The organism is Paenibacillus sp. FSL K6-3182 (genome assembly GCF_037976325.1).
In the GTDB taxonomy this organism is placed as follows: Bacteria; Bacillota; Bacilli; order Paenibacillales; family Paenibacillaceae; genus Pristimantibacillus.
In genome coordinates, this window is the sequence record NZ_CP150265.1 from 1,953,529 (window position 1) to 2,876,274 (window position 922,746).

751 protein-coding genes, 2 tRNA genes, 17 pseudogenes, 2 riboswitches and 2 other annotated features (1 of these 774 only partly in view) are annotated in these 922,746 nt (G+C 43.8%); of the genes and pseudogenes, 631 read left to right on the plus strand and 139 right to left on the minus strand.

Annotated features, from left to right (window positions below; genetic code table 11):
• The 13 genes from MHH56_RS08460 to MHH56_RS08520 form a co-directional block, all read left to right on the plus strand.
• Window positions 1-449: the 3' portion of a DUF2642 domain-containing protein gene (locus MHH56_RS08460; protein WP_076267884.1), read on the plus strand. 226 nt of this gene lie to the left of the window's left edge; 449 of the gene's 675 nt are visible here — the last part of the coding sequence; its start codon lies beyond the left edge, outside the window; the stop codon is at window positions 447-449.
• A 134-nt stretch (window positions 450-583) separates the two neighbouring features.
• Window positions 584-1,711, plus strand: coding sequence for an endospore germination permease (locus tag MHH56_RS08465; protein ID WP_339207703.1), 1,128 nt, complete (start codon window positions 584-586; stop codon window positions 1,709-1,711).
• Window positions 1,708-3,162, plus strand: coding sequence for a spore germination protein (locus tag MHH56_RS08470; RefSeq protein ID WP_339207705.1), 1,455 nt, complete (start codon window positions 1,708-1,710; stop codon window positions 3,160-3,162). The genes MHH56_RS08465 and MHH56_RS08470 overlap by 4 nt, the downstream gene beginning before the upstream one ends.
• Window positions 3,159-4,334, plus strand: coding sequence for a Ger(x)C family spore germination protein (locus MHH56_RS08475; protein WP_339207706.1), 1,176 nt, complete (start codon window positions 3,159-3,161; stop codon window positions 4,332-4,334). The genes MHH56_RS08470 and MHH56_RS08475 overlap by 4 nt, the downstream gene beginning before the upstream one ends.
• A gap of 88 nt (window positions 4,335-4,422) precedes the next feature.
• Window positions 4,423-4,647, plus strand: coding sequence for a hypothetical protein (locus MHH56_RS08480; protein ID WP_339207707.1), 225 nt, complete (start codon window positions 4,423-4,425; stop codon window positions 4,645-4,647).
• Window positions 4,648-4,683: 36 nt separating this feature from the next.
• Window positions 4,684-5,079 carry a spore coat protein gene (locus tag MHH56_RS08485; RefSeq protein WP_339207709.1) on the plus strand — a complete coding sequence of 132 codons (396 nt, stop codon included), beginning with the start codon at window positions 4,684-4,686 and terminating at the stop codon, window positions 5,077-5,079.
• A gap of 198 nt (window positions 5,080-5,277) precedes the next feature.
• Window positions 5,278-5,769: an Lrp/AsnC family transcriptional regulator gene (locus MHH56_RS08490; protein WP_076267879.1), complete on the plus strand. Its 492-nt coding sequence runs from the start codon at window positions 5,278-5,280 to the stop codon at window positions 5,767-5,769.
• Between the two features lie 16 nt (window positions 5,770-5,785).
• Entirely contained in the window at window positions 5,786-7,006 is a 1,221-nt protein-coding gene (locus tag MHH56_RS08495; RefSeq protein ID WP_339207710.1) for an aminotransferase class I/II-fold pyridoxal phosphate-dependent enzyme, read from the plus strand.
• 95 nt (window positions 7,007-7,101) lie between these two features.
• Window positions 7,102-7,674, plus strand: coding sequence for a cob(I)yrinic acid a,c-diamide adenosyltransferase (locus tag MHH56_RS08500; protein ID WP_339207711.1), 573 nt, complete (start codon window positions 7,102-7,104; stop codon window positions 7,672-7,674).
• Window positions 7,671-8,630, plus strand: a complete 960-nt coding sequence (locus tag MHH56_RS08505; protein ID WP_339207712.1) for an RluA family pseudouridine synthase — start codon at window positions 7,671-7,673, stop codon at window positions 8,628-8,630. Before MHH56_RS08500 ends, MHH56_RS08505 begins: the two co-directional genes overlap by 4 nt.
• 38 nt (window positions 8,631-8,668) lie before the next feature.
• Complete coding sequence (locus MHH56_RS08510; RefSeq protein WP_076267876.1) at window positions 8,669-9,049, plus strand: arsenate reductase family protein; 381 nt, start codon at window positions 8,669-8,671, stop codon at window positions 9,047-9,049.
• Window positions 9,050-9,057: 8 nt separating this feature from the next.
• Entirely contained in the window at window positions 9,058-10,263 is a 1,206-nt protein-coding gene (locus tag MHH56_RS08515; RefSeq protein ID WP_339207714.1) for an aminotransferase class I/II-fold pyridoxal phosphate-dependent enzyme, read from the plus strand.
• Window positions 10,264-10,306: 43 nt separating this feature from the next.
• Window positions 10,307-11,173 carry a 5'-3' exonuclease H3TH domain-containing protein gene (locus tag MHH56_RS08520; RefSeq protein WP_339207715.1) on the plus strand — a complete coding sequence of 289 codons (867 nt, stop codon included), beginning with the start codon at window positions 10,307-10,309 and terminating at the stop codon, window positions 11,171-11,173.
• A 189-nt stretch (window positions 11,174-11,362) separates the two neighbouring features.
• On the opposite strand, the gene MHH56_RS08525 is transcribed toward MHH56_RS08520, so the two are convergent.
• The gene (locus MHH56_RS08525) at window positions 11,363-12,244 is read right to left on the minus strand and encodes an aminoglycoside phosphotransferase family protein (protein WP_339207716.1); all 882 of its coding nucleotides are present in this window, start codon (window positions 12,242-12,244) and stop codon (window positions 11,363-11,365) included.
• A gap of 210 nt (window positions 12,245-12,454) precedes the next feature.
• On the opposite strand from MHH56_RS08525, the gene MHH56_RS08530 reads away from it, so the two are divergent.
• The 26 genes from MHH56_RS08530 (at window position 12,455) to MHH56_RS08655 (ending at window position 40,366) form a co-directional block, all read left to right on the plus strand.
• The gene (locus tag MHH56_RS08530; RefSeq protein WP_076267870.1) at window positions 12,455-12,865 is read left to right on the plus strand and encodes a helix-turn-helix domain-containing protein; all 411 of its coding nucleotides are present in this window, start codon (window positions 12,455-12,457) and stop codon (window positions 12,863-12,865) included.
• A gap of 100 nt (window positions 12,866-12,965) precedes the next feature.
• Window positions 12,966-13,718 carry a Wzz/FepE/Etk N-terminal domain-containing protein gene (locus MHH56_RS08535; protein WP_339207718.1) on the plus strand — a complete coding sequence of 251 codons (753 nt, stop codon included), beginning with the start codon at window positions 12,966-12,968 and terminating at the stop codon, window positions 13,716-13,718.
• A complete protein-coding gene (locus MHH56_RS08540; RefSeq protein ID WP_339207719.1) occupies window positions 13,708-14,364 on the plus strand; it encodes a CpsD/CapB family tyrosine-protein kinase in 657 nt (218 codons plus the stop codon). Before MHH56_RS08535 ends, MHH56_RS08540 begins: the two co-directional genes overlap by 11 nt.
• Window positions 14,365-14,718: 354 nt before the next feature.
• Entirely contained in the window at window positions 14,719-16,545 is a 1,827-nt protein-coding gene (locus MHH56_RS08545; RefSeq protein WP_339207721.1) for a nucleoside-diphosphate sugar epimerase/dehydratase, read from the plus strand.
• Between the two features lie 25 nt (window positions 16,546-16,570).
• On the plus strand, window positions 16,571-17,452 hold the full coding sequence (gene galU / locus MHH56_RS08550; protein WP_076267867.1) for a UTP--glucose-1-phosphate uridylyltransferase GalU: 882 nt from the start codon (window positions 16,571-16,573) through the stop codon (window positions 17,450-17,452).
• Between the two features lie 23 nt (window positions 17,453-17,475).
• Window positions 17,476-18,639, plus strand: a complete 1,164-nt coding sequence (locus MHH56_RS08555) for a glycosyltransferase family 4 protein (RefSeq protein ID WP_339207722.1) — start codon at window positions 17,476-17,478, stop codon at window positions 18,637-18,639.
• A 29-nt stretch (window positions 18,640-18,668) separates the two neighbouring features.
• Complete coding sequence (locus MHH56_RS08560) at window positions 18,669-19,592, plus strand: glycosyltransferase family A protein (RefSeq protein ID WP_339207723.1); 924 nt, start codon at window positions 18,669-18,671, stop codon at window positions 19,590-19,592.
• Window positions 19,573-20,646, plus strand: a complete 1,074-nt coding sequence (locus MHH56_RS08565; RefSeq protein ID WP_339207725.1) for an EpsG family protein — start codon at window positions 19,573-19,575, stop codon at window positions 20,644-20,646. Before MHH56_RS08560 ends, MHH56_RS08565 begins: the two co-directional genes overlap by 20 nt.
• 13 nt (window positions 20,647-20,659) lie before the next feature.
• Window positions 20,660-21,400, plus strand: coding sequence for a glycosyltransferase (locus tag MHH56_RS08570; protein WP_339207726.1), 741 nt, complete (start codon window positions 20,660-20,662; stop codon window positions 21,398-21,400).
• Window positions 21,401-21,433: 33 nt separating this feature from the next.
• Window positions 21,434-22,042, plus strand: coding sequence for a sugar transferase (locus MHH56_RS08575; RefSeq protein ID WP_339207728.1), 609 nt, complete (start codon window positions 21,434-21,436; stop codon window positions 22,040-22,042).
• The gene (locus MHH56_RS08580) at window positions 22,032-23,024 is read left to right on the plus strand and encodes an ATP-grasp domain-containing protein (RefSeq protein WP_339207729.1); all 993 of its coding nucleotides are present in this window, start codon (window positions 22,032-22,034) and stop codon (window positions 23,022-23,024) included. The genes MHH56_RS08575 and MHH56_RS08580 overlap by 11 nt, the downstream gene beginning before the upstream one ends.
• A complete protein-coding gene (locus MHH56_RS08585) occupies window positions 23,014-23,730 on the plus strand; it encodes an HAD family hydrolase (protein WP_339207731.1) in 717 nt (238 codons plus the stop codon). The genes MHH56_RS08580 and MHH56_RS08585 overlap by 11 nt, the downstream gene beginning before the upstream one ends.
• Entirely contained in the window at window positions 23,720-24,910 is a 1,191-nt protein-coding gene (locus MHH56_RS08590) for an aminotransferase class I/II-fold pyridoxal phosphate-dependent enzyme (RefSeq protein WP_339207733.1), read from the plus strand. The genes MHH56_RS08585 and MHH56_RS08590 overlap by 11 nt, the downstream gene beginning before the upstream one ends.
• 130 nt (window positions 24,911-25,040) lie before the next feature.
• Window positions 25,041-26,255: a nucleotidyltransferase family protein gene (locus MHH56_RS08595; RefSeq protein ID WP_339207734.1), complete on the plus strand. Its 1,215-nt coding sequence runs from the start codon at window positions 25,041-25,043 to the stop codon at window positions 26,253-26,255.
• Window positions 26,252-27,469, plus strand: a complete 1,218-nt coding sequence (locus MHH56_RS08600; RefSeq protein ID WP_339207735.1) for a glycosyltransferase — start codon at window positions 26,252-26,254, stop codon at window positions 27,467-27,469. The genes MHH56_RS08595 and MHH56_RS08600 overlap by 4 nt, the downstream gene beginning before the upstream one ends.
• A complete protein-coding gene (locus MHH56_RS08605) occupies window positions 27,466-28,500 on the plus strand; it encodes a glycosyltransferase (RefSeq protein WP_339207737.1) in 1,035 nt (344 codons plus the stop codon). Before MHH56_RS08600 ends, MHH56_RS08605 begins: the two co-directional genes overlap by 4 nt.
• Window positions 28,501-28,513: 13 nt before the next feature.
• Complete coding sequence (locus MHH56_RS08610) at window positions 28,514-29,671, plus strand: polysaccharide pyruvyl transferase family protein (RefSeq protein WP_339207739.1); 1,158 nt, start codon at window positions 28,514-28,516, stop codon at window positions 29,669-29,671.
• Between the two features lie 7 nt (window positions 29,672-29,678).
• Window positions 29,679-30,872 (plus strand): glycosyltransferase, encoded by a 1,194-nt coding sequence (locus MHH56_RS08615; RefSeq protein WP_339207740.1) that lies wholly within the window; start codon window positions 29,679-29,681, stop codon window positions 30,870-30,872.
• A 9-nt stretch (window positions 30,873-30,881) separates the two neighbouring features.
• The gene (locus tag MHH56_RS08620) at window positions 30,882-32,063 is read left to right on the plus strand and encodes a glycosyltransferase (RefSeq protein WP_339207741.1); all 1,182 of its coding nucleotides are present in this window, start codon (window positions 30,882-30,884) and stop codon (window positions 32,061-32,063) included.
• A 23-nt stretch (window positions 32,064-32,086) separates the two neighbouring features.
• The gene (locus tag MHH56_RS08625) at window positions 32,087-33,277 is read left to right on the plus strand and encodes a glycoside hydrolase family 88 protein (protein WP_339207743.1); all 1,191 of its coding nucleotides are present in this window, start codon (window positions 32,087-32,089) and stop codon (window positions 33,275-33,277) included.
• Window positions 33,278-33,363: 86 nt separating this feature from the next.
• On the plus strand, window positions 33,364-33,834 hold the full coding sequence (locus MHH56_RS08630; RefSeq protein ID WP_339207746.1) for an acyltransferase: 471 nt from the start codon (window positions 33,364-33,366) through the stop codon (window positions 33,832-33,834).
• A 9-nt stretch (window positions 33,835-33,843) separates the two neighbouring features.
• Entirely contained in the window at window positions 33,844-35,424 is a 1,581-nt protein-coding gene (locus MHH56_RS08635; protein WP_339207747.1) for an oligosaccharide flippase family protein, read from the plus strand.
• A gap of 50 nt (window positions 35,425-35,474) precedes the next feature.
• Entirely contained in the window at window positions 35,475-37,781 is a 2,307-nt protein-coding gene (locus MHH56_RS08640) for a right-handed parallel beta-helix repeat-containing protein (RefSeq protein ID WP_339207748.1), read from the plus strand.
• A gap of 103 nt (window positions 37,782-37,884) precedes the next feature.
• Window positions 37,885-38,787 carry a beta-1,6-N-acetylglucosaminyltransferase gene (locus MHH56_RS08645; protein WP_339207749.1) on the plus strand — a complete coding sequence of 301 codons (903 nt, stop codon included), beginning with the start codon at window positions 37,885-37,887 and terminating at the stop codon, window positions 38,785-38,787.
• Window positions 38,788-38,859: 72 nt separating this feature from the next.
• Window positions 38,860-39,906 carry a UDP-glucose 4-epimerase GalE gene (gene galE, locus MHH56_RS08650; protein ID WP_339207750.1) on the plus strand — a complete coding sequence of 349 codons (1,047 nt, stop codon included), beginning with the start codon at window positions 38,860-38,862 and terminating at the stop codon, window positions 39,904-39,906.
• Between the two features lie 198 nt (window positions 39,907-40,104).
• Window positions 40,105-40,186, plus strand: a riboswitch (cyclic di-GMP riboswitch).
• Window positions 40,187-40,204: 18 nt separating this feature from the next.
• Complete coding sequence (locus MHH56_RS08655; protein WP_339207751.1) at window positions 40,205-40,366, plus strand: anti-repressor SinI family protein; 162 nt, start codon at window positions 40,205-40,207, stop codon at window positions 40,364-40,366.
• Window positions 40,367-40,380: 14 nt separating this feature from the next.
• Here MHH56_RS08655 and MHH56_RS08660 read toward each other — a convergent pair whose 3' ends face one another.
• Window positions 40,381-40,713 (minus strand): helix-turn-helix domain-containing protein, encoded by a 333-nt coding sequence (locus MHH56_RS08660; protein ID WP_339207752.1) that lies wholly within the window; start codon window positions 40,711-40,713, stop codon window positions 40,381-40,383.
• A gap of 330 nt (window positions 40,714-41,043) precedes the next feature.
• On the opposite strand from MHH56_RS08660, the gene MHH56_RS08665 reads away from it, so the two are divergent.
• The 7 genes from MHH56_RS08665 (at window position 41,044) to MHH56_RS08695 (ending at window position 47,717) form a co-directional block, all read left to right on the plus strand.
• Entirely contained in the window at window positions 41,044-42,981 is a 1,938-nt protein-coding gene (locus MHH56_RS08665; RefSeq protein WP_339207753.1) for an asparagine synthase-related protein, read from the plus strand.
• 93 nt (window positions 42,982-43,074) lie between these two features.
• A complete protein-coding gene (locus tag MHH56_RS08670) occupies window positions 43,075-43,212 on the plus strand; it encodes a paeninodin family lasso peptide (protein ID WP_339207755.1) in 138 nt (45 codons plus the stop codon).
• Between the two features lie 90 nt (window positions 43,213-43,302).
• The gene (locus MHH56_RS08675; RefSeq protein WP_339207756.1) at window positions 43,303-44,223 is read left to right on the plus strand and encodes an aldolase; all 921 of its coding nucleotides are present in this window, start codon (window positions 43,303-43,305) and stop codon (window positions 44,221-44,223) included.
• Window positions 44,224-44,541 carry a lasso peptide biosynthesis PqqD family chaperone gene (locus tag MHH56_RS08680; protein WP_339207757.1) on the plus strand — a complete coding sequence of 106 codons (318 nt, stop codon included), beginning with the start codon at window positions 44,224-44,226 and terminating at the stop codon, window positions 44,539-44,541.
• Between the two features lie 15 nt (window positions 44,542-44,556).
• A complete protein-coding gene (locus MHH56_RS08685) occupies window positions 44,557-45,012 on the plus strand; it encodes a lasso peptide biosynthesis B2 protein (protein WP_339207758.1) in 456 nt (151 codons plus the stop codon).
• A 24-nt stretch (window positions 45,013-45,036) separates the two neighbouring features.
• Window positions 45,037-46,842, plus strand: a complete 1,806-nt coding sequence (locus tag MHH56_RS08690; protein WP_339207760.1) for an ABC transporter ATP-binding protein — start codon at window positions 45,037-45,039, stop codon at window positions 46,840-46,842.
• Window positions 46,843-46,952: 110 nt separating this feature from the next.
• Entirely contained in the window at window positions 46,953-47,717 is a 765-nt protein-coding gene (locus MHH56_RS08695; RefSeq protein ID WP_339207761.1) for a metallophosphoesterase, read from the plus strand.
• A gap of 20 nt (window positions 47,718-47,737) precedes the next feature.
• On the opposite strand, the gene MHH56_RS08700 is transcribed toward MHH56_RS08695, so the two are convergent.
• The gene (locus MHH56_RS08700; protein WP_339207763.1) at window positions 47,738-48,625 is read right to left on the minus strand and encodes an AraC family transcriptional regulator; all 888 of its coding nucleotides are present in this window, start codon (window positions 48,623-48,625) and stop codon (window positions 47,738-47,740) included.
• A 125-nt stretch (window positions 48,626-48,750) separates the two neighbouring features.
• On the opposite strand from MHH56_RS08700, the gene MHH56_RS08705 reads away from it, so the two are divergent.
• Together MHH56_RS08705 and MHH56_RS08710 are read left to right on the plus strand one after the other, a co-directional pair.
• The gene (locus tag MHH56_RS08705; protein ID WP_339207764.1) at window positions 48,751-49,527 is read left to right on the plus strand and encodes a phytanoyl-CoA dioxygenase family protein; all 777 of its coding nucleotides are present in this window, start codon (window positions 48,751-48,753) and stop codon (window positions 49,525-49,527) included.
• A 309-nt stretch (window positions 49,528-49,836) separates the two neighbouring features.
• Window positions 49,837-51,192, plus strand: coding sequence for a dicarboxylate/amino acid:cation symporter (locus MHH56_RS08710; protein ID WP_076267838.1), 1,356 nt, complete (start codon window positions 49,837-49,839; stop codon window positions 51,190-51,192).
• A 171-nt stretch (window positions 51,193-51,363) separates the two neighbouring features.
• Here MHH56_RS08710 and MHH56_RS08715 read toward each other — a convergent pair whose 3' ends face one another.
• Both MHH56_RS08715 and MHH56_RS08720 read right to left on the minus strand, forming a co-directional pair.
• Window positions 51,364-51,642, minus strand: coding sequence for a hypothetical protein (locus MHH56_RS08715; protein ID WP_339207766.1), 279 nt, complete (start codon window positions 51,640-51,642; stop codon window positions 51,364-51,366).
• 50 nt (window positions 51,643-51,692) lie between these two features.
• On the minus strand, window positions 51,693-51,989 hold the full coding sequence (locus MHH56_RS08720; RefSeq protein ID WP_179089790.1) for a DUF3055 domain-containing protein: 297 nt from the start codon (window positions 51,987-51,989) through the stop codon (window positions 51,693-51,695).
• 125 nt (window positions 51,990-52,114) lie between these two features.
• Here MHH56_RS08720 and MHH56_RS08725 point away from each other — a divergent pair, with 125 nt between their 5' ends.
• From MHH56_RS08725 to MHH56_RS08755, 7 genes are all read left to right on the plus strand, one after another.
• Entirely contained in the window at window positions 52,115-52,801 is a 687-nt protein-coding gene (locus tag MHH56_RS08725; RefSeq protein WP_339207767.1) for a GntR family transcriptional regulator, read from the plus strand.
• A 156-nt stretch (window positions 52,802-52,957) separates the two neighbouring features.
• Window positions 52,958-54,112: a Gfo/Idh/MocA family oxidoreductase gene (locus MHH56_RS08730; protein ID WP_339207768.1), complete on the plus strand. Its 1,155-nt coding sequence runs from the start codon at window positions 52,958-52,960 to the stop codon at window positions 54,110-54,112.
• 279 nt (window positions 54,113-54,391) lie between these two features.
• Window positions 54,392-54,685 carry a DUF6807 family protein gene (locus tag MHH56_RS08735; protein ID WP_339207770.1) on the plus strand — a complete coding sequence of 98 codons (294 nt, stop codon included), beginning with the start codon at window positions 54,392-54,394 and terminating at the stop codon, window positions 54,683-54,685.
• A 137-nt stretch (window positions 54,686-54,822) separates the two neighbouring features.
• Window positions 54,823-57,039 (plus strand): helix-turn-helix domain-containing protein, encoded by a 2,217-nt coding sequence (locus MHH56_RS08740; RefSeq protein ID WP_339209534.1) that lies wholly within the window; start codon window positions 54,823-54,825, stop codon window positions 57,037-57,039.
• A gap of 262 nt (window positions 57,040-57,301) precedes the next feature.
• Window positions 57,302-58,195, plus strand: coding sequence for an ABC transporter permease subunit (locus tag MHH56_RS08745; RefSeq protein WP_339209535.1), 894 nt, complete (start codon window positions 57,302-57,304; stop codon window positions 58,193-58,195).
• Between the two features lie 10 nt (window positions 58,196-58,205).
• Complete coding sequence (locus MHH56_RS08750; protein ID WP_339207771.1) at window positions 58,206-59,078, plus strand: carbohydrate ABC transporter permease; 873 nt, start codon at window positions 58,206-58,208, stop codon at window positions 59,076-59,078.
• Between the two features lie 124 nt (window positions 59,079-59,202).
• On the plus strand, window positions 59,203-60,789 hold the full coding sequence (locus MHH56_RS08755; protein WP_339207772.1) for an extracellular solute-binding protein: 1,587 nt from the start codon (window positions 59,203-59,205) through the stop codon (window positions 60,787-60,789).
• Window positions 60,790-60,860: 71 nt separating this feature from the next.
• On the opposite strand, the gene MHH56_RS08760 is transcribed toward MHH56_RS08755, so the two are convergent.
• Window positions 60,861-62,012, minus strand: coding sequence for a glycosyl hydrolase family 8 (locus MHH56_RS08760; RefSeq protein WP_339207773.1), 1,152 nt, complete (start codon window positions 62,010-62,012; stop codon window positions 60,861-60,863).
• A gap of 371 nt (window positions 62,013-62,383) precedes the next feature.
• Here MHH56_RS08760 and MHH56_RS08765 point away from each other — a divergent pair, with 371 nt between their 5' ends.
• Window positions 62,384-63,382: an HRDC domain-containing protein gene (locus tag MHH56_RS08765; RefSeq protein WP_339207774.1), complete on the plus strand. Its 999-nt coding sequence runs from the start codon at window positions 62,384-62,386 to the stop codon at window positions 63,380-63,382.
• A gap of 43 nt (window positions 63,383-63,425) precedes the next feature.
• On the opposite strand, the gene MHH56_RS08770 is transcribed toward MHH56_RS08765, so the two are convergent.
• The gene (locus tag MHH56_RS08770) at window positions 63,426-64,436 is read right to left on the minus strand and encodes a zinc dependent phospholipase C family protein (RefSeq protein WP_339207775.1); all 1,011 of its coding nucleotides are present in this window, start codon (window positions 64,434-64,436) and stop codon (window positions 63,426-63,428) included.
• A 166-nt stretch (window positions 64,437-64,602) separates the two neighbouring features.
• Between MHH56_RS08770 and MHH56_RS08775 the strand changes: the two genes are divergently transcribed.
• The 9 genes and pseudogenes from MHH56_RS08775 (at window position 64,603) to MHH56_RS08815 (ending at window position 76,440) form a co-directional block, all read left to right on the plus strand.
• Window positions 64,603-65,064, plus strand: a complete 462-nt coding sequence (locus tag MHH56_RS08775) for a chemotaxis protein CheX (RefSeq protein WP_054028542.1) — start codon at window positions 64,603-64,605, stop codon at window positions 65,062-65,064.
• Between the two features lie 77 nt (window positions 65,065-65,141).
• Entirely contained in the window at window positions 65,142-65,915 is a 774-nt protein-coding gene (locus MHH56_RS08780) for an SDR family oxidoreductase (RefSeq protein ID WP_076267828.1), read from the plus strand.
• A 25-nt stretch (window positions 65,916-65,940) separates the two neighbouring features.
• Window positions 65,941-67,359 carry a DEAD/DEAH box helicase gene (locus MHH56_RS08785; protein WP_339207777.1) on the plus strand — a complete coding sequence of 473 codons (1,419 nt, stop codon included), beginning with the start codon at window positions 65,941-65,943 and terminating at the stop codon, window positions 67,357-67,359.
• 112 nt (window positions 67,360-67,471) lie between these two features.
• Window positions 67,472-68,710, plus strand: coding sequence for an S-layer homology domain-containing protein (locus MHH56_RS08790; RefSeq protein WP_339209537.1), 1,239 nt, complete (start codon window positions 67,472-67,474; stop codon window positions 68,708-68,710).
• Between the two features lie 189 nt (window positions 68,711-68,899).
• Window positions 68,900-69,436, plus strand: a pseudogene (locus MHH56_RS08795) (IMP cyclohydrolase); the annotation flags it as partial.
• A 255-nt stretch (window positions 69,437-69,691) separates the two neighbouring features.
• Window positions 69,692-70,423: a hypothetical protein gene (locus tag MHH56_RS08800; RefSeq protein WP_339207779.1), complete on the plus strand. Its 732-nt coding sequence runs from the start codon at window positions 69,692-69,694 to the stop codon at window positions 70,421-70,423.
• Between the two features lie 163 nt (window positions 70,424-70,586).
• On the plus strand, window positions 70,587-74,261 hold the full coding sequence (locus MHH56_RS08805) for an S-layer homology domain-containing protein (protein WP_339207780.1): 3,675 nt from the start codon (window positions 70,587-70,589) through the stop codon (window positions 74,259-74,261).
• 179 nt (window positions 74,262-74,440) lie between these two features.
• A complete protein-coding gene (locus MHH56_RS08810) occupies window positions 74,441-75,190 on the plus strand; it encodes an ABC transporter ATP-binding protein (RefSeq protein WP_339207781.1) in 750 nt (249 codons plus the stop codon).
• The gene (locus tag MHH56_RS08815) at window positions 75,190-76,440 is read left to right on the plus strand and encodes an ABC transporter permease (protein WP_339207782.1); all 1,251 of its coding nucleotides are present in this window, start codon (window positions 75,190-75,192) and stop codon (window positions 76,438-76,440) included. The genes MHH56_RS08810 and MHH56_RS08815 overlap by 1 nt, the downstream gene beginning before the upstream one ends.
• A gap of 106 nt (window positions 76,441-76,546) precedes the next feature.
• Here the strand turns inward: MHH56_RS08815 and MHH56_RS08820 are convergent, their stop codons facing one another.
• The gene (locus MHH56_RS08820) at window positions 76,547-77,851 is read right to left on the minus strand and encodes an aminotransferase class I/II-fold pyridoxal phosphate-dependent enzyme (RefSeq protein ID WP_339207783.1); all 1,305 of its coding nucleotides are present in this window, start codon (window positions 77,849-77,851) and stop codon (window positions 76,547-76,549) included.
• Between the two features lie 206 nt (window positions 77,852-78,057).
• Here MHH56_RS08820 and MHH56_RS08825 point away from each other — a divergent pair, with 206 nt between their 5' ends.
• On the plus strand, window positions 78,058-78,843 hold the full coding sequence (locus MHH56_RS08825) for an AraC family transcriptional regulator (protein ID WP_076267819.1): 786 nt from the start codon (window positions 78,058-78,060) through the stop codon (window positions 78,841-78,843).
• Window positions 78,844-78,921: 78 nt separating this feature from the next.
• On the opposite strand, the gene asd is transcribed toward MHH56_RS08825, so the two are convergent.
• Window positions 78,922-79,710: an archaetidylserine decarboxylase gene (asd, locus tag MHH56_RS08830; RefSeq protein ID WP_339207784.1), complete on the minus strand. Its 789-nt coding sequence runs from the start codon at window positions 79,708-79,710 to the stop codon at window positions 78,922-78,924.
• Window positions 79,711-79,785: 75 nt separating this feature from the next.
• Entirely contained in the window at window positions 79,786-80,556 is a 771-nt protein-coding gene (locus tag MHH56_RS08835; protein ID WP_339207786.1) for a tryptophan-rich sensory protein, read from the minus strand.
• 153 nt (window positions 80,557-80,709) lie between these two features.
• Between MHH56_RS08835 and MHH56_RS08840 the strand changes: the two genes are divergently transcribed.
• Window positions 80,710-81,006 (plus strand): hypothetical protein, encoded by a 297-nt coding sequence (locus MHH56_RS08840; protein WP_339207787.1) that lies wholly within the window; start codon window positions 80,710-80,712, stop codon window positions 81,004-81,006.
• Between the two features lie 116 nt (window positions 81,007-81,122).
• Window positions 81,123-81,800 (plus strand): HAD family hydrolase, encoded by a 678-nt coding sequence (locus MHH56_RS08845; RefSeq protein WP_339207789.1) that lies wholly within the window; start codon window positions 81,123-81,125, stop codon window positions 81,798-81,800.
• 114 nt (window positions 81,801-81,914) lie between these two features.
• Here MHH56_RS08845 and MHH56_RS08850 read toward each other — a convergent pair whose 3' ends face one another.
• From MHH56_RS08850 to MHH56_RS08875, 6 genes are read right to left on the minus strand one after another with little or no spacing between them, the layout of a single operon-like run.
• Window positions 81,915-83,090, minus strand: a complete 1,176-nt coding sequence (locus MHH56_RS08850; protein WP_339207791.1) for a YheC/YheD family protein — start codon at window positions 83,088-83,090, stop codon at window positions 81,915-81,917.
• Entirely contained in the window at window positions 83,047-83,544 is a 498-nt protein-coding gene (locus tag MHH56_RS08855; protein WP_339207793.1) for a GNAT family N-acetyltransferase, read from the minus strand. Before MHH56_RS08855 ends, MHH56_RS08850 begins: the two co-directional genes overlap by 44 nt.
• 1 nt (window position 83,545) lies before the next feature.
• Window positions 83,546-84,700 (minus strand): YheC/YheD family protein, encoded by a 1,155-nt coding sequence (locus MHH56_RS08860; protein ID WP_339207794.1) that lies wholly within the window; start codon window positions 84,698-84,700, stop codon window positions 83,546-83,548.
• Window positions 84,700-86,079 (minus strand): YheC/YheD family protein, encoded by a 1,380-nt coding sequence (locus MHH56_RS08865; RefSeq protein ID WP_339207796.1) that lies wholly within the window; start codon window positions 86,077-86,079, stop codon window positions 84,700-84,702. Before MHH56_RS08865 ends, MHH56_RS08860 begins: the two co-directional genes overlap by 1 nt.
• On the minus strand, window positions 86,076-87,299 hold the full coding sequence (locus MHH56_RS08870) for a YheC/YheD family protein (protein ID WP_339207797.1): 1,224 nt from the start codon (window positions 87,297-87,299) through the stop codon (window positions 86,076-86,078). Before MHH56_RS08870 ends, MHH56_RS08865 begins: the two co-directional genes overlap by 4 nt.
• 11 nt (window positions 87,300-87,310) lie before the next feature.
• Window positions 87,311-88,681 (minus strand): YheC/YheD family protein, encoded by a 1,371-nt coding sequence (locus MHH56_RS08875; protein WP_339209538.1) that lies wholly within the window; start codon window positions 88,679-88,681, stop codon window positions 87,311-87,313.
• A 236-nt stretch (window positions 88,682-88,917) separates the two neighbouring features.
• Between MHH56_RS08875 and MHH56_RS08880 the strand changes: the two genes are divergently transcribed.
• Both MHH56_RS08880 and MHH56_RS08885 read left to right on the plus strand, forming a co-directional pair.
• The gene (locus MHH56_RS08880; protein ID WP_339207798.1) at window positions 88,918-89,253 is read left to right on the plus strand and encodes a YlbF family regulator; all 336 of its coding nucleotides are present in this window, start codon (window positions 88,918-88,920) and stop codon (window positions 89,251-89,253) included.
• A gap of 90 nt (window positions 89,254-89,343) precedes the next feature.
• Window positions 89,344-89,628 (plus strand): hypothetical protein, encoded by a 285-nt coding sequence (locus MHH56_RS08885; protein WP_339207799.1) that lies wholly within the window; start codon window positions 89,344-89,346, stop codon window positions 89,626-89,628.
• A gap of 78 nt (window positions 89,629-89,706) precedes the next feature.
• Here MHH56_RS08885 and MHH56_RS08890 read toward each other — a convergent pair whose 3' ends face one another.
• Window positions 89,707-90,060 (minus strand): helix-turn-helix transcriptional regulator, encoded by a 354-nt coding sequence (locus MHH56_RS08890; RefSeq protein WP_339207801.1) that lies wholly within the window; start codon window positions 90,058-90,060, stop codon window positions 89,707-89,709.
• A gap of 231 nt (window positions 90,061-90,291) precedes the next feature.
• Between MHH56_RS08890 and MHH56_RS08895 the strand changes: the two genes are divergently transcribed.
• Window positions 90,292-90,765 (plus strand): hypothetical protein, encoded by a 474-nt coding sequence (locus MHH56_RS08895; RefSeq protein ID WP_076267806.1) that lies wholly within the window; start codon window positions 90,292-90,294, stop codon window positions 90,763-90,765.
• A gap of 71 nt (window positions 90,766-90,836) precedes the next feature.
• A complete protein-coding gene (locus MHH56_RS08900; RefSeq protein WP_339207802.1) occupies window positions 90,837-92,216 on the plus strand; it encodes a DRTGG domain-containing protein in 1,380 nt (459 codons plus the stop codon).
• An 8-nt stretch (window positions 92,217-92,224) separates the two neighbouring features.
• On the opposite strand, the gene MHH56_RS08905 is transcribed toward MHH56_RS08900, so the two are convergent.
• The 3 genes from MHH56_RS08905 to MHH56_RS08915 form a co-directional block, all read right to left on the minus strand.
• On the minus strand, window positions 92,225-92,521 hold the full coding sequence (locus MHH56_RS08905) for a YtpI family protein (protein ID WP_339207803.1): 297 nt from the start codon (window positions 92,519-92,521) through the stop codon (window positions 92,225-92,227).
• 89 nt (window positions 92,522-92,610) lie between these two features.
• On the minus strand, window positions 92,611-93,084 hold the full coding sequence (locus tag MHH56_RS08910) for a hypothetical protein (RefSeq protein ID WP_339207804.1): 474 nt from the start codon (window positions 93,082-93,084) through the stop codon (window positions 92,611-92,613).
• A 45-nt stretch (window positions 93,085-93,129) separates the two neighbouring features.
• The gene (locus MHH56_RS08915; protein ID WP_076267803.1) at window positions 93,130-93,456 is read right to left on the minus strand and encodes a YtrH family sporulation protein; all 327 of its coding nucleotides are present in this window, start codon (window positions 93,454-93,456) and stop codon (window positions 93,130-93,132) included.
• A 141-nt stretch (window positions 93,457-93,597) separates the two neighbouring features.
• On the opposite strand from MHH56_RS08915, the gene MHH56_RS08920 reads away from it, so the two are divergent.
• The 9 genes from MHH56_RS08920 (at window position 93,598) to ppk1 (ending at window position 105,608) form a co-directional block, all read left to right on the plus strand.
• Window positions 93,598-97,269, plus strand: a complete 3,672-nt coding sequence (locus MHH56_RS08920) for a DNA polymerase III subunit alpha (RefSeq protein ID WP_339207805.1) — start codon at window positions 93,598-93,600, stop codon at window positions 97,267-97,269.
• 420 nt (window positions 97,270-97,689) lie between these two features.
• Window positions 97,690-98,181 (plus strand): phosphatidylglycerophosphatase A, encoded by a 492-nt coding sequence (locus MHH56_RS08925; RefSeq protein WP_076267801.1) that lies wholly within the window; start codon window positions 97,690-97,692, stop codon window positions 98,179-98,181.
• Between the two features lie 95 nt (window positions 98,182-98,276).
• A complete protein-coding gene (locus MHH56_RS08930) occupies window positions 98,277-98,468 on the plus strand; it encodes a glutamate decarboxylase (protein ID WP_076267800.1) in 192 nt (63 codons plus the stop codon).
• Between the two features lie 40 nt (window positions 98,469-98,508).
• The gene (accD, locus tag MHH56_RS08935; protein WP_076267799.1) at window positions 98,509-99,378 is read left to right on the plus strand and encodes an acetyl-CoA carboxylase, carboxyltransferase subunit beta; all 870 of its coding nucleotides are present in this window, start codon (window positions 98,509-98,511) and stop codon (window positions 99,376-99,378) included.
• Window positions 99,368-100,438, plus strand: a complete 1,071-nt coding sequence (locus MHH56_RS08940) for an acetyl-CoA carboxylase carboxyltransferase subunit alpha (RefSeq protein WP_076267798.1) — start codon at window positions 99,368-99,370, stop codon at window positions 100,436-100,438. Before accD ends, MHH56_RS08940 begins: the two co-directional genes overlap by 11 nt.
• 97 nt (window positions 100,439-100,535) lie before the next feature.
• Window positions 100,536-102,290, plus strand: a complete 1,755-nt coding sequence (pyk, locus tag MHH56_RS08945) for a pyruvate kinase (protein WP_076267797.1) — start codon at window positions 100,536-100,538, stop codon at window positions 102,288-102,290.
• 124 nt (window positions 102,291-102,414) lie between these two features.
• Window positions 102,415-102,882: a thioesterase family protein gene (locus MHH56_RS08950; RefSeq protein ID WP_339209539.1), complete on the plus strand. Its 468-nt coding sequence runs from the start codon at window positions 102,415-102,417 to the stop codon at window positions 102,880-102,882.
• 98 nt (window positions 102,883-102,980) lie between these two features.
• Window positions 102,981-103,373, plus strand: coding sequence for an FxsA family protein (locus MHH56_RS08955; RefSeq protein ID WP_339207806.1), 393 nt, complete (start codon window positions 102,981-102,983; stop codon window positions 103,371-103,373).
• A 168-nt stretch (window positions 103,374-103,541) separates the two neighbouring features.
• Window positions 103,542-105,608, plus strand: a complete 2,067-nt coding sequence (gene ppk1 / locus MHH56_RS08960; protein WP_339207807.1) for a polyphosphate kinase 1 — start codon at window positions 103,542-103,544, stop codon at window positions 105,606-105,608.
• On the opposite strand, the gene MHH56_RS08965 is transcribed toward ppk1, so the two are convergent.
• Window positions 105,580-107,127, minus strand: coding sequence for a Ppx/GppA family phosphatase (locus tag MHH56_RS08965; RefSeq protein WP_339207808.1), 1,548 nt, complete (start codon window positions 107,125-107,127; stop codon window positions 105,580-105,582). The two genes, ppk1 and MHH56_RS08965, sit on opposite strands and share 29 nt — an antisense overlap.
• Window positions 107,128-107,433: 306 nt before the next feature.
• Here MHH56_RS08965 and citZ point away from each other — a divergent pair, with 306 nt between their 5' ends.
• From citZ to MHH56_RS09000, 7 genes are all read left to right on the plus strand, one after another.
• The gene (gene citZ / locus MHH56_RS08970) at window positions 107,434-108,546 is read left to right on the plus strand and encodes a citrate synthase (RefSeq protein WP_076267792.1); all 1,113 of its coding nucleotides are present in this window, start codon (window positions 107,434-107,436) and stop codon (window positions 108,544-108,546) included.
• Between the two features lie 124 nt (window positions 108,547-108,670).
• A complete protein-coding gene (gene icd, locus MHH56_RS08975) occupies window positions 108,671-109,966 on the plus strand; it encodes an NADP-dependent isocitrate dehydrogenase (protein WP_076267791.1) in 1,296 nt (431 codons plus the stop codon).
• A gap of 339 nt (window positions 109,967-110,305) precedes the next feature.
• The gene (gene mdh / locus MHH56_RS08980; RefSeq protein ID WP_076267790.1) at window positions 110,306-111,247 is read left to right on the plus strand and encodes a malate dehydrogenase; all 942 of its coding nucleotides are present in this window, start codon (window positions 110,306-110,308) and stop codon (window positions 111,245-111,247) included.
• Window positions 111,248-111,373: 126 nt separating this feature from the next.
• Window positions 111,374-113,527, plus strand: coding sequence for a DNA helicase RecQ (gene recQ / locus MHH56_RS08985; protein ID WP_339207809.1), 2,154 nt, complete (start codon window positions 111,374-111,376; stop codon window positions 113,525-113,527).
• A 220-nt stretch (window positions 113,528-113,747) separates the two neighbouring features.
• Window positions 113,748-114,170 carry a hypothetical protein gene (locus tag MHH56_RS08990; RefSeq protein ID WP_076267788.1) on the plus strand — a complete coding sequence of 141 codons (423 nt, stop codon included), beginning with the start codon at window positions 113,748-113,750 and terminating at the stop codon, window positions 114,168-114,170.
• 49 nt (window positions 114,171-114,219) lie between these two features.
• On the plus strand, window positions 114,220-115,176 hold the full coding sequence (locus tag MHH56_RS08995; protein ID WP_339207810.1) for a sugar kinase: 957 nt from the start codon (window positions 114,220-114,222) through the stop codon (window positions 115,174-115,176).
• Window positions 115,177-115,178: 2 nt separating this feature from the next.
• Window positions 115,179-115,961, plus strand: a complete 783-nt coding sequence (locus tag MHH56_RS09000; RefSeq protein ID WP_076267786.1) for a DeoR/GlpR family DNA-binding transcription regulator — start codon at window positions 115,179-115,181, stop codon at window positions 115,959-115,961.
• A gap of 68 nt (window positions 115,962-116,029) precedes the next feature.
• Here the strand turns inward: MHH56_RS09000 and nagA are convergent, their stop codons facing one another.
• Both nagA and nagB read right to left on the minus strand, forming a co-directional pair.
• Window positions 116,030-117,226, minus strand: a complete 1,197-nt coding sequence (gene nagA / locus MHH56_RS09005; RefSeq protein WP_339207811.1) for an N-acetylglucosamine-6-phosphate deacetylase — start codon at window positions 117,224-117,226, stop codon at window positions 116,030-116,032.
• On the minus strand, window positions 117,227-117,952 hold the full coding sequence (gene nagB, locus MHH56_RS09010) for a glucosamine-6-phosphate deaminase (RefSeq protein WP_076267784.1): 726 nt from the start codon (window positions 117,950-117,952) through the stop codon (window positions 117,227-117,229).
• Between the two features lie 492 nt (window positions 117,953-118,444).
• Here nagB and fni point away from each other — a divergent pair, with 492 nt between their 5' ends.
• Window positions 118,445-119,500, plus strand: coding sequence for a type 2 isopentenyl-diphosphate Delta-isomerase (gene fni / locus MHH56_RS09015; protein WP_339207812.1), 1,056 nt, complete (start codon window positions 118,445-118,447; stop codon window positions 119,498-119,500).
• Between the two features lie 73 nt (window positions 119,501-119,573).
• Here fni and MHH56_RS09020 read toward each other — a convergent pair whose 3' ends face one another.
• From MHH56_RS09020 to MHH56_RS09030, 3 genes are read right to left on the minus strand one after another with little or no spacing between them, the layout of a single operon-like run.
• Complete coding sequence (locus MHH56_RS09020; protein ID WP_339207813.1) at window positions 119,574-120,665, minus strand: Ger(x)C family spore germination protein; 1,092 nt, start codon at window positions 120,663-120,665, stop codon at window positions 119,574-119,576.
• On the minus strand, window positions 120,662-121,762 hold the full coding sequence (locus tag MHH56_RS09025; RefSeq protein WP_339207814.1) for a GerAB/ArcD/ProY family transporter: 1,101 nt from the start codon (window positions 121,760-121,762) through the stop codon (window positions 120,662-120,664). The genes MHH56_RS09020 and MHH56_RS09025 overlap by 4 nt, the downstream gene beginning before the upstream one ends.
• Window positions 121,759-123,090, minus strand: a complete 1,332-nt coding sequence (locus MHH56_RS09030) for a spore germination protein (protein WP_339207815.1) — start codon at window positions 123,088-123,090, stop codon at window positions 121,759-121,761. Before MHH56_RS09030 ends, MHH56_RS09025 begins: the two co-directional genes overlap by 4 nt.
• Window positions 123,091-123,276: 186 nt before the next feature.
• On the opposite strand from MHH56_RS09030, the gene MHH56_RS09035 reads away from it, so the two are divergent.
• Both MHH56_RS09035 and MHH56_RS09040 read left to right on the plus strand, forming a co-directional pair.
• Window positions 123,277-124,026 carry a methyltransferase domain-containing protein gene (locus tag MHH56_RS09035; protein WP_339207817.1) on the plus strand — a complete coding sequence of 250 codons (750 nt, stop codon included), beginning with the start codon at window positions 123,277-123,279 and terminating at the stop codon, window positions 124,024-124,026.
• Window positions 124,023-125,063 carry an MBL fold metallo-hydrolase gene (locus MHH56_RS09040; protein ID WP_339207818.1) on the plus strand — a complete coding sequence of 347 codons (1,041 nt, stop codon included), beginning with the start codon at window positions 124,023-124,025 and terminating at the stop codon, window positions 125,061-125,063. Before MHH56_RS09035 ends, MHH56_RS09040 begins: the two co-directional genes overlap by 4 nt.
• Here MHH56_RS09040 and MHH56_RS09045 read toward each other — a convergent pair.
• Entirely contained in the window at window positions 125,060-126,673 is a 1,614-nt protein-coding gene (locus MHH56_RS09045; protein ID WP_339207819.1) for a response regulator, read from the minus strand. The genes MHH56_RS09040 and MHH56_RS09045 overlap by 4 nt on opposite strands.
• Window positions 126,674-126,860: 187 nt before the next feature.
• On the minus strand, window positions 126,861-128,594 hold the full coding sequence (locus MHH56_RS09050) for a histidine kinase (protein WP_339207820.1): 1,734 nt from the start codon (window positions 128,592-128,594) through the stop codon (window positions 126,861-126,863).
• Between the two features lie 268 nt (window positions 128,595-128,862).
• On the opposite strand from MHH56_RS09050, the gene MHH56_RS09055 reads away from it, so the two are divergent.
• The 5 genes from MHH56_RS09055 (at window position 128,863) to glpX (ending at window position 142,428) form a co-directional block, all read left to right on the plus strand.
• Complete coding sequence (locus MHH56_RS09055) at window positions 128,863-129,717, plus strand: ABC transporter permease subunit (RefSeq protein WP_076268055.1); 855 nt, start codon at window positions 128,863-128,865, stop codon at window positions 129,715-129,717.
• A 23-nt stretch (window positions 129,718-129,740) separates the two neighbouring features.
• Window positions 129,741-130,619 (plus strand): carbohydrate ABC transporter permease, encoded by an 879-nt coding sequence (locus MHH56_RS09060; RefSeq protein WP_339207821.1) that lies wholly within the window; start codon window positions 129,741-129,743, stop codon window positions 130,617-130,619.
• A 127-nt stretch (window positions 130,620-130,746) separates the two neighbouring features.
• The gene (locus MHH56_RS09065; protein ID WP_339207822.1) at window positions 130,747-132,480 is read left to right on the plus strand and encodes an extracellular solute-binding protein; all 1,734 of its coding nucleotides are present in this window, start codon (window positions 130,747-130,749) and stop codon (window positions 132,478-132,480) included.
• 164 nt (window positions 132,481-132,644) lie between these two features.
• Window positions 132,645-141,206, plus strand: coding sequence for a carbohydrate binding domain-containing protein (locus MHH56_RS09070; RefSeq protein ID WP_339207823.1), 8,562 nt, complete (start codon window positions 132,645-132,647; stop codon window positions 141,204-141,206).
• 250 nt (window positions 141,207-141,456) lie between these two features.
• Window positions 141,457-142,428, plus strand: coding sequence for a class II fructose-bisphosphatase (gene glpX, locus MHH56_RS09075; RefSeq protein WP_339207824.1), 972 nt, complete (start codon window positions 141,457-141,459; stop codon window positions 142,426-142,428).
• A 668-nt stretch (window positions 142,429-143,096) separates the two neighbouring features.
• On the opposite strand, the gene MHH56_RS09080 is transcribed toward glpX, so the two are convergent.
• Together MHH56_RS09080 and MHH56_RS09085 are read right to left on the minus strand one after the other, a co-directional pair.
• Entirely contained in the window at window positions 143,097-143,777 is a 681-nt protein-coding gene (locus tag MHH56_RS09080) for a TIGR00266 family protein (RefSeq protein ID WP_339207825.1), read from the minus strand.
• 174 nt (window positions 143,778-143,951) lie between these two features.
• A complete protein-coding gene (locus MHH56_RS09085; protein WP_076271639.1) occupies window positions 143,952-144,491 on the minus strand; it encodes a phosphatidylglycerophosphatase A in 540 nt (179 codons plus the stop codon).
• 131 nt (window positions 144,492-144,622) lie between these two features.
• On the opposite strand from MHH56_RS09085, the gene MHH56_RS09090 reads away from it, so the two are divergent.
• The 3 genes from MHH56_RS09090 to rdgB all read left to right on the plus strand — a co-directional run bounded on the left by MHH56_RS09090 (window position 144,623) and on the right by rdgB (window position 147,363).
• Window positions 144,623-145,675 (plus strand): GerMN domain-containing protein, encoded by a 1,053-nt coding sequence (locus MHH56_RS09090; RefSeq protein ID WP_339207826.1) that lies wholly within the window; start codon window positions 144,623-144,625, stop codon window positions 145,673-145,675.
• Window positions 145,676-145,967: 292 nt separating this feature from the next.
• Complete coding sequence (rph, locus tag MHH56_RS09095; RefSeq protein ID WP_339207827.1) at window positions 145,968-146,705, plus strand: ribonuclease PH; 738 nt, start codon at window positions 145,968-145,970, stop codon at window positions 146,703-146,705.
• Window positions 146,706-146,712: 7 nt separating this feature from the next.
• Complete coding sequence (gene rdgB / locus MHH56_RS09100; RefSeq protein ID WP_339207828.1) at window positions 146,713-147,363, plus strand: RdgB/HAM1 family non-canonical purine NTP pyrophosphatase; 651 nt, start codon at window positions 146,713-146,715, stop codon at window positions 147,361-147,363.
• 103 nt (window positions 147,364-147,466) lie between these two features.
• On the opposite strand, the gene asnB is transcribed toward rdgB, so the two are convergent.
• Complete coding sequence (asnB, locus tag MHH56_RS09105) at window positions 147,467-149,311, minus strand: asparagine synthase (glutamine-hydrolyzing) (protein ID WP_339209540.1); 1,845 nt, start codon at window positions 149,309-149,311, stop codon at window positions 147,467-147,469.
• 141 nt (window positions 149,312-149,452) lie between these two features.
• On the opposite strand from asnB, the gene MHH56_RS09110 reads away from it, so the two are divergent.
• Window positions 149,453-149,785, plus strand: coding sequence for a hypothetical protein (locus tag MHH56_RS09110; RefSeq protein ID WP_339207829.1), 333 nt, complete (start codon window positions 149,453-149,455; stop codon window positions 149,783-149,785).
• A gap of 222 nt (window positions 149,786-150,007) precedes the next feature.
• Window positions 150,008-150,616 carry an AAA family ATPase gene (locus MHH56_RS09115; protein WP_339207830.1) on the plus strand — a complete coding sequence of 203 codons (609 nt, stop codon included), beginning with the start codon at window positions 150,008-150,010 and terminating at the stop codon, window positions 150,614-150,616.
• Between the two features lie 71 nt (window positions 150,617-150,687).
• Here MHH56_RS09115 and MHH56_RS09120 read toward each other — a convergent pair whose 3' ends face one another.
• Entirely contained in the window at window positions 150,688-151,581 is an 894-nt protein-coding gene (locus MHH56_RS09120; protein ID WP_339207831.1) for a LysR family transcriptional regulator, read from the minus strand.
• Window positions 151,582-151,696: 115 nt separating this feature from the next.
• On the opposite strand from MHH56_RS09120, the gene MHH56_RS09125 reads away from it, so the two are divergent.
• Window positions 151,697-152,161 carry an HPP family protein gene (locus MHH56_RS09125; RefSeq protein WP_339207832.1) on the plus strand — a complete coding sequence of 155 codons (465 nt, stop codon included), beginning with the start codon at window positions 151,697-151,699 and terminating at the stop codon, window positions 152,159-152,161.
• Window positions 152,162-152,273: 112 nt separating this feature from the next.
• On the opposite strand, the gene MHH56_RS09130 is transcribed toward MHH56_RS09125, so the two are convergent.
• A tRNA-Arg gene (locus MHH56_RS09130) sits at window positions 152,274-152,350 on the minus strand.
• 251 nt (window positions 152,351-152,601) lie between these two features.
• Here MHH56_RS09130 and MHH56_RS09135 point away from each other — a divergent pair.
• The 55 genes from MHH56_RS09135 to yajC all read left to right on the plus strand — a co-directional run bounded on the left by MHH56_RS09135 (window position 152,602) and on the right by yajC (window position 213,107).
• Window positions 152,602-153,495 (plus strand): hypothetical protein, encoded by an 894-nt coding sequence (locus tag MHH56_RS09135; RefSeq protein WP_339207833.1) that lies wholly within the window; start codon window positions 152,602-152,604, stop codon window positions 153,493-153,495.
• 88 nt (window positions 153,496-153,583) lie between these two features.
• Window positions 153,584-154,873, plus strand: coding sequence for a trigger factor (gene tig / locus MHH56_RS09140; protein WP_339207834.1), 1,290 nt, complete (start codon window positions 153,584-153,586; stop codon window positions 154,871-154,873).
• A gap of 228 nt (window positions 154,874-155,101) precedes the next feature.
• Entirely contained in the window at window positions 155,102-155,695 is a 594-nt protein-coding gene (gene clpP, locus MHH56_RS09145; protein ID WP_053374767.1) for an ATP-dependent Clp endopeptidase proteolytic subunit ClpP, read from the plus strand.
• A gap of 16 nt (window positions 155,696-155,711) precedes the next feature.
• The gene (gene clpX / locus MHH56_RS09150; protein WP_076271649.1) at window positions 155,712-156,968 is read left to right on the plus strand and encodes an ATP-dependent protease ATP-binding subunit ClpX; all 1,257 of its coding nucleotides are present in this window, start codon (window positions 155,712-155,714) and stop codon (window positions 156,966-156,968) included.
• A gap of 205 nt (window positions 156,969-157,173) precedes the next feature.
• Window positions 157,174-158,283 (plus strand): flavodoxin-dependent (E)-4-hydroxy-3-methylbut-2-enyl-diphosphate synthase, encoded by a 1,110-nt coding sequence (ispG, locus tag MHH56_RS09155; RefSeq protein ID WP_054027210.1) that lies wholly within the window; start codon window positions 157,174-157,176, stop codon window positions 158,281-158,283.
• Window positions 158,284-159,090: 807 nt separating this feature from the next.
• Window positions 159,091-160,794, plus strand: a complete 1,704-nt coding sequence (gene lonB, locus MHH56_RS09160; RefSeq protein WP_339207835.1) for an ATP-dependent protease LonB — start codon at window positions 159,091-159,093, stop codon at window positions 160,792-160,794.
• Window positions 160,795-160,831: 37 nt separating this feature from the next.
• Window positions 160,832-163,201 carry an endopeptidase La gene (gene lon, locus MHH56_RS09165; RefSeq protein WP_339207837.1) on the plus strand — a complete coding sequence of 790 codons (2,370 nt, stop codon included), beginning with the start codon at window positions 160,832-160,834 and terminating at the stop codon, window positions 163,199-163,201.
• On the plus strand, window positions 163,198-163,785 hold the full coding sequence (gene yihA, locus MHH56_RS09170; protein ID WP_076271653.1) for a ribosome biogenesis GTP-binding protein YihA/YsxC: 588 nt from the start codon (window positions 163,198-163,200) through the stop codon (window positions 163,783-163,785). The genes lon and yihA overlap by 4 nt, the downstream gene beginning before the upstream one ends.
• Window positions 163,786-163,997: 212 nt before the next feature.
• On the plus strand, window positions 163,998-164,588 hold the full coding sequence (locus tag MHH56_RS09175; RefSeq protein WP_339207840.1) for a non-ribosomal peptide synthetase module: 591 nt from the start codon (window positions 163,998-164,000) through the stop codon (window positions 164,586-164,588).
• A 171-nt stretch (window positions 164,589-164,759) separates the two neighbouring features.
• A complete protein-coding gene (locus MHH56_RS09180; RefSeq protein WP_339207842.1) occupies window positions 164,760-165,443 on the plus strand; it encodes a YjgB family protein in 684 nt (227 codons plus the stop codon).
• 281 nt (window positions 165,444-165,724) lie between these two features.
• Window positions 165,725-166,123: an adenosylmethionine decarboxylase gene (speD, locus tag MHH56_RS09185; RefSeq protein ID WP_054027216.1), complete on the plus strand. Its 399-nt coding sequence runs from the start codon at window positions 165,725-165,727 to the stop codon at window positions 166,121-166,123.
• A 199-nt stretch (window positions 166,124-166,322) separates the two neighbouring features.
• On the plus strand, window positions 166,323-167,705 hold the full coding sequence (gene hemA / locus MHH56_RS09190; protein ID WP_076271656.1) for a glutamyl-tRNA reductase: 1,383 nt from the start codon (window positions 166,323-166,325) through the stop codon (window positions 167,703-167,705).
• A 22-nt stretch (window positions 167,706-167,727) separates the two neighbouring features.
• A complete protein-coding gene (ccsA, locus tag MHH56_RS09195; RefSeq protein ID WP_076271657.1) occupies window positions 167,728-168,540 on the plus strand; it encodes a cytochrome c biogenesis protein CcsA in 813 nt (270 codons plus the stop codon).
• A 31-nt stretch (window positions 168,541-168,571) separates the two neighbouring features.
• Window positions 168,572-169,216, plus strand: coding sequence for a bifunctional precorrin-2 dehydrogenase/sirohydrochlorin ferrochelatase (locus MHH56_RS09200; protein WP_339207844.1), 645 nt, complete (start codon window positions 168,572-168,574; stop codon window positions 169,214-169,216).
• Window positions 169,216-170,187, plus strand: coding sequence for a hydroxymethylbilane synthase (hemC, locus tag MHH56_RS09205; RefSeq protein WP_339207845.1), 972 nt, complete (start codon window positions 169,216-169,218; stop codon window positions 170,185-170,187). The genes MHH56_RS09200 and hemC overlap by 1 nt, the downstream gene beginning before the upstream one ends.
• Before the next feature lie 5 nt (window positions 170,188-170,192).
• Window positions 170,193-171,761 (plus strand): uroporphyrinogen-III C-methyltransferase, encoded by a 1,569-nt coding sequence (gene cobA, locus MHH56_RS09210; RefSeq protein ID WP_339207847.1) that lies wholly within the window; start codon window positions 170,193-170,195, stop codon window positions 171,759-171,761.
• Window positions 171,762-171,764: 3 nt separating this feature from the next.
• Window positions 171,765-172,763, plus strand: a complete 999-nt coding sequence (gene hemB / locus MHH56_RS09215) for a porphobilinogen synthase (protein WP_339207848.1) — start codon at window positions 171,765-171,767, stop codon at window positions 172,761-172,763.
• Window positions 172,764-172,767: 4 nt separating this feature from the next.
• Complete coding sequence (hemL, locus tag MHH56_RS09220; RefSeq protein ID WP_076271661.1) at window positions 172,768-174,069, plus strand: glutamate-1-semialdehyde 2,1-aminomutase; 1,302 nt, start codon at window positions 172,768-172,770, stop codon at window positions 174,067-174,069.
• A gap of 86 nt (window positions 174,070-174,155) precedes the next feature.
• A complete protein-coding gene (locus MHH56_RS09225; protein ID WP_339207850.1) occupies window positions 174,156-175,157 on the plus strand; it encodes an RluA family pseudouridine synthase in 1,002 nt (333 codons plus the stop codon).
• A gap of 89 nt (window positions 175,158-175,246) precedes the next feature.
• Entirely contained in the window at window positions 175,247-176,548 is a 1,302-nt protein-coding gene (locus MHH56_RS09230; RefSeq protein WP_339207852.1) for a LysM peptidoglycan-binding domain-containing protein, read from the plus strand.
• Between the two features lie 119 nt (window positions 176,549-176,667).
• Window positions 176,668-176,908: a binding site (T-box leader), on the plus strand.
• A gap of 56 nt (window positions 176,909-176,964) precedes the next feature.
• A complete protein-coding gene (locus MHH56_RS09235; protein ID WP_339207853.1) occupies window positions 176,965-179,607 on the plus strand; it encodes a valine--tRNA ligase in 2,643 nt (880 codons plus the stop codon).
• A 29-nt stretch (window positions 179,608-179,636) separates the two neighbouring features.
• Window positions 179,637-181,022 (plus strand): folylpolyglutamate synthase/dihydrofolate synthase family protein, encoded by a 1,386-nt coding sequence (locus tag MHH56_RS09240; RefSeq protein WP_339207855.1) that lies wholly within the window; start codon window positions 179,637-179,639, stop codon window positions 181,020-181,022.
• A gap of 7 nt (window positions 181,023-181,029) precedes the next feature.
• Window positions 181,030-182,424, plus strand: coding sequence for a UDP-N-acetylmuramate--L-alanine ligase (gene murC / locus MHH56_RS09245; protein WP_339207856.1), 1,395 nt, complete (start codon window positions 181,030-181,032; stop codon window positions 182,422-182,424).
• A gap of 955 nt (window positions 182,425-183,379) precedes the next feature.
• On the plus strand, window positions 183,380-184,801 hold the full coding sequence (locus MHH56_RS09250; protein WP_339207858.1) for an SPOR domain-containing protein: 1,422 nt from the start codon (window positions 183,380-183,382) through the stop codon (window positions 184,799-184,801).
• Window positions 184,802-184,862: 61 nt separating this feature from the next.
• The gene (locus tag MHH56_RS09255; RefSeq protein ID WP_076270861.1) at window positions 184,863-185,105 is read left to right on the plus strand and encodes a DUF4321 domain-containing protein; all 243 of its coding nucleotides are present in this window, start codon (window positions 184,863-184,865) and stop codon (window positions 185,103-185,105) included.
• A 54-nt stretch (window positions 185,106-185,159) separates the two neighbouring features.
• The gene (locus tag MHH56_RS09260) at window positions 185,160-185,789 is read left to right on the plus strand and encodes a Maf family protein (RefSeq protein ID WP_076270876.1); all 630 of its coding nucleotides are present in this window, start codon (window positions 185,160-185,162) and stop codon (window positions 185,787-185,789) included.
• A gap of 90 nt (window positions 185,790-185,879) precedes the next feature.
• The gene (gene radC / locus MHH56_RS09265) at window positions 185,880-186,569 is read left to right on the plus strand and encodes a DNA repair protein RadC (protein WP_076270860.1); all 690 of its coding nucleotides are present in this window, start codon (window positions 185,880-185,882) and stop codon (window positions 186,567-186,569) included.
• A 39-nt stretch (window positions 186,570-186,608) separates the two neighbouring features.
• Window positions 186,609-187,637 (plus strand): rod shape-determining protein, encoded by a 1,029-nt coding sequence (locus MHH56_RS09270; protein ID WP_076270859.1) that lies wholly within the window; start codon window positions 186,609-186,611, stop codon window positions 187,635-187,637.
• A 58-nt stretch (window positions 187,638-187,695) separates the two neighbouring features.
• Window positions 187,696-188,559 carry a rod shape-determining protein MreC gene (gene mreC, locus MHH56_RS09275; protein WP_339207859.1) on the plus strand — a complete coding sequence of 288 codons (864 nt, stop codon included), beginning with the start codon at window positions 187,696-187,698 and terminating at the stop codon, window positions 188,557-188,559.
• Window positions 188,556-189,080, plus strand: a complete 525-nt coding sequence (mreD, locus tag MHH56_RS09280; RefSeq protein ID WP_076270857.1) for a rod shape-determining protein MreD — start codon at window positions 188,556-188,558, stop codon at window positions 189,078-189,080. The genes mreC and mreD overlap by 4 nt, the downstream gene beginning before the upstream one ends.
• Before the next feature lie 65 nt (window positions 189,081-189,145).
• Window positions 189,146-189,811 carry a septum site-determining protein MinC gene (locus tag MHH56_RS09285; protein ID WP_076270856.1) on the plus strand — a complete coding sequence of 222 codons (666 nt, stop codon included), beginning with the start codon at window positions 189,146-189,148 and terminating at the stop codon, window positions 189,809-189,811.
• A gap of 3 nt (window positions 189,812-189,814) precedes the next feature.
• Window positions 189,815-190,606: a septum site-determining protein MinD gene (minD, locus tag MHH56_RS09290; protein WP_054027234.1), complete on the plus strand. Its 792-nt coding sequence runs from the start codon at window positions 189,815-189,817 to the stop codon at window positions 190,604-190,606.
• A gap of 7 nt (window positions 190,607-190,613) precedes the next feature.
• Entirely contained in the window at window positions 190,614-191,759 is a 1,146-nt protein-coding gene (locus MHH56_RS09295; protein WP_339207861.1) for an FtsW/RodA/SpoVE family cell cycle protein, read from the plus strand.
• A 163-nt stretch (window positions 191,760-191,922) separates the two neighbouring features.
• Entirely contained in the window at window positions 191,923-192,840 is a 918-nt protein-coding gene (locus MHH56_RS09300; RefSeq protein ID WP_339207862.1) for a M23 family metallopeptidase, read from the plus strand.
• The gene (locus MHH56_RS09305) at window positions 192,833-193,714 is read left to right on the plus strand and encodes a M50 family metallopeptidase (protein ID WP_339207863.1); all 882 of its coding nucleotides are present in this window, start codon (window positions 192,833-192,835) and stop codon (window positions 193,712-193,714) included. Before MHH56_RS09300 ends, MHH56_RS09305 begins: the two co-directional genes overlap by 8 nt.
• A 37-nt stretch (window positions 193,715-193,751) precedes the next feature.
• Window positions 193,752-194,981 (plus strand): Rne/Rng family ribonuclease, encoded by a 1,230-nt coding sequence (locus MHH56_RS09310; protein ID WP_339207865.1) that lies wholly within the window; start codon window positions 193,752-193,754, stop codon window positions 194,979-194,981.
• 206 nt (window positions 194,982-195,187) lie between these two features.
• Complete coding sequence (gene rplU, locus MHH56_RS09315; protein ID WP_053374798.1) at window positions 195,188-195,499, plus strand: 50S ribosomal protein L21; 312 nt, start codon at window positions 195,188-195,190, stop codon at window positions 195,497-195,499.
• 11 nt (window positions 195,500-195,510) lie between these two features.
• The gene (locus MHH56_RS09320; protein ID WP_054027239.1) at window positions 195,511-195,849 is read left to right on the plus strand and encodes a ribosomal-processing cysteine protease Prp; all 339 of its coding nucleotides are present in this window, start codon (window positions 195,511-195,513) and stop codon (window positions 195,847-195,849) included.
• A gap of 88 nt (window positions 195,850-195,937) precedes the next feature.
• Window positions 195,938-196,249: a 50S ribosomal protein L27 gene (gene rpmA, locus MHH56_RS09325; RefSeq protein WP_076270851.1), complete on the plus strand. Its 312-nt coding sequence runs from the start codon at window positions 195,938-195,940 to the stop codon at window positions 196,247-196,249.
• Between the two features lie 211 nt (window positions 196,250-196,460).
• Window positions 196,461-197,198, plus strand: coding sequence for a Spo0B domain-containing protein (locus MHH56_RS09330; RefSeq protein ID WP_339207868.1), 738 nt, complete (start codon window positions 196,461-196,463; stop codon window positions 197,196-197,198).
• 13 nt (window positions 197,199-197,211) lie between these two features.
• Window positions 197,212-198,537, plus strand: a complete 1,326-nt coding sequence (obgE, locus tag MHH56_RS09335; RefSeq protein ID WP_076270849.1) for a GTPase ObgE — start codon at window positions 197,212-197,214, stop codon at window positions 198,535-198,537.
• A gap of 131 nt (window positions 198,538-198,668) precedes the next feature.
• Window positions 198,669-199,106 carry an ACT domain-containing protein gene (locus MHH56_RS09340; RefSeq protein ID WP_076270848.1) on the plus strand — a complete coding sequence of 146 codons (438 nt, stop codon included), beginning with the start codon at window positions 198,669-198,671 and terminating at the stop codon, window positions 199,104-199,106.
• 24 nt (window positions 199,107-199,130) lie between these two features.
• Window positions 199,131-200,417 (plus strand): homoserine dehydrogenase, encoded by a 1,287-nt coding sequence (locus MHH56_RS09345; protein ID WP_076270847.1) that lies wholly within the window; start codon window positions 199,131-199,133, stop codon window positions 200,415-200,417.
• 5 nt (window positions 200,418-200,422) lie between these two features.
• Window positions 200,423-201,418 (plus strand): homoserine kinase, encoded by a 996-nt coding sequence (thrB, locus tag MHH56_RS09350; protein WP_339207869.1) that lies wholly within the window; start codon window positions 200,423-200,425, stop codon window positions 201,416-201,418.
• Window positions 201,415-202,284 carry a prephenate dehydratase gene (gene pheA / locus MHH56_RS09355; protein WP_339207870.1) on the plus strand — a complete coding sequence of 290 codons (870 nt, stop codon included), beginning with the start codon at window positions 201,415-201,417 and terminating at the stop codon, window positions 202,282-202,284. Before thrB ends, pheA begins: the two co-directional genes overlap by 4 nt.
• Before the next feature lie 203 nt (window positions 202,285-202,487).
• Complete coding sequence (locus MHH56_RS09360; RefSeq protein WP_339207872.1) at window positions 202,488-204,818, plus strand: LysM peptidoglycan-binding domain-containing protein; 2,331 nt, start codon at window positions 202,488-202,490, stop codon at window positions 204,816-204,818.
• 194 nt (window positions 204,819-205,012) lie between these two features.
• Window positions 205,013-205,660, plus strand: coding sequence for a BofC C-terminal domain-containing protein (locus MHH56_RS09365; protein WP_339207873.1), 648 nt, complete (start codon window positions 205,013-205,015; stop codon window positions 205,658-205,660).
• A gap of 161 nt (window positions 205,661-205,821) precedes the next feature.
• Window positions 205,822-206,325, plus strand: a complete 504-nt coding sequence (gene ruvC, locus MHH56_RS09370; RefSeq protein ID WP_076270842.1) for a crossover junction endodeoxyribonuclease RuvC — start codon at window positions 205,822-205,824, stop codon at window positions 206,323-206,325.
• Entirely contained in the window at window positions 206,322-206,957 is a 636-nt protein-coding gene (ruvA, locus tag MHH56_RS09375; RefSeq protein WP_054027250.1) for a Holliday junction branch migration protein RuvA, read from the plus strand. Before ruvC ends, ruvA begins: the two co-directional genes overlap by 4 nt.
• Before the next feature lie 19 nt (window positions 206,958-206,976).
• Entirely contained in the window at window positions 206,977-207,978 is a 1,002-nt protein-coding gene (ruvB, locus tag MHH56_RS09380; RefSeq protein ID WP_076270841.1) for a Holliday junction branch migration DNA helicase RuvB, read from the plus strand.
• Window positions 207,979-207,984: 6 nt separating this feature from the next.
• Window positions 207,985-208,452 carry a DUF393 domain-containing protein gene (locus MHH56_RS09385; protein ID WP_339207874.1) on the plus strand — a complete coding sequence of 156 codons (468 nt, stop codon included), beginning with the start codon at window positions 207,985-207,987 and terminating at the stop codon, window positions 208,450-208,452.
• Window positions 208,442-210,562: a SpoIID/LytB domain-containing protein gene (locus MHH56_RS09390; protein ID WP_339207875.1), complete on the plus strand. Its 2,121-nt coding sequence runs from the start codon at window positions 208,442-208,444 to the stop codon at window positions 210,560-210,562. The genes MHH56_RS09385 and MHH56_RS09390 overlap by 11 nt, the downstream gene beginning before the upstream one ends.
• A 10-nt stretch (window positions 210,563-210,572) precedes the next feature.
• Entirely contained in the window at window positions 210,573-211,619 is a 1,047-nt protein-coding gene (queA, locus tag MHH56_RS09395) for a tRNA preQ1(34) S-adenosylmethionine ribosyltransferase-isomerase QueA (protein WP_339207876.1), read from the plus strand.
• A 22-nt stretch (window positions 211,620-211,641) separates the two neighbouring features.
• Window positions 211,642-212,775 (plus strand): tRNA guanosine(34) transglycosylase Tgt, encoded by a 1,134-nt coding sequence (tgt, locus tag MHH56_RS09400; protein WP_179089915.1) that lies wholly within the window; start codon window positions 211,642-211,644, stop codon window positions 212,773-212,775.
• 14 nt (window positions 212,776-212,789) lie between these two features.
• Window positions 212,790-213,107 (plus strand): preprotein translocase subunit YajC, encoded by a 318-nt coding sequence (gene yajC / locus MHH56_RS09405; protein ID WP_076270836.1) that lies wholly within the window; start codon window positions 212,790-212,792, stop codon window positions 213,105-213,107.
• Window positions 213,108-213,163: 56 nt separating this feature from the next.
• Here yajC and MHH56_RS09410 read toward each other — a convergent pair whose 3' ends face one another.
• A complete protein-coding gene (locus MHH56_RS09410) occupies window positions 213,164-213,559 on the minus strand; it encodes a TIGR04086 family membrane protein (protein WP_339207877.1) in 396 nt (131 codons plus the stop codon).
• A 226-nt stretch (window positions 213,560-213,785) separates the two neighbouring features.
• Between MHH56_RS09410 and MHH56_RS09415 the strand changes: the two genes are divergently transcribed.
• Window positions 213,786-214,538, plus strand: a complete 753-nt coding sequence (locus MHH56_RS09415; protein ID WP_339207878.1) for a DUF421 domain-containing protein — start codon at window positions 213,786-213,788, stop codon at window positions 214,536-214,538.
• 58 nt (window positions 214,539-214,596) lie between these two features.
• On the opposite strand, the gene spoVB (MHH56_RS09420) is transcribed toward MHH56_RS09415, so the two are convergent.
• On the minus strand, window positions 214,597-216,174 hold the full coding sequence (gene spoVB / locus MHH56_RS09420; protein WP_339207879.1) for a stage V sporulation protein B: 1,578 nt from the start codon (window positions 216,172-216,174) through the stop codon (window positions 214,597-214,599).
• A gap of 221 nt (window positions 216,175-216,395) precedes the next feature.
• On the opposite strand from spoVB (MHH56_RS09420), the gene MHH56_RS09425 reads away from it, so the two are divergent.
• The 19 genes and pseudogenes from MHH56_RS09425 to MHH56_RS09515 all read left to right on the plus strand — a co-directional run bounded on the left by MHH56_RS09425 (window position 216,396) and on the right by MHH56_RS09515 (window position 238,814).
• On the plus strand, window positions 216,396-216,635 hold the full coding sequence (locus MHH56_RS09425; RefSeq protein WP_076270832.1) for a post-transcriptional regulator: 240 nt from the start codon (window positions 216,396-216,398) through the stop codon (window positions 216,633-216,635).
• Between the two features lie 81 nt (window positions 216,636-216,716).
• Window positions 216,717-217,949 (plus strand): protein translocase subunit SecD, encoded by a 1,233-nt coding sequence (gene secD, locus MHH56_RS09430; RefSeq protein WP_076270831.1) that lies wholly within the window; start codon window positions 216,717-216,719, stop codon window positions 217,947-217,949.
• On the plus strand, window positions 217,939-218,853 hold the full coding sequence (secF, locus tag MHH56_RS09435; protein WP_339207880.1) for a protein translocase subunit SecF: 915 nt from the start codon (window positions 217,939-217,941) through the stop codon (window positions 218,851-218,853). Before secD ends, secF begins: the two co-directional genes overlap by 11 nt.
• A 145-nt stretch (window positions 218,854-218,998) precedes the next feature.
• A complete protein-coding gene (locus MHH56_RS09440) occupies window positions 218,999-219,916 on the plus strand; it encodes a cation diffusion facilitator family transporter (RefSeq protein WP_076270829.1) in 918 nt (305 codons plus the stop codon).
• A 32-nt stretch (window positions 219,917-219,948) separates the two neighbouring features.
• Window positions 219,949-221,967 (plus strand): single-stranded-DNA-specific exonuclease RecJ, encoded by a 2,019-nt coding sequence (gene recJ / locus MHH56_RS09445; RefSeq protein ID WP_339207881.1) that lies wholly within the window; start codon window positions 219,949-219,951, stop codon window positions 221,965-221,967.
• Between the two features lie 22 nt (window positions 221,968-221,989).
• Window positions 221,990-222,520 carry an adenine phosphoribosyltransferase gene (locus MHH56_RS09450; RefSeq protein ID WP_076270828.1) on the plus strand — a complete coding sequence of 177 codons (531 nt, stop codon included), beginning with the start codon at window positions 221,990-221,992 and terminating at the stop codon, window positions 222,518-222,520.
• Between the two features lie 198 nt (window positions 222,521-222,718).
• Window positions 222,719-224,899 carry a bifunctional (p)ppGpp synthetase/guanosine-3',5'-bis(diphosphate) 3'-pyrophosphohydrolase gene (locus MHH56_RS09455; protein WP_076270827.1) on the plus strand — a complete coding sequence of 727 codons (2,181 nt, stop codon included), beginning with the start codon at window positions 222,719-222,721 and terminating at the stop codon, window positions 224,897-224,899.
• A gap of 54 nt (window positions 224,900-224,953) precedes the next feature.
• Entirely contained in the window at window positions 224,954-225,397 is a 444-nt protein-coding gene (gene dtd / locus MHH56_RS09460; protein WP_076270826.1) for a D-aminoacyl-tRNA deacylase, read from the plus strand.
• Window positions 225,398-225,489: 92 nt separating this feature from the next.
• The gene (locus tag MHH56_RS09465) at window positions 225,490-225,660 is read left to right on the plus strand and encodes a hypothetical protein (RefSeq protein WP_179089914.1); all 171 of its coding nucleotides are present in this window, start codon (window positions 225,490-225,492) and stop codon (window positions 225,658-225,660) included.
• Between the two features lie 332 nt (window positions 225,661-225,992).
• Complete coding sequence (locus MHH56_RS09470; protein WP_179089913.1) at window positions 225,993-226,145, plus strand: hypothetical protein; 153 nt, start codon at window positions 225,993-225,995, stop codon at window positions 226,143-226,145.
• 187 nt (window positions 226,146-226,332) lie between these two features.
• Window positions 226,333-227,598, plus strand: coding sequence for a histidine--tRNA ligase (hisS, locus tag MHH56_RS09475; protein WP_339207883.1), 1,266 nt, complete (start codon window positions 226,333-226,335; stop codon window positions 227,596-227,598).
• Between the two features lie 28 nt (window positions 227,599-227,626).
• Window positions 227,627-229,447, plus strand: coding sequence for an aspartate--tRNA ligase (gene aspS / locus MHH56_RS09480; protein WP_339207884.1), 1,821 nt, complete (start codon window positions 227,627-227,629; stop codon window positions 229,445-229,447).
• Window positions 229,448-229,476: 29 nt separating this feature from the next.
• Complete coding sequence (locus MHH56_RS09485) at window positions 229,477-230,232, plus strand: tRNA threonylcarbamoyladenosine dehydratase (protein WP_339207885.1); 756 nt, start codon at window positions 229,477-229,479, stop codon at window positions 230,230-230,232.
• 647 nt (window positions 230,233-230,879) lie between these two features.
• Window positions 230,880-231,233 (plus strand): annotated as a pseudogene (locus MHH56_RS09490) (AAA family ATPase); the annotation flags it as partial.
• Between the two features lie 712 nt (window positions 231,234-231,945).
• The gene (locus MHH56_RS09495; RefSeq protein WP_339207886.1) at window positions 231,946-233,139 is read left to right on the plus strand and encodes a tyrosine-type recombinase/integrase; all 1,194 of its coding nucleotides are present in this window, start codon (window positions 231,946-231,948) and stop codon (window positions 233,137-233,139) included.
• The gene (locus tag MHH56_RS09500; RefSeq protein ID WP_339207887.1) at window positions 233,114-235,327 is read left to right on the plus strand and encodes a site-specific integrase; all 2,214 of its coding nucleotides are present in this window, start codon (window positions 233,114-233,116) and stop codon (window positions 235,325-235,327) included. The genes MHH56_RS09495 and MHH56_RS09500 overlap by 26 nt, the downstream gene beginning before the upstream one ends.
• Window positions 235,299-236,957, plus strand: coding sequence for a tyrosine-type recombinase/integrase (locus MHH56_RS09505; RefSeq protein ID WP_339207888.1), 1,659 nt, complete (start codon window positions 235,299-235,301; stop codon window positions 236,955-236,957). Before MHH56_RS09500 ends, MHH56_RS09505 begins: the two co-directional genes overlap by 29 nt.
• The gene (locus MHH56_RS09510) at window positions 236,958-237,431 is read left to right on the plus strand and encodes a hypothetical protein (RefSeq protein WP_339207889.1); all 474 of its coding nucleotides are present in this window, start codon (window positions 236,958-236,960) and stop codon (window positions 237,429-237,431) included.
• Between the two features lie 117 nt (window positions 237,432-237,548).
• Window positions 237,549-238,814, plus strand: coding sequence for a replication-associated recombination protein A (locus tag MHH56_RS09515; protein ID WP_339207890.1), 1,266 nt, complete (start codon window positions 237,549-237,551; stop codon window positions 238,812-238,814).
• A gap of 24 nt (window positions 238,815-238,838) precedes the next feature.
• Here MHH56_RS09515 and MHH56_RS09520 read toward each other — a convergent pair whose 3' ends face one another.
• The gene (locus tag MHH56_RS09520) at window positions 238,839-239,426 is read right to left on the minus strand and encodes a hypothetical protein (protein ID WP_339207891.1); all 588 of its coding nucleotides are present in this window, start codon (window positions 239,424-239,426) and stop codon (window positions 238,839-238,841) included.
• A 329-nt stretch (window positions 239,427-239,755) separates the two neighbouring features.
• Between MHH56_RS09520 and MHH56_RS09525 the strand changes: the two genes are divergently transcribed.
• Entirely contained in the window at window positions 239,756-240,364 is a 609-nt protein-coding gene (locus MHH56_RS09525) for a hypothetical protein (protein WP_339207892.1), read from the plus strand.
• On the opposite strand, the gene MHH56_RS09530 is transcribed toward MHH56_RS09525, so the two are convergent.
• Window positions 240,359-240,679, minus strand: coding sequence for a helix-turn-helix domain-containing protein (locus MHH56_RS09530; protein WP_339207893.1), 321 nt, complete (start codon window positions 240,677-240,679; stop codon window positions 240,359-240,361). The two genes, MHH56_RS09525 and MHH56_RS09530, sit on opposite strands and share 6 nt — an antisense overlap.
• A 264-nt stretch (window positions 240,680-240,943) precedes the next feature.
• Between MHH56_RS09530 and MHH56_RS09535 the strand changes: the two genes are divergently transcribed.
• The gene (locus MHH56_RS09535; protein WP_339207894.1) at window positions 240,944-241,261 is read left to right on the plus strand and encodes a metalloregulator ArsR/SmtB family transcription factor; all 318 of its coding nucleotides are present in this window, start codon (window positions 240,944-240,946) and stop codon (window positions 241,259-241,261) included.
• A 27-nt stretch (window positions 241,262-241,288) separates the two neighbouring features.
• On the opposite strand, the gene MHH56_RS09540 is transcribed toward MHH56_RS09535, so the two are convergent.
• The 3 genes from MHH56_RS09540 to MHH56_RS09550 form a co-directional block, all read right to left on the minus strand.
• Window positions 241,289-241,486 carry a hypothetical protein gene (locus MHH56_RS09540; protein WP_339207895.1) on the minus strand — a complete coding sequence of 66 codons (198 nt, stop codon included), beginning with the start codon at window positions 241,484-241,486 and terminating at the stop codon, window positions 241,289-241,291.
• A 104-nt stretch (window positions 241,487-241,590) separates the two neighbouring features.
• A complete protein-coding gene (locus MHH56_RS09545; protein WP_339207896.1) occupies window positions 241,591-241,713 on the minus strand; it encodes a hypothetical protein in 123 nt (40 codons plus the stop codon).
• A gap of 4 nt (window positions 241,714-241,717) precedes the next feature.
• The gene (locus tag MHH56_RS09550) at window positions 241,718-242,038 is read right to left on the minus strand and encodes a hypothetical protein (protein ID WP_339207897.1); all 321 of its coding nucleotides are present in this window, start codon (window positions 242,036-242,038) and stop codon (window positions 241,718-241,720) included.
• A gap of 143 nt (window positions 242,039-242,181) precedes the next feature.
• Between MHH56_RS09550 and MHH56_RS09555 the strand changes: the two genes are divergently transcribed.
• On the plus strand, window positions 242,182-242,445 hold the full coding sequence (locus tag MHH56_RS09555) for a helix-turn-helix transcriptional regulator (RefSeq protein ID WP_339207898.1): 264 nt from the start codon (window positions 242,182-242,184) through the stop codon (window positions 242,443-242,445).
• A 32-nt stretch (window positions 242,446-242,477) separates the two neighbouring features.
• Here the strand turns inward: MHH56_RS09555 and MHH56_RS09560 are convergent, their stop codons facing one another.
• Window positions 242,478-242,945 carry a hypothetical protein gene (locus tag MHH56_RS09560; protein WP_339207899.1) on the minus strand — a complete coding sequence of 156 codons (468 nt, stop codon included), beginning with the start codon at window positions 242,943-242,945 and terminating at the stop codon, window positions 242,478-242,480.
• A 293-nt stretch (window positions 242,946-243,238) separates the two neighbouring features.
• On the opposite strand from MHH56_RS09560, the gene MHH56_RS09565 reads away from it, so the two are divergent.
• The 6 genes and pseudogenes from MHH56_RS09565 to MHH56_RS09590 all read left to right on the plus strand — a co-directional run.
• On the plus strand, window positions 243,239-245,218 hold the full coding sequence (locus MHH56_RS09565) for a hypothetical protein (RefSeq protein WP_339207900.1): 1,980 nt from the start codon (window positions 243,239-243,241) through the stop codon (window positions 245,216-245,218).
• Window positions 245,219-245,488: 270 nt separating this feature from the next.
• Window positions 245,489-246,208 (plus strand): type II toxin-antitoxin system PemK/MazF family toxin, encoded by a 720-nt coding sequence (locus MHH56_RS09570; RefSeq protein ID WP_339207901.1) that lies wholly within the window; start codon window positions 245,489-245,491, stop codon window positions 246,206-246,208.
• 674 nt (window positions 246,209-246,882) lie between these two features.
• Window positions 246,883-248,115: a hypothetical protein gene (locus MHH56_RS09575; RefSeq protein ID WP_339207902.1), complete on the plus strand. Its 1,233-nt coding sequence runs from the start codon at window positions 246,883-246,885 to the stop codon at window positions 248,113-248,115.
• A 7-nt stretch (window positions 248,116-248,122) separates the two neighbouring features.
• The gene (locus MHH56_RS09580; protein WP_339207903.1) at window positions 248,123-248,677 is read left to right on the plus strand and encodes a hypothetical protein; all 555 of its coding nucleotides are present in this window, start codon (window positions 248,123-248,125) and stop codon (window positions 248,675-248,677) included.
• Window positions 248,665-250,572 (plus strand): AAA family ATPase, encoded by a 1,908-nt coding sequence (locus MHH56_RS09585; protein ID WP_339207904.1) that lies wholly within the window; start codon window positions 248,665-248,667, stop codon window positions 250,570-250,572. The genes MHH56_RS09580 and MHH56_RS09585 overlap by 13 nt, the downstream gene beginning before the upstream one ends.
• Before the next feature lie 288 nt (window positions 250,573-250,860).
• A pseudogene (locus MHH56_RS09590) lies at window positions 250,861-251,829 on the plus strand (replication-associated recombination protein A); the annotation flags it as partial.
• 101 nt (window positions 251,830-251,930) lie between these two features.
• On the opposite strand, the gene MHH56_RS09595 reads toward MHH56_RS09590, so the two are convergent.
• The gene (locus MHH56_RS09595; RefSeq protein WP_339207905.1) at window positions 251,931-253,016 is read right to left on the minus strand and encodes a CopD family protein; all 1,086 of its coding nucleotides are present in this window, start codon (window positions 253,014-253,016) and stop codon (window positions 251,931-251,933) included.
• Window positions 253,016-253,585 (minus strand): copper resistance protein CopC, encoded by a 570-nt coding sequence (locus MHH56_RS09600; protein ID WP_339207906.1) that lies wholly within the window; start codon window positions 253,583-253,585, stop codon window positions 253,016-253,018. The genes MHH56_RS09595 and MHH56_RS09600 overlap by 1 nt, the downstream gene beginning before the upstream one ends.
• Window positions 253,586-253,963: 378 nt before the next feature.
• Here MHH56_RS09600 and MHH56_RS09605 point away from each other — a divergent pair, with 378 nt between their 5' ends.
• Window positions 253,964-255,304 carry a hemolysin family protein gene (locus MHH56_RS09605; protein ID WP_339207908.1) on the plus strand — a complete coding sequence of 447 codons (1,341 nt, stop codon included), beginning with the start codon at window positions 253,964-253,966 and terminating at the stop codon, window positions 255,302-255,304.
• A gap of 74 nt (window positions 255,305-255,378) precedes the next feature.
• On the opposite strand, the gene mnmA is transcribed toward MHH56_RS09605, so the two are convergent.
• Window positions 255,379-256,512, minus strand: coding sequence for a tRNA 2-thiouridine(34) synthase MnmA (mnmA, locus tag MHH56_RS09610; RefSeq protein WP_339207910.1), 1,134 nt, complete (start codon window positions 256,510-256,512; stop codon window positions 255,379-255,381).
• A 201-nt stretch (window positions 256,513-256,713) separates the two neighbouring features.
• On the opposite strand from mnmA, the gene MHH56_RS09615 reads away from it, so the two are divergent.
• The 15 genes from MHH56_RS09615 to MHH56_RS09685 all read left to right on the plus strand — a co-directional run bounded on the left by MHH56_RS09615 (window position 256,714) and on the right by MHH56_RS09685 (window position 273,107).
• The gene (locus MHH56_RS09615; RefSeq protein WP_054027272.1) at window positions 256,714-257,133 is read left to right on the plus strand and encodes an Rrf2 family transcriptional regulator; all 420 of its coding nucleotides are present in this window, start codon (window positions 256,714-256,716) and stop codon (window positions 257,131-257,133) included.
• Between the two features lie 12 nt (window positions 257,134-257,145).
• Window positions 257,146-258,300, plus strand: a complete 1,155-nt coding sequence (locus MHH56_RS09620; RefSeq protein WP_339207912.1) for a cysteine desulfurase family protein — start codon at window positions 257,146-257,148, stop codon at window positions 258,298-258,300.
• Window positions 258,301-258,317: 17 nt separating this feature from the next.
• On the plus strand, window positions 258,318-258,854 hold the full coding sequence (locus tag MHH56_RS09625; protein ID WP_083682557.1) for a PRC-barrel domain-containing protein: 537 nt from the start codon (window positions 258,318-258,320) through the stop codon (window positions 258,852-258,854).
• A gap of 13 nt (window positions 258,855-258,867) precedes the next feature.
• The gene (locus tag MHH56_RS09630; protein ID WP_054027275.1) at window positions 258,868-259,065 is read left to right on the plus strand and encodes a hypothetical protein; all 198 of its coding nucleotides are present in this window, start codon (window positions 258,868-258,870) and stop codon (window positions 259,063-259,065) included.
• Between the two features lie 155 nt (window positions 259,066-259,220).
• The gene (locus MHH56_RS09635; protein WP_076270816.1) at window positions 259,221-260,291 is read left to right on the plus strand and encodes an AI-2E family transporter; all 1,071 of its coding nucleotides are present in this window, start codon (window positions 259,221-259,223) and stop codon (window positions 260,289-260,291) included.
• 355 nt (window positions 260,292-260,646) lie between these two features.
• Window positions 260,647-263,280 (plus strand): alanine--tRNA ligase, encoded by a 2,634-nt coding sequence (gene alaS / locus MHH56_RS09640; protein WP_339207914.1) that lies wholly within the window; start codon window positions 260,647-260,649, stop codon window positions 263,278-263,280.
• Window positions 263,281-263,330: 50 nt separating this feature from the next.
• On the plus strand, window positions 263,331-263,597 hold the full coding sequence (locus MHH56_RS09645) for an IreB family regulatory phosphoprotein (protein ID WP_076270873.1): 267 nt from the start codon (window positions 263,331-263,333) through the stop codon (window positions 263,595-263,597).
• Between the two features lie 121 nt (window positions 263,598-263,718).
• Window positions 263,719-264,135 (plus strand): Holliday junction resolvase RuvX, encoded by a 417-nt coding sequence (gene ruvX, locus MHH56_RS09650; protein WP_076270814.1) that lies wholly within the window; start codon window positions 263,719-263,721, stop codon window positions 264,133-264,135.
• Between the two features lie 8 nt (window positions 264,136-264,143).
• Entirely contained in the window at window positions 264,144-264,440 is a 297-nt protein-coding gene (locus MHH56_RS09655) for a DUF1292 domain-containing protein (RefSeq protein ID WP_076270813.1), read from the plus strand.
• Window positions 264,440-264,751, plus strand: a complete 312-nt coding sequence (locus MHH56_RS09660; RefSeq protein ID WP_054027280.1) for a DUF1292 domain-containing protein — start codon at window positions 264,440-264,442, stop codon at window positions 264,749-264,751. The genes MHH56_RS09655 and MHH56_RS09660 overlap by 1 nt, the downstream gene beginning before the upstream one ends.
• Window positions 264,752-264,967: 216 nt before the next feature.
• Window positions 264,968-266,074 carry an endolytic transglycosylase MltG gene (gene mltG, locus MHH56_RS09665; protein ID WP_339207916.1) on the plus strand — a complete coding sequence of 369 codons (1,107 nt, stop codon included), beginning with the start codon at window positions 264,968-264,970 and terminating at the stop codon, window positions 266,072-266,074.
• A gap of 55 nt (window positions 266,075-266,129) precedes the next feature.
• Complete coding sequence (locus tag MHH56_RS09670) at window positions 266,130-267,062, plus strand: peptidase U32 family protein (protein WP_339207917.1); 933 nt, start codon at window positions 266,130-266,132, stop codon at window positions 267,060-267,062.
• A 95-nt stretch (window positions 267,063-267,157) separates the two neighbouring features.
• The gene (locus MHH56_RS09675; protein WP_339207918.1) at window positions 267,158-268,420 is read left to right on the plus strand and encodes a U32 family peptidase; all 1,263 of its coding nucleotides are present in this window, start codon (window positions 267,158-267,160) and stop codon (window positions 268,418-268,420) included.
• A 198-nt stretch (window positions 268,421-268,618) separates the two neighbouring features.
• A complete protein-coding gene (locus MHH56_RS09680) occupies window positions 268,619-270,835 on the plus strand; it encodes a methyl-accepting chemotaxis protein (RefSeq protein ID WP_339207919.1) in 2,217 nt (738 codons plus the stop codon).
• A gap of 208 nt (window positions 270,836-271,043) precedes the next feature.
• A complete protein-coding gene (locus tag MHH56_RS09685; protein ID WP_339207920.1) occupies window positions 271,044-273,107 on the plus strand; it encodes a penicillin-binding transpeptidase domain-containing protein in 2,064 nt (687 codons plus the stop codon).
• Window positions 273,108-273,175: 68 nt separating this feature from the next.
• Here MHH56_RS09685 and ytvI read toward each other — a convergent pair whose 3' ends face one another.
• A complete protein-coding gene (gene ytvI / locus MHH56_RS09690) occupies window positions 273,176-274,339 on the minus strand; it encodes a sporulation integral membrane protein YtvI (protein ID WP_076270809.1) in 1,164 nt (387 codons plus the stop codon).
• 166 nt (window positions 274,340-274,505) lie between these two features.
• On the opposite strand from ytvI, the gene MHH56_RS09695 reads away from it, so the two are divergent.
• Complete coding sequence (locus MHH56_RS09695) at window positions 274,506-275,897, plus strand: polysaccharide deacetylase family protein (RefSeq protein WP_339207921.1); 1,392 nt, start codon at window positions 274,506-274,508, stop codon at window positions 275,895-275,897.
• A gap of 160 nt (window positions 275,898-276,057) precedes the next feature.
• On the opposite strand, the gene ilvD is transcribed toward MHH56_RS09695, so the two are convergent.
• Window positions 276,058-277,743 carry a dihydroxy-acid dehydratase gene (gene ilvD / locus MHH56_RS09700; protein WP_076270807.1) on the minus strand — a complete coding sequence of 562 codons (1,686 nt, stop codon included), beginning with the start codon at window positions 277,741-277,743 and terminating at the stop codon, window positions 276,058-276,060.
• A 241-nt stretch (window positions 277,744-277,984) separates the two neighbouring features.
• On the opposite strand from ilvD, the gene MHH56_RS09705 reads away from it, so the two are divergent.
• From MHH56_RS09705 to MHH56_RS09790, 18 genes are all read left to right on the plus strand, one after another.
• Window positions 277,985-278,689, plus strand: a complete 705-nt coding sequence (locus MHH56_RS09705; RefSeq protein ID WP_339207922.1) for a response regulator transcription factor — start codon at window positions 277,985-277,987, stop codon at window positions 278,687-278,689.
• A complete protein-coding gene (locus tag MHH56_RS09710) occupies window positions 278,679-279,782 on the plus strand; it encodes a HAMP domain-containing sensor histidine kinase (protein ID WP_339207924.1) in 1,104 nt (367 codons plus the stop codon). Before MHH56_RS09705 ends, MHH56_RS09710 begins: the two co-directional genes overlap by 11 nt.
• 89 nt (window positions 279,783-279,871) lie before the next feature.
• On the plus strand, window positions 279,872-280,840 hold the full coding sequence (locus MHH56_RS09715; RefSeq protein WP_339207925.1) for a D-alanyl-D-alanine carboxypeptidase family protein: 969 nt from the start codon (window positions 279,872-279,874) through the stop codon (window positions 280,838-280,840).
• A gap of 215 nt (window positions 280,841-281,055) precedes the next feature.
• Window positions 281,056-281,358: an urease subunit gamma gene (locus MHH56_RS09720; protein WP_339207926.1), complete on the plus strand. Its 303-nt coding sequence runs from the start codon at window positions 281,056-281,058 to the stop codon at window positions 281,356-281,358.
• 94 nt (window positions 281,359-281,452) lie between these two features.
• Entirely contained in the window at window positions 281,453-281,821 is a 369-nt protein-coding gene (locus MHH56_RS09725; RefSeq protein WP_339207927.1) for an urease subunit beta, read from the plus strand.
• The gene (ureC, locus tag MHH56_RS09730; protein WP_339207929.1) at window positions 281,818-283,533 is read left to right on the plus strand and encodes an urease subunit alpha; all 1,716 of its coding nucleotides are present in this window, start codon (window positions 281,818-281,820) and stop codon (window positions 283,531-283,533) included. Before MHH56_RS09725 ends, ureC begins: the two co-directional genes overlap by 4 nt.
• A gap of 42 nt (window positions 283,534-283,575) precedes the next feature.
• Window positions 283,576-284,268, plus strand: coding sequence for an urease accessory UreF family protein (locus MHH56_RS09735; RefSeq protein ID WP_339207930.1), 693 nt, complete (start codon window positions 283,576-283,578; stop codon window positions 284,266-284,268).
• A 25-nt stretch (window positions 284,269-284,293) separates the two neighbouring features.
• Window positions 284,294-285,022, plus strand: a complete 729-nt coding sequence (ureG, locus tag MHH56_RS09740; protein ID WP_339207932.1) for an urease accessory protein UreG — start codon at window positions 284,294-284,296, stop codon at window positions 285,020-285,022.
• Window positions 285,022-285,915: an urease accessory protein UreD gene (locus MHH56_RS09745; RefSeq protein ID WP_339207933.1), complete on the plus strand. Its 894-nt coding sequence runs from the start codon at window positions 285,022-285,024 to the stop codon at window positions 285,913-285,915. The genes ureG and MHH56_RS09745 overlap by 1 nt, the downstream gene beginning before the upstream one ends.
• A gap of 196 nt (window positions 285,916-286,111) precedes the next feature.
• Window positions 286,112-286,555, plus strand: a complete 444-nt coding sequence (locus tag MHH56_RS09750; protein ID WP_076270801.1) for a MarR family transcriptional regulator — start codon at window positions 286,112-286,114, stop codon at window positions 286,553-286,555.
• A gap of 145 nt (window positions 286,556-286,700) precedes the next feature.
• A complete protein-coding gene (locus MHH56_RS09755; RefSeq protein WP_339207934.1) occupies window positions 286,701-287,738 on the plus strand; it encodes a BMP family protein in 1,038 nt (345 codons plus the stop codon).
• Window positions 287,739-287,854: 116 nt separating this feature from the next.
• Entirely contained in the window at window positions 287,855-289,354 is a 1,500-nt protein-coding gene (locus MHH56_RS09760) for an ABC transporter ATP-binding protein (RefSeq protein WP_339207935.1), read from the plus strand.
• Complete coding sequence (locus tag MHH56_RS09765) at window positions 289,347-290,396, plus strand: ABC transporter permease (protein ID WP_339207936.1); 1,050 nt, start codon at window positions 289,347-289,349, stop codon at window positions 290,394-290,396. The genes MHH56_RS09760 and MHH56_RS09765 overlap by 8 nt, the downstream gene beginning before the upstream one ends.
• Window positions 290,397-290,398: 2 nt before the next feature.
• Window positions 290,399-291,322: an ABC transporter permease gene (locus MHH56_RS09770; protein ID WP_339207937.1), complete on the plus strand. Its 924-nt coding sequence runs from the start codon at window positions 290,399-290,401 to the stop codon at window positions 291,320-291,322.
• A gap of 68 nt (window positions 291,323-291,390) precedes the next feature.
• The gene (locus MHH56_RS09775; protein WP_339207938.1) at window positions 291,391-292,065 is read left to right on the plus strand and encodes a sulfite oxidase-like oxidoreductase; all 675 of its coding nucleotides are present in this window, start codon (window positions 291,391-291,393) and stop codon (window positions 292,063-292,065) included.
• Window positions 292,066-292,069: 4 nt separating this feature from the next.
• Window positions 292,070-292,792, plus strand: coding sequence for a nucleoside phosphorylase (locus MHH56_RS09780; RefSeq protein ID WP_076270795.1), 723 nt, complete (start codon window positions 292,070-292,072; stop codon window positions 292,790-292,792).
• A gap of 31 nt (window positions 292,793-292,823) precedes the next feature.
• Entirely contained in the window at window positions 292,824-293,738 is a 915-nt protein-coding gene (locus MHH56_RS09785; RefSeq protein WP_339207939.1) for an AraC family transcriptional regulator, read from the plus strand.
• 132 nt (window positions 293,739-293,870) lie between these two features.
• On the plus strand, window positions 293,871-295,367 hold the full coding sequence (locus MHH56_RS09790; RefSeq protein WP_339207940.1) for an alpha-glucosidase/alpha-galactosidase: 1,497 nt from the start codon (window positions 293,871-293,873) through the stop codon (window positions 295,365-295,367).
• Here the strand turns inward: MHH56_RS09790 and MHH56_RS09795 are convergent.
• The gene (locus tag MHH56_RS09795) at window positions 295,364-295,978 is read right to left on the minus strand and encodes a 3'-5' exonuclease (RefSeq protein WP_339207942.1); all 615 of its coding nucleotides are present in this window, start codon (window positions 295,976-295,978) and stop codon (window positions 295,364-295,366) included. The two genes, MHH56_RS09790 and MHH56_RS09795, sit on opposite strands and share 4 nt — an antisense overlap.
• Window positions 295,979-296,574: 596 nt before the next feature.
• Between MHH56_RS09795 and MHH56_RS09800 the strand changes: the two genes are divergently transcribed.
• The 33 genes from MHH56_RS09800 to MHH56_RS09960 all read left to right on the plus strand — a co-directional run bounded on the left by MHH56_RS09800 (window position 296,575) and on the right by MHH56_RS09960 (window position 357,185).
• The gene (locus MHH56_RS09800) at window positions 296,575-297,831 is read left to right on the plus strand and encodes an MFS transporter (protein WP_339207944.1); all 1,257 of its coding nucleotides are present in this window, start codon (window positions 296,575-296,577) and stop codon (window positions 297,829-297,831) included.
• 234 nt (window positions 297,832-298,065) lie between these two features.
• Window positions 298,066-298,872, plus strand: coding sequence for an ABC transporter ATP-binding protein (locus tag MHH56_RS09805; protein ID WP_339207945.1), 807 nt, complete (start codon window positions 298,066-298,068; stop codon window positions 298,870-298,872).
• Between the two features lie 9 nt (window positions 298,873-298,881).
• Window positions 298,882-300,714: an ABC transporter permease gene (locus MHH56_RS09810; protein WP_339207946.1), complete on the plus strand. Its 1,833-nt coding sequence runs from the start codon at window positions 298,882-298,884 to the stop codon at window positions 300,712-300,714.
• 139 nt (window positions 300,715-300,853) lie between these two features.
• A complete protein-coding gene (locus MHH56_RS09815) occupies window positions 300,854-301,426 on the plus strand; it encodes a GNAT family protein (protein WP_339207947.1) in 573 nt (190 codons plus the stop codon).
• Window positions 301,427-301,444: 18 nt separating this feature from the next.
• A complete protein-coding gene (locus MHH56_RS09820; protein ID WP_339207948.1) occupies window positions 301,445-301,702 on the plus strand; it encodes a hypothetical protein in 258 nt (85 codons plus the stop codon).
• 37 nt (window positions 301,703-301,739) lie between these two features.
• Window positions 301,740-302,213: a GNAT family N-acetyltransferase gene (locus tag MHH56_RS09825; protein ID WP_339207949.1), complete on the plus strand. Its 474-nt coding sequence runs from the start codon at window positions 301,740-301,742 to the stop codon at window positions 302,211-302,213.
• A 38-nt stretch (window positions 302,214-302,251) separates the two neighbouring features.
• Window positions 302,252-303,715, plus strand: a complete 1,464-nt coding sequence (locus tag MHH56_RS09830) for a serine hydrolase (protein ID WP_339207950.1) — start codon at window positions 302,252-302,254, stop codon at window positions 303,713-303,715.
• A 264-nt stretch (window positions 303,716-303,979) separates the two neighbouring features.
• Window positions 303,980-304,241, plus strand: a binding site (T-box leader).
• A gap of 42 nt (window positions 304,242-304,283) precedes the next feature.
• Window positions 304,284-305,930, plus strand: coding sequence for a methionine--tRNA ligase (gene metG / locus MHH56_RS09835; RefSeq protein WP_339209543.1), 1,647 nt, complete (start codon window positions 304,284-304,286; stop codon window positions 305,928-305,930).
• 4 nt (window positions 305,931-305,934) lie between these two features.
• On the plus strand, window positions 305,935-306,399 hold the full coding sequence (locus tag MHH56_RS09840) for an NUDIX domain-containing protein (protein ID WP_339207951.1): 465 nt from the start codon (window positions 305,935-305,937) through the stop codon (window positions 306,397-306,399).
• Between the two features lie 64 nt (window positions 306,400-306,463).
• Entirely contained in the window at window positions 306,464-306,850 is a 387-nt protein-coding gene (locus MHH56_RS09845) for a bleomycin resistance protein (protein ID WP_339207952.1), read from the plus strand.
• Between the two features lie 215 nt (window positions 306,851-307,065).
• Window positions 307,066-307,983, plus strand: a complete 918-nt coding sequence (locus tag MHH56_RS09850) for an aminoglycoside phosphotransferase family protein (protein WP_339207953.1) — start codon at window positions 307,066-307,068, stop codon at window positions 307,981-307,983.
• 5 nt (window positions 307,984-307,988) lie between these two features.
• A complete protein-coding gene (locus tag MHH56_RS09855; RefSeq protein ID WP_339207954.1) occupies window positions 307,989-308,852 on the plus strand; it encodes a MerR family transcriptional regulator in 864 nt (287 codons plus the stop codon).
• Window positions 308,853-308,905: 53 nt separating this feature from the next.
• On the plus strand, window positions 308,906-309,820 hold the full coding sequence (locus MHH56_RS09860) for an NAD-dependent epimerase/dehydratase family protein (protein WP_339207955.1): 915 nt from the start codon (window positions 308,906-308,908) through the stop codon (window positions 309,818-309,820).
• A 41-nt stretch (window positions 309,821-309,861) separates the two neighbouring features.
• Entirely contained in the window at window positions 309,862-310,911 is a 1,050-nt protein-coding gene (locus MHH56_RS09865) for a hypothetical protein (protein ID WP_339207956.1), read from the plus strand.
• Complete coding sequence (locus MHH56_RS09870) at window positions 310,911-311,924, plus strand: S66 peptidase family protein (protein WP_339209544.1); 1,014 nt, start codon at window positions 310,911-310,913, stop codon at window positions 311,922-311,924. The genes MHH56_RS09865 and MHH56_RS09870 overlap by 1 nt, the downstream gene beginning before the upstream one ends.
• 183 nt (window positions 311,925-312,107) lie before the next feature.
• Entirely contained in the window at window positions 312,108-313,637 is a 1,530-nt protein-coding gene (locus tag MHH56_RS09875) for a glycoside hydrolase family 32 protein (RefSeq protein ID WP_339209545.1), read from the plus strand.
• Between the two features lie 1,324 nt (window positions 313,638-314,961).
• Window positions 314,962-315,465, plus strand: coding sequence for a hypothetical protein (locus MHH56_RS09880; protein WP_339207957.1), 504 nt, complete (start codon window positions 314,962-314,964; stop codon window positions 315,463-315,465).
• A gap of 320 nt (window positions 315,466-315,785) precedes the next feature.
• Window positions 315,786-316,289: a DinB family protein gene (locus MHH56_RS09885; protein ID WP_339207959.1), complete on the plus strand. Its 504-nt coding sequence runs from the start codon at window positions 315,786-315,788 to the stop codon at window positions 316,287-316,289.
• A gap of 340 nt (window positions 316,290-316,629) precedes the next feature.
• The gene (locus tag MHH56_RS09890; protein ID WP_339207960.1) at window positions 316,630-317,196 is read left to right on the plus strand and encodes a DnaA N-terminal domain-containing protein; all 567 of its coding nucleotides are present in this window, start codon (window positions 316,630-316,632) and stop codon (window positions 317,194-317,196) included.
• Between the two features lie 194 nt (window positions 317,197-317,390).
• Window positions 317,391-318,455 carry a serine hydrolase domain-containing protein gene (locus MHH56_RS09895; protein WP_339207962.1) on the plus strand — a complete coding sequence of 355 codons (1,065 nt, stop codon included), beginning with the start codon at window positions 317,391-317,393 and terminating at the stop codon, window positions 318,453-318,455.
• Between the two features lie 851 nt (window positions 318,456-319,306).
• On the plus strand, window positions 319,307-319,690 hold the full coding sequence (gene panD / locus MHH56_RS09900) for an aspartate 1-decarboxylase (RefSeq protein WP_076270779.1): 384 nt from the start codon (window positions 319,307-319,309) through the stop codon (window positions 319,688-319,690).
• 29 nt (window positions 319,691-319,719) lie between these two features.
• Complete coding sequence (locus MHH56_RS09905; RefSeq protein ID WP_339207964.1) at window positions 319,720-331,827, plus strand: amino acid adenylation domain-containing protein; 12,108 nt, start codon at window positions 319,720-319,722, stop codon at window positions 331,825-331,827.
• 30 nt (window positions 331,828-331,857) lie between these two features.
• Window positions 331,858-332,712, plus strand: coding sequence for a CPBP family intramembrane glutamic endopeptidase (locus tag MHH56_RS09910; protein ID WP_339207966.1), 855 nt, complete (start codon window positions 331,858-331,860; stop codon window positions 332,710-332,712).
• A gap of 1 nt (window position 332,713) precedes the next feature.
• On the plus strand, window positions 332,714-333,514 hold the full coding sequence (locus MHH56_RS09915) for a type II CAAX endopeptidase family protein (RefSeq protein ID WP_339207967.1): 801 nt from the start codon (window positions 332,714-332,716) through the stop codon (window positions 333,512-333,514).
• A complete protein-coding gene (locus MHH56_RS09920) occupies window positions 333,511-334,302 on the plus strand; it encodes a CPBP family intramembrane glutamic endopeptidase (protein WP_339207968.1) in 792 nt (263 codons plus the stop codon). The genes MHH56_RS09915 and MHH56_RS09920 overlap by 4 nt, the downstream gene beginning before the upstream one ends.
• Window positions 334,303-334,366: 64 nt before the next feature.
• The gene (locus MHH56_RS09925; protein ID WP_339207969.1) at window positions 334,367-347,830 is read left to right on the plus strand and encodes an amino acid adenylation domain-containing protein; all 13,464 of its coding nucleotides are present in this window, start codon (window positions 334,367-334,369) and stop codon (window positions 347,828-347,830) included.
• An 88-nt stretch (window positions 347,831-347,918) separates the two neighbouring features.
• A complete protein-coding gene (locus MHH56_RS09930) occupies window positions 347,919-348,890 on the plus strand; it encodes a hypothetical protein (RefSeq protein WP_339207971.1) in 972 nt (323 codons plus the stop codon).
• Between the two features lie 41 nt (window positions 348,891-348,931).
• On the plus strand, window positions 348,932-349,657 hold the full coding sequence (locus tag MHH56_RS09935) for an alpha/beta fold hydrolase (protein ID WP_339207972.1): 726 nt from the start codon (window positions 348,932-348,934) through the stop codon (window positions 349,655-349,657).
• Window positions 349,658-349,675: 18 nt separating this feature from the next.
• Window positions 349,676-352,888, plus strand: a complete 3,213-nt coding sequence (locus tag MHH56_RS09940; protein ID WP_339207973.1) for a non-ribosomal peptide synthetase — start codon at window positions 349,676-349,678, stop codon at window positions 352,886-352,888.
• Entirely contained in the window at window positions 352,882-354,153 is a 1,272-nt protein-coding gene (gene fabD / locus MHH56_RS09945) for an ACP S-malonyltransferase (RefSeq protein WP_339207974.1), read from the plus strand. Before MHH56_RS09940 ends, fabD begins: the two co-directional genes overlap by 7 nt.
• 43 nt (window positions 354,154-354,196) lie before the next feature.
• On the plus strand, window positions 354,197-355,540 hold the full coding sequence (locus MHH56_RS09950) for a M20/M25/M40 family metallo-hydrolase (protein WP_339207975.1): 1,344 nt from the start codon (window positions 354,197-354,199) through the stop codon (window positions 355,538-355,540).
• A gap of 69 nt (window positions 355,541-355,609) precedes the next feature.
• On the plus strand, window positions 355,610-356,284 hold the full coding sequence (locus MHH56_RS09955) for a 4'-phosphopantetheinyl transferase superfamily protein (RefSeq protein ID WP_339207976.1): 675 nt from the start codon (window positions 355,610-355,612) through the stop codon (window positions 356,282-356,284).
• A gap of 169 nt (window positions 356,285-356,453) precedes the next feature.
• Window positions 356,454-357,185, plus strand: coding sequence for an MOSC N-terminal beta barrel domain-containing protein (locus MHH56_RS09960; RefSeq protein WP_339207977.1), 732 nt, complete (start codon window positions 356,454-356,456; stop codon window positions 357,183-357,185).
• A 63-nt stretch (window positions 357,186-357,248) separates the two neighbouring features.
• On the opposite strand, the gene MHH56_RS09965 is transcribed toward MHH56_RS09960, so the two are convergent.
• From MHH56_RS09965 to MHH56_RS09975, 3 genes are read right to left on the minus strand one after another with little or no spacing between them, the layout of a single operon-like run.
• Window positions 357,249-359,072 carry a CotH kinase family protein gene (locus MHH56_RS09965; protein ID WP_339207979.1) on the minus strand — a complete coding sequence of 608 codons (1,824 nt, stop codon included), beginning with the start codon at window positions 359,070-359,072 and terminating at the stop codon, window positions 357,249-357,251.
• Window positions 359,073-359,090: 18 nt separating this feature from the next.
• Complete coding sequence (locus MHH56_RS09970; RefSeq protein WP_339207980.1) at window positions 359,091-359,807, minus strand: DUF4956 domain-containing protein; 717 nt, start codon at window positions 359,805-359,807, stop codon at window positions 359,091-359,093.
• Between the two features lies 1 nt (window position 359,808).
• A complete protein-coding gene (locus MHH56_RS09975) occupies window positions 359,809-360,522 on the minus strand; it encodes a polyphosphate polymerase domain-containing protein (RefSeq protein WP_339207981.1) in 714 nt (237 codons plus the stop codon).
• 187 nt (window positions 360,523-360,709) lie between these two features.
• Between MHH56_RS09975 and MHH56_RS09980 the strand changes: the two genes are divergently transcribed.
• On the plus strand, window positions 360,710-361,954 hold the full coding sequence (locus MHH56_RS09980) for a metallophosphoesterase family protein (protein ID WP_339207982.1): 1,245 nt from the start codon (window positions 360,710-360,712) through the stop codon (window positions 361,952-361,954).
• A gap of 47 nt (window positions 361,955-362,001) precedes the next feature.
• Here MHH56_RS09980 and MHH56_RS09985 read toward each other — a convergent pair whose 3' ends face one another.
• Window positions 362,002-363,006: a VanZ family protein gene (locus MHH56_RS09985; RefSeq protein ID WP_339207984.1), complete on the minus strand. Its 1,005-nt coding sequence runs from the start codon at window positions 363,004-363,006 to the stop codon at window positions 362,002-362,004.
• A 202-nt stretch (window positions 363,007-363,208) separates the two neighbouring features.
• Between MHH56_RS09985 and MHH56_RS09990 the strand changes: the two genes are divergently transcribed.
• Together MHH56_RS09990 and MHH56_RS09995 are read left to right on the plus strand one after the other, a co-directional pair.
• A complete protein-coding gene (locus tag MHH56_RS09990) occupies window positions 363,209-364,240 on the plus strand; it encodes an ROK family transcriptional regulator (RefSeq protein ID WP_339209546.1) in 1,032 nt (343 codons plus the stop codon).
• Window positions 364,241-364,308: 68 nt separating this feature from the next.
• Window positions 364,309-364,869, plus strand: a complete 561-nt coding sequence (locus MHH56_RS09995) for a maltose acetyltransferase domain-containing protein (RefSeq protein ID WP_339207985.1) — start codon at window positions 364,309-364,311, stop codon at window positions 364,867-364,869.
• Window positions 364,870-364,920: 51 nt separating this feature from the next.
• Here the strand turns inward: MHH56_RS09995 and MHH56_RS10000 are convergent, their stop codons facing one another.
• Window positions 364,921-365,694 (minus strand): copper amine oxidase N-terminal domain-containing protein, encoded by a 774-nt coding sequence (locus tag MHH56_RS10000; protein ID WP_339207986.1) that lies wholly within the window; start codon window positions 365,692-365,694, stop codon window positions 364,921-364,923.
• A 176-nt stretch (window positions 365,695-365,870) separates the two neighbouring features.
• Here MHH56_RS10000 and MHH56_RS10005 point away from each other — a divergent pair, with 176 nt between their 5' ends.
• Window positions 365,871-367,061 carry an acyl-CoA dehydrogenase family protein gene (locus MHH56_RS10005; protein WP_339207987.1) on the plus strand — a complete coding sequence of 397 codons (1,191 nt, stop codon included), beginning with the start codon at window positions 365,871-365,873 and terminating at the stop codon, window positions 367,059-367,061.
• A gap of 78 nt (window positions 367,062-367,139) precedes the next feature.
• Here MHH56_RS10005 and MHH56_RS10010 read toward each other — a convergent pair whose 3' ends face one another.
• Window positions 367,140-368,681 (minus strand): ATP-binding protein, encoded by a 1,542-nt coding sequence (locus MHH56_RS10010; protein WP_339207988.1) that lies wholly within the window; start codon window positions 368,679-368,681, stop codon window positions 367,140-367,142.
• Window positions 368,678-369,364 carry a response regulator transcription factor gene (locus tag MHH56_RS10015; protein WP_339207990.1) on the minus strand — a complete coding sequence of 229 codons (687 nt, stop codon included), beginning with the start codon at window positions 369,362-369,364 and terminating at the stop codon, window positions 368,678-368,680. The genes MHH56_RS10010 and MHH56_RS10015 overlap by 4 nt, the downstream gene beginning before the upstream one ends.
• A 301-nt stretch (window positions 369,365-369,665) precedes the next feature.
• Between MHH56_RS10015 and MHH56_RS10020 the strand changes: the two genes are divergently transcribed.
• The 12 genes from MHH56_RS10020 to MHH56_RS10075 all read left to right on the plus strand — a co-directional run bounded on the left by MHH56_RS10020 (window position 369,666) and on the right by MHH56_RS10075 (window position 383,321).
• Window positions 369,666-371,321 (plus strand): urocanate hydratase, encoded by a 1,656-nt coding sequence (locus MHH56_RS10020; RefSeq protein ID WP_339207991.1) that lies wholly within the window; start codon window positions 369,666-369,668, stop codon window positions 371,319-371,321.
• Window positions 371,318-372,418, plus strand: a complete 1,101-nt coding sequence (locus MHH56_RS10025; protein WP_339207992.1) for a DUF917 family protein — start codon at window positions 371,318-371,320, stop codon at window positions 372,416-372,418. The genes MHH56_RS10020 and MHH56_RS10025 overlap by 4 nt, the downstream gene beginning before the upstream one ends.
• A gap of 45 nt (window positions 372,419-372,463) precedes the next feature.
• The gene (locus MHH56_RS10030) at window positions 372,464-374,023 is read left to right on the plus strand and encodes an aromatic amino acid ammonia-lyase (protein WP_339207993.1); all 1,560 of its coding nucleotides are present in this window, start codon (window positions 372,464-372,466) and stop codon (window positions 374,021-374,023) included.
• Complete coding sequence (locus tag MHH56_RS10035; RefSeq protein WP_339207994.1) at window positions 374,013-375,383, plus strand: dihydroorotase family protein; 1,371 nt, start codon at window positions 374,013-374,015, stop codon at window positions 375,381-375,383. Before MHH56_RS10030 ends, MHH56_RS10035 begins: the two co-directional genes overlap by 11 nt.
• A gap of 27 nt (window positions 375,384-375,410) precedes the next feature.
• Window positions 375,411-376,685: a M20 family metallo-hydrolase gene (locus MHH56_RS10040; protein ID WP_339207995.1), complete on the plus strand. Its 1,275-nt coding sequence runs from the start codon at window positions 375,411-375,413 to the stop codon at window positions 376,683-376,685.
• Entirely contained in the window at window positions 376,675-377,928 is a 1,254-nt protein-coding gene (locus MHH56_RS10045) for a Zn-dependent hydrolase (RefSeq protein WP_339207997.1), read from the plus strand. The genes MHH56_RS10040 and MHH56_RS10045 overlap by 11 nt, the downstream gene beginning before the upstream one ends.
• A gap of 96 nt (window positions 377,929-378,024) precedes the next feature.
• The gene (locus MHH56_RS10050) at window positions 378,025-378,669 is read left to right on the plus strand and encodes an ABC transporter permease (RefSeq protein ID WP_076269419.1); all 645 of its coding nucleotides are present in this window, start codon (window positions 378,025-378,027) and stop codon (window positions 378,667-378,669) included.
• Between the two features lie 18 nt (window positions 378,670-378,687).
• Window positions 378,688-379,593: a glycine betaine ABC transporter substrate-binding protein gene (locus MHH56_RS10055; RefSeq protein WP_339207999.1), complete on the plus strand. Its 906-nt coding sequence runs from the start codon at window positions 378,688-378,690 to the stop codon at window positions 379,591-379,593.
• Between the two features lie 68 nt (window positions 379,594-379,661).
• Window positions 379,662-380,618 carry an ABC transporter ATP-binding protein gene (locus MHH56_RS10060; protein WP_339208002.1) on the plus strand — a complete coding sequence of 319 codons (957 nt, stop codon included), beginning with the start codon at window positions 379,662-379,664 and terminating at the stop codon, window positions 380,616-380,618.
• A gap of 5 nt (window positions 380,619-380,623) precedes the next feature.
• On the plus strand, window positions 380,624-381,262 hold the full coding sequence (locus tag MHH56_RS10065) for an ABC transporter permease (protein ID WP_339208003.1): 639 nt from the start codon (window positions 380,624-380,626) through the stop codon (window positions 381,260-381,262).
• Window positions 381,263-381,310: 48 nt separating this feature from the next.
• Window positions 381,311-382,054 carry an IclR family transcriptional regulator gene (locus MHH56_RS10070; protein WP_339208005.1) on the plus strand — a complete coding sequence of 248 codons (744 nt, stop codon included), beginning with the start codon at window positions 381,311-381,313 and terminating at the stop codon, window positions 382,052-382,054.
• Window positions 382,055-382,199: 145 nt separating this feature from the next.
• Entirely contained in the window at window positions 382,200-383,321 is a 1,122-nt protein-coding gene (locus MHH56_RS10075; RefSeq protein ID WP_339208006.1) for a peptidoglycan-binding domain-containing protein, read from the plus strand.
• A 174-nt stretch (window positions 383,322-383,495) separates the two neighbouring features.
• Here MHH56_RS10075 and MHH56_RS10080 read toward each other — a convergent pair whose 3' ends face one another.
• Entirely contained in the window at window positions 383,496-384,143 is a 648-nt protein-coding gene (locus tag MHH56_RS10080) for a collagen-like protein (RefSeq protein WP_339208007.1), read from the minus strand.
• A 330-nt stretch (window positions 384,144-384,473) separates the two neighbouring features.
• On the opposite strand from MHH56_RS10080, the gene MHH56_RS10085 reads away from it, so the two are divergent.
• Window positions 384,474-386,099 carry an S-layer homology domain-containing protein gene (locus tag MHH56_RS10085; protein WP_339208008.1) on the plus strand — a complete coding sequence of 542 codons (1,626 nt, stop codon included), beginning with the start codon at window positions 384,474-384,476 and terminating at the stop codon, window positions 386,097-386,099.
• A 117-nt stretch (window positions 386,100-386,216) separates the two neighbouring features.
• Here the strand turns inward: MHH56_RS10085 and MHH56_RS10090 are convergent, their stop codons facing one another.
• A complete protein-coding gene (locus MHH56_RS10090) occupies window positions 386,217-387,092 on the minus strand; it encodes an AraC family transcriptional regulator (RefSeq protein WP_339208009.1) in 876 nt (291 codons plus the stop codon).
• Window positions 387,093-387,184: 92 nt separating this feature from the next.
• Here MHH56_RS10090 and MHH56_RS10095 point away from each other — a divergent pair, with 92 nt between their 5' ends.
• Window positions 387,185-389,491 carry a glycoside hydrolase family 95 protein gene (locus MHH56_RS10095; protein ID WP_339208011.1) on the plus strand — a complete coding sequence of 769 codons (2,307 nt, stop codon included), beginning with the start codon at window positions 387,185-387,187 and terminating at the stop codon, window positions 389,489-389,491.
• Window positions 389,492-389,576: 85 nt separating this feature from the next.
• On the opposite strand, the gene MHH56_RS10100 is transcribed toward MHH56_RS10095, so the two are convergent.
• Window positions 389,577-390,950: a PLP-dependent aminotransferase family protein gene (locus MHH56_RS10100; protein ID WP_339208012.1), complete on the minus strand. Its 1,374-nt coding sequence runs from the start codon at window positions 390,948-390,950 to the stop codon at window positions 389,577-389,579.
• Window positions 390,951-391,066: 116 nt separating this feature from the next.
• Here MHH56_RS10100 and MHH56_RS10105 point away from each other — a divergent pair, with 116 nt between their 5' ends.
• The 4 genes from MHH56_RS10105 to MHH56_RS10120 all read left to right on the plus strand — a co-directional run bounded on the left by MHH56_RS10105 (window position 391,067) and on the right by MHH56_RS10120 (window position 396,621).
• Window positions 391,067-392,011, plus strand: coding sequence for a DMT family transporter (locus MHH56_RS10105; RefSeq protein WP_339208014.1), 945 nt, complete (start codon window positions 391,067-391,069; stop codon window positions 392,009-392,011).
• A 103-nt stretch (window positions 392,012-392,114) separates the two neighbouring features.
• Window positions 392,115-393,395, plus strand: a complete 1,281-nt coding sequence (locus MHH56_RS10110) for a DUF445 domain-containing protein (RefSeq protein ID WP_339208015.1) — start codon at window positions 392,115-392,117, stop codon at window positions 393,393-393,395.
• Complete coding sequence (locus MHH56_RS10115; protein WP_339208016.1) at window positions 393,396-394,730, plus strand: DUF445 domain-containing protein; 1,335 nt, start codon at window positions 393,396-393,398, stop codon at window positions 394,728-394,730.
• 241 nt (window positions 394,731-394,971) lie between these two features.
• Window positions 394,972-396,621, plus strand: a complete 1,650-nt coding sequence (locus MHH56_RS10120; protein WP_339208018.1) for a response regulator — start codon at window positions 394,972-394,974, stop codon at window positions 396,619-396,621.
• A 114-nt stretch (window positions 396,622-396,735) separates the two neighbouring features.
• On the opposite strand, the gene MHH56_RS10125 is transcribed toward MHH56_RS10120, so the two are convergent.
• On the minus strand, window positions 396,736-399,471 hold the full coding sequence (locus tag MHH56_RS10125) for an alpha-mannosidase (protein WP_339208019.1): 2,736 nt from the start codon (window positions 399,469-399,471) through the stop codon (window positions 396,736-396,738).
• A gap of 232 nt (window positions 399,472-399,703) precedes the next feature.
• Here MHH56_RS10125 and MHH56_RS10130 point away from each other — a divergent pair, with 232 nt between their 5' ends.
• The 38 genes from MHH56_RS10130 to MHH56_RS10315 all read left to right on the plus strand — a co-directional run bounded on the left by MHH56_RS10130 (window position 399,704) and on the right by MHH56_RS10315 (window position 455,741).
• A complete protein-coding gene (locus MHH56_RS10130; RefSeq protein WP_339208020.1) occupies window positions 399,704-401,530 on the plus strand; it encodes a sensor histidine kinase in 1,827 nt (608 codons plus the stop codon).
• Window positions 401,531-401,557: 27 nt separating this feature from the next.
• Window positions 401,558-402,922 carry an extracellular solute-binding protein gene (locus tag MHH56_RS10135; RefSeq protein ID WP_339208022.1) on the plus strand — a complete coding sequence of 455 codons (1,365 nt, stop codon included), beginning with the start codon at window positions 401,558-401,560 and terminating at the stop codon, window positions 402,920-402,922.
• Between the two features lie 25 nt (window positions 402,923-402,947).
• Window positions 402,948-403,526, plus strand: coding sequence for a signal peptidase I (gene lepB / locus MHH56_RS10140; RefSeq protein WP_339208023.1), 579 nt, complete (start codon window positions 402,948-402,950; stop codon window positions 403,524-403,526).
• 1,529 nt (window positions 403,527-405,055) lie between these two features.
• On the plus strand, window positions 405,056-405,982 hold the full coding sequence (locus MHH56_RS10145) for an ABC transporter permease subunit (RefSeq protein WP_076269604.1): 927 nt from the start codon (window positions 405,056-405,058) through the stop codon (window positions 405,980-405,982).
• A 34-nt stretch (window positions 405,983-406,016) separates the two neighbouring features.
• Window positions 406,017-406,901: a carbohydrate ABC transporter permease gene (locus tag MHH56_RS10150; protein ID WP_339208024.1), complete on the plus strand. Its 885-nt coding sequence runs from the start codon at window positions 406,017-406,019 to the stop codon at window positions 406,899-406,901.
• 56 nt (window positions 406,902-406,957) lie between these two features.
• Window positions 406,958-408,514 (plus strand): extracellular solute-binding protein, encoded by a 1,557-nt coding sequence (locus MHH56_RS10155; protein ID WP_076269438.1) that lies wholly within the window; start codon window positions 406,958-406,960, stop codon window positions 408,512-408,514.
• 273 nt (window positions 408,515-408,787) lie between these two features.
• Window positions 408,788-410,941, plus strand: a complete 2,154-nt coding sequence (locus MHH56_RS10160; protein WP_339208025.1) for a carbohydrate-binding protein — start codon at window positions 408,788-408,790, stop codon at window positions 410,939-410,941.
• 94 nt (window positions 410,942-411,035) lie between these two features.
• Complete coding sequence (locus MHH56_RS10165) at window positions 411,036-411,698, plus strand: HAD family hydrolase (protein ID WP_339208026.1); 663 nt, start codon at window positions 411,036-411,038, stop codon at window positions 411,696-411,698.
• 570 nt (window positions 411,699-412,268) lie between these two features.
• Window positions 412,269-412,880, plus strand: coding sequence for a DUF2239 family protein (locus MHH56_RS10170; RefSeq protein WP_339208027.1), 612 nt, complete (start codon window positions 412,269-412,271; stop codon window positions 412,878-412,880).
• A gap of 72 nt (window positions 412,881-412,952) precedes the next feature.
• The gene (locus tag MHH56_RS10175) at window positions 412,953-413,843 is read left to right on the plus strand and encodes an alpha/beta hydrolase (RefSeq protein WP_339209547.1); all 891 of its coding nucleotides are present in this window, start codon (window positions 412,953-412,955) and stop codon (window positions 413,841-413,843) included.
• Window positions 413,844-414,210: 367 nt separating this feature from the next.
• A complete protein-coding gene (locus tag MHH56_RS10180) occupies window positions 414,211-415,434 on the plus strand; it encodes an enolase C-terminal domain-like protein (RefSeq protein WP_339208028.1) in 1,224 nt (407 codons plus the stop codon).
• Window positions 415,435-415,465: 31 nt separating this feature from the next.
• Window positions 415,466-416,302: an NAD(P)-dependent oxidoreductase gene (locus tag MHH56_RS10185; protein WP_339208029.1), complete on the plus strand. Its 837-nt coding sequence runs from the start codon at window positions 415,466-415,468 to the stop codon at window positions 416,300-416,302.
• A 275-nt stretch (window positions 416,303-416,577) separates the two neighbouring features.
• A complete protein-coding gene (gene ugpC / locus MHH56_RS10190; protein WP_339208031.1) occupies window positions 416,578-417,708 on the plus strand; it encodes a sn-glycerol-3-phosphate ABC transporter ATP-binding protein UgpC in 1,131 nt (376 codons plus the stop codon).
• Window positions 417,705-420,656, plus strand: coding sequence for an extracellular solute-binding protein (locus tag MHH56_RS10195; protein WP_339208033.1), 2,952 nt, complete (start codon window positions 417,705-417,707; stop codon window positions 420,654-420,656). The genes ugpC and MHH56_RS10195 overlap by 4 nt, the downstream gene beginning before the upstream one ends.
• The gene (locus MHH56_RS10200; protein WP_339208034.1) at window positions 420,653-421,624 is read left to right on the plus strand and encodes a sugar ABC transporter permease; all 972 of its coding nucleotides are present in this window, start codon (window positions 420,653-420,655) and stop codon (window positions 421,622-421,624) included. Before MHH56_RS10195 ends, MHH56_RS10200 begins: the two co-directional genes overlap by 4 nt.
• Before the next feature lie 4 nt (window positions 421,625-421,628).
• On the plus strand, window positions 421,629-422,486 hold the full coding sequence (locus tag MHH56_RS10205) for a carbohydrate ABC transporter permease (protein ID WP_054027383.1): 858 nt from the start codon (window positions 421,629-421,631) through the stop codon (window positions 422,484-422,486).
• 27 nt (window positions 422,487-422,513) lie between these two features.
• Complete coding sequence (locus MHH56_RS10210) at window positions 422,514-424,529, plus strand: YIP1 family protein (RefSeq protein ID WP_339208036.1); 2,016 nt, start codon at window positions 422,514-422,516, stop codon at window positions 424,527-424,529.
• A complete protein-coding gene (locus MHH56_RS10215) occupies window positions 424,522-426,750 on the plus strand; it encodes a DUF5696 domain-containing protein (RefSeq protein WP_339208038.1) in 2,229 nt (742 codons plus the stop codon). The genes MHH56_RS10210 and MHH56_RS10215 overlap by 8 nt, the downstream gene beginning before the upstream one ends.
• Window positions 426,750-427,643: a sugar ABC transporter permease gene (locus tag MHH56_RS10220; protein ID WP_076269451.1), complete on the plus strand. Its 894-nt coding sequence runs from the start codon at window positions 426,750-426,752 to the stop codon at window positions 427,641-427,643. The genes MHH56_RS10215 and MHH56_RS10220 overlap by 1 nt, the downstream gene beginning before the upstream one ends.
• Window positions 427,640-428,623 carry a carbohydrate ABC transporter permease gene (locus MHH56_RS10225; protein WP_076269452.1) on the plus strand — a complete coding sequence of 328 codons (984 nt, stop codon included), beginning with the start codon at window positions 427,640-427,642 and terminating at the stop codon, window positions 428,621-428,623. The genes MHH56_RS10220 and MHH56_RS10225 overlap by 4 nt, the downstream gene beginning before the upstream one ends.
• A gap of 507 nt (window positions 428,624-429,130) precedes the next feature.
• The gene (locus MHH56_RS10230; protein WP_339208040.1) at window positions 429,131-430,501 is read left to right on the plus strand and encodes an extracellular solute-binding protein; all 1,371 of its coding nucleotides are present in this window, start codon (window positions 429,131-429,133) and stop codon (window positions 430,499-430,501) included.
• 259 nt (window positions 430,502-430,760) lie between these two features.
• Complete coding sequence (locus tag MHH56_RS10235; RefSeq protein WP_339208041.1) at window positions 430,761-432,746, plus strand: HAMP domain-containing methyl-accepting chemotaxis protein; 1,986 nt, start codon at window positions 430,761-430,763, stop codon at window positions 432,744-432,746.
• 147 nt (window positions 432,747-432,893) lie between these two features.
• Window positions 432,894-433,096: riboswitch (cobalamin riboswitch) on the plus strand.
• Window positions 433,097-433,265: 169 nt separating this feature from the next.
• Window positions 433,266-436,988 (plus strand): DUF4430 domain-containing protein, encoded by a 3,723-nt coding sequence (locus MHH56_RS10240; RefSeq protein WP_339208042.1) that lies wholly within the window; start codon window positions 433,266-433,268, stop codon window positions 436,986-436,988.
• A gap of 76 nt (window positions 436,989-437,064) precedes the next feature.
• The gene (locus MHH56_RS10245) at window positions 437,065-438,585 is read left to right on the plus strand and encodes an S-layer homology domain-containing protein (RefSeq protein WP_339208043.1); all 1,521 of its coding nucleotides are present in this window, start codon (window positions 437,065-437,067) and stop codon (window positions 438,583-438,585) included.
• A gap of 220 nt (window positions 438,586-438,805) precedes the next feature.
• A complete protein-coding gene (locus MHH56_RS10250; protein ID WP_339208044.1) occupies window positions 438,806-440,935 on the plus strand; it encodes a right-handed parallel beta-helix repeat-containing protein in 2,130 nt (709 codons plus the stop codon).
• Between the two features lie 186 nt (window positions 440,936-441,121).
• Window positions 441,122-442,900 (plus strand): glycerophosphodiester phosphodiesterase, encoded by a 1,779-nt coding sequence (locus tag MHH56_RS10255; RefSeq protein WP_339208046.1) that lies wholly within the window; start codon window positions 441,122-441,124, stop codon window positions 442,898-442,900.
• Window positions 442,901-442,933: 33 nt separating this feature from the next.
• The gene (locus MHH56_RS10260) at window positions 442,934-443,659 is read left to right on the plus strand and encodes a uracil-DNA glycosylase family protein (RefSeq protein WP_339208047.1); all 726 of its coding nucleotides are present in this window, start codon (window positions 442,934-442,936) and stop codon (window positions 443,657-443,659) included.
• 38 nt (window positions 443,660-443,697) lie between these two features.
• Window positions 443,698-444,486: an SGNH/GDSL hydrolase family protein gene (locus MHH56_RS10265; protein WP_339208049.1), complete on the plus strand. Its 789-nt coding sequence runs from the start codon at window positions 443,698-443,700 to the stop codon at window positions 444,484-444,486.
• Window positions 444,483-445,394 (plus strand): ABC transporter ATP-binding protein, encoded by a 912-nt coding sequence (locus MHH56_RS10270; protein WP_339208050.1) that lies wholly within the window; start codon window positions 444,483-444,485, stop codon window positions 445,392-445,394. The genes MHH56_RS10265 and MHH56_RS10270 overlap by 4 nt, the downstream gene beginning before the upstream one ends.
• Window positions 445,387-446,358, plus strand: coding sequence for an ABC transporter permease (locus tag MHH56_RS10275; protein ID WP_339208052.1), 972 nt, complete (start codon window positions 445,387-445,389; stop codon window positions 446,356-446,358). The genes MHH56_RS10270 and MHH56_RS10275 overlap by 8 nt, the downstream gene beginning before the upstream one ends.
• Before the next feature lie 72 nt (window positions 446,359-446,430).
• A complete protein-coding gene (locus tag MHH56_RS10280; RefSeq protein WP_339209549.1) occupies window positions 446,431-446,784 on the plus strand; it encodes a hypothetical protein in 354 nt (117 codons plus the stop codon).
• 1,133 nt (window positions 446,785-447,917) lie between these two features.
• Window positions 447,918-450,407 (plus strand): PQQ-binding-like beta-propeller repeat protein, encoded by a 2,490-nt coding sequence (locus MHH56_RS10285; protein WP_339208053.1) that lies wholly within the window; start codon window positions 447,918-447,920, stop codon window positions 450,405-450,407.
• Window positions 450,408-450,420: 13 nt separating this feature from the next.
• Window positions 450,421-451,071, plus strand: coding sequence for an HAD family hydrolase (locus MHH56_RS10290; RefSeq protein WP_339208054.1), 651 nt, complete (start codon window positions 450,421-450,423; stop codon window positions 451,069-451,071).
• 4 nt (window positions 451,072-451,075) lie between these two features.
• Entirely contained in the window at window positions 451,076-451,693 is a 618-nt protein-coding gene (locus MHH56_RS10295; protein WP_339208056.1) for an NUDIX hydrolase, read from the plus strand.
• 163 nt (window positions 451,694-451,856) lie between these two features.
• The gene (sigK, locus tag MHH56_RS10300) at window positions 451,857-452,558 is read left to right on the plus strand and encodes an RNA polymerase sporulation sigma factor SigK (RefSeq protein ID WP_053374990.1); all 702 of its coding nucleotides are present in this window, start codon (window positions 451,857-451,859) and stop codon (window positions 452,556-452,558) included.
• A 278-nt stretch (window positions 452,559-452,836) separates the two neighbouring features.
• Window positions 452,837-454,003 (plus strand): DUF4317 domain-containing protein, encoded by a 1,167-nt coding sequence (locus MHH56_RS10305; RefSeq protein ID WP_339208058.1) that lies wholly within the window; start codon window positions 452,837-452,839, stop codon window positions 454,001-454,003.
• A gap of 513 nt (window positions 454,004-454,516) precedes the next feature.
• Entirely contained in the window at window positions 454,517-455,428 is a 912-nt protein-coding gene (locus MHH56_RS10310) for a HAMP domain-containing sensor histidine kinase (protein ID WP_339208060.1), read from the plus strand.
• A gap of 1 nt (window position 455,429) precedes the next feature.
• Complete coding sequence (locus MHH56_RS10315) at window positions 455,430-455,741, plus strand: response regulator (protein WP_339208062.1); 312 nt, start codon at window positions 455,430-455,432, stop codon at window positions 455,739-455,741.
• 147 nt (window positions 455,742-455,888) lie between these two features.
• On the opposite strand, the gene MHH56_RS10320 is transcribed toward MHH56_RS10315, so the two are convergent.
• Together MHH56_RS10320 and MHH56_RS10325 are read right to left on the minus strand one after the other, a co-directional pair.
• A complete protein-coding gene (locus tag MHH56_RS10320; protein ID WP_339208063.1) occupies window positions 455,889-456,131 on the minus strand; it encodes a hypothetical protein in 243 nt (80 codons plus the stop codon).
• 232 nt (window positions 456,132-456,363) lie between these two features.
• Window positions 456,364-456,552 (minus strand): hypothetical protein, encoded by a 189-nt coding sequence (locus MHH56_RS10325; protein WP_339208064.1) that lies wholly within the window; start codon window positions 456,550-456,552, stop codon window positions 456,364-456,366.
• Between the two features lie 318 nt (window positions 456,553-456,870).
• Here MHH56_RS10325 and MHH56_RS10330 point away from each other — a divergent pair, with 318 nt between their 5' ends.
• The 6 genes from MHH56_RS10330 to MHH56_RS10355 all read left to right on the plus strand — a co-directional run bounded on the left by MHH56_RS10330 (window position 456,871) and on the right by MHH56_RS10355 (window position 462,724).
• Window positions 456,871-457,959, plus strand: coding sequence for a hypothetical protein (locus tag MHH56_RS10330; protein WP_339208065.1), 1,089 nt, complete (start codon window positions 456,871-456,873; stop codon window positions 457,957-457,959).
• 324 nt (window positions 457,960-458,283) lie between these two features.
• A complete protein-coding gene (locus tag MHH56_RS10335; RefSeq protein WP_339208066.1) occupies window positions 458,284-458,583 on the plus strand; it encodes a transposase in 300 nt (99 codons plus the stop codon).
• Between the two features lie 747 nt (window positions 458,584-459,330).
• On the plus strand, window positions 459,331-460,242 hold the full coding sequence (locus tag MHH56_RS10340; protein WP_339208067.1) for a HAMP domain-containing sensor histidine kinase: 912 nt from the start codon (window positions 459,331-459,333) through the stop codon (window positions 460,240-460,242).
• Between the two features lies 1 nt (window position 460,243).
• Window positions 460,244-460,939: a response regulator transcription factor gene (locus MHH56_RS10345; protein WP_339208068.1), complete on the plus strand. Its 696-nt coding sequence runs from the start codon at window positions 460,244-460,246 to the stop codon at window positions 460,937-460,939.
• Window positions 460,940-461,040: 101 nt separating this feature from the next.
• A complete protein-coding gene (locus MHH56_RS10350) occupies window positions 461,041-461,967 on the plus strand; it encodes an ATP-binding cassette domain-containing protein (RefSeq protein ID WP_339208069.1) in 927 nt (308 codons plus the stop codon).
• A 10-nt stretch (window positions 461,968-461,977) separates the two neighbouring features.
• Window positions 461,978-462,724 carry an ABC transporter permease gene (locus tag MHH56_RS10355; protein WP_339208070.1) on the plus strand — a complete coding sequence of 249 codons (747 nt, stop codon included), beginning with the start codon at window positions 461,978-461,980 and terminating at the stop codon, window positions 462,722-462,724.
• Between the two features lie 627 nt (window positions 462,725-463,351).
• Here the strand turns inward: MHH56_RS10355 and MHH56_RS10360 are convergent.
• Window positions 463,352-464,203, minus strand: coding sequence for an AraC family transcriptional regulator (locus MHH56_RS10360; protein ID WP_339208071.1), 852 nt, complete (start codon window positions 464,201-464,203; stop codon window positions 463,352-463,354).
• A 175-nt stretch (window positions 464,204-464,378) separates the two neighbouring features.
• Between MHH56_RS10360 and MHH56_RS10365 the strand changes: the two genes are divergently transcribed.
• The 16 genes and pseudogenes from MHH56_RS10365 to MHH56_RS10440 all read left to right on the plus strand — a co-directional run bounded on the left by MHH56_RS10365 (window position 464,379) and on the right by MHH56_RS10440 (window position 485,099).
• Window positions 464,379-465,767: a glycoside hydrolase family 4 gene (locus tag MHH56_RS10365; protein WP_339208072.1), complete on the plus strand. Its 1,389-nt coding sequence runs from the start codon at window positions 464,379-464,381 to the stop codon at window positions 465,765-465,767.
• A 156-nt stretch (window positions 465,768-465,923) separates the two neighbouring features.
• A tRNA-Ala gene (locus MHH56_RS10370) sits at window positions 465,924-465,997 on the plus strand.
• Window positions 465,998-466,639: 642 nt separating this feature from the next.
• Window positions 466,640-472,735: an endo-1,4-beta-xylanase gene (locus tag MHH56_RS10375; RefSeq protein ID WP_339208073.1), complete on the plus strand. Its 6,096-nt coding sequence runs from the start codon at window positions 466,640-466,642 to the stop codon at window positions 472,733-472,735.
• A 113-nt stretch (window positions 472,736-472,848) separates the two neighbouring features.
• Window positions 472,849-473,010: a helix-turn-helix domain-containing protein gene (locus MHH56_RS10380; protein ID WP_339208075.1), complete on the plus strand. Its 162-nt coding sequence runs from the start codon at window positions 472,849-472,851 to the stop codon at window positions 473,008-473,010.
• 62 nt (window positions 473,011-473,072) lie between these two features.
• The gene (locus tag MHH56_RS10385) at window positions 473,073-473,318 is read left to right on the plus strand and encodes a helix-turn-helix domain-containing protein (RefSeq protein ID WP_339208076.1); all 246 of its coding nucleotides are present in this window, start codon (window positions 473,073-473,075) and stop codon (window positions 473,316-473,318) included.
• Between the two features lie 1,583 nt (window positions 473,319-474,901).
• Window positions 474,902-475,597 (plus strand): response regulator transcription factor, encoded by a 696-nt coding sequence (locus MHH56_RS10390; RefSeq protein ID WP_339208077.1) that lies wholly within the window; start codon window positions 474,902-474,904, stop codon window positions 475,595-475,597.
• A complete protein-coding gene (locus MHH56_RS10395; RefSeq protein WP_339208079.1) occupies window positions 475,590-476,699 on the plus strand; it encodes a HAMP domain-containing sensor histidine kinase in 1,110 nt (369 codons plus the stop codon). Before MHH56_RS10390 ends, MHH56_RS10395 begins: the two co-directional genes overlap by 8 nt.
• Before the next feature lie 101 nt (window positions 476,700-476,800).
• A complete protein-coding gene (locus MHH56_RS10400) occupies window positions 476,801-477,712 on the plus strand; it encodes a sugar ABC transporter permease (protein ID WP_339208081.1) in 912 nt (303 codons plus the stop codon).
• 13 nt (window positions 477,713-477,725) lie between these two features.
• The gene (locus MHH56_RS10405; RefSeq protein ID WP_339208083.1) at window positions 477,726-478,601 is read left to right on the plus strand and encodes a carbohydrate ABC transporter permease; all 876 of its coding nucleotides are present in this window, start codon (window positions 477,726-477,728) and stop codon (window positions 478,599-478,601) included.
• Window positions 478,602-478,707: 106 nt separating this feature from the next.
• On the plus strand, window positions 478,708-479,868 hold the full coding sequence (locus MHH56_RS10410) for an efflux RND transporter periplasmic adaptor subunit (protein WP_339208084.1): 1,161 nt from the start codon (window positions 478,708-478,710) through the stop codon (window positions 479,866-479,868).
• 41 nt (window positions 479,869-479,909) lie between these two features.
• Window positions 479,910-481,199, plus strand: coding sequence for an extracellular solute-binding protein (locus MHH56_RS10415; RefSeq protein WP_339208085.1), 1,290 nt, complete (start codon window positions 479,910-479,912; stop codon window positions 481,197-481,199).
• A gap of 295 nt (window positions 481,200-481,494) precedes the next feature.
• The gene (locus MHH56_RS10420) at window positions 481,495-481,941 is read left to right on the plus strand and encodes a MarR family transcriptional regulator (RefSeq protein ID WP_339208087.1); all 447 of its coding nucleotides are present in this window, start codon (window positions 481,495-481,497) and stop codon (window positions 481,939-481,941) included.
• Window positions 481,942-482,003: 62 nt separating this feature from the next.
• The gene (locus MHH56_RS10425) at window positions 482,004-482,816 is read left to right on the plus strand and encodes an NAD(P)H-binding protein (RefSeq protein WP_339208089.1); all 813 of its coding nucleotides are present in this window, start codon (window positions 482,004-482,006) and stop codon (window positions 482,814-482,816) included.
• A 378-nt stretch (window positions 482,817-483,194) separates the two neighbouring features.
• Window positions 483,195-483,284: pseudogene (locus MHH56_RS10430) on the plus strand (RNA polymerase subunit sigma-70); the annotation flags it as partial.
• Between the two features lie 433 nt (window positions 483,285-483,717).
• A complete protein-coding gene (locus MHH56_RS10435; RefSeq protein ID WP_339208090.1) occupies window positions 483,718-484,320 on the plus strand; it encodes a polysaccharide deacetylase in 603 nt (200 codons plus the stop codon).
• A complete protein-coding gene (locus MHH56_RS10440; RefSeq protein WP_339208091.1) occupies window positions 484,317-485,099 on the plus strand; it encodes a polysaccharide deacetylase family protein in 783 nt (260 codons plus the stop codon). The genes MHH56_RS10435 and MHH56_RS10440 overlap by 4 nt, the downstream gene beginning before the upstream one ends.
• Before the next feature lie 237 nt (window positions 485,100-485,336).
• Here the strand turns inward: MHH56_RS10440 and MHH56_RS10445 are convergent, their stop codons facing one another.
• Window positions 485,337-486,140, minus strand: coding sequence for a helix-turn-helix domain-containing protein (locus MHH56_RS10445; RefSeq protein ID WP_339208093.1), 804 nt, complete (start codon window positions 486,138-486,140; stop codon window positions 485,337-485,339).
• Between the two features lie 556 nt (window positions 486,141-486,696).
• On the opposite strand from MHH56_RS10445, the gene MHH56_RS10450 reads away from it, so the two are divergent.
• The 4 genes from MHH56_RS10450 (at window position 486,697) to MHH56_RS10465 (ending at window position 492,539) form a co-directional block, all read left to right on the plus strand.
• Window positions 486,697-488,154, plus strand: a complete 1,458-nt coding sequence (locus MHH56_RS10450) for a sulfatase (RefSeq protein ID WP_339208095.1) — start codon at window positions 486,697-486,699, stop codon at window positions 488,152-488,154.
• A gap of 154 nt (window positions 488,155-488,308) precedes the next feature.
• Window positions 488,309-489,283: a formylglycine-generating enzyme family protein gene (locus MHH56_RS10455; protein ID WP_339209550.1), complete on the plus strand. Its 975-nt coding sequence runs from the start codon at window positions 488,309-488,311 to the stop codon at window positions 489,281-489,283.
• A 1,341-nt stretch (window positions 489,284-490,624) separates the two neighbouring features.
• Window positions 490,625-491,494: a YitT family protein gene (locus MHH56_RS10460; protein WP_339208096.1), complete on the plus strand. Its 870-nt coding sequence runs from the start codon at window positions 490,625-490,627 to the stop codon at window positions 491,492-491,494.
• Between the two features lie 304 nt (window positions 491,495-491,798).
• Window positions 491,799-492,539: an S-layer homology domain-containing protein gene (locus tag MHH56_RS10465; RefSeq protein WP_339208097.1), complete on the plus strand. Its 741-nt coding sequence runs from the start codon at window positions 491,799-491,801 to the stop codon at window positions 492,537-492,539.
• A gap of 743 nt (window positions 492,540-493,282) precedes the next feature.
• On the opposite strand, the gene MHH56_RS10470 is transcribed toward MHH56_RS10465, so the two are convergent.
• Window positions 493,283-494,767 (minus strand): FGGY-family carbohydrate kinase, encoded by a 1,485-nt coding sequence (locus tag MHH56_RS10470; protein ID WP_339209551.1) that lies wholly within the window; start codon window positions 494,765-494,767, stop codon window positions 493,283-493,285.
• Window positions 494,768-495,048: 281 nt separating this feature from the next.
• Here MHH56_RS10470 and MHH56_RS10475 point away from each other — a divergent pair, with 281 nt between their 5' ends.
• From MHH56_RS10475 to MHH56_RS10580, 22 genes are all read left to right on the plus strand, one after another.
• Window positions 495,049-495,924: a class II fructose-bisphosphate aldolase gene (locus MHH56_RS10475; RefSeq protein WP_339208099.1), complete on the plus strand. Its 876-nt coding sequence runs from the start codon at window positions 495,049-495,051 to the stop codon at window positions 495,922-495,924.
• A 35-nt stretch (window positions 495,925-495,959) separates the two neighbouring features.
• Window positions 495,960-496,796 (plus strand): aldolase, encoded by an 837-nt coding sequence (locus MHH56_RS10480; protein ID WP_339208100.1) that lies wholly within the window; start codon window positions 495,960-495,962, stop codon window positions 496,794-496,796.
• A gap of 5 nt (window positions 496,797-496,801) precedes the next feature.
• Window positions 496,802-497,956, plus strand: a complete 1,155-nt coding sequence (locus tag MHH56_RS10485) for a Gfo/Idh/MocA family oxidoreductase (protein ID WP_339208101.1) — start codon at window positions 496,802-496,804, stop codon at window positions 497,954-497,956.
• A gap of 23 nt (window positions 497,957-497,979) precedes the next feature.
• Window positions 497,980-499,020 carry an aldose 1-epimerase family protein gene (locus MHH56_RS10490; RefSeq protein ID WP_339208102.1) on the plus strand — a complete coding sequence of 347 codons (1,041 nt, stop codon included), beginning with the start codon at window positions 497,980-497,982 and terminating at the stop codon, window positions 499,018-499,020.
• A gap of 24 nt (window positions 499,021-499,044) precedes the next feature.
• Window positions 499,045-500,544, plus strand: coding sequence for an L-arabinose isomerase (gene araA, locus MHH56_RS10495; protein ID WP_339208103.1), 1,500 nt, complete (start codon window positions 499,045-499,047; stop codon window positions 500,542-500,544).
• 95 nt (window positions 500,545-500,639) lie between these two features.
• On the plus strand, window positions 500,640-502,055 hold the full coding sequence (gene glcD, locus MHH56_RS10500; protein ID WP_339208105.1) for a glycolate oxidase subunit GlcD: 1,416 nt from the start codon (window positions 500,640-500,642) through the stop codon (window positions 502,053-502,055).
• The gene (locus tag MHH56_RS10505; protein ID WP_339208107.1) at window positions 502,048-503,400 is read left to right on the plus strand and encodes a (Fe-S)-binding protein; all 1,353 of its coding nucleotides are present in this window, start codon (window positions 502,048-502,050) and stop codon (window positions 503,398-503,400) included. Before glcD ends, MHH56_RS10505 begins: the two co-directional genes overlap by 8 nt.
• 176 nt (window positions 503,401-503,576) lie before the next feature.
• Entirely contained in the window at window positions 503,577-504,332 is a 756-nt protein-coding gene (locus tag MHH56_RS10510) for a DeoR/GlpR family DNA-binding transcription regulator (RefSeq protein ID WP_339208108.1), read from the plus strand.
• A gap of 324 nt (window positions 504,333-504,656) precedes the next feature.
• Entirely contained in the window at window positions 504,657-509,816 is a 5,160-nt protein-coding gene (locus MHH56_RS10515) for an S-layer homology domain-containing protein (protein WP_339209552.1), read from the plus strand.
• A 15-nt stretch (window positions 509,817-509,831) separates the two neighbouring features.
• The gene (locus tag MHH56_RS10520; protein ID WP_339208109.1) at window positions 509,832-510,437 is read left to right on the plus strand and encodes an SGNH/GDSL hydrolase family protein; all 606 of its coding nucleotides are present in this window, start codon (window positions 509,832-509,834) and stop codon (window positions 510,435-510,437) included.
• Window positions 510,438-510,573: 136 nt separating this feature from the next.
• A complete protein-coding gene (locus tag MHH56_RS10525; protein WP_339208110.1) occupies window positions 510,574-512,355 on the plus strand; it encodes a sensor histidine kinase in 1,782 nt (593 codons plus the stop codon).
• A gap of 7 nt (window positions 512,356-512,362) precedes the next feature.
• Window positions 512,363-513,889, plus strand: a complete 1,527-nt coding sequence (locus MHH56_RS10530; RefSeq protein ID WP_339208111.1) for a response regulator — start codon at window positions 512,363-512,365, stop codon at window positions 513,887-513,889.
• A gap of 93 nt (window positions 513,890-513,982) precedes the next feature.
• A complete protein-coding gene (locus tag MHH56_RS10535) occupies window positions 513,983-516,100 on the plus strand; it encodes a glycoside hydrolase family 36 protein (protein ID WP_339208112.1) in 2,118 nt (705 codons plus the stop codon).
• 3 nt (window positions 516,101-516,103) lie between these two features.
• On the plus strand, window positions 516,104-518,893 hold the full coding sequence (locus tag MHH56_RS10540; protein ID WP_339208113.1) for a right-handed parallel beta-helix repeat-containing protein: 2,790 nt from the start codon (window positions 516,104-516,106) through the stop codon (window positions 518,891-518,893).
• Window positions 518,894-519,071: 178 nt separating this feature from the next.
• Entirely contained in the window at window positions 519,072-520,916 is a 1,845-nt protein-coding gene (locus MHH56_RS10545; RefSeq protein ID WP_339208114.1) for a right-handed parallel beta-helix repeat-containing protein, read from the plus strand.
• Between the two features lies 1 nt (window position 520,917).
• Entirely contained in the window at window positions 520,918-521,850 is a 933-nt protein-coding gene (locus tag MHH56_RS10550; RefSeq protein ID WP_339208115.1) for an ABC transporter permease subunit, read from the plus strand.
• A 78-nt stretch (window positions 521,851-521,928) separates the two neighbouring features.
• Entirely contained in the window at window positions 521,929-522,741 is an 813-nt protein-coding gene (locus MHH56_RS10555) for a carbohydrate ABC transporter permease (RefSeq protein WP_339208116.1), read from the plus strand.
• 58 nt (window positions 522,742-522,799) lie between these two features.
• On the plus strand, window positions 522,800-524,395 hold the full coding sequence (locus tag MHH56_RS10560; protein ID WP_339208117.1) for an extracellular solute-binding protein: 1,596 nt from the start codon (window positions 522,800-522,802) through the stop codon (window positions 524,393-524,395).
• Window positions 524,396-524,515: 120 nt separating this feature from the next.
• Complete coding sequence (locus MHH56_RS10565; protein WP_339208119.1) at window positions 524,516-525,469, plus strand: glycoside hydrolase family 43 protein; 954 nt, start codon at window positions 524,516-524,518, stop codon at window positions 525,467-525,469.
• A gap of 542 nt (window positions 525,470-526,011) precedes the next feature.
• Window positions 526,012-527,277, plus strand: a complete 1,266-nt coding sequence (locus MHH56_RS10570) for an alpha-L-fucosidase (protein WP_339208120.1) — start codon at window positions 526,012-526,014, stop codon at window positions 527,275-527,277.
• Window positions 527,270-528,184, plus strand: coding sequence for a metallophosphoesterase family protein (locus tag MHH56_RS10575; protein ID WP_339208121.1), 915 nt, complete (start codon window positions 527,270-527,272; stop codon window positions 528,182-528,184). Before MHH56_RS10570 ends, MHH56_RS10575 begins: the two co-directional genes overlap by 8 nt.
• A 148-nt stretch (window positions 528,185-528,332) precedes the next feature.
• Window positions 528,333-528,902 carry a hypothetical protein gene (locus tag MHH56_RS10580; RefSeq protein WP_339208122.1) on the plus strand — a complete coding sequence of 190 codons (570 nt, stop codon included), beginning with the start codon at window positions 528,333-528,335 and terminating at the stop codon, window positions 528,900-528,902.
• Between the two features lie 21 nt (window positions 528,903-528,923).
• On the opposite strand, the gene MHH56_RS10585 is transcribed toward MHH56_RS10580, so the two are convergent.
• On the minus strand, window positions 528,924-529,673 hold the full coding sequence (locus MHH56_RS10585) for an AraC family transcriptional regulator (protein ID WP_339208123.1): 750 nt from the start codon (window positions 529,671-529,673) through the stop codon (window positions 528,924-528,926).
• Between the two features lie 126 nt (window positions 529,674-529,799).
• Between MHH56_RS10585 and MHH56_RS10590 the strand changes: the two genes are divergently transcribed.
• From MHH56_RS10590 to MHH56_RS10605, 4 genes are all read left to right on the plus strand, one after another.
• Window positions 529,800-530,744, plus strand: coding sequence for a nucleoside hydrolase (locus tag MHH56_RS10590; protein WP_339208125.1), 945 nt, complete (start codon window positions 529,800-529,802; stop codon window positions 530,742-530,744).
• 499 nt (window positions 530,745-531,243) lie between these two features.
• Window positions 531,244-531,882: a glycoside hydrolase family 11 protein gene (locus MHH56_RS10595; RefSeq protein ID WP_076269489.1), complete on the plus strand. Its 639-nt coding sequence runs from the start codon at window positions 531,244-531,246 to the stop codon at window positions 531,880-531,882.
• Window positions 531,883-532,188: 306 nt separating this feature from the next.
• The gene (locus MHH56_RS10600; RefSeq protein ID WP_339208128.1) at window positions 532,189-533,037 is read left to right on the plus strand and encodes an SUMF1/EgtB/PvdO family nonheme iron enzyme; all 849 of its coding nucleotides are present in this window, start codon (window positions 532,189-532,191) and stop codon (window positions 533,035-533,037) included.
• Window positions 533,038-533,263: 226 nt separating this feature from the next.
• Window positions 533,264-534,325 carry an LLM class flavin-dependent oxidoreductase gene (locus MHH56_RS10605; RefSeq protein ID WP_339208129.1) on the plus strand — a complete coding sequence of 354 codons (1,062 nt, stop codon included), beginning with the start codon at window positions 533,264-533,266 and terminating at the stop codon, window positions 534,323-534,325.
• A gap of 118 nt (window positions 534,326-534,443) precedes the next feature.
• Here the strand turns inward: MHH56_RS10605 and MHH56_RS10610 are convergent, their stop codons facing one another.
• The gene (locus MHH56_RS10610) at window positions 534,444-537,551 is read right to left on the minus strand and encodes an ATP-binding protein (protein WP_339208131.1); all 3,108 of its coding nucleotides are present in this window, start codon (window positions 537,549-537,551) and stop codon (window positions 534,444-534,446) included.
• Between the two features lie 296 nt (window positions 537,552-537,847).
• On the opposite strand from MHH56_RS10610, the gene MHH56_RS10615 reads away from it, so the two are divergent.
• From MHH56_RS10615 to MHH56_RS10715, 21 genes are all read left to right on the plus strand, one after another.
• A complete protein-coding gene (locus MHH56_RS10615) occupies window positions 537,848-538,528 on the plus strand; it encodes a response regulator transcription factor (protein ID WP_339208132.1) in 681 nt (226 codons plus the stop codon).
• On the plus strand, window positions 538,525-539,916 hold the full coding sequence (locus MHH56_RS10620) for a HAMP domain-containing sensor histidine kinase (protein ID WP_339208133.1): 1,392 nt from the start codon (window positions 538,525-538,527) through the stop codon (window positions 539,914-539,916). The genes MHH56_RS10615 and MHH56_RS10620 overlap by 4 nt, the downstream gene beginning before the upstream one ends.
• 73 nt (window positions 539,917-539,989) lie before the next feature.
• Window positions 539,990-541,690 carry a S41 family peptidase gene (locus MHH56_RS10625; protein ID WP_339208135.1) on the plus strand — a complete coding sequence of 567 codons (1,701 nt, stop codon included), beginning with the start codon at window positions 539,990-539,992 and terminating at the stop codon, window positions 541,688-541,690.
• The gene (locus tag MHH56_RS10630; protein WP_339208136.1) at window positions 541,687-541,953 is read left to right on the plus strand and encodes a hypothetical protein; all 267 of its coding nucleotides are present in this window, start codon (window positions 541,687-541,689) and stop codon (window positions 541,951-541,953) included. Before MHH56_RS10625 ends, MHH56_RS10630 begins: the two co-directional genes overlap by 4 nt.
• Window positions 541,954-542,423: 470 nt before the next feature.
• Complete coding sequence (locus MHH56_RS10635; protein WP_339208137.1) at window positions 542,424-543,128, plus strand: ABC transporter ATP-binding protein; 705 nt, start codon at window positions 542,424-542,426, stop codon at window positions 543,126-543,128.
• A gap of 2 nt (window positions 543,129-543,130) precedes the next feature.
• Complete coding sequence (locus MHH56_RS10640; RefSeq protein ID WP_339208138.1) at window positions 543,131-545,455, plus strand: ABC transporter permease; 2,325 nt, start codon at window positions 543,131-543,133, stop codon at window positions 545,453-545,455.
• Between the two features lie 489 nt (window positions 545,456-545,944).
• The gene (locus MHH56_RS10645; protein WP_339208139.1) at window positions 545,945-548,002 is read left to right on the plus strand and encodes a glycosyl hydrolase family 18 protein; all 2,058 of its coding nucleotides are present in this window, start codon (window positions 545,945-545,947) and stop codon (window positions 548,000-548,002) included.
• A 175-nt stretch (window positions 548,003-548,177) separates the two neighbouring features.
• On the plus strand, window positions 548,178-548,813 hold the full coding sequence (locus MHH56_RS10650) for a CPBP family intramembrane glutamic endopeptidase (RefSeq protein ID WP_339208140.1): 636 nt from the start codon (window positions 548,178-548,180) through the stop codon (window positions 548,811-548,813).
• A gap of 182 nt (window positions 548,814-548,995) precedes the next feature.
• A complete protein-coding gene (locus MHH56_RS10655) occupies window positions 548,996-550,819 on the plus strand; it encodes a sensor histidine kinase (RefSeq protein WP_339208141.1) in 1,824 nt (607 codons plus the stop codon).
• Complete coding sequence (locus MHH56_RS10660; protein ID WP_339208142.1) at window positions 550,819-552,321, plus strand: response regulator; 1,503 nt, start codon at window positions 550,819-550,821, stop codon at window positions 552,319-552,321. The genes MHH56_RS10655 and MHH56_RS10660 overlap by 1 nt, the downstream gene beginning before the upstream one ends.
• A 320-nt stretch (window positions 552,322-552,641) precedes the next feature.
• On the plus strand, window positions 552,642-554,003 hold the full coding sequence (locus MHH56_RS10665; protein ID WP_339208143.1) for an extracellular solute-binding protein: 1,362 nt from the start codon (window positions 552,642-552,644) through the stop codon (window positions 554,001-554,003).
• Between the two features lie 91 nt (window positions 554,004-554,094).
• Window positions 554,095-554,961, plus strand: a complete 867-nt coding sequence (locus tag MHH56_RS10670) for a sugar ABC transporter permease (protein WP_339208144.1) — start codon at window positions 554,095-554,097, stop codon at window positions 554,959-554,961.
• A complete protein-coding gene (locus tag MHH56_RS10675) occupies window positions 554,958-555,863 on the plus strand; it encodes a carbohydrate ABC transporter permease (RefSeq protein ID WP_339208145.1) in 906 nt (301 codons plus the stop codon). Before MHH56_RS10670 ends, MHH56_RS10675 begins: the two co-directional genes overlap by 4 nt.
• Before the next feature lie 305 nt (window positions 555,864-556,168).
• Window positions 556,169-557,353 (plus strand): Gfo/Idh/MocA family oxidoreductase, encoded by a 1,185-nt coding sequence (locus MHH56_RS10680; RefSeq protein WP_339208146.1) that lies wholly within the window; start codon window positions 556,169-556,171, stop codon window positions 557,351-557,353.
• Between the two features lie 111 nt (window positions 557,354-557,464).
• Window positions 557,465-558,268 (plus strand): sugar phosphate isomerase/epimerase, encoded by an 804-nt coding sequence (locus tag MHH56_RS10685; protein ID WP_339208147.1) that lies wholly within the window; start codon window positions 557,465-557,467, stop codon window positions 558,266-558,268.
• A gap of 34 nt (window positions 558,269-558,302) precedes the next feature.
• On the plus strand, window positions 558,303-559,697 hold the full coding sequence (locus MHH56_RS10690; protein ID WP_339208149.1) for a sulfatase: 1,395 nt from the start codon (window positions 558,303-558,305) through the stop codon (window positions 559,695-559,697).
• Window positions 559,694-560,698: a Gfo/Idh/MocA family oxidoreductase gene (locus MHH56_RS10695; RefSeq protein WP_339208151.1), complete on the plus strand. Its 1,005-nt coding sequence runs from the start codon at window positions 559,694-559,696 to the stop codon at window positions 560,696-560,698. The genes MHH56_RS10690 and MHH56_RS10695 overlap by 4 nt, the downstream gene beginning before the upstream one ends.
• Before the next feature lie 31 nt (window positions 560,699-560,729).
• Complete coding sequence (gene cysC / locus MHH56_RS10700; protein WP_339208152.1) at window positions 560,730-561,281, plus strand: adenylyl-sulfate kinase; 552 nt, start codon at window positions 560,730-560,732, stop codon at window positions 561,279-561,281.
• Between the two features lie 52 nt (window positions 561,282-561,333).
• On the plus strand, window positions 561,334-562,770 hold the full coding sequence (locus MHH56_RS10705; RefSeq protein WP_339208154.1) for a sulfatase: 1,437 nt from the start codon (window positions 561,334-561,336) through the stop codon (window positions 562,768-562,770).
• A 57-nt stretch (window positions 562,771-562,827) separates the two neighbouring features.
• On the plus strand, window positions 562,828-563,742 hold the full coding sequence (locus tag MHH56_RS10710; RefSeq protein ID WP_339208155.1) for an AraC family transcriptional regulator: 915 nt from the start codon (window positions 562,828-562,830) through the stop codon (window positions 563,740-563,742).
• Entirely contained in the window at window positions 563,723-565,138 is a 1,416-nt protein-coding gene (locus tag MHH56_RS10715; RefSeq protein ID WP_339208157.1) for a sulfatase-like hydrolase/transferase, read from the plus strand. Before MHH56_RS10710 ends, MHH56_RS10715 begins: the two co-directional genes overlap by 20 nt.
• Window positions 565,139-565,435: 297 nt before the next feature.
• On the opposite strand, the pseudogene MHH56_RS10720 reads toward MHH56_RS10715, so the two are convergent.
• Together MHH56_RS10720 and dcm (MHH56_RS10725) are read right to left on the minus strand one after the other, a co-directional pair.
• A pseudogene (locus tag MHH56_RS10720) lies at window positions 565,436-566,457 on the minus strand (IS3 family transposase); the annotation flags it as partial.
• A gap of 378 nt (window positions 566,458-566,835) precedes the next feature.
• Window positions 566,836-568,029 carry a DNA (cytosine-5-)-methyltransferase gene (gene dcm, locus MHH56_RS10725; RefSeq protein ID WP_339208159.1) on the minus strand — a complete coding sequence of 398 codons (1,194 nt, stop codon included), beginning with the start codon at window positions 568,027-568,029 and terminating at the stop codon, window positions 566,836-566,838.
• A 1,500-nt stretch (window positions 568,030-569,529) separates the two neighbouring features.
• Between dcm (MHH56_RS10725) and MHH56_RS10730 the strand changes: the two genes are divergently transcribed.
• The 12 genes from MHH56_RS10730 to MHH56_RS10785 all read left to right on the plus strand — a co-directional run bounded on the left by MHH56_RS10730 (window position 569,530) and on the right by MHH56_RS10785 (window position 591,388).
• Window positions 569,530-572,622: an ATP-binding protein gene (locus tag MHH56_RS10730; protein WP_339208161.1), complete on the plus strand. Its 3,093-nt coding sequence runs from the start codon at window positions 569,530-569,532 to the stop codon at window positions 572,620-572,622.
• 4 nt (window positions 572,623-572,626) lie between these two features.
• Window positions 572,627-574,546, plus strand: coding sequence for a response regulator receiver domain (locus MHH56_RS10735; protein WP_339208162.1), 1,920 nt, complete (start codon window positions 572,627-572,629; stop codon window positions 574,544-574,546).
• A gap of 879 nt (window positions 574,547-575,425) precedes the next feature.
• Window positions 575,426-577,729, plus strand: a complete 2,304-nt coding sequence (locus MHH56_RS10740) for a glycoside hydrolase family 95 protein (RefSeq protein WP_339208164.1) — start codon at window positions 575,426-575,428, stop codon at window positions 577,727-577,729.
• Between the two features lie 241 nt (window positions 577,730-577,970).
• Window positions 577,971-579,098, plus strand: coding sequence for a glycoside hydrolase family 88 protein (locus MHH56_RS10745; protein ID WP_339208165.1), 1,128 nt, complete (start codon window positions 577,971-577,973; stop codon window positions 579,096-579,098).
• Window positions 579,085-581,247, plus strand: coding sequence for an alginate lyase family protein (locus MHH56_RS10750; RefSeq protein ID WP_339208166.1), 2,163 nt, complete (start codon window positions 579,085-579,087; stop codon window positions 581,245-581,247). The genes MHH56_RS10745 and MHH56_RS10750 overlap by 14 nt, the downstream gene beginning before the upstream one ends.
• A 78-nt stretch (window positions 581,248-581,325) precedes the next feature.
• A complete protein-coding gene (locus tag MHH56_RS10755) occupies window positions 581,326-583,041 on the plus strand; it encodes a histidine kinase (RefSeq protein WP_339208167.1) in 1,716 nt (571 codons plus the stop codon).
• A gap of 7 nt (window positions 583,042-583,048) precedes the next feature.
• The gene (locus MHH56_RS10760; RefSeq protein ID WP_339209554.1) at window positions 583,049-584,644 is read left to right on the plus strand and encodes a response regulator; all 1,596 of its coding nucleotides are present in this window, start codon (window positions 583,049-583,051) and stop codon (window positions 584,642-584,644) included.
• A 216-nt stretch (window positions 584,645-584,860) separates the two neighbouring features.
• Window positions 584,861-585,799, plus strand: a complete 939-nt coding sequence (locus MHH56_RS10765; protein ID WP_339208168.1) for a sugar ABC transporter permease — start codon at window positions 584,861-584,863, stop codon at window positions 585,797-585,799.
• 63 nt (window positions 585,800-585,862) lie between these two features.
• On the plus strand, window positions 585,863-586,651 hold the full coding sequence (locus MHH56_RS10770; RefSeq protein WP_076269617.1) for a carbohydrate ABC transporter permease: 789 nt from the start codon (window positions 585,863-585,865) through the stop codon (window positions 586,649-586,651).
• Window positions 586,652-586,774: 123 nt separating this feature from the next.
• Window positions 586,775-588,160 carry an extracellular solute-binding protein gene (locus tag MHH56_RS10775; protein ID WP_339208169.1) on the plus strand — a complete coding sequence of 462 codons (1,386 nt, stop codon included), beginning with the start codon at window positions 586,775-586,777 and terminating at the stop codon, window positions 588,158-588,160.
• Between the two features lie 123 nt (window positions 588,161-588,283).
• On the plus strand, window positions 588,284-589,525 hold the full coding sequence (locus MHH56_RS10780) for an alpha-L-fucosidase (protein WP_339208171.1): 1,242 nt from the start codon (window positions 588,284-588,286) through the stop codon (window positions 589,523-589,525).
• A gap of 45 nt (window positions 589,526-589,570) precedes the next feature.
• A complete protein-coding gene (locus MHH56_RS10785) occupies window positions 589,571-591,388 on the plus strand; it encodes a beta-galactosidase family protein (protein ID WP_339208172.1) in 1,818 nt (605 codons plus the stop codon).
• Window positions 591,389-591,468: 80 nt separating this feature from the next.
• On the opposite strand, the gene MHH56_RS10790 is transcribed toward MHH56_RS10785, so the two are convergent.
• A complete protein-coding gene (locus MHH56_RS10790) occupies window positions 591,469-591,933 on the minus strand; it encodes a VOC family protein (protein WP_339208174.1) in 465 nt (154 codons plus the stop codon).
• 156 nt (window positions 591,934-592,089) lie between these two features.
• Here MHH56_RS10790 and MHH56_RS10795 point away from each other — a divergent pair, with 156 nt between their 5' ends.
• Window positions 592,090-592,524 carry an Lrp/AsnC family transcriptional regulator gene (locus tag MHH56_RS10795; protein WP_339208176.1) on the plus strand — a complete coding sequence of 145 codons (435 nt, stop codon included), beginning with the start codon at window positions 592,090-592,092 and terminating at the stop codon, window positions 592,522-592,524.
• 26 nt (window positions 592,525-592,550) lie between these two features.
• Window positions 592,551-592,965 (plus strand): annotated as a pseudogene (locus MHH56_RS10800) (CatB-related O-acetyltransferase); the annotation flags it as partial.
• 75 nt (window positions 592,966-593,040) lie between these two features.
• Here MHH56_RS10800 and MHH56_RS10805 read toward each other — a convergent pair.
• The 4 genes from MHH56_RS10805 to MHH56_RS10820 form a co-directional block, all read right to left on the minus strand.
• On the minus strand, window positions 593,041-594,753 hold the full coding sequence (locus MHH56_RS10805) for a M56 family metallopeptidase (RefSeq protein ID WP_339208178.1): 1,713 nt from the start codon (window positions 594,751-594,753) through the stop codon (window positions 593,041-593,043).
• Between the two features lie 53 nt (window positions 594,754-594,806).
• Window positions 594,807-595,406 (minus strand): DUF1129 family protein, encoded by a 600-nt coding sequence (locus tag MHH56_RS10810; RefSeq protein WP_339208179.1) that lies wholly within the window; start codon window positions 595,404-595,406, stop codon window positions 594,807-594,809.
• Between the two features lie 6 nt (window positions 595,407-595,412).
• Window positions 595,413-595,736, minus strand: coding sequence for a PadR family transcriptional regulator (locus MHH56_RS10815; protein ID WP_339208181.1), 324 nt, complete (start codon window positions 595,734-595,736; stop codon window positions 595,413-595,415).
• 115 nt (window positions 595,737-595,851) lie between these two features.
• A complete protein-coding gene (locus tag MHH56_RS10820) occupies window positions 595,852-596,739 on the minus strand; it encodes a LysR family transcriptional regulator (RefSeq protein WP_339208182.1) in 888 nt (295 codons plus the stop codon).
• 110 nt (window positions 596,740-596,849) lie between these two features.
• On the opposite strand from MHH56_RS10820, the gene MHH56_RS10825 reads away from it, so the two are divergent.
• From MHH56_RS10825 to MHH56_RS10845, 5 genes are all read left to right on the plus strand, one after another.
• Window positions 596,850-597,248: a tautomerase family protein gene (locus tag MHH56_RS10825; protein WP_339208183.1), complete on the plus strand. Its 399-nt coding sequence runs from the start codon at window positions 596,850-596,852 to the stop codon at window positions 597,246-597,248.
• A 14-nt stretch (window positions 597,249-597,262) separates the two neighbouring features.
• Window positions 597,263-597,592, plus strand: coding sequence for a carboxymuconolactone decarboxylase family protein (locus MHH56_RS10830; RefSeq protein ID WP_339208184.1), 330 nt, complete (start codon window positions 597,263-597,265; stop codon window positions 597,590-597,592).
• A gap of 123 nt (window positions 597,593-597,715) precedes the next feature.
• Complete coding sequence (locus MHH56_RS10835; protein ID WP_339208185.1) at window positions 597,716-598,522, plus strand: AraC family transcriptional regulator; 807 nt, start codon at window positions 597,716-597,718, stop codon at window positions 598,520-598,522.
• An 82-nt stretch (window positions 598,523-598,604) separates the two neighbouring features.
• On the plus strand, window positions 598,605-599,573 hold the full coding sequence (locus MHH56_RS10840) for a proline dehydrogenase family protein (protein ID WP_339208186.1): 969 nt from the start codon (window positions 598,605-598,607) through the stop codon (window positions 599,571-599,573).
• A gap of 271 nt (window positions 599,574-599,844) precedes the next feature.
• Window positions 599,845-601,716: a flagellin gene (locus MHH56_RS10845; protein ID WP_339208187.1), complete on the plus strand. Its 1,872-nt coding sequence runs from the start codon at window positions 599,845-599,847 to the stop codon at window positions 601,714-601,716.
• A 107-nt stretch (window positions 601,717-601,823) separates the two neighbouring features.
• Here MHH56_RS10845 and MHH56_RS10850 read toward each other — a convergent pair whose 3' ends face one another.
• Window positions 601,824-602,138 carry a LuxR C-terminal-related transcriptional regulator gene (locus tag MHH56_RS10850; RefSeq protein WP_339208188.1) on the minus strand — a complete coding sequence of 105 codons (315 nt, stop codon included), beginning with the start codon at window positions 602,136-602,138 and terminating at the stop codon, window positions 601,824-601,826.
• A gap of 353 nt (window positions 602,139-602,491) precedes the next feature.
• Between MHH56_RS10850 and MHH56_RS10855 the strand changes: the two genes are divergently transcribed.
• Together MHH56_RS10855 and MHH56_RS10860 are read left to right on the plus strand one after the other, a co-directional pair.
• On the plus strand, window positions 602,492-603,664 hold the full coding sequence (locus MHH56_RS10855; protein ID WP_339208189.1) for a sensor histidine kinase: 1,173 nt from the start codon (window positions 602,492-602,494) through the stop codon (window positions 603,662-603,664).
• Window positions 603,657-604,367, plus strand: a complete 711-nt coding sequence (locus tag MHH56_RS10860; protein ID WP_339208190.1) for a response regulator transcription factor — start codon at window positions 603,657-603,659, stop codon at window positions 604,365-604,367. The genes MHH56_RS10855 and MHH56_RS10860 overlap by 8 nt, the downstream gene beginning before the upstream one ends.
• 96 nt (window positions 604,368-604,463) lie before the next feature.
• On the opposite strand, the gene MHH56_RS10865 is transcribed toward MHH56_RS10860, so the two are convergent.
• Window positions 604,464-604,790, minus strand: a complete 327-nt coding sequence (locus MHH56_RS10865) for an antibiotic biosynthesis monooxygenase (protein ID WP_339208191.1) — start codon at window positions 604,788-604,790, stop codon at window positions 604,464-604,466.
• Between the two features lie 299 nt (window positions 604,791-605,089).
• On the opposite strand from MHH56_RS10865, the gene MHH56_RS10870 reads away from it, so the two are divergent.
• From MHH56_RS10870 to MHH56_RS10890, 5 genes are all read left to right on the plus strand, one after another.
• Window positions 605,090-606,496, plus strand: coding sequence for an alanine/glycine:cation symporter family protein (locus MHH56_RS10870; RefSeq protein WP_339208192.1), 1,407 nt, complete (start codon window positions 605,090-605,092; stop codon window positions 606,494-606,496).
• A gap of 188 nt (window positions 606,497-606,684) precedes the next feature.
• Complete coding sequence (locus tag MHH56_RS10875; RefSeq protein ID WP_339208193.1) at window positions 606,685-607,503, plus strand: acyltransferase domain-containing protein; 819 nt, start codon at window positions 606,685-606,687, stop codon at window positions 607,501-607,503.
• A 129-nt stretch (window positions 607,504-607,632) separates the two neighbouring features.
• Window positions 607,633-610,128 carry a helix-turn-helix domain-containing protein gene (locus MHH56_RS10880; RefSeq protein ID WP_339208194.1) on the plus strand — a complete coding sequence of 832 codons (2,496 nt, stop codon included), beginning with the start codon at window positions 607,633-607,635 and terminating at the stop codon, window positions 610,126-610,128.
• A gap of 218 nt (window positions 610,129-610,346) precedes the next feature.
• Window positions 610,347-611,594 carry a PTS transporter subunit EIIC gene (locus tag MHH56_RS10885; RefSeq protein ID WP_339208196.1) on the plus strand — a complete coding sequence of 416 codons (1,248 nt, stop codon included), beginning with the start codon at window positions 610,347-610,349 and terminating at the stop codon, window positions 611,592-611,594.
• Between the two features lie 28 nt (window positions 611,595-611,622).
• Window positions 611,623-613,902, plus strand: a complete 2,280-nt coding sequence (locus MHH56_RS10890) for a glycoside hydrolase family 3 C-terminal domain-containing protein (protein WP_339208197.1) — start codon at window positions 611,623-611,625, stop codon at window positions 613,900-613,902.
• Between the two features lie 239 nt (window positions 613,903-614,141).
• Here the strand turns inward: MHH56_RS10890 and MHH56_RS10895 are convergent, their stop codons facing one another.
• A complete protein-coding gene (locus MHH56_RS10895; RefSeq protein WP_339208198.1) occupies window positions 614,142-614,759 on the minus strand; it encodes a methyltransferase domain-containing protein in 618 nt (205 codons plus the stop codon).
• Between the two features lie 269 nt (window positions 614,760-615,028).
• Between MHH56_RS10895 and MHH56_RS10900 the strand changes: the two genes are divergently transcribed.
• The 3 genes from MHH56_RS10900 to glgD all read left to right on the plus strand — a co-directional run bounded on the left by MHH56_RS10900 (window position 615,029) and on the right by glgD (window position 618,526).
• The gene (locus tag MHH56_RS10900; RefSeq protein ID WP_339208199.1) at window positions 615,029-615,844 is read left to right on the plus strand and encodes an alkaline phosphatase family protein; all 816 of its coding nucleotides are present in this window, start codon (window positions 615,029-615,031) and stop codon (window positions 615,842-615,844) included.
• Between the two features lie 409 nt (window positions 615,845-616,253).
• A complete protein-coding gene (locus tag MHH56_RS10905) occupies window positions 616,254-617,402 on the plus strand; it encodes a glucose-1-phosphate adenylyltransferase (RefSeq protein ID WP_339208200.1) in 1,149 nt (382 codons plus the stop codon).
• Window positions 617,403-617,413: 11 nt separating this feature from the next.
• The gene (gene glgD, locus MHH56_RS10910; RefSeq protein WP_339208201.1) at window positions 617,414-618,526 is read left to right on the plus strand and encodes a glucose-1-phosphate adenylyltransferase subunit GlgD; all 1,113 of its coding nucleotides are present in this window, start codon (window positions 617,414-617,416) and stop codon (window positions 618,524-618,526) included.
• Window positions 618,527-618,584: 58 nt separating this feature from the next.
• Here glgD and MHH56_RS10915 read toward each other — a convergent pair whose 3' ends face one another.
• Entirely contained in the window at window positions 618,585-619,523 is a 939-nt protein-coding gene (locus MHH56_RS10915; RefSeq protein ID WP_339208202.1) for an AraC family transcriptional regulator, read from the minus strand.
• A gap of 195 nt (window positions 619,524-619,718) precedes the next feature.
• Between MHH56_RS10915 and MHH56_RS10920 the strand changes: the two genes are divergently transcribed.
• The 6 genes from MHH56_RS10920 (at window position 619,719) to MHH56_RS10945 (ending at window position 628,694) form a co-directional block, all read left to right on the plus strand.
• On the plus strand, window positions 619,719-620,441 hold the full coding sequence (locus MHH56_RS10920; RefSeq protein ID WP_076269536.1) for a ThuA domain-containing protein: 723 nt from the start codon (window positions 619,719-619,721) through the stop codon (window positions 620,439-620,441).
• A 615-nt stretch (window positions 620,442-621,056) separates the two neighbouring features.
• The gene (locus MHH56_RS10925) at window positions 621,057-623,294 is read left to right on the plus strand and encodes a helix-turn-helix domain-containing protein (protein ID WP_339208204.1); all 2,238 of its coding nucleotides are present in this window, start codon (window positions 621,057-621,059) and stop codon (window positions 623,292-623,294) included.
• Between the two features lie 317 nt (window positions 623,295-623,611).
• On the plus strand, window positions 623,612-624,496 hold the full coding sequence (locus MHH56_RS10930) for an ABC transporter permease subunit (RefSeq protein WP_076269619.1): 885 nt from the start codon (window positions 623,612-623,614) through the stop codon (window positions 624,494-624,496).
• A gap of 21 nt (window positions 624,497-624,517) precedes the next feature.
• Complete coding sequence (locus tag MHH56_RS10935; protein ID WP_339208205.1) at window positions 624,518-625,417, plus strand: carbohydrate ABC transporter permease; 900 nt, start codon at window positions 624,518-624,520, stop codon at window positions 625,415-625,417.
• Window positions 625,418-625,538: 121 nt separating this feature from the next.
• On the plus strand, window positions 625,539-627,248 hold the full coding sequence (locus MHH56_RS10940) for an ABC transporter substrate-binding protein (RefSeq protein ID WP_339208206.1): 1,710 nt from the start codon (window positions 625,539-625,541) through the stop codon (window positions 627,246-627,248).
• Between the two features lie 27 nt (window positions 627,249-627,275).
• The gene (locus MHH56_RS10945; protein WP_339208207.1) at window positions 627,276-628,694 is read left to right on the plus strand and encodes an alpha-L-fucosidase; all 1,419 of its coding nucleotides are present in this window, start codon (window positions 627,276-627,278) and stop codon (window positions 628,692-628,694) included.
• A gap of 63 nt (window positions 628,695-628,757) precedes the next feature.
• Here the strand turns inward: MHH56_RS10945 and gerQ are convergent.
• A pseudogene (gene gerQ / locus MHH56_RS10950) lies at window positions 628,758-628,985 on the minus strand (spore coat protein GerQ); the annotation flags it as partial.
• A 143-nt stretch (window positions 628,986-629,128) separates the two neighbouring features.
• Complete coding sequence (gene murF / locus MHH56_RS10955) at window positions 629,129-630,229, minus strand: UDP-N-acetylmuramoyl-tripeptide--D-alanyl-D-alanine ligase (protein ID WP_339208208.1); 1,101 nt, start codon at window positions 630,227-630,229, stop codon at window positions 629,129-629,131.
• Between the two features lie 110 nt (window positions 630,230-630,339).
• Between murF and MHH56_RS10960 the strand changes: the two genes are divergently transcribed.
• A complete protein-coding gene (locus MHH56_RS10960) occupies window positions 630,340-630,837 on the plus strand; it encodes a cell wall hydrolase (RefSeq protein WP_339208209.1) in 498 nt (165 codons plus the stop codon).
• On the opposite strand, the gene MHH56_RS10965 is transcribed toward MHH56_RS10960, so the two are convergent.
• The 4 genes from MHH56_RS10965 to MHH56_RS10980 are packed head-to-tail and all read right to left on the minus strand — an operon-like array spanning window position 630,838 to window position 634,127.
• A complete protein-coding gene (locus MHH56_RS10965) occupies window positions 630,838-631,494 on the minus strand; it encodes a polysaccharide deacetylase family protein (RefSeq protein ID WP_339208211.1) in 657 nt (218 codons plus the stop codon).
• A gap of 28 nt (window positions 631,495-631,522) precedes the next feature.
• On the minus strand, window positions 631,523-632,500 hold the full coding sequence (locus MHH56_RS10970) for a glycosyltransferase (protein WP_339208213.1): 978 nt from the start codon (window positions 632,498-632,500) through the stop codon (window positions 631,523-631,525).
• Complete coding sequence (locus tag MHH56_RS10975; protein ID WP_339209555.1) at window positions 632,500-633,132, minus strand: polysaccharide deacetylase family protein; 633 nt, start codon at window positions 633,130-633,132, stop codon at window positions 632,500-632,502. The genes MHH56_RS10970 and MHH56_RS10975 overlap by 1 nt, the downstream gene beginning before the upstream one ends.
• Before the next feature lie 5 nt (window positions 633,133-633,137).
• Window positions 633,138-634,127, minus strand: coding sequence for a glycosyltransferase (locus tag MHH56_RS10980; RefSeq protein ID WP_339208214.1), 990 nt, complete (start codon window positions 634,125-634,127; stop codon window positions 633,138-633,140).
• Window positions 634,128-634,198: 71 nt separating this feature from the next.
• On the opposite strand from MHH56_RS10980, the gene MHH56_RS10985 reads away from it, so the two are divergent.
• Window positions 634,199-634,825 (plus strand): polysaccharide deacetylase family protein, encoded by a 627-nt coding sequence (locus MHH56_RS10985; protein WP_339208216.1) that lies wholly within the window; start codon window positions 634,199-634,201, stop codon window positions 634,823-634,825.
• On the opposite strand, the gene MHH56_RS10990 is transcribed toward MHH56_RS10985, so the two are convergent.
• On the minus strand, window positions 634,822-635,811 hold the full coding sequence (locus MHH56_RS10990) for a glycosyltransferase (RefSeq protein WP_339208218.1): 990 nt from the start codon (window positions 635,809-635,811) through the stop codon (window positions 634,822-634,824). The genes MHH56_RS10985 and MHH56_RS10990 overlap by 4 nt on opposite strands.
• 444 nt (window positions 635,812-636,255) lie before the next feature.
• On the opposite strand from MHH56_RS10990, the gene MHH56_RS10995 reads away from it, so the two are divergent.
• On the plus strand, window positions 636,256-637,590 hold the full coding sequence (locus tag MHH56_RS10995; RefSeq protein WP_339208220.1) for a multi antimicrobial extrusion protein MatE: 1,335 nt from the start codon (window positions 636,256-636,258) through the stop codon (window positions 637,588-637,590).
• A gap of 52 nt (window positions 637,591-637,642) precedes the next feature.
• A complete protein-coding gene (locus MHH56_RS11000) occupies window positions 637,643-638,692 on the plus strand; it encodes a glycoside hydrolase family protein (RefSeq protein ID WP_339208222.1) in 1,050 nt (349 codons plus the stop codon).
• Between the two features lie 133 nt (window positions 638,693-638,825).
• Here the strand turns inward: MHH56_RS11000 and MHH56_RS11005 are convergent, their stop codons facing one another.
• Entirely contained in the window at window positions 638,826-639,779 is a 954-nt protein-coding gene (locus tag MHH56_RS11005) for a hypothetical protein (protein WP_339208225.1), read from the minus strand.
• Window positions 639,776-639,931 (minus strand): hypothetical protein, encoded by a 156-nt coding sequence (locus MHH56_RS11010; RefSeq protein ID WP_179089849.1) that lies wholly within the window; start codon window positions 639,929-639,931, stop codon window positions 639,776-639,778. Before MHH56_RS11010 ends, MHH56_RS11005 begins: the two co-directional genes overlap by 4 nt.
• Before the next feature lie 153 nt (window positions 639,932-640,084).
• On the opposite strand from MHH56_RS11010, the gene MHH56_RS11015 reads away from it, so the two are divergent.
• The 9 genes from MHH56_RS11015 to MHH56_RS11055 all read left to right on the plus strand — a co-directional run bounded on the left by MHH56_RS11015 (window position 640,085) and on the right by MHH56_RS11055 (window position 655,411).
• Window positions 640,085-641,860: a vWA domain-containing protein gene (locus tag MHH56_RS11015; protein ID WP_339208227.1), complete on the plus strand. Its 1,776-nt coding sequence runs from the start codon at window positions 640,085-640,087 to the stop codon at window positions 641,858-641,860.
• Between the two features lie 24 nt (window positions 641,861-641,884).
• Window positions 641,885-645,274: a tubulin-like doman-containing protein gene (locus MHH56_RS11020; protein ID WP_339208229.1), complete on the plus strand. Its 3,390-nt coding sequence runs from the start codon at window positions 641,885-641,887 to the stop codon at window positions 645,272-645,274.
• Window positions 645,275-645,276: 2 nt separating this feature from the next.
• Window positions 645,277-647,700: a transcription initiation factor TFIID gene (locus tag MHH56_RS11025; RefSeq protein WP_339209557.1), complete on the plus strand. Its 2,424-nt coding sequence runs from the start codon at window positions 645,277-645,279 to the stop codon at window positions 647,698-647,700.
• 56 nt (window positions 647,701-647,756) lie between these two features.
• A complete protein-coding gene (locus MHH56_RS11030) occupies window positions 647,757-649,043 on the plus strand; it encodes a VWA domain-containing protein (RefSeq protein WP_339208231.1) in 1,287 nt (428 codons plus the stop codon).
• A gap of 23 nt (window positions 649,044-649,066) precedes the next feature.
• Window positions 649,067-649,702 carry a beta-mannanase gene (locus tag MHH56_RS11035; protein ID WP_339208233.1) on the plus strand — a complete coding sequence of 212 codons (636 nt, stop codon included), beginning with the start codon at window positions 649,067-649,069 and terminating at the stop codon, window positions 649,700-649,702.
• Between the two features lie 14 nt (window positions 649,703-649,716).
• On the plus strand, window positions 649,717-650,976 hold the full coding sequence (locus tag MHH56_RS11040) for a hypothetical protein (RefSeq protein ID WP_339208235.1): 1,260 nt from the start codon (window positions 649,717-649,719) through the stop codon (window positions 650,974-650,976).
• Window positions 650,976-653,909 (plus strand): glycosyltransferase, encoded by a 2,934-nt coding sequence (locus MHH56_RS11045; protein WP_339208237.1) that lies wholly within the window; start codon window positions 650,976-650,978, stop codon window positions 653,907-653,909. The genes MHH56_RS11040 and MHH56_RS11045 overlap by 1 nt, the downstream gene beginning before the upstream one ends.
• A 220-nt stretch (window positions 653,910-654,129) precedes the next feature.
• The gene (locus tag MHH56_RS11050; protein WP_339208239.1) at window positions 654,130-655,020 is read left to right on the plus strand and encodes a glycoside hydrolase family 43 protein; all 891 of its coding nucleotides are present in this window, start codon (window positions 654,130-654,132) and stop codon (window positions 655,018-655,020) included.
• Between the two features lie 112 nt (window positions 655,021-655,132).
• Complete coding sequence (locus MHH56_RS11055; protein WP_339208240.1) at window positions 655,133-655,411, plus strand: DUF2277 domain-containing protein; 279 nt, start codon at window positions 655,133-655,135, stop codon at window positions 655,409-655,411.
• Window positions 655,412-655,511: 100 nt separating this feature from the next.
• On the opposite strand, the gene MHH56_RS11060 is transcribed toward MHH56_RS11055, so the two are convergent.
• Complete coding sequence (locus MHH56_RS11060) at window positions 655,512-656,387, minus strand: arylamine N-acetyltransferase (RefSeq protein ID WP_339208241.1); 876 nt, start codon at window positions 656,385-656,387, stop codon at window positions 655,512-655,514.
• A gap of 205 nt (window positions 656,388-656,592) precedes the next feature.
• On the opposite strand from MHH56_RS11060, the gene MHH56_RS11065 reads away from it, so the two are divergent.
• The 3 genes from MHH56_RS11065 to MHH56_RS11075 are packed head-to-tail and all read left to right on the plus strand — an operon-like array spanning window position 656,593 to window position 657,696.
• Window positions 656,593-656,817, plus strand: a complete 225-nt coding sequence (locus MHH56_RS11065) for a spore coat associated protein CotJA (protein ID WP_339208243.1) — start codon at window positions 656,593-656,595, stop codon at window positions 656,815-656,817.
• Between the two features lie 2 nt (window positions 656,818-656,819).
• A complete protein-coding gene (locus MHH56_RS11070; protein WP_144376813.1) occupies window positions 656,820-657,083 on the plus strand; it encodes a spore coat protein CotJB in 264 nt (87 codons plus the stop codon).
• Between the two features lie 43 nt (window positions 657,084-657,126).
• Window positions 657,127-657,696, plus strand: coding sequence for a manganese catalase family protein (locus tag MHH56_RS11075; RefSeq protein ID WP_339208245.1), 570 nt, complete (start codon window positions 657,127-657,129; stop codon window positions 657,694-657,696).
• Window positions 657,697-658,658: 962 nt separating this feature from the next.
• Here MHH56_RS11075 and MHH56_RS11080 read toward each other — a convergent pair.
• Window positions 658,659-658,862 carry a hypothetical protein gene (locus MHH56_RS11080; RefSeq protein WP_339208246.1) on the minus strand — a complete coding sequence of 68 codons (204 nt, stop codon included), beginning with the start codon at window positions 658,860-658,862 and terminating at the stop codon, window positions 658,659-658,661.
• A 259-nt stretch (window positions 658,863-659,121) separates the two neighbouring features.
• Here MHH56_RS11080 and MHH56_RS11085 point away from each other — a divergent pair, with 259 nt between their 5' ends.
• From MHH56_RS11085 to MHH56_RS11125, 9 genes are all read left to right on the plus strand, one after another.
• A complete protein-coding gene (locus MHH56_RS11085) occupies window positions 659,122-659,253 on the plus strand; it encodes a hypothetical protein (protein WP_339208248.1) in 132 nt (43 codons plus the stop codon).
• A gap of 510 nt (window positions 659,254-659,763) precedes the next feature.
• On the plus strand, window positions 659,764-660,654 hold the full coding sequence (locus MHH56_RS11090) for an AraC family transcriptional regulator (RefSeq protein WP_339208250.1): 891 nt from the start codon (window positions 659,764-659,766) through the stop codon (window positions 660,652-660,654).
• A 172-nt stretch (window positions 660,655-660,826) separates the two neighbouring features.
• Window positions 660,827-661,105: a hypothetical protein gene (locus tag MHH56_RS11095; RefSeq protein ID WP_339208251.1), complete on the plus strand. Its 279-nt coding sequence runs from the start codon at window positions 660,827-660,829 to the stop codon at window positions 661,103-661,105.
• Window positions 661,106-661,237: 132 nt separating this feature from the next.
• Window positions 661,238-662,734, plus strand: a complete 1,497-nt coding sequence (locus tag MHH56_RS11100; RefSeq protein WP_339208252.1) for a trehalase family glycosidase — start codon at window positions 661,238-661,240, stop codon at window positions 662,732-662,734.
• A gap of 222 nt (window positions 662,735-662,956) precedes the next feature.
• The gene (locus MHH56_RS11105; RefSeq protein ID WP_339208253.1) at window positions 662,957-664,612 is read left to right on the plus strand and encodes an extracellular solute-binding protein; all 1,656 of its coding nucleotides are present in this window, start codon (window positions 662,957-662,959) and stop codon (window positions 664,610-664,612) included.
• Window positions 664,613-664,876: 264 nt separating this feature from the next.
• The gene (locus tag MHH56_RS11110; protein WP_339208255.1) at window positions 664,877-666,418 is read left to right on the plus strand and encodes a histidine kinase; all 1,542 of its coding nucleotides are present in this window, start codon (window positions 664,877-664,879) and stop codon (window positions 666,416-666,418) included.
• A 38-nt stretch (window positions 666,419-666,456) separates the two neighbouring features.
• On the plus strand, window positions 666,457-668,103 hold the full coding sequence (locus MHH56_RS11115) for a helix-turn-helix domain-containing protein (RefSeq protein WP_339208256.1): 1,647 nt from the start codon (window positions 666,457-666,459) through the stop codon (window positions 668,101-668,103).
• Between the two features lie 92 nt (window positions 668,104-668,195).
• Window positions 668,196-669,101: an ABC transporter permease subunit gene (locus MHH56_RS11120; protein WP_339208257.1), complete on the plus strand. Its 906-nt coding sequence runs from the start codon at window positions 668,196-668,198 to the stop codon at window positions 669,099-669,101.
• Window positions 669,102-669,115: 14 nt separating this feature from the next.
• Complete coding sequence (locus MHH56_RS11125) at window positions 669,116-669,994, plus strand: carbohydrate ABC transporter permease (RefSeq protein WP_339208258.1); 879 nt, start codon at window positions 669,116-669,118, stop codon at window positions 669,992-669,994.
• Window positions 669,995-670,428: 434 nt separating this feature from the next.
• Here the strand turns inward: MHH56_RS11125 and MHH56_RS11130 are convergent.
• Window positions 670,429-671,122: pseudogene (locus MHH56_RS11130) on the minus strand (transposase); the annotation flags it as partial.
• A 131-nt stretch (window positions 671,123-671,253) separates the two neighbouring features.
• Here MHH56_RS11130 and MHH56_RS11135 point away from each other — a divergent pair.
• The 3 genes and pseudogenes from MHH56_RS11135 to dcm (MHH56_RS11145) all read left to right on the plus strand — a co-directional run.
• Window positions 671,254-671,634, plus strand: a pseudogene (locus MHH56_RS11135) (manganese catalase family protein); the annotation flags it as partial.
• A gap of 207 nt (window positions 671,635-671,841) precedes the next feature.
• A complete protein-coding gene (locus tag MHH56_RS11140) occupies window positions 671,842-672,108 on the plus strand; it encodes a hypothetical protein (protein ID WP_339208260.1) in 267 nt (88 codons plus the stop codon).
• A 51-nt stretch (window positions 672,109-672,159) separates the two neighbouring features.
• Window positions 672,160-673,104, plus strand: a complete 945-nt coding sequence (gene dcm / locus MHH56_RS11145) for a DNA (cytosine-5-)-methyltransferase (RefSeq protein ID WP_339208261.1) — start codon at window positions 672,160-672,162, stop codon at window positions 673,102-673,104.
• A 315-nt stretch (window positions 673,105-673,419) separates the two neighbouring features.
• On the opposite strand, the gene MHH56_RS11150 is transcribed toward dcm (MHH56_RS11145), so the two are convergent.
• From MHH56_RS11150 to MHH56_RS11160, 3 genes are read right to left on the minus strand one after another with little or no spacing between them, the layout of a single operon-like run.
• A complete protein-coding gene (locus tag MHH56_RS11150; protein ID WP_339208262.1) occupies window positions 673,420-674,127 on the minus strand; it encodes an SDR family NAD(P)-dependent oxidoreductase in 708 nt (235 codons plus the stop codon).
• Window positions 674,114-675,292 (minus strand): MFS transporter, encoded by a 1,179-nt coding sequence (locus tag MHH56_RS11155; protein ID WP_339209558.1) that lies wholly within the window; start codon window positions 675,290-675,292, stop codon window positions 674,114-674,116. Before MHH56_RS11155 ends, MHH56_RS11150 begins: the two co-directional genes overlap by 14 nt.
• Entirely contained in the window at window positions 675,282-676,121 is an 840-nt protein-coding gene (locus MHH56_RS11160; protein WP_339208263.1) for an SDR family NAD(P)-dependent oxidoreductase, read from the minus strand. The genes MHH56_RS11155 and MHH56_RS11160 overlap by 11 nt, the downstream gene beginning before the upstream one ends.
• A 167-nt stretch (window positions 676,122-676,288) precedes the next feature.
• On the opposite strand from MHH56_RS11160, the gene MHH56_RS11165 reads away from it, so the two are divergent.
• The 14 genes and pseudogenes from MHH56_RS11165 to MHH56_RS11230 all read left to right on the plus strand — a co-directional run bounded on the left by MHH56_RS11165 (window position 676,289) and on the right by MHH56_RS11230 (window position 695,627).
• The gene (locus MHH56_RS11165; RefSeq protein WP_339208264.1) at window positions 676,289-677,179 is read left to right on the plus strand and encodes a LysR family transcriptional regulator; all 891 of its coding nucleotides are present in this window, start codon (window positions 676,289-676,291) and stop codon (window positions 677,177-677,179) included.
• 529 nt (window positions 677,180-677,708) lie between these two features.
• A pseudogene (locus tag MHH56_RS11170) lies at window positions 677,709-678,130 on the plus strand (recombinase family protein); the annotation flags it as partial.
• An 892-nt stretch (window positions 678,131-679,022) separates the two neighbouring features.
• Window positions 679,023-680,396, plus strand: coding sequence for a sugar ABC transporter substrate-binding protein (locus MHH56_RS11175; RefSeq protein ID WP_339208266.1), 1,374 nt, complete (start codon window positions 679,023-679,025; stop codon window positions 680,394-680,396).
• A 106-nt stretch (window positions 680,397-680,502) separates the two neighbouring features.
• Window positions 680,503-682,305: a sensor histidine kinase gene (locus MHH56_RS11180; RefSeq protein WP_339208267.1), complete on the plus strand. Its 1,803-nt coding sequence runs from the start codon at window positions 680,503-680,505 to the stop codon at window positions 682,303-682,305.
• A 5-nt stretch (window positions 682,306-682,310) separates the two neighbouring features.
• Complete coding sequence (locus tag MHH56_RS11185) at window positions 682,311-683,942, plus strand: helix-turn-helix domain-containing protein (RefSeq protein ID WP_339208268.1); 1,632 nt, start codon at window positions 682,311-682,313, stop codon at window positions 683,940-683,942.
• A gap of 169 nt (window positions 683,943-684,111) precedes the next feature.
• Window positions 684,112-685,662, plus strand: coding sequence for a glycoside hydrolase family 32 protein (locus MHH56_RS11190; RefSeq protein WP_339208270.1), 1,551 nt, complete (start codon window positions 684,112-684,114; stop codon window positions 685,660-685,662).
• On the plus strand, window positions 685,662-687,572 hold the full coding sequence (locus MHH56_RS11195; RefSeq protein WP_339208272.1) for a GH32 C-terminal domain-containing protein: 1,911 nt from the start codon (window positions 685,662-685,664) through the stop codon (window positions 687,570-687,572). Before MHH56_RS11190 ends, MHH56_RS11195 begins: the two co-directional genes overlap by 1 nt.
• Before the next feature lie 64 nt (window positions 687,573-687,636).
• Window positions 687,637-688,569: a sugar ABC transporter permease gene (locus MHH56_RS11200; protein WP_339208273.1), complete on the plus strand. Its 933-nt coding sequence runs from the start codon at window positions 687,637-687,639 to the stop codon at window positions 688,567-688,569.
• Window positions 688,570-688,579: 10 nt separating this feature from the next.
• A complete protein-coding gene (locus tag MHH56_RS11205) occupies window positions 688,580-689,419 on the plus strand; it encodes a carbohydrate ABC transporter permease (protein ID WP_339208274.1) in 840 nt (279 codons plus the stop codon).
• A complete protein-coding gene (locus MHH56_RS11210; protein ID WP_339208275.1) occupies window positions 689,419-690,408 on the plus strand; it encodes a carbohydrate kinase in 990 nt (329 codons plus the stop codon). Before MHH56_RS11205 ends, MHH56_RS11210 begins: the two co-directional genes overlap by 1 nt.
• Window positions 690,409-691,844: 1,436 nt before the next feature.
• The gene (locus MHH56_RS11215) at window positions 691,845-692,315 is read left to right on the plus strand and encodes a hypothetical protein (protein WP_339208277.1); all 471 of its coding nucleotides are present in this window, start codon (window positions 691,845-691,847) and stop codon (window positions 692,313-692,315) included.
• Window positions 692,296-692,430 (plus strand): hypothetical protein, encoded by a 135-nt coding sequence (locus tag MHH56_RS11220; RefSeq protein ID WP_339208278.1) that lies wholly within the window; start codon window positions 692,296-692,298, stop codon window positions 692,428-692,430. The genes MHH56_RS11215 and MHH56_RS11220 overlap by 20 nt, the downstream gene beginning before the upstream one ends.
• 219 nt (window positions 692,431-692,649) lie before the next feature.
• Window positions 692,650-693,204, plus strand: a complete 555-nt coding sequence (locus MHH56_RS11225; protein WP_339208279.1) for a GNAT family N-acetyltransferase — start codon at window positions 692,650-692,652, stop codon at window positions 693,202-693,204.
• Window positions 693,205-694,181: 977 nt separating this feature from the next.
• Complete coding sequence (locus MHH56_RS11230; RefSeq protein WP_339208280.1) at window positions 694,182-695,627, plus strand: alpha/beta fold hydrolase; 1,446 nt, start codon at window positions 694,182-694,184, stop codon at window positions 695,625-695,627.
• Between the two features lie 217 nt (window positions 695,628-695,844).
• On the opposite strand, the gene MHH56_RS11235 is transcribed toward MHH56_RS11230, so the two are convergent.
• Window positions 695,845-696,048, minus strand: a complete 204-nt coding sequence (locus tag MHH56_RS11235) for a site-specific integrase (RefSeq protein ID WP_339209559.1) — start codon at window positions 696,046-696,048, stop codon at window positions 695,845-695,847.
• A gap of 1,170 nt (window positions 696,049-697,218) precedes the next feature.
• Complete coding sequence (locus tag MHH56_RS11240) at window positions 697,219-699,204, minus strand: beta-galactosidase (protein ID WP_339208281.1); 1,986 nt, start codon at window positions 699,202-699,204, stop codon at window positions 697,219-697,221.
• Window positions 699,205-699,320: 116 nt separating this feature from the next.
• On the opposite strand from MHH56_RS11240, the gene MHH56_RS11245 reads away from it, so the two are divergent.
• Both MHH56_RS11245 and MHH56_RS11250 read left to right on the plus strand, forming a co-directional pair.
• Window positions 699,321-700,163: an AraC family transcriptional regulator gene (locus MHH56_RS11245; RefSeq protein ID WP_339208282.1), complete on the plus strand. Its 843-nt coding sequence runs from the start codon at window positions 699,321-699,323 to the stop codon at window positions 700,161-700,163.
• A 539-nt stretch (window positions 700,164-700,702) separates the two neighbouring features.
• Window positions 700,703-700,941 (plus strand): annotated as a pseudogene (locus tag MHH56_RS11250) (GNAT family N-acetyltransferase); the annotation flags it as partial.
• A 29-nt stretch (window positions 700,942-700,970) separates the two neighbouring features.
• Here MHH56_RS11250 and MHH56_RS11255 read toward each other — a convergent pair.
• The gene (locus MHH56_RS11255) at window positions 700,971-701,789 is read right to left on the minus strand and encodes an AraC family transcriptional regulator (protein WP_339208284.1); all 819 of its coding nucleotides are present in this window, start codon (window positions 701,787-701,789) and stop codon (window positions 700,971-700,973) included.
• Window positions 701,790-701,992: 203 nt separating this feature from the next.
• Here MHH56_RS11255 and MHH56_RS11260 point away from each other — a divergent pair, with 203 nt between their 5' ends.
• The 12 genes and pseudogenes from MHH56_RS11260 (at window position 701,993) to MHH56_RS11315 (ending at window position 719,268) form a co-directional block, all read left to right on the plus strand.
• Window positions 701,993-704,170 carry an alpha-galactosidase gene (locus tag MHH56_RS11260; RefSeq protein WP_339208285.1) on the plus strand — a complete coding sequence of 726 codons (2,178 nt, stop codon included), beginning with the start codon at window positions 701,993-701,995 and terminating at the stop codon, window positions 704,168-704,170.
• A 43-nt stretch (window positions 704,171-704,213) separates the two neighbouring features.
• A pseudogene (locus MHH56_RS11265) lies at window positions 704,214-704,542 on the plus strand (hypothetical protein); the annotation flags it as partial.
• Window positions 704,543-704,673: 131 nt separating this feature from the next.
• Window positions 704,674-705,651: a glycosyl hydrolase gene (locus tag MHH56_RS11270; protein WP_339208287.1), complete on the plus strand. Its 978-nt coding sequence runs from the start codon at window positions 704,674-704,676 to the stop codon at window positions 705,649-705,651.
• Between the two features lie 500 nt (window positions 705,652-706,151).
• Window positions 706,152-707,045 carry an ABC transporter permease subunit gene (locus MHH56_RS11275; RefSeq protein WP_339208288.1) on the plus strand — a complete coding sequence of 298 codons (894 nt, stop codon included), beginning with the start codon at window positions 706,152-706,154 and terminating at the stop codon, window positions 707,043-707,045.
• A gap of 3 nt (window positions 707,046-707,048) precedes the next feature.
• Complete coding sequence (locus MHH56_RS11280; RefSeq protein WP_339208289.1) at window positions 707,049-707,945, plus strand: carbohydrate ABC transporter permease; 897 nt, start codon at window positions 707,049-707,051, stop codon at window positions 707,943-707,945.
• Between the two features lie 75 nt (window positions 707,946-708,020).
• Window positions 708,021-709,721 (plus strand): hypothetical protein, encoded by a 1,701-nt coding sequence (locus MHH56_RS11285; RefSeq protein WP_339208291.1) that lies wholly within the window; start codon window positions 708,021-708,023, stop codon window positions 709,719-709,721.
• An 87-nt stretch (window positions 709,722-709,808) separates the two neighbouring features.
• Window positions 709,809-711,599 (plus strand): sensor histidine kinase, encoded by a 1,791-nt coding sequence (locus tag MHH56_RS11290; protein ID WP_339208292.1) that lies wholly within the window; start codon window positions 709,809-709,811, stop codon window positions 711,597-711,599.
• Entirely contained in the window at window positions 711,599-713,197 is a 1,599-nt protein-coding gene (locus tag MHH56_RS11295; protein WP_339208293.1) for a response regulator, read from the plus strand. Before MHH56_RS11290 ends, MHH56_RS11295 begins: the two co-directional genes overlap by 1 nt.
• A 32-nt stretch (window positions 713,198-713,229) precedes the next feature.
• A complete protein-coding gene (locus MHH56_RS11300) occupies window positions 713,230-716,061 on the plus strand; it encodes a sugar-binding domain-containing protein (protein ID WP_339208294.1) in 2,832 nt (943 codons plus the stop codon).
• A gap of 661 nt (window positions 716,062-716,722) precedes the next feature.
• Window positions 716,723-716,803 (plus strand): annotated as a pseudogene (locus MHH56_RS11305) (flagellar biosynthesis protein FliA); the annotation flags it as partial.
• Between the two features lie 486 nt (window positions 716,804-717,289).
• Window positions 717,290-717,676 (plus strand): annotated as a pseudogene (locus MHH56_RS11310) (manganese catalase family protein); the annotation flags it as partial.
• Window positions 717,677-718,311: 635 nt separating this feature from the next.
• Complete coding sequence (locus MHH56_RS11315; protein ID WP_339208295.1) at window positions 718,312-719,268, plus strand: Gfo/Idh/MocA family oxidoreductase; 957 nt, start codon at window positions 718,312-718,314, stop codon at window positions 719,266-719,268.
• Here MHH56_RS11315 and MHH56_RS11320 read toward each other — a convergent pair.
• The gene (locus MHH56_RS11320; protein ID WP_339208296.1) at window positions 719,265-720,179 is read right to left on the minus strand and encodes an AraC family transcriptional regulator; all 915 of its coding nucleotides are present in this window, start codon (window positions 720,177-720,179) and stop codon (window positions 719,265-719,267) included. The genes MHH56_RS11315 and MHH56_RS11320 overlap by 4 nt on opposite strands.
• 116 nt (window positions 720,180-720,295) lie before the next feature.
• On the opposite strand from MHH56_RS11320, the gene MHH56_RS11325 reads away from it, so the two are divergent.
• The 9 genes and pseudogenes from MHH56_RS11325 to MHH56_RS11365 all read left to right on the plus strand — a co-directional run bounded on the left by MHH56_RS11325 (window position 720,296) and on the right by MHH56_RS11365 (window position 733,179).
• Window positions 720,296-721,597, plus strand: a complete 1,302-nt coding sequence (locus tag MHH56_RS11325; RefSeq protein WP_339208297.1) for a neutral/alkaline non-lysosomal ceramidase N-terminal domain-containing protein — start codon at window positions 720,296-720,298, stop codon at window positions 721,595-721,597.
• A gap of 4 nt (window positions 721,598-721,601) precedes the next feature.
• Complete coding sequence (locus MHH56_RS11330) at window positions 721,602-722,798, plus strand: DegT/DnrJ/EryC1/StrS family aminotransferase (protein ID WP_339208299.1); 1,197 nt, start codon at window positions 721,602-721,604, stop codon at window positions 722,796-722,798.
• A gap of 151 nt (window positions 722,799-722,949) precedes the next feature.
• Window positions 722,950-724,557: an extracellular solute-binding protein gene (locus MHH56_RS11335; protein ID WP_339208301.1), complete on the plus strand. Its 1,608-nt coding sequence runs from the start codon at window positions 722,950-722,952 to the stop codon at window positions 724,555-724,557.
• A 109-nt stretch (window positions 724,558-724,666) separates the two neighbouring features.
• A complete protein-coding gene (locus MHH56_RS11340; RefSeq protein WP_339208302.1) occupies window positions 724,667-725,566 on the plus strand; it encodes an ABC transporter permease subunit in 900 nt (299 codons plus the stop codon).
• 16 nt (window positions 725,567-725,582) lie between these two features.
• The gene (locus tag MHH56_RS11345; protein ID WP_339208303.1) at window positions 725,583-726,449 is read left to right on the plus strand and encodes a carbohydrate ABC transporter permease; all 867 of its coding nucleotides are present in this window, start codon (window positions 725,583-725,585) and stop codon (window positions 726,447-726,449) included.
• A 16-nt stretch (window positions 726,450-726,465) separates the two neighbouring features.
• Window positions 726,466-730,764, plus strand: a complete 4,299-nt coding sequence (locus MHH56_RS11350; RefSeq protein ID WP_339208304.1) for a family 43 glycosylhydrolase — start codon at window positions 726,466-726,468, stop codon at window positions 730,762-730,764.
• A gap of 22 nt (window positions 730,765-730,786) precedes the next feature.
• Window positions 730,787-730,957: pseudogene (locus tag MHH56_RS11355) on the plus strand (manganese catalase family protein); the annotation flags it as partial.
• 199 nt (window positions 730,958-731,156) lie between these two features.
• Entirely contained in the window at window positions 731,157-731,723 is a 567-nt protein-coding gene (locus MHH56_RS11360) for an XRE family transcriptional regulator (protein ID WP_339208305.1), read from the plus strand.
• Between the two features lie 220 nt (window positions 731,724-731,943).
• Window positions 731,944-733,179 (plus strand): MFS transporter, encoded by a 1,236-nt coding sequence (locus MHH56_RS11365; RefSeq protein WP_339208306.1) that lies wholly within the window; start codon window positions 731,944-731,946, stop codon window positions 733,177-733,179.
• A 308-nt stretch (window positions 733,180-733,487) separates the two neighbouring features.
• Here the strand turns inward: MHH56_RS11365 and MHH56_RS11370 are convergent, their stop codons facing one another.
• A complete protein-coding gene (locus MHH56_RS11370; RefSeq protein WP_339208307.1) occupies window positions 733,488-734,489 on the minus strand; it encodes a copper amine oxidase N-terminal domain-containing protein in 1,002 nt (333 codons plus the stop codon).
• 425 nt (window positions 734,490-734,914) lie between these two features.
• Here MHH56_RS11370 and MHH56_RS11375 point away from each other — a divergent pair, with 425 nt between their 5' ends.
• The 3 genes from MHH56_RS11375 to MHH56_RS11385 all read left to right on the plus strand — a co-directional run bounded on the left by MHH56_RS11375 (window position 734,915) and on the right by MHH56_RS11385 (window position 737,962).
• Entirely contained in the window at window positions 734,915-735,703 is a 789-nt protein-coding gene (locus tag MHH56_RS11375; RefSeq protein WP_339208308.1) for a hypothetical protein, read from the plus strand.
• Between the two features lie 824 nt (window positions 735,704-736,527).
• Entirely contained in the window at window positions 736,528-737,130 is a 603-nt protein-coding gene (locus tag MHH56_RS11380; protein ID WP_339208309.1) for a hypothetical protein, read from the plus strand.
• Window positions 737,131-737,350: 220 nt separating this feature from the next.
• Entirely contained in the window at window positions 737,351-737,962 is a 612-nt protein-coding gene (locus MHH56_RS11385; RefSeq protein ID WP_339208310.1) for a dihydrofolate reductase family protein, read from the plus strand.
• 355 nt (window positions 737,963-738,317) lie between these two features.
• On the opposite strand, the gene MHH56_RS11390 is transcribed toward MHH56_RS11385, so the two are convergent.
• A complete protein-coding gene (locus MHH56_RS11390; RefSeq protein ID WP_339208311.1) occupies window positions 738,318-738,722 on the minus strand; it encodes a hypothetical protein in 405 nt (134 codons plus the stop codon).
• A gap of 456 nt (window positions 738,723-739,178) precedes the next feature.
• Complete coding sequence (locus MHH56_RS11395; RefSeq protein ID WP_339208313.1) at window positions 739,179-739,958, minus strand: alpha/beta hydrolase; 780 nt, start codon at window positions 739,956-739,958, stop codon at window positions 739,179-739,181.
• Between the two features lie 523 nt (window positions 739,959-740,481).
• On the opposite strand from MHH56_RS11395, the gene MHH56_RS11400 reads away from it, so the two are divergent.
• From MHH56_RS11400 to MHH56_RS11420, 5 genes are all read left to right on the plus strand, one after another.
• Window positions 740,482-740,907 carry a GNAT family N-acetyltransferase gene (locus MHH56_RS11400; protein WP_339208314.1) on the plus strand — a complete coding sequence of 142 codons (426 nt, stop codon included), beginning with the start codon at window positions 740,482-740,484 and terminating at the stop codon, window positions 740,905-740,907.
• 309 nt (window positions 740,908-741,216) lie between these two features.
• The gene (locus tag MHH56_RS11405; RefSeq protein ID WP_339208315.1) at window positions 741,217-742,212 is read left to right on the plus strand and encodes a WG repeat-containing protein; all 996 of its coding nucleotides are present in this window, start codon (window positions 741,217-741,219) and stop codon (window positions 742,210-742,212) included.
• A 187-nt stretch (window positions 742,213-742,399) separates the two neighbouring features.
• A complete protein-coding gene (locus tag MHH56_RS11410; protein WP_339208316.1) occupies window positions 742,400-742,696 on the plus strand; it encodes a hypothetical protein in 297 nt (98 codons plus the stop codon).
• Between the two features lie 237 nt (window positions 742,697-742,933).
• Window positions 742,934-743,416, plus strand: a complete 483-nt coding sequence (locus MHH56_RS11415; RefSeq protein ID WP_339208317.1) for a DUF2975 domain-containing protein — start codon at window positions 742,934-742,936, stop codon at window positions 743,414-743,416.
• Between the two features lie 10 nt (window positions 743,417-743,426).
• Window positions 743,427-743,645 carry a helix-turn-helix transcriptional regulator gene (locus MHH56_RS11420; protein WP_339208318.1) on the plus strand — a complete coding sequence of 73 codons (219 nt, stop codon included), beginning with the start codon at window positions 743,427-743,429 and terminating at the stop codon, window positions 743,643-743,645.
• 613 nt (window positions 743,646-744,258) lie between these two features.
• On the opposite strand, the gene MHH56_RS11425 is transcribed toward MHH56_RS11420, so the two are convergent.
• Window positions 744,259-744,627 carry a DUF6713 family protein gene (locus MHH56_RS11425; RefSeq protein WP_339208319.1) on the minus strand — a complete coding sequence of 123 codons (369 nt, stop codon included), beginning with the start codon at window positions 744,625-744,627 and terminating at the stop codon, window positions 744,259-744,261.
• A gap of 398 nt (window positions 744,628-745,025) precedes the next feature.
• On the opposite strand from MHH56_RS11425, the gene MHH56_RS11430 reads away from it, so the two are divergent.
• The 3 genes from MHH56_RS11430 to MHH56_RS11440 all read left to right on the plus strand — a co-directional run bounded on the left by MHH56_RS11430 (window position 745,026) and on the right by MHH56_RS11440 (window position 747,763).
• Window positions 745,026-745,700 carry a hypothetical protein gene (locus MHH56_RS11430; RefSeq protein WP_339208320.1) on the plus strand — a complete coding sequence of 225 codons (675 nt, stop codon included), beginning with the start codon at window positions 745,026-745,028 and terminating at the stop codon, window positions 745,698-745,700.
• A gap of 243 nt (window positions 745,701-745,943) precedes the next feature.
• Window positions 745,944-746,501, plus strand: coding sequence for a DUF4362 domain-containing protein (locus tag MHH56_RS11435; protein WP_339208321.1), 558 nt, complete (start codon window positions 745,944-745,946; stop codon window positions 746,499-746,501).
• Between the two features lie 212 nt (window positions 746,502-746,713).
• Window positions 746,714-747,763: a hypothetical protein gene (locus MHH56_RS11440; RefSeq protein WP_339208322.1), complete on the plus strand. Its 1,050-nt coding sequence runs from the start codon at window positions 746,714-746,716 to the stop codon at window positions 747,761-747,763.
• 258 nt (window positions 747,764-748,021) lie between these two features.
• Here MHH56_RS11440 and MHH56_RS11445 read toward each other — a convergent pair whose 3' ends face one another.
• Window positions 748,022-749,758: an Imm51 family immunity protein gene (locus MHH56_RS11445; RefSeq protein ID WP_339208323.1), complete on the minus strand. Its 1,737-nt coding sequence runs from the start codon at window positions 749,756-749,758 to the stop codon at window positions 748,022-748,024.
• A 179-nt stretch (window positions 749,759-749,937) separates the two neighbouring features.
• Here MHH56_RS11445 and MHH56_RS11450 point away from each other — a divergent pair, with 179 nt between their 5' ends.
• The gene (locus MHH56_RS11450) at window positions 749,938-750,366 is read left to right on the plus strand and encodes an NUDIX domain-containing protein (protein ID WP_339209560.1); all 429 of its coding nucleotides are present in this window, start codon (window positions 749,938-749,940) and stop codon (window positions 750,364-750,366) included.
• Window positions 750,367-750,571: 205 nt separating this feature from the next.
• Here the strand turns inward: MHH56_RS11450 and MHH56_RS11455 are convergent, their stop codons facing one another.
• Together MHH56_RS11455 and MHH56_RS11460 are read right to left on the minus strand one after the other, a co-directional pair.
• Entirely contained in the window at window positions 750,572-751,633 is a 1,062-nt protein-coding gene (locus MHH56_RS11455) for an NAD(P)-dependent alcohol dehydrogenase (RefSeq protein ID WP_339208324.1), read from the minus strand.
• A gap of 143 nt (window positions 751,634-751,776) precedes the next feature.
• A complete protein-coding gene (locus MHH56_RS11460; protein WP_339208325.1) occupies window positions 751,777-752,160 on the minus strand; it encodes a MerR family transcriptional regulator in 384 nt (127 codons plus the stop codon).
• A gap of 218 nt (window positions 752,161-752,378) precedes the next feature.
• Between MHH56_RS11460 and MHH56_RS11465 the strand changes: the two genes are divergently transcribed.
• From MHH56_RS11465 to MHH56_RS11560, 20 genes are all read left to right on the plus strand, one after another.
• Window positions 752,379-753,557: an MFS transporter gene (locus MHH56_RS11465; protein WP_339208327.1), complete on the plus strand. Its 1,179-nt coding sequence runs from the start codon at window positions 752,379-752,381 to the stop codon at window positions 753,555-753,557.
• Between the two features lie 342 nt (window positions 753,558-753,899).
• Window positions 753,900-754,655, plus strand: a complete 756-nt coding sequence (locus MHH56_RS11470) for a class I SAM-dependent methyltransferase (RefSeq protein ID WP_339208328.1) — start codon at window positions 753,900-753,902, stop codon at window positions 754,653-754,655.
• A gap of 596 nt (window positions 754,656-755,251) precedes the next feature.
• On the plus strand, window positions 755,252-755,740 hold the full coding sequence (locus MHH56_RS11475) for a hypothetical protein (RefSeq protein ID WP_339208329.1): 489 nt from the start codon (window positions 755,252-755,254) through the stop codon (window positions 755,738-755,740).
• An 84-nt stretch (window positions 755,741-755,824) separates the two neighbouring features.
• Window positions 755,825-756,421 carry a hypothetical protein gene (locus tag MHH56_RS11480; protein WP_339208331.1) on the plus strand — a complete coding sequence of 199 codons (597 nt, stop codon included), beginning with the start codon at window positions 755,825-755,827 and terminating at the stop codon, window positions 756,419-756,421.
• A 206-nt stretch (window positions 756,422-756,627) separates the two neighbouring features.
• Window positions 756,628-757,071, plus strand: a complete 444-nt coding sequence (locus MHH56_RS11485; RefSeq protein WP_076270629.1) for a cell wall hydrolase — start codon at window positions 756,628-756,630, stop codon at window positions 757,069-757,071.
• Window positions 757,072-757,627: 556 nt separating this feature from the next.
• Entirely contained in the window at window positions 757,628-758,053 is a 426-nt protein-coding gene (locus tag MHH56_RS11490) for a hypothetical protein (RefSeq protein ID WP_339208332.1), read from the plus strand.
• On the plus strand, window positions 757,966-759,531 hold the full coding sequence (locus MHH56_RS11495) for a helix-turn-helix domain-containing protein (RefSeq protein ID WP_339208335.1): 1,566 nt from the start codon (window positions 757,966-757,968) through the stop codon (window positions 759,529-759,531). The genes MHH56_RS11490 and MHH56_RS11495 overlap by 88 nt, the downstream gene beginning before the upstream one ends.
• A gap of 287 nt (window positions 759,532-759,818) precedes the next feature.
• Window positions 759,819-760,739 carry an ABC transporter permease subunit gene (locus MHH56_RS11500; protein ID WP_339208337.1) on the plus strand — a complete coding sequence of 307 codons (921 nt, stop codon included), beginning with the start codon at window positions 759,819-759,821 and terminating at the stop codon, window positions 760,737-760,739.
• Window positions 760,740-760,749: 10 nt separating this feature from the next.
• The gene (locus tag MHH56_RS11505; protein ID WP_339208338.1) at window positions 760,750-761,610 is read left to right on the plus strand and encodes a carbohydrate ABC transporter permease; all 861 of its coding nucleotides are present in this window, start codon (window positions 760,750-760,752) and stop codon (window positions 761,608-761,610) included.
• 58 nt (window positions 761,611-761,668) lie between these two features.
• Complete coding sequence (locus tag MHH56_RS11510; protein ID WP_339208340.1) at window positions 761,669-763,294, plus strand: extracellular solute-binding protein; 1,626 nt, start codon at window positions 761,669-761,671, stop codon at window positions 763,292-763,294.
• 121 nt (window positions 763,295-763,415) lie between these two features.
• Window positions 763,416-763,679: a hypothetical protein gene (locus tag MHH56_RS11515; RefSeq protein ID WP_339208341.1), complete on the plus strand. Its 264-nt coding sequence runs from the start codon at window positions 763,416-763,418 to the stop codon at window positions 763,677-763,679.
• A gap of 9 nt (window positions 763,680-763,688) precedes the next feature.
• Complete coding sequence (locus MHH56_RS11520; RefSeq protein WP_339208343.1) at window positions 763,689-765,365, plus strand: alginate lyase family protein; 1,677 nt, start codon at window positions 763,689-763,691, stop codon at window positions 765,363-765,365.
• A gap of 47 nt (window positions 765,366-765,412) precedes the next feature.
• Window positions 765,413-766,552: a glycoside hydrolase family 88 protein gene (locus tag MHH56_RS11525; RefSeq protein WP_339208344.1), complete on the plus strand. Its 1,140-nt coding sequence runs from the start codon at window positions 765,413-765,415 to the stop codon at window positions 766,550-766,552.
• 668 nt (window positions 766,553-767,220) lie between these two features.
• The gene (locus MHH56_RS11530) at window positions 767,221-767,475 is read left to right on the plus strand and encodes a hypothetical protein (protein WP_339208345.1); all 255 of its coding nucleotides are present in this window, start codon (window positions 767,221-767,223) and stop codon (window positions 767,473-767,475) included.
• Between the two features lie 173 nt (window positions 767,476-767,648).
• Entirely contained in the window at window positions 767,649-768,137 is a 489-nt protein-coding gene (locus tag MHH56_RS11535) for a GNAT family N-acetyltransferase (RefSeq protein ID WP_339208346.1), read from the plus strand.
• A 374-nt stretch (window positions 768,138-768,511) separates the two neighbouring features.
• Window positions 768,512-769,381 (plus strand): GyrI-like domain-containing protein, encoded by an 870-nt coding sequence (locus MHH56_RS11540; RefSeq protein WP_339209561.1) that lies wholly within the window; start codon window positions 768,512-768,514, stop codon window positions 769,379-769,381.
• Window positions 769,382-770,030: 649 nt separating this feature from the next.
• Window positions 770,031-770,927 carry a chromosome condensation regulator gene (locus MHH56_RS11545; RefSeq protein WP_339208347.1) on the plus strand — a complete coding sequence of 299 codons (897 nt, stop codon included), beginning with the start codon at window positions 770,031-770,033 and terminating at the stop codon, window positions 770,925-770,927.
• Window positions 770,928-771,132: 205 nt separating this feature from the next.
• Window positions 771,133-771,627 carry a YdcF family protein gene (locus MHH56_RS11550; protein WP_339208348.1) on the plus strand — a complete coding sequence of 165 codons (495 nt, stop codon included), beginning with the start codon at window positions 771,133-771,135 and terminating at the stop codon, window positions 771,625-771,627.
• 360 nt (window positions 771,628-771,987) lie between these two features.
• Window positions 771,988-772,392 (plus strand): GNAT family N-acetyltransferase, encoded by a 405-nt coding sequence (locus MHH56_RS11555; protein WP_339208350.1) that lies wholly within the window; start codon window positions 771,988-771,990, stop codon window positions 772,390-772,392.
• A gap of 129 nt (window positions 772,393-772,521) precedes the next feature.
• Window positions 772,522-773,058: a hypothetical protein gene (locus MHH56_RS11560; RefSeq protein WP_339208351.1), complete on the plus strand. Its 537-nt coding sequence runs from the start codon at window positions 772,522-772,524 to the stop codon at window positions 773,056-773,058.
• 375 nt (window positions 773,059-773,433) lie between these two features.
• Here the strand turns inward: MHH56_RS11560 and spoVB (MHH56_RS11565) are convergent, their stop codons facing one another.
• The gene (gene spoVB / locus MHH56_RS11565; protein ID WP_339208352.1) at window positions 773,434-774,984 is read right to left on the minus strand and encodes a stage V sporulation protein B; all 1,551 of its coding nucleotides are present in this window, start codon (window positions 774,982-774,984) and stop codon (window positions 773,434-773,436) included.
• 404 nt (window positions 774,985-775,388) lie between these two features.
• Here spoVB (MHH56_RS11565) and MHH56_RS11570 point away from each other — a divergent pair, with 404 nt between their 5' ends.
• Both MHH56_RS11570 and MHH56_RS11575 read left to right on the plus strand, forming a co-directional pair.
• Entirely contained in the window at window positions 775,389-776,891 is a 1,503-nt protein-coding gene (locus tag MHH56_RS11570) for a dienelactone hydrolase (RefSeq protein ID WP_339208353.1), read from the plus strand.
• A 465-nt stretch (window positions 776,892-777,356) separates the two neighbouring features.
• A complete protein-coding gene (locus MHH56_RS11575; RefSeq protein ID WP_339208355.1) occupies window positions 777,357-778,538 on the plus strand; it encodes a DUF6688 family protein in 1,182 nt (393 codons plus the stop codon).
• 323 nt (window positions 778,539-778,861) lie between these two features.
• On the opposite strand, the gene MHH56_RS11580 is transcribed toward MHH56_RS11575, so the two are convergent.
• Both MHH56_RS11580 and MHH56_RS11585 read right to left on the minus strand, forming a co-directional pair.
• Window positions 778,862-779,818, minus strand: a complete 957-nt coding sequence (locus tag MHH56_RS11580; RefSeq protein WP_339208356.1) for an ABC transporter permease — start codon at window positions 779,816-779,818, stop codon at window positions 778,862-778,864.
• On the minus strand, window positions 779,811-780,731 hold the full coding sequence (locus MHH56_RS11585) for an ABC transporter ATP-binding protein (protein WP_339208357.1): 921 nt from the start codon (window positions 780,729-780,731) through the stop codon (window positions 779,811-779,813). The genes MHH56_RS11580 and MHH56_RS11585 overlap by 8 nt, the downstream gene beginning before the upstream one ends.
• 466 nt (window positions 780,732-781,197) lie before the next feature.
• Between MHH56_RS11585 and MHH56_RS11590 the strand changes: the two genes are divergently transcribed.
• The 15 genes and pseudogenes from MHH56_RS11590 (at window position 781,198) to MHH56_RS11660 (ending at window position 793,059) form a co-directional block, all read left to right on the plus strand.
• Window positions 781,198-781,686, plus strand: a complete 489-nt coding sequence (locus MHH56_RS11590) for a hypothetical protein (protein ID WP_339208358.1) — start codon at window positions 781,198-781,200, stop codon at window positions 781,684-781,686.
• Window positions 781,687-781,854: 168 nt separating this feature from the next.
• Window positions 781,855-782,313, plus strand: coding sequence for a hypothetical protein (locus tag MHH56_RS11595; protein ID WP_339208359.1), 459 nt, complete (start codon window positions 781,855-781,857; stop codon window positions 782,311-782,313).
• 123 nt (window positions 782,314-782,436) lie between these two features.
• Complete coding sequence (locus MHH56_RS11600; RefSeq protein WP_339209562.1) at window positions 782,437-782,718, plus strand: GNAT family N-acetyltransferase; 282 nt, start codon at window positions 782,437-782,439, stop codon at window positions 782,716-782,718.
• Between the two features lie 822 nt (window positions 782,719-783,540).
• A pseudogene (locus MHH56_RS11605) lies at window positions 783,541-784,114 on the plus strand (alpha/beta hydrolase).
• A gap of 275 nt (window positions 784,115-784,389) precedes the next feature.
• Window positions 784,390-784,659: a CD3324 family protein gene (locus MHH56_RS11610; protein WP_339208360.1), complete on the plus strand. Its 270-nt coding sequence runs from the start codon at window positions 784,390-784,392 to the stop codon at window positions 784,657-784,659.
• A gap of 250 nt (window positions 784,660-784,909) precedes the next feature.
• Window positions 784,910-785,881 carry an alpha/beta hydrolase gene (locus tag MHH56_RS11615; protein WP_339208361.1) on the plus strand — a complete coding sequence of 324 codons (972 nt, stop codon included), beginning with the start codon at window positions 784,910-784,912 and terminating at the stop codon, window positions 785,879-785,881.
• Between the two features lie 394 nt (window positions 785,882-786,275).
• Window positions 786,276-786,971, plus strand: a complete 696-nt coding sequence (locus MHH56_RS11620; protein WP_339208362.1) for a hypothetical protein — start codon at window positions 786,276-786,278, stop codon at window positions 786,969-786,971.
• Between the two features lie 201 nt (window positions 786,972-787,172).
• Complete coding sequence (locus MHH56_RS11625; protein ID WP_339208363.1) at window positions 787,173-787,568, plus strand: MerR family transcriptional regulator; 396 nt, start codon at window positions 787,173-787,175, stop codon at window positions 787,566-787,568.
• Window positions 787,569-787,571: 3 nt separating this feature from the next.
• Window positions 787,572-788,399, plus strand: coding sequence for an NmrA family NAD(P)-binding protein (locus MHH56_RS11630; RefSeq protein WP_339208364.1), 828 nt, complete (start codon window positions 787,572-787,574; stop codon window positions 788,397-788,399).
• Between the two features lie 441 nt (window positions 788,400-788,840).
• Complete coding sequence (locus tag MHH56_RS11635) at window positions 788,841-789,110, plus strand: hypothetical protein (protein ID WP_339208365.1); 270 nt, start codon at window positions 788,841-788,843, stop codon at window positions 789,108-789,110.
• 166 nt (window positions 789,111-789,276) lie between these two features.
• On the plus strand, window positions 789,277-789,867 hold the full coding sequence (locus tag MHH56_RS11640; protein WP_339208366.1) for a methyltransferase domain-containing protein: 591 nt from the start codon (window positions 789,277-789,279) through the stop codon (window positions 789,865-789,867).
• Between the two features lie 124 nt (window positions 789,868-789,991).
• Window positions 789,992-790,789: a GNAT family N-acetyltransferase gene (locus MHH56_RS11645; protein WP_339208367.1), complete on the plus strand. Its 798-nt coding sequence runs from the start codon at window positions 789,992-789,994 to the stop codon at window positions 790,787-790,789.
• Window positions 790,790-790,982: 193 nt separating this feature from the next.
• The gene (locus tag MHH56_RS11650; protein WP_339208368.1) at window positions 790,983-791,282 is read left to right on the plus strand and encodes a hypothetical protein; all 300 of its coding nucleotides are present in this window, start codon (window positions 790,983-790,985) and stop codon (window positions 791,280-791,282) included.
• Between the two features lie 190 nt (window positions 791,283-791,472).
• Window positions 791,473-792,060: a GNAT family protein gene (locus tag MHH56_RS11655; RefSeq protein ID WP_339208370.1), complete on the plus strand. Its 588-nt coding sequence runs from the start codon at window positions 791,473-791,475 to the stop codon at window positions 792,058-792,060.
• A gap of 105 nt (window positions 792,061-792,165) precedes the next feature.
• Complete coding sequence (locus MHH56_RS11660) at window positions 792,166-793,059, plus strand: aminoglycoside phosphotransferase family protein (RefSeq protein ID WP_339208371.1); 894 nt, start codon at window positions 792,166-792,168, stop codon at window positions 793,057-793,059.
• 195 nt (window positions 793,060-793,254) lie between these two features.
• Here the strand turns inward: MHH56_RS11660 and MHH56_RS11665 are convergent, their stop codons facing one another.
• On the minus strand, window positions 793,255-794,463 hold the full coding sequence (locus MHH56_RS11665) for a sugar efflux transporter (protein WP_339208372.1): 1,209 nt from the start codon (window positions 794,461-794,463) through the stop codon (window positions 793,255-793,257).
• 32 nt (window positions 794,464-794,495) lie between these two features.
• Window positions 794,496-795,347: an aldo/keto reductase gene (locus MHH56_RS11670; protein ID WP_339208373.1), complete on the minus strand. Its 852-nt coding sequence runs from the start codon at window positions 795,345-795,347 to the stop codon at window positions 794,496-794,498.
• 167 nt (window positions 795,348-795,514) lie between these two features.
• Here MHH56_RS11670 and MHH56_RS11675 point away from each other — a divergent pair, with 167 nt between their 5' ends.
• The 13 genes from MHH56_RS11675 to MHH56_RS11735 all read left to right on the plus strand — a co-directional run bounded on the left by MHH56_RS11675 (window position 795,515) and on the right by MHH56_RS11735 (window position 805,499).
• Complete coding sequence (locus MHH56_RS11675) at window positions 795,515-796,408, plus strand: AraC family transcriptional regulator (protein WP_339208374.1); 894 nt, start codon at window positions 795,515-795,517, stop codon at window positions 796,406-796,408.
• 241 nt (window positions 796,409-796,649) lie between these two features.
• The gene (locus MHH56_RS11680; protein ID WP_339209564.1) at window positions 796,650-797,255 is read left to right on the plus strand and encodes a CatB-related O-acetyltransferase; all 606 of its coding nucleotides are present in this window, start codon (window positions 796,650-796,652) and stop codon (window positions 797,253-797,255) included.
• 176 nt (window positions 797,256-797,431) lie between these two features.
• Window positions 797,432-798,562: a hypothetical protein gene (locus tag MHH56_RS11685; protein ID WP_339208375.1), complete on the plus strand. Its 1,131-nt coding sequence runs from the start codon at window positions 797,432-797,434 to the stop codon at window positions 798,560-798,562.
• A gap of 28 nt (window positions 798,563-798,590) precedes the next feature.
• Window positions 798,591-799,181: a DUF3885 domain-containing protein gene (locus MHH56_RS11690; protein WP_339208377.1), complete on the plus strand. Its 591-nt coding sequence runs from the start codon at window positions 798,591-798,593 to the stop codon at window positions 799,179-799,181.
• A gap of 243 nt (window positions 799,182-799,424) precedes the next feature.
• Window positions 799,425-800,000 carry a LysE family transporter gene (locus MHH56_RS11695; protein WP_339208378.1) on the plus strand — a complete coding sequence of 192 codons (576 nt, stop codon included), beginning with the start codon at window positions 799,425-799,427 and terminating at the stop codon, window positions 799,998-800,000.
• A 24-nt stretch (window positions 800,001-800,024) separates the two neighbouring features.
• The gene (locus MHH56_RS11700; protein WP_339208379.1) at window positions 800,025-800,801 is read left to right on the plus strand and encodes an AraC family transcriptional regulator; all 777 of its coding nucleotides are present in this window, start codon (window positions 800,025-800,027) and stop codon (window positions 800,799-800,801) included.
• Between the two features lie 277 nt (window positions 800,802-801,078).
• A complete protein-coding gene (locus MHH56_RS11705) occupies window positions 801,079-801,423 on the plus strand; it encodes a hypothetical protein (RefSeq protein ID WP_339208380.1) in 345 nt (114 codons plus the stop codon).
• 40 nt (window positions 801,424-801,463) lie between these two features.
• Window positions 801,464-801,865, plus strand: coding sequence for a hypothetical protein (locus MHH56_RS11710; protein WP_339208381.1), 402 nt, complete (start codon window positions 801,464-801,466; stop codon window positions 801,863-801,865).
• A gap of 640 nt (window positions 801,866-802,505) precedes the next feature.
• Window positions 802,506-803,099 (plus strand): YdeI family protein, encoded by a 594-nt coding sequence (locus MHH56_RS11715; RefSeq protein WP_339208383.1) that lies wholly within the window; start codon window positions 802,506-802,508, stop codon window positions 803,097-803,099.
• A gap of 123 nt (window positions 803,100-803,222) precedes the next feature.
• Window positions 803,223-803,561, plus strand: a complete 339-nt coding sequence (locus tag MHH56_RS11720; protein WP_339208384.1) for a hypothetical protein — start codon at window positions 803,223-803,225, stop codon at window positions 803,559-803,561.
• A gap of 104 nt (window positions 803,562-803,665) precedes the next feature.
• On the plus strand, window positions 803,666-803,890 hold the full coding sequence (locus MHH56_RS11725; protein WP_339208386.1) for a hypothetical protein: 225 nt from the start codon (window positions 803,666-803,668) through the stop codon (window positions 803,888-803,890).
• A gap of 174 nt (window positions 803,891-804,064) precedes the next feature.
• Window positions 804,065-804,403, plus strand: coding sequence for a metalloregulator ArsR/SmtB family transcription factor (locus tag MHH56_RS11730; protein WP_339208387.1), 339 nt, complete (start codon window positions 804,065-804,067; stop codon window positions 804,401-804,403).
• 94 nt (window positions 804,404-804,497) lie between these two features.
• Complete coding sequence (locus MHH56_RS11735) at window positions 804,498-805,499, plus strand: NADP-dependent oxidoreductase (protein WP_339208388.1); 1,002 nt, start codon at window positions 804,498-804,500, stop codon at window positions 805,497-805,499.
• A gap of 103 nt (window positions 805,500-805,602) precedes the next feature.
• On the opposite strand, the gene MHH56_RS11740 is transcribed toward MHH56_RS11735, so the two are convergent.
• The 6 genes from MHH56_RS11740 to MHH56_RS11765 form a co-directional block, all read right to left on the minus strand.
• Window positions 805,603-807,123 (minus strand): ABC transporter substrate-binding protein, encoded by a 1,521-nt coding sequence (locus tag MHH56_RS11740; protein ID WP_339208390.1) that lies wholly within the window; start codon window positions 807,121-807,123, stop codon window positions 805,603-805,605.
• Window positions 807,124-807,152: 29 nt separating this feature from the next.
• Window positions 807,153-807,914, minus strand: a complete 762-nt coding sequence (locus MHH56_RS11745; protein ID WP_339208392.1) for a response regulator — start codon at window positions 807,912-807,914, stop codon at window positions 807,153-807,155.
• Window positions 807,889-809,652 carry a histidine kinase gene (locus MHH56_RS11750; RefSeq protein ID WP_339208394.1) on the minus strand — a complete coding sequence of 588 codons (1,764 nt, stop codon included), beginning with the start codon at window positions 809,650-809,652 and terminating at the stop codon, window positions 807,889-807,891. Before MHH56_RS11750 ends, MHH56_RS11745 begins: the two co-directional genes overlap by 26 nt.
• A 145-nt stretch (window positions 809,653-809,797) precedes the next feature.
• A complete protein-coding gene (locus tag MHH56_RS11755; protein WP_339208395.1) occupies window positions 809,798-811,291 on the minus strand; it encodes an ABC transporter substrate-binding protein in 1,494 nt (497 codons plus the stop codon).
• Between the two features lie 87 nt (window positions 811,292-811,378).
• Entirely contained in the window at window positions 811,379-812,308 is a 930-nt protein-coding gene (locus MHH56_RS11760; protein WP_339208397.1) for a carbohydrate ABC transporter permease, read from the minus strand.
• Between the two features lie 12 nt (window positions 812,309-812,320).
• Window positions 812,321-813,277, minus strand: coding sequence for an ABC transporter permease subunit (locus tag MHH56_RS11765; RefSeq protein WP_339208398.1), 957 nt, complete (start codon window positions 813,275-813,277; stop codon window positions 812,321-812,323).
• Between the two features lie 237 nt (window positions 813,278-813,514).
• Between MHH56_RS11765 and MHH56_RS11770 the strand changes: the two genes are divergently transcribed.
• Entirely contained in the window at window positions 813,515-813,670 is a 156-nt protein-coding gene (locus MHH56_RS11770) for a hypothetical protein (RefSeq protein WP_339208399.1), read from the plus strand.
• A gap of 86 nt (window positions 813,671-813,756) precedes the next feature.
• Entirely contained in the window at window positions 813,757-814,407 is a 651-nt protein-coding gene (locus MHH56_RS11775) for a hypothetical protein (protein WP_339208401.1), read from the plus strand.
• Window positions 814,408-814,432: 25 nt separating this feature from the next.
• Here the strand turns inward: MHH56_RS11775 and MHH56_RS11780 are convergent, their stop codons facing one another.
• A complete protein-coding gene (locus MHH56_RS11780; RefSeq protein ID WP_339208403.1) occupies window positions 814,433-815,308 on the minus strand; it encodes an AraC family transcriptional regulator in 876 nt (291 codons plus the stop codon).
• 143 nt (window positions 815,309-815,451) lie between these two features.
• On the opposite strand from MHH56_RS11780, the gene MHH56_RS11785 reads away from it, so the two are divergent.
• The 4 genes from MHH56_RS11785 to MHH56_RS11800 all read left to right on the plus strand — a co-directional run bounded on the left by MHH56_RS11785 (window position 815,452) and on the right by MHH56_RS11800 (window position 822,483).
• Window positions 815,452-818,046 (plus strand): GH116 family glycosyl-hydrolase, encoded by a 2,595-nt coding sequence (locus MHH56_RS11785; RefSeq protein ID WP_339208405.1) that lies wholly within the window; start codon window positions 815,452-815,454, stop codon window positions 818,044-818,046.
• A 397-nt stretch (window positions 818,047-818,443) separates the two neighbouring features.
• The gene (locus MHH56_RS11790) at window positions 818,444-820,573 is read left to right on the plus strand and encodes a GMC family oxidoreductase (protein ID WP_339208407.1); all 2,130 of its coding nucleotides are present in this window, start codon (window positions 818,444-818,446) and stop codon (window positions 820,571-820,573) included.
• A 135-nt stretch (window positions 820,574-820,708) separates the two neighbouring features.
• Window positions 820,709-821,170, plus strand: a complete 462-nt coding sequence (locus MHH56_RS11795) for a GNAT family N-acetyltransferase (protein WP_339208408.1) — start codon at window positions 820,709-820,711, stop codon at window positions 821,168-821,170.
• 167 nt (window positions 821,171-821,337) lie between these two features.
• Window positions 821,338-822,483: a low temperature requirement protein A gene (locus MHH56_RS11800; protein WP_339208409.1), complete on the plus strand. Its 1,146-nt coding sequence runs from the start codon at window positions 821,338-821,340 to the stop codon at window positions 822,481-822,483.
• Between the two features lie 52 nt (window positions 822,484-822,535).
• Here MHH56_RS11800 and MHH56_RS11805 read toward each other — a convergent pair whose 3' ends face one another.
• Complete coding sequence (locus MHH56_RS11805; RefSeq protein ID WP_339208410.1) at window positions 822,536-823,882, minus strand: VWA domain-containing protein; 1,347 nt, start codon at window positions 823,880-823,882, stop codon at window positions 822,536-822,538.
• Window positions 823,883-824,083: 201 nt separating this feature from the next.
• Window positions 824,084-825,589 carry a PLP-dependent aminotransferase family protein gene (locus MHH56_RS11810; RefSeq protein WP_339208411.1) on the minus strand — a complete coding sequence of 502 codons (1,506 nt, stop codon included), beginning with the start codon at window positions 825,587-825,589 and terminating at the stop codon, window positions 824,084-824,086.
• A gap of 175 nt (window positions 825,590-825,764) precedes the next feature.
• On the opposite strand from MHH56_RS11810, the gene MHH56_RS11815 reads away from it, so the two are divergent.
• The 7 genes from MHH56_RS11815 (at window position 825,765) to def (ending at window position 829,585) form a co-directional block, all read left to right on the plus strand.
• A complete protein-coding gene (locus tag MHH56_RS11815) occupies window positions 825,765-826,349 on the plus strand; it encodes a GNAT family protein (protein WP_339208413.1) in 585 nt (194 codons plus the stop codon).
• Window positions 826,350-826,416: 67 nt separating this feature from the next.
• Complete coding sequence (locus MHH56_RS11820) at window positions 826,417-826,761, plus strand: hypothetical protein (protein WP_339208414.1); 345 nt, start codon at window positions 826,417-826,419, stop codon at window positions 826,759-826,761.
• Window positions 826,748-827,233, plus strand: a complete 486-nt coding sequence (locus MHH56_RS11825; protein ID WP_339209566.1) for a nitroreductase family protein — start codon at window positions 826,748-826,750, stop codon at window positions 827,231-827,233. Before MHH56_RS11820 ends, MHH56_RS11825 begins: the two co-directional genes overlap by 14 nt.
• A gap of 173 nt (window positions 827,234-827,406) precedes the next feature.
• Window positions 827,407-828,063 carry a GNAT family protein gene (locus tag MHH56_RS11830; protein ID WP_339208417.1) on the plus strand — a complete coding sequence of 219 codons (657 nt, stop codon included), beginning with the start codon at window positions 827,407-827,409 and terminating at the stop codon, window positions 828,061-828,063.
• 138 nt (window positions 828,064-828,201) lie between these two features.
• Window positions 828,202-828,603, plus strand: a complete 402-nt coding sequence (locus tag MHH56_RS11835) for a hypothetical protein (RefSeq protein ID WP_339208419.1) — start codon at window positions 828,202-828,204, stop codon at window positions 828,601-828,603.
• A gap of 217 nt (window positions 828,604-828,820) precedes the next feature.
• Complete coding sequence (locus MHH56_RS11840; RefSeq protein ID WP_076270562.1) at window positions 828,821-829,063, plus strand: helix-turn-helix transcriptional regulator; 243 nt, start codon at window positions 828,821-828,823, stop codon at window positions 829,061-829,063.
• Between the two features lie 3 nt (window positions 829,064-829,066).
• Complete coding sequence (def, locus tag MHH56_RS11845; RefSeq protein ID WP_339208421.1) at window positions 829,067-829,585, plus strand: peptide deformylase; 519 nt, start codon at window positions 829,067-829,069, stop codon at window positions 829,583-829,585.
• Window positions 829,586-829,698: 113 nt separating this feature from the next.
• Here def and MHH56_RS11850 read toward each other — a convergent pair whose 3' ends face one another.
• Window positions 829,699-830,178, minus strand: a complete 480-nt coding sequence (locus tag MHH56_RS11850; RefSeq protein WP_339208422.1) for a GAF domain-containing protein — start codon at window positions 830,176-830,178, stop codon at window positions 829,699-829,701.
• Window positions 830,179-830,356: 178 nt separating this feature from the next.
• Between MHH56_RS11850 and MHH56_RS11855 the strand changes: the two genes are divergently transcribed.
• Window positions 830,357-830,509, plus strand: coding sequence for a hypothetical protein (locus MHH56_RS11855; protein ID WP_339208423.1), 153 nt, complete (start codon window positions 830,357-830,359; stop codon window positions 830,507-830,509).
• Window positions 830,510-831,007: 498 nt separating this feature from the next.
• Window positions 831,008-831,205: pseudogene (locus MHH56_RS11860) on the plus strand (transposase); the annotation flags it as partial.
• 100 nt (window positions 831,206-831,305) lie between these two features.
• Here MHH56_RS11860 and MHH56_RS11865 read toward each other — a convergent pair.
• Entirely contained in the window at window positions 831,306-831,881 is a 576-nt protein-coding gene (locus tag MHH56_RS11865) for an SGNH/GDSL hydrolase family protein (RefSeq protein WP_339208425.1), read from the minus strand.
• Between the two features lie 272 nt (window positions 831,882-832,153).
• On the opposite strand from MHH56_RS11865, the gene MHH56_RS11870 reads away from it, so the two are divergent.
• The 6 genes from MHH56_RS11870 (at window position 832,154) to MHH56_RS11895 (ending at window position 841,356) form a co-directional block, all read left to right on the plus strand.
• Window positions 832,154-833,950 carry a histidine kinase gene (locus MHH56_RS11870; RefSeq protein ID WP_339208426.1) on the plus strand — a complete coding sequence of 599 codons (1,797 nt, stop codon included), beginning with the start codon at window positions 832,154-832,156 and terminating at the stop codon, window positions 833,948-833,950.
• Entirely contained in the window at window positions 833,943-835,559 is a 1,617-nt protein-coding gene (locus MHH56_RS11875; RefSeq protein WP_339208427.1) for a response regulator, read from the plus strand. Before MHH56_RS11870 ends, MHH56_RS11875 begins: the two co-directional genes overlap by 8 nt.
• 146 nt (window positions 835,560-835,705) lie before the next feature.
• The gene (locus tag MHH56_RS11880; RefSeq protein ID WP_339208429.1) at window positions 835,706-837,430 is read left to right on the plus strand and encodes an extracellular solute-binding protein; all 1,725 of its coding nucleotides are present in this window, start codon (window positions 835,706-835,708) and stop codon (window positions 837,428-837,430) included.
• Window positions 837,431-837,503: 73 nt separating this feature from the next.
• Window positions 837,504-838,424: an ABC transporter permease subunit gene (locus tag MHH56_RS11885; protein WP_139991467.1), complete on the plus strand. Its 921-nt coding sequence runs from the start codon at window positions 837,504-837,506 to the stop codon at window positions 838,422-838,424.
• A 17-nt stretch (window positions 838,425-838,441) separates the two neighbouring features.
• A complete protein-coding gene (locus tag MHH56_RS11890; RefSeq protein WP_339208431.1) occupies window positions 838,442-839,338 on the plus strand; it encodes a carbohydrate ABC transporter permease in 897 nt (298 codons plus the stop codon).
• Between the two features lie 44 nt (window positions 839,339-839,382).
• Window positions 839,383-841,356 carry a glycosyl hydrolase family 28 protein gene (locus MHH56_RS11895; RefSeq protein ID WP_339209567.1) on the plus strand — a complete coding sequence of 658 codons (1,974 nt, stop codon included), beginning with the start codon at window positions 839,383-839,385 and terminating at the stop codon, window positions 841,354-841,356.
• 65 nt (window positions 841,357-841,421) lie between these two features.
• Here MHH56_RS11895 and MHH56_RS11900 read toward each other — a convergent pair whose 3' ends face one another.
• Window positions 841,422-842,312, minus strand: coding sequence for an AraC family transcriptional regulator (locus MHH56_RS11900; protein ID WP_339208432.1), 891 nt, complete (start codon window positions 842,310-842,312; stop codon window positions 841,422-841,424).
• Between the two features lie 222 nt (window positions 842,313-842,534).
• Between MHH56_RS11900 and MHH56_RS11905 the strand changes: the two genes are divergently transcribed.
• From MHH56_RS11905 to MHH56_RS11930, 6 genes are all read left to right on the plus strand, one after another.
• Complete coding sequence (locus MHH56_RS11905) at window positions 842,535-844,142, plus strand: ADP-ribosylglycohydrolase family protein (RefSeq protein ID WP_339208433.1); 1,608 nt, start codon at window positions 842,535-842,537, stop codon at window positions 844,140-844,142.
• Between the two features lie 71 nt (window positions 844,143-844,213).
• Window positions 844,214-845,347: a GDSL-type esterase/lipase family protein gene (locus tag MHH56_RS11910; protein ID WP_339208435.1), complete on the plus strand. Its 1,134-nt coding sequence runs from the start codon at window positions 844,214-844,216 to the stop codon at window positions 845,345-845,347.
• Window positions 845,348-845,389: 42 nt separating this feature from the next.
• Entirely contained in the window at window positions 845,390-846,208 is an 819-nt protein-coding gene (locus MHH56_RS11915) for an alpha/beta hydrolase (RefSeq protein ID WP_339208436.1), read from the plus strand.
• 234 nt (window positions 846,209-846,442) lie between these two features.
• A complete protein-coding gene (locus MHH56_RS11920) occupies window positions 846,443-847,162 on the plus strand; it encodes an SDR family oxidoreductase (RefSeq protein WP_339208437.1) in 720 nt (239 codons plus the stop codon).
• Window positions 847,163-847,210: 48 nt separating this feature from the next.
• Window positions 847,211-848,020: a type II pantothenate kinase gene (gene coaW / locus MHH56_RS11925; RefSeq protein ID WP_339208438.1), complete on the plus strand. Its 810-nt coding sequence runs from the start codon at window positions 847,211-847,213 to the stop codon at window positions 848,018-848,020.
• A gap of 125 nt (window positions 848,021-848,145) precedes the next feature.
• On the plus strand, window positions 848,146-849,588 hold the full coding sequence (locus MHH56_RS11930) for a serine hydrolase (RefSeq protein WP_339208440.1): 1,443 nt from the start codon (window positions 848,146-848,148) through the stop codon (window positions 849,586-849,588).
• 86 nt (window positions 849,589-849,674) lie between these two features.
• Here the strand turns inward: MHH56_RS11930 and MHH56_RS11935 are convergent, their stop codons facing one another.
• Window positions 849,675-850,457: a phytanoyl-CoA dioxygenase family protein gene (locus tag MHH56_RS11935; RefSeq protein ID WP_339208441.1), complete on the minus strand. Its 783-nt coding sequence runs from the start codon at window positions 850,455-850,457 to the stop codon at window positions 849,675-849,677.
• Window positions 850,458-850,573: 116 nt separating this feature from the next.
• On the opposite strand from MHH56_RS11935, the gene MHH56_RS11940 reads away from it, so the two are divergent.
• Window positions 850,574-851,452 carry an AraC family transcriptional regulator gene (locus tag MHH56_RS11940; protein ID WP_339208442.1) on the plus strand — a complete coding sequence of 293 codons (879 nt, stop codon included), beginning with the start codon at window positions 850,574-850,576 and terminating at the stop codon, window positions 851,450-851,452.
• Window positions 851,453-851,557: 105 nt separating this feature from the next.
• Entirely contained in the window at window positions 851,558-851,866 is a 309-nt protein-coding gene (locus MHH56_RS11945; protein WP_339208444.1) for a hypothetical protein, read from the plus strand.
• A gap of 102 nt (window positions 851,867-851,968) precedes the next feature.
• Here the strand turns inward: MHH56_RS11945 and MHH56_RS11950 are convergent, their stop codons facing one another.
• Window positions 851,969-855,007 carry a family 43 glycosylhydrolase gene (locus MHH56_RS11950; protein WP_339208445.1) on the minus strand — a complete coding sequence of 1,013 codons (3,039 nt, stop codon included), beginning with the start codon at window positions 855,005-855,007 and terminating at the stop codon, window positions 851,969-851,971.
• Between the two features lie 231 nt (window positions 855,008-855,238).
• On the opposite strand from MHH56_RS11950, the gene MHH56_RS11955 reads away from it, so the two are divergent.
• Complete coding sequence (locus MHH56_RS11955) at window positions 855,239-855,607, plus strand: DUF4180 domain-containing protein (protein ID WP_339209568.1); 369 nt, start codon at window positions 855,239-855,241, stop codon at window positions 855,605-855,607.
• A 45-nt stretch (window positions 855,608-855,652) separates the two neighbouring features.
• Here MHH56_RS11955 and MHH56_RS11960 read toward each other — a convergent pair whose 3' ends face one another.
• Window positions 855,653-856,531: a DMT family transporter gene (locus MHH56_RS11960; protein WP_339208446.1), complete on the minus strand. Its 879-nt coding sequence runs from the start codon at window positions 856,529-856,531 to the stop codon at window positions 855,653-855,655.
• Window positions 856,532-856,679: 148 nt separating this feature from the next.
• On the opposite strand from MHH56_RS11960, the gene MHH56_RS11965 reads away from it, so the two are divergent.
• From MHH56_RS11965 to MHH56_RS11980, 4 genes are all read left to right on the plus strand, one after another.
• Window positions 856,680-857,558, plus strand: a complete 879-nt coding sequence (locus tag MHH56_RS11965; protein WP_339208447.1) for a LysR family transcriptional regulator — start codon at window positions 856,680-856,682, stop codon at window positions 857,556-857,558.
• Window positions 857,559-857,659: 101 nt separating this feature from the next.
• The gene (locus MHH56_RS11970; protein ID WP_339208450.1) at window positions 857,660-858,187 is read left to right on the plus strand and encodes a GNAT family protein; all 528 of its coding nucleotides are present in this window, start codon (window positions 857,660-857,662) and stop codon (window positions 858,185-858,187) included.
• Between the two features lie 35 nt (window positions 858,188-858,222).
• Window positions 858,223-858,606 (plus strand): nuclear transport factor 2 family protein, encoded by a 384-nt coding sequence (locus MHH56_RS11975; protein ID WP_339208451.1) that lies wholly within the window; start codon window positions 858,223-858,225, stop codon window positions 858,604-858,606.
• A 43-nt stretch (window positions 858,607-858,649) separates the two neighbouring features.
• A complete protein-coding gene (locus MHH56_RS11980) occupies window positions 858,650-859,357 on the plus strand; it encodes an aspartate/glutamate racemase family protein (RefSeq protein ID WP_339208453.1) in 708 nt (235 codons plus the stop codon).
• Between the two features lie 156 nt (window positions 859,358-859,513).
• On the opposite strand, the gene MHH56_RS11985 is transcribed toward MHH56_RS11980, so the two are convergent.
• Entirely contained in the window at window positions 859,514-861,439 is a 1,926-nt protein-coding gene (locus tag MHH56_RS11985; RefSeq protein ID WP_339208454.1) for a DUF4965 domain-containing protein, read from the minus strand.
• Window positions 861,440-861,580: 141 nt separating this feature from the next.
• Here MHH56_RS11985 and MHH56_RS11990 point away from each other — a divergent pair, with 141 nt between their 5' ends.
• From MHH56_RS11990 to MHH56_RS12000, 3 genes are read left to right on the plus strand one after another with little or no spacing between them, the layout of a single operon-like run.
• Window positions 861,581-862,417, plus strand: coding sequence for an AraC family transcriptional regulator (locus MHH56_RS11990; RefSeq protein WP_339208455.1), 837 nt, complete (start codon window positions 861,581-861,583; stop codon window positions 862,415-862,417).
• Complete coding sequence (locus MHH56_RS11995) at window positions 862,414-862,953, plus strand: histidine phosphatase family protein (protein ID WP_339208457.1); 540 nt, start codon at window positions 862,414-862,416, stop codon at window positions 862,951-862,953. Before MHH56_RS11990 ends, MHH56_RS11995 begins: the two co-directional genes overlap by 4 nt.
• Window positions 862,954-862,987: 34 nt before the next feature.
• Window positions 862,988-863,188, plus strand: coding sequence for a DUF4177 domain-containing protein (locus MHH56_RS12000; protein WP_076270151.1), 201 nt, complete (start codon window positions 862,988-862,990; stop codon window positions 863,186-863,188).
• Window positions 863,189-863,239: 51 nt separating this feature from the next.
• Here the strand turns inward: MHH56_RS12000 and msrA are convergent, their stop codons facing one another.
• Entirely contained in the window at window positions 863,240-863,755 is a 516-nt protein-coding gene (msrA, locus tag MHH56_RS12005; RefSeq protein WP_339209569.1) for a peptide-methionine (S)-S-oxide reductase MsrA, read from the minus strand.
• A gap of 213 nt (window positions 863,756-863,968) precedes the next feature.
• On the opposite strand from msrA, the gene MHH56_RS12010 reads away from it, so the two are divergent.
• Window positions 863,969-864,742: an HAD family hydrolase gene (locus tag MHH56_RS12010; RefSeq protein ID WP_339208459.1), complete on the plus strand. Its 774-nt coding sequence runs from the start codon at window positions 863,969-863,971 to the stop codon at window positions 864,740-864,742.
• Window positions 864,743-864,801: 59 nt separating this feature from the next.
• Window positions 864,802-865,347: a GrpB family protein gene (locus MHH56_RS12015; RefSeq protein ID WP_339208460.1), complete on the plus strand. Its 546-nt coding sequence runs from the start codon at window positions 864,802-864,804 to the stop codon at window positions 865,345-865,347.
• A gap of 80 nt (window positions 865,348-865,427) precedes the next feature.
• On the opposite strand, the gene MHH56_RS12020 is transcribed toward MHH56_RS12015, so the two are convergent.
• Window positions 865,428-866,627: a serine hydrolase domain-containing protein gene (locus tag MHH56_RS12020; protein WP_339208461.1), complete on the minus strand. Its 1,200-nt coding sequence runs from the start codon at window positions 866,625-866,627 to the stop codon at window positions 865,428-865,430.
• Between the two features lie 207 nt (window positions 866,628-866,834).
• Between MHH56_RS12020 and MHH56_RS12025 the strand changes: the two genes are divergently transcribed.
• From MHH56_RS12025 to MHH56_RS12045, 5 genes are all read left to right on the plus strand, one after another.
• Entirely contained in the window at window positions 866,835-867,407 is a 573-nt protein-coding gene (locus tag MHH56_RS12025; protein ID WP_339208462.1) for a histidine phosphatase family protein, read from the plus strand.
• A gap of 226 nt (window positions 867,408-867,633) precedes the next feature.
• Window positions 867,634-868,731, plus strand: a complete 1,098-nt coding sequence (locus MHH56_RS12030; protein ID WP_339208463.1) for an endospore germination permease — start codon at window positions 867,634-867,636, stop codon at window positions 868,729-868,731.
• A complete protein-coding gene (locus MHH56_RS12035) occupies window positions 868,728-870,200 on the plus strand; it encodes a spore germination protein (protein ID WP_339208464.1) in 1,473 nt (490 codons plus the stop codon). The genes MHH56_RS12030 and MHH56_RS12035 overlap by 4 nt, the downstream gene beginning before the upstream one ends.
• Before the next feature lie 2 nt (window positions 870,201-870,202).
• Window positions 870,203-871,348, plus strand: a complete 1,146-nt coding sequence (locus tag MHH56_RS12040; RefSeq protein WP_339208465.1) for a Ger(x)C family spore germination protein — start codon at window positions 870,203-870,205, stop codon at window positions 871,346-871,348.
• Between the two features lie 119 nt (window positions 871,349-871,467).
• Window positions 871,468-871,728: a hypothetical protein gene (locus MHH56_RS12045; RefSeq protein ID WP_339208466.1), complete on the plus strand. Its 261-nt coding sequence runs from the start codon at window positions 871,468-871,470 to the stop codon at window positions 871,726-871,728.
• A gap of 82 nt (window positions 871,729-871,810) precedes the next feature.
• Here MHH56_RS12045 and MHH56_RS12050 read toward each other — a convergent pair whose 3' ends face one another.
• Window positions 871,811-872,728, minus strand: coding sequence for an aldo/keto reductase (locus MHH56_RS12050; protein WP_339208467.1), 918 nt, complete (start codon window positions 872,726-872,728; stop codon window positions 871,811-871,813).
• Window positions 872,729-873,048: 320 nt separating this feature from the next.
• On the opposite strand from MHH56_RS12050, the gene csaA reads away from it, so the two are divergent.
• The gene (csaA, locus tag MHH56_RS12055; RefSeq protein ID WP_339208468.1) at window positions 873,049-873,378 is read left to right on the plus strand and encodes a chaperone CsaA; all 330 of its coding nucleotides are present in this window, start codon (window positions 873,049-873,051) and stop codon (window positions 873,376-873,378) included.
• 48 nt (window positions 873,379-873,426) lie between these two features.
• Here csaA and MHH56_RS12060 read toward each other — a convergent pair whose 3' ends face one another.
• Window positions 873,427-874,224 (minus strand): polysaccharide deacetylase family protein, encoded by a 798-nt coding sequence (locus MHH56_RS12060; protein WP_339208469.1) that lies wholly within the window; start codon window positions 874,222-874,224, stop codon window positions 873,427-873,429.
• A gap of 369 nt (window positions 874,225-874,593) precedes the next feature.
• Window positions 874,594-874,842 (minus strand): hypothetical protein, encoded by a 249-nt coding sequence (locus tag MHH56_RS12065; protein WP_076270138.1) that lies wholly within the window; start codon window positions 874,840-874,842, stop codon window positions 874,594-874,596.
• A 366-nt stretch (window positions 874,843-875,208) separates the two neighbouring features.
• Here MHH56_RS12065 and MHH56_RS12070 point away from each other — a divergent pair, with 366 nt between their 5' ends.
• From MHH56_RS12070 to MHH56_RS12085, 4 genes are all read left to right on the plus strand, one after another.
• Entirely contained in the window at window positions 875,209-876,114 is a 906-nt protein-coding gene (locus tag MHH56_RS12070; protein ID WP_339209571.1) for a cation diffusion facilitator family transporter, read from the plus strand.
• Window positions 876,115-876,661: 547 nt separating this feature from the next.
• Window positions 876,662-877,117, plus strand: a complete 456-nt coding sequence (locus MHH56_RS12075) for a GNAT family N-acetyltransferase (protein WP_339208471.1) — start codon at window positions 876,662-876,664, stop codon at window positions 877,115-877,117.
• A gap of 198 nt (window positions 877,118-877,315) precedes the next feature.
• Window positions 877,316-878,014 (plus strand): epimerase, encoded by a 699-nt coding sequence (locus tag MHH56_RS12080; protein ID WP_339208472.1) that lies wholly within the window; start codon window positions 877,316-877,318, stop codon window positions 878,012-878,014.
• Between the two features lie 97 nt (window positions 878,015-878,111).
• Window positions 878,112-878,297 (plus strand): hypothetical protein, encoded by a 186-nt coding sequence (locus MHH56_RS12085; RefSeq protein WP_339208473.1) that lies wholly within the window; start codon window positions 878,112-878,114, stop codon window positions 878,295-878,297.
• A 69-nt stretch (window positions 878,298-878,366) separates the two neighbouring features.
• Here MHH56_RS12085 and MHH56_RS12090 read toward each other — a convergent pair whose 3' ends face one another.
• Together MHH56_RS12090 and MHH56_RS12095 are read right to left on the minus strand one after the other, a co-directional pair.
• Window positions 878,367-878,555: a hypothetical protein gene (locus tag MHH56_RS12090; RefSeq protein WP_339208474.1), complete on the minus strand. Its 189-nt coding sequence runs from the start codon at window positions 878,553-878,555 to the stop codon at window positions 878,367-878,369.
• A 105-nt stretch (window positions 878,556-878,660) separates the two neighbouring features.
• Window positions 878,661-879,806 (minus strand): MFS transporter, encoded by a 1,146-nt coding sequence (locus MHH56_RS12095; protein ID WP_339208476.1) that lies wholly within the window; start codon window positions 879,804-879,806, stop codon window positions 878,661-878,663.
• A gap of 118 nt (window positions 879,807-879,924) precedes the next feature.
• Between MHH56_RS12095 and MHH56_RS12100 the strand changes: the two genes are divergently transcribed.
• Both MHH56_RS12100 and MHH56_RS12105 read left to right on the plus strand, forming a co-directional pair.
• Window positions 879,925-880,794 carry a LysR substrate-binding domain-containing protein gene (locus MHH56_RS12100; protein WP_339208478.1) on the plus strand — a complete coding sequence of 290 codons (870 nt, stop codon included), beginning with the start codon at window positions 879,925-879,927 and terminating at the stop codon, window positions 880,792-880,794.
• A gap of 79 nt (window positions 880,795-880,873) precedes the next feature.
• Window positions 880,874-881,392 carry a GyrI-like domain-containing protein gene (locus MHH56_RS12105; protein WP_339208479.1) on the plus strand — a complete coding sequence of 173 codons (519 nt, stop codon included), beginning with the start codon at window positions 880,874-880,876 and terminating at the stop codon, window positions 881,390-881,392.
• Between the two features lie 11 nt (window positions 881,393-881,403).
• On the opposite strand, the gene MHH56_RS12110 is transcribed toward MHH56_RS12105, so the two are convergent.
• The 4 genes from MHH56_RS12110 to MHH56_RS12125 are packed head-to-tail and all read right to left on the minus strand — an operon-like array spanning window position 881,404 to window position 885,134.
• On the minus strand, window positions 881,404-882,456 hold the full coding sequence (locus tag MHH56_RS12110) for a Ger(x)C family spore germination protein (RefSeq protein ID WP_339208480.1): 1,053 nt from the start codon (window positions 882,454-882,456) through the stop codon (window positions 881,404-881,406).
• The gene (locus tag MHH56_RS12115) at window positions 882,453-883,523 is read right to left on the minus strand and encodes a GerAB/ArcD/ProY family transporter (RefSeq protein WP_339208481.1); all 1,071 of its coding nucleotides are present in this window, start codon (window positions 883,521-883,523) and stop codon (window positions 882,453-882,455) included. Before MHH56_RS12115 ends, MHH56_RS12110 begins: the two co-directional genes overlap by 4 nt.
• A complete protein-coding gene (locus tag MHH56_RS12120) occupies window positions 883,516-884,862 on the minus strand; it encodes a spore germination protein (RefSeq protein WP_339208483.1) in 1,347 nt (448 codons plus the stop codon). Before MHH56_RS12120 ends, MHH56_RS12115 begins: the two co-directional genes overlap by 8 nt.
• 56 nt (window positions 884,863-884,918) lie before the next feature.
• Window positions 884,919-885,134, minus strand: coding sequence for an alpha/beta-type small acid-soluble spore protein (locus tag MHH56_RS12125; protein WP_339208485.1), 216 nt, complete (start codon window positions 885,132-885,134; stop codon window positions 884,919-884,921).
• A gap of 180 nt (window positions 885,135-885,314) precedes the next feature.
• Here MHH56_RS12125 and MHH56_RS12130 point away from each other — a divergent pair, with 180 nt between their 5' ends.
• The 10 genes from MHH56_RS12130 to MHH56_RS12175 all read left to right on the plus strand — a co-directional run bounded on the left by MHH56_RS12130 (window position 885,315) and on the right by MHH56_RS12175 (window position 891,953).
• A complete protein-coding gene (locus tag MHH56_RS12130) occupies window positions 885,315-885,863 on the plus strand; it encodes a GNAT family protein (protein WP_339208487.1) in 549 nt (182 codons plus the stop codon).
• Window positions 885,864-886,010: 147 nt separating this feature from the next.
• On the plus strand, window positions 886,011-886,730 hold the full coding sequence (locus tag MHH56_RS12135) for a hypothetical protein (RefSeq protein WP_339208489.1): 720 nt from the start codon (window positions 886,011-886,013) through the stop codon (window positions 886,728-886,730).
• A gap of 180 nt (window positions 886,731-886,910) precedes the next feature.
• Entirely contained in the window at window positions 886,911-887,177 is a 267-nt protein-coding gene (locus MHH56_RS12140) for a hypothetical protein (RefSeq protein WP_339208490.1), read from the plus strand.
• A gap of 190 nt (window positions 887,178-887,367) precedes the next feature.
• Complete coding sequence (locus MHH56_RS12145; RefSeq protein ID WP_339208492.1) at window positions 887,368-887,985, plus strand: cyclase family protein; 618 nt, start codon at window positions 887,368-887,370, stop codon at window positions 887,983-887,985.
• Between the two features lie 63 nt (window positions 887,986-888,048).
• A complete protein-coding gene (locus tag MHH56_RS12150) occupies window positions 888,049-888,738 on the plus strand; it encodes a metal-dependent hydrolase (protein WP_339208493.1) in 690 nt (229 codons plus the stop codon).
• A gap of 44 nt (window positions 888,739-888,782) precedes the next feature.
• Window positions 888,783-888,989 carry a hypothetical protein gene (locus MHH56_RS12155; protein WP_339208495.1) on the plus strand — a complete coding sequence of 69 codons (207 nt, stop codon included), beginning with the start codon at window positions 888,783-888,785 and terminating at the stop codon, window positions 888,987-888,989.
• Between the two features lie 221 nt (window positions 888,990-889,210).
• On the plus strand, window positions 889,211-890,089 hold the full coding sequence (locus MHH56_RS12160; RefSeq protein ID WP_339208496.1) for a transporter: 879 nt from the start codon (window positions 889,211-889,213) through the stop codon (window positions 890,087-890,089).
• 212 nt (window positions 890,090-890,301) lie between these two features.
• The gene (locus MHH56_RS12165) at window positions 890,302-890,562 is read left to right on the plus strand and encodes a hypothetical protein (RefSeq protein WP_076270117.1); all 261 of its coding nucleotides are present in this window, start codon (window positions 890,302-890,304) and stop codon (window positions 890,560-890,562) included.
• Window positions 890,563-890,696: 134 nt separating this feature from the next.
• A complete protein-coding gene (locus tag MHH56_RS12170; RefSeq protein ID WP_339208498.1) occupies window positions 890,697-890,897 on the plus strand; it encodes a hypothetical protein in 201 nt (66 codons plus the stop codon).
• A gap of 636 nt (window positions 890,898-891,533) precedes the next feature.
• Window positions 891,534-891,953 carry a GreA/GreB family elongation factor gene (locus MHH56_RS12175; RefSeq protein ID WP_076270114.1) on the plus strand — a complete coding sequence of 140 codons (420 nt, stop codon included), beginning with the start codon at window positions 891,534-891,536 and terminating at the stop codon, window positions 891,951-891,953.
• 75 nt (window positions 891,954-892,028) lie between these two features.
• Here MHH56_RS12175 and MHH56_RS12180 read toward each other — a convergent pair whose 3' ends face one another.
• Complete coding sequence (locus tag MHH56_RS12180; RefSeq protein ID WP_339208500.1) at window positions 892,029-893,540, minus strand: alpha-N-arabinofuranosidase; 1,512 nt, start codon at window positions 893,538-893,540, stop codon at window positions 892,029-892,031.
• A 159-nt stretch (window positions 893,541-893,699) separates the two neighbouring features.
• Between MHH56_RS12180 and MHH56_RS12185 the strand changes: the two genes are divergently transcribed.
• The 7 genes from MHH56_RS12185 to MHH56_RS12215 all read left to right on the plus strand — a co-directional run bounded on the left by MHH56_RS12185 (window position 893,700) and on the right by MHH56_RS12215 (window position 904,438).
• A complete protein-coding gene (locus MHH56_RS12185) occupies window positions 893,700-894,602 on the plus strand; it encodes an ArsR family transcriptional regulator (RefSeq protein ID WP_339208501.1) in 903 nt (300 codons plus the stop codon).
• 50 nt (window positions 894,603-894,652) lie between these two features.
• Window positions 894,653-896,227 (plus strand): response regulator transcription factor, encoded by a 1,575-nt coding sequence (locus MHH56_RS12190; RefSeq protein ID WP_339208502.1) that lies wholly within the window; start codon window positions 894,653-894,655, stop codon window positions 896,225-896,227.
• 3 nt (window positions 896,228-896,230) lie between these two features.
• A complete protein-coding gene (locus MHH56_RS12195) occupies window positions 896,231-898,006 on the plus strand; it encodes a sensor histidine kinase (protein ID WP_339208503.1) in 1,776 nt (591 codons plus the stop codon).
• Window positions 898,007-898,180: 174 nt separating this feature from the next.
• Window positions 898,181-899,482 (plus strand): extracellular solute-binding protein, encoded by a 1,302-nt coding sequence (locus MHH56_RS12200; protein ID WP_339208504.1) that lies wholly within the window; start codon window positions 898,181-898,183, stop codon window positions 899,480-899,482.
• A gap of 132 nt (window positions 899,483-899,614) precedes the next feature.
• Complete coding sequence (locus MHH56_RS12205) at window positions 899,615-900,511, plus strand: sugar ABC transporter permease (protein WP_076270108.1); 897 nt, start codon at window positions 899,615-899,617, stop codon at window positions 900,509-900,511.
• Entirely contained in the window at window positions 900,504-901,328 is an 825-nt protein-coding gene (locus MHH56_RS12210; RefSeq protein ID WP_076270107.1) for a carbohydrate ABC transporter permease, read from the plus strand. Before MHH56_RS12205 ends, MHH56_RS12210 begins: the two co-directional genes overlap by 8 nt.
• Before the next feature lie 77 nt (window positions 901,329-901,405).
• On the plus strand, window positions 901,406-904,438 hold the full coding sequence (locus MHH56_RS12215; protein WP_339208506.1) for a glycoside hydrolase family 2 TIM barrel-domain containing protein: 3,033 nt from the start codon (window positions 901,406-901,408) through the stop codon (window positions 904,436-904,438).
• An 82-nt stretch (window positions 904,439-904,520) separates the two neighbouring features.
• Here MHH56_RS12215 and MHH56_RS12220 read toward each other — a convergent pair whose 3' ends face one another.
• Window positions 904,521-905,390 carry a helix-turn-helix domain-containing protein gene (locus MHH56_RS12220; RefSeq protein ID WP_339208508.1) on the minus strand — a complete coding sequence of 290 codons (870 nt, stop codon included), beginning with the start codon at window positions 905,388-905,390 and terminating at the stop codon, window positions 904,521-904,523.
• Window positions 905,391-905,510: 120 nt separating this feature from the next.
• On the opposite strand from MHH56_RS12220, the gene MHH56_RS12225 reads away from it, so the two are divergent.
• From MHH56_RS12225 to MHH56_RS12260, 8 genes are all read left to right on the plus strand, one after another.
• Window positions 905,511-906,614, plus strand: coding sequence for a glycoside hydrolase family 172 protein (locus MHH56_RS12225; protein WP_339208509.1), 1,104 nt, complete (start codon window positions 905,511-905,513; stop codon window positions 906,612-906,614).
• 94 nt (window positions 906,615-906,708) lie between these two features.
• On the plus strand, window positions 906,709-907,026 hold the full coding sequence (locus tag MHH56_RS12230) for a Dabb family protein (protein WP_339208510.1): 318 nt from the start codon (window positions 906,709-906,711) through the stop codon (window positions 907,024-907,026).
• A gap of 31 nt (window positions 907,027-907,057) precedes the next feature.
• Complete coding sequence (gene nikR, locus MHH56_RS12235) at window positions 907,058-907,507, plus strand: nickel-responsive transcriptional regulator NikR (protein WP_339208511.1); 450 nt, start codon at window positions 907,058-907,060, stop codon at window positions 907,505-907,507.
• A 254-nt stretch (window positions 907,508-907,761) separates the two neighbouring features.
• Window positions 907,762-909,303 (plus strand): ABC transporter substrate-binding protein, encoded by a 1,542-nt coding sequence (locus tag MHH56_RS12240; protein WP_339209572.1) that lies wholly within the window; start codon window positions 907,762-907,764, stop codon window positions 909,301-909,303.
• A 21-nt stretch (window positions 909,304-909,324) separates the two neighbouring features.
• The gene (locus MHH56_RS12245) at window positions 909,325-910,320 is read left to right on the plus strand and encodes an ABC transporter permease (RefSeq protein WP_339208512.1); all 996 of its coding nucleotides are present in this window, start codon (window positions 909,325-909,327) and stop codon (window positions 910,318-910,320) included.
• Entirely contained in the window at window positions 910,317-911,177 is an 861-nt protein-coding gene (locus MHH56_RS12250) for an ABC transporter permease (RefSeq protein WP_339208513.1), read from the plus strand. Before MHH56_RS12245 ends, MHH56_RS12250 begins: the two co-directional genes overlap by 4 nt.
• Before the next feature lie 45 nt (window positions 911,178-911,222).
• Complete coding sequence (locus MHH56_RS12255; protein WP_339208514.1) at window positions 911,223-912,146, plus strand: ABC transporter ATP-binding protein; 924 nt, start codon at window positions 911,223-911,225, stop codon at window positions 912,144-912,146.
• A complete protein-coding gene (locus MHH56_RS12260) occupies window positions 912,136-912,741 on the plus strand; it encodes an ATP-binding cassette domain-containing protein (RefSeq protein WP_339208515.1) in 606 nt (201 codons plus the stop codon). The genes MHH56_RS12255 and MHH56_RS12260 overlap by 11 nt, the downstream gene beginning before the upstream one ends.
• Here the strand turns inward: MHH56_RS12260 and MHH56_RS12265 are convergent.
• Complete coding sequence (locus MHH56_RS12265; protein WP_339209573.1) at window positions 912,738-913,580, minus strand: helix-turn-helix transcriptional regulator; 843 nt, start codon at window positions 913,578-913,580, stop codon at window positions 912,738-912,740. The two genes, MHH56_RS12260 and MHH56_RS12265, sit on opposite strands and share 4 nt — an antisense overlap.
• A gap of 127 nt (window positions 913,581-913,707) precedes the next feature.
• Here MHH56_RS12265 and fabF point away from each other — a divergent pair, with 127 nt between their 5' ends.
• The 3 genes from fabF to MHH56_RS12280 all read left to right on the plus strand — a co-directional run bounded on the left by fabF (window position 913,708) and on the right by MHH56_RS12280 (window position 917,184).
• The gene (fabF, locus tag MHH56_RS12270; protein WP_339208516.1) at window positions 913,708-914,946 is read left to right on the plus strand and encodes a beta-ketoacyl-ACP synthase II; all 1,239 of its coding nucleotides are present in this window, start codon (window positions 913,708-913,710) and stop codon (window positions 914,944-914,946) included.
• 231 nt (window positions 914,947-915,177) lie between these two features.
• Window positions 915,178-916,257, plus strand: a complete 1,080-nt coding sequence (locus MHH56_RS12275) for an AI-2E family transporter (RefSeq protein ID WP_339208517.1) — start codon at window positions 915,178-915,180, stop codon at window positions 916,255-916,257.
• Window positions 916,258-916,353: 96 nt separating this feature from the next.
• Window positions 916,354-917,184 carry a uroporphyrinogen-III synthase gene (locus MHH56_RS12280; RefSeq protein WP_339208518.1) on the plus strand — a complete coding sequence of 277 codons (831 nt, stop codon included), beginning with the start codon at window positions 916,354-916,356 and terminating at the stop codon, window positions 917,182-917,184.
• A 55-nt stretch (window positions 917,185-917,239) separates the two neighbouring features.
• On the opposite strand, the gene MHH56_RS12285 is transcribed toward MHH56_RS12280, so the two are convergent.
• Complete coding sequence (locus tag MHH56_RS12285) at window positions 917,240-918,130, minus strand: AraC family transcriptional regulator (protein ID WP_339208519.1); 891 nt, start codon at window positions 918,128-918,130, stop codon at window positions 917,240-917,242.
• 162 nt (window positions 918,131-918,292) lie between these two features.
• Between MHH56_RS12285 and MHH56_RS12290 the strand changes: the two genes are divergently transcribed.
• Complete coding sequence (locus tag MHH56_RS12290) at window positions 918,293-919,324, plus strand: alcohol dehydrogenase catalytic domain-containing protein (protein ID WP_339208521.1); 1,032 nt, start codon at window positions 918,293-918,295, stop codon at window positions 919,322-919,324.
• The gene (locus MHH56_RS12295) at window positions 919,321-920,304 is read left to right on the plus strand and encodes a Gfo/Idh/MocA family oxidoreductase (RefSeq protein WP_339208523.1); all 984 of its coding nucleotides are present in this window, start codon (window positions 919,321-919,323) and stop codon (window positions 920,302-920,304) included. The genes MHH56_RS12290 and MHH56_RS12295 overlap by 4 nt, the downstream gene beginning before the upstream one ends.
• A gap of 102 nt (window positions 920,305-920,406) precedes the next feature.
• Here MHH56_RS12295 and MHH56_RS12300 read toward each other — a convergent pair whose 3' ends face one another.
• A complete protein-coding gene (locus tag MHH56_RS12300) occupies window positions 920,407-921,072 on the minus strand; it encodes a GntR family transcriptional regulator (RefSeq protein WP_339209575.1) in 666 nt (221 codons plus the stop codon).
• A gap of 201 nt (window positions 921,073-921,273) precedes the next feature.
• On the opposite strand from MHH56_RS12300, the gene MHH56_RS12305 reads away from it, so the two are divergent.
• Window positions 921,274-922,503: an MFS transporter gene (locus MHH56_RS12305; protein ID WP_339208524.1), complete on the plus strand. Its 1,230-nt coding sequence runs from the start codon at window positions 921,274-921,276 to the stop codon at window positions 922,501-922,503.
• Window positions 922,504-922,746 lie beyond the last annotated feature (243 nt).

Genomic DNA, 922,746 nt, shown 5'->3' on the forward strand with positions numbered 1-922,746 from the left:
CTTATAATGAACCCGTCTCGTACCGAAAAATATTGATGAACGCAAAAGGTATGTTCTCTGAAATTTATATTACAGGTAATCAGTCTATTCATGGTTATTTGACCACCGTTATGAATGATTTTTTCGTCTTCTATTCACCTGTATATCATACGGTGATCATCTCTCTCCACCATATGAAATATTTAATTCCGTACAGTCCTAACGTAACACCATACACGTTAACACCAGAACAATTCCCTCTAAAGCCATCCCCGCTAACCCTTGCAAGAACTTTTGATCAACAGCTTCGTAAATTAATCGGCGAATTCGTCGTGCTTGATCTCGGCGAGAATTCAAATAAAATCGGCGTTCTGAAAAATGTCGATCAAAGCATGATTGAGCTTGCGACTGTAAGTGGAAACCCCGTTTTTTTACATTTTGATCATGTGAAGACGGTTCATATTCCGTAGGAAAGAAGACTATGCTCTTAGCCAGTAAACGGCTTAAGCATAGTTTTTTTTGATCTCTTTAAATAAAAGATTGACAGGATGCATTTAGATACATAGATCTGGAAACATTATCTTTGGAAGGAAGTGACAAGATTATGAAAGTGAAACCATTTGGGATTTTACCCTCTATGTTAATGATGGTTTTGTCTGTTGGACTTGTAAATCATGTTCTGGTTGTACCGCTGCTGCTTGATGCTGCTAAGCGCGATGCATGGATTTCTGTTATTTTTGGCCTTGTAATCGTCCTTCCTTGGGTTTTGTTTCCTTTTTATGGAATACTAAAGCGAATGGATGGAACTCCGTTTGATCAATGGCTCATACAGCTTATGCCGCGGTTTTTGGCTTGGATGATTATTAGTATTTTTCTGCTGGTACAGCTGAGTATTGCTTTTGAATCGCTTATTATTACAGCTTCGTGGACTGCGACAACCTATTTGCCCAATACGCCCTCCATGGTGGTTTGTACTGTTTTTTTAGGTCTTTGTTTGTTTGCATCAGTCTCAGGGCTGCGGACCATTGCTTATGTTAGCTGTATATTATTGCCGATCGTTGTGTTTTTAGGCGATTTTGTCATGTCTGCGAACATGCCTCACAAAGATTATCACTATTTGCTGCCTATGCTCGAGAATGGGATGAGCCCGGTCATGAAAGGTATTTATTATGTGTTGACTTCGTCTTGCGAGTTTTTTGGGTTCATGTTCATCCAGCATCATATCCATGGAAAATTTAAAAGATGGCATTTCATCGTGCTTGTTTTGTTCTTATCGCTGCTGACACTTGGTCCGGTTATGGGAGCGATTGTAGAATTCGGCCCCGTTGAAGCGGATAAAATGCGCTACCCTGCTTTTTCGCAGTGGAGACTGGTCTCCATCGGCAAATATTTTGAGCATGTTGATTTTTTTGCTATTTTTCAGTGGATGTCAGGAGCACTTATTCGGCTATCGATATCCATTCACATTTTGTCAGAGTTTTGGCCGCTGCGCCGTTTAAAACAGAAGTGGATATCACCTACTGTGCTCGGCGTGATTATTTTGGTCATCTCGGGCGTTGGCATCAAAAATATGCTTCAGGTAAGGACCGCATTACATGCTGCATTTCAGTACACCGGCATTGTCGTCATGCTCTTAACGATCGTAATTTGGATCGTGTCTATGTTTAGAAAAAAACAGGGTGATAAAAAGAGAACAGCCATTATCGGTTCGGAGGAGGCAGAGCAGTCATGATTCATGACGAGCATAATAGTGAGACCGATCACAACGATATTTCGTTGGATCAGTTAAAACACATATTGAAGGATTGTCATGATGTTATTGAATATAAGCTGACACTCGACGTAGACGGTCCAATGGAAGTGACTTTGTTTTATTGTGATGGATTAATCGACAACCAACAATTGCAGCTAGGCTTACTGCCGCTATTGGAGAAATGGGCAGAGCAACTCAGAACGGTGCCAGCTGCGGATACTGGTGAAAAACATAAGCCCAGCATGTTATTTAGTAAAATTCAGTCTGGTGATCTTGACAGCAACGTATTTGCACGCTTATTTGCAGGCAGCGTCATTTTGTCTTTTGCTAAATTCGAAGGATTGTTTGAATTTGACATCGCTAATCAGCCAGGGAGGACACCTGAGGAGTCGGTGCTTGAAGTATCGATTCGAGGACCGCGCGACGGGTTCGTCGAACAGCTTTCAACGAATGTTGCATTAGTCCGCATGAGGCTAAAAACACCAGATATGCATGTTGAGTATAGCAAAATCGGCTCCGAGTCATTGACGGAGGTAGCTTTGCTTCATATGGAGGGCAAGGCTGATCCCAAGCTTGTTAAAGAAGCTAGAAGGAGACTGGACAATATTGATATTCCGGCTCTAGTAGGAGGAAGTCAACTGGAGGAGCTTTTATCCGACCGCCGCTTATCATTATTTCCACTTGTTGAATTTGTAGGGCGGCCTGATTATGTCGTTCAATCGTTGCTGCAAGGCAAGGTAGCGATATTGCTCCATGGGTCGCCATCGGCACTTATTGCTCCAGGAAATTTATTGCTGCTCATCAAATCACCGGAGGACGCACATTTACCCTTTTATTATGTTTCATTAGAACGGTTGTTAAGGCTCGTAGGTCTCGTATTGTCTATTTGTTTGCCAGGTTTTTGGATTGCGTTGTCGGCATTCAACACGGATCAGATTCCCTTTACGCTGCTTGCAACCATTACGATGTCGCGAATCGGATTGCCGCTGTCGGCAACGATGGAGATGTTTCTGATGCTGACCATGTTCGAGCTATTCAGGGAAGCTGGCGTGAGATTGCCAAGAGCAGTAGGTCAAACCGTTTCTGTTGTAGGCGGATTGATCGTTGGAGATGCAGCAATCCGTGCGGGCATGACATCGCCAACGATGCTCGTAATGGCCGCGGTAACGGCGGTATCAACCTTTACTCTCGTGAATCAGTCATTAAGCGGCTCTGTAAGCATCATCCGTTACCTTGTCCTTCTTTGCTCATCTGTGCTAGGCATTTTCGGTTTTTTTGTCGGCTCCTTTGCCGTTCTTATCTACATGTGCACGTTAGAATCATTTGGACGCTCTTACTTATACCCGGTTGCACCTATGCGCTTAAAAGAGCTGCTGCCAGCGCTTATACAAATGCCATGGAAGCTTAAGAGTACTAGGAGGGATAAATGATGCTCTTTGCATGGATTGAAAAGCGGGGAATACTGCTTAGAAAGTGTGCTGCACTGACAGGCATCGGGTTTATGTCCTTGCTGCTGCAAGGCTGCTGGGATGAAGTTAACTTGGCGGATGTGAGCTATATATCCGCATTTGGCATCGATTATAAGGACGGACAATACGATATTTATGCCCAAACGATTAAATTTGGCCTAATTGCAAAAACAGAATCGCTTCAGCCTGATCCAAACCCGGTTTGGATCGGAAAAGGATCGGGAGATACTGTACTGCTTGCTCTAAATGACCTTGCTCGCTCTGGCCAAACGATTTTAAGCTTGGAGCATTTAAAAACCGTGATCGTACAGGAGAGAGCGATGAGCAAAATTGCTGACATCATGGACGGGGTAAATCGTCAGCGGGCATCGCGGTACACCTCGCTGCTATTTGGAACTAAAGCACCGATTAATAAGATTTTTACTAGCGATACTTTTTTTGACCAATCACCGCTTAACAGCATTATGTATATGCCGGGCCCTCTCGACAGTCAGAGGAGCTTCATTCGTCCTTATTCCTTGCAGCTAGCGGTACAGACGCTGAATGAACCCTCTATGGTAACTACTCTCCCTGCTTTGAATGCAAATGAAGAATACTGGAAAAGAAAGAAACAACCGCTTCAAATCCAGTTAATAGAAGGGATATTTATATTTAAAGATCTTAAATATCTCGGTTATCTTACGGAGCCTGAAGCCACAGGGCTAAGATGGGCAGATCCTGAATTCAAGCATTTTCTGCTCAAAGCGCAAGGGGAAAAAGGGAAAGCAGCAATCGCTGTCGTTTCATCCAGAGGGAGTGTGGATGTGAGTTTTAAAGGTGACAAGCCCATTTTCACATTAAAGATGCGAGTAGACGGTAATGTAGCAGAAATGGATGGCGTTATACAGGAACATGAAATTGTTTCGTCAGTTAAAGCGCGGATTAAGCAGGAGATGGAGGATACGTTCCGCAAGGGGCTGGAGAAGAAAGTTAGTTTCTTTCAACTGGAGCATCATCTGTACCGTTACCATCAAGCTTATTGGCAGCAAGCATGCAAAGGCAAGGAGTGGCTGCCAAAGCCCGATCAGTTAATTATAGAGGTGGATTTCCAATTAATTCACACCGGCAATTTCGATTTAAATATTGACACATAAATATAGGAAATTTAGCTCATAATACGTTTGGCACGAAATAAATGGATCAAATCGTAATTTTGAACCAAGTTTAGAGGAGGATGACTAAATGATGCAGCCAATGACGGCAAAAGAGCTGGAGTACATTGCAGACTCTATGTCCAACGAGGATTTATTAATTAAGCAATGTGCAACGCTTGTTGCTACCGGTACTACACCAGCGCTTAGAAATTTATGCTCACAAATGATTCAAACCCATCAGCAGCACTATGATTCTTTGCTGCATGCGATCTCGCACCATCAGCAAATGGCTCCAACACAGCCTCAACAATAAGAAGGATTTTAAAAGAAGATTAGGAGGTCAATCATAATGCAGCAACAACAAAAGCAATCGATATTGACTGAGGAAGATTTGGCAGGCACGATCCTTAGCGATTTGAAAAGAGTTGTTCGTGAATATGCAACAGCAGCAACAGAATCTACTTGTCCTGATATTCGCCAGCTGTTTACGAAATTGACAGACAGCACGTTGGCACTGCAAGGCCAGCTGTTTACGGCGATGCAGCAAGCGAATATGTACAATACATCCTCGCCTGCGCTGCGTCAGGAGCTGGACAAGCAGGCTAAGCAATATCAGCAAACCAAACAAAAAACGAGCCAGTTTTTACAGCAAAACCTTGGGCAACAGCAAAACCAAACAATGTATACGCCGCAAATGCAGCAGTCCGGCCAATATCAACAAGGCTCACAAACGCATTACATGTAAAGACCCCTTTGGGGTCTTTCCTTTTTATAAGGAATAGGAAGCAGAAGCAGCTTTTACATATCATGCTAATATTTCTCCGAGAGAAGTGCTGAAGCCGCCAAAATAAAGGCTTCAGCCTTTTATGCTTTGATTGCGCAAGGAACAAAAACGTTGTAAAATATTCTTTATAATTGCAGTTGTACTGGAAGGAGTTATACAATGACCGAATTACAGTTGAAAGTGCTTGAACTGCTTCAGGAGGATGCGCGCAGGGATGCAGATTTGATCGCAACCATGTTAGCCGTAACAACCGAGGAAGTAAAGCAAGCCATCGCCGAGCTAGAGAAAGACCATATTATCGTGAAGTATGCGACAGTCGTAAACTGGAGCAAGATTGACGACCAGAAGGTAACTGCACTTATTGAGGTACAAATTACACCAGAACGCGGTCGCGGTTTCGAAGGAATCGCTGAGCGCATTTATTTATATCCAGAAGTAAAATCCGTCTACCTGATGTCGGGAGCATACGATTTGCTCGTTGAGGTTGAAGGAAAAACGTTGAAAGAGGTCGCCTCTTTTGTATCGAATAAACTATCGCCTATTGACGCGGTATTATCGACAAAAACATTTTTTATTTTGAAAAAATACAAACAAGACGGCATTATCTTCGAGGAGCATGAAGGTGATCATCGGTTGATGGTTTCGCCGTGAAAAAAGGGTGATGGCAATGATTAAAGATGAAGAGAAACAACCCTCCACACCTTTGCAGCGTCAATCGATGGCTGATTATTTGTCACCGCTCGTTCGGGGCATCAAACCGTCGGGAATCCGTCGGTTTTTTGATTTGGTCAGTACGCGCAAGGATGTTATTACATTAGGAGTAGGGGAACCGGACTTTGTGACGCCATGGCATGTTCGGGAAGCTGCTGTATATGCGCTTGAAATGGGGAAAACGCAATACACGTCAAATGCAGGTATGCCAGAGCTTCGCGAAGCCATTGGGCAGTATTTAAATGATCAATTTGCCGTACCTTACAACCCTGCCAGCGAAATTTTAGTAACTGTTGGCGGCAGTGAAGCCATTGATCTTGCCCTTCGAGCGTTTATTTCGCCAGGCGATGAAATCTTGATTCCTGAGCCATGTTATATTTCCTATTCACCAATAACCGCACTTACCGGTGGAAAACCTGTCGGTATTGAAACGTTTGCCAAGGATGAATTTAAGCTGAAGGCAGAGTCGCTTCAAGCCGTTATAACGCCAAAATCAAAAGTACTTATTTTATGTTATCCAAGCAACCCTACTGGCGGAACTATGACCTATGAGGACTGGCTGCCTATTGCAAAGCTAGTGGAAGAGAATGATCTTATTGTTATTTCCGATGAGATTTATGCGGAGCTTACTTACGGCTCCAAGCATGTAAGCTTTGCAGCAATGCCGGGGATGAAGGATCGAACCATTCTTGTGAGCGGCTTCTCGAAAGCTTTCGCGATGACAGGCTGGCGGATGGGTTATGCTTGCGGCCATCCCGATCTTATTGCAGCTATGCTAAAAATTCATCAGTATACAGTGATGTGCGCGCCGATTATGGCGCAGTATGCAGCGCTTGAAGCACTTCAACATGGCTTAGAAGAGAAGGACCGCATGGTGGAGGCTTATAATCAGCGCCGGCGTCTTGTCGTAAAAGGATTCAGGGAAATCGGACTCGATTGCCATGAGCCGCAGGGTGCATTTTATGCATTCCCATCGATCGTATCGACTGGCTTATCAAGTGAGGAGTTTGCGCAGCGTCTGCTCGACGAAGCGAATGTTGCAGCTGTTCCGGGAGATGTATTCGGTCTCGGAGGCGAAGGCCATCTTCGCTGTTCCTATGCAACTTCTGTCACGAATCTGACCGAAGCGCTTGATCGAATAGGCGGCTTTGTACATCGCTTGAAGCAAGAAGGCTAATTTAGCGCCTTTAATAAACAGCAGGTCAGGAGCTTATCCGACCTGCTGTTTGCATGAATAGAGAGTAATGGTTGAAAAAAGAGGAGGCAAGGCCGATGAAACTATACACAAGAACGGGCGATAGCGGTCAGACATCTTTAATTGGCGGCCGCGTGCGCAAGGATGATGTTCGTGTTGAGGCATATGGTACCATAGACGAATTGAATTGTTTTGTAGGTCAGGCAGCGGCGGAAGCTGCCAAACATGAAGAGCTGGCAGAAATGGCAGCTTGGCTCGTTGATATTCAGCAGGAGTTGTTTGACTGCGGCTCAGATCTTGCTTACGCCGTTGAAGGCGCGCCTCTAAAAATATCGGCAGAGCCGTCTAAACGTCTGGAAGAATGGATTGACCAATATACGGCAGAGGCACCGGAAATCACGAGGTTTATTTTGCCGGGAGGAAGCTCTGTTTCTGCAGTTCTGCATGTATGCCGAACGGTATGCCGCCGTGCAGAGCGCCGCGTTGTAACACTTGCAGCGGAGCATTCGATTAATGCCGATGTACAAACGTATTTGAATCGATTGTCCGATTTTTTCTTCGCCGCTGCTAGAGTTGCAAATGCGAAGCTTGGCGTATCAGATACGGAATATGTACGCAGCGCAGAAGTATTTCGGAAGCCGAAAAAATGATGGATAGACTAGAATTATTATATTATCGCCCGCTAGTGGCTGCGGTTAGCGAGGCAGAGCATGGAATGACCGTCCGGCGGGTGCTGGAGCGGCAACTGGGCGTATCACGCAAGCTCCTCTCGCAAGTAAAGCAAACGGAGCATGGACTGACTGTTAACGAGATTCGTGCCTATACGACAGCTCCTGTTGCAGCGGGCGATATCATTCGCGTACGCATGGAGCGAGAAATTTCCGAAGATATTTTGCCGCAGCCTATTCCGGTACAGATCGTATTCGAGGATGAGGATCTGCTAATCGTAAATAAACCAGCTGGGATGATCGTTCATCCGACTCATGGACATTACACGGGGACGCTTGCTAATGGTATCGTCTACCATTGGCAAGAGGCGGGAGAGAAGGTGCGTTTCCGTCCTGTCCACCGCCTTGATGAAGAAACATCCGGACTTGTCGCTATTGCAAAAACCTCCTATGTACATCAACAGCTTTCGGAGCAAATGCAGGCAAACGGTATTTTAAAGCTGTACCGTGCATATGTTTATGGCTGCCCTGCACCAGCTGCGGGAACGGTGGATGCGCCGATTGACCGTGACCCAGACCAGCCGCATGTTCGCATCGTCACGCCGAAGGGTTATCCGTCTATTACGCATTATGAGACGATTGCACATTATGACTCTACTTCGGACAAGCCTGCCGCAGCGGCTGTGCGCTTAAAGCTCGAAACGGGACGGACGCATCAAATTCGCGTTCATATGAAGCATATCGGCTGCCCGCTTATCGGAGATAAAATGTATGGTACTCAGCAAGGTGTGGAGGAAGAGTGGGAGGATGCAGTCGGTCGTCAAGCACTCCATGCCGAGATACTGGGCTTTACCCATCCAATTACAAAAAAATGGATGGAATGGCGTGCGGATTTGCCGCCTGAGCTAGAACGATTAGAACGAAGTCTGTCAAAATAAATGGGACTAGTCAGCCCAATGCTGGAGGAAACAAGAGGATGACGAAACAAAAGGAACTAACTATCATTCAATATCCAAAATGCGGTACATGCCGCTCAGCGCTTAAATCGCTGCAAAATAAGGGCAATGATGTCGTATCCAGAAATATTGTTGAGCAAACACCTACAGCTGCAGAGCTGAAGGAGATTGTAAAAAATAGCGGTCTGGAGCTGAAAAAGTTTTTTAACACATCTGGAGATGTGTACAGGGAGCTTGGTTTGAAGGACAAGCTGGCTGACATGTCTGAAGATGAGAAATATGACTTGCTTGCTTCGAATGGTATGCTGATTAAACGGCCTATCGTGACGGATGGCAAGACGGTTACTGTTGGATATAAGGAAGAACAATACGAACAAGTTTGGAACAATGGAAAAGGGTGAATGGACGTATGTCACAAACCAAATGGCGTTCCAAGAGGCTGTCGCAGCTAGGATCATCCATATTTGCAGAAGTTGCAGCGTGGAAGCGGTCAGCTGTGGAAAGCGGTCTTGATATTATTGATCTTGGCATCGGAAATCCGGATCAGCCGCCTTCGCCCGCCGTTAGACAGGCGCTTAGTGAAGCGGCATTGCGCAGTGATATGTACGCGTATCCAGCAATCAAAAGCGGCTTGCCGTTTCGAGAGCATGCAGCGAAATGGATGAAGCATCGATTTAACGTGGAGCTGGATGCCGGAGACGAGATCGTAACACTGCTTGGCTCACAAGACGGTCTTGCCCATCTTGCTATGGCGCTTTGTGATCCTGGCGATATCGTTTTGCTGCCTAATCCGGGGTATCCGATCTATGCTGCATCATTAGCGCTCGCGGGAGTGGAGTCTGTATTGATGCCGCTGCGCGAGGAGAATGGCTTTATGCCCGATCTGGAGGCAATACCGGATTCGGAGTGGGACCAGGCAACGTTTATTTTGCTCAATTACCCGAACAACCCGATTTCTGCTATAGCGGATATCTCCTTTTTTGAGCGATTGATTGATAAAGCAAAGCGTCATAACGTGTTGGTCGTCCATGATCTTGCATATTCCGAGATGGGATTTGAAGGCTGTGAGCCGCCAAGCATTCTAGAGGTACCGGGTGCAATCGATCATGCGGTTGAATTCCATTCTTTGTCCAAAAGCTTCAACATGGCTGGCTGCAGAATTGGTTTTTTGGCTGGAAATAGAGCAGCAGTCGCCGCTCTCCGCGAGCTGAAAGCGAATATTGACTACGGCGTGTTTGATCCTATTCAAGAGGCAGGAATTGTTGCACTTCAGGAAGCGATAGCAAATGTAGAGAAGCCAAAGGCAGGAAAGCTTTATGAGCAGCGGCGTAATACGTTCCTTGAAGCGCTTCGTGCAGAAGGATGGGATGTTGCTGCACCTCGGGCAACAATGTTCGTTTGGGCGCAGCTTCCTCCTATGCAGTGGTCGCTTAGCGAGCCGTGGACATCCAGGCGAATTTCCCAGGAAATGCTTCGTCAAACGGGTGTCGTCGTAGTGCCTGGGGAAGCTTTTGGCTCCGAGGGTGAAGGTTATGTAAGAATAGCGCTGGTTGAAAGCGAAGAACGGTTGAAGGAAGCTGCGGAGCGGATTGGAAAATTTATTCGTGGGCAATAAATATAAATAATAGTTTGATATGTTTGAGAGGGGTTTTATAACGATGAGTGAACAACGTTTACTTTTGGTTGATGGGATGGCAATCTTATTTCGGGCTTATTTCGCTACTTCATTCGGAGGGAGCGTTCGTAAAACAAGTGCAGGCGTACCTGTTAATGCAGTACATGGGTTTGTTCGGTATTTCATGGATGCAATCAATACGTTTAATCCAACACATGTCGTATGCTGCTGGGATATGGGAAGCACGACATTTCGTACGGAGCAGTATGATGGTTACAAATCCAATCGTCCGTCTGCGCCAGAGGAACTAATTCCTCAGTTTGATCTTGTGAAAGAAGTCGTTGCCAGCTTCGGTGTGCCGAATATTGGGATCGCAGGATATGAGGCGGATGACTGCATTGGAACACTTGCTGCTGCACTTAAGGATCAAGCACAAATTTTTGTTGTGACGGGTGACCATGATATGCTTCAGCTGGTGGACGACCGGGTATCGGTTGCGATTATGAAGAAGGGCATCGGGAGCTACATGGTGTATACGCCGGAAACGCTAATGGAAGAACGCCAACTTACGCCTATTCAAATTATCGACATCAAAGGGTTAATGGGAGATACAGCGGACAATTACCCAGGTGTAAAAGGCATAGGGGAGAAAACGGCTCATAAGCTTATTCAAGAGCATGGTTCAATCGAGGGCTTGCTTGCTAATTTGGAGGCAGTATCCAAAACAATCCGAGTGAAAATTGAAGCGGATCTTGATATGCTGCATCTGTCCCGTGATTTAGCGACAATTCGCTGTGATGTGCCTGTATCGGCAGAGCTTGATGGCTGCTGCTGGGCGTATGAACGCGAAACCGTATTGCTCAAATTTGAAGAGCTGGAATTTAAAAGCTTAATATCGCTTATTGGATAAATGAAAAGGATCTCCTCTTACGGTTATATAACGTAGTGAGGAGATCTTTTTTTATTGACGTTCATAAAAATGGGTAATTATGGTTGAATGAACGAGGAAGGAATAGATAGTACATGAAATAAAAAAGTTTGTGCATAGTCTTGTTCAGCCTTGGTTTGCGTGTTTTGTGAAGGCTTGTGCAACTAAATTTTATATCTTTTTTGAAAAATCGTATAAATCCAGCTCTTTCAAGTAAGGGTTGTTAGTGATTAAGCTTAGTATTGTATCACGGGTATTTGTCCCCTTTGGCACTTTTTCATGCCTACTGTACAATATCCATCTGAGGCATGCGATCGCTTCAAAAAGCTGAACGTCATTTTGTGAAATTGGATTTGTTTTTAGATAAGCAGTACGAAATGCAGAAGCATTCTGTTCAGACACATAAATGCTCTTTAAAACGAACGACCATGCAAAATCATACCTTATGTCACCTAACTGCCCATTGGTCCAATCAATGACGGTATACTTTCCATTATTTTCGAGTATATTTGCTAAATGAAAATCACCGTGTATCATTTGTTCTTGATTCATCTCTGTCATGCTCAAAAAATGTGTTAATGCGAGCAATAAATCGGGATGTTCTTTTATGGCAGAATAAAAGTAGTCGATGAAGTCATACTTTGGAAGCTGTACATGTAAGAGCTCTTCCACTGGAGTTTGATGGATACTTGCTAGTAGGAGCGCAAGATCGGACATTTTCTTTTTATTTACTTTCTTAACGGCTGCTCCGTCAAACGATGTGAACAATACCTTTTCGCCATTAGCGTTCATCCCCCAGCCAATAGGTTTCGACACGGATAATCCACGGTCAAAGAGTGCATTCAATAAATGAAACTGGAAACTAACATCAGGCCTGGAGTCCTTGTTCCATATTTTTAATACATAGCTTGTTTGCTCCAAAGTGACCTTAACCACCTCAGCTTCAAAACCTTGATCCATTGTAGAAATGGCTAAGTTATCTTCTTGTTGCAATAGATGATCGATAAGGTCATTTTTCGCTATCCAGTCTATCGATTTAAGCGAATATATCATAAATAATCTCCCTTTCAATAAATATTTACAGCTTCTGCTTTTGCAAAAATTGTACATCTTTGCTGCTTCTTTGCATAGAAAAAAATGGAATGCTATTGACCTGTTCTCATTAAAGAACTAAAATATACATATTGTCTGTTATAAAGTGTTAGTTTGTGTTGTTTTTGTTCAGCTTTACGTTTAGATCTAAACTGGCCGAAGGAGAATATTATGATAGGGGAACGGATTAAAAGTCTACGGGAAAAAAAGGGCTACTCGATCACGAAGCTTGCTGACCTAGCGGGCGTATCCAAGTCCTACTTGAGCTACATTGAACGCAATATGCAGAATAACCCATCTCTTCAGGTAATGGCAAAAATAGCAGCTCCACTAGACTCAAACATTGAATATTTACTCGGAGAAGAGCATTTACCAAAGATTCATATGGATGAAACGTTGGATGAGGAATGGCGAGTCATTATTAAAAATGCGGTTGATGAAGGTATGAGCAAGGGTGATTTCCAAGCACTAAAAGACTTGATCCGTTCAAATATGTGGAAGGAAAGCAGAACGGAGACGAATGTCTACTCTGCTGACAAAAAGAAATCATCAAATATTATTATTCTTCATATCGATAACTGACATGGAATAAAAAGTCGGGAAAGTGTATTGACATGTTCTATATAAAGAACTAATATTGTGTTATTGTTCTTTATAACAAACATAGTAAGCAGGTGTGCAAATGGAAGGTAAACGGCTGGAGGATTCACAAGCATCGCATCATGATCAAGACAGAGTAAAGATTAAAGAAATAAATCTCAAAGCGTTATTTCTCACGGTGAAAAAACGTCTGTGGATAGTCATGGTCATTACTATTCTCTTTACAGTCGCTGCTGGCTTCTTTAATTCAAAGCCTGAAACGCCAATGTATGTATCAAACACGCGGATGATCGTGGCTGCTTCCTCGGATATGATGGGCACAGTGAGGGTATTGTTCAGAGAGCCAATCGTTTTGGATCAGGTAATTGAAAAGCTCGGTCTTAATCTTTCGGCAGCAGCATTACGAAGCCAAATTAGAGTAGACAGTGTAGATGCCTCACTTGTTACCGTAGTTTCTGTTATGGATACCGATCCAAGGCTTGCAGCTGAGATCGCGAATACAGCAGTGGAAACCTACAGGCAAGTAGCATCGGAAGTGCTTGGAATTACGAGCATCAGATTGTTGACGAAGGCAGAAGAAAATCCTTTCCCGATTAATGAAAAAAGCAATCGTATCGTGTACATTGCCTTCTTGCTTGGCATGATTTTGAGCGTAGGGTTAGTATTCCTGCTAGATTCACTCGATGATTCTATCAAATCAGAACGAGAAGTGGAAGAGCTGCTCGGCCTAACGATGCTTGGTCAAGTTAATAAAATTAAACGAAAAGATTATGCTAGCAGTCGTTTGAAAAAACAAAAAAGCATTTCTGTAAGAGGTGAGACGATTGGTTCGTGAACGGCAAAAGGTGTCAAAGTCTTATGTAAACAAAAGCTTACTCGCTTATATTAATCCGCATGGCATCGTTTCGGAGCAATATCGAACCATTCGAAACAATATTCATTATGCAGCGAGCGGCGGCAAGGTGCGTTCTTTACTGGTTACTTCGCCCTCAGAGGGCGAAGGGAAATCGACAGCGGCAGTCAACTTAGCAGTCTGTATGGCACAACGTGGCGATAGAGTGCTGATCATCGACGCAAATTTTCGCAATCCAATCATAAACAAAATCTTTAATGTGCAAACATCGCCAGGCTTGTCGAATGTTTTAGGGCAGCAGCTCGAAATTCGTGAAGCGATCTATAATACGGAGGTCGAAGGACTCGATATTTTGCCAAGCGGGCAGCGCCTCTATAATTCGACAGAACTGCTCGATTCACAGCTGATGGTAGATGTAATGGCATTTGCAGATGAGCATTATGACATGGTTCTGCTGGATTGCCCGCCGGTTCTTGGCGTTCCGGATACGAATGCGCTGGTAAGTAAATGTGACGGCGTACTCTTGCTTTTAAAACATGGGAAAACACAGCAGGAGCATGCACTGGAAGCGAAACGTGCCTTGTTGTTTGCAAAAGCTAATATATTGGGTGTCATACTAAATAAGTAGAGCGTTTGATGATATCAATCGGATAGCGCTTTTTTTACGGACTAATGTTCTTTATAAAGCACGTTAAGTGTTTGTAAAGGCAATTTCATTCGGTAATGTCTCCTCACCGTTATCAATGGAGGCACTCGGCCATACTGTGGGTTGCAAAAAAACCTTAGACGCGAGTCGTCAAGAGTGTGGTGTGAGGCGGGGTTCGATGCCCCTAGACTCGATTTTAGAGTCTTTAACTAAATGGTTTTGTATAAAGCCTTTTAGTTAAACACTCTAAGAGTGTAGCAGAGATATTAAGCTTGATTCTCTTAAGCCAATCATTTCGTTTGTTTTTTCTATATCTGAAGAAAGGGTGAATGTTCTTTGACGTATCGACAAAGATTGTCTTTATTGATTTTAATCGACTCCATTATCGTTTTTACCGCCATTTTTTTTAGCAGGTTATTGCTAAGTGCTTCACTTGATGTGGTGACTGCACCCATTGTAATCAGCTCGATTACTTTGCTGTTAAGCCATCATTTCTTTTCCTTCTACTACAATTTGTATAAGAAGGCATGGGAATATGCGAGTGTAGGGGAGCTATTGATTATTACAAAGGCCGTTTCCTTCTCGATCTTTGCAGCAGCGATTATTCAGCAAATTGTGATGCAGGATGTGTTTTTCAGGCTGCTGGCCGTGACCTGGATGATTCATATGCTGTTAATCGGAGGTTCGAGGTTATGCTGGAGAATTTTCCGTGGCAGCTATCAGAAAAATGCTGGATTGCGTAAAAGCACGTTAATTGTTGGTGCTGGCTCTGCGGGTACGATGCTTGCCCGTCAGCTCCTTAGCAACAATGATATGGAGCTATTGCCAACTGCGTTCATAGATGACGATGTAAACAAACATAATCTAGATATTATGGGTATTCCGGTGTTGGGCGGAGTTGAAAGCATTGCGAAGGTGGCGCTTGATTATGAGATTAACAATATCGTTATTGCGATACCCTCACTGAGCAAAAAACAGCTCAACACGATTTTTAGCGAATGCGCTAAAACGAAAGCAAAAACACAAATCATTCCTATGCTTGAGGATTTGGCTACGGGCAGAGTGTCGGTAAGTCAATTTCGTGATGTTCAGGTTGAGGATTTATTAGGGCGTGAGCCTGTAGAGCTCGATATTGAGAGTATTTCAGGTTACGTTACCCAAAAAGTCGTTATGGTAACAGGCGCTGGGGGCTCGATTGGATCCGAGGTGTGCAGGCAGGTTTCGAGGTTTTTACCGGAGAAACTTATTTTGCTTGGACATGGAGAGAACAGCATCTATTCCATTGAGATGGAGCTGAAAGAGCTTTACGGACATACAAAAATAGAATTTGTGACAGAAATCGCCGATATGCAAGACGCAAATAAAATGCTGGCCGTTATGCAAGCTCATCGTCCGCAGGTCGTTTATCATGCAGCAGCACATAAGCATGTTCCACTGATGGAGAGAAATCCAGAGGAAGCGTTCAAAAATAACGTAATGGGAACCTTGAATGCGGCAAGAGCAGCCAGCCAAGCTCGCGTGGATACGTTTGTCATGGTATCGACCGATAAGGCGGTTAATCCAACCAGCGTTATGGGCGCGACCAAAAGGATTGCGGAGATGGTCATTCAGCATATGGACCGGTTCAGCAATACCAAATTTGTAGCGGTAAGATTCGGCAATGTTTTGGGCAGCCGCGGCAGCGTTATCCCGCTGTTCAAGAAGCAAATAGAGAAGGGGGGACCCGTAACGGTTACACATCCGGACATGGTTCGCTATTTTATGACCATTCCTGAAGCTTCAAGGTTAGTCATTCAAGCTGGTGCACTTGCCAGAGGCGGTGAAATCTTCGTCCTCGATATGGGTGATCCCGTTAATATTACCGATCTTGCACAAAATGTCATTCGGATGTCGGGCTACTCGGTCGAGGAAATCGGAATTGAGTACACAGGAATTCGCCCAGGCGAGAAGCTATTCGAAGAAATGCTTAAGGATGATGAAATCAATGAAAAGCAGGTTTATCCAAAAATCTACATAGGCAAATCATCCGAGATTTATTTTGAACATATTGAAGAAATTATTGCCCTGCACGGGGGAATGAGCAAAGCAGAATTGCGTACAAGGCTGCTGGATCTAGCGAATAATGTCGTAGAGCTTCCTGGATTTGCATCAGTAACAGGTTAAAAAACGAAGGAGTTGCATAAAAGTTATGAAGGTTAGAAAAGCGATCATACCAGCTGCTGGTCTGGGTACAAGGTTTCTCCCAGCAACAAAAGCGATGCCAAAAGAAATGCTGCCAATCGTCGATAAGCCAACTATTCAATATATTGTGGAAGAAGCGATTGAATCAGGCATCGAGGACATTATTATTGTAACGGGTAAAGGAAAACGGGCAATCGAGGATCATTTTGATAACTCGCTTGAGCTGGAGCAAATTTTGACTGCCAAACATAAATACGATTTATTAAGTGAAGTGCGCAAATCAGCGGATATGGTGGACATTCATTATATTCGCCAAAAGGAGCCGAAGGGGCTTGGGCATGCCATATGGTGCGCTCGCAAATTTATTGGCGATGAGCCGTTTGCCGTACTGCTTGGGGATGATATTATCTCAGCGGAGAAGCCTTGTATTAAGCAGATGATCGAAAAATATGATGAGTATCATACCTCGATTATCGGTGTGCAGCGTGTGGCGGATGAAGCCGTATCTCGCTACGGAATTGTAGATGGCACTCTTATGGAGGAATCCTTCCACCGGGTTAGACATTTGGTCGAGAAGCCGTCCAAGGAGCTGGCGCCATCGAATATGGCGATTATGGGCAGGTATATTTTGAACCCGGCGATCTTCGACATTCTCGGCAATCAATCGCCTGGAGCGGGCGGAGAAATACAACTGACCGATGCGATCGCTGCTTTAAACCTAATGGAAGCCGTATATGCTTATGAATTCGAAGGAAAACGTCATGATGTTGGCGAGAAAATGGGCTTTATCCAGACGACGATTGAATTTGCTCTTCAGCGTGAGGATTTGCGTTATGAGCTGTTAAACTATTTATCGCAAATGGTTGAAAGAGAATCTGCTAGAAAATAATTCTAGTATAGGATGGTAGAAGCATGCCAAATAAAATTTTATTTTGCGCAACGGTTGATTATCATTTCAAGGCATTTCATATGCCTGTTCTCGAATGGTTTAAGCAGCAAGGCTGGGAGGTCCATATCGCCGCAAAGGGCGAGCTGGAGCTCCCTTTTGTTGACCGGAAGTTTAATATTTCCATTGAGCGCTCACCGTTCCATTCCAACAATGTCAAAGCATACCGAGAGCTGAAGGCAATTATTCAGCAGCAGGATTATAATATCATTCATTGCCATACGCCAATGGGCGGCGTGCTTTCAAGACTCGCGGCACAGCCGGCGAGAAAACAAGGAACAAAAGTTATTTATACCGCGCATGGTTTTCATTTCTGCAAAGGTGGCTCGCTCCTGAACTGGATGCTTTATTATCCAATTGAGAAGAGACTATCCAGCATGACGGACTGCTTAATTACAATCAATACAGAGGATTATCAGCTCGCTGTCACCAAAAAATTTAAAGCAAAGCGGATTGCTCATGTTCATGGTGTTGGCGTAAATACAACACATTTTAAGCCTTTGCAAAAGCTTGATAAATGGCGATTGCGTCAGGAGCTCGATTATCGCACGGACGACTTCCTTATGTTTTATGCTGCTGAATTTAACCGAAACAAAAACCATCAGCTGCTCATTCACGCGTTGGCCGCTATTAAAGAGGCGGTACCGCATGGCCGGCTGCTGCTGGCTGGTAAAGGGCCTTTGCTTGAGGAAAGTCAGGCTCTGGCGGAGCGTTTAGGTGTTGGATCGATGGTCCATTTTCTTGGCTATCGGACAGATATCGACCGGCTGCTGCCCATGTGCGACGTCGCAGTAGCATCCAGTCTGCGTGAGGGATTGCCCGTCAATTTAATGGAGGCAATGGCCTGCGGGCTGCCCATTGTTGCCACGCGGAATAGAGGGCATTCAGAGCTCGTTATAGATGGCGAGAATGGATTCGTGCTGGAGCCGACCGATATGGAGTTATTTGCTGACCGGTTAAGGAAGCTGAGTGAATCGCTGGAGCTGAGGCAGCGGATGGGGGCTACCAGCGCAGATATTGTAAAAAAATATTCATTACCGCAAGTAGCGCATGAACTAAGTGAAATTTATAAGCCATGGATGGAACAGCCAAAAGATAACTTAGGGGTATTACAATTAGCAGTTCAATAACGTAATCCTTAGTGTAAAAGAGGTGCCAAATGAAATTATTAACTGTATTTACGCCATCATATAATCGAGCCTATTGTTTACATCAATTGTATGAAAGCATGCAGCGTCAAACATCGAAAAATTTCGAATGGCTTATCATTGATGATGGTTCAACAGATAATACTGAGGTACTCGTCAATGATTGGATTAAGGAAGATTTAGTGCCAATTCGATATTTTAAACAGCAGAATCAAGGTATGCATGGAGCCCATAATACAGCATATGAGCATATGGAAACGGAGCTTAATGTGTGTATCGATTCGGATGATTACTTAACTGATAATGCCGTAGAAATTATCGAATCATTTTGGGAGGAACACCGAAATGATAAATACTGTGGATTTATTGCCCTTGATTGTTATAAAAACGGGCAGATTATAGGGACGGAGTTACCTAAGCATTTGAAGAGTTCTACTTTATACGATTTATATTATAAGCATGGGGTAGCCGGTGATAAAAAGCTAGTATATCGTACATCGCTAATGAGAGAAAACCCATATCCGCTCTTCGAGGGTGAGAAGTATGTAGGATTAAACTGGAAATATCTTCTTTTGGATAAAAGTTATGAGCTGCTTATTCTCCACGAGATTTTGTGCGTCGTTGAATACATGCCTGATGGTTCAACAAGAAATATGCTGACTCAGTATCGTAGAAATCCTAAGGGATTTGCTTTCTATCGTGTGGAACTAATGAAGTTGCCATTTAGCAGTTTAGCGTTTCGCTATCGTCAAGCTATTCATTATATTTCAAGCAGTTTAATTTCCAAAAATAAAAATTGGTTAAAAGAAGTTCCTAATAAAGGGCTTTCGATTTTAGCAATTCCACTGGGTCTGCTTCTTTACTTCTATATCTCATTTAAAACAAGAGGGATTATCTCTCAAAAAGGAAAAATAAATGAATATCCTATGGCTTAGCTTACTGGTCGTATTTCTTTGTGCTTTATTTGCACGTTATTTCGCTACTTCGACAAGTGTAGGATCGTCCATTATTCAGCCCAATAAGCTATTAGCAGCAGGTGCTGCATTAACACTCGCGATTGTAGCCGGTTTGAGAAACAACATCGGAGATACTTTTTTTTATATGCATGCTTATGAGGTTGAAGATTTCAGCTGGAATGCTATTATTCAACGCAAGGATGTAGGATTCAATATTTTGCAAATGCTGCTGAAACAAATCTCAGATGATCCACAAATATTAATATTTGTAACAGCGTTTTTTACAAACATATTAATTGTTATCGTTCTCTACAAGTATTCTAGATTATTGGATCTTAGTTTATATATCTATATTACTTCTGGAGCCTTTATCGTTTCTATGAATGGCGTCAGACAATTTCTAGCTGCTGCAATCATATTTGCAGCTACTAAATCTCTTTTAGATGGCAAATGGAAAACATTTATGCTGGTTGTTCTCTTCGCATCCTTTTTACATCAAAGTGCTTTAGTTATGATCCCGTTATACTTTATCGTTCGACGTAAGGCTTGGACTGGAATGACTTTTTTTTTATTGTTGTTAGCTGTCTTGGTCGTCATAGGCTTTCAACAGTTTTCTGAGCTTTTATTTGCCACTATTAAGAACACGCAATATGGAAAATATGAGAGCTTTAATCAAGGCGGAGCTAACTATCTTCGAGTTATTGTACTTGCAGTGCCACTCTTAATCGCTTTCTTTGGCAGAGAGAAGCTTAGACAGCTTTTTCCAAAGAGCGACGTCATCGTTAATCTTACGATGATTGGTTTTGTGCTTATGATTATTTCTACGCAAAATTGGATTTTCGCGAGAATGAGCCTCTATTTTTGTTTATATCAAATTATTCTTTTAGGCTGGCTAGTTAAATTATTTCGTCCTAAAGATCAGAAGTTTATGTATATAACTATCCTTGTTTTATATTTCATTTACTTCTATTTCGAGAATGTTCTTATATTGGATATTCGTTATACAAGTAAATATTTAATGTGGCCATTTTAAGGGAGGTACGGTTGTGGGAGACATCGAAAAAATCCCTCGTATACTGCATTACTGTTGGTTTGGGCGTGGAGAGAAATCAAAAAAAATTCAAAAATGCATGGATAGTTGGCAAAAGCATCTTAGCGATTACACCATAATTGAGTGGAATGAGGATAATTTTGATCTCAACTCAAACCGTTATGTGAAAGAGGCTTATGTAGCTGGGAAATATGCATTTGTAAGTGATTATGTGCGACTACATGCATTATTTCATCTCGGAGGAATTTATGTGGATACGGATGTTGAGGTACTCAAGCCACTTGATTCTTTTCTTCAACATGAGGCCTTTTCTGGGTTTGAAGATGAAACTTATCTTCAGTCAGCCACGATGGGGGCGGTCAAAGGGCATCCATGGATAAAGGAGCTGCTCATAGATTATGCCAGAAGAAGTTTTTTACTGCCTGGGGGCAATTTTGACATGACAACTAATACGTCTGTCATTACGGAACTCAGTAAAAAAGATGGATTGATTTTGAACGGAGAATTTCAAGTGTTACCAAATGGTGTGACCTTTTATCCAAGAACCTTTTTCAGTCCTTATGACTACATTAATGGAGGAAACTACATAACAGGAAATAGTTTTACGATTCACCATTTTGCAAAATCGTGGCTGCCCATTCATGTTCGTATGAACAGCAAACTGAAAAGAGTAGCAAGCCGAGTTGTCGGTCCGAGCGTTATTTCAAAAATGCGAAAGCTGCTATCTTCAAACTAAGAGCAGTTAAACGAGCTACGGGAGCACCTATCTATGACAAAGCGATTATTTGATATTTTTGTTTCGAGTATAATCTTACTCATTATGCTTCCAATCATTGGAATTACTGCAATATTGGTACGCGTTAAGCTAGGAACACCAATTGTGTATAAGCAGCAGCGTCCAGGACTCAACGGTGCCCCTTTTGTTGTTTACAAATTTAGAACGATGACAGATGAGAAGGACAGCCTCGGTCAGTTGCTGCCGGATCACATAAGGTTGACTCCTTTCGGGAGCTTCTTACGGAAGTTTAGTCTTGATGAATTGCTTCAACTTATTAATGTAGTAAGGGGCGATTTAAGTCTTGTTGGTCCAAGACCGCTTCTTATGGAGTATTTACCATTATACACAGAGGAACAAGCAAGGCGGCATCAAGTAAGGCCAGGTATAACCGGCTGGGCTCAAATTAATGGAAGAAACGCAATTTCATGGGAAGAGAAGTTTGCGCTGGATGTTTGGTATGTAGAGAATTGGAGCATTATGCTTGATTTGAAAATTCTGTTTCAAACGTTCTTAAAGGTTGTCCGTCCGGAAGGGATAAGTAATGCAAATCATGCAACGATGCCAATGTTTAAAGGGAGTGTCTCGAATCATGAAGGCTAATGAATTGAATCTTTTATTTACAAGCTCGGGTAGAAGAGTATCACTCATCAAGAAATTTAAAGAGGCTTACGCGCTTCACGGTATTAATGGGAAAATTGTAACTGCTGATGTTAAGACTACTGCGCCAACAGCCTTTATGAGTGATCGGCATGTATTAGTCCCTAGAGTAGTTGAACAGCATTACTTGGAGACACTTCTTGCGATCTGCGTGGACGAAAATATTCATCTACTCATTCCATTAATTGATTCAGAGCTCGTTCTGCTAGCTGCTAATCGTTCGTTATTTGAAGAAATAGGTGTGAAATTGCTTTTATCCAGCAGTGAATTAAATGAAATTACGTTTGATAAAGAGAAAACCTATCGGTTTTTCTCTGAGAACGATATTCGGACGCCTAAAGTATACAGCGAAGATGAGATTCACGAAAAAAACTATCAGTTTCCGTTAATGATTAAACCAAGAAACGGCAGCTCCAGCCAAGGCGTCACGAAAATTAAAAATGAGAAGGAGCTCCATTTTTTTAAAGAGTACATACCTAATGCGATGATTCAAGAGTTTGTAACCGGCGAGGAGTATACCATCGATGTCATGGTGGATTTCTTCGGTAATATAAAAACGATTGTGCCTAGACTTCGGCTCGAAACAAGAGCAGGAGAAGTAAGCAAAGGGATTACGATGAAAAATCAGGATGTCATAAATGCAGCCGAGCATGTCGTACGCGCATTGCCAGGTCCAGTAGGATGCATAACCCTGCAATGCTTTAAACAAGCAAACGGCGAGATTACTTTTATAGAAATCAATCCTCGTTTTGGTGGAGGCGTTCCACTAGCTATTGAAGCAGGCGCAGATTTTCCATTGTGGACCATTAGGCTGGGTCGCGGGGAAACACTTGATGAGGGACAGGATAATAGCTGGTGCGATCAACTGACGATGCTTCGATATGATGAGGCCATTTTTACAAAGGATATTTCCTATGACCATTAAGGCTATAGTGTTTGATATGGATGATACATTGTATGAAGAGAGGCAGTATGTCATAAGTGGATTTAAAGCTGTAGATCAGTACGTTATTGAACAATTTGGTGTAACTGGTTTTTTTGAATCAGCGCTTAAATTATTTCATTCCGGAATAAGAGAGTTCATTTTTAATAAGGTTCTTGATCAGCTTGGAGTAAAGTATGAGGATTCTACTATAAAAATATTAATCAACTGTTATCGAACTCATATACCATACATTCATTTGGCAGAAGACGCGAAGTGGGTGCTGGAGCATCTATCATCAGAGGTCAAATTAGCTCTTATTTCTGACGGATATCTTAATGCTCAACAGCAAAAGGTTCACGCTTTAAAGCTCGCAGACAGATTTGAAGTCATTGTTTTGTCAGATGAATACGGCAGAGAAAATTGGAAGCCAAGCCCATTAGTATACGAAGAGGTCAGCAGGAAACTGCAAATCGATCACAATCAATGCATGTATGTTGGAGATAATGCGAAAAAGGACTTCGTAACCGCGAAGCAGCTGGGATGGACCACCGTCCATATTCAAAGGGGAAATGGCGAATACGCAAACACTAATGTTACGCCGGAGTATGAGGCACATTACCGTATTGATAGTTTAAGAAAGCTTCCTGATCTTTACGCTTGCAAACATATGTTTATTAAGGATGGTGAATCTGTTCATGTTAGCTGAGCCAAAGTTTATTTATCTTTCCCCGCCACATATGAGTGGAAATGAACAAAAATATATACACGAAGCATTCGCTACGAATTGGATAGCACCGCTCGGTCCACATGTTGATGCCTTTGAGAAAGAAATGGCAGCATATGCTGGTGTTAAAGATGCTGTTGCAGTAAGCTCCGGAACGGCAGCGATTCATTTGGCGCTTCGTTTGCTGCATGTCAAGAAAGGCGATTTTGTATTTTGCTCAAGCTTAACTTTTGTAGCGAGTGCTAATCCGATTTTGTACGTTGGAGCCGAACCAGTATTTATCGATTCGGAGTTTGACACATGGAATATGTCACCACAAGCGCTGCAGCGAGCTTTAGAGAAGGCTAATCAGGAAGGGAATTTGCCAAAAGCAGTTATCGTTGTTCATCTGTATGGGCAAAGTGCCAAAATGGAAGAGATTATCGCTTTATGCAATCAATATGAGGTTCCTATCATTGAAGATTCCGCGGAGTCTCTTGGATCAAGTTATAAGGGGAAAAAGAGCGGCTCATTCGGAAAATTTGGCATTTACTCTTTTAACGGCAACAAAATAATAACTACATCGGGTGGCGGAATGTTGGTATCGGATGATGAAGAAGTGCTGCGAAGAGCACGGTTTTTGGCAACGCAAGCGAGAGACGCAGCTCCTCATTATCAGCATAGTGATATGGGTTATAATTACCGATTAAGCAACCTGCTTGCTGGTGTAGGAAGAGCGCAGTTAGAAGTTCTGGACGAAAGAGTAATAGCGAGGAGAAACATTTTTGACCGTTATAAAAGAGAATTGGGCCACTTACCAGGGCTTCAGTTTATGCCTGAGTTAGAGAACACCAGATCAAATAGATGGCTAACTACGATAACCTTGAATTTGCAAGAATCAGGTATTTCCGTACATTATTTACTAGAGGCATTTGGTAAAGCGAAGATTGAAGCGCGTCATGTATGGAAACCGTTGCACTTGCAGCCTTTATTCAAAGAAAACACTTATTACTCGCATGAAGAAGGCATTAACGTGTCGGAGCAGTTATTTGAAACAGGTATTTGTTTACCTTCAGGTTCCAGTATGTCGGAGGACGAACAATTGCGAGTGATCAATTGTATTCAATCAGTATATGCTGAAGCGTCTATTTCCTATCAACATAGCAATGTTAATGTTTCATAATTTCACAGTGTCAGGCGGTAAATAGATTGACAACCGACTGTAGAGGTGATAATCTGTACTTGTGTTCGTTTTATAGAACAAAAACAAGATTTTTGTTCGCTGTGAGTTCATCAATATGAAGGAGAAATTCATGAATAACGACGTCTCACTCCAAAAGGAAGAACTGTCTGACGAATTGAGACTGCTTCTTTCGATCCTTGTTATGGATCATGGAGCTAAAATAACTTTTGATATACAGGAGCTGCTCCATAAGACGGATTGGGACAAATTTATAGAGTTAGCAAGACATCATCGTGTTTTTCCCACTCTCAATCTCAAGCTGCAAAAAATGAAATCAACCGATATCCCTACTTTTGTAACTCAAATGTTTCATCGCGACTATTATCGCAACACTCTGCAGATGTTGGCACTCAGCGGAGAGATGGAACAGCTGGCTAAGATGTTCTCTGAGAACGGCATTCGTTCGCTCTTTCTTAAAGGGCCAGTCATTGCTGCTGACTTATATGGAGACGTATCACTTCGTACATCATGTGATCTGGATTTCCTAATTCCAATCAAGGATCTAGAACGTGCTGAAGCCCTACTCGTATCGCTTGGGTATGTAAAAGACGATTATATCGAATCGGTCTTAAATGACTGGAAATGGCGTCATCATCATACGGCCTTTGTTCATCCAGGCAAAGCGATCAAGGTTGAGGTTCATTGGCGACTTAATCCTGCACCTGCAAAGGAACCGAAATTTGATGATTTATGGGAGCGTAGAAGACAGAGCTCACTCATTTCAAGACCAATCTATTATCTCGGTAGAGAAGATTTATTTATGTTTCTCGTTTCCCACGGCGCTCGCCATGGTTGGTCCAGACTTCGTTGGCTGCTAGATATTAAACAACTAGTAAATCAAAAAGTAGATTGGCCGAAATTAATTCGTTTGCTGAGGAAGCATCAATTTGCTCATATCGGGGGGCAAGCGCTTCTATTAGTAGCTAGATTAATGGCAACTCCCTTACGTGAAGAAATGAAGCCGCTAATAACGGACAGAAAGGCAGAATGGTCAGCAGAGGACGCAATGTATTATGTTCATCGAATCATAAACTTACATACTCCGCCCATACCGGAGGAAGTAGATCGCTATCATAAAAAATATTTGTTTGGGCTACTTACAACGAGACAAAAGTTTTTTTTTATAGCGAGTTTTCTTTATCCCTACCCAGAAGATGCAAAAACGCTTCCGCTGCCTAAACCGCTGCACTTTCTTTATTTTCCGCTTCGTCCACTTATATGGGGTTGGCGAATGTTGAAAAGGCGCCGCGAGAAAAAGCTGCTATTGAATAGGAGAACGAGATGAGAAATGTATTGATTGCCTCCTATGATATGGAGGTTGGAGGGGTAGAAAGAAGCCTTGCCGGTATGTTGGATGAATTCGATTATAGCCTATATGATATTGATCTTATGCTGTACCGACATAAAGGGGATTTTATGAGTTTGCTGTCAGATAAACCTAATTTACTCCGTGAGATTCCTCAATATGCGACATTTCGTAAATCAATCAATGAAACAATCAAGGAAAAACAGCTGAGGATAAGCGCCTCGCGCTTACTTGCTAAAGTGCATTCGGCCGCAATAAGCAAAGTTAAAGGAATACCTGAAATGGGCTATTTCCAGATGCAGCTTATGTGGAAGTATGCTCTTCCTTTTCTGCCTGAATGTAACAAGCAATACGACGTTGCAATAAGTTACTTATGGCCGCATTACTATGTAGCTGATAAGGTGAGGGCGGAAAAGAAGGTAGCTTGGATTCATACCGATTATTCGACAGTTGTAACCAATCGTCAGCAGGATTTGAAGATGTGGGATAAATTTGACTACATAATCGCGGTTTCGGACGCATGCAGAGATTCATTTCTAGTAAGTTATAAGTCTTTAAAAAATAAAGTAAAAGTTATAGAAAATATGATTTCTCCTGATTTTGTCAGAGCATTGGCAAAGGAAGAAGTGTTAGGTAATCCAATGGATAATGATTCGAGGTTCAAGCTGCTTTCTGTAGGCAGATTGTGTCATCCAAAAGGGTTTGACCAGGCAATAATGGCATTTAAGCAGCTTGTAGATAGAGGCTATAACAATATGGTTTGGTATGTCGTTGGTTATGGTGATGATGAAGCAATGCTTAGAGCGCTTATCGCTGAAAACAAACTTGAAGATCAGTTTGTTTTACTGGGGAAGCAAACCAATCCATATCCCTATATGAACAAATGCGATTTGTATATACAACCATCTAGGTATGAAGGCAAAGCGGTTACAGTGACGGAAGCCAAAATTCTTGGTAAACCGATTGTCATTACGAATTATCCAACAGCTCCGAGCCAAGTTCAGCATGAGGTAGATGGATACATTACGGACTTGTCGATTTTAGGCATTGCGACAGGTATTGAAAAGTTATTTCATGATACAACGCTCAGAGAGAGACTGGCCGCAAACTGCGTACAGACAGATTATAGTAATGGAAATGAGATGGAGAAGCTGTATGATCTCATCTCGACTGGAGGGAGGAGCAGTAGGTGAACGTAAAGGTAAGCATAATTGTACCTGTATTCAATGCAGAACCTTATTTAAGGGAATGTATTGATTCCCTGCTGTCTCAGACAATTAAAGAAGTTGAGCTCATATTTATAGATGATGGGTCTACGGATAACAGCGCAGCTATTATAGAAAGCTATCAAAACTTAGAATCACGTATTAGCCTCATTCAACAACAAAACCAAGGTGTCAGTATTGCACGTAATGTTGGTTTAGAGGCTGCAAAGGGACAATTTATCGGATTTGTCGACGCTGATGATTACATTGATCCAGATATGTATAAACGACTCTATACATCAGCTGTTCAGGACAATTGTGATGTCGTGTTATCCAATTTCGAGAGTGAGATTGAAGGCGCCCATGTTATAACGAGATATTCTTTCCCGACAGATATAGTACTAACAACAGAATTTATTCAAAAAGAGGTTTTACCCGCTTTTCTGAAAACAGAAACGTTGAATACAGCATGCAATAAGCTCTACAGAAATGCATTAATTAAAGAGCATGCTATACGTTTTCCTGAACGAGTAGCTCTCGGTGAAGATGGCATGTTTAATATGATATTTTTCAGTTTTGCGGTCAGTATGAAATATCTCGATTATGCCGGCTATCATTACCGTGAAGTCAGCGGAAGTGCAACTAGAAATGTGATTCAAAAGGATTATTTTCAGAGAGCATTGGAGGTTTTTGTATCTGACCCTCCAGTATATTATGCGAAAATATTAGACCGAAACACGATTAAACAACTGAAGTCGATTAAATTAATACATAGTGTAATGGCATATATCCATATTTACTTAAGGCCAACAGAAGATCTAAGCATTAATAAACAGTTTAGCTATGTTCGTAAAATGATAGCAAATGATGATGTAAGAAATGCATTGCCTGTTTACAAGAAGGAAATGGAGCTTGTACTCGGACGCTATCAGAAACTAATTCTTCATCTAATGAATAAGCAATCGATATTAGGCTTGTATTGTCTTACGTCCTACAGCAGATTCAGAAATAAGAAGTAGCGGGGGATTTATTATGAAGATTATGATGTTTGCCCATGAGAGCAGTCTCAATCGAGGGTGTGAAGCGATTGTTCGTTCATCAACAGCCATTTTAAAGGAGAAAATAGGAGGTGCTAAAGTATATTTAGCCTCATCGCAGCCGGAAACTGATACGGTGATTTCCAAGCTGGACGGCATTTATGATGGTTCTACACGTTCCATAAAAAGATACTCATATGATTGGTTACTATCTTCTCTAAAAATAAAGCTGTTTCAAGATGAGTCTTATGCACTTGGAGTCATTCATCATAATATTATTGAAAAAATAAAAGATATGGATGTTTGTCTATCTATCGGTGGTGATAATTATTGCTACGGCGAGCAGCCAGGCTGGTATGAAATAGATAAGCGCGTTAAAGCTCAAGGTAAGAAATTGGTTCTTTGGGGATGCTCGATCGGAGAAGAAGATATGTCTCCAAGAAAATTAGAAGATTTAAAGCTTTTTGATTTGATTCTTTCGCGAGAGTCGCTAACCTACAATATGCTGGTCAGCAAGGGACTTAGGAACGTGAAGTTGTGTGCTGATCCTGCCTTCACAATGGAGAAGGAAGAGCTTGCACTCCCTAATGGCTGGCAGGAGGGAAATACGCTGGGACTAAACTTTAGTCCATTAGTGTGGAAGAGAAATAAGCAGTCTCAAGCTGCAGTTGATGAGCTGATTCAGCATATTTTGAAAACAACAGACATGACGATCGCTTTAACCCCACATGTCATTATTCAAGGTAATAATGATTACGAGGTGCTTAGCAGCTACTACGAAACTTATAAGCACACTGGGAGAGTGGTGCTTTTGCCAGACAACCTAACAGCTATTCAATATAAAGGGTATATTGCTAGGATGAGATTTTTCATTGGTGCAAGGACTCATGCAACGATTGCAGCATACTCCAATTACGTACCAACGATGGTGCTTGGCTACAGTGTTAAATCAAAAGGCATCGCTCGCGATATTTTTGGAGAAGAAAAGCTCGTTTTAGGCATCGAAGAAATTTCGGATAGCCATCGTTTGATTGGGAAATTTGATGAAATGGTTAGAGAAGAGATAGAACTGAAAAATAGACTTAAACAAGCAATTCCTGAAATTAAGAAAATGTCTTATAAAGCAGCAAATTATCTAAGCGAATTAGCATGAGGTGAAAATGAAAAAAAAACTATTGTTTATAATACCTAGCTTATCTGCCGGAGGAGCCGAGCGAAGCCTGATTAATCTGCTAGCAATCTTAGACTTTAAAAAATATGAGGTTGATTTATTTATGTTTAATCATGAAGGTCTATTTATGGAGTTAATTCCGGAAGACGTTCATGTTCTTCCTTTACCGGAGAGCTACAATCGTTTTGTCATGCCAATACGTTACTCTGTATCAAAATTTTTAATGGATAAAAAAGCTGTACTTGCTTACAACAGAATTATGTTTAGCTACAAAAATAAAGTTTCCAATAACGTAAGCATCGGAGAACAAAAGAGCTGGAAATACATGGCTAGCGCCATTGAAAAAATGAATAAGAAGTATGACGCTGCTATTGCTTTTTTGGAGAAAACATCAATATATTTCTGTGCAGAAAAGGTTGATGCTGTCAAAAAAATAGGCTGGGTACATAATGATTACGACAAATTAGGGATGGATCCGTTTTTCGATTTGAATTATTTTGAGAAGCTGGATCATATTGTTACCGTTTCTGAAGAGTGTGGACATATTTTGAAACGCAGATTTCCAAATCAAGATAAGAAAATTGAGGTTATTCACAATATCGTTTCTCCAAAGGTAATTAAACAGCTATCGGAGAAGGGAACCCATGATGTATTCGGACGGAGAGGAAAAGAGACCGTCATTCTTTCTATTGGAAGGCTTCATACGCAGAAGGGATTTGAACTTGCTGTTGAAGCCTGTAGTCTATTGAAAGACATGGGCATTCAATTTCAATGGAATATTATTGGTGAAGGGGAAGAGCGACAGCGCCTTACAGAGCTTATTAAAGCAGCCGGGTTGCAGCAGTATGTTAGGCTTTTAGGATTGAAATCAAACCCATACCCCTATGTTAAGCAAGCGGATATTTATGCTCAGACTTCGAGGTTTGAGGGTAAGTCCATTGCGATTGATGAGGCCAAAATATTAAATAAACCTATCTTGATTACTAATTTTAGCACTGCAAAGGATCAAATTGTAGATGGTGTAGAAGGACTAATAGTAGAAATGAATGCAGAAGCAGTCGCGCTTGGAATATCCGAGCTTATTCACAATCAGAGAATAAGCAAACAGATGTGCGAACATTTATCACAGCTGCAATTAGGCACAGAAGAGGAAATAAATAAGCTATATAGCTTACTTGGATAGGTGGTTGGCATGAAGAAAAAACTATTGTTTATTATGAACAATTTGAATTGCGGCGGAGCAGAAAAGTCACTGCTGTCTTTGCTGCAAACGATAGATTACTCCAAATACGACGTTGATCTATATTTATTCAAGCATGAGGGGATTTTTCTGAGCAAGCTTCCGATGCAAGTGAATTTGTTGAAGGAGCCGCCCTACTACCAATACTTTGATATGCCCTTAAAAGCTGCTCTTATCGATTGCATAGCAAAAGGTAGATTCTCTGTTGCAATGTTCAGACTGTTTGCAGGTTACATTTTTTATACAGAAAAAAATGCTTCAAGGCGGGAGCAACGCGTATGGAAGTATTTATCTTACACGCTGCCATCATTATCAGGAACATATGATGCTGCCATAGGTTATTTGGAGAAAAACCCAGTTTATTTTGGAATAGAAAAAGTGAAGGCTACTAAGAAGCTTGGTTATATTCATAATGATTATAATAAGCTTCAAATGGATCCAAACATTGATAATAAATTTTTTGAATTTTTGGATCATCTTGTAACAGTTTCAGATATTTGCGGTGAGGTTTTAGAGCAAAAATTTCCTCAATATAAGAGTAAGGTACGAGTTATCCAAAATATTGTATCACCTACACTTATCCACCAAATGTCTGTTGAGAGCAGCAATTTATATGACAATAAGAGTACGACAATTGTCTCAATAGGTAGACTGAACAAACAGAAAGGTTTTGAAATGGCTATAGAAGCTTGTAAAAGCTTAGTAGACAAAAACTATGATATTCGATGGTATGTGATTGGCGAAGGTGAGGAGCGAAATAGGCTTGAGCAAATGATTAACGATTACCAACTACATGATCATTTTTATCTAATTGGGATTAAGGATAATCCATATCCTTATATCAGAGAAGCAGACATTTATGTCCAGCCTTCTCGTTTTGAAGGGAAATCAATAGCAATAGATGAAGCGAAAATCTTGAATAAACCAATTGTTGTTACAAACTTCAGTACAGCAAAAGACCAAATTACACATTATGAGAATGGATTAATTGTAGAAATGAATTCAGCTGCAATATCCGAAGGCATTATTGAAATAATGGAGAGCGATGCTTTAAGACTCTCATTAAAAGAATGTTTGTCGAAGGAAAGTTTAGGAACAGAATCGGAGATAGAGAAATTTTATGCATTAACTTAGGTTAGTACGAAGGAGAGTATAAGATGTTAGAAATTATAGCTATTGTGTTCATCGTTGTAACAATAATAATCGTAGCCATAGATATCATGCCGATCAGCAAGGATTGGTTAAGTAGAATTTATATCGGCAGGTATACGAATAAACAGGAATGGAATCAATCCATTACGCAAGTGGGCGTAAAATGGCTTAATCATACACCGAAAATAAAAGTAACCGACAATACAAGGCTAATTGCGATTGACATGCTAAAAGGGAATTATTCCAAGAGTGTGATCCAGCATTGGCAGGAGGCATCGTTATTACTCGGCTTGAATGAGTGTCTAAAAAATGGCGCGGATAAAGAATTGATAATCGGTATAGAGCAATTTTTAAATGCAAAGTTTGATACAAGCGGTAATTGGAAGAACGTACCTTCTAATATTGACTCTGCTATTCTTGCGTATGGTGTCATGAAGCTTGAAGGTATTAATACCGAGAGGTTCAAGCCAGCATATGACAGCACTTGGTCACTAATACAGTCCCATCTTGGTGAGGATGGCACTGTTCAATATCGAAAGTTTATGAAAAATTATCGTTATGTTGATACGATTGGATTTATTTGCCCATTCCTAGTTTCATACGGCTTAAAATACAATAAACCGGAATGCGTCGAGCTTGCAGTAAAACAGATAGAGCAATATCAACAAAATGGCATGCTTGATGAACACTATATCCCAAGTCATGCTTATCATTTAGATAACTCGATGCCGCTTGGGCTTTATGGCTGGGGTAGGGGGCTTGGTTGGCTAGCAATAGGTCTTATTGATGCCTGGCATGAATTGCCAGAAGGGAATGAATATAAGCCTAGGCTGGAGCATTTTGTAACAAGATTTGCTAAGTCCATTCTCACCTTCCAAGGAAAGGATGGGAATTGGAATTGGACCGTAACGCGCCGTGAGACAAGAGCAGATTCCTCCGCAACAGCAACATTAGGGTGGTTTTTGCTACAAGCCTCCCAAATTGAGGAGATTTCAGAGGAATGTATCGAAGGTACAGAACGAGCGATTCAATATTTAATGAAGGTAACTCGAAGAAATGGTGCTGTGGATTTCTCACAAGGGGATACAAAGGATATTGGTGTTTATTCCATGCTATTTAATGTTCTGCCGTTTACACAAGGGTTTTGTATTCGGATTATAAACCATTATAAACATTCGAGGGTTGTGTTGAAATGATAAAAAGAGTCATCTCATATACAAGATCGCGTCTTCGGAAGTGGATATTAGAAGAGATTTGGCTAGAGGACTATTTAAAAAGAGGTATGAAAATTGGTCGAAACTGCTCCATTCAACCTGGAGTTACATTTGATTATTCACATTGCTGGTTAATCACTATTGGGAATAATGTTACTATTGCGCCTCAAGCTTATATATTAGTACATGATGCTAGCAGCAAAAGCCTAACTGGATACACGAAACTTGGAGCAGTTACAATTGAGGATGATGTATTTATAGGTGCAAAAGCATTGATAATGCCGGGCGTTACAGTGGGCAAAGGTTCTATAATAGCAGCAGGTAGTGTTGTAACAAAATCTGTGCCTGCAGGGTTTATCTATGCAGGTAATCCCGCTAAGGAGATTAATAATCTAACAGAATATATCCAAAAAACATATGAGCTATTAGAAAAATTGCCTAAATACGATGAGAGCTACACCGTAAAAGGTAATATTACTAACAACCAGAAAGATATTATGTATCACGATTTGCTTGGCACAATGGGCTTTGTAAGATAGGAGATACAAATGAGAATAAAAAGTTCACTGCTTAATATTTCTGCTGGCTTAGGTAATCAAATAATTATAACTGCATTAAGTTTTATTTCGCGTACAGTCTTTATTCACAGCTTAGGAGTAGAATATTTAGGTATCAACGGATTATTCACAAGCATTCTCTCTATGCTTACATTAGCCGAGGCGGGTATAGGTTCAAGCATTATTTATAATCTATATAAGCCGGTAGCTGATAATGATCGTCCCAAAATATTAGCATTAATGCAATTGTATAAAAAAGCCTATCAAATTATCGCGGGAGTTGTCTTATTACTAGGCTTAGGTCTTATGCCATTTCTCCATTTATTTATTAAGGAAACAAACGTTGAAAACATTAGCTTTATTTATGTGCTATTCCTCATTAATACTGCTGCGCCTTATTTGTTTGTCTACAAGAATTCTTTTTTGAACGTAAACCAGAAAAATTATATCGTAACAATTGTTTTCTCGATTTCTGCCATTATTTCGACTTGTATGAAAATTGCAATCCTCTATTTCACAGAAAACTACATACTCTATTTAATAGTAGAGAGTATTCTATCCATAATTACTTCCATTATAGTAGCCTATATCGTTGATAAAATGTATCCTTTCCTTAAAGAGAAGATAAAAAGCAAGTTGGATCATGAAACAAAAGCTAGTTTTATAAAAAATATGAAAGCTATCGTTCTCCAAAATGTGGGTAATTACTTTATATTTGGTGTGGATAGTATTCTTATTTCCTCATTTATAAGTATTGCTGCGGTAGGCCTTTATTCGAATTATAAAATGCTGATAGATATTTGCCGTACATTTTTGAATCAGGTATTTAGCAATATGTATCACAGCCTAGGCAATTTAGTCGCGAAGGAAAGTGCAGAAGCAATTTATCGTATTTTCAAAGTCACTTATCTTCTTAATTTCTGGTTATATTCATTATTATCAATCATGCTTTATTTATTGGTTGAGCCCTTTATTGATATTTGGATTGGTTCTGAATATAAAATGACCAAAATTGTACTTCTTGTACTTGTGATCGCGTTCTATGAAAGAGGTATGCGCAATTCATTAAGCGCAGTTAAAACGACAGCCGGTATTTTTCACGAGGATCGGTTTTCTCCTTTGTTTCAAGCCGTAATCAATTTAGGAATTTCACTGGTTTTCGTAAAGTTCTGGGGGATTGCCGGTATTTTTGCAGGATCAGTGTTAAGTGCATTAGCGATCCCTTTTTGGTATACACCTATGTTAGTTTATAAGAAGGTATTCAATCAGCCTATAAGAAGATACTACAGTAGTTATGTTTACTATACATGTATTGGTGTGATTTCATGTTTGATTTCTAGTAGAGTTATTATTATTGTACCTTCAAATACTATAATAGGTCTAATTATTCAAAGTTTCATTTGCTTCGTACTTGTAAATATAATATACATTGTATTTTTTCACCGTACCGCTGAATTTAAGTATTTATATGGTGTTGTACTTGCTTTGCTGCATAAAGTCCCCCACTTCAGCAATGTTTACCATAAGACATTTAAGCGTAAGCGTCATATGGAAGTTGGCGGAACTAAGTAACCTATCTCTGACAAGCTACATATGTTAAGAGTAAAACGGAGGTGAAAGTTATGCAGCAATATGGGTCATACCGAATTGAGCTTGATCGTTTCAATATAAGCAATGACAATTCGAATGCAGCCTCAACGACTAAAGGCATAAATGATGCTATAGTATGGGCCAAGTCTGAGGGGTATCAGCATATCGTTCTTCCTAGTGGGGTTTATTGCGTCAGAATGGATCCTAGTTCCTTAGTTGCTATTAAACTAGTAAGCGGTATTCATCTAGAGTTGGAACAAGGCTGCGCCATCGAAATGGAAACGAATTCATCACCGAGTTACTCAATTATTGAAATGAAGGCGATTAGTGATGCCAAGTTGTCAGGTGGGCAACTAATTGGTGACAAGAAGACACATTTATATGAAATTTATGTGAATTTTACTAGAGGCGGAATTAATGCTGACGGTACATTGAACAATAATCCTAACTGGATCAGAAGCGATGTACTTGATCGTTACGAGCATCCAGGACTTCTAACTAATTTTAGATTATGGAGCATGACTGGTGTAAATGCATCCAGCTATCAGTTTTATCAATATAAAGATACCGTGTCCAAGGCGACTTTTGTAGGTTCTCGAACAAACGGTGCTTTTGCTCCAGCAAATCCAGCCGGAAGAGGTTGGCTTTTAAATGAGGATAAGGATGTAAGTAAAAACAACAAAATGGTATTTGCCATCTTATTACCTACCCCATTGACGGATAGTCAGATTAGCGCGCTTCGAGGTAAGGTTGACAATGTAGCTTATACTCATGAGAAGGGTTACGGGGTTAGTGTTCTCGGTTCTAATCAAATAGAGATAAGCAATATTGAAATTTCTAATTGTACAGGTGATGGGATTTATTCAAGCTGGGAGCAATATTATGATGATCCATCATTGTACACGCAGGAGCAGATGGGTTACCAGATCCTTATTCATGATACCAATATCCATCATTGCCGAAGGCAAGGGATTTCATTGTGCGGTTCAAACGATGTGCATGTCTATCGCAATCATATTCATCATATTGGTTTTGATGATGATGGGGTAACGTCAAATTTCCGAAATGGTACATCTCCTATGTTCGGAATTGACATTGAATCGCAAGTAAGTGAAACCAATATACCAGTTAAATCTGCGACTAATCCTTCAGGATTTGAACTAAATTATAGAATTTATATTTCAGACAATTATATCTATAGTAATGCGCGAGGGCATATAGTCAATGTTGATGGCACTAACATCAGTTTTGTTGGAAATAGCTTTGAAGGGAAAAATGTTGGAGGTATAAGCTCCTATTCTAATTATCCGTTAGTAAAATATTTAAACAATACTTTTATCGATTGTGATTTAAGTGTGCAAGGTGATAATTTCGTGAATGGCGCTGTATTTGTTAGGGGTAATTTAAAGCTTAATGATGTAAGAGGGGCAGTCGTACAAAACTGTGCAATTAAAGATGGTACGGTTACTGGCTCCAGTGTTTATGGCTATTTCGGGACACCTGCAGTTAATGTGACTACAGGAACTTTTACGTATAGTACCCCACATGGCATGGGCAATGGAGCACAAATATCATTTGAACAATGGGTAGGCAAGGTTCCGACAGGAATTAGCATTGATAAATTATATTACACAGTAAATATCTCTTCCGTAGCATTTCAGGTATCTGAAACGAAGGGAGGTCCACCGGTTGTTATTAAAGACGCTGGCCAGCCTGGATTTAACATTAGCAGATTTAATTACGGCAGATGTTATTTGTCCAACATCACAATAGAACGAGACTGGCGCAATGATAATACTTTAGCACGAAATTTCAATATTTTAGCAGCGGGTGCTGTCATTAGAAATGTTACGGTAAAGAATTACGATGTTTTAATAAACGTACCTCAAGATTATGTAGGACGCCCAAACATGATTAACGGCATGACGGTTATTGAAGGCTCTGCAAAATTTGAGGCTTCTCACATTAGCAATAGTGAATTTATTAGAGCTAAAAGTACAGTTATGGGAGCAAGTGACGTTCAGCTTGGTTCGACCGATGCAAAGTTCACTCGGCAAGTTACGCTGAGATCATCGTTGCTACAAAATTCTGGTATCGCGGTGGATGGCAATTCAATCGTTTCAGGCACCACCTTTATAAATTCAGCTATTGGCAAGTCGGACAATACGAACAAAGCTGTATTTTCACAATCTTATCTTGAAAACACGAAAGTAAATTTAAATTGGATTCGGCAAAATCAATCCGTAACTATCGCTAAATCTACATTTAGCGGTGTAACAGTAACAGGAACCGCCCCATATGTCCGATTGATTGATAACACTGATCTTAGCAGCAGCTAGCTTTTAACCTTAAAAAAAGAATAGATCCCTGTCACTTACAAGTTGAGACAGGGACTATTTTAAAATATAATGTTCGTTATTGAGAATTAAGGGGAGTGAACTAATGAAGTCAGCTTTACCCTCAACTGCCTACATATTGCAAATTCATAAAAACCCAGCCCAAGTAAATACGTTTATTAGTCAATTGACTGCAACCGATACGGCAGATGTATATGTTCATATTGATAAAAAAAATTACGATGAGGTATCACCTAAAATTAATAGATCCCCACGCATTAACGTGTTGGAAGAAAGCTGTAATGTGAAATGGGGAGATATTAGCCAAGTGGATGCAACGATCATGCTGCTAAGGAAGGTATTAACCTCAAAAGTAGATTATGACTTTGTATGCTTAAGGAGCGGTCAGGATTTACTCGTTAAAAATGGTCTTAAAGTTCATTTAATGGAAAATCCCAATAAAATATTTATGTCTGCGAAATTTATTCATGATCGTGATATTTCTGCTGCACATGTAAATATGAAATGGTTTGATTCAGCAAGAAGACAATACAATACATTCCACCCGCTTAGAGTTTTCAGAAGCATAATGCTGAAACTGTATAAGAAAGGTTTAGTTCTTTTCCCTAACCGCCAGTTAATGCCTAACAATTATTTGTTGTATCATGGCTCCTCATGGTTCTGCATACCAATTGAAGTTGCAAGATTTATCATAGATTTTATTGACCAGAACAAATGGTATTATCAATATTTCAAAAACGCTCTGTGCCCAGATGAATGGTTTTTTCAAACCTTAGTTATGAACTCGAAATATGCGGATCAGGTCGCTAATGATAATTTAACTTATTTAAAATGGGGTGAAGAATATAACAATAGTAATCACCCCATAAACTTAAGTTTTAAAGATATTGATTCTATTGAAAAATCGAATAAATACTTTGCGAGAAAATTCGATGAAAGAGAAGATGTAGCAATGATAAATTATTACAGCGAAAAGGTATGCATGTGAGCTTAGCATCGGAGAGGTATTTTTTTTGATTTATTTGTTCTTTATTAAGAATTATTGAGAGGGGTAAATAAAATGGCAATCTTAGTAACAGGCGGAGCGGGGTACATAGGCAGTCATACTTGCATTGAGCTTCTTGAAGCGGGATATGAATTAGTGGTTGTTGATAATTTTTCTAATAGCAGCTATATCGCTTTAGAAAGGGTAAAAGAGATTACAAATAAATCCTTTACCTTTTATCAAATGGATCTTATGGATCAAAAGGGACTCGAGCATGTATTTTCGAATCATGCTATTGATGCCGTTATTCACTTCGCCGGGTTAAAGGCTGTCGGAGAGTCTGTACAAATGCCTTTATCTTATTATCATACCAATATAACGAGCACATTAATTCTTTGTGGAGTCATGAAGAAATTTGGTGTTCAGAAATTAGTATTTAGTTCCTCGGCTACTGTTTATGGACGGCCCGAACATGTTCCGATTATTGAGGACTCACCGCTCTCAGCAACAAATCCATATGGCCGGACTAAGCTCATGCTAGAACAAATTTTACTGGATTTAGCTAGTTCAGATAACAGCTGGGGAATAACGATCCTGAGGTATTTCAACCCTATTGGCGCCCATAAAAGTGGTCGAATTGGAGAAAATCCAAATGGAGTGCCAAACAACTTAATGCCTTACATATCGCAGGTAGCTGTTGGCAAGCTTAAGCAGTTACATGTGTTTGGAAATGATTATCCAACTGTGGATGGCACTGGAGTGAGAGACTACATTCATGTAGTAGATCTAGCAAAGGGGCATGTAAAGGCACTGGAAAACATGAGTAGAAAATCAAATGTGAATATATATAATCTTGGCACTGGAAATGGCTACAGTGTGTTAGAGATGATTGCAGCCTTCGAGAAGGTAACTGGGCAAAGCATTCCATACGAGGTCGTTAACCGCAGACCTGGCGATATTGCTGTTTGTTATGCAGATACGTTGAAGGCAAATGTAGAATTGAATTGGTTTGCAACAAAAGGAATAGAAGAAATGTGCAGCGATACGTGGAGATGGCAATTTTCAAATCCGAATGGATATGAAGAAGATACACTGTTGAAATCTGAACTTGCAGCAAAATAATATACCGGATAGCTCTGTTAATGAAGCAACATTTTAGAGCTCCTAATTTGATCTAGCGGGCTCTATTTCCTTCCCCCGCTCCCTTTAACAATCGTTAAATAAATTCGACAAAAAATGTAATTATCTTTCATTTTTGTGAGACAGGAAGCGACAGCATACGCAATTAGAGTGATTTATAATACATCTATAAACGAATGACAAGCATAGGGAGACGTTGAAATGCGTTTAGTATCTGGGCACCTTAAACGCATGGAGTCAGTGGTGCAACCGTCCCAAATTGAATGGGGGACATGGGAAAATGGTACTTACAAAATCAGAGGATAATCAGGATTTAGATATGGAATGGGTAGCATTAATCATGAATGCACGTTCTTTGGGGTTTAGCAAGGAAGATGTTAGAAAGGTATTACTATGTCTTGAAGAAAGCAAGAAAGATGATATACAAGAAACAGCCGTATAAAAGAAAATAAAGCGCTACTCGCGCTTTATTTTCCATTTATTGAATTCTAAAAATTCTTTAAATTGATCTTTGCTTACGCCAGAAGCCATTGCTTCTCGAACTAGATCGGCCCACTCGGTGTCTAGATTGCTTGTTTTACGATCATTATTTTCATCGCTATTTAAAAATTCTTCAACCGTTACGTTTAATACTGCGCCTACCTTTTCGAGAAATTGAATCGAAGGATTTTGCTGGAGCCCTCGTTCAATAGAGCTTAAGTAAGATTTTGCGACGCCTGCCCGTTGCGACAACTCCGTTAGGGATAGGCCTTTTCTCTTGCGCAGCATCTGAATACGTTCTCCGATCATAGCAAACTCCCCCGTTATCTCTTCGTTGTAGACTAACACTATTATAACGAATAATTCTTAATTGCGAAAGCTTGTAAGTTTTAACGAATAAAAAATAAAATGACGTCTAAATTAGAAAAAAATAAGGTTAAACCCATTTCGAAATGTTGTTCTTATAAAAGAACGATGTTTCGTTTTATTTTGTGATATTTTGGTGAAAAAACGATTGACAACGTCCGTTTTCAAGTGTATTATTCAAATATGTTCTTTATTAAGAACTAAAAGACATTCAATGATGCTCGCATCTCGTTCGATTGAAGAACACGCTGGCTATCTAAATCGGAGGCACGAATGAGCGCAATAGCAGTCGTTTATGAAGTTGATCAGACAGCCCATGTGTTAGATCAGGGGAATAGACTGATGCAGCAATTATCGCGGTTTCCTTGCAATACAGCTCAAGCATGGAATAAGAACAATGTGTTTGTTGGATGCCATAATCAATGGATTACACCAGAGTCTGTCGGGGAATGCAATCCCTATTATGATTCAGAAAGACGTTTAGTCATAAGTGCCGATGCAATTATAGATAACCGTAATGAATTATTTGAATCACTAAACGTACACCTTGATCGTAGAATGCAAATGACTGATGCAGAGCTCATTTTACTCTCCTATGCAAAATGGGGTGTTGAATCACCCAAGTATCTAATCGGTGATTTTGCTTTTGTAATATGGGATGAAAGAGAGCAAAGAGTATTTGCTGCTAGAGATTTTTCTGGTTGCAGAACTTTGTATTATCACTGGAATGGAAATCGGTTAGCGATGTGTACGACGATGAAACCACTGTTAGAGCTGCCAGATGTTCATAAACGTCTGAATGAGCAATGGATGGCACAGTTTTTAGCTATCAGCACAGTAATTGATGTTGTTGACGTTACACAAAATGTGTATAAGGATATTTTGCAATTGCCGCCATCTCATTGCATGACATTGGTTAATGGTCAAGTAAAGGTCATGCGATATTTTAAGCTAACGGCAAATAAGAAACTTCGCTTCAAAACGGACGAACAATATGTTGAAGCATTCAGGGATGTATTTCAACAGTCAGTAAATGCACGATTGCGCACTTACAAACAAATAGGTTCACAATTAAGTGGGGGGTTGGATTCAGGAGCAGTAGTTAGTTTTGCAGTTAAAGCCCTTCGTCCAATAAATAAAGAAATACATACATTCAGTTATGTTCCTCCAAGCGATTTTGACGATTATACCTCTCGTCAAACGATTGCTAATGAATCACCCTATATTAATTCAACTGTCCAGTATGTTGGTGGGTTTCAAGCGAACTATCTTGACTTTAAAGATAGAAATTCGTTTTCAGATATTGATCCATTTCTGGAGACATTAGAAATGCCTTATAAATTTTTTGAGAACTCTTTTTGGATAAGAGGCATATTCGAACAAGCTGCGGCGAAAGACATTGGCATATTACTAACAGGTGCGCGAGGTAACTTGTCCATTTCTTGGGGTGATGCCCTCGAAAACTACTCTCGTCTCTTAAAACGTTTCAGATGGATTCATTTACATAACGAAGTAAAGGCATTTAGCAGAAATATGGGGACTGGGCGTGGACGAGTATTTTCTGTTTTGAGTAAAATGGCTTTTCCAGCACTTAGCAGATTACATATCAATCAAGAGCCTTCTATTGGACCTATTATAAATAGCGATTTTGCAACGAAAACTAAAGTTTTTGATCAACTTCGCGAGCATGGAATGGACCAGACAGGTTGGCTAGTCGAGCAGAACATTTATAAAATAAGAAGAGAACATTTTGAGAATCCATTATACTGGAATGCTACCAATACAGTTACATCAAAATTTTCGTTACCTAATGCTTTATGGAGTCGTGATCCGTCAAATGATAGTAGAGTTATCCAGTTTTGCTTATCGGTACCAGAGGATCAATATGTTCATAAGGGATTAGATCGAGCTCTTATTCGAAGAGCAACTGAAAATTATTTACCGGATGACGTAAGGCTCAACCAGCGTGTTCGCGGCGTTCAGGGTTTGGATTGGCTTCATCGTATAAGACCAGATTGGCATTTGTTTATCGAAGAGGCAGAGTCTATGAGCAAAGATGATAGAATGATGTCTCTTGTAGATGGCAACCTGGTTAAAGGAGCATTGTTACGTTTTAAAAAAAAGGCGGATTCAAATCTAGCAGAGGATGAAGGTTTGCGAGCCCTTATGAGAAGTGTAATTGTGTATCGATTCCTTAAACGACATTTTTAACCATCTACTCATAGCATCACTCTAATTTACTAGGAAAGCTAGATTGGTTTCATGGATACAAAAGTGATAAACATCATTAAGGAGGTGATACATATGTCAAAGAAGCAATGGATCAAGCCAGAACTACAAGTTCTGGAAGTCAAAATGACTGAAGCTAGTCCTAAAGTGGGTACTCGTTTGGATGCAACATTCCCAACTGGAACTCCCGTTCCAGACCTCCGTTATAGCTAATCGCAATTGTGTAAGTTAAACTTCAAGCCCTTGTATGTTTGTTATATAAGGGCTTGAATGTTAATTATCTTTTTATGGAGTGGATGTCTGTTGATTACAAAGGTCAGGGAAGGTTATAAAGCATTTGGTTTGAACATATCTAGTGAAATTCCATTTCCTGAACTACTTAGGATGAATGATCTTCAAGTGTGTAATGATGTTGAAGTTGTGATAGACCCCAGCTTTAAGGAAGCGTTTAATTTATCGCCTTATGAAGTTATTGTTGATGGAGAAGCAGTAACGATGAGACTACCTGATGCCGGTGTTTTTAGTATTCAAAATGGCAATAAGATCATTGTGTCTCCATGCGCTGAAGCAGACGAGGATGTAATTCGATTGTACCTTCTTGGTACCTGTATGGGGATCATACTTATACAAAGATCGATTTATCCACTTCATGGGAGTGCAGTTGTTATTAATGGTAATGCCTATGCTTTTATAGGTGAATCAGGGGCCGGCAAGTCAACCCTCGCTTCTGCTTTTGTAGGACGGGGACATAAGCTTGTAACAGATGATATTGTTCCTATTTCATTCTTACCAGCAGAGCATCGCCCTATTGTTACTCCCTCCTATCCGCAGCAGAAGCTATGGCAGCAGAGCTTGGATGCTTTCGGAATGAATAACGCTGAGCTTCGTTCCATTCATGGTCGGGAAACGAAGTACTGCATCTCGGTTGAAGATAAATATTATACGGATCCTATACCACTAGCAGGGATTTTCTTATTAGAAAAATCAGATGTAGACGGAATAAATATTCAAGCAGTTAAGAAGCTGGAAAGACTGCCTTTATTATTTCAACATACATATAGACATTTTTTAATTCCAAAAATGAACCTTGTGAGCTGGCATTTCGGTTTCTCCTCAAAGTTGGGAGAGAGACTGCCTATCTATCATTTACGGCGTTCGGAAAATGAATTTTCGGCTCCACAATTAGTCGATCTTATATTAAAAACCATTTCGTTGGAGGAATAAATGATGACAATAGAAACGAACAGCCTAACATTGAATCAGGCAAATCTAGTACAAGCGAGTATTGTTCGAGACCAGGAGAATATCGTTAGTGATATGGGCGGTGAAAAAGTTATTTTAAGTATCAGAAACGGGAACTATTATAATCTTGGCATTATGGGGAGTCAGATTTGGGAGCTAATACAGGAGCCTATTCCTGTCATGCAACTAATTGATAAGTTGATAGAACAATATGATGTCGATCGGATTACTTGTGAAGAGCAACTGCTGCCGTTCCTGCTTCATCTGTCAGAAGAAAAATTAATTCACTACAGTCTATAACGTTAAGGTGAGAAAATGGGGATTATAGGAAAATGTAAAACAGTTTTTTCTTTGGATATGAAGACGCTGCTCCTCTTTATCGAGACAGGTTTATATTTGGGAAGGATAAGAATGCAGCTGCTTTATTTTCCATTCTCACGGATAGCTCCTACACTAGGCGTTTATTTGAAGGAAACCGACTCTGAATATAGTCAGCAAAATCACGAGATAATTTTCAATGTTTATCAATCGATAGAAATAATGGGAAGAAATACGTTTTGGGAGACAAAGTGTTTAGTTCGAGCGATTACTGCTATGAAGATGCTGGAAAGACGTCAAATTGAAAGCACCTTGTATTTAGGAACAGCAAAGGACGAGAACGGGAAGTTAATCGCTCATGCTTGGCTTCGGAGCGGTTCATTGGTTGTCTCAGGTGCTGAAGAAATGAACAGATTTACCGTAACGGGTATGTTCGCTAAGTTCATTCAATGAAAAAGAATGGAAAGTGATGAGGTAATGAGTCACATTATATATTTCACTAAGAAGCTACATAGTTACTCTGGCAAGGTGCTTTATTTCAATTTATTCGGCATGATGCTCATTGGTTTGTTAGAGGGCGCTGGAATGTTATTATTAATCCCTTTATTATCTATTATCGGAATTATTGATTTTCAAATCCACGCTATACCTGGCCTCGCCTTTTTTGAATTTTTGCAAGTTATGCCTAAACTGCAAGCCTTATTGATCATCCTTTCCGTATATTTAACATTAGTTATCGGTCAAAGTTTTGTAAGTCGAAATCTTAGCATACGCGAAACGCGAATTTTGACAGGGTATGTTAATAGTGTGAGATTAGAAATATATCGAACATTATTGCAAACACAGTGGGCTTTCTTTTTAAAAAAACGAAAAACAGATCTCATCTCATCTTTGACCGATCAATTATGGCGTGTGACTAATGGCGCTTACCTTATTCTTCAACTTTTGACATCAATCATTTTTACAATGATTCAAATAGGTATTGCATTTGTAATTTCGGCTAAGATGACGCTTTTTGTGCTTGGCTTTGGTTTAATTGTCATTTTTATATCTCGTCGATTTATTAAACAATCAAAAGAGCTTGGAAGTGAAGCTATTGAACTTTATCAAGGTTATATGGCAGGCATTACGGATCAGTTCAATGGAATGAAGGATATTAAGAGTAACTCTTTAGAGACATCACGTTATCGTTGGATGCTGGGCTGGACTCGAAAACAAGCGGAAGAGCGGAATAGCAATAGTATTGTCAGTAATAATTCTCAGCTTGTTTACAAGTTGACTTCTTCACTTATGATAGCTGTATTTATTTTGTTCTCGGCGACAATGTTCCAACAAGAAGGCGGGTATTTATTGCTTATCATTGCTATTTTCGCTCGTCTATGGCCACGATTCACAGGAATTCAGTCCAATGTTGAACTAATTGCTTCCTCCATACCCGCTTTCAAAACATTGATGAACCTTCAAGAAGAATGCATGCAAGTTCAGGAAGTAACAGATATCATTCAATACGAAGATGAGAATGTTGGCAGCATGAAGTTCGAGCATCAGCTTGAATGCCGTCAAGTATATTTCCGTTACGATCAAGATCAGGTAGACTATACATTAGAAGCTATTAATCTTCGTATTCCTGCTAATGGTATGACTGCAATTGTTGGTCAATCAGGTGCAGGTAAAAGTACATTAATTGATATGATTATGGGCATGTTGAAGCCTGATCAAGGTTCTGTGCTCATTGACGGGAAGACGCTTACAGATGAGGATCTGTTGTCGTTAAGAAGATCAATCAGTTATGTCCCGCAGGAGCCGTTTCTGTTCCATGGGACGATTAGAGATAACTTAATATTAATCGATCCGAATGCGACGGAAGATCAAATATGGGAAGCGATGGAGTTCTCTTCTGCGGCTGAATTTGTTCGCAAACTTCCGGATGGCATTGATACGATTATTGGTGATCGTGGAATACGTTTATCAGGTGGGGAGCGTCAGAGACTCGTTTTGGCTAGAGCAATATTAAGAAAGCCATCTATCCTTATTTTGGATGAGGCTACAAGTGCACTAGACAGCTTGAACGAGACAAAAATTCAAGAAGCCATAGAGCGGCTTAAGGGAAAAATGACCGTTATCGTCGTTGCTCATCGCCTATCGACCATTCGGAATGCAGATCAGGTTATCGTGTTGGAAAATGGGAGAATCGTGCAAACGGGCCATTTTATCATGCTCGCTGAGGATAAAAAAGGACTGTTCAGCCGTTTGTTAGGCAATCAGCTGCAAGTAGCTTTATAAGCGGAACTTTACTATACTAATTAGAATAGAAAAAGTTCATGACAGGGACATGCTTTTAATCCTTGGGATAGATTAATTCAGAATTGGTTTCAATGATTAGGAGGACACATTTGGCTATTATACTAACGCTCGGAATAACCGTGCTTCTCTTGTACCTGCTCTTTATCCTCCCAACCCAGTGGTTAAAAATCGAAAAAATTACACATCCCATTGGCATTAACAAACGCATATTGCAAATAAGCGATTTGCATGTAGACAGGCTGCGCATAAGCGCAAAGCGAATTCAGCATGTCATTGCCTCCGTGCAGCCTGACTACATTTTTCTGACCGGCGATTATACGTATAAAGAACACTATTTGACGCGGGTAGGCTATTACCTTAAAGCTATAGCTGACAGCGGAATACCTGTCTATGCAGTGCTCGGAAACCATGATTATGAGCTTCCGCGTTTAAAGAATTTGCTCAATCTATTTGGCGTTTATGGGATTAAGGTGCTGCGTAACGAGAATGTCATGCTCGATGATTTTCAGCTTGTCGGAATCGACGATGACTGCTCTCATCATAGCCGAATCTTACCTTCATTTAGAGGTATTGATGATAGCAAGCCTGTCGTCATTATGACTCATGATCCTAATGTCGTTCTAAAAATTAATCGTCCTTTTCAATATTTGATGGCCGGTCATCTGCATGGGAAGCAGCTGAACGTGCCGTTCTTTTTTGCATTTAAGCCAAAGGGCCCGTTGTCCGTGAAAGGAATCTACAAAGGCCTTCATCACAATAAGGATGGCACCTTTTACATTTCCAAAGGCATCGGTCAAGCAGGCGTTAACGCAAGGTTTATGGTCAGAAGCGAGATTACGATTCATGACCTATAATTAATGATGCAGAGATGCAACTAGTCATCATCGGTATTTCTGCGGCTGGCCTCGCGAAAGGCAGCTGGAGGAATGCCTTTTGCTTCGGCAAACGTTCGAGAGAAATAATGTACGGATGAGAAGCCGCAGCGCTCAGCGATGGTTTTAATCGGCGTTGCTGTTTGTGATAGCAGCTGCTCCGCCACGCGGACTCGCTCATGTCTAACAAGCATGGAGAACGATTCATGAACGCTTTGTGAAAAAAGTCTAGATAGATGGCGCTCCGACACATTAATGTAGCGAGCAACCTCCGATAAGCTCAAATTAGCGCCTAAATTATCGCGTATGTACAGCTTTGCGCGGCTAATGAGGATAGCTGCATTGGAAGCGGGCAAAATGATTTCTGTATTTTTGTTCCTCCCGCCTACAATCGTAGGAAACGTTAGGATCAAGGCATGTGCCAGCTGATTCAGCAAGGCGATTGGCACAGCGAACATTTCTTCGCTTGGAATGAGCAGCGATTTCCAAATATGAGCGGTTGGAGAATGCTGCTGGTTTTCCATCCATATCGGGCCGCTGTTTAAAGACTGATTGTAATATTCGAATTCATCCGGCTTAGAAAGCTTCTCATCGAGCTCGTAGGCAACATATAATAAATCCAATTGGTCTACATCTTTAATTTGATGACGGATATTTGGCCGCGAGCAAAAAAGCACGCCTTCATGCAGAGGATAAGCCGTTCCGCCCTCCTCATAAATCCCCGTTCCACCAGCTACATAACATACTTCAAAAAATGAGTGCTTATGAACAGCGTTTGCGACGAGCTTAGGCACCGCTCCCCAGTAATAGACATGGATGGTCAAGCTCTCACCTTGCAGCAATCTTGCATATCGATTCAAGCGTTCTTCGCTTTTTGACCAAACGTACATTTGAACGATCAACTCCTATGGCGTAATAATGCAAAATTATGTCGTTAACAGGTAAATACGATTGCACTATATCCTATCTATAATTAAACCATATTCACATTAATTATACGATAAGGGGAATGAACATGATCACTAATGAAGATGTGCAATTTTATAAAGAAAATGGTTACTTGCTAGTTAGAGGCGTGTTTAACAATGAAGAGGTAGTTGAGATGAGAGCAGCTGTTGAGCGGATCATTCAACGAGCGGCGCTTGCTCAGGCTGATCATAACCACGCATGGCAAGGAGATTTTCTGCCGCCGGAGCAGCTTAAGAAGCTTGTGCTGAAAGGCTTCCATGATGTGCATTATCATGATGCCTCTTTTACTAAGGCAGTCATTCATCCGAATATGGTATCTGTATTGAATGGAATAATTGGTCCTAACGTACAGCTCCATCACTCCAAAATGCTTGTGAAGCCGCCTGCTAACGGAGCAGCATTTCCTATGCATCAGGATTACCCTTATTTCCCTCATAACGACCATTCGATGCTTGCTGCAAGTGTTCATCTTGATGATGCCGATTCAGAAAATGGCTGCTTAGCGGTTATCCCAGGTTCTCATTTGGAAGGACCGCTGAATCATGTGGGAAGACATTATCTCAACCATAAGGAATATCCAATTTCATCGGGAACGCTTTGCCCGGCGAAAGCAGGGGATGTCCTGTTCTTCAACTATTTGACGATTCATGGATCGGATGTTAACCGCAGTGACAGAACGAGAAGAAACGTTTTGTTCCAATATCGTGATGCAGCCGACAAGCCTTCTGTAAATACTCATTTTGATTGGGGCATGGGCCTTATGGTTAGTGGAGAAAATCTTGATTTCAACAATGTTAAACCAAAATTTGAAATTACGGAGTAACTACTTATACTGAAGTTACGCCACTAAGAGACGTATACAACCGGATGCAAAAGGTTGTTATACGTCTCTTTTTTGTGCGAAGTAATACTTGAAAGAGCTCTACATATTTATAGTATCGAAACTCCAAAAAGCTAAACGAATATTTCTCTGGAAGCTGTGGAAAAATCATATTGACATAAGTTTGAGAACGATGATATATTTGTTTCTGCAAAGTAGAGTATTCTTATCGGAATTAAAACGGAATTGATTTTAAGAGTTAATTTTTGCTATTAATCATAAGGTATAGACAGAAAGGATGATTGTTGTATTATGGAAAATAATTTATTGACAGCAATTGAAACAAACTGGATCAGTTTAGTTGTATCAGCAATAATACTTGGCGGTCTTTATTTTATGGCCAAAAAACGTGTAAGCTTCGGAACGAGAGTATTGGTCGCACTTGGCCTTGGCCTTGTGGCAGGTATTATTTTTAACAACTTTAAACTAGATACTGAGGGCGTAGGTACGATTGGCTCCATCTATATTAATTTAATTAAGATGATCGTTATTCCGCTCGTATTTGTTCTCGTAATTAACAGTATTATCTCGATTACGAATCTTGAGTTTCTACGCAAGCTAAGCGTTAAGACGATCAGTTGGTTTCTTGCAACGACAGGTGTAGCCGCGATTATCGGACTTCTAGTAGCATCTGCTATTAATCCGGGTGCAGGCTTCGAGCTTAAAACACCTGAAAATTTTGAAGCGCGTGAAGTTCCAAGCTTTTTCAAAGTGATATTGGATCAAGTGCCTTCAAATCCGATTAACGATGCTGCAGAGGGTAAAGTAGTGCCAATTCTTATTTTCGCATTATTCATTGCTATCGCAATCGTTAAGGTAGGAGCAAAAAATCCGGATTCCGTTCAACCGTTCAAAGCGTTCATTCAATCGGCAACCGTAATTATGCACCAGGTTGTTAAGTTCGTTCTTCGTTTTACACCGTATGGTGTGTATGCCTTGATTGCAGTTATGGCTGCTAGATACGGATGGGAAACACTCGAACCGCTTGCCATGTTGATTCTTGTAACTTATATCGCATTGCTCTTGCATTTTGTATTCGTCTTTGGCGGCCTTGTATCTTTTGTCGCTAAGGTTAATCCTTTGAAATTTTTCAAAAAAGCATATCCTACGGTAGCAGTAGCGTTCACAACACGCAGCAGCTTTGCAACGCTTCCGGTCAATCTTGAAGTTATTACGAAGCGCCTTCGCATTTCACCAAAAATCGCGAGCTTTGTAGCACCGCTTGGCGCTACGATGAACTTTAACGGCTGCGGCGGGGTTTGGCCGGCTGTTGTAGCAGTATTCATCTCACAAGTTTACGGTGTATCGCTTACTGCAACAGATTATGTACTTATCGTACTTGTTAGTGTAATCTCTTCAATCGGTGTAGCAGGCGTACCAGGTCCAGCTTCCATTTCGACAACAGTTGTTTTGACAGCAGTTGGCTTACCGCTAGAAGGTATTGCACTCGTTGTTGCTGTTGAATCTCTAATTGATATGGGTCGTACGGCTGTTAATGCTACGGGTACTACGGTTACTGCATTGCTTGTAGCAGATTCCGAAGGCGAATTCGATCGTGAAGCATTCAACCGCGGTGACGAAGATGACCTAGAGCTTAATCCTGCATAAACCAACGTATAAATAAGCTTGGAAAAAAGCCCTTGGAAACACGTGATACGACGTGTTATCCAAGGGCTTTGTTTAAATATAAGAAAGTATATAATTTTCTCATACTTATCTTATATTTCACCGTCAAAGCTACTTCAGCGTCTAAGGACGCCGAAGGCGTTTTTGCTTGGTTTAAGGTTCATCATGTACTTCAGGAAAATCATGGTCGTATTCATCTTCACCTGGATAGTCACGAGGCATTCCTGCATGAAGCGCTCGATTCTCATAAGCGAAGCGATTGGATGGTCGCTGATCCACTCTCCAAGGCGTACTTTTTCCTAGCGATTCCATCAGCAGATCAGAGCCATACGGTCCATCCGGAAACTCCTCCGGAATGAGATCGTTGCGCTGCGATTCTACTGTTGATACATCTGTATAGGGCTGGCGATTTTCAGGAACAAATCGATCCATCAGCAGACTCCTCTCAAATGGTATTAGTTTACCATTTCAGTGTACCCTGATTAATCGGTAAAATGCACCGTTCCAACAACAAAGTATAAGAATTGAGCGAGCTCAGCCGCCTCTTCTTCTGTCAGCTTAAACGTATGTTCAAGATAACCTTCCTCTTCAAGGTCATCAGGACCGATAATCGCTGTTTTGCCAAATTGAAGGTCAGTAATTAGTTTTTTGCCGTAAAAACGGCTAGTGGAAGTAATTGCAAGGTCGAATCGCTTCAAGCTAGGTCCAATAAAAGTGACGTATCTTGTAGACGTTTCTTCCGTGGAATCGGACATAAAATCAAAATCAGGCAACAGCATAAAGTATAGCCTCCAATTCATTAATACAATCATTATACAATATTATGTTCTGCTTTGGCTTATTGCAGTTTATACAAGCTATGGTACATTAGTAATAGCAGTGCCATCAGGAGGGATACAATGATATGAACTACAATTCCGAATCGTCGCGTGATGCAAAAGGATCTATTCGTGACTATGTATACGATAAGCTGAAAGCAGATATATTGGATTTGAAACTGGAGCCGGGTCGTTTTATTTCAGAAAAAGATATAATCGAGATGTTGAAGGTGAGCAGAACACCAATCAGAGAGGCATTCGTGAAGCTTTCGCAAGAGGGACTTATTGAAACGATACCCCAGCGAGGTTCATTTATTTCTCTCATTGATCTGGATATGGTGGAAGAGTCACGCTTCGTGCGGGAAACGCTGGAAAGTACAATCGTCAGGCTGGCATGCGAGCAGCTTAAGGCTGAACAAGTGCTGCAGCTGCTAAACTTGATTGCCCTGCAAGAGCTCTGTATCGAAGAAAAAAACTATAAGCGATTGTTTGAGCTCGACGATGAGTTTCACAAAACGATTATCATCGGATGTGGGAAGCTCCGCACATGGAAGCTGCTTCAAGAGCTTAGCGCCCATTACCAGAGGGTGAGGATGCTGCGCCTAGCTGCAAACGATGATTGGCATATTATTTTGAGCCAGCACCGTGCAATCGTGGCGGCAATTAAGGACAAGGACGCAGATGCGGCGGAAAAAGTGATGCATGAGCATTTGAATCGTTTTCAACTGGAGAAGGATGAGCTGAAAGAGAAACACCCCGCGTATTTTAAGTAATCATGTACAATGAAACGGCAGGCAGCCTCATAGGAGGTGTCGGCTGTTTTTTGATTTTGCAATATATACTCATATTAAAAAGGCATATGCACTTGTCTGAATTAATTGTATACTAGTATTATCAGTTAAGAAAAATGACTAAGGAGATGGAATTATATGATTCGTGTTGCGATTATTGGAACCGGCTCTATATCGTCTGCTCATATCGAAGCTTATCTGGCACTTGGGAACCGCTGCAGTATTGTTGCTTTATACGATATTATTGATGCAAGCGCGCAGGACAAAAAAAAGAAGTTTCAATTGAATTGTGAAATTGTAAACGATTACAAAAATTTGCTGTCGCGTGATGATATCGATTTGGTTTCGATTTGCACACCGCCCTATACACACGCTGATCTTTCGGTAGACTTCCTGCAAGCAGGAAAACATGTCATTGTCGAGAAGCCAATGGCATCTTCGCTGGCTGAATGCGATAGAATGAACGAAGCCGCTGCCGCATCAGGAAAAATTCTTTCCGTCATAAGCCAGAATCGATTTGGCGATGCGGTCATGAAGCTTAAGAGCGTGTTTGATTCTGGGCTTGCAGGACGAATCGTGCATGCGCAGGTTGATTCCTTTTGGTGGCGAGGGTATACATATTATGATTTGTGGTGGCGCGGAACTTGGGAGAAGGAAGGCGGAGGCTGTACGCTGAACCATGCCGTACATCATATCGATATGTTCCAATGGATGATGGGGATGCCGGATAAAGTGACGGCCATTATGGCTAATACTTCCCATGATAATGCAGAAGTTGAGGATTTGTCGGTAGCGATTTTGTCTTATCCGCGAGCGATTGCTCAAATCACAAGCTCCGTCGTTCATCACGGACAAGAGCAAAAGCTTATTTTCCAAGGTGAGAAAGCGCGGGTATCGATGCCATGGCAGGTAACCGCTTCATCTGCACAGGAAAACGGTTTTCCTATAGAAAACCCGGAATTGGAGCGGCAAATTGCTGCCGTTGCAGACGGTACAGCTTCCTTAACCTACGTAGGGCACAAGGGTCAGCTGGATAATGTTATAACCGCGATTGAAAACGGCAGCGGCGAAGTACTCGTAACGGGAGTGGAAGGAAGAAAAACGCTTGAGCTTATTACTGCTATTTATCAAGCTTCCAGCACAGGGACAACTGTAGAGCTGCCTATTCGACCAGACAGCCCTTTTTATACACGAGAAGGGATTATGGCGTCAGCGACTCACTTCTATGAGAAGAAAAACTCCGTTGCAGCGTTCAGCAGCAATCAAATTACGGTAAGCGGAGAAAGCAAATAGGAGCGGATCCGATATGACGTACTTGGAGCGAGCTGCCTGGGGTGTATCTAGATCATCAGGAAGATAATGCGAGAGTTGTCGTAAGCATTGAGGGTAAACTTTTTACTCGGTACCTATATGCGGCTACGAGTGCGAAACCTTACTTTTACCCCTTAATCGGACCGCATGGAAAGACACTGATCCATGATGGGCCGGACGATCATCTTCATCATCACGGGTTATGGTGGGGACACGATGATGTGAACAGTCATTGACTACAGCGGTGAACTGTTTCTCAGCATGCAGCGAGACGGAGATGAAGTGGTCAAGCAGTACACCGAGGCAGGTATTGCGGTTTTCTCCCATCCAGAAAATGAAACTTTTGCTTCTCAATGGTTTGTCCGTGATTATGGCCCTTTCACACCTGCGAATTTCCATTTCTGTGGCGGAAAGCTGTTGCCAGGCGGAGATGCAATAACGATGAAGCACCGTATTTACATTCAGGAGGGGAACACAGAAAAAGGCGGAGTAAAGGACAGATACAGTGAATACGCCGAACATGACAGGCAGCTAGCTTCATGGACTAAGGCATAATCAACAACTGCACGGAGGAGGCCGCGTAATCGCGGTTTCTTTCCTTTGCAGGTAGAGGTCGGCTAGAAGCAGAAACTAGAAACTTTTTTCTAATTGTAAGCGCTTCATAAATGGACGGGAGGTTGGTTCATTTGAAGATGAACTGGTATTACCGGATGATGCTGTCGTATACACCGATATTTTTCTTTGTTATTTCATCAGTTATCTTTTTGTTTTTTTCAACATTAAATCATTCGTCTGAGAAGAAGTATTTGGAAACGAATCAAGCGATCGTGGAGCAGACGATGCAAAATGTGGACGCCAACTTGCAGCTGATTGAGCGCAATGTGGTAAGGGAAATGCAGACGGACAAAACGCTGCAAGCCTTTTTTAATGAAAAGCCCAAGTCACTGTATGATTACTTCGTAATTCAAAAAAAGTTAGTTGAAATATCCTCATCTTTGCCGTTCGTTAATTCCATTTATATTTACAGTGATCATACTGGAAAAGTATTATCCGAAGCAGGGATGGTCAAGCTCGATGCGTTTAAGGACAAGCCTTTTTTCGATTCGCATCAATCAAGATCGGCTGCAATAGGCTGGACGAGCCCAAGAGAGTATAGTCAATCTATCCTAGACGATTCCACTCGCAAGGTTGTTTCACTGCTAAAGGCTTACCCATTCGCGTCTGATAAGCAGGGAGCGGTGGTCGTCAATCTTAATGTAAGCTCCATCATCGATTTTATGAATCAATTCAATGGATACGGCGGCACGATTCAACTTCTCGATTGGGAGAAGAAGCCGTTTGAATCCACTCTGCCTTCTGCCAAGGAAGGCGGTATTTATGCCAGCTCCCCATACACCGGTTGGCAATTCTATGCAGACAGCGAGCATGCCAACGAATTTTCCGCCCTCTCTTTGTTTTCCAACATGTGGTTTATTATCGTATTTATCATCATCATACTTGCCTTAGTATGGTTTACCTTTATTACGCATGTCTCTTACAAGCCGATCCAGACCATCATGGGTAAAATCGACGGATATGCGGCTCGCAAAAGCCAAGAGCTTGGCATTAAGCTGCCCCGAAACGAGTTCAAATTTATCGAAACCGCGATTGATCATTTATTAAAGAAATCGATTGATTATGAGCATCTGCATAAAGAGGATTTGCTGCTTCGACAACGGAATCTCCTTCAGGAGCTGCTTGTTGGACGATCCATGCTGACCGATCAGGAATGGAAAAATCAGGCATCGGCACTAGGCTTGCCGCATTCCTATGAATGGCTTGGCGTCATTGCTCTAGAAATTGACCATTTTGCCGCATTTACTGATAAATATAAAGCCAGTGATCAAAACCTGCTGAAATTTCTTATTGAATCCGCTTTTCGAGAGCTTATGCAGCAGAAGGAATTTCAGATCCAACACGTATGGACAGAGCCTCAGCGAATGGCTTTTGTTGTCCTTCTACAGCAAAGCTCAGGGTCCATTCAAGATAGGCTGGTACAAGTATGCGAAGAATTCCGCAAGTGGATGAACGAGCATTTGGAGTTAACCGTATCTTGTGGAATTGGGAACTTCGTCCATTCCATTCATAATATTGCGGCCGCTTACCACAGCGCTGCTGAGAATGTATCCTACAAAGCTGTTTTTGGCACAAACAGCGTAATTGATAACCGGTTAAGATATACAAAACAAACAGGAGAGACACTTCTTTGCTTTCAATCCATATTGGAGCTGTCACGCTCTTGCCGGATGGACGACGGGCAATGGGAGATTAAGCTGAGCCGAATTTTTCTTAAGTTGAAAGGCATGTTAATCTCGCGCGCGGATATTGAAGCGTTCATTCATAATTTAATCCGCCAGCTAGAGAAAGATATGGAAGCATTGCCAAGTGATATCGAGACGATATGGAGCAGCGAATACCGAAGCAGGTTCAGGCAAATCGCCCAGCATGCTGAAACGATCGACGAGCTTGAGATTCAGCTTACGGCTGTTTTGACTGAACTTGCGGGCGATAGGGATAAGAAAAGGCTGAATGGCAAAAATCATACGATCGCCCTCCAAACGAAGGAATACATCGACCAGCATTACACTGATCCGAGCTTGTCTCTCGTTCAAGTCAGCGAGAAGTTTGGTCTAAGCGCTAGAAGCGTTAGTCATTTGTTTAAAGAGGAGCTTGGCGAAAATTTTATCGATTATTTGCTTAAGGTAAGATTCGCACATGCGAAGAACATGCTGCTTGAAACAGATGAGCCTATCCAATGGATTGCAGAACAGGTAGGCTATACACACGTCATTTCCTTCCACCGCGCTTTCAAAAAATTGTTCAATCTACCGCCAGGTGAATATCGAACCATTTATCGGTTAAACGAATGAATGGCAACAAATCTGCCGAATTAATCGGCAGATTTTCTTTTTACTTCCGTAAAGGTTAATCGTCGGAAAATGGTAAAGTCCGCGTGAATAGCGGGATTTCCGATTATGTTAAGCCTCTGATTCTTGTTAATATTCGATTTCTTAATCACGTGTTACATTTGGAACCAAGCCGAAATATTTGCTTCCAATAAGAGTCAGGAGGTCATCCATGCAGATTGCAACGGAACGTCAGAGGAAGGTCAAAACCGTGCCGCGCGTTCGTATGAAAGCGCTGTACAGGGATTGGCAGTTATACCTGCTGCTGCTTCTGCCCTTGGCGTATTTTATTATTTTTAAGTACACACCAATGCTGGGCGTCGTCATTGCATTTAAGGACTACAACATGTTTCAAGGCATTTTAGCAAGCCCCTGGGTCGGTTTCGAAACGTTCCGGGAAGTATTTCAGATGGATGGTTTTTACAATGCGCTCCGCAACACCTTTCTACTCAATTTCTTGGATCTTGTCGTAAGTTTTCCGATTCCAATCGCACTAGCGATACTGTTAAATGAGCTTCGTATAAAATGGTTCAAAAAAGGCGCGCAGACGATTCTTTATTTGCCTCATTTTATATCATGGGTCATCATCGGCGGGATGGCTATTCAACTGCTTGCGACCAATAACGGGATTGTCAACAATCTGCTGAAGTCGTTAGGGATGAAGGTCATTCCTTTCCTTACGGAGCCTGTTTACTGGGTGCTTACATATTTAGGAATAGGTATTTGGCAGAGTGCCGGGTGGGGAACGATCATTTATCTCGCTGCGTTAACGGGAATTAACAAGGATCTTTACGAAGCGGCAGATGTAGATGGTGCAAGCCGAATGCGTAAAATCTGGCACATCACGCTCCCGGGCATCAAGCCGACAATTATCATTCTTCTCATTATTAATATTGGACATATGGCCAGCATTGGATTTGATAGACCGTTTGTACTTAGCAATCCTCTCGTCACCGATGTGTCTGAGGTTATCAGCACGTATGTATACAAAATCGGAATTCAGTCCGCACGGTATACAATAGCAACGGCTATCGGTCTTTTCCAAGCGGTTGTAGGTCTTATTTTCCTGCTGTCGGCCGATTATATTTCCAGAAAAGTTAATGATCAAGGCATTTGGTAGGAGGGCAGATATGAGAGCGTATGGAAATGACAAAATCGTAGATGCAATGATCATGGTCGTAATCATAACGGCGGGGCTCTTCTGCCTGCTGCCGCTGCTTCATATTTTTGCCTTATCGTTAAGCGCCAACGGGCCGATTCTATCAGGAAAAGTTACGATACTACCCGTAGAAATCGATTTTTCCGCTTACAAGGCTGTTTTCGGCAATGCAGCGATGATCCATTCCTTACTTTTTACTATTGGACTAGTTGTTTTGTTCACGGCTATATCGATGCTGATGACGATTATGGCAGCCTATCCCTTGACGAAGCCTAACCTAAAGGGAAGAAATTTTTTTCTTCTCCTTATCGTCCTGACGATGTTTTTCAGCGGAGGAATGATACCGGAATATCTGCTCGTAAAAAATTTGCATTTGCTTGATTCGATCTGGGCGCTCATTTTGCCGGGGATGGTGAATGCCTTTTATTTGCTCATCATCAAGACCTTTTTCTCCTCCATTCCAGTAGAGCTGGAAGAGTCGGCGCGGATGGACGGAGCCAACCATTTTAAAATATTGTGGCATGTCATCCTACCGCTGTCGCTTCCGGTCATGGCCACACTTAGCTTGTTTTACGCAGTGGGCAGGTGGAACGGATTTATGGATGCCCTGTTGTACATTACCAACTCGGAGCTTTATCCACTTCAATTGAAGCTGTACGAAATGGTCATCAACAGCCAGGTTAACGATATGGCGATAGCAGAGGGGCTTAATGCCTCGGTACCGATTCCGGAAAGTCTTAAAGCTGCCTCGATCATGTTCGCTACCATTCCCATTTTGCTCGTTTATCCGGCGCTTCAGCGTTACTTTATTTCGGGTATGATGATCGGTGCCGTCAAAGGTTGATAGTCACTCCCAGACAGGCTGGAGCCGAAAGCTCCCGTTTCATGGAGTTGCTATAGATTAAAAAAATGATAAAAGGGAGTTGAATGCGTTGAGGAGAGCAAGGCGTAAATTCACGATAATCTTTATGGCAGTGCTGTTGATCACATCCATGCTGTCTGCGTGCAGCAGCGGAAACGGAAATAAGGAGCCTGTCAAAGAAAAGGAAGCTGCAAGCAATAAACCGAGCAATTCAGGCTCTGAAGCAACCGAGAAGCCGAAGGGAGATCCAATTAAGCTTCGAATCGAGCTGTTTGACCGAAACAATACACCGGCAGGCGCTCCGAAAATTACCGACAACGACATGACCAAATACATTCAGAAAAATTTTGGCGAACCGAATAATATTACTGTCGAATTCGTTACGGTTCCTCGCTCAGAGGAGGTAGACAAGCTGAACGTGCTTATGGCTGCGAATCAGGCTCCTGACATCGTATTTACTTATGACCAGCCGACGGTACAGCAATACGTAAAAAACGGCGGTCTGACAGATCTAGGTCCGCTGATGGATGCGCATGGACAAAAGTTGAAGGAAGTATTGGGTGAGGAGCTGCTCAGCTACGGTGTATTCGATGGCAAGCAGTATACGATTCCAGCTAAGCGCGTTCTGCAGCCTCAGAGCTCGACTTTTATCCGGCAGGATTGGTTGGATGAGCTCGGGTTGCCGCTGCCGAAAACAACGGAGCAGTTCTATGAGACGATGAAGGCTTTTAAAGAGAAAAAGCCAGGCAAATCCGGTGATAAAGCGATTCCGTATGGGCAGATCGACTATTTCCATATGCATCCGATTCAATATTCGTTCTGGGAATGGGACAAAATCGCAGATGAGGATCTTTATGCATCAGCGGAGTGGCTCATTCCGGGCAATAAGGAAGCATACCGCTTCTTGAATAAGATGTACAACGAGGGACTTATGGATCCGGATTTTCCGCTCCATATGGGCAAGGATACGCAGCAGTTCCAGAAGAACCTGCTGAACGGATATATTGGTTCGGCAACAACAAATACCAACGAGCCGGTTTATATGGGCTATTACGCAGAGCTGCAAAAGAATGATCCGAATGCAAAGCTGGCGTTAATCGATCCGTTCACAAGCGCGGACGGCAAGACACCAAAGCCTATTTATTCGCCTAATGGCATATACATTATGGTACCAAAAGCAAGTAAAAATGCGGAAGCAGCAATTAAATATTTGAATTGGATGGCTGAAACGGACAATATTATTGCCCTTCAGAACGGTACGGAAGGCGTAACATATGAGATGAAGGATGGCGTTCCATTTACGCTTGATAACGATCAGGCGAAGCAGACTTTATATAACTATTTTGATTACTGTATCATTCTTAACGGGAAATATGTCAGTACAACCGATGAGCTGCTGAACATTACGGCTAATGCGTCCGATCCGAATTTCAAGGATTTTACGGTGGAAAGCATCGCGACTGGATCGAAGGATGGCATCATTAAACCTCGTGTAGTGACGCCGATTCAATCGGAGATCAAGTACGCTACAACGCTGAAGGAAAAGGACGACGAAATATTTGTTAAAGTGTTAACTGCGAAACCAGCGGATTTTGACAAGGTTTACGAGAAGGAAGTAGCGGATTATATGAAAATTGGCGGCAAGGAAGTAATGGAAGAGAAGCGAGCAGCGTTTAAAGCTGAGAATCCGTAAGGAGAAAAAGAACGGCCACCTTCGATTCAGGAGAAGTGACCGTTCTTTTTCAATTGCGATGAGACAAAACGCTATACAGTAGGCATATAAATTTTAAAGCTGCCGCTAAGCGCAAGCATGGCGAACAGATAGAGGCAGTTGTCGTAATAGCGGCGGTCACCGGTGCGAAGCGGTGTGTTCCACAATAAATCAATAGAAGCTTTGGCATGCGGTCCTTCGAAACTGGCAAGCGAAGCCATCGCGTTTGTGGCAAGCAGCCCGACGGGATGGAGTGATTTTTCTTCAAATGGTTCGCCAGCTATCGTATAACGTCTATAATCAGACGGATCAATACCTGAGAAAAAAGCTTGAATCCGGTTTGCTTCCTCACGCTGCCACGCATCGACGCCAAACCATTCCGTATCGAGGCCAATATTGGCGGCTACACGGTACGAGTCGCTGTAAAAATGACCATATCCGCGTTCGTTGTTCGGTGTACCGTCGTAATAGGCGTACTCGGGTGCTAGTCCAGTAACCGGATGGCATGACAGCTTCAAATAATCTCTGCTTGCAGCTGCAGCTTCTTTCCAGAACATGCGGTCTTCCGGATTAGCCCACAGCGCAAACAGCTCATAAAAGTGCGGCAAATGGTAGGATGGATCGGAATAGTCGCAATTAGGAATAAATTTGATTAATTTATTGGAAGGCTCCCACATCGGGTAACCGTCGTTATTTTCACCCTTATGCACACAGCTATGGAGCAGGTTCCGAGCTTGATCACCGTAATTAAAAGGAACAGAGCCATCACCCCATCGGTGTGATGCAAAGAAGAGAGCAAGCGCAAAATATTCCTCGCCGTCGGGCGCGGGACCGTATGATCTTTTGGTGCCATCGGTATTGCATGACCAAGCGAAATAACCGGCATTTTCACCTTCGCTCATATACATGTAAGTCATCGTCCATTTCCATATGCGGTCGAAGATATCTTTGCGGTTCATCTGCACAGCCATCATCATGCCATAGGACATGCCTTCGGTGCGTACATCAATATTTCCGGTATCTAACAGATACCCCATATCGCCGCCAGCCTCGTAATAGATTCGCGTATCTTCATTACCGCCGAACAGGTTGTCCCAAGTATCCTCGACACGTCTCCCAATTTCTTCTTGGCTGTAACCGTACAGCTTAAACAAATTTCGGTAGTTCCCTGTGAAAAAAGCACCCGTTCCCAGCTTCGTCGACATCTTGTATTACTCCCCTTATATTAAATTTTCACTGCATGGAAATGCCTGAGAAATTGACTTCACCAAAACTTTACCTTGTATCGTTCAGAGTTCCTACCCTAGAAAGTTTATAGAGTACTGTAATTATTAAAGGTTTGGTCTTATTAAGGAAGTTTGAGAGCATGATTTTGCAGCAACAAAATGCTTGTAATAAAGAAATCAATATGATAGCATGAAAGCAATCGAATCATTAAACGTGAGGAAGCACCTCCTTTGCCGTAGGCAGAGGAGGTGCTTTTTGTTGTTTTCCGACATTCTCCCTAATTGTTCGGACGCTTTCCTTGCCTTCAACCGATTCGCGACCACATCTATTTATTGGAGGAATGAGAAACATGCAAATCGTATTTTTGAACACGTTCGAGAAGCTTGGAGAAGGCCAGCGCATTGATAACGCGCAGCTATCTATCTGTGAGAATCAAGGCATTTGGGCAGTGCTGTGGGTGGAGCTGAATGAGGAGAGCGAAGATCCGATCACTTGGTTTGAAGGAACGTCATGGGAGGAAATGATTGTGGCATTCCGTCATGGAATTGCAAGGGTCATGGGTGAAGGGTACGCGCCTATTATCGATGGCATGCTGGACGATCGCCGTTCTACAACTGGCAGCTTTGTAACTATGCTTCAATGCTACGGCGAGCTTCATGCCAATCAAGAACTTTTTCAGAAGCTTCGTGAATGGCGGCGTACGAAAGCAATTGCTGAGAAGCGTTCGGCTTATCTTGTCGCTACTAATCGCATGTTGTGGATGATCAGCGCCTTCGTTCCGAAGACGGCAGATGAATTAGCACAAATTCCCGGTTGGGGAAGCGCCAAGCATGCATCCTATGGACTGGAAGTGCTGGAGATTACAAGTGAGGCTAATCGTGATACCGAGTTTCCGCTGCAATGGGTAAGTGTCAAATTAGACTCAATCGCCTATACGCAGTGGCTTTATAAACAAAAGGAAACAAAATATAAATCTCAGATGGATCGCCAACAGGCAAAAAAACATATTTTGACGGCGGTACAGCAGGGTGGATCGCTTGAACAGCTTGGCGTGGAGCTAGAGCTGTCAAGGCGCGAATTAATGGATCGAATCGAGCAATTAGAACAAGAGGGTTACGATATGGAATCACTGATTACGCGGGAGCTCGTAGAGATGCCAGATGATGAGCAGCAGCTCGTATGGGATGCTCTCTCGCTGGTCGGCGATAAATATTTGAAGCCGGTATTGCAGCAAGTATATGGCACTTTGGAAGCTTCGCAGTTGAATAAGCCTGTTGATGTCCTTTATGAGCGCTTGAGGCTCATAAGGCTGCGTTTTAGAAGAAGCCTGACAAGTAAGGCTGTATAATTTTTTTTAGAAAAAGAAAGACAAGAGAAGGCTCCTTCATTACTTAAGGAGCCTTCATAATTCCGATTTGGTCAGTCCAAACCGTGTCTGCAAAACGGATCGTAGTATTAAAGTCGCAATGAAGTCCAGTTTCATAGGAACGATTGTCTATAAGGGCGATGGCGTCTTCTCGCAGTAGACGTACACGATAACGCTCCTCTTTTGTAAACTGCGGCTGCTCATAGGCTCTTAGCCAAATGAGGATAGCGCTTACAACCTCAACAGCATCATCTAACGCTTGATTCCATAGCTGCCAAACGCTCTCATTGTGATAGGTGGCGCCGTCCACTGGATCAAGCCAAGGCTGTTCCTCTACATTTAATACGTCAAAGGGCATAGCCCCTCTTTTATAAGTGAAAGGCTCGATTTGCCCAAAAGTTAGTATTTTTCGTATGCCAGTCGGATCATGGAATAAACGCTGCGCGGCAGTGAAATCACGATTCGCTTGGTTCCAATCCTCGCGTTTAATGAGCGGGGCCAGCTCTTCATAATAAAGGGCAGCAATTGACTCGAAAGCGTCCACTACGGGTGCAGGAAATGCTCCCTTCGTATCGATATGCTTCCAGACTGGAGTTTTCCACGTTTCAATACCCCAAAGCTCACGCGCTATTATCGTATCCATCATAATTTCAAAACGTTGATGATCCCATTTGCGAAAGCCCGATTTGCTAAATACATAAGGATGAAGATTACGATCAAGAATGTGATGCAATACGAATCCTAGTGTGTATAGGATAGAAGAATCAGGACGTTTAGGGCAGGCGGGTCTGCCGACGACACTATCCAGCATTTCGACAAGTACCGGTCCGCAATTGCGGTTATGCATTTCCGTTCCTAAACGATTTAAGGCTATGCTGCGCTGCCAAGGGAAAAAACGATGATAGAACAAAAAGTCAGGTCCTTGGCATCCCATGTTAAATATATTTTTTTTCTCATCTGATTCAATTAGTGCGCATTCGCCAAGCCGCTCGAATACAAGTTGTCCAAAAATGAAGTGAGCCCATACGTTAGGCATAGAAGAGGACCTCCATTCCTATCAATATTCTACAGATTTCGTTTTAAAATATAGTTCTAAAGATACATATATTTTATTTATAGTATACTTGTCCTAGTGAATTAAGTATAATATAAATTAAACAAGACAAAGCGCGAATTTTGTCGAAAAGGAGCGTATCTTCATTATGAAGGCAGAGTACATTAACCCGTTTCTTGAATCTGCAAAAATCGTGATTGAGCAAGTCGTTCAAATACGTCCAGCGACTGGAGAACTAGGTCTCAAGGATATCAAGTTTGTAGAGAACTATATTTGGATTCAAATTGGACTCAACGGACAGATGAACGGTGACATTGTATTCGGGCTTAGCGAAGAGGTAGCTATGAAAATGGTTTCTGCGATGATGGGCGGATACGTAATTTCTGAAATCGACGAAATCGTGAAGAGTGCTATTTCTGAGCTTGGCAATATGATTAGCGGAAATGCGAGTACGATGCTGTTTAATCAAGGGGTGAGAGTAGATATTACACCGCCGAAGGTTATCCAGTCTGCTCAATCAGCTGGCTTCACCGCACAAAAAGCGTTGACGATTCCACTGATAATGGAAGGTATTGGAGAACTCGACATCCAAGTTTTAATCGCATCTTAGCATAGAAATGGCTCCTTAGGGAGCTTTTTTTGCGTCTGCAATACCAATCAAGTAAAATTGTAAATGGGTGATGATGGATGTTAAGAGGCAAAGTGATTTTCATCTCCGGTGCATCAAGCGGAATCGGAGCGTTAATGGCTAAAATGCTGGCTGAGCGGGGGGCGATCCCAGTTTTGACTGGACGCAACATCTCGAAGCTAAAGGAGATTTCCGCTGCAATAAAGGGGAAAAGCTCGTTCTATCAGATGGACGTGACCGATAATGAACAGGTGAAGCGAACAGTAGAAGCTGTCATTGCGGAATATGGTAAAATAGATGTATTGCTGAACAACGCTGGCTACGGCAAATTCGAGAATTTTATGAGCATGAATGTGGAAAGCTTTGAGCAAATGATGGACACGAACTACCTAGGCATCGTACGCTGCACGAAGGCAGTTGTTCCTCATATGGTGAAGCAAGGAAGCGGACATATTGTAAACATAGCATCTTTAGCAGGCAAAATAGGCACTGCCAAATCAACCAGCTACACAGCCACAAAGCATGCTGTGCTTGGCTTTACTAATGCACTTCGCATGGAGCTTCGGGAGCAGGGAATTCAGGTATCTGCGGTTAATCCAGGTCCAATTGATACGCCTTTTTTCTCGCTGGCTGATCCTTCCGGCTCTTACGTTAAAAATGTCAATTGGTTTATGATGAAGCCAGAATATGTAGTCAAAAAAATCATTCGTTTAATCGAGCGGAGAAAAGCCGAGCTTGACCTGCCGAAAACCGCAGCTTTTGGTATTAAACTATATCAATTGCTGCCGCGAACCATTGATCGGCTATTCGGCGGTATGTTAAATCGAAAATAAAGGTTTAAATGAGAGAGGATTAAAAATGAGTAAGCACACATGGTATGAAATAGGAATTAATGAACTGCTGTCGGATAAGCTCACAGCAAATGGAATTATTGAACCAACGGATGTACAGGCAAATACGATTCCGATATTGCTTGGAGGCAGCGACGTTTCAGCGAGGTCGCAGACGGGCACAGGTAAAACGCTTGCGTATTTGCTGCCGCTTCTTCAGAAGCTGAATTCGCATTCAAGCGCGATTCAAGCGATTATTTTGGCTCCAACTCAGGAGCTTGCGATGCAAATTGTTCGTGTAGCAGAAGTGTACGCGGAGCCGCTGAACATTCGCGTTCAGCAATTGATTGGCGGAGCAGCATTAAAGAGGCAGGTAGAGAAATTGAAGCTGCGCCCGCAGCTGGTTATTGGAACACCAGGGCGAATTCACGAATTGCTTAAGCTGCGCAAACTCAAGCTGAATGATGTGAAAAATGTTGTAGTTGATGAAGCGGATCAAGTATTTCAGCTCGGGTCGACAAAAGAGGTCGAGATCATTTTGCATAGTGTCGGTAAAGAGCACCAAATTGCTTTTTTCTCCGCGACATATCCGGATCAAATGGCTCGTTTTGAAGGACGCTGGATGAAAAACCCGGAACGTATTCAGGTTACGCCGGAGCATACCGTATCACAAACGATCGATAATTACTTTATCGTTAGCGATAAGCGTGATAAAACCGATACGGCAAGAAGGCTTGTACGCTTGCTGAACCCGGCCTCTGCTCTGCTTTTCCTAAATGATACCGACAACATTTCCAACTGGGAATCGAAGCTAAGTTATGAAGGCTTTACTGTTGAGGCTTTGTATGGGGATGCGGATAAACAGCGCCGTGCAGCAACATTGACACGTTTTCGCGAGGGTCGCTGCCAACTGCTGCTAGCTACGGATGTTGCGGCTAGAGGCCTTGATATTGAAGGTCTGCCGCTCGTCATTCAGCTTGATCCTGCATCGGATGCGGATCATTATGTGCATCGTGCAGGACGAACGGGCCGTATGGGACGTCCTGGTACAGTCGTTTCCATTGTCACGCCGCAGGAGCTGTTTATTATGGAGAAATTCCGCAAGCAGCTGGGCATCGAATTGACAGAACGGACGATGTTCAGAGGAAAGCTTCTTAGCGAGGAAGAGCTGCGAGAAGCAACAAAACCGTTTGCGGCTCGCCATGAAGCGAAGCTTGCAGATCGCTCAGAAGCGTTGCAAACGAAGCGAGCTGTAGAGAACAAAAGTGCAGCTGCTGCTCCGAAACAAACGAAGCTTGTAGAGACGAAAGCAGTAGCTGCTCCGCCGAAACCAAAGCCAGCAGCGAAGCCTGCTCCTAAGAAAGTGGAGCGAAAGCGCGAAGGCAAAAACAAAGGTGCTCCTAAGTGGTTGAAGGCTAAACGCGAGGCCGATAAGGAACAATCATAAAAATTTATTTTGAAAGCCACCCTCTTAAATCGATCAGCCTCTCCCGAAACATATGGGCGAAGGTAAAAAATGCGGCAAAACCCGCAATCGAAAAAGGAGTGTGGCTTTCTTGATGAAACAAACAATGTGGAAAAAGACAGCAATTTCTTCGCTTGCGCTGCTAATGCTTGCAGGCGGTGCGACGTCAGCTTTTGCAGATGGCGGTAAAGGCAAAGGGCATGATGGCGATCGTAATGATGATAAAGGCCGTCATGAGGACAAGGATGACAAGTATGACAAGGACGATAAACATAAAGTAACATGGCAATTTCAAGATGAGGACGATCTGAAGTGGGCTATGGAATACATTATGCGGTTAGCGTCGAAGGGCGTATTTACTGGCTACGAGGATGGTACATTTAAGCCGAATCAGAAAATCAACCGTATTGAAACGTTGACTGCTGCTGTCAGATTGATGGGTCTTCGCTCACAAGCGGAATCAGCAGATAAAATGAAAACGGACTTGCAATTTAATGATGGGGATAAAATCGCAAAAAAATACCCTTGGGCTGTTGGTTACGTTGCAGTAGCGCTGGAGAACGATCTATTCTCTGAGACTGAATCAGAAGTGAAACCGGAAGCAAACGCGACAAGACTATGGTCTACGATTCTTCTCGTAAAAGCGCTTAAACTGGAAGACGAAGCGAAGGCGCTCAATAATACGAAGCTTGACTTTAAGGATGCAAAAGAGATCCCTGCTGGATCTGTAGGTTATGTTGCTCTTGCTTTGAAGAAAGGCATTATTACCGGCTACAATGATAAGAATGGAAAAACGTTCCGTCCTAATCAACCAGTAACCCGTGCAGAGCTGGCAGCGCTTCTCGATCGCACAGATACGGAAATGCCTAATCATGATGCACAAGCCATTTTAGGCAAGCTAAAAGCAGCTCCTGCTGATGGCAAGTTGACGGTTGTTAAAGGAGATAACACGGAGATTTCACTAGCATTAGACTCGAATGTGTTTATTTTCCGAGATGATAAAAAATCGCCAGTGAGCTCACTCCGAGCAGGGGATGAGGTACTCGTTCGTACGTATCTCAATCGTATCGTATTTATTGAAGTAACGAAGTCGGCTCCTGTTAGTACAGCTTTCACGGAGAACGGAATTATTAATACATTAACGTTCAACAATCAGGCGAAATTGACGACGGTTTCTCTCATTACTCGATATGAAAACTCACAGGCAGTTGTCACAACATTCAGCATTGATCCAAGTGTAGTCATCACAGGTGACTCCTCGCAGCTAAAGGTTGGTCAATATGTACAAGTAAAAGGCGACAATGGTACAGTTAAATCAATTGAAGTGAAATAAGGTACAAATAAGAGAAGGGCTGTCCTGAAAGTAGATTTTTCTACTTTTGGAACAGCCCTTTTTTCATTGCTCAACAATCAAAATAATAGCTTGTGAATCCAGCAGCGCTTATTTTTCTACATAATAAGCACGATATAGTTCGTTATGAAATTCGTGCGTTAATTTTCATAGTTTGTAAGAAACAGAGCATATGATGCGGAAAAAATGGAAGACCCTTCATTGATTATTTATGATCCGATAAAGAGTATAAATGGGATGCACATCATTTCCAATGGAGATCAGACTGAAACCATCTATGAAGCTTATGGCAAAAAAGAAACGTTTGAAGATGCATTAAAAAGCAGAAAGTTTGAACCGGATGCTCCCCATTATACACCGCGTATTTCCGGTATTATTGATACTGAATCAGCTGTATACAGCTTGTCCATTTTGAAAACAAGGCAAAACGATCCGTCATTTTGCATTCGTCATTTCTTTCATTACGATTCTTTTACAAAAGGAATAGGTCATTGCATTCACACTTATAAAGGTGAAGAAAATGGTATTTTGAGATCTTTTGAAGGTGAACCGCTGGAGGTGCCTTTATTTGATTCAATGGATGAAACGGCTCAATTTTACTGGAGCAGCATAAACGCAGATCATAAAATTTCATTGCTTGTGAAGTTTATTCATACCGATGATCGTAAGGTGGAATTTAAAATAATAAATAAAAATCAGACGTTTTAGTGTCTATATAATTAATTCCGACAAAAACGATGGGAAAAATTTAAATAATCGTTGACAGGGTCGTTTTTGAGGAATAATATAGGAATATATTCAAAGTGAGTTGAAAAACCATTTTGTAGGATGACAAAAGAAGATAATCTACTGGACCACCAGAGATTCAATAGGAGCGCAGTTCTGCGCCTTGTTGGGTCTCCTTTTTTTATCCAAAAAAAACAAAAAAGCTCAAAGAGCGAAGCGAAAGGGATGTTTACAATTATGAAAAAACTAACACTAACATTAATTTCTGCAACAGTAGCCTTCTCAGCCCTAACCTATGTTGTCGTATCTGCCAAACAGGCGCAAGGTGCGCCTGCGGTGAAGGACAACGCTGCAATTGTTACCGAAGCAAAGGAAGAGAATCAATCCAAAATCATTACCGTTTCTGACACAGAGAAAAAATCAGAAGTAAACACAGCTGCAGCAGAAGGCGAAAAACAACCACAAACAAAAACGGCGGACACGATAGAGGTAAATAAACCTGAAGCAGAAAAAGCAGATGCGAAACAAGAAGATAAATCCAAAGTTACTCTTGCTGTAGATAAGAAGGAAGAGGCACCTGCAGCTAAAGCGGCAGCAGCAAAGGAAGAGCCGGCGGCTAAAGCAAATACATCGGTTGAAAAAACAGCAACACAGCCGAAAGAAGCTGCCCAGCCTAAAGCAGCAACGACCGTAAAAGAAGAAAGCCAGCCTAAAGCTGCAGCCGTTGTGAAAGAAGAGCCAAAAGCAGCAGCACCTGCTGCGAAAGAAGAAACACAATCGAAACCAGCGGAGTCAGCTGCGAAAGAAGAAACGAAACCATCTAAATCGGTCTCATTTGTGAAAAAAGATACGGTACAGCCGAAAGCACCATCATCCTCAGAGGCTCCTGCTTCATCCTCCTCATCATCATCATCGTCTTCCGAAGGTCAACAGCCAGCACCATCGACAACGGAAGAAGAAATCTGCTAGAAACAAGAAATACGTATTCATGAGTTATGAAATGGGGGTGGTCATAAGAGGCAGATCAGCCTCTTATGACCGGCTCCCTGCACGAGATCTTGAAGCGACTAGTGGAGAATACATATTTCACACTTGGCACATCGACAAAATTTGATGAAAACGAGGAATGAACATGAAATTACAATTTAATACATCCAAAAGATGGTTAGCTCTTATATTGGCTGCGTTATTAATTTTGCCAGCTGCCAATATCGTTAATGCCAATCCAGCTTCGGAAACTCTAGTAAATAGCGGCGCCAGCCATTATAACTATTTTAATAATGTGTATGATCATTTGAATGATGAGAACCATATTCTTCAAACGGTAACGTATGAAGATATTATTAATCTCTTTGACAGCGAAGGCACGTATGTGGTGTTGTTTGGCGGAGCTTGGAGCGATAAAACACAAGCGAATATTGGCTTTATCAATCAGGTGGCGAAGCAATATGGCGTAAAAACCATCTATAACTTTGATACGAGGTTAGATGGCAAATCACTAGAGATTGCGGAAACGCAAACGAAAGAAATCAAAGTTGGCAACAACACTTTTGATTTTGCAGAAGCGTATGTCGAGCTGGTCAAAAAATATTTAACGAACCTCGATGAAGTACTTCCAGCAGGAGATATCGTTAGCTATACAAAAAAAGACAGCAAGGGCACAGTAATTTCTGAAGGCTCAGCGAAAAAAATTGAAGCACCATTCCTGTTTGTGTATAACAAAAAGAAAATTGTTTCCTCTTTGGCTTCAACGAATGTATGGAACGATTACTTAACAAATGGTGTTTTGGACACGGGCAAAGTAGATGCTTACAAAGCAAAAGTGAGTCAAGTATTTGAAGGAATCACTTCATTTGATACGATTAACCGTTCGAATTCTATCAAAGCAGCTTTCAATAGAAACGGATCAATCATCAACAAAAAAGAAACGGTTATTTTTGACGAATCGGATGGCGATCTCGTATTTGAACATGTAACCTATCACCAATTGACGAAGATTCTCGAGAGCGAAGGGAATTATACGATCTTGTTCGGCGGCTCTTGGTGCCCGAATACACAAGCAGCCATTAAGTTTATTAACGAATATGCGAAAAAAAATAACATTGATAAAGTTTATTTTTGGGACACCAAGCTGGATTCGGGAATTTCGATCCTGGATCTTAATAAAGACCCGAACGCTGACCCGCATAACGGCATATTCTTTCAAACGAGAGATACGAATCATCCAAATGCCAATCTGTATGTAGATTTGATTAACAAATATTTGCCTGATATCAAAACACAATATGTAAAAGCAAGCAACAATGTAAAGTATACGAATGAGAACGGCGTAGAAGTAATCGCAAGCAAAGCTCAGGTTCCTTACCTCTTTCAATATAACAAAGACAACAAGGATGCTGATGGCAACAGGGCTCCAATTCTTGGGCATATTGAATTGATGTATTCTTGGACCAATATTCAACCTGATTATGTAAGCAGCGGGCTTACTGGTGTGAATTACAATAACTATACGAATGCTTTGAAAAGCCTATTTGCAAGAGTTGAGGCTACACCAACAGGGCTGACAGCGGGTAAACCAACCTCATCGGATGAAAATGATGGTCAAATAACAGGAACGAAAGGTAAAGCGCTTGAATACAAGCTTGAAAGTGAAACGGATTACAAGGCTGTAACTGGTGATGCAATAACTAACTTAGTGCCAGGTACTTACAATGTTAGATATGCATCCAAGCTTGGATACAATGGTCCTCATACAGCAGGAATTCCTGCAGCTGTTTCGTACAAAGCGGGCGAAGCTGTAAACGTAGTGGTGCCATCCTATATTCAAGACCAAGCCGCACCAACAGGGCTGGCAGGCGTTGCACCAACGACATCAGCTAACAATGACGGTAAAATTACAGGAACGACGACAGCGCTTGAATACAAGTTGTCTAATTCGTTATCCGATTATATTCGTGCAACAGAACCGTCTGTTACAGATCTTGTTTACGGTACTTATGATGTTCGTTACGCGGCAAAAGAAGGATATCGCCCAAGCCCTAAAGTAGAGGTTGTTATTCCGGCTTACGGCGAGGAAGCGCAAGAAGCGCCGACTGGCTTAACAGGCGTATCACCGACAACGATTGCTAATAACGATGGACAAATTACAGGAACGACTGCAGCTCTAGAATACAGATTAGATGGAACGGATGCTTATCAAGCGGCAACAGAACCAGCGATCACTGGTCTCGCAGCAGGCACCTACAATATCAGATTTGCAGCTAAACCTGGATTCAGTGCAAGCCCAGCAATTGATATCGTTATCAAAGCGTTTGCTCTACAAGAGCAGTCGGAACCATCAGGCTTGACGGGTGTAGCTCCAACCTCTTCAGCTAATAATGATGGACAAATTACAGGAACAACGACAGCACTTGAATACAAGCTGTCAGGAGCTGAGTCCTATCAAGCGGCTACAGCGCCATCTATTACTGGTTTATCATCAGGCACTTACAACGTGAGGTTTGCGGCTAAGGAAGGCTATAATGCCGGAGCAGTGCTAGATGTCATTGTACCTAATTATGTATCTCCTCCAAGCGGTGGAAACAATGGCCCAAATCCAACGCCAACACCTACACCTCCAGCAGGCGGAGATAATGATGGTACAGCACCAACAGCAACGATAACAGCAACAACCGATGCTGCGACAGGAGCAACCGTAGCGAAAGCAACCGCAGCTTCTATTACAAGCCTGGTTGAGCTTGCTAAGAAAGCGGAAGCAGCAGGCAAAACCTCTGTCGTTGAGCTTAAGGTTGAAGCTACAGCTCAAACTAAATCTGTAGAGCTGAGCATTCCTAGAAAGTCGTTTAATGAAGTAGCTTCTACCACAAATGCGGGTGTGATGGCCAATCTTGGCGTTGGCACTGTTGTTTTTGATGCAAAAGCAATCGAAAGCATCAGCAATTCGGCTGAAGCGGGTGACATCAGCATTATTATTACGAAAGTAGAGCTGACGGACGAGGGCAAGGAGGCTTTGGGTGACAGACCGGTTTATGATTTCTCCGTATTCGCAGGAACTACCCAGCTTACAAGCTTTGGCGGCAGCAATGTGCAAGTTAGTGTGCCTTATACTTTAAAAGCCGGAGAAGATCCAAATGCTGTAGTGGTCTACTATGTAACGGATGCCGGCAGCTTGGAAACGATCCGCGGGAAATACAACGCGGGTACAGGAACGGTAAACTTTGTTACGACACATTTCTCCCAGTACATTGTAGGGTACAATAAAGTAAGCTTTAAAGATGTATCGGATGCAGCTTGGTATAAGGATGCCGTTGGATTCCTTGCGGCAAGAAGCATTACAACAGGTACAGACGAGGACCATTACAGCCCGAATGCGACAGTGACGAGAGGCCAATTCATCGTCTTGTTATTGAAAGCATACGGCATCGAGCCAAATGAGAAAGAGACAGCTAATTTTGATGATGCAGGGAATACCTACTATACGAATTACTTGGGAGCTGCTAAGCGCCTGGGTATTACGAAAGGTGTAGAAGGCAATACGTTTGACCCTAATAGCAAAATTACACGTCAAGATCTATTTACGCTTCTGTATCGTGCACTTGAAGTGTTTGGTGAATTGCCTAAAGCAGAGACAAATGTTGCGGTGTCCAGCTTCAGTGATTCCGCTCAAATTGCAAGCTATGCAACCGACGCTTTCAAGGTGCTAGTTGAGGGCGGCATCATTACGGGGAACAATTCAAAGCTGAGCCCTAAAGATGTTTCTACGAGAGCTCAAGTGGCACAAGTGCTTTATAATCTGCTTTCAAAGTAATACGATATGAACGCAAATCATAGTGTTTAAAGAATGGGCGGCCAATGGCTGCCCATTTTTTTCTTTTTTGTGCATGCTTCTTGCTTTTGTACACAAATCATTGCTTTCTTTGATATTAGTCCGATAATTCGGTATGCTGTTTACTAGATAAACTAATTTACATAGTTGAAGGTGATAGGATGGATTCTATTTTACAGGTGAATGGTTTAATTGGCGGTTACAGCCCTCGAAGACCAGTACTGCATGATATCTCCTTTGAGGTAAAAGCGGGCGAGATGGTAGGATTAATCGGTCTGAATGGCGCTGGAAAAAGCACGACCATTAAGCATATTTTAGGTTTAATGAAGCCGCAGGCGGGGGAAGTAAAGGTTGATGGCGTTACGCTGGAGGAAGAAACGGAGCGTTACAGAAGCGCATTTGCTTATGTGCCGGAGACGCCGGTTCTATTTGATGAGCTGACCGTTGAGGAGCACTTGCGCTTAACGGGGATGGCCTATAGCGTAAAGGACAAGCAGTATGGTGATCGTGAGGACGAGCTGCTGAAGCAGTTCCAAATGACGCCAAAGCGTAAAGCCTTTGCGGCTCACTTATCCAAAGGCATGAAACAAAAGGTCATGATTATGAACGCGCTGCTCGCTGAGCCGCCGCTGTACATCATCGATGAGCCTTTTCTAGGGCTTGACCCGCTTGGCATTCGTTCCTTGCTGGAGCGGCTGGTTGAAGTAAAACAAAAGGGAGCAGCCATCCTAATGAGCTCGCATATCCTCTCAACTGTGGAAGCATATTGCGATCGTTTTATCGTCATGCACCACGGTAAAATCGTTGCGATCGGCACGCTCGATGATATTAGACAAGCAGCAGGCATGGACATGCGCAGCGGTTCTCTGGAGGATGCCTTCTATAAGCTCGTTACTGGGGGCAATGTTTGATGAGCAATATTAGCAAGCTGGAGCTGATGTGGCAGCAAAGAGCAAAGGCATTCCGCGGGGAAACCTTGCCTTATTTTCGGTATATGGGGCAAAGCGGCTTCCCAGCTTTTATGTCTTTAATCTTGATCTCCTCCACGATTGGATACATAAATTTAATTCGTCATATGCCAGCCAGCTTTCCCTTTGCGACTGTTGGTGTGATTGCATTAACGTTGATGTTGTGTTGGAGTCCGCTTCGTACGTGGCTTGCGGCCGGAGACGTCGTCTTTATGATGCCGCGTGAGGCAGAGATGGCCGGTTATTTGCGCTTATCGTTCCGACATACTTCAATTGCTTGTTCGATACTAGCTGCCATTGTGTTTCTTCTTTATTTGCCGATCTATAACCAAGGCCCAGCCATTAACGGCGCATTGCTTCTTGCAGTCGTGGCTGCCGCTCTGAAGGCGGGCAATGTATGGGGAGCATGGAAAGAGCGCCGAATGACTTGGGCTGGCATGCGACGTCTCATGCGTGTGCTGCGCTGGGCAATGACAGCATTGACGCTGGTAGCTTGGCTTACTTGTACCGCTTGGCAGGCTGCGGGGTTTACGCTGCTCATCGGTATACTGTCTATGCTGCTTTATCGTCTTCCAACAAAACATCCTTTTCCTTGGGAGAGGCTGATTGAAGAGGAAGCAAGGACACGCAAACGGTATTATGTTTTTTTTGGATTGTTTATCGATGTACCTACACTCCCATCGAGTATAGCAAGAAGATCGTATTTAAGCTGGATTCTGCGTACGATACCGTATTCGAATCGCAATACATTCGTTTATCTCTATACGGCATCTATGCTTAGAACCGAGATGGGCGGAATTATACTAAGGCTGCTTATTCTCGGCTGCCTCATCACCTATTGGTTTGCTGAAGCCGTATCGCTATCTGGTTATGGCAGTGTTCTCGTATTTTTTATTTTTATGGGGCTCATTGCAGTTCAATTAGGCGGCTTGCGTCATATCCATCGTTATTCGGTTTGGAAGCATGTGTACCCATTGCCGGAAAAACAGCGAATCGAGCAATATTTGAAAATCGATCGTTTGGCGATGGTGCTGTGCACGCTGATGCTGTGGCTGTTTGTTGCTTTGCCGCTGGCTTTGGCGGGCGGCGTTTACGTCCCTTCGCTCATAGCTATTGTACTTGCCGCCATGTATATCGCCATTCGTCCAGCGCGTCTGCGCAAGAAGCTTGCGAAAGATGAGGATGAAGACTAAGCAGAGCAGACTGAATACAAAAAAGAACCCCTGAGAGAAGCATTCGTAAAGAAATGCTGACTCAGGGGTTCTTTGCAATTATTCGCGAATGAAGTGCGAGTGTTTATTATACTTTTTGAGCAATCAAATCGTTAACCGCTTTGAAAATCGTATCGAACAGCTCTTCAAGATTTTCTTCCTCGATGCAAGAGAAAGCAACGCGAAGATCTGTTTCACCTAGAGCAATCGTACCGATTCCGTATTGGTTCAACAGATGTGCACGTACGGACTCAGCTGTAACGCCGCTTAGTGTTAGACACATAAAGTAGCCGGAGTTGAATGGGTAATAGCCCCATACATCGCCATAACGACCGCTGTCGAGCAACGATTTTACGCGATTGGCGCGGCGTTTCATAATATCGTATTTCTCCGCTTTTTGAGCTTCGAATTCAGGTGAAGTCAAAGCGCGCAATACGAATGTTTGTGATGGATGCGGGCCGCTGGAAATCGTGGCACGAATGATACCAATTGTTTTTTGCTCCAACGCATTCAAAGTAGCCGCAGAAGTTGAACCATACGTAATGAAGCCTACGCGGAAGCCCCATACGTACTCTTCTTTGGTCGCACCGTCAACTTTAACGGCAAGCACACGCGGATGCAGATCAGCAAGCTTGGAGAACAGTGATTCTTGCATGGAATCTTCGAAAAATAAACCAAAATAAGCATCGTCTGTTACAACAACTACATTGATGCCAGCTTCCGCTGCGTCGTGAATGGCAGCGACGATTTCATCGCCTTCCTGTGGACCAGGCGTGTAGCCAGTAGGGTTGTTTGGAAAGTTCAGCACAACGATGGCTTTCCCTTTGTCCTTCTGAGCCAGCAAGGCTTCGCGAAGGCCAGCGCTGTTGAAGCGAGTTTGGTCGTTATACAGCGGGTATTCTACAATTTCAGCACCGCGGCGGATACCGAATGTCAATTCGTAGTTTTCCCAGTTTTTATTAGGGATGATTACAGCGTCACCCGCATTAGCGAATAGATCAGCTACGATGCTAAGACCGTGGGTCAATGCATTTGTAACGACTGGCGTACCAAAGCCCTTTGATTCAAGGGAAGGGTTGTCTTTGATCATTTTTGTACGCCAAGCAGCACGAAGCTCAGGCTTTCCTGCAGGAGGCGCATATTCATATATATCTTTCGGATTGTATGCAGAGAGGGTATCTTGGATGACCTTTAGGTGCATCGGTTGTCCGCCTTCTGTTGCAATTCCAATAGTAGCATTAAATTTAGTTGCTTTCGTTTTCGCTTCGGCGGACTGACTGAGAATGCCCTCCTTCGGGAAATAAATCGCTTTGCCTAAGTCTGACAACATCGCATAAACGTTAGGGCTTTCTGCTTGTAACGTCTTGTTTAATTGCTGAGCAAGTGGGTTCATGGACTTTATTCCATCCTTCCGAAATCATTCATTTGAATGTAGTATAATTAGGCGTTAGCCGTTTATTCTTGTCGGGTGCTATTATAACATTTTTTTTGAGATGGAAACCATTCACAAAGCAAATTTTTTCGTAACTTCATGTGGCTTGCGCAATAGTTTCTCCCTGTTGTATGATGACGGCATAGATTTGTACAGGAGGTTTCCTTATGCTGCACATTTCGCCTAATTCGTTCATCCTGTTACCTGCGTTTGCCAAAATCGTATGTGAGCCGGGTTGGAGATGGGCTAGACGCGAGAAGCCGATGGCCAATTTTGATTTATTTTATGTTTGGAGCGGAGAAGGGGAAGTTGAAGTCAACGGTACTCACTATGAGGTTGGTCCGGGAAGCTGCTTCTTGTTTCGTCCGGGCGACTACACAAGCTCCACTCATAACCCGCAGCGCCCGCTCGTATTATCCTATATTCACTTTGCCATTAATGAAACGATAGATGCTGTGCCGAGCCGGTATAGGCAATTGAATGACACGGTCGACTTTGAATATATGCTCTCACGCTATGTAAGGCTGTTTCTTGTAAAAACGTATGCAGCGGAAGAGGAGGCGCAGCTTGTTCTTAAGCAGCTGATGATTCATTTGCTTAGAGAGGACAAGCAGCTGCCTGTCGAGAAGAAGGCAAGCAATCAATTGACAGAGGCCATTCATGAGGTGGCAAACTTTGTTCGGCAAAATCCAAGCATTGCGCACCGTGTAGAGGATTTAGCGATGCGGGCGCAGCTGTCGCCCCGATATTTTTCAATGAAATTCAAAGAACTGATCGGCATGTCAGTGCAAACCTACATGATTCGCACGAGAATTGAACGGGCGCAGCATTTGCTCATGCACGCCGGGATGAATGTGACCGAGGTAGCAGATGCACTCGGCTATCGGGATATCTTTTTTTTCAGCAGGCAGTTTAAGCAGTATACGGGGCGAAGCCCCTCGGAGATCAGATAGGCTAATAAACGAAAAACCCCGAATTCACTCATCGCTGAGAAATTCGGGGTTTTTCGTTTTGAGCTAAGTCTGCTTCAGTTAGTTTTCGTGGAGTGATCCGAGCTTCTCACCCATACGCACCTTCGATCCAAGCATGTGGTTGTCACGTGGAGTAAAGGTTCCGTCTTCAAGCAGCAGCACTACAGTAGAACCGAATTCAAAGTAGGCGAGCTCTTCACCCTTGAACATTTCTTCCTTAAGGGGCTGTACGTACTGAATACTGCTTACGTTCATTGCGCCAACTTTGACAACGGCCGTTTCCCCTGCATGATGCTGCATATAGGTAATCAACCGCTCGTTGCGGCTAAGCACTCTGCGCATATGGCGAAGACCAAAGTCATTAACCGGATAAACTTTTCCTTCAATATGCTCACGCTCTACAACACGACCGCTGACTGGCGTATGTATACGATGGTAATCGGTTGGGCTCAAATAAAGAACGAAATAATAGCCGTTCATATAATTGGAAGTTCGCGGAGACCGATTAAGAAGCTCCTCAATCGTATAGTCCTGCCCCTTTACGTTAACAATCGTGCCGCTGCTTATTGGCCCAGCTCCGGTTATGAGAGCATCAACAGGACTGACAAGCGAGTCCTCATCTGCATGCACATCACGCAGACCGGGTTTTAATCGCCGTGTAAAAAACTCGTTTAACGTTTTATATTGGGCTAGAGGTTTCTCAGCTTCCTCAGTTTTAATGCCATATGTCGCAGCAAAACGGGAAATAAATCGACGGCTGGCAGCCGATTGAGCGAATTTTCCGGTTATGCGAGATATCCATTTGCGCGAGCTTAATTCTGTCATGGAACGAAGCAGCCATTTTATCATACGTGAACCGTCACGTCCTTTCCTGCAAGGAGGCATTCGTCCTCACACACATCAAACAGTGTGACATATCCGGTTCTATTTTTCAATATGCAACTGCTTTCCTTTCCTTGCCTGAACCCAAATAACAATGGCCGTAATCATTAAGATAGCAGCAGCGATGCTGGCTGAGAGACTAACCTCGGGCTGCTGATCCTGCTTTATGGCAATAGCTATAAACGACCAAACAAACACAAGAACAAAGGCTGGGTCCACAAATTTAAAACCGATAACAACAGCAAGCAGAGTGGCTGCAATCAACATAATAATAGTCCAAGCAGCATCAGATAAACCAAGGCCATTCCACTCGGCGGCGTACAAAACAACAGCTACATTTACAATAGCCGCTACGCAAATCCAGCCTAAGTAAATGCTGAAAGGCAGCCGTACAAGCCATTGTTCCATAGGAGCAGGAGGCTGCTTATCTTTTCGAATGGCGGTATAAATAACGATTAGTGAGATTAGCAGGGCGAACATAATGAATACGCTGCTGGTTAGTTTCTCATAGTGCCACAGGAGAATCCAAGCCACGTTGAACAAGCAGCTAATGATGAACCATGGGCCGATGTTCTGCACATTTTTGCTTTTGCCAGCATGTGGCTTGAACTGATAAATGACGAAACCAAACAGCAGCAAATAAATAATTGACCAAATGGAGAAGGCATATGGCGCAGGAGTAATAAGTACAGGGTACTTGGCGGATATTTCTCCAGTCGTTTTCCCGTTGATAGGAAGCCACTGCGCAAGTCCATTAACTGCAAGCACGGCGGCGAGACCGGCAACATTCAACCAGCGAATAAGAGTTTTCATACAGCATTCCTCCAAAATGTTACTTTTATTGGACTTCTTTATCATATGTAAACAAGCTTGATCACTTTTATTCGTTATATTCTCATTCCATCGAGAAATGTGAGGTTTAAGTGTACAGCAAATGACCAATCCTATCACAAGAGGTGATGGCAAATGATGATATTAATTGGTGCGGCACTAGCGGTTGGCGCAATACTCATGGGCTGGTTGAGTCGAATGAGTGCCTCAGTCAATCGAGTTTTGGATGGGCTTGCGGTTACGGCCATCTTTTTATTTTTTGTAACCGCAGCGGCTGCCATAGCGCAGACTCTCATGGATGATACGGTATTTATGACGGAAGTGCATCGTGTACTTAAAAATATCGTTTTTTTAATAAGTGGCGCTTATCTTGGCCCTTATGCGCTGATGAGAATAGCGCTGCAGTCTTCCGCTATGCATAGGCGAAATTGACTAAAGATTCTCTGTCGTTGACGAAGCACGTGATAAACGATCAACCCTCATCAAGCCTTGCGATCATTTCCTATATTCCGTTATGATAAGAGCAGACTTTGAAGGAGGTTTCAACTATGGGAATACATAAGCTGCGAAAGCCTGAGGCTGTCATATTTGATATGGATGGAACGTTGTTTGAAACGGATAAATTGCTGGTGCCTGTTCATCACCGCGTTTTTGAGACGCTAAGGGAAGAGGGGCTTTACGAGCATGAAACGCCGCCTGTAGAACGGCTGCTAAGCTGCTTAGGCATGCTGCTGGAGGATATTTGGCGGCAGGTTATGCCAGATAGTACAGAGGCTGCTCGGAAGCGGGCTGATGTCTTGCTGCTTCAGTACGAGCGCGAAGGCTTGGAAAGAGGCGAAGGCGAGCTGTACCCATTTGTCGAGGAAACGCTGCGTGAGCTGCATTCACGTGGGATTAAGCTGTTTGTAGCCAGCAATGGGCTTGAGGAATATGTGAAGGGCGTTGCTGAATTCAAAGGCATTGCGCCTCTATTTGACGGCTTATACAGTGCGGGAGAATATGAGACTTCAACTAAAGTCGACTTAGTTGCTCGCCTGCTTAAGGATCACAATATCCAATCAGCTTGGATGGTAGGAGACCGCTCTTCGGATGTGGAAGCGGGCAAAGGCAACGGCCTTCAAACGATCGGCTGTGCGTATGCTACATATGGCCGTGCTTCAGAAATTGAGGGAGCGGATGTGCTGATTAACGATTTCCGCGAGCTCCTGCCTTTATTGGAACAATAATAAGCAGCTTGAATATAGCGCGTTGCAAAAAAACACACCTGCTAGGGAGGCCGAGTGATGGCGCCGCCCTAACAGGTGTGTTTTTTTGCTATGGATTTCAAATGCTCAGCCGCATCACAGCTCCTTATCAGAAATGAAGTTCTCATCCACACGGGTATCTGATACGGCAGCCTGCTTCTCTTTACCTTTCCTTCGCTTCTTCTGGTTATAAATCCAGATGGCATATTCCAGAGGTCTAATAATCGCATTGCGATAAACCTCTTTCTCTCCTGCCTGTGCAAATACTTCCCTAGCTGGCTTCGGATTTACCTCCAGCAGCCAGATCCCGCCTTTTCGATCAATTGCCAAATCGAGAGCAAGCTCACAAAGTCTGCCGTAATTTTGCTCTAAGTAAGCGGCAATGCCGACCCCCAGATTCTCTGTCTCTTCCTTAACCTGCGCGACCTTCGCATCATCGCGAAGCCATTCCTTGAGCAAGCTGCTCATCTTAGCAGCATTGCCGCCGCCGTGTAAATTAGAGGTAATGCTGCCGGATGCCCCGATTCGTCCAGCGCAACCGGTAACTTCCCAATTGCCTTCTCCGTTTTTTTGAACAAGCATCCGATAATCGTGCACACGTCCGCTAGCAAGCTTTATTTGAATGCCCTGCTGGGCGATATAGCGATTTCCTTTCAAATTCCAAGGAGCCAAATAGCTGTTTAAACCTGCAGTGGAAATATATTGCGGTCGAATAATTTTTCTTGATTGATCCCGGCCTTGGATGTGAAGCTGACCATCCTTGCGCCGCTCGATTCGCAAAATTCCTCTGCCGCCGGTTCCGTTAATCGGTTTGAGATACACAAGCGGATGTTTTCGGATCATGTCGGTAATATCTTGATTGTCATTTACATACTTCGTGGCAGGCAGATAGCTTTTATATCGAGAATCTTTTGAGAGGATGCGATGGATGGTCCATTTGTTGCGAAGCGGGCGATTAAGGAACGTAAGATGTCCATAGCGTTCACGGAACTTTTTGAGCTGGTCAAAGCGATAGGTACGTTGGATTCGGCATCGATCATAAATCATATTTGGAAACGAGGTCCACCTTCGTGACCATGTTTGTGTGTCAAGATTGTAGAACTGCGCGTGAATTTTGTTGTTAATATAATTGACGTCCATTGGCGTAAATACGAAGACGCTTAGTCCCAGCTTTCGTCCAGCGGAAGTCATTTTCTGATAGATGGAACGTTCCTCCAGATGTCCGGCTTCATTGAGATATAGAGTCAGGATGCCTAGGACGGGCTGTTTCATTCGTGGTTCCCCTTTCAAAGCGAAGCGTTGGTTTGCCTGTTGGCCCTCTATGCATGGAAACGGCTGTCATGCCTAAACGAAAACATAAAGCCATGCTTGCCGTATTGTCCGTTGCCACATTGCAAGTGAGTTTCCCTAAACGTTGAATCATGGCTTGAACGAGTGAACTGCCAATCCCGAGGCTTCGAGCTTCGGGATGGACGACGACCATGCATGCAGCCTCGCCGCCGTCCTCTGCAAAACCGAAGCCGACGACGCGGTTGCCCTGCTTAGCAATAGCAGCAACCGCGCCGCATGGACGGCTCACTCCATCTTGTAGTAATGAAGGATCAAGCTTTCGGAGCGCATGAATAGTCGAAACTGCAAGCCGCTTATCTCCGAAGCGAATGGCAAAGCCAATGAGTCTTTTTTGTTCCGCTAACCATGCTTCCGGTGTAAGCAGCTCTAAATCCACGTTATGCGCCTCCTGCTTTTTCTAATTTTGTTCTAGCTAAATAAGCTCCATAATGAAATACGCGCTCTAACGATTTTTGACGAATATGAGGCTCGTCGAATTTCATAGGCTTAGAATTAGCTTCGAAAAACCACATATTCCCTACGCTGTCGACGCCTAAATCCAACGACATTTCGCCGAGCTGCTGGCCTGAGGCGCGTTCAATCTGCTTAGCGATAAGAACGGCCGCATTTTTTGCTTTTACAAGCAGTTTACGCGCCTGCTCTTCATTAAATGAATTAATGAGCAGTTTCTCTGGGTCTTCAATCATACCGCCGCGAGGAACATGGGTCGTAATGCTGGATGCGCCTGCAATTCGGGCGCCTATTCCAGTAATATCCCATTGCCCTCGTTGGTTTTTTTGAACAAGCGCGCGAAGGTCAAATCTTCGGTCCTGGAAGGAGGCGAGCTTGATGCCTTGTTGAGCGATATAGGCCTCGTTGCCGCTTTGTTTCTGAATACGACTCCAAAGTTTATGAAGGGTGGAGCAGTTGTAAGTTGTGCTCTTTTTGTTTTCTTGTATTCTTAGCCGATAAGGAAGCTGCTTCTCAGCGTGAACCTTGATCGTCATTATGCCTTTTCCTGCTTTTCCGCTTTCTGGCTTTAGATAAAGATAGGAATGTTTTCGCATCATGCGTTCCAGGCTCGTAACCGAAACGAGTTTTCGTGTTAATGGGATATAAGGTTTGGTCAGTTTTGATAAACGAAGCCATTCGAATAAATCCCATTTGTTGAAAAAAGCCGGATTAAACAGCGTGACTCGCGGATGCTTGCGGCAGGCGTTGATCTTTTGCCTTACAGCCGGTTGGATCTCATCTTCGCGCAGCGGAATTCGGTTGTAAATCACGTCGGGAAAGGGCAGCAATCTCTGCTGCCAGCTGTCCTCAGCTTCATTGAAGACATATCCCTTTAAGCTGCTTCTGGTCAGAAGCAGGTTTTTTACGGTGAGGACATAAACGATGAAACCCATCGATTGACCCGTTCTAATCAAATCGACAAAATTGCTTCGATTGCCGCGAAAGAGCTGAACATCATCATCGATCGTCAAAATCGCCAATACGGTTCGGCCGGCACGCTGCTCTCTAACGTCTGCATCATCGGGTAGTAAGCTATCCATCAGCTGGTACCTCCCTCATCTTTGAAGCGACTGAGATACAAGCAATGCTCTAAGATGTAAGATAGCGAAGCGCGGCCCTCAGAGCGAAGCGCTGGATGCTTGAAGATTGATCGTCCAGGCTTGGCGTTCGCTTCGAACATCCATACTTCTCCATCCTTATCAATGCCGAGATCCAGTCCCAGCTCACCAAGTCTATGAGGGTAGTTGCGTTCGATAGCTTCTGATAGTTTAATCGCAGCCAGCTTTGCTTTCTCAAGAACGGCATCTGCTTGCGAGCCGAATGTTTTGCCAAGCGCTTGCTCAGGCGTCATGAGCGAGCCGCCGTTTTTCACATGCGTAGTTACACTTCCCCGGCCTGCTTTTTTGGCTCCGATTCCAGCAGGAACCCACTCGTTGCTGCCGTTCTTATGCATGTGGAAGCGAAAATCGAGCGGGCAGCTGTCGATCTCAACTAAGCGAATGCCTTGCTGAACGACATAATGATTCAAGCTGCTGCCATGCTTCGCCTGAAGCATCCGCATTAAGCTGCTGAATTGCGTGAATCGAAGCAGCACATTTTGGCTGCCCTTGCGATAGCGGGCGAAATACCCGCGCTTCGGGTGATAGGTCAGTCGGTAGATTCCTACTCCGAGGCTGCCTGCCGTAGGTTTGAAATAAAGAAATTGATGTTTCTCCAGCATTTCCTTAATTTTTTCGGCAGATGGACCAGAGACCGATTCAGGCAAATGAGTCAGCGCTTCAGGGTCATTATCAAGCAGCTTGTAGACATCTGCCTTATTGAAGAAGCTCCAATTAAAAAATGGGATTTTGCGGCGCACGAAGCGTTCGCGCAGTGAGTTAATGGATGCGGATGTCTCCGCTTTGCGGCTCGGAAGACGATTGTACACGACGTCCGGGAGCGGAACGATTTTGCGATACCAGCCGCCCTGCGGGTTAAGGAAATAGCCGTTGACCGTTTCTTGCTGCCAGTTGATGTCGCTTGGTGTAAAGCCGAAAAGGTAAGCTTTATGTTCACCTGTTTTAATGACTTGCTTGATAAATCCGGTACGCGCACCAAAAGGATTGCTCTCAGAGCGTGTCGAATTGTCGCTCAGTATGCCGACCAGCGGTCCGAGCTGAACCTCATTATCGCCTGAATTGAGCACGTAAACGTTGCCTGACTTCGGCACTCTAATCGATTGACGGATGGCAGTTGATAAATACAGATGATTGCCCGGCCGCTTCAATGGCTTGATTTCAGCTACGATTACCTCTTTGCCCAGCTTGAGGTGAACCGATTTTTTGCCTGAGAGCTTGAGTTGTTTGAGCAGTGGGCTGGATAAATAGACAATTTTATTCGATTGCTGTGAGAAATGTACGTTACAAGTTGTCAAACTCATCGATGAACCTCCTGAACGTTGAAAGGCCGTAATTGGTTGTCGGAACTTGAATGATGACGACGGCCATTTGCGAATTCATTGGCTACAAAGGACGGTGATAGTCGCCTAGACAGCATTCGTGCATATAGAAGCGGTCTTTCAATGGAAAGCCGCTCGGCCTCATGATCGCTTATGATTCCAAAGGAAGAGCGGCCAGGCTTCGAGTTCGCTTCGAGCAGCCATATTCGGCCGCTCTGATCAATGCCATAATCTAACCCCAGCTCGGCAAATCTGCCGAATTTGCTTTCCAGTCGTTCTGACGTTTGCTTGCTTATTGTATGGATCATCTCTAGCAAACGTTCGGATTTTGACTCGCCAAATTTGGCTGACAGCAGCTTTGACGCCGGGACGGCGACGCCCCCGCCATGAAGATTGGATGTTAAGGAGCCCGCTTGCCCTGTGCGTACAGCGGCTCCCGAGATCGACCATCTGCTCTTCTCATCCTTTTGAATGAGCACTCGTAAATCAAATGGTTTGTTGTCATTGCCGCTAAGCTCCAGATAGGGCTGAATCAAATAGGAGGTTCCACTTATGAAACGATGAATCCATCGCTCAAAAGCTAAATCCTCCTTAAAGGAGACCGAGAAGGGATGATTTCTTCGGTTTCGACCTTTTATGAGCAGTGATTGCTCAAACGGGCAGCGCTTCACAAGGATGATGCCTCTGCCATGCATCCCTGAGGAAGGCTTAAGAATGATGCCTCCTCGGAAACGATCGGCGAGCTCAAGAAGCTGCTGTGTCGTTTGCATGGGAAGAGTAAGCGGCAAATGCCTGCTCAGCATATGGTCTTCTTTGAGTGCTTCATACACATCGAGCTTCCCAGGAAGTTTTCCGTTTAGAAGCTGGTAAGGCTTAACTTGAGCAAGGGAACTGAGCATGCGGCGGCAGTTTATTCGCTGATTGGCTTCAGTAAAGAAACAGCGGTCATAGATGATGTCAGGAAATGGGACGGTCTGTTTAGAAAAATGCTCGTTCTCCAATCGATAGCCTACGAGAGACTCCGTATGCTGCTGAAAGTCTTCTGCTGTAACTACATAAACGTCCATGCCAAGCTGCTCGCCGGCAATGCTGAGCGCACGATAGAAGGAAGGCTCTGGCATTACCAGAATGGATGCATGCTCTGAGGCATTATCGTTGATTGAGGCCACGAGAATGGCAAGTTTGACCTTTCGATTCTGCATAGAAGCCTCCGTTAAAAACCCGCTAAAAAACGGGAGTATTGAATCATCATGCGGACGGATGGACGAATTTTATTGTCATTTAGCGGTGTGTTATCATTTTTTGACGGTTTGGAATTGACTTCCAGCAGCCACACGCGGCCTGCCGTATCCATTGCAAGATCGATGCCGAGCTCACCGAAATGTGCTGGTATTTGCGCATCAACGCCGCGCGCGATATTTAGCGCTGCCTGTTGGAGCCGCTGCGCTGCTTCCTGCCTGCTAACCCCTGCCTGCAGATTTGATTTTGCAACAGCTTCTCCAACCGTGCTGAGCGTGCCGCCGCGCGCTAAGTTTGAGACAAAATGATGAGTACCGGCTGTACGGGCTACAATGGATGTGATCGTCCATTTACCGCTCGAATTTTTTTGGACGAGCGCGCGGAAGTCGACTGGCCGCTTCTGGATTTCAATGAGCTGCAATCCCTGTTGAATCTGGTATCTCACGGTTTTCATCTTCGCGGATATCGTTGAGAAGAGCTTAACCAAGCTCGTAAACTGCTGCCTTCGAGTACCCGCCGAAGTCGCATACATCACTTGGTAATTGCTCGAATCAAGATGAGTGATCCGAATGATTCCTTTTCCTAAGCTGCCGCGAACAGGTTTGAGAAAGACGCTGCTGTACCGAGAGCACATTGATTTCAGCATCGTATAGTTGCGCAGCAGATGCGACTCAGGCAAATAGCGAACCAAGCTTTCATCTTTCTTAAGCGCATCGAAAACCTCGGTTTTATCCAAAAACTTTTCATTGAAAACGGTAGTCTGATGGTGCTGTTTTACTTCTTTCATGAAATGTTGTACGCTGGGTCTGTTCTCCAATTTTCGTGAGGTAAGACGGTTATTAACGACGTCAGGAACGGGCATCGAGAGCTTCCGCCAGCCGTCGGAATAGATCCAGCCATCAATGTTGTCGATACTTGTGCCGATCTGATTAGGTGTGAAAAAATAAACGTACGCGCCTTGCGCTGTACAGGCTTCAACAAGCTCCCTGCAAAACATAGTAATGGAACCAAAGGGTTTATCCGGCATATGCGGATAATCTCGGCTAATGAGAACGCCGATTAAAGGCCCAAAAACGAGTGTGGCAGTGCTGGCTTTGTATTGCAGTCGGATCGATGTGCCGTTTGTTAATCCCATCTGTCTGGCTAAACTTTGACTGATCCTCATTCCGTCGTACTTTGCGACAGGAATAACCTTTACATGCTGCCGAAAAGCACCAAACTTTACGAGAATGTGCTGGCCTTGAGGGATTTTCCACTGCTTTACTTGTGCTTCGCCAAGCATGAGCGTATCCTCCGGAAGCATACCGGAGCTGATCACCTGTACGGCTACTTTCGATTTGAGCATCATAAATCTCCTTCCAAGCAGGAGGATGACGATAAGAGGTTAGCGGCCTATAGGTGTTTTACACGAATTACTTCAGCATATGAGGACATCTATTCCTTTGTGAATCAGAAACGGTTCTGAAGCTTGTGTTGTTTTAGCATGCTTTTCCATCAAGGATTTGGTTCTTGTATAGAATAACGGGTATGATTGGACGTATTGAATACCAAATGAGAGCGATATGAATGGGAGAGAGACGAATGAACATTTATGACAAAGCTTATGAATTAGCGAAGGCGCTTAAGGAAAGCGAAGAGGCATTGCTATTAAAGGCTGCGAAGCTGGAAGCAGAAGCTGATGCAGTAGCAAAGGCAATGCTGGATGATTTTCGCGAGCGGCAAAACTTTTTACAGCAAAAAATGATGGCTGGTGAAGAGCCTTCTGCCGAAGATATGGAGAAGATGAGCAAGCTCTATGAAGTAATTACGCTTAATCCGTTGATAGGCAAATTGATGGATGCGGAGCGCCGGTTTGCCGTCGTGTTTGAGGATGTTAACCGCATTATGTCCGATGTGCTGAAGTCCATTGTAGACTAATAGGAGACATATACCCTGTCCCTCCTTCATAGAATGATTATGCGGACAAGAATATAAGCCGCTTATGACCGTGTGAAGGAGCTGAAGGGAATGTTAGCTGGAAAAGGCCGTCATGTATTGTATTTGCTTATTGCGCTGGCGATGCTTGTATATGCGATTCCGCGTCTCGAGCTGAATGCGCCTTGGAGCTTGATGAGTGTATTCGGATTAGTATGGATTTTGTTCTCTTTAATCATCATAACGTCTCATGTCAATGCGCTGGTTATGAATGATGAGAGACGGAAGGAGCTCGCGCGCATTAAGAGAGCGAAGGCGCTGTTATGGGAGCAGAAGCTTGTTCAGAAGGCGACAACTGCCCGCAGAGCCCGAGGTTAGCATACAACAAAAAAAGATCCGTCGGTATTATACTGACGGATCTTTTTCTTGTTTATAACCATATTTGACGAAACCTTCTTATTGAATTTCTTTAAATTGAACAAGCTGCTTAACGAATTTATATACCGCTTCCTGCTCCTTTAAGCTTAAGCCGTTCATTTGGTGGGCAACCTTCGTGGCATATCCTTCATCGTCAGTATCATCTGCAGCATCGGGGCTTGGAACAACGTTCACGATTCTCTCGAGAGGCGTTTGAAGGGCAAACGCGATTTTGCTTAGCACATCAATCGTTGGATTTTTTTCTCCCCGCTCAACCTGTCCCATATAGGAAGCATTTATATCAGCGCGAAGAGCAAGCTGTTCTTGACTAAGCCCTCTTTTTTTGCGCAGCAGTCGAATGTTCTCTCCTACAAGTCCTGCAATCCCACTCATTGATTCACCTCAGCCTAACGATAAAACTTTACTAGTCTATCAACAACATTCTATAGAGCATATTAAAAAGAGTGACTATAGTCATTGACTAATAGATGGTCTCTTTACTATAATTGTGTAAAAAAGTATCATTCTAATAATATCATTGCCTTTAAAGGATCAATTTACCATTTTAAATAAAAGTGGTAGGATATATAAGGGCAAAATCAGTGGACACGAGGAGGAAGCAAAGTGGTTGACGAATTCGAATTTTTCAGAAAAGTTCGCGCATATTATAACAATGTTCCATTCCTTGTTCAGTTCACATACCGCTTGTCTCACCGTGTCGATAAGGCTTTGGCTGCTCGTGGCTCATTTAGCTGTCGTGTTAACCCGCATACCCAAATCGTTGAATATGTGCTTGACTTAAAATCAGATCCTATTTCTCGGCCGCACAGCGAGCAAAGCTCTTTTTTGTTCTCTAGCATATACGATGAAATTCCATCACAAGTGATAGAAATGAATCAATTCCTTATCCAATCACTGCGATATCCGATTCCGATTGAATATGATTGGCAAGCGTTTATCATGTCAGGCGCTGAAGATGCCATCAATGTTCAAACGGTACAGCAGCTGTTCAAGAAATGGCGGTTTAAAGGCTTGGAGGGTCAGCTGATCGATGGCAGGCTGCGTACGAATCAAGTTCTGCTTCAATGGCAGCTCTAGATTAGGCTTGAATCGAGGGTAAGCATGACTTGTTCCTCGCTTTCTCCTATAATAGGGAGAAACAAAGGCAAGTGGACGGAGGATATAAGGTGGCTTCAATCGGACCAGGCAACGAGACTAGCACAAAGCATGAACAAATTTTGATTTATATACAAAGCTTGAAGATTGGAACGAAAATATCCGTACGCGCGATTGCTAAGGAATTAGGCGTCAGCGAAGGAACGGCTTATAAAGCATTTAAAGAAGCGGAAAGCTCAGGGCTTGTCAGCACGAAGGAACGCATCGGAACGGTGCGGATTGATCGGAAACGGCGGGAAGCGCTGGACCAGCTTACATTTGGCGAGGTTGCCGAGATCGTGGAAGGCAAGCTGTTCGGCGGAGCAGCCGGACTTGATAAAACGCTGCATAAGTTTGTCATTGGTGCAATGGAGCTGGATGCGATGCTGCGCTACATTGACGAGGGCAGCTTGCTAATAGTCGGTAACCGTATCGGGGCGCATCGCTGCGCGCTTGAGGAGGGAGCAGGCGTATTGATTACAGGCGGTTTTGAGCCGAGCGCGGAAGTAATCAAGCTTGCTGACGAGCGCGTTCTTCCAATCATCTCATCGCGGCATGATACGTTTACAGTCGCCTCCATGATTAACCGTGCGATGTACGACCGGCTTATTAAGAGGAAGATCATGCTGATCGAAGACATCGTAACCTTCAGCAGACCCGCTGATGTGATGCGAATCGGGCAAACGGTTTTGGACTTCCATAAGATATCGCGGGAAACGGGTTATTCCAGATTTCCAGTAGTCGATGTAAGGGGCAAGGTTGTTGGCATGATGACGGCTAAGGATGCTGTGGGATCGCCTGAGGATAGCGCGGTAGATAAAGTGATGACAAAAAATCCGATTACAGCGGCACCAAATATAACGGTTACTTCGGCTGCTCATACGATGGCTGCGGAAGGTATTGACTTGTTGCCTATCGTTGACAGGCATCGCAAGCTGTTAGGCGTTGTGACGAGGCAAGAAGTGCTTGATGCGATGCGTTTTGCAGGAAAGCAGCCGGAATCGGGAGAGACTTTCGAAGACTTAATGTGGACGGGCTTTATGGCTACAACAAATGTTAATGTCATTGGTCAGGACGAGCTGGGCATTGCTTATAAGGGAATCATTACACCGCAAATGTCAGGTGCGCTTGGGATGGTATCGGAAGGACTTCTCTCTACGCTAATGACGCAAGCGGCTCGCAGAATGATTCGAGAAACGGCGAAGCGTGACTATTTGTTGGAGAGTATGACGACTTTTTTTGTTAGGCCGGTTCAAATTGACAGTGAGGTTACGATCATTCCTAAAGCGCTTGAGATGAGTCGGAAGTTTACGAAGCTTGAAATCGAAGTGAAGGACAAACAAGGCTTGGCCGCCAAAGCGATGCTGACGGCCCAAATGATTGATCCGTATTAATTGCACATTTAATTTCTTGTCGAGCTGTACGCGCTGAGAGTGCGAAGACCAGCAAACACATTAAATACGCCGATCACAAGGAATATAGCGCCAATTACGATGCGAAGCGTAGATTCTCCGGACAAGAATAACTGAACGAGAGCGATAAAAAGCAGCATGGCTCCCATGCTAATATTCATTCTAGCTGTGAAGAGGCCCCGGGTTCTCGCATCAGTGGAGCGGCGTGATTTAAAGCTGAATACAGCCGAAAGCACGAGTGTAATTAGGATGCCCGGCACAAGCAGCCATTGCATCAGTTGATCCATGGAAAAGCAACTCCTTTTAAGTTACGTATGTACAGCTTCGATCTTGTGAATAGACAGGCTCTATTGTATCACGAATCGCAGCTGTATGCTTAAGAAGGAGGCTTTGTATAGTCACGCACCTTGATCCAGACATGCAGCACATTATCAACGACAAGAATAGTCTTAACCTCAATGGTATAGTCCTTGCTGTTCACATCCATATAGACCTTCTTCTCAAGGAGGTTGCGTGCGAATTTTGCGTCAGAGTCAATTTCATAAATGCTTTGCCCAAGGAAGACGCTCAAATCCCCTTTTATCCGCTTAATAATCAACGCCTCGGTAACTTGATCAAGATGGGGTCTTCCCGTATTTTGGCCGGCTTCTTTCTCTACACGGGGCAGGATGCTTTTTATAACGGTATGTTGATTCTTGAATTCATTTAAATGCTTTAAATCCGTTTCGTATTGCTCCAGCTTAACCTCCAGCTCACTCTTCAATGTGATTAAAGCCTCAAATTGCGCCAAATAAAGCGAATTGTACACAATTGCGCCAATGATCATCCCGAGTGTCAATACTCCTACCATTTGCAGTCCTCTCGTGAAACGGCTAAACGGCGGCACGCGCATCGCTTAGGTGGCTCCCTTGCAAATAAGCCGCACTAGCTCTGTGCCTAAATGTGCACCCAGAAAAGCGATAATAATAAAGCAGATTTGCTGGGCTGCCGGCGATAACTGACCATCCATGATGTTGCTTTCAATGACTCGTACGGGATCAATCGACCCCCCAATTGCTGCGACGATCGCCCATATTTTCAGTTTTATGGCTGTATCGAGCATTGTATGGGCTGGCGGCATCAGCATAAACACCGATCCCACTGCTGCAAGCGTAGATCCACCTAAAACAACGCCAAATGCGATAAAGAAATCAAGTCCTGCTTTGGACAAAAAATAGCTCACCCGTATCCCTCCAAAAATATAATCTTATAGATTAACATCGCATGCTTGTATGCTCTGCTACCATTCTATGGGCGTGTCCATCGCTATTATGATAAAATAGAATTATCTTATTTTTGGACGAAGCGGAAAGGAACCGATGCGATGAGCGGCCATAATGAACAATCTTTCGTGCATTTGCACGTCCACAGCGAATATAGCTTGCTCGACGGCGCCGCCAGAATTAAAGATTTGACAGCTAAAGCTGCGGACCTCGGCATGAAGGCACTTGCGCTCACCGATCATGGAGTCATGTACGGAGCTATTCCTTTTTACCGGTCATGCCGTGCACAAGGAATAAAACCGATTATTGGGTGCGAGCTATATATGACGACTGGTTCTCGCTTTGAGAAAGGGTCGCGCAAGGAAAATCCAATCTATCATTTGATTGTGCTTGCCAAAAACGAAGCGGGTTATCGAAACTTAATGAAGCTCTGCTCCATAGCACATTTAGAAGGTTTTCACTATAAACCCCGCGTTGATTTGGAGATGCTGCGTGAGTACTCTGAAGGGCTGATTTGTTTAAGCTCTTGTTTGGGGAGCGAGATCTCTCAGCATCTGCTGCATGACCGCTTGGAGCAAGCGCGAAGCAGCGCTTTGCGTTATAAAGATATTTTCGGAGATGACTTTTATTTAGAGCTACAGGATCATGGTCTTCTGGATCAGAAAAAAGTAGCTGTTGATATGATAAAGCTTGCAGAGGAAACAGGTATTAAGCTGGTCGCTACAAATGATGTGCATTACTTGCAGGCTGAGGACGCTGCTATGCAGGATGTGCTTATTTGCATCGGTACGGGCAAAACGACAGAAGATACTGATCGATTGCGCATGCTGACGGATCAGATGTATCTGAAGAGTGCGGACGAAATGGCGCTGCTGTACAGACATGTGCCTGAAGCGATTGCGAATACAGTGGAGATCGCGGATAAATGTGAGCTTGAGCTGACGCTTGGACGCGCTGCGCTTCCTGTTTTTCGGCCGGTACCATCGGGTATGAGCTCATCCGATTACTTAATTACTTTATGCCGCGACGGATTAGTTGCTAGATATGGCGGAAATCCAGAGTGGGTTCATGATACTGATTATAGACAAAAAGCGGAGCAGCGGCTCGAATATGAGCTGTCTGTCATCGAGAAGATGGGATTCAGCGACTATTTTCTGATCGTTTGGGATTTTATTCGCTTCGCTCATGATTCAGGCATTAGAACAGGACCTGGAAGGGGCTCGTCCGCGGGCAGCTTAGTTGCTTATACGCTTCGAATAACGGATGTTGATCCGCTGAAATATAAGCTTTTGTTCGAGCGTTTTCTTAATCCTGAGCGAATTTCCATGCCCGATATTGATATTGACTTCAATGATGAACGGCGTGACGAGGTCATTGCTTACGTGGCAGCTAAATACGGCGAAGAACATGTTGCTCAAATCATTACATTCGGAACGATGGCGGCCAAGGCAGCAGTTCGGGATGTAGGCAGAGCTATGAACGTTCCGTTTCAAGAGGTGGATCGAGCAGCTAAGCTTATTCCAAACCAACTGGGCATTACGATTGAGGAAGCGCTTCGCATGAGCAACGAGCTGCGTGAAGCAAGCGAGCGTCAGCCGAAGACGGCGGCTATGCTGAAGATGGCCTTGAAGGTTGAGGGCATGCCAAGGCATGCCTCCACTCATGCTGCGGGTGTTGTGATTTCACAAGAGCCGCTTACACATTATACGCCTATACAGACAGGAAGCGAGAGAATTCCGCTCACCCAATATTCAATGGAGCATTTAGAAGCTATTGGACTTCTAAAAATGGATTTTCTCGGCTTGCGTACACTCTCCATTCTAGAGCGTGCACTGCACGCCGTTAAGGAGCAGCACGGCAGAGTGATCGATTTCCACACCATTAGCGATAGTGATCCGGCAACGTATGCCATGCTGAGCCGCGGCGACACGACCGGAATTTTTCAGCTCGAGTCTGCCGGTGTGCGGCGAGTGCTGAAGGAAATGAAGCCAACGGAATTCGAGGATATCGTCTCCGTCCTTGCACTCTACCGTCCCGGCCCGATGGAGTTTATTCCTAAATACATTCAAGGCAAACACGGGCTCGTAACGGTTGAATATCCGCATCCGTCGCTAGAGCCTATTCTCTCTGACACTTACGGCATTATTGTTTATCAAGAGCAGATCATGCAAATTGCCTCCTTGATGGCTGGCTTTTCTCTTGGGGAAGCGGATTTGCTGCGCCGAGCAGTATCCAAGAAGAAGCGTGAGGTGCTCGACGAAGAGCGGGCTCACTTTGTGAAAGGAAGTCTTGCACAAGGGTATTCAGAAACGGATGCCAATCATGTCTACGACATGATTGTTCGATTTGCCGATTACGGGTTCCCTCGGGCGCATGCAGCAGCATATGGAGTACTCGCCTTTCAGACAGCATGGCTTAAAGCTAACTATCCTGTGCCGTTTATGGCATCGATGCTCGCTTCAGTTACAGGAAATCAGCGGAAGACCGCTGAATATGTGGATGAATGCCGGCGAATGGGCATTGCTGTGCTGCCGCCTGACGTTAATGAAAGCAGCGTATCGTTTACACCTGTTGAGAAAGCGGTTCGATTCGGGCTGGCAGCTATTAAAAATGTCGGCACACAAGCCATTGAAGCGATTTTAAAAGAGCGAAAGGATCGGCTCTTCGATAGTCTTCTGGATCTTTGCCAGCGTGTAGACCTGCGCGTTGTGAACAAGCGGGTGCTGGAGTCGCTCATTCAGGCGGGAGCTCTTGATTCGTTGCCAGGACATCGTGCTCAGCTACTAGCTGCATTGGAGGAGACGGTAGAGACAGCAATCAAATGGCGCAAAGACCGTGAAGAGCTGCAAATTGAAATGTTTGGTTTAGATGAGGTGCAGAACTGGGATGTCGAGCTGCCCGATATCCGTCCGTACACGACAGGGCAACAGCTTGATTTTGAAAGGGACCTGCTGGGGCTTTATTTATCCGGCCATCCGCTGGATGCTGCCGAGCAGCAGTTGTCAGCGCTAGGTCTTGATCGGTTGGTTGAGCTGTCTGATGCAAAGGACGGGGCGATTGCTATTGTAGGCATTATGGTCGTATCCATCAAACCTTTCACGAATAAGAAAGGTCTGTCCATGGGTTTCCTCGAGCTTGAAGATCGCATAATGCGTGTGGAAGCTGTCGTATTTCCAACGATCTGGAAGCGAATCGAAAGCAAGCTCAAAAAGGGCGGCTTAGCCATTATACAAGCAACGGTTCAGCAGCAGGATGATGACTATAAGCTCATCGTTGAGGATTGTGTACCGATTGAACATGCGGAGATGGAGCTTGCGGATCACGTAGGACGGCTGCAGAAGCAGGCGAAGGCTCGCGCGGCAAGAACTGGCGGCAGCAGCTATACTTCTCAGGGCAGTACTCAGAAAACGCAAGGCCAAGCTAACCGAACGACGTCACCTAGCAATCGGCCAGCTTTCCAGACTAAGGCTGCTGATAATAGTAGCGTTAAACCCAGCCCTCAGTCCGGAAATAACTTCACTACACCTGCATCCGATGAGCGCAAGCCGCAGCGCGTATATATAAAAATTGTGGCGGAAAATGAACAGCCTGCTGTCCTTGAACAGCTGAAAAGTGTTTTGGCTGGTCATTCCGGACAGCTCGCAACCGTGTTATTTTATGTACAAGGACAAAAATCGATTGCTCTCAGCGATAGTTATCGCGTTAAACCATCTGCTGGGCTTCTCGCAGCCGTTGAGCAGCTCTTGGGTGAAGGCTCGATCGTCGTCAAATGACAACGACATAAACTAGCTGGTGCGAGACCTTCTGCAATCTAATTCTCGCTTCTGGCAAATCAGAAATTAGATGCTAATTTTAAGCTTGAAAATATGCAATGGCGAGAAAGGTTTGAGCTGAGCAAACCGTGGTTTGAAATTATTTCGATAGTGAGATTATGCAAAAAAAAAAGAAGAAAAATTATTCTTTTGCTATGAATATTTGGTATTGATGCAATAGGATTTCTACCCTCCTGCTTTATGTTGCAAACAACGGCATTTCGTATGCACATCAGAGCCTATCTGTGCATATGTTTAGAGATACATGTGAAGATGGCTTTGGGGCTCGGAGAGTGCGAGCGCCGCCTGAGGACAATGTCATCTGCTCACGCCTATGTTTCCAAGATAAACGTACAAGCAGTTACGGGAGGGATGAGTCCTATGACAGGAATCGAGAAATGGCTCTTAAAACGAGGGGTATCCATCGATGATGTAACAGAAATCGTTTATACGCTGCAGCGTCCTTATAACGGTGATTTGACGATGGAAGAGTGTGAGGAAAGCGTAAGGGCAGTGCTTGGCAAACGAGAGGTTCAATATGTCATGTATACGGGTATGGCCCTTGATGAGTTAGCTGAGCGGAAATTATTGCCAGAGCCATTGCAATCGATTATGGAAAATGATGAGTCGCTTTACGGTGTGGATGAGACGCTTGCGCTCGGCATTACGAATGTTTACGGCATGATTGGATTGACGAGCTTCGGATATTTAGATAAAGTAAAACCCGGTATTATTCGTCAACTAAATATAAAAGGTGAACGAATTCATGTTTTTTTAGATGACCTGGTTGCTGGATTAGCCGCTGCTGCGTCTGCTCGAATTGCACATCAGGACCCGAAAGCGATCCAATATGATTTGCCGGATTCGCCTTAACTATGGTATCATTGTGAGATCATATGGCCTGTTACCGGGATAGCTGTGCTTAGTAAGTGAGCTTTGTGGAAGCAAAGTTTTCAGGAGGTACCATGATGTGGACGGTCATTTATATCGCACCAACAGCAAAAATTGCAGATAACATCAAGAAGCGGCTAACGGATGAAGGGTTTCTGGTGAAAATCCGCTCCGTCAATCTGTCCAAACAGCAATACGAGATACTAGTTCCGTCAGGCGAGTTGGAGGAAGTTCAAGAAGTATTCAACTCCATTATGCGGCCATTATGATGGACTGCTCTATACTATTGCGCCTTGAGAGGTGTCACACGTGCAAATAAAAGATTTATTTACTAAGAAAAAATATGCAACAATACCTTCGGAACCACGCAAGCGTGAAGTTCCTGAGGGCTTGATGAATAAGTGCTCCAAATGCGGCACGATTCAGTATAGCAAAGAGTTGGAAAAGAATTTGAAGGTATGCTCATCCTGCGGTTATCATTACCGTCTAAGCGCGTTGGAGCGTATTGCATTAACGCTTGATGATGGGCATCTAGTAGAATACGATGCCAATATGGAATCCATCGATCCTCTAAACTTCCCAGGTTACGCGAGCAAGCTAGAGCAGCAGAAGAGCAAGTCGAGTCTTCGCGAAGCTGTCGTAACAGGAGAAGGTACGATTGGTGGTTTTCCTGTCGTCGTAGCAGTCATGAGCTTTGATTTTTTCACTGGCAGTATGGGATCCGTAGTTGGAGAGAAAATTACAAGAGCGATCGAAGCGGCTCATGAGAAGAAACTGCCGCTTCTTATTTTCTCAACATCGGGCGGCGCCCGGATGCAGGAAAGTATTCTTAGCTTAATGCAAATGGCCAAAACGAGCGCGGCACTTTCAAAGTTTCAAGGTGCTGGGGGTTTGTTTATTTCGATTTTTACCGATCCTACTACGGGCGGGGTTTCGGCAAGCTTTGCGAGCTTGGGCGATTACAATTTGGCCGAGCCTGGCGCGTTGATCGGTTTTGCCGGACGAATTGTTATCGAACAAACGATTCGCCAGAAGCTGCCTGACGACTTCCAGACGGCTGAGTTTAACTTGCAGCATGGCCAATTGGATAAAGTCGTACACCGCAAAGATATGAAACCTACGTTAGCAAAGCTGCTTGATATGCATTGCGTAAGGGAGGAAACATCCTATGGCGGGTGAGCTGCCTTTTGAAAAACCGTTGAACGACTTGCGGCAGAAGGTAACTGAGCTTAAGACCTTAAGCGTGGAGAAGGGTATCGACTTCACGGAAGAAATACGCGGTCTTGAGCTTAAGTGCAAGCAGCTGGAAGAAGAATTGTATAGTGAGCTGACTCCTGCTCAAAAGATGCATATGGCGCGTCATCATCAGCGTCCGACATCGTTAGACTTCATTCAAACGGTATTTACCGATTATATGGAGCTTCATGGAGATCGTCTGTTTGCAGATGATCTTGCCATCGTTGGTGGCCTTGCTAAGATAAACGGTGTTCCAGTTACTGTTATTGGACACCAGCGCGGCAAGGACACTCGTGAGAATATTGCTCGTTTCTTCGGCAGTCCTCATCCTGAGGGCTTCCGCAAGGCGCTTCGTCTAATGGAGCAAGCGAACAAATTCAAGCGGCCAATCATCACGTTTATTGATACGAAGGGTGCTTATCCGGGCAAAACCGCCGAGGAGCGAGGTCAATCGGAAGCGATTGCGCGCAACCTGCGGGAAATGGCCGGCTTCGGCGTGCCTATTATTTGTATCGTTATTGGTGAAGGCGGCAGCGGGGGAGCACTCGCTTTAGGCGTCGGAAACCGTGTATTAATGTTGGAAAATGCGATTTATAGTGCAATTTCGCCAAATGGAGCGGCATCCATCTTATGGAAAGATGCTTCCAGGGCAGATCAAGCAGCTGAAGCCATGAAGATTACAGCCAAAGACTTGTTAGAATTTGGTGTAATTGAGGATATTGTTCCAGAGCCGCAGGGCGGCGCACATAAGGACTTGGCATTTCAAGCGGAGCAAATTAAGGAAAAGCTGTGGCAGCATTTACAAGAACTTATGAAAATGAGTGCTGAGCAGCTTATCGAAGATCGGTATAATAAATTCCGTAAAGTCGGTCAATTCAAGATCGTTGAAGAGCCCGGAGATGTGGCGGACGGAGCAGTTGCCGATACAAATATCGGTATAAAAGCGGACGCGGTGAATGTATCTCAGGAACAGGCGCCGGAAGCAACTCCGACCGTTCAATAGTGAATAATATGTAAAAATGATTATTTCACTGTACAAGCAGTGGGTTGTCATGTCAGTATAGTAAAGAATATCAGGCAGTATACGGAGGAAACTTAACATGCGTAAAACGAAAATTGTTTGTACTATCGGTCCATCCAGCGAATCACTGGAAAACACAAAAAAGCTAATCAATGCAGGCATGAACGTTGCCCGTCTTAACTTCTCACACGGAGATTTTGAAGAGCACGGCAACCGTATTAAAAACATCCGCATTGCAAATGCAGAACTTGGTACTTCGGTAGCGGTTTTGCTTGATACGAAAGGTCCTGAAATTCGTCTTGGCAAGCTTAAAGAAGAGCCTATTGAGCTTAATCAAGGTGAAATCGTTACGCTTACTACAGAAGAAATTTTGGGTGACCGCAACCGTGTTCCTATTACTTACAACAACCTTCCAAACGATGTAACAATTGGTTCAACTATCCTCATTGATGATGGCTTGATCGGATTGACAGTTGAAGAGGTTAAAGGCACTGAGATCGTTTGCCGTATCGTAAACAGCGGTCCAATTAAAAGTAAAAAAGGCGTTAACGTTCCTGGCGTGAAAATTTCATTGCCTGGTATTACGGAAAAGGATGCTAACGATATCGTATTTGGTATCGAGCAAGGCGTAGACTTCATTGCAGCATCTTTTGTTCGTAAAGCGAGCGACGTGCTTGAAATTCGTGAATTGCTTGAGCGTCATAATGCAGGTCACATTCAAATTATCTCCAAAATTGAGAACCAAGAAGGCGTAGACAACCTTGATGAAATTCTTGAGGTTTCTGACGGTCTTATGGTAGCGCGTGGCGACCTCGGCGTTGAAATTCCAGCTGAAGAAGTGCCGCTCGTTCAAAAAAATATGATCAAAAAAGGTAACCGTGTAGGTAAACCTGTCATTACAGCAACACAAATGCTTGATTCCATGCAGCGCAACCCGCGTCCAACTCGCGCAGAAGCGAGTGACGTTGCAAATGCGATTTTTGACGGTACAGATGCGATCATGCTTTCCGGCGAAACAGCTGCGGGAAGATATCCAACTGAATCCGTACAAACAATGGCTCGTATTGCTGAGCGTGCGGAAGCCGCTTTGGAATACCGTGAAATTTTCACAAAACAAGCCAATGCACAACAAGTATCCGTTACAGAAGCAATCAGCCAAGCTGTTGCTAACTCGGCTCTTGACCTTGGTGCAAAAGCGATCATCACATCGACACAAAGCGGCTTTACAGCTCGCATGGTATCGAAGTACAAGCCTAAAGCTCCAATCATTGCTGTAACGACTGATGAGAAGGTATTGCGTCGTCTATCTCTCATTTGGGGCGTATTTGCAGTGCTTGGTCCAGATGCGGATACAACGGATGAAATGTTCGAAAATGCTGTAAAAGGCGGTATGAGCACTGGATTCCTAAGCTTGGGAGATACTGTTGTTATTACAGCTGGCGTTCCAGTTGGCCGTGCTGGCACTACAAACCTTATCAAAATTCACCACATTGGTGAGCTTTTGGCACAAGGACAAGGTATCGGCAGCCAAACCGCTATCGGTAAAATTGTAGTAGCTCGTACACCTGAGGAAGCTATTGCAAAAACAACTCAAGGTTCAATCTTGGTAACGATCTCCACAGATAAAGAATATATGCCTGCATTCGAAAAAGCTGGCGCAGTTATTACAGAGCAAGGCGGAATTACTAGCCATGCCGCTGTAGTTGGCCTGAATCTTGGAATCCCGGTTATTCTTGGCATCCAAAATGCAACTGAATTGCTGCAAGATGGCATGGAAGTTACCATCTACGGCGAAACAGGCGTTATCTATCACGGCCAATCAAAAGTACTGTAATAAAACAGTGCCTTTGTTAACAAAAATATAGTACAAAAACAAAAAGCGATGGTGATCTCACCGTCGCTTTTTGCTAATCAATTCGTCAAAGCATGTTCGATTTGATAAAAAATGGGGGGCATTTATGCTGTCAGCTTCCACTTGGGTTCTGCACCCGCTGCGCGTTCGTTATCAGGAAACCGATCAAATGGGTGTCGTTTTTCATGGGAATTATGTAACTTGGTTCGAAATTGGACGTACTGAATGGATAAGAAATGCTGGTTATGACTATAAAACCATTGAAGAGCAAGGATTGCTGCTGCCGGTTATAGATTTGCAATGCCGCTATGTGCAACCCGCTCGCTATGACGATACTGTAATCGTTTGTACTCGAATTGCTGATTGCAGCCCTCTGCGCGTATCCTTTGAATCACAGGTTAGAAAGGTATCACTGGATGATTTCCATACATCAGTAGTATCAGAAAGCGAATCACTGCCTGGTGAGCTGCTCGTGGAGGGTGGAACCAAACATGTATGGGTCAACGAGTCATGGCAACCAGCGCGTTTAAACAAAGTCATGCCTGAATTGTATGAACTGCTGCGTACGAAGTAAGTTTGCCGAACAAATTGCGATGATATTATGCTGCTGCGCAAACCAAGCTTATGCTTACGAAGTAAGTTTGCTACGCAAACTTTGGAGGAGGTCCAATCATGTATAAATGGCTGTTGGCAGTTTTAATTGTTGTTCCATTAGTTGAGCTTTGGGGTATCTTTCAAATTAGCGGCTGGATCGGGGGCTGGAACACCTTTTTTATACTGATCCTCATGGGTTTGGCAGGCGCTTATTTGGCCCGAATGGAAGGGCGAAAAGTATGGGGTGAGGCTCAGCGTCAAATGCAAGCTGGACAAATTCCCGGCCAGTCGCTTTTAGATGGATTATGTGTGCTAGCAGGAGGTATTTTGCTGTTGCTGCCAGGATTTCTGTCTGACATCATAGGCATTACGCTGCTTATTCCATTTACAAGAACCTTTTATAGAGTAATCATGCTGCGTGAATTAGAGAAAAGAATACGAAACGGCAATTTTAAGATCGGAAGATTCTAATATTTACGTGACATTTACAAAAGGTTAACATGGCAATAATAGTCATGCTTCATAATGAGATAGATATAAGTCGTTTCTTGTCGTTATATTAGCATTCTTGATTTGAGGCAAGAAGCGTATGTTAGAAAAGCAGGTTTATTTCGCAAAATTACTCAGGAGGCGTGAGAAATGACCAAGCTTTTGTCCAACTATGTAAATCGTGACTTAAGTTGGATCGAATTCAACCGAAGAGTTCTTCAAGAGGCGCAGGATCTCAGCAATCCGCTGCTTGAGAGAGCAAAGTTTTTGGCAATTGTCTCAAGCAATTTGGATGAATTTATGAGCGTGCGAGTTGCTGGCATCCAGATGCAGATGAGAGCCGGCTTATCCAAAATTGATTTTACGGGCTATACGCCCTCTGGACTTTGGAAGCGGCTGATTAAGCGAGCAACCCAAATGGTCCATGATCAATATCGTACATACAGAGAAGTGTTCCGAAGCCTCAGTCGTGAGGGCATTTTTATTCGTTCGCTGGATGAGCTTAATATAACGCAAACGAAAGCAGTCTCGGATTATTTTCATGAAATCGTATTTCCAGTACTTACACCGATGGCTGTCGATCAGAGCAGACCGTTCCCGCTTGTTCATACGAAAGAGCTGTATTTAGCAGTACTTCTAAGACAAGAGAGTGATCCGTCTGAAGAGGAGCCGTTGTTTGCGATTGTCCAGGTACCTTCTATTTTACCGAGATTTGTACCTGTCCCAGGACGAATTAACAGCAAGAAAACGGAGTTTGTGCTTCTTGAGGATTTAATTGAAAAGTTCATCGATACGTTATTCAACGGCTATATTCCATTCTCAGTAAACCCGTTCCGCTTAACAAGGGATGCGGATATTACATTGAATGAAGAGGATGCCGAGGATCTGCTTGAGGAGATCGAGAAAGAGCTGCGTCGCCGCCGCTGGGGAATTCCTGTAAGGCTGGAGGTTTCCAAGGGTATGCACCCTTATGCGCTCGAAATGCTTACCGAAGAGCTCGAAATCGAAGATAATTTATTTGAAATAGATGGACCGCTTGATTTAAGCTTTTTGATGAAGTTTGCAGGAGCAGTACCGGGCAATGATAATTTGCGGTATGAGAAGCTTGAGCCAATTTATCCAAGAGAATTTGACCACACTGACGATATGTTTGAGGTCATCCGCCAGCGCGATGTTTTGATGTACCATCCATATGAATCATTTGACGCAGTTAATGACTTTGTCATGCAGGCTGCTTATGATCCCGACGTGCTAGCGATAAAAATGACGTTATACCGCGTGAGCGGCCAGTCTGCGCTCGTTCAAGCGCTTGCTAAGGCAGGCGAAGCTGGCAAGCAGGTAACGGTTGTTGTAGAGCTAAAGGCGAGGTTTGACGAGGAAAGGAACATCGCTTGGGCGCGTCAGCTGGAGAAGGCTGGTTGCCATGTCGTTTACGGCCTAGTTGGTCTGAAGACACATGCGAAAATCTTGTTAGTTGTAAGACGAGAGCATGGCACGCTGCGCCGCTACGTTCATGTAGGGACAGGGAATTATAATGACAGTACGGCAACATTATATACGGATATTGGACTTTTTACGTCACATCCAATAATCGGCGGCGATGCTTCGGCTTTGTTCAACGAGGTTACGGGTTATTCATCACCTTATGAGTGGAAAGCTTTTGGCGTTGCGCCTTCTGATTTGAAGGAAAAGCTATATCGGTTAATCGATAGGGAAAGATTGAATGCAGCAGCCGGCAAGCCAGCTCGCATTATTGCCAAAATGAATTCTTTATCGAATCAAGAGATGATCGATAAGCTTTATGAAGCCTCTCAAGCGGGAGTGAAAATCGTATTAATCGTTCGCGGCGTTTGCTGCTTGCGGCCGGGTGTTCCTGGGCGCAGTGAAAATATTCAGGTAATAAGTATCGTCGACCGTTTTCTGGAGCATGCACGGATTATGTACTTCCATAATGGCGGGGAAGAAGAGGTATATTTGTCGAGCGCGGATTGGATGACTCGTAATCTTACAAGAAGGATCGAGCTTATGTGTCCAGTATTTGATCCAATTTTGAGACAAATATTGATCAAGATGCTTCAGCTTAATATCGATGATAATGTAAAAGCCCGTGAATTGCAGCCGAACGGTACTTATGAGCATCTTACTAGTGCTGATAAAGAGCCGTTCCGCAGTCAATTCGAGGCAAAGGTTATAGCGTCTTGGAAGGGACATGCGTAGACGAAAAGTCGAGGCTCGGCGTGAATCCCCAAAGTTTCTTGAATTCGCTGGCGAGCTCCTCCACTTCTCGGCGCTCAACTGCAAGCGTTCCTCGCGGCTGAACCGGGCGAAGCAGCAGCTGAATGCCGGATAATTGGACATTTAGCTGAGCAATGGCTTGTGTTTCACCGCGATCAAGCGCTGCCGACAGCTGCAGCAGTGAACCAAGCTTATAAATGACTTCAAGGTCGGATTCGTTAAGCAGTTCCTTATATTCGGAAATGTGCTGGCGAGCCCGGCCTTTGCTTTTGTAAGATGCGATAGCTGCTGTCATAATCATTTCGCGATGCGTTAGCCCATTCAACTGTGAATTAACAATAAGGTAGAAGGAATGCCTTGCATATTCGTAATAATCAATGGATGCACCGATTCGGAACAACTGTGACGCTGTGTCCAGCAGCACTCTCGATTGAGGTGTCAATGGGTAAACATAGTTCAGGACATCATAAATCTCTAGAGAGATTCGGTTGACCTGCAGCACATGCTGCTTTGGAGCTTCTGGATGCAGGGCACTTAAATTTGTTAGGCTATATTTGAGCACATCATCTAGTTTTGGACGATTTGGGAATCTGGTTGCATGGAACAAGCCATCGCGCAGTCCAGCACCGCAAATTCGGTAATAAGTTGCTTTGGTTGCACGGAATAATACGCGTAAAATAGCGACACCAGGTACAACTACATCAGCACGATCCTTGGACAAGCCCGGAAGTTTACGTCTTTTATCAAGCGGAAGTTTGCGCATTTGATGAAAGAGCTCATCAACGTGCTCGCTCGTAATCGGATAATTATGTGTTTGCGGAAAAGGGTATTTGTATGCGGCTTGATGCATTTTTCCTAATGCACGCACCGTGCCTCCGACACCGACGAGAGGCAGTCCTGCTGTTTCTCCAATCCAGGTCTCGTTTCGAGCCGCTTCTGCAACGATGGCTTCAAGCGCCTTCAGGTCTTCATCTTGGAGTGTGCCTTTTGTGCCGAAACGTTTGTTGAAGCTTACGCAACCAAACGGAAAGGATACAGAATGAACGAGAACGCGGTTGCGAAATAATGAAAGCTCGGTGCTTCCGCCGCCGATATCAATGAGAAGGCCGTCACGAATCTTTAGTGAGTTAATCATGCCGAGAAAGCCGTACGAGGCTTCATCCTCACCGGTGAGCAATTCGATGGATAAGCCTGTGGCCGAATGAATACGAGCAAGGATTTCTGAACGATTATTTGCATTTCGAATAGCAGCCGTTGCGACTGCTCGAATATGGCTTGTATGATTATGTGTGCAAATCATGGTAAAATGATTCAGTGTGTCGATCAGATCATCGATCGCTGTACCTGGCAGACATCCGTTTTCATCAATACGTTCGCTTAGTCTGGCAGGCCGTTTACTGCTATCCGCCACACGATGAGCACCATTTGCTGTCTTCTCGTAAACGACGAGACGGACGGAGTTGGAGCCTATGTCAATAATTCCGATGCGTTGTCCTGTCATGTTGCGCCTCCAATACGGCAAAATTTGCTCTGTAAGTTCTCTTTTTGACATTTTACCACTTTATCCGTTTCTGTAAAAATAGTTTATGCTGCGGCTAAAATTGGAGCGAATAGGGAAAAATGCAGTTTGAGCATACGAAGTGAAGCGGAGAAATAATAAGCGAAAAAAATATTGATGACGCTGATAAAGCATTTTTATGTCTGTATTTGTTCACATAATTGCCGAAATCATTTATGATTAAAGGCGATGGTACAAAAACGACCCCTTTTTATTGTTTACGATAACCATGTTAAAGGAGAGAGAACGATGACAGCAACTAAAGGTCTGGAAGGAATTGTCGCAGCGACGTCCTCCATCAGCTCCATTATTGATGGCGTATTGACATACCGCGGTATTGATATTGATGATCTTGCGGAAAACGCTACTTTTGAAGAGGTTGCCTACCTGCTATGGTACGGTAAACTACCGAATCGTTCTGAGCTTGATGGACTGCAAAAGCAATTGGATCAATTTGCAGCGCTTCCAGAAGGCGTAATTGATCAAATTAAGCTTTATCCAAAAAATACAAATTCTATGGCTGCGCTTCGTACGGCAGTATCCAGCTTAGCATTGTACGATGAATCTGCAAACGATATGTCTCCTGAAGCGAATCAATTGAAAGCAATTAAATTGCAGGCGCAGCTGCCAACAATTATTGCTGCTTTTTCACGCATCCGCCTAGGACAAGAGCCTGTAGCTCCAAAGAAAGGCGTATCCATCGCCTATAATTTCTTGTATATGCTTACTGGCAGCGAGCCGGCTGAAGTTGCTGTTAAAGCACTTGATCAAGCGCTCGTTCTTCATGCTGACCACGAGTTGAATGCGTCGACATTTGCTGCTCGTGTAACCGTAGCAACGTTGTCGGATATTTATTCGGGTGTAACGTCTGCGATTGGCGCTTTGAAAGGCCCTCTTCATGGCGGCGCAAACGAAGCTGTAATGGTTATGCTAGAAGAAATCGGTTCTACTGCTAACGTTGAAAGCTTTATTAACAACGCGCTTGCAAACAAAGTGAAAATTATGGGCTTTGGTCACCGCGTATACAAAAACGGCGATCCTCGCGCGAAGCATCTGCAAAAAATGTCCCGCGAGCTTGGCAAGCTGACAGGCAACATGGAGCTTTACGAAATGTCTGTTAAAATTGAAGAGCTGGTAACTGGACAAAAAGGCTTGAAGCCTAACGTGGACTTCTACTCAGCGTCTGTATATACAACGCTTGAAATTCCACGTGACTTGTTCACGCCTATTTTTGCAATCAGCCGGGTATCTGGTTGGAGCGCGCATATTCTTGAGCAATACCAAGATAACCGCTTGATCCGTCCGCGTGCCGACTATGTTGGTCCGGTTAATGCCAAGTACATTCCGATTGAACAGCGTTAATTCGTGATTTAAGTTACAATAGAGAGAGCGGATAAGCTTTACGCTCTCTGTTCTTTAAAAAAAGACATCATATTTCATTTATGCTTGCTATTAAGCAGGTACAATTCTAAGGAGGATTTTATTCATGGCTAAGTTCGAAAAATTCGCGCTTCCAACTGAAGGCGAACAAATTACAATTGACAACGGTGTACTTCAAGTACCTAACAACCCAATTATTCCTTTTATCGAAGGCGACGGCACTGGCCGCGACATTTGGAAAGCTTCGAAACGCGCACTTGATGCAGCGGTAGAAAAAGCTTATAACGGCGAGAAAAAAATCGCTTGGTACGAAGTATTTGCCGGCGAAAAAGCTTTCAACACATACGGCGAGTGGCTGCCAGCTGATACTTTGACAGCAATCCGTGAATATATCGTTGCAATTAAAGGACCATTGACTACGCCTATCGGCGGCGGCATTCGTTCATTGAACGTTGCACTTCGTCAAGAACTTGATCTTTACACTTGCTTGCGTCCTGTTCGTTACTTCACGGGTGTACCTTCCCCAGTAAAACGTCCTGAGCTTGTTGACATGGTTATTTTCCGTGAAAATACAGAAGATATCTATGCGGGCATCGAGTACCAAGAAGGTTCTGCAGAAGTGAAGAAAGTAATCGAGTTCTTGCAAAACGAAATGGGAGCTAACAAAATCCGCTTCCCAGAAACTTCCGGTATCGGCATTAAGCCAGTATCGAAAGAAGGTTCGAAACGTCTTGTTCGCGCAGCGATCGAGTACGCAATCAAACACAGCAAAAAATCAGTTACACTTGTACACAAAGGCAACATCATGAAATACACAGAAGGCGCGTTCAAAAACTGGGGCTACGAAGTGGCTGAAGAAGAATTCGCTAACGAGACTTTCACATGGGGTCAATACGACCGCATTAAAGAAGCAGAAGGCACTGACGCAGCTAACAAAGCACAAAAAGATGCAGAAGCAGCTGGCAAGCTAATCGTTAAAGACGCAATTGCGGATATCGCATTGCAACAAGTACTTACTCGTCCGACTGACTTTGATGTTATCGCTACATTGAACTTGAACGGCGACTACTTGTCCGATGCTCTTGCAGCACAAGTTGGCGGTATCGGTATTGCTCCGGGCGCGAACATCAACTACTTGACTGGACACGCAATCTTCGAAGCTACTCACGGTACAGCTCCGAAATATGCTGACCTTGACGTAGTTAACCCAGGTTCCGTAATCCTTTCCGGCGTAATGCTTCTTGAGCACCTAGGCTGGCAAGAAGCGGCTGACCTTATCTATAAAGGTATGGAAGCTTCGATCAACAACAAAACAGTAACTTATGACTTCGCTCGCTTGATGGAAGGCGCAACAGAAGTAAAATGTTCCGCATTCGCAGACGAAATCATCAAAAACATGTAGTTTTATAAAAAGTAGGGGGGCAGATGCCCCCCTCATCTTTTATTCTATTGCTTTTCGCACGGGGAATGGCGTCCCGCAAGGGAAACATTCCCTTCGCGAATAAGCGTAAAGCGTGTCCCAAAGGGACGAAAGCGATCCATGCTCAACAGTCGCTCAAGAGCGCCGATATCCCTCCTGCGTTAGTCCAAATGGCAGGTGTCCAGAGGGCGCAGCGCCCCTTAGGTCCTCCCTTGGAAGGGAGGATTTAGGTGGGTTCGACATCTCTTGGGAGGTTGCAAGTGAAAACAGGGGGTCAAAGGGGTCTCCCCTTTAACTAAAGTTACAGGAGGTTTACACCAGATGGCGATTAAGCGTAAAAAAATTACTGTAGTAGGAGCTGGCTTCACTGGCGCTACTACTGCACTTATGCTAGCTCAAAAAGAACTAGGCGATGTTGTTCTTGTTGATATCGCACCGCTTGAAAACCCAACTAAAGGTAAAGCACTTGATATGCTTGAAGCGACACCGGTGCTTGGAGTAGATGCAAACATTATCGGTACTGCCAACTACGAAGATACAAAAGATTCTGATGTTGTGATCATCACTGCAGGTATCGCTCGTAAACCAGGTATGAGCCGTGACGACCTTGTTAGCACGAACGCTGGAATCGTAAGATCCGTTTGCGAAAACATTAAAGAAACTAGCCCTAACGCTTATGTTATTATTTTAAGCAATCCGGTGGATGCAATGACTTATGCAGCCTTCCAAACGCTTGGATTCCCTAAAAACCGTGTAATCGGTCAATCAGGCGTCCTTGATACAGCTCGTTATTGCACATTTATTGCGCAAGAGCTTAACGTATCCGTTGAAGATGTTCGCGGCTTTGTGCTTGGCGGACATGGCGACGATATGGTCCCACTCGTTCGCTACTCAAATGTTGGCGGCATCCCAATTGAGAAGCTTATATCAGCAGAACGAATTGAAGCAATCGTACAACGCGCTCGCGTTGGCGGCGGCGAAATCGTAAACCTGCTCGGCAACGGCAGCGCGTATTATGCGCCTGCAGCTTCGCTGGTTCAAATGACAGAAGCTATCCTTAAAGACAAAAAACGAATTATTCCAGTTATCGCTTTGCTTGAAGGCGAATACGGTTATAATAACTTGTTCATGGGTGTGCCAACAATCATTGGCGGTGACGGCATTGAAAAGGTGCTTGAGCTTGATTTGACTGCTGAAGAAAAGGCTGCACTTGATAAATCTGCTCAATCCGTACGCAACGTTATCCAAGTAGTAACAGGCTAGCAAGCAAGCTCAATTGCTGCTTTTATAAATGAATGCGTTTGGGAGGACCCTGACAGAATGCTGCCAGGGTCCTCTTGTTTATTTTCAAGGTACAAAAGAAAAGGTTTACTATGGGAGGGGAACAGGTTGATCGAACAAGCAAGACAAGCCTTGAAACAGGTATATGGCTATGACTCTTTCCGTAAAGGACAGGAAGACATTATATCGGGGATTATGAATGGACGCGATACACTAGCTATTTTGCCGACCGGAGGCGGAAAATCGATTTGTTATCAAATTCCATCCATGCTTTTGCCGGGAACGTCTCTTGTTATTTCGCCGCTCATCTCGCTCATGAAGGATCAGGTTGATGCGCTGAGGCGAGTCGGGGTATCTGCAGCGTTTCTTAACAGCTCGCTAGGAGCAGCTGAATATCGAGATGTGATGCGAAACGCGATGATGGGAGAATATAAGCTGCTGTATGTTGCGCCTGAACGACTTGATGCGCCGATGTTCCAATCGTTATCTGAGACGCTCACTATACCGCTCATTGCGATAGACGAGGCTCACTGCGTATCACAGTGGGGGCACGACTTCCGTCCCAGCTATCGTCAGCTGGCAGGCTGGATTGCTCGAATGAAGGATCGGCCGCTCGTTGCGGCGTTTACGGCTACAGCAACAAACGAGGTAGCGCTTGATATTTCAGAAATGCTCAAGCTGCGTGAACCTAGCATTTTTGTAACGGGATTTGCGAGACCAAATTTGTCTCTATCCGTCGTTACAGGCGTGGATAAGAAAAAGTTTCTTGAGAGCTTCATATCAGGGCGTAAGGATCAATCAGGCATTATTTATGCAGCAACTAGAAAAGAAGTCGAGAATGTATATGAGCAATTAACACGCAGAGGCATTCAAGCAGGCAAATACCACGGTGGGTTGTCGGATGCTGAGCGCGCCGACACACAGGAGAAGTTTCGATTCGATGAGATTCGTGTAATGGTTGCAACGAACGCTTTTGGAATGGGCATTGATAAACCAAACGTTCGTTATGTGCTGCATTGGCAAATGACTAGCGATATTGAATCCTATTACCAAGAAGCCGGCCGTGCCGGCCGTGATGGAGAGGAGAGCGAATGCATTCTCTTGTTCGAACCGGCTGATATGCAGGTGCAGCGCTTTCTGATCGAACAGGGCACTGGGGATTCAGATCGTAAATCGATTCAGCTATCTAAGCTCCATACCATGATGAACTATAGTCGAACACAGCGTTGTTTGCAGCAATTTATTGTTGATTATTTCGGAGAGACGGATGTTGTGGCGTGCGGGAAATGCAGCAGCTGTCTCGATAAGAGCGAGCCGGTTAACCGGACGGAGGAAGCGAAGATGGCGCTCTCCTGCGTAGGTCGAATGAGAGGGCGTTTCGGTGTAACGATGGCAGCCAAGGTACTAAAGGGATCACGTGATAAACGGCTGCTTGAATTTGGGCTCGATCGTTTGACTACGTATGGTTTAATGCGGCATTTGCCCGAGAAAGAGATAGCGGACTGGCTTTATTGGCTCGTGGCTGAAGGATACTTAAAGCTTAGTGAAGGGCAATATCCAGTCGTCTCGCTAACTGCGAGCGCACTGCCGGTACTGGAAGGCCGCGAACCAATCATGCAAAGAGTTAGAGCAACGGTTCGGCAAGCAGCCTCTTCCGATTCAGCAGCTGCTTCACCTCTATTCGATGCGCTCAAGCAATGGCGCAAAGAAAAGGCAGCTACAGAGGGTGTGCCTCCATTTATGTTGTTCTTTGATGCAACGCTGCGAGAAATCGCAATAGCTCGGCCGCAAAACGAGAATCAATTGCTTAGCGTGAAGGGAATTGGTGCTGCGAAGGCGGAGAAATATGGAGAAGACCTGCTCTCGATTATTCAATCGTTCGGAGGAGAAGGTCAAGCCGAAGGAATGATTACAACTGCGGCTAGAGAGCCGTCAGTCGTCAAGAAGGCAGCAACAAATGATGAGCAGCCAAGTCACTATGCTACACTCAAGCTATTTCAAAGTGGGCTGGAACCGGATGAAATAGCGAAGGAACGCGGATTAACGAAAGTAACGGTTGAAGGACATATCATTCGATGTGCAGATGAAGGTGAAGAAATCGATTGGAGCAGAATCATCCCAGCAGAATATGAGCAATTGATCGTCCATGCCATTGGCGAGCAAGGAATCGATAAGCTGCGTCCCATAAAGGATGTTTTGCCTGAGGAAGTTACTTATTTTGCAATTCATGGGGTTATGAGTAAATACGGCTTTAAAGCTTAAAGCCTACCGAAAATCGATTAAAATGAGCTTTCTAATTAAAGTGTGAAAATTTAGGGAACGAATTCGGAGCTAATTCAACAAAAAAGGGTATAAAACCTCGGTTCAGGAGCATAGTCATTTGAAAAAAATCTCGTTTCTGATAAACTATTTATAGAATTAATTTTGGCATTGCGAATCGATGAATGAATGATTACGTTTTACCAAAACAGGAGGAGTTAAAATGTTTAAAGTAATGTTATTTTTGCACGTGATTGGTGCAGTAGGTATGGGCTTCTATATCGTTCTTCCAATCATGCTGGGTAGAGCTACTAAGCTTGCCGGAGTTGGACAAGGCGGATTAGCTGACGGCCTGCGTTCGGCAAACCGAATTGCGCAATATTTTCTAGTTTTGCAGCTGCTAACAGGTGGATATTTGATGTCGCAAGCGGATTACAAGGTGGCATGGATGGTCATTATTATTTTGCTGTTCCTGGCAATTGCGGCACTAGGCGGAATTATTTCCAAGCCTCTTAAGCTTGTAGTTGCATCCATTCAAGAAGGCAAAAGCGCAACTGCACACATTAACAAAGCACGCGTGATGAGCATCATCGTATTGGTGCTATACATCGCTATTATCTACTTCATGAAGTTTCCGATGATCTAAAGCTAATATGTATAACGCCGATTATATAACGCTATAGGGGGATTTTTACGTGTTAGAATCATCGCCGCAAATTGTTACGTTTGGCGAATCAATGGCTTTGTTTATGCCAGAGGAGCATAAGTCAATCGAACGCGCCGCTACGCTGGAACAAAGCTTTGGCGGAGCGGAAAGCAATGTCGCAATAGGACTTGCACGTCTAGGCTCCTCTGTTGGATGGTTTGGCGCTCTCGGCGACGATCCGTTTGGCAAAATTATTTTGAAGACGCTGCGAGGCGAGGGTGTAGACGTATCTCGTGCGCAGCTTAGCTCGGAAGCTCCTACGGGCATGATGTTTCGTGAGCATGTAGCGGGTAGAACAGCCGTTCATTATTTCAGAAAGCATTCGGCAGCTAGTCGGATGCTGCCTGAGCATCTTGATGAGGATTATATTCGCGGTGCTAAACTGCTTCATGTAACCGGTATCACAGCTGCGCTTAGCGAGGATTGCCGCAAGACGGTTCGCCGCGCTATCGATATTGCGAAGGAAGCTGGGGTGCTTGTCAGCTTTGACCCGAACCTGCGGCTTAAGCTGTGGTCAATCGAAGAAGCTCGTGCAGCACTGCTGCCGCTTGCAGCAGATGCGGATTACTTTTTGCCAGGATGGGACGAGCTTAAGCTATTGTACGAAACAGACGATTATGAGCATATTAAAGGCCAGCTAAATCAATTAAAAGCGGTGTCGATCATTAAAGGCAGAGGCGACACGACGATTGTTCTAAACAAAGGGCAGGAAGAAAGCTTGCCTTTCTATCCGGCTGAGCAGGTTGTTGATACTGTAGGCGCGGGTGACGGTTTTTGCGCTGGTTTCTTGGCAGGAATTATGAAGGGATTATCCCCTGTAGAAGCAGTACGGCTTGCAAGTATTAATGGATCATTAGTCGTTCAAATGCGTGGCGACTGGGAAGCTTTGCCGGAATGGAGTGTCGTCCAACAGCGGATGTCCGCCAAGGCTTGGGTGGAGCGCTGACAATGGCTGAATTGATCGGTAACAAGGGTCAGCGTCGCCGTGAAGCTATTCTGCAGCTTTTGAAGCAGCAGGGCAGGGTGACGATTTTGGAAATGGTTGAGCGCTTCGGCTGCTCTGAAGCGACGGCTCGAAGAGATCTTGAGCAAATGGAAGCTGATTATCCGGTTATTCGGACGATTGGCGGTGCGATGTATGATGGAATGAATTCAGTAAGGGATTTGCCTTTTGCGGAGAAGGAAGGTTTGTCGATTCTGGAGAAAGAGCATATCGCGGAATTAGCTGCTTCTTTAATTTTGGAAGGCGATGTGATTGGTCTCTCTGGCGGTACAACAAATTTCCTTATTGCTAAGATGATCAAATCGAGGCGGGGCATCACGGTAGTAACCAATGCGGTTAACATCGCAATGGAGCTTGCGGGCAGTGATATTCAGGTTGTCGTTACCGGTGGCATTATGCGCCATAACAGCTTTGAGCTGTGCGGCCCTCTAGGTGAGGGAATGGTCGCTCATTTGCATATCGGAAAAATGTTTATCGGTGTTGATGGTATATCTGCTGCTGGCGGCATCACGACCTACTCCGAGCAAGAAGCGCAAATTGCTAAAGCACTCATTAAGCGTTCACAAGCGGCATATGCCGTATTCGATCATACGAAGACAGATCGCACCTCATTATTTTCCATTGCTTCCTTATCCGAGCTGAAAGGCGTCATTACGGATGTTCCGCTCACTGAAGAGCTTGCAGCTGAAATGAAGCAGCACGGTATTTCCGTATACGTTACGGATTAACAAATTTTAAAAAGAGGTTCCGTGCTCAAAGGTTATCTAACCTTTGAGCACGGAACCTCTTGCTTTTTTTACTCTTGTTTAGCTTCGTATATGGAACGGCCTTGCGCCCAAGTCTGTTGAACCTGCATTTGCGAGTCAATCCATACAAGATCAGCTTGCTTGCCGCTTGCAATTGTACCGGTACGGTCGCTGATGCCAAGCTGTTTTGCTGCATTGCCGCTAGCCAACCGACTAATTTCAGAAAGTGATAGGTTGGTATGCTCATGGATAAAGCGTACGGCACCAATCATCGTTAAACAGCTGCCTGCTAGGGCGTTGCCATCTTTTAATCTTGCTTCGCCGTTTTTTACGACGACGGCTAAGCCTCCGAGACTATATTCGCCTTCCGGCATGCCTGCTGCTGCCATCGCATCTGTGATCAGTATAACCTTATCTGAAGGTTTAGCAGCGAGCACCAAACGAATTGCAGCAGGATGCACGTGAATACCATCGGCTATGAGCTCGGCCACAATACGATCATCGGTCAATACAGCTCCTAGCGTTCCGGGCTCACGGTGATGCAGACCACGCATTGCATTATAGGTATGAACAGCTTGCGTAAGGCCAGCATCTGCAGCAGCGATCACTTCTTCATAGACAGCATCCGTATGCCCGCAGGCTGTGACGATCCCTTGCTCAGCAAGCCAAGCGATAGTCTCAATCGCACCGCTTTTCTCAGGAGCCAGTGTAAGCTGACGGAGAAGATCGGGCCACTTGGCATGCCATTGCTGCATCCATTCCAGCTGAGGCGTTTTAATATAAGCTGGGTTTTGAGCGCCTGGCCATGCCTCGCTTATGAACGGGCCCTCCAAATGTACGCCATACAAGGCTGCATAAGGCATTTCACTGCTGCGGTAATCTGCAACGGCATGCAATACGTCTTCAATTGCTTCCTTAGGAGCAGTCATTGTTGTAGCAAGCATGCCTGTCGTACCTTGTGAGGCATGGAATTTAGTAATGGTGTCGAAGCTTTCACGGCTGGCATCCATAAAATCCGCACCAAATCCACCGTGAACATGCACATCAATAAAACCAGGAAGCAGCCAGCCTCCCTTTCCGTCTATAGACAACTGTGCATCTGAAGCCTCGTTTGCTGCCACGTTGTCATCTTGGGCAACAATTTTTGCAATCTTCCCATCTTGTACAAAAACACTGCCGTTAACTATCCCATCTTCAAGCACGATATTTACGTTGTGGATGAACCAGTTTGCAGAGTTTAGGGTCATTTAACTTAACATCCTTCCCGCCTCGCGGTCTAGTAGAACAATGACGCGCGCATGAGTTTGCAGCAATGAAGCCGGTACGTTAGTCGTAATCGGACCAGTCAATGCTTCTTTTACAATTTCTGCTTTGTCAGCACCACGAACAGCCAGCACGATCGTATTAGCTTTTAAAATAGAGCCAACACCCATCGTAATTGCATACTCAGGCACTTCATCCATTGAATCGAAGAAACGAGCATTTGCTTCACGCGTTTCCTCTTTTAATTTAACAACGTGAGTGCCGCCAGAAAGATTAACATCAGGTTCATTGAATCCAATATGACCGTTGTGGCCTAGACCAAGCAATTGAATATCTACTGGTCTTGCTTCTAACATTGCATCGTAAGCATTCGATTCCAGCTCAACATCCGAAGCCATGCCATTTGGCAAATGGATTTGGTTCTCGGGAATATCGATGTGCGAGAACAGATGCTGCTTCATGTAGTAGGCGTAGCTTTGGTCGTTATCAGGCTTGATTCCGACATATTCATCCAAATTGAACGTTGTCACATCTTTAAAGCTAACGTTGTTTTGTTTATGCAGTTCTACTATTTTGTCATAAATTCCGATGGGTGTCGATCCTGTTGCAAGGCCTAGTACTGCATCTGGTTTCTCTTTTACGATACCTACAAATAATTCCGCAGCATAAGCATCTAATTCCTGTTGTGTATCAAATATAATCATTTCCATGTTTAGTCCCCCTATAAGGCTTTTGTTAGTTATATTTTATATGAATTTCGACGGTTTAACAAGATAAAATGATTGTAAAATTCAAATAAATGATTGTAAAAATCATTTGTCTACTGAACTAGCCGTCGCTTCTAACTCATCGGCCAGGCTCATATTTTTAGGATTGGGGTTAGTCTCTTTATAATGCCACATTTATTAGAAGAACTATTCTAGACGCCATAGCGCATGCTTCAGAATGGATCGATCAGCTTATGTGTCAATGTCGTGGAGTTGAGAGCGTGAATCAAAAATATGTGCTAAACTAGTACATAGTTACTACGCTGAAAAGGTTATGAAGTGTAAAGTGCAAGCAGGCCTAATGGATACATATATGTTCAGCCTATTGATGAGGAAATTCACAAGTTGTATACGCAGGAATAGAAGATAGAGAAGCGAAACGTGAGCGGCGCTGCTATAAAAGGCGTTGGCCGTTTAAGCTTGGGAGGAACAAGCATGTCAGTAGATCAGCAAGCAGCAACTGCAAAGCGTAAAGGAGAACATATACGTATTTGCTTGCAGGAGCAAGTAAACAGCGTTGGCATTGAAACGGGCTTGGGGCGGTACCGCTTTAAGCATAATGCACTGCCTGAGCTTTCCTTCGCTGAAGTAAGCCTAAATACAGATTGGTTCGGCAAAAAGCTTGGAGCCCCACTGCTCGTTAGCTCCATGACTGGAGGAACGGATGAAGCAGGGGCTATTAATCGTCGATTGGCGGTTGTGGCAGAAACGAGGGGCTGGGCGATTGGGCTAGGCTCCATGCGCGCCGCAATAGAAAACGAACAGCTCGCAGCTTCGTTCTCCATACGGAAAGATGCGCCTACCGTACCGGTTATTGCTAACATTGGTGCGGTTCAGTTGAATTATGGTTTTGGTGTAGAATCATGCCGCAGAGCTGTAGACATTGCTGAAGCGGATGCGTTAGTCCTGCATCTCAACAGCATGCAAGAGGTGTTTCAACCCGAAGGAGATACCGATTTCCGCAATTTATTGGTTTCGATTGAGCAGGTGTGCAGGTCGCTTAATGTGCCGGTTGGAGTAAAAGAAGTGGGCTGGGGTATTGATGCGGAGACCGCAGCAGCGCTTGTGGGTGCAGGCGTTTCCTTTATTGATGCTGCTGGTGCGGGTGGAACTTCATGGAGTCAGGTCGAGAAGTTTCGCTCCACCGATGATCTAAGAAGGCAAGCTGCTGAAGCATTCGCGGATTGGGGCATACCGACTGCTGAGAGTGTGACGGAAATTCGCGCTGCGCTTCCCGAGGCAAATATTATTGCAAGCGGAGGTTTGCGTACAGGTGTTGATGCCGCAAAAGCAATAGCGCTAGGCGCAAATCTTGCTGGCTTTGGACGTGTATTGCTGCCGCAAGCGGCTAGCAGCAGCAAGGAAATTTCGCAGGAGCAATTGCTGCAGCAATTCGAACGCATTGAGTTTGAAATGCGTACGGCGATGTTTGGCATTGGCGTTGGTACGATTAATGAGCTGCGTCAAACAAACCGATTGATCCTAAAATAATAGTTAAATATCATTCGAGGTGAGCCAGAAGCAACAAGCTTCTGGCTCACCTCTTTTGTTTGTGGTGCTAACCCTATTTGATAATACCTGTACCTTCAATTTTTATATTGGCATTTACGATAAATTTAACGTTAGGGTAGATGGATTGCCACTGCTGCCAAGCCTCCTTACCAGGATGGGTAGCCCGATAGCGCAGTCCGAAACCTATGGGATCTACATTTGCTTTTTGGATTTTTTTGAGAAGCGCGAGGCAAGATTCAGCATATTCCTTATTTAAATTTTGCTCAATGGGCTGCCACTGATCTTCATATATGCCTTTTGGCGCTTCCTCAAATACGACCCTGATCTTAACATCCAGCGTGATTGTGTCTTGGCCGTTTTGCTTCCCGAGTCGGAAGGTTGAGTGCATATCCGTAATCGCAACGACTAAATCCAAGCCTTCAAACATGCCATGCATCGAAGATTTGGTGAAATCTTCAGCGAGCTGATTGTAAAGCTGCGATTCAGCTGGAGACAATATAAGCTTAACCTTTGTTTTGTCCAGCAGCGCTGTTCGGTTGATGACGAAGCTCTTTTTACCATCCTTTGTAATAACAGGCATCAGCGGATCGAGTCCTTCCTCGGAAGCACGCCTAGCGAAGTCTGATAACGTTTCTACGTAAGTATAGGATGACTCGGTTCCGTCAGCTCCAAAGCTTAAAAAAAGCGTGTTGCCCGGATAACGCTCTGACACAGGCTTTATTTTCAGCAGTGATTCCGCGTCCGGTTTCCCGATAGCAATATCGGCGACACTTTGGATATCTCTTCTCCGCGACATCCATTGTAATATTTCCGTATAGTTTTGGCGGGCAATCTTCTCACCAATGAGAAACACTTTGCAATGCCCGAAATCCAGCTCCTTGTCGACGTAGGATTTCAACATTCGAATGCCTTCTGCGACGGTTTCTGTATCAATGGTCTCGATCTGCGTTTTCGAAGCGCCAGGCTCGATCTTTGGAGACGGAACAGCAAGTAGCAGGGAAAGACGAAACGGTTTTTTCTCATTATCTGATGCATCTATGCCAAGAGCGACCACGAAGAATCGTTTGTCGATATCCTTGAACCCGCAGCCGCCAAGCAAACCAAGAGAGAGGATTAACAAAAAGACTCGAAGGGTGATGCTCATACGGCTTTGGACCTCCTTTTGCTAAGCACGAACACCCAAACGACGATTAATATTTCCACGAAAAATCGGACAATGAGCCAATAGGTAGTAATGAGCATGTTCATCTTTTCGTTCGTTAGCATGAGATATAGGATGGAGAGCAATGCAAAAATGCCGACGATGACATAGTTGGACATCGGCGTTTTGAGACTATCAAACTCCGGCCTATAACTTGGAAAACAAGATTTCACAAACTCCATCGCCTGATGCCAGCCGGACATCGTATAAACGAGAGTTAGGTTTAAAAAAACGATTAGAAAAAGAAACAACACACGTTCAATAAAGCCGTATTGCATAAGCAGGGAATTAGCGGTCTGGCTCCAGATGTAAATGTATTGGTTTACGCCTTCCGTCCCATGAAAACCAATGGGCACAAAAAATGTAATCAATAAAATAACGGCGCCGGCTATCGGATAAATAAAGCGGAATTTAAAACGGAAATTTGGCGGAAATAGCCGATTGAACAATGAAAGATTAATATAACCGGTAAAAATGAAAGTAGAGGCTGCAATGCAGGTCAATGTAGGCATTTCCGTTATGTAGTTGGCTACGACATGAATCGCATCCCAATTAAGCTGGTTGCTTCGTACAGCTTTAAACAATATAAAGATAATGATTGGAGCGTTTACGATCATGCCGATTTCAACGATGAACATAACTGAGAGGGTTGAACGTGTTGCAGCATAACCGCAGGCAATGACGAGCATGGTTAGAATAATATTCGCATCCGCATCTGGATTGAAAAAACGATTAATAAGAATAGCGTAGGCAACAACAACGATAGTCGTTGCAAACCACCACATTACTGAAAAAAACAACATGGAGATCGTAACGAGCCATTGCGGAGAATGCAGCTTTAATATCTCGGGCAATCCTTTACCCGGATATCGAGCCATTGCACTTGTATACATATAGACGAGTATCGTACCAATAACAATCCCGACCAAAATAGAAGAAACGGCACCGGTATAGCGATATTGAATAAGAATATGTGGGACATAAAGCAATAGATTAATGAAACTCACGAGTACAAAGTTGTAATAGAAATAACGGTTCATTTAATCTTCACCTGCCCCACATCGCCTTCTAACGGCCTTAATTTTCCGAAAATACGCATATATGGCTTGCCAAAGCTTCTTAGGCTGCATAAATAAGTGATATAGATGAACAAACCAACGGCTACTCCAGTGATGCCGAAGAAAATAGCGATCCCGATTAGCGGATACTTTAAAAAACGGACAGCAAATGACAGCGAATTGACAGGAATAACGAAATTTGAAATAGCTACAACTGACGTTACGATAATCATAATGCTGCTTACGAGACCGGCTTGCTGAGCGGCTTGTCCAAGAATAAGTCCTCCAACGGTCGTAGCCGTGGAGCCGATGTACCTGGGCAAGCGAATGCTTGCTTCGATTAGTGTTTCGATCATAAAGAGCATAATAAATACTTCTATGAACGAGGGATAAGGAACAGCAGAACGGCTGCCTGCTATAGAGAAAGCAAGCTGCACGCGAAACAGCTCTGGATTATAGGAGACAACGGAAATATAGAGAGCAGGCAAAGTAATTGTAAGCAAAGTTGAAGTGTAACGAAGGAAGATTAGAAAACGAGTCATCCAATAGGAGTCGTAATCATCCTCTACTGCGTGCATGAAATCAAAAAAAGTTGACGGCAAAATAAGAGCGAACATGTTTCCCTTTACGAGAATGATTATTTTCCCCTTGGAAATTGCACTGGTAATGCGGTCAGGACGTTCTGTAATAAGAATAGTTGGAAACAAATGCTTGCGATTGCCAACTAACAGCTTCTCAAGCTCACCAGCGGAATGAAGCATTTCCACGTTAATCGTTGTTAACTTTGTACGTACATTATCAAGTACGGTAGGATCTACACGTCTCTGATCAAATAAGGCGAACACGGGTGTTTTGGACAATGATCCAATTGAATGCTCTTCCACCGAGAGATCGGGGGAAGGGTACATGCCTCGGATCAGATTGAGTGATATATTTATATTTTCGCTTAATGCGATCTGAGGGCCCTGAATAGCACTTTCCACTTGTGTTTGTGAATTCTCAATACAGATGACCCGTTCAGCTTTGAATGAATAGACGACTCCATTTGCTTGAATCAGGACATGGCCGCGCAGAAGAAGACTTTGCCACATAGCGACATCTTCCAGTATTTCATAATCGGGATTTGTATCCAGCTGCGCTTGAAACGAATATTCCTCTTTTATAAAAGGGACGATAATGAAATCACTTATTTTTTTCTCTTCGCATAACGGTTCGATATAGGCGACTTCGATACTCATTTCGCTATTTTTCAAATTTTCCAATTTGATATCGATGGCTTCTGCAAATAATAAACGAATACGTTCATTCATGCCGGTTCCCCCCTTCAAATGATGCTGAGTTGCATAAAGATCTGGATAAGCTTCCATAGTTTGCACGTATAATTTGAAAACTATGCTTATTTGATTCGATTTTGCCAGTATGTTGGAATTCAAGTACAATAAAGTGATCATCATTCGCAAGCAATTCGCATGACCATGATGAAGGAGAGCATTAATATGAAACCATGGTACGAACAGAGCTTCGGCTCCGATTATATGCTTGTCTACAAACATCGCGATTGGGAAAATGCAAATAAAGAAGCTTCCAAAATGATCGCTTGGCTAGAGCTGGCGGAAGGTTCTCATGTACTTGATATAGGCTGTGGAATGGGAAGGCATTCACTCGCTTTAGCAAATCTTGGATACACCGTTACAGGAATGGATTTATCGACTACATTGCTTGATGAAGCTCATCGTCATGATGAAGATGGACTTGTTGAATGGGTTAAAGGAGATATGCGCGAGCTGCCGTTTGAGGCGGAACGTTTTGATGCTACTGTCAATTTATTTACCTCATTTGGCTATTTCACAGCAGAGGAAGATAATGTGAGCGTGCTTCGGCATATTCGGAGAGTGCTGCGTACAGACGGTTGTTTTTTAATCGATTTCCTTAATCCTACTTATGTGGCTCAAACCTTAGTGCCCCGATCGGAACGTATAGATGAGGAGACTGGTCTGCTTATACAGGAGGCAAGATTTATTGCAAATGGTTGGGTACAGAAGGGCATTTCAATTTTCAATCCGGACAAAGAAGAGAAGCCAAGACAGTATTTAGAACAGGTAAGGCTGTACAATTTGGATTGGTTCGAAAACAATCTAGATGCTTGCAGTCTTAGAATAGACAAGCTGTACGGCAATTACGATGGTTCGAAATACGATCCAGAGGCTTCTCCGCGAATGATTATGACAGGGAGAGCTAAAAGATGATATTTGAAAATAAGGATTCAAGCAGCATGCCGTCTTCAAATGAACAGGAGTTTTTACATACGGTTTCGTGGCAGGAAGGATGGCTGCAGGTAAAGGTCCCGGTTCCCTTTTCCCTCAAGTGGGTGAACAGCTATCTTATACCCGAAGAACAGGGGTATACGCTTATTGATCCGGGACTGCGAACGGACGAAGCCATTCAGGTATGGGATAAAGTCTTGCAGCATCATAACCTGGAGTGGCGCAATGTTACAAGAATCATTTTGACGCATCAGCATCCCGATCATTATGGACTCGCTGGTTATGTGCAAGAGAGAAGCGGGGCGCCCGTTTTTATTTCACGCAGGGCACATGACTATGCGATTAGGCTGTGGGGAGAAAAAAGTCAGTTCGGCCAGCAGCTACAGGCTCTATATGCGAAGCATGGTATGCCGATTCAGCATAGAGAGGCTATTGCGCAAAATCTTGAAACCTTTGTGGAGATGGTATCCCCTCAGCCAGAGGTAACCTATATTCAGGCGGGAGATCAAATCATAATTGGCGGAATGAGCTGGCTCTTAATTGACGCGCCTGGTCATGCAAATGGTCAGCTTTGTTTCTATCAGAAAGAACGCAAATGGATGGTATGCGGAGATCAGGTGATGCCTCATATTACCCCGAATGTGAGCATTGTGCCTGGTGAGGGTGGCGATCCATTGGAAGCATTTCTAGGCAGCTTGCAGGAGCTTGCTCATTATGAGGTTGAATTGGCTTTTCCAGGACATCGGGATCCTTTTACCGATTTCCATGGCAGGATATTGGAGCTGCAGCAGCATCATATACGGAGGTTAGACAAAATGGTTCGGATGCTCGAAGAAGAGCCCCGCACCGCCTATGGCATGTGCGAGGCTCTATTCGGCAATCGTCTGAACGGGAATGCGCATCAGCTGAGATTTGCAATGTCGGAGACACTTGCGCATTTGGTATATTTGGAGCGTCAAGCTCGAATCTCTTTTACTGAAAAAGATGGCATTTATAATTATTTTGCGATCACCGCTTAACGATCACGGAATTCCTGCGGGGTAATGCCGTATCGATCTTTGAACACCTTTATGAAATAGCTCGTTTTCAAGTAACCAACTTTAGCTGCGATCTCGTAAATTTTGTCTGTTGTCGTGCGAAGCATATGCGCTGCCGTCTCCATTTTCAATCTGGATAAGTAGTCGCTTATGCCTTCGCCGGTTTCCAGCTTATATATTTTTGATAAGTAGGACGGATTCAGAAATACATGTGAAGCAATCGATTGCAGTGAAGCGTCTTCTAAATGAGTGGAAACATATTCTTGAACCTTCTGAATCGTACTGGAACGAGAATGCTGTACTTTGCTAGTCATATGGCTTCTATAGTTATCAAGTATGCCGGACGTCCACGTGCGAAGCTGTTTAATCGTATGAAAGTGGGGACCGCTAAGCAGTTGATTGAACTCAGATCCCATAATGTCGGACATCCACAGCTTGTTCTTATGAATGGAGAAACTTAACGAGCTTGCAATCATGAAATAGGTTTCCAAAATATGCTCATGCGACTCGCCCCATTTAAGCTCCAGCTCCTCAAACGCTAGATTTAGTTTCTCCTCGATCGCGTCCCATTGTCCCGCCTCAAGCAAATGAATAAGCAGCGGCGGATTGTATAAATGAGAGAGAGAATTCGCTTCTCCTTGTTGTGATTCCTCTGTCAGTGTGAGGAGAAATCCGCGTTCACTGCCAATTCGCTGTCTAAAGTTAATAAGCGAGAAATCATAGGATTCGCGCAGCTCATGCGGAAATACATCCTGCTTCGTAATGACTAACGATATGGTCCCCTTTAAATACAATTTCACATAATGCTGAAGCTGCGCTGCTTTTTGCTCAATGAGATGCAGCATGGAAGCTTGCTCTTGGCGTTGGTTTTCTTTGCCCATAATGAGAAATACAAAGTAGCCATGCTCGTCCTTCGTATGCCATAACCTATATTCCTCTGTAAATATTTCCTCCGCGATGTTGCACACGGCGTATTCAAGCAGCGAGCTGTCACGTTCGCTTTGCTCATAGAAGTAGTCCTCCATCCGCATAAGCATCATACAATATGGCTCTTTTGGATGAAAAGTTAGGTTCAGAATGTCGAGCTTTTCTGTTAATTTTTCGTCGCTGTAGGCCTGTCCCTTCAGAAGAGAGAGCAGAAGATGATTTCGTAAAATAGGGACATTTTCTTTCAAGGAGGTTAGCGCGCTTTGATGCGAGCTGACCTCCTTCCAATGTTCTTCCAGCTGGGAAGCTGCTTTCTGAACGGCTTGCAGTAGCTCTTCATCTTCAGCAGGCTTCAGCAAATAGTCGCTTGCTTGAAACTGAAGTGCTTTTTGGGCATACTCAAAATCATTATAGCCGGACAATAAAATACATTTCACATTGCTCCATGATGCTTTGATTTGCTCGATTAAATCAAGGCCGGAGAGGCCGGGCATATGAATATCTGTAATGACGATATCAATAGGCGTAGCCTGCATAATATCAAGCGCTTCCCGCCCAGAGTGTGCAAGGTAGACGGAATCAATGCCAACTGAGCTCCATGGCAAATTACTGGCTAAATCCTCTACGAGATCAGGTTGGTCATCGACAATTAAAAGTTGATACATGGTGAACAGCTCCTATTCATTCATCTAAGGCGTGTCTGAGAGCTCTGAGGAGAGCAAATTTTGCCGAATTTTCGTTCCATGCAAGGCGCGTTTGTGAAGGCGTACCGGGGGTACGTCAAGCAAACGGAACGAAGCAGGGGGCGAAAAGGCGGTGAAAGGTGCCACTGAACGGGTTTTCAGATACGCCCTAGTTGGCATAGTTTTCATGCGGCCAAGACAGGTACACAGCAACGCCGCCTTCTTCGCGAATTCGGAAGCTGATTGAAGCCTCAGATCCAAATTGGAACAGCATCCGCTGCCTAATATTCCACAGCGCGCAGCCGCTCGTATCATCAGGCGGATTGATAATTTTTTTCTCCAGCTTTCGAAGGGCTTCGTCCGTCATCCCCATCCCGTTATCTTCTACAATAATCGTGTGATAGCGATCATTGCTAACACCTGAAATGGTGATGAGCCCATCACCGTCAAATCGTTCAATCCCGTGCAGAACCGCGTTTTCAACGACAGGCTGCAGGAGCAGACGCGGAATCTGAGCACCAAGCATCGAATCAGGCACCTCGATGCGATAGGACAAGTGCTGGATATGAAATTGTTGAATTTCCAAATAGCTCTCAACAAGCTGCAGCTCTTCCCTCAGCGTTGCGGTCAGCTTCTCGACCCGTGTCGTATAGCGATAATAGGTAGACAAGTGCATGGCAAGCCGCATGACAGATTCCTTTTTATCCAGCCTAGCAAGGCTGCGTATGAGCGCGAAACAATTGTATAAAAAATGAGGATTAATCTGGGATTGCAGCTGCTTTACATTAGCTTCACGCCTGCGAAGCTCCTCCACATAAACCTTCTGAATGAGCTGTTCCGTATTCGCAGCCATATCGTTAAATCTTTGAAATAAATAAGTAAATTCATTTTTGGGGTTTACCGTTATTCTTGCGGAATAGTTGCCTTCCTGCAGCCGTTTCACACTTCGAATAAGCAAACCGATTGGGCGCTGTACGTTTCGATAAAGCAAATAACCTGCGAGCAAGCTCATAATGAGCAGCAAACCAACGGAGCCGTAAAATAAATTTTGGCTTTTGACGATTGGTTTTAAAACATTTGCCAGCGGTACGTAATCAATCAAATACCAATCCAACGTTTTTACATGCGCAGAAGTGACGAGAAAATCATCCCCATTTATCGTCATAATTTGATTAGACGCTTCTGGGACGGTCATTTTTTTGATCAGCGCTTGAATGCTCTTGGTCATTTCTTTATCGGCTGTTTTATTTTTTATCATGCGCCCATCGGGATGGACAAGAAACGGATCGCCTTTGCCTGCCAGCTTGAAAGTATCCAAATCTTTTATGAGATGCTCCTCTGGAAAAGAAATCTCAACGATGATACCGGCTTTCTCTATATCGGTGATTTTGCTTTTTGGCTTGACGATATGGCGTACGAAACGATTTTGCTTTATGTTTTGAATCGTCATTTCCTCGTACTTCCAGGTCGGGGTCAATATTTTTTTGATCGATTCAAGATCATACGAGAGATACGTATTTGTTGAGACGAGCTGCTTGCTTGCCGGCGCTGTAATGCTGTATTGCGTATCCCAGCGCTGTGCGACATTGAGCAGGCGGAGCCTCTCGAGAATGCGCAGCTTCTCATCGTTTCGCTGGTATGTGCTTTCAATTAAATGTAAATTTTGCAGCTGCTGGATATGGATATCTTCGCTGAGCAGAAAGCCAAGCGTTGATAGCGTTGTTACGCTTTTATCAATCTCGCTCGCTAGAAATGTAATGTCCTTCTGCTTCAACGATTTCATTTCTTCCGTGATAACTCCGATGCTTGTCCGTATAGAAAGCGTATACAAAATAATGATCGGGATAAGCAAAAGGACGATCAATGTAATCATTTTGGCAAATGTGTTTTCTCTTAAACGCATGCTGGAGTCCTCTCTTTTTATGAAAATAATGATACATAAGTAAACAAAATGGCATGCTTCCAAAGATCGTGGTCTATAGAACAGGAGAGACTGCTGGTAAAATTAATCATACAGGAGAGATGAAAAAACTCAAATCAAATTTTGTTTGGAAAGGGGCAGAACAGTGGAAAGTGCGCTAAACAAACCGCTGCAGCAAGAAAAAAAACAAAGGCAACAAAAGGATAAAAGAGCGAGAGAACTATTTAGCCGTACTTGGCCCTTGCATCTCATGCTGCTTCCGGCGGCTATTGTTACCTTTATATTTGCTTATGTACCAATGAGCGGGCTAATTATGGCCTTTCAGGATTTTAAACCTTATAACGGCATGTTTCATTCGAAGCTTGTTGGACTGGAGCACTTCCGCTTTATGTTTGAGTATCCAGATAGCAAACAGGTCATTTGGAACACTTTAATCATTTCGGGCTTAAAGATCGTTTTTGGCTTAATCGTGCCGTTCACGTTCGCGATCCTGCTTAATGAGGTTCGAAAAATGCTGTTTAAGCGAGTGGTACAAACTCTGGTGTACTTGCCGCATTTTATATCATGGGTAATTTTAGGTGCGATCCTTACTGACATGCTGGGCAGTAAAGGAATCGTGAATCAGACGCTCAACAGTCTCGGTATAGATTCTGTGTTCTGGCTTGGGAACGGGGATTGGTTCCGTTTTACCGTTATCGTAAGCGATATTTGGCAAAACTTCGGTTTTAACACCATCGTGTTTCTTGCGGCACTGGCGGGTGTAAATCCTTCATTGTACGAAGCGGCTGAGGTGGATGGCGCCACGCGCTGGAAGCAGACGCTGCACATCACGGTTCCGTCGATGATTCCGATCGCGGTTGTCGTAGGTACGTTGTCCCTCGGCAATATTTTGAACGGGGGCTTCGATCAAATCTTCAATCTATACAATTCGCTTGTATACGATAAGGGAGACATTATCGATACGTTCGTCTATCGGACAGCGATATTGAATGGTCAATACAGCTTTGGAACAGCTGTTGGTTTGTTTAAATCTTTAATCGGTTTGATCATGATCGTTTTCTCTTACCGAATGGCATACAAATACGCAGGTTATCGAATTTTCTAGGAAAGAGAGGGGCGAGAAAAAGCATGTATCACAAAACAACAGGTTATAAAGCTTTTTCAGTATTTAACTATATTTTGCTCGCGGTCATTTGTATTTCTTGTATTATTCCACTCGTTCATATTCTAGCTGTAAGCTTAAGCGCCAGCTCACCAGCCAACGCGAATCTGGTCAAGCTATGGCCAATCGGCTTCAACTTTGAAGCCTATTCCAAAACGTTGAATAACGATAATTTTCACAATGCTCTTTTTGTAGGTTTTAAGCGTACGGCGCTTGGAACGCTCGTCGGCATGTCTTTGATGATTCTAGCGGGTTATGCATTATCCAAAGATGGACGGACATTTAAGAGCCGTTCGGTCTATACGTGGTATTTTCTCTTTACGATGTTGTTCAGTGGTGGTATTGTTCCTTCGTACATGCTTATTCGCAACTTGGATTTAATGAACTCGATTTGGGCGCTTGTTCTGCCAGGGGCGATCAACGTATTTAATATGGTGCTTCTAATGAACTTTTTCCGGGCCGTACCGAAGGAGCTGGAGGAAGCTTCGCTCATGGATGGAGCAGGACAGTTCCGAACGCTTTGGAGTATATTTTTACCCATTTCAATGCCGGCTTTAGCTACGATTTCATTGTTTACAATGGTTACACATTGGAATTCATGGTTTGATGGATTGTTATATATTACAGATTATAGAAAATATCCATTAGCAACCTTTTTGCAAACGATTATTGTACAGCAGGATTTTAATAAAATAAATCCCGATGTCAACGAGCTTAAGCATATCTCGCAGCGTACCGTTAAATCCGCGCAAATCTTCATTGGTACGTTGCCGATATTGCTTGTATACCCCTTTTTACAGCGATATTTCGTGAAAGGCATCATCATGGGGGCTGTCAAAGAATAGTGCAAGAAAAAGGCATCAATAACAAAATTGTGGTCTTTCGGAGCTGTAAAGCGAGCTGTATATTGGTAACAAGCGATATTACAAATATCGTTAATAATAACAAAAATTAACTTACGGGGGTAAAGGCATGAAGAAGTGGCTTTCGGTCTTATTGGTACTATCATTTATGCTCGCAATCGCAGCTTGTTCTGGAAACAACACGAACAAGGGGACTAACAGTCCGGCAGCAACAAACAAAGCGAGCAACGAACCAGCCAAGGTTGAAGAAGGAAGCACTGAAGGCTTTGCGGATGGCAAGTATACGACACCAATTACGTTAACGACAGTTTGGGGTCTTAACCAAAATGGTTCAATCTTCAAAGAAGGCGAGTCCATTGAGGATAATGTTCATACTCGTCTTATCAAAGAAAGACTTGGCATTGACATTAAATACAACTGGGTTGTAACGAATACGAATGATGCATACAAAACAAAGCTTCGCCTTATGCTGTCATCAGGTGAGGAAATGCCGGATGTTGTCACTTACCGCGGAGATATGGAAACGGTTAATATGTTGATCGACTCCGGTCAATTTATGCCGGTAGGCGATTTGGTCGACAAATACGCGAACGATACTTACAAAGCAGGCCTTGATCTTGATCCAACCATCTGGCTGCCAATTAGCCGGGGCGCTGACAAAATGGCGTTGCCTATTCTAGATTATGCCTACAACGCAGATCATGTCATGTGGATTCGTGAGGATTGGCTGACAAAGCTTAACCTTAAGGCTCCAACAACGCTTGCAGAAATGGAAACGGTTATGGAAGCATTCGTTAAGAATGATCCAGACGGAGACAGCAAAGCGGATACAATTGGCCTTGCAACGGGCTTCAAAAATGGTTTCGCTAACTGGATGACTGATATCGGCTTCGTGTTTGGCGCTTATGGCACAATGCCTGGTCAATGGAATCAAGCAGCGGATGGATCTTTGGCGCATGGTTCGATCAATCCGGCAGCTAAAGATGCATTAACAAAATTAAAAGAATGGTTAGACAAAGGCTACATTTCACAAGATTCAGCATTGCTTGATGAATCAACTGGCTCGGAATTGTTTACTAAAGGCGAAGCGGGAATTATTTTTGGACCAAACTGGCTTCCAGCATGGCCTTTCCCAGATCTTCTGAATAATGTTCCTGGCGCAAAATATAAAGCTTATCCAATTCCTGCTGGTCCAGACGGCAAAATTGGCTCCGCAGGCGGCAACCCGCCAGCAAACGGTTATGTATTCGTAAACAAAAAAGCTAAAAATCCTGAAGCTATTTTGCACTACTATAACTGGTTCTTCGATAATATGGCTAACCCGCAGCCGGGCAGCGAGTTTGAGAAGGGTTTCGCAGAAGGATATGATTATGCAACACTTCCAGACGGCTCTATTACTGCGGATATTGCAAAATACCCAGACCTATTCCCTGGTTTGAAGGATCAAACAGCACCACCGCTCTACTACACGCTCACTTTTGAAGGCGCTCGTATTCCTACTCTGTATGCAGAAACGCATGTTAAGCTTGCTAGCGGCGCAGAGCCGGTAACGCCATACGAGAAACAAGAGTTTAATACACGTCTAAAAGAGAATACAGATGCGATGAAAGTGGTTATGGACCAAAATTCGATCCGTATGAAAAACTACTACATGGGTCCTTTGACGGAAACGATGCAAAGTAAAAACGAGCTTCTGAACAAGCTGCTTAATGAAACGTTCAGCAAAATCGTATATGGGCAACAACCGGTAGATTCGTTCGACACAATGGTTGAAAACTGGAAAAAATCAGGCGGCGAACAAATTACAAAAGAAGTTAACGATTGGTACAACAGCGTAAAATAAGGAGTTATTTTCAGCTGAGGCATCATGTAAAAGTTTAATAGATAGAGAAAACAGTCTGTCACGTTGCAGTTTATCATTTAGCTGTAAGGGGCAGGCTGTTTCCTTGAAAAGACAAGTAAGCGTTATCATTTTATTTCATAATCCGGAAAGGATGTAGGAGAAGCATGAATAAACGGTTTATCTCCATAATATTGGTGTTCATGATGCTCACAAGCAGCTTGCCGGCTGTCAGTGCGGCGACAGCCACAGATGAGAAGGGAACGGCACATTGGGGCGAGAAAGTGCTGGAAAAATGGATTTCTAAGGGGATGCTTAGCGGATATCCGGATGGGAGCTTGCAGCCTGATCGTCAAGTAACGAGAGCTGAATTTACAAAGCTGGTCCATGCTATCTTTCAGTTTGAAGCTAAAGGCTCGAATACCTTTACTGATGTAGCCGCTGACGCATGGTACAGCAAGCAGGTTGCTGCTGCGTTGGAAGCTGGAGTGATTACCGGTTACCCGGATGGCAGCTTTAAGCCTGACGCACCACTTACGAGGCAGGAGGCTGCGAAAATAACAGCTGAACTGTTTAAGCAGGCTGCGGTAGATGGGAATCAGCTAGCTAGCTTTACGGATTATAAACAAGTACAAGCTTATGCAAAAGTACCGTTAGAGCAGCTGCTGGCAGGAGGATACATAACGGGTTATCCGGATCAAACCATTCGGCCGAAAAAACCGATTACTCGTGCTGAAGCCATCACATTGCTTGATAGAATTGCTGGTGAAATCATTAATGCAGCCGGCTCCTATGAGAATTTGAAAATAGCCGGAAATGCTGTCGTAAATACAGCGGGAGTAAAGATCAACAAAACTGTTATCGATAAGGATTTGTTCTTAACGCAGGGAATTGGCGAAGGCGATGTCTTTTTAACGGATGTGGATGTGAAAGGAACGGTCTACATCAATGGGGGCGGAATCAACAGCATTCATTTTATAAATTCGAAGCTGAATAAGCTTATTGTGAATAAACCTGCTGGAAAAGTACGCGTCGTACTCACAGGCTCTTCGCAGGTGCAGCAGCTTATTGTGGAAACGGGATCTGATGTACAAATTGATGCTGGAGCAAGCAGTCAATTACTTACGATTTCGGATACAGCTGAAGGAACGGCAATTCAGGTAAAAGGTACTTTAAATCAAATTGTTAATACAGGTTCAAGCACGACATTAAATGGAAATAGCTTAGGCAAAAGCAGTGATGTCACTGTTCAGAACGGAATTGTAAAAACAGGACAACCGACTGGCTCAGGTCAAAGCGGTGGTGGCGGTCAAACGACTCCGCAACCAACTCCAACAGCAGCACCGACAAACTCACCGACACCTTCGCCTACGACAGAACCGACGGCGACACCAACAACAGCACCTGTAGATGAATGGGAGCTTGTATGGAATGATGAATTTGATGGAAGTGGCGACAACGTTGATACAAACGGCGTTAACCTCGACAAATGGGCTTATCAGTTAGGCACAGGCTCTCAATATGGCCTTGATGGCTGGGGGAACAATGAAGAACAGTATTACCGCTCCGAAAACATTAAGGTAGCGGACGGGAAATTAACGATCACCGCTGATGATGATGGTTTTGGCGGCAAGAAATATACATCAGGCAGATTATATACAGAGCCTACCTTTAATAAAACGTATGGAAAATTTGAAGCTCGCATGAAGCTGCCGGTAGGTAATGGCATCTGGCCTGCCTTCTGGATGATGCCGAAGGATAGCGAGTATGGGGTTTGGGCTTCATCTGGAGAACTCGATATTATGGAAGCGCGCGGCCGCTTACCGGAAAAAGTCGGCGGTGCCATTCATTACGGTAAAAACTGGCCGGCAAACAAGTCTAAAAGTGCAGATTACATTTTTGGAGAAGAAACGGATATTACTGACTATCACACTTACGGTGTAGAGTGGGAGCCTGGTGAAATTCGCTGGTATGTTGACGGACAATTATTCCAGAAGCTTAATAATTGGGATAGCTGGGGAGCAGATCAACCTGCAAAACATGCGTTTCCCGCTCCGTTTGATAAGCCGTTTTACATGATTTTGAACTTGGCCGTTGGCGGTAATTTTGACGGTGGGATAACACCCGACCCATCACTGCTGCCAGTGAAAATGGAAGTCGACTATGTTCGTGTCTATGAACTAACTGGCAGACCGTATAAGACGCCTGTAGAGCCTAGCGTCGACTCAGAGCCATATCCAGATCAATATAAAGAACCGATTGCAGGTAATTTTATTCATGATAATAGCTACAGCAAGCCGTTCACAACCATTGCTGAGGCGAATCAAGCTTTAGATACGAATTATTGGAATTTTGTACATGTAAGCACATTCCAAGGTAACGGCTCGATTTCTGTTGAAGCTTTAAATGGTGTAAATTATGCCAAGGCGGATATTACGAGCAGCGGGAATGCCATACATGCGGTTCAACTCATTCAGAATGTAACGCTTGGTAAAGGCAGATGGTATAAGCTTACTTTTGACGCTAAATCGAATGCAAATCGAAATGCGACCGTCAAATTTGGCGGCGGGGAAACACGCGGCTGGACGACTTACTCCGATATTATGGATGTAAAGCTGACAAATAATATCCAATCCTATGAAATGATATTCCAAATGGGTGCCGAGACGGATACGCTGGCTAGACTCGAATTCAACCTTGGACTAAGCACGAATCCGGTCTGGATCGGCAATGTGAAGGTTGAAGAAACCGCTTCCCCAGATCCGTTTCATGATAACGACCCTAAAGAGCCGTTGAACGGCAATCATGTGTATAACGGCAGCTTCGACCTAGGTCGAATCGATCGTCTGACTTATTGGAATTTCAATAAGGCTGGAGGCAACGCTGCAGCATCGGTGAATGCTGACACTAGAGAACTTAAAATATCGAATCTTGATGGCGAAACAGAGCCGAAGTCGATCTCGCTTACGCAGTCGGGTATCAATCTACTGAAAGAAAACGATTATAAGGTAACATTTAAGGCTAGAGCAGCTTCTGCACGCTCCATTCAGATTGGTGTGTACAAATCAGATGGTACGGCCTATGCCGCTCCAGAGACGATCTCGCTTGCCTCCGAGATGAAGGAGTATACATTTCAGTTTGCGATGGAGCAGTCTAATGACGTTAATGGACAATTGGTATTTTTATTAGGCGGCCATCAGGCTGACATTTATTTAGACGATATTAAGATGATTCGATTGACTAACAACAACACGGGCGAATTGGCGCTGGCAGATCAATTTCCGGTGAAAAATGGCGACTTTTCGAGTGGCAAGGTGAGTTGGAGCGAGCATGTGCAGGGACGTTATGACGGATGGGGCTCAAGCGCGGACTTTAACGCTCAGAACGAAGAGCTAAAGATTGCGATTGCGAGCGAAGGTGTTAATCCCTGGGACGTCATGCTGATGCAAAATAATATTAATCTATTTAAAGGCAAAACGTATACGGTGACGTTAGATGCAAGTTCATCCAAAAACCGTGAAATGGAAATTGTTATTGAAGTAGGCAGTACGCGTTATTTGTCCAAAAAGGTGCAATTGACGCAGACGAAACAAGCGTTCAGCTACGAGCTGCTTGTTCAGAGCGACATTACGCCGACGTTTAAGCTGCTGCTAGGTAAACTGGACGGTGCAGCTGTGATAGGCGAGCATGATGTATTTGTTGACAACATACATGTGGAGCAGCAGGATGCACGAAGTAAAGCCTTCTTGGTCCAAAATGGATATTTTGATGCAGGAATGCAGGATTGGAGCACACATATTCAGGGCATTTATGATGGCCCCTCGAGAGCAGCCATTACAGATGACAATGGTGCGGTGAAAGTCGCGATAGCGAACGCTGGCTTGAATGCGTGGGATATTGTTTTGCAGCAGGGCTCATTGGCGCTAGTTAAAGGCAAAACGTATGTCGTTACCTTTTTGGCCAGAGCAACTTCGCCGCGAACCATTGAAGCGGTTGTTGAGAACAGCGCTTATAATCGTTTCTTAAATGAAAAGGTGCAGCTTGATACGGTTACTAAAAAGTACAGCTACGAGTTCACTATGGCCAAGGATGACAACGCAACCTTTAAACTGCTTTTTGGAGTGCAGCCTGATGCTCCTTCTGCGGCACATGACGTATTTATCGACAATGTGCATCTTGAACTGAAAGGAGCTAAGGAAGCAGCAGGCGAGAAGGCTCGCAGCTCAAATGATATTATGCTGCTGCTTCCTCCAGTAATTTCAAAAGATGTATCCGATAATGAATTGGGTCAAAATATCGACATTACCTTTAATGATAATGAGGCTTGGAGAAATGCGATAACTGATGTATTTGTCGATGAATTGAAGCTTCCTAAAGAAGCGTATCAGCTTGCCTCAGGAAAACTAACAATCGATAAGACCCAATTCAGTGCAGTTAAATCATACACGATCACGATTAGGTCAACTGGTTATGAGCTTGCTCAAGTGATCCAAAGTATTCAAGAGAAAAACATATGGAGTCTCGTATGGAATGATGAGTTTGACAGTGTAGGAGATAATCTGGATACAAACGGAGTCGATCTTGACAAGTGGGCGTATCAGCTTGGCAACGGCAGTGAGTATGGCGTAGGCGACTGGGGCAATAACGAGCTGCAGTTTTATAAGAAAGAAAATATAAAGATAGAGAATGGCCAAATGATTATCGAAGCCAAAAAAGAGAATTTTGGCGGTAAACAATATACGTCAGGCCGGCTTTGGACCAGTCCAACCTTCAGCAAAGCTTATGGCAAATTCGAAGCGCGGATTAAGCTCCCTGCGGGTCAAGGCTTATGGCCGGCGTTTTGGATGATGCCGAAGGACAGTGAATACGGCGGATGGGCTTCCTCAGGTGAAATTGACATTATGGAAGCTAGAGGACGAGTGCCAGGTGAAGTTGATGGTACCATTCATTTTGGCAAAAATGCTCCTAATAACAAAATTACTGGTGCGCAGTATGAATTTCCGCAAGGTGAGGACATCACGGGTTACCATACTTATTCTTTAGAGTGGGAACCAGGTGAGCTGCGCTGGTATGTGGATGGGAATTTGTTTCAAACGCTTAATGATTGGAATAGCTGGGGAGCAGATCAACCCGAAAAATATGCTTTTCCAGCACCATTTGATAAGGAGTTTTACATTATTCTCAATCTAGCTGTAGGAGGCAATTATGACGGTGGGTTGAAGCCTGATCCTTCCTTGTTGTCAGCTCAGATGGAGATTGACTATGTGCGTGCTTATGAGCTTACTGGCAGACCTTACAAGGTGCCTGTTGAACCGATGCTTGTAAAGGATTCGTTCCCGCAAAACGGCAAAACAGCTATAGATGGCAATTTCATTTATGATCCTGCCTATACTCATGGCATTAAGAACATCACAGTAGAAAATCCGGTGATAGATATAAATTACTGGAATTTCCTTCATGGCGCTGAATTTGGCGGAGCGGGTGAGGTTTCGGTTGATCAGATTGACGGGTCACCATTTGCCAAAGTAGACATTTCGAATGGCGGGAATGTGCCATATTCCTTGCAGCTTGTCCAGTATGTGACGCTTGTTAAAGGTCAGGCCTACAAAATTAGCTTTGATGCAAAGGCATCAGCGCCGCGCAGCATGAGCTTGAAGTTTGGCGGTGATGCGAACAGCGGCTGGGGAATTTATTCCGACAACTTTGAAGCATCCTTGAAGGATCAGGTCGGTCATTATGAGTATCGCTTCCTCATGACTGACAAAACAAATGCTGCTGCGAGGTTGGAATTCAATTTAGGTCAAAACGTAAATGATGTGTGGATCGGAAATGTTCATTTAGAGGAAATCGATGAGTTAATTGAACCAAGTGCTGCAAAAGCTCCACTGAATAACGGCAATCATATTTACAATGGAGGTTTTGATCTAGGGACGATGGATCGTCTGCTCTATTGGAACACAAAAATAACGGATTCGGCTATTGCTGACATCAGTGTAGATCCATTATTGCGCAGGTTAAACGTTAATATTTCTGATGGTGGTACTAATGCTTCGTCTATAAAACTAACCCAACAGGGCATTAATCTGCTGCAAAAGGATTCGTATGAGCTGACCTTTGATGCAGAAGCTTCGGCCGCTCGGACCATTACCGTACAGCTTAAGAGCAAGGACGGATCAACGATTTATTCAGGTCCACACGCGATTCAGCTAGATACATCGAATAGTTCGCATAAGCTCTCATTTACGATGCCTCCTAACGTAACAGACGAGGAAGCGCAGCTTGAATTTTTGCTAGGCGGCAGCAACGCTGGGGTTCAGCTGGATAACATTAAGCTTATTCGCACAACAAATTTGAACGTTGATTTTACAGGCGTCGAGTTGTTTCCGCTTAAGAATGGAGATTTCTCCAATGGGCTAAGCGGCTGGGAGCCGTTTACGCAAGGAGGTACAGCAGCATTCATGGAATCGAATGGAGCTGCAAAAATAGCGGTAACAAACGTAGGAGGGGAAGCCTGGAACGTGATGTTTAACCAGTCGAACCTTAAGCTTTCCAAGGGGATGACGTATGTGCTCTCTTTTGATGCGAGTTCGACGGTAGCACGCGACATCGAAGCGGCTCTCGAAAATGCTGGTTATACACGGCGTTTTTATACGGGACCTTTGATGCTGACACCTTCGATGCAGCATTTTGAATTTACATTTAAGATGATGACCGATGATAATGTCGCTCTTAAATTTTTACTTGGCAAAACTCCAAAAAGTGCAGCTGCACCGCATGACATTTTCTTTGATAATGTTGTGCTGGAGGTGAAGGATGCGCCAATGCTGCGCCCGCCAACCTTAATACCAGATAAAACGGATAACCTAGTAGGGAACGCGGTAGAAATCCGTTTTGTAGAAAACGAAGCATGGAGAACGGCGATTAGTGCAATTGAAGTGAATGGAGCTGTACTTGCTGGTGCAAAGTATACGCTTCAGCCTGGCAGCATCGTGATTGATCAATCTGTTTTTGCAAGCGATCAATTATATACGATTAATGTCAAATCGACGGGCTTTGCCGATACAAGTGTTAATCAATTAATGCTTGCAGCAGATGGAAACCTTGTTCTAAACGGTGGAATGACGAATGGGTCAGCTAACTGGGTGCATTGGTTTGGTGATGGAGGAGATTCGAAATATACACCTAAAGATGGTGTTGCCCAAATCGACATCTATTACCATGGGGGCATGCACCCAGAATGGAATGTTCCTGTCGGCTGGTCCACACAGTTCAACCAAAGCGGAATCAAGCTAGAGGCAGGTAAATCCTATGAGCTTTCCTTTAACGCATGGTCAACGGTTAATCGTCCGATTGCAGTGGAGCTGGGTGGATATAACAACACTGAAAGCGTACATTTTAATCTGACTGGTGATTCAGCTGCTGTTTATAAGAAAAGTTTGCGGCCAAATAGCAACGTGGATATGACTCTTAAGTTTTTGCTTGGCAACGTCGTAAATGGTGCTTTTGTTACGCCTGATGGTGAGCATACGATTTACATTGATAATGTCGCTATTCGTGAAGTGGCAGCACCACCGGTATTAGTGGCCGATTCGACTGAAAACAAAGTCGGACAGACAATTGAGCTGACATTTGCAGACTCCCCTGCTTGGCGTGCCGCAATTACGCAGCTTACGATTGACGGTGCAGCTGTCCAGAGCAGCAGCTACACGGTTGAGGCAGGTAAAATCAAGCTTAATGCAGATTTATTTACAAGTGTCAAAACGTATCTCATCACCGTTGCCGCAGCTGGATACGGCATCAGCGAGGTGCAGCAGCAGGTGAAGACGGCTGCCGCAAACATTGCTCTTCATAAAGCTGCTGCTGCATCATCAGGCAATCAACCAGCAGCTAACGCTGTAGATGGAGCGGGCAGTACGAGATGGGAGTCAGAGTCAACAGATCCTCAGTGGCTTTCTATTGATTTAGGCGCAGTCTATAAGCTGGAAAGTGCTGTTCTGAGCTGGGAGGGAGCATATGGAAAAGCTTATAAGCTGCAAGTATCCTCGGCGGCAGCGCCTGGAGAAAGCGACTGGACGGATGTATTTACAGAAGCCGCAGGCAATGGCGGTCTCGATAACATTACATTAAACGGGCAAGAAGCAAGGCATATTCGAATGGTTGGATCTGCTAGGGGCACCAATTACGGTTATTCCCTGTGGGAGTTTGAGGTGTACGGCACATGGGTAAGCGGCGGCGAAGGAGGAGGAAACGGAGGCAATCCGGATCCTGGAACCACTCCGAATCCAGTGCTAGTGAACTTAGCGCTTAACAAGCAAGCTGTTGCATCAAGCTTTAATGCCGTCTTTCCTGCTCATTTGCTAACAGATGGCGATAAGGGTACAAGATGGGAAGCAAAATGGAGTGACAATAATACAGCTCCGTATCATGCAGAATGGTTTTATATTGATTTGGAAAAAGTTCATTCCATTAATAAAATCATTTTGACTTGGGAAGCTGCTTATGGAAAAGCGATCGATATTCAAGTTGCTGCAGCAGGAAGCGACTTATCGGAAGGAAGCACAGATTGGAAGACGGTACATTCCTTGAACCGAGAATTGAAAGCAGAAGACTTTGTTGAAACAATCACCCTTGCAAGCAGTGCGGAGGCTAGATATATTCGTATTTTAGTGACAGAAAAAGGTCTTCCTCCATATGGTCCATCACTTTTTGAGATTGAGGTTTATGAATAACTGTTTTATTTAGAGTGATAAAGAGAGCATGCTTCTACAGGGAATCCTGTGAAGTATGCTCTTTTGTCTTTTTGACGTACAATGGTTGCTCTTAAGGCAAACTATTGTTTATTAATGATGATTTAATGAAGAATGGTAAATATATATTGCGACATATATAAATATATGTTACATATTAAATAACGGAAACGACCTCAACATGTGTTCTAATTATTTATTCCGTCATATGAAAGCAAAGGGAGACTGGATCATGGAGAGAGAATTAGCATTAGAGCTTGTACGTGTAACGGAACTGGCTGCGCTCGCATCGGCGCCTTGGATGGGAAGAGGCGATAAGAATAGCGCTGATGGAGCAGCAACATCTGCGATGCGCTCCATGTTTGATTCAGTGTCCATACGCGGTACTGTCGTCATAGGCGAAGGGGAAATGGATGAAGCGCCGATGTTGTACATTGGGGAGGAAGTAGGAAGCTTGAATGGCCCCGAGGTTGACGTAGCGGTTGATCCGCTTGAAGGTACGGAAATCGTAGCCAAAGGACTTAACAATGCAATGTCCGTGCTTGCAGTCGCAGGAAAAGGCCAGCTTTTGCATGCTCCTGATATGTACATGGAGAAGCTCGCTTTCGGTCCTGCTCTTGTTGGCAAGCTGTCGATAACTGATCCGATGGATGTAACGCTCCGTAAAGCGGCTGACGCTTTAAACAAGAAGGTTTCGGATTTAACGGTTATGATTTTGGACAGGACGCGCCATGAAGCGATCGTCAAGGTGCTGCGCCGCGTGGGTGTGCGTATAAAGTTTTTGTCGGATGGTGACGTTGCAGGCGCGATGGCACCTGCATTTCCTGAAGCAGGCATTGATTTATATGTAGGCTCAGGAGGAGCGCCAGAGGGTGTACTGGCTGCGGCAGCGCTGAAGTGTTTAGGCGGCGAGCTGCAAGCAAGGCTGATGCCGGCGGATAGCAACGAGTACAATCGCTGCGTGAAAATGGGGATAGAAGATCCGTATCGCGTGCTTACGATGGAGGATATGATTGGAACGGGCGATGTTTATTTTGCAGCAACAGGCGTTACGCCAGGAGAGTTTTTGGGCGGAGTTCAGTATTTTCCTGACGAGAGGGCAGAAACGCATTCCATCGTAATGCGCGCTAAGACCAAAACGATCCGATTCGTACGTGCTATGCACTATTTGCCGAATAAAACATTTTTAAATAATGATAAATAATTATGAATGGTGTTGTCGGCCGCTAGGCCGACCACCATAGAAATAACTTTCTAATAATACAATGAGCAGAAAGAATATAATTCAGCTGATTGGAAATTAACGGACATCAGATCCGTTATTTGCTTGGAATCCACTATTTTTAAGGATCTAACGGACCTACAGTCTCTTATTTGGCTTCAAAAGCCATGATTATGCTTCAATTTATATAAATAACGTATCTGATGTCCGATAGAATTGTATTTGAGCTATATTTACCATAATAGCGGAACCTATGTCCGTTAGTGGTGCGAGCGAGCTTAACTAGACTATCCACATTAACTCCGACAAACCCAAGCCCCCAAGCCCCCCACCTATAACTAATATCGATACTGAGCTCGATACACTACAGTTACTCTTCATTCGATGAGCGAGATGCATATTACTGAAAAAACTCCCGTCAATTCTAGTACATCCCTCCTTTAGAGTAGATGTTGTCGAATAAGCGGGAGTTTTTTAAGTAAACCCATAAGACGTCCGTCACTAATGAGATTAGCGGAGGGTTTTCCTGTGAGGTGGCTGCTTACTTTTAGTGCTTCATTGTGTGTAAATGCTCACACAGCTGAACGGGCCTTCTTCCGTAAAAGTAACTCAAATGCTAAGTAGAAGTGCTAATGTTGACTATTAGTACGTTAGTTGCCGCCTGGTATGAACTTTTTCAACCAAGTTCCAAAGCTGGATGGATTGCGAGTTTGGATCAGAACGACACCTTCACCGCGGAAGCGGCATACGAGACCCTCGCCGCTCGTGATGCTGGATAACCAGCCTTTAGACGCTTTTTCTATCGTATAGTTCATATAGCCCGGCCAAGCAACTAAATGACCGTTATCGATGATGACTTCTTCGCCATGGCTCAGGTTTAGAGCATGGATCGCGCCATATGAGGAGAGAAACACTGTGCCTCGGCCGCTGATTTCTACAATAAAGAAACCTTCGCCCGATAAGAGTCCCTTGCCTAGGTTTTGCATTTTTGTATTGACTTCTATGCCGCTGGTGCCAGCTAAGAAACCGTCCTTTTGTACATAAAGCTTATAAGAGCCGTCGAGTTCAATCGCTTCAATATCTCCGAGAGAAGGAGGGGCAAGGTGGACTTCACCTTGACCCCGATTTGCTGTCATCTCTTGGAAAAAGAACGTCTCTCCGCTTAACATTCTACCGAGCCCACGCATAAACCCGCCGTCTGTTGTCCCTTTAAGATCAATAGTAGGTGACATGGACACCATTGCACCCATTTCGGCTTTTACGCTCTCGCCCGGATTGAGCTTCACCTTCAGCATGGCAAAGGCGCCTTTATAAAAAATATCATAGTTCATGTATTAACCTCCTCAAAGGTTTTACCTAAGCAATATCTACTTCGCCTCCATCGCATCAAGCTCGCGATGTAAAACTACGCTTCGCCTCCATCGCATCAAGCTCGCGATGTAAAACTACGCTTCGCCTCCATCGCACTAAGCTCGCAATGTAAAACGAAGCTTCGTAAATTCCGTTTAGTCAAGCGGAGGCTGTGTCACACCTTCGCGCTCTGCTTGTCTGCGATGAGCCATCCGACTTGCTGCCGAGGCAGCGATAGCCCCAACGATATCGTCCAAAAACGTATGGATTTCTCCGTCGGTTTTGTCGTTCAGCTTGACCAAAATGCCGGGCTTCAGCTTATCGACATATCCGAAATTCGTAAACCCGATGCTTCCATACACATTGACAATGGACAATGCCAAAATTTCATCGCAACCATAAAGACTTTCGTCATGCTTGATCATATCCTGCAGCGGAGCCATAAGCTTGCCTTCCTCGGCGAGGATATCAAGCTGGATGCCGGTCAAAACGGCATTTTGCACCTCGCGCTTCGATAGGACGGCATCAATATGGACGATACAATCCTCTGGCGTTAAGCCAGGGAAATAGTCTTTTTGCAAAAAATGTACGAGCTCGGCGATAGCCAGCTTTGTTACTCCGCGTTTGAGGAGCCATTCGTCTGTAGCCTCAGCCACTTTGCGGCTGTTGAGGCTATAAGTTTCGGGATTGGACATGTTTTTGTTCCCCCTTAGGATTTTATGGACAAAACTGGTCTAAAAAAGGGAAGGGCTCGTATACATAGTACTACAAATAAGGAGTTGTACAAAGCCGCTAGGCAAAACTTGATTAGGGAGGAAAGGTCAATATGATTCAAAAAAGATGGATTAGGGGTGCTGTACTTTCGGGGGTTCTCGTGCTGCCCATTCTTACTTCGGGTTGTGGTCTGTTTTCCAAGCAGACAAGCCAATCAATCGATCCGCCACAGGTTGAGGTTAAGGATGGAGTAGAAGGTGCAGAAACTGGACAGGCAATCGGAGTTGGCGAAGAAGCGCAAATGACAGTATACCTTGAAGATCGTAACGGTTATTTGGCTCCAATCTCACTTCAGACCTCGCTCGGAGCGAATGAGCAAGCCGCACAAAAGGCACTGGAAATGATGGTCGAGAATGGGGCGTACGCGAATCAGCTGCCTGAGGATTTCCGCGCAGTTATCCCGCAAGGCACTCAAATTAAATCGTATAAATACGATAAAGAGCAAAAGCTTGCTAAAGTTGAATTTTCTGAGCCGTTCAGTGACTATAATCCACAGGACGAACGTACTATCGTTGAAGCGATCACATGGACTCTGACAGCTATGCCAGGGATTGAAGGCGTAGAAATTTGGTATGAAGGCGCTAAGCTGCCAGAAATGCCACAAGACGGCTTCCCGCTTGACAATACGCTGACACGTTCAGTAGGCATTAATATCGAAGCAGCAGACGGTGTGAACTATGCGCAATCAACGCCTGTAACGCTATACTTCTCCGCTCAAACGTTAAACGACGAACAATATTATGTGCCCGTTACTAGACTAGTTGCTCGCTCGGAGACTCCAACGAAAGCAGCGCTGGAACAGCTCATTTCGGGCCCGCTTAACAAAAAAGAGTTGACCAGTGTAATCATTCCGGATGTACAAGTGAAGGATGTTGTACAGGAAGGTGATGTTGTCACTGTAGATTTGCAGGATGAAGCGTATCAGCAAGGTCAGAAGCTTCCGACCGAAATGCTTCAGGCACTTGTGCTTTCTATAACTGAAAATACGAAAGCAGCAACGGTTCAAATTAAAGTAAATGGAGAATCTAACTTTACGGACGAAGCGAACAACTCTTATAGCGAGCCTGTAGGCAGACCGCATCATGTCAACGCTATTAAGTCATAAGAGATAACTCCGGAATGTACAAAGAGGCCGATCAAAAGTGAACGCTTTTGAAAAGCCTCTTTTGTGCATTTATTAGCATGTATTAGGTCTGAACGGTCTATTTTAAACAGAAGCAAACATGCAAAAAACTTCCACTGATCAGCTGAATTTGTACAATCATGACCGCTTCACTTTTCTTTTTCACGGGCAGCGGATGCAATTCACAGGTTACTTTGTTAAAATAGGAAAGATTGCAGGATGGGATACTTTTGTTTTCTAATCGAAAAACGCTAGCACTCAGGAGGAAATTAGAATGAGAAACGATGGTCGGCAACCGAACCAGCTTCGGCCGGTAACCATAACGACAGGTGTCAATAAATACGCAGAAGGATCGGTTCTCATCGAGGTTGGAGAGACGAAGGTCATTTGTACAGCGAGCGTGGAGGATAGAGTACCTCCATTTATGAAAGGGCAAGGCAAAGGCTGGATTACAGCTGAATATGCAATGCTGCCTCGCGCAACACATACACGCAATATTCGTGAAGCGGCTAAGGGGAAGCTGACAGGACGGACGATGGAAATTCAGCGCCTCATTGGTCGTGCATTGCGTTCGGTCATTGATTTGCAAGCACTAGGTGAGCGGACTATTACGCTTGATTGCGATGTCATTCAAGCCGATGGCGGTACTCGTACGACATCTATTACAGGTGCGTTTATCGCGCTTTCCATTGCAATTAACAAAATTTCCGAGAAGGTACAATTTGCAAAATATCCGATTACAGATTTTTTGGCGTCGGTAAGTGTAGGCGTCATTCAAGAGAGAGCGCTACTTGATCTGAACTACGAGGAAGATTCCAAAGCTAAGGTAGATATGAACGTTGTTATGACGGGCAGCGGCAAGTTTGTTGAGGTGCAAGGAACTGGCGAGGAAGCACCATTTTCGCGCGATGAGCTTAACCAATTGCTGCAACTTGGAGAAGAGGGTATTCACGAGTTGATCAGCAAGCAAAAGGATATTCTCGGTCCTTTGGCGGCGCGAATCGGAGGTTAGTATTCTGATGAAGCATTCCATATTAAATCATGCTGTTATTGTTGTAGCAACAAAAAATGCAGGTAAGGTGAAGGAATTCGCGCATGCGCTTCAGAAGCTTGATAAATCAGTAGAAAGCTTGCTGGATTATCCGCAAATTCCGGATATCGTGGAAGATGGCGATACGTTTGCCGCCAATGCTCGCATCAAAGCAAAGACGACGGGAGACATTCTTGGCGTTCCTGTGCTGGCTGATGATTCAGGCTTGCGCGTTGCAGCGCTGAATGGTGATCCAGGGGTCTATTCCGCTCGTTATGCAGGTGAGAATGCGACTGATGGTGAAAACAATGCCAAGCTCATTCAGGAGCTTCATCAACTAGCTGAACATGCAGAACGAGAAGAATTGCAAGACGGGTCCAAAATACTGAGCAAAGCGCAGTTCGTATGCGCGTTAGCGCTGTATGATCCGGCGACCGGTTTGTTTCTGGAATCGGAGGGTACAGTGGATGGCGTTATCACGGATAATCCTCACGGCAATGGCGGCTTCGGTTATGATCCGCTGTTTTGGCTTCCTAGCTTGAATCGCGGGATGGCCGAGCTGTCAAAGGAAGAAAAGCAGCAGATCAGCCATCGCGGCGATGCATTAAGAAAGCTCCTTCCCTTGCTTGAGCAAGCATAATAATTGAAAAAGCAACCCTATCCAAGAGCAGCTGAATGCAGCGGCTTTTAGCGGATGGGGTTGCTTTTTTTGTGATGAGAACAAAAACATTATCCTTGTCAGCTTATGATATGACGACCTTATATTCCTTTAACCATAAATTCACTTGATATAAATAAGCGAATAGCTGCGGACCGGACATCAATTGACCAAACCAAGGGGTATTCGAGCTTGCGGATTCCGACTCGGTTAGCGCTCTAACCTTTTCTACATTAATTAATGGAAGGAGCGGAGAGCTGGAATCGTTCAGTACATCTAACAAAAGCCCTTTGACTGCGGCCAAATAGTTCGGATTATGCGTTTTAGGATAGGGGCTTTTTTTACGAGTCAATACGTCCTCAGGCAATACACCGCGCAGCGCCTTGCGCAATATTCCTTTTTCGCGATCGCCGGATGTTTTGATCTCCCAAGGGATATTCCAAACATATTCAACTAACCGATGATCACAGAAAGGGACACGGACCTCAAGGCCCGCTGCCATGCTCATTCGATCCTTGCGGTCTAGAAGCGTTGGCATGAAGCGGGTAATGTTCAAGTACGACATTTGACGCATCTTACGCAGCTGCTCAGATTCACCATCAAGATGAGGAACCTCTGCTATCGCTTGGGAATAACGATCCCCAATGTAGTCAAGCGGTTTAATCCAAGCGGCAACGTCAGGTGCGAGCAGATCAGCACGCATTACTGAAGCAAGCGACCAAGGGAAGGTATTTGCATTTAAAGCCTCTTCGCGATGAAACCAAGGATAGCCGCCAAAAATTTCATCGGCAGCTTCGCCTGATATCGCTACGGTTGCATCTTTTTTTATTTCATGGCAAAAGAGCAGCAACGAAGCATCAACATCGGCCATGCCCGGAAGATCGCGAGCAAAGGTGGCTGCTTTCAATGCGCCGACCAAATCAGGTGTATCAAACTGTATAGGATGATGAATTGTGCCTAGATGCGTCGTCATTCTCTCGATCCATGGCGCATCACTATTAGGCTGGAAGGCATGTGCCTTAAAATGTTTATCGTTGTCCGCATAATCAACAGAATACGTGTGGACATTCCCTTGCCCGTTCTCGTTGTAATAATTGACAGCAAGTGTAGTTAGCGCACTGGAATCAAGGCCGCCAGACAGCAGGGTACATACAGGAACGTCTGAAACGAGCTGCCGCTCAACGGTATCTTTTAGCAGCGCTCCTACCTGTTCAGCTGTTTCTTCTATATTTTGCCCATGGGGGCTGCTCTCAAGCTGCCAGTACGTAATCGTCTTCACGCCAGCGTGATTGACGGTCATACACTTGCCAGGTCTAAGCTCATTGATTTGCTTATATACACCATGGCCTGGAGTGCGTGCTGGTCCTAAAATAAAAATCTCAGCAAGCCCTTCCGCTCCAACCTCCGGCTTCACGGCAGGGTGTGCCAATATACATTTTTGTTCGGAGCCAAAAATAAACAAACCGTCCTGTGTGCTATAGAACAGCGGTTTGACGCCAAGCCGATCACGTGCCAGAAATAGTTCTTGCTCTAATACATTCCATATGGCAAAAGCAAATATTCCGTTAAAACGCTCTACGCAAGACTTGCCCCATTCCATAAAAGCGACCAGCAGCACTTCTGTATCACAATTTGTCGTAAAGATTCTGCCCCTGCTTTCAAGCTCCTTGCGAAGTTCTGGTGCATTATACAATTCCCCGTTATAGACAACGACATATTTGTCGTCGCCGGTATGGCGAATCATTGGCTGTGCCCCGTTCTCCGGATCAATGACGGATAAACGTCGATGGCCTAAAGCGCAATGAGCTGATATCCACGTACCGGAAGCGTCGGGACCGCGCGGTGCAAGGGTGTCTGTCATCTTCTCTAAGCTTTCACTTTGCTTAGTCAGATCACGGTTCCAGTCGATCCAGCCGGTAATTCCACACATTGATCTCATTCCTCTCTTTTGCTGGTCTCAAAGTAGCGATAATATCAGTTATATGCAGAATAAGGGATAAAATGTCTGTCCGACGGGGGATGCTAGAAGTGGCTGTGAAAAGTAATAAATGCAGGAAGGAGTGTGCGATTGATGGCAGAGCAAGAAGCAGGCAGTGAAGAACGCAAGCATTATTTCGTTTCTGTTCAGGCGGGACAAATATTAGAGGATCCACAGGCAGCTGCGTATGAGCTTGAGATTATAATGAACGAAAATGAGCATACGAAGCTTAGAGAGCTGTTTGATGAGCTGTCCAGCATGGATGAAGCGGAGATGTTTCATTTCTCGTACAGTCCGTTTGGCTCAGCAAGCGATGGCGAAATCAATGCTGGTTACGATCAGTTGATTGAGCGTATTTACAGGCAATTGTATGAGTTAGGAACGGACACGACGAAGCAGCATATCGAATCGATGCAGTTTTTTTAATAAGCGGATAAGTAAGCATAAACAGGGTGTTGCAGAAGCTGAATAGCAGAGGCAACATCCTGTTTTTTTATAAAACAATAAATAAATATAAGATGATTGATACTATAAAAATAAAATAAGAATGTTTTTTCTAAATTATATCGCTGTTTTTACGTATTCATTTCTATTATATTGCTGCAAAAAATGATATACTTCTACAAAAAATAGTGGAGGGTTTTCGTTTTGCAAAAGTTAGTTTTTTTTGTCGGAGTAGCGGGGACGGGTAAAACAACGGTAGCTAGAAAGTTGTCTGCTCGCATTCCAGCTGCTTTTCTTGACCGGGATACGGTAGGCGGTCGTTTTGTTGAGGCTATATTGGAGTTAAACGGCCTGGATAAAAGAGATCGGGATTCTGATTATTACAAAAAGCATTTGCGTGATTTGGAATATGATACGGCGAAGGACGTATGTATCGAAAATTTGGCTGCTGGTCAAAACGTATTTATGATTTCACCTTTTACGGCAGAACTGAAAAACAAACAGTGGATCGAAGAGGTTGTTGAAGCAGCAGGCCTCACGATGGGCGAGGTAGACGTTAAAGTGGTTGTTGTCACGCTGCTGGATATGGATCTGCAAAAAAATCGGATCATCGGGCGTCAAACAGAGCGCGATCAGTGGAAACTGGACAACTGGGGCGACTTTGAGAAGCGGATAGAATTTGTTCCGCAAATCAACTGGGATATTCCTAACTCCTCCATCCTCGTGTTTGATAATAGCGGAGAATTAACGGAAGAGAAAGCTGAGCAATTATTCCAATTTGTTAATGAAAAGCAGGCAACATTATCCGTATAATATAATAAGAAAAGGCGGCTTCATTTTGGGAATTTCCCTATGAAGCCGCCTTTTTATTTGTGGTTTTGTGATTATTTGGTTTTCAAAAATGATTTCAAATGCTGGATAAAGGCTTGTGCCGCAGCTTTAGGCTCACGTGATTTATGTGTAATAATGCCATGCGTCAATAGGAGCTCTTGGTTCAAGGGCAATGACAGCAGCGTACCTGCGGCTACCTCATTAGCTACATTTGATTCTGGTACGAATGAGATGCCCATTCCGCAAGCAACCGTCTGCTTAATGAGCTCAACACTGGAGAAAGACAAATGATCGGCAAGCTCAACATCAACTTCTCTCAGCATATCGCGTCCAAAGGTGTGGTAGATACACTGATCCCCGAAGCTAATGAAGGCGTTGTCGTGCAACGCTTGCCATCCAAGCTGCGCGAAGCGCTCTTCCAGCGTAGGAGCACAGATCAGCAAGAGCTTCTCTTCTATTAAAGGTGCAAATAGAAGGTCGTCACGTTCCGGAGCCTTGGGGACGATGCCGAGGTCAGCGCGATGGTTTACGACTTGTGCGGTAATATCATGCTGCAGACCAGGCGTTAAATGCAGCTTGATCTTGGTGTATTGCTGGAGAAAGCCGGTTAAAAAATGCGGTAGATGAGAGATGGCAAACGACTCTAGAGCTCCAATTCGAACGATACCAGACGGCATGCCAGGCTCCGAGAACGCATCCTGAAGCGAATGTCCAAGCTGGATAAATTGATACGCATAGGGAGCTAGCAGCAAGCCTGCTTCTGTTGGCTCTACGCCGCGCGGCAAACGGTGAAAGAGCTTTTTGCCGCTTGCTGTTTCCAAATGTCGAATATGTGAGGTTACCGTCGATTGAACGTAACCGAGACGATCAGCGGCACCGCTGAAGCTTTTCTCCTCCAGCACCGCAGTAAAGGTAATAAAAAAACGACCTTCCCAAGACTCCAGCATGTTAACTCCCCTTAGGTATCGGAATTTGAAATGGGTTCCATTGTAAACATTCAATTCTCGAATGATTTCTCTTATGATAGCATGATGTCATAATAAGAGAAACGGGGAATGAGAAATGCTGAGAAATAAAAATTGGAAGCCGCTGGCGGCAGCGGTTGTTGGCACCATTGTTATCGCATTGCTGCTGACCATGGGCGATTTAATGTCGATTACGCTGATGATGGCTCCATTTGGGGCCAGTTGTGTTATCGTGTTTGTTTTGCCAGATAGTCCGCTTGCCAAAGCCAGAAATGTTGTTGGAGGCCATTTGATCAGCACTGGAGCAGGTCTTGTGATGCTGCATCTGTTCGGAGATGCAACATGGTTCATTGCACTATCTGTTGGATTGTCCATCCTTCTGATGCAGCTCACAAGAACAGTTCATCCACCCGCAGGAGCTGATCCGCTTGTTGTCATGTTAAGCCATGCGGGCTGGTCCTATCTGTTTACTCCGGTCCTTTTCGGAGCGGTGCTGATCGCGCTTGCCGCTTATGGTTATAGGAAATTATTGGCGACCAAGTCAGCAGCTTTGAAGTCATAGAAATAAAAAAAAAGGCTGATCCAGTTGGTAAATACCGGGATCAGCCTCTTTTAAATAGATCAGTATATTATAAAAAAACCACCTGAATAGGCGGCGTTAATTGATAATAATATGGCGTCCCGGAAGAGATTCGAACTCCCGACCGACGCCTTAGAAGGGCGTTGCTCTATCCAGCTGAGCTACCGGGACACAAGAAATAATATAGCACACATCATTAAATTATTGCAAGCACTTTTTTGAATTTATATTCTTTTTATTATAAAATAAGATTTATGAGTTGTCGGAATACTACATTTGTTTTTTCTTTTGATTGTACATGGTATAATCGTACGCAAGATTGTCCGAATGAACAAAAGGCGCGACCATAAGGCGGTGTTATCATTACAACTCCCAATGACACACAAGGCGACAACAAGGATAACGTTTACTTGTTCCCTAGCATGCTGGACCATTATCAGGTACAGTTAACCCGTATGCTGGAAGCGGAACAATACGGGGAGGCCAAGGAGTTGCTGCGCTTTTTGCTGCAATGCCAGGGCGAGGATGCTCGCCATTATGAAGAGTGGGACAGCTTACTTACATGGCTTGACATGGCTTTTCCTGGAGAAGGAAATGATGGAGAAGATTCGGGATTCCTATCGGCCAAGCGAGAGAAGGAAGAGGACGAGGCGACTATGCGCGAGCAGCTTCTTAATCCTCCTGATCAAGATGAAGCTTATGTGAACCAAGTGCTCTACATCATGCAAAATCATCCGATGATCGATCAGCAAATTCTTGCTCTTGAACGCGCTGCTTATATTCATACTCCAGAAGTGGATGATTCCATTAAAAATTGGCTGGTAACTCAGCAGGTTCACCCTGTCGTTCAGTTTAAGGCTCTGCAATGCTTGCGCAAGCGAGGAGCTGTCGGTTTACTGACACTGGAGAGACTTGGTGAAACCGTAGAGCTTGATTTGGAAGCGACGCCTCTTTCTATGGATGAATTCCCTTCGCCAATTATTAGGATATTGGAGCGGACAGAGCAGGTTGCCGAGGTCGATGATCCCACATTGCCGCATTTTGCTAGAGAGCTTTGGAAGGAAAGTTTACAGTTTTTGTATGGTACGGCTGCTTATCATTGGATGTTGAGAGAAGACGAGGATACAGTTGATTATTTTGCAGCTGCGCTGCATTTGACGCTGCTTCTTACCGTTTACGGCTCGGCAAACGATGACGATATTCGTGATACATACGGCATTACCGAAGGTTTAAGGTTCCGTTATGAGCAAGCATGCAAGGCGCTTAGACAGGTTGCCGTTTTGCAGCAATCGGGAGAAGATGAGCCAGAGTCTTGATAATCTGGGCTAGCTTGTTTATAATAGAATGGTTTATGAAACGTGATAACTACTGATGCATGAGCATTTTCGGAGGGGAAGGCATAAAATGAAAGCAACTTGGGAAAAAATAGACAAGAACATCGTGTCGATCGACGTGGAGGTAGGGGCGGAGAAAGTCACTGTTGCTCTTGATCAAGCATTTAAGAAAGTCGTACAAAAAGTAAACGTACCTGGATTCCGTAAAGGTAAAGTGCCTCGCGGCATGTTCGAATCCCGTTTCGGTATTGAGAGCCTGTACCAGGATGCAATTGACATTCTGTTGCCAGATGCTTATTCCGATGCAATCAAAGAAACTAATCTTGAGCCGGTTGACCGTCCTGAGATTGAAGTTGAGCAATTCGCAAAAGGCGAAACATTCAAATTCAAAGCAAAAGTTATCGTTAAGCCAGAAGTTACACTTGGCGAATACAAAGGCTTGGAAGTTGAATCCGTTGTTTCTGAAGTTACAGAAGAGGAAATCGCAGCTGAACTTGAGCGTTTGCAACAGCGTCATGCTGAGCTTACTGTTGTTGAAGAAGGCGCAGCGGCTAACGGCGACATCACAGTTATCGATTTCGACGGTTATGTAGACGGCGAAGCGTTTGAAGGCGGAGCAAGCGAGCGTTATTCACTAGAGCTTGGTTCGAATTCCTTTATTCCAGGTTTCGAAGAGCAAGTGGTTGGCATGCAAATCGGAGATTTCAAGGACATTGAAGTTAATTTCCCTGAGAGCTACCATGCAGAGCACCTAGCAGGCAAACCAGCTGTGTTCAAAGTGAAGCTTCACGAAATCAAACGCAAAACTTTGCCAACGCTAGACGATGAGTTTGCAAAAGACGTAAGCGAGTTCGATACGCTTGAAGAGTACAAGCAGGATCTCGTTAACAAACTAAAAGAGCGCAAAGATCAAGAAGGCGAACAAGCTCGCGAAACAGCAGTTGTTGACAAAGCTACGGCAGCAGCAGATGTTGAAATTCCAGAGCCAATGATCGTGACTGAAACGGATTACATGATCAAAGATTTCGAAAACCGTCTTAAAATGCAAGGCATGAACATGGACCTATACTTCCAATTCTCCGGTCAAAACGAATCTGTTCTTCGCGATCAAATGCGCGCAGATGCTGAGAAACGCGTTCGCAACAACCTTGTGCTTGATGCAATTGCTAAAGCAGAAAACATCGTTGCAAACGACGAAGATTTGAACGAAGAGCTTGAGAAGCTGTCCAAATCATACAACCGTCCTTCTGCTGAGCTTCGCGACATTTTTGAGAAAAACGGAAATCTTAGCAACTTGCAGGAAGATATTGCACTTCGCAAAACAATTAAGTTCTTGCTTGAAAACAGCAAAGCTGTTTAATAGCCACATACGAATAATTGAATAAATGCTTCACTCAGGATAAGGCACGTCGTTGATACGTGCCTTATTTTGACCCTACATATGGAAATGTGCTCGTTTTGGAGGCTAAACTCCGTACATATCGAACGGCCGGCGTCGTATAATGTATTAGTGGAAAAATGACATGAATACGATGACGTGTTACAATAAGTAAGTAACCAAAGTCATAAACGAAAAGAGGTTGGTCGCATGAATCTAGTACCGATCGTAGTCGAACAAACGAATCGCGGGGAACGTTCTTACGATATTTACTCCCGTTTGCTGAAGGACCGTATCATTTTCCTTGGGAGCGCAATCGATGATGATGTTGCAAACTCCATCATTGCACAGCTGCTGTTTCTGGCGGCCGACGACCCAGAGAAAGACATTCATCTATACATTAACTCTCCCGGCGGCTCCGTGACTGCGGGAATGGGTATTTTTGATACGATGCAATATATTAAGCCTGAGGTGTCCACGATTTGTATGGGCATGGCAGCAAGCATGGGTTCGCTGCTTCTAACAGCGGGCGCGAAGGGCAAGCGTTTTGCGCTTCCTAACGCTGAGGTTATGATCCATCAACCACTTGGCGGCGTACGCGGTCAAGCATCTGATATCAAAATCCATGCTGATTGGATTTTGAAAACGAAACAAAAGCTAAACCAAATTTACGTAGACCGCACCGGACAGCCTTATGAAAAAATCGACCGAGATACCGACCGTGACAACTTCATGAGCGCGGAAGAGGCTCTTGCCTACGGTTTGATTGACAAGGTGATTACTGCACCGGTATCGACGATTTAATCGAAGGGGTGATTACATGTTTAAATTCAACGACGAAAAAGGCCAGTTGAAATGTTCTTTCTGCGGCAAATCGCAGGATCAAGTACGTAAATTGGTTGCCGGTCCTGGCGTCTATATATGCGATGAGTGCATTGAGCTTTGTACCGAAATTGTTGAGGAAGAACTCGGCAATGAGGAAGAGCTTGATCTTAAGGATATTCCGAAACCGAAAGATATCCGGGCTATTCTGGATTCTTATGTCATCGGTCAAGAGTTTGCGAAAAAATCGTTGTCTGTAGCGGTTTATAACCATTACAAACGGATTAATTCCGGAAGCAAAATCGAAGACGTAGAATTGCAAAAGAGTAACATTTTGCTGCTAGGTCCTACAGGCTCAGGCAAAACGCTGCTAGCTCAAACGATGGCTAAAATTTTGAATGTTCCATTTGCAATTGCAGATGCTACTTCGCTAACAGAAGCAGGTTATGTGGGCGAAGACGTTGAGAACATTTTGCTTAAGCTCATTCAAGCTGCCGATTATGATGTGGAAAAAGCGGAACGCGGCATTATTTATATCGATGAGATCGATAAAGTAGCTCGCAAATCGGAAAACCCATCCATTACGCGCGATGTTTCTGGCGAAGGTGTTCAGCAAGCATTGCTCAAAATATTGGAAGGTACAGTTGCATCCGTTCCTCCGCAAGGTGGACGCAAGCATCCGCATCAAGAATTCATTCAAATCGATACAACGAATATTTTGTTCATTTGCGGCGGCGCATTCGATGGCCTCGAATCATTGATCAAACGTCGTATCGGTAAGAAAGTAATCGGCTTTAGCTCTACAGGCGAATTGCAGAAGGATCTTAAAGCTGGTGAATACCTCACGATGGTATTGCCAGAGGATCTGCTCAAATTCGGTTTGATTCCGGAGTTTGTAGGCCGTCTGCCTATCATTTCGACGCTTGAGCCGCTTGATGAGCCTGCACTCGTTCGGATTTTATCCGAGCCGAAGAACGCGCTTGTGAAGCAATATCAGAAGCTGCTTGAAATGGACAATGTGAAGCTTGATTTCGAACCGGCTGCACTTGATGCTATTGCGAAAGAGGCAATTAAGCGCAACACCGGAGCTCGTGGCTTGCGTGCGATTATTGAAAGCATTATGCTGGAAGTTATGTACGAGGTACCATCACGCGATGATCTAAGTACATGCCTAATCACAGAGCAAACCGTTCAAGAAAAAATCATGCCTGAGCTTACCGCTAAGAAAAGCAAGAAGAAAGAAGAGAGTGCGTAAGCCAGCACTCCAGTATAAGAAGCTATAAGTCTAGGCTTATAACTTAACTTATATATGACCGCGAAACGAGCTGTTTCCGCTACATTGTAATGGAATGGGAGCAGCCGTTAACGCTTGACTACCGTCATTGTTTCCACCCAGCCGCGCGGTTTCTAAAACCGCCAGTCAAAGGGTGGACTTTGCCGTTCATGGGAGAGATAAGCTTATGTACTTACGTCAAGATACGGTACCGGTTAAAGTCGGCAATCTAACGATTGGCGGCAGTAACGAAGTGATTATTCAAAGTATGTGTACGACGAAGACTGCTGATGTCGAAGCTACTGTTGCGGAAATACTAGGACTTGAAGAAGCTGGCTGCCAGCTTGTCCGGGTTACTGTCAACAACAAGGAAGCGGCGGAAGCGATTAAGGAAATCAAGAAACGCATTCATATTCCGCTTGTTGCGGATATTCATTTTGACTATCGCTTGGCACTGCTAGCTATCGAGAACGGCATCGACAAAGTGCGGATTAATCCGGGCAATATCGGTCGCCGCGAACGCATCGAAGCGGTTGTTAAGGCTTGTAAGGAAAAAGGCATTCCGATCCGGATTGGCGTTAACGCCGGTTCATTAGAAAACCATTTGCTAGAAAAGTACGGTTACCCGACGCCGGAAGCAATGGTAGAGAGCGCGTTGTTCCATATCGGTATTTTGGAGGAGCTCGATTTCCACGATATTATCGTATCTCTCAAAGCTTCGGATGTTCCAATGGCCATTGCTGCGTACTCGATGGCGGCAAAAGTCATTAAATATCCGCTACACCTAGGCATTACAGAAGCTGGAACGCTGCACACAGGCACGATTAAGAGCTCCGCTGGTATTGGTGCTTTGCTCGCGCTTGGCATTGGCAACACGCTGCGTATCAGCCTTAGCGCTGACACGGTAGAGGAAGTCAAGGTTGCTCGTGAGCTTCTTAAAACCTTTGGTCTAATTACAAATGCTGCAACACTCGTTTCCTGCCCTACTTGCGGTCGTCTAGATATCGATCTGTTTTCGATTGCAAATGAGGTAGAAGATTATATTTCAAAAATTAAAGTGCCAATCAAAGTTTCTGTGCTTGGTTGTGCGGTCAATGGCCCAGGCGAGGCTCGTGAAGCGGATATCGGTATCGCTGGCGCTAGAGGCGAGGGCATGCTTTTCCGTTATGGGGAGCTCATTCGCAAGGTGCCAGAAGCTGAATTGCTGTCTGAGCTAAAGAAGGAAATTGACGAAATCGTACGCGTTTTTGAAGCGACGGGTGAAATACCTGGCCGCAAGCATCATACACCTGCATGATCATTTTTATGAAAAGGTTTATTTACGTCATTTGCAGACGTGAGTAAGCCTTTTTTTGTTGATAACAAAGGGGGGAAGTCGTGTTATAACGCTTCTTATGATGAATGTGATGGTAGGCATGTATTGAACTCTATACATTGCGTGAGAATAGGATATTCCTCTAAGTAACGAGCTGCGCTAAAGTAATTTCCCCTTTCCGAACCCGAGGTTACAAAATAAAGAGAATTGCTTGTGAAAAATAACAGCATTAACGGTTATTACCACATCGTAGAGGCAATACTATTTTATACGCATGTTTATTAAGGTTAGCTATGTACATTGAAATCAACGAAGCAGGTCTAAGTTCTTCTCTTAAGCCTCCTTGTAGTTGCATGATTAGCTAGAAAGGTATGAAAATGAAGCAAAATATTTAATTATTATTTCCATTTAAGGATTATATTCCTGCGGAAATGATCGTCACTATTCAAATGGCTACAGCCGTTTACGCTTGAAATATAAGATTGAAAATAGCTGATCATATTCATAAGAATCTTATATTTCTACGCGAAACGAAGCTTACACTATTTAGACGGTTTCAGCCGTTACGCTTGAAATATAAGAATGAAAATAGCTGATCATTTTCATAAAAAGCTTATATTTCTACGCGAAACGAGCCTACACTATTTAGACGGTTTCAGCCGTTTACGCTTGAAATATAAGGATGAAAATAGCTGATTATTTTCATAAGAATCTTATATTTCTACGCGAAACGAGCTTACACTATTTTGACGGTTTCAGCCGTTTACGCTTGAAAGGAGCGGATTACTAATGAGTTTAAGTGTTGTATTAATGTTGATTCAAGTGTTTTTTGCAGTTGTTATCGGCTTGTATTTCTGGAATTTGCTGCGCAATCAGAAGACGAACCGCTCGGCCGTTGATCGCGAGTCTCGCAAGGAGATGGACAAGCTCAGAAAGCTTAGGAGTGTATCGCTTACGAAGCCTCTATCGGAGAAGACAAGGCCGCAAGCGATGCAGGACATTGTTGGCCAACGTGACGGTCTGCGTGCCTTAAAGGCGGCGCTGTGCAGCGCAAACCCTCAGCATGTTATCATTTATGGCCCTCCAGGTGTTGGGAAGACCGCTGCGGCGCGTGTCGTGCTGGAGGAAGCCAAAAAAAATCCTTCCTCGCCGTTTTTGCCTGAAGCGAAATTTACAGAGATCGATGCGACTACCGCTAGGTTTGATGAGCGCGGAATAGCTGATCCGTTAATCGGCTCGGTTCATGATCCTATTTATCAAGGTGCAGGTGCGATGGGGGTAGCAGGTATTCCTCAACCTAAGCCAGGCGCTGTGACGAAGGCACATGGCGGGATCTTGTTTATTGACGAAATAGGTGAATTGCATCCGATTCAAATGAATAAATTATTAAAGGTACTGGAAGATCGTAAAGTGTTTCTGGAGAGCGCGTATTATAATTCGGAGGATTCGAATATACCAGTGTATATTCATGATATTTTCCAAAACGGCCTGCCTGCTGATTTCCGTCTAGTCGGTGCAACAACACGCTCGCCGCAGGAAATTCCGCCAGCTATCCGTTCGCGCTGCATGGAGGTGTTTTTTCGTCCGCTGCTTGCTGAGGAGATTGGCTTAGTAGCAGAAAACGCAGTGAAAAAAATCGGCTTTGCACCATGTCCTGAAGCGATCGATGTCGTCAAGCGATATGCGACGAACGGACGCGAAGCGGTAAACGTCATTCAGCTGGCTGCGGGTGTAGCTCTATCCGAAAAAAGGGACAGCATCGCTGCGGGCGATATTGAATGGGTTGTGAACAGCAGTCAAATTCCGCCGCGCCCTGATCGCAAGGTGCCGGATGCACCGCAAATCGGTTTCGTAAATGGCCTTGCTGTATATGGTCCAAATATGGGCACGCTGCTCGAAATCGAAGTAAGCGCAATTCCTGCTGCTTCTGGCAAAGGTCTGTTTACAATAACAGGCGTTGTAGACGAGGAAGAACTTGGCGGAGGATCGCGGACGTTAAGAAGAAAAAGTATGGCAAAGGGCTCAGTCGAAAACGTAATTACAGTTTTGAGACGTATCGGGCTTAATCCGCAGGACTTTGACTTGCATATCAACTTCCCTGGCGGTACGCCGATTGATGGCCCTTCTGCCGGCATTGCGATGGCAACAGCTATTACATCAGCAATAAAAGGCATTCCAATTGACAATAAACTGGCCATGACAGGTGAAGTTGGCATACATGGAAACGTAAAACCTGTTGGCGGCGTATTAGCTAAAGTTGAGGCAGCTTTCCAAGCTGGCGCTAAAACAGTCATTATCCCGAGGGAGAACTGGCAAGCGATTTTTGCAGACTTGGAAGGTCTTAAGGTCATTCCTGTCGAAAAGGTGGAAGAAGTGTTCAAGTTTGTGTTCCCAGATACTGAAGTGTCCCCTGTGCGGGTCGAAGCTCCGCTTGGAACCGATCTTTTTATCGCTTCAGCCGTTCCGTATTTGCAGGCTGATTCCGTAGAATGATAAACTAGGGTAGACGTTAACAATTGGAGGTGCTGGTGTGGGACCTAGTAAATCGAAAGGTCGTCGGCTGCCCTTGCTTCCGCTTAGAGGGCTACTCGTTTATCCCAGCATGGTGCTCCACCTTGATGTGGGTAGGGACAAATCGGTTCGAGCGTTAGAACGCTCGATGGTCGAAGATCATATGATATTGCTTTGTTCACAGTCTGAAGTGAACATTGAGGAGCCGACTGAGGAAGATATATATAAAGTTGGCACCATAGCAAAAGTAAGGCAAATGCTAAAGCTGCCTAACGGCACGATCCGTGTGCTGGTGGAAGGCGTATCGCGTGCTGAGATTTTGGACTATTTGCCGAACGACGAGTTTTATGAAGTATCTGTAAAAGAATTGCCGGAGCAGGAGACGGATGATCCTGAAGTCGATGCGCTTATGCGCTCTGTCTTGAACCAATTCGAGCATTATATTTCATTATCGAAGAAGGTTACGCCTGAAACCTATGCGGCGGTTTCCGACATTGATGATCCGGGCCGCCTTGCGGATGTCATTACGAGCCATCTTTCGCTGAAAATCAAGGATAAGCAGGATATTCTTGAAACCGTAGATGTCGGAGCTCGACTAGAGAAGCTGCTCGACATCTTGAACAACGAGCGCGAAGTGCTGGAGCTCGAGCGCAAAATAAACCAACGCGTCAAGAAACAGATGGAAAAGACGCAAAAGGAATATTATTTGCGCGAGCAAATGAAGGCGATCCAGAAGGAGCTCGGAGAGAAGGAAGGCCGTGCTGGCGAGGTCGAGGAGCTGCGTGCGCAGCTGGCCGAGGCAGGCGTGCCTGAACTCGTGAAAGAGAAGATCGAGAAGGAAATTGATCGACTCGAGAAAATGCCGTCCACCTCTGCAGAAGGCGGCGTCATTCGCAATTATATCGATTGGCTGCTTTCTTTGCCTTGGAGCAAAACGACCGAAGATGATTTGAGCTTGAGCAAGGCAGAAGCGATTCTTAATGATGACCATTATGGTCTAGAGAAGCCGAAAGAGCGGGTGCTTGAATATTTGGCGGTTCAGAAGCTAGTCAAGCAGCTTAAGGGTCCAATCCTTTGCTTGGTAGGTCCGCCGGGTGTTGGTAAAACCTCGCTTGCCCGTTCGATTGCCAAGTCGCTTGGCCGTAAGTTTGTGCGTATCTCGCTTGGCGGTGTGCGCGATGAAGCGGAAATCCGCGGTCACAGGCGGACTTATGTAGGCGCTATGCCAGGCAGAATTATTCAAGGCATGAAAACAGCAGGCTCTTCAAACCCTGTATTTTTGCTGGATGAGATTGACAAAATGGCGATGGATTTCCGTGGAGATCCAGCTTCAGCACTTCTAGAAGTGCTCGATCCTGAACAAAACAACACGTTCAGCGATCATTATGTAGAAGTGCCATTTGATCTATCTAATGTGATGTTCGTAACGACCGCGAATGCGATGCACAATATTCCTCGTCCGCTGCTTGATCGGATGGAGGTCTTGTATATTCCAGGATATACGGAGCTTGAGAAGCTGCAAATCGGAAATCGTTATCTATTGCCGAAGCAGAAAAAGGAACATGGCTTGACCGAGGAGCAGCTCATTGTCTCGCAAGAGGTATTGCTCCAGTTGATTAGGGAATATACGAGGGAATCCGGCGTTCGTAATTTAGAGCAGCAAATTGCAGCAGTGTGCCGTAAGGCAGCGAAACGATTTGTTGCAAATGAGCAAACGGAATCCACCGAGCCATTTGAAGTTACGAGTGAGGAGCTCAAGGAATTGCTGGGCCCTTCGAAGTTCCGTTATGGCCTAGCTGAGAGCGAGAATCAGATCGGAGCGGTGACTGGTCTTGCGTGGACTGAAGTAGGCGGGGATACGCTTGTCATTGAAGTCACAGTAATGCCGGGTAGCGGAAAACTAACGTTAACTGGTAAACTAGGTGATGTCATGAAGGAATCTGCTCAAGCGGCATTCAGTTATACACGCTCGAAAGCGATTGAGCTGGGCATTGACCCAAGCTTTCATGAGAAAAATGATATTCATATTCATATTCCAGAGGGTGCGATTCCAAAGGATGGTCCATCAGCCGGCATTACGATTGCAACAGCGCTTATCTCCGCGCTTACAAACCGCTATGTGGATAAGGAAGTGGCGATGACGGGCGAAATTACGCTCAGAGGCCGCGTGCTTCCGATTGGCGGTTTGAAGGAAAAATCGCTGGCAGCACATCGTGCAGGCATTCGCAAAATATTGTTGCCGAAAGAAAATGAACGGGATCTAGGGGATATTCCCGATAGCGTACGACATGATATGCAATTTTTTCCTGTCAGTCATATGGATGAAGTGCTGCAGCATGCGTTGCTTCCGGTTCAAACGGAAGAGAAAGCAGGTACAACGATTTTATGAAAATTACACAAGCAGAATTCATCATCAGCGCAGTAAAACCACATCAATACCCAGAGGACGCCTTGCCAGAGATAGCTCTGGCAGGGCGTTCGAATGTCGGAAAATCTTCATTGATCAATAAACTTATTTTACGCAAAAACTTAGCTAGAACGAGCTCGCAGCCAGGCAAAACGCAGCAGCTTAATTACTACCGCGTGAATGACCTTATTTATTTGGTTGATTTTCCGGGGTATGGCTATGCTAAGGTTTCGAAAACTCAGCGCTTGCAGTTTGGCGAAATGATTGAACGTTATATCCGTGACCGCGAGCCGCTTAAGCTTCAGCTTCTGGTTATCGATATTCGTCATGAGCCGTCTCTGCTCGATCAGCAAATGTACAAATGGCTGAAGCATTATGAAATCCCAACATGTGTCGTTGCGACCAAGGCGGATAAAATTCCGAAGTCGAAATGGGACAAGCATATTAAAATGATCAAAAAAACGCTTGAAGTCGACCCAAGCGATTCCGTTGTATTATTCTCGTCTGAATTAGGGCTTGGACGCGAGCAACTATGGGACATCATAACCGAAGCGATTGCTACATGAGGTAGCAAGACCAGCAAGTTATTCTATAAAGCAGAGGATTTAGTGAAATAGTCGGCTTTCTTCGTGAATTCTACCGTTATTTTGTGGAATATGCGAGAATATCGGGGATGAACGACAGGAATAAAATGATAAGATCACGTATAATATACTTAAGCAACAAGACCAGAGTTAAAGACCAAAGCGTGCAAGTTCAAAGAATTGAGGAGATTTTTATGGCTAAGCGGCTAGCCACAGAGTATGTAAATGCCAAACTGCAATTGACGAATGAAGAGATGGCTGAGTTTATCCGTTCATTTGAAGAGCAACAAATACACCTTCAGGTGTTGGTGCTTGACAATGGGAATCAGGAGCTCGTTCTCGAAGATGTAGCAGGGAGGGAAGAAGTCCGACTGACCTTTGAACGTCAACAAGACTATTACGTGTGCGTATTATCTTGCCGTCTTGTGCAACCGAGGCTGACCAATGCTATGCGAAAAGCTCTTTCAGCTTTCCGCGGCAACGCGATCGTCAACCGAATCTACAGTCATTATACGATGATCTATCATTATAAGAATGGTTCCGTTCACCAAATTGTCGAAAGCTCGAGCACAGGGGAGCGCATTGTATTCGAATTCAAGGATACACTTGGCCAACTGGAGCGTGTGTTCCAAAGTCGTTTGATCGAGCGGGAAATCGGATTGTTAAGCAATGCAGTCAATGAATTGCTAGATCTTCGCAACCAAACGAAGGATGCTGAAGAAATTAGCAAAATCGATGAGCGTTTAACCGATCTAACTCGCAAGCTCTTCATTCTTGAAGCTTAATACATGTAGGAAATCTTGATTAAAGAGGCTGCTTTTGCAGCCTCTTTTTTTTGTTTTCAAAATATTGCATCTATGAATTTTGCAACATTTTGCGTGTTTAAGCAGTTAGTATCAGGGTAAGGCGAGTGGATGGCATCTTAGTATTTTTATACAACAAGGAGATGAATAGGAATGAATCAAACCAAACGATTTAAACAGTTTGCTATCGGAATATCATTTGCGATCGCATTATCTTTAACAGCGTGCAGCAATAAGGATACAGGAGCAGATCAAGTGCCGCCGCTGGCAACAGAGATGCCGAGCAATCAGCCAGAGACAAGTACACCGGCCTCACCGGACACCAAGCCAAGCGTCCCGCCTTCTGAACAGCCTAATGAGCAACCAGGCGGTAATGGCGCTGAGGAGCCGTCTAGCGGCTCTGAGGCCGGAGAAACGATCAGCTCAGTCTACGCACTTGCGAAGGAAGGCAAAGTTCCAGGCTCCGATTATGCTGCCCATATCGCATTATATGATGATATAGAGAAAAAGTGGGGCAAGCCTGATACCAACGAATCCGCTGGGAAAGGGATGTACGCTGCCTACAAAGATAAAGGGATTACATTTGGATACAACAAAGGCATGCTTGTTTATGATGTAAGATCTTACTCGAAAAAGCTTCAAGGCATTACATTGAAAGACATAGAGATCGCGCTTGGGTCTGCTGATGAAAAAACGGTTAACGGTACGGATGACATTTATACCTATGAGGTCAATAAACAATATCAGCTTAAATTTATTTTAGCTGAAGCAACTGGCAAGGTGGATCACATCTCTGTATACAGTCCGCAGGACGCAAAAAATAATATGGCGGGATGATCGCACAGCCCATTGCGAGATAAGCTTCAACGTCATACATTGAAAACGGGGCTGGCAATGAAAGGTTATTTCCATCCTTTAGAAAAAAAGTATTGCAATTATCCCGGATAGATGTTATTTTTATTCTCGTTGAAAAGATTGTTGATGTTAATAATAGGAACCAGGATTCACTCAGGACATTGTTATGTTGCGAGAGATTAATCCCTCGAGAAGTGAATGACGTAGGTCCTAGCGGATGAAATTTTTCAAACATTTTATTCCTAGGAAGGGGGAACCGGAAGATGGAATACTCAACTTTCGGAAGACACGTTGCTGTTGATACTTGGGGTGTAGACTTTGATCTACTGAACAGCGCTGAATTTTTGCAATCACACATGGTAGAGGCTGCAGAGGCTTGTGGTGCTACTGTATTGTCGGTTCAAGCCAAACAATTCGATCCTCAAGGCGCAACTGTGCTCGTGCTGCTGTCGGAGAGTCACCTCTCGATTCATACGTATCCTGAGAGAGGTTTTGCTGCGCTTGATTGTTATACTTGCGGCGAAACTGTAGATCCTCAGCTTGCGATCGACTACATGCTCGCTGTACTGAAGCCAAAAGCGACGTATGCGAAGAAGCTTGTACGCGGTATGGGCGAACTGCAAGTAGAAGAGCCAAAAATGAAACAAACTGAGCTCGTTTAAGAGCTTTAAAACTTATTGCTCATAGTGAAATAACCATGGATGGTATCCATGGTTATTTCTTTGTAGTAAAAGGGAATAATGAGTCTGTACTTTTCAAATATTATTCATAAATGAACATTATCTGAATGTTTTACTATGCTATAATTATCGATAACATCAATGCTTGATCGCTTAAAGAGAAGGAGGCAGGTGACCGCGCATGCACATTATCGCAGTAGGACTGAATTACCGAACGGCTCCCGTAGAAGTAAGAGAACAATTTGCGTTCGCAGAACGGGATTTGCCGGAAGCATTAATACAGCTCATTCAGACACAAAGCATAATGGAATGTGTCATAGTAGCGACCTGCAATCGGACGGAGCTTTATGCAGTTGTAGACAGGCACCATCTATGCGGGCATTACATTCGAAGCTTTATGGAGAAGTGGTTTAAGCTGCCTAGGCAGAACTTCACCAACCATTTATATATGTATGAGGACGAAAAGGCGATTGATCATTTATTCCGTGTAACGAGCGGACTTGATTCCATGGTCATTGGCGAGACTCAAATTTTGGGACAAGTAAAAACAGCTTTTCAGCTCGCACAGCAGCAGAAAACGACAGGTACAGTTTTTAATATGCTGTTTAAACAGGCGGTTACAATGGCCAAGCGTGCCCATTCCGAAACGTCGATCGGCGAATCTGCAGTTTCTGTGAGCTACGCTGCCGTTGAGCTTGGGAAACGGATTTTCGGACAATTCAACAAAAAAACGGTTATGGTCATTGGTGCAGGTGAAACGGGCGAACTGACTGCCAAGCATCTGTACACGAATGGCGCAGATCGCGTCGTTGTTGTAAATCGCACCTATGAGCGGGCAACACAGCTGGCAGACAAATTTAACGGAATCGCATGGTCGATGGAAGAAGCAGTGGATAAGCTTCATGAAGCAGACATTATTATCAGCTCCACTGGCTCGAAAGAATACGTGTTAACGCGCAAACAGGTTGCAGAAGCTATGCAGCGTAGAAAAGCGAAGCCGCTCTTTATGATTGATATTGCGGTCCCGCGTGATTTGGACCCTTCGATTGCTGCCGTTGATAATGTATTCTTGTATGATATTGATGATTTAGAGGGCATCGTGGAAAGCAATCTCGCGCATAGGCGTCAAGAGGCTGCCAAAATTGAAGCGATGATTACCGAAGAAATTGAAGTGTTCGAGCAGTGGTACAAAACGCTTGGCGTTGTTCCCCTTATTCGAACTTTGCAATCCAAAGCAGCAGGCATTCACGAGGAAACGATGAACAGCTTGACGAATAAATTGCCTGATCTCGGCGAGCATGAGCTTAAAGTAATCCGTAAGCTAACAAAAAGCATCGTTAACCAAATGATGCAGGATCCTATTTTACGAATTAAAGAAATGGCTGGCGAGAAGCGGGCAGACGAAGCGATGGATATGTTCGTTAAGCTGTTTGCACTCGAGGAAGATCTTGCTAAAGCGCGTCAAGCGGAGCTTGAAGCGGCAACAGATACTGTCGCTGCTGCAAAAAAGAAAAATGTTCAACCCCATGCAGCTGCGGCGGTATTAGCACCTATTACAAGGTAGAGGGCTGCTAGGTGGAGGAGCTATGGAGACGCAAAACTTTTTATATGATGCGATACTTTATATTTACGCCCTGAGCCTGCTGTTTTATTTCTCCGACTTCATGAATGCAAGTCGGAGAGCGAAACGGATGGGTACAGGGCTGCTTATTTTTGTTTGGGTATTACAGACTGGTTACCTTGTTACTCGCATCGTATCTCATTTGCAAATGACGGAAGTATCAACCTTTGAATACTGGTTAGGCTTTTCTTGGCTTTTAGTTACCATTTCGCTAGTGATCAGTCGATTTATTAAAATTGATTTCATTGTGTTTTTTGTAAATGTTGTTGGTTTTGCGGTGTTGGCGCTTAACCTGTATAGTGACCCTGGAAATGGCGAGTCGCTTAAAGTTTGGGAAACAACAAGAGAGCTATTATATATTCATATCAGTCTCGTTTTGCTTGCGTATGCTGCATTAACCATAGGCGCTTTGTTCGCCGGCATGTATTTGTTTTTGCATAATCAGCTGAAACGAAAGCGCTGGTCAAACTTTGTGCGCAGATTGCCAAGCCTCGATATGATTGAGCGTTATGGAGATCGAGCAGTCATTGTTGGCGTTCCATTGTTTGCAATGTCGCTTGCGATTGCGGTGACGTCTATACTTGTCGAAAGACGGTTTGCGTTGTTGATTGACTGGAAGGTACTGTCTTCTTTTGGAACCTTGGTCATGTACATTATTTATGTGTACCAGAGAGCGATGCTCAAACGTCCCGGATTGCAATTGGCCCGCTTTTATATTATTTCGTTTGGTTTGCTGCTTCTGAATTTGTTTACTAATTATTTCTCCTCCTTTCATTAACGAGAATTGACTGCTGGAGGCAAGGACGGCAATGAATGGTTTATATCCAATTTTCATGCAGCTTAAAGGCAAACGCTGCGTTATTATCGGCGGCGGTAGCGTGGCGCAGCGAAAGCTGCAAGGGCTGCTGGCTGCTGGAGCGGATGAAATATGGGTCATCAGCCCGTCATTAACTCCTCAACTCGTGAGTTTGGCTTCCGACGGGGAAATCAACTGGTTCCAGCGAGAATACAATGATGGCGATCTTGCTAGTGCATCGTTAGTGTTTGCGGCAACAAACGATAAACGTTTAAATGCGGAGATTGCGGCCGCCGCTAATCGGCTTGGCATTTTAGTAAACGCGGTGGATGATGCGGACAAAGGCTCGTTTATTTCACCTTCGATTGTCAGGCGTGGAGATTTGCTGCTGGCGGTTACTGCTTCAGGCGCAAGCCCGGCGTTGTCTCAGCAAATAAAGAAAGAGCTTGAAGCGCTTTATGGCCCGGAATACGAAGAAATAACGATAGTATTGCGTCGCTTCCGGGAGAAAGTGCTAAACAGCTTGCTTGATGAACAGGAGAGACAATCCGTGCTGAAGCTTGCGGCCGAAGAGGCAGCGACGCTAAAGCGGATCAATATTGATATGGATGAATGGCTGCAAAGCCTGCTTCATCGGATAGACAGGGGGCTTACATAATGGCAACAACTAACCAAGGACAACGAATTATCGTGGTAGGAACAAGGCAAAGCGCACTTGCGCTTACACAAACGGGACAAGTGATCGATGAACTGACACGCATAAGTGAGAAGCATGGGTTTGATTATAAGTTTGAAGTGAAAAAAATAGTAACAAAAGGTGATCGCATACTTGATGTTACGCTGTCTAAAGTAGGTGGAAAAGGGCTGTTCGTTAAGGAAATCGAACAAGCACTTGCAGACGGTGTAATTGATTTGGCCGTTCACAGCATGAAGGACATGCCTTATGAGCTTCCGGAAGGGTTAATAAATGGAGCGATTCCAAGACGCGTCGATCCGAGAGATTGCCTTATCACTCGTGAAGGCGGCGGATTGTCTGAATTGCCTCTAGGTGCGAGAGTGGGAACGAGCAGCCTGCGTAGATCCTGCCAGCTTAAAAACGCGAGACCTGATCTTCAGCTTGAGTCCATAAGGGGCAATATAGATTCCCGTATTCGCAAATTAGAAACCGAAGGTTTCGATGCGGTTGTGCTTGCTGCAGCTGGTCTGAAACGCATGGGATGGGAAGATCGCATATCTGCGAACATTCCTGTTGATGTATGCTTGCCTGCTGTAGGACAAGGCGCACTTGGCATTGAATGCCGCGAGAATGATGAACAAGTTCGAGAGCTGCTTTCCCTTCTTAACGATGATGAAACCGAGGTTACGGTACGAGCTGAGCGAAGTTTCCTTGGTTCACTGAATGGTGGATGCCAGGTGCCGATAGGCGCATATTGCACATTAGGTGATGAGCTCCCAGGCCAAAGCGGGAAACATGAGCTTATCCTGACGGGCATGGTCGGATCGCCGGACGGAGCAACGCTGCTGAAAGAAGTGATGAAGGGAATTGATCCTGAACAGCTTGGCCGTGATGTTGCAGATGCACTCATTGCACGCGGCGCAGACCGTATTTTAGCTGAAATTGGGGGATGACGGGCTTGGACAAGGGGAAGGTATATTTAGTTGGCGCCGGACCGGGAGATCCGAAGCTGATTACGGTGCGCGGACTGCAATGCTTGGAGGAATGTGAGGTTGTCGTTTACGATCGCTTGGCAAGCCCGAGATTGCTCCGGTACGTGAAGCCGGGAGCGGAGAGAATTTACGTCGGCAAGCTGCCAGACCGTCATACGATGAAGCAGGAGGAAATCAACCAGCTTCTTGTCGATTTGGCGCTGGAAGGCAAGATCGTTACTCGTCTGAAAGGCGGAGATCCTACGATTTTTGGACGAGTTGGAGAAGAAGCCGAGCTTCTTTATGATAACGGAATCGAGTTCGAAATCGTGCCAGGCATTACCTCGGCAATCGCAGTTCCCGCTTACGCAGGCATTCCAGTCACACATCGTGATATGGCATCATCCTTGTCCATTATTACGGGTCATGAGAGTCCGGATAAGCTTGACCGCTCCATTCATTGGGATAAAGTAACGAATGCTACGGGAACCCTTATTTTTCTAATGGGTGTCGCCAAAATAGGATATATTTCTGATCAGCTCATGAAGCATGGCAAGCCGCCGCAAACGCCAGTTGCGCTTATTCGCTGGGGAACGAGAGTTGAGCAGCGTACCATTGTTGGCACACTGGAAACCATTGAGGGGATTGTCAAAGCAGCGAATTTTCAGCCGCCTGCCGTCATTGTGGTAGGCGACGTTGTACTGCAGAGAGAGAAGCTGAAGTGGTATGAGAACAAGCCGCTATTTGGCTTGCGTATACTAGTTACACGAGCTAGAGCACAGGCAAGCGAGCTAGCTGAACAGATTGAAACGCTTGGCGGGGAGCCTTGCGAGTTTCCAGTCATTGAAACGATTGAACCAACGGACCCCGTTGTTGTAGCTAACTTGAAGGAACAGTTGGAGCAGGCAGAACAATATGAGTGGCTAATGTTTACGAGCGTAAACGGCGTGGAGTACTTTTTTGAATGGCTGCGTAAATTTAATATCGATATTAGGAGATTTTTTGGTGCGAGAATTGCAGCAGTTGGTCCTAAGACAGCTGAGGCGCTTGCAAAGCGCGGCTTAGTGGTTGATGAGCTGCCTGTAAAGTTCCATGCGGAAGGCTTGCTGGACAAGCTGGCGCCGCAGCTGAAGGCAGGAGAGAGAGTGCTGCTGCCTCGAGGAGATCTTGCACGCGAGGTATTGCCCCGTGAGCTGAAGGCAATGGGACTTGTGCCAACGGAAATCGATGTTTATGAAACGGTCATTGTCGATGAACAGGATGAGCTTGCCCTCGAATGGATTCGCGAAAAAGAAATTCACATGATTACATTCACTAGTTCATCGACGGTGACCAATTTGCTTGAGGTATTGAGACGCAAGGGCATTTCAGATCCAGTACAACTATTATCGGACATTCCCATTGCGAGTATTGGCCCGCTAACAACGAAGACTGCACTAGAAGCAGGCTTGAAGGTTGCTATTGAGCCAGAAGATTCAACGCTGGATAGTATGCTTAAAGCAATCGTTGATTATCAGCAAAAACAACTTGCTAAGCTAGTCGAGGAGGAATACTAAGTGATGAGTTTCCCAACAGTAAGAAATCGCAGATTACGCAAAACGTCTGCTCTTCGGAGCATGGTAAGAGAAACTGTGCTGAGTGTAAATGATTTTATATATCCGATCTTCGTTACGCATGGTGTAAATATAAAAGAAGAAATTCCATCTATGCCGGGTGTATACCACCTGTCGATGGATCTTTTGGAGAAAGAGATTCGTGAAGTGGTTGCTTGCGGCATTCAATCGGTGCTGCTGTTCGGCCTTCCTGAATATAAAGATGCTTTGGGATCTTCGGCTTATGATGCGAACGGTATCGTTCAACAAGCGATAAAAGCAGTGAAGAAGTGGGCTCCGGAGCTTGTTGTTGTCGCGGACACTTGTTTATGCCAATTTACCGACCACGGTCATTGCGGCATCGTACATTTGCATGAGGAGACAGGCATAGCGGAAGTGGATAATGACTCCTCGCTTGATCTGCTCGTACAAACGGCTGTATCGCAAGCGGAAGCAGGAGCAGACATTATCGCACCTTCCAATATGATGGACGGCTTTGTGCTTGCAATTCGTGAAGGATTAGATGATGCTGGCTTTAGTGACGTACCGATTATGTCTTACTCTGTTAAATTTTCTTCGGCTTACTACGGCCCTTTCCGTGATGCCGCACATTCGGCTCCACAATTCGGCGACCGCAAAACATACCAGATGGACCCAGCTAACGTACGCGAGGCGCTTCGTGAAGCAGAGTCAGATATTGCTGAGGGTGCCGATATGCTAATGGTCAAGCCTGCTCTAGCTTACTTGGATATTTTGAGGCTGCTTAAGGATAAATATAATTTACCGGTTGTCGCTTATAACGTGAGCGCCGAATACTCGATGGTGAAAGCCGCTGCAGCTAATGGCTGGATTGATGAGCAATCGATCGTTCTAGAAACCTTGCTAGGCATGAAGCGTGCTGGTGCTGATCTCATTATCACGTACCACGCAAAGGATGCGGCACGTTGGTTGAAGGGAGAGGGGTAAGCAGATGAGTGAACAATCGAACCTTAGAAATGATGCGCGCTCAGTAGAAGCTTTCGAAAGAGCAAAAAAAGTAATGCCAGGCGGTGTAAACAGCCCGGTTAGAGCATTCAAATCAGTGGGCTTGAACCCTGTCTATATGGAGCGGGGAGAAGGCAGCCGCATTTATGATATCGATGGCAACAGCTATATCGATTATGTAGCATCATGGGGCCCTCTCATTATGGGGCATGCCCATCCTGAAGTGATCGAAGCGATTAAACGTACGGCAGAGAAGGGGACAAGCTTCGGCGCCCCAACAGAGCTTGAAACATTGATGGCTGAGCTTGTTTGCGAGCGAGTGCCTTCAGTTGATATCGTTCGCATGGTTAACTCCGGTACGGAAGCGACGATGAGCGCCATTCGGCTTGCTCGCGGTTATACGAAACGAAGCAGGATTTTGAAATTCGAAGGCTCATATCATGGTCATGCGGATAGCTTGCTCATTAAAGCAGGCTCAGGCGTTGCGACGCTTGGCCTGCCTGACAGCCCGGGTGTACCGGAGCATGTAGCTTCGCATACGATTACGGTACCATACAACGATATTGAATCCGTAAAGCTTGCTTTCGAAAAATTCGGTGAGGAAATTGCTTGTGTCATCGTTGAACCGGTAGCTGGCAACATGGGCGTTGTTCCGCCATTGCCTGGTTTCTTGCAAGGATTACGCGACATTACAACGCAGTACGGTACGGTTCTTATTTTTGACGAGGTAATGACGGGCTTCCGTGTTGGTTATAACTGCGCGCAAGGACTTTACGGTATTACTCCAGACCTTACTTGCTTCGGCAAAGTTATTGGCGGCGGATTGCCAGTCGGCGCATACGGCGGCAAACGGGAGCTTATGGAGATGATTGCACCGAGCGGACCTATCTATCAAGCGGGAACCTTATCAGGCAATCCGCTTGCGATGGCGGCAGGTTATGCAACATTGAATCTGCTAACCCCTGAAGTGTATGAGCATATGGAGCGTCAAGCGGTTAGGCTGCAGCTTGGTTTTGAAGCGAATGCGCGCAAACATGGCATTGCAAATACGATTAACCGTGTTGGATCGATGGTTTGTCCGTTCTTCACGGATACGTTTGTCATCAATTTCGAAACGGCAAAAACATCCGATCTAGAGCGCTTTAAGGCTTATTTTGCGGCGATGCTTGATTTGGGTGTAAGCATTGCTCCTTCACAATTTGAAGGCATGTTTGTTTCCGGGGTTCATACGAATGAGGACATAGATGCGACAATTGAAGCGCATGATATTGCGTTTAGCCGCTTGTAATATCACTGTATTTTGAAATAAAGGTAAGAGGCTCGTAAGGAAGCGAAGACGTTTTTTGCTTCGTTTACGATTGGGAGGAACGTTATATGATTGATGGTCAGATGAAGAGGAATGGACAATGGCTGGAGTTAGACTGGCTTGCTCTTGGCGCTGCGTCCTCTGATACCATTAATCCTGAATCGGAAAAGGATCCGGCAGCAACGCCGGAGCTTGCGCAGCCGCGGGCTGGCAGTCATCCGCACCTTGTGCGTCAGTGGCTGCTGGCCCGTTCCTTTTTTCCGCAGAAGTGGATTAATCGGTTGTTTTCAATTGGAGGCATTCAGTGGAACGGGGAGCATCTGCAGCTGCTTGCTTTCCCGCCAGTAGATCCGCGCAGTGATGCTTCATATCGTCACCTGCGCAGGGATACTAAACTAAATATGCCAGATGTGTTATATGAAGACGATTTCTGCATCGTATTTGACAAGCCAGCTGGCATGGCAGTGCATGGATCATCTCCCGGTCAAAGCGGAACGCTGGATGAGGCGGCGGCATGGCATCTTTTGAGCCAAGGCGATCCGCTGAATATACGTCATATCCACAGGCTGGATGATGATACGTCTGGTCCCGTTTTATATGCAAAAAATGATTTGGCCCAGTGGAAGCTTGATGAGGCGATGAGAGCGAAAGCGATAGACAGACAATATATGGCTGTCGTTCAAGGCCGAATGTCAAAGCTTTCGGGTACGATTAATATGCCAATAGGGAAGGATCGACATCAACCGGCAAGGCGCAGAGTTTCAGAAAACGGCGATCTAGCAATTAGCCATTACGAGGTTGTGGCAGCAAATTCTCGATCGTCACTAATACGTGTAAAGCTTGAGACAGGACGAACGCATCAAATTCGGGTTCACTTAAGTCATATTGGACATCCGCTGCTTGGAGACGGTCTGTATGGAGGTAGCACAGCACAGTTGAAGCATCAAGCGCTGCATGGGGAAAAGCTTGTTTTTCCTCATCCTCTGACCGACTCGCTAATAGAAGCAGCCTCGCCTTGGCCGCAATGGCTGATGCAGCTTTCAGAAGAGATGGAGTTCCGTTCAAAATGATAGTCATGCTCCTGCCCAACCTACCATATAGATAAGTAGTGAATGTAACGTTAGACCAAGCATTCAGTATGAGAGGGGAGGATTTAGGCGTGTCGGATCAAACGAACGGATTACGTTTTGATGTGTATGAGCGCGTCCACTTGCCCGATGATGTTGCGGCAATTGACGAGTTGGAGGAAATTGAGCTTGTTCCTCGTATTCAAGTTATCGATCAAGGGGACCATGCCGTGCTTAGAGGGCAGCTTCTGCTTAGCGGGGTATATAGGAGTCAAACTGATTCCGAAAACTCCCTGACGCTGGAGCACTGGATACCGGTCGAAATAACGCTGCCAATGAACCGAATATCACGGCTGGATGATATTTCGATTGAAATTGACAATTTTGACGTCGATCTTTTGTCTGCTCGCACATTAAACATTACAGGTGTTCTTTCTTTGCGTGGTATTTCTGCTCAGCCTATTCAGGAGCCGGAGGACATTTGGCGAGAAGAACCTTTTACTGTCATTCATCAACGGGAAGTTTATGATGAACGAGCCGTGGAAGCTTTTAATGGTCAAAATGCCGCTATTGAACAATCGTACATAGCGGAAGAACTTGAGCTTGCTGCGCAAGAGGAGATTTCAAACGAGCAAATAGCCGGTGCATCGGATGAGCCTGAGGAAGCAACCGTAACAATCTCTTCCTCATCTTCAGGTGGAGGCTGGTCATCTTCGCAGTTATTCGCATCTCCTGCTCCGCAGGAAGAGGATGTGGAGAGCCAAGAAGATGAGAGAGAAATTTCACTATCTTCTCAGCAAACAAGCAACGAGGGCTGGTTAGCAACATCCTCGCCGTTTGCAAATGATTCCGCAGTGATTCCACTAGTTGAAGCAGCAAGCGAGCAAGTACTGGCGGAGGAACGTGAAGAGCTGGTACAAATCGATGCTCCAATAGCTCAAATAGCTCAAATAGCTCCAGTAGCAGAGGCTTTCCCGCAGCAGCAGAGTCCTGTTCCAGAGCAGGAAAAGCAGGAGCCGCGTATCGCAATTACAAACAAGCAGCCGCAAGAGGGTTCTGGTTTGGCAGGAGATGTCGGCATTCTCACGCTGCTTCAGACGAGTCGGCGTGAACAAGCAGCACGTCAGGCGGCAGAACAGGTAGTCGCTCAGCAACGGGCAGATGAGGAAGCGAGAGTACAGGCTTCCGGCGATGAGATTGAGTGGAAAAACTTATTTCTGGGCAAACGCTCGGAAGATAAGGAATTTAAGAAAATTCGGATGTGTATTGTGCAGCGGGACGAGACGCTTGATGTCATCGCTACACGCTATAGCATGAATCCGAGGGAAATTGTAATGTATAACCGATTGGACGACTCAAGTGTGTCGGAAGGACAGCTGTTATACATTCCATAGAGGCTTCTGTAACGAAAATGCCCCTATTGCTCATTAATTTGAGCGATAGGGGCATTTCTTGCTTCTGCCGAGGTTGACTCAGCTCAGCAACAAAGGTATGATAAAAGTATATATGTGTTATAACGACATTGATGGGGAATAGTAGGCAGCAAAGCCTTCAGAGAGTGGAACCGTTACGCTGAGAGGTTCTGCAGGAAGTGACTGCTACGAGTCGCCCCGGAGTTGCCTGAGCCAAGTAGGAGCAACCTGTGCTCTACCGAAGTCAGGCCGGCCGCAGCCGTTATCTGTTTGAGTGCCATGCGGATACATTTCGCGTGGAACAAAGGTGGTACCACGGAAGCTTAACCTTTCGTCCTTTATGATAAGGGCGGCAGGTTTTTTTTGTTTTTGTAGATCGATTTATGGAGGATGGACGAATGTCAGAAAATCAAACGACAACTGCAATGCCGACAACTTATGATCCTAAGGCAGCTGAGCAGAAATGGTACGATTACTGGATGCAGGGAAAATTTTTCGAGGCAGGCAAACGACCGGATGCACAGACGTATACGATTGTTATTCCGCCTCCTAACGTTACCGGAATGCTGCATATCGGGCATGCGTTAGATTTTACCCTACAAGATATTTTAATTAGAACGAAGCGTATGCAAGGTTTCGACACGCTGTGGGTGCCAGGAACTGACCATGCGGGCATCGCGACGCAAACAAGAGTTGAGCAGAAGCTGCGTGAGCAAGGAATATCGCGCTACGACCTAGGTCGTGAAGCATTCCTAGAGAAAGTATGGGAGTGGAAGGATGAGTACGCAAGTACGATTCGCGATCAATGGTCGAAGATGGGACTTTCCCTCGATTATTCGAGAGAGCGGTTCACTTTGGATGAAGGCCTCTCCAAGGCTGTACGCGAGGTTTTTGTTAAGCTGTATGATAAGGGCTTGATCTATCGCGGCAAAAAAATCATTAACTGGGACCCTGCTGCTCGCACAGCTCTTTCAGATATTGAGGTAGAGCACAAGGAAATCAATGGTCATTTGTATCACTTGAAATACCCGCTTAAGGACGGTTCAGGCTTTATAACGGTTGCAACGACACGTCCAGAGACGATGCTCGGCGATACAGCTGTAGCGGTTCATCCAGAGGATGATCGTTACAAGCACTTGATTGGGCAAATGATCGTGCTTCCAGTCGTTGGGCGCGAAATTCCGATTATTGCAGATGAGTACGTCGATAAGGAATTTGGTTCAGGTGCCGTAAAAATTACGCCTGCACATGATCCAAATGACTTTGAAGTTGGCGAGCGCCACAGTCTGCCGCAGATCATTGTGATGGATGAGACAGGTACTATGAACGCTGAAGCTGGTCCTTATCAAGGTCTCGACCGTGCGGATTGCCGCAAGCAGCTCGTTAAGGATTTGCAGGAGCAAGGTGTATGCGTGGAAATCGAAGATCATGTGCATCAAGTTGGTCACAGTGAGCGCAGCGGCGCCGTTGTTGAGCCCTATTTGTCTACACAATGGTTCGTTGCAATGAAACCTCTAGCTGAAGCTGCAATCGCAGCTCAAAAGGCTGGCAAAGGTGTCAACTTCGTACCTGAGAGATTCGAGAAAATATATTTGCACTGGATCGAGAACGTACGCGATTGGTGTATTTCTAGGCAGCTATGGTGGGGTCACCGCATACCGGCTTGGTATGATGAGACGACAGGTGAAACACATGTCTCTCGTGAGAATATGGAGGGCGATCACCTTACCCAAGATAATGACGTGCTTGATACGTGGTTCAGCTCCGCATTATGGCCGTTCTCTACACTAGGCTGGCCGGATGAAACGAATGACCTGAAACGTTATTACCCAACGGATGTACTCGTAACGGGTTATGACATCATTTATTTCTGGGTATCCCGAATGATCTTCACAGCTCTTGAGTTTACAGAGCAATCTCCGTTCAAGGATGTGCTGATGCACGGACTTGTTCGTGACTCCGAAGGACAAAAGATGTCCAAGTCGAAGGGCAATGGTGTCGATCCGCTTGAGGTTATCGAGAAATATGGTGCAGATGCTATGCGTTATATGATCTCGACAAGCAGCACGCCAGGACAGGATTTGCGTTTCCGGTGGGAGAAGGTTGAGCAATCGCGCAACTTTGCGAACAAGATTTGGAATGCATCACGCTTCGCGCTGATGAATCTTGAAGGGGTTGAAGCAGCTGATATTGATATCACTGTTAATCTCGGAACAGCGGATCGCTGGATTTTGCATCGCCTGAATGAAACGGTTCGTGATGTAACTCGATTAATTGACAGCTATGAGTTCGGTGAAACTGGACGTCTATTGTATAATTTCATTTGGGATGATCTTTGCGACTGGTACATTGAATTCGCTAAGCTTAGCCTTTACAGCACGGATGAAGCAGCTAAAAAAGCTACGCAATCGGTACTTGCTTATGTGCTAGACCGTACGCAGCGTCTTATTCACCCGTTCATGCCATATATCAGCGAAGAGATTTGGCAGCATCTGCCTCATGTTGGCGATACGATCACTTTGGCAGAATGGCCGGTTTATGATACTGCGCTTGAAGCGCCGGACGCTGTGAAAGAGATGGAGCTCCTGATGGAGATGATCCGTTCAGTGCGCAATATCCGAGCAGAAGTAAATGTTCCGATGAGCAAAAAGATTGAAATGCTAATTAAGCCTGCTAGCGAGGCTGAAGCTGCTATTATGTCCCGCAACGAAGAATTTATTAAACGTTTCTGCGGTACGTCAAGTTTGGAGACTGGCCTGCACATTAGTGCGCCGGACAAAGCAATGACTGCGATTTTAACTGGTGTTGAGATTTATTTGCCGCTTGCCGGCTTAATCGATATTGCTCAGGAAATTGCTCGTTTAGAGAAGGAACATCAGCATTTGAATACCGAGGTAGAGCGGATTGAGAAGAAGCTCAGCAATGAAGGCTTTGTGGCAAAAGCGCCAGCTAAGGTTATCGATGAAGAACGCGCCAAAATGAACGATTATGCAGACAAACGCGACAAGGTACTAGCTAGAATTGCGGAATTGCGCGGATAACGCTGCAAAACGGAAGAAGGACGATTAGTATGGCAGAACAACAAATAGAGCAGCGGCCTGCAGGGCCGCTGCAATCCTACCGGGAAGCGGTAGATTGGATTACTGGGCTAATTCCATTCGGTATTCGTCCAGGTCTTGATCGGATCGAGCAATTGATGGAACGGCTGGATAATCCGCATCGCAGATTAAAGTTTATCCACATTGCCGGGACAAATGGGAAAGGGTCTACTTGTGCATATTTGACGAGTGTTTTGCTGCGCGGCGGATATGATGTAGGCACATTTACATCGCCATATATAACGAAGTTTACGAATCGTTTTCAATATAACGGTATCGATATCGAAGAAGAGACGCTGCTTAGACTTGCCAACGAGCTAAAACCTCATGTTGATGAGCTTGCTCAGACAGAACTAGGCTCGCCTACGATGTTTGAAGTATCAACAGCGCTGGCTATTCTTTTTTATGCGAAGGTCACTTATCCCGATTATGTCGTGTGGGAGACTGGACTTGGCGGCAGGCTTGATGTGACGAATATCGTTCAACCGGTTGTTTCCGTCATTACGAATATTGGCCATGACCATATGGATAAACTCGGTGATACGATTGCTGCAGTTGCGAGTGAAAAAGCTGGCATTATTAAAGCAGGAATACCGGTTATTAGTGCGGTTACTCAGCCAGAGGCAATTGAGGTTATTAAGCAAGCAGCTGAAGGCAAAAAAAGCACGCTTTATTTGTTAGGTGAACAGTTCCACGAAACGGCAATCTCGGTTCGCGAGAATGAGCAAACTTTCCGCTTCGACAATCTATTCCGCAGCATCGAGCCGTTGACAATCACGCTAAATGGTGCCCATCAACGGACGAATGCAGCGGTTGCTGTCATGACGCTTGAGATACTTCGCCAATATAATGCACTAGTCATCGAAGATGATGTACTGGCGGAAGGGCTTCAAAAGGCTGCGTGGCCGGGACGACTTGAGATGGTTTCTGATCAGCCTCGTATTTTGGTCGATGGCGCACATAATCCAGAAGGTGCAGAGTCACTCGTGGACGCTTTAAAAAACACTTACAAATATGATAGGTTACATCTTATGATGGGTATGCTGGAGAATAAGAATCATCAGGATGTTCTTAAGCATATACTACCAATAGTGGATACGCTTATTGTGACCGAGCCTGACTATCGAATGAAAAAAGATGCCTCTGCTTTGGCTGATTTGGTACGTGAAATGCGTCAGCAACAGCCAGATCAGTACGCTTTCGAGCTTGTAGTGGAATCAAACTGGCAAGCAGCATTACAAAAACTACAACAGTTAACCGGGGAAACAGACCTTGGAGTCGTGACAGGCACGCTATATTTAATTGCTGACGTTCGCTCCCGCATTTTGTATGACTCGGATTCTGAAAAAGGTTGGTGAACCGTCTTTGAATACGGCAGAACACGTTCATTTCATCGGAATCGGCGGTTACGGAATGAGTGCCATTGCCCGCGTTATGCTGGAAATGGGCTATAAGGTGACCGGGTCCGATGTCGCACGTCAAGAATTAACAGAGAAGCTTGCAGCAAATGGTGCCAGCATTTATATCGGTCATCAGCCCGAGCATGTGAATGGAGCGGACTTGGTCGTATACTCTACGGCACTTTCCAAAGATAATGTTGAACGGAAAGCAGCTGAAGAGCTCAACATCCCAGTTTTGCATCGATCGCAAATGCTGGCTAGATTGATGAACGCAGGCAAAGGAATCGCAGTAGCCGGCGCACATGGCAAGACGACGACCTCTTCAATGATCGCGCTTGTTATGGAATCTTGCGGTGCGGATCCAACCTATATTATCGGTGGCGAAATCGTTAATGTAGGTACAAACGCAAAAGCGGGCAAAGGTGAATACGTCGTAGCGGAAGCGGACGAGAGTGATGGTTCATTCCTTCATTATCACCCTACGCTTGCTATCGTGACGAATATTGAGCCGGATCATCTTGAAAATTATGATGGCGATTTCGGCAAGCTGAAGGCTGCTTATGTGCAGTTTTTGCAGCAGGTGAAAGCGGACGGCAAGGCGATTGTATGCGCGGATGACGAGACGGTTAACGAATTGATACCGCAAGTATATCAAGGCAATATGAACTCATCGCAGCTAGTGACTTATGGCATTGACGGCGATGCAGACTATAAAGCTCAAAATGTTGTACTTGGAGACCGGAAGGTAACCTTTACAATGACGCATAAAGGGGCATTGCTTGGAGATGTGGAGCTGTCTGTTCCAGGCCTTCATAATGTGTACAATGCAATGGCTACTGTTATTACTTGTCTCGAAGCAGGCTTGTCCTTTGACAAAATTGCTGTTGCGATTCAATCATTTAGAGGCGCGAAACGCCGCTTCCAGGTGCTTGGGGAAGTTAATGATATTTTGGTCATTGATGACTATGCGCATCATCCAACGGAGATCAGAGCGACAATCAGCGCTGCAAAAGCAACAGGTAAGCGTATTATTGCCGTGTTTCAACCACAGCGTTATACGCGGACGTTTTTCTTATTCGAGCAATTCAGCCGCGCATTCCCAGAGGCCGATGAGGTAATTATTACCGACATCTACTCGCCGGCAGGCGAACTGCAAATCGAAGGAGTAACATCCCGCAAGCTGGTAGAGCTGATCAAAAGCAACAGCAACGCGAACTCCGAGTATATTCCAACCAAAGAAGAAGTGCTTGCATATTTGACTGAGCGGGTCGCACCAGGCGATCTTGTTATCACCATGGGAGCAGGCGACATTTGGAAGGTAGCGGATTCGTTAGCGAAATCGTTAAAATCAAACCAATAAGCAGCTAATGCCCGGGATTCCATATCGGAATCACCGGGCATTTTGTATAAGCACGGGACTTTTCGTAAAAAAGGCTCTAAATAAGCCCACATAAAATTAACTTCAATACTCGATGTAGGTAAATCCCACTAGCCCAACTCACTGTCCCCCAATTCAATGGCTTGTACTCACTACCTAATAAACCTCTCACTCTTTACCTCACTCACTCATTCACTGATCTCATCAACCCACTTAAACTAGCACTAGCTAAATATCCTCATAATCCAACAACCCCAATAACCTCTGCTTTAAGAAGCCTCCACAGCCTTCCAACGGGACGGAGTGCACTAAACCTCATAATCTACAATCAAAATTTACGGACCCTTAATAATCCGTTTACGGGTCTCAGAATACGCATCAAAGTTTTAAGAAGCGCCGAGCGTGTCCCAGCGGGACAGACTTTTGTTAGTCCAATTGCTAGTTTTAGGGGTTACTGCAAGGTTTGTAGAAGCTTCCAGCGGGTCCAAGTAGGGACGAAGCTCTCTCAAAGTGACATGTGCTTATATACGCCAGTTCCAAGCTTTTTTTAGTCCAATTGCGAGTCTTAGAGGACGCAGCAAGGTTTGTAGAAGCTTCCAGCGGGTCCCGGAGGGACAAAGCGCTCCAACGCCGCATGAACTGTTGGACGCCGGATGTGGTTGTACGTTAGTTGAGTTGCGGGTGTCCAGAGGGTGCAACCCTTGGGGCCCTCCCTTGGAAGGGAGGGTTTGGGTGGGTTCGAAAATTATTTAATCTTTAATTTTGAAATTGAAGTATGAATTGTAATCTCTTTAGATTTGAAATTGAAGTATGAATTGTAATCTCTTTAATTTAAAACCTTTGAAGGCTTGGTAGACAACCCTCTAAGGGCATGGGTCTAAATCTCTCAAATGTCTCATAGATTAATACTAGATGAAAGGGACAAGGAGTGGATGAAATGACTCAGAAAAACCGTATTACTTATCGTTTTGACCGTAATGGGAATGGACAGTCCGTTAACGAAGAAAGCCGCAGCAATGATAATCAACAAGAGGCTCTCGATCATAAAGCAGCATTACCCAACAACTCTAATAATAATGCGAATAAAATGATTTCCAAGAAAGTTGTTCCTCTATATCCATCTACAGAGAAGCATTCCGTCAGCGAAGTGAGTCCATGGAACAGTCCGTTCCAAGAGGATATTAGCGCATTGGAGCAGCTTATTAGAGATGCTGATTCGAAGCCAGTATCCACTCCAAAACAGGCTCAGCCCAATCCTCCAAAAGAGAAGAAAAAAACGATAAAACCAACTATTATTGATGATCCCTATGAGCAGCCTGAGGATCTACAGACACATGAGGAAAGGTATTCAGATAGGGAATATATGCAGGAGCCGATTCAAGCGTATGAGGAAGAGTTCGTTGATGACGAAATCAGTATAAAAAGAGTGAACTATGCGCGAGCGAAACGTAAGGCGGGAGCGCCATCATGGTTTAATGTATTTTTGTCAGTGACGGCTGCGCTTGCTACTGGAGCGCTGTTTGGTTATTTATTGTTGTCATTGTTTACGGGGGCAAGCATTTGGCCGGGAGGAACTGGCAATAAGCCTGATTCAGTGCCCGTGATTGGAGATTCTGTCCAAGAAGGTACAGGTAAAGAACTGGTTGCAGGTGTAGGTGAGGAAAGCAAGGAAGCGGGAGTTGAAAATAAAAATGACCCTGCAGCAAAACCAGATCCGAATACTGCGATGGCTGCACTTAAGGGGCTGGATCGGTCTTATTATTTGCTGCAATTTGGTGTTTTCAGCAATACAGAGGGCAGGGATGCCGCAATGGCGCAATTGGCCGAGAAAGGGCTTGCTGGTGCTGCTATGACAAGTGCTGCTGATTATCGCGTATATGTTGGCATGGGTACAGATCGAAAAGGGGCTCAGGTTATTCGGAATATGATGCCGGAAATCGATCTTTATATCAAAGAAGTAAATATAGTAAATCCAGGAAAAATACCGTTTAAAGGCGATCAAAAAGCAGCACAATCTTTCTTCGATCAAACGGCTGTAGTCGTCCAAATGTTGGATGAATTAACATTAGCCCAGCTGGAACAGCCGACCTTATCGCCGCTTGGCGATGTTGCAGCAAATTCGTGGAAAGCCGAGCATCAAACATGGACAGAAAACGCGGAAACGCTGCGAATAGGTATAGTAGATGCGGAAGGTAAGGCATATTTGGATAAAATCAATCAAGCGATGAATGCGGCAGCAAAGACGATGGCAGAGTACGATAAAAAGCCTTCTCAAGCACAATTGTGGAAGACACAAGCGGAAGTTATGAAAGTGATCATTACGCAAAAAGAATGGTTTGAGAAGATCAGCGCATTGTAAACGAATAGGTTCATGCGTATAATAGTCTTAGGTGTCATTTCATGGCGAGAGGCGTTGAAAGATGAAGAAAAACGGCTGGATTCTTCTCATTTTTATCATATTTGGATTGTTGGCTGGTGCTCTAGTAGCGCGATGGCTGACTCCAGTTCCAGGCATCTCTTTTTTAACGAAACCAATCGAAACATCATGGTCACCTGCTGTCGATCTATATGTGCTCAGTTTCAACCTAACGCTTCATCTGCAATTCAGCTTGTTTAGCTTAATTGGAGCCGTAATTGCAATATGGTTATACCGCAAAATGTAGAGCAGCAGACATTGACGCATGAAGGAAAGCATGAAGGAGCGCAGCATTCAATTTATGGAATATAAAAAATTACGCAACGAAGCGATTAGCCAGCTCGTACTGGCCTCTTCGTCACCGCGCCGGAAGGAACTGGTCGCATCGCTGGACCTTTCTTTGCCGGTTTATATTTTGTCTACTGATACGGATGAAACGATTGAAGCAGGCTGGTCGCCATCGGAAGTTGTAGAGCAGCTCAGCCTGCGCAAAGCAAAAGCAGCTATACCCCTGCTGCAACAAAAGCAGGAGGTACCAACGTCTTTAATTATTGGTGCGGACACCATTGTCGTGCTTGACGGAGATGTGCTTGGCAAGCCTGCTGACGACGAAGAGGCAAAGTCTATGCTTAGACGCCTTCAAGGCCGCTCCCATGAAGTGTATTCAGGAGTTGCTTGTGTTCTCTCTGCAAGCGGGGAAGCATTGGTTGCCCATCGCAAAACGAAGGTAATGATGAAGCCGCTTAGTGAGGATCAAATTGCTAGGTACGTTGCTACCGGCGAGCCGAGGGACAAGGCGGGCTCTTATGGCATACAAGGACTTGGAGCGACGATTGTAGAGCAAATTGACGGCTGTTATTTTAATGTCGTTGGCTTGCCGTTATCGCTTCTCTCAGACATGCTCGCTTCCTATGACATTGCTGTTTTTTAAAAGGTAACTTAATTGATTTCAATCGGATTTTTTTTCATGAATGTGGCAGGATATGAATAATTCATTTTTTCGAAGAGGCGGGATTGGGACATGTTGCCGCAACCTATGATTTTGCGTGAAGTCCCCCATGAAGAACGTCCAAGAGAGCGCATGATGAAATATGGGGCAGAAGCACTTAGCCATACCGAATTGTTAGCCATACTGCTGCGCACAGGTACGAAGCGGCAATCCGCCGTACATTTGGCAGGAGCGGTGCTTAAGCAATGCGGCAGCCTGCGTAATTTAATGGATATGAGCATGGAACAATTAACAGCCATTCGAGGAATTGGTCCGGCAAAGGCGATTCAGCTTCGTGCTGGCATTGAACTGGGGAGAAGAATTTCCCGGAGTCAGCTTGGTGAGACGGTTATTGTGCGCAAGCCGCAGGATGCTGCGGAATATGTGATGGAAGAGCTCCGCTATTTGAAGAAGGAGCACTTCGTATGTTTGTTTTTAAACACAAAAAACCATATTATTGCCCGCGAAACCTTATCTGTCGGTACGCTTAATGCATCGCTAGTACATCCTCGAGAAGTATTTCGTGCAGCTATTTCACGTAACAGCGCATCTATCATTTGTGTTCATAATCACCCAAGCGGCGATCCTACGCCAAGCCCAGAAGACATTGCGTTAACGGGACGTTTAGCGGAGGCTGGACAGCTAGTCGGAATAGAAGTTCTTGACCATTTGGTAATCGGTGACGGAAGATTCGTAAGTTTGAAGGAACAAGGACATATGTAATATAATAAAGTGATGTGGCAATTAGAAGGGAGCAAGAACATGTTTGGTGGTTTTTCGAAAGATTTGGGTATTGATTTAGGAACAGCGAATACGTTGGTATTCGTCAAGGGAAAAGGAATTGTGGTAAGGGAGCCTTCCGTGGTGGCCCTTCGTACAGATACAAAAACAATTGAAGCAGTAGGCGAGCAAGCCAAAAAAATGATCGGTAGAACGCCTGGCAACATTCGTGCTGTTCGTCCAATGAAAGATGGCGTTATCGCTGATTTTGAAACAACTGCTACGATGATTAAATATTTTATTCGCCAAGCCCAAAAACAGCGTTCTTTATTTCCTCGTCATCCAAACGTTATGGTTTGTGTGCCGTCAGGCATTACAGCGGTTGAGAAACGCGCAGTTGAGGATGCGACTAAGCAAGCCGGAGCTCGTGAGGCCTATACGATTGAAGAACCATTCGCAGCAGCGATTGGCGCTGATTTGCCTGTATGGGAGCCGACAGGCAGCATGGTAGTTGATATTGGCGGAGGTACAACAGAGGTTGCTGTTATTTCATTAGGCGGAATCGTTACGGCGAGATCCATTCGTGTAGCTGGTGACGAGATGGATGAAGCGGTTATTCAATATATTAAAAGACAATACAATCTCATGATCGGGGAACGTACATCCGAGCAGCTGAAGATGGAAATTGGTTCAGCACTTCCACTGGATCGTCCAGAAACGATTGAAATTCGTGGACGCGATCTCGTATCGGGATTGCCTAAAACACTAGCGATTACATCTGATGAGATTACAGAAGCATTAGCAGATACCGTTAATGCCATTGTTGACGCGGTGAAAGTAACGCTGGAGAAATGCCCGCCGGAGTTGTCTGCGGACATTATGGATCGCGGTATCGTACTCACAGGCGGCGGCGCCTTGCTGCGCAATCTGGACAAGCTGCTTCAAAGAGAGACAGGCATGCCTGTTATTGTTGCCGACAATCCGCTTGATTGTGTTGCGATCGGTACTGGCCGCTCGCTCGATAATATTCATTTATTTAAAGCAAGAAGCTCATCTCGTTCGAGACGCTAAGTTAGGTCCGATGGGGAAACGGATATGAAATGGGCAGGTGGTCGAGCTGTTTAAGCTAATGAGAAATAAGCGTATGTTTATGCTTATGATCGGGTTTATTTTATTCATAGCGGTCATCGGCTTCTCGCTAAGCGACCGCAAGGAATTATCGTGGCCGGAGAAATTTTTGAAGGATTCGGCAGCATACGTGCAGCAATGGTTCTACAAGCCCGCTGGTTATATAGCGGGCTTCTTCGAGGATATTAGCAATTTACGCACGATTTATGAAGAAAACGAGCAGCTGCGCCTTACAGCTGCAGCTTATTCTCGTGACAAGATTAATTACAATTTCGTAGAAAAAGAGAATGAACGTTTAAAGGCAGAACTCTCGTTCACACAGCGTCAGAAAGAGATGTACAATTATAATTATTTGATCGCACAGGTTGTATCGATCAGCAACGATGCGAATAACCGCACGATGACGATTAACCTAGGTTCCAGAGACGGCATCAAACCGAATATGGCCGTAACAACCATAGAGGGGTTGATCGGTCTTGTAAGTTCAGTAACCCCCAATTCGGCAGCTGTTACTCCAATTACAGAACTTGACGAAGCATCGCCAACGTTCAACTCCATTGCTGTGACGATAATGGGTCGTGAGAATGAATCATTTGGTGTTCTGAGCAGCTACAACAAGGAAACGTCTAGAATCGTTATGACGAAAATCGCCGAAGACGATAAAATGGAATTTCAAGATACAGTTATTACATCTGGACTAGGCGGTATTTATCCAAGAGGACTCGTTGTCGGAACGGTTGAAAACAAGCAGCTTGGCGACTTCGGCCTTACATATACGGCATCGGTCAAGCTATCAGCAAGTTTTGATCATCTGACTGAGGTATTTGTTGTTCAGGTCCCTGAAATGGAGGAAGCCGAGAAATGAGCTTGAACCGAATCATCCTGCTCATGTTGCTCTTGTTTGTTATCGAGGGAGCAGTGATGCCGTGGATTATTCCAGCCGGCTTCGGTCAACGGATCATTCCTCACTTTGTATTTGTAATGGTCATCTTCTCAGGTCTATATAGCAGAAGGCATCTTGCACTCATGCTTGGCATAAGCTTCGGATTGCTTCAGGATATTGTATACTTTGGTCATCTGCTTGGAATTAATGCGTTTATTATGGGTTTAATGGGTTACTTTACTGGCGTATTGCTGGAGCATCGCCGTTCAACGCTTATGATGGCGATTTCTGTTGTGGGTTTTGCCTGCATTCTATATGACAGCGCCATATATTTCATTTACAAAGCATTTCGAATTACGAATGAAAGTTATGCATGGGCTCTTATCGATCATATCCTTCCTAGTTTATTTTTACAGCTGGCGTTTGCACTCTTGTGTTATGTACCGGCGCGAAAATGGTTTGAAGGGCAGACATTGGTCAAAGCAGAGAAGGATGAGGAATAAAATATTGCTGCAGGCAGGATTTTGCCCAGCTTAGCAAGAATCCATTAGGTTGGGGAGGGACGAACGTGACCGATAAGCAGCATATTATTATTAAGGGTGTAAAAGAAGGTCTCGTGTTCCTTCTCGACGATAAATGTGAATTTGCGACGCTTCTAGATGAATTGCAATACAAGCTGGAGAAGACGCATCAGCAGTTGCTCACAGGTCCCCTTGTTCACGTTCAGGTGAAGCTTGGATCCAGGCAGATTTCTGATGATGATAAAGATCGCATCAAAAACGTGATACGTTCACAAGGAAACCTAATGGTTCAATCTGTTGAGTCTGAAGCGCCTAAGATCGATCCTCAGCTCGGACAGCAACCTAATCTGCAAGTGCTCACGTCTATTATACGCTCAGGCCAAACTTATGAGCATGATGGGGATTTACTTTTAATCGGCGATTTGAATCCAGGCGGTACTTTAATGTGTACAGGTGACATATATGTGCTGGGTGCATTGCGCGGAACCGCGCATGCTGGGATTGGCGGGAGGACGGACGTGATTATAGCGACTTCACTCATGCGGCCAACTCAGCTCCGCATTGCGGATGTAATCAGCAGGCCGCCAGAGGAATGGATGACCGGCGATGCCTCTATGGAGTTCGCCTTCTTAAGTGAAGGTAGAATGCAAATTGATAAGCTAGCGCAATTATTCCGCATACGGCATAATCCTATAATGTTTAAAGGAGTGTAGAATATGGGAGAAGCGATTGTTGTAACATCAGGGAAAGGCGGCGTCGGCAAGACGACCACTTCGGCGAACCTGGGTACCGCGCTAGCTTTACTTGGTAAGAAGGTTTGCATGGTTGATACAGATATTGGACTTCGCAATCTGGACGTGGTTATGGGACTTGAAAATCGAATCATTTATGATTTGGTTGATGTTGCCGAGGGCCGCTGCCGCTTGAATCAGGCGCTCGTAAAGGACAAGCGCTTTGAAGAGCTGTACATGCTTCCTGCTGCACAGACGAAGGATAAGGATTCTGTTACGCCTGAACAAGTTCGAAATATGATTTTAGAGCTCAAGAAAGAGCATGACTATGTTATTATTGATTGCCCAGCGGGGATTGAGCATGGCTTTCGTAACGCAATTGCAGGTGCCGATCGGGCTATCGTGATCACTACACCTGAGAACGCTGCGGTGCGGGATGCCGATCGTGTAATCGGACTGCTGGAGCAGGAGAAAATACCAAGTAAGCTAATCATTAACCGGATTCGTCAAAATATGATGAAAACCGGTGAAATGTTGGATATCGATGAAATTTGTCAAGTGCTGGCAGTCGATTTGATCGGAATCGTACCTGATGATGAGAAAGTTATTTCTGCTGCAAACAGCGGAGAGCCGACAGTTATGAATCCGGCTTCACGTGCCGCAATCGCCTACCGGAACATCGCACGCCGCATACTTGGCGACATGGTTCCTCTCATGCTGCTTGATGAGAAGGCGGGAGCGTTCAAACGTTTCCGTAAGTTCCTCGGAATAGGATGATTAGGACTTGCTTAACAAATTAAAAAAGCTGGATTGGGGAATTTTGATAATCTTAGTTTTCCTTATGATTATCAGTATCGTACTTGTCTATAGTGCAACTGCAAATAATCCAAAGTACGCCGGTCATGAGATCAAACAGCTGAAGTTTTACGGCTTAGGCTTTTTTGTAGCTATCGCAGCCACCTTATTTGATTATCGTATCGTTCTCAAGAGCTGGCATGTCCTTTATGGCATAGGGGTTACATTGTTGATTCTTGTTTATTTCTTTGGAGCGGTAATCAATGGGGCTAGAGGATGGTTTCAGTTTGGAGCCTTATCGTTTCAGCCTGCGGAAATGGTCAAAATTATACTCATTATCGGTATCGCTTATATTATGGGACGACGGCAAGGCGATCGGCTGACGTTCACACAAGATTTGCTTCCGATTGCAGTATTTGCTTTCCTGCCGTTTATGCTCGTAATGATTCAGCCGGATCTCGGCAATGCGATCATATACGTAGTTATCGTGTTAGGGATGTTATGGATTGGGAATGTCAAATATTCTCATGTAATTACAGGGATTACCGTCGTTGTTGTAAGTCTTGTCCTTTTTGTTTCTCTGTTCAATACATTCAATCAAGAAATTTACAATTACTTGAAAGATAATGAAATGGGACATTGGCATAAAAGGATTAATACATTCATTAATCCGGAGACGGCAACTGCAGATGACAAACATCAATCGGAAAATGCACAAATTGCAATCGGTTCAGGCGGTTTAAACGGTGACGGTTATATGCAAGGCGATATGAAAAATGGCGGTTTTGTACCTTATCCGTATTCTGACTCGATTTTTGTTGTTATAGGCGAGGAATTTGGTTTTCAAGGTGCAGCCATCTTATTGCTTTTGTATTTCTTGCTCATATATCGGATGATTATTATTGCTTTTAAATGTTATGATTTGCGAGCCTCGTACATTATTATTGGCATCGTGTCTATGTATGTGTTCCAGGTGTTCCAAAACATCGGAATGATGATTGGAATTATGCCAATTACGGGAATTACGCTGCCGTTTATTAGTTATGGAGGCACATCACTACTGCTTAATATGCTGTCAATCGGACTTGTATTCAGCATTAAGGCACATCAAGAAAAATATGAGATGGCTGACTAAAGGTTAGCCAAGCTAGAAAGCTGCTTCTGAGACGGATGTTATCCGATCTTGGGGTGGCTTTTTTTTATGATCAGCTGCGCTCGCATACTTGTCTCAATCCCCACATATCCATGTATAAAGGAACAAGCTGTCCCAAGGACGATGGAAGCGGGGGAAAAATGAGATGTTAATGAAGGATAATGAGAAGCGGCGCAATCAGCATAAAAATCAAAATACAGGGGATCGGAACTCTGTGCCTTTACAAGAAGAGGACATATATTCAGACCCTCGCATGCCATACAAGCACGAATATTTTGATGAAGACGAGGCGGAGGAGCTTGATCCAGAGGTCGTTTGGAAAACCAATCCTAATCCATGGGCAAATTGGAACGAGGACAAAGGGTATGTTGGTAATAGAAGATTTGTAAAAGGGCCAGTTGTATCGAATGAGAACGATCCGGGATCAGGCGGCGGGAAAAATAATTATACTTTCGGCAAGGAGCTGAAATGGAAGCTAGCAGTAGCATTGCTGTTATTTGGCGCGGTATGGGCTATGTTTCGCTATGATACGGAATACACGCTCAAGGGACAAGCGCTTGTGAAACAAGCACTTACGGATGAGATTGATTTTGCAGCTGCGGCTGCTTGGTATAAGGAAACGTTTGCTGGGGCTCCATCCTTTATTCCTATTTTTCAGGACAATCCTGAACCTGCGGTAGGCGCGGATGGAACGGTGAAGCTGCCTATCGTAACCCCATTGGAAGGAGGATCGCTAGTTCGAACGTTTGCGGAGATGCTTAATGGTATAGAGCTTGCTGGAAGCTCTGAAGCAGAGGTTGTTGCGGCAGAGACGGGGCGTGTATTGCTATTATCAGATCAGAGCACGCAAGGTTCGACTATTGTTATCCAGCATGTCAATCAGCGCGTAACCGTATATGGGATGCTTGGGAAAACAAGTGTTAAAGTAAATGACTGGGTTGAGGCAGGGGATTCTATCGGCAACCTGCTGAAAGCTGAAGGTACGCAGCCAAGCCTGCTATATTTTGCTGTTAAACAAAATGATTTGTATATCGATCCCGTGGGCGTGATACCGATTGATTAAATGGAAAGGAATCCTATGGTCGGTCCATCCGTTGTTCGTTATCATTATGCTTGGGTCGGTCATGACAGGATATTTTGCCGAGCTGATTACCTTGTTTTTACTCGTGCTTGTCCATGAAATCGGCCATGTTATTGTAGCTCGGGGCTATGGCTGGACGATAAAGGAAGTAAAGCTGCTGCCCTTTGGTGGTGTTGTAGAGGTTGAGGAAGCCGGCGGCGTACCTGCAAAAGAAGAAGCAATTGTAGCGATTGCGGGTCCCTTGCAAAACGTTTGGATGGGACTAGCTGCTTGGGGCTGCGGGCAGCTTGGCATATGGGACTTAGCATGGGCGGAGTATGTATGGAAAGCGAATCTAATGATCGGCTTGTTCAACCTGCTGCCTATTCACCCGCTTGACGGAGGGAAGCTGCTGCAGGCGGCATTAAGCTATACGGTTAACTATTATAAAATGCTTATTTGGAGCACGCGAGTCAGCTTGTTTTTTAGTGTGCTGATGATCATCGTCTCCTTGCTTCCATGGTTAGTGTATAAGGATGGCATTCAACTCAATCTGCTCATTGTCGGCATATTTCTTGTGATGACGAACTGGACATATTATCGTAATGTTCCATATTTGTTTTATCGTTTTCTGATGTATCGGGAAAGGATCACGCTGCAGGCGCTGAGGCTCGGCCACATTGCAAGTCCTATAATCGTAAGCGGCAAGCAGTCAATCATCTCGGTAGCAAGGCTCTTTCAAAGGGAGCGATATCATTTGATATACATGGTGGAGTCGCACAGCAAGGAGGTCAGAGTGCTTCCGGAGCAGAAAATTGTAGAAGGATGTTTGTCCGAAAATAATCCGAATCGTGCAGTGTCGGAACTTTTCAGTTAAAATAGATGAAAAGCGTACGGGCAGGTGATATTCAGGAATGAAGCAAATGTTGATGCACGTTAATGGTGAAATGCTGCAAACCGCTGTACTGGAAAATGGCCGCCTAGTCGAATTTTTTATGGAAAAATCAAAAGCAAGCAGTTTGGTTGGCAATGTGTATAAAGGTCGTGTCGTGAACGTGCTGCCTGGCATGCAGGCGGCTTTCGTAGATGTAGGACTAGCTAAAAATGCATTTTTGTACATTGATGAGCTGCTCCACCCTCATTTGGAAAAACAGCCAGCTGAAAAGCCGCTCATTCAAAATATGGTCAAGCCTGGACAGGAATTGCTCGTACAAGTTATGAAGGAGCCGCTGGGTGGCAAAGGAGCCCGTGTCACTACACATTTTTCACTGCCTGGCCGGTTTCTTGTTTATATGCCAAATGCCGATTATATTGGCGTTTCCAAAAAAATCAGTTCCGAAAGCGAGCGGTCGAGATTGCGAGCCATAGGCGAGAAGCTGCGTGAGCTGGAGGAAGGCATTATTTTACGAACGGCGGCTGGAGCTGAAAGCGAGCTGTCTTTGCATGCCGATGTCGCTGGGTTAAGAGAGATTTGGCAAAGCATTTCGGAACGAAGCGTGGAAGCGAGTGCGCCAAGCGAGCTGCATAGAGAGGCAGGTCTCATGCGGAGGGCTGTACGAGACACGCTTACGATGGATATCGATGAAATATGGATAGACAATGCGGAGAGGTTTGAGGAAGCGTCAGCACTGCTGGAGGAAATGACCCCTCAGCTTCGTGAGCGGTTAAAATGTTTTGAATCAAGGCAAGGCAATTCTTTATTTGATACGTATCGTGTGACGGAGCAGGTAACGAGAGCGTTCGAGCGCAAAATTCAGCTTACCTGCGGGGGGCACCTCATATGGGAAGTGACGGAAGCTCTGACGGTTATAGATGTGAACACAGGCAGATTTATTGGGACATCTGGCCTTGAGGACACTGTGTTCCGCACGAATATGGAAGCAGCAGACGAGATTGCAAGATTGCTCCGAGTTCGAGATGTAGGCGGCATTATTATTATTGATTTTATTGATATGGAGCAGGACAACCATCGCGAGCAGGTTATGCAAAGACTCGTAGAGAAAGCGCGCAATGATCAAACCAAATGTACGATTTTGGGCTGGACAAAGCTCGGATTAATTGAAATGACGCGTAAAAAGGCTCGTGAGAATGCAGTCCATCAACTGATCGAGCGCTGTGAGAGCTGCGGAGCGCACATAAAATGATCAGAGTTGTATAAATAGTTTAAATTTTCTTGTTGGATGAATTGATATAGCTTGCATAGTATGGTACAATCTTTGGGTGTGTGTCTCGTATCTCATTGGAATGGGACGTACAAGTACCGCTCCGATTGGGTAAACAAGCGTTTGCGGCGCATGCCGTGAGCCACCTGAATTAGGCGAGTCTTCGAAAATAAGGAGGTGCACCAACAATGTTCGCAATTATCGTAACTGGCGGCAAGCAATACAAAGTTCAGGAAGGCGATGTAATCTACATCGAAAAACTGGATTCTGAAGCAGGCGAAAGCGTAACGTTTGATCGTGTTTTGGCGGTTTCTAAAGGTGACGGTCTTGTAACTGGAACTCCGGTTGTTTCCGGCGCTACAGTAACAGGCAAAGTCGAGAAACAAGGCAAAGGCCAAAAAATCATCGTTTACAAATACAAAGCCAAAAAGAACTATCGTCGTAAGCAAGGTCATCGTCAACCGTTCACAAAAGTAACAATCGAGAAAATCCAAGCGTAAGAGGAATTTCTATGATAACAGTTACCTTTGTACGAAGAGCCGCTGACAGACGTATCGTATCATTTGCGGTCGAAGGACATGCTAAATATGCGAAGCCCGGCAAAGATATCGTTTGTGCGGGTGTATCAGCCATCTCGGTTGGTACCGTTAACGCGATCGAAGCTCTAGCGGGAGAGGAGCTCCCTGCCAAGATGAAGAACGGCTGGCTATCGTCGGATATTCCGACGCTTGCAGACGAGGCTTCAGACGGCCGGATGCAGCTGCTGCTGGAATCGATGGCGGTTATGCTTGACACTATTGCAAAATCATACGGCAAGCATGTCGTTATTCATGAACATCTTAATGCGTAAGCATTCGGTGCAGGTTTGTTTTACAAGCCTCTAGTTCATGCTTACGGTGCAGCTTTGCTCACCAATCCTTTAGAAGGAGGGAATAACTATGTTGAAACTGAATCTTCAGCTCTTCGCTTCGAAGAAAGGTGTAGGTTCCACTAGAAACGGACGTGACTCACAGTCGAAACGCCTTGGCGCTAAACGTGCTGACGGTCAAACCGTATCTGCTGGAAGCATCTTGTTTCGTCAACGCGGAACAAAAATTCACCCAGGAACTAACGTAGGCATCGGGAAAGACGATACGCTTTTTGCATTAGTAGAAGGCGTAGTGAAGTTCGAACGTTGGGGACGCGACCGCAAAAAAGTGAGCGTGTATCCAGCTGTTCTTGCTCCGGTAGCTGCAGCAGTAGAAGCTTAATACAACCTTATATATGCAACAAGCCCCGGCCTGCATCGCTTGGCCGGGTTTTTTTATTCCATGGCTGATGACCGTAGGACGGCTGCGTGATATACTGGATAAGCAAGCAAAAATGCCTAAGACGTCTTGGACGCTGAAGCAGCTTTGACGGGGAAATATAACATATATGTTGTTATATTTTCGGGAAATACGAAGAAAGTAGGTTTAATCGATGGGACGCTTAACAACGGTGAAATATTACGCGGCGGCAACCATTTTATTGCCATGCGCCGCTGTACTTATTTGGCCCAATCAAGTGTGGTTAACTGCTGTCTTTCTCGTTTGGCTTATAGCTGTTGCGACTTACTGGATACGAACGGAACGGAAAGAGCACGCAGAGCGGACTGCGCGAACGATTCAATCGTTGCAAAACTCTGCAATACGAACTCTCAATCATCATCGTCATGACTGGATGAACGACCTGCAAGTCGTGTTTGGCTATATTAGGCTCAAAAAGCTGGATAAAGCAGCCGAGTATGTGGAGAAAATAAGTGAACGGATGGTTGTGGAGAGCAGTATATCCAAGCTAGGGGTTCCATCACTGATTAGTTATATTCAATCGTTTCGTACGATATCGAATTCGCTGGAGTTACAAATTGTAATTAAAGGCGACATTCATTTAAACGAAATAACGGCAGATGCCGATCAAATAGCCGAAACGCTCATTCATACGATTAACGCATATCGGTTTGCGGCTAAGCCTGGCTATGGTAATGCTGCTGTTCTTACGCTGGAGCTATCGCTGGATAAGGATGCACTGTATGCAGCCTTCTATTATGATGGCGAACTAATGAATGAACAGCAATGGAAGCAAAAAATACAACAGCAGTTGGAAGGCGCGCCAATGCAGCCGATCAACTTCGAGCAGCCGTATGCAAAGGTGTTGCTGAGGGCGGAAATGCGCGCATGAACGGGGGCACATCATGTTTGTCGATAAAGCGAAGATATTTGTAAAAGGCGGCGACGGAGGCGATGGTATCGTTTCTTTTCGCCGTGAGAAGTATGTAGAACAAGGTGGTCCTGCAGGTGGCGACGGAGGCCGAGGCGGCGACTTGATCTTTCAAGTTGACGAGGGTCTGCGTACACTGATGGACTTCCGCTATCAGAAGCATTTCAAGGCTGATCGCGGCGAGCGCGGAAAAGTAAAAAGCATGCACGGAGCAGGCGCTGACGATACAATCGTACGGATTCCGCCCGGCACAATAATCGTTGATGATGATACGCAAGAAATTATTGCGGATATGACTCGTCACGGTCAACAAATCGTTATTGCAAAAGGCGGACGCGGCGGACGCGGCAACATTCGCTTCGCTACGCAAAACAATCCAGCTCCTTATATTTCGGAGAATGGTGAAGAAGGACAAGAGCGCTGGGTTGTTCTTGAGCTTAAAGTAATGGCAGATGTAGGCCTTGTTGGTTTCCCAAGCGTAGGCAAATCAACCCTGCTATCTGTCGTATCTGGCGCTAAGCCGAAAATTGGCGCTTATCACTTTACGACCATTACACCGAATCTAGGTGTCGTTGACGTTGGGGATAGCCGTAGCTTTGTAATGGCTGACTTGCCTGGTCTTATCGAAGGAGCGCATGAAGGCGTTGGTCTTGGTCATGAGTTTCTTCGTCACGTAGAGCGGACGAGGGTTATCGTTCATGTTATCGACATGTCAGCGTCTGAAGGCCGCGATCCTTTTGATGATTGGGTGAAAATCAACGAGGAGCTTGTTCTCTATAATGAGAAGCTAGCAGATCGTCCGCAAATTATTGCTGCAAACAAAATGGACATGCCGGATTCTGAGGAGCAGCTTGAGTTGTTCAAGCAAAAGCTCGCAGAAGTTAGCGGTGAACGTCAATATGAAATTTTGCCAATCTCCTCGCTAACGAAAAAAGGCGTACAGGAGCTACTATATAAAGCAGCTGATATTCTTGATACGGTTTCAGAGGAAGTTGAAATCGCAGATGTGAAAGATGTTGCTGAGCGTAAAGTTTATACGTACGAGAAGCGCGAAGAGACGACTTTCACCATCCATAAGGAAGATGAAGTGTTCGTTATTGTTAGTGCTGGCATTAGCAACTACATGAAACGGATGAATTTGACTTCCTATGATGCAGTTATGCGTTTTGCACGCACGATGCGCAAAATGGGTGTCGATGCAGAGCTTCGCAAGATGGGGGCAAAAGACGGCGATATGGTTCAAATTGGCGACTTTGCTTTTGAATTCTTCGAGGGCAGCGACTATAATCCGAATGGCTAGAGCATTCGCACATATTAAGAAATGAAGACGGCGAAAGCCGTCTTTTCTTGTTTTGCCTATTGCCCCAAACTGTATATTTCGATATAATGTCCACTATAGGTGAACAATTGTCTTTTTGAGGAGGACGTATAGTGACGAAACGCTATTATGTCGTTCGAGAGGATATTTTACCGGAAGCGATTATGAAGACGATACAAGTGAAGGAGATGCTTGGCCGAGGAGATGCGGCAACCGTACATGAGGCGGTTGAACGTGTTGGACTTAGCCGAAGCGCTTTTTATAAGTATAAAGATGGTGTCTACGCGCTAAATGAGCTGGAACGAGAACGTATTGCGACCATTTCTATGGATTTGGAGCATCGTTCAGGCGTACTCTCCAACGTACTTAGCATGGTGGCGAGCCAGGATGGCAATGTGCTGACGATGAATCAGTCCATTCCGCTCCAAGGTTTCGCTAATGTCGTCATTTCGGTCGATATTTCGCAGCTTTCCGGAGAACTGTCATCGCTGGTTGAAATGCTTCGCAGTCAACCAGGCGTGCGTAAAGCTTCGGTCATCGGACAAGGATAACAGAATTGATAATGGAGGGTATATATGAAGCCGGTTAAAGTTGGATTATTAGGTCTTGGTACAGTTGGTACAGGTGTAGTTCGAATTGTTGAGGGACATCAGGATGATTTGGCTAGTCAGGTCGGTTCGCCGATCGTAATTGAAAAGGTGCTCGTTCAAGATAAAAGCAAATCGCGTAATATTGCAGTGGATGCAAGCAAGCTAACTGAGGATCCTTGGGAAGTCATCCGCCATCCTGAAATTGATGTTATCGTTGAGGTTATGGGTGGAATTGGGCTTACGAAAGAATATATACTAGAAGCGCTGTCCCTCGGCAAACATGTCGTAACGGCAAATAAAGATTTGATGGCAATGCACGGTCCAGAAATATTGGCCAAAGCCAAAGAAAACCGCTGCGATGTTTTGTATGAAGCAAGCGTAGCCGGCGGTATTCCGATTATTCGTACACTTGTCGAAGGTTTCGCCTCCGACCGCATTAATAAAATTATGGGCATTGTGAACGGCACAACGAATTTTATTTTGACAAAGATGAGTCAAGAAGGCGCTTCGTATCTAGATGTGCTTAAAGAAGCGCAGGAGCTTGGTTATGCGGAGTCAGACCCGACATCAGATGTCGAAGGACTTGATGCAGCGCGCAAAATGACAATTCTCGCTACAATCGGATTCCGTGCCAATGTTGCGCTTGAGGATGTATCCGTTCAAGGCATTTCATCGGTATCCAAAGAAGATATTTTGTACGCGAAGCGTCTTGGCTATGAAGTGAAGCTGCTTGGTATCGCAGAGCGTCAGGATGATTTGATCAGCATCAGCGTTCAACCAACGATGGTGAAGCAATCGCATCCTATCGCATCGGTAAACGGCGTGTTTAACGCGGTTTATGTATATGGCGAAGCTGTTGGTGAAACGATGTTCTACGGCGCAGGCGCGGGTGAGCTTCCGACAGCTACGTCGATCGTATCCGATTTGGTTGCCGTTGTGAAAAACCTGAAGCTTGGTGTGAACGGCATGCAGGGAAGCCTTGCTTATAAAGAGAAGAAGCTCAAGACTGACGAGCAGATCTCATCTAAATATTTCATTTTGCTTAAAGTGGCAGATCGTGCCGGCGTTCTTGCACGCATAACGCAAGTGTTTGCTGACTTTGAGGTCAGCTTGGAGTCGGTATTGCAGCAGCCGACACCGTCTAATCCGGAAGCTGAGATCATCATCATCACTCATGACGCGAACAAAGCAGCTATCCAGAAGGTGCTTGCTAAGTTTGACTCGCTGGATGTCGTTCATAAAGTGAAAAGCGTCTATCGCGTAGAAGGATAAATCTTATGAACAATCGCAGAGTAATCGTAAAAATACCAGCAAGTACAGCAAATCTCGGACCAGGATTTGATACGCTTGGGATGGCTCTTTCGCTATACGCATGGATTGAAATGAGCATCTCTGAACGAACAGAATTCCAGTTTTACGGCGATCAAATGAATGGATTGCCAAAGGACAAAACGAATTTAATTTATAAGGTTGCGCAGCTTGTGTTCAAAGAAGCAGGCGTATCCGTGCCAGAACTCTCGATTTCAATGCACAGCGATATACCGCTCACTCGCGGACTAGGCAGCAGCGCGTCAGCAATCGTAGGCGCTCTGGTTGCTGCGAACGCATTGATTGGCAGTCCGCTCACGGATGATAAGCTGTTCCAAATGGCAACAGCGCTGGAAGGCCATCCGGACAATGTTGGCGCTTCACTATACGGCGGCATTGTCGTCTCGGCTTGGGATGGGGAGCGAGCAGATTATGTAAGAATTGAGCCGCATCATAAGCTGAAGACGCTTGTCGCGATTCCAGCCTTTCAGCTGTCGACGGAGAAGGCGCGTCATGCGCTTCCGTCTACAATCAGTATGGCTGACGCCATATTTAACGTCAGCCGCAGCTCTTTGCTCGTCGCAGCGCTTGCTGGCGGCGAGCTAGGTATGATTCGCCATGCGATGAAGGATCGGCTGCACCAGCCTTACCGTGCAGCCCTGATTCCCGGCATGGCAACTATACTGGAGCACGCAGTAGAGCACGGCGCGCTTGGTGCTGCGCTAAGCGGAGCAGGGCCGACGCTGATTGCATTTGTTGAGGATACGGAAGCCGGTGCTGCACACAGCTCGGGCGAATCCATGCTTGAAACATTTCTGCTTGATACGCTAAAGCAGGAGGGCATTGAAGCGAATACGCTATGGCTGTCGCCAAGCGCTCAAGGTCCTCAAATTACGATAGAGGAAATTTCTTCGCAGCCTGCGATTCCTCTTCCGGATCGAATTAAAGGAGATATGAAGCGATGAAGACGATAGCGGTTTTACCTGCTGGCTCCGTATCGGATGAGGCAGCAAGACATTTATTCCGCGGTGAAGAAATAAACTGGAAGCATCATCGGCTAATATCCGATGTGTTCCTGTCTACTGTCAAGGGAATAAGTGATTACAGCATCATTCCAATCGAGAATACGATTGAGGGTTCTGTTAGCCTTCATATGGATTGGCTTGTACATGAGGTTGATATTCCGATTCAAGCGGAGTGGGTTTATCCCTCCATTCAAAATTTGATCGGCCGGCAATCTGAGCTGTTAAACGATAATGGGGAAATGGACTACTCACGTATTACTAAAGTGATCAGCCATCCTGTAGCGATCGCACAGTGCTTGCAATTTCTGCGTACACATCTTCCGCATGCGGTTACAGAACATGTCAGCAGTACAGCTGAGGGCGTTAGAATCGTTCAAAACAATCCGAATGCCGGTTTGGCAGCTATTGGCACGATGACAGCTGCTGCGAACGAGAAGCTTGATGTTCTCGCAAGTGAGATTACAGATCATGATAATAATTACACTCGGTTTTTGCTGGTCGGATCAGAGCCATATACCGATCGTAAATCCGATAAAATAAAAACGAGCATCTTAATTACATTGCCAGAGGATTACCCGGGAGCGCTCCACCAGGTTCTTTCTGCTTTTGCATGGCGCAAAATCAACTTGACCCGAATTGAATCGCGCCCGACGAAGAAGAAGCTCGGCAATTATTATTTCTTCATCGACATTGATATGGCTCTTGATACCGTTTTGCTACCTTCAGCCATTCAAGAAATTGAAGCAATCGGATGTCAGGTTCGCGTATTAGGAAGCTATCCAAGCTTTATTGAATTCAAGAAATAAGCATAGCTGGTTGTGCGCTACATCTTAGGTTTAATCGATATTGTAATAGAAAGCCGAGTTCACTCTGTTGGGTGAACTCGGCTTTTTACTATTTTTTTTGTGAAAGTGGAGACACCTGCCCATATTCTGCATAGGATGTAAGGATTGATAATAGGCATTAGCAGTGCCTGGTTATTCAGAACGTGACAGGAGGTTAACAACGAGTGAAAATCCATATTGTGAAGAAGGGCGAGTCGTTATACTTTATCGGCCAAAAGTATAATGTTTCGCTCGAAGAGCTTTTGAAGCTGAACCCGGGTATTACGAATCCGGACGCCATTGATGTTGGCATGAAGCTGAAAATTCCTTCAAGCATCGCGGGCGGCGCAGGAGGCGGAATGGACATCATGCATCAGCATATTGTGAAACAAGGTGATACCCTTTGGAAGCTCTCGAAAGCTTGGGGCGTGCCGCTCGCGGATATGATTAAAGCGAATCCGCAGCTCAAAAATCCGAATGTATTGCTTACTGGTGAAGTTGTGAATATCCCTAAAGTAGGCGAAACCATGACTGAAGGAACTGGTGGCCAAGGTACTGGAGGTACTGGACAACAAGCTGGGCAGAGCGTGGCACAAAACACGGGAGGTCATCACGCCCTTCACCCAAGCTCAATCATGCAAGGGGTACAGGGCTGGGTCGGAAAGCTTTCTACAGCGCCTATTATTGGAAAAACACCTACAGCTCCAATTGCAGGCAAGACGCCAACTGCGCCTATTGCACCAGCACCAGTAGCCCCTGCTCCTGAAACGCCTGTTGCACCTGTTCAAGAGAAAAAACCAACAGCACCTATTGTGAAGCCAGTAGAACCAGCTCCTCTTCCTGCCCCTAAGGCGGCAGCAGTTGAGCCAGCCAAAAAGGCACTGCCAATCGAAAAGCCTGTTGAGAAAAAGCTAAAACCGATTCATTCCGAATACAAGCCAAATGTTGATTTATTCAAGCAATATGGCATCCCAGCAACCGAAGCATTATCCTTGTATGATTTGCCAAAAGCACCTGAAGCAATCTCGCCAGCTGCACAACAGCCTACTTACGGAGGATATGGGCATCATCAGCCAATGATGACTATGCCTGCTCAGATGGGATATGGTTATGGGCAACCGATGACCATGCCAATTCAGTCGGGGTATGGATTTGGTCAACCAATGACCATGCCTGCTCACATGGAACATGGCTACGGTTACGGAGATTGGCATCAACCTGTGCCATTCGGAAGTACGGTAAGCCCAATGCATGAAGGCAACGAGGCGCCATTTGAGTGTCCGCCGGGGATGGTATTTGTCGGCAGTTACCCATCTCCATCCAGCATGCCAATGGGCGTTGGCCCTGAATGGGGTTATGGTTATCCCATGATAAATCCACTCCAGCATGGCATGCAGGAAAGTGGTCAAATGGTAGCCGGAACTTCTGCTTTCCCGAACCAAAGCATGGTATCGCCGCTGGCAACACAGCCGAACCAAGGCATGGTATCGCCGCTGGCAACACAGCCGAACCAAGGCATGGTATCACCACTGGCAACACAGCCAAACCAAGGCATGGTATCGCCGCTGGCAACACAGCCGAACCAAGGCATGGTATCGCCGCTGGCAACACAGCCGAACCAAGGCATGGTATCGCCGCTGGCAACAAAGCCGAATAAAGGTAAGGTGTCCCCTCAAGCGACACAGCCAAACCAAGGCAGTGTATCACCGCTGGCGACACAGCCGAACCAAGGCAGTGTATCACCGCTGGCGACACAGCCGAACCAAGGCGCGGTATCGCCATTTGCGACGCAACCAAACCAAGGCGCGGTATCGCCATTTGCGGCACAGCCGAACCAAGGTGCGGTATCGCCATTTGCGACACAGCCGAACCAAGGCGCAGTATCGACATTTGCGACACAGCCAAACCAAGGTGCAGTATCGCCGTTTGCAACACAGCCAAACCAAGGCATGGTATCGCCATTTGCAACACAGCCGAACCAAGGCATGGTATCGCCGTTTGCAACGCAGCCAAACCAAGGCATGGTATCGCCGTTTGCAACACAGCCGAACCAAGGCATGGTATCGCCGTTTGCATCGCAGCCGAACCAAGGCATGGTATCGCCGTTTGCAACACAGCCGAACCAAGGGATGGCTTTCCCATCGAGCATGCAGCCTGAGTATGGTTATGGCTCCGGCTATGGTCATGGCGGGCATGGGAATGTAATGCCGGTTCAAGTGCAAAATGATGGCGGCTATGGTTATCCTGTAGCTGGTTTCTCCCCATACTCACAGCCGTTTCCATCTAATCAAGGCTGGCCTCAAACAGCCGGTGTAGGCAATATGAATCAAGACGATTGCGGCTGCAAGGGAAATCGTTCTGATCAAAACACCGCAAAGGCGGCTGACGTACAAATTGAAAAACCAGTAAAGATAGTTGTACCAAAGAAATCGAACAAGAAAGCAGTTATTCGAACAGTTTCCACACGGCCTAATAAACCGAAAAAACGTGGAAATCAGCCTTGGATCAATCGTTAAATAAATACATGCTGCCCCAAAGGTCTACTATCCTTTGGGGCTTTCTTTATTATGAATACATAATGTTAGTCTTTTTTTGAAAAACAAGTATAGGACAAGCAGCTTAAACTATGGATTCTTACAAATAAATCGTTTTGAATATTTATGTAATTATGGCGCATACTATCAAAAAATATAAAGAAGGGGTCTTCCCTATGATGGAATTCAGCCTTTGGAAAAACTTAAAGAAACGTTTAAAGAGAAAGCGGCGTCCCGTTTGGATGTTAGGCGTTATTATGTTTTGCTTGCTAGCAGGTTGGCTCTTTATCGCTAATAAAAATGTTGTCACAGCTGCACCCAAGCCATCAGCGAATCAAACGAGCGTTATTCAAGAGCTTGAGAAGCTTGATGGAGCGCTATCTGCAAAGCTGCGCCTCGTATATGTGTGCGGCGAAGAATCGAAGCTTCTGGGTCAATTGATGAGTAAAGAGATTGTTCAGCTAGTGCTTGCACATCCGGAGTGGAAGGTCATGTTGAATCAAGAACAGGGCACCGTTCAGTTTGAAGAGCGTATTGAGGATTTGTCCGAGCATTGTAAAGCGAATGCGTATATGGGCGTCGACAAGAAAGGGAATCTTACCCTTTATGACGGTGCTCCAAAAAAAGAAAAGGTTGTTCGAACCTTTTTCCAGCTGGACGTTCGCTATATGGAGAGCAGTTTGCCGCAGGATAAGCTGGACCAGCTTACCAAAGGGATTCGGATAACCGACATGGAAGAATATAATAGTGTTCTATCCACCTATAGCGACTATGCTATTGAGCAAAATCAGAAAGTTATGAACCCGGCTTATCAGCAAGAGTAAGTGACAAAGGAGATCGCACATCATCGTGCGGTCTCCTTTCTTTATGTCTAAAGGCCGAAATATCAAACGCGCGTTCTCATTCACGCCATCTTTTGCTATAATGGATGAAGCAACTTTCAGTGAGTATGTGGAGAAAGCAGTTATTTTGAGGAGATGACCGTTTGCGCGTTCTTGGAATTGACCCTGGTTATGCGATCGTTGGATTTGGTTTCATAGATAAGATCGGACACAAGCTTACGCCCGTGCAATACGGTGCGATTCAGACGGAAGCTCATACGCCTTCAGAGCAGCGTTTGCTGCAAGTTTACGAGTCTGCGGGCGCTTTAATGGATAAATATAAGCCGGATACTGTGGGCATAGAGAAACTATTTTTTAATCGAAACGTGACGACGGCTTTTGATGTGGCGCAGGCTAGGGGCGCTATTATTTTGGCTGCTGCGCAGCGCGGATTGCCTATTGGCGAATATACGCCGCTTCAAGTAAAGCAGGCGGTTGTTGGTTATGGCAAAGCGGAGAAGAAACAAGTGCAAGAAATGGTTAAGGTTTTTTTGAAGCTTTCGGCAGTGCCGAAGCCCGATGATGTTGCCGATGCGCTCGCTGTTGCGATCTGTCATGCGCACTCGGTCGTACTCAATCAGAAAATAAATGAGGTGAAACGTTCATGATCGATTTTTTAAGAGGCAATGTCGTCCATCTAGAATCCGAATATATCGTTCTGGACGTAAGAGATACCGGCTATCGTGTATTTACTCCTAATCCGTATGCATTTGCAAAAAAAGAAGAGCCCGTCGTCGTCTATATTCATCATAACGTTCGCGAGGATGCTGTCTTGTTGTTTGGCTTTGAGACGAGAGAGGAGCAGACGCTGTTCCGCAAGCTGCTGGAGGTATCCGGCATTGGTCCACGGGTCGCTTTGGGCATTTTGTCAGGTGGTCGACCGGATGCGGTTATAGCCGCTATTCAGCAGGAAAATATAGCGTTTCTCATTAAGCTTCCGGGCATAGGGAAAAAAACCGCACAGCGGATGATTCTAGATCTAAAGGACAAGCTGATCGGGGCGGGGCTGGATGGAGGTCTTTTGACTGCAGCAGGCGTTGCGCTTGATCTCACATCGAGCAGGCATTCAGGTCAAGGCGCAGGCACCGCTTGGCAGGAAGCAAGGGAAGGGCTTGCTGCGCTGGGCTACACAGCAGCGGAGCTTGATAAAGCATGGAATGGATTGCAGCATAGCGTTACGGCGGAGGAATCAGTCGATTCTTTGATGAAGCGGGCTTTGCAGCAGCTATTTAAAGGTTAAAGTAGGGAGATGAAGGCAGATGGATGATAGAATCATTTCCGCCAACCTGATGATGGAAGATCAGGCAGTTGAGCTCAGCTTGCGTCCCCGTTATTTAGCCGAATATATTGGGCAAACAAAAGCCAAGGAAAACTTGAAAATATATATTGAAGCAGCAAAATTGCGCAAAGAAGCGCTAGATCATGTACTGCTGTATGGTCCTCCAGGTCTTGGTAAAACGACTTTGTCGAACATTATTGCCAATGAGCTAGGAGTGAGCCTTCGCACGACATCGGGACCTGCAATTGAACGTCCTGGTGATCTTGCTGCACTGCTCACGAACCTGCAGGAAGGCGATGTACTCTTTATTGATGAAATTCATCGCCTTCATCGTACAGTAGAAGAAGTATTGTACCCGGCAATGGAAGACTTTGCACTCGATATTATGATTGGCAAAGGGCCCAGCGCTCGATCGGTTCGACTCGATTTGCCGCCTTTTACCTTGATTGGCGCAACTACAAGAGCAGGGCTTTTATCTGCACCGCTTCGTGATCGTTTTGGCGTAGTGAGCCGATTAGAATTTTATACGATGGATGAGCTTGCGTTTATCGTGGCTAGAACAGCAGAAATATTGAACGTCAGCATTGTAGGTGAAGCGGCTTCTGAGATTGCAATGCGGTCTCGAGGAACACCGCGGATTGCGAATCGTCTTCTTAAACGAGTGCGTGATTTTGCGCAGGTGCGCGGCGACGGCGTGATCACACATGATATCGCGCGTTCGGCGCTTGAGCTGCTGCAGGTAGATAAAATGGGACTCGACCTCATCGATTTCAAAATGCTGCAAGCAATGATGACTACTTTTGCCGGCAGGCCAGTTGGCCTTGATACGATTGCAGCAACGATAGGCGAAGAAAGCCAAACGATTGAGGATGTCTATGAGCCGTATTTAATGCAAATTGGTTTTTTACAGCGAACGCCGCGAGGCCGGATTGCTACGGAAAACGCCTATCGTCACCTAGGTCTACCAATACCGGGGAGGTAGTACGCCATGAGTTCCAGAGCCAATGGTGCCGCTGAGAAACTTTATGTTATCTATGATGGCCATTGCAATCTGTGCCTGGGTTCCATTGCGAAGCTGAGGGAGCTTCATTCTAAAGCGGATTTGCATTATGTTCAAATTCAACAGTTGGAGGCAGCAGGCAGTACGGAACAGCTAATTCCTTCCGTTGGTCTGTTGAAATTTGAAGAGTTGTATGAGAAAATGCATGTTGCTGATGAGCAGGGGCAGCTCTTTGCTGGTGCGGATGGAATTGTCCGTATTTTAAGAACGGTAAAGGGCTTTCGCTGGCTATCCGTACTTTATCGAATACCTGGTATGAAAAGCATAGCAAATCGTCTGTACAAATTTGTAGCCAAAAGAAGATATGAATGGTTTGGATCTACAGAACAAAGCTGTTCCGTTAATGGCTGCGAATTGCCGCGGAAGAGGGAGGAGAACAACAGGAATGTCAATTAAACGGAATATGAAGCGTTACTTAATCATGACGATCGCAATTGTACTGCTCGCTACAGCTTGGACAGGCTCTCCATCACAGGCGGCAGTACCAAAGCTCGACAATATCCGAGTTGCTTTGTTCATGCAATTGCCTGGGAAATACGATGATACGACAGCAGCTGCCACATTTTCGTCAACGGGTGGAATGAGCATCGGTGTAAGGAAGCCTGATGGCATCAATAATTGGTTTAATGTAGATGGAGCAGCTACAGCTCGATTCGCAGTTGACAGCTTTAAAGTCAAAGTGTACGAGAGCTCCACGTTTGCTTCAGCTCTAGCTGTGCAGAAACGTTTGCAAGCTTTGAAAGGTACTGCTTTTATAACCTCCCTTTCAAAAAATGGTGCAATCATCTATCAGGTTATTGAAGGTACATACAAAACAGCTGCAGAAGCTGTGACTGCACAAACGAAGTGGAAAGGTGATAGTGAGCTGTCTAAGCTAGTTGGAGGCTCGAACTCGGTGGTTCAAGGCCCACTTCATTTGGAGAGCGGTCCTTTGACCAGCAAAGCGGATGCGATAGCAGCAGCAAGCGGCTTCGGAGCAGTTGGCCTCGATACCTATGTTGCTATTCGTTCACAGCAAAGTGGATCAGCGTACTACTCGGTAATGGTAGGGGCGGCTGTATCAGCTGCTGAACTGCAAATTGTTAAAGCAGCTGCCGCAAATGCTTCAGGCGGAGCTGCATTGAAGGAGGCCGATGCTAGTTCGGCTTACTTGCTCATAAGAAATGATCATACCGTAACAGCCAAAGCTGAAAGCAGTACTGAGCTCTATATGTTTGCTGGCAACGATACGAAGGTTACGGTATCTCCAATCGGGAATGATCCAATTAAGCTAAACGAGCGGAGCGCTCGCAGCTATAGAGGACTATTTGAGCTTAGTATATTAAATGGACGGATGGCAGTAGTAAATGAACTTCCATTTGAACAATACTTATATTCAGTTGTAGGTGTGGAAATGTACCCTACATGGCCTATCGAAGCACTTAAGGCACAAGCGGTTGCTGCACGCACTTATGCTTTAAATCGAGGATTTGGTTTCCAAATCGCACATGTCGTGGATACGACTTTAAGCCAAGCTTATTACGGTGTAGGCTCAGAGCGGCCATCAACCATTGCTGCCGTCGAAGAGACAGCAGGCGAAGTTGCATTGTACAATGGAAAAGCAATTGATGCGATCTATTCAGCCAACAGTGGTGGATTTACGGCTGATGCCAAAGAAGCGTGGGGGAATGCAGTTCCTTATATGCAGGCTGTCAAAAGCCCGGACGCTTCATCGGAGGTAGGTTTGAACAATTGGTACCGCGTTGTTGTCCCTAGCGGAGCAATTGGTTATATTAGAGAGGATTTACTAGCTGAGACAGGAGAAACGACAGCAGCAGGAAGTCGTATCATGCTAGTAAATACAAACGGCACAAAAGTACGCAAGCATCCACTTATACAGGATACGATCCCTGTCATTGCAACGGTTGACAATGGAACACGGGTCGTTGTGCTGGATAAAAGTGTAGAATCCAATTCAATGACTTGGATACGTGGTCCTTACAGCGCACAAGAAATGTTAACAACGATTAACGGCAAAGTGAAAACTCCGGTCTCAGGTCCGCTCAAATCACTCGAAGTGAGCCAGCGCGGCGCTTCAGGACGTGCGACAGAAATTACAGCAAATGGACAAAAGCTAGCTGTTACTTATCCAATTGATTATCGTGCTGCACTAGGTGTACAGGGGTCCTTGCCTAGTACGTTGTTCCAGATTGAGGAAACCGCGAAGGTTGCTATGCTTGGTGCTGGAGCTACAACACGTACGAAGCCGTCGGATTCGAATCCTGTTTATATGATTAGTGCCGGAGGCACAAAAACAGAGGCGGTTAACGCTAACTTGTTTATATTAGATGGCAGCGGTAATATTCGCGCAGCTACGAAGGAGCCTTCATTCCGTTTTGTTGGGTCTGGCAACGGACACGGGGTCGGATTATCGCAATACGGAGCATTAAGCCTAGCTCAGCAAGGGTATGACTATCAATATATTTTGAAATACTACTACAAAGATGTCACCATCGCTAAGGAATGATTGAATCGATATGAACGTAGAATGGTTTGATTTTGAATTACCGGAACATTTAATTGCTCAAACGCCATTGCTTGACAGAACGGCCTCGAAATTGCTTGCATTAAACAAGCAAACAGGCGAATTGACGCACAATAGATTTACGGATTTAGAGCAGTATGTTAAGCCTGGAGACGTTCTAGTTCTAAATGACACTAGAGTTATTCCAGCCAGGTTAACGGGGATGAAGAGCGATACGGGTGCTAAGATTGAGCTATTGTTATTGAAACAGCTCGAGGATGGCAGCTGGGATGCGCTCGGAAAACCGGCTAAACGTTTAAAGGTCGGCACCGCACTCTCCTTTGGAGATGATGGTGCAGGCAATCCGCTGCTGCGCGCTGTTGTTGAGCAAGAAGGCGAAATGGGCGGACGTACGATACGTTTTGAATATGAGGGGATATTCCAGGAGCTGCTTGACCGTCTTGGAGAAATGCCATTGCCTCCGTATATCAAGGAAAGGCTTGAAGAACGCGAGCGATATCAAACCGTGTATTCCAAACATGCGGGATCAGCAGCAGCACCAACGGCTGGCTTGCATTTTACGGAAGAATTTCTTCAGCGTCTGCAAGCGAAGGGCGTTAAACTCGCCTACGTAACACTGCATGTTGGACTAGGCACATTCCGCCCGATGTCCGTTGACCTTGTTGAGGAGCATGAAATGCATGCAGAGTATTATGAGCTGAGTGAACAAAATGCCGAAATAATTAATGAAGCCAAACGGAGCGGGGCACGTATTATCGCTGTAGGAACAACTTCATCTCGCACGCTGGAAACTGTTGCTGCTCGCTTTGAAGGAAAAGCAATCGAAGCTTGCAACGGCTGGACATCTATTTTTATTTTCCCAGGTTACGAGTTTAAGCTTGTCAATGCATTACTCACCAATTTTCATCTACCAAAGTCAACGCTCGTTATGCTTGTAAGTGCGCTGGCTGGACGAGATGCTGTCATGCACGCCTATGAAGAAGCGATTGCTCATGAATATCGATTTTTCAGCTTTGGCGATGCCATGTTTATTTACTAATTAGGAATAGGAAGCGTGAATTGTGGCTGTAAAATATGAATTAATCAAACAATGTAAACAATCAGGAGCAAGACTAGGACGTGTACACACTCCGCATGGTGTGATTGAGACGCCTACCTTTATGCCGGTAGGAACACAAGCTACTGTGAAAACGATGGCTCCTGAAGAGCTAAAAGCGATGGATGCTCAAATTATTTTGAGCAACACCTACCATTTGTTCCTAAGACCGGGCCATGACATTGTAAGAAATGCTGGTGGATTGCATAAGTTCATGAACTGGGATCGTCCAATTCTAACAGACAGCGGCGGATTCCAAGTTTTTAGTCTTAGCGAAATGCGTAAGATTACCGAGGAAGGCGTACACTTTCGTTCCCATCTTAATGGCGACAAAAAATTTCTTTCACCAGAAGTAGCGATGGAAATTCAGAATGCTCTTGGCTCTGATATTATGATGGCATTTGATGAATGTCCGCCATTTCCTGCCGAGCATGACTATGTGAAGAAATCGTTGGAGCGTACGACTCGTTGGGCAGAGCGCTGCCTTAAGGCTCATGCAAGACCGCATGACCAAGGGCTGTTCGCTATCGTTCAGGGGGGGATGTACAAAGATTTGCGCATTCAAAGCGCAAATGATTTGACTTCCATGGATTTCCCGGGGTATGCTATTGGTGGACTGAGTGTTGGAGAGCCTAAACATCTGATGTATGATGTTCTCGACTATACGGTTCCCATTTTGCCAGCGAATAAACCACGCTACCTTATGGGAGTTGGATCGCCGGATGCATTAATTGAAGGGTCTATCCGCGGTATTGATATGTTCGATTGTGTTCTGCCAACGCGTATTGCTCGCAATGGGACAACCATGACAAGCCAAGGCAGACTCGTCATCCGTAATGCGAAGTACGCTGAGGATTATGGTCCTCTGGATCCAGAGTGCTCATGCTATACATGCACGAATTATTCCAGAGCTTATATCCGGCATTTAATTAAAGCGGATGAGACGTTCGGTATGAGACTGACGACTTATCACAATTTGCATTTCTTGCTACAACTCATGCGGGACGTTCGGCAAGCGATCATGGATGACCGGCTTTTGGATTTCCGGGATTCCTTCTTCACAAGCTACGGCCTGTTCGATAATGAGAAAGGGTTTTGAAAGGAGGGATTTCGATGTTGCAAGCAGCAGGTGAAGCAGGATCAACAAATATCCTACAAATGATTTGGCCTTTTGTGCTTATGTTTGCGGTTTTTTATTTCTTGCTTATCCGTCCGCAGCAGAAGAAACAAAAGACTCGTGCAAGCATGCTTAACCAATTGAAGAAAGGCGATAAAATTTCAACAATTGGTGGATTGCATGGCACAGTCGTTGAGCTGAGTGACGATACGGTTGTTATTCGTGTCAACGATACAACTAAAATGACATTTGAGCGCAGCGCAATTAATACAATTATCAACTCCGCACCAGCGTCGGTTGATTTAGAGAAATAATTGAAAAAACCGATTGACATGCTTGCATGTCAGTCGGTTTTTTTTTTTGTAAATGTCTATTTCTTCATATTTACGCCAATCATACCGCCAAATGCGCCTGATAGGAGAGCGACACCTAGAAGAAGGATGCTGTGTACGGATAACGAAGCATTTGAAGCAAGAAAGCTGATAATGATAACGATTACGCCATAAAGCAAACCGAGCAATGCACCATTATACCAGCCTTTGTTCTCAGAGCGTCTTCCTGATGTAAAGCCCCCCGCTAGAGCTGCGAAGCCGTGAACCAGCATGGCGTTAGAGGGCAAACTGCTTTCCTTCATTGCCGTAAAATGCAAAAGCAGTGAGAGCAGCAATGCGCCTACTGCTAGCCAAATGATTGAAAAAAGCACTCCGGCAAGCAAAGGTGAAGCGATTAAAGGCGGCTTAGGTGCTTGTTTAACCGAACTCATCATATTCCCCCCAGCGTTATGAACGTATTACTTATCCATATGGTCAAGCTAGGTAGAATAGTACAGGAATTAGCTTGTCAGTATGGATTTATGAGCAGCTTATTCGGCATTGCCATATATTCGTATAAACAGCAGGAGTATGATGTTGTAACACGTAGGTCAGAATAGCTTTACGGACAAAACGCAGCTGGCATCAGCTCGAATGATAAAGACGAGGAGGCGGTTTCCTTTGGAATTTTGGGGCCTGTTGATCCGGACGATAATGATTTATTTCGTCGTATTTCTGATCATGCGTTTTATGGGAAAACGAGAAATCGGTAAACTTTCCGTGTTCGATCTCGTTATTTCAGTCATGATTGCTGAGATTGCAGTCATTGTTATTGAAGACATGGAGCGGGCGATGTGGGAAGGCATCTTACCGATGGTCGTTTTGATGATTATTCAAGTAGGCAGTGCTTTTATGACGATGAAGAGTCGAAAGCTAAGACTGCTGTTTGATGGCAAACCAAGTGTAATTATTGACAAGGGCAAGCTGAATAGTGACGTTATGCGCAAGCAACGGTACAATCTGGATGATCTAATGCTGCAGTTAAGGGAAAATAAAATCAGTGCTGTATCGGATGTTGAATTTGCGATTTTGGAGACGAGCGGCAAGCTGTCCGTCATACCCAAGGAAAATGCTGATGAGTCTGAAGAGGGCAGTAATGAAGGTCAGGAATCAGAGCGATCCGACCAAAAGCTGAAGCAGTACAATCAAACGAATATTTTTCCACCGAAATATCGCTTTGAGATATTGCCTGTCCCGCTTATTATGGATGGCAAGGTGCAGGACAAAAACTTGGAAAATCTTGAAAAGACAAGATTTTGGCTAAAAAATGTTTTGCAGGAAAGAGGCGTCTTCGATTTTAAGGACGTGTTTTTTTGTACGATTGACTATAAAGGGAAGTTGTTTATTGATACGCATGATAAAAAACCGCGTTAAAGAGAGGGCTTATCCCTTTCTTTACCGCGGTTTTTATCATTCGATGACCTTACCATTGTTATTTAAACCAAGCTCCGAACAATGGTAAACGCGCCATATCGTGGCGATCAATGATTTTCATTACGATCATCAAAATTAAATAAATGATTACGCTAGCTGTGCATGCAAGAAGTAAATTTACCCATTCCATGGAGAGCGGTTTATGATTCATCGTAAACCTGGCGGCAGCTCCCATAATAATCATAGAGGTTCCAACTTTTACAAAATCAAGTACTTTCATATGGAAGCCAATGAAACGCAATACGCTAATGCCGTGCAATAATGTGACGAGTACGATATTGACATTAATAGCGATTAAAGCACCGTATATTCCAAAATCAGCATTCGATGCAAGTTGAACGATGAGAAATAGCTTGACCACCGCACCAATTAATGTATTAATTAATGCCGTTCCCGGTTTATTTAGTGCTTGGAGTGCTGCTTGCAGGGGAGCCTGCAGATAGATGAAAATGCCAACAGGAGCGATGAGCTGGAGCATCGGAGCTATTTCGGCATGGTTATAAACGATACGGCAAATCGGTTCAGCTAACAAAGCCATAATAACAACAAAAGGCGCCCCTGAAACAAGTGCAAGCCTCATCGATTGATGCAGCCGTTTGTGAATTAACGCATGATCTCCGCGTGCAGCCGCTTCGGATAAGGAGGGTACCAAAGAAACAGCAAGTGAGTAGGTTAATGCAGTTGGCAGTAAAAGCAGCGGTATGATCATTCCTTGCAATGCTCCGTATTGCGCAGTGGCGATGCCCGTTGTAATTCCTGCCGCCGCTAAACTCCGTACGGTAAAGATGGATTCCAGCAAGTAGGAGAAGGAGCCGACTAATCGACTGCCTGTAACAGGAATGGATAAGCTAAGTAATTTTCGCAATACAGGAATGTTTTTCCCTGCTTCTTCATTTGGATGACTGAGAGCTTTTTGTTTGATGCGGGATTTGTCTCTGTAGTATTTCCAAAGAAGTACGGCGAGGCCCCCGATCTCTCCAAGCACAGCTCCAAGCATTGCGCCGGCAGCCGCCCATTCAAGTCCATAGGGCAGGAGCATGAAGGAAAATGATAGCGATGCAACAATGCGCAGCAAGGTTTCTACGATTTGAGATACAGCGGTAGGAATCATGTTCTGTTTGCCTTGGAAGTAACCTCGATAAACCGAGGATATGCCAATAATGAGCAGCATAGGCGTCATAACCATAAAGGTGCGGTATACGCGGGCATCCGGCAGCACATGCTTCGTTATCCAAGGTGCAAAAAGAAGCATGAGAGCGGTCAACAATACGCCTAGCGAAGTAACGAGGAGCATAGCCGTTCGAAAAATATACTTTACTCGTTTGGAATCACCTTGCGACTCCGCTTCAGCAATCCATTTGGCAACGGCAAGCGGAATGCCTCCTGTGATGAGGGTTATCATGACAGTTAGAAACGGATAGCTTAGCTGGTATAATCCAACACCCTCTGCCCCCATAATACGGGGGAGTGCAATGCGAGGTATGAAACCAAGCAGCCTGTTAATTAATCCTGCAGCAAGCAATATCATGGCGCCTTTTATAAAGTTTTGCTTTGTTTGATCCGATCGTTTTGTCATTATGTTGTACCCTCTTCTCTATCATGAAATAACCAAATGCTGCCTGATGCTGATATGAGTCGAAGTCTTTAGACAGGCATGTACTATCATCTTTATGCTCGGCATGTCCAGTTCCATGTCAGTCAATTTATAGATTAGCAATGAAGCGGGCAGGAAAAAGGCAGAGGTACAGCGAATAGATGGGATACAGCTTTATGTCATAAGCTTTTGGGAGGCGCAGCATGGCAGACGAAGAATTAAATCGTATGATTGAGGAGCTATGCAACAGCAAAGCGGAGGAATTTCATCTCATTGGCTACGAACATGTAACGGGTCAAGAGGTTTGGGAATGCGTTAGCCAGAAATATAACAAGTCGGGGCAGCCCGAACTGCATGAATTAGTAAATGATATTTTATCTTTAAAGGTTATGAAATTTATGAATTTCATGACGATAAGCGCATACAAAGGAACCCAATTTTAAATTGACGGTTTCTTTTTTTTGACTCGATTTTGTCCCGTCTGTATAATAGGAATATTGAGATCATAAGGGGGATTTAGACGTATGTTCGGGAAGAGAATAATTGCCTTCCTTGCGATCGTAGTCATTATGTTTGGCGTTATCGCTTGGACAAGCCCATCGCTAGTGAAAGACGTAAGGCTAGGCCTTGATTTGAAGGGCGGATTTGAGGTTTTGTACGAAGCTACGCCGCTTGAAGGTGGAGAAGCTGTAACACCGCAATCACTAAAGGAAACTGCTAAAAGTTTGGAAAAGCGAATTGACGAGCTCGGTATTGTAGAGCCGGAAATTACAACTGAAGGTTCAAACCGTATTCGTTTGAGACTAGCAGGAGTTGCGAATGAGAATGAAGTAAGAGAGATTCTTGCTAAACCTATTAATTTAACGTTCCGCGGACCTGACGGCAAGATCGAGCTGGACGGCAGCGATTTTAAGCAAAATGGCGCAGGTGTTGGTTATGACAACTTAAGCAAACCTTTTGTTACGATCGAACTTAAGGATGCGAAAAAATTCGAGGAAATTACGACACGGTTGATCGGTTCGTATTTAGCGATCTATCTCGATGATAAAGAGCTTTCCAGACCATCCGTAAGAGAACCAATTTCAGGCGGATCAGCTACAATTACGGGTGAATATACCGTAAATGAAGCGAGAGAAATGGCCGATATGATTAACCTCGGAGCATTGCCTCTCAAGCTCACTGAGAAATATACGCAAAGCGTTGGCGCTAAACTAGGACTAGCTTCCTTGAAAGACACCGTTGAGGCGGGTGTTATCGGAACAGTCATTATTTTGATATTCCTTGTTATATTGTTCCGTATTCCAGGCATTGTAGCTGGTATTACAGTAATTACTTATACTTGGCTCTTGATCGTAGTATTTAATTTAATGAATGCGACCCTAACCCTCCCGGGTATAGCCGCCTTTGTGCTTGGTATAGGTATGGCGGTTGATGCGAATATCATTATGTATGAGCGGATTAAGGAAGAGATTCGAAGCGGGAAAAGCTTGCTTTCATCGCTTAAAGCTGGATCGAAAAACTCATTCCGTACCATTATGGATGCGAACATTACGAACATCATTTCAAGTGCAGTATTGTACTTTATCGGTAACGGAGCAATTCGTGGTTTTGCATTAACGATGATTTTCAGTATTTTGGTAAGTATGCTGACAAACATCTTCTTGTCCCGCTTTTTAATTATGCTCCTTATTAAGAGCAACCTGTTTACAAAACCAAGCTACTATGGTGTGAAGGAGGCAGAAATCCGTGAACTTTAATACAAAAATTCGTTATGATTTCATCGGGAACCGCAATAAGTTCTTTCTGTTCTCGATCACGTTAACCGTAATCGGCATCTTGTCTTTGCTTTTTTTCAGCCTTAATTTCGGTGTTGATTTCAAGGCCGGTACGAATATGGATATTTCAGTAGGCAAAGCAGTTACCCAGCAGGACGCGAAAGAAATTCTTGTGAAAGCAGGAATCGAAGGCATCACGCCTACAGTTGGCGGTACAGGTGAAGAACGTGTAACGGCTCGTTTTGACGAAGTGCTTACACAAACCAAAATCACTGAAATTCAAGACTTATTTAAAGCGAAGTATGGTGATCAAGTATCGGCTGAGGTTAACGTCGTATCGCCGGACATGGCGCAGGAGCTTGGGATCAAAACGATCTGGGCAGTACTGATTGCTAGCGTAGCCATTATGATTTATGTCATGATTCGTTTTGAATGGCGCTTTGCACTAGCTGCGAACATTGCGATTTTGTATGACGCATTTGTCGTTGTCGCGTTGTTCTCGATATTCCGTCTGGAAGTAGATCTTCCGTTTATTGCGGCGGTGTTGACAACGATCGGTTATTCTATCAATGATAAAATCGTTATTTTTGACCGGATTCGTGAAAATCTTCGGTTTGGTCAATATAAAAACCGTGAGCAGCTCGCTGAGATGGTTAACGCAAGTATTTGGCAAACAATGGCGCGTAATATCTATACTGTATTAGCAGTGCTTATCGTTGCAGTTTGTTTGTTCATCTTCGGAAGCGAGTCAATCAAGCTATTTGCCCTTGCAAAAATCATTGGTCTTACAAGCGGTGCGTACTCGTCCATTTGTATCGCGAGCCCGCTATGGCTAATGCTTAAAGGCAGACAAAAGCCGAAGGCTGTTGTTAAGAAAACAGCTTAATTATAAGCAGTTGATTGCTTACGAAGTAGGTTTTGCATTCGCAAAACCTAAGTACATGATTACGAAGTAGGTTTTGCATTCGTAAAACCTAAGTACATGCTTACGAAGTAGGTTTTGCATTCGCAAAACCTTGTAGGAGGTATAAATGTCAACCACACAGCGATATGTAAAAGCAGAGTCCGCAAGCTGGGCCGGCTTATGGGGAAACATGCTGCTGGCTCTATTTAAAGGTGTAATAGGATGGTTGTCAGGAAGCAAAGCGTTGCTCGCGGATGCATTTCGAACAGCGGCTGAGGTCGCTGCAGGAGTTGTTGCCCTTTCAGGTTTGAGGGCAAGCCGGCAGCGAAAAATGGCAAACCCGGGTGCCAAAGCGGTACCAGTAGATTTAAGAGGAGAGACGGCGACAACGATATTGTTGTCAGTCGTCCTTCTCATCGTTGGGCTCGAAATCGGTATATCTGCCATTAGAGACCTTTCTGATCGTGTAACGAGCGCTCCGCACTGGAGTGCGGCAGTGGCCATCGCGCTTGCTCTAATCGTTCAGCAGCTGTTTTTTCCATCGAAGGATCGAATGACAGGCCTTTATTGTTCAGTCGCAGCATTAGTGGGCGCAAGCGGAGCGATTATTGGTAAAATGCTGAATGTGCCGGTGCTCTATTATTTTGATCCGGCGGCAGCAATCGTTATTGCGGTCATTGTTATCGTTAACGGTTATAGAATGGCTACAGTCTTTATGCGAAAAGATGAACATAGCAAGACTTCAGAGGAAAATCCGGATGAGCTGATGCAGCTTATTCAACGTGTTGATGGAGTCATTACTGTGCAAACCTTGCGAGCGAAAGAGCATGGTCATTATGTCATTGCAGAAATGGTTATAAGTGTAAATCCACGCATTTCTGTTCTTGAGGGTCAAGAGATTGCCAAAAGGGTAAAGCAGCTCGTCATGAAACGTTTTATACATGTTACGGATGTATCGATTTTCGTTGAGCCTTATGATCCTGGTTATCCTTATAAGTCTAATCATGATCCGAATCAGGAGCAGATGCCGACACTGCTGCAATAAGAACAGCAAACAGCAGGAGAGGAGCAAGCAGCATGATTCAAAGGAAGACAAGATGGGCTGTAGCGCCATGGTCTGCGGACGACGAAGCAAAAGCGAAGGATTTGGCAGCGAATCTTAGTTTGCCGCCGCTAGTAGCGAGACTACTCGTGCAGCGTGGCTTTGATGATACCGAAGCGGCTGAACGTTTTTTGCGAGGCGGGGTGGAGCATTTTCATGATCCCTATTTATTGCTAGGAATGGAGGCTGCCGTTGCACGCATAAAGCGAGCAGCAGCCAACAATGAGAAAATAAGGATTTATGGCGATTACGATGCGGATGGCGTTTCAAGCACATCTTTATTGGTACATTTATTTCGATCATTAAATTATGAATTTGATTATTATATTCCTCATCGTGCTTTGGAAGGTTACGGATTAAACAAAAAAGCGATTGAGCTGGCTGCTGAAGAGGGCATCGGTTTAATTGTTACGGTTGATACGGGCATCAGCGCTGTTGAAGAAATTGATTATGCGAAACAGCTCGGGATTGATGTTGTTGTTACTGATCATCACGAGCCGCCAGAGCAAATCCCAAATGCTGCAGCAGTCGTTAATCCGAAGCAAGAAGGCTGCACTTATCCGTTCAAAGGGCTTGCGGGCGTAGGCGTTGCATTCAAGCTGGCACATGCGTTATTAGAGCGCCCTCCGCTTGAGTGGGCCGATATTGTGAGTCTTGGAACAGTAGCAGATTTAATGCCGCTTAAAGACGAGAATCGTATTTTTGTTCGCTGCGGCTTGGAACGATTGAAGAACCATGCAGGGGTAGGCTTCCGAGCGCTGGCAGAGGCTGGCGGCATTGAGCTGGACAGCATTACTGCGACAGGCATTGCTTTTGGAATGGCACCGCGCATCAATGCAGCTGGAAGGCTCGATCATGCGAAACGTGCAGTCGAACTGCTCACAACCGACGATTATGACAATGCGATTTTGACTGCAATCGGACTGGACAGTCTAAACAAAGAACGGCAGCGCGTAGTGGAGAGTATCGTGAAGGAAGCCGAGCTGCAGTGGCAGACCAAATGCGACGATGCTGCAGCCGCGAATGTATCACCTCCGCCAGTTATTGTGCTCTCAGGTGAAGGCTGGAACGTTGGCGTCATCGGTATCGTTGCCTCCAAACTGCTTGAACGCAATTATAAGCCTGTTATTATTCTTGGGATAGATGAGCAGACAGGGATGTGTAAAGGCTCTGCGCGCTCCATAGAAGGCTTCGACCTGCATGCAGCCCTTACAGCTTGCGACGAGCTGCTCGATCATTACGGAGGACACCAGGCCGCTGCTGGAATGAGTCTTCATCGCGATCGACTATCTGAATTTGAACAGAAACTTGGCGAGCTGGCTGCTGAATGGCTGAGCGCTGACGATTGGATTCCCAAAACGTCTGTTGATCTTGTATGCTCGGTTAGCGAAGCCACTCTCGATACAATTACTGAGCTTTCACAGCTTGAGCCGTTCGGGATGGGAAATCCATCGCCAAGATTGCTGTTTCAGAAGACGGAGCTTGCAGATCGTCGTACGATAGGCAAGGAGTCAAGACACTTAAAGCTGTCTCTAGGAAGCGGCCGTCGTCTATTAGACGGTATCGGCTTCAGTATGGGAATGCTAGCAGAAGGATTAAAGCCGGGCAGCAAAATAGATGTTGTCGGCGAATTATCTGTTAATGAGTGGAATGGGCAGCGTAAACCTCAGCTTCAACTGCATGATGTGCATTTTGATCCTGCTGCTGTCGAATTTCCAGAGCGCGAGCAATTCGGCAAAGTGTATCAACTGTTGAAACAGCTGGGGGAAGTTCCGCTTCAAGGATTAAATGCTCGCTTATCGAAGCAAAGTGGTTTATCCTTAGAGACGGTTGAGCTTATGCTGGCAGTATTCGAGGAGCTGCAATTTATTAACCGAGACAATGGTTTGATGCAGGCAGCAGCCTCACCTCAGAAACGTGATTTAGCTACTTCTGAACGTTACCGAGAAGCAAAAGCACAATTTGAAGCAACACAAATTATAATGAATAGTTAGAATTGGAAAGGGTTGACCTCAAGTGTCCAACACACAATACAACTTCAAAGATTACATCCGGGTAATTCCTGATTTCCCGCAACCAGGTATCCGTTTCAAAGATATTACGACGCTTCTGAAAGACGGAGGAGCATATCGTGCTGCGATTGAAGAGATGCGAGTTGCCGTACAGGATATGAAAATTGACGTCATTGCAGGACCAGAAGCTCGCGGCTTCGTAGTAGGCGCACCGCTAGCGATTGCGCTAGGCGTAGGTTTTGCTCCGATTCGCAAAAGCGGCAAGCTGCCGGGCGAGACGATTACAGCAAGCTACGATTTGGAGTATGGACAGGATAAACTGGCTATGCACAAGGATGCAATCACACCGGGCCAACGCGTACTCATTGCTGACGATCTGCTTGCAACAGGCGGAACGATCGCAACATCGATCAATTTGATTGAGCAGCTTGGCGGTGAAGTAGTAGGCGCAGCTTTTCTAATTGAGCTTGCATACTTAACTGGCCGTGAAAAGCTTAAAGGAATCGACGTATTCTCACTAATGACTTACTCATAATTCAAGCAGCAAGATTGCTCTATAAAATGACCGCCTATCCCCCTTATTCGCATTTTGCGAGAAGGCCAGGCGGTTTTATTTTATTGCTGGAGGTCTCTGGTAGTTGACGCGGTACTGTGATTACAGGCATAATATTATAAAAACTCGGAAAACGCATGAATGGGATCCGCCAGGAGTGTAATCAGAAAGGGACGTTTCATGGGCATTGAGCATTTACTCGAGAAGGCATCCGCCTATATGAAAGAGCAGGACCTTATACGCATCCAGGAAGCCTATGACTTTGCGGAGCAAGCCCATCACGGACAAGTACGGAAATCGGGAGAGCCATATATTCTGCACCCCGTAGCGGTGGCGGATATTCTTGTTGATATGCAAATGGACGTGCTGTCCATTATCGCAGCATTGCTCCATGATGTCGTTGAGGATACAACTGTTGATTTGCAGACGGTGCGTGCGAAATTTGGCGAAACTTGTGCGATGCTGGTAGACGGTCTAACGAAGCTCGAAAAAATTCAATTTCGTTCTAAAGAAGAGCAGCAAAACGAAAACTATCGTAAAATGTTTGTCGCCATGGCTCAGGACATTCGCGTCATTTTGATTAAATTGGCTGACCGGCTTCATAACATGCGCACGCTGAAGTTCCAATCGGAAGAAGCACAGCGTCGTATCGCTTATGAAACGTTGGAAATATTTTGTCCGATTGCTCATCGCCTCGGTATTTCAGCTATCAAATGGGAAATGGAAGATATTGCTCTTCGTTATTTGAATCCGCAGCAATATTACCGTATCGCCAATCTCATGAAGAAGAAGCGTGCGGAACGCGAGCAGTTTATTGACGATGTCATCTCCCGGATTACCGAGAAGCTCGAAGAAATGGGTATTGAAGGTGATATTTCTGGTCGCCCTAAGCATTTGTACAGCATTTACAAAAAAATGACCGATCGCAACAAGCAGTTTACAGAGATTTATGATCTGCTTGCTATTCGTATAATCGTTGATAATATTAAGGACTGCTATGCTACGCTCGGAATTATTCATACGCTCTGGAAACCGATGCCTGGTCGCTTTAAGGACTACATCGCGATGCCGAAGGCGAATATGTATCAATCGCTGCATACGACCGTTATAGGGCCAAATGGAGAGCCTACAGAGGTACAGATTCGTACTTGGGAAATGCATCGCACCTCGGAATACGGAATTGCAGCACATTGGGCTTACAAAGAGGGTTCGCTTGTACCAGGCGGCAACTTTGAAGATAAAATGTCATGGTTCCGAGAAATCTTAGAGCTTCAGCATGAAGCGCGCGATGCGTCGGAGTTTATGGAGTCGCTAAAAATGGACTTCTTTGCCGATCTCGTATTTGTATTTACGCCTAGCGGTGAAGTCATAGAACTGCCAGCTGGTTCTGTACCGCTTGACTTCGCCTACCGGATTCATACGGAAGTGGGCAATCGAACGATTGGCGCGAAGTTGAATGGTCGAATTGTGCCGCTTGACCATAAGCTCAAAACCGGGGATATTGTTGAAATATTAACGTCGAAGCATTCTTATGGACCAAGTCAGGATTGGGTGAAAATTGCGCAGTCCTCACACGCTAGAAGCAAAATTCGGCAATGGTTCAAGAAAGAGCGTCGCGAAGAAAATGTAGCAAAAGGCAAGGATCTGCTTGAGCGTGAGCTGAAGCGTTTGGGACTTGAGCCTTCCGCATGGCTGCAGGAAGATAAGCTGCAGGAGGCTGCCGCGAAGTTCGCATTTAACGATATTGAGGATATGATGTCCGCAATCGGCTTTGGCGGGATTACGGCTGCACAAATTTGTACAAAGCTTACAGAGAAGATGCGCAGAGAGGCCGAACTGGCAAGCCAGATTGAGCTTACAAGCGAAATCAAGGAAATAAAATCGCCGGGCAATCGCAAATCACGTCCGAATCAAGGCGTGACTGTGAAGGGCATCGACAATTTGCTCGTTCGTTTTGCACGCTGCTGCAACCCTGTACCGGGAGACGCGATTATCGGGTACATTACCCGAGGGCGCGGCGTTTCAGTCCACCGAATGGATTGTTTGAACATTCCTTTCGGCGATCAGGGCGAAGAGGGCGAACGCGTAATAGAGGTAGAGTGGGAAGATAATATCGACGCCAATTACAGCGTCGATATCGAAATAACCGGACACGATCGCAGAGGCCTTCTGAATGAAGTGCTGCAGGCTGTATCCGAAAGCAAGACGAACATTTCAGCTGTAACCGGACGATCTGTAAAAAACAAAATGTCGCATATTCATATGACGGTGCTTATCCGCAATGTCGAGCACCTTACTTCGGTCGTTGAGAAAATCAAACGAGTGCAGGATATTTATTCTGTTCAACGGATTATGCAATAAACGTTTTGCTCTTGCGGCATCGAGATCAAAACGAATATCGGAGGTTTTTGAGCAGTGAAGGTTGTTGTACAACGCAGTAAACAAGCAAAGGTAGTCATTGAGGGTGAAACAGTAGGTTCAATTGACTCGGGGCTTGTGCTTCTTGTAGGCATGACGCATGAGGACACAGAAGCGGATGTCAAATGGATGGCTGATAAGGTAGCTAACCTGCGTATTTTTGAGGATGAGTCAGGCAAAATGAATCATTCTATTTCAGATGTTGGCGGGCAGCTGCTTTCGGTCTCACAGTTTACACTATATGGAGACTGCCGGAAAGGCAGACGCCCTAACTTCATGGCAGCCGCCAGACCCGAGCAAGCAGAGCAGCTGTATGATTTGTTTAATGAGACGCTTCGTTCCACCGGATTGGTCGTGGAAACGGGGCGTTTTGGTGCGATGATGGACGTGGAGCTCGTGAATTCCGGGCCTATAACGTTAATTTTGGATAGCCGTATTTAACTAAGGCAACGCGGGAAACAATATAGTGTAGGCTGTGCACGCATCATAAGAAGCTTGTACAAGCAGTATGCCATATTGGAGGTAAACCGCGAATGCACCAATCACGCAAGGAACAAGGGATGGAACGAGCCTCTCGAAGACTGCTTCATTCCGATCGCAGAGAAGCTAAAATTTTTGCAGAGCTTGAGGAAGATATGGAAGCGGCGGAGGAGTGGGCGGGTTTCCCGCAGCACCCGCGCCGCGATAATTCGGGTCAACTATAGCATAAGCATACCGCCGCCCAAGCCGAGAGCTGGGGCGGTTATCTTTTGAAATAAACAAATGGAGAAAATAGCATCTACACAAAGTATCCATTAAAACGCTTTCGAAATTGTAATATTACTGTAATCAATCTCTAACTTTTTTTTAATATCATTGACCTATAATAGAACTCGACCCCCTTTTTAAAATATATTTTACTTTTGGACCTACAAATACGTTTTGTAGGTTTTTTTCTGCCTATTTTAAACAGGATGGCGTTGCTTGGGCAGTTCGATCTTGACTTTAATCTTAGTCAGAGGTAAAATTAGTCCTCAGTATAGATATGGATTCGTTGATGGGACAAAGTAATTCTACGCCTTATATTCAGAGAGGGACGTCACTTGGCTGCAAGCGTCCTTATATTGGCAGAATGAACAGACTTCCCGGAGAACAGACGGTGAACGGCAGATGGCAGCAAGCAATTAGGCTTGCAGCTAACGCACAGTAGCTGGACTGCGGATGACGGACGTTAACCGTCTTTGAGCGAGCCGAACGCATAGGATGCAGGCTCGAAATGTGGGTGGTACCACGGGAGATTCACTCTCGTCCCTTATGGCGCAAGCTATTAGGAACGGGAGTTTTTTGCGTTTTCCGAAATTTAACCCGTTTATTATGAGGGCAGGAGGGGTTATTCAATGGCATTTCAGAAAATGCCGGGCACACAGGATATTTTGCCTGGCGCGGTAGAGAGATGGCAGTATGTGGAGCAGAAGGCTCGGGATATTTGTCAGCGTTATAATTTCCGAGAAATTCGTACGCCGATATTTGAATCCACTGAGCTGTTTCAACGGGGCGTCGGTGAAACGACCGACATCGTTGAGAAAGAAATGTATACCTTCACAGACCGCGGCAATCGCAGTCTGACGCTTCGTCCGGAAGGAACTGCAGGCGTCGTGAGGTCTTACGTAGAGAACAAGCTGTACGGCGAGCCAGACGTGTCTAAATTGTATTATATCGGTCCGATGTTCCGTTATGAGCGCCCGCAGGCAGGCCGTTATCGCCAGCTGCATCAATTTGGCGTTGAGGCTATCGGTTCGGTTGATCCTGCTATAGATGCAGAAGTCATTGCACTTGGCTATACCTTTTATACAGAGGTGGGTCTAAAAGGCGTACGCGTAGAAATTAATTCCGTTGGCACACCGGCTGTACGTGCGGTGTTCCGCGAGCGTCTGCTGGCTTTCTTAGAGCCTAAGCGTGAGCTGCTCTGCAAGGATTGCCAATCACGGATGGATCGCAATCCGCTGCGCGTGCTTGATTGCAAGGTCGATCAAGAGCATTTTACGGATGCGCCGTCTATTTTGGACAGCTTGGACGAGGAATGCCAAATTCACTTTGATAAAGTAAAAATGTATTTGAGCGACATGGGCATTCCTTATGAAATCAATCATCGCCTCGTTCGCGGACTCGACTACTATACCCATACGGCTTTCGAATACAAGGCAGAGGGTATCGGTACGATCGATACTGTCGGCGGCGGCGGTCGCTATAACGGCCTAGTATCGGAAATCGGCGGTCCTGACCAGCCGGGTGTCGGTCTTGGTTTAGGTCTTGAAAGAACGATTTTGCTGCTTCAGCATCAAGAAACAGAATTGCCGGTTTTTAATCAAATTGATGTGTATGTGGTTGCGCTTGGAGAAGCTGCAGAACGTGAGGTAACTAAGCTCGTTTACCAGCTAAGACAGCAAGGCATACGTGCAGAGCGCGATTATCTTGGTCGTAAAATGAAGGCGCAAATGAAGTCGGCAGACCGTCTTCAAGCCCGTTTTACAGCTATACTAGGCGACGATGAGCTTGAGCGCGGCGAGATTTCCTTGAAAGACATGACAAAAGGCGAACAGCGTGTTGTTGCACTTGATAAGCTCGCTGAAGAAATTAATAGTTCGTTTGCTACACAAAAATAAATCTAACTAAACGAGGAGAATGAACACAATGTTGTTAAAAACACATCACTGCGGTCGCTTAACGAAAGCGGACGTTGGTCAATCAGTTATTCTAAACGGCTGGGTACAACGTCGCCGCGATCTTGGCGGTGTCCTATTTATCGATCTTCGCGACCGTTCTGGTATTGTACAAACGGTATTTAACCCAGATTTCTCAGGTGACGCACTAGCGATCGCTGACCGTGCTCGTAATGAGTTCGTCCTTGCCATTCAAGGAACAGTAGTGGAGCGCGATGCTGAAACTTACAACGCTAACCTTGCTACCGGTGAAATTGAAGTTCGTGTTACAAAAATTGAAGTGTTGAACGCTGCCAAAACGCCTCCATTCCCAATTGAGGATGGCGTAGAAGTAGACGAGTCGCTTCGCTTGAAATATCGTTACCTTGACCTGCGTCGTCCAGAAATGCAAAAAACGTTGTTGCTTCGTTCGAAAGCAGCAAAGGTTTTCCGAGATTTCCTAGACGGAGAAGGCTTTATCGACGTAGAAACACCAATTTTAACGAAAAGCACGCCTGAAGGCGCGCGTGATTACTTGGTGCCAAGCCGTGTGCATGAAGGTGAGTTTTTTGCATTGCCGCAATCGCCGCAAATCTTTAAGCAGCTTCTAATGGTTGGCGGTATTGAACGCTACTACCAAATCGCTCGCTGCTTCCGCGATGAGGATCTTCGTGCAGACCGTCAACCGGAATTCACGCAAGTCGACATCGAGACTTCTTTCCTTTCGCAAGATCAATTGCTTGCTATGATGGAAGAGCTGACAGCTAAGCTTCTGAAAGAAACAGTTGGCGTAGAGCTTGAGCTTCCGTTCCAACGCATCACTTATGCAGATGCAATGAACAAATACGGCTCCGACAAACCGGATCTTCGTTTTGACCTAGAAATTAAAGATATTACCGATATCGTTTCAACTAGCGATGTAAAAGTATTCGCAAGCGTTGCAGCAGGCGGCGGCGTTGTTAAAGCGTTGAACGCTAAGGGCTGTGCAAGCTGGAGCCGTAAAGAGCTTGATGACTTGCAGCCGTTCGCTGCTCGTTACGGTGGTAAAGGGCTAGCTTGGATCACAGTGAAGGATGGCGAATGGCGCGGGCCGATCGTTAAATTCCTTAAACCGGAAGAGATTGCTTCGCTAACTGAGCGTCTGCAAGTTGAAGATGGCGATTTGCTAACTTTCTCTGCAGATAAGAAAAAAGTGGTTTGTGATGTACTTGGCAACCTGCGCTCTAAGCTTGGTAAAGACCTCGGCTTGATTGACGAATCGAAATTCAAGTTTGCTTGGGTTGTTGACTTCCCATTGCTTGGCTTTGATGAGGATGCGAAGCGTTATGTTGCAGAACACCACCCGTTCACACGTCCAAATGAAGACGACCTTCATTTCTTCGATACGGATCCAGGCCAAATTCGCGCACAAGCATACGATCTAGTTCTGAACGGTTATGAAGTTGGCGGCGGCTCTATGCGTATTTACAAGCGTGAGGTACAAGAACAAATGTTCAAAGCGCTTGGCTTTAACGCGGAAGAAGCACAAGAGAAATTCGGCTTCTTGCTGGATGCATTTGAATATGGAACGCCTCCACACGGCGGTATTGCTTTTGGTTTCGACCGTCTGGTGATGCTGCTTACAGGCCGCACGAATTTGCGTGAGACGATTGCATTCCCAAAAACGGCAAGTGCAACAGATCTTCTCTGCGATGCGCCGTCCGAGGTCGAGCTTTCGCAGCTTGAGCAATTGCATATCCGTACAGTTCTTAAACCGAAGCAACCAGTTGCAGCGGCAGCAGCAACTGCAGCAACAGAAACTAGCGAAAAATAAGCAATCAATACGAAGGAGGCGGCGGCCGGATGCTTCACCAATTTTCACGAACAGAGCTGGCTATTGGGCCAGAGGGGCTAGCGCTAATAAAGGGGAGCACGGTTGCCGTGCTCGGCATCGGAGGCGTTGGCGGCATTGCAGCTGAGGCGCTTGCACGCACCGGAGTTGGACGTATTATACTCGTTGACAAGGACGTTGTAGATATTACGAACGTTAATCGTCAGATTCATGCGCTCACAACGACAGTGGGGCAAGTAAAATCAGAGCTTATGCGCGATCGGATTAAGCTGATTAATCCTGAATGTGATGTCATTGCCCTGCGTATGTTTTATACGGAAGAAACGTTTGAACAGTTTTTCGAGTACCCGCTTGATTATGTTGTTGATGCATCCGATACGATTTCGTATAAGATTCATTTGATCAAGCAATGTCTCGAGAGAAAAATTCCGATTATTTCTAGTATGGGCGCAGCAAATAAGATGGACCCGACGAAATTTCAGGTTGTCGATATTTCGCAGACGCATACCGATCCTTTAGCAAGGGTTATCCGTACTAAGCTTCGTAAGGAAGGCATCAAACGCGGCGTTAAGGTAGTATTCTCAACGGAGCTGCCAATGAAGCCGCGTGAGGATGTTACGAAAAAAATCGTTCCCGAGAATGCGCCTGACATTCGCAAAGCGAAGCAGCCTCCGGCCAGCAATGCATTCGTTCCGCCGGTAGCGGGTCTGATCATGGTTAGTGTCGTCGTGAAGGATTTGCTTGCTGCTGGCGGCATTGAGGTGTAAACGATAACTGTCGGTAAACTGGTGAGAGGCCATAGATCTCCACTCGACAAATAAGAAGCAAAACAATAGCCGATTTGAAAAAAAGCGTCTTCAGCTTTTTTACGAATCGGCTATTTTATATAGGAATTTATAGATTTATTTTAATAAAGGGATTTTATTTCTAGGGCATTGCGGCAAGGCAAGTTTGTTAGGAGTGACTTTACAGGCTTCGGTTTTCTATCCTGCACATTTGCAATAACTTGCCTTGGATTAGCAGTAAAGGACGAGCTATCTTGTATATGCGCAGTAACTTGCTCGTTTTTATGGGTTGTTGACTAAAACATGTGCATCTGTATTGCAAAAATACATCATGGACTACACGTCTAGCACAAAAAGAGTTGCTAGCCTGCAAAAGTACAAGATAGCTCGAACTGCTCATAGTTTAGCACTGAGCGAGCGTGAAAGATTGCTAGCATAAAAAGGAATGAACTTGCTTCCAATTTGTCTGAAATGCAAAATAAATCAATTCAACACTTTTCATAACAGCAGAAAGGACAGCGAAGCTGTTGACGCTTCGGTGATTAGCATACAAGCACATCATTTCTGGCGAACAAATGTGCTTGTATGCTATGATCGGAGTAACAGATGGCAGAAGGTTGGGGAGCAGAATGGATTTATTTTCATTTCAAGAGGAAGAAGCGCCTCGCGCCAGGCTGCTTGCAGATCGCATGCGGCCGCAGACATTAGACGAATATATCGGGCAAGAACATATAGTAGGAACGGGTAAGCTGCTGCGGCGGGCTATTGAAGGCGATCAAGTGTCGTCAATTTTGTTGTATGGTCCGCCGGGCTGCGGTAAAACGACGCTTGCACATATTATATCTTTGCGGACAGCAGGCGAGTTCGTGAAGCTGAACGCGGTAGATGCGTCGGTAAAGGATGTACGTGAAGTTATCGAGCAGGCTCGTACCAACAAAGCGATGTACGGCAAGAAGACGACGCTTTTTCTAGATGTTCTGTACACATTATTTCCATACCTAAGAAGAATGAACTTATGCTCATAACCCTAGATTTTAGAAGGGATTTCATAGAGTGTACTGCCAGAAGGGAACGGTACATGCTATAAAACGATATGATGGAGAGAGTTGATGTTGTAGAGGTGGAGGGCGTAGCCCAACCGAAGGGGCGGGTGGCTATATTTTTATCTTTAAAAGCTTCTCCTCTGTGGATAAATAGAATACAAAAAGTACCAATAGTACAGCCTAGTGGATAACTCCATTGGGCTTTTTTTGTATGCAATTGTCAGACTTAAAAATAACAAATGAATGTGAAAAAGCATACTGGAAACATTTACTACAGTCGTAATTTTATCGTAAAACGTGATGAATTAATTCCACATTATTTTGATGGTAAAACGAATCATCAATCCCAAATAGAGTGAGTAAGAACAAGTGGTTAAACGTCCATTTTAATATTTTAATAAAAATCATTATCAATTATTTAATAATTTTATGAAGGAATTTCATACGAATTTCCACAAAAGTAGCCCTCTTTACAAGGCTAGAAGCCTTGTATTATAGTGCATTGCAAGACCAACCGAATAATTGTCCAACCAAATAATCTCTCCACCATCTGGCATCAAATTACAAATTCTGCGTTTTTCGAGTCGAAATTGTTATAATACTAAAACGATTGAACAATCACTCACATAAACCACAACATAGGGGGGAACTGATGACGTTAAAATTGGAAAAAGCAATCATACCAAATAACCAGACAGAAGAAGTTCAAATTCGATACATCATAACAAAAGATAGAATACCCTTGAATGAAATTAATGCTTGGTTAGATGAAATGAGTACCAATAGTCCATTAACTGGACAACGATATGGATATGTACTAGTTGATTATTTGAACTACCTGAACATTCTCCATCTAAACTATGGGCAAGTCACTAAAACATCAACAATTAAGGGATATGTAAAATTCTTATTGGGCTACAGTGGTGAGGTTGTTAATACAGAAGGGAAGAAAAATCTACGAACGATTCGTTATCATATTTCAGTCATTAAACAATTCTATTCTTGGTTACAAGACAATGGACAAATTGAAAATAATCCTGTGGGATATGGTAGGGGGAAGAATAACAGGGGAAAGGCTTATGTAAAGACCAAATTTCTTTATGGTCAGATTTATAATTTTGACAACTCAAAGAATAGCCCATTCTATGCAAAACTTAGATTTAGTCCAGAACAAAATCATATTAAGTGGTATAACATTGAACAGATTCAAAACTTTATCGATAATCTACCTAGCCATAAAGACCGCTTAATATTTCGTATTAGTGTTGAATGCGGTCTTCGTATTTCTGAAATTCTTGGGATGCACTTAAATGATATTAACCGATTCGAAAACATATTACATGTAAGGCGTAAGGCTAACCATGATAATGAGGCGTATGCAAAAACAAACAATCGTGATATTGAAATACTAAACGATTTACCCATCTATGCAGATGAGTTAATGAATGATATTGAAAATTATATAAATGGAGAACGTGAACAAGCAGACGCTCATCATAGTTCATACCTCTTTCTTAACAATAAAGGCAAGTATAGAGGGATGCCTAGTCGGAGAAGAAATTATTTAAAAATCCTTAAAAGGACAGCGGAGAAAATAGGGATAGATGCTTCCCAGATTAGAACGCATAGTGGGAGAAGCACACGTATTGAGATGTTCACAGAATATGGATTGTCCTTATCCACGGTTTCTGATTATGTTGGAGCCAGCACGAATACCATCCATAAATACTATACAAATAAATCAAATATAAAGAAGAGAAAAGAAACATTGGCTAAACTAGCACCTAGAAGAATTAAGACAAAGGGAGAGGGGCAACAAGATGATAACAGTAAAGAACAGCACTAGAGAATTTCATGGTGGAGCGAATTGCTTTGTTATAAACGATAAAATCATTACATTATCCTTCAAAGCATCGGAATACTTAATCGTCCAAAGAATAGCGAATGAAATATGGGATGCTTTAAAGAACCTAGATATAGAAGCTTTCCGTAAAATTCAAAGAAAATATAAAGATGCGCATGTGTTGAAGATTTCAACAGCGTTTGAAATTGAATATGAAAATATGATTAGACTTATTTGTAATCAATTTCTTGAAAATAAAACGCCTATCACTGCATCAGATGTATTCAAGCAATTGGGATTTCCATCTCCAAAGCAAAACAGACCAGAATATATGTTTGTATACGAGAAAGTTGACATGATTCTCCAAGAATATTTTCAAAAACTATTAGAATCCGTTAAAAGTAACAATATAGAACTTGTTTGGAGTTATGCAACAGCAATTCGAAAGAGAATATTGGGTACTGATGTTGTTCTATCCTGTATTTCACTTGGAAAAGCATTTGAAGATTATCTTGAAAAATGTGTGGAAGAGCTTGAAAAGATTAATCCTAGTTTAGGTTGGTTGCAGCTCTTTAATTATTCGTTATACGGAAGTTTAAGAGCTAGGTCACTTCCCACTGTTAGCATTGTGAAGCATTTTAAGAATAATGAATACAATCCTTTTAAAAAGGCTCGTCATGAAAACTACTTGAAACAAATGGAACATATCAAAAATAAAAAATACCGTTTTGATGATGAACTTTGGACAGTGTATACCATCCAAATAGAATATCTTCATAAACATACGTTTGAATTTAATGACCTTCAAGGTGAGGTTAAGAAACATATAAAACAATATATCAATTATTTATTAGGAGCGAAAGAAAATCCAAAAAAGGTTTCAGAGCGATTGCGTTATATTAAGCTTTGTCTTGAAGTATTGAAGCCATATCAAATTATATCTTTATGGGATTTGAATACTGCTCATGTTCATTATTTAATAAATAAACTCCAAGAAATAAAGACAAAACAAGCAAGTGAGAAAAAATATGGGCTAAGGACGATTAACGGATGCTTCAGTATAATGAAGGTTTTTTATGAGTGGTTGATTGAAAAATATGAAAAGGATAAAGAGAATCCATTCACCAAGTTCTCTTTTCATAACGTTAAGTCATTTTCAAAGAAAATATCATATATTCCTGAAGAGGTCATTCATCAGCTTGAAACTCATTTAGATGAACTACCTGATAGAGTAAAAAGTGCTTGGGTTATTATGATGCATTCTGGAATGAGAATAAGCGAAGCCGTAACATTAGAGGAAGACTGGCTTTATTATGATGATGAACAAAAAACTTGGATGCTGAAATATGTTCCTTGGAAGACTGTAAAGTATAGAAAGGATAAATTCCACGTTATTCCAGCCCATGAGGAGTTAATGAAATATTTTAGATTACAATCAGAGAATACAAGGGAATTGCGAGAAAGGTTAAATACGAAACTTATTTTTTGTTCAGAGCAGTTTAATCGAGGAACGATTACGTCAAAAACTCGAATCAATGTTTTGATAAACAATCTGATTGAGAAATATCAAATTCGAGATAACTTCGGGAAGTTATTCCATTATTCTCATCATCAATGTAGAAAGACGGTTACAACATCATTATTTTCAGAAGGTGCAACTCTTGAAGAGGTCGCTAATTTCGTTGGTCATATAAATCTAAAAACAACAGAGGAGACGTACAAAGATATTCAAATTGATAAATTGGCTCAATTAGAATCAGATTTTTTTAAAAAGTATTTTGATGATTTTGTTGAGTCAGAAGAGCTTAACCCATATTCAGAGTTGGAACGCAAAGCTTTACTTCAAGAAATAATGTTAGGAAGCAGAGAGACACCTGAAGGACATGGCGTTTGTTTTAAACATATTGCATTTGGACCATGCGTTAAACAAAAATGTGCAGGATGCAATTTTCTTATTACGGGTCCACAGCATCTTCCCAAATGGTATCAATTATATAAAGAACAACAAGCTGTTATTCATGAATTGGAGGTTCAGTATCAAGAGAACAATATTCTTGATTATCAGGAATATAAAAGCTATCAAAAGCTAAAACATGATTTAGTCACCTACAAGACCAAAATATTAGAATCTGAAAAGACAGCTAAGAAAGTAGGGGTTTCTATTGAAAGACCAACTGATTTGGTTATCTAATATCAATTATGATGAAAATGAAGATATCATAAAGCAACTTCGCATAAAGACGCAACAATATGGTGATTTTTCTTTTGATGATGATAAGTGGTATTGCAATTACAAACATAAGGATAATCGAAATCGTGCTTTTCATACCATTTATTTTGATAAGGTAAGTTCCAAATACAAATTTTTATTAAAGTGCTATTCGTTATTAAAAAGAGGAGCAATTGCGGTTATTAATACAGATGTCCAACGAATCAACTATTTTCTGAATTTTTTTGACGAACGCTATCCAAATCATTTACTGAGAGATATAGATAAGAAAATGATTTCGAAATATGAGCTACATTTAAGAGAAAATTTTGATACAACTGAAATTAAAAATAACTATTACAGAGTAATTAAAAATTTCTTTGAAATTCTAATCGATTTTCATTTTTCTGAAATGCCAACAGTGAGTCCAACTAAAAGCAGGAATCCTTTTCGTTACAAAATTGAAAAAAATGATGAGCAGTACATTCCCATTGAGGTCATTCGTCAATGGGATAAGATTATGAAAGATGAAACGTTAGATATTCCCCTAGAATTAAGAGCGGCATATTGGGTTTTTAGAAGTTTTCCCAACCGTTCACAAGAGGTATTTGGTTGTAAGTTAGATGCTTTAAAAACGAGTTATAGTTATTACGTATTGTTCGTACCTACTTGGAAACAAAATGGTGGCTATGATATAGCCGAGATGAAGTCATTACCATTAATCAACGTTGGGCATGGGGCTTATGTGATTGATTTGCTACAGAGGCTTGTACATTTAAATAAAAGTCAGTTTCAACATTATGAAACGCTTAGTGATGATAAACGTGATAATTTATTTCTTTACCGTAGATTCAGTTTTAAAGAAATTGATGGGAAATTGGTTACTTATACAGCTCCTCAACATCGTAGATTTTTATCCATTATGACAGGTCATAAGTTTAATATGTCTATGAAGCAACTAGCTCATATTTTAAAAGTAAAAGATAAAAAGGGAAACATATATGCACCTACAAGTCATCAATTTCGTCATAATGCCATTACTGATAGGCTATATATAGGCGGTTATTCAGAAGAACAAGTATCTCAATTATCTAACCATAAGAATACAAACATGCTCAGTAAATATCGTCATCCTTTACGTGATGCAATGAAGAAAATGCTACAAGACAAAAATATACTTTCAGAAAGTGCAGCTGTTGAAGTGAAGGGGAAGTATTGGAATCTTGATGAGAAGACAGTTGCGTTATTAAGAAAAACAAAACCTGATGCTTATTTAACTTGGGAGGCTGGTGGAGCAAAAGGAGTGGGTATTTGCAGTCAAATTGACAAATGTAATCCTCAAGGAACTGCAATACATTTTGAGTGCTATGCTTGCGATTGGTTTGTTCCGAAATCTGAATATCTGGAGTATTACAAAAAGGAATTGGAATATTGGGATAAAAAGATGCAGGAGTATGAAAAACATCCCAAATGGGCTGCATCATTCGAAAACGCCATTCGTAATTCAATTCTTATCGAACGAATCATCCGAATTTGTGAGAATGGCATTGAACGTCATAAAGAAGAACTAATAACTAAAATACTCAACGGAGAATTGACAGGAGATATATAGGTGAATGAAAAATTAACAGAAATTCAAAAACAGCAAAGAGAAGAAACTGTTAAGAAAGTACAAGATGTCATTGAGTTTATTAAATTGAATGAAGGTGACTATGCTGTTCTCACACTTCAAAAACTCATCCATTACAGCGGTGGTCAATTATATAAAAGCATTTTGTATAAAGAACATGTCTTGAAAATATGGAATCCAAAAAAATGGGAATATAAATATGGAAAGAGGCGTGTCTTTAAAGATTATGAGTATGATAAAAATGTGAAGCTCATTCGTAAGGAAGTAGAAGGATTAGAGCAAAAATTAAATGATGCTGAATCGAAGAATTCAAAGTTAAGAACTGAGAACGAAAAGCTAAATGATAAATACAAAGGAATTAAAGTCATGTGGGAAGAAGAACGTGAACTCAATGCTCGATTACGTGGTGAAATTCTACAATTACAGTCTCGTCTTTCAGCTAGAGAAAACGAATAATCGAAATCCTCATCCAGCCTAGTTGGGTGGGGATTTTTTAATTTTTCTTTCTATAAGCATAATGGGCTATAATTATAGGTAGTAGAATCATTATGTTAGGAGAATCAAAATTATAATATGGACTTATTTGAATATAACCTTGAACAGAACCAATCATATAAACCATTAGCAGAACGAATGAGACCCAATAACTTGGACGAGTTTTTTGGTCAAAAGCATTTACTTGCACCAGGTAAGGTTTTACGAAGACTAATTGAAAATGACCGATTAACCAATATGATTTTACAGGGTCCACCATCCAGCGGCAAGACCAGTCTTGCCACAATTATCAGTAAAATGACCAATGCGGAATTCATTAAACTGAATGGAGTCAATTTGGGAATTGCTGACTTACGTGAAGCCATTAAGTCATCGAAAGAGAACTTGCGTCTTTATTCGAAACGAACCATTTTATTTATTGATGAAATTCATGCCATGAAATCAAACGTTCAAGAAGCATTACTTCCACCAAGTGAAGATGGAACATTTATATTGATTGGAGCTACAACCGAAAGTGTCATGCATGACATTATTCCACCGTTGGTTTCACGTTGTAAAATTTATTCTTTTACGCATTTGGAGCCAGAAGACCATAAGCAAATTATTCAGCTTTCTTTACAGAATCAAGAAAGAGGACTGGCTGATAAATATACAATAAGTGATGAAGCTCTTGATTACTTAGTTGATATTACAAATGGGGATGTTCGCAATTCATTAATCGCTTTGGAGAATGCAGCTTACTCGTTACATGGTCGTAACAACATTGAACTGGAACATATTCAAGAAGCAGTTGAACAACGTATCAATGGATTATCACAGACTGACTTTTATGATATCGTTTCTGCCTTCTGTAAATCGCTTAGAGGGAGTAACAGTGATGGGGCGATATATTGGATGGCACGATTACTATATAGTGGTGTAGACCCCATGTATATCGCTAGACGAATGGTTGTACATGCGACAGAAGATGTGGGTATGGCTAACCCAGCGGCGCTACAAATGGCATTAGCAGCGAAAGAAGCAGTTCAGTTCGTGGGGATGCCAGAGTGTCGTATGGCGCTTGCACAAGCTGCTATATTCATTTGTGAGAGTCCTAAGTCCAATTCAGCATATAAAGCCATAAACGCCGCTTTGGAGACCGTTAAGAACGCCAAGCCGTTTGATGTACCAGTTCACCTCAGAGACGGTACAAAGACGTATGTGAACCCCATAGACAATCCAGACACTCAGTTGGAATATTTTCCATCAGAGATGAAATATCATAAGTTCTATAAGCCACAGAACAGTGGTGTGGAAGCTAAAATTTATAATAAGCATATGATTAAACAACAAAGAAGCCAATGAATAGAATTGGCTTCTTTCTTGTATTTATTGTTGTTCCATTCCAAAACTAATATATTTTAATCCCTCAATTTCTTTAACTTTCATAAAGTAAAGATAATCTCCAATTGTTAAGGATTTGTGATATGAAGATTTAGTTGCTATACCTTTAAAACCTAAATCGTACATAACGCTTCGTCTCTCTTCAATACTTAATTCTGGGCTAAAAATACTAACGATAACATTACCAGAAACTGAAAAATCAACAACGTTCTGAGCAGTATCGTTATTGAATATTAGAGTTGTTTCAATTGATTTTATCTCGTTGTTGTTATTGCTAGTTTTTCCTTCTAAATATAACCCTTTATTAAAATCGTATCTAAATGAATTGGTATTGTCTATTTGCTTTATTGTAGGTTCACCTATTCTGATATCTTGGTCCCATGCAACTGCGATTTCGTTAAATCTGTTTATAAATTTAGATGAAGCTATATCAATTGATTGTTGTTCTAATTGATTGTTTGCATTATTAATTTCATCGTTGTTTCCATCAGTAAAGAAAAATGAATAAACTATTAATACACCACATGTAAATAAGAATATAAGAGATAAAATTTCTGTCCCTTTAAGTTTCAATATATCACCTTCCATATAAATTATAAATATATGGAAGTATATATCTGATTTCATAAAATTCAAATTCAATCGCTGTAATTAGAAAAGAACAACCTGTTGGAATCAGATTGTTCTTTAATAGTTTAATAAATATGGCTTTTTTTAAAGCGGTAGCATTCCGCTTAGAAGTCGAAACTTCATAATAAAGTATAAAGTATACACCAAAAATATCCAAATAACTAGTGTTAAAAAGTTTGCAGAATTTCTGCGCATTTCCTTTCGAAATTGTTATAGTAAATATATCGAACAAAAATGTTTGATATATTATACATAAGAAGGGACAAAAAATCATGATAATAAACATTCAACAACCGTTAGAAGAAGAGGCTCGTTTACTTAATCATTTGATTAAACAAAATCAATGGACAAATAAGTTGTTTACCTTTACTCCTGAATACAGGGGAAGCCGCTTACTAATGAAGAATATTTCATCGATTCATGATATTTTTAAAGCTGATGAGCCGTTCGCTTTTATTTATAATGCTGTGAATCAACCATGCGTCATTGTTGAAAATGAGCCAGAATACGTTGCTCTCATCAACGTGAAGTCTTATGCTGCCTATAAACAGGATTTTTTACAAAATGATTTCTATACACTTACTACTGATGCTGATTATATTTTTGCGCTGCTCTTTTTAAATGAGACTTATGTATGGACTCAACTTGCTCAACAAAAAGTGGTAAAACAAAATAATATAAGTGCAGATGAATTTACAACTATAGCTTGTAAATCCGTTGAGATGCACTTGAATTTATTTGGCACATACAAAAACCATTCGAATCTGGTCGAATACTTCTTTCATAAGTTTTCACGACAGTTCAAGGGTATTGCTAAATTTGAAGAGGAACGAATTAAAATGCTTAAACCATTAGGATATATTGTTGGTGGATTCTTATGATGCATCCATAGCTCGTAAGAGTGCAATCACACATTGAAGGTTTCGCTGATTCTTATTAGCGCTTAATATTTTGATTACTTCCTCTTCTAGACTATATAATGAAGGGCTTTTCATAAAAAAATCGGATAGCTGTACATTTAATGTGTTAGAGAGCGATTGAAGCTTTCCGATACTAAAATTTGCTTGCCCAAGCTCCATCGTGTTTAAGTAAGCACGTGTTATATTTGACTGTTTAGCACATTCATCAAGGGTGAGTCCTCGTAATTCACGAATTTCTCTGATTCTATAACCTATATCTTGAAGTGATTGCGTCATTATAATCATCCCATTTCTCATACATTTTTGTATGTTTTCATTCTACCAAAAATGAATGAAGAAAAGGTAAAATTACAATTTCTCTGAGGTTATTGGAAGGGAAACTGATTTATCTTTTAGTCAGAGATTACCCCACATCATACTGATAGTGGGGTTTTCATGATTTTTCTCTATTGGCTTTCAATTCGAAATTCGATTGTGCATATTCAGCGTATTTATTTGGTATGCTGTGGTCCGACTCTTAATACGAATGGTGATGCACACATGAATGAATCAAATAGCTTTCTAGATTTAAACGCTAATACATTAGAGAGCCTTTCGGAGCTATTTACAGCTATTGCAGCTCCAACTAGATTGAAAATACTTTATCTTCTTATACAAAGGCAGAGTACCGTATTTCAAATGGCTTATTATCTTCAAATGACTCCTAGCGCTATTTCTCATCAGCTTCGTGAGTTAAGACGTTGGGAGTTGGTTAGCTACTTTAAGAGGGGCAAGTATCATGTTTATTTTTGTAATAGCCATAACGTTGAAATAATATTAGAAAAATCTATTCAATTGATAAAAATAAAAAAGCACTAGATTGACTAGTGCTTTGAGAATTAAACATTATTGTAATGGAATCAATAGTTTAAATGGTTCACTTGCTGGCAAATTATCTTTATCAAAGAATTGAAGATTAAATATTGTTAGGCTTTGAGCTTCTGATTTTTCTGTTATAAAACGAATGCCAATTGAACCATCAGATTCAGGTGATACAGTAGCTTTGCCTAGTTCAGAGGTTGTTGTACCTTTTTCAGTAGTCAACTCACCAGTACTTAAATCTTTTCGGCTGATATATAGTTGTTTGTCTGTCGTATTGTTTTTCAGATAAACGATAATATCATAACCAAGTACAGTTTTGATTTTTTCTACTTTTGTAATTGAAATGGATCCATCTTCGGTGTCAAACCATTTTCATGAAGAATTTGCTTATCAACTCTTAAAGTAAAATCAACTTTCCACTGATTTTCCTCTAAAACTAATGCTAGCATATCCTCACCTTTCTTTAAAATCATAATCTTTCATTTGTTTGACCCATTCAGTAGCCGATATGTCTAAGTTTTTCTCGTAAAGTAATGTTGCAAGGGTATCATAATCTTTTTTTATTACGCTATCATAATATTTTTTAACCGCTTCTTCCGCAGATGGAACAACTGGAACAACTTCGGTTGGTTGTGGTGTTACTGATGGGATAGGTGATTGAGTAACCTCCACAATAGGAGTAGTTGTACTAGTTGTGGTTGGTTCAGGTTGTGCTTTCGAGCATCCAGTAATAAGAAGTAAACAAGCTGCTAACGTTATAAGAATACGTTTCAATTAAATCTCTCCCCTGTAATCGACAGCATTTGTCATAATTCCCCATCATTCTAGCACAATCATTCTTCGTGGGAATAGCCTACAGAAATCCTTATTTGTTCTCTCTATCATTTTATTTATTAATGGAGAGAGGACAGGTGTGTATGGCAGAAGATAAAAATCCTGACCTTGTTAAATTTGGAGTGATATTAAACCAACGAAGAAAAGAACTTGAAATTACACAAGACCAACTTTCTCTATTTACTAGGATTGATAGAAGTTACATCAGTGAAATAGAAAATGGTTTAAAGAATCCAAGTTTAACAACAATACTAATGTTAGCGAGAGCATTGTATTTAAAACCTTCAGAGTTATTAATCCGATTCGAAGAGCAAATCAAATATTTTAATACGGATGAAAACAAATGAGACTAATCCTACAAGGACTAGTCTCATTTGTTTTAGGGCTTTACACCATATGTAAAAAGAATATAGAGACCAATATTGGTGCCTCTATCATGAATGGGACTTGTACTTCTAATTCTTACATTCGGATTTGAGGCTTGAAATTGTTGAAGTGCGCTATCAACATTCCAACCTGTAAAAACGCTTGATAGCCATCCAAAGGCGCTACTATTTGCTGTTCCTGAATAATAAATACCAAACCGATATGGTAAAGGTTTTTGAGGCTTCTCAGAAGTTAGCGTAAGTGTATATACACGACCTTGTGTTATGCTGAAATGCCAACTAATTTTTTGAAAATTATTATTTTGGAGAAAATGATTAATTTGTCTCCGGTGTTCATCACCAATTCTAACCATACTTCCAGTAAAGCTTTGATTGATAAATTCTACTTGTTCGTTTTCTGTTTTGATAAATGTTGCTGTTCCACACTGTGAGCAATATTTCGAGTTTTTTAACAGTTCCAATCCGCAATTTGAGCAAAACAAAATATGACCACCTTTCTAAGAAATAACCCAAATATATATGCACGTTCTAGCACCTTTGTAGGCAGTAGCTAACAAAAATTAAAAATGGAATACATGCAGGAATTTGATGGGTATTGTCGAAAATTGTACAAAAGGATAGACATGATTATTTTAAGCTTGTCGTAGTGATGTATTCCTATTTGTATTTTTGTACCTATAGATAATAAATAAAGGCTTATGTGAGGAGCTATTACGTGGCTATGCCATAAATTTTAAAGGGGAAATATTTGATAATGGTTGCTGTTCAACAAAGTTATATAATTATTTCATTATTTATACCTTTTTTATTTCTCATATTTAATCACACAAATAGAATAATTAAATGGGTTTCACGAACGATTCTCGTATTAGTGATGTTCTACATTGTAGCTGCTATTCCATTTTTAATACTTTCTGAGCTGAAGTATTGGTCGTTAATGCTCATTGCAATTCCTATTATGTTTCGAGTCGTATCTATTTTATTGAGGAGAATAGGTTTATTTGGTTCTAAAAGCATACAGATAGTTGAGAATCTTATGTTTGCATCAGTATCATCATTAAGTATTATTTTTATTGGAGCATCATCTAATACGCTAGAAAAGTTGTTCTTTCTTATACTAATTTTCTTTTTTTTGAATGCAACTGATTTTAAAATTGTAGAGAAATATCCATATTTGGGTATGCTATTTGGTCCAATAATCGCTGTCATTCCAAGTTACGATGGGTTTAATGTATTTTATACAGCCGTTCTAATATGGATTGCTATAACCATTGCATTCAACTCTTTTTTAAAAATATTCAAGATAAAGAAAACCAAAAATATCGAGAAGTCTGTATTAATACTTTATGTCACAGTGTTTTTGATTGTAACGAATAATGGCGGTGTGAATCTCAGTTGGACAGATATTGGTTTGAAAATACTAACTATATTTGTTTGTGGCTGTTTGTTATTTGGCTGTTCTTTTTTAATCAACCAGAAAGTACCGAACAAATATCGTTACATTAAACATTATTCAATTGTTATCATGGCAACTATTTTTATAAGTTTTTTATTAATAATGATGAATTTTTACGAAGGAGTTCAGCTATTTTTTAAACCCATTGTAGCTCTTATTATAGGCATGGGTTTATTCCTAAGTTTTGGAAGATTGTGGTCATCCTTTTATCAATTGATGACTTCTAAAGCATTCCCATTTCAAATGGATAATCTTAATGAAATAATGCAATTGATTTTTGGAAAGAATTTGGGACAGTCATTATTCAACATTGTATTTGGACTTAATTATGCTGAAATAAAACTGCGAGTTGCGTTACCTTTATTTATAGTATTTATTGTTGGTGGAGCTGGCTCTGTTTCCTTCTTATATCCATCGTATAATGTATTTTTATTTGATAATAATGAGATGTTCTTAGCGTTTATTATAACTAATTCAATGTTCGCAGCTTTTATGATGTTAGGTGAAATAGCTAGCATTATTAATAAGGAATCTGTATTAGAAGGAATATCGCAGGAAAAAGCATTACAACGTAGCACTTCAATAATTATGAGTTATTCCTTCATCTTTATTCCATTACTAATTTATAATATTGATATATTTATGAGTGTAGATTTAATTTGGAGGATACTTGGGGGCTGTTTTTTGCTTATGCTCTACGCAAACATAAATATCATGTTGTATTTGGATTTACAAAAACCCTCGTATAATCATTTCAAAAACACAAGGATTGTTGCTTCATCCATGTTGCAAGCTTTCGCACTTGCTTTGGCTCCAATACTCATATTTACTTCATACAGCGAACAATTCGGTTTGCAATTTATAAACGAATACAATGCAAGTGTATTTGTTATTAGTTTTCTTGCTATGTATATAGCGAAATTATTAAGTTATGATATGGAGTTTGGAAGTAAGAGAATGTATTTGCGAAATTTATTATTGTTTTTATTTTTAATTATAAGTACAAATTCAATTGTTAATGTAGGTCCGTACTTATTTTTAATCGTTACAAGGAACGTTGAACAGGCTACTTACTTATCTGTTCATTCAATTCTAGCGCATATTTCACTCTTAGGGTGTTCATTAGCCATACTTTTATTGCCATGGTCTAATCATTCGAAAATAACTATAGTTAGTGAGTGGATTAATCTTTTGAAAGGATTGAATGACAATAAAAAAAATGCAACAACAGAAATAAAGAATCGCTCGAAAAGTAAACAGAAAAAGAAGTCAAAGTGATTTTAGAGTATATACGATAATAAGAACTTATAGATAAATTGGCTTATCACAACATTAAAGTTATTCATTTTTCATTCTGCTAGTGAATATGAGAGGATTCGAGTTAGTATAATTAATTGAATCGCTAACTATCATATGATACTTCAAATTAATTCTCTTTATTTGTATGCAGGGATTTGGTGTGTTTTGTCGAATGTGTCTTCTTGTTAATTAAATAAAGATGAAAGAATGAGGGGAAATATGAGGCTTAAGGTCCACGAATTAATTAAAATGAAGCAAAATGAGGAAAAAATGGATAAAAAAGAAACATCAGCGTTCCCTGAAGTAATTAATCAATTACGAAATACACTTAAAGACACTGAATTAACCATTATTCAACAAAAGCTAGATGAAGGCTTGGAGTATACATTATGGAATGGTTTTACTAATGAATTTGGACTTTATGGTCCGAAAAAAAATACCCATAAATCACGTTCAGCATCCATAGCTCAAAGTAGAGGAAGAGTATTTAATGTGGATTATGGTCAACACAGTATTGGGAGAGAGCAAGCCTTTCTAAGACCATCAGTTATTATTGCTGATTATTCCGATATTTCAATTGTTATTCCAGCTACATCTGAAACAGAAACTAAATTTGATAATCTTGCACCAGATATACAGAAAGCTGTGATAAAAGTAGATTCATCAATCTATACAGCTTTTAGTGTTGATTCGTACTTATTGCTTCATCAAATGAGAGCAGTGTCGAAAAACAGACTCAGAAAAAATTGTGGCTCTATTGCTAAAACGGAATTAATGAAGACGATTGAAGAAAAGCTATACAAATTCCATAGCCCATATATAAAAAAGACTGAAAGTGAAAAGATAAAAATTTTAGAACAAAATCTTGAACTGCAAACGAAACAACTTGAAGAACTAGAAAGAATTATATCTCAGCAAGGTCTTACACATCTATTGCCAGAAGCTGCGGTTGCATCGGATAAGGTTTAAATTAAAAATTGACAAATATAAAGAAGTGTCGTATACTTTTCTCAAGCTAATAAATTGTTTTTACGCAACCCATACTTGCAAAAATAAGTATGAGGCTTAACTTTAACGCAACCCGTACTTTAATAAGTACGAGGCTAAAACTCCCCCCAAGGAACTTTTCCTTTGGGGGGTTTCTCTTATTAAAACGATTCTTATGCTTAACTGATAATCTTTATTATATGAATTAACAACATTCTGGTTATGCTGATTGTGTGAATATCAGTCATGGTACTTTGTATATTAATGAAAATCCAATTATTCCAAGCTGGGCTGGCAAATGGAAAAATAAAAGTAGGGACAGAACTCTGTATTTTAAGAAAGATGTTGGTTTTGAGTGGTTTCAAGAAAAGGAATGGTACTACTTGAATATGTCGTTAGACTAGAGTATCAATTAAAATAATATGTTTACTCGAAACACTCGGTCCTTTTGGGCATAACGAGTGTTTTTATTATGACTACTCAAAAAGCTTTTTATAGAAATTGTCTCCATCAGATGATATTATAAGAACAAGTGTTCTCGATATTCGGGTATATCTTCCTCTGAACCCAGAAATATGGGTAATTAAGAGGGATAATAGAGGATGGTGTCGAAATGACATAGTGCGTAAGATTCATACTTATAAGGATGGAAGTCTATGGAGAGAAGTATTATCAGTCGGGTAGTGGGTGAACAAAGCAAGGGTGAAAGGCTGCAGCGACTAAGAGCTATCCAATTAATATTTGATGAGCTTGAAAAATCACCTGATATATCTGTACTTGTGGCATGTGAACATATCGAGGACATATATGTAAGTAAAGAAGATGGAAACGGTAAACAAACAGAGTATATTGAGAGTGATAAGAGTTATGAATCAAAATGCTTCTCTCTTAACTCTGATGAAGTAAAGAACAGCATAGTGAGTTTTTTGGATGTTTCTCATCATTTTGGGAAGCATATTCGCTTTGGGTTCTATACCAATACTGGTATTACAAATGAGAGAACTACTGAACTTTTAAAAAGACATAAATTAGAATTGCCTGAAAGCGAACTCATGCAGCTATTACTTGATAAAGATTACGAAACGGTTCTTCCATATTTAAAGTGCATCATACTGGATGATTATAAAAAACAATATCAGGGCAAAAATGAGTCTGGATATTTAGATGCAATTGAACGTTATACAGATGAGATGTGGATTCATTTTCTTGAACAGATTGATTGGAAGTTTAATCAAGAAGATGAAATCCAACTCGAAGCAACCTTATTGTTAAAAGTTCAAAGATGTCGTTTATATAACACCATAACGATATCTGGAAAAGAGCAGTATATTATTGATTCATTAGATAAGGAACTTGAGAAAAGACAAGCATTCAAAGACCCCATCCATCGAATGATTAATACGGATACTGTGAGAAATAAGTTTCTTGAAATAGGTAACAATGTGGCAATGGAAAAGCCACTGGACCCATGTTATGAGGATTGGGAATCAATGGAAAAACCGTTTGACGGTCGAAACATTAATAGCAAAATTAAAGATGTATCGCCTGATTATGATGAAACCATGTTTGGGATTTTCGCACGAAAGATTGGGTCAATAAAAACGCAGTTAAGAAGAGTTCAGCATCAAGAACGTGGCGCATATTTATATCGTGTGTTTGAAGCTTGTGAAGAACAACTAATACGAAATGTACATAAACAAACAAAAGATTCCACTGTTGAACCTCCAATCGTAGATGATTGGATAGAAATGTTAGTTCTTTCAGCGACAGCGCATCTTGAAGATTGGGGTAAAGATTACAATTATCCTTTTCAAAGTGAAAATGCAGTTCGTGACACGATTTTTGAATTAATAGATTCATGTTATTTAGCTTTTGATAGGAGGAATTAAATGTGCAATGAATGACCAAATGAAGAATGAGAACCTTAATGTAAAGAAACGGATGATGTTTAGCGCAGAGGACGATTATTACTACTTTGCATATAATACAATCATTTTTTTACATGAGCTTGGTTTCACTAGTGAGAGCAAACGGCTACAAGAATGGTCAAAATTAAATTATCTTATTCCCTTTTTATCTAACCATACTTTATTTTCTATTGTCTCCTCTAATAAAGTATTAGAAAGTAAAGCATCTCCAATCGATAGGATTCACTTGAAGGAAACTTATTTGAAGAGTAGGTTGCGATTAAACTGGGTAGGGTCATTGTTCTATGCTCTACAACAAAAGGGTATTCTTTCCATGTCCAAAAATGTGACTAGAAAATCATTTGATGTATGGCTTTGCATTGAGAATCTTCCAGAGGAATTTTTGTCATCAGAGTTTTTTAGAATGGAACGTGACCACAGCAATGAAATTAAAACTATGTTTTCACATATAAGAACTATGAAGACTGATTCTCTACTTGAAGAACTGTTCCGCAAAAGGGGTGTACACATATGGGAAGACTAAAAATCAAACGAGTGCATTACAATGGCGATAAGTACACCTACAGTTCGCCGCTTTTAACTGACGGAGTTAATATTATTGAGGCTGGAAATGGTGGAGGAAAATCCACGTTTAGTGCTTTGATTTGTTATGCGCTTGGTGATTATGTTCACATGTTTAACTTCTCCAAAACAGAAGTGCATAAAGAGATTAAAAATGATACTAATAATTTTGTTCTGCTTGAAATGGAAATCAGCCAAGAGACTTATTGGGTTAAGAGATATTTTGGACAAAAGCAGAATAACATGATTATTGTTCGTGATAAGAATGGCAATGAAGAAGCTTTATATTTAAACAGACAACACATGCCAGAGGGTCAATCCACTTATTCAGATTGGCTGCTTCAAAAACTGGGTATTGAAGTAGTCGATGTTTGGCAAGGAACTTCTCATTTTAAAGTTAATTTCACTGATTTGTTTCGTCTTATCCATTATGACCAAGGGACAGAGCCGAAAAAAATATATAAAGAGCATAAGTCAGATAATAACTTTATTTCAGACTCAGCCCATATACGTAAAGTTATATTTGAGCTATTAGTAGGTCATCGTTTTTCTGAATATTATGCCATGCTTGGTCAATTACGTGAATACGAAAAGCAAAGAGATGCTAAAAAGATACTTTTTGATAACTTTGGCGTATTAGCGACTGAAATGGGTTATGACGTAAGCAGTCTTCCATCAAGTGAATTATTAAGAAAGCTAACAGAAGAAAAGTTAGAACTTCAACGAGTTCATTTATTGCGTCAGGATGTAAGAAATCGAAAATCAGATTCTTCAAAATTTGAACTACAAATTCAACAACTTCGTCAAGGGTTGGTTCAAAAAGAACAAGAGCTTGCAGAAGTTCAGACAAATCTCAGTAATGTTTCTTTTGAACAACGTGACTTGATTGAATTAAAAGAAGAACTGATTAGAGAAGTTTCGCATATTAATAAAATCATTTTTTCTCATAATACTTTGCATATATTTTCTCCAGACCACTGTCCTTGTTGCTTTAATAAAGTAGAGCGTATTAGTGGAGTTTGCTTATGCGGTGCTGAAATTCAAGAGGGTCAAAGCGAACACTTTTTTTATAACTCGCAAGAGTATGTAGAGATTTTACGTTCAAAACAAAAATCTGTTGAGACCATAGATGTGGCAATCAATTCCTGTGCCAAAGAGATTACCTCTTTACAGGAAGCCATAAAACAAATTCGTTTGAACCTGGATAGCATTCGAAATCAATTAAAAGAAGCTGAACAGCACACCAATTCTAACAATCAAGAATTGCTCCAATTGAATGAGCGTGTTTATCATTTAAGAAACTCCATTCAAGATACTGATAATCGGATTAAAATGATTGAAAAGTATGAAGGAATTGAACGAGCTTATAACAAGGCTAAAAGTGATTTTTCATCACTTCAAACCAAAGTGAGGAGTACACAGGATGCAATCGAGCTATTAATAAACGCTCAGACCAAAAAGTTTAATGAGACCTATAATGGTTTTATGACTAAAACTTTAAGGGAAGTAACAAGCGCAGAGATTAACGAGGATTACATGCCTGTTCTAAATGATGGTGTTTATAGAGAGGCTAGTTCAGATGTGCCTAAGAGATTTTTATACTTTTTGACTTTGTTATCTATGTCTCTAGACGCTAAGAGTCGTATCCCATTCCCTCAGTTTTTACTTATAGATACACCTGAGAACTTAGGAATTGATAAAGACAATCTGGATAAATGTATGGATAGAATATCTGAATTACAATCAACAGACTATCAGATTATACTTACAACTGGATTAGGGAAATATCCAACTTCATTAGCAGGCTTTGTTAAACAAACCATTCCTGATGGTGAGAAGTTGTTGCAACTGAAATAGTCAATCAAAGCAGAGACCGTTTTAATATGCGGTATCTGCTTTTTGTATGGATTCATATCGTATTGTATGTAAGTCAAATATGAGATTTTTAATAATATATTGAATCATTCAATGGTGTATGAAACAATTGATATTCATTTATTAAACTACAACGCTTTCCTGATGATAATTCCTGCTACTGATACATAGATTTGAAGAACCATCGTTCCACTAAATGTGGAGTGTTGGTTTTTTAATTTGATAAAATGAATATGAGTGTACTGGAGTGTACTTGTGATTGGAAACAGAATAAACGAGGTGCATCGCTTTAATACAGCTAGGCAGGATGCGCTGCTTCCTGCTGTTGAGCAGGGCATTATTATTTTTATAGGGGCGACAACAGAAAATCCATTTCATCATGTGAATGGCGCTCTATTGTCACGTTCAACTTTGTTTCAGCTCGAAGCGCTTGGCGAGGAGCACGCCTATGAAGCGATGATAAGAGCGCTAGCCGATCGTGAGCGGGGTTTAGGCTTTATGGACTTGCAAGTAGATGAGGACGCGCTGCGGCATATCGCTGCAATGGCTGGCGGAGACATCCGCAGGGCGCTTAATGCGCTTGAGCTGGCTGCGGTGACAACGCCGTCTGAGATGGATGGTTCTGTCCGGTTGACGCTTGAGGTGGCTCAAGAGTCCATAAGGAAGCCGTCCATTCGCGCAGATCTATCTACACAATATGATGTGCTGTCGGCGTTTCACAAAAGTGTAAGAGGTTCAAGCGACGCAGCGTTATTTTGGTTTTTATATGCTGTGGAGAAGCTGGGCATGGAGCCGATGACGTTTATCCGCAGGCTGATTGTGGCATGCAGCGAAGATATTGGACTTGCTAATCCGCAAGCGATGATTCAAGCGGTTACAGCGATGGATGCCTATCATAAGATAGGCTGGCCTGAAGCGAAATATAACATCTCACAAGCGATTCTGTTCGCGGTAGAGAGTCCCAAGTCGAATGCTACTGCCATTGCAATCGGCAATGCAGAGGCGGCAATCGAGCGAGCAGGCGGTGCAGAGGTACCGCTGCATTTGCGCGACACCCACTACAAGGGGGCGCAGCAGCTTGGCCACGAGGGGTATCAATATCCGCATGATTTTCCGAACCATTACGTAAAGCAGCAATATTTGCCGAATACGCTTGGGGGAATGACCTTTTATAAGGCTACCGAGCAAGGGATGGAAGATAAAATAAGGCAAAATCAGCAAAAACGCCAAGGAAAATGATAAGTTAATTCATAAAAAAACTCCTGCTAATTTGATGGAGGTAAGCTCATTCCTAAGCTTACCTCTTTATCATATTAGCAGGAGTTTTTCTTGTTATTCTTTTAAGCAATCGCAAACATCAGGCCGAAATAGCCGAATACCACTGACAAAATACCCATTACAAAAGCTGGCATAAGCTTATTTACGCGATACATCCAAAGCAGACCGACCGCCATTAGTGCAGCTGCCGCAAGCATGAGCAGGCACTCCATGTTCAGCGTGAATTTCAAGCTGATGTCAGGGCTGAAGTTTCCTTTGTAAATTGAAGTGAAAAATGGAGAAGGTGATTCCGATTGCAGTGTCTCCTTCACCTTATGCGGTGGTGCTTGTTGACCAAGCACACCTGTTGCTGCAAGCACGAGCAAAGCAATGAAGCTTTCTGCTTTTAGCCAGCGTCTTGGATTGAAATTCGGATTGGTTTTTGCTATTTTTTTGTATCCGAAGCCATTTGAGAAAGCAAACAGCAGTAGAGGCAAAATCAGTAGATGTTTAATCAGCAGCATCTGACCGTAGGGAAGCATCCATGAGTTTACATATTCTGGAGTTGTGAATGACATAAGCGTAATGCCGGCAAGAAGCGTTACAACAACAGAAACTATGGCTACTGGCGAAAACCAACGCAGAAATGCATTCCAATTGGCATCGTCTTTGGAAAACCAACTGATCACAAACAAAATGCCGATCCATACGCTGACTGCGAGAAAATGAGCAGAATGTGTAATTAAACCTTTAAATCCATACAAGGATGAAGCATGTCCTGCATAACCCAGCCACACAATTAGCAAAAAGGTAACAAACAAAGCTACCTTAGGCATATGCTTATCGCCCCGGAATGCTTTAAGCCCTAGTAGAAAAGCGAGTCCAGCTGATCCGATGGTTGTCCATACCCACGCTTTGCCTGTATTAACATCGAGCAGGATGCTCTTTAGAATAGCGCCGTAGCTCATGTCAAAATCTTTGGCAAATACGATAGCAAGCTTATGAATAGGAACGTAGGATAAGAACGGTATTGCTACTGCGCATGCGAGCAGCAGGCCATGCGGTACATGAACGGAAGGCCTTCTGTCCTCCGGTACAAGCCGCAATAGAAAGGTGCCCGTTAAAATGGCGAAGCAAATGTATAGAAGGCCTTCGCTGATATAGATCATTATTTGCGCCTCCGCATGAATAAGAGAACTGCTGCTACGATAATGACACCGATAACGACATAAGGAGTATAGTTTGTCCCAGCATCATTAGTTGTAGCTTCACTGCTTCCTCCGTCAGTATTAGTGCTAGCATCAGGAGAAGGAGTAGGAGCCGTTGTCTCTGCTGGTGCTTCAGTAGCTGTAGCTGTTGGTTCTTCGCTTGGTTGTTCAGTAACAACAGGCGCTTCTACAGTAAACGAATAATCGCCTTCCACCGAATGACCATCCGCTCCGATAATGACCCACTTAACTGTATAAATACCATTAGGCAAAGGATTAGGTACTGATCCGGTCATCGTCATGCCGTCAACCTCGACCTTTTCTTTTTCCATTTCCTCGCCCGCAGCATTTAATATTTTAAAATTACTAAGCTTCTCGATCTTTGTGTTAAATGTCATCTCTATACGCTCTGGTGAGGCAGCGACCGTCGCATCTCGCGCAGGCACCGCGCTTTCTAGTTTGGAATGGGCCATCGCTACGCCCGGAACGAGCCATAGAGCGGCAAGAAAAATAAGCAATATTCGTTTCATTTTTAAACCTCCTACATATTTTTGTAACGAGCCTACTTAGTAAGCTCATTGCATTATAACAGATTCCAATTCGCTGTTGCGCCAAATAAAATGATCAATTCATTGCGGCTTAGTGAACATTTGTTGAAGATCGTTTGATGCTTCCTATAAAAAACGCTTAGAAAGACTGGAAATCTGCGTATAAGTGCTAGCCTATGGCGAATAGACATAATTACAGTCTTGAGAGCGGTATATGGCTCGTATGCTTTACCGTTTGACGCGGCGGTTTGTCATCTAGGAGAAATCTCATACTACACAAAGATTGCCGTATCTTTGTTCCAAAAGGAGGTGCACCTGTCATCGCATCCCGTTTCATTTCTTGCGGAGGACAGGAATCCAGTGATTGACCCATTACCGACCAGCTTGTCTCTGCTGCTTATTTTTGTTTTTATCATGATGAACAGTTTTTTTGTTGCTGCCGAGTTTGCAATGGTGAAGGTAAGAGGAAGCCGCTTAGATACAATAATCGCAGATGGTGATTCGAGAGCGAAGCTTGCCTCTCATATGACAGGCAATTTAGATGCTTATTTATCTGCGTGCCAGCTTGGTATTACGCTTGCTTCGCTTGGCCTCGGATGGGTTGGCGGTCCAGCTATTGCAAATGTGATCAAGCCTGCTATGGCTTTCATCGGCATTCGCAGTGAATGGTTTGTTCATGCCTTTTCATTTTTGCTTGCCTTTATTCTCATTACGATGCTGCAAATAGTACTTGGAGAGCTGGCGCCAAAAACGATTGCAATCCGCAAAGCTGAATCCATTACGCGATTGACAGCGTTGCCGCTCGTTTGTTTTTATAAGCTTATTTTTCCCTTTATTTGGTTATTTAACGGGGTAGCCAATTTGCTTCTTAGAAAAATTGGAATTGAGCCTGTGACCGAGAAGGATTCGGCGCACACGGAGGATGAAATTCGGATTTTGATGAAGGAGAGCCACAAAAACGGTTTAATAGATAATATGGAGCTAACGCTTGTTGATAACATTTTTGATTTTGCCGAGACGAATGCGCGTGAAATTATGATTCCTCGAACAGAAATGATATGCCTGAATACAAGCTGCACTTTAGCCGACAATAAAAAAATTGCGCTGGAGCAAATGCTGACGCGTTATCCGGTTTGTGAGAATGACAAGGACAATATCATTGGGTTCGTGCATATCAAGGATTTACTGAAGGACACGATGCACAATCTGCAGGATATAAGGCAAATTACGAGACCGATTACGACAGTACCCGAATCGATGCAAATTAGTACACTGCTGAAGCTGATGCAAAAACGAAAGTCGCAAATTGCTATTTTGATTGACGAGTACGGCGGCACTTCCGGCTTAGTAACGCTGGAGGATATTATGGAGGAAATCGTCGGCGAGATTCAAGATGAATTTGACGAGGAACGAGAGCCTCTTGAGAAAAAAGACGACAATACCTACTCCATTAGTGGTCTCATGCTGATCGAGGAAGTCAACAGCTTCTTCAATCTCGATATCGAAACGGATGATTATGATACAATCGGGGGCTGGATGTATTCCAAAATAAACATACCTCCTGTCAACAATCAGCGTGTCGATTACGCTGGAGAATATGAATTCATTATTGAAGAGACGGATCATCTTCGGATCTCCAGGCTTCTGATTCGAAAGATTGGCGAGAGAAAAAAAGGACAGAACGGCCAATATTTTGGCTGAACATGAACGTTTTGATCAAAAGAAAAGCTGCCTAATGCATCAATAGCGGATGCTTCAGGCAGCTTTTCGTGTTGTTATGCTTGCTTTGCAAAATCAGCAGCAGGATCGACTTTCTTAACTTTATCGATCGTGCCTCCGCCAAGGCAAACGTTGCCGTCGTAGAGTACGACAGCTTGTCCAGGTGTAATGGCTTTCTGAGGCTTGTCAAACACGATATGCGCGTTTCCATCTTCGCCAATCGTTACGCTGACGCCTTGATCGGGCTGGCGATAACGGAATTTGGCGGTGCAGCGAATGGTATCTCCGCTTTTTACTGGTAGAATCCAGTTCATGCCAGTTGCCGTCAAGCTCTCAGAGTAAAGGCTGGCATGCTGCTCTCCCTGTACAACATAAAGAATGTTTTTCTCCAAATCCTTGTCCGCTACGAACCAAGGCTCGCCGGAACCTGATCCGCCAATGCCAAGTCCTTGGCGCTGGCCGAGCGTGTAATACATCAACCCATCGTGACGACCTTTTTTCTCGCCGTTTCTAATATCAATCATATCGCCGGCTTGAGCGGGAAGATAGCCGCTAAGGAAGGTTTTGAAATTGCGCTCCCCGATGAAGCAAACGCCTGTGCTGTCTTTTTTCTTAGCGGTATAAAGGCCAGCTTCTTCAGCAATACGGCGTACCTCAGGCTTCGGAAGATGCCCAATCGGGAACATCGCTTTAGCCAGCTGCTTCTGATTAAGGGCGCTAAGGAAGTACGTCTGATCTTTATTTGAATCGACTCCGCGAATGAGCTTCGTTGTACCATCCTCGGTACGTTCTACTTGAGCATAATGGCCTGTTGCCAAATAATCCGCTCCAAGCTCCAAGGCGCGCTGCAGGAAGTCACCAAATTTAATCTCGCGGTTGCACATTACGTCTGGGTTAGGCGTACGTCCGCGCTTGTACTCATCTAGAAAGTATGTGAATACCTTGTCAAAATATTGCCGTTCAAAATTCACGGTATAGTAGGGAATGCCAATTTGTTCACATACGCGGCGTACATCTTCAGAATCCTCTTCCGCCGTGCAATGACCGAATTCATCGGTATCATCCCAGTTTTTCATAAAAATGCCGACAACGTCATATCCTTGCTGCTTTAGCAGCAGTGCAGTGACGGAGGAATCGACGCCGCCTGACATCCCGACGACAACTCTTGTCGAAGCTTTTGGTTTTTCCATCGTAAACACCACCTTGCTTGAATCAAACATTTATTATTGTAACATAGGCTGCAAACTTTTTCATGAAGATGTCAACCTTTTTGCACACTCCGCCCGCTCGATATGTTAACATATAAGTGAAATGGGAATACAGAGAATTAACAACCAATGAGGAAGACACAATCATAAATCAATACTAAAAACAATAAAAGAGGTGCCACTTTGAAAATATCGACGAAAGGCCGTTATGGCTTAACTATTATGATGGAGCTTGCGGCTAAATTTGGTGAAGGCCCGACTTCGCTCAAAAGTATCGCTGAACGAAATCAGCTTTCCGAGCACTATTTGGAGCAATTAGTAGCACCCCTTAGAAATGCTGGTCTTGTGAAAAGTATTCGCGGAGCTTATGGCGGCTATATTTTATCGAAGGATCCGGAAACGATTACGTCTGGGGATATTATTCGAATTCTTGAAGGTCCGATTTCACCTGTAGACTTTACAGAAGAAGACGATCCGGCTAAACGTCAGCTTTGGCTGCGCATTAGAGACAGTATTGCAGAAGTATTAGATTCGACTACGCTTGCAGATCTAATTAATTTCGAAGATGCTGGCAAACCTGATAGCTATATGTTCTATATTTAAGGAAGCCGACCTATGACAAATCATTATTTTGATCATGCCGCCACTACACCTATGCATCCGAAAGTCATCCAAGCGATGCTTGAGGTAATGCAAGGCTCCGGCGGCAATTCGTCTAGTATGCATGCTTTTGGAAGAGCGGCCAAGCATCAGTTAAATCGATCACGAGATCTCATTTCAGCAGCAATTGGCTGCAAGCCGGGACAATTATTATTTACCTCAGGTGGAACGGAAAGCGATAATGCCGCTCTAATTGGGGCTGCTAGAGCACAGCGTAAACGAGGCAAATCACATATTATAACTTCAGCGGGTGAACATCACGCTGTTCTTCATACATGCGAATGGCTGGTTAAGGAAGAAGGTTTCTCCCTAACCGTACTACCTATTGATAGCTTTGGACGAACATCACCAGAGCTTGTTCAAGAAGCCATGACCCCGGAAACAGGCCTTATTAGCATCATGCATGGAAATAACGAGGTTGGAACGATTCAGCCGATTGAAGAAATAGGGCGCATAGCTAGAGCTGGCGGTGCTGTTTTTCATGTGGATGCAGTTCAAGCTTTGGGCTCATTCGAGTATAGGCTCAATGAGCTGCCAGTCGATTTGATGAGCTTCTCCGCCCATAAGATCAACGGTCCTCAAGGTGTTGGCGCACTTTATGTGGCTAACGGTACGCCGATTGACGCTCTTCAGCATGGTGGATCCCAAGAGAGAAAGCGGCGTGCAGGCACAGAAAATATTGCGGGGATCGTCGGGTTTGCTGCCGCAGTTGACATTTGTGTGAACGAGCGAGAAAATAAGCAACTTTTTATGGACGAGCTTCGTAAGAGATGGATAGAACTGCTTCACAACCATGTTGAAGTGCCTATCGTAATAAATGGCTCGGAGCAGCACTATTTGCCGCATATCGTAAATATCAGCTTTATTGGTGTCGATACGGAAACGATGCTCATGAATTTGGATATGGAAGGTATCGCAGCAGCAAGCGGTTCTGCTTGTACCTCCGGCGCGCTTGAGCGGTCACATGTACTTCGAGCAATGCAATTGCCCGAGGAACAAATTAATTCTGCTGTAAGATTTAGCTTTGGTTTGGGGAATACTTTGGAGGAATTAGAAGATGCCGCACAAAAAGTTGGAACAATCGTGAGGCGTATTCGTAATAACTACTAGGAGGACTCCAGCTAAGCGTGATCAAACTTCAACGGCTTATTGGACTACCCGTAATCGTTATCCATTCCGGCAAACTTGTTGGAACTGTCAAGGACGCCTGGTTCGATGAGCATTGGCAGCTGAAAGGGCTAATACTCGATTGTCCCAAGTGGTTTGCTTCCTCCGTAAAAATAGTGGAGTGGACTCACGTGATATCTTGCGGAGAGGACACCGTTATTATAGCAAGTGAAGCGGCGATCGTTCGGATGAAGTCGAAGCAATTGCTACGTTCTTATGACACAGGATTAGTGAAATTAAAGGATCTGCCCGTCGTAACTGTACAAGGTATTCAACTTGGCAGAGTGTCGGATGTTTATTTTTACCCAAAAGAGGGTACACAAATAATAGGCTACGAGCTTACGGACGGTTTTGTTTCGGATCTGATGGAAGGGCGCAGATGGCTGAAGGCGCCGAGTGATCCGGATAGCGTATTACTCGGGGAAGACGCGATTATTGTTCCTGCTGTCAGTGAAGCGGAATTGGAGCCTGTCGCAGCTTCCAATTTCAGAGGATAGGGAGAAATGAAAGATGATGAGATGTCCGAATTGTAATTCGAAAGATATCGGAAAGATCGGTTCCCACCAGTTTTATTGCTGGGGCTGCTTCATTGAACTGACGGTTAACGGCGACAAAATGTCGGTTTACCAAGTGGAAGAGGATGGCACGTTAAGCTCACTCGACGACTTGTTCTTTGAGGAAGAAATTACACAAGTTCACGTCAACTGACGTGCGTTGCTATAAACTTGAATATCAAAAGACGGTCTTTGGCCGTCTTTTTTTTGCTGTTATAGGATGATTTAGGGCGCTTGTACATATACTGAACTAGTTCGGCTTGTCTTGCTAAGAGCGAAGCGGATAAAGAAAGTTCGGGGGTGAGGACGGTGGAGCGCTTTACGAAGAACCGTCTGTTTGTCTGGCTGGTTTACATCATTTTGGGTCTGCTTGCGATTTATCTTATGCTGCTTATAAAACCGCTTATTGTGAACGTATATGTGTTTGTAAAAGCCGTTTTTGCTCCATTTATAATCGCGATGATAATTTCTTATGTGCTGAATCCGATCGTTACGATGCTGCATGACCGAAAGGTTCCTAGGACGATTGCCGTGCTGCTCATATATGCAGTGTTTTGTGCAGTCATTACGGTGATTCTCGTTAACTTGATTCCAATGTTCATCGAACAAGTACAGGAAATCAATCGTCATGTGCCTGAGCTTTCCATGCGTGCTCAAAATATCGTCACGGACATTAACAACACTTCTTTTTTACCGGAGAGTATTCGAAGTGGGCTTAATAAGTCACTTTTGCATATGGAAAAAAAGCTGTCGGAGAGTTTGTTCAACTTTGTTAACAATATTGGGTCCATGTTAAATGCAGTGTTTATCGCGTTCATTATTCCGTTTCTCGCTTTCTACATATTAAAGGATTTTGATGTGTTTGAAAGAACGGTCATTACGTATGTACCCAAATCACATCGCAAAAATACGGTCAGGCTGCTTAAAGATATCGATACGGCACTTGGCAGCTATATTCGCGGACAGTTTTTGGTTTGTATTATCGTTGGCGTGCTTGCTTATTTCGGGTACCTGTTGATCGGCATGCCTTATGCGCTGCTCCTTGCCGGCATCGTTGCGATAACGAATGTCATTCCGTATCTCGGTCCTTTTTTTGGAGCAGCACCTGCAATACTAATGGCATCTACGGTTTCCATTAAGATGGTCATCCTTGTCGCGATTATCAACACCCTGTGCCAAATACTCGAAGGTAACGTAATCTCTCCACAAGTAGTTGGCCGTACTCTCCATATGCATCCCTTGTCGATCATTTTTGCATTGCTGGTCGGAGGGGAGATTGCAGGCATTGTTGGCATGATTTTGGCGGTTCCTATTTTTGCAGCCTGCAAAGTGATCATTCAGCATATGTTCGCCTACTACGTGCGAAGAAAGATTATTTGACAGGCGGATAGGCTGTGGCTATAATTTTAAAATAATCAAGTGTCAATTATAAGGGAATAAATCGTTGATGAAATGAAGTAAGCCAATGCCCGTTAGCCAGAGAGAAAGCTTCTTCGCATTTGCTTTTCGATAAGCAGCCGCGTCGGTTGAGAGAGCTTTTATAACGAAGAGTGGCCGAAAGCTATTTTCGGAGTGTGAATGAACTTCACCGGTTGGACCCGTTAATGTCTAATGAAGGCGATTGCTCTAGCTGTTTGCAGCGAGGCAATAACCAGGGTGGTACCGCGATTCTATTCGTCCCTGTCAATGACAGGGGCTTTTTTTGTGTTTTATCATTTGAAGGGGGCTCATCCTAATGAAAGCTAGTGAAATTCGTGCAAAATGGCTTGCATTTTTTGAAAGCAAAGGCCACAAAATTGAACCAAGTGCATCGCTTGTACCGCATAATGACCCGTCCTTGCTATGGATTAATGCAGGTATGGCGCCGCTAAAGGCTTATTTTGACGGACGCATCGTTCCAGAAAACCCGCGTATTACGAATTCACAGAAGTGCATTCGTACGAATGATATCGAAAACGTAGGCAAAACCCGCCGTCATCATACGTTTTTTGAGATGTTGGGCAATTTCTCGATCGGTGATTACTTCAAGGAAGAAGCTATTACTTGGGCATGGGAGTTTCTGACTGAGCCAAAATGGATTGGTTTTGATCCTAATCGCTTGTCGGTAACGGTATATCCAGAAGATGTAGAAGCATTCGAGTTCTGGAATACGAAAATTGGCCTTCCTGCTGAACGAATTTATAAGCTGGAAGAAAATTTTTGGGATATTGGAGAGGGCCCTTGCGGACCTTGTACTGAAATTTTCTATGACCGCGGTGACAAATATGGCGATCTTTCGGACCCAGAATGCTGGCCAGGCGGTGAGAACGAGCGTTTCCTAGAAGTTTGGAACGTTGTATTCTCACAATTCAATCATAATAAAGACGGCAGCTACACGCCGCTTCCAATCAAAAACATCGATACAGGCGCAGGACTTGAGCGTTTTGCTTCTATTTTGCAAGATGTGGATTCGAACTTTGATACGGATTTATTCCGTCCCATTATCGACCGCACTTGTGAAATTGCGAAAGTAAGCTACAAAGTGAATGAAGAGCATGATGTTGCGCTTAAAGTTATTGCCGATCATATTCGTACAGTAGCGTTCGCAGTAGGTGATGGCGTAATGCCATCTAACGAAGGCCGTGGCTACATCATTCGCCGTTTGCTTCGCAGAGCTGTTCGTTACGGAAAAACAATCGGAATCGACCGTCCGTTTTTGCATGAGCTGACTTCAATTGTTGGCGAGGTTATGGGCGTTTATTATCCAGAGGTTGTAGAAAAACGTGAATTTATCGAGCGGGTTATCCGTACGGAAGAAGAGCGTTTCCATGAGACATTGTCCGATGGACTAGCTATGCTGTCTGATCTGGTAGCTGCTGGTACGAAAGCTGGCCAAAAAGAGATTAATGGCGATGATGCATTCCGCTTGTATGATACTTACGGCTTTCCTTTCGATCTGACGGAGGACTTTGCTTCAGAAAATGGAATGACGGTTGATCGTGCTGGATTCGACGAAGCGATGGAAGCACAGCGCGACCGTGCCCGCGCAGCTCGCCAAGATACTGGAAGCATGAAGGTTCAAGGCGGACCGCTCGGCGATTTCACGGTTAAAAGTGAGTTTGTTGGCTATAATGAACTGGTAACTGAGTCCAAAATCATTGCCATCGTTCATGAGGATCTGTTGGGTGAATCGGCTCCAGAAGGAAGCAAAGTCGTTGTGATATTGGATCGCACACCTTTCTATGCAGAAAGCGGCGGACAAATCGGAGATACAGGAACGATTACGGGCAATGGCTTTACGCTTCAGGTTGAAGAAGTAACTAAAGCACCGCACGGTCAAAGCGTCCATCATGCTGTTGTTACCTCAGGTACTGCTCGTACAGGTGAAGCAGTAGAGGCGAGCGTTGCTAGAGCTGTGCGCGATGACATTATCAAAAACCATACGGCAACGCATTTGCTTCATAAAGCGCTCAAAGAAGTGCTTGGCGATCATGTCAATCAAGCGGGCTCTTCGGTAGAGGCTGAACGCCTGCGCTTTGACTTCTCGCACTTTGGCAGTATAACTGCTGAAGAGCTAGTAACGATTGAACGCCGCGTCAATGAGCAAATTTGGCTTGGAACTCCAGTATCCATCGAAACGAAATCATTGAATGAAGCTAAAGCGATGGGCGCGATGGCGTTGTTCGGCGAGAAATACGGCGATGAGGTTCGTGTGGTTCAAGTTGGCAGCTATAGCTTGGAGCTATGCGGAGGCTGTCATGTAAGCAATACATCGCAAATCGGATTGTTCAAGCTGTTAAGCGAAAGCGGTATTGGGTCGGGTGTTCGAAGAATTGAAGCCGTTACGGGTAAACATGCGTATAACTATTTAGATGGTCAGCTTGACCTGCTTAAGCAATCGGCTGCACTTCTGAAATCAAATGCAAATGATGTGCCAAAACGGATTGAAGCATTGTTCGGTCAAGTGAAGGAGTTCTCTCGCGAGAATGAATCCCTTCAAGCGAAGCTGAGCCGGATCGAAGCAGGATCACTTGAGCAAAACGCGAAAATAGTGAATGGCATCACTGTCCTTTGCGCAAAAGTGAATGCTCCTTCAATGGACGCGCTTCGCGGCATAGTTGATGAATTGAAGCTGAAGCTGGAGTCAAGTGTTATCGTGCTTGGTGCGATTTCGGATGACAAAGTGAACCTTGCAGCTGCCGTTTCTGCAGATTTAATTAAAAAAGGTTTCCATGCGGGCAAAATTGTAAAAGAAGCTGCAATTCATTGCGGCGGCAGCGGCGGCGGACGCCCAGATATGGCGCAAGCAGGCGGAAAAGACACAACGAAGTTGGATGAAGCGTTGAAACTTACAGAAGAACTAGTTCTTAATCAAACAAATGTGATATGATATGAGTGTATATCTCATTGAAATGCGGTTTGGAAAGCGAGGTGCTGGCGATGAGTTCCATGGACAAAACAATGAAATTTAACGTGAAGGCGGAGGGGGTTGAATCTTCTCAAGACATTCTGCTATCCGTGCATGAAGCGCTTCTAGAGAAAGAGTATAATCCGATTAACCAGATCGTTGGGTATTTGCTGTCCGGAGATCCCGCGTATATTCCGCGGCATAACAACGCCAGGAGTTTAATTCGCAAGAAGGAACGAGACGAATTAATCGAAGAGCTTGTCCGGTTTTATCTAAACCATAAGAAACAACAAGCGTAAACGGCTAAAGCCCCCCTTAGGAGGCTTAGCTATCGTTTCGCAGAGAAATATAAGCAGTTTATAAGCAGATAAACTTATAAATTCTTATATTTTAACTAATGAGGCAGGAGCCGGACAAGACATGAGATTGATGGGACTTGATTACGGTGACCGCAACATAGGAGTTGCTGTCAGCGACGCTTTTCGTTGGACCGCGCAAGGAACTGGTGTTATTGAACGAAGGCGAGACCATAGTGAGTTTGACCGTATTGCCGATCTGGTTAAGGAGCATGAGGTTAGTGAAATTGTTGTTGGTCTTCCAAAAAACATGAATGGCACCATCGGTCCACGTGGAGAAATTTGTATAGAATTCGCAGAACAGATTAAGCAGAAACTAAACATACCTGTTCACCTTTGGGACGAAAGGCTGACAACGGTAGCTGCCGAACGAACGCTTATTGAAGCGGACGTCAGCCGGAAGAAGCGAAAGCTTGTAATAGACAAAATGGCGGCAACGCTTATTTTGCAAAATTATCTCGATTCTAAAGCGAAAAGGTGAGGGTAAACATGACAAATGAAGAGTTGGAATTCGAAGAGCCGGAAATTATTTATATCCCGGATGAAGAAGGAAACGAAGAGGAATTCGAAGTCATCATGAAATTTGAAGTTGATGGTTCCGATCAGAAATATATGATGGTAGTTCCGCTTCATGGAGAAAATGACGAGGAAGATGAAGTATATGCTTTCCGTTATGAAGAAGAAGGCGATGACCTGAAGCTGTATACCATTGAAGATGAAGAAGAATGGAATATGGTTGAGGAAACGTTCAACACTCTCCTTGGTGAGATGGAGGAAGAAAATTAATGTCCGGCACAGAGCATGAAGCACCTAAGAAGCTGAATACGCTACGAGCGGCATTCGGCAATGAAATTGAGCTTGAAGCAGATGACGGCAGCGTAGAGGTATACGATATTAAAGCTGAGTTTCAGCTAGGGGATCGCATTTATGCAGCCCTGCAATCGGATCCGATGCGTGGCGAGGATGATGTTGAGCTATTCCGCGTCATTCAAGTCGATGGTGAACCGCAGTTGGAAAACATTGAAAACGATGAAGAGTGGGAAGCTGCATCAGAAGCGTACGATGATTTATTGTTTGCTACTGACGAGCGTCCATAAAACGTCGTGTAATGTATATGCATCTAACGAGAGAGCGGCCAATAACCGCTCTTTTGTTCCATGTTTAGCGTTAATTACTCAAACATGCGGTAGTAATTCACTTCATTAACCTGTTTAACAGCATTTTCAGCTGAGCCACCATAGGATGGTCTCAGCCATTTCGCCTGCGCAAATCGATATACCGGAAATGATGCATTATAAAAAGGGGGTCTAATTTTGGACAAGTCATCACAGCACCTTGAGCAACAATCATCATCGGGACCGAGGAAAAGCCGCATTACATTATGGGTTATTTTAAGCTTGTTAGGAATTATGATCATTGGTGCTGGAAGCGTTGCTTTGTATGTGTGGAGCAGCTTGAAGCCAACAGCTGCTGGAGCGGTTCAGAAGATTGATATTCCAAGAGGAACATCAGCGAATGAGGTTGCAGAATTACTGGAAGAGCAAGGGATCATTAAAAATGCATTTATTTTTAAATATTATTTGAAGCTTAAGGATCAAGGCGGCCGCTTTCAGGCGGGACTTTATGAGCTTAACCCCGGCATGAATAATGAAGCCATTATAGCCAAGCTAAATGCTGGCGACACCGTAGAAGCAGAAACGATTCGATTCACGATTCCTGAGGGCTTTACCGTATTGCAAATTGCTGACAAGCTTGCTCAAGAGAAATTGATCAACAAAGAAAAGTTTATTGGATTAATTGCATCGGAAAACAATTGGGGTGATGCGGAGACTGTTCGCTCCATTCCCAATAACGATAAGCTGCATCAGCGTCTTGAAGGTTATCTGTTCCCTGAAACGTATGAGATGAAAAAAGAAAGCACAGAAGAAGATATTATTAAACGGATGGCGCTTGAACTCGACCGGAAGCTTGCTGAGCTTCCAGAGGGCTGGATGGAAGTGCTTGAAGAGAAAAAAATGTCCTTTCATGATATGCTGACAATCGCGTCGCTTGTAGAGCGTGAAGTCGTTGTGGACGAGGAAAGAGCTCTCGTATCGGGCATTATTTACAACCGGATTGCCGATGGCATGAAGCTTCAAATTGATGCTACCGTTCAATATTCATTAGATAAGCCTAAGGAACGTCTTTATGAGAAGGATTTACTCGTAGACAGTCCTTATAACACGTATAAGGTAGAAGGTTTGCCGCCTGGACCTATCGCAAGTCCAAGTCTTAAATCGATTGAAGCGGCTATATATCCGGAAGATACGGAATATTTTTTCTATGTAACCAAGAAGGATGGAAGTCAGACTCATTTGTTCGCAAAAACATATAAAGAGCATTTGAAAAACATCGAGAAAAGTAATCAGACGGCTGGGTAGTCATAACGATTAGATAGGAAACGAAGCTTCACGGTGTTTTTAAGGAGGATCAAGTATGGCGTACAAGCCGGAATTGTTAGCTACCGCTGCATCTATAGAAGAGCTGGAGAGGCTCATGGCAGCAGGCGCGGATGCTTTTGTCATTGGCGAAGCACGCTACGGTATGCGATTAGCAGGAGAGTTTAACAAAGAAATGATAGCGCAGGCCGTAAAGCTCGCTAAGCCTAAGGGTGTGAAAATCTATGCTGCCCTTAACAATCTTATGGATAATGAAGCAGCGGATTCATTAAATGATTATGTATCCTCGCTTGCTGAAGCTGGCGTTGATGCACTAGTATTCGGCGACCCTGCGGTCTTAATGGCTGCTAGGCTGCATGCCCCAGGCATGGCGCTGCACTGGAATGCCGAAATGACCTCAACTAATTATGTTACAGCTAATTATTGGGGCCGCAGAGGTGCTACTAGATATGTGCTCGCACGCGAACTCAATATGGAACAGGTTTGCGAGACAACGGCTAGTACAGAACTTGAGGTTCAAGTACATGTGCATGGGATGACGAATATTTATCATTCAAAGCGTTCGCTTGTAGAGAGCTATATGGAGCATCAGTCGGAGACGGATCGGCTTCCGGAGAAAGACAAAGATCGTGGGCTTTATGTGATGGAAGCGGAGCGGCAGGACGAGCGTTATCCAATCTACGAAGATGCGAACGGCACTCATATTATGAGCTCGGATGATGTTTGTATGGTAGAGAACCTTCATGAGCTGCTGGATGCTAAAGTAACCAGCTTGAAGATTGAGGGATTAATGAAATCTACCGAGTACAACGAAATTGTTGTGCGCTCATATCGGCAAGCAATCGATGCCTATTTGGCTGATCCAGAGGGCTACATTTTTCAAGAGGAATGGCTTGACGCGATTAAGAAAGTCCAGAATCCGCAGCGAGAGCTGAGTTTTGGCTTCTTCTTCAAAGAGCAAGTCTATTAATAAGTCAATGCTTACGAAGTGAGTTTTGCTTCGCAAAACCAAAGTTAATGCTTACGAAGTGAGTTTTGCTTCGCAAAACTTAGGAGGTACACATAGTGACAACAATTGAGAAGACGACACCTCGCTATCAAGGCAAACGCCATCGGCTGGACAAGCCGGAGCTGCTCGCACCAGCCGGGAATTTAGAGAAGCTGAAATTCGCGATTCATTACGGAGCTGACGCGGTTTATATCGGCGGTCAAAAGTATGGCTTGCGCTCCAATGCAGACAATTTCAGCTTTGAAGAAATGAAGGAAGGCGTTGAGTTCGCCAACCGTTATGGTGCAAAGGTGTTTGTCGCGACAAATATATATGCGCACAATGAGGATGTAGAGGGACTTGAAGACTACTTGCGCAATCTAGAAGCAGCAGGAATCTCAGCTATCATTGCCGCAGATCCTGCCATTATTGAAACGGCGCAGCGAGTAGCTCCTAAGCTTGAGGTTCATTTGAGCACGCAGCAATCCACGCTGAATTGGCAGGCTGTGCAGTTCTGGAAGGAAGAAGGCTTGCCGCGCGTTGTGCTGGCCCGTGAAACGAGCTTTAAAGACATTGCAGAAATAAAAAAAAATGTTGATATTGAGATTGAAGCGTTTATTCATGGTGCTATGTGCTCATCTTTCTCTGGTCGCTGCGTATTGTCTAATCATTTTACGGATCGTGACTCCAATCGTGGAGGCTGCTGTCAGTCATGTCGCTGGAAATATGATTTGTTTGTTGACGATATGCCAATGTACCCGGAAGAAGAAGATAAGTTCACAATGGGCTCTAAAGATCTATGCATGATTGAATATTTGCCGGAGCTTATCGAAGTTGGCGTTGACAGCTTCAAAATCGAAGGACGAATGAAAAGCATTCACTATGTGGCGACAGTCGTTAATGTTTATCGTCAAGCGATTGATGCGTATTTCGCTGATCCTGAGCATTTCGAGCTGAAGCAGGAATGGGTGGATGAGATAAATAAGGCTGCCAACCGTCCGCTAAACACTGGATTTTTCCTTGATACACCGGGTGCGGAGGATCATATTTATGAGCCAGAGGAAAAAGCAGCGCCATATGATTTTGCTGGAGTAGTCGTAGATTATAATGATAAAACGGGTTTTGCGATCGTGCAGCAGCGCAATCACTTTAAACTCGGACAAGAAATCGAATTTGTTGGTCCGAAGGGAACTTTTTTCAAGCAAACGGTAACCGAAATTACGGATACAGACGGCAATGCGCTTGAAGCGGCTCGCCATCCTTTGCAGCATATTCGCATTCGTACGTTAAAGCCGGTTAAACCGATGGATATGATGAGAAAGAAGATCGGGAAGAAGTAAATAAGCAAAACATGACTAGAGTCTTATTTTTTTAGAAAATAAGACTCTTTTTTTTGTATTTATTATTATGAAATGACAAGAATGTGTCGATATAAAATAATATACTGTAAATCTACTGTAAATACATATTTCGGCAAGATGCGCTAGCAGCAAACGTACTATTTTGGACTTACAATATTAAAGGCGGTGTCTTCCCTCATGGAAAACCAAGAAGAACAAAAAAAGAAGAAAACAAAGAAACAGAAACAGGAAAAAGAGCAAAATAGCACAAACGAAATTAAGTCAGGTACAAGTATGAAAGCGTCATCAAAAATCCAATCTTTATCACAGGCAGCAAAGGCAGCGACGGTATCTGTAAAAAGCACAAAGCTGTCAAATCCAATTAAATCAGTAGGAACGAAGCTGTTTACGATTATCTTTTGCAGTATTATCGCGTGTGTATTGACAGTAGGTCTAATGGCTTATTCAAAGTCGAAGTCGATTATTGAAAATAAAGTTTCAGAAGCAAGCTTTCAAACGATCAATCAGGTTGCAAACAATATGGACGTTATTTTCAAGACTTATGAGGATTTATCGCTGCAAATATTAATTGATAAAAGCTTCCATGAAATTGTAAGAAAAATGCTTAATGGCGAAGACGATTTCAGCAAGTTTGAGGCATCGCGTAATTTAAGCGACAAAATGCAATCTTACGTTATGGGTAATAATACGATCGTTTCCATGATGCTGCTGCCAGTAAATCCGAAATTGACGGTTGTAACATCCGGCCGGGCAACCACCGGTACTGCGGAGAAATTAATGAAAACAGCATGGTTTATGGAAACTGTCGAAAATGCGGGAAAAACAAACTGGATTCCGCCACAGCCTGAAGGCTTGTCAGATCCAGCGGGTGCTCCTACCATAGGCTTGAGTCGACTCATTAAAGATATAACTTCAAGTGAAGCATCTTATGTACTGCTGCTGGAGGTGCAAGCCTCGACGCTTGCGAAACGCTTCGAAGAAGTTAACCTTGGTGAAGGAAGCCAGCTTTCGATAGTGAATGCAAACGGTGAATATATTACAAATAATGATCCAGAATTGGTAGGCAAGCCAGCGAGTATTACATTCCCAACCGAAGGCGATAAAGCGCTTGAGGATTCGTCGAAAATGAAAACGACAAATGGTGCTGAGGTTTTGGCTACATACAAAACATTCGAAACGATGAACTGGAAGCTGCTAGGCACGGTACCGGTAAAAGAGCTAGTAAAAGATGCTAAAGCGATTCAAAATTTGACATGGATTACGGTATTTATCGCAGCACTTATTGCCATTGCAATCGGTATTCTCGTAATTATGACGATTGCACAGCCACTGGTTAAGCTTCGCAACCTAATGACTGAAGGAGCAAGCGGCAACCTGACCGTACGATCTGTCATGAAAAAACGCCAAGATGAAATTGGTGAGCTAAGCGACAGCTTTAATCTTATGATGACACAAATAACTGCTCTTGCAGTACAGACGACAAGATCAGCTGAGGATGTACTGGTTACAGCTACTGAGCTCGGAGATGCTTCTCGGAAAACAGCTATTTCTGCTAAGGAGATTGCAGTCGCAACAGAGGAGATCGCGGGAGGAGCAACAAGCTTGGCTGTTGAAGCGGAGCGAGGTTCTGACCTTACAGGAAACATCGATGTTCAAATGAAAAAAGTTATTGCAGCCAACGAACAAATGGTGAACTCTGCGCAAGCCGTTGAGAAGGCAAGTGAGCAGGGAACAAACTATATGGGCGTACTTATTCAAAAAACGAGCATGACGGAAGAAATGACCCGTTCTATGGTAGAGAAGGTTGATGCTTTGAAGGAAAGCACTGGCTCAATCGTAAAAATCCTAGACGTGCTCAATAGCTTAACGAAGCAAACGAACATCTTGTCATTGAATGCGACGATTGAAGCTGCTCGCGCTGGCGCAGCAGGAAAAGGCTTTATGGTCGTTGCCGATGAAATTCGCAAGCTGGCGGATCAAAGCCGCCAATCCATTGACGTTGTTGGTCAAATAACGGAGAAAATTAGAGGCGAGATTGACGAGACCGTTCATGTTTTGTCCGATGCCTATCCGTTATTCCAAGAGCAAATCGGTTCTGTAAAAGAAGCGAATCAAATTTTCTTAACCGTTTCTGGCCAAATGGGAGAACTAGTTAAGAAGTTGGATCTTGTTACGGATTCAATCGGGCAATTGGATGAATCGCAAGTCGTATTAGGAGAAGCGATGACTAACGTGAGTGCAGTAGCTGAAGAATCTTCCGCTACATCAGAAGAAGTCGCATCACTCAGCACAGAACAGCTAAGCATTAGCGATGGTATGGTACGCTTGTCGGAGAAGCTGGATACGGTGTCTCGTGAGCTCAAGGATTCACTTTCTAAATTTAAAATTAATTAGCAATCACGGTATCCTATTAAATTGTTAATATTGAAGGAAGAGCTATTCAGGCAGTTAATGCTGAACAGCTCTTTTTTTGTTGTAGAAAATAGAATGGATGTTTGAAGGAGAGCCGCGGAAGGAGATAATGAACGTATAATAACGATTCCAGCGCTTATCAAACATTAGGCAGCATTAAAAAGGAGCTTTCGCAGGATGAGAACGGGACATGATTAAACGAATAACAATGGCTGCTTGTTTCATTAGTTTAATAATGATGCTTTATATTGGCCGCTTAGCGTGGATTCAATTGATGCCTGGAAGCTCTTCTTCAGCGGTCCTTTCTCCACTGGCAAACCGGGGAGGATGGCAACGGCTGTCAGTTCAGCAGCGTCAACGAAACTTGGTGCTGGACACAGGCAGAGGTGACTTTTATGATCGCTATGGAAAACCGATAACAGGTGAAACTTACTCGGCCGTTGCCTTATTTCCCGTACGGGCAGAGCTGCGTGGTCAAGAAAAAAGTTTAGCTGAGCTTAGCCGTTTACTAGGCGTAACCACGGAGCAGCTGCAGCAGAAATGGGATGCTGTGCGAGAGCCTGTGTTTTGGAAGGCTGATGGGATGCAAGCGCCTTTGCGACTGACAAATGATCAAATTACCCGCCTAAAAAAACTTGAGCTAAACGGTATACGTGTGCTTCCTTATCGTAATCGCTATTTGCCGGATTTTGATGCGAAGCATCTGATTGGCTTTACAAGCCAGCATCCTGAGTGGCTGCAGACTAACCATGCGGAAGATCTCGTAAGCGGCAAAAGAAAGCTAGTAGATCAGGTTGGCGGGTCGGGTCTGGAGAAATCGCTGGACATGCTGCTGCATGGAGTAGGGGCTACTTCTGTTTCCTACTTCCTGGATGGACGTAATGCTCCAATGCACGGCCTTGATATGCGGATTACGCAGCCTGGCAATCGATATTATCCTCTTAAAGCGATGACGACGATTGATTTGCAGCTGCAAAACGAAATCGAAGCGTATGTGGATGCACAAGGCTTGCAAGAGGGAGCAATCGTTGTGCTGGATGCGAGCAATGCGGATATTGTAGCGATGGTATCGCGGCCGCAATTGAAGCCAGGACAGTTCCAAAGCTCCGACGGCAGCGAGTGGGCTAATCATGCAATCAAGGCGGTCGCTCCCGGCTCTGTGTTCAAGCTAGTTGCGGAAGCAGCTGCGCTGGAGGCGGGTGTAGTGAATCAGCATGAAACGTTTTTTTGCAATGGTGAATACGGCAAATATGGCTTATCCTGCTGGAAGGAAGGAGGACACGGCCGCTTGACACTCCAAGAGGGCTTGGCGCAATCTTGCAATATCGTGTTTGCAACAGTGGTTGAGCGGCTTGAAGCTAAGCAGTTGAAGCGGACCGCGGACTTGCTCGGGATAGGGCAGCAAGTGGGATGGCATCGCGATGAAGCGTTTGGCCCCTTTACATCACCTCTGAGACTGCTTGAGGAGGAAGATCGCGGACAGCTGTTTGCAGCCGTTAAGAGCAAGCTCGCTTGGAATAGCGGCGTTGAGATTGGTGAGCATGAGCACGAGAGTGAACATGCGATTGGGAATGGGCATGTGAATGAGAGTGGCAGTGGAAGTGGCAATGATAACGGCAGTGACAATGAGAATGGAAATGGCAACGGCAGTGACAGTGGTAGTAGCAGCGACAGTGGCAATGGGAAGCGTAATGAGAAGCGGAGCGGGAAGTTTAATGCGGCGCAGCAAGCGCGGGAAGAAGCAGCCATGCTGGCTGGCGTCGATGGCGGTGTGCTCGCGCAAAGCGCGCTTGGGCAGCGTGATGTAAGGATGTCGCCGCTGCAAGCGGCAAATCTGATTGTAACGCTGCTGAATGAGGGGCGCGTAATGGAGCCGCGCCTAGTGAGTGAAATCCGCTATGCCAACGGCCAGCGGATGGTGAAGCTGCCCGCGCAGCGCGCGCAAGCGATCCGTGGCCGGATTAAACCGGCCACGGCGCATGCGCTGCTGCGCGGCATGCAGGCGGTCGTCGACCATGGAACCGGTCGATCGATCCGCCAAGGGCTGTGGGCGATTGCCGGCAAATCCGGCACCGCCGAAACGACTCAGGCCGGAATCGCCCGCAACCACCAGTGGTTTGCGGGCTACGGCCCGGTCAAAGCTCCACGATACGCCGTAGCCGTCCTCGTGGAGAACAAGCCGCCTGGGAGCTCACACCAGGCGACTAAGCTCTTCCGCGGCGTCATGGATATCGCCGCACGCCATTCCAAATAAAATGAGCCACCCCATTGCAGACGGATCAACGTTCGTTTGCAATGGGGTGGCTCTATTTTATTTGCGTATTATTGTTCCTTGATGTCCTTGTTATTTATTTTCACCGATATACTATCAGTGTCGTCCGGCTTGTCCGAAGGGTTGTCGTATTCTCCTTGCGGAGCGTGAATCCAGCGGTGGAAATAACCTTGATCATACAGCGCTTTGATTAAGATCATAAGAATAGGTGATAATATGACGCCTGCGACGCCGAAAAGCGATAAGGATACAATCATGAAAGCGAGCATTGTAAAGGCGGATACTCCTAAGGAGTCGCCTGTAATTTTAGGTTCAAGAATTTGGCGTGTAAGCACAACTGCGAGAAAGAGGACGGACAGCCAAATGGCAAGCGAGACTTTGCCGACAATAATTAAGTAAATAATCCATGGGATAAAAATAGTGCCTACACCGAGCAGCGGCAAAATGTCGAAGATAGCGGATACGACTGCTATGACAAAAGCATTTTCTACGCGCAGCAGAAGGAGCGCGATCAAAATAACGACAAAGGTGATACTAATCATCTTGGCTTGCGCTTTAATATATAACGCGATTCCTTTAAATACATTGTTTCTAAGGAAGAAAAATGCCGTTTTGAAGGTGTTTGGCGTTTTGTCCTCGGCCGTCTTTTTCCAAGTCGTAATTTCGATGCTTAAGAAATAAGCTAATATAATCCCGACTACAAAATTAAAGATGAAAGTTGAGAAGGATGTGACGTACCCGATGATGCTAAGCAGTACAGTCTTTCCAAACAATGCTAATGTTGAAGAAGCGCCTTCTATGAGGTCTTTGGAGCGCTGAACCAAATCCAAATCTGCGGGCAGATTCCCAAATCTGGTTTGCACCTCTTCAGTCAGATTAGCGATTTGAACAGCGAGCATTTCTTGATATTTCGGGAAGTTGTTAACGAGCTCAGTTCCTTGCTTCGTAATTAGATAAGCAGCGCCTGAGAAGGCGGTAAGTAAAATTAAAGTGAACAGCAGAATCGAAATGCCGGAAGCGATCGATTTTTTCATGCCAAGCTTATTTAGACGCCTTGCCAGCGGCTCGATACATAAGAAAATGAGAAAGGATAAAAATATAGGCGTTGCGATTCGGTACAAATAGCTGAAAGAAAACATAATTAAATAGACAGTTAGTGCAATGAGTGCGATGTCAAAGGCGGTTCGCCAATACTTTTTGTAAAAGGGCAGCATAATGTTTCTCCTTCTTTTTCCATATTCATATTTCCATAAAGATTGTACTATAGTTTTTAAAAAGATGCCTATTTTTAATTGCGTTATGCTACAATTAATACTACTGTTGTTGTTTTGTACCGCTATTTATTCGTCGACTAAATCATATAACGGTGGGGAAAACAAAATGGAAAATTTGCTGTTATGGGGATTATACGTAGCATCCTTCTATGCGTTTCTTCCTGGCCTCATTAGCCGTACTTTTGGCTTTCGTGTTTTTAAGAAGGGCCGTGTGGGAAACGAAATATCTTTAACGTTCGATGATGGGCCTGATGAGATTTATACGCCGCAATTGCTCGATCTTCTTGCCCGCTACAATGCGAAGGCAACCTTTTTTGTTGTCGGCTCACATGCCGAGGGACAAGAAGAGCTGCTGAAGCGGATGAAGGATGAGGGCCACAATATTGGTGTCCATAATTACGTTCATAAATCGAACTGGTTAATGCGTCCGAGGACGGTTAAGCGCCAAATCGAGCGTACGCTTGACATTATTGAGCAAGCTACGGGATTGCGATCGACTTATTATCGCCCGCCATGGGGAATCGTAAATGTATTCGATTATGCGAACTTAGGCCATTTGCAAATTATTTTGTGGTCGGCAATGTTCGGTGATTGGCGGATACGTTTAGGGTCAGAACGATTGAAAAACCGGATGATGAAAAAGCTTCGGCCCGGTGAAGTCATTCTATTGCATGATTGCGGCATGACCTTTGGGGCGGACAAGGATGCACCGAGAAATATGCTTACGGCACTTGAGGCTTACTTAGAAGAAGGTACGAAGCAAGGTTTCCGCTTTGTTGGCATTGAAGAAATGATGAAGCGATCTGAAGCAGCGCGTGCTGCTCATACATCACTCTTGAAGAAAGCGATGATATCGCTTTGGCTGACATGGGAGCGTCTGTTTCACGTCGTTTTCCGTTTGAAGACCGTTGGTGATGTGAAGGATGCAGCATTTCATTACCGGGTGACCACATACACTGGTCAGGACATTGAATTAGCAGAGGGAGGACGCGTCTCAAAGGGAGACCGTATTGCAGAACTGCATTTTGACAACAAGAAATTGTCGATGATTGCAGCAACCTCAAAATCCCCTGTAGCTACAGGTATTCGCATGCTGCGTGAAGTGGAGCAAGCTCTTCCGCTGCTCGCAAATCAGCTTGCTGAAGATACAGATGCGAATGACATCAAAGCGGTATATGGGGTTACAATGATCCATCGCGGGGCTGATCGTTTAGGATTTGAAATATTTCAGCTGCCTGAGGGCTGGTTTGCTAGATCATCGCGTGTGTACTTGCGAGTATTGATTAAAGTATTAACGAACACGAAGCAGACTTCTCAGAGCAAGAAAAAAAGAGAACTGATCTCGCCGCGTATGCTGTTAATGCCCGTCGCAACGATTAGGTCTTATGCAACGGCACAGCTGAACATGATTCAAGATATAAGCCAGACAGTAGAGAGAACTTTAAACGCAGCAGCCGACGAAGCTGCGCAGTTAGGTACAAAAACAACAGCGATCTAATGTTGAGATATAAATGACATTTATCCAAATGAATGTTAAATAAATAAAGGAGTGCAGGCTGTTTCCAGCCTGCACTCCTTTTGTTTAAATATAAGGCTAACTTACCTTATATATCTTGCTCAAAGCTGCTTCAGCATCCAGAGGATACTGAAGGCGATAACTACATTTTCATTACGCCGCCCGTGCTGGCAGATGTAACAAGGTGAGCGTAGCGAGCCAAGTAGCCGCGTTTGATTTTTAGCTCGAAGCCTTTCCATTCGGAACGGCGTTTCTCGAACTCTTCGTCGCTAATAAGAAGATCCATCGTACGGTTGTTCATGTCGATCTCGATGATATCGCCGTCTTGTACGAAAGCGATAGGGCCGCCTTCAGCTGCTTCAGGAGAAGCGTGGCCGATGCTGATGCCGCGAGATGCGCCGGAGAAACGTCCGTCTGTAATGAGGGCAACCTTAGCGCCGAGTCCCATACCTACGATTTGCGAAGTTGGTGCAAGCATTTCTGGCATACCAGGGCCGCCGCGTGGTCCTTCGTAACGAATGACTACGACATGACCTTCTTTGATTTTTCCGTTAGCGATGCCGTGAAGCGCTTCGTCTTGGGAATCGAAACAGATAGCAGGACCTTTGTGGTAGCCGCCAACGGACTTGTCAACTGCACCTGTTTTAATAATAGCGCCGTGAGGAGCCAGATTACCAAATAGTACAGCTAAACCACCGCGTTCTGTATGCGGGTTGTCGATGGTATGAATAACATCGGTGTCTTGAATTTCACAGCCAATAACATTTTCACGAAGCGTTTTGCCAGTAACGGTGATGCAGTCACCATGCAATGCGCCTTCTTTCTTGAATAGCTCATTAAGGACAGCACTTACGCCGCCTGCATTATGCACATCTTCAATGTGATAATCGGATGCAGGAGCGATTTTTGCCAAATGCGGTACGCGTTCAGCTACTTCGTTAATACGCTCAATTGGGTACTCGATTCCAGCTTCATGCGCGATTGCTAGCGTGTGAAGAACTGTGTTTGTTGAGCCGCCCATTGCCATATCTAGAGCAAATGCATTGTCGATTGTATCTTTTGTAACGATGTCGCGAGGTTTGATGCCTAGCTCGATGATTTTCATCAATTGGCGAGCAGCGTCTTTAACGAACTCTTTGCGTTCTGGAGAAACAGCAAGAATCGTGCCGTTACCAGGCATTGCAAGTCCCATGCCTTCTGCCAAGCAGTTCATGGAGTTTGCCGTAAACATACCGGAGCAAGAGCCGCAAGTCGGACAACCGAATTGTTCAAGCTCCATCAGTTGATCGTCATTGATTTTACCAGCTTGGTGAGCGCCTACGCCTTCAAATACGCTGGAGAGTGAAATTGAACGACCATCGGATGTTTTACCGGCTTTCATAGGTCCGCCGCTTACAAGCATAGTCGGGATATTGACGCGAAGTGCGCCCATGATCATGCCCGGTGTAATTTTGTCACAGTTTGGAATACAAACCATACCGTCGAACCAGTGAGCATTTACGACTGTTTCAATGGAATCGGCAATAATTTCACGGCTGGCAAGTGAATAACGCATACCGATGTGACCCATTGCAATACCATCATCAACGCCGATTGTGTTAAATTCGAAAGGAACGCCGCCAGCTTCACGGATCGCTTCTTTAACGAGCTTGCCGAACTCCTGTAGATGAACGTGACCAGGAATAATATCAATATACGAGTTGCAAACCGCGATAAACGGCTTGTCGAAATCTTCCTCTTTTACGCCTGCGGCGCGAAGCAAGCTGCGATGCGGTGCGCGGTCGAATCCTTTTTTGATCATGTCTGAACGCATTCTTTTGGCCGCCATGTAAGTTCCCCCTATATGCTTATTAAAATATCAATACTCTCGATTTTATCACAACGGACAGGCGTTGGCTATAACGTCAGCCGAAAGGCGTTTCGCAAATAAATGTTAAAAAAACATTAAAAATGGCTTAAACATTGTGATATTCCATGAAACAATAGGACATGATGCAGGTTATTCATGTATAGTATGCTCATTGGTAACGATGAGAATAATTTGAAGATGAATAAGGAGGCGCTTGAAATTGGAAAGAAGAGTATTAATTGTTGATGATGAGCGGGAAATTGCCGATCTTATAGAGATCTATTTGAAAAATGAAGGGTTTATTACCGAAAAGGCGTATGACGGGGAGCAGGCGCTGCTTGCTTATGCGCGAGATCCGTTTGACTTAGTCATCTTAGACATCATGATGCCGAATATGGATGGGCTGGAAGCTACGAGGCGGCTCAGGCGCGATCAATCGGTCCCTATTCTAATGCTCAGTGCAAAAGCAGAGGATATGGATAAAATTATGGGGCTGATGACCGGTGCGGACGATTATATGATCAAACCGTTTAATCCGCTTGAGCTTGTTGCTAGGGTACGCTCTTTACTGAGAAGATCCTATCAGTACAGCGGTCAAGCAAGTGCAAATAACGGGGCGCGACTAGATAAGGAACTTCGCCTTGGACCGCTGCGGATCGATAAGCTGAGCCATACGGCTGAAATAGACGGCAATCCGCTGCACCTGACTTCTACTGAGTTCGGCATTTTGCATTTGCTCGCTGGTCAGCCTGGCCGCGTGTTTAGTGCGGAGGATATTTTCCAGCAGGTGTGGAAAGAAAAATATTTTGATTCCAACAATACGGTAATGGTCCATATCAGCAAGCTCAGAGATAAGCTGGAGAAGGAGCTTGGTGATAAGATGATCATCACGGTCTGGGGGGTTGGCTATAAAATTGAAGGATAACATTGCATTAAAGCTTGTCTTCCGTTCGCTGCTGAATATGGTGATAAGCGCCGTGCTAGCGGCCTTTTCACTTTATATCCTATTAGGGTTCGGAATGTGGCTTATCGATAATGTAAGGCCAATGAGAGTTTTATATCAATTCATTGATTCTAGGTTTGATCGACAGCTTGTGTATGGTGCTGCGGGCATTGTAATGTCTCTTTTTTACTACATCATTCTCCAGTGGAGCTTATTTCATTATCTCGGTCAAATGAATAAGACGGTTCGCCGCATTGCTGACGGTACCTATGATATGGATTACAAAATCGAAGTGCGGAAAAGAAATATATTTGGTCCTATGGCAGCCAATATGAACAGCTTGGCAGGAAGGCTCCATCATGCGCTCGTGGAAGAGCGGAAGGCAGAGCAAACCAAAAACGAATTGATTACGAACGTTTCCCATGATTTGCGTACACCTTTAACATCAGTGCTTGGCTATTTGGGACTGATTGAGCAGGATCGTTATCGAGACGAGGTAGAGCTGCGCCACTATGTTCAAATCGCTTATGAAAAATCGATGAGGCTGAATGTCCTCATTAATGATCTTTTTGAATATACGAGAATGAGGCATGATACGACTGCGCTAAAAGTAACGAATTTTAATTTAATCGAAATGCTCGGGCAGCTGCTCGTGCAGTTTCGTTTGCCGCTGGAGGAAGCGGGAATGCAGAGCAAGCTGGTGACAGATAAAACGTCAGTCATGATCAAGGGAGATGCAGCCAAGCTTGTGCGTGTATTCGAGAACTTGATCGTGAATGCCATGAATTACGGCAGAGACGGCAAACAAGTTGTTGTGACTGTTCATTTGGAGGGCAGTGCAGCCGTTGTCGAGGTTATTAATTTTGGTGAACCGATTCCAATGATGGACATTCCACATATTTTTGAACGATTTTATCGCGTAGACAAATCAAGAACACAGTGGTCAGGAGGTTCCGGCTTAGGGCTTGCCATTGCCAAAGGCATCGTTGAAAAGCATGAAGGTACGATTTCGGTGACGAGTGATTCGGAGCAAACGGCATTCCGTATAACATTGCCGATATTAATTAATAATTAAGGGTTTCTTATGGTTTGTTTACGGTCTCCTTAAACTAACTCTCCTATACTTGGTTGTATAGAAGTGACAGTGAAAGGGGATCGTTTTTTATGCAGCAAGAAACGTATGGAAGAAAACGTGGAGGCACAGTCTTGTGGCTTCTAACCGCAATTGGAGTGATCATCAGCGTCTTTTACGTCATATCATTAAAAGGCAGCCCATCTAGAGCGGATTTGCAATTGGATTCTAGCTCGGCTATTTTAATAGATCTCAATACAGGGGAAGTGCTCTACGAAAAAAATGCAAATGAAGCGCTGCCGCCTGCAAGCATGTCGAAGCTGATGACAGAGCTTATCATATTAGATCTCACAAGTGAAGGTACGCTTGATTGGAAAGAACAAGTGAAAACCAGCGCTTATGCTGCGGAGGTACCGGGATCCCAAATAGGCTTTTCGGCAGGGGAGACTTATACGGTTAGAGAGCTTTTTGAAGCGATGGCTATTCATTCCGCGAATGATGCGGCAGTGGCGCTTGCAGAGCATGTTAGCGGCAGTGAGGCTGCATTTGTTCAATTAATGAATAATCGGGCTGCTAAGCTGGACTTGTCCAAAGAAACCGTCTTTGCGAATGCAACGGGGCTTAGCCATGAGGATCTGGTTCCGTTTGAAGCTGCTTCCTCGGAGAGGGATACTATGATGTCAGCTAAGGATACTGCAACACTAGCTGCTTATTTACTAAAGAAATATCCTGAGGTGGTCGATGTTTCCAGCCGCAGCAGCGTGAAGCTTGCGAGCACCTCGCAAAGATTGAAGACGACAAACATGATGCTAAGCGGCATGCCGTATGCATTTCCGGGCAATGACGGGTTGAAAACAGGCTATACCGTGCAGGCTGGTTATTGCTTTACAGGTACAGCGAAGCAGGATGGCAAACGTCTTGTATCCGTCATTATGGGTGCGAAGACGCCAGAGCAGCGATTCACGGAAACAGGGAAGCTGTTTGAATACGGTTTTCAATTAAGCGGTTTGGAGAGCGTGATGGGGCATGTGCAAAGCAAACTTGGCTTTAAAGTAGGATGAAAAAGGTTGAGGTAATCTGTTTTTCTCGAATGATGCAGAAAATAGTCGATTATTCTCATTTGATTAGTTATGTTATTGTCATGTTAAGTCTAGGACGAGCGCGAGTCGCTTTTTCTAGACTTTTTGTTTTTATGTCACAAAAACTAACATTAAATGATTTACGAACCGGTTTTTGCTGTTTATAATAAAACTAATACAGATAAAGAGGTGAGTATATGCAATTGACCGAACGTGAAAAAGAAAAGCTGCTCATTACGATCGCTGCAGATTTGGCAAGACGACGAATGAATCGCGGCTTGAAGCTTAATTATCCTGAAAGCATAGCGTTAATCACCTCTGAAATTATGGAAGGCGCTCGTGATGGAATGACAGTTGCACAGCTAATGGCATTTGGAACGACAATTTTGAATGCAGATCAAGTCATGACTGGCATACCGCAAATGATTCACGAGGTTCAGGTGGAAGCGACTTTCCCAGACGGAACGAAGCTTGTTACCATTCACGACCCTATAACTTGAAAACTAAATACAAAACGGCTAGGGGCATCATTTCATTTGATATAGCAAGTGGTACGTGGAACGATCAGCTTTATAGGGGAGGAGAGAATGGCCTGTGATACCTGGACAATATCGAACGGCTGACGGTGAAATTGAATTAAATGCCGGACGAATGACGAAGCAGTTAATTGTAGTAAATACTGGAGATAGACCGGTTCAGGTAGGCTCTCATTTTCATTTTTTTGAAGTGAATCGTGCATTGAAGTTTGATCGCGAGGAAGCTTTCGGGATGCGCCTTCATATCGCAGCAGGTACAGCGGTTCGTTTCGAGCCTGGTGAGGAGAAGCCTATAACCGTTGTTGAGCTGGGTGGTACAAAGCTGTCTTATGGACTTAATGGTCTCAGCCAAGGGAAAGCGGAGAATGGCAGGATGCCAGATGTTGTTCGCGAACGGCTTGCGGCTTGGGAGGGCGAAGGTAAATGACTAAGATGGATCGACGCAGCTATGCGGCCATGTTTGGCCCTACAACGGGTGATGCCATTCGGCTGGCAGATACGGAGCTATGGGCACAGATTGAACATGATTACACGGTGTATGGCGACGAATGCAAATTCGGCGGCGGCAAGGTTATACGCGATGGGATGGGGCAGTCGAGCGGCGCGCAGCGTGATGAGGGTGTGCTGGATACATTGATTACGAATGCGGTTATTATCGATCATTCCGGCATTGTGAAAGCGGATATCGGCCTAAAGGATGGATTTATCGTTGGCATCGGCAAAGCCGGCAATCCAGACATTATGGACGGCGTGCACCCGAATATGATTGTTGGCGCAAGTACCGAGGTTATTGCCGGTGAAGGAAAGATTGTAACTGCAGGAGCCATTGATTCGCATATTCATTTTATTTGTCCGCAGCAAATTGAAACGGCGCTCTCCTCGGGCGTCACGACGATGATCGGCGGCGGAACAGGTCCGGCAACAGGAACCAATGCAACCACGGTAACACCTGGCGCGTGGCATATGCGGCGCATGCTGGAGGCAGCCGAACATTTTCCGATGAATATCGGCTTTACGGGTAAAGGCAATGCTTCTTTCACCGCTCCGCTCATTGAGCAAATTGAAGCGGGAGCCATCGGGCTTAAGCTGCATGAGGACTGGGGAACAACACCAGCAGCAATTGACGCTTGCTTGCAAGCCGCAGATCAGTATGACATTCAAGTTGCTATCCACAGCGATACGCTGAATGAGGCAGGTTTTGTTGAGGATACGCTTGCGGCCATTGGCGGAAGAACGATTCATACTTATCATACCGAGGGCGCGGGCGGCGGTCATGCCCCAGACATCATTATCGCGGCGGGTGAGATGAATGTTTTGCCTTCATCCACGAACCCTACTCGTCCTTTTACAATTAATACGATAGAAGAACATTTGGATATGCTGATGGTTTGCCACCATTTGGACAGCAGCATTCCTGAGGACGTTGCATTCGCTGATTCTCGGATTAGGCCGGAGACGATTGCAGCGGAAGATATTTTGCATGATATGGGCGTATTCAGCATGATTAGCTCCGATTCGCAGGCGATGGGGCGCGTAGGAGAAGTTATTATCCGTACATGGCAAACGGCAGACAAGATGAAAAAGCAGCGAGGACCGCTCCTTCCGGACAATGAACAGCATGATAACTTCCGTATTAAGCGCTACATTGCCAAATATACGATTAATCCTGCGATCACGCATGGTGTCTCTCATCTGGTAGGCTCGCTGGAAGCCGGTAAATTCGCCGATCTTGTCATTTGGAATCCAATGTTTTTTGGCGTCAAGCCGGATCTCGTCCTGAAGGGCGGGAGCATCGCATTTGCGCAGATGGGTGATCCAAACGCTTCCATCCCGACACCGCAGCCTGTGTTCGGTCGGTCGATGTTCGCTTCCTTCGGGAAGCTGGTGTTTAGCAGCTCGATTACTTTTGTATCTCAGGCAGCCTATGATCTCGGGGTTGCGAAGGAGCTCGGACTGCAGAAACGTATTGAACCTGTAAAAGGCTGCCGCAGCGTAACGAAGAAGGATATGATCCACAATGATGCAACGCCTAAGCTTGAGGTGGACGCGGAAACGTATCATGTTCTGGTAGATGGCGAGCATGTGACCTGCGAGCCAGCTGAGGTGCTGCCAATGGCGCAGCGTTATTTCTTATTTTAGCTGCACGCTGCGGCCATGGAGGACAGGAGGGCGAGCGAAAAATTGAATAATGATATGAAATGGCTGGCTATGCAGCAGCTGCTCGATTCAGCGCTGCCGATCGGCGGCTTCTCGCATTCGTTCGGACTTGAGACCATGGTTCAAGATGGCCGTATGAATCGTTCTGCTCAGCTCTATGATTATGCCTCAGCCATGCTTATGCAAAGCTGGGCAAGCTCGGATGCGATGGTGATCAAGGCCGTATATAGGGATGCGCCAAAAGGGAATTGGGAAAAGGTGTGGGCGATTGAGCGGATTGTTCATTTGCAAAGGGTCGCATCAGAAACACGCAGCGGCGTAGAGAAAATGGGACGGCGGCTGCTTCAGCTTGCAGCAGCTATACATCCGCAGCTGGATTGGTCGCCTTTACTGGAAGCAATGAAGGCAGGGAATTGTTTTGCTTCCCATCCTCTCTCGCACGGCTATGCCTGCTGGGTGCTTGGCATATCGGAGGAGAAAGCGATCCAAGGCTATTTGTATACTTGCATCGTAACTTGCGTCAACAGCGCTCTGCGGCTGATGTCGATGGGACAGACGGAGGGCCAATCGTTGATCGCAAGGCTTATACCGCTAACAGCAGACGCTTTGGAAATCGTGCGTGCGATGGAGCCGGAACAAGCCTATTCTAATATGCCGATGGCGGAGATGGCGATGATGCGCCACGAGAGGTTATATTCGCGATTATTTATGTCTTAATTATAAATTAATGGAGGAATGAAAAATGTGCCAAGGACAAGGACATACGCATCAGGAATGGGAAAGCCCGGCAATAGACAGCTCAAGGCCGATCCGAATCGGTATCGGGGGACCAGTAGGTTCAGGAAAAACAGCGCTTGTAGAACGATTAACGCGTGAGCTGCATACCAAATACAGCCTCGCTGTCATTACGAACGATATTTACACGAAGGAAGATGCTCGTATTTTGTTCAATACGGGTGTGCTGCCGGAAGAACGTATTATCGGTGTTGAAACTGGCGGGTGCCCGCATACAGCCATTCGAGAGGATGCATCGATGAATTTTGAAGCTATCGATGAGCTGGAGCGGCGTTTTGACCATCTGGATCTGATTTTCATTGAGAGCGGTGGAGATAATCTTGCAGCGGCGTTCAGTCCAGAGCTTGTCGATCGTTTTATTTATATTATCGATGTTGCCCAAGGCGAGAAGATTCCACGCAAAGGCGGACCTGGCATTATGCGCTCGGACCTGCTTGTCATTAACAAAATCGATCTTGCGCCGTATGTAGGAGCGAGTCTCGCAGTTATGGAAGCTGACACAATTAAGATGCGTGGGGAGCGTCCTTTCGTTTTCTCTAATTTGTTTGGCGGCGATGGCGTGGATGAGATTGTGAATTGGCTTACACATGAGGTAGCACATGCGCGCGGAACGGAACACTCCCATGTGATCCAGCTTACGAGCATACCTGATGACAAGCGGCACACAGCTTCCTAATGAGGCGTGAGCAAAGTAGTGCAGAGGCTGCAGCCATTCGGCACGAGGATAATGGAGTGGGAGAGGTCAGGACATCCGTACTGCGTGCAACGTTTGCCAGCCGCCTCGGTCAAACGTTAATCGGCAATAAATATCATACCGCTCCGATAAAGATTGCCAAAGCTTTTCCACTGGATGGTCAGCTGGGCGTAATCGTAATGGATGTTTCACCAGGCCTGCTCAGCGGTGACCGGTATGAGCTGGAATGGACAGCCGAGCAGCACTCTCATGTCATGATTACGAATCAATCGTATACGAAGGTGCATCCTAGTTTACCTAACAGTGACTCTTCGATGCAGCAGTTGTTCGAGCTAGAGACAGATGCAGTCGTCGAGCATATGCCGGAGCCCATTATGCTATATAAGGAAGCAGCCTTTCGAAACGATACTCAGGTTCGACTGCAAAAAGGGTCCGCTTGGCTGCAAGCCGACGTCCTTTGTCCAGGTCGCACGCTTCGCGGCGAACGCTTCGACTATCGCTCATACAGCAATTCATTAACCGTTCATTATGGTGAAGAGCTTATCTTCTCGCAGCGTCAGCGAGTAGTGCCAGGCAGTCAAGTTATAACTGCGCCTGGCAGCTGGGATGAGATGACGCACTGGGCTACCTTTTATATGTTCAGTGATCGTGTCAACAGCAGCCATCTGGAGCAGCTTCAGGAGAAGCTGGACAGCTTCGAAGCTCCAGAGGCTCATAAAGTAATTGGCGGGGCGTCTATGACCTATCGTTACGGTGTTGCGGTGTCCGCAGCCTCAACAGCAGCATGGCCGCTGCAGCAATTAATGCAAGAGCTGTGGCAGACTGCGCGAATGGGACTGCTTGGCAAGCCGCCGCTGCGATTTTTGCAAGGATAGATCAAGCAGTTTTATACTTTTTCTGAAAAAAAGGTCAACCTGCAACCTTGGGTTGGTCTTTTTGTGCTAAATCAAAAAGGTTTCATATTTATTTCGTGCAGAACGTTAGTTAAACAAAGGAAGGGAAGGTATAATATGAACAACAGTATGGATTAAAGAAAGTAGATAGGTTGGTGATCAATTGGAAGCTTCAAATATGGAAAGACAAGAGTTAATGAGGCGGCTGGACGAATCATTTCGTCAAGTGAGAAGACAAATAAACACCGAATGGCACACCTATAATGTGCATGGCTTAGGCATGACCCATGGGAAAATGTTAATTATTTTAGGGAAATCAGGACCACAGAAAGCATCAGCTTTGGCTGAGCAGCTGCTCATCACTAGTGGGGGAGTTACTGGAATTGCTGATCGTTTGATAGAGCTCGGGTATGTGAAGCGCGAACGCGGCGAGAAGGATCGGCGTGTCGTGATGCTCGAAATTACGGAAGAGGGTTTGGAAATCATCCATTTAATTGAGACGATACGCTCGAAGCTGATGCTTAAGCTGTTCGATGGCATGTCGATAGCAGATATGGAGCAAGGTGTTCAGTTGTTTGAGCAAATGAGTCGTAATATGGAATCGGATGTTACAAATTCGTGACTAATTTCATATTTCATTATTATTATGGATGAATTTAGTGTAGAATAAACTAGAAATTTGTCGAATCGAAAAAGATTGACAAAATCCGATAAAACAACTAGGATTAAAAGGAATTAATACATTCAATTGTTTAGGGGAGATTACGATGAAAAAGGTTTTTGCTTTGGCAGTATCGTTGTTTCTAATGGTTGCGATTGTTGCAGCTTGCGGATCTAACAAAAATGAACCAGGAAACGCAGCGAATAACGGTGCAGGCGACAAAGCGGACAAGAAAAAAATCGCTCTTGTATTGCCCGAAAAAATTGGCGTTAACAAGTTTTTTGTATTGATGGATGAAGGCTTCAAAAAAGCAGGCTCCGAATTTGGCGCTGAAGTGAAAACAATTGAGTCCACTGACCCAGCGGGCTTTGAACAGAATCTTCGTGCAACTGTAGCTGAAGATTACGACTTGATTATTACAGCAACATTCCAAGCAGAAGATGCACTTAAAAAAGTGGCTGCTGAAAATCCGGACAAGTCTTTTGCAGTTATCGATACTGTAGTTGATCTTCCGAACGTTCGCAGCGTTAACTTCCGCGAGCATGAAGCTTCCTACTTGATGGGAGCACTTGCAGGTCTTGCAACTAAAACAAATATTGTGGGTGCAGTCGTTGCAATGGACGCTCCACTTCTTAGCAAATATACATCAGGATTTGAACAAGGTCTGAAAAGCACAAATCCAGATGCGCAATTCCTTATCAACTATGTAGGCAGCTTCACGGATCCAGTTAAAGGTAAAGAGCTTGCGCTTCTTCAACAGTCCAAAGGCGCTGACTTTATCGCAGGTATGGCAGCAGTTGGCGACAATGGTGTGTTTGACGCAGCGAAAGAAAAAGGCTTCTTCACTTCAGGTCAAGATACAGACCGTACGGATGAAGATCCAGAGCATATCGTGCTTTCACAATTGAAAGGTACGGATGCAGTTGCTTACGAAACAGTGAAAAGCTTCGTTGATGGCAGCTTTGCATTCGGCGTTGCAGACTACGGCTTGAAAGAAGACGGCGTAGGCTTGACTTTCGTTACAAGAGACAGCAAATCAACGCTTAGCCCGTTTATTGGCCAAGAAAATGTTGATAAAGTAAAAGCTATCGCAGAAGACATTAAATCTGGTAAAATCGTAGTAGTTAATCCGCTAGCTCAATAGTACAACAGGCCGGCTGCTACCCATGCAGCCGGTTTGCTTGTTGCCTAGAAGCTTCCTCTGTAATCGAGGGAGCGGTTTTTTTGTTTATATCGGGATTGAAAGGGGAGAGCTTTTGTATGTTGCTGCAAATGGACAGCATTACGAAGTCATATGGGAGCGTAACCGCAAATAGCAATGTTCAGTTTTCGCTGCAAAAAGGAGAAATTCATGCCTTAGTAGGTGAAAACGGTGCAGGAAAAACGACGTTAATGCGTATTCTGTACGGGATGGAAAGTCCAACTAGCGGTGAAATTCGCATTGACGGCAAGCCGGTTTCGTTCGGGAACCCAGCTGATGCGATTAAGCATAAGATTGGAATGGTTCATCAGCATTTCATGTTATTCCCGACGTTTACGATTGCCGAAAATATCGTTATTGGGCGCGAGCCCTCCAAAGGGGTAGGTTTTGACCGTAAGGCAGCTGCCACAGAGGTGGAAAGAATCGGCAAGCTTTATGGCATGCCGGTAGACCCTTGGAAGAAAGTTGCAGATTGCTCGCTTGGCATGCAGCAGCGCGTTGAAATATTGAAAGTGCTCTATCAGGGCGCTGAAGTTATTATTTTGGATGAGCCGACTGGCGTCTTAACGCCGCTCGAAGTGAAAGAGCTGCTTATTGCGATTAAAGGATTAGCCGCGCAGGGCAAAAGCTTTATTCTTATTAGTCATAAGCTGCAAGAAATTATGGAAGTTGCTGACCGCGTTACCGTCCTTCGAGATGGCAAGGTGACGGGAACAGTCGAAGCGAAAGACACGAATGCGGAACATTTGTCACGGCTTATGGTAGGCCGGGATTTAGTACATATATCACGAAATAAGGTGAGCAGAGGCAAGCCTGTTCTTGAAGTATCGAATGTTTCTATTCCAGGTGTCAAAGCGAAGCCGCTGCTTAGCGATATTAGCCTTCATGTCAATGGGGGCGAAATTGTGGGGATCGCGGGTATTTCAGGCAATGGTCAATCTGAGTTATTGCAGACGATATCCGGATTAATGAAACCCGGAGCCGGCATAATCAAGTTGCTGGGTAAAGATGTGACCGGAGCGCCAGTTGGCGATATTCGGGAAAGCGGGCTTGCCCATATTCCTGAGGACCGTTACCAGTGGGGCGTTGCGAAGGATGCGACCGTTACCGAGAATGGCTTGATGGGACATGCAGACAAGCATCAAAAGCTTGGTGTATTGAATGGGACGAGCATTCGTCAGATGGTAGGCGAGTGGGTGACACGCTTTGGGATAAAAACGGGCTCTTTATCTACGAAAGCTCAGTATTTGTCAGGCGGTAACCTACAGAAGCTTATCGTTGCACGGGAACTTGCGCAGAAGACGCCGTTTCTTATTGCAGCGGAGCCAACGCGAGGCGTTGACGTCGGCGCGATGGAAATTATACATGGCGAGCTTCTAAAGAAGCGTGATGAAGGCGGAGCAATATTGCTTGTTTCATCAGAGCTGACTGAAATTTTGAAGCTGTCTGATCGAGTATTGGTCATGTATGAAGGTAAGATCGTTGGGGAACTGGACGCTGACAAAGCTACAGAAGAGCAAATTAGTTTGTTAATGGCGGGAGGAAAAGCGGTTGGATAAGCTGGTACAATTCGGACGTTCGCTGTTACAGCCGCTTTTGGCTGTTATCATTGGTTTAGCAGCGGGTGCGATTGCCATTGTTATCGTCGGAGGCTCCGTAATGGATACATACGCGGAAATGTGGAAGGGCGCCTTCGGCAGCTTTTATTTTTTTACGAATACGCTCAGTAGAGCTACGCCTATTATCCTTATTGGTCTAGGGGTGGCGCTGGCATTCCGTGCTGGATTTTTTAATATGGGCTCAGAAGGCCAAATGGTATTAGGCGCTCTAAGCGCAGCGGTAACGGCAATCTATTTGCCGGGGCCAGGTTGGTTTAAGCTCGTAGCTGCTATTATAGCTGGAATTATTTCCGGGGGAATATGGTCGGCATTCGCAGGATGGCTCGATGCTAGATTTCGAATGAATCTGCTCATAACCACATTATTGCTAAATTATATTGCTACGTTATTTGCAGGGTATATCGTATCTTATCCGCTCAAGGATCGTACAGGCTCTGCTGCAATGGCTCAGACGGTTATGCTTGATCAAAGCGTATGGCTGCCGAAGCTGTTTAAAGGAATGAGCCTTCATGGCGGTTTTATTATCGCTGTAGTCGGAGCAATATTGCTGTTCTTGTTCATGCGCTATACCGTTAAGGGTTATGAAATTAGAATGCTTGGCGGCAATCCGTTGTTTGCAAGCTATGGCGGCGTGCAGCGTGGAAAAATGATGCTTATCAGCATGTTCGTCAGCGGAGGTTTTGCTGGACTTGCCGGCTCCGTTGAAGTGCTTGGCACGCAGTACCGCTATTTGGACGGTGCTTTGACTTCTCCAGGTTACGCATGGTCGGGCATCATGGCAACATTGCTTGCAGGATCGCATCCGCTAGGTACAGCTGTAGCTGCGATTTTGCTTGCTGCACTGCAGACCGGCGGTATGGGTATGGAGCGGAATACAGATGTTCCGCTGGAGGTATCAAGCATTATTCAAGCGGTGCTCATTTTGTTCGTTTCTGCTAAATTCACATATTCGTTCATTAAACGCAGGAAGGCGAGGTCATAAGTATGGATTTTTTATTAGATGTCTCGCTGTATGCCTCGACGCTTCGTATGGTTACACCAATTCTGCTTGCGGCACTCGGCGGCGCAATATGCGCGCGTGTTGGTTTGTTTAATGTAGGCCTAGAAGGCTTAGTATTGATAGGTGCATTTTCTGGGATTGTAGGCAACCACTTCACCGGAAATGTATTCGCAGCGGTATTGTTTGCAGTATTATGCTCACTCCTGTTTTCAGTGTTGTTCGGTTTTATGAGTATTCATCTAAAAGCGAATGTCATCGTTGTTGGTATTGCGCTTAACTTTCTGGCGCTTGGGCTGACGACATTCTCGCTGCGTGCGATCTTTGATGTAAAAGGCGCATACTACAATAAGGATATGATTGGGCTGCCTAAATGGGATATTCCATTGTTAAAGGATATTCCATGGTTAGGCGAGGTTTTATCCGGGCATTCCCCGCTCGTCTACTTGTCCATCATTCTCGTTATTGTGCTGCAGCTGTTTTTGTTCAAAACGGTTACCGGCTTTCGCTTGCTGGCAGCTGGAGAGAATCCAACAGCAGCCAAAAGCTTAGGCATCAAGGTAACTCGCATTCAATATGGAGCAGTGCTGCTATGCGGCGCTCTGTGCGGGTTAGCAGGCGCGCAGCTGTCGCTCGGCAATGTCACCATGTTTACAGAGGGAATGACTTCTGGTAGAGGTTTCATTGCGCTCGTTGCAACGATGTTAGGCCAATCCAATCCAATCGGTGTTGCAGCATCAAGCTTGCTGTTCGGATTCATGGATGCACTCAGCATCAGGCTGCAGGGCTTCGCGCTGCCGACTCATTTTACGATGATGCTGCCTTATATCGTTACGATTCTCGCTATGTTGTTCTTTAAAGATAAAGGTTATATGCAGGAAGCTCGCAAGTCGAATGAGAGCTCCAGGTAGAGCTGAGATGCTTTATAGCTTGAAATAAGAAATGAATCAGCAAGGAATGGAATTTGGAGGTATACGAGATGCATAAAAAAGCAGAACGTCTCAAAAAAGTGACTAGCATTAAACAGACGGTGCTCGCTCCTGAGATCGCTCATCGGATTCCGCCTGGTCAAACGATGACCGAGCGTTTTCCGATTTTGCATGAGGGAGAGGTTCCTTCCTATGACATTAACACCTGGTCGCTGCGAGTATTCGGCGAGGTAGAGGAGGAGCGTATGTTCAGCTTCGAAGAGCTGCTTGCTATGCCTCAAACCCAAACGAAGTGCGACATTCATTGTGTAACGCGCTGGTCGAAGCTGGACACAGAATGGGAAGGCATTAAGTTCAAGGACTTGCTGCCTTTGCTGGGCGTTAAGCCAGATGCTAAATATGTTATGTTTCATGCAGATGAGGACTATGACACAAATGTGCCGCTTGAGGATTTGTTGCACGATAATGTGCTGCTTGCGCATCGATATGACGGTGAGCCGCTGACTGACAAGCATGGCTGGCCAATGCGGTTGCTCGTTCCTCATTTGTATTTTTGGAAAAGCGCAAAGTGGATTAGAGGTATTGAGTTTATGAAAGAGGATCGCGAAGGTTTCTGGGAGCGCAACGGCTTCCACAATTATGCCGATCCATTTCAAGAACAACGCTTCACGAGCGAAGAGAACTCGATGCCGGAAGACGAATGGATAACGAAGGAGTTTGATTAATCAGATGCTGCCTATACTACAAGTTAACCCAGAAGATTTGCCGGCTTACGCCATCGTATGCGGTGATCCGCGCCGTGCGGAGACGATTTCACAGAAGCTGGACAATGTAAAAGAGCTTGCATTCGCTCGCGAATATCGGACATTTGTTGGTGAATATCAAGGAGTAAGACTAGCCGTGGTAAGCCACGGCGTAGGTTCGCCAGGAGCAGCCGTATGCTTTGAGGAGCTTATCCGCGGAGGCGTTAAGACACTTATTCGTGTCGGTACAGCGGGATCTTATTCAGCAGATCACCCTGCAGGAAGCCTAATCGTCAGCACAGCGGCAGTTAGAGCGGAAGGGCTCACGCATCAGCTGGTGCCGGCAGGCTTCCCGGCTGTTGCAGACAGCGCGGTCACTGAAGCGTTGTATGCATCTGCGCTTGAGAGCGAAGGCATTGTTAAAAAAGGCATAACGGTAACGCTTGATGTCTTTTTCTCAGGAGTTGTAGACATTCCGCATCGCCAGTACAAACAAGCAGGCGCACTAGCTGTTGAAATGGAAATTGCAGCTTTGTTCGTTATCGCTACGATGCGCGGTGCACGCGCGGGAGCGATTCTCGCACTGGACGGTTATGCAGATTCTGATTTGGCGGGCGAATATGATCCGCATACAGATGTTGTAGCGAAAGCGATCGAGCGTGAGATTGAAACGGCGCTTCTTGCCGTAGTTAAGCTTGCATCCGCGTAACCATACTTGTTATTAAGTAAGGGGGCTTCACGTGAGTGGGACGTTGTTTAAACGAGAATGGCTGAATGGAGATTTTTATCCGCATGTGTTTGCTTATTATTTTAAGCAATGGTCTGATTACGAGATGGCCTTCCACACGCATGATGCAATCGAAATTATGTATGTCATTTCCGGAGCTTGCGGGATAGAGCTGGAAGCAGAGGCAGTCAGTCAAGCATGTGAAATGACGCTCAAGAAGGGTGATTTCATTATTCTTGATGCGAATGTGCCGCACCGACTGACCGTTGACGAGCGTGGGCCCTGCCGGATGCTTAATGTTGAATTTGATTTTAGGGAACGCCCCTCGGCGTTTCCCTCTATACGGCAGCTGGCGATGGAGGACGAATTTGTGGACAGATTGATCACAGAGCCGTCCTCTTATTTGTTATTGCGTGATCCGAATGAGGTGTATCAGGTGCTAAAGAGCCTAGTGCTTGAGCTGGACAGCCGAGGCAGGAGCGTCAATATGAAGGCAGAGCTGTTGTTTGCTCAACTGATCTTGGCGATAGCACGACTTCATAAGGAAGCTGGCGTAAAGGGTGCTAATCCGGTTGAAGCATATGTGAAGCAATCGATTGAATATATGCATCATAACTATGATAGAGATATTCAAGTAAAGGATATTGCTGCAGCGGTAAGCTTGCATCCAGGTTATTTGCATCGTGTATTTCGCGCGCAGATAGGCCAAACGTTAACAGGCTATCTAACGGAGCTCCGAATGGAGAAAGCAAAAATGCTGCTTCGTGAGACGGATATAGCAATAGCGGATATTTGTGATTACGTTGGAGTAGGAAGCAGGCAATACTTTCATGCGATGTTCAAAAAGTATACGAAGCAGACACCGATCGCTTACCGTCATTCGGTCGATACGCAAACATGGGACTTCCGCTGGCAGCGCAATGAATAATACAAAGTGACGATTTCTGACACTATGAATGGCAGTTGGTCACAATATTGATAACGCTTCCGTTTTATCGTTGCTAAAATGTAGAGGAGATTAAACAAACTCTATTTAGACGATAATCGGAGGCTGATTGGCATGTCTACTTTTAAAATTGCATTTATAGGCGCAGGCTCGATTGGATTCACTCGCGGACTGCTGCGGGATTTGCTCGCTGTACAGGAGTTTCAAAACATTGAAATTGCATTTACTGATATTAATGCACATAACCTGGAGATGGTGACTGCGCTTTGTCAGCGTGATATTCATGAAAACGGCCTGTCGATTTCCATTCAATCGACAACCGATCGGCGCGAAGCTTTGAAGGATGCGAAATACGTCATTTGCACTATTCGTGTCGGTGGTCTTGAGGCTTTCGCAACGGATGTTGATATTCCGCTCAAATACGGCGTTGACCAATGCGTTGGCGATACGCTTTGTGCTGGCGGCATTATGTATGGGCAGCGGGGCATCGCTGAGATGATGAACATATGCCGTGATATCCGCGAGGTTGCTGCAAAGGATGTGCTTCTGCTCAACTACGCGAACCCGATGGCGATGATGACTTGGGCATGCAACAAGTATGGCGGTGTCCGGACGATTGGTTTATGCCATGGCGTGCAAGGCGGACACTGGCAAATAGCCGAAGCTTTTGGACTAAAGCAAGAGGAAGTCGATATTATTTGCGCGGGTATCAACCATCAGACCTGGTACATCCAAATTAAGCATAACGGTGAGGATCTAACCGGCAAGTTGCTCGAAGCATTTGAGAAACATCCAGATTTCAGCCGTACGGAAAAGGTACGCATTGATATGCTGCGCCGCTTCGGGTATTACAGTACAGAGTCTAACGGTCACTTGAGCGAGTATGTCCCTTGGTATCGGAAGCGGCCTGAAGAAATTAACGATTGGATCGATTTGAGTTCATGGATTAACGGAGAAACGGGCGGGTATCTTCGTGTATGCACGGAAGGACGCAATTGGTTCGAGACTGATTTTCCAAACTGGATGAAGGACCCTGCAAATGAATTCAAGTCGGAGCTGCGCAGTCATGAGCATGGTTCATACATCATTGAAGGACTCGAAACAGGACGGATCTACCGAGGTCACTTTAATGTGGAAAACAAAGGGGTCATAGCTAACCTGCCTAACGATGCCATCATTGAAGCGCCAGGTTATGTTGATCGCAACGGCATCTCAATGCCAATCGTGGGCGATCTGCCGCTTGGTGCCGCTGCGGTGTGTAATGTAAGCATCTCTGTGCAGCGTCTTGCTGTAGAGGCAGCCATAAATGGCGACATTAACCTGCTCAGACAAGCATTTATGATGGACCCGTTAGTTGGCGCAGTTTGCAATCCGAAGGAAATTTGGCAGATGGTCGATGAGATGCTTGTGGCGCAGGAGCAGTGGCTGCCGCAGTATACAGATTCGATCGCAGCAGCCAAGAAACGCCTAGAGGAAGGGCCTTTGCTTCCTACGCGTGATTATAAAGGCGCAGCGCGTCTGAAGGTGAAGACGGTTGAGGAAATGCAGCAGGACCGAGATGCCGCAAATAAAAATGCAGGCGAATCGGATAAGGGCAAGGAGCGGGTTTAACGCGGAGCGTATTTCAGCTCCATTGCTTCAAGCCTAGTCCCTGGCGGCGTCCAAGCAGGCGGTCCAAATTTCTTGAGGTAGCCTAGTGTATTGAGGTAGCTCTCTACCGATTGCTCTTCATCCATCTTGCGGAAAACTTCCCAACAAGCGATAACATCATTCAGTGCACGATGACCGCCAATTAGCGGAATGCCGTAACGATCGGACATGTCTTTCAGTGTATGCGGATAAACATGCCGTGCGCGGCTAATCGTGAGTGTATCGATGAAGCTGTTCGAAAATGATCTACCCGCAATGCGAAGCAGGGAATGGTGCAGGAAACCAAGGTCGAAGGCAGCATTATGAGCAATCAAAACGTTATCGCCTAACATTCGGTTCAAAATACGGAACGCGGTGTCCTCGTCCATGCCGTAGGAGGTCATCTCATCCGTAATGCCGGTCAGCTCTGTTATTTTGGCAGACAGCTTGCCATCGTATCGTACGAGAGTACTGAATTCACTCGCTATTTCACCATTCACGCAGCGGATCGCAGCCATCTCAATTACACGATCCTTCTTCGGATCAAGGCCGCTCGTTTCAAAATCGATGACAGTATAAGAATGATTAGTCATAGTTGGTTCACCACTTTTTCTAGTTATAAGTTGCAATCGTATATGAAATAATTCGACAAAAAAGATAAATAACCTTCTATTGTAAACATAAAACGACCCATTACCAGAGCTTAGTAAGCCGGTAATGGGTCGTTTTTGCGTTGATAAATTCGTTTTGCGGACTAGTGGTTATTGCCGGATGCATTGCCTTTTTTGTCGGAAGTTTTTGTCGTTGTATTTTTGGTTGCATGACCTTGCTGCTTCGCCATGGTCGGTTCACCCCCTTCTCAATGTAATGGTTGTATTTTGTGATTTGAGGGGGGAGGCTATTCGCGATTAGGTACGATTAGTATGCTTTTGAAGCGCATGTGAAAATTAACCAGATTAAATCTGTTTAACCGCTATGTCTGCCATTTTCAAGTCGGATCGGCAAGTCTAATCATGCGAACAAGGGATATAAACAATGAATACGGTTACTTGATTGCTCCATATGGAAGAATAACGGCTATTTTGAAGGAGTGAGCGCTTTATTGAGTCGAGGGTATATGATAGCCATGTGATAAACTAAATAGAAAAGAAAGCGCTTTTCAGTTGAGAAGCAACGGGGGATGCTGCAAATGCGGACGGGGTCGAGATTTTGGAGTAAATGGAATGTAATGAAAGGTACGCCGCTTCCGCCAGAGAGCAGACTTAGCAAGGAAGCGATAACGGCTTTAATCATTCATTGCTGCTTTCAGTTTGGCGCATCGATGTCGGGTTTGTTTCTCAATTTATATTTGTGGCGGTTAACGCAGGATTTGACAGTAAACGGAATTTATAACATCATCGTTTTCATCGTGACGCCTCCGGCCTTTGCACTAGGTGGCTGGATTGCGAAGCGGCATGATCGAATGGTCACTTATCGACTAGGTATCGTCATGATTGCCATCTTTTATTTGATGGTCGTCATTGCACAAGAGCATGTGGCTCAGTATTACATATGGTTTGCTATTTTTAATGGAATCGCCGCGGGGCTTTACTGGACTGGTTATTTAGTTATTCAATATGATGTCTCAACGGAAGCGAATCGCATACGTTTTCTTGCAATCAATATGATTTTCTTTAATGCATCCGGGCTAGCAGGGCCGGCGCTTGCGGGGTTTATTATTCAGCGAAGCGAGGGACTGCAGGGTTACATCATTATTTTCACGCTTGCCTTCATTATGTTTCTTATCGCAGCGATCGTCAGCTTCCGCATTCCGATGATTAAGTCGCATCACAAAGCCTATTATTTAAAATTCATGGGACTGGTGATGCGTAAGAACCGTCGCTGGCTGAAGGCATTGTACAGCTTTTTTGTATTAGGTCTATTTCAGGGTATTATGCTCTTCCTGCCCAATATTATGCTGTATCAGACGGTTGGGCGTGAGGATTGGGTAGGTTACTTAGGTGTTTTCTTCTCCTCGCTTACGGTAGCGACGGGGTATGTCATTTCAAGAAAAGCACAGAAGGAGCAAGTACGCAAATATGTGCTCCTGTCTACAACGGGGGTAGCCATCGGTTCATCGCTGCTGCTCATTCAAGTGGAATTTTGGTCGGTTGCCTTATTTATGATTTTGTTCTCGATATGCAATCCACTTGCCGTCAATACGCTTACTTCCTATTATTATCGCTTAATCGGGACATTGCCTCTTAAAGGGCAGCTGCGAGTAGAATCCGTTGTTATGCGGGAGCTTTTTCTAAATGCGGGCAGGGTGCTTTCTATTTGCTTGCTCATTATACTTGCTAAAGATCTGCAATCTGTATGGATGCCGATTGTACTGTTTGCCATGGCGGTATTGCAATACATATCGGTATTGCTCATTAAAGAGAAGCAAAACTCGGAGCAAAATTAACGAAAAGAAGGTAGTATTAATTATCTTGGAAGAAGAGCCTCGACCGTGGGATGACTTGGTTGGGGCTTTTTGCCGTGAAGTTCAGAAGCAGTCTGTTAAATCGTAAAAAAATATTAAGATAATCTTTATGAAATCTTAACGGTTACATTAAGCTCGCTTTAGGCGTCTTCCTTATACTAAGTAGAGTGCAGGGTATCGTACAGGTACCAAGGCAGAAGGAGATGTCACAAAGCTATGACAACAAAAAATCCCGTTATTGATATAAGACAAATATCCAAAATATACGGAAGCAATAAGGCGAATCAGGTTTATGCGCTGAACAATATTTCGTTCACGATGCAAGAAGGAGAGTTCATCGGCATTATGGGAGCTTCCGGTTCGGGCAAAACCACACTGCTCAACGTAATCTCGACGCTGGATAATCCAACAGAGGGTACGATTTCAATTGCTGGAACAGATATTACACGAATGAAAGCCCGTGAGCTTTCGGATTTCCGGGCGCAGCGGCTTGGGTTTATTTTTCAAGATTTTAATCTGCTCGACAATCTGACAGTCTATGAGAATATCGCACTTCCCTTGTCCTTACAGGACGTCCCTGCTGGCGAGATCCAAATCAAAGTGCGTCAAGTAATGGACAATCTTGGTATTACAGCGCTAGCCGAACAATATCCAGCGATGATCTCAGGAGGGCAGCGGCAGCGAACAGCTGCGGCGCGCGCCATCGTTCATGAGCCTGCTTTGCTGCTGGGTGACGAGCCGACAGGCTCGCTTGATTTGAAAAATGCGGTTAGTCTGCTCGAGACGATGAAGCGTCTAAACGAGGAACAGCGAATATCGATTCTCATGGTGACTCATGACGCGTTCAGTGCAAGCTATTGCGGAAGAATTTTATTTATACAAGATGGTCAGCTTGTGAAAGAGCTGTACCGCACTGGCAGCCGTGAATCCTTTTATAAGCAAATTTTGGACGTGCTCGGCGATTATGGCTCGGCAGCTGCCGCTGCTGCATCCGATGAAACTTACGAATCGGAAAGGCAGTGAGGTGAGAACATGCTTATAAAACTAGCTTTATCCGGCATGAAGAGCAAATTCAAAGATTATATCGTGCTGCTTGCTGGACTTGTCATGTCGATAGCCATCTTCTATATGTTCCAGACGATGGCGTGGAACCGCGATTTTACAGAGGCAAATGCAGTTATCAACTCGATAGGGCTCGTCTATATATTGGGCTCGGTACTGCTCTCGGCGATCACTTTTTTCTACATTATTTATGCCAACAGCTTTTTGCTGTCGCTGCGCCAGCGGGAATTCGGACTCTATCTCGTTCTGGGGGCACGCAAAAGTAAAATACGTACTTTAATGTTTATTGAGACGATTGCGCTCGGCATTATTTCACTAGCGGTTGGGCTTGGGCTCGGGTTTGGCTTATCCACGCTTGTTGGGCATCTCATGGCTAAGCAGCTTCAGACGAGTCTTATCGGTTACCATGCCCTATTTGGACCAGCCATTTTATTTACTATTATCTTCTTTACTTGTTTATTTGGATTATCTGCGATATGGAATCAGCTGAAGCTTTCTCGCATGAAGGTATTGCATCTTGTCCATGGCAATATGCAAGCAGATCGGCTGTGGGGAAGCAGCCCGTGGAAAATTGTACTTAGCATCGTCGGAGCAATTGCTCTCGGGCTCGGTTACTTCTCCCTTACGTTTATGGAGCAGCTGCGGGAGAATGGATTGTATACCGCCACATTCATGACACCGCTCGGAACGTACCTTCTGTTTATGATGCTGCTTCCGCCACTTGTAGTAAGAATGAAAAAGAGGAATCAAACACGTGGAATCCGCGCCTTCACTTTCGGCCAGCTGAGCTTCCGAATAAATGGCTTAACGAAGCTGCTGGCAACGGTAGCGATGCTGATTGCACTTGGAGCTGGTGCAATTGCCGGAGGTATGGCTTTTGTGAACGATGCGAAAATTAGGGGAGAGAGCTACCGCGTTTATGACGCGATCGTGCATAATCCGAATGCGGAAGAAGCAAAGATACTCGCTTCCATTCCATTCAAGGAGCAGTTCAAGTATCGCTACAAAATAGAGAACGAAATGGTTTATTATGCGAAAGAGGACCTCGAGAGCCAGCGGCCATTTGTTCATTCGGGGCAGGGCCGCGAGTATTGGGATGAGATAGAACAGATCAAAGGCCCTCTTCCAGCAGGCTCTGCGAGTGATGCAGATAATACGGATACAGAAGAGCTGTCCAGTCAGAAGTGGAGAGGTTTCATCTGGGAGATTTCGCCACCCATAAGTGAGTTCAGGCTTGTTGATGCAGGAGAGTTCGCAAAGCTTGAAGCAAAGGAACAGTTCGTTGTGATCGGAAGGACGGGTAATTTCCTCGCTTATCGGATGTCATGGAAGGCACTAGACCAGCTGGAAACAGAGAAATCCAATGGGGAGTACCTATCATGGAGCAAGTACAAGAACTATGAGAATGCAATAGGTATCGCTAGCGGTACAGTCTTTATGGGCTTTTTCCTTGGCATCGCCTTTCTTGCTATGATGGCGAGCTGCTTAATGTTCAAAATATTATCGGGTGCAGCGAAGGATGTTCAGCGATATGAGATGCTCAGCAAGCTTGGCGTAAGGAGAGAGAGGTTATCGCGTTCAATCTATCACGAGCTGTTCCTCGTATTTTTATTTCCTGGTATCGTTGGGCTCACGCATGTTCTAGTTGGTATGAATCTCTTCTCGTTTATGTTAACTGAGCCATATTATCGCTTATGGATTCCCATTGCGTTGTTCGTGGTTATCTATGCTGCTTACTATATATTAACCGTTCGATTGTACCAGAACATCGTGCTGTCAAAGCGGGACAAGGCTGTACATTAAAGGTAACCAAAAAAGGAGCTCTCAGGATGAATGACCTGAGGGCTCTTTATTTGGATAGAACATTACAAATAAATTCCTTTTTAATATTAATTTTATGTATAATAGCGCTTAATACGATTATTGATTAGGGGAGGATCACATGAGAGAAATAGATTATAGTCAATATTTTTGGCAGGATGAGGAGATTAGATTACGAGCAATTCAAGACGCTGACTGGGAAGGGCATTACTTCAACCGCTTTGATACGCCAGCTCGGCGCCTACTAGAGTGCACGGTTGAGCTGCCGCCTACGATTGCCGAGGCCAAAAATTTCGTTGAAACTTATGCTGATTTCTCTACGGACAACAGGCGCATCATGTTTGCGATTGAAAATAGAAACGCTGAAAATGTTGGAGGCGTTAATCTAAATAGTATCGATGAGAAAAACGGCACGTTTAGCATTGGCATACAGATCGATAGAGATCATCGAGGCAAGGGATACGGGACTAGAGCGATGAGAATTCTTTTAAAGTATGCTTTTATGGAAAGACGGCTTAATAAGTTTAATGACTATGTACTGGAAGGCAACGCAGGCTCAACAAACATGATGATCAAGCTGGGCTGCCAGCAAGAGGGTGTTCGCCGGAAAGTGATATACACAAACGGTGAGTATAAAGATCTCATTTTATTTGGACTAACGAAGGATGAATTTGTAGAACAGCATAACCATTGATTAAAGGGAGCGGTTTCTTTGAATGAAACAAAGAAGAAAGCGTATGAGAAACTGATATATCAAGCATTCCTTGATATAAAAAATAGTGGCGAGTTTAACGAGGAAAACTTTTATAGAAGTTTCCGCATTGCGCATGTTTTTCATAACCTTGCAGATTTTATCGTAATGGATTATGACGGATTTGATGAGAACGAATTTTGGAGAAGAGTAGACGTGATCGAGGATCAGTTTAACACTTCCCCTTACAAAAAGATTTTTAATGAGAATCTTAAGTGAATGCACGAGATGATGCCGACTAGGAGGATAATAGATTATGAATATTCGATTGTTCGAGCACAACGATAGGCAGGATGTAATAAATATATTATCGGAGCATCCGCTGCAATTCCCAGATTTCGTTATTGAAAGATATCCGCCTCGGTGGGCGGACTTCGCCAAAGCCCCAGCGGGTAAAAGCCAATATTATGTAGCTTATAGCGATGACAATCAAATAATGGGCCATGCAGGATACCTATTTAATAATGATGTAGGACTTTATGAAATCGTAGGCGTAGTCGTGAAAAAGGATTTTCAACGAGCAGGCGTTGGCAAAGCTTTGCTTTCTACCATCTGCAATAAAGTAAACGAGCTGAAAGAGAAGGAAATTATTCTTTATACTTTAGGTCATCCGGGGAATGAAGACACGATAACGTTTTATCAACGGATCGGTTTTGAGGTCAGCCTATATGAAAAGGACTATTTCAGCAGTGGTTACGATAGAGTGACGTTTATTAAACAATTGAGCTAGTAGATTCGTTGAGTATAAAAGAGTGGGTGATTGCATTCATGACTAACGATGTTGAAGGCTTGATAAGTGTTATGGAAATGGGTCGACCAGAAAACCATGGTTTATCATCAAAGTCATTGCTTGCGTTTTTTACACAAATCAATCAATTAAACTTGAAGTTGAACAGCTTTATCTTGATGCAAAACGGCAAGGCTACTTCCACGTTTTATCGTGATCCTTATCGTCCAGGCACGCCGCAGCTGTTATTCTCACTTAGCAAAAGCTTCACATCTATCGCAATAGGCATTGCATGTGACGAGGGCCTGTTGGATTTAAGAGACAAGGTTATCTCTTTTTTTCCTGATAAGCTGCCTCTCGCGATTTCGGATAACTTGGCTGAAATGACCATTCACCATCTGCTATCGATGAATGCCGGCCATCATGACAATATTTACAGAAGCGTAGCAGAGCAAATGGACTGGGTTAAAGCCTATTTAGCAATGGAAGTAGAGCATAAGCCAGGAACCTATTATCGTTACAGTACACATTCTACCTATATGTTATCTGCTATTCTTGAGAGAGTAACAGGTCAAAAGCTAACCGAATATTTAATGCCTCGTTTGTTTATGCCTCTAGGCATTTCATCCCCTTCTTGGGAAACCTGTCCACTTGGCGTCGTTGCTGGGGGAATGGGACTAAGTATTCCTACTGAAGGGATAGCTAAGTTTGGGCAAATGCTGCTAAACAAAGGCATATTTAATGGCCAGCGAATCGTTTCAGAGAAATACATTTCACTCGCCACCAGCATGCAAAGCGATACATCGCGAGACGAAGAGCGCATCGATTTTTCCCAAGGTTATGGGTATCAATTTTTTCTATGTCGTGATGGCTGCTTTATGGGGAATGGTGGGTATGGGCAGTTATGTTTTGTGTCGCCCAAACATCAGGTTGTTATTGCGGCAACATCGAGCTTCTCTTCCATGAAACAGCTTCAAACCATGCTAGATTTAGTGTATGAACATATCCTCCTGCAAATAGACACGGATATCCTCTTTGAAGATGGTGAACAAAAAACAGATTTAGATCAGCATCTTTTGAAAATGGCTAATCCGTTCATACCAGCATTAAGTGAGCCTAGTCCTATTCGCTTAGATGATCTTCGTTTTTCATTCATGGATAATAATCAAGGACTCACTGAGCTTCATTTTGCAGCAAGTGGGAACGAATTTCAGTTTAAGTTATTTTTTGGCGAACATAGTGTGAAGACGTATCCGTTTAACTTCAGCACCATAAACCATCCAATCGATCATTTTGTGAAAGATTTGGAGACACATGATCAGGAAGTGGTTACAAATGCTTGTTGGATAGACAGCAACCAACTATCTCTTACTTTGATCTACATAGAAACCCCGTATGTGATAACCTATTTCGTTCGCTTTTATGATCATAAAATAGAACTTAAATGTACCCATAACGTTTCATTTGGATTTGAAGCGTACGAATTAATTGGTGTGCAGGTTTAGTATTGTGACAGCATAGTTATGCGCTTTAGCAGAAATTCAGAGAGGATGCCAAGCGGCGTCCTTTTTTCTTACATACAGGAATAAAAAAATATTAACTTACCGAACGAATCGGAGTTTAGCGACCAATATCATATATTACAAAATGTGAGGTGAGTTCTTTTTGACAGCAGAAATCAATCGTCGGATTGAGCAGGTGGGCAGTAACATAATCACCTTGACTTGAAATATCATATTGAGTATAATTCCAATAAATTGAATATTCTAACAAAAGCTGCGATGAGAAAGAGTACCAAGGCGATGTCTTTTTACAGAGAGCTCCGGTTGCTGAAAAGGGGTAAAGAATAACTTTGGGAATATGGTCTCTGAGCTGCGCATCGAAACCTCATATGGTTGTAGGCTGCGCCGGAACCCGCACCCGTTACTGTGCTAGGGTATACATGCATAAGCATCGTACCTGAAGAGGTTAATGCCGCGAGGCATTAATAAAATTGGGTGGTACCGCGTGAGCACAGCTCTCGTCCCTTTGGGATGAGGGCTTTTTTGTTTGTCAAAAAAAGGAGGAGTTATGATGACAAATGTGTTTATTGGCGGTGCTTGGCCCTATGCGAACGGTTCATTGCATTTGGGAAGATTGGCGAGTGTATTGCCAGGGGATGTATTGGCACGCTATTACCGCGCAAAAGGAAATAAGGTGTTGTACGTATCTGGGAGTGACTGTCACGGTACACCTGTTGCGGTGCAAGCGATTCAGGAAGGTGTTTTTCCGGGAGATATTGCAGATCGATTTCATCAGGAATTTGCTGAATGTTTTAAACAGCTTGGGTTTACGTATGATTTGTATACTCGAACAGACCAGCCATTTCATCACCAAGTCGTTCAACAGTTATTTTTGACACTTTTAGAAAAAGGACATTTATATAAAAAAACAATCCAACAAACGTATTGTGAAACAGATCAACGATTTTTGCCGGATCGATATGTTGAAGGGATTTGCCCTGTTTGCAGCAACCGTGCGAGAGGCGATCAATGTGATTATTGTTCAACCTTGCTTGACCCAGCCGACCTGACAGACAAGACATGCAAGCTTTGCGGGAATCCTCCAATTGAGCGGCCAACGGAACATTATTATCTTGCACTCTCTTCCTTCCAAGCTGAATTGACTAAGTATGCAAAAAAAACAAAAGGTTGGAAAGAAAATGCAGTACAATTAACGCAAAGATATCTTGCAGAAGGGCTTCAAGATCGAGCGGCGACAAGGGACTTGGATTGGGGCGTGGCGGTTCCGGTTGCAGGCTTCGAGGATAAAAAAATTTACGTCTGGATTGAAGCAGTGAGCGGATATTTATCGGCAAGCCAGCAGTGGGCTGCTGAAACAGGCGGCAGCTGGGAGGCCTTCTGGAAGGACGGAAATGAGGATATAACCGCTTATTATGTACACGGCAAAGACAATATCCCTTTTCATACTTTGATATGGCCGGCTGTACTGATAGGCGCCGAGGAATACCATTTGCCTGATCGAATCATCTCTTGTGTATACATGACGCTGGAAGGGAAAAAGTTTTCGACAAGCAACAATTGGGCGGTTTGGGTGCCGGACATTTTGAAGCGTTATGAGCCAGACTCTATTCGTTATTTTCTGATCGCAAACGGTCCAGAGAAGCGGGATACTGATTTTTCTTGGCGAGAATTTATTTATAGTCACAACGGAGAGTTGCTTGGCGCATTTGGCAATCTAGTCAATCGTACGCTAGCGTTTGTGAATAAATCTTTTGAAGGAAACGTTCCTGAAAGCAAGCAGAGCGCGGAATGGATAAAAGCCATTACTTCTTTATATGTCGAGTCAGGTGCATTCATTGAAGAAGGACGACTAAAGGAAGCGATTGAGTTAATTTTTGCTACTATTCGTAGAGCAAATAAATATTTTGATGAACAAAAGCCATGGATTCAGATTAAAGAAAATCGAGAGGCTTGTGCTTTTACTATAAACACTTGCGTGCAAATTATAGCGAATCTGTCTCAATTGTTGAACCCGTTTATTCCTTTCTCATGCGAGAAAATAAGAAGGTTTCTAACTCTTCCTGAGCCTAGCTGGGAGCTCATTACTGTAGCTGCTAACCAAAAAATTCAAGGTTTAGAGCTGTTGTTTGAGCGTATTGACGTTGGTCGCATTGAGGAAGAAACAAATGCACTAAAGATTCAATCCAAAAGGGAGTGAGCCTATGAATAAGAGAATTATCGTCACTGGCGGAGCCATTATTAAAGATGAAGCTGGAAGAATATTATTACAGAGAAGATCAGACTACGGAGATTGGGGTCTGCCTGGCGGCGGAATGGAAGCGGGAGAAAAGATTGAGGATACGATGATAAGAGAGGTGTTGGAGGAAACGGGGCTGCATGTAACAGAATATGATTTGTATTCCATTTACACTGGTCCCAATATGCAGTATCGATATCCTGATGGCAATGAAGTTGTATTCGTCATGTTTATCTTCAACGTTGCGGTAGATTTAACAGGTAAATTAGCTGAGGATGGTAAAAATGTACTGCATAAGGATAGCAATAATGAGTCGCTGCAGTTGGTTTTTACGAAGTTGGAGGATATCGATATTGAATGTATTAGCAGCGTGCAGAAGCAGCTTTTTAGGGATCTACTGAATCATAAAACGGATATTTTGCGAGGGTGATGATCGAATTTTCTTTTTGTTGCAATAGTTTAGAATAAATTATAAATTTTAGGAGTTGTTATTGGTGGAAAATAAGAGTGCAAACTTGGTTCAATTGAAAGGACCATCATTGGTTTTTCTAGTAGCCGATATACACGAATCGATCCATTTTTATGAAGATATCGGATTTACTTCAGAAAATATTGGCGGACACATCCATATGAACTACGGAGATGTGACCTTCATTCTACACGAGGCTAGATTGAAAAGTGATATTCGGCCTAATTCCTCAGTAGAAGGCGGACTTTATTTTGATGCTTTCTGTTATACGAATCCTGAGGGATTAAGACAGTTACATAAGTTGTTTATTTCAAAAGATGTGAAGATTGTGCAAGGACCGCATTGGTCAGATGGATGGAGTGAGCTTACCATTGTCGACAATAACGGTTATCGTATAGCGTTCGGTGGGTGAGCAATGTTTTTTAAGTCGATGTGCCCGAACTTAAAAGTCTTGATTTGAATAATGGCATAAAGCATGTCATTAATCGAAGTATGAGATAAAGTTGAAGCGTTGAGAAATGGTTTGGACAGTTTTTGCCTAGAGTTGACTATTAAACGTTTTTTACCTTTGAGCGATACAGCAGTGAAGCTAAAATAAATGTATAACTTTGTTAAGGAGCTGCTGCAATGCCTAAGAAAAACGAGCTTATCTCATCATTATTATTTATGGCCAATGAATGGGGGTTAACGGATATCACGCCTCATGTGCTTAGTGAGGGTGGGAATTTAATTATTCATCTAGCTCCTTATCCCGTTGTGGCAAGAATAGCGATTGTCCTCTCTGAAGCAGATGAAGAGAATGCATACAAGATACAGGATCGAGAGCTGCTTATAGCGCGTTACCTTCATTCCAAGAATGTCCCTGTGCTGCTGCCAACTAGCCTTGTTGATGCGGGTCCTCATAACGTTGCAGATACATGGCTGACGCTGTGGGCTTATGTCCCTCCTATAGCCTTGCAACCTCCATCACCGAAGGAAGCAGTTGATCTTATTAACAAACTTTCTAAGGCGATGAAGGACTTCGAAGGTGAGGTTCCTATGCTTGGTGTTTGGGAGCGCACTTGTCAATCAGCACAAAGATTAATCCAAAACCCCGATGAACGAATACAAGCATTATTGCAGAAGTTTCATAAATGGGATGAGCAGATGCGGGAGGAGCTAGACTTGTTAGTACCAAGTCATGGAGATGCCCATGCAGGAAACCTGATACCAAGCCCGGAGGGCTGGTTATGGATGGATTTTGAGGACATATCATTAATGCCCCACTACTGGGATTTGGCCTCCTATGTTGGCAACCTTGTTTTATTTGGTGGAACACAAGAGCCAGCTTTCACATGTATGCTGAATCATTCTGATATTGTTTCTGATCAAAAGGCATTTGGATTTGCAGTTTCTGCACGCATATTGATGTCTACCTTAGGCAATCTGGATTTTGCTCTCGCAGGGCATGGTGATCTGGAGTTTGCAACGAAACAACTTGAATTAGCCGGGCCCATTTTGCAGCTGATAGATCTATTAACAGGCGAGACTCTCAAAGGGGAATAGATTCGATGAGCAACGATCAATTCTACTCTATAGGCCAAGCGGCAAAGATATGTAATATCGCTGTTCAAACACTGCGCTTTTACGACAAGATCGGCTTGGTCATACCCAGCCATACGGATAAATCCACTGGTTATCGGTATTACTCCAATTATGAACTTCTTTATATTAAAATCGTCCAAGACATGAAAACATTGCAATTTTCTCTTGATGAAATAAAAGCAGCTTTAAAAGATGGAAGCTTAAGCAGTTTAATAGAGAAGCTAGAATTAAAACGAAGGAACACGATTACTGAAATAGAACAATTAGAGCAGCTGGTACAACTGATTGGAAAGAGATCGGAACAAATCAATTATTTGCTGGATTTAGGCGATGAGCTTAAAAACCTTGATGTGTTAGTGGAATTAAAACATTTGCCGGAGCGGCTTATCCTATCTGATCGCAGCAGATCAGCCTGCGGGATGGAAGCATCGGTTGTGAAGTTTACACGATTATTTCAGCAGGCGGAAGCAAATGGATTAATTCCGAAGCAATTGATGACGATTTACCATGAAAATATTTTGACATTTGATCGAGAGGATTCTGATTTGGAGTTTTGTATTTCTACTGACGCTATTGGTGCTCACGCTCCAAATGATTATAGCCGAATTATTCCTGAAGGCGAGTATATTACAGCTCTTTATTGCGGAATTCCGAATGCTGAATCGTGCAAACGGATTTACAGCAAGCTGCTGGAGTGGATGGAGAAGCATAACTACATCGAAGCGGGCCCATCGATTGAGCTGTATTTGGTTGATATGGCTCAAATGATGAAGCCGGAGGAGTTTATTGTAGAGCTTCAAGTTTCTGTTCGAAAAGCGTTGACCCTATAGTTACTATAGGGTTTATATTGTTTTTATTCACCAAATGGGGAGGAAAAAACAATATGAATGTGATTTTCGGAACGGGTCCGCTGGGTATGGCCGTCATGAGGGAGCTTGTTGCTCTTGGAGAACCTGTCAAAATGGTTAGTTTGAGCGGGAAAGCGACTGTGCCTTCAGGGGTGAGTGTAAAGCAAGCGAACGTAATGAATGAGGATGAGACAAAGGCCATAATGAAACATGCAAAGGTTGTCTTTCAGTGTGCGCAGCCGCCATATCAGAAGTGGCATGAATTGTTTTTGCCTTTTCAGGAGCATATCATTTCGGGAGCTATAGCTGCAGGAGCGAAGCTGGTCGTTGCCGAAAATGTATATATGTATGGGCAGGTTAATGGGAGCATGCTTGAAGGATTACCGTACACAGCTGTGACTAAAAAGGGGAAAGTACGCGCAGACATGTCTAGTCGACTGCTGCAGCTCTATCAAGAGGGAATGCTGCAGGTGACGATGGGGCGGGGAGCGGATTTTTTTGGACCGAATGTTCACCATTCTTCTGTTGGTTCACGGTTGTTCAAGCCGATAGTGAAAGGCAAAGCGTGCACGGTTATGGGGAATCCGGATAAGAAGCATACGTATACGTTTATCGATGATTTTGGGAAAGCGCTCGTTGTGTTAAGTCAACATGAAGATGCATTTGGCCGTGCCTGGCATGTTCCGAACGATGCTACAGTTACAACAAGAGAATTTGTTGAAACAGCTTATCGACTTGCTGGATTCCCTGCAAACATTCAAACGATGGGAAAAACGATGCTTCGAATAGGGGGATTGTTTATACCGGCAGCGCGAGAAAGCATCGAAATGCTGTACCAGTTCGAAAATGATTTTATTATTGACAGCAGTCTATTTTCAGAGAAGTTTGGCTTGACGGCTACACCCTTAGAGGAAGCTATAGCTAAAACATTGGAATCCACTGTAGGGTAGAGGTTTTGCAGGCGTGACCATGAAGAGATGGAGGTACACCTATGGATGAAAATAATCAATGGAGTGCTAACACACTGGTGAAAATTGATCATTACAAATTTAGTGGACTGGACAGTTCTTTAATCGGTGCCATTAAATCTACGGCTGACTTTTATCAAATGCCTCTATCGGCAGCATGGATTTATGGCATGACGGGGCTTGCTTTCTTACATGTCATTGATGAAAGACTAGTTGAGCCTAACGGGGGACCTCCCGAGCCGGAGGTTTTTCGGCTTGTTCGCAATATTGGATTAGAGGTTAGTGGGCTGCATGCTTATGCGGAAGGAGAAGACTTTAAACGTCTGCAAGCGGAAGCATGGGAGAAAGCAAAGCGCGCCTTACGTGCCAATCATCCCGTTTTTTCTAAAAATATTGATATTCAAAACCAGACATCTGTCGTGTACGCCCATGATGATCACGGTTATTATACATATAATTGGCATACAGGGTATGAGCACAGCGAAGATGCAATACCTTGGAGTTTCTTAGGTCTAAGTTGTTGTCCTTGTATAAACTGTGTAAAGAATCGAGAGAAATCCGAACAAAAAAACAAGGCAAGCGGCCTCATTTCTTTGCATTCGGTTGTTCCTATTCAAGCAGTAGACGAACGAACCGCTTTTATAGAAGCGCTTGATTATGTTATTCGTTTAAATGAGGATGGCGCTTATCGGTGGCAGGATAAAACGTATCTTGTTGGTGCAAAAGCTTACGAACGCTGGCTGGACGCACTCGACACCGAAACGATGGATAAATATTATTTTAGTTTATTTATCGAGATTTTGTGCGAAGCTAGGAGTCATGCCGTGCAGTTCCTGACGGAATTAAAGAGAACACCATCAGGTTCGGAAGAACAAAGCCTAAATGAGTTAATCCATACATATAGACAAGTTGTCTCTCGATCTAATAAGCTGAAAGAGATGTATCCATATCAAGAGCCACGAGAGCGCGAAGTGAAACAAAAAGAGCAGTGTATAACCATCGTTAAAGAGCTAATGGCATTAGAGAATGACGCGTTCTCTATTTTAAAAGACATTTATGCTGGGGGACAATGATGATCAAATATCCGAGGTTTGAAGAAGGAGCAACGATAGGCGTAACGGCACCATCGCATGGGGTTTCTGCTTCTATGTATGACTCGTTTAAGCTGGCTTGCAGACGTATGGAGACGAAAGGGTATTCAGTCATTTGTGGGGAGACAGTTTGGACGCAAAATAAAGCCAAATCATCACCTGCCAAAAAACGTGCCGATGAGTTTAATGAAATGATGAGCAGCGATCACATTGATATCGTCATTCCTCCATGGGGAGGTGAGCTGTTGATTGAGATGCTTGAATATATTGATTTCAACCGCTTAAATGATAAATGGATAATGGGCTATTCAGATATAAGCGTGCTGCTGTTTGCGACTACGTTAAAGACAGGCATAGCGACTGCACATGGTGCTAATTTATTTGATCTAAGAGGCGAATATTCGGATGAGACGACAGCCATGTGGCAACCGGTTTTATCAACTAAGGCGGGAGAATCTATCATTCAATACTCTTCTAACAATTATCAAAAAGAATGGCAGCACGATAATCCAACCCCTTTTGTATTTCATTTGAACGAGCCTACATACTGGAAATCGACCTCCAACCAACAAGTGAAGACCGAGGGGCGTATACTTGGAGGCTGTATTGATGTGATTAGACATTTAGTAGGCACACCTTATGGTGATGTATCCGCTTTTCGAGAGCAGTTTATCGATGGTGAGCCTATTTTGTGGTACCTCGAAAACTGTGAGTTATCGACCGTAGATTTACGAAGATCACTGGTTCAAATGAAGCTGGCAGGCTGGTTTGAGCAAAGCCCATGCATTTTGTTCGGACGGAGTCCAGCAAATCAACCTGTAGATGGTTATACCGTTGAAGATGTATATCAAGAGCTCGCTGAAGAGCTTCAAATTCCGATCATTTATGATGTGGATTGCGGGCATGTCCCTCCGCAAATTACGCTCATAAACGGTGCTTATGCCGAAGTGGAAGTTAATGAGGGTAAAGGTATAGTCAAGCAGTATTTTAAATAAGTGGCAAAGGTCAAAAGAATTCTATTTGCAATATAGTGCTGATCCTAGAATTAAGAGAACGTAGCAGCAGTATTTACAGCAGAGGTGAGTCCGTCTTTCGAAAGCAATGGCCTGGAGCTATTTGCGATAGGGAGGACGGATTGGTATAAAAAAGTAAGCGTTTACATATGCTCAATTGGCGTGATGAAAATTCACAAGCAAGGATGGGTGATCAGGTTGGAAAATACGACAAGCAAACAAGACCTTCATCAACGTTATATTGCAAATGCGAATAAAGCGCTTCAAGAAAATGTGAAAACGATTGATACAACATATCGGCTTCATTATCATATGATGCCGCCAGCAGGCTGGATGAATGACCCGAACGGCATGATTTATTTTGAAGGACATTATCATCTGTTTTATCAGCATGATCCCTATCAATCGAAGCAAGGTCCGATGCACTGGGGACATGCTAGAAGCAAGGATTTAGTTCATTGGGAGCATCTGCCGGTTGCGATAGCACCCTCCGAGGATTATGACAAAGCGGAGTTTGGCGGACAGGGCTGTTGGTCAGGAAGCGCAGTTGATAACAACGGCGTTTTAACGTTAATTTATACGGGACATGTTGATGGCAAAACACCGGAAGAGGTTCAAGCTTTAGCAACAAGCACCGATGGTGTGACGTTCCACAAGTATGCTGCTAATCCGGTGATCGGTGATTCACCTGACGCGCAGCGGTTCGGATTCCGTGATCCGAAGGTGTGGAAGCATGAAGATAAATGGCATATGGTCGTTGGTTACGGCAAAGACGGACTTGGCAAAGGGTTAATTTATACGTCAAGCGATTTGCTGAGCTGGGAATATCAAGGTGCAGCTGTTCAGAGTGATGGCACGATGGGCGATATGTGGGAATGTCCAGATCTATTCCCGCTTGGAGAAGGCAATCAGCATACGCTGCTCATCTCCCCGATGAATATTGCACCTATCAAAAACCTGTATTTGTCAGGGACGTTCGATTACGCAAGCTGCCGCTTTGAGAAGCAGCAGATGGGACAAATCGATTATGGCTTTGACTTTTATGCGCCGCAAACGCTGCTTGATGATCAAGGCAGAAGAATTATGATCGCATGGATGAACATATGGGGAGCTAAGATGCCAGAGCAAGCGCATGGCTGGCTTGGCGGAATGACACTGCCGCGCGAATTGACGTTAGCAGCGGATGGTACGGTAAGAAGCAATCCAGTGCCGGAGCTTTCCGTGCTGCGTGGACAACAGGTTTCGGTGTCTGATGTAGCTCTATCAAACAACGAATTTGTCAAAATAGAAGGCGTCCATGGAGACTCTCTTGAAATGGATATTGTATTTGATCTGGCTGGAACGGAAGCAACAGAAGTAGGTATTCGTGTACGCAGCTCCGAGGATGGGACGGCCTATACTGAAATTAGCTATTGCATAAGCGAACAAAAGATTTATATGGATCGTAATCTCGGCGGTGAAGGCGATGGCGGAGTTAGCGAGGCGCCGCTTCAGTTGTCTTCAGACGGGCGTTTGCAGCTAAGATTGTTTCTTGATCGCTCCTCTATTGAATTGTTTGCAGGCGAAGGCAGAGTCGCTATGACCAATCGGGTTTATCCGAGACCTGAAGATACAGGTATCTCTTTCTTTTCTCGCGGCGGCGATGCGCTGCTTCAAACCATGAATGCTTGGCAGCTGCGCTCGATTTGGTCATGATGTTGATAATGTTGATACCGTAATTGTCTGAGGTTTGGACGTTGTTGCGCGTGGCGAGTTGTTGATGGATTTTACACCTCTATTAAATGATTTGGTAGATAAGTTGCAGGCAATTGGTTCGTGATTTTGTCTGCAATCTTCCCAAGGGCTGTTCCAAGCGTAGATTTATCTACGCCTGGGGCAGCCCTACTTTATTCTGATGGAACTTAAGCAAAACGATGAGCTCCCCTTATCCAATACACGGCTTACGAACCTAGAAACTCTTATTTAAACCATTCAGAATGGATTAACATTGTAACGAACTCTAGAATCGTTATTTCGAGAAAAGCAGCTAAAGACACCTTAAAAATCATGCTTTAGCGTTAATTGTCCACAGAAAATAAAGTATTAGATTGAGAAAATAAAGCTTTAGACTTGCGGGTGCTTCATTACGCTAACGGGCAGTTTAGTTCAACATCCCTTGCAACCCACGGTTGCATTTAATGGTACATTCAATTCAACATATACTCGATTTTGATTTCGCTTTCTTTATGATACTATTTGCTTTAGTTGAGTAATGGAGGTGATCCACAGTGTTAGATAATGTAAAAGTCGGTAAAAACATATTGGACTTGCGGAAGGGACTATCATTAACGCAAGTAGAACTTTCCAATTTACTGGGCGTAAGCCATCAAGCCGTTTCCAAGTGGGAACAAGGCGAATGTTAGCCTGATATCGAAGTTCTGCTAAAACTAGGACAGGTCTTCAGCAAGTCTGTTGAAGAACTTCTTCTAAGTGAAAGTTTATATGGGGAGCCAGTAATTCATGAAGTTAAGAATACTAAAATAGAAGTAACGGAACAATTTGATGTCTGGACAAAAGCATTGGACAAAATACAAAGCGAAATTTCAATTCCAAGCTTCAATACATGGTTTAAGAGTACGAAGGCAGAGTACGTGGAAAGTACATATTTAATTTACAGTCCGAACAACTTTACTACGGAATGGTTATACCAAAGATACTCCAATTTCATTATGCAAATTCTCGAAGAAATTACTGGTGAATCCGACTTTAAAATCGATTTTCGATCAATGGATAATTCTTCGACTAAATTTGAATCAAGTCTAATTCCAGGTAGAGCGAGTTTATGGTTAAGCTAACGGGAAACGATTGTTAATAACACACTTGATGAGCAGGCGCTACGGTGGGCTACTCTTCTTATTAAGCTAACGGGCAGTTTAGTATAATAAGGGACATTTGCTAGAACGTTAAAATATTAAATTGAGATACATTTAAGAAAAAAGATTGGGCTATTTAAAACGATATCAGCGGGGGGAGAAGTGAATTGGAGGATTCATTAACGGAAAAGAATGGCTTGTATTCCTTACCACTGAACCAAAAGTCTAAATTAAAGTGGTCTCTCCACATTCTTTATGGATTTATGGTAGTCGTGTTTCTTGGTTTCATTATGATACCTGGTGATGACCAGGAAAAATTTATTCTAAACATTTTTTTTCTTGTGTTCGCTATCATTTTCGGATACGTATGGCTTGCAATGGCATTGTTTAATAAGCCCCATTTAATAATTACTGACGAATACCTCGAATATAAATGGTTATTTGGACATAAGGTTATCATTTTAAACAGTATATACAAAGCTGAATTTTTTTCTGAAAGAGGTATTACTAAACTTGGAATTTGGGCTAATGAGCAAGGTAAACAGTCATTTTGGGAAACCACAGACCGATTTTTCGGCAGGGACTATTCAGTTAGTATCGTTGTTTCTACGTTTCAAAATATTGAATTTGATAAATTACGTTTAACAATTCTGTCAAAAATCAAAAGTTAGTGTTTAGTTTAATCGTAAGTATAGAGAGGATATTTCTCTTCATTCATTGAACTAACGGGAAACTATAGGTGAACAAATAAGGAGCAGTTTGCTACATGGCAGCTGCTCCATTTCTTTGTTAAGCTAACAGGCAGGCTAGCGTAAACAAAATGATCAAAAGTATTAACCATACGTAGTTAATTACATTTCGGGATTAGCGCAATGATTTTCGGCAGCTTCGTTTGGTTAACGGGGGTAGTTTGAGTAAATGTAAATATTTACTTGCGAACTAGTGTTCGGTATAATAAGCTTGATTCCATTACAAAAAGGAGATGTTGGATATGTATAAACACATTAAAGATTTTGCCGCAACTTGGCAGTATGAAACGGAAGCAACAATGCGGACACTGGAGATGCTGACCGACGAGTCTCTTGGCCAACAGATAACAAGCGATCATAGAACGCTTGGACGTGTTGCATGGCACCTTGTACAGACGTTGCATGAAATGCCATCTCGGACGGGACTGTCTTTCGAAGGACCGGGCGAAGATATGCCGGTGCCAGCTTCGGCAGCAGACATCGCGTCAGTCTATAAGAGGACCTCACAAGCGCTCCTTGATGCTATACAGTCCAGTTGGAAAGATGAGAATCTGCTTATCATGAGCGATATGTATGGTGATCAATGGCCAAACGGCTTAATGCTGGATATTCTCGTAAAGCATGAGATTCATCATCGTGGTCAGATGACAGTCCTGATGCGTCAGGCAGGCCTTCGTGTGCCGGATCTTTATGGCCCGACAAAAGAGCAGTGGGCCGAGTACGGAGCGCTACCTCCAGTAATTTAGAGAAAGATTATATCCGCTTTGGCCGTTTGGCTATAGTGGGATTTATAAGTATTTTATCATAGGATTGAAAGTGGTGGCTTGAATCATAGACAAGAGGATACCATCGGACTGAAACTGTTGATTCTATTGAACTAACGGGGAACGATAGTTGAACGGAAAATGGAGCAGTTTGCCGCGGCATCTGCTCCTTTTATTATTAAGCTAACGGGCAGTTTAGTTCAACATCCCTTGCAACCCACGGTTGCATTTAATGGTACATTCAATTCAACATATACTCGATTTTGATTTCGCTTTCTTTATGATACTATTTGCTTTAGTTGAGTAATGGAGGTGATCCACAGTGTTAGATAATGTAAAAGTCGGTAAAAACATATTGGACTTGCGGAAGGGACTATCATTAACGCAAGTAGAACTTTCCAATTTACTGGGCGTAAGCCATCAAGCCGTTTCCAAGTGGGAACAAGGCGAATGTTTGCCTGATATCGAAGTTCTGCTAAAACTAGGACAGGTCTTCAGCAAGTCTGTTGAAGAACTTCTTCTAAGTGAAAGGGTATATGGGGAGCCAGTAATTCATGAAGTTAAGAATACTAAAATAGAAGTAACAGAACAACTTGATGTCTGGACAAAAGCATTGGACAAAATACAAAGCGAAATTTCAATTCCAAGCTTCAATACATGGTTTAAGAGTACGAAGGCAGAGTACGTGGAAAGTACATATTTAATTTACAGTCCGAACAACTTTACTACGGAATGGTTATACCAAAGATACTCCAATTTCATTATGCAAATTCTCGAAGAAATTACTGGTGAATCCGACTTTAAAATCGAGTTTCGATCAATGGATAATTCTTCGACTAATTTTGAATCAAGTCTAATTCCAGGTAGAGCGAGTTTATGGTTAAGCTAACGAGAAACGATTGTTCAATACACTACGTTAGCTGGTCTAATGCTCAGCTGCCGTTTCTAATTGAAATAACGAGCAGGAATATAAAGAAATGGAAACGAGTACATAATTCAGCATCCAAAATAGGTTGATTAGCGTGATTTCAACAACCGAGGATTTTTGTAAGCATCATAAAACTAAAAGGAGTAGCTGTTACTATGAAGGATTTACATAATTTTGTTTCAGAGTACACGAAAGATAAGAAACATTTACATCTTGCGATCGGGATTATTAGAGAGGGCGGTATTGAATACTTTTCGTTCAGTAATAATCAAAAGAGAAGTACGATTCCTCCTGAGCATATGTTGTTTGAAATCGGCTCCATAACCAAAGTTTTCACATCCATTCTCTTATTAGAAATGGAACGGGAAAAACTGCTTTCCTCGGATGACATGGTTGGTAAGTTTGTGCCAAACGTTAAAAACGATTATTTGAATAAGGTTACTTTGAAAAGTCTTGCTACTCATACCTCTGGTTTACCTAGATTGGCAACAAACCACAATCTGGCTAAAAAAAGATCGAATCCTTATTCAATGTATACCGAGCAAGATTTAACTGCTTTTCTATCTAATGCTGACTACACGGATAGTATTGGTTCATTTGGATATTCCAATATCGGTGTGGGCTTACTGGGGAGTATTCTATGCAAAGTGTCAGGAAGCAAGTATGATGAACTGTTGAAAAAATACATAACGAGCCCATTAGAGATGAATGAGACAGCCGTTACACTTGATTCAGAACAGAATAGAAGGTTTTTGAATGGACATGCTTCAACTGGGAAGAGAGTCCCTCACTGGGATCTCTCTATACATGAAGGAGCTGGGGGGATTAAGTCATCGGTTAACGATTTGAGTTTATTTGTCCAAGCCAATCTAAATGATGATAATCCGATAGCCTCTACACTGCAAAAAAGTCATATCCCTATATGGATCGGAAATTCAAACCGCCATTTTGGCTGGGGTGAGGATAAACTTCTAGATAAAGGTATCCTCTGGCATAACGGGGGTTCAGCTGGTTTTAACAGTTATCTAGCTTTCAACAAGGAACTCCGTGTAGGAATTGTATTGCTATCCAATTATTCTTTTTTCTCGAATTCTCTTATGGATTATTATGTTGCTCAATTAATAAAATGGATTACTAAAAAAGAGCCTTCTCAAGGAACTATGATAGACGTTACAGGGTTAAAAATATTTGAAGCCATCCTAAGTAGTGAAAAGTCATGAACTAACGGAGAACGTTAGTTGAAATAGCCGCGGCAGTCTAAGACTTTATTTATCTGGTCTTGGTTCGCCGCTGCTTTTGTTATGGGGTTAGTCTAAAACTTATTTTTTAAAAGCTGACGATCTTTCAATTCAAAAATCGCGTTAATTCAATGACTCCAGTCTAATACTTTATTTTCACCGAACATTAATTAGATTCGTTAAAACGCAAGAAGCGTAGTTTTCTATGGAATAAGCTCAATACAGTTCGTTAGAGAATAAACCAACCCCTAATGTCTTACACGAAATCGTTTATTATGCGCGAATCTATCACAATAGTGACCATATAAATCAAAAAAAGAGAATTCCACCCCTTATTAACATAAAAATCCCCTTTCTTTCATAGGTGCAATCCAACTACTATAGGTATGAGTTCGAATGGTAAAAAGTATCATTTTTTTGATATTAGTATCAAATTAGTAAGGATGACCACGCTCTTTGATATCAAAATAAGCTAAACCTTTACAGCATTTTCCCACACCTCTTTCATTGCGCAGCTCTTTTCTAGTAAATGATTTCATTGCTAATCTACATGCTTGTCAGTCTCCCCAACAAGTTAACCCACATGTTATTTTAACTCGAATATTCAACCCGTATAAGCTTATACCTTCAACCAAAACTACTTAGTCGAATGCATTCAGAAGTTATTAACAAACTATTGTTAACGCTTTCATGTTAATGGAGCGATTTCTTCGTCTTTTTTATTTTAAAATTTGTAATAAATACAAATAAAAGTAACTTTAAGGTTGTGTTAAAGCACTATTATTTATCGGTATGTTAACCAAATTCACTATTCTATGAGGAGTGTGTTATTTATGTTTAGAGAAATTCACAAATCCAAAATTCACCGTGCGGTCGTTACGGAAGCAAATTTGAATTATGTAGGCAGCATCACGATTGATCAAGATATTTTAGACGCATCCAATATTTTAGAGAACGAGAAAGTACAAGTTGTAAATATCAATAACGGCGCACGGTTGGAGACGTATGCGATCACTGGCCCAAGAGGCTCAGGCATGGTTTGTCTAAATGGAGCGGCTGCGCGAATGGTTCAGCCAGGAGATCTCGTTATTATTATCTCCTACGCTATGATGGAAGATCATGAAGCGAGGGTGTACAAGCCCGATGTGGTCATTATGGATGAGAATAATCGGATTGTGACGGACAAGTATCAAGAGCTGCACTCTACAACGGTATAATGCCACAGACAAAAAGTAGGGGGAGCTATATGAATATCATTCGAAATCTCTCAGAGGTACTCATTGCAAGCGGAACGAGCGGTGCGGGCATTACGTTCTGCGAGGCGGGTAAGGATCGATTCGTGTCGTATGGGCAACTACGCAAGGCAGCGGGAGCAGTACTAGGTCAGCTGCAGGAAAGAGGGCTTGGCAAAGGGCAGCATGTTGTGCTGCAGACCGAAGATAATGAACGATTTCTTGTTTTGTTTTGGGCCTGCCTATTGGGCGGCATGATCCCCGTTCCACTTACAGCGGGACGAACTGACGAAGGAAGGAAGAAGCTTCTTCAAGTAAGCAGCCAACTTGGAAATCCGTATTTGCTGTGCGAGCCAGAAATATGGGAATCAATTGCAGCTTATTGTCTCAAGAATGAAGAGCATGCCACAGGACAGCTTCTGCAAAAAAAAATGCTGCCGATCAAGGATGTTTTGGATGAAGCAGCTGCTATAGATCGCCAAGGAACAATCTATGCGGCAAACGAGGATGATGTTGCATTTATCCAATTCACCTCTGGTTCTACAGGTGATCCTAAAGGTGTTGTTTTGACACATGGCAACTTGCTTTCGAATATGCGGGCGATATTGGAGGGCGCTCAGTCGACCGAGGCTGATTCCTCTTTAAGCTGGCTCCCGCTTACGCATGATATGGGTTTGATCGGATTTCATCTAACTCCGATGCTTGGGCTTATGAATCAATGGCAGATGCCGACCTCGACATTCGTGCTTCATCCGATGAAGTGGATGGAGCTCACGCATCAGCATCGCATTACCTGTCTATCATCACCTAACTTTGGTTATGTTCACTTTCTACAGCATTTTAAACCTGAGAATGCCACCGGCTGGGACCTTAGCTCGGTAAGGCTTATCTTTAACGGAGCGGAACCAATATCCGCGAGCAATTGCCGTGAGTTTCTCGCACAGATGAAGCCTTATGGGCTTAGAGAACAATGTATATTTCCCGTCTATGGACTAGCGGAAGCAAGTTTGGCCGTTACATTTCCGCATGTGGAGGAGAGGTTGAATACCTTATATGTAAGCCGAAAAGGCTTGAATATCGGGGATGTTATTCAGGATGCTCCAGCAGATGATCCCAATAAAATAGAAATCGTTGAGCTTGGGGTCCCTGTATCCGAATGCGAGCTTAAAATTTGCGACGAGTCTGGCCGGGAAACGCCAGATCGGTATGTTGGACTCCTCCATATTAAAGGGAGGAATGTCACCAAGGGTTATTTTAACCGCCCTGATGTGAACGCCGTCATTCTATCGTCAGACGGTTGGCTGAATACCGGTGATCTTGGATTTATGCAAGACGGCAGATTGTATGTGACTGGCCGCATGAAGGATATTATTTTCGTCAATGGCCAGAACGTATACCCGCATGATTTGGAAATGCTGGCAAGTGAAATTAAGGGAGCAGAAATAGGCAAAGTAGCTGTCAGTGCGATTCAGAATGAAGTAACGAAGCAGGATGAGATCGCCATATTTATTCAATTTCGAGGCAAACTTAACGGTTTTGTGCCGCTGAGGCAAAGCGTGCAGCGATTGCTTAATCGAAAAACTGGACTCCAAGTGGAGCTCATTGTTCCAGTGAAGCGTATTCCGAAAACGACCTCTGGGAAAATTCAGCGTTACACTCTTGCTGAGAGTATGCAGAGCGGACAATTCTCTTCAGTCATTTCGGAATTGGAGTCGCTGGCAGCGATTATGGAAGAAACAGCTCCCGAGTTGGCTGCTGCAGCTCCTGAAACGGATGCCGAACAGCGCATATTGTCTATTTGGAAAAAAGTGCTGAAGACAGACCGCATTGGAATAGATGATCATTTTCTGGAGCATGGCGGTAATTCACTGCGCGCAGCTTATGTAGCTGCCCAGCTGCAGTCGGCGTTTGGCATAAATGTATCTCTGAGCGAGTTGTTTCAGCATCATACTGTTCGGTTACTGGCCGCTTATGTCGCTGAAGTGACTGCTGGGGAAGATCAAAAAAATGGCGGAAATGGCCAGTGCGAAGTGATCTCAAATGGAGGCACGAGGGATTGGTATCCCGCTACGTCTGCTCAGAAGAGATTATTTATTGTTGAGGAAATGAATTCAGGTCTCCTTCGTTATCATCTTCCGCAGCGCATAAGCATTGATGGGGAGCTTGACCTCAGTAAGTTTCAACAGGTGTGGGAGTCTTTGGTCAACAGGCATTCTTCACTACGTACATCATTTGTTATGGACAATGATATCGTGGTCGGTCGCATTGCAGATTCAGTAAAGCTGCCCATTGTTTGTACAGACGGCCGCGGTTGGTCAGAGAGTGATATGCAGCACAAAATAAGTGCATTTCTGCAGCCCTATGAGCTGTCTAAGGCGCCGTTGTTCCGAATGGAGTTAATCACACTTGGTCATAACCGACATCTGATGTTATTTGATATGCATCATCTCATTACGGATGGCACGTCGATGGGGATATTAATCGGGCAATTTGTTGCGATGTATGAAGGGGCTGTGTTGCCTCCAATATCTTTTCAATACAGCGATATTGCTGATTGGGAGAAAAGGTTCAGGGCAGAAGATAGGCGCATGATCAGGCAGAGAGGGTATTGGCGGCAAATCTTCAAGGAGGGAGCGGGGGAGATCGACATCCCGGCAGATTATCGGCGCCCGCTCACTCCTAGCTACAAGGGAGCTATCGAAAAATTTGTACTCGATGCAACACTTACAGCTAAGCTGGAGCAATTAGCTTTCCGAACAGGCGGTACGCTGTATACCGTTTTAACTTCCGTTTACTTTATGCTGCTGAGCAAGTACACCGGAGCAGTTGATATGGTGATCGGTACTGCGTCGGCAGGGAGAACAAGGCCGGAGATGGAAGGTATCGTGGGCCTGTTCGTCAATATGGTGCCGCTGCGACTTCGGGCTGGCAAGGAGCTTTCGATCCTTCAATGCTTTGAAGAGATCAATAAACAAATATTGTTATCGCTAGACCATCAGGATGTCCCTTACGAAGAAATTGTAGAGCTGGCAGAGGCAAAACAAGAACATGGCCGTAATCCATTGTTCAGCACTGTATTTACGTTGCACAACATGGAAATTCCACAGTTTAATACAGCGAATGTCACATTCAAGCCTGAGCCGATAGGGACAGGTACATCTAAATTTGATATGACCTGGGAATGTGTAGCTTCGGAGGAAGGCATTAAAGTATCTATTGAATATTCCCTCGACTTGTACAGTCAGGAAACAGTAAGAGGATTTGCTCGCCATTATAAAACATTGGCTGATGCAGCAGTTCAATCCCCTGAGACGACTGTTGAGATGCTTCCTATGTTAGACGAGGATGAATGCCAGCTTATTTTGGCAGATAGCGAGTCGAGTCGAGCACCTTACCCTAACGATACTTCACTGTACAAGCTGTTTGAGAGGCAGGTGGCTCATACACCGCAGCTCCCGGCTATAGTTATGGATGAGGCAAGCCTCTCTTACACAGAGCTGAATGAAATGGCAAATACTCTGGCTAGATGGCTCATCAACCATGGAGTAGTTCCACATTCACGTGTGGCGCTGCTTCTTCATCGATCCTTTAATATGCCAGTTGCGATACTTGCTGTGTTGAAGACCGGCTCCGCTTATGTGCCAATCGACCCGAGTTATCCTATCGACAGGATTGAGTTTATGCTTGGGGACGCTGATATTTCTACAATGATAGTAGATGCCCGGACAAACCATATAGGCGGCAAGCTTGCTCAAGCTGGGAATAGACCAGTAGATAAGATTGACATGGATGCTATGAGGAACGAGTGGAGACAGGCAGAGGGACATAATTTGAGCGTGGATGTAACAGGGGACGACGCAGCTTATGTGATGTACACCTCTGGTTCCACAGGACGGCCAAAAGGAATTTTAACTACGCACCGAAACGTCATTCGCATTGCTCGGGATACTGACTATATCCGAATCACGAATGAGGATGCGCTGCTGCAGTTATCGAATTATGCGTTTGACGGGTCGACGTTTGATTTTTATGGGGCACTTTTGAACGGCGCAAAGCTCGTCCTTGTGAATGAAAACGATTTGCTTGATATCCATCAGCTTATTTTATTGATGAAGAAACAAAGGGTTACTATATTTTTTGCGACTACAGCTTTGTTTAATGCATTCGTTGACTCTGGACTGAAGGACTTGCCTTCCCTTCGTCATCTATTGTTTGGCGGTGAACGCGCATCAGCCTCGCATATTAGAAGAGCTTATCAGACCGTCGGTTCAGGCGTGCTGCTTCATGTGTACGGTCCAACAGAGTCTACTGTTTTCGCTACTTGTTATCCGATTGACTCGCTAGAGCAGGACAATGCTGCAATTCCAATAGGCAAGCCTGTCGCACATTCAGAAGCACTTGTATTGGACGAAAATGGTGCCTTGCTCCCAGCACTTGTGCCTGGGGAGTTATGTATTGCCGGCGATGGTTTAACACAAGGTTACTTGAACCTGCCGGAGCTTACTGCAAATAAATTTGTTCCCCATCCTTTTAAGGAGGGAACCAAGCTTTACAGGACAGGGGATTTGGTTAGGCGGCTGCCTGACGGTAATCTAGAGTTTTTGGATCGGCTCGACACCCAGGTGAAGCTGCGTGGATTTCGCATAGAACTGGGGGAAATTGAGAGCAAACTACTAGAGTGTGAGGACGTTAGGGAAGCGGTAGTTATGCTGAAATACCGCAGCGGCGATCCGCAGCTTGTTGCTTACATCGTAGCGAATGGTGAACTCTTCATAGATCGGCTGCAAGCAGAGCTGGGAGCACAGCTGCCGCAATTTATGATTCCGGCAGTCTTCGTGCGGGTGGAGAAGCTCCCGCTCACTTCTAACGGCAAGATTAACAAAAACGCATTGCCTGAGCCTGACTTTTCCAAACTGAGCATCGGAATGGCAGCAGCCTATGTCCCCCCTGCAACCCAAACCGAAATTCAGCTTGCAGCCATTTGGGAAATGATTTTGAAGGTAGAGGCTGTAGGCGTTAATGATCACTTCCTCGCACATGGCGGTCACTCTTTGAAGGCTGCAGCGCTTGTAACGGAAATCTACAAGCAATATCATGTCCGAATGCCGATCAAGGAAGTTTTTCTACGTTCAACAGTTAGAGAGCAAGCAGAATGGATTGACAACGCAGATATAGAGGCATATGAACCCATAAAACCGATAAACATTTCTCAATCTTACCCGTTAAGTCCATCCCAGCAGCGTATTTTTCTCATTGAAGAAATTGCAAACGCGGGTATAGCCTATCATATCCCGCTAGCGCTGCGCTTAACTTGCCATGTTCAGCGAACGGATATGGAACGGGCCATAAAAAATCTTATTGCTCTGCATGAGCCGCTTCGTACATCATTTCAGTTTATTGACGGTGAGGCGCGTCAAATTATACATGAGCATGCTTCGTTCGAGCTTCAAGAGATAAGCGATACAACAATAGATTTGGAGCAACAGTTCTGCGAATTTGCTAAGCCGTTGCCGCTTTCACAAGCACCGCTCCTTGACGCACGGCTGCTCAGCAGCGCATGCGGAGAAACTTATTTGCTTCTAAATATCCATCATATTATTGCGGATGGCATTTCGGTGAGTCTGCTTATTGAAGAGCTAGTCAAACGACTAGACGGCAAGCGCTTGGAAGAGCCGCATATTCAGTACAAGGATTATGCGGTATGGAGAGCAGGCCAAGGGAATACGGAACGCATGCGGAAGAGCATCCGATATTGGGAGACTGAGTTAAGCGATCCACCTCCGAGCCTCGACATGCCGCTTGACTTCCCGCGTGGGGAACGGCAATCACTTGAGGGGGAGACGCTTGGATTCCATGTATCTTCAGAGCTAACAATTCGGCTTCAATCTATATCCGATATGCTCAATATCAGCTTAAATAGTCTGTTGTTTGCTTCCTACGCTCTGCTTCTTCAAAAGTATACAAGTGGAAATGACTTGATTATTGGGGCGCTAGCGGCAGGAAGATTACATCCCGAAACGACTAATATGATCGGTATGTTCAATAATTTTCTTCCAATTCGCCTTAAAATAGGCGATGGAATGAAATTTGATCAATTTGCGAAGGTGTCACATGATCATATGCTTGCAGCACTCGAACATCAAGATGTGAGCTTTGACCAGATGATTGAAGCTGCGCAAATGACGATGGATCCCTCACGAAACCCGCTGTTCGATACGATGATGATTTTGCACAACCAGATCGGAAATGATCTGGAAGTGAAGGGTCACACTGTAGGGGTACAGCCTATACGCGCAGGTAAAAACATGACATCTAAATTGGATTTTAAACTTGATCTTTATTCTCATGGTGACGGAGGCCTTCGAGCAGAGCTAGAGTTCAATACGCGATTATTTCATAAAGCAACGATGATGAGGCTGGCGGACCATTGGCTCAATGTACTGAAACAAGTGACGGATGAGCCAGGTATGAGATGCTCTTCCCTCAGCTTAATTATGGAGAAGGAAGCGCAAATGCTTCTTCAAGAATGGAATGATACAGCAAGGCCGTATCCTAGTGGCGAAACCATCCATGGCTGTTTTGAGGCACAGGTGCGCAAGACGCCTGATGCTCCAGCTATTCGATCGAACGAGGGCATGTTTACTTACCGTGAGCTTGATGAACGCGCAAATCGACTCGCTCTGCTGCTCCGTCAGAAAGGTGTTGGAGCTGACACAATCGTCCCGATTGTTGCAGAGCGCTCTTTTGAAATGATGGCAGCGATTTTAGGCATTCTAAAAGCCGGGGGCGCTTACTTGCCTATCGATCCGCATTTTCCAGAGGAGCGTATTGGGTACATTCTTGAAGATAGCGGAGCCAATATATTATGTTCCCAGCACAAATGGATGAACCAACTGCCGTTTAATGGTGAAATTATAGATATAGATGCTGTTGAAGACAAGGGTTCCCATGATGCTGAGAAATGGCTATGGGAGCCTGCTGTGAACGCGCATCATTTGGCATATGTCATCTATACATCAGGTTCTACTGGAAAACCAAAGGGAGTTATGATCGAGCATGCTGCGGTCATCAACCGTATACATTGGATGCAAGATCAATATCCACTTGACGCGCAAGATGTCATTCTTCAGAAGACACCCATAACATTTGATGTTTCGGTGTGGGAGCTGTTCTGGTGGAGTTTTGCAGGGGCATCTGTTTACTTGCTGGAACCGCGGGGGGAGCGGGAGCCGCAGGTCATGATGAAAGTCATCCGTGAGCAAGCGGTGACGGTCATGCATTTTGTCCCGTCCATGCTGGGTGTATATCTTCAGTATGCATCGGAAGTTAAGGCGGACAAGCCTTTCGGAGGTTTGCGTTACGTATTTGCAAGCGGAGAGGCGTTGAAGCCTGCACAGGTGGAAGGGTTCTATAGCCAGCATTCTACAGGCAGCGAAAGTCCACGACTCATAAATTTATACGGACCGACTGAAGCGACCGTGGATGTCAGCGTATATGACTGCGCGAACTATAAGCAAGGATCAGTTCCAATTGGCTCGCCGATTCAAAATATTCGGCTGTACGTTGTGGATGAGCAGCGACGGCTGCAGCCCATTGGAATTCCGGGCGAGCTCTGCATCGCTGGAGTGGGACTCGCTAGAGGTTATTTGAACCGTCAAGAATTGACTGCGGAAAAATTTGTACCCGATCCTTTTTTTGCTGGGGAACGCATGTACTTGACCGGAGATCGCGCGCGCTGGCTTGCTGACGGTCATATCGAGTATTTGGGTCGATTCGATCATCAAGTGAAGATTAGAGGATTTCGAATGGAATGTGGAGAGATTGAGTATGCGCTGATGCAGCTGGAGGAGGTTTCCGATGCGCTCGTCATGACCGTGAAGGATCTGACGGGAGAGCCAGCCTTATGTGCATATATGGTTTCTTCTTTTGAGCTCAATGAACGTGAGTTGAAGGAGAGGCTGAGGGGGAAGCTTCCGGAATATATGATTCCTTCCCTTTTTGCCTGCCTGCATACCTTTCCTCTAAATGCTAGCGGGAAGATAGACCGCAGTCGCCTTCCACAGCCGACGTTTGCTGATTCTATTGGCGGCGCCGATCCCCGCAGCGAGACGGAGCTCCGACTGGCAGAGCTATGGAAGAGCATACTTGGTGTTCACATCGTACGCACCGACGATCATTTTTTCCAGCTTGGCGGACATTCGCTGCGCGCAGCGCAGTTAACGGGTGCAGTGGAGCGGCAGTTAGAGGTCACATTTACACTAAAGGATGTGTTCGCTTACCCGGTCCTAGAAGAGATGGCAGCGTTCATTGATAGATCGACGAAAAGGACTGCAGCATCTATCACAAGGGCCGAGCAGAGGGATGTTTATCCATTGTCGCTTGCGCAGAACCGACTATTCGTTTTGCATCATATGAAGCCTTCCAGTACAGCCTACAATTTGCCGCTCGCACTCAGTATGCGTGGTGAACTGAACGTTGAGAGACTGCAAGAGGCGCTGCAGCGGCTCATTGATCGTCATGAGCCGCTCAGAACAAGCTTTGAATGGCGCGATGGTGCCCCCGTGCAGCGCATTCATGAGCGAGTAACGGTGCGAGCTGATGTAACAAAAACGGATCAAGTGGATGGATGGAGCAGCATGCAAAAATTCGTTCAGCCATTCGATTTGAGCATTGCTCCGCTGCTGCGCGCTTCGCTTATTACGAATGGCGCGCAAGAGCATTTGCTGCTGCTTGATATGCATCATATCGTTTCTGACGGTATTTCAATGACAGTGCTGGCACATGATTTCACCAAGCTTTATGAAGGCGGCACATTGTTGCCGCTTGAAGTCCAGTACAGGGACGTAGCTGTATGGCAGCAGGGCTTTATGAAGAGCCGAGAGCGGGATAGGCAAGAGCAGTACTGGCGAGAGGAGCTGGCGGGAACGCTGCCGCTTCTGGATTTGCGAGTGGATAAGCCAAGGCCAGCCGAACAAAGCTTTAAGGGGAGCAAAATCATTCATGCGCTGCCTCTCTCGTTAATGTCCGAAGTAGAGTCATTGGCAGCAACGGCTGGCATGACTAGTTTTCCAATATGGCTTACTTGTTTTCACGTGCTGCTTCATAAGCTGACGGGGCAAGAGGATATTATCTCCGGTACACCGATTGGAGGAAGATCCCATCTAGAGACAGCCCCGCTTGTTGGGATGTTTGTCAATACCGTTGCTATACGGAGCCAGCCATCGGGTGAGCACAGCTTTCTTCATTTTGCCAAACAGATCAAGGAGAAGGTGCTTGGTGCGATGCATAATGGGATGCTGCCGTTCGAGCATTGTGTAACCGCACTTGATGTAAAGCGAGACCTGAGTCGAAATCCAATCTTTGATGTCATGTTCGTTATGCAAAATATGGATGTGCCGTCAATGAAAGCTGATGTGCTGCAATTAAAGACGCAGCCGCTGGAGCATGCTGTATCCAAGCTGGACCTGACGTTTGAGCTTGCAATGCGTGAGGATGGTGCAGACCTTACTGTAGAATATGCAACGGATCTATTCGAAAAGCAAACAATCAACCGAATGATTAGCTACTATATTCGAATTATGGAGCAAATTACGAAAGATACGCATATCTCTTTAAACCAGATAAGCTTGCTGACTTCGGATGAAGAAGCCATTCAACTTGTTCAATTTAATGAAACGGCTACCGCTTATCCAAGTCATTTGACCGTTGAGTCTTACTTGGAAGCACAAGCTGAGTGGATACCGCATGCCACTGCCCTGATATATGAGACGGGGAAAATGTCCTATAGTGAACTGAATGGGAAGGCTAATCGGCTGGCAAGAGCTCTGAGAAAGCACGGGGTGAAGCATGAGGATACTGTAGCCGTCATCATGGAGCGTTCTGTAGACATGATCATTGCGATTTACGGCATATTGAAGGCAGGAGCGGCGTATGTCCCGATCTCACCTGGGCTTCCTGAAGAGCGAATTCGATATATGCTGGATGACTCGGGAGCAAGGATTGTTTTGACTCGGGGCTTAGACGGGCAGATCGGCAACATGTCGCTAGACTCTGAACGATTGAACATAGAGGAAGCGCTGCAGCATGAGCAAAATGATGGACCGTTAGAAAAAATCCATCGATCGCGCAGCTTAGCGTATGTGTTGTACACCTCAGGGTCAACAGGACAGCCGAAAGGGGTAATGATTGAGCACCATTCCGTAGTGAATCGCCTTACGTGGATGCAAAACAGATACACACTTGATATGCATGATGTGATTCTGCAAAAAACGCCATTTACGTTTGATGTGTCGGTATGGGAGTTGTTCTTATGGAGCTTCTCAGGCGCTAAGCTATGCTTGCTTGCACCAGGCGGAGAAAAGGACCCTGGGGCGATATATGATGCCATTAATAAGCATGCGGTGACTACGCTACATTTTGTACCTTCTATGCTTCATCTGTTTTTGAATTACCCGGGCCTTGTTAATGATAGTAAAAAGCTTGAGAGCTTACGTTATGTTTTTGCCAGTGGAGAAGCGCTTACGGTCAATCAAGTAGAGAGATTCAGAGAGCGAATCGGAGAACCTAATGCTGCGAAGCTCATTAATCTGTATGGTCCAACGGAAGCGACGGTCGACGTGTCCTATTACGAGTGTATAGGAGAGCAAAGTTTAACGAGCGTGCCTATTGGCAAACCTATCGACAACATTTCCATATATGTGGTCAATGATGTTATGCAGGTTCAACCGGTAGGCGTGGCGGGAGAGCTGTGTATTGCGGGAGCTGGCTTGGCGCGAGGGTATTGGAAACGTCCTGATTTGACCTCGGAAAAGTTTGTGATAAATCCATTCGCAGCTAACGAGCTCATGTATCGTACAGGCGATCTTGCGAGGTGGCTGCCTGATGGCAGCATCGAATTTCTGGGACGAATGGATCACCAGGTGAAAATTAGGGGGTACCGCATTGAATGCGGGGAGATCGAGCATGCGCTTACGGGTCATCCAGACGTAAGGGAAGCCGTTGTCATGAAGCGTGACGGGGTTGCGGGGAAAAGCGCATTTCTATGCGCGTATGTCGTAACGAGTGATGCAGTCACAACTGCACAATTACGCTATCATTTGGCTAAAACATTACCCGATTATATGGTTCCGGCTGTCTACGTGGAACTGGATCACATGCCGCTTTCTCCAAATGGCAAGGTAGATCGGAAGTCATTGCCAGCACCAGACGAGCGGTTGGATGCAGGCGTGCGTTATGTGGAGGCAGCAAGCGAAACGGAGAAAACCATTTCTATCGTTTGGGGAGAAGTGCTAGGCCGAACCGCTATTGGGACGCATCATAATTTCTTTGATGTTGGGGGAGAGTCGCTGCTGCTTGTCCGTACCCACCAGCGATTGGAAGAGCTGTACCCAGGTTTACTCAAGGTGACGGATCTATTTAATTATCCGACAATTGCCGCGCTTGCAGAATATATCGATTCCCAAAGCAATCTTTCTCGCACTTGGCATTATGCAGGGATTGCTGCAAGCGAGGACTGCTTCAATAACACATACGCTGCGCAGCGGAATGGTTCGTATCAATTCACCCTTGAGGACGATTTAATTGAGGGACTGGCGGAAATGGCATATTCGCAGTCCGTGTCCATTACAACCGTTGCACTAGCAATCTACCTGCTCTTCTGGAAGCAGCAGTCAGGCGCTAATGATCTGGTTATGCCGGTTGCAACATCAAGGGGACGGCTCACACCTTTAGAGCTTGACTTTAGTAAGGTGCTGGAGTTTAGCGAACTAATACGAGCAGCCGACGCGTTGTTTGACGATACGAAAATTTCCTACGATTGGAATCAAGTGGAGAGAGAGCCTGGGAGCTATAATAGTTCCTGCATCACGCCTTTGTTTGTAGATCGCTCGCGCACAGGCTTCATTCCCGAAAATCAACACATGCATCTCTTCGATATCATTCTGACATTAGACAGCGGCAGGGGCGCAGCAGGTAAAGGAATGAGCGGATTATGGGAATTTAATGCACGTCGATTAAAGAAAGAAAAGGTTAAGGCATGGGCTCAGAGCTATATTAAGCTGCTCAGAATGGCCGTTCATCAATTTCAGCAGACTTCTAATGCTAGAGCTGGCGGCAAGCAGTAAGGACAACCCCATATGCAAAGGAGCATTACGTTGAAAAAGATCTTGTTTATGCTCGAGAATATCGCATGGTATTTAGGTATCTTCTACGCTTTGCTTTATCTGCTGCGCTCAACCTATCAGTATGAAGCTACACTCGGACTTGCCAAGTTTATGGATCGTAACCCGGCGATGTTCATGGCGATATTATTTACCTCCATTTTACTCATCTATATGCTTGTTTTCCGTTTGAAGAGAAGCATATGGAAAGAGCAGAAGCAAACTTTGTTTCAAGTTAGCGGCTTCAAGAAGATCGGGGTCAAAGATGCCGGGTTGATGCTGGCTATGGGGGCAGCCGGATGCCTGTTTAGTATTGGTCTAATTGAAATTGATGTCATCGCTCGGCACTTTCCATCCATCCCCTTCCTCGTAGATGATCTCATTAGGGGAGATTCCATTTTATTCGTTATTTTGGGTGCGGGGCTTATTGCCCCCATCTATGAAGAAATTTTGTTTAGAGGATTAATTTACGGACAATTGCGTCAAGTGATGCCGCTGTATGCTGCGCTTATTTTGCAAGCATTGGTTTACGCCTATTTTCAGCCAAGCCTCAGCCTGTCATTCATTGGTTTTGGTTCTGGACTCATCTACGCGATATTGTATATCCGAATAGGGAGCCTGTGGGCGCCAATTATTGTACAAACCTCAGCCATGAGTCTTATTTTTATAACAAAATATGTTGGATGGCATGAAGCGATTAACGAAATAGGAGAACCTGCTTTGTATGTTTTAACGGCTGGAAGCCTGCTCTTTCTCGTAGGAGGAACGGCATATATTTGGCGCAGAGGGCTAGAAAAAGGTGCAAGATCAGTACAAGCAGACCCGATTACGGTTGGAAGAGGGCGATAAGATGAGAAATTGGACTGTATCGATAGGGCGTGTTCTACTGGTCATCGGATTGTATTTCGCCTGGTTTCTTACCGTTACCAAGTTGTTCTTTGCTTATATCTACCCGTTAAGTCCTTGGTTTGAACAAAATACGCTAACTGTCATCATATTAAATGACATTATTGGTTTTCCGCTTATGTACTTTGCAATAAAGCTAATATTTAAACAAAACCTATTCAAGGAAGCCCGATTTCAAAAGATGGATGGCAGCGCTATTTCCTTGTCGCTATGGGTGGGTTTGGGTGCGGGGTTGTTCACTGTGGCATTCTCGCAATTGCCTGCGATCCAGTCTGATCAGTTCAAATTCCAAGAGCTATTCGAATATTTGAATCGGGCAGAATGGTATGTTTTCCTCGTTTTTTTATTGCTAGGCAACGTATACAAGGAAACGTTATTCAGAGGTTTACTGCTGAACAGTTTTAGAGGCGTTCTTCCTGTCACCGTTGCGATTTTGCTGCAAGGGTTATTATATGGCGTTCTATTCTTCTTCGGCGATATTCCGCTTTCCTTGTATGGTTTTCTTGGCGCTATCATTTTTGCCCTCCTGTACGTATGGTTTGATTCCATCTGGGCGCCGATTGCCGCGCAGGTGGCTTGCCAAGGAGTTCAATACTTGCTCTGGCATCTAGGCCCGAAGAGTGACGATATATTCATATTGTCAGCCGTAATGGCAGTTGCAGGTGCCATGATTGCAACTGGCTTATATTTGGGCAATCGCCGCTTGCGCAAGCCATACAGTCACGAAGAGGTCATTCACACATGAGAACGTTAACTGTGATTAGTAAAGTTCTACTCTATTTAGCTATTTATATCTGCGTAGTTTTATTCACGAATTGGGCGTTGAACCATTGGATTCAAGATGCTGAGTTTAGTGCTTGGCTTAGCAAAAATCCAGCGAGCTCTCTTATCGCAGCGAATACGATTGTGATCGCCATTTATGTGCCGCTGCTTCGCTGGCAAAACATTCGAATGCAAGACCTCGGCTTCGTTCGACCACAATCAGCAGTGATGGCTGCTGGGACAGGAATTTGGCTTGGTCTGTTCATCGCGGTGTTCACACAGCTTGCTTGGATCGCTGAGAATTTTCCGGAAATTGCGAATTTGGTTCAATTTGTAGCTGGTGGAGGGAATTTCTATGTATTTGTATTGAGCAGCTTATTGCTAGGTTCTTTGCTCGAGGAATTGCTGTTCCGGGGGATGCTGATCCATGTTTTCCGCCAACGATTCTCCTCTGCATGGTCTGTGCTGCTGCAAGCTTTGTTGTTTGGAACTGTATTTATGAGCGTAACCATTGGTGCTTTCGCTGCTCTTGGAGCGATTATTTATGGTGTAACTCGCGTGACCACAGGATCGATATGGTCATCTTTGCTCGCGCATGTGTTCAGTACAGCAACCTTGTATGTCGTCTCTCATTTTATGAAGGATTCCTCTCCCGAAACTTTTCTTATTCTGTCGTTCATAAGCGGATTAGCGATTATTGTGCATTTGTATATATTGCTGCGTAGACAATCGGAGAATTTGAAGCGGCACAATAAAAGTATATCGAGTTAAATCAATAATTTATGGTAGTGATCACATTGCCACTGCAAACAACCGCAAAAGAGGAGTGTGCAGCATGTTTCAGTTGGATTTGTTGGAACCAAATCGCAATGAAAATGAAGGAGACGCAGGCAATGACGCGGTGCTGGAAACCGCAAGCCAAGAAATTGCGATCATCGGCATTTCTGCCAAGCTTCCGAAGTCAGACACACACCGAGAGTTTTGGGATATGCTGCAAAATGGAGTGGACGGTGTACGTTCCTTCCCGCAGTCGAGGCGGCAGGAGTTGGAACCGTATCTTCGTCGCCTGAGCGCATTGTATGAAACCATTTCAATATTTGATGGTGCATATTTGGAGGATATCTCTTCCTTCGATTATTCCTTTTTTCGATTGTCTCCGAAGGAAGCTTCACTAATGAGTCCGAACCAGCGCATGTTTCTACAGACCGCATGGAGCGCATTGGAGGATGGCGGGTATGGGGGCGAAGTGCTCCATGGCTCACGAACAGGTGTATTTATCGGTCATAACGCCGATGCGCTGCATGATTATAAACGTATTATTGAAACGGTAAATCCAGAAGCGCTCGCAATGGCAGCGCCAGGCAATTTAAGTTCAATGATCGCAAGCCGCATCTCTTATCTCTTGAATTTGAAAGGGCCGGCACTTAATGTCGACACCGCTTGCTCATCCTCTCTTGTGGCCGTCCATTTAGCATGTCAGTCCATTCGCAGCGGTGAATGCGATGCTGCTATCGCTGGAAGTGTGAAGCTCAATCTGCTTCCGATCGATATGGGCATTCGGCTTGGGATCGAGTCAAGCGATAACCGTGCAAAGCCGTTTGATGACAGCTCTGACGGGACCGGTATCGGGGATGGTGTAGTCGCATTGCTGCTTAAACCGCTCGCAAAGGCGCTGCAGGATGGGGATCATATTTATGCACTTATTAAAGGGAGCGCTATGAATCAGGATGGCAGCTCCGTAGGCATTACTGCGCCTAACGCCTTAGCGCAGGAGGATGTCATTGTCCGTGCTTGGCAGGATGCAGCCATTGATCCCGAAACGATCATGTATTTGGAAGCGCATGGTACAGGAACCACATTGGGAGATCCTATTGAAATTGACGGCATTACGAGAGCATTCAGACGTTTCACAGACAAGAGGCAGTTCTGTGCGATTGGCTCGGTCAAAAGCAATATCGGACATCTCGATCATGCTGCTGGTATTACAGGGCTGCTGAAGGCAGTTCTTTCCCTTTGCAATAAACAGATTCCACCTACGCTGCATTATCGTTTCCCCAATCGCAAAATATCGTTTGTTGATTCTCCTGTGTATGTCAACGACAAGCTATCGCATTGGAGTGACGAGTTTGGTGCGCGTAGATGCGGTATTAGCGCATTTGGTATGAGCGGAACCAACTGCCATGTTGTGCTGGAAGAAGCACCGTCAATGTCAACGAATGATAGCGTTATGTTGGAGGAGGTAGCGCATGCAGCTTATGGGGAAGAAAAAAATGAAGTTTTTTGCCTATCCTCCCAAAGTGAATCGGCTCTTAAGCGATCCATTATTAATTATCGTGCTTGGTTTGCCGAGCAGGAGCAGCACGAGTGGCGCTTATCGGACATTTGCTATAGCTCGGCGATAGGTCGCGGACATTATCGATATCGTTTGGCGATCGTCGCCAAAAATGAAGTTGAGCTTAGAAATAGGCTGGAAGCCTTAGATGTTGAGCGGTTTCAAAACACGATGATGCCGAATATTTATTACGGCGATTCAAATGCAGTGCATACGGGAGGGAATGACGAGCGAAAGCAAAAGGAGCTCTTAGAGCAGGTTGTCCGCAGTAATCGGGGCAAAGATGATGCAAGTACACAGTTAGCTCAGTTATATGCAGCTGGTGCTAAAGTAGATTGGAAGGAGCTTTATCGTGATGAGAGACGCAGAAGGGTACCGCTGCCTGTATATTCATTTGATCCCTATCCGTGTTGGGTAGAGGAAGATGATCGCAGTGTTAATATAGCACCTCTGACAGAGATCAAGCAGGAATCGGCAGTTAACCACGTGAGGCTGTGCAGTGAAGGTGCAATCTCGGAATCGGAGCAAAGTGTCGCTAATGTATGGGGGGAACTGCTCGGTTATCGTGAGCTCAGCAACGATGCCAACTTCTATGAACTGGGTGGTGATTCGATCATTGCGCTGCGAATCGTAAATTCACTTAGTCAAAGCTGGGGGATTCGGCTAGAAGTGCAGCATTTGTTAGGACATCCTACACTTAGTGGGTTTGCTGGTGTTGTGGAAGAGCGGCGATTAAGGAGCAGCTCGCCAGAAACGGAAAAAGTAATTCATATGCCCCGAGTAGCGGAGCGGGAGTATTATACGATCTCTTCGTCGCAAAAGCGCATGTACTTGCAGCAAGCTGCCTCGCCTAGGGATAGAAGCTATAATTTGCCGGAGCTTTTACATATAGAGGGGGAAATTGATGCAAGCAGATTGGAAGCGTCTATTCATTCATTAGTAAAACGGCATGAGATGTTAAGAACGTCATTCGCCATAGTAGACGGTGAAATTTGTCAATTTGTCCATACTGATGTTCACTTTTCCCTTCAGCGGCTTCAGGCATCAGAAGAAACGGTGATTGAAACGCTGCATAGCTTGTTTACATCATTTGACCTGAGTCATGCACCGCTGCTTCGCGCTGCTTTATTGACCGTTAATCCTGAGCGGCATGTGTTGTATTTGGATATGCATCATATTGCTTCGGATGGCTTCTCAGCAGGTATTTTGCTCAAAGAGCTTATGATGCTTTACCGAGGAGAGAGTCTTGAGCCGTTAACCTTGCGGTATATAGACTACGCAGCGTGGCAGAGAGAGGAACTGCAATCGGAGCGGATTGAGCGACAGAGAAGTTACTGGATGAAGCAATGCCAAGGGGAGTGGCCTGTACTGGAGCTTCCGACTGACTTTCCTCGCCCTCTGATAAAGAGCAATCGCGGTGAAACATTTGATATTTATGTGGACAACGAATTATCGGATAATCTGCGTAAGCTGGCAAAATCAACGGAATCTACGCTATTTATGGTGCTTTTATCCGTCTATTATACCCTTCTTGCAAAGTATTCTGGCGGGGAAGATATTGCTGTAGGCACACCGATTGCGGGGCGAGTCAACCGTGAAGCAGAAGCTCTGGTAGGGATGTTCGTCGGAACACTTGTATTGCGCGGGTATCCCGTGGCAAACAAACCGTTTACCCAGTTTTTAGAAGAGATAAAAGCAGCATCGACAGAGGCTTATGAAAATTCGGACTTTCCATTTGAAGAGCTAGCGTCCATGGTGGATCGGCGAGACAGCAGCCGCAATCCGTTATTCGATACGATGTTTATTATGCAAAATTTGAACATTCCCAACTACTCGAGTGAAGAATTGACCTATCGGCATGAGAGGTTCCCGCATGGGACGGCGAAATACGATCTGATGGTTCAAGCCGTGGAGCAAAATGACGGCACCCTGCGATTGGTAGTCGAATATGGCAAGGACTTGTTCCGCGAAGAGACCGTAAGGTCGATGATGAGGCATTACGTTACGTTGCTAAGTTATGTAACGGACTATCCAGACCATACATTAGGCGAGTGTGAAATGTTGTCCCCTCAAGATTACAACAAGTTGCTGACGGAATTTGGCAGTCGTGCGGCTGCTTTCCCTAGCGCTCGTTGTATCCACAGCAGCTTTGAAGAACAGGCAAGACGAGTTCCTGGAAGAGTCGCCGTTCAGTGCAGAGGGGAGTCATTAACGTACGAACAATTGAATGGGCGAGCAAATGCGCTGGCGCGCAAGCTTGTTCGCTGCGGTGTTGGCCCTAACAGCATTGTCGGTGTGATGGCTGAACGTTCGATTTCAATGGTGACAGGAATGCTTGCGATTATGAAGGCTGGCGGTGCATACCTGCCAATCGACCTTCAATATCCGCAGGAGAGAATTAGCTATATGCTTTCTGACAGCGGAGCAAGTTTGCTCTTAGTAGACGATTCGGTTCATAGAAATGTGTATTCATCCGTTCAGGAAGTTCGATTAACGGATGAAACGATATATGACGGGGATAAAAGCAATGTGGACGTATCCATTTCAGCAGATGATCTTATGTATGTCATCTACACTTCGGGATCTACTGGGCAGCCGAAGGGGGTTATGGTTCCGCATCGCAGCTTCTATAACTTCAGCCATTCGTTGAAGCTGTTTTATGACGGAAATTTTGATGAAAGAGACCGCTGCTTAAGCCTTACCAATATTTCGTTTGATGTGAGCGTTTGCGAGCTGTTTATGCCTTTTATGTTTGGCGCGTCCCTTGTCCTTTATCCAAATCCTAAGCTGCTTGATCCTAGAGAGCTAGCTAAAGTAATAGTAGAAGAGCAGATAACTTTTGCATATATTCCGCCGACGCTGCTTCGGGATGTGGCGCAAGCGTTGGAACAATCGAGGATGACGATCTCCTTGGACAAGCTGCTTGTTGGCGTTGAACCTATAAAAGATACAACGCTTGCGCTTTTTGTTCAATTAAATCCGAATATACGAATGGTTAACGGGTATGGTCCGACTGAGGCAACGATCTGCTCCAATATGTATGTGTATAAATCAGCTGCTGCCAGCGGCGTTAATGTACCAATTGGCGGGCCGATGCATGGCGTCGCTGTTCATATTTTAAATTTTGGAGACAAGCCTGCACCGGTGGGAACGGCTGGGGAGCTATGCATCTCCGGCAGCGGCCTTGCTGCTGGGTATGTTAATAAACCGGAATTGACCGCGGAACGGTTTGTTGAACACCCGCTGCAGCCTGGCACCATTATGTACCGTACCGGTGATTTAGCTAAGTGGCTGCCAGACGGAAATGCGGTGTATTTAGGCCGGATGGATGATCAAATCAAGCTGAGAGGCATTCGGATTGAGCTAGGAGAAATTGGTGCGCAGCTTCAAAGACATGAGGCGGTAGATGAAGCGGTTATCATCGCACATGAGGATCAAGCAGGCGATAAAAAACTTTGCGCATACATGGTTGTAAATCAAACAATCGGAGCTCAGGATTTAAAGATCTTTTTGAAAAGTAAAATGCCAGACTATATGATCCCTTCGTTTTTTATGGAGATCGATGCGATACCGTTAACACCTAATGGCAAAGTGGATCGCAAGGCGCTCCCAGAACCTGTTTTACAGCAACGAGTCGTGGCTGAGCTTACCCTGCCGCGAACCTCGCTCGAGACAGAGGTCGCTGAAATATGGAGAGATGTGCTCGGCATTGAGCAAATTAGTATGTATGATGATTTCTTTGAGTTGGGTGGACATTCCCTGAAGGCTGCGGTATTGGTAAGCCGGATTCAAGCTAAATTCCATGTTGAAATGCCGCTAAGCGTCGTATTTGAGCGACTGTCTGTTGCGAGTATGGCTGAGTGGCTGGCAGGGGGAACGCGGTTAAATTCTGAGCTAGGCATCGCAGGAGCTATCATTCCACTGCAAGCAAATCGGGATCATTATCCAATGTCTCCTGCACAGAGACGCCAATATATGATCGAGCTCATTGCCGGACAATCGACGATGTATCATATTCCGTTTGTGCTTCACATTCACGGTAATTTGGAAAAAAAGAAACTGGAAGCCGCGTTTACTGCTCTAATTACGAGACATGAGAGCCTGCGAACATCATTCCACTATGTGGGTGAAGAGTTCTGTCAGCGAATTCATCCTGCAGAGCCATTTCAGCTAACGGAAATGGTTATAAAAGGCGAGCAGGCTGAACTATGGCAGCGCGCGTCATCTGCAATCGGAGCAGATATGAGGATCAATGAATTAATGGCCCAATTTACAGATCCATTTGACCTCGGAAGCGGTTCACTGCTAAGAATCGGTCTTGCTGAATTGGCAGAAAACCGTCACTTGTTATTGCTGAACATCCATCATATTGTGACGGATGGGATATCGATGAGCGTGCTCATAAAAGAGTTGATCGATTTATACAACGGGCAGGCATTGCCAGAGCTGACGGTGCAATATCGAGATTATGCAGTCTGGCAGCTGGAACGATTAAGCGGTGACTATTACTCGAAGCTGAGGCGTTATTGGCTGGGCATGTTCTCGGACGAACTCCCGGTGCTTGATCTGCCTGCAGACAAGCAGCGTCCGGCGGTTCAGCGTTTTGAGGGCCGAAGGTATGCTTTTCAGCTAAACGAGGAGCTGGCATATCGGGCGCGGCAATTGGCAAGGGAACGAGGGACGACGTTATATACGCTGCTGCTTAGCGCTTATACGGTTCTCCTTGGGAAGTATAGCGGACAAGAGGATATTATCGTGGGTACTCCCGTAGCCGGACGCAATCACATTGATGTAGAAAGGCTAATCGGCATGTTCGTCAATACGGTCGCCATTCGTTGCCGCCCGCAATTCGGAATGACGATTGGCAGTTACATTACTGAAATGCACGGGAATGTGCTGCAAGCGCTGGAGCATCAGGAATTTCCGTTCGAGGATCTTGTAAATCAGCTTGATATGGAACAGGATTTAAGTCGCAATCCCCTATTTAATACGATGTTTATTTTGCAAAATATGGAGCAGCCAGCAAGGCAATCGGGGGATTTGATCTTCGAGCCGCAGCCGTACGAAACCGGATTCAGCAAGTTCGATTTGTCGCTGGAAGCAGTGGAGACGGGGAAGGGGATCACATGCTGCCTTGAGTATGCAACCTCCTTATTTCATGAGAGTACGATCGAGAGAATGGCCGCATATTTCTGCACAATCGTTAGGGAGATGACATCAAGCGAAGGGTCTAGGAGGACGATTGGTGAGCTGGAATTATTGGATGAGGCAGAGCAATTGCAGCTTTCTTCGCTGTCAGCAAGCGCTGATGATAAAGCGGAACAGAAGGGTAATGACATCGCTGAGAAGGTAAGAGATGCACTGCTCGATGAAATAAAAGAGATGGTAGAGATGACAGCAAATAATGCACATTTCTCTGCATCGACCGAAGAGCATCCCTGCTGGATGAGCATCATGGAAGAGATAGAGCGGCAAGCGGCAGAAACGCCGCATTCCGCTGCGATTTTATTTGGTTTGGAGACGCTCTCGTATTCCGAATTAAATGAGCAAGCGAATCGTCTTGCACATACGCTTCGCAGCCGCGGGGTAGGACCGGAGCGAATTGTAGCATTGATGGCAGACCGATCACCTCTGTTATTGATAGGCATTCTTGGCATTTTGAAAGCAGGAGGGGCTTATGTCGCTATTGATCCGGCATACCCTGCTGAGCGTATCCAGTGGATGCTGGAGGATTGCGGCGATCAATGGCTTCTGACAGAAAGAAAATATGCCGGGTTTGTCATGAACGCTTCAGAAGAATGGTATTTGGATGATGCTGATCTGTATAGCTCGGAACGAGGGAATCTGGAAAATATAAGCCTTCCCGAGCATCTGGCGTATGTACTGTATACTTCTGGCTCAACGGGCAGGCCGAAGGGTGCAATGATCGAGCATCGCGGACTGGCAAGCTTTGTGAGTTCATTCCGTGAGCGAATTCCATTCGAAGCAGGCCAAAGCATATTGGCAATGGCGACCGTATCCTTCGATATTTTCATTGTAGAGAGCCTGCTCCCATTAACAATGGGGATGAAAATGGTGCTGTGCAATGAAGAGGAGCGGGGTGATGCTCATCTGCTGCAGGAGCTTATAAGTAAGCATCGGGTAGAAGTGCTGCAAATTACGCCATCGCGTTTCAAGTGGTGGATGGCGCAGGTGAGCCAAAGCGAGGTTTGGAAATCCTTAAGCGTAATCATGATTGGCGCGGAGCCGTTGACGATGGATCTGCTGGAGAGACTTCGTTCGGTGACGAATGCACGTATCTTCAATCTCTATGGACCAACGGAAACAACGGTATGGACATCGGTGTGCGAAGTAACTAGCGGTGAGAACATTACGATTGGCAAGCCTATTTCCGGGGCAGCAATGGTTGTGCTAAATCCAGCACTGCAGTTGCAGCCGACAGGTGTAATTGGTGAAATCTGCATCTTAGGAGCAGGCGTTGGACGGGGGTATCTTTGCCATCCAGAATGGGATCATGGAGTATTCATCACGAGCCCGTTTAATGCAGGTGAGAGGATGTACCGCACGGGTGATCTTGGCCGAAGGCTGGCAAACGGTGAATTTGTATACGCAGGCCGCCGCGATCATCAGGTAAAAATACGAGGACATCGCATTGAAACCGGTGAGGTGGAGCAGCAGCTGCTGCTGCACGAGCATGTGAAGGAAGCTGTTGTTATCGCATTTCAGGAGGAGGAGGGCGAGCATGCGCTTTGCGCGTATGTTGTACCCGCTTCTGACTCTAGTTGTAACAACAATATTAACGAACACAACCTCTCCGACATGATTTCGGAGCTGCAGACCCATCTCAGCAGCAAACTGCCTGCCTATATGATTCCAGCTTACGTGATGCTGCTAGATGTAATACCGCTCACACCAACCGGAAAGCAGCATCGAAAGGCGCTGCCGAAACCTCATAAGGTTGCGCTGCGTGAGCGCCAGTACTTAAGGCCAAGAAACGAGACGGAACATAAGCTTGCCGAGCTGTGGAAAGATTTGCTGAAATCGGACGATATTGGCGTGATGGATAGCTTTTTCGAGCTTGGCGGCCATTCGCTCAAGGCTGCAGCGCTGGTAAGCCGAATCCACGAGCAGTTTGGTGTACATGTGCCGCTGAGGGAGCTGTTTTTAAATCCAAAGCTAGGGTCCCTTGCTGAAGTAATTGAAAGTAAACATCTGCAAACATATGAATCGATTCCGCGCCAGATGGATCAGGAGCATTATCCGATGTCGCATGCGCAGAGAAGACAATACTTGCTGGGGCTGCTAACAGGAGAATCAACGATGTACCATGTTCCGTTTGCACTGCGAATTCGGGGCAATCTGGACTCTTCGAGGCTTGAAGCTGCGTTTACATCATTGGTCGCTAGGCATGAAAGTTTACGAACTTCGTTTCATTATATTCATGAACAATTCAGGCAGCGTGTCCTCCCAGCGACGGTATTTCATTTCGAGGATGGTGTAGAGGAACTAGTACCAGCTGGCAAGTGGTTGGGAACTTCTGGTGATGATGTAAGCGCTGAATCCGAATGGCTGAATGAGCTTACTACAAAGTTTATAAGACCATTTGATTTGGAAAGCGGGCCGCTGCTAAGGGCAGGTCTACTTCAGCTGGAAGAAGAGCATTACTTGCTGCTGCTGGATATCCATCATATTGTGACTGATGGCGTTTCGATGAGTGTGCTGGTAAAGGAATTAACGGCATTATACGGCGGAAATGAACTGCCAGAGCTGCGGGTGCAATATAGGGATTATGCGGTCTGGCAGGAAGGACAGCTAGGCGGTGAACCATTCGAGGCGCATGAGCGTTACTGGTTGAAGAAGTTTGAAGGCGAGCTGCCGCTGCTGGAATTGCCAACAGATAGGAAACGCCCGATCGTTCAAACTTTCAAGGGGCGAAAACATGTCTTCCATCTGAACGGAGAGCTTGCACAGCGAGCGCGGCGTTTGGCGGTAGAGCAAGGTGTGACACTATATTCAGTGCTGCTGAGTGCTTTTGCTTTTATGCTTGGGAAGTACAGCGGACAAGAGGACATTATTATTGGCACGCCAGTAGCTGGACGTAATCATGCTGATGTAGAGGGACTCATCGGCATGTTCGTCAATACAGCAGCCATTCGTTGTCGACCGCAGCTCGAACGTACGGTGAGCAGCTACATTGCCGAATTGCACGAGGATGTGCTGCAGGCGCTGGAGCATCAGGAGTATCCGTTCGAGAAGCTGGTGGAGCGGCTAAACCTCGTTCAGGACAAGAGCCGAAATCCGTTGTTTGATACGATGTTTATTTTGCAAAATATGGAGCACTCAGCATTGAAAACGGGCGGTTTGAGCTTCGAGCCGCAGCCGTTTGAACACGGTGTCAGCAAGTTTGATTTGACACTTGAAGCTGTAGAGCGCGGGAAAGGCATTGCCTTCAGCTTGGAGTATGCAATGGATCTGTTTCATGAGGAAACGGTCATCAGGATGGCACACCACTATTGCACGATTATTAAAGCAATGACATCGAGCAAAAATCGATGGCGAACTCTTGGTGAACTAGAGCTGTTAAACGATGAAGAAAAGCTGGAGCTGCTTGCGGAATTGGATAGCATGACGCGGATGAAGAGCAGTGGTGCTGATGTCAGAGGGGCTGTAGCACCAGAAGATGCACCCACTAAAATGCCGCTGAGTATGCAGGGCCAAGATTTATCTTTACCAGGCGTCCCGTTCAAATGGCGATCCGTTATCGAAGAGATAGAGCGGCAGGCAGCAAAAACTCCAGATGCGGTTGCAGTCCATTTTGAATCGGAGCAGATGACCTATCGCGAACTAAATGATAGATCCAACCAGCTGGCACATACGCTTCACAGCCGCGGGGTGGCACCAGAGCGAATCGTAGCGCTGATGGCAGACCGTTCACCCCTGTTGATGATCGGCATTCTTGGCATTTTGAAAGCGGGTGGCGCTTATGTTGCTATTGATCCGGCATACCCTGCTGAGCGTATCCAGTGGATGCTGGAGGATTGCAGCGATCAATGGCTTCTGACAGAAAGGAAATATGCCGGGTTTGTCATGAATGCGTCAGAAGAATGGTATTTGGATGATGCAGATCTGTATAGCTCGGAACGAGGAAATCTGGAGATCGTAAGCTTACCCGAGCATCTGGCGTATGTATTGTATACTTCCGGCTCAACGGGCAGGCCGAAGGGTGCAATGATCGAGCATCGCGGACTGGCAAGCTTCGTGAGCGCATTCCGTGAGCGAATTCCATTCGAAGCAGGCCAAAGCCTATTAGCAATGGCGACTGTATCATTTGATATTTTCATCGTAGAGAGCCTGCTCCCATTAACAATGGGAATGAAAATGGTGCTGTGCAATGAAGAGGAACGGGGTGATGCTCATCTGCTGCAGGAGCTTATAAAGAAGCATCAGGTAGAGGTGCTGCAAATTACGCCATCACGCTTCAAGTGGTGGATGGCGCAGGTGAGCCAAAGCGAGGTTTGGAAATCCTTAAACGTAGTCATGATTGGAGCGGAGCCGTTGACGATGGATCTGCTGGGGAGGCTGCGTTCGGTGACGAGTGCGCGTATTTTCAATCTCTATGGCCCAACGGAAACAACAGTATGGACATCGGTGTGCGAGGTGACTAGCGGTGAAGCGATTACGATTGGCACACCTATTTCAGGGGCAGCAATGGTCGTACTGAGTCCAGAGCTGCAGCTGCAGCCAACAGGTGTGATTGGTGAAATTTGCATCGGAGGAGCAGGTGTTGGTCGGGGTTATCTTCAGCATCCGGAATGGGATCAGGGAGTATTTATTACGAGCCCGTTTGGTACAGGCGAGAGGATGTATCGCACGGGCGATCTTGGCAGAAGGCTGGCGAACGGTGAATTTGTATACGCAGGCCGCCGCGATCATCAGGTGAAAATACGAGGACATCGCATTGAAACCGGTGAGGTGGAGCAGCAGCTGCTGCAGCATGAACGTGTGAAGGAAGCGGTGGTCATCGCGTTTCAAGAGCCTGAGGGTGAGCCTGTTCTCTGCGCTTATGTTGTCCTGCAAAAGGCTGATGATGCTGATCTGCCCAATATGACCTCGTACGCGGAACATTATGTTGCAGCAGCTTTCGAGAGTACCCATATGGGAGAACCCCTTTGGTTAGAGAACGTAGGCGGGCATTCTCTCGGAGCAACCGAGGAGCTCATCCAATATCTAAGAGGCAAGCTGCCTGCTTATATGATTCCAACCTATGTGATGCTGCAGGATGAAATACCGATGACGCCAACAGGCAAGATAAATCGCAAGGCACTGCCAAGACCGCAGCAGACAGAACGGAATGTACGACATTACCGGGAGCCAAGCACGCAGACGGAGCGCAAGCTGGTTATGCTCTGGCAGGAGCTGCTATTGACGGAAAACATCGGAGCGACAGACAGCTTCTTCGAGTTAGGTGGACATTCGTTAAAGGCGGCAACATTGGTCAGTCGGATAGGCTTACAATTTGGTGTGCGCGTGCCGCTGAGAGAATTGTTTCAGAATCCGACACTAGAGTCACTCGCTCTAGTAATTGAAGGTCAAAGCCAGCAAACGTATGAATCGATTCCGCGTCAGATGGACAGGGCATATTTCCCGATGTCGCGCGCTCAAAGAAGGCAATATGTTTTATCTCTGCTATCTGGAGAAGCAACGATGTATAATGTCCCATTTGCACTGCATATCCGTGGGAAGCTGGATGCGAAGAAGCTGGAGCAGGCGTTCACCTCTTTAATCATGAGGCATGAGAGCTTAAGGACGTCTTTCCATTATGAGGATGGACAATTCAGACAACGAATTCATCCATCAGCGGCATTTAAGCTGGAGGGCAATGCATGGGCACGAATGACTGCCAAGCGTTTGTTGTCAGAAGCGGGAATGGATGAAACCATCACTAGATTAATGTCGCGGTTCATACGTCCCTTTGATCTTGGCAGTTGCTTATTGCTGCGGGCAGCTCTTGTTCCGCTAAGCTCCAGCTCTCACTTGCTGCTGCTTGATATGCATCATATTGTTACGGATGGTGTATCGGTCAGTGTGCTTCTGAAAGAATTGATCGAATTGTACTCCGGAAATGAGCCTGCAGAGCTGCGGGTACAGTATAGAGATTATGTCGTCTGGCAGGAAGCTCAATTAAATGGTCCAGGGTACGAGGCGCATGAGCGCCACTGGCTGGATATGTTCTCAGGCGAACTGCCAATACTGGAGCTCCAGGCGGATAATCCGCGACCAGCGATGCAGAGCTTCGAGGGGCGCAGATATAGTTTTAAGTTGAATGAGGAACTTACGAGAAGAGCGCAGTACATGGCAAGAGAGCTGGGGACAACTTTGTATACGGTACTGCTTGGTGCTTATGCGCTTTTGCTTGGCAAGTACAGCGGCCAAGATGACATTATTATTGGCACGCCGACAGCGGGACGTGACCATGTTGATCTTGAGGGCCAAATCGGCATATTCGTTAATACAGTTGCGATTCGATGCCGACCACAGCCTGAAAGAACACTCGGTGGTTATATCACCGATGTGCATAATGACGTACTGCAAGCGCTGGAGCATCAGGAGTATCCGTTTGAGGATTTGGTGAAGCGATTGGAGCTTGGAAAAAATCAAAGTCGAAATCCTTTGTTCGACACGATGTTCATTTTGCAAAATATGGATCGTTCTGTCATGCAAGGAGGCGATTTAACCTTTGAGCTTCAGCCGTTCGAGCCAGGCGTTAGTAAATTCGATTTGACGCTGGAGGTTGTGGAGAGCAATGGAGAAATGATTTGCAGCTTGGAGTATGCTACAGCACTGTTTCACTCAGATACGATTACGCGCATGGCTCAGCATTATTGTACAACTGTAGAGGAAATGACGGCTGCTGCCAGCCCTCTGATGAAACTAAGCGATCTATTGCTGCAAGATGGTCCGAAATAACATCGTTCTCGGCGGTATTTCCTTCGTGCAGTACCGCCGAGAAATGATTAAATGATACGAGTTTGGATCTATTAAGGAGGATAAGCGGATGAAAGTTACGTTGGACAGACAACCATTTAATGAATTCTGGGCGAACTGTATGCTCAATCAAGCCTATTCAATCGCTGTTTCTGCTCATCCCAGCTACCGATATGCGGCATATTTGAACATTCATCGATATTATCCTTGGTCTGCAGCGACAGACCAGCAATTTCGATATCCGACGATTGATACGCTATATTATCTCGATGATTGGACCAAATTTCCATTAACCGGTGTTATGAAGTGGATTGAGCCTGGGCACTTCCGCGATAAGGAAAAGTTTATAGATGAAATAAAAGAGGTGCTTGACGGTGGGCGCAATTTAAGTGTGAATGTCGATTTGTTCTATTGGCTGCCGGGAAGCATGGCTTGGAAAAAGTTTCATTGGTACCATTATTCGCTGTTTAATGGTTACGATAATGAACGCTCATCCTTCTATGTAATTGACGATACGCTTGCTGGCTACAGTGAACATGAGGTTCCTGAGGATCGGCTCAGAAAAGCATTCAAAAATTCAGAGTACAATATCAACAAAAACTATAATGGCCCTGCCTATTATATTTATAATCTTCATTCAACGATTAAGCCGTATGAATTGAACTTATCGGAAGTTGTTGACAATGCGGAGCGGCTTACGCGGGAGCTTGACGATTTCTCTATGGAGGGAATGTGGCAAGTAGATTCAAGCCCGGATAAATATAGCGCTCATATTACGTATGCACTCATTGGAATCAACATTATATGCAACCGGCATATTGCAAACGAAGGTCTTATTCGAACGCTGCGAGAGCAGAAGCAAATAAATGTGACATTATACGAATCCCTTAAGGAGCAATTGGAAATGATCTGTGACGGCTGGAATGCAATCAAGCAATCTTTTGTTACGCATAAATTTCAGCGAGATAGAGAGATAGCTCTAGCAGAAAAACTATTTGCAATGGAAAAAACATTTTGGCGTACGCTGGCTAGTGGTGTTTAACAAAATCAAATCGCTTCCTAACAAGGTGGTCGTTCCTAATTATGGATAGTATACCGTTGCTTTGTTTGCCTTACGCGGGGGGTTCGGCTCAGGTCTATAAGAAATGGTCGCGGCAGCTAGATCCTTCTATTCAATTGATTCCGATTGAATTAGCTGGGAGAGGAAGCCGGATGAGTGAGCCGCTCTACGAGGATATTCATGAGGCAGTTAAGGATGTATTGCATTTAATCCGTGACTATGCACAAAATCAGTATGCTTTATTCGGCCACAGCATGGGATGCTTGATCGCTTATGAATTAATTCATAGCATTCATGCAGCAGGATTGACGCTCCCATCCGTAGTTTTTATGTCAGGGTATGGGGCGCCTCATTCCAGCCATGTGAACCGGGAAATATACAAGCTTCCCGATAAAGCTTTTATCGAAGAAGTATTAAGCCTTGGCGGAACATCTGCTGAGCTGTTTGAGCATATGGAGCTGCGAGAAGTATTTATGCCCATATTGCGAGCTGACTTTAAGCTGGTTGGCACGTACAAGCCAGAGGTTAAGCCGCCGCTCCCTCTTCATCTCATTGTTATGAATGGCTCTGAGGACAGCAGCCTATACGGGACTTCAGAAGATTGGCAGTCACAAACGACGGAGACCTGTAAAATCGTCAACTTCGAAGGAGGCCATTTTTTCATACATGAACGGGAACAACAAGTCGTTTCGCTCCTAAATGATACGCTCCTGAGGACATTGACTGGCAAAGGAATCATCCATTCATAACAGAGAGGAGCAAAAAATATGGATAAGGTATTCATAGACGCTGGCCAGAGAAATCAATATTTGTGGCGAGAGGATGGAGGGTTTCCCTCAGACTTGCTTAGCAGAGCAGCGGAGTATAGTTCTATGGAGCAGTGTATCCATTTACCCAAAGAGCTCACAGAAATGCTGCTTCGATATGCTGAACATTCCAATCAGCGATTGTATAGCGTACTGCTTACTGCGGTTTATATCATGCTTTATAAATATAAAGGGGATGACCGATTAACGATCGGCATTCCGTCTCAGGGATTCGGAAGTCATATGGACGGGACATGGATTCCGCTTCAAATCAGGGTAGATGAGCAAAATATGCTTCAGTCATTGCTAAAGCAATTAGACGGAGCTCTAAATGAATTCGAGGACAGTAATAAGGGACATATTTTGGAACTAGAAACGATGGATTCCGCCAGAACAAGCAGCTTCAATTCAGGACAGGCTGTAGCCGTAACCTTGGAAAATAGTTATGGGAAACCGAGCGCTGATGGGGTTGGTTTGCTCTTTTCGTACAGTGTCTTGGAGTCAGAATCACCCGCTATAACGCTTACTATGACATATAATAGCTCTGCTTACAGCACGACAATGATGAAAAATCTAGCTAATCATGTTCATCGGGCAGCGGAGCTGTTAGTTCGAGGCGACGACATTCTCATTAGAGATGCAGCCATATTGGATGAAGATGAAGTTCAAGCATTAATAAAATCACTTTGTATTGGTTCATGCTCATCCACTGAACATAAGCCTTTGCATAGAGAGGGAATAGCTGGTGAATTAAGCATAACCCTGCATCAGCTATTCGAGAAGCAGGCTCAATCTCGCCCCCATGAGACGGCACTTATTTGCGGCGAGGAGTCGTTTACTTACGGCACGCTGAATCAGCGGGCACGCGAACTTGCTAGTAGACTGCGCAGAGAAGGCGTGCGTTCAGGAATTGTGGTTGGACTGATGGTGGAGCGAACGGTCGAGCTGGTAGTTGGCATCATCGGCATTTGGAAGGCTGGAGGCGCCTATTTGCCCATTGATTTGGAATACCCAGAGGATCGCATTCATTATATGCTGGAGGATACTAAGGCTCCGGTTTTGTTAACGCAGTACGATTACCTCTCAAAAGCTTCTCAATATGAAGGCAATATTGTTTGTATCGATGAGAGAGACGAGCAGTGCGCTGCTGGCATGGAAGAGAAGAATTCACACATACTCTCAAGCAGCATGGAGCAGGACAATTCCTCTCAAAATCTAGCTTATGTGATCTATACATCAGGTTCAACAGGCAGACCAAAAGGTGTAATGATTCAGCATGAGAGTGCGATACGGTTCATAGAAGGAATGGCAGAGCAAGTAGAATATGTACCAGGAAAAACGATTGTTGCTTTAGCAAGCGCTGCGTTCGATGTATCTATACATGACTTAATTATGCCACTTCTTTATGGGATGAAGGTCGTTCTAGCATCACAAGCGGAGCGCAGAGACCCAGACCTGCTGGATCGTCTCATCGTCAATCATGATGTTGAGATGATGGTAACTACCCCGATGAGACTGCAAATGCTGCTGGCTGGCAAAGAAGAGAGACCATGCTTGCGCTATTTAAAAGATTTGATCATTGGCGGGGAGCCGTTTATTCCAACCCTATGGAATCGGCTGAAGCCTTATCCACAGCTTCGAATATACAATGTTTACGGGCCGACAGAAACGACGGTATGGTCAACCATACAGCGGATAGAGGATAATCATCCCGGAATAGGCAAACCGCTTGCTGGAGTGCGAACGTACATTTTGGATAAGGCGGGACGTCTTCAGCCTCCAGGCGTTGCTGGTGAACTTTGTATAGCGGGGACAAGATTGGCCCAAGGTTACTTTGGGAAGCCGGAGCTTACGGAGGAACAGTTCGTTAGCGACCCTTTTTATCCCGGTGAGAGAATGTATAGAACAGGAGATCTTGCACGCTACTTAAACGACGGAAACCTCGAATTTCTCGGGCGCAGTGACTTTCAAGTGAAAATCCGCGGACATCGCGTCGAGCTGGAGGAAGTTGGAATGATGCTCGCACGGCACGAGGACGTTACTGAATCGGCGGTGCTGCTGGAAGAGGAGCAGTCTAATGGCGGATTGTTATGTGCTTATTATGCAGCGGAGTCTGAATTGTCGACATTAGAGCTTCGCAGCTTTATGGCAAGTCGAGTGCCTGAATATATGGTTCCGCAGCGTTACATTTGGCTTGCAGCATTGCCATTGAATAATAATGGAAAGATTGATCGCAAGGCGCTGCCAAAGCAGAGTGAAGTGGCTCGTTTGCGGGATAATGCTGCATTTGCTCTGCAGCTGCTTGAGCTGGATACCGATACGGAGCGGAAAGTAGCGGCTCTTTGGCAAGAGGTGCTGCATACAGTCGATTTTGCCGCTGAAGACAACTTCTTCGAGGTAGGAGGCAACTCCATTCTGCTTGTTGCTTTACATCACAACTTGGAGCAGCACTACCCTTCTCGTGTATCCGTTGCTGATTTGTTCGGACATGCGACACTCCGCGGAATGGCTGCGCTAATGGATGCACCATTCAGTGAAGAAGGAGATATGGATGGATTAGCAGGGCTGAAAGGTTTAACTTTCCCTAATCGCATCATAAGCAGAGAAACGGGTATAGATCATGCAGCCATTCCCCGTTCATGCAAGCTGGATGAAGCGCTGCTCGGGAAATTGATGCAGCTATCAGAAGACATTGGATCAGATATCGTCGATATATTGCTTGTCCTTTATATGTACGTGCTATCCGATATTACGATGTCCGATGAAGTTACAGTCATCGTCAAAGATGGTGTAGGAGATCGGATGGTGCCTGTGTCGCTGAATATGTCCCACTATATGACGGTTGTGGAAATGATCCCTGAAGTAGTTAATCAACGGGAAAGCGGCGACTATTATACCTTTTCCTCGCTTGCGACAGCAGCTGGTTTCCGTACATTGGACAATGGAATCATACCATGGTTCTCTTCAACCGACTTGAGAGGAATGGAGTCCTATATGCCGCTAATCGGCTTTGCTCTTCAGCTTGAGTTTAGTGAAGACGAGTTAAACATCCGATGTCTATATGATGCTCTTTCATGGGACATAGCAAGTGTGGATGAATTGCTCTCTCTGTATCTAGCATCTCTCAAGGTTGTACTCGCAGAATTAGAAGAGGGAGCTGAAAGCGTATGGTAGGCGGCACATTGCTGTTTCCCGGTCAGGGCTCACAGTATGTTGGCATGGGCAAGGATTTGTATAGAAAATATGAGCTCGCCAAAGAGACCTTTCATGAAGCGAGTGAAGCGATAAACATGGATCTCACAAAACTTATGTTTGAGGGCAGCATGGAGGAATTGACAAGGACGGAATATGCACAGCCAGCTATATTAACTGTAGGGATAGCAATGTACAAAATATACCGAGACCTGCTGGGGAAGGCTCCGCAATTTTTAGCCGGTCATAGCCTTGGAGAAATTACCGCCTTGACTTGTGCAGGGGGTATTCCATTCGACAGCGCTGTCCGTATCGTTCATCGTCGCGGTGAACTCATGCGAGATGCGGACGATGCTGGTAGTGGTGCAATGGCGGCGGTAATATCGCTTAGCGCAGCTGAAGTTGCAGAGATCTGCAAGCACGCTAGTTCCTCGTTTCAGGGTGGAGCTGAAATTGTTGTAGTGTCTAATATTAATTCAGATGATCAGGTTGTCATTTCTGGACATAAAGGAGTATTGAACGAAGCGGTGCAGCGTATCTCCAAGCGGGGAGGCGTTGTCATCCCGCTTCATGTGAGCGCGCCGTTCCACAGTCCTCTTATGGCACCAGCAGCGCAGCTATTTGCAGAGGAGCTTAAAGGACTGAAGCTTGGAACACTCCAGCATCCGGTTGTTTCAAGTGTGACTGCAAGATTATATCGGAGTGCGGATGAGATTCCAGCAGTACTGACAGAGCAGATTACCGCACCCGTACAATGGACAGCGGTTATCCGTTTTTTGCTGGAGAACGGGGTTTCGGAAGCGGTTGAGATGGGCCCCCAATCGATATTGAAGAAACTAGCCAACAATAGTACTACCCTTAGGGTGCTTTCTTTCGACCATGAACCGGATAGGGAACAGCTCCTTGGGAAGGGCCGGGATGAGGGGCAAGACTATTCGTTAGATTTTATTATTCAATGTTTGACTATCGTTACGTGCATGCGTAATCGGAACAGAGATTTAGAGCAGTATGAGCAAGGTGTAGTTGTACCTTACCGCGAGGTTCAGACGATGTTGAATGAGCTTCAGCTTTCTCGTGGCAGGGCAGAGTGGAAGCATTTGGTTAAGGCTTATGAGATGCTGATCTCTGCGTTCCATACGAAGCTTGTTCCAGAGAACGAACAGCAGGATCGATTGGAACAATTGCTTCAAGACAACGGCCTTAAGGATAAATTAGGGAGTCGATTTTTAGCTTCTAATAGAAGTTAAAGGATGTAAAAGGGAAGTCAACCATGCCAAGGAGGACTTTACGATGATTAGCAGCTTGGACGGGCCGATATATGAGTCCCCTCAATATCTATTGCAGCAATTAATACGGTTCAATACAACGAATCCGCCAGGCAATGAGCGAGATTGTATTTATTTTATTCGTGATCTTCTTCTTGAATCGGGAATCAGTGATACGATCATTATTGCTCAAGAAGAGCATAGACCTAATTTAATTGCACGATTAAAGGGGTGCGGAGATGCACCCCCTTTTCTCATGTACGGGCATGTTGACGTTGTAGGTGTAGAGAAGCAAGCATGGACCCGCGATCCATTCGGTGGTGAGATTAGCGATGGTTACGTATGGGGGAGAGGAAGCCTAGATATGAAAGGCGGTGTAGCGATGATGCTTGCCGCCTTTCTAAAAGCTCACGCAGAGAAAACAGTATTACAGGGCGATATGATTTTGGCTATTGTAAGTGATGAAGAAGCAGGCGGGGATTTAGGAGCCTCCTACTTAGTTAAACATCATTCTTATCTTTTTGCTGGCGTGAACTATGCGATAGGGGAGTTTGGGGGCTTCTCCTTTCAAGTAAGCGGCCAAAAATTTTATCCGATTATGGTGGCAGAGAAACAAATTTGTTTCCTTAGAGCTACGGTTAGAGGAGGAGGCGGGCATGGTTCGCTTGGCCAAAATGAAGGAAGCATGGCGCAGCTTGCCTATATGCTGGGAGCGTTAAATAAGGTTAAACTGCCGATTCATGTCACGCCCGCAGCGTCGTATATGATTCAATCCATGGCATCGGCATTGCCCCTATTGCCGAGGTTATTATTGAAAGGGCTGCTTCGGCCACGCCTGAGCAATCTCATGCTGAGGATAATGGGTGACAAGGGAAAGCTGTTTCAACCGCTGCTTCGCAATACAATAAGTGCTACGGTTGTGCATGGTGGCGAAAAAATCAATGTGCATCCAAGTGAAATCATTGTGGAGATGGATGGGAGGCTGCTGCCCGGTTTTACTCCAGAGCAGTTCATTGCCGAGCTGTACGATCATGCCATACAACATCAAATAACGTTAGAAGTGATTCGCCATGACCCTTGTCCAGAAAACCCGGAAATGGAATTGTTTGAATTGCTGTCAGATGTGCTGAAGAAAGCCGATGAAGCTGCAGTGCCTATTCCGATGCTGCTGCCGGGTGGAACAGATGCGAGACATTTTTCAACATTAGGTATTCAAACGTATGGTTTTTTGCCTATGACGCTCCCAGAGGACATGAATTTCTCGGAGTTGATCCATGCAGCAGATGAGCGTGTGCCTGTTGAGGCTATTCGTTTTGGGGCAAAAGCTATTCATGAAGTGATGGCGCGTTATGGAAATTCGAGGTTATGATAGATTCAGACGAGTGCTTTTAGGATTAGTTGAGGGGGAAAGGAGCAGCAAACTGTGCAGGCTGAGATCATGGTTTTGAAAATACCGCAAAACATCACGTCGAATGACTACCGGCAATTGTTAAGTCTCGTATCAGAAGAGAAGCGTTTAAAAATAAGTCGATTGCGACAGCAATGTGATGTTTATCGGACGTTATTTGGTGAAGTGCTTGTACGTGCTGCAATTGTGCGAAACCTAGACCTATCCAATCAAGCAATTCAGTTTACTTCCAATTCATATGGTAAGCCGTCACTTATCGGCTGCGAAGATTTTCACTTTAATATTTCGCATGCTGGAGAATGGGCTGCCTTATTTATAAGCTCTTCCCCGGTAGGCATTGATGTGGAACAAATAGGTGAAATAGATGAAAGTATAGCAAAATCTTATTTTTCGAAAATGGAATATGAACGGTTGTTTTGTTTGAGAGGGGAGGAGCGAACCGCTTATTTCTATGAGCTTTGGACGCTGAAGGAAAGTTACATAAAAGCAAAAGGTAAAGGGTTGTCCATACCGCTGGATTCCTTCTCAATACATATTAGTGAGGATAGCTTCATCGCTTTAACTCCGAGAACGGAAGCTTATTTTTTCAAACAATATGAACTGAACCGAAGCTATAAGCTGGCGGCTTGTACTACTGCTCCAAAGGGATTCCCTAATCAGCTGCAGCATTGGAGCATGGAGGATTTAATACACCTCTTTTTCTAATTGTAATACATTGCGTTTGTACCATTCATGTGAAACGACATGACGCGTAATAAGCGGAAAGCCTTTCTGTACCGAAAGGTGTACTTGGCTTATCGCGCGTCTTTTGTGTTTATACTATAATCAAAGATACATGTGAATGGAAGAAAACGGATGTATGGAGGTTGTTGGATTGACATTAACGTTGATTGGTAAAATTAGTGGCATAAGCAGGTACCCGATTAAGTCATTTGCAGGAGAGGAACTGGATACCTGTAAAATCGATAGATACGGATTAATGGGAGACCGTTGTTACGCTTTTTATGATGAAACAAAGGAAGGCTGGGATAGCTTCTTTACTGCAAGAGAAATCCCGGCAATGCTCGCATACAAAGCGAAGCTGGTTGATGAACGCACGAGCGCAGAGCATCCCAAAGTAGAAATAACTTCTCCAGAGGGTCAGACCTTCAGCTGGGACGAGGAGCTGTTAGCCGAAATGCAGAAGCACTCCAAGAAGAAGATGCGGATGCGCAGCTATCAGGCACAAAGCCCTGATCTTAAAGCGGTGGATGAAGGCAGTATCCTCATCATCACCGATAGGAGTTTGCAAAAGCTCGAAGCGATATGGGGAAAACAGCTGGACGCACGGCGCTTTAGAGCAAATATACTCATTACAGTAGAGGAAGGCGCTTTTGGAGAAAAAGAGTGGATAGGCAGACGAATAACGGTAGGCGGTGCTGAATTGCAAGTGGATAAATATTGTGATCGCTGCTCCATGGTTACGCTTGATCCAGATTCGCTAGCACGTGATGCTTCCTTATTGAAAAAAATTAACACAGAGATGAATTTAAACTTCGGGGTGTATGCTTCTGTAAAAAAGACAGGAGACATTGAAATAGGCGAAAAGGTATTTCTAATGGATTGAAAAAGATCGCTGCCCGAATGCCACTGTGGCAAGGGGGCACGATCTTTTTTTTAACTAGAATGCTTATAGTCGTTTACGTTTATAGAAGACGATGAATGCACAGGAGAGAAGCAGGATCACGATGGCGATTCCAGCCGTCGCGGCTTCTTTAGGACTGCCTTGTGCCTGAGTTTGCTGCGTGCCAGGGCCGCCGAAGCCGCCTCCCATGCCGCCACCCATATCGTTTGGTCTTTGGCCGCCAAACCCGCCTTGCATGCCGCCTTGCTGATTAGGCATTTGTCCATCTGGAGGCGTCATGCCCCCATCGCCCTGAGGGACTTGCCCGTCAGGAGCAGCGGTACCTGCATTGCCTTGAGTGCTCTGCGTAGTAGGGGAGGTAGTGTTATCAACTACTTGCTGAACGACGCCATCTGCCACAGCACCTTGCGGACTCAGCTCTTTGTTCGCTGTAATACCGGCATTTTGCTGCCCGGCTCCTGCATTAACAGCAGCTTTGCTGTTTCCGGTGTTGCCCTGAGCGTTGCCCTGCTGACCGTTTGGCCGATTGCCGCCGAATCCGCCACCACCGCCCATGCCACCACCGCCACCCATCCCGCCGCCGCTGCCAGATCCGTCGCCTGCAGCAGGAATAGTGCCGGCGAGCTGCTGTGCAATGGTACTGGTTTGCTGCGAATTAAAGGAAACAACCTGAGCAACGCCTTGCTCATATTGCTCATACGTGTAGAAGGAGGAAGGGTCTGCCTTTACATAATCCGAGATCATAGCTTTAATTACATCGACCCTTTCCTGAAACTTATCTGTTGCCAAATATCCTTCTAGCATGCTTGTAACGATTTCGTGATATTTATCTTTATAGGCATCCACTTTAAGCAGCTTGTCAATAAGCGGCCGATCGGCTATCGCGCCGGTAGTTGGCTCATCAATGAGCACGCTGGAGCCGCCGAAACCGCCAAAGGACATATTGTAATCCCAAGGCAAAATGCTGAAAATACCATCATCCTCATACAAATAATAATTATGTTTTTTCTCAGAGAGGTAGCTGTCAAAGTTGCCGGCTACTGCGTTTAAGGCAATGAACTTAAGCGCTTCATCAACGTCCAGCACACTCTCGTAATTTGCGCCATTGTTCAGTTCATCCAGCATATCGAGCAAGATATCATCATTTGATTTGTCGGACTTCAAATCGAGTCCCGTATAGGCATCGATCGTTTCAAGCCAGTTGAGCTCGCTGCCGTTTCCGCCGTTTGCTTTGTAAAGCGCGCCATATGCATTGCCAAAATTACGTTCAAGATAGGCATCGCCAATCTGCTCGACAGCCAAATAAAAGCCCCAAAGCTCGCCATTGACGTAAACATTGACATAAGAATATTTTGGCGTTGGAAGTCCCATTTGCTCAGCAAGCTCATACGATAGAAACTCTCGCATATAAGAGGCATCGCTGTAGTTGTTATTTAAATTAATTTTGCTTATTCCTTGCAAGGTTTGATTAACATACTCATCGAATGAAATTTTAAAGCTGTACCGATCGGAATCGGTCATTCTTACGACACTGTTCAAGCTGAGATTGCCCTTCGTTCGAATGGCTACGTTATCGAACTTCTGACCGTTATATTCGACCGAGGCTTCTTTATATTCCTCCGCGCTGGCGTTGTCCAGCATATTTTGGAACGCATCCTCGTCGATCGTAATTTTTACATCTACGATTTTATCTTTAGGAAAAACCGTTTCATCTAGCTTTTGCTCATCCGCTGATTTCTCATCTGTACCCGTTGACGCACCCGAGCTGCTGAGACTGAAGGATGTACCGCCTGCGGCACATCCAGCGAGTAAAGTAATCAGGAGAATGGAGCAAAAGCATAATAAGATTACACGCGCTTTCGCTTTCATAAAAACACCTCCCGATAATTAGGATACATAGTCCCCGCTATAGCTAATAAGTACGGCGTTACGAACGCCAGCCAGCTCCGTCAGTTGGTTAACGAAACGTCCGGTTTCGTCGCGAAGGCGAATTTCCAGCGTCATTTCAATATTGCCCTGCGTCACTGTTTTTTGCTTCACGTTATAACGCTTAACGAGCGTGCCGACTTGCTTGTGAACAAGCTGCTCGGTAGCATCACTGTCGCAGTTAACAACAAGCAGGTAAGGTGTTTCCACCGATCCGCCCTTAACGAAGAAGAACAGAATAAGACCAACCACAACCGAACCAATTACCGCTAGTGTAAAGAAGCCCGCGCCTGTAACGATACCTGCAACGGCAGCCCAGAATAAGAAAATTAAATCGGTTGGATCTTTAATTGGAGTACGGAAACGGACGATGGACAGAGCGCCAACCATACCAAGCGACAGCACGAGATTGGAGTTAATCGCGATAATGACAACTGCTGTAATCATGGTCATGCCGATCAGCGAAACGTTAAAGCTTTTTGAATAAAGCACGCCGCTAAATATTCGTTTATAAAGCAAGTAAATAAAGAAGCCAAGTAAAAAAGCGACGCCCAGCGTAATCAATATTTTCGAGAGGCTGATATCAGAAGCAAAGTTATCCAGTACTGAATTTTTTAAAAGATCGGCAAAATTTGTTGTCGTCTCCGTTGCAGCCGCGGCAGTTGTATTGGTTTCCATTTTAATAATCCTCCCATGTGTTGAACTTCAAATGTTTTCGGCAGATGACATATTTTGAAGCGGATTGCCGGTTTAGTCCTTCAAGCTGCAAAGCGATTCGAATAAAAGCTGGAATGTATTCGTCATATTTCACCTCAAGAATGATTAAATCATTGTCGAGTGCGCGTACGGGCTCCACCTTTTCATCAAAAATATTAACGGCATGAAGTCCTGTGCGCAGCTCCTTGTCGAACGTAATGCGTACGTTGCCGTTAGCGTAAACATATGGCTCACGGACATAATCGACGATGACCTTCGGACGCAGCAAATGATGCTTCATTTCATTGTGAATTTCGTTCAAAAGCGGCTTGTCCGGCCCTCTAAGGACGTCGTAATCGCCATCCATAAGCTTGTCGTACATTTCCCTCGTTAGCGGTTCCTTCACCTTTGCGATGTAGTCCTTGAATTTAATCTTTTTCTCAAAATGAATGACATGGTCTTGGCCATTGTATATGCGGATACGATATTTGACCCGATCACGAATGCCGCCAAGCTTCTCATGCAAAGCTTTGTTGTTTATATCATCAAAATATAAGCTTCTAATATGGTACTCGCCTGACGGACCGACATGTTTGTCTTGTTCCATCAGATCCTTTAGCCGCTGGCGAATAATAAAGTATTGATGATAGTTAATGAAAAATTTCAATTCATGGCGATAGTTTAGGTTCTTGTTCATCTCACACCTCATTTCATGTTCAGCGCCCCTCGCTGCTTACAAATGTTATTCTACGGGCCTTTACTTATTCTTAACTTAAGGCTGGCTGAAAGATTGCTGAATGCGCCGTGCAACAGCTTTTTGTTAAGATATAATTAAAATTAGATAGAGAAGAAGGAGTGTGACTAGGATAAAAATCCGAAAAGACATGATGATACTGCTCATATGCTGCGCCTTATTAGTTGTTGGAGCCATTGGCATGGAATGGTTAAAGGCCAATAAGTCGGTGAAGCCAGCCGCGATTGTGACCACGTTCAAGGGCGATCCAAAAACTAGCCGCGCCTTCACTTGGCATAGTACGAATGTACACTCCGATTCAATTGTTCAGATCATTGAAGGAGCCGTCCCTAGCGATTGGGAAGAGGCTCTTGTAATGACCTTTAAGGGTACGACATCATCGATTGACATAGGTGAGGATACTTTGCGCGGTGTTCATAAAGCAGAAGCTACCGGCCTTAAGCCGGGAACCACATACACGTACCGAGTAGGCAGCGGAGAAAAAGAGGCATGGAGCGATGCTGCACAATTTAGGACGGAGGCTGAAGCAAGCGATGCTTTTACTTTCATAAACGTAACGGATTCGCAAGGCGTGACGGAGCAGGATTTTGAGCTATGGGGAAATACGCTGGATCAGGCGTTTAACGTTTTTCCGGCGTCTGCCTTTATCGTCCATAATGGTGATCTGACAGAAGAGCCCACCGATGAGCAAGCCTGGATCGAGCTTTTCGCAAAAGCAGGCAAGTGGGTAACACAGGTTCCATTTATGCCAGTTACGGGCAACCATGATGAAGTGGATGGAGATGCCAAGCGATTTGTTTCTCATTTCAACTTACCTGCGAGTGGCGCGAAGGGATCGAATGCGGGAACGACATACTCGTTTGATTATGGTTCTGTTCATTTTGTTATTTTAAATTCGGAATCGAATATAAAGGAGCAAACCAGCTGGCTGAAAAAAGATTTGGAGAGCACGGATCAGCCATGGAAAATCGTTGCTCTGCATCAAGGGCCTTATGGAGGCAATACGAACAAGAAGGTAAAGGATTGGACAACGCTATTTGACGAATTTGAGGTTGATTTGGTGCTGCAGGGTCATAATCATGAGTACTCCAGATCCTATCCGCTTCGTGATGGTCAAATCACAGGCGACGGTGATCAAGCGGTCCAAAACCGAGAGGGCACTGTATATGTGGTAACCAATACTGCAGGGCAAAAATTCAATGAGAAAAAGGAAAATAAGTTTTATCATAAGGTTCATTTTCAGAATGAGAAGCAAATGTTTGCAGGGATTACGGTAAACGGCGACAATCTAACTTATCAAGCCTATGACGTGGAAGGTGCAAAGCTGGATGAGTTTGTGCTTCAGCACGGAGCAGCAGATTCAAAAATGAAGTGACATTACAAAAAGCCGATTTCTTTGCAAGCTAAGAAATTCGGCATTTTTCATTTAAATAATGTTTTTAGTTTTTGTTTGATCCCATTTATTATTTTTTGTCCGGTATTTACTTTATGAAGTGCAATGTCCCACAGCAGGACATCTCGATCGGATGTATGATTAACAATTTTTATAGTAAGCTCCTTTGCTCCATTCAAAGGGATTTGAAAAAACTCGGAAGGAAGCTCTTCCTGTCCATCGAAACTCCATCCAAACGAATGGATTACGGTTCCGTCTGCGCTAAAAATGAGATCGATATTTCCATTGCCGGCACTTTGAATTAAGTCTTTTGATATCGCGAGATTACCTGCTATCATGTGATATTTGCCGTCTAAAAGATAGGTAAACTCATTTGTTCGTGTATTGTTTCGGCTGTACATATTTAGTTTCGGCTCAACGTTCTCTTGGGCTGCGGGGAAGCTGGAGAGGCTTTTATCCCAAAGAACAGTTCCAGCCTTTAATGGCAGTTTATCTAAAGCGATAACCTCGCTGCTTGCTTTATCTAGATAATTATTAATGCCTCCAATACTGCCGATGACACCAATCGCAAGTACAATTGCTGTTATTATAATTTTGCAGAAGCCTTTAAATGTATCACGCTCATGTCGAACAAACCTTTGTGCGCAGTAGCCTACTGCAGCACCTAACGTATTAATAATAATATCGTTGATATCAAAGGAGCCTAAACGGGAAAGCATCTGCAGCGTCTCAAGCATGGTAATCGATACAATAAATAGCAGTATAAAACCCAAAAAACGAGAACGAAACAGAAGCGGGATCATGATTCCGAAAGGTATAAATGCTGCAAAGTTGCCGAACTCAAAAAGCGAAAATGAAAACTCTCTCTGCATAGGGAGGAATAAATGGATCTTCTCGGGTATTAGATTATATCGCAAGCCGCTGTCATGAATAGAAGCAGCTCTGTTGAATCCGACATATAAGAAATAGAAGATTAGTACGGTATATAAAACCAACAGTAAAATAGTTATTTTTCGCAGCTTTCCTTGATACATCGTTACATCCTTTCTTGTCTGAGTGCGGTAATTACCAGAATAATTGCTTTACGTGTTATTCTATAGAATAAACATGAAAACTTTTTTAAGCATCTCTTATTTTTTCCTGAAGATTACTTTTATCCAAGACGATATTCTGATATTATCGGTGTAACTTTTTAAATGTATTTAATAAGTATAGCAATCAGAGGTGGTGATCATCATAAATGAGCTATTTGCAACTCCAAAAGAATGGAAGAAAGTTATTTTACGCAGCATTCGAGCGGCTCTTCTGGAGCATGGGAGTGCCACGAAGGTTGAGCTAAGTCAGAAGCTAGGAGTAAGCTTCCCAACCATTAGTAAGTTTCTCACGCAAATGGAAAAGGACGGGGAACTCATTTTAGTTGGTCTCGATCATTCAAGTGGCGGGAGAAGAGCAAACAGATACGCATACAATCCCGAGTTCATGCTCGGTTTGGCTATATTTTTAGAAAAAACAGAAACTAACTATACCATTTTTAATTGTTTAGGCGAAGAGAAAGAACAAGGCAGTACTTCAAGTGTGCTATTGGATGATGCTTTGAGCTTATCTCATTTACTTGAAAGCATTATTGAAAAGCATCCCAAAATCAGCTCTGTAGCTATAGGTGTGCCGGGTTCAGTCAATAATGGCCGAATTATTTTCATCCCAAGCTATGAACAGTTTCATGATTTTGATTTAAAAGGACATTTTGAGGAGCGTTTATCCATACCTGTCGTTGTAGAGAATGATATGAATGCGGCTGTCCTTGGATACTACGACAACCGAAACAATAAAGACAAGGGTTCCTTGGTCTACTTGTATTTGGGTCAAAATGGTCCTGGTGCCGGCATTATGATTAATGGTGATGTCGTGCGAGGCAGTACGTTTTTCTCAGGAGAAATATCCTTCGTTCCTCAGTATGATGACCGAAATTTTGTACAAGCCCTCAATAACGAGGATGGAACAGAAACTGCATTGGTTCATGATGAGAAAAAGATTGATGCGATTAGTCGGTTGGTAGCCTCATTTACAGCTACAATAAACCCGCACACGATTATTTTTTCCAATGATGAAATAAATAAGCAAATAACCGACCAAATAACATTAAGAAGCGCAGCCTATATTCCTAAAGAACATTTGCCGGAGCTTACTGTGAGCGACTGGAAACAAGATTATTTGTATGGATTACAGAAGCTTGGTTTAGGCCTAATGATTTCAGGAACAAAAAAGTAATCGAATGTAGTGACCAGACAAACCGTATTTCTGCTTACAATTGAAACAACAAACAGGAGTGGTACCGAATGAAGACAGAAAAAGAGAAAATGCTGAATGGTGAGCTTTATAATGCAGCCGATGCTGTGCTGATTGCGGATAGAATGAACGCTCGCAGACTAACGAGGTTATTCAATCAAACCTTGGAGACAGAGGATAACAAAAGAACGGAGCTGCTAAAGGAATTGTTCGGATCCACAGGCAAAAGTCTATATGTCGAGTCCACTTTCCGTTGTGATTACGGCTACAACATTCATGTTGGAGAAAACTTTTATGCTAATTTTGATAGTGTACTATTGGACGTTTGCGAAATTCGAATTGGCAACAATTGTTTTCTTGCACCAGGAGTTCACATCTACACAGCAACTCACCCCTTGAATGCAAAGGAGAGAATATCTGGCGTTGAATACGGAAAACCGGTAACGATTGGCCATAATGTATGGATAGGCGGGAGAGCCGTTATAAACCCTGGCGTGAACATCGGCAATAATGTCGTTGTTGCTTCCGGTGCTGTCGTTACAAAGGATGTGCCAGATAACGTAGTTGTAGGTGGAAATCCCGCCAAGATTATAAAGCAGATTGAAGAGTAATGGAACGTAATTGAAATTTTTTATTAAACAAAATTGGGGGCTTATGCTTGTTTAAGGTGCCGAGCTTGAGAAAATAATATCGTCGACCATCCATGTATTTTGAATTTGTTTAAGGATGATTCTTCGCTCGACAATCATACCTCCAGCATTTAAGGGGGATTCATATTGATTAATATATCCTTCCTTTCCTTCGGAATGACTGTATGCTGTACCTGTGAATGGAACGTTGAACTCTAGCCCATTTTGTTTGATGATTTTATTAATGAATGTGCCAGTAAAATTGGATTTAAAATGGGCTCTAATTTGTGAATAGGAAGATAGCTTAGTCGCTTCGTTCGCTTTTTGGATCAGCGTATTGATATGTCCTTGCGGGATCGTAGACAAGTTAAAAGTAGACTCTGTAGTAATTCTAACTTGTTTGTCGCCTAAAGAAACGTCGGCTACTCTACTTTCAGCATCCCAAGAAATGGTACCGCCTAAGGTTTGTGAGATAAAGCGAATGGGGATGTATGTAACCCCTTTGGTTATTTGAGCAGGAACATCAATCGTGATTTCAGTACCATTCTGCATCACTTTATTTGAATTCATTTTGAGCATAACTTCGGTTTTTCCGTTAAGAATGGTTACCGTTTTGGACTGTTGGTTCCAATTAACCTCAGCCCCTAACCCTGCAGCAACATAGCGTACTGGAACTAAAGTGCGTCCCTGAACCACTTTTCCTTCTATTACGAATGGCTGATTTGCTGCTTCAGCATGAATGTGATTAACTGAAAATATGCTGGCAGACAACATAAGAGATAATAATGCAATAGTAGTTTTTTTCATCTGAAAGCCCTCCATATCATGTATATCGTAATAGACGTCTCCACAAAGGATTAGTTGCTTAGATAACCTAAGCAATTTAATCCTTTTTTCATTTTTATTTTGTCAGGATGGGTGTAAACTGAAAGGAAAGATTGCTATACAGATATGAAAGTGTGGATAGGAGGCTGGACAGCTTTATGCAGGTGAAAATCGATAAGGATCGGTTCGTTCGCAATGAGCGCGAAGCGGAAATCGTGGCGACAGCGGATCAGCTGGCAAGCAAGTTTGCAGGAAGATCAGCTAAGCATGATAGGGAAGGCTCTTTTCCACATGACAACTTTGCCGATATGCGGGAGTGCGGGTATTTGAAGCTTACTGTGCCGAAGCAATATGGCGGGGATGAGGCGTCATTGTATGAATTTGTACTAGCACAGGATCATTTGGCCCGCGGTGACGGTTCAACGGCGCTCGCCGCGGGCTGGCATCTGGGACAGGTGATGCAAATGCGGATAAGCCGTCCATGGCCCGAAGCTTTATACGCCAGCTTTTGCAAAGAGGTTGTAAGCAAAGGCGCCACAATAAATCATTATGCAAGCGAGCGAGCAACTGGAAGCCCGAGCAGAGGCGGCAAGCCGGAAACTACAGCGATAAGAACGGCTGGAGGTTTCCTTATTAACGGGCGCAAGACCTATAGCACGCTTAGTCCTGATGTGTCTTATTTCACCATATCTGCATGGATGGAAGAAGAAAATCGTGCAAGCGAGTTTTTAATTCCAATGGGTGCAGGCATAAGTATTGAGGAAACATGGGATACACTTGGCATGCGGGCAACTGGAAGCCATGACCTCCTGTTGAATCAAGTATTCGTGCCAGACAGCGGTACGCTTGAAGGCGCAGAAATTAATCGTAAAGGCGGGACGGCCTTCGATGGCGGAACGCTGCTTCATATTCCTGCCTGTTATATCGGCATTGCACATGCGGCACGTGATTTTGCAATTCACTTTGCCCAAAACTATCGGCCTAACAGTTTGCCAGGCCCAATATCCGAACTGCCAACGATCCAGCGGCAAATTGGCGAAATGGAAGCGGAGCTAATAACGGCTCGCACCTTACTCTACAGCATCGCCGATCGCTGGGACCGGGAGCCGGAGGGACGGAGCGGATTAAAGCCCGAGCTGGGCCTCGCTAAATATGTGGCGACCAATTCAGCCGTTCGCATCGTTGATCTTGCCATGAGAATAGTGGGTGGAACCAGCTTGTCTCGCACGCTTCCGCTGGAGCGGATGTACCGGGATGTTCGCGCAGGCTTGCATAATCCGCCGATGGATGATATTACTTTAAACGGATTAGCTCAGCGGGCATTAGCAGAGATGCAGTCTGCGGAATAAATAATAAATCATGAAGAAGAGGCAGTCTCAAAAGTAGAAAATCTACTTTTGAGACTGCCTCTTCCTGTTTTTTCTAAGTTAATCTTGCATATCAATCGGCTGGAGCGGGGTGGTTGGGAGCAAAATGCGGAAGGTTGTTCCTGCTCCGGGCAAGCTGTCTACTGTAATTGTACCTCTATGAGCATCTACAATCGATTTCGTAATGGCAAGCCCGAGACCTGCGCCGCCCTTCTTACGCGTTCTGGATGATTCGTTTCGATAAAAGCGCTCAAACAAATGCGGCAGATGCACGGCCTCAATCCCTGTTCCATTGTCGGCAACGCGTATTTCAGCTTGATTATTGTACGAAGCGAGCGTGATGCTGATCACGCCTGTCTCCGAATCGGTATGCTGCACCGCGTTGAAAAATAAATTGAGCACCACCTGTTTCAGCTTATCCGCATGGAACTGACCGCTCACATGAGGAGTGAGAAGCAGCTCTACTATGCGATTGCCAGCAATCAATTGTAATTGAGGTTCCATCTCGAGCAGAAGCGCATCCAGCTTTGTTTCGGCCAGCTGCAGCTGCGGGTCTTGATCAAGCTTCGCCAGCACGAGTAAATCCTCGACCAGCTTGTTGATACGATTGGATTCAAGAAACATGCTGTTAAGCGCGCGCGCGAGTTGATCCGGATTCGAGGCCGCTCCGCGCAGCAGCACTTCTAGAAATCCGTGAATCGAAGTAAGCGGTGTACGCAGCTCATGGGAGGCGTCCGCTACGAAACGCCGCATTTTTTCAGTTGTTTTCCGTTCCGCCTCGAAGGAATGATCGAGTCGCTCAAGCATCCCATTAAACGCATCGGATAAACGATCGATTTCCTCTTGTCCTTGGCTGGCGGGAATTCGTTTCGTTAAGCTGCCTGCATCGGTTTGCTGCGCTGCCACAACGACGCGAGATAAAGGGCGAAGCGTACGCCGAAGCAGCGGCAAATAAAGCGCGAGCCCTGCTGCAAGTGCAAGGACAGATAAGCCAGCGAATATGGCAAGCTGTGTCATGAGCAGCTGCTTGAGTGAATCAGTTTCGGTGCTTACTTGAATGAGGCCTTCGGCTCTGCCTGGCGGTCCAGCCATACGATAGACGACTAGCTGCTCGATGCCTTCAGCATTGTTCAGGATTTTATAGCCGATTTGCTTATGCGCTTTAAGCTGAATTCTAATCTGCTCATATTCGTCCGTTGATAGAAGCGGGGCGTTAAGGTTATTATCCTTCGATACGTCGGCCGTGACACCGTTTGGATCAATAAGGACGATAGACAAGCCCGGTTGATAGAACATGGGCGAGTCGCGTCGATCTCGCTGCGGCCGTTCAGCCGAATTAGCAGGATCACCCTGATTGCTCGTTTCAGGGCGATTATTCGTATCTTTCCCATCCATAAACCAATCCATGGGCATCGACATGATTTGAGCATTTAAGGCATCGGCTTTATTTTGAAAAATAAAGTCCTTCATAATGAAGTATTGAAGCACGCCAATTAACAGAAACAAAGCCGCTAGTATAAGCAGCGACCGATATAATAACTGATATTTTAGTGAACGTGGAGCAAAGAAACGAGTGATGTCGGACCTTTTAATAAGCGTCATGGCAGATCCATCCGATAGCCGGCCCCGCGGAGTGTTCGAATGAGGCGATGCTCCTTGTCGTCCAATTTGTCGCGAAGCGAGCGGATATACACCTCGACAATATTTTCTTCTCCACCGAATTGATATCCCCATACCTTATCTAAAATGAGCGATTTACTAAGCACGACACCATGATTTAGAATGATAAACCTTAGCAGCTCATATTCGGTAGGAGACAGTTCAAGAACCTGTTCCATATAAATGAGTTCTTTGCGGCGGTCATCGAGCCGGAACGGTCCATACACAGCTTCACCAAGCAAATTAGGAAACTGATTCCGCAGTCTTGCACCTATGCGGGCAAGCAGCTCGCTGAAGCTGAAGGGCTTCACCAAATAGTCGTCAGCTCCAAGGGTTAAGCCTTTGACACGATCCTCAATCTCATCTTTTGCTGTCAGCATAATAATAGCGATATTTTCGCCGGTAGCCCTTAATGCCTCGCATACTTCAAATCCGTTCAGCCCGGGCATCATCACATCGAGGATGACGACATGGGGCTGAAAGGTACTCGCTTCCTGCAAAGCGGATTCCCCGTCATAGGCGAATCGAATATCAAATCCTTCGTTGATGAGCCCAAGCTCCAGAAATTGCACGATATTTGGTTCATCATCCACAAGCAATATTTTAATCCCTTTGAAGGACACCATTTCAAATTCCCCTTTCGCAGCTTACCCCTCTATTATCTGTCTTTTTAGAAAAAGATGCATCTGTTTACTCGTTCTTTCAGCAAACTTTCAGCCACATACGAAACCGATTGATGGGTTTAGTTTACAGGTTCTATTTTGCAAAAAATGAGGTAACCTTTATATTTATAAAGCATCTTATTCCTAGTGCGTTACTTAAACTGACGTAAACTTGTTTTTTTGTATTGACTAGAGAGGAAACGTTTGTTAATTTATTGATTAATAGAAACTAATTATTGAATAATGATAATAAGGAGAATCGGATATGGATCGAATTGTAGCTGCCAGAGGCGTTGAACTGCGTTGCAAAGGCTGGAGGCAGGAGGCGCTGCTGCGAATGCTAGAGAATGTTCTTGAAAATGGCGAAAACCAACAAGAGCTTACTGTCTATGCTGCACTCGCCAAAGCGGCGCGTAATTGGGACTCCTATCATGCAATTGTCAGCACGCTCAAATCATTAGAGGAAGATGAGACGCTGGTCATTCAATCAGGCAAGCCTATCGGTATTATGAGAACACATAAGTACGCTCCAATTGTTGTAATGGCGAATTGCAACATTGTTGGCAAATGGGCAACGAGCGACAATTTCTATAAATATCAAGAACAGGGATTAATCGTTTGGGGCGGTTTGACCGCGGCAGCTTGGCAATATATCGGTTCACAAGGTGTCATACAAGGAACCTATGAGATTTTTCAATCGATAGCTAGAATGCATTACGACTGCAATCTGGCTGGGAAGTTTATTTTGACAGCCGGTCTCGGAGGAATGGGCGGCGCACAGCCGCTTGCAGGAACGATGGCGGGTGCCGTTATTTTATGCGTAGAAGTGTCTGAGGCTAGAATCGACAAACGTATCGAGGTCGGCTATTTGCAGAAAAAAACGGCAAGCTTGGATGAGGCTTTGGAATGGATTCAAGCAGCTTGTGCGAATAAGGAGAGCTTGTCAGTCGGTCTTCTTGGCAACGCAGCCGATATTTATCCTGAACTGATACGCAGAGGCATTCAGCCTGACGTTGTAACCGATCAGACGTCGGCGCATGATCTCATGTACGGATATATCCCTTCAGGCTACAGTTTAGATAAGGTTGCTGAGCTGCGCAGAACAAAACCGGATCAGCTTCAAGCGGATGCAAGAGCTTCTATCGCATTAGAAGTTGAGGCGATGCTGGAGTTTCAGCGCAGAGGTGCAGTCGTTTTTGACAACGGCAACAATATTCGTTCGCAGGCTGTACAAAATGGCGTTACAAATGCTTTTGATATTCCTGTGTTTACCGAAGCGTTTCTAAGACCGCTGTTTTCTCGTGCGATTGGGCCGTTCCGCTGGGTCGCTTTGAGCGGTGAGGTTTGTGATATTCGCAAGATTGATCAATATATATTGGAGCATTTCAGCGATAACGAGGTTGTAGTCAACTGGATTCGCTTAGCGAATCAGTATGTTCCGGTCGAGGGCTTGCCTGCGCGCATTGGCTGGTTCGGTCATGGCGATCGGACGAAGCTGGCACTAGCGGTGAACGCCATGGTTCAAGCTGGCGAGCTAAGCGGTCCCATTGCCTTCTCGCGTGATCACCTCGATGCGGGAGCGATGGCTCACCCGAATATTATGACGGAGAACATGAAGGATGGCAGCGATGCAATATCGGATTGGCCGCTGCTTAATGCAATGATTAACTGTTCATCGATGGCTGATCTTGTAGCGATACACTCTGGCGGCGGCGGCTACAGCGGATATATGACAAGCGCGGGTGTCACGCTCGTTGCAGATGGCACATCCGATGCAGAGCTTCGATTAAAAACGACGCTAGACAATGACACAGGCCTTGGCGTACTTCGATATGCTGACGCTGGTTATGAGGAAGCGCTGGATGAAGTAAGCAAAAAGGGAATACGTCGAATTGATACGAATCGGAAGGAGAATGCATGATGCGTGAATTAACGATAGAGGATGTAAAAGCAGCAGTAAGAGGAGGGGCAGTATTCGCATCCGGAGGCGGGGGCTGGGTTGATCATGGCCTTGAGATTGGCGGGGCAGCAGTAGGCATTGCTAGACCAAAGCTGGTTTCGGTTGATGAGCTGCCTGATGATGCCATTATTGTGACAGCGACGGCGATTGGCGCACCAGCAGGAAATGACTGGGAAATGTGGGGCATTGATTATATTAAGGCTGTTCAGCTGCTGATGGACAACTATGACGGCAAGGTTGTAGGGGTTATGACACCGCAAAACGGCATGTCGAGCACCATTAATGGCTGGCTTCCAGCTGCGGCGCTCGGTCTGGTTGTCGTTGATGCGACTGGTGATATTCGTGCGCATCCAACAGGCAAGATGGGTTCGATGGGCCTTGCTTCCCGCACCGATTATGAAACGATTCAGGTCGTTGTTGGCGGACGCAGAGATACGGGTTCTTATTTGGAGCTCGTTGTAAAAGGCACGCCAGCTAAGACATCGAACATTTTGCGGACAGCTGCAGATATGTCGGGAGGATTTATCGCTTCTGCTCGCCATCCTATTCCAGCATCTTATGTGAAGGAGCATGCAGCGATTGGCGGCATTTCGTTAGCGCTTGATCTAGGTTATGCGATGATCGAGGCTGAGCCGAATGGCGCGGAAGCGATTATGGAAACGGTTTGCAGTAAAACAAATGGACAGATCATCGGTCGCGGTGTCGTTTTGAAAAAGGATGTTCATTATTCAGGCGCTTTCGATATTGGCACCATTACAATGGCGGATGGATCAGGCGGTCAACTGACGATGCATGTCATGAATGAATATATGGCTGTGGATGATGCTGACGGCAAGCGACTTACAACTTATCCGGATGTTATTACGACCTTTGAAGCAGCAACAGGTTTGCCGATCAGCGTAGGCGGCGTGAAGGAAGGGATGGAGATCGCATTGTTTGCAATCGACAAGCAATTTGTCCCTTTAAGCTCCAGCGTGAAAGACCCTACCGTATATCCAGAGGTGGAAAAGGCGCTTGGCATACCGCTTGCTGAATATGGCTTGAAGGGTATCGTCTAGCACGATCATTCTAATTTATCGATATCTACTAAGAAGGTGCCTGTTATGAATGAAGTTATAGATGGTATCGGTTTGGAGGATACACAGTCGTCCGAACGATTGGTTACGCTTGATGGCAATACGCTCACGATTCGCGAGCTTGAGCAAATTGCATTGGAAGGTTATCGCGTGGAGTGCTCGCAGCATGCATTGAAGCGAGTAGAGGAGGCTCATGTTCTCATTCATGAGCTTGCCGCCGAAGGCATTCCGATCTATGGGCTAAACCGCGGCGTAGGTCTTAATAAAGATCGAACCATTACAACGGAGATGTATGAACAGTTTAACCGCAATCTTATTTATTCCCATTCGGCGGCTATTGCGCCTGCTGCTTCTGAGCAGCAGGTGCGAGCCGTGCTCGTTGCCAGGCTAAATTCATTGCTTATTGGTTGTACAGGTGTGCAGCCTGCGGTCGTACGCATGTATCAGGATTTGCTTAACGCAGCTATCCATCCGATCATTCCGCTTCGAGGATCTGTTGGCGCAGGCGACATCTCGGTTTTGTCTCATATCGGCTTAACGATGATGGGAGAAGGAAATGTGAATTACAAAGGCCAAATGATGAGCGCGGAAATGGCTTTTCAAGCTGAGGGGATTACTCCTGTGAAGCTGGGGCCAAAGGATGCACTGGCCATTGTAAGCTCCAATGCGCTGTCCGCGGGCACTGGTGCACTGGCAGCAGCAGCGGCTTTAAAGCTGCTCGGTACGGCAGATGCTATTTTTGCATTGTCGCTTGAAGCGCTTCGGGGATGCATGAATCCGCTTGATCCGGCGTTATTTGAGGTAAGGCCATTCGAGGGAGCTGCAGCAAGCGCGGCAAATGTGAGAAGTTATTTGCAAGGCGGAACGCTGCAGCAGTCAAGTAAAAACGATAAAATTCAAGATCCGCTCAGCTTTCGCAGTGCTTGCCATGTACATGGCGCAGCTCGTGATGCGCTTGCTTATGCGACAAGGCTGCTGCTCATTCAATTAAACGGATCTGATGATAATCCTTGTGTATTAATAGATGAAAGAAGAGTAGTGCCCTCCTCAAACTTTGACGTAACCTCATGGACCGTGGCGTTTGAGATGGTAGCGATAGCGCTAAGTCATGTATCCAAAATAAGCTGCTACAGATCACTTAAGCTCGGAACGCCATCCTTTACCGGTCTGGAGAGGTTTCTAGCCCCAAATCCTGAGTCTATCGCTTTCGGAACGCTTCAAAAAACATACACCTCCCTTGATGCGGAAATCCGCTTGCTCTCTAATCCGGTATCTGCTGATTATTTATCGCTGGCAGGCGACATGGAGGATCATGCAAACAATACACCGCTCGTCATTCGTAAGCTCGAAGACATTATCGATCGCTTAACCTACATTATAGGGATGGAAGCGCTGCATGCAGCCCAAGCCATTGATTTACGCGGTATACAAGCTGAATTAGGCATAGGCTCGGCCGCTGTTTATTCACAAATTCGCAGTGCAGTGCCTATGTTGACGGAAGATCGTCCGCTAACCCCAGATATTTCTGCTATGTATGAGCTTATTCGCAGCGGCATTCAATTGAGAGGAGGAGCAAATGGTGAATAACAGCTATGATCTCGTCATTTATGGAAATCTCGTACTTCCAGGGGGCGTCGCATACCATTCCGCAGTTGGAATCAAGGACGGTAAAATTGTTCGTATTGGTGATAGAGACGACACGGACATGGCTGCCGCAACAGAAAAGATTAATGCCGAAGGCAGCTATGTGCTGCCTGGTGCAGTCGACGCTCATGTCCATTGTTACAGCTCACTTGACGAAGGGTTTTACACAGCGAGTGCGGCTGCAGCTGCCGGAGGCGTAACAACGATTATTGAAATGCCTTATGATGCGACGGGGATGATCTGTACGCTTTCTGCTTTCGAGGAAAAAAAACAGCAGCTGGAACAGCAATCCATCGTTGATATGGCGATGCTTGTTACGATTCATAAGCAAGATGGTTATGAGCATATCCGCCAGCTTGCCGAGGCCGGTGCATGCGGCTTTAAAGTATCGATGTTTAATACAGATTCCTTCCGCTTTCCGCGAATAGATGACGGACAATTGCTTGATTCGTTTGCGGTTATTGCTGAAACAGGTTGTCCGGTTGGCGTGCATGCGGAAAACGATGAGATCGTCCGCAGATATATTGATAAATATCGCTCCCAAGGTGCAGATCCACGTTCGCATGGCTGGAGCAGGCCGAAAGTAAGTGAATCAGCCGCAGCGCTGACCGCTATGGAGCTTGCTTATGAGACAGGAGTCAAACTGCATTTATATCATTGTACGTATCCGCGTATTTTTCAGCTGGTGGACTATTTCCGTTCAATCGGAGCGAAAGTCACTGCGGAAACCTGTACCCACTATTTGACGCTAAGTGAAGAAGATATGCCGCGTTTGCAGGCGAAAGGTAAAATCAATCCACCGCTTCGCACGAAGCAGGATAAAGAGGATTTATGGGACTTATTGAAAACCGGATCGATCGATATGATTACTTCCGATCATGCTCCGTGGCTAATTGGGCGTAAATCAGACGCGGATATTTTTAATAATGCTTCAGGTGCTCCCGGAGTGGAACATTTGCTTCCGATTATTTACAGCGAGGGCGTGGCTAAAGGGAAATTGGCGCTTACCGACATGGTCAGGCTGATCAGTCAAAGGCCTGCTGATGTATTTGGGCTTGGTCATCGCAAAGGAAGATTAACAGATGGTTACGATGCGGATATCGCGATTATCGATCCTGCTGCAGCTTGGACGCTAGATGAGCGTGAGCTTCAATCGAGTGCTGGCTGGAGTGCTTATAACGGAATGAGTATGCAAGGTAAAGTAACGCACACGCTCGTAAGGGGAACGCTTGTGTATGAAGCGGGAGCTGTTACCGGCAAGGCGGGTCATGGCGAATTTATTAGAGCAGAGCATCTTGCTTAATCATTTTGCGAGAGAGGAGTGAATGGGATGGGTAGCAAAATGGATAGACTGGTGCCAAGTGTATCTCGAATGATGTCTGATATTGAACATCTATCGATGTTTGTTGATCCATCAAAACCCGGCTGGACGCGTCGTCCATTTACGAAGCAGTATGCTGACGGCAGGTGCTGGCTGACCGAGAAAATGGAGGAAGCGGGCCTGTCTGTTTCGCTGGATGCAGCTTCAAATTTGATAGGCAGCTTGTCTGGCAGCGATCTGGATTTAGCGCCTATCATGATTGGCTCCCATACAGATACCGTTACTGGCGGCGGGCGATTCGATGGAATCATAGGAGTGCTAGCCGGCATAGAAATTGCCCGTCTACTTCAACAATCAGGAACGCAGCTTAGGCATCCGCTGCAAATTGTCGATTTCACGGCAGAGGAGCCGAGTGAGTTTGGCATCTCCACGATTGGGAGCAGAGGGATGGTCGGCAATTTGCCTGAAGCGATGCTGGAGCTTAGCGACGATACTGGGCTGAAGCTTAGTGATGCGATTAATCAACAAGGCGGAAATGTCGAACGGTTGACAAGTGAGGCGAGGCAGGTGGGTGATGTAGCGCTCTACCTTGAGCTTCATATCGAGCAAGGTCCGGTGCTGGAGCAATCAGGCCATCAACTTGGAGCGGTGCTCGGTATCGTAGGTATTCATCGCTATCGTGTCACGCTCAAAGGTGCGCCAAATCATGCAGGGACGACGCCGATGACGCTTCGTAACGATGCGCTGGCAGGCTTTTGCGAGATTGGTTTAGCATTTGAACGTCACTGCAACGATCATGCAAGCGTAGCCGTAGGCACGATCGGCAAAGTGACGAATGAGCCGAATGCATCCAATGTCGTGCCCGGCCTCGTTCGTTTTGAGCTTGAAATCCGTTCGCTAGATCGTAAGGTGGCTGACGCGGTTTACGCCGCTTTTGCTGCGGAGACGATCCAGATTGCTGCAAGGCGAGGCCTTCGTTTGTCGCTTGAGCTGCTGTCGAAGTCAGATTCCGTCATTGTCAAAAAGTCTGTGCTGGGTGGAGTGCTTGCAGCCTGTGCTTCTGTTGCTCCAGCTATTCACCTCGCAAGCGGGGCGGGGCATGATGCGAACCAGCTTGCGCGCATTGCGCCAATCGGCATGATCTTTGTTCCTAGCAAGGATGGCAGAAGCCATTGTCCCGAGGAATGGACCGATGAGGATGATATTGCTGCGGGAACGCAGGCTCTAGCCGCCGCATTGCTTTATTTTGATAAGGAGGATTTAAGCGGGTGGCATGATGGCTAAGGCTCAGCATGTACAGGTCAACGGTAAACGGTTATGGGATTCGATTCAAGCTTTGGGTTTAATCGGCGCAGATCCAAGCGGCGGTGTAACACGGCTATCACTCAGCAATGAGGAATTAATAGCGAGGCAATTTATTATCAGTGAAATGAAAGCAGCAGGACTAGAAGTCAGGCAGGATGAGGCGGGCAATCTGATTGGGCGATTGGAGGGGGAGGAGCAACGGGCAGGAGCTGTAGTGACGGGCTCTCATATCGATACGGTCATTCAAGCAGGCCAATTCGATGGAGCGCTTGGTGTTCTTGGCGGTATTGAGGTTTTGCGAACGATCAAGGAGCAGTCAATCAGGCATGATAGGCCTTTCGAGGTTATTTGCTTTACGGACGAAGAGGGCGTACGCTTTGGAGCCGGCTATTTGGGAAGCCGTGCGATGGCAAATACTTGGGATGAAAAGTGGCTGGATCTTACTGATTCTTCCGGCATGTCGCTTCGCGAAGCGATGGAGCATAGCGGCTTGAACCCCGATTACGCAGCACTTGCAAGTCGCAGCTCAGAATCCATTCATGCCTATGTTGAGCTTCATATTGAGCAAGGACGAGTTCTGGAAGAGCTGAATAAAGCGGTTGGCATTGCAACAGCGATTTATGGACATCGCTGGTTCGAAGTGACCATTCATGGACGAGCGGACCATGCGGGAACAACGCCCATGAAGTTAAGACAGGATCCGATGCCTGCCGCAGCAGAAGTTGTGCTTGCTGTGGAACAAATCGCAGTGAAGCATGGGGGCGTCGTAACAACAGGGACGTTTAAGCTTGCGCCAGCCGCAATAAACGTAATTCCGGGTGAAGCGGTGTTTACACTCGATGTTCGGCATGAATCCTTGGAGTCGCTCAATAAGCTGGAGGTTGCGATAAAAGGCGAGTTGTCACGCCTTACTGCAGCAAGAGGGCTGACCTACGCTATCCGGACATTAGATGCTGCTGTGCCTGTACAAACGTCGGAGTATATTGCAAAAGTGATTACAGATAGCTGTGAGGATGCTGGTTTGCCTGCGGAGTATATGATTTGCGGCGCAGGTCATGATGCGGTGGTCATGAGTGAATTAGCGGAAATGGGGCTCATCTTGGTACGTTCAAAGGATGGTATCAGTCATCATCCACTTGAATGGAGCAGCCGAGAGGACTGTGAAGCAGGAGTAAACGTACTGCTGCAAACGCTTATTCAGCTAGGAAATGATGTAAATTAATAATTCCGATTGACATAATGGGGTATAAAGTTTAATAATAATGGTAACAAGTTATTGATTAGTGATAATACATAAGGGAAGGAGGATGACAAACGAGTGAATGTATTCCTCGAAGCTTATGACTATGTGAATGCTAACAGCGACAGATTTTTGGAAGCGGTCAAGGTGCATTTAAGCATAAGTTTCTACGCGCTCCTTATTGCTTTCGTCGTATGTGTGCCTCTCGGTATACTATGTGCCAAGAAAGAGTGGCTGACCGGTCCGATTATGGGGCTGTTCAACTCCTTGCGAGTCATCCCAAGCCTTGCGGTTTTAGTCATTATTTTACCGATCATGGGAACTGGCTTTGCACCGGCATTAGTTGCATTAACGCTGCTTGCTTGTCCGCCTATTCTCATTAATACATACATGGGCTTTAGAGGTATTGAGCCAGCGATTATTGAAGCTGCTTCAGGCCTCGGTATGGGAGAGAAAATGATTATGCGGAAAATCGAACTGCCGTTAGCTGCTCCGCTGCTGCTGTCAGGACTAAAAACAGCCGCCGTAGAAGTTATCGCCAGTGCAACATTGGCCGCATTCATCGGAGGAGGCGGGCTGGGAACGTTTATTATTAACGGTCTTGGCATGTACAAATTCTCATTGCTGCTTGTCGGGGCGCTGCCGGTAGCGCTGCTAGCTATTTTATCGGAGATCGGATTTGCAGGAATTGAAAGAGCAGTAACCAAATATCAGCGTGTATAATGAAAGGGGAAAATTCAGATGAAAAAGAAATGGGTAAGCTTGGCATTGTTGATTATAAGTGTGGTACTCGTTATTAGCGCTTGTTCTTCCAAGGGAGGTTCAGGCAAAGAAAAGATTAAAGTCGGCTCGAAAAACTTTACGGAATCATTGATTTTGGGTGAAATGTACGCACTGGCACTTGAGGACGCAGGGTACAAGGTAGATCGCAAGCTCAATCTTGGCGGCACACTCGTTGCCCATGAAGCGCTCAAAAAAGGCGACATCGACTTTTACCCGGAATATACAGGAACAGGCTTAATCAACGTATTGGAATTGCCGCCAAACTCCGATGCCAAAACCGTATATGATACTGTAGCAAAAGGCTACAAAGAGAAATTCAACCTGGTTTGGCTGGAGCCAACAAACGCAAACGATTCACAAGGTCTTGTTACAACAAAGAAAATTGCTGAAAAATATAATCTTTACAAAATATCAGATTTGGTGAAATTAGCTCCTGAGCTTAACCTCGCTGCTGTTCCTGAGTTTGAAGAGCGCGAAGACGGATTAAAAGGACTAAATACTTTCTACGGTAAAATGAACTTCAAAAGCATCAAGCTGTTTGATTACGGCATCAAATACCGTGTAACGCTAGATGGTGAAGCGGATGTAACTGTTGGCTTCACGACTGATGGCGATTTGACGAATCCGGATCTTGTATTGCTTGAGGATGATAAGAAGTTTTGGCCTCCTTACTTCGTAGCTCCAGTGCTTCGCGGCGAGCTGAACGAGAAGGACCCTGAAATTGCTAAAGTGTTGAACAAAATTTCTGCAAAGCTGGATAACACAACTGTTCAGAAGCTGAACGCGCAAGTGGATATCGACAAGAAAGAATACGCGGATGTAGCGAAGGCATTTTTGGAAGAGCAAGATTTATTGAAAAAATAATTCATAATTAAATGCAGCGGGGTTTCTCCATATTGGGGAAGCCCCCTTCCTACAGGAGTTGATATAGAATGAGCAAAGAGGCCATTATTTTTGAGCAGGTGTCCAAAACATTTCCAAAGTCTGCGAATCCCTCCGTTAATGAAACGAGCCTTATTATTCCGCAAGGCTCCTTTGCTACGATTCTAGGTGCATCAGGATGCGGCAAAACTACCTTGCTAAAAATGGTAAACCGAATTATTGAACCGACCGCAGGCACGATTTCGATATTTGGCAAAGACATTCGCAGCTTGCCCGTGACGGAGCTTCGCCGAAGCATCGGTTATGTAATCCAGCAGGTAGGGTTGTTTCCGCATTTGTCGATTGAACAAAATATTGCAACGGTCCCTAATATACTGGGCTGGGAACGCCAAAAAACAGCGGAGAGAATCGATTATTTAATGGATCTTGTTCATTTGCCAGCAAGCTATAAGAAGCTTTATCCGCGTCAGCTGTCAGGTGGACAGCAGCAGCGTGTAGGGATTGCTAGAGCGATGGCAGGTGATCCAGCTATATTGCTGATGGATGAACCGTTTGGAGCGATTGACGCGATTACGCGTACGAAGCTGCAGGATGATTTTAAGCAAATACAACGTGAGCTTGGCAAAACCGTATTGTTTGTGACGCATGACGTGGAAGAGGCGATGAAGCTCGGCGATCATATGATCGTGATGAACGAAGGAACGATTCAGCAATATGATACACCGCTTGCCATCATGTCCAAGCCGAGTAATGCTTTCGTATCGCAACTGATTCAAGCCGATGATTTGTTCCAACAGCTTCACCTGATTAGGGCAGAAGAGAAAATGATTGAGCTGGAAGAACCGGCTGGATCTGATATTCCTCGCATTCCCGCTGGTGATAGTCTAAAGTCGGCGCTTCAAATTCTACTGCAGCAAAACGCACCTTATGTGGCTGTGGAAAATACCGAGCATGAAATCATTGGTAAAATAACGCTTGAGCAATTGAAGCTGCAGAACGGCAGGTGAGAGGCATGCTTGACTATTTAACCCGCCATTATGATGATTTGTTAACCTCGTTGCTGGAGCATATTTATCTCACCTTCGTTTCGTTATTTATCGCACTTGTTATTGCGCTGCCATTAGGTTATTGGTTGTCGAGGCATCGACGGATTTCCGTTCCTATTTTGTCCGTACTCGGCATTATCTATGCGATTCCAAGCCTCGGGATGTTCGCTTTGCTTATTCCGCTAGTTGGCCTCGGCAGCAAGCCGGCGATTATCGCATTAGTTGTATATAGTCAGCTGATTTTGGTGCGAAATGTCATTTCAGGATTTCAATCGATTGAACCTTCGATCATTGAAGCAGCCAAAGGAATGGGTTATGGCAAGTGGAGGCTGTTCGTCCATATCGAGCTGCCGCTGGCACTGCCCGTCATAATTGGCGGCATTCGTATAGCATCGGTATCCGTAATAGGTATCGCAACCATAGCGGCGTGGATTAATGCCGGCGGGTTAGGCGGTATTTTATTCGAAGGCTTATATCAAAACTCAGTACCAAAAATGGTATGGGGCACGCTGCTCGTATCGTTATTAGCTTTATCTACAAATACGATTTTGCTGCAAGTTGAAAAATCAACGATGCGCAATGCACGCGGAGAACAAAGGGTATGATATACTGATCCTTATAATTGACTACTATTGTAAATATTTTGAGGTGCAATGATGAATGGAACTCAAACATTAGGACGTGCTATCGATATTTTATTCGTGCTCGCTGAATCGGGTGCAACGCTCACGGTCAGTGAAATTGCGGAGAAGGTAGGCATCCCCGACAGTACCGCATATCGTTTTATTCAAACGCTTATAAAAAATGGTTTCGTAGAGCGTAAGGGCAGAGGGCAAATTGGTTTAGGTCTGCGTATTTTTGATTTAGCGAGAAGCTTATCGCAGCAAATCGAAAAGGAGCTTCTTACGATCGCGAGGCCGATTATGGAAGACCTCACCGCACTTACGAATGAAACGACGGTGCTTTTTGTCCGCTCCGGTTCCAAAGCCATTTGTATCGAAAATGTAACGAGTAAACGTTTGATTAGGCTTTCTATTGAAAATGGAAGAATATTGCCGCTTAATTCAGGCGCTTCAGGGAAAACGCTGCTCGCTAATGAAAATGACAAAGTTATTGAAGAAATGTGCAAGCTTTTTGGCGAAGATGCCGGTAAACCTTTGCTTTTGCAAGAAATGCATCGTATTAGGGAAGCGGGTTATTGCTTTACTTTGGGTGAGGTGGATACGGATGCTTTTGCAATTGCTGCCCCTATTTTTGATCCTCAGAAGCGAATCGTAGCCAGCTTATCTGCAGCAGGACCTATCCATCGGCTTAATGAGAAGGAAATTCCAAATGTGATCCAATATGTAAAGGCAGCTGCATCACAAATTTCGTGCAAGCTTGGTGGTTTGGCATAAGTATTTTCAAATAGGATGAAGAAGAGTAGCGGAGCGCAAATAAGCGATCCGCTTTTTTAATGGATTCAATGTGGAATGAAATTAAATATTTGGGGATAGTAAGGGGGGAGTTAAATTCAAGAATCAAAAGGATGGTGTATTTTGCATGCAACAACATAAAAAGGAAATTGGATTGGATGAACAACGCAATAAGATTGGGAGGTTTGCTGCAAGGTACATAGGCGCAGCGTTGCTCGCGATCACATTGATGTTCAGTATGCCTCATACTGGTCAAGCGATTGGCAAGAATGCTAAGGGTCCAGATGTCTATGTTATTCAAGGCATGCTGAAATCCCTGGGCAGCTATTCTGGTAAAATTGACGGTCGTTATGGGCCTTCTACAGTGCGCGGCGTAAAATATTATCAAAAAACACATGGCTTGCCTACAACAGGCGCCGTAGATGCTAAAACGCTACAATCGATTTCTTATTCTTATTCGGAGAAGAAAGCAGCAACGAAGGCAAAAACGCAAGCAAAATGGAAAGGTAAAGCAAAATCACTCGGCAACGGTAAAGGCGCTGGCAATGGAGCTGGTGGCGGTGCAGGTGGCGGTGCAGGCGGCGGAGCTGGTGGCGGTGCAGGCGGCGGAGCTGGTGGTGGCGCAGGCGGCGGTGCAGGCGGCGGAGCTGGTGGTGGCGTAGGCGGCGGAGCTGGTGGTGGCGCAGGCGGCGGAGCTGGTGGCGGTGCAGGCGGCGGAGCTGGCGGCGGAGCTGGTGGTGGCGCAGGCGGCGGAGCTGGTGGCGGTGTAGGCGGCGGAGCTGGTGGCGGTGTAGGCGGCGGAGCTGGTGGTGGCGCAGGCGGCGGAGCTGGTGGCGGTACAGGCGGTGGAGCTGGTGGCGGTGCAGGCGGTGGAGCTGGCAGAGGTTATGGTGAGAACCAAGGCAAAGGCGGCGGATTTGGCGGAGGCCAAGGAGAAAACCGTGGCAAAGGCGGCGGCATTGGCGGAGGCCAAGGAGAAAACCGTGGCAAAGGCGGCGGCATTGGCGGAGGCCAAGGAGAAAACCGTGGCAAAGGCGGCGGCATTGGCGGAAACCGTGGCAAAGGCAGCGGCATTGGCGGAGGTCAAGGAGAAAACCGTGGCAAAGGCGGCGGTATTGGCGGAGGTCAAGGTAATAACCAAGGTATCGGTGGAGGCAACTCTAATAACCAAAGCAACAAAGCTCCATCCGAAAACCAAGGCAAAGGCGGCGCTCAAACGGAAAACCAAGGGCCGAATGGAAGCCATTAAGCAACTCGCTTCCTTGATATAGATGAAAGGACTTCTCTTAAGTGAAGGTCAGAGATTAACAGCGATTAATGTTGTGAAGTGAATATAAAATCAAAAGGCGGCTTTCATTCCATAGTGAATGTAAAGTCGCCTTTTTATATTTTTGGATGTTGTTATGAGATCCATTCTATTTCCTTATGCGATTTGTGTAATAACAAGATGAGCTGAAACAGATCTTGTTCCTCCAGCGAGCGGTGTGATCGTAAGTGCCGTGGAATTGCCCGCAGGGTTTCGCACGGTGAGTATTGAATTAATGACAGTCGTGTGTACAAGAGCCATTCCTACAATTTGAGAAGTACCTGTTGCTCGGCCAACCACTGTATAAGCTAGATCAGCGCCATTAATGGTTAAAATCAGCTGCCCCGGTTCGGTCACACTTACTTGAAACAAAATCTGATACGTTCCAATTACAGCTAAGTTAAATGTAGTAGCACCAGTGCGGGTAATGTTAGTTCCGCTAGTAGGTCCATTTTGCGGAAAACTTACATCTGCACCGACAGCAACAGTTGCTGCATTATCAGGCGGCATCAATGCAAAAAAATCAGCGAAGCTTAATACTCCTCCGGCTACGCCAGTTGCGCCAGCAGCTCCAGGTGCCCCATTAGTACCAGGTGCGCCATTAGTGCCAGTCGCACCAGTTGCGCCAGCAGCTCCAGTCGCCCCATTAGTGCCAGTCGCACCAGTTGCTCCTACTGAACCAGGAATACCCTGGGGTCCTTGAGGTCCGGTCGGTCCTACCGGAGCAGTTACATTCACTTGAGGAGGAGGACATGTTACCTTCACAATTTTTTTAACAACTCTATTACGGCATTTCTTTCTGTTTTTTGATTTGCATACTATTACACGTATCTTTTTGCAGCGATTTCTTTTATTCAAACAACTCACTAAAGACACCTACCTATAGATGGTTTAGTGTACGTTTATACCTTTTTTTAAGGTTGGACTAATAACCATTTTTAACTAGACTAAAAACTATTTTAAGAAAAATGGGTTAATGATAGGGTTATTTCGCCGCCCAAAAGTTGGGTCTATTAGACTTTTTATGGAATATAGGATATGATTCTATCGAATAATCGATAGAGTGATAGCTATGCTCATAAAGGAGAGGATGTAGTGAGGTTCAAAGGGAAAACAACCGTTATTATTGGAATCCTGCTAATATTTATGCTGGGAAACGCCGTGCAGGTGTTTGCGTATGATGCGCAATTAAAGCCCTATCGAGATGTACCTGTAAAGGATTGGGCAGCCGAATCTATTTATCGTTTAGTCGCACTTGGAGTCGTTTCTGGATATGAGGATGGAACCTTTCGTCCAAGCGCCGAACTTACGAGAGAAGCATTCGTAAAGCTGCTAGTACAATCCGTTAAACCGGTGATAGATAAAGAGAAGTCTGCTGGACTCTCTGACGTGGCCAAGGATCGTTGGTCTTATGCCTTTATTAAACCCGCATATGATGCTGGTTGGTTGGATTTGCTCATCGTAAATGGGAAATTTAATCCGAGCCAAAATATTAAGCGTGAGGAAGTAGCAGCATTAACGGCTTTTGCGCTGCTTCAAGGAAAAACGGCAGAAGAGAAGCAGCAATGGTTAGATACAGGCTGGCAAGAAGCTAGCGAGAAAGCGGCCTTTGCCGATATGAATCAAGTGGATAAAAACCTTGCACCATATGTGCTGCGTACATACGCGGATTCGATTATGCAAGGGGACAATAAAGGTTTGTTTCTTCCGAAAAAGTCGTTATCACGACGCGAAGCAGCCGCCATTGTTGATCGGATGATCGACTTCCAAAGCGAAAGCCGCCAGCTTGAGGTATCAGTTTTTTTTGCAGCAGGTGGACCTTACAAAAAACTGGATAGATTCGCCGCCTCAGATGAGGTTATCTTTGACTGGGCTAAGCTTGACTATCAGGGAGCGGGCAAAGCATCCGTTCTTATGTCGCCGCCAAGCGACTGGAAGCAGACTCTAACAGCGGCAGAAACGAGTGGTTCTACGAAGACGCTAATGATCTTTGGAAATACAACGCTTCAGAAGCTTGGTGATTTTATAATCGATGCTGAAGCTCGCAAAGCATTTGCTAGTTCTGTAGCCGAGGCAGCCGCTAATCCTTTGTATGGTTTTGAGCGAGTGGCGATTGATTTTGAAGGCATGGTACCTGCTGAGTATAAGCAGCCTTTCGTTGAACTGATTCGTGCAATTAAGGCCGAACTAAGCAGTGAAATATCACTTACGGTAGTTGTACCGCCTTCTTATTATTATGCAGGTTATGATTACAAACAAATTGGCGAACTGGCTGATGAAGTTATATTGATGGCCTATGAATTTACGCATGAGGAAAGTGGATTGCCGTCTGCGCCGCTTACGCTTGTTGGCGATTCCGTACGAAATATACTCTCGTATATTCCAGCAGATAAGCTGAAGCTAGGCATTTCTAAGCAGGCTAACCAATGGACAACAAAGGCAGACGGTACTGTAGAGTTTTTCCGGTCGCCAGCCATCGCGGCTGTAGAAAGTCGCTTAGCAGCTGCTGATACGAAATCTGTCATGCAGCTGCCGTACTTTTTGAATCAAATTACGTTTAAGGACGATAGAGGCTCGCATCTGCTTTGGTATGAGAATACGCAAAGCATCGAAGCCAAAATACGTTTAGCGAAAGCGTTTGGCTTGCGCGGTGTTGCGGTATGGCAAATCAATCAATTAACGGATGCCGATTGGACAATGATCTCTTCTTATCATCATTAAGAAGCAAAAAAATAGGACAAAGCAGACTGCTACAGCTGCTTGTCCTATTTTTTATTGCCAATAGAAGGCAGACCCTTAGAATTATACCCTTATACCTTAGTTTCTTACATCGTCACATTATGAATGCGCTTTTATAATTGAATTATCGCCTTGATGCGATCGCTTCTCCGAATAGGCTGTTCGATAATCGGTTGGGGTTAGATTTGTTTCTTTACGGAAAAATTTCGTGAAATGATTCGTTTCTTTAAAACCAGATTGATCAGCAACCTCCTTAATACTGCGAGAAGTTGTCGTTAAAAGTTGTTTGGCTCGATCTACTCGTTTGCGGCTGACGTATTTAAGCGGAGGCATCCCGAAATGTTTTTTGAAATAGGAACTAAAATAGTTGGGATGAAGATGAACAGATTCCGCCATTTGATCGACGCTGATGCTCGTATGAAGACGACTGTCTACATATTGCTGTATGACGTTCAAACGGTTCATTTCCTCTGTACGGTGCTGCAGCACGCGAATCGGAACGGATTCGAGAAAACAGCTTATGATTTCTAGCAATACAGCTTTTTCTCGGAGCCTAGCAACGATTGAATCTTGTCCATGCCATTCGATGAGCTCATGGAACAAGCGCGTCATGCTGTTCTTATCTTTAATGTTTAAGCAAAGCGGAACGCCAATCCACTGAAAAAGATCGAGGGGACCTGCCATGATATTGAAATGGCACCAATATTTTAAGTATGGGCGATTATTTAAAGAGGAGAACGATATCTTTGTATGCGCAGGCGTGAGAAACAGCTGACCGGGTTTTGGATAATAGTCGTCGTTGCCGATGCGAATCCAGCCTTCCCCTTCGCAAATAAAATATAGCTTATTGTATTCGGGAACAGAGTTGGTTTCCCCCCAATTTAGAGAGACTTGGGTTTTATGCGCCATAAGCAATTTTAGCTGCAGCGACTGCAGCAACTCAGATAACGCATGTTGTTCACTTGTTCTATCCACCTGCGGCACCGCCATTCAATTTTTTTGAAGGATTATTAATATAGTAAAGGATTGTTCTCTTAAATAAAAGATGATTAAAAGGGGAATGGAAGATGACGCTGGTTGAAGAAACGCGCTTGTGGTATAAGGAGCCTGCCTCCAATTGGGAGGAAGCGCTGCCTGTTGGCAATGGGAAGCTCGGAGGCATGGTATTTGGGGGCATTAGACGTGAGCGGATAGCTCTGAACGAAGACAGCGTATGGTATGGCGGACCGCGTGATCGCAACAATCCAGACGCACTGCCATATTTGCCGAAAATTCGTGAGCTGCTGAGAGAGGGAAGTTTGAACGAAGCACATGATTTATCCGCGATGGCTCTATCTGGCGTACCCGAAACGCAGAGGCACTATATGCCGCTTGGAGATATAGAGCTAAGCTTAAAATATGATTCGAAAGAAGAAGCACGAGAATATGTTAGAGCTCTCGATATCGTCAACGGTATTGCAAGTGTAACCTTTACTAAAGGAGACGTTTGTTTTGCCCGTGAGACATTTGCTAGTTTCCCAGATGAAGCAATAGTTACAAGATTCACAGCAGATAAGCCGGGCAGCATCAGCTTTACAGCCCGTTTGCTGCGCGGCAGCAATCGCTACTATGACGAGCTGGTGAAAGCAGACGAGAATACGATCGTGATGCGCGGCATGTGCGGCGGTTCAGGCGGGTCTGATTTCCGAACTTCTTTGCGCGCGGTTGCAGATGGCGGTTCAGTATCAATTATTGGCGAGCATCTCATCGTGGAAGGCGCCAATAGCGTAACGCTTCTATTAACCGCAGCCACATCATTCCGTCATGCTGATCCGGAGGCATATGCTGTCCATGCAGGAGCCCGTGCTGGCTTAATAAGCTATGAAGAGTTGAAATCGCGCCATATTCAAGATTTCACTTCATTGTCAAAGCGGGTACTGCTTCGCTTAACGGATGCTGCTTATTCGAATGCCGCCTATGTACCTACAAATGAGCGTTTAAAGCTAGTTCAAGAAGGCAGCGCCGACGTAGGATTAATGGCCTTATATTATCAGTTTGGCCGCTATTTGCTCATTTCAAGCAGTCGTCCGGGCTCGCTTCCTGCCAATTTGCAAGGCATTTGGAACGAGAAAATGCTGCCGCCGTGGGACAGCAAATATACGATTAATATTAATACGCAAATGAATTATTGGCCGGCAGAAGCGGGAAATCTAGCAGAATGCCATGAGCCATTATTTGATCTCATCAAGCGGATGCGTGAACCCGGCAGAATAACCGCAAGAGCAATGTACGATTGTGGAGGTTTTGTCGCTCATCATAATACCGACATTTGGGGCGATACCGCTCCGCAAGACATTTATTTGCCAGCCTCGTATTGGACGCTTGGTGCGGCTTGGCTTTGCCTGCATATGTGGGAGCATTATGAGTATGGCCTTGATGATGCTTTTCTTGAGCAAATATATCCAACCTTGAAGGAGTCGGCACAATTTTTTGTGGATTTCTTGACGGAAACAGAGGATGGCCTGCTTGTATTGAATCCTTCTGTATCACCTGAGAATACCTATTTATTGCCAAATGGACAATCCGGTACGTTATGTATTGGTGCATCGATGGATAGTCAAATTTTATATGAATTGTTTACGGCTTGTGCAGAAGCGGCGAAGAAGCTCGGCATCGACTCATCGGAGCAGGAACTTTGGCACAATATGAGAGCCCGTTTGCCGGAGCCTGCAATTGGCAAGCATGGGCAAATTCAAGAATGGATGGAGGATTACGAGGAAGCGGAGCCGGGACATCGTCATATCTCGCATCTGTTCGCCCTGCATCCCGGCAAGCGCTTTACGGTTAGAGGGACACCTGAATGGGCAAATGCTGCCAGAGTAACGCTAGATCAAAGGCTTGCAAGCGGCGGCGGTCACACGGGTTGGAGTAGAGCTTGGATTATTAACTTTTGGGCAAGGCTTGAGGATGGGGAGAAGGCGTATGCGAATGTGCAAGATTTGCTAAGTCATTCCACGCTGCCTAATCTGTTTGATAATCATCCTCCGTTCCAAATCGATGGCAACTTCGGAGGCGCTGCAGGCATAACGGAAATGCTGCTTCAATGCCATGCGGGCAGTCTGCATGTATTGCCTGCTTTGCCGGAAGCATGGCCTCATGGAGAAGTGACAGGTCTCCGCGCAAGAGGCGGCTTCGAGGTGGACATCCGCTGGTCAAATGGCTTGCTTGTTGAAGCATGCATACGAGCTGGCGCAGCTAATAGCTGTGTCGTGCAAAGCAGCATTCCGCTCATCGTAAGGAAAGATGGCCATGAGGTGAAAGACGTATTCAGCAAGGATGGGCTTGTATCATGGACGGTGAGTGCCGGAAGCGAGTACGTGCTTTCTCCGAAGTAGAGGGTTTGCCAAAGAAACCAGCTGTACCTGATAATCGGGTGCAGCTGGTTTCTTTGGTTTGCCGGCTTTTCTCGGCAGGAGACATTCAATTCTTGAGGGCTTTGCCAATGCGACGGACGCCCTCATAAATTTGCTGATCGTCCAAATGCCCGTATCCAAGCAGCATTCGGTTATTCGGCAGCAAGTCCGCAAATACAGACGCTGCTTCCAACCGGTTCATTAAATCTTCCGGCAGCTGCGCTTCAAACTGAGCGACCAGATGCAAACCAGCCGCTCGTCCACATATCTGGTAAGGCAGGGTAATTTGCTCATGTAAAGCATCAAGCAGGAGCTGGCGTCTCTTTTTGTACAACTTTTTCATTTTTAAAATATGAGCATTAAGCGTTCCGCTGTTCATGAAACGAATCAAAGCGAGCTGCTCAATCATAGGCGTTTGATAGTCTGACAGCCGCTTAAGCTGGCGACAGGGTTCAACCAGTGGTTCAGGGACAATCATATAGCCGATTCGCAGCGAAGGGAACATGACTTTGCTGAAGGTTCCAATATAGACTACCTGCTTAGGACATAAGCTTTGGAGTGAATGGATAGGAGCCCCATCATACCGGAATTCGCTGTCATAATCATCTTCGAGGATATAGCTGCCGCTTTGGCGGGCGTATTCAACTAATTCAATCCGCCTTTGTATCGGTAAAATGCCGCCAAGCGGGAATTGATGAGAGGGTGTGACGTAGATGCATTTTGGCCGAAGGTTTACGGGAAGCTTGTGGGTTAAAAGGCCGGAATCGTCAACGGGAACGCCATGTAGCTCGGCTCCTGTAGAAGTTAATATCGTCTTTAAATCTACATTGGACGGATCTTCGACTAAAACATCTTCCCCGCCTCTCAGCAGCAGCTTAACGATCAGCTGAAGCGCCTGTACCGCACCGTTTGTAATTATAATTTGTTCGGGATTGCTGACGACTCCTCTTGAAATCCACAGCTGTTTGGATAGCAGACGACGTAATTCCAAGTCACCGGACGGATCGCCATAACCTAATTCAGCAATAGAGGAATCCATGCATACACTTTGCAAAATAGAGCCCCATTTTTTCATCGGAAATAGATTCAGTGCGGGCAGGCCCGTACGAAACGAGATGAAATCGAGCTCTGATTTGTTCGTCGATTCTGCTAATGAAGCGGGTAATGGTAACGGTGACGCCTTCGTGAAGCCAAGCAAGCAGGCTCCTTGAGCTACATAAGTTCCTGCACCAGAGCGGCCTGTTATGTATCCTTCAGCCAATAAAAGCTCATAGGCTTCCAAAATCACGTTGCGCGAGACATGAAGCTGCGAAGCAAGCTCTCTTGTGGATGGAAGCTTGTAGCCAGCAGGCAGCTCACCCGAGAGAATAGCACCTTGGAGTGAGTTGAAAACCTGGCGAAACATAGGCAAATTTGCTTGTCTATCGATGGACAGCCACAAAATATCCAGACTCCTTTTGAAGTGGTACTATGAAAATGCCTGTTTAATGGCACTACAACCAGTTAACGACCCTTTGCTACAGTATACATGAAACAAAAGTAGAGGGGTTGCTGAATGTGAATCATTCTCGTATTATTGCGTATTTTGAGCTGACCATTGCCGCTATTCTCATCGGAAGCTCCATAGTAGCCGGCAAAATAACGACGATGCAGATGCCGGTTTTTTTGTCACAAGCGATTAGCCTAATCATTGCTTTATTGCTGTTAATTCCGATTTTGATGCTAAGCGGCAAAACCACGCTCCGAGTCGGGAGAAAGGATTTTTTATTTTTACTGCTGCAAGCGTTTCTCGGGATGTTTTTATTCCGCGTATTCATGCTGTATGGCCTTCGGACCGCGCTCGCAACGGAAGCGGGTATTGTGACGAGCTTAACGCCGGCGGTCGTTGCTTTCCTTTCGTATATGATTTTAAAAGAAAAATTAACGAATCCGATTAAAATAGGCATCGTTTGCTCCATACTGGGTGTTGTTAGCATTCAGGTGCCAGGATGGCTGATTCCTTCCTCTTCACCTCCGTCACAAGCTTCGTATATTGGGCTTTTGCTTATTTTAGGCGCAGTTGTTGGGGAATCGATGCTTACGATCCTGCGCAAAATGACTGCAAGCAATGTCTCTTCACTGCTTGGGACAACCTATGTAACCTTGTTTTCATTCATCATGTTTTTGCCTATTGCACTTATTGAGGCTAAACAATACGATTTCAGCAGTGTAACTGTTGGCGATATTGGCCTGTTGTTTTATTACGGTATTTTCGTTACCGCTTTGGCTTATATATTATGGTTTCGCGGTGTTTCCAAAGTGAGTGCGGGAACAGCGGCTGTCTACACAAGCTGCATTCCGCTTAGCACTGTGCTTCTATCCTACGGCATTTTAAACGAACCTTTCTCATGGTCTCATCTCGTAGGGGGAGCGTTTGTTTGCCTAGGCATTTGGCAAGTTTCTAAGAGCGATTCATTAGTGCCGCGGAAGCTGAAAAAAAGCCCCAAAAGCAGCAGCGCTTAAACCTTATAAAGATCAATTCTCAGATTATAGAAACTCCATTGTTTCACACCCTATACATATGGGATAATTAATGTGGAACGATCATCAGGAATGGAGCTTGTGTATGAACAAATTCAGTATTAAGAAAAAAGCGGATTTAGCGCTTCTTTTCTCAGCGATCGGAATATTGGCGGCTTTTCCCTTTCATGAAACATTTATTGGCGGCCTGTTATTTTCCTTATTTAGCGCTGCAACGATTGGCGGACTGGCGGATTCCTTTGCGGTAAGCGCATTGTTTGGAAATCCTTTACAAATAAAGTGGCCGGTGTGGATGGGAACCAACATCATTTCTCGGAATCGTGAGCGCTTGATTGGCGAGCTTGTCCAAATGGTTCAAAATGAATTGTTAACCATCCCGAATATTAGGGAGAGGCTTGACGAATACAATATTGCAGACGTTTTAGTCACATATTTGAAGCAGCACGGCGGCGAACAGGGTGTGAATGACATTTTGCAGCAGCTGGCGGATGATGTAATTACGACAATTGATTTGCAGGAACTGGCCAAAACCGTTCAAACCTTCCTTCTCGAGCATGCCGATTCGATTCCTGTAGCAGACATTGCTGCCGATGCTGGTGATTGGACCATCAAAAACGGTTACGATGATCGGATTATCGAGTTTATCATTCCGGAGCTTATCAAAATTGTGAAATCGGCACCATTTGGCGCTGTTGTAGACCAAATTGTCGATTCAGCCATTCGTTCCTACGAAGGCGATAAGTTTAGAAGGAAGCTGATCGATTTCTCTGCAGGGCTAGAAGCGGCAAATATTAGTGGACGATTGCAGGAGTGGCTGGTATCTTTTCTACAGAAATTTCATGCTGAAGACCACCCGCAGCGCAAGGAAATCAAAGCTTTTATTGCGCAATTTGTTGCAAGACTGCGTACGGATGAACAATTGCGCAGCCGAATAGAAGCGGGGAAAACAACGCTTCTGGCATCTGTGAAGGATGAGCTTAAGCTCGATGCGTTCATTCAGCGGGGACTGGAGTCCATTCGACTCGCTGCGGCTTCCAATGCGGAAGGCGAGCAAGTGCGCTATCCTTGGATCAAGGATAAAGTTGAAGAAGGAATAGCTTATGTAGTGGGAAATACAGAGCTGCTTACTCGACTGGATCAATACGTGAAGACGACGCTGCTGAAATGGGTGGAGCAGAAGCATTCTTTTATCGGCAAAATGGTAACTGACAAGCTGAACAGCTTCTCTGAAGAAGAGCTTATCGAGCTGGTTAAAGAGAAAGCAGGACGCGACTTGCAGTACATTCGGATTAACGGAATTGGTATCGGAGCGCTTATCGGCGTAGTCCTGCATCTAGCGACGTTTTGGATTGGAGGGCGAGCATAAATGGCTATGAGAAAAAAAGCAAACCGCAGCTTAATATTGCTTGCCGCCTTATTCGTCATTGCCGCCTGCTGCTTATATGTCTTCCCAGACCAGTGGTGGGCACGGATGCTGCTCTACACGACCGAAGCGGGCCTCGTTGGCGCATTAGCTGATTTATTTGCTGTAACGGTATTGTTCCGCCACCCATTTGGGTGGAAGTGGATTCCGCATACAGCGATTATCCCTAGAAATCGCGATAAGCTGATTGAAGGCGTCGCGAATATGGTCGAGCAGCAGCTGCTCAGCAAAGATTTGTTAAAGGAAAAGGTAAAGCAAATATCGCTTGTAGAGATCGGCATTTCATGGATCGATCGCCGACCAAACGGCATGCTCGCTGAGCAAGGCTGGACGCTGGTGGCTGGTCTGCTTGCCAAGCTGGATATTAAAGGTCTATCCGTCATTTTGGATGAGAAAGCACGAAAAAGCTTAGGCAAGATTAGCTTGTCGCCTTACGCCGGCAAGGCGCTCAAATGGGTGATGGCGAAAGGCAATTTCCAAAGCTGGGTTAGCCAGATCGTTGAGTTCGCCGCGGCACGCGCAGCAGAAGAAGAAACCAAAGTTGTCATTCGTGAGCTGCTTGGCAAGGAGAAGGAGAAGTTTGTAAATCAAGGCAGTATCTTCTCCAAGTGGCTCAAAAAAATGGCAGTGGAGATTGCTGAATCAACGAATGCGCTGAATCTCGACGATGCTACAAATGTGCTGTATGACGATTTGCAGCTGCTCATTAATGATTTGCGAAATCCAGAGCATGAGCTTCGTGTTTTACTGGAGGAAATGGTGCTGCAGCTTGCCGACAATTTGCAGCACCGCGAGGATGTTTCGGCTGCTGTTGATGAATGGAGAGATGAAGTGATTGAGAAGATCTCGTTGCTTCCTTCTATTGAAGCTTTGCTCGGCAACTTTAGACAGCTGCTGATCAGCGAACCGAAGCTGCAGCTAGCCTTGCCGCAGAAACATTCCGTCAATCCATCCGATATTAAGGAGCTGATTAATCAGTTCATTATGTCATACTGGGAGTGGTTCAAAGCGAACGAGGAAACGAAGGGCTGGCTGGAGCAATATGTGCAGAAATTCGTGCAGAAGATGATTGAAACCGAACATGCAATTATCGGAATCATCGTACGCAAGACGCTTGATAGCTTCACAGAGCAAAAGCTGGTGCATTTCATCGAGAGCAAGGTCGAGACCGATCTGCAGCGTATTCGTTTGAACGGAGCTTATATAGGCTCAGCGCTCGGAGCGGCATTTTATATTCTGCTGTACGGAGTATACGAGCCGATTTTGAACTTGTTATAACACGAGAAGCAGCTGTTTCCAGCAGGTTTTTGAGACCTATTGGGACAGCTGCTTTTATTTTTGAGTGAGCTTGTCTTTGGATGATCGTATGAAGGTGTGCAGGTACACTCGTTTATTTAATACTAGACCATAAAGTTTGCAATTACCCCCGTGTAATCCGAAATACAGTCAGGTAGTATGTAGTTAGGTAATGGTTCCGTATTGAACATCTTTGAAAATGCATGAAGGGGAAGGTGAGAGGATGCTGCGTGCTTTAATAGTGGACGATGAATTCGAAATCCGCGAAGGTTTACGTAACCGCTTTCCATGGGAAACATTCGGAATTGATGAGGTACTGGTGGCTGATGATGGAGATACGGCATTAATGCTTGCACTGGATATGAGACCGGATCTTATCGTCACAGATATTAAAATGAATCGGATGTCGGGGCTGGAATTTCTTCGTTCATTGACTACCGTTGAAAATTATAAACCGGAAGCGATTGTTGTAAGTGGGTATGATGATTTTGAACTGGTGAAGCAGGCGATACAAATCGGTGTTATGGACTATATCCTCAAGCCGATCAATTTGGACGAGCTGACCCAAATCGTTAGAAAAACGATGGATCATATCCACAGAAAAAGAATGGACCAGCATAACGAGCAGCAGCTTATTAATCAAGTGAGGTTTGCGATTCCAAAAATGCGCGAGGAGCTGCTCAGAGAAATGATTGAGCAGGACTATGATCCTTATCGTGAAGCACGGAGAAGACATCGCTTGCAGACATTGAATTTGGAGTGGATAGCGAATCAGCATATGACGCTTGTTGTTGTGGAAGCTGATGATCTGAAAGCAATCGAGAATCGCCATACGAAGGAAAAGGATTTAATATTGTTCGGAATCGGCAATGTGGTCAATCAAACGCTGGAGGAAGATTATCCCCACCCCTTTGCGCTTTGCATGGACAGCAGCAATCGATGGATTGTCATTTTCAGCTGCTCGCGGCCAGAGCATGCCGAACTGAGCCGGGGCATGGCGCAGCTTTGCTTACAGCGAATCAACGATTTTGTTAAGGTGAAAGCAAGCGCTGGCATGCGAACAACACCTTGTACATTTGAGAATCTTCATGAAATGTATGCGGAAGCGATAAACGTATTGGAGCAAAAGGCTGTATACGGAGGCAATCGATTATTTACGGAGCAGGGTTTATTTTATGAGGGTGACGGGAGTGACTTGTCGCTTAGCGAGCCTGAAGAGGTGCTCGATCTCGTGAAGTATGGCACGGATGAGGAAATTACAGCAGCGATGGATCGATTTGTGGAGATGGTACAAGCCTGGCGTCTCAATCAATTGCGTGACATTCAGCAAAAAATATTTGAGTGGCTGTTCGAGGTGTTTCGCAGAGCGGCGGCGGCAGGTGTTCCAAGCAAAAATTTGGGCAGCAATCCGATCGCGGTGTGGGAGCTGTTAGAGCAATACGATACATTGCAATCGCTGCGTGTGCAAACAGAGCTGTTCCTTCTTGCAATCGCAGCAGATTTCCGCAAGCTGTCCAATACGCCGAGCCAGATCGTCTATGAAGCGGAGAAAATATTGCAGAGGGATTATGCTGAAAGCTTAACTCTTCAGAGTGTTGCAATGGCCGTTCATGTGACGCCGGTATGGCTGAGCAAGCTTTTTAAGAAGGAGAAACGGAAAACCTTTTTGGAATATTTGACAGAAATACGGATTGAGAAGGCGAAGGAAATGTTAGGCGACATCAAATACAAAGTGTATCAAATCTCATTTCAGGTGGGGTATAAGGACCCGGTTCATTTCTCGAAGCTGTTCAAAAAGCAGGTCGGCTGCACGCCGAAGGAATATAGACGACAAAGAGGCATTGCGGATGAAGAGCCAGCTGTGCCACACTAATGATATGAAAAATTGCACTCAGCAAGAAGCATGAAGAGGCAGACTCCTAGGTGAAAATGGCATAACCTTGGGAGACTGCCTCTTTGCATTTTAACTTTTAGTTTTTTGATTTGGTCATTTTGAAGCTGCGGTTAAACCAATCGTTACGATTTTGAAGCCTTCGACCTGAACGCTGTTTTTGATTTTATTTTCGTTATCGTTCTCCATTATGTCGCTTACATAGGATTCAGAAGCAGCGCTTGGATGAATAGCTAAGCTGGTCGTGGATTCTGCTAAATTGTACCACCTTGCCATGCTGTCGCCACGCTCCTCGTTGATCTTCAGGCTGGAGAAGGCGAGCTGGTCACCATTCCATTTGAGGAAATCACAAGTGGGAGCAAGCTCGCCATCATGCAATCCAGCTGCGATTGCCGTAACAGGTATAGGGAAACGATAGGCTTCTCGATAAGCCTCAAAACGTTCTTCAGCGCTGCCGTAAGGAATGATCATCCATTCCGCTTCATTTGTACCTAAGCACTGCGCTTCAGGCGTATGAAATACACCCCAATCGCCAAGCTCTCCGACGGAGCGCAGAAGGGTTACAGCGATCGTATTTCTGCCATCTTGAAGCACTTCATATTCATTTAAGCCTTTGCCTGCAATCGTGAGGCCTCTTTGCTCGCTATGCACGTCAATGAACGTCTGCATATGCTGAGCATTGCTCGGATTTTGCCATTCCTTTGCAGGAACGTTTTGACGCTCAGCGACCTCGAAGATTGAATCTGCAAAATGTGTGGATGCAGCAATATCCGAAGGAAGAAGCACGCGCAGCCTGTGATCTTGCGATTGATTTTCAATGCGCGCATGGACTTGAACACCTTTGCCCTCACGTTCTAGGCTAACTAGTGTCACAATTTCTAGCGGTACAAGGGAAGTCGATCTGCCAGCCTTCCGCTGCCGGAATTCAACCATTGTGCGGATTTCTTCTGCTAGAAGATCATCTGCCCGCGCAGGTATAGCAAGGCGATGAGTGATTTCAATGGCTGCCCGGTAAGGCGAGTCCTCAACTACTCGAATTTCGGCTTTGCTGCCCTTAGTCGTGATTGGCAAGTCGCCTACTGGCTGCTTGAAAATATATTCATTGCCGATATCGCCTACATTCTCGTAATGGCCAAGATCCGAAAACAGCTGCTGGCTTTTCTTATCATAAACTGTAAAACTTCCGTCTTCCTCTATCATCAATGTAAGACGAGCATTTTCAAGTGTTCGTTCACTAGTCACTAATGAATGGCTATTCTCGCCGGATGTTATAATTTCATTTTGACATGGTATCCATGCAAAAGATTCATATCCCATCGAAGGCAATATGCCGGTCTCGAAGGTTAGACGCAGTGCGCGAGCCATATAGGGCTGCCGGAATTTATCATTTGGCAGTTCATAGCCGAAGCGAACGCCCAAATCATGAGCAGTAAAGTCGATGCGTTCACCGCTGCCGTTCACCAAGTACCCTTCGGCGTGCGTCCGATCTTGAACCTGCTTAGCAATGGCAACAGGATCCTCGCTTTGATCGAAGAAACGGTGCGACCATTCAATCTCGAATTGGTGGACCGATGAGCCTTCATAGCCGCTTGAGTTAAAGACGATAAAGGGAGCAGCTGACTCACTGATATTGGCAAAATGATTTGTATTGACCTTAGTGCTAATAAATTTAACGCTCTCGGTCGTTAATGCTTTGCCAACCTCCATGCTTTTGGCAAAACGAGTTTTCATTTCTTGGTACACTTCGTCGACACTGCATCCGCAAATGCTGTCGTGCGGATGATTTTGCATCAGTGTCTTCCAAGCATATTGGAATAGACCATGCGGATAAGGCTTGCCGAGCTGATGGGCGATGGCAGAGATCGGCTCGGCCACCTTCTCCAGCAGCGTCTGATTTTGTTGATTAAGCTGTTTGATGTAAACACGAGCAGACGCTGTATTCACTAACGAATACCAGCCATCCGTTTGCTGGCCGCGCAGCTCTCCGCGCGTTAGGCTCAGGTTCGGAGGCTGCTGCGTTTGAACCGCCTTTACATAATCGTCAAAGCTCGAGTGGATGAACTCGTACGCAGGGAACAGCTCTCTCGCTACGCGGAGCGCTTCGGAGAGATTGGTCTGAATGGGCTGATGATCGCAGCCGTTCATAAGCAGCAGCTGCGAGGTTGAAGCATATTGTTCCACTCGCGCAAGGCGATGCTCCCAGTAAGGCTTTGCTTTGAGAGGATCAACTGGAATCTCCATACCGTTGTTATACCAATTGGCAAATAGGATGCCTAATACGCTTGAACCGTCGGGTGCCTGCCAGATGAGCTCGGAATAAGGGGACTCAAGGCCGGAGGAATCTTCCACCCGATTGTTGAAGCCAGTTGCTTTTACACCTCTTCCGAACACGGCGGTATCGATGCCTGCTTGTCTTAATAGCTGAGCAGCCTGTCCCATATTGCCAAACGAATCTGGGAAATAACCAAGCTTCGAAATCGGTCCATATTTTTTGGCATCCCTATGTCCGATTTGCAAGTTTCTTACGTTTGCTTCGCTGCTGGTTAGAAACTCATCCTGCAAAATATACCAAGGACCCAAAGAGAGCTTGCCTTCATCACACAGCTTTTGGATTTGGCTCTGCTTCTCTGGGTACACCTGCAGATAATCATCTAAAATTATTGTTTGACCATCGAGGTAAAAGCTGCGAAAATCAGGATCGGCCTCGAACGTTTCCAGCAGCGTGTCCATTGTCTCAATCAGCTTGACATGATGGGCTTCGTAAGGCATATACCATTCTCGATCCCAATGGGTATGCGAAATGACATGTACCACCCTTTTCGATGCAGTCATCGTTGCTCCTCTTTTCGTTGAAAGGTTAGGTATTACGCCATTAGTCTAAAGAATATGCAAGCTGCTCACAATGAGGGATATGCAAACTTTAAGGGGAATTATTATCGCTTTACCAGGAATGAGGAATTAAGCATAACGAAATGCTGTAACAAGCTTAAATTACTTATTGCAAAAGTAACTCAATGAAGTATATTATCGAGGACAAGTCTACTCCAGCGATGGAGGCAGCATAGTGGAAGGCAGGTGTATACTTGTGAATAAAGTGTCCTTTCGGCTCGCTTCATCCTTTCGCAATCGGATGATTCTCATATTTTTTATGATCATTATCGTCCCGTTTCTGCTTTTTGCATATTATGCGCATATTAAATCGATCGAGGGCATCTCCAATACAAATACGAAAATGTCCATGAGCTATCTACTTCAAGCAAGAAAAAACTTCGAGATTTATCTGGGCAACTTAAATGATCAAGTTAACGATGTCATTGGAAATAAGGAACTTCAGGATTTATTGGAAACGGAACCATTAAATCAGGCAGAAGAGGAAGCGTTTACAGTTAATTTATTGACCGTGCTGTATCACGCTACGTCTACGATTGATGCTTTTAGAGTCAAGGTGTACCCAATTAAGCCAACAGATTATCCATCCTATATGAGAACAATTGATGAATCGGTGCGTATCGGAGACCAGTATTGGTTTCAGCGCTCGAAAGCGACGGTTAGTCCAACGTGGTATCTGACCATGCCCATGCATGGGAAATACGCAAAACCGCTGCTCTCCTATGTGAAGCGATTCTCGGGCTTGTACGATCAAAAATTAAGAGGCATTATTGCGACCGACTTATCCGAGGACTATTTAAGAAGATATTTCTCGCCGTCCGATCAGCTAAAGGATCAGAAGCTGCTGCTCATTAATGAGAAAGGCATCGTGCATTATGATTCTACAGTTAATGAATGGACAGGCAATGAATTTCCGTCAACAGCCTTAATCTCTTATATGAAGTCGGGTGATGAAGGCTCTACGTCCATTACGATTGAAGGGGAAACCTACCTCGCCACATATTTGAAGATGGCTAACCATCCCTGGACTATCGTCAGCTTGACCCCTCTTCATGAGCTGACGGGTACGATTGATGAAATTAACCGCATGCTCGTTATTTTTTTGATCGGTTATCTTATTTGCTGCATTAGTGTCGTCTTTTATATCACAGCTTACTATACACAGCCTATTGCGCATTTGGTTCGTTTAATGAGGAGGCTGGAGGCGGAAAATCTTCATTACTTGCTGCCTTCGTCGTCCCGCAAGGATGAAGTTGGCTGGCTGTATAGAGGAGTAAGCAATCTTGTTCAGCGCATAGATGGATTGATTAAGGAGGCAGCGCGCTCCGAAAGGAACAAAAAAGCGCTGGAGTTTCAAGTGCTGAGTCACCAGATTAATCCTCATTTTCTATACAATACCTTGGAATCAATTAGGTGGAAGGCAGAAAATCATGGACGCAGCGACATAAGCGAGATGGTATCGGCACTTGGAAATCTGCTGCGGCTCAGTCTAAACCAAGGGAAAGAGATTACGACGCTGCGCCGCGAGATTGAGCAGGTGAAGGCTTATGTATCGATTGAACAAGCAAGAATGGGCAAGGTCGTTCGTATTTTGTATTCCTGTGAGACAGAGACGCTGGATATGCCGTTTCTAAGGTTATTGCTGCAGCCGCTTGTAGAAAATGCGATTCAGCATAGCGTGCGCGACGATTTTGATAAAGGGAAAATTATGATCGCAGCCAGAAAAATCGGAGAGGATATCGTAATCGATATCGTGGATAACGGCAAAGGCATTCCAGCGCCCGTGCTGGAACAGCTGGAGAGGGAAGAAGAGCCTAGCGAAAAGTTCTCGCGTACGCGCAGAGGCGTAGGGCTTCGCAATGTGAATGATCGTTTGAAGCTTTATTTTGGAGATCGTTACAAGCTTGAAATCAAGACGGGGCCCGAAATGGGAACAACGATAACGTTAAGGCATCCCATTTTGAAGGAAGACCAGAATATCGATTCGATTGGCAATGAGTGAAGCGTGAGTATCAAAGGAGGCATAATCTTGATAAACAAACGTAAACAAACATTTGTTATAAGTATACTCCTGATGTTTATGCTAGTTCTAACCTCTTGCACGTTTAAAGGCTGGGATGGCGAGAATGCGGCAGAGGGATCAAATAGTGGTCAAGAAGGGCAATATTCAGGCAAAACACCAGTTACGCTTAAGCTTCTGACCTGGGGAGGAGAGACGTATAAGGAGCTGTACGATAAATTCAATGCCAAATATCCATGGATTACGATTGAGCCCGTTCAAATCGTGGGCGGCGATGACGAAATCATGAATCAAATTATTGCATTGGAGGCGGCAGGCACACCAGCTGATCTGACTTGGGTTGTTGGTGATTTGCTTCGTTATGAGCAAAGCGGCCTGCTCGAAAATTTAAAGCCGTACATGGATGAAGATGCTTCCTTTCAAGGCAAGGTACTGCCCGATGGATACTTTGATACGATGGCCTTTAATGGCCGAAGGCTTGCTGTGCCGTTCGTCGATGTTCCGATGTGGATTATTGTGAATAAAGATTTATTGGCTAAGCACGGCATAGATATGCCTTCTAATGATTGGAGCTTTGATGATTTGCGTGATATTGCAAAACGTGTCACGGACCCTGCAGCTGGGGAATATGGCCTCACTACGAACAGTGATTTTGTGATGCGATTGCTGCCGATGAAAGCTGCTGCGGATGGGCATGCGCCTAATTTGGCTTACCTAAATGATCGATTGACCCAAAGCTTGTTAAGCACGCCGGATGTGATGGCGGATGTGCGCTGGCTGACTGAATTTGTCACCAAGGATGGGTCTATGCTCTCTTGGGCGGATTCCAAAGCACAAGGCGATGTGGTTAAGCAATTCATAAATGGAAAAACAGCGTTTGACATTGCCGGGGATTGGCTGCTTCCGACACTGCAAAAGGAGGCTGATTTTAACTGGGATATTCTTCCCTTTCCTAGAGGGCAGGTCAACCAATACTCCTTCCATATTTATGGTCCGCTTGCGATGTTGAGCGGCTCGAAGCATAAAGAAGAGGCATATAAATGGATTAGTTTTCAATTCGAGATGGAGGCGCAGAAATGGAAAATCGAGAAGGGAGCGAATGCTTCCGTTATTGATCCAGAGCTGACAGCCTATATTGATGAGGTTCCCTTATGGCAAGGGAAAAATATCGAAGCCGTGAAGATGACCAAGGATAACAGTCTCGTATTGCCCGGCGCCACGATACCCGGTTTTTCGGAGTACAACTGGATTAATGTTATTAATGATATCGTATATCAAGGTGCCGACATTAATCGTATTATTCCTGAGACAGAGGCATGGAACAAAAAAACGCTGGAGCTGCGGGAGCATTGGAAGCGGAATCGTGATAAATGAGAGCTGGCAGCGGAGGGGATGTTTGATGAGGACGAGATGGAAGGCTATTTTTGTTGTTTTCTCGGTCGTCATAATGATCATGGGTGGCTGTAGTAAATCCATTACGGATACGGCTACAGAGAAGAGAATAGAGTTTATTCAAAACCCGGATTCCTCATTGACGAAGGTAAAAGTAGAAACGGATGGCATGCTGTCAGAGCTTGGTTATACGCATCCCCATCCATTTGCTTTAAACAATGAGGTGTTGGTTGATTTGAATTATTATAAGGAAAATCAAGTATCTCGCGGCGATATTGCCTTATTCCAAGTTGAAAAAGATAAACTAGCGACGGATATAGCAAGAGTTGTTGGGCTTCCTGGCGAGTCGGTTCAGGTTAAACAAGGGCAGGTTTATATTAATGGGAATAAACTGGATGCCTTTTACGGGAGCGATCCTTCTTCCGATAAAAATGATTCTATGAATAAGCCATTGCAGCTAAAGGAGAATGAGTATTTTATATTGGCGGATGTACGTTGGCGAGGAATCCATGACAGCCAATCAGCTGGTGCTTTTGCCAAAGAGGAAATAGTAGGTAAAGTAGTCGGCTATGAGAACAAACGTTAAGCAGCAAAGGAGGTTAGGAAAGTAACCAAGAGTAATGGGAGCTATGACGTTTTTGATGAACAAAGCTACATATGGATACAAAGCTTAATTGGTAACAACGAAGGAGGACGTCTGTTACTTCGTTATGTGCATGTAGAGATCACCGGTTGTTTAGGTGGTCTTTTTTTGTTTGAACTCGATAAGCACAAATATATGCTTAAAGAGTAGTTGCGGCGTCTGGTTGAGGTGGAAGTGAAGCTGTAAGCACGTATGTGTTCTTACAGCGAGAGAATAGCCTTAGTTTGTTGTCTGTAAGCGCATATGTGAGCTTATTGAGTAGAAAAGCCGTTTGGTTGAGGTAGAAATGGAGCTGTAAGCACGCATGTGTTCTTACAGCTCGAGAAAAGCCTTGGTTTGTTGTCTGTAAGCGCATATGTGCGCTTATTGAGTAGAAAAGCCGTCTGGTTGAGGTAGAAATGGAGCTGTAAGCACACATGTGTTCTTACAGCGAGAGAATAGCCTTAGTTTGTTGTCAGTAAGCGCATATGTGCGCTTATTGAGTAGAAAAGCCGTCTGATTGAAGTGGAAATGGAGCAGTAAGCACGTATGTGTTCTTACAGCTCGAGAAAAGCCTTGGTTTGTTGTCGGTAAGCGCAAATATGCGCTTATTGATTAAATGAGGCGTCTGATCGAGGTGGAAATGGAGCAGTAAGCACGTATGTGTTCTTACAGCTCGAGAAAAGCCTTGGTTTGTTGTCGGTAAGCGCAAATATGCGCTTATTGAGTAAATGAGGCGTCTGATCAAGGTTGAAATGAAGCTGTAAAAATATATGGGCTTAAACTGTAGAGAAGCCATCTGGTTGAGGTGGAAATGGAGTTGTAAGCACGTATGTGTTCTTACAGCGAGAAAATAGCCTTAGTTTGTTGTCTGTAAGCGCATATGTGCGCTTATTGAGTAGAAAAGCCGTCTGGTTGAGGTGGAAATGGAGCTGTAAGCACATATGTGTTCTTACAGCACGAGAATAGCCTCAGTTTGTTGTCTTTAAGCGCATATATGCGCTTAAAGAGTAGAGAAGCCATCTGGTTGAGGTTGAAATGAAGCTGTAAGCACGGAAGTGTTCTTACAGCTCGAGAAAAGCCTCAGTTTGTTGTCTGTAAGCGCAAATATGCGCTTATTGAGGTAGATGAGGCGTCTGATCGAGGTTGAAATGAAGCTGTAAGCACGTATGTGTTCTTAAAGCTTAAGAAAAGGGTTAGTTTGTTGTCTGTAAGCGCAAATATGTGCTTATTGATTAGAAATTCCGTGTGCTTGAGGCGGAAGTGAAGTTGTAAGCACGCATGTTTTCTTACAGCGCGATACAAGCCTTGGTTTTTTGTCTATAAGCACATCTATACGCGAATAAAACAGAGCTGACGTCTGGGAGACGGGGGAAAGGAGCTTTATGCATAGGAGGATAATCTTAAACCACAAAGTATAAGATTGGCTCATAGTAAGCCCAGGCGGGCTCCCTTAGAATAAAAGTATCACATCAATGGAAGGGAAATCGATTATGAAATCTAATGGAGTCATTCGGGAATTACTTAGAAATCGAACGCTGCTGCTCATGTTCCTGCCCGTCGCGACGCTCCTTTTTCTCTTTAACTACTTGCCGCTTGCAGGTCTAGTCATCGCCTTCAAAGACTTTGACTTTGCTAAAGGAATTTTCGGAAGCGATTGGATGCACCCGCTGCTGAATAACTTTGATTATTTGTTCTCTTCTCCGACCGCTTTTCGGGCGATGAGAAACACGATACTGTTAAACGCATTGTTTATTACAGTCGGGCTCATTTTTGAAGTAGGGTTTGCCTTGCTGCTCAATGAGATTAGAAACAAATATTTTAAAAGAGTTACGCAGTCGCTAACCTTTCTTCCTTTCTTTATTTCGTGGATCGTAGTCGGAGTGTTCGCTTACAACTTAATGAACTTTGAGAGTGGAGCGATTAATCGTGTGCTGGAGACGATAGGCTTGCAGCCGATTGATTTCTACAGCGAAGCCGGCTTATGGCCGCTCATTCTAACGATAGCGGTTCGCTGGAAGGTTACCGGATACGGCACAATCATTTATTTGGCGGCATTAACGTCCATCGACAATTCGTATTATGAAGCAGCGTCCATCGACGGTGCGACAAGATGGCAGCAAATCCGTTTTATCAGCATTCCGATGCTGCGGCCAACGATCATTATCTTAACCTTGCTGGCTGTTGGCAGAATCATGAACGCCGATTTTGGAATGTTTTACGCAATGGTCGGCGATGCTTCTCTCTTATTTCCTACAACTGACGTTATTGATACGTTTGTTTATCGCAGCTTGCGCAAATCAGGGGATATCGGCATGGCATCTGCGGCGGGCTTCCTCCAGTCGTTCATCGCATTCGTGCTCATCATCGGCAGCAATTACGCGGCACGCAAAATAGACAAAGACTCGGCTATTTTCTAAAAACGTCCATTCACATCAAGGGAGGATCATCTGCATGCATCTGAAGAGATTTTCAATTTCACAATTTATTATCATTATAGCGATCTCCTTGTTCAGTCTGTCCTGCTTGTTTCCATTCATTATGGTCATTTCAGGTTCATTAAGCACGGAGAAGGACATTATGGATTATGGATACACGCTATGGCCAAAGAACATTACTTTCGATTCTTATCGCATATTATTTCTAGGCTCTAATCGCATTATTGATGCGTATGGCGTAAGTCTTCTCGTTACGGTGGCAGGAACAATTCTATCCTTGCTCGTAACGAGCATGGGCGCATACGTAATGGCGAGACGGTCATTCAAGTATAGAAACATTTTGTCTATCTACGTCATTATTACAATGCTGTTTAATGGCGGATTAGTACCTTGGTACATCATTTGCGTGAGATATTTGGATCTAAAAGATACACTATGGGCGCTTATTTTACCGATGCTCGCTAATGCATTCAACATGTTCCTCATTCGCAACTTTATGTTATCCATACCCGAGGATATGAATGAATCGGCCAAAATGGACGGTGCGGGCGACTTTAAAATCTTTTATCGCCTCATTGCACCGCTTTCCTTGCCTGTACTTGCAACCGTCGGTTTATTCGTAGCATTGAGCTACTGGAACGATTGGTTTCTAGGTCTCATGTTTGTCGATAAGCAAGAGCTCCAACCGCTGCAGCTGCTGCTGCGAACGCTCATCTCCAACGTGGAATTTCTGAAGAGCTCGAGCAATGCATCCGCTATGCAGCGAATATCAGCGCAAATTCCTTCGGAATCGATCAAGATGGCGCTTACGGTCGTTACCATTGGCCCTATCATTTTCTTGTATCCATTCGTTCAACGTTTTTTTGTCAAAGGTTTGATGGTGGGCGCAGTAAAAGGATGACTATCTCGGCTACAGCCGTGTAGTATATAAAACATAAGCTAAGGGGAGAGGTTCAGATGCAGAAAAGCATAACAAAAATGCCGCTATTTATTGCTGTCATTATGCTGCTAAGTGTTATTCTAGCAGCATGCAGCTCAAGCAACAGCAATACGCCAAGCAATAATGGGAAGGCGACTAATGCGCCAACTGGCGGAACCGAAGAAGTGAAGCAAGAGGATGAAGTTACGTTGAAGTTTTATTTTGGCGGTGATAAAAAAGCGGCTACGGATGAGGTTTGGTCCAAGGTTAGCGAATATGTGAAAGCGAAAGGTCTTAACGTGAAGTTCGATATTAACTTCATTCCGTTTGGCGACTTCAAAGAAAAGATGCTCGTTATGGCCGCATCCGGCGACAACTGGGATATGAACTTTGACGGCGACTGGCTTTCGTACAAGCAGATGGCTGCAAAAGGTTCATACATGGCATTAAACGATCTGCTGCCGGAATTTGCTCCTAACTTGCATAAGAAATATGAGGAGCAGGGTACACTTGCTGCTGCAACGGTAAACGGCAATATCGTAGGTCTTCCATGGACGATGAAAATGAATGAGCGTAAATTTACTGGCTGGCGCTCTGATCTTGTCGAGAAAGCGGGACTTGATATTCCAGCAGGCTCAATCAAAACGATTGAGGATGTCGACAGATTGCTGCGTGAATTGAAAAAAGCGTACCCGAACGAAAGAATTTCCCGGACGCCGCCGGTATCCCTCATTATGATTCGTGATGAGTGGGTAGATCTTAACTTCCACGGTCTTGGCTTCTATTTAAGCGATGACAAAATTACGATTAAAGCAGTTGAGCAGCAACCATTCTACCTAGAGGCTGCAAAGCTGGCTAAAGTTTGGTATGACGATAATTTGATTAATCGTGATGCGATGATTGATAAGTCAGACGAAGCAGCAGAGTGGAGAAATGGCAAGAAGCTATTCACTGTAACATCTCATGAATGGGTAAGTGCTAATCCTGGTTTCTCTGATCCGTCATTCAAGATGGAATCGGCAGAGCTTTATCCTGACAAAAGATTCGTTAACCGTACGGCTCTTGCCAATGTCGTTGCCATTAACCGCAACTCCAAAAATCCAGAACGAGTGCTTCGTTTCTTGGATATGATGGAAACCGACAAAACGTTGTATGACCTTGTGCAATACGGTATTGAAGGCAAAACCTATGTATTGAACGGGGAAACGGCTGAATATCCGGAAGGCATGGAAACAACGACGAGCAACTATATGGAGTGGGGCGGACAATGGGCATTCTGGAAGCCGCAATTCATGCGTCCGACGATGACATATGGAACGGATTTCTGGCTGAAGGAAGCTGAATTTGCAAGCAAGCCTAATAACGTCAACTCACCTATCGACGGCCTATTTATCGCTGAAGACAATATGAAAAACGAGATTGCAAAACGTGATACAGCAAACGATGAGCTGAACAGACCGATAGAGTTTGGCGTGGTGAAGGATGTCGAGAAAGCGGTTGCTGCTTATATCGAAACGCAAAAGAAAAATGGACTTGATGTCATCATCGCTGAAACTCAAAGACAAATTGATGAGTTTCTTGCGAAGAAAAAATAAAGTGTGACGAATGAGAAGCCGACCTTATGAAGAGGAAGGCTTCTCCTTTAACAACGATTGAAAGCGGATACATTGGATGAGTATAAAAGAAGCCGCTGCGAAACGGCAGTTCTCTTGAATCGCATTTACAACCAGCAGCCTTAAAACGCGAGCCTGGTCCCCCGGGGGACCAGGCTTTTTTTGATACCCCAGAAGCGGTGAAGGAGGTGGTAGGATCGAATAAATAGGGATTGGAGCAGCCGCTGTATCATCCATTTTTTGAGGAGGGATTTTATGTTGGTTAAAGGAAGAAGACAGGTTTACGTCATCCTATTGCTTGTTCTGGTTCTTATTTCAACGCAGCTCTCGTTTTCACCATCCAAGGTATCGGCAGCTGGCAATTTAGCGCTGAACAAAAGTGTAACGGAAAGCAACCATACTCAGAACTATATAGCTTCAAACGCAACGGATGGCAATCAAGCCAGCTATTGGGAGGGGGCTGCAAGCAGCTATCCGAACTGGATTAGGGTCGATTTGGGCAGCAGCCAAGCCGTCAATCAAGTGGTTCTTAAGCTGCCGCTTGCTTGGGGTGACCGTACCCAAACCTTATCTGTGCAGACTAGCAGCGATGATATAAACTACAACACCATTGTTGCTTCTGCGGCCTATACTTATCAATCCGGTACAAATGCGGTCACCATCAACTTTACAAGCACCAATGCGCGTTATGTCAAAATAAATGTGACGGCTAATACTGGAGCAACTGGCGGACAAATATCGGAGCTTGAGGTGTATGGACCGACCGTTGTGGCAACGCCAACGCCTTCACCGAGTGCGACGACAGTTCCAACAGCTGCGCCAGGCTCGATATCGGCTTTTGTTCAAACGGCAGCTTCCGCCTTTAACAGTCAATTTGGCACACAATTGGAAAACTCCAGTGAAGGCGGTCAAAATGTCGCCTATGTGGACAACGGGGATTACCTTGTGTTTAACAATGTGAACTTCGGGAGCGGAGCCTCATCGGTTGCGCTGCGGGTGGCAAGCCAAACAAGCGGCGGCAATGTTGAAATTAGACTGGACAGCTTGAATGGCACGCTGGCAGGTACCTGCGCGGTAACGACTACGGGCGGCTGGCAGTCATGGACAACCAAAAATTGTTCCATTAACACAATAAGCGGAGTCCATAATCTATATTTAAAATTTACTGGAGGAGCAGGTAATCTGTTTAATATCAACTGGTTCAAATTTGCTGCTGCCGCAATTGGCGGCGATGTAGTCGGAAAGGTGTTTGCAGGCTACCAGGGCTGGTTTACCGCTGGGGGTGACGGATCACCTCTAAATAACTGGACACATTGGTCCAAAAACAATAATAATCTGACAGCGAACTCCAACGTAAACTTCGAGATGTATCCGGATTTAAGAGAGTATACGAAGCTGTATCAAACGAACTTAGGCAATTTAGGCAACGGTCAGCCAGCCAAGCTGTTCTCCTCTTATGATCAAGAAACGGTGAACAAGCATTTTGAATGGATGCAGACGTACAACATTAGCGGCGCAGCGCTGCAAAGGTTCGGGGCGGATGCAAACTATGCGCCGAATAATTGGAATCAGAACCGCGACAGCGTAGCTGTGAAGGTGAAAAATGCTGCAGAAACCTATAACCGCAAATTTTATGTGATGTATGATATTACGGATCTCAATCCAAGCCAGTGGGTCAATGCGGTCAAAAATGATTTTACCAACAATGTTGTTGGCACGATGAATTTAACCTCATCGACTGCCTATGCTAAGCAGGACGGTAAGCTGGTCATCTGTATTTGGGGGATCGGTTTTACCGATCGGCCAGGAACAGCAGCGGAATCCGCAGACTTAATCGCTTGGTTCAAAAACCAAGGCTATTATGTGATCGGCGGCGTTCCTACCCATTGGCGCAATGGGGATAACGATTCGAAGCCTGGTTTCCTCGATGTGTACAAATCGCTTGATATGCTATCGCCTTGGTTTGTCGGTCGGTTCAGCCAGCTAGCGGGCGCTGATCATTACAAGACGAATCAATGGGCGCCGGATTTCGCATTTACTCAGCAGAATGGCATCGTATATCAGCCCGTGATTTGGCCGGGTTTTGCATGGAAAAACATGAAAAACGGTCCCGTCAACGAAATTCCTCGTCTGCATGGCGATTTCATGTGGCGACAGGCTTACAATTTAAAAAGTTTAGGCATCAATACAGGTTATATTGCGATGTTTGATGAATATGACGAGGCGACAGCGATTGCCAAAGCCGCCGAGAACAGCTCGATGATTCCGAACAATCAATATTTCCTTACGCTCGATGCGGATGGCGTAGCCGTATCCTCTGATTTCTATTTGCGGTTGACTGGCGATATTGCACGTCTCTTCAATAATGAAATCCCATTAACCGTAAATCATCCGACTAGTCATCAGTAAACAATCACAGCTTTAAATGAAAAGGCGCTCCCCTAGCGGGATCGCTTTTTTCATGATTATAATAGAGAGGGATAGTAGGAGAGGAGAGATTGTTTTGAACAACATTAAACATATTATTTTTGACTTTGATGGTACACTTGCTGATACTTGGCCGGTGATGTATCAAGTGATTTCAGGTGTATTCCAGAGATATGATGGCAGGCAAGTGTTGATTGAGGATATGTACGCATTGGCAGGGCCGACGGAGCTTCAAATTATTGAACAGCATCTAAGCAATCGCGAGCAAGTGGAAGCAGCCATAACCGAATATGTAGCTGAATATGAGCAGCGTCATGAGGAGCTCGTAGAGCGAAATACGGAAATTGCTGATTTGCTAGTCTCATTGCGGCAATCAGGCATTGGAATTGCCATGTTCACAGGCAAATCGCGGCGTACGCTCGATATTTCGCTGGACAAGCTGGGCTGGGAGGTTAGCTTCGACAAGATTGTAACGGGCGATGATGTGGAGAAGCGCAAGCCATCAGCGGAAGGGATCCATCTTATATTGAACGAGCTTGGCTGGGCAAAGGAAGAAACTATTTTTGTCGGCGACAGCAACGATGATATGATGGCAGGTCAAGAAGCTGGAATACGTACCTTTGCTGCCCAGTGGATGGCTGTAGTGCAGGATAAAGATTACCGGGTCCTGCCGGAGCGAATTTTTAACGAGGTAGAAGCGTTCAAGCAGTTTGTACTTGAGCAAGTAGAGAAAGTCTAATTTTAAACAGGTAAAAGAGAGTACCCAATATTGAACTGCAACCCGTCAAGTAGACAGTGGAAATTATATAAATCAATTAAGCGGCCTTAGTCCTAAATTCCATTGGACTGAGGCCGTTTAATTTTGCTTTAATCTTTAAAATTACCCTAATATTTTAACAGAAAAATGAAAAATCACTTTGGATCAATTAGAATTAAACGTTCCGCAAAACCTTTCCTTAACGCCATACTTAATTGATTTTTACCTGACAACTTCCCTTTCTTTATTTCGTCTTTGGCTCCAGCGTCAAAAGGATTTATCGTCAGAACAATTTTTCAAGTTAGTGGAGAACCTATATTCAAGAGGGATTACGCCCTATTTTAAAGAGTGAGTCTGTCATTCAACCAAATCCATTTCTACCGTAAGGGGAGCATATCATAGGGGATGCTCTCTTTTTTTATTGTCAAAAAATAATAAACCATTATATTTATTTCCTCTATAACGAACGACACTATGTTTTACCCGGGTAATATTGACTTTTTATTTTTACACGGGTAAAATTATTTTAACATTCAGAGGAGGAGATACAGTATGCGAAATGACCTAATGCGCTTTTTCTGCACGGCATTTTTGGGTGTGAGGGTCGTCGCCAGCGGTTCGTTACATCACGTTGCTTCTACAGTGAAGGATGCTCTTGATGACAAAGACCTCGGACAGCTGCTTATATTTGACGATTCCACGGGGAAGCAAATAGATGTTGATTTTCGTGGGAAGACAGATGACGTGCTTCAACGGATAGGTGAACAGTTTGGCGACTTGCCCGGTACGGAAGTGAATGATGAACCTACACGGCGAGTCGGTCGACCGAAGCTGGGTGTTGTATCCGGTGAGGTTACGTTATTGCCGCGGCATTGGGAATGGCTCAAGAGTCAACCTGGAGGGGCGTCGGTAACCTTGCGGAAACTCGTTGATGAAGCTCGCCGGGCTGTAGGAGAACAGAGCAAGATACGAGAGTCACAAGAAGCAACACATCACTTTATGACAGCTATAGCCGGGAACTTCCATCAATATGAAGAAGCTCTGCGGGAACTGTATGCTGGTGATTTGAATCGTTTTTACCACTTCATCGATGACTGGGCACCCGATATCAGAAACTATATCAAAAGTTTGTCCGCTAAAGCATTCACTGAAGGGAACTCATGAATGAAAGAAAATTCACGATCTCTACCTATGGCAGAACTTTCGATAACGAATGAATTGGAGGGGAACATGATGATGAACATCTTGAAAGTCAACGGCATCGAGTTGGCCTATGACAGTTTCGGCAACGAAAATGACGAGGCTATTCTCCTAATCGCCGGACTTGGAACCCAGATGATCCGCTGGACGGATTCGTTTTGTCGGATATTGGCAGCGCGGGGCTTTCGCGTGATCCGCTTTGACAATCGCGATGTTGGTTGCTCGACGCACTTTAGCCATTATCGGGCGCTGGATTTTGGCGCACTAGCGACTGCTCTCATGTCGGGGCAGCGGCCGGACATCCCATACACTCTCGATGACATGTCCAACGACGCTATTGGACTGCTCGACGCTCTTTCGATTGACCGGGCACATTTTGTTGGCAGGTCGATGGGCGGAATGATCGCCCAGATTGCAGCCAGTGAGTACCCTGACCGGGTTTTATCTCTCACCTCCATTATGTCCAGTTCCGGTAATCCCGCCCTTCCGCAAGCTTCCTCAGATGTCATGGCGCTGATGACTAAACCGGCGCCGAACCCATTTGAGGATGAAGCAGGATTTTTGGCGCACAGCCTCTCTTTTGCGAGACGCATCGCCGGTTCCGGCTATCCGTTTGAAGAGGACGCTTATCGGGCGCTCATTCTGGAGGAAGTCCAGCGAGCCTATGATCCAGGCAGTGTGGGACGACAAATAGCTGCTATTGCTGTCTCTGGTGACCGTCGTCCGCGGCTGGCGACGATAAAAGCACCAGCGCTTGTCATTCATGGGGTGGATGATCCGCTGTTCGTCCCTGCGTGCGGCGCTGACACGGCTGCTGCCATCCCGGGCGCCGAGCTGATGTTGGTTGACGGCATGGGACACGACCTGCCGCACCAACTGTACAAAGTAATCGCTGATGGCATAGAGCGAACGGCTCGTCGCAATTGACACACGCATCCAGAATAGCAATCAGCCAAAGCAGCTCCATTTCAAAGGGCAGGCTAGATCATTAAAACAGCGACAGTCTAGGACTTTTTTTCTTGTTCTATGCTGTCGCTGTTTCCATTTCAAGGCTCAGCCTATAACTTATTTTATGGAGTCTGACGGTATGACTATGAGAAGATCTGCGTGGAATAAAGCCTTCCTGTCCAATCCTTTATTTACTGCTGATATTTATATTGTAATTGCAAAGGCAATAAGCATCATAGGATTAGGAAAGAGGCTAACAATAGGACAGAAAGTTTAAAAATGCCTCATGTGGAATGCCGTGTGATTGACTTAAACTAAACGAGACACGGAAAGGAAAGGTGAGGGCATGGCGAAAATAACGGGAATCAAATGTATTCGAACGCGTAAGAACGGAACTTGGACGATCGTAAAGGTGATGACCGATCAAGACGGGCTTTATGGACTCGGCTCGGCTTCGGATGTCTACAATCCGGAAGCCGTTGTACAAGTTATTGAGCAGTTGCTGGCGCCGCTTCTGATCGGCAAAGATGCCGCTAACATAGAAGATTTGTGGCAGACGATGTATATGAGCGGCTATTGGAGAAACGGAGCTATTTTGCATACGGCAATCGGCGGTATTGATATGGCATTATGGGATATAAAAGGGAAGGAAGCGGGATTGCCAGTCTATCAATTGCTCGGCGGAGCAAGCCGCGCGGCTGTTCCTTGTTATGGACATGCAGGGGGATCGGATATTTCCGAGCTCAAAGAGGATGTGCAGCGTTTTATGGAGGAGGGCTATACCGTCATCCGCGTGCAGATGGGCGGGTATGGGGGAGGCGGCTTCATTAATGCTGACAAAGCGAACCTGCCCGAGCGTGCTTGGACAAAAGGTCCGGTGTTTGACGAGCAGGCTTATTTGAATGCCATCCCGAACATGTTCGAGCAATTGCGGTCAGCGTTTGGCATGGGTATCCAGTTTACGCATGATGTACATGAGCATCTGTCGCCTATCAATGCGATTCAGCTGGCGAAGCGGGTTGAGCCCTATGGTCTGTTCTTTCTTGAAGATGCGCTCGCACCGGAGCAAATTGGCTGGTATCGCCATCTTCGTCAGCAGAGCGCAACGCCGCAGGCGGTTGGCGAGCTGTTCGTGAATCCGCAGGAGTGGACGGAGCTAGTCAAGGAGAGGCTGATCGATTTCATTCGCGTTCGCGTCTCGAAAGCTGGGGGCATAACGCCATGCCGCAAAATAGCAGCGCTGTGCGAAGCATTTGGCGTGCGTACCGCGTGGCAGGAAGGCGGAGAGAATGATCCCGTTAACCAAGCAGCGGCGGTACATCTTGATATGGCGATATGGAATTTCGGCATTCAGGAAGTGAACCATTTTAGAGCGGAAGAGCTTGATGCCTTTGAGGGGCATATCGTTAGAAAGGGCGGTTATCTTTACCCTTCGAACAAGCCGGGTCTTGGCATTGAGCTGGATGAGCTAAAGGCGCAGCTGCTAGTTGGGGACAACTGGAATCGCTCCGCATATCACAATCCTTATCATCTGGATCGAAAGGCTGACGGTACGCTTGTACGGCCATAATATAAAGTTGGAAATTGGAGGTGCTTCTTCTATGAAAACAATCGCAGTAACTGGCGGGAGCGGCAAGCTCGGGACACAGCTCATTGGGGCGCTTCAGCAGGATGGCTATCAGGTTGTTTCCTTGGACAACGAGCGGTCAAATCAGCTGCATTGCAAGCAAATTAAAGTAGATTTAAATGATTTTGGGCAGGTCGTTTCAGCGCTTCACGGTGCGGATGCCATCATACACTTGGCTGCTATTCCTGCACCGCTTGGCCACTCGTACCCGTATATTTTCGCGAACAATACGGTTGCAGCTTATCATATTATGGAAGCCGCCTCGATTCTTGGTATTCGGAAGGTTGTTATGGGCTCAAGCGAGTCCTCTTACGGCTTTGCATGGGCACCGACGCCATTTGCACCGGATTATTTGCCGCTGGACGAGGACCATCCGCAGCAGCCGCAAGAGTGCTACGGTTTATCGAAGGTAGTGAATGAAGTGACAGCTGCGATGTTCGATCGAAGGAATGGCATGCAGGTCATTTCACTCCGCTTCTCCATGATTACCAAACCTGAGGATTACAAGCACCTTGCGGTTGATAAGCCGGAGTCCTTTAAACATATTTTATGGAGCTATATTGATATACGAGATGCTGTCAGTGCATGTATCGCGTCGCTTCATGTGGAGGACCGCGGAGCGATTTGTCTCAATATTACGAGCAACGACACGCTCAGCGAATGGTCAACCGAGCGTTTGCTGCAGCAATTTTATCCGGGAGTCATCGATCTGCGCGCGCCTTTAACTGGGCGGACAGCTGTAGTCAGCAATCAAATGGCGAAGGATACGCTGGATTGGAGCCCTAAGTATTCTTGGGCAGACCATCGGTAAACAGCTGAATAAGTACAATTGAAAGAGGTCGACTCAATAGGTGCAAACCTAGCGAGGCGGCCTCTTTTTTTATTGGCAGCAGAAGAGTCTGATTATGGATTTGTTTCCATTATAGAAAGCGCTTTCTAAGAATGAAGGGAAAATAGTGATTTTCAGCTGAAAGAGGCTAATTTTTGACAACAAAAGAAAATATCATCTCATATTTGCCGGCGAATGTATGCGTTAACATTAAAAGTAGCAAGAGGAAGACAATACGTCATGAGAGGTGAGCAAGGGTGGGAAGCATTACGTTTAGCCATGTATATAAGCACTATAAAGGGGAGTCGCGTCCGGCGGTCAACGATTTCCACCTTTCCATTGAGGAGGGGGAATTCCTGGTGCTCGTCGGTCCTTCCGGCTGCGGCAAATCAACAACGCTCCGGATGCTGGCTGGCCTAGAGGAAATCACCGAAGGAGATTTGTACATCGATGAGAAGTTCGTAAATTATGTCTCGCCCAAGGACAGAGATATTGCGATGGTATTTCAGAACTACGCCCTATATCCAAATTTAACCGTTTACGAAAATATCGCGCTAGGACTCAAGCTTCGCAAGACGGCAAAGCACGATATCGAGCTAAGGGTCAACCGTGTGGCGAAAATTTTGGAAATATCGCATCTGCTGGAGCGCAAGCCAAGCCAGCTGTCAGGCGGTCAGAAGCAGCGTGTCGCACTTGGCCGAGCGATAGCAAGGGAGCCGCAAGTGTTCCTCATGGATGAACCGCTGTCGAATCTCGATGCGAAGCTGCGTGCTCAAACAAGGGCGGAGATTATTAAGCTACAGAGCGACCTCAAGCGGACGATGGTCTATGTGACGCATGATCAAGTCGAAGCGATGACAATGGGAACGCGGATTGTCGTTATGAAGGATGGCGTTATCCAGCAGGTTGCCCCGCCTCGCCAGCTTTATGATGAACCGACGAATTTGTTTGTCGCCGGATTTATCGGGTCGCCCCAAATGAATTTTATGGAGGGGAGCCTAGTCTTGGAGGATGGTCTTTATTATTTCGTTAATAAGCGAATAAAGCTGCTCGTTCCAGAACGTCATTATGCGCATTTTGCGGTAAAAAGCGGATCGCTTCGCAACTGTGTGATGGGCATTCGCCCAGAGCATGTATGGCTGAAGCGGGAAGTAGCAAACGCGGAGGAGGATGATTTCTTTCGATGCGTAGTAGAGATGACGGAAGTAACGGGAGCCGATTCGTACGTGTACGTGAAGGTAGGAGAGAAAACGCTCATTGGCAGAACGGAGCCAGAGATCGTTTATCACAAAGAGGAGAAGCTTGTCGCTAATTTCAACATGAGCAAGGTTCATTTCTTTGATGAGGAAACCGGCGTATCTTTGGCAGCTGGAGGAGAAGACAGATGAGGAGAATGAGGATGCTGGGCATCGCTCTTCGTCTCATTCTGGTTCTGGCGCTGGTGGTCGGAGTCATCCGCTGGATTACGGCTAGTAGACCCGTTCTTCATGCAACCTCGGTGAGCACGGAGCAGCTGCTGTCCTATAAGAGCAAAACAGAGGAGCTGCCATACGCGAAGCTGATGTACCAATATCCGGAGGCGGCCAAAACCGACGAGAGTCTTCCGTCCATTCTGATTTCACCAACCGAATATCAAGCTGCTGCTGAAGAATCGGCGGTCAGGATTGATAAGGAGCAAGGTGAAGCTGCACTTTATTGGGAAAACGAAAAGGGCTGGGTGGAATGGACGTTCGACGTGCCGAAGGGCGGCTGGTATGAGCTTCATTTTGATTACAAGCCTTTAGAAGGCGGCAACGCCTCCGTCGTACGCGGCGTTCAAATTGATGGCCGATATCCGTTTACGGAGTCGGAACGCATTGAACTGGAGCGACTTTGGAAGGATTCCAAATTTCCATATGATCACAACGAGATCGGACAGCAAATTCGTCCTCCGCAAACCGAGCTTACCGGTTGGAGCGCAAAAGCGGCAACGATATTTTCTGCTTCATCCGAGCCAGTACTCTACCAGTTGAAACAAGGCCAGCATAAGCTGCGGTTGGTTGGGGTGAGAGAGTCCGTCGCGCTCCGAGAAATAGCATTCAAGCCAAAGGAAGAAATTCCAGCTTACGAGTATTACAAAAACTTGCATCCGCCGGAAGAGGAGAAGCAGAGCTGGTTCAGCATGATCGAAGCGGAGCAGTTTCAGCGAAAATCAAGCCTCGCGATTCAGACCGATTTTTGGTCAGAGCCTTATATTTCACCTGACCCGAAAGGGAGAATTACTTATAACGTCTTAGGCGGTCAGCGCTGGCGATTGCCGGGCGAGTGGGTGGAATGGGAGCTTTCTGTGCCAGAGTCCGGCTGGTATGAAATCGACCTGAAAACATTTCAAAACTATCGAAATGGCTTTGAGGCATATCGCACCATCTCGATTGATGGGAAAACACCGTTTCAGGAGCTGCTTCATTACGGTATTCCGACGAAGAAGGAATTCGACATTGGCACGCTTGCTGATGCAGAAGGGAAACCTTTCCTCTTTTATTTAGAGAAGGGCGCACATGTCCTGCGCATGACCGCTGATTCCTCACTCGTTCAGCCCGTTTATCTGGCTTTGAAGGAGACGCTGGATCAGCTTGCAATATTTGACCGTCATATACGATTGCTTACAGGTAACTATAGCAAATCGGCTTTTGACGCCAACATCGATTCAACGCGAACGTGGAATATGAAGAAGCTTGATCCAGATGTGGAACAGAAGATGACGGAATTTGTCGCTCAGTTAACGAATATTCGGAATTATATCAATGGTCTCAATAAAAAGGATTCTGACTTATCTGAGGCGATCAAAGGTTCCGTAGCGATACTCGAGAAGATGCTGGTGGATGTGAACGAAATACCGAATAAAATCAATGATTTCTCGACGATTCAGAACAATATTGGGACGTGGATGGCAACGCTGACTCAGCAGCCGTTGCTCATGGATTATATCGTCGTTCGGACGCCAAATACGGTGACGGATCTGAAAGTGCCTACGACGCTTTCAAGAGTGCCTTACTCGATTGCTGATTTTGGCCGCTCCTTCTATTTGGACTACGACACGCGCAAGCATAACAAGAAGGAAGCACTGACCATTTGGGTACAGCGCGGTCGGGATTACGTCGAGCTGCTGCGTGAGATGGTTGATAATGATTTCACGCCTCGGACGGGAATTGAAGTCAATATCAATCTGATGACCAACCCGAACATGCTCATACTTGGAAATGCAGCAGGAGACGTGCCTGATATTGCGCTTGGCGTTGGGGAGTCTACGCCAGCTGACTTCGCAATGCGGGATGCGGCCGCGGAGCTGTCCGACTTTCCAGGCTTCAAGGATGTGCTTGAGCGATTTATTCCCGGAGTCAGCCGTTCGCTTAGCTACGACGGAAAAATTTATGGACTGCCAGAGGTGCAGAACTTCCAGATGATGTTCTACAGAACCGACATTCTAGAAGGCCTGAACCTGAAGGTTCCGGATACATGGGATGAAGTGTTCGACATTTTACCAACGCTTCAGGAAAACGGAATGACGATGAATTATCCGAAAAGCGATTTCACTACACTTTTCTTCCAAAATGGTGCAGAGGTGTATTCGCAAGACGGTTTGAAGGGTGCGCTCTCGAGCGATGCCGGCCAGCAGGCATTCAAGCGCTGGACAGAGCTCTACAAGAAATACAATCTGCCGATTGACATTCCAGCATTTTTCCAGCATTTCCGCGATGGAGATATTCCTATAGGTGTGGCCGATTTTAACACTTATGTGCAGCTGCTCGTTGCTGCTCCGGAAATAACCGGACACTGGAAAATCGCACCGCTGCCGGGCATCGAGCAAGAGAACGGCGAGGTAGCAAGATGGTCGCCGCAGGCTATATCTGCCGCGATGATCATGAAGAAAAGTGAACGGAAAGACGATGCTTGGAAGTTTCTAGAGTGGTGGACCTCGGAGGAGGTGCAATCGCAATACGCCAAAGACGTCGAGTCCTTTTATGGCATTGAGTTCAGATGGAATACGGCGAATGTCAATGCGATGAAGTCGCTCACTTGGCCGAGCGATGACCTGAAGGCGCTTCAAGAGCAGGCGCGCTGGGCGAAAAACATGCCTTATGTACCGGGTTATTATTTCTTGAACAGAGAGATGGAGTTTGCGTGGAATCGGACGGTTCTCGAAGGCATACCAGCGCAGGAATCGCTTGAGGCTGCTCAGCTGTCCTTGCAGCGGGAAATGAATCGCAGACAAAATGACTTTGGCATATCGGCTAATGAGGATTTGAAAATTCCGCAAATTAAACAACCTTACGAATGGGAGGAACCGCAGAAATGAATACGCAGCTTTCTCCCAGCATAGCTAAGCCGAAGCAGAAATCCGCTTTGCGTGTGAAATGGAATCGCTTTTGGCGGGAAATGAGACGTGATGCTTTTTGTTATCTGTTTCTTGCGCCGTTTCTCATTTGCTTCCTAATGTTTATCGTCATTCCGGTTGTTATGGCAGCGACACTTGGATTTACGTCTTATGACGGCTTTGGTTCGCTTCATTTTATCGGAGTACGAAATTACATCAGCTTGTTCACACAGGACATTATTTTTCTAACTAAAGCAATTCCGAATACGTTTTTGTTCGCGTTAATCGTAGGGCCGGGAGGTTATGTTTTAGCTTTCCTGTTCGCTTGGCTCATTCATCAGCTGCCGATTCGCATTCGTGATTACTACACGCTTGCGTTTTATGCACCGTCTATGGCTGGCGGCGTCGCGTTATCCGTCGTTTGGATTGCGACGTTCAGCGGTGACCGCGTCGGTTATTTTAACAATTTTTTGCTTAAGATGGGCTGGATCGACAGTCCGACGATTTGGCTGCAGGACCCTAAATATTTGCTCAATATTATGATCATCGTATCGCTCTGGGTTAGCTTTAGCGTTGGTTTTCTCGCTATGCTGGCTGGTCTTCAGACGGTAAATCGTGAGCTGTACGAGGCTGGCCGCATAGACGGGATTTCTAGCCGCCTGCAGGAGGTTTTCTACATTACAATTCCGTCGATGAAGCCGCAAATGCTGTTCAGCGCGGTCATGTCGATCGTAGGAACGCTGAAGGCGGGAGGCATATCCACCCAGTTGACGGGGATGGCAATTACTCCTTCCTATTCAGGGCATTTGATTATTAATCATATTGACGATTACGCTTTTATCCGTTTCGAGCTCGGTTATGCATCTTCTGTCTCAGTCATGCTGCTGATCATCAGTTATTTTGCAATGAGATTTGCTTATCGGCTGTTCGGATCAAAGGAGGAGCTGTAAAACCATGATTCGAAAACTTCGCAGAGTGACGCCGTTTCAGATCATCCTTGTTACTGTTTTTACCGCACTGGCCGCATTCATGTCGCTGCCGATCGTGTTTATTTTGAACCATGCCTTCAAGCCGCAAAATGAGCTCTTTCTTTTTCCGCCGCGATTTTTGGTGCAAAACCCAACGCTGCGCAATTTTGAATCGCTTATATTGCATGCATCAAACGCGACGGTTCCGTTTACCCGTTATTTGTTCAACAGTTTAATTGTAGCGGGACTTACGTTGTTTACGGTCATCATCGTCAGCACTATGGCAGGGTATGTGCTTGCGAAATACCAGTTTCATTTCAAGCAGCTGATTTTGTCTCTTATTACTTTATCGTTGATGTTTGCACCCGAGACCGTTGGGATTCCGAGGTACTTGATTATCAGCGGAATCGGCATCAACAATACGTATTTCGGACATATTCTTCCTGCATTAGCTTCTCCGATCGCCGTATTCATGCTGGTGGGCTTTATTTCGCAAATTCCGGGAGAACTGCTGGAAGCAGCCAAGATCGACGGGGCCAGCCACTTCGGTATTTTTACCAAAATGGTGCTTCCGCTCTCCGTTCCCGCCATTGCGACCATATCCATCTTCACATTCCAAGGCGTGTGGGGCGATGTGGAGACGTCAACATTATTTATGCAAGAGGAAACGATGAGAACGTTAGCCTTCTATGTCAATAGTCTGCTTAGCGGATTGCAAAACAGCGTATCGGGACAAAACATGGCCGCCGCTGCCGGCTTGCTCATGTTCGTACCGAACCTAATTATCTTCTTGCTCTTCCAGCGAAGAGTGCTTGAGACGATGGTCCATTCCGGAATTAAGTAATTCAAACCAGCAAAGGAAGTCGTGACGATGAAGAGATTTCTAATATTCCTGCTTCTTGCGGCGACCTCCATGCTTGTCGCACCAGAAGCGATACACGCGGAGCTTCCCTATCGAACGGCCTACTATGACAGCAATCAATCGACTTGGCTGCGTATACAGCCGGTTTATTCACCAGCTGAAACGAAGGGAGTTCGCTTTGTAGAGCCGATCGATCTGCAGGTGGGCGCAGACGATAAGGTTTATGTGGCTGACAAAGGAGCAAACCGAGTTATTGTGCTTGATAATGACGGAGCGCTGCTGCAGACGATTGGCGAAGAAGAGGGAGCCGGCATGCTCAGTGCGCCGGAAGGCTTATTCGTTACGCCGGAAGGGGTCGTTTATGTAGCCGATTCGGGCAATCAGCGCATTGCTGTCTTTCGTGCCGACGGTACGTTCGACCGAGAGTACAAGAAGCCCGCATCCACTTTTCTGGAGCAGGAGCATTTTGTTCCCGTAAAGCTTGTCGTTGATCGGCGTGGCGTCATGTATGTCAGCTTGAACTCCTCTTATCAGGGCTTGCTGCGCATGAATGATAAAGGGGAATTCATGGGTTTCTTTGGTGCCAATAAAGCGCAGCAAACGGTACTCAACTGGCTGAAGAAGCTCGTTCTCAACAAGGAGCAGTTGGATAAAGAGACGGCAAGCCTCCCCCGGCCAATCTCCAATGTTGCCATTGATAAAGATGGATTTATCTTTACAGCAACGGCAGCGGGATTCGGGCAGGGCGCTATTCGCAAGCTAAATGCGGGCGGTGTCGATGCTTTTAAGAATAAAACGCTTGTTAATGGCCATGGAATCGTTGATGTTGCAAGCGATTCAAAAGGCTTCTTATACAACATTGATATGGAATCGGCCAACATTAATATTTATGACCAAAATGGCGAAGCATTGTTTGCTTTCGGGTTCATTGATAACGCAACACAGCAATATGGTGTTCTTGGATTTCCGACGAGCATTGGCGTAGATTCCAAATTCGGTGTCTGGATTTCTGACAGCCGAACAGGTACAATTCACAAATTTGTTCGCACGGAATTCGGAAGCGACGTTATGAATGCGTTGGGGCTCTATTTGGAAGGCAAATATGAAGAGAGCAAGCCTTATTGGGATCGCGTTTATGCCCGCAATGATATGTACAACGGTACTTTTCAAGGACTCGGCAAGGTGTATCTGCATGAGAATAACAATGAGGATGCGTTGACCTTCTTGAAAACAGCCTTTGATACAAAGGGCTACTCTAAAGCGTTCTGGCAAATCCGACTAGAGTTTTTGCAGCAGCATTTCATATGGATCGTTTTAGGCTTGGCAGCTCTACTTCTCTTGCTTAGGTATAGCCGAATGCTGCTTAAAAAGCAGCTACAGCGCCGCCCTTTGCCTGAATCATGGCAGCGCCCGCTTGGCGATTTGCGCAACCTTTGGTACGTCATGCTTCATCCTTATCATGGCTTTTACAAGCTGAAGGAAGCTAGAGTTGCGCCTTGGATTATTATTTTTATTTTAGTTTCGGTTGTAGCGGTGAAGATCTTAACGATTTATTACACCGGGTTTTTGTTCCATCCCGTGGAGCTCTCGCAGGTCAATCTATTTGGAAGTCTGGGATTATTCGTAGTTCCTTGGGTAACGTGGATCATCGCGAACTATCTCGTATGCAGCGTGAAGGACGGGGAAGGGAAATTCAGAGAGGTCATTCAAGGCAGCACCTATGCGCTTGCTCCGTATCTGTTCTTTTCCATTCCAACATTACTGCTGTCCAATATCGTGACGCTTGATGAGCGAGTGATCGTGGACTCATTAAACACGGTTATGTTCCTATGGATGGGTGTCATGCTGATCGTTATGACGCAGGTCATTCACAATTTCGATTTTGTGGAGACGCTCAAAAATATCGCCATCACGATCTTTACCATTGGCACGATTTGGCTGTTTGCTTTTCTCGTCTTCGGATTGTCCTACAATTTATACGATTTCTTCTATCAGCTTTACAAGGAGGTGACCTTCTATGGTTGAGTTCATCAAGCGTACTTCCCTTCGAGTAAAGCTTGCAGCAATCGCAGTTTGCGCATTACTTATTATCATTTTGGTTGTTATCCTGCAAGGAGATGAGCTCTCGCCGGCACAGGCGCTTGCCTACACTGGGATTAAGGAGAGAGTAGTGAGCAAGGCTCCTCTCTATGAAGGCGAGGCTTGGAAACCGCAAGCGGGAGCTGATGGTTTCGCAGAAGCACTAGCAAGCGAGAACTTCGCGCTTTATATTCAGCCCGCAAGCACACAGATTGCTTTGGTTGATAAACGAACTGGCTACAGGTGGAGCAGCAATCCTTCAGAAGCTCAGCTAAGCAGCGAAACGGTTAAAGGTGTGCTGCTCGCCAACTTGAAATCGCCTTTTGTTCTCACTTATGTCAGGACACAAGGGAAGGATCAGACGATCAGGGAAGTGCTGAATGCGAATGATCCGAAAGTGCAAACAACGCTGATCAAAACGGCAGAGGGACTTCAGGTTTCCTATGTTTTCCCGGAAAAACAGCTGGGCTTTACGATCCAATACGAGCTTACTGCAAAGGGGCTTAAGGTACGGATTCCAACGGAGGGAATTAAGGAGGACGGAGAATATGCCGTCTTTACGGTAGACTTGCTTCCCTACTTTGGCGCGGCTTCCTCAGAGGAGGATGGATATATTTTTGTTCCAGATGGACCAGGCGGCTTGATCCGATTTGACAGCGAGCGGGCTGGCGTGTCTAGAGGTTATATCCATCAGGTATACGGCCTTGAACTAACCAATACCGGAAATTGGACGCGTTCAGGTGAGAGACGTGAGAATATTGCTTACCCGGTGTTCGGCATGAAACGAGGCAGCAATGCCTTTATGGCGGTGCTTACGGAGGGCGGTGATTCGGCGAATATTGCTGCGATGCCGCCAGGTCTTAAATCCAATATGTATAACGTATTTTCCAATCAGATTTACCGCGAGGAATATTTGTACAGAATGAGCCGGCTTGCCGCACCGCTTAAAGCGGTACAGAAACAGCGATTGGATACGGATAGAGAGGTTGAATATCGCTTTCTTAATGGAGATGACGCTGGTTATGTCGGAATGGCGAAGGCTTATCGAGATTATATGACGGAAACCGGTAAGCTGAACGAGCCGTTAAAGCCTGTTGAACACACCCCTCTGTATTTGAAAATTATGGGGGGCAACTATACGGAAGCCTTCAGCAAAATCAAATATATTACGGCAACGACCTTTCCGCAGGCAACGAATATCGTAAATGGGCTGCTGGAGAAGGGTGTCGCTAATCTGAAGGTCATTTATTACGGCTGGCAAAATCAAGGCGATTATGACCTTTATGACCGGTTTCCAATTGAGGAGTCGCTAGGCGGCGAGACGGCTGCCAAGGCTTTTGTCTCCAATATGACAAAGCATGGCATTGACGTCATGTTCGAGGATGATTTTGTCTGGATCGATTCGGACAATTCCGATTTATCTGGCAAAACGAACGGTATTCGCGGCATTGATGAAACGGTATTTGTTGATGAGGGATGGTTTATCAGCAAGCCGTCACGCACCGTTGCCATGGCCTATCAAACGATTGAGAAGCTGAAAGAGATTGGCATATCCGGCATTTTGTACAACTGGATGGGTGAAATGGTGTTCCATGACTATGATCCGTCAGGCATAGAAACTCGTTCGGACACGATTGCTGTATACGATGGCTTACTCGAATACACGCAGAAGACGCTTGGCACGGCTGGCGTATATCGCGGGAATGACTACGCAGTTGGTCAAAGCGATTTTATTGCTAATTTGCCGCATGAATCCAGCTATGATTTCATGGTCGACGAGACGGTTCCTTTTTATCCCATCGTGCTTCATGGTTATGTATCGTATTCGTTGGGAGATGGCAATCTTCGTAATGATGTAGAAACTGAGTTTTTAAAAGCCATTGAATACGGAGCTGTTCCTTCTTTCTTCCTCACACATGAGGATTCACGGAAGCTCAAGTACACGGCTGCGAGTTTCTTATTCAGCAGTCAATATGAGAAGTGGACAGACCGCATTTTAAAGGAATACGAGGCTTTCGATTCCCTAGCAGGTTTGTATTCCCAAACGATTAAAAATCACGAAAAGCTGTCTGAAAATCGGTTTGCTACCGTTTATGAGGACGGCACACGGGTAATCGTCGATTATAACAGCAAGACGTTCGTCGTAGAGAAGGGAGTGGGCGCCTAATGCAAGCAAAAGCTAGAGTCCGTGCAGCGCGCCTTCATCTCTGGAAGCGCTACGGAATGGGACTGCTGTTCATGCTGCCATGGATTATTGGGTTTGCGATGTTCGTCATTATCCCGATTAGCTGGTCGTTATTTATGTCCTTTAACAAGGTGCAAGTAGCGGTCGGAGGATTTAAATATGAATGGGTCGGATTGCGCAATTTTCGGGATGCTTTTTTGAAGGATAACATTTTCCCAATTGAACTTATCACTTATTTCCAAGAAATGCTGCTGATGGTTCCGATCATCGTTATTTTTGCCCTGCTGATCTCATTAATGCTGAATCAGAAATTTCCTGGACGATTTATTTTCCGTGCGCTGTTTTTTCTTCCAGTTATTTTTGCAACAGGGCAAGTGCTCTCAGAGCTGTTCTTGCAAGGAGCTGGAGATATTCCATTCCTGGAGCAATACAATTTGCTTCCGATAGTTGAGGAATATGTTGGCAAGCAATTTGCAGAGACAGTAATGGCTGTTTTGGGCAAAGCGATTCTAATTTTATGGTATTCCGGTGTACAGATACTTATCTTTATTGCGGGTTTCCAGACGATTTCACCAACGATTTATGAGGCTGTGCGGATCGATGGCGCCTCCCCTTGGGACAGCTTCTGGAAAATAACGCTGCCAGCCTGTGTGCCATTCATCAGCTTGAATGTGCTCTACACGATTATCGACCTGTTCACATTCCCGCTTAATCCTGTGCTGAAGCATATCAAAGACAACATGTTTAAGGTCGATACCGGTTACGGCTACGCCAGTGCGCTCGCTTGGATTTATTTTGGACTCATCTTCGCGCTGATCGCCCTCGTATTATGGCTGTTTAACCGGAGCCTCAAGACAAGGAGGGTACATTCATGATTACTGCGATGAAGTCTGAGTTCGAGAAGGTTAGCCGCAGCGTAAGGGGAGTTCTTTGGGGCCGCAAAGCCCAGAAAACGAAAATGCTGGTGCTCGGACGAAGCTTGTCTGACGGATTGCTGGCGAAGCTCATCATTTATTTGCTGCTCTCGATTGTCGCTTATCTTTATTTACAGCCGATTCTTTATATGGTCAGCACGATGTTTAAGAACATGAGTGATCTCCTTGATCCGACGGTAAAGTGGATTCCGCGTGAGATTACCTGGGAAAATGTGACGAAAGCGCTGAAAGGTCTGCAATACCCAGAAGCGCTCAGAAACACTGCCCTTATATCGGTGACATGCTCGCTCGTACAGGTCATTATTTGTGCGATGACCGGCTACGCGCTTGCTAGGCTAGAGCTGCCATTCAAGGGACTTTTTACGGCGCTAATCATATTGACCTTCTTGATTCCGCCGCAGGTTATCATCATTCCGCTTTACGTTATATTCAGCAAGCTCGGCTTGTTGAATTCGATTTTTGTGTTTCTCATACCGGCTATATTCGGGCAAGGCCTTAAGGGAGCATTATTTATTCTCATTTTCCGGCAGTTTTTCAAAGCGCAGCCGCCAAGCTTGGAGGAGGCAGCGAAGCTGGACGGAGCTTCTACAGCGAGGCTGTTTTTCGGAATTATGCTGCCTCTTGCAAGGTCAGCGTGCTTAGTCGTGTTTCTCTTCTCATTTATTTGGTACTGGAACATGTATTATGAGCCATCGATGTTTCTTACCAAAGGTTTCACGCCGCTGTCGATTCGCCTAGATATGCTGGAGGATGTGCTGAATCCGTCCTTACTCGGTAATACGCGAACCATCGTTAATCCGATTACGGAGAGCACCAAAATGGCCGCAGCCTTCCTTATTATTTTACCGCCGATCATCGTGTTTATGTTCCTTCAGCGCTGGTTCGTTAGCGGTATTGAAAGAACGGGAATTGTTGAATAGTCCGCTGTCTACGCTAAGGTGCAGCAGCTCTTTAGGGGGGTGATGTTTCGGCAAACAGCTGCTGGAACGGTTTCAACGTTATAAAGAATGCTAAACCGCAAAAAACGAGGGGAAGGCTTACGAAACTAAGCTTATGCTTACGAAGCCAGTTTTGCTTCACAAAACTTAAAGCTTATGCTTACGAAGCTAGTTTTGCTTCACAAAACTTAAAGCTTATGCTTACGAAGCCAGTTTTGCTCTACAAAACTTAAAGCTTATGCTTACGAAGCCAGTTTTGCTTCACAAAACTTAAAGCTTATGCTTACGAAGCCAGTTTTGCTTCACAAAACTTAAAGCTTATGCTTACGAAGCTAGTTTTGCTTCACAAAACTTAAAGCTTATGCTTACGAAGCTAGTTTTGCTTCACAAAACTTAAAGCTTATGCTTACGAAGCTAGTTTTGCTTCACAAAACTAAGCTTATGCTTACGAAGCTAGTTTTGCTTCACAAAACTTTAGGAGGTCAAAAAATGAAAAACAAAAGCGCTTTGACATGGATGTTGTGTATGGTCTTGTTATTTTCAGTCGTTCTCTCGGCTTGCTCCGGCAATGGTGAAAAGAATAAAACGACTAACACTCCTTCTAATAATACAGCGACAGATGCACCTACCGATGATGCAGCCAAACCGGCTACAGAAGAGAAGCATGAACCTGTTACGATTAAACTCATTTCATGGTCCGATTCTTACACGGAATTATACAAAATGTTTAACGAAAAATATCCATGGATTACAATTGAACAGGTTCCTGTAAACGGCAAACCAATTATGGAGATCATCGCTACTTTGGAAGCGGCAGGAACACCAGCCGATTTAACTTGGATCGACAGTGATTTGATCTCGTTTGACCAAGCTGGCTTGGTTGAGGATTTGACTCCTTATATCGAGAAGGATATGACATTCCAAGATGTTCAGCTGCCTCAAGGATTTTTTGATACGATGACGTATAAAGACAAAAAATTGGCTGTGCCATTCGTTGACGTACCGATGTGGATACTCGTCAATAAAGATTTGCTTGCTAAGCATGGTGTTGAAATGCCAGCAAATGATTGGACTTACGATGATTTCCGCGATGTAGCCAAAAAAATTACCGATCCAGAAGCAGGGGAATATGGCTTAACGACACAGCCAGAATTTCAAATGCGTGTTCTTAGCACAAAAGCAATTGCTGACGGACATGCTGCAAACATTCATTACTTAAATGAAGATTTGACACAAAGCTTGCTCAATACGCCAGATGTAATGAACGATGTTAGATGGCTTTCAGATTTTGTGTGGAAAGACGGCTCCATGCAGAGCAATGCAAAGGCAAAGGAACAAGGCGATGTATCGAGAGAATTTATTAACGGTAAAACGGGCTTTGCGATCGGCGGAGACTGGGTACTTCCAGGCCTCAAAAAAGATGCAAAATTTGAATGGGATGTTTTGCCTTTCCCAAGAGGAAAAGTAAGCCAACCAGGTTATAGTATTTATGGTCCGCTTTCACTGCTCAGCGGTTCCAAGCATAAAGAAGAAGCTTTCCTATGGATTAGCTTCCAATTCTCCAAAGTAGCGCAAAAATGGAAGATTGACCAAGGTGCAAATGCTTCGGTTATCGATCCTGAATTGACCGCTTATTATGATGAAACGCCAATGTGGGAAGGCAAAAACAAGGAAGCTGTAAAAATTGCAAAAGAAAATGCAAAAATTCAGCCAGGTGTAACCGTTCCTGCTTGGTCTGAATACAACTGGAACAATATTTTGAATGAAATTATTTTTGATGGAGCAGATATTAATAAACTGATTCCAGAAACGGAAAAATGGAATAAACGGACACTAGAGGTTCGTGAATCGTTGAAATAATCGGAGTCTACCTTTAGTAGGCTAATCTCGAAATCACCCTATGTCGCATGGTTTGCGGCAATAGGGTGATTTTTTTGTATTAATAAGGTATGTAGATAGCCTAAGCTTAGTAATTCATATACTTAGTCATATAAAATAATTAATAATTTCAATATAAATATGTATTATTTAAGAAGTTTCAATCTAATTGGTTTAATTTACATAACATTTTAGTTAAACTGGTTTAATATAGATAAATTAACAGTGGGGGTTATCAAAAATGAAGATGGGATTACGCTCGTTGACGAATAAATTTATGCTAGTCATGGCCGTCGCATTAGTCATAATCGTAAGTGTGATTCTCATTTATGAATGGAAATCTACTCGTATAGCTGTTGAGCAGCAGCTTCTGGACAAGGGTCGCACGATGGTTTTATCGCTAGCTCGCACACTTGAGAATGTTACGGAGCAGGATTTTAAAACAGGTGTTGTGCTGGAGGATGGAACGAAATGGGATGGAAACAAGCTTAAAGAGGATTTTTTCAACGATACATTGACTGTAAATCCTGAAAGTGAGAAAGTGGCAGAAAAAAGACTAAAGGACTCATCCTATGCGGGGAAAGAATCGATTTTGTACAATGGAGAGTCCATTCCGCTATCTCAATATGAACTGAAATATGATAGTGCCTATGACCGTTATACGGATTACCGCTGGCAAGGCATTATGGATAGTTTTCTGACGGAGGAAAATGTTATTTTTGCTATTGCAGGCGCTTATTCAGAAAATCCGAATTTTGCGGGCTATATCCCAACACATAATAGCATTTACAGCCCCATGGGAGAAGAATCAAAAGATGCTTGGGGCGACGAGGGACTTCTTAGTCAAAACTACCGGGCTAATCGGATTTTTAACGATAAAACAGGCTACAATGCCGCTACGAATACGAAGACGGATGATGTCCTTCTGCAAAAATATAATAGACTCATAGACGGGAAAACGGTAGAAACGTGGGATATTTCCTATCCTTTAATTATCGATGGCAAACATTGGGGCGGGGTACGTGTTGCATTGTCAAAAGAAAAGGCCGATGCGCTCATCGCTTCAGAAAGAACGATGGTTGTCATGCAATTTGGCGGCCTGATGGTTGTTGTATTGGTCGTTTTGTTTCTGCTATCACAATTTATGGTAGGACGTAAGCTTCGTAATATTGTTCATGCAGCAATTAATCTTAATTCTAGCGAAGCGGATCTTACCTATCGTATAGAAAATAAAGGAAATGATGAAATTGCTCGCCTAGGCGAAGAAATCAATCATTTCATTGCCCATATGCAAGGCTTAATGCGGACGATTCGGAACAATGCCGCATCCGTATCGGATTTTGCAGGCCGATTAGGTGTAGGCTCGCAGCAAAGCCGAGAGCTCTCCTCGCAGCTTGCTTCCTCTGTGAATGAGATGGCAATTGGCGCGGAAAATCAAGCGGACGGAGCAGTTGAGGCAGCAAGGTCTATGGAGGAAATGGCGACGAGCGTAGGAAGGATTGCTCACTCCTCGAGCCAAATGTCGGAAGCGTCGAACGACATGCTGCAAGCAGCGGAGCTGGGTCATGAAAAATCGGATCATGCGGTTGGTCAAATGGAACGGCTTGGCGCGGCAACGGCTTCGATATCAAGAGTGATCGGACATCTTAATGAGCGCTCATCCGAAATCCAAGAGATGGCAGGCACGATTGCTGCTATTGCAAATCAGACGAATTTGCTCGCTCTAAACGCTGCTATAGAAGCGGCACATGCAGGGGAGTATGGCCGTGGATTTGCAGTAGTATCAAGTGAAGTAAGAAAACTGGCTGAACAGGCTTCGGCTCATGCGGGCCATATCGAAGAAACGATTAATGAGGTGCTAGCCTTGACTGCCGATGCTGTTGACGCTGTCACTGCAGGAGAGCAAGAAATGGAACAAGGATTACTCATCGTTCAGGAGCTGAAGGTATCTTTTGACACGATATGGAAGGAATCCCGCCTTGTTGCCTCACAAATTGAAGATGTATCTGCTTCAACGGAGGAGATGGCAGCAGGCAGTGAGGAAGTGAGCGCTTCCGTTGAATCGATGGCGCAGGTAGCCAAGGATACTTCCACTCATGCTGCGCAATCGGCAGCGGACACTGAGCGGCAAAATCAGCTCGCAGCTGAAACGCAGCAGCTTGCTTCATCTGTAAATGAGCTTTCGGAGGAGCTTCAGCGCTCGATTAAGAGATTCAAAATTGAGTAATTTGTAGCTGAAGTAGATTTATGATGAAATACTAGTCATATGCGCATGAAATCGAATAGAGAATTGTACAAGTTGAAAAAAAACGGTCAGAACCTTTGTCTAATCCTTTCAAATTTGATACAATTCACAAAACAAGCACTTACAATTTCATAGAATAGCTAATATGGTGCTGCCGTGAATCTATCATTCACAAGCAGCTTAATAGGGAAGTTCGGTCAAAATCCGACGCGGTCCCGCCACTGTATCGCGGAGCAGATGATCATGTTGTCCACTGTCATATCATGACGGGAAGGAGATCGTCTATGCAATGAAGCGAAGCCAGGAGACCTGCCATAGGAGCGCTCTATATTTCTCACGAGGATGGGAGGGAGATGTTTATTCGTGCTTTTGCAATAGGTGGATTCCTATGCTTCCATGCGCACGTGTTTATCCAAACATCTTTCCACAAACGGAAAGATGTTTTTTTGTTGCCAAAAATGATTAAAGGGAGAGAAAACATTGCTTAATTTAAAAAGATTTATGAAAAAGAGTTTGCCTGCTATTTTAAGTTTTGTATTGGTGTTTACTTTATTTGCACCACAAGTAGGTAAAGCGGCAGATCATTCTGCGAATGCTTCATTGAATGAGATGATTGATAAGACGGTTGAGTATTATAAAAACAAGAAAAAGCCTTTGACATCGTGGGTGGAAATTGTAGCGCTTTGGGGCGCTGGCGTAAATTTGAACGACGGCGACTGGCAGCTGCCAAGCTGGGAGACACAGGAGCCTACAAATCCGGTACTAAAACCGGATAATGGAGGAACTGAGCATATCCGTTACATATTCGGACTGCTTGCTATGGGTGAAGATCCTGCTCATGCGTGGGAAACAGATCGTAATCTGTATGCCGAGCTGGCATCGCAGCAAGATGCAGCCACGGGAGCAATTGGTTCAACAAACAAACATATGTGGGCAATGCTTGCCCTTGATACTGGCGAAAAGCTAGGAAGCAACGTTGGAAAATGGGATGCAGCTGCTAAGAAAAAAGCAGTAGATTTTTTACTAAGCAAGCAACTGGCTGATGGCGGCTTTGCTTACTTCGGAACGAAGTCTGATCCAGATATGTCAGGGATGGGCCTGTTAGCACTTGGAAATTATCAGGATGACAGCGCTGTTCAAGCGGCAATTGAAAGAGTGAAAAGTTATTTACAAACGATAAAGCTAAACCAAGAACATATTATGTTTAGCGACAATAACTCGAATAGTCTATCCACTGTAGTGACCGGAATAACGGCTATTGGCGAGGATATTTTATCTGATGTCTGGACAGCGAACGGTAAAACGGTACTTGATTCTTTCTCTTTATTCCAGCTTCAGGATGGATCATTTAAATACCTTCTTAGCGGCGGATCTAATGGAATGGCGACTGAGCAGGCGCTAATTGCCCTGCTTGATATTAAATATCAGAAAACGGTATGGCATCGTTTAGAGGAAATTAAACAACCTATTTCTGTTAATATGAGTGTTGATGGCGTTACGGGTTCTGTTTATGGCAAGCAACCGGTAAATTTCACTCAAATTAAAAGGCCAACAGTGTTGGATGCGTTTAAGACTGCTTTGGATAATGCCTCACCAGCAATTTCCTACAATATTGTAAACAGCAGTTATGGCCCTTATATTAAAGGGGTTGCAGGACAAAATGCGGGCACCTTTGGCGGCTGGGATGGCTGGGTGTATACAGTCAACGGCATAGCTCCGAACGTAGGTGCAGGCTCTTACAAGCTTAAAGCTAACGACGAGGTTCGTTTCTTCTATAGCCGTTATGCAGATATTACAACTGGAACAACGCTTGTAAATGGTGCAACTAATCCATCAGTTGATGTAAAGCTTGTTGGAGATGAGTTCAACAGCAACGCGCTAGTGAAGAATAATTGGAAAATTAACTCTGACGTATCGGGACTGACGATTGAGTCGATCGTGAAAGAAAGCGATCAAAAGATCAAACTTAATTTGTCAGGCAAAGCTACAGAAAAAGCAGTGACCATCCAAGCATTGGGAGCAGCTTTAGTTGGTAAAAAAGACAGCACTACAATTACGCTGCGGGTTCCTGTAACCGCTAAGCTGCAGGTAGATGGCCGTTCCAGTTCGATTTATAGCAAACAAGCGGTAACGGTGAAAAACACGGTTAAGCCAGTAACTGCATTGGATGTGCTAAAACAAGCACTCAATCAAGCAGATCCTAAAATTAGCTATAAAATTGAAGATAGCAGCTACGGACAGTATGTTTCTGCCATAAACGGAGAAGCAGCGGGTACATTTGGCGGTTATGATGGCTGGATGTATGAAGTGAATGGCATTGCTCCAATGGTTGGAGCAGGTGAATACGAGCTTAAAGAAAACGATGAGGTTCGTTTCTATTACAGCAGATGGCCGGCGATTTCTTCGGGCTCGAAAATTGCAAATGGTGCTGTAGATCCATCGATTGAAGTAAAACTTGTCGGCGATGAGTTCACTAATCAAGCAACGGACATTAAAAACTGGTCAATTGATCCAGGAAATACAGGCCTTCAAGTTAATACCTTTACGCGAGATGGAAATAAAATAACGATTTCGTTAACTGGAACTGCAACTGGCGGCGCGATTACGATTAAAGCGCTTGGGGCTGCTTTTGTTGGCGGACAAGATAGTGAAGATCTAATCTCAATTGCCGTACCACGTGTTGTTGGGGATACAACGGATCAAAGCTTTGCCATCAACAAGAACGAGAAAGAGGTTGTTGTTGGCGCAGCAAGCGGTGGTCAAGTAACAAACAATGTAACCCTTACATTTGAAACAACAGCATTGCCAAAAGTAACAGCGACACGCGGTACTACAGTACTTGAAATTCCAGCTGCTACAGTGGTGACAACAACGACATGGGATAAAGCACTAGCACTCCCAAAAAATCTAAGCATCGATGAAAGTGGTTTGGCTTCCAAGCTGGATGCCGTTTTATCAGCTGACAGCAAGAAAGTGGAATCCATAGCCGTTCGCATTCAAGTTGGCGGTTCTGCAAAAATTCAATTTAATCAGCATGTATCCATCACGCTGAAGGGTCAAGGCGACAAGGAAGCTGGTTTCATTGATCAAGCAGGTGTATTCACGCCAATTAAGAAATATGCAGATTCATCCGTTCGTACGGATGAGGTTTATGCTTACAAAAAAAATAATGACTTAGTTATTCAAACGAAACATTTTACACAATTTCTTGCTTACAAAACTGCTGCTGTAACCAATCCTGGCGGTGGCGATGGTGGTACTGCTCCAATTGTTCAGAAGGTTACACTGTCCGTTGAGAAACGTTCGATAAACGAAGGCGATTTCGTTGCACCAATTACTGTAACTATACAAGATGGCGATACTGCTTTTACAGCACTGAAACGTGCACTTGAAGATAAAAGTATAGCTATTGATTACTCCGGATCAGGCTCAAGCACTTATGTGAAATCGATTGGCGGTCTTGCTGAATTCGATAAAGGCAAGGAAAGCGGCTGGATGTACTCCGTTAACGGCGTTTTCCCTAAAATAAGTGCGGGTTCCTATACTTTGAAAAATGGAGACGTGCTGCGCTGGCAGTATACGAAGGATCTAGGTAAAGATCTTGGCGCTCCAACAGAGCCAGGTGAATCAGGTGGAATAGGCGGAGTAGGCGGTGGCGATAAGCCAGAGCAGCCTAATGCAACAAAATACTCAGATGAATCAAAAATTGCAAGCTGGGCTTTGGAAGCAGTAAACAAAGCAACGGCACTAGGCTTCATGCAAGGCACAAGCACGAGCAATGCAACATTCGAGCCTAAACGTAATTTGACGCGTGCTGAATTTGCAGCGCTAATGGTAAAGTATTCCGGAGCAGACCCTATTATGGAGGATTCCGGCTTTAAGGATGTTAACAGTGGGGCATGGTATTATGGTTATGTTAAAGCAGCTAAAGAAAAAGGATTGATGTCAGGTGTAACTGAAACTTCTTTTGCACCGAACCAACCGATTACAAGACAAGAAATGGCTGCCGTTTTAGTTAGACTTAAAGGTCTAGCTGATGAGAATGCACCACAAGCAGCAATTAAGGATCGTGACGCTGTTGCAGCGTGGGCTGTTCCTTATGTAAATGTAGCTTACCAAAAAGGTCTTATGACAGGAGATAACGGCAAGTTTAATCCACAAGCTCTTGTTACACGTGAGATGGCAGCTGTTACGATCATCCGACTTCATGAATTGAAATCATAATTTACTCAGCTGTCTCGTAGGCTATTGCAATAGCTGCGGGACAGCTATTTTCTTGAAAGGAGAGTGTGGATTCAGGATGAACAAAAAATCCGTATTGCATAAACCATTATTATTGTTGGTTATATACGCATTAATGCTTTCTTGCGTCAGTACGGCTCTGTTGCCTATGCAGCGCGCGGCAGCAGCAGAAACGATGGCGGTAGAGAATGAAATGACATCAGCCGCGAAACAAATCTTAAGCAGCGGCACCATTAGCGATTGGGAAGCGATTGCCTTATATCGGTCTGGCCATGTGGTGCCAGCAAGTTATTTGAACGGGCTGGCTTCTTATTTAAAAGAGAACAAAGGTGAATTCCGCAAAGTAACCGACCTTGAAAGAATGGCTATTGCGATTAGAGCGGCAGGTGAAGATGCAGCCTCCTTCGCTGGCTACAATCTCATTCAAAGCATCTACAATCATTCGAGAATGACGAATCAAGGCACAAATGGCGTGATTTTTGCATTGATTGCTTTGGATAGCGGTAATTATGAGGTGCCAGCAAGTGCCTTATGGACACGTACGAAGTTAATAGATTGGCTGCTCAGCCAGCAAAATACGAGTGGAGCATTCCCGCTATCGGAGAAATCCGAGGATAATTTAGATATAACCGCCATGGCGATTAGCGCACTCGCTCCTTACCAAGAACAAGTAAAAGTGAAAAGTGCAATCGATAAAGCTGTAAAATGGCTGTCTTCTGAGCAGCAAGTAAATGGCGGTTTTAACGCGTTTGGAGACGACAACAGTGAGAGCGTGGCTCAAGCTATTATTGCTCTGTCAGCTGTGGGAGTTAGTCCGATGGAATCCAGCTTTATGAAAAAGAACGGGAATCTCCTAACGAGCTTATTGAGATTCCAGCTTGCGGATGGTAGTTTTGCACATGCACTTGGTCAGCCATCAAATGAGATGGCAACGGAGCAAGCGTTGATGGCGTTAGCCGCGTACGACCGCTATAGCAAGCAAAAGCCGGCGTTGTTCAACATTTCGGCGGATACAGAGTTGACGGGCAGCAAGCCGCAATTTGTAGACAATAACCTCATTTCCGTATGGGCCTATGATGCTGTTTATAGCGTGTTCGAAGCTAAAGTTATGGTAGGAGTAAGCGGTTCGGAGCTTCGCTTTGATCCGAAGAAGCAGATGACAAGAGCTGAATTTGCAACCTTGCTCATCAATCTATTGGAGGAAGCCCCTGCTAATGAAGCAGCAAAAGTGTTCAAGGATGTTCAGCCTGGCGCATGGTATTACGGAGCCATTATGCGTGCCAAGGAACTTGGCATCATTCAAGGGATTACAATAGATTCGTTCAAACCGAACCAAGCGGTAACAAGACAAGAAATGGCGATCATGATTGCCAAGGCTTTCAAGCTTAAGGGCAGCACAGATACACTTCCTTTTAAAGACGAGAGCAGCATTCATGAAAGTGCAAAAACATACGTCAATGCCGTATATGTAAACGACTTGATGCAGGGCTCGAACGGAAGCTTTAATCCGAAAGCGGTCGTTACGAGAGAAATGGCAGCCCTGGTAGCCCATAAACTGCTGGAATTGCCGGCAGCCTAAAATCAGAAGAAGCGAAATGAAAGAGCAAGCTGCTCTTTCATTTCGCTTCTTTTTTTGCATCTTAATACATAGGAAGGAAGCCCCTTTTTTCACTAAACGAACCAAATTCAGGATTTTGTTCTTTATAAAGAATGTTGGTAGTGGTATATTTAAGAGGTTGAAAGGAGGAGCACTTATTTCTTGCAATCAGATGATTTGAACCGCAAATAGGAGGCTTAAAGTGAATATATTAAAGCTAGTCATGTCACTAATGCTCGGATTACAGCTATTGATAATACCTAATCAGGCTTCGGCAGAGGCGCCGGATTCCAAAGACTATTATCTAATTGAACTTTCTAAGTTTGGCATTTATAACGATGGTACACATCCTATTGAGACAACAAAGGGCATAAACAATGCACTGCAATGGGCGGTTAAAAATGGGAAAACGACGACGTCACTGCCGCCGGGTACCTATTTAATCGATAAAGCTAACCGGATTAATATGGTCAGCAATATGGTGTTTGATCTCCCGATGGATGCGGTGCTCCAGAAGGAAACAAATGATAAAGAGTCGTATCAACTCATGTATTTGGGTTATGGCGTTCATAACGTCACGCTGAGAGGCGGGACCTATGCAGGTGACCGGGAAACACATAACTATTCTAAAAAAGACAATAAGCACAGCTCAGGCACACATGAAGCTGGTTATGGCATTTTTACACAAGGAGCTTATGATATTACCATTGACGGTGTGAAATCGATTAATTTTACAGGCGATGGTCTCATACTGGGCGGTTACGGCACGATGGCAAAGGATTTGTATGAAGATCATTTTGTATTAGGCGCATTCGATGATAAAGGAAAAAATGTCGCGAATGCCAAAAAGCTTCGAACGAAGCAGCCGCTTAATTTTACGAACACGATTTTTAAAACGGAAAAACAATTTGAACTGTCGAATGCGATTAAGCTGCCATATAAATTTGATATCTTCTTCTATAAAGCGAACGGAGCTTTTATTAAGAAGCTGGCAAATGTGAAGGTGCGCGAGCTCATCGACATACCGGAAGGAGCGACGCAGTTCCATCTTGTATTCGAGCAAGCGACCAAAAAAGGCGCCTATGTGGAATTTTGGAACAAAAGTGTAACGAAAAACGTGGTTGTGAAAAATTCTGAATTTGCTTATAACCGTAGGCAAGGGATTACGGTCGGCGGTGCTGACCAAGTACTTATTCAGAACAACGTTCTTCATCATATCAAAGGGACGATGCCGCAGTCGGGAATAGATGTGGAGGGCGGTTTTGGCGAGAACGGACACCGCAACAGCAATATTACGATCAAAAGCAATAAATTTCACGATAATGCTTCGTACGATGTCATTCTTTATGATGGAAAAGACGCAATCGTAGAAGATAATCATTTGGCATCAAAAGGTGCGATTGGGCTAGCCATCTCCGATCCATTTAAAGGGGCCATGATCAAAGGCAATCACTTTGACGGCTCGCGCATTGCAGCGGCTCACGATGCTACATTTATCGATAACAAGATGAATGATTCCTATACTTCGTTTACGGGTCCTAATATCAAAATAGATGGAATGACCTTTACGGACTCTATGTTTTTAATTAGTGCGAAGGATGCTTTTGGAGTGAGTGCATCGAACATCGTTATGAATAACAACAAAAAGAGTGATTCTGGTCTATCGCTTTGGGGAAAACCGATTCGATTGAAAAACATAACGATTAACGGCGAGGGTAAGCTTAGGGTCGTAACGGGCGGTATAACCGAGGGCTCGATCATCGATAACTTAAAGGTAACCGGCTTTAATACCGATTCCGGGTTAACGCTGCCTCCTGCCACATACAACAACTGCGAATTTATCGGAGCCACGGGAACGGGTAAATTTGGATCGATTGCGGTTGCACAAGCCGGCAAATATGTGTTCGATGGCTGTACCTTTCAATCACCGCCAGCGCTTAGCACATTAGTGATCGCTGAACATCCGAAGCTTGATTTGACAATCAAAAATTCGACATTTGAGCTATTAGGCAACTCCCAAGCCATTAGTGTACAATCGGCGAAAAACCTGCTGCTGGAGAATAATACGATTACAGCGGAAAAGCTGACCTCCGATAAGACGGAGATTGTGCGTATTAACGATTATTGGAAACGAAATGATCCGCATGATGTTCTTAAAGCAGTGATTAGAGGAAATACGATTAAAACCAATTTGGCGGCAATCGGCATCACTACTTTGTACGCGGGAACAGGAGCACCAGCCTATCTCATTGAAAACAACACCTTATACACAGCTAAGCTGGTTCAAAAGAAAAACGATATTTTGAAAAATAATTCGATTAAGAAACAATAGGCTGGCAGACGTTAGCTTTTATAAAAATGAGCATCCGTTTTCTTCAATTGAAGAGAACGGATTTTTTATTGTATTTTTCCGATTCGACGCGGGGGTAGGTAAATAGCTATAATAAGGAAATGAAGTTGCTTAGCAATTCCATTTCTTGCTTTATTGATTACCATACAATGAATAGGATGAATGTTCATGCTCAAGCGGCTTGGTAGAAGTATCCGTGACTTTCGTGAAACGTACAAGCAACATTTGTTGTTTGAATATTTATTTATGCTCCTAACGAGCTTTGTCATTATTCCGATTATTTCCTTTATTTTTAACCGTATGCTTCGTGTACTTGGATCGGGCTCTGTATTGAATGGCGATGTTTACAAAATTGGTCTGAGCTACACGGGCGTTGCTGGATTAATCGCGATCTGTTTAGTAGCCGTACTTGTGCTTTTTATCGAGTTTGGCGTAGTCATTACGATTTCTCAGCAGCATTATTTTGGCAAACAGGTATTGATCTCTGATGCCGTGCTAACGACGCTGAGACAGACGCCTAAACTATTTGGATTTGGCTTGATTCAGCTGTTGTTTTTCTTATTGTTTCTCGTGCCATTTATTGAATCGCCGCTGTCAACTTCCCTTTTTGCACAATTTAACGTCCCGATATTTTTTAACAGCCGCGTCTTGAGCTCGTCTATGATGATGCTTTCTTTATACGGCTTGTTGCTTTTGGCGGGCGTGTACACCATCTTGAGATGGATTTTTGTTTTGCATTTCATAATGATCGAAGACAAATCCATTCGAGTAGCAATCAGAAGCAGTCTCTTATTGACGAAGGGAAAGCGGTTAACGATCTTTGTTAATCTGTTTTTGCTAAATGTGTTCGTTTTCGCGCTTGGTTTTGTCGTCATCTCGTCTGTTGCTTATTTGCCAGCGTGGCTGGATATCAATGTGCTTAAAGTGGTGTCCAATCATTATTCATTAACGCTAACAACGGTACTAACCTATATGTTCACTTTGCTGCTCGTGCCGATTAATATCATCTTTTTGACAAGGCTCTTCTATCACTTTAAACGTACACGGGGCGTGATGCCGCGAGATCAGCTCCGTTTATTCAGAAATAGCTGGGTTGGCCCGCTTGAGCAGCGTCTTATGACTTTTCTAAAAGGCAGAACGAGGAAACGAGTGCTCTACAGCTCTATATTGGCTGCTTATTTAGCGCTTGCGCTGTTTGTCAGCTATGCTGCTAATGATCAATTGGTTTATGTAAAATGGAGCGTGCTCTTGTCTGCTCATCGCGGCGATACGCTCGTTGCGCCGGAAAACTCGCTGGAAGCGATTCGCAGCTCAGTGGCGCAAAGCATTGATGCCGTTGAAATTGATGTACAGATGACAAAGGATGGCGTAGTTGTCCTGAACCATGACTATAATCTACAGCGTATGGCGGGTGTGCCGAAGCGGGTGAGCGAGCTGGATTATGAGGAAATTGCGAGGCTGAACATTGCCAAAGCTGGCGGTGAACCCGATGAGATTGTGCGAATTCCTATGTTATCCGAGGTGCTTGGAGAAGTGCTGGGGAAGTCGAAGCTAATCATTGATCTTAAGCCATACGGTTCAGGCGAACAATTGGCTGAGCATGTTGTCGCATTAATTGAACAATTCGATATGGTGCAGGACTGTTATATTCAATCATTCGATCGGTCTACGCTTCAGCATATTCGGTCACTGAACCCTGAAATTAATATTGGCCAAATTTTATATTTTGCACTCGGTGATCTTTCGCTCCTTGATGTTGATTTCTATACCATTGAACAGATTATGCTGACTGAGCAGCTCGTGGAGCGTGCGCATAAAAAAGGCCGTGAAGTATGGGTGTGGACAGTTAACAGCGAGCGAAATTTAAAAGAGGTGCTTAAATTCGAAATCGACGGCATTATTACCGACTATCCTGCACGCGCGCATAATATGGTTGAGCTGAAGTAAGAACAAACAAATTGAGCGGAGGGGCGGTTAACGGTGAAACAAATTGAAAAATATAAACCTTTTATTGAGTCGCTCCCGCCCGGCAGCTTGTCCAAGGAGCAGCTGTTCGTGAAACAATTGCTTCTTCACGAAGAGCAGGACATGTCGATTTATTACGTGCCTTACGAATATGTGAATACCTCTGCTAAAGTGATGATTATCGGCATTACGCCAGGCTTTACCCAAATGGAGGTAGCCATACGCAGCGCGCGGGAGGATCTTGTAAATGGGGTGTCTTATGACCTCATTGATCAACGCGCGAAGAAGCTTGCCAGCTTTGCAGGCTCTATGAGAAAAAATTTGATCGACATGCTCGATCAAATTGGATTGCCTGCAGCGCTTGGCATAAAGAGCAGCGAGCTATTATTTTATGAGCTTAGAGATTTACTGCATACAACTTCAGCAATAAGGTATCCCGTGTTCATAAAGGGTAAAAATTACACCGGGCACAGCCCTGTTATTTTGAAATCAAAGACGCTATATCACTATGCTGAGAGTATCTTTCTTCCAGAATTGCTGGCGGTAAATGATGCGCTTGTCATCCCGCTTGGCAAGTCGGTATCCGATGTAGTCAAGCATTTTGCTGACAAGGGATGGATAGATAAAGAAAGATGCTTGTTCGAAATGCCGCATCCCTCAGGAGCAAATGGTCACAGAAAAAGCCAGTTTGAGCAGAACAAAGCACAGATGCAGCAGCAAGTGATTACATGGTTCAGCTAATCATATAACAGCTACAGAAATAGAAAGGCGTGACGGGGATGCATAGTAAAAAAGTTCGTATGATTACCTCTTTTGCGTTTCTAGCCAGTCTCTTATGGATATTTGCTTTAGGCTGGTCGATAAAGGATTATTTATTCGGAACAGCGAGCCAATCAGCTGTATCGCAAGATACGGAACAACCAGCAGAATCATCAAGCGGATTAAAGATTATTGCATTAGGGGATTCGTTAACGAGAGGAACAGGCGATATCGAAGGAAAAGGGTATGTGGGTTATGTCAGCGATCAACTGAAGCAGTCCGGTACAGATGTTTCCTTAATTAACTTAGGCATAAAGGGACTTACCTCTTCAGAGCTAGTGGAGCAGATGAAACAAAAGGAAATCGAGCGGCAAATTGGACAAGCAGACATTATTCTGATGACCATTGGCGGCAACGACTTATTTCTCGGTGGTCAATCGCTTACGGATCTGTCTGAGGCAAGCATTTCGGGATTAGAGGAAGCGTACTTGAATCATCTAAAAACGATTTTGACGAGCATTCGTGCCGTTAATACAGAAGCGACCGTTTATTTGCTTGGACTGTATAATCCGTTCAGCGAGTTCCAAAATGGTGAGTTAATGTCGACCGTGGTTAGGAATTGGAATAGTAAAACTGCAGAGACACTGGCGCAGCATTCGAAAGCCGTTCTGGTTCCGACCTATGATTTGTTTCAGTTGAATGCAGAGAAACTGTTATTTACGGATCATTTCCACCCGAATGAGATAGGGTATCGCTTAATGGCTGAGCGGGTAGCCGTGTTAATTGCTGATGCAGGAGGACAATCATGAGCGACATTACATTAGCGGTTCAGGGTTTACGGAAGGTGATAGGCAAGCGGACGATCATCAAGGACTTAAGCTTTGAGCTGAAGCGCGGCGAAGTATTTGGTTTTCTAGGCCCTAACGGAGCAGGGAAAACGACGACGATTCGGATGCTGGTCGGTTTAATTAAGCCAACCTCCGGCACCATCCATATATGCGGCTTGGATATTGCGAAACATTTTACAAAAGCGATGCGGCATTTAGGATGTATCGTAGAAAACCCAGAGCTGTATCCGTTTCTCAGCGGAATGGACAATCTTCGCCACTTTGCCGTTATGATTAATGGAATTACGCAGGAGCGGATCAATGAGGTTGTTGCGCTTGTTGGCATGCAGGATCGAGTGAATGATAAGGTAAGCACCTATTCACTTGGGATGAGGCAGCGGCTTGGGATCGCTCAAGCACTGCTTGGCAAGCCTGATGTCCTCATATTGGACGAGCCAACGAATGGGCTTGATCCATCGGGCATTAGAGAAATGCGTGCTTTTATAAGGTTTCTAGCCGAGGAAGAAGGATTGACCGTGCTCGTATCGAGCCATTTGCTGCATGAAATTCAATTGATGTGTGACCGGGTTGCGATTATTTCCAAAGGCGAGATCATTCGAGTAGATTCGGTTAAGCAGCTGCTGTCCAGCGAAGAACGTCTAGTATGGCGGCTGCAGCCGCAAGAACTGGGACGATCGATACTTGGCGATGTTACGGCTGTCCTTGGTGAGACAACGGATACGGTTATGACAGCTTACGTTGAACATGCAGTTGGAGAGTGGAATCGCAAGCTTGTTGAGGCTGGGGTAAGTGTGCTGGAGATGAATCGGAAGCTTCCCGCGCTTGAAGATCTATTTCTTGAGCTGACAGGAGGCGAGTCGATTGATTAATCTCGTTCAAAATGAAATGACGAAGCTGGTTGGCAAACGACGTTTTATCGTCATTTCGATCATTATTATCGTTCTTCTCTCGATGTTTACTTATGCGCAGGCGAAACAGGCGGAATCCATAAAGGAGCGGCTGGGTGACGTGGATTGGCGCACCGAATTGCAGCAGCAAATTGTGGATATGCAAAATCGGTTGAGCAGCGCAGGACAGTGGCGAGAGCAAATTCAAATTCAAATCAAACAATCCGAATATTATTTGAACAATAATGTGAATCCCTCTGAGCCGGGAGCGCCAACCTTCATTAGAGGTTTTGTTCAAAACTCGGCGGAGCTGTTTCTCCCGTTGCTCATCATGATTATTGCGGTAGATATCGTCTCCTCAGAACGTAGCATGGGAACGATTAAGCTGCTGCTAACCCGCCCTGTGAGCAGGTTTAAAATATTGCTCAGCAAATATATCGCGCTGATATTGTCCGTTTCCTTAGTTATTTTCATATTTGGTTTGTTGTCTTACCTCATCTCAGCCGTTATGTTCGGTAATCAAGGGTGGTCGGCTCCCGTATTAACCGGATTCTCCACACAAGGCGGCGAGCTCGACATATCAGGTGTCCGCCTGGTGTCACAATGGCAGTTTATTATTCAGCAGTTTGGACTAGCATGGTTTATCTCGCTTGTAGTGGGAACGTTATCGTTCATGCTGTCCATTCTAATGAGAAGCAGTGCAGCCGGGATGGGAACGATGCTCGCATGCTTGATTGCAGGCGCTATTCTTAGCAACATGGTATCCTCATGGGATTCGGCCAAATATTTGTTCATGGTCAATCTTGGTTTGATGGACTATGTCAGTGGATCTGCTCCTCCAATCGAGGGCATGACACTTGGCTTCTCGCTTGCCGTGCTGGCCGCTTGGATGGTCGGTTCGCTGCTCGTTTCATTTACGGTGTTTATGAGAAAAGACATTTATTGATCGTGCTGCAGGTTGTCTAACTCATCCTAAAATGCTTCTTCTATGCATAAGCATGTAATAGAGAGGAGCGTGATAAGGTTGGACAAAACGGTACGCAGATATTACCAGCAAAAACAAAAGCAAAAAGAAATAGAGCAGGAGCTGACAGAACTCAGGCAGACCATTATGAGCTACTTGGCTGAGCAGGAAGCAAGCGAGCTGGAGATTGGGAGCCATAAAGTAAAAGTGGTTGTGCAGGAGCGTAAGGAATACGACGACAACAAGCTTTATGAGGCGCTGCCAGATCCGGAGCTATGGCGAATGTTATCGAAGCCGGATGGCTCAAAAATTGCAAGCCTGGTCAAGCTGAACGTCATTAATGAGGAAAAGCTGAAGGATACTTTTTCTACAAAGACGGTTAAGCTGCTTCAGGTGGATAAGAAGTAAATTTATGAAAGGACGATTCGATCAAACGAATCGTTCTTTTTTTGTGCGCGGCATTTGAAGCTCGCTTGGGGAAACAGTTTGTTAGCATTGACGAGGGTCATTCCGCCAAAGCAGCTTTGCGGCGCGAGTTATACGGAAATAGATCTAGAAATTAACTCTATTTCGCTCAAACTGACCAAAACCGCTCAAATAGAACTAAAAACTAGACTTATTACTGCGTGCATCCTGCCTAATTGCCTCTAAATGCGCGAACTACACAGAAATAGATCTAGAAATTAGCTCTATTTCACTCAAACTGACCAAAAACGCTCAAATAGATCTAGAAACTAGTCTTATTACTGCGTGCATCCCGCCGAATGGCCTCTAAAGCGCGAACTACACCGAAATAGATCTAGAAACTAGCGCTATTTCGCTCAATTTCACCAATACTGCACAAATAGAACTAAAAACTAGTCTTATTACTGCGTGCATCCTGCCGAATCGCCTATAAATCGCGAATTTTGAAGAAATAGAACTAGAAATTAGCTCTATTTCTCACAAACTGACCAAAACTGGACAAATAGGTCTAGAAACTAGTCTTATTACTGCGCATGCTCAGCCGAAATGCCTCTAAAGCGCAAAACTTACAGAAATAGAACTAGAAATTAGCTCTATTTCTCACAAACTGACCAAAACTGGACAAATAGGTCTAGAAACTAGTCTTATTACTGCGTACCTCCCGCCGAATGGCCTTTGAAGCGCGAAACTTACAGAAATAGAACTAGAAATTAGCTCTATTTCGCTTAAACTGACCAAAATCGGATAAATAGAACTAAAAACTATACTTATTACTGCGTGCATAAGGTACTTCAATCGCCATCCAGCTAAGTCAAAAAGGAGGTAATGCAACAACAGGCTTCTTAGATTGTTACTAAGCGACGTTTCTCAGTGAATCAGAGAGCTGATACTTCAAATAGACTCTCAAAAAAGTCGTACCGATTCTTAAATGGTCTGAACTCTCTGAATCAACTTATAGACAACATGTAACTGTCCTCCTAAACGCAACTTTTTCATCACTCTAATCGTCATACTTACCAAATAAAGCCAAACTACGGGCGCATTAGATTTTAGTGTGCAATGGAGGCCTTGTATTTATGACTATCAAAAAATATCAAACAACAGCAATCGTTGTGCTGCTCGCCTTGCTCGTTGGATGTGAGGGCAATGCCATTAACGACATGCCATCAAATCAAATATCCGCTAGGGAAACACCCGCGAATACTTTGAAGCTCGTCCAAAAAGAAGAAGCCGCAACTCCTATACCAATTACGATCGATATGATTAAGAGTGAAATAAAAGATGATTTGACCCAAGATCAGGTTCATACGCTTTTTGGAATACCAGCATCATCTGGAGAGAATTACATCATGATGAACGGTAAAATGAGTGTCATTGATCAATACATATATGAAGAGGGCCAATCAAAACTCGTCATTCAATGGTCCAAGGAAGGGCAGCTGCTATACGCTGTGTTCTACGATACGGATGCTTCAGGGAAACGCAGGAGCTTCCTGCCTGCTATTAAGGGGCTGTCGTCATCCTCATCAGAAAATAATCTTGTAGCTAGAGAGCATGCGATTGAGCTGGATAAGCCAGTTACATTATATATGAACACGAATGCCTATGAGTGGTGGGGAGGAACACGAGCTGTTAAGTTCATCTCTGTAGATGCACGGGCAAAATATAAAGTCGTTACATTGTCGGATGATTTTGCCGAAATTCAGGACGAATCGGGATACGGTGGGTTTGTACCCGTGTGGTATTTAACAAAAGAAGCCGCTCAAGTGAAAGATATAGCACCTCTATCGTTAAAAGCAAAAGAAAGTGCTAAAGCGAAGTGGTATCCGAATTCACAAGGTGATGCCACAACTATGAAAGAGGGAGATACCCTTTATGCTTACAAGCAATATGGGGATTGGTATGGAGCTGCCGTACCGGATAGTGCCGAAGGCGATAAATCCTATGGCCTTCTATGGATTCGTAAGGATCAAGTAACGTCAGCTGGTGCTGCTGCGCCTTTGTTTGAGATTAAAAATAGCAAACAAGCGGTAGCTGCTGCTGTGCGGAGTATACTTGTGCCTGGTCTAGAGAAAGCTCGCGTGGAGGCGATCTTTGGTGAACCTTCGTTCGAAGAGTCTTCCGAAAATGTAGCTTCATTAGAAGCAAAAGCTCGCACCCTTCCATTATGGCGTTATGAGGGTGAGCAAAATGAGCTTATCGTTGCTTGGTCAGAAGCGGGGACACTTCGGTATTCGATATACCGAGACTCCCCCGAACTAATTGCGCCACAATATGGTGTTAGTGCTCAGGGGCCTCTTGCACCTTCGCTGCATATGCAGTGGGATTGGCGCTTCAAGTCCGATCTCGGATTCAATTTTCTACTTGAGAAGGTTGGTAATGTTCTGCTCATCGCAGGCGAGGATGGCGGTTTCAGCGGTATGCACAATAATTCGAATATATATGCACTTGACTCTGCTACGGGTCGTAAGAAATGGCAGTTTGATTTTGGCTTTGGAAGACATGATTACGGTTTATCGCAGGATAAAGAACGAATAGCGTTTCTTAAGAGCTCTATGCAAGAAGACCGTCCAGTTCATACGCTTCAGACATTAAAGACAGCTACCGGACAAAAAATGTGGCAAAAGAAGCTGGACAATGGTAAGGATGTAACCTCATTTGCTGTATCCAAAAACGTGATCTCAGCCGTACAATCAAAGCGAATCAGCACAACGGAAGAAAAGTTTACTTATGATCTCATCGGGTTGAGCATGGGAACAGGCAAGCAGCTTTGGAATATTGAGCTAGCTCAAGAATCAGAATTGGTTCGTGATGTCGGCAATCAAGACGTATTGCTTATGCAAGCAGGTCCGGACATTAATCCTGTGATATTGAATGAGCTGCAAGCATACGACCCGTTGACTGGAAAGGTGCTCTGGAAGAAGCCGGAGCGTAAAGCGGCCTCAGATCAAGAAGTGACGGATAGTGTTCGTTATGCGGAGCGTTCGAAAGCTTTTTGGACGAGGACGGTGGATGAATTAGTGTTAGTAGATGCTAAGACAGGCAAGGATGGGCTTCGCCTGCCTCTTGTCGGTTATAGCCGTTACGACATTATTGATGAAAATTATGTGTTTCTACAACAGTCATCTGATAACAACTTATATAGTGAAAACGTGAAAAGCTCTTTAATCGAAGTTAAGTCAGGCAGGCTGTTATTTACACTAGAAGGAAGAGCTGAATTCGGGAAAGTAGAAGGAAGCTTGCTATATTATCGCCTGAATGGTAAAGCGATGTCTTTTGATTTGAAAAAGGAAGAGCAGCGCTGGACATCTTCCAGTGTTCCTGGCAAGCAAACGGATGGCGCTTCAGTTGTACAGTATGGCGGCAAGCTAATTGGCGTTTTTCCGGGTCTCGGTAATATGTATGTGTTAGACGAATCGACTGGAGAAGCAGTGAATAGACTCTCAGACGTTCGAGTTGGGTATTACGATTTTACGCCAAATCAACTGCTGAGTGGTTATTTATCGGTTAATGATGGGCAGCTTTATGTAGGCTCCTCGAATGGGTATTTTAGTAAGATAAAATAGAAGGAAGTGTGTTATGCCAATTGATGCCGTATTATTTGATTTTGATGGAACTTTAGCAGATACTTTGCCATTATCGTTTAAAGCTTTTAACACCGTGTTCAAAACATATGACAATCGAGAGGTTACGAATGAAGAGCTCATAGCGATGTTTGGTCCAACAGAAGAGGAGATCATTGCAAATCATTTCAGGAATGAAGAATTTATTTTACAAGCGATTATGGACTATTATGCGATTTACAAGCAGGGGCATTTTGATACCATCGAAAAGGATCAGGCTATTATTGATTTGCTAGAACATTTGAAGGGAAAGGGGATCAAAATCGGAGTCATCACAGGAAAAAGCAGGCGAGCGTTCCAGATTTCATCTGAAGCGCTGAATTTAATAAGTTACTTTGATGTGGTGATTACTGGTGATGATGTCGTGAAGCCCAAACCTGACCCCGAAGGCATATATAAAGCGTTAGAAATCCTTGGCGTTAATAAATCCAAAACCGTATTTATTGGCGACAGTAATGCAGATATTGTGGCAGGTAAATCTGCTGGCTTACGGACCTATGGCGTGCAATGGCTGTCAACGTTCCAAAGCAGCGTGTTTGATATACCGCCTGATGCTATTTTCAGAAGCGTAGCTGAATTTCTTGACATCATGAAAGAAGAGGGATAAATCGATGGAATTGAAGTGGTTGGAGTGGGCGAAACAGATGCAGGCGATTGCTCAAACGGGACTTACATACACGAAGGATGTTTATGATATAGAACGTTATGAACAGCTGCGGCAGATGAGTATAGAAATTATGATGAACTATACTTTGGTTAGTCAGGAGAAAATTGCTCTAACTTTCGCAAGTGATTCTGGTTATGCGACGCCAAAGGTCGATATTCGTGGTGTGATTTTTAAGGAGAATAAAATACTGCTTGTTCGCGAGAAGCTGGATGGCGCATGGGCATTGCCGGGAGGCTGGGCGGATATCGGTTATTCGCCTTCGGAGATTGCAGTGAAAGAGGTCAAAGAAGAATCAGGGTTTGATGTTGTGCCCGTTCGTTTGCTCGCTGTATTGGATAAAAAATTTCATGATCATCCGCCTGAGCCTTACCATGTATATAAGTTTTTTATACTTTGTAAAATTGTTGGTGGAGAGGCCGCTGTCGGAGTAGAAACAAGCGCAGTTGATTTTTTTGAGATGAATCAATTGCCAGAGCTGTCTGCGGAGAGAAACACCAAAAAACAGATTCAAACATTGTTTGAGTTTCTTGAAAATCCAAATAAAGAGATTATTCTTGATTGACCTGTTGCAATAATCGGGATCGTAATATTTTATATACCTTGAGATGAAGCGGGTTTATTTTCAATTGTCGAAATCCCGTACATGCACTTCTAGGCGGCTACCCACATATAATGGAGAACAGACTTCAGTGTTCATCTGTAATACATCGTGGGGGTGACTGAGCATGCCAGGATTGTTTTCGGCAATAGCACTATTTATTAAACAGCTTTCGCTACTTGTCTCTTATGTCAAAAATAATGCTTTTCCCCAGCCTCTTCAAGAGGAGGAGGAAACTAAACATCTGCAACTGATGGCGGAAGGTAATCAACGTTCACGAAATCTTTTGATCGAACATAACCTTCGACTTGTCGCTCACATAGTGAAAAAATTCGACAATACTGGGGAGGATCTCGAGGATTTGATCTCGATCGGGACGATCGGCCTGATTAAAGCGATCGAGAGCTTCCAAACCGGGAAAGGGACGAAGCTCGCTACATTTGCTGCTCGTTGTATCGAGAATGAAATACTTATGCACCTTCGGTCTTTGAAGAAGACTAGGAAAGACGTATCACTTCATGATCCAATTGGAACGGATAAGGAAGGCAATGAAATTACGCTGATCGATATCCTCGGAACTGAAGCAGATGATATCGTCGATAAGGTGCAGTTGAAAATTGAAAAGTCGAAGATATATAAGAATTTGGATATACTTGATGACCGTGAGAAGGAAGTTGTCATCGGGCGCTTCGGGCTGGAGCATGGCGGGGATGAGCGGACGCAGCGGGAGATCGCGAAGGAGCTTGGGATTAGTCGGAGTTATGTTTCGCGGATTGAGAAAAGGGCGTTGATGAAGCTTTATCATGAGTTTTATAAGGCGAAGCGGTAAGACTCAAATAAGCTCATATATAATACCTGATTTATCGTATGCAACGATAAAGTTAGGGTTTGATTGCACGATGTTATATCAATAAATGAAACCAAATGGCTGAGATGCCGTTTGGTTTTTTCTGTCTGTATACACACTCCACACATGTTGAGTGTGTGGCTGTGTTGGTTTGGAACGGAACTGAAGATAAGTAACATTAACAGCCCTTCTAGCGAAGGGCTGTTATATCGTTTATACTGATAAAACCAATTTACTTCTTAGGAGTTGTCTAGCGAATCATGATAAAGAAAGAAGTCGCGCATATACGCAAGCAATTTAAGCTGGATCACGATATGATGAATATTAACGACATTCTCAACGTGTATATTATGAAGGATAGCAACGAGGTCTATCATTGGGAGAGCCAGGCGTTTGCTCTGGTGGATAGAGAGAAGCAGGAGTTGTATATGGGGAATTTCAAAAAACTGCTGACCGGAGAATTGGATCAGAAGTTGTTCGAGTTGAAGTTTCAGGAGGAAGCAGAGGATCCGACGCGAGTGATACTTCACCAAGGTTTGGCGACAGGCAATCCTGAAGAATGGAAGGACCTGATGCTGCTGTTGGTGGATAAAATGTTGGTGGATGCCAAGTATGAACAGGATACAGTAGTCACGTTCGTTCGTGGACAGTATTTCCGGCCGACCAAGGGCAGAAATGAAGAAGCCGAAGAGAGCGGGAAGGACGAACTGTTCGCGCATCCGTTCATTCTATGCAGCGTGAATTCCACGGAGAAGCAAAAGAAGACTCTCTTGTTCGATTATGTGGAGAGGGAATTTAAGTACAATGTCATTGTAGATCCGATTATCAAGTTAAGTTCGCCGGAGCACGGGTTCTTTTACCCTAGCGTGACGGATAACTATTCCGATGTGAACCGCATTCTGTATTGTACGGCAAAATCGAATTATCCAGATCCTCACTTCATCGGACAGGTCTTAAATGCCGAAAGATCCATGACGGCAATGGAAGAGAGGGCTATTTTCGAAGACATCGTGAAGGAAGTGGTGGGCGAACAACTCGACGTAGCCACTCTCGCACAGGTGTACGAGGAGATCCACCAGGTAATCGAAACCAACGAAGATAAGGAAGAACCCCCGAAGTTGGATTATAAAGATGTGGAACGTGTGCTGACAGTAAGTGGCATAGAGAACGTGACGACGGATAAAGTGGAACGCGCGTTTCAAACGATCGTCGACGATAGGAACTATGAAATGAAGGCAAGCAGCGTTATGCCGAAATTCACTTCAAAATCGATTAAGATCGATACAAAGGTAGCCTCGATTTCGGTCAGCCCGCAGGATTTAAAGTATGTGAGACAGGTGAATTATCAAGGGAAACGATGCATCCTGATTGAGATCGACGAAGATGCCGTAATCGAAGGATTTACGCTCAGTACAGAGACGTTATAGACTCAGTTGACAGCGTTGGTTGATGCGGTTGCAGCCTTTGAATAGGTCGGCGCATAATGTGTTCTTGAGGGAAAGAAAATATTAAAATAAGACAACAGCGAGCAGAGGAGATCGTCTTGCTGGAGGATAAGTCACCGGGATGGTGCTCATCGTATAAAGTTTGTTCACACTGTCTACTCGACACATGTGGAGTGCTGTGTGTTGTTGGTAATAATATAGCAGCTAAGAGCCACATTTTCCTGCAAGTTGAAGCCCGGCAGTATACTGTCTGGGCTTTGTTTGTATCTATGGATATACATGTACTGTATAAACTATTATTATGTGATTTATTGCTTTAATGGTACCTTCTTGAGACAATAACTAGTGTAAAAATTTGAATGTTGTCGAAATAGACCGTTATTGAAGGATAGAATTATAAATTATTGAATATAGTCTTCAAGTACAAATTTCCAAGAGTTAGAGAGTGAATACAGGAGAACGAGATGGTTCAAGTGTTAGAAAGGAAGTGATTCTATGTTTTATATTGTTTTAATCGTCATACTGGCTGCTTTAATCATTCAATCCGTTTACCTTGTTTATTACAAAAACCAAATTAAGGATATCGGCAACCAATTATCTTTTATATCCGACCATCATTCATTCAAAATGATACAAACACAAATTAAGCCAAAAGAAATTCATCGGCTAATCGATTTATGTAATGCATTGCTTCATGATCAACGTAAGTTGAAGCAAGATTTTATCGAACAAAAGGAAGAAATCCACGCGACTATTATGAGCTTGTCCCACGATATACGAACCCCGCTGACTTCACTTGACGGCTATCTGCAATTGGCGGAACGATCCGAGTATCTTAAAGAAAAAACAGAGTATGTTAGTCTGGCACAGACTAGAATGAAACAGATTATTACACTTGTTGACGAGCTGTTCCTATATACGAAACTGAAAAACCCAGATTACATCTTGGAGCTTGAGCCAGTTGATGTGATAAAAGTGTTAAATAAACGTCTGTTTACCTTTATTGACGATTTTTTGCGAAGTGGCTATGATCCAAACATCTGCATGGTGGAAGCACCGCTATATATAGTGGGAAATGAAAGTGCGTTGGAAAGAGTATTTGAGAATGTGATCAAAAATTACTTTATGCACAGTGAAGGTGCTCTAAGCATTCGTTATGAGGAGAAGCAGGACGAGGTTTTGTTTCATTTTTCCAATGTACTGAAGCGAAATCATCTGCTGAGCCTTGACAACATATTTACTCGCTTTTACAAAGCAGATCCGTCGCGTACGAACCAATCTTCAGGTCTGGGACTTTTTATCGTGAAATCACTGATGGAGAACATGAATGGTTATGTGCAAGCTGACCTGAACGATGACCAGTTTTGCATCAGCTTAGCTTTTAAGAAAATCGTAAAGGAGAGTTGACGTGTACAATGACACGAACCACCCCAAAATTCTAATTGTTGAGGACGACGTGCATATCAACAATATCATTTATGATGTGCTTCGAAAAGAGAAGTTTCAATGCACGCAAGCGTATTCTGGCAGTGAGGGAATCATGAACGTCACTCATCACGAGTATCAGCTTATTATTTTGGACCTCATGCTGCCTGGCTTCTCGGGGGAAGATTTTATGCATCGGCTAAGAATAGAATTAAGCTCTGACACACCAGTTATAGTTCTATCGGCCAAGGACAAATTGGATAATAAATTAAATCTGTTTGTAACCCTGCAATAAGTTTGCGACCCAATTCACAAAGATTGATATGAGAAGATCAGTATTTATTGATGTTACAACTCTCATATTCACAAATTATTGAGAATGGTTGTTTTCTTAATTTGGAAAATTTATTTTATAATTTTGATTTGAATATTTCTTCAAGAATTAGTGAGATAGGAGTGTTGATGTCGTGGATCTTGGGTGTCTATAACTGTTTTTTGCACCTACGCTAATTACGGCGTATTTCGGAGTGACTGCTGTAAGAAAGGCAAATGATGTTGATGTATTGGAACCATGATGACCCACCTTTAATACATCAGCTTTTAAAGCAGTTTTGGAGGCAATCATATCTGACTCTGATTTCACTTGAGCATCACCGGTGAAGAGGGAGGAGTTTTTACCATTCACAACGCGTAGAACAGTGCTCCAGTCGTTTAGATCACTTTTAGCATACTCTTTTGTAGGAGCGAAAAAGGAGACTGTAATACCCTATAGCGGCAGTTTTATGCCTACTTTTTTCTTCTTTAATTGTTAGTTTTTCACTTTTAACGGCAGTAAGAAAATCTTTAAAGGACTGTGATTTATGTCACACTTTCGTTGCATACACAGATTCAACTTTAAATGTTTTAAGAATAGCATCCTATCCACCGACATTATCCTCATCGGAATGAGTGGAGATTATTTCTTCAATATCATCGACGCCAAGCTTTTTTAGATCATTAAAGATGATCTTACCATATTTGTTATTACCGCCGTCAATTAGGATATCATCGCCGTTAGGAGTTTTGAAATAGGTTGCATCGCCTTGACCTACATCTAAAAAATACACAGATAATTTACCTTTCTCCGGTTCCGCAATCGGATCTGCCGCGTAGATTGATGATGAAAAGTTGGATGTAAATAGAGCAGATGTGAGTATAAGTTTATGTATTCTTTCAATGGTCCGGAACTCCTTTTTTTTTTCATTATTATACTAATGTGAGCAATAACTAACGGTAGGGGTGTGCAAATGAATTGGAGCTTTGTTGGGTGGAATGATTCGAAGTGGTAATTATAGATATAACTCTCTTTGGAAAAATAGTTATATGCTACTAGTTTGATTTTATTGTATAATTATCCATTATACAAAGATAAAGAGGTCGATGAAATGAGTTTTGAGAGTTTAGTTTTTGAAGTTTTTATTGCTTCACCATCAGATGTTGGACAACAAAGGGATGAAATTGAAAATAAAATTAACGAGTGGAACAAATTATATGCTGAAGATACAAAAGTTATCCTATTACCTCGGCGGTGGGAAGATTTAGCCCCTTCCTACAATTCCAATGCAGCAGACGCCCAAAAAATAATAAATGAAGAGTTAGTTCAAAAATGTGATATTGTGATAGGTGTATTCTGGACAAAATTGGGGAGTGAAACGACAACTCATAATTCAGGTTCAATTGAGGAAATTAGTATTTTTATCGAACAAGATAAGGATGTTTTGGTGTATTTTGTTGAAGATAAAGTTCCATTAGATATATTAAGTAAACAGGCAAATAGTCTACAGAAGCTTGATGCATATAAAGAAGAGTTTAGAAAAAAGGGAATATCCAAAAGATATAATGCTTCAACTCTAAAAGATGACTTGTTTAATACAATAAAAAAGATATCAAAGAGAGAGCAAAGCATCATTCCGCAACGTAATGAGACTAAAGAAACTGAAGAAACTTCAGTAATCATCGATAATGTTCAGAAAAAAAGTAATACTGACAAGAATCTCACATACATTTTTCACGCAAACTCTGATCATCGAACATTTTCTGAAATATGGCATGTTCTTGATAATGGAAATTATTCTCTTAGATTTATTGAAAGTGAGCTTAGTAAATCTGCCGTAAGGGGTTTATTCAATGCAAAGAAAAGCGGGAATTTGGACGAGGTAACAGTTTTGGGTATTTATTATAATGATGAAGATAATCCGAAAAATGGAATTGTTATTAAACTAACTGACATTAGACAAGAAAATGACGTGATTGTTTTTGATTTCGAGTTTGTTAAAGATACTAATTACGATAGTGGCTTATTTCATCAAATACTAGGTATGGATTATTCGTATCGAAAACATAATCAGAATCAGTTCATTACCCGTACGAGAAAAACTTTAGATGCAATATTGAGTGAGTGTAGATCAAGTCACGCAAATTATTCCGTGAATGTCAAAACAAGAAATTTTTTGAAAGGTATAAATAAATATTAAAAGTTTTTTTAAAATACGATTCCGCCCGCATTTTTTAACCTGTCGTTATTAGCACATGTGGTAAAACAATGATCAGCAGTTAAATAAATTAACTTGTTGCTGTGCTTTATTAAAGTCAACGAACGATATTTGTAGTAAACATAGCTTGTCTAATCTATATGCAGATTTTTCTGATGATAGCATCGTCATTAATGGTTTTGTGTTTGAAATGCGAACAAAATAATTTAAAAATACCGTAGATGGTATTATCCCCTTTAAGTAGACACTCAAAAAAACCGTCATGTTATCATGGAGGTTCGAGCGACACTTGGAGGGGATATTTTTATGGCTAAAAAAGGGCAAATATTTCAAACGTATATAGAAGAATTCAAATTGAAAGCAGTCAGAGCGTATTTAGAGAGCTCTTCAAGATATAAGGTGGTAGCTAAACAAGAAGGAATTCGTCATTGTTCACAACTGAAGGAATGTGTGAAAAAGTGGCAAAACGGGGATTCGTTCGATGAGCGTAAAAGTGAGATGAACCCACTGAAAGGTCGTCCTCGCACGCTCTTTTCAAGCGTCGAGGAAGAAAGAGATTACTTGAAAGCGCAGATGGACTACTTAAAAAAGCGGTATCCAATTTAACAAAGGAGAAGCCCTCAGTCAGCGGATTAAGTAAGAAATAATAGATGAGTTTCGTCATCTGCACCGTATTACCTAACTGTTAAGCATAGCAGGGATACCACGGTCCAGCTATTACAAATGGCGAGCCACACAGCCTCAACGCAACGCGAGGCAAGAGAGAGATCACGTAATCAAGGAACACATGATGGCTATCCATTTTTGGGCATCCAGAATTCGGCTACCCTCGTATGATGACCACCTTGTGATTTGATGAAGCTCTATCATGAGTTTTATAAGGCGAAGCGGTGATAATGACCTGAGCTCTTATAGTAAATCTGAACTTATCGTATGTAGTAGTGAGACCAGATGTTATTTCAATAAATGCAACCAAATGGAAGAAATGTCGTTTGGTTTTTTACTGTTTACGCACTCCACATATGTGGAGTGCTGTGTGTTGTTGGTAAGAATTTAGCAGCTAAGAGCCACATTTTCCTGCAAGTTGAAGCCCGGCAGTATACTGTCTGGGCTTTGTTTGTATCTATGGATATACATGTACTGTATAAACTATTATTATGTGATTTATTGCTTTAATGGTACCTTCTTGAGACAATAACTAGTGTAAAAATTTGAATGTTGTCGAAATAGACCGTTATTGAAGGATATAATTATAAATTATTGAATATAGTCTTCAAGTACAAATTTCCAAGAGTTAGAGAGTTGAAATACAGGAGAACGAGATGGTTCAAGTGTCAGAAAGGAAGTGATTCTATGTTTTATATTGTTTTAATCGTCATACTGGCTGCTTTAATCATTCAATCTGTTTACCTTGTTTATTACAAAAACCAAATTAAGGATATCGGCAACCAATTATCTTTTATATCAGACCATCATTCATTCAAAATGATACAAACACAAATTAAGCCAAAAGAAATTCATCGGTTAATCGATTTATGCAATGCAATGCTTCGTGATCAACGAAAGTTGAAGCAAGATTTTATCGAACAAAAGGAAGAAATCCACGCGACTATTATGAGCTTGTCCCACGATATACGAACCCCGCTGACTTCACTTGACGGCTATCTGCAATTGGCGGAACGATCCGAGTATCTTAAAGAAAAAAAAGAGTATATTAGTCTGGCACAGACTAGAATGAAACAGATTATTACACTTGTTGACGAGCTGTTCCTATATACGAAACTGAAAAACCCAGATTACATCTTGGAGCTTGAGCCAGTTGATGTGATAAAAGTGTTAAATAAACGTCTGTTTACCTTTATCGACGATTTTTTGCGAAGTGGCTATGAACCAAACATCTGCATGGTGGAAGCACCGCTATTTATAGTGGGAAATGAAAGTGCGTTGGAAAGAGTATTTGAGAATGTGATCAAAAATTACTTTATGCACAGTGAAGGTGCTCTAAGCATTCGTTATGAGGAGAAGCAGGACGAGGTTTTGTTTCATTTTTCCAATGTACTGAAGCGAAATCATCTGCTGAGCCTTGACAACATATTTACTCGCTTTTACAAAGCAGATCCGTCGCGTACAAACCAATCTTCAGGACTGGGACTTTTTATCGTGAAATCACTGATGGAGAAAATGAATGGTTATGTACAAGCTGACCTGAACGATGACCAGTATTGCATCAGCTTAGCTTTTAAGAAAATCGTAAAGGAGAGTTGACGTGTACAATGACACGAACCACCCCAAAATTCTAATTGTCGAGGATGACGTGCATATCAACAATATCATTTATGATGTGCTTCGAAAAGAGAAGTTTCAATGCACGCAAGCGTATTCTGGCAGTGAGGGAATCATGAACGTCACTCATCACGAGTATCAGCTTATTATTTTGGACCTCATGCTTCCTGGCTTCTCGGGGGAAGATTTTATGCATCGGCTAAGAATAGAATTAAGCTCTGACACACCAGTTATAGTTCTATCGGCCAAGGACAAATTGGATAATAAATTAAATCTGTTTAAGTTGGGAGCCGCTGATTATGTCACGAAACCGTTTGAGGTGGAGGAATTGCTTGCCCGAGTCCATGTACATGTCAAACGAACCTCCCGAACGGATTCTGCCACTCGCTATCGTCATAAAAATCTACTTTTAGATAGCGGAACGATGAACGCTAGCGTCAATCAAGCAGATTTGAAACTTACAAGACAGGAATACAAGATTCTTGAGCTGCTGCTTAAGAATCCTACCCGAGTGTTTACAAAGCAGGATCTGTATGAGCTTGCATGGGAAGATATATACATAGGTGAGGACAAAACCATTACCGTTCACATTAGCAATATTCGCAATAAAATCAAAAGGGTTGACGAGGAGGCTTATATTGACACCATTTGGGGCATTGGTTTCAGGCTGGCACCATAGGGAGGCCTTAAACCGGCCCTAATCTTCTTTGAACTTTCTTAATCATTTATTGACGATATGTTAGCTTCTTTTTGTTATTTTATTGACAAGGAGGTGTGAATATGGCTGAAGCAATTATTGAAGTAAGTCAATTAACCAAACAATTTAAAGGGAAAACGGCAGTGCGTAAGGTAGAGTTTAAAATAGGTAAAGGTGAAATCTTCGGTTTGATAGGCCAAAATGGAGCGGGAAAATCCACCTTGCTAAAGATGATTGCTGGATTGATATCCCCGACTTCAGGAGAAATTAAATTATTTGATCGTCCAGTGAAGGATAATCACCCTTATTTTGAACGAATAGGCGTACTCATTGAAAATCCAGGGTTATATCCCCATCATACTGCCTATGAAAATTTGGAATTAATCGCGATTTCCTATGGATTGACTAATCGGAAAGAGCATATTAACAAGCTGCTGAAGCTTGTCGGATTGGAAGGTTCGAACAAGACCAAGGTGAAAAATTATTCAATGGGCATGAAGCAAAGGCTTGGAATTGCAGCTGCATTAATTGGAAGCCCAGATGTCTTGATTTTGGATGAACCGATCAACGGTTTGGACCCGCAAGGAATTTCTGAGATTAGAAACATGATTTTGGAATTGAATAAAACGGGAATGACCATCATTATTTCAAGTCACATTTTGGAAGAGTTGTCGAAAGTAGCGACGCAATATGCAATCGTACATCAAGGAGAAATCATCGAACACCATTCAAGGGAGCAACTGCTGCTTCAATGCGAAGATCGTATTGAAATAGAAGTGGATAAAGCAAGCTCGGCTGTTCCCATCTTAGAACAAAAATTGCATATTAATCATTACAAAGTCATTAGTGAGCGTATGGTGTATGTATATGATGCTCATCTTGAGAACCAACATATCATCAAGACCTTAGTTGAAAGCGGCATAACTGTTCATTCGATTATCAAGCATAAACAAAGCCTAGAACAATATTTTTTGGCACGGATAGAAAGTGAGGGTGGGAGCCGTGATTAATATTCTCAAAATGGACTTTCACCGTTTTAAATCAAATAAAATGATTTATATATTACTGTTAATTTTTTTTGCTTTTCAAATATTCGGTATATTTATGTTGGGAAAATACGAGCAGCCCGGAGAAAGTGGGGTTATGTTGATCAGCTCGATGAACGAAAGTCAGTTCATCCAAGTCATGATGTCTCAAATCCCATTGTGGCCGCTGATTTATATTGCTGTATTCGTTGTTTACTTCTATATGAGTGAACATAACTCTGGGTTTTATAAAAATTACATTTCCATGAAGCGTGCGCGGATGTACACTGTTATTTCAAAAATATTAATTGCAGGCCTATTCACTTTGCTTACATTTTTTGTAATGATCGCTGCGGATTTGATCGGAAGATCAATTTTCTTTAACCATGCAATGATTGGAGATGGGGGTTATTTTGCGAAATTGTTGATCGGCCAATTTTTACTTCATTGGGCATTTTCAATTGTAATCTTATGCATCTCCATCATTAGTAGAAGCTTGATTGCTAGTATTGTAGTTGGATTTGTTCTATCGTTGAATGTTTTTGGAATGATTGTAACTGTCTTGGAATCCATCATTGATGACGTTCATTTGTCCTCTTTCTTAATAGTTAATACGATCTTAAGCGCAAGAGATTTTGATAATATAAATGATCTTGTTCATGTAGCTAGCGTGTCGATTGTTTTCATAGTTATATTTTCATTTATAGCCATCAGATATAAGATCAAAGAGGATCTGAAATAAAAAAATGAATACTTGAAGTTAGAATAAGCACGGGGGCTTAGATTAGTTGGCGCTTCGATTCCGCCTAGCTCCACCATACTTTTAATTCAGATACGGACAGAGGTGCAGTTTTTGATTGGGTTGTGGTACTCCACACATGTGGAGTGCGGAAACATGAACAATATTTTATGGGGACGAACTGAGATGTGTTGATGTAAATACGCAAGGACGTTTCGCTGTACGGATAAGGAAATCAAAGAGATCACGTTGATCGATATCCTAGGTACTGAAGCGGACGATATTGTGGATCGGGTACAGCTGAAGATTGAGAAGAGCAAAATATATATTTGTTGAGGCTTAATGTAATGATGAGATAATAAAATTGATCTCGTAAGGAATAATTTCAACATTTTGGCGGCTGAACCAAAAGAGCTGTACATCATTCCAAAAGCAGGATGATCTATAGTGGTTTTTTCAGGGTTAGATGCTGATAAAGGATCCCCATCTTATCAATTTATTGATGATATGCATATAAATTACGCTTGAACCTCAGCGATCGCTATCGGGTCAATGAGAAACAAGTTATTTTCGTGCCTGAGCTGAAACGGGAGACAAAAAGCTGTTAGGGGCATGTCCTCTGACAGCTTTTTACTCGAACTTTGACGGTGCAACGTTATAGTATTTTTTAAAAGATTTCGAAAAGGTATAAGGATCAGGATAACCCAGAAGGTTAGCAATTTGTTGAATCGTATATTTCTTTTCGTTCAAATATTCTCTTGCCCTGTTCATTTTAATCTGGTAAATATATTGTCCCGGAGTAATGCCCAAGGCTTTCTTGAAATAAGTGATAAAGTATTTTTCTGATATGCCTACAAACGCTGCAAGCTCATTTATTTTAATAGATTTGTGCAGATTGTTATTAACGTATTTGAACACTGGCTGCAACACGTCCAAATTGCTCTGTACTTTTCTTGACGTTCTCCCATTCAGAAATGTGCCGGTATATTGGCCTAGTCCGTAGAGTTCAATAATTTTGGCAATAACGGCCGTCAGACAAGCCTTCAAATATAAACGGTTTCCAGGTATGCTTCGTAATAGATTCGATTGCGTAAAGGCTTTGCCGAACAAAATGGCTTCTTCCCGGATCAGCTCTTGCGGTATGACCCCCGAGAGCTGAAAATCGTTTAGAATTCGTTGCTGTTTGCCGATTTCAAAATCGAAATGAATATAAATAAACCGGCACCCCTTATCACTAGCTGCTGCCATATAGGGAACCCCTGGGTAAAAAAAGACCACATCTCCCGGGTTTGCTGTATGTTCAAAACCATCGATAGTAATGGTAACGATTCCCGATTGAACGAACCAAAGATCATAGTCGGTGTGTGCCTTGTGTTCAATCCATTTCGTGTCGTGGGTAAGCTCAAAGAAGGATTTCATTCGAAGCGAGATCAATTCCGACAATTCATTGAGAATCCCCATATCCGGCATATTCTTATCCATTGGCATCCCTCTATATTCCTCAACCAGAAGACATTGCTCATATTATTTTAGTATATCACTGGATGTGTTAATCACAAATATTCGTACTATTTGACATGAAGGTGAAACTATCTCATATTCTACTTTTAAACCATTCTCCTATAATTAGGTTATAACCAGTTAGGAGGACTTGATCATGATGGATTCGAATGTTTCACAACCGAAGGTAGTTATCATTGGGGCTGGGAGTCTTTTCTTTGGGCGGCAGTCAATCTGGCAAATGGTTCACTCTAAACATTTGAATAACGGAACACTTTCTTTAGTAGATACTGACGAAGAAAAACTATCCAAGATGGTAAGGCTCGCCGAAATGGTTGCAAAGGAAAACAATGTATCTCTTAAAGTGGAAGGCTCGACGAATAGGAGACAGGTATTGAAGGGAGCGGATTTCGTCGTTCTCAGCTTTGCTGAGGATACCGTCAAATACCGTGGCATCGATTGCCAGGTTTCTTTAAAATATGGAATTCGGATGTGCTCTGGGGATACCATCGGTCCAGGCGGAATCTTCAGGGCAATGAGAGAGCTGCCAGTTATTATGGAATGCGCTAAAGACATTGAGGAACTTTGTCCCGATTCGTGGGTAATCAATTACATCAATCCATCTACCGTCCATGGGATCGCGTTAAGCCGATATGCGCCGAATCTTAAATCCTTTGCGCTTTGCGACTCCCATCACATGCCGCACAAGAAAGCTTACTACGCGATTCGAGCGGGTATCATTCAGGAACAAAGCGAATTCAATGAGGAGATCGACCAGAGATTTGATTTCCGCGTTGCTGGTGTCAATCATTTCACCTGGCTGCTTAAGGCGGAGTATGACGGAAAGAATGTTATGGCTCCGATTGCCGAGGCATTAAGGAGGTCGGCAGGGACGGAAAACAACGGTGGAGATAGAGGAGCAAAGGCGCTTTATAACGATGCAATCACTTATGAACTTTATAACATTTTCGGGTATATTCCAACATGTACGGCCCATACCAAAGAATATGTCCGGTATTGGCAGGGGCTTGGCAAGAGGGAAGACGTCATCCCGCCTTTATCGATTTGGGAAACGGAAGACCGGTATAAACGGCATGAGGAAATGTGGCGGCAAGTGGATGACTTCATCTCAGGGAAAAATCCTATCGCCGATTATATGAAATCTTTCGGACCCGATCACGCTACGGATATTATCGAAAACATGGTGGGGAATTTGAACAAGCGGTTCTTTATTAATACGCTCAATAACGGTGCTGTGACCAACATGAATAACGACTCGTTCCTTGAGTTGTTAAGCGAAGTAAGCATGGATGGAATCAAACCGCTTCATATGGGTGAAATGCCGAGGGGAATCCGGGGCATGCAGGAGCTGGTGCTGGATACGCACGAACTGACTGCGGAGGCTGTTGTTGAACGGAGCTACACGAAATTGAGAAGAGCGATGATGACCGATCCGCTTGTGAATTCCATACATGATGCGGATTTAATTATTAAAGAGTTGTTGGAAAAGGAAAGGGAGATCATCCCCGAATATTGGTACGAGTAAACTAGTACGGCAAACATAATACCTAAACAATATTTTCAAAACAATAGACTTGAAATAGCTCATGCTGAAATTGCATGAGCTATTTTTGTTAGGTTTAACTCAGTTGGGAGAACACCATTACCAGTTTAACACCCATAAAAGTTAACAACTAAATATGGGGCTATAGTTTAGGGGGGAAATAGGTCGCTGGCAGCGATCAGTCGGCGGTTCGATTCCGCCTAGCTCCACCATACCTTATCATCAGAACGGCAGAGATGCCGTTTTTTTTATTTTATTTTGTGCTTGGATATTTCAAATCCCTAACTGAGAACATTTGAACAGTTTAGGTATGTATGCTGAAATTCAGCAATTATTTTACATAATTACTAAAATGAAATCAAATGCTTGGTTCTTTGTAACGTCACACATGCTGAGTGGACGTGGTACTAGAGGTGTAGCTAACATGCTGACCAGTAACTCTGCCGCAGTTTATCGCTAATACTGAGGCTCTTAGGGAGCTTGGGGTTGTCGATGGTGAAGAGAATCCACTAGAAGCATACACGGAAATTCAAAGTGCGATCGACAATGACCTAAAAATACATGAGCATACGCTCGTCTGGGAAAGCCAATCGATTCCGTGTCTGAACAACGCTAAGATCTCTGCTGAATTATGTTCATTTATGATATATCCTTTTATTTGAATTTAGCTGGTGGTTCATAAGTTCGGATCTAATATCTTCTTTAATTTTTATAGTAGAATCTCTACTTCGTTAGGTGCCGCCCTATTAAAACGCTCATTATAATTGAAGATACGGGAAGGAGAAGTCATTCAACATCAAAATTGAAAGCGCTTTAGGCAACATCAAAATCCATTATAGGGGGAAGGACATCAAATGAGTAGACGCTTCAAACAGCTATTGTTGTCACTGTTAGCCGCTGCACTGTTAGTGCCGCAATTTTGGTATGCTCCAAATGCAAATGCTGCGAGCGCAACGGTACCTGTCATCCTGTACCACGTAATCACCGATAATCCATCCGGAGATTATCAATACAGCACAGCCAACTTCAAAAAACAAATGAAGTATCTGAACGATAACGGCTATACCACCGTATCCGCGGAACAGTACGTCGACATTATCGTGAACGGGGAAACCGCTCCTTCGAAACCGATCCTGCTGACGTTCGACGACGCAACACCGGATTTTATTACAAACGCGCTTCCAGTATTGACGCAGTACAATATGAAAGCGGTATCTTTCGTCATCCAGGACAATATCGGTTCTTGGGGAATGACGCTGAGCCAATTGAACACGCTGAAAAACAACCCGAACATCAGTCTTCAAAACCATACAAAGACGCATGATCAAGCCGTATGGACGACTAGCATCACCAAAGCGACCGCGGCCGCGGAAATCCAATCCGCTAATACGTTCTTGAAAGGAATTACTGGCAAAGATCCGATCCTTCTTGCCTATCCTTACGGCAACTACAACGCGGACGTAAAAGCAGCCGCGACGGAGAACGGAATTAATGTCGGTTTCAAAGCCTGGAGCGGCGATGACGACGCCTTGGCGATGGGACGTATTCTCATTAAGAAAGACGATACTTTAAATACCTTCGCAGCCGCGATCGGCGGACCTACACCTCCCACACCGGAAGCGATCGGGAACATCGTCGTTTCGAACGACTTCGAGAACGGCACGCAAGGATGGTTTAAGCGCGGTACCGAGACGGTAACGGCTTCGACCAATGCCGCTCAGAGCGGAACTGGCAGTCTCTTAGTGCAAGGAAGAACAGACAACTGGAACGGCCCGGGTTTTAACCTCGCCGCCACCGGCAAACTGAACAAGGAATCAGTTTACGAGTTTTCCGCATGGCTTAAACTCAAAGAGGGAACGACCGGCTCCGAGACAATCCAATTCGGCGCTCAACAGACTGGGGCAGCCAACGAGTACCTGAATCCAGGCTCCGCGGCAACGGTAACAGCCGATGCTTGGGTACAAGTCAAAGGCGAGTATACATACGACATGAACGCCAATGCCCTGCAAGTCTACTTACAGAGCAGCAGCAGTAAAACCGCTAGCTTCTACGTCGACGATTTCCAAGTGAAAGTCGTCAAACCGGCCGTTCTAGTCGAGAAATTCGAAAACGGCATAAATGGGTGGACCGGCAACGGCGCTACGGCGACCGTAACGAATGCCGTCTCCCACTCCGGATCGAACGCGCTTCTCGTGACGGGACGCGCCCAAAATTACCACGGCCCGAGCCTAGCGTTGACGAATACGCTTGAAAAAGGCGCAGAATACGAAATTTCCGCCTACGCCAAGCTGGATAACGGAGCGGCTTCTACGCAGCTAAAGGCATCGATTGAGCAATCCGGATTAACCGGCAACGATCAGTTTAAGGAAGTAATCGGGTTGACGACGGTCACCGACGGTGCTTGGGTGAAACTGAGCGGTACTTATACGTATAACACCGCCGCTACGGGAATTAAACTCTACTTCGAATCCGAAGACGCCGGTAAAAATACAAGCTTCGCGATCGACGACATCGTCATTACCCAGACAAGCGCAGCTCCTCCTCCAGGATTCTTCGTCCTGTCCCAAAGCTTTGAGGATGGTCAGCTCGGCGGTTGGGCGGATCTGGGATGGAACGGCACCGGTACTGCGGTAGTATCGTCTGACTACGCATCCGAGGGAACGAAATCCCTTCTGTATAAGGACCGTTCGGACAGAAAGAGCGCCGTATCGCTTAATTTGACCAGCAAGTTGGTATCCGGTCATAAATACGATATCTCATTCAAACTCCGGTCCGCTCAAGGAACCGATAACTACCACTTAGGCGCGAAAGTCAAATCCGGCGGTACGGATAGCTTCCCATGGATTATCCAAAACCAGGTCGTTACGGACACCGTCTGGAAGTCATTCGAGGTGAAAGGCTACGAAGTACCAGCCAACACGACCGAATTCCTAGTGTGGATCGAAGCGAACATCTACGGCTCAGACGAAACAGTCACGGCGAAAGCCGATTTCTATATGGACGAATTCGTAATCAAAGACGTTACGCCTGGCGCTGAGCCTGCTAGAACGCCTGCAGTGCCATTCAATACCGTAACGTTCGAGGATCAATCGAATGGCGGCTTTGTCGGCCGCGCGGGAACGGAAACGTTGACCGTTACGAATGAAGCCAACCATACTGACAACGGTTCTTATGCGATGAAAGTAGCAGACCGTACGGACTCTTGGCACGGTCCGACGATTCGCGTCGAGCAGAACGTAGACAAAGGCAGCGAGTACAAAGTAACGGCATGGGTCAAGCTGATCTCGCCGACCAGCTCGCAGCTTCAGTTGTCCACGCAAGTCGGCAACGGCAGCACCGCCAGCTACAATACCATACAAGCAAAAACCGTTAGTGCTGCCGACGGATGGGTGAAGCTTGAAGGCACCTATCGTTACTCCAGCGTAGGCGACGAATTTTTGACCATTTACGTCGAGAGCTCCAGCAACAAGACTGCTTCTTTCTACATCGACGATATCAGCTTTGTGAACACGGGCTCGATCCCTATCTCCGTACAAAAAGACTTGACGCCAATCAAGACAAAGTACCAAGATGATTTCTTGATCGGCAACGCGGTATCCGCGGCGGATTTCGATGGCACTCGCCTGGAGCTTCTCAAATTGCATCATAATGTCGTAACGGCGGAAAACGCCATGAAACCGGATGCGACACAGGCGGTGAAAGGTACTTTCACTTATGCGGATTCGCTTGTCGATAAAGCGATCGCCGCAGGGATGAAGGTACACGGCCATGTGCTCGTGTGGCATCAGCAGACGCCTGCGTGGATGACTACTTCGAACGGTTCGCCTTTGAGCCGTGACGAGGCACTCGCCAATATGAGAACGCACATCCAAACGGTCATGACGCACTACGCTGACAAATACGGCAACAATTTGATTTCTTGGGACGTAGTCAACGAAGCGATGAACGACAATCCTTCTAATCCGACGAATTGGGCTGCTGCCCTGCGCACCTCTCCTTGGAAAACGGCGATCGGTAACGATTACGTGGAGCAAGCGTTCTTAGCGGCGAGAGAAGTGCTGGACGCAAACCCGTCTTGGGATATCAAGCTCTATTACAACGATTACAACGATGATAACCAGAACAAAGCTACGGCAATCTACAATATGGTCAAAGAGATCAACGACAAGTACGCACTTACGCATCCGGGCAAAAAGCTGATCGACGGCGTCGGCATGCAGGCGCATTACAACGTCAACACGAAGCCGGACAACGTTAAAGCGTCGTTGGAGCGGTTTATCTCCTTGGGCGTTGAAATCAGCATTACCGAGCTGGACATAACGGCCGGCAACGGCGGCACGATCACCGAAAAGGAAGCAATCGCGCAAGGCTACTTGTACGCGCAGCTATTCCAAATTTACAAAGAGCACGCCGCGAATATCGCCAGAGTCACCTTCTGGGGTCTGAATGACGCGACGAGCTGGAGAAAAGAACAACCGCCGTTGCTCTTCGATAACAACCTGCAAGCGAAGCAAGCCTATTACGGCGTTATCGATCCGAGCAAGTTCATAGCGGAGCACCCGCCGGCTTCGGCAACCGCTAGTCAAACTTCCGCTAAATACGGTACGCCGGTCATAGACGGAACCATTGACGCGATCTGGAGCGATGCGCCTGAAGTCTCGATCAACAAGTTCCAGATGGCATGGCAAGGTGCACGCGGTGTAGCCAGAGCGCTCTGGGATGATCACAACCTGTATTTGCAAATCCAAGTTACTGATAATGCGGAACTGGACAGTACTAGCCCGAACGCGCATGAACAAGATTCCGTCGAAGTGTTCGTAGACGAGAATAATGGTAAGACAGCTTCCTATCAATCGGATGATGGACAATACAGAGTAAACTATATGAACCAGGCAACTTTTAATCCGTCAAGCAAAGCAGCCGGTTTCGAGTCAGCCACCTCTCTTTCCGGAACGAACTACACGGTGGAAATGAAAATACCGTTTACATCGATCACGCCGGAAAACAACATGAAGCTAGGCTTTGACGTGCAAATCAACGACGGTAAAAACGGTGCTCGTCAGAGCGTTGCCGCATGGAACGATTTGACCGGCCAAGGTTATCAAGACACGTCCGTTTTTGGAGTGCTTACGCTTTTCGGTAAGAATCCTTCTGCAACGACACCGGCGGCGCCTGCGAACGTAACGGCTTCTGCCGTGAACGCTAGCTCGATCAAGTTGAATTGGAACACCACTTCAGACACGAGCGTAACGTTCTCCGTCTATCGTGGAACGTCCAAATCCGGTTCTTTCACGGTAATCGCTTCCGGCGTACCGGTTTCCGAAATCACGGATACGGGTCTGGAGGCTTCAACGAAGTACTACTACTACGTGAAGGCAGTTAAAGGGGAACTGGTATCGGATGCATCCACAGTCGTAAATGCAACGACGATTCCTCTGGTTGTAACGCCTCCTGAGGAGGTTTTGGCGGCACCTACGGGATTGACGGCTGATGCTCAAAGCCAATCCTCAATCAGGCTGAATTGGAACACCACTCCAGACACGAGCGTAACGTTCTCCGTCTATCGCGGAACGTCCGAATCCGGTTCTTTCACGGTAATCGCTTCCGGCGTACCGGTTTCCGAATTCACGGATACGGGTCTGGAGGCTTCAACGAAGTACTACTACTACGTGAAGGCAGTTAAAGGGGAATTGGTGTCGGATGCATCATCAGTTGTGACTGCAACAACGAGAGCCGCTTCGCCTCAGACCGGTACAGACACGCCTCCTCCGGTGACTGAACAACCGGTTGAAAACGGCCAGATCACACCAAAAGTTACAGTGAATAACGGTAAGGCATCGTCCAACATCTCTGCCGGCAATCTGCAGAAAGCGTTCGATCAAGCTGTAACTAACGCTGCAGGCAAGAAAAAAGTTACGATCGACATTCCTGCAACATCAGGCGCAAATTCATACGACGTGCAATTGCCGCTTCAAAGCCTGAAAGATTCCGGATCGACAGTACTTGCGATCAAGACGGTGAACGGCACGGTCGAGCTTCCTGGCAACATGCTGGCAGGCACGAGAGTCGGCAGCTCCGAGTTCGTATCGGTTCGCTTGGGCAAGGTCTCGACAGAAGGACTTAGCAATGACGTCCGCCAGCAAATCGGTAACCATCCGGTCATTAGTCTCGAAGTTTTGGCAGGCGACTCCGTTGTCGCTTGGAACAACCCGAACGCGCCTGTAACGGTATCCGTACCTTACACGCCGACGGCTGAAGAGCTAAGCAACCCGGATCACATCATCATCTGGTACATCGACGGCAGCGGCAAAGCGACACCTGTGCCGAATGCCCGCTACGATGCAGCAAGCGGTACTGTCAAATTCTCGACGACTCACTTCAGTATCTATGCAGTTGTGTTCGTCGTGAAATCGTTCGGAGATCTTCAGTCCGTACCATGGGCGAAGAAAGCAATCGAAGCGATGGCATCTCGCGGCATCATTAACGGCACGAGTGAGAACGCGTACGATCCGAATGCTTCCATCAAGAGAGCGGACTTCCTGTCGCTGCTCGTTCGCGCATTGGAGCTTAAAGGTAACAATGCTTCCGTAACGATGTTCTCCGACGTGGATTCCTCCGCATACTACTACGATGCGGTCAAGATCGCTGCGCAGCTCGGCATCATTCAAGGCACGGGCAGCAATCTGTTCGATCCAAACAGCAAGATCTCGCGTCAAGACATGATGGTCATCGCGGCGCGCGCGGCGAAAGCCGCAGGCAAAGCGTTGCCGACAGGTGGCACTTTGGATGCGTTCAGCGACGAGGCATCGATAGCTTATTACGCGAAAGACAGCGTTGCAGCACTGGTCAATGCCGGTATCGTGCAAGGATCGAGTGGCAAACTGGCGCCGAACAGCTCTCTCACTCGCGCCGAAGCGGCAGTTATCCTGCAGCGAATTTGGAGTAAATAAGAGTTTCAGATAGCCTAAAGAGGCTACTCTGCAGATTGAATCTTGATATGCTCCCCATACGGTAGACAGGTGAAATAATATATAACCTGTTTGCTGTGAGGGGAGCATTTTTCATGCCCGAAAATAAACTTAGTGCCTCAGAGAAATTAGCCATCGTGCAAGAGATTGAGAGCGGTCGAATTGGATTGAAGTCCGCTGTTAGTAAATTTAAACTGAGTAAAAACACGCTCGTAAAATGGCGACATCTTTATCGGTTATATGGTATTGACGGATAGATATCCGCCCAATCAATCGTTGCTACTCCGCAGATCTTTAGCTGCAGGCTGTCAATGATTATTTGTCTGGAGAACTGTCTCAGTTTCAGGTTTCTTACCGGCAGGTGTATGGGTGGGTGAAGAAGTACGAAGCAGACGGCCAGGATGCGTTAAAAGACGGGCGCGGGCGGACAAAACAACCAGAGGAACTGACCGAAGTAGATCAGCAGAGGCTTGCCACAAAGAAGCTTGAGTACGAAATGGAACGGCTTCGAGCGGAGAATGCTTTCTTAAAAAAGTTATACCCATTTCAAAGGAGGCGTCGCTGAGCCAACATCATCAGGAGAACGATTATCTCGCGATACAAGCCGTTCAGCAAACGGAATCGCTGAACATACAGCTTCTTTGCAAGGTTACGGGGGCTCCAAGATCAAGTTATTACAAATGGCTAAACCACAAGCCTAGCCAGCGACAATTAGAGATTCAAATTTTAACAGAAGTCATGTTGGCTTTGTACAGGAAAGTCGAGGGTATCTTCGCTTACCGTCAACTCACACTACTGAAATGAAAAGGAAAATTAACCACAAACACGTAAAGCGTCTAATGAGGATACAAGGGATTCCAACAATAATCCGCAGAAAGAAGAAGAAATATACACGTTCTACAATTGTGTGAAATGGGATGTGCTCCAAATCTGAAAACCTGCATCACAGTAGGATTTTGGTCCCATTGGTACCTTTAAGGACATCATGCATACCAAGCTGGCAGCAAAGAAGTCAGCAAGTTTACTCAGAATATCGTTATCCCGTTTGAGTCCACCATAATCAGAAAATAAGAGGACTCCGGATTTCATCATTCATCCGGGGTCAACTTTTAATGACGGTTTTCTTATCGTTTATGGACTATTATTTTTACCAATTCGAGCTTCATATTTGAATGCTACCTTAGAAACATCCGCAAACAAGAATACGGATTTGTTGCGGTGGACATTTACTGTACATCAAATAGAGTTACAAGGACTCACTTTCAAAGGAAAAGGAGAACCATTTGACCAATCAAACACTTGTGCAGTGACCTTCGGGGTATGTTTACCAAGATTTACACAGTCTACAAGAGCGAATTTGGTAGTCTCTCGACACATGTGGAGTGCTGTGTGTCGCTTATTAAGAAATAACTGTAGATAACAATTAAAGTTTGCCGCTGTCCCACAAAGTCTGCCACTGAGCAAATAAAGTTCACTACTGAGCCGACCGATCTTCAGGCGCATTTGTCCTGATCTTCGCTCGGCTCTTTTTCTTTCCATTCTCAAATTCGATCCCGTCGTCAAACCTTGAATCCCTTGATTTATCAGGCTTTCCTTGATTTTCCCTCCGTATCTTCTGCCTCAAATCCTGCTTTATCTCCTGCTTCTCCTGCCTTTTCACATCAAACTTTATTTGCTCATTTTTCAGTTTTCCCTCTGATTTTCAATCGGCTATTTCTCTGGCTCAGCGGCAGACTTTTAGTGGTTTAGAGTAGTGAAGGAAATTGTAAAGATTGTCGGTAGAAAGATTATCATCCAGGTATCTAATCCTGTATTTCACTTGGCTCTTTCTTTATTTAATCAGACAGCCCCTTAATTTAGAAGTTTAAGAAAAACTTTATCTTTAACCACATTTCTTTTTTAATAGTATTCCTTATCCTAAAGCTAATGAAGGATTAGGAGGAACCTATGATTGGTCGCTATTATTGTGACCGTGTAATTGTGGTTAGGGCTTAAGAGTCTCAATAAGGAGAGGATGGGTATGAAACCAGTCATGGACTAATTAACCTGGTTGGGAATTGTAGCAGCTACGTCAAGTATTTTCCAAGCAGGAGGCATTTCCGTCTGATACAATAAAAGCAATATTAAGGTGATAAAGGGGTAGAAAGAATGAAGTCGATCACAATTCTGATAGCTGATGATGAGGCAGAGATTGCCGATCTGATTGAGTTGCATTTAGTAAAAGAGGGTTATCGCTGCATTAAAGTATTGGATGGGCAGGAAGCTGTTTCTGTTATTCAGACGCATTACATTGATTTGGCAATTTTAGATATTATGATGCCTAAACTGGATGGTTATGAAGTAACAAGACAAATTCGAGAGAAGCATCATTTACCTATCATTTTTTTAAGCGCCAAAACGACCGACCTCGATAAGATTACAGGACTAATAAGAGGTGCAGATGATTATGTGACCAAACCCTTCAACCCAATGGAATTGGTTGCCCGTGTGAATGCTCAGTTGAGGCGGTCCATGCAGTTTAATCAATCAGCGCAAGCGAACAAACTTGCTTTGGAGGCAGGCGGACTGATCATCTATCCCGAAGAACGCACCGTATTCCTTTACGGCAAGCCTATTGAACTAACTCAAAAAGAGTTTGATATTTTGTATCTGCTAGTCAGTTATCCAAAGAAAGTCTATAGTGCGGAAAACATCTTTAAACAGGTGTGGGGAGATGAATACTATGAAGGCAGCAATACGGTCATGGTACATATTAGTATTTTGCGAAAGAAGCTTGGAGAAGACATTCATAAAAACAAACTGATTAAAACAGTTTGGGGGGTGGGATATTCATTCAATGGCTAAAATGATCCGAAGCTTTCGATTTAAAATGATTCAATTCTTTGGATTAAGCATGTTATTTTCCGCTGCCATTACCTATATGCTCTATAAAGCTCTCCAAATCTATTATTATACGACCAAATTCGAAAGTCCATCGACAAAAATCCGTTATTTTATAAGAGATATTGGGGATGTTAACTTCTTTTTGCTTATTTTCATTCCTCTCTCTTTTTTGTTCTTCTTTCTTCTCACCAAACGATATGCGGCTTATTTTAATGAAATATTTAGCGGAATTAATCAGCTTGCGAATGGTGAGTTCAACAATCGTATACATATTCCATCCAATGATGAATTTGGGGATGTTGCAAGAGATATTAATCTGGCAAGTGAAAAATTACAGCAAGCTTTGGAGAGAGGAGATTTTGCAGAAAACAGCAAGGAACAATTGGTCTTGAATTTGGCTCATGATTTGCGTACGCCGTTAACTTCAGTTCTAGGTTATTTGGATTTCATTCTTCAGGACGATCAACTGACTGCAGAGCAAAACAAGCACTATACAAGCATTGCTTATACAAAAGCTCAACGTTTAGAAAAACTTATTGACGAACTATTCGAAATTACTCGAATGAACTATGGCAAGCTTACCATTGAAAAAAAACCGATCGATCTCAGTGAGCTTCTCATTCAATTAAATGAGGAGCTATACCCTGTTTTTGAGAAAAACAACCTAGAAACCCGATTGAATGTGACTCCGCATATGACTATTAGGGGGGACGGCGAGCTATTGGCACGCGTATTTGAAAATCTTCTGACTAATGCGATTCGCTATGGAAATGATGGCCAGTATATAGACATAAATTGCAACTTTGATGCAGAAAATGTGTTAATTCAAGTGGTCAATTATGGAGATCATATTCCCCCTGAAGAACTGCCGTATATCTTCGATATGTTTTTTACGGGCGATCAAGCGCGAACTCATCATGAGGGGAGCACCGGCCTTGGCTTGTCTATTGCAAAAAATATTGTGGAGCAGCATCAAGGCACAATTTCGGCTCAAAGCAGTTTAATTCGTACGCTTTTTGAAGTCCGTTTCCCGCATAAAAACGGCTCTGAAACACTCAGTTAATGTTTAAGTCGAGTATTTAAGGGAAATTTTATATTTACCCCACTTCTTTATTTAACAGTCTGCCCTATTCTAAATGTATGAATGGGAGGAGAGAGCTGTGAATGAAGAAGTGGGGTTTTTGGCATGTCAACATTATGAAGAAAAAAATAAAAGAATCGATTCGCAAGGATGCTTCAGCGGCTTTGATGTTTCTGGCACCGAGCGTTATAGGGTTTGCACTGTTCTACCTTATTCCGTTTGCGATTGGGGTGTTCTATTCGTTTATGGATAGTACGGTAGACAGCCAATTTGTGGGATTGGCTAATTACCGCGAGTTACTTGCAAGCCATTCCTTCCGGAAGGCGTCATCCAATACGTTTTATTTTAGCGTGATTAGTGTTCCTCTTATACTTTTGCTGTCGTTAGGTTTGGCAATGCTGTTGAATAAAAATATCTATCTTCGCAAATGGCTGCGGACTGCATATGTGATGCCGCTTGTCGTTCCAGTTGCTTCAATTATCCTGATCTGGACTATTCTATTTGACTGGAATGGCTCCTTGAATACATGGCTGAGTGGCTTTGGAATCGAACGTGTGGATTGGATGAAGACCGATGCGGCCAGAAATGTAATCATTGTCGTTTATTTATGGAAGAACATCGGCTATAACGTGATTTTATTCTTGGCGGGACTTCAGCAAATCCCGAAGGATTATTACGAAACCGCCCAAATTGAAGGGGCCGGGCGTTTACGGCAGTTTGGCAGTATTACAATTGTCTATCTAACATCCACCATGTTCTTAGTAGTTATTATGTCGATCATTAATTCGTTTAAAGTATTTCGGGAAACGTATTTGATCGCAGGCGACTATCCACATGACAGTATTTACATGATGCAGCACTATATGAACAATATGTTCACGTCGTTGGATATACAGAAGATGACTGCTGCTGCGACCTTAATGGTCGGCTGTATTCTTCTGATCGTCATGGGACTGTTTGCACTTGAACGCCGGCATCGGAAGTACATGGAATAGGGGGAGGAAGGTCGTGCTAGTTGCTAAAGTATTGCAAAAAAGTGCATTAACGGTCGTCATGGTCATTATAGCAGTTCTATTACTATTCCCGATTGTGATCACTTTCACAAATTCACTTATGACAGAACAAGAAATTGGCATTAATTATGGACCCATAGGGCAGATGAACAAAGCCGCTGCAGGGAGAGAAGACCCTTTTGCGAATCTAAAACTGCTGCCGGATCAAGTGACTTTGGAGCAGTATGGCAAGGTGTTGGTGGGCAGCTCGAGATATCTAATGATGTTCTGGAATTCGGTATTTATGGTAGTGCCGATCATCGCAGGACAAACTCTCGTAGCAGCGCTGGCTGCTTACGCATTCTCCAAGCTGCGATTTCGCGGCCGGGAACACTTGTTTCTGGTCTATGTCTTGACGATGCTCATGCCATTCCAAGTGACGCTAGTGCCGAATTATATTATGGCGGATAAGCTTGGTCTGCTCAATAGTTCGAATGCCATTATATTACCTGGCATTTTCGCAGCTTTCGGTGTGTTTATGCTAAGGCAGTTTATGCTGGATATTCCATATGCCTACATCGAAGCAGCCAAGATGGATGGAGCTGGACATTTGCGAATTTTTTACAAGATTATTATCCCAATGATCAAACCGGGTCTGTCAGCGCTTATTATCCTCTTGTTCGTGGATTACTGGAACATGGTAGAGCAGCCGCTTATTTTTCTAGACGATCCTCTCAAGCAGCCGCTATCGGTTTATTTATCCAGTATTAAAGGTGAACTGGGAATTGCTTTCGCTGCATCTATGCTCTACATGGCTCCAATGGTGCTGCTGTTTCTGTATGCGGAAACGTATTTTATTGAAGGTATACAATTGTCTGGCATCAAGGGCTAGTTTTTGCGAGGTTAAAGCTTGAAAGGCAAGCTTAGCATAAGTAAAACACAAACAATGCTTACAAATTAAACTTTCCTACGGAATGTTCTTAGGAGGAAGATGGGATATGGAGTTGGAAAAAGAACCGGCTGATCGTAGGCGCAAACGAAGCATTCAAGTCGTGTTCATTGTTTTTATGGGATTGTTGCTATTTTTTACGTTGTTCAGCAACACACTGCAGTCGCTCACTTTGCCGAAAGTGAGAACGGAAAAGGCGGCCAATGGAAGTCTTTTTTTTAGAATCGAAGGTAGCGGTATGCTGCAGCCGTTCGCCGAAGCAAGATTATTGAACCCTGCTGGCTGGAAGGTACAGAAGATTCTCGTAAAAGAAGGGGATCATGTGAAGAAGGGGCAAAAGCTAATCATTTATGACAGCAAAACTGCCGAACGAGAATTGGAAGATGAAATAACCAACAGGGACAAGCAGAAAATCGAGTTGCGGAATATTCAGGATCAGTACATAGAGTCAGTCAAGGAAGAGGACGAGCTCAGAATTCGAAAAGTAAAACGAGATATTGAAACGCGAAATCTTGATCTAGGCATGCAGGAACGTAAAATCAACGAGTTGAGAGACCGTCTAGCAAGCCAACAGGAAATAACCGCTCCGTTCGATGGTGTTATTACAAAATTGAATGCCCTTGAAGGTTTAACATCAACGGGAGAACCGGATGTTCTTATTTCAAACAGCAGCCTAGGTTATCGAATGGATATTTCTGCCGATTCAACTTTGCTTTCTAGCTTGGAGATTTCGATCGGAGATAAGATAGAGGTCATGGTAGATTCAGTCCAAGATCAACAAACCCGTATGATCGACGGCACGATTCATGAAGTGGTGAATGCACAACCTCGTACCGTAAGCTCATCTGGTGAACAAGTGGGGCTGACCCTATCGATCCCGCAGAAGGCTCTTCAAATAAAGGTATTTGATACTGAGCTGAAGGGGGGTGAGCAGGCAAAGATCAAACTTGAAAAACGCTCACAACAAGAGGGGGTGGTCATTCCCAATGAGGCAATTCATCAGGACCGTGACGGCATGTTTGTTTATAAAATTGACGAGCAGAGAGGTGCATTAGGTAATGTCTTTGTTGCCACTAAAGTCCGAATTCATTCCAGTGAAACGAATGACAAAGAAACGATGATTCAATCGGATATCCTCTATGAAGAGGATCTGATTATTCTGGAAAGCAGTGAGCCTTTACAAGATGGAAACCGCGTTCGTCTGCAATAGTTAAATAGGTATGCGATAAAATTATAGGAGGAATTCATTCGATGAATAAGTGGCTGTGTATGATATGTATTGGCATTTTAATGACATCAATGACCGCGTGCAGCTCTGGAGGCAGCGGGGAATTGGCAAGTACGGAGAAACCGGTAAGCAAAGAGGGTCAAACAGTCGTTACTTTGTCTATGCAACAATCGAGCGCATTTTATCAGGCGGCAGAGAAAAAGTTTGAAGAAAAGTATCCGGATATCGATCTGCAAATTCAGATCACAGATGATTATCAGAAATACCAAAAAACGACGAATACAGCGCTACTATCAGGGAAAGGCCCGGATATCTTCGAAATAAGCAGCTTGCCTATCGACGATTATGTGAGCAATAAGCTTCTCCTGAACATGGATGAGCTTATGAAGCAAGATAAAACAATGAGTATAAGTGATTTGCAAATGAATATTTTGGATGAATTGAAGTTGAATGGCGGTATGTATGCCATGCCTTTCGGGTTCAGTCTGCGAGCATTCGTAGGCGATGGGGACATTCTTGAGAACAAGAACATTGACGATAAGAACTGGACCTGGAAGGAGTTTGAAAAGACTTCGAAGGAACTGGGGGAGAGTGGCACAGAACGCCGCTATGCTATAGCGAATGACCCGCCGGAGATGCTCCTTCAAGAAATGGTTGTGGATAAATACACAGAGTTCGTTGATCATACAACGAAAAAGGCAAAGTTCGATTCTCTCCTATTCGTGGAAGCAATGCAACAAATTAAAAAAATGTACGATAATAAAGTCATGACTTCGGAACCGGCGGATATAGGCAAGCAAATGTTCTATTCTACCGTTTTGCAATCGCCTGGAGACTTTATCAATGGTCTACATATATTCTTCTCAAATCCAAAGCTGCTGCAAAAGCCAGAACAAACAGGTGGAACGAGGATTATTACCGATTCCCGGTTCGCCATTCAAGCCAAATCTCCTGTTAAAGAGGAAGCTTGGAAGTTTATTGCCTTCTTGTTATCCGAAGAAGGGCAATCCCTGCAAGAGAGACAAGGGTTTTCACTGCTTAAATCTGTGAATGAAAAGCAGATGAACGACATTCAGGAACAAGTTAAGAGCGGAACCTACAAGCTTTCAGACGGGAAAATTCCGAAGGTGTCGGACGAAGACTTTACTCAGTTCAAACAACTCATTAGTACAGCGGATAACCATTCTGATGCGGACGGTAGTGTGATGTCTATTATAGGAGATGAGTCCAGATCATTCTTTGGCGAGCAAAAGTCTGCGGAGGAAGTAGCCAAGCTGATTCAGAACAAGGTGACAACCTTATTAAACGAGTAGAAAAAATTGAAACTGATGCAGCGCATACCATATGCGCTGCTTTTTTTAAAGCTATCAACGTAGAAAATAGTATTTGCTATATTTTCTTCACATAGTATTCTCTCTTTTTTGAAAGTAATAGAATTTGCAGAGCGAAATGTTCTTAGTGTCCCCGGCAAATGCCCAAACAACACTGATCTCGATTGGGACAATCTAAGGGAAAAGGTATATCTCGGGTTGGTATTTGAATTTGACAGATACTGCATATATGCAGTAAATTAAGTTAAGTGCTTAACTACTTTTTGGTGGTGACTTTATGAAAGATTTGCAAGAATACGTTCATGATTTACCTCTACATTCGCTCGCTTTTTTTTCCTTAGTTGAAGTAACAGCAAATTTAGTCGATGTATCGGAAAGATATTGGCAATCCAAAGGTTTGAATGGAGCTAGAATTCGAATTTTGGTTGAAATTATGAAGGAAGGAGGTACGATACTACCCTCGATGCTCGCTAAGAAAATTGGTGTTACCAAACCCAATATTAGTCTTTTGCTTATCCCATTAGAAAATGACGGATTAATTCATCGAGCAAGCCATCCTATGGATGGTAGAAAAACGGTGATTTCAATAACAAGTGAAGGCCAGAGCCTCCTGTTGAAAAACTTACCTGAAAATCGTCAAAGGATTGCCGAAAAAATGAAAGTGCTGGAAGAGCATGAATTGAGGCAACTTCTTATTTTGTTAAGTAAACTACAAAGAACTTGACATTTTTTTTGGATATTTGGTTAAGGGCTTAACTAAATTTGTAGTAGGGAGGATGAAATTTGATGACTATCGTCATTACAGGTGCCAATGGTAAATTAGGAAGTTTAATTATCAAGCAACTCCTTCAGAAAGTTTCGGCAGATCAAATTGTTGCCTGTGTTCGAAACCTTAAGAACGCTAAAGAATTTCTTGAGCAAGGAATTGAAGTGCGTCTGTGTGACTACGATAAACGTGAAACTCTTGATCAAGCATTTACCGGAGCTTCTAAGCTATTATTAATTTCAAGCTCTAATAAGGATGATACCATTAGGTTGCGTCAACATGCGCATGTCATAGAAGCTGCGAAAAAATCGCAAGTGGAACAACTCCTATTTACAAGCTTTGCTTTTCTAGGAAATGGCTCAATTCCACCCTCTAATTTGTACTTGGCTACTGAGCATGCTATTCTCACATCAGGAATTCCACATACTTTTCTCAGAAATTCCTTATATACTGATTTTGTTGGAGTACTTGGTCTGGATGCTGCCATAGCTACTGGTGAGCTAAGCATTTACCCCGGAGATTGGAATTTTAATACTGTGACACGTAATGATCTTGCTTTAGGAATAGCAGCAGTTCTTTCCGAACCAGGTCATCAGAATAAGACATATGAGCTTACTGCACCTCGTCCATGGACGTTCACTGATCTTGCGATGGTTCTGTCTGAACTTTCAGGCAAGCCCGTTTCAATCCGTCAAGATCCTCAGATCCAAAACTGGATATTTGGTTTTTTAGGCAAGATTAATACTTCCTCAACCTCAGCAGATTTGGAAAGATTAATTGGCGGTCCAGTCACTACTTTGAAAGAAAGTATTAAGCCATTTATTACAATTTGAAAATATCCCAATATAAGCTAACTGGCAATTTCAGATGAGGGCTCATTCCGAAGGTATGTATTTGGAGCGGGAGTCTTTTCTTTGGGTGGCAGTCAATCTGGCAGATTGTTGACTCAAAATATTTGAATAACGGAAGATTTTCTTTAGTAGATAATGACGAAGAAAAACTATCTAAGATGTTAAGGCTCACTGAAATGGTTTTAAAGGAAAACAATGAATCTCTTAAAGTGAAAGGCTCGACGAATTGGAGAGAGGTATTGATTCAAATACTGCGGTATTGATTGCAAGGTTTCTTTAAAATATGGAACTTGGATGTGCTCTGGGAAAGCCATCCCATCTTTAACTATTTGGGAAAAGGAAGACCGGTATAAATGGCATGAGGAAATGTGGATTAATAGGAGCTATCTTTCGCGGATAGAGAAAAGGGCTTTGATGAAGCTTTATCATGAGTTTATAAGGCGAATCGGTGATAATGAACTGAGCTCTTATATTACATCTGAATTTATCCAATATAGTGATAAAGTCATTGCTTGATTGCACGATGTTATATTAGTAAATGAAACCAAATGGGAGAGATTCCATTTGGTTTTTTCTGTATAAACACTCCACACATGTGAAGTGCTTAATATTGAAGGTGCTAACAATGGTTGAGATGTAACAGTATCGCTCGTGCACGTTATGACATGCTGGATTGGTACTTGGCTAATTTAGTCTTGGATGTTTTGATTTCAAGCGGAGGGAAGTGTGTGTAGTTTATGGAGCGGTGTCCTCCCTTATTATTAACTTTTATATTGGCTTAAGAAATTCGTAAGGTATGAGTAAGAGAAAAGAGAGACTTGATTCATACAATATAAATCAGAGAGAGAACAGCAAATGTGGTTTGTCATAGGGAGAGTGCTGAATGACTATTTTGAATATTGTTAGTACAGCTTCAAGAACAGGAATGCAGTCGGCATGGATGGCATGGGAAGGTTTATTTGATCAAATCACAAAGATACGTAGCGTATCTGTGACACAGTATGGCATATGTAAGCTAGTCGTTAGAAAGCATCAGGGGAAGAGCATAGCTTGTCATGATGGATACTATATAAATGCAGGAGATTATGTGGGAGAACTGCATCTGGATAATCAGAAGGTGTTGGAGCTGTCGCGTACAAAAGGTGCGGATCGTACAGCATTAATGACAGCACGGATGCTGCGTAAATCGCTTGAACAAATCAGTTATGCGATGGAACATAATCTTGAATTTAGGAAAGTGAAAGCTTTGACTGGCATCACGCTCCTTCACAGAGGGATCATTCACGGATTAGGTTTTAATCAACATCCGATTCAATCAAAGTGTCTTAGAATATGGCTAACATTATACCTGAGATTTCTACTACGAGTGCTACATCCCGTAGGTAGGCAACGTGTGAAGCAGAGCTCTTCAAAGCTGGTTCCAATGATGTTGATGATGTCTAGACAAACGTTGTTACATCGTTATCAAAAAGAAGTGCAATCATGACTCAATGGCTACCTGTCCTGTTTTTAATCGTTTCCTTTGTGTACATGATGATTCCCGTAATATTGTCACGAGTCTTTGGTCTAGGTGTATATAAGAAAGGTATACAAGCACAACAGGCTGAGGTCGCCTTTACTTTCGATGACGGCCCTGATCCACGCTATACACCTGAACTACTAGATTTGCTGAAGGAATATGATGTGTTGGCAACGTTCTTTGTACTTGGTAGTAAAGCTGAACAGTATCCACATTTAATACGAAGAATTCATGATGAGGGGCATCAAGTTGGAATTCACAACTACATTCATAAATGTAACTTACTTATATTTCCATGGAAAATAAAGCGTCAGCATATCAATCGTACGGCAGATATTATTGAGGGAATTATCGGGGAGCGACCTTCTAGTTATCGCCCGCCGTGGGGCGTATTGAGTATGGGCGAATTATTTTGGCTTCGCAAATCATACGACATTGTGCTTTGGTCCGTGATGGGTTGGGATTGGAAGCGTCAAGAGAATTCCGAGAAATTAATAGACCGACTATTAAGTAAGATACAACCCGGATCTATCGTACTACTACATGATAGTGGCGATACGGCAGGTGCTGATGAAGACGCGCCAAAGCAGATGTTGGAGGGGTTACGAATAGTTCTGCAAGAGCTTAAGCACAAGCAGTATGCTTATGTACGGACAGATAAACTATTAAAGAAAAGAGTGGTTAAAGGATATAAAATCGATCAGAATATTCATGCTACACAACACATCAATTCTCGGGTTATATGAATATCTCGTTACACACATGAGTCGGAACAATCGTTTATTAATAAGGATTCTTCCTACTTCAAAAAAAAAATTCAAGCCGATCTCTAACACTGGCTGATAAGGGAGTTCAGCAATAGGCCGGACAGCTTGACGGGGAGTATCAGGTTTCGCGTCGTCGCGGATAGCGACAATGGATAGTTTTCTTCTTTATAACCGGGCCCGCAGATACCTGCGGGCTGTTTTGCTATGGTACTGAGCTCAGGTGAACAACTGGGCCGCGTCCTGCTGGTTCCCGTAGGTCATGAAGTCTGTAGGTGACATCGAGGTGTATTTTTTGAATACCCGGAAAAAGTAAGAGGTGTCATAGTAGCCTAAATAGTTTGAGATATTGGAGATGGACATGTTGGAGTTCAACAACAGGTTACATGCTTCTATCACGCGCAATTGATGGATGTATTTGATCGGCGATTGTCCGATAACCTCTCGGAATACGGCGATCGTATAGTTCGGTGAACGCTGAATTAATCGTGCGAGATCCTTGATCTCAATCTGTTCGCGGTAGTGGTCTAGCAAATAGTGTTTTATCATATCGGCATATTTCGTTTTGATCGGTGTAACCTCGGGCTTCTCTAGTTCTCTTGCGATGATGCCAATCAGCTCTTGCAGGATGCCGTGGCAAATGAAGGTTCTAAAGTTCTCCCCCTGCCGCGTTTCCTCATATAAACGTTCAAATCTTCTATGCAAGTACTGTAGCCTCCACAGCTTGAAATGTACAAATTTCTTATCGTGAAGAAAAGGAATGAATGGCATAGCATCAACTTCATAGTTGAAGATGATCGTAAACTTTTGATGTGGGCCGGAAGGGTGATTTTCACCGGCGCGACGCGAGCCATGTGGAATAAACATAAAGTCTCCCCGTTCACCGGTATAATCTTCGTTTTCAATCCTGTAAGTAACTTTGCCCTCCATGACAAGAACAAGGACATTGTAATTGATAATCTCGGAATGCGTACGCCAATTCGGGATGAAATCGTCAAAATGTACAGCTCTAATTGTCAGCATAAGCATCACCCGTTTAATGAAAATGGTTGCCTTTATTATAGCATTGATAATTATCACAATGTAACCGAAAACGTGTTGAAATCTTCAAGTTAGTGTTGAAATGTACATCTTCCGGAGATTATGTACATCGACAAAGAAAAGGGCTGACTCTTATACTGAAGATAATGCTTAAAGAAGGCGTTATCATTCTAGGGAAAGGGATAACGACATGAAAGCAAGGTAGTCACCGGGCGAACGAGAGCACGGCAAACGGTGCCATTGCGGGAGATTCGGGCGAATTCTCAAAGCAGGTGATGCTTCGTAAGAGCGACAGCATCAAGACTGTCCGCGAACAATTTCTCAAGAAATTATGGAGAAATACCCGAATATAAAAATCGAATACGCAGCTCAATTCTCAAGGACGAGGTGTTTGCGTTATTCGAAGGGATGAAGGATGACGGTAGCTTCCATCCGAACACGATGGGAATCTTGGAGCAGTCAAGGGCTAATTACTAGCAAGGAGCTGCAGCAGTTGCAGGGACGAACGACTAATAATCGAAGTAAAGGAGATTGAACGATGCGAGTATTGCTGCTTGATCTTGATTCCACCAGACCTGACCATCTTGGTTGTTACGGGTACCATAGGAATACCTCCCCCCATATTGACCGGATCGCCGCCGAAGGAGTCCGTTTCGATAATTATTACACGTCCGATGCGCCGTGCTTCCCCTCTAGAACGGCGCTTATGACAGGGAGATTCGGCATTCATAATGGGGTTGTCGGTCACGGAGGGACAGCTGCAGATGTGCGCCATGAAGGCGAATCCCGTGATTTCCGCAGCAGGCTGGCCAGTGAAAGCTTCCCTTCGCTGTTCCGCAGCGCGGGGATGAAAACCTCACTTGTCAGCCCGTTCGGAGAAAGGCACACCGCCTGGACGTTCTATGCCGGCTTCAATGAAATTTACAATACGGGCAAGGGCGGCATGGAGTCGGCTGAGGAGGTGACGCCGGTCGTGCTCGAGTGGCTTGAGCGCAATGCCGAGCAGGATGATTGGATGCTTTACGTAAATTATTGGGACCCGCATACGCCATATCGTGCGCCGGAGGAATTCGGGAACCCGTTCAAGGACGATCCGCTCCCGGAATGGATTACCGATGATATATTTGCAGCGCACCGGGAAAAGGTGGGACCGCACAGCGCGCACGAGATCAACATGTATAACAACCGTGTCTCGCCCCAATATCCCCGTCATCCCGGGGAACTTGTGGATCGCAATGATCTCCGCCGTATGATTGACGGGTACGATTGCGGTGTGCGCCATATGGACGATAACATCGGTATGATTCTGAACGCGATGGAGAAGAAAGGCATTCTGGACGATACCGTAATTATTATAACGGCTGATCACGGAGAGAATATGGGCGAGCTTGGCATCTACGGCGAACATGGTACGGCAGACCAAGCGACATGCCGGATCCCGATGATCATCCGCTGGCCGGGCTGCATAGCCGGTCATGTGGATAAAGGCCTTCACTATCATCTGGATTTGCCGCCGACGATGGCGGAGCTGTTGGGACTTCAGCAGGCGCCGAGCTGGGACGGACGCAGTTATGCCGACTCGATACTGACGGGCGAAGATACGGGACGCGACAGCCTCATTATTTCGCAATGTGCACATGTGTGCCAGCGCAGCGTAAGGTTCGACGAATGGCTCTACATCCGCACCTACCACGATGGCTATCATTTGTTCGACAAAGAGATGTTGTTTCATATCAAGGATGACATTCATGAGCTGCACAACTTGGCTCCCGCCCGCCCTGACATATGCAGAGAGGCTGCATACCGCCTGCTCGACTGGCATGATCAGATGATGATGTCGATGGAGCACGATGTTGACCCGCTCTGGACCGTCATACGAGAAGGCGGGCCCTATCATGCCAAGGGCAACCTCAGCGAATATGCCGAAAGACTGATCGAGTCGGGCAGAGGACGTTACGTGGAGGAATTGAGAAAGAGGCATCCACAAGAGAATTAGCAGTGAAAATGTTGAAATAATTAATGTTTGAAGAAACGCCAGCAGTCCTTTTAAATCAATTTTCATGAGAGAGTTGTTCAATTCAGTGAAAAAATGATTTAAAGGGCTTCTGGTGGCTTACATGTATGTGGAGGGAGGCGAAGGAGTGGAACAAATGAAATCCTGCTGTGCTGCAAGCAGGCTGCATGCGAACATTGAGCCCAGTGTTATAGCGGTCCCAGCACCGTCACAAACTGCCGTTCCGGAGCCGGATCACATCGACTTGGATTGGGCTATCATACCGGGCGGTTCCTTCGAAATGGGAACAATTACTAGCGAAGGGTTTCCAAGCGATGGGGAAGGTCCGGTTCGGAGGGTGGAACTCGAAGCCTTCAAAATCTCGGCTTGCGCCGTGACGAACGCGCAGTTTCGGGCATTCGTGGATGCAACCGGATATCGAACTGAAGCAGAAAGCTATGGATGGTCATATGTCTTCCATTTGCTGGTATCAGACGAAACGAACATCAGGGTTAAAAATGTACCTAGGCAAGTCCCTTGGTGGCTTGTCGTTGATGGAGCAAATTGGAACAACCCGGAAGGGCCGGATTCGAGCATTGAGGGTCGAATGGATCATCCGGTCGTTCATGTCTCTTGGAATGATGCAGTGGCGTTCTGCTCCTGGTTTGGGACAAGACTGCCGACGGAAGCGGAATGGGAATATGCGGCACGAGGCGGTTTACAGGGCAGGACCTATCCTTGGGGGGACCTGCTCAAGCCGGACGGTAGGCATATGTGCAATATATGGCAGGGAAAATTCCCAATTAAAAATAATGCAAGCGATGGTTATATCGGTACTGCTCCTGCTCAGTCGTTTGATCCGAACGGTTACGGACTGTATAATATGGCAGGAAATGTATGGGAATGGTGTGCGGATTGGTTCAGTCCTGCTTATCACCGTCAAACGTCTTCAGTGAATCCACGATACACACATGATACAGGCAAAAGGTCGATGAGAGGCGGCTCGTATTTGTGCCACCGCTCCTACTGCAACCGCTACAGGGTTGCGGCGAGAAGCGGCAATACACAAGACAGCTCAACGGGCAACATCGGCTTCCGCGTGGCCGCGGACCTAGTCCCTAAAGTAACTTAACGGCTATCGAAACGGAATAAATGGAGTATCTTAATACCTTCACAGTAACGGTGAATATTACGCCATGTGATCATGGCGTTTAAAATCATGGTTAACCGGAGGATTTTTTGTCGTCGCTCTTGTGCTGAAGCGTTCGGCGCGCTGGCGGACCTGCTGCGAATTTTCTCCAATAAATGAAATGATCAACTGGAAAATATTATACCAGATTACCAGAGGTTGGCGCTGGAGAATGAGAAGGATATCGGTCTAATTCAGGGTTATTTTTTCAACTGTTGGAGCAATGGTCAAGGCATCATAATCGAGATGAAAGAAAGAGCCGCTTGCTACTGAAAAAAGTTAATAGATATATACAGCAAAACCTTTGAACCCTATCACAACAGTGGTAGGTGAGCCTATAACGTTGATCTGATGCATAGCGATTTGATTATTTGCAGTTTTCAATATTAGAGGGAAGTAAAGAGTGTCTGCTGTTGTTCTTAGCTAGTTATTTACATTAGGTTTATTCCATTTAAATTGCAGAAATTCGCTTATTTAAGCGTTTTATTTCTTTATGAAATAAATGGAATTACCCTGTATTAGTTAAGAACATGGGACATCGACTACTTCTAGTTGGCTGCGGAACCGTGCTCTCAAACACGGTTTTTTTACATTATGCTCTAATTGTCAAGACTCTTTTGTTTTGACAATTGTTTGAATGGAGAAATCATGTTATCCGTTAGTCAATTCCCTATGGAGGCAGAAGATGAACGATATGTTCATTTCTGTCCTTTTTTGTTTTTAAAAAAATGAGAAAGTGAGGAGTTAGAAAAAATGTAATCGACGAAGTTTAGGCACCTATTATAAATAGATTGGTAGGTAGATTAATTAATTTGGATCTTCCTCCTATGTATTTTTTTAATTATAGCTCTGGCAAGTGGAGTCGTTCTACAGGAATAGCAAATGTTATCCATTACTAAACTCCAATTTATATCTAGCGCTGATATAAGTGATGAGTTGAACTTATCCACATTCACTTCAAATACATAATGCTGCAATCCCATTGGCAACGATGAGGTCAAAGGTTCGAACCCGGCGGAATCCATAATAATTAATGTCTTTAAACACAGCATATCGGGTGTTTAAAGGCTTTTGTATGGAAAGTAGGTTTACAATCTTAGTTCGAGGTCGCATTTGCTCTTCTTGTATGATGTGGTTGCGTCTTGTTAGGGGTTGTATAGGGTGGACGCGCCACTATAGGAATGTAATAATTGACTTTAGGCGAATAGATATTTAGAATTTTAAAGGGAAAAATGTTTACATTTAGTGAAGTTAAAGAAACGAGAATAGGAAATGAGGTTTAAAATGAAGAAAGAGAATAAACAGACAGCAGTATTGGTCGCGGTGCTGCGAGGACTCATCGTTGTCATCGGTGCTTTTATTACGGCCTATGGCCTTGAGGCAGTATTAATTCCGAACAACGTATCGGACGGCGGCGTGACGGGTCTTAGCATCGTAGGGTCGAATCTATTCGGGTTGCCTTTGGGACTTCTCATTGCGATTCTGAATATACCGTTCGTATATTTAGGGTATAAACAGATTGGAAAAAGCTTCGCGATATATTCCGTGATCGGTATTGCTTCACTGGCCGTGGGTACCGTCGTTATGCACCATATTACTCCGATCGTAGAAGGCGATACGCTCCTCGTCACCGTTGTCGGAGGCATCATTATCGGTTTGGGAATGGGTCTTGCTCTTCGGAACGGCGGCGCGCTGGATGGCATTGATATGCTGGCGGTATTGCTTTCCCGGAAGCTTCCTTTCGGTACAAGCGATCTTATCTTATTCCTGAACGTATTCGTATTTATCGTCGTCTCGACCGTATTTGGCTTGCAGGGTGCTATACTATCGGGAATTGCTTATTTTATAGCTTCCAAGGTGATACATATCGTCGAAGAAGGCCTCAGCGGAGCTAAAACGTTTAAGATCATTACCAAGCATCCTGAAAGCATGATTGACACTATTCGCGATCGCTTGGGTCGCGGCGCTACGTATAGTGTGGTGCAAGGCGGCTATTCAAATGAGCATTTTAAAGAAATCACATGCGTCATTAACCGTCTGGAAGAGCGGAAAATGAAAGAAATTATTCGTGAGATTGACGAAAATGCTTTCATCATGGTGTATGAGGTTGCTGAAGTAAAAGGTGGCAGCTTTAAGAAAAAGGACATCCACTAATATATTTCAATTTCTAATCCCCTTTTGAAGTGACCCTTAAAAGTTAGACGGGTTATTTGATTAGGCGACATTCTGGGAATGAGTTCGGTACTATACCGGGCTCATTCCTTTTCATTTTGCCTTCACTAGCTCATCTCGAGTGCGGCGATAACCTTAGCGCCCTTTTTTAATCTATCGTCCATAAAAAAATTTTTTAGTGTGAAAAATAATAGGCTCTTCGATTGTATTACTAATGTAAGGGCGAGATCAGAAACAACGAATAAAATATTTGAATTTCAACTAAAAACTCTACGAGGTGAAAGAAATGAAAACAAAATTCAAAATGATTACGATGTCCACGATTACCGCATTATCATTAACCTTTGTAGGTCATAGCTATGCAGCTGCTAACCCTTTTTCGGATATAACGAATATCGCGGTAAAGGATAAAATTGTTGCCTTACAAGAGCAAGGCTTAGTCCATGGTATTTCGGACGACTTATTTGCCCCTAATGATACCATCACAGCGGCACAAGGCATTCAGCTTATTGTTAATGCTGCGAATCTGAATCTAGATCTAGTAAGATTTCTTGTAGAACCTAAAGCTACGGATTATTTCAAAAACGCAGACAACAATGCTTGGTATGCGAATGCTTTAATTACGGCAAGCGTTAATGGAGTCGTACTGCCAGCCGATCTGAATCTGAACAAGAAATGGACGCGTGAAGAGTTCACTCACCAGCTTATTAGCACGATTGAAACGCATAGCAATCTTCCAAAGATTAAGCTTGTTCCTGCCCAGATTAACGATAGCACAGATATAACCGTTGATTATGATGGATCCATCCAGCGCGCGCTAGCTTATAACGTAGTGAAACTAGATGAACAAGGGAACTTCCATCCTAAAGCTGAAATCTCTCGCGCTGAGGCAGCGGAACAAATCTACAATGTACTCGAATACATTAAGGCACATCCTGCACCATCGCCACAAACAGATCAAGAATCAGAAACAAACTCAAAAAGATCACCTTCGTCAACAAGTCCACAAATACCAGGAACAAAATAAGATCTACAAAATCGGTTTTCTCAAAATAATAAAGCGATCTCCCTAATCATGGGGGGATCGCTTATTTTTGACTGTAATGAGTATTAACTTTATTTTAAGTGATTGTTCCTCTTTGGAGCTCGCTTCATGGAACGATTCTCCTTCGATAACGATTTTAGGCAGACTCTGACCATTTCTTGTATGAGCTGTTATATGGATTCCGACCCAAGAGATTGGTTTGCAGGAGGGGACAAAGCGGGGGCGAATTTCGTCCCCAAACGTCGGATATTTATAAGGCGAAGAGATAATTGATGAAAAAGGCTGATGAAAATCATCGTTCTCTTATTATCTAAATGACGGAGTGCAGGGAAATGTCATTAATTGTTGAATTTGGGATAAAGAATATACGACTAACATAATGCCCAATACAGTAAGGTATGAAGTATTGTTAAATCTGATTTTGGTACAGTGAACGAATTAGCACTACAATTTCTTGAAGCAGATAGGCTTGAGTTGTATAACAAAATAAGTGAAAAGATGACTGGCCTTGAGGGATGAAACCTTCAAGGTTTTCTTTTTATCCAGACTAGTTTCGAGTAAAGCAGGTGGGGAACGACCCAATGGCTTGTGCTTGTCGGACTCACGCTGATGGCTTTCGCCCAATTAAGGTTTGCATTCAATGAATACAATATAAAACTTAAAATAATAAACATTCCAGACGTAGCAGCTTGGTTGCTGCTACCTGGAATGTTTATTTATCAAAATTATAAGGTTGAAATTGCTCGTGAAAGTACTTTGTATTTCTCATAGCGATCCTGATAGATGGACGTATTAGATTCACTTGGGTAAAATATCCGCAGCGGTTTGACAAGTATGTTTACGGCTTCCTCATAAGTTTGGTAAACCCCGGAAGCTTTTCCAGCGAGAATGATGTTACCCATCGTTCCAGCTTCACTAACGTTTAATCTCTCTACAGGACAATTCATAATGTCAGCTTTAATCTGTAGCCACAGGTCGGATTTAGCCCCACCGCCTACCGCGCGCAGCGACTCAATAGGAATGCCCGCTTCCGCAAGGCATTCGAGGTTGTAGCGCATTTCATACGTAACACCTTCCATTAAGGCTCGGTACAGATGGGTCGAATCTGTATCAAATGATAATCCATAAATCGTACCCTTGGCTTCGGGATTCATGTATGGCGTACCTGATCCGGCAAAATGAGGAATCACGAGCAAATCGGTAGGTGATGCTGCAGATGTTGAATTCAAATAGTCGTAAACGTTAATGCCTAATTTGCGGGCTTCTGCTTCGGCGATTTGACCGAACTTGTCTCGGTACCACCGAATAAGGGAACCGCCAGTAAAATTGAAGGCATATGTCAAATATAAACCTTCAATGACATGCGGTGCGCAATTGAATTGATACTGGAGCATCTTCGTATTCAGAATTGGTGAAGAATAGGCAGGCGTAATACATTCCACGGTTCCGATACCGTCCACCGCATGATTGTTATGTAAAATACCTGCACCGAGAGCTGCACAGGCTTGATCATGGCCGCCGGCTACAACTAACGTTTCTGAACGGAAGCCTAGCGATTGTCTTATTTCATTGCGAATGGGGCCAATGATTTGACCAGACTGAATGAGGTCAGGAAATTTGTGTACTTCAATTCCGGCGGCATTAAACATATCAGAGTCCCATTCTTTTTTGGACACATTAAAGGCCATTGTGCGAGAGGCCAAGGTGTAGTCTGTAACCGAAATGCCCGTGAGTACAAAAGCGATGAAATCGCCAAACGGCATGAACTTCCATACTTTTTGGTAAATCTCAGGCTGGTATTGTTTGATCCACATGACCTTCGGAAGGGAGAACATCGGATGCAGAGGGACTCCGGTAAGCTCCATCGTCCGTTCCTTACCGATTTTTTGTTCAATGATTGCAGCTTGCTCTATACCTCTTGAATCCGTATACAAAATGGCATTGCTTAATACATTTCCATCATGGTCGACGGGAACAACCGTCTCACCCAAGGAAGAAATGCTGAGGGCGTGAACATTGACGCCGGGAACAGCTAAGAGCACATCCGCGATAACCCGTCTGACGGATTCCCAGACTCGTTCTGGATTTAGCTCAAAAGCTCCTGGTTTAGGTTGTTCCAAAGGGTATTCCATATACGCGGCTGATAGAAGAGTTCCGCCCTCATCAAAGAGCGAAGCCTTACATCCAGTCGTTCCGATGTCGAGTCCCATTAGTGACAATTTATAATCCCTCCAATAATTAGTGTATGTTCATTATAAACAATTTTTGTTTGTTTGTATAATAGAAATTTTGAAAATAATCTTTTAAACAAAATAGCTGAAAACTTTGATATATAGCGATATTAATGGGATTCTGCTATTCGAAATGCTATATTCGAAAAAAACGAATTATAATTTTTAAATTTCATGGTTGCTTATTACATAGGGATTAACTATAATATGTTTGAAACGAACATTAAGGAATATAGACTGATAGAAAGGTGGAAGGTAATTTGTCTAAAGTCTCCATGGGTGAAATGCTGCGGGATGCTTCTCGTAGGGGCTATGCGGTCCCATGCTTTAACGCAATAAATTTAGATATGGTTCGCGGAATCATTGAGGCCGCTGAGGATGAACAGTCGCCAGTCATCCTATGCCATGCTGAAATTCATTTTAAGTATACACCGCTCGAGCAGATTGCACCCATTATGGTAGAAGCGATGAACCGTGCCAAGGTACCGGTCAGCATCCTTCTCGATCACGGAAAGAGCTTCTCCGCGGTAACGAATGCGATGCATTTAGGCTTTAACGCAATCATGTTTGATGGTTCGGAGTATGAGTATGAAGAAAATGTTCGCAGAACCGCAGAGGTCGTGAAGATTGCTAAAACGCTTGGCGTTTCGGTGGAAGGAGAGCTTGGCTACGTAACTCGGCCAAAAAGCGGCGGCGCGGAAGGTGAAGATGATGATTCCATCATTGACGATACTTCGCTTTATACCGATCCCGAGCAAGCAAGGGAGTTTGTTGAGCGAACCGGTATTGATGCGCTTGCCGCTGCATTCGGTACTGTGCACGGCGTTTATTTGAAAAAACCAGTTTTGGATTTAATGCGCTTGGAGCGAATTCGAAATACGGCCGGTGTTCCGATTGTGATGCACGGTGGGTCTGGATTGTCGGAGGAAGACTTCCATAAGTCGATCGATCACGGTGCGTCTAAAATTAATTATTACACAGGGATGGCGCTTAAGGTTGTTGACCGGGCTAAAGAACGGTTTATCCAGTCCGAAGAGAAGACTTTCTATCACGAATTCATGATGAATGTCATTCAGGACTTTAAAGAAGATGCGCAGCATATTATGCGCACGTTTCGCAGCAGCAACAAAGCGTAATCACCAATAAAACAAGTATATGGGGTGTGTCAAATATGTCCGTTACCGCTCGTTTAAATCGTTTATTTAGTGAACAAGGCAAGTGCTTTGATGTCGCGATCGATCATGGCTTTTTCAATGAATATTCATTCTTGGCTGGCATTGAGAATATGAAAGCAGCAATCGAGACCATTGTACGTGCCAATCCCGATGCGATACAGCTTAGCGTTGGTCAAGCAGAGCATCTTCAAGCTATTCCAGGCAAAGAAAAGCCTTCACTCGTGCTGCGTACAGATGTTGCTAACGTATACGGCACGAAGCTTCCTTCACACTTATTCAGTGAACTCATTCATAATCCGGTTGAACAAGCAGTTCGCCTGGATGCAGCATGTGTCGTTGTAAATCTGCTGCTTCTGCCGGGACAACCGGAGCTTCATCGTCAATGCGTGCAAAATATATCAAAGCTGAAAACGGAATGTGAGCGTTATGGCATGCCACTTATGGTTGAACCGCTCGTTATGCTTCCGAATGAGCAAAAAGGCGGCTATATGGTCGACGGTGACATTACGAAGATCGTTCCGCTTGTTCGTCAAGGTACGGAGCTTGGCGCGGATATTATCAAAGCCGATCCATGCGATAACGTAGAGGATTATCATAAGGTTGTAGAAGCGGCATCAGGCAAGCCGGTATTGCCGCGTGGCGGCGGACGGGCTTCTGACGAAGAAATATTGTCGAGAACTTACGCACTTATGCAGCAGGGAGCTTCAGGAATTGTATATGGACGCAATGTCATCCAACATAATAATCCAGAGGCGATGACTCGCGCATTTATGGCTGTAGTTCACCAAGGCGCGACGCCTGAGCAAGCATTAGCTATTTTGAAAGGAGCGTAATCGGCATGGCGAAAAAAGTCATTCGCTTCGGCGTTATCGGCTGTGGATTAATGGGAAAAGAATTTGCAAGCGCCTCAGCGCGTTGGTGCCACTTGAGCAATGTGGATTATATTCCTGAGATTACACATGTATGCGATGCGCATTTGCCTGCGACAGAATGGTTCGAGAATAACGTGCCTAGCGTGAAGAAAACCACTTCCGATTACCGCGAGCTCATTGCGGATCCGGAAGTGGATGCTGTCTACTGCGCAGTGCCGCATAACCTGCATGAGCAATTATATATAGATATCATTAAAGCTGGAAAACATTTGCTTGGTGAGAAGCCATTTGGCATCGATGCAGAAGCCAATCAGTCAATTATGAAAGCAATCGTGGAGAATCCGGACGTGATCGTTCGCTGCTCCTCTGAATTTCCATTCTTCCCGGGAGCCCAACGGATTGTCGAATGGGTTAATCAAGAAAAATTCGGACAAATTATCGAGGTTGAAGCCGGCTTCTGGCATAGCAGTGACCTCGATCCGAACAAAACGATCAATTGGAAGCGTCGTATCGGAACTAATGGTGAATACGGCTGCATGGGTGATTTGGGCATGCACGTCGCACATCTGCCGTTCCGCTTCGGTTGGAAGCCAGCTAACGTAAGGTCACTGCTTAGTAAAATCGTGCAGGAACGTCCGGATGGTAAAGGCGGCATGGCCGCTTGTGAAACATGGGATAATGCGATATTGGCATGTGAGGTCAAAACAGATAAGTATAATTTCCCGATGGTGCTTTCCATGAAACGGATTGCTCCAGGTCATGCCAATACTTGGTTTATCCGCATTAACGGCACAAAAGGCTCTGCAGAGTTCACGACCAAGAACCCGAAGCAAGTCGCATTCCTTCCATACGAGCCAGGGGGCGAGCAGGCATGGCATATTTCAGATGTTCCATATAAATCAAGCTATGGAACGATTACTGGAGGTATTTTCGAATTCGGCTTCTCGGACTCGATTTTACAGATGTGGGCAGCTTTCTGCGATGAGATCGCAAATGGAAAAGACAACCAATCCTCCTTCCAATGTGCGAAACCGGAAGAAGCGGCCATGAGCCATCAACTATTCACAGCGGCTTTGGAGTCAGAGAAAACGGATAATACGGTTTTGCTGAACTGGGAATAGGACTGCTTAAGGGGGAGGAAAACGTGGAGCTTTACGGAAGGAAATGGAAACGTCGCGAGCTGGAAGCGAGAGTTGGCCGCATTGAGCAAATTGGCGGTGTTGAACGTTATACAAGAAGTGAAGGGCCTGAAGCGGGAGTAGACACGTTCCGAGTGCGAACCGGAGGGGGGTTATGTTACTGGGTAACGCCAAGCAAGGGAATGGACATTTCACTTGCTGAAATGCATGGCATACCAGTTAGTTGGTCCTCGAGCAATGGAGAGCCTCACCCTTCTTATTACGATCAGCGAGAAGCGGAATGGCTGCGAACAGCATCCGGTGGATTGCTTATGACCTGCGGATTATCACAGGTTGGATCGCCAGGTAAAGACAGCGACGGTGTTTACGGTCTTCATGGCCGAATTCATCATACGCCAGCACGTCAAATTTCATCTTGGTCAGAATGGGCGGGTGATGATTATGTGCTGCGAGTCCGTGGAGTCATAGAGGAGACCTCGATTTTTGGAGAGCATCTACGCCTGACTAGAACAATAACTAGCCATTTAGGTGAAAATCGCATAACGATCCTAGATTCCGTTCAGAACGTTGGATTCCGTCCTGCGCCTCATATGATGCTATATCATTTCAACTTCGGATTCCCGCTGCTTGCCGAGGACACGACAGTGGAACTTCCGAAAGGAAGAACGTCAACTCGCGACAGCGATATGGATATGAGAAGGATGGGATTATGGCAATCGCCTGATCCTACCTTTAGAGAACAAGTGTATTATCATAAACCTGATCAAAGCAAGGATGCGGTCTTTGCACGTATTCATAGTCCCTCATTCCCGATTCGTCCTGCAAACAATAATTCACATGGCTTATCGGTAGAATTGGAATGGGATCCTGTCACGCTTCCGAAATTCGTTCAGTGGCGAATGCCAGGATCAGGTGAGCATGTACTCGGACTGGAGCCTTCTAATTGCTGGACGAGAGGAAGGATGGACGAAAGGGAGAGAGGATCGCTCCGTATATTAGAGCCGAGTGAAACCGTCGATTATCGATTGGAATTGCGATTTATTTAAACACATTCTAAGGAGGATAAAGGTATGCTGCAGACTAAGCCTTATGTATTTTGGTTCGTAACCGGAAGTCAGGGACTGTATGGTGAAGATGTTTTGTCAAAAGTGGAGGACAACGCGAAGGAAATGGTCGCTGGGCTGGATCAAGACGATGCTCTTTCTTATAAAATCATATTTAAAGCAGTCGTAACAACGCCGGAAGCTATCCGTCGTGTCTGTCTGGAAGCGAATTCAGACGATCATTGTGCGGGAATCATTACTTGGATGCATACGTTCTCGCCAGCAAAAATGTGGATCTCAGGCCTTACCCAACTGCGTAAGCCGTTGCTTCACTTTCATACGCAGTTTAATGTAGATATTCCATGGGACAGCATTGACATGGATTTCATGAATTTGAATCAAGCGGCACATGGCGACCGAGAATTCGGATTTATTGGAGCCCGTCTTGGCATAGCCCGTAAAATCATTGCAGGTCACTGGAAAGACGTGCAAGTACGCAGCAGAATCGGTTCTTGGATGAGAACGGCTGCCGGCTTTACGGAAAGCCAAACGATGAAGATCGCTCGTTTCGGTGATAACATGCGTTATGTCGCCGTCACGGAAGGCGATAAAGTAGAAGGACAAATAAGGTTCGGTTGGTCGGTGAACGGTTATCCTGCAGGTGATCTGGCTGAACGTGTGCAGGATGTCACGGATGGACAAGTCAAGGAATTGATGGATGAGTACTCAGAGCTTTATGACTTCACAGAGAACGGCCAACGTGAAGGCACCGAGCGTGATGCGATTCGGGAACAAGCACGTATCGAGATAGCATTAAAAGCGTTTCTTCAAGAAAGCGGTTACAGTGCATTTGTAACAAGCTTTCAGGATTTACACGGCTTGAAACAGCTGCCTGGGCTAGCTGCGCAGCGACTTATGGCTGCCGGATACGGCTTCGGAGCAGAGGGTGATTGGAAAACGGCCGCTCTTGTTCGCATTATGAAAATAATGGCTGAAAACAAAGGCACGTCCTTTATGGAAGATTATACATATCACATGCAGGAAGGCAATCAGCTTGTGCTCGGCGCTCATATGCTAGAGATATGTCCGACAGTTTCCGTCAGCAAGCCAAAGATTGAGGTTCATCCGTTGTTCGTCGGTGGTAAAGCCGATCCGGCTCGTCTCACTTTTAATGGGAATAGTGGTAAAGCAATCAATGCTACCGTAGTTGATCTTGGAGACAGATTTCGTCTGATAGTGAACGAAGTAACTGCTGTGAAGAATGAGAAGGAAATGCCGAACCTGCCGGTAGCGCGTGTTCTGTGGAAACCTGAGCCGTCGTTATCAGATGCTGCGGAAGCGTGGATTTTGGCTGGCGGCGCGCACCACTTTGGTTTCTCTTTTCATGTTACAAGCGAGCAGATGGCTGACTGGGCTAAGATGGCCGGTATCGAATGCATCATTATCAATCAGACCTCTACGATGACGAGCTTGGAGAACGAGATTCGTTGGAATGATCTATATTACCGTTTGAACCATAAATACTAGATGTTTTTATGACGAGAAACCAACGCTCCTGTCTGTTGTGCGCTATAAAGAGCCGTTTGTGTTTCTCGTCCATTTTCATTCCGGGGGGACTTGCGATGTTGAGTATTGAAGTTAAAAGTGAGTTAAAAATGATTGTAGGCGATTCCTATTTTAAAGACGATCCCCAGTCGCTGATTACCCATTCCTATGACGGTACGCCGATGCAGCAAGCACTGCCTGATGGCGTCATTTATCCGGAAACGACCGATCAGATTTCAGCAATTATGAAGGTTCTCCATCGTCATCGTATTCCCTTGATCACCCGCGGCTCGGGAACCAACTTATGCGGAGGAACTGTTCCTGTTACTGGTGGCGTTGTAATGGTTATGCACAGAATGAATCGGATATTGGAGATTGATCTTGAAAATTTGACGGCGGTTGTACAACCCGGCGTGAACACGAAGCAGTTTATCACTGAGGTTGAAAATCTAGGGCTTTTTTACCCGCCTGATCCGAGCAGTATGTCCATTTCCACAATCGGTGGAAATATTGCAGAATGCTCTGGCGGTCTCCGTGGTCTCAAATACGGAACGACCAAAGATTATGTTATCGGACTCGAAGCAGTTTTAGCCAATGGTGATATATTGCGAACGGGCGGAAAGCTGATGAAGGATGTGGCTGGTTACGATCTTACGAAGCTTCTTGTCGGCTCAGAGGGAACGCTTGCCGTTATTACGGAGGCTACACTTAAGCTTATTCCGCCTCCAAAAACAAAAAAAACGATGCTGGCGATGTACAGAGATATCAATGGAGCTGCGAGAACGGTATCCAAAATCATTGAAAACCGGATAATTCCTGCGACGCTGGAGTTTATGGACAGTCCAACCATTCAGGTAGTCGATGATTATGCGAAGCTCGGATTGCCAAGGGATATGGAAGCGATTTTGCTTATCGAGCAGGATGGCGAAGCTGAGACAGTTGAGCGAGACATAGCTATGATTGAAGAAATATGCCGAAGTGAGCAGGCTGATCGTATTGATGTTGCAGAAACCGCAGAGGAAGCACTGAAATTAATGACAGCGCGCCGCAGTGCGTTCACGGCGTTAGCGAGACTGAGGCCTACGACGATACTTGAGGATGCAACTGTCCCACGTTCAAAGATTGCTGACATGGTTTTGGAAATAAACCGTATTGCCAAGAAACATAATGTTCAGATTTGCACCTTCGGGCACGCAGGCGATGGTAATCTACATCCTACGGCAACTACGGATGCTCGAGATCATGAAGAGGTGCATCGCGTGGAGGCCGCGTTCGAGGAAATCTTCGAAGCAGCGATCCGTTTGGGAGGTACTATTACGGGGGAGCATGGAGTTGGTATCGTGAAGGCTCCATTCTTAGAATGGAAAGTAGGTACGGCGGGTATTGAAGTGATGAAAGCGATCAAGTCGGCGTTTGATCCACTGAACATTCTTAATCCAGGAAAAATGTTCGCGAAGGAAACAAGGAAAAGGGTGGTAATCGGACATGCATGAGAAAAGCATAGACAAGCCGAGAAGTCCGATGGCTTCTAAGCTCGCAGCCAAACTGGATTATGAGCAGCTAACTAATTGCATGCGCTGCGGATTTTGTCTCCCTGCTTGTCCGACCTTCAGGGAAACCGGTATTGAGGCAGAGTCACCAAGAGGACGAATCGCCTTAATGAAAGCGGTTGTTGACGGCATAATGGAGCCTGACCAGCAATTTGAGGAGCAAATGGATCATTGTCTTGGCTGCCGAGCGTGCGAACCTGCTTGTCCCGCCGACGTGAAATACGGGCAGCTTATCGAACAAACGCGGGATGCAATTGAAGAACATACCGATCGGCATCGTTGGTGGGTAAAAGGGATTCGCCGCACCGTATTAAAAGAGATGTTCCCTCATCAAAAACGGATGCGACTGCTGGGTGGCGCTCTTAAGGCCTACCAGAAAACAGGGCTTCGCAAAGTCGCTCACGCCAGCGGGATGATGAAGCTGTTTCCATCGCATTTGCGGGAGATGGAGAACATATTACCTGACACATCATATAAAGGAGTGGCCGAGAAAATCGGGGTCAGGCACTTGGCTAAAGGGGAAAGAATCGCTACCGTTGCATTATTTCGAGGCTGCCTCATGGATATGATGTTTACGCAAACCAACATCCATACCGTTAAATTGTTAACGGAATCGGGATTTGACGTGCTCATACCCGTGACTCAAAATTGCTGCGGCGCCTTGCACGCCCACAGTGGGGAGTCCGAAGAAGCCAAATCTCTGGCGCGGGTGAATATCAGAGCCTTTAAGGATGCGAACGTCGATTTTATCGTAACCAATGCGGGAGGCTGCGGAGCAATACTGGTCGAATACGATCATTTACTCCATGATGATCCGAATTGGAAAGCAGATGCCAAATGGTTTGCCGAGCGGGTTATTGACATTTCCGATCTTCTGGTTCGGATAGGCCGCAAGCTGCAGTTCTCAGAACGAGGTAAAAGTAAAGCGGAGAAAGCACTCCGTATAACATATCAAGATTCTTGTCATCTCCGTAATGTCATGCGTGCATCGGATGCACCAAGAAAGCTTATGGGAGAGATTGATGGCGTAAATTATGTTGAAATGAAAGAAGCGGATCGCTGCTGCGGCTCTGCAGGTATTTATAATGTGACTCAACCGGAAATGGCGGGACAAATACTGGAGCATAAGATGGTGCACGCAAATAATACACAGGCGGAATACATTGTGACCAGCAATCCTGGCTGCTTGCTGCAAATGAAGCATGGGATTGAGAAGCACGGCTCTCCTGAACGAGTGAAAGCTGTCCATATCGTGGATTTTCTATTTGATCGATTGAACATCGATTAGTAATGAAGTAGTTTCAAGTAGTAAAATGTTTAAAATAGACGAAAACATTATGAAATGAAACATATTTTGTTGATTTCCAAGAATTCATTCCATACAATAAAGGTACAACCTTTCGGAAATGTAATCGTTTATTGCTTTTGCTTAAAAACCATCTGCTGGAGATATGAGGGAGTGCCATGAAGGACGACTTGAATGACAGACAAAAACAAATAATTCAACAGTTACAGACCAAAGGTGAGGTCAAAATATCGGAATTGAAGGAACACTTCGACGTAACGGATATGACTGTGCGAAGAGATTTGGAGAAAATGGAACGCAGCGGCCTGCTTAAAAGAACGTTCGGTGGCGCCATTCTTGCATCAAAAGATGTTGCCCTGGGAGAGCGTTCTATTGTACGAGGAGTAGAGAAAGAACGAATCGGGCGTCTTGCAGCCAGCTTAGTGCAGCCTGGTGAATCGATATTTATTGATGGAGGTTCTACGACGCTTCAGATTGCACGGCATCTTCCGGAAGATGCCAATATTACCGTTGTTACGAATGCTATTAACGTAGCTGCCGAGTTGTCAGAAAAAAGGATTCCGACCATAGTTCTTGGTGGCATATTAATGGATACGACCAAGTCAATGGTTGGGCCTGTCACTCTGGAGACGATTTCTCGTATGGCATTTGACAAGGTGTTCTTAGGAGCAACGGGACTTCATCCTCAGCACGGATTCAGCAACTCCAATATGCATGAAGCAGAAATCAAGCGTGTTGCCATTCAAAAAGCAAAAGAGTCGTATATTGTAATTGATCACTCTAAGTTCGGTACGAGCATGCTGGTTTCTTTCGCGGATTTGAAAGTTGTCACAGCAATAATTACGGACGAAAGACCGAATCAAGAAATGGTTTCCATTTGTCAAACCGCCGAGACAACCATCTTCTTAGCATAGATATCATTAATTGAATTTGTCTCTACGCTTATGTTTTATGTATCACTTAATTGTTATTGAAATGAAATCGATAAGGATGAATGAACCAATCGTTGTGACATCACAATGGTTGGTTCATTTTTATTGCCGAATATTATGCAGAATCTACGTTGTCTACCAACCAAACTAGTTATGCTTGATCAGATTCATCAAATATTGAAGCCAAAATACCACCAAAACACATAGCAGTTTCAAAGATAAGTACATGTTAATAGAGATGGACGAAGTGATAGGATAATGATGTTAAGAAGGGATCCTATCACGGGGGGTATTTAATTGAAAACAATGATTTGGAATCGAGTTTTCCTAGTTGTGATGATTGTGATGTTGTTGACGATGAGTTGGCCGACGGGAGCGAATATTTCATATGCTCAAGCAGGCGAAAGCTCGATTTTCTTTGACAATTTTGAAGATGAAGAAGCTGCAGCCTGGACCCACGAAAGTGGAACCTGGGCTACCGTTAATAGTACGGGAGTAACTTTATTTTCTGATGAATTCGAGAATGGAAGTTCTGCAGGGTGGACTAATAATGGGGGCGAGTGGTCTAGCGTACAAGGCGAAACGTCCAAAGTCTATCAACAGAGTTCCAGCAACGGGGGAGCAGAGCTAATTGCAGGGAGCAATGCTTGGACAGATTACTCCTTTGAAGCGGATGTGAAGCTGATCAGCGGCGATGGAGCGATGCTGGATTTTCGGCATCAGGATAACCAGAATTTTTACTATTTGTATATGAGTGAATCGTACATCAGGCTGATGAAACAAAACGGCAGCGCTCAAGATTGGTTAAAGGCATATGATGGTCCTTCACTTGATGTCTCGAGGTTTGTGCATCTGAAAATCGATGTGATAGGGAATCAAATCCGTGTATATAAAGACGGTGATTTGGTCATAGAGACTACGGACGATAACGGTTATATTCCATCCGGTAAGGTAGCGCTTGCCACATGGGCCTCATCGGCGCAATTCGATCATGTTGCCGTAACAGATCTGTCTGCTAATCAAGTTTATTCGCAAACGGAGAGTAGCGGCGGTATTTCCTATACAGGCAATAGCACTTGGGCTGATTATTCCGTACAAGCTCAAGTTATGCCGACAGCCATAAGCGAGGATGGAACGGTAGGCTTAAGCCTGAGATATAAGGATAGTCATAACAGATACGATCTACAGTATATCGAAGCTGGGAAAATCCAGATTGTCAAAGTTTTGGACGGAGAAGTGACAACGCTTTCAGAAGCGGCTTTCAGCATGGAAAAGGGCAAGTCCTATACGTTCAAAGGTGTAGCAGGGGGGAAATACATCGATTTTTATATTAACGGCGTTAAACTATTGTCTACAGTAGACACATCTTTTGCAACCGGAAAGATTGCTTTGACGATGTCGAGGGCAACAGCGGACTTTGATAATATCGAGGTGCAAAAGGTATTAGCACCTGTTAATTCGGATGGTCATACAGCTTATTATGTTAGTTCCAGTACTGGCGATGATGCGAACGATGGTTTAAGCGCTGAACGCGCATGGAAAACTCTGAATAAAATTAATATTTCGACTTTCAGTGCAGGGGATTCCATCCTCTTGAAATCGGGCGACGCATGGAATGAACCGCTTGTTTTGAAGGGGGCCGGCTCGAAGGAGCATCCGATTACAGTTTCTTCATACGGCTCAGGCGCTAAGCCTGTCATTTCGTGGAATGCTCCATATGGTGGAAGTGTAGTCACTGGACATAATTTAAGCCACTGGACGATTAAGGGATTAGCCGTTAACATCCTAACCTCTTCAACGTTATCATGGAGCAATATTACAGCAGGAATTAACGTTATATATGATAATGCCGAGCGGTACGAAAATCTTCGAATTGAAGAGAATGATGTGTACAGCGCTAATTACAACAGTAATAGCAATGGAATTATGATTACGGCGTTGATTCCGGGAACAGACATCAAAGAGGTTGCGACGGATGTGTCGATCATTAACAATGAGGTCCATAATGTGGGGTGGTATGGAATAACCACTGCTGGATGGGATACCGCGAAAAACGAGGATTTGCGCTCCCAGATGCTTTTTGGAAGATTTAAAATCAGCGGAAACTACGTGCATCATACTGCCAGCCAAGGAATCGTTCTGCAAGATGCTCATCATTCCGTTATAGAAAGAAATGTTGTTCATGATGGAGGTCTCGGTGTGGACACTTGGGGACCAGGCGGCTTGTGGATCATCGCCTCCCGGGATTCTGTCATTAAATTCAACGAGGTTTATAACATGAAGGACGCCGGATCGGGTTATGATGGATCAGGGGTTAACGTGGATTGGTACTGTGACAATATTACCGTTCAGTATAATTACGCGCACGATAACAAAGGCAACGGCATAACGACAATGAGTAACTACGGAACAAAAATATGGAATAACAAAGTCAGAGGCAATCAAGGGCAGCAGTCGAACGGAAAGGGTCAAATCGCGCTCGGGAATTTCACGGGCAGGCCCGATCTCTCATCAGGAGAGCATGATCTGGATGTCGCCAATAATATGATCATCGTAGACTTAGAGAATTCAGCCGCGATCAACAGCGCTTCTAATCCCCATGGAACGTGGACGGGAAATAAGATTCATGATAATCACATTGCGGTTGCCAGAGGAATAACGAACTTTACTATTTTCGATATCGCTTCAAACACGAACTTCGATGTTATTGATCATAATAATGTTGCTAACGAAGCGCTAGCCTTTAGCTCGATTTATCATGGAGCTACCTATACGAGTCTTGGATCATGGCAACAGGGTACAGGGTTTGACGGCAAGACAAGAGTGCTGCCGCTTGATGAATCGATTCCTTCGACGATAAATCAAGTTACCGCAACGCTTAACGATTATCCTGAGTTATCCTGGTCGGAGGCAGAAGATCAAGGGAACGGGATCCTGCACTATAACATCTATCGAAGCGAAGACGCGGCTTTTTCGCCAGCTTATTCCAATATGGTGGGAGAATCCGCTACGACAAATTTTATTGATAGGGAAGAAGCACAGCCAAACACGACGTATTATTACAAGGTAGAAGCGGAAGATCGGAGCGGAAATGTAGGGGCTGCTTCAGAGGCTGTCCATCTAACAACCGGACCGACTGTCCCGGAAACCGAGCAACCGAAGATTGTTGATTTCGCAACTTTTCGCGATGGTTATCAATTAAATGTGGCCGATTTACAGACTATGCCTTATATCGCGGGAATACAACCCATTCAAAAGGTTGAGCTGTACGTGGATGATAGATTGATTCAGGAAATGACGGTATCGCCTTATGCATATACCGTAAAGGGCTTAAGCAATGGAGAGCATACTCTGCAATACAAGGCTTACGATATGACCGGGAGTGTTACCGAGTCGAGACGGATTAAAGTAAACAAACAAGTTACCGCCCTGCGCAGCTTATTCACACAATCTAGGCCGACAATTGACGGCTCAATCCAAGAATGGGGGACGCCCGAGTTTGTCATGGATCAGAGAGCCCAGGTGAAAAGTATTGAAAGCACTTTCTCTGATCAATGGACTCCGCAAAGGTTAAATGCACTAGGGCATACCCGGTGGGATAATGACAATTTGTATATCGCAATTAAGGTTATGGAAGACGTACATCGTTTGCCTATCTCGAATGCGGCCGATTTGTGGAAAGGCTCCAGCATTCAGATCGCCATAGATCCCGATAGAGGAACTATTCCGGGAAGCAAAGGATACACTGAATTCGCATTTGGGTTAACAGATGAAGGCCAGGCTGTCGGGTATCGTTACAATGCTATTGCCGGCAAAGCTGCAGGCGAGTTTACCGCAGGCGAAATGGAGATCATCAGAGACGAAGCGACGAAGTCTACTAGTTACGAATTGAGTATTCCTTGGGGCGAAATCATCCCGGGAGGAATTTCAGTTAAAGACGGTTCCGCCTTAGGGATCTCTGTACTTGCCAATTATAGCGACGGAAGCTTCGTCAACCCGGGTAATGGAGATTCCCGAAATGGATGGATTGAATACAACAGTGGGATCGGTGCTGGAAAAGCCCCAATTCAATATGGATATTTGATTCTTAACAAACAGATATTTGAAACTCCAACGATTAACGCGAAAGCCGGAAATGGAGAGGCGCAATTAAGTTGGAGTGCGGTAGCCGGAGCAACAGGTTATAACATTAAGTACGGTACAGCCAGCGGAGTGCATTCTAGCAAGATTGATGCGGGAAGCGTCACCCATCTTACTGTATCTGGGCTGACAAAGGATACGACCTATTATTTTGTAGCGGAGGCCTATGATGCATATGGCGAAAGCGGTCTTTCTAACGAAGTATCAATCGTCACTTTAGGCGAGAGTGGTATCGGAAGTTCTGGAAGCCAAGTCGGCAACGTTCACTCTAAGGTAGAGATTAAGGACGGGGCGGCGCAAGTGAAGCTGGATGAAGGTCAATCGAAAGCTGTCGTCCTCTTATCGGAAGTCGGGAATTATCCGCTTCAAGTGCATCTTGGCAAAGTAGCGATTACCATCAGTCAAGAGACGCTGGATGATCTCAGAAAACAATCAGGCAATATCACCGGTACTTTGATTGAAGTGACCATGAGCCCTATTAACGATTCTGCTATATTAAACGTGCCGATCAGCGGCAGCAAAGCGACGATGAAAATCGCAGGTGAAGTTTATGATTTCGAAGTCAAGCTCAAGACTGCCGATAATCGTGAAATCCCAACCGATATAGTCTCAGGCGGCATTACGCTATCTCTGCCTTATGATCCCGGTCAAGTCGATGAGAAGCTTCTCGGTATTTACTATTACGATAAGGCGAAGATGCAATGGGAATATGTCGGCGGTGAAATCGATGAGGTCATGAATCAAGTTAAGGTAACGCTGCAGCATCTTAGCGTGTATTCGGTTATGGAGTATAACAAGACTTTCAGCGACGTGAAGGAAGGTCACTGGGCGAAGCGGGTGCTTCAAATATTGGCAGCAAAGCATATTGTCAATGGTGTGGATGAGTGGAGATTTAACCCTGAAGGAAAAACGACCAGAGCAGAATTCGTAACTTTACTGGCGAATGCTTTAAACCTGGAGGCCGATGGTGTGAGCAATTCGTTCATCGACGTCAAAGAGGAAGCATGGTATGCGGATAGTGTAGCGGCAGCAATTAAAGCTGGAATCACTTCAGGCATAAGCGCAAATCAGTTTGCCCCAGACCAATTCATCAGCCGAGCGGAAATGGTCACGATGATCGTGCGTTCGGCCGGCATTCAACCAAAGCCTGTGGCGACAGTCGGCTATACCGATGCGCATGATATTCCGAGATGGGCTCTACCCTACATTGCCGCTGCCGAAGAAGCGAATTTGGTGCGTGGAAGAGGAAGCAACTTGTTTGCGCCTCAGAGCAATGCGACGCGGGCGGAAGCTGCCCAACTCGTTTACAATCTATTGAATAAATAAAGGGAGCGATTGCACATGTTGCTACAGGAAGGACAGAAAATTATATTTATTGGCGACAGCATTACGGATTGCGGCAGAAAGGATGACCCTGAAAATATAGGAGGCGGATATGTACGCATCGTTCGGGATTACTTATCGATCGTACGACCGGAGATCTCTTTGCAGGTAGAGAACCGTGGGATAAGCGGTGAGACGATATTGGATCTAAAGGCACGTTGGAATGAAGATGTAATTGAGTTAAAGCCGGACTGGCTTACCGTATCAATTGGCATAAATGATGAATGGAAAAATGTCAGCTGCGATGATTTCAGAGAAACCTACCGGGAATTATTGGCTGAAACGAAAAGCAAAACGGGGTCATCGTTGATAGTAATGGAAACGACAATCCTATCCGAAGATTCGAACGACGGGAAGAATGAACGACTTCTTCCCTATAATCAGATAATTAGAGAAGTCGCGGCGGAATTCGAAGCCATTCTCGTGCCTCAGTTTCAGTCATTTACAGCATATTTAAGGGAGCAGCGCGGCAAAACACTAACCGTGGATCAAGTTCACATGAATTCTGCCGGGAATTTGCTAATGGCCATCAATTGGTTGAAGGCTTGCGGGTTCGCACAATAAAAAACACATAAAAGCAAACCCGAACTCACAATAAAACACATAGACAAACCGATTATATTGTGACATTATTGAGTCGTTAACCCTTGTCCGAACTGCTGAGAAATTGTTGCCATCATCATATGTCTCGGAGGATCTCATGTTTAAAGAACTGGTGTCCTATACAACAAAGTATAGATTAAGCTTTCGGATGATCCTCACAAATATTTGTATTGCCGTTTTGCCCATTCTCCTTCTAGGGACAGTGGGCTATTTTTCTTATATTAATATTCTAAAAAAGAACGCACTCGATAATATTAATATTTTCGTGACGCAAACTAACAATCGTTTCGACGAATATTTTTACCGAATGGATCAGCTTTCAAAGTCGATTTTCTTTAACCGGAACGTTCAGTCCATCATGCTCGAGAATAAATCATGGCAGGAATCCGATATTTTGCTGAAAAATTTAAACTCGTATTTGTCACTGGAACCTGCCTTAAAATCCATCGGCATGATTAGTTCAGAAGATTTTCGCTTAGTATCCACAGGAGAACTGCTTATGCATCCTATGGTGGCGTATTTGAAAGAGATGGAAAATAAGAACAGACTAAGCAATAAGCTGCAGATTTCTCCTCCATTTTCAAAAGACCAGGGCATACTGGCTTTCAGGAAGGTTAAATCCGTTCTTCCAAACCGATACCTGCAGGAAATTTACATAGGCGTTTTGTTATTGGATACGGAGTGGATACAGCAAATATTACGTTCAGCAGATTTGGCGGATAAAGCAGAGCTCTATATTATGAACGAGAGCGGCGATCTCATTGGCTCTTCGACTAATAATCCCGATTTTGAACAAATATATGCCCAGACTAGAACGAATCAGGATCACAAAGTCATCGATTTTCAAATGAACGGCATCAATTACTTGTACCAGTCTCTCCCGATCAAAAGCTTAGGTTGGAAGTTCGTTGCATTAATTAATGAGGATAAGCTGGTGGGAAAGGCATCAATCATTCAGTATATCGTGATTTCGGCTATAGCGATCATGGTTCTAATCGTCATCTGGGTCGCGATCTCCTTTAATATTCGTTTAACCCATCCAATTACTAAGATGGCCGATATTTTCGATAGCGCAGCGAGCGGTGACCTGGATGCCAGGTTGAGATTCGGCTATAAGAATGAAATTACTATTATTCAGGACCACTATAACAATATGATGAATGAAATCAAGAAGCTTACGGACAATCTGCTGCAATCACAGCAGCAGCTCTATGAAACAGAAATGGAGAAACGAATGTTTCAGTTAAATGGGCTCCAAAGCCAGATTAATTCTCATTTTTTGTATAACGTGCTTCACTCTATAAGAGGCATGGCCTTGTCCAACGCAAAGAGGGAGGTAGCTGTCGCAATTGACAATCTCGTCTCTTATTTCCGCTACATTACGCGTACGGATGAATTTGTTCTTCTGCACAAAGAGCTGGAGCACCTGGAGCGATACATAGATATTCAAAAAATAAGGTTTGGAGAACGGCTGCAGTTTAAAGTAATCATAGATCAGGGTCTCGGAGCCCGTTCGATCGTGAAGCTCATTCTTCAGCCGCTTGTGGAAAACGCCTTATTTCATGGTCTCGAAGGAAAGACAGGGCGATGGATCATTCACATCCATGCGACTATCAAAGAGGAGAATCAATTGCTGATCAAGGTGATGGATAACGGAGTCGGAATGAGCGAGGAACGCTTGATGCGCATGCGTCAAGAGTTTGAAAGCATGAATAAGAACTCATCCGAAACCGCAGGGCTGGGACAAGGAATCGGGCTCGTCAATATTCATAAAAGAATTCAAATCTATTATGGCAAGCCCTATGGACTATCCATCAAGAGTTGGAAAAATAGGGGTACGGTTGTGACGGTCAGCGTACCGCTTAAAGCGAAAGGGTGAGTAAACGATGTACAAGTTGATCCTCGTTGATGATGAGCCGTGGATATTGAAGGATATGGAACAAATTGTGGATTGGGAAGCACTCGGCTTTCAAATTGTAGCGAAATTAAACGACGTACATATGGCTGAAAGCCTATTGAAGCGGCAATCGATCGATATCGTGATCAGTGATATTCGTATGCCAGGGAAAAGTGGCTTGGATTTATTGTCTTTCGTGAACCGTGTTTCTCCCCATACGCTGGTGGTGTTCATGAGCGCATACAGTGAATTCAGCTACGCGAAACAAGCGCTGGAGCTGGGCTGCTTTGCCTATCTGCTTAAACCTGTCAACGAACAGGAATTGCGGGATACGTTAAATAATTGCAGCAATCGGTTAGCTAAACGTGATCGGGATCAGCGCGTACTTCAAACCTACCACAACTCCATGTTGTTTTTGGAAATGATCGAGAAGGGATTAACCGTACAACAAGTATCCAAGCTGTTAAAAGGTTTGGGAGTTGAAATGGGAACCGGAGCAGGATCAGGATATGCCTTTGCTATCGTTAAAAGCAAAACAGCCATATCGGAGCAATCCTTGCTGAGATCGGATCGATTGCTGCAAGAGCATGGTGTTGCTTTATTCCGTGCCATGGCGAGTCCACTCAAATGGACGTATTTATTAAGTCGTTCTGACATGGATTCGAATACGTTTAAGTCATTATATAAACACATACTAACCATGGCCGCAGAGTTTCAATGGGATGTAGGAGTAAGTCTGTCGAACGACTCCGACAGTCAAATCGCAAAATATTACAACCAAGCGAATATGATGGCTGAAACCTCGAGCTTGAACCGCAGGATAGGCGTTTACCGCTATAGGCCGAGAGTAAACGCGGCATTGCCGTCTATCATGGAGCGGATAGGCAAAGCAACAAAGCTTGAACATCTGGAAGCGGCGTTATTCGATTTACATAGAGGAATCGCCAAAGATCAAATTCATTTAAGTGGGCTAGTTGAAATCTATAATTTTTTTGTCGTGGTGATCAAGAACTTCTCTTCGTCGACCCAATCATTAGCTGAGGACTCCATTACCGTTCAAGATCTGGTCCTCCACTACGGCAATCCCCATGATTTGCTTGTACAAATGAGAATGTTAATTGACGAGCATAAGAAGAAACCGTCGGAGTTAACAACATTTCCAATCGTTGAGGAGATTATCAAGGACATCGAACGACGATATGCGCACAAACTATCTCTCAAAGAGTTTGCCCAGCAGTACTTTATTAGCCCAAACTATTTGAGTCATCTGTTTAAACAGGAGAAGGGCCAAAGCTTTATCCATTTCCTCATTCAGAAAAGGCTTGATGCGGCTATTACGCTATTGAAAGAGGATATATCACTATATGATGTCGGAAAGTTAGTTGGATATGAAGATTATGCCCATTTCAGCAAGCTATTCAAGAAACATCTTGGTCAGTCGCCGCTAGAGTACAAACAGCGCATTGACAATAAAAACATCGTACACAAGAAACCACAACCAAATCTCTTTGATTAATACATAGAAATGCCTTCGAGCCCGTGTCACAATGAGAACCATCAATCAAGAATAGAGGGTGAATGAAAAGTGACAAGGGCCTATGGTATGGAGATGGATACGATGGAAGTGCTGAGTTGGATTAGAATTTATGAAAATGGAATTTATTTGGAGATACAGATTGCCGAATGCGGAGATGTCCGTCTGGTTCATTTGTCTCCCTTCCCAGCGAATGAAGATGTACGAGGAACAGAGGAGGTACGAGGAACGCGCCGAATCGTCGAACTGCAAGTGACGGGTGAAGATCGGAACGATCATCATGCGTCTAAATACACAGGGACAATGCCGGGAGGTAGGCTGAAGTACGATTGCCACAGAGATTTCTATAACGAAAGTGGAAGAAAACTTGAAGTGGTTATGGAAGATAGGGGTATGTGGGTGACGGTTCACTATCAATTTTATAACGATATCCCTGTCATCCGAGCTTGGACGGAGGTCGTCAATCAGAGTTTGAATTCCATTCCGATGGAATATGTCTCCTCGTTTACAGTGACTGGTATCTCGGGCGGAAGCCGCGGGTCATGGGAAACCAAAAGTCGACTTCATATTGCACATAATGCTTGGCACGGAGAGCTGCAGTGGAGAAGTTATAGGCTATCCGAGCTAGGTTTAACGAAAGTAAATGATTTTTCGATCAAAAGACTTTCGTACAGCAATTCGGGAACCTGGTCTTCCGCCGATCTTCATCCGATGGGTGGATATGAAAATATTGAGGCGGGAATGGCCATGTGCTGGCAAATCGAGCATAACGGTTCTTGGCATTGGGAGATTAGCGATAAGGCGAATGATCAACTCTATTTGCAATTAAGCGGCCCTACAGAGAATGAAAGCCATTGGTGGAAAAATGTCGCGCCAGGTGAAGCATTTATGTCCGTTCCTGCGGCAATTGCGATTGTCAAAGGAGGGTTCGAACAGGGAATTGTGGAATTGACGCGTTATCGGCGAGAAATCCGTCGTTGGAATGAAGACAATGAGCGGCTTCCCGTTATTTTCAATGATTACATGAATTGTTTATTCGCTGATCCAACGACCGAGAAGATTTTACCCTTAGTCGATGCGGCTGCTTCGGCGGGTTGCGAATATTATTGCATCGATGCTGGCTGGTATGCGGATGGCGAATGGTGGAGCGATGTAGGGCTTTGGCAACCGTCACAAAGGCGTTTCCCAAGCGGATTGCAGGAGGTGCTCGACTACATCCGAGCGAAAGGTTTAATCCCGGGACTTTGGCTGGAACTTGAAGTCATGGGCATTCATTGCCCCTTAGCGCAGCAAGTGTCGGATGAATGGTTTTTTATGCGACATGGCAAACGGGTCATTGATCACGGCAGGTATCAATTGGATTATCGACATCCCGAGGTCATTCAATATGCAGATGAAGTAATCGATCGCCTAGTGACGGAGTACAAGGTCGGTTACATCAAAATGGACTATAACATTAATGCAGGCATTGGAACTGAGGTTAACGCCGATAGCTTCGGCGATGGCTTGCTTCAGCATAATCGTGCCTACCTGCGCTGGCTTGATAGCGTATTTGCTCGTTATCCAGATTTGGTAATCGAGAATTGTGGAAGCGGCGGTTTGCGTATGGATTATGCTTTGCTCGCCAGGCACAGCGTGCAGTCCATTAGCGATCAGATGGATTACCGCAAGTTTGCGGCGATATCTGCTGCTGCTCCTACGGCGCTCACACCAGAGCAATCCGCTGCTTGGTCATATCCGCTCAAGGAAGGAGATCGGGAAGAGGTCATCTTTAACATGGTGAACGGCATGTTAATGCGAGTTCATCAGAGCGGGCACTTGTCAGACATTGCATCGGATCGCTTTGAATTGATTCGCGAAGGAATTTCCTATTACAAGAGTATCCGGGCATTAATTCCGAAGGCTCTTCCATTTTGGCCGATTGGCTTGCCTAAACACGGCGATCATTGGCTTAGCCTTGGACTTAGAAGCGGTGAGAAGGCTTATGTGGCTGTATGGAGATTGGAAGGCGGAGCGAAAGAGGCGAGATTTCCTATTCCGGATTGTGACGGCAAGAAAGTAACGGTTCGATGTGGGTTTCCTCAGAATGAGAATCGTAGTTGGAGCTGGAGTCAGCTTGAGAATGCGTTAGTTGTTACACTTCCAACGGAATTTACGGCACGCCTGTATGAGTTGCACATTGAGGAGGAATAGCCAATGGCCAAAAAGTGTGTCTTTGTTGCATTGATATTCGTTATAGCAATGATTGTCTTCGTTCATAATGACAGGGCTTACGCAGCGGGTACGACCTATTATGTAAGCAGTTCGACGGGCAATGATAATAATAACGGGACTAGCGCAGGCACTCCTTGGCAAACTTTGGCTAAAATTTCTAACCTTACGTTTAATCCTGGCGATAAACTATTATTAAAATCAGGTGACACTTGGAATGAAAGCGTTACCTTAAACGGTTCGGGAACGAGTCTGCTTCCGATCCAAATTACCGCCTATGGCAGCGGGAGCAAACCTATCATTCGATCTTCCGCCCCAGCTGTGGTGAGCATGACGAATGAGAGCGGTTGGATCATTTCGGGATTGGACATAGAGTGTACAACGACGAATACGCTAACCAGCTCGACTACAACGAACAGAGCGATCGTTATTACTTATACTGCTGAAGGGGCATGGTCCAATATCACGATAGATGGAAACCTTGTTCGCGGTCCTGGAATAAACAGCAATTCGGAGGGCATTCTGATTTCGGCGGTTTATCCGACAAACAAGCATAGCGAAGTCGTACGAAATATCGTTATTAGCAATAATGAAATCTATAACTTGGGTTGGAGAGCAATTGGAGTTGCCGGTTGGGATAGCACATTATCGGACAATCATAAAAGCTCCGCGTTATTCCACAATGTTAAAGTGCACAATAATGTGGCATATCAGCTTGGAAACCAAGGGATTGTCATCGGGAATTCAAATCATAGCACGATAAAATGGAACCTCGTACATGATGCCGGGCAATATGCCGGAACAGGGATCACCTGGGGACCGGGAGGGATTTGGCCAGTAGCAAGCTCATACGTTGATGTCATGTTTAACGAGGTCTACAATATGTCTGACAGCAACACGGGGCATGATGCATCCGGATTAAACATTGATTGGTCTAATGAATATGTCAACGTACAATATAATTACGCTCATGATAATAAAGGCAACGGCGTGACGACGATGGCGAACATTAATTCGAGAATTACTGACAATAGAGTGAAGGGCAACCGCGGAGAAACCTCTATCGGATCGGGTCAAATCGCATTAAGCGACTTTACAGCGGATACGGGGAGATATTCAGGCTTGAAAAATCTCGTTGTCGCAAACAATTTAATCGTAGTGGATCATGCGAATACGAGTGCGTTAAGCAGCAAAGATGCGTCACCCGGTGACCCTTGGTCGGGAGATTCGTTCCAGAATAATCGGATCATTATGGCGAACGGAATTTCGGGAACTTCAGCTTATAAAATTGGGTTAAGTGCACCGGTTGATCTTATCAATGACAATCGATTCTATCAGGTAAGCGGGACGGCATTACAAGCTGAAAGGTTTGGGGTCAGCTACAACACGATGGCGGCATGGAGAAGCGCATCCGGATTCGATCTAGGCAGTACCATCTCCGCATTGGATACTGTGGCGCCAGGTAATCCGTCCGGGGGATTGGCAGCTTGGAATAGCGGAAGCTTAGGCATATCGTTATCTTGGACGGCAGCTTCCGATACGGGTTCAGGACTTAATCACTACAATATTTACCGTTCAACGACCCCAAACTTTACCCCTGCCTACAGTAATATGGTTGGAGAATCAACGACAGCAAGCTTTACCGACCGGCAAGAGCTTCAAAGCGGCACGGCCTATTATTATTTGATTGAAGCCGAAGATAACAATGGAAATATTAGTTCAGGCACAACGTCGGCAGGAGCGACCAGCGGAACCATTCCGGCATCCACAAGAAAGTATGAAGCTGTTAAGGACGTCGGTGCGATCTCGCAGGGACCTGTTTGGTACTATCACAAATGGAATGGCACGACTTATACGCCATTGGCAAATTACTACTCTCCTTGGAGAATGTGGCGGGATGGTTCGACTTTTTTAAGTGTAGGGGAAAATCTGCAATCTCCAGATGGCAGCGATTCTGTAAGAACATGGATAGCGCCGGAGGACGGCGAAATAACGCTCTCGTCAAACGAAACCATTCACATGTTGAACACGGGGGCGGGAGCGGATGGGGTAAACGTTAAGATTTTGAAAAACAACGCGCAAATTTGGCCGGCGAGCGGCTGGCAGCAGGTCATCTACGGAACGACAGTATCGTCTCCCGCAATAACGCTCGATGTGATCAAAGGCGATGCGATACGTTTTGTTGTGAATCAGAATTCGAACAATTTGTACGATACTGTTTATTGGAATCCTATCGTAACCTATAATTCCATTTACTTATTATCCGAAAATTTCGAGAGCTCCGCAGGAAGATGGACCGTGCAATCGGGCAGTTGGTCGGTCGTGACAGATAGCGCCAGTAAGAAATACAGGCAGACGGACTATTCAGGGAGCCTTTCAACGGCAGGGATCGACTCGTGGAGCAACTACACGTTTGCTAGCGATATTCAAATAAGAAATACCGCGGGAAGCGGCGGTTTCGCGAATCTGGTCTTTCGTGTAACGGATGCAAACAATAAATATTTTGTCTATATCGGTAATATGCATGGGATCGCGATCAAGAAAACGATAGCGGGAACCCAGACGGAGCTGGCATCGAAAGCTTATACGATCAACGTCGGGACGACTTATCGCGTGTCAGTTGAAGTTATTGGAAATCAAATGAACTTGTATGTGGATGGCATTCTTCAACTAAGTGCAACAGATCCTGCTTTTACGTTCAGCAAGGGGAGGATTGGGTTAGAAACGTATAATGCGACTGTGCTATACGATAACGTTATACTCACTGTGCTATAGGAACGTAGGACGCCTCGATCACCGATCGGGGCATTTTTTTTGAATAAGCATCCATACAACATCGTAACAAACTACAACCAATGTTCTATTCTCAGCACATATTAAGGGATGGCCGTCTATGGCACAATCAATATAGCAAGAGAGTTAACAGGCGTGGTTAGAGAGAGGAGGCAGGTGAGTGGAGCGCGTAAAGAATGATGATACAGCCGTGAGCATGTCTGAAATCTCAATTAGTGCTCCGGAATGGAGTGGATATAAGAGAGTTAGCGTCGCTGATTTCGGTGCTAGATCCGAGGAAGGGTATTGTAACGGGAGTGCCTTTCAGAATGCTATTGATTATTGCAAACGGGAACGTTCGTCCGAGCTTGTCGTCCCTTCGGGAATATATCGATTTTATAATGGCAATCATCCTATATTCGAAGGGATGCACGATTTTCAGTTCGATGGTGGTGGCTCTGAATTCATCTTTTCTACGGTGGAAGTCTTCTTTACCATAAGGAATTGCGTACGGACGATATTCAAAAACTTCACTGTCGATTGGGACTGGGAAAGCGGGCAATTGGCAAGCATCGGACTAGTAAGGGAAGTGGCCTCAGACAGCACTTATTTCGATCTTCACTTTCCGGAGTATTCGCAAGCGCCGAGCGATCTGAACATACGGACATTAAACGCGATGAACCCGTTGACGTTATCTGCAGGCTGCGAGTTAGGTCGTGAATTCCACAAAACCCATTTCCGGAATATTAGTCGCCAGGATCTCAATACGTTCCGAATTGCACTGTCCAACCCTGAAGATTTTCGCTTTCTGAATCCAGGGCAAGCTTACATCGTACGTCATTACATTTATGACGCGAACGCTTTCGAGCTTAAAAGCAATCAGCATTTGCAAATCGAGCATGTAACGATCTATTCTGCGCCAGGACATGCTTTCGTGGCGTCGGGAGATCAACACCATTGGGCGCTGCGACAATGCAGAATTGTGAAACGGCCAGGAACGACGCGTTGCATTTCCGTCACGGCAGATGGCTGCCATATCAGTAATTCTCTAGGTTACTTTATGATTGAAAACTGCGATTTCAGCTACAACGGCGACGATTGCCTGAACATTCACGATAATTCAGTTCAGGGTTTCAAGCGAATCGATGATCGGACCTTAAGTATAATTCGTGTGCTAGCATGGCGTAATCCCTTTGCAGTAGGGGACGAAGTCGAGTTTCGAAATGAAGATCTGTCGCCTGCCGAGATCACGGAGCGTATCGCAGGCGTGGAATGGAACAAGGAATATAACACCTGCACGCTTACCTTTGAAAAACCGATCCCAGCCGAGGTTTCAGAACGCGCGATCCTTTTTAATCGAAGATATGATTCCAGCAACTATATCGTTCGCAATAATTTCTTTCACCATAACCGCGCAAGAGGGATATTGCTGCATTCCAGCAACGGCTTGGTGGAGAACAATCATTTCTTTATGAATCAAGGGTCAGCGATTCAAATCGAGTGCGGTTCCGAGTCTCGCTGGTCGGAAGGATTTGGAGTAAGCAATCTGCGTATCCGCAATAATTTGATTGACAGCTGCGATGTGAATCACTGGAACATGGCCGTTATCTACATGGGTGTATATCTTGCTATGGGGAGAACGCAATATGCGGTCTTTGACCGAGTGTGGATCGAGAATAATACAATTATCAATTGTCCGCAGCAAGCGGTTTATGCTTCATCCTGCAGGAGGGTATATATCCGCAATAATGCCATTCTGAATTCCAATGCTATGAGGCTCAAATCGGATGCCTATGGAGATGAGAATGGCTTGCTCCACCCGGAATATTATCAGGGAAGCTTAATGGCAAGCCATTGTAAAGAGGTTTGGATTGAGAACAACAGAAGATTGTCCACGGTTGAAACAACAGAGGATCATATTTATATTGATGATGTGACTAGTACGAATGTGAATTTGCTTAATAACATCGGATTCAATAGAGACGACAGCCGGTTCAGGCTGCAGAAGAAGACAGGTGAGCTATAATATGGCGACAATTGGGGCGAAAGCCGTAGCGGGTAAGGATGTACGCAGAAGAATAGTCAAATATAAAATGCTGTATCTCATGCTGCTTCCTGCAGTTGCGTTTTTAATTATATTTAGTTACATCCCCATGTATGGTGCATCAATCGCATTTAAAGAATTTTGGATTACGAAAGGAATTTTAGGCAGTCCATGGGTAGGATTTAAGCACTTCGAACAAATTTTCGCGACCGATAAGTTTTGGCAGGTTTTTACCAACACGATTGAAATCAATTTAATGCGTCTCCTATTTGGGTTTCCTGCTCCGATTATTCTGGCTATTCTTTTAAATGAAGTGAGGCACAGAATCTTCAAGCGATCGATTCAAACGATTATTTATTTGCCCCACTTCATCTCGTGGGTAACGATCTCGGGCATATTGTTCGCACTGCTGTCTAACGAGGGCTTGGTCAATAGCATTATTGTTCTGTTCGGCGGAGATCCAGTTAATTTCTTGACAAGCAACAGCATGTTCCGGCCACTATTGGTCATTTCAGGAATTTGGAAGGAAGTCGGATGGGGAACGATTATTTTTCTGGCGGCATTGTCCGGTGTCAATCCGGATCTATATGAGGCCTCCGTAATCGATGGTGCTAACCGCTGGAAACAGATTGTTCACATTACGCTGCCAAGCTTGCTGCCGATCATATCGATTTTGTTAATATTGAATTTTGGAAGCATGATGAGCGGTGGTTTCGACCAAGTGTTTAATATGTACAACCCGATGGTCTATGAAAGCGGCGATGTTATCGATACCTACGTTTACCGAATCGGGCTGACGCAAGGTCAGTATAGCATGGCAACCGCAATCGGGTTATTCTTAAACGTAATCAATTTTGTTCTTCTTATCGCGGTAAACAGCGCGGCTAAAAAAATGAACGGACATGGCATTTACTGAGGTGATTGAATAATGGTGCGATCTACGAGTGTTTCTGGGAAAATATTTGACATACTGAACATCATTTTTTTAGTTTTCATGGCTTGTATTATGCTTTACCCGTTCTGGCATGTACTTGTTGGATCCGTACTGCCGTATGAAGAAGCAGTCAAAACGAGATTTAATATCATTCCGCGAAGTATTTCCTTTGAAGCCTATGAATACGTTTTCTCGAAAAATACGATTCTTATGTCGGTTGTGGTTTCCGTATTCGTTACGGTTATTGGTACGCTATACCAGCTTTTGATTACATCTATTGCGGCATATCCGTTGACGAAACAAGATCTTCCGGGTAGAACCGCTATCTTTCTCTTTATCATATTCACGATGTTTTTTGGCGGGGGGCTCATTCCTTATTACTTGCTAATCAAGAGCCTTGGGATGGTAAATAGTTTGGCCGTTATGATCATTCCGGCAGCGTTAAGCACTTATAACTTGATTGTGCTCAAAACATTTTTTCAAAATATCCCAATTGATCTGGAGGAATCAGCAAAAATCGATGGGGCTGGTTATATGAGAGTGTTCTTTCAGATCATCATCCCCTTATCGTTTCCTGCTCTGGCAACTATCGCATTATTTATCGCGGTTGGGCAATGGAACAACTGGTACGTTCCGATGTTGTTTCTTAACGATAAGGAACTATGGCCGTTAGCGATGGTGTTAAGGGATGTTCTGATTAATAACAATATGGAATTGACCCGCAGCGGCAGCTTCGTAAGCAAGGATTTCATGCTGGGTGACACCATTAAGAATGCGATTGTAATGGTTTCTGTCATTCCCATCATCATTGTATATCCTTTCATTCAGAAGCACTTTGTTAAAGGGGTGATGATTGGATCAATCAAGAGTTGAAAGTCAGTCAGATTACTAGAATGAATTAATTATTCATTAAAGGGGAGTAGTGAACAACATGTTGAATAGAAAGAAAGGTCTCATTTTATTGCTTGCAGTTGTGTTGTTATTTGTTGGGATTATTGCAGGATGTGGAAGCAATAATGAGAAAAACGAAGCGGGTGAGTCTTCTTCAACTGCAAGCCCAAGTTCTAAACCAGTCGTTGAAAATACAAAGCCTGTTGAATTATCCGTATTTAGTTGGATGTTCGAGGGAGCTGACTCGCAGGATTCTCAAATCTATAAGTACTTGCAGGAAAAGCTCAACATCCGCTTGAAGCCGATTACAGCTTCGTGGAATGACTGGGAAGAGAAGCTGAACGTGATGATTGCCTCTGGGGAGATGCCCGATGTATTTGTTTCCTACGGCGTTGACCGTCCGGTTCAATATCGTCAGTGGATTAAAGAGAGCATGCTTCTTCCGCTTTCAGATTACTCTGAGCAGTATCCGAATATTAAAGCGTCACTTGCCAACTTTGAACATTTAGCTAAAACGACCGACAACAAACATTATGCGCTCCCTATATTCAATGAATCCGGAAGCGGCAAGATGGCGGTGAGCGGTCACAATATACTAATTCGTAAGGATTGGCTGGATAAGCTAAATCTAGAAGTACCAAAGACGATCGATGAGTTCTATGCGGTTGCTAAGGCATTTGCCGAGGGTGATCCAGACGGCAATAACAAGAAGGATACGTACGGTTATTCCTCCAGCGCTGGAGGGATTTGGTGGCAATATCCACTGTTCAACGCGTTCGACACGAGCACTGATAGGTGGGAGAAGAAAGATGGGCAATGGGCGCCGGAGGTGCTTTCCGATGAAACGAGAGACGGGCTTTCTTTTCTAAACCAGCTTTACAAGGAAAAAATTCTTGATCCTGAGTTTATGTTGAATACAGATGATCAGAAAATCGAGAAATTCATAACGGGCAAAGTCGGAATCATGATTCATAACGCAAATGCGACCTTCTATAATGATTTTTATGATAAGTTCAAGCAGGCATATCCCAATGCCGATCCGAAGTCAATTTTCACATGGGTAGGTACCTTGGTAGGGAAAACAGGCGCTCAGCGAATGGATGGCTTCAATAACTTCTGGGCGGAAACGTCTATTAATGCCAACATCTCGGATGAGAAAAAGAAAAAAGCGTTGGAGCTGCTAGACTACCTCCTCTCAAGTGAAGGGCAGCAGCTTATGATGAACGGCATTGAAGGGGTCCACTACAGCAAAGACGGAGATAAAATCACACCCCTCATGACGGATGAAGAAAAGGGCAAAGATAAAGCCTTTTCATTAAAAGCATTGGTTTCTTGGAATTCGGACTTCCTAGCCGACAGTACGCCTAATAAAGAGGACATTGTAGCAATGGCAAAATCGACAGGCGACTTCGCCGTTCCGAATCCGTTAGCTTATTTAAACATTAATCCTGAGGAACTCGATCCGAGTATTCCAAGCCAGCTGAATGATTTGGTAAATGAAAAATTCGTAAAAATAATTGTGGAATCCAAGGACGTTCCTGCGGATTTCGCTTCCTTCAAGGAAGAGTGGTTGTCTAAAGGCGGTACGAAAGTGATTGAAGCAACGAATAAGCAAGCGCAAGCGGAAGGTCGCTAAATCCGCGAGAAAGCTCGTTTAGTGTAGGAAGAGACCTTGCTGGAGCCGAATTTATCAGCAAGGTCTCTTTAATTGGGCGAAAATTACATATTTGCAACGCTAAGAGTGGAGGTTGTTGGAATGATAAAGTATGAGGATTTTCAGCCGGGCGAATTGTGGCTGGATACGAATGGAAAGCCTATTCAGGCACATGGCGGCAGTATATTATTCGATAACGGTAAGTATTACTGGTATGGAGAGAATAAAGACGGCCCGAACAGTTTAGGTCGGATCGGTATTCAGCGCGTAGACATCATTGGCATATCCTGCTACTCTTCAAGTGATTTATACAACTGGTCATTCGAAGGCATCGTGTTGCCTGCGGTTTCCGATGATCCGAATCACGACCTTCATCCGTCTAAAGTAGCGGAGCGTCCGAAGGTTCTGAAGAACGATCGGACTGGTCAATACGTCATGTGGCTTCATATTGATAGTGAGGACTATACGCTGGCTAAAACCGGCGTGGCCGTAAGTGAAAATCCAGCGGGACCATTTGAATATGTGGGAAGCAAGCGTCCTAACGACGTGGATAGCCGTGATATGACATTATTTAAAGACGACGATGGAACGGCGTATTTAATTCATTCGTCTGACTGGAACAAAACCCTGATCATTTCGAGGTTAACGGATGATTATACAGATTTGAATGGCGAGTTTACGAAAGCGTTCATCGACCAGTCCCGGGAAGCGCCGGCGGTGTTTAAACATGAGGGGAAGTATTACTTGCTATCCTCGGGTTGTACGGGGTGGTATCCCAATGCGGCTCTCGTTGCCGAGTCGGATCGAATGATGGGACGGTGGGAGCTAAGGGATAATCCGTTAAGTGGACCAAATGCCCGTAAGACGTTTTATGCGCAGAGCACGTATGTGTTTCCTGTTCAGGGATTGGAGAACAGCTTTATTTTTATGGCTGACCGATGGCGGCCGGAAGAGCTAGCGGATTCAAGATATGTATGGCTTCCTATCACTTTTATGGAAGATGGGATAGAAATCAAGTGGGCGGATCGCTGGGATTTGAATACGTTTCGAAGATGAATAGATGAATTAAGGCCGTTCCTCAGGTAGGAGCGGCCTTATGTTATTGAACTGAATAACCTTATTTTGTACCTACTATATGGACAGAGACACACTTTCTTAAAACTTGTATTCAAAAGCATAAGAAATAATTCGTAAATTCTGAAATGCCAAAACCGCTCGTACAAGCTACTGTAATCGAAATATTGGTGTAATTGCTAAAAGCTATGTATAGTCGATTTGAAGGCTATTTCAGAAAAGATACATCTTCATCCTGTTTAACTAGGTAAGCTGTTTAAAGCCGAAGAAGACATCTCCTATAATGATTATTTGTTAAGCGTGCATATGGAAAAGTCTAAAGAGTTGTTGCTTTATTCCGATAAAAAAAGTATATGAATTGCTCCTCAAGAGGTAGATTATCGGAAATTGGTTTAGTTTTATAAAAAATCAAGGAATATACTCGTGTTAGCTCGAATGAATATCACAATAAAGTGAAAATGTGTTAGTAGCTTATTTCCTAGTGTGAATAAAAATACTCCATTAATGAAGAAGAGGTGCTTAAGATGACAGTAAATTCTATTATTAAGCCAAGCCCGAAACAGCTCGAGTATCAATCCTGGGAGTTCGGATTATTTGTGCATTTTGGTCTACGTACGTTTTATGAAGGGTACGTAGATTTTGATCCAAGAGGCATGTCCCCCGAGTTGTTTAACCCGCAGCAATTGGATTGTGAGCAATGGATCCGTACGGCGAAGGAAGCTGGAATGAATTATGCTGTACTTACGGCTAAACATCATGATGGATTTTCTAATTGGCCGTCGCAGTACAGCTCGTTCTCTACGAAACAATCGTCATGGAAGGATGGTCAGGGTGATGTTGTTCGGGAGTTTATAGAGGCTTGTCGAAAATATGATGTAAAGCCTGGTTTATATTATTCTCCTTTTGACGGATCTGCGGATTTCTATAACCAGGATGCAAGCGCTTACGATGATTATTTTGTAAATCAAATTACAGAGCTGCTAGGTCAATATGGAGAGATTGATATTTTGTGGTTTGACGGTTGCGGCTCGGAGGATCATGAATATGATTGGAAACGGATCATCGGAGAAATTCGCCGCCTTCAACCGAATATTTTAATTTTTAATATGGGAGATCCTGATTTCCGTTGGGTGGGGAATGAGGATGGCATTGCGCCGATTCCATGCTGGAATGTCGTGGATTCGCTTGAGTTTTCGATCATGACCGAGGAAAAGGAAGCTTTGACGGATAAGCTATGGCTGCCTGCGGAATGTGATGTGCAGATGCGAGCGAATTGGTTTTATAGTGATAGCGACGAGCATACGATCAAAAGTCTGGATCAGCTCATGGGCTTATACTATTATTCGGTAGGGCGCGGTGCGAATTTGCTGCTGAATATCGGCCCGGATAGACAAGGCTTGCTGCCTTCGAAAGACGTAAGCCGACTGGCTGCAATGGGTGCAGATATACGAAGAAGATTTGACAGCCCTATCGCGACCTTGGAGCAATGTACTCACAACCAGCATGAATGGGTTTATGAGCCTGCTCATCCACATCTGATAGATCATATTGTTATTCAAGAGGATTTATCTTCTGGGGAGCATATTCTTAATTTTCAAATCAATATTATGACAGAGAAATCGCATCGAACCATAACGGTATATGAGGGACAAAACATTGGTCATAAGGCGATTGTACGAATTCCGCCTGTTAAAGTTCGAGGCGTCACTCTAACCGTGACAAAGTCGCAAGGCGAGCCTACTATTAAGGAGCTGTCATTTTATTACGTTGGGGAGATTGGGAATGGATAAAGCATTAAAGTTTCGTACTGACGGTACATTCAAAATAGTCCAGTTTTCTGATACTGAGTATATGGATGACGTCGCTGACCTAAATGAGCGAACCGCTGACATGATGCGAACCGTCATGGAGACGGAGCAGCCTGATCTTGTTGTATTTGCAGGTGATGTCATTGGCAGTTTGCGCTGCAGCAACCCAGAGCAGTCATTCCGAGATGCAGTATCAACTATAGAAGCGATGAAAGTCCCGTGGGTTGCTATTTTCGGCAATCACGACTCAGAAGCGGGAATTACAAGGGAACAGCTAATGGATATTCAACTGAGCCATAGCTATTGCGCCGCTGAACGGACGGCTGAGCATGTCAGCGGCGTAGGCAATTATGTGTTGAGAATACAGGGTAGTGATGAACGTTTCGCGGCAGCTTTATATTTTTTGGATAGCGGCAGTTATTCTGTCCTTCCTCACATTCATGGATACGATTGGATTCGCAGAGATCAAATTGACTGGTATGCAGCACAATCGCAGGCATTCACGGATCAGAACGGAGGACAACCTATACCTTCACTAGCTTTTTTCCATATTCCGCTGCCGGAGTATCAAGAGGTATGGAATAAGGCCGAGTGCCATGGCGAAAAGAGAGAAGAGGTTTCTTGCCCTCGTATCAACAGCGGTTTATTTTCCGCAATGGTAGAGATGGGCGATGTTATGGGGACCTTTGCAGGGCATGATCACGGAAATGATTATTCGGGCGAGCATCATGGCATTCGCCTTTGTTATGGACGCTCTTCAAGCTATATTATATGGGATACGGATATTCCAATTGGTGCAAGAGTGATTGAATTGCAACAGGGATCCAGAACATTTGATACTTGGCTGAGATTAAGTGATGGATCGACTCAGCAGCGCTCGATAGGGTAATATTTAGAAACCGTCAATAAACGTTAGAATTTGTTATAATGGATAACAAGCGTTATGTTGGCCTCCACTCACAGCGGTGGAGGTTTTTTCATGCTACGAATCCCTCAATAAATATTTATAATATAAAACATAGAAACGAGGAGGAAATATGTCCTGGAGCAAATTGAAGCAACAGCTTGAGAGTTTTCTATCTCCTGCTTTACATGGCAGGTTCGAATATCGTGCAACCAGCTATCGTTATTTACCTGACAAAGCAGGTCAATGTTATATTGCGGTAGATAAAAAGAACGTACTCAGTATGAGTGATAGCACTACTTTAATTAGATGGTATCAGACGGAGCTGGAAATTAAGAATGATTCAGCTATCGAAATTCCTATCAAGAATGAAGAAATTGAAACGGTGAGAAAAGATACCAATGGGAAAGTTCCTGAGGATCGTCTAAAAGTAATGGCAAGAAGCAGAAAACTATCCGAATATGCTAAGGAAATTTTTTCAGCACAATCATCATTAAGTAAATCAAATTTTGTCGTTGTAGCTAATAAGTTTTTATCCACTTCTATAGTGGAAAGCCTAGAGAGCAATGATATTTTATTGAATATTCTAGCTTTGGTGGACAGACGAGTTGGGAAAAAGCGGCTTTTAAACATGGCCGAGCAGATGAAGCTAAAGCATCCCATTGTGCAGTATTTTTATGAACTACGGCTGAATACGTTATGAGAATAAGTAACTCATTCACCTCTAATCACCAGCGAGCTCTCTATACTGCTTCGGGGTTATCTCCGTTTCCCGCTTAAATAGGCTGCAAAACTGCGCATCCGTCGAAAAGCCGCATTCCATAGCGATAACCGATATTTGCAAGGGGGTATGCCTAAGCATTGTTTTGGCATGCTCGATCCTACGCTGTAAAATATATTGGCTGGGAGATAACTTGATCTTCTCTTTGAACAAATGACGAAACCGATCATAGCTATAACCAGATTGGTCGGCAAGAGCTTGAAAGTCAATTTTCTGCGTATAGTACTCATCGATGAAAGCCTGGGCAAATCGGATAATGTCATAGCGGCTATCTGGTTCTTGGGAAGGTTGAGCCCGCAGTACCTCCAAATATAGGCGCGAAATCAAATTATCGAGCAATTGCTTATAGAAGGGGGGCTTATCACGAAGCTCCTTTGCCATCATCTGCATGAGGCCAAGAATAGGCCTTGACGGGGAATCCTGGTAGATTCCTTCTTTCAAGGGAGGATAGACGGTGCTGGTGAATCCCGTAAACATAACCTTCGATTGTTTGCCATGCCGTTCATCGTGAGGCGTGCAGGGTGCTATTATCGCATAATCACCTGCCTTGAAAACATGTTCGGCATCCCCGATTCGAGTTGTCCCCTGACCGCAGTCGTAATAAACCAGCTCATAACACTGATGGTGATGCATTGCAATATGCTCATGCTTCGCTCTCGTTTCTTGATAAAAGAAGTCCAATGAGGCTGCCATTCATAGCTCTCCTGTCATCGTAGCCAATTCGTGATATAGAACGACCGTATGATGCTACTACATTATTTAAATTATTTATAAAATGAATTCATTATAGCATGGCTGAAAAGCCAATTCATTATATAAATGGAGGTAGATGATATGGGTCTAGATTTCGAGGCATTGCCCGTAGATGAGCTGGTTCGCAAGTTGGAAGCGCCGGGTAATAGAGTTAGGATGGTGCTCGATACGGATACCTTTAACGAGATCGACGACCAATTTGCGGTTATTTATGCGCTATTGTCACCAGAAAAAATAGAGCTTCAGGCTCTATATGCAGCACCGTTCCATAATGAGCTCTCTACGGGGCCTGATGACGGGATGGAAAAAAGCTATAAGGAAATTATTCGCATTCTTAAGCTAATGAATCGAGAGGATGTCCCAGTCTATCGCGGCTCCGAAGCTTATTTGCGTGCTGTTAACTCCCCGATTCGCAGCGAGGCAGCGCTGAATTTGGTAGAACGTGCAATGGCAAGTGATAAGAATGATCCATTATATGTCGTCGGTATCGGTGCCATTACGAATATTGCGAGTGCCATTCTAATAGAGCCGCGAATCATTGAGCGCATCGTTGTAGTCTGGCTGGGAGGCCATGCACTGGATTGGCCTGACACTCGTGAGTTTAATCTCGAACAGGATATTCATGCATCGAGAACCGTAATGAACTGCGGAGTGCCTTTGGTCCTTATCCCATGCATGGGAGTCGCTTCAAACCTTCGTACGACACTATCGGAGGTTAGAGATTATGTGAAGCCATCCGGCGCAATTGGAGAGTACCTCTATGAGACGTACAAAAACTGCAAGGATGATCATTTCGCCTATTCCAGAGTGATATGGGATATCTCGGTTATTGCATGGCTGAATCAGCCCAAGTGGGTTCCTTCGCGGCTTATTCCAAGCCCAATCATTTCGGAGGACTTTCGCTGGAGCACGGACAGCACAAGACATTTGATACGCTGTGCAAGCTATATTGACCGTGACGCGGTATTTCAAGATCTGTTTTCTAAGCTTGCTCTAAGCAAAATGGAGTAACAAGATGACCAAGCCGAGAATAACCGTCGAAGGCTAGCTCAATATGGGTCTTGTAGTGTCCGTATCTCACATTTGCTTACTAGGTTATAGCGAAGGGCCCCTGTTATTCCGAGCGGAATGATAGGGGCTCTTTTGATAGATCTTACTTTAAAAAGGGAATGTCGACGATATTTGAGGGTCGGGTGCAGACCTTGGATCCTTGAGCGTTTCAAAATATTAGTTAATATGTGGGGGCAAATCTATAATTTGTTAAGTTGTAATGTATGCGCTTACTTTCTATAATTTAGTTATTCAAGACATGAATTGTCTTGAATTAAAAGAAAAATTCCTTAGATAGGAGGGACAGATTTCACGTTATTTGAAACAGGACAAGTTACGCACTGTACTGCAAGGAAAAACAACCGACAAAACAATGAAAGGAGAGAGATTTATAAAAGGTAATATTCAAGTAGTGTGTAGGCAAGTTGTGGAAAAACCAAATTTTAGGAGGTAATAATATATGTTTAAGTTTAAAAAGAAAGTGTTTACGTTAGTTATTGCAGCTTCAATGAGTATTTCCAGCTTGTTTGCAGTATCCGCAAGTGCGGCGACAGACTACTGGCAAAATTGGACCGATGGTGGCGGCACAGTAAATGCTACTAATGGATCTGGTGGGAATTACAGTGTCAGCTGGTCAAACACCGGAAATTTTGTGGTTGGTAAAGGCTGGAATACTGGATCGCCATCTAGAACAATAAACTATAATGCCGGTGTCTGGGCGCCGTCTGGCAATGGGTATTTGACTCTCTATGGATGGACAAGAAACTCACTCATAGAATATTACGTCGTTGATAGCTGGGGCACTTATAGACCTACAGGAACATTTAAAGGCACAGTGTCCAGTGATGGAGGAACATACGATATTTATACGACGCAACGAGTCAATGCACCTTCCATTGACGGAACAAAAACATTCACCCAGTTCTGGAGTGTCCGCCAGTCTAAGAGAGCGACAGGCAGCAACGTCGCTATCACTTTTGGCAACCACGTAAGTGCATGGCAGAGTAAAGGAATGAACCTCGGAAGCAGCTGGTCCTACCAGGTGTTAGCGACAGAAGGATATCAAAGCAGTGGCAGCTCTAACGTCACGGTTTGGTAACAGGTCATCTTCAATTAGGGCAATGGATCGGCGCCTGATGAATTTAGTGTGTTGAGAATGTGTTTAATCTTTTGATAATGTTAAGGTCGTCCGGTCTCACAGCCTGCGGCCTTATCTATTTCAAAAAATGATAGAACCTACATGCTACTTGACTATTATCTTTTAGAATCCATCCAGTTGGATCCTTCAGTTTGGACGCATTGAGGATCGTTTCCCATAAGATAAACGCTCCTCGATGCTGCCAGAGGTGAATTGTAGTCTGTTACGGACTATAATTTTTCCTAAAAGTTTAAAGGAGATATAACAATGAGAAAAATAATCGTTTTTCTTATCATAGCAATAATGGTTGTTGTCAGCGCTTGTTCGCAAGAAAAGCCTGATAAAACTTCGAATAAAATGCCTGATGACTTTGTCTTAGTCAAGGGCGGACCGTTTAAGAACAAGAAGTCCAACTACTATGGTGAAAAAGTAGCATTATCGAACTTTTATATCGGCAAATATGAGGTAACTCAAAAAGAGTGGATTGAGATTATGGGGAGCAATCCCTCGGAATTTAAAGGCGACAATTTGCCGGTAGAAATGGTGAGTTGGTATGACGTTGTGGAGTATTGTAATAAGAGGAGTATCAAAGAGGGATTAACACCGTATTACTCAATAGACAAGAATAATAAAGATCCGAAAAATACAAGTGAAAACGATAATCTAAAATGGACAGTAACGATCAATGCAGGAGCGAACGGTTACCGATTGCCGACAGAAGCAGAGTGGCAATATGCTGCAGGTGGTGGTCAGAAGAGCAAAAGCTACACCTACAGCGGAAGCAATAATGCAGATGATGTAGCATGGTATTGGAAAAATGCTGGAGATAAAATTTTATCAGGAGAATGGAACTGGCCTATAGTTGAAAGCAACCATAACAAAACAAAATCCATCGGTGTCAAGAAGCCCAACGAGTTAGGGCTTTACGACATGTCGGGTAATGTAAGGGAATGGTGCTGGAACGGGTTTGGAGATTCGGAAAGCAATAGCAACTCTACCCGAGTTGTGAAGGGCGGGGGCTGGCTTGGTGATGTTGGCGAGTTATCTTATCTGAGCAATTTTGAGGCAAATGGCATGGGACCCGATCAAGGTTTTCGTGTGAGCCGCGATGAATAAAGGATAAAAGCCCAAGAAGAAGGGTCAAAAAGCGATGATTGACAATGTTGTGCAACGATGATAACTTAAAAAATATAAAACATATTAAACTTATCGGAATTACAAGCTGGCTGGACAACCGGAAGCATGGATTATTAAATCCATGCTTTTTTTTATGTTCACAAAGGGTAGGTTTGAGATGAACCTATTAGAGATGGAGTCTGGCTTAGAGAGGAGAGTGTAAATCTTGAAATTTGCTTTGTTTAGCCTAATGATGAACATACCGAATGCTGTAAGCGGGGAGACATTGACCACCCATCAGAAATTTGAGAACGTACTTAAACAGGCTGTCCTTGCTGAAGAACTCGGCTTTGATGCTTATGGAATTGGAGAGCGGCATGGAGCACCATTTATCTCATCTTCGCCACCAGTCGTTCTGACCGCGATTGCTGCCAGAACCGTAAAGATTCGTTTGCTAACAACGGTCACTGTTCTAAGCGTTCTAGACCCAGTGCGTGTTGCTGAGGACTATGCCACACTTGATCATCTTTCGGGAGGTCGACTCGAGATGATTATTGGCAAAGGAAACGACCCTCGCCACTATCCGCTTTTTGGAATTACCGAAGACGAACAATGGGAATCCCTTGCAGAGCGGTATGCACTCCTGAAGCGCTTGTGGCATGAAGAGAACGTAACCTGGCAGGGGCGCTACCGTTCACCGCTTGAAAATGTGACTACACAGCCAAGACCCTTTCAACATTCAATTCCAATCTGGCATGGAAGCGCATCTAGTACACTGTCCACCGAATTGGCTGCGAAATATGGTGAACCGATTTTTTCCTCCAATACGTTTCACCCCCAGGCTAAATATAAAGCATTAATCGATCATTATCGCGAGAGATTGGTTCATTACGGCCATGATCCTCAAAAAGCAATTGTTGGCTCGGGATTTGGAAGCTTATATCTGGCGAACACCACAGAAGAAGCAGTCAAACGATATAGGCCCTATTACGATGCTTTCCATGCAACGGCTGCATCGCAGCACAACAACTCGCCTTTCAAAGACCTCGAGGACAATGTACAAAATGGGCCTGCCTTGATCGGCAGCGCTGATAAAGTGATCGAGAAGATTTTAAACTATCATGAAGCTTACGGGCACCAAGTGGTCAGCATCAGTGTAGATGGCTTGTCAGAAATGGAGCAACGCGAGCAAATTGAACGATTTGCTACTGAAGTGGTACCTGTGCTGCGTCGAGAGGTTCCTAGTACAGTATGGAATAAAGGAGTTGGGAACGAATTGAGGACGTAATTTATTTTTACGTCCTTCATTTCGTTATGGAGTGTCCCAGTCGTGGAGGAATAAGCGTTGTATGAACATTCTGGTTGATTAGGTGTTTTCACTTATGTATGAGTGAAAATTAGAACAATTACCTGTTGTCTTTGATCTCGAGCATATGAATGATGATCGTTGTCCCTTTGCCCACTTCACTGTTCATTTGAAAACGGGCTCCTTTAATAAGCGAAAGCTTTCTAAATGGATTTGTAAAGCCCAGCCGCTCATTTCGACCACACATTAGCTCTTGCTGCTTTTCTATAGGAATCCCGACACCGTTATCCTCTATTATGATTTTGATATGCTGCTGTTCCCGCGCGATAGTAAGACGCAGCGTTCCACCTTTATTACTTTTGATTATTCCGTGAGTAACAGCATTTTCCACTAGCGGCTGCAGTGTCATTGCTGGGATATAGGTTTGAATCGTTTCGTCGATATTATAATCGATATGCAGCCTTTCTTCGAAGCGCAATTTTTCTATCGCTAAGTAAGCCATCACTAATTCTATTTCTTCCTCCAAAGGGACGAGTGAGCGCTGCTTCTGGTAATCCAGCTTTCCTCGGAAATAGGTAGAAAGATGTTCTAATGCAGTTTGGGTTTTTTTCTGGTCAGACCAACTTAGTGCAATAATCGCATTGAGTGTGTTGTATAAAAAATGCGGTGTAATCTGAGCGTAAAAGCTGCTGAGTTCATGCTCCACAGCATCCTGCGCTGACTTTTTCATTAATAATAAGGACTCGATTCGCATCTCTAATTCTTTTAAATTAACAGGCTTCTGCAAGTAATCATTGGCTCCTAATTGGAAGGATACAACTAAGTCAGACAATTGTCCTGCTGCTGTTAATATGATGACAGGCAAATCTACTAAGTCTTGCTTCTGTCTGATCGTTTTGCAAACCTCATATCCCGACATATGGGGCATCATTAAATCTAAAATTAATAGATCCACCTTTTCCGTTTCAATTATGTCGAGTGCTTCCTGCCCGCTGCCTACTGCAATTACGCTATAATGAAGTGAATGAAGCATATTTATAAGTACCTTCAAGTTGGCAGGCTCGTCATCTACTACTAATATCGTATACGGTTTTGGTCCTTTCACTCGTGTAGGCAGGATAACCTGCGACTGCTGCATCTCCCGATTTTTCATTTGGGTAGACGTAACAGGTTCGTTCATTTCGTGATTGTTTATTTCATTATGCTCTAATAGCTGCTGATTAGTAGCCAGCGGGATTGTAAAGGTGAAGCATGAGCCTTTACCTATTTCAGAAGTTACCCAAATACGTCCGCCTGCACTCTCCACAATTTTCTTGGTAATGCTTAATCCCAAACCAAGTCCTTCTGATTTCCTAGACCGGCTGCTTTCAACTTGATAAAAGGTAGTAAATATGAGGTCTTGGTAATCTGAAGCAATACCTGAACCCGTATCCTCAACCGATATGTGCATTTGTTCCTCTACGATTTGAGCTGAGATTGTGATCGTTCCCTGATTGGTGAATTTAATCGCATTGTAGATCAGATTGAACAAAACTTGCTTTAGCTTTTGTTCATCGGTATATACAAGCGGCAAATTTTCTGGGATCATATTGATCAATTGAACAGGCAGAGTGGGCGGTATAACATAGGCAATCTCAGCGAGCACTTCCTCAATAATTCGGATTTCGATCGGTCTGGATGTAAAAGGCACCTCACCTTGCTTTATTCTAGAAATAAATAATAGATCCTTAACCAAACCTGCCAATCTTCTACTAACCGAGTGTATCAAAATAACACTCTCTTGCTGTTTTCTTTTTAAAGGCCCTTCTACACCCTCCAGCAGCGATTGAGAAAGATTCATAATGCCGTGGAGCGGAGTGCCGAGCTCGTGTGATGTTTTGACTAGAAAATCATCCTTCATTCGGTCGAATTCAAGCAATTCATCAGACAGTTCCTCAACTTTATTATATGCCTGCTGTGAACGGTGACTCATTAGTAGCGCCAAGCTCATCACCATAATTAAAAACAAAAGAAGTGACGGAACTTCGATATCCACATCAAATAGCAAGACAATTGCAAGTAAAATACCATAAACAGCAAAAGCAAAAACAACGATCAGCACATAGTCGGACTCATCCGTTTTTTGCTTATAGGCTTTTAGCAGCATAATAAAAATATACACATAACTAATAGCGGTAGTCCCTGAAACAATGAGTTGAATGAGCGGAAATGGAAAATTCACCATTAGATCAATGGTTATATTTAATATACACACTGCCAAGGCTTGAAATCCTAAGATAGCACTTAATGCAGTGACGAACCTTTTACTGGCAGACATGTTGAAGAAATGATAAACAAATAGGAGGAAAAACAAGACGAAAAGCGTAAGTGAAATGGCTTGAATTCCTAGTTGTGAGGCTGGGCTGAACTCCGGAAATAGTAAGTAGATCCATCTTTCATTTATCGTTGATATATGTACAGCTTGCGCTAAACTGAATAGACTGAAATAGAGCTCATACTGGAATTTCCGTTTGTGTTGTAAATAGGTCGTAAAGTATATAAATGAAAACAGAAAGTAGCCGGAAATGAGAAAGGCTTCAATGAATTTTCCACGGCCTTGCTTTGCTAATATTTGATCGGCTAGACCGAATTGGAGGGAACTGACAATCCCACCAACAGCATAGTCATAATTGGCAACTAGTATAACAAGTTCTATTTGTTTGTCTCTACTATTTCCCAAAACGACATATTTTTTGTAATCAAACCGATATTCTTCAGTGCTTTTGGAAGGAACACCTGCTGAGCCAAGCTCTTCCCCGTTTAAATACACTTTATTGGCATTTCGAATCGTATTCAGCTTTACACCGTAAAGGTCATCCTCCGGAACATGTATAAGCAAGCGATATGTGCCTGTCCCATAAGGAGTAGCGCTTTCAGCTCTATAGCGATCCCACGCTGTAGGAACCGGAATGGAATGGCGTTTGTTCTTATAACGTTCAAAGACATCATCAACCGGGCTTGGCACAATTAATTCATCTGGATAGAAGTCCCATTCTCCATCAAGCGCAATCGTTTTTTCATCTTGCCAATCCCAATGCTGCAATGAAAGAACACCATTTTTCGCCACGAATGTATTGGAGTCAAAAACACGAAATGAGTGAAGGACAAAGTAGGTTGTTAAGAGAGTGACAGCGATCATAATTAGAGTGAGCGTCTTTCTATTTTTCAAATAGCCAATTCCTTTCACTATGAGAGCTTCACCCATTATGGTACTTTCTTGTGACCATTCAAACGGGCGGCAGCGCATCTTGTTCTAGTAGCCTTATCGCGTTCAGTCCTTGCTATAGAGGTGATGATGAGGAGAAACTATGGTTTGTCGAATATTTAAATAGTTTACCATAAATGTAATAGAAGTGTTATGGTAGGCATGCCACCGCGTGGTCCATCCAGTGAATATCAGTTGGGGATTGCAGCGTTCAACATTCAAACGTAAGGCTATCGTTTTCCAAGTGGAGGATTGTTTATATGGTCAATATTCTTATTGTGGACGATGATCCTAACATTCGCGCCTTGATGCGCCTTTATTTGAAGAATGAAGGATTCAATCTGACCGAGGCGGACAACGGCATCGATGCGCATGCTATCGTCAAAGGTTCGGGAATCGATCTGGTCATCCTCGACATTATGATGCCGCAAATGGACGGATGGGATTTGTGCAGAGAAATTCGGAAAAGCGATCCCGACATTCCGCTTCTGATGGTAACGGCCAAGGGTGAATCGGGTCAAAAGATAAAAGGCTTCCAGCTCGGGACCGACGATTATATGCCGAAGCCGTTTGATCCGATTGAGCTTGTGATGCGGGTTAAAGCGTTACTGAAGCGATCCCGTATTGCCTCGTCCCAGGTCATACCGTTGGGCGAAATCGTGCTGAATCGGAAAACGTATAAGGTCATGCGGGGAGAAGAGGAATTAGCGTTGCCGCTAAAAGAATTCGAGCTGCTGTTCATGCTTGCCGGCCACCCAGGGCAGATATTTACGAGAGAGCAGCTGATCACTCAGATTTGGGGCATGGATTACGAAGGCGACGACCGAACCGTTGATGTACATATCAAGCGGCTTAGGGAACGCTTTGCCGGGGACGTCCGCCATTTTCGCATTGAAACGGCACGCAGCGTCGGCTATCGTCTGGTGGTGAATCCGGGATGAAATCGTTATACGTTCGCGTCGTGCTGACTTTTCTGGCCGCCATTGTCATCAGCTTGGTCTCATCCCTTCTTCTCGCCCTTGCTCTATTCCAGAATGATCTGAACGCTACGGGTAAAAACGATATGATCGCGGCCGGCGATCGTATAATACGCGTGTACGAGCAAACGAATCCTCCGGATTTGGATGTGTTCATGAATGACATGGCTGAATTGGTTTCCTATACCTTGCAGCTATACGACGGCAATGGCGGGATGTACTCCTATGTGCCGAGCAAGGGCAAGAAGGTCGGAGCGATTAACTCGGAATCGGTTCGCATGGTACTGCGCGGAGAACCGTACCGTTCGCATGGAAAAGATAACGGTACGTTCGTCGGCCTTCCGTTTTCTTCCGATGGAAAACATTATGCTTTATTTTTTCAGAGCTCTTCCAAGAACGAAATTACGATCTTCCGATTATTATTCACTATTCTGTTCCTCATGCTTGCGATCGGAAGCTTGTGCATTCTCATTGCTGGCAGATACCTGGTGAAGCCTCTTCAAGCGATGACGGATGCGACTAAGCGGTTGGCCAAAGGGGACTTCGAGGTTGAGTTGAAAATCATTCGCGGAGACGAGCTCGGAACTCTCTCGCGGAGCATCAACGACATGGCTAGGGAAATCAAGCAATTGGAGCGGATGCGACAGGATTTCGTATCAAACGTGTCCCATGAAATCCAATCGCCGTTAACTTCCATCTCCGGATTCGCGAAGGCGTTGAAGGATGGCAATCTGGTTATTGCGGAGGATGATCGTGTTCAATACTTGGATATAATCGTTACCGAGAGCGATAGATTATCCAGACTCAGCGATAATCTGCTGAAACTCGCGTCCCTCGAATCGGATCATCATCCGTTTGTGATGGAGTCGTATAAACTAGATGAGCAAATTCGACGAGTAATCGTCGCGTGCGAGCCGCAGTGGTCGGCCAAAAGCATTCGCGTCGACATAGAGTCCCCTTCGGGAGCCGGCGCCGATATAACGGCCGACCGGGATCAACTCAATCAAGTTTGGATGAATTTGCTTGGGAATGCCATCAAGTTCACGCCCCGCGCCGGTCAAGTTCTCATTGGGATCAGCCGGCCTCATCCTCATGAGATTGCTGTTGTTATAAGCGATTCCGGGATCGGTATTGCGCCGGACGATTTAAGCTCTATTTTCGAGCGCTTCTACAAAGCGGACAAGTCACGGGCCCAAGACCGAAGCGGCAATGGTCTCGGTCTTGCCATCTCCCACAAAATCGTTGCTCTCCATCGCGGAAGCATTGAGGTGAAGAGTACCGTCGGACTGGGCACGACATTCACCGTGATGCTTCCCGCTGCCTTGCATAACGATTCGGCCATTTGCAAATAAGTTCACGCTCCGTTCATATTTCTCCAATACACTCAGTTCGATTCACATATAACTGATCGGAGGAATAGAAACGATGAGCTTTATTCAAGATGTTATCGATTCATTGAAATGGTTGACTGTCTGGGAAATGATCTTATGTGTATTAAACTTGTTCGTTTTGCTGAGGTATGCTTGGCCCCTTCTCAAAAATAACCGCTGGTTGGATTTTATACCGAGCGCAGGTGTAATCATTGCGATTATTAGCCTTATGAATGGCGACGCCTCTATACTGGCTCTGCTGATTTACTCCTCTACGGCCATCCTATTCTTAAGTACTGCGAGAAGAGTCTTTAAACCGGCCATTAAGCCGATGTCTTCGAAATTTCGCTTTGTCATGGTTATCGTTTGCGTCCTTGGTACCCTTCCTACGCTATTGGCATTAACCGTTGCGGGAGAAGTTCGATACAATCCGGTGAGCGATTTAAGCCATATGAGCTATTCCAAAGCTTTTATCGCGATGAACGAAAGGTTGTCCGCCGAATACCCTTTCGGAGATTGGAAAAAAATCGATTGGGAAGCAAAGAAAAAGAAATACGAGCCTCTATTCCTCCAAGCGGAAATCAACCATGATCCGAACCTCTACTATAAAACTTTAAGGGATTACCTCTTTTCTTTCCGCGATGGCCATATCGAAATTGCGAATGAACATCTGTACGACGATAATAACACGTTTAAAAATGAAGTCGGCGGCGGAGTCGGAATTAGCGCCGTTCAATTGGATAACGGCAAAGTATTGGTTAGCTTACTGTTAGCTGGCAGCCCGGCTGACAAAAGCGGAATCAAGCTCGGAGCCGAAATCATGTCGTGGGACGGGAAAGACGTTCGGGAAGCATTGGACCAAACGTCATGGAGCGAGAATCCGTCGGCAACCGAAGGAGATCGGATTCAAAATCAAGGGCGTTTCTTGGCAAGAGCTCCAATCGGCAAAGAAATCGAAGTCGAATTTCGGAATTGGGATGATGAAGCGAGCAAGACTGCGACGCTTACAGCTTACGACGATCAATACGAGACCTTGAAGAAAACGAAAATTAAGCTAAAAAAAGAAGATCCTCCCGTAGAAGGCGAGATCCTTCGAGAGGAATACGGGTACGTGAAAATCAGATATTTTCTTCCCGGAACGACACAATCCGATCCCGCGCAAGTGCTGGAAGACCAATTAAAAGAGTTTCAAGAGAAACGCGTAAAGGGAATCATCATCGATCTACGGGATAATCCGGGCGGAGACGACGAACTCGTTGCCCAAATGGCAGGACATTTTGTGAACGAGAAGAAGTTCTATGAATACGTCAGTTACTACAATCGAAATACGGGACGTTTCGAAATCAACCGCGCCGAAACCAGAACCGTTCATCCTTCGCGGAGTTGCTTTCCAGGGGAAATCGCGGTCCTCATTAATTCGAACACCGCGAGCTCAGGGGAAGGATTGCCGTTGTTCTTAAAAGGAATGCAAAATGTCAAGATTATCGGCTTTGCGTCCACGAACGGTTCGTTCGGAGTCGTGTCCGCTCCTATAGAAATGAAAATGCCGGGAGGATATATCTTGCGGTTCCCGGATGGCCGATCACTTAATCAAGACAAAATGATTCAAGGCGATAGCGATGAACGCGGATTTGGCGGAGCGACTCCCGATATCACAGTTCCGATGAACGAGCAAACATTTAAGATGAAATATATCGATGGGCAGGACGTGGAATTGAATTATGCATTAGCATCTTTGAAGGAGAAAAACAAATGACCATAATCGACAAATTAGCATCGTCACTTAACCGCAAAGACGAAGGTCCTAACCAGGAGCTGGCGAAAAACATTGCCGATCGAGATGATAAAGGAGCTGTAATAGAACTAGTTGATAACTTGCATAACAATGACAAGAACATCCAAAGCGATTGCATTAAAGTTCTCTATGAGATTGGAGATCTGAGGCCATCTTTAATTGCTGAATACAGCAAAGAGCTTGTAACATTGCTTGATTATGGAAACAATCGACGAACAGCTTAAGAAATGTCCGACCAATCAGCTTCCAATGTATGCGGAGAATGCAATAGCCATCGTTAACGATAATAACAAAGCCCTTTTCATAAAGACGCTTTCCTCACGACTGGGCGATATTGATAAGGACACAAAACGAAAGCGAGTGGAGAAAGTGATTAAGAAATTGAGTTGAAGCTTAAGTGAAAAGTTATTATTCAAGGGGAGTAGCCTAACAGGCTGCTCCTTTTTTGTGAGCAAGTGGAGTTAACAATCATAGCTGAGGGGCTATCATCAAATTTTGTTGGCGATAGCGTGACAATAGATCGATCAATCTCCTTCTGGAGACCGAGCGCAAAATACATCGACTGAGGGAAGGTCATTTCTTTTGGATGGTATATGATGGAAAAATAGTGCAGCAATGGGGCGTTGCCTCCATAAGTTAACCGGTGAAACAACAAACCATGTTCTAAAAAATAGAATACGAGGAGATGAAGGTAGTGAAAAAGTTAATCGATTTCAAAAATGTAACCAAAGAATACAACATAGGTGAAGTGACGATTAAGGCGCTAGCAGGTGTTGATTTTTCCATATTAGAGGGGGAATTCGTTGTCATTTTAGGTGCAAGCGGTGCCGGCAAAAGTACGATTTTGAATATACTTGGCGGAATGGATACAGCTTCTTCTGGTCAAGTGTTTGTTGGTGGCCATGAAATCACAAGATTAGGCGAAAAAAAATTAACAGAATATCGTGGTGAGAAGGTAGGTTTTGTATTTCAATTTTATAATTTGATTCCGAATTTAAACACGCTAGAGAATGTTGAATTTGCAACGGAAGTATGTAAAAACCATTTGGATGCTAAAGATATTTTACATAAAGTGGGATTAAAAGAACGGATCAAAAACTTTCCTTCCCAGTTATCTGGAGGGGAACAGCAAAGGGTTGCTATCGCGAGAGCGGTTGCCAAAAATCCTTTACTGCTGCTTTGTGATGAGCCCACCGGAGCTTTGGATTATGTAACGGGCAAGTCTGTCTTAAAGCTTCTTCAAGATTTGAACAAAGATACGAAAAAATGCGTTGTTGTGGTCACACATAACTCTGCAATTGCTCCTATGGCTGATAAAGTCATAAAGGTTAAAAGCGGAAGGATTGAGAGCATCACTATAAATGAGGAAAAACAAAGTGTTGAAGGGATTGAGTGGTAATTATGAAATTATTTTTGAAATCAATAAGGGATATCAAACAATCGATAGGACAATTTATAGCTTTTGTTTTGGTTATCGCAGTAGGAGCTTTCTTCTATACGGGGCTTGTAACTTTAAGTGACAATCTTGGCGCGTATACGAAGGTTTATTTTAAAGAACATCATTTAAGCGACTTAAATGTATACTACAGCCAAATTTCAAGCGATGATGTGGCTCGTCTAAGCGAGATCGCAGGTATTCATAAAATAGAAGGACGGTATAGCTTTGATGCCACGCAAGCTTTTAAAGATTATAAAGCGATTTTGAAAATCCATTCGATTCCTGAAAAAAATGAAATAAATACGCCTACGATCATTACGGGCAATATCCCGTCAAAACAGGATGAAATCGTATTAGATTCCGCTTATGCCAAAGAACATCATTTTCAACTAGGTGATTCACTCAGTATTAGCAGCAATGGCAGAAGCTTTAATTTTACAATTAGCGGCTTGATTGAGAATGTTGAACATACTAAAAAGAACGAAACGCAGGACCATAAAATCAGCGGAATCGCTTATATTGCCGAAGCGGCAATTCCTGCAATCGCTGACGGCTTTTACTATAATGAAGTTATGATTGAGGCTCAAGAGGGTTACGATATAGATAAAATAGGTCAAACCATTGAGGTTCAATCCAAACAACTCCCTTATTTAACTCAAGAAACTAAAGAACGGTCTTTCAATTACTCGCAATTAAACCAAACAATACATAATAACAAATTGATGAGTAAGGTTATACCTCTTGTTCTCTTTTTAATTGAAGCAATTATTCTGTTCCTTACGATGTCGAGAATTATAGATTCACAAAGAAACCAAGTAGGCATTATGAAAGCATTAGGTGTAAAAAACAGAAATATTATGCTTCATTATATGGGCTATCCTGTGCTGGCAAGCATCATAGGATCTATCCTTGGTTTTGTCATATCCGCTATTGTATTTATTCCATTAATTACGGCGTCGAATGCAAGGGCTTACTCTATGCCTGGCATTTCATTTACACTTTCATTATTTTCTATTATTCCTCCTATTATTTTCTCCAGCGCTTTTGGAATCCTGTCATGTTATTTTAGTGGCAGAACGATATTAAATGAACGTGCTGCCCAGGCGATGCGCCCTAAACCGCCAAAGAAGATGAAGAAGCTGCTCATTGAAAAAATTCCGGGTATTTGGAGCCGAATTTCCTACAGCCATAAGCTCATTTTGAGAAATATATTTTTAAATAAACAAAAAGCTTTAGCGAGCTCCGTTGGTGTTGTTGTAAGCACTGTTTTATTGATCACTGCATTTGGCACACAAATGTCTTTGGTGAAGGTGGCTGATCAAATTGAGGATGTGTATACCTATGATTTGAGAGTCGATTATGCGGTAGGAACATCTTCTGATTCGATTAATCTCTCTTCCAATATTGCAAAAAGCCATGGATTATCTACCTTTCCTGTTGCCTTTATAAAAGAGGATGTCAAAGAAAACGCCACATTAGTGGTTACGGAAAAAGAAAACGACCTTATTCATTTCTTTGATGAAAATGATAAAAGAATTCGTTTAGAAAACAATGGTGTACTAATACCGAAATCTTACGCAGACAAGTATCAAATTGCAGAAGGCGATACGATCCAAATGGAATTTACAGCACCAGAGCTTAACCAAAAATCGGTGAACATGAAGGTTCTAAAAATATCTAATCAGTATTCGAATCCTTCGTTTTATAGCACACCCGAATATATGAATAGTTTAGGTATAGACTATCGCCCAACCTCGGTTTTAGTTAAAGCGAACAGCTCGGCGGATCTGATAAGCGTTCGTAATTTCTTTGAGCAGGATCAACGTGTAGACACCATTGCAGATAAGGATGATCTAAAGAAATCCGCGCAATATATTTTGAGGCAAAATAGTTTTGTATTCATTATGTTTATCATTTGTGCGGTCATACTCTCCTTTGGGGCTATCTATACGATATCTTCCATTAACATTTATGAAAGGATTCGTGAGCTTGCAACACTGAAGGTATTAGGCTATCAAAAAAATAAAATAAACCGGCTTATCTTCTCTGAAAATATCATTTTAACCGCCTTTGCGGTAATTGTAGCGTTACCGATCAGCGGCTATATCTACACCATTATTGTTCAGGCATTGTCGAGTCCCCATCAGCAAATCCCAGATAAATTAAACATAACGATCTTGTTAGTTTCTATTCTGCTTGCGTTCTTACTTACTACGCTTTCTAATTTACTGCTTCGGCGAAAAGTTTCTCAAATTAATATGATTGAATCATTGAAAAGTATTGAATAAAACGTATTAAGCGTTTCACTAGGTAAGGTTTTCGAAAGCTTCACAGGGCATTTATGTTAAACACGCTATAGTTTAGCGTGTTTTTTTGTGCTGTGATACCTTTTGCTAATAACGAACTCAGAGGGGACAAATGGCTATAGAAGGATAATATTAAACGATTCCGTTTTCTATGAAGTTGAAATTAAAACCCATTTACAAAGAATAAGAGATATTTATCCCTTAATAACATAATCAACCTTCTTTTTGGTTATGGAGACAACTCGTACAATAAAGGGAGAAACATATCAGATACTCGCTTTACACCGCAATTTCCCCCCCGATTTTCTTTGTGCAATCTTCTTTTCTCTTGTTCAAACGACTTAGCAGAACTATGATGTGACGGTTTTCCTTTGTTTTTATCCTTACTTTAGGAGGTGACTGGGCAGAGTCTATTTGATATTCACTTATTGAAAGCGATTTCAAAACTGAAGGAAGAGGTGTATTTAAGAAATGGTACTAGGCGGAGCATCGGTACGAAAAAGTAGTGTTATCCTGTTGGTTGCTTTTCTCATCCTCTCATTGTTTTACTCCCTAGCATTTGGTGGACAGAAGGTAGAAGCAGCTTCAAATTCAAAGATAATCGGGTATTATCCCTCTTGGGGTGCCTATGGCAGAAATTACAATGTCATGGATATGGATGTTAGCAAGGTAACTCATATTAACTATGCGTTTGCAGATATTTGTTGGAATGGCATTCACGGAAATTCAGATCCGACAGGGCCTAATCCCGTGACATGGGCTTGTCAGGACGAAGTTGGTACGATTAACGTGCCAAATGGGACAATCGTATTAGGCGATCCTTGGATCGACACAGGAAAAGCGTTCCCTGGGGATACGTGGGATAAGCCGATAAAGGGCAATCTTGGGCAGCTGATTAAGCAGAAGCAAGCTAATCCTCATTTAAAAACTATTATCTCCGTAGGCGGATGGAGTTGGTCGAACCGATTCTCTGATGTTGCGGCCAGTGCGGCCACAAGGGAGACATTCGCTAATTCAGCAGTAGACTTCCTACGAAAATATCAATTCGATGGCGTTGATCTCGACTGGGAATACCCGGTAAGCGGAGGGTTAGCTGGCAATAGCGTAAGGGCTGCTGATAAGCAAAACTATACGCTGCTGCTTCAGAAGATTCGGGAGAAGCTTAATGCTGCGGGTACGGCGGATGGTAAAACTTATCTGCTGACGATTGCCTCAGGTGCAAGTCCGACGTATGCACAAAATACCGAGCTAGGTAATATTGCTGCGATTGTCGATTGGATCAACATTATGACATATGATTTCAACGGCGGCTGGCAAACCGTAAGCGCCCACAATGCTCCACTGAACTATGATCCAGCAGCAGCAGCGGCGGGCGTTCCAAACGCGGCGACGTATAACAGTGCGTCTGGCGTGCAAGGGCACTTGGATGCCGGAGTTCCAGCTAGTAAAATTGTGTTGGGAGTCCCTTTCTATGGTCGAGGCTGGGCCAATTGTGCAGCGACCGGTAATGGGCAGTATCAAAGCTGCTCTGGCGTGCCTGCGGGTACATGGGAAGCGGGGTTATTTGATTATACAGATCTCGAAAACAACTACATTAATAAAAACGGCTACACACGTTATTGGAATGATACAGCGAAGGTACCTTACTTATATAACGCTGCTAAACGTACTTTTATCTCCTACGATGATACAGAATCACTGGGCCACAAGACAGCCTTCATTCAAAGCAAAGGGCTGGGCGGTGCCATGTTCTGGGAGTTTAGCGGTGACCGAAACAAAGTTCTATTAAACAAGCTGGCGAGCGATTTGGCAGGATCTGGTAGTGCAGACATCATTGCGCCATCGGTACCGGGCAACCTTCAATCCACTGCAAAAACATCAAATAGTGTAACATTAGCTTGGGGTGCGTCCACTGACAACGTTGGCGTGACGGGTTATACCGTGACTTATGGTTCTACAAGCGTAAACGTCACAGGAACGAGCACGACAATTAGTGGACTTGCTGCTAATACAGCCTATACGTTTACTGTGAAAGCGAAGGATGCGGCTGGCAATATTTCGGGAGCGAGCAATGCACTTCCAGTAACAACGAATCCAGCTGCGGGAGATACAACCTCGCCAACAGCGCCAACGAATCTTCAAGTCACAGCCAAAACATCCTCCAGCGTCAATCTTTCATGGACGGCATCTACCGACAACGTCGGCGTAACCGGTTATACCGTGACTTATGGTTCTACCAACGTGAACGTTACGGGAACGAGCACGACAATTAGCGGTCTTGCCGCAAGTACGGCTTATACATTTACTGTAGTGGCGAAAGATGCCGCGGGCAATGTTTCGAGCGGCACATCGATTGCTGCTACGACTGATGCAAACGGTGGAACGGTAAATGCTTGGGCACCTAATGTAAGCTACAAAGCAAACGATCTCGTTACTTACGGAGGCAAAACCTATTATTGTATTCAGCCTCATACATCATTAGCTGGCTGGGAACCATCGAATGTGCCAGCATTATGGGGTTTGAAATAAGCAAGAGCAGCCGCCCTGCCTAAGGGCGGCTTTTTTTATTTTTTAAACGCTTAATAAAAGGAATAATAAGTTAATTATTTATTCATTTCAAATAGAATTAGGGAAGGTAAACTAGCATGCGTGTCGAAAATAGCGTAGAGAGTTTTCAAAGAGGTGATTTGCAATTTACACATTAATGGATAAGTGGTTTGTTTCACTAGGATTGGCGATAGTGCTGACCTGTTCTTTTAAAATATTGGAGTTCATCATTTCAAGGGCTTTAACGAAGACGAAAATTAATCATTTTAAAAGAAATACCGTATATGTATGGGGATTTTTCGCCATCGCAGCAGCTTGTTTTTATGAGGAGAATTATGTTTTTAATCTGCCTATTAATTTTACAATGGTATTATCGTTGACTGCTGTTGTATTCATTGCGAATGTAATCGTCTCACGACACTCTGGATATCGTCTGGAAAGTAAATTTAATAGGATTAATTTTATAATTGCGTATCCGATTATCGAAGAAATCATATTTAGAGGTCTAATGCTTCCGATCCTGAACCAAGCATTCGTAGCGGCATCATCCTATGAACTATTTTATCTTCCGGTCACACTCCCAATCCTCATTTCCTCCTTATTATTTGCAGTCTCGCATTTGCAATACTATACATTAAACAAATTAAGTGTAAGGTTTATGTTCTTTGCTTTCATAGGTGGAATCATATTTGGAACCATTGCAGACATCACACAATCCATATTCATTCCTGTATTACTGCATATTCAGTATAATTTGCTATCTGTCTATTACTCTAGAAAAGTGAAAATATAGCAACTAATTTAATGTTGTTTACAAGCGGAAGGAAGGCGCATCGCTAGTCACGCTGAGGGTTTCCATCACTATGTTTAACGGGACGCTCAGCGCATACATCATTCCACTAGTTTATGAATGGTTTTTCCATCACAGAGTCCTCATTCAAAAATAAGAGGAAACATCTTATATAAGGAGAAGCCATGATGAAAAATTGGAACGACTACTTGCTGAAGAGTAAAATGTTCATCGTCTTCTCCGCGGTATCGCTGTTCATCGTCATGCTGACCTGTATTATTTTCTACTATAAAAATGTAAACGATATCAAAAATCAAACGTTAGCGCTTTCCGACACGATTTCTCGGCAGTTCAGCCGAACCTTCGAGCTGTATATTCAGGATATGGAGAAGCTCTCCGTGTCTATTATTGGCGATCCTATTATTCAAGAAAGCTTAATTGATCATTATGGAATTCCGGAACCCGTTACGCAGAACCAAATTGAACTGACGATCAACAATAGATTGTTCACTCATCTTCAGCCGCGCCCTCAGCTCCAGAGCATCTATATTTTCACCACGGACGACATCGCTTATTTTGTATCAAAGGCGGGGGGACCTAAGATAAGCTTCAATCTTCAAAGCGAGAGCTGGTATCAGAATCGACTGGATATGCCTGGAGTCAAATTTCTGCTGCTGCCCGTCACAGCGGAGAATACGGGCGGTGATCGTGAAGCTCAGGTGATATCCTTCGTACGGAATATCAGCCGCATTCCATACCTTGATGTTTTGGGATATATGAAAATTAATATTAACGTAAATGTCATCAAGGACATGCTCGTCAATTCCGACAGCAACGACGTTGAACGGAATATGAGAGCGTTCATCATTACCGATGAAGGCAGCGTCGTCTATGACGACAGGAATGAGCTGACGGGCAGCAATGACACTGGAATTGATCTTTCCATCTTCCAGGGCAATCATGAATCGAATGAGGTGGTGTGGAACGGCGAGAGCTATATCTATACAACGTCGAAATCCTCCTATACAAAATGGAATACATTGATTCTAATTCCGAACGAATTCCTGCTGTCCAAGCAGAAACATTCTACTTATATTCTTTTTCTCGTTGGCCTGCTCGCGATGGGTCTAATTGCGTTTGTGTCCTATGTGCTGTCTTATCAGATGACGCTTCCGCTCCGTAATTTGATGAAAAAGATGGCGCGTGTCGAGCAGGGGGATTTAAGCCAGAGAATGGAGGTGACCGGCAACAATGAGATCGGCCGTCTGAGCCGTATCTACAACAACATGCTGGATAGTATCACACGCTTAATTAGTGAAGTGTACACATCCAAACTGGCGGAGAAGAATGCGCAGCTATCGGCACTGCAGGCGCAGATCAACCCTCATTTTTTGTATAACACGCTTAACATTATGAAGTCTATCAGCAGGGTTCGAGGCATCGAAGAGGTTGCGGAAATGGCAGAATCGCTGGCTGAGCTGTTCAAATACAGTATGACAAATCTTCATCATCCTATCCCGCTGCATGACGAGATGGAGCATATAAGCAATTACATGAATATTCAGCAGCATCGATTCGGCAATCGATTTGAGTTCAATATGGAAGTGCCGGAAGCGCTGCTGCAAGCATCGGTGCTGAAGCTTACCGTTCAGCCGCTAATTGAGAACGCAATCGTTCACGGACTGAGCAAGGTCAAGTCAGGCGGTCGAATCGACATCGCTGTTAAGAGGCTTGGCAGTGAGCTGATTATCGAAGTGTCCGACAACGGCTGTGGTATTGAAGAGGAACGCATCCACATGCTGCGCCGAAGGTTGGAGAGAGTACAGGCGGTGGACGCTTACGACGAGGAGGGGCAGGGGATAGGCCTGTCCAATATCGCACAGCGAATCAAGCTGTTCCATGGTGTCAAATATGGAGTAGAGCTGATAAGTTCCCCTGACCGTGGAACGACGGTTAGGTTGACGTTCCCGTATGAACAATTCGTCAAGGTGAAGGGAGAGGCCGACTGATGAATATATTTTTGGTAGAAGACGAGCGGTGGGCGCTTGCGGAGCTCGAGGCCCTCTTTAAGCGATACGAGCCGCAGCATCGTGTGCTTGCGTTCGAGAACGGGGAAGATGCGCTGGAAGCAGCGAGATCCGTAGTCCCGCATCTGGTGTTGACCGACATTACAATGCCGGGCATTGACGGTGTGGAGCTGCTGGCCGAGCTTGGCCGCAGCCATCCGGACACCAAAGGTATTATTCTCAGTGTCCATGATGATTTTGCTTATGCACAGCGGGGAATGCAAACTGGCGTGACGGACTACTTGCTGAAGCCTGTTAAGAAAGAGACCCTTTACAAGGCGGTTGACCGCTTGCTTGCGCGTATTGAAGACGAGTCGCGCAGCCGGATCGACCGTGTTGCGTGGTCACTTCTTCAGCGGCTGCTGGCGGCGGATGCGATGGAGCATGTTAAGCCAGCCGAAGCAGAGCAGCAGCGTATGTTCATGGTGCTGCTGCTTCTGGAGAACTGGGCATCGCCGCTTACTTGGAAGGATGCTGGGCTTGAGGCATCGGATATTCTCTCGCATTTCGGTAGCGTCTTGAACAAGGAGCGGGATAGTCATTGCATTACGATCGACGGCCGCCGCAGAGTTCTGCTGCTGCCCGCTGGGAATGAAGCATTTACGCAGTCGCTAAAGACAAAGCTTCAATCGCTCTTCCAATATGTGAACACCCATGGCATTCTTCTCCATGTGAGCTTCACAATAAAGAAAGAGCACGAGAGCCTGAATCGCAGCTTCATTCGTCTTGGCAAGCAGCTTGAAGAGCATTTGCGAATCGGCGAGCCGACCTTGGCATCACCGGATATGAAGCTGGCTGTGCCTGATATTTCCGAAATATGGGTAAAAGCGCGTGCACTGCAAGCACAGGTTAAAGCGGGCGATATGGCAAGAGGACGAGAAACGATATCGCGTATCGTCAAGGGACTGCAGTACAAAGAGGTCACCCAAAAGCAGCTGGTACAGTTTGCTAGTGATTTGTTCTATTCGTTGAAGTTTAATTTGCAAGCAGAATCATCGATTCTACTACAAGAGGATATGAGCCTGCTGCTCGAAGTGACCGACTATGAGCCAATCAAGGAATGGCTTACGGCAGCAGTATTCGGGATTGCAGGGAAACACACATCAAAGGAACAGAAACCAAAAGGGCTCATTCCGGTGTTGATGAACTGGATTCATGCCAACTATCAAGGCGACCTTTCCCTTCAGCAGTTTGCTTCTGATCATCATGTCAGTCTTGGACATTTATCCAGATTGTTCAAAAGCCAAACTGGCTATACCTTCTCCGATTACGTGAGCGGTTACCGAATCAGCAAAGCAAAGGAGCTGCTAGCCGACGGCACGTCGCGTCCGTCTGAAGTCGGCGAGCTGGTAGGTTACGACGATGCCAAACATTTCTCTCATTTGTTTAAGAGAACAACAGGCGAAACACCGACCGCCTTCGCAAAACGCAAAATGAGCGAATGATCCAAGTGCAAGCAAGCAGTTAGATGATATGCGGGCGATGCACTCTCGCAAGCTGGATGTCTCTTCGCCCGTACCACTTCCTGTTGTTAAAAGGAAAAATTCCCCCCTTAAAATAGCAAATGAGCAGGTATTCATCAAAAATGTAAACCCTTAGACTGAAAATACGAGGGAACCCGGGCCCTTGGAACGGAAGCTCGCTCTTTATGGAAGCGTATTCATCACATTGTAACTTACAGCATCAGTGATGCAAAAAAGAGGCAACGATGGACGGCTGCCGAAAGGAGCAAGGGTCCATACCTACAAAGGGAGGCTGCAGAACGATGAAACGAACGACTGGCCAAACACTCGCATTTGTGACAAGCGTGATGATGATTTTGCTGCTGCTCGCTGGATGCGGCAGCAGCAACAACACCCCCTCTGCGACGAAGAACAACACCGGCGCTGCGAACGGGAAAACGGACACGACAAGCGAACCTGCAGCGAAAACGACCTTAACGCTGATGGTAGGCAATTCAGGCACAACGCTCGAAGCGCTCAAGGCTGTTGCCACTGAAGCGGAGAAAAAGCTGAATATCGCCATTGAGTATGACATCAAACCGGATGGCACGGAAGGCGACAACCTGGTCAAGACGCGCCTAGCAACAGGAGATATGTCCGACCTTCTTGTTTATAATACGGGCTCGCTGCTGAAGGCAGTTAATCCGGTGGATAACTTTCTCGACCTGACGAATGAATCGTTTATGGCGGACGTGCTTGATTCCTTCAAAACGGTAGTTACGGTCGATGGCAAGGTGTACGGTGCGCCCGTCGGATCAAGCTCCGCAGGTGCGATACTTTACAACAAGAAGGTGTACGGTGAGCTCGGATTAACCGTCCCGCAAACATGGACCGAATTCATGGCGAACAATGAGAAGATCAAAGCTGCGGGCAAAACCGCTGTTATCGCGTCCTACAAGGATACTTGGACGTCCCAGCTGTTTGTTCTAGGTGATTACTACAACCTGCAGGCGCAGGTTCCGAATTTCGCAGACGATTACACGAACAACAAGGCGAAGTACGCAACGACACCAGCTGCACTGCGCAGCTTCGAAAAGACGGAGGAACCGTTTAAAGCAGGCTACATGAATAAGGACTTCCTAGCTACAACGTATGACGTTGCTTTGAAAATGCTTGCCGATGGCACAGGTGTACACTATCCGATGCTGACTAGCGCACTTGATTCCATTTTGCAAAATAGCCCGGACAAGATCAATGACATCGGCGTTTTCCCAATCCCGAGCGACAGCGCAGATGTCAACGGACTGACGGTATGGATGCCGAGCGGTCTGTACATCAACAAGAACAGCAAGAAAGTAGAAGCCGCCAAGAAGTTCGCGGAATATTTCGTATCTAAGGAAGGCCAAGACATATTTGCCTCCAAAGTCAAGGCGGCTGGCCCCAATGTGATTAAAGGAATTGAGCTCCCTGACGATGCTTACGAGGGTGTCAAAGAAATGCAGAAATACTTCGATGAAGGCAAGACGGCACCTGCGCTGGAGTTCGTATCGCCGGTCAAAGGCCCGAACCTTGAGAACCTCACTGTCGCTGTTGGCAGCGGCATCACCTCCGCGCAGAAGGGCGCCGAGGATTATGACAAAGACGTACTGAAACAAGCGCAGCAGTTAAATCTACCGGGCTGGTAGAACGCCCGCCGCATGCGGGAATTCTAGTTGAAGACGGGACTCCGTACAAGAAGCTGCGGGGTCCGTTTTCTCCGGAAAGAAGGGGAGAGCCATGACCAAGCTGACGATTCGGACTTACTCTTATTTATTTCTTATTCCCGCATTTCTGATCTACTTCGTCTTTTACTTGCTGCCAACGGTATTATCGCTCTTCTTCAGTATGACGCGTTGGACGCTCACCGATTGGAATTACATCGGCTTCGACAACTATGTCACTTTTTTCTCAGAGACGGCGCTCAGCATCGGCTTCCGAAACACGTTAATTTATGCGGTTGTAACCTGCGGCCTCAAGGTCATCCTTGGCCTATTGCTTGGTGCGTTTCTCACTTCTACCGTTTTATTTAAAAACTATTTGCGTTCTGTTATTTTCTTCCCAACACTGCTTAGCACGATCGCGGTCGGAATCGCCTTCTCAATTATGATGCATCCTTCGCAAGGGCTGATCAATACAAGTCTGGCTGTATTTGGTATTGACGGACCCGATTGGCTTGGCAATACAAAGATTGCGCTGTTGTCTGTTGCCTTAGTAGACGTATGGAAAGGTATAGGCGTTGCTACCGTTATTTATATCGCAGGCATTTCAGCCATTCCAGGCGAATATTACGAAGCGCTCAAAATCGATGGCGGGAGCAGCATGAACGCATTCCGGTATATTACCGTTCCCTTAAGCAGACCGGCGATGAATTCGGTCATTATACTCTCATTCATCGGAGGGCTCCGTTCCTTCGACCTGATCTGGGCCATGACGAAGGGGGGGCCGGGTTTCACGACCGACCTGATCGCCTCGATCATATACAAGCAGTATCAAGCGGGTTTTTATGGCCTAGCAACTGCGGGCAACGTCATCTTGTTTGTCGGTGTGTCACTGCTGGCGTTTCCTTTGTATAAGTACCTGACGAAAAGTGAGGTGCACTTATGAGCAGCGAAATGAGCCGAGTGATGAATAAAGGCGTGGGCAAACCGCTGAACCGCGGCGAAAACAGGGGGATAAGCAGCGCAGCTAAGAGGATTATCGTTGCCGCGTTCTCGCTGATGCTCAGCACCGCCATTTTTTGGATTCCTTTTTATTTTGTCATTATCAACTCTTTTAAAAATCAAGCCGAATCTGCACTTATGAATATGTCGTGGCCGAAATCATTTCATATTTTGGAAAATTACAGGGATGTGTTGACTGCTGCCGATCATATGCTTGTCCGCGCTTTTTATAACAGCATGCTGCTTACGGTATTATCGATCACTGTACTGATCATCGTCAGCGCGATGGCCGGATTTGTACTGCATCGCAGAGAAGGGGGGCGCTTTTCTTCCTTCTTAAACTTTCTAGTTTTGGCAGGTTTGATGATTCCGCCGGCGATCGTGCCTACGATCTGGGTACTCGACTCGATCGGCCTGTTCAAGACGCTGGCAGGCATCACTTTCGTGGAGGTTGCGCTGCACTTTCCGTTTGCAGCTATTTTGTACAAAGCGTTTGTGGCAACGCTGCCGCGTGAAATTGATGAGAGCGCCTTGATTGACGGCGCGGGCGGCGGGCGGCTGTTCTTTAGTATTATTTTTCCTCTGCTAAAGCCCGTTACTTCAACCATCATTGTGCTTGAATCGATAAACGTATTTAATGACTTTGTTAATCCGCTTTACTTCTTCCCAGGTTCCTCCAACGCGACGGTGCAATTGACGCTGTACAACTTCATGAGCCGGTTCACGACATCGTGGAATTTGTTATTTGCCGATATTGTTCTGATCTCTATTCCGATGCTCATTCTGTTCATTTTCTTCAACAAAAAAATTGTAGCCGGCATGACAGCGGGGGCTATTAAGGGATAATCAAGCATGGACTGCACTGCTTGTGCACGAACGAAATCATTGTAAGGTAATTGATTTTGTCCTCATTCAGAGAGCCGCAGTCATTAGGATTGCGGTTTTTTTAGGATGCTTGGGGTGAATCGGTCGCTGCAAATCCCACTTCGTGAGAACGTTGATCGACCTAAGCTTACCAGCTGTTTGGTGTAGATCCTAAACCAAGCCTCTCCTTTTTTAAAAGCAGTCTCGATCGGAAAGGTTTTTGTCCCGAACCGCCATGATTTGGACAGAAGGAGACAGTATGATGAACTTATAAAGCGTTTACAACTATGACGGCTTGGCGATTAGGCTATCGATATGATCTAGGAATTTCATTATCCAATTCAGAGGACGAAAGGAAGTTGAATATGGCGGTCAAAATCGGAATTGTAGGCATGAACGGGATCGGCAACAACCATGCGAACTGTTACAAGGAGGATGAACTGGCTGATGTCGTAGCGGTATGCGATGTCATTAAGGAGCGCGCCGACGCAGCTGCGGAGAAACACGGTGTAAAGGCGTACTATACGCTTAAGGACATGATCGAGAACGAGCCTGATATTCAGGTGATCGATGTGACGACAGGCGGCATTGACAACGGCAGCTGGCATTTTGAACCGGCGATGGAAGCGATGTCTTACGGAAAGCACGTGCTCGTGGAGAAGCCGCTGTGCAACGATGTGCGTGAAGGCCGCGAGATGGTGGCATTTGCTGAGAAGCAGAAGGTGTATCTAGGCTGCAATTTGAACCATTACTTTACGCCGCCGGCGGAGAAGGCGAAGCAATATATGGAGAGCGGAGAGGTGGGCGAATTAATTTATTGTCTGGCAAAAATGGGCTTCAACGGCGGCGAGCTCAACTATGCGCTTGCCAGCTCGGATAAAGTGAAAGGCCACCCTTACTTCCATATGCGGGCGTTCCTGACCCACCCATTCAGTGTTATGCGCCATTTCTGCGGCGATATTACGCACATCCAGACGTTCTCCGACCGTCCAGGCTTCCGCCGGAGCGCAGGCGATGTTATGGTGTCCATCAACAGTATCCATATGAAGTTCGCAAACGGTGCAGTTGGCTATTTATTGAGTCAGCGCGGCGATGCGGTCTACGGACTAGGCGGCTGGTGGAGTCTTGAGGTTGGGGGCTCGAAGGGGACATTCACCATTGAGAACTGCGTCGAGAAAGTGTCGTTCTGGAAAGCGGAAAAGGGCATTCCAGCGATCAGCGTTCCGATTGAGCCTGAAGTGACGGATTTCGGAACAAATGATTTCAACCGGACTTTCAACCATCGTCTGCATGCATTTCTGGAGGATGTTGACAACAAGGTATCTCCGGATGCGCTGCGCGCCAGCGGACGCGATGCACTTGCTGTGCTGGAGTATGTGCATGCAGTACAGGAATCGTATGAACGTGGGGGAGAAGTCGTTCGTCCTCAGCCACTGCCGCCGCTGCACGGTGATCCGTTTTATCTGAAATAATCTCAGTAAGATAGCGCGTTGCTATTTTGTTGCTTGCGATTTCTATGAAGGTATCGCTGGAACATGAACTAATACATGTTTTACTAATCCATTATTCAGGAGGGCTCATACATGATTAAACTGGGTGTCAATTCCGTACTGTTCAAAGAGTTCGACTTCGCTGAAGCGGCGAAGCATATTGCGGCCTGCGGCTACGATGGTGTAGAGATTGCCGCTATTCAAGGCATGTGCGAGCATCTGGATCTCAGCCGCTGGAAGCAGCAGAAGAGTGAGCTGCAGGCGATTGTGCAGGAAAACGGCCTAACATTTCTGTCGACTGAGGTTGCATCGCTCAATGAGGAGCGGCTGCTCCCAGCGTTCGAAGCTGCCGCTGAAATTGGTATTCCAATCGTAAACGTTGGTCCTGGCGGAAAGCTGGGTGTCGAAGAAGACCTGCAGGCATCTATCGAGATGCTTGCGCGGATGGCAGAGAGAGCGGCTTCGTATGGCATCACGCTCTGCGTTAAAGCTCATGTCGGCAATGCCATTCACAATACGCCGACCACGCTGCGAGCGATGGACTCGATCATCTCCCCCGCGTTCGGCATCGACATGGACCCGAGCCATATCCACCGTGCCGGCGAAAATGCGGAGAAAGCGCTCCCCGCTGTGCTTAGTCGCGTAAAGCATGTTCATATCCGTGACTGCAAAGGACGGGAGCAGGGACCTGGCCCGATCATGCTTCAGGCGTGCGGACGGGGCGACATCGATCTATATGGCTACTGCAAAGCGATGGTGGATGGAGGTTACGACGGACCGGTCGTCGTTGAGGTCATTGGTGCTTCACCTGAGCATACGCTTGCGCAGGTATCCATCGTAGCCGCTGAGTCGTACGGCTATCTAAATGCGGTTCTTAAACAGCTGAACGCGCGATAAAAGCATTATTTTCATCCAAAAGGAGGATTTCAAAATGACTAATAAGAAACCAAATATTCTACTGTTCGGCATAGATAGCCTTCGTCGGGATCATATGAGTGCGTATGGTTATTCGAGGCTGACTACTCCGCATCTGGACAAAATTGCTGCCGAGGGCGTTCTATATGAGAAACATTTCAGCCCGGGCATTCCGACAACGCCTGCTTATGCATCGATGCTGACGGGTATGGATGTGTTCGGAACCGACGTTGTGGCGCTGCGCCACGAAGGACCGCTTGGCAGTCACGTGAAGACGCTGCCTGAGCTGCTTGCGGAGAACGGCTATAACACATCATGTGTCGGCTTCACGGGCAATCCATCATCACGCGGTTTCCAAACATATCTCGATTATGAATCTTGGGTGCCTGACGAGTCGGGGCGTACGCCTAAGGCGCAAAATCTAAACGATGTCGCTATTCCAGAGCTGGAGCGGCTGGCGGCAGAGGATAAGCCGTTTCTGCTGTTCATGCGGCATATGGATCCGCATTCGCCTTATTTGCCGCCTGCGCCGTTCGAGCGGATGTTCTACGGCAAGGACGAGAAGGACCCAGCCAACGACTCCATGGAGCCGGTTTATAATTTCAAGCCGTTCGCCGACTTCTTGAAGTCATGGATTCCGGAAGGCGTCACTGATGAAGCCTATGTTGGTGCGCAATATGATGGTGCAATCGCTTATATGGATGCTTGTATCCAAGGTATCTTCGAGAAGCTGAACGCGCTGGGCTTAGAGGAAGAGACGCTTGTCGTTATTACGTCGGATCACGGCGAGACGCTGTATGAGCACGACTGTTATTTTGATCATCACGGCCTGTATGATTGTACGCTTGTTGTGCCGCTTATTATTAAGTTTCCGGGGCGATTGCCTGCGGGAAAACGGGCTCAGGATGTGTCGGTCATCTCGGATATTATGCCGACGCTGCTGCAGTTGATTGGCATCGACAGCGGCATTTCCTTCGACGGCCGCAGCCTGCTTGAGCCGGTTGCGAGCGAAGATTCAGAGCGGATAAGCGAGCTGTATCTGACGGAATGTACGTGGATGCGCAAGCACGGCTGGCGCACACCGGAATGGAAGCTGATCCGCTCGCTTGAGCCGGACTTCCACTTTAAGCCGGAGGTAGAGCTGTACAATCTGATCCAAGATCCAGAAGAAAACAACAATGTGGCGGAGCAGCAGCCGGAAGTTGTTGCACTGCTTACGAAGCGGATGGAGGATCATATTGCAAAACGTGAAGAGCAGACGGGTCGTACGAATCCCATCTATACGAATCTGAACTGGCATGGCAAAGGCCAGACGTTCACCTCGTCTGAGCAGGCATACGAGTCACTGCATATCGGCAATATTATTGGCGCGCGCTCCCTTCAATCCAAGGAGGAGGCGGCATCCAAATGATTCGGGTTGCTGTCGTTGGTGTCAATCATATTGGGAAAATCCATTGCCGCGCTTATCGGCAGCATCCAGACACGGAGCTTGCGGCTGTCTGTGATCTGATGCTAGAACGCGCGGAATCAGCTGGTCTTGAACATGGCGTTCCTGCGTATACCGACCTGAGAGAGCTGCTGGCTAAAGAACAGATCGATCTAGTCGTCGTAGCGACAGCGGGGGTTGAGAAGGGCAGTCATCATTTTGAACCCGCGATGATTGCGATCGATGCTGGCAAGGACGTCCATGTAGAAAAGCCGATTTCTAATCGGATCGAGGAAGCGAGGACGCTGGTTGCTGCCGCCCGGGAACGGGGCGTCCGGCTCGCTTGTAATTTGAATCATCGATTTACGCCGGCTGCTAACAAAGCGAAAGAGCTGATGGAAGCTGGCAAGCTAGGCTCTCTTCTCTTTGTCAATATGCGGCTAACGATTCAGAACCCGCAGGAGGATACGGAATGGCTGCACATGCGTGCTCTGCATCCTCACTCCATCGATGTCATGCGGTATTTTGCCGGTGATATTAAGCGGGTTCAAGCGTTCATGACCAAGGCGCCGGGACGGCAGAGCTGGTCGACCGCATCCGTCAATGTGACGTTTGCATCAGGTGCGGTTGGCCACTTAACCGGCAGCTACGACATGTCGATGCGGCATCCCATTGAATATTGCGAAGTCGCAGGTAATGAAGGCCGGTTTGTTATCGACAACGTTTACGAAAGCATGACGTATTATCCGCATCACTCCGATGAGCTGCTCGTTGTACGCAACTCGCTGTTTGGCGGGATGCAGGGCTTCAATGATACGTTTACCCATCGGATCAATCGATTCATCGAGCAGGTCAAAGCAGGCGATGCGCCGGAGAAGATCGAGGCGTCAGGAGCGGATGCGCTTGCCGCACAGGAAGTTATTGAAGCCGCAATTCGTTCGCATCAGTCCGGCGGGATGCCCATTGACGTGCCTGCAATCGGATAAGCGACCGAACTTGGCGAGAGGAGAGGACAACATGGATAAACAGCATGGCTCGGTTATATGGTTCATGGGCTTGTCGGGAGCAGGCAAGACGACGACGGCCAGGCATATAGCGGCAGAGCTGCTGCGGGAAGGGCGGCACGTAGAGCTGCTCGATGGCGATGAACTTAGAGAAACGATTTGTAAAGGACTTGGATTCTCACGGGAGGATCGATTGGAAAATATTAAACGGATCGTCTACGTCGCTAAGCTTCTCTCTCGCAATAGTGTAGATGTGCTCGTCTCTGCCATCACACCTTATGAGGAAATGCGGGACTATGCCCGTTCGCAGCTGCCCGGATTTGTGGAAGTTTATGTGCAGTGCCCGCTCGGGGAGTGCGAGCGCCGTGATGTGAAGGGCTTGTATGCTAAAGCGAGAAACGGGGAATTGCACCATTTTACAGGCGTTTCCGATCCATTCGAGGTACCGCACTCGCCCGACATCATAATCGACACCGCTTCTGCTTCATTGCAGAATAACGGCGAAGCCGTAATGGGCTGGCTGCATGCCAATATGAGGTTCAAGCATGCGGCGCAACGAGCATAACCCGAGAGGTGAATAAGGACCGGAATACCGGACTACCCGAAGGAGACATACAATGAAGATCATACTGATATCGCTGGATACGCTTCGTGCATCAAGGCTGAGCGGGTACGGCTATTCAAAGCCGACAAGCCCATATTTGGACCAGATTGCCGAGCAAGGTGTGCTGTTCGAGCGAGCTTATGCCGCAGACATTCCAACCGAAGTGGCGCATACCGGCATTTTTACAGGCAAAGTAGGGCTTACGACAGGGATTGTCTCCCATGGCTCAGAGCTGACGCATCTGCCGAAATCGACCCCATGGCTGCCAAACCTGCTGCGCAGCGCGGGCTTCACAACATCGGCGGTGGACAATTTGTACCAGCTTAAGGAATGGTTTGCCCGCGGCTATCGCTACTATACGAACAGCGTTGGCGGCAATCGCTGGATTGACGGCCGAACGGTCAACGATCTGGCTATGCCATGGCTGGCAGAGCATAAGGATGAATCGTTCTTTTTGTTCCTTCATTACTGGGATGCTCATACGCCTTATTTGCCGCCGGAATCCTATATTCCAGACTTTTATGAAGCAGGGCGAGATCCGTATGATCCGAACAACCGAAGCATGGAACCGGCCTATAATCATCCCGCCTACCCTTTCTTTAAGCACCACCATTACGATCTCGTTGGCCCAGTGACCGACAGCGCTTACTACGACGCGCTATATGATGCAGAAATCCGCTATCTTGATGATCGTTTGAAGGAACTCGACGCTCATCTGGAGAAGTTAGGTATCAAAGAGGATACGATGCTCATTCTATTCGGCGATCATGGTGAAAGTCTAACGGAGCACGACATCTACTGGGATCATTGCGGCTTATACGAGCCGACTGTCCATGTGCCGATTATTATGCGATGGCCAGGTCGTATCCCAGAGGGACGCAGGGTGCAAGGTCTCGTGCAGCAGGTTGACCTCATGCCGACAATATTGGAAGCGATACGCAGCGAGAAGCCAGAAGGTATCGAGCTTATGAAGGTTGCAGACCCGCCAGGCATGGACGGCCGGAGCTTATGGCCTTCTATTCTTAACTTGGCTGACGGAACGCACGATGCTGTGTACCTTAGTGAATGTGCATGGCAAGCGGCGCGCGGCATACGGACGGAGCGCTACAAGTTTATTCGCACGTACGACGCGGGGCCTTTTACTAGACCGCCTAGAGAGTTATATGATCTGGATGCCGATCCAGAAGAGACGGTAAATCTTGCGGAGCGGGAGCCAGAGCTCGCCGATCAGCTGGAACGGCAGCTGGATAATTGGGTGGAGGCGAAGCTGGGGGGACGCGAAGATCCGAAGGATCGGCAGCTACGCAAGGCGGGACTTCCGTTCCGCAGACGCATTGAGCAGATTTTGGCGGAGTCAGGGATGACGTGGGACGAATGGTTTCAGGATCCGCGTCGTGAACGATTCGATCAAGCGACAGACGGTCGGCATGAACAGACCATCGGATCTTGATCCGATTACGAACCGAGGGGATGAAGGATGGGGCATATACTGGGAAGCAATAGTTACATGAAGGATGAATTCCCGTTCTGGATCAATCGGATGGTGCAAGCTTCTGTCTCTGAACATGGTCACGAGTTCATTGAGCTCGTCTATGTGGTGCATGGACAGGGCGTCCATATCTTCCAAGGCAACCATTACAATATTCATGCGGGCGATGTGTTTATTATTAATCCCGGCGAGACGCATGCTTATTCCGTAGAGAGTGGCGGGAGTATGGAAATCATCAACTGTTTGTTTATGCCGTCCTTTATTCCCGATGCGCTGCTTCAGGAGCTGGAAATTACGGCATCAATGGACTACTTTTACGTGCATCCCTTCCTGAAGCAGGATGTCCGCTTCAACCATTACCTGAATCTGAACGGGCAGGAGGCGTCGTCCGTGCTGGCGCTGCTGGAGAACATGATCCGTGAGCTCAACAGCCGCGGCCCCGGCCACACGACGTTGATTCGCCTGCAGATGGTGGAGCTGCTCGTTCTGCTGTCTCGCTATTACGCTTATATGCAAAGCCATCGTATTCATAAATCCCCGCGCCAATCGGAACGAGTGATGATGGCTAGACGGATTTCCGGCTATCTCGAACGCCATTTTGACAAAAAAATTACGCTTCAAGCGCTGTCCGGCCTGTTTAATGTCAGCACAAGGCAGCTGAATCGGTTGGTGCGCGAGGAATTCGGGAAGAGCGTATTCGACCTGCTGCACGAAATTCGTATTGAACGGGCGAAGCGGATGCTGCTGGAATCCGACCAGAAGGTCATCTACATCGCGACTATGGTCGGCTACGACGATCCATCGTTTTTTAGCCGATTGTTCGTTCGTTATGCAGGCTGCTCGCCGCGTGAATATCGGACCGGTACACAGGGTCTGCGTGAAGGAAAGGAGCTGATCGCGCATGCCACACTCGATGAAAGAGCGGAGGCCTAACGTACTGCTGATTACGGCAGACCAATTACGCGAGGATTGCGTGGGCTTCAGCGGTAAATATCCCGTTCGCACACCGCACATTGACCGTCTGTCTGAACAGGGAGTCTCCTTCTCCCACGCTTATTCCGTACTGCCGGTGTGCGCGCCGGCGAGGCAGTCGCTCCTGCGCGGCAGGAGGCCGGAAACATTTGGCGCCTTATGGAATTACAGCGGGGCGCTGCCTGTGGCGGCACTGCCGCCGGAAGCTTATACATGGACGAGAGCACTTGCGGAGAGCGGTTATGCAACCGCATATTTGGGCAAATGGGGAGTCAATCCGGTGCACGGGCCTGCGGCTTATGGTTTCGATTCATACGTCAGCGAAGCTGAATATCATGACTTTATCTCGCAAAAGCATCCGGACGTCCGATACGAGAATGGCTTCTTCGGAGAAGAGAGTCCGCTCCCGTTAGAGGACGCAGAGACGCATTGGTTCGCCGCGCGTGCAAGTGAGACGCTGGAGCGGCTGCAAGGCGATGGTCGACCTTGGCATATGGCGCTGCACTTTAGCGATCCCCACTTGCCCTGCCGACCTTCGCTTCCTTTTGCAGGGATGTATGCTGCTGCGGACATCCCCGAGTGGGCAGGCTTCCACGATACTTTTGCCGGAAAGCCGTACATTCAGTGCCAGCAGCTGGAGAGCTGGGGCGTTGCCGATTATGATTGGCAGGACTGGGCGCCGATCGTTGCTCGTTATTACGCCATCATTAGTCAGCTCGACGATGCAATTGGACGAGTGTTGGGGACGCTGGAGCGGTTAGGTATGGCGGATAATACCATTGTGATCTTTACTGCAGATCACGGTGACATGTGCGGTTCCCACGGTATGATGGATAAGCACTACATCATGTATGACGATGTTGTTCGGGTACCGCTCATTGTTAGAATGCCGAGCGTCGGGGACGTAGAAGTGGGCGGACGATGTGACCGATTTGTCTATAATTTTCTAGATTTGCCGCCGACGCTTTTGGAGCTTCTCAATCTGCAAACGTATGATCCTGGCGATTTGCAGGGTCAATCACTTGTGCCTCTGCTGGCTGGGGGGGAGCCTGCTGATTGGCGGGACGCCGTTGTATCCACTTATAACGGCCAGCAGTTCGGGCTTTACACGCAGCGGATGATCCGCACGGCAGATTGGAAGTACGTTTGGAATTTAACAGACGTAGATGAGCTGTATGACATGGCTAATGATCCTGGCGAACTGGTTAATGTGAGTGGGAAGTTAGAGCACGCAGAGTTGCTTGCCGTGCTTAGGAGACGGCTATTTGAGCAGCTTTCCGTGGACGGTGATGTGATCGTCGCTAACGAATGGACGAGACGTCAGCTGTTGCAAGGTGGGAAGCTGGGCGGAATATGAAAAGGAGTACTGAATTCTTGTGCATCACGTTTTGGAATATACTAGATGAGTGCGAGAAGAAAGTTGTTATTAGACAGTGTGTTTGGAGAATTTTTGAGATTGCGAAGTAGCTTGGATCAGTCAGGGTAATGTTTCACTTATAGAGAAAAGGGCGTTTATGAAGCTTTATTATGAGTATTATAAAGCGAATTGTTAATTTATTTTAGTTTTCGTATTAGATAGGGATAATTTGCTCTAAATCAAATAAGGAAAACCACAATCATAAGTGAAGTGACCCCAAAAAGTTAGACAGGTTATTTATAAGGCAAAATTAAAGGAATAAGTACGGTACAGTACTGGACTTATTCCTTTAATTTTGCCTTAATACGCTTGCGATTGTAATAATAGGCCTCATGCTTAAAATGTTCAATACTTTCAAATTCATTTAAAAAAAGAAATTAAGATTTCATTGTGCCAAAGAAGATTTCGATGAAGACGTTGTCGTAGCAGTTACCTTTGAAGGACATGCTTTACTCGATACCACGTTCTTTAAGGGTATGCCGATACGCTTTTATTTGATAATGCCAGCCTTTTTAGAATGAATCATGAGTTTATCTTCATCTGTTAACTAATGGATTAAATACTTGACCTAACAACGTGGACACAACGGAATAGACCAGTATTGAACCAGTCGTATACGTAATAATTTCCCCGTTAAATAGATCTAGCATGGGAGATAAGTATAGTTTTTCTCCAAATAACTTAAACTCTGTTATACTCGTAACCCACTTTTCATTCGACTTTTCAGCATGAAAGTCATGTTCTAAAATGTTAGGTGCAATCTTGCCAACAATGCCTTTATATGAACGTTTTTTTTCATATGTGCAAGACTCTTTAATTCGAATACATCCATCAAACGTTGTACTCTCTTATGATTCACTTGGTGTTTGCGATTCACTAACTCATCTCGAATTCGGACAAAATTACAGCACCCCTGGTGCACCTTGTAAATGGCTTGAATCAAATCTTTTAACTTGGCATCTTTGTCTAGCTTACGGAAGGTTTTTATACTTGCTACGAGGGATATCTGCTAGCTGTATGAGTGCTTTAACAGAGAAGTCGTTCCTTAGTTCATAGACTACTTGCGCTTAGTCTTTTTTGGTGATTTTTCCTTGTTTTGAACTAAGGCATTCAACTTTTTTAAATACGTATTCTCCATACGCAAACGGTTCACCTCAGCTTGTAAAAATCTCTACAGACCCTTATACTAACTTTTGGTTCATCTGTTCTTTTGACATGGGTGGACGCCCCTTTTTCTTTGATTTTAGGGCATATATTCCATGTGTTTTTAAGCTTTTTTACCATGATACTCATAATATCTAACCCTATTTATGAATATATATTAATGAACACGATATGATTTCGCAACCGTATTAAGGCTTGTTACTCCATTTAAATAAAGAGTGACTGCTTATATTTTTTATCTGGACTGAATTTTTTGCATAGAAAAACTGCACCTCCAATGTTAGATGGTGTCTAACAATTGGGGTGCAGTTCATATGAATGTGGTTTTCCTTATTTGATTAACTAAATACGCCCAATAAAGGTAAGATAATATTTTTGGACAAATATAACTGGAAGTAGAATCGTGAAAACTATTTTTGATTCATCATGTTGTAAACGCATTAAAGTTGCGTATATGATCTTTTGTAATTATCTTATCCGTACACAAAATTATTAATAGACCTGTTACTTGTACTAGTGAGTTCTTCATGTATTCTCGTAATAAAATTCTCTGCGAGTATAACAGGAACTGCATTGCCTATTTGAGTTGCAATATTTTCGCTCGATCCTTCGCAAGATATACCGCTTATTTTACCAGTAAACTTATAATCTTTTGGGAATGTTTGTATAAGTGCAGCTTCTCTGATGCTAATTGCTCGATCCTCTTCAGGATGACCGAAACGTCCTTTTGTATAAGCCAAACAACCACAAGTAATAGTTGGAGCGTATTCTCTAAAGTCCATTCTTCCATATACGTCACCAAAATTAATATTTGATTTCTTGTGACAATCGAGTTCTAAATTTTGGTTCTCGGGCCAATCGGATCTACTTCCACCGTTTTTAGGGGTATTTCTTATACGAATTAGATTTAATTCTGATAAATTCCTACATCTGTGAAGCTTATCTTCAGGATCTTGTTCTCCCGCACGGAGTGGGGCTAAATTGTATTGTTTTAAATAATCACCTAAAGTTAATGCAATAGTTTTATTGGGCCATATTTCATGTGGTTTTACTGATTGGAGCTTTCCCTTTTGGTTTATACTTATAAAAGCATCGACATTAGGAAAACTATCTATTTTTTTTGCAATAAGTATGAGCCGTTTTCTATGTTGGGGAACTCCAAAGTCAACGGCATCTACGACTTCATAACGGATATGATAGGAAGGTTTGTTTTTATAAAGTTTATTTCCATTCATATCTATATTGCTTAATAGTTTCAAAAAACTTTTAAATACTTTAAAGTTAATAATATTATCAACATTTTCTAATAGAACGAGTTTCGGTTCAAAAATATTAGATATTTTTATTACTTGGAAAATAAGTTTATTTCGCTCATCAGAATTTATATCACTTTTTTTTCTACTATGTCTTGAAAAACCCTGACATGGTGGGGTAGCGACTAATAAGTCAAGTTCTTGTTTATCTAGTTTTTTTTTCTTTAAATTATTCCAATACTTTTTTTTGATTTTTTTTATATCTTTTATTAGTAAATGATCACTTCCGTGATTTAGGGCATAAGTAGAAGCAATGATTTTATCATATTCGACAGCACATATTATTTTAAAATGTTTTTTTAAAGCTTGTGATACCCCACCAGCTCCTGAAAACAAATCAATTGTAGTGAACATTACGCAGAATCCTCCATTACCAATTCTAAATCTCTATTGTATCGTATTTGATTATTATTTGAAACGAGTTTTAGATTCCATATACAAGAAAATTTATATGCGGCTGTCCCAAAAGCTCATGTAATGACCTGAGGATGATCCTGTTTTTGTTTTCACATACCAAAAAAATCACTCTTTGGTATAAAAGAAACACCATTAACCAAAGGAGAGATTTCTTAGTATATTTAATATAGCATGGATCAACTTTTACTGCCAATCAACGTAGTCGAAGATATATTCGTCATCGAGTTTACAAGAGTAGTTTAAGTGATTTGAACTGAATAACCTATGAATAAAACATTCGAAAGAGTTGATAGTATAGTCTGCTGGGTCTCTTATTTCTAAGGCAACTAATCTTTCTGCAAATGACATCCGTGTCGGTATATGTATGTAAGAAGATCATTTTGAAAGTGGGCAACTAAAACTTGGATTATAGAAGTAGATCTAAAAAGCATACCAGTGTATTGTTTGTTATTACCTTTACCAGTAGTTAATAGATACACGTTATTTGGAACCACACTTAGAAAAGATGAAATTCGAATTCGACAGGTTTTTGGAATATTCATTCCAAATATGAGTTCTTGCAGAAAATTGAACGATGACTTATGAGTGCAAGTAAATTGAAGCTGTGGTAAAGTACTGTGCGTATCAAATATTAAATTCTAAAGTGTCGTAGTATAAACTTAATAAAATAGACAACTATGCATACCATTTACTTAGTCAGGTAAAACTCATTACATATCATTATTGTGACGATCTTATGAGGCATACCTGTTTCTTGATTGCATTATGGTAAAGTAAAAGCTATCGATTCTATAAGCTTACAATAATACGACTAAATGGTATCGTCAGAATCCCCGTTTATTCCTCATTTGTTTAACATACACACATACATTTCTAGTTTTAGTTGCTGTTCATCTAACATTGAATTTTAATCTGCTTGATGACACATCACTCGTTAATCTGATTAAACAAAGAGCTTTAGGTGAAAGACTAAAATAAATTTAACAATATATATTCAGGAAATTATTTGAAATACTTGGATAGAAGGTAGTAAAATAGAACTAGATAATAAATACATTGTATTATGGACGTATCTATTTTTTGACCTCAATGAATTTAATTAATTGAGATGGATAATTTTATGTAGTGTCAGAGAAAATATCTGGGGAAAATAAAGAGTAGTATATAGACATCATGCAACCATGTGATAGTAGTTGGGAGGTTAAATCATATAAAAGATAAATTATAGTTTCAGTTTTAATTTAATTATTACATTTCCCAATAGAATATGTTTTATTCTAATTTTTTTAGAACACTCTAAAATAACAAAACTATAAATCTATTAACTTCAAAGTAATATATTTTGTTAGTTAGACATGAAGATATATAAGAGTAAAAGGAGAAAGCTTATAAGTTAGAATTAGTTTGAAAAATCTAGCATCTTAAGGAGATTAATTAGTGGCTAACTTTAGAACAAGAGCTCGAGCAGTTGATTTACTTGGGAAACAACAAATAAGAGATGAAGTGACAGCGCTATCTGAATTATTAAGAAATTCGTATGATGCAGATGCAGACGAAGGGTTAATTGATGTCAATACGACTAAAAACCGAATTCTTATTTGGGATGACGGTGATGGAATGAATAAAGATGATATTATGAATAACTGGCTTACACTCGGTACATATTCAAAAAAAAGTAAAAAAATTATAAGGACTAGAAAAGGAAGGATAAAAATCGGTGAAAAAGGTATTGGTAGGCTCGCTATTTCATTATTGGGTGATCAATTATTAATTTTATCAAAAAAGAAATTTAATCAAAATACTAACAATCCATGGGCTTTATTGTATTTGCATTGGGCTTTATTTCGTAATGAAAATTTATTTCTTGAGGAGATAGAAGTACCAGTTTTAGAATTTGAAAGCACTCAACATATAATTGAGTTTTTACAAAATGATTTCCATTTAGCTAAAGATATTCTTTTAAAGAATTTTGAAAACAAAGTTTTTTGGAATACAAATGAACATGACATAATTATAAAAAATATCCAAAGTTTTGTGATATCAGATGAAATAATATCAAGAACTCGTCAAATTGAGAAAAATGGCGGGGGGACTATGTTTTATGTAGATGAAATAGATAATACTTGGGATTGGAACAATTATAGTGTTCAGACAAATGAAGAAAATTTAATAAGAAAGAAACAACGGTTAAAAGATCTATTATTTTCATTTAGAAATTTTATTGATATTTTTGATAACCAATTAGTTGAAACTGAAGAAGCGATGTTAAGAAGTAAATCTGAGAAGCAAGATAATTTTATTCCTAAAATACATGTAAATGGTATCTATCTTGAGAATAGTGAAGCTTTGAATGCTGATGATGTAGGTCTATTTGATTACGCATTAAAAGGAGTAATAAAAAACGGGGGTTTTTTAGGGAATGCATTTATTGGAATAGGAAATTCACCTGAAGAGGTTAATGTTACTCATGAGAAATTGACACATGGTATGGCAAATATGAAAGACTGTGGTCCTATAAAGATAAAATGGTTTTATGTTGAAGGTACCTCTAATTTATCAAGCATACCCGCAGATCAACATACAATACTAACTGATAAATTAGACCAAATTGGAGGAATATACGTGTTCAGAGATGGATTACGTATACTACCTTATGGTGAAGTAGATAATGATTTTCTGAACGTTGAAAAACGAAGAACAAAACGTGCGGGTACGTGGCTATTTAGTTTTCGAAGAATGTACGGTTATATTGAGATTAGTAAGGAAGCAAATGAATTTTTGGTAGATAAATCAAGTAGAGAAGGTTTTATTGAGAATGAATATTTTAATTATTTTAGAACAGTCTTAATAAATTTATTACAATGGTGGGCAGTTGATTATTTAGAGACTAAATCAAATGATGGTAAGAGAAGTAAATATATAGAAGGTTCTAAAGAAAAAGCCGAGTTTAATAGAAAAAGAGACCTTGAAAGCATCGAAGAAAAAAAGTATTTTACAAGACTGGATAGGTGGGTTACTAGTTTTGAAATAAAAAGTAATGAATTGGAGAAAAATCTTAAATCTCAAATTGATAGATTAACTGAAAGTTTTAAAAAAAGAATTAACACTAATGAAATTTCAGAATCTGAGTTGACTAGAATAAAATTTACTATTTTTCAAATTGTTGAATCCGTTAACGAGATAAAATGGGAAATACAATCCAGATATGAACATGAGGTTGAAATACGAGAATTAGTTGAAAATTTTAATGAGGAAATAGAATTTAAGAAAGAAGAACTAAAAAAGTATGCTGATAATAATATTCAAAGTCTAATAAATATAATTAATGAAAATTTAGTTTCGGAAAAAGATCATGATTATCATTGGATTATCGAACAAGTAGATGAAAGAGTAGAATGGTTATCAGCATCTTACATTAAAAACATAAAAGAGATTGATAAAAATAATATTAAACTTTTCGAAAATTACGTTCATAGTATAACAAATGAAATAAATATGATTATTGAATCTGAGATTGAAAATGCAAAAAAAGAATTCATAAATTCTAATGGATCACGAATTCAGATACTAATCAATGACTTAATTTCTCTTCGTAGCAGATTGAATAATCATAATAGAGTAACGGAAGAAATAAGAATTGAATTTAATCAGTTAATGGAACGTTATCATTTGACTAGTTCAGATGTTCGAAGTTCATTGGTTATTTATCAGGATACGTTAAACAATTCATCAGTAATCAGAAAGCTAAAAAAAATGATAATAACTTTCACTGAAACCATTGAAAATAAAGATAAATGGAATTATGACGGAGACTTAATAGGTAAATTAAAAACTGAACTAACCACATATAGAGACCTATCGGCACTAGGGTTAGCTACTGAATTGACCGATCATGAGTTTAATTCAGTCTACTCTAATCTTAAGGAAAACTTAAATAAACTAAGTATTGCTCTTGGGAAAACTAAATTGATGGTTTTATTAAATGGTGTTAATACAGGATTTAAGTCATTAGAAAAACTTCATGAACGAATGAGTCCACTCTATCGTCAGTCTAGGCATAGGAAAATTAATCTTTCACTGAAAGAATATATAGAAAATGTTTTAGTTTTTTTTAATTCAGATATTGATCGTTATGGTATTACTATTCATAACAATATTCCATCGAGTTTTTTTATTAAGGAAGCTGAAGTTGTTTTATTCACTCCTTTAGTTAATCTTGTATCTAATTCTATCTATTGGATGCTAAATAGTGAAATAAAAGAGTTACACTTTTACTTATCCGATGATCATAAGCATTTATATATACACGACACTGGCCCAGGTATTAGTGATAGAGATGTAGAACGTGTTTTTGAACCATTCTTTTCAAAAAAGGTTGAAGGAAGAGGATTGGGTCTATTTTTATCTAAAGATATTTTAAATGCAAAAGGACACGATTTGTCATTATTGTCGAATTATGAAAAATCTATATCCTTAAAAGGTGCTTGTTTCTCAATAACATTTAATAATAATTCGTTATTAGGAGTGTAAAATAGTGTCAGTAAATCAGACTGCTAAGCAAATTGTTAAGGAATATTTTAGTAATGCATTAATAGTAGATGATGAATTCGAGATAAATGAACTTCTTGTAGGTCAGAAAGAAACTAATGAATTTATGGATCTAGAGAATTATACAGATGATGATATTGATTATGATGAAATCGATTATATCGATGAAGAACAAGTAAATCACTTTAAATCCGATGAGCAAAAGGAAGTTGCAGCAGCAAAAGAAATTTTTCAAACTCCTTTTATTACCCATAGTCCACTTGATGTTTTCAAAAGTTTTATTGATACAGGGATTGTTACCTATCCTTATAAATATAATAGTGGAAGAGAAGCTAAAGAAAATATTAGTACAATTAATAACGTTCTTAAGAATAGTCAAATATTGATAATTGATTGGGAAATGGAACCAAATACAGGGGTTAAAGCTCCGGGAAATGCTACGAAAGAAATAATTAAATCCTTTTTAAGTAATGATACTGGAATAAAATGTGCGGTTATTTATACAAAAGGAAATTTGGGAAATGTTTTAGATTCAATAAAAAAAGAAAATGAATTTGAAGTAATAGATGAAGAATCTTTCTTTTTTCAAACAAAAAAAGAAAATGAAGGCTGTTCGTTATTTGGTTTTATAATGGATAAAGGAGTTTCTCCTGATCAAATTATTAATAAGATTACAGATATTCTGGTGAAGGACAAAAGCATAACATTACACTTTATGGAATGTGTTAACAAGTTGGATAAAAATATGCATAAAACACTCAAGAAGTTTGATACTCCATTTGAAAAAGTGCTTTTTTCTCAAATCTTCACATCTGATATATCAAATAATGAGATAACTTCGTTCATAAATAATACTTTACTTTCTGATTTGATGGATGAATTTACGTTAAAATCCGACACACATTTCCTATTCGAAAGGAAAAAGGAAAAAATAAAATTTATAATAAGTAAAAGAATAATTAAAAGTGATGCAATAAATGATCTAATGAGCATATTAAAGATAAATTTTGCTAAAGACTTAATAACAAAAAATTTTCGTAACGAAGATTTTTTAAGAAAATTGGAGAAGTTGCTTGATGATCCAAAAGTAGTTTCTTTTGAGACTTTTAGAGATAGTATAAACTCTCTTTGTGAGACATATCATGATAAACCAAAAAAACATCAACAAATAGTTAATGAAGTGGTTCTTTTTATATTACTTGTTGAAAATTATATCAATGAAAAGGGATATAATGGTATTAACAAAGGGTTTAAAGATTCATTTTTAGAGGAAACGATTACGTTTACTAGGATGATGAAGTTTTATAGCGAAAGTAATGTAGTACAAACTGGAACGATAATTAAAAGAAAAGATCGAATTTCGGGAAATGATTCTTTTTATTTTTGTATTACACCTGTTTGTGATATTGCTCGTCTTAATTTAATAGGAAACAAGTACAAATTTTTAGTTGGAACTAGAGTTAATCAATTGGATGATAACACATTGAAAAATTCTAGTGCCAAAGAACACTGTACATCTGTTCCTGACATAAATAATAAGCAGCTGATTTTTATTAAATGGAAATTTTACGAGGTAGAAACAATTTCAAAAGATACCATTGAGAAAGAGATTCAAACAAAAACTACTCAAATTATTGGAAATATGAAGTTAGATTATTCCCAAAGTATTATAAACAAATACATTGCATATCAATCGCGCGCGGGTGTATACGAGATGTTTTATAAAGAATCGGATTACATTCCGAACTTTTTTAATATTATTTCACAACCACCTCTTGAAGAAAATATTATTGAAAAGAATGAATTAATAACTAAAGTGGTACTTAGAAAAAGGAATAGAGAAAAATTATTGAAGAATAAAATTTCAAGTAGTGGTAGAAAAAGAAATTCTAGAAATGGAAAATAACATTTAAACTATTTCTTGTAGCTTTTGGATAATCAATAGAGATTAACATGATGGAGTAGTTTGGTTTTAAACTGAGTTTGAAACCTTAAACTGAATTTCATTTGAATTCGCTTCTGGCAAAGCAAATCGAAAGAGTAAGTATTAATTTAAAAAGATAAAAAATTTATATCTTATAACATAGCTCCCGCATGGCTAACCGTTGAACGAACGGAAGGTGGCGGGGGCTTTTTGGATTATTAATAACCCAGTACTTTTTTAAGTCCTGCGACAAGTTTTCTTTGTGTTGAAAACTATTGGATTTCGATGCGACTGAAAGAATAAACAATATCTGGAGGAGAAATACGTACGACCGGAGTTTCTAAATGAAGTATGGCTTTTTGATTAATTTGAGCAATGATCTCAGCAGCTACATTAGAAGTGCGAGGTGTTTCATTAATAACAACTGTCTGATTTGCCTATATTTTCGACTCTATATTTGATTCCATATCTAATGGAATTAAGCTTCGTAGGTCAACAATTTCTATGCTTATCCCTTGTTTTCTCCACCTCCTCCGCGAAAATCGAAGCCAGAACCGCTGCCACTAAACAACAAAATGATGATGTTTGAAAAGTCACTGTAGTATTTAAAACAAAGCAAGGAACTGAATTACAGCGACATAAAGATACAGATAGTCAAATAGTCAAAATTTTACTTGCCCTAAGTCAGTATCTCTCCTTTGATTTGTCCTTGTTTGCTCTATAGTGGAATGATTAATATTATATATTTCAGTATTACACGCGTTTTAAGTTACACGCGTTTTGAGTTCCTTAGATTTTAAATTACTAGAAATTTAAGTTACTACCACTGCGTTCAAAAGGACAAATCTGGAGTGAGAAAATATGGGAATTAATAATAATAGATTAATAGAGAAACGGCCTGCAAATGTTTGGACTGAGGCTTTTCCAATCGGCAATGGACGCTTGGGCGGCATGGTATTCGGTGGAATTCAATCCGAGAGAATTCAATTAAATGAAGACTCCATCTGGTATGGAGGACCGATGGGGAATGATAATCCAGCATCCATTGGAAAGCTGCAGGAAATTAGAAGCTTATTGCTGGAAGGAGAACCGCAGGAAGCAGAAAGATTAGCGTTGCTGCATATGACCAATGCGCCGCATTATTTTGGCCCGTATCAGCCGCTTGGTGATTTAACCATTAAGATGGAAGGTCATCACAACGCTTCGGATTATCAGCGTGAGTTGAATCTTCATTCTGGAATCAACTTTATTGAGTATAAGTCTGAGTCAATTCATTATCGACGGGAAGTCTTCTCGAGCGCAGCAGACCAAGTATTAATTATCCGTCTGACTGCATCGCAGCAGGCTGCTCTTACTTTAACTTCCCGTTTGAGTCGAAGGCCATTCGAGGGGGAAGTTGGCAGTGAGGCAGAGGGTACTTTGACAATGAAAGGACAATGTGGGCCAGGTGGCGTTCATTACGCAGCTGTATTACGAGCAGTTGTGGATGGGGGCGAGATACAGACGGTTGGGAACTATTTGGATATCCGTCATGCGAGTGCAGTTACTTTAATAATAGCGGCACAGACCTCGTTTAGGTGCACTGATCCGTGCATGGAGGCGCTCAAACAGGTGGAGCAGGCAGCTTCTTTGCCATATGCAGAGCTTAGGAATAGGCATGTTCAAAACCATAGTCATTTATTCGATAGAGTTTCACTAACATTAGGCTCTGCTGATGAGAATAATCTTGAGCTTGAACAAAAACCTACCTCTGAGCGGCTGCTGCATTATCAGCAGGGTCATATAGATTTAGGTCTTGAAGCGTTGTTCTATCATTATGGACGTTATTTGCTAATGGCAAGCTCAAGACCCGGCAGCCTGCCGGCTAATTTACAGGGAATATGGAATGAAAGCTTCACACCTCCTTGGGAATCTGACTTCCATCTGAATATCAATTTGCAAATGAATTACTGGATCGCGGAAGCTGGCAATTTGGCTGAATGTCACGAGCCGCTGTTCGATCTCATCGATCGGCTGGTGGTTAACGGACGAGAAACGGCACGAAAATTATACGGTGCAAGAGGTTTTGTAGCACATTCTGTAACCAATCTGTGGGCGGAAACAGGGATATTTTGCGCGTGGACGCCAGCAATTTTTTGGCCATCAGGAGGTGCGTGGATTGCCCTTCATTTATGGGAGCATTACAGATACAACGGTAACGTATCGTTTCTACGTGAACGAGCCTATCCGGTGCTGAAGGAGGCTTCGCTTTTTTTCCTCGATTATCTAATCGAAGATGACAAAGGCAGGCTTATAACCGCGCCGTCCCTTTCTCCAGAGAACAGTTATGTATCAGAAAGCGGAGCAATCGGGTCGTTATGCGTTGGTCCTTCGATGGATTCTCAGATACTTTATGCGTTATTTAGCGCCTGTATAGAGTCAGCAAAAATTGTTGATCTTGATCCACTGCTTCAAGTGGAATTGATGGAAGCTCGGAGCAGACTCCCTAAGCCGGAGATCGGCCAGTACGGTCAGATTATGGAATGGGCTGTCGACTATGAGGAAGCTGAGCCTGGACATCGCCACATTTCACATCTATTTGCTCTACATCCGGGGGAGCAAATTTTGGCTCATCGCATGCCGGAATTAGGAGAAGGCGCACGGCGTACGCTCGAGCGGAGATTATCGCATGGGGGCGGACATACGGGATGGAGTCAGGCCTGGATTGCGAATTTTTGGGCGAGGTTAGGTGATCGCGATAAATCCCATAACAGCTTGCAAGATTTGTTGCGTAAAGCCGTTCATCCTAATTTATTCGGAGATCATCCGCCATTTCAGATTGACGCTAATTTTGGAGGGGCAGCGGCAATTCAAGAAATGCTGCTGCAATCGCACGGAGGCGAGCTGCTTTTGCTGCCCGCACTTCCTCCCGCATGGTCATCCGGCCTTATTACAGGCTTGCGGGCAAGGGGCGGGTTCACAGTTGATATCGAATGGTTGGATGGAAAGCTGATGGAAGCCAAGATTCGTACTGAAATCGGCGGGAAGCTTGCTATTTATAGCAAGGCACAACTTGGAATTCGTGATCTGGCAAATAAACTTATAATGGCTGAATGGACGGATTGCACCTATCAATTTGTAATGCCACCCGAAACCATGTATGTTGTTAAGCCGGCAACAGAGTGACACTTATAATTGGTAGACGGGGTCTCCATACATGTGAGACTAACATCATAAAAGAGGTTTCCAACGTCATAAACGAGGCGTGGGAAACCTCTTTTTGTATTTTAATCATGGATCATACGAAGTTCTTAAAAAAAGTCAAAATAATGCACATTCCTGCAAAAATTCATTCTCATTAGACGATCATTCTTTCGTTATGATTGAGCGTAACTAATAAAATGTTGAATGAAAGGGGCCTTGCATCGTGTGGAAAACGGCTATTGATGATGCTATTGCAAAGACGCTAAAAAATATAGAAAGATTTGAGGGGAAATTCCCTCATGTCAGCAGCAATGGAACCTATGAATTGAATGAAAATAATGATTGGACCAATGGCTTCTGGAGCGGGATGCTGTGGTTATGCTACGAATATACACAAGACGAACGGTTTCGGAATGCGGCGGATCAGACGGTTACAAGTTTTCATCAACGCCTGAAAGACCACGTTGTGCTCGATCATCATGATATCGGTTTTTTATACTCCCTATCCTCCAAAGCACAATGGATCGTGGAGAAGGATGAAGCAGCCCGACAATTAACGCTGCAAGCAGCTGATTTGCTTATGAACCGGTGGTGTGAACCTGGCGGCTATATTCAAGCTTGGGGACAAAAGGGAGATGCTAAAGAGGGCGGCCGGATTATCATCGATTGTCTGTTAAACCTTCCACTGTTGTATTGGGCGAGCGAACAGACAGGAAATTCATCCTATATGGAAGCAGCTCGTATACAAGCAGAAAAATCAAGGCGTTACCTAGTAAGAGGGGATGACAGCTCCTATCATACGTTCTTCTTTCAGCCAGAAACGGGTGAACCGATCGGAGGGGCGACGCATCAAGGGTATACGAATGGTTCAACTTGGACAAGGGGACAAGCGTGGGGGGTATATGGATTCGCACTCTCCTATCGCTACACGAAGGATAAAAAGTTCCTCGAAGCTTCAAAGCGACTTGCCCGTTATTTCCTTGAGCATTTGCCAGATGACCATGTAGCCTACTGGGACTTCAATGCTCCCATTGAGAAAGATACCTATAGAGACAGCTCGGCCTCTGCGATTGTAGCTGCGGGATTATTAGAGCTCCTATCCCTCATGGAGCAGCAAGACCCTGAACGTCTTTATTTCCAAGAACATCTTGAGAAATCAATGACCTCACTCGTTCAAAAATACGCGACGATTGGAGAAGAAGACGCAGAGGGACTGCTTAAGCATGGATCCTATTATGTGCACGGAGGATTGTCACCAGATGACTATATGATCTGGGGAGATTATTACTATCTGGAAGCGCTGATGAGGCTTGAGAAGGGTATCGGAGGTTATTGGTATGAAGGCAAATAACCAAGCTCAGTATGAAGATCGCCTATTTGACCTATTAAACCTAGATGATGAAGGGTTAGAAATGGTAAAGAAGGCCATCCTTCAGAATCAGCTTGATGATGCATTTGCAGTGCTAAAGCAATATTTTATAGAGCGTACTTCTCCTAGGATGTATTTGCAAAAAGAAGAAATCCCACAGGTTTGTGGCTATGTTCATGTACATTGTTCTGATGAAGTGCAGGAAGTGCTGCAAACAGCTGATGAGGTCGTATCGCAAACCTTCCTATTCCGCTTTCAGTGGGATATGGAGCGTACCCGTGTTCCTGTAAGCTTTGATCAGCTAATCGATTGGAATCACATTCAAGGTAATGATGTGGAATGGGCCTATATGCTTAATCGACACCGGTACTGGATTGCACTTGGACAAGCCTATCAGCTTACTGGAGATGTGAAATATGCGAGCACCTTCTGTCTACAATTAGAGGATTGGATTGATCGTAATCCCGTTCCTTCGGAGCAGACTAGGAGTACGTTAACTTGGCGCTCTATTGAGGCGGGACTGCGCTGCAGCAATTGGATCAAGGCACTGTCTTATTTAATTGAAAGCCAAGTTATGACGCCGCGTCTATTTGCAAAGATGTTAGTCTCCCTCCATGAGCATGCGGAATATTTAGCTTCATCATTCACAGGCTGGAGTAATATTAGCAACTGGGGTGTTATTGAAACGAGTGGATTATTCCAAATGTCCGTATTCGTTCCAGAATTTAAGCGAACACTTCACTGGCAGCAGCTAACGGCTGAGAGGCTGAGAGAAACGTCGCGACTGCAAGTGATGAAGGACGGCATTCACTGGGAGCAGTCCCCCACCTATCATCATGAGGTACTGAACTGCTTTCTAGACATTATGACTCTGGCTCAAAAAAATAAAATGACCATGGAAGCTAGTTTTACTCGTTCGGTAAAGAGCATGGCTGCTGCCTCTCTCTACTGGGCAAGACCGGATCATAGACAGGTGATGCTTGGTGATAGCGATAATAATGATATTCGGTCAGTTATGACGGCTGCTGCGATTATTTTCAAAGACCCCGTGTTTCGGTTTGCTGGATGGGAGAAGGTCGATTTTGATCAAGCTTGGAACTTCGGGCCTGAAGGTATTCGCTATTATGAAGATTGCCCCGTTCAAATACCGCCGCAGCAATCTTATGCGTTTGAACACTCAGGGCATTATGTGATGCGCTCTGGCTGGGAAGAACAAGCGTTGTATCTCTATTTCCGCTGTGGTCCTCTTGGAGGAGGACATGGGCACGCGGATATGCTTCATATCGATATTCATGCCTACGGCAAGGATCTGCTTACGGATCTAGGGAGATACAACTACTCTGATCATACGCCGCTGCGGAAGCAGCTTAAACATTGCAGCTCCCATAATACAACGGTAGTTGATGATATTGAATTTACGGAAGTTATTGATACATGGCAATTTGGGCGAATAGCTTCAAGAACAGGCACGGAGTGGATTTCCGAGCCGAATTTTGATTACGTTAGCGGGAGCCACGATGGATACATTCATTTGGATGATCCAGTCTACCCAAGCAGGAGCATCATCTTTGTAAAACCGTATTTTTGGCTTGTGGTGGATTGCTTTAGAAGCCAGAATGAACATACGTTTAAGCAGTTTTTTCATTTTGCTCCTGGACAACTGAGCTTATCGCAGGAGACGGGGATTTGTCGCACGACAAATGAGAATGATGCCAATCTTTGCATTATTCCGATCCAGACTGCTGGACTTAAGGCTGAGCAGAGCGAGGGTGTTATTTCGTATGAATATAATCTAGTGGAGCCTAACCAATATGTGACCTACGAGAGAACTGGATCAGGTACGACATCGATGATGCAGGTGCTTTACCCTTTACGCGCGGGAGAAACAAGCATTCCTATCGTTGAAAAAGTTCCAGTCTACCTATATACTGGTGAGTTGGCAGAGGACAACAGCGTAGAAGCATGCCGGATTGTGATTCCGCATTCAACAGAGCAATATATCATTGTTGTATGCCATAGGGCTCCATCCTCTCATATTGATTCATACATGGTTGACGGCACACAGATTTTTGGCGAAGTGGTGCTGATATCCTTGAAAGATAAGGTCAAAGAGATTACCGTTATAAAATAAAGCCTGAAACGCGAAAAAAAGCGATAAGCTACCCTGCTGCAATAGTCATGAAAGCAACTTGAAAGAGGCGCGGTAAATATGTCTAGGTTAAGCTATTATCAAAAAATTCAGCTGTCATTTCTCCTATTTATTATTGTTCCTATCATTACTGTATCTGTCATCTCATTTGTGCTCATTAAAGAGACGATGGTTGAGAAGCTTCAGCTGAGCAATGACAACTTCTTGAATGTCATGATCGAAGAGATTGGAACAACGATTGATGATGTTATATTCGCATCGCATTTCATAGTTAATGATACGAATGTCCGGTCAGATTTGAAAAAATTCGCGGATACAGAACGGTTGAATACGTATGCGGATTACACAAATTTCACGAACATAAGGGGAGTATTTTCTCTCATTACATCGAAACCCTTAAATAATAACATTCGAATGTATTTGGTTAATAGAAAAGGCTTTATTATTTCTTCGAATGAGGATGATTTGAATTTAGTTAATAGAAACCTAGACGATTTATATGAAAAAATTGATCTCAAAAGGCCGGAAACCCTGCAACGTCTCGGTATGGTTAAAGAAGAGTCCGATAAGGAAGGGACCTATTATATGGCAAGAGTGATTCATGATAATGATGACAAACGCTATCTATCGGTTCTGATTATTGGTATTTCAGAGTCATACTTTGAGAAAGTTCTAAAGCCCATTGAGTTTGGTAAAGTAGCGCTTTTTGATGCAGAGGGAACTCTTATTGCTGGAAGCACGGAGCTTCTGTCGCACGATGCAGCAGCAAGCAGAGATATTCTCCGTTCTGAAGTCACGTTAGACAAAACGGATTGGACGCTTGTTTATGAAGCGAATAAGGAAACCTTTACGGGGGAAATTTCAAGAACCTTCTATTTGGGTATTGGAGGCGTTATTTTCCTCTTTATTATTTTTTCCATATCTTCTATGTTTATTGCAAGGAGATTGCACAGGCCTATTCAAAAATTGCAGCGTGCAGTCAGGCAATTTGGGATGGGAAACCTTGATGTGAAGCTTGAAGTGAAAGGGAAAGACGATATCGCTGAGCTAGGTCATTCGTTGAACACGATGATGGAGCAGCTCAAGGGGCTTATCCATGATATTGAGCATGAACAGGAGCTGAAGAGAGTAATGGAGCTCGAGGCTTTGTTCATGCAAATTCGGCCGCATTTTCTAATTAATACATTGAACTCTATCAAATGCAGTCTCATCCTGCACAAGGATCTTCTGCATAGCAAAAGCATCGATTCATTAATGAGCTTGCTCAGAGCCTATCTGAAGGTAAATGAACCGACCTCATTGAAGGATGAGTGCGTGCTGCTCGGGCATTACATCGATATTATGAAGATCAGAAATGAAATGGTTCTTGAGCTTACGGTTGAGCTTGAACCAGGGCTGGAACAATTATTAATTCCGAAGCTGATGCTGCAGCCTTTAATTGAAAATGCGATTGTACATGGTTTGGTAGACAATCCTGCTGCCAAAATTTCGATCCAAGCAAGAAGAGTAGAGAACGGAATAATCATTATAATAGAGGATAACGGAAGTGGAATAGAGGAAGAACATTTAGCTGCACTGAACCATCATCTGCATTCAGTCGGCTCAGAGCAGTCCTCTTCTTATCAAAGGGTCGGCTTGATTAATGTGATTCAAAGGTCAAGATTAACATTTGGTCCAACGGCGGCGTTAGCTCTATATGAAAATGTACAGGGCGGGGTAACAGCCTTCCTTCATCTTCCTGTTATTGAACGGCATGTTTATTCTTCGGAGGGGTGAAACGGTGATGTATAAAGTCATGTTAATTGATGATGATGTCCCTATGATTCGGGTTTTGCAGCAAATGATCGATTGGGAGTCACTCCAGCTGCATGTAGTGGGGGCTACCTATTCAAGTGCAAAGGCATTGCATATGTTTGAAGAAACGTCGCCTGATATCGTCATCACTGACATTGGACTGCCGCAAAAAAGCGGTATCGAGCTAGCGGCTATTTTCCGCCGGATGAAACCGGATATTAGAGTCATATTTTTGACTTGCCACGAGGATTTTCATTACGCCCAGCAGGCAGTAAAGCTGAATGCCGATGATTATCTTCTTAAAGATCAATTAACAGCGGAGCAGCTTGAGCAAAGCTTAGGGAAATCCATACAATTGCTCAAAATGAAAGTCCCAAAGATCGACAATGAAGTATCGAACTATAACAGTGAGCTGTTCAAGCAAGGTTTGTTTCAAAGAGTCATTGATGGTGTTAATCCCACATCAACTGTGGGGTATGCAGCTCAGCTAGGCATCTCATGGGGATACCCCTTCTTTATGATGGGTGTAGTCCATATCAATTTCTCAACTTACGAATCGCTTTACGTTCAGAACAATATTTCGTTAATTTTTTATGCGATTCACAATATTGCGATGGAGCTGTCAGGTTCGTATGATGGAATAACGCCATTTTTGGAAAAAGACAATTTAGTTATTTTGTATAATTACCGAAATAATTTGGCGAACAATGCTTATCCTTATTTTCAAAAGTATATGCAGGAGCTGCAGGCTCTTTGTCTACAGTTTCTAAAATTGCAGCTTAATATAGTCACCGTGACAGATAAGATGGAGCTGCAATCCATTGGAGCCGTCTATCAGCAGGTGATTCAATATAAAAATGAGTTTTACAAAAGCAGTGAGTTTACGGTTACGAATATGAATGTCTTCTTACAGAGCATGTTTTTATCCTATCCGCTAGGGTTTCTAGATTGTTATAAATCAGATATTGAGCGTGCGATTATGAAAGGCGACTTTGACAGTATCCATAATATCGTCGCAAATATTGGAAAAAATGCAGAAGAGAATAGAGTGGAGCCAAGTGAGCTGGTTCAAGATTTATCAACACTCATTCGCAGCATTGATATAATGTTCTCAAGATGGAAGTCGGATGAGGGGATTTATATCTACCTGTCTTCTGCAAGGACTTTGCTCGATGTAACAGGATTGATTGAGAGAAAGCTTATTCACATTGCAAAAAACCGACAGAAGGGATTAGAACCCGTGATCCAGGAGCCGAAGCTGCAGGTGATTCAACAATATCTAGATAAAAATTTATCCGAAAACATTACCTCAATTGACATGGCGCGTCATTTGTATTTGAATTCAAGCTACTTCTCCCGCTATTTCAAACGACTGACGGGTGTGAATTTCACGGATTTTGTTCACCAGTATAAAATGAAAATTGCTGCAAAAATGCTGAAAACGTCCAACCAAAGCATCGAATCTTTAGCTATGGGACTTGGATATTCGGATAGAACTTATTTTTCAAAAGTGTTCAAAAAGTATATAGGCATGACTCCAAGTGAATATAAAGCAAATTATACGATTAACACTTATGTAAGATGAATAGACTGCAGCCACAATCGAAACCTGTTCTCCGATAATACCGGGGTACGGGTTTTTTTGTCGTTCCCATTGTTCATAACTCTAAGGTGTTTTCACTCATTACAAGCGATTTGGAAAGTCAAAATATTGCTCCTACGAAGTCATAATCCATCGTTCTTGTCCTGCGGATTTCTATTATCATTAGTATCAACTTAATAAATGTTGAGGTGATACGAAATGGAAGCTGCTAAACCAATCACAAACCCTGAAATTCTACAGAAGCCAAGAAAATTTTGGACTCCGAGGCGGAAAGAAGCATTAATCGGCTGGCTGTTTCTTGCCCCAGAAATCATAGGTATGTTATTGCTGAATGTATTTGCACTTGGGTTTTCTCTTTATTTGAGCTTTACTTCGTGGGACTTGTTATCAGGCATAGGGGGCATTAAGTTTAACGGTATCGACAATTATATTAAAATGTTTCATGATCCAACCATCATTAAAGCGTTGAAAAACAATCTGCTTTATACCGTGCTAACGGTGCCGGTTCCAATTGCGATATCGCTGGTACTCGCTGTTCTCATTCACAATAAGGTGTTTTGGAAGGATTACTTTAAGGTTGTGTTTTTCATTCCCTATATTTCATCCATTATTGCTGTAGCGGCAGTGTGGAGCGCATTGTTCCATCCTTCACTAGGACCGATTAATCAGTTTTTGATGGATCTAGGCATTTCCAACCCGCCTAAGTGGCTGGTGGACCCAAAAACTTCACTTATCGCCATTGCGATCATCACTTCTTGGGCAGGGCTTGGTTATACAATTATTATTTATTTGGCCGGTCTTACAAGTATTTCGAATGAACTATATGAAGCGGCGGATATCGACGGTGCGACTTCAATGACCAAGTTTCTCAAAATTACGGTTCCATTGCTTCGTCCGACAACGTTCTTCTTGTTTATTACGATGTTGATTGGTTCTTTTAAAGTATTCGATATTATCTCTTATTTGACAGCCGGGGGACCAGACAATTCTTCTACAGTCATTGTGTTCCGGATTTATGAGGAAGGATTCGTGAATTATAACATGGGGTACGCGGCTTCAATCTCATGGCTGCTATTTGCGATTATTGCTGTCATTACTGCGGTTACCTGGAAATTCAGAAATGAAGAATCATTATAAGGGGGAGGGGTCAGCTTGCTTATCATAAGAAAAAATATATCAAAAATAATTGTTACCATTATTATGGGTGCCATATCTATTTTCTTCTTAGTTCCATTCATATGGATGATTTCATCAGCGTTTAAATTTGAAAAGGATGTTATGCGTTTTCCCATTGAGTGGATTCCTAAAAATATTAATGTGTTGTACAATTTTAAAGCAGTTTGGATGGGAAATGTAAACTTTCTTCATATTTATTTCAATTCTATTAAAATAGCTTTAATTGTCACATGTCTCACATTGCTCTTTTCCACTATGGCAGCTTTTGCATTTACCAAACTCCGGTTTAGAGGGAGAGGCCTTGTATTTATGGCTCTGATTTCGTTCATGATTATACCGGATCAGGCCACTTTAATTCCTCGGTTTATGCTGGTTCGCTGGCTGGGTATTTATGATAGTCACTTTGCGCTTATTTTTATGGGGATGTTTTCTATTTATTTCACATTCCTGCTTCGCCAGTTCATGGCGGGGATCAGCGATGAGTATATGGAAGCTGCGAGAATTGATGGAGCAGGCCATTTAAGGATTTTCCGCTCGATTATCATTCCGCTTTGCCAACCGGTGCTTGCTACCGTCGCTATTATAAAGTTCATATGGTCATGGAATGATTATCAGAATCCGCTTATTTTCCTGCAATCCAAAGATTTGTATACGATCCCGCTGGGTATGAGCCTGTTCAGGGATGATTATACAACTAATGATGCCATTATGATGATGGCCGCGCTGTCAGCTATTATCCCTTTATTAATTATATTTATTATATTGCAGAAGCAAGTAATTAATGGAATTGCCCTTGGCGGAGTCAAAGGGTGATATTTGAAAAAAAGTCAAAAAAGTAATCATTTTACCTCAAAATTATACTCTTCTATGAATCGTCCAATCTTTATACTGATGATGAAAGAAGATGAGTCAGCTATTAAATAGGGGGGCAAAAAAATGAATCATAAGGGTAAACGCAAGTTTTTAGTTTCGATCTGTCTTTTGTTAGCGGCTTTTGCAGTGCTAAGCGCATGTGGAGGTAATTCTAATTCGCCTAAAAGCTCAAACGCTGCCGGGTCTGAGGGTACGGCGGACAAGCAAGTGACCATTAAGTATTACAATTTTGACAGTGCAGCTCAAGAGGTTGGTACAAAAGCTATGCTGCAAGAATTTGAGAAAGAAAATCCGGATATTAAAGTTGAGCATGTCATTCTTGTTCCGGGTAATTCCTTGGAAATGTTGAAAAAGCTTGATTTTCTAATCTCTTCGGGTGAAGCGGTCGACGTCGTAAACGTTCCGAGCGCGTCAGCGGTTATCGAAAGAGCAACTAGAGGCGCGCTAGCTCCGCTGGATGAATATTATGCTGCCAATAATCTTGTTGCTGCGGATGAATATTTTGTTAATCCAAAAGTGGGCGACAAAACTTACGGCATGCAGATGTCTACAGGTTACCAATTCATTTTATTGAATAAGGATGCCCTAGATGCAGCAGGCTTGCCAGTGCCGACATACGGTTGGACATGGGATGACTTCCGCGATTATTCCAAGAAGCTGACCAAAGGCGAAGGCGTGGATAAACAGTACGGTTCGTACTTCCATACTTGGGAATTGTATATGAATGCTCCAGCCCAAACGGTGATGAAAGATCCTTTCCGTTATGATGATGGAACGACGATTTTGGCTGATCCAACTTATAAATACTTCTTCCAGCTGCGCAAAGACATGGAAACGGTAGATAAATCGGCTAAGCCTTATGCGGATGTTCTTGCATCGAAGCTAAACTATCGTACTGAATTTTTCAGTGAAAGTGCTGCGATGATTCTTTCCGGAAGCTTTATGATTCCTGACCCAGGAAATACGGAGCAATATCCGCATGATTTCAAAACGGCATTTGCTCCAGTTCCACTTCCTCCTGCGAATGCGCAGCCAAAAGATTATGAAGGCGGTAAGTACTTTGTAGGTGGAGGGCATCTAGTAATGGGTGCGACTTCCAAGCATAAAGAAGCTTCATTCAAATTAATGCGCTTTATGACAACAACTGATTCGGAATCCAGAAACGAATTCTCTGGCTGGAAAAAATCAGATCAAAACGTCGTACTTGATCGTTTGATCGGAGCTAACGCTGATAAATATGATGTTGAATCGCTTAAAAACACATTGTTTGGCCCTGAAATTAAATATTTGGATGCTTCACAAGTGGTAACGACAAGTACTGCTGATTTGACCAAAGTTATCGGAGATGGCTTTAGCAAGTTTATGCTTAGCAAAGATTCCATTGACGATGTACAAGCATGGATGGTAAAAGAAGCGACGAGAATCATTGATGAGAAAGAAACAAAATAAAGTTAAGTGAATTGAAACCGAAATTGAGGAGCTTTGAGCAGTCTAGACATGGCTGCTGCAAAGCTCCTTTTTCTTATGTCGGATCAATGGCAACTTAGAAGTGCAAGGAGAAGGAGATGCAGCATGGCTAACTTATCATCATCATTATCAGTGCCAACCGAGCAGCAGCGTCGTTGGCAGGATCTTGAACTCGGAATGTTTTGTCACTTTGGAATGAATACGTTTTGTGATCAGGAATGGGGCGATGGAAATGACTCGCCTTCTTTATTTAATCCGGTCCAGCTTGATGCCCGCCAGTGGGTGCGTACGGCAAAGGCTGCAGGCTTCCGATACTTCGTCCTTACGGCAAAACATCATGACGGCTTCTGTCTTTGGCCGACCGCTACGACAGATTATTCGGTTGCCTCTAGTCCTTGGAGAGAGGGCAAAGGCGATATCGTAAGGGATTGTGCAGATGCCTGCCTTGAAGAAGGAATTGGCTTTGGTCTTTATTTATCACCTTGGGATAGACATGAACCATGTTATTCCGATCCAGAAGCGTATGATCTCTTCTACGCTAGTCAGCTGGAGGAATTGCTAACGGGTTATGGTCCACTCGTTGAGATCTGGTTCGACGGAGCGGGCTCAGAAGGAAGAGAGTATGACTGGAAACGAATCATGAGCTTAATTAAGCAGCATCAGCCCGATGCCATGGTGTTTAATATGGGGGCACCGACGATCCGATGGGTAGGGAATGAGGATGGTCTTGCCCCTTATCCTTGCTGGAATACAGCTGAATCTGCTCGGGTAAGCATGTTTAGTGAAGGAGATCTGAAATGGCTGCCAGAAACACCTCGCTGGGTACCGGCAGAATGTGATGTCCCTATTCGGAAGGACCGATGGTTCTGGCATCCTGAGGAGGAGCATCTGCTGCTTTCTTTGGAGCAATTAATGGATATCTATTATCGTTCGGTTGGCCATGGTGCAACACTGCTTTTGAATGTAACGCCAGATAACCGGGGGCTTATGCCGGAGGCAGATGTGAACCGGGTTATTTCGTTTGGAAACGAGGTTCGTCGCAGGTTTGATCATCCACTTGCCGAGCTGTTTGGCGAGGGAGAGGTTATCGAGCTTGTGCTGCCTCGGAAACTTATCATCGACCATATCATCACAATGGAAGATATTGCTTATGGAGAACGGGTACGGGACTATAAAATAGAGGTTCAAGCCGGCAATGAATGGATAGAAATGATCCGTGGGAGCGCAATTGGGCACAAAAAAATTGATCGCTTCCAACCAATTTCCACGGACAGAATACGTTTAACTGTACTTGAGTCGGTAGAACGGCCAATGATAAGACGTTTTGCCGTGTTTAATAGTAATTAGATTCATTGTTGACAATGGAAACTATAAAGGATGGGTGAGGAAACCATGAGTCAATTGGAGATTAGAGATGGGCAGTATTATTTGCAGGGGGAGCCTTACCGTATCGTTTCGGGTGCCATACACTATTTCCGTGTCGTGCCAGAGTATTGGATGGATCGTTTGCAGAAATTGCAGGCATGTGGATTTAATACAGTAGAAACTTATGTTGCTTGGAATGTGCATGAGCCGCAGGAGGGTCAATTCCAGTTTGAAGGAATGGCTGACATTGTCCAGTTTATTGAGCTTGCGGGACAAATGGGTTTGCACGTGATTATTCGTCCCAGCCCATTTATTTGTGCGGAGTGGGAATTTGGAGGATTGCCGGCATGGCTATTGAAAGAGAGCGATATGCAGCTTCGCTGCTCGGATAGTGCCTATTTGGCGAAGGTAGATCGATATTACGATGTATTAATTCCTAAGCTTGTTCCACTGCTCTCTACGCAGGGTGGGCCGATTCTTGCGGTGCAGGTGGAAAATGAATATGGCAGCTACGGCAATGATACCTCCTATTTAACCTATATTCGGGATGGGCTTGTACAAAGAGGGATAGACGTGCTGCTCTTCACTTCTGACGGACCTACTGACGAGATGCTGCTCGGCGGTACGATAGATGATGTTCATGCAACAGTGAATTTTGGATCGCGAGTTGCGGAATCGTTCGGAAAGTATCGGGAGTATAGAGAAACAGAACCGCTGATGGTTATGGAGTTTTGGAATGGATGGTTCGATCATTGGATGGAGCCTCACCATGTTCGTGATGCAGCTGAAGTGGCTGACGAATTGGATAAAATATTGGAGAGTAGTTCATCGGTTAATCTTTATATGTTCCATGGCGGAACGAATTTCGGATTTTACAATGGCGCCAATCATATTAAAACGTATGAGCCTACGGTAACTAGTTATGATTATGATGCACCGCTGAGTGAGTGGGGAGATGTGACGAGCAAGTATGAGGCGGTTCGCAGCGTGTTTGCTAAGCACGGCATAGAGCCAGGTTGTGAGATGCCGCAGCCGATTCCTAAATATCCATATGGTAAAGTGACACTGTCAGAGAGCGCGACACTGCTTGATAATTTGGACCAATTATCAGAGCCAGTAAAATCGACATTCATACAGCCTATGGAGAAATTTGATCAGGCGTACGGTTTTATTTTGTATTCGACATGGGTAAAAGGACCTCGATCTGGGCAGAAGCTGCATATTCAAGAGGTTCGTGACCGAGCGCAAGTATTTCTAGATGGCAAGTTATTAGGTGTTGTGGAGCGCTGGGACCCTAAGCCCTTAGATATTAGCATTCCAGAAAATGGGGCAAGACTCGATATTCTTGTCGAGAACATGGGGCGAATTAATTACGGTCCTCGACTTCGTGATCCGAAGGGGATTACGGAAGGAGTGCTCCTTGATAATCAATTTTTATACAATTGGACGATTCGGACGCTTCCCCTTTGTCCTGATTCTCTAACGTCAGTCCGCTACGAGACAACGAAGGATCATGATTTACGTGTAGAAACTCCGGCATTTTACAAAGGTTGTTTTGAAGTAGAAGAGATCGGGGACACTTTTTTAAGATTTGATGGTTGGAATAAAGGCGTAGCATGGATTAATGGCTTTAATCTGGGACGGTACTGGGAGATTGGACCTCAGCGTGCGCTTTATATCCCAGGACCTTTGCTGCGGAAGGGACGCAACGAGATTGTGCTTTTTGAGCTGCATGGCTTCTTGACTGAGCCTGTAATCACGCTTAGCGACCAGCCTGATCTAGGGGAATCCGCAGCGGTGGATGACCGGGTGTTAAATTTTGTGCAAGATGAGCAGACACCCTAAATCGAACTGTATCCCTAGTAATCAACCACGTCCTAAGGACGTGGTTTTTTTATACTTAAATTAATGCGTTTTTGAAAGCATTATTTTACAAGAGGTTTGGCGGACATATCAAAATCAACATCTTCAATAAATTCGATGATTTCCCCATTTGGGCTATGAATAACTGCATTCCTTATAAGAAGAGGTGGTTCGCCAAGAGAAAGGCAATCCGGTGCTACAAAAGGTTTTGCCCCATGAGCGAGTGCCTTTTGATACATTTCATCTACGTTATCTACATAAAAGGCGAAATGCAATAACGCTCCATGAGCGATATCATTTTCAGTTAATGCTTTTTTCCCTTGAGCGGGAATGACTGCATCGTTATCAAAGATCTCAATACAGGTCCTTTGGTCAGGTGAAACCAGCATGGAAGCTTCCTTAATTTGAAATAAGGGCAAACTCCAATGATGGCCTAACTTGAACCCTAAAACCTCAATATAGAATGCAATCGTTGCTTTATAATCTCTAGCTTGGATAGCTACATGCGAAAGGCCTTTTACGCTCATCTCTAATCGCTCCTTAAATAATATATGTAAATTATAGAGGCATTAAAGGATGAGAGACATGCAAAAGATAAGCATTTTATAGTAATATGGTTATAAAATATAAGGTATTTTAGATGAAAAGGTTTATTTCATGTTAATGATCAGGAGGCTCTTATTATGGAACATCCTATGGATGACATTGATAAAAAAATTATGGCATTACTTCAGTACAATGCACGGATGTCCATTTCTCAAATTAGCAAAGAGGTATCGATGTCGCAACCATCCGTTAAAGAAAGAATACTCAAGTTGGAAGAGAAAAACATAATCGCTGGGTACAATACCGTTTTTAATTTGCGTGAAATAAATCGAGGCACGACCACGTTTATTTTAATAAAAACAGAACATTGCAAAGAGATTACTGACTTTTGTGAACATGCTATGGAAGTAACCGATTTATTTCGGATTAGTGGAGAATATAATTATCTTATTAAGGTGCAAACCGCATCCATTGAGGAACTGGCTGAATTTCAAGATTCTCTAATCAAGTTCGGACCCTCAAAGTCTCATATCAGTTTGAAAAATATGTTGGAAAACAGGGTTTTAATCTAGTAGAGAGTAAGTGTAAATATGACGATATGAATGGTGCTAATCATCGGATGGATGGTTTAACTACCTACCCCTTCAATATTTTTGGGGGAGGGTTGGGAAAAGGTTACTCCAACGATAGAGCAGCTGCCTTTCAAAGGCGATACTTTAATTGGCAATGATGTATGGCTAGGACAACATGTCACGATTATGCCGGGGGTGAATATAGGTGACGGTGCGATTGTTGCTTCGAATTCAACTGTTGTAAAAAATGTTGAACCTTATACAATTGTTGGCGGAAATCCTACAAACGTTATTAAGAAGCATTTCGGTGATGAGATGATCAATCTGTTGTTGGAACTTCAATGGTGGAACTGGGATGAGAAAAAGATATTTGAGAATCTTGAGCAATTAGTATCGGTTAACGATATTGCCACACTAAAGAAGCTATTGAATAAGGAGTAGGATTTGAAACGAAACAGCAGAAATGCTGTTTTTTTGTTTTTTATTGTATGCATATTCCTCACAGTAAAACATTGATCACTTTGTAAATGACTCCTTAAATCGGTCGATCCACCAACGTCTACGAATTTCTTTTCCCCATTTATGACCATGAGCTCTTAATGTAGTTACTCGCCAGTACATCGGTGGGTGATCCATTATTTGAAATTCCATGAACCTTAAGAACCAAGGTGACCTTGCAAGAGAGGACTTTATTTCTTTCAGATCATTTTTCTTCATACTATACTCTGCAGTTTTTTTCATCGCTTCATCTTGGGATGCAGCAAGAGTCGCTAAGCTATTAGCCATTTGCATCGTTCCTCCATCAAGAAATGAAGCGCCTAGATGATCTGCCCTTACTTCCATCAATTGAGAACAAAATGATTGAAATACTGGAAATAGAATTATGAGTAACCAAACTGAAAAAAATAAAGGAATAGCTAAAGCTTCAATATCAGAAACTTGTTTGAAGATAATTAAAAGTGCAACAACCATAATTAACATTAATAGAATTCTATACAGTTGCCCATACAGGATATCTCTCTTCTTCACATGAACTGCTTCGTGGGCTAATATACCTTCAATAGCATCTATGGGCAATTTTAATGTAGCGGTTGTTAAAGTCACCATTGACCGTCCAATATTCATACCTGTTGCTAGCCCGTTGTATTGTGCGGAGTCAGTTTCATAAACTTTCACGTTTGGAATACCAGCTTTAGCAAATACCTTTTCAGCTGCTGATATCACTTTAGGATCGGTTGCAACCTTAGCATCCATGGCAACCTTTAGTACACGATCAGATATATATATATTAAATAACCAATAAATAATCGCTATACTAACCATCAACCACGCAGGAGTTCTAAAGGTATATAAGAGTAATATCATTCCAGTATAAGCGGATACCCCCTTTACTGTTACCGCAAAATAGAACTTGCCTAGGAGCCGTTTGATATTCCGTTTATGATAGAATGGCAGAACGGAAACCTCATTTTCAATAGTACTTTCAAATTTCATTTCTGAACCCAATTCGGTTCTCCACTTTTCTGTTTCTTTAATTGTCAGGTATACTGTTTCTCCTGGTAATTGAAGTCGCAGCACTTTGTTAAAGCTAGTTGTGAAGTCGGTATTTGATGTGAATAGGGTGAGATAGGGATGAAGCTTTAACAGGTCTACCGTTGATTCAATGGTTATCTCCTGTATATCTTTGATTGAAAATTTTCTTGAGTTCAAGCGGGAAATGATATATAAGTTGCCTTGTTGTTTAGAAAAATAGAGGCTAGTTGTAAAATATATCACAAGACGTTTAATCATTTCGGTAATTGCAATGAGCAACCCATATACAATAAAATATTTTAATAGGCTATATTCCGGTCCGTATATCAAAAATAAGGTGGCACCAGCAAATACAAGGATTGAAATTCCTAATTCCCCAAGTATCCGTTGATTATTTCGAATAATCCCTATTTCCTCGACTTCTAGTTGGATGACTTCTTCCATTAACTCGCTATACTTTCCCTGACCAGTCATTAAAAGAGACATTGATAAGTACCCAGCCGAAACAAACGCAAAATGAATGAAACCTTCTGGAAAGCCCTGTTGATAAAAGATAAATCCAATTGCTAAAATAGCTCCGGTAATTTCACTTGTATAACCCAATTTACTACTCCATCTTCCAGTTAAGACACCAACAATATTAATAATACAACCTAATAATAGATATAACATAGTTTCAAAAATACTTGGGAACATATAATGACCTACCCTTCTAACTAACTAAGCAGCACTTTTGTTTGATGTGGATGTTAACGTTTCTTTTTCAGAAGTGCACCAAACAACGAATAGAGAATGATGACAAGGCTGACTGTAGCGGTAATATAAGCAGCGCCATCATGAAGAATGAGATGTGGTTCAGCAGGTAGTATACGATCGGACACAAGAAAGAATCCAACATATACGAGCGAAATGATCGTTCCTAGTCCGTACATCATCCAGAAAGATATACGCTTAGAGGAGAAAGAACCAGCACGAAGAATAGTGAATAAAACATAGGACAAAGCTAGTGAGAGTGCTAAATACACGATATTCTCATATAGCGGAATGGTTAGGTGTCCACTGAAACCGTTTAGAAAACGCCAAATAAGAAGCAAAGGAACTAGGGGTGCTATTGTTTTTATTTGTTCCCATTTCGATGATTTAGGGAGCTCCTTGATGATCTCATTACAATAGGACTTAGGATCTTGGCCAAAGATTTGTTCGAACGATTTCCCCTCACGCTGAGCCATTAATAAATGATCTTCGAGTTCATTTAGGATCTCACTAGCTTTGGTATCCGGTATGGCAAAACTACTCTGAATGTAGAATCTCATTTCGTTTAAGAGGGTTTTATTTTTTTTGTTCAACATAAGGCATCACTCCTTTTCAATAATACTATTTACCGCATTACTTAGTTCGTGCCAATTTCCACGGAATAATTGAAGCTGCTGTTCTCCTTTAAGAGTTAGGCGATAGTATTTGCGGTTAGGTCCCGAAGCAGAGGGGCGTAGTGTACTTGCCACAATATTTTCTTTCTCTAGACGAAGTAAGAGTGGGTAGATGCTCCCTTCCTTCGCGAACACGAAGCCACTAAGAGCGAGTTTCTCCATAATTTCATATCCGTACGTTTCCTCTTCATCAATGACTGCAAGAAGGCATCCCTCAAGCACCCCTCTAACCATTTGAGTGAACACGAGCATTCCTCCAATCGTAGCCTCTATCTATATTGCGCAACAAGGTACCGAATTAAGAAATAGCTAACTTGCAATACAAGCTAGCTATTTCATACTATCCAATTGTTAATTGTAATGCAAGTTAAGATATTATCATTTGAGGGGAATTCTCTTTTACATATTGCATGAAAAGATTTTTGGATGATGAATTATACTCCGTGTTACGTAATTGCAGCAAACCGACTGGAATGGCTGAATCCTTCAGTTCAACGTGAATTTTCACAACATTCGTGGGTAACGCTGTTGAATCTAGAACGGCTCCAACGGAAGGTATTCTCTGAACGAATGAAGGAATAGCCGAAATTTGATTCACCGTATATAAAAAAGGGGTTTCGGTGTAATGGGAATATTGCTTAGCTAACCGCAGATAATACAAGCAGGTATTTCCTCCAACGATCATTTGATAGTTAAGCAGTTCTTCAAAGGATATTATTCCGTTTCTTTCAGCCAAGGGATGGTTGTTCGCTACAATGAAGGAAATACTCTCATTATATAGTGGCTCAAAGCTAAATGAAGAAAAATCGGTAGGCTCTCCGCATATGGCAAAGTCCAGTTGGTTCTGGAGTACCGCTCGTGACAAGGAGTCGGTGTTCCCACTGACAAAGTGACATGCTACTTTTGGTTTAAGTTCCTGGAATTGCTGCAGAGAGCTGGGCAGCACATGCTCGAATATCGATGCTAGCCCTCCGATGCGCAGGGAGCCAATCTCCTCTCTTTGCAAAGCTTTCGCTTGCTCAGTTACTTGGTTCCAGTGTTGAATGAGCTTGTCAATTTCGACGGCAAAAATTTGTCCAGAAGCGGTTAACTCTGCATCCCATCCTCGCTTAAATAGCTGGATGCCCATTTCCTTCTCCAGCCGCTGGACTTGATTAGTAATCGTAGACTGCGCGTAATTCAATTTCGTGGCCGCTTTGGTGAAGTTTCCTTCTTGAATAATGGTTCGAAACGTAATTAATTCCTTTAAGTCCATAGCACATATCTCCATCGGTATAATTGAATTAAAATATCATTTTATTCAATTATACAAATAAATTTGCGGGGAGTAAAATTAAGTTATCCCATTGAAGGAGTGATATAAAATTGCCATTCATCAGAGTAAGTTACATGGAAAACCAATATGGGAAAGAGCAATTGCCCATCATAAGCCAGGCGATTATGAATGCACTAATTCAGCATTTTAACGTGCCGGAAGATGATTACTTTCAAGTTTTCCATTCACACAAAGAAAGCGAGTTTTATTTTAGCCGGAATTACTTAAATATAGAGCGAAGTAACGGGCTGCTCTATATTCAAATTACGCTCAAATCCGGAAGAAGCACCGAGCAGAAAAAAAGCTTTTACGCAAAGTTAGCCGAACGATTATCAAATACGCTTAACATGAGGAAAGAAGACGTTTTCGTCGTACTGGTCGATACGGAATTCGAGGACTGGACATTCGGTAACGGCGTAGCACAAATGATCGAACGTCCAGACAACTAGGGGGAGGCATAATAATGAAGCATCGAAAAATCAAATCAACTGCCCGAGAATCATTTGGGGATATTGCACCTGCTTTCGTGCGCTATTCGGAAGAAGTACTGTTCGGGGACGTGTGGAGAAGAGAACAATTATCGCTTCGGGAACGCAGTCTCCTTACGATATCAGCGCTAGTCGCCGGAGGACTTACAGAACAGCTTTCATATCATCTCCGCCTTGCAAATGAGAACGGTCTGACCGAAGTAGAGTTGATCGAAGCGTTGACGCATCTCGCGTTTTACGCTGGATGGCCGCGAGCCGCGTCGGCGATTCAAGTTGCGAAGGAAGTATTCGAGGAGAAGACATAAAGATGGAACACGCCAATTCGGGCGTGTTTTTTTGTGTATATGGATGTCCATGGGTTCACTAGAATCATGATATACTAAAGCTTATGGAATAGTTAAGTTGAAGCCTAAGAGGAGGACACAAGCATGTCAACTGTGACCTTTTACCGCGAGGATTCGCTGCCTTTTTTGGAAGCAAAGCGATGTATGAGGAGCGATCTTGCCTATCAAAAGCATTTTCATGAGGAATATTCGATTGGACTTATAGATGAGGGTGAAACGAGCGCATGGTGCGATGGAACGCTGCTTCAGGTTGAAGCGGGAAGAGTCATTAGTTTTCCGCCAAAAATGATGCATGCTTGTCATCCTCTTGATGATATGGAGTGGCAGTACAAGATGCTTTTCATCAAGCCCGAATGGTTTAAAGGCCTTAATCATACAGAGCTTGGCCAGCTTGATATCCCGTACTTGCTGGAAGAGGGTAAAAATAATGCTTGTCGATTGCAAATAAACCGGACGATGGAGGCACTTATTAGCAAAGGTACTCCGCTTGAGATCGAAACGGCTTTAATTGAGCTGGTACAAGCACTCGTTAGTCAGAATACGGAAGATCTTGAACATGAATCACAGCGTAAACAGGATCAAAAGTACGTCAAACTCATTAAAGAGTATCTGCATGCACATTTTGACGAAAATGTTACGTTGGAGCAGCTGGAGAATGAAGCGGGTATCAGCAGATTTCATCTTGTACGTCTATTTAAGAAATGGAGTCATCTGCCTCCGCACGCTTATCAGATTTTGCTGAGAATCAATCATGCAAAGCTGGAATTGACCAAGCAGCGACCAATATCCGAAATTGCAGCAGAAGTGGGCTTTTATGACCAGAGTCACTTTTCGAAAGCATTTGTCAAAATCGTTGGGGCAACGCCGCAAAAATATGCTTTGTCTATTTGAAATTGAGCAATTTTATACAATACCTCTTCCTGTCTACCTTGTAAACTTAGATTTACTTGAATGAAGGAGTGGTAGGACCATTATGCATCACAGATCAGACTTAGAAAAACAATTTACAGCTGCGCTCAAATCTATCGCTCGTCGTCCTGACCTAAAGTCATATGTGGAGCAAACGCCACAGCTTAACCAAATGCTGCGACGTGCAGCTGCGCGGTATGTAACCGGTGAAGCAAGGCAAGATGGAGTTGAAGCAGCAAGCGAGCTTTCCGCCAAAGGATACGCGGTATCACTCGAGTATATCGGCGAGAATACAGCTGATGTCGCTGAATGTGAGGCAGCAGTTACAGAAATGATGACGCTCATCCATGAAGCTCGGCAAAATGAGCTCTCCGCACGAGTATCATTTGATCTATCACATATCGGGCTCTCGCTGGATACGGATCTTGCTTATTCGAATCTTATGAATTTAGCTGGGCAGGCGCAGAAAGCTGGCGTTGAACTATTCATTAGTATGGAAGAGTCCTCGAAGACGGACAGAATACTGTCTATATTTGAGCGAGCTGCTTCTATTTATCCGAATGTCGGCATTACGTTACAGGCGCATTTGAAAAGAACTCCGCAGGATTTGGCAGCTATATCCTCACCTAGCCGTATCCGCATCGTCAAAGGCGCGTATCAAGAATCCAGTGAATACTCGTTACCTCGTTCTCCAGCGCTAAATAATCGTTATGTTGAACTTGCCCAGAGCGCGCTCCGCCAAGGACATCGTGTATCGATCGCTACCCATGATGAGTCCATTATTGAACAACTTCTTAATCAAGGAGTGGGATCAAGCTCTAATGCTGAGTTTGAAATGCTGTATGGCATTCGTCCAGATTTGAGCAGCAAGCTGAAAGCAGCAGGACATCCGATAAGGATTTATCTTACTTATGGACATGAATGGTATTTGTACTTGTGCCATCGCATTGCGGAGTACCCGCCCAATCTTTTTCAAGCTGTTATAGATACGGTAAGTCATGAGGGACTCCAGCCTGTGCAGTCGTATGAGTGAAGGAACTGATTGGAGTGATGCTTTCGTTTTCGCGTGAGAGCAAATATGCTGAAGTACACTATAAAATAATCGTAAAACGCTTGAATTTTCGAGCGTTTTTTTGTTTTTTTGCTTGTTTATAGAAAAATGAGCACCTAAGGAAATTTATTTTATTGTTTGGGAGGTTTTGGGTACATTGGTCTAGAATTATAGATATAAGTAGTTCCAAAGACTATGTTTTAACCGTAAACTAATTTAACTTTCGCTTGATAAACGAACTGGAGAAGCCATAATGATAATTAATAATAACCCATCTGCTATTAACGCTCATAATAGTTTAAAGAAAAATAATATCCAAACGTCTAAAGCATCGGAAAAGCTGTCTTCGGGTCTACGCATTAATCGTGCAGCTGATGATGCAGCAGGACTAGCCATTTCAGAGAAGATGAGAGCTCAAATCAGAGGGTTAGATCAAGCACATAAAAACGTTCAAAATGGTATATCACTTATTCAGACTGCTGAAAGCGGATATCAGGAAATAACGGATATTATTCAACGACAAAGAGAATTGATTATTCAAGGTATGAATGATACGAATACGTTTGAAGACAAGCAGAAAATTGACCAAGAAATTCAACAGCTTAAAGAAGAAATAAATAGAATTGCTACCCAAACGGAATTCAATACCATTAATCTTTTGGGACGAGATGACTATCAAATATTAGCCGACCGTTCAAGTCATACGATTGAAGTAAATACATCGGGACCGTTTCCTCCAACGACTATAATTAATGAACGGACAACATCCTTTTTTCCTATTGGTATGACTGAGGTTCCCGTAACCGCTCAATCTTCGAATACGAATACAACGATCGGTAACGTTAACAATTTTAGCGCTTCAGTCACACCTATTACTTCACCTGATGGACGTGAGGGGTATAACAATTATGAAAAAAATGAACATATCCATACAGAGACAACAACTACAGGTACCTATTATTATGGAAGAGAACTAGTCAGCGATCCTAGATATAAAGAGCTTGATATTAAGCATCTTTCCATTAATAATGTGTTTTTTCAGACTGAGCTTATACCAAGTGGAACGACAGCTGGACAGTACCCTGATTTTGGTGGATTTGAAGATCGGTTCATAACTGTTGAAATAAACGGTATCTCTCATACCCTTGATAACTTTACTTTAACGAGTTCGACTATAACTTCGAGCTCGATTACAGCTGTTTATGAAAAAGATGGTATTGAAATCGAAAAAATTATGTCGACGGATGGGTCGGCTTTTAAAGCAGAGTTTAAAATTAGAAATCATTCCGGTGTAGATGATAAACAAATCAAATTTAGTGCTGGTTTTAAGCCGGAATACGACGGATCATATAATATTTCATCCTCCAGCGGAGTTCCCACAGGCGTTACTGCTAATCAAACGGAAATACCGAGTTCAGGGACTGTGTTTGAACTATCAAACGATCTTGTGAATTACGATTTTTCATTCCTGAATGGCGGAAGCTACGTTAAGCCAAATTCATTAACAACGGGAAGCGATATTTTGCAATCGTCAAACTCTGGCCCCAATGTTATTACTCCATCATGGGAAACGACGGATCTTGATGATGGCGCTGTTTTGGAATTTGGCATTGTGCTAAATCATTTTAATTTTAAGAAAGATGTTTACCTCGTAACGAATAAAACGACAAGCCAAATTGATTCTATTATTGAAACAGTTACTACGGACATAAAGGATGTAGACTATATTCCGCCTCGACTTGATATTCAAATCGGGGCAAATGAAAATCAAACGATGATTATTCCCCTTTTCAGTGTGAAGCTGGAAGGATTGGGTATTGCCAATATGTCTATTTTACCGCCGGCCATACCTAGTGAATCGCTAGCTCAAGCAGATCATGCCATAGCAAGAGTTACAAACTATAGAACGATTTATGGAGCATTGCAAAATCGATTAGAACACACAGCGAACAACTTAGGAAATTATGCCGAAAATTTAACCGCAGCAGAATCACGAATACGTGATGCTGATATGGCAAAAGAGATGATGGATTTAACCAAATCGCGTATTCTGAATCAAACGGCACAAGCTATGCTTGCTCAGGCTAATCAGAATCCACAGGCTATTTTACATTTGTTCCAGTAACATGAAACCTACCTTTATGGTAGGTTTTTCATGTTGTTAGGGCATCTGCATTTTCGCTATTGGTTGTGGATTGGTTAAATGGCTGCCGCATGGCAGGAGGATTGCTTTTAAGAGGATAAGGCATGGAAGAGCAGCAGTGAAAATAGTTTTCGCATGGATCGAGCGCCAATTTTGTTCATTAGATTTGATAGATGATTTTTGACCGTCTTTTCACTGATCACGCATTTTTCGGAGATCTCGCGATTAGTAAATCCATACACAACGGAAAGGATGAGAATTTCTGATTCACGCTGTGTCAGCCGATAACGAGTTGCAAAACTTTGCATTACAGAATTCAATCTTCGAATTAGAAAATCGTTAACATCTTCATTTTCTATATCGTAATTATTATTAAATATCGCTTCATATGACGGTTTCTTCACTTCATAGGAGAGTTTCACTGTGTATGCTTACCTTCTAGTATTAAGCGGATTGAGAAAAACACACTTAAAATGAGAAGCAAACAACCGATTGCGTTCCATACGATCAAAAGCATTTCTACAAGTCTCCCTTGAACTTTTTTACTCTCACCTGCAGAAAAAAACATTGCCACTCTTAATTGTTTATCCAACTTTTCTCATTATAGATAATACGAAAGGCTTATTCTAGATGAAGAAGATCATTAGAAAATCGCTTTTTCGTCATTTTTCGACTGCTTTTACCTCGAACATATGACTTAAGTCATGTTTATGATAAAATAAATGGTAAATCTATCATCCCACTCGGGGGCATTACTATGGATGTACAATTAAATAACAAAATGACTCACATCTTGTTCATCATTGTAATAGGAGCGACGGTTTGCTTATTGTTTCATACGAGCAAGCTATCTGCTTTACTTTTATTGCTGGTATGTACGTATATAGCAATCGTCCTCATTCGAAATTACATCATGAAAATCAATCTCGAGGGATGGACAGGCATCTTATGTTTATCTATACAATTAGCCTTGGCTTCTGTCATATCGATAGGGTCGGAAAGCTTTTTTGCACAAATTTATATTTTAATTCTCGTTGGAGAATTTAGCTTTTATCGCAGCAGAAACCTTTCGATTATCTTTACTACGGTGAGCTATCTCAGTTTTGTGCTAGGACTTTTGGTTTATCACCAATTCCCGCCCTTTAAAGAAATAGCTTATATGTTGCCTCGTATCATCGACTACTTTGCAATTTTTGGGATAAGCCTCCTTGCAAAAATTGCTTTTCAGCAAAAGAATCAGCTGGCTAAAGACAATGAGCAGTTGCGAATCGCATCCATTGAATTAGCAAAGAAAACACAATTACAAGAACGGACTAGAATATCCCGTGACATTCATGATTCCGTTGGACACACGTTGACATCAGCGTTAGCCGGCCTGCAAACAGCAGCACATGCGATTGAGAAAAACAATTATGCGATTGCAAAAGATATGATCAATAGAACGAAAGAATATATTGACAATGGTTTGGATGATGTGCGAAGCTCGGTGCAGCTGCTGCATGAAAATGTTCTAGATCAACCTTTTATACCTGAGCTTATTAAGCTGATCGATGAAACGATGAGACAAACTCAGGTGGAAATTACATGCGAGATTGATGCAGCATTGCCTAAACTGCAGCCAATAGTCGAGATAACGATTTATCGGGCATTGCAAGAAGGCCTTACTAATGGTATTCGGCATGGTTGCAGTACCCATTTTGAGTTTTCGCTAACTTATCGTGAGGGGCAGATCCGGTTTATTTTATCCAATAATGGAAAAGTTCCATCGCAATTTGTTCATGGTTTTGGTTTGAAAGCGATGAATGAGAGAGTAAAGGAAATTGGCGGAGAATTAACGATTTTGAACGAGCGTGCTGCCGATGGTGTAGCACTAGACATAAGCATACCTATTCAGAGGAAAACGATAGAGCGGAGGGAGCAAATTGTCTAAAAGAACGATTGTGATAGCAGACGATCAGCCCTTAATTCGCGATGGTTTGGCAGCTATTTTAAGTATGGAGGAAGAATATTTAGTTGTTGCTACAACGTGTGATGGGTTGGCAACGATAGCGCAAGTGCGATTGCACCGCCCCGAGCTGGTTTTAATGGACATCCATATGCCGAAGTTAGATGGTTTGGAAGCAACAAAACGAATCAAAACTGAGTTTCCGGATACCAAAGTGCTCGTTCTGACAACGTTCGAGGATGAGGAATACATATGGGAAGCGATACGGTATGGAGCTAACGGCTTTTTAGTTAAAGGGGTTGAGACTAAGAAGCTTCTCTCTACGATTCAGGATTGTTTAGAGGAGAGAATCAATTATCCCAGTCGCATTCAGAAACGTCTTGTACAGGCTCTTAACTTTCCAGAACAGCATGAACAAGGATCACCCAATGAAATTTCCGAGCCTTATTCAATCGAGCAGACTGATGACATGCTGAATGGTTTGTCCGCACAGGAACGAAATATTGTAATGCAGTTGAAACAAGGGAAGTCGAATCAAGCTATCGCTTCTGAATTGTTTTTAACGACGGGTACAGTAAAAAATTATTTGAGTGCGATTTACAAAAAACTGAAGGTTTCGAGCCGAACGGAAGCAATCGCATATCTTCATCATTCTTCGGGAACATCATCACCCCCGAGTTCTACGTAGTCGATTGCCGAAAAAGCTGATTTTGGGATAGCCCGAAGTCAGCTTTTTTGCGTAGTCGTACGAAGTATTTTATGATGCGGCGCCATGCTTATTTGTTTAGTTTTTTTCGAAACCATAATCCCGTTCGACCTTGCAAACTCTTGTTTTGTAGCTGCTATACCATTCCGCTATTCCTTGTTGTTGTGCGACCAAATGCCGTTCATTTTGTTTCCATTTTTGAATCGCTTCAAGGGATTCCCAATAAGACACGGTAATGCCTAGCCCTTCTCTCGCACTTTCTACACCAAGATAACCCGGTTGAACGGAAGCAAGCTTCACCATTTCATCCGCCATTTCCTTGTATTGGTTCTCAATTGCTGTTCGTTCTGATGTAAATATGACAGCATAATAAGGCGGTTGTGGCGTTTTAGCAATTTCACTCATGATTTGCCTCCTTGAATTTGTTCATATAAAGTTTAAAGAAAATAATTATACAGTTGTTCTTATCGAAAATAAACAACAGGATGAGCAGAAACCAATATGTGTATTTTGAAAAACATAACGTTTGTGCTATCATAGTTTGTTCCGAATATTAGATTGATGGTAGCAAAAGATTACATATTCCTACACAAATGAGTATTCGAGCAATCACATCAATAGATGAAATTACATTGTTATTAATTCCTTGCCTTGGGAAGTATAACTATGAATGGATTCTAAGAACGACATCGAGAGGGAAACAAATGGAGCAAATGATTCAAGATTTAATTGGTATTGTGAATGATTTTTTATGGTCAAAGCTGTTGATTGTTATGCTTATTGCAATAGGCCTTTACTTCACCCTGCGGTCAAATGTACTGCAATTGCGTATGTTAAAGGAAATGTTCCGTCTGCTGTTTGAGTCCACAAGCGGTCCGCGCGGCAGCATTTCACCATTTCAGGCGTTTTGCATTAGTATGGCAGCTCGTGTAGGAACAGGGAATATTACCGGAATCGCTATCGCGATCGCGTTAGGTGGACCAGGGGCTGTGTTCTGGATGTGGATCATCGCCATTATTGGTTCAGCCTCAAGCTTCGTAGAAAGTACGCTTGCTCAGGTTTACAAGATTAAGGACGGAGAGAGCTTCCGCGGAGGCCCAGCTTATTATATGCAAGCGGGTTTAAAGAAGCGGTGGATGGGCGCCTTATTTGCGATCTTAATTACGCTGTCCTTCGGGCTCGTATTTAATGCTGTACAGTCGAACACGATTACGATTGCTTTTGAGAACTCTTTTGGCACCAATCGAATGGCAGTGGGATTGATTATGACAGCGATATTTGCCGTTATCATTATTGGCGGTGTTAAGCGGATCGCCAAGCTATCCGAATATATTGTGGTTGTGCTGGCGGTTTTGTATATTGGGGTTGCTCTTACGATTGTTGTGATAAATATTACAGATATGCCGGCAGTGCTTGCTTTAATTGTAAAAAATGCGTTCGGAATAGAACAAGTAGCCGGAGGATCACTTGGCGCAGCGCTTATGCATGGCGTAAAACGCGGTTTATTTTCTAACGAAGCAGGGATGGGCAGTGCTCCCAATGCTGCAGCTACCGCAACGACCAGTCATCCGGCGAAGCAAGGCTTGATCCAAGCGCTTGGTGTTCTGTTTGACACCTTAGTCATTTGTACGAGTACAGCATTTATTATTTTGCTGTCAGGCGTGTATGAACAGCAGGGACTAGGCGGAATAGAACTCACGCAAGCAGCTCTGAGCGTACATATGGGTTCATGGGCATCGGGCTTCCTAGCGATCATGGTTTTTCTGTTCGCGTTCAGCACATTGATGGGCAATTATTATTATGGGGAAACGAATATTGAGTTTCTCAACACCAGTAAAGTCTGGTTATGGCTATACCGCATTTGTGTGCTGGCGATGGTCATTTTCGGGTCGGTTGCCAAAGTGCAGCTTGTCTGGGATTTAGCAGATTTGTTCATGGGACTGATGGTGGTGGTCAATCTCATCGCCATTACTCTTTTATCACGAATCGCCTTTGATGTGCTGCGTAATTATATGCAGCAGAAGAAGGCAGGGCGTGATCCGCAATTTGTGAAGAGCAGCGTCAAAGGTTTGGAAGACGTGGAATGCTGGGATGACAAAGACGTCAAATAGAAAGATTCATTTTTAAAAATAATAATTGGATAGCCAAAAGCAGTTTACTTCTATATTCTTCAGGAGTAAGCTGTTTTTATTTATATGAAGATATTGTCTATTTGGAAAACGAAGCTTATCCTAAGCGGCTCAGTTTTATTTGAATGGGTTGATAATCGATGAAATATCCGAACGGAATGAGGCGAAATATGATGGACATAACAAAATTTTGTGAAGGTATCAGGCTTGATGAATCGGCTCAGCAGCATATGTTTGCCTACCGTATGATGGAAGAGGAATACAAGGCATACAAACAGCATTTTCAATTAGATCGAGACTCTTTTTTTGAGACTGTAAAGCAAACAGGGAGCTATCGAAAATTATTATTATATTTATTTATAAGATTTGCAGTAGATGCCTATGAGGAGTATCGAATTCGAGGGATTGAGGATGTCGTTTATTACGATACCTTCTCTGATATCCAGATTTGGAGCCAAAACTGTTTGCGTGATTACGGTGAATACGGAATTGAAGAATACAACTGGATGAAGGAGCATGTTCAGTTGCGCTTATTCCGATTGGGAAGATTACAGTTTCAGCCACTCGCTCTGAATTCTGATGTAGTAATTAACGGGCAAAAGGTAGTTAAAGATCAAATTGTGCTCAATGTACATATTCCATCCGGAGAGCCTCTTGACCCTCAAAGTGTAGAAAAGTCATTTGTTTTGGCAAGAGCTTTTTTTAGAGGAATATCTCCGGTGTATGTTTGTCATTCATGGCTGCTTTATCCGGAGTTAAGTGAAGTATTAAGCGTTGATTCCAATATCATACAGTTTCAAAAGCACTTTTACATTTATGATGTTGATGCAGCCTCAAGGGAAGCAGAACAAAGGATATTCAACCAATTGAAAGACAATCCATTCGAATATGAAGAGCAAACTAGTTTACAGCGCAGCGCCAAAGCTTATTTGGTTGCAGGTCACAAGCTGGGGAGCGGTTATGGGATCAAAATAAATGGGGAGAGTTAGTATTTTTTTTCTGTAAGTATTGGTCATTGTCTGGTTTTTAGCTTATAGAAGTGGTTGAGGAAGATTAAACTTGAGCAATATGAGAAGATAGACTCGGTACATCATATAAATCGGAAAGGAGACCTGCCTATGCGCTACCTTTATGAGTTTATCGAGCATCAAGATGACCTGCCGATTCGTCTGTTCGTCAACAGTGTTGCACATGTTCATTTTCATTGGCATAAGGAAATTGAAATTATATATGTGCTGCAGGGCTCTGTCACCATCTATTTGGACCAACATCAGTATTTATTGCAGCAGGACGATATCATCGTTGTCAGCAGCATGTCTGTACACAAAATCGAACGAACGAGTCAGGACAATGTGCTGCTGACATTGCAGTTTAACCCGGAATTGATGGATGAGGGCTCGTTTATCGGATGCAATTCCTTGCAACAGACGGATGAAAACCGTGAAAATTATGATAAAATTCGCCGCTGCTTGGCGCAGATGGCATGGGAAGCAAGCAAGAAAGCTCCTGGCTGCCGCAACTATTCATTGGGTTTTCTCCATATGTTGATTGGCCATTTGCTGCGTTATTTTTCAACAGGCCTAATCGAAGCAACACTCTCGGAGGGAAAGGCTTTTGACTATAAACGGCTTAATCGCGTGCTCCAGTTCGTGGACCGCCATTACAGTCAGAAGATATCATTGCAAACGATTGCCGATCAAGAGCATTTAAGCCTGCATTATTTCTCTCATTTCTTCAGTGATAAAATCGGCATCCCATTCCAGAAGTATTTAACATTGGTCCGTTTGGAGAAAGCAGTCATTGAATTGACGGAGTCCAGCAAAAGCATGACGCAAATCGCGCATGACTGCGGATTCGCTAATGTGAAGCTGTTCAATAAATATTTCAAAGAGAAGTACGAATGTACTCCAAGCGCGTTTCGGGAAGCAGTGTCTTCAGCTATGCCTGCCTCGCCTGCGAGGAAGCCGATTACTTACGAGGAATCGTCAAGCAGTGATTATTATGAAACCGACACTATTCTTGCGATGGAATCATTGTACCGTTATTTGGAGCGGGATGAAGAAGGAACGAACGCACTGGTAGCGAAGAGTGTTGTTTATACCAAGGTTGACATTAAAGTACGCGTGGATGAATCAGGCCAACCATTCGTGCCCCATTGGAATCGGATAACTACTGCCGGCAGAGCTATAGAAGGGCTGCGAGCGGATTGGCAGGAGCAATTTCTGGAATTGCAGCGAAACCTAGCATTCACTCATATACGCTTCCATGGCGTATTTAATGACGAGATGATGATATACAACGAGACGGATGACGGCGAACCAATCTATAATTGGGCCTATGTTGATAAGCTATATGACTTTTTACTTCAATCGGGCATACGTCCTTTTGTAGAATTGGGCTTCATGCCAACGCTGCTGCGCCGTTCAAGCGAAACTATTTTTTTGTGGAAGGGCAATATCGCTCCTCCAGCTATCCAGAACAAGTGGGATTCGCTTGTCCGTCAGTTTGTTCGCCATTGCTTGAATCGTTACGGAATTGATGAAGTAAAGAAGTGGTATTTTGAGGTGTGGAACGAGCCTGATCTGGCTGGCGTTTGCTGGGCGGGAACGAAGGAGCAGTATTTTGAATTTTACAAATCAACTGCCTTTTCGATCAAATCGATAAATCTTGAACTGAAGGTAGGCGGCCCTGCGCTTGGATATGGATCACTTTGGAATGAAAGTTGGGCGACTGATTTTATGTCTTATTGCCGTGCTGGGAATGTACCCATTGATTTTTTCTCATTCCATGTTTATTCCGAATATCCGAATCTGAAGGACGAGGCTGACACGTTGACGACGATTATGCCGCCATCATTCTATCTCGACAGCGTGAATAAGTTAAGATCGCAAATTGGAGCATATGAAGCCCCGCCTATGGAGCTTCATATGACGGAGTGGAACTTCTCCCTCTATGACCGAAATTTGGTGCATGATACGATGTTTATGGCATCGTTTGTCATCCATCAAGCTCTTCAGACGTTAGGCACAATGAATTCGATTGCCTTCTGGTCATTCACTGACGTTTTTGAAGAAAGCCATGTCCCACCGTCCATTTTCTATGGAGGTTTCGGTTTAATTAATAGAAACGGCCTCAAGAAGCCTAGCTATTATGCATTTGAACTGCTTGCCAAGCTGGGAGAGAAGATTGTGACTCGAGGGGATGGTTATATCGTAACGAGTCATAATGATGGGAGCCTGCAAATTTTAATGTACCATTATGTGCATGTGGATCAACTATTCGCAAGCGGCGATTGGTCAGGTCTGACGGAAAAAAGCCGATACTCCATCTTTGAAGAAAAGGGTGACAAAGCATTTCTAATAAAGCTGCAAGGCTTGAAAAGCAGCTATAAAATGACGAGCTATCAGCTTGACCGAGAGCATGGCTCTGCTTTTGATGAATGGATTCGAATGGGAACGCCTGTATACCCATCGAAGGAGGAACTCAATTATTTGCAAGGCAAAACCGGTCCCGAAATGAAGACGGAGCTTATAACCGATGCGGAAAGCTATGAACATACATTCGTAGTTCCGCCTCACGGGGTTAGGTTAATTACGTTGTTAAAGCAATATTGAGCATGTCACAAGCTCTAAAAGCCAGCGCCCCAGCTATCGAGGGGTGTTTTTTGCTGTGCAATTCAAACACTTAGATGCAACTCTATGGCTTTCGAGAGCGATTCGACAAAAAACAGACCATCATGCGGCAAATAAGAACAAGAAAGCGCTAACAAATGATTTTATACTAAGTAAGCAATCACAAACAGAGCAGAATATAACATGTAGGGGGAATGAAAATGGATCGATTGATGAAGTGGATGACCGAGAAATTCGCGCCTCGACTCGAAGCATTTACCAAAAATGTATGGGTGGATTCAATTCAAGAAGCGATTATGGTCACACTGCCGATGATTTTCATCGGTTCACTGATTACGCTTGTTTCTATTTTGAAGGATTATATACCGGGAATGCCTGATTTGACGCCAATAACAACGTTTAGCTTCGGGCTTCTCGGCATTTTTATCGCTTTTCTCACACCTTACATGGTCATGCAGAAGAAGGAACGCCATAAAATTAAGCTGATTGCAGGTGCGACTGGTTTGTCGCTGTTCCTCATGCTGCTTAAGCCTACGTTCGGAGATGACGGAACAGTCAAGTTTGTGCTTGAGCGATTTGGACCGTCTGGGATGATCACAGCACTCTTAGTGGGAATTTCAGTAGCAGCTGTCATGAATGCGTTTAACCGCTTCTCTTGGTTCAAGAAAGATACAAATCTGCCAGAATTTATTGTGGACTGGTTTGACTTTCTCGTCCCTATCGCTTTGATTCTGACAGGTGGCTGGCTTCTTATTTATCAGCTGCACTTCGATATTTTCGCTCTAATCGTGAGCTTGTTTGAGCCGCTTAACACAATTAGCCAAAGCTTGGCAGGCTTCGTCTTGTTTAATTTCGTTGGTGTTGTACTCTATTCCTTTGGCGTGAGCCCGTGGGTAATCACTCCGATATTATATTCCATATGGATTCCTGCCATCGAGGAAAATGCTGCTTTGGTTGCACAAGGGATGGAGCCCGTGAACATCAATACGTTTGAAACTTTTTTCTCCGGCTGGGTAGGGGTCGGCGGTCTCGGCGCAACATTGCCGCTTGTTATTTGGTTCCTATTTGCAAAGTCGAAAAAATTGAGTTCAATCGGCAAGGCGACTATCGTCCCTTCACTGTTCAATATTAATGAGCCTGTCATTTATGGCGCGCCGATTGCTTTTAATCCGTTATTGATGGTGCCGATGTGGATTAACGGCATTATAACGCCAATTATAGTATACATCGTGCTGGATCTCGGCCTTGTGGACATCCCAAGTAAAGTGTTTCAACTGTGGTATACGCCAATCGGCTTGTCCACGTATTTATTGTCTGGCTTAAACGGACTTTTATTGCTTGCCCTAGTTTTGTTTGTTATTTTCGTCGTTTGGTTTCCGTTTTTTAAAGTTTACGACATGCAGGAGCTAAAGAAGGAACAGCAAGAAGCCGAAGGGCAAGAAGGATAGGCAAGATAGGAAAGAGGAGGATTACAAGATGAAGCAAGCAACAGAAACGATATTGAGAGCAATGACGCTGGAAGAAAAAGCTGATCTATGCGCCGGTCTAAACATGTGGATGACGAAGGAGATCGATCGTCTGGGGATCCCGTCTATCCATATGTACGATGGAACGAATGGCATACGTAAAACAAATAGTGACGAAGAAATAGGCATTACAGGCGAAAATTTACCAGCCACTTGTTATCCAACAGGCTCGGCTATCGGATCTTCGTGGAATGTGGAGCTACTGCATGAGGTTGGAGTCGCTCTTGGAAAGGAAGGGAGACAGATGGGCGTTCAGTTGCTTCTTGGACCTGGGATAAACATGAAGCGAACCCCTCTGGGTGGACGAAACTTCGAATATTATTCAGAGGATCCATGCCTGTCAGGGGAGCTTGGAGCCTCCTTCGTAAACGGCTTGCAAAGCCAAGGCGTCGGTGCGTCGGTTAAACATTTTGCTTGTAATAATCAAGAGTATGAAAAGATGGTAACAAGTTCGGAGGTTGATGAGCGGACACTGCGCGAAATTTATTTGAGCGCTTTCGAGCGGATAGTTAAAAAATCAAATCCGTGGACAATTATGTGTTCCTATAATCTGGTTAACGGTTCCTATGCAAGTGAAAACGAACATTTGCTGAACGATATTTTACGTGAAGAATGGGGATATGAAGGGGTCGTTTTGTCCGACTGGACAGCTGTCAATGATCGCATTCGCGGTCTTAAGGCAGGCCTAGATTTAGAAATGCCTGGGCCAGCCCATTACAATAGGAAAGCTATTGTTGAAGCTGTACAGGCAGGCAAGCTTGAAGAAGCTCTACTTGATAAGGTTGTCGGCCGAATCATCGAGTTGGTGCAAAAAACGACCGAAACAGGTATAAATAGAAACGAACAAGCAGCTATCGATTATCATGAATTGGCAAGGAAAGCGGCGTCAGAGAGCATTGTGCTGCTTAAAAACGATAATGATATTCTTCCGATTAACACGGCGAAGACAGCATCAGTTGCTATCATAGGAAAGTTCGCGAAGCAGCCGAGAATCCAAGGAGCTGGCAGTGCTAAAGTAACACCTTCCCGAGTTGATATTCCTTGGGAGGAAATGTGTAGAATTGCAGGTGATTCAATTGTACTGTCCTATGCAGAGGGTTATCCTACGGACGAAAGCGTGGATGAACGCCTCATCGAAGAAAGCGTCGAACTTGCGGCGAAGGCGGATATAGCGATTCTGTTTGTGGGACAACCTGAATATGCAGAATCCGAAATGCATGATTTAGAAGGTATTCATCTACCTATGCATCAAATTAAGCTAATTGAAGCCGTTTCCACAGTACAACCGAAATGCGTAGTCGTCACAAGCAGCGGATCAGCGCTTGCGATGCGTCCGTGGGTGCAGCATGTACCTGGCGTCCTTCATTCATGGCTTGCCGGACAAGGCAGCGGCAAAGCGATAGCCGACATTTTATTCGGGAACGTGAATCCTTCTGGTAAATTATCTGAGACTTTCCCTGTTAAGCTGTCCGATAATCCATCGTATATGCGTGTGCGGGGTGAAAATGGGAAGCTGTTTTACCGAGAGGGCTTGTTCGTTGGATATCGTTATTACGACAAGAAGGAGATTGTTCCGCAATTTTCTTTCGGGCACGGCTTATCGTATACGTCCTTCGTTTACTCAAATTTGAAGGCGATACAGCAAGAGGGTAAAATAACTGTCACTTGCAGTGTCGAAAATACAGGAGATGTGTTTGGCAAGGAAGTGGTGCAGTTGTATGTTCATGACGAGGAATGCGATTGGGTTCGTCCTGAAAAAGAGCTTAAGGCATTCACTAAGCTCGCCCTTGAGCCTGGCGAGAAGCAGGAAGTTTGTTTCTTACTCGAAGAGAGAGATCTTGCTTATTATAATACGAAATATAACAAATGGGTCGCAGAGACAGGTTATTATGAATTCGTAATCGGCAGTTCATCACGGGATATCCGCATTCGGGAGAGAGTGCTGTGTGATTTCGGCAGCGAAGAAATCGCTCTTCATAAGTTCAGTTTATTAAATGACTGGCTCAATCATCAAAGAGCGAAGCTGATTCTGACCGACTGCATTAACGAGATGAATCGCCATGTGTCCGACAAGGTATACTTAAATGAGGAGTTTGTCGGATTCTGGGGAGACTTTCCAGCCATTAAAATCATTCAAATGTTTGGTCAAAAATGGTTGACCGACAGATCGCCTGATCAAGTTATGGAGCAATTAATTCAAACGTTTGAGCTTGAACGGCATGATCGATAACAATGGATGTCAAAGGTTTAGAATAAGCAAAAAACAAGCGGCCTATAGAAGGACCGCTTGTTTGGTTTATGTCACCACATCAACAGCTGAAAATAAGTAGTTATTATTTCTGATCTTAGGCTGTTCTGGCCATGGTAATCTTCAAATCAATTAGAAGTAGAAAAGGAGTGTCCGTAAAGTTAGTATTATTGACTTGTAGGACACTCTTTTTTTGAAATTAAATTTAGTTATTGCTTAATTCAGGTTTCTTCTCTTTGCAATATGATGAAGCTCGCAGATGATAAATGCTTATGTTTTTGTTCGATAATACGCTCAACTTTGTAGTTGCTATAGGCTTTCAAATGATTTAAAATATCCCGATCTCGAATCGTCGGCACGAAGTTTGGCTCGTCGGCGCTAGTAATTCGCGTATATAAAATGACATGCTCCGCCTCGCATGAGAAAATGTCGTTCAATGTTTTGTTGAAATCATGGTCATCCGTAATATGGTAAAGAACGTCTAAACAAACGACGAGCTCGCATGTTAGATAACCATGGTTAACGAAGTGTCGAGGGTTGTAGGCGAGAAAGCTTTTGGAGCGATCACCGGCAAATATTTGCGCGCAAATATCGATGGAGGAATTGGCTACGTCCAAACCTAAATACTGTTCATAGCTCATTAACGATATTTGGTTTCCATCCCCGCATCCGAATTCGATTACCTTTTGAATCCCGTGTTCGCTTATAAAAGAATTAATTACCTCCGCTTTAAAGTCCGCCAGCACACCGTAAGAACCGCTGCCTGATGTGCCGCCTTGGGAGTAATTGTTGTCCCAATACGTCTTATAGTCAAATGGCGTCTTTTGTTCTTCGGTCATGTTGATCATTAGCCTCCTTTTATTTCATCCATTTCCTTGGCATCCACCATTATATGTATAACAGCTTTTAAGTGAACCGAAGCAAAGTCCTTATAATAGAAAACAACAAAATACTCAAAAAATAATAAAGAAAAAACTAAAAATGTGTTTTTAGTTGTTATTAGTTGTTTTTATGTTGACTTTGTAAAGGTAGGTGAGTATGATAAACATGGAAATCATGAGTCGGATTGGGGCAGCACTTAATTCATATAGAAGAGGAGAAATGATGAATGGAGAAAATAGCACGGGTGTTCATTATAGGTTGGGATGGAGCAGGGAATTTCGTGAAAGATGCGCATACACCTCATTTGGATCGATTAATTCGTACAGGTACGTTCACATTTGACGCTCAAACGGTCTCACCAACGATTAGTGCGCAATGCTGGGGATCGCTTCTTCACGGAGTAGGCCCTGAAAAACATGGTCTTACGAATGATATCGCCAGTGAACATGCGTTTCCCGAGCAATCGCAATATCCTTCCATTTTTCGAATCGTTCGGGATAACATGCCGGATGCCAAAATGGCGGCGTACAGCGTCTGGAATCCAATTAACGATGGCATTATCGAATCGACGATCGATGTGCATAAAGTATCGATGAATGACCGTGAGCTTTCGCTTGCGGCTGCTGAATATATTAAGGGGAATCCCGATGTGTTGCTGATGTTTATCGGCTTAGACTTGCCCGATGGAGCGGGGCACCAGCATGGATTCAATACACCTGAGCAGCTGCTTGCCATAGAAGAGACGGACGAAAGTACAGGAATCATATTACAAGCTATTGAAGAAACGGGGCTTCTGAAAGACAGCTTGATTATTGTCGTTTCCGATCATGGGGGCGGCGGAGAGCAGGCTTATCAGCATGGCAGCGATCACCCACTGGACAAAACGATCTTCTGGGGCTGCACTGGTCCTGGAATTAAACATAATGCCACGCTTCAAGGTGAGCTTATGATTACAGATACGGCGGCAGTTGTTCTCCACGCACTAGGGCTGAATGCAAGAAGCTGGGAAGCCAAGCTGCCTGAAGGCCTTTTTAATCCTTGATCTTATTTATTCAAAAGCTGAGCTTACCCAATAAACAGCGCGCCCTTAACTAAGGAACGCGCTGTTTTTTTGGGGATATAGACAAATCATTACTAAATACGTAATAAAAGAAGAGCTATTTTCGCTAAAATAGGTGGCCTTGCGAGTGAATCTGACAACATAAACAGGGGCATACAATCTGCACTTTAGAACTGCGAAAATTGCAAAAATAAGTCATTTAAAATAATAATTAACTGCTGTTGACTTCCTTCTAACGAGGAGGTAATATAATTTTTACAACATTGTATACGCTTACATTTTAAATAAATTTGTGAATACATATAGTAAGGAGGAGGTGTGTTTATAATTATCAGAAAATTCAAACAATGTTTTGGAGTATCCAATTTTTTTACGATGGGGAGTGAGCCGAATGCAAAAAAAAGAATGTGTAGCGATGCTGCTTGCAGGCGGTGAAGGAAAAAGATTAAGCCATCTCACGTCTAAGTTAGCAAAGCCAGCTGTGCCTTTCGGCGGCAAGTATCGGATCATCGATTTCACGTTAAGCAATTGCAGCAACTCAGGTATTCATACGGTTGGGGTACTGACTCAGTATCAACCGATGGTACTGAACTCATACATAGGAATAGGCAGCTCATGGGATTTGGATCGGAAAAATGGCGGAGTTACCGTACTTCCTCCATTTATGGAGCAACGAGGCGGTAGCTGGTATAAAGGGACGGCGCATGCGATCTATCAAAATATTCATTATCTCGAACAATATGATCCTGAATATGTTTTAGTTATTTCCGGTGATCACGTATACAAAATGGATTACTCCCTCATGCTCGAGCAGCACAAGGCAAGGAAAGCGGATGCTACGATCGCCGTAATTGAAGTCCCATTACATGAAGCAAGCCGATTCGGCATTATGGATGTGGATCATGAAGACCGAATTATTGAATTTGAGGAAAAGCCGAAGCTGCCCAAAAATAATCTCGCCTCTATGGGCATATATATTTTTACTTGGGATGTATTAAAAAAGAAATTAATTGCAGATGCGCAGGACCCTGGATCAAGCAATGACTTTGGCAAAGACATTATTCCATCAATGCTCTACAGCAGCCACTCTATTTTTGCCTATCGTTTTAGCGGCTATTGGAAGGATGTTGGCACCGTTGAAAGCCTGTGGGAAGCACATATGGACCTTCTTCTTGAAAATCCGCCGTTTACGCTTCATGACGCGAAGTGGCGAATTTATGCTAAAAACCCTAACAAGCCTCCTCATCATATCGCATCTACCGGCAAAGTGACAGGCTCCTTAGTGAATGAAGGATGTATGGTTTTTGGGGAAGTGGATCATTCCGTGCTCTTTTACGGTGTTCATGTTGGTGAAGGCAGCCTTATCAAAGACTCGGTTATTATGCCGAACGCAAAGATTGGGAGCAATGTCACGATTTATAAAGCGATCATCGGCTCGGGCACTGTCATTCAAGATGGCGCGATTGTAGGCAGCGCGGGTGATGCGGCTGAAATTACTCTAATCGGTGAAAACATGGTCATTTCTTCTCAATTGATATAGGAGTGAATGCGATGAATAATGTTCTAGGCGTCATCAATCTCAGCATTAACCAGCCGCTCCTGCATGAACTGACCTACTCCAGAGCGACTGCGACGGTACCTTTCGGCGGCAGATATCGATTGATTGATTTTGTATTATCGAATATGGTGAATTCCGGAATTAACAATGTGGCAGTACTCGCTCATAACAATTACCGTTCCATCATTGACCATTTGGGTTCAGGGAAAGAGTGGGATTTGGATCGGAAATACCGAGGATTGTTTATTTTGCCCCCTAACAATAGCAATGTTCCCGGCTTTAACGGCGATTTGCAAAATTTTTACGGTTCTCTCGAATATTTTGCCCGCAGCACGGAGGAGTACGTCATCGTTTCAAGCAGTCATATGATTTGCAATATCAACTATACGGAAGCTGTAGAGAATCATAAGCGCACAAATGCAGATATTACTGTCATCTACAAGGAAATGGACGTTGATCGTGACGATTTCTCTAACCTCATTACGCTGGACTTGGCTCGGGATGGGCGAGTCGTACGTATGACAGAAAATCGCCAGAACAAGGAAAGCAACAAAGCCTATATGCGGATGATCATCATTAAGAAAGAGCTGCTTATTAATCTGGTCAAAAAAAGCGTAAATCAAAACTACTATGACCTTGTCCGGCATGTCATTATTCGGAATCTGAACGAGTTAAAAGTGTATGGCTACGAATATAAAGGATACTTGGCCGTCATTAATTCCGTTCAAAATTATTTTAAGCACAGTAAAGAGCTGTTGAATCCTGAGGTATGGAAATCTCTATTTTACGAGCCGGGTGTTATTTACACCAAAATCAAGGATGAACCGCCTGCAAGATACGCGAGTAGTGCCATCGTTAAAAATTCACAGGTGGCTAACGGTTGTATTATTGAGGGAACTGTGGAAAACAGTATCTTATTCCGAGGCGTTCGGATCGGTAAAGGGGCCGTTGTTCGAAACAGTATCGTGATGCAGAAATGTGTGATTGATGAGGATTCTAGCCTTGATCACGTTATTCTCGATAAAGAGGTACATGTCACGCGGGGAAATAAGCTGGCAGGAGAGGAAATGTCACCTACCGTTTTCTCAAAGAAAAGCATAATATAAAACATACAGCGACCGCTTCTCGTTTTTTTACGGGAGAGCGGTCGTTTTGTATTTCAACTTACTGCATGCCTTCCATCGCAACTCTGGATTCGCTGCGCATGCGCAGCTTGTATTCTCGTGGTGAGCACTGATTTTGCCGTTTAAAGAGCTTATAGAACTGGGCCATGTTCGTAATGCCGACCTCGTAGCTGACATCCATGATGCTTAGCTCACTTGTCAGCAGCAGCAGCTCGGATCGTTTAATTCGTTTATAGTTGACGTATTCAACGAAAGAGACGCCCATCGTTTTTTTGAAATATTTAATGAAATAGTGGTAGCTCAAATTAAGCAAAGAACTAGCATCCTCTACGGACAGCTTACTGCTTAAATGGGTGTCCACATAATCGAGAACGGGTCGTAAACGATTTAGTTCAATTTCCTCTGTATCGTTCAGCAGGTTTCGGCTGTCGCTTCTAAGCAGCAGAAGCAGCAATCGTTTTATAATCGAGGTGATAGCAATCTCGTAGCCTCTCATCCTCGTTTGCGACTCTTTGAATATTTCCAAAATGAATGCATGGGTTTCTTGCTTGGCTATTTCGTTCATGTCAAAAATATAATTAAGCTTATCGAGCGGCTCTGTCAGCTCGGAGAAGCAATTCAAATAAGGCATCGTACTCTGGTCAAAATGTTTGCCCAAATCTATCTGAAATACAACATAGTGCTGTACTTCCGAAAGTGGCTTGTGGGAGCGATGCGGCTGAGAGGCGCCTAGCACCATAACATCGCCTGGTCCGAGGACGGCATAGCCGTGCTTGCTTTGCACACCTAAGTGGCCTTCAATAATAGCGAGGAATTCTACTTCTTTATGATAGTGCCATGGATGTTTCTCAAGTGTGCTGAAATAGTCAGCTTCGGAGTAAATCTCCCAAATTTTAAGAAACAATAGCGGATTTTGATAAATGACTTCTTCGTTGATCGCTTCGGAATGCGTATCAATGGCGGTTTTTATTATAGGCATATGCATGACCTCCATTTTGAAGTATACCACTTTTGGAAATGTTGAATCAATAAACGCGTCATTATTAGCTGTATTTTCAGCTCATTTGAAAAAGGAAGACACTTTTGAATATAAAATCAGCATGTTTAAGTATTACGTAAACGGCGCGAATTTTTTATACTAAGATTAACTGAATGAATAAGGAGTGTTCATATAATGGCAAAGGTAACGGTATGGAATGAAAATCGTCATGAGCAATTAAATCCGGTTGTAGCTGGAATTTATCCTCAAGGTATTCACGGAGCGATTGCAGCTTTTCTAACTGAAGCTGGCTACGATGCGGGAACGGCTACACTAGATGAGCCAGAGCATGGATTAACGGATGAGGTATTAAACAATACAGATGTACTCATATGGTGGGGACATCTTGCGCATGGAGACGTAAAGGACGAAATCGTTCAAAAAGTACAACAGCGCGTGCTGGACGGAATGGGCTTGATTGTTCTTCACTCCGGTCATTTCTCCAAAATCTTTAAAGCATTGATGGGTACAAGCTGTGACTTGAAATGGCGTGAAGCGGATGAGAAGGAACGCCTTTGGGTTGTAGCGCCAAGCCATCCGATTGCTGCAGGCCTTGGGGAGTATATCGAGCTGGAAAAAGAAGAAATGTACGGCGAGCATTTTGATATTCCTGCTCCAGACGAGCTTATTTTTACAAGCTGGTTTGAAGGTGGAGAAGTGTTCCGCAGCGGCTGTACGTTTACACGTGGAAACGGCAAAGTATTTTACTTTAGACCGGGACATGAAACCTATCCGACGTACCATAACAAAGACATTCAACGCGTCATTACGAATGCCGTGAAATGGGCACAGCCGGTAGACCGCAATCGCCCGGTTTATGGAAATGCACAGCCACTTGAAAAAATTTCAGTAAAATAAAGTTATAAAAAAAGTAATGTAACGCTTGGGATTTGAATCCCAAGCGTTATTTTGTTTTGAGCACTATTTTGAAACGTTGCATAAAGTCAAAATAGAGCATTGGCAAATGGGGTATAATCCACCATACTAAATGGAGTAATCGATCGGACTTGCCTGCCCGATTGCATAGATGAAATCGTTGTCGCACGAACAATACAATAAGCGTGCACTATATCTAAAGCCGGCTGCGTGCTTTGGGATATGGTGCTTTTTAATCCTATGACCGATTGTAAAGAAAGCAGCGTTAATCGTGTTGGCAAGCGGCAGTTTTGGCGAAAATAATGCAGGAAGTTGAAAACGGTTTATTGATCTTGCCAGCGCAACCGCCTAAGATAAATAAAACCAAACTCGCACGGCCTGCACATGAGAAGAGGGCATTGCTCCTGAAGAAGCTGCCATGCCTCGATACGGAAACGGTATCGGGGTTTCTTTGGTTTACATCACCCGGGAAATAATTACAGTGTGCTTTTGCAGAGAAAGTTAATGTGTTCGTTACATGGCTTTGAAACTAGGTAAAGGGCGGCTGTTCATAAACAAGAAAACGGCGCTAATCATAAGAGAAAAGGGTGAGGGCTAATGATGAGCAAATCGTGGTTTAATCGGCTGCTTCTTTCCTATATGCCGATATTTATTATCGTAGTTACCTTCACTTTTTTTGTGTTTTTTCAATTAATTAGTGAGCAGGGTCGGAAAGAAGCTATTAATGCTAACAGTATGTTGTCTTTGCAAGCGATGAGGTTAATCGACACGTCCTTGCGAGCGATAGATAACATGGTGATGAAGGAATCGATTAACAACAAGTCACTTATCGATTTTTTCAACAGCAACGAGAATGGTGACCCTTATATTAACATTAGCGCCGTCATGAAAATGAACGATATGATTTCTTATTATCCACTCATTGATTCTGTCTATCTGGTTCGCTATGAAGATCAGGTTGTGCTAAGTAATGCGACGGGCGGACATATCGACACCTATCCAGACAAAGCTTTTATTGAGCAATATCGCAATACGATCTCTCAGAAATGGACGGATAAGCGGTCATTTAAGCAATTTACGTTATTGGAGAGCAAAGATGTTGTCAGCCTCGTGAGAGGTGCTCCATTCATGACGGGTGAAAAAGGTATGATCGTTGTGAATGTCGCAACGGATTCTTTGGAGCGTTTAGTTCATGAACTTTACAATTCGGAAGTCAGCTTCATTCGCATCAAAGACGGAGCGGGCAATGAATTGCTTAATGAGGCAGAACCTGTAGATTCTATGCGCGTTTATGCAAATTATAAATCGAGTTATTCGAATTGGTCTTATATAAGCGGTTTTGTGCAAGGTACGTTTATTCAAACGGTATCGTTGCTCTATAATGTATGGTTTGTGATCGGGCTCCTGATGATCTTTGCAGGTCTCGTATGGATGATTTATATATCAAGGCGAAATGCGAAGCCGGTAGAGCAGATTGTGTCACGCTTTAGTGGATATAAATTAGCACTGGCGGAAAGTGGTAAAAACACCGGATCTGGCAGGATTAACGAGTTTGTCTTTATCGAATCCGCTCTTGATAATTTAACGGAGCAGGCAAAGCAATATCAGCAGCAATATAAGGAAGATCTTCATTTACGGACACGTAATCTATTCCATCAGCTTATTGAAGCTGGAGCGGAGCTGACGCCTCTGGAATGGCAGCGCGAAGCGCAGCGGCTGCAGCTTCCCGCGCCTGCGGATCGCCATACGCTTATTGTCATGGAACTGGATAAGTACGGAGAGTTTTGCAGCAGTTATTCGCGAAACGATCAAAATTTGTTGAAATTCGCTCTGCGAAGCATTACTTATGAGCAATCGTCACGCTTCGGATACGCGTGCTGGGCAGAATGGACAGCCTCTTCTCGTCTCAGTGTTATTTTATTTGAGAGCGGGAATGCTCCTGCTGCAATGTTAGTTCAGCTTTGTGACAGCATTCGGGCTTGGATTGAACAAAATATGAAGTTCACGATTAGTATAGGAATCGGTGATCCAGCCTTGCAGCATTCTGAAATCGCAAAGTCGTTTCAACAGGCTTTGGAAGCACTTAATTACAAAATGGTGCTTGGCGAAAATCGCCTTATTACACGCGAGGATATGATGAGTCAAGGCCAAGTTGAAGTATACGCTTATCTTGGAATGATTAGATCTGCTGTTTATGCCTTCCGCAAATCAGAAGCGAGTTGGAGAGCAGAATTAGACGATTTGTTCAGCCAGATGAAGCAAGGCTTGCTCACTAAGGACGAGATTATGAATGTTATTAATTACTTGCTCTATAGTTTGGGACGCGAGCTGTCAGGTCTCGGCAAGGAATTTAATCTTGTATGGGAAAGCGAAGCACTGCCGGTTCTAACGGGGAAATTGGATAACTGCCATTCTCTGGAAAATATGCACGAGGCGATCATCGGTAAAATGACCGAGCTTGAGCATACGTTTGCAGATATGCGTTACAGCGGTCAGCATGCCGGCATTATTCAGGAAATGCGGAGAGTTATTGAAGAGGAATATGTAAATCCGAATATGTCGCTTGAATATTTAAGCGAGAAATATGATATGAATGCCAAATATGTGAGCAAGCTGTTCAAAGAAACAACAGGCCAGAAGTTCATTGATTTCTTAATTGATATTCGGCTGAATGAAGCGAAGCGGCTATTGAAAGAGACACGGAGGACGGTTCAGGATATTGCAGAAGAGGTTGGTTACACAAGTGCGATTTCGTTTACGAGAGTGTTCAAGAAAGTGGTTGGATGCTCGCCAGGCGAATACCGTTCAGAGACGCTGAAGCAGCAAAATGGCTGAATATACATGGAGTTGAAAATCGTTAAGCGCAAGAATTATGTTAGTTCTTTTATCGAAAAATGGATGCTATAGGGACGGCAGCACCGATAGTATAAGGTGCTGCCGTTTCTTATGGAGCAGCGATGCGAAAAAGGTTAAGCGAGCAATTAATGTATCTTGTTGCATGGTGAGGGAAGCTTATAAAATGATCACATGAAAGCGCAACCAAAAATGAGAATGTTAAAGGAGGCTAGCCCTTGTCCAAACTTAATCATGAATGGCATTCCGTTCCGCAGGCCTTTGCACACCCAGCAAGAAGGTATGGGCCTCTACGCAAAATGGCTCGCCACTGGCAATTGTATTTCGTCATTTTATTGCCGATTGCTTATCTCATCATATTCAAATATGTCCCCATGGCGGGCATCGTGATCGCGTTCAAAGATTACAACGTCATTAAGGGCATCTTTGGAAGCGAGTGGATCGGGCTAAAATATTTCAAGCAGTTTTTCGAATCTCCAAATTTTTGGCTCTATATGAAAAATACGCTTGGCATTAGCTTCTATGGCTTGTTAGTCGGCTTTCCAGCCCCAATCATCCTTGCGCTTGCGCTTAATGAAGTGCGCAATGGACTATTCAAGAAAAGTGTACAGCTGGTTTCTTATGCACCTTACTTTATATCAACGGTCATTATGGTATCGATCTTAATTGTCAACTTGACCCCAAACGTGGGGATCGTCAGCAAATTGTTCCAAATGCTTGGCGTGGAAAACACAAACTTTATGGGTATTCCTTCATTATTCAAATCCATCTATGTCTGGTCGGATGTGTGGCAGCATACCGGTTACGGGGCCATTATCTATATTGCGGCATTAGCTGGCGTCAATCCTGAGCTGTATGAAGCGGCAAGGGTTGATGGGGCATCGAGAATACAAAAAATTATTAATGTCGATATCCCTAGTTTGATTCCGGTATCTGTCATTCTTCTTATTCTTAATTTAGGCAATCTGATGAAGCTAGGTTTTGAGAAAATTTATTTGATGCAAAATCCGCTTAACCTAGCGACCTCAGAAGTCATTTCTACTTATGTGTATAAAGTGGGCTTGCTGGGTTCGAGCTTCAGCTTCTCAGCAGCGATCGGAGTTTTCAACTCCGTTATTAATTTAACATTGCTGATTGTCGTCAACTATATCGCTAGAAAAATTTCAAATAATAGTCTGTGGTAATTGAGGCAGAAGGGAGACTTTATGAAAAAAAACGTTACCATTCGAGAATCAAACGGAGATCGTTTATTCATGGCATTCATTTATGCTTTTCTGACTGTGGTTCTATTAGTGGTGCTTCTGCCGCTTCTCTATATTTTAAGCTCTTCTTTTAGTTCGCCGCAGGCTGTCGTCTCCGGCAAGGTATGGCTGTTCCCGGTCCATTTCACGCTCGATGGCTACAAGGCGGTATTCAACAATCCGCAGATCGGCACTGGATTTATGAATTCATTGTTCTATACGGTAGTCGGAACGATCATTAATGTTATTCTGACGGTCATGCTTGCTTATCCGTTAGCGAGGAAAACGTTTTATGGAAGAAATTTTTACATGGTTCTTCTTGTTATCACGATGATGTTTGAGGGCGGGTTGATTCCGTATTATTTGGTTGTCAAACAATTGCATCTGCTGGATACAAGATGGGCTATGATTTTGCCGGGAGCTCTTGCCGTATTCCAAGTCATCATAGCACGAACCTTCTTCCAGACCAGTATTCCTGAGGAGCTGTCCGAGGCGGCGGACCTCGATGGCTGCAGCGACATTCGGTTTATTTTCAGCATCGTACTGCCGCTCTCGAAGCCTATCTTGGCCGTTATGATGCTGATGTATGCAGTAGGACATTGGAATGCATATTTCGATGCACTCATTTTTCTGCGATCCCAGGAATTGTTTCCCTTGCAAATCGTATTGCGTAATATTCTAATTCTAAATACGGTGGACGCGTCGATGATTTCCAATGCGAATCAGATGCTTGCTCAGCAGGGACTAAAGGATTTATTGAAATATTCATTGATTGTTGTTGCTAGCGGACCTGTACTCATCATCTATCCTTTTGTTCAGAAATATTTTGTGAAAGGCGTCATGATTGGTTCCTTGAAGGGATGAGTAAGAGGAATTCTTTTGGAGGGGGGATGGGTTGCCTTTGGGGCCGAGGCAATCATTCAGTTACGAACGTTACAGCATGCTGCAAGGAGTGACTAGGATATCACAAGGAGGAGTCGGTTTTATGAGAAAAGGATGGAAAAAATCCAGTGCAATCTTAATGTGTGTCGTACTTAGCTGTGTTGTTATTCTAGCTGCTTGCAGCAAGGATACGGGGAAATCCGGCAATGGAAAAACAGAGGAAACAGGGCAAAAAGAAACAAATGCTGTGCAAGAGGATCTTTTTACAGCTGTAGGTACGTATCCCATTGTGAATAAGCAGATGACGCTTAAGATGTTTGCTCCTCAGCTTCCTACGATCGAGAACATGGAGACGAATACGTACACGAAGTTTTTGGAAGAAAAAACGAACATTAAGATTGCATGGGATCTCGTCCCAAGTAATGCGCTTGAGGACCGCAAACAGCTGATGCTCGCGAGCGGTGATTATCCGGAAGTCATTTTGCAAGCTAATCTGACAAGAGAAGAGCAAATGAAGTATGGGAAGCAAGGCGTATTCCTTCCTTTAAATGAATTAATCGATAAGTACGCTCCTAATATAAAAAAAGCTCTAGCAGATATTCCATATATGAAGTCGTCTATTACAGCTCCAGATGGAAACATCTATGCGCTGCCGCAAATTAATGAATGCTACCACTGCGACAATGCTTTGAAGCTTTGGATCAATAAGGCATGGCTTGACAAGCTTGGACTCCAGCTGCCTACAACAACGGAGGAATTCTATCAGGTCATGAAGGCATTTAAGGAACAAGATCCGAACGGAAACGGAAAGAATGATGAGCTTCCGCTTACAGGGTCCGATGAAATGTGGGCTGGCAACGTGTCCGCTTTCTTGATGAATGCGTTTATAGTAGATGATTATACCGAGAAAAATGCCGGTACCTTCTTATCAGTTAAAGATAGCAAAGTCGACTTTGTTGCTAACAAGGATGAATGGAAGCAAGGGCTTGAATATTTGAACAAGCTGTACAAGGAAGGGTTGATTGACCCGGCAGCCTTCACGCAAAATGCGGATGCGATTCAACAGCTGGCGAACCGCGAGCCGGATAACATTATGGGAGCTGTAACAACCGCGCTTATAAGCTATGGCTATAATATGTCGGAAACACAGCCTAGGCACAAGGATTATGTGACGCTGCCTCCGCTGAAAGGACCAAGTGGCGTACAGCAGACACTTAACTTCGCGGGCATTAGCAAATCGCAATTTGCAATTACGAATAAGGCGACCGCAGATCAACAGATCGCTGCGATCAGACTAGCCGATTATTTGTACACGGAGGAAGCGATTGTGCTGCAAGAGAATGGCCCTGAAGGTCAAGGCTGGCGCAAGGCAGAGGACGGCGAATTAGATATTGATGGCAAGCAGGCTAAGTATGCTTATATTCAACGGGAGAGCAAGCAAACGCATAACGATGGCTGGGAGCAAATTGGGCCTTCACTTCGTACCTATGCATACCGTTCCTCTTGGATGGCTATTCAGGACCCGCTAGCAGATGGTGGATATGGGACACGTTTGAATACGGAATCGAAAAAATATGAGTCATTCCATTCCAAAGAAATGTATCCAAACGGCGTATTCATTGCGCAAGATGATGCGGAAATCGCTGCTCAGCTCAAAACAACGATTATTGATTATACAAAATCCAATATGGCACAGTTTATTACGGGCTCCAAAGACATTAGCAAGGAATGGGATGCTTATGTGAAAGGTTTTGACGGCTTGCAGCTTGGCAAATACATTGAAATTTATCAAAAAGCATTAGGCAATTCTTAATAACCGATTGGAGGAGGCATTGCAGCGATGAGCGAGCTAACCAGCGATAACGTGCTAGAAGAAACAGAAGAGCAAGAGCTGCATGAAGGTGTGCATAATTTTAGCAGCGAGCGTGATTGGATACGACCTGATAATCCAGTTACGCTTGAGCGACTGGAATGGTTTAAGGATCAGAAGCTCGCACTTATGATGCACTGGGGACCTTATTCCCAGCTAGGAGTTGTAGAGTCTTGGGCGCTAAGCGACGAGGATCAGGATTGGTCGCGCGAAGGCATTGACTGGGAGAAGGATGGCGAAGCATTCAAACAGCAATATTTTGATTTAAATAAGACGTTTAATCCGATTCGCTTTCAGCCAGACGTATGGGCAGATCTAGCGGAGGAGGGAGGTTTCAAATACCTCATTTTTACGACGAAGCATCATGACGGATATTGCATGTGGGACACAAAAACGACGAATTATCGCATCACTGATGAACAGACACCGTTTCATACGCATAAATATGCCGATATTTGCCGCCATGTATTTGATGCGTTCCGCGCGAAAGGATTGTCTATCGCGGCTTATTTCTCGAAAGCAGATTGGCATACGCCTTATTACTGGGCTCCGGATATGGAACGCAGCCTTACCAATACGCGGCGTGGACCTACTTACGACCCGCAGGAGCATCCAGAGCTGTGGAACAAGTTTGTCGCGTTTACCCACGAGCAGATTACGGAGTTATTGACGCAGTATGGCCGAATAGATGTGCTATGGCTTGATGCCGGCTGGGTAAAGCCGCTGCGGAGCGGCCAGGACATTCGCCTTGGCGAGATTGTGGAGAAAGCAAGGGAGCAGCAGCCATGGCTGCTCTCGGCAGATCGCACAGTAGGCGGACCGTATGAAAACTATGTTACCCCTGAGCAGACCATTCCCACCGAGGCGATGAACATCCCTTGGGAGAGCTGCATTACGATGGGGACGTCCTTCTCTTTCCGATATGAAGATAAATATAAACCGACGCGCCAAATCGTGAAGATTTTGCTTGAGGTTGTAGCTAAGGGCGGCAATCTCGCGTTAAATGTGGCTCCGCAGCCTGATGGCAGGCTTCCCGAAGGAGCTATCCAGCGCATGAAGGAGCTTGGCGCTTGGCTGAAGGTGAACGGCGAAGCGATTTATGGTACTCGCATTTGCGCGCCTTACTATACAGGCAGTCAAGCGTTCACGCAAAAAGGAGATTATGTTTATTGTGCCAACCACTATCCATCAGCTGATACAGTAGTTTCAGAGACGGTCTTTATTCCTTATGAAGGCTTGCTGGAGTCGATTGAGCTGCTCGGAATGGAAGGAAAGCTGAACTGGACACAGGATAATGAAGGGATTTCCGTGCAGCTGCCTGAAGCTGCTGTTAAGGGACCTGCACCAATAGCACATGTGTTTCGGATGTTGAGGAAAATTAAAGAATGATTCAAGCTGTGAAAATAACAAAAAGAGAAGCAAGCTGCTGAAGGCAGCATGCTTCTCTTTTTGTTATTTTTCTTTTTTTCTAATTTTTGTACTTATGGGAACATCAAATGTTACATAATCAACATTTCTAGTCAGCAGTAAATAGCGCATACCAGTAGCCGGATCACTAATAACAACGGAATCCAATCCAGCTGATTCAATGATTCCTTTAAATATTTTGGCATTCCATTCACGGTTGTTCTCGTAAGTCATATAGAAGGTAGCCGTTTTACCGCGATTTGATCGCAAAACTTGAACAAAAGCTGATTTTGAAGCATGGTTCTTTACTTGTTTCCTCATCATTGAATCTTCCTCTCAGCATATGGTTTCTATCATAATATGAGAGAGTTTTGTTTCGTTCTTGGACTAGTTGTTCATATTTCCGAAGCCTGCAATTACCGTGAATGAGCCTGTTGAATGAACCATTCAGCTAGATGCATAAGTTTTACTTTTTGATTTATCCCCGTACTGCCCTTAAGCAGGATGGCTGATCCAATTGGCATGTTTTGAGCTAACTTTCTTTTTAATCCGGAAACGGAGTGGAAATGGTTTGTCTTACTTTTGGAAAGTTCAGACTGAATGGCTCCTTTACGGATTTCTTTCGCATGGCTGCCAATCGTGTAAAGACGATCAATGGATTGCTCCATTAGTTTTTTTCCAACGTTAAAATGAATCTTTTTTGAATGCCTTCCGAGATCATGAATCTCTCCAAGTACAGCTATTTTTTTTCGCCTTTTGCCAACCTTCCACAGCAGGTCCAAAGCAGCATCTAATTCTGGCTTCGTATTGAAGCTATCGTCAATGAGAATGGTATTTCTAGGCAAACGATGGACAGTTAATCGTGCATAGGGCTGCTCATATTTTTTGAGCCCCCGTTTGATCTGAGGAATGGTACAGCCAAGCTGATGGGAAACAGCGATCGCAAACAAGGCGTTGTATACATTGAAATGACCAAAGCCAGGAATGAAAAATGCTGCATTTTCTTTGCCTAATCGAGCGTTGAAACTCATCCCATTTTTTAAATAACGGATACGATTTGCTTGATAATCAGCATGATTTTCGATGCCAATAGTCAAGATCTTCCCTTTAAACGATGCCAAATCGAGCAGCTTGGAGTATCTATCGTCTTTATTTATAAATAACAGCCCTGTTTGCTTCATCCCTCTAATCAGTTCTGATTTTGCATTAGGAATTCCACGTATTCCTCTTTTAAAATGGCCGACATGTGCTCTTCCTATCGTTGTGATTACACCGATCGAAGGCTTTATTAAGCGGCAATGCCTTCGTATGTCCCCAGCTTTCTTCATTCCGAATTCCAGGACGACCGCTTTATACGAAGAATCGATTTGTTTACTATATTGGGAGGTAAACCAGATATCGTTCCCATTTTGAAACGATTTAAACGTTTTCCGATTTCTTTCCAAGATCGAAGCGAGCATCTCTTTTGTCGTTGTTTTTCCTGCACTGCCTGTCACGGCAATTATGGGTCTGCGCATGAACAATCCTCCTAACTCTATGAATAAATGATAGTTTAACTAGAAACAAATCTATGAAATAGTCATATATTGTAAGGTGATTTAGAAGATGGACAAGAGGAGGTGATAGGGTGACATTAAGGGAACGTTTGTGGATGCTTGGTTACAAGGATAGTCAGCTAAAGAAGGCTTTGCTGGCCTTTCAACGTGATTTTCACACGAGCAAATCCAAGGCATTAAGTAAATTAACACTGCTCCGTTTAAGAAAGCTGACTGACGGAAATATGAAGTTGAATCTATTATCAAGAATCATTCACAGTGAATCTAACGGTGAGCCCTACCGTGGAATGGTTGCCGTAGGTGCAGTTGTTCTAAATCGACTGAAATCCCATCAATTTCCGAATTCACTCACCGCTGTTATTACTCAACCGTTAGCTTTTACAGTGGTACAAAATGGACGGTTTTGGCTGGAGCCAACTCTTCTGTCTTATAAAGCAGCCAAGGAAGCTTTCAGTGGTACGGACCCTACGGGCAATTGTTTATTTTTTTTTAATCCCGATTTATCCAGCTCCCGTTGGATTCTAAGACTTCGTCCAAAACTTAGAATTGGCCGCCATGTTTTTGCTTAGTTACACGAAGCGCTGGCGGCGATTGCTGCTCTTCCTTAACGGGTTACGCTTTCCAAGCAATTCACTGATGGTGACGAAATGATAGCCTTGTTTTCGCAGCCCATTGACGATAAGCGGTACGGCCTTTAAGCTTTGTATCCATGGGTCGCAGGCATGCAGAAGTACAATGCCTCCCGGGTGTGCATGTGGTATAACTCGGCGAACGATATCAGCTGTACGGGTTAATTTCCAATCCAAAGAATCGATATCCCAGTGAACAATCGTTTGGTTCATTCTCAGAAGCTGTTTTATGACACGGTCGTCAAAATCACCGCTTGGTGTTCGAATCATGTTAGTCCTGACGCCGGTAATATGATAGATTGCTTTCCTTGCGGAATGCACATCTTGTTTAATCCATGCATTGGAATGGCTTGTATAATTGTCATGACGATATCCATGTGAAGCGATCTCATAGCCCATACGTTGAATTTTTTTAGTAATTCGTGGATTTAACTCAGCCCATTTGCCGGTTACAAAAAAGGTTGCTTTTGTTACACCTAATCTGCGAAGCAGGAACAGCATTTTCATAGGTACTTGACTGCCATGAGCGATATTGATCGTTAAAGCGATATTTTTTTGGTTAGTCGGAACGTGTTGGATCACACGATTCGTATACATGGATAGGGTTCCTCCATTTTAGAGCAGCTCAAATTAATTTATGTTTTTTCAACTCGGTGATGATTTGAGCTGCGCGACTTTTGTAGCTATGCTTCTGAACGGCTAAGAAACCTTGATTTCTAATTTTTTCACGTGCTTTGGGATGCTTCAAATAATAACGAATCAATTGGCGAGTTTGTTTGGAAGAGCGTGATACGATAAGTTCTTTATTTGGCCGGAATAAACGCCGAATTTCTGGTGTATCACTTGTGACTAGAAAACCTCCAGATCCGAGAATTTCATAAGTGCGCTGGGTGACTTGCGTTAGTTGGTTTTGCGGTGCGAGTACAATTTTAGCTGAATTATATACTTTGTGTGCCTCAGGATACGGCAAATAGCCGTGTATCCATTTATTAGGAACCTCTACACCAAGGATGGGCTTCATTTCTTCCCATTGCTTGCCCCAAATATCTATTCTTGTGCCATCCTGCACCAGAGGACGGATTAAATGATTTAAGGATTGAATTCGGAAATGATGGGGATACAGCTTTAAAATCCGCGAATAGCCGTTTGCTACAACTGCAATATCACTCCTCAGCAGCTTGTTAACTGCTCCTCTACGGTGAACACTGCGGTGAAACCCAAAGTCCAAATGGGCGGAAGGTATGCCCATTTTTTTATAATCCTTTACTTTGCGGCGACATATCGTAAATACAAAATCCGGTTTAACAGCGCGTACATAAGGAAGTGTAAACGATTCATGATGAGTGGGGTCCTCGGTTGCCCAGTAAATATGGGGAATCCCCGATTTACCGACATATCGGCGAATCCACTTTTGCTTAATGGGAGTATGTTCACTGGTCCATCCCATGCTGATTATGAGCTCTGGTCGAAATTGGTTTAGTAAGGTCGGAAGATTTCTTTTTGTAAGGGGACCTGATATCTTCACGTTATGGCCAAGGTCCTTAAATCCATTCGGAAGGCCATGAACCCACATGGGGTGACTTTCCAGAAACAGTATCCGCATTATTTTCTCCTTCCTTTTAGGACTCCAAATACGTATCCCCGTCTTTTTAAGCCTTGTATGATGGCAGGCAATGCAGCAAGCGTGCTGTCTGAGAAATCGTGAAATAAAATGATCCTATCTTTATGCTCATTACTCTCCTTCAGCACTTTCTTAATGATTTGGTAGGGGCTGGGGAAAGGCGGACTTGAGTCGAATGAGTCGATATGCCAGTCAAAATCGATGTAGCCTTTGCGGGCAAGGGAAGTCTTTATTTTCTTATAAATTTGTTTGCCGCCATACAAATAACCTGGTGGACTTTCAGAGCCGCCTGGAAAACGATAGATTCGTGGTTTTTTTCCGATGGTGCGCACTAACAGCTTCTCCAATTGATAAAAGTCGGTCAAAAAAGCTTTTTTAGATGAGTAGATTTTAGCGTAATCATGAGAAAACGTATGATTGCCAATGCTATGTCCTCTATTTGCGATTGCCTGGTACATCCGAAGTCCGAAGCGGCTTGTATTGCCAATCACGAAAAAAGTAGCTTTTATTTTGTGTTTTCCTAATAGTTCGATTATTTTTTTCGTGTTAGGCAAAGGCCCATCATCAAAGGTGAGATAAGCGGTTTTTTTTCCTTTGCCAGCTATTTGGCTCATTTTCCTCAAATGATTCCCTGCTTCCGTAACGTGGACAGCATACTGCGGGCACGGTTCGTATAATGATGTTTTCGAATGTTCTTTTGCCCTGCAAATCTAATCTTTTCCCGTTCTAAATCATTTTCCAAATAATAACGAACCAACTTCAGCGTTTCCTTCGGAGAGGAAGATATCGCTGCATCGCGTCCTGCCTTAAGTAGTCGCCTAGTCGCAGGTGTGTTGCAGGTTAATAGAAATCCTCCTGAACCGACGACTTCATAGGTTCTTTGAGTGACCATATCCGTGTAGTTTTGCAAGCCCAAAATAATTTTGGCGGAGCTGTATACTTTATTCGCATGTTTATAAGGGATCGGTCCCTTGATGTGCTTTTTCGGAATGTTTTGACCAATAAAGGGTTTCATGCGGGACCAATTCTTTCCATAGAAATCAATTTTTTTACCGCTTTGAAGTAAAGGACGTATAAGAATTTCAATGGATTTGCGACGATAAAGCTTGGGGTATTTTCGCAATACGTCAGGGTAGGCGTTCGCTACGACGGCTATATCTGCTGCATATTTCAGGTCAGGAGGAATCCTTTTATGAATGTTTGGATGATACGCAAAATCCAAATAGGCTGCAGGGAACCCCTGTTTTCGAAACGCAACCGCTGTTTTTGCTGAAATGGTAAAAGTAAAGTCGGGCTTCATCCTCTTTAAGAGTGGCAGTGTAAATGTTTTGGTAAAGTTTGGATCCTCTGTTGACCAGTAAATTAAAGGAATCTTATATTTCGTTGCGAAAGCTCTCATCCGTTTCTGATTTTGTTCAGTTTGATCAGGGCCCCATCCTACATTTATGAGAAGGTCGGGTTTAAAGGAAGGCAATAAATTGGAGAGTGAGGAGCTTGAGACGGGTCCAGACATTCGCACCTTGTGGCCGAGATCGCGCAGACCGTCCGGCAGACCGTGTGACCATATTTGTCCACGCTCCAAAAATAGTATATTCAATTTGTTCACCATCCTGTTTGTAATAGACAGGCGTATAAGCAAACTCTCCGTTCAAATCATATAGATATGCATGGAGGGATACGATGAAAAATAGAAATGAGCCCATAAGCTGCGTAAATACGACGATGAAATGTGTGGCTTTAACGTTTGATATCGGTTGGGGCGGAACGATGACTACACCCGTACTTAACGTCCTGCAAGCCAATAAAATAAATCGTGCAACATTTTTTCTATCAAGCCCATGGGTGGAGAAACGAGCGAAGCTAGCTCGGAAAATAAATGCTTTCGGTTATGAAATCGGCTCCCATGGCGATAAGCATGAAAACTACACGGAATATAGCAACCGCTGGATTATAAACGAAGTGAAGAAGTCAGAATCGAAGATACGTTCAGTGACCGGGATAAAATGCAAGCTCTTTCGAACACCGAATGGAGATATGAATACACGGGTAACGAATGTATTGAGCTCGTTAGGTTATCGTACGATTTATTGGAGCATCGATTCGAAAGACTGGATGAATCCTGGCGTATCTGCGATCGTTCAAAACGCAACAAAAAATGTACGGGCCGGAGATATTATTTTGCTCCATGCAAGCGATTCGGCCAAGCAAACTGCAAAAGCGCTGCCGTTAATCATCAGCATTTTACGTAGAAGAGGATTTCATTTTGTGACGGTATCTCAGTTGTTGAAATTAAAACAAAACCACTAAATGATTTTTTCCTTTTTCAGAACGCTTAACAAATATTTGGCTCTATTCTTGTAGGAATGAGCAACGGCTGCGCGAACGGCATTTTGCCTAATATGTTCTCGCAATTTAGCATTTTTGCTGTATTTCTTTATCAGCTGTTCGGTTTCTTTTTCGGAGGAAGAGACAAGAAGATCTCTCCCCGGTCGGAACCATTTCCGGACTTCAGGTGTGTCGTCTGTAATGAGCAAACCGCCTGCTGCAAGAATTTCATACGTTCGTTGCGTGAGTCGGTCTTCGGCGTTTTGCGGTCCCAGTACAAAATCGACGGAGCCATAAACATTTATTGCCTCCTGATAGGGCAAATAGCCATGAACTCGCCGCGAAGAGACGGGTTTACTGAAAATTCGTTTCATCTTCTTCCAGTCGCGTCCGTAAATGTCGGTTTTCAAGCCTTGATTCAAAAAGGGATTCACTAAGCGGCGCAGCGATTGAAAGCGGTAATGATAAGGCTTGGTACGATAGAGCTTGTGATAGCCATTTGCTACAAGGGCAGCAGTTCCCCGATATTTTTGAATAGGCTTCGTCCTATAGTGGGTATCGGGATCGCTACCAAAGTCTAAATGTGCTGCTCGAATGGCATGTTGTTTAAAAATCTTTATGCTGGGGCGATGAATCGTGAATACAAAGTCAGGTTTCGTTCTTCGAATTAAGGGGAGCGAGAATATATCGGTATAGCCGGGATCTTCTGTTGACCAAAATACATAAGGTACACCGGATAGACGAGCTAGCTTTGCGATACGATGCTGTTGTTTTGCCGAGCTATTGGAAGGAGTCCAGCCCATCGCTATGATAAGATCCGGTTTGAATTGTTTAATTAAGTGTCTGGATTTCTTATTTGGATAACATGTTTTTACAACATGGCCGAGTTTTTCAAAACCTTTTGGCAATCCATATATCCACATGGGGTGGTCTTCAAGAAACAATATTCGCAGACGATCGTTACGCATATGCTGACTCCTTTCTGTTCAAATAAAATGAGGATAGGCGCGTTAGTAGTATATTCATCTGCTTTCGTGAGCGAGTAGACTTCGGCCTATCAACCGTATTTATTGTTTTATTTGGAGGCTTGGCAGAAAAAAACACGATGAGCAGAGGGCAATACGTAAAAAAACGATAACTACTTAAAAGAGACTCGTTGATATTTTTTTGAATCGCTTAAGCTGAAGACATATCTGCAATTTTGAAAGCGCATCTAAAAAAGAAGGTGAAACGGGAAGAAATAGCAGTTATACTAAAAAGAGCAGATTTACCAAAACAAATAGTGACAAGAGCACAAGCTGCCACTATGATCAGACGGATGCTTGCGAACGAAAAACGGCGGCCGCTTCTCGGTATATTTTCCGGGAGGAGGACGCCTACACTTTTTTACGATATGGCAAGGAGAAGCAGCTATGAACCTATCATTATCAGAGCCACAGAAGCGAGCCGTAAGTATGAAAAAGCTTTGGTCTTTTTTTCTCCCGTTAGGCATTTCGGCAAGCTTAGTTACGATTTCACATGTCATTATCAACAGTACCTTAAGCCGAGCGGCTAACCCTGAGAGCATCATTGCCAGCTATGCCATTGCGATGAGCTTGCTTGCTATTACAGAGAGGCCAGCCGTGCTGCTGCGGCAAACCTGCTCCACGCTCGTTCGCGACAAACGCTCGTTTAAATCGACGCTTACCGTGGCACAGCTTGTGTTTGCCTGCATTATGCTATTAGGTTTTATAATCAGCTATACCCCGGTTGGAACGCTTATTTTCAAGGGAGTGTTCGGGGTAAGTGAAGACAATGTCCATGATGTTATTCGTGTGTATAAGGTACTGATGTTCGTAAGCTTGTTCTCTGGCATTCGCTGTCTCTACCATGGTGTCATTATTTATAATCTGCGTACGAAATGGTTAACCATTGGCATGGCGATTAGATTGGCAGGAATGTATGCGCTTTCGCTTTATTTTATACATACAGGCGTTACCAGTGGGGTTGTTGGAGCGATTATTTTCTTATTCGGCATGATGATCGAAGCAGCTGTCAGCTATTCAGAAGGACGTTTACTGGTGCGAAAAATGCCCGAAAAGCTGGACAATCACCCTGTTGAAAACAAGCATCATGTATTTTCTTTTTACCGGCCCTTACTGTTATCCTCGTTTATATCCGTATGGATCGGACCGGCGATTAATGCGATGCTGGGGAAAACATGGGATGCGCAGCTAGCCATTTCATCGTTTGCTATTGCGGCTAGTCTAGTTATGCTTCTCAGCAGCTTTTTCAGTTATTTTCATCAAATTGTGATTAACTTTTATCGTGTCGATCCTTTAGCTGTCCGAAAGTTTATTTTAATGCTAGGTTTTATTCCTGCTATATTAATGGGATTGATAGCATATACACCCGCAGGTGTATTTTTACTAGAGCATGTGATCGGCGTTCATGGACGGCTGCAGGCTGAGAGCATACGAGTGCTGCAAGCCTTTGTGTTGTTCGCGCTCGTTATGCCTTGGCTCGATGTCATGAATGGACTCGTGTTTGTGAGAGGGCAAACGAAGCTGATCTTTGGTTCTCAAATTGCGAATCTCAGCTTTACCTTCATCACACTTCTAATCGGCATTGGGCTCGCTCCAGAATGGAACGGGACAATAGGGGCATGGGCACAATCGATCGGCATGACGGCAGAGCTCCTCTTCGTAGCGCTGGCGCTGAAATTTGTTAAACAGCATGATCCTGTGCCAATGGGTAAACGTGGATAGATTCACCCTGCAATATTCGAAATCGACTCATTAATCGACGAGGAGAATGATCATGGGAAATCGCATATATGAAAATCTATTGCCGGCACCGAAGAACGGTGGATTTAAAATGGATGGCTATTATATTTGGTGCGGCTCTGTTGTGCAAGGCGAGGATGGAAAATATCATATGTTTGCTTCAAGGTGGCCTAAGGAATATGGCTTTGCTGCACAGTGGCTGTTCAACTGCGAGATTGTTAGAGCAGTTAGCGATACGCCTGAGGGGCCTTATACGTTTGCCGAAGTTATATTTGAGCGAAGAGAGCGCAGTTACTTTGACGCTTTGAATCAACATAATCCATCGGTGAAATATTGGAACGGAACGTACTATCTTTACTATTTTGGAACGACTTATGGAGGGCCTATCCCAGCTGTGGGAGAGAAAATAAGTCAAGAAAGAGATGTCGAGGTTTGGAATCGAAAAAGAATTGGTTTAGCCACTTCGAAATCTATATTTGGACCGTGGGAGCGTCCAGATGCCCCATTGTTAGAGCCAAGAGCGCCAGGGCATTGGGATTGTACGATTACAACCAATCCATCAGCAGCTATACTGCCGGATGGGACGACGTATATGATTTATAAGTCGAGAGAATATGCGGGCTCTACCTTGCAATTAGGCGTTGCCCGTGCTCCTCGCCCTGAAGGTCCGTATACCCGTTTGCAGGAGGAACCGATTTTTCAGTTTGACAATCCAGACTTCCACGTCGAAGACCCGTTTCTGTGGTGGGAGGATGGGAAATTTCATATTTTAATTAAAGATGATTTTAAAAATGATTCGGGCGGTGTCACTGGCGATTGGGGAGCGGGCATCTACGCAACAAGCACCGATTGCTTGCACTGGGATATTTCAAATGATTCTAAGGCGTATACAAGAGATGTCCTGTGGGATGATGGCACAAGGACGGTTCAAGCGAACATCGAGCGTCCTAATTTGTTGTTCCATGATGGCAAGCCAACCCATTTATTTCTGGCAACCGGAAACGGGACTCAGCCTTGGGATTTCGAAGGGAACACTTGGAGTATGGTTATTCCTTTAAAGAAAACAGTGTCCGAGCATAGCTGAGAACAAGCTTTGATTTTTGCCTAAAGACTCTAATCATTCATTCACATAAAAAAGGCAAACGATCACTTTTGTTAAAGTGACTGTTTGCCTTTATTCATTATTTCTCTAATTTGCTCATTTAGTTTCGATCTGCTTACAGGTCTGTTTCTTTGCTCGTACGCTTGAAATCCTCGTCCCATTTGTAACGTTCATTATAGATTTCCATTACTTCTTGATATAAAGGGCTGGCGCCTGCGTGCGGACTGCTGTGAAGCATTTGATAAAGCCGCAAGAAACGGTCTTTAGGAAGCTTTCGTGCATAGCGCATCAGCAAATAGGGATAGAGTGTGATGTATCGTTTCATCCTAACTGCCGCACCGGCAACACCAACGAGAATGCTCTCGCCATGCTCCATTTTCAAAATCTGCGCCTCGTGAAGCAAAACATAACGGAATGTATTTTCTTTCAGCAAATCTCTTCTGATTTTGGCAAGCTCGCCAATATATTCAACGAGATCGGGATTAAAATGATCCATTAACAAGGGGTCCAGCATCAGATCCATATCCTTGCGCAAAACAAAGGATTGCAGCAGCAAAATTTGCTCCAGTCGAAGCTGGTCAGTATGGACAAGCGCGCCAATTTCACGCAGCATTTCATACGCAAGCGGTTTATCGCCGCTATGGAACACTTGAATAGCTGTTTCTCGGTCATTTACTAGACCTGCAGAGAGAGTATATGCCTCTTTTTGAAATATTTTTTGCAGCTGCAGGAGCAAAAGTGCAGGGGTCGACCGCTTCTGCAACGTCCATAATAGAGCGACTAGCAGCATTCCTCCGGCAACAATCAAAGTGGAATGCATTGCTGATTCGCTCATTGCAAATCCGACAATAATAATAAACAATGCAAAAAACCGCTCTTTCCACATCTTAAGCTTAAGCTTATAGGCTGCCTGAGCTTCAACATTTTTTAGGGCAAATTTGCCGCACACGGGGCACTGCGCATCACCTAGTACTGTAAAGTGGTTGCATCTCCGGCAAATTTTAAGTTTATTATAAGGATAGCGTGTTTTAATATAAGGGTTAAGTAGTACCGGCAGCTTCTTCATCATTCGCGATCACGCTGCCCGCTGCTTTTTAGTATGGAAAGGACAAGCTTGCTCAGCTGTTCTGGAGAAGGCGCCCGTCTCCGCTGTGCGCGATAGCTCATTGCTTTGATGATGACAAAAAGAAACAATAGTCCAAGACAAACGTAGGTAACCATATCCTATTCCTTTCTTACAATAAAAGTGATTTAACAAAATCTATCAGGTATACTTATTTTGTAGTATATCATCATACTAGTAGCAGTGACTAACAGTGACTATTGGACTAGCGAAGAAGAACCGTTTGTCCCATTACAAAGGAGTACAGCAAAATGAATAGATTAAAACGTTTATCATGTCAGCTAATTATGGTTTCTGCTATTTTGCTGCTGCCGTTCAGCAGCTTACAAACCGTGCATGCAGCGCAAGGCGACTCGCAAATCGATGCAGTACTTGTGCTGGATGTCAGCAATTCAATGAGCACAAGCGATCCAGGGAAAATTGGAAATGAAGCAATGAAGATGTTCATTGATATGCTGCCGACACAAGGCGACCGTGTTGGCATTGTGGCTTATACCGATGAAATTCAACGTGAGAAGGCGCTGCTGGAAATTCAGTCTGCTGCAGATAAAGATAAGCTGAAGGGCTTCATCGATCAGTTAAACCGCGGAGCCTATACCGATGTTTCTGTCGGAGTAAAGGAAGCGGTACAGATTTTGGAGGATGGTGCCGACCAAGATCACGAGCCGATGATTATTTTGCTAGCTGACGGCAATAACGATTTTAATAAGGCATCCGGCAGAACGCAGGCGCAGTCCGACGCGGACATGGACAAGGCGCTTAAAGAAGCGAATGATAAAGGCGTTCCGATTTATACGATTGGCCTAAATGCAAATGGAAAACTAAATGAATCTGCGCTTGCTAAGCTATCGGAAATAACCGGCGGGAAATCATTCGCGACCGATTCGGCTGACGATTTGCCGCGAATTTTGAGCGAAATTTTTGCCAGCCATCTTGAGCTGAACGTCGTACCGGTTGATTCTTTGACGGCAAACGGCAGCTATCAGGATGTGAAAATTTCAGTTCCCAACTCGAATGTACTAGAAGCAAATATTTCGATTATGTCGAGCAAGCCGGTTGAGGCGAAGCTCGTAGATCCATCTGGCAACGCTATTCCTATTCCTTCGAATGGCGTCTTGCTATCGAGCTCGAAGAGCTATTCCTTGCTGAAGCTGTTAAAGCCGTCGGAAGGCGATTGGAAGCTTCAAATCAAAGGCGTGAATCGCGATAAAATCGACATTAATCTTATTTTCAACTATGACTTAAGTCTTGCTATGGATCCACTAGCCAAAGCGACCTATTCCAAGGGCGACAAGGTGACGATCAATTCTTATCTCGTAAGCGGCGGAAAAAAACTGGAAGACACCTCCCAGTACAGCAACATGAGCGCGGTTTTACTCGTTAAAGACTTAGACACGGGCAAAACCGAGGAAATACCGATGGAGAATGCGGGCGACCATTTTGCAGGCTCCTACAAAATACCTGAGAAGCATGACTATGAGATTATAGTGAAGGCCAAAGAGAAAAGCTTTTTCCGAGAGACCGATGCGGTTAAGATTTCGGCAAAGGCGGGAACAACGGGGCAGACGCCAAAGCCGGAGGCAGATAAAGAAGAGAAGCCGTTCCCGGTTGTACCTGTTGTAATTGGCGTTATAGGTCTAGCGGCATTGCTTGCAGCAGCTTACTTTATATTAAGAGTGCTGAAACAAGCGAACCGTGGGTTTGTTGGGCAACTCGTCATTGAAATTCGAGATGAGAATACAGGTGACAAAACGTCGCCGCAGTACAAGAAGCTGACAGCCTTCAAAGGCAAGTTGCAGCTTCACCAGCTGTTGCAGCTAGCGCCTGAGCTGAAGGAAACCGACAAGGTCATTTTCAAGCCGGGAAGCAATGATCGTATCGTTCTGCAAAATGGTTCCTCCTGCACAATTGAGAAATCGGGACGAGCAGTGGATGCGACGCGTGCATTGGAAATGAAAAGCGGAGACCGTATTACGGTTTCATTGAAACAAATAGACAAAACGATATTCATTGAATATCTCGTATAAATAGAGCCCTGGAGGTAATGAAAAATGAAACCGATCGTAAGAGAACACATACAGCAGCTTGACGTTTCGCTTGGCGGAGGTATTGTCAGCGAGAAAATTCGGGTAGACACCATAGATAATCCCATTCTGATCATTGGACTTGGCGGTACCGGTATTGATGCGCTTCTGCGCCTGAAATACCAGATCAATCGCCGCTTTAAGCTTCCTGAGGATCCCGTTTCCAAAAGAAAACGCGAGAAGCCTGATAATGTGGAATTTCTTGCTTTTGAAACGAATGAACAGGACCGCAATAAAAAGTATAAAGGGATCGGTCTTGATCCTATTAATGAATTTGTGCTGCTATCTAATGCAGAGGTTGGAGGACTGCTGCAAAATCGCAGCATTTTGGAGCCGTACATCACGGACTGGCTGTCGCCAGAGCTAAGTATAACTGATGGCATGAATGGTGCAGCTGGCGTTCGACAAGCAGGTCGGCTTCTGCTGTTTACGAAGATCAATCAAGTGGTGCAGAGCATCGACAAAAAAATTAAGACGTTATCCGTCGGGACGAACAAAAAGCTGATGGTGTTTCTGCTAACCGGCTTGTCTGGCGGAACAGGAAGCGGCTGCTTCCTCGATATCTCTTATATCGTTCGAGGAATTATAGAGCGTGATCACGGATCAGCCGGCATTGACCGCGTTAATACGCTTGGTTATTTGTTTACGCCGGATATTAACCTTGCAAGCAAAAGCTTGAGCGACCATACACGTGAGTACATTAAGAAAAATGGCTATGCTGCACTGAAGGAACTGGACTATTGGATGAATGTGGACAGCCGCGGCGAGAGGTTTACGCAGCAATATGGCAATATTTTAAACGTTAATTCGCCGCTCCCACCATTTAATTTATGCCATCTCATCTCGGCTACAAATGCTGAGGGCAAGCTGCTTGAAAATGCTTATGATTATTGCATGAATGTAACGGCAGAGAATATTACGAACTTTATTTCCAGCGAGGAAAAACAATCCGGCGAGGAATTCGCTATTCATGATTATATTAGCAACATTCGGACCAATATTGCTCAAATGAACAAAATGTACCCGGCTAACTACGATTACAACATTATCGGAGCTTCTTCGGCGGTACTGCCGATCGAGGAAATGACGACTTATTTGGCTTACCGGCTTTTCAACAAAATGGACAAAATGTTTGAGAAGGCGCCGAGTCAGGACGATGTAGAGAAATTTGCCCGCAAGCTTGGCATTGATCTCGAAACGATGATGAAAACCTTTGACTCACGCGTACCTGAACCGCTGCCAGGCTTCGAGAACAGTGAGCGACTCAGCTACAATAACGTGGTGAAAATGCAAGCCGTAAACATGGATACGGAGCTGGAGCAAAACTTTTTGGCTCGTGCACGCGAGGAATATATTAAGGCCAAAAAACAGCTGCCAGGCGAAATTGTTGGGCAATTTACCGATCAAATTCGTCGTACATTTCTCCATCCAGAGCAAGGGCCATTTTATGTATCCCGTCTCCTGCATACTGAGAAAGGCTTCTGCTTGCTGAAGATGCTGCTCTCTTATATTGAGACGCTACGTGAAGGGCTGTCACGACTCCCTAAAGAGATCGAAGCAGCTAGAGAGCAAGCCAATGAGCGTATGGGCGATGCGAAGAGTGCGTTCGTATCCAAGGATAAGAAGAAAAACAACTATATCGAAGCAAAAATAAATGAGTACTGGCTGCTTGCTGACGTTGAGCGAATTGAGCAATTGATCGAATTTTATGAGGATCTCCACCAGCTGCTTAACAACGAGAATAACCGCATTTATAACGTATTTACTGAAATTTTGAATGTGCTTAATTCGATCTTTGCCAAAAATGGTGAAATTCTAACAAGCGGCGAGGAACAAGCGGATCATAAAGGAAACAAAACATACTATTGGAATATCGTAGGCGTACCAGACATCTCCGACGTTATCAGCCGTTTAATGGATAAGAAGGACGGCGATGATCTGATCCGCGACTTTACGCAGGAGCTTCTAGACCATTCGAATCTTTGGGTAAAAGAGCAGGAAATTGATATCGTCAGCTCGATTTCAGAGTTTTTGACGAATAAATTCGGCGATCTGATTACGAAATCGATGGAAGAATTCCTAGTTATGAAATACGGGAACGATGAATCGATTGAGAAGTTTGTTGAGCGTCATATCGCTAGCAAGCTAGATGAGGAAGCTGTGCCTGTATTCCATCTCAGCAACAGCTCAGGCAATTTGCATGTCCCTTCATGGGGATTTGTGTCCGTGCCTGTGCAGGCGCCGAGCATATTGAGAGGGATTCGGAACTATCAAAATAACTCGATAGGCAAATCCCACTTTACGATAAAGGAAAGTGAAGTGAAAAACCGAATTTTCTGGCTGAATACGAGAAATGGTGTGCCTTTGTTTGTTTATACGCCGCTGAAGGTATATGAAGAAAGCTATGAACGCACGATTCTTGATAAGGAAGGCATCGGCCGTCATTTGGTGCAGACTGATCGTGTCAATTGGACCTATTTGCCTTCGCCGATTCCAGAGAAATCATGGGGCGACACGTACGTCAACCCACGTGTGAGAAGCTATAATGCGAGGGTTCGCGCTGAGTTTGTCAAAGCCGAGAGCTTCCGTATTATTGAAGAGAAGGGCATAGACAATAACACGAGCAGCCGTTACTCCGTTCGCTTCACGAAGCCGTTCCAATTATCGGATGCGTTAAAACCGTTCAATATGCAGCTTGATGGCGCGAAGCCGAATTTAGGTGAAGTAAAGCGAGCAGTAAATGAGCTGAAGCGCCTTTTATCCGAGGGGCTGGAGCTTGAATCGACAAAGGATATTTTCGGCAGCTTTACAGAGGAGCTTGCACAAGAAAATCTCATTCGTTCGCCGGAGCAGCTAAGACGGGTTCGTGAGGAATTGGCGAAGTATGAATCCATTTCTGTAAAATTAGTCGAGCTTGAGCAGCTGCTTATGCAGCATCAAGATGATGAGAAGTTGCTGGATCAGTTTATTGAGGCGCTATACACAGAGACCATTTGCAAGAAAGGTGCCCTGTATGTTTATGATCGCGAGCCAGAGGAAGATGCATGGCCGCCTTTCGCTAATTTAATGAAAAGCAGCAGCTATGTTGAGTTTGAGGTGTTTGAGAGCTTCCGACAGCTGGATGAGAAAAACCGCAGCGTTCTTAGACGCAAAGCAGAGCGCAGAGTAACGGAGCTGACTGCAACGGAGGATACTTCAAAGCTGTTAGCTAAGCTTGAGGAGCTGTTCGGTACATTTCTTGATGCACGTGAGCGTCTCGAATACGAGAAGGTTGAGCTGGCAAATGGAGAGGAAATGCACCGGTTCTACCGGGAAATGTCTACTAAACTTAACGAAATTCGTAGAAAGTTGAAATAATGATGAGAGAATTGTTGGATCTATATGCAAGCGACTATTCGGCTGCTGAGCAGAAGCTAAGCGGCCTTGAGGATGATCAAAGCAGCATTCACTATCCAACCGTATTTCTATACATCGGAGATGAGGCAGGACATGCGATTGAACCTATGATTCAATCCAATGAACTGAAATGGGACAACAATGCCGGCGTTATTTATTTCCATGTCTCGTCGAGTGAAGCAAATGCTGCCTCTGGAAGTGCAGGTTATAAATTATCGTCATACCATGGGGCAAATCTTAATCGATCTGTCCCGAAGGTGACGAGGGTAGCGCTTACGGATGTTGTAGATGGCAAAACGGATAATCGCACCAAACGCAAAGATATAGGCACCGCATTCCATAAGGAAGGGCGTCATCTAGCGGATCTCAACCGTGCGCTGCGTCAGGTTAGCGATACAATTGCTGATTACGGCCGATTGTACGCATCTTTCGATCGCCTTCATCTTGCTGTCATTACAAGGGTTGATGATCCATTAAACGTGCTTGTTCCAGAAATATCGCTGCTTGCTCAATCGATTTTTTTGCAGCTGTTCAAATCCGTTCAAATGGATTTGTACGCTTTAATTAATGAACGTGAGCAATCAGAGACGTTTGGTTTGGCAAGCGCAGCGGGTATCAGCTTCCTGCGCGAGCTGGATGGAATGCAGCGGCCAGATTATTCTTTTTCGGCGAGGCTTCAGGTGACGGGTGATGGATTATCTATTCCGGTCACCCACAAGGCATCGCCATTATTTGATCTTGTTTATGTATTATCTGATCGCAATGAGCGGGGAATTACAACGCTTAACGGGATGCAGGATAACTATGAAATCATTTGCAATATTCTGCTGTTGAAAAACAGGAGGAGAAAGGAAACACAGGTACAATCGAGTGACGTAAGCTACAACAACTCTTCTTTCAAAAACAGTCTTATGACGGAATCCGGAAGACAGGGGTTCGTATCAGCGGGGTTGTCCAAGGTGAAACGACCGAATCATTCGATTGCGTTAACCGTCCTTTATCATTTCTTTAAACAAATAAAAGAGCGGCTGGAAATTGCTGACCTGCAGGGCAGCAAGGAAAAGCTGTCCTTCTTTGGGCTGGATTCAGCTGCGATGGACACTAGAATGCTCGATCTCGTACCAAGCGAGGACAGTCTCATCGATATGTCTGGTCTTCTGACGAACAACATTCGTTATGATCAACTGCGGCGCATGTCGCTGCGCGAGGCAGAGGAAGCCTTGTTCGGGGATGGCTGCACCATCTTCTTCCGTAAGCATTTCACTAGTTCAGCTGAGGTGAACTTAGGTTATGTGAAGGCTTCAGATGAGCTGCGAGCCACTGTAAACCGTAATATGAAAGATCAGCCATTGTATAGCTTTTTCCAGGTCGCCAAGTGGACAGACGAGAAAAACGAGACAGACAGCGTCATGACAGCTGTTCGCGCTCGAATGCGCGATTTGGTCAGAGAGATTGATATCGCTCAGGATGAGCTGGGTCGAATCCGCGAACAACGTGTGGATGATTTGAAATTTCAGCGTCTTCCATTTATGGACAAGCAAAATGTTCGATCCTTTATACGCGCTTTTTTTGATGCGGTGTACCGGCTGGAATGGCAGCTTTTACGACTTGAGACTGAGCTTGCGTTGTACCGAAAATTTGCTGCTGAGCTGGAGCGTCTTCATGAGAAATACCGAATTCGCGTAGAACAGATGGCGCTGCTAGAGGAAACGCTAAATGCGGCGGCTCAGCACAGTATCCGTTCAGCGGATGATTATATCGGGCAGAACATCTTCGAGTATTATGAGCGAGTCACTGCAGCTGTCATGAAGGATATTGAAGAGAAACGCGGCGCATCCATATTTTTTGAGGAACCATTTCTCGGCAATATGACCGAGCTTCTGCAGCAGGGAGATTCCGCGTTTCTGGAGCGATTAATGGAGATTTGCCGAAAGTACATTTTGACAGCAGAGCCTTTTGCACAGACTTTCGAGGAGGAGCTGCTGCTGCGTGCCAATGTATCCGTTGCATACAGCAATCGTAAAGCTTTATCGAGGGACGAGCTGTTTCACCGATTATACCGGACACTGGAAGAGCATGCGGTCGTTCATATTCGTCTTCTCGACTATACACATGAGCATCGTTATGAGGAAAAGTATCTGTTCGGAGATCGCGAGAGTGAATTTATCCGATATGCACTTGGCGTTGACGAATCTTCACGCATTTACAAGCTGGGGTGTGTACATGAGAAGCGCAGCAGCGGTGTAGAAAAGTTGAATATTATGGGCGGCTTTCATTTAGAAGATTTGATGTATTATCGAAACGGCAAAGTGTATTATGAGACCTATTTGCAAAATGGGTACGAATTTCACACGCTTGATCCTGCTCTGCTGCCTGATCTTCGCTGACCGATATACATCAACAATGCTGCGGTCCACTAGCAAGTAGAAAGGGTGCTGTTATTATGCAACGAAAAATAAATGGGCTTCTCTTACTGTTCAGCTTGATAGGAGGCGCAGTAGGATTCGTCATCGGGGAAATCATACTGGGGGCGCTGTCAGAAATCTGGCCGCGCTTTGCCGTCGTTGGGCTATACTTTGGCGTTCTTGCTTTATGCATTGGACTGGCCTGCCTGATTGCTGAAATGATTTCTCCTCGTTTGAACGGAACTTCGTGGCGTCAGCGTTATACCGGATTATCGTGGCAGCTGCTCGTACCAGCAACGTTAGTTCTGCTGTTTGCAGTCGGCGGATTGCTGCAATTTATTTACGGCGCACATTTTGGCGGTGCGAAGCAGGTAAAGGATATTGTGCTTGTTATCGATAATTCAGGAAGCATGCTGGAGACCGATCCTGATAACGAGCGTTATTCGGCTGCGAAGCAATTGATTCAAAACATGGAAAGCGATAAGCGTGTGGCGGTGGTTGCATTTCACAATACCGCACAATTGATTCAGCCGTTTGTTAAAGTAAGCACACAGGAAGAGAAAGATAAAGTAAATGCCGCAATCGACTCACTTGAGCCGACGGATGGCGGTACAAACTTTAGTCTAGCGCTTGGCGAAGCAATGAAGACGATTAAGGATAAGGAAAAGGCTGGGCGCGGGACAATGGTTATTCTGTTGTCGGACGGTTTCAGCGAATCCGATATCAATAAGCAAATTGCACAGTTCCAAGAGCAGCAAATTGTCATTAATACGGTAGGCCTTAGCGTTGCAGATTCCAAAGGCTCTGCCTTGCTGCAGCAAATAGCTGATTCCACCAATGGAAGCTATTACGATGTGTCGGAAGCGAACGGGCTGGCGCTCGTATTCCAAAATATTTACAATACAATCGATAATCGGACGCTTCTAACTGAAAGAACGGGATCGCTTGCGGACAGCACGCTGTATACACTGCTTCGTATTTTATCCTTAGCCATTATCGGTGCAGCTTTAGGAATGTCGCTAGGATTGTTTTTCGACAATCGGTTTTTGGCATTAAGCTTTGGGGCGGGCGGTATTGTAGGCGGTTTGCTGGCTGGCTTCATTTTGGACTCCGGTTTGTCCGGGGATATGCTCTCTGACGGTTTATCACGTCTATTCGCTGTTCTTGTACTGGCAGCCATTATTAGCATTTTCACACTTGTTGTTCCGATAAGGGATAATAACAGTACAAACCGTTATGATGGCGGCAGAAAAAACAGCAATAGAGATCAGTCCACAAAGGCGTTAGGCGAACGGACGAAGGACAGCCGCAGTCATGGATTTTAAACGATGCGGGAGGCGGATATAAAATGCGGTTTATCGATGCAGAGGATGGTTCTCCGATTATCAGCGGTTTAACTCGCGTGTTGGAGGAGGACCGCTGCACGCTGCGCTGGATTTGGCCGGGCGGTATAGAAGCGGTTTACATTGGGAAAACACCGGCTGAGCAGGCGGCGGAAAGCCCTGTGGATATAGGAACTGTCAAGTTATACACGAAGGCAGAATATAAAGCGAATAATGGCTATCATAGCCGATTAGAGGGCATCGGACGTTTGGTCTTTACGGTATATGCCGCACTGGAAGGGAGTGGCGGTCCGCAGCTCATCCTTCAGCCCAATCATGAGAACAGCATAGAAATAAGTGCTGGCCGAGCTAAGATTCATTATTCGATTACAAATAAGAGCGGTTTGTTCAGAAAGTTCAAAACGATTCAAATTCAAGTTTCAACAGAGGTACCGATTGGGAAAGACGTACTTTGTTATGTGAAAAAGCAGGGCAGCTATCCCGCGAATAAAGAAGACGGCATGCTGTATCCGTTCGTTGCGCCTTTCGCAGCTGGAAAAACCGTTTTGCCTGCCATTGAGGTTGGCAAACAGGATTTTATACGATTGTTTTTCACTGATGGCCGAACGTCTGGACAGATGTACGAATTGATTTCAGTATAAAGGAGGAAGATCGCATGGGTATTTTCGATCTTTTCAAGAAAAAGCCGGAAGCAAAGCAAAGGCCTTTGTTTTATGATATTGTTTGCCCCTATTGTTTTAGTAAATTTACACCGGATGAGGTTGTATTCCGCGCTTCACATTCCCGTGAGGATGATGAGGATTATGCGCTTGGAGAAGATGATGAGCTGAATAAGTATCGTGAGCGTTTTGGCCTTGATTCTGTACATGATATGGAAGCGGTTCTCTATCCAAACGACGTGCCTGAAGAGCATCGGATTTACTCAGACCATGTATTAATTGGAATTAATGACCGCTATGGCGAGCTGACACGCAGAAGACTTTGTCCAAAATGCCACAACGAAATTCCAGTAACGGCAGGCAAGGTGCCGAGCAATATTATTTCTATCATTGGCGCTTCACAAGTAGGCAAGTCGGTGTATATGACCGCGTTGATACATACGCTGCAGAACACGACAGCGGATCATTTTAATGCAGCCTGCATGCCGCTTAACGCTGAAATTAGCCGGAAATTCCGAACCTATTACGAGGAGCCGCTGTTTGAGCGCGGCGATCTGCTTGCGTCTACCCAAAAGGAAAAGATGCAGGAGCCTTTTATTTTTCAATTTGTTTTTAAAGATGAATCGAAGCCACCGCTCACTCTCGTATTTTTTGATGTCGCTGGCGAGGGCATGGTAGAGCAGGATTATCTTGGTTTGCATGGTCAGCATATCAAAAATTCAGCAGGCATTTTGCTGATGGTAGATCCGCTGCAAATTCGCTCCATTCGCGAGAAAATTAGAATGAATCTGGGCGATAAGCCCGGTGAATGGGTTTCCCAATACGACGAGCCGCGCGACGTTGTTCTGACGATGTTTGGCGACTTTATTGCTTATCAGGAAAACAACAAAACGGATATTCCGACCGCTGTCGTTTTAACGAAGAGCGATATGCTTCATTCCCTAAAGGATGAAGATGGTGAATATATTAAATCGAACAGCAATATTTTCAACAACATGGTGCATCGCAATTATTTTAACCTGACTGAGTTTGAGAATATTGATGGAGAAATCCGCCGTTTCATCGAGAAGGTTGATCGTCCCTTTAAAGGTACGATGGATGTTTATTTTAAGGATACGGCTTATTATGCGGTTTCCGCACTCGGCAGCAATCCCGTCGATCAGAAGCTGCAAACCGTCGTCAGTCCCATTCGGGTAGACGAGCCCTTCATTTGGCTGCTTTATAAGCTGAACTTCATTGAGGGGAGAAGAGAATAGTGCGCGATTCTACGCCCAGCAGGATGATTCAGCAGCAGATGTATGCACGGGAAAGACGCGGCATTTTCAGATCCACGGAAGGTTATGACACGATCGCCAAATCAAGCGGTTTGGAAGCATCATTTGTCAAAAAAGTGCTTCATCCGTTTTGTGTTTATGATGCCCCGACTGAGCTGGCTACCCGCGGTGAGAAGGACGGTTCCGCGTATCCAGAGACGATGCACCTACTTCATTTGGATAATGGCGATGTGCTGCTTGGCAGAAGCGTTTATCAGGCAGCCGACTTCACAGGTCTGCGCAGCGCGTTTTTTACGCATAACTTTATTATTCCAAGCGGTCATAGCAGCAAGCCTGCAAGTGATTATATGAACTGGCTGCAAGCCGCTTTCGCAGATCAATATAATATTGACAGCGGTACGGAAATAGCAGAGCTGCTAGAGCTTCCGATTCAGAGTGCAGCAGCGATTAAGCCGTCTGCTCGTTCGATCCTTTCTTTGCTGAACATTTCAGAAAAATCGTTTAAACAGCTGCTCTTTGCGGTAATGGCAGCAGTCGGAGGTAAGAAAAAGATCTATGTTTCGCTTGATGTACCAATCAAACAGCTGCCGGACAAGGCAAAACAGCTGCTTGGTGTGCTATATGCGAGTTTACCCTACGCCTTCCGCAAGCAGCTTGGTTTCATCACCTATGCGAAAGAACCGGTAAGCCGCAAATCGGTTCATCTTACGTTCGTAGAGCAAGGAAGCCTCCGCCATGGGGATCGCAGCATCGAGAAGGATTTTACGTTTGATTTCGGCAACGACCGAATGATGAATGTTGATCTGGACGGTATAGATCAGCCATTTTTGGATTTTGCATGGGATAACTTGGATCGTCCTGACCGTACGGATAGCTTCTTTCAATTCGCTGAGCTGATGCTGGCAGACATGGGGGAGGAGCGCGAACTCGCAGCAGCCAGTTATCATGAGCTATGCGTCGTTTACCAAATCGAGGAAGGCAACGAAAAGTTATATGAATCGCATAAAAGCGCGGTAATGCGGAGCTTGATGGATTATTTGCAGCCATCCGGCGCATTGGATGCCAAGATGCGCTTGAATGATTTATTTCTTTCTCGATTTGATTATGAGTTTGACCGCGCTAGGCAAGGAGTAGTGCCGGAAACCTTCATTGTAGATGTGTTTACACAATACTATCAAATTGAAGGTAAACATATCGAAAATAAGCTGGTTTCCTTTTTCATTTTGGCATTGCTAAATGCAAGAAAACAGAGTGAGCAAGACGCGGCGGCTTCCTTCTATGCGGCAGTTGAAAGCAATCCTGCTTTTAGCATAGCTTTTTTCACAAGAGTCTTAGTAGATGCGAAGCTAAGTGCAAACTTATTTATTCCATTCCTTGAGCAAAAGCTTAAAGCAGCTGCAGGAGCCAAAAGTGTTCTGCAGCTCATTGAGCAGTGGGGCAATGCTCATCCTAAGCTGTACGGTGATGAAGACTTTTTTGTGCTGGTCCGCCAGCAGCTCATCGAGAAGCTGAAACGGGAGCGCCACTCGCTGCCAGCGACGAGCAAAGCGCTTGAGCAATTGCGCAGCTTAGCAAGTGAAGGCAAGTTTGGCGTGCGAAAACAGCTGCCATCTCATGATGCGGTAGAGTTTTATACGGAGCTCGAGCTTGCAGCTTATCGAGCAATGTTAATTGAACTTGATATGGAAAGATTGACGAAGGATCAGCTCATGCTGGGCGAGTTTCTCAAATCGAAGGAGCAGCTGAAAAAATGGAATGGACAGCTGAACGATCCGAGGCAGAAATCAGCAGCGCTTGAGCTGCAGGCGCTTTACGAATGCTTCGCATTCCCGGAGCCAACGGTAGATTTATTCGATAATCTATCCCCAGCAGAGATCGACCGGGTGCAGCTCGTTGGTCGCCGATTGCTTGCCAATCAGCTGGAGTTAGCCGAATTTCCGCGTCTCGTGCTATTGTTTCTTCGCAGTTCGGATATGGAATCAGTGGATTATGCCACGCTCCTCAACTATTTGCAGCAAAACGCGTCTCAAAAAGATACGGTATATCTATTTTTCCGATGGGCAGAAAAACATCCTAGTTTCATGCGCTCAAGAGGTTTTGTTCCTGCCTATGTAACTGCAGTAGTCAGCTATTTCACAAAACATGACCGGGATGCATTTAAGAAACGAGCCAATTGGAAGCAGCATTTTGACAAAGCGGGTCCTATTCTTAAAGGTGTATATAAACAGGCGGAGCGCGAGCTATCCTCACCGCTGACTAAATTTTTTCGCAGGAATCGTAAATCGACGTTTATAACATCGTTATCGGCTATAGGTATTGTACTAATCGTAGCCGGCATTATGTTTGCCTTCGGCGGCAAGGATGATGTGAAGCCTGGTGGTGCTGTTTTGCCTGAAACGACTCCTGAACCGAGCATCAGCCAGCCGGATACAATCGTATACGTGGAGCAAAATGCTGCATCAGAGGGGAAGAAGGCTGCGACCACCCTCGTCTTCGCATTTAAGGAAGCAGCAGCTTGCGGACTGTTTAAGCCTAGCTCATTGACGGTAGAAACGCCGGATGCAGAAGCTGTTGCGTACACCACACTTGAAGTTGAATCTGATTGCAAAGCGGATACAGGGAATAGCAGCACGGAAGGGAATCAAGTTGAAAGCTCATCACAGCCGACGGAAACAACGGATTCGACTGCCAAAGAATCCGATAAGCCGACGCCAACGCCGGCTGAAACTGATTCACTGCCGACAGCTACCGATTCTCAGACGGAGCAACCGAGCAATACTGCAATAAATGAAGCAGACTATACGAACCGGGTTGTAGTTAACCTCGGTAAGCAGGTTGATATACCTGAGAAAAGCATTATCACGGTCGGTGAATCGAAGTATGAGATTTCCGTGCTGCGTGTTGCTGCGCCATAACCAAAGCAACGTATTTATAAGAATAGGAAGGGTTGTTCCGTTAGTAGTTTTACTACTGTTGGAACGACCCTTTTTTTCTTTTTAGCTAATCGGCTATTAAAATGATGAAAATGATTAATGTCATAAAAGTGGATAAGAAAGTTGAATTTATGATAGAGACATAGGGTCTGCAATATTTTACAATATCGGTACTACAACACGAACAAGGAGCTGTTTTTCGATGAAAGGTATTAATAATCCGATAGTCCCAGGCTGGTATGCTGATCCTGAAGCGAGAACGTATGAAGGCAAGCATTGGATTTATGCGACCAGGTCCATTACGGAATATACGAAGCAATTGAATTTGGATGCGTTCAGCTCAAGCGATCTGATCCATTGGGAGAAGCATGAGAGCATTATTGAAATGTCAGACTTTCCATGGATGTGGAGAGCGGTTTGGGCACCTACGATTACCCAGAAACGAGGAAAATATTATTTGGTTTTTGCAACAAACGATATTCAAAGCAACGATGAAATCGGCGGTTTAGAGATAGCCGTATCAGACCGTCCTGAAGGACCATTCAGAGGATATTTGGGAAAACCGCTCATTGATCGATTCATTCATTCCGCTCAGCCGATTGATGCTCATTTGTTCAAGGATGATGATGGAACGATCTATTTATATTATGGCGGCTGGCGTCATTGCAATGTAGCGAAAATGAATGATGACATGACGGGGTTCATTCCACTTGAAAATGGTGAAACCTTTCTCTCCATTACGCCTGATGGTTATGTTGAAGGACCTTGTATGATAAAGAAGGATGGACTTTATTACCTCATGTGGTCGCAAGGAGACTGGGTTAACGGTTCTTATTGTGTTGCGTATGGCGTGAGTGAGAATCCATTGGGTCCATTCGAGAATAAGGGTATCGTGCTTGAGCGACAAGAGCCTATTGCGGAAGGGCCAGGACATCATGGGTTCCTTCATTTGCCTGAGAGTGATGAATGGCTCATTGTTTATCATCGCCGTATTATTGGTGACCCTGAAGCGGGTAATCGTATGCTCTGTATAGATAAAATGATTATTGCTGACGGGGAGATAAAACCGATAGTTATGACAAATGCTTGGTAGTTGTTATCCCTTGAAATGTTTCTTTAGAAAAGCTATTATCGAAGTTAAAAGGCTTGTATTTGCTTGCAACTAGAGATGTCAGGCAAAATAAAATGTGGAAAGGAAGAGCGTGATGTGCCGAAATATTAAAACGTTATTTAACTTCGATCCACCGGCAACAGAAGAGGAAGTAGCTGCCGCTTCACTCCAGTTTGTTCGAAAGCTATCGGGATATCAGTCACCATCGAAAGCCAATGAAGAAGCATTCAATGTTGCGATACAAGAGGTGGCTGCGGCAGCCCAGAAATTGCTCGACACGCTAGTTACCCAAGCTGAGCCGCGTGATCGAGATGTCGAAATCGAGCGTGCCCGCGCAAGAAACGCCAAAAGATTCGGTACGGCGGAAGCTTAGCGGTTGGAGTTCTTATACCTCTTATAGTCAAATGAACCTCAGACTTCTCTGAGGTTTATTTGATTAGGACATCTATAAGGAGATAGTAAAGCCTTTTTTGTTATGATGATGAGGCTTTTGCTATTTTCCATTGTTCATGAGCAAGCTGTATTCTTTTCCATAGTTCATCCCTCTCTTGACGGCTGTAGTTGACGAGTTTCTCTTCAAAAACCTCACCCAACACCTCGAGCCACTGGGATTGACTCACTAATTCCGTCTGCCTCACACCGTCAGTTCCTCGTTCATTCCAAATGCAGCCTCGGATTTCATTACTTCCGCCAGCATGTCTGTTTCTAATTAAAAACATATTGATCCATGGAGATTCTGCGGAGCGGCTGTAATGCTCATGCTTGGGCTCAAACTCTGTCATATCCGCCAAAACGGCAGCATCATAATCCACGCCAACAAATGACGCAGATGGATCATGCTCTAAGCGCCATCCCTTTGGAACAACAAGAGATTCTGTTACTTTATAAATAAAAGGGTTTTGGTTATACGTTCCAACAAGAAGTGGCAGCGGCTCAAAAGGCATATCGCCTAATCCAACATCAATAATCCATTGTTCTTCTTCGTTGTTTTCGTTCAACAAGTGAGCGGTTAGTCCAAGGTGAAACGAGTTGATACGAGGCTCGGCACCTAGTGGCTGTACACCTGCCCGGTGGAATGAAACCTTGTAGCCTAATGAACGCAGAAGCTGGCTAAATGCGCCATTTAAATGAAAACAATATCCGCTTCTGCCATGGATAAGGAGCGGGACGGATTGATTGAGTTGAATTCCTGCGGGTTTACCTGCAAAAACATCAATGGTTTGCCAAGAAAAAACTCTTACATGGGCTCTATGAAGCTCAAATAGAAATGCCTTGGTCGGCTCCTGAATTTCTGAGATGCCGAGCCTGCTTAAATAAGCTTTTATTTCTTCTCTCGTCAACGGTTCCATAACGATTCACCTCTATGGCTCAAACATCGTTTTGAGCTTCTTTATTTTATTGCCTTTATCACATCCTAAACGAGAAAGAGCTAGAGAACAATGTAGAAATGCAAAGACTGTACCGGTACAGCGTCATTCAATGAATGGTTAGTCATGATGACCAAGTCCTTATACATATACTTTTTTGAAGAGCATACCGAGAGGAGACATCTGCGTGAATAATCAGGTGCGTTATTATAAGCCGTTTATTAGCCCTTTAGATCCCTGCCCGCCTATAAAAGTAAAAAGCTTCAGCACGCCGCCTCAATTATTTATTACCTTTCAACCGCCCAATTTACCTCAGTTTTCACCTCATGAAGCATTGAGATATGGTACACTCTGGCCCATTTTGTATAGCCCATATGATCCGAAAAACGACAGACAGGAAGAAGGTGATTAACGGTGGCAATCATACTTGATGAAGAGTATTACAAGCTGCTGCATGATTTGCAGGCGGTAGATTTTGTACTCGTGGAGCTGAATTTATATTTGGATACTCATCCTACAGATTCAAATGCCATACATCAATACAATCAGTTCGCACAGCTAAGATTGCCTATTGTACAGCAGTATGAATCGAAGTACGGGCCTTTAAAACATTTTGGCCAAAGCTTCTCCACGAACCCTTGGTCATGGAATGATACGCCATGGCCATGGCAGGTATAAATAGTGGATAGAGCCAGTAGGAAAACTAGAGGAGGCACCGTACATGTGGGTTTATGAGAAAAAACTGCAATATCCCGTTCGCGTAAGCAAATGCGATCCAATGATGGCTAAGTTTCTAATGGAGCAATATGGCGGTGCTGACGGTGAGCTTGCAGCAGCGCTTCGGTATTTAAACCAGAGGTACACGATTCCGGATAAAGTCATTGGATTGCTAACAGATATAGGCACTGAAGAATTTGCCCACTTGGAAATGATTGCTACAATGATATATAAATTGACAAAAGATGCTACGCCTGAGCAGTTAAAGGCTGCTGGACTTGGTGCTCATTATGTGGCTCATGACAGCGCCTTGTTTTATGAGAATGCAGGCGGCGTACCCTTTACGGCTACCTATATTCAAGCGAAAGGCGATCCAATTGCGGATCTATATGAGGACATAGCAGCGGAGGAGAAGGCTAGGGCGACGTATCAGTGGCTGATTGACTTGACGGATGACGTGGATTTGCAGGATAGTTTGAAGTTTCTGCGGGAGCGGGAGATTATACATTCACTGCGGTTTCGTGAAGCGGTGGAGATCCTTAAGGAAAAGCGGGATGAGAAGATATTTTATTAGAGGTGAACCTCTCTGCAGGGTGCTGCGGGGAGGTTTTTTGTTATATTTACTTAATGATGTTTTTAATCTGACTTTATTGCAATAGGAAATTCGATAAATGGCCCACTTGGTTATTATGGAGCCGACCTAGATGGGCTTGATGATTGTTGTTATGGAGGGTTCGGAGTGACCAAGCTGGGCAAAATTCTATGAATTAATCGCTACTTTTTTTATGAAATTACAACAACTACCTTTACCTGTACATACAGCTGTACATATGTATACCTGTATGTACAGGTGCTGTAGTTGAACACAATTATTTGAAGCCCTGACTTATTAGAGAGGGTTTGTCACTTCCATTATATCAAGGAGAAATGAACTTTTATTACTTCTCCTCTATACTCCAAGTGAACTGATTACGTTCTGGGATCCATTTTCGTTATTTTTCCGGTCACAGGTTGATCCCAGTTCCATACAATCAACTTTACTAATAATTTAAAAACTTTATCCGGTGGGATGGACTGGAAAAATAAAATATTTTCAAATAAAAAAAGCAGTCAGAAACTTTTTTTTGTTTCAGCTGCTCTATGAATATATTTTATTGAGTTATTTACCCTCTAAATTAAATGCATTCCATAGTGTACGAAGTAATGATCTTAGTATAGCAGTAGAGTCTACGTTTGAAACAGGATCTATCCACAACTCTGGCAATTGAATGAAATCATCATCTATTTCATACTCCGATAAACGAAAAGAGTAGGAACTCGAATCTGCTTGCACTCCACGTACTCCGATCAGTTTACAATTGAATAGAAAGGATCTTGCATTTCCATGACTCTATAATTACGTAGATGCCTATCTAGATTAGTAGTTAGCTGTTGGGCAGTATAAGATAGTAACAACTCCACCGATGGATTGGTTTTCCTTTCATCTATCATGAATACGTTGGCACTACCCTGCTCAATAATACCGTTTCTGAATATCTATGTAAAACCGTGTTCTTTACCTGATGCACGATTTAATATGCCGTGCACATTAATAACAGGATTAGAACCAGAATCAGTAAATGCAGGAACTTGCAGTTCTATCTTCTTATCAATAACCGGATACTCATTCCCTATATCAAATGCTCCAAGTGGGACATAATGATTAGTAAAGATGGTGTTGGCAAATGATAAACATTTCAAGCTTTCTCGATCCTTATCTGGAAATTAGATCGACTTGGTCGGACGACAAAGCAGTTAATCGAGCTTTCGCATGACCTTAAAGAAAGAGGAGTCAGTCTGGATCATCACCCTAGGAGTAGATACAAGCACACCAGCTGGTAAGCTTTTTTTCGCTATTATGGCTGGTTTAGCTGAAATGGAGGCAGAGACAATTCGAGAATGAACCCAGGCCAGCTTACAAGCTGCTAGGGCTCGAGGTAGAAAAGGAGGAAGACCGCCGTTGGATAAGAGCAAAGTTGAAATGGCGTTGCTTCTGTATGAAAGTCGGAGATATACGACAAAAGAAATAACAGAGCAGACCGGAGTATCTAATGCAAAGCTATATCAAGTTCTCAAGAATAAAAAAGCTTGAAACTGAAATTTCACTTACAGGTCTATAATTTAAGATATCGGCTTCATCTGTGCGTCGTTGTTCCGAATCATATTTGTGCTGCTGTTCCAGCAAAAGAATTGGTTTCGTCTGCTCGAAAGCCAAAGGGGCACAAATTACCCCGGGAAAAATGCGGTTTATCGCTTTATCAACCACAGCGGATACGCTTGGCGCTGCGTATGTAAACACAGTTTTAAATATGCCGCTGTTGTTAGCTTCTTCGCGTATTTACCTTGCTGGGTTTCAGACGCTCGATCTGTGAATGTTCTCGTACATATTGGCGCTTCCCATTTACCAAACGAAGAAAATAGCTTATGCTTGTCCATGAGATGATCCTTTTCAGTGGATTATGGACAGGGTCACCTACCATATGTATTGTAAAGAATTTTTTTATGTGCAAGTTTTGATTAAACAGAAAGTTGTGAATATTCAGACAACATTAATGCAATGCTATTGAACATGAATAATACTATTCTGTTAAAAGAGGAAAAAATGAAAAAAAATAATGCACTGGTTTTCGAAGGGCCGACGGAAACGCCTGATTTTCCGGTGCGGATCTCCTACAACGACTCCCGGAATGTGGTGAATGATTCGGACAGGCTTGTGTACTGTCATTACCATTCCGAATATGAATTAATCTATGTGACCGAGGGAAGTATCATGATGGAGATCGATACCAATCTCATCCATGTCCGTACGGGAGATGCTGTCATAATCAACGGAAACGAGATCCATAGCGGTTATTGCGTGAATCAGGAGAATTGCCAAATGTACGGAATCATCTTCAAACTGGATATGCTGAGCAGTCATGAGCAAGACGCCTGTCAAAGCAAGTATCTCGATCCCTTTCTTTGCGGACAGTATAAATTCCCCTCTTATATTCCAAACGAATCCGGCTGGCAAGCGAAGGTGATATCCGAAATGGTTAGCATCGTCGAGATGTACCGGCAACAGCCCTTCGGTTACGAATGGAAAATCAAATCCTGCTTATTCTCCATCGTAGCGGAAATCATTGCGAACAAAGCATTTCTAGCCCATAACGAGCAGGCAGTCATACCCAGTGCAAAGCTTGAACGGTTTCAAAAATCCATTGCGTACATACAGGAACATTATTATAGCCACATTTCGATAGAAGATCTTGCTGGAGTAGCGGGGATCAGCGTGGATCATTTTTATAAAATTTTCAAGCAGATATCGGGGGAAACCCCGGTGACGTACGTCAACCGACATCGGACGCGGATGGCCGCCAACCTGTTGAAGTATACCGATTTATCCGTTCTAGACATTGCCCTCCAGACCGGCTTCGATAATGTCAGCTATTTTATCAAGACCTTTAAGAAATACACAGGCTTCACGCCAAGTGCCTGGAGAAAAATGGATTGAATGGAAACAAAAGGAGCACGACTCGCGTAATTCTGCTTTATGAGTTCGGGGGGGGAACCATATCGCGCAAAAATCTAACAGTTCTTTAAGACATTACATGAATAGCAAGTGGCTGTACCGGCGGAAGTACCGTCGGTCTTTTTTTGTGCCAAAAAACAGAGAGGAAACTAGAATGACAGCAACGAAGGAGAAACAACTTGAGGTAATCGCGACGGGAAAAACGGCTTTTCAGATTGAGAAGGATAAACTTCTCGATGCACTATTGCTTTGCGCGAAAGTAGTTCAGAAAACATCGGCGATTCCGTTATTTTCCTGCATCAAATTCGATTTTAAGGGTGAAACGCTTTTCATCATCGCGATGGATATTACCCAAGCAGTGCTTCGTATGTTAAAACTCACCAACGACAACTTCGTATACCAGTACTTTTTTATTTTTATTTTTCCTATTTAACAGAATAATTTTATATATAAATGTTTTTATGCGAGATATTACAGTTAATTAACATTATCCTTATACTATGCAAACGGAAGGACTTATGTTCAAGAAGAAAAAAAGAATTAATTAATCGGGAGGTTTGAAGTAATGAGCTATTTGGATATGTATGTGGATAACCGGTTCGTAAAAGAAAATGTCTTTTTGCAGATGGCGGCAGAAAAGGAAGATCTGCCGATTTTCGAAGATGTGAAGGGGGATTTGCCGAGACCGTTTTGGGAAGGCTATGAAAATGCCATTTCTTGCTATTGGAAAGCATGGGAACTGGCTTTTAAAAACCTGAGAAAGCCGACGAGGAAGAACGGTTTCGTTACGAACTACATTGACACCGCCTTTAACGATTGTCTGTTCATGTGGGATTCCTGTTTTATCTTGCTCTTTGCAAGATATGGAAAGCATGCCTTTGATTTTCAAAAGACCCTGAACAACCTTTATGCCAAGCAGCACGGGGACGGTTTTATCTGCAGGGAGATCAACGAGGTAGACGGCAAGGACCGGTTTCACCGCTTTGACGTGGTCAGCACGGGACCGAACATACTACCTTTAACGGAGTGGGAATATTATTTGAATTACAAGGACAAGGAACGCTTGGAAAAGGTGTTTCCGGTATTGGCCGCTTATCACTTATGGCTGAAGGAATTCAGAACCTGGACTGATGGAAGCTATTGGTCATCTGGCTGGGGATGCGGCATGGACAACACCCCCCGATTGGAAAAGAAATACGATCATTCCTTTTCCCATGGGCACATGGTCTGGGTGGATGCCTGCTTGCAGCAGATTCTAAGCGCTAAATTGCTCGTGAAGATGAGCGACGTTATCGATAGAAGACAGGAAATGCGGGATTTCGAGGAGGAGATCGTTATACTTACGGATTTTGTGAACCGTAATCTGTGGGATCACGACAGTGCTTTTTACTACGATCTCTGGAAAAGCGGGGAGCTGAACCATGTCAAGACCATCGGGTCTTACTGGGCTTTGCTCGCCGATATCGTCCCGGAGGATCAAAAGGACAGGTTCATCTCCCATTTGGGCAACGAAAACGAGTTTAAACGTCCCCATCCGATTCCAACGCTTTCCGCCGATCATCCTGAGTACGAAGAGGACGGCGGCTACTGGAGAGGCGGAGTTTGGGCGCCGACCAACTACATGGTGCTGAAAGGCCTTCATGAAAACGGGTATGACGCCTTGGCTCATGAGATTGCCATGAAGCATTTGGACAATGTCTTGAAGGTTTATGAGAGCACAGAAACCCTCTGGGAAAACTATTCTCCGGAGAAAGCGACTCCCGGCAACCCGGCCAAGTCGGATTTCGTCGGATGGTCAGGGCTTTCGCCAATCGCTATCCTTTTCGAATATGTCTTTGGCCTGAAGCCGGATGTGCCCAGTGCTACCCTAGAATGGGATGTAAGGCTTCTCGATGCCCATGGCATCTCCAGATACCCCTTCGGAAACGACGGTCTCCTGGAGCTCCGCTGTGAGAAGCGAACGTCTTCGAAGGAGAAGCCGGTGATCACTGCGGTATCCAATATTCCCGTTACCCTTGTAATAAAATGGGAAAATGGGGAAGAAACCTTAAATCTGGAGTAAGAGTACCTCTATATAAACGCCGATCAATGTACATTTTTATTTGGTGTTCTGGGAGGGATTCGTTCATGAATCAAACTAAACGTGTCGCAGGCATCTTCAAACAGGTGACTATCCTACAAATTAGTACCATTAGATTTTAAAATTTTATCATTCCATCTAAATACTACACAATGATAAATTGAGATTGTAAAATATCTTATTAGTACGGGGGAGATTACATCAATGCAATCTAAGAAAATCAAGCGTTTGATCTTGTTCATGCTTCTCTTTTCATTAACGGCTATTCCGTTATACGGTTGTTCAAGTAATAATAGCGAGCAAGCTGCAGAGAAGTCTGAGTTTAAAGATGGGAAATTTAATCCACCTGTTACTATTAATTATGTTCGTGAAGTTGGCAATGAAATCAAGTTTCGTGATGGGGAAACGATTAACGATAATGTGCACACAAGATGGGCAAAAGATGAATTGGGTATTATAATTAATCATCCATGGACAACTCCTGGTGGATCCGACCAATTTTCCCAGAAGATTAGATTGTCACTTTCCGCGAATGAAGAGCTTCCTGATGTAATGATGGTTAATGGTACACTGTTAACGGATCTTGTTGATTCTGGCAAATTCCTGTCCATCGATGAAGCGATTGATCAGTTTGCATCAGATCGGCTAAAAGCGCTTTATAAACAATTTCCTGAATCGTTTTATTCAGCTATGAAAGATGGTAAAAGATACGGTCTTCCTGTATTCTCTGGCGGTAACGGTTCAGATCCCGTCATGTGGATCAGACAAGATTGGCTTGACAAGCTTCAGATGAAAGCACCAACGACATTGGCGGAGCTTGAGCAATTAATGGACGCCTTCGTGAATAAAGATCCCGATGGGAATAACAAGAAAGATACGGTTGCACTTGCTATCGGAAGTAGCATAGCATCTTGGATTGCTGATTCAAGCTTTCTCTGGGGCGCTTTAGGTTCTCATGGATTGCCATTCAGATGGTATGAGAATTCGGAAGGCAAATTGCAATATGGGTCCATTGTTCCGGAGACGAAGGCCGCTCTTGGCAAGTTAAAGGAATGGACGGATAAAGGCTATGTGGATAAAGATTTTATGATCAATGATTCAGGCAAAGCTGCTGAGAGGTTTACAGCCGGCAATGAAGGAATCATCTTCGGGCCAGCGTGGATGGTTGGTTGGCCGAATCCAGATGTCCTCAAGAATGTACCAAGTGCAGTATTAAAGCCATACCCAATAGTTTCAGGACCTAATGGTGAAATCGGACGTACGGGTGAAGGCTTAACCGTTGGATATTTTGTCTTCAACAAAAATTTCAAACATATGGATGCGTTCTTCCGTTATCTAGATGCGCTTTATGGTTTTCAGTATGGGGATGAGAAGTACTTCAAGAATGGTTGGTATGAAGGATATGACTTTGTTATTAAGCCGGACGGAAGCGTTAGCTATGATGATAAGGATATTCCTGGAGGTAAACTGGATCCTTCGAAGTATGCGTTGACGAGAAATGCTCCAGATATCCCATTCAAAGCCTACGATACAATGAAGAAATTGTCCGATGGACTTGAACCAATAACGGTTTTTGAGAAACAATTGGCAACCAGTGTTAACGTTGATAGGGAAGCAGCGACTATTACGACCGATCAGAATAAGTATCGGATCGCGGATATGTTCACGGGTAGCCCAACAACTACAATGAAGAGCAAGAAACAGTTTCTGGATAAGATGGAGCAGGAGGTAATCGCTAAAATTGTTTTGGGTAAATCCCCATTGGATGACTTCGATAAATTCGTAGAGGAATGGAAGTCCGGCGGTGGAGATGATATCACGAACGAAGTGAATGAATGGTACAAATCTATAAAAAAATAGTATGAAGGGTTTCAAGACCTAATCAGTATCAATCTGATTAGGTCTTTTACTCAGCTAATGTCAAGGATCAGAAGGCTGAAAGTAGGTTGATGGCATATGTTTTTCAAAAAGAAAAGCATTTATACGAAGACGTTATGGAGCATATCACTGTTGGTTACGCTGATTGTCCTCTTATATGCATATTCAAATTACATGAGCTTGACTGTGATCAAGCATGAAATAAAAACATCAAATTTGAATCGATTATCGTTCCTTCGTACTCAAATGGATACAATGATGAAGCAAATAGATCAGTCTGTGTCGATTATAAGTCGGGACTCGGTGGTCAACACCTTCTCTTTGATGGACGATTCTGATTTATATGAATTTCTAATAACCAATCAGGAAATACGCGAGCGATTATTAATAAATAAAGCTGCCAGCAATTGGAGTAATGACTTCACGCTATATTTTTCAAATAAACAAATTATTAGTACGATGAGATATGCCCATCAATACAATTTAAAGGATATAGAAAAGAATTTATCCTTTTCTTGGACCCCTTACCTATGGGAATACGGGCAAATGAAAGAAAAACGTTTTATAAAGCATTTTGTATTGCCCGATACGAATGGTCTTGTAATCGCGGTTAGTTTTGAGGAAAGCAATATAGTTGAAATGTTGAATAGCTTTAAGAAGGCGAACAATGGAGATCCATTTCTATACACGAATCAGAAGAAGATCATACCGAACCGAACGGCCCAAGGGGCTTTGATCTCATCGGTATTGCGTTTATTTGATGAAAACTCTACTGGTGAATCCGGCTATCGCCAAGTGAACATAGACGGAAAAGCTTATTTATTTCTTTATGTAAAGCTACAGGAAACAGACTGGTATCTCATTGATTACGTGTCTCTGGACACTATCTTCAAGCCGATTGAGAGGAGCAGTTATTTATTTTATGCTTCTATCGGATTCGTTGTTATCACGAGTATCTTTGCATTATTAATGTTATATCGCTACGTTCAAATACCGATAAGGAAACTGGTTTCCGCAGTAGGGAAATTAAAATCGGGAGATTTTTCAACACGCATTCAAACCGGCTCTAATAATGAGTTCGGTTATCTATATATTCGTTTTAATGAAATGGCAGTTCAAATTCAAGAATTAATCGAAAAGGTATATGTTGAACAAATTCAGACGAGAGATGCGAATATGAAGCAACTTCAATCTCAGATCAACCCTCATTTCCTTTATAATTCACTGGAATATATCAACAGTGCGATACGTATGAAGCAATTGGATGCTGCGGAAAGAATGACGTATAATCTGGGCGATTACTATCGTTATATGACACGTGTGGAAAATCAAATGGTAACAGTAAGGGAAGAGATGGATCTAGTTGAAAATTATCTAGAGATTCAATCGATGCGTGCTAGTCGAATTTATTATGAGATCGAAATGGATGAAGTTCTTCAGTCCCAAGTCATCCCTCGTTTGTGTATTCAGCCTATTGTCGAGAATGCTCTTATTCATGGTCTTGAAGGAAAAGCGGGATACGGCACCATTCATATTAGGGGAATTAAAGAGGAGAATTACTATCGAATAGAAGTAACGGATAACGGTGTCGGAATGGAAGAGAAGGCAATTGGACAACTATTGAAGCAGTTGCAAACAAGGGATTTAGACAATATAAGTTGTGGATTGTGGAACGTTCACAATCGTCTGAGATACAAGTTCGGGGAAGACTCCGGTATTTTACTGAGAACCAATAAGGAAAGCGGATTAACCGTTATCTTACAATGGAAAAGTGCTGAATCCGTGTAAGTTAGAGGTTGATGGCGTATATAGAGGAGTTGATCGCTATGTATAGTGTATTGCTAGTTGATGATGAGATCCATCTAATTGAAAGCTTGGAAGAGACTATAGACTGGAAAGCGCTTGAAATATCCAATCTATACTTGGCTTATTCTGTAGATGAAGGCATCGATATACTTTTAAACCACTCCATCGATATTGTAATAACAGATATTCGAATGCCCCCAAAAAATGGGTTGGCATTAATACAAGAAATTTCGATTAAATGGCCAAGGATTAGATGCATTCTGCTATCAGGCTATGCAGAATTCGAATATGCCATCAAAGCTATTGAACTGAAGGTGATCGAATATTTGATGAAGCCAATACGGATCGATCAATTTATTCAAGCTGTTCAAAAGGCGGTTTCCCTTATTAAGGAAGAAGGCGAAAAGATCGTTTCAACCCAACACCTACAGCGTCAGATAAAAGAAAACTTACCAATAATTCGGGCAAGTCTGTTAAAAGAAATGCTCCGAGGTAGGAAATATACACATGAAGAACTTCTGGCGAAGCTGAGTTTTTGTAAATTGTCCTTTGATCCGCTACACGAATGCTCTATGTTCATCATTCGGTTGGAAGAGCCATTCGGCAACTTTCTAGACTCAGATCGAACCATTCTGGAATATGCCGTAGTAAACATAGTAGAAGAATTAATAAAACCGGAGTTACTTATGTGGTATTGCAAAGATATTCATGAAAATCTGGTGTTCCTTGTGCAAATGAAAGAGAAAGACCAGTCACCTCGAATCTCTGGACCTGCCAAGATCACCTTACTTGAGAAACTAACGATAGAGATTCAACATAATGTGCAGATTTATTTAAAAGGTCATATCTCTTTGATCGTGGGTGAATGGGTTGAGTTTGCCAATGGAATCGGACCTTTGTATAAGAAGTGTATTGCTCTTCTGAGGCAACATGCATCTGTTCAGGACGAAATCTTCATGACCATATATGATGTGAAAAAAAACTCCTGGGTGAAAGCATTAGACGGCTTATACGAGCCTCCCCTATTATCCCAGCTTCTTGAGGCGGGCAAATGGGATCTCATTGATGAAAAACTAGAACAAGTTTTTAATGAAATTAAGCAATTACAAAATTCTCCAAAAGAGCATTTACATGAAGCTGCCCTAGCTATCTCGAGCGCGATTATCCATATGCTTCATAATAATGGTTTAGTCCTTTATGAAGTGTTTGGAAATGAACAGCAAGGCTTCCATCATGTAAGTAGTTTCAATCAAATATATGATTTGGAGAGATGGACGTCCATTGTCTTTCAGCAAGTTCGAAAGCATTTCGAGGAAAAAACGCAGGAGAATAACGAATCCATCGTGGCTTCCGTTCACCGGATTATTCATGCATTACCCCTGCAGGAGCTGACAGTAGGGTTGATTGCGGATCAGATGTCGCTGCATCCGGCTTATTTATCAAAGATATATAAAACGGAAACAGGCGAGAATATATCAGATCATATTATCCACTTGAAGCTCGAACGTGCTAAACAACTGCTCCTAGGGACCAATGATAAAGTTTATGAGATTACAGATCAGCTAGGTTATCAGAACCCTCAATATATGATTAAGATATTCAAGAGGCATTATGGAGTAACGCCTCAAGAATACCGAGATCAAAAAACAAAATCTTCAGGTCATTAAAATCCTACCATTTGAGATGAGATTTGTGCCCTATAAACATCTATTTCTCGCTTGTTATAATGTTTGTACAAACAGAGAAAAGGAGTTTTTAAATGGGAAATCGTTCATTGTACAAGCGGAATTATCAGCTTTATCTGATGATCATACCGGGAATAATAAGTGCTTTCATTTTTTACTATCTCCCGATGGCTGGTGCTATCATGGCTTTTCAGGACTTTAAACCTTGGTTGGGTTTTATAGAATCACCATGGGTTGGGTTTAAGCATTTTCATACTATATTCCAATATGATGAATCTAAACAGGTCATCTGGAATACGCTGGTGATTGCAAGTTTGAAGATAGTCTTTGGATTAATTGTTCCTGTTACGTTCGCACTCCTGTTAAATGAAGTTCGAAATACGAAACTTAAAAAAACAGTTCAAACCTTGGTTTATTTTCCGCACTTTCTCTCCTGGGTATTATTGGGGGGGGTATTACTAGACATTTTATCTCCCAATGGGGGACTCCTGAACCGATTCATAGAAGGTGTTTTTGGAATTGAACCATTCTTTTTCCTAGGAGATGGCACTTCATTCCGGATTACGGTTATCGTGAGTGATGTATGGAAAGAATTCGGGTTTTCAACAATTGTATTTTTGGCCTCATTAGCAGGTATTAGTCCTACACTGTACGAAGCTTCTGTCATGGACGGGGCTAATCGTTGGAAACAGACCGTTCATGTGACAATCCCCGGCATACTCCCTATCATCATTGTAATGGGGACCCTCGCGCTAGGTAATGTTCTAAATGCAGGGTTCGACCAGATATTTAACTTGTATAATCCGTTAGTATATGACAAGGGCGATATTATCGATACGTATGTATATCGCATGTCTATCATTAATGGTGATTACAGCTTTGGTACAGCGGTTGGATTATTCAAATCTATTGTCGCTATGATTCTCATTATTATTTCGTACAGATTAGCTTATAAATTTGCGAATTACCGGATCTTTTAGCAGGGGGCAACGATATGAATAAGGTAAAGCGTGGATATTCTATATTTACAATCGGAAACAATGTGTTTTTAATTTTAGTCGCATTATTGTGTATCATTCCATTGATCCATATTCTAGCAGTTTCTTTTAGCGGACGCGCCGCAGCAAATGCCAATATTGTCGGCCTATGGCCGGTAGATTTTAATGTAGATGCCTACGTTAAGACGATAGGTAACGAACAATTTGTCAATGCAATATGGACTACGATTAAACGAACAGTTCTGGGCACGGCCATCGGCATGGCTATTACTATTTTAACCGCTTATCCGCTCTCTAAAGAAAGCAACGTATTTAAAGGTAGAACCGTATTCGCTTGGGCACTAGTGTTTACAATGCTATTTAGCGGTGGTTTAGTGCCAACATACATCCTGGTTCAGAAGTTACATTTGTTTAATACGATATGGGCGTTAATTCTACCCGGAATCGTAGGTGTTTATAATATTATTCTGATGTTGAACTTCTTTCGAATTATACCGAAGGAACTAGAAGAAGCTTCGCTGATCGATGGTGCCAATCACATAACGATCTTGCTACGTGTATACTTGCCTATTTCGTTACCGTCGCTTGCAACTCTCATACTATTTACTATGGTTGGGCATTGGAATTCATGGTTTGATGGATTAATATATATGACCAAACCAGAAAACTATCCACTTGCTACTTATTTACAAACGGTCATTGTCCAGCAAGATTTCAGTAAAATATCAGTGAAAGCTGAGGACTTGGCTAATATATCCCAAAGAACGGTCAAATCAGCGCAAATTTTTATTGGAATGCTACCTATTCTTCTTATTTATCCATTTTTTCAAAGGTTCTTTGTTAAAGGAATTGTTGTTGGGGCTGTAAAAGAATAGTATATAAGTCTTCATATTGAGGGGGAAGTAAGGAAGTCTTAGACTAGATGATATTAGTTCCTTATTGACTTACTATAATAAACAAATGGTTGAACCAGTGAACATAATCCCTGAGTTCAATATGAAGTTGCTCTGAATTAAAAAAACAACGACAACCAATTAACGTACAGAACTTGTTTTCAGCCTCCTGGAGAAACTATACACCTGAAATTAAATTAACGGGCACTTCGGTCGATTTGTTTGTCCGGGATCGCATATTATTGCATCCAGCTACGGGTCGGCAGCCAGTGTGTCTAATGTTGCGTTTCTAAGTTCTTCCGGCAAACAGGTTATTGTAGTCCTATTCAATGAAAACGAAGCGCCGCAGCCATTTACGCTGGTTTGGGATGACAAACAGGCAACAGGCATTTTGCACGAACAAAATGAACGGCGATAATCTCCGTTTCTACCGTTTGTAAATGCAGGCAAGCAAGATCGTACTCATCGAGCAGCTGCTTCAAGTGGAGCTTGTAGGCATGTGTGGCTTGCTCAGAACCCACAGATCTGCTAGCCAATGAGATAAGAGCTCGAGCTTTTCGATCACCAGAATGCCGTTTCATAAGCGTTTTCCAGCCCCGTAAGATATCTTGAGGCTGTAATTTACACAATTCTTCGGGCGTTGGGAAAAGACGAAGTGTCGCCAATGAACCGATACACATGATGTTTTTAAAAACTTGTCGTAACTCAGGAAAAACAACGTCGACCCAGCGGTGAATTTGGTTCTTCGCACTAACGAGTCTCGTTACGACAGAGTCACGGTTTGAGAGAAAGACACGTAGTTATTCAAATGCCGGGTGAAAGAGTAGTAGCCGTTTTTGACCATGTCTGCAATGACGAGAGCATCCTTTTTGTCACTCTTGGATGGGAATTGTCGCGGTTTTCATTATTCTTTTTCACGAGATGTGGATTGACTAGAACAACTTCAAACTGACGATTTGAGAGCCCTTTGGATAGATTAAGTCAGTAGTGTCTGGTAGGCTCCATTCCAACAATGGCTGCCGTTAAAGCGTGAGTGGTTTGCAGCGACTGGATCCACCGAAGAAGGCTGTTAAAACCTTCAATGCTATTGCTAATTATGCGAAAGATGATGCTTTTTGGTTGAAAATAATTTTTTTGACTAGTGGAGGTGAAGATTTTTTCGATATTAAACAAAATTATTCGAAATCGAAAAGCCTTACTGTGTATAGGAAAATCATCACTGTTAATTACTATGTACCAACGAATTTGCACACCTTGAGATGATTGCGACCATGATTTACAAGCTGACAAAAGATGCAACGCCAGAACAGCTTAAGGCTGCAGGTCTAGGTGCTCATTATGTGGCTCATGACAGCGCTTTGTTTTATGAGAATGCAGGCGGCGTACCCTTTACGGCTACGTACATTCAGGCCAAAGGTGATCCAATTGCGGATCTATATGAGGACATAGCGGCGGAGGAGAAGGCTAGGGCGACGTATCAGTGGCTAATTGATCTTACGGATGATGTGGATCTGCAGGATAGCTTGAAGTATTTGCGGGAGCGGGAGATTATACACTCTCTGCGGTTCCGGGAAGCGGTGGAAATACTTAAGGATAAGCGGGATGAGAAGATATTCTATTAGAGGGAACCTCTCTGCAGGGTGCTGCGGGGAGGTTTTTTCTTTTGCCTGCTGATGTTAAGCTAACAGGAAGAAGAGTGTGGTGGAACCGCTATTTATTATCGCTCTATCTTTTGCCAGAGAAACACGTCCGCTAAACCTACAATTTGATTGATTTAACAAGTCCAACAGGAGCTAAGCGGAATTTCAGCTATACGCTTATACGCAGTGGTGTACACAGAAGAGTTGGAAGCAAACCGACTTAGATGGAATGAAGTAAACCGAAGGACGTACGAGGTCGTTCATCCCTTTTGGGCGTATCAACGTTTTGTTCTTAACGAGAGAACATCAGATACCGGCATTAGAATGGGATTTGGACTTATGCAGGCTGGAATGAAATGTGTGGGATATGCGGAATGTGATACAAAATGCGAAACATGCCTAACATTCACGCAGCATGAAGCTCATCCTAAAAAAAGTATTACACAATCTGCCTAACGTGCGGATCTCCCAAAAAACAACCTACTCCCGAGAGTTTTAAAATCTTACATGATCCAAACGAAAGGATGTGGAGTGCTTATGTTGGTTGCGGGATTTCCTTGCCAGGCTTTCTCCATTGCTGGAAAGCGTGAAGGATTTAACGACGCTATTAGAGGGACAGTATTCTTTGAGATCATCAGGTTCGCATCTATTCTCAAACCTGAATTTATATGCCTTGAAAACGTCATAGGACTCCTCAGTCATGACAAAGGGAGAACGTTCGAGACTATCATCGGAACGTTGGATGAGTTGGGGTACGTGGGGGAGTGGTATGTGCTTAACAGCTCGGCCTATGTGCCACAAAACAGAGAACGAGTCTTCAGTGTCGCAAGTCTTAGAGGATCAAGTGGACGAAAAATATTTCCTTTCAGAGGAGAAAACAACAAGCCTGCTAAAGACTCTAAAACAATAGCTTCTAGGGTCATGATCGCTGGAAATGTAAATCCAAGCAGAAGAGGTATGAATGGCCAAGTAATTGCAGCAAACGGACTAGCGCCGACACTTACAACGAATAAGGGTGAAGGTAACAAAATTTTAGTTAATGTATCACAAAAGACAGGTGTCAACGAAGCAGGAGAAGCAGCTTGTTTAGATGCAAGTTATTTCAAAGGATTAGGAGCCAATCAAGCTCGAACAGGGGTCATTGAACCCATGGCTGTATTAACACCTGACCGCGAAGAGAAAAGGCAGAACGGACGTCGATTTAAGGAGCCAGGGGAACCATCTTTTACGCTAACAGCACAGGACAAACATGGAATCTATGATGGTTATCGTATTCGCAAACTGACACCTCTTGAATGTTTTCGACTGCAGTCTTTTCCGGACGATTGGTTTTATACACTCAAAGGATATGGGATAAGCGATTCCCAATTATATAAAATGGCAGGCAATGCTGTAACGAGCCGAGTTGCTTATGAAATCGGTAAACGATTGATGGATTCCTTCAGATTTTAATGTACTTGAGTAATGCAGTCTGTTCTGTGCTGCATTAATTTTTTGTATAAACAGTATCTACATTGTTATCTAAGGGTAATAAAAGTAGTACATGTTAGGTTATCAGCATTATCATTTCCCTCAACTAATAAAAAGAAGCAGCCGATCATTATGATTGGCTGCTTCTGTGTATTTTTGAACTATGGTTTCCCGTTAGTTCAACGATTTATTGATTTTAGACTTCAATTCTGTTTTCATAACAAGAAAAACACTAATTCAATCAAATCTTCCACATTGTTACTCCTCCATATTAGCAAACACCCAGACTTACTTACATCACCAATTGATTAGTTTACCATCTCTGAAGAACCCACAGCGTGGTCGTTCCGCCCCCAATTTTATCAACCCGAGGATCAACTCGGCAGCATGTTTTGGAGTTCTTGGAGCGGACGAACCTCCCATATCCGAGCTGACCCACCCTGGATCGGCTGCATAAATTTTTATATGTCCTTTGACTTCGGCTGCTGCCAATTGGGTCAATGCATTCATGGCAAGTTTGGAGATCTTGTATGCACCAGCACCTTCAGATGACATGGCACTCATGGTTCCATATTCCGAGGAGACATTAATTATTGTTCCATATCCTCGCTCTTCCATAAGTGGTACAAACGAACGCATGACATGATAAACACCGTATAAATTCGTTGTCATTGTGATCTCGAGAATTGTTGGATCCATCGATAATAAGTTGTTATCCCCGTCAAGATAAATACCAGCATTATTAATTAGTATATCTAATCGCCCAACGGTCTCTGTGATAGTCATTGCAGCTTGACGAATGCTTTCTTGATCCGTTACATCAATTAAAATAAAGGAGACATCAAATCCCGATTCGGCAAGCTGTTGCGCAACTGCAGTGCCCTTGTTTGTATCTCTGCTTGCTAATATGACCTTGAAACCCATGCAAGCTAATTGTTTGACGAGTTCATGTCCGATGCCACGATTCGCTCCTGTGACCAGAGCTACCTGCTTATCTATCATCATGAGCAACCTCCAATCGACCCTCTATTGATATTTTTGGATAAATGGACGCAATGCTTAATACAACGAACAAGATCCCTCCAAGTAAGACGTATGGCGCCCCCATTCCCGTTATGAAAAGCCCACATACGCTTGCGCCTATTGTTGTGCCCAAGTTAGCAGATGTCAGGAAGATTCCGTTTGCGAATTCAGGCGCATCCGGCGCTGAAGTGACAATCCAATATTGAGTAATATTGCCGCCAATCCCTCCCAATACTCCCCAGATCAGAATCATACAGACCATGGGTACGCTGAACTGGCCGAGGAATAACATGAGGATGTAGACGCCACCTAATACAAACGGATATCGCTTTATTGTACTTAATGCATGATGAGTAAGCAGTCTCCCTGCGATTATGTTTCCAATCATATTAGCCGCACCGTAAAGGAATAACATCAAACTAATGGTGTTCCAAGTCAATTGGGTCACGATTTCCAAGTATTCCGCAAGATAACTGTACACTCCGAACAAGGCTCCGTTCATGAAGATAACCGCGGCAATGGACAACCAAACTGCTGATCTTCTTAAGACTCGCAATTGAACGCCATAAGAAGGCTTATTCGCTACAGGCATAGACGGAACGAATAAAAGCGTTGCGATGAAGGCGGCTATATTTACCACCGCAAAGAACAACATCGCATAAGCAAGCGATGTTGCGCTTGCGATTATGCTGGCGACCGGTACCCCAATTACCATGCCCGCAGAAACGCCAATGAAGACTTTCGCTACTGCCTTTGATGCTTCTTCTTTGTTAACGGTAGCGGCTGCGACCGTAAAGGCCATGGAACAATAAATCGGGTGAAAAAAAGCGGGTACGACACGTGCAATCAATAACACGGTAAAGTCTGATGTAATAGCGGAAACGAAATTGCCCACAATAAAAATGCCAAGTGCAAGTAGCATGATTTTTTTACGATTTATCCCCGAGAACAATGAGGGCAAAATGGGACCAGAGATGGCAACCGCAAGCGCAAAGAGGCTAACGATCAGCCCCGCAGCGGAGATGCTGACCTGGAAGTGGTCCGAGATTAAAGGCAAAATTCCGATAACGCCCATTTCAGTATTTAAAATACCAAATACCCCAAAAGTTAATACATAGACAACTAAATGGTTGCGATTAATCCTCATACGCCATAGCTGACGAAAGCTCTCGGTAGGCATTAACTTGAGCTTGAAGATCGACAATCTTCTGCTCAGCAATACCCATCGCGTCAGCGCCTCCGATAAAGCGTTTCGGTGGATCAATCTCACTTACAATCTTGAGAATCGCATTCGCGAGCTTGGTTGGATCACCAGATTGTTGCCCATTTTGTTCTTTGAAAAATGACAGGAAGCTTGCTCTGCGATCCTCGTAATCTTCGAGTAAGTTTTTGGCGTAAGTCGACGAGGACTCTGTCAGAAATTCCGTACGGAAAAAGCCCGGATTGACAATCGTCGTATGAATGCCGAAAGGAGCTATTTCAGGTGAGAGGGACTCCATCCAGCCCTCAAGCGCGAATTTCGATGCACTGTAGGCTGAGTTAAACTCAAAGCCGGAAATGCCTGCACCGGAAGAAATCGAGACGATATGACCGGTACGCTGCTTGCGCATGACAGGCAACACCGCACGGGTAACGTTCATAGGCCCTATCAATGACACGTGTAATTGCTCATCGATTTGGACGGGGGTCAGTTCTTCAAAGAAACCTCCATAAAATTGCGCGGCATTATTAACAAGCACATCGATAGTGCCGAAGCGATCAATTGCAGCCTTAACTGCCGACTGAGCATCATCAGGACGGGTAACATCCAATTTAACGACCAAGGCATTCTCAGAATCACCGATCGCTTTAGCCACCGCGTCTGTATTGCGTCCTGTAGCCACAACCTTATGTCCTGCATTCAAGGCAGCTTTCACGATTATTTTGCCCATACCTCGGCCAGTTCCCGTGATAAACCAAACCTTTTCTCTAACCATGTTTAAAATCCCTCCGATTTCTTTATAACAATGTGGATCAAAAAAGCTGATTGTATTTATTTTAGACGTGCTATTATCACATAACAAATACTTATATCTCATAACTTGATATGCTTGAAAAGCATTTCTTGAACATGTAGTATGGAAACAAAAAAGGAGATATGTCGATGGAGGTAAGAGTATTACGTTATTTCCTTACTGTCGCTAGAGAAGGGAGCATTACGGCAGCTGCAGACTTTTTACATCTAACACAGCCAACCTTGTCCAGACAATTAAAGGATCTTGAACAAACGTTAGGAAAAAAACTATTTATTCGCAGTAGCCACCATATTGTCCTCACAGAAGAAGGAACGCTTTTGAGAAGAAGAGCTGAAGAAATCATTGAGATGGTTGATAAATTAGAGACTGAGTTCCGGTCTATGGAGGAAACTGTTAGTGGGGATGTATATATAGGTGGCGGGGAAACAGAAGCCATGAAACAAATTGCTCGAGTAGTAAAGAAATTGCATTCAAAATATCCGCATATACGGTATCATCTCTACAGCGGGAATGAAGATGACGTAACGGAGCGGATCAATAGGGGCCTGCTTGACTTTGGCATACTCATTCAACCGGCTGATGTTTCGAAATACAATTATTTGAATTTGCCCGCCAAAGACGTTTGGGGCGTTGTGATGAGAAAAGATAGTCCACTAGCTTGCAAGGATGTAATTCAACCCGCTGACTTACTACAAGTTCCGCTCATTTGCTCTAGACAGGCGCTAAAGCAAACATTTTCAAAGAATGATTTTGCGGATTGGTTTGGTGACGATTTCGATAAACTAAATATCATAGCCACTTACAACCTGGCCTATAATGCCTCAATCATGGTTGAAGAAGGCATCGGTTATGCTCTAACACTAGATAAGATCGTAAATACGTCGTTTGATAGCAACCTTTGTTTTAGACCTCTCGAGCCAAGAGTAGAGTCCGGATTGAATATGGTTTGGAAAAAACATCAGGTCTTTTCCGCTGCTGCAAAAACATTCTTGACTCATATTCAAGATTTCTATGGATAGTGTTACAACTTTCCAAAATTCCGCGGGCCACGACCAGCTCTGCCAATAAGTTCTACCCAATATGTTTATATATCGCAATAGGTCCAATCTTGAACCTTCTGCCAAAAGCGAGTTTACCTCTCGATAATAGTATGGTATACACGTTACCGCGCTTTATCCTTCTCTTCATCTGGCGACTGGGTATATGAAGACCAATTACTAATCAAGATTTCGATGATTATACCGTATCAAAAGTGTGTCCAGAAAATGAAACGTTCCAAAAATCAAATATACAGTTTTTGAAACACTTTATTGTGTCTTTTTTTAGTGTATCAAAAAGCATGCATTTTGAAAGGATAGGATGGTGACTAAGGCTATACCGGTATATAATTCAATCCAGATACTTCAATATGTGAAAAAAGACAATTTACCTTTCTTGTACAATAAGGGACACTCTTCTGAATTAACGTAATGGACAAAGAGTATGAGTTATAAACCTACAAGGGAGAGAAGACATAGATATCTTTATAGAGAAGGAGGAGTATTAATGATGGAGATGGGCTACGCGCGTGTTTCTACTAAGGTGCAAAATCCGGAAAGGCAACTGCTGATAAATTGAGCGGCAAAGACTTCAATCGACCTCAGTATCAGGCTAAGTGTCTTATGTTGAGACAAGGTGATTTAGTTTACATCCATTCGTTAGATCGATAGGGACGAGATTACGAAGGAATCATAGATGAGTGGGAATATATTACTCGTGAGATTGTAGCGGATATTGTTTGTTTGGATAACGAGCTGCTCTTTGATTCTAGAAAGTATCGAACCATGGGTAACTTCGGAAAGGTCCTGGAGAGTCAATTTCTTAGTTTGCTTGCCTATGTAGCAGAACAAGAGTGTAAAAAGAATCTGGAGCGACAAGCTGAAGGAATTGCAGTGGCTAAATCTGAAGGAGTTAAGTTTGGCAGGCCGCGAAAGGAAATTGAATCAAATTTTATTGAAGTGTATCAAGCTTGGAAAGCTTCCGTAAATCTATAGCGTATGTCACAAGGCAGATGGAGGAAAATATAAGATTTCTGCTTAGGCTACGCTTTAACGACTAGCAACTCAAATTACCGCTGGCTAGTCAAAAAGCCGAGCGGTTTTTTTGGCCAACCTGAGAGCGCATAGCTCGTTTAATACCTACCACAGACATCATAGCTAGTACGGTTAAGAGGTGTGCCATAACGCCGTGAAGCAATGTCGCCGTATGAAATCAAGACGTTGAGCATTGCTCTCTCTCCTTCTAATTTATTGTTGCCTCTGTGATTAAGAGACGCATACGCCAACCGTATCCTGCTCGGTTAAACCTTATGAGCAAGCTACTCGTGCGGCGGCTGTAACGGTTATCATCAGGGCATTATCTCTGTAGTTGCGAACAGCCCCAGTAGACTGAACATTTGAGAAATGTTTAGTCTGTGATGTTTTCTATGAGGCCAACGCCAGCCGTTTCACCCCATTCAGAAAAGAATCGTCGTAAGAACGCAAAATAAACTACGACATCACAATTAACTAATGGGTATTTCCAAGCCGGGTATCGAAGGTATAGGGGAGAATGAGACCGAGAAGAAGCAGTCCAGTATGCTGGCAAAAAATCGATTAGGAAGCGTCCCCAATGTTTGAATTAGAATTGAACTGACTCACTATCCGCATTGCAATCAAAAGTCCTTTGTCTTATTGGCGTCCTGCGTTTCAAGCTTCATCGTCTGCTTCTTGAACCTTCTGAATATTTTGCAACTCAGGAACCGAGAATATTGAATTATTAAGCGCTCTCTTGGATGATACAATGTTACTGCAAACAACCACAATAAAGAGAGGGGCATCATCCTTGAAAAAGTCAAAACTTGCTGCCATCGGCACAAGCGCGCTGCTCGTCACTGCCTTCCTTGCAGGCTGCTCATCCAACAACAATGTGAACACCGCCAGCCCGTCGGGAACTGCTTCAGGAAGCGCATCCACGTCGTCTACATCGGCTTCTGACAAGCCCACATCCGGCGAACAGGTCAAGCTGACCTTCTGGCGCAATTCCGGCAATGACGCCGAAAACTCCGCTTACGATCAATTGGTGAAGGCATTCAATGCGAACAATCCAGACATCAAGGTCGAGATGAGTCCGATTCCTTATTCGGACTACGATGCGAAGCTGCGGACCTCGATTGCAGCGAACAATCCGCCGGATATTATGGCAATCGATGCACCGAACATGGCATCCTACGCGCAATCAGGAGCATTGCAATCGTTGACGAATTATTTCAAGGTGGACGGCAATCTCGACGATATTCCGGCGGGTACAATTGGGGCTTATACTTACAAGGACAACATTTACATGGCACCGCTTACCGAATCGTCCATTGCACTTTTCTACAATAAGAAGATGTTCGAGGCAGCAGGTATTCCGCTACCGTCCAAAAACCCGGATGAGCCGATGACATGGGATCAAGTGCGCGAAGCGGCTATCAAGCTGACTGACGCGAAAAAGCGCATTTATGGCATCGATCCGGCCCAAGGCTTTGGGAACGCGGGAGCGGCCGCTTACTTCAAGTACCCGATCATCTGGCAGTTCGGTGGGGAGATCATGGACAAGGATGGTATGACATCTAAGGGCTACCTGGATATGCCGGAGACGAAGAAGGCGGTACAATTCTTCGCGGATCTGTATAATAAGGACAAAGTATCGTCGCTGGAATACCCGCCGGATCCGTTCCCTACAGGCAAGCTTGCGATGACGGTCGACGGCTCCTGGTCGTTGTCCTTCTTGGCCGAGAAGTTCCCGAATTTCAAGCTCGGTGAGGATTGGGACGTCGCGCCGCTGCCTAAAGAAACGAAGCAAGCGGTGGCCAACGGCTCTTGGTCCCTCGCCATCTCTTCCCAGAGTAAGAACGCGGACGCAGCCTGGAAGTTCGTGAACTACGTGACTGGAGCGGAAGGCTCCAAGCTGTACAGCAGCGTGACGAAAGATATTCCGGTTCGCTACTCCGTCGCGAAGCAGTTCCCTGAGCTGAACGAATATCCGAAGAACGTCTTTGTCATCCAGAACCAGAAATACGGTCGCTCGCGTCCGATTACGCCGATCTTCCCGCAGATGTCGGATGCCGTCAACAAGATGCTTGAAGACGTAACTATTGGTAAACGCAACGTCGATACGGCGATTGCTGATGCCATCAAGAAGATCGACAAGGCTTACGCCGATATGCCGAAGTAAGAAATAAAGGATAACCTGAAAAAGACGTCCGCTATTTGCGGATCGTCTTTTTCAGGCTTTTGCGTTCAAATAGCTCTCATCTTACATTCACCGGAGGCCTGACGACATGCTCTACTCGCTTCGAAGCCGACTTATGGTTGCTTTCTCCATCCTGCTTATTTTCCCGTTCGTTTCGTTGGTCTATATTCTGACTTCCGCGTCGGCGAACCTTATTAAGAATTCCCTTGAAATATCCGCTTCGCAGACGATCGAGCAGTATGCTTCCCACGTAACGACCTTGATGAAGCAGTTGGAGGATATCGGCAACCAGGTTCTCGGAAGCTCGATTACCCAGACTTGGCTGGCCGATCTGCGCAATAGCGAAGACCTGGAGAGAGAAGAACTGCTGGCGAAGCGCAGGGTACGGGATTTTCTGTCCTCCTATGCGGTGAATAATTCCAACGGAATCTCGATCAGTCTTTTTACTATAGCGAAGGGCGGATTGTGGAAGCAGGATCGCACATATGAACAGCAACCTTGGTTTCTGGATTACAAGGAGCAGAATGTGAAATGGACCGGGTCTCACCTGGACGAGGACCAGCCGGATGAGAACATGAGGAACCGCAATGTGAACGGCTACCTGCTGCCTCTTGTTGAGCTTCAGACGTTGACCAGCGTTGGCATCGTTAAGGTCAACTATCCGACGAGCGTTCTGCGGGATCCACTTGAACGGATTCATTTCGGCGAGACGGGCCGCGTCTTCCTGCTGGACATCGATGGGCGGAGCGTGCTAGGCCAGCAGTTTACAGGAGTAGCGGGCATCTTGCAGGAAGGGATAAGCAAGCTTGCCAAAGTCCGGCAGACCAATCAGGCGGGGAAGCGAGAGAGGGAGAGCGGCGTGTTAGCCGTACGAAATCAGGGCAAGCCTTACCTGGTCTTCTACGAGGAGCTGCCAGATCAGAACTGGACGATCATGGGCGTCGTGCCGGAACGGGAATTGTATGCGAAGCTGAACCGCATTAAGGAGACGATGCTGCTCGTAAGCGGAATTCTGCTGGTGATCGTGCTTGTCGTGGCATTCGGCCTGTCCAAAAGCGTCACGAATCCCCTTACGCGAATGGCCCGATCCATGAAGCTTGTGAAGCGAGGCGAGTTCGACGAAGCGATTAAACAGATGCCCAACACCCAGCGGGGGCACAGTGAGATCGGTTATGTGACCGGCGCTTTCGGACAGATGACGCACCGGCTGAAGTACCTGATCGAAACGGAATACGAGACGAACCTGAGGCGTAAAAACGCCGAATACAAAGCGTTGCTGCTGCAGATCAACCCGCATTTTTACAACAATACGCTCGAAATTATTAGTGGTCTGGCCGCTATGAAGCGCAATGACCTCGTTATGGATGCAACCGAGTCGTTGGGACAGATGATGCGGTATTCGCTGGATTTGAGCTCTGATCAGGTGTGGGTGCCGGAAGAACTCGATTATATCCGGGATTATTTGTTCATCCTAAAGCTAAGGTATGACGATCGACTACAGGTACGGATCGAAGAGGCGCCGGGGGCCCGTGAACTTAAGATGCCTAAGTTTATTCTGCAGCCCTTGGTTGAGAATGCGGTTAAATACAGTTTGGAAAACGGGGAAATAGCGATTGTTGAACTAGGTGCCGAGGCCCGCGACGGTTGGCTGTACTTGACCATCTCCGACAACGGAATCGGCATGAATGGGGAACTGGCAGCCGATTTGCAGAGGGGGCTGTCTGGGGCGGATACGACGGCGATCCTCCACACGGAGGGGAACAGCATCGGACTCCGAAACGTGCTGGCGCGCTGCAGGGTGCAATACGGCGATGCCTTTGAAGTCCACATTGCTTCATCACCGGATTTCGGCACAACGATAACGATGCGGTTGCCCGCAAGAAGGAATTGATCATCATGTACCGTGTAATGCTCGTAGACGATGAAGCCGGTGTTCGCAATAGCATCCGGGCGAAGATTGATTGGGAGAGTGCCGGATTCGTCATCGCTTACGAAGCGTCCGATGGAGAGGAAGCACTCCGTATGCTTGCCGAGGCGGTGGTTCGTCCGGATATCATCATCTCGGACATTAGAATGCCGAAAATGGACGGGATCACCTTCATCCGAGCTTGCAAGGAGGCCTATCCGGAACTGCGTGTTATCGTCTTGTCCGGCTATTCGGACTTCGATTATATGAAGTCGGCCATTCAGCTCGGTGTCAAGGATTACCTGCTGAAGCCTGTAGTGCGGGCGGAGCTCTCATCGCTGCTCGGGAAGCTGGCGGGCGAGTTGAAGGAGGAACGACTGCTGGAAGGTGAGCGCCAGCGGGAGAAGGTTCAGCGTAACCAGCAGCTGCGGCAAATGCAGGAGCATTTCCTCCTTCAATTGGTGAAAGAGGAAGGCGTAGGCGAGTCTGCGGTGAGAGATCGACTGCACCATTTGCAGCTCGCCAAGCTCGACGGCGAAGCGCTAAGCCTACGCTTTGCGACACTAGAGATGCGCTTGCCGCCGGGACGGCTGCGAAGCTGGGAGGGACGCCGCGATCTGCTGCAGCTGGCATTCCGCATGCTCTGCCGGGAGACGGCCGATAAGCGTGAGGAAGTGTACCCATTCTATGACGTGGGGCACCCGTCGATGATGTTTTTCCTGCTGGTGGACACGGGAAGTAAGGAGTCTGGGGACGCAGCCGCGGAGCAGTTCGTTCGCGAGCTGAGGCGCAATGCGGCGATGTACCTGCGGCTTGAGAGCGTCGGCGGCATAGGCGAGCCCGTGTCGGGGTGGCGCGAAGCGAAAAACGGCTATGCCAGCTGTATGCTGGCCTGGAGCCGCGAGACGATCGATGGATCGGCCACCGCATCGACCCAGCAGGGAGTACTGGATTGGGCGCAGTCATTCACGGCTGAGACGGAGCGAAGGCTGATTCAGGCGATCGAGACATTGAATCGGCAAGCTTTTTCCGCTCAATTACTCGAGCTGTTCCCGTCGAATCGAGACATGCCGATGTTCGCCTTCACCTTCCTGGCACTGCGGGTCATTCTAACCTTCGGTTCACTTGCGAAAAAGTTTGAACTGGGCGATACCTCGCTTCAACAGGTGCTATGGAATTGCCAAGCTTCGATTGCGACCTATCGGAGTCGGGAAGAGGTAATTGCGCAAATTGAACGGATCGCCGATTTGGTCATGGATGCGGTGCGAAGCAGCCGAACCTCTAGCGGCCAGCTGCAGGCGGAGGCGGTCCGCAAGTATGTGGATGAGAATTATCCTTACGAGTTGACGTTGTCTCAGTTGGCCAGTATGTTTCACATGAACGAGACTTACCTGTCGGGCTTGTTCAAGCAGAACGCTGGCGTTACTTTCAGTGACTATTTGACGCGGCTCCGGATGACGCGCGCCGCCGAGCTGCTGAGCGGGACAGATCTGAAGTTGACGGATATCGCGATGCTGGTTGGCTACTCCAGCTCCAGCTATTTCAGCACCTCTTTTAAAAAGTATTACGGCTGCAGCCCAAAGGAATACCGGGAGAAGCGGCAGACAACGAATGAGAGCTAACAGCTTTTATAGAAGAAGTCATCCCTTCCCACTATTCGCTACTTCCTCCCCCCACCCAGCATTTTAAAAGTTGCTCCCCGAGCATAGTGAAAGTCTTGGCCCTTCCCGCAGCCTTACAATAGAGGCAATCGAAACAAATATGGAAAGCTGCGGGAAGGAAGAATTCGACATGACAAACACGAACACGAGGCAAGACAGCCGCCAATCCGAGCATGAGGAGGCGCTTAAGATAGCGGAGGAAGCGGTACAGGCCGGAGCCGCTCGGGCGGCGCAAGATCCGTTCCGCCTGCGCTATCACCTGATGGCGCCGTCGGGCTGGATGAACGATCCGAACGGACTTATTCATTTTAAAGGCGAGTACCATGCCTTCTATCAACATTTCCCATTCGGTGATTATCAAGGCCCGATGTACTGGGGACATGCGGTCAGCCGGGACTTGGTGTGGTGGGAGCATCGCCCGGTTGCCCTTGCACCGACGGAGCCCTACGAGTTCGGTTCGTCTGAAGGCGGCTGCGGCTGTTGGTCGGGCAGTGCGGTGGAGCACGAGGGACAATTGGTGCTTTTCTATACCGCACACGTCGATGGGCGTACCCCGGAGGAAGTGCAGACTATGGCGACGAGCGAGGATGGAATCCGCTTCGTTAAGCATCCGGTGCCCGTCATTCAAGGCAGTCCGGACGGTGAATGCTTCGGCTTTCGCGACCCGAAGGTGTGGAAGCATGAAGAGCGCTGGTATATGGTCATTGGCTCAGGTAAAAACGGTCGCGGCCGCGCCCTCCTATACGAGTCTCCCAACATTTTGGATTGGTCGTACCGGGGTGTCGCGGCGGAGAGCGACGGGACGCAGGGAGATATGTGGGAATGCCCGGATTTGTTCCCGCTAGGAGGCAAGTACGTCCTAATCGTTTCACCGATGAACATGGACGGCGTCAAAAATCTCTACATGATCGGTGAGATGGACTTCGCTGCAGGTCGTTTTATCCCCGAGAGCAGCGGCATCATCGATGACGGACCGGACTTCTATGCCGCGCAAACGATGTTGGACAGCAACGGACGCCGCATCCTGATCGCTTGGATGGACATGTGGGGATCGCGACTCATTAAGACGGGACGCGCCTGGTATGGGGCTATGACGCTTGCCCGAGAGCTTCAGATGACCGAAGATGGGCGTCTGGCCTCGAGGCCAGTAGAGGAACTAGCTTCTCTTCGAGGACAAGAGATTTCGAAATTAGACAACGGACTCCATCTGCAGCCTGGCGAAGAACGAATCTGGTTGCTGCCGCCGGCCTTTGAATGGCAAGCCGATATTGATTTGTCTGCAACAGAGGCGCAGGAGCTTCGGATCTTAATTAGTGGAGCATGCGAGGATTTATCCGACGCTGAGTCCGTAAAGACTTCGCGGTCCGTCACAGACCAAATCACTAAGATCCGCTGGCTGGCTGCGCAGCGCCGCATCGAATTGAACCGCAATGAGGCGGGAATTGGCGATCCCGGCGTGTACGTATCCGACCTTCCGGCTTCTGCCGCCACTCGCCTGAGTCTCCGTCTGTTCTCAGACAATTCATCCATAGAGTTGTTTGTCAACGATGGCGATCGAGTGTTGACAAGCCGCATTTATCCTCTGGCTTCAGGACGCAGACTGGAGATTCAGGCGGTGGGAGGAACCATTGTTTTCGAAGCCATGCGGCTCTGGACTATGGATGGACTGGAGGTTAAGTAATGAGCGGGATTCCGAAAAAGTCTATGTCGGCCCTAGCCACGATCGCTATCGGCACCGTGGTTGTGCTCGCGATAGGAGGAGCGATCTGGATGTCGTTCCACTCCGATTCAATTAAAGATTCCGCTGGAAAAACCAACAAGGCGGAGGATATCTACGCGACGCCCGCACCTTTCCGATTCAACCCGATCGCGAATTATTACACGGAACGCTATCGCCCGCAGTACCACTTAAGTGTCGAGACCGGCAACATGAGTGATCCAAACGGCATGGTGTATTACGAGGGAGAGTACCATCAGTTTTACCAGAACAGCGGTCAGTGGGGGCATGCGGTCAGTCAGGATCTCTTGCATTGGGAGCATCTTCCGGTCGCCTTGATTCGCGATGAGCTCGGCGAAATATGGTCGGGCAGCGCGGTTGTGGACTGGAACGATACGAGCGGTTTTTTCCAAGGTAAATCCGGGCTGGTTGCAATCTTTACGCATTTCCAGAGCGGCGTGCAGTCGCAGAGCATCGCGTACAGCAGCGACCGCGGGCGCACCTGGACAAAGTATGAGGGTAATCCGGTCATTCCGAATCCCGGAATCAAGGATTTCCGCGATCCGAAGGTTATCTGGCACGAAGCGAGCAAGCGTTGGATCATGGTGGTATCAGTCGACAATCATGTTAGATTCTACTCATCGCCCGATCTCCGAAACTGGACCAAGACAGGTGAATTCGGCATAAATCAAGGTTCGCATGCCGCCGTATGGGAATGTCCAGATCTGTTCGAGCTTCCGGTAGACGGCAGTGGTAATCACAAGTGGGTGTTGACGCTGAGCGTCGGCAACAACGAGGCGACCAAAGGCTCGACAGCGCAATATTTCATCGGAGAGTTCGACGGAAAAACCTTCCATAATGATAATCCCGCCGATAAAGTGTTGTGGACGGATTACGGTAAGGACTTCTATGCGGCGGTCTCGTATTCGGACATCCCGGAGAAGGACGGACGGCGTATCTGGCTCGGCTGGATGTCCAACTGGCGCTACCCGTTTACGATGCCGACCGATCCTTGGAAAGGCAACATGTCCGTTCCCCGCGAGCTTACACTTCGCGATATTCCTGGTGAAGGGATCCGTCTCATTCAACAACCAGTCAAGGAACTCGATTCGCTGCGCGGCACCGTACTTAAGCTCGAAGCGCAGCAGCTCGCGACCAACTCGAACGCGTTCGGGAAGTGGCGCGGAACCTCTTATGAGCTGGATACGACTTTCACCGTTTCGGCTGATGCTGCGTTTGCACTCAAGGTAAGGACTGATGGTACGGGGGCGGAGGAAACCATCATCCGCTACAATGCCGCAGCAGGAACACTTACAATCGACCGTTCGAAATCTGGCGCTGTTTCGTTCGAGCCGGGCTTCGCGGAGAGCTTTGCGGCTCCGGTGAAGCCGTCTGCAGACGGAAGGTTACCTCTTCGGATCTATGTAGACGAAGACACGCTCGAAGTGTTTGCTGAAGACGGAGCGAAGGTGCTATCCGCCATCGTGTTCCCCGAGCCGTTAAGCAATGGCTTGTCGCTAGAACTTGAGCGGGGTAGCGTCAAGCTAGATGAAGCCTCATTCTACCCGATGCGCTCGGTGTGGCGTGACGAGAATCCTGATTCCAACGTACCGAGCCGCATCCTCATCGGCAAGGAAAGTGTGGACGTGGCGGTTGGCGCCCATGTAACCGTGAAGTCGTCCGTGCTGCCGCTGTCCGCCTCCCAACAGCTCGAATGGGCGTCCAGCGACATGTCAGTCGCTAAAGTGACACATGCAGCGGACGGCAACGGTGTTGACATCTCCGGCATAAGTGCAGGACAAGCCGACTTGATCGCGAAAACGCCTGACGGCAAAGTGACGGCGACGATGAGCGTGTTTGTCTTCGAGCCGTAAAGGGCGATAGCTCTCTGAATCAAGTTTATTCACCAAACCACCAAACTGAAAGGAAGGGAAAACCATGGCACACACCGAGCTGGCTCCATCGATATCCAAGCGCTGCAAAGGAAATCCCTTCGGCCGGGCACTGCGCCAGGAAGAGAGAACGGCTTGGCTGTTCATCTTGCCTGCGTTGGCAGCGCTTCTGCTCTTTGTCTTCTACCCGATGGTCCAAGCATTCTTCATCAGCTTCCAGAACTACAACATGGTAGGCGGATCCCGTTCTTTTAACGGCATAGATAATTACCGGACGCTGATGAATGACTCTGAGTTTCTGGCAAGTCTTCGGCATTCACTATTCTTCGCGGTCATTGTCATTCCGGTACAGACAGCGATCTCGCTAGGCCTCGCGTTGATGATTCAGCGAGCCGGGCGTTTTACAAGCCTGTTTCGCACGGCTTATTTTATCCCAGTCGTGATCTCGACCTCGGTCGCAGCCACGGTGTTCAAGCTCATCTACAACAAGGACTTCGGCATCCTGAATCAGCTTCTCAAGTCGATGGGACTGCCGCTGACGAACTTTTTATCCAATCCGGATACCGCGATGTACGGCATAATCATTCTCGGCATTTGGAAAGCATCTGGGTTTTTCATGATTATTTTTCTTGCGGGACTGAACAACATCTCTCAAGACTTATATGAGGCGGCTCGGGTTGACGGAGCAAGCCGAGCGCAGCAGTTCTTCCGCATTACGCTGCCGATGCTGAACCGGACGATGGCTTTCGTTGTCATCATGACGACGATCGATGCAATCAAGCTGGGTGGTATCGTCTTCGTCCTCACCAATGGAGGACCGAACGGGTCCACCCAGACAGTCGTGTATTACATCTGGAAAACGGCTTTTCAGCAAATGCAAATGGGCTACGGCACAGCGGCAGCTTTTGCTCTGTTCGCTATCGTGCTGATCATCTCGCTTGCGCAAATGACCTACTTCAATAAGAAAGCTGACTACTAGGGGGATTATTATGCGGCAAATGGGGTTTGCGCTTAAATACATCATGATGACGCTCATCGCCATCGTCTGCATCATTCCGATCGTATGGATGGTCGCTGGATCTCTGCGTCCTTATGAGGAACTGTTCCAATATTCATCGAGCTTGAATTGGCATATGTTCGTGCCAGTCAAGTTCACCTGGGAGAACTACAAAAACGTTATTTTCAGCGATACGAATCCATTCCTACGCTACATTTGGAACACAGTGATCGTCGCTGGATCCGTAACCGTCATCGTGCTCGTCGTAAGCGCCTTGGCCGCCTTCGCTTTCGCGAAGCTGCGATTCCGTGGCAAGTCGATCGTCTTCGCCTTGTTCATGTCGGCGATGGTTATTCCGGGTGAAGTAACGCTCGTGCCAAACTACTTGCTGATGAACAATTTCGGGTGGGTCAACTCGTACGCTAGTCTCATTGTGCCTTCCTCGCTGTCGGTGTTCGGCATCTTCCTGCTGCGGCAGTTTTTCGCGGACATTCCGAATGAGATTATGGAAGCGGCGAAGATTGACGGTGCTTCGGTTATGCGTGTGTTCATTAGAATCGTCGTTCCGGCGGCCGTTCCGGCGCTAATAACACTCGGCCTTATGACGTTTCTCGGCAACTGGGACTCGTATCTCTGGCCTCTTATCGTCATCAACGACGAAAAGAAGCAGATGCTTCAAGTCGCGATTGCGTCGTTCTCTTCGCTAGCCGGTACCGATTGGTCCAAAATTTTGGCGGCTAGCACGATAGCAACGGCTCCAATTCTGATTCTGTTCTTGTTTCTGCAGCGCTACTACATTCAGGGCATCACGATGTCGGGGGTCAAAGGGTAATGGGGCACAAAATTTACGATGCGGTGGCACTTGGCGAGTATTTGATCGATTTCGTGCCGGAGGGCGTATCGGTATCCGGGGAGCCTTTGTTGGAACGCAACCCCGGCGGCGCTCCGGTTAATGTACTGGCGGCGCTCGCAAAACTGGGCAACAAGACTGCCTTTATCGGCAAGGTCGGGCAGGATCCGTTCGGCGAGTATTTGCGGGATGTGCTGATCCGGCAAGGAATCGCAGATGAGGGGCTTGTGTTGAGCCGGGACGCACATACGACGATGGCGTTCGTACATTTGGACGAGCGGGGAGAGCGTTCGTTCCACTTCGCCCGTCAGCCGGGAGCGGACGCGCTGCTTACGGAGGCCGAAGTGCGGCCGGAACTTACAAGGGGAACGCGTCTGTTCCACTTCGGCTCCATCTCGCTAACATCGGAGCCTTCGCGCCATGCGACGATTCATGCAGTTGAGGCGGCGCGGCAAGCAGGCGCGATCATCTCCTACGATCCGAACTGGCGTCCATCTCTGTGGGAGACCGAGGAACTCGGGCTTGTATGGATGAAGAGTGGGCTTGAACAGGCTCACATTGTTAAGGTGTCGGATGAGGAACTGGCGCTGCTGACGGGCCTGCCTGACGCCGGCACACTGGATATTGCTGCCGGAGCCGAAGAGCTTGTCCTTCGCTACGGGCTGGACGTACTGCTTGTCACGCGAGGAGCAGCAGGGACGTATTATCGGACGGCGCGCTATGCCGGCGAAGTGGCAGCCAACCGTGTCGTTCCAGTCGATACGACCGGGGCGGGCGACGCTTTCATGGGCGCGTTTCTGCACTGTGTGCTCGGCAGCGAGACGAAGGCGGCGAACTGGAGCGAGGAGGAACTGCACAGAACAGTCGCCTTCGCCAACGCCGGCGGGGCGCTCGCTACGACTCGTAAGGGCGCCATTCATTCGCTCGGGACGCTGGAAGAAATCGAAGAGTTGCTTCTCGGGAGACGTTAACCCCGAAAAGCCAGAGTCAGTTGTCTGACTCTGGCTTTTTTTGTGCACCGTACCGTCTAAGAGGCTCCAGTAAATTAATTTGATCAGTTCTGAGAGTCTGATCGGTAATCTAAATGATATTTTGGAAATGCCACTGGATGGTTAACGTTGGATGTTCTCAAATATTGAAGGAGGATAAAAGCATAAAACTCGGGTTTATCGGATGCGGCGGCATTTCAGATGTGCATCTTAAAGGGATCGTTGAGTTATGAAAGGAAAACAGGCAACCTTCGAGCCGTCTATATCGATTACAAGGAGATGCTCGTACTTGGCTGCATCCTCCAGCATCTTCCATCCGAAGGACGGGGAACGTTAGTTGAATAGCTTAAGATGAAGCTTTCCGACCTCGTGAGTTCGGGTTTTTTGATTTTTTAGTCATGTTAATGGCCCGTTTTTTATTAAACTAATGGGAAGGTTAGCGCAAAAAAAGAGATTTACAAGCCGTATACTTAGTGAGTCAGCGAAATGAGATTAAGAGGAAAGAATGAAATATTTAACTAAAGAGTTGTACGAAGAAATGCAGATAAGAGGATATATGGAGTATTAAACAAGGTTCGGAGTGACCAAGCTGGGCAAAATTCTATGAATTAATCGCTACTTTTTTTAAGAAATTACATCAACTACCTTGATAACACCGTGAGCGCAGAAAAGACTTACAAGCACTGTTCAATATTGACCGATGATATAAATCTATACTGTATGAGAAGTGCGGTTCCCTCTGGCAGATCATCATTTTTCTATACAGGGGTTTCTTACAACACTACGATTTATTATTAGGTAACATTAACGCATTTAGCCCTTTCGGCAGTCCCTTTGGGAAAAGGGATTTATACGATTCTTTACTCAATTGGCATGCAGATACTGGATGTATCGATCCTGTCGGCCCGGCTCCTTCACGAATCGAAACAGGGTGGTGTTACGTTTGGCAATGGTCATTCAGTCGAAGTTGTGCTCCATGAGGAACACGAAAAAAATCCTTACCACTGATCCAGGGCATCTATAAGCACACGAGACGTTTCGTGAAGCATCAGGATCCTTTTCTTTAAACTCGCTTAAGACGCGATTGGGCAGTATGAGCAAGGAGGAGGCGAGTGCTTATATCCGCCACTGGATGAGCATAAGCCGGACGGAAAGCCGGTAGAACAGATCTATCTGAAGATTCTGCTTGCTGCCGCCGCTCGAAACCTAGAACTGATATAAGAAGGCGATGTCGTCCAGGTGCTTACCGATATGGATCGACAGCGAGACGTTACCAATTAACTCAAAATTTCCCCATACTCCCATTGTTGGCGTCTGCCGCTCCTTATTCACATGGCCTATAAGTCAATGAGAAGTAACATTTGACTCACTGACGGGCAATGAGAGCTAATTAAGTATAATGAGAAGGTGCTGCGGACATGAACAAAGAGGTGTTTCTAAAGGAACTCGATGAAATAGTAGAAGATAAAATGTTCATTGGAAATGATATCGATGACTTAGAAGACGAAATTTCACAAAACACATGGTCAATTTCGATGAGTCAACAGTTAGCTAGTGAGTTTACAGTTGGTGAGATAGGAAACTTTTTTTGTAATGTAATTACAAATAGAACTGAACAAATGACAAAAGCAGACTGTAATAGAATGCTTTTTTATGTATGGTTCGATTGGCTATCTGGAAGGTTGCGCTTTAATTTCATTTCAGACATCCATACAAAACTACCTTTTAAATGTGAAATTGAAACAGTAGAAAACATAGATTCGATAATAAATGTGTTTTTAAAATATCAGTATCATGATGGTATTCCTTTTGAGGAAGCAAGAGATGAAGATAAGCAAACTGTGGAAAATATAAAAGTAAATTCACTTAATGTTTTTTGTACGAATTGAGAAGTTAGAGGAACAAATTGATAAGCTAACAGGGAACGATAGCACAATAAACACCTATGATGAAGCTGCCGGAACGATGGGCAGCTTCATTACGTTAACGAGCAGAATACGTTAATCACCTCTGTAAGTAGAAAACCATTTACATAGTTATTTTTCTCATGCTACAATTTTCCATATTAGAAAGGATTGAGAACAATATAGTCGAAATAACTCTTATTCTCGAGCAAGGTCTTCACCTACTTTACGTGGTGTGGGTTCTCAAATTGATAGATGCGATTTTTAATATTACTTATTATGTAAAAGTACATGAAGCGTATATTGGGAGAGTTGAAAGATGATCGTTATAAGAAAGGCCTTGGCTTGTGATTTGGATTTCATATTTAGTATAGATTTTAAAAGTGAAGGAACGACAACAACAAATGCCGATAAGACACCTGAAGAAATAATGGAGCACCGGCATACAGTTTCTTCCTTTATAGAGAATGATGATAATGGAATAGGTGCATTTATTTGTGAAGACCAATCATACAAGAAAAAGATTGGATTATTGATGTATCGAGTAAGAAATCGTGACGATGTTCCTGATTTTAGTATTTTACGGAGGATAGATCGAGCTTTGTTTCCCGAAGATGGTCAGCTTATGGAAGTTTACCAACTATGGGTCGATAAAGATTATCGTAAACGAGGGATCGCCTACGAACTTAAGCTAAAATTAGAAGAGGAAGCACGAATTAAGGGTGTACAATTAGTCTACTCCCATACTGAAGAATCAAATATCCCCGTGATTAAAATGAATAGTAAGTTAGATTACGAAGTGGTATGGCGCGGGCCTATATGGGATGATCAAATAGTACGAATTGCATTTATAAAACACCTCGTATCGAGCTAACCGTTCACGATGTTGAATGGAGACAATAAGAGGCATCCGAGCACAAGTCCGTGAATCGGAATTATAGGACTGAGGTAACTTAATTCATTTTTAATCGTAAACAGCCTGCCAGATCACTCCGGCAGGCTGTTTAGCTATCAACACTTTGAATGCTATGACGAAGAATCTAAAAGAAACCTTGGATTTCTCAAAATCTCATCTACAACTTCCTCAATATCAGTGTGCGTTGTATTCATGATGTGCTTCTCAGGTGGATTTGACTTTAGTATCTCGTTAAGCCCTATAATACAACGATCACCCATTTGATGTCTAAGAGGTCTCTGACTATCTCTTCGTAATAACTCATTCTTGTCAACCAGCAATACAATAAATTTAATGTCAATGTTTAAATCTCTTGATGCTTCCATCATATAACTCGTTTTATCACTATAGGTAACGTAATAGTCGATAACAACATCATGATTATTATTCAAAAAATTCTTTGTTAAGGATAAAATGTTAAGCCATATCAAATTCAATTATGCGAACCATTTTTTGAGCCTTCATAAATACCTTAAACCCTTGTGCAACAAGGGTTTAACCTATTTCCCTACTTCGCTTTTGGTGCTTTGTTTTCGCATAACTTTGATTTTTTTAGCTTAGATATACGAATCAGGTGTTCACGGTTTATGCGCAGAAAAGGATTTGCGAACCTGAATTTCACGAGATATACGAAGCTGATACTGTCATATTACTTATGAAAGATATAATAGTCGTTTGCAACATGTCCATGCTTTCTCAAAGCGATAATGGGTTTACCGTATACATGTGAAACAGATAAAGGAGAACTAGCTTATAGCGAACCACAACATCATAAGCTGCAACCTCTGGGCAATCCAGCGTTTTTTTAATGCAGCCAAAAGGAATATTTTTGCAACCAATCGAACCACACATTCGTTATGTATAAGACCACCAACAACTTATATAATGGAGAAATCATGAGAACTTTCGAAATATTATTAACTCTTTTGTCTTTTGTCATGCTGTTTCAGCAAAAAATGCCGAGAAAGCTTGCGGCGTCAGCCGGATTTGCGAACATTGGCTTATTGGCGGGACAGCTTTTTTTTGAGGGGTACAGATGGCAAATGGTTTTGATCTATCTGATCTCCGTCGTCCTCGCCTTTATCGCGATCTTCGGAAAAAGGTTTCATATCAGGATGTGGAAGCCGTTGAAATATGGCTTGTATGTTCTAACAATCGCCATGCTGGCGGTCTCCGTCTTCCTGTCTGTATACCTGCCCGTTTTCGATTTGCCTAAGCCTGACGGTGCTTATTCGGTCGGGACGAAGATGTTTCATTTGACCGACCGTGGCAGAGAAGAAACGCTGACAAAAAATCCGCACGATCATAGAGAACTGATGGTCCAAGTATGGTACCCCGCACAAGGTTTGAATGGACAGAAACAGGCACCTCTCTTTTCCGAAGACGCAAGCACATTTCACGAGTATATCGAGAGGTTCGCAGATGGATTCGGCCTTCCCGCGTTTGCTTTGGACTATTGGCGCTATATCAAAACTAACTCATACGAAAACACCACGATTTCATTAGCTGAAGCCCGATATCCAGTCGTCGTAATCAGCCACGGCTTCGGAACAAGCCGGCTGCTGCACGCTTCCCAAGCCGAGCATCTGGCAAGTCATGGATTTGTCGCAGTGGCTATCGATCATACTTACAGCACAATGGCAACGGCTTTTCCAGACGGACGGGTGACAGGCTTAACAACCGAGCCATATATGAACGGAGTTTCCGAAAACATCAGCAAGCTCGGGAACATTTGGACGCACGACGCCGACTTTGTCATCAACCAGTTGGATCAGCTGAATCGTGATGCCTTTGAGGGAAAACTCGATATGGATAACATCGGGATGATGGGTCACTCATTCGGCGGCGCCACGGCGTTTAACGCCGCATATTCAAATCACAGAATTAAAGCAGGAATCAACATGGACGGTTCATTGTACAATGTCAACGACAAGCAGGCGATTTCAAAGCCGTTTCTGTTCATGGAATCGACCAGCTTTATGAACATCAAAAACAAGGCGCTGAGTGGAAAGATTTCTGATGAAGAAATCAAAAATTCGGGTTTAACGAAAGAAGAATTCAACAAGATGATTGAGGAACGAAAAAAGGAATACAAAATCATAGACCAAGCATCAATGGTGTATATTGAAGGTACGGAGCATTACAACTTCACCGACTTACAGCTTTATTCAAAACTTTTGAAGCAGCTCGGCATGACGGGCGACATTGACGGCGAACGAAGCGCGGATATCGTGAACCGGTACGTTTTGGATTTTTTCAACAAGCATTTAAAAGAAACCGGCGGTGGCTTGATCAGCAAGCCGAATCCGTCATATCCGGAGGTTGAGTTTCTGAAGGAATAAACCGAAAACTACAGAAAGGGTGCCGACGGTGGCACACTCTCTTTCTTATTAACATATACAACAAGGATGAAAGAACTAAATATTTTTCGTTCTGGCATGCTACAGAGATGCCTTTTCACTAATTGGCCGCTAAACTCGGCATATCGGAATTGTGTAGCTTGTAACTCCGCGTCATGCACGGCGTCGCTAAGATGCGTTTCATGTTTTCCACCGGACTCTATTTTTTATGCTGCTGTTTTATATCGCTGCTGAATAATTTGACATAGTAATCGACCATATCGAGGGTGGCATGTCCCAAAATGCGCCGAAGAGTCAACGGATCGCCTCCGTTCAAAATGTGAAACTTCGCCATCGTGTGCCGGAACGTATGAGGAGAGACTCTCACTCCCGAAATGTTTGCCGCGTGACCATAGGCATGCATCTTATATTGCAATGCGCGCGCGTACTGATTGGCTCATTATTGATGAAAGAACCTTTCAGGAACAAAAAGTCTCATTAGATATGTATACGAAATAAGCTTCGAGATTTACAATTCTGAAGAAAGAATTGCACAGCAGCGTTCCAATTGACGTTCATGATGAAGTGATCTTGGTTTTGCACTTCGCATATCCTTATGAAGTTATGCGAACCAAAACGGATATACGAAGGAGGAGGGGAGAACTCGTATAACTATGGGATATACGATTTCATATAACTTTCACGAAAAATCGGAATATTTGCAGTCGATTGGGATTGTTTTACAAATGACATGATCCCTTGATCCATAAGGGTTTATCGGGAATTTAGAGGTCTGGAATCACCTGCTTCCAGCTCGTATAACACCATATTCACGCTTCGGGCCATTCGGCTCTCGGTCCTTTAAGCTAACGGGAAACGATAGCTGAGTAATACACATTGATGAGCAAGGGCTAAGGTATCCTGCTCTTTTTATTAAGCAAACGGATAGGATAACGTGGTGGTCATTCCGAAAGAACTAAAGTTCTCCGTTAGAGCTAACCGTTGTATGCAAGCAGTAGTAACTTTTTTTATTTCCGCAACTTCTGACAAGTGTATCTTTCAAAACGCTATGACGGGTTTCGCTATTGCCGTTTGAGGGGATTGCGGAATGCGACTAAGCAAGCGCTCATGACCGCAGCCGAGCAGAACATGAAAAAGATTGCCCTTCTCCTAGAAAGGAGGGCAATCTAGGGAATATTCCTTTAACCTCTCTTCAAACCGTGTCTTAAAAAAGAGAAACCCATTGCATCGGAAAAAGCTTGGGTTTCTCTACAGCTGACAATTGATCTAATAAGATCAATTGTCTTTTTCATATTTAGGTACGAATGCTTTGGGCGGATGAAACTCTGACAAATAGCTTGTCAATATTTCCAGTAAAACAACTCGAAATCGTATGTTATAGTGAGTCTGAAGAAGGATGAGCAGAGAACATTAATGCAACGTTAGTAAAATGAGATACAAAGTAGCATATCGATGAAGGCGATGCCCATTCAGCATTTCATTTTAACACGCGTCCATCGACAGCTTAAAAAGCTGTCCCTCTAGGTATTCCACCTTGTGTGACAGACCTTAGCAAAGATGCAAGCCACTGATCTTATAAAGTTAGAATATCTACTCCCAGAGCTGGTAGCGTCATCTTCTGTTCCGATATCTCGCTCGTCAACAAGCTGCGATAGGGAACATCGAGAGTAACCTCTCGTTGCTCATTCGTCAAATTGATCAGGAACAGGAAGCTTTCCTCACCCTTCGTTCGAATCGACAGCTCCACACCTTCTGGCAGTTGGAGCTTGGGAGACAAGCCTTTTTCCTTCAATATCCCTTCGAACAGCTGATAGAAATACGATGGCTCCGGCCAAGTGCCGACATAATACACTTCACCTTCACCAAGCTTATTGACAGTAACTGCCGGCACACCTTCGTAAAAGTCGTTGTCATACCAGGCAATCGGTTCTGCTCCTCGCAATTCCAGCAAATCACACCATTGCTTCGCAGCGAATGTCTGTCCCTCCGCGTTCCGTATTCGATGTACGCTGTTGCCGATTGCATCATATTCACTCACGACAACACCCGCCGCTTCCGCAAGCAGCCCTGGCAGAGGCAGCATCTGACATACATTCCTCATGTTCTTCACGCCTGTCCGATTGGTGAGGACGACCGTGCCACCCCCGGCTGCGAATCGCTCCAGCCGCTGCGCTGTTTCTTCACTTAACAGAAAGAGGGAAGGGACAATGACCAGCTTGTAGCCATCGAGCTCCTCGGTCCAGTTGATAACGTCCGTACCGACGCCCATTTTCAGAAATGCATTGTGCATAGAGGACAAGTTGTCCATATAGTGCATCCCCCCTTCCGCTTGCGCCTGAAGGGAAAGCGCCGTATGCTGATCATGCGAATGCAGAATCGCAACCTGGGTAACGATTGTGGAGCCTGCCAGTAGTTCTCCTAGCTGGTTCACCTCGCGAGTAAGCTCCGCGAACTCCCTGAACCTGCGTCCAGGAACATTGCTATGGTCGATGAGTCCATGCCAGAACTGTTCGGCTCCCACGGCAGCACTCCGCCAGCGGAAATGGACGACCATATCGGCGCCGCGGGCGATTGTCTGCCAGGAACGAGCTCGGATCAGTCCGGGATAAGGGGTACGCTGAATTGGCATCCAGGCGCCTTGCGCTCCGCTCAACTGTTCCATTACCCAGAAATTGCGGCGCTTTATGCCGCGAACCAAGTCCAGTGTCAGCGCTCCGTTCCTCGGAAACCGATCGCCATGATCGCGATACAGCTCATTCGGATAATAATCGACAGAGGCGAAGTCCAGCTCTTTGTAGAGATCATAATAGTCCAGGCTATTCGGGAATTGCCACATGTTATGCGTCACGAATTTGCCGGGACAGTTTCTGCGTAGAATTTCAAGCTGCCATCCCAGCAGATAGCCTACGCTGTCCGAGCAGAATCGCTTGTACTCCAGAAGATAAGAAGGGTTCATCGGCTTGCTGGTACCGAGCGGCGTCGTTACCTCGGCCCAACTGCTGTACTCTCCGCTCCAGACGACCATGCCCCACTCCCGGTTTATCTCATCCAGACTGGAATAACGCTTCTGCAGCCAAGCGACAAATGCACGATTGCACGTATCACAATGGCATTCCTGGTAGTGCATCTCGTTATCGATTTGCCAGCCAATGACGGCGGGATGCTTCGCATAGCGCTGTGACATCACTTCGACAAATCTAGAGCCCAGCATTCTCAAGGAATAGCTGTTGTTGCAACGATGTCCACGCACACCCGGCCGGATGATTTGACGTTGCTCATCCATTGGCAGCACATCCGGATAACGGGTTGTCATCCAGTTCGGCGGCGTATTGGTAGGTGTGCATAACACGATCTCCATGCCGCGTGCGGCGAATACTTCTATAGCCGCATCTAACCATTCAAACCGATAATGACCCTCGGTCGGCTCCATTCGGCTCCAGGCGAACTCCGCGAATCGTACAACTGCAACACCCGTCTCTTGCATAAGCGCAGCATCCTTCTCCCAAAGCTCGGGAGTCCATTGCTCTGGATAATAATCAATTCCGATCTTAATCGTCATCCTGTAATCTCCTTTGTTCATCAATATATTGCGATTATATGATATATTAAGTGGAGTTAAAATCTTAAATAATTAATACAGTATAATAATATTAAGATAATAGGAGAGTTGGTCGCATGCCTCATCCCAATCGCGCTTTCCCAGTACTTTCCGCTCGAGACAAGCTGCTCCCTTTTTATTTGCTTGGCATTGGTCTGCATCATGACCAGGAGCATATTCGCCGAGACCCAGGCATTCTCGATTATCAGTGGATTCAATGCCGCAATGGCGAGGGCAAGCTCAAGCTAAGCGAAACGGAGTATATCGTCAAGCAAGGCATGGGCATGCTGCTGTTCCCCGGTCAGAAGCACGAATACTATGCTTTGTCGGGGAACTGGGAAGTCGACTGGATTATCTTTGATGGCAGCGGGTCAGCGAGCTTGTTTGAAACAGTCGGCATTGTAGACACATGCGTATTCGCGCTCGCATCGCCCGAATACCTTTTATCCCGAATGCGGGAGTTGCTGCAAGCTGCCCTTACGCCGCAAGAGCAAACGTTAAGCAATTACTCCTGTTCCGCCATCCTCTATACCTTATTGACGGAGATTATTCAGCGCGTCTCTGTCGAGGGCAGCGATACCGTCGGGCAGCAGTATGAGCGGTTAAAACCGGTCATGGATTACATTGACCAGCATTATGCCGAAGAGATTGCTTTGCATACGCTCGCCGGACTGATGTGTGTCACACCGGAATACTTCTGCCATTTGTTCAAGAAGACGACAGGCATTCGCCCTATCAGCTATGTCAATCAGGTAAGGATCAACAAGAGCAAGGAACTGCTGCTCGACAATGTGCAGCGCGGGATGCAGGACATTGCTCATCAAGTTGGCTTCGAATCTGCTAGCTATTATGGAGCTATCTTCAAGAAGCTGGAACGGCTGACACCTGGTGCCTTCCGCCGTAGCTATCAGAAGTCATAACATATGTGCTGTCTAAGTGCGTTCGGGGAGTAAATGTGTTTCTAGTTAACTTGGAAGCAAATTCATTGGACATAAAAATCGCGTTATCCAAATGGGATAACGCGATTTTTTTAGGATTTCAGTGAAATGCCAGCTTTGCTTGAGCAGGCATTAGGCTAAGATTACTTAAAGCACTCTGATAGGAAGATGCGGAAGAACAATGTAATGCCATACTGTATGCGTATATAAGTTTCGTCAGCAGCCTCAACGCGGACAACTTCTTCTGTAGACAAATCGGAGATTGGAGCAGAGCCCGGGAGTCGAATATATTTGACCTGAATTCGAAGATAACAACGTGCATGCGAGACTTGATCCGGGTCCGGGTTCCGGGGTGTTTATGAGCAAGATGATTAAAACGATCTGAACTGCAGGCGTTTCCTTTTATTTCGAACAGTGTTGCATTAGCGTGGTTTTTCGAAAGCGAAGCAGAGACCAATTTCATCTTATTCTAAGAGTAAAGGAGCTAAATATTTAAATGACTGTAACAGTAACGATACATTAAAGATCAGAATTCGCCTGAGAATATGAATGCCTTTTTGGTAAGAGCATTTAACTCTAAACAGCTGGTTTATATAAGCAACAAATATCAGAAAAAAGGCTTGGTAAATCTCTGAGTTTGGGAAAAGAATGAGAATGCTATTGATTTTTATAAAAAATGGGTTTTGTTCAAACGGGAGCTCACTCCTTTTATATGGGAGATGAAGAACACATAGATTTTATTATGACCATACACTCTTAGAACCTTAGTAAAGGCAGCAGGATGAATTATCATTGGGTTTCTGATCGGTAATTCTTAGGGGAAGCTCCTTTTATCTTTTTAAACATTTTGGAGAAGAGCAAAGGGTCATTGTAGCCGACAGAGCGGGAGATATCACCTATCGTCAGCTCAACATTCCCCATCATTTCACATGCTTTTTGGACCCTAATACGAATTAAGTATTCCTGGATACTAGTATTCATTTGTTGTTTGAATAACGAACAAAGATAGCTTCGATTGAGTCCGATGATGCGGGCAATGTCCTCAATGGTAATTTTCTGAGCAAAGTTAGTTTCGACGATTTCCTTCACCTTTTCTACGTAAATTTCCGCACGACTATCCTGTTGCTCAATTGGCGTTACCGGTCCATATTCTGCAAGTAGGGATAATAATAAGTAAAGCAAACCGGTCAGTCTTGTTTCTCTCGTTTTTTGATTTCCATTGGACTCGGCCATTAACATCAAAAATTTATAAATCATATCGTCTTTACCACAGTTGAGTATTGGGCATACCCTCGTTAATCCTGCTTGCTTGAGGAGCAATTCTGCCAGTGTTCCGTCAAAACCAAACCAGCAATATGACCATGGGATTTTGGAATCGGCTTGATAATAAGTAATGACAGCCGGGCATATAAGAAAACCCTGACCTTTCTGAAGCCGGTATTTGTTTCCATCGACTTCAAAAATCCCTTCTCCGTCCCAAATATAATGAAGAAGAAAGTGACTTCTTATGGCTGGCCCAAAAAAATGACTCGGAATACATTCTTCAATTCCAAATTGTGTTAGATACAATTCAGTGTGCTGTTTGCTTCGTGACAAATACTCAATCATGGTATAACCCCTTAATATTAAATTCCAAGCATTATAACATAATTAGTGAGCATCAAGCTATGTACTCAATATTAAGTATTGATATATTATTCCTGTATAGTTGACAAATAATCTATTAATTAGTACCAAGCTTAAAACCATATTTTATTTTGAGAACACTAAAACATTTGCTCCGAGAGGGTAGTGTTGAGAGGAGAAGTTTTATGGGCATCATTGTTCAAGAGAATACGGGGCTTTTTCACCTGCAGTCGGCCGGCATGAGTTATCTTATTCAAATTAAGGACGGATATCCTATCCATGTGTATTGGGGGGGCAATCTGAAGCATCGGGAACCCATGGCGGATTTATTAATTCACACTCCCGAGAAGGCTGGATTGGATCGCTTATTCCAAGAATACCCTCAATACGGGAGCGGGGATTTTCGTAACCCGGCTTATCAAGTAGAGCTTGAGGATGGAACCCGAATTACGGAGTTAAAGTACGTAGGTTATAAGCTCATTAAGGGGAAGCCCTCATTAGCTGGACTTCCAGCCGTTTATGTAGAAAATGAAGCCGAAGCAGAGACTTTGGAGCTGGAGCTGAAGGATGCCTATTCGGGTCTAAAAGTAGTCCTTATTTATACTGTTTTTGTTGATCGGAATGTCATTATCCGTTCAACACGCTTGAGTAATGAAGGGGGAAAGAAGCTTCGGCTTCTCCGTGCTCTAAGTGCAAGTGTAGACTTCCTGGATAAAGGGGACTTAGAAATCATTTATCTTTCTGGAGCCTGGGCTCGAGAAGGTAATATGACCCGCAGAGCTCTTCATCAAGGTGAAACTCGAATAGATAGCAAGAGAGGCATGAGCAGCCATCAATTAAACCCCTTTTACGCGTTGGTCACTCCGGAAACAACGGAAAACCATGGTGATGCTTACGGCTTCAGCTTAGTTTACAGCGGCGGATTTGAAGCGGTTGCTGAAGTGGATTCATTCAACACTACGCGAATTAGCATGGGAGTGAATTCTTTTGACTTCACATGGCTACTGAATCCAAGTGATAGTTTCCAAACACCGGAAGTCGTTATGGTTTACTCTAAGCAAGGGTTGGGCGATATGTCGCGTACTTATCATCGCTTGTACCGGACAAGGCTATGCAGAGGGGAATATAGAGATAAAGAGCGGCCGATTCTAGTTAATAACTGGGAGGCTACTTATTTTAATTTTAATGCTGAAAAGTTGTTAGCAATTGCGGAAGAAGGGGAGAAGCTAGGAATTGAGCTGTTCGTCTTGGATGACGGCTGGTTCGGCAAGAGGGATTCGGATAATTCATCTCTTGGTGATTGGTACGAGGATCGCCGGAAGCTGCCGAACGGACTTGCTGATGTGGCGGAACGCATTAATCGGCTTGGGCTTAAATTCGGACTTTGGTTTGAACCCGAGATGATATCGCCGGACAGCGATCTTTACCGGGAGCATCCGGACTGGTGTCTTCATGTTCCTGGACGCAGGCGCAGCGAAGCAAGGTGGCAGCTCGTGCTGGATTATACTCGAAAGGAAGTTCGAGATTACATTTATGACTCCCTTTCAGCGATCTTCTCCAGCGTGCCGGTCTCTTATGTGAAATGGGACATGAACCGCGCTCTGACTGAAATGGGTTCCGCTTCACTGCCCTCTGAACGTCAATCGGAGACGGCCCATCGCTATGTGCTAGGATTGTACGAGCTGTTGGAACGCATCACCACGGCATACCCGAATATTCTGTTTGAGAGTTGCTCAAGTGGTGGAGGCCGCTTCGACCCTGGAATGCTCTACTACATGCCTCAAACCTGGACAAGTGATAATACGGATGCTGTAGAACGGTTAAAGATACAATATGGTACTAGCATTGTTTATCCTGTAAGTGCAATTGGAGCCCATGTATCAGCCGTTCCTAACCATCAAGTTGGACGGATAACGCCACTTGATTTTCGTGGGAACGTCGCCATGTCTGGAAACTTTGGATATGAGCTTGATCTAACCAAATTCAGCGATGAAGACAAAGAGATTGTCAAAAAACAAGTCATAACATACAAGCAAATTCGTGGATTAGTTCAAAAGGGTGACTTGTATCGCTTGAAGAGTCCATTTGAAGGGAACGAATCGGCTTGGATGTTTGTATCTGAAGACAAAGAGGAAGCCGTTGTGTACTATTTTCAAGTGATGGCCGTGCCGAATGCAACGCGAAGAACCTTGCTGCTTGATGGGCTTAACCCGGATCTTGAATACGAAGTTTGGTCAGGTAATTATGGAGAAAAGTCAAGCTATGGGGGAGACAGGCTCATGCAATTGGGACTACACCTAGCTTATCATCAGAAAGACTATGAAAGTGGATGGTTCAGACTTAAAGCAGTTAAGGCTGGGTAAGGCCTGACTTCATTAATGTTCTAGAGAAATTTGGTCGTCCGGAAAAAAATTCCGTTGGCTGAATCATATGAATGACATTGGATTGCTCGATCCGGAAAGCTTTGTGCAGAAGACTGACTAGTTTAAAGCTAAGGTAGCTTCGGGTCGGTCGTCGGCGGTGACTTCAAGGATTCAACTTTATATTATTTTACTTGCAATTATTCGGAGGTGCTGACAGGGAATTACAGTGAACCGGAAAAAGATGCTCTGAAAGCCTATAATATCGAGCATTGGAAAGACCTATTCCCTCAAGAAGAATTCAAAATGAGAGCATACGGAGCGGCATACACGATGTCCCTTCCATATGACGACCCAGCTGTTATCCTGGGGGCTAATGGTCTTCCAAGTAATTTATTTTGATTGAAAAGTTAAGGGACATTCTCCGTCCCAGCGGAGGTGGAACGGCCCTTTTTTATGCACTGTCTGATTTAATGCCAAATCTATACCTAATGAGGAAGTGACCCATGAGAAATCCGAATCTCGCTGCTATGGTACCTTGCAATCCGAATGCTTCTAAAGAAGTAAAAGCAGTACTACGGTACTTAAGCGGGATAGCTGGCAAAGCTATTATTACCGGTCAACACACGCAAACCAATTTGCAAAAGGAACTCCAGTACATCGAAAAGGTTACGGGGAGGCTTCCTGCGCTTTGTGGCTTTGAGTTGTTAAGTTATTCGCCGAATATTAATTATGAAAACAGCAGTCCAGAGTGCCTGCTTGAAATTGATGAGAACCGAAACACGCTTGACCGTGCTTGGGAATGGGCAGAACGAAAAGGTATGATCACCTTCACCTGGCATTGGTTCTCTCCTTTTGGAAGCTGGGATAAGGGATTCTATTCGAATAATACAACATTTGACGCCTCCAATGCTGTAATAGAAGGAACGGAGGAGTATGAGGCATTGATTTCCGATATGGATCATATGGCCGATATCCTGAAACCTTTTTGCGAGAATCGGATTCCGATTCTGTGGAGACCCTTCCATGAATCCGAGGGGGAATGGTTCTGGTGGGGTCACAAAGGGCCAGAGGTTGCAAAGCAGTTGTACCGTATTATGTATGACCGATATACACACATTCATGCTCTGAATAATCTAATCTGGGTCTGGAACTCACCTTTGGCGGAAGGATATGCAGGTGATGATGTGACTGATGTGATATCAAGAGACCTGTACCCTCCCAAGAATACGCATACGGATTTACAGCCCGAATATGAGGAACTCATGCGCATAACCTCAGAACCGAAGTTAGTTGCATTAGGAGAGATTGGGGTGCTGCCTAGCATAAATCAACTCTCTATAACTAGAATTCCGTGGGTTTGGTACATGATCTGGTCAAACGAATTTGGATCGACTGCAGAGTGGACTTCCGAGGAGGAACTACTCCAGGCTTACCATCATGAATATGCGATTACACTCGATAAATTACCCGTATTGTATTAAACCAGTTGAGTTCTAAACAGGCCGTCTCGGAATAAACGGAGACGGCCGATTTTTTTCATGTGTAGGTGTCACTACTACTTAGCGCTGTGTGGTACAGTCACGTTTACAGCAGCAACGCGCTTTTTCAACATTTTGTGGATGACGGTCTTGCCGGCTGTGCTGTTCGGTTGTTCATCGCGGGAAAACGATCTACGAAGACTATTTCGGTTATGCGGATCTGGCGGAAAAACGTCCGTTCGGCCCGATTATCTTTATGCAATGACCAAGGCAATCACCAACGAGTCCCATTCGAATTATGGATTTGTTTTTTAAGAAAAGAATCAAGTTCATCCGAATCTCTCTCGAGAGAAAAGACGAAGATTTTAACAAATGGCCTCATGGCCGCCTATTTTTGTTATCGAACAAAGAGCAAATCATTACGATGAAAATCCAATCAACGTTATATGGTTTACCTAACTGAAACCCCTTACAATGTATTACAGAAGGAGGAATGCGACATCATGTTAGCACAACTATACAAATATCGTTGGCAGTATGTCATGATTTTACCGGCTGTTTTGCTTTTGTTTCTATTTAATTATGTTCCTATGGCGGGCATTCAAATCGCATTTCGCGATTTTCAGATCGGGTCATCTATATGGGACAGCGCGTGGGTTGGAATTCAAAACTTCACGTTTCTGCAAGAGCCTCAGTTTTGGATTGTCGTGAAAAATACGTTGTTCATTTCGGTTTTGAAATTCGTATTCGGATTTCCGGCTCCAATTGTATTGGCCATTATGATTAATGAATTGGTGAGCGCAGGCTTCAAAAGATTCGTCCAATCGGTTAGCTACCTGCCTCATTTCTTCTCATGGATTGTCGTCGCTTATATTTTACAATCGTTTCTTACGTTAGACGGCGGCTTGGCGAATGATTTGATTACAAAAATGGGCGGAGAGCCTATCTTCTTCCTAGGCTCGGAGAGCTGGTTTCGGCCGATGATCGTCTCCAGCGGATTGTGGAAGGAAGTAGGCTGGAATACGATTCTTTATCTCGCGGCAATTACAGCCATTGATCCCCAGCAGTATGAAGCGGCCAAGGTGGAAGGCGCAGGGAAATGGGCGCAAATCCGGCATGTTACGCTGCCAGGCATGATCCCGACGGTTTCAATCGTTCTCATTCTTAGCATTCCAAGTTTGATTACCGTGGGCATGGATCAAATTTATCCGCTCTTGAATCCGGCGAACATGCAGGTGGCGGACGTTCTCGATACGTATGTGCTTCGAACCGGCCTTCAACAGGGGTATTTCGGAATGGCTACAGCAATCGGTCTCCTGTCATCCGTTATCGGTCTTATTCTAGTGGTGCTCACGAATCAGATATCTAGAAAATTGAATGGCGAGGGGTTATGGTAATCGATGAAACGTACATCTGGTGAGATCATTTCCCAAATCATTCTTATTGTTCTTATGCTTCTGCTGTGTTTATCCGTGCTCTATCCATTCGCGTATATGCTGGCGATCTCGCTGAATGAGGGAACCGACGCAGCGAAGGGCGGCGTATATTTGTTGCCACGGGCATTTACACTAATCAACTATGAAATCGTACTCGGTAACGAAGTGATTCAGCACGCATATCTAATTACGATCTTGCGTACTATCGCGGGTACAATAGCTGGCCTCATGGTCACGCTGATGGTGGCATTCGGCTTATCGTATACGAAGGTTCCATTCCGTAAATCGATTCTCAGCTATATTTTGCTGACCATGCTTTTCAGCGGAGGGCTTGTACCTCTTTATATCCAGCTTTATAATTTGGGGCTTATTAATAACTTCTTGGTTTATATCATACCTGGAATGTTCTCGGCTTGGAATATGTTTGTCATGCTGAAGTTCATTCAAGGCATCCCAGAGGCACTTGTCGAGTCGGCGGAGCTGGATGGTGCAGGGCCGTTCCGCGTATTGCTCCAAATTATCGTTCCGCTGTCGAAGCCAATGCTTGCGGCAATCGGATTGTTCACCGCTGTCGGCCATTGGAATGATTGGTTCGCCGGAGCGTTCTACGTCACTAAGCAGGATCTCATTCCGGTACAAACGTTTCTCCAGCAGTTATTGTCGGCGCAGGATATGTCAGCAATCCTGGGCTCGAACTCGAATCAGGAAGCACTAGCCAGAGGATCGCAAATGCAGAACGTGACACTCATGTCAGTCAAAATGGCAACCGTAATGGTAAGCGCGATTCCGATTCTATGTGTTTATCCGTTCCTTCAGAAGTATTTCGTGAAGGGCGTATTGATCGGCTCCGTCAAAGGTTAAGAGCCACCGTTAATGAGGGTATAGGGCTTCATCACATACCGTAACTTAGGTAAGCGAAAAGGGGAGAAAAGAAGCATGCAGAACAAATGGGTAAAGAAGACCGGTTTAATGGCTATGTCCGGTGTCGTATTGCTATCTGTCATCGCAGGATGTTCCGGTTCGAATGCATCGAAGAACGATCCGAAAAGCACGAACGCAGCGCAAGGCGGAACGGAAACGACAAAAGGCTCCAACAAGTTCAATCTATGGCTGGGCTGGTCGGCAACGGTTAATAATGATAGCCTTGTCCAAAAAAATTGGAAGGAAACGGAGCCAGGCATTGAGGTTGTGCTTGAAGCTACTCAAGGTGATGCAGTTACGGCGCTTAACTTGAAGCTGAATACGGGCGGCTTCGAAGATGCAGCTGTCTTCAATCGAAGTGAAATCGTGAAAGCAGCGATGATTCGCTCCAATAAAATTTTGTCAGTCGAGCAATATTTCGATATGCCTGATCAATATCCCAACCTTGCAGCGATTCCTAAGCAATATTTGGACCAAATGAAGGATGCGGACGGGCATATTTGGTCCATTCCAACCTGGTTCGAACAAAATCCTGACAATCCATGGCCGGGCTGGGCATCGCAAACATGGCTTGTCCGTACGGACGTGCTTGAGAAAGCGGGAATGACCACAACTGATTTGGCTACGATTGAAGGTGTTGAAGCGTACTTGAAAAAAGCCTCTGAGCAAAAAGACGCGTCAGGCAAGCCGCTGATTCCGCTTAGCTTCTTAATGGATCCTAACGATACGGCAGGCTGGAACGATGAAAATACGGTTTTGAGCACGTTTGGCGTAACGACGGGAGGCGGTATTATCCCGGTAGAGAAGAAGGGTGACGAACTTGTCCTCTTGTATGACGACCCACAGTATAAAGTGGCTTACCAATGGATGAACAAAATGTATCGTTCCAATCTGGTGGACCCAGAGGTCGTAACCGATAAAAAGGAACGCTACAAAGAGAAAAACAAAGCTGGACGCGTAGCGATGAACGTAGGCTCCTTCTTTAACGTGGATAATTCGATCTGGGAGACGTTGGACGGCCCGACTGAGCCAGGCTGGTTCTATCAAGTCGTTCCATTCCCTAAGGTAGAGGGCGTTGAGAAGCTTGGAGCGAACACTGTCATCAACCCGTATCCAGGATATGACGTCTACATTAGCAAAAATTCCAAAAATCTAGAGGCGGTTTTGAAGTTTCTTGATTACTCACTTAAGCCTGGAGCGGATCAGCAGCAAGTCATTAACGAAGGACCAGAAGGAAAGTTCTGGGGCTGGATCGATCAGCCGCTAGGACGATGGAATTATATTGATGCAGAATATGATAAAGCGCGTAATTCTGGCGAGCCTGCACAGAAAGCGAAAGTAACGCCAGAGCTGTATATGATTTCTTCCTACAATAACGACTGGTATCCGTGGTGGAATTACGGCACAGGTGATAAAGTCGGAAACGAAAAAACGTCGAAATTCACGGCAACGGTAGGACAGATGGGCGCCGTGCGTAGCACGCAAACCTATGACTTGGTTAAAGCGAAGTCAGGCGGTCTGCTAGAGAAATACTTGCCTGAGCTCGAAAATATTCGCAAAGAGTATAGAGCGAAACTCATTATGTCCAAAAGCGGCGAGCAGTTCGAAGCAACCTGGACGGCTTTCCGCGATGCTCTTGAGAAACGTGGACACTGGACTGAAGTTAAGCAAGAATGGCAGGAGCAATATGAAGTATTGCTGAAAGAGCAAGGATAGCGGTACACCAAAATGGAGCACTCCTTTCTGGGAGGTTGCTCCCTTTTCCATTGTTGCGAATGCGATTACAATACGGAAAGGAGGGATATGATGCAGTTTCGCCGCAGCCTTGAACGAATCGTTATCAAGTACACCCGGAAAATGAATCTTCGTACAAAAATATTAATTCTTTATGGAGCGATTATTTTTATTCCCACGATCTTTTTAGGTATCGGAGCGGGCTATCTTGCGCTTGAAAGCTTCAGAGCGAATTATTTGGTTACCATTAATGAAGCGATGCGCCAAACCGTTCAAAATATTGACTTCCGCAAGCAGAGCTATGATGTGCTTGCCACTCGGACGGCAACGGACGGGGAGTTGATCTCGCGATTAAGCCGCGATTATTCGGATATGTTCGAGCAGTTGAACACAGTCGAGTATGTCGACCGCTCATTTGTATTCACGAGTAAATATTTGCCGGGTATCGACGATTTTCGAATTTATCACATGAACCCGACGCTTGTGCAGGATGGACGATTGCTTTGGAAGCCGGAAGGGCGTATGTTACAGCCTGGCTTGAATGAAACGGATTGGTTCACCCAAACGGCCGAGGCCTCAAGCTCGTTAATATGGAGCAATGTAAACAAGGATAAGCTTGTTATCTCCCATAAAGTGATGAGTCCTGCCGGCAATATGCAGGGCATTATTTATATGCTGCTAGACTATAAATCGGTTTTCGGCAACCTGTTTAATCAGCCGTTCAGCGGTTCCGGTGAATTATCGATTATTGACGATTACGGCACGATCATCGTTTCCTCCGATCCAGAAAAAATCGGATTAAAGCTTCAATCGACAACGCTGAACAATCACTGGGAAGATGCGAGCTTATCTGATGGCGTAATGGTGGATGGCAATCTGCTTATGGTAAGGCCGATTGATTCGAACTGGCATGTGGCCGCGTTGATCCAGATGGATCAGCTTGAGCGCCAGTCCAAGATGATTTTATACGGCATCGTGGCTGTTATTTTCTTTTTTCTGCTTTGCTCTACTTTTTTAATTATGACGGTGCTGAAAAATGTTATATGGCGTATTCGTAAGCTTGGCACGCGCATGTACGATGTCAGTCAAGGACAATTCGATGTCAGTATTCGCAATACGGCTAAAGATGAGCTCGGCGATCTGGAAATTTTGTTTAATTCAATGTCCGGCCGTCTGGGTATGCTCGTTGAAGACATTACGCAAGCGAAGCTCAAGGAACGCGAGCAATCATTCAAAGCGCTGCAGGCTCAAATCAATCCTCATTTTATATACAATTCGTTAAGTTTGCTAAGGTGGCGTGCGCTGGAGCTTCAAGACGAAAAACAGCTGCGCACCATAGACGCCTTGACCGCCTTTTACCGTCTGGCGCTGGACAATAAAATTAATGTCATACAAATAAAGGGCGAGCTTGATCATGTGAGAGCTTATTTGGACATTCAAGAAATGCGTTATCCGGGAAGGGTGACCATCGAGTGGCATATCGAGCAAGAGCTGCTGGAGCTTTACACGATCAAGCTGTTATTACAGCCTATTGTGGAAAATTGTTATTTGCATGGCAACATTACAGGGAAAAAGGGCGGCGTTATCCGAATTTCGGCGCAGCTCGAACAAGAAAACATTCGATTCGAGGTGTTCGATAACGGAATAGGCATCTCCAGAGAGATGCTGGAACAGATTAAATTAGGCAAGCAGGCGGGGAACGGAAACGGATACGGTACGGCTAATATTCGCGAGCGGCTCCAGCTCTATTTTGAGAACAAGCATGAATTTACCATAGACAGCAAAGAGAACGAATGGACGGCGGCAACGATTATCATACCGGCAAGCGTTCATAAGCCGCAGATTAGGAAGGTGAGGTAATGTTGTTACAAGCGTTGATTGTGGATGATGAGCCTACCCATATTCAGGGGCTAGTGCGCTATATCAAGTGGCAGGAGCTAGGCTATGATACGCCTTTCACCGCAGAGTCCGGTCAAGAAGCGCTCGACCTATTGCGGAATACTTCTATTGATGTGTTGATATCAGATGTATCCATGCCTGTTATGACAGGAATTGAGCTTGTTGCAGAGGCTAAAGCGATCCAGGCGCAGCTTCAAGTGCTGATGATCAGCGGCTACAACGAATTCGAATTTGTACAGGAAGCGATGAACGTTGGGGCGCAAGCGTATGTGTTGAAGCCGATTAAAGTGGAAGAGGTAGAGAGCAAGCTTACCGGGTTCCGCAAGACATTAACCAAGTTAAAGCAAATTGAAAATCAAGCGCAGGAGCTGCAGCAGAAAGTATCCGGCAGCCTCGATATCGTCAGAGAACGGTTCGTATCCGATGTTATTGGGGAGGCAGGCATTCATGCCCAAATGCTGCATTCATGGGGCAGCCTGCTGGAGCTTCCAGCAAGCAACCAAGAAATCGGATTAATCGTTTTGGGCTATGATCACTTTCATTCCTCGGTGCAGGACGCAAGAGAGCGGGTTGTGATCAGCAACGGATTTTTGAGAACGGTCCATATCGGTTTAAGCGATTTTGATCAGGTTTATGTCGCAAAGACCGTCACCGATGAAATCGTGGCCTTACACATTAATTTAAGTCCGCTTGAACGTGCGTCAATTGAAAAACAGCTTGCTTTCATCCAAAATGTCATGCAGGAGCAATACGGCTCAACGGTTACGATTGGCAATAGCAGAGTATGCACCGCTTGGGAGGATGTACCGACGCTTTATAAGGAAGTTAAATTCATGATGGCAAGATTCCGCTTGATGGAGAGCGGGCAAATTCTGCACTATGATCGGATGGATGAATCGGAATTCCAACAATTTCGTCTGCGTGAAGAGATTATACCCGAGATTATACAGCTGACAGAAGATGCTGCCGATGCTCATAAGGTCGTTGACTACGTTAATAATGTGTTTGATATGCTGCTTCCTCAGCCTTCCATGCCGTTTACGTATATACAGGCGTTTGGCATGGCATTGCTTAGTGAACTGGCTCGCAAGCAGACATGGAATAAAGAGCTGGGCGGGGAAATGAATTTGGAGATGTGGCAGAAGCTGATCGATTGCAGAAGCGAAGCGCAAATTCGTGAAGTCGTGATTGAATACGTTCAACGCCATATGGTTATCGAAAAGAAAGGTGAAGCCAGCCAAAGGCATAATCTGATCGGCAAGGTTTCCGAGTATTTGGAGGCACATTTCCAAGAACATATCACAGTAAAGCAAATTGCTGAAATTCATCATCTGAATGCGAGTTACTTAAGCGTGCTGTTCAAAAAAGAGATGGGCAAAACGATATCTGATTTTCTACAGGAAACGCGCATGAATAAAGCCAAAGAGCTGCTTAACAATCCAAGCATCAAGGTGTACGAGGTATCTGAGCAGGTCGGATTTCAGACCGCAGCTTATTTTGCCTATTTGTTCAAGAAGACGACGGGCTATACGCCGCAAGAATATAGGGATTACCATTAAGGCATTTGCTAAGAGCTGGAGGCTATGAAAAAATGATGATAGAGTCAATTGCGGGAACGTGGAGATTTTGCTTGGATGAGACCAAGCAAGGCATTGATCAAAAATGGTATAACGAGCGGCTGCAGGATCACATTCAGCTGCCAGGAACCACCTCGGAGTATCAAAAAGGCGAATATAACACGGCCAAAGAAGTCGCTCACCTAACTGAGGCTTATCCGATAAACGGTTATGCATGGTACCAACGCGAGATTGAAATCAAGGCGGAATGGGCGAACAAGCATATCCAGCTGTACGTGGAGCGGACAAGAGTAACGAAGGTTTGGATCGGCGATGAACTGCAAGGCATGCAGAACAGCGTAAGCGCGCCCCATATCTATGAATTTGGGATCTTGACTCCTGGCACGTATACGTTAACCATATTGGTAGATAACAGCGGCCTGCCGATAAAAGGCGGTCATATGACATCATCCGATACGCAGACGAACTGGAACGGACTGCTCGGCAGAATGGAGCTTCAAGCAGCGGATTTAATCCGATTGGACAACATTCAGGCGTTCCCCGATGTTGCTAATAAGTCCGTTCAGCTCAGGTTTCAGCTGATCAACGATACGATGGACAATGCGGATACCCAGCTAGCTATCGCTTTAGTGGATATGATTGGAACAATCCAAGGCAACGCAAATGCTGCAACAGCAGTAAAGATCGCTATGATTCAGTCCGTACCGGGTAACCAGTCTGTTGAACTGCACTATGAACTCGGCGAAGATATCATGCTGTGGGATGAGTTCAACCCCGTATTATACCGCTTGCTTGTGAGTCTGGAGGCGAACGCTAACGGGAAATTGTATCGGAATGAGCAATCCGTAAGCTTCGGCATGCGCAAGTTCGGTACGGAAGGCACACAGTTCACGAATAACGGTCGTAAAGTATTTTTGCGAGGAAAACATGATGCGTTGGCTTTTCCTTTAACCGGTTATGCGCCGATGACGGTGGAAGAATGGGTCAAGGTGCTATCTATCGCCAAGTCCTACGGGATTAATCATTATCGCTTCCACACCTGCTGCCCGCCAGAAGCAGGATTTATAGCCGCGGATTTGCTCGGTATTTATTTCGAGCCTGAGCTGCCGTATTGGGGCGCATTTCAAGATCCAGCGGATGAAGACTATGATGAGGCGAGATCGGACTACTTGCGGGAGGAAGGATTTCGCATATTAAAGGCTTATGGCAATCACCCATCATTTGCTTTGTTTACGCTAGGCAACGAATTGCATGGCAGTCGCAACGCCATGTCGAGCTTGTTGAAGGAATATCGGGAACAAGATAGCAGGCGCTTATACGCTGAAGGGGCGAATAACTATTTCTGGTCGCCGGCTTTCTCGGAAGACTCTGATTTCTGGGTTACCATGCGAACAGGGCATGGCGAATCGATGGTTCGAGCTTCGTTCTCCCATGCGGACTTGCCCCTTGGGCATGTGCAGGATAGCTATCCTTCAACCTTAACGGACTATCGTGATAATCTTCCGGACATTCAAGTGCCTACGATAAGCCATGAAATTGGCCAATATCAATCCTTCCCAAACTTTGGCGAAATAGAGAAATACACAGGCGTCCTGAAAGCACGGAACTTAGAAGTGTTTCGCGAGAGGCTTCAGGCTGCGGGAATGCTCGATCAAGCCGATCATTTCTTCCGGGCATCCGGACAGCTCGCGGTTATATGCTACCGCGAAGAGATTGAAGCCGCTTTGCGCACTCCGGGCTTCGGCGGGTTTCAACTGCTAGATCTGCAGGACTTTCCGGGCCAAGGAACGGCATTGGTTGGCGTATTGGACGCGTTTATGGAATCCAAAGGCTTTATAGAACCGGAGAAGTGGCGCGAGTTTTGCTCGGAAATCGTTCTGCTGGCAAGGATTCCGAGGTTTACGTATACCCAGGAGGAGACGTTTGTCGCCGAGCTGGAAATCGCAAATTACGGGTCTGACTCGCTTGAAGCTATGCAGTTGGAGTGGTCGCTAAAGCAAGGAGACCGACTAATTGAGTCTGGAGCGATGGCGGCAAAGAATATTCAACAAGGGGCTTTGGAAAATGTGGGTACGCTGCAGATCGACCTGTCCGCAGCAGAGGCTCCCGCCAAGCTGGAGCTTACTCTGAAATGGAAGGGCAGCGACGTTATAAATCATTATCCGATCTGGGTATATCCGTCGGCGCAGGCAGAAGCCAAGCCGCAACAAGCTGAATTTCACTTGCGTAGAGAATTCAATCAAGAGGTAAGCGACATTCTCGAAGAAGGCGGACGTGTTTTGCTCATTCCCCATCAAGAGCAGCTATCCTCCCATATCGGCGGAGCGTTTGCTTCGGACTTTTGGTGTTATCCTATGTTTAGATCCATCTGTGAGGGAAAAAACGCGGCTCCAGCACCGGGAACGCTCGGAATCTTATGTGATGAGAAGCATCCCATGTTCGAGGCCTTTCCAACCGAGTTTCATAGCAACTGGCAGTGGTGGCCGATCCTGACCCACTCTCATTCGCTTATACTGGATAAGTGGCCGGAAGCGTTCCGTCCCCTAGTGCAGGTCATTGACAACTTTGAGCGCAATCATAAGCTTGGCTTGATCGTTGAAGCTAAGGTTGGCAATGGAAGCTTGCTCATATGCGCAAGCGACCTTATTGGTCACCAAGATAAGCCGGAGGTACGCCAGCTTTTTCATAGCCTGCTGCAATATGCGGCATCTGCGGAGTTCAACCCATCATTAGAACTCAGCTATGACCAGATTCGCAGCGTGCTGGATCCGAACGTGGAAAGCGATCGCGAGACGCATCGCGGTCAAGCGGTTATTAATCCTTCCTATCCGAATAATATAAGTTGAACTAAAGACACTTCTACATTCTGATGCAAAGACGATCGATAATACGCATGGGATTCTTTCATAATATTAATCATAACTGTCCCTACATTCTTCCGTATCTCAGCGGTTATGTGCTAAAACAAACTATTGATGTTGATGACATCTGCTCTGAGCCACTTCTTTAACCCTTCAACCAGGTTACTCTGTGGGCTGTACGCATCCCGGAGCTGGCCTGACCGTGTTAATCTTCAGATGGAGAAATTTCCGGAGAAGGCATGCCAGAGGTACTGGTTTGCGTGAACGATTCGCACACTCAATTCGCATTCTTAGCGTTAGAGAAACGGGGGTTTCCTATCCCCCAAAGCTGCGCGATAAAAGGTTTTGACAATACGTTCGACAATCTTCCTCTTCTGGTTAACGTGAACGTTAATAAAGAGCTTCTTGGCAAGCGGGCCGTAGACCAATTGCTTTGGAGAATGGCTAATTCGGTTCGGATTTTGAGAAATAGCTTATCAACGGTGATATCATTATGAGAGAGCAATTCTCCTAAGCTAAAAACGATTAAGTAATGAAAGACAGACACTCATTGTATTTATACAATGGGTGTTTACTATTAGTGTGGATCGAACTGCAGAGGATAGCTTTCCACTCTTGGCAGCAATGATTTACATAGGGTTGTGTCCACAACCTCAAAAAATTCGATAATACGGGTGAGGACTTAGAGGATTTGATTTCAATCGGCACCATAGCCCTGATCAAAGCTACGGTAAGTCTATTGACTTGGAATTTAGAAACAGTAAGTTTTAAAGGAGAAGTGTTTGGAGTTGCGAAAAACCCAGATGATGTGATTTTTCTAACTCCAATAGATCGAAACAAAAAAAGAAAATAACATTAAAAGAAGTTATTTCAGAGTTCATTATTTTGAAGAGCAACATTAGTTCTGTCTGATGATATGAATATCTATACAACGGAAGTCGCATAACATGTGGCTTTTTTATATATTGTCTAAATGAGTAGGATACCATAATGCCAAGTCAGTCTTGGAAGGCATTTGATTTTGATCGTAGATTGTATTAGGTTGAGACACAGAGGAGCCAAACGGCTTTGAAAAGATAAGTTGCTACTGCAGTGTGAGATGAGATTTTGGTTTTAGATTGATGATTTGTAGTCACATGCCCTAAAACCTAAAGTGTTCAAAATCGAAAAGCCTTACTGTGTATAGGAAAATCATCACTGTTAAATACAATGTACCAACGAATTTGCGCACCCTGAGATTATTGCAACCATGATTTACAAGCTGACAAAAGATGCAACGCCAGAACAGCTTAAGGCTGCAGGTCTAGGTGCTCATTATGTAGCTCATGACAGCGCCTTGTTTTATTAGAATGCAGGAGGAGTACCGTTTACGGCCGCCTATATTCAAGCCAAAGGCGATCCGATCGCGGATCTATACGAGGATAGAGCGGCGGAGGAGAAGGCTAGGGCGACGTATCAGTGGCTAATTGATATAACGGATGACGTGGATCTACAGGATAGCTTGAAATATTTGCGGGAGCGGGAGATTGTGCATTCACTGCGGTTCCGTGAAGCGGTGGAAATACTTAAGGATAAGCGGGATGAGAAGATTTTTTATTAGAGGGAACCTCTCTGCAGGATGCTGCGGGGAGGTTTTTATTTGTCTGTTGACAAGGAAAACGATACGCAAGAGCAATATTGACTATCCATAAACTACGTTGATAATAATGAGGTTGCTCTTTATATTGATTTTGCCGGTACGGAAAAGAGTTTTAAACTCAGGGAGGAATTGATTAATTCTGGGCGAGTCGTAAAGGTGCAAGGGGAGGTGTACTCTAAAGAGTATGGTCGAAACGGCTCGCTAAAAAATACATTATCACTGTATATACCTTAGTGAAATGGCGGCAACTATTTGAACTAAATGTAAGAGAAGGTTTGGAAATTCGAACATGCCAGGACTTTGGAAAAGTGATGGAGGAGCAATTTCTTAGCTTACTCGTATACGTAGCTGAACAAGAGAGGAAAATGCTATGCGGGAGGGAGCTGCCAATGCTAGAGTGCTTGTTCGGAGAGCAGTTCTGTCGTTTTAGCTGTCGTTCGTTCATAAATCATAAACAATGCCAAGGGGCTCTCTTTTTCTATATTTTAATAAGGCCTTTTTGGATTATCAGAATTGTCTGCTTGCGTAATAATTTTGACCATCCTTTTTAATAGATTTCATTAAAATGAAGTAGAAATAAGAGGAGGATGGTAGGCATGAACGTCGGATTAATTGGGTGCGGCGCGATGGGAAGAGTATACGTTGATCGTTTGATGAGGATGAAGGGAGTACAGGTAACGGCAGTCTGCCATCCCGAGTGGGCGAAAGCAGCTTCGTTAGCAGAGTTTTCGCAGGCAAGAATCTATACATCTTACAGCGAAATGATCACACGTCCGGATATCGATATCATCTGCGTGACTTTGCCGACTTACTTGCATAAGGAATATGTGCAGCTGGCTCTAGGGGCTGGAAAACATGTGATCTGCGAGAAACCGCTATCACTTACCGAGGAGGATTGCTGGGAATTAATAGAGACAAGCCGGGCAAAAGGTGTTAAATTGTGTGTCGCCCATGTCGTTAGATTTTTTCCGGAATATAAGGATGCCCGCCTGCGGCTGCAATCAGGGGAAGTTGGAGCGGTTAAGTCCGTGCGTACTATAAGAGCAAGTCTAACGCCAGCGGAGAACAGCTGGTTTCTGGATAAGCGAAAAAGCGGCGGTGTTGTGTTTGACCTTATGATCCATGATATCGATTACGTGCTTTGGCTTCTTGGAGATCAAATTACGCAAATAAGAGCTAAAATTGTAGCTCTCGAAGGTGGGGAGCAAGCGTTGGCATGGCTCTATTATGCTGACGGTACTAAGGTTAGCTTAGAGGCTGTTTGGGGGGCGACTGACTTTCATGCCGGGTTTGATATAACGGGAGAACAGATGGTTCTTAGTTCAAACGGCTTCAATGAGGATATTGTGAGCGATAATAAGGTGGTTCAGAACCATTCACCGGATCGAGGTGTGATCATACCTGAAAAGTCAGAGCTTGAAGACCCCTATTATTTCCAGCTGTCAAGCTTTATTCAGGCAATCGAGATGAATAGTCCGCTTCCTATAACGGCGGAAGAAGCTTGTTCCGCCGTTAGAATTGCAAATCGGATAGTGAGGTGCATTGAATCTTAATCCTTTGAAGCATCGAATTGAGGGGAGGAGGTTACTGGCTCCCTTAAGTGCTTTAGCCGATATTCGCGTGGTGATACTCCTTCGATTTTCATAAAGACCCTGGAGAAGGTGCGAAAGGATTGAAAGCCAGCTTCCAAGGAGGCATCCAGTATAGACATGCTTGTGTTCAGCAGAAGGCCGGTAGCTCTCCTAATCCGAAGGCTGTGCAAATATTGAAGGAACGTTGTTCCCATTACTTCCTTGAACGCTAGACTAATGGCGGAGACGCTGGTATCGAATTGGCTGGAGAGCATTTCAAGGGATAAGTCGTTAATATAGTGGGTATTCACGTATTGAATAACATTCCATATCAACTTTTTATTGCGGTAATTGGAGCTTGGCGGCGTGAGATTATTTCTTCTTTGATGAGCGCGGAAATAGATAATCAGGGCTTCGATCAGTTTGCTGCGAATATACGAATTTTTAGCCAGCTTGTCTTCTTGGTATTCTAGCCGCATTTTTTCAAGGCAGGCTCTCATTTCGGCATAAGGGTGTGAATCGAGATCTAAATAGGATGTGGATCCGTCATTCGTTCCTAAAATGATCGTGCCGAATTCCGCCTCCATTGTGGATCCAAACAGCAGGCTTATATCGAACATGCAACAAATCACTTCTACTCCAGTATCATCGCAAAATATTTCGTGCATATCATGGGGGCGTAAAAAAGTGACTGTTCCTGGTTGAAGTTTATGCGGACTCCCGTTTATGAATTCGGTTCCGGTTCCGCTAACGACGAGGGATAGTTCGAGCACATCATGGTGGTGCAAAGCATAATGCTTATGGAGCGTATGCGTTGTAACTACGCACGAAAACTTGCGACTCACTGCTCCAGATAAAGACAGAACATCTTCATATTCCGGAAACATTACCATGTCGATTTACCCCCCGATTTCTTCACTGTTTTCTTTTTATTGACCAGGTAAATAAAAAAAATGACCGAATTCTTTATGAAATGTATTATAACATAGAAATCGAAAGGAGTGATTCTGTGGAACTTCAATTGAGTGTCGGTACAGCCAAAGTCGATATCACTCCACCATTCGCTTTGCCGCTCGCTGGATTTGCCAGCCGGAACAATCGAAACTTCGAGAACATCGATAGCCGCTTGTACTTGCGAACGTTTTATTTCCAACAACACTCTACGGATGGTTCAAAGTTACAGTCGCTGCTCTTGTCTGCCGATATTCTGTTCTGGTCGGAAGAACTGGCTGATCAACTGCGCATGCGAATTGAGCGGCAGTGGGGAATCAAGGTGGACGCCATTATTCTACATGCCACCCATACGCACTCCGGTCCGGCCATTTCAATGCGAACAATTGGGATAGGAGAGCCTGATCCGAATTACCTCGTTTTTTTGGAACAAGCGGTAATGCAGAGTGTGGAACAGGCAGTAGGCGATGCCGAGCCTGTGAACATACAGATGGGAAAAGGCATATCCGAAATCGGCGTAAATCGCAGGAAGAAGAATGGGGACCAAATTGTGTTGTCTCCTAACCCCGAAGGAGTGACCGATCCTGAGCTAAGGGTATACGTCTTTACTACTCTCTCAGGGAAGAAGAAGGGGGTGCTAACCCACTTTGCCTGTCATCCAACGTTAACGGATCGCAATTCGGTATCCTCTGAATTTTGTGGTTACGCGATGGAACGGCTGGAGAACCGTTACGACTCCTTGACGGTATGCGCTTATCTTCAAGGCTGCTGCGGCGATATTAATCCCGTTAAGCCTAATGTTGCCGAAAGCAATCAGGATGTCATTTCCATCGTAGGACAAAGATTTGCTGACGATGTAGATGCGATCCTATCTGGAGAACTTGAATGGCTTGAACCCAATGTGTTGTCTAGTAGGCGGTCGATTGCAGTACTCCCCTTTGCAGAAATACCTACGAAGGATAAGCTGCAGCGAGTCGTGGATGAATCGGCTTCAGCCGACGTCCGCAAGTGGGCTCAAAGTTTCTTGGAGCAACCCGACAAGCTCAGGAAGCAATTCCGATTTGAAATAACAAAGCTAGAAATAGCCGAAGGGTTAACATTCATAGCTATGAATGGCGAAATGGTCGTGGAATACGGCTTGTTCTTGAAAAGCTGCTCCCCGGTCCTAGTCCCTCTGGCTTATAGCAATGGAATGATCGGATATATTACAACCGCTAATCAGCTGCAGGAAGGCGGATATGAGCCGATTGAATCCGTCACTTATTTCGGCCTTCCTTGTCCCTTCGACCAGGCTGTTGAAGCGGAAGTGAAAAAACAACTTATGGCTATTATCGATGAGCCAAAAAACGAGGAGGAGTAACAGCATGCAGAAGTTAAGATTAGCAATAGATGGTGGAAGCCCGATAAGAACGCACCCATTTCCCAAGTGGCCGATATTCGGAGACTTGGAAGAAAAGCTTATGTTGGAGGCCGTTAGATCGGGGAACTGGGGAGGTGTGGATCCAGATAAAATCAAATTATTTGAGGAAAAATTTGCCTGTCTGCAGGATGCGAAATACGCCGTAACAGTCAACAATGGCACAATTGCCATTAGCATTGCTTTACTGGCTGCAGGTGTAGATGCCGGCGATGAGGTTATCATGCCCCCTTATACGTTCATTGCTACCGCTACCGCAGCATTATTGATTGGCGCTATTCCAGTATTTGTGGATGTAGATGAGTCCATGCTGATCGATCCGGACAAAATAGAAGCAGCGATCACTCCAGCTACCAAGGCGATTATCGCAGTGCATATTGCCGGTGCTCCAGCCAACATGACACGCTTGCGGCAAATTGCGATGACAAATAAACTAGCTTTAATTGAAGATGCCGCGCAGGCAGTAGGAGCCAAATGGGAAGACCAAGGGGTAGGAGCTCTAGGTGATCTGGGTACCTTCAGTCTCCAATCCAGTAAAAATCTCAATAGCGGTGAGGGCGGAGTCATTGTGAGCAACGATGAGGAATTAGCCGATCATGTCTGGTCAATTCATAACTGTGGTCGTGTTCGCAACGGTAGATGGTATCAGCACGAGCGCATTGGCTGGAACTTCAGGTTCAGTGAGGTGCAAGCTGCGCTTGCGCTTGCACAGTTGAGCAGAGTGGAAGAACAGATGGAAATTCGCCAGCTCAGCGCAAATAATTTGGATGGACTCTTGCAACAAATTGAAGGAATCCAGCCCGTGAAGTATGATAGCAGGATTACGAAGCATGCGAACCATCTTTATATGTTCAAGCTGGATAGAGACATTACAGACAGAATTGTTAAAGAAGATTTTATCCGCAAGTTGAATGCAGAGGGTATACCGGCAACGGCAGGTTACGTCCCACTTAACAAGAATTCCGCCATTATCGATCGAATCCACAAGCTGGTTGGAGAAGTTAGGACTAACAGCTGTCCGGTAGCAGAAAAAGCCGCCGAACTTGAATTGCTCTGGTTACACCAGAACGTTCTTCTTGGATCCGAGAGAGATATGGAAGATATTGCGAATGGTATCAACAAAGTAATTCAATCCTATTTATAGTGCAATAGATTTATAAGTGAGTGCAGGCTTCGCAGTATACGGTCTAGTTTCAAAGGATTGGTCAAATGCTTTGAAGGATCGCGACCTCAGGCAGTTGACCGCCTTGCAAACATAAATAATGAACCACACTAGACGAGAGGGGTATCACTAAATGAAGAAAATTTGGGTTATCGTCATCGCATTAGCACTCATTCTTTCCGCGTGTTCTAGTAAGGGAAACAAAGGAAACGAGCTCAGTCCGAATAGTGAAGGGAAAGAAAGCACCGATAGTAATAATGAAAGCGGTACCAAAAACCCGGATTCGGGCAATAAATCCATAAAGGTACTGCTTTCCCATGCAGAAGCGGAGTATGCCAAAACTGTAAAAGCAGAAGATTCCTATATCAAAGAATTAAACAAGTTATCGGGTTATAATCTCAGTTTTGATTTTCTTGGACATTCAGACTACGATCAACAGCTCTCTCTGCGTTTTGTTTCTGGGGAATTGGCTGATTTGGTCCGGACGCCCAGTATCGATTCTACCATTCATAAGGATGCGGTTGAACAGGGTATCTTCAAAGAATTAGGTTCCTTGATTGATCAGTACGGTCCAAACCTCAAAAAACGCATTCCCGAAACCGCATGGAACAGTCCACGTGTACAAAAGGACGGGAAAATTTACGGCATTCCAGTTCTTGTCGGAACGGCAAACGACAGAATCGGTTTTATCCGCCAGGATTGGCTCGACAAACTTAACCTAAAGCAACCGGAAACGATTGACGAGTGGCTCAACTATTTCGAGCAGGTTAAGGTTCAGGATGTGAACGGAAATGGTGATCCGGACGACGAATACGGCTATACGATGTTTGAGGGAGTGGGATGGAGCTCGATGTTCTTCGGATCGTTTGGTGTTGATCCCGGAACCTGGCACATGCAGGATGGCAAGCTAATTCCTGATATGATCAGCCCTAAGATGAAGGAAGCAATTGAATTTTATAGAATGCTATATGAGAAAGGTTATGTCAATCGTGATTTGTTCACGAAGAAGGAAGCGGATTTCCGCGCAGATATTTATAACGGCAAGTCGGGAAGCTTTGCTGCCGCTGTCTATCAATACACACCAGACTTCAGTGCAACCAATGCACCGAAGAAGTTTGTCAACGAGCCGGACAAGGTCGAAATCTCGATGGTTGCTCCACCGGCGGGACCTAGAGGCGAAAGAGGCTTGGGACCCGTGTCCGACGGCATTTATTTCGTATGGGTGATTCCTGACAAAGTTAAAAATCCCGAAGAAATCATCAAGTATCTCGATTGGGCATGGAGTGATCCGGAGGCTGATAAGTTTTTCGCCTATGGAATTGAGGGCTCCAACTATACCGACGAAGGCGGAGAGCTCAAATATGATGTTTCGGCTCCCGTGAATGCGGACAAAAATGCGTTCCAAATGTTCCAATTGTCCATCAACCCCCGTGAAATCGGGTTCAACAACGATCTGGTATTAAAAACGCTGCCGGAATCGGAAAAGATAATTGCAGGCTATAAGCTCTCGGCGGATATTGCAATGCCGCATGATAGTCTGTATATGCCGCCGCTTGTCACCTTCCAGAATAACCCGGAGATATCGACTTGGGGAACGATGTTCGTCGAGATGTTCTCCAAGATCATGACGGGAAGTCAACCGATCGATGCCTTTGACAAATTTGTTGCGGACTGGAATAAACGCGGCGGAGATAAAGCAATTGATGAAGCAACGCAATGGTATAATGCGTTCCATAAATAACGATAATCGTGGATTGCGCTGCATGCCTCATGCATGCAGCGTGGTTCGCGAATGATCAGTAAAGCTGAAAAAGCATGTTGGCCATCCACAAGAATCGGCAGGTGATGTTATGAATAGGCGGTTAGTTTTACGCGACAAATGGATTCTCATCTTGTTCGCTTTGCCTGGATTGCTCTATTTTTTAATATTCAAATACGTTCCACTACTTGGCAATGTCATTGCCTTTCAGGACTATAACATCTTCAAAGGAATTTTACACAGCCCGTGGGTTGGCTTTGCTCAATTCAGGCGGATGTTCGGTTTCGAAGATTTTTATGAAGTGTTTCGCAACTCGGCGAAGCTTGGCGTCTATTCGCTGTTGTTCGGTTTCCCTGCACCGATCATCTTAGCGTTGCTGCTGAATGAACTGAAATCGATGGCGTTTAAGAGAATCGTACAAACTGTTGTCTACATGCCTCACTTCTTGTCATGGGTTATCGTCGGATCAATCTTCATTAATCTACTTTCTTACGATGGCATTATTAATACAATAGCTAGTCAAATGGGTATAGAAAAGATTGACTATGTAACGCAAGGAAACACTTTTATAGCCGTACTGATATCCACTGGAATCTGGAAAGAGGTTGGGTGGGGCACCATTCTCTATCTGGCGGCACTATCCGGAATTAATCCGAATTTCTACGAAGCTGCCATGGTTGACGGCGCCAGCAGATGGAGACAAATGTGGAGCATTACACTGCCCTTATTGATGCCGACGATGGTTGTCGTACTGCTTCTCTCGATTGGGCATATTTTGGACGCGAATGTAGAGCAGGTGCTGATTTTCCTGAATCCGCTAGTTAGGGATGTTGGAGAAGTGTTCGATACGTATGTATATACTTTCGGTTTGGTAGGCGGCCAGTACAGCTATACGACAGCAATTGCCTTATTTAAAGCCGTGGTAGGCATTGTACTTGTATTCGGGCTGAATGCGCTCAGTCGTAAAACAACCGGAGAGAGCCTTTACTAACTTAGGAGGTGGAATCGTGCGTAAACTTATTGCTTTTCAAGCCCTTTTGGTCACTATTTTGACCGCTCTAAGCTTAATCATGTTGGCTCCGTTAATTCACATCCTGTCGGTTTCCTTAAGTTCACCGCTTTATGCACAGGCTAAGTTAGTCTATTTCTGGCCCAAAGGACTGCAGTTTGCCGTTTACAAAAAAATAATTTCGATGGATGAAATGTGGAGGGCGATGGGCGTCAGTGTCTACATTACCATTGTCGGCACGTTAATTACACTGGCTCTCACGTCCATGATTGCTTTCGCGCTCTCTAGAACGACCATGCCAGGTCGAACGTGGATTATGCGGCTCATTGTACTTACTTTTATTTTACCCGCACCACTTATACCGGGCTTTCTGCTTGTCAAATCTCTCCATATGCTCGATACGCTCTGGTCATTGATGATACCGGGAGCAACAAGCGCCTTTTATGTGATCATAATGCGAACCTTTTTCCGGAATGTTTCCGGAGAGCTGTTCGATGCCGCGAAGATGGACGGCTGCAGCGAGGCGGGCATCTATTTCCGTATCGTGCTGCCCTTATCGACGGCTGTTATTGCCACCATCGGTCTCTTCCATGCCGTTTATCAATGGAACACTTACTTTTCCGCACTTGTTTTCATCAGGGACAAGACACTCTATCCTTTGCAGGTGCTGTTGCAGAACCTAGTCGCTAAGAAAGGTTTGAACAACTTCATGGGGGAGGTACAGTTCGAACTAAATATGCCTGTTACGCCAGAAATGATGAGCGCAGGTATTATTATTTTTGCTACGGTGCCAATTCTGGTCGTCTACCCGTTCCTGCAAAGATATTTTGTCAAAGGCGCAATGCTGGGATCGCTTAAAGAATAATAGAGGAGGTTATTAAATGAAACGTTATCTAGTGTATCTGACAAAAATAGTGATGGTTCTAGCTCTTGCCACAACCGGATTTCTCATCGGCCCATTCGAGCGCGCCAGTGCGGCGATTGCAGATATCGACAAGATCGTACCAACACCTCAGCAGGTTAGCTATACGGACGAGTTTTTGACGCTGCATGACGGTACTTCCTATAAAGCGACTATCGTTATCGGAAGAGATGCTTCACCGGCGGAGGAGGAGGGTGCAAATTTGCTACAAAGAGTCATTGCGCGCAAGAACGGTCAGCAAATTCCGATACTCTACGACGATCAATCCAATTCCGCCTATTCGGTGGTCATTGCCATCGGAACGGCGAATACCAATACCATTAACGGCAGCCACTCCATTGACGTTCCCGATCATAAGGAGGGGTATGCAATCGAGCGGGCGTTGGTCGGTAATCGGCATATCGTGCTAGTAACCGGTTACGAGGCTATCGGAGCCTATTACGGCTCGACGAGCCTTGCCCAAATGGTAGATTCGAGCAGCTCCCTAACTAGGCTACGGGTCATATCGGTTCGCGACTATCCGGATATGGATATGCGGATCATCAAGGACATCTACACAAAATTTCATAAAAATAATGAAGGCGAATTTACGTATTCCGACGCTAGAGACTGGATGCATATGCTTCCTTTGCTGAAGGTCAACGTGTTCAGCTTATCTTACAGCCATCTTTTACAGAAAGAAACTGGATGGAGAAATCCTAATGCGGATTACGTGAATGCGGTAAAGGAACTTAGCAATTATGAAAGGGATAAAGGGATCATCCAGCTTATGCAGGAGGTTAATCCCGGTTATTCGGGAGGCATGCCGACTGATGCGGAGTATAGCAAGCTGCTCGATTTGTTTAAATTATCACTAGATGAAGGCGCTTCCAAAATTATGCTGGCCTTTGACGATCAGGCATATCCGGATCCGGCGAAGCATCGGAATTTGGCTAATAAAGTACAAAAAAGTTTGACAGGTCAGGAAGGGTTTTATTTGCTGACGACACCGGAGAAATATTTTCTTGGTGCGACCGATATCAGCACTTACTTGAATACTTTTACGGACGGACTGATCCCGGAGATCGGGGCGACTTGGACAGGGTATGATATCTTCTCGACGGAGGTAACTCCTGCCAACGTATCTACTTGGAGAAACTCTTCGAACAATCCTTATAAACTGCCGTTCTATTGGCACAATGATTACGAACTGGCGGATACAAGATTGAATTTTAAAGATCCGATCGTACCGAAATGGGAGATAAACGATTATTACTTTACAGATGGAAGAGTTCCGTTTAAAACGAAAACACTAGTTCCGACTTTTCAACCTTTAACATTGCCGGGCGGTTACGTATGGAACGATATGCCGCGAAATACTTCCGAAGGCGTCATCGAAAATATTTTCCGGCCGACAACTCCGCATAAAATTTATGCTATTTCGATAGCGAACTGGATGTGGAATCCCGATGCCTACAAGAACGATGCGACAGAGTTTGCTCGTGCCAAAAAATATTGGGACACTATCGTATCCAATCCGGGTTTTAAGAAAACCGCTACTTCTTCATCGCAGTACAGCGCTGCCTATGCTTCCAATAAAGCCGTGGACGGTATTAACAGCAATGATTCCGTGGAGAATGCATGGGCTACTGCTAGCGGTGCTACGCTTAATTCTTGGTGGAAGCTGGACCTAGGCAAAAAGCAGAAGATGGAAGGCGTGCGAGTCAAGTATCGTGAATTTGAAGAAAAAGCATACATGGTACCGAGCTCGGTAACCGTGCAAATAAGCAACGACAACGTCAATTGGACAACGGTCGTCAATCAATCGACGAATGTTCCGCTGGAAAATTCAACCTATGCTTCCGAAGTGTACCTCTATCCTTTCCAAGGAGAGGCTAGATACGTGCAGCTGAAGTTTCCTACAGGCGGGCAAAACTCGATCATCGAGCTTTCGGAGGTTGAAATCGCGCAAGAAAAAGCGGTAACAGCATCCGTTAACCTAGCGATCGGAAAGCCTGCTTCCGCATCTTCTGTAATTGATAGTACCTATACTGCAGGCAAGGCGAATGACGGGTTGAATAGTCATGGAACCGCCAGTCCAAACAATGCGTGGTCCAGCGCCTCGGGTACGAACTTGAACAGCTGGTGGAAGGTCGATTTGGGGCAGCAGGAAAAATTCAAAACCATCGAGGTAGAATTCAGGGAATTTATCGCAGATACGGCCTATATGGTGCCTAAGACGATTACGGTTCAAACAAGCGACGATAATACGAATTGGACGACACTGATCGCAAGATCGGCTAACGTTCCTGCGACTGGTCAGACCTATGGGTCTTCTAAGTATTCCTATTCCGTAAACGGCAAAGGAAGATATGTCCGATTGCTGTTTGAGGACGGCGGCCAGGATAGTCTAGTGCAAGTGTCGGAGGTGGGGATCTACAACCGCAGTCTTCCTCAGCATCAGCGGCAGACGCTGAATGCTGCCTTCAAGAGAAAAGCGACGGCTTCATCGGTGTATTCGACGATGTATCCGGCAGCTAAGGCAAACGACGGTACGCACTCCCGCAGAACGGCGGAGAATGCATGGGCTTCAACCGCCGCAGGAGCGGTAAACTCATGGTGGGAGGTAGATTTGGGGAGAATAACGTCCATACAGGATGTGGCTTTATACTTCCGAGAATATCCTTATGGCACCGCATATACTGTGCCAACCAATATCACCTTTGAGGTTAGTAATGACAAGCTTGCCTGGACAAACATACTGAGCGCGAATAATGTACCTGCCGAGGGTCTGAATTACGATTCATCGAAGTACTCGTATACTTTGAACGCTTCGGGAAGGTATTTGCGGTTAAAATTTCCAGGAGGCGGTCAGAGCAGCCTTGTGGAACTATCCGAAGTAGAGGTGCGTTCGCCGTTGCTTGCCCGATCCGATTTCCATAACGTCATCTCTCAGGATGGCGCCGACGCATGGATGTATAAACATACTGACGGTTACTATTATTATACCCGGACGACGGGAAACAATGTGACGATATGGAGGTCCAAGACCCTGTCCGGTATTGAATCCGGAGAGAAGAAAGTCATCTGGACACCGCCGACCAATAACCCTAACGCGGCTAACTGTCAGGATGTCTGGGCGCCGGAAATTCATTTTCTGAACAATGCCTGGTATGCCTATTATTCGGCCGCGACATGCGGTGATAAGGGTTTAAACCATCGCATGTTTGTACTGGAAAATACAAACGCCGATCCGTTCCAAGGAACTTTTACCGATAAAGGGAAAATAACCGACGCGACGGATTTGTGGGCAATCGACGGCACCGTGTTGAATCTTGCCGGTCAGTTGTATTGGTTCTGGTCCGGATGGGATTCTCCGTATCAGCTTCGCCAGAACATCTATGTGGCATCGATGAGCAATCCGTATACGCTGTCAAGCGCAAAGACCTTAATATCATCGCCTACTTATGGCTGGGAGATGAGTCAGGGTGGTCCTGATTTACCTGATGTAAATGAAGCGCCGCAGCCTATCGTCAAAGGCAATAAGGTTAATCTTGTATACTCGGCGAATGGCAGTTGGAGCGATAATTACAACTTGGGACTGCTGACGGCAAGCACCACGTCCAACTTATTGTCAGCAGCTTCCTGGACGAAGAAAAACTCGTCGATTTTCAGCAGTGGAAGCGGCATCTTCGGACCGGGGCACAATAGCTTCACCAAATCGCCTGACGGCACGGAGGATTGGTTAATCTATCATACTGCTAGATTTTCAGGCGCAGAATGGACACGGAATGTAAGGGCTCAGCCTTTTACGTGGAATGCCGACAACACGCCTAACCTCAGCGTTCCGGTCTCATCGAATTTCCCGATCCGGACACCGTCCGGAGAGCCCGAGAGGAAGAGATATGAAGCCGAGGAGGCGAAGCTTGCGAACGGGGCAAAGAGAGTTCAGGAAGAGACGGCCTCAGGCCGCAAAAAGGTTGAAATCAATAATGTGAACAGCTATGTCGAATTCGATGTTACCGTCGCTTCGGCAGGTTCCTATATCCTGTCTGCAAGAACGGCTAACGGAGCTGGAGATCCCTACCATACTTCAACGTACAACTTGACTGTCAATGGAGGAGCGAGTCAAGCAGTCGATATTGTGTATTCCGATTGGGGAAACTGGGGGTCGACTGTAATCGAGAAAAACTTAACTGTCGGACATAATAAAATCCGGTTTACCAAAGGCGTTGATTACGCGGAGATTGACTATCTGGATGTTATGCTAAAACCTTAAATAAGAGCTTTTGGAAGGGGAAGCAGAGGAGAAGGCTAGGGCGACGTATCAATGGTTGATTGACCTAACGGATGACGTGGATTTACAGGATAGCTTGAAGTATTTGCGGGAGCGGGAGATTGTGCATTCACTGCGGTTCCGGGAAGCAGTGGAAATACTTAAGGATAAGCGGGATGAGAAGATATTTTATTAGAGTGAACCTCTCTGCAGGGTGCTGCGGGGAGGTTTTTTACTTTTGCCTGCTGATGTTATTAAGCTATCGGCAGAATAGTTACATAGACGTCAGAATTTTGCATAGGAGAATAGTCCACCATCCAATACTAATTGTGTGGAAAAGAGTCTAGATAAACAGTATACTAGCAATAATTGTTTTTTGTTGAGGTGAATATCAAATGGATGAAAACGATGAATCAAAACAGCTTGTATTACAAATCGGCGGTGCCTTGAAAAAGTACAGAAAAGAAAAAAACATGAGTTTAGACGAATTAGCGGAATTAACGGGTGTAAGCAAACTTACTTTGGGGAATATCGAACGTGGCGATACAAATCCAACTTTGGCGATTATATGGAAAATTTCAAAAGGCATGTCTTTACCACTATTGGCTTTGTTGAAATCAGAAGACCCTGTTAGTTTGTATCGAGCAGGCGAAGGACTGCGGTTTTCTAATGATCAAAAAAATTGGATCATTGAACCAGTCTTTAAACACGCAAGCAACGATATTGAAATGTGTCGGGCTTACTTACAGCCGAATAGCTCGTATCACCCTGAAGGTCATCATGCGAATACAACTGAAATTGCGACAGTAATGACTGGTTCCATTGAAATTCAAGTCAATGGAGAGGTTTACACATTGAATCAATATGATACGATCAGTTTTCGTGCAGATTGTCCTCACTCTTATACCAATCATACGAATAGCGAAACAGTGCTCCATATATGTTTAAAGTATGATTTCTAAAAGTCAGAAATCCTACTTATTTAATACAACTCCGAATTCCATGACGGGAATTCAGAGTTGTATTTTTGTTTTCAGACGATTTAATATATATTATACAATACCACTTGTTAAAAATAATATATTATACTATACTTTTATTATTCGCGCGGATGTTATTTCATAGCTTTTCAATCAGTAGGAAACAAATTATACGTATAAATTCAGGAAGGTGAAATGAAGAATGTCGAACAAACAAAATAAAAAAGCCGTACCATCTTCTATAGGACTGATAATTCTCGGCATTATTGTTATTGCAGCTAATTTACGTGCTCCCTTAACCTCAGTCGGTCCTTTAGTGAGTTTCATAAGGGATGACGTTCTTATTTCAAATACATTAGCCGGCCTGCTAACAACGGTACCTTTGCTTGCCTTTGCTTTATTATCGCCACTAGTACCAAAATTAGGACGAAGATATGGTGTTGAACGTATCATTTTGATTGCCCTAATCTTTCTGACTGTTGGCATTGTAATACGTTCTTTATCTGGCACAGCTAATTTGTATATTGGGACAGCAATTCTTGGATTCGCAATTGCCATATGTAATGTATTATTGCCAAGTTTAATCAAAAGGGAATTCCCAAATAAAATTGGCTCCATGACAGGTATTTACTCCATTTCAATGAGTTTATTTGGAGCAATCGCATCGGGAATCAGTGTACCGCTAGCCGTGAACGCAGGTCTAAAATGGCAGGGAGCATTGGGAATATGGGGAATTCTAAGCTTTGTATCGATTCTCTGTTGGCTACCCCAACTAAGAAATCAAACGAAGCAAACAACCACGATGAGTCAACAGATAGCCAGTAATGATGTGAATGTTTGGAAATCCCCTCTTGCCTGGCAAGTAACCCTGTTTATGGGTATACAGTCCATGGTTTTCTATGTGTTGATCGCATGGTTGCCTGAAATTTTAAAGCAGCAAGGAATTGACTCAAACCAATCAGGATGGTACCTCTCGATAATGCAGTTAGCTCTGCTTCCATTTACTTTTATTGTGCCCGTTATTGCTGGGCGCATGTCTAGTCAACGTTTGTTAGTGGTCATCATAACCATTTTGCTTTTGACGGGAACGCTCGGACTTCTATACGGAAGCTCCAATATAATTCTGTTATGGATAATAATACTCGGAATTGGTGGAGGCTGCGCCTTTAGTTTGTCCATGATGTTTTTTGGTTTACGTACTGAAAATGCGCATCAAGCAGCGGAACTGTCTGGCATGGCGCAATCGATCGGATATCTTCTTGCCGCAATCGGTCCTGCCCTTATAGGATTTCTGCATGATTTGACAAATAGTTGGAATCTACCACTGTTCATTCTGCTTGGCGCTTCGGTCTTACTCTTTTTAGTCGGTATAGGAGCAGGAAGAAACCGTTTTGTAGGTAGCCTAAATAGTTACGAACTGCCACAGAAAGGACGATGAATAGGTTTGACAAAATTATTGTGGCAATTGATAAAGCTGAAATAACGAACAAACTCCTCGATGCAACCGTTGAATAGCCTGAAAGAAACAAACTCAAGTTACCTTGGTTAATGTCAGCCAGGAATATGTATCGAAGGCTTTCGACAGCTAAATTGGCGTTCGTTGATTATCATTGAAAGTGGATAATCACTAACAAACAAAAAACTAGGGCCCCAAAGTGGCCCTAGTTTTTTTAGAAGCGTCAATCATGATCAGCTCAATCGATTAAATTAGCAATGATTTGACTCCTAATTGAAAAAACATGAGTGTTAATTAGATTCTATGAGTCCAGTTGTTATTAAATCTTCAATGTTCAGATACATGGTTCCTTTGTATTTCTTAATACGAATGTCACTTAAAGTAAAGTCGCCATCCGTCGCCTTTTTGTATTCCGCTGTCAAATTAATATCCACTCTGACGATTTCGAAGCCGACATATTTGCCTATCGTGATGATGTTGGCATTGCTATTGCCCAGTTTGCTTACGCCTTCGATTTCAGACAGCATAGATAATGAAATCCATCCCTTGCTCATCAGTGGCGGCAATGCTTCTTTATTCTCTGCTGCAGCTACATAATTGGCGTCAAAATAATCTGGATATCCTTTATACCCTGGTAGTTTGGATTCCTTCTCTGTTGGTGGCGCACCAACAACGCGGAATTCAGGGAAATTTGCAATTGTCTTGGTAATGGAATCGATCTCGGCTAACTCTTTTTGGGTATTCAGGGCGTTGGTTGCAGCGGGACCAAACGATATCACTCCATCAGCACTGAAAAATATCGGGATACCGTCGATCGTGTAAGAGGCCCCTTTAAAGGATGGACTATTAACTTGAATCACATTTGCTTCTGCAGACCAATAAACGGAGTTACCTGTTGCTTCCCCAACGATTCTAATTGGGATGTAAGTGTTGCCATTTTGAGTAAAGGGTTCTGCTTGCAATGCTTTCTTCTGGCCGTTCACAACTGCTGTTTTGTTGCCAATCGTAAATGTAATCTTTAAATCATCCTTTTTGCCCGTAACTTGTTTAAGTTTTGCATCGTAACCGATTTCCATTTTCAATTTTCCAAATAATTCTCTGAAGGGAACGAAGGAAACTCCATTCTTACTTACTGATTTAGATTTGAGCGGGACTCCATCTACAAAAATATAAGCTCCTTTATTGGCTGCTGATACAGGAATAACACCTATACTGAACAATAAAACGCAAATCATAGCAGTAATCGACAATCTCTTCAAAAAAACGCCTCCAGAACTAGATTTTATTTCCACTATTTACTATCTTACTATTATTTGGAACTCTGTCAATGAAAAAGATAGTTATTTTGTCGAAATATGACCCAAGCATTCAATGTTCTTTTGAATTCCCCCAAATGAAGAGGCTAACCCAACTGCAGCATAAGCTCATCAATTTTTTTATATACTTTGGGCTGTCGGTCGGTTCATGATCTCAGCATGAAAAAGCATCGACCACGCAAGTTTATGCTCAGCTCCGCGGAGAGCGTCGGAGAGAACGTTATCACCGATTTTTTTTAGAATTTAGTTAATCAGGTTCAATAGTATTGTTGGATGCCTTTAATTATTCAGTCCTTCATTGAATTAACGGGCAGGACAGTTTAGAGGTAAATATTTACATAATAACAAGTGGTCGGTATAATTTAAGGGTATTGAGCAAACAGCCAAAGGGGTGTTTTTACTTGGAATTTGGACTATCCCATAAAAAGTTTAACGCCAAAAGACCAGGGTCTCTTGTTGGTACAATTACCGGAGTCTTAGAACATCTTTCGTCATTGTATGCGAATGTTGGTGAGGCCACGGAGAAAAATGGCATTTGGTCTTTACGAGAAAGCACTCCAACATGCACTACATGTAACGGTACAGGTACTGTCATTGGCGATATTGATTCAAGTCGTATGGTCGCAACTGAGCTCTCGCTTAAAAAAGGAGCTGTGCTTTTATGGGCGGGTACTAACTGCGGACCTGTTGTAAAGATTAGAGAACTGGCTAAAATGATCGGGATTGACTTTGAACGCCCACTTGTTGATCAAGATAAGCAATTTACCGATATTTTACTTTACGGATATGATAAGGAACCTGTAACATACGTTTACAAGAAAAGGGAACATAAAAACTATTATCGTGGGTGCGTTTTCGATTTGAAATATATGCGTACTGCAGGAACAACTAGTAAAGGAAACCTTTGGGCCATAAAATTATTCTCCGAACATGGAAAGTGTCCAAATTGTACCGAAAGCTTGTTGGAACAGGAACGCTTCGTTATGGGGAATTCCCTTTCAGAGGTGTTGAGAATGCCGATCTCAGAATCACTATTAGTTGTCCAGAAATTACGTAATTGCCTCGACAAACAAGTATTAGATAATTATAACGAATTGATTAATGATCTGGAATTGCGTCTATCATATCTAAATAAAATTGGTCTAAAGTCTCTTTCGGCTTTCGATGTTAAAGTCTTGGTGAATCCGTAATTGGTTAAGCTAACGGTAACGATAGTCGAATAACGCACATGATGAGCAGGAACTACAGTGGCTTGCTCTTCTTATTAAGCTAACGGGCAGAATGGTTCCAATAAGTGGTATTCTAAGATAAGGGATTTGAACAGGGGGGGCAATGTTGAGGGAAATAAAGCATCCAGTTAAGAGTCCATCAAGGATTGGATCCATTATAGGCATGATTGCTATTATATCGAGTCAATCTATTCTTGTATTGAGAATATGGGATCATAGGGGTATATTCTACGCTTCGTTAACGGTGATTCTTCTATGTTTAGTTGTACTGTTACTCGCATTGTACAGAACATATTTTAAGAAAACGACCGTGTTATGCCTATCCAATGAGCAAATCATATTAAATGGGATTATAATTAATTCAAGGGATATTAAAGTGATAATGACCAGGGGGAACTTTAAACCTGTTATTGGGATATTACCTTACAGGAGGAAGATCGTCCCATTGGATATGGCATTTAGGTATTCAAAGGATGAAGATAGAGGTATCTCGGATTTAAAGAGCTGGGCAAAAATGAACAATGTAAAGATGGTTAATAAATCGTTTCAAACGTGGATATAAATGTATTCAAAAGCACTATTCGGTACGGTCATTATCTTATTAAGAGAATGTGCTTTAACCAGGATGACATGCTCGTTCGTTAAGCTAACAGGTAACGATATTTCAATACTGAAAGAGCTGCCGCTTGGCAGCCTTTTTTTCTACTAACGGGCAGTTTAAATTAATTCTCATGGAATAAAAATGGTATAATATTATGGAGTAATTTTGAATTGCGAGGTGGAAAATGGGGGTAGATTTCTCAGCTGTTCTTAAACACTCATTAGATGTTACAGACATAGAAGTTTTTAAAGAAGAGATTGTTAAAGGGACAAGATTTCCTAAAGCTATAAAGTGTATTAAAGAAGTTAATTTTCATAACCCGCATCTTGACAGACAATGGTTATTGAATCGTGATCGTATTAGTGAATCACATAACTTTGAGCCATTTGATCCCGTGTTAATAGGGGATGAAGAATATGTTGAGCTTGGAGGTTCTGGTGGGTTTCGATTTATATTTAATAAGCATATCTGTGAGTTCAGTCCTAGTTTTAGGTGGTATCAATTTATAGAAAATCAAGAGTTGCAACTTGAACTAAGGGCAATATGCCAAGAATTTGCAGACTACTTCGGTTATAACTTTGCAATATATATGGGAGATAATTATTGTGCGTTAGACTATGTTTTTGAAGGTCGCGATATGGATTATTATAAAGCCAATCTTAGGAGTAGATTCGGTAAAGCTAAATCATCTATCGGGGAATTAATACAGAAAACTAATAGTGGATGGGAATCAGAAGGCTATTTTATAGATGATTTTAACGATTTGCAACGTAATTCGTTGAGCTAAAAAGGAGAACGATAGTTCAACGGACCATAGAGCAGTTAGCCGGATGGCAACTGCTTCTTTCTCGTAATGCTAACGGGCAGATACGCAACATTTTTGTCTTCAGATTTCCACTTGACCCTTACGTAACGTAATGATTTATAGTGAACGTAAGAGATAGACGAAACACAGCCTACTGCCAAAAAATCGAACAACACAATTCGAAATCGGAGGAGAAGCAAACATGAGAAAACTCGTATTGTTCATGCATGTATCACTAGACGGGTATGCATCAGATTCAAACGGAGGACTAGATTGGATTCCGTACAACGAGGAATTAGAGAAATACGCCGAGGAAGTCGTAGCCGAAGTCGGCTCTCCGGTATACGGACGAACGACATATCGGATGATGGAGAGCTACTGGCCCTCGGTGCTGGACAATCCGGATGCATCGAGGCACGATATGGAGCATGCCACATGGCTGCAGGATGTTAAGAAGATCGTCATTTCCGACTCGATGGACATTGTTGAATGGAATAATACGGTACTGATCAAGGACAATATTGCAGATGAAATCAAGGCGCTCAAGGAGCAGCCAGGCAAAAATCTCGTTATCTTCGGCAGTCCGGGGGCGGCGAAGACGTTGCTTGAACTCGGCCTGATCGACGAATTCCTGCTGACGATTTGTCCAGTCATCTTGGGCGGCGGAAAATCAGTATTCCACGGCGACGGTGAGAAAATCAGGCTCAAGCTGCTGTCCAGCCGAACGCTCAAGTCGGGCATTATCGCGGCCCGTTATGAGTTGGAGAAATACTCTGCCGTGCAAGATGTTCTACTAACGGATAACGATAGTTGAAAACTAAAGGGCTGCCGCTTGGCAGCCCTTCGTCATTACGCTAACGAGCTGTATTGCTATTAAAACATACGAGGTTTGAGTAACAAAATGACTCCCTTGTATGATGTTATTGAGCACAAGATGCTCACCAGCTACCGGATTCAAAACAAACCAAGGAGACTATAAGATGAATATTACTCAAAATGAACGCATTAAACAAATTACTTCTTTTACTTTTTATTTGTTGGTGTCGATAACAAAAAATTAAAACAAGCAGCCCTAGCGCAAGACTATCTCGGGGTCGAGCTCGGAAGGCGGTATTTGTATGAGTGTAATAAGAGATGCGTTATTTGACTGTTCCAATTTATTGAACTGATTAGACGCTCAATAACTCTTGCCGCTCTATTCTTTCCACCTCATCATCATGTAAAGCTGCTCGACGCTTTAGGAGCTCATATGTCTCACTCCACTCGTCAGGGTACCTTGTCCATTGAATTCTCTTATACAATTCTTCTAGGGCAAGCTCTACTTCATTTCTAAATTGTTTCCATAGCTTCTTAGCTTTGTAATAGTCACCATTATTACAAGTAGCATTCACTACGTCATAACAAAGTTTATCTTTTCTGAAAATCTCCATACTGATTTCATCAACTGTAAAAAGAATTTCTTTTTTGAGTTTGGCGTCATTCTCCATAGTTGCAATCATTTCGGCCATAATAGAAGTTATATTGGGATTATTTTGAGCTGAGTGATTCATACATTCAGTGAGTTGGATAGTCATAAATTTTTCCCTCCTAGCAACGTTTTGTTACCATTCTGGTTTTATATAATACTTTTCGTTAGAAGGAGGGTTTTTTAGTCACTAAGCAAGTGAAGATAGCTACTGGTAATAAAAGGGGGAGTGAACATAATTAATGGATGAAGAACAAACATGTCAAGCACTTGATGACTTTTCGACTAATGAAACGATGGAACGGTTAGATAGAATGTAAGTGGATGAGCTCTGACCTTATCCTTCTCAGTATGTGAGAATCATCCAAAATCCTCGATTCAATTAGGGTTATCATTATATTTATGAAAAAGTTGAACTAACGGGACACGTTAGTTCAACACAAAAAGGAGCAGCTGCAGACGACAGCTGCTCCTTTTTTGATTACGCTAACTGGCAGATTTGCTCCATTATCGGGCATTATCGGACTATATTTAAGGGGAGCGAGGGTGCGGTTAATCCGAGGTGTTATGCAAAAGAAGATAATAGTTGGTTGAATCTATCGCGCTCCTCCAAAAAAGGGCAATGACCGCTGTATTGAAATGAAACAAGTTGCGAATTTTTAATCAGCTTATTTGTTTCCTGAGCTTGGGAAAACGGAACGACTTTATCATGAATTCCATGAATAATTAATGTGGGCACATCGATCTGTCCAAGATCGTTGTAAACATTCTCGTCTCTTAGCGTGACCATAATAGCGGAAGTCGACCAATTCGCAGCTTGTAAACCCATTAGAAAGAACCATTCGGATTTTGGTTCAGAAATGTACTGAAAGAAAAAAATCTCCGTTTGGTTTTGCAGCATTTTCGGACGGTCATTGTTTGTTTCTTCGATGATTTTATTCGTAAATTCTTTGGGAACGCTTGATGGAGACGCAGCGTCGATCAGGACGAGTTTAGATACCCCGTACCCTTTGTAACGAGCCATATAACGAATCGAGATCGCGCCTCCGGTCGAGTGTCCTGCTAGTATTATGTTTTTTAATTGTAACGCTTCGATGACCATACGAAGATCATCTGCTAATCTATCGAAACCGTAACCGTCGAATGGTTTATCCGAATTGCCGTATCCTCTCCAGTCCATTCCGATACAACGATATCCGAGCTTCGGAAGGTAATTGAACTGATATTCGAACTGGTTATGGTTTAGCGGCCATCCATGAATAAAAAGTATCGTTTTATTTCCCTTTGGATTGATGTCCTCTATAAATACTTTTACGCCCGGTTCCACAGTAACGAAGTATCCCAAGTGTATCACCTCAATTTTAAAAAATGTACTTACCTATTAAGATATTCGCCCTAGGCAAGGTGAATGCCCAATTTCGGCGTCAAATTAGGTTTAGATCGTACGTAGAGATTTCTGAGGAATAGCTTGAGTAAAACAACTTCTTCAGATCATTGAGCTAACGGGACACGATAGTTGAACATACTACGAGCAGTTTGCTGTGGCGGCTGCTCCTATTTTTTGTTAAGCTAATGGGCAGTTTAACTCAATAAAAACAAGAAAGCAGACGGTCCTTGTTATGGATTTTCTTATTAAATAAATTGCGTAAAAGCGCTAGTTGGCATTTTTTATGAGTTATGGTTTAGCAACAATAAGCCACACCTGCATTGAAATAGTCACACCGTGGTTCTAGTAATTTCGCTAATATAAAGCCATGCTTATGGTGAAGGGTTACAGTTGCCGATAGTTATTTAAGCATATCAAAACCAAATTATGATTTATGTCGAGCGACACCCTATAAAGTGTTAGATGAGTGGAGATGAAATTTATGATAAGAGTTGCAAAATTGGAGGATAGGAAAGATATAGCAAAACTATTGACGCAATTAGGCTACCCGGAAACCGAATTTTTTATTAAAGAGAACATGGAAAGACTTCTTACTGACCCCAACGAAGAATTAATGGTTTATGAAGATGAAGGACGTGTTATTGCCTGTATTTCCATTCATTATATTCCGCAATTAGGAATTAGAGGAGATATCGCATCAATTAGTTATCTTGTTGTGGACTCCTCAATTAGAAGTAAAGGAATTGGAAAGGAATTAGAGGGATTTGCCTCTGCCTCTGCCAGAAAAAGGGGATGTGACAGTATCCAAGTTCATTGTCATTCCAGAAGAATAGATGCTCATAAATTTTATGAGAGACAAGGTTTTAAGGAGGCTCCTAAGTACTTTTCAAAAATGTTAGACAAATGACGGCATAAACTCTCACTAACTTTTATTGAATCGACAGCAAAGTTTTAATAGGAGGGAATGATTTATTCGGCCAATTAATATTTAACTAACTGGGAACTATAGTTGAACAAACATGGAGTAGTTTGCTGCGGCAGCTGCTCCCTTTCTTTGTTAAACTATCGGGCAGGATAGTTCCAATATGTGTTAATCTTAATGTCAGAAGACTACAGCGACATCCTTTTCAAAAGGATCTTTGATGTAGATATAAAATTTAGTAGAAACCGTTAATTGAACGCGCAGATCTATTCAACATTTAGGAGTGATTTTGTAATGTATGGCTACATCGACCGCCAGGGCAACCAGGTGATCCCGACAATATACGAGTATGCTACTTCTTTCACAAATGGCATAGCTGCTGTTTACGAGAACAATAAAACGAAGTTCATTTCAAAATCCGGCGAAACTTTGCTGGATACAGAATATTTTGGAGTGAATAATTTTTCTTGCGGTCGTGCATTGTTTCAAAGTAATGGTAAATTTGGCTATCTAGATATACACGGTATGATTGTTATTCCTCCTAAGTTTGAACATGCTTATGATTTTTCTGAAGGATACGCCACCGTAGTTATACCTAATGGTATTACATCGGGGATTGCGTTCATTGATGTAAATGGGAATTTTATTAATGATCAGATATATAATAACTCCATGCACTTTAAAGATGGTATCGTATCTGTGCAGCACCCTTCTGGAAAGCACGGATGCATCAATGCAGCAGGCGAATACGTAATAGATCCTATATCCGAGGACTACAACTCCTTCTCTGACGGGCTTGCTCGAATAAGTGTAGAAGGAAAGATCGGATATATTGATTGCAAAGGTCAGATCGTTATTTCACCACAGTTTGGTTTTGCTGGTAATTTTCAAGAGGGAATGGCGGTAATTAGTAAACGTAATAAATTTGGATTCATTAACAGATTAGGTGAAGTCATAGTCGATACTAAATATAATGACGCGGAGAATTTTTATGAGCAGTTGGCCCCGGTCAAATTAGGAAGGAATTGGGGATACCTGAATCCTGACGGTGAATTTGTGATTGAACCCAAGTTTACGAGCGCGTCATGTTTTAGGGAAGGCATAGCATTTGTTTATGATAAGAAAAATATTACGATGTTGAAACGAAACATGGAGATGATCGAGCTAGGGGATCAGTACGAGAGGTTAGAGAGTTTTTCAGAAGGACTCAGCGTAGTGACAATACGAGAAAGAAGAAAAACATACCCTATCACTATTCATAGCACAGAAGTAACTTTCTACAAAAATTAACTGTCAGGATTTGAAACTGTAATTCAATAACTGCTCCATTTCTTTATTTAAGCTAACGGGCAGGATAGTTTGATCTCTTCACGAATACGTCAGATATGGGAAATTTACGGTCATCGCAAATAAGACGTTATGAGAAACTGCGGTAGTGCCATTAATTTCAAAAATCCATTAAGCTCGGAGTTGAAATATGAGTTTAATTCTTCCTTTGGATATTATTGAAAAAATACAGCAGGAATATAAGGATCAATACGATTTTGTTGAAGACCTATTAACTAATCAAAGTTTTTTCCACACCGAAGAAGAGTTTATATTGAGATTAATTAGATCAATTTTGTTTTTATCTGAAGGAAGTATTGAACAGCTTCAAAAATATCTCAACATTGCAAAAATAGATTTTAGAGATGTGTTCTATTGGGCTGAATACGATCAAAATAACAAACAAATACGGGATTTTAAAAAGCCATTTAAAGGGGAATACAATTAAACGTTGAGCTAACGGGGAACGATAGTTGAACATCCAAAGGGCTTCCAAGCGGAAGCCCTTCATTAAGCTAACGGGCGGTTTTGTTGAACAAGTTGCAAATTTAACATTTTAAAGTAAGAGCATTTCTTTGTAATGAGAAATGTTTTTTATTTTTATATAAAACGATATTATTTTATCGTAAAACGATAAATTTTGTGATAAAGTAAAAACTGACATTAAATAAGTGAGGTGCAGTTTATGAAACGAGGAAATACACTCTTTTTGAAGATAGCTGTTATTCTTATTGGAACCCCAATTCTTGCTTTGTACATATTTTTGGTGCCTAAGATTGGGGATTTTGCTGAAGAATTGTATCCAGAAATGGCTTATATGAAATCTCTCGTCTTAATCGATATGTACTCAGCAGCGATTCCTTTTTACTTTGCTCTGTATCAAGCTTTTAAACTTTTAAGCTATATAGATAAGAACCAAGCGTTCTCGGAATTATCGGTAAAAGCTTTAAAGAATATAAAATACTGTGCCATCACAATCAGTACCTTGTACATGCTAGGTATGCCACTCTACTATCTCATGGGGAAGAGAGTTGACCCTCCAAGTTTCATACCAATGGGATTGGTCATTATTTTCGCCTCTATGGTGATCACCGTTTTTGCTGCTGTTCTCCAAAGACTTTTACAAGAAGCTATTAATATAAAATCAGAAAATGATTTAACGGTCTGAGGTGGAGCATATGGCAATTATTATTAATATTGATGTGATGTTAGCAAAACGAAAAATGAGCGTAACGGAGCTTTCAGAGAGGGTTGGAATAACTATGGCGAATCTTTCCATTCTTAAAAATGGGAAAGCAAAAGCGGTTCGTTTATCAACATTAGAAGCGATATGTAAAACCTTGGATTGTCAGCCAGGTGATATTTTGGAGTACAAAAGCGACGAAGACACTCCATAAAAACAGACAACAAATTTATTTAACTAACGGGGAACGAAAGTTGAACGGACCATAGAGCATCTAGTCGATGGCAACTGCTCCTTTCTCGTTAAGCTGTAAGGCAGGATAGCGTAACCTTTTATCGCAGATAGAGTCTAAATTATTACATATTCAGTATTCATAAACGAGGTGAGCTAATAATAGAATGAAAAAACGAATTTTACTTTTTGTTGGTATTTTTGTGTTCTTGGCAATTATCGGCGGTATTACATTGCATAATTTTGCTAAAAACCTAGGCGAAAGTTACAATCAAATAGGTTAATGGGAAAAGAGGGCTTACAAATCCTGGCGTTAATCAAACGGGAAACGATAGTTGAATAATAGACATTAATGAGCAGGTACTACGGTATCCTGCTCTTTTTATTAAGCTAACGGGCAGGTTTGAGCAATGAAAAAGCTGCTTGGATACTGGGCAGTGAGTGATTATACGGAATAATTGCTACTGAGTCAATTTATCCCATTTTATAAAAAGCCATGGCTGTTCCTCCCATTACATAAGCCAGATGCAAGCTATATGAGAGGACCGATACCGGAGATACTTTCCTTGTACAATCGCTAAGACCTAAGTGAGAAATTACGGATTCGCAATTAATAATAAATGAATAGCAGCAAGAATTCCCATCGGATAGATGATTAAACGAGAGAATGTATTTTTAAATTCATTGCGGGAGTGCTTTTCGTAAAATAAGTGCAGGATCGAATGGATCATGAGAAAGATGTCTATCACCCAAAACGTAATCGTCTGATATTGGCTAAAAAGTAAAGCGAGTATGATGGTGTACAGGGGGAGATGGATAAGGGTGAACACTTTATAAGCTTTTGCATCATCCATATCTTGTAGAACGAAAAATAGTTTCCATTCCGATCGTCGAATTGCATCCATTTCGTGCAGGAGAAATAAGGATAAGTTAAATAAAAATAGCAACAACAACAAATCTGGCATATCAAACCTCCAAAAATTTTATATCAAACGTTTACTATAGCGTAATAAACAAACACATTTAAATATTTCCCTTGGTTAATACGTAAAGCTGTTCGAAATGTAACAAGTAAAGCTATATCTGTCAGAGTAATGTGGAAAATTTAAATGAACATGAAAAAAAGCATTCAAAATGACAGTGAAAATTTGATCAACACGATAAAAACGACGGTTGAATTTGATGCCATTTTTTAATTAAGTGTATAATAATGGTAAAACAATTTCTTGTGTTAGCGTTTCATTGAACACACAGGATTATTTAGTTCTCGTCACGAATACCATAAATATGGAAATTTCGTGAAGTTCGTAAATAAGACGATATAGGAAATCCACTTAAAGATCTTTTGTTATGGAGGTGTCTCATGGAGGATGAATTAAATCTCATAGAGGATGAAATAAAGCGAATTAAGAATAATCAATCGAAAATAATATTCTATTTCATGCTTTCGATTGCAATAATTGGATCAATGATAATATTGCTTCTGAATATCTATCGCTTTACTTTAGCTGATATCCTCACTTCCTTTATTGCGCCATTTATTGAGATACTGGGTTATATTATTTTCTTGATTTGTTCACTGATTGTTTTTGTGTATTTTGTCGTAAGTAAATCCTTCAATAGGGCAAGAAGAGGAATACCTTTTTTGTTGAATCTAATTATTTTTATTTTGGTGTTAATTGTTCCTTTTACCTCAATAGTTTTAGATTTAGATTATCGCTTCAATAAGGAAGAAAGAGAAGATGTAGTTCGAATGGTATTGGATGGCACACTGAAACCGAATGTATCTGATAATGAAAAATTGATTCGTTTGCCAGAGGAATATAAGAAACTTTCCAAAGGCGGTGGTGAGATCGTGGTTCAAGGATACGGACAGAGCGATCAAATTCTTTTTTTTGCCTATCGTGGAATATTAGGTAATATGGCTGGATTTATTTATACCGCTAATGATAGCGCCCCTGATGAAATGCTTTTTGGCGGAGACTTTATGGAAGTGAAAAAACTGAATAAGAATTGGTATTCGGTTAGAGCTACGTAAAATAGATTTCATATATGTTCACGCAAAAGATCGTTTTCACCGATCCTCAGTCAGCAGAGGCATTTCGAGTTAACGGATTCATGAGGACACTTACGAGAGTAATTCGTCGGATGGCAGTAAATCATTACGTTAACGGGACGTGATAGCTCAATAAAACACGACGGCAGCTGCAGAAACAAAAGCGCATGTACGACTGAAACAATCGTACTCGATATAACGTTCTTAAATGTGAGGTGATAATTCATGATTAAATGGGTGTTAACATTAGCGGCAGCATTAGTGCTGCTATCGGGCTGCAGTGAGAAGTCGGGCAGACCTAGTGACAATATGACTAATCCTACTACTGCTCCTGCACCGGGGGAGACGTTTACGCCTTTAGCGAAGCCGGAAGCGTTTCCCGCTGTGTCTAACCCTTATGATGCCGACCAAGCAGCGGAGAACGGCGATATCGTGAACGTTCACGGGAAAATGTACAATATCGACAAGTGGAAGCTGTTTCTTGCGAATCTAGATGTTGGCGTGCCGGATCAAGTGCGTATTACGCAGTATACGATTGAAGGTGACCCGATCTTCTATGAGCTAGTCTATGACGGGGCTGAAGTGATTACGTATACGTACGACAACTCGCGTGACGGGTTCGGCAGCAATGCAGGTCGTCCGAGCACGTTGTGCCGAGGCATTGAGCTCGAGGAGGACAAGGAGTTAGGCTCCCATTACAAGCTAACCGGATGCGATTCTGAAACCAGTAATACGTTCTGGTTTACGAACGTAGAGTCGGAAGCTGAGCAGGGCAGCCAATAAGAACAATATACTCTTCCTTCATTTAGCTAACGAGGAGCGTTAGTGCAATAGCACATAACGACGAGCAGGCACTGCGGTAGCCTGCTCGTTTTATTAAACTAACGGACAGGTTAGTTTAATGAAATTCTCGAATACGTTATATATGGAACATTCTCGAAGTTCGTAAATATGACGTTAGCTGAATTTAAATAAATAGTAGTAGGGTGAACCCAATGACAAAAACATTTCAGTTTGAAACAAAAACAATACAGGGAAATGAAGAACTTATTATTGACATACAACCAATAATTAATGAATGTAACAAATTTCTGATTCTTACTACAACCAGAAAAATTATCGAATTGAATACAAATGAGAATGTGTTTAAAGAGCTATTTATTTTTGATAATGAAGAAATAATATTTGAAGAGAAAGTGTCTCTACTTGTCTCGCCAAATGCTGAGTTAATTGCTGTATATAATACTTTTGGCAGACAGGGAATTGTAATAGATATTACTTCAATGAAGACCATAATGCGATTTAATCGTGATGATTATTATAATGAACAAACCATTTTTCCGGTTGCATTTGTCAATTATGATGCTCAACTTTTATTAATTCATGGTACAAAGTGGAATCGACTGGATATTACAAATCCAATCGTTTATCAAGTACTAACTGATAGAAATGATCCGGAATATGAATTAACTGAAAGTAAATCAATCAATTCAGAACATTATTTAGATTATTTTCATGGACAACTCGTAGTTTCACCTGATAATAAATGGATTGTTGATAATGGATGGGTGTGGCACCCTGCGGGGTGTGTGACAGGTTGGAGCATTCTTGAATGGATAGAAAATCGATGGGAATCGGAAGATGGAATGAGCAAAAAAAATCTCTGGAGTGGAAAAGAGGATTGGAACGATCCATTATGTTGGGTAAGTGATAATGAGATTGGATTAGTAGGTAGAAACAATTATGATTTCATTGATGAAGATGAGCCACATGGGTGGATTTTCAGAGTGATTAATCGGGAGACAGGAAATGTAGTTAAGGAGTTTCCAATAGAGTCAGGTAATATTTTTATGGATACATATTTGTTCTCTTGTTTAAAGGAAACAGGAATGAAAATATATGATATAAATAGTGGAATTGTACTGTTCGAAGACGAGAAAATAAATCCATGTAACTATCATCATAAATCTAAAGAGTTTATTGGTTTTGATAATGAAAAAATAATGATCTATAAGTTAATCGAAGAAGAATGTAACTGTAGCTAACACAGACACATCTTCGAGGCTTAGTTGTTCGAATGGCAGTAAATTAAGAAGCAGCCGATGACAACGATCGGCTGCCTCTTGATCGTAGACCTAACAGTGCTATAAGTAAATATGATAAATAATTATAAAAATTTAGAAGTTAGGCACTAGTATTAAAAGCTCTATCATTCATTTGAAAAATGATAATTTCGACGATGTTGATCTAAATGGCGATTTAATGATGGATAATTCATAACTGGAATTGTCCGAATGATTAGCTCAGTCCAATTCTGCGCGAGTGAACAGATCGTAAATAAGCACTTCATCCTCACAAGCGAATTTGAACGCCCATGCGAACTGTTCTAATGCGGCTCCATTACTCGAGTAGGCACAGAACATATCTGCTTCCGGGTCAAAATGAATCGTTTCCGCGAGTTCCGGCATCCGCTCATTCAAGAACACCGCCGCCAGTGAAGCCCAGTCGTAACCGTTGCCTTCGAACCCCTCGTCCGCCCGGGTGCCGAATAGTTCGGCCAAATAGCTACCGACCGTCAGAATGACAGATTTGCCGCCATTATTTTGTTTCACGATGGTAAAGGGGGCCACATCCTTCGTTTCTCCTGCAGCTGACAATGACTGTGCAGCTTCCGCTTCCGCGGAAAGCTTTGCTATAACCGCACTGCGTGCCTCATCCGTGAAGCGGAGAACCCTGTTCTCCTCAACGATAAGGCCTTCCGCGATCCGCCCATCCAGCCAATCGCTGATGAAGCCAGGAGCGTACCCTCCTTGGCCGAATTCGCCGCCGAAAGCGATCATTTGCTCATAGGTATCCAGATACTGCTGACGGCTGGTAGTCGGGTAAGCGTTGGTGTATAGCCAGAACTGGACATCGTACATGAGATGAGACCGTTCATCCGCATGAAATGAGAAATGGTTCTTCTCCTGGACGATCCGGGTACAGACACTGCGTATTTTGGACTCCAGCCCGTCAACCTCAGAGGCCAGACCGCAGAGTTCCGTGAGCAGTGGAGAGAATTTTCCTTCAGCCACTTTGCGCAGATCGTTCTCTTTATCTTCTTCAGTAGTGTCGTAATCCTCATCATTCACCAGACCACGGATGAACGACTCGAAGTTGGGTGCCAGGAATGTGATCTCGTAATCATCTTCCTGATCGACATGAATGACTTCAGGTTCGCCGTCCTTCCCACAGCGACGGTAGTCCAGCATCACAACATCGTGCCCTGCCGAAGGGCAATCACAGATTACCACGCCGATATCCGGATAACCCCATTCTTCAATCATGAATGGACTGCCGAGATCACCGCAGATAGAGTAGCTTTTATCGCGTCCGATCCCCATAATTCCTGTTATAGCAATATGATCCTCAGCCCAAGAGGTAGCTTCATCTGTCGGAAAGGATGTATTATGGGGAATGCCACCGTTCTGATGCTTCATCAGAGCGATGTAGGCTGCCGGTAGCTTATAGCCGAGTTCTTCTTCTACAGAAGAAATCAGCTCATCTGTAGGCGGATCAGAGACATATTGTTCTCTAGCATAGTTACTGTCTTCCCAGAAGCTGTCGAGATCCATACCTTCAAAAGGGATCGCTCCCTGGTCTTTCTTTTGTTTGCTGAGTGTGCGCAGGGATTCAGCCTTTTGTTGTTTTTGCCATTTGCTATGGCTCCAGTCTAACAATCTGGCTGAATGCTGATCGTCAGGATCCAGCTCTAGCGCGGTGCTTAACACACCTGCCGCTTCCTCATACCGCTTCATATAATAGTAGGAATAGCCTACGCGAAAATACCACAACGGATCATTTTTTCCCTGCTCAGCAATGATAGCAAACTGTTCCAGTGCTTTTTTATACAAACTCAGATTGTTATAAGCCCGACCCATGCTGCTGATCATATCGTAATCTCTGTTCGCTGGAGGAATCTTCATCAGAGTGTCTACGATCTGCTGGTGTTCGTCATCCTCGTGCCACTGCAATATCTGTGCGCTTAGCTCTTGTTCCATCGTTGTCGTCTGCCTCCTAAGTAAAATATGATTTTCTCTATTTTACCAGAGAGAAAGCTATGAATGGAAATGTTAGCGTCAATACGCAGTCTGCGTCGGTCTGCCCCAAAAGGGCAGTATACAGCTATAGGAAATTAGTGGTAATCTAGTTTTGTTATTTTAAAAAAGGGGAGGACGATATAGTGGCTCCAAAACATATAGTTTCTGCGGCAACAATTGTAGTTAATGAGCGTAACGAAATATTATTGATAAAAGGACCTAAACGAGGTTGGGAAATGCCAGGAGGGCAGGTTGAAGAAGGTGAATCATTGAAAGATGCAGCGATAAGGGAAACAAAGGAAGAGAGCGGTATAGATATAGAAGTGACAAAGTTTTGTGGTATTTTTCAAAATGTAAGTAGTAGTATTTGTAACACTTTATTTTTAGGCAGACCGGTCGGAGGAGAATTAACAACTACCGCTGAGTCTTTAGAAGTAGGTTTTTTTCCAATCGAAACAGCATTAGAGATGGTAAGTTGGGGGAATTTCAAGCAAAGAATTGAGCTTTGCTTGAATGAAGAACTTCATCCCTTTTATGTTGAATTTTCCATTCCGCTTAAGGATTGCTAGAGCGCTATAAGTTTATTCCTTCGGAACTAACGGGTAAGTATGATTTATTGGTCGTTGAAAGAACGATCTTAGTATGACACGATGTTACAAAGGACTTAAAGTTGGTAATCAAATAGCAAAAAGCCATCGTTTTGGTCAAACTAAACGATGGCTTTTTTTCTTTTCATCAGGTCCGGTTTAAGTGGATATAAAGGATCAATGCGAGTTATAAAGTAGAAATGTCAATAACGAACCGATACCGCACATCACTTTTGAGAACACGTTCATACGATTCTTCGACTTGGTCTGCACTTATCACTTCAATCATAGGGGAAATACCGTGTTCAGCTGCGAAATCAAGCATTTCCTGTGTTTCACGAATTCCACCAACAAGTGAACCTGAAATGCTGCGACGACCCATAATTAAGGAAAATACGTGATACTTATCTGGTTCGGCTGGTGCACCAACATTTACAAGTGTCCCATCAACGCGCAGTAGTGATAAATACGCATCAACATCCAGATTTGCAGACACGGTGTTTAAGATCAAATCAAAACGACCCGCTAATTCTTTAAATGTAGCAGGTTCACTTGTAGCAAAGTAATGATCTGCGCCAAATTTCAATGCTTCTTCTTTCTTATCAATAGAGCGACTCAATACTGATACTTCAGCACCCATGGCATGAGCAAATTGAACTGCTACGTGGCCAAGACCTCCCATTCCGACAATGGCAACCTTCTTACCTGGGCCAGTATTCCAGTGTTTTAAAGGAGAGAATGTCGTAATGCCGGCACATAATAGTGGACTTGCCACATCCATATCCAGACCGTCTGGGATACGGACAACGAACCCTTCCTTTACAACGATTTTTTGGCTATATCCTCCGTATGTTGGATTACCATCATAGTCTAGACCGTTATATGTGTTGACTACACCCTTCGTACAATATTGCTCTTCTCCAATGAGACAATATTCGCATTCTCCGCAGGAATCAACAAAGCAGCCAACGCCAACACGGTCTCCAACAACAAACTTGGTGACCTCTGTCCCTACTGCTTCTACGACTCCGGCAATTTCATGACCAGGAACCATGGGGAATATTCCGCCACCCCATTCACCGAATGCACTGTGAATATCAGAGTGGCAAATGCCACTAAATTTAATATCTATTAAGATATCGTTTGGCCGTAAATCTCTTCGCTCAATAATGATCTTTTCAAATGGTGCTTTTGCACTTGGGACACTTAGAACACGTGTTGTAGAAATGTTTTTATGATTATTACACATAATAGATAATACAATCCTTTCTTTGGTAAAATAATAAGTTGATTGAAGAAGTAACTCGGATCAACTTATTTTAATAGCAAGATTAGCTTAATCCTTAATGTGGACTTTAAGGCAAGGGCTTTTTGAAAATTATTAAAAAGTTCTTATTTAAGATTCTCTTTGTAGTACTTCTTTTCTAATACATCGTAGTAATCTATTTTCAAATCAATTTTTATAAAAGCGTTATCCAAGTCTCGTTGTTTCTCCATCATTTTTTCTTTATGCTTTTCAAATATCTGTTTGCGTTGCGAGGCTGTGCTATCTCCTACTTTTGTTAATTCCACGATTGCACGTAACTCTGAAAGAGGGATGTCAGTTTTCCGTAAACATACAATAAGCTCTAACCATAATAAATCTGCTTCGTTAAAAATACGATTTCCATTTTCATCCCTTTTTATAAAAGGTAAAAGACCTTCTTGTTCATAATAACGGAGTGTATGTGCAGGCAAACCTATCTTATCTGCTGCTTCTTTGATATGAATTTCCATTTGAATCCTCCATATATCCTTATAATTATTTTGCTCTTATTAATGTGATCATCAGTTAGGTTTTATTATAGACCTTAAAGTGCACTTTAATGCAACAGCGCTTTCTCATCTTGTTCTAGTGATTTTAGATTATCGCTTGACTTAAAGTCGACTTTAAGAGTTATTGTTGCTTTGTTTAGAAAATAGTAAAGATACAAGGAAGGCTGGAGAGGCTTTTTATGGATAAACGAAGTAATTTGCTTATATTTATATTGGCGGTAGGAGTTTTCGGTATTTTGAATACTGAAATGGGTGTTATTGGTATATTGCCTTTGATAGCTGATTATTATGATGTCAGTGTATCAAAAGCTGGATTGTTTGTGAGTCTCTTTGCACTTGTGGTTGCAATTTCTGCTCCAAGTATGCCGCTATTGTTTTCAGGAATAAATCGCAAAAAGGCAATGTTACTTGTACTTGGTGTGTTTGTTTTGGGTAACTTAGTCTCGATAATTGCATCTAACTTTACAATTGCATTAATTGCTCGTGTGATTCCAGCTATTTTTCATCCCATTTATTGTTCAATGGCATTGACAGTAGCTGCTAACTCAGTGAGCAAAGAAAAAGCTCCAAAAGCTGTTTCCAAAATAATGTTGGGAGTATCTGCAGGTATGGTACTTGGTGTGCCAATTACTAGTTTTATAGCTAGTGAAACTTCGTTTGAAATGGCCATGTTATTCTTTGCTATCATTAATGCTTTAACATTCCTTGCTACATTGCTATTTGTACCATCTATGCCTGTTAAGGAAAGACTCACTTACGGATCACAGTTAAGCGTATTGAAAAATTCCATTACTTGGATTTCCATTGCCGCAGTTGTTTTTATAAATTCAGCAATATTTGGGGTTTACAGTTACCTTGCTGAGTATCTTGAAACCATTACTAATATTTCAGGGAAAACGATTAGTTTAATGTTAGTAGTATACGGTGGGGCAAATGTTATTGGAAACATTGTGGCTGGGATGTTACTTACTAAAAATGCCATCAAAACAGTAGCAATTTTTCCTTTCACATTAGGAGCAGTTTACATCTTGTTATTCTCATTTGGACAGTTCACTGTACCTATGGCTATCATTACTTTGGTTTGGGGAATATTAGCTGGTATTGGAGGTAATATCGCTCAATATTGGATCACGTCCGCAGCTCCCAAAGCTCCTGATTTCGCTAATGGATTATTTTTATCATCTGCTAATATAGGAACAACAATTGGTACAGCTGTAGGTGGATTATTTATATCAATAATCGGTACACAATACATTGTAGTAGGGGGATTACTATCATTGATATTGGGTGCGGTGTGTATTTTGCTAAGAAACAACATATTTAGTCCTAGAAAACAAGTTTCTATAGAAGAAATTTAATCCTGATTTTCAAATGTGCTGTGAGATGTGGGAGGGTTGACCGCCATTTTTTTCATTCACAACTTCGTTCCATCTAAATGTTATCTGAGAAGAAGAATACTTGGTCAAAATCTAAGAAAACGTGAGCATTTAAGAGAAAAGCGATTCTCCATATAGGGAGGTTAGCTTGGAAATGATCAAATCAAAAACATGAAATTAGAAAACCGTAAGTTACACTTTTTGGATAAAAGTAAATGAAATATAATGTCCTAGGAACGACTTAAGAGAAGTGACACAAGAGTTTAATAATTAAAAAATACACTTCACTAAATGAAAGTAATGAAATTAGGAGAGTGACGTGAGATGAACAGTAAAGAAAGCTTTTCGAACCGGGTTGATTCATATTTGAAGTATCGCCCGAGCTATCCGAAAGAGGCTGTTGATTATTTGTATGACTATGTCGGTTTGCGTTCGAACAGTAAAATAGCTGACATCGGTTCCGGTACAGGCATCTTTTCAAAACTACTTCTGGAACGCGGAAGCTATGTGATTGCGGTCGAGCCGAATCAGGCAATGCGGGTAGCCGCCGAGCAAATGTTAGAAAGCAATCCGAACTTTCAGAGTATATCAGGTTCTGCAGAATTCACTGGATTACCGGATCAGTCGGTTGAGTTTATTGTCTGCTCACAAGCGTTTCACTGGTTTGATCGCTTAGCAGCGCAAACCGAGTTTCGTAGAATTCTACAGCCGGGCGGGAGAGTAATACTAATCTGGAATTCCCGTCTTACAAGAGGTACTACATTTCGTGAAGAGTACGATCAACTGCTCCATACATACGGAACCGACTACGTAAAAGTTAATCATAAAAACATTTCTCAGTCGATGCTTCACTCTTTTTTCAAGGAAGGTACGATGCATGAGGTGCGATTCAGAATGAGCCAGGAGTTTGATTTCGAGGGCTTGAGAGGCCGGTTGCTACCATCTTCCTACAGCCCTGTACCTGGGCATCCCAATTACAAACCGATGATGACGGATCTGCGAAATCTATTTGATAGGAATAATCAGGATGGTTTTGTTCTATTCGATTATGAAACTGAGATATTTTGGGGAGAAGTATAGATCAAACTTCGATTATAGAGAATCATTTTGCTAATGGAGAACGCTAAATATATTAAAACTTCTCATTAAAAGAAACTATAGAATTATTAGGTTTAATGGGAAGTTTTATTATGAATTTAGGTGAATTGTTGAGACTGTATGTAGTCGATAAGCAGATTAAAGGATTTAGTCCAAACACTATAAAAGCATACGCCTTACAGCTACAGATGCTGGCTTCTAAATTTGGCTTTCCCTACTATCAGGTGATCATTAAAGCTTCTATTTGGCCCATTAATTAACGGCACTTTTTTCAAAATATTAGCCACTGTTACTCAAATAAAGATCAGTACAACTTAATATTGAACTTTATAAAAAAGGAACCTTTTATTATCGATGTGCGTCTATATTTACAGGACAATGATCTCCAGTACAGGGAGTTGATTCCTGTTTTAACGGTCTTTTTGGAAAGGAGTGCTCGAATAAAAAAATGTTGGATTCTTGTTTTACTGACGGAGAATGATAGTTGAATCATACTTAATGTTGAGCAGGTGAGTGTTAGCCTGTTCATTTTTATTAAACTAAGAGTGATGCAATTGTTGATAAAAATTAAAGGCCAAATGCAAATCATTTGGGTGGTGGGTAAACTGTTTCCTATAAAATTAACTCTAACAATGATAGTTGTTGCTACCCTCATTATTGGATGTATATCACAACCAGTAAGACCAGATGATAAAGTTATTGAGGCCTTTATTAGTGAAAATAACATTAACGTAATTGAGTTGGTGAAGTACAAGGAGTACACAGCAATTGCATATAAGAACGATACAGAGGTAGGTTTCTACTTGGATCAATCAGGTAATGGAACATTTTCGAAACATTGGGAGAATGTAGAGGGGGCAAAGATTCCACAGCGATTCATTGGAGGTTTTTCTGACAAATACTTAGTTGAATTTATCATCGATGAGAGTATTTTAAATAAAATAAACACTTATACAACCAGAATAGGAACCTTTACAAAAGAACCAAATCAGAAGTGCTTTATATTTCCTACAGGAACTGGTGGTATTCAGTATTTTGACAAAAACAATAAACCGATTGAATTTTAGGAATTAAAATGGGTTGTACTAATGGAGAACGATTGTTCAATTTTAGAGAGATACTACATGGCAATAACTAAAAGGAGTCTAAGAATGACAAAAACGCAACTGCTACTGGCTGTTCAACTGCTGGTTTTCGTTCTTGCCGGTTGTTCTGATAACCAGGAAGATATCGCCTCAAAGAATAACCATACCAACTTATCTGTTTCGCCTACCCAGAATATCGAAAACACCATTGATTCTGGAGAACATTCGAATTCAAGCCGACCAAATTCATTGATCGAAAACGGCATCTCCAATTTGGAATTGACCCTGCCGAAGGGATGGAGCCTGAATATGGAAGACCACTTTGGCGCATCCCTCACCGACGAGAATGGAATCAATCTCGGAAGTGTTGTCACGTACCCGTATACTGACGATTTCAGTTTTAACATGTATAAGCCGAACCATAGTGAAATTACATATGAAGAAGTAATTGATACTTCCATCGGTAGCGGCAAGCTGTATACGCTTGACGCGGATAACGGTACGGCAGCCTCAGGTCTGACCGGCACGCATGACGTCTATTTCGCAGTCATACCTATTCAAGACAAAAAAATATATGTATTGGAATTCACGAAGCATGATAAAGAGGCATCGACCAAAAAACAATTTATCAGTTTACTGAATGGGTTGCAGTTAAAAAAGTGAATGTCAGCCAAGCGGGGCCTTTTGGAACTGAACGTAATCCTTTTTATAATTAGTGGAATGTAGATCTTAACAAGCAACCAATATTTCATTAAACTAACGGGCAGAAGAGTGTGGTGGGCAATTTATTATCGCTCTTTCTTATGCCAGAGTAACACATTCGCTTCACCTACAATATGATGAGTCTAGAAATCTAAAGAGGTGAGTCAATGGCAGTCGTAAAAGCAAGGCAACAGGATATTAACATGTTGGCAAGGTTGCTTCGAGCTGAAGCTGAGACCGAAGGCGAAATGGGAATGCTGCTTGTTGGAAATGTTGGCATTAACCGAATAAGAGGGAATTGCTCCGATTTTAAAGATATCCGGACAATTCCCCAAATGATCAACCAGGAGCATGCGTTCGAAGCGTTGCAACATAGTTTGTACTATCAAAATGCAAGAGACAGGGAACGCCGTCTGGCGCAACGGGCAGTGAATGGGGAGCGGAATTGGCCAGCCAAATTCTCCCTATGGTATTTCCGTCCAGGATCGTTCGAAAATCCCGGTCCATGTCCGCCAACTTGGTATAATCAGCCGCTCGCAGGACGGTGGAAGAAGCACTGCTTTTATGAACCGACCGGGGAAGAATGTGAAAATATCTATAATACGTTTTAATTTTATAAATGCAAAGAGCTCATTAGTATCTCATAACCCGACTTGTCACAGCCATGTGTCGGTTGACAACAACTTAATCTCATTAAGTGCCGCGTAAATCGCGGCTTTTTTGTGTTTAGTGGAATAAAGTTGTTGTTGGGTTAGAGATTGAACTGACGAATAACTATACCTCAACATTAACAAAGACAAAGCTGTCGATTTTGTACGATTATACATGTAACTCATATGAATATACATGGATGAGTACTATTATTTTCTCTACAATTAGACAATAGGTCTTGTGAGTTTTGGTGATGGACGGTATTTTCACATTCCTAAATAGTGTAAGTTATGATATTTTCGAAAGATTGTAAGCGCATACGAAGACCCAATGAGGATACAAGCTTTCTTATTAGGTTATTTTCAGCTCAGAAGGAATTGCCAAGGGGAGATAAAATTGCTTAGAAAGTCTTTTTTCACAAAACTACTTATCGCTTATCTTATTATTGTATTCGCTTACACTATGATTGCGGTCTGCCTGTCTTTCTTTAAGGACAGCCAAAGAGTGCGATCGGAATTGAGTCAAAACCAGCAAAATTATCTCATGCAATCTCGCGACAATATTGACACCAAACTCGGCGTTTCTTTCAACTTAATCGCGCAATTGAAATTAGATGAGCATGTTGTTAAATTCGCTGAAAAAGATCGTAATTACTATGAGATCACACAAACTTCTTATGCATTGCAAAATCATATAGACGCATTCTCTGAATTCGGCTATAGCATCGATCTAATGAAGACTAACGACGATTTGGTCATTACGCCGCAAATTTCATCGGATAGAAGACGCTATATGGAAGATATGGGAATAACGTTACGCTCAAATCAAGCTTTGACGATAAACGGGGGAAGCAATTGCTTGCCTATCCACTGCGAGAACTTGATGAACAGGCAACCGGGGACTATACGAAGCTATCCAATGATGAATTTGATTTCCATTTGATTCGCTCAAAAACGATGCCACAATGGACGTATATGTATGTTACACAGAACTACTCGTTGGTAGATTCCTTTTCACCGAATTTGAAAGGGACTGTGCTTTTATTAGCCATTCTTATCTTTGTGGGACTAGCATTCGCCTATATGGTTTCCAAGCGCATGTACCGACCTGTCGGTCATCTTGTCGGATTGTTCAAAAGCTACGGGGAACCTACGGGAGCAGACGAATTCGCCTTCCTGAATGAGACGGTGACGAGTATAAGTAAGGCTAATGAACAGATGAAAACCGCGTTGCATGAGCACAGGCTTTCAATGAGAGACAAGTTCCTGCGGGATTTGCTCTATGGACTCGTTCCTCCTGACAAGGTGGATGACCTGCTAAATACACATCAACTGCAAAGCCTATCTACCGCTTTAAGCGTTTGCGTAGTTTCATTCTCGAACGATAAAGAATTGGAGGAGCAATATTCGAAAGACGCAATTCTTACGATAAAATCAAAGACTTCTTTGATCATTCATGAACAAATGAAAGTCTATTTCCCTTGCGAGCTGCTTGATCATGATTTCACCAAATTTGTCTTCATAATCAAGGATTCAGATACGGAATCCATTCAGAAGAAGCTCATGAAAGCGATGGCTCAAATCGAGGACGCACATGCGTACGGATTGACTGCAGCTGTCGGCAGGCCTGTAGCCTCTGCTGGCGAAATTGACCGCTCCTTTATCCAGGCACTTGATACTCTGAAGAGAAAATCGGCAGTTGATAAGACTTCCGTCATTACTTATAAACAGCTCAGTCAAGTTCAGATGGTCAGCTATTATTATCCTATCGATACGGAGCGAGAGCTGATCAGCTATGTGATTCGCTGCAAGCGGGAAAATGCATTACATACACTAAACCTCCTTCTATCGGAAAATTTGGAGCAAAGACAGTTAACGCCGCAGCAGCTCGACCAGTTCTGTTTGCTTGTATTAGCTACTCTGAGTCGAATTATCCAGCAACTGAACATGTCCTTCGAAGAGTTTGTTCAAGCTCACAAAGAATCTTTGGACATCGTTCAGAACGGCGAATCGAAGGAACGAATGGTTTCGGCCATCACGACCCTGTTTGGCGCCATGATTGATACAATTGATCAGCAAAATGAGATGATGGATAACAGCACGGTCCAACGTATGATCGAATATATACATGACAACTACAACAAGGATTTATCGCTTAGCATGATAGCGGAGGAGTTTAACTTCTCTCCTGGTTACGTCAGCATCGCGTTCAAAAATCATTCCGGCGAAAATTTTAAAGATTATTTAAATTTTTATCGCGTGCAGCAAGCGAAAGAAATGATGCGCCAGCAGAAAGATATTAAGATTGGCGATTTGGCACTGATGGTCGGTTGCAACAATGCAAACACGTTTATTCGAATGTTCCGCAAGTATGAAGGTTTAGCTCCCGGCCAGTACGCAAAAAAGCTTAGCGAGAAGTAGTAAGGCTTCATACAATGAGAATCGTTGATTCATAAAAAGCCGCCTAGCCTAAGTGCCAGGCGGCTTTTGTATATTCGACTGACACTTTCCTTAATGAAGGGAAATTGTTGATACATGAAATAATGCACATTATGGACTACGACATAAAGAGTTGATGCTAGATGAAATAATGGCGATAGACAGCGCTTTCATTCGTATCTATAGTTTGAATTGCAACGCTGACCTTTCAAATGGGAGCGCTCCTAAGAAAATCAGCTAAACATCATTGCGAGAGGAGAAGAGGACGCGTGCTGCTTAACTTTAAACAAATAAAAGCCAACCTGATCAGGGACCGTTACCTTTATCTGCTCCTGATACCGTTCCTGGCTTGGTATATCATTTTTGCGTATAAGCCGATGTATGGCTTGCAAATCGCCTTTAAGGATTTCAGTGTATATAAAGGAATCGAAGCGAGTCCTTGGGTTGGGTTTGAACATTTCGAGACGTTTTTTAAAAGTCCATATTTTTGGCGGCTATTAAAAAACACCGTGTTGCTCAGTTTTTATCAATTGCTGTTCGCATTTCCAGTGCCGATTATCCTCGCTTTGTTACTAAACGAATTGAAGAGCGGGATTTTCAAAGCAACAGTGCAGACTTTTACGTATTTGCCCCATTTTATTTCGGTCGTTGTCGTAGCTGGGATTGTTACCAACTTTTTGGCTCCTAGCAACGGTATTATCAATATCCTCATTGAGATGGTAGGGGGCGAAAAGCAATACTTTTTGACCAATCCCGATTATTTCCGTACGATTTTTATCGGGTCCATGGATATTTGGAAGGAAGCGGGATTTGGTACTATCATCTATTTAGCCGCTTTGTCTGGTGTCAATCCTGCCTTGTACGAAGCAGCGGTTATCGATGGAGCTAATAGATGGAAGCAAACATGGCACATCACACTTCCCGCTATCATTCCGACGATCGCAATCATGCTTGTCATGAAGGTGGGTTCCATGCTGGAAGTTGGATATGAAGCGATCATTCTTCTATATCAGCCGGCTACCTATGAGGCGGCCGACGTTATTAACACCTACGTGTACCGGTCCGGTCTTCAGGATGCACGTTACGACCTGGCGACAGCGGTGGGATTGTTCAATGCCGTCGTTGGATTTATTCTCGTCGTATTTGCCAACAAGACGAGCAAGAAGTTAACGGAGACTGGATTATGGTAGGTGATGGAAGATGAAAAAAACCAGAGGCGAAAAGCTGTTTTATATTTTTAATTGTGTACTTCTTGGAATTATCGCTTTGCTTGCGTTGTACCCGTTTGTTTATGTCTTATCTGCATCGATGAGCTCCTCCCAATCGGTCGTTACAGGCAAGGTGATCTTGCTGCCGCACGATATTAACTTTGACTCCTATGCAAAGGTACTATCGGAAAAGGGAATTTGGATTGCCTATTTAAACACGTTTTATTACACCATTTTCGGTGTAATCGTCAATTTAATTCTCACCATTTGTGGTGCCTATGCCTTGTCCAAGAAACGGGTTATGGGGCGTACGGCCATCAGCTTCTTTATCGCGCTGACGATGTGGTTCCAACCCGGCATGATTCCGACCTATCTTAATTTTCGAGATTTGAACATGCTCGACAGTAGATTTACGATTATTATCGGTTTCGCGATTACGACTTTCTATGTCTTCCTCATGAGAACGTTCTTCCAGACCATTCCGGAGGAACTCGAAGAAGCGGCAAAGGTTGATGGTGCAAATGATCTTACGATCTTATGGAAAGTGTATTTGCCGCTGTCCAAAGCTTCGCTTGTGACGATCGGATTGTTCTATGCGGTACACCGTTGGAACGGCTATTTCTGGACGATGATCCTCCTCAGCGACGAGAGTAAGGTACCGCTGCAAGTCCTGCTAAAGAAACTTATCGTAGAGATGAACGTGAGCGACGAGATGGGCAATATGGCGATATATTCAAAGGAAACAATTATTTATGCAACTATTATCGTTTCCATTATTCCGATTGTTGCAGCCTATCCCTTCATTCAGAAATACTTTGTCAAAGGCACCATGATCGGCTCCGTCAAAGGCTAGTGGCTGCTTCAATCTTTTTATTATGAAATCAAGAAACCAATATTGGGAGGTCATAAATGTGGGTAACAAAAAAAGGATAAAAGCATCTGCCTTAATCATGGTGACAGTCGGTATGCTGCTAGCGGGCTGTAGCAACAATAATGTGCCGCAAAATAGTGGAAGTTCGGCGATTGATTCAAAAGAGACGGATACAAAGCAGCTATCCGGGCAACTGATCGCAAAAGACCCACTTGAGCTGACGATCCATATGCATTACTCAGATAAGTTTATTTTCGACGATAACTGGCCCATCTTCAAAGAAGCGGCAGCGATGACCAATATTAAGTTGAAAGGAACGGCATCATCTAAAGCTTCGACGAATAGTAAAGAACTGTTCAATACAATGATGGCTTCTGGGAAAATTCCTGATTTGGTTCATCATCAAATTAAGGAGCAGTACGACAGCCTTGGGGTTGAAGGAGCCTTTCTTGAGCTAGATGGACTGATTGAAGAACATGCCCCGAACATTAAAAAGTTCTTTTCCGAACATCCTGATGCAGCCAAATATATGAAAGCCAATAACGGCAAAACGTATTTCCTTAACTTTACTCCGGATGGACCGGCTGCCAGGGGCTGGTTTGTGCGCCAGGATTGGCTGGAAAAACTGGGACTTGAGCAACCGAAAACGGTAGATGAGCTGTATGTACTATTGAAAGCATTCAAAGAAAAGGATCCGAACGGCAACGGAGCAAAGGATGAAATTCCATATTTCAGCAGGTCGAAGCTGGATGGAATTTACGACCTGCTGATCCAGTGGGGTGTGCAGGGCGGGGCCGATGCGGCCAAACGTGGATTTTACGCGGACAACGGTGTCGTCAAGTACGGCATGTATGAGCCAGGATATAAGACGGCAATCGAGAATATTGCGAAGTGGTACAAGGAAGGCTTAATCGATAAAGAAATTTTCACCCGCGGAGCGAAAGCGCGTGACATTTTGCTCGGAGACAATGTCGGCGGCATGACACACGATTGGTTCGCCAGCACGGCTAATTTCAATGATATTCTTGCGTATAAGATTCCTAGCTTCTCCTTTGTTCCGATGACGCCACCAATGAATACCGAGGGCAAAGTCGTCGAAGAGAGTTCCCGTAAAGGGACGCATGCGAGCGGATGGGGAATCTCAGCGAGTACCAAGCATCCCGTCGAAGCGATCAAATATATGGATTTCTGGTTCTCCGAGGAGGGTCGGAGACTGATGAACTTTGGCATCGAAGGAAAGGACTATGACCTCGTGGACGGCAAGCCTAAGTTTAAAGACTCCGTATTGAAAAATAAAGAAAAGACAGTTATTCAACAGCTTCAGGAAGAGGGAGCTCAGATCGAGCTTGCCTTCCATCAAGACTATGCTTACGAAGAACAATGGACAAACGCGACTGCGTTGAAAGGTATCAAGGAATACATTGACAATGGTTATATTATGCAAGCCTACCCGCCGATCTCGTATACGGATGAGGAACGGACCAAATTTGAAGAGCTAAACGCGGGCGTATTGACCTACGTCGAGGAAAAGCTGCAGAGATGGGTGCTCGGCGTAGAACCGATCAACGATGAGACATTCAGCAAGTATATTAAGGAGTTGGAAGACTTAGGCATCAAGCAATTGCTTGAACTGGAACAAGGTGCATATGACCGTTACATGAAATAGTTGGAACCCCTCCCTCCGGAGTTGTGATCATTTCGGAGGGAGTATTCCTTCTGAATTGTACACGTTATCGAAAATCTGCTAGGGAGCATAGAAATGAAAATAATATGATGGAGATGAAGAAATGAATCTGCAATCATTGTTGATTGAGCCGATAAGTACAACAGAGCTGCTAGCTAACTTGCGTTCGCGGCTAGAGCCGATGGAAGATAAAGCCGCCTATATAGCAGCCCATATGCCTGATCATGTGCGCGAGACGATCGCGAATGCCGAACTCGCTTATCGAGGTATGATTATGCTTCCCGGTACGGGGGGAGTCAGGGAGTTTGTAGGGCACCCGCCTAACTGGCTGGAGCGCAGACATAATGATAATGAATATTTATGGTAGCTGAATCGCATGACACATTGGCAGGACTTGCTGGAAGCCTATTCTCTCACTAAGGATGAAAAGTACGGTCTCAAGGTCATCGACGAAATGATGGACTGGATCGAGCTAGTCACTATTCCCGAGGACTTACTCGATAAGCCGCTTGACTATTTTACGGAATGCCATCCGCTCAGGGTTTTGGAGATTGGTATTCGAGCCTACAAAATTTGGCCGCTTATCCTGGAGCATCTAGGTCATTCGGAGCTGTTTACGGAGGCAGTGTTGGAGCAGTATTTAACGGTCATTTACAAGCAAATAAAAGCTCTGCGCAGCGTGTCGCCTCAGCTGTGGCCTAAAGCGGATCATAATCATTATTTAATGGAGTGTTTGGGTCTTCTGACGACGGCACTTTATTTTCCCGAGCTGAAAGAAGCGGAGGAATGGAAGGCTTTTGCGATCGATGGCATCGAAAAGTGCAGTATAGCGCAGCTGACGGAGGACGGCGGTCAAATCGAGGGCTGCCCATCGTATCATAATGGCTGCATGTTCTGGTTCGGGCTGGCTGTGGTTATGGCTAAACGCTTCCATTTTCAGTTCTCACCAGCGTACATGGAGCGGTTTAGAAAAAACTTGGATTACTCGATCTACTCGTTAAGACCAACCGGGAAATGTGTACCTGTCGGCGATTCCTATGCGAATCCCCTTGCTGTAATGTCCGGCGTCTATGGGTATTTTGCATTGGAGGATGTATCCTGGCTCGGACTTGCAACGAATTTAATCGATGTGACCGAGGTGGTACGGGAAGCAAGCAAGCATGTATGGAGGGCGCTCAATGTCCGCAAATTCGTGGAAGAGCTGTATTCTCTGCAGGGCAGACAGTTTGTATTGGATAAGCCCACGACGTTTTGGAATCGCACGTTGCATCAAGCGATTATCCGCAGCGGCTGGGATTCAAAGGCTCTCAGTTTTTTGTTTACATGTAAAAGCCCTGTTCAAAATGCCCATGCCCATATTGATTTAATGAGCTTTGATTTTACTGCGCTCGGAAAAGACATGATTTGCGATCCCGGATTTTTTTGTTATCGAGATGATGAGGACCGCAAACAGTTCAAGAGTTCAAATTATCACTCTACGCTGCTAATCGATGAGCGAGATCATTTCGAGTATATTCGCCCCTTTCAATACGGACCGCAAAAACCCGGCGGAATCTACAATGTGGAGGATAGAGGTTTCTACAAGCTCGCCAGCGCCTGCCATACAAACTACGAACCGGTGATTCATCACAGGCATATTTCACTGGTTGATAATCGGTTCGTTCTTATTGCGGACCTTGTAGAAGGGCTGGATAATCATAGCGTTCAGCGCTATTTCCATCTGGATTTTGTCGAGGTAAAGGAGAACTTGGGCGGCGTGATTGCGACGAGCGAAATTGCGAATCTGGCGATTGCGACAAGCCATATAGGGGAATTGGATTTTCTACAAGGAAGGTTGTCTGATGAGACCGATCTCTCAAGGCCTTCGACAAGGGTACGCTTCCAAGATAGATTCAGCGGTACGGTTGCTTTCTTGACGGTGCTTATTCCTTTCCAAGTGGGGCAGCAGCCTGCCGTTCAGATTGTTGAAACAGCGGATGGTGTATTTAACTTCGAGCTTGGAGAGCGATACTTTGTTTCGATACACGAAAGAGATATGCGCATATCCAAATAGGTTTGAAAAGGCAAAACCCTTAGAAAGATATGAATAGGAGTGAAAAGATGTTGAACCTACAGACTGACGATCAAATTTGGGTTGAAAATGTTATTTCCAAAATAACAGCCAAAATGGGCGCAGTAAGTGAAAGATCAAGCAGCAAAATTCCATATACCACTAGTAACGGTGAGCACGATAACCAGATCAAGAAAGATATCAACTGGTGGACAAATGGATTCTGGGGCGGCATGATGTGGCTTATGTACCATGAAACCGGGGCTCAGGAGTACAAGGATATCGCCAATTTCACGGAAGATGCTTTGGATGCTTGTCTCCATCAATTCTACGGTCTGCATCATGATGTCGGTTTTATGTGGCTGCCTACGAGTGTGGCCAATTATAAAGTTACAGGTAATCTGGAATCCCGCAAGAGGGCACTGCATGCCGCCAACTTGCTTGCTGGACGATTAAACTTGGTGGGCGGGTTTATCCGCGCTTGGAACGATGATACAACCAGCGAAGATACGAGAGGGTGGGCGATCGTGGATTGCATGATGAATCTTCCTCTTCTGTATTGGGCGAGCGAAGAGACCAATGATCCGCGATATGCGCAAATCGCGATGAAGCATGCGGACACAGCTCTCGATGCTTTTATTAGGCCGGACGGTTCCGTGAATCATATCGTGGAGTTCGACCCATTCAAGGGAAGCGTTGTCCGAACTTATGGCGGTCAAGGATTCGAGGAAGGCTCGTCGTGGACGCGTGGGCAGACGTGGGCTTTGTACGGCTTTATGATCAGTTATAAGCATACAGGGAAGCAGGAGTATTTGCAGGCAGCCAAACGCGTGGCGCATTATTTTATGGCGAATACTCCGGATAACGGCATTATTCCGATCGATTTCCGTCAACCGAACGAGCCCGCTTACGAAGATTCCACGGCAGCGGCGATCGCGGCTTGCGGACTGATCGAAATCGCCAAAGCAGTTGGCGAGTACGAAAAGGAAGTCTATCTGAAGGCCGCACTGAAGCTGCTGAAAACGTTGGACGTTTCTCGCTGCGACTGGACGACGGATTCCGATCATCTGTTGATCAATGGTTCAGCAGCGTATCATCATCATGACATTCATATTTCAATCATTTATGGCGACTATTACTTCATGGAAGCTGTTTTCAAGCTAAAAGGGAACGACTTGTTTTTGTGGTAGTAAAATGATGAGAAACAACGAGAATATCATCCTAGCAATAAATTGTAGTAAGTAAGTTGAAATGCTAGATCTGTTGGTTAGCTTGAAATATCGCGGGAGCAGGAGAAGTGCATTCACTGCGTTTTCGGGAAACGGTAGAGATACTTAAGGATAAACGGATTAAGAAGATATTTTATTTGGGGTGAGCCTCTCTGCAGGGTGATGCGGGGAGGTTTTTCCTTTTGCCTGCTGATGTTGTTAGACTAACGGGCAGTTTAGGTTTAGCATAGAAATGGCTAAATCGAAAACATGAAACAGAAAACCTGAAAGTTACACTTTTTGAATAAAAGTAAATGCAATATAATGTCCTAGCAGCCTCCTAAATGAAGTAAATGCTGAAATTAGGATTCGAGGACAGAATGGACATCTACGATCTTATATTGAAGAAAGAATTGAAAATAATGGCAAGACACTGTTAGCTGAAAATTTCGAGTTTACTTGGGTGACAGAAGATGACAAGACATAAAATATTACCTTTCCTAATTGATTTATTTGTGAAAAGTAATTCTGCATTTTTTCAAAATACTCAGGAAATCGCTTAAGCTAACGGGGATAGATAGTTGATTAACATATGGATGAGTAGGCGCTATTAACGGAAAACATAGTAATTATCAAGAGGTGATTAGAACTTGTGGAAGTATATTGAACCGAGTTATTACATCGCGTTAGAAAGCTGTTTAAAGGAATCATGTGATGGAGAGAAAATACTTGAGGAAATAGTTAACGACCATTTGCAGAAGAGTAAAGGGGGCAAAAGTGAAGAAAGTAAATGGCTGGTTATTGATACATATCAGTTATCGTGGAACTGGGATGAGTATATGAGATTCAGAAGAAAAAAAGGGAATTTCGAAAAGGAAGGACTTAGAATAGATGAATCCTATTGATGAATCGTTATAAGTCGTTCAACTAACGACACAGGATAGTTGTGCAACGATAGAGCGGATTGCTATGGTAGCTGCTCTCTTCTTCATTAAGCTAACAGGCAGGATACTTGAATTTGAATCATTTGGCGAATAATATTAGAATTAAAATTACTTAGATACTGGAGAATGTAACAATGCAAATTCGTGAAATTGAAGAAAAGGACAATCAAACAATAGAGCGAATTATTAGACGCTCATTGGAATCATTTAACCTAAACATTCCGGGAACAGCATATTTTGACCCTCAACTCAGCAATCTGGCACAATATTACAAGGAACAACCAAATTCAAAGTACTGGGTTGTAGTGAATGAACAAAACGAAGTGGTAGGCGGTGTGGGGATTGCACCTTTTGGGCAGAAACCGGGAATTTGTGAGTTGCAAAAGCTATACATTACACCGGAAGCTCAAGGTATGGGTCTGTCGAATGATCTTATGAAAGTAGCACTCGGCTTCGCCAAGGAACACTATACACATTGTTATTTAGAAACATTGATGAAACTTCAAGCAGCAAATCTCCTCTACATCAAATTAGGTTTCCAACAACTTGAAAAACCATTAGAAGGTTCAGAGCATAATGCTACAGATGCTTGGTTTATAAAAGAGTTATCGATTTTGGATTAGTGCATTATCCCGAAGGTGATGTTAGCACATGGCTGGAGATTTTTAGAACGATAGTTCAATGAACTTCCAGATTTAATTAATTTAAAATAAAAAAAGTGATTCAGCTATTGGAACACGTTAGCGTGAAAACAATGAGTAGTCTGCCGCAGCAGCTGCTCATTGTTTTTTCTGTTACTCTAAGGTTGTTTTTCATGTACTTAATCCTATGGATTTGCTTTCTAATTTCAACGAGACAACAAAGGAGCACGGGGCCTTCCTACTAGACTTGTCTTCTGTTCACTGAGCTGAGAAAGAACCTACAGTATTGTGCAGTAAATGTCGGGAAGGGAATTACCTTCTCTGCTATGCTTTGAGTAACGAGGGGAGGCGATATGATGGATATGCTGGCGAAACTGAACAAAGCTTTAAGCTATATTGAGGAGAATCTTACTGATCATGTGGACTACCAGGAGGCTGCGAAAATTGCCTGCTGTTCAGAATATCATTTTACACGGATGTTCTCATTTCTTGCAGGCATTACTCTGTCGGAATACATTCGCCGAAGACGCTTAACTTTGGCAGCACTCGAGCTAAGCCACAGTGACATCAAGATCATCGATGCTGCGATGAAATACGGATATACTTCGCCGGATTCCTTTGCTAGGGCTTTCCAAAGCATGCATGGGATTAATCCCTCGGAAGCCCGAATCCATGGACAGTCCCTCAAAGCCTTCCCGCGGATGACGTTTCAACTGACTATCAAAGGAGGAAGTGAAATGAATTACCGTATTGAAGACAAAGAGGCTTTTCGCATCGTGGGAATCAAAAAAAGAGTGCCAATCGTATTTCAAGGGGTGAATCCGGAGATTGCAGCGATGTTTGAAGGGCTCACCCCAGAAATGATTGATAAGATTAAGAGTTATTCGAATGTTCAACCGTCAGGACTAATCAGTGCATCCACGAATTTCAGTGAAGAGCGGTTTGAGGAGAAAGGAGAGCTCGATCATTACATTGGGGCGGCCACAACGAAAGATGGGGATGGCTTAGCCCAGTTGGAGGTGCAAGCCTCTACATGGGCTGTATTCACAGCCGTCGGCCCTTTTCCAAGTACTCTTCAAGAGATGTGGGGTCGCATTTATTCCGAATGGTTTCCATCCGCGGAATATGAGCTAAGCGATGGGCCGGAAATGCTCTGGCATGAGCACAAAGATGTAGCATCACCGCAATTTAAAAGCGAAATATGGATACCCATCATAAAGAAGTAAGCAGCGGGAGCGTTAATGAAGCAACAGAGAAATATAGTTAAATGATAGACAGTGATGAGCAGGTACTACGGTAGCCTGCTCATTTCATTAAACTAAGGGACAGGATAGTGGAATTATTCCTTGGGGCAAACGTAAGATATGAATATCAATTTTGTGAAAAAAAGGGGTGATTTGGTGGTTATATTAGGAATTTTTGCAATCGTATTTTCGATTTTCTTCATATTTTTATTAATTTTTGGACTTATACAGTGCAGGAAAAATAACTTCATTGCAGGCTTTTACTTCTTTCTTATTATTTTAATATTGAAGATCTATGATTTTATTGCACCTTTTACAATAAGTCGACTCATTAATTCTTATGATGCGAACCGTACTACACTACCGCTTGGAATGACATTTGGAGAGATGATCACAATACTGAATATCATCCCTAGAATCATAGAAGTTATTGCTTTTATCTTACTAGTTGTCGGACTATACCGAGTATGGAAATCTAAGACATTAAAGCTATGAAGCTGAGATAAGTGATTGTGCTAACGGGGAGGATTGTTTATTGAATGTGCGAAATGCTTAAAATGTTAGGTGTTTACGAAGTTCGCAAGGAGCATGACCTGATCATAAAATAAGCCTTGTTTCAAGGAGGAAAAACATGGATTACAATTCACCAATTGAAGCGGCGTTAGAGGTGAAAAGATGGCCTAAGGATACCATAGCGACGGGTCATCGTCATACCGTTGGTCTTAAATCGGACGGAACGGTGACGGCAGTGGGTGATAATAAATATGGACAATGTGATGTGAGCGGCTGGAGCGATATTGTGGCGATTGCGGCAGGTAATGTTCATATGGCAACGAACACAGGTAATGCGCATACAATCGGGCTTAAATCTGATGGTACGGTGGTGGCTGTGGGTTGGAATAAGCATGACCAATGCAATGTAGATGACTGGAGCGATATTGTAGCAGTTGCGGCGGGATGGCGTCGTAGCGTGGGGCTTAAATCTGATGGTACGGTGGTGGCTGTGGGCCGAAATAATGAAGGCCAATGCAATGTAAACGGCTGGAGTGATATGGTGGGAGTATCGGCTGGTGACTGGCATACCGTCGGGCTTAAATCGGGCGGCACGGTGATGATTGTGGGTAATAATCAGTATGGCCAATGTAATGCAAGCGACTGGCACGACATAGTGGCGGCAGCGGCAGGTTACCTTCATACCGTTGGGCTTAATTCTGACGGAACGGTGATGGCTGTGGGTTTGAATAAGCATGACCAATGCAATGTAAGCAGCTGGAGCAGTATTGTGGCGATAGCAGCGGGTAGTAATCATACAATCGGGCTTAAATCTAACGGCACGGTGGTCGCTCTGGGTAGGAATGAACATGGCCAATGCAATGTAAGTGGCTGGAGCGATATGGTGGCAGTAGCGGCAGGCTGCGCTCATACACTCGGTCTTAAATCGGACGGCACGGTGGTTGCTGTGGGTGATAATGAATATGGCCAATGCGATGTAAGCAGCTGGCGTGGCATTCAACTGCCGGGCAATTAGATTCAATTTTGATAATACATATAAAGTTTTAAGTCGGTGGGACGTCTGCGTGGAATGTTTCATGCACCCATGTGTGATAAAATTTGGGTATGATTATGGAGAAATATGAGAGAATGCAGGTGAGAGATTGAACTATATTTTCGTTAAACGATTTGGAATATTAGTAGCAAGTCTTTGCATCTGGTTTATCATTCACACTACTTTCGTGATAATAGATGGGTTGAACGATGAATTGAAACCTGTTGACGCAGCAGTAGTATTAGGAAATAAAGTAGAAGTTAATGGACGGCCTTCTGAGCGGTTAAAATCAAGATTAGATAAGTCCGTAGAGCTTTATAAAGGGGGCTACTTTACTTTTATCATTGTAAGTGGCGGTATTGGTAAGGAAGGTTTCGATGAAGCAAAGGTTATGAAATCTTACTTAATAGATAAAGGGTTACCGGAAGATAAAATTATAGAGGATAATAATGGGTACAACTCATATATGACCGCCCAAAATACGAGCAAGATTATGGATGAATTAGAATTAGACTCTGTTATGGTTATTACTCAATATTTTCATGTATCTAGAACAAAATTAGCGTTTAGAAAAATGGATATTAAAGAAGTGTACTCAGCTCATGCCAAAGTCTTTGAGTTTAGAGATATTTACTCCTTAATACGAGAATTCCCAGCATATTATAAGTATCTCTTAAAATAATGATATAAATAAAATGATAACCTTACCTGCATTCATGTAGGACGGAATCAGCTTTACAACTAGTTAACTAACGGGCAGATTAACGCTATAAACCTCTTAGGATTAGTATGCTTAAGTAAAAGAAGTATTCTCATGATTTATCAAATGTAAATAAATACAAATTCCACTTCAGTTAATCCATTTTCTATACATATTTTTAATAGTATATTGAGGTAAATAAAGTGATTATTCACTTTGATAAATCGGAAATTTTTTGTCGGTATCATTTTATGGCTTCGTAAGGATTGCAAAACCATCGAAGTATGGGAGTTTAAAACAGATGTTGTGGCGTAGTTAGTTTTATGAAAGGAAGGTATAGGGGTGAGTATTTATTACGCTTCAAGCAAAGAGGATATCACTAAGGATGCACTCCAAGAGCTATTTCTTTCGGTAGAATGGGAGTCTGGCAAGTATCCAAACGAGCTTTTACAAGCAATCGGAGGGTCTCATTCAATTGTTACCGCTTGGGAAGAAGGAAAGCTTGTAGGTTTAATAAATGCTTTGTCAGATGGTGTTTTAACGGTATATTTTCATTATATGCTTATTCATCCGAGTTATCAGAGTATAGGTATAGGTAAGGAAATGATGAATATAATGCTTGATAGATATAAAGGGTGTAAAACAAAAGTATTAATTTCTTATCCTCATGCAGTGGATTTCTATAATAAATTTGGCTTTAATACAGAGGATGGAGCTACACCAATGTTTATCTCAGAGTTGATATGATTGAACTAACAGTGAACAATAGTTCAATAATTAAAGGGCTGCCGTGAGGTAGCCCTTTGTTCAACTAATGGACAGTCAAGAGACGTTATTTAAAAGGAAAGTAATACTTAAACTAAGGAGCGAATATGTGTGATCATTCAATCTATCACAATATTATGGGATAAAAAGGTCAGAGGAGCTCCACACTCTACTTTGAGGAATAGATTTAGCAAGTCGTTCTCAATTCCAGATAAGCTGATAAATTATATTGGAAGCACTACGATTCCTTTTCAGGAAATACTAATTACTCAAAATAAAAATGGATTTGAAATTGAAAGTAATAAAGTCGAGTATCTTGACTCACACCTAAATGATTGGAAGATAGCTAGTACTGAAATACAAAACAAGGTTGACGAACTACAAGTATATTTTAAGTATTCTGATTCTTGTGGCAAACCTGTTCGTTATGATTCAAGATATCAATACTTATCTGAAAATGCGTTTATACTTCAAAGTAGTGAATATGGAAGGATTATCTATAACGGTAGATTAGTACACGAAGATACAGGAGATTGGATTTATCAGTTAAAGATATTGAATATTTATAATGGTCATAGTGATGACAAAGAGATTTTAACAAAGAAATCACCTTCGAAAGATTATAAACAAATAGAAGTGCTTTTTTAGTATTTCACGAAGGCATTCCTATCATATAACATCATATTCACGCTTCGAGCCATTCGGCTCTCGGTCCGGCAGAATTTAGAAGTTGATTCGAAGATGGCATTGGCAGCAGCAGGGGATTGGAATCAGACGAACAAACCCTCACCTCATCACGATCGAACCATTGAGCTAACGGGACACATTAGTTCAATAAAATAGCGACAGTCTAGGACTCTTTATTTTCTCGTCCTTGGCTGCCGCTATTTCAATTTCTAAATTCAGACCAAAACTTATTTACGGAGTCTTACGATATGACAACTCGCAAAATCGGGTGGAATAAAGACATCCAGTCTAATACTTTATGTTCTTTTTACATATCGAATCATGACTGCTTTTTTCTTACCATGGAATTGAAAATTTATGACGCGTGCTTTTCCAATTCAACGTACCGGTCACGACTAGAGCAGCAAAATAAAGTAACAAGGAACAGATGATTGAAATGATTACGCACCATAACTGCGGCATACCGTGGCTGACTAATTGGTTATAGGTCAAGTGTCCGCATATTGCCATTAACATCATGCAGATCCCAACCTTGATATAAGGACGAATACTCCCATAAAATCCGATCGAACTCGAGATGGAAAAAAAGTTCAACAGTGTTTGTATCAATATGCCAATACCGATGCCGAACGCAACACCAACGATTCCTAATTGACTGCCTAACACGAAGACCGAGACACCTTTGAAAACAGTGGCTATTATGTAATTCCATAGTGCTGCTTTCGCGCGACCGAGGCCAAGTAGAATCGCATGAAGTGGAGCGTCGAAATAATGTAGAAAAAACATAGGCGCTAGTATTTTTAGAAGTAATCCTGCTTCAGGCGCATTATAGACTTGTGTCGTTAGTGGAGTTGCCCATTCGTACAGAATAACGGTCGCTGGCGCGCCGATCAGAAGCCCCAATATCATAGCCTGATTCATCCTCTCATGTATGAGCAAACTATTCTTGTTCACCGTGGCCTCACCAATCGCGGGAATAAGAGCGGTGGATAAGGATTGCGTGATAAAGCTTGGCATGAATAATAGCGGAAACACATAGCCGGCCAGCAGACCGAATTGCTTTGTGGCTAAAGCTGTGCCGATGCCGTACAGGCCCAGGCTGGTTGTAATAAGAAGCGGCTGGAAGGCGTTGTATAACGAATGAATGATACCATGACCAGTCGTCGGAAGTCCGATTTGCAGCAGCTCGCCGAGTGTGCTTCTTCCTTGTTTCAGATGGCTCGCCCAAGTCTCGCCCGATACCTTCGATTCACCATATAGCTTGTAGCTTGTCATCAGAAATAAGAGGCTTATTGCTTCGCTGACGACAGAGGCAGCCATTGCACCAGCAGCTGCATAAGCAATTCCGTAAGGCAGCAATAGGTGTACCAACGCTAGCACACACGCGATTTGAACCGTATGCTCCAGCACATCAGAAGCTGCAATGGTCTTCATCTGCTGCATGCCCCGAAAATATCCCTTTAATACGGCGGAGACTGCGATAATCGGTGCGATCGGTGTAATCGCTAGCATGGCGTAATAAGCCCGCTGGTCGCTTAACAGAATAGACGCGATCCACTCTGATCCAAGTAACGATATAGTCGTGAGCGCTACGCTCAAAACGCCCGTAACAGCGAGCGAGACATACAGAATGCGCCTCACTTTCATCCGTTCGCCGCGGGCCTGGGCCTCTGCGACCAACTTGGAAATGGCCACCGGTAATCCAAGCTCCGTAATCGTAATGACGAGCGGAACAAGCGGATGCGCCATCATCAAGATGCCGATTCCCTCTGCGCCCAGTACGCGAGCTATATACATGCCGCTGATAAATCCTAGAATACGATTGATGAAAGCTGCAACAGACAAAACCAGAGTACCTCTCATAAACGATTGCCCGAGTTGTGACATGACCTGTGTCCTCCTGTTAATCGAATACATAAATGTATTCAAAAATTTGAAAAGCATGCGAACAAGCTCAAGACGCTAGCCAGGCGCCAGCGGTGTCTTAAGAAAATAAAGTCTTAGGCAGACGGTGCTTCATTAAGCTAACAGATAAATAATCATCAAGACGAGGCTGCCGGAATAAATCGGCAGCCTCGTTGAGCTAACGGGCAGTTTTTTAGGGTGGACAAGAAAAGTGAGCTGCACGATCAGTCTCGCGAGTGGTAACCATGGTTACCACTTTATGGTTACGTGCTAAATAAACGTCTTACAAAATTGTAAGGTAGATGTAAGGCAAAGCGATAGCTTAGGCCAGTTTTACAGGATAATATTGGAATAAAAAAATAGAAATTTTTAAAAGGAGAATTGAGATGAGGCTGTTTGAACTATTGCTTTTGTTGTCAAACATCGGTTTGTTTGCATTAACAGTCCTATTTAAAAAAGGACGGGGTAAAATTTCAGTATTCGTTGCAAGCGGGATCGCCACACTTTTACTGGTCATTCATTGCACGGTGGAAGGATACAGAGTTCAGCTATTTTTTCCGTATTGCATAACGATCATTTTTTTAGCCATTTCAGGTTATAGCTATTTTAAAAAAACCAGCCAAAAAAAAATCCCGCGATTCATGTTGGGTTCAGCTAATACCGCTATAGCGTTAATGCTGGTCGTAACAGCGGGTCTTATGTATGCTTTTCCTGTATTTAAACTGCCTGAACCGACAGGCGAATTTAAGGTAGGAACACAGACACTTCATTTCGTGGATACAAAGAGGGAAGAGATTTTTGACGAAGCCAGAGAAGGAAAGAGAGAATTAATGGTTCAGGTATGGTATCCGGCTCAAGCTGGCACCGGAAAGTACGCTCCCTTTATTCCCGATCCCCAGATTTTACGTTATATGGCCGGGAATTATGGCCTTCCCGGGTTTACTCTTCAACACCTGAAGTACGTATCCGGTCATGCTTATTCGGGGGCCGAAGTCTCTTCGGCACAGGCTTCATACCCGCTGATCCTTGCCAATCCGGGGTTCGGCTCCTCTAGGTTCCTCCATACGTCGCAAGCCGAAAATCTCGCGAGTCACGGATATATCGTGGCAGTGATTGACCACACCTACAATACATTTGCAACCGAGTTTCCGGATGGTCGAATCACCACCAGCACAACCAACGACTTATTCTCGCCCGACCATGATTACAGGACGGAAAGCGGAAATCGCGACAAGTTGGGAAAAGTTTTAACCGACGATGTGGCGTTTACGCTGGACCAATTCGAGCTCATCCAATCGGGGCGGATTCCAAGTGATCTAAAAGGGAGGATTGATCTCGGCCACGTCGGGGTGTTCGGTCATTCCATCGGCGGAGCGACGGCCTATGACGCTTCTTACGATCCGCGAATCACGGTTGGAATAGACTTGGATGGAGCGCTTTATCGACTGCGCGAGAGAGAGGGTCTGCGTAAGCCGTTTTTGTTCATGAACTCGCAAAGCGAATTCGAAAGATTAAAAATGGTGAAGGATAACCACGCCTATACGGAGGCAGAGCTTAAACGTATGGGAAACACAAGAGAGTGGATGGATCAAGTAACAGAAGACAAAAAGGTAGAGCTTGAACGGATGCGCGAAACGGTTGACGTAGGGGGACAATCCCTCTATATCGACAATACGGAGCATTTGAATTTTACCGATGTACAGTTCATTTCTCCGATTTTTAAAATACTGGGAGTTACAGGAAAGATTGCGCCCGAAAGAGTGAACTCCGTTATCAATGCCTATATGCTGGATTTCTTCGATATTTATCTAAAAGATCAAGGCGGAATCTTAATGAAAGGACCGGATAGCCGCTTTCCGGAGGTGAAGTTCGTTACCTCGCTGCTGTAATTCCGATATCAGGTCTCATATTAAGCATTAAGGGCTGCCATATGGCTGCACTACGCTAACGGGCAGTAATGTCCAATAAATAGGAAAATGTAAATGATTATTTTTCTCTTTTTTTGAATTATAAATTCAGAGTATCATTGACTAGATAAATGGTCAGCTCCTTACTTATATCAAAATAAATCTTCGGAGGTGCAAACCGGTCGCGTTCATTAAATAACACAGAGGCAACTTGACTTCGATTCCTCTCAAAAGACTGCCTTCTTTAGAATCAGTATCATACCGCGTCAAAGGGACTTTAGCATTCGCTGCTTCCAAATCTGCTTTCTTAAAATTTTGAAATCGGGCATTCAACTTTGACGCCTACCTTATTGATTGCGGTGGCGAACCGCTAGAAGCCCGGTGTCGGCGAAACGACAAGCGCGACTGCCGCACAAGTCCTGTCCAATATCGACCGGAAGGAGCATCATGAAAATGCTACTGTTGTTCACTCCGTTTCTTCTCCTAGCGTTCACCGCCCTCATTCGGGCGGTGTTTACGTTCGCGCGAAAAGCTGGGGAAAGCGAACAAGGCGAAGGATTAACGTTAACCCGGCTTGTAGACGGCATTCTACTTTCGATCGCCTCTTTTCTCCTGATCGTCGGCTTCGTATTTGATGTGAAAGGGGTACCAGGAGGTGCGCCGTTGAAAATGTACTCAGAAACCGGAGAGCCATTATATGCATACGCATCTCTGTCCCACAAGCATAGTGCCGTGCTTTGCGTTGACTGGTTGCTCGGCTTCTGTTCCTATTGGGCGCTGAGAATCTATCATAGGAAGCTTTCTCCAATTGTATATACTTGCTGCAACGTCTTTTTGGTTCTTTGCATTTCGCTGACCGCAGTCTATTTCATTCATACCGGCTTTTCCAATTACGATTTTAATGAGATCTTCTCCGTGTTGCTTCTTCAAACCGGGAGCTTAACGTCTTGCTTGCTGTACCTGGCGCAGCTCAAGCGCTCATTGGACGTATGGAAGGCGTTCGGAAAGGGGGAAGATGCGGAGACGATGCCCGCCTGGCAGCGGCCTCTGCATCGCTTCATCATCATGCGTCACCGGGCAATTCCGGCGCTATGGATCGCACTGCTATTCCCCGTTCAGCTTGTTGTTCAATTGCTTCTAGTCTTGTTCGGGCAGCGGCCGGATGGCGTAGTGCGGGCGTTTCTGGGTACGAGCGGCTTCTACTTGTCGAGGCTGCCGGCGCCACCGCCGGAAATGGTGTCGGGGGATGGCCATTATTTGTGCACCGTCGCCGCTCTGGGACATCGATTCCTAGTGAAGCCTCTTAGGCCGGGAATCCGGCACGGCATGTCTATTACTGTGAATCGCCAGCTGATGATCGCTAACGCGTTCGAAAATGTGCTGGAACAGTACATGCCCGCCTGCCACCGGACGATTCGCCGACTATACGACAAATACGGCTATCCGGTAAGTCGGCAGATTCGCACGAAGACAGCAGCGGATGTGATCTATGTGGCGATGAAGCCGCTGGAATGGTTCTTTCTGCTCGTTCTGTATACCGTCGACATTCGCCCGGAAGACCGGATTCAAGTGCAATACAGTGGATTCGGTAAAAAGATTAGTCGACCGGACGCCGAATTGACAGGGTAAAGCAGAAATAAAGTGTCGGAATGGATAACAATATTATTTACTCAGCAATGAATCATGAGGCATTATTTTATTCAAACGGATTTAAGCTAACGGATAAAGTTAGTTCAATTAATAACAAAGGCAATCGACCAAAATAATCGGTTGTCTTTTCTACACTAACGGTCGTAAACAATTATAATTTTGCAAAAGATTGATGATACTCTAAGTTTTTATCCACGTCCAAAATAAAAAACTAACGGCATACGTTAGTGAATTAAAACAAAAGAACCTCGGGCACTGCTTCTTGCAAGCAGTGCCCGAGGTTCTTAATATTGGAAATGCCCTTAAGCGGCGACGTCGCGTCTCGTAAACAGCAGCCAAGCTAAGAATTGAAATACGATGTAGTAGGCGACAAGCATCATAATCGAGAACGTCATCGTCATTTCCGGTCTTAGCGGCGACGCTCCTTGCATATATTGCGTCAGGTCGATGTTGGAGAAGAGCAAATACTTGACCCAGCTATAGCCGCTGAGAAGCGCCGATAGCGTATTGCCGACCAGCATGAACAGAAGCGAGAAGGCTATGGCCATCGAAGAGCTGCGGAACGCGGACGAAATCATGAAAGCCATCGTTACGTACATGAGCATGGATACGATCGAGAAAGCGTATTTCTCCAACGAATTCAACAAATAGGAACTTTCTTGGATAACTCCGGCATCGGTAATTGATATTTTCGCTTGGCTTGTTCCTTCGAAGCCTTCGAGAATACCTCCGGCCGCGTAAGCAGACGCAAATGTCAATATGAGCAGCAGAAGCGCGAACCCAAGCGTGGCGATGTATTTGCTGATCATAATCTTCGTGCGCGAAGCTGGACCGACAAGCAGCAGCTTGATCGTGCCCCAAGTGAATTCGGCCGCAATCATATCGGCAGCGATAATGACGGTTAGAATCGTCGCTAAAATAATTAAGTATGATGATGTATCTACATAATTCCACAATGACAATTCGTTAGGATTTGTATTTTGTTCCAAATAATATTCATTGAGCTTGATTTCGTTAGTGAAGTATGTTTTGTCCTCTACCGAGAGTTCTTTGTTTTCTTGAAGCTCCTGCTGCATGTTGATATTCCGTTCGGTCAGGTTGTTTTGCCAGTCGATCGTATTATTTTTGCCTGATTCCCACTTCATGATGCCGCTCATCAATGCGATTGTAAAAACGAGGAAGGCGATCATAAGCCATGTACGAGGACGACGATATATTTTCATATTTTCGTTTCGAATTAAATTAGACAGACTAGACAACCATCTCACCTCCGGTAATTTCCAAGAACTGTTCTTCAAGCGACTTCTGCGCCACTTGAATGCCGAGCACGTCAATCTCCGAGCTTACAAGCAGCCTTGTAATATCGGGGATGGCAGCTTTGTCAGCCGCAATTTCGAGCTGATTGCCTTTCACCGTAATGCGGGTTGCGTCGAAGATAGCGGATAGCAGCTGTTGAGCGGCAAGTAAATCGCCGACTTCGATAACGATCTTCGACTGTATTGAATCGCGAGTTTCCTGCAACGAGCGAATATCGATGAGCTTGCCGGCTTGTATTATCGCAACCCGGTCGCACATAAGCTCCATTTCGGATAGAAGATGGGAAGAGACGATGACGGAGATGCCTTCTTCTCTCGTCAGCTTGCGCAAATAATCGCGCAGTTCTCGAATGCCTGCAGGGTCGAGCCCGTTTGTCGGCTCATCAAGGATGAGCAACGATGGACGATGCAGAATCGCTTGGGCAACGCCAAGCCGCTGCCTCATGCCGAGAGAGTAACGCTTAACCTTCTCGTGAATACGGTTCTGAAGTCCGAGAAGCTTAACGACCTCATTGATCCGTTCCTTCGTAATGCCTTTATGCCGACGGGCAAAATGAACAAGGTTTTGATAACCGGTCAAAAATTTATACATTTCCGGGTTTTCGACGATCGCTCCTACATGCGTCATAGCAAGCTCGAAGTGCTCGCGAACGGATACGCCTTTAATTAGGGCCTCGCCCTTCGACATCGATATCAAGCCAACAATCATCCGTATTGTTGTCGTCTTGCCGGCACCGTTCGGTCCGAGAAATCCGAATACTTCTCCTGCGGGTATATCGAAACTAAGATTGTCGACGAACTTACGTCCGCCAATCGATTTGGTCACGTTGCGAAGCTTCAAAACGGCTTCTGTCATGCGTTAAAACCTCCTAGTATTATCTTACATATGGAACTATACTGGAAGTTGCTTTGTCATAAAATAGACCTTCGATCAGGATTTCCCCCCTGCTTAGGTCGAGTATGAACGTTTTTCAAAGCATTTTTTAAACAAATATCTAATAATATGCTTGATAAAACAACTATGGATTATTTACAACATAATGAGGTATCTCTCGAATTTGAACTGGAGGGTATAGGTGCACTTTCTGATCATTACCCTGACTAGACAAAAACCGATAGATGATTACTTTTTCTATAGTGTCTATCTTTCGGGTTGCAGTTCAGCCACTGCAGCTGTTAATCTAACGGGCAGGTTACGCTAATGAGTATTCGTTCCATAACGTGGGCCGATATCTTGTCAAAATTACATTAGAAGGAATCCCTGTTGTCAATAGAGAAGTCATTTAAATCAAATATGCTCGATGCAGGGAGCTAGAATAGGAATGAAAAAGATCTTCATTATTGGAGTTGTAGCAAGTGGTAAGACGACATTGGCGAAACGCTTATCGCAGAAAGTTAGTGTACCTTGTTATGAACTTGACTCCATAGTCCATCATCAAACACCCACGGGACGATATAAACGTTCAGCAGAAGAACAAATTGAGGTTATAAAGGAAATAGATATACACGGTACATGGATATTTGAAGGAACAGATAGAGAGTCCTATCAATGTTTGTATGAAATGGCCGATACAATCATATTTCTTGATACTCCATTGTGGACGCGAAGGATAAGAATCCTAAAGAGATTCCTTAAGCAAAATCTTGGTATTGAAAAGTGTCATTATAAGCCAGACATGCTGATGTTGAAGATGATGTATAAATGGACAAGGGATTTTGAACAAAATAGAAGCGGTTTCGAAGCTAAGTTAAAAAAATACAATGAGAAAGTGATCAGGTTAAGAGATAATAACCACCTGGACTTTACCTGAACGAATATGACTAAGGGATGGGAGACGTTAGTTGAACACCGAAGGGACTGCCGCGTGGTAGCTTATCGTTACGATAACGGGTAGTTATGCTTAACAAGATACTGTTGTAAAATGAATACTTTAATTAATCTAAAACAGTTGGTATTGGTGATCTTTATAAGGAGTTTTATGCGAAAACTAAGAAAATACCTGTTGAATCTAGCTTTGGGTGAGTTAGTAGCGGCTATTTCTTTTTTGGTTGTATTTAAACTGTATCTAGATTTAGGATTCGCAAGCTTGCTTGCATTTTCATTTCTTGTGTTGCAGTTAATTCAAGGTGTGCTGTATTGGGTATTTAGATCTCAATCATTAGGTAAAGAGAAATCATTGTTAATGTGGAAAACCCTAATCATGCTTAGAAGAATTAATCTTCTTTTGGCTGTGTTAATTGTTATTTTGTTGTTAATGCTTGCACAGAATAAAAGAGACCTAATTTTTGGTATGTTGATTTATGTTTTTTCCGTGATAGAATACATAAATTACTATTGGTATCGTTTAAGCTATGGGAAGTCGGGTTTCAATATTAAATTGCTTATTCAAGCTGGTTTAAAGCCTTCGAGTATTCATAAATTTATAAAAAGAAAATAATTCTCTAAACTATCGGATAATAAGAATTCATTCACAAAGGGCTACCGCTATCGCTATAAGAGGTAGCCTTTTCAACTAACGGAGAACGGTAGCTGAATATTGTTGAATGATGCCTTGTTTACAGTGGGGTCAGGGGTACGATTTCTTGTCGCGCGAATGGACGAGGACGTTGTCGGCACCATTTCGATCGAGCCTTGCAATGATGATATTATTCATTGTACAGGTGACCGAATGAAAAACATTTTTGGTCTTGACAGTTTATATGTGCTACGGGAGCATCAGTGTCGGGGAATCGGATCTGCTTCAATAAAAGGTATGGCTAACTGTCCGGCCAAACGTGAAATTGAAAGTTTCTGTCCGGATAGCGGTTGTTATCGACATGTTCCAGTTCAATCGATGTATTAGTATATAATGATAATTGAATAGGAGGGCGTTATCTAAATGGTATATATAGAAACAGGATTAAAACTATTTGTGTTTATAATAGTTATTTCTCTATTCTTTAGTTTGGTACGGTTCCTTGTCCAAAAATATCTAAGTGATTTCTTTCAAGGTTTCTCTGAAAAAACATTAAAAGTATTTAGGTTACTTAAAGGAAAGTTTCAAAAAACAGGCTGACCATATGATTAGCGTTTTGAGAAAACGATCTATTTTAAGCATATGCCCAATAATGCTGAGCGTAGAAAAAACGTCAAATTGTTGGCGCAGCGCTATTTATTTGGCAGGGTATGTAAATCAATTTGTGAAAGTTTCAAAAAACATAAGGGAAGAGGCATCATAGCTTTATGAAACTAGGATAAAGGTTAACACAAAGGAAACCACCTAGTATTTGACATATAACTTTTCCATATGTTAGCATAAATTTAACTTATACGAACGGAGGGGTTACGTGTGTTGATCTAATTCTTCGATACTTTTTGCACAATGAATTGGTTTGTGGTTTAAGACTATTTTGTGTGCATCGTAATCGAAGATTAGTTTGCCTACACGGTAACCTAGTTTAGTTTTATATCATTGGGAGAGGGGTAACCTTACCTCCATGCCATATAAACTAGATACAAAGGAAATGGAATGAACCTTTTATGATAAAGCCGGTGATTAGACTGATAGTCTTCCATAGGGTAATCATAATACTGTGTTCATTCTCAAATTCTTTTTCGATTACAGTATGCGCACAGGCCTATGGCCTGTGTTTTTTATTTTTTAAGAAACATTGGAGGGTTTCATATGAACCAACAACTAATAAAAGTAAATGGGATTAACATATGTGCAGACAGTTTCGGAAAGCCAGATCATCCGGCCATCTTGCTAATTATGGGTGCTCAATCCTCATTGATATGGTGGGAAGAAGAATTTTGTCAGCGTTTGGCAGATGCAGGACGTTTTATCATTCGTTATGATAACCGAGATGTTGGACGTTCAACAACTTACGAGCCTGGTCAACCGGGTTATACTTTTGAAGATATGGCAGATGATGCAATAAGAGTATTGGATGCTTATAATTCGCGCATTGGCGGAAAAAGAATTTGTTAGAAGCAACAATATCGCCAGCATGTGTAATCACGCCTTACTGACAGGTGGGGAATCCTATTTGGTTAGGACGAGTGAAATCATTGCACCTGCTCTGATTGTACACGGTACTGAAGATCCCATTATCCCTTATAAACATGGAGAAAATCTTGCTAATGAAATTCCGGATGCGGTTTTACTGACATTGGAGGGTACTGGACATGAACTTCATTATGATGACTGGGATAAAATAATTACTTCTATTTCCAAGCACACATCAATATCAAATTAATACAAGCCGATTTATCGTATGGTAATGGCTTAGTTCACGTTTTCTCTATGCGGATCTTCTCCATTTGAAGTTATGTTATACTTGTTAGGAAAAGGGGGTGCTTACTGATGGAGAATCTCTTAAGATTATCTGGTACTTCTTCCACTCATGCAAAGCCTGTTATTGGAAAAGCGTTACTTTGCGTGGGGCGAAACATTTTATAGCGCTGAATAAGCTTTTCTAATATTTTGGCTTTGCACCTTATTTTTAATTGTCAAAATAAGGAGCGGGCGAAGTTGAAATATATTAATGCAAAAAAGATATTGCCTGAAGAGCTAATTTTGGAAATTCAAAAGTATGTTCAAGGAGAGGCTCTTTACATTCCTAAGCAAGAAAAGGAATATAAGAACTGGGGAAGCTTGAGCGGTGGTAGACAGTTACTGGATCAGCGAAATGCCGCTATTAGAAATGCTTTTATGAGTAAGAGCAGTATCGAGCAGCTTTCGAAGGAATATTTCCTCTCGATAGATACGATTAAGAGAATTGTGTATTCACATAATGAATAAAGAATAAAGGGCACTGGTGAGAATTTCTCATTAGTGCCTTTTTTGTGTTAACAATGAATCTAAGCCGTTGTTGACATATGAATAGCTGTCTACATTATTTAAAATAGGTTTAGCATGTGAGAGTGTACATGATAGTTGGAAATTAGCTGACGAAAGAAAGTTAGAAAGGGGTTAAATTTGTGCATAAAACGATGAGCAGCACATCATAATGAATGATGTGTATAGATAGAAAGCGAGGAAGTTAAAAACCATGAGTGAGCAAAAAAACAGAAGCAGACATTTAGTTGATCAAGAAATTATCAGCGCTGTTGATTTATTTCCAACAACTGATCTTTCTGAATCAATGTTAATAGAATCGCGCACAAATCAAGCGAAAATGCTGCCGCAAATAGATGTTACGCAGTTGTTCCCAGTTACTTTTGAAGAAAAAACAGTACCAAGTTATTTTGGAGGTCCAGATATTCGCATAGAGATCATTAAACCAATCCAGCCAAAGCACAAGAAGTTGCCATTATTTTATTCTATTCACGGCGGCGGTATGGTTATGGGAAGTCCGGTTGGTGATCGTACAGCTAATGCTTCGCTTGCTTCCCAGCATGGTTTTTGCTGTGTATCTGTCTATTATCGCTTGGCACCAGAGCATGCTCAGCCTAGTCAGCTACAGGATTGTTATTCGGGCCTTAAATGGTGTATTGAGCATGCCGAGGAATTAGCGATTGATTCTCAAAAAGCGGCCATATCCGGCAGCAGCGCAGGTGGAGGATTAGCAGCGGGTCTAGCCATTTACATTCGTGACCAAAAGGAATTTGATATTCATCATCTAAGGCTGCGTAATCCAATGCTTGATGACCGTACAAGTATTGCGCCAGAACATCCCTATGCGGGTGAGTTTGTTTGGACAAAAGGAAGCAATTATTTTGGCTGGAAATCTGTTTTAGGGCATGAACCTGGTAGTGAAGAGGTCAGTCAATATTACGTGCCTGCGCGTGCAAAATCACTAGCCGGTTTGCCACCCACTTATATAAGTATAGGCAGCATTGATTTATTCATCGATGAAGCCTTATTATTTGCAAAACAACTGGTCTTTGATGGTGTGTTAGTGGAATTACATGTATACCCTGGGTACCATCATTTGTCCCCGATGTTTCCAGATGCTCATTTTTCAATAGAAGGCTTCAAATCCAGTGAATGGGCTTTGCTGAAGGCGCTGAATTTACTTTAAAGCGGAACGCATTTCTGACGAAGCCAATAGGGAACCCCAAAAGTCTGATCCATTCAAACTGAAAATAAACCTCTCTACAGGATGCTGCGGGGAGGTTTTTTTGCTCATTCTTGTTATTAAGCTAACGAGCAGGAAAGTTCAGTATATCTAACGAATTTTTAGATTAATAGTTGTTATCGAGATTCTTTAGATGGAAGATGGCACTTCAACCCTCATATGCCTAAGAACGGCGAACGATTGATTAAATATACATTAAATATGCAATTGCAAATGGGTGGGATTATTATTTAGATAAGAAGCCGCTGATAGTCGAACAAGGTCATGGCAAACAAGAACGCATTAGAATACAACAATAGGGCTGGCATTGTATAACCATGAGGGGTGAGTAAAATACATGTATATCATCTCAGCTGTATTGTATTTCCTGACGCATCACCCGTTCTGGTCATTGTTGATAATCTTATTTTTCAGCTTTGCCATGGGGATCTTCTTATCGATATGGCGTAATCATGGAAAATGGTTTTTCATACTGCCGTGTTTGGGGCTTCTGGCAGCAATTCTCAACATCTTTGTCACGCATTATCTAAATTCATTATTTCTTAACGCAGTTGGAACGGAAAGTACTGCAATCATTGTTTACGCAGAGGAAACTAACTCCCTTTACAATGATCAATATGTTTGGAAGTACGAAGCGGTCCTCAAAACCTCCGAGGGGCAAGATATGGAGGTGAGTTTCACTACCATGTCCGCCAGTATTTATCCGCTGCGTAATGCCATTCTTATTCCGCCTAAGGGTGAAGTTTTCGTCGCCAAGTATGTTCCAGGTTTCGAACGTAATCTCCTCATCATGAGCGATAAGTCAGAATACGGGAAGAAATGGATAATCAATAAGGATTTGAAACCAATTATTAAAGCCGAAGCCAAGCTTGCAACAAACTCCGCCAACTCAAAATTCATTTCGCAATACCGCCAAGCGCTTCAGGAGTTTATCGAAAAACACCGCAATGGGCCCGATCCAGCCCTAATTCGTCAGTATGAGCAAAAACTCGAAGTACTTGAGGCGACGGAACGTGAGAGACAATCTGAATAGTATTGAAGGGTTCTAATTATTTATATAACGAGGCTGGCTACGGATATATTGGTTGTTGAGATAACGGGACACAATAGTTGAAATATAAAAAATGTGAGCAGACACTGTGGTGGACTGCTCATTTTATTAAAAAGGACTTGACTATAACACTAGTGTCATACTTTATGATGAACTAAGAATACAAAGAAAGGAGGTTGAGCTATGAAAATGAAAATAAGTCAAATAGCGAAACAGACCGGCACTAGTATTCGATCCTTAAGACATTATGAGAAAAAAGGGTTGATAACCGCTTCTCGTCTCGACAATAATTATCGCGAATTTGATGATTCTATTGTCGAAGTTATTCATACGATTCAACTCTATCTTAATTTAGGACTTACAACGGATCAGATAAAAGATATTATGTATTGCCAATATCTGGGTAACGACGAATTCGGCGAAAAAGATGAGTATTGTGATGAATTACTTCAAATCTATGAAACAAAACTGGATGAAGTTATTCGACAACAGAAAGCTTTAGCAGATGCGGAATTAAGCTTGAAAAAGCAAATCAGTTTAATGAAAAACCACCAAGATAAAAGAAATCAAGGAGGCTGAGCCATGACGGTTTTAGTAACAGGAGCGACCGGAAATGTGGGTCGCTATATCGTTGAAGAACTCGTCCGAACAGGTCATAATGTACGTGCGTTGACGCGTAACTCGGCAAAAGCAAATTTCCCCAAAGAGGTTGAGGTTGTATATGGCGATCTTGCTTCTCCAGAGACTCTTTTACCCGCGTTGAAGGGCGTTACAAGCATGCACTTAATCACTTTTAACAGTGAAGGTTTTGGCTCGCTGCAGACTGGACCTGAAATTGTTGAACTGGCCAAGAAAGCTGGAGTAGAGCGAGTCACAGTATTGTGGAGCGGTGTGAACGGACCCGTGGAGCAGGCCGTGGAAGCGAGCGGTCTGGAATGGACCTTCCTCCAGCCGCCTCCAGAGTTTATGTCCAATACACTTATCTGGGCAGAGTCCATTCGTTCGGAAGGCATTGTGAAGGAGCCGTTTGCTGATTCTTTGGATGCGATGATTCACCCGGCCGACATCGGCAGTGTCGCTGCAACCGCACTGACCAACACCGGTCATGCAGGTAAAATCTATACGTTGACCGGACCTGAAGTGCTAACGATACCAGAGAAGGTCCGCACGATCAGTGCTGCAATCGGGAAGGATATCCAATTCGTCGAGCTCACCGAAGAGCAAGCACGCGAACGCATGCGGAATAAGGGAGCTCAAGAGGATGTTATTGATTTTGTAGTAGGCTGGCATGCAAACCCTCCTAAATCTGCATATACAGTGGTTCCTACCGTTGAACAGGTCACTGGCCGACCAGCACGCACCTTTGCCCAGTGGGTGTCAGAGCATGTGCAATATTTTAAAAATCAATAAATTGAGGTATTACTAAGCAGCTACTATAACGGAACGAGAAGATATTTTATTAGTGAGAACTTCTCTGCAGGGTACTGCGGGGAAGTTTTTTTGCTTATTTGTTATTAAGCTAAAGGCCAGAATAGTTCCAATATGTGTTAAAATTGAGTGACGAAAACAGTTAAACTACGATTTTTTTCTGAGGTGATTCAGTACAATGAGCTTAAACCCTTATGAGGTAAAAACAAAAGAGGATATGCTTCATTTTGTATCTTCTTTAATGAGCGATTTGGATACAAATAAAAATGATTGGGAAAATCCTACGAGTAATGATTATTTATTAGTCCCATTTTGATAGATTAATTTACTTTAAGAATACCTTAGTAGAATGATGACTAAGTTTGTAACTAAGACGTTCATATATTTTAAAATAAGGTAAAGATATTTTTGGAGGAAAACAATATGACTTTTGAACTGGTTATGATTATTGTTTTATTTCTTTTAAATATTCCAATATATAAATTTCTGTTCCGTATTTTCTTTGTGGATGAAAATGATTATAACGAATCTATTAGGCATACTTTCACTCCTAACATAATTTCGTTTTTTAGAGGAGAATATTGGAAGGATAGAATTAACACAGCAAGACTTCAGTTTTTTATACTTATTTGCATAGGAATAGTTGTGTTGGAATACATCGTTTTGAATAAGATAATTGATGTTTTTCGTTAAAAGGGCATGACACTGCGTGACCAGGACTGGACAACGTTCTCAGATAAATAAGGCTCTCTTGCGCTAACTAGGGAAGTTAGTTGAATAAATCAAAGGATGAGTAGGGACTTCGGTGGCTTGCTCATTTTATTAAGCATATAATGATATGCAAATAGGGGGATTCTCGATGAACATGGATGAAAAATTGTTTCATTATTATCTTGAACTCAAAAGTCCCGAAGCTGGTGAGTGGAACTCATCACCACCCTGCATCCACACTGAATTGGTGACAAGAGATTACGTTAGAAAAGCATTCCCCATTACAGATGAAATGCAAGTATGCAATGTCGGTATCGGTACAGGGGATTGGGATGACTACCTTGGATATTGGTTAAAGGGAAAGGGGAATTTAACGAGTATTGATATAGACATTGAAATATGTGAAATATTCTCGTATAGGCAACAGAAGGAAAGACATCCGAATCCTTCAGAAGTTTTGTGCAAAAATATTTTTGATTTGGATTTGCCTATAGAAAAATATGATCTTGTGACATTAATAGGATCTGCTATACACGAGACTGGGGATTTTAAAAAATGTCTGGATTCATGTTTTAGATTGTTAAAGCATGGGGGATATCTAATGTTTATGTCTAGCTTAAAATACCCAATAGAATTAGTTTATGAATACATAAGAAATAGTAGCTGTCTCCTAGAACAAAAGGATGTATACGAAGTTTTTCCTGAATATTCTTTTTACATTTGCAAAGTCAAAAAATGATTTAACTGACGGTACAAGATAGCATATGAAAATCAGGATGAGGCTGTTGAATGCGTAGATCAGAATTAATGGTAACTGAATCTATGATCGAAAAATATTGAAAGCATATTTAATGAGGTGGATTATGTTCGAGTTGAGTAGGAACGAATTTTCTAAAGTATTACCAATGTTTTCAAAAATCCAAAACAAAGCAGTCTTTGCCTTTTCTGTAATTGAACATGTGCAAAATGGAAGGATATTTGTAAACAGTAGATTAGATCCGTCTGCTGCTTTTCTTACAAGTTGCGGTGGATTTTATTGTTTAGTTGGTAATGCCTCAGATTGCACATTTAATGACGCTGTAGCTAACTTTCTAAATCATAAAGATAACCACATTGGGTTCTATGCACTGGCGATGTTCACAGACGAATGGGAAAGAGCTTTCCAGAAATATCAACTAGAACATGCAAATAAAATAAAACGTACTTATTTCCGATTTAATGATCAAAAGTTTATTGAAAACAGTAAAGACATACATATAAATATCGATGAAGGACTGAAATATGAAGTACTAAACGAAGATATCTCGAATAGATATCGCGAGGATTTCTACACATACTATAAGCTAGTGTGGGATTCCAACGAGCATTTTAATGAGCGCGGCATCGGACATTTTATTACAAAAGAGAATAAAATCATAAGCGTTTGTTCATCTCCTTACGTTGGCGGAGGTTTTGCTGAGATTGATATTATTACAATTGAGGAACATAAATGTAGAGGGCTCGCGACAAAAGTTGGTATCGAGTTTATCAATGAGTGTCGTAGTAAAAGACTACTGCCAAACTGGAGTTGTCATTCAGATAATCAAGCATCGATATCTCTTGCAAATAAATTTGGATTTGATCAAATCGCAGAGCATCCGATGTATTGGTATAACATGTAGCGTGGCGAGAGCCCATTGAAGTAGGGAGCGCATTGAAGGCGAGGACATCTCAGATATTTAAAGGTTGGCAGCATGATCAATATAGGGAAAAGAAATTGTAGAATATTTTGAGATTAGTCTCCATAGTATAGAAAGGAAATTTTATATTCTACAAACTTGCTTCGTTAAACTTGTTATTGGACGGTGACGAGATATGAAAAAAAGGTATTTATTAATAATGGTACTAATGACTTTTACGGTTCTTTCATTAACGGGCTGTGTACCTGGAGATGGCGTAAATAATGCTCAAAATCCTGCAGGTTTTTTCTGGGGGATATGGCATGGCTGGGTTGCTCCTATTTCAATTATTATTGGCATTTTCAATCACGATATTAGAGTATATGAAATTTACAACTCTGGCTGGTGGTATGATATAGGTTTTTACATTGCTGTCATCAGTGGCTTTGGGGGAATATCACTTTCTCGACGAAAAAAAGTAAAACGAGAAGAATAGCTGTTTGTATAATTAGCTCGTTAATCTAACAGATATGGTGATTGAATAGAATAGAAGAATGAGCAGGCGCTGCGGTAGCCTGCTTTTTTTTTAGCTAACGGGCAAATTAGTTATAACCGAAAATTACTAACTACGCATTGAATTTACTAGTTATAATTATAACAATTATTCATTAAGTGGAGGTGTTTCTGTGCAAGAAATAGACTACAGCACTTACTTTTGGCAAGACGAAGCTATACGATTGAGGGGAATTTCACTAGAAGATTGGGAAAGCTGTTATGTAAGTGGATATGACACTCCTGCGCGTCGATTGTTAGAATGTGCAACAGAATTGCCGCCTACAATATCTGAAGCAAAAAGATTTGTTGAGGAAAATACGGACTTTTCATCAACGAACAGTAGAATTATGTTTACCATTGAAGACCTGAATGGTGTAAGTGTAGGCGGTATTAATTTAAATAGCATTGACGAGAGGAATGGAACATTCAGCATAGGCATCGTGATTGATAAACACTACCGAGGTAAAGGATATGGAACCAGGGCAGTACACATGCTCCTAAGATATGCTTTCTTCGAGCGTAGACTAAATAAATTCAATGATTATGTTCTTGAAGGAAATGAGCCATCGGCTAGTATGCTTAGAAAAGTAGGGTGTGTTCAAGAAGGAATCAGGCGTCAAGTGTTTTACATAAACGGAAAATATCATGATTCCATCTTGTTCGGTTTAACGAAGGATGAGTATGCGAATTTTCTTCACAAGGACCATCAAAATACATAGCCTGGTTAAGCTAACGGAAGAATAGAGATTGATAAACATGTTAGTGCGCTTTTTAAAAATATAATTTAAACTCCTAAACAATTTGGAATGTTAGAGAGGTAATTAATGAAAAATATAAATGTTGATATTGTTGTAAGATTAATAAATGAACAATTCCCAGAATGGTCTGAGTTAGAAATCAGACCTGTAAAATTTAGTGGGAATGATAATAGAACTTTTCATTTAGGTGAACATATGAGTGTAAGATTGCCAAGTGCAGTATCCTATGCTCCTCAAGTGGAGAAAGAGCAAAAGTGGCTGCCATTGTTATCAAAAAAACTTTCTTTACCCATTTCCATGCCAATAGCTAAGGGGAATCCTAGTGAAGAATATCCTTGGCCATGGTCAATCAACAAATGGTTGGAAGGAGAGACATTGTCTCAGGAAAATTTAAATGATCTTAACCAATTGGCAATAGACTTGGGTTCTTTTTTAATTGAATTACAATCGATTGACTCAAGTGAAGGTCCTTTAGCTGGGGAGCATAATTTCTATAGAGGCGGATCTATAGCTGTATACGATGAAGAGTCGAGATATGCAATTGAGAATAATAAAGATGTTTTTAATGAACAGGTATTAAAAGAAATTTGGGAATCGGCCCTTGATTCTAAATGGGAAATGGAGCCGGTTTGGGTTCATGGTGATATTGCACCAGGAAATATACTCATTCAAGACGGAAAACTTTATGCAGTCATTGATTTCGGTATATTGGGCGTTGGTGATCCGGCTTGTGATGCTGCAATGGCTTGGACATTTTTTGATGAAGAGAGTAGAAAGATATTCAAAAGTGTATTAAATATGGATGAAGGAACTTGGAACCGAGCAAGAGGATGGGCGTTATGGAAGGCGTTAATAACCTACAATGGTAATAAAAATACTAACAAAGCTATTGCAGACGAATCATATAAAATTATTAATATAATCTTAGACGACTACGAATCAGAGAAAATTGAAAAATAACTTTAGCTGCCGTTTAACAGAAACTTTGTTTTTCATAGTGGAGTTTCTTTTAAATGATTTGTACATGAGTAAGAATTACAATGAGCAGGCGCTGCGGCGGCCCGCTCATTTTATTAAGTTAACGGGCAAGCAAGTTCAATTGAGCAGCGTTATGAGTTATAAGGACCGATGTCAAAACAGTACAAGCTGCAGGTCTCAAATTGATAACCGAACTTCTTCTCCTACTTCTGATTTTGTTCGCCATAACAAGACTAATGATAAAATCACAATCACCAGACATATCCAATACACCGATCGAAATCCTGTAAACTGGGCAATGACTCCACTGCCGAGCGTTCCTGCCAGCCTACCAATAGTGGAGGCGTTGGTATATAGCGTTGTAGCTACTCCCGGTGAATCAGGCATCATATTCGTGAAATAGCTAAGTCCATTGCCCATCACGATTGCCACAAACGTTGCCTGCATAAGCTGCGCTATAATCAGTTGAATCGGATCGTTCGAAACACCTAAGGTGACGAAATAGAAAATAGCAATAATGCTGCCAAACATTAAAAGAGTGTGATTTGATATCTTTCTACCATACGCACCCAAGATCAGCATAATAGGAATTTCAAAGCCGGCACAAATACCGACCACTAACCCGACATCCGTATGTGTGCCTTTAAGCTCGTTCACAATAAAGAGCGGCGTGTTGATTAAATTCATCGCGTTAACCGTGAACAGAAGAATAAAAGCGATAAACGGCAGCCTGATCTGCCTGTTAATGAGCAAAGAGGTACCGACTGTGTTGCTCAACCCGGTTTTTTTTGGATTTGCTTTCCGGCTTGAAAGAAACAGGAATATAAGAGATGCTGTCGTAAGATAGATGGTGGATGTCACCAGAAAGAGACCTCTATACCCAGTCGCCGCCAAAAGAAGAGTCCCTGCCAATGGTCCAATTAGAAATCCCAGAGAAATTAGAGAGCGTAATGCAGACATCGCTAACGTTTTGTCATCGGATTTGCTTTCATTGGCAGATTCCTGTGCATAAGCATAAATTTGCGGTATGGAGGCAGCGCCAAATCCACTCAATATACTGACCACAATCAGCAGAATAAAGAAATTATCGAATGTCAAATACGCAGCATACACCAAAGCAGACGAAAGCATTGCTGCAATCAATATCCATTTCCGGTCTAGACCGCTATCCGAACGTTTGGCAATGAGCGTGTTCACCAAGATACCGCTTAATGAACTTACTGCCATGAACACGCCGAACGCCCCAGTGCTCATTCCTAAATCTTCTGTGAAATAGAGAGCTAGATAAGGCGTTGTAATCGATATTCCGATCCCTATCATTAGCATGCAGATGACGAATAAACGATACCCTTTAATTTCGAACAATTTTTTAAATCGTGCGAGCAATCTCTGATCCTCCTTCTCCCTTCCGAAGATAGTTAGATATCGAGTTTCCGGGTACCGATCCATTTCACCATTTCTGGGTCCCGATGTGAAAAGAACTGGCTCTGTTTTGTATCTAATGAAGCAATTGACTCCATATCTTTAGGGTCTAATTCGAAATCAAAGATATTGAAGTTTTCTATAATTCTTTCTTTACGAGCCGACTTTGGAATGACAACGACTTCTCTTTGTGTTAGCCAACGCAAAACTACCTGAGCAACGGATTTATTATGCTTTTCGGCTATAGCTACCAATAATTCATTTTGAAACAAGTTATTTTTCCCTTCAGCAAATGGCGCCCAAGACTCGATCTGAACATTGTTCTCTTTCATGAAGGCTGCATTTTCGATTTGCTGGTTGAAAGGGTGTGTTTCCACTTGGTTTACGGCAGGAACAACTTCATTATGAATAATCAAATCTATTAGCCGATCCTCATGAAAGTTACTTACGCCAATTGCACGAACCTTTCCTTCACGATAGAGCTCCTCCATAGCGCGCCAAGAGCCATGAACATCGCCAAAGGGCTGATGAATTAAATACAAATCCAGATAATCAAGCTGCAATCTTGTTAGTGATCGTTCAAATGCCCTCTTTGTGCGCTCATAACCTGTATCCTGTACCCAAAGCTTTGTAGTGATAAATAACTCTTCTCTTGCTATGCCACTGCGTTTTATTGCTCTGCCCACCGCTTCCTCATTTAAATAAGAGGCAGCCGTATCAATCAGGCGATAACCTGCTTTAATAGCTTCATGAACGCTTTCTTCACATTCATTTGCATCTGGGATCTGAAAAACCCCAAAACCGAGAGTAGGCATTTCAACACCATTGTTTAGAATTACTTTTTGCACGGAAAGACCTCCATTATTACCGATTACAACCTTATTATGCACTGGATTAAAAAGAGACAGTTATCCCATTCGTATCAAATGTTTGCCTAATCCTCTCACTACCGCTTATGTAACAAATGCATATGGTCTATAATTGAACTATAAAAACAACGTCGTTGGAGAGGCCAATGTCTGAAATAATCATGAAACAGCAGAATGAACTCGCCGAAATCATTAAGCGTTATTCTGGAAAAGACGGTGTACACCCTACCGCTATTCCATCCTTATTTTTCATCCATATCTCAAATGTTAATGTACCTAGGCATGGAGTTTACAAACCTTCCTTATGTATAGTTGTCCAAGGTGCGAAGGAGGTCTGGTTGGAGCAGGAGCACTTTAGATACAGTCCGACTGATTATCTTGTTGCATCAGTTCACTTGCCGGTCATAGCCCAAGTTACTGAAGCGTCTCCCGACGCACCTTATCTGGGTTTTAAACTTGAATTTACACCAAGCCAAATCTTAGAGGTTCTACAAGAGTCCGAAAAACAATTGAAATCGAAAGTAGATTCAAAGCGGGCAATGTTTGTCAGTCAGATGGAATCAACTTTGCTGGATGCGGTGCTCAGATTAGCTCGTATGTTAGATAATCCCCAAGATATTCCGGTTCTTGCTCCATTATTTACGAAGGAGATTCTGTATAGGGTGCTGGAAGGTGAGAATGGAAATGTTTTAAAACAAATTGTAATGGAGGGCAGCTCAGTCCACCATATTAGAGAGGTTATTGAGCGGATCATGAATCATTATGATCGCAGTTTCCGGATTGAAGAGCTTGCCGAAATAGCGAATATGAGTGTCTCCTCGTTTCATAGGCATTTTAAAGAAGTAACCGCTATGAGCCCAATTCAGTTCCAAAAACAGCTGAGACTGCAGGAAGCTCGTCGCCTGCTTTTAAACGAGTCAACAGATGCCACTGATGTCGCATTTCGAGTAGGCTATGAAAGCCCCTCGCAATTCAGTCGAGAGTATTCCCGAATGTTTGGCTTTCCTCCAAGACAGGATATAAAGCGGCAGAAAGCTTAAAAGGTTAGAAATAAATCCGAAACCAGATAGGTAAGGAAATACTTAGAAAGTAGACATAAGCCAATTTTTTTCTTTTTTTGGTATTTTATTGATTAGTAACCGCTGCGGCTATTAAACTAACTGAAGGATCAAATGAAAAATAAAATGTTAATAAAAAAGAGAATATAGTTGTTGAAGTCAAAAAAATATATTTTAGGAGTGTCGCTAATTGATTGGTCCAGATATAAAAAGTGTTTTCCCAATGAAGGATATCAGAAGCTTATGTTTTCTTAAAAATATAGTGGTTAATCCAAATATTGAAGTTGGAGATTACACCTATTATGACGATAATAATGATCCGTTAGGCTTTGAGAAAAACGTTCTTTATCATTTTGATTTTATCGGTGATAAGCTGAAAATCGGAAAATTTTGCGCTATAGCATCAAGCGTCAAATTTATTATGAATGGTGGGAATCATAATACAAACTCGTTTACAACCTTTCCTTTTGGGGCATTTGGAGGAGAGTGGGAAGCCGGCCTAAAGAATCTAAGTGGTGGTTTCAAAGGGGATACAGTTATAGGGAACGATGTTTGGATAGGCTATAATGCTACAATTATGCCGGGGATTCATATTGGTGATGGTGCGATAATCGCAACAAACGCAGTTGTAACTAAAGATGTTCCGTCTTATTCCATTGTTGGAGGTAACCCAGCAAAATTAATCCGTAATAGATTTGACCAGGAGACTATTGATATTCTCAATACTTTGAAGTGGTGGAACTGGGATGTTGAAAAAATAACTAAATATATTCCAATTTTGACAAGCAATAATACGGATGATTTAAAAGAACTACTGAAGTCATTATAATAACGGTATTACGCTAACAAGGTAAGATAGTTTAACAAATAAGGAGCAGTTCATATGGCGACTGCTTCCTTTTTCATTAAGTAAGCTGGAAGTTAACGCAATTGTCAGGATGGAATCGTGGACCGTTTCACGTATTTTAAATGTATATATTTTGAAGAAACAGAGGTCTGTTCATAATGATAACCGCAAAAACGGAAAAAGATATTAAAATTGACCCTGATTACTTACAGTCACTATTACGGCGAGTTGTAGCTTCTCAAAATTTACAGTTATTATCGTGGAATTTCAGCCCTCTTGGAAAAAACAAGGAAGAAAGTTCGGTTTATAGGGTATCTTGTATAGCTCTGGACAACGATAGAAAGCAAAATTATACAATGATACTCAAGATATTAAAACCTGATCCTATGCGTAATCAAGTCAATCACTACTACTACTGGAAACGTGAAGCTCTGGTTTATAATTCAGGGATTCTGAATCAATTGCCACTTGGTATAAGGGCTCCCTTATGCTATACAGTAGAAGAGCATCCGGATGAAAATGTCTCGATCTGGCTCGAGGATATAGCTATTGAAAATGTCCAAAGTGAATGGTCATTCAAGCACATGTGTAAAATATCCTATTTACTTGGCAAATACAATGGCGCATACATAACAGGGACACCTCTCCCAACTGAATCTTTTTTATGCCACAATTGGATGCGTTCTTGGGTTGAGGTGTGTACTGCTTATGCTAAACCCATTGAGGAGCAAAAAGTTATTTGGGATTCTTGCTTGATTGATTTTAATGGTAAGAGCACTATGTGGGAGCTTTATCGTATCACTAGAGACCGAGTAAACAGCTTGCTGGAGACATTAGAATTACTGCCTCGTGTATTTGCCCATCAAGACGTACACTGGGATAACATTTTTATAGAGCAATTGAATGGAAATGATTCATTAATAGCGATTGATTGGCAGTTTGCAAGTATTTCAGGTGTAGGGGAAGAGCTTGGTCGAATGTTTGGATATGCGTTATTAAAAAAGAAAGTTCCCGTTAACAAGGTAGCAGAGTATAAGGAAGAATTATTTCTAAACTATATGCAAGGACTCAGGGATGAGGGATGGGACGGGGATTTCAAGCTTGCCCGTTTCGGTTTTACTGCGAGCGCATCGCTTAGGTTTATCATGGTTATTGATAAGATGCTTAGCAATTTAGAAGTAGACGATAAAATAAACCAAAAAGAAAAATCAAGTCATCCGTTGTTAGTAGCTCAGATACTGCTTGATTTGGCAGAAGAGTCTTGGAACCTAAGAAGTCAAATGCTATAGTGCTTTTCGGGGAAAGGATGGGAAATGAGTGACAGCATCACTTGATCGTTATCTCAATGACAAGTTTCTAGGACTAAAATTGGAATCCCCTCTATTTTATAACGCGGATGTAGGCATTCGATTTGAAATCGGTGACCCGGATCCTTTGGTTTCTGATGAAAAATACAGAGAACAAGTTCTCTATCGTACTAATCAACTATTTAAAGAAACGCACAGTGAAAGTGATGAAATATTTATTGTTTTATTTCTTAGTTTTAGAAGGAAGAGTAAGCCTTACAAGATAAAATTTTTTAAAAAAGGCGTTAAAAGCAAGGGAACTTTAAAAAAACTTAATTGTAACAGCATTACGGGATCTGATGAAGAGGAAGATGGATGGGTAAGGTTCCGTTATGTACTGAGTTGCAAAACATCAGATATTAAGCCTGCAATGTTTCTCTTCGCCTATCATAGAATATTTTTCGTGAATACAACTCGTAATACGATTTTTTATTTATATGACAGCAGAGGTTTAGATATTGTTTCTAACACAACGGCACCTCTCCAGGAACTTTACATAAATTATAATCACTGGATATTAGATTACGATAGAGAGAGTATCGACTCCATCTTCAAATCGTAAGTCAACTTCATTTCTGTTCTTTTAAGCCAATCGGCAGGATAGTTCAATAAGATTAGGGAAATATGATTTTTCATATTGGTTGGATATAAACAAGTTCAGACCTAACTTTGTTCTATTCAATGAAGCCCCAAAATATTTGCCACATAGAACCATAGCGAAATAATCGTAAGTTCTGCAATAATATACTATAGGAATTTCAATTTAAGATGTAGGCTATGAGAAGAGCTTGAAAGGAGTATTCTCATGGATTTTACATCTTTTTTGATTTACTGTACGATTGCTACGTTTACACCTGGACCTACCAATATCGTCATATTATCCACTGTGCATAATTTCGGTGTAAAAAAGGCAATGAAGTATTCATTTGGAGCAACAATTGGTTTTGCCTCATTACTTGTTACTTCTGCTTTGCTGAACACGATTCTCATAACGATTATACCGAAAATAATCATTGTGATGCAGATCATTGGAAGTGGTTATATGTTTTATCTTGTTTATCAAATTTACAAAATGGATGCATCAAACGGAGCATTAAACCAAACGGCTACTTTCTTGTCAGGGTTTCTTATGCAGTTTTTAAATCCAAAGGTAGTATTATTTACATTGACTGTGATTCCAACCTTCATTATGCCTAGCTATAGCACAAGTTCTGCAGTCACATTAAGTATTTTAGCTATCACGTTAATTGGTTTTTTGGCATTTATGACATGGGTTCTCTTTGGTTCGATCTTCAAAGCGTTTTTACAGAAGTATAATAAGACATTTAATGTATTGATGGCGTTATCTCTCGCTTACGCTGCAATCATGATCTGGATGTAGGCAAGTGATGAAGAGGTGAATGGAATGAACAAATTTATTTATCGAAAATCAGCGGGTATTACGGTGCTGTCAGCGAATATGACTGATTTTACGTATAAAAAACATGCCCACCAAGAGTATGCCATGGGTGTAACTTTACGTGGAATCCAAAAATATAATTTGGATGGCACTTTACAATTATCCCACCAGAATGGTGTTATGTTTTTTAATCCGGAACAGGCTCATGATGGAATGGCGCAGGATAAGACAGGTCTGGATTATGTTATGATCTATATTGATCCGCAATTGTTTTTGGAGGTTATTGAGAAAAAGGATATCGTACGTTTTCCTAAACCTGTTGTGTATGATGATCGACTAAAACAAGGGATATTAAATCTTTCCTACGCAATATTGAGCGGAAAAGACGAGGCCATTTGCAGTGAATTATTCGTATCCCTCACTGATTGCCTCGTCCAAACGAAGTTTTCGACTGACAACAAGAAGGATACCGCACTAATTCACAAGGCAAAGAATATGCTTCATGCCAATCTGGAACAGGTATTGAAACTTGATGAGATTTGTAATGAACTTCATTTATCAAAGTTTAAGTTTATTCGCTTTTTCAAGGAGAATACTGGTATTTCACCGTATCAATACTTTCTTAACTGCAAAATCGAACTTGCTAAACAGTTGATCGAAAAAAATAGAGATATTTACTCTGCAGTGGCTGCATGCGGTTTTGTGGATTTAACCCATTTAAATAAACATTTTAAAAGTGTATATGGCACAACTGCTTTCGAATATATGTCATATTTGAATTAGAGGGGCGATAGGTGCCTATGACAGTAGGTGAGATAATCTATAACCACTGGGATTAGACCTGTTATTCTCAATCAAATATAACTTATTAATCATTAAAACGAGGCTGCCGGTATAAATCGGCAGCCTCGTTGCGTTTACGAGCAGCTTAGTTGGGATGAAAATGTTTATTTTGGATGATATACCATAAATTAAAACATTTTTGGATATCTAACGTCTATACAGTTATGGTTTTCAAAATTAAAGAAAGGAGTTCTTAGAAAATTATGGAGGTGTGTAATTGAAAACACTATATCTAATACTAGGTGGAATCATTAATTCATTTTTAGCGCAGATGTTTCCATACATTATAAAAATCAGTGCATCATGTATATATGTAATAGGTTATTTTATGGGATTTCATGACGGTTCTGATATGAGAGGTGAAGAAGATGTAATAATCGTCCTTCTTCCCATAACTCTTTTATTATTAACTTTATTTCTAGCTATTTTAATATTTAGCAATCGAACAATTTTCAGGAAAATAAAGATAAGAAAATCACGTTTCGTTTTGTTCAGTTTTCTTTCCTTTGTGCTTTTTTTTAGTTTAAGCATGATGATTTTTGACTCTCCTAATCTTACATAACGACTTGAGATAAAATTGATAATTATGGAGGTTTAAAAGTATGGATGAAATAGTAGGAGAATGGTCTGCAGATGCTTTATTTGATCCGGGACCTAGCGATGAGATCATTTATTTTCTAGAACACGGAGATGGGTGGATAGAATACCTAAATTGGTCACTCTCCGCAATCGAAACATTTAGATGGTGGCGTAATGAGGAAGGGAGAATTAATATTAAGGGAGAAACCATTCATTCAAACTCTGAACCTCTGAGAAAGTCAAACAAAGTACATTCAAATTTATTAATAAGTATTCAACAAGGAATTACCACATTAGATAAACCCATAACTATCCTTACAGTAGAAAACGATAAGCTATATGAAACAAATAAATATGGTCTAGTGAATAAAACAATAGAAAAGGATTATTTGGCTAAAAGACTGCTACTTTTAAATAAAAGATAGTTTAACTGTGAACGACTGTTTGAGTTAATGGGTAAATAGTTAAAAAAACAATGAGTGGCTGGAGTGTATGCGTACGGTGGATAAGCAGATCGTGGAGCGATATACAGCTTATCTGGTGCTAATCGCAGTGTTCGCCGAAAAAATCAACTAAGATGAATATCGCCAGTATGATCAATCGATGTTAGGCATAAAAGAGGAATGAATGGAGAGGATTTCGGAATATTCCGGAGGCCTTTTATTCTGTTTGTGTAATGTGCAAAATTGTAAAAACCGACTGATTTCATAAACAATGAGTACCATAGTTCAACAATCACAAGAATGAGGGGAACAGCAGGTAATAGTAGCCATCATGAGTGAGCCAACTGGCATGGTAATATCTTGTGAGGGTATATCTATAAATTTGGGTGTATACAATGAATTTGTTAAGATAAAAAAGTAATTTTTAATAGAGTTTTTATGCAAACTGTACAATCCATAAAAATGCAGTACAATGGAACCTATGAGAAACTGATGAAAAAGTGATGACACGGTATTAGTCGGTGTCCATCAGCTTGGAGCGGCAAGCAATCCAGTGGATTTATTAATGATCTGCTTATTATTAAAAACATAATAGTAATATGATGAAGTGGGGTATTCCTTGATGACAAATAGTGGACTGAATCTTAAGGTTGATGGATTTATAGGTAAATCTAAAAAGTGGAAAGAAGAATATAAAAAGTTGAGAAATATTGTACTTGACTGTGAGCTGACCGAAGAATATAAGTGGATGCATCCTTGTTACACGTTTCAGAATAAAAACATAGTTTTAATCCACGGATTTAAAGAATATTGCGCACTTCTGTTTCACAAAGGCGCCTTGTTAAAAGATCCCAATGGCATCCTAATCCAACAAACAGAAAATGTACAGGCGGCGCGCCAAATTCGGTTCACCAGCGTTCAAGAAATAGTTGAAATGGAAGCTATCCTGAAATCCTATATTAATGAAGCCATTGAAGTTGAAAAAGCCGGTTTGGAAGTGGTTTTCAAAAAGAATACAGAATACATAATTCCTGATGAATTTCAAAACAAATTAGATGAAATGCCTGCCTTGAAAACTGCTTTTGAAGCATTGACGCCGGGACGGCAAAGAGCGTACATTCTTTATTTTTCTGAACCTAAACAATCCAAAACTCGCGAGTCAAGGGTTGAAAAATATAAGCAGCAAATTCTGGATGGAAAGGGTTTAAATGATTAGGATGTGTATTTGTTTTCCTGTTCGAAAGAAATAGAAGAACCCAGTCGCTAAATACCATTTAGCTAATGGGACTTATAATGAAGTCTATTGGCTTTTTAAACTAAACGGTAAAAGAGTGGTTTTATGTTCATTGTTACTGTGGAGATGACTCAGGAGCGAAAAGATCAGCTGCTTAACTGGGTTGACTCACATCAGAAGGCTACATTGGAAAATGATAAGGGAATCCTGGCAGGGCTGCAATGGATGGTTGATAAGTTGGATTTAACTGATCATCTCTACTCAGAGATGGTTGTAACAACTCCTATTATTATTAACCAAACTATTATTGATGAATGCAAGAAGAAGTTTGAAGAAAATTGGATTCATGCGTTATGGAATAGCGGATTTGCTTTGGCAGTTTTTGCGGTTTTGGATCTATTCAGCATTCAAATTGTGGAGTTTCCAACTGCAAAAAGAAACTAAAAATGCTTGAAATACATACGTTTTTATAATTGTATATTAAATAAAGCATTCTTATATAAAGCGTGGGCTTCGTGGTTAGAAGGAATAATATAATGGGGTGGCTAATGAAAAAACAGCAATTAAGAAGAAGCTTAAATTACTCAGCACTGGGTCTTTTAGTTGCCTATTTAGCGGGAATAGTTATCGTACTCCTCATCTTTAGTATTAAGCGGTTTGATGAAGATTTTGAGTTCATATTTACCTTTAACTTTTTATTATGGGGTGGAGTTTCTTTGTTAATCTCTGTTTTCTTATTGATGGTTACTAAGTTAATAGTAACAAGAGGTTGAGGCTTAACAATGCAATGGCGAATTTAACGGAATCGATGAAGAACTGATTTTGCGGATAAGAACAGATACCAGCTCTGCTCCGCCAGCATGGGTATTGTATAAAATATTTGATCTTATCAGTAAGTTGGTTATAATAGGTTTATATAATTAAACGAATGAACGGAAGTGAAGTGTATGAGCCAAAATACTGAACATATTGTACAGCAATTTAAAGATTCCATTCCCTTGCTGGATGTTCTTACAGATGAAAAACGTCAAGCCATAATTTTGCTGCTTGCACAGCATAAAGCTGGACTTAATGTCAATACTATAGCGGATCAAATTGACTTGTCCCGGCCTGCCGTCTCCCATCATTTGAAGGTATTAAGACAGTCTGGTTATGTTAGTTACGAGAAGAAGAGCGTAGAAAATTACTATGTCCTGACTCTCCGCAAACCATTAGAGCAACTTAAATCTTTAATTGAGGCTATAGAAGCTCAGTGTAGCGGATCTTTGCAATCTTCAATGGAATAAAATGAACGTTTGCTTCATTAGTCCATTGGAAAAATGTTTTTTTGCTCTATACGTTTATATGTTTAAACGAATGATCTTAATAGGAGTGATAATAATGAAGGCTATAACAATAGAGAGATATGGAAAAAATATCCCCTTAATAATGACGGAACGACCAATGCCTACAGTGGGAGAACATGATGTGTTAGTAGAGATTTATGCGGCAAGCTTAAATCCTATCGATTTCAAAATAAAAGAAGGAAAAGTAAAATTACTGCTAACGTATGACTTTCCTTTAGTTCTCGGAAATGATTTTTCTGGAGTAGTAACCAAGGTTGGTGAACGCGTGAGCACATTTAAACCCGGTGATGAGGTTTATGGAAGACCTCGCAAAGACAGGATCGGAACGTTAGCTGAATATATTGCCATTCATGAAGATGATATTTCTCTTAAACCAGAAAATCTAAATTTTGAAGAAGCGGCGTCAATCCCACTGGTCGGACTTACGACATACCAAGCCTTTTACGATATTTTGAACCTTCAAAAAGGGCAAAAGATTTTGATTCATGCAGGATCTGGAGGGGTAGGAACATTTGCTATCCAACTGGCCAAATTGATGGGCGCTTATGTCGCCACAACAGCAAGTGATAAAGGCTATGATTTGGTCAACTCACTGGGCGCCGATCAAATCATTAATTATAAAACAGAGAATTTTGAAGAAATGCTTACAGGCTATGACGCGGTGTACGATACCTTAGGTGGGACAGCATTGGAAAAATCATTCCAGGTACTGAAACCAAACGGTAAAATAGTATCCGTCTCCGGCCTGCCCAATTCCAGATTCGGCAAGGAAGCAAAATTAGGCTGGTTGAAGACGGCCGTTCTATCCATTGTGAGTCGTAAAATTACAGCCCTAGAGAAGAAAAGCGGTACGAGATATCATTTCCTCTTTATGAAACCAAGCGGAGCGCAATTAAAGATCATTAAGAAGTTTATAGAAGAGGGTCACATTATTCCGGTTATTGATAAAGTGTTTGATTTTAAAGATACAGGACAAGCCTTTCAATACCTTGAAAGCGGTAGAGCTAAAGGGAAGGTAGTCGTTAAAATAAAGTAAGTTTTACCAAGTAAAATAGTAGAATGATAAAGGCGGCCGATATAGGCTGCCTTTTCCGCTTATATACATATTCATAAATAGTCTGTGGGAGGCACTATAACACTTACCTCTTTGAGCTTCGCTTCTCATCCAACTGCTTCTGTATTTCTTTCCGTACCTCTTCGATACCTGCTTGTTTTAGCTCCTGATTAAATTTTGGTAGGATTGTGTCAACATCGACAGTACCGGTCATAAGGCTTGGATAGTATTTTTTCCAAATCATCTCGATGTTATCGGTTTGGGCGGTCAGCTTAGATAGATCAGGCGTGAAGCCAAGAATGGTGGACTTGATTGCTTCAGCGTTGTATTTGCGGAATTGATCCCACTTATCGAGCGGTTCCGGGTTATCGCCGCCTATAGTTTTCAAGATAAACCAGTTACCCTGTGTATATTGTACTCCCGCATAGCTCGCTGGTGCATCCGGGATCGGGTTGCCTTGGCTATCTTTGCCGGGAATGGGGATCGCTTGCCCATGTTCACCTAGCGTGTAATGCAATCCTTCAATACCATAGTTAAATAGGTTTCGTATTTCAGGGTCTGTATTGAGCAGGTTCAGGAACTTAATAGACTCAATAGGATGCTTGGTGTTGGCATTAATAGCCATGATTCCTCCACGGACGGATTCCGTAGTGACGACACTAGGGGTTACAGGATTCGATACAACCTTGTACCCGCGATCCTTACTCCAATTCGTATCCGAGAGTGGGCCGCCGCCTGAGGATTTCCAGAATACCTGATCCCCACGCTTAAGACCGCCAGGCTCCCGCAGTGCAGCATCCTGGTTAATGAAGCCCTCTTTATAATAACGCCGCAATGTGTCTAATGTCTGCCGGGCTTCCTTCGTTTCAAAAATATTCACGACCTTAGAGTTAGGGTCCAGTGATTTCACCATTAACGGAACTTTATGATTCAAAATATACTCGTAGCCATAGAGAGCAAAGAAATTTTGTGAATCCCGATCCAATTCCATTGGTATATAGGTTGGTTCATTCTGTTGAATCATCCGGAGCAATGGTTCTAGCGATTCCAGCGTATTGTATTTGGTAATGTCGATATTGTACTTCTTAATGATCGAAGCAGGGTACATCCAATGATCACGTACAGCCAGCTCTTTATTGGTCGGTACACCATAAATGCCTCCATCATTCATTCGTACCCCTTGCCAGAAGGTGGGGTCAATCGTGTCGTACAAATCCTTGCCTAGACTCAAAAGGTAGTCATCAAGTTTCAGCCATGCACCGCGCATAGCGGTAGTTGCATAATTGGGGGCAAAAGCAATGTCGAACTGGCTTCCTGCGGATATGAGCGTGTTCAGCCGATCCTCATACTCCTGCCAACCAACCTTAATATAGGTGATGGTCACGCCAATTTTACGAGCCATAATTTCATTGATTTTATCGTTTACGAGCTTCAGATCTTTGTCAGGCTCTCCAATTGTGTAATAGATCAGATTTACCGTGTCCCCATGATATTTATCAATGTTGTTTTTGCTAGCTTGACGGGAGCAACCGGTTGTATATGCTGTGAGCAGCAGTATAATACTGAATGTAATGAAGATATATCTGTATCTAGAGCGCTTTTGCATCGATATCCGCCTTTCTGCCGAGTTCGTTGTTAACCTTTTCCCCGCAGATCAGAGGGAGACTTTCCGAAAAAGCTTTGAAAATGTGTATAAAAATAATTGAGATTGTTGTAGCCGACGGAAAGCGCGATAGAAGAAATCTTCTCATCTGTCGATTGAATTCGTTCTTGAGCAAGCAGCATACGGTAAGCCATTAGATATTCTGAAAATTTCATATCGGATTCTTTAAGAAATAATTGTCCAAGATAGGTACTGTTCATCTGGAAACGTTCTGCCACTGATTTTAAAGTAATATTCTGAGCATACTCCGTCTTGATCATGAGCAAAATGCGGTTGACCAGCTTGGATAAGCTGTCATAGCTTACACCGAGTACCGGGTCCTTGTTCAGGCTCTCGCAGCTAGCATTACCTATCGTACCATGGAGATCTTCAACAATAATTTTCTCAATCACTTGCTGCAGCTTTGTACGATCCAAAGGCTTAAGCAGATAGTCTTTCACACCACAGCGAATGGCTTCTTGGGCATACTTGAATTCACTATAGCCGCTCATAATCACATATTTGGTAGGGATTTGTAGCTCATTAAGTCTATGAATCGTTTCATAACCAAGATCCTTGCCAACACAGACATCAAAAATAGCGACATCAGGCAGCAGGTCTACAACCTTGGACATGGCGGCTTCCGTAGATTCGCACGTATCTATCCGACTGAAGCCATATTGTTTCCAGTCGAGGATTCGCTTCATCCCCTCCAAAATCTGTGGTTCGTCATCCATTATCAGCAGTTTGTACATGTTCAATCACCTCTTTTGGAATCCGTACAGAAATCTTAACTCCAGCTTCCTCATTATTTCCAATCTCTATATAAAAGCTTTTCCCGTAAAAGAAGTGCAGCCTCGTGTAGACGTTGCGCAAACCGATACTCTCGGAAGAAGTATCATCCTGGTTGGACAGTGTACTTCGCACTGCATTTAAACGCTCCGCCCCAATACCGCGACCATTATCCACAAATTCCAATACATAATAATCTTCAGCTTCCCAGCCATTAACGATATACAAGTTAAACTCATTGCTAGCGCTAAAGCCGTGGATGAAAAAGTTTTCAGCCAAAGGCTGCATCCAGAATTTCACGGTAGGAATCGAGAGCAGCGCAGGATCTACATTGACCTGATAAAAAAAACGTTCTGGATATTTAAACTCCATAATTTCCAAGTATTTTTGCAGCAATTCCAGCTCACTTGCAATCGAAATAATATTTTCCTTCTTGACGATTTCGCGATAGAGCGCCCCTAAGGTAGCAATGGCATCAGCGGTATCTCTGTCCTGATTAACCAAAGCAGTGGAGCGGATGACCTCTAACGTATTATAAAGGAAATGAGGATTGATTTGATTTTGAAGCGCTTTCATCTCAGTTTCTTGCTGTTTTAGTTTAAGTAAATATTCATTGCGGATATGCTTATCTAACTGCTCAATCATATCATCTAGTTCCCTTGCAATCATGCCGTATTCATTTCGACGATAACGGGCAGGGCGATTAGGTGTGAAATTAGCTGATTTCACGCGCCCAATCGATTGAATAATGCGGTGCAGGAAGCGGAAATCATCCCGCATATTATACACAATAAGCAGTAGTACACTTATCATGGTCGTTAATACGATCAGAAAGATGGTAATCAGCATTCTGGCATGCTGTTTAATCAGCATGGATAAATCAACGATGCTAACGAACTTGAAATTGAACTTGGTGGATGGAAAGGTAATATAAAAGATATGCTTGAACAAGCCCTGCGAAATAACGCCATGACTGCGTCCATTCGCCGCCGCGAGACGCGATAATTCCTCTAAGTTCTGATCCTGCCCGCTGCCGATAAGGTAGACCTCACCAGAAGTGCTGACTGCAGCAGCTTTTCCCAATCGATAATTTTGTATAGATTTAAAGACTTGATCACTGCTGACCAAGAAGCGCAGCTCCCCTAATTCCTTAGAGCCCAGTGATGTATCCGATAGTTTCTTGCGATATACGAAGCCTTTTTGAATCGTATCGTGAAAAGCTTCGTCTGTATTTGGAAGACCGAATATGAAGCTTGCAATTCCGTTTTCGTTAAAGCGTACAACATTGCTATACTGATTGGTATGCAAACTAACCTGCGTAATTTCACCCTGCGCCCAGCTGTACAGGTAGGTTTTAATATCCTCTGGGAAGGATACCAACGGCTGTGAGAACTCGCTGTTTTGCAGACTATTGGTTAAATAGCCTTCAACGCTGCTGTTCAAAAAGCTGCGAGCATCTTCCATTAGACTATGATTGGAGTATATACGCTGCATGTAAGCCTCAATTCGGTCAGCATCGTACTGCAGCTCATTCTCTACACCTGCGAACGCATTTGCAGCCTCTAAACGAGCATCACCAACCCACTGATTCAGCAGCATGACACAGGTCAGAATGCCAAGGGCGAGTCCGATAGTTACGACAAAGACGACATAGGCAATAAACTTGTAACGATAAATTTTAATTTGTAAAAAAGAGCTCATATGGCACCTCAATTGCAGCAGCTCGCCTTAAAGCAAGTGGTTTCCATACCACTTTATCATGATTAAGCGAAGCTTCATAGATAGCAAGAAATAAGCATCCCATACAGAGTGTCTCAATATGGGATGCTTATTCAACTTGCTTAACTTACTTGAAGTAGTTATTGATTTGCTCTTGAGCCGCTTTCATAATCGTGTCCATGCCAGCGGACTTTAATTCAGCAGTAATTTTCGGAATCATTTTCTCCGGATCGGATGCGCCTGTAATGAGTTCATATTTGTATTTATCCCATACGGACTGGCAATTTGCTACTTCAGTCTGAAGATTGCTGATGTCCAGTGCGAAACCTAGCACAGTGGAGGATGTCGCTGCGTCATTCAGCTTTTTAACTTGATCCCATTGATCCTCAGGAGCACCTTTGGTAACTGCTAGATTAAAGAATGTACCTTGGGAGTATGCAGCCAGCGGCCAAGTATCAGAAGTACGCTCGATAACCTTTTCGCCATCCACATTTTTGTAATCTACGTCTAGCTCGCCGAATGCAAGCATATTGCGTAGTTTTGGATCAGTGTTGACTAATTCGAGGTACTTCAATGCTTCTTTCTTATATTTCGAATTCGCAGAAATCGCATTCAAGGAGCCTTGGATTGTGCTTGTTGTATAAATAGGGCCAAAGTGTTGAACCATATCATATTTTTCAACAGCATCATTGATTTGCCAGCTTACTTCTGCACCCGGAAATGCCTGAGCTGCAAAGAATGGTCTGCCTTTTTCATTCTCTGTTTTAGTCGGAGCATCTGGGTTGATGATGCCATCTTGGTACCATTTATGCAGGAGCTTCAGATCGGCCATAACATCAGGCTGCTCAAGAACAGAAACAACCGTACGTGATGCATCGTCAGCTTTTACGCCAACTGGAGTGAAGCCTAGTGTTAAATCATCATAATTGTTAAAGAAACCATTCAAGCCTTCACCTTGCGTCATCGGCAATGGGTAGAAGCTTTTGCCTTCGCCGGACTTGATGTTGTGAAGTGGTTGATCAAGGTCCTGCAGGGTTTTGATGCTGTTGATGTCAATATTGTACTTTTGCACGTATTTATCATCGTACACCCAATATTGCGTTAGTGCCGAATCCTTATAAGTAGGAACGGAATAATATTTGCCGCCAATTTTCGTGCCATCCCAAACCTTTTCAGGAATCAATTTGTATAAGTCAGGCGCATCACTTTGAACTAAATCAGTGATATCGGCGAAAGCTCCCATAGCCACTTGCTTGCTGTATTTACCGCTGTTTGTGAACATAATGTCGAAGGGTTCGCCAGTATTTACAATCGTGTTGATTTTGGTGTCCCATTCACCCCAGCTGGCTACTTTGATGTCAATTTTCACACCAATTTTCTCCGCTGTATATTCATTCATAGCATCAATCGCTTTGCCGAAGTTATTAGGCACTTGGCCGCCGATCGTCCACCAGACGAGCGTCGGAATATCCTTGCTTGGTGCTTCGCTGTCCTTTGGCGCGTCTGTCGTTGACGGAGCGTTTGTTGCAGCTGGTGAATTCGAGCCGGAGCAGGCTGCTAAGCCACTCACCATTAGTGTGAGAATACAAAGCGTAGAGATGAACTTCCAAGATTTCTTCATTTCATTTCCCCCTTATTGAAGTTGTGTCACCGTAAGCGTTGTACAGTGATCTATCATAAACCAAGCAGGCTTGGTTTATTTCGTTGATTATCCTTTAACTGCGCCAATCGTTAACCCGGAAATGAAATATTTCTGGAAGAACGGATAGGCGAAGGCTACAGGCAGAACAATGATAATCGCTACAGCCATGCGGGCAGATTCCTTCGGCATCGTTGCGACGAGCACGGCATAGCTTACGCCCATACTAGCAGCGTTTTTGGCAAGCGCATCGACATTGCTCATCAAGCTGTTAAGCAGTGCCTGCAAAGAATATAGGTTCTGGTTGTTGATGTATAACATCGATTGAAACCAGTCATTCCAATAAGAGAAGCAGAGAAATAGTCCAATGGTTGCAATGACCGGCAAGGAAATCGGCAGAATGATGGAGAAAAAGATTCGCAGCTGGCTCGCACCATCAATTTCAGCAGATTCAATCAGCCCGTCGGGAATCGTGCTTTTAAAGAAGGTTTTACAAATGATAACGTTAAATGAAGAGACGGCAAGCGGCAGAATAAGTGCCCAGACGCTGTCTTTTAGCCCTAATAGATTAGTATTAATGAAGTAGCTGGAAACAAGACCGCCATTGAATATCATAGGGATGAAAACGACCCAAGTTAGAAAGCCCTTCAGTTTGTAGTTTGGGCGAGAAAGGACATAGCCCATGGAGGTGGTAAGAAATATACCGAGCACAGTACCAACCACCGTAACAAGAGCGGATACGCCGAGCGCCCGCAAAATCATCGTTCCTTGCTTGATCACATAAGCGTATGCTTCACCTGATAGTGCAACCGGCAATAGATGATATCCTGTCTCACGTATGGAGTTCTCACTGGAGAGTGAAATGGACAGCACTACAATTACGGGTATGACGCAGATCAGCGCCAATACGATAAAGATCAGGTTGAAAAATAAGTTTACAACGTTGCTTGTACGGTTGAATTTCTCAAGACCTGTTTCGTAAGTCCTTCTCGTTGACATGGTCTTACCTCCTTACATCATCGCGCTATCAGGATCGATTTTGCGAACAATCCAATTAGCGATTAGAATAGTTGCACAACCCAGAACGGACTGTACGAATGCGGCAGCAGCGGCCATCCCTAAGGTAGCGGATTTCAGTTGTTTATACACCATGACATCGATGGTGGTAGACACGTTAAACAATGAATTGGAATCTCGCGTGACCTGAAAGAACAATCCGAAATCGGTGTAGAAGATACGTCCAACTGCCAGAATGAACAGCATGACGATAACGAGTTTGAGCATCGGCAATGTAATAAAACGTGTTTGCTGCCAAATGGAAGCGCCATCAATTACAGCGGCTTCATAGTACGTGCTGTCAAGGCTTGTGATGGTTGCCAGATAAATGACCATGCCATAACCTAAGCCTTTCCATACATTTAAGAGAATTAGAATGTACGGCCAGTAAGCCGGCTCCATGTACCAGTTAACAGGATCGCCGCCCATGTTGACGAGCAATTGATTAAGAATCCCTTTATCAAAGCTTAGGAACGCCCAGCCTACAGCAGATACGACAACCCAAGATAAGAAATAAGGGAGGAACATCATCGTTTGATAGACTTTGCTTGCTTTGCGGCTGTGGAGCAGCCCAATCATAATAGCGAAGAGAACGGGCAACACAATTCCTAGAACGATAAAAATAATGTTGTATCCAATGGTGTTTCGAATAATGATCCAAGCATCATTTGACTTGAACAAGAACTCAAAGTTTTTGAAGCCTACCCAAGGACTATTAAATACATTGCTCAAAAACCCGCCGCTAATTTTGAAGTTTTTGAAGGCAATAATGATCCCGAACATAGGTAAGAAACAAAACAGGATGTACCATATCGTTGTAGGCAATGCCAAGAGGGTGAGTTCCGTATCCTGCTTGTGCCAACGAATTCGTAAGCGCTTTCTTTTATCTTGAAGTTCAACTGTCGATTTCATGCCTTTTACTCCTTTCGGTGTCTTCTCGGATGTGTTGCACTTGTTAAGCTCATTGTATAATAGGAGGATTTAATGCTTCTAGATAACAAACTTGATACTATAGTCAACAAACGTTAGATTCGATCATTCTGTTTTACAGAACCTTAAGAATGGACTCAAAGCTTAATTCCAATATGTGTTAAAATAAATGGATAATTACGTGAATGGACTTGAAAAATTAAGTTAGGAGTGTGGATAATGGGTACATTTCTTTCAAATATCCAGGTTTTCACCGGTGTGCAAGATAGCGCAAAGTTGCTCGAAGAGCTGGTGCTTGCCGTAAGAAATAGGCTGGTAGGGGACGAATATGAGGAAACAGGCAATGCTGAATCGGCCGACCGCTCCCTTAACTAAAGGCGATTTGGGAGAAAGAAAGGGTCTTTGCTGAAGACGCGCTGGCGCTGGCAGCGGAGCTGCTGGATATTCCGGTTGAAGCGGCAATGCGGGGTTATGAGACGGATTCAGATTTTAACCAACATACGAAGGTACTTCATTTGCGCAGCAAGATCCGCTTCACGGATCATTTTGAAGAAATCAATGCACCCAAACTGGCATTCTCAAGCTGGAACTCCTTCGCAGCAGGGGATGTTGGCATTTCGTCAAAGGTTTTATTCGGCCTAATTAATCAAGGGCAAGCCTTTACTGGACTTGATGTGCTGCTTTGGGGGACGGCTCTTGAAGAGAAGTTAATTGAACCAGGACCGGGGATTCTGATTTGCACGTCGAACCAATCCCATACGCGGCGTGAATGGAACAGTGACCCGCAGCCGTATGAGTTCGAAGTAAAACAGCCGGGAATGGAGCAACGATTGCAAATTAAGGGATACCGCTATGAATATCCAGAAATGTCCTTTCCCGATGGGTATATACAGATGATGAATCCAGAGACAGCTGCTAAGCTAGGCCTCATGCGTAAGTGGATGGACAGTTTTAATCAAAATGGCTATTCGTTTCAGCTTTCGTTTACAGGAAAACGGGTGGGCAAATTCGATCTATTCATTGCATTTTTTCCGAGAGAGATTGGGGAAGGCCAGCTGGTTAAAAGCTTGCCAGTATTTATTGGTGTAAAACCGGATAAAGGTTCAATTTAAAAGTACGGACGGGCGGCTAATGTAGTTAGTGACGTCGTTCCTGATCATAGTTTCTTTTGAAATAACCGGGATTGACCCCAGTTATGGACTTGAAAGTTTTGGATAAGTGATGAACGTCAGTGAAACCGCAATATTCACTTGTCTGCTGCAGGGACATGCCTTCCTTCAACAGCTCCTGAGCATGCTGGATACGCAAGTTTAGTAAGTATTGATAAGGTGTCATATTGAATTGTTTCTTGAATAGTACTGTGAATCGAGAGGGAGAAAGGTCTGCTCTTTTGGCCATATCGCTAACATTGATAGGTTCTGAGATGCGAAACGCTAAATAGGACGTAATCCAGTTCAAGAAAGGACGACGAGATGACGAGGCAGCTTGTGGCTTCATATAACTTTTGAAAATCACGCTCAGAAATTCATAAGCCAGCTGATTGGCTTCCATGATGCCTAGATAGGTTTGTGATTGCCAGCATTCTATGATTTTGAAGACGAGGTCACGCAGCCTAACGGAGTGCGGAGTTTCTAGTTTAAATGGAATGAGCAAGGAATCGCATTTATGCAATCTAGGTTGTGAATAGGTGGAGTAGGGGGACATGTCCAATTGTCCTGGTCGCGTGATAAAGCTCTTATCCTTCTCTGGATTATAAAAGAAATCCAGATGCACGTAAGGATTGATCGTATCGGTAATGCCTTTGATTGTATGTACGTCCCCGGGCTGAAGCAAACAAAGATCTCCTGCATTCAGGAGATGAATTTTACCGTTGACCTCGATTTCGAATGAACCCTCCTGCACGTAAAAAATGATATAATCCAGCAAATTGCGCTCGCCAAGGAAAAAGGGCGGACGGATCGCATAATCTGATTCGCGAACATAGGGAGCGATGACGTAGTCCTCTAATTTCATCGTTATCTGCCTCTTTCATGATAAAATAATCGTTTTATACATAAAAAATAGATCTTATATATACAGGAATAAAGCTTATATTCCATTAAGATGAAGGTAGATTGCTGTTCAAGTATACCATGATCTTAAGGGAGGGTATAAGCGTGAAAAAGGCGTATAAGGGTACTAAAATGAGAGAAATAAGTTTTCCGCTTGGAGGAATAGGCAGCGGAAGCATCGGTCTTGCAGGCAATGGCCGGTTGGTGGACTGGGAAATATTCAACCGTCCAAACAAGAAGAGTTTCAACGGTTTTAGCCACTTCGCAATAAAGGCGGAGCGGGAGGGAAAAGTGCTGGATGCGCGGGTGTTGAACGGCGATTTGCAAGCGCCATACGTCGGCGAGCATCTTCGCGGTGCTCCGCTCCATAGCGGATACGGATTCGGACCTGAAAGCCAGACGATGGCGGGTATGCCGCATTTTCGAGAGGTCGAATTCAGGGGCGAATTCCCGTTGGCAGGCATGTCATTCGCGGAAATCGATTTCCCCGGGCGAATCGAATTAGTGGCCTTTAATCCGTTCATACCGCTCAAAGAGGATGACTCGAGTCTTCCCGCGGCTTTTTTTGAGTGGGAAGTTGAAAATACAAATCATGAAACGATTGCATACACGTTATGCCTCTCGGCTGGCAACCCTATTCCGACGGAAAAGGTAAATCACCGATACAGCATGATGGAAGGCACCGAAGGCGAATGCATACACATGATTAAGCTAAGCTCTGACCAGCATGACGATGCGCACGATCAGTTCGGCGATATCACACTGTCAACTGATGCACCAGATGTCAGCTACCAAGAATTCTGGTATCGCGGCGGCTGGTGCGACAATCTCGAGATGTTCTGGCATGATTTCACGCAGCAAGGACATTTGCAAAATCGTCAGTATCCCGTGACTGAGCCGCCTTTGGTACGCAAAGACACGGCATCACTTGCCGCTCATATTGAGCTGAAGCCCGGAGAGAAGAAAAAGATTCGATTCACGATCAGTTGGAACTTTCCAAACGTGGAGAACTATTGGAATCCCAATCCGTTAGGCTCTAACAGCTGGAAAAATTATTATGCGACGCTGTTTGAGGATTCCAGCGCATGCGCGAAATATGCGTTTGACCATTGGGATCGTCTTTACAGCGAGACCGTTAGGTTCAAAGATGCGTTGTTCTCATCGACGGTACCAGATGTTATCAAGGATGCGGTGTCTGCAAATTTATCCGTGGTCAAATCGGCTACAACACTACGTCTAACCGACGGTTCCTTCTATGGATTCGAAGGCAGCATCGAAGATACTGGCTGTTGCGAAGGTTCCTGTACGCATGTATGGAATTATGCTTATGCTCTGCCCTTCCTGTTCCCACGCTTAGAGCGCAGCATGCGGGATTTAGATTTTAAATACAACAAACGCGAAGACGGGAGAATGTCATTCCGGTTAATGCTCCCGCTCGGACGCGAGCGGATGGATTCCCGTGCTTGCGCGGATGGACAATTCGGCGGCGTTATTAAAGCATATCGAGATTGGAAAATATCGGGCAATACAGAGTGGCTTACGTCCGTCTGGCCAGAAATCAAGCAAAGCATTACGTACGCTTGGGCCGATACTAACGAGGACAAATGGGATCCAGATAAAACGGGCGTATTGTCGGGCAGGCAGCATCACACTCTTGACATGGAGCTATACGGACCGAATTCTTGGCTGAGCGGATTTTACTTAGCGGCCCTTAAAGCGGGAGCGGAGATGGCGGCATTCTTGGGTGAGAGTGAAACTGCTGACGAATTTGACAGCCTGTTTCAATCGGGGAAACGATGGATCGACGAGTATCTGTTCAATGGCGAGTACTACGTGCAACAAGTCGATTTATCGGATAAATCGCTGCTCGATAAATTCGACACGGATACCGTCAGCACGTATTGGAACAATGAACGAGGGGAAATCAAATACCAGATTGGGGAAGGCTGCGTCATTGACCAAGTCATTGCACAATGGCACGCTAATTTATGCGGTTTGGGCGAAATTTTCGATAAGGAACAGATGCGTACAGCTTTGAAGTCGTTGTATCGGTATAATTTCAAATCCAGCATGAGGCGGGAAGCGAATACTTGGCGCTTGTACTCTCTTAACGACGAGGGCGGACTCGTGATCTGCACTTGGCCAGAGGGCCGACATAAGCCGGCGATTCCGCTGACTTATAACTCGGAGACGATGACCGGCTTCGAATACCAAGCGGCTGCGCACATGATTCAAGAGAGTTTCATCGATGAGGGGGTTTCCATCGTTCAAGCGATCCGGGAGCGTTACGACGGCGAGAAACGCAATCCGTGGAACGAGATCGAATGCGGCAGCAACTACGCGAGATCTATGGCCAGTTACTCCTTGCTGCAAGCCTTCAGCGGCTTCGAATATGACATGGTCGAAGGCATGATCGGATTCAAACCTGTTCAGCCGGATGTGGATAAGTTTCGTACGTTATGGTCGCTTGACATGGGCTGGGGCGTCTACGAGCAAAGCGAGACACAGACTCAGCTGCAATTACTGGGCGGCAAGCTGGTCGTAAAATCGATTGGATTACCCGAAGATAGAATCGAAACGATTAAACAAATCGAATTAGGCGATGCTAGTTTGGTTTATATCATCGTAGAAGATAGGATTCATTTTGAACCGCCGATTATCATTGATGCGGGAAACATGCTTGTAATTAAGCATGCTTAGAGGCAAGAGGTTAGTTTTATTCAGTCTGACAGAACGTATCCTACCTCATTAAGTTAACTATTTCGACCAAAGCGGCATTTGTACGTATGCTTGATATGCGTTTTAACATCCAGAAAAGCTCTAGTTTATGGGCATTTGCGAACTTAAGCCTATAACCACTGTTCTCAGAAACGGTGGTTTTTTGTTTTAGTAGTTTACTATTTTGGAATGAACTAAGAATGAAAAACACTTGAACAACTCGGTGAAAAGTATAATATGGAAATGAAGCTATATTTAATAAGAACTTGGGGACTGCGTGAAGCAAGCTGTTAAGGTATCGTTGTGCAAATAAAGGAGGAGCGTACATGAGGATGAGTCAAGACGCTGCTGTTAAAAGCCAATGGGTGGTGGAGGTTCGATGAGGATTGACGATCAAGAGTATATTTCGAGCGAGCTTCTTTTAATTTTGGAAGCGGTTGCAGATCAACTGATTCCAGGAGATGTATGGCCGTCGGCGACCGATGGAGGAGTTATAGCATACCTGAAACGTATTGCTGCTCAGGATACCGCTGCCTGGACGGATCTAATAGAACCAGGACTTCGTGCATTGGAAGCAGAGGCATTAGCTCTCCATAACCAACCATTTTCGGAACTGTCGCCTCATGAGAAGGATCGATTGTTGCGCGACGTCGAGCATGATTCTTTTGGCGGCTGGCCTGTTTCATCCAAACGTTTCTTTGACACTTTATTATGTCTGGTCGTTGAAGGATACTATGGAAGCCCGGAGCTGGGCGGGAATAGTGAAGGCAGATCATGGGAAATGATCGGGTTTCGTCCGGGCACTGTCCCCGAAAACATTGACACGGCCCCAGAAATAGATTTACCGCAAAAAAACTTCGATCAGCTTCGGGACCAATATGATGTGGTCATCATAGGTGCTGGCGCTGGCGGCTCGGTTGCGGCGGCTGTATTAGCTGAATCAGGGCTTCAAGTTCTCGTTATTGAGCGTGGAAGCTGGCTTCGTTACAGTCAGGTAGGCAGTGATCATTTGCGCAACCATCGCTTTAGCAAATATGGTCATAACACTGGACCAGGAATGGAAGGCAACCCTCGTACGATTCTATTGGCGGGCGGAGATGAGCGAATTACGTCGCCTATTGATGGGGACTATCATAATAATGCAATGACACTGGGTGGAGGGACACGGGTTTACGGTGCGCAGGCATGGCGATTTCATCCAGATGACTTCCGCATGGCGAGTCGCTATGGAATACCAGATGGGAGCTCGCTGAGCGATTGGCCGATTAGCTATGAAGAACTTGAACCGTATTACATGCGGGCAGAGTGGGAAGTTGGCGTCTCTGGTGATGGGAATGCCCATTCTGGACGCGGGAAGCGACGACAGGATTATCCAATGCCAGCGCTGTCACGTACGCTGGAGGCAGAACGTCTAGCAAGAGCAGCAGAAAAGTTGGGATGGGAAGCGGGTCCGGTGCCGCTGCTCATCAACTCCGTTGATAGGGACGGTCGGCCAGCTTGCGGCCGGTGCGGACAGTGTGTTGGATTTGCCTGCCCGACCAATAGCAAGAATGGCGGGCATAATACGATGTTAGTGAGGGCACTCGCAACAGGTAACTGCGACCTGATCTGTGATACCACGGTGGAGCGCATTGACACCGAGGGTGGAAAACATGCTACCGGGGTTCGTCTCGTGCAGCAATTGGAGGGCTCAATCCAGCGACGGATAATACGGGCGGGGCATGTTGTGGTTGCCGCCGGAGCTATCGAAAGCGCACGCCTCCTTCTCAACTCGGCAACGGAATCAGAACCGGATGGAATCGGCAATCGGAGCGGACAAGTAGGAAGAAACCTTCAAGGCCATGTCTACTCTGGTGCTTACGGCCTCTTTGATGAACCGATTCAAGACGGTCTAGGTCCGGGAGTGAGCATTGCCACTTTCCGCTTTGACCATAGTAACGAGGGCATTATCGGGGGAGGGTTGCTTGCTAACGAGTTCACTCGGTTGCCGATTATTCACTGGTATCGAGCGCTTGCCCCGAATGCGGCGCGATGGGGGAGCGCAGGCAAGGAAACCATGCGGCAGAGCTTCTTGCGCACCAGCCAAATTCAGGGGCCGATCCAAGAGATCCCGAGCGCGGAATCCCGAGTACGGCTATCAAATGCGATAAAGGATCGCTTTGGCATACCTGTTGCTCAGCTCTCGGGTAGCGTCCATCCTGAGTCGCTGCGAGCTTCAGCCATGCTGGGAGAGCAAGCAGAGAAGTGGCTTTGGGCTGCTGGGGCAAGTGAAGTTTGGCAAACTCGGGCAGGTGGCGGGCTTAGCGCAGGACAGCATCAGGCAGGTACACTTCGCATGGGCAATGACCCTTCAACTTCCGTCACTGATCCCTTAGGTCGTGTACATGGATACGACAATCTCTGGGTGAGCGACGGATCTGTGCACGTGACCAATGGCGGTGTTAACCCGGTGTTGACGATCATGGCTTTAGCTTTCCGTACTGCAGAGAACCTCGTGAAACAAGGGTAGCGAAAAATTATAGAAGCATAGTAACAAAAAAATGAATCATAAAAAGACTCGCTAAAACCTAAGATGGTCATCTTGCTATCAGAGATGCGTAGTGGAAGAACTGCATCTGTGCAGTTCAAAAATAGGGAGGTAATCATGTCCATTATACGCCTTGCTACCCTGGAAGATATCGATGAACTTGTTCGAATGCGCTGGGAGTTCTCGGAAGAGGAGAACAGCGATAGTACACTAAACTATGAGGAGTTCCATCAAACTTGTTATGAATTCTTAGTTAAAGCAATGAAAAGCGGAGACTGGTATATTTGGGTAGCAGAAGATTCAGGAAGCATAGTGTCACATATGTATCTTCAACTCATTCATAAAGTACCGAGACCCGGTAAATCCCCGGACCCTTATTATGGATACGTGACCAACGTATATACGCGACCTTCATTTAGAAATCAAGGAATCGGCAGCGACATTCAACTGGCCATGGAGCATTGGTCAAAAGAAAATAAAGTCGAGTTCCTTTTGGTTTGGCCGAGCAGCAATAGTGTGCAATTTTACTCCAAAAATGGCTTCTTTCGCTGCGATGAAGCGATGGAAAAGCATTTATAGTTTTATAATAAGAGCAGGAGCTGCGATAGCCTGCTCTTCTTTTTTTGCTCGATCAGAAAATAATCAGATTTCTCTATTCGTATTCGTCCACATCCGCTAAGATAGGTTAGTACTTAAAAAGATTGATAGCGGGGGTTCAGCACCCCAATCGAAAAGGAGCACTAACCATGATTAAACAAGTACTAGGATTACAACAGAAAGAAGGATCTGCTGAAAAGAAGGTTACCTGGCTGGAATTGTTTTATGATTTGCTTTTTGTAGCGGCAGTTTCAAAAGCAGCTCATGTGTTGCTGCATGTCGAGAATGGCTCCATTCCAGTAGAATACTTAGGGAAATTCGTACTAATCTTCGTTCCAATTTGGTGGGCTTGGGTGGGACAATCGCTTTTTGTAAATCGCTTCGGACAAGATGTCTTATCCCACAGAATATTTCTCATTCTACAATTATTTTTTGTATTAATAATGACGGCCAGCTTATCGGTTGATTTTGATCAATATTATGTTTCATTTTTAATAGGCTATATTGGTTTAAGAGCTATGACGGCTATTCAATATTTAGCGGTTCATAAGAAAGAAGAAGCACATAAAAAGATCACTGCTCATTATTTAGGGAGTCGCTTTTGGATTGGTTTGGTCATATCTGCATCATCATTATTTTTTGACTCGTGGATACGTTATGCCGTTTTGTATGCAGGAATAGCTGTAGACATATTGCTGCCTTTAATCGGTCGAAAATATTTAGTGAAAAGCCCGGTAAATACTCATCATTTATTAGAACGCTTCTCTCTGTTTACGCTTATTCTGCTTGGCGAATCCGTAATCAGCATACTAGCCGTATTGCAGTCCAGCAACTGGACGTGGCAATCTATCTTATTTGCGTTAATTACTTTTGTGTTAATCATCGCTATGTGGTGGCAATATTTTGATAACGTCGAGAAGAAAGTAAACAAATCAATAGAGACTGCAGGACAAACGATTATTTATGGACATTTATTCATTTATTTATCGATGTGTATGATCGCTGCTTCGATTCAGTTGTTATTTTTGAAACAATTAGATTATTTATTTATGTTAGGTTATATGTTTGGATCTGTATTGCTCTATTTTTTTTCAACCTCATTAGTTTTCCATAAGTATAGACATGAACATCAAAGACTGGGCATATCACATTTAGCACTTTTCTTAGGGCTGCTACTCGCTTTTTTTACAGTGGATTTGTTTCTTGTACTTCCCAATTACATAATCATTGGAGAAGTGATGGTGTTTTTTGTTGTATATGCAAAATTAACAACGCAAAACGTGAAAAAGCCATGAGCACGGATCATTGCTGAACGGTGCTCATGACTTTCGACTTGTATACTGCTTGCTACGGGCTGATGATACCTTTGGCCCGAGCGTCTTTCAGCCACTGCGGGTATTCATTGAATAGTCGATCATACAGATCCTCGTCACTAACTTGGTCCAAATCATCCAGCGCAAAAAAATCGGCGTTATCGAGTACTCGTCCCCTCAAATCATCGAGCTTGCGCAACACGCCGAAGTCGGCATTACCGAGGCCGACAAATTGCCAAAATATATTTTGACCGGAGCTATCAATAAGCAGCTTCGAAATTTTCTTCGTTTCATAGATGCCGCCATCGCTGAAGAAGACAATATAGGTTGGCATTTTTGAAGGCTCTTCTTGTGTATACTTCTTGATTATATCGGCCATAACGAGAGGCTCATTATTACCTGCCCCGAGGCCGCCAAATAGGCGAGGGGCCGGATATGTATTTTTAACATAATTTTCGTATTCATTTTCGTTTACGCTCTTCATTCGTTGACTCTTCGAGGCAAAGAACCAGACATCCATCATGCCATCGTCATCCATGCTTGCAGCTACTGCAAGTACCCGCTCAAATGCTCGCTGCACCACGCCTTTTTCGTAGAGAGCATACATGGAGCCGGAGGCATCGAATATAACAGCTACCCGCGCTTTTTGCTGATCGATATTTTTTTTGCGAAGCGATATGGCCACCTTTTGCTTCAACAAATCAATTTTGTTCAAATTAATTTTAGATGGCGCTGCACTTGCCGAGGAGCTCGCTGCGCCTGAGCGTGCAGCTTTGATTTCGGATACAGCTTTTGAGCGTGACTGATCGGCTTGAATCGTCGGAGCAGTTGGGGATGGGGGACTGCTTGTATCTTCTTCCTCAGCAACGTTTACGCCATGAGCTTCCGCGAGCGGTTTCAAACCACCATGGAAACCTTTGCCAACTGCACGAAGCTTAAAGCCGCTTGAATGCAGGTACAACTCGGCGAGCACTAGCGAGGTTTCAGCATTTCCTTCTGTTATTTCATATACAACTTTATTCACCGAGGTTTCGGCTGTGATTTGGCATCCCTTTACATCTGCGAACGTTCCCGGTCCATCAAGGGTGATCGCAAATACGCATTTTTGAATTTTCGATGACTGGAGGGCTGAAAGATTAATGATGAATTCACTATTCCATTTGTCTTGTGGAGTGAATTGCACGATGCGCCCAGGATCGGCAGGCTGGTTGTAAAATACGAAATAATCATCGGATGAAACTTTACCGTCAGAGCCTACCATAAAGCAGCTGACATCGAGCTCTGCTGGCGAATGCTTGCAGGAAATGGCAACCTTCACCGAGGTCGCGTCGCCAAGGGGAGCATTGGCGCCTGTTATTAATTTAATCGTAGAAGTACTCATACGTTCACTCTCCTTGTCTCGTACTGAGAATGTGAGGGATAACCTGCATATTATGGAAACCTTACACTGTAATGGTTGAATTATATCATAGGATTGAATAGAGAACTATTCTAATAGATGGGTGTGATTTAATAGATTATCCATGCTTAAGAATCAATCTGCTTAGCTTATGTCCGGTGAGAATGGGTTGGTTGTTGGAATTTATAATTTTGATTCTACAAGCTTCCAAGCTTCACTCATTCTTTCTATTCCGTCTGTCAAATCATCGTCTGTGAGGTGGGAAAAGCCGAGGCTTATGCCAATCCGATTACGGTTCGTTCGATCTTTCACCCACTCGACGCCTGCTTCCCAGCAAGCCTTCTCAAAAGCATCATAATCCTCTTGTGCTCCTGTCCACCAACCGAAAATATGCAAACCTGCATCTCCCTCAACCCAGCGAATCGGAATGGTCAATCGTTTCAACGCGTCGCGCAAAAGAGTGAATTTGTGGCTGTATATTCGCTTCATTCGTCTCAAATGCCGTTCATACAGCCCGCTGTTCATGAACGAGGCGAGTGCCCGCTGCTCAAGAATCGCGCTTGGATGCGGCTCATATAACGCCTTTGCTCTAGCAAAGGGCACGACTAAAACTCTCGGCAGAACAACAAAACCAAGCCTTATATCCGTCATCATCGTTTTGGAAAATGTTCCTGTGTATATGACGAGATCAGCTGAAGTATCCAAACTTTTGAGCGTCTCAATCGGTTTGCCTCGGTGGCGGAATTCACTGTCATATTCATCCTCGACGATAAATGCACTCTGATCAGCGGCCCATTGGAGCAGCTGCTGCCTTCGCTTCATGTTCAACACAGCCCCCGTTGGGTATTGGCGATTCGGTGTAACAAAAAGCAGCTTGGCATTCCACGGTTGCGGAACTAGTCCTTGATCGTCAACTTCACCTTCAATCAACATTGCTCCTGAAGCAAGCACAGCTTTCCGAATCCCGTAATAACCGGGGCTTTCGGCTACGACGGCATCCCCAGAGCCTGCTAAAAGCTGTGTCAACAAGGCAATTGCTTGCATCGATCCGTTTACGATCGCAATTTGCTCCGATTCAACAACAATACCCCGATAGCGCTGAAGATGCTTAGCGATGGCTTCGCGCAAAGTTTCCACACCAAGCGGCTTGTGTGCATCGATATTAGCTTTTTCTGTCATTTTCCTTGCTTCATCATACAGGCACCGATTCCAGTCTTCCTTCGAAAACGAGCTCATGTCGGTTATTCCTAGTTGAAAGGATATTTTCTCGGAACATTTTGAATGCTCTGAACCATCATTTACTAATGTCTGATGGCTATCCGCCCCATCAATGTGGGTATCTGTTTCCCTGACATGAACTGCCATGCCTGCAATCCGCTCACCCCATTCAGACAATTGTATTTCTCTGTTGGCAAAAGGGAGCAAAGAAAGGTTCGTTGTCTGATAACTAACGTATGTTCCGCTGCCGGTCAAGGGAGCCACATACCCTTCAGCTGCGAGTGCTTCAAGTACATTCGAAACTGTACCGCGTGAAAATCCATACATCCTCGCTAGTTCCCGGCTTGAAGGAAGCTTATCCCCATGGACAAGCTTGCCTTCCATCAAAGCATCCCGCAGCGCAAGGTACAACATCTCATATTTGGTGGTGTAACGTTCCTTATACGGCTCTAAAGCTAAATAAATAGTCATGTTTGCTTACCTGCCGTTTCTAAAGTGGTCTAATGAAATGGATCGAAAATGGATCTATTACTAATCCGATATGCATCATATAATGACAACAATCTCACATTTTCAGTAAACAAGCAATACGGAATCCATACCTTAGCAGAGATACTATTCTTATATAAAATCGGAGGTCACGGTAATGAATACAGAAAAAAACACATTGCAAGGAACGCGCGCAAAGCTGACCTTGTTGGAGGAGCATCATGCTGGCATGCTGCTGGAAGCGGCAAAGGACACACCGATTTGGGGTGTGTCTTTGAAAGGGATTTCTTCGTTAGCTGACGCCGAGCAGTATATTGGGCAAGCCAAAAAAGAAGAGGCGGCGGGAACCTGCATTCCTTTTGTTATATGGGATCAGGTACAGAATAAAATCGTTGGGAGTACCCGATTTTTCGATATTTCAGCAGAGCATCGCGGTTTGGAAATCGGCTATACCTGGATGAACCCCAGCGTTTGGCGGACAAGAGTGAATACCGAATGCAAATATTTGCTGCTGCGCGAAGCATTCGAGAATCACAACATGATCAGAGTACAGCTTAAAGCGGATCTTCGTAATACGAGGTCACAGGCAGCTATTGAGCGCATCGGTGGCATTCGAGAAGGGGTGCTGCGCAACCATCGCGTGTTAAGTGATGGCTATATTCGCGATACAGTAATGTACAGCATTACAAATCAGGAATGGCCGTCGGTTAAGGCAAGGCTGGAGTCTTATCTCTCTAAATAAGAATGGAGTTAGACCTTTTTATTTGTAGATAATGAATAATTTCTTGACAACTCGAGGTGGAATAACGATGCACGAGGGAAGACACGGACTCATAGGGCATCATCAGCACAGAGGACACAGAAACCGGGGACATGAACACGATGGTAGCAAACATGAGCGTTCTTCAAGCGCTCAAACCTTCCGCCGAGGCAGAGCGATTGCATTCCTTGAGAGACTTCAAACGAAGCGCTCTACTTTACTGCATCAACTGAATCAGCCAGAATACGACGCCATCAAACTAGTTATAAGTGGTGAATTAAAAGCAACGGATGCGATTATTCAGGAGTTTATCCATTCGTTTGAGCTTCGCGAAGCAGCTCCTGAAAGCGACAATAACAATAATGGAGAAGATGAGAAAAATGACAGTAACTGAAGCAAAAAGAACCCGCAGAAGTATTAAATCATTCCGTTCTCAGCCCATTTCCGAAGTTGATTTGATTTCTTGGCTTGAGACTACCAGCTATGCGCCTAACCATCGCTTTAACGAGCCTTGGGAGCTCTTGTTTATTGGGCCAGATACAAGAACTAAATTAAATCATAAAACGGACTTTGGCAAAGCGCCTGTCGTTATTGGAGTATTGTCTAAACCAGGTTCGACTTCATTTGAACGCGATGAGAATGTTATGGCTGTCTCTTGTTTTGTACAGAACTTCTTATTAGCCGCTCATGAAGCTGGTGTTGGTGTGTATTGGGCATCTCTAGGGGCTTTGGCTCACAACCGCACCTTTCTAGATGTGCCGGAAGATTACGATGTTATTGGTATATTTGGAATTGGTTATCCAGCAGAAGTTCCAAATGCTAAGCCAAGAACATCAATTGCTTACAAGATTACGTATCTCTCTTAATAATAAACCTCTCTACAGTATTGCTTGGTTGTGGGGAGTTTTTTTGTTATTAGTGAATGATCTAAAGCAAGAAATATTCACTTTGACTAGCCACAGCATTACGATATATTTAAAGCAATTCCACAAATTGAAACTCAAACAACAAATAATTAATATATAAAGGTTGTGATTCCATGCTAACGCCCGTCACCCTTCGAGGGGATCTAGTCCATCTCGAACCAATGACGATGGACCACGTCGATGCTCTCTGCTCCGCCGCCTCGGAAGATCGGTCACTTTATACGTATACCAATGTGCCAAATGGGCGGGTGGATACCGAACGATATATAGAGGGTGCGTTAATGTCTTACGAGAAAGGCCGTGCAGTGCCATTTGTAGTTCGTCATCTTGAAACAGAGCGGATTGTTGGCACCACAAGATTTCTGGATTTAGAAGTTTTCTCATGGCCGCCTCCATGGCCTCCAGGCGTTGCAAGTGGACCATCGCCTTCGGATGAGAAAACGCCAACCGTGGCCGAAATCGGCAGCACTTGGTATGCAGCATCAGTTATTCGTTCAGGAGTTAATACACAGTCTAAGCTTCTTCTGCTTACCCATGCGTTTGAAACGTGGAAGACAACTAGAGTTTCGCTCAAAACAGATGCTCGCAATTTACGTTCTCGTTCAGCGATATTACGGCTTGGTGCTGCTTTTGAAGGTATTCGAAGGGCACATGTCCCTACAAGTGATGGGGGTATTAGAGATACAGCTTATTATTCGATACTTGCCGAGGAATGGCCAGCGGTGCGAGCCAATCTTCAAGAACGTCTTCAAAGAGGATCAAATCGTTGATATTTTAGTAAATGTCGCATGTGAAAATAAACTGAACAAATAGTAATCTTAAAAACGAGCTCTTAACTTCAAATTAGCATATCTGAACTTGAAAAACAGTACCTTCAGATGAAGGTAAGCAAGTTAGGAGGGAAAAGAATGTGGAAACCATATCAAGAAATACTGAATCATGAGGCAGATTTTAGGGTTAAATATAGGTTCTATTCTCAAGAAGAAGGGGGCAGGAAGAAGGCTGTATTTCAAGGTTTACGCACTGATTTCTTTTATGATGTTAATGATAGCAAGGAAGGTATTTTTTCTGCTACATTTCCAGAGTTTGAAGACGAACATGGAAATATTATATTAAATGATGCTAGACCTGTACCAATAGAAGGTACAGCTAAAATGTGGATTGTTTTCTCTCAAATGAGAAGAGAAGTTCACGTGAATAATATTAAAATTGGAATGATAGGTTATTTCATGGATGGTCCGAAGAAAGTGGCGATTGCTGAAATTATTGAGATTTTAGGGCTGCATTCTAATGCGAAATTCATAAAATAACAAATGATCTTCAATTGAAAAGTGATTTTTTAAAATATAACCTCTCTAGCGTGAAGATACACGGTATAGAGGTTTTTTGTGTTTTATGTAGTAAAGAGCGTTGAACAAAAAGAGTGAGCTAATTTGTTGAGAAAATTTATATTTAATGATACTCTAAATTTAGGCAATGCCTAATTATTTTAGTTGTTGCCTAATGCGGTGTCGAGGGGTGTTTAACTTGCTTGAATGGATGCTCAGAAAAATGATGGCTGATCGAGGAATATGGACGGGTGCAGCGCTGGCTCGCCTGCTGGAGGATAAGGCTAACTATAACCTTTCTGCTCCTTCAATCAGTGCTCTAATATCAGGTAAACCGAAGCAAATGAAGGCTGAAACGTTAGATGCACTTTGTACTGCATTAGAATGCAAACCTAATGATCTATGGGTACATACCCCAACTTTGCAAGTCAAGGAGGCTTAGTTTGTGGCTATAAAAGCAATTCTGCCTTTTGGTGATCCTGTTCTTCGAAAGAAAGCTAAGCCAATTGAAAGCATTACTCCGAAAATTTTAAAGCTTTTAGATGATTTGGCTGAAACACTCTACGATTCGAATGATGGGGCTGGTCTAGCTGCTCCTCAAATAGGCATTTTAAGAAGAGTGATTGTCATGGATTGTGGCGATGGGCTAATTGAATTGATTAACCCGGAGATCGTCTATCAAAGCGGCGAACAAGCTGGCTCTGAAGGGTGTTTATCTCTTCCTGGATATTATGGCATAGTTAAAAGGTCACAACATGTGAAAGTGAAAACGTTAACTAGATCAGGTGAAGAGCTCGTTATTGAAGCAGAGGGTTTTCTGGCGAGATGCATACAACATGAGGTGGACCACTTAAATGGAACGCTTTATATCGATCTTATCCAAGAGAATTCTTTTTTTATAGAGGGGACGAATGAACGGGCAGATCTTATCGAGGCATGCAAGTTATCCTATACAAATTTGTAATAGAGGATTGTTAAAATTCAATGTTATCTCAACCTAAAACGAGCCACTAGAAACGATTCTAGGGCTCGTTATTTTTTGGATAAGACCTTCAAATTAAGACAGGCTATTTGGAATTACAAGTGTTGGATCAGTTGCTTAACGAGCTTCTCCAAGTAAAGCTGGTCAACCTCGTCAAAACGATTAAGCTCAGGACTATCTATGTCGAGAACGCCGAACAACTCGTCGTTTATAATAATTGGAATAACGATTTCGGATTGGGATGCGGCATCACAGGCGATATGTCCCGGAAACTCATGCACATTTCCAACTCTCACAGTCACTCTTTGGCTGGCAGCTTTCCCGCAAACGCCCCGATGTAGAGGAATGCGGACGCAAGCGGGTAATCCTTGAAAAGGTCCTAGGACTAGTTCTTCTCCCCGATACACGTAAAATCCAACCCAATTAATACGATCTAAAAATTGATTAAGCAAGGCCGATGCATTGGACAGGTTGGCAATTACATCAGATTCACCCTCCAGCAAAGCTTGAAGCTGCCGGATGGCCAAATCGTATTTTTGCTCCTTTGATCCTTCGTATTGTTCTGGATGAAACATCGTTCGACTCCTTTATTGTAAATGGGATTAGTTTATCATTTTTTGTTGTACATCACATTTTAGCATACTCCCTAATAAGATTTAAACATTTCGAAATAACCGGCAAATGAAGCAGTGGAAATCAAATGGATTAATTTTCAATGGGAGAACGCATACTAACAAAAAAGGAGTGATGGTTATGGAAAATAATAAAGACAATCCGAAAAAAGACTACAAGCCAGACATTACGAATTACGATTATGTTTGGGGCAGTGACCAAGATGAATATGTGAAAAACGACCAACCAGCTGACGAAGCAACAAAGCAAGAAATTGAACTTTCGGAAAAATGATTTAGTAGCATGTATATTTAAATCATAAAAGAGGCTGTCCCTAAAGCAATTTCCGAATCATGCAGCCCCCACTTTTCACGTAATATGCTGGCAAAAAAGAACCTTCAGATTCACTTTCATAGTGGTTTTGAAGGTTCTTTTGCACATACTATGGGATTCACTCACTCCGGTTTACCCTGCTGGGATATCCCCTATTCTAATTCGGCAAATATGCACTTCTACATTGTTCTTCATTATTTTCTATCCTGCATATTCGCAGGATAGCGGAATCATTCTCATACTTACGTGTAGCTATACTGTATTTCCTACAACATAAGCGCTCTAAAACTACTAAAATGGCAGATCATATAGAAAGTTATTCCATAAATACAACATAGATCTCCAACACAGCTAAACATGGGCGAAGTTCCTGCAATTGTGCAGGATAGCTGAACATTGATCGCGGAGATTGGTGTTGGAGACATCTCAAAATAGCATCAAAACAAAGAAAAAGTGTAAGGATATGCGTTGTCGGTAAGACGAATGATTGAACCTGAAAGTATATTCGGGCAAATCAAGAATAACCGGGGATTTCGGCGTTTTCTGCTTCGCGGCTTGACTAAGGTAAGTCTAGAGGTCGGCTGGCTTTCGCTTGCCCATAATCTGATGAAGCAAGCAAATAGTGACCTGAATAGAAAAATAGCCGAACAGGAATAGCTCTCCTGACGGCTATTTTTCATATTTTCCAATATTTCCGTTTAAAGTGAGCTATCTCTTCAGCGAGCTAAACGCACGCTTTTGGGACAGCCTCTTTTTGCTATTTGCAACGATTAAAGATGATTTCGCCAATTTTTTTGTATCCTATGGAGTTGGGGTGAATCAAATCCTTAGACCAAAAGGTATTGTCTTCAGCCATTGGATGATTCCAGAAATCGATAAGCATTAATTTGTACTCGCTGCTAAGTGAACGTACGACTTCATTTGCTTGTAGCAGCTGTTCTTTTATTACTCGTTTTTTTTCATCAGGCAAAGGCAATCTAGCTGTAAAGTCGGGAAGATTTCCGATTATAACAGCAGCACCTGACTTGCTTAACGCATCTACCATGAGCTCCATTTCCGACTTATACTCATTGAAGTTCCAGCGGCCTTTTAAAATATCATTTGCGCCTGCAATTAGGCTGACTAAGTCGGGCTCTAGTGCTAGAGCCTCTTCCAGCTGCTTTAAGCGAATTTCTTTGGTTATCAATCCACGTTTAGCCAAATTGGTGTATTTTAATGCGGGCTCATGCAGCTCGGCGAAGTGATGGACCCAGCTCTTTAATGGGGTCTCCTCAACTTCATCACCAATACCTTCCGTAAAGCTATCACCTATAGCTACAAAGTGTTTCCACATATCGGGCACCTCTTTCTATTTTATGTATACCTATAGTATAAGACACCGATGTAATGGAGTCGAAGACTAGATGAATCAAGCTATTGATTTATCTAGTCTTTTTTCTGTTCAAATGTTAAAAACGTCAATGTTGAAATCACATGAAATCGCTTAACATTAAACTAGTGTTTGTATTGCATTTGGGCACAATCTTCTAAATAATGAAAAAGTGTATACGGTAAAGCTGCATCATTTGAAAGTGGAAACAAAAAACGAGTCTAAGCTGCTGCTTCTTGGCAATCTTAGTAAAAATGGAGGCGGTACTTATCCGTACAGGGTTTAGCAGAATAAAGAGCTCACTGTTGCTTCGCTTCGCGTTATTGCTGGCATTGTTGCTGATTCCGATTATCTTGATCGGGAACAACTTTTATTCTGGCGGCAGGGAGCTGCTGCGAAGGGAAATATCCAACTCGATGGAGTCGAGGGTTGATGCGAATATACGTGCGATGGAGAAGGAAGTCGAAAGGATTCAACTGCTGCAGTTTGAATTAATTAACGACGAATCGCTGAACAAGCTGGCGGTTATTCCAGACTACATGAATCAATATGACAAAAGCCAAGCCATTTTAATGGTACAGGACAGGCTGTTTGCACTAAAAAACAGCAGCGTCTATATATCGGATGTGTCCGTACATATTCCCTCCCTTAACCGTACGATATCCGCTATGCAGGGAACGAGCGCGATGATGCATGAACAATTTAATGCTACTAGTGAGCTGGCTAGAAAGAGTCCGGGAAAAGCGATCTATTTCCTCAATCATATTCCGTATATTGTACTTGTTCACGAGGTGCGTGGTTTGTACGAAGCGGAAAATGCGATGTATTCCATTATTGTGGAGCTCTCACCGAATGAGCTAAGCAAATCACTTTCCTCTTTAGAGAGCAGCGAGAATAGCGGCTCCGTTCTAAGCGATCCGAATGGCGATTTTATTATTCGCACTCATCATTATGAGAATCCCTATTTGGATCAGTACATCGATCAATATAAATCGGGCGCACCGAATGAATACGAGAATATTAGGAGTGTCGGCGAGGGAGATGATAGAGTGCTCGTATCCTCTCGGTTCTCTGAGCTTCTCGGGTTCTCGCTCATTCATTTTGTTCCTGAGAAACATTTGTTCAATAACTTACATCGATACCAGCAGCTGTTCTGGGTGTTAATTGCCGTATTCCTCTTCTTTATTATTGTTTTGTGTCTTTCCTTGTACCGTATGATCCATCGGCCGCTGCTGGCGCTTCTGCGTGCATTTAGGAAGATGGAGAAGGGCGAATTGGACGTAACGATTACCGAGAACAGCCGCAGCGAGTTCGGATATTTACTCCAAGGCTTTAATAAAATGTCCCGTTATATGCGGGATTTGATTGAACAAGTATATACGCACAAAATATTAGTTCAACGAGCTGAGCTAAAGCATCTACAATCACAAATTAACCCGCATTTTCTATATAACAGCTATTTCACGCTCTATAACATGATTGCGGTGGAAGATCATGACAGTGCCAAGCAGTTCGCTTCACAGATGGGCAGCTATTTACAGTACATTACCCGCAATTCCTCAGATGAAGTACCGCTTTTCGAGGAGGCCAAGCATGCTACAATTTATGCTGAAATTCAGGGCAGGCGCTTTCGTCTGCGGATGAAGGCCAAGTGCGGCGAAGTTCCAACCGCTTACCTTGAGGTTAAGGTACCGCGCCTTATTCTTCAGCCCTTAATCGAAAACGCTTTCGAGCATGTATTTGATCATGTGGAGGAAGGCGGACTTCTGTCTATCACTTTCGAAGAAGCAGAGGATTGTTTGTTGATTCGTGTGGAAGACAATGGCCTATTATTGGATCAGGAACGGCTGGAGACGCTAGAGAAGCTGCTGAGAACGGATGAAAGTACGATTGAAACGACCGGCCTGCTAAACATACACCGAAGGTTGCGGATGAAATACGGGGAGCGAGGCGGAATCGTTGTGGAGCGCAGCCGCCTTGGAGGATTGGAAGTTCGTTTAACCATATGGAAGGAGGACAATGAGTATGCTTAGATTGTTGATTGTTGATGACGAGCCCGATATTGCGGACGGCCTCTATACGCTTCTGCAGGAACGTTTTCCGATCGAGTTCGAATTGTATAAGGCTTATTCTGGAAAGAGCGCTCTCGAATGGTTAAGGAGGGGAAGATTTGACATCGTAATGACCGATATTCGGATGCCTGTTCTAAGCGGTCTGGAGCTTCACAAGCATATTCGCAAGTTATGGCCTAGATGCAAAGTTGTTTTTTTGACCGGGCATAGCGAATTCGATTATGTATACGAGGCTATCCATTATGACAATACCAGCTATCTTCTTAAGACGGAGGGCCATGAGAAAATTTTGGATACGATTGGCAAGCTGGCAGAGGATATCGCCGGAGAACAGCAGATTGAAGGTCTTATGGGCAAAGCGATGCAGCAGATGGAGCAAACGCTGCCGCTGCTTCAAAACGAGCTGTTAAGCGAACTGCTCTATGATGAATCATTTGATAGGCACAGCAAGTCCAATCAATTCGAGGAGCTGGGTATTCCTCTCGATCCGAAGCGTCCAGTCCTCCTAATGATGGCTAAACTGATCGGATTGGATTCTGGATCGCGGCAGTCTGGAAAAGCGCGGCTGCACGCAGGGATGAAGGTAATCGAGGAGCAGTATGGTTATTCCCACCTGCATATGAAGTATATATTTGTGGACAAGGAAACAATGGCCTGGTTCATACAACCGGCAGCCAGTCATCTAAGCGAGCCGATTGAACAATCTGCTTTGTGGAGCGACACTCGTCTAGCGGTTCGGGAATATGCGGAGAATGCAGAGGCTGCCTTTCAGCTCACTTTCCATATTTCACTATTTTTTCTGCTGGACAGGTCTCCTTGCGAGTGGGATGACATTGCCGACCGATGGGCGATGCTGGAGCATGAGTATCATCGTCAATCCGGTGATCGAAACGGTGTTGTTCAAGTTGAATTCGGCGAGACCGAGCTTTACCTTGCGAAGATGCTGCGCAAAACGGATTTGTTTGGCGAATATTTAGCAAGCGGCCAAGCCGAAGCATTCGATTCGGCCTGGGCTCGCTTCAAAGCTGAGCCTATGAGAATGGAATCGGTTTACTCTGCGCTATCGCTTGTTTTCCTGCGCCATATTCATCGATTTAATTTGCAGGAGCGCCTATCGGTACGCATTGATTTGTCGGTATTAATGCAGCCGGCAGCTGATCAAGTTAATCTGTCATCATATATGGATTATTATTATCGACTTGCCATGACGATTTTTGAGATGCAGCAGCAGGACCAGGCTGAACGCCGCGACCGGACCATTGATCTTGTGAAGAGCTATATTCACGATCACCTAGGAGAGGATCTCTCTTTGGTGCGTTTATCTGAGATTGTACAATGGAATCCGTCTTATTTATCCAGAGCATTCAAAAAGGTGACGGGTACAAACGTGCTCACTTATATCCATGAGGCTAAGCTGAAAGAAGCGATGCGGATGCTGCTTCAACCAGATCTGAAAATTCATGAAATAAGTGCCGCGCTTGGCTTTATTTCACCGCCCCATTTTACACGATTCTTCAAGAAAGCAAGCGGTTATACCCCACAGGATTATCGATCGCTTGAAGAACGATGATGGATGGGCTTGCTCGGCAAATTTTTGCACATAGGTAAAAAATAGATAAGCAGAAGTAAAGAAATGGCCTGTTACGTAAGTCGATGTAGCGGGCTTATACTTTATTCATGCAAGTGACAGCGTTTACAACAAAAGGGGGATTGAACATGCAACACAAAAGCTTTAAGCGATATTTAATTCTCGCTACAGCAGTCATGCTTCTCTTAACATCAGCATGCAGCACTACGAATAACGGAGCGAGTGGAAACAAGGGTAAGCAAGAAAACACTGCAAACACAGGCGACAGCAAGGGCGCAGCGAATTCGACAGACAAACCAGCCGAAGGTGTTCCGCTGGGCAAATATGAGCCTGCAATTGAGGTGACAACCGTAAGATCGCTGCCGCCGTCGATCAAGTTCGAGAAGGGCGACAGCATAGACAACAATATTTGGTATCGCAGTTATGAAGAGGAGCTGGGTATTAAGCTGATCAATAAGTGGAGCGTTCCACAGACACAGTGGCAGCAAAAAATGAATGTGACCATCGCATCTGGTGATATTCCTGATATTTTGACGGTGTCAGCTAATGAGCTGAAGCGCCTTGTCGATGCCGATATGGTCGAGGACATGACGGAAGTATTCGAGAAATATGCTTCGGAGAAAACCAAGCAAGTCATAAGTAATGATGGAGGCAACGGAATGAAGGCCTCCACCTTCGAAGGCAAATTGCTTGCGCTGCCTGGTGTTACCTTCACAGGTACCGGTGCGCAGATGTTATGGATTAGACAAGATTGGCTGAAGAAGCTTAATTTGCCTGAGCCCAAATCGATGGAGGACGTATATCGCATCGCCGAGGCGTTTGCGAGTCAAGATCCTGATGGCAACAACCAGAAGGACACGATAGGGCTGGGTGGAATCAATAAGGATTTGAATTCCTTAATGGGCTTCTTCGAGAGCTTCCATGCCTATCCAGGCCGCTGGGTCAAAGATGATTCTGGACAGCTCGTCTACGGAGATATACAACCAGGGCTCAAGCCTGCGCTGCAGAAGCTGCAGGATCTGTTCAAAGCAGGTCTGATCGATCCAGAATTTGCGGTCAAGGATCAGGCTAAAGCATACGAATTAATTGCCGGTAACAAAACGGGCATGTTCTACTCAGGCGAGGGTGCCGTGTGGTGGCCTTTGACGGATCATTATAAGAAGGAAAAGTCGGATTGGAAGCCGTATCCACTCATTTCCTTTGACGACCAGCCAGCAAGTACCTCAGGCGGCATTCCGGTTGGGAATTATTATGTCGTTCGCAAAGGGTTCGAGCATCCGGAAGCGCTCGTAAAGCTGCTTAATTTTGCAGTAGAGAAGCAATATGGTCCGGAAGGACGTCTGGACGCCTATTGGTACGGGGGAGAAAACAAGGAAATTAATGTTGCGGCATTTGCAGCTGTTATCATAAGTGATCCACTGGAGCTGATAAATATTCACCGAGGTGTTCAGGAATCGGTTGATGCAGGGAAGTATGTAGATAATCCGATTGCCGATGTAAAGCATCATTATGACCTCTACCAGTTGTGGTTATCGGGGAAATTTATAGACAGCAACGAGGAAGGGCAGGCCTGGTCTTCCTATAAATGGGCTGGACCAGGAGGCGGTATGAATGTAGTCAGCGACTATGTGAAGGATAACAAGTATCTGGTTGATGAATATTCGGGACCAAGCACGCCAACGATGACAGCCAAGAAAAGCACACTGGATAAGATGAAGCTGGAAGTGTTCACGAAAATTATTATGGGGCAATCGGATGTAAGCGAGTTCGATAAGTTTGTAGCGGATTGGAAGAAATTTGGCGGAGATGCAATTACGGCTGAAGTAAACGAATGGTATAAGGCTAAACAATAACCTGAGAATGGAGAGGAAGCAGCTCGAATGGCTTGCTTCCTTTCTTACTCTATCAGCTTAGAAAGGAATGATCATGTTGCAAGCGGCGACCGTCAAAAGAAGACGATCTTGGAAGAAGCATCTACCTCTGCATCTTATGCTGGTGCCCGGAATTCTATTGTTAATCATGTTTCATTATATCCCTATGGCAGGAATCGTCATTGCCTTCCAGAATTTCATTCCTGCTAAAGGCTTCTTCGATTCCAAATGGGTGGGTTGGAACAATTTCGAGTTTATGCTCCAAATGCCTGGGATTGGCCAAGTGTTATGGAACACCATTTTTATTGCTTTTCTGAAAATCATCTTCGGTCAAATTGCCCCTATTGTGACGGCATTGCTGCTTAATGAAGTGCGGAAATCATCGATCAAGAGATCGGTGCAGACACTTATTTATTTGCCGCATTTCCTATCGTGGGTCATTCTTGGCGGCATTCTGATCGATATTCTCTCACCATCACAGGGACTACTGAATGAAGTGATTAGCTGGTTTGGAATGGAACCGCTATTTTTTCTTGGCAATGATAAGCTGTTTCCTTATGTGCTCGTTGTCACGGATGTATGGAAGGAATTTGGATTTGGCACGATTGTTTATCTCGCTGCGCTTACAAGCATTAATCCTACATTATACGAAGCCGCCATTATGGATGGGGCAGGCAGATGGAAACAAACGATTCATGTGACATTGCCAGGCATGCTTCCCATCATCGTGCTGCTCGCGACACTCGGGCTTGGGGGCGTACTGAATGCAGGCTTCGACCAAGTATTCAATTTGTATAACCCGCTTGTCTATCGTACGGGAGATATTCTAGACACTTTTGTTTATCGACTAGGTCTTATCGATGCTCAATATGCGGTTGCGACAGCTGTCGGCTTATTCAAATCTGTGGTCTCTTTGATTTTTGTAGGAGCCTCGTACTGGCTGGCTTATCGTATAGCTGGATACCGTATTTTTTAAGGAAAGGAGAGACCGTTATGGACATCAATGATTCACTGGGACGGAAAGTTTTTCTTATCTGCAATAATGTTTTCCTTATTACGTTAGCTGTTGTTTGTTTGCTTCCTCTAATTAATATATTAGCTCTGTCGTTTAGCTCAAGCTCGGCGGCGACGGCAGGGGCGGTCAAGCTGTGGCCAGTTGATTTTACGCTGAGCTCCTATAAGTACGCACTGTCCAAACCGGAATTTTTACAGTCGCTTTTTGTTTCGATTGTGCGGGTTGTCCTTGGTACGATTATCAGTTTATTGGTGGTTGTTATTTCCGCGTATCCGTTGTCGAAGGAACGGACGGACTTTCCGATGCGAACCTTCTATGTTTGGTTTTTCTTTGTAACCATTTTGTTTAGCGGGGGATTAATCCCAACCTACATGGTCATTCGAAATTACCATATGCTTGATACGATCTGGGCACTTGTACTTCCAGGCGCTGTGGCGGTGTTCAACATCGTGCTGCTGCTGAATTTCTTTCGCGGTACACCAAAAGAAATTCAGGAAGCTGCACTTGTTGATGGATGTACAGAGTGGCAACTGCTCTGGAAAATGATGGTTCCCATCTCGATTCCTGCACTGGCGACAATTTTGTTGTTTACATGCGTAGGCCAGTGGAATGCCTGGTTCGATGGACTGATCTATATGAACTCTCCTACGAATTATCCGTTGCAGACGTATCTGCAGACACTTGTTGTAAGCACGGAGTTGTTTACCGCAGGGGGAAACCTGACAGCGGAAGATATGAAGGCGTTAGCTGAGGTATCCGACCGTACAACCAAAGCTTCTCAAATTTTTCTAGCAGCACTGCCTGTGCTTGTTCTGTATCCGTTTTTGCAAAAGTATTTCATGAAGGGCATCGTGCTGGGCAGCGTGAAAGGATAGATTCAAGAATTATTATGACTTCATATCGGGAGGAATGGTTTGTGATGAAGATGAAGCTATTACTTGTGTTGCTTTTGATGGCAACCTTTTTGAATGTTGGGGAGGCGCATGCTGTGAGTCAGGAAAATAAGCAGATCTCTTCCAAAATCGTTACTTGGGAAACGCCTGATTGGCAGCAAAAAAACAAGAGCTTTTCGGTTTGGATAAGAGAGAATGGCAAGAAAACGTGGAAGGAGCTTTATGTTTATAACGTAAAGAACGGTGAGCAGAAGGAGCAAGATGTACCTACGGATGCAGCTATGGTTAACGTAGACTTTACAGGTACAGTTGAGTTTAAGGTAACTTATAACACGGATAAAATCAAAGATTATGAAATACGCCCTTCGGCTTATGGAATAAATGCTAAAAAAACAGAAGGAAATACATTAATCTTTTCGCTCACGCAAAATAATAAAGCTCCATTAAAGCCCACCATTATGGTGAATGGCAGCTGGAGTGAGGGCAATTTGCATATCCTTTCAAACATGCCTGAGAACGATGCACCTTCACAGAATGCCGCAAACGTTTATGTTATAAATCCTGGCGACCCGATCCCGCTTTATTTGCCAATGGGAAAAGATACGTATTATTTTAAGCCGGGCGAGCACGAGCTGCCAAAAGGGATGTGGGTTGAGCTTGATCTCGAGGAAACCGTTCAACTGGAAAAATTTGATTTGGTGCAGCAGCTAACCGACTCCCAGTGGTTTGCAAAAGGACCCCAACGATTTGTGATTGAGGCCAAGGAGAGAAAAGACGACCCGTATGTAAAAGTATACGATGGGTATGAGAATAATAAGGAAGGAACAGTCACCGATTTATTGAGCAGCGTGAACGCGAGATATGTAAAGCTTGTCCTACTAGGTAATACCGGATCAAGTCATTATGTAATGACATCATTGGCAAGCGAATTTAAGCTTTATAAAAAGGGAGACGATTCTACAAATATTGCAAAGGGCAAAGCGGTAAATGGGGCATTCCCCAGTTACTCCAATATGACTGACGGCAATGATTCTACTCATTATATGTCGTCTACTGGTTATGGCAATTGGCATGCAGGAGAAGCGTTTTATATCAGTCAGAGCGATACGACTGTTTATTTGGCACCAGGCTCGCTTGTCAAAGGGTCAATTTCTGCAGATGATCTGAGCAACATTACAATTAAAGGCCGAGGTATCATGTACGGTGGTGATCTTTTGCGGCCTAGAAATTACGCTGAGGGACGAAGCGGGGCGATATGGATTACGAGAAGCGCTAATTCAAAGGTAGAAGGCATTACACTGATCGATTATCCGATGTGGTCAGTCGTTATGAACTTTACGGATCAAACGTCGATCAAAAACATAAATTTTTTCGGTTCGATGGTTAATGCTGATGGCATTCACCTCTCAGGCAGCAAAAATGCGCAGGTTTCAGGCGTCTTCATAAGAACGACGGACGATAATTTTGTCATTTATCATTATGGTGAGAGTTCAAATATAACGGTGAAAGATTCTATATTCTGGGCAGATAATGCTCGTCCTATTTTGCTAGGCTTGGGAGATACGCCAAATGCGACGATCGATAAGGTTAACTTTGAGAATATCTATATTTTGAATCAACGAGGCGTATGGGATCTGAATAAATATAATGGTGCGATTCAAATTTGGGCAACAGGAGGGAACAAGATAAGCAATATTGCCTTTAAAAATATTCATATCGATGAGTTCGAAGCTCCGGGGGACTCTATGCTTTTTCAAATCAAGACAGATGAGATGGCTGCTGGAATTGCGCCTGGTTCTGTGAGCAACGTCTCCTTTAACAACATTATCTACCGCGGCAAGCTTCCACGAAAATCTCTTATTAGCGGCGTTGACGACAGCCATAATGTGAGCGGGATCGTATTTAACCGTTTTAAAATAAACAATACGTTATTGTCTTCTACTAACATGAAACAGTTTATCGAATTTAAGGGGAAGTATTCGGATATAAAATTTAAATAGCATCAAAAAAACGGAAAATAAGCTGCTGACCTGCCTGTTATGGGCAGGTTTTTTTGTGTTTGCTATCAGGAAGGATGCATGCGTTCACGGAAAGCGGTAGGGCTGATTTTCTCATATTGTTTAAATAATTTACTGAAATAAAAGGTGTCTGAGATTCCGACATCTTGAGAGATTTCTTGTACCGATCGATTTGTACTTTTTAATAAAAACTTTGCTTTTTGAATTTTTAACATGTTCGTATATTTGATGATGTTTGTACCTGAATATTTCTTAAAGATTTGACACAAATATTCATACGTACGATCCATGCTGCGTTCTATTTCTTCTTTTGACAGGTTGTCGGTGTATGCTTCATCTAATAGACGAACCAATTTCCGATAAATAACAAATGATTCGGGAATGTAACGCTGATTTTTGGATTCGACTAAAATGGACAAAGCAATGGATTCCAAAATTTGCGCAAATTGCAGCGTGGAGCGAAAACGAAAGTATACTTCTGGTTTTGAGAAGGTCTCCAGCAGCTTTTCGAATTGGGAAAGAAGTTCATAAGGACGAGGGAATTGAAAATGCCTAGGCAGGATCAATTCATCGACATGCTCATATTCAAAGGTACGTAGATCCTGGTGCTCCAGCAGCGAATAATCGATGCCAGATGCCAAGTCTCCGACTTCCTTCAGAGAAGGCGTGCAGGAAAATTGAACCCAGAAGAAATTGGCTTTGGGGTTCGTTTTTTTCCAGCTGTAATGCCGCTCCCACGGTTTTAAAATGAAGATATCTCCGGAGTTCAGCTCGAGCTGTTCGGATTCCACTTGCAGATAAATGGGTCCTTCGGCAACGACCATCAGTTCAAAAAAAGGATTGGAATGCTCCATCATATAGAGGTTATCATTGCCCTGTTGTATGCCAGCCCATCTCACATCAAGGCTCGCGAGCCTCGACATCGTAAAAAAAGACATGAAATCCCTCCCGTACCTATTCAATATGATCAATTAATTATAGGAGATTATGGTACCTCTGACAACACTGCGAACATACGAATATGAACCGATAGAATCGATGAAATGGAACGGTTTTTTTTAACATTATTTATTTTTAAACCTTAACAATGTCGATGTTTCTCGTACTGTTTCGTTGATAAACTCATTGATGTAACCACTATGAGAATAAGAGGTGCAACGATGAAAATTTCATTAGACCAGTATAAGAACAAAGTGCGCGGATGTTGGATCGGGAAAAACGTCGGAGGGACGCTCGGAGCGCCATTTGAATGCAAACGCGGGGTGCTTGATGTCACTTATTACACCCATGATCTGACGCAAGGAGTCCTTCCTAACGATGATTTGGATTTGCAATTGGTGTGGTTAAATGCAGCAGAGAAACACGGGAAAATGATTAATTCACGAATATTGGGCGAATATTGGCTGTCTTATATCGTTCCTAACTGGGCCGAATACGGTGCAGGGAAAAACAATATGCGGATGGGAATCGTGCCGCCGTTATCCGGTTATGTAAACAATAAATTCCGTGACAGCAATGGGGCTTTTATTCGCTCGGAGATATGGGCATGTCTCGCACCCGGCCATCCGGATATCGCTGTGAAATATGCTTTTGAAGATGCGGTTGTCGATCACAGTCACGAGGGTGTCTATGCGGAAGTGTTCTTCGCAGCCATCCAAAGCGCCGCTTTCGTAGAGAGCGATACGTATAAGTTAATCGACATCGGACTTTCATACCTTCCAGATGATTGCGGATCTGCAAAAGCGGTTCGGACAGTTATAGAATGTTATCGTTCGGGTATGAGCTGGCAGGAAGCTCGAATTCGTGTGCTGACTGAGCTTCCTGGCAGCTTCGGTATTATCGGGATGACTCCGGAACTGTTGACGGATGAAGTTCCTGTCGGGGAAATGGGCTGGGATGCGCCAAGCAACGTTGGAATTACTATCATCGGCTGGCTTTACGGAGAAGGCGACTTTGGCAAAAGCATTTGTATCGCGAATAATTGCGGTGAAGATACCGATTGTACAGCGGCAACACTTGGCGCCATTATGGGGATTATTGGCGAGCCTGAGCGTGTGCCGTCGGAATGGCTGGAGCCTATTGGGGACGAGATCAAAACCTTATGCATCAATCTGGGAGATCAAGGCTTAAAGATCCCGAAGACGGTGATGGAACTTACGGATCGCATCTTAAAGCTGACACCGATTTTTCTTGGAAGCGAGTATTGTGACTATGTAAATGCGGAACGCGGATATACAATCGAGACTAAAGAGGATAAGGATCTATATAATCATCCGAAAAGAGTAAACTGCTGGGTTTATCGTGAAACCTCCGATTTGTTCAAGCAAAGCCCATTTATGGTCCACTACGACTTTCAAATCTTTTCTGTCTATTTGGATTATCAGAATGAACCCTTTGTATCGGAGGCTCAGCCGAAACGGTTCCGCCTTGTCTTGGACAACCAGCTGTTTATACAGCAGTGGTTAAACGTCAAATGGCATTTGCCGGAGGGTTGGACCGTGTCTCCAGGACCGAATATTAGCGTACCGCTTGAGCAGTATCACTGCAATGTTGGCTATAATGAGCTTTTCTTCGAGTTGACGCCTAATGCATTAAAGGAGCCGCGGTATGATCTGATCGTCGAGATCACATCGGCTGGACGGCCTACGAAGGGTCTAATTCCCATCGTTTTATTGAATGTGCCCCAAGCTGCCGAAGAAGAAACTGTATCTCTTGTGGAGGATCGTTCAAAGGCTCCTGCCGCCCACATGATCCGATCAGTTATTTAGTTAAGCTAAGCGGGTGAATCCTAATCCTACATTTTACTATTGTTTGTAGCGTATTTTAGGGGGGGAAAGTTTTGAACACAAATTCATTCAATGAAACAAATGCCACAAGGATACCGCCCAAAATATTCACATTCAGCGATGCTTGGACGGAATGGCTGCAAGGTAGCAAGTTCCCGATTGCTTTCTTCGGAGATAGTACTGTGGACGGTGCGAATACGTCGGGTTGGGTTGCCAATACGATTGGTTTGGACAGCACGTCACCGAACACTTTCTCGAAGAAGCTGGAGGAGTTGCTTAGGCAAGCTGCACATAATAATATTTTACGTATTTATAATTCGGGATTTAGCGGTACGAATGCAAGTTGGGCGGTAACCATTCTAGAGATGCAGTTCGGAGCAGCATCCGACTATCATGACGTACAAATGATCGGAATCGGCTTCGGTATTAACGATCGGCTTCTCTACAAAAATGAAAAAGCTTATCGGGACGGATTCAAAGCTTCGATCAAGCAGATTATTAATTGGTGCTACTCAAAAAATATTCAGCCGTTTCTACTGACGACCCAAGCGATTGTCGAACCCGGGGTAAAGACCGAATATGCAGAAGATTACAAGATGAGAACGAGTGAACATATCGCTTGTATAGCTAATGAGGTCAAAAGAGAACTTGCAGAAGAGTACGCTCTTCAGCTCATTGACATGAACAAGTATACGGAGTTGTTTTTACAATATTCCTCTATCAGTACGCAACGGATTATTTCAGATCGACTGCACTTTGGAGACATTGGACATCAGTATGAAGCAGAAGTACTCTTCTCCTGCCTATCCCCTCGTACAATCGTCGTAGATGGCTATACCAAAATTGATTATTCGAGTCAAAAAATTAAGGACAGTGTACCAGATGACTGGTTGTCCATGCCGAAGGTGCTGACGGATGGTTTCAAAGTTTACGTTGACTATACGAAGGCAGATATGGGGGACATGATTATCATGTCTGCATCGGTTTTTGTTAACGCCAAGCGGAAGCTGACGTTGAAGGCTTTTAGGGGGAGCTCGCCGGATACCTATGTGAAAATAAATGGAGTTCCTCTAAGGTTAACTGGCTCTGAAACAATCATCGATCAGTTGGACCAAGGGTTGTATAACCTGGAAGTGTTTACAGGGGCGTCATTGAAGGTGGACTTTAAAGGCTTCATTCTAGAATAGAGTAAGTGTTGACATACCTATAACAGCTTGGAGGCTAAACAAATGACAACTCCGACAGTGATTTGGCCAAAAGGTGCACCTCATATTATTAGTGGAGAACCGCAAGGAGACCCAACATTAACTCCTTATTTGGTTGAAAGTGCTGTTCCTACAGCAGCTATTATTGTATGTCCAGGCGGTGCCTATGGCATGCTGGCAGATCATGAAGGTGAGCCGATCGCCCACTGGTTTAACAGTATAGGCATTTCTGCTTTCGTGCTGAAGTATCGGTTGGCGCCTTACAAGCATCCTGTTCCAATGCTTGACGCTCAGCGTGCCATCCGTTATGTACGTCATCATGCAAAAGACTGGAATATTGATACGGAACGAGTAGGTGTGTTAGGTTTTTCCGCAGGCGGTCATCTTGTGTCCACAGTTGGAACACATTACGACAGAGGGCGAATGGGGGATCTTGATCCAATTGAGAGGGAAAGCAGTCGTCCTGACTTGCTTATCTTATGTTATCCCGTTATCAGTTTTGGAGAGTTCCGTCATCATCATTCCATGGTCAATTTGCTTGGGGAATTTTCTTCTGAGGAGCAAAGACGTGACTTATCCAATGAGCTGCAAGTAACGGCGGATACACCACCTGTTTTTCTGTGGCATACGGCAGATGATGAGGCCGTTTCGGTGGAGAACAGCCTTCTCTTTGCACAGGCATTAAATAGGCATTATGTTCCTTGTGAACTGCATATGTTCGAGAGTGGTCCGCACGGTATGGGATTAGCCGAGAACGATGCAAGTGTCGGAATGTGGACATTGCTGTGCAAGGAATGGTTGAAAAAACGAGGCTGGAGAGTAGTAGAGGGAAAAGCTCCATAATAATATTTTTACAACGTTGAAAACAAGCAGCAGCTCCTATCGAATGATGATATGGAGCTGTTGCTTGTTTTTAGTTGATTTCAAATAGATGGTGGCCGAGCTGGAAAAGAATCATGGTCTTGTAGAACTTACCGCCTACTCTTATAGACTTGATTTTCTCATTAATTAAACATTATTATATATAAAGTATATGAATGTAATAGTGATTATGAAATAAAACCATAGGAGGATTATATGAAAAACTTTATTATTTTTGGAGCGAGTAAAGGACTCGGTGAAGCATTCGTTAAAGGATTACCGGAATCGGGGGACAACGTATGGATAGTTTCCAGAAGCAGTCCCAATGGTTTGGGACTTAACGATGGTGTTCATCGCTATTGGATTGAAGCTGATCTAGCGTTGAATGAAGCAAGCGATAGAATTGCGAGTAGATTACATGATGTCGTCATAGACGTATTCATATATAATGTTGGGATATGGGAAAGCAATGGATTTATGGATGACTACGATTTTGAGAAAGATGATCCTAACGAAATCGTTAATATTATAAATGTAAATGTAACATCCGCAATTACTTGCATCCAGAAGCTGCTGCCGAATTTAAAAAAATCAAGCAACGCAAAAATTTTCTTCATCGGATCTACATCAGGTCTCGAAAATAATGACAGTACACAAATTTCATTTGTAGCCTCGAAATTCGGATTGCGTGGAGTAAGCAATTCTTTGCGGGAGCATGTGAAGAAGTACGGAATAGGTGTAACCTGTATAAACCCAGGCGAAATTGCAACTCAGATCCCATATGAAGATGGAATAGAGAAAGTTTTATCGGCTTATAATGGGACACAGATCCCCCTTCAGGATATTGTATCTTTGGTCAAATGTGTGATGAATCTCTCAAGGGCTTCCTGTGTGAAAGAAATAAATATTCCAGCCATGCTCAGCACGAGTGTATGATTGCACGGACAAAACATGTTAATGGGAGAAAAGAGATGACAAATCAAGATGAATATTGGAATTGATGCTGGCGGGACACTTATCAAAGTCGCATATATGAAAAATGATCTGCTCGAATTTGAAAAGTTTCCTATTGCTGATTTGGAGCATGTGGCATCTTGGATAAACGGATTAGATAACATTAAGATCTGTACGACTGGCGGTAAAGCCACTTTTTTGAGATCGTTATTAAGTCAAAAAGCTGAACAAATCGTTGAATTTGAAGCAACATCGAATGGTGTGCGACATCTTCTTGCAACGTGTGGAATAACGGAGGAGTCATACATATTAACGAATGTTGGCACCGGAACTTCAATTCACCATATAGACAAAAGCGAGCAGCAGCGCGTCGGCGGTACCGGGGTCGGCGGCGGCACCATGATGGGGCTATCACAGCTGCTTACAGGGTTAACTGACTATGATAGCATTGTACCTTTAGCTGCTAAAGGTATACGAGATCGTATAGATTTAAAGGTAAGTCAAATTTATAAGGGGACAGTGCCCCCTATACCGGGAGATTTAACAGCCAGCAACTTCGGGAATGTTGACCCTATGGTATCGAAAGCAGATTTGGAAAATGAAGAACTACTAGCTTCTGTCATTGGAATGGTAGGGGAAACGGTGGCGACCGTTAGTGTTCTTGCGGCCGGACAATGCGGCGTATCCTCTGTCGTATTCATCGGTTCGTCGTTTATTCGAAATGAATTTCTTAAAGAAGTGGTACAAAGCTATACGAGGCTTAGAGGGGCAAATCCCATATTTCTCGAAAATGGGGAGTATTCAGGTGCCATTGGCGCTTTGCTGCATGTGAGTAAATAAACACAGCTAGCAAGTAGAGTATTCAAGGAAATGATAGTTCAACGAGACATCTATGATAGCGCTAACAAAAGTGCTTGCCAGTCCTCTGAAGTTGCAGTAAGTTAGTAGTATAAAGGAGGAATGAAATGATGGAACGGACTACTCTTCATTTACCCAGAAGTCAGCCGGAAGCACAAGGAATACCCTCCGCTGCTGTAATTGCCTTTTTAAATACTGTAAAAGAAAAAAAGCTGGAACTGCATAGTCTTATGCTGCTTAGACATGGACAGGTAGTAGCAGAGGGATGGTGGAAGCCTTATGCATCAGATATTCCTCATATGCTGTTCTCGCTTAGCAAGAGCTTTACCTCAACTGCCATGGGTCTCGCTGCTGCTGAAGGGAAATTGTCGTTAAACGATGCGGTTGTATCGTTCTTTCCGGAGGATGTTCCAGCCGAGATGAATTCTAATTTAGCTGCGATGGAAATCCGTCATTTGCTGATGATGGGAACAGGCCATGATCAGGACACAACAAGTAAGCTGCAGCAGTGTGAAGATGGAAATTGGGTCAAGGCGTTTCTGGATGCTCCTGTTGAGCATGCACCTGGTACACATTTTGTTTATAACAGTGGGGCTACATATATGCTGGCAGCTATACTGCAGAAGGTGACTGGTCAAACGCTTCTTGAATATTTGCAGCCGCGATTGTTTGAACCGCTTGGCATTGAAGGTGCGACATGGGAATCTTGTCCTCGGGGAATCCATGTTGGCGGGTGGGGGCTAAACATTACCACGGAGGATATTGCTAAGTTTGGTCAGCTATATTTGCAGAAAGGCGTGTGGAATGAACAGCGTCTGCTACAGGAAGATTGGGTTGATGAAGCGACGTCAGCACAAATATCCAATGGAGAAGGTGGAGTGAGTGACTGGGCACAGGGTTATGGCTACCAGTTCTGGCGATGTCGGCACGGAGTGTACCGCGGTGACGGTGCATTCGGTCAATTTTGTATCGTAATGCCCGAGCAGAATGCGGTGCTGGCAATGACAAGCGGTACAAATGATTTGCAAGGTGTCCTGGATGTGGTATGGGATCACTTGCTCCCAGCAATGGAATCTTCGTCACTTCCTGCAAATCAGGATGCACATTCGAAGCTTGCGGATGAATTGCAGCAGCTAGCGCTGCCGCTGCCGCAGCTGCCGCCGGATTCACCATTGGAAACCATCATTGACGGCATTGAATATACGCTGGAAGACAACGAACCGCTTTGGAAAAGCATTTCTATATCCTTCGAGGCTAATAAAGCTGTCGTCCTTCTGAGCAAGGAGGATGTTGAATATACGATTAAGCTTGGTCGAGGTGCATGGGTAGAGGGAACGACGCCTCTGTTTCAGGGAGAATATCAACGCTTCGTTGGCAGCTTTGCTTGGGAGCAGGAAAACACGCTTCAGCTGACCTTGAGGTTAATCGAAACGCCTTTCTCTATTCATGTCCACATTTTATTTGATGGTGACAACGTTGTATTAAGTCAAAACTCAAATGTATTAACTGAAAAGTCTGAAATTCGTGGACGGAAAACGGATGTGAAATAGTTAAAAGCCGCATTAAATGCGGCTTTTTTTTTTGAGATAACTGTGATTAACGTAACATTATTGATAAGTTGTTTGATATTTATCTTTTATGCTAGTTTCGGGAACAATCCGCCTTGTATGCTGTCTCCTGCTGCTAGACCCAATCCTTCCGTACAGCTGTGCGGCTTTCCGCTAAATATTGTGCCATCCGGCATGAAAATAATAGCAAGCGCGCGCCGCGGTTTATCGGTATGATTGGCATTCGCATAATGGAACGTCAACCCGTCATGAAAGGTACAGCTTCCGGCTTTCATACGCACGACCACCGCAGTGTTTCTATCCACGTCTTGAGCTCCTGCATCGGCAAATATATCACTTGGAGCAACTAAGTCGATGCTTTTTAAATTTTTTATTTTTTGCGATTTTGGAACAAACATCATACAGCCGTTGTTCTCATCCACATCATCCAATGCGATCCAAATAGAGAATGCTCCGCTTTCCTGCATCGGCCAATATGGCCAATCTTGATGCCAAGGCGTTGGCTTGGAATCATTCGGCATTTTCAAGAGGGCATGATCATGAAATAAACGGATTCCTTCAAATCCAGTAAGCTGCTTGCCCATATCTGCAAAACGATTGCCTAACACGAACCGGGCCATTCCGCCATGATCTCTCCAAGTGTTTACACGCTGATTCAGCACTTTGAAGTAAGAGCCGCCAGCTTGGTCCGTCTGAATGGAACGCCCTGTAGTATCACTCATTGCTTCTTCCAAATACGTCCTCAGTTCTTGCAGCTCGTCCTCGGAAAGCACATTATCCACTTGAACAAAACCGTTTTCCCGATAAAAAATGATTTGCTTTTCAGTCAAAACCCTCTTATCATTCAACATAACCATTCTCCCTTTTATATAAAGTTGTTAGGTTTACTTTACGACAGGGAGCTGTTCGAATTCTTGGATGATCTACAAAAAAAGTAGGACGATCTGCTAAGGAGGATGGACTTGAATTGTCTATTCTAAATGGAAATGCATTTTTCGAGGACAGAGAGTTTCCTTTTTTTATACAGCGCTATCAAATTAAAAAAGGTGAGGTCATTCCTGCGCATACACATGATTTTGTTGAGCTTGTGTATGTGGCTAAGGGCGGAGCGCTGCATGAAATGGCCGATCAACGATATCCGCTTGCAACCGGTGATGTATTCGTAATCGAGCCACAAACCTATCATGGCTACTTTAACACCGATGGAGAAGAAACCATCGTATATAATCTCCTATTTGAGAAGCAACTGCTTCAGAAGGAATTGGGCGTCCTGCTGCAAATACCCGCCTTCATCAATTTCTTCTATCTCGCTCCTTTTCTAAGAAAAAACGCCTCTTTTGTACCGCATATTTCATTGAACGAGCATCAGCGGGGGCAATTGGAATTTCTTCTCCAAAAAATTCACAAGGAGTTTTATGAAAAGCCGGTAGGTTATCAGCTCGTCATAAAAACAAATTGGATCGAGTGTTTGGTGTTGTTAAGTCGTTATCAGGATAACAATGAGAACAATAATAATAGTCCGCTGCCGAAAGAGGAATGGATGAGTTCTATTTTGCATTTCTTAGAACAAAATTATCGACAGCCGTTATCGTTGAATCAGCTATCCCAAACCTGCGGCATGAGCGTGTCTTCCTTCACGGCAAAATTTAAGAAAGCGACAGGCATGAGCCTCATGGACTACAAGCACTCCCTTCAAGTCAGGCATGCTTGCGAATTATTGAAGGATCACCGCAATAAGGTTATACATGTCGCATATAGTTCCGGATTTCAAGATGTCAGCTTCTTCAATCGGATTTTTCGCAAACACATGAGTATGACGCCAAGACAATTCCGCAATGGATTGTAGCGTTATTATGGCGGAATTGGTTGAATATCTGGAAGCAAGAGTGTAAGGTTAATGATGCTGGACTAACAGGCTGATCAGCATAAGAACAATAGTGGAGGTAACTTTATGAGTCAACGCTATAGAATTACAAGGACAATGCAAGAGCAGAACCATTTGGAGCAAAATATATCTTTGGAAGAGTGCAAAAGTTATTTTGCTGCCAAACCTGATTTTTCGTATACATCCGTTTTCACTGTAAAAGGGGAAACTACGATGTCTATTGATGGTGATTTTTTTATGTGGAGCTATGGCGATATCACAATCCCGTTCAGGCATTATCAGGGAGATATATATGTGTCCGGAACGAATGAAGCCGTGATCCCTAAGATGATTGAGGTTGCGAGCGAATTGGGTGCGGACGTGGTGGAAGGGTAAGAAGCAATATTTTATGTACTATCGTGAAAAATAAAGCCTCCTATCCGTAAAGTGATTTTACTGGCAGGAGGCTTTTTTTAATTGATGATTGAATGGATAACTTTATTGTACAATCGTTTTTGCAATAAAGGCCAGATCAACAATATCGATGACGCCATCATGGTTGATATCTGCTTTTTTGATCGCATTCCAATCAGGGCTAGTTGAATTTTTGCCATAGCTGGCTGCTGCAATACCAAGATCACCAACGGTCACTTTTCCATCTGAATTCGTGTCTCCTGATGTTGGGACATGGACTGCGTTTTTAAATGCTTGGAGTGCTTGATTCAAGGCGGTAACCGCTTGATCAATTTCCGCTTGGTTTACAGCTTTATCGGCTGCTGCTTTGGCAGTATTAATCGCTGCTTGCAAAGCGGCTTTGGAACCAACAGGGTATTGTCCTGGCGAACTGCCTTCTACAGCTGCTTGAACGGCTGCCTCTGATTGTGCAATTAAGGCATTCAAAGCTTCTTTGTTCAGCTCATTCGTGCTCGTGACTTTAACATTATGCGTGACAGGAGCAAGTGTGGTCTCCACGCCTGCTGAATTGGCAAGCTTCGCTTGCGAGAGTGTAATACTCGTATTAGGTGACTCTTTAATCGCTTTCCAGTGTAATTTAAGCAATTCTCCATCGGCGATGACAGCATGATCTGCACCTTCACTAGCAAGCAAAATCCGAATTTGTCCGGGAACGTCCGTTTTAGAATCAATAACGATAAGACCATTCTTTATGGACTCCGCCGAAACAAATGCGAGCTTGTCGGCATCATAATCAAATGTGAGATCCTGAGCATAAATGGCATCCTCCGATTTAGTCGACACATGCGTTAACCCGTAATTTACTTCGAGGCTTTCGCCTAATGAAAGGTGTGAAGCACCTGTAAGTGTCCCCGTTAATTTGTTTTCAACAGGGGGATTGAGGTTAGGAACATCGGCCTTATACATCGTCAAAAAGTCCAAATTCACATTGCCAATCGAACCATTATCAATACGATAGCTGATCACATTTTTGCCAGCCTTTAAGCGTAAACGCTCAGAAGCGGTAAACCATTCATCCCAGCTGATCGCCGTTTTATCTGGGCCTATCGTTTTTACTTGTATGCCATTTACATATACATTGATGTTTGCTCTTGCCGGCAGCTGCGTCGTAGGATTATTTGTGGATTCACCATCGACCTGAACGCCATAAGCGTATCTAACACCCACGATGTAATCACCATCTTCAGCCGCATTCACTACAAAACTGGCTTCTGCACCAGCTTTTTTGGGTAGGTTAATATAACCCGTTCCTTGATAATTTACATGGCTGTTGTCTTTTGTAATCTCACCATAAAGAATAGCATCTTCAGCTTGATACATATCTCCGAGTCCTAAATCACCAGAAGGCAAGTCCTGCCATTCATATGGCGATATAGGTACACCGAAATGCGGTGTTCCATCTGCATTCCAGCCAAATTTTTGAATATTGACCTGCCGCCACCAGTTTCGCCCAGTATCTTGATATACGCGCGAATGATAAATCATCCAATCTTCCTTGCCATCTGCCGATTTGACAAAACCTGCTCTGGCAGGGCCGGATACATCATCTGTAGCAACGAAAACATCATTTGTACGCGTCCAAGAATCTGGGTTCAAAAAATCGCCATCGGTATTCATAAAATAAGATAAACGATAGCCATTTGATGCATAATCACCTTCGGACATGGTAATAAACACTTTCCCATCCTTTTGCAATACACGAGGGCCTTCTCCGCCGCCTCCTGGCAGGAAGGAGCGGTCTGCTGTAATTGTATAGGGGTTATCCATTGGCGCAATTGCCGGGCCAATAGGTTCGCCGGAGCCTAAAGTGCCCCAAACCGCATATAGTTGTCCTTTGTAGTCGAAGACCGTGAAATCATTGGCTTGTTTATAAACGCCGTTTTCACCTGCATAAATGGCACCTTTATCAACGTACGCTCCTTGCGGGTCGTCTGTCACAGATTCCAGAACCGTTGCCATATGCTTGTAATCAAACTCTTTTAAGTCAGCACAATAATAGATATACCATTTGCCATCAAAGAAGAAGAGCTCAGGTGCAAAAATCCGAGTTTGTGTTCCTTGGGAATCGAATACCATAATTTTTTCGCCTTGGTCTAACAGGGTACGAGACTTGGATACATAAACTTTATTGTTGGAGTCTAAATTGCTTGAAGAAACAAAGTAATAAAAACCATCTTTGTACGTGACAAAGGGGTCCTGTCCTTGATACAGCGGGTTGTTAAATTTATCAGATACGGAGGAGCTAGTAACTCCCATCTCTTTCATAAAGTCAGAACGGGCAATCGATACGCTCTTAATGGCATCATCAAGCAAACCAACCTTATCTAAATCACTAATTTCTTTGTCATCAATAGTGGCAAGTAGCTCTGCCGCAGTTATTTTTGCAGCGCTTAAGTTGTTTACTACGCTTTCTGCTACTTTGTCTGCAAAGTTTTCTGTTAAATAATCTATCTTTTGAATTTCTGCGGTCAAATCAGCTTTTTTAGTCGTGAGCACACGATCTGTAGGCAAATAAAGTGCTGATTCAGGCACGACCTCTCTGCTTTGGCTAGCGCTTTCCCATTCCATCTTAAGCCAAGTGCCTCCCCAGCCTTGCAAGTATTCAACTTTAATATCGTAATGCTTGCCTGCATCCAATGAAATGGAGGTGCTAACTTGTGGTTTTTCCCATGCCTGCTGCCAGAAGTCAATGATTAATGCTCCATTAACCCATAGTCTGAAACCATCATCACCAACCATATGGAAGGTGTAGTTTTCTGTATATTTTGGAACGATTGTACCTGTGAAACGTGCTGTATTAAAATCGGGTGTTCCGGAGAGCTGATTGAAGATGCTTGCAAAAGAATCGCCATTTAGATTGGAGACCGCTCTTTCTCCTCGAAAATCATTAAAATTAAAAATAGTAATATCTTCACGATTGTTAGGGTTCTTTTCACATTTAAAAAACTCGCCCAGCAATCCGTGACCGTCCACAGCTGCATCAGCAGCACGAGCATTTGCGGGTATAACAATCGTGCCTGCAAAAACAAACATAGCCAAAAGTATTCCTAGTACTCTTTTCATCGTTAAGCCTCCTGATTTCTCATTCTTATCATGCAAAGTAGGGAAGTATTGCTCCACAGCTGCTTCTCAAATTACCTCCTTTTCTCGTCCTATTGTTTGCTTCAAATTTACCATTTTTTATCGATTATAGATTTGTGAAATACGGGCTTTTTTTGCGTTTTTCTGTCCTTTTATTTATCAGATGGAGGGTTTGTGTTAAAGTATGGAATATTAGCGAAAGGTGGAGTAATGATGGAAATAGAAATTGATCAGAAGGGGAATTCCAAAGTTGCGATTATAGAGAGCACAGAAATTGTAGTAAGCGACGTGCAAGGGGCACTGGACTTGATGGCAACAGTGAATTATACAGATGGCTGCCATAAACTATTGATCCATAAAGCGAATATAACAGAGGAATTTTTTGATTTAAAAACAAAGCTTGCCGGGGAGATTTTGCAAAAGTACACAAATTATCACATTAAAATCGCAATCGTTGGAGATTTTGATGGTTATGAAAGCAAAAGCTTGAAGGATTTTATTTATGAATGCAATAAAGGCAAGCAGGTTTTCTTTTTAAAAGATAAACAAGCTGCACTCGACGCACTGCACAATGTAAATTAATGGTATAAAGAAAAAGGCAGCCAAGGGTAATTGGCTGCCTTTTTCTCATGAAACAGCTAGCTGCTTCTGTTTCTTATTGCTACCGTGCCATCCGGATACGAGAACACCGAGTAATACAAGCGCTGCGCCGATATAACCTTTGAATGGCAATATTTCATTGATGAACACAAACCCGAACAAAGCTGCAAACAGCGGTTCGAGCGAAAAAATAAGCCCGGTTCGGATAGGAGTCGTATATTTCTGAGCCAAAGGCTGAACCACATAGCCAAATGCACTGCACACGATACTTAATACGAGTACGGCTACCCATCCTTCTGATGTATGAGGAAGTTTGGGCGTTTCGAATAGAAAAGAGAAGAACAAACCATAGGCACCTGCGAATCCCAATTGTAAAATGCCTAAGTTCAACGTATTCGTTGTTTTCGCCGCAGAATCGGTAATTAGAATATGTATGGCATACAATAGGGCCCCCATAATACATAAGAAATCTCCCGGATATATTCTCAGCTCGCTGTTTAATGTAAGAAATCCAATACCTATAATAGCAAGGCAAACCCCAATGACGAGGCTAAGCTTAAGTTTTTTCTTGAACACGGTGACATAAATTAAAGGGACAAATATAACGGTTAAGCTAATTAAAAATCCGGCGTTAGAAGTTGTGGTCGTTTTTAGACCAAACATAATGCCTGTAAATACACCAAATAATAATAATCCAAGTAATGCTGCATATTTTAACGTTTTCAGGTCGGTATGACGCAAGCTTTTGTGGAAGAGGGCGGCCGATAAAAGAAACGCAAACCCGCAGCGAAGAGCAATCAAATTAAATTCTTCAATCGAATTTAGTCCCAGCTTCATAAAAATATAGGATGAACCCCAACATAACGTAATCATTAAAATAAGAAAATCGGCTTTCAGCGGCTTCAATCTGTACCATCCTTTGTTTAGCAAGTGTTAGTAATCGAACCGGGTGGATACCAAGTACTAACACAGTATACTAAGGAAGGATTAACAAGTATATTGAATGTTTGTTATGATATACATTAGTAAATTTCATGTTAAAGGCGGGCTATCGATGAGTATTAATAAATACGAAGTTTTCATGAAAGTAGTTGAACAAGGGAGTCTGACAAAAGCTGCTGATCTGCTAGGATTCACGCAATCGGGCGTAAGTCATATGATCAAAAGCTTGGAAATAGAATTGGGTTTCGCCCTCCTGCTCCGAGGACGGTCGGGGATAAAATTAACGGCAAATGGAGAGCAGATGTTAAAGCCAATTCGTGAAATATTAAACTGGAACGAACAATTGAAGCAGGTAGTGTCATCGATTCATGGTTTGGAGGCAGGTACAATCCGTATAGGCACCTTCACCAGCGTATCCGTTCATTGGCTTCCTGGCATGATTAAGCAGTTTCAAAAAGAGTATCCGACCATTGAGATTAAACTGATGGAAGGCGACTATCAGGAAATAGAAAGCTGGATTGAAGAAGGTCAAATTGACTGTGGCTTCATATCTATTCCAACTCGCGGCACATTTGAGGTTATTCCTCTAAAGAAGGACCGAATGCTGGCTATTTTACCGCTGGATCATCCTCTAAGTGAGCTGTCCTATTTGCCTTTAGCCAAACTCGAAAATGAACCGTTCATCATTTCAAGTGAAGGTTCTGATTATGATGTCAGACGGGTTCTGGATCATGCGTCGATTAAACCCAATATTAAGTTTTCGTTAGGGGATGATTTTGCGATTATTGCCATGGTGGAGAATGGGCTTGGCGTCAGTATCCTGCCTGAGCTTGTTCTTCAAGGGCGCGACCATAAGGTGTGCGTGATGGAACTCGAGGAGCGCAGTTACCGTTCACTCGGAATTGCCGTCCAGTCCATGAAAAATGCATCACCTTCCGCAAGGCGATTCGTAAATTATGTCCAGCAATGGTTGGAGAATTGGGAGCAATAAGAATCAGGCTGATCGCACGAAAGAACAGGAAGATAGTAGAGTTTAAAGGAATTTCATAGTAAAATATACTAAAAATTAAATAACCAAGGGGGTTGCTGATTGTGATCATTGAGACGGAACGGTTAATTTTAAGAGATTTTGTGACCAATGATTTCGAAGATATACATGTGTATGCATCGAATCCGATCGTAGTGAAGTACATGTTATGGGGACCAAACTCGAAAGAGGATACACAAAGCTATATGAATATGATAGCCGATATGCAAAAGCAACAGCCTCGACTTGGTTATGAACTCGCAGTGGTCATGAAAGAGAACAATCAGTTGATCGGTGGTTGTGGAATTCACATTATCAAGCCTTCACAAGGAGAGCTTGGTTATTGCTTTAATCATAACTATTGGGGAAGTGGCTTCGCATCAGAGGCTGCGGCTGCCTTGCTTGAATTTGGATTTCGTGAGCTCAATCTTCATCGCATATTTGCAACCTGTCGCCCGGATAACATTGGATCGGCTAAAGTGCTGCAAAAAATAGGGATGAAATATGAAGGACATATTAGGGAGCATATGCGCCATAACGAGAAATGGCATGATTCCTATCAATATTCCATTTTAGAAAATGAATATGTCTAGAAGAGCCACTTTCAAAAGGTGAGGTGACAATGATCATGGTTAGTGAAGAGGATAAAGCAATCATTAATCATTATGTTGCTGCTTATAATTCATTAGATGTAGCGGGAATGGTTAAGTTTTTGCATAACGATATTATATTCAGGAATGTTTCCAATGGCGAAATTAACACTGAAACCAGAGGTATACAAGAGTTTATACAATTGGCGGAAAAATCCTCAAAGATGTTCTCTAGCCGCTGTCAGACAATCATGAGCTATCATGCTGTAGAGGACAAAGTAGAAGTGCAGATTGATTATGAAGGAACACTTGCTGTTGATTTGCCTAACGGATTAGGCGCGGGAGACAAAATACAGTTAAAAGGGAAATCAATATTTGGGCTGGTAGACGGAAAAATTTTTATGATAGAAGATTATAGTTGAAGATAATTGCTAACAGAATAACATTCATTGGAGGTGCTTCACCGTGAAGACAATAGGTCTGATAGGCGGCATGAGCTGGGAGTCATCTGTGCTCTATTACCAAACCATTAATCAAAAGGTAAAAGAAAAGTTAGGGAAACTTCATTCTGCAAAAAGTATCATGTATTCAGTAGATTTCGAAGAAATCAAGACTCTCCAGGAACAGGGGAAGTGGGACGAAGCAACTGCCATCATGATTGATTGTGCACAAAAACTAGAATTAGCCGGAGCAGAGTTCATTATTATTTGTACGAATACGATGCACAAAATGGCCAAAGAAGTAGAGGATGCGGTATCCATCCCACTGCTTCATATCGCAGATGCGACAGCAAAGGAAATAATTAAAGATGGAATAAAGAAGATTGCTTTGCTTGGTACGGCTTTTACAATGGAACAGCAATTTTACAAGGGAAGACTAAGCGAAAAGTTTGGGCTTGATGTCATTATTCCTAATGAGTCAGAACGAAAGATTATACATGATATCGTCTATGAAGAGCTTTGCCTTGGAATTATAAACGAACAATCCAGAGAATCATATTTAAAGATCATTAATCGTCTTAGTGAGCAGGGAGCAGAAGCTATTATTCTTGGGTGTACAGAAATAACACTGCTCGTATCGCAAGAAAATTGCAGTGTGCCTTTATATGATACAGCAAGAATTCATGCGGAGTGTGCAGTTGATTTTTCTTTAAGTGAGGAAATTTCTCGCTAACGTTCAGAGTTGATATCATCAACTTATGACATTGGTATGGCTTATTCGCGACTATCTAGTGCATATGGAACATCATATAAACAATCAGATATTAAATTAATGCAAATGGATGAAATGAAAAAGGCGACCGCTAATGGTCGCCTTTTATTATACGATCTACTTGATCTTACAAATCTCTTTATCCATAAGCAATTTAATAAATAATCCGCCTTGAACGGTACGGTTTTGGAAGCCTACCATCTTTGCAGTGCTTGTTGAATACCAGTCGCTCATTGGAACGCGGCTCTCGGTTTTATCATATGCATGCCAGAGGCGGTCTACAATGGAATTGAAATCTTCCTTATTGTCGCAGAGCGTCGCACTCCAAACGATCCAATCCGATTTGGTGTAGGTGTCACGATTATCAAGCATGAGGCCAAACTCACCTGAATGTTTCTCCAAATAGGCTTTAGTCTCAGCTTTAAATGTATCTTTAGGGAACAATTCGAGACCGAATAATTGATCCCATACCGCATTGTATTTCATGCTGAAGGAATCAGGACGGTCAAATGCTAAACGATAGGTTCCGTCTTCATTAGCAGCCATGACGAGCCAGTTATCTATCATTCCTTTTGCAACATTCATTAATTCCTCTGACTTTTTCTCGTCTCCAGCCATACGGTTTAGAATCGCAAAGCTTGCGATACCCATAATAGCCTTAATCGATAAGTTACAGTTATGCGCGAGATGCCCTGCAAAATCATCCGTACACAGCTGGTTGTCAGGATCTACACCATTGTTGATTAAATAATTGCACCATTTCTCAAGATGGTCCCAGTTCTCTTTGGCAAAAGATACATCATTCTCCGTGACCGCAACAGCAGCTGTGCAAATCAGCATATTTCCACATTCTTCAACGGGCATTTGCCAAGTAGGGCATGTGCCGTGACTATAGACTTGGCCGTTAACGAGTGGATAGGTTCCCGCATCGTGTGGTGCAAAATCATAATACCAAATATCAGTAGCAGCGTATTTAAAAATAGGGCGCAGCATCCCTTTAACGAGCTCTGGGTTGTAAATCAAAAATTGCGGTATGGATGGATACGTAACGTCTACCGTAGCTGCACAGCCATTGCTGAAATTTTCTTTGGATATAAAGAGAACGTTTCCATCGGTATCCGCACAAACCTTATGACCTGCAATTGCTTGTCTGTAGGCTAAGGATACTAGTTCCGCGTACTTCTCATTGCCTGATTCTGCAGCTTCTGCAAATAGAGTGGATGAGAACTGTTCACACTTTTCAAATAGGTTGTCGTACTCAGATAGAGCCTGCTTCAAGGCATCTTCGATGGTTTCACCGTCTTTTTTCCAATAAGCATTAAGCGGCTCATTAAAATACTCAATCGCTTTGATATCATCATATGCAACAGCAAAAAGCGCATTTGCGTTTTCGCCTGTATTTACAGGGATAGACAGCTCAATGTTATGGCTTACCGTACCGTATTCATGTGTATTGGCTACATCGATGACAGAAGCCTTTTCATGATTAGAAGCGAGGTATAAATAACCCCAGTTAATTCTAAGATCATCACCAGCTTTATTTAAAACATTTTGAAATTTGCTTCCAATCTTGCCGCATGTAAAACCTGGCTCGCTAATGTCTTTGTAATCGACTGGGAATTCATATTTAAAGTTTTGACATAACTCATCATCGACATTTATTTTTATAGTCACATCATGTGCTTCGCCATTGTTAGATTCGGCTTGTACATGAATATAAGAAACGGGTCTAGACATAAGCTTTAAATCATCCATTAAAAGAGGGGTAGTAAACGTAACGAGTAAATTGATTTCATCAGATGTAAAACGATATTTGCTGGATAATGCATTAATATCTACGCTTGTTTGTTTCATTTTTATACCATTATCATTGCCGCCCATAAAACAATATTCTTTTCCGTTAACCACAGCGGTACCGACTAATTTATGAGGTTGGCCCGTCCAATGTTTGGTATCAGCTTCGTTCAATTCGTTAGCCATAGACCAAACAGAAAAATAAGGGTCTACAGTTATAAGTGGGACAGCTGGAGCTCGCATAATCATAATAATTCCTCCTAAGTTAGATGAAAATGAATGAAATGCAAAACGATTGAATAATGTTATCTGTTGCTGTAATATACAATTTATCATACAAATTACGGTCTGATAATAGAAGTTATCACAATAGATGTGAGGAATATCACAATGAAAGAAACTGTTTATAGCTTTTGGCATCTGCTAGATCCTAAACTTCCATTGAATATCGTAATGGCAGGAATTTCTTATTGCGATAAGAATTATATCATCGAGAGAAAAGGTGAAAATTTATTTTCATTCGAGTATATTATGGATGGAAGCGGTGTGTTGGAGATAGAATCCCAAACGCTGTATCCTCAAAAAAATGATGTATATCTCTTAACTAAAAATAGTTATCATAAGTATTATTCCAGCGAGGAAAATCCGTGGGTTAAAATATGGGTCGTTTTTAATGGGGATTTTGCAGAAAGTTTATTTAAGCATTACTTGCCAGCAGACACCTATATTGTGAAAGATTGCAACATTCTTTCTTATATGAATGAAATTATTAATATTGCATCTGCCAAGCAAAAAAACTACTCTGATATTACAGATGAGATATCAGTCATTGTGTTAAAAATCATATTGCATTTAAAAAACCATTTGGAAAATAAAGTGCTCTCTATTCCTGAGCGCATTAAACAATGTTTGGATTTAAACATCGAGAATGCTATCGATATTAACGATGTTTCATTGCAGCTTGGATATTCGAAAAACTACATTATTAAATTATTCCGAGAATGTTATGGTATAACGCCTTATACATATTTTCGCAATCGCAAAATAGAGCTCGCCAAGCAATATTTGCTTAACACGAATCTAAACATCAACGAGATATCTACAAAGTTGAATTTTGCCGACCAGCATTATTTCTCTTCATCATTTAAAGCCATTGCAGGCATTACGCCTTCGGAATATAGAAAAAATAGAACTAACCAATTTATAGAGGCGGAGGGGTACTCTTGAACATCTACGTAGTCAGACACTGCAAGGCAGAAGGGCAATCGCCAAGTGCTAAGCTTACTGAAGAAGGTTATCTGCAAGCGGAGCGGGTAGCTGAATTTCTGCATGGCAAACCTATCGAACATATCATTTCGAGCCCGTTCCTAAGGGCCATTCAATCTATTTCTCCATTAGCTGAAAAAATTCAGGTAAACTGTCATGTGGATGACCGCTTGTCAGAACGGGTTTTATGTGGCGAAAGCAATGTTAACTGGCTTGAAATGCTTCGTCATACTTTTATAGATCTGGAGATGTGTTATGAAGGCGGCGAATCCAGTACTTCTGCGATGAATCGTGCCTTAGCGGTAATAACCGATGTGAGAAATAGCGGGTTTAGCAATGTGGTTATCGTTACGCATGGAAACTTGATGTCCTTGCTGCTTAAGCATTATGATACTAAATTCGGTTTTGAAGAATGGGCAGCCTTGTCTAATCCTGATGTCTATCATTTGCAGTTTGAAGGTGAATTGCCAATTATACAGCGAATATGGAATGGCTGAGCTAGATTATTAATATTACAAGGAGGCGATAGGTTTGTACGAATATATGTATGTTGAAACGTCATTGGGTGGGTTTTTCTCCGAGGCAAAACATCGGGAAACGATCGATGAATATGCAAAAGAAGGATGGAGATTAGTGCAGGTTTTACCGACACATTATAATGGTCATGGAAAACCAACGGCGTATGAAATTATTTTCGAACGTTTAATATCAAATAGGGACGCAAACACGTAAAAGTGTCGCATCCCTATTTTTTTTCAATCTTTCATTAAACAAAGTTATTTTTCACTTCCAGTATTTCTCGATAATAGCATCACGGCCAGAATATACTCTTGATTCCTTATAGAACTTTGGATTTTTACGGTGATAATTCTGGTGATACTCTTCCGCCGGATAGAATACTTCCGCTTCTTGAATCTCTATTACAATCGGTTTGTCAAAACGGCCGCTCTTCCCAAGCTCTTCCTTGGATAATTGAGCAAGCTGGCGCTGTTCTTCTGTGTGATAAAAGATGGCAGCACGGTATTGGCTTTTGCGGTCATTGCCTTGTCCTACAGCATCTGTAGGGTCAATTTGCGGCCAGTAAAGCTCAAGCAGTTTTTCATATGGGAAGATGTCCGAATCATAAGTGATTTGTACGACTTCCAAATGACCGGTTTCACCAGTTAATACTTGCTCGTAAGTAGGGTTCTCTAGCGTTCCGCCCATATAGCCGGACAGAATGCCATGTATACCGGGCTGTTCTTCAAAAGGACTTACCATACACCAGAAACAGCCTCCGGCAAACGTTGCTTTTTGTATCACTTGCTCTCCCCATTTCCTTAACTAATTAATAAAGCGTTCGTAAGAACACTTATTATAAGCTTGATCATTTCATCAGTCTATTGCTTTGGTGGCTTCATAAGAGACATTGTCTAGAAATTCCAAAGCTTTTGCAGTAAACTAATTGAATCTAATTATATCTATTTATAATCAAATAGTACATGACATTCATTTGGAAGTAGGGGATTACTTATGATTTTTGTTTTTGATTTAGATGGAACCATTTGCTTTAAAGGACAGCCTGTTTCAGAAAAGATGCTAAGTGGTTTGGAGGAATTAACGCAAGCAGGGCATGAGGTTATTTTTGCTTCCGCTCGTCCCATTCGAGATATACTTCCTGTTCTTCATCATCGTTTTCACAATTTTTCTCTTATAGGAGGAAATGGTTCTCTTATTTCTAAGGATGGCAGCATGATCGCTATAGAAACTTTTAATGAAGATTTAAGGCTTAACATGCTGAAGTATATTGAAGCGCATCAAGCGACATATTTGATTGATAGCCATTGGGATTATGCCTACACCGGTTCTTTAGAGCATCCGATATTAAAAAATGTTGATGCCTCCAAGCTTGCTAAGCTTGTTGCAGTAGAGTCGCTGGAAACCATAGTCAAAATACTAATCCTTACCGCGAATGATATGGAAGTTTTGGAGCAAAAGCTTGCAAGCCTAGAAGTTGTTATTCACAGGCATCGTAATGAAGGTGTCATTGATATTAGTCCAACTCATATTCATAAATGGAGTGCTCTGCAAAAATTAGGGGTGGAAGCCAAACAATTTATTGCATTTGGGAACGATGCCAACGACATTTCGATGTTTCAAAACGCGAAACATGCGGTTATGATTGGCCATCATGATGAGCTGGCTCCTTATGCATCGGAAGTAATTCCGCTCGCGGGCAATTACGAAGAACAGATCGTAGAGAAACTGAAGGAGCTTGCTGGCAAGCATGTTCCATTGAATTCATAGATGCTGGTTGCAGTTGAGTGATAATTTTTTTTAGAGAATAGCAACGTAAGGAGCTCATTATGGAGGAACAATGGATAATTGCAAAATATGATCCAGAATGGAAAAATCGATTTTATGATATCGCTCTAAAAATAAGAAATGCTTTGGGAGATTTGGTCGTTCGTATTGACCATGTTGGCTCAACTTCGATTGTTGGTTTAGATGCGAAGCCCATCATTGATATTCAATTATCCGTTATTGATTTTGAAACGATCATATACCATAAGAGTGAGATGGAGAAAATAGGTTTCGTATATCGAGAAGAAAACGCAGATAAAACGAAAAAGTATTTTCGAGAAATACCGGGCAGTCGAAGAACGCATATTCATGTACGGCAGTCAGGTAGTTTTTCAGAACAATTAACTTTATTGTTTAGAGATTATTTGCGTGCGCACCCTGAGGACTGTTTAAGATACGCCCAGGAGAAACATCGATTATTTGAGCTTTATAAGGATGAACGCTCCAAGTATGTCGAAGGCAAAGGGCCAATCGTTTGGGATATTATTCAGAAAGCACATATTTGGTCGCAAGAAGCGGGTTGGAAACCATCCGCTTCAGATATGTGAAGAAGTACTTCTTATTAAGAAGGGAGGAGCAGCATGCCAAGGCAGCTGCTCCTCTTCTGCATATATAAAATTTTACGATATTACATACCCGATTCTTTAACCAGGCGCTTGACCATGGAATGAAGATTCAGCGATTTTAAACTTAAGCTCAGCTCATGGTTAAAAAAGAGGATCAAACCTGACTTGTTGTCTGGATTAAACATCGTAATCGTGAGCACTCCGGGATCAGAGCCGTTGTGTCCGATAACCTTGCCCTTGCTGACACCTTTCAAGTAAAGACTATCCAGCGCTGAATAGCTCCATCCGAGTGCCTGATTGCCATTATCCGATTGAGGTTTGAACATCTCATCAAGTGTGGTCTGCGATAGGATGGTTCCTTTCTCGGCCTTCCCGCCGTTCATGATGGCAAGATAGAATTTAGCAAATTCAGTAGTCGTTGTCTTCAGCGTACCGTCGGGATAAGTCGGGAAAGAATAGGGCATCAACGGTTTATGTTTTGCATCATATGGCACGGCAAGCACGTTATTGCTTAATAAATCTTTATGCAGCCATTTGGTATGCTTCATGCCCACCGGGTCAAAGATATGCTGCTGCGTATAATCCGGAAAAGGTATTTTGGAAATCTCTTCGACTAAATAGCCGAGTAAACCATATCCGACATTGCTGTAGCTGAACGCCGAACCAGGTTTATCTTTCGTAAAGTTTTTTTCTTCGTCGTACCATTTTTCTCCCGGAACGAGAAAATCCTTCATGAACTGCGCGAGTGCAACCGTTGAGTCACCACCACCGGTGTTCGAAGTATAGAGGCTGTCGTACAGCTTCCAATTGTTATCGATTCCTGAAGTATGGTTTAACAGCATGCGGAATGTAATAGGAGTGTCTGGAAATTTAGGATGAACAATTCTTATCGGCAAAAACGTATTTATGTCATCATCCAGCTGAATGGTTCCTTTCTCAACAAGCTGTATGACGGCCGTAGCAGTCACGGTTTTGGAAACGGAGGCAATCTGAAATACCGTGTCATTTGTGATCGGTATATCTTTTTCCCTGTCAGCGTCTCCGTAATTAATAATGCGATCAATTTGATTGTCTTTGATTATTGCGATGGATACGCCTGTCATGCCTGATTTCTTCATTTTGACTTGGACGAATTTCTCAAGATCCTTAGGGTTAGAGAAATCAACCTGAATGAAAGTAATCGTTGCTAAAGCAATGATGAGTGCTCCCAAAATAAGTCCAATGATTTTCCAAACCCGCCCCTTCTTCCTTTTCTTCTCCATCTTGACGCCACCTTCCGCCGTTTCTCAGGCCGATTATTAATAACATTTCTTAACTTTACCAGATATAGTAAAAATTAAATTCGCACCGCAGTCGAGTTTGCTGCCTCGACTTTAGACTAGCTCGTGCTGGAGGTTTGAATTATTATTCTTTTGTTTGTATAATGATTCAACTGGAAATGATGGACACTTTAATTTAAGGAGGATTATATGAACACCATCGTCTATATGGTTAGGCATGCTGAATCACCATACGATGAAGGAACTGAAAGAACAAGAGGACTCACCACAAAGGGCAAGAGCGATGTTGAAAAAGTTACAGAAATTCTTAAAGAAGAAGGAATAGATATTATTATATCTAGCCCATATAACCGAGAAATCTTGAGTGTTGAGGGATTGGCACAAAACTTGGGATTGGATATCGAAACATTTGAAGATCTCAGGGAAAGGCATTTTGCTGGAGAAATTATTGAAAATTTAATGTCCGTTATTAGAGAGAAATTTTATGATTTTGATTATGCTTTACCGGGTGGGGAGTCTAATTCTGATTGCCAGAATAGATCGATATCAGTGATAAAAAACATATTAAAAGAACACTCTGGGAAAAAAATAGCGATTGGAACACATGGTCTTGTAATGACTTTGATGATCAATTATTTTGATTCAAGTTATGGTTTGGATTTTTTAAATCAATTAAAGAAACCAGATATTTATAAATTAAGTTTTGAAAATTTAGAACTAAAAGAGGTAATAAGACTATGGAATGAGGATTTTTTTATTTAGCTAACGGATACGTTCGCAAGAAAATGTTTTTGTTTACCTATCCTTACATATGAATGGCAGCCTATGACGTGTTTTATCGTCCAAGGCTGCCATTTTTTATTAGGCTGATCCAAGACATGATTTGAACTGAATCTGTGCAACTTGCTCCTTTTGGAATATTAAATTGAAATTAGTACCAAAATAGAGTGAGGATTTACGGATTGTATAGATATGGATGTGATATCATTTGAGCGGTTCGGGTAATAAAATCAGCTTTGTGCAAATATTTATGATGTTTTCATTAATGAATGGCCTTGCCAGCCACGTTATTGTAAATCCGATGATTTTGTCTGCATCCAAACGTGATTCGTGGATTACTGTACTGATTACAGGTGTGTTTTTTCTTATTTGGATTTTGCTATTGGTCTGGATAATGAACCGATCAGGTCAGCAAGAGTGGAAAAAGTGGCTATCCCGCAGGAGTTCCCCTTTTGTTTCTTGGCTTCTTATCCTTCCCGTTTGCATTCAGATGTATCTCATTGGCGGTATGACCGTCATCCATACGGCTACATGGCATGTTACAAATTATTTGCCCTCTACTCCTAAGATGCTGCTCGTTGTCTCACTGGTATTATTTTGTACAGCCATGTCTATGTGGGGATTAAAGGTCATTGCGATCGTTGCAGGTGTGTTGCTTCCGCTTGTTGCTTTGTTAGGCATTTTTGTCGGTTCATTCAATTCTCCAATGAAAGATTTTTCGTTATTAAAGCCTGTACTTGAGCATGGATGGGGCCCGGTTTGGAACGGGATGGTTTATTCCGGTGCAGGATTTGTGGAGTTGATGGCGCTTATCGTGCTGCAGCATCATTTGAAGACGAAAGTTCGAGCTTGGCAGCTGCTTTTATATGGCGTATTTTCCATCGTCATTTCACTGGGACCTATCGTTGGTGCGATTACAGAGTTTGGACCCATAGAAGCATCCCATCAAATGACTTCGCCTTACGAGCAGTGGAGGCTCGTGAAAATTGGGCAATTTGTTGAGCATCTAGACTTTTTATCCATCTTTCAATGGCTGTCTGGCGCGATTGTTCGCATAAGCTTATCTGTGTATTTATTCGTTGAATTGCTTTCTCTTCGTCAAGCACGCAGTCGACACTGGGCAATAGCTATCATTATGGTGAGTTATATCCTTCTGTCACTGTTTCGAGTAAACGAATATACCTTTTATTTATGGATGGATCGTTATTACATGCCAATCTCGCTGGTGGTATTGTTGTCCTTCTCATTCTTATGGATGATTGCCGCCCTGTTCTTAGGATCTGCCTCAAAGGAGGGAAAAACATGAATGGACAAGCGCAGTCAAAGCCAGAGAACTGGAATGAGGAAAGCTTAAGGGATCTCTTTGCGGGGGCATCAGATGTCAAAATCCAAGCTTGCCACTTCGGAGAACAAGAGATCGTTGAAGTTGTAATTGCTTTTGCAGAAGGTCTGAGCCATTCAGCGGATATTGGTAAGTTTATTTTGCCAGAGCTTAATCGGCTTTTTAAAGAACAGGGCTCGTTCAAGGACCCGATTGTGCGGTTGTCCAATGTATTGTCGATTACAGAATTTACAGAAGCGACAAAGGATGCGTTATCTGAGGCTATTTTTCAAGGGGATCTGCTGCTTATATTCACACAAGAAAATAAAGTGGCTTTTGTAAGCATAGCAGATAAGCCAACAAGACAGCCATATGAATCCAGTACAGAAATTTCGGTTAAGGGACCAAGGGATGGGTTCGTTGAAGATATTACTGTAAATATTGCCTTAATCCGTAAACGGCTTCGAAGCCCTTCTCTCCATGTAGATAATTTGACAATAGGACGAAGAACAAAGACGCGGATTGGGGTTCTTTACTTTTATGACATCATTAATCCCAAGATATTGGAGGACTTACATGCGCGATTGGAAAAGATTGATATTGACGGTTTAATCAGTATTAGTCAGCTAGAGGAATTGTTGTCTGACTTTAAATTCAAGCTATTGCCGATTATGGATTTTACCGGAAGACCCGATTATGCCGTCCAAAGCTTGCTTTCGGGCCGTGTAGTACTCGTTATTGATGGATTGCCGATGGTGTTAATTGCGCCAGCTGGCTTGTCCCTTATTTTAAAGTCTCCAGAGGATGCCCATTTCAACTATGCGTATGTTTCGTTCTCAAGAATAATAAGAGGGATCAGCTTATTCTTGTCTATCTTTTTGCCAGCTGTATGGGTTGCGTTAGTGTCATTTCATCAAGATCAAATTCCATTTCAAATGATGGCTACTATTTCTGTGACTAGGCTGGGGCTGCCGCTTTCTTCGCATATGGAAATGTTTTTGCTGCTCATGCTGTTAGAAATTTTTAGGGAAGCGGGAGTAAGGCTTCCTAACGCAATCGGTCAGACACTGACGTCAATTGGGGGGTTGATCATTGGGGATGCAGCCATTCGAGCGGGTTTGGTCTCGCCTTCAGTAGTCGTAGTTGGTGCGATTACCGCCGTTTCGGGCGTAACTCTAGTGAATCAGACGTTAAGCACGCAGGTTAGTATTTTGAGGCTGTTCTTTTTTACACTATCCGCAATTCTTGGCATGTACGGCGTGATTTTAGGTATGGTACTGCTCATTGGTTACATGGGTACTATAAAATCATTTGGCGTAAGCTATTTGGCGCCTTTATCTCCGCTATCCGTCAGGGAGCTGCTTATTTCTTTCCTGAGATTGCCATGGGATAAAATCAACAAACGACCTACCGCGCTGCAAACGAAAGATCCCGATAAGAAGAAGGAGGATTAGACATGTATATTTTCCGGGCAATAAGCGTGCTTCTGTGCAGTATTATGCTTCTAAGCGGTTGCACGAGTATGCCGGAAATTCAAAATATGGCATATGCGACGGCTATTGGTGTCGACTTTAAAGACGGGAAATGGATTGCCTATACACAAATCCTCAATTTCTCAAACATCTCGCATAGTGAACAAGTCAGCCTTGGTAAAGCTGTCCCTGTATGGGTAGGCAAAGGGGAAGGGAAAACGATGGCATTAGCATTAACAGACATTAGCAGAACATCCCAGCTGCAGGTGTTTTGGGGTCATGTTAAAGCTGTTGTTATGACAGAAGCGGTGCTCAAGAAGGGTGTCACTGATGTGTATAGCGCGATTAATCGGTACAGGGAAGTAAGGTACAATATTCTTATCTATGGAACAAAGAGGAGCCTGCCAGAAATATTTATTCAGAAATCGATTCTGAATTTATCCCCATTGGAAACGATCATGTTTACGGCTACTCAAATGCACTCAGTCGTTTCAGTAGTCCTTCCTGTTACCGTAAATCGCGTGATTGCGGATTTAAATGAACCTGGAGAGCCGGCAATGATTCCATCACTTGACCTTGATTCTAAAGATTGGTCGGAAGACGAGCAAGCAAAGCCGATGTTCAGCTTGTCAGGTGGTTATTTTTTCAAGAAAAATAGGATGATAGGATGGATGTCAGCACGGGATCTGCAAGGGATTAGGTGGGCGGAAGAAGGACTGAAACGTATACCGCTTCAAGTTACTGCCCACGGCTCACCGGCTGCCGTTATTGAGATTTCATCTCCGAGAATGAAAATTAGACCCGTAACGGAAAAGGGAGAAACTCGCTATAATCTTGTAGTTGAGGCAAAGGGCATTGTCATTGAGCTAATGCAAGACGTAACCATAAACCATTTGAAGGAATGTACTGCTGATGCCATCCGCAAGGAAATTACGAACACCTATAGTAAAGCGTTAAAGGTCCAAATCGATCCGTTTCATCTCAGACAATCGCTTTATCAGTCATCACCCGCGGAGTTTCGGCGCTTGTCCAGCATCGATGATTTTTTCTTGAAAAATGATTCTATCAAGAACATTCAAGTAAACGTCAATCTAATGAATACGGGGAAATATAAGGGGACAAAAAATTAATTGAAGCAGACATTTGGACTCTAAGCAAGATACCTCGCAACTCTTGTAACAAGAGCACAATCATGAAGCCTCTACTAATCATAGATTAAAAGGAGCATGATAGTGGGAGGTGAGCTTTAATGGAGGAAATGTATCGTTTCGGCAGAAATAATATGAACTGTAGAGTCCGTGTTCGGACTCGGGATGGCCGTTGCCACGAAGGCGTTATCGTAAATGTTGATAGAAACAATATATATTTACGGACATCGGACAGGGTTAGAACATCAGCATATTATGGTAATGGGTACGGTAATGGATATGGTTATGGGTATGGTTATGGTTTTGGGGCAGGTCTACTGACTTTGTCATTGTTTTCGCTTCTTGCTATAGCTTTGATTTAAATAAAGAAACCTCAAGTCCATAGCGGCTTGAGGTTTCCTTGTTTTATAGCAGCAAGACGAAATAACTCACCCCATGTTTCGGTTAAGGAAGAATGTTTCCTGCAGCACGATAAATGGCATACCATTCTTCGCGTGTCAAATGAACTTCGCTAGCATTGCAGCAATCGTTCAGGCGGTCAAGATTCATTGTACCGATAACCGGTTGCATATGTGCAGGGTGGCGCAAAAGCCATGCAATAGCAATTGTCGTATTGCTAACATTGTATTTTTCAGCATTTTCATCGATTTGTTTATTCAATTCCGGGAACTTGTCGTTTCCAAGGAATACGCCTTCAAAAAATCCATATTGGAAGGGAGACCAAGGCTGAATCGTAATATCGTTCAGTCTGCAATAATCGAGGATACTGCCATCACGGTGCACAGCAGCATCATTTTCCATATTTACGTTAAATCCGCTCGAAATCATAGTTGCGTTCGTAATGCTTAGTTGCAACTGGTTAGCGACTAGAGGCTGCTTCACCGATTTCTTCAGAAGTTGAATTTGCATTGGTGTTTGATTGGATACGCCAAAATGGCGTACTTTGCCTGAGCTTTCAAGGCGATCAAAAGCTTCAGCTACTTCTTCCGGCTCGACCAATGTATCTGGACGGTGCAAAAGCAGAATGTCCAAATAATCCGTTCTCAGTCGCTTCAAAATTGCATCTACCGATTCTAAAATATGTTCTTTGGAGAAATCGAACATACCAGGACGAATGCCGCACTTAGATTGTAAAATAATTTTCTCGCGAACTTCATCGTTCATATGAATAGCATCTGCGAATATTTCCTCACAAGTTCCACCGCCATAAATATCAGCATGGTCAAAGAAATTCGCACCTTTATCTAGCGCCGTCTGAACAAAACGTTCGGCACCAGTCTTGTCGAGCGAATTAATACGCATGCAACCGACTGCAATCACCGGCACCTCTAGTGTACTGCTTCCAAGCTTCATCGTCCTCATGATTTAAGTCCTCCTTCGAGATTGGTTAACTTTGTTTGATGGATTCATCGCAAATAGAAGAGTGTTCTATTTGTTGCTGCACAAACTATGTAAACGCCTTCCTAAAATAATTGTGCCTTATGATTGTCTCACAAAAGGCCGCCGTATTTCAATGTTTACAAAAAGGATAAAATGATATATGTGTCCGCTGGTCGTGAGCACGGCATCTCTTTCAACGCGCTCTGGTATTTACATACAAACGTGAATTCGGTATTCTGGAAAAATAGTTTCAACTTGGAAGGTTATTAATCACGACTTTTTATTAAATGGAGGCAGCAAATATGGTGACAATTGAGGAGTTCATGAAATTAGAAATTCGTATTGGTACGGTTATTCATGCAGAACCTTTTCCAGAAGCTCGAAAACCTGCAATAAAATTAGAAATCGACTTTGGTGATTTTGGTGTCAAACATTCCTCGGCACAGATCACAGAACGGTATGAACCAGAACAACTTATTGGCCGTCAAGTTGCCGCAGTTATGAATTTTCCTGTTAGACGTATTGCGGGCTTTAAATCCGAGGTGCTTGTCATTGGCGGAGTCCCATCGGAAGGTGATGTAGTTCTTTTAAAGCCGGATCAACCCGTTCCGAATGGGACACCAATTGCGTGAGGAAGTTCATCAAAAAAGAACAGGTTGCCGATATAATCGGCAACCTGTTTAGCTTTCCACGTTCACACGTCGACAGCGATCGTAGCAATTAAAGTTATAGGGCTCCATGTCAGCTTCGATTTTTTTGGGTACATAACCATCGTTTGTTAAGCTGGTAAGAAGTTTAGTTAAATGCTTTGCTGTTTCTGGTAGGTCATGCATGAGAACGATAGGGGTTACATCATGTTTCTCTAATTTTTGTATTTGTGAAATTGTCGTTTTAATATAATCTTTGCTTGAAATAGACCAGTCGCTGCTGTCCACGTTCCAATCCCACAATTTATACCCGTTGTCACTTAAAACCTTCCTGAATGAATCCGTTAAATAAGGTACACTGCCGTAAGGCGTACGAATTAGAACCGTTGAGATGCCTGTAATTTTCTCAAGTGTTTTTTGTGCTTGATTCATTTCATCCAGCGCAGATTGTTCCGAACGGTAAAATCGATTTTTATTGTGTGTGACACCATGCAAAGCTACGGCATGTCCTTCTTCTACAATTCGTTTAACGATTTCTGGGGACTGTCGCATTTTTGGTTCCAACATAAAAAATGTAGCTTTTACGTGAAATAGCTTCAACGTATCCAAGATTTCATTGGTAGCTGAAGAGGGGCCATCATCAAAGGTTAAATATATCGTTTTATTATTTTTGTCATCATCGATTTCGGAAGGCTGCTTTACAGTAATTAAATTTGTTTCAAGTTGTTCATCTGTGTCATTTACAGTGGCTTGGATAGGATTTGGTCTGCTGCTGCATGCAGATAATTGAGTAACAATGATTAAAATAATACAAATGGCAAGTTTTCGCATGATCTAATTCCTCGTTTTGTATAAGATGTTTTGATTACGATGGTTCTTTTGTCCTTTCTTTTTGTACTGTGGTATATATCTTTGGGATGTCTGTTTAGTCAGTATAAAAAATAAAAGTGTCAGCACTATGGCTAACTTGTTTCTATGTTGTAAAATCTCGCGAAAATCGACATCAACTACTGATTATTGATTTGTTAATTGGTAACACTATGTAAGAAGAATGATGGACAGGCTTTGGCCATCAGTGATGAAGCAGATGGATTTTTTAAGGGGACAGCGGCACTCTGAGACTATTTAATATAAGTCTCATCATCCGTTGTCCCCTTTATTGATTGACCTGCTTTGATAACCAAACGGCTGTTATTAAATCTATTTACGTTTCTTTTTTAGAAATTTTCTAGTTAAATTAACTGATATTGATCTTAAATCAGAGGAATCGGTTGAATTCTGACCAGAATCGCTATTATCGCTGCCGCTGTCACTATCGCTGCTGCTAGAATCACTGCTGCTTCCTTTTCCGGCTATATTGGTTATGTTGATGTTTATTCTGCCAACATTCCCAAAAATAATCGTGCCTTCGTTTCTTTCAATGATGACACGTCCCAATTCGCATCCCATAGTAGCTCAGCATCCCTTTCTTTCATCACTATTTAAAGCAGCTTGACTGTAGATGGTTCTTACTGACTATTCTATGAATGAACGAGTAAATAGGTATTGGCTATTTGTAGAGTTACAGGAGCCTTTTTTTAGTCTAAAATCTGTTTTTATTATGGGATGTGGTATAAAAGCTCTCATTCTATTGGATTTTTCTGGTTTTGCGCAAGAGCAACAAAATTAGTTTATTCAAACTCTATTGGTGTCTGGGAAGATTTCTTACACGGGGCAAGACTGTTTCTCTAGACCCACATGAATTTCGTTTTGTATAATGACACGGTACCTTTAAGGCTATAGAAGATAGGAAGTGCTCAAGGATTGACTACTCAAATGGATGCAACAAACAAGCAATCAACTTTCGCGATTTGGAACAGCTTAATTAGCAACATTGTATTGACCGTCATGAAACTTACTGTTGGTTTGCTGTTTGGCAGCCAAGTGCTTATTGCAGATGGCGTTCATAACGCAGGAGATGTATTTGCAACTGCAGCAGCATTAGTCTCAATGATGATATCAAAGCGACCGCCGGATGAGGATCATCCGTATGGACACGGAAAAGCAGAGGTTATCGGAGCAGGGATTGTAGCGGTTGTACTTGTCCTTGCTGCGCTCTATATGGGCTATCACTCCGTAATGGCAATGATGGAACCGCCACATAAAGCAACACTGCTTGTCCTTATTGCAGCAGCCGTTTCACTCGTATGGAAACAGTGGCTTTATGTTTACACTATGCGAATTGGCAAAAATACGAATAGCAGCGGCTTAATCGCCACTGCATATGACCATTTAGCAGATGTATACGCATCACTGGCAGCAGTTATTGGTATTGCTCTAGCCATGTTAGGTGAACATTACAATATTCATTTTCTAAAATATGGAGATCCTTTCGCAGGAATCATTGTTGCTTATTTTGTCCTAAAGCTGGCCATTCAAATGGGGAAAACCTCTGTTGACGTATTAATGGAGAAAAATATTGATGAAGTGAGCATGGAGCAAATTTCAGAGCTCGTTAAGTCGATACCTGAAGTAAAGCGAATTGACCGAATAAGGGGTAGAGAGCACGGACATTACATTATTGTAGATGTAAGAGTAGGCATTCCGGCTGAATTAAGCGTACAAGAAGGCCATGACATTAGTAGAGAAATTAAACGTGTGATTCAGTCGCAAAATCCGATGGTGGAAGAGGTTCTTGTTCATTTAAATCCATGGTATATGGAAAACACTCAAAAAGAGTAAAGGTAGTTAAGCCGATACGAATGCAGAAAAACGGGTGCTGTGGCATCCGTTTTTTGTTTGTTTTTCAACAGGTTAAGAATGATAGAAGAATGAATGGTTCCACTCCGCTGTATACCTAAACGCAACAAAGGCTCGCGATTAGTCGTCTATCTTCTAATTGGAATATTTAGCATTTGGAGGGTATAGATGAAGAAACAATTAAAAGGCAAAGCCGTCGTAATCGTTATATTCATTGCTTGTTGCATTCCCTTACTTTTATGTTGGGGGTTGTATATCATCCTAAGTTCTCCGACGATGCACTAAATGACTCGAGATCTGTCATGATAAATAAATGATATTTTTGAGTTCAGTAAACTTCAGTTATAGGCATTCTTTATTACCCAAGCTGCGAAAAAGTCGTTTATGATGTGTATTGTAGCTATCTTTATAGAAGGAGTGATGCGTTATGAGAAATCACCGGTTTCAAATGATCGATTTGTTCGAGAGGTCTATCACTTAGGGAAATCCGATAGATGGTTTTTCCTGAAATACAGGGAGGAATCCAGAAATGATTACATTAAAGGCATTAGACATTAGTAATTGGGAACAATGTGCACAGCTTAAACCAAAACCAGAGCAAGAAAAATATATCGCACCTAATATTTATTCGATCGCTGAAGTGCAATTTTTAAAAGGATTTGTAACGAGGGCGATTTACAATGATGAAGTTATGATTGGTTTTACAATGTTTGGGCTTGACCCAGACGATGGGAACTACTGGATTTATCGGTTTATGATTGATGGAGCATTTCAAGGACAAGGTCATGCTTCTAAAGCAATGCTGCTGGTTATTGATGAAATAAAAAATGCAAGTGACCGAACGGATGTTATTGTTCTTGGATATAAACCGGAAAATGAGCGAGCGAGGAAGCTTTACTCAAAAGCAGGTTTTAAAGAAGAAGGTTATGCTCCTTGGGGAGAAGTACTTGCGAAGTATAGTTTCAAGCAAGCTGTTCACAAGTAACAAAAATCAAATTTCAAATAGCAAAGGCTGCCGTCCTAAACGAGACGGCAGCCTTTGCTGAGTTCATATAAAAGAATCTTTAGGAATTATGATACCTAAATCATAATATCGATATGATTATTGCGGATGGATCGTTTAGTATAAGCATAGGAGTGTCGAAGCTGTAACCAGCTCTGATTTTCAAGAGGAGGAATTGTGATGTCCATGCCGACTAGCGATACATTGGCAAGAAAGAAAGTTAGAGCAATAATTACTGGTTCTACTGGAATGGTGGGAGAGGGGGTGCTCCATGAATGCCTTAATCACTCTGAAGTGGAGCAGGTATTAGTCATAAATCGCAAGCCATGTGGCGTAACCCATCCAAAACTAACAGAAATTATGTTACCGGACCTCTTTGATTTATCTAGTATTGAATCTAGGTTAATCGGCTACAATGCCTGTTTCTTTTGTCTAGGCGTATCGTCTGTAGGTATGAAAGAGGTTGAATACAGCAGAATTACATATGATTTAACCTTATATATAGCTAATCTGCTCTCCAAATTAAACACGGATATGACCTTTTGTTATGTAACCGCGGGAGGAACAGACAACACGGAACAGGGCAAAAGCATGTGGGCACGGGTGAAAGGGAAAACGGAAAATGATCTGCTGAAGCTGCCCTTCAAGGGAGCTTATATGTTTCGACCAGGCTACATACACCCGACAAAGGGATTAAAAAACGTACATCGCTTTTATGGGTTGTTAACTTGGCTGTACCCTGTATTGCGGCCTATTTTTCCGAAGCATGTCATTACGTTAAGAGAACTGGGCATAGCGATGATTCATATCGTAAACGATGGTTATGAGACTTCCATATTAGAGAGTAAAGATATGGCGAAGGCGGCTAGATTAAAATAAAGCTTTATGGATATTCAAACGAGAACAAAGCTGAATCCTTTGTGATGCGGCGATATGGTGGTCAAGTAGGGCCTGCGATTGAAGGTGATCAGGTTTCATGAGCAAGCATGTTGTGTTGTTTACTATTTTAGGTTTATTTTCGATCTGGGGCTGCGTATATGTGGGTAGCCTTGCTCCTTCGCTTTGGAAGCAGAAAAATTTTAGAGGAGCCATTGGTGTAAGCATATTAGCGGGCATCACGTTAGTTGTTCCTGTTTTAGTCAGAATGATCGGAGAGGAATAAAAAAATAAGGCCTTTGCTAACTGCAGAGGCCTTATTTATATGGTTGCCGCAAATAAGTAAGCTGTTTCTTTATCCAGTTACAGCATCTACTCGTGATTGATCAGCATTAATGCATCGTTTGCATACTGTGATCGATGAGCCGTTTTTTGTCGCTCGCGGATAAAGCAATTTGATTCTAGTACGATTGCAAGTAGGGCAGGTGCCTCTGCCGCGTGATGGGAGGTTCCAAAGAGTCCGTCCTCTTTTTGATTTTGCCATCGATTATTCCTCCTTTCCGTTCAATTACTGGTTAAAACAATTTGTTTCAATAACTGTATTTTAATTCCTGTTCAGGTGGGTTTGATAGATAATAAATGACTATAATTAAACTGTTTCTTTTTTGTCGCCTATTTTCAAACTAGCAGTGAGCAAAATGAAGATGATGATCATTAGCACGGCTAGCGCCGGAGCAAAGTTATCAAATAGATCGGATGTGAAACCGATAAATAGAGGGCCAATGGATCCTAATAAGTAACCGCCAAATTGCATGACAGCTGATAATGATGTCGCTTCTTCCGCACTTTTAGCCTCTTGAATTGGAATAAGGATTGCTAGTGGAAACAGACCGCCAGCACCAATACCTAGAAAAACAGCAGCAAACCATGGAGAAAAATGCAAAAGCAATAAAACAATTCCGATCAGTTCTGCAAGACCGCATACGAGCAGCCAAGTTTTTCTGTGGCCAGTTTTACTTACAAGCATTGGAATGAAGAAGCTAATAGGAATTTGAATAACAGTAAATAATGTAAGGACAAGACCGGATTGCGAATGGCTTAAACCTAACGATTGAGCAATGGGAGCGAGCCAAGCAGTTATCGAATAAAAAATAGCGGACATACAACCAAAAAACAAGGTAAACAACTGTACACGTTTATTTTTGACGAACAAGGATGAGATCGGAATAACGGTACTATTTGTTCCTTTTTTCTTTAAAAGCGGGAGAAGCAATAGAGAAGCGGGCAGTGCTAGAATGCTCCAGAAGCTTAAAGAGTTCTGCCACGATTCATTTAGTTTATGGAATAACGGCACAGAGAAGCTGGACGCAATCGCAGCTCCAATGACCATAGCTACAGAATATACTCCTGTTATGCCCGGCTTATTTGGAAAGTGTTTTTTTATAAAGCCTGAGATTAATGGTCCTGCAATTCCAATTCCAATACCCGTGAATAGCGATGTAGTAATTAAGAAAAGACTGCTATTTGCGAATACACGAAGGGAAGTGGCTGTCAGGATCAAGAGCATAGCCGCAAGCAATGACTTTTCTATTCCTAAATGGGAATTCAGCTTTATCGCCAAAACAGCAAATATCCCCATACAAAGAACTGGCAGTGTCGTCATCAAACTTACGGTGACCCCGCTCATTCCTAAATTGGATTGAATAATATCAAATAATGGACCGACCGAAGTAATCGATGGTCTTAAATTCAAGGATACAAGAAATATAACTAAAATAAGATACATATAACGCATAGGAAACATCCCCTTCTTGGTTGTTGCACTCATTATAGTTTTGTATTTATAATAGTTCAATACTATATATTCTATAGAAACGATAGCATCAAACTATCATAAAAGAAGGGTTGTTACTATGGAGATTAGACAATTACAATACTTTCTTATGTTGTGCAATGAATTGCATTTCTCTGAAGCGGCATACAAATTAGGGATTTCACAACCGACGTTAAGTCAACAAATACGAGTGATGGAAGATGAGCTAGGCGTTCCTTTATTCGATCGGATTGGTAAAAAAACGGTTAAAACCGAGGCGGGAGAGCTTCTTGAAAGCTATGCTTTGAACATTGTTCAACAATTAGAAAACGCCAAAAAGGCGGTATCCGATCTTACCAATCTGGATGCTGGTCAATTGCGAGTAGCCGTGCTGCCATCGGATCTCGATTATCGTTTAACTTCATTGCTCGTTGATTTCCACAGGGAACTGCCAAATACAAAAGTTCAAGTGATACCGTCGATTGATATTTCAAATAAAGTGCTGAACAATGAGGTTGATATTGGTGTTGGTCTAGCGATTCAGTCAGATCCAAGGTTAACTCGCATTCCTTTCTATACCGAATCGTACAGCTTATACGTAAATAAAGAACATCATTTAGCGGCGCAGGATATTATTTTGCCAGAACAATTATTAGAGATCCCTTTTGTAATGTTCCCCAAAGGTTTTTATGGACGCGATTTAATTGACACATGGTGCAAAGAGCAAGAAATATCTATCCACACCATTATGGAGACAGGGTCTGTTACATCTTTGTTTCAGCTCGTAATAGAAGGAATTGGAGCTACCATACAACCAAGCCAATTGATTGAAAGCTTCCACTCGGTGAATATCCATGCGATTCCGATTAAACATTCACCGACGCGAGAGTTAGAAATTTTTTATCGCAATGATCGATATTTGAGTCGAGCAGCTAAAGTTTTTATGAAGAGATTGGAACAGTTTTTTTGAGGATGTAGTTGCAACTCCGTTTACTTTTATGTAAAAATTTAGATGTGGTTGATTGATATAGCTGAGGGGAGAGGATCATTTGAAAGAGGAAACCGTAATAGAACTGATCGAAGTAGCGCCATTTAAGGCGCTGGCAGTGCGGACAGGAATGACGCCAGACAAGAGTGGAACAAGGGTGGCTTGGAGCAAGCTGGCGGAGCTAATGCCGCTGGATGATGAACGGCTGACTTCAGTACAATCAGCGTTTGTATTCATCCCGCAGCAGCAGTGGGACAAGGAAGTGGAAACACTTTGGGTCGGTCTTAAGGTTAAAGAGTTTGGCATCGTGCCCGAAGGCGTTGAAACGCTTGAAGTTAGCGGCGGACTGTGTGCTAGCGCTCGCGTGTATGGCGATGAGACGAGCATGTGGGGTGTTTATGAGAAGATGTTCTCCTGGCTGGAGCAGTCACCGGACTACGAGCTTGATAAACGTGATGGTGTACTCGGCATGGAGACGGTTCCGCTCAAGCCAATCAATGCGTTGACCATTCCTTATTCAGACATCAAAACCTTCGATTTCACGATGCTCTATCCCGTTCGGCAGAAGCTGGTCAAATGACATCTATTGCTTCATTTGATATCGCCGCTGTCTCTAATGATCACATTAACGGTAAACTCTTGCTTTAACGTTGGAAACCATACTGTTTTCCAGTTTTCGCTTTGATTCTCCGTCATCTTATTGCGGTAATATTGTCCCAGCCCCAATATATCTGATTTATGAGCTTGAAGTCTGCTGAGTAGATTAGAGTATCTCTTTATCATTAGTGTTTCAAGCGCTTTTTCAACCTCTGCATTTGTAGGGTTTCCCTTCTCTTCTTCAATAACGCCTATTAGTTTCATATGGCTCTTGATGTTTGGAGTGGAACCAGACCAACTCGCTTCATTGTGAACACGAGCACTATCGATCATAACGGTTGCATTATTCATGAGTTCAACCGTTCCTCCTGAATATTGGCCTTGGTAAAGGTTGTAAATCAGAGTCTCTTCAATTGACATTTTCCCGACCATACGATCCCTGTTCATTATGGCAGAACCGAGGGACATGAAGGGCGTAGTAACCCCTTTCGCAATAATTGGGATTGCAGTATCCTCTGTTTGTACATACATTCCGCGGTAGGCTTCCCAAATGTGAATAATGGAAATATTCGGTGTCCAACCAGACTCCTTGCCAAAAAAATCATAAGCGGATAAACCGATATTCACCTTTTTCTTATCGTACATTAGCTGTGAGAAATCTCCAGATACAATAGCGACTAATGCTTTCGGTGAAATTTCTCTTGAACGGATAACAAACTCGATGGCATCTTTAATGCTCTTTCTTGCCGTATTTTCGCTTATGAGCAGCAGCTTTAAGTGCAATAAATCAACACTTTCCTCTGCCTGGGTTCGGAGAATATCAATGGCCTTGTCGATGGATTTGGCTTCTGCTTGCAGCGTTCTTGTTGTGTTGTTTTGTTGGCTTGGAATGCGTAAAAAAACTTGAACATTGCCCTCCTGGCCTTCCGTTATTCCCATAATGACAGGCAGCATACGTTTATTAATGTCTTTATTATTCCAGCAGCCTCCTAATACGGTGAAGCTGCAGCATAATAATATGAACGCAATAAGAGGCTTATATCTCATGCCAGCTTCCTCCTCTTTACCATACCCATAATGAAAATAGCTAAAGGTATCGCGAAAATACAGTAAAAGCGGAACCATGTATCCATATTGATGAGAACTTGAACAGAATTCCAAGTGGGAAGAAACCCTGCAAGCGCAACGACTGAAATAGCGAGAATGATCACGATGACGGGTATAGAGGAAATAAGATAAAGCTTTTGAATTAATTGGATCATCATCCAAAGTAGAAGAGCAGCATAAACAAAAACAGAAATGAGCGTACATGTAATAAAAAATAATGTTAGTCTATCAAACATAATCCAACTGATATCGATGGAATCCATGGATATGATGGTTGGGAATTGAAAGCGAGACGAGGTTTCGCGGCCGAATATAAAAAGCGGAATATAAACGAGAGCAATATAAAAAAATAGCAAACTCACATAAGTTAAAAAAATGGATTTGCTTTTTTTTAATATTGGATATTTATAGAGAGGGATAAATCCTAAGAACAAAAATCCAGAGTGTGCAATAAAACTCGAGTAAAAATCAGCGCTGGTCATGAAAGAAAAGGTTTTATCAAACAGCGGATAACCATTCTTTAAATCAAAATTGCCAAATGAAGTGAAAAATGAAAAGAGCGTCACAGGCATACAAATGATAAAAAGAATAAGAGTTGCTCTTATGATCGTAAGAATTCCTTTCCAAGCCGCATATAGAGGCACGAGTACCAATAATGCAAGTGACCATAGCGGGTATTCTGGAAGGAAGGTCACGGTCAGCATTTCGGAGTGAACCCGGAGAATGACACAAACATCGATAAAGAAGAACAGGAGCAACGGGGCAAGAATGAAGCGTGCAGCCCATTTTCCTGTTATTTTATTAAAAATATCGACAAGATCCATTTTTGGAAAACCAGCAAGACCTTTTAGATACAGCCACATTAAGATCCATTCCAACATAAATCCGATTAAAATAGGCTCCCAATGACCGCTTTTTGTAGACGCGATCGTTTTTTCAGGGAAAACTAAAAGAATGGTAGCAATATGAACTAAAAAAAATGTAGTTAATGGTGCGAATTTACTCATTAGAACCTCCAGATTTTATACTCGAGTTCACATACGGGTAGTGGAAAGTAGTCATACTTGATAAGTAAAAACAAATCCAGACGACCCCAACGAGCGTGCCTAGCAGGCCATAAACCGCGCTGATTAACAAAACAACGTATTTTAGGATTCGAATCATATACGCATTTTGGTAGCTGACTAACGTGAAATTGGCGATTGTTGTCGCAGCTAAAATAATGATCAATAAATTACTGACCAATTTTGCCTGAACAACGGCTTGGCCAAGTATAATTCCCCCTACCATCGTAGTGGTGGGTCCTATACTCTTTGGAAGTCTTATGCTCGCTTCGACAACCATCTCCAAAATGCCAAGCATGAACAAAGCTTCGACGAGTGCGGGATAAGGTACACCTTCTCTGCTTAGTGCCACAGATAAAGCCAGTTGAATACGAAGAACCTCTGGATTGACCGCGACCAAGGCAACATAAAGACCTGGTGCTAGAAGGCTTACGAACAATCCGAGAATCCGTACCATGCGTATGGTAATCATATAAACGAATGGATAGTTGCGATCCCCTTGCATACTCCAAAGATCGGTCACAAAACCAGGCATAGCCATTGCAAAGGGGTGATGATCCAAAAAAATGATGATACGGCCTTCCATTAAATGCCGAACGGACTCTGAAGGAAGCTCAGTTGAAAGGAATGGAGGGACAAGGCTGTACTTTGGCAGACCTAGCATTTTTGATAAATCTTGAATGCTTTCAACTTCAGTATCTTTATGTTTCTCCAAAAGAGAGTTGATATGGTTTACAAATTTTTTTTGAGACCTGCTTTTTATGTAAAACATGCTGATTTGGCGTGGATTAAACGAGCCTACTGAATAAGAACTGACGATTAAATGATTAGCTGTTATTTTGGATCGCAACATGCCGATATTCGTATTGATATCTTCCGTAAACGCATCGAATGATGATGATAGTACACTTTCAGTTTGAGGGGGGCTGATTGCTCGGGAGATTTGCGGATGCAATAAATTAAGCATTAAAATGGTGGAACCGTCTTCAGAAAAAAGGCCAATTCTCCCTCGTAATAATGATTGTGCGATCTCATCAAGAGATTTCACATAAGCCCCTCCAAAAGTAGAAAAAATCTGATCGAAAACATTGATCGATTCATTGGCATAGGGTTCGAGCAGAAGTAAAGAGTTTCTAGACTCATTAATGTTTACTAGAGATTCAAAATAGCAAAGTTGAATTTTTTTGTTATGAATGAGAAATTCCTCTTTGACGAAGTCTGAGCTTTCTTCGAAATATTGGTTTACTTGATCATATAAGTTCATGGATAATGGTTGATTCATGGTTTACCACCCCGTAGTTAAGGCCCTCCACAAAGCGGAGGGCCTTTGGCTGTTGTTTAGAAGTTGCGTTGACCTAATTGTTGTTCAGCAATTTGGACGAGCTTCTTCGTAATATATCCACCGATTGAGCCTGCATCACGAGTCGATAAATTACCGTTATAACCATCTTGCGAGAACTGTACACCTAATTGCTGTGCTGCCTCTGTTTTCATTTGAGAAATGGCTTGTCTTGCTTGCGGTACGACTAAAGTATTCGAACTTCTTCTGCTCATGTTTTATCACTCCTTCATGGGATGTAAGGTTATTATGGTTTGTAAATTGTAAATGTATGCAAGTTTAAAACAGATTTTTCGAAAAAATTACAATGCTTATAAAGATGAGTATAATGAGTATTGCATTGATGCGGAAAATGGCATTTCATACACAAATAAAAAGCTTAGGAGTGATGGTTTGTGAAAGGTGAGAAAATATATCTGTCTCCATTAGAAATAAAGGATACCGAAGAGCTGCTTGCAATTAGACGAAGGAATTTTCAATTTTTTCAGCCATTTGAGCCTATAAGGCCAGAGCATTATTTTACGATCGAAGAACAGAAAAAAATGATTGAATCAAGCTTGCAAGCTGCGGCTAATGATCAAGGTTTTGTGTTTGGCGTGTTTCTTAACGAGTCGAATAAGCTTATAGGGAGAATCGAATTATCAGGCATCGCGCGAGGCCCTTTTCAAAATGCGTATCTGGGTTACTTCCTTGATCAAGAGCATAACGGCAAAGGTTATGCGACTGAAGCCGTATCATTATGTGTCAAATTTGCGTTTGATCAAATCGGCTTGCATCGTATTCAAGCTGGAGTGATGCCAAGAAACTTGCCATCAGTCCGAGTCCTTACGAAAGCTGGCTTTAGATTCGAAGGACTTTCCACTAAATATTTGAAAATTAATGGCGTTTGGGAAGACCATGCGATTTATGCGATTATTACTGAGGATAGAGATGCTGCTCAGTAGAAATCCATCAAATAAAATGGGATTGAAAAGAGAAAATGATCCGCTTAGCTGAACCTTATTTTTGGGAAATGTTTCAAATTCGCATAGGGTGTGTATTAGCCTAATAGAATGAATTTAAACAAACAAAGAATGGGGTAGTGATGTTCAATGAAAAAAATGTGTTCACTTATGCTAAGTTTGTTTCTGGTAGCCGTTGTTATTGCAGGAACAAGTGGAGGAACCACCGCAGAAGCCGCTGTCAAAAAAGAGTATCTTGAAATTTCAAAAAACGTCGTCTATTACGGACAATTGAAAAACGGCAAACCGCATGGAAAGGGAACAATGTCCTGGTACCAAACAAAAACGTATTCAGGTGATTGGGTGGACGGCAAACGAAGCGGGCTTGGTAAATTTGTGAGCAGATCTACAAGCGAAGGCACAGAAATTACATACGATGGCGCTTGGAAAAACGATATTAAATCAGGCAATGGTTCATTGAATACGAAGATTATCCGCTCGGATGGCAGTGTACAATCTCATAAGATCCAATTCGGTCAGTTTACGAATGACAAATTCACAGCAGGATATTCCGTATTGCATGTGAAAGATGAGCCAGCATATAGCTTTAACTACAAAGATGCAACGATGAATCTTCAAGTGATCGGTACGAATGTGAAGATGAAGGAAGCATGGAAAAATGGTACTTTCTCAACCATTCAGTTTATGAAGGGCAAAGTGATGAAGCATTACGCTGTCGCATTCAACGAAAACCCTTCTTTGGTAAAACAGAACAAAGCGACACTTAAATATTTACAAGGCATTCAATCACAAGTAAACACGCATTTGATTAAGTTTGAAAGCTTAGCTAAGCGGGTGCCTTTGGCTTAATGCATAATAGATTTTAAGCGGATGGCTCCTTATTTGAAGGGGCCATCCTTTTTTTAATCTTCCTTCACGTTTGTCAAGTACTACAGAAACATGGTACTAGGTGGATGGTGGGGTGTTGTGTATAGTTAATTTATCCATACAACGCGTGGAAAAGGTACTTCAGGAGGGTGAATAGTTGCTGTGAATACGACAGTAATAAGAAATGGTGAGCTGCAATGGAAAGCATCCATCCTGAAGCAGCATGAAACATATGCCTATCAAGCGGCTTATTATTTGCTTGAAGATGAGTTCCTTGCAGCCAAAGCAGCGATGGATACACTTGCAGCATTGATTCGTGATGAAGCTTTTTTTGTTAAGGAAGCCGTGCTTCAGCAGAAGCAATTGAAACAATTGGTTATGAAAATATCGCTGGGCATTAAAGCTTCACACCTGCAAACTTCAATTTAACAATATAACAATAAACCTCAAGCTTATGCTTCACTCTCCTCGTTATTTGTTCTAAATCAAATCAATTCTACGCCAAGTCCAATTTGGATTTTTTCTCTCCCTGCCGTTAAAGCTCATTTTCGTAATCAACTCTGATATGATATAGTTTTTATGTAAGATAAAGACAATTCATGCAGGAGGATGTGGCAGTATGATCATAGACTTGACGCATATGATTCATGAAGGGATGCCGGTATTTCCGGGGCACAAAGAGACGACTCTGGTGCAAAGCAGTCATTTTCAAAGTGATGGGTACAATAACCACCAATTATCGATTAATATGCATGCAGGCACTCATATCGACGGCCCGATGCACTTATTGGACATTCAGAAATATATGACAGAAACCTCAGTCGAGCAATTTGTTGGAGATGGCGTGCTGCTGGATGTAACTGGAGCTGCAGTAGTCGATTACAAAGAAGAGTACGAAACACGTATTCATGAGGGACAGATCGTTATTTTACATACTGGGCACGGCGATTTTTATGGGAAACCTTATTATTTCAGCGATTATCCGGTTTTGACCGCCGATTTTGTTGATTTGCTTATTCGAAAAAAGGTGAAAATGATCGGTTTAGATACACCTTCGCCTGATCGCTATCCTTTTTCGATTCATAAAAGCTTGTTTGGCAGCAATATTTTTATTATAGAAAATTTAGCGAATGTGAAGCGGCTGATTGGCATTCAAGCTTTTGAAATTATAGCATTGCCGCTCCTTATTCAAGCGGACTCATCCATAGCACGAGTGATCGCACGCGTAAAAGAATAACGATATAATGAGACGTAAAGCAAGCCCAAGCTTTCAACTAAAACGAAGGAGGATGATGTTTTTATGGATATTATTTATCATGGACACTCTTGTATTCAATTGATCGCGGGGGATAAATCGCTTATTATCGATCCCTTTCTGAGAGGCAATCCGCTTGCTACTACGAAAGCGGAGGAGATAAAGACGGATGCCGTACTCCTCACTCATGCTCATATGGACCATATTTTAGATGCGGATCAGATTGCATTAAACAATGATGCTCCTGTTGTGGCGAACCCGGAGCTCGCGGCTTATATGTCATGGAAGGGTGTAAAAACGATCGGCATGAACATTGGCGGAACGTTAGATTTGGGATTTGCCAAAGCTAAAATGGTACAAGCGTTCCATTCCTCAGGGATCGTTGTCGAAGAGGACAAAACCATTTTGTACGGTGGCATGCCTGCCGGTTACATTGTAAATATGGAACAACTAAATGTTCTTCATACAGGTGATACCGCTTTATTTGGCGATATGAAAATGATTGGTGACCGTCATTCGATCGATATCGCTTTTATTCCGATTGGCGATCATTATACGATGGGGATAGATGATGCGCTGCAAGCGGCAATATGGTATAACGCGAAGCTGGTTGTGCCTGTACATTACAATACTTTTCCTGTCATTCGCCAAGAGGCTGAAAGCTTCGTGCAGCAGCTGCAAGACAGAGGGATTAACGGAAAAGTTCTGAAACCAGGCGAGAAAATGACGGTATGACTAGGCATGTAATTTACATTGTCACATGTGTTCTTATAATCGTAATGTCAGTGTGTTTTCTTTGGTACGCGCTATGGGATGCGAGTCAGCCCAAAACCGGACCTGTTGGCAACGGCGTTCATATGCCTACTTTCCAAGACTTATGGCCGATATACAGTATGATGGCAATGGGTGTTTTGAATTTGCCTGTGGCCATTATGCGTTATTTGGAATATAAGAAGACGCAAGAGAAAGATGATGTAATGAAATAAGGCGTTTGAGAGTAAAAAGGATTGACAGCGATTTCACGTTTTGTGTATGATGTACCTGTTAACGCGTGTTCATAATGTTCAAAACAACATAGAAATAAGTCCTATTTAAGAAATAGGATTTATTTTTTAACATATATAAACACGTGTTCACAAAAGGGATGCCGTGATAGAAGTGAATGCAGATTTTAGAAATTATACTTATATAAGGCGGTAGATATGAGATGGAAGCTGCACAAGAATCCCGAAATAATGAAGAGCGCACATTAGTCAGTTTGCTTGAAAAGATCGATGTGAAAACTGGCGAACGCAAAGTTTTGGCTGAATTTAATCATTTAATTGAAGCGCCAAACTGGACCAAAGACGGCAACCATCTTATTTATAACAGCGGAGGTTTGCTCTACACCTTTGAGCTAGCAACTGGGGAAAGCAAGCTGATCGAATCGGGGTATGCCAATCATTGCAACAATGATCATGTATTGTCACCTGACAATACACAATTAGCGGTAAGCCATCATACGCAGGAAGATGGAAAATCACGAATTTATATATTTTCATTATCTGAAGGTTTGCCTGCCCTAATTACACCGTTAGCACCAAGCTATTTGCACGGTTGGTCTCCTGACGGCGCCTCGCTCGCTTACTGTGCAGAAAGGAATGGTCAGTACAACATTTATACGATACCGGCTCACGGCGGGATTGAAGCACAGCTGACCGATACGACTGGTCTAGATGATGGACCGGAATATTCGCCGGACGGCCTACATATTTGGTTCAATTCGACAAGATCTGGCTTGATGCAAGTATGGCGCATGAACGTCGATGGAAGCGAGCAGACTCAAATGACATTTGATGAGAGCAATAATTGGTTTCCACATGTGTCTCCCGATGGTGAATCCGTTGCTTATATTACTTACCGCAAGGGTGATGTTGAGCCGAACGATCATCCTGCCAATAAAGATGTTGAAATTCGTCTAATGCCAAGCAAAGGCGGACCACATGCTGTCATTGCTGAATTATTTGGCGGTCAGGGCACAATCAATGTGAACTCTTGGTCGCCGGATAGCCGCGAGCTCGCTTTTGTTAGCTATAAATTTATATAATTATTTTTGTTTGAAGGAGCGAATCCATACATCATTTAGAACGAATATATGCTTATAGTAGCATGACAATATTCCTGCTCTTCTCACTAACCGTGAAGGAGCGGGATTTTTGTTGTGAAATATTTTTTTTCGACTTCTTACTTCGACAACGTTTTATTATTCATGAAGCTATACTAAACAGGTGCTATTTTATTGACAGCGGAGGGTTGCTCATGACTAATTCGAATTTCAGAAAGCGGATAGTTTGGTTCATTAACAGTGAGAGCGAACGAGTGTTAAGTAATTTGAAGAGCGGGGCAGTTAATAAAGAGAATGCATTAGGAAGCTTTAACACGCTGTATCAGATCGCTTCATCAACAAGAGATACGGATACGATGGTAAGCTTGTGCGAAATGATCGACAAGGTAAGAGAATCGAATCATCGATCTGGATTATTTCATTTTACTGAGATGCGCAAAGGATCATTTTATTGACTCTCTATCGTTTTCATAGGCGATTTCAAAGAAAAGAGACCGATTCCGGTCTTTTTTTGTTGATTCAATTATTTTCTGCGGGGTAAGTATTATTTAAGAATACTCATAAAACGAAGCTGAAGGGAGCACTGAGCATGAATAAACCTACAAAAAAACTTAATAAATTGCTTTTGATAACGATGATGAGCATCGTTGTTATTTTCACCGCTTCCGCTTGCAATAATGATAAGGATGTTAATAACAATGGCAACAGCAACGTGATTGAAGACGGCGCCAATAACACCCCTGATACGACGGATGATGCCATAACAAACGATGATGCTACAACACCTTAAATACGCATTTCTATGTAAAAGTGAACTAAGAGAGAGCCTCTGAAAGAAGGCTCTCTTTGTCTTTCAACTATTTTTTTGATTTTTTCTTTTTTGCTCTCGAAATATAGGATCTCTCGCTTTTATGGCGTTTATGCGAACGGTTTGATCTGTTTTCTTGTTCGCCACCTACTTGATTTTCATCAACATAGCAGTATTGATAAAGGTGTTTTTCACAAGGAACACAGTGATGACGTGTAACAACGTTTACTTGGTGAACTACCTCTACGATTTGTGGATGGAAAACATCTCTGGTAACCGTTACTGGAGGATCATATACCCGGACTGTCGGACAAAATGGTCTGCAAGACAATATTGTCAGCTCCTTTCCTAGTAGTCTTCTATACAATATGAAACTCCCTTATACAATGCTTGTGCCACTGCCTTGCGAGACAAATGAGGATAGAGAAGCGCTAGGTTAATTCAATGGTTCGATCAAAAAAAACTAGAGATTGGACTTCTGATTGAAGTCTGATAATATGGGAGCAAGGCCTCTACTCTTAGAGGCCTATATTTTTATAAGGAGGAAGCAGCAAATGATGCGAATCATCGTCCAAACCTTGCCGCTGCGCAATACGTCTTTAGGGGGTGAAGTATACTATGAACCATAGTCTCCCCTTAGATACCCTTAGAGATCAACTAAGGCTTCAGCTCGTAGTTTTGGGTGAAGAGAAGCAAGCTTTTCTTGATGCACATGCGCCCAAACAGGAGTCAGAGCGTAAGCAAATCTATCAATTTATTACCGAATATGTACAGTTTGTCGAGAAAGAGCTGAAATCATCGGATGAGCGATTGCCATCAACCGTATTTATAGGCTGCGAGGTTACCATTTCTTATTTGGATGACGCTACCTCAGATACGTTCAAAATTGTTTATCCCCATGACGCAGATCCGGAGCAGAATAACATTTCGTTCCTCTCTCCTGTCGGAAGACAGCTGCTGATGAGCCGCATAGAAGATATTATATCGGTTGAGACGCCAGCTGGAGCTATGCGAATGCGAATGCTTCATATTCAATAGCACTAGAAAAAAACCGCTGAAGCTATAGCTTCAGCGGTTTTTTTAGTATACTTTCTATCATTCTGAGAGGCAGAATTAACCTCTATTATTTTGAAGTCTGATCACGTTCCAAGATGCTTTGCCGAGCATCGCTTTAACGTTTCCATTATCAGCTTTGGCAGTGCCGCGGTTATGAGGTACGACGTTGCTTGGGTTCGTTTTCGTATTATTTGCTTTCAAGTCATCATGCTCCAGAACGATATGCTCGATAATGCTTACATCGCCGAAGCTGCGCACATCTACATCAAGCTCAAGTCCTTCGGACAAATGACGATTGACGGCGAAAATAGTAATTTCACCTAGCTCCTCATTGAAAACGCTGATTGCTTCTAAATAAGGAACGTCAGTGAAGTCCTTGGAATCGTATTTCGGTGATGAAATAATCGGATGAAGCACGGTTCCTCTTCCATAGACGGAAGCGTGAAGATAAGGATAATAGGTCGTTTGCAGCCATAATGGCCCGCCGGTCTCTGTCATTATTGGAGCGATGACATTAATCAGTTGAGCAATACATGCCATTTTTACGCGGTCTGCGTGTTTGAGCAGCGTAATCAGGAAACAGCCTACAGCCAGTGCATCCTCAAGTGTATACACATCCTCGAATTCAGGTGGAGCTACTTGCCAAAGCTCTTCTGCTCGGCTTGTGCCGATCGAGTTCCATACATTCCACTCATCAAGCGAGAGCATCAGCTTTTTCTTGCTCCGTTTCTTTGCCTTCATATAATCGCAAATGGCTGTTACGCTGTAAATGAACTGATCCATATCAAGCGATTTTGCCAAGAAGTTGGAGGAATCGTTTTCGTTATTGTTGTAATACGTATGAAGCGATAGGAAGTCCACTTGATCATAAGTAAGGTCAAGCACGGTTGCTTCCCACTCCGCGAAAGTGCTCATGCCGCTGGAAGAGCTGCCACAAGCAACAAGCTCGATGGATGGATCGACCCAGCGCATTGCTTTGGCCGTTTCATTCGCAAGTCTTCCATATTCCACTGCAGTTTTTGCCCCGATTTGCCAAGGTCCGTCCATCTCATTCCCTAAGCACCATGTTTTAAATTTATGAGGCTCTTTATAGCCATGTGAAATGCGAAGATCGCTGTAGTAAGACCCTGATGGATGGTTACAATATTCAACAAGGTTTCTAGCCGCATCAATGCCGCGTGTTCCAAGATTTACAGCCATCATCACTTCTGAGCCGACAAGCTTCGCCCAATCTGCAAATTCGTTTGTTCCTACTTCATTCGTTTCTGTTGTCCACCATGCAAGATCAAGAAGACGCTTGCGTTCGGATTTAGGCCCGACGCCATCCTCCCAATTATAGCCGGATACAAAATTTCCTCCTGGATAACGTATAATTGGCACATTCAAAGAGCGAATGGCCTCCAACGCATCGCTGCGGAAGCCGTTCACATCTGCGTTAGGATGGCCGGGCTCGTAAATTCCCCCGTATACCGCTCTGCCTAAGTGCTCAATGAATGATCCATAGAGCCGTGGGTCGACTGCGGAAAGTGTGAAGTTTTTATCAATATGCATGGTAGATTTCATAGACATGAATAATTTTCCTCCTAGTTGAATTAATGTATTAACTAATTCATATTTGTTGATTTAATATCTAATATTTATCATAATAAATAAATACATTCAATACGATTGTTGTGAATTGCTTTAGGATTAACTAAATTACTAATTGTAAAAGCAGGTGAGTTTCACATGTATTTATCAACCGATGCAGCTTCGCTGCGTGTATACGAAGCGCTTGCGAGCGAAGTGCGCTTGCAAATTATTGATTTGCTGAACAACAAAGAGATGCATATAAAGGAGCTTGCTGCAGAGCTGTATTTGAGCAGTGCAATTGTAAGCACCCACGTCAACAAGCTGCAAAATGCCGGCCTAGTTAGTTATAGGATGCGCAGAATAAATGGAGGGACTTATAAATATTGCTCCTTGTCGACGGAGTATCTCCAAGTTAAACTGTCTAAATATGCAGAGAGTTCTACAAAATATAAGGAAGTATCCATGCCGGTTGGTCATTATACGGATATTGAAGCCGCTCCGACCTGCGGCATTGCATCGACGGAGAAGATGATCGGGCATTATGACATGCCCGCTTATTTTATGGACCCTGAGCGTGTTCAAGCAGGGATTTTATGGTTCACTAGAGGTTTTGTTGAATACAAAATTCCTAATTATTTATTTAAGGATCAGGTCGTACAGGAAATTGAAATATCATTTGAAATTGGATCAGAGGCACCCTATGTCAATGAGAATTGGCCGTCAGATATTCAATTTACTCTGAATGAGCAAAAGCTTGGCATGTGGACGAGTCCTGGCGACTTTGGCCGGATGAGAGGCCGTTATTCACCAGATTGGTGGCATTCTGACGTTAATCAGTATGGCCTATTAAAGGTGCTTCGAATAAATAAAAAAGGTTCCTTTATCGATGGTCAGCAAATTTCTGATATGACGATTGATGATGTATCATGGAATCGTTCGCAGTGGACATTCCGCATAAGTGCGGATGATACGTCGCAGGGCCGCGGCGGTCTCACCCTTTATGGAAAAGGTTTCGGGAATTATGACCAAGATATTGTTATTCGCATCTATTATGAATGATTGCCTTCTTATTTGACAGAAAAAATGACGGGGATGGCGGAGGTTTACGAATGGAAATTTCATGTCGTGTTGTTATTGTAGATGACGAACTATTAGTCAGGCAGGGAATTAAGCATCTGTTAAATTGGGAGCAGGAGGGCTTCCAGATTGTTGGAGAGGCATCCAATGGAAAAGAAGCGCTTGAGCTGATTGAGCGCGTCGAGCCTCATATTGTGATCACGGATATCGTTATGCCTGTTATGGGCGGAGAAGAGTTAACTCGTGCAATAAAGGCAAGATATCCAGAGATTGAAGTCATCATATTGAGCAGTTATGGCGAGTTTGATTATGTGAGATCGACCTTTCAAAGCGGCGTAGTTGACTATATTTTAAAACCTAAGCTTGAAGCTATTCAGCTATTAGACACGGTGAAACGAACGGCGCAAAAAATTCCGTCTCTGAAGCTAATGGAATCAACTAACGAGGCTTTATCCGTTAAACATATTGTTGAGAAGCTAATGTCCGGTTACGAAATCGATGTGGATGACCATGTCCTTGCAGAAGCATTTCCTCATAACAGCTATCGGCTGATTGGGGCAGATTTGAAGTCTCTGAACAGCATGAGCAGAGAAAGATATGATGATTCCTATTGGGTCGACAAAATGAAAGCGGTGCTCAGCAGCGAATGTCCGCAGGCGGTTTATTTTGCACTGCCGGTAGAACCTAATATGGCTACGCTACTTGTCAATATGGATCAAAGCGAGCAGCATAGCTTGGTAAGAGCCGGCAGAGAACTTGCTGCTTGGTCGGGAGAGCGGCTGAATGAGATTGGATGGACGATCGGTGAGACATTTGATGATTTGAGACAGCTTGGCTCGAACTACAAGAACAGTTTTCTGAAATTAAACTCCTACCGTTACTTTCTTCCGTCCGCCAATCGTTTGATCGTACATGGCGAGCTTCCAAAAACCTCGGATGAAATTGATGTCTTCAACATGAATCAATTTACAGAGCTTTTGAACAGACGGCAGTTCGATGAAGCGTTTGGCGAGCTGCTCAATTATGTGAATAGCTGTTCAAGCCAATATAAAACCGATGTTTTCGAGTTTAAGTCCTTCTTAGGCAATGTCATTTTCAATATAACGATTTTACTGGGCCGCCTGGACCCCGCGATGAAAAAACTAGATGAAACGAAGTATGCCTATTTCAAATCCATAGGTGAATCATCTCATGTTAACGAGGCAGCTGCGATCTTACAAGCGTTTATTAACGAAGTGAATGACGTGGTTCAGGTGAGAGGAGCCGCAAGCAGCAATCCGAATATGACGCTGCTGCTGCAATTTATTCGGGAGAACTATGCTGAGCCGCTTAGTCTGACGGAGATCGCCAAGCATTTTCATTTTAATCCATCGTATTTGTCTAGTTATTTCACCGCGCATAATAAAGAAGGCTTTAGTGAATATTTGAATAAAATCAGAGTGGAGAAAGCGGCTGAGCTGCTGCAGCAAGACGCTGCGTCCATATCTGAGATTAGCGGCATGGTTGGTTATTCAGATCACAGTTATTTCACGAAAGTATTTAAGAAGCTGACAGGTCTGTCGCCTAGTCATTATAGAAAACAATACTTGGGCAAGAAGAGGGATTAGGTTATGAGAGTTTTTTTGGACAAATTTAAATATCACGGCCTATTTATAAAAATGTTTACGGTTACGCTTGTAAGCATCATTGCGGTATCGCTGCTAACCTCTACCGTCATGATACAAATGTCAGAGAAGCTGTTCATGAATACCTTCAGCATTACAAATTCCAAAATCATTAGTCAAATTAAAGCGAATTTTGAATCCTTCAACTATTCGATCGTCACCGCCTCCAATAATGTGCTGCAAAATGGTTCGATAAAAGGTTTCCTCACAAAGCCGGATAAAAACGCTATTACGTCGGTTGGCAGTTATTATGAGGCCAGTATGCAAATGAAACGGATTCAGTCCAATGTCGCTGCGTACCCCGTCACCATTACGATCACAGGGATAAATGGCAAAAGCCATTCGACAGACAGCTATTATTGGCCGAGCTCCTTGGAGAAGCTAAGAAACAGCCGCTTAACCGAGAATACGCTAGTCGCGCCAAAACGGTTAATCTATCAGTTGGATATGGAGAACATGGCAGACTCCTCTGCAGAAGATCCGATCATTGTTGCATCAAGGGCACTTATGGAAAAAACGAGTGCGAAAAAATACGGCATTGTTTATTTTGCAATAAAGGAAAGTGAATTTAAACGGTTCTATTCAAGCTTCACAAGCAGAGGCAATGATGTCGTTATATTAGATCGATCTGGTTTGGTCGTTTCGAGCAATCGTCATGAGCTTATAGGAAAACAAGAAGACGCTCTGCTCGGTTACGCCAAAGAAATTGACGAGCAAAAATTAGATTTTAAAGATGTAAGCGTGATGGGGAAAAGCAACTTGGTGCTCTCTCAATATCTGCCGGTTTATGATTTTTACCTCGTTAATTTAATCGATAAGCAAGCAGTGCTCAGCGAGATGGTTGATTTTAAGACTGTCGCGCTTATTTGCATTGCCATTGTTTTCAGTGCACTTATTATCGTATTTCTTATATCAAGAAGATTGACGAAATCGTTGACGATGCTCGCTAGACAAATGTCGCGTATTACGGCCAATCACTTCGATAATTATATTAACGTCACAGGCAGCTATGAGATTAAGCAGCTCGGAAATGCTTACAACTATATGTTGGATGAACTAAATGATTATATTAAGCAGCTGATTCAGACGCAGAAGGACCAGCGCAATGCAGAGCTTTCAGCGCTGCAAATGCAAATTAATCCTCATTTTCTTTATAACACGTTAGCATCCGTCAAAATATTAGTACAGCAGGGCAACAAGGAAAAAGCAGCAGCCACGATCAATTCACTTATTTCACTTTTGCAAAATACAGTAAGCAACATTAGCGAGACAATCAGTGTAGCCCAAGAGCTCGTTAATTTAAAACATTATGTTTTCATTAACCATGTTCGTTATGGCGAGCAAATTGTCGTCAATTATTTTGTTTCGAATGATTGTTATGGGTATCATTTACCGAAGCTCATCATCCAGCCATTTATTGAAAATGCTTTCTTTCACGCCTTCCAAGAGCGAAACGATGGACATATTTATGTGCTTTTCTCGCGCGAGGATAATGCATTAGTGATTGAAGTCGTCGACAATGGGGTTGGCATGAAGGATTATGACCATGAAAATCAGGACAACAGCTCGAGCAGCGGCAGCCATTTTTTCTCTGGAATTGGCATTCGAAACGTTCAAGACCGGATCGTATTGCTCTATGGAGAGGAATTTGGCGTTGAAATTGTAAGTGATATCGGTGAGGGAACACGGGTGAAAATTAGGCTTCCGCTCAAATCCGCCTAAAAAAAATACCAATAAACAAAATAAGTCACAATTACATAATAACGATTGGAAAGGTAACAATAGAATGACAAAAGCACACAAATATATTGCTAACGGGTCAATTTATCGAGTTGATATAATTAAAATCGTTAGCCGGCAAACGCTTTCAAATAAGTATCCAAGGGGTTGAATGAATTGAAAAAACTACTTGCAATTATGTTGGCCAGCTTCGTACTGCTGACCGCATGTTCTAGTAAAGAAAACAATGTTCCTAACAATGGCGGTAAACCTGCTGAGGGGACGAAGGAAATTACAGTATGGGCGTGGGATAAAGCTTTTAACATCGGTGCTATGGAACGCGCAAGCGAAGCCTACAAAGCAAAAAATCCGGATTCCACTTTAAAAGTAAACATCGTTGAAAATGCACAAGCGGATATTATTCAAAAATTGAATGCTGGTTTGAACGCAGGTACTACAAAAAGCTTGCCAACCATCGTATTGATTGAAGATTACCGTGCACAAAGCTTCTTGCAAGCTTACCCAGAAGCATTTTTCGAATTAACAGATTTCATTAAGCCAGGCGACTTTGCCGATTACAAAATCGGGCCAACTAGCCTAGATGGCAAGCAATACGGCGTACCATTTGATACGGGCGCTGCAGGCTTGTACGTAAGAAAAGATTACTTAGAAGAAGCAGGCTATAAGCTAGCTGACCTTCAAGATATTGACTGGAAGAAGTTTATCGAGATCGGTAAAGCTGTGAAAGCCAAAACAGGCAAAGCACTTCTTACACAAGATCCGAATGACCTTGGACTCATTCGCATGATGATCCAATCTGCTGGCTCATGGTACTTGAAGGAAGACGGTACTACACCTAACTTAGCAGGCAACGAAGCGCTTAAAGAAGCTTTTGAAACATACAAAGAAATTATGAACGCTGACATCGTGAAGGTTATTTCTGACTGGAGCCAATTTGTTGGTGGATTCAACAGCGGTGATGTAGCAACGATCCCTACCGGCAACTGGATTACAGCTTCCGTTAAGGCTGAAGCATCCCAGTCCGGCAAATGGGCAGTCGTGCCATTCCCTAAACTAACGAACAATCCGAATTCCGTAAATGCTTCTAACCTTGGCGGCAGCTCATGGTATGTCATGAACGTTGACGGCAAAGAAGCAGCGGCAGAATTTTTGAAACAAACATTTGGTTCGGATGTAGATCTTTATCAGAAGCTTGTAACAGAGATTGGCGCAATCGGTACGCTTAAAGCAGCAGCTGCTGGCGATGCTTACAAGCAAGCGGATGAATTTTTCGGCGGACAAAAGGTCATTGAAGATTTCGCTAAATGGACAGAAAAAATTCCAAAAGTGAACTACGGCATGCACACGTACGCGATTGAAGATATTCTCGTTGTAGAAATGCAAAATTTCTTAGGCGGCAAAACAATCGATAAAGTGTTAAGCGATGCTCAAGCACAAGCAGAAACGCAAGTTAAATAAATCAGAGCATACGGCAAGTGAATAAAACCTGGGGCTTCTCCTACTCCTGATTCGCATGTTCGGCTTCCGGCAGCAGGAGCTGGAGGAGTCTAAAGGTTTTATTTTTTCCGTAAAGAAAGGGGTTAGGCTAACGTGAAAGCAGCGAGGCCTGGCGTGAGTATTCGCACGAGAGCCAACTTAACTGGATGGATGTTCGTTATTCTAGCCGTCATTATGATTGCGGCGTTCTATTTCTATCCGATGATTCAAGCGCTCATTTTATCATTTAAGTCCGGTAAAGGTATGAATCTATCATTTACAGGATTTGATAACTACGTTCGGCTATTCAGCGATAAAACGTTTTTGACTGCCGTTAAAAACACTTTTATTTATTTGATCATCCAAGTACCCGTTATGATTGTTTTGGCTATGTTTATTTCTGTATTACTAAATGACAGCAAGCTGAAATTTAAAGGATTTTTCCGTACGGCAATCTTTTTACCAGCCGTTACCTCACTCGTTGCTTATTCCGTTATTTTTAAATACTTGTTTGCTACAGACGGATTGGTCAATAAAATGCTGACTAATCTCCATTTGGTCTCGACACCGATTCAATGGATCACAGACCCTTTCTGGGCGAAAATAACAGTTATCATTGCAATCACATGGCGCTGGACTGGCTATAATATGATTTTCTACTTGTCCGCGCTTCAAAATATTGATCACTCGATTTATGAGGCAGCAAAAATTGATGGCGCCTCCTCTACGAGACAGTTTTTTGGCATTACGGTGCCATTGCTTAAACCGATCATATTGTTTACTTCCATTACTTCAACGATCGGAACCTTGCAGCTGTTTGATGAAGTTGTCAATATTACGAAGGGTGGACCAGGCAATGCGTCGATGTCCATTTCGCAATATATTTACAATTTGTCATTCAAGTATTCGTCCGATTTCGGCTATGCTGCAACCGTATCGTATTCCATCGTCATCATGATCATCATATTGGCATTTGTACAGTTTAAAGCGGCAGGTGATAAAAATGGATAAATTAAAACGCATCTTTGTTTATATTTTTCTAAGTGTCGCTGCGTTCGTGTCCATCTTTCCATTTCTTTGGATGATTATCAGCGCTACGAATAAGTCGGCTGACGTAACGAAAGGAAGATTGCTTCCCGGCAGCCAGCTGTTTGAAAATTTAAGTCAGTTATTTGAGACGGTAGATATTGTTCCAGCATTGTTGAACTCGGCAAAAATATCGGTCACAACAACCATATTGGCCATGGTTATTGCCTCACTCGCTGGTTATGGCTTTGAGATTTATAAGAGCAAAGCAAAGGATGTTGTATTTAACATCCTGCTGTTATCCATGATGATTCCTTTTGCGGCTATCATGGTGCCGTTGTATCAAATGTTTGCAGGAATATCGCAAGCTGTACCCTTTCTCGGCATAGACACGTTGTCTGGTGTAGTCCTTCCGACCTTTACTACAGCGTTTCTTATTTTCTTCTTCCGTCAGAACACGAAGATGTTTCCGCGGGAGCTGCTGGAGGCGGGCCGAATTGATGGGCTTAACGAAATCAGTCTTTTCTTCCGTATCTTCATGCCTACAATGAAAACGACCTATGCAGCGGCAGGAATTATTACGTTCATGTCGAGCTGGAACAACTACTTATGGCCGCTCATTGTGTTGCAATCGCCGGAGAAGAAAACAATTCCGATGCTCATATCCAATCTAGGATCGAGCTATTCACCGGATTACGGCATTATTATGACAGCGATCGTTATATCCACGATTCCAACTGCGCTAGTGTTCTTCCTAATGCAGAAGCATTTCGTAGCAGGGATGACGGGTTCAGTAAAATAAGCATAATCAGAGTCAGGCGGGCTGCTTGTTTCACCGCAGCCCGCCTGACTTTTAAATCCATTTAAGGGGAAAATAAAATGAATGAAATGAAACCGACGATAAATTGGCTTACCGATTTAAGCGTATTTGCTGTGAACCGGCTGCCAGCACATTCTGATCATCGTTATTACGAATCAATAGAGGAAGCAGCCGCTGATGACCAAATGGCACTTCGCTATGATCTAAACGGAAGCTGGAAATTCAGCTATGCAGTGAAACCGGAGGATCGTCCAGAGCGATTCTACCAATTGGATTATGTTTGCGATAGCTGGGGAGATATAAACGTGCCGGGACATATCCAAATGCAGGGTTACGGCAAACCGCAATATGTAAACACGATGTATCCTTGGGACGGTCATCATGATATTCGTCCGCCAGCTATTCCGGAGGATCATAACCCTGTCGGCAGCTACGTTAAATATTTTAAGGTACCAGTTAATATGCAGCAAAAACCAGTCTACATTTCGTTTCAAGGTGTAGAGTCAGCGTTTTATGTATGGTTGAACGGTAAATTTGTTGGATACAGCGAGGACAGCTTTACGCCAGCGGAGTTTGATTTATCGCCTTATTTGGTGGATGGCGAAAACAAGCTTGCGGTTGAAGTTTATCAGCGCAGTACAGGCAGCTGGCTGGAAGATCAGGACTTCTGGCGTTTCTCAGGCATTTTCCGTGATGTTTATTTGTATTCCGTTCCAAGTATCCACGTCCGTGATCTATTTGTTCATGCAGATTTAAATGATGACTATACTAATGGCAGTATTCAAGCAGATATGAAACTCGAAGGGCAGCAGCCATCGAGAATAAGGATGGAACTAAAGGATGCAGACGGTTTAACTGTTGCGACGGTTTCCTCTGATTCGGTCGAAGGTTCATCCTTAACCCTTTCATTGGATGCAGGTGCAGTGATCCCTTGGAGTGCAGAAAAGCCTTATTTGTATATGCTTTATATTACCGCTTATGATCAAGCAGGTATTCTCATTGAAGCGATTCCTCAGAGAGTTGGCTTCCGCAAATTTGAAATGATCAATAAAATCATGCATCTAAACGGCAAGCGTATCGTATTTAAGGGCGTTAACCGCCATGAATTCAATAGCCGCAAGGGAAGAGCGATTTCGAAGGATGATATGCTTTGGGATATTGCTACGCTCAAGCGCAACAATCTGAATGCGGTGAGAACCTCTCATTATCCGAATCAATCGTTATGGTATGAGCTATGTGATATATATGGCGTATATGTCATCGATGAGATGAATTTGGAGACGCATGGCTCGTGGCAGAAAATGGGCGCAGTTGAGCCTTCGTGGAACATCCCGGAAAACAAGCCGAAATGGCAGCCTATCGTGATGGACCGTGCGATTTCCATGGTTGAACGCGATAAGAACCATCCATCTATTCTGATTTGGTCAGTGGGCAATGAAGCTTATGCAGGCGAGGTGCTCTTGAACGTATCGAATTATTTCCGCGAGACGGACCCTAGCCGTTTAGTTCATTATGAAGGTGTATTCCATAACCGCAAATATAACGACACAAGCGACATGGAGAGCCGGATGTATGCTAAGCCCGCTGATATCGAAGCGTATTTGAACGATGACCCGCAAAAGCCATATATTAGCTGTGAATATATGCATGCCATGGGCAACTCAGTAGGCGGCATGCATAAATACACGGAGCTTGAACAAAAGTATCCAATGTATCAAGGCGGCTTCATTTGGGACTATATTGACCAGGTCATCGTGAAGAAGGACCGCTATGGTAAAGAGTTTCTTGCTTACGGTGGAGACTTCGATGATCGCGCGACGGATTATAACTTCTGTACGAATGGTATTGTTTATGCAGATCGCAAGGAATCACCGAAGATGCAGGAAGTAAAATTTCTTTATCAGAACTTGAAGCTTATTCCTGATCGCCATGGCGTGACGATTAAGAATGAGAATTTGTTCGAGGGTACGGATGCATATGATTTAGTTGTTTGCCTCCATCTTGAAGGAAAAGAAATATTCCGCAGTACATTATTAGTTGATGTGGCTGCACAAAGCGAATCATATGTGAAGCTAGAGCTTCCTGAGGCAGCGGAGCAAGGGGAATACGTACTGCTTGCTGCGCTCACATTGAAAGAAGATCATTTATGGGCACAAGCAGGCTATGAGATATCCTTCGGACAATTTGTGTTTGTAGTGGAAAATCGTGTGGAAGCCGTGCTTCCGGAAGGTTCGCTTCGAGTTGTCGAAGGTGATGTTAACATTGGCATGCATGGTCGCGACTTCAGCATCATGTTCTCGAAGCAGGCAGGCACGCTCACATCGGTCAATTATGCGGGCAGAGAGATGATTGCTATTCCACCGGCGCCATTATTCTGGCGTGCAACAACGGATAATGATAAAGGCTTCTCGCTTGGCTTCGATTCCGGCGTATGGTTTGCGGCAAGCCTGACACGAAAATGCACTCAAGTTGAACTTACCGAGCAGTCTGGAAGTGCAACCGTTACCTTCCAGTACAAGCTGATTATTAGCTCGGAAGTGCTTGTCACCGTAGCTTACACCGTTTACGCAGACGGTAGCTTGAACGTCAAATCCCGCTACAATGGAGCGGAAGGGCTGCCGAAGCTGCCAATATTCGCATTATCATTCAAGGTTCCCGCAGATTATAGCCATTTGGATTGGTATGCCATGGGGCCGGAAGAGAACTACATTGACCGGGCATTTGGTGCTAAGCTTTGTGAGTTCAGCAACAATGCCGCAGACAATGTATCCGGCTATGTCGTGCCGCAAGAATCAGGTAATCGCACGGGCGTTCGCCGTGTAAATATTACGAATGATTACGGTCGCGGCATTCGAATTTCGGCACCTGCAGCGCAGCCGGTAGAATGCAATATTTCGCCTTATACAGCATTTGAGCTTGAAAGTGCCAGCCATCATTACGAGCTGCCGAACGTGCATTATACGGTAGTTACCGTAGCCGGCAGACAAATGGGTGTTGGCGGTGACGACAGCTGGGGTGCGCCAGTCCATGACGAATATCTCATTCCAGCAAATCAAGAGCTGGCGTTTGAATTCAATATTCATCGCGTATAAGTTATGTTTATGAACAAGATTGTGTAAAATGAAATGAGGCTGTTCCCAATGTAGATTATTCTACTTCAGGAGCAGCCTCTCTTTATTTTTCCTGCCGGTACTTGGAAGGACTGCAGCCTTCACTCCCTTTGAATGCGCGGCTGAAAGCATGAATGTTCGAATAGCCAAGCTGCTCAGCGATATCCTGCATCGGCAAATAAGTAAACTGAATCATCATTTTAGCTTTTTCGATACGGATCTGCTGATGATATTGAATCGGTGTTTGCTGAAACAGGTTTTTGAACAAATGAATCAAATGGAATTTGCTTATATGGAATCGCTCAGACAGCTCATCCAGCTTGATGCAGCGGTGCACGTTATGCTCGATGTATGAACGAATATCCGTAAGCAGCCCCAGCTGTCCATCACTTTTCGTTTTGCTGCCCCAATACTGCTCTCTCATTATGAGGGACAGAATCGCCAGCAAACAGCCTTTAATACGGATCTCATAAAAGGGAGGTTTCGTTTCGAATTCGCGAATCAATTCGAAGAGCGATTGTTCCAAAGGAAATGGGTCTCCAAGGCGAAAATGAGTAGGCATAAGAAATGGTGATGCGGATAGCTCATTATTACGAAACCAGCCCTTCTCCTTCGTATTCATCTGATGGAGCTGTTTAAAGGAAACGCCAACTTCTTGGCTGTCAGGCAGAACATACAGATCAAAATGAACATGGGGCTGGCGAACTCTCGTTCCGCCAATATTGTGAATAGCGTGTTTTTGCCCGGGCTTAAAGAAGAAGCAGTCTCCAGCCCTTCCGTGATAGACAACATCCTCCACGGTTACGAGCATTTGACCCTCCATGAGGTATAGCAGCTCATAATCCCAAATAACCCGCTCATCCATCTTCCACGTTGGCTCCAGCACACTGTCCATAGCCACCCGAATATAGGGGGACAGTTTATCGACCTGCATATCGATCACCTCAGCAATTTATGATAAACAACTTAACAATAAAAGGTAAGGGATAATCATATCTATCATTATATAATAGGCTCGATAATAAACAATAATTGATACATGAGGTGATGGACTATGCTGCAGCAGCACGGACTAGGATTTGGTTTATCCTCCGCTCCGCTCGTCACAAATGCGCGTACCCGATCCATTTCAGCAGAAAATGTGAATGGTGAGAAGGGGCAAGGCGGTAAAGAAGCGAGCAACTTGGGCATTGGAAGAAAAGGCAGGCCTGCCATAACACTGGGTCAAGGTGAAGAAGTGACGCTTGCCCATATTCAAGGGACGGGAGTAATTCAGCATTTCTGGATTACTGTCGCGGACAAAACAGGCAGAGGGCATACGGCACAATACGTGCTTCGTGATCTTATTCTGCGCATGTACTGGGATGATGAGACGAGCCCATCGGTGGACGTTCCGCTCGGTGATTTTTTCTGCAATGGCTTCGGTGTGCGAACCAACGTTCATTCACTGCCGATTGCTGTCGTTCCGACGGGCGGCATGAACTGTTATATTCCAATGCCGTTCCGGAAATCGGCGAAAATCACGATTGTAAATCAGCATGCCGCTAACATAGATGGTTTTTTCTATACGTTTAATTATTCGCTCGTTGATGAGCTGCCAGAGAATGCAGCGTATTTTCACGCGCAGTGGCGCCGTGAGAAAGTGACGGAAATAGGCAAAGACTATACGATTCTGGATAATGTCAAAGGTGCAGGACAATATATCGGCACATACCTTGCATGGGCCGCACTCGAGCGGAACTGGTGGGGAGAAGGTGAGATCAAATTTTATATGGATGGCGATCAAGATTGGCCGACGATTTGTGGAACGGGCACGGAGGATTATGTGGGAGGCGCATGGTGTTTCAGCAATACACGGACAAATGAACCCGAATCGTATTCCACGGCGTATTTAGGCTATAAGTTTTACAAGGAAACGACGGAGGTCGACCCTTGGTATGGTCATAATGTACCCATGCACGGCATGTACCGCTGGCATCTGCCCGATCCGATTCGATTTGAAAATGATCTGCGTGTGACGATTCAGCAAATCGGTCACGACCATACGAAGCTGTTTGAACGCTCCGACGACATCTCATCCGTAGCCTATTGGTATCAGATGGAGCCGCATGCCCCATTTCCTCAATTGCCCCCGGCTAATGAGCGATGGCCGAGGTAAGCATAAGGCAGGGAATACATTCGTGATAACAATAGAATAGAAGTCCATGATATGATAGGGAGAACATCGTATTTTAGAAAGGAGTTATTCGAATATGTACGAGCATCTCGTATCATTTAAGTTTAAAGAGAAGCTTTCTAGCACCAAAGAACAAGAGCTGCTGAGCGCTCTTTATTCCTTGCAAACAGAAGTTCCAGGCATCATTGAATTGACTGCAGGCTGTAATGTAACGACAGAAACGGATAATATTCAAGGTTACACACTGGGCTTGCGAGTTACCTTTAAGGATCAGCAGTCTTTGCTCGACTACGGTCCGCATCCTGCACATCAGCATTTTGTAGGTTTGCTGGACGGGCTGCTTGATAACGTAATCGTTGTTGATTATCCTATCTTGAATAAACCGATCAACTAGATGTCGAATCTGAAGCAGGCAGGGTGAGCAAATGGCTGAAAAGGAAGAGCTGGTTCGGTTTGGCGTGTCCTTTCCGGCACCGCTGATTGATCAATTTGATCGATATACAGACGAACTTGGTTATCATAATCGATCGGAAGCCATTCGTGATTTGGTTAGGCGAGCCTTGCTTGAGCCAACTCGAATGAACGGTCAGGAGCATGTTGCAGGTACGATTGTTCTCGTATATGATCACCATGTCAGTGATTTACCCGTTGTTCTGATGGAGGTGCAGCATCGCTTTCATCATGATATTATTTCCAACATGCATGTCCACTTAAATCATGATCAATGCTTGGAGGTCATCGTCGTGAGAGGACAGCTGTCGCGCCTGCGGTCGCTGCATCAGCAGATTCAAGCACAGAAGGGCGTCATTTATGCCGAGCTCTCCGTTACTTATGCGGATAAACATGATTCTGCCAAAGAGCATACTCATACTTGAGATCGGAAACTGTTATATTTGAATCTATTAATAGGATTGTACAATTAAGAGGATTTCTAACATGTCGACGCTGTCGATGTTAGGTCCTCTTTTTTTTCTGGCGTTTTTTGAGCGAATTTTGAAGAAAAAGGATGAAACTCTATCAAAGTCGTGTTACACTATCACATAATCGTGTTACTTAATGTAACGCCACAGGAGGGGTTGGGTTGAAAACTTTCGTTTCAGCTATCACTTATGCAATCATTGTTGTATTCATCATCACAGGATGCAGCGGCGTGAAGCCGGCAGACACTACTGCCAAAACAGATGAGCTAATTGTTGCGGTAGGATCAGAGCCGGACACCGGTTTTGATCCGATTAAGGGCTGGGGACGGTACGGCTCTCCGCTGTTCCAAAGTACACTGCTTAAACGAGATGATGATTTGAATATTGTGAAGGATTTGGCTGCTGACTATCACGTAAGCGAGGATGGCAAGTCGTGGACGGTCAAGCTGCGGGAGGATGTCGTATTCTCCGACGGAAAGCCGTTAACCTCTGAGGATGTGAAGTTTACATTCGATACAGCTGCCAGCAATGGAGCTGCGATTGATCTCACTAATTTAGCAAACGTAGAAGCAGGAAATAACGAAGTTGTGTTTCATTTAAAGAAACCGCAATCGACATTTGTTTATTATCTTATAACGACCGGTATTGTACCTAAACATGCTTATTCGAGCAGTTATGCGGAAAACCCGATCGGCTCAGGTCCGTTTACATTCGTACAATGGGATCGCGGACAGCAACTAATCGTAAAGGCAAACGCGAACTATTACGGAGACAAGCCGTATTTTCAGAAGCTGACTTTCTTATTTTTAAATGAAGACGGCGCATTCGCGGCGGCAAAGGCTGGAAGCGTTGATCTTGCTTATATACCGTCCACGTTTAGCAAACAAAAGGTTGCTGGCATGCGGATTGAAGCAGTAAAAACAGTAGATAACCGCGGAATAGCATTCCCCTATGTCAAAGCTGGCGGCAAAACGGAAGAAGGTTATCCCATTGGTAATGATGTAACCGCAGATAAAGCAATACGCCTGGCTATCAATACAGTAATCGATCGTCAGCAGCTGGTCGATGGCATTTTGGACGGACATGGCTCACCTGCCTATACAGCGAATGATGGTCTTCCATGGTGGAATGATGAGACGAAGGTCAAGGATAATGATGCTGCTGCAGCCGCAAAAATATTAGCGGATGGAGGCTGGGTGGACAGCGATGGTGATGGTATCGTCGAAAAAGGGACGTTAAAAGCACAGTTTACACTTCTGTATCCTTCAAGTGACGTTACACGGCAATCGTTAGCGCTGGCTGCGGCGGAAATGGTGAAAGCTGCCGGCATTCACATTTTAGTTGAAGGTAAAAGCTGGGACGAGCTTGAGAAGCTGATGCATTCAAATGCTATGCTGCTAGGCTGGGGAAGTCATGACCCGCTCGAAATGTACAATCTATACAGCAGCTCATTTAGTGGGGTTGACTATTACAATACGGGTTATTACAGCAATCAGACCGTGGATCAGCTGTTTGAACAAGCATTGGACGCACGTACGGAGGAAGAAGCACTGGCTTATTGGAAAAAAGCGCAATGGGATGGACAAACGGGACTCAGTGCAAAAGGCGATGCTCCATGGGCATGGCTCGTAAATATTGATCATTTGTTTCTCGTGAAGGACAAGCTTAATATCGGAAAGCAGCGTATTCAGCCGCATGGTCACGGATGGCCTGTAACGGACAATATTGAGAGCTGGCGCTGGGAAGAGTAACGGGCGGGAGAGGTTGTCGGCATGCTACAGGGAGTTGCAGTATTTGTAGGGAAAAAGTTTATACGATTAATTGCGCTGCTTGCATCGGTCAGCATCATTACTTTTGCGCTCGTTGCTTTATCGCCGATTGATCCGGTGCAATCGTATATTGGAGCAGATGTCATGCGTGTCGGTGCAGAGCAAAGGGAGCAGATTGCTGCTTATTGGGGAATTGACCGACCATTCGCTGAACGATTTATAAAATGGGCGTCTGCTCTGCTTCAAGGAGATATGGGCACCTCAATGATATACAGAGAGGCTGTAACGAAGGTGATTGCGGATCGTTTCTTGCACTCGGTACTGCTCATGGCGTTCGCATGGACGCTGTCAGGCATTATTGGATTTGCCGCTGGCGTGGCCGCAGCTATAAAGAAGGATTTATGGTTGGATCGGTTGATCAAAAGCTATTGTTATACGCTGGCTTCGACGCCTGCCTTTTGGATCGGCCTGCTGCTTATGATGGTATTTGCTGTATGGCTCGGCTGGCTGCCAGTAGGGCTCGGTGTTCCTGCTGGGGTATTGGCAGGGAGCGTAACGGCTGCCGATTATATTCGTCATATGATTTTGCCAGGTATTACTCTGAGTGTCGTGGGCATCGCACCGATTGCACTCCATACACGCCAGAAGCTGATTGATGTGATGGAAAGCGATTATTATTTGTTTGCCAGAGCACGAGGTGAATATGGTGTGAGTTTGTTTCTTAGACATGGTCTTCGCAACATTGCATTGCCTGCTATTACGCTGCAGTTTGCTTCATTTGGCGAATTGTTCGGTGGAGCCGTTCTTGCAGAGCAGGTGTTTTCTTATCCGGGACTCGGACAAGCGACGGTAGAAGCGGGTCTTCGCGGTGATGTGCCGCTGCTTATGGGGCTTGTCTTATGCAGTACGATCTTTGTATTCACTGGCAATGCAATAGCTGAATATTTTTACCGTATGGTTGATCCAAGGCTGAGGTACGGGAAGGAGGCGCAAGGATGAATCAGCTTACGATTTTACAGAAACCAGCTGCTCGGAAGCGTTCAAACGAACGGCGACGAATGCTTATATCGGCAATAGGTGCAGCGCTTCTGCTTGTAAGCATCGGCATAGGCAGCTGGCTTCTTGATTCATCGGCACTTTCAGTTCAGCTGAATAATCGGAACTTGCCTCCGTCGATAACTCATTTGTTCGGAACCGATTGGCTGGGGAGGGATATGCTTTCCCGCACCGTAAAGGGACTGGCACTTAGCATTCAAGTTGGGCTGCTCGGTTCGATTTCCAGCGTACTTATTGCAGCGATGATGGGATTGATGGCGGCAACGCTTGGGAAGACGGCTGATCGCATTGTTTCCTGGCTTATTGATGTTTTTCTAAGTGTACCTCATCTCGTATTGCTTATATTGATAGCTTTTGTTTGCGGGGGCGGCCTTAAAGGGGTGGCCATTGGCATCATGCTGACGCATTGGCCAAGCCTTGCTCGAGTGATTCGCGCGGAGGCGATGCAGCTCATGTCAGCAGAATATGTGCTAGTTGCGAGGAAGCTCGGAAGATCACGTTTGTCTGTTGCTGCTAGGCACTTAGCACCGCATTTATTTCCGCAATTGTTGGTTGGTTTTCTGCTGTTGTTCCCACATGCTGTGCTGCATGAAGCGGCGATAACCTTCCTAGGCCTTGGCATGTCACCGCATCAGCCCGCAATAGGTATTATACTTTCTGAATCCATGCGTTACTTATCGACGGGAATGTGGTGGCTTGCGGTATTTCCGGGACTCGGATTGTTGCTAACTGTACGCGCGTTTGATAAGCTGGGCAACCATTTGCGGCTGCTCATTGACCCGCGGAATGCTCAGCTATGACGCTAATGGAAGGCGATATTGATCAATATGGAGGGAGGTTCCCCTATGCCGCTGCTGGAGGTGAATAAACTATCCATTTCCTTTATGCACTATGTGAAAGGCAGCTCGCAGGAACAGGTTTCGATTATTGATGAGCTGGATTTCGCGATAAATGAAGGTGAAATCGTAGCCGTCGTTGGAGCGAGCGGATCGGGAAAAAGCTTGCTCGCTCATGCGATTATGGGCATTTTACCTAAAAATGTTGTGATGACCGGAAGCATCTCATACGGCGGAGAAGTGCTGAATGAAGCTAAGCTTAAGCGCTACCGCGGTAAGGAAATTGCCTTAGTACCGCAATCGGTAAGCTTTCTTAATCCGTTAATGCGAGTAGGCAAGCAGCTGCGCACGCGCGAAGATGGCGCTGAGCAGCTTCAGGAACGGAGAGGGTTATTTGCGCGGCTTCAGCTTGGAGCACATGTGGAGAGGCTGTTTCCCTTTCAGCTCTCAGGAGGCATGGCTCGTAAGGTGCTTGTTTCTACGGCAGCGCTGGAGAGAACAAGGCTGATCATCGCAGATGAACCTACGCCAGGCATGCATCCGGATGATGTTACAGAGGCGCTCGGCCACTTCAAGCAGCTCGCTGAAGGCGGCTGTGCCGTGTTGTTTATTACACATGATATTGAATCGGCTCTTCAAATTGCCGATAAGGTCGCTATATTTTATGCGGGAACCGCTGTTGAGGTCGCTTCGGCCAAAGATTTTCACGGAAATGGTGAGCAGCTTAGGCATCCTTACAGCCGCGCCTTGTGGCGTGCGCTTCCTCAAAATGGTTTTGAACCGCTGGCAGGGACGCAGCCTGCAAGGAGTTCTGCGATTTCAGGCTGTCTCTTTGCTGAACGCTGCAGCTTGGCTACAGAACGATGTGTTGACAGCAGGCCGGCGGCACGCAGCCTTCGAAGTGGAATGGTGAGGTGTGTTCATGCGACTTGAAGGAAGGAATCTCGGCTGGCGTTATGCGGACGGTCCTTGGTTGTTTAAAGATTTTAGCATTTCGATACAGTCAGGAGAGGTCGTCGGCCTTATTGGACCTAGCGGCAGCGGAAAAACGTCGTTAGGCCGGTTATTGGCTGGTTATTTGAACCCTATTGCAGGAGAGGTGTCGGTTGATGGACGGAGTAAGAGTAATAAAGGCTCTGATCCTGTCCAAATGATTTTTCAGCATCCAGAGCGCGCGGTTAATCCAAGATGGCGGATGGCAAAAACAATGACAGAAGGATGGTCCCCGGATGCTGCGCTGCTTGAAGCGTTAGGCATTAAGGAGCAGTGGCTGCGTCGTTATCCAAATGAGCTGTCAGGTGGAGAGCTCCAGCGCTGCTGTATTGCGAGAGCTCTCGGACCAGATACCAAATTTCTCATCGCAGATGAAATGACGACGATGCTTGATGCAATTACGCAGGCGCAAATATGGCATAAGATGCTTGAAATTGTCCGTGCTCGTCAAATGGGCTTGCTCATCATTAGTCATGATCATGCGCTTGTAAACAAAATTTGCAATCGAACGATTTCATTTCCAAGCGAACGCTAATCTTGTCCGCCCATTAGTCTGCGAAGTTTAGCTTCGGTTGATGTTTCAGGTGCAGGCGTATAGACGCTGCATCGTAGATCGGTATTTCCCTTTACTTGAAATGAGGTCAGATGAAACAACATCTTTCCGACTCGTGCATGTCGAAATTCCAGCAATACATCTGGAGCAGAGCTGACCTGGCTTTGCTCCCAAAGATATTGAAACTCCGGATGGCTTCGTTTCATTTCATCAATAAACCGCTCGTACCAATCATCCTGCACATATTGACCGTAATAGGCGCGAAAGATAGCTAGAAATCCTCCTACAAAATGCTCCCAATTTCCCGCTAGCCTACGGAATTCTTTCCTTGTGAACAATAATTCAATCATATTTCGCTGTTCAGCTGGAATTTGGTCAAAGTCCATAAACACATGCGAGGCGGCCTCGTTCCAACCGACGATTTGGCAGCGCCGATCCGATATTATGGTTGGACAGAAGCGGAGCTCCTTTAAAATTCTTTTTAAAGAGGGCGTAATTTCGGTCTGCTCCTCATTAATAGGCAGCGCGCTATAGCCGGAACCGAGGGCGAGGGCGTACAAGTATTCCCGTTCGTCGTCATTTAACTGCAGAGCCGCCGCAACACAATCCAGAACAGACGCCGATACTTGAATATCTCTGCCTTGTTCTAGCCAGGTATACCAAGTTGTGCTAACGCCAGCAAGCTGAGCGACCTCCTCACGTCGTAAACCAGGTGTTCTCCGCCGTGTTCCAATAGGGAAACCAACGTCCTCCGGCATGATTTTGGCACGCTTTGATTTTAGAAAGGATGATAATGCTTGTAGTCTCGTCTCTCGATTAATCATGGTTTCCATCTCCGTACTCTCTTTATAGTAGTACTCATTATACTATAATAAACAACAACTTGTAATAGGATAAATAGTATGACAAACTACTACCCATAAAGGATTTTGCGAAGGAGGAAATAAGATGGAACGTGTCGTCATTACGGGGATGGGTGTCATCTCGCCGCTAGGGAACAGTGTGGAGCGTTTTTGGGATGGATTGGTGCATGGACAATCTGGTATTTCTACGATTGATACATTTGATGTAAGCAAACATAAATCGAAAATTGCAGGTGTCGTAAAAGATTTTGATGGAGAAGCTTTATTTGGGAAAAAAGAAGTTCGTCGAATGGATCGGTTTAGCCAGTTTGCGATAGCAGCTGCTGAGCAAGCGCTGGAGGATGCAGCACTCAAGATTGAGGAGACAGATCGGGAACGTGTTGGCGTTTATGTAGGCTCTGGCATCGGCGGCATACAGACGCTGCTTGACCAAGCTGAGGTGCTGCATGATCGAGGGCCAGATCGTGTTAGTCCAACGCTTGTTCCGATGATGATTGCGAATATGGCAGCGGCGATGATCAGTATTCGGTTCGGTACGCAGGGCCCTTCGATGGCACCCGTTACCGCATGCTCGATCGGGAATACGGCAATTGGTGAGGCTTGGCGGCTTATTCGATCAGGCAGCGCAGATGTCGTTATTGCAGGAGGAACGGAAGCGGCAGTGACTGATATTTCGCTCGCGAGCTTCGGCAATGCAACATCGGTATCGACGCGGAATGAAGCGCCAGCTTCGGCAAGCAGACCCTTTGATGCAGGGCGCGACGGCTTTGTTATGGCGGAAGGAGCCGGCATTCTCATACTCGAATCACTGTCACATGCGCAGCAAAGAGGAGCCCGCATTCATGCGGAAGTTATCGGCTATGGAGCCAGCTCGGATGCGTATCATATGGTCGCGACTCATCCCGAGGGTATTGGTGCTTATCAGGCGATGAAGCATGCGCTGCGAGAAGCTGACTTGGAGCCTAATCAAATTGATTTAATAAGCGCACATGCCACCAGTACGGAAATCGGCGACCGTTCCGAAACGGCAGCCATTAAGAAGCTGTTTGGTGACCTCGCGTATCAAATTCCGGTGACAGCGAACAAATCAATGACAGGTCATATGCTTGGTGCAGCTGGCGGAGTAGAGGCTATCGCACTCGTGAAGAGCATACAGGAGGGGATTATCCCGCCAACGATCAATCAAGAACAAACAGATCCAATTTGTGATCTTGATTATGTGCCAAACGTTGCGCGCGAAGCTGAGATTAATATCGCGATGTCCAATTCCTTCGGCTTCGGCGGTCATAATGCCGTTATTATATTGAAGAAATTTCAGGCATGAGCATGATGTAATATCATAAATTTTCTTAATTCCAAAAATAAAGCAAGAAGCTGGGTCGGCAGATTACTGCCGTTGACCCAGCTTTTTTTATTTTGTAATAAATCCGAGCGTGATTGCGGGCAGCAGGGAGAAATGACCAGTACTCCAAGCGATTCAATTCATGAGAGGAAGGGTAAAGGTTATGTAACCTATGGATGACAAGATCAGTTAAAAAGAGAAGAAGGTGCAGGCATGGCCAGACATAATCGATTCTTTAGATGGTGCTTCACGATTATTTTGGTATTAATTATTATTTATTTGGGGTCGCGCGTTTCATTTATATTTAAACCTGTGCTTTCCTTATTCAGTATGATTATCGTTCCGCTTATGCTGGCAGGCTTTTTTTATTACTTGCTGCGCCCGCTCGTCAATGTGATGGAGCGGCATAAGGTTAATCGTACGCTCGCAATTTTACTTATTTATTTGATTTTCGCCATTATGATGGTTGGCTTCAGCATTTTGGTCTGGCCTTCCTTGCGTACGCAGCTCAATAATTTGGTCGAAAATGCACCCGCTTTGTTTACTACTTTAAGCGAGCAAGTTGCAGAGCTTGAGCATAATGGGTTTTTATCGTCCTTTTTGCCGCAGGATTCGAATCTGTTATCTAAGCTTACGGAGTATTTGAACAAAGGCTTTACGGTATTTACAGAATATTTGACCGGGCTCTTTTCTTTTTTCTCAAATTTCGCGATTGTGCTCATAACGTTCCCGATTCTATTGTTCTATATGCTGAAGGAAGGCGGGAAGTTTGGTGAACAAATTGTAAGCTTTATACCCAAAAGGTTCCGTATCCACGGTAAAGAGGTGATGGACGATATCGATCATATGCTCAGCAGTTTTATCGTTGGCAGAGTTATCGTGAATGTAGCACTCGGCGTTCTCATGTATGTAGGTTTTCTAATTATTGATTTGCCTTATGCGATGCTGCTGACCGTAGTGGCCGTCATCTTGAACTTTATTCCGTTTATCGGGTCCTTTTTATCTTCCATCCCGATTGTTATCATCGGCTTCATCGAAGCGCCGTCAATCGCGATCTGGTCTATTGTCATTATTACAGTAGCGCAGCAAATACAGGATAATCTTATATCGCCTTATGTTTTTGGGAAGCAGCTTGATATTCATCCGATGACGACGATCATCTTGGTGCTCATGGGCGGAGATATTGCAGGAATTTTAGGCATACTACTTATTATTCCGGTTTATATGATTTTGAAAATCGTTTATAGCAAAGTTTACGAGCTGTTTTTCAAGCAGAAATGGGAAAATGCTTAACTGAGATTGTCACATAATGGGTGCGTATTATGGCATCATCTGTTATAATGACGTCGGCTAAGGCAAATTTACCGAAAGTACGGTGGCTTGATAACGATGGGGATAAACGCATTGCAAGGGAAACAAATCGTAATTGCTGGATCTCGGAAAACGGATGAGATGTGCATGGTTATTGAAAAACAGGGCGGCGTTCCAATTGTTCGTTCGCTTCAAGGCTTGACGATGTTTGATGAAGCGCTGTTGGAAGAGCCATTGCGAAACTTCGCTGAGAAGGGCGCGGATTGGGTTATTTTGACCACAGGCATGGGATCGGATCAGATCGTCAACACAGCCGAGAGCATCGGCATTAAACAAGCGGTGCTTGGTAGGCTGGCTGAGGCGAAAATCGCGACAAGAGGCTACAAAACGTCTGCATTTCTTAAACGTTCAGACCTGAAAGCGATCGTTAGCACGGATGATGGAACGATGGATGGACTCATAGAAAACCTCGAAGCCTTTGATTTTGAAGGGCAAAGGGTGTGGATACAGCTTCATGGTGAGCCAGCTCCGAAACTAGTGCGTTTTCTCGAAAATAAGGGTGCTTCGCATGTAGAAGCGGTGCTGCCCTATAAACATGTTCCACCGGATGCTGCTACAGTCGAGCAGCTGCTCAGCGAGCTTTCTGCCGGCACAGTCGATACGGTCTGCTTTACGACTGCGGTGCAGGTGCACTATTTGTTCAAGCATGCAATCGAATCTGGCCGCAAGGAGCTTTTGTTGAACATCTTTAATCAGCACATCGTGGCTGCCGCAGTCGGTAAAGTAACGGCTGCAGCATTGAAGGAGTACGGCGTGGAAAGAATCATCGTTCCCGAGCTGGAGCGAATGGGCGCATTAGTAATCGAAATTGGACGTTATTATGATCGTACTGAAGGCAAGGAAGTATAAGTATATTGAAGAGGCAGTCTTAGACACGTAATCGGTGTTTTAGACTGCCTTTATTTTATGAAAAGGATTTTTCTTGCGCATTTCTAAAATGCCTTGGTGATAGGCCATAACTTTTCTTGAACGCTTTCGAGAAATGTGAGGCATTGGCGAATCCGCAATACTCCGCAATTAAATCGAGCTTAAGTCCGGTTGTGGCTAGCAGCTCGCTTGCTTTCTCCAAACGTAAATGAACGAGAAACTGATGGGGCGTTGCTCCAAAATAGTGATGAAAAATAACGTTGAAATGGGATTCGGAATATCCCGCATGCTTCGCCATCGACTCCACCGTGATTGTTCCAGATAGGTGAAAGGAAATAAAAGCTTTCATCTTCGTTACGAACTGCTGATCCTCGAATGCCAAAGAGCCTGTCGTCTCAAAGTCGCCGATTAATAGAAGGAGCAGCTCCATTGCCAGCTTTTGAGCATGCAGCACGTTTTGTATATCGTTGTGGCTAAAATGCTCAATCATTTGGTTCAGCAGCTTTTTGAACGATTCTGGATGTCGCGGTTTCAGCTTGACGGGCAGCTGCAGGTTTGGAAATTCGTTTAACTGCGGCTGCTTCAAATCCGAATACGGCTCCAAGTTTGTCTGGCCGGGCGTCGTTACAAAGCTTCTTTCTCGGTTCGGATTATAAAAGAAATCAAGATGAGTGTTTGGTACTACGCAGCTCCCATATCCTCTCGTTGTGAAGAGCATTCCAGGCTGAATAAGAGCAAAGTCGCCAGGCAGCAGCTCATATTCGACACCCTCAACCGTAAGCAAATAACGGCCTTCTTCCATATATAAAAACAAATAATCGAGCAGACGCCGTTCACCTTGAAAAAATGACGTTTCTTTAAAGCGATAGCAAAGTCGTATAAACGGCAGCACGGGATGGTCATTCCAGTTATGCAGCTGCGTATTCATTCCTAATTGCCTCCATTTCATACGATTAGCACGATCATTATCATTGTTTTTGACAAGTTATTTCGATGTTTTTTACATGATTACCTTTATTATTAGCTTTATTATAGAAGTAAGCAATAGAAAAAATCGAGGATAATGACATGAAAATGGAGGGGTATACGAATGAGCTTAATGATACCTGATGTGATGACGATACCAAAATTTTTGGGAAATGGGAAAATTGATTATAGCGAGAAACCGGTGCCGACCACAGGGCCAGGCCAGCTGCTGCTGCAGGTCAAGGCAAACGCTTTATGCGGATCAGAGCGTGGACAGTTCTACAACGGTTCCGAAGCGACGCCTGGTCATGAGGCAGCAGGCATCGTTGTCGCAGCAGGCTCTAATACCAAAACGGATGTAGGTACACATGGCGTTGTTTTTTTAATGGATTTTTGCGGGCAATGCCGCAGCTGCAAGCGAGGGTATACGAACCAATGCTTAAGCAAGCGTGCAGATTATGGCTTCTCTCATGATGGCGGTTACGGGCCTTATATGGTCGTGAACGAAAATGTGTTTTTTGCTGTGGATGCTGCTATTCCGTTGGCAGAAGCAACGATATTGCTTGATATCATGGGGACAGGCGGTCATGCGATTCGCAGAGCGCAGCTTGTGCATGGCGATATCGAATCCATCCTTATTGCCGGTGCAGGTCCGATTGGTCTAGCGGTGCTGGCGATGGCGAAGCTGCTGCTGGGCAAAGAGCTGCCTGTATTCATTATGGATTTTACACATTATCGTTTAGAACTCGCACAGAAAATGGGTGCTATTCCGATCCATTTGGGGGAAACAACACTTGAAGCGGGATTGGCAGCCGCAGGCTTTGACCGTATAGATGCAGCATTCGATACGAGCGGTAGAACAACAGCTCGCGAAGCAGCTTTGCATGCACTGAATCATCGCGGTGTACTCGTATGCATTGGTCATGGCGAGCAACTAAATTTGCAAGTATCCTCCGATTTGATAGCAACAGAGAGAGCCGTGCTTGGCAGTGAGTATTTTCCGTTTAGCGAGCTAGAGGCTAATCATCGTTTGATGGGTGAACACCTGCCATACTTAAGTCAAATCATCACGCACCGATTTGGACCACAATCGATGCAAGAAGCATTTGAGCTGTTTTTCAAAGGGGATACGGGAAAGGTGGTCATTGAGCAATGAGCAGTGAGGGGCGAGTGAAGGTTGCCTTAATCGGGGCTGGCGGCTGGGGATACCACCATGCTCGTATTTTTAATGCGCGTAAGGATGTTGATTTTTGTGCCGTTGTTGGACGAGATGCTGCCCGAACAAGGGCAAGAGCAGATGAGTTTGGGACAAATGCCTATACGAGCATCGCGGAGATGCTGGAGACGGAACGGCCTGACCTCGTCAGCTTATGCTTGCCGAATCAAGGACATTTTGATGCGACCTTGCAGGTTATTCAAGCAGGTGTTCCATTATTGGTGGAAAAGCCGCTCGTATTTGATCTAGAGGAAGCTGATTTATTGCTTGCGGAAGCAGCGAAGCGGGAGCTTTTTTTTGCGATTAATTTTAATCACCGCTATGCGACAGCTGTTCAGAAGGCTAAAGTAGCGATGGATACGGGACGGTTAGGAGAGCTTATATTCGTTTCTTGGCGGTTTGGCGGTGAAGGAACAAGCGATCATCCGCACGGCAACTTAATCGAAACCCAGTGCCACGGATTTGATATGCTTGAGCATTTATGCGGCCCGATTGCATCGGTGATGGCACAAATGACAGATAAAACCGGAAAAGGCTTCTCTACCATGGCATTAGCACTGCAATTTCAATCCGGCGCAGTAGGAACGCTGCTCGGATCTTACGACTCCTCGTATGCATACGCACAGACTCATGTCATGGAGCTTAATGGCTTAAAGGGCAGAGTGACCATTCAAGATACAGTGAAGAAATTTACGTTTCAACGCTCGGGCAGCGAAACAGCGGAAGTATGGCAAGCGGGTTACTTCAATGATAAGGAGCGAGAATTCCACCTTACGTTCGACAAACATTTTGATCATTTGCTCGGTGCATTTCGTGCGGGTGAAGCACCGCCTATTCACGCTGCGGCGGGGCGCAGAGCGCTTCAGCTAGCCCATGCAGCGATTGAATCATTCCAGACGGGGCAACGGATTCAGACGTAGAGCACGCTATGGAAGGATCGGTTTAACTAAAAAAAGTGATTAAGCGACTTACTGGTCGGCTTAATCACTTTTTTGGTTATAATCAGATGTGGTACGGATCGCTCAAAGAATTTTGTCCAGATGCTCAAGAGGCCTATTTAAATTAAGCTTCATCAAACGTGAGGCTTCTTCACCATTACGCGCTTCAAGCGCTTGGATGATGTACTCATGATCCGCTGCAGCCGTATGGGTCTCCCAGCTCGGCCGTTTGAAGAAAATATATTTGTATCTTCTTATATGTAATTGAAGCGAGGAGCAAAAGGTGAGTATATGCTGATTATTGGCAATTTGCAGTATGGTTTCATGAAACTCTTCATCATATTCCATCGCTTCATAGAGCTGCTCTTCACTAACTTTTTCATTAAAGCTGGCATTAATAGCACGCAGCTGTTCAATATGCTCTGGCTGTATATTGTCGGCAGCAAGCTCAGCTGCTAATGCTTGAAGGGCTGTAAGGGGCGCATACAGCTTAAGGATATCTTCCTTGGCTAGCGTCGTGACTCGCGTCTCTTTGCCAGGAAACATTTGAATGAGTCCTTGAACCTCAAGCAATTGAAAGGCTTCCCTAATCGGTGTGCGGCTGACGCCAAGTGCCTCGGCAAGCTCTGAATCGTTAAGCTTCTCTCCGGGCTGAAGCGTGCCGTCGATAATCCATTTTTGCAGCTGGCTTAAGGTACGCTCCTTGGCGGATAGTCTAACGGGTGTTGAATAATCAGTTGGAATAGGCAGAGGTGATCCTCCTTTATTTTATGGTTTCATTATGAAAGTGATAGGATAACTTATCCGACAATATATAATATATCGCAGGTTCATTCATTGAAGCAAATGCCAAAAATTTTAAAAAGGAATTTATTGCTTTTATTTGCTTAAGGAAATATAATATGCGATATATTACATATTACATTCTATTTGGAGTAAGGAGAAAACTGTATGTCTAGTACTCAAGCTTCAATCGCAACATCACCGTCCGCTTTAAAAACGATATACCCATTGTTGTTCGCTATTAGCTTCGTGCATTTGATTAATGACACGATTCAATCGGTCGTGCCGGCATTATTTCCTATTTTGAAGGACTCGCTTTCACTGAGCTTTGCTCAAATTGGATTGATCTCTTTGATGATTAATTTAACTGCAGCGCTGCTTCAGCCTGTTGTCGGCATTTTATCTGATTCGCATCCGAAGCCGATGCTGCTGCCTATTGGCATGCTGTTCACAATGGGGGGCGTTGCTGCTCTTTCGTATGCTTCGCATTTCTGGATGGTTATGGTCGCTGTTATGTTAATTGGAATTGGCTCAGCCGTTTTCCATCCTGCTTCTGCGCGGGTTTCCTATTTGGCGGCTGGGACGAAAAAAGGTACAGGGCAGTCGATCTTTCAATTTGGCGGAAATATTGGACAATCGCTTGCACCAATTATGACAGCTGTTCTGTTCGTGCACACAGGTCAGCGCGGTGTGATCTGGTTTGCTTTGGTCGTTACGATAGGAATTATCATTCAATTTAATGTAGCCAAATGGTACGGCAAGCAGCTCGCACTTGAGCCAAGCAAGAGCACGAAGCAAGCGGCAAAGCCGGTTTCCAAACTTAATGTGTCCACCGGTAAAGTTGTATTTGCCATAACGATTTTAATGATTCTTGTGTTTTCCAAAAACGTCTATATTTCTGCGATCAGCAGCTATTACTCGTTTTATGCCATCGAGCATTTTGGACTCTCCGTCAGTCATGCTCAAATCGTATTGTTTGTCTTTCTTGCAGCGAATGTTATTGGCTTGCTTCTCGGCGGGGTGCTCGCAGATAAGTTCAGCCGTCGCAGCTTGATCTGGTTCTCGATCCTAGGAACTGCACCATTTGCGCTGCTGCTTCCTTATGCTAATTTAACATTTTCCGTTATTTTAATCTTTTTTGCCGGTTTAATCTTGGCCTCGGCGTTTTCCGTTATTTTAGTTTATGCGAACGAATTGCTGCCTGGGCGGGTTGGCCTCGTATCAGGTGTATTTTTCGGAATGGCGTTTGGTCTCGGGGGCATTGGTTCGGCGGTGCTCGGCAATTTGGCAGATTCCATGGGTATTGAGTTTGTCATTCGCTGCACGTCCTATTTGCCTTTGCTCGGCATGCTGACGATTTTGCTGCCATCGGATCGCAAAGCCAAAGCAGCCGTTTAATCCGAGTGGACGATTTTCTCATTAGGACAATTTCCGCGCATTCCCCGCCCACATACAATGTTGGTGTATAGCCTAATTGGTGCTGGGAGGGGAGTAACGCTGTGAATAAGCGGACTTTAATGATCGTTTCGCTTGTCATTTATGTTATGCTAGCTATCTTATTCCTCATTTTGTCTATTTTTCATTAAACACATAACAGAGCAAGGGCTGTCCTAGAAGTAGATTAATCTACTCTAGGCAGCC

Bases quoted from the DNA above. Each gene is read 5' to 3' on its own strand.
- MHH56_RS08465 (WP_339207703.1), top strand. From the start codon at position 584: ATGAAAGTGAAACCATTTGGGATTTTACCCTCTATGTTAATGATGGTT.
- MHH56_RS08470 (WP_339207705.1), top strand. From the start codon at position 1,708: ATGATTCATGACGAGCATAATAGTGAGACCGATCACAACGATATTTCG.
- MHH56_RS08475 (WP_339207706.1), top strand. From the start codon at position 3,159: ATGATGCTCTTTGCATGGATTGAAAAGCGGGGAATACTGCTTAGAAAG.
- MHH56_RS08480 (WP_339207707.1), top strand. From the start codon at position 4,423: ATGATGCAGCCAATGACGGCAAAAGAGCTGGAGTACATTGCAGACTCT.
- MHH56_RS08485 (WP_339207709.1), top strand. From the start codon at position 4,684: ATGCAGCAACAACAAAAGCAATCGATATTGACTGAGGAAGATTTGGCA.
- MHH56_RS08490 (WP_076267879.1), top strand. From the start codon at position 5,278: ATGACCGAATTACAGTTGAAAGTGCTTGAACTGCTTCAGGAGGATGCG.
- MHH56_RS08495 (WP_339207710.1), top strand. From the start codon at position 5,786: ATGATTAAAGATGAAGAGAAACAACCCTCCACACCTTTGCAGCGTCAA.
- MHH56_RS08500 (WP_339207711.1), top strand. From the start codon at position 7,102: ATGAAACTATACACAAGAACGGGCGATAGCGGTCAGACATCTTTAATT.
- MHH56_RS08505 (WP_339207712.1), top strand. From the start codon at position 7,671: ATGATGGATAGACTAGAATTATTATATTATCGCCCGCTAGTGGCTGCG.
- MHH56_RS08510 (WP_076267876.1), top strand. From the start codon at position 8,669: ATGACGAAACAAAAGGAACTAACTATCATTCAATATCCAAAATGCGGT.
- MHH56_RS08515 (WP_339207714.1), top strand. From the start codon at position 9,058: ATGTCACAAACCAAATGGCGTTCCAAGAGGCTGTCGCAGCTAGGATCA.
- MHH56_RS08520 (WP_339207715.1), top strand. From the start codon at position 10,307: ATGAGTGAACAACGTTTACTTTTGGTTGATGGGATGGCAATCTTATTT.
- MHH56_RS08525 (WP_339207716.1), bottom strand. From the start codon at position 12,244: ATGATATATTCGCTTAAATCGATAGACTGGATAGCGAAAAATGACCTT.
- MHH56_RS08530 (WP_076267870.1), top strand. From the start codon at position 12,455: ATGATAGGGGAACGGATTAAAAGTCTACGGGAAAAAAAGGGCTACTCG.
- MHH56_RS08535 (WP_339207718.1), top strand. From the start codon at position 12,966: ATGGAAGGTAAACGGCTGGAGGATTCACAAGCATCGCATCATGATCAA.
- galU (WP_076267867.1), top strand. From the start codon at position 16,571: ATGAAGGTTAGAAAAGCGATCATACCAGCTGCTGGTCTGGGTACAAGG.
- MHH56_RS08555 (WP_339207722.1), top strand. From the start codon at position 17,476: ATGCCAAATAAAATTTTATTTTGCGCAACGGTTGATTATCATTTCAAG.
- MHH56_RS08560 (WP_339207723.1), top strand. From the start codon at position 18,669: ATGAAATTATTAACTGTATTTACGCCATCATATAATCGAGCCTATTGT.
- MHH56_RS08565 (WP_339207725.1), top strand. From the start codon at position 19,573: ATGAATATCCTATGGCTTAGCTTACTGGTCGTATTTCTTTGTGCTTTA.
- MHH56_RS08575 (WP_339207728.1), top strand. From the start codon at position 21,434: ATGACAAAGCGATTATTTGATATTTTTGTTTCGAGTATAATCTTACTC.
- MHH56_RS08580 (WP_339207729.1), top strand. From the start codon at position 22,032: ATGAAGGCTAATGAATTGAATCTTTTATTTACAAGCTCGGGTAGAAGA.
- MHH56_RS08585 (WP_339207731.1), top strand. From the start codon at position 23,014: ATGACCATTAAGGCTATAGTGTTTGATATGGATGATACATTGTATGAA.
- MHH56_RS08590 (WP_339207733.1), top strand. From the start codon at position 23,720: ATGTTAGCTGAGCCAAAGTTTATTTATCTTTCCCCGCCACATATGAGT.
- MHH56_RS08595 (WP_339207734.1), top strand. From the start codon at position 25,041: ATGAATAACGACGTCTCACTCCAAAAGGAAGAACTGTCTGACGAATTG.
- MHH56_RS08600 (WP_339207735.1), top strand. From the start codon at position 26,252: ATGAGAAATGTATTGATTGCCTCCTATGATATGGAGGTTGGAGGGGTA.
- MHH56_RS08610 (WP_339207739.1), top strand. From the start codon at position 28,514: ATGAAGATTATGATGTTTGCCCATGAGAGCAGTCTCAATCGAGGGTGT.
- MHH56_RS08615 (WP_339207740.1), top strand. From the start codon at position 29,679: ATGAAAAAAAAACTATTGTTTATAATACCTAGCTTATCTGCCGGAGGA.
- MHH56_RS08620 (WP_339207741.1), top strand. From the start codon at position 30,882: ATGAAGAAAAAACTATTGTTTATTATGAACAATTTGAATTGCGGCGGA.
- MHH56_RS08625 (WP_339207743.1), top strand. From the start codon at position 32,087: ATGTTAGAAATTATAGCTATTGTGTTCATCGTTGTAACAATAATAATC.
- MHH56_RS08630 (WP_339207746.1), top strand. From the start codon at position 33,364: ATGAAAATTGGTCGAAACTGCTCCATTCAACCTGGAGTTACATTTGAT.
- MHH56_RS08635 (WP_339207747.1), top strand. From the start codon at position 33,844: ATGAGAATAAAAAGTTCACTGCTTAATATTTCTGCTGGCTTAGGTAAT.
- MHH56_RS08640 (WP_339207748.1), top strand. From the start codon at position 35,475: ATGCAGCAATATGGGTCATACCGAATTGAGCTTGATCGTTTCAATATA.
- MHH56_RS08645 (WP_339207749.1), top strand. From the start codon at position 37,885: ATGAAGTCAGCTTTACCCTCAACTGCCTACATATTGCAAATTCATAAA.
- galE (WP_339207750.1), top strand. From the start codon at position 38,860: ATGGCAATCTTAGTAACAGGCGGAGCGGGGTACATAGGCAGTCATACT.
- MHH56_RS08655 (WP_339207751.1), top strand. From the start codon at position 40,205: ATGGTACTTACAAAATCAGAGGATAATCAGGATTTAGATATGGAATGG.
- MHH56_RS08660 (WP_339207752.1), bottom strand. From the start codon at position 40,713: ATGATCGGAGAACGTATTCAGATGCTGCGCAAGAGAAAAGGCCTATCC.
- MHH56_RS08665 (WP_339207753.1), top strand. From the start codon at position 41,044: ATGAGCGCAATAGCAGTCGTTTATGAAGTTGATCAGACAGCCCATGTG.
- MHH56_RS08670 (WP_339207755.1), top strand. From the start codon at position 43,075: ATGTCAAAGAAGCAATGGATCAAGCCAGAACTACAAGTTCTGGAAGTC.
- MHH56_RS08680 (WP_339207757.1), top strand. From the start codon at position 44,224: ATGATGACAATAGAAACGAACAGCCTAACATTGAATCAGGCAAATCTA.
- MHH56_RS08685 (WP_339207758.1), top strand. From the start codon at position 44,557: ATGGGGATTATAGGAAAATGTAAAACAGTTTTTTCTTTGGATATGAAG.
- MHH56_RS08690 (WP_339207760.1), top strand. From the start codon at position 45,037: ATGAGTCACATTATATATTTCACTAAGAAGCTACATAGTTACTCTGGC.
- MHH56_RS08700 (WP_339207763.1), bottom strand. From the start codon at position 48,625: ATGTACGTTTGGTCAAAAAGCGAAGAACGCTTGAATCGATATGCAAGA.
- MHH56_RS08705 (WP_339207764.1), top strand. From the start codon at position 48,751: ATGATCACTAATGAAGATGTGCAATTTTATAAAGAAAATGGTTACTTG.
- MHH56_RS08710 (WP_076267838.1), top strand. From the start codon at position 49,837: ATGGAAAATAATTTATTGACAGCAATTGAAACAAACTGGATCAGTTTA.
- MHH56_RS08715 (WP_339207766.1), bottom strand. From the start codon at position 51,642: ATGGATCGATTTGTTCCTGAAAATCGCCAGCCCTATACAGATGTATCA.
- MHH56_RS08720 (WP_179089790.1), bottom strand. From the start codon at position 51,989: ATGCTGTTGCCTGATTTTGATTTTATGTCCGATTCCACGGAAGAAACG.
- MHH56_RS08725 (WP_339207767.1), top strand. From the start codon at position 52,115: ATGAACTACAATTCCGAATCGTCGCGTGATGCAAAAGGATCTATTCGT.
- MHH56_RS08730 (WP_339207768.1), top strand. From the start codon at position 52,958: ATGATTCGTGTTGCGATTATTGGAACCGGCTCTATATCGTCTGCTCAT.
- MHH56_RS08735 (WP_339207770.1), top strand. From the start codon at position 54,392: ATGCAGCGAGACGGAGATGAAGTGGTCAAGCAGTACACCGAGGCAGGT.
- MHH56_RS08740 (WP_339209534.1), top strand. From the start codon at position 54,823: ATGAACTGGTATTACCGGATGATGCTGTCGTATACACCGATATTTTTC.
- MHH56_RS08745 (WP_339209535.1), top strand. From the start codon at position 57,302: ATGAAAGCGCTGTACAGGGATTGGCAGTTATACCTGCTGCTGCTTCTG.
- MHH56_RS08750 (WP_339207771.1), top strand. From the start codon at position 58,206: ATGAGAGCGTATGGAAATGACAAAATCGTAGATGCAATGATCATGGTC.
- MHH56_RS08755 (WP_339207772.1), top strand. From the start codon at position 59,203: ATGGCAGTGCTGTTGATCACATCCATGCTGTCTGCGTGCAGCAGCGGA.
- MHH56_RS08760 (WP_339207773.1), bottom strand. From the start codon at position 62,012: ATGTCGACGAAGCTGGGAACGGGTGCTTTTTTCACAGGGAACTACCGA.
- MHH56_RS08765 (WP_339207774.1), top strand. From the start codon at position 62,384: ATGCAAATCGTATTTTTGAACACGTTCGAGAAGCTTGGAGAAGGCCAG.
- MHH56_RS08770 (WP_339207775.1), bottom strand. From the start codon at position 64,436: ATGCCTAACGTATGGGCTCACTTCATTTTTGGACAACTTGTATTCGAG.
- MHH56_RS08775 (WP_054028542.1), top strand. From the start codon at position 64,603: ATGAAGGCAGAGTACATTAACCCGTTTCTTGAATCTGCAAAAATCGTG.
- MHH56_RS08780 (WP_076267828.1), top strand. From the start codon at position 65,142: ATGTTAAGAGGCAAAGTGATTTTCATCTCCGGTGCATCAAGCGGAATC.
- MHH56_RS08785 (WP_339207777.1), top strand. From the start codon at position 65,941: ATGAGTAAGCACACATGGTATGAAATAGGAATTAATGAACTGCTGTCG.
- MHH56_RS08790 (WP_339209537.1), top strand. From the start codon at position 67,472: ATGAAACAAACAATGTGGAAAAAGACAGCAATTTCTTCGCTTGCGCTG.
- MHH56_RS08800 (WP_339207779.1), top strand. From the start codon at position 69,692: ATGAAAAAACTAACACTAACATTAATTTCTGCAACAGTAGCCTTCTCA.
- MHH56_RS08805 (WP_339207780.1), top strand. From the start codon at position 70,587: ATGAAATTACAATTTAATACATCCAAAAGATGGTTAGCTCTTATATTG.
- MHH56_RS08810 (WP_339207781.1), top strand. From the start codon at position 74,441: ATGGATTCTATTTTACAGGTGAATGGTTTAATTGGCGGTTACAGCCCT.
- MHH56_RS08815 (WP_339207782.1), top strand. From the start codon at position 75,190: ATGAGCAATATTAGCAAGCTGGAGCTGATGTGGCAGCAAAGAGCAAAG.
- MHH56_RS08820 (WP_339207783.1), bottom strand. From the start codon at position 77,851: ATGAACCCACTTGCTCAGCAATTAAACAAGACGTTACAAGCAGAAAGC.
- MHH56_RS08825 (WP_076267819.1), top strand. From the start codon at position 78,058: ATGCTGCACATTTCGCCTAATTCGTTCATCCTGTTACCTGCGTTTGCC.
- asd (WP_339207784.1), bottom strand. From the start codon at position 79,710: ATGATAAAATGGCTGCTTCGTTCCATGACAGAATTAAGCTCGCGCAAA.
- MHH56_RS08835 (WP_339207786.1), bottom strand. From the start codon at position 80,556: ATGAAAACTCTTATTCGCTGGTTGAATGTTGCCGGTCTCGCCGCCGTG.
- MHH56_RS08840 (WP_339207787.1), top strand. From the start codon at position 80,710: ATGATGATATTAATTGGTGCGGCACTAGCGGTTGGCGCAATACTCATG.
- MHH56_RS08845 (WP_339207789.1), top strand. From the start codon at position 81,123: ATGGGAATACATAAGCTGCGAAAGCCTGAGGCTGTCATATTTGATATG.
- MHH56_RS08850 (WP_339207791.1), bottom strand. From the start codon at position 83,090: ATGAAACAGCCCGTCCTAGGCATCCTGACTCTATATCTCAATGAAGCC.
- MHH56_RS08860 (WP_339207794.1), bottom strand. From the start codon at position 84,700: ATGGATAGCTTACTACCCGATGATGCAGACGTTAGAGAGCAGCGTGCC.
- MHH56_RS08865 (WP_339207796.1), bottom strand. From the start codon at position 86,079: ATGAGTTTGACAACTTGTAACGTACATTTCTCACAGCAATCGAATAAA.
- MHH56_RS08870 (WP_339207797.1), bottom strand. From the start codon at position 87,299: ATGCAGAATCGAAAGGTCAAACTTGCCATTCTCGTGGCCTCAATCAAC.
- MHH56_RS08875 (WP_339209538.1), bottom strand. From the start codon at position 88,681: ATGCTCAAATCGAAAGTAGCCGTACAGGTGATCAGCTCCGGTATGCTT.
- MHH56_RS08880 (WP_339207798.1), top strand. From the start codon at position 88,918: ATGAACATTTATGACAAAGCTTATGAATTAGCGAAGGCGCTTAAGGAA.
- MHH56_RS08885 (WP_339207799.1), top strand. From the start codon at position 89,344: ATGTTAGCTGGAAAAGGCCGTCATGTATTGTATTTGCTTATTGCGCTG.
- MHH56_RS08890 (WP_339207801.1), bottom strand. From the start codon at position 90,060: ATGAGTGGGATTGCAGGACTTGTAGGAGAGAACATTCGACTGCTGCGC.
- MHH56_RS08905 (WP_339207803.1), bottom strand. From the start codon at position 92,521: ATGGATCAACTGATGCAATGGCTGCTTGTGCCGGGCATCCTAATTACA.
- MHH56_RS08910 (WP_339207804.1), bottom strand. From the start codon at position 93,084: ATGGTAGGAGTATTGACACTCGGGATGATCATTGGCGCAATTGTGTAC.
- MHH56_RS08920 (WP_339207805.1), top strand. From the start codon at position 93,598: ATGAGCGGCCATAATGAACAATCTTTCGTGCATTTGCACGTCCACAGC.
- MHH56_RS08925 (WP_076267801.1), top strand. From the start codon at position 97,690: ATGACAGGAATCGAGAAATGGCTCTTAAAACGAGGGGTATCCATCGAT.
- MHH56_RS08930 (WP_076267800.1), top strand. From the start codon at position 98,277: ATGTGGACGGTCATTTATATCGCACCAACAGCAAAAATTGCAGATAAC.
- MHH56_RS08940 (WP_076267798.1), top strand. From the start codon at position 99,368: ATGGCGGGTGAGCTGCCTTTTGAAAAACCGTTGAACGACTTGCGGCAG.
- pyk (WP_076267797.1), top strand. From the start codon at position 100,536: ATGCGTAAAACGAAAATTGTTTGTACTATCGGTCCATCCAGCGAATCA.
- MHH56_RS08950 (WP_339209539.1), top strand. From the start codon at position 102,415: ATGCTGTCAGCTTCCACTTGGGTTCTGCACCCGCTGCGCGTTCGTTAT.
- MHH56_RS08955 (WP_339207806.1), top strand. From the start codon at position 102,981: ATGTATAAATGGCTGTTGGCAGTTTTAATTGTTGTTCCATTAGTTGAG.
- ppk1 (WP_339207807.1), top strand. From the start codon at position 103,542: ATGACCAAGCTTTTGTCCAACTATGTAAATCGTGACTTAAGTTGGATC.
- MHH56_RS08965 (WP_339207808.1), bottom strand. From the start codon at position 107,127: ATGACAGGACAACGCATCGGAATTATTGACATAGGCTCCAACTCCGTC.
- citZ (WP_076267792.1), top strand. From the start codon at position 107,434: ATGACAGCAACTAAAGGTCTGGAAGGAATTGTCGCAGCGACGTCCTCC.
- icd (WP_076267791.1), top strand. From the start codon at position 108,671: ATGGCTAAGTTCGAAAAATTCGCGCTTCCAACTGAAGGCGAACAAATT.
- mdh (WP_076267790.1), top strand. From the start codon at position 110,306: ATGGCGATTAAGCGTAAAAAAATTACTGTAGTAGGAGCTGGCTTCACT.
- MHH56_RS08990 (WP_076267788.1), top strand. From the start codon at position 113,748: ATGTTTAAAGTAATGTTATTTTTGCACGTGATTGGTGCAGTAGGTATG.
- MHH56_RS09000 (WP_076267786.1), top strand. From the start codon at position 115,179: ATGGCTGAATTGATCGGTAACAAGGGTCAGCGTCGCCGTGAAGCTATT.
- nagA (WP_339207811.1), bottom strand. From the start codon at position 117,226: ATGACCCTAAACTCTGCAAACTGGTTCATCCACAACGTAAATATCGTG.
- nagB (WP_076267784.1), bottom strand. From the start codon at position 117,952: ATGGAAATGATTATATTTGATACACAACAGGAATTAGATGCTTATGCT.
- fni (WP_339207812.1), top strand. From the start codon at position 118,445: ATGTCAGTAGATCAGCAAGCAGCAACTGCAAAGCGTAAAGGAGAACAT.
- MHH56_RS09020 (WP_339207813.1), bottom strand. From the start codon at position 120,665: ATGAGCATCACCCTTCGAGTCTTTTTGTTAATCCTCTCTCTTGGTTTG.
- MHH56_RS09025 (WP_339207814.1), bottom strand. From the start codon at position 121,762: ATGAACCGTTATTTCTATTACAACTTTGTACTCGTGAGTTTCATTAAT.
- MHH56_RS09030 (WP_339207815.1), bottom strand. From the start codon at position 123,090: ATGAATGAACGTATTCGTTTATTATTTGCAGAAGCCATCGATATCAAA.
- MHH56_RS09035 (WP_339207817.1), top strand. From the start codon at position 123,277: ATGAAACCATGGTACGAACAGAGCTTCGGCTCCGATTATATGCTTGTC.
- MHH56_RS09040 (WP_339207818.1), top strand. From the start codon at position 124,023: ATGATATTTGAAAATAAGGATTCAAGCAGCATGCCGTCTTCAAATGAA.
- MHH56_RS09045 (WP_339207819.1), bottom strand. From the start codon at position 126,673: ATGTATCAACTTTTAATTGTCGATGACCAACCTGATCTCGTAGAGGAT.
- MHH56_RS09050 (WP_339207820.1), bottom strand. From the start codon at position 128,594: ATGCGTTTAAGAGAAAACACATTTGCCAAAATGATTACATTGATCGTC.
- MHH56_RS09055 (WP_076268055.1), top strand. From the start codon at position 128,863: ATGCTGCTTCCGGCGGCTATTGTTACCTTTATATTTGCTTATGTACCA.
- MHH56_RS09060 (WP_339207821.1), top strand. From the start codon at position 129,741: ATGTATCACAAAACAACAGGTTATAAAGCTTTTTCAGTATTTAACTAT.
- MHH56_RS09065 (WP_339207822.1), top strand. From the start codon at position 130,747: ATGAAGAAGTGGCTTTCGGTCTTATTGGTACTATCATTTATGCTCGCA.
- MHH56_RS09070 (WP_339207823.1), top strand. From the start codon at position 132,645: ATGAATAAACGGTTTATCTCCATAATATTGGTGTTCATGATGCTCACA.
- glpX (WP_339207824.1), top strand. From the start codon at position 141,457: ATGGAGAGAGAATTAGCATTAGAGCTTGTACGTGTAACGGAACTGGCT.
- MHH56_RS09080 (WP_339207825.1), bottom strand. From the start codon at position 143,777: ATGAACTATGATATTTTTTATAAAGGCGCCTTTGCCATGCTGAAGGTG.
- MHH56_RS09085 (WP_076271639.1), bottom strand. From the start codon at position 144,491: ATGTCCAATCCCGAAACTTATAGCCTCAACAGCCGCAAAGTGGCTGAG.
- MHH56_RS09090 (WP_339207826.1), top strand. From the start codon at position 144,623: ATGATTCAAAAAAGATGGATTAGGGGTGCTGTACTTTCGGGGGTTCTC.
- rph (WP_339207827.1), top strand. From the start codon at position 145,968: ATGAGAAACGATGGTCGGCAACCGAACCAGCTTCGGCCGGTAACCATA.
- rdgB (WP_339207828.1), top strand. From the start codon at position 146,713: ATGAAGCATTCCATATTAAATCATGCTGTTATTGTTGTAGCAACAAAA.
- asnB (WP_339209540.1), bottom strand. From the start codon at position 149,311: ATGTGTGGAATTACCGGCTGGATCGACTGGAACCGTGATCTGACTAAG.
- MHH56_RS09110 (WP_339207829.1), top strand. From the start codon at position 149,453: ATGGCAGAGCAAGAAGCAGGCAGTGAAGAACGCAAGCATTATTTCGTT.
- MHH56_RS09120 (WP_339207831.1), bottom strand. From the start codon at position 151,581: ATGCTGGAGTCTTGGGAAGGTCGTTTTTTTATTACCTTTACTGCGGTG.
- MHH56_RS09125 (WP_339207832.1), top strand. From the start codon at position 151,697: ATGCTGAGAAATAAAAATTGGAAGCCGCTGGCGGCAGCGGTTGTTGGC.
- MHH56_RS09135 (WP_339207833.1), top strand. From the start codon at position 152,602: ATGCTGGACCATTATCAGGTACAGTTAACCCGTATGCTGGAAGCGGAA.
- tig (WP_339207834.1), top strand. From the start codon at position 153,584: ATGAAAGCAACTTGGGAAAAAATAGACAAGAACATCGTGTCGATCGAC.
- clpP (WP_053374767.1), top strand. From the start codon at position 155,102: ATGAATCTAGTACCGATCGTAGTCGAACAAACGAATCGCGGGGAACGT.
- clpX (WP_076271649.1), top strand. From the start codon at position 155,712: ATGTTTAAATTCAACGACGAAAAAGGCCAGTTGAAATGTTCTTTCTGC.
- ispG (WP_054027210.1), top strand. From the start codon at position 157,174: ATGTACTTACGTCAAGATACGGTACCGGTTAAAGTCGGCAATCTAACG.
- lonB (WP_339207835.1), top strand. From the start codon at position 159,091: ATGAGTTTAAGTGTTGTATTAATGTTGATTCAAGTGTTTTTTGCAGTT.
- yihA (WP_076271653.1), top strand. From the start codon at position 163,198: ATGAAAATTACACAAGCAGAATTCATCATCAGCGCAGTAAAACCACAT.
- MHH56_RS09175 (WP_339207840.1), top strand. From the start codon at position 163,998: ATGGCTAAGCGGCTAGCCACAGAGTATGTAAATGCCAAACTGCAATTG.
- MHH56_RS09180 (WP_339207842.1), top strand. From the start codon at position 164,760: ATGAATCAAACCAAACGATTTAAACAGTTTGCTATCGGAATATCATTT.
- speD (WP_054027216.1), top strand. From the start codon at position 165,725: ATGGAATACTCAACTTTCGGAAGACACGTTGCTGTTGATACTTGGGGT.
- hemA (WP_076271656.1), top strand. From the start codon at position 166,323: ATGCACATTATCGCAGTAGGACTGAATTACCGAACGGCTCCCGTAGAA.
- ccsA (WP_076271657.1), top strand. From the start codon at position 167,728: ATGGAGACGCAAAACTTTTTATATGATGCGATACTTTATATTTACGCC.
- MHH56_RS09200 (WP_339207844.1), top strand. From the start codon at position 168,572: ATGAATGGTTTATATCCAATTTTCATGCAGCTTAAAGGCAAACGCTGC.
- hemC (WP_339207845.1), top strand. From the start codon at position 169,216: ATGGCAACAACTAACCAAGGACAACGAATTATCGTGGTAGGAACAAGG.
- hemB (WP_339207848.1), top strand. From the start codon at position 171,765: ATGAGTTTCCCAACAGTAAGAAATCGCAGATTACGCAAAACGTCTGCT.
- hemL (WP_076271661.1), top strand. From the start codon at position 172,768: ATGAGTGAACAATCGAACCTTAGAAATGATGCGCGCTCAGTAGAAGCT.
- MHH56_RS09225 (WP_339207850.1), top strand. From the start codon at position 174,156: ATGATTGATGGTCAGATGAAGAGGAATGGACAATGGCTGGAGTTAGAC.
- MHH56_RS09235 (WP_339207853.1), top strand. From the start codon at position 176,965: ATGTCAGAAAATCAAACGACAACTGCAATGCCGACAACTTATGATCCT.
- MHH56_RS09240 (WP_339207855.1), top strand. From the start codon at position 179,637: ATGGCAGAACAACAAATAGAGCAGCGGCCTGCAGGGCCGCTGCAATCC.
- MHH56_RS09250 (WP_339207858.1), top strand. From the start codon at position 183,380: ATGACTCAGAAAAACCGTATTACTTATCGTTTTGACCGTAATGGGAAT.
- MHH56_RS09255 (WP_076270861.1), top strand. From the start codon at position 184,863: ATGAAGAAAAACGGCTGGATTCTTCTCATTTTTATCATATTTGGATTG.
- MHH56_RS09260 (WP_076270876.1), top strand. From the start codon at position 185,160: ATGGAATATAAAAAATTACGCAACGAAGCGATTAGCCAGCTCGTACTG.
- radC (WP_076270860.1), top strand. From the start codon at position 185,880: ATGTTGCCGCAACCTATGATTTTGCGTGAAGTCCCCCATGAAGAACGT.
- MHH56_RS09270 (WP_076270859.1), top strand. From the start codon at position 186,609: ATGTTTGGTGGTTTTTCGAAAGATTTGGGTATTGATTTAGGAACAGCG.
- mreC (WP_339207859.1), top strand. From the start codon at position 187,696: ATGAGAAATAAGCGTATGTTTATGCTTATGATCGGGTTTATTTTATTC.
- mreD (WP_076270857.1), top strand. From the start codon at position 188,556: ATGAGCTTGAACCGAATCATCCTGCTCATGTTGCTCTTGTTTGTTATC.
- minD (WP_054027234.1), top strand. From the start codon at position 189,815: ATGGGAGAAGCGATTGTTGTAACATCAGGGAAAGGCGGCGTCGGCAAG.
- MHH56_RS09300 (WP_339207862.1), top strand. From the start codon at position 191,923: ATGTTAATGAAGGATAATGAGAAGCGGCGCAATCAGCATAAAAATCAA.
- MHH56_RS09310 (WP_339207865.1), top strand. From the start codon at position 193,752: ATGAAGCAAATGTTGATGCACGTTAATGGTGAAATGCTGCAAACCGCT.
- rplU (WP_053374798.1), top strand. From the start codon at position 195,188: ATGTTCGCAATTATCGTAACTGGCGGCAAGCAATACAAAGTTCAGGAA.
- MHH56_RS09320 (WP_054027239.1), top strand. From the start codon at position 195,511: ATGATAACAGTTACCTTTGTACGAAGAGCCGCTGACAGACGTATCGTA.
- rpmA (WP_076270851.1), top strand. From the start codon at position 195,938: ATGTTGAAACTGAATCTTCAGCTCTTCGCTTCGAAGAAAGGTGTAGGT.
- MHH56_RS09330 (WP_339207868.1), top strand. From the start codon at position 196,461: ATGGGACGCTTAACAACGGTGAAATATTACGCGGCGGCAACCATTTTA.
- obgE (WP_076270849.1), top strand. From the start codon at position 197,212: ATGTTTGTCGATAAAGCGAAGATATTTGTAAAAGGCGGCGACGGAGGC.
- MHH56_RS09345 (WP_076270847.1), top strand. From the start codon at position 199,131: ATGAAGCCGGTTAAAGTTGGATTATTAGGTCTTGGTACAGTTGGTACA.
- thrB (WP_339207869.1), top strand. From the start codon at position 200,423: ATGAACAATCGCAGAGTAATCGTAAAAATACCAGCAAGTACAGCAAAT.
- pheA (WP_339207870.1), top strand. From the start codon at position 201,415: ATGAAGACGATAGCGGTTTTACCTGCTGGCTCCGTATCGGATGAGGCA.
- MHH56_RS09365 (WP_339207873.1), top strand. From the start codon at position 205,013: ATGATGGAATTCAGCCTTTGGAAAAACTTAAAGAAACGTTTAAAGAGA.
- ruvA (WP_054027250.1), top strand. From the start codon at position 206,322: ATGATCGATTTTTTAAGAGGCAATGTCGTCCATCTAGAATCCGAATAT.
- ruvB (WP_076270841.1), top strand. From the start codon at position 206,977: ATGGATGATAGAATCATTTCCGCCAACCTGATGATGGAAGATCAGGCA.
- MHH56_RS09385 (WP_339207874.1), top strand. From the start codon at position 207,985: ATGAGTTCCAGAGCCAATGGTGCCGCTGAGAAACTTTATGTTATCTAT.
- MHH56_RS09390 (WP_339207875.1), top strand. From the start codon at position 208,442: ATGTCAATTAAACGGAATATGAAGCGTTACTTAATCATGACGATCGCA.
- queA (WP_339207876.1), top strand. From the start codon at position 210,573: ATGAACGTAGAATGGTTTGATTTTGAATTACCGGAACATTTAATTGCT.
- yajC (WP_076270836.1), top strand. From the start codon at position 212,790: ATGTTGCAAGCAGCAGGTGAAGCAGGATCAACAAATATCCTACAAATG.
- MHH56_RS09410 (WP_339207877.1), bottom strand. From the start codon at position 213,559: ATGATGAGTTCGGTTAAACAAGCACCTAAGCCGCCTTTAATCGCTTCA.
- spoVB (WP_339207879.1), bottom strand. From the start codon at position 216,174: ATGACAAAACGATCGGATCAAACAAAGCAAAACTTTATAAAAGGCGCC.
- MHH56_RS09425 (WP_076270832.1), top strand. From the start codon at position 216,396: ATGGCAGACGAAGAATTAAATCGTATGATTGAGGAGCTATGCAACAGC.
- secD (WP_076270831.1), top strand. From the start codon at position 216,717: ATGTTCGGGAAGAGAATAATTGCCTTCCTTGCGATCGTAGTCATTATG.
- MHH56_RS09440 (WP_076270829.1), top strand. From the start codon at position 218,999: ATGTCAACCACACAGCGATATGTAAAAGCAGAGTCCGCAAGCTGGGCC.
- recJ (WP_339207881.1), top strand. From the start codon at position 219,949: ATGATTCAAAGGAAGACAAGATGGGCTGTAGCGCCATGGTCTGCGGAC.
- MHH56_RS09455 (WP_076270827.1), top strand. From the start codon at position 222,719: ATGGGCATTGAGCATTTACTCGAGAAGGCATCCGCCTATATGAAAGAG.
- MHH56_RS09465 (WP_179089914.1), top strand. From the start codon at position 225,490: ATGCACCAATCACGCAAGGAACAAGGGATGGAACGAGCCTCTCGAAGA.
- MHH56_RS09470 (WP_179089913.1), top strand. From the start codon at position 225,993: ATGGGACAAAGTAATTCTACGCCTTATATTCAGAGAGGGACGTCACTT.
- hisS (WP_339207883.1), top strand. From the start codon at position 226,333: ATGGCATTTCAGAAAATGCCGGGCACACAGGATATTTTGCCTGGCGCG.
- aspS (WP_339207884.1), top strand. From the start codon at position 227,627: ATGTTGTTAAAAACACATCACTGCGGTCGCTTAACGAAAGCGGACGTT.
- MHH56_RS09485 (WP_339207885.1), top strand. From the start codon at position 229,477: ATGCTTCACCAATTTTCACGAACAGAGCTGGCTATTGGGCCAGAGGGG.
- MHH56_RS09495 (WP_339207886.1), top strand. From the start codon at position 231,946: ATGACGTTAAAATTGGAAAAAGCAATCATACCAAATAACCAGACAGAA.
- MHH56_RS09500 (WP_339207887.1), top strand. From the start codon at position 233,114: ATGATAACAGTAAAGAACAGCACTAGAGAATTTCATGGTGGAGCGAAT.
- MHH56_RS09515 (WP_339207890.1), top strand. From the start codon at position 237,549: ATGGACTTATTTGAATATAACCTTGAACAGAACCAATCATATAAACCA.
- MHH56_RS09525 (WP_339207892.1), top strand. From the start codon at position 239,756: ATGATAATAAACATTCAACAACCGTTAGAAGAAGAGGCTCGTTTACTT.
- MHH56_RS09530 (WP_339207893.1), bottom strand. From the start codon at position 240,679: ATGACGCAATCACTTCAAGATATAGGTTATAGAATCAGAGAAATTCGT.
- MHH56_RS09535 (WP_339207894.1), top strand. From the start codon at position 240,944: ATGAATGAATCAAATAGCTTTCTAGATTTAAACGCTAATACATTAGAG.
- MHH56_RS09545 (WP_339207896.1), bottom strand. From the start codon at position 241,713: ATGCTAGCATTAGTTTTAGAGGAAAATCAGTGGAAAGTTGATTTTACT.
- MHH56_RS09555 (WP_339207898.1), top strand. From the start codon at position 242,182: ATGGCAGAAGATAAAAATCCTGACCTTGTTAAATTTGGAGTGATATTA.
- MHH56_RS09565 (WP_339207900.1), top strand. From the start codon at position 243,239: ATGGTTGCTGTTCAACAAAGTTATATAATTATTTCATTATTTATACCT.
- MHH56_RS09570 (WP_339207901.1), top strand. From the start codon at position 245,489: ATGAAGCAAAATGAGGAAAAAATGGATAAAAAAGAAACATCAGCGTTC.
- MHH56_RS09575 (WP_339207902.1), top strand. From the start codon at position 246,883: ATGGAGAGAAGTATTATCAGTCGGGTAGTGGGTGAACAAAGCAAGGGT.
- MHH56_RS09580 (WP_339207903.1), top strand. From the start codon at position 248,123: ATGAATGACCAAATGAAGAATGAGAACCTTAATGTAAAGAAACGGATG.
- MHH56_RS09585 (WP_339207904.1), top strand. From the start codon at position 248,665: ATGGGAAGACTAAAAATCAAACGAGTGCATTACAATGGCGATAAGTAC.
- MHH56_RS09595 (WP_339207905.1), bottom strand. From the start codon at position 253,016: ATGATCTATATCAGCGAAGGCCTTCTATACATTTGCTTCGCCATTTTA.
- MHH56_RS09600 (WP_339207906.1), bottom strand. From the start codon at position 253,585: ATGAAACGAATATTGCTTATTTTTCTTGCCGCTCTATGGCTCGTTCCG.
- mnmA (WP_339207910.1), bottom strand. From the start codon at position 256,512: ATGGAAAAACCAAAAGCTTCGACAAGAGTTGTCGTCGGGATGTCAGGC.
- MHH56_RS09620 (WP_339207912.1), top strand. From the start codon at position 257,146: ATGACAAATCATTATTTTGATCATGCCGCCACTACACCTATGCATCCG.
- MHH56_RS09630 (WP_054027275.1), top strand. From the start codon at position 258,868: ATGATGAGATGTCCGAATTGTAATTCGAAAGATATCGGAAAGATCGGT.
- alaS (WP_339207914.1), top strand. From the start codon at position 260,647: ATGAAAGCTAGTGAAATTCGTGCAAAATGGCTTGCATTTTTTGAAAGC.
- MHH56_RS09645 (WP_076270873.1), top strand. From the start codon at position 263,331: ATGAGTTCCATGGACAAAACAATGAAATTTAACGTGAAGGCGGAGGGG.
- ruvX (WP_076270814.1), top strand. From the start codon at position 263,719: ATGAGATTGATGGGACTTGATTACGGTGACCGCAACATAGGAGTTGCT.
- MHH56_RS09655 (WP_076270813.1), top strand. From the start codon at position 264,144: ATGACAAATGAAGAGTTGGAATTCGAAGAGCCGGAAATTATTTATATC.
- MHH56_RS09660 (WP_054027280.1), top strand. From the start codon at position 264,440: ATGTCCGGCACAGAGCATGAAGCACCTAAGAAGCTGAATACGCTACGA.
- MHH56_RS09670 (WP_339207917.1), top strand. From the start codon at position 266,130: ATGGCGTACAAGCCGGAATTGTTAGCTACCGCTGCATCTATAGAAGAG.
- MHH56_RS09680 (WP_339207919.1), top strand. From the start codon at position 268,619: ATGGAAAACCAAGAAGAACAAAAAAAGAAGAAAACAAAGAAACAGAAA.
- MHH56_RS09685 (WP_339207920.1), top strand. From the start codon at position 271,044: ATGATTAAACGAATAACAATGGCTGCTTGTTTCATTAGTTTAATAATG.
- ytvI (WP_076270809.1), bottom strand. From the start codon at position 274,339: ATGCTGCCCTTTTACAAAAAGTATTGGCGAACCGCCTTTGACATCGCA.
- MHH56_RS09695 (WP_339207921.1), top strand. From the start codon at position 274,506: ATGGAAAATTTGCTGTTATGGGGATTATACGTAGCATCCTTCTATGCG.
- ilvD (WP_076270807.1), bottom strand. From the start codon at position 277,743: ATGGCGGCCAAAAGAATGCGTTCAGACATGATCAAAAAAGGATTCGAC.
- MHH56_RS09715 (WP_339207925.1), top strand. From the start codon at position 279,872: ATGCAGCAAGAAACGTATGGAAGAAAACGTGGAGGCACAGTCTTGTGG.
- MHH56_RS09720 (WP_339207926.1), top strand. From the start codon at position 281,056: ATGCAATTGACCGAACGTGAAAAAGAAAAGCTGCTCATTACGATCGCT.
- ureC (WP_339207929.1), top strand. From the start codon at position 281,818: ATGACTAAGATGGATCGACGCAGCTATGCGGCCATGTTTGGCCCTACA.
- ureG (WP_339207932.1), top strand. From the start codon at position 284,294: ATGTGCCAAGGACAAGGACATACGCATCAGGAATGGGAAAGCCCGGCA.
- MHH56_RS09745 (WP_339207933.1), top strand. From the start codon at position 285,022: ATGAGGCGTGAGCAAAGTAGTGCAGAGGCTGCAGCCATTCGGCACGAG.
- MHH56_RS09750 (WP_076270801.1), top strand. From the start codon at position 286,112: ATGGAAAGACAAGAGTTAATGAGGCGGCTGGACGAATCATTTCGTCAA.
- MHH56_RS09755 (WP_339207934.1), top strand. From the start codon at position 286,701: ATGAAAAAGGTTTTTGCTTTGGCAGTATCGTTGTTTCTAATGGTTGCG.
- MHH56_RS09760 (WP_339207935.1), top strand. From the start codon at position 287,855: ATGTTGCTGCAAATGGACAGCATTACGAAGTCATATGGGAGCGTAACC.
- MHH56_RS09770 (WP_339207937.1), top strand. From the start codon at position 290,399: ATGGATTTTTTATTAGATGTCTCGCTGTATGCCTCGACGCTTCGTATG.
- MHH56_RS09775 (WP_339207938.1), top strand. From the start codon at position 291,391: ATGCATAAAAAAGCAGAACGTCTCAAAAAAGTGACTAGCATTAAACAG.
- MHH56_RS09780 (WP_076270795.1), top strand. From the start codon at position 292,070: ATGCTGCCTATACTACAAGTTAACCCAGAAGATTTGCCGGCTTACGCC.
- MHH56_RS09790 (WP_339207940.1), top strand. From the start codon at position 293,871: ATGTCTACTTTTAAAATTGCATTTATAGGCGCAGGCTCGATTGGATTC.
- MHH56_RS09795 (WP_339207942.1), bottom strand. From the start codon at position 295,978: ATGACTAATCATTCTTATACTGTCATCGATTTTGAAACGAGCGGCCTT.
- MHH56_RS09800 (WP_339207944.1), top strand. From the start codon at position 296,575: ATGCGGACGGGGTCGAGATTTTGGAGTAAATGGAATGTAATGAAAGGT.
- MHH56_RS09805 (WP_339207945.1), top strand. From the start codon at position 298,066: ATGACAACAAAAAATCCCGTTATTGATATAAGACAAATATCCAAAATA.
- MHH56_RS09810 (WP_339207946.1), top strand. From the start codon at position 298,882: ATGCTTATAAAACTAGCTTTATCCGGCATGAAGAGCAAATTCAAAGAT.
- MHH56_RS09815 (WP_339207947.1), top strand. From the start codon at position 300,854: ATGAGAGAAATAGATTATAGTCAATATTTTTGGCAGGATGAGGAGATT.
- MHH56_RS09825 (WP_339207949.1), top strand. From the start codon at position 301,740: ATGAATATTCGATTGTTCGAGCACAACGATAGGCAGGATGTAATAAAT.
- MHH56_RS09830 (WP_339207950.1), top strand. From the start codon at position 302,252: ATGACTAACGATGTTGAAGGCTTGATAAGTGTTATGGAAATGGGTCGA.
- metG (WP_339209543.1), top strand. From the start codon at position 304,284: ATGACAAATGTGTTTATTGGCGGTGCTTGGCCCTATGCGAACGGTTCA.
- MHH56_RS09840 (WP_339207951.1), top strand. From the start codon at position 305,935: ATGAATAAGAGAATTATCGTCACTGGCGGAGCCATTATTAAAGATGAA.
- MHH56_RS09850 (WP_339207953.1), top strand. From the start codon at position 307,066: ATGCCTAAGAAAAACGAGCTTATCTCATCATTATTATTTATGGCCAAT.
- MHH56_RS09855 (WP_339207954.1), top strand. From the start codon at position 307,989: ATGAGCAACGATCAATTCTACTCTATAGGCCAAGCGGCAAAGATATGT.
- MHH56_RS09860 (WP_339207955.1), top strand. From the start codon at position 308,906: ATGAATGTGATTTTCGGAACGGGTCCGCTGGGTATGGCCGTCATGAGG.
- MHH56_RS09865 (WP_339207956.1), top strand. From the start codon at position 309,862: ATGGATGAAAATAATCAATGGAGTGCTAACACACTGGTGAAAATTGAT.
- MHH56_RS09870 (WP_339209544.1), top strand. From the start codon at position 310,911: ATGATCAAATATCCGAGGTTTGAAGAAGGAGCAACGATAGGCGTAACG.
- MHH56_RS09875 (WP_339209545.1), top strand. From the start codon at position 312,108: ATGAAAATTCACAAGCAAGGATGGGTGATCAGGTTGGAAAATACGACA.
- MHH56_RS09885 (WP_339207959.1), top strand. From the start codon at position 315,786: ATGTATAAACACATTAAAGATTTTGCCGCAACTTGGCAGTATGAAACG.
- MHH56_RS09895 (WP_339207962.1), top strand. From the start codon at position 317,391: ATGAAGGATTTACATAATTTTGTTTCAGAGTACACGAAAGATAAGAAA.
- panD (WP_076270779.1), top strand. From the start codon at position 319,307: ATGTTTAGAGAAATTCACAAATCCAAAATTCACCGTGCGGTCGTTACG.
- MHH56_RS09905 (WP_339207964.1), top strand. From the start codon at position 319,720: ATGAATATCATTCGAAATCTCTCAGAGGTACTCATTGCAAGCGGAACG.
- MHH56_RS09915 (WP_339207967.1), top strand. From the start codon at position 332,714: ATGAGAAATTGGACTGTATCGATAGGGCGTGTTCTACTGGTCATCGGA.
- MHH56_RS09920 (WP_339207968.1), top strand. From the start codon at position 333,511: ATGAGAACGTTAACTGTGATTAGTAAAGTTCTACTCTATTTAGCTATT.
- MHH56_RS09925 (WP_339207969.1), top strand. From the start codon at position 334,367: ATGTTTCAGTTGGATTTGTTGGAACCAAATCGCAATGAAAATGAAGGA.
- MHH56_RS09930 (WP_339207971.1), top strand. From the start codon at position 347,919: ATGAAAGTTACGTTGGACAGACAACCATTTAATGAATTCTGGGCGAAC.
- MHH56_RS09935 (WP_339207972.1), top strand. From the start codon at position 348,932: ATGGATAGTATACCGTTGCTTTGTTTGCCTTACGCGGGGGGTTCGGCT.
- MHH56_RS09940 (WP_339207973.1), top strand. From the start codon at position 349,676: ATGGATAAGGTATTCATAGACGCTGGCCAGAGAAATCAATATTTGTGG.
- fabD (WP_339207974.1), top strand. From the start codon at position 352,882: ATGGTAGGCGGCACATTGCTGTTTCCCGGTCAGGGCTCACAGTATGTT.
- MHH56_RS09950 (WP_339207975.1), top strand. From the start codon at position 354,197: ATGATTAGCAGCTTGGACGGGCCGATATATGAGTCCCCTCAATATCTA.
- MHH56_RS09955 (WP_339207976.1), top strand. From the start codon at position 355,610: ATGGTTTTGAAAATACCGCAAAACATCACGTCGAATGACTACCGGCAA.
- MHH56_RS09965 (WP_339207979.1), bottom strand. From the start codon at position 359,072: ATGAAAGCGAAAGCGCGTGTAATCTTATTATGCTTTTGCTCCATTCTC.
- MHH56_RS09970 (WP_339207980.1), bottom strand. From the start codon at position 359,807: ATGGAAACCAATACAACTGCCGCGGCTGCAACGGAGACGACAACAAAT.
- MHH56_RS09975 (WP_339207981.1), bottom strand. From the start codon at position 360,522: ATGAACAAGAACCTAAACTATCGCCATGAATTGAAATTTTTCATTAAC.
- MHH56_RS09980 (WP_339207982.1), top strand. From the start codon at position 360,710: ATGATGATACTGCTCATATGCTGCGCCTTATTAGTTGTTGGAGCCATT.
- MHH56_RS09985 (WP_339207984.1), bottom strand. From the start codon at position 363,006: ATGTATCAAGGAAAGCTGCGAAAAATAACTATTTTACTGTTGGTTTTA.
- MHH56_RS09995 (WP_339207985.1), top strand. From the start codon at position 364,309: ATGAAGACAGAAAAAGAGAAAATGCTGAATGGTGAGCTTTATAATGCA.
- MHH56_RS10000 (WP_339207986.1), bottom strand. From the start codon at position 365,694: ATGAAAAAAACTACTATTGCATTATTATCTCTTATGTTGTCTGCCAGC.
- MHH56_RS10005 (WP_339207987.1), top strand. From the start codon at position 365,871: ATGCAGGTGAAAATCGATAAGGATCGGTTCGTTCGCAATGAGCGCGAA.
- MHH56_RS10010 (WP_339207988.1), bottom strand. From the start codon at position 368,681: ATGACGCTTATTAAAAGGTCCGACATCACTCGTTTCTTTGCTCCACGT.
- MHH56_RS10015 (WP_339207990.1), bottom strand. From the start codon at position 369,364: ATGGTGTCCTTCAAAGGGATTAAAATATTGCTTGTGGATGATGAACCA.
- MHH56_RS10020 (WP_339207991.1), top strand. From the start codon at position 369,666: ATGGATCGAATTGTAGCTGCCAGAGGCGTTGAACTGCGTTGCAAAGGC.
- MHH56_RS10025 (WP_339207992.1), top strand. From the start codon at position 371,318: ATGATGCGTGAATTAACGATAGAGGATGTAAAAGCAGCAGTAAGAGGA.
- MHH56_RS10030 (WP_339207993.1), top strand. From the start codon at position 372,464: ATGAATGAAGTTATAGATGGTATCGGTTTGGAGGATACACAGTCGTCC.
- MHH56_RS10035 (WP_339207994.1), top strand. From the start codon at position 374,013: ATGGTGAATAACAGCTATGATCTCGTCATTTATGGAAATCTCGTACTT.
- MHH56_RS10040 (WP_339207995.1), top strand. From the start codon at position 375,411: ATGGGTAGCAAAATGGATAGACTGGTGCCAAGTGTATCTCGAATGATG.
- MHH56_RS10045 (WP_339207997.1), top strand. From the start codon at position 376,675: ATGATGGCTAAGGCTCAGCATGTACAGGTCAACGGTAAACGGTTATGG.
- MHH56_RS10055 (WP_339207999.1), top strand. From the start codon at position 378,688: ATGAAAAAGAAATGGGTAAGCTTGGCATTGTTGATTATAAGTGTGGTA.
- MHH56_RS10060 (WP_339208002.1), top strand. From the start codon at position 379,662: ATGAGCAAAGAGGCCATTATTTTTGAGCAGGTGTCCAAAACATTTCCA.
- MHH56_RS10065 (WP_339208003.1), top strand. From the start codon at position 380,624: ATGCTTGACTATTTAACCCGCCATTATGATGATTTGTTAACCTCGTTG.
- MHH56_RS10070 (WP_339208005.1), top strand. From the start codon at position 381,311: ATGATGAATGGAACTCAAACATTAGGACGTGCTATCGATATTTTATTC.
- MHH56_RS10075 (WP_339208006.1), top strand. From the start codon at position 382,200: ATGCAACAACATAAAAAGGAAATTGGATTGGATGAACAACGCAATAAG.
- MHH56_RS10095 (WP_339208011.1), top strand. From the start codon at position 387,185: ATGACGCTGGTTGAAGAAACGCGCTTGTGGTATAAGGAGCCTGCCTCC.
- MHH56_RS10110 (WP_339208015.1), top strand. From the start codon at position 392,115: ATGAACAAATTCAGTATTAAGAAAAAAGCGGATTTAGCGCTTCTTTTC.
- MHH56_RS10115 (WP_339208016.1), top strand. From the start codon at position 393,396: ATGGCTATGAGAAAAAAAGCAAACCGCAGCTTAATATTGCTTGCCGCC.
- MHH56_RS10120 (WP_339208018.1), top strand. From the start codon at position 394,972: ATGCTGCGTGCTTTAATAGTGGACGATGAATTCGAAATCCGCGAAGGT.
- MHH56_RS10125 (WP_339208019.1), bottom strand. From the start codon at position 399,471: ATGACTGCATCGAAAAGGGTGGTACATGTCATTTCGCATACCCATTGG.
- lepB (WP_339208023.1), top strand. From the start codon at position 402,948: ATGAGGACGAGATGGAAGGCTATTTTTGTTGTTTTCTCGGTCGTCATA.
- MHH56_RS10145 (WP_076269604.1), top strand. From the start codon at position 405,056: ATGAAATCTAATGGAGTCATTCGGGAATTACTTAGAAATCGAACGCTG.
- MHH56_RS10150 (WP_339208024.1), top strand. From the start codon at position 406,017: ATGCATCTGAAGAGATTTTCAATTTCACAATTTATTATCATTATAGCG.
- MHH56_RS10155 (WP_076269438.1), top strand. From the start codon at position 406,958: ATGCAGAAAAGCATAACAAAAATGCCGCTATTTATTGCTGTCATTATG.
- MHH56_RS10160 (WP_339208025.1), top strand. From the start codon at position 408,788: ATGTTGGTTAAAGGAAGAAGACAGGTTTACGTCATCCTATTGCTTGTT.
- MHH56_RS10170 (WP_339208027.1), top strand. From the start codon at position 412,269: ATGCGAAATGACCTAATGCGCTTTTTCTGCACGGCATTTTTGGGTGTG.
- MHH56_RS10175 (WP_339209547.1), top strand. From the start codon at position 412,953: ATGAACATCTTGAAAGTCAACGGCATCGAGTTGGCCTATGACAGTTTC.
- MHH56_RS10180 (WP_339208028.1), top strand. From the start codon at position 414,211: ATGGCGAAAATAACGGGAATCAAATGTATTCGAACGCGTAAGAACGGA.
- MHH56_RS10185 (WP_339208029.1), top strand. From the start codon at position 415,466: ATGAAAACAATCGCAGTAACTGGCGGGAGCGGCAAGCTCGGGACACAG.
- MHH56_RS10195 (WP_339208033.1), top strand. From the start codon at position 417,705: ATGAGGAGAATGAGGATGCTGGGCATCGCTCTTCGTCTCATTCTGGTT.
- MHH56_RS10200 (WP_339208034.1), top strand. From the start codon at position 420,653: ATGAATACGCAGCTTTCTCCCAGCATAGCTAAGCCGAAGCAGAAATCC.
- MHH56_RS10205 (WP_054027383.1), top strand. From the start codon at position 421,629: ATGATTCGAAAACTTCGCAGAGTGACGCCGTTTCAGATCATCCTTGTT.
- MHH56_RS10210 (WP_339208036.1), top strand. From the start codon at position 422,514: ATGAAGAGATTTCTAATATTCCTGCTTCTTGCGGCGACCTCCATGCTT.
- MHH56_RS10215 (WP_339208038.1), top strand. From the start codon at position 424,522: ATGGTTGAGTTCATCAAGCGTACTTCCCTTCGAGTAAAGCTTGCAGCA.
- MHH56_RS10220 (WP_076269451.1), top strand. From the start codon at position 426,750: ATGCAAGCAAAAGCTAGAGTCCGTGCAGCGCGCCTTCATCTCTGGAAG.
- MHH56_RS10225 (WP_076269452.1), top strand. From the start codon at position 427,640: ATGATTACTGCGATGAAGTCTGAGTTCGAGAAGGTTAGCCGCAGCGTA.
- MHH56_RS10230 (WP_339208040.1), top strand. From the start codon at position 429,131: ATGAAAAACAAAAGCGCTTTGACATGGATGTTGTGTATGGTCTTGTTA.
- MHH56_RS10235 (WP_339208041.1), top strand. From the start codon at position 430,761: ATGAAGATGGGATTACGCTCGTTGACGAATAAATTTATGCTAGTCATG.
- MHH56_RS10240 (WP_339208042.1), top strand. From the start codon at position 433,266: ATGAAAAAGAGTTTGCCTGCTATTTTAAGTTTTGTATTGGTGTTTACT.
- MHH56_RS10245 (WP_339208043.1), top strand. From the start codon at position 437,065: ATGAACAAAAAATCCGTATTGCATAAACCATTATTATTGTTGGTTATA.
- MHH56_RS10255 (WP_339208046.1), top strand. From the start codon at position 441,122: ATGCTCAAGCGGCTTGGTAGAAGTATCCGTGACTTTCGTGAAACGTAC.
- MHH56_RS10265 (WP_339208049.1), top strand. From the start codon at position 443,698: ATGCATAGTAAAAAAGTTCGTATGATTACCTCTTTTGCGTTTCTAGCC.
- MHH56_RS10270 (WP_339208050.1), top strand. From the start codon at position 444,483: ATGAGCGACATTACATTAGCGGTTCAGGGTTTACGGAAGGTGATAGGC.
- MHH56_RS10285 (WP_339208053.1), top strand. From the start codon at position 447,918: ATGACTATCAAAAAATATCAAACAACAGCAATCGTTGTGCTGCTCGCC.
- MHH56_RS10290 (WP_339208054.1), top strand. From the start codon at position 450,421: ATGCCAATTGATGCCGTATTATTTGATTTTGATGGAACTTTAGCAGAT.
- MHH56_RS10295 (WP_339208056.1), top strand. From the start codon at position 451,076: ATGGAATTGAAGTGGTTGGAGTGGGCGAAACAGATGCAGGCGATTGCT.
- sigK (WP_053374990.1), top strand. From the start codon at position 451,857: ATGCCAGGATTGTTTTCGGCAATAGCACTATTTATTAAACAGCTTTCG.
- MHH56_RS10305 (WP_339208058.1), top strand. From the start codon at position 452,837: ATGATAAAGAAAGAAGTCGCGCATATACGCAAGCAATTTAAGCTGGAT.
- MHH56_RS10310 (WP_339208060.1), top strand. From the start codon at position 454,517: ATGTTTTATATTGTTTTAATCGTCATACTGGCTGCTTTAATCATTCAA.
- MHH56_RS10330 (WP_339208065.1), top strand. From the start codon at position 456,871: ATGAGTTTTGAGAGTTTAGTTTTTGAAGTTTTTATTGCTTCACCATCA.
- MHH56_RS10335 (WP_339208066.1), top strand. From the start codon at position 458,284: ATGGCTAAAAAAGGGCAAATATTTCAAACGTATATAGAAGAATTCAAA.
- MHH56_RS10340 (WP_339208067.1), top strand. From the start codon at position 459,331: ATGTTTTATATTGTTTTAATCGTCATACTGGCTGCTTTAATCATTCAA.
- MHH56_RS10350 (WP_339208069.1), top strand. From the start codon at position 461,041: ATGGCTGAAGCAATTATTGAAGTAAGTCAATTAACCAAACAATTTAAA.
- MHH56_RS10355 (WP_339208070.1), top strand. From the start codon at position 461,978: ATGGACTTTCACCGTTTTAAATCAAATAAAATGATTTATATATTACTG.
- MHH56_RS10360 (WP_339208071.1), bottom strand. From the start codon at position 464,203: ATGGATAAGAATATGCCGGATATGGGGATTCTCAATGAATTGTCGGAA.
- MHH56_RS10365 (WP_339208072.1), top strand. From the start codon at position 464,379: ATGATGGATTCGAATGTTTCACAACCGAAGGTAGTTATCATTGGGGCT.
- MHH56_RS10375 (WP_339208073.1), top strand. From the start codon at position 466,640: ATGAGTAGACGCTTCAAACAGCTATTGTTGTCACTGTTAGCCGCTGCA.
- MHH56_RS10380 (WP_339208075.1), top strand. From the start codon at position 472,849: ATGCCCGAAAATAAACTTAGTGCCTCAGAGAAATTAGCCATCGTGCAA.
- MHH56_RS10390 (WP_339208077.1), top strand. From the start codon at position 474,902: ATGAAGTCGATCACAATTCTGATAGCTGATGATGAGGCAGAGATTGCC.
- MHH56_RS10395 (WP_339208079.1), top strand. From the start codon at position 475,590: ATGGCTAAAATGATCCGAAGCTTTCGATTTAAAATGATTCAATTCTTT.
- MHH56_RS10400 (WP_339208081.1), top strand. From the start codon at position 476,801: ATGAAGAAGTGGGGTTTTTGGCATGTCAACATTATGAAGAAAAAAATA.
- MHH56_RS10410 (WP_339208084.1), top strand. From the start codon at position 478,708: ATGGAGTTGGAAAAAGAACCGGCTGATCGTAGGCGCAAACGAAGCATT.
- MHH56_RS10415 (WP_339208085.1), top strand. From the start codon at position 479,910: ATGAATAAGTGGCTGTGTATGATATGTATTGGCATTTTAATGACATCA.
- MHH56_RS10420 (WP_339208087.1), top strand. From the start codon at position 481,495: ATGAAAGATTTGCAAGAATACGTTCATGATTTACCTCTACATTCGCTC.
- MHH56_RS10425 (WP_339208089.1), top strand. From the start codon at position 482,004: ATGACTATCGTCATTACAGGTGCCAATGGTAAATTAGGAAGTTTAATT.
- MHH56_RS10435 (WP_339208090.1), top strand. From the start codon at position 483,718: ATGACTATTTTGAATATTGTTAGTACAGCTTCAAGAACAGGAATGCAG.
- MHH56_RS10440 (WP_339208091.1), top strand. From the start codon at position 484,317: ATGACTCAATGGCTACCTGTCCTGTTTTTAATCGTTTCCTTTGTGTAC.
- MHH56_RS10445 (WP_339208093.1), bottom strand. From the start codon at position 486,140: ATGCTGACAATTAGAGCTGTACATTTTGACGATTTCATCCCGAATTGG.
- MHH56_RS10450 (WP_339208095.1), top strand. From the start codon at position 486,697: ATGCGAGTATTGCTGCTTGATCTTGATTCCACCAGACCTGACCATCTT.
- MHH56_RS10455 (WP_339209550.1), top strand. From the start codon at position 488,309: ATGAAATCCTGCTGTGCTGCAAGCAGGCTGCATGCGAACATTGAGCCC.
- MHH56_RS10460 (WP_339208096.1), top strand. From the start codon at position 490,625: ATGAAGAAAGAGAATAAACAGACAGCAGTATTGGTCGCGGTGCTGCGA.
- MHH56_RS10465 (WP_339208097.1), top strand. From the start codon at position 491,799: ATGAAAACAAAATTCAAAATGATTACGATGTCCACGATTACCGCATTA.
- MHH56_RS10470 (WP_339209551.1), bottom strand. From the start codon at position 494,767: ATGGGACTCGACATCGGAACGACTGGATGTAAGGCTTCGCTCTTTGAT.
- MHH56_RS10480 (WP_339208100.1), top strand. From the start codon at position 495,960: ATGTCCGTTACCGCTCGTTTAAATCGTTTATTTAGTGAACAAGGCAAG.
- MHH56_RS10485 (WP_339208101.1), top strand. From the start codon at position 496,802: ATGGCGAAAAAAGTCATTCGCTTCGGCGTTATCGGCTGTGGATTAATG.
- araA (WP_339208103.1), top strand. From the start codon at position 499,045: ATGCTGCAGACTAAGCCTTATGTATTTTGGTTCGTAACCGGAAGTCAG.
- glcD (WP_339208105.1), top strand. From the start codon at position 500,640: ATGTTGAGTATTGAAGTTAAAAGTGAGTTAAAAATGATTGTAGGCGAT.
- MHH56_RS10505 (WP_339208107.1), top strand. From the start codon at position 502,048: ATGCATGAGAAAAGCATAGACAAGCCGAGAAGTCCGATGGCTTCTAAG.
- MHH56_RS10510 (WP_339208108.1), top strand. From the start codon at position 503,577: ATGAAGGACGACTTGAATGACAGACAAAAACAAATAATTCAACAGTTA.
- MHH56_RS10515 (WP_339209552.1), top strand. From the start codon at position 504,657: ATGATTTGGAATCGAGTTTTCCTAGTTGTGATGATTGTGATGTTGTTG.
- MHH56_RS10520 (WP_339208109.1), top strand. From the start codon at position 509,832: ATGTTGCTACAGGAAGGACAGAAAATTATATTTATTGGCGACAGCATT.
- MHH56_RS10525 (WP_339208110.1), top strand. From the start codon at position 510,574: ATGTTTAAAGAACTGGTGTCCTATACAACAAAGTATAGATTAAGCTTT.
- MHH56_RS10530 (WP_339208111.1), top strand. From the start codon at position 512,363: ATGTACAAGTTGATCCTCGTTGATGATGAGCCGTGGATATTGAAGGAT.
- MHH56_RS10535 (WP_339208112.1), top strand. From the start codon at position 513,983: ATGGATACGATGGAAGTGCTGAGTTGGATTAGAATTTATGAAAATGGA.
- MHH56_RS10540 (WP_339208113.1), top strand. From the start codon at position 516,104: ATGGCCAAAAAGTGTGTCTTTGTTGCATTGATATTCGTTATAGCAATG.
- MHH56_RS10550 (WP_339208115.1), top strand. From the start codon at position 520,918: ATGGCGACAATTGGGGCGAAAGCCGTAGCGGGTAAGGATGTACGCAGA.
- MHH56_RS10555 (WP_339208116.1), top strand. From the start codon at position 521,929: ATGGCTTGTATTATGCTTTACCCGTTCTGGCATGTACTTGTTGGATCC.
- MHH56_RS10560 (WP_339208117.1), top strand. From the start codon at position 522,800: ATGTTGAATAGAAAGAAAGGTCTCATTTTATTGCTTGCAGTTGTGTTG.
- MHH56_RS10565 (WP_339208119.1), top strand. From the start codon at position 524,516: ATGATAAAGTATGAGGATTTTCAGCCGGGCGAATTGTGGCTGGATACG.
- MHH56_RS10570 (WP_339208120.1), top strand. From the start codon at position 526,012: ATGACAGTAAATTCTATTATTAAGCCAAGCCCGAAACAGCTCGAGTAT.
- MHH56_RS10575 (WP_339208121.1), top strand. From the start codon at position 527,270: ATGGATAAAGCATTAAAGTTTCGTACTGACGGTACATTCAAAATAGTC.
- MHH56_RS10580 (WP_339208122.1), top strand. From the start codon at position 528,333: ATGTCCTGGAGCAAATTGAAGCAACAGCTTGAGAGTTTTCTATCTCCT.
- MHH56_RS10585 (WP_339208123.1), bottom strand. From the start codon at position 529,673: ATGGCAGCCTCATTGGACTTCTTTTATCAAGAAACGAGAGCGAAGCAT.
- MHH56_RS10590 (WP_339208125.1), top strand. From the start codon at position 529,800: ATGGAGGTAGATGATATGGGTCTAGATTTCGAGGCATTGCCCGTAGAT.
- MHH56_RS10595 (WP_076269489.1), top strand. From the start codon at position 531,244: ATGTTTAAGTTTAAAAAGAAAGTGTTTACGTTAGTTATTGCAGCTTCA.
- MHH56_RS10600 (WP_339208128.1), top strand. From the start codon at position 532,189: ATGAGAAAAATAATCGTTTTTCTTATCATAGCAATAATGGTTGTTGTC.
- MHH56_RS10615 (WP_339208132.1), top strand. From the start codon at position 537,848: ATGGTCAATATTCTTATTGTGGACGATGATCCTAACATTCGCGCCTTG.
- MHH56_RS10620 (WP_339208133.1), top strand. From the start codon at position 538,525: ATGAAATCGTTATACGTTCGCGTCGTGCTGACTTTTCTGGCCGCCATT.
- MHH56_RS10625 (WP_339208135.1), top strand. From the start codon at position 539,990: ATGAGCTTTATTCAAGATGTTATCGATTCATTGAAATGGTTGACTGTC.
- MHH56_RS10630 (WP_339208136.1), top strand. From the start codon at position 541,687: ATGACCATAATCGACAAATTAGCATCGTCACTTAACCGCAAAGACGAA.
- MHH56_RS10640 (WP_339208138.1), top strand. From the start codon at position 543,131: ATGAAATTATTTTTGAAATCAATAAGGGATATCAAACAATCGATAGGA.
- MHH56_RS10645 (WP_339208139.1), top strand. From the start codon at position 545,945: ATGGTACTAGGCGGAGCATCGGTACGAAAAAGTAGTGTTATCCTGTTG.
- MHH56_RS10650 (WP_339208140.1), top strand. From the start codon at position 548,178: ATGGATAAGTGGTTTGTTTCACTAGGATTGGCGATAGTGCTGACCTGT.
- MHH56_RS10655 (WP_339208141.1), top strand. From the start codon at position 548,996: ATGATGAAAAATTGGAACGACTACTTGCTGAAGAGTAAAATGTTCATC.
- MHH56_RS10660 (WP_339208142.1), top strand. From the start codon at position 550,819: ATGAATATATTTTTGGTAGAAGACGAGCGGTGGGCGCTTGCGGAGCTC.
- MHH56_RS10665 (WP_339208143.1), top strand. From the start codon at position 552,642: ATGAAACGAACGACTGGCCAAACACTCGCATTTGTGACAAGCGTGATG.
- MHH56_RS10670 (WP_339208144.1), top strand. From the start codon at position 554,095: ATGACCAAGCTGACGATTCGGACTTACTCTTATTTATTTCTTATTCCC.
- MHH56_RS10675 (WP_339208145.1), top strand. From the start codon at position 554,958: ATGAGCAGCGAAATGAGCCGAGTGATGAATAAAGGCGTGGGCAAACCG.
- MHH56_RS10680 (WP_339208146.1), top strand. From the start codon at position 556,169: ATGACGGCTTGGCGATTAGGCTATCGATATGATCTAGGAATTTCATTA.
- MHH56_RS10685 (WP_339208147.1), top strand. From the start codon at position 557,465: ATGATTAAACTGGGTGTCAATTCCGTACTGTTCAAAGAGTTCGACTTC.
- MHH56_RS10690 (WP_339208149.1), top strand. From the start codon at position 558,303: ATGACTAATAAGAAACCAAATATTCTACTGTTCGGCATAGATAGCCTT.
- MHH56_RS10695 (WP_339208151.1), top strand. From the start codon at position 559,694: ATGATTCGGGTTGCTGTCGTTGGTGTCAATCATATTGGGAAAATCCAT.
- cysC (WP_339208152.1), top strand. From the start codon at position 560,730: ATGGATAAACAGCATGGCTCGGTTATATGGTTCATGGGCTTGTCGGGA.
- MHH56_RS10705 (WP_339208154.1), top strand. From the start codon at position 561,334: ATGAAGATCATACTGATATCGCTGGATACGCTTCGTGCATCAAGGCTG.
- MHH56_RS10710 (WP_339208155.1), top strand. From the start codon at position 562,828: ATGAAGGATGAATTCCCGTTCTGGATCAATCGGATGGTGCAAGCTTCT.
- MHH56_RS10715 (WP_339208157.1), top strand. From the start codon at position 563,723: ATGAAAGAGCGGAGGCCTAACGTACTGCTGATTACGGCAGACCAATTA.
- dcm (WP_339208159.1), bottom strand. From the start codon at position 568,029: ATGTTCACTACAATTGATTTGTTTTCAGGAGCTGGTGGGGTATCACAA.
- MHH56_RS10740 (WP_339208164.1), top strand. From the start codon at position 575,426: ATGGGAATTAATAATAATAGATTAATAGAGAAACGGCCTGCAAATGTT.
- MHH56_RS10750 (WP_339208166.1), top strand. From the start codon at position 579,085: ATGAAGGCAAATAACCAAGCTCAGTATGAAGATCGCCTATTTGACCTA.
- MHH56_RS10755 (WP_339208167.1), top strand. From the start codon at position 581,326: ATGTCTAGGTTAAGCTATTATCAAAAAATTCAGCTGTCATTTCTCCTA.
- MHH56_RS10760 (WP_339209554.1), top strand. From the start codon at position 583,049: ATGTATAAAGTCATGTTAATTGATGATGATGTCCCTATGATTCGGGTT.
- MHH56_RS10765 (WP_339208168.1), top strand. From the start codon at position 584,861: ATGGAAGCTGCTAAACCAATCACAAACCCTGAAATTCTACAGAAGCCA.
- MHH56_RS10770 (WP_076269617.1), top strand. From the start codon at position 585,863: ATGGGTGCCATATCTATTTTCTTCTTAGTTCCATTCATATGGATGATT.
- MHH56_RS10775 (WP_339208169.1), top strand. From the start codon at position 586,775: ATGAATCATAAGGGTAAACGCAAGTTTTTAGTTTCGATCTGTCTTTTG.
- MHH56_RS10780 (WP_339208171.1), top strand. From the start codon at position 588,284: ATGGCTAACTTATCATCATCATTATCAGTGCCAACCGAGCAGCAGCGT.
- MHH56_RS10785 (WP_339208172.1), top strand. From the start codon at position 589,571: ATGAGTCAATTGGAGATTAGAGATGGGCAGTATTATTTGCAGGGGGAG.
- MHH56_RS10790 (WP_339208174.1), bottom strand. From the start codon at position 591,933: ATGAGCGTAAAAGGCCTTTCGCATGTAGCTATCCAAGCTAGAGATTAT.
- MHH56_RS10795 (WP_339208176.1), top strand. From the start codon at position 592,090: ATGGAACATCCTATGGATGACATTGATAAAAAAATTATGGCATTACTT.
- MHH56_RS10805 (WP_339208178.1), bottom strand. From the start codon at position 594,753: ATGTTCCCAAGTATTTTTGAAACTATGTTATATCTATTATTAGGTTGT.
- MHH56_RS10810 (WP_339208179.1), bottom strand. From the start codon at position 595,406: ATGTTGAACAAAAAAAATAAAACCCTCTTAAACGAAATGAGATTCTAC.
- MHH56_RS10815 (WP_339208181.1), bottom strand. From the start codon at position 595,736: ATGCTCGTGTTCACTCAAATGGTTAGAGGGGTGCTTGAGGGATGCCTT.
- MHH56_RS10820 (WP_339208182.1), bottom strand. From the start codon at position 596,739: ATGGACTTAAAGGAATTAATTACGTTTCGAACCATTATTCAAGAAGGA.
- MHH56_RS10830 (WP_339208184.1), top strand. From the start codon at position 597,263: ATGAAGCATCGAAAAATCAAATCAACTGCCCGAGAATCATTTGGGGAT.
- MHH56_RS10835 (WP_339208185.1), top strand. From the start codon at position 597,716: ATGTCAACTGTGACCTTTTACCGCGAGGATTCGCTGCCTTTTTTGGAA.
- MHH56_RS10840 (WP_339208186.1), top strand. From the start codon at position 598,605: ATGCATCACAGATCAGACTTAGAAAAACAATTTACAGCTGCGCTCAAA.
- MHH56_RS10845 (WP_339208187.1), top strand. From the start codon at position 599,845: ATGATAATTAATAATAACCCATCTGCTATTAACGCTCATAATAGTTTA.
- MHH56_RS10855 (WP_339208189.1), top strand. From the start codon at position 602,492: ATGGATGTACAATTAAATAACAAAATGACTCACATCTTGTTCATCATT.
- MHH56_RS10865 (WP_339208191.1), bottom strand. From the start codon at position 604,790: ATGAGTGAAATTGCTAAAACGCCACAACCGCCTTATTATGCTGTCATA.
- MHH56_RS10870 (WP_339208192.1), top strand. From the start codon at position 605,090: ATGGAGCAAATGATTCAAGATTTAATTGGTATTGTGAATGATTTTTTA.
- MHH56_RS10875 (WP_339208193.1), top strand. From the start codon at position 606,685: ATGATGGACATAACAAAATTTTGTGAAGGTATCAGGCTTGATGAATCG.
- MHH56_RS10880 (WP_339208194.1), top strand. From the start codon at position 607,633: ATGCGCTACCTTTATGAGTTTATCGAGCATCAAGATGACCTGCCGATT.
- MHH56_RS10885 (WP_339208196.1), top strand. From the start codon at position 610,347: ATGGATCGATTGATGAAGTGGATGACCGAGAAATTCGCGCCTCGACTC.
- MHH56_RS10890 (WP_339208197.1), top strand. From the start codon at position 611,623: ATGAAGCAAGCAACAGAAACGATATTGAGAGCAATGACGCTGGAAGAA.
- MHH56_RS10895 (WP_339208198.1), bottom strand. From the start codon at position 614,759: ATGACCGAAGAACAAAAGACGCCATTTGACTATAAGACGTATTGGGAC.
- MHH56_RS10900 (WP_339208199.1), top strand. From the start codon at position 615,029: ATGGAGAAAATAGCACGGGTGTTCATTATAGGTTGGGATGGAGCAGGG.
- MHH56_RS10905 (WP_339208200.1), top strand. From the start codon at position 616,254: ATGCAAAAAAAAGAATGTGTAGCGATGCTGCTTGCAGGCGGTGAAGGA.
- glgD (WP_339208201.1), top strand. From the start codon at position 617,414: ATGAATAATGTTCTAGGCGTCATCAATCTCAGCATTAACCAGCCGCTC.
- MHH56_RS10915 (WP_339208202.1), bottom strand. From the start codon at position 619,523: ATGCCTATAATAAAAACCGCCATTGATACGCATTCCGAAGCGATCAAC.
- MHH56_RS10920 (WP_076269536.1), top strand. From the start codon at position 619,719: ATGGCAAAGGTAACGGTATGGAATGAAAATCGTCATGAGCAATTAAAT.
- MHH56_RS10925 (WP_339208204.1), top strand. From the start codon at position 621,057: ATGATGAGCAAATCGTGGTTTAATCGGCTGCTTCTTTCCTATATGCCG.
- MHH56_RS10930 (WP_076269619.1), top strand. From the start codon at position 623,612: ATGGCTCGCCACTGGCAATTGTATTTCGTCATTTTATTGCCGATTGCT.
- MHH56_RS10935 (WP_339208205.1), top strand. From the start codon at position 624,518: ATGAAAAAAAACGTTACCATTCGAGAATCAAACGGAGATCGTTTATTC.
- MHH56_RS10940 (WP_339208206.1), top strand. From the start codon at position 625,539: ATGAGAAAAGGATGGAAAAAATCCAGTGCAATCTTAATGTGTGTCGTA.
- MHH56_RS10945 (WP_339208207.1), top strand. From the start codon at position 627,276: ATGAGCGAGCTAACCAGCGATAACGTGCTAGAAGAAACAGAAGAGCAA.
- murF (WP_339208208.1), bottom strand. From the start codon at position 630,229: ATGCGCAGACCCATAATTGCCGTGACAGGCAGTGCAGGAAAAACAACG.
- MHH56_RS10965 (WP_339208211.1), bottom strand. From the start codon at position 631,494: ATGTATACGAATCGTGTGATCCAACACGTTCCGACTAACCAAAAAAAT.
- MHH56_RS10970 (WP_339208213.1), bottom strand. From the start codon at position 632,500: ATGCGGATACTGTTTCTGGAAAGTCACCCCATGTGGGTTCATGGCCTT.
- MHH56_RS10975 (WP_339209555.1), bottom strand. From the start codon at position 633,132: ATGAGCCAAATAGCTGGCAAAGGAAAAAAAACCGCTTATCTCACCTTT.
- MHH56_RS10980 (WP_339208214.1), bottom strand. From the start codon at position 634,127: ATGGTGAACAAATTGAATATACTATTTTTGGAGCGTGGACAAATATGG.
- MHH56_RS10985 (WP_339208216.1), top strand. From the start codon at position 634,199: ATGAAAAATAGAAATGAGCCCATAAGCTGCGTAAATACGACGATGAAA.
- MHH56_RS10990 (WP_339208218.1), bottom strand. From the start codon at position 635,811: ATGCGTAACGATCGTCTGCGAATATTGTTTCTTGAAGACCACCCCATG.
- MHH56_RS10995 (WP_339208220.1), top strand. From the start codon at position 636,256: ATGAACCTATCATTATCAGAGCCACAGAAGCGAGCCGTAAGTATGAAA.
- MHH56_RS11000 (WP_339208222.1), top strand. From the start codon at position 637,643: ATGGGAAATCGCATATATGAAAATCTATTGCCGGCACCGAAGAACGGT.
- MHH56_RS11005 (WP_339208225.1), bottom strand. From the start codon at position 639,779: ATGATGAAGAAGCTGCCGGTACTACTTAACCCTTATATTAAAACACGC.
- MHH56_RS11010 (WP_179089849.1), bottom strand. From the start codon at position 639,931: ATGGTTACCTACGTTTGTCTTGGACTATTGTTTCTTTTTGTCATCATC.
- MHH56_RS11015 (WP_339208227.1), top strand. From the start codon at position 640,085: ATGAATAGATTAAAACGTTTATCATGTCAGCTAATTATGGTTTCTGCT.
- MHH56_RS11020 (WP_339208229.1), top strand. From the start codon at position 641,885: ATGAAACCGATCGTAAGAGAACACATACAGCAGCTTGACGTTTCGCTT.
- MHH56_RS11025 (WP_339209557.1), top strand. From the start codon at position 645,277: ATGAGAGAATTGTTGGATCTATATGCAAGCGACTATTCGGCTGCTGAG.
- MHH56_RS11030 (WP_339208231.1), top strand. From the start codon at position 647,757: ATGCAACGAAAAATAAATGGGCTTCTCTTACTGTTCAGCTTGATAGGA.
- MHH56_RS11035 (WP_339208233.1), top strand. From the start codon at position 649,067: ATGCGGTTTATCGATGCAGAGGATGGTTCTCCGATTATCAGCGGTTTA.
- MHH56_RS11040 (WP_339208235.1), top strand. From the start codon at position 649,717: ATGGGTATTTTCGATCTTTTCAAGAAAAAGCCGGAAGCAAAGCAAAGG.
- MHH56_RS11050 (WP_339208239.1), top strand. From the start codon at position 654,130: ATGAAAGGTATTAATAATCCGATAGTCCCAGGCTGGTATGCTGATCCT.
- MHH56_RS11055 (WP_339208240.1), top strand. From the start codon at position 655,133: ATGTGCCGAAATATTAAAACGTTATTTAACTTCGATCCACCGGCAACA.
- MHH56_RS11060 (WP_339208241.1), bottom strand. From the start codon at position 656,387: ATGGAACCGTTGACGAGAGAAGAAATAAAAGCTTATTTAAGCAGGCTC.
- MHH56_RS11075 (WP_339208245.1), top strand. From the start codon at position 657,127: ATGTGGGTTTATGAGAAAAAACTGCAATATCCCGTTCGCGTAAGCAAA.
- MHH56_RS11090 (WP_339208250.1), top strand. From the start codon at position 659,764: ATGAAAAAAAATAATGCACTGGTTTTCGAAGGGCCGACGGAAACGCCT.
- MHH56_RS11095 (WP_339208251.1), top strand. From the start codon at position 660,827: ATGACAGCAACGAAGGAGAAACAACTTGAGGTAATCGCGACGGGAAAA.
- MHH56_RS11100 (WP_339208252.1), top strand. From the start codon at position 661,238: ATGAGCTATTTGGATATGTATGTGGATAACCGGTTCGTAAAAGAAAAT.
- MHH56_RS11105 (WP_339208253.1), top strand. From the start codon at position 662,957: ATGCAATCTAAGAAAATCAAGCGTTTGATCTTGTTCATGCTTCTCTTT.
- MHH56_RS11110 (WP_339208255.1), top strand. From the start codon at position 664,877: ATGGATACAATGATGAAGCAAATAGATCAGTCTGTGTCGATTATAAGT.
- MHH56_RS11115 (WP_339208256.1), top strand. From the start codon at position 666,457: ATGTATAGTGTATTGCTAGTTGATGATGAGATCCATCTAATTGAAAGC.
- MHH56_RS11120 (WP_339208257.1), top strand. From the start codon at position 668,196: ATGGGAAATCGTTCATTGTACAAGCGGAATTATCAGCTTTATCTGATG.
- MHH56_RS11125 (WP_339208258.1), top strand. From the start codon at position 669,116: ATGAATAAGGTAAAGCGTGGATATTCTATATTTACAATCGGAAACAAT.
- dcm (WP_339208261.1), top strand. From the start codon at position 672,160: ATGATCCAAACGAAAGGATGTGGAGTGCTTATGTTGGTTGCGGGATTT.
- MHH56_RS11150 (WP_339208262.1), bottom strand. From the start codon at position 674,127: ATGATGATAGATAAGCAGGTAGCTCTGGTCACAGGAGCGAATCGTGGC.
- MHH56_RS11155 (WP_339209558.1), bottom strand. From the start codon at position 675,292: ATGAGGATTAATCGCAACCATTTAGTTGTCTATGTATTAACTTTTGGG.
- MHH56_RS11160 (WP_339208263.1), bottom strand. From the start codon at position 676,121: ATGGTTAGAGAAAAGGTTTGGTTTATCACGGGAACTGGCCGAGGTATG.
- MHH56_RS11165 (WP_339208264.1), top strand. From the start codon at position 676,289: ATGGAGGTAAGAGTATTACGTTATTTCCTTACTGTCGCTAGAGAAGGG.
- MHH56_RS11180 (WP_339208267.1), top strand. From the start codon at position 680,503: ATGCTCTACTCGCTTCGAAGCCGACTTATGGTTGCTTTCTCCATCCTG.
- MHH56_RS11185 (WP_339208268.1), top strand. From the start codon at position 682,311: ATGTACCGTGTAATGCTCGTAGACGATGAAGCCGGTGTTCGCAATAGC.
- MHH56_RS11190 (WP_339208270.1), top strand. From the start codon at position 684,112: ATGACAAACACGAACACGAGGCAAGACAGCCGCCAATCCGAGCATGAG.
- MHH56_RS11195 (WP_339208272.1), top strand. From the start codon at position 685,662: ATGAGCGGGATTCCGAAAAAGTCTATGTCGGCCCTAGCCACGATCGCT.
- MHH56_RS11200 (WP_339208273.1), top strand. From the start codon at position 687,637: ATGGCACACACCGAGCTGGCTCCATCGATATCCAAGCGCTGCAAAGGA.
- MHH56_RS11205 (WP_339208274.1), top strand. From the start codon at position 688,580: ATGCGGCAAATGGGGTTTGCGCTTAAATACATCATGATGACGCTCATC.
- MHH56_RS11210 (WP_339208275.1), top strand. From the start codon at position 689,419: ATGGGGCACAAAATTTACGATGCGGTGGCACTTGGCGAGTATTTGATC.
- MHH56_RS11215 (WP_339208277.1), top strand. From the start codon at position 691,845: ATGAACAAAGAGGTGTTTCTAAAGGAACTCGATGAAATAGTAGAAGAT.
- MHH56_RS11220 (WP_339208278.1), top strand. From the start codon at position 692,296: ATGTTTTTTGTACGAATTGAGAAGTTAGAGGAACAAATTGATAAGCTA.
- MHH56_RS11225 (WP_339208279.1), top strand. From the start codon at position 692,650: ATGATCGTTATAAGAAAGGCCTTGGCTTGTGATTTGGATTTCATATTT.
- MHH56_RS11230 (WP_339208280.1), top strand. From the start codon at position 694,182: ATGAGAACTTTCGAAATATTATTAACTCTTTTGTCTTTTGTCATGCTG.
- MHH56_RS11235 (WP_339209559.1), bottom strand. From the start codon at position 696,048: ATGCATGCCTATGGTCACGCGGCAAACATTTCGGGAGTGAGAGTCTCT.
- MHH56_RS11240 (WP_339208281.1), bottom strand. From the start codon at position 699,204: ATGACGATTAAGATCGGAATTGATTATTATCCAGAGCAATGGACTCCC.
- MHH56_RS11245 (WP_339208282.1), top strand. From the start codon at position 699,321: ATGCCTCATCCCAATCGCGCTTTCCCAGTACTTTCCGCTCGAGACAAG.
- MHH56_RS11255 (WP_339208284.1), bottom strand. From the start codon at position 701,789: ATGATTGAGTATTTGTCACGAAGCAAACAGCACACTGAATTGTATCTA.
- MHH56_RS11260 (WP_339208285.1), top strand. From the start codon at position 701,993: ATGGGCATCATTGTTCAAGAGAATACGGGGCTTTTTCACCTGCAGTCG.
- MHH56_RS11270 (WP_339208287.1), top strand. From the start codon at position 704,674: ATGAGAAATCCGAATCTCGCTGCTATGGTACCTTGCAATCCGAATGCT.
- MHH56_RS11275 (WP_339208288.1), top strand. From the start codon at position 706,152: ATGTTAGCACAACTATACAAATATCGTTGGCAGTATGTCATGATTTTA.
- MHH56_RS11280 (WP_339208289.1), top strand. From the start codon at position 707,049: ATGAAACGTACATCTGGTGAGATCATTTCCCAAATCATTCTTATTGTT.
- MHH56_RS11285 (WP_339208291.1), top strand. From the start codon at position 708,021: ATGCAGAACAAATGGGTAAAGAAGACCGGTTTAATGGCTATGTCCGGT.
- MHH56_RS11290 (WP_339208292.1), top strand. From the start codon at position 709,809: ATGATGCAGTTTCGCCGCAGCCTTGAACGAATCGTTATCAAGTACACC.
- MHH56_RS11295 (WP_339208293.1), top strand. From the start codon at position 711,599: ATGTTGTTACAAGCGTTGATTGTGGATGATGAGCCTACCCATATTCAG.
- MHH56_RS11300 (WP_339208294.1), top strand. From the start codon at position 713,230: ATGATGATAGAGTCAATTGCGGGAACGTGGAGATTTTGCTTGGATGAG.
- MHH56_RS11315 (WP_339208295.1), top strand. From the start codon at position 718,312: ATGAACGTCGGATTAATTGGGTGCGGCGCGATGGGAAGAGTATACGTT.
- MHH56_RS11320 (WP_339208296.1), bottom strand. From the start codon at position 720,179: ATGGTAATGTTTCCGGAATATGAAGATGTTCTGTCTTTATCTGGAGCA.
- MHH56_RS11330 (WP_339208299.1), top strand. From the start codon at position 721,602: ATGCAGAAGTTAAGATTAGCAATAGATGGTGGAAGCCCGATAAGAACG.
- MHH56_RS11335 (WP_339208301.1), top strand. From the start codon at position 722,950: ATGAAGAAAATTTGGGTTATCGTCATCGCATTAGCACTCATTCTTTCC.
- MHH56_RS11340 (WP_339208302.1), top strand. From the start codon at position 724,667: ATGAATAGGCGGTTAGTTTTACGCGACAAATGGATTCTCATCTTGTTC.
- MHH56_RS11350 (WP_339208304.1), top strand. From the start codon at position 726,466: ATGAAACGTTATCTAGTGTATCTGACAAAAATAGTGATGGTTCTAGCT.
- MHH56_RS11360 (WP_339208305.1), top strand. From the start codon at position 731,157: ATGGATGAAAACGATGAATCAAAACAGCTTGTATTACAAATCGGCGGT.
- MHH56_RS11365 (WP_339208306.1), top strand. From the start codon at position 731,944: ATGTCGAACAAACAAAATAAAAAAGCCGTACCATCTTCTATAGGACTG.
- MHH56_RS11380 (WP_339208309.1), top strand. From the start codon at position 736,528: ATGGGGGTAGATTTCTCAGCTGTTCTTAAACACTCATTAGATGTTACA.
- MHH56_RS11385 (WP_339208310.1), top strand. From the start codon at position 737,351: ATGAGAAAACTCGTATTGTTCATGCATGTATCACTAGACGGGTATGCA.
- MHH56_RS11390 (WP_339208311.1), bottom strand. From the start codon at position 738,722: ATGACTATCCAACTCACTGAATGTATGAATCACTCAGCTCAAAATAAT.
- MHH56_RS11400 (WP_339208314.1), top strand. From the start codon at position 740,482: ATGATAAGAGTTGCAAAATTGGAGGATAGGAAAGATATAGCAAAACTA.
- MHH56_RS11405 (WP_339208315.1), top strand. From the start codon at position 741,217: ATGTATGGCTACATCGACCGCCAGGGCAACCAGGTGATCCCGACAATA.
- MHH56_RS11410 (WP_339208316.1), top strand. From the start codon at position 742,400: ATGAGTTTAATTCTTCCTTTGGATATTATTGAAAAAATACAGCAGGAA.
- MHH56_RS11415 (WP_339208317.1), top strand. From the start codon at position 742,934: ATGAAACGAGGAAATACACTCTTTTTGAAGATAGCTGTTATTCTTATT.
- MHH56_RS11420 (WP_339208318.1), top strand. From the start codon at position 743,427: ATGGCAATTATTATTAATATTGATGTGATGTTAGCAAAACGAAAAATG.
- MHH56_RS11425 (WP_339208319.1), bottom strand. From the start codon at position 744,627: ATGCCAGATTTGTTGTTGTTGCTATTTTTATTTAACTTATCCTTATTT.
- MHH56_RS11430 (WP_339208320.1), top strand. From the start codon at position 745,026: ATGGAGGATGAATTAAATCTCATAGAGGATGAAATAAAGCGAATTAAG.
- MHH56_RS11435 (WP_339208321.1), top strand. From the start codon at position 745,944: ATGATTAAATGGGTGTTAACATTAGCGGCAGCATTAGTGCTGCTATCG.
- MHH56_RS11440 (WP_339208322.1), top strand. From the start codon at position 746,714: ATGACAAAAACATTTCAGTTTGAAACAAAAACAATACAGGGAAATGAA.
- MHH56_RS11445 (WP_339208323.1), bottom strand. From the start codon at position 749,758: ATGGAACAAGAGCTAAGCGCACAGATATTGCAGTGGCACGAGGATGAC.
- MHH56_RS11455 (WP_339208324.1), bottom strand. From the start codon at position 751,633: ATGTGTAATAATCATAAAAACATTTCTACAACACGTGTTCTAAGTGTC.
- MHH56_RS11460 (WP_339208325.1), bottom strand. From the start codon at position 752,160: ATGGAAATTCATATCAAAGAAGCAGCAGATAAGATAGGTTTGCCTGCA.
- MHH56_RS11465 (WP_339208327.1), top strand. From the start codon at position 752,379: ATGGATAAACGAAGTAATTTGCTTATATTTATATTGGCGGTAGGAGTT.
- MHH56_RS11470 (WP_339208328.1), top strand. From the start codon at position 753,900: ATGAACAGTAAAGAAAGCTTTTCGAACCGGGTTGATTCATATTTGAAG.
- MHH56_RS11475 (WP_339208329.1), top strand. From the start codon at position 755,252: ATGCAAATCATTTGGGTGGTGGGTAAACTGTTTCCTATAAAATTAACT.
- MHH56_RS11480 (WP_339208331.1), top strand. From the start codon at position 755,825: ATGACAAAAACGCAACTGCTACTGGCTGTTCAACTGCTGGTTTTCGTT.
- MHH56_RS11485 (WP_076270629.1), top strand. From the start codon at position 756,628: ATGGCAGTCGTAAAAGCAAGGCAACAGGATATTAACATGTTGGCAAGG.
- MHH56_RS11505 (WP_339208338.1), top strand. From the start codon at position 760,750: ATGAAAAAAACCAGAGGCGAAAAGCTGTTTTATATTTTTAATTGTGTA.
- MHH56_RS11515 (WP_339208341.1), top strand. From the start codon at position 763,416: ATGAATCTGCAATCATTGTTGATTGAGCCGATAAGTACAACAGAGCTG.
- MHH56_RS11520 (WP_339208343.1), top strand. From the start codon at position 763,689: ATGACACATTGGCAGGACTTGCTGGAAGCCTATTCTCTCACTAAGGAT.
- MHH56_RS11525 (WP_339208344.1), top strand. From the start codon at position 765,413: ATGTTGAACCTACAGACTGACGATCAAATTTGGGTTGAAAATGTTATT.
- MHH56_RS11535 (WP_339208346.1), top strand. From the start codon at position 767,649: ATGCAAATTCGTGAAATTGAAGAAAAGGACAATCAAACAATAGAGCGA.
- MHH56_RS11540 (WP_339209561.1), top strand. From the start codon at position 768,512: ATGGATATGCTGGCGAAACTGAACAAAGCTTTAAGCTATATTGAGGAG.
- MHH56_RS11545 (WP_339208347.1), top strand. From the start codon at position 770,031: ATGGATTACAATTCACCAATTGAAGCGGCGTTAGAGGTGAAAAGATGG.
- spoVB (WP_339208352.1), bottom strand. From the start codon at position 774,984: ATGTCACAACTCGGGCAATCGTTTATGAGAGGTACTCTGGTTTTGTCT.
- MHH56_RS11570 (WP_339208353.1), top strand. From the start codon at position 775,389: ATGAGGCTGTTTGAACTATTGCTTTTGTTGTCAAACATCGGTTTGTTT.
- MHH56_RS11575 (WP_339208355.1), top strand. From the start codon at position 777,357: ATGAAAATGCTACTGTTGTTCACTCCGTTTCTTCTCCTAGCGTTCACC.
- MHH56_RS11585 (WP_339208357.1), bottom strand. From the start codon at position 780,731: ATGACAGAAGCCGTTTTGAAGCTTCGCAACGTGACCAAATCGATTGGC.
- MHH56_RS11590 (WP_339208358.1), top strand. From the start codon at position 781,198: ATGAAAAAGATCTTCATTATTGGAGTTGTAGCAAGTGGTAAGACGACA.
- MHH56_RS11595 (WP_339208359.1), top strand. From the start codon at position 781,855: ATGCGAAAACTAAGAAAATACCTGTTGAATCTAGCTTTGGGTGAGTTA.
- MHH56_RS11615 (WP_339208361.1), top strand. From the start codon at position 784,910: ATGAGTGAGCAAAAAAACAGAAGCAGACATTTAGTTGATCAAGAAATT.
- MHH56_RS11620 (WP_339208362.1), top strand. From the start codon at position 786,276: ATGTATATCATCTCAGCTGTATTGTATTTCCTGACGCATCACCCGTTC.
- MHH56_RS11625 (WP_339208363.1), top strand. From the start codon at position 787,173: ATGAAAATGAAAATAAGTCAAATAGCGAAACAGACCGGCACTAGTATT.
- MHH56_RS11630 (WP_339208364.1), top strand. From the start codon at position 787,572: ATGACGGTTTTAGTAACAGGAGCGACCGGAAATGTGGGTCGCTATATC.
- MHH56_RS11635 (WP_339208365.1), top strand. From the start codon at position 788,841: ATGACTTTTGAACTGGTTATGATTATTGTTTTATTTCTTTTAAATATT.
- MHH56_RS11640 (WP_339208366.1), top strand. From the start codon at position 789,277: ATGAACATGGATGAAAAATTGTTTCATTATTATCTTGAACTCAAAAGT.
- MHH56_RS11645 (WP_339208367.1), top strand. From the start codon at position 789,992: ATGTTCGAGTTGAGTAGGAACGAATTTTCTAAAGTATTACCAATGTTT.
- MHH56_RS11650 (WP_339208368.1), top strand. From the start codon at position 790,983: ATGAAAAAAAGGTATTTATTAATAATGGTACTAATGACTTTTACGGTT.
- MHH56_RS11660 (WP_339208371.1), top strand. From the start codon at position 792,166: ATGAAAAATATAAATGTTGATATTGTTGTAAGATTAATAAATGAACAA.
- MHH56_RS11675 (WP_339208374.1), top strand. From the start codon at position 795,515: ATGTCTGAAATAATCATGAAACAGCAGAATGAACTCGCCGAAATCATT.
- MHH56_RS11680 (WP_339209564.1), top strand. From the start codon at position 796,650: ATGAAGGATATCAGAAGCTTATGTTTTCTTAAAAATATAGTGGTTAAT.
- MHH56_RS11685 (WP_339208375.1), top strand. From the start codon at position 797,432: ATGATAACCGCAAAAACGGAAAAAGATATTAAAATTGACCCTGATTAC.
- MHH56_RS11695 (WP_339208378.1), top strand. From the start codon at position 799,425: ATGGATTTTACATCTTTTTTGATTTACTGTACGATTGCTACGTTTACA.
- MHH56_RS11700 (WP_339208379.1), top strand. From the start codon at position 800,025: ATGAACAAATTTATTTATCGAAAATCAGCGGGTATTACGGTGCTGTCA.
- MHH56_RS11710 (WP_339208381.1), top strand. From the start codon at position 801,464: ATGGATGAAATAGTAGGAGAATGGTCTGCAGATGCTTTATTTGATCCG.
- MHH56_RS11715 (WP_339208383.1), top strand. From the start codon at position 802,506: ATGACAAATAGTGGACTGAATCTTAAGGTTGATGGATTTATAGGTAAA.
- MHH56_RS11720 (WP_339208384.1), top strand. From the start codon at position 803,223: ATGTTCATTGTTACTGTGGAGATGACTCAGGAGCGAAAAGATCAGCTG.
- MHH56_RS11725 (WP_339208386.1), top strand. From the start codon at position 803,666: ATGAAAAAACAGCAATTAAGAAGAAGCTTAAATTACTCAGCACTGGGT.
- MHH56_RS11730 (WP_339208387.1), top strand. From the start codon at position 804,065: ATGAGCCAAAATACTGAACATATTGTACAGCAATTTAAAGATTCCATT.
- MHH56_RS11735 (WP_339208388.1), top strand. From the start codon at position 804,498: ATGAAGGCTATAACAATAGAGAGATATGGAAAAAATATCCCCTTAATA.
- MHH56_RS11740 (WP_339208390.1), bottom strand. From the start codon at position 807,123: ATGCAAAAGCGCTCTAGATACAGATATATCTTCATTACATTCAGTATT.
- MHH56_RS11745 (WP_339208392.1), bottom strand. From the start codon at position 807,914: ATGTACAAACTGCTGATAATGGATGACGAACCACAGATTTTGGAGGGG.
- MHH56_RS11750 (WP_339208394.1), bottom strand. From the start codon at position 809,652: ATGAGCTCTTTTTTACAAATTAAAATTTATCGTTACAAGTTTATTGCC.
- MHH56_RS11755 (WP_339208395.1), bottom strand. From the start codon at position 811,291: ATGAAGAAATCTTGGAAGTTCATCTCTACGCTTTGTATTCTCACACTA.
- MHH56_RS11760 (WP_339208397.1), bottom strand. From the start codon at position 812,308: ATGTCAACGAGAAGGACTTACGAAACAGGTCTTGAGAAATTCAACCGT.
- MHH56_RS11765 (WP_339208398.1), bottom strand. From the start codon at position 813,277: ATGAAATCGACAGTTGAACTTCAAGATAAAAGAAAGCGCTTACGAATT.
- MHH56_RS11770 (WP_339208399.1), top strand. From the start codon at position 813,515: ATGGGTACATTTCTTTCAAATATCCAGGTTTTCACCGGTGTGCAAGAT.
- MHH56_RS11775 (WP_339208401.1), top strand. From the start codon at position 813,757: ATGCGGGGTTATGAGACGGATTCAGATTTTAACCAACATACGAAGGTA.
- MHH56_RS11780 (WP_339208403.1), bottom strand. From the start codon at position 815,308: ATGAAATTAGAGGACTACGTCATCGCTCCCTATGTTCGCGAATCAGAT.
- MHH56_RS11790 (WP_339208407.1), top strand. From the start codon at position 818,444: ATGAGGATTGACGATCAAGAGTATATTTCGAGCGAGCTTCTTTTAATT.
- MHH56_RS11795 (WP_339208408.1), top strand. From the start codon at position 820,709: ATGTCCATTATACGCCTTGCTACCCTGGAAGATATCGATGAACTTGTT.
- MHH56_RS11800 (WP_339208409.1), top strand. From the start codon at position 821,338: ATGATTAAACAAGTACTAGGATTACAACAGAAAGAAGGATCTGCTGAA.
- MHH56_RS11805 (WP_339208410.1), bottom strand. From the start codon at position 823,882: ATGAGTACTTCTACGATTAAATTAATAACAGGCGCCAATGCTCCCCTT.
- MHH56_RS11810 (WP_339208411.1), bottom strand. From the start codon at position 825,589: ATGACTATTTATTTAGCTTTAGAGCCGTATAAGGAACGTTACACCACC.
- MHH56_RS11815 (WP_339208413.1), top strand. From the start codon at position 825,765: ATGAATACAGAAAAAAACACATTGCAAGGAACGCGCGCAAAGCTGACC.
- MHH56_RS11820 (WP_339208414.1), top strand. From the start codon at position 826,417: ATGCACGAGGGAAGACACGGACTCATAGGGCATCATCAGCACAGAGGA.
- MHH56_RS11825 (WP_339209566.1), top strand. From the start codon at position 826,748: ATGACAGTAACTGAAGCAAAAAGAACCCGCAGAAGTATTAAATCATTC.
- MHH56_RS11830 (WP_339208417.1), top strand. From the start codon at position 827,407: ATGCTAACGCCCGTCACCCTTCGAGGGGATCTAGTCCATCTCGAACCA.
- MHH56_RS11835 (WP_339208419.1), top strand. From the start codon at position 828,202: ATGTGGAAACCATATCAAGAAATACTGAATCATGAGGCAGATTTTAGG.
- MHH56_RS11850 (WP_339208422.1), bottom strand. From the start codon at position 830,178: ATGTTTCATCCAGAACAATACGAAGGATCAAAGGAGCAAAAATACGAT.
- MHH56_RS11855 (WP_339208423.1), top strand. From the start codon at position 830,357: ATGGAAAATAATAAAGACAATCCGAAAAAAGACTACAAGCCAGACATT.
- MHH56_RS11865 (WP_339208425.1), bottom strand. From the start codon at position 831,881: ATGTGGAAACACTTTGTAGCTATAGGTGATAGCTTTACGGAAGGTATT.
- MHH56_RS11875 (WP_339208427.1), top strand. From the start codon at position 833,943: ATGCTTAGATTGTTGATTGTTGATGACGAGCCCGATATTGCGGACGGC.
- MHH56_RS11880 (WP_339208429.1), top strand. From the start codon at position 835,706: ATGCAACACAAAAGCTTTAAGCGATATTTAATTCTCGCTACAGCAGTC.
- MHH56_RS11885 (WP_139991467.1), top strand. From the start codon at position 837,504: ATGTTGCAAGCGGCGACCGTCAAAAGAAGACGATCTTGGAAGAAGCAT.
- MHH56_RS11890 (WP_339208431.1), top strand. From the start codon at position 838,442: ATGGACATCAATGATTCACTGGGACGGAAAGTTTTTCTTATCTGCAAT.
- MHH56_RS11895 (WP_339209567.1), top strand. From the start codon at position 839,383: ATGAAGATGAAGCTATTACTTGTGTTGCTTTTGATGGCAACCTTTTTG.
- MHH56_RS11900 (WP_339208432.1), bottom strand. From the start codon at position 842,312: ATGTCTTTTTTTACGATGTCGAGGCTCGCGAGCCTTGATGTGAGATGG.
- MHH56_RS11905 (WP_339208433.1), top strand. From the start codon at position 842,535: ATGAAAATTTCATTAGACCAGTATAAGAACAAAGTGCGCGGATGTTGG.
- MHH56_RS11915 (WP_339208436.1), top strand. From the start codon at position 845,390: ATGACAACTCCGACAGTGATTTGGCCAAAAGGTGCACCTCATATTATT.
- MHH56_RS11920 (WP_339208437.1), top strand. From the start codon at position 846,443: ATGAAAAACTTTATTATTTTTGGAGCGAGTAAAGGACTCGGTGAAGCA.
- coaW (WP_339208438.1), top strand. From the start codon at position 847,211: ATGAATATTGGAATTGATGCTGGCGGGACACTTATCAAAGTCGCATAT.
- MHH56_RS11930 (WP_339208440.1), top strand. From the start codon at position 848,146: ATGATGGAACGGACTACTCTTCATTTACCCAGAAGTCAGCCGGAAGCA.
- MHH56_RS11935 (WP_339208441.1), bottom strand. From the start codon at position 850,457: ATGTTGAATGATAAGAGGGTTTTGACTGAAAAGCAAATCATTTTTTAT.
- MHH56_RS11945 (WP_339208444.1), top strand. From the start codon at position 851,558: ATGAGTCAACGCTATAGAATTACAAGGACAATGCAAGAGCAGAACCAT.
- MHH56_RS11950 (WP_339208445.1), bottom strand. From the start codon at position 855,007: ATGAAAAGAGTACTAGGAATACTTTTGGCTATGTTTGTTTTTGCAGGC.
- MHH56_RS11955 (WP_339209568.1), top strand. From the start codon at position 855,239: ATGGAAATAGAAATTGATCAGAAGGGGAATTCCAAAGTTGCGATTATA.
- MHH56_RS11965 (WP_339208447.1), top strand. From the start codon at position 856,680: ATGAGTATTAATAAATACGAAGTTTTCATGAAAGTAGTTGAACAAGGG.
- MHH56_RS11975 (WP_339208451.1), top strand. From the start codon at position 858,223: ATGGTTAGTGAAGAGGATAAAGCAATCATTAATCATTATGTTGCTGCT.
- MHH56_RS11985 (WP_339208454.1), bottom strand. From the start codon at position 861,439: ATGATTATGCGAGCTCCAGCTGTCCCACTTATAACTGTAGACCCTTAT.
- MHH56_RS11990 (WP_339208455.1), top strand. From the start codon at position 861,581: ATGAAAGAAACTGTTTATAGCTTTTGGCATCTGCTAGATCCTAAACTT.
- MHH56_RS12010 (WP_339208459.1), top strand. From the start codon at position 863,969: ATGATTTTTGTTTTTGATTTAGATGGAACCATTTGCTTTAAAGGACAG.
- MHH56_RS12015 (WP_339208460.1), top strand. From the start codon at position 864,802: ATGGAGGAACAATGGATAATTGCAAAATATGATCCAGAATGGAAAAAT.
- MHH56_RS12020 (WP_339208461.1), bottom strand. From the start codon at position 866,627: ATGGAGAAGAAAAGGAAGAAGGGGCGGGTTTGGAAAATCATTGGACTT.
- MHH56_RS12025 (WP_339208462.1), top strand. From the start codon at position 866,835: ATGAACACCATCGTCTATATGGTTAGGCATGCTGAATCACCATACGAT.
- MHH56_RS12035 (WP_339208464.1), top strand. From the start codon at position 868,728: ATGAATGGACAAGCGCAGTCAAAGCCAGAGAACTGGAATGAGGAAAGC.
- MHH56_RS12040 (WP_339208465.1), top strand. From the start codon at position 870,203: ATGTATATTTTCCGGGCAATAAGCGTGCTTCTGTGCAGTATTATGCTT.
- MHH56_RS12045 (WP_339208466.1), top strand. From the start codon at position 871,468: ATGGAGGAAATGTATCGTTTCGGCAGAAATAATATGAACTGTAGAGTC.
- MHH56_RS12050 (WP_339208467.1), bottom strand. From the start codon at position 872,728: ATGAGGACGATGAAGCTTGGAAGCAGTACACTAGAGGTGCCGGTGATT.
- csaA (WP_339208468.1), top strand. From the start codon at position 873,049: ATGGTGACAATTGAGGAGTTCATGAAATTAGAAATTCGTATTGGTACG.
- MHH56_RS12060 (WP_339208469.1), bottom strand. From the start codon at position 874,224: ATGCGAAAACTTGCCATTTGTATTATTTTAATCATTGTTACTCAATTA.
- MHH56_RS12065 (WP_076270138.1), bottom strand. From the start codon at position 874,842: ATGGGATGCGAATTGGGACGTGTCATCATTGAAAGAAACGAAGGCACG.
- MHH56_RS12070 (WP_339209571.1), top strand. From the start codon at position 875,209: ATGGATGCAACAAACAAGCAATCAACTTTCGCGATTTGGAACAGCTTA.
- MHH56_RS12075 (WP_339208471.1), top strand. From the start codon at position 876,662: ATGATTACATTAAAGGCATTAGACATTAGTAATTGGGAACAATGTGCA.
- MHH56_RS12080 (WP_339208472.1), top strand. From the start codon at position 877,316: ATGTCCATGCCGACTAGCGATACATTGGCAAGAAAGAAAGTTAGAGCA.
- MHH56_RS12085 (WP_339208473.1), top strand. From the start codon at position 878,112: ATGAGCAAGCATGTTGTGTTGTTTACTATTTTAGGTTTATTTTCGATC.
- MHH56_RS12090 (WP_339208474.1), bottom strand. From the start codon at position 878,555: ATGGCAAAATCAAAAAGAGGACGGACTCTTTGGAACCTCCCATCACGC.
- MHH56_RS12095 (WP_339208476.1), bottom strand. From the start codon at position 879,806: ATGCGTTATATGTATCTTATTTTAGTTATATTTCTTGTATCCTTGAAT.
- MHH56_RS12100 (WP_339208478.1), top strand. From the start codon at position 879,925: ATGGAGATTAGACAATTACAATACTTTCTTATGTTGTGCAATGAATTG.
- MHH56_RS12110 (WP_339208480.1), bottom strand. From the start codon at position 882,456: ATGAGATATAAGCCTCTTATTGCGTTCATATTATTATGCTGCAGCTTC.
- MHH56_RS12115 (WP_339208481.1), bottom strand. From the start codon at position 883,523: ATGAGTAAATTCGCACCATTAACTACATTTTTTTTAGTTCATATTGCT.
- MHH56_RS12120 (WP_339208483.1), bottom strand. From the start codon at position 884,862: ATGAATCAACCATTATCCATGAACTTATATGATCAAGTAAACCAATAT.
- MHH56_RS12125 (WP_339208485.1), bottom strand. From the start codon at position 885,134: ATGAGCAGAAGAAGTTCGAATACTTTAGTCGTACCGCAAGCAAGACAA.
- MHH56_RS12135 (WP_339208489.1), top strand. From the start codon at position 886,011: ATGAAAAAAATGTGTTCACTTATGCTAAGTTTGTTTCTGGTAGCCGTT.
- MHH56_RS12145 (WP_339208492.1), top strand. From the start codon at position 887,368: ATGATCATAGACTTGACGCATATGATTCATGAAGGGATGCCGGTATTT.
- MHH56_RS12150 (WP_339208493.1), top strand. From the start codon at position 888,049: ATGGATATTATTTATCATGGACACTCTTGTATTCAATTGATCGCGGGG.
- MHH56_RS12155 (WP_339208495.1), top strand. From the start codon at position 888,783: ATGTCAGTGTGTTTTCTTTGGTACGCGCTATGGGATGCGAGTCAGCCC.
- MHH56_RS12160 (WP_339208496.1), top strand. From the start codon at position 889,211: ATGGAAGCTGCACAAGAATCCCGAAATAATGAAGAGCGCACATTAGTC.
- MHH56_RS12165 (WP_076270117.1), top strand. From the start codon at position 890,302: ATGACTAATTCGAATTTCAGAAAGCGGATAGTTTGGTTCATTAACAGT.
- MHH56_RS12170 (WP_339208498.1), top strand. From the start codon at position 890,697: ATGAATAAACCTACAAAAAAACTTAATAAATTGCTTTTGATAACGATG.
- MHH56_RS12175 (WP_076270114.1), top strand. From the start codon at position 891,534: ATGAACCATAGTCTCCCCTTAGATACCCTTAGAGATCAACTAAGGCTT.
- MHH56_RS12180 (WP_339208500.1), bottom strand. From the start codon at position 893,540: ATGTCTATGAAATCTACCATGCATATTGATAAAAACTTCACACTTTCC.
- MHH56_RS12185 (WP_339208501.1), top strand. From the start codon at position 893,700: ATGTATTTATCAACCGATGCAGCTTCGCTGCGTGTATACGAAGCGCTT.
- MHH56_RS12190 (WP_339208502.1), top strand. From the start codon at position 894,653: ATGGAAATTTCATGTCGTGTTGTTATTGTAGATGACGAACTATTAGTC.
- MHH56_RS12195 (WP_339208503.1), top strand. From the start codon at position 896,231: ATGAGAGTTTTTTTGGACAAATTTAAATATCACGGCCTATTTATAAAA.
- MHH56_RS12210 (WP_076270107.1), top strand. From the start codon at position 900,504: ATGGATAAATTAAAACGCATCTTTGTTTATATTTTTCTAAGTGTCGCT.
- MHH56_RS12215 (WP_339208506.1), top strand. From the start codon at position 901,406: ATGAATGAAATGAAACCGACGATAAATTGGCTTACCGATTTAAGCGTA.
- MHH56_RS12220 (WP_339208508.1), bottom strand. From the start codon at position 905,390: ATGCAGGTCGATAAACTGTCCCCCTATATTCGGGTGGCTATGGACAGT.
- MHH56_RS12225 (WP_339208509.1), top strand. From the start codon at position 905,511: ATGCTGCAGCAGCACGGACTAGGATTTGGTTTATCCTCCGCTCCGCTC.
- MHH56_RS12230 (WP_339208510.1), top strand. From the start codon at position 906,709: ATGTACGAGCATCTCGTATCATTTAAGTTTAAAGAGAAGCTTTCTAGC.
- nikR (WP_339208511.1), top strand. From the start codon at position 907,058: ATGGCTGAAAAGGAAGAGCTGGTTCGGTTTGGCGTGTCCTTTCCGGCA.
- MHH56_RS12245 (WP_339208512.1), top strand. From the start codon at position 909,325: ATGCTACAGGGAGTTGCAGTATTTGTAGGGAAAAAGTTTATACGATTA.
- MHH56_RS12250 (WP_339208513.1), top strand. From the start codon at position 910,317: ATGAATCAGCTTACGATTTTACAGAAACCAGCTGCTCGGAAGCGTTCA.
- MHH56_RS12255 (WP_339208514.1), top strand. From the start codon at position 911,223: ATGCCGCTGCTGGAGGTGAATAAACTATCCATTTCCTTTATGCACTAT.
- MHH56_RS12260 (WP_339208515.1), top strand. From the start codon at position 912,136: ATGCGACTTGAAGGAAGGAATCTCGGCTGGCGTTATGCGGACGGTCCT.
- fabF (WP_339208516.1), top strand. From the start codon at position 913,708: ATGGAACGTGTCGTCATTACGGGGATGGGTGTCATCTCGCCGCTAGGG.
- MHH56_RS12275 (WP_339208517.1), top strand. From the start codon at position 915,178: ATGGCCAGACATAATCGATTCTTTAGATGGTGCTTCACGATTATTTTG.
- MHH56_RS12280 (WP_339208518.1), top strand. From the start codon at position 916,354: ATGGGGATAAACGCATTGCAAGGGAAACAAATCGTAATTGCTGGATCT.
- MHH56_RS12285 (WP_339208519.1), bottom strand. From the start codon at position 918,130: ATGAATACGCAGCTGCATAACTGGAATGACCATCCCGTGCTGCCGTTT.
- MHH56_RS12290 (WP_339208521.1), top strand. From the start codon at position 918,293: ATGAGCTTAATGATACCTGATGTGATGACGATACCAAAATTTTTGGGA.
- MHH56_RS12295 (WP_339208523.1), top strand. From the start codon at position 919,321: ATGAGCAGTGAGGGGCGAGTGAAGGTTGCCTTAATCGGGGCTGGCGGC.
- MHH56_RS12305 (WP_339208524.1), top strand. From the start codon at position 921,274: ATGTCTAGTACTCAAGCTTCAATCGCAACATCACCGTCCGCTTTAAAA.